Source organism: Microbacterium soli, assembly GCF_039539005.1.
GTDB classification, from domain to species: Bacteria; Actinomycetota; Actinomycetes; order Actinomycetales; family Microbacteriaceae; genus Microbacterium; species Microbacterium soli.
On record NZ_BAABCP010000001.1, the window covers coordinates 913466 to 1823102 of the forward strand.

At 69.6% G+C, this 909637-nt stretch carries 832 protein-coding genes, 9 tRNA genes, 5 pseudogenes and 2 riboswitches (2 of these 848 cut by a window edge); of the genes and pseudogenes, 459 read left to right on the forward strand and 387 right to left on the reverse strand.

The window, feature by feature from the left end; translation table 11 throughout:
• The 8 genes in view from ABD770_RS04230 to ABD770_RS04265 are tightly spaced (at most 56 nt apart) and all read right to left on the reverse strand, a layout consistent with a single transcriptional unit that may run on beyond the window.
• Positions 1–699, reverse strand: partial view of an acyl-CoA dehydrogenase family protein gene (locus ABD770_RS04230; protein ID WP_344818260.1) — the 5' portion only. It extends 252 nt beyond the left edge of the window; 699 of the gene's 951 nt are visible here — the first part of the coding sequence; the start codon lies at positions 697–699; its stop codon lies beyond the left edge, outside the window.
• Between the two features lie 56 nt (positions 700–755).
• Complete coding sequence (locus tag ABD770_RS04235; protein WP_344818261.1) at positions 756–2945, reverse strand: acetate--CoA ligase family protein; 2190 nt, start codon at positions 2943–2945, stop codon at positions 756–758.
• Positions 2938–3903: a ribokinase gene (locus ABD770_RS04240; RefSeq protein ID WP_344818262.1), complete on the reverse strand. Its 966-nt coding sequence runs from the start codon at positions 3901–3903 to the stop codon at positions 2938–2940. Before ABD770_RS04240 ends, ABD770_RS04235 begins: the two co-directional genes overlap by 8 nt.
• On the reverse strand, positions 3900–4211 hold the full coding sequence (locus ABD770_RS04245) for a hypothetical protein (protein ID WP_344818263.1): 312 nt from the start codon (positions 4209–4211) through the stop codon (positions 3900–3902). Before ABD770_RS04245 ends, ABD770_RS04240 begins: the two co-directional genes overlap by 4 nt.
• On the reverse strand, positions 4211–4978 hold the full coding sequence (locus ABD770_RS04250; protein ID WP_344819864.1) for a glutamine amidotransferase: 768 nt from the start codon (positions 4976–4978) through the stop codon (positions 4211–4213). The genes ABD770_RS04245 and ABD770_RS04250 overlap by 1 nt, the downstream gene beginning before the upstream one ends.
• A gap of 5 nt (positions 4979–4983) precedes the next feature.
• Positions 4984–6258, reverse strand: a complete 1275-nt coding sequence (locus tag ABD770_RS04255; protein WP_344818264.1) for a M28 family metallopeptidase — start codon at positions 6256–6258, stop codon at positions 4984–4986.
• Positions 6255–7034 (reverse strand): SDR family NAD(P)-dependent oxidoreductase, encoded by a 780-nt coding sequence (locus ABD770_RS04260; protein ID WP_344818265.1) that lies wholly within the window; start codon positions 7032–7034, stop codon positions 6255–6257. The genes ABD770_RS04255 and ABD770_RS04260 overlap by 4 nt, the downstream gene beginning before the upstream one ends.
• Complete coding sequence (locus tag ABD770_RS04265) at positions 7031–7921, reverse strand: sugar phosphate isomerase/epimerase family protein (RefSeq protein ID WP_344818266.1); 891 nt, start codon at positions 7919–7921, stop codon at positions 7031–7033. The genes ABD770_RS04260 and ABD770_RS04265 overlap by 4 nt, the downstream gene beginning before the upstream one ends.
• Positions 7922–8052: 131 nt before the next feature.
• On the opposite strand from ABD770_RS04265, the pseudogene ABD770_RS14940 reads away from it, so the two are divergent.
• Both ABD770_RS14940 and ABD770_RS04270 read left to right on the forward strand, forming a co-directional pair.
• A pseudogene (locus ABD770_RS14940) lies at positions 8053–8247 on the forward strand (LacI family DNA-binding transcriptional regulator); the annotation flags it as partial.
• 30 nt (positions 8248–8277) lie between these two features.
• Complete coding sequence (locus ABD770_RS04270) at positions 8278–9114, forward strand: LacI family DNA-binding transcriptional regulator (protein WP_344818267.1); 837 nt, start codon at positions 8278–8280, stop codon at positions 9112–9114.
• A 102-nt stretch (positions 9115–9216) separates the two neighbouring features.
• Here ABD770_RS04270 and ABD770_RS04275 read toward each other — a convergent pair whose 3' ends face one another.
• Genes ABD770_RS04275 through ABD770_RS04290 form a run of 4 tightly spaced genes read right to left on the reverse strand, consistent with a single transcriptional unit; the run spans position 9217 to position 11966 of the window.
• Complete coding sequence (locus ABD770_RS04275) at positions 9217–10032, reverse strand: ABC transporter ATP-binding protein (RefSeq protein WP_344818268.1); 816 nt, start codon at positions 10030–10032, stop codon at positions 9217–9219.
• Positions 10025–11023, reverse strand: a complete 999-nt coding sequence (locus ABD770_RS04280; protein WP_344818269.1) for an ABC transporter ATP-binding protein — start codon at positions 11021–11023, stop codon at positions 10025–10027. The genes ABD770_RS04275 and ABD770_RS04280 overlap by 8 nt, the downstream gene beginning before the upstream one ends.
• Positions 11020–11454: a MaoC family dehydratase gene (locus ABD770_RS04285; RefSeq protein ID WP_344818270.1), complete on the reverse strand. Its 435-nt coding sequence runs from the start codon at positions 11452–11454 to the stop codon at positions 11020–11022. Before ABD770_RS04285 ends, ABD770_RS04280 begins: the two co-directional genes overlap by 4 nt.
• Positions 11455–11474: 20 nt before the next feature.
• Entirely contained in the window at positions 11475–11966 is a 492-nt protein-coding gene (locus tag ABD770_RS04290) for an FAS1-like dehydratase domain-containing protein (RefSeq protein WP_344818271.1), read from the reverse strand.
• Positions 11967–12102: 136 nt separating this feature from the next.
• Here ABD770_RS04290 and ABD770_RS04295 point away from each other — a divergent pair, with 136 nt between their 5' ends.
• Together ABD770_RS04295 and ABD770_RS04300 are read left to right on the forward strand one after the other, a co-directional pair.
• Positions 12103–14103: a 3-hydroxyisobutyryl-CoA hydrolase gene (locus ABD770_RS04295; RefSeq protein WP_344818272.1), complete on the forward strand. Its 2001-nt coding sequence runs from the start codon at positions 12103–12105 to the stop codon at positions 14101–14103.
• Between the two features lie 238 nt (positions 14104–14341).
• Positions 14342–14641: pseudogene (locus ABD770_RS04300) on the forward strand (integrase core domain-containing protein); the annotation flags it as partial.
• A gap of 191 nt (positions 14642–14832) precedes the next feature.
• Here ABD770_RS04300 and ABD770_RS04305 read toward each other — a convergent pair.
• The 6 genes from ABD770_RS04305 to serS all read right to left on the reverse strand — a co-directional run bounded on the left by ABD770_RS04305 (position 14833) and on the right by serS (position 19015).
• A tRNA-Ser gene (locus ABD770_RS04305) sits at positions 14833–14924 on the reverse strand.
• A 92-nt stretch (positions 14925–15016) separates the two neighbouring features.
• The gene (locus tag ABD770_RS04310; protein WP_344818273.1) at positions 15017–15313 is read right to left on the reverse strand and encodes an antibiotic biosynthesis monooxygenase family protein; all 297 of its coding nucleotides are present in this window, start codon (positions 15311–15313) and stop codon (positions 15017–15019) included.
• A gap of 57 nt (positions 15314–15370) precedes the next feature.
• A complete protein-coding gene (locus ABD770_RS04315; RefSeq protein WP_344818274.1) occupies positions 15371–16624 on the reverse strand; it encodes an LCP family protein in 1254 nt (417 codons plus the stop codon).
• Between the two features lie 22 nt (positions 16625–16646).
• Positions 16647–16731: transfer RNA gene (locus ABD770_RS04320), tRNA-Ser, on the reverse strand.
• 173 nt (positions 16732–16904) lie between these two features.
• Positions 16905–17699: an HAD family hydrolase gene (locus ABD770_RS04325; protein WP_344818275.1), complete on the reverse strand. Its 795-nt coding sequence runs from the start codon at positions 17697–17699 to the stop codon at positions 16905–16907.
• Positions 17696–19015, reverse strand: a complete 1320-nt coding sequence (gene serS, locus ABD770_RS04330) for a serine--tRNA ligase (protein WP_344818276.1) — start codon at positions 19013–19015, stop codon at positions 17696–17698. The genes ABD770_RS04325 and serS overlap by 4 nt, the downstream gene beginning before the upstream one ends.
• Positions 19016–19179: 164 nt before the next feature.
• Here serS and ABD770_RS04335 point away from each other — a divergent pair, with 164 nt between their 5' ends.
• Positions 19180–20178 carry a diacylglycerol/lipid kinase family protein gene (locus ABD770_RS04335; protein WP_344818277.1) on the forward strand — a complete coding sequence of 333 codons (999 nt, stop codon included), beginning with the start codon at positions 19180–19182 and terminating at the stop codon, positions 20176–20178.
• 27 nt (positions 20179–20205) lie between these two features.
• Here ABD770_RS04335 and cls read toward each other — a convergent pair whose 3' ends face one another.
• Both cls and ABD770_RS04345 read right to left on the reverse strand, forming a co-directional pair.
• Positions 20206–21660, reverse strand: coding sequence for a cardiolipin synthase (gene cls / locus ABD770_RS04340; protein ID WP_425562758.1), 1455 nt, complete (start codon positions 21658–21660; stop codon positions 20206–20208).
• Between the two features lie 134 nt (positions 21661–21794).
• Entirely contained in the window at positions 21795–21971 is a 177-nt protein-coding gene (locus ABD770_RS04345; protein ID WP_344818280.1) for a hypothetical protein, read from the reverse strand.
• 122 nt (positions 21972–22093) lie between these two features.
• Here ABD770_RS04345 and ABD770_RS04350 point away from each other — a divergent pair, with 122 nt between their 5' ends.
• Positions 22094–23212: a DUF4192 family protein gene (locus ABD770_RS04350; RefSeq protein ID WP_344818281.1), complete on the forward strand. Its 1119-nt coding sequence runs from the start codon at positions 22094–22096 to the stop codon at positions 23210–23212.
• Between the two features lie 37 nt (positions 23213–23249).
• Here ABD770_RS04350 and lysS read toward each other — a convergent pair whose 3' ends face one another.
• Positions 23250–24773, reverse strand: a complete 1524-nt coding sequence (gene lysS, locus ABD770_RS04355; protein ID WP_344818282.1) for a lysine--tRNA ligase — start codon at positions 24771–24773, stop codon at positions 23250–23252.
• 94 nt (positions 24774–24867) lie between these two features.
• Here lysS and ABD770_RS04360 point away from each other — a divergent pair, with 94 nt between their 5' ends.
• Entirely contained in the window at positions 24868–26694 is a 1827-nt protein-coding gene (locus tag ABD770_RS04360) for a DUF2207 domain-containing protein (RefSeq protein WP_344818283.1), read from the forward strand.
• A gap of 20 nt (positions 26695–26714) precedes the next feature.
• Here ABD770_RS04360 and ABD770_RS04365 read toward each other — a convergent pair whose 3' ends face one another.
• The 10 genes from ABD770_RS04365 to hpt all read right to left on the reverse strand — a co-directional run bounded on the left by ABD770_RS04365 (position 26715) and on the right by hpt (position 35306).
• On the reverse strand, positions 26715–27416 hold the full coding sequence (locus tag ABD770_RS04365) for a Rossmann-like and DUF2520 domain-containing protein (RefSeq protein ID WP_344818284.1): 702 nt from the start codon (positions 27414–27416) through the stop codon (positions 26715–26717).
• Between the two features lie 4 nt (positions 27417–27420).
• Positions 27421–29268 (reverse strand): PH domain-containing protein, encoded by a 1848-nt coding sequence (locus ABD770_RS04370; protein ID WP_344818285.1) that lies wholly within the window; start codon positions 29266–29268, stop codon positions 27421–27423.
• Positions 29265–29885, reverse strand: a complete 621-nt coding sequence (locus tag ABD770_RS04375; RefSeq protein WP_344818287.1) for a PH domain-containing protein — start codon at positions 29883–29885, stop codon at positions 29265–29267. The genes ABD770_RS04370 and ABD770_RS04375 overlap by 4 nt, the downstream gene beginning before the upstream one ends.
• On the reverse strand, positions 29854–30318 hold the full coding sequence (locus ABD770_RS04380) for a DUF3180 domain-containing protein (protein WP_344818288.1): 465 nt from the start codon (positions 30316–30318) through the stop codon (positions 29854–29856). Before ABD770_RS04380 ends, ABD770_RS04375 begins: the two co-directional genes overlap by 32 nt.
• Complete coding sequence (gene folK / locus ABD770_RS04385; protein ID WP_344818290.1) at positions 30315–30848, reverse strand: 2-amino-4-hydroxy-6-hydroxymethyldihydropteridine diphosphokinase; 534 nt, start codon at positions 30846–30848, stop codon at positions 30315–30317. Before folK ends, ABD770_RS04380 begins: the two co-directional genes overlap by 4 nt.
• The gene (gene folB / locus ABD770_RS04390; protein ID WP_344818291.1) at positions 30833–31225 is read right to left on the reverse strand and encodes a dihydroneopterin aldolase; all 393 of its coding nucleotides are present in this window, start codon (positions 31223–31225) and stop codon (positions 30833–30835) included. The genes folK and folB overlap by 16 nt, the downstream gene beginning before the upstream one ends.
• A gap of 1 nt (position 31226) precedes the next feature.
• On the reverse strand, positions 31227–32036 hold the full coding sequence (gene folP / locus ABD770_RS04395) for a dihydropteroate synthase (protein ID WP_344818292.1): 810 nt from the start codon (positions 32034–32036) through the stop codon (positions 31227–31229).
• Entirely contained in the window at positions 32033–32644 is a 612-nt protein-coding gene (gene folE, locus ABD770_RS04400) for a GTP cyclohydrolase I (protein ID WP_344818293.1), read from the reverse strand. The genes folP and folE overlap by 4 nt, the downstream gene beginning before the upstream one ends.
• 1 nt (position 32645) lies before the next feature.
• Positions 32646–34649 carry an ATP-dependent zinc metalloprotease FtsH gene (gene ftsH / locus ABD770_RS04405; protein ID WP_344818294.1) on the reverse strand — a complete coding sequence of 668 codons (2004 nt, stop codon included), beginning with the start codon at positions 34647–34649 and terminating at the stop codon, positions 32646–32648.
• Positions 34650–34754: 105 nt separating this feature from the next.
• Positions 34755–35306, reverse strand: a complete 552-nt coding sequence (hpt, locus tag ABD770_RS04410; protein ID WP_344818295.1) for a hypoxanthine phosphoribosyltransferase — start codon at positions 35304–35306, stop codon at positions 34755–34757.
• Positions 35307–35390: 84 nt separating this feature from the next.
• On the opposite strand from hpt, the gene ABD770_RS04415 reads away from it, so the two are divergent.
• The gene (locus ABD770_RS04415; RefSeq protein ID WP_344818296.1) at positions 35391–35975 is read left to right on the forward strand and encodes a DUF937 domain-containing protein; all 585 of its coding nucleotides are present in this window, start codon (positions 35391–35393) and stop codon (positions 35973–35975) included.
• A gap of 267 nt (positions 35976–36242) precedes the next feature.
• On the opposite strand, the gene tilS is transcribed toward ABD770_RS04415, so the two are convergent.
• Complete coding sequence (tilS, locus tag ABD770_RS04425; RefSeq protein WP_344818298.1) at positions 36243–37235, reverse strand: tRNA lysidine(34) synthetase TilS; 993 nt, start codon at positions 37233–37235, stop codon at positions 36243–36245.
• 110 nt (positions 37236–37345) lie between these two features.
• On the opposite strand from tilS, the gene ppa reads away from it, so the two are divergent.
• Positions 37346–37834 carry an inorganic diphosphatase gene (gene ppa, locus ABD770_RS04430; RefSeq protein ID WP_344818299.1) on the forward strand — a complete coding sequence of 163 codons (489 nt, stop codon included), beginning with the start codon at positions 37346–37348 and terminating at the stop codon, positions 37832–37834.
• Between the two features lie 103 nt (positions 37835–37937).
• On the opposite strand, the gene ABD770_RS04435 is transcribed toward ppa, so the two are convergent.
• Positions 37938–39293, reverse strand: a complete 1356-nt coding sequence (locus ABD770_RS04435) for a peptidoglycan DD-metalloendopeptidase family protein (protein ID WP_344818300.1) — start codon at positions 39291–39293, stop codon at positions 37938–37940.
• A 258-nt stretch (positions 39294–39551) separates the two neighbouring features.
• Here ABD770_RS04435 and ABD770_RS04440 point away from each other — a divergent pair.
• The 3 genes from ABD770_RS04440 to ABD770_RS04450 all read left to right on the forward strand — a co-directional run bounded on the left by ABD770_RS04440 (position 39552) and on the right by ABD770_RS04450 (position 39864).
• Positions 39552–39624: transfer RNA gene (locus ABD770_RS04440), tRNA-Glu, on the forward strand.
• A gap of 26 nt (positions 39625–39650) precedes the next feature.
• A tRNA-Asp gene (locus ABD770_RS04445) sits at positions 39651–39724 on the forward strand.
• A 67-nt stretch (positions 39725–39791) separates the two neighbouring features.
• A tRNA-Phe gene (locus ABD770_RS04450) sits at positions 39792–39864 on the forward strand.
• 492 nt (positions 39865–40356) lie between these two features.
• On the opposite strand, the gene ABD770_RS04455 is transcribed toward ABD770_RS04450, so the two are convergent.
• Entirely contained in the window at positions 40357–40971 is a 615-nt protein-coding gene (locus ABD770_RS04455; RefSeq protein ID WP_344818301.1) for a hypothetical protein, read from the reverse strand.
• A gap of 449 nt (positions 40972–41420) precedes the next feature.
• On the opposite strand from ABD770_RS04455, the gene ABD770_RS04460 reads away from it, so the two are divergent.
• On the forward strand, positions 41421–43121 hold the full coding sequence (locus ABD770_RS04460; protein WP_344818302.1) for an AIPR family protein: 1701 nt from the start codon (positions 41421–41423) through the stop codon (positions 43119–43121).
• A 689-nt stretch (positions 43122–43810) separates the two neighbouring features.
• Positions 43811–44974 carry a Fic family protein gene (locus ABD770_RS04465; protein WP_344818303.1) on the forward strand — a complete coding sequence of 388 codons (1164 nt, stop codon included), beginning with the start codon at positions 43811–43813 and terminating at the stop codon, positions 44972–44974.
• 610 nt (positions 44975–45584) lie between these two features.
• Here ABD770_RS04465 and ABD770_RS04470 read toward each other — a convergent pair.
• Together ABD770_RS04470 and ABD770_RS04475 are read right to left on the reverse strand one after the other, a co-directional pair.
• Entirely contained in the window at positions 45585–46394 is an 810-nt protein-coding gene (locus ABD770_RS04470; protein WP_344818304.1) for a MerR family DNA-binding transcriptional regulator, read from the reverse strand.
• A gap of 241 nt (positions 46395–46635) precedes the next feature.
• Complete coding sequence (locus ABD770_RS04475; RefSeq protein ID WP_344818305.1) at positions 46636–47829, reverse strand: hypothetical protein; 1194 nt, start codon at positions 47827–47829, stop codon at positions 46636–46638.
• A gap of 30 nt (positions 47830–47859) precedes the next feature.
• Here ABD770_RS04475 and ABD770_RS04480 point away from each other — a divergent pair, with 30 nt between their 5' ends.
• The 3 genes from ABD770_RS04480 (at position 47860) to ABD770_RS04490 (ending at position 51241) form a co-directional block, all read left to right on the forward strand.
• Positions 47860–48606, forward strand: coding sequence for a mismatch-specific DNA-glycosylase (locus ABD770_RS04480; RefSeq protein ID WP_344818306.1), 747 nt, complete (start codon positions 47860–47862; stop codon positions 48604–48606).
• Between the two features lie 108 nt (positions 48607–48714).
• A complete protein-coding gene (locus ABD770_RS04485; protein ID WP_344818307.1) occupies positions 48715–50211 on the forward strand; it encodes a deoxyguanosinetriphosphate triphosphohydrolase family protein in 1497 nt (498 codons plus the stop codon).
• Positions 50212–50305: 94 nt separating this feature from the next.
• Complete coding sequence (locus ABD770_RS04490; RefSeq protein ID WP_344818308.1) at positions 50306–51241, forward strand: ATP-grasp domain-containing protein; 936 nt, start codon at positions 50306–50308, stop codon at positions 51239–51241.
• Between the two features lie 116 nt (positions 51242–51357).
• Here the strand turns inward: ABD770_RS04490 and ABD770_RS04495 are convergent, their stop codons facing one another.
• Positions 51358–52587 (reverse strand): acyl-CoA dehydrogenase family protein, encoded by a 1230-nt coding sequence (locus tag ABD770_RS04495; protein ID WP_344818309.1) that lies wholly within the window; start codon positions 52585–52587, stop codon positions 51358–51360.
• A gap of 301 nt (positions 52588–52888) precedes the next feature.
• On the opposite strand from ABD770_RS04495, the gene ABD770_RS04500 reads away from it, so the two are divergent.
• Positions 52889–54235, forward strand: coding sequence for an O-acetylhomoserine aminocarboxypropyltransferase/cysteine synthase family protein (locus tag ABD770_RS04500; protein WP_344818310.1), 1347 nt, complete (start codon positions 52889–52891; stop codon positions 54233–54235).
• Between the two features lie 101 nt (positions 54236–54336).
• Here the strand turns inward: ABD770_RS04500 and ABD770_RS04505 are convergent, their stop codons facing one another.
• Positions 54337–55413 (reverse strand): LLM class flavin-dependent oxidoreductase, encoded by a 1077-nt coding sequence (locus ABD770_RS04505; RefSeq protein ID WP_344818311.1) that lies wholly within the window; start codon positions 55411–55413, stop codon positions 54337–54339.
• 143 nt (positions 55414–55556) lie between these two features.
• On the opposite strand from ABD770_RS04505, the gene ABD770_RS04510 reads away from it, so the two are divergent.
• Both ABD770_RS04510 and sfnG read left to right on the forward strand, forming a co-directional pair.
• A complete protein-coding gene (locus ABD770_RS04510; RefSeq protein ID WP_344818312.1) occupies positions 55557–55898 on the forward strand; it encodes a carboxymuconolactone decarboxylase family protein in 342 nt (113 codons plus the stop codon).
• 8 nt (positions 55899–55906) lie between these two features.
• Positions 55907–57043 (forward strand): dimethylsulfone monooxygenase SfnG, encoded by a 1137-nt coding sequence (gene sfnG, locus ABD770_RS04515; protein ID WP_344818313.1) that lies wholly within the window; start codon positions 55907–55909, stop codon positions 57041–57043.
• Between the two features lie 112 nt (positions 57044–57155).
• Here the strand turns inward: sfnG and ABD770_RS04520 are convergent, their stop codons facing one another.
• Both ABD770_RS04520 and ABD770_RS04525 read right to left on the reverse strand, forming a co-directional pair.
• The gene (locus ABD770_RS04520; RefSeq protein WP_344818314.1) at positions 57156–58337 is read right to left on the reverse strand and encodes a low temperature requirement protein A; all 1182 of its coding nucleotides are present in this window, start codon (positions 58335–58337) and stop codon (positions 57156–57158) included.
• A gap of 21 nt (positions 58338–58358) precedes the next feature.
• Positions 58359–59591 carry a glycosyltransferase gene (locus ABD770_RS04525; RefSeq protein ID WP_344818315.1) on the reverse strand — a complete coding sequence of 411 codons (1233 nt, stop codon included), beginning with the start codon at positions 59589–59591 and terminating at the stop codon, positions 58359–58361.
• Between the two features lie 148 nt (positions 59592–59739).
• On the opposite strand from ABD770_RS04525, the gene ABD770_RS04530 reads away from it, so the two are divergent.
• Positions 59740–60003: a glutaredoxin domain-containing protein gene (locus ABD770_RS04530; protein ID WP_344818316.1), complete on the forward strand. Its 264-nt coding sequence runs from the start codon at positions 59740–59742 to the stop codon at positions 60001–60003.
• 41 nt (positions 60004–60044) lie between these two features.
• Positions 60045–61847, forward strand: coding sequence for an aldehyde dehydrogenase family protein (locus ABD770_RS04535; RefSeq protein WP_344818317.1), 1803 nt, complete (start codon positions 60045–60047; stop codon positions 61845–61847).
• A gap of 79 nt (positions 61848–61926) precedes the next feature.
• On the opposite strand, the gene pip is transcribed toward ABD770_RS04535, so the two are convergent.
• Positions 61927–62892: a prolyl aminopeptidase gene (gene pip, locus ABD770_RS04540; protein WP_344818318.1), complete on the reverse strand. Its 966-nt coding sequence runs from the start codon at positions 62890–62892 to the stop codon at positions 61927–61929.
• Positions 62893–62973: 81 nt separating this feature from the next.
• Positions 62974–63855 (reverse strand): KPN_02809 family neutral zinc metallopeptidase, encoded by an 882-nt coding sequence (gene ypfJ / locus ABD770_RS04545; protein ID WP_344818320.1) that lies wholly within the window; start codon positions 63853–63855, stop codon positions 62974–62976.
• 50 nt (positions 63856–63905) lie between these two features.
• On the opposite strand from ypfJ, the gene ABD770_RS04550 reads away from it, so the two are divergent.
• Both ABD770_RS04550 and ABD770_RS04555 read left to right on the forward strand, forming a co-directional pair.
• The gene (locus ABD770_RS04550) at positions 63906–64913 is read left to right on the forward strand and encodes a malate dehydrogenase (RefSeq protein WP_344818321.1); all 1008 of its coding nucleotides are present in this window, start codon (positions 63906–63908) and stop codon (positions 64911–64913) included.
• Between the two features lie 58 nt (positions 64914–64971).
• Entirely contained in the window at positions 64972–65430 is a 459-nt protein-coding gene (locus ABD770_RS04555; protein WP_344818322.1) for a recombinase family protein, read from the forward strand.
• Positions 65431–65543: 113 nt separating this feature from the next.
• On the opposite strand, the gene ABD770_RS04560 is transcribed toward ABD770_RS04555, so the two are convergent.
• From ABD770_RS04560 to eccCa, 3 genes are all read right to left on the reverse strand, one after another.
• Positions 65544–65840, reverse strand: coding sequence for a WXG100 family type VII secretion target (locus ABD770_RS04560; RefSeq protein WP_344818323.1), 297 nt, complete (start codon positions 65838–65840; stop codon positions 65544–65546).
• 19 nt (positions 65841–65859) lie between these two features.
• Positions 65860–66171: a WXG100 family type VII secretion target gene (locus ABD770_RS04565; protein ID WP_344818324.1), complete on the reverse strand. Its 312-nt coding sequence runs from the start codon at positions 66169–66171 to the stop codon at positions 65860–65862.
• A gap of 157 nt (positions 66172–66328) precedes the next feature.
• A complete protein-coding gene (gene eccCa, locus ABD770_RS04570; protein ID WP_344818325.1) occupies positions 66329–70315 on the reverse strand; it encodes a type VII secretion protein EccCa in 3987 nt (1328 codons plus the stop codon).
• Positions 70316–70400: 85 nt separating this feature from the next.
• Here eccCa and ABD770_RS04575 point away from each other — a divergent pair, with 85 nt between their 5' ends.
• Positions 70401–71738 (forward strand): hypothetical protein, encoded by a 1338-nt coding sequence (locus ABD770_RS04575; RefSeq protein WP_344818326.1) that lies wholly within the window; start codon positions 70401–70403, stop codon positions 71736–71738.
• Positions 71735–73201, forward strand: coding sequence for an FHA domain-containing protein (locus ABD770_RS04580; RefSeq protein WP_344818327.1), 1467 nt, complete (start codon positions 71735–71737; stop codon positions 73199–73201). The genes ABD770_RS04575 and ABD770_RS04580 overlap by 4 nt, the downstream gene beginning before the upstream one ends.
• 36 nt (positions 73202–73237) lie before the next feature.
• Here the strand turns inward: ABD770_RS04580 and ABD770_RS04585 are convergent, their stop codons facing one another.
• The 24 genes from ABD770_RS04585 to ABD770_RS04700 all read right to left on the reverse strand — a co-directional run bounded on the left by ABD770_RS04585 (position 73238) and on the right by ABD770_RS04700 (position 109874).
• Complete coding sequence (locus ABD770_RS04585; RefSeq protein ID WP_344818328.1) at positions 73238–74524, reverse strand: hypothetical protein; 1287 nt, start codon at positions 74522–74524, stop codon at positions 73238–73240.
• A 12-nt stretch (positions 74525–74536) separates the two neighbouring features.
• Positions 74537–74920 carry a hypothetical protein gene (locus ABD770_RS04590; protein ID WP_344818329.1) on the reverse strand — a complete coding sequence of 128 codons (384 nt, stop codon included), beginning with the start codon at positions 74918–74920 and terminating at the stop codon, positions 74537–74539.
• 94 nt (positions 74921–75014) lie between these two features.
• A complete protein-coding gene (locus ABD770_RS04595; RefSeq protein ID WP_344818330.1) occupies positions 75015–75833 on the reverse strand; it encodes a DUF2510 domain-containing protein in 819 nt (272 codons plus the stop codon).
• Between the two features lie 79 nt (positions 75834–75912).
• Positions 75913–76677, reverse strand: coding sequence for a hypothetical protein (locus ABD770_RS04600; RefSeq protein WP_344818331.1), 765 nt, complete (start codon positions 76675–76677; stop codon positions 75913–75915).
• Positions 76674–77033, reverse strand: a complete 360-nt coding sequence (locus ABD770_RS04605; protein WP_344818332.1) for a hypothetical protein — start codon at positions 77031–77033, stop codon at positions 76674–76676. The genes ABD770_RS04600 and ABD770_RS04605 overlap by 4 nt, the downstream gene beginning before the upstream one ends.
• Before the next feature lie 90 nt (positions 77034–77123).
• Positions 77124–78389, reverse strand: a complete 1266-nt coding sequence (locus ABD770_RS04610) for a S8 family serine peptidase (protein WP_344818333.1) — start codon at positions 78387–78389, stop codon at positions 77124–77126.
• A complete protein-coding gene (gene eccB, locus ABD770_RS04615; RefSeq protein ID WP_344818334.1) occupies positions 78389–79708 on the reverse strand; it encodes a type VII secretion protein EccB in 1320 nt (439 codons plus the stop codon). The genes ABD770_RS04610 and eccB overlap by 1 nt, the downstream gene beginning before the upstream one ends.
• Positions 79709–79711: 3 nt before the next feature.
• Positions 79712–81064 (reverse strand): type VII secretion integral membrane protein EccD, encoded by a 1353-nt coding sequence (gene eccD / locus ABD770_RS04620; protein ID WP_344818335.1) that lies wholly within the window; start codon positions 81062–81064, stop codon positions 79712–79714.
• Positions 81065–81143: 79 nt separating this feature from the next.
• Positions 81144–81860: a hypothetical protein gene (locus ABD770_RS04625; protein ID WP_344818336.1), complete on the reverse strand. Its 717-nt coding sequence runs from the start codon at positions 81858–81860 to the stop codon at positions 81144–81146.
• On the reverse strand, positions 81857–83497 hold the full coding sequence (locus ABD770_RS04630) for a serine/threonine-protein kinase (RefSeq protein ID WP_344818337.1): 1641 nt from the start codon (positions 83495–83497) through the stop codon (positions 81857–81859). The genes ABD770_RS04625 and ABD770_RS04630 overlap by 4 nt, the downstream gene beginning before the upstream one ends.
• Entirely contained in the window at positions 83494–84840 is a 1347-nt protein-coding gene (locus ABD770_RS04635; RefSeq protein ID WP_344818338.1) for an FHA domain-containing protein, read from the reverse strand. The genes ABD770_RS04630 and ABD770_RS04635 overlap by 4 nt, the downstream gene beginning before the upstream one ends.
• Positions 84837–85655, reverse strand: coding sequence for a PP2C family protein-serine/threonine phosphatase (locus ABD770_RS04640; protein ID WP_344818339.1), 819 nt, complete (start codon positions 85653–85655; stop codon positions 84837–84839). Before ABD770_RS04640 ends, ABD770_RS04635 begins: the two co-directional genes overlap by 4 nt.
• Positions 85652–87022, reverse strand: coding sequence for an RDD family protein (locus ABD770_RS04645; RefSeq protein WP_344818340.1), 1371 nt, complete (start codon positions 87020–87022; stop codon positions 85652–85654). Before ABD770_RS04645 ends, ABD770_RS04640 begins: the two co-directional genes overlap by 4 nt.
• Positions 87019–89415 (reverse strand): transglutaminaseTgpA domain-containing protein, encoded by a 2397-nt coding sequence (locus ABD770_RS04650; protein ID WP_344818341.1) that lies wholly within the window; start codon positions 89413–89415, stop codon positions 87019–87021. Before ABD770_RS04650 ends, ABD770_RS04645 begins: the two co-directional genes overlap by 4 nt.
• Positions 89412–90671: a DUF58 domain-containing protein gene (locus ABD770_RS04655; protein ID WP_344818342.1), complete on the reverse strand. Its 1260-nt coding sequence runs from the start codon at positions 90669–90671 to the stop codon at positions 89412–89414. Before ABD770_RS04655 ends, ABD770_RS04650 begins: the two co-directional genes overlap by 4 nt.
• On the reverse strand, positions 90671–91642 hold the full coding sequence (locus tag ABD770_RS04660; RefSeq protein WP_344818343.1) for an AAA family ATPase: 972 nt from the start codon (positions 91640–91642) through the stop codon (positions 90671–90673). Before ABD770_RS04660 ends, ABD770_RS04655 begins: the two co-directional genes overlap by 1 nt.
• Before the next feature lie 38 nt (positions 91643–91680).
• On the reverse strand, positions 91681–97767 hold the full coding sequence (locus tag ABD770_RS04665; RefSeq protein WP_344818344.1) for an Ig-like domain-containing protein: 6087 nt from the start codon (positions 97765–97767) through the stop codon (positions 91681–91683).
• A 112-nt stretch (positions 97768–97879) separates the two neighbouring features.
• Positions 97880–103912 (reverse strand): Ig-like domain-containing protein, encoded by a 6033-nt coding sequence (locus ABD770_RS04670; protein WP_344818345.1) that lies wholly within the window; start codon positions 103910–103912, stop codon positions 97880–97882.
• A gap of 163 nt (positions 103913–104075) precedes the next feature.
• Positions 104076–104651 (reverse strand): DNA-3-methyladenine glycosylase I, encoded by a 576-nt coding sequence (locus tag ABD770_RS04675; protein ID WP_344818346.1) that lies wholly within the window; start codon positions 104649–104651, stop codon positions 104076–104078.
• Positions 104648–105046, reverse strand: a complete 399-nt coding sequence (locus ABD770_RS04680) for a cupin domain-containing protein (RefSeq protein ID WP_344818347.1) — start codon at positions 105044–105046, stop codon at positions 104648–104650. The genes ABD770_RS04675 and ABD770_RS04680 overlap by 4 nt, the downstream gene beginning before the upstream one ends.
• A 200-nt stretch (positions 105047–105246) precedes the next feature.
• Positions 105247–107295, reverse strand: a complete 2049-nt coding sequence (locus ABD770_RS04685; protein WP_344818348.1) for an acyl-CoA dehydrogenase family protein — start codon at positions 107293–107295, stop codon at positions 105247–105249.
• 227 nt (positions 107296–107522) lie between these two features.
• On the reverse strand, positions 107523–108347 hold the full coding sequence (locus ABD770_RS04690; RefSeq protein WP_344818349.1) for a MetQ/NlpA family ABC transporter substrate-binding protein: 825 nt from the start codon (positions 108345–108347) through the stop codon (positions 107523–107525).
• A gap of 49 nt (positions 108348–108396) precedes the next feature.
• Positions 108397–109068, reverse strand: coding sequence for a methionine ABC transporter permease (locus tag ABD770_RS04695; RefSeq protein WP_344818351.1), 672 nt, complete (start codon positions 109066–109068; stop codon positions 108397–108399).
• Entirely contained in the window at positions 109065–109874 is an 810-nt protein-coding gene (locus ABD770_RS04700) for a methionine ABC transporter ATP-binding protein (RefSeq protein WP_344818352.1), read from the reverse strand. Before ABD770_RS04700 ends, ABD770_RS04695 begins: the two co-directional genes overlap by 4 nt.
• 92 nt (positions 109875–109966) lie before the next feature.
• Here ABD770_RS04700 and ABD770_RS04705 point away from each other — a divergent pair, with 92 nt between their 5' ends.
• The gene (locus ABD770_RS04705) at positions 109967–110374 is read left to right on the forward strand and encodes an OsmC family protein (protein ID WP_344818353.1); all 408 of its coding nucleotides are present in this window, start codon (positions 109967–109969) and stop codon (positions 110372–110374) included.
• A gap of 48 nt (positions 110375–110422) precedes the next feature.
• On the opposite strand, the gene recQ is transcribed toward ABD770_RS04705, so the two are convergent.
• Positions 110423–112477 carry a DNA helicase RecQ gene (gene recQ, locus ABD770_RS04710; RefSeq protein WP_344818354.1) on the reverse strand — a complete coding sequence of 685 codons (2055 nt, stop codon included), beginning with the start codon at positions 112475–112477 and terminating at the stop codon, positions 110423–110425.
• A 92-nt stretch (positions 112478–112569) separates the two neighbouring features.
• Between recQ and ABD770_RS04715 the strand changes: the two genes are divergently transcribed.
• From ABD770_RS04715 to ABD770_RS04725, 3 genes are all read left to right on the forward strand, one after another.
• On the forward strand, positions 112570–112866 hold the full coding sequence (locus ABD770_RS04715; protein WP_344818355.1) for a GNAT family N-acetyltransferase: 297 nt from the start codon (positions 112570–112572) through the stop codon (positions 112864–112866).
• A 29-nt stretch (positions 112867–112895) separates the two neighbouring features.
• The gene (locus tag ABD770_RS04720) at positions 112896–113441 is read left to right on the forward strand and encodes an ECF transporter S component (protein WP_344818356.1); all 546 of its coding nucleotides are present in this window, start codon (positions 112896–112898) and stop codon (positions 113439–113441) included.
• 79 nt (positions 113442–113520) lie between these two features.
• Complete coding sequence (locus ABD770_RS04725) at positions 113521–115920, forward strand: ATP-binding cassette domain-containing protein (RefSeq protein WP_344818357.1); 2400 nt, start codon at positions 113521–113523, stop codon at positions 115918–115920.
• Positions 115921–115962: 42 nt separating this feature from the next.
• On the opposite strand, the gene ABD770_RS04730 is transcribed toward ABD770_RS04725, so the two are convergent.
• Both ABD770_RS04730 and ABD770_RS04735 read right to left on the reverse strand, forming a co-directional pair.
• Positions 115963–117126 carry an acyl-CoA dehydrogenase family protein gene (locus ABD770_RS04730; protein WP_344818359.1) on the reverse strand — a complete coding sequence of 388 codons (1164 nt, stop codon included), beginning with the start codon at positions 117124–117126 and terminating at the stop codon, positions 115963–115965.
• 174 nt (positions 117127–117300) lie between these two features.
• Positions 117301–118227: a M15 family metallopeptidase gene (locus ABD770_RS04735; protein WP_344818360.1), complete on the reverse strand. Its 927-nt coding sequence runs from the start codon at positions 118225–118227 to the stop codon at positions 117301–117303.
• A gap of 85 nt (positions 118228–118312) precedes the next feature.
• Here ABD770_RS04735 and ABD770_RS04740 point away from each other — a divergent pair, with 85 nt between their 5' ends.
• Positions 118313–120208 carry an intein-containing Rv2578c family radical SAM protein gene (locus tag ABD770_RS04740; RefSeq protein WP_344818361.1) on the forward strand — a complete coding sequence of 632 codons (1896 nt, stop codon included), beginning with the start codon at positions 118313–118315 and terminating at the stop codon, positions 120206–120208.
• A gap of 185 nt (positions 120209–120393) precedes the next feature.
• On the opposite strand, the gene ABD770_RS04745 is transcribed toward ABD770_RS04740, so the two are convergent.
• Both ABD770_RS04745 and ABD770_RS04750 read right to left on the reverse strand, forming a co-directional pair.
• Positions 120394–120576 carry a hypothetical protein gene (locus ABD770_RS04745; RefSeq protein WP_344818362.1) on the reverse strand — a complete coding sequence of 61 codons (183 nt, stop codon included), beginning with the start codon at positions 120574–120576 and terminating at the stop codon, positions 120394–120396.
• Between the two features lie 237 nt (positions 120577–120813).
• Entirely contained in the window at positions 120814–122745 is a 1932-nt protein-coding gene (locus ABD770_RS04750; protein ID WP_344818363.1) for a DEAD/DEAH box helicase, read from the reverse strand.
• A 249-nt stretch (positions 122746–122994) separates the two neighbouring features.
• Here ABD770_RS04750 and ABD770_RS04755 point away from each other — a divergent pair, with 249 nt between their 5' ends.
• Complete coding sequence (locus ABD770_RS04755) at positions 122995–123915, forward strand: aldose 1-epimerase family protein (RefSeq protein WP_344818364.1); 921 nt, start codon at positions 122995–122997, stop codon at positions 123913–123915.
• A 25-nt stretch (positions 123916–123940) separates the two neighbouring features.
• On the opposite strand, the gene ABD770_RS04760 is transcribed toward ABD770_RS04755, so the two are convergent.
• From ABD770_RS04760 to ABD770_RS04775, 4 genes are all read right to left on the reverse strand, one after another.
• Complete coding sequence (locus tag ABD770_RS04760) at positions 123941–127444, reverse strand: efflux RND transporter permease subunit (RefSeq protein WP_344818365.1); 3504 nt, start codon at positions 127442–127444, stop codon at positions 123941–123943.
• Between the two features lie 10 nt (positions 127445–127454).
• A complete protein-coding gene (locus ABD770_RS04765) occupies positions 127455–128033 on the reverse strand; it encodes a TetR/AcrR family transcriptional regulator (protein WP_344818366.1) in 579 nt (192 codons plus the stop codon).
• A 97-nt stretch (positions 128034–128130) separates the two neighbouring features.
• Positions 128131–128490 (reverse strand): fluoride efflux transporter FluC, encoded by a 360-nt coding sequence (locus tag ABD770_RS04770; protein WP_344818367.1) that lies wholly within the window; start codon positions 128488–128490, stop codon positions 128131–128133.
• Positions 128487–128867, reverse strand: coding sequence for a fluoride efflux transporter FluC (locus ABD770_RS04775; protein ID WP_344818368.1), 381 nt, complete (start codon positions 128865–128867; stop codon positions 128487–128489). Before ABD770_RS04775 ends, ABD770_RS04770 begins: the two co-directional genes overlap by 4 nt.
• Positions 128868–129008: 141 nt before the next feature.
• Here ABD770_RS04775 and ABD770_RS04780 point away from each other — a divergent pair, with 141 nt between their 5' ends.
• A complete protein-coding gene (locus tag ABD770_RS04780) occupies positions 129009–129725 on the forward strand; it encodes a Pr6Pr family membrane protein (protein WP_344818369.1) in 717 nt (238 codons plus the stop codon).
• On the opposite strand, the gene ABD770_RS04785 is transcribed toward ABD770_RS04780, so the two are convergent.
• Positions 129649–131028 carry a flavin monoamine oxidase family protein gene (locus ABD770_RS04785; protein WP_344818370.1) on the reverse strand — a complete coding sequence of 460 codons (1380 nt, stop codon included), beginning with the start codon at positions 131026–131028 and terminating at the stop codon, positions 129649–129651. The genes ABD770_RS04780 and ABD770_RS04785 overlap by 77 nt on opposite strands.
• A 214-nt stretch (positions 131029–131242) precedes the next feature.
• On the opposite strand from ABD770_RS04785, the gene ABD770_RS04790 reads away from it, so the two are divergent.
• Together ABD770_RS04790 and ABD770_RS04795 are read left to right on the forward strand one after the other, a co-directional pair.
• Positions 131243–132085, forward strand: a complete 843-nt coding sequence (locus ABD770_RS04790) for a DUF4097 family beta strand repeat-containing protein (protein WP_344818371.1) — start codon at positions 131243–131245, stop codon at positions 132083–132085.
• Positions 132082–132711: a PadR family transcriptional regulator gene (locus ABD770_RS04795; RefSeq protein WP_344818372.1), complete on the forward strand. Its 630-nt coding sequence runs from the start codon at positions 132082–132084 to the stop codon at positions 132709–132711. Before ABD770_RS04790 ends, ABD770_RS04795 begins: the two co-directional genes overlap by 4 nt.
• A 3-nt stretch (positions 132712–132714) precedes the next feature.
• On the opposite strand, the gene ABD770_RS04800 is transcribed toward ABD770_RS04795, so the two are convergent.
• Positions 132715–133257, reverse strand: a complete 543-nt coding sequence (locus tag ABD770_RS04800; protein WP_344818373.1) for a universal stress protein — start codon at positions 133255–133257, stop codon at positions 132715–132717.
• Positions 133258–133411: 154 nt separating this feature from the next.
• On the opposite strand from ABD770_RS04800, the gene ABD770_RS04805 reads away from it, so the two are divergent.
• On the forward strand, positions 133412–133600 hold the full coding sequence (locus tag ABD770_RS04805) for a DUF3073 domain-containing protein (RefSeq protein ID WP_344818374.1): 189 nt from the start codon (positions 133412–133414) through the stop codon (positions 133598–133600).
• Positions 133601–133744: 144 nt separating this feature from the next.
• Here ABD770_RS04805 and ABD770_RS04810 read toward each other — a convergent pair whose 3' ends face one another.
• Genes ABD770_RS04810 through purM form a run of 3 tightly spaced genes read right to left on the reverse strand, consistent with a single transcriptional unit; the run spans position 133745 to position 137734 of the window.
• On the reverse strand, positions 133745–135088 hold the full coding sequence (locus tag ABD770_RS04810; RefSeq protein ID WP_344818376.1) for an MFS transporter: 1344 nt from the start codon (positions 135086–135088) through the stop codon (positions 133745–133747).
• Positions 135089–135145: 57 nt separating this feature from the next.
• Entirely contained in the window at positions 135146–136609 is a 1464-nt protein-coding gene (gene purF / locus ABD770_RS04815; RefSeq protein WP_344818377.1) for an amidophosphoribosyltransferase, read from the reverse strand.
• Positions 136610–136615: 6 nt separating this feature from the next.
• Positions 136616–137734 (reverse strand): phosphoribosylformylglycinamidine cyclo-ligase, encoded by a 1119-nt coding sequence (gene purM / locus ABD770_RS04820; RefSeq protein WP_344818378.1) that lies wholly within the window; start codon positions 137732–137734, stop codon positions 136616–136618.
• A gap of 248 nt (positions 137735–137982) precedes the next feature.
• Between purM and ABD770_RS04825 the strand changes: the two genes are divergently transcribed.
• Both ABD770_RS04825 and ABD770_RS04830 read left to right on the forward strand, forming a co-directional pair.
• Positions 137983–138309: a hypothetical protein gene (locus ABD770_RS04825; RefSeq protein ID WP_344818379.1), complete on the forward strand. Its 327-nt coding sequence runs from the start codon at positions 137983–137985 to the stop codon at positions 138307–138309.
• 86 nt (positions 138310–138395) lie between these two features.
• On the forward strand, positions 138396–138995 hold the full coding sequence (locus ABD770_RS04830; RefSeq protein WP_344818380.1) for a zinc-binding alcohol dehydrogenase: 600 nt from the start codon (positions 138396–138398) through the stop codon (positions 138993–138995).
• A 30-nt stretch (positions 138996–139025) separates the two neighbouring features.
• On the opposite strand, the gene ABD770_RS04835 is transcribed toward ABD770_RS04830, so the two are convergent.
• Together ABD770_RS04835 and ABD770_RS04840 are read right to left on the reverse strand one after the other, a co-directional pair.
• Positions 139026–139340 (reverse strand): potassium transporter Trk, encoded by a 315-nt coding sequence (locus ABD770_RS04835; RefSeq protein ID WP_344818382.1) that lies wholly within the window; start codon positions 139338–139340, stop codon positions 139026–139028.
• A gap of 90 nt (positions 139341–139430) precedes the next feature.
• A complete protein-coding gene (locus ABD770_RS04840) occupies positions 139431–139787 on the reverse strand; it encodes a sterol carrier family protein (RefSeq protein WP_344818384.1) in 357 nt (118 codons plus the stop codon).
• 45 nt (positions 139788–139832) lie between these two features.
• On the opposite strand from ABD770_RS04840, the gene ABD770_RS04845 reads away from it, so the two are divergent.
• Together ABD770_RS04845 and purD are read left to right on the forward strand one after the other, a co-directional pair.
• The gene (locus ABD770_RS04845; RefSeq protein ID WP_344818385.1) at positions 139833–140531 is read left to right on the forward strand and encodes an NUDIX hydrolase; all 699 of its coding nucleotides are present in this window, start codon (positions 139833–139835) and stop codon (positions 140529–140531) included.
• A 51-nt stretch (positions 140532–140582) separates the two neighbouring features.
• Complete coding sequence (gene purD, locus ABD770_RS04850; protein WP_344818386.1) at positions 140583–141860, forward strand: phosphoribosylamine--glycine ligase; 1278 nt, start codon at positions 140583–140585, stop codon at positions 141858–141860.
• 90 nt (positions 141861–141950) lie between these two features.
• On the opposite strand, the gene ABD770_RS04855 is transcribed toward purD, so the two are convergent.
• Positions 141951–143477, reverse strand: a complete 1527-nt coding sequence (locus ABD770_RS04855) for an MFS transporter (RefSeq protein ID WP_344818387.1) — start codon at positions 143475–143477, stop codon at positions 141951–141953.
• Positions 143474–144127 carry a PadR family transcriptional regulator gene (locus tag ABD770_RS04860; protein ID WP_344818388.1) on the reverse strand — a complete coding sequence of 218 codons (654 nt, stop codon included), beginning with the start codon at positions 144125–144127 and terminating at the stop codon, positions 143474–143476. Before ABD770_RS04860 ends, ABD770_RS04855 begins: the two co-directional genes overlap by 4 nt.
• A 190-nt stretch (positions 144128–144317) precedes the next feature.
• Here ABD770_RS04860 and ABD770_RS04865 point away from each other — a divergent pair, with 190 nt between their 5' ends.
• The 3 genes from ABD770_RS04865 to ABD770_RS04875 all read left to right on the forward strand — a co-directional run bounded on the left by ABD770_RS04865 (position 144318) and on the right by ABD770_RS04875 (position 146884).
• Positions 144318–144575: a hypothetical protein gene (locus tag ABD770_RS04865; protein ID WP_344818389.1), complete on the forward strand. Its 258-nt coding sequence runs from the start codon at positions 144318–144320 to the stop codon at positions 144573–144575.
• A gap of 30 nt (positions 144576–144605) precedes the next feature.
• Positions 144606–145469: a phosphoribosylaminoimidazolesuccinocarboxamide synthase gene (locus ABD770_RS04870; RefSeq protein WP_344818390.1), complete on the forward strand. Its 864-nt coding sequence runs from the start codon at positions 144606–144608 to the stop codon at positions 145467–145469.
• A 71-nt stretch (positions 145470–145540) separates the two neighbouring features.
• A complete protein-coding gene (locus tag ABD770_RS04875; protein ID WP_344818391.1) occupies positions 145541–146884 on the forward strand; it encodes a uracil-xanthine permease family protein in 1344 nt (447 codons plus the stop codon).
• Positions 146885–147080: 196 nt separating this feature from the next.
• Here the strand turns inward: ABD770_RS04875 and ABD770_RS04880 are convergent, their stop codons facing one another.
• From ABD770_RS04880 to ABD770_RS04895, 4 genes are all read right to left on the reverse strand, one after another.
• Positions 147081–148643, reverse strand: coding sequence for a 5-oxoprolinase subunit B/C family protein (locus tag ABD770_RS04880; RefSeq protein ID WP_344818392.1), 1563 nt, complete (start codon positions 148641–148643; stop codon positions 147081–147083).
• 24 nt (positions 148644–148667) lie between these two features.
• The gene (locus ABD770_RS04885) at positions 148668–149462 is read right to left on the reverse strand and encodes a LamB/YcsF family protein (RefSeq protein ID WP_344818393.1); all 795 of its coding nucleotides are present in this window, start codon (positions 149460–149462) and stop codon (positions 148668–148670) included.
• A gap of 223 nt (positions 149463–149685) precedes the next feature.
• Positions 149686–150684 carry a LacI family DNA-binding transcriptional regulator gene (locus ABD770_RS04890; protein WP_344818394.1) on the reverse strand — a complete coding sequence of 333 codons (999 nt, stop codon included), beginning with the start codon at positions 150682–150684 and terminating at the stop codon, positions 149686–149688.
• A 27-nt stretch (positions 150685–150711) separates the two neighbouring features.
• Positions 150712–152133, reverse strand: a complete 1422-nt coding sequence (locus ABD770_RS04895) for a GH1 family beta-glucosidase (RefSeq protein WP_344818395.1) — start codon at positions 152131–152133, stop codon at positions 150712–150714.
• A gap of 76 nt (positions 152134–152209) precedes the next feature.
• On the opposite strand from ABD770_RS04895, the gene ABD770_RS04900 reads away from it, so the two are divergent.
• The 3 genes from ABD770_RS04900 (at position 152210) to purQ (ending at position 153771) form a co-directional block, all read left to right on the forward strand.
• A complete protein-coding gene (locus ABD770_RS04900; RefSeq protein ID WP_344818396.1) occupies positions 152210–152728 on the forward strand; it encodes an adenine phosphoribosyltransferase in 519 nt (172 codons plus the stop codon).
• A gap of 75 nt (positions 152729–152803) precedes the next feature.
• Positions 152804–153067, forward strand: a complete 264-nt coding sequence (purS, locus tag ABD770_RS04905; protein ID WP_344818397.1) for a phosphoribosylformylglycinamidine synthase subunit PurS — start codon at positions 152804–152806, stop codon at positions 153065–153067.
• 2 nt (positions 153068–153069) lie between these two features.
• The gene (gene purQ, locus ABD770_RS04910; protein WP_344819865.1) at positions 153070–153771 is read left to right on the forward strand and encodes a phosphoribosylformylglycinamidine synthase subunit PurQ; all 702 of its coding nucleotides are present in this window, start codon (positions 153070–153072) and stop codon (positions 153769–153771) included.
• Between the two features lie 86 nt (positions 153772–153857).
• Here purQ and ABD770_RS04915 read toward each other — a convergent pair whose 3' ends face one another.
• Positions 153858–154289: a DUF1761 domain-containing protein gene (locus ABD770_RS04915; RefSeq protein ID WP_344818398.1), complete on the reverse strand. Its 432-nt coding sequence runs from the start codon at positions 154287–154289 to the stop codon at positions 153858–153860.
• 105 nt (positions 154290–154394) lie between these two features.
• Here ABD770_RS04915 and ABD770_RS04920 point away from each other — a divergent pair, with 105 nt between their 5' ends.
• Positions 154395–155330, forward strand: coding sequence for a 2-hydroxyacid dehydrogenase (locus ABD770_RS04920; RefSeq protein ID WP_344818399.1), 936 nt, complete (start codon positions 154395–154397; stop codon positions 155328–155330).
• Between the two features lie 54 nt (positions 155331–155384).
• Positions 155385–157046 carry a glycoside hydrolase family 13 protein gene (locus ABD770_RS04925; protein ID WP_344818401.1) on the forward strand — a complete coding sequence of 554 codons (1662 nt, stop codon included), beginning with the start codon at positions 155385–155387 and terminating at the stop codon, positions 157044–157046.
• A gap of 207 nt (positions 157047–157253) precedes the next feature.
• Here the strand turns inward: ABD770_RS04925 and ABD770_RS04930 are convergent, their stop codons facing one another.
• Together ABD770_RS04930 and ABD770_RS04935 are read right to left on the reverse strand one after the other, a co-directional pair.
• On the reverse strand, positions 157254–157778 hold the full coding sequence (locus ABD770_RS04930) for an RNA polymerase sigma factor (protein WP_344818402.1): 525 nt from the start codon (positions 157776–157778) through the stop codon (positions 157254–157256).
• Complete coding sequence (locus ABD770_RS04935; RefSeq protein ID WP_344818403.1) at positions 157775–158317, reverse strand: hypothetical protein; 543 nt, start codon at positions 158315–158317, stop codon at positions 157775–157777. Before ABD770_RS04935 ends, ABD770_RS04930 begins: the two co-directional genes overlap by 4 nt.
• A 375-nt stretch (positions 158318–158692) precedes the next feature.
• Between ABD770_RS04935 and ABD770_RS04940 the strand changes: the two genes are divergently transcribed.
• Positions 158693–160096: a S41 family peptidase gene (locus ABD770_RS04940; protein WP_344818404.1), complete on the forward strand. Its 1404-nt coding sequence runs from the start codon at positions 158693–158695 to the stop codon at positions 160094–160096.
• Between the two features lie 260 nt (positions 160097–160356).
• On the opposite strand, the gene ABD770_RS04945 is transcribed toward ABD770_RS04940, so the two are convergent.
• Positions 160357–161139 (reverse strand): hypothetical protein, encoded by a 783-nt coding sequence (locus ABD770_RS04945; RefSeq protein ID WP_344818405.1) that lies wholly within the window; start codon positions 161137–161139, stop codon positions 160357–160359.
• An 84-nt stretch (positions 161140–161223) separates the two neighbouring features.
• Between ABD770_RS04945 and ABD770_RS04950 the strand changes: the two genes are divergently transcribed.
• On the forward strand, positions 161224–161553 hold the full coding sequence (locus ABD770_RS04950; RefSeq protein ID WP_344818406.1) for a hypothetical protein: 330 nt from the start codon (positions 161224–161226) through the stop codon (positions 161551–161553).
• Here ABD770_RS04950 and ABD770_RS04955 read toward each other — a convergent pair.
• Positions 161543–162637 carry a VanZ family protein gene (locus ABD770_RS04955; RefSeq protein WP_344818407.1) on the reverse strand — a complete coding sequence of 365 codons (1095 nt, stop codon included), beginning with the start codon at positions 162635–162637 and terminating at the stop codon, positions 161543–161545. The two genes, ABD770_RS04950 and ABD770_RS04955, sit on opposite strands and share 11 nt — an antisense overlap.
• Positions 162638–162694: 57 nt before the next feature.
• The gene (locus tag ABD770_RS04960) at positions 162695–163363 is read right to left on the reverse strand and encodes a GTP pyrophosphokinase (protein ID WP_344818408.1); all 669 of its coding nucleotides are present in this window, start codon (positions 163361–163363) and stop codon (positions 162695–162697) included.
• 158 nt (positions 163364–163521) lie between these two features.
• Between ABD770_RS04960 and ABD770_RS04965 the strand changes: the two genes are divergently transcribed.
• Positions 163522–164418 carry a siderophore-interacting protein gene (locus tag ABD770_RS04965; RefSeq protein ID WP_344818409.1) on the forward strand — a complete coding sequence of 299 codons (897 nt, stop codon included), beginning with the start codon at positions 163522–163524 and terminating at the stop codon, positions 164416–164418.
• A gap of 26 nt (positions 164419–164444) precedes the next feature.
• Here the strand turns inward: ABD770_RS04965 and ABD770_RS04970 are convergent, their stop codons facing one another.
• Genes ABD770_RS04970 through ABD770_RS04990 form a run of 5 tightly spaced genes read right to left on the reverse strand, consistent with a single transcriptional unit; the run spans position 164445 to position 170401 of the window.
• The gene (locus ABD770_RS04970) at positions 164445–165695 is read right to left on the reverse strand and encodes a CaiB/BaiF CoA transferase family protein (protein WP_344818410.1); all 1251 of its coding nucleotides are present in this window, start codon (positions 165693–165695) and stop codon (positions 164445–164447) included.
• Positions 165692–166546: an enoyl-CoA hydratase/isomerase family protein gene (locus tag ABD770_RS04975; RefSeq protein WP_344818411.1), complete on the reverse strand. Its 855-nt coding sequence runs from the start codon at positions 166544–166546 to the stop codon at positions 165692–165694. Before ABD770_RS04975 ends, ABD770_RS04970 begins: the two co-directional genes overlap by 4 nt.
• A gap of 4 nt (positions 166547–166550) precedes the next feature.
• Complete coding sequence (locus ABD770_RS04980) at positions 166551–168050, reverse strand: aldehyde dehydrogenase family protein (RefSeq protein WP_344818412.1); 1500 nt, start codon at positions 168048–168050, stop codon at positions 166551–166553.
• Between the two features lie 27 nt (positions 168051–168077).
• Positions 168078–169214 (reverse strand): iron-containing alcohol dehydrogenase family protein, encoded by a 1137-nt coding sequence (locus ABD770_RS04985; protein ID WP_344818413.1) that lies wholly within the window; start codon positions 169212–169214, stop codon positions 168078–168080.
• Positions 169211–170401, reverse strand: coding sequence for a glycoside hydrolase family protein (locus ABD770_RS04990; RefSeq protein ID WP_344818414.1), 1191 nt, complete (start codon positions 170399–170401; stop codon positions 169211–169213). The genes ABD770_RS04985 and ABD770_RS04990 overlap by 4 nt, the downstream gene beginning before the upstream one ends.
• Before the next feature lie 137 nt (positions 170402–170538).
• Here ABD770_RS04990 and ABD770_RS04995 point away from each other — a divergent pair, with 137 nt between their 5' ends.
• From ABD770_RS04995 to ABD770_RS05020, 6 genes are all read left to right on the forward strand, one after another.
• Positions 170539–171357 carry an IclR family transcriptional regulator gene (locus ABD770_RS04995; RefSeq protein ID WP_344818415.1) on the forward strand — a complete coding sequence of 273 codons (819 nt, stop codon included), beginning with the start codon at positions 170539–170541 and terminating at the stop codon, positions 171355–171357.
• 118 nt (positions 171358–171475) lie between these two features.
• Positions 171476–172570 (forward strand): sugar ABC transporter substrate-binding protein, encoded by a 1095-nt coding sequence (locus ABD770_RS05000; RefSeq protein ID WP_344818417.1) that lies wholly within the window; start codon positions 171476–171478, stop codon positions 172568–172570.
• A gap of 94 nt (positions 172571–172664) precedes the next feature.
• Positions 172665–173468, forward strand: coding sequence for an ATP-binding cassette domain-containing protein (locus ABD770_RS05005; protein ID WP_344818418.1), 804 nt, complete (start codon positions 172665–172667; stop codon positions 173466–173468).
• Positions 173469–173470: 2 nt separating this feature from the next.
• Positions 173471–174730, forward strand: a complete 1260-nt coding sequence (locus ABD770_RS05010; protein WP_344819866.1) for a sugar ABC transporter permease — start codon at positions 173471–173473, stop codon at positions 174728–174730.
• Positions 174731–174808: 78 nt separating this feature from the next.
• Complete coding sequence (locus ABD770_RS05015; RefSeq protein ID WP_344818419.1) at positions 174809–175612, forward strand: IclR family transcriptional regulator; 804 nt, start codon at positions 174809–174811, stop codon at positions 175610–175612.
• A gap of 216 nt (positions 175613–175828) precedes the next feature.
• On the forward strand, positions 175829–177760 hold the full coding sequence (locus ABD770_RS05020) for an APC family permease (RefSeq protein ID WP_425562759.1): 1932 nt from the start codon (positions 175829–175831) through the stop codon (positions 177758–177760).
• Between the two features lie 21 nt (positions 177761–177781).
• Here the strand turns inward: ABD770_RS05020 and ABD770_RS05025 are convergent, their stop codons facing one another.
• Entirely contained in the window at positions 177782–180085 is a 2304-nt protein-coding gene (locus tag ABD770_RS05025; protein ID WP_344818422.1) for a heavy metal translocating P-type ATPase, read from the reverse strand.
• Between the two features lie 21 nt (positions 180086–180106).
• Positions 180107–180316: a heavy-metal-associated domain-containing protein gene (locus tag ABD770_RS05030; protein WP_344818423.1), complete on the reverse strand. Its 210-nt coding sequence runs from the start codon at positions 180314–180316 to the stop codon at positions 180107–180109.
• Positions 180317–180524: 208 nt separating this feature from the next.
• Here ABD770_RS05030 and ABD770_RS05035 point away from each other — a divergent pair, with 208 nt between their 5' ends.
• From ABD770_RS05035 to ABD770_RS05050, 4 genes are read left to right on the forward strand one after another with little or no spacing between them, the layout of a single operon-like run.
• On the forward strand, positions 180525–181733 hold the full coding sequence (locus ABD770_RS05035; protein WP_344818424.1) for a hypothetical protein: 1209 nt from the start codon (positions 180525–180527) through the stop codon (positions 181731–181733).
• Positions 181720–182208, forward strand: a complete 489-nt coding sequence (locus ABD770_RS05040) for a hypothetical protein (protein ID WP_344818425.1) — start codon at positions 181720–181722, stop codon at positions 182206–182208. Before ABD770_RS05035 ends, ABD770_RS05040 begins: the two co-directional genes overlap by 14 nt.
• The gene (locus ABD770_RS05045; RefSeq protein WP_344818426.1) at positions 182205–182501 is read left to right on the forward strand and encodes a WXG100 family type VII secretion target; all 297 of its coding nucleotides are present in this window, start codon (positions 182205–182207) and stop codon (positions 182499–182501) included. The genes ABD770_RS05040 and ABD770_RS05045 overlap by 4 nt, the downstream gene beginning before the upstream one ends.
• Positions 182502–183062, forward strand: a complete 561-nt coding sequence (locus ABD770_RS05050; RefSeq protein WP_344818427.1) for a hypothetical protein — start codon at positions 182502–182504, stop codon at positions 183060–183062.
• 58 nt (positions 183063–183120) lie between these two features.
• On the opposite strand, the gene ABD770_RS05055 is transcribed toward ABD770_RS05050, so the two are convergent.
• The 5 genes from ABD770_RS05055 to ABD770_RS05075 form a co-directional block, all read right to left on the reverse strand.
• The gene (locus tag ABD770_RS05055; RefSeq protein WP_344818428.1) at positions 183121–183948 is read right to left on the reverse strand and encodes an ABC transporter ATP-binding protein; all 828 of its coding nucleotides are present in this window, start codon (positions 183946–183948) and stop codon (positions 183121–183123) included.
• Positions 183945–185006: a FecCD family ABC transporter permease gene (locus tag ABD770_RS05060; protein WP_344818429.1), complete on the reverse strand. Its 1062-nt coding sequence runs from the start codon at positions 185004–185006 to the stop codon at positions 183945–183947. The genes ABD770_RS05055 and ABD770_RS05060 overlap by 4 nt, the downstream gene beginning before the upstream one ends.
• Positions 185003–186043: a FecCD family ABC transporter permease gene (locus tag ABD770_RS05065; RefSeq protein ID WP_344818430.1), complete on the reverse strand. Its 1041-nt coding sequence runs from the start codon at positions 186041–186043 to the stop codon at positions 185003–185005. Before ABD770_RS05065 ends, ABD770_RS05060 begins: the two co-directional genes overlap by 4 nt.
• Positions 186040–187065, reverse strand: coding sequence for an iron-siderophore ABC transporter substrate-binding protein (locus tag ABD770_RS05070; RefSeq protein WP_344818431.1), 1026 nt, complete (start codon positions 187063–187065; stop codon positions 186040–186042). The genes ABD770_RS05065 and ABD770_RS05070 overlap by 4 nt, the downstream gene beginning before the upstream one ends.
• Before the next feature lie 131 nt (positions 187066–187196).
• Positions 187197–188321: a phosphoribosylaminoimidazolecarboxamide formyltransferase gene (locus ABD770_RS05075; RefSeq protein ID WP_344818432.1), complete on the reverse strand. Its 1125-nt coding sequence runs from the start codon at positions 188319–188321 to the stop codon at positions 187197–187199.
• A 19-nt stretch (positions 188322–188340) separates the two neighbouring features.
• Positions 188341–188418, reverse strand: a riboswitch (ZMP/ZTP riboswitch).
• A 109-nt stretch (positions 188419–188527) separates the two neighbouring features.
• Here ABD770_RS05075 and ABD770_RS05080 point away from each other — a divergent pair.
• Positions 188528–189565: an FUSC family protein gene (locus ABD770_RS05080; RefSeq protein WP_344818433.1), complete on the forward strand. Its 1038-nt coding sequence runs from the start codon at positions 188528–188530 to the stop codon at positions 189563–189565.
• 12 nt (positions 189566–189577) lie between these two features.
• On the opposite strand, the gene ABD770_RS05085 is transcribed toward ABD770_RS05080, so the two are convergent.
• Both ABD770_RS05085 and ABD770_RS05090 read right to left on the reverse strand, forming a co-directional pair.
• Complete coding sequence (locus tag ABD770_RS05085; RefSeq protein WP_344818434.1) at positions 189578–191209, reverse strand: SulP family inorganic anion transporter; 1632 nt, start codon at positions 191207–191209, stop codon at positions 189578–189580.
• A complete protein-coding gene (locus ABD770_RS05090; RefSeq protein WP_344818435.1) occupies positions 191206–191568 on the reverse strand; it encodes an ArsR/SmtB family transcription factor in 363 nt (120 codons plus the stop codon). Before ABD770_RS05090 ends, ABD770_RS05085 begins: the two co-directional genes overlap by 4 nt.
• Before the next feature lie 207 nt (positions 191569–191775).
• Between ABD770_RS05090 and ABD770_RS05095 the strand changes: the two genes are divergently transcribed.
• On the forward strand, positions 191776–194268 hold the full coding sequence (locus tag ABD770_RS05095; protein ID WP_344818436.1) for a DEAD/DEAH box helicase: 2493 nt from the start codon (positions 191776–191778) through the stop codon (positions 194266–194268).
• A 159-nt stretch (positions 194269–194427) separates the two neighbouring features.
• Here ABD770_RS05095 and ABD770_RS05100 read toward each other — a convergent pair whose 3' ends face one another.
• Positions 194428–195915, reverse strand: coding sequence for an SDR family NAD(P)-dependent oxidoreductase (locus ABD770_RS05100; RefSeq protein ID WP_344819867.1), 1488 nt, complete (start codon positions 195913–195915; stop codon positions 194428–194430).
• A gap of 178 nt (positions 195916–196093) precedes the next feature.
• Here ABD770_RS05100 and ABD770_RS05105 point away from each other — a divergent pair, with 178 nt between their 5' ends.
• From ABD770_RS05105 to ABD770_RS05115, 3 genes are all read left to right on the forward strand, one after another.
• Positions 196094–197173, forward strand: coding sequence for a M4 family metallopeptidase (locus tag ABD770_RS05105; protein WP_344818437.1), 1080 nt, complete (start codon positions 196094–196096; stop codon positions 197171–197173).
• Entirely contained in the window at positions 197148–197495 is a 348-nt protein-coding gene (locus ABD770_RS05110) for a protealysin inhibitor emfourin (protein WP_344818438.1), read from the forward strand. Before ABD770_RS05105 ends, ABD770_RS05110 begins: the two co-directional genes overlap by 26 nt.
• Before the next feature lie 91 nt (positions 197496–197586).
• On the forward strand, positions 197587–197856 hold the full coding sequence (locus ABD770_RS05115) for a hypothetical protein (RefSeq protein WP_344818439.1): 270 nt from the start codon (positions 197587–197589) through the stop codon (positions 197854–197856).
• A 49-nt stretch (positions 197857–197905) separates the two neighbouring features.
• Here ABD770_RS05115 and ABD770_RS05120 read toward each other — a convergent pair whose 3' ends face one another.
• Together ABD770_RS05120 and ABD770_RS05125 are read right to left on the reverse strand one after the other, a co-directional pair.
• The gene (locus tag ABD770_RS05120; RefSeq protein ID WP_344818440.1) at positions 197906–198952 is read right to left on the reverse strand and encodes a mechanosensitive ion channel family protein; all 1047 of its coding nucleotides are present in this window, start codon (positions 198950–198952) and stop codon (positions 197906–197908) included.
• Between the two features lie 76 nt (positions 198953–199028).
• Positions 199029–199532 carry a hypothetical protein gene (locus tag ABD770_RS05125; RefSeq protein ID WP_344818441.1) on the reverse strand — a complete coding sequence of 168 codons (504 nt, stop codon included), beginning with the start codon at positions 199530–199532 and terminating at the stop codon, positions 199029–199031.
• A gap of 54 nt (positions 199533–199586) precedes the next feature.
• Here ABD770_RS05125 and ABD770_RS05130 point away from each other — a divergent pair, with 54 nt between their 5' ends.
• The 7 genes from ABD770_RS05130 to ABD770_RS05160 all read left to right on the forward strand — a co-directional run bounded on the left by ABD770_RS05130 (position 199587) and on the right by ABD770_RS05160 (position 206451).
• Complete coding sequence (locus tag ABD770_RS05130) at positions 199587–200297, forward strand: ribonuclease H family protein (RefSeq protein ID WP_344818442.1); 711 nt, start codon at positions 199587–199589, stop codon at positions 200295–200297.
• A 342-nt stretch (positions 200298–200639) separates the two neighbouring features.
• Positions 200640–201128, forward strand: coding sequence for a MarR family winged helix-turn-helix transcriptional regulator (locus ABD770_RS05135; protein ID WP_344818443.1), 489 nt, complete (start codon positions 200640–200642; stop codon positions 201126–201128).
• Entirely contained in the window at positions 201125–201904 is a 780-nt protein-coding gene (locus tag ABD770_RS05140) for an SDR family oxidoreductase (protein ID WP_344818444.1), read from the forward strand. The genes ABD770_RS05135 and ABD770_RS05140 overlap by 4 nt, the downstream gene beginning before the upstream one ends.
• Complete coding sequence (locus ABD770_RS05145; protein WP_344818445.1) at positions 201901–203208, forward strand: FAD-binding oxidoreductase; 1308 nt, start codon at positions 201901–201903, stop codon at positions 203206–203208. The genes ABD770_RS05140 and ABD770_RS05145 overlap by 4 nt, the downstream gene beginning before the upstream one ends.
• Before the next feature lie 86 nt (positions 203209–203294).
• A complete protein-coding gene (locus ABD770_RS05150; protein WP_344818447.1) occupies positions 203295–203933 on the forward strand; it encodes a TetR/AcrR family transcriptional regulator in 639 nt (212 codons plus the stop codon).
• Positions 203930–204814, forward strand: coding sequence for an ABC transporter ATP-binding protein (locus ABD770_RS05155; RefSeq protein ID WP_344818448.1), 885 nt, complete (start codon positions 203930–203932; stop codon positions 204812–204814). The genes ABD770_RS05150 and ABD770_RS05155 overlap by 4 nt, the downstream gene beginning before the upstream one ends.
• Positions 204811–206451 (forward strand): ABC transporter permease subunit, encoded by a 1641-nt coding sequence (locus ABD770_RS05160; protein WP_344818450.1) that lies wholly within the window; start codon positions 204811–204813, stop codon positions 206449–206451. Before ABD770_RS05155 ends, ABD770_RS05160 begins: the two co-directional genes overlap by 4 nt.
• Before the next feature lie 2 nt (positions 206452–206453).
• On the opposite strand, the gene ABD770_RS05165 is transcribed toward ABD770_RS05160, so the two are convergent.
• Positions 206454–207248, reverse strand: a complete 795-nt coding sequence (locus tag ABD770_RS05165) for an ArsR/SmtB family transcription factor (RefSeq protein ID WP_344818451.1) — start codon at positions 207246–207248, stop codon at positions 206454–206456.
• A 120-nt stretch (positions 207249–207368) separates the two neighbouring features.
• Between ABD770_RS05165 and ABD770_RS05170 the strand changes: the two genes are divergently transcribed.
• Entirely contained in the window at positions 207369–208388 is a 1020-nt protein-coding gene (locus ABD770_RS05170; RefSeq protein WP_344818452.1) for a LacI family DNA-binding transcriptional regulator, read from the forward strand.
• On the opposite strand, the gene ABD770_RS05175 is transcribed toward ABD770_RS05170, so the two are convergent.
• Positions 208381–209880 (reverse strand): glycoside hydrolase family 43 protein, encoded by a 1500-nt coding sequence (locus ABD770_RS05175; protein WP_344818453.1) that lies wholly within the window; start codon positions 209878–209880, stop codon positions 208381–208383. The genes ABD770_RS05170 and ABD770_RS05175 overlap by 8 nt on opposite strands.
• A gap of 132 nt (positions 209881–210012) precedes the next feature.
• Here ABD770_RS05175 and ABD770_RS05180 point away from each other — a divergent pair, with 132 nt between their 5' ends.
• Genes ABD770_RS05180 through ABD770_RS05190 form a run of 3 tightly spaced genes read left to right on the forward strand, consistent with a single transcriptional unit; the run spans position 210013 to position 213235 of the window.
• The gene (locus tag ABD770_RS05180; protein WP_344818454.1) at positions 210013–211347 is read left to right on the forward strand and encodes an ABC transporter substrate-binding protein; all 1335 of its coding nucleotides are present in this window, start codon (positions 210013–210015) and stop codon (positions 211345–211347) included.
• Between the two features lie 53 nt (positions 211348–211400).
• Positions 211401–212333, forward strand: coding sequence for a carbohydrate ABC transporter permease (locus ABD770_RS05185; RefSeq protein ID WP_344818455.1), 933 nt, complete (start codon positions 211401–211403; stop codon positions 212331–212333).
• Complete coding sequence (locus ABD770_RS05190; protein ID WP_344818456.1) at positions 212330–213235, forward strand: carbohydrate ABC transporter permease; 906 nt, start codon at positions 212330–212332, stop codon at positions 213233–213235. The genes ABD770_RS05185 and ABD770_RS05190 overlap by 4 nt, the downstream gene beginning before the upstream one ends.
• A gap of 37 nt (positions 213236–213272) precedes the next feature.
• Here the strand turns inward: ABD770_RS05190 and ABD770_RS05195 are convergent, their stop codons facing one another.
• From ABD770_RS05195 to ABD770_RS05205, 3 genes are all read right to left on the reverse strand, one after another.
• A complete protein-coding gene (locus ABD770_RS05195; protein WP_344818457.1) occupies positions 213273–214943 on the reverse strand; it encodes an ABC1 kinase family protein in 1671 nt (556 codons plus the stop codon).
• 20 nt (positions 214944–214963) lie between these two features.
• The gene (locus tag ABD770_RS05200; protein WP_344818458.1) at positions 214964–215533 is read right to left on the reverse strand and encodes a PadR family transcriptional regulator; all 570 of its coding nucleotides are present in this window, start codon (positions 215531–215533) and stop codon (positions 214964–214966) included.
• Positions 215534–215667: 134 nt separating this feature from the next.
• Positions 215668–216417: an IclR family transcriptional regulator gene (locus ABD770_RS05205; RefSeq protein ID WP_344818459.1), complete on the reverse strand. Its 750-nt coding sequence runs from the start codon at positions 216415–216417 to the stop codon at positions 215668–215670.
• Positions 216418–216499: 82 nt separating this feature from the next.
• Here ABD770_RS05205 and ABD770_RS05210 point away from each other — a divergent pair, with 82 nt between their 5' ends.
• Together ABD770_RS05210 and ABD770_RS05215 are read left to right on the forward strand one after the other, a co-directional pair.
• The gene (locus tag ABD770_RS05210) at positions 216500–216928 is read left to right on the forward strand and encodes a GlcG/HbpS family heme-binding protein (protein WP_344818460.1); all 429 of its coding nucleotides are present in this window, start codon (positions 216500–216502) and stop codon (positions 216926–216928) included.
• Entirely contained in the window at positions 216925–219117 is a 2193-nt protein-coding gene (locus tag ABD770_RS05215) for a malate synthase G (protein ID WP_344818461.1), read from the forward strand. Before ABD770_RS05210 ends, ABD770_RS05215 begins: the two co-directional genes overlap by 4 nt.
• Positions 219118–219344: 227 nt before the next feature.
• Here the strand turns inward: ABD770_RS05215 and panB are convergent, their stop codons facing one another.
• From panB to ABD770_RS05240, 5 genes are all read right to left on the reverse strand, one after another.
• Positions 219345–220214: a 3-methyl-2-oxobutanoate hydroxymethyltransferase gene (panB, locus tag ABD770_RS05220; protein WP_344818462.1), complete on the reverse strand. Its 870-nt coding sequence runs from the start codon at positions 220212–220214 to the stop codon at positions 219345–219347.
• Positions 220211–220603, reverse strand: coding sequence for an aspartate 1-decarboxylase (gene panD, locus ABD770_RS05225; RefSeq protein WP_344818463.1), 393 nt, complete (start codon positions 220601–220603; stop codon positions 220211–220213). The genes panB and panD overlap by 4 nt, the downstream gene beginning before the upstream one ends.
• A 25-nt stretch (positions 220604–220628) precedes the next feature.
• Positions 220629–221477, reverse strand: a complete 849-nt coding sequence (gene panC / locus ABD770_RS05230; RefSeq protein WP_344818464.1) for a pantoate--beta-alanine ligase — start codon at positions 221475–221477, stop codon at positions 220629–220631.
• Complete coding sequence (locus ABD770_RS05235) at positions 221474–222223, reverse strand: DUF2520 domain-containing protein (RefSeq protein ID WP_344818465.1); 750 nt, start codon at positions 222221–222223, stop codon at positions 221474–221476. The genes panC and ABD770_RS05235 overlap by 4 nt, the downstream gene beginning before the upstream one ends.
• 209 nt (positions 222224–222432) lie before the next feature.
• Positions 222433–223083 (reverse strand): NAD(P)H-hydrate epimerase, encoded by a 651-nt coding sequence (locus tag ABD770_RS05240; protein WP_344818466.1) that lies wholly within the window; start codon positions 223081–223083, stop codon positions 222433–222435.
• Positions 223084–223321: 238 nt separating this feature from the next.
• Between ABD770_RS05240 and ABD770_RS05245 the strand changes: the two genes are divergently transcribed.
• Positions 223322–224164 (forward strand): hypothetical protein, encoded by an 843-nt coding sequence (locus ABD770_RS05245; RefSeq protein WP_344818467.1) that lies wholly within the window; start codon positions 223322–223324, stop codon positions 224162–224164.
• Between the two features lie 113 nt (positions 224165–224277).
• On the opposite strand, the gene ABD770_RS05250 is transcribed toward ABD770_RS05245, so the two are convergent.
• The 7 genes from ABD770_RS05250 to ABD770_RS05280 form a co-directional block, all read right to left on the reverse strand.
• Positions 224278–225459, reverse strand: coding sequence for an FAD-dependent oxidoreductase (locus ABD770_RS05250; RefSeq protein ID WP_344818468.1), 1182 nt, complete (start codon positions 225457–225459; stop codon positions 224278–224280).
• Positions 225460–225956: 497 nt separating this feature from the next.
• Positions 225957–226607, reverse strand: a complete 651-nt coding sequence (locus ABD770_RS05255; protein ID WP_344818469.1) for a ScoMcrA-related endonuclease — start codon at positions 226605–226607, stop codon at positions 225957–225959.
• A 152-nt stretch (positions 226608–226759) separates the two neighbouring features.
• Positions 226760–227287: a helix-turn-helix domain-containing protein gene (locus ABD770_RS05260; protein WP_344818470.1), complete on the reverse strand. Its 528-nt coding sequence runs from the start codon at positions 227285–227287 to the stop codon at positions 226760–226762.
• Positions 227288–227335: 48 nt separating this feature from the next.
• Positions 227336–227722, reverse strand: coding sequence for a P-loop NTPase family protein (locus ABD770_RS05265; RefSeq protein ID WP_344818471.1), 387 nt, complete (start codon positions 227720–227722; stop codon positions 227336–227338).
• A gap of 223 nt (positions 227723–227945) precedes the next feature.
• Positions 227946–228899 (reverse strand): NaeI family type II restriction endonuclease, encoded by a 954-nt coding sequence (locus ABD770_RS05270; protein ID WP_344818472.1) that lies wholly within the window; start codon positions 228897–228899, stop codon positions 227946–227948.
• 5 nt (positions 228900–228904) lie between these two features.
• Positions 228905–230164, reverse strand: a complete 1260-nt coding sequence (locus ABD770_RS05275; protein WP_344818473.1) for a DNA cytosine methyltransferase — start codon at positions 230162–230164, stop codon at positions 228905–228907.
• A 96-nt stretch (positions 230165–230260) separates the two neighbouring features.
• The gene (locus ABD770_RS05280; RefSeq protein WP_344818474.1) at positions 230261–230611 is read right to left on the reverse strand and encodes a hypothetical protein; all 351 of its coding nucleotides are present in this window, start codon (positions 230609–230611) and stop codon (positions 230261–230263) included.
• A 62-nt stretch (positions 230612–230673) separates the two neighbouring features.
• On the opposite strand from ABD770_RS05280, the gene ABD770_RS05285 reads away from it, so the two are divergent.
• On the forward strand, positions 230674–231024 hold the full coding sequence (locus ABD770_RS05285; protein ID WP_344818475.1) for a nucleotide pyrophosphohydrolase: 351 nt from the start codon (positions 230674–230676) through the stop codon (positions 231022–231024).
• A gap of 98 nt (positions 231025–231122) precedes the next feature.
• Positions 231123–232883, forward strand: a complete 1761-nt coding sequence (locus ABD770_RS05290; RefSeq protein WP_344818476.1) for a GmrSD restriction endonuclease domain-containing protein — start codon at positions 231123–231125, stop codon at positions 232881–232883.
• A gap of 83 nt (positions 232884–232966) precedes the next feature.
• Here the strand turns inward: ABD770_RS05290 and ABD770_RS05295 are convergent, their stop codons facing one another.
• Positions 232967–233737, reverse strand: coding sequence for an SDR family oxidoreductase (locus ABD770_RS05295; RefSeq protein ID WP_344818477.1), 771 nt, complete (start codon positions 233735–233737; stop codon positions 232967–232969).
• Between the two features lie 89 nt (positions 233738–233826).
• Here ABD770_RS05295 and ABD770_RS05300 point away from each other — a divergent pair, with 89 nt between their 5' ends.
• A complete protein-coding gene (locus ABD770_RS05300; RefSeq protein WP_486348209.1) occupies positions 233827–234708 on the forward strand; it encodes a helix-turn-helix transcriptional regulator in 882 nt (293 codons plus the stop codon).
• A gap of 50 nt (positions 234709–234758) precedes the next feature.
• Here ABD770_RS05300 and ABD770_RS05305 read toward each other — a convergent pair whose 3' ends face one another.
• Positions 234759–235682 (reverse strand): SDR family NAD(P)-dependent oxidoreductase, encoded by a 924-nt coding sequence (locus ABD770_RS05305; RefSeq protein WP_344818478.1) that lies wholly within the window; start codon positions 235680–235682, stop codon positions 234759–234761.
• A gap of 293 nt (positions 235683–235975) precedes the next feature.
• On the opposite strand from ABD770_RS05305, the gene purL reads away from it, so the two are divergent.
• Positions 235976–238306 (forward strand): phosphoribosylformylglycinamidine synthase subunit PurL, encoded by a 2331-nt coding sequence (purL, locus tag ABD770_RS05310; protein WP_344818479.1) that lies wholly within the window; start codon positions 235976–235978, stop codon positions 238304–238306.
• Entirely contained in the window at positions 238303–238446 is a 144-nt protein-coding gene (locus tag ABD770_RS05315; RefSeq protein WP_344818480.1) for a hypothetical protein, read from the forward strand. Before purL ends, ABD770_RS05315 begins: the two co-directional genes overlap by 4 nt.
• A 63-nt stretch (positions 238447–238509) precedes the next feature.
• On the opposite strand, the gene ABD770_RS05320 is transcribed toward ABD770_RS05315, so the two are convergent.
• Complete coding sequence (locus ABD770_RS05320) at positions 238510–238869, reverse strand: hypothetical protein (RefSeq protein ID WP_344818481.1); 360 nt, start codon at positions 238867–238869, stop codon at positions 238510–238512.
• Between the two features lie 60 nt (positions 238870–238929).
• Complete coding sequence (gene gnd / locus ABD770_RS05325) at positions 238930–239985, reverse strand: phosphogluconate dehydrogenase (NAD(+)-dependent, decarboxylating) (RefSeq protein WP_344818482.1); 1056 nt, start codon at positions 239983–239985, stop codon at positions 238930–238932.
• A 109-nt stretch (positions 239986–240094) separates the two neighbouring features.
• On the opposite strand from gnd, the gene ABD770_RS05330 reads away from it, so the two are divergent.
• From ABD770_RS05330 to ABD770_RS05340, 3 genes are all read left to right on the forward strand, one after another.
• Entirely contained in the window at positions 240095–240442 is a 348-nt protein-coding gene (locus tag ABD770_RS05330) for a TraR/DksA family transcriptional regulator (RefSeq protein ID WP_344818483.1), read from the forward strand.
• Positions 240443–240526: 84 nt separating this feature from the next.
• Positions 240527–241228, forward strand: coding sequence for an SGNH/GDSL hydrolase family protein (locus ABD770_RS05335; RefSeq protein ID WP_344818484.1), 702 nt, complete (start codon positions 240527–240529; stop codon positions 241226–241228).
• A gap of 71 nt (positions 241229–241299) precedes the next feature.
• Positions 241300–242250, forward strand: a complete 951-nt coding sequence (locus ABD770_RS05340) for a Gfo/Idh/MocA family protein (RefSeq protein WP_344818485.1) — start codon at positions 241300–241302, stop codon at positions 242248–242250.
• A gap of 43 nt (positions 242251–242293) precedes the next feature.
• Here the strand turns inward: ABD770_RS05340 and ABD770_RS05345 are convergent, their stop codons facing one another.
• Genes ABD770_RS05345 through ABD770_RS05360 form a run of 4 tightly spaced genes read right to left on the reverse strand, consistent with a single transcriptional unit; the run spans position 242294 to position 246320 of the window.
• Positions 242294–242677: a RidA family protein gene (locus ABD770_RS05345; protein ID WP_344818486.1), complete on the reverse strand. Its 384-nt coding sequence runs from the start codon at positions 242675–242677 to the stop codon at positions 242294–242296.
• 42 nt (positions 242678–242719) lie between these two features.
• A complete protein-coding gene (locus ABD770_RS05350; RefSeq protein ID WP_344818487.1) occupies positions 242720–243451 on the reverse strand; it encodes an IclR family transcriptional regulator in 732 nt (243 codons plus the stop codon).
• Positions 243452–243453: 2 nt separating this feature from the next.
• Positions 243454–245052 carry an N-acyl-D-amino-acid deacylase family protein gene (locus ABD770_RS05355; RefSeq protein ID WP_344818489.1) on the reverse strand — a complete coding sequence of 533 codons (1599 nt, stop codon included), beginning with the start codon at positions 245050–245052 and terminating at the stop codon, positions 243454–243456.
• A gap of 11 nt (positions 245053–245063) precedes the next feature.
• On the reverse strand, positions 245064–246320 hold the full coding sequence (locus ABD770_RS05360) for an alanine racemase (RefSeq protein ID WP_344818490.1): 1257 nt from the start codon (positions 246318–246320) through the stop codon (positions 245064–245066).
• A gap of 80 nt (positions 246321–246400) precedes the next feature.
• Here ABD770_RS05360 and ABD770_RS05365 point away from each other — a divergent pair, with 80 nt between their 5' ends.
• Together ABD770_RS05365 and ABD770_RS05370 are read left to right on the forward strand one after the other, a co-directional pair.
• Positions 246401–247345 (forward strand): sugar kinase, encoded by a 945-nt coding sequence (locus ABD770_RS05365; RefSeq protein ID WP_344818491.1) that lies wholly within the window; start codon positions 246401–246403, stop codon positions 247343–247345.
• A gap of 13 nt (positions 247346–247358) precedes the next feature.
• Positions 247359–247961 carry a bifunctional 4-hydroxy-2-oxoglutarate aldolase/2-dehydro-3-deoxy-phosphogluconate aldolase gene (locus tag ABD770_RS05370; RefSeq protein WP_344818492.1) on the forward strand — a complete coding sequence of 201 codons (603 nt, stop codon included), beginning with the start codon at positions 247359–247361 and terminating at the stop codon, positions 247959–247961.
• 153 nt (positions 247962–248114) lie between these two features.
• Here the strand turns inward: ABD770_RS05370 and ABD770_RS05375 are convergent, their stop codons facing one another.
• Positions 248115–249458 (reverse strand): MFS transporter, encoded by a 1344-nt coding sequence (locus ABD770_RS05375; RefSeq protein ID WP_344818494.1) that lies wholly within the window; start codon positions 249456–249458, stop codon positions 248115–248117.
• A gap of 146 nt (positions 249459–249604) precedes the next feature.
• Between ABD770_RS05375 and ABD770_RS05380 the strand changes: the two genes are divergently transcribed.
• Positions 249605–250324 (forward strand): helix-turn-helix transcriptional regulator, encoded by a 720-nt coding sequence (locus ABD770_RS05380; protein WP_344818495.1) that lies wholly within the window; start codon positions 249605–249607, stop codon positions 250322–250324.
• On the forward strand, positions 250324–250740 hold the full coding sequence (locus tag ABD770_RS05385) for a rhodanese-like domain-containing protein (RefSeq protein WP_344818497.1): 417 nt from the start codon (positions 250324–250326) through the stop codon (positions 250738–250740). The genes ABD770_RS05380 and ABD770_RS05385 overlap by 1 nt, the downstream gene beginning before the upstream one ends.
• 95 nt (positions 250741–250835) lie before the next feature.
• Here ABD770_RS05385 and ABD770_RS05390 read toward each other — a convergent pair whose 3' ends face one another.
• From ABD770_RS05390 to ABD770_RS05410, 5 genes are all read right to left on the reverse strand, one after another.
• Positions 250836–251744, reverse strand: a complete 909-nt coding sequence (locus tag ABD770_RS05390; protein WP_344818498.1) for a glycine betaine ABC transporter substrate-binding protein — start codon at positions 251742–251744, stop codon at positions 250836–250838.
• A 94-nt stretch (positions 251745–251838) separates the two neighbouring features.
• Positions 251839–252765: an ABC transporter permease gene (locus ABD770_RS05395; RefSeq protein WP_344818499.1), complete on the reverse strand. Its 927-nt coding sequence runs from the start codon at positions 252763–252765 to the stop codon at positions 251839–251841.
• Positions 252765–254072, reverse strand: coding sequence for a quaternary amine ABC transporter ATP-binding protein (locus ABD770_RS05400; RefSeq protein WP_344818500.1), 1308 nt, complete (start codon positions 254070–254072; stop codon positions 252765–252767). Before ABD770_RS05400 ends, ABD770_RS05395 begins: the two co-directional genes overlap by 1 nt.
• A gap of 338 nt (positions 254073–254410) precedes the next feature.
• Entirely contained in the window at positions 254411–255610 is a 1200-nt protein-coding gene (locus ABD770_RS05405; RefSeq protein WP_344818501.1) for a class I SAM-dependent methyltransferase, read from the reverse strand.
• Between the two features lie 9 nt (positions 255611–255619).
• Positions 255620–256237, reverse strand: coding sequence for an ArsR/SmtB family transcription factor (locus ABD770_RS05410; RefSeq protein WP_344818502.1), 618 nt, complete (start codon positions 256235–256237; stop codon positions 255620–255622).
• 72 nt (positions 256238–256309) lie between these two features.
• On the opposite strand from ABD770_RS05410, the gene ABD770_RS05415 reads away from it, so the two are divergent.
• The gene (locus ABD770_RS05415; protein WP_344818503.1) at positions 256310–257608 is read left to right on the forward strand and encodes an MFS transporter; all 1299 of its coding nucleotides are present in this window, start codon (positions 256310–256312) and stop codon (positions 257606–257608) included.
• 46 nt (positions 257609–257654) lie between these two features.
• Here ABD770_RS05415 and ABD770_RS05420 read toward each other — a convergent pair whose 3' ends face one another.
• The gene (locus ABD770_RS05420) at positions 257655–258878 is read right to left on the reverse strand and encodes an NAD(P)/FAD-dependent oxidoreductase (RefSeq protein ID WP_344818504.1); all 1224 of its coding nucleotides are present in this window, start codon (positions 258876–258878) and stop codon (positions 257655–257657) included.
• Positions 258879–259040: 162 nt separating this feature from the next.
• Here ABD770_RS05420 and ABD770_RS05425 point away from each other — a divergent pair, with 162 nt between their 5' ends.
• The gene (locus tag ABD770_RS05425) at positions 259041–259541 is read left to right on the forward strand and encodes an Lrp/AsnC family transcriptional regulator (RefSeq protein ID WP_344818505.1); all 501 of its coding nucleotides are present in this window, start codon (positions 259041–259043) and stop codon (positions 259539–259541) included.
• A 47-nt stretch (positions 259542–259588) separates the two neighbouring features.
• Here ABD770_RS05425 and ABD770_RS05430 read toward each other — a convergent pair whose 3' ends face one another.
• From ABD770_RS05430 to ABD770_RS05455, 6 genes are all read right to left on the reverse strand, one after another.
• Positions 259589–260365: a DeoR/GlpR family DNA-binding transcription regulator gene (locus ABD770_RS05430; RefSeq protein WP_344818506.1), complete on the reverse strand. Its 777-nt coding sequence runs from the start codon at positions 260363–260365 to the stop codon at positions 259589–259591.
• A 1-nt stretch (position 260366) separates the two neighbouring features.
• On the reverse strand, positions 260367–261269 hold the full coding sequence (locus ABD770_RS05435) for a class II fructose-bisphosphate aldolase (RefSeq protein WP_344818507.1): 903 nt from the start codon (positions 261267–261269) through the stop codon (positions 260367–260369).
• A complete protein-coding gene (locus tag ABD770_RS05440) occupies positions 261266–262216 on the reverse strand; it encodes a 1-phosphofructokinase family hexose kinase (RefSeq protein WP_344818508.1) in 951 nt (316 codons plus the stop codon). The genes ABD770_RS05435 and ABD770_RS05440 overlap by 4 nt, the downstream gene beginning before the upstream one ends.
• Positions 262213–263178, reverse strand: a complete 966-nt coding sequence (locus tag ABD770_RS05445) for an ROK family protein (RefSeq protein WP_344818509.1) — start codon at positions 263176–263178, stop codon at positions 262213–262215. Before ABD770_RS05445 ends, ABD770_RS05440 begins: the two co-directional genes overlap by 4 nt.
• Positions 263179–263189: 11 nt before the next feature.
• Positions 263190–264101, reverse strand: a complete 912-nt coding sequence (locus ABD770_RS05450) for an SIS domain-containing protein (RefSeq protein ID WP_344818510.1) — start codon at positions 264099–264101, stop codon at positions 263190–263192.
• 120 nt (positions 264102–264221) lie between these two features.
• Positions 264222–264518, reverse strand: a complete 297-nt coding sequence (locus ABD770_RS05455) for a chorismate mutase (RefSeq protein ID WP_344818511.1) — start codon at positions 264516–264518, stop codon at positions 264222–264224.
• A gap of 137 nt (positions 264519–264655) precedes the next feature.
• Here ABD770_RS05455 and ABD770_RS05460 point away from each other — a divergent pair, with 137 nt between their 5' ends.
• Entirely contained in the window at positions 264656–265795 is a 1140-nt protein-coding gene (locus ABD770_RS05460) for an AI-2E family transporter (RefSeq protein ID WP_344818512.1), read from the forward strand.
• A gap of 30 nt (positions 265796–265825) precedes the next feature.
• On the opposite strand, the gene ABD770_RS05465 is transcribed toward ABD770_RS05460, so the two are convergent.
• From ABD770_RS05465 to ABD770_RS05495, 7 genes are all read right to left on the reverse strand, one after another.
• Positions 265826–266746: an ABC transporter substrate-binding protein gene (locus ABD770_RS05465; protein ID WP_344818513.1), complete on the reverse strand. Its 921-nt coding sequence runs from the start codon at positions 266744–266746 to the stop codon at positions 265826–265828.
• A gap of 29 nt (positions 266747–266775) precedes the next feature.
• On the reverse strand, positions 266776–267507 hold the full coding sequence (locus tag ABD770_RS05470; protein ID WP_344818514.1) for an ABC transporter permease: 732 nt from the start codon (positions 267505–267507) through the stop codon (positions 266776–266778).
• Positions 267504–268199, reverse strand: a complete 696-nt coding sequence (locus ABD770_RS05475; RefSeq protein WP_344818515.1) for an ABC transporter permease — start codon at positions 268197–268199, stop codon at positions 267504–267506. The genes ABD770_RS05470 and ABD770_RS05475 overlap by 4 nt, the downstream gene beginning before the upstream one ends.
• Positions 268196–269050: an ABC transporter ATP-binding protein gene (locus ABD770_RS05480; protein ID WP_344818516.1), complete on the reverse strand. Its 855-nt coding sequence runs from the start codon at positions 269048–269050 to the stop codon at positions 268196–268198. The genes ABD770_RS05475 and ABD770_RS05480 overlap by 4 nt, the downstream gene beginning before the upstream one ends.
• Before the next feature lie 16 nt (positions 269051–269066).
• Positions 269067–269369: a DUF427 domain-containing protein gene (locus ABD770_RS05485; protein ID WP_344818517.1), complete on the reverse strand. Its 303-nt coding sequence runs from the start codon at positions 269367–269369 to the stop codon at positions 269067–269069.
• A 119-nt stretch (positions 269370–269488) separates the two neighbouring features.
• Positions 269489–270589, reverse strand: coding sequence for a lactonase family protein (locus ABD770_RS05490; protein WP_344818518.1), 1101 nt, complete (start codon positions 270587–270589; stop codon positions 269489–269491).
• A 10-nt stretch (positions 270590–270599) separates the two neighbouring features.
• The gene (locus ABD770_RS05495) at positions 270600–271886 is read right to left on the reverse strand and encodes an adenylosuccinate synthase (protein WP_344818519.1); all 1287 of its coding nucleotides are present in this window, start codon (positions 271884–271886) and stop codon (positions 270600–270602) included.
• 227 nt (positions 271887–272113) lie between these two features.
• Here ABD770_RS05495 and ABD770_RS05500 point away from each other — a divergent pair, with 227 nt between their 5' ends.
• Both ABD770_RS05500 and ABD770_RS05505 read left to right on the forward strand, forming a co-directional pair.
• Positions 272114–273076 carry a hypothetical protein gene (locus ABD770_RS05500; protein ID WP_344818520.1) on the forward strand — a complete coding sequence of 321 codons (963 nt, stop codon included), beginning with the start codon at positions 272114–272116 and terminating at the stop codon, positions 273074–273076.
• A gap of 99 nt (positions 273077–273175) precedes the next feature.
• Positions 273176–274384, forward strand: coding sequence for an AAA family ATPase (locus ABD770_RS05505; RefSeq protein ID WP_344818521.1), 1209 nt, complete (start codon positions 273176–273178; stop codon positions 274382–274384).
• 96 nt (positions 274385–274480) lie between these two features.
• Here the strand turns inward: ABD770_RS05505 and ABD770_RS05510 are convergent, their stop codons facing one another.
• The 7 genes from ABD770_RS05510 to ABD770_RS05540 all read right to left on the reverse strand — a co-directional run bounded on the left by ABD770_RS05510 (position 274481) and on the right by ABD770_RS05540 (position 282685).
• On the reverse strand, positions 274481–275566 hold the full coding sequence (locus ABD770_RS05510; protein ID WP_344818522.1) for a succinylglutamate desuccinylase/aspartoacylase family protein: 1086 nt from the start codon (positions 275564–275566) through the stop codon (positions 274481–274483).
• Between the two features lie 60 nt (positions 275567–275626).
• On the reverse strand, positions 275627–277066 hold the full coding sequence (locus tag ABD770_RS05515) for a hypothetical protein (RefSeq protein WP_344818523.1): 1440 nt from the start codon (positions 277064–277066) through the stop codon (positions 275627–275629).
• 35 nt (positions 277067–277101) lie between these two features.
• Positions 277102–278112 carry an ABC transporter ATP-binding protein gene (locus ABD770_RS05520; protein WP_344818524.1) on the reverse strand — a complete coding sequence of 337 codons (1011 nt, stop codon included), beginning with the start codon at positions 278110–278112 and terminating at the stop codon, positions 277102–277104.
• Positions 278113–278114: 2 nt separating this feature from the next.
• Positions 278115–279176 carry an ABC transporter ATP-binding protein gene (locus ABD770_RS05525; RefSeq protein WP_344818525.1) on the reverse strand — a complete coding sequence of 354 codons (1062 nt, stop codon included), beginning with the start codon at positions 279174–279176 and terminating at the stop codon, positions 278115–278117.
• Positions 279177–279190: 14 nt separating this feature from the next.
• Positions 279191–280096, reverse strand: coding sequence for an ABC transporter permease (locus ABD770_RS05530; RefSeq protein WP_344818526.1), 906 nt, complete (start codon positions 280094–280096; stop codon positions 279191–279193).
• Complete coding sequence (locus ABD770_RS05535) at positions 280080–281012, reverse strand: ABC transporter permease (protein ID WP_344818527.1); 933 nt, start codon at positions 281010–281012, stop codon at positions 280080–280082. Before ABD770_RS05535 ends, ABD770_RS05530 begins: the two co-directional genes overlap by 17 nt.
• A gap of 89 nt (positions 281013–281101) precedes the next feature.
• Positions 281102–282685: an ABC transporter substrate-binding protein gene (locus ABD770_RS05540; protein WP_344818528.1), complete on the reverse strand. Its 1584-nt coding sequence runs from the start codon at positions 282683–282685 to the stop codon at positions 281102–281104.
• Between the two features lie 210 nt (positions 282686–282895).
• Between ABD770_RS05540 and ABD770_RS05545 the strand changes: the two genes are divergently transcribed.
• Complete coding sequence (locus ABD770_RS05545) at positions 282896–283663, forward strand: amidohydrolase family protein (RefSeq protein WP_344818529.1); 768 nt, start codon at positions 282896–282898, stop codon at positions 283661–283663.
• On the forward strand, positions 283660–284418 hold the full coding sequence (locus tag ABD770_RS05550) for a GntR family transcriptional regulator (protein WP_344818530.1): 759 nt from the start codon (positions 283660–283662) through the stop codon (positions 284416–284418). Before ABD770_RS05545 ends, ABD770_RS05550 begins: the two co-directional genes overlap by 4 nt.
• A gap of 30 nt (positions 284419–284448) precedes the next feature.
• Here the strand turns inward: ABD770_RS05550 and ABD770_RS05555 are convergent, their stop codons facing one another.
• Positions 284449–285894, reverse strand: coding sequence for an amidase (locus ABD770_RS05555; protein WP_344818531.1), 1446 nt, complete (start codon positions 285892–285894; stop codon positions 284449–284451).
• Positions 285895–286075: 181 nt separating this feature from the next.
• Here ABD770_RS05555 and ABD770_RS05560 point away from each other — a divergent pair, with 181 nt between their 5' ends.
• The 12 genes from ABD770_RS05560 to ABD770_RS05615 all read left to right on the forward strand — a co-directional run bounded on the left by ABD770_RS05560 (position 286076) and on the right by ABD770_RS05615 (position 302693).
• The gene (locus tag ABD770_RS05560; RefSeq protein WP_344818532.1) at positions 286076–287011 is read left to right on the forward strand and encodes a DUF58 domain-containing protein; all 936 of its coding nucleotides are present in this window, start codon (positions 286076–286078) and stop codon (positions 287009–287011) included.
• The gene (locus tag ABD770_RS05565; RefSeq protein ID WP_344818533.1) at positions 286998–287486 is read left to right on the forward strand and encodes a hypothetical protein; all 489 of its coding nucleotides are present in this window, start codon (positions 286998–287000) and stop codon (positions 287484–287486) included. Before ABD770_RS05560 ends, ABD770_RS05565 begins: the two co-directional genes overlap by 14 nt.
• An 11-nt stretch (positions 287487–287497) precedes the next feature.
• The gene (locus ABD770_RS05570) at positions 287498–288484 is read left to right on the forward strand and encodes a VWA domain-containing protein (RefSeq protein ID WP_344818534.1); all 987 of its coding nucleotides are present in this window, start codon (positions 287498–287500) and stop codon (positions 288482–288484) included.
• The gene (locus ABD770_RS05575; RefSeq protein WP_344818535.1) at positions 288481–289509 is read left to right on the forward strand and encodes a VWA domain-containing protein; all 1029 of its coding nucleotides are present in this window, start codon (positions 288481–288483) and stop codon (positions 289507–289509) included. The genes ABD770_RS05570 and ABD770_RS05575 overlap by 4 nt, the downstream gene beginning before the upstream one ends.
• Positions 289506–290276 carry a hypothetical protein gene (locus ABD770_RS05580; protein ID WP_344818536.1) on the forward strand — a complete coding sequence of 257 codons (771 nt, stop codon included), beginning with the start codon at positions 289506–289508 and terminating at the stop codon, positions 290274–290276. The genes ABD770_RS05575 and ABD770_RS05580 overlap by 4 nt, the downstream gene beginning before the upstream one ends.
• On the forward strand, positions 290270–291385 hold the full coding sequence (locus tag ABD770_RS05585) for a hypothetical protein (protein WP_344818537.1): 1116 nt from the start codon (positions 290270–290272) through the stop codon (positions 291383–291385). Before ABD770_RS05580 ends, ABD770_RS05585 begins: the two co-directional genes overlap by 7 nt.
• A 77-nt stretch (positions 291386–291462) precedes the next feature.
• Positions 291463–292398, forward strand: a complete 936-nt coding sequence (locus ABD770_RS05590) for an N-acetylglucosamine kinase (protein ID WP_344818538.1) — start codon at positions 291463–291465, stop codon at positions 292396–292398.
• A gap of 74 nt (positions 292399–292472) precedes the next feature.
• Positions 292473–293903, forward strand: a complete 1431-nt coding sequence (gene argG, locus ABD770_RS05595; RefSeq protein ID WP_344818539.1) for an argininosuccinate synthase — start codon at positions 292473–292475, stop codon at positions 293901–293903.
• 249 nt (positions 293904–294152) lie between these two features.
• Positions 294153–294776, forward strand: coding sequence for a TetR/AcrR family transcriptional regulator (locus ABD770_RS05600; protein WP_344818540.1), 624 nt, complete (start codon positions 294153–294155; stop codon positions 294774–294776).
• A complete protein-coding gene (locus ABD770_RS05605; protein ID WP_344818541.1) occupies positions 294773–297631 on the forward strand; it encodes a YhgE/Pip domain-containing protein in 2859 nt (952 codons plus the stop codon). Before ABD770_RS05600 ends, ABD770_RS05605 begins: the two co-directional genes overlap by 4 nt.
• Positions 297628–299811, forward strand: a complete 2184-nt coding sequence (locus ABD770_RS05610; RefSeq protein WP_344818542.1) for a YhgE/Pip domain-containing protein — start codon at positions 297628–297630, stop codon at positions 299809–299811. The genes ABD770_RS05605 and ABD770_RS05610 overlap by 4 nt, the downstream gene beginning before the upstream one ends.
• A 179-nt stretch (positions 299812–299990) precedes the next feature.
• A complete protein-coding gene (locus ABD770_RS05615) occupies positions 299991–302693 on the forward strand; it encodes a penicillin acylase family protein (RefSeq protein WP_344818543.1) in 2703 nt (900 codons plus the stop codon).
• A 60-nt stretch (positions 302694–302753) separates the two neighbouring features.
• On the opposite strand, the gene mnhG is transcribed toward ABD770_RS05615, so the two are convergent.
• Genes mnhG through ABD770_RS05650 form a run of 7 tightly spaced genes read right to left on the reverse strand, consistent with a single transcriptional unit; the run spans position 302754 to position 310219 of the window.
• The gene (gene mnhG, locus ABD770_RS05620; protein ID WP_344819869.1) at positions 302754–303143 is read right to left on the reverse strand and encodes a monovalent cation/H(+) antiporter subunit G; all 390 of its coding nucleotides are present in this window, start codon (positions 303141–303143) and stop codon (positions 302754–302756) included.
• Positions 303143–303406 carry an MrpF/PhaF family protein gene (locus ABD770_RS05625; protein WP_344819870.1) on the reverse strand — a complete coding sequence of 88 codons (264 nt, stop codon included), beginning with the start codon at positions 303404–303406 and terminating at the stop codon, positions 303143–303145. The genes mnhG and ABD770_RS05625 overlap by 1 nt, the downstream gene beginning before the upstream one ends.
• 5 nt (positions 303407–303411) lie before the next feature.
• Entirely contained in the window at positions 303412–304014 is a 603-nt protein-coding gene (locus ABD770_RS05630) for a Na+/H+ antiporter subunit E (RefSeq protein ID WP_344818544.1), read from the reverse strand.
• Positions 304011–305564, reverse strand: a complete 1554-nt coding sequence (locus tag ABD770_RS05635) for a Na+/H+ antiporter subunit D (RefSeq protein WP_344818545.1) — start codon at positions 305562–305564, stop codon at positions 304011–304013. The genes ABD770_RS05630 and ABD770_RS05635 overlap by 4 nt, the downstream gene beginning before the upstream one ends.
• Positions 305561–306151: a Na(+)/H(+) antiporter subunit C gene (locus ABD770_RS05640; RefSeq protein WP_344818547.1), complete on the reverse strand. Its 591-nt coding sequence runs from the start codon at positions 306149–306151 to the stop codon at positions 305561–305563. The genes ABD770_RS05635 and ABD770_RS05640 overlap by 4 nt, the downstream gene beginning before the upstream one ends.
• On the reverse strand, positions 306151–309075 hold the full coding sequence (locus tag ABD770_RS05645) for a Na+/H+ antiporter subunit A (RefSeq protein ID WP_344818548.1): 2925 nt from the start codon (positions 309073–309075) through the stop codon (positions 306151–306153). Before ABD770_RS05645 ends, ABD770_RS05640 begins: the two co-directional genes overlap by 1 nt.
• 58 nt (positions 309076–309133) lie before the next feature.
• Positions 309134–310219 (reverse strand): LacI family DNA-binding transcriptional regulator, encoded by a 1086-nt coding sequence (locus tag ABD770_RS05650; RefSeq protein WP_344818549.1) that lies wholly within the window; start codon positions 310217–310219, stop codon positions 309134–309136.
• Positions 310220–310278: 59 nt separating this feature from the next.
• On the opposite strand from ABD770_RS05650, the gene ABD770_RS05655 reads away from it, so the two are divergent.
• Positions 310279–311502: an MFS transporter gene (locus ABD770_RS05655; RefSeq protein ID WP_344818551.1), complete on the forward strand. Its 1224-nt coding sequence runs from the start codon at positions 310279–310281 to the stop codon at positions 311500–311502.
• 5 nt (positions 311503–311507) lie between these two features.
• On the opposite strand, the gene ABD770_RS05660 is transcribed toward ABD770_RS05655, so the two are convergent.
• Together ABD770_RS05660 and ABD770_RS05665 are read right to left on the reverse strand one after the other, a co-directional pair.
• Complete coding sequence (locus ABD770_RS05660; protein ID WP_344818552.1) at positions 311508–312194, reverse strand: response regulator transcription factor; 687 nt, start codon at positions 312192–312194, stop codon at positions 311508–311510.
• Complete coding sequence (locus tag ABD770_RS05665) at positions 312191–313378, reverse strand: sensor histidine kinase (protein ID WP_344818553.1); 1188 nt, start codon at positions 313376–313378, stop codon at positions 312191–312193. Before ABD770_RS05665 ends, ABD770_RS05660 begins: the two co-directional genes overlap by 4 nt.
• A 149-nt stretch (positions 313379–313527) precedes the next feature.
• Here ABD770_RS05665 and ABD770_RS05670 point away from each other — a divergent pair, with 149 nt between their 5' ends.
• The 3 genes from ABD770_RS05670 to ABD770_RS05680 all read left to right on the forward strand — a co-directional run bounded on the left by ABD770_RS05670 (position 313528) and on the right by ABD770_RS05680 (position 315785).
• Entirely contained in the window at positions 313528–314340 is an 813-nt protein-coding gene (locus ABD770_RS05670) for a GAP family protein (RefSeq protein WP_344818554.1), read from the forward strand.
• Positions 314341–314350: 10 nt separating this feature from the next.
• Positions 314351–315046: an endonuclease NucS gene (gene nucS / locus ABD770_RS05675; RefSeq protein WP_344818555.1), complete on the forward strand. Its 696-nt coding sequence runs from the start codon at positions 314351–314353 to the stop codon at positions 315044–315046.
• Positions 315047–315116: 70 nt separating this feature from the next.
• Positions 315117–315785, forward strand: a complete 669-nt coding sequence (locus tag ABD770_RS05680) for an HAD hydrolase-like protein (RefSeq protein WP_344818556.1) — start codon at positions 315117–315119, stop codon at positions 315783–315785.
• Positions 315786–315853: 68 nt separating this feature from the next.
• Here ABD770_RS05680 and ABD770_RS05685 read toward each other — a convergent pair whose 3' ends face one another.
• A complete protein-coding gene (locus ABD770_RS05685) occupies positions 315854–316060 on the reverse strand; it encodes a cold-shock protein (RefSeq protein WP_136034351.1) in 207 nt (68 codons plus the stop codon).
• 336 nt (positions 316061–316396) lie between these two features.
• On the opposite strand from ABD770_RS05685, the gene ABD770_RS05690 reads away from it, so the two are divergent.
• Entirely contained in the window at positions 316397–316861 is a 465-nt protein-coding gene (locus ABD770_RS05690) for a hypothetical protein (RefSeq protein ID WP_344818557.1), read from the forward strand.
• Between the two features lie 94 nt (positions 316862–316955).
• Here the strand turns inward: ABD770_RS05690 and ABD770_RS05695 are convergent, their stop codons facing one another.
• From ABD770_RS05695 to ABD770_RS05715, 5 genes are all read right to left on the reverse strand, one after another.
• On the reverse strand, positions 316956–318086 hold the full coding sequence (locus ABD770_RS05695; RefSeq protein WP_344818559.1) for an LLM class flavin-dependent oxidoreductase: 1131 nt from the start codon (positions 318084–318086) through the stop codon (positions 316956–316958).
• 31 nt (positions 318087–318117) lie between these two features.
• Positions 318118–319026 (reverse strand): LysR family transcriptional regulator, encoded by a 909-nt coding sequence (locus ABD770_RS05700; protein ID WP_344818560.1) that lies wholly within the window; start codon positions 319024–319026, stop codon positions 318118–318120.
• Between the two features lie 67 nt (positions 319027–319093).
• Positions 319094–320446 carry an MFS transporter gene (locus ABD770_RS05705; protein WP_344818561.1) on the reverse strand — a complete coding sequence of 451 codons (1353 nt, stop codon included), beginning with the start codon at positions 320444–320446 and terminating at the stop codon, positions 319094–319096.
• 63 nt (positions 320447–320509) lie between these two features.
• Positions 320510–321838 carry an aminotransferase family protein gene (locus tag ABD770_RS05710; protein ID WP_344818563.1) on the reverse strand — a complete coding sequence of 443 codons (1329 nt, stop codon included), beginning with the start codon at positions 321836–321838 and terminating at the stop codon, positions 320510–320512.
• On the reverse strand, positions 321835–322716 hold the full coding sequence (locus ABD770_RS05715) for a carbon-nitrogen hydrolase family protein (RefSeq protein WP_344818564.1): 882 nt from the start codon (positions 322714–322716) through the stop codon (positions 321835–321837). Before ABD770_RS05715 ends, ABD770_RS05710 begins: the two co-directional genes overlap by 4 nt.
• Before the next feature lie 221 nt (positions 322717–322937).
• Between ABD770_RS05715 and ABD770_RS05720 the strand changes: the two genes are divergently transcribed.
• The 4 genes from ABD770_RS05720 to ABD770_RS05735 are packed head-to-tail and all read left to right on the forward strand — an operon-like array spanning position 322938 to position 326872.
• Positions 322938–324338, forward strand: a complete 1401-nt coding sequence (locus tag ABD770_RS05720; protein ID WP_344818565.1) for a dihydroorotase — start codon at positions 322938–322940, stop codon at positions 324336–324338.
• Positions 324335–325024, forward strand: a complete 690-nt coding sequence (locus ABD770_RS05725) for a 3-oxoacid CoA-transferase subunit A (protein ID WP_344818566.1) — start codon at positions 324335–324337, stop codon at positions 325022–325024. The genes ABD770_RS05720 and ABD770_RS05725 overlap by 4 nt, the downstream gene beginning before the upstream one ends.
• Positions 325021–325677: a 3-oxoacid CoA-transferase subunit B gene (locus ABD770_RS05730; protein WP_344818567.1), complete on the forward strand. Its 657-nt coding sequence runs from the start codon at positions 325021–325023 to the stop codon at positions 325675–325677. Before ABD770_RS05725 ends, ABD770_RS05730 begins: the two co-directional genes overlap by 4 nt.
• A 25-nt stretch (positions 325678–325702) precedes the next feature.
• Complete coding sequence (locus tag ABD770_RS05735) at positions 325703–326872, forward strand: thiolase family protein (protein ID WP_344818568.1); 1170 nt, start codon at positions 325703–325705, stop codon at positions 326870–326872.
• 31 nt (positions 326873–326903) lie between these two features.
• Here the strand turns inward: ABD770_RS05735 and ABD770_RS05740 are convergent, their stop codons facing one another.
• The 4 genes from ABD770_RS05740 to ABD770_RS05755 form a co-directional block, all read right to left on the reverse strand.
• Positions 326904–328499, reverse strand: coding sequence for an ABC transporter permease (locus ABD770_RS05740; RefSeq protein ID WP_344818569.1), 1596 nt, complete (start codon positions 328497–328499; stop codon positions 326904–326906).
• Entirely contained in the window at positions 328496–329404 is a 909-nt protein-coding gene (locus ABD770_RS05745) for an ABC transporter ATP-binding protein (protein ID WP_344818570.1), read from the reverse strand. The genes ABD770_RS05740 and ABD770_RS05745 overlap by 4 nt, the downstream gene beginning before the upstream one ends.
• Positions 329405–329472: 68 nt before the next feature.
• Complete coding sequence (locus ABD770_RS05750; RefSeq protein WP_344818571.1) at positions 329473–329928, reverse strand: hypothetical protein; 456 nt, start codon at positions 329926–329928, stop codon at positions 329473–329475.
• Positions 329915–330040 (reverse strand): hypothetical protein, encoded by a 126-nt coding sequence (locus ABD770_RS05755; RefSeq protein ID WP_344818572.1) that lies wholly within the window; start codon positions 330038–330040, stop codon positions 329915–329917. Before ABD770_RS05755 ends, ABD770_RS05750 begins: the two co-directional genes overlap by 14 nt.
• 862 nt (positions 330041–330902) lie before the next feature.
• Between ABD770_RS05755 and ABD770_RS05760 the strand changes: the two are divergent.
• Together ABD770_RS05760 and ABD770_RS05765 are read left to right on the forward strand one after the other, a co-directional pair.
• Positions 330903–331810: pseudogene (locus tag ABD770_RS05760) on the forward strand (IS5 family transposase); the annotation flags it as partial.
• Between the two features lie 179 nt (positions 331811–331989).
• A complete protein-coding gene (locus tag ABD770_RS05765) occupies positions 331990–332364 on the forward strand; it encodes a VOC family protein (protein ID WP_167255895.1) in 375 nt (124 codons plus the stop codon).
• A 97-nt stretch (positions 332365–332461) separates the two neighbouring features.
• On the opposite strand, the gene ABD770_RS05770 is transcribed toward ABD770_RS05765, so the two are convergent.
• Both ABD770_RS05770 and ABD770_RS05775 read right to left on the reverse strand, forming a co-directional pair.
• Positions 332462–333142, reverse strand: coding sequence for a response regulator (locus ABD770_RS05770; protein ID WP_344818573.1), 681 nt, complete (start codon positions 333140–333142; stop codon positions 332462–332464).
• Positions 333139–334272 (reverse strand): sensor histidine kinase, encoded by a 1134-nt coding sequence (locus ABD770_RS05775; protein ID WP_344818574.1) that lies wholly within the window; start codon positions 334270–334272, stop codon positions 333139–333141. The genes ABD770_RS05770 and ABD770_RS05775 overlap by 4 nt, the downstream gene beginning before the upstream one ends.
• A gap of 121 nt (positions 334273–334393) precedes the next feature.
• Here ABD770_RS05775 and ABD770_RS05780 point away from each other — a divergent pair, with 121 nt between their 5' ends.
• The gene (locus tag ABD770_RS05780; protein WP_344818575.1) at positions 334394–335878 is read left to right on the forward strand and encodes a serine hydrolase domain-containing protein; all 1485 of its coding nucleotides are present in this window, start codon (positions 334394–334396) and stop codon (positions 335876–335878) included.
• 233 nt (positions 335879–336111) lie between these two features.
• On the forward strand, positions 336112–339570 hold the full coding sequence (gene mobF, locus ABD770_RS05785; protein ID WP_344819871.1) for a MobF family relaxase: 3459 nt from the start codon (positions 336112–336114) through the stop codon (positions 339568–339570).
• Positions 339571–339585: 15 nt separating this feature from the next.
• On the opposite strand, the gene ABD770_RS05790 is transcribed toward mobF, so the two are convergent.
• The 3 genes from ABD770_RS05790 to ABD770_RS05800 form a co-directional block, all read right to left on the reverse strand.
• On the reverse strand, positions 339586–340368 hold the full coding sequence (locus tag ABD770_RS05790) for a Fic/DOC family protein (protein WP_223172124.1): 783 nt from the start codon (positions 340366–340368) through the stop codon (positions 339586–339588).
• 21 nt (positions 340369–340389) lie between these two features.
• Complete coding sequence (locus tag ABD770_RS05795) at positions 340390–340590, reverse strand: hypothetical protein (protein WP_053546674.1); 201 nt, start codon at positions 340588–340590, stop codon at positions 340390–340392.
• A gap of 109 nt (positions 340591–340699) precedes the next feature.
• The gene (locus tag ABD770_RS05800) at positions 340700–340924 is read right to left on the reverse strand and encodes a helix-turn-helix domain-containing protein (RefSeq protein ID WP_223172125.1); all 225 of its coding nucleotides are present in this window, start codon (positions 340922–340924) and stop codon (positions 340700–340702) included.
• A 98-nt stretch (positions 340925–341022) separates the two neighbouring features.
• Here ABD770_RS05800 and ABD770_RS05805 point away from each other — a divergent pair, with 98 nt between their 5' ends.
• Both ABD770_RS05805 and ABD770_RS05810 read left to right on the forward strand, forming a co-directional pair.
• The gene (locus tag ABD770_RS05805; RefSeq protein ID WP_344818576.1) at positions 341023–341676 is read left to right on the forward strand and encodes a helix-turn-helix domain-containing protein; all 654 of its coding nucleotides are present in this window, start codon (positions 341023–341025) and stop codon (positions 341674–341676) included.
• Positions 341673–342935: a tyrosine-type recombinase/integrase gene (locus ABD770_RS05810; protein ID WP_223172128.1), complete on the forward strand. Its 1263-nt coding sequence runs from the start codon at positions 341673–341675 to the stop codon at positions 342933–342935. Before ABD770_RS05805 ends, ABD770_RS05810 begins: the two co-directional genes overlap by 4 nt.
• Positions 342936–343180: 245 nt before the next feature.
• Here the strand turns inward: ABD770_RS05810 and ABD770_RS05815 are convergent, their stop codons facing one another.
• On the reverse strand, positions 343181–343609 hold the full coding sequence (locus ABD770_RS05815; protein WP_344818577.1) for a hypothetical protein: 429 nt from the start codon (positions 343607–343609) through the stop codon (positions 343181–343183).
• Positions 343610–343778: 169 nt separating this feature from the next.
• Here ABD770_RS05815 and ABD770_RS05820 point away from each other — a divergent pair, with 169 nt between their 5' ends.
• Positions 343779–343943 (forward strand): hypothetical protein, encoded by a 165-nt coding sequence (locus ABD770_RS05820; RefSeq protein WP_187674173.1) that lies wholly within the window; start codon positions 343779–343781, stop codon positions 343941–343943.
• A 59-nt stretch (positions 343944–344002) separates the two neighbouring features.
• Here the strand turns inward: ABD770_RS05820 and ABD770_RS05825 are convergent, their stop codons facing one another.
• The 4 genes from ABD770_RS05825 to ABD770_RS05840 all read right to left on the reverse strand — a co-directional run bounded on the left by ABD770_RS05825 (position 344003) and on the right by ABD770_RS05840 (position 347165).
• Positions 344003–345046 (reverse strand): diacylglycerol/lipid kinase family protein, encoded by a 1044-nt coding sequence (locus ABD770_RS05825; RefSeq protein ID WP_344818578.1) that lies wholly within the window; start codon positions 345044–345046, stop codon positions 344003–344005.
• The gene (locus ABD770_RS05830) at positions 345043–346110 is read right to left on the reverse strand and encodes a fatty acid desaturase family protein (RefSeq protein WP_344818579.1); all 1068 of its coding nucleotides are present in this window, start codon (positions 346108–346110) and stop codon (positions 345043–345045) included. Before ABD770_RS05830 ends, ABD770_RS05825 begins: the two co-directional genes overlap by 4 nt.
• A gap of 66 nt (positions 346111–346176) precedes the next feature.
• Positions 346177–346716: a hypothetical protein gene (locus ABD770_RS05835; protein ID WP_193598844.1), complete on the reverse strand. Its 540-nt coding sequence runs from the start codon at positions 346714–346716 to the stop codon at positions 346177–346179.
• Positions 346717–347081: 365 nt separating this feature from the next.
• Positions 347082–347165: transfer RNA gene (locus ABD770_RS05840), tRNA-Leu, on the reverse strand.
• A gap of 324 nt (positions 347166–347489) precedes the next feature.
• Here ABD770_RS05840 and ABD770_RS05845 point away from each other — a divergent pair.
• From ABD770_RS05845 to pknB, 7 genes are read left to right on the forward strand one after another with little or no spacing between them, the layout of a single operon-like run.
• On the forward strand, positions 347490–348200 hold the full coding sequence (locus ABD770_RS05845; RefSeq protein ID WP_344818580.1) for an FHA domain-containing protein: 711 nt from the start codon (positions 347490–347492) through the stop codon (positions 348198–348200).
• A complete protein-coding gene (locus ABD770_RS05850; RefSeq protein WP_344818581.1) occupies positions 348197–348685 on the forward strand; it encodes an FHA domain-containing protein FhaB/FipA in 489 nt (162 codons plus the stop codon). Before ABD770_RS05845 ends, ABD770_RS05850 begins: the two co-directional genes overlap by 4 nt.
• Before the next feature lie 15 nt (positions 348686–348700).
• On the forward strand, positions 348701–350023 hold the full coding sequence (locus ABD770_RS05855) for a PP2C family protein-serine/threonine phosphatase (RefSeq protein WP_344818582.1): 1323 nt from the start codon (positions 348701–348703) through the stop codon (positions 350021–350023).
• Positions 350020–351402 (forward strand): FtsW/RodA/SpoVE family cell cycle protein, encoded by a 1383-nt coding sequence (locus ABD770_RS05860; protein WP_344818583.1) that lies wholly within the window; start codon positions 350020–350022, stop codon positions 351400–351402. Before ABD770_RS05855 ends, ABD770_RS05860 begins: the two co-directional genes overlap by 4 nt.
• Positions 351403–351415: 13 nt before the next feature.
• Positions 351416–352876 carry a peptidoglycan D,D-transpeptidase FtsI family protein gene (locus tag ABD770_RS05865; protein WP_344818584.1) on the forward strand — a complete coding sequence of 487 codons (1461 nt, stop codon included), beginning with the start codon at positions 351416–351418 and terminating at the stop codon, positions 352874–352876.
• Positions 352873–354630, forward strand: a complete 1758-nt coding sequence (locus ABD770_RS05870; protein ID WP_344818585.1) for a serine/threonine-protein kinase — start codon at positions 352873–352875, stop codon at positions 354628–354630. The genes ABD770_RS05865 and ABD770_RS05870 overlap by 4 nt, the downstream gene beginning before the upstream one ends.
• A gap of 39 nt (positions 354631–354669) precedes the next feature.
• Positions 354670–356367 (forward strand): Stk1 family PASTA domain-containing Ser/Thr kinase, encoded by a 1698-nt coding sequence (gene pknB, locus ABD770_RS05875; RefSeq protein WP_344818586.1) that lies wholly within the window; start codon positions 354670–354672, stop codon positions 356365–356367.
• On the opposite strand, the gene ABD770_RS05880 is transcribed toward pknB, so the two are convergent.
• Genes ABD770_RS05880 through ABD770_RS05890 form a run of 3 tightly spaced genes read right to left on the reverse strand, consistent with a single transcriptional unit; the run spans position 356346 to position 357900 of the window.
• On the reverse strand, positions 356346–356951 hold the full coding sequence (locus tag ABD770_RS05880) for an anthranilate synthase component II (protein ID WP_344818587.1): 606 nt from the start codon (positions 356949–356951) through the stop codon (positions 356346–356348). The genes pknB and ABD770_RS05880 overlap by 22 nt on opposite strands.
• Positions 356948–357103 (reverse strand): hypothetical protein, encoded by a 156-nt coding sequence (locus ABD770_RS05885; RefSeq protein WP_344818588.1) that lies wholly within the window; start codon positions 357101–357103, stop codon positions 356948–356950. Before ABD770_RS05885 ends, ABD770_RS05880 begins: the two co-directional genes overlap by 4 nt.
• An 11-nt stretch (positions 357104–357114) precedes the next feature.
• Positions 357115–357900 (reverse strand): class E sortase, encoded by a 786-nt coding sequence (locus ABD770_RS05890; protein WP_344818589.1) that lies wholly within the window; start codon positions 357898–357900, stop codon positions 357115–357117.
• A 37-nt stretch (positions 357901–357937) separates the two neighbouring features.
• On the opposite strand from ABD770_RS05890, the gene ABD770_RS05895 reads away from it, so the two are divergent.
• The gene (locus ABD770_RS05895; RefSeq protein ID WP_344818590.1) at positions 357938–358177 is read left to right on the forward strand and encodes a cell division protein CrgA; all 240 of its coding nucleotides are present in this window, start codon (positions 357938–357940) and stop codon (positions 358175–358177) included.
• Positions 358178–358272: 95 nt separating this feature from the next.
• On the opposite strand, the gene ABD770_RS05900 is transcribed toward ABD770_RS05895, so the two are convergent.
• Both ABD770_RS05900 and ABD770_RS05905 read right to left on the reverse strand, forming a co-directional pair.
• Positions 358273–359160, reverse strand: coding sequence for a rhomboid family intramembrane serine protease (locus tag ABD770_RS05900; RefSeq protein WP_344818592.1), 888 nt, complete (start codon positions 359158–359160; stop codon positions 358273–358275).
• Between the two features lie 18 nt (positions 359161–359178).
• The gene (locus ABD770_RS05905; protein ID WP_344818593.1) at positions 359179–359736 is read right to left on the reverse strand and encodes a peptidylprolyl isomerase; all 558 of its coding nucleotides are present in this window, start codon (positions 359734–359736) and stop codon (positions 359179–359181) included.
• Between the two features lie 136 nt (positions 359737–359872).
• Between ABD770_RS05905 and ABD770_RS05910 the strand changes: the two genes are divergently transcribed.
• Entirely contained in the window at positions 359873–360367 is a 495-nt protein-coding gene (locus tag ABD770_RS05910) for a DNA helicase (RefSeq protein WP_344818594.1), read from the forward strand.
• Complete coding sequence (locus ABD770_RS05915) at positions 360364–360870, forward strand: aminoacyl-tRNA deacylase (protein WP_425562736.1); 507 nt, start codon at positions 360364–360366, stop codon at positions 360868–360870. The genes ABD770_RS05910 and ABD770_RS05915 overlap by 4 nt, the downstream gene beginning before the upstream one ends.
• A 24-nt stretch (positions 360871–360894) precedes the next feature.
• Here the strand turns inward: ABD770_RS05915 and ABD770_RS05920 are convergent, their stop codons facing one another.
• The 5 genes from ABD770_RS05920 to ABD770_RS05940 all read right to left on the reverse strand — a co-directional run bounded on the left by ABD770_RS05920 (position 360895) and on the right by ABD770_RS05940 (position 365280).
• Positions 360895–361317: an NUDIX hydrolase gene (locus tag ABD770_RS05920; protein WP_344818595.1), complete on the reverse strand. Its 423-nt coding sequence runs from the start codon at positions 361315–361317 to the stop codon at positions 360895–360897.
• Positions 361318–361362: 45 nt separating this feature from the next.
• On the reverse strand, positions 361363–362214 hold the full coding sequence (locus tag ABD770_RS05925) for a universal stress protein (protein ID WP_344818596.1): 852 nt from the start codon (positions 362212–362214) through the stop codon (positions 361363–361365).
• Positions 362215–362292: 78 nt separating this feature from the next.
• Complete coding sequence (locus tag ABD770_RS05930) at positions 362293–363423, reverse strand: aminotransferase class V-fold PLP-dependent enzyme (RefSeq protein ID WP_344818597.1); 1131 nt, start codon at positions 363421–363423, stop codon at positions 362293–362295.
• Positions 363424–363567: 144 nt separating this feature from the next.
• Positions 363568–364095 (reverse strand): hypothetical protein, encoded by a 528-nt coding sequence (locus ABD770_RS05935; protein ID WP_344818598.1) that lies wholly within the window; start codon positions 364093–364095, stop codon positions 363568–363570.
• Positions 364096–364419: 324 nt separating this feature from the next.
• Positions 364420–365280, reverse strand: coding sequence for a LysR family transcriptional regulator (locus ABD770_RS05940; protein WP_344818599.1), 861 nt, complete (start codon positions 365278–365280; stop codon positions 364420–364422).
• A gap of 31 nt (positions 365281–365311) precedes the next feature.
• On the opposite strand from ABD770_RS05940, the gene ABD770_RS05945 reads away from it, so the two are divergent.
• Positions 365312–365704 (forward strand): nuclear transport factor 2 family protein, encoded by a 393-nt coding sequence (locus ABD770_RS05945; RefSeq protein ID WP_344818600.1) that lies wholly within the window; start codon positions 365312–365314, stop codon positions 365702–365704.
• 850 nt (positions 365705–366554) lie between these two features.
• On the opposite strand, the gene ABD770_RS05950 is transcribed toward ABD770_RS05945, so the two are convergent.
• Together ABD770_RS05950 and ABD770_RS05955 are read right to left on the reverse strand one after the other, a co-directional pair.
• On the reverse strand, positions 366555–366971 hold the full coding sequence (locus tag ABD770_RS05950; RefSeq protein ID WP_344818601.1) for a DUF1700 domain-containing protein: 417 nt from the start codon (positions 366969–366971) through the stop codon (positions 366555–366557).
• Entirely contained in the window at positions 366964–367311 is a 348-nt protein-coding gene (locus ABD770_RS05955; protein WP_344818602.1) for a PadR family transcriptional regulator, read from the reverse strand. The genes ABD770_RS05950 and ABD770_RS05955 overlap by 8 nt, the downstream gene beginning before the upstream one ends.
• Positions 367312–367593: 282 nt before the next feature.
• On the opposite strand from ABD770_RS05955, the pseudogene ABD770_RS05960 reads away from it, so the two are divergent.
• Positions 367594–367668, forward strand: a pseudogene (locus ABD770_RS05960) (hypothetical protein); the annotation flags it as partial.
• A gap of 625 nt (positions 367669–368293) precedes the next feature.
• Here the strand turns inward: ABD770_RS05960 and ABD770_RS05965 are convergent.
• The 5 genes from ABD770_RS05965 to ABD770_RS05985 form a co-directional block, all read right to left on the reverse strand.
• A tRNA-Ala gene (locus ABD770_RS05965) sits at positions 368294–368366 on the reverse strand.
• A gap of 528 nt (positions 368367–368894) precedes the next feature.
• Positions 368895–368971, reverse strand: a tRNA-Ile gene (locus ABD770_RS05970).
• Between the two features lie 81 nt (positions 368972–369052).
• Complete coding sequence (locus tag ABD770_RS05975) at positions 369053–369877, reverse strand: hypothetical protein (RefSeq protein WP_344818603.1); 825 nt, start codon at positions 369875–369877, stop codon at positions 369053–369055.
• The gene (locus ABD770_RS05980) at positions 369874–370581 is read right to left on the reverse strand and encodes a response regulator transcription factor (protein WP_344818604.1); all 708 of its coding nucleotides are present in this window, start codon (positions 370579–370581) and stop codon (positions 369874–369876) included. Before ABD770_RS05980 ends, ABD770_RS05975 begins: the two co-directional genes overlap by 4 nt.
• Entirely contained in the window at positions 370569–371945 is a 1377-nt protein-coding gene (locus tag ABD770_RS05985; RefSeq protein ID WP_344818605.1) for a sensor histidine kinase, read from the reverse strand. The genes ABD770_RS05980 and ABD770_RS05985 overlap by 13 nt, the downstream gene beginning before the upstream one ends.
• A gap of 83 nt (positions 371946–372028) precedes the next feature.
• Here ABD770_RS05985 and ABD770_RS05990 point away from each other — a divergent pair, with 83 nt between their 5' ends.
• Positions 372029–372742 carry a VIT1/CCC1 transporter family protein gene (locus tag ABD770_RS05990; protein ID WP_344818606.1) on the forward strand — a complete coding sequence of 238 codons (714 nt, stop codon included), beginning with the start codon at positions 372029–372031 and terminating at the stop codon, positions 372740–372742.
• A 27-nt stretch (positions 372743–372769) separates the two neighbouring features.
• On the opposite strand, the gene ABD770_RS05995 is transcribed toward ABD770_RS05990, so the two are convergent.
• The 7 genes from ABD770_RS05995 to dnaA all read right to left on the reverse strand — a co-directional run bounded on the left by ABD770_RS05995 (position 372770) and on the right by dnaA (position 382693).
• Positions 372770–373174: a DUF3566 domain-containing protein gene (locus ABD770_RS05995; RefSeq protein ID WP_344818607.1), complete on the reverse strand. Its 405-nt coding sequence runs from the start codon at positions 373172–373174 to the stop codon at positions 372770–372772.
• Between the two features lie 18 nt (positions 373175–373192).
• Positions 373193–375724: a DNA gyrase subunit A gene (gene gyrA, locus ABD770_RS06000; RefSeq protein ID WP_344818608.1), complete on the reverse strand. Its 2532-nt coding sequence runs from the start codon at positions 375722–375724 to the stop codon at positions 373193–373195.
• A 61-nt stretch (positions 375725–375785) separates the two neighbouring features.
• A complete protein-coding gene (gyrB, locus tag ABD770_RS06005) occupies positions 375786–377846 on the reverse strand; it encodes a DNA topoisomerase (ATP-hydrolyzing) subunit B (RefSeq protein WP_344818609.1) in 2061 nt (686 codons plus the stop codon).
• A gap of 156 nt (positions 377847–378002) precedes the next feature.
• Positions 378003–378488 carry a DciA family protein gene (locus ABD770_RS06010; RefSeq protein ID WP_344818610.1) on the reverse strand — a complete coding sequence of 162 codons (486 nt, stop codon included), beginning with the start codon at positions 378486–378488 and terminating at the stop codon, positions 378003–378005.
• Positions 378481–379671, reverse strand: coding sequence for a DNA replication/repair protein RecF (gene recF, locus ABD770_RS06015; RefSeq protein WP_344818611.1), 1191 nt, complete (start codon positions 379669–379671; stop codon positions 378481–378483). Before recF ends, ABD770_RS06010 begins: the two co-directional genes overlap by 8 nt.
• A 70-nt stretch (positions 379672–379741) precedes the next feature.
• Entirely contained in the window at positions 379742–380884 is a 1143-nt protein-coding gene (dnaN, locus tag ABD770_RS06020) for a DNA polymerase III subunit beta (RefSeq protein ID WP_344818612.1), read from the reverse strand.
• 417 nt (positions 380885–381301) lie between these two features.
• Positions 381302–382693 carry a chromosomal replication initiator protein DnaA gene (gene dnaA / locus ABD770_RS06025; RefSeq protein ID WP_344818613.1) on the reverse strand — a complete coding sequence of 464 codons (1392 nt, stop codon included), beginning with the start codon at positions 382691–382693 and terminating at the stop codon, positions 381302–381304.
• 317 nt (positions 382694–383010) lie between these two features.
• Between dnaA and rpmH the strand changes: the two genes are divergently transcribed.
• The 10 genes from rpmH (at position 383011) to ABD770_RS06075 (ending at position 389223) form a co-directional block, all read left to right on the forward strand.
• Positions 383011–383148, forward strand: coding sequence for a 50S ribosomal protein L34 (gene rpmH / locus ABD770_RS06030; RefSeq protein WP_298864085.1), 138 nt, complete (start codon positions 383011–383013; stop codon positions 383146–383148).
• Between the two features lie 15 nt (positions 383149–383163).
• Entirely contained in the window at positions 383164–383514 is a 351-nt protein-coding gene (rnpA, locus tag ABD770_RS06035; protein WP_344818614.1) for a ribonuclease P protein component, read from the forward strand.
• Positions 383511–383876: a membrane protein insertion efficiency factor YidD gene (yidD, locus tag ABD770_RS06040; RefSeq protein ID WP_344818615.1), complete on the forward strand. Its 366-nt coding sequence runs from the start codon at positions 383511–383513 to the stop codon at positions 383874–383876. The genes rnpA and yidD overlap by 4 nt, the downstream gene beginning before the upstream one ends.
• Entirely contained in the window at positions 383866–384942 is a 1077-nt protein-coding gene (yidC, locus tag ABD770_RS06045) for a membrane protein insertase YidC (protein WP_344818616.1), read from the forward strand. The genes yidD and yidC overlap by 11 nt, the downstream gene beginning before the upstream one ends.
• Positions 384939–385433, forward strand: a complete 495-nt coding sequence (locus ABD770_RS06050; RefSeq protein ID WP_344818617.1) for a Jag family protein — start codon at positions 384939–384941, stop codon at positions 385431–385433. The genes yidC and ABD770_RS06050 overlap by 4 nt, the downstream gene beginning before the upstream one ends.
• A gap of 175 nt (positions 385434–385608) precedes the next feature.
• Positions 385609–386241, forward strand: coding sequence for a 16S rRNA (guanine(527)-N(7))-methyltransferase RsmG (gene rsmG / locus ABD770_RS06055; RefSeq protein ID WP_344818618.1), 633 nt, complete (start codon positions 385609–385611; stop codon positions 386239–386241).
• Between the two features lie 164 nt (positions 386242–386405).
• Positions 386406–386810, forward strand: coding sequence for a GIY-YIG nuclease family protein (locus tag ABD770_RS06060; protein ID WP_344818619.1), 405 nt, complete (start codon positions 386406–386408; stop codon positions 386808–386810).
• 72 nt (positions 386811–386882) lie between these two features.
• Positions 386883–387815 (forward strand): ParA family protein, encoded by a 933-nt coding sequence (locus ABD770_RS06065; protein WP_344818620.1) that lies wholly within the window; start codon positions 386883–386885, stop codon positions 387813–387815.
• On the forward strand, positions 387815–388783 hold the full coding sequence (locus ABD770_RS06070; protein WP_344818621.1) for a ParB/RepB/Spo0J family partition protein: 969 nt from the start codon (positions 387815–387817) through the stop codon (positions 388781–388783). The genes ABD770_RS06065 and ABD770_RS06070 overlap by 1 nt, the downstream gene beginning before the upstream one ends.
• 107 nt (positions 388784–388890) lie before the next feature.
• Positions 388891–389223: a tryptophan synthase subunit alpha gene (locus tag ABD770_RS06075; protein WP_344818622.1), complete on the forward strand. Its 333-nt coding sequence runs from the start codon at positions 388891–388893 to the stop codon at positions 389221–389223.
• A gap of 78 nt (positions 389224–389301) precedes the next feature.
• Here ABD770_RS06075 and trxA read toward each other — a convergent pair whose 3' ends face one another.
• The 4 genes from trxA to ABD770_RS06095 all read right to left on the reverse strand — a co-directional run bounded on the left by trxA (position 389302) and on the right by ABD770_RS06095 (position 394565).
• The gene (trxA, locus tag ABD770_RS06080) at positions 389302–389625 is read right to left on the reverse strand and encodes a thioredoxin (protein ID WP_344818623.1); all 324 of its coding nucleotides are present in this window, start codon (positions 389623–389625) and stop codon (positions 389302–389304) included.
• A 65-nt stretch (positions 389626–389690) separates the two neighbouring features.
• Positions 389691–390653, reverse strand: coding sequence for a thioredoxin-disulfide reductase (gene trxB / locus ABD770_RS06085; RefSeq protein WP_344818624.1), 963 nt, complete (start codon positions 390651–390653; stop codon positions 389691–389693).
• A 166-nt stretch (positions 390654–390819) separates the two neighbouring features.
• On the reverse strand, positions 390820–392439 hold the full coding sequence (murJ, locus tag ABD770_RS06090) for a murein biosynthesis integral membrane protein MurJ (protein ID WP_344818625.1): 1620 nt from the start codon (positions 392437–392439) through the stop codon (positions 390820–390822).
• Positions 392436–394565 (reverse strand): DUF6049 family protein, encoded by a 2130-nt coding sequence (locus ABD770_RS06095; RefSeq protein WP_344818626.1) that lies wholly within the window; start codon positions 394563–394565, stop codon positions 392436–392438. The genes murJ and ABD770_RS06095 overlap by 4 nt, the downstream gene beginning before the upstream one ends.
• Positions 394566–394648: 83 nt before the next feature.
• Between ABD770_RS06095 and ABD770_RS06100 the strand changes: the two genes are divergently transcribed.
• The 7 genes from ABD770_RS06100 (at position 394649) to ABD770_RS06130 (ending at position 404527) form a co-directional block, all read left to right on the forward strand.
• Positions 394649–396178: a DUF7059 domain-containing protein gene (locus ABD770_RS06100; protein WP_344818627.1), complete on the forward strand. Its 1530-nt coding sequence runs from the start codon at positions 394649–394651 to the stop codon at positions 396176–396178.
• A 28-nt stretch (positions 396179–396206) separates the two neighbouring features.
• Complete coding sequence (locus ABD770_RS06105; RefSeq protein ID WP_344818628.1) at positions 396207–397262, forward strand: LLM class flavin-dependent oxidoreductase; 1056 nt, start codon at positions 396207–396209, stop codon at positions 397260–397262.
• Positions 397263–397394: 132 nt separating this feature from the next.
• Entirely contained in the window at positions 397395–398822 is a 1428-nt protein-coding gene (locus ABD770_RS06110; RefSeq protein WP_344818630.1) for a CCA tRNA nucleotidyltransferase, read from the forward strand.
• Between the two features lie 157 nt (positions 398823–398979).
• Positions 398980–400611: an ABC transporter substrate-binding protein gene (locus ABD770_RS06115; RefSeq protein WP_425562737.1), complete on the forward strand. Its 1632-nt coding sequence runs from the start codon at positions 398980–398982 to the stop codon at positions 400609–400611.
• A gap of 79 nt (positions 400612–400690) precedes the next feature.
• Positions 400691–401770 (forward strand): ABC transporter permease, encoded by a 1080-nt coding sequence (locus ABD770_RS06120; protein WP_344818632.1) that lies wholly within the window; start codon positions 400691–400693, stop codon positions 401768–401770.
• A gap of 1 nt (position 401771) precedes the next feature.
• Complete coding sequence (locus ABD770_RS06125) at positions 401772–402815, forward strand: ABC transporter permease (RefSeq protein WP_344818633.1); 1044 nt, start codon at positions 401772–401774, stop codon at positions 402813–402815.
• Positions 402812–404527 carry a dipeptide ABC transporter ATP-binding protein gene (locus ABD770_RS06130; protein WP_344818634.1) on the forward strand — a complete coding sequence of 572 codons (1716 nt, stop codon included), beginning with the start codon at positions 402812–402814 and terminating at the stop codon, positions 404525–404527. The genes ABD770_RS06125 and ABD770_RS06130 overlap by 4 nt, the downstream gene beginning before the upstream one ends.
• Before the next feature lie 42 nt (positions 404528–404569).
• Here ABD770_RS06130 and ABD770_RS06135 read toward each other — a convergent pair whose 3' ends face one another.
• Both ABD770_RS06135 and ABD770_RS06140 read right to left on the reverse strand, forming a co-directional pair.
• Positions 404570–405748 (reverse strand): hypothetical protein, encoded by a 1179-nt coding sequence (locus ABD770_RS06135; RefSeq protein WP_344818635.1) that lies wholly within the window; start codon positions 405746–405748, stop codon positions 404570–404572.
• On the reverse strand, positions 405745–406746 hold the full coding sequence (locus tag ABD770_RS06140) for a hypothetical protein (protein ID WP_344818636.1): 1002 nt from the start codon (positions 406744–406746) through the stop codon (positions 405745–405747). Before ABD770_RS06140 ends, ABD770_RS06135 begins: the two co-directional genes overlap by 4 nt.
• 187 nt (positions 406747–406933) lie before the next feature.
• Between ABD770_RS06140 and rpsF the strand changes: the two genes are divergently transcribed.
• The 7 genes from rpsF to ABD770_RS06175 all read left to right on the forward strand — a co-directional run bounded on the left by rpsF (position 406934) and on the right by ABD770_RS06175 (position 412340).
• A complete protein-coding gene (rpsF, locus tag ABD770_RS06145; protein WP_344818637.1) occupies positions 406934–407299 on the forward strand; it encodes a 30S ribosomal protein S6 in 366 nt (121 codons plus the stop codon).
• A 5-nt stretch (positions 407300–407304) separates the two neighbouring features.
• Complete coding sequence (locus ABD770_RS06150; RefSeq protein ID WP_344818638.1) at positions 407305–407790, forward strand: single-stranded DNA-binding protein; 486 nt, start codon at positions 407305–407307, stop codon at positions 407788–407790.
• Positions 407791–407855: 65 nt separating this feature from the next.
• The gene (rpsR, locus tag ABD770_RS06155; protein ID WP_307369931.1) at positions 407856–408110 is read left to right on the forward strand and encodes a 30S ribosomal protein S18; all 255 of its coding nucleotides are present in this window, start codon (positions 407856–407858) and stop codon (positions 408108–408110) included.
• Between the two features lie 11 nt (positions 408111–408121).
• Positions 408122–408574 (forward strand): 50S ribosomal protein L9, encoded by a 453-nt coding sequence (gene rplI / locus ABD770_RS06160; protein ID WP_344818639.1) that lies wholly within the window; start codon positions 408122–408124, stop codon positions 408572–408574.
• 371 nt (positions 408575–408945) lie between these two features.
• On the forward strand, positions 408946–410400 hold the full coding sequence (locus ABD770_RS06165) for a GH1 family beta-glucosidase (RefSeq protein ID WP_344818640.1): 1455 nt from the start codon (positions 408946–408948) through the stop codon (positions 410398–410400).
• A gap of 101 nt (positions 410401–410501) precedes the next feature.
• Positions 410502–411536 (forward strand): LacI family DNA-binding transcriptional regulator, encoded by a 1035-nt coding sequence (locus ABD770_RS06170; protein WP_344818641.1) that lies wholly within the window; start codon positions 410502–410504, stop codon positions 411534–411536.
• 72 nt (positions 411537–411608) lie between these two features.
• Complete coding sequence (locus ABD770_RS06175; protein ID WP_344818642.1) at positions 411609–412340, forward strand: GntR family transcriptional regulator; 732 nt, start codon at positions 411609–411611, stop codon at positions 412338–412340.
• Between the two features lie 42 nt (positions 412341–412382).
• On the opposite strand, the gene kynU is transcribed toward ABD770_RS06175, so the two are convergent.
• From kynU to ABD770_RS06220, 9 genes are read right to left on the reverse strand one after another with little or no spacing between them, the layout of a single operon-like run.
• Positions 412383–413651, reverse strand: a complete 1269-nt coding sequence (gene kynU / locus ABD770_RS06180; RefSeq protein WP_344818643.1) for a kynureninase — start codon at positions 413649–413651, stop codon at positions 412383–412385.
• Positions 413648–414679, reverse strand: a complete 1032-nt coding sequence (locus ABD770_RS06185) for an amidohydrolase family protein (protein ID WP_344818644.1) — start codon at positions 414677–414679, stop codon at positions 413648–413650. Before ABD770_RS06185 ends, kynU begins: the two co-directional genes overlap by 4 nt.
• A 5-nt stretch (positions 414680–414684) precedes the next feature.
• Positions 414685–415209 carry a 3-hydroxyanthranilate 3,4-dioxygenase gene (locus ABD770_RS06190; RefSeq protein ID WP_344818645.1) on the reverse strand — a complete coding sequence of 175 codons (525 nt, stop codon included), beginning with the start codon at positions 415207–415209 and terminating at the stop codon, positions 414685–414687.
• A gap of 27 nt (positions 415210–415236) precedes the next feature.
• Positions 415237–415662, reverse strand: a complete 426-nt coding sequence (locus ABD770_RS06195; RefSeq protein WP_344818646.1) for a RidA family protein — start codon at positions 415660–415662, stop codon at positions 415237–415239.
• Positions 415659–416423, reverse strand: coding sequence for a 2-keto-4-pentenoate hydratase (locus ABD770_RS06200; protein ID WP_344818647.1), 765 nt, complete (start codon positions 416421–416423; stop codon positions 415659–415661). Before ABD770_RS06200 ends, ABD770_RS06195 begins: the two co-directional genes overlap by 4 nt.
• Positions 416420–417445: a 4-hydroxy-2-oxovalerate aldolase gene (gene dmpG, locus ABD770_RS06205; RefSeq protein ID WP_344818648.1), complete on the reverse strand. Its 1026-nt coding sequence runs from the start codon at positions 417443–417445 to the stop codon at positions 416420–416422. The genes ABD770_RS06200 and dmpG overlap by 4 nt, the downstream gene beginning before the upstream one ends.
• Positions 417442–418383 (reverse strand): acetaldehyde dehydrogenase (acetylating), encoded by a 942-nt coding sequence (locus ABD770_RS06210; RefSeq protein ID WP_344818649.1) that lies wholly within the window; start codon positions 418381–418383, stop codon positions 417442–417444. The genes dmpG and ABD770_RS06210 overlap by 4 nt, the downstream gene beginning before the upstream one ends.
• Positions 418380–419207, reverse strand: coding sequence for a 2-keto-4-pentenoate hydratase (locus tag ABD770_RS06215; RefSeq protein ID WP_344818650.1), 828 nt, complete (start codon positions 419205–419207; stop codon positions 418380–418382). Before ABD770_RS06215 ends, ABD770_RS06210 begins: the two co-directional genes overlap by 4 nt.
• Complete coding sequence (locus ABD770_RS06220) at positions 419204–420712, reverse strand: 2-hydroxymuconic semialdehyde dehydrogenase (protein WP_344818651.1); 1509 nt, start codon at positions 420710–420712, stop codon at positions 419204–419206. The genes ABD770_RS06215 and ABD770_RS06220 overlap by 4 nt, the downstream gene beginning before the upstream one ends.
• Before the next feature lie 84 nt (positions 420713–420796).
• Between ABD770_RS06220 and ABD770_RS06225 the strand changes: the two genes are divergently transcribed.
• The 9 genes from ABD770_RS06225 (at position 420797) to cofD (ending at position 432112) form a co-directional block, all read left to right on the forward strand.
• Positions 420797–421741, forward strand: coding sequence for a LysR substrate-binding domain-containing protein (locus ABD770_RS06225; protein ID WP_344818652.1), 945 nt, complete (start codon positions 420797–420799; stop codon positions 421739–421741).
• Positions 421742–421852: 111 nt separating this feature from the next.
• Positions 421853–423460, forward strand: a complete 1608-nt coding sequence (locus tag ABD770_RS06230; protein ID WP_344818653.1) for an LVIVD repeat-containing protein — start codon at positions 421853–421855, stop codon at positions 423458–423460.
• Positions 423460–424941: a DHA2 family efflux MFS transporter permease subunit gene (locus ABD770_RS06235; protein ID WP_344818654.1), complete on the forward strand. Its 1482-nt coding sequence runs from the start codon at positions 423460–423462 to the stop codon at positions 424939–424941. Before ABD770_RS06230 ends, ABD770_RS06235 begins: the two co-directional genes overlap by 1 nt.
• Complete coding sequence (locus ABD770_RS06240; RefSeq protein WP_344818655.1) at positions 424938–426068, forward strand: ABC transporter ATP-binding protein; 1131 nt, start codon at positions 424938–424940, stop codon at positions 426066–426068. Before ABD770_RS06235 ends, ABD770_RS06240 begins: the two co-directional genes overlap by 4 nt.
• Positions 426069–426136: 68 nt before the next feature.
• A complete protein-coding gene (locus ABD770_RS06245; protein ID WP_344818656.1) occupies positions 426137–427300 on the forward strand; it encodes an ABC transporter substrate-binding protein in 1164 nt (387 codons plus the stop codon).
• A gap of 2 nt (positions 427301–427302) precedes the next feature.
• Positions 427303–429192, forward strand: a complete 1890-nt coding sequence (locus tag ABD770_RS06250; RefSeq protein WP_344818657.1) for an ABC transporter permease — start codon at positions 427303–427305, stop codon at positions 429190–429192.
• Between the two features lie 218 nt (positions 429193–429410).
• Positions 429411–430421 carry a glucose-6-phosphate dehydrogenase (coenzyme-F420) gene (gene fgd, locus ABD770_RS06255; protein ID WP_344818658.1) on the forward strand — a complete coding sequence of 337 codons (1011 nt, stop codon included), beginning with the start codon at positions 429411–429413 and terminating at the stop codon, positions 430419–430421.
• A 36-nt stretch (positions 430422–430457) separates the two neighbouring features.
• Positions 430458–431105: a 2-phospho-L-lactate guanylyltransferase gene (cofC, locus tag ABD770_RS06260; protein ID WP_344818659.1), complete on the forward strand. Its 648-nt coding sequence runs from the start codon at positions 430458–430460 to the stop codon at positions 431103–431105.
• Complete coding sequence (cofD, locus tag ABD770_RS06265) at positions 431102–432112, forward strand: 2-phospho-L-lactate transferase (RefSeq protein ID WP_344818661.1); 1011 nt, start codon at positions 431102–431104, stop codon at positions 432110–432112. The genes cofC and cofD overlap by 4 nt, the downstream gene beginning before the upstream one ends.
• A gap of 6 nt (positions 432113–432118) precedes the next feature.
• Here cofD and ABD770_RS06270 read toward each other — a convergent pair whose 3' ends face one another.
• From ABD770_RS06270 to ABD770_RS06280, 3 genes are all read right to left on the reverse strand, one after another.
• A complete protein-coding gene (locus ABD770_RS06270) occupies positions 432119–432916 on the reverse strand; it encodes an ABC transporter ATP-binding protein (protein ID WP_344818662.1) in 798 nt (265 codons plus the stop codon).
• On the reverse strand, positions 432913–433932 hold the full coding sequence (locus ABD770_RS06275; protein WP_344819873.1) for a putative F420-0 ABC transporter permease subunit: 1020 nt from the start codon (positions 433930–433932) through the stop codon (positions 432913–432915). The genes ABD770_RS06270 and ABD770_RS06275 overlap by 4 nt, the downstream gene beginning before the upstream one ends.
• An 86-nt stretch (positions 433933–434018) precedes the next feature.
• Positions 434019–435140: a putative F420-0 ABC transporter substrate-binding protein gene (locus tag ABD770_RS06280; RefSeq protein WP_344818663.1), complete on the reverse strand. Its 1122-nt coding sequence runs from the start codon at positions 435138–435140 to the stop codon at positions 434019–434021.
• A gap of 134 nt (positions 435141–435274) precedes the next feature.
• On the opposite strand from ABD770_RS06280, the gene ABD770_RS06285 reads away from it, so the two are divergent.
• The 13 genes from ABD770_RS06285 (at position 435275) to ABD770_RS06345 (ending at position 447340) form a co-directional block, all read left to right on the forward strand.
• Positions 435275–436225: an alpha/beta hydrolase gene (locus ABD770_RS06285; protein ID WP_344818664.1), complete on the forward strand. Its 951-nt coding sequence runs from the start codon at positions 435275–435277 to the stop codon at positions 436223–436225.
• Complete coding sequence (locus ABD770_RS06290; protein WP_344818665.1) at positions 436222–437631, forward strand: dihydroorotase; 1410 nt, start codon at positions 436222–436224, stop codon at positions 437629–437631. The genes ABD770_RS06285 and ABD770_RS06290 overlap by 4 nt, the downstream gene beginning before the upstream one ends.
• A gap of 1 nt (position 437632) precedes the next feature.
• Positions 437633–438607, forward strand: a complete 975-nt coding sequence (locus tag ABD770_RS06295) for an LLM class flavin-dependent oxidoreductase (RefSeq protein ID WP_344818666.1) — start codon at positions 437633–437635, stop codon at positions 438605–438607.
• A 232-nt stretch (positions 438608–438839) separates the two neighbouring features.
• Positions 438840–439682 (forward strand): ABC transporter ATP-binding protein, encoded by an 843-nt coding sequence (locus ABD770_RS06300; RefSeq protein ID WP_344818667.1) that lies wholly within the window; start codon positions 438840–438842, stop codon positions 439680–439682.
• Positions 439679–440512 (forward strand): ABC transporter permease, encoded by an 834-nt coding sequence (locus ABD770_RS06305; RefSeq protein ID WP_344818669.1) that lies wholly within the window; start codon positions 439679–439681, stop codon positions 440510–440512. Before ABD770_RS06300 ends, ABD770_RS06305 begins: the two co-directional genes overlap by 4 nt.
• The gene (locus tag ABD770_RS06310; protein ID WP_344818670.1) at positions 440509–441339 is read left to right on the forward strand and encodes an ABC transporter permease; all 831 of its coding nucleotides are present in this window, start codon (positions 440509–440511) and stop codon (positions 441337–441339) included. The genes ABD770_RS06305 and ABD770_RS06310 overlap by 4 nt, the downstream gene beginning before the upstream one ends.
• 79 nt (positions 441340–441418) lie before the next feature.
• Positions 441419–442441 carry an ABC transporter substrate-binding protein gene (locus ABD770_RS06315; RefSeq protein ID WP_344818671.1) on the forward strand — a complete coding sequence of 341 codons (1023 nt, stop codon included), beginning with the start codon at positions 441419–441421 and terminating at the stop codon, positions 442439–442441.
• A gap of 146 nt (positions 442442–442587) precedes the next feature.
• A complete protein-coding gene (locus ABD770_RS06320) occupies positions 442588–443073 on the forward strand; it encodes a DUF2269 family protein (RefSeq protein WP_344818673.1) in 486 nt (161 codons plus the stop codon).
• A 20-nt stretch (positions 443074–443093) separates the two neighbouring features.
• Positions 443094–444098 (forward strand): alcohol dehydrogenase catalytic domain-containing protein, encoded by a 1005-nt coding sequence (locus ABD770_RS06325; protein ID WP_344818674.1) that lies wholly within the window; start codon positions 443094–443096, stop codon positions 444096–444098.
• Entirely contained in the window at positions 444088–445269 is a 1182-nt protein-coding gene (locus tag ABD770_RS06330) for a CaiB/BaiF CoA transferase family protein (RefSeq protein WP_344818675.1), read from the forward strand. Before ABD770_RS06325 ends, ABD770_RS06330 begins: the two co-directional genes overlap by 11 nt.
• Positions 445266–446126 (forward strand): amidohydrolase family protein, encoded by an 861-nt coding sequence (locus ABD770_RS06335; protein ID WP_344818676.1) that lies wholly within the window; start codon positions 445266–445268, stop codon positions 446124–446126. Before ABD770_RS06330 ends, ABD770_RS06335 begins: the two co-directional genes overlap by 4 nt.
• 30 nt (positions 446127–446156) lie before the next feature.
• Positions 446157–447002: a DODA-type extradiol aromatic ring-opening family dioxygenase gene (locus ABD770_RS06340; RefSeq protein WP_344818677.1), complete on the forward strand. Its 846-nt coding sequence runs from the start codon at positions 446157–446159 to the stop codon at positions 447000–447002.
• The gene (locus ABD770_RS06345) at positions 446999–447340 is read left to right on the forward strand and encodes a hypothetical protein (protein WP_344818678.1); all 342 of its coding nucleotides are present in this window, start codon (positions 446999–447001) and stop codon (positions 447338–447340) included. The genes ABD770_RS06340 and ABD770_RS06345 overlap by 4 nt, the downstream gene beginning before the upstream one ends.
• 479 nt (positions 447341–447819) lie before the next feature.
• On the opposite strand, the gene ABD770_RS06350 is transcribed toward ABD770_RS06345, so the two are convergent.
• Entirely contained in the window at positions 447820–448665 is an 846-nt protein-coding gene (locus ABD770_RS06350) for a hypothetical protein (RefSeq protein WP_344818679.1), read from the reverse strand.
• A gap of 492 nt (positions 448666–449157) precedes the next feature.
• Here ABD770_RS06350 and dnaB point away from each other — a divergent pair, with 492 nt between their 5' ends.
• The gene (gene dnaB, locus ABD770_RS06355; RefSeq protein WP_344818680.1) at positions 449158–450543 is read left to right on the forward strand and encodes a replicative DNA helicase; all 1386 of its coding nucleotides are present in this window, start codon (positions 449158–449160) and stop codon (positions 450541–450543) included.
• A gap of 75 nt (positions 450544–450618) precedes the next feature.
• On the opposite strand, the gene ABD770_RS06360 is transcribed toward dnaB, so the two are convergent.
• The 3 genes from ABD770_RS06360 to ABD770_RS06370 form a co-directional block, all read right to left on the reverse strand.
• Positions 450619–451371, reverse strand: a complete 753-nt coding sequence (locus tag ABD770_RS06360) for an SDR family oxidoreductase (protein ID WP_344818681.1) — start codon at positions 451369–451371, stop codon at positions 450619–450621.
• Positions 451372–451431: 60 nt separating this feature from the next.
• Positions 451432–452187, reverse strand: a complete 756-nt coding sequence (locus tag ABD770_RS06365; RefSeq protein WP_344818682.1) for an SDR family oxidoreductase — start codon at positions 452185–452187, stop codon at positions 451432–451434.
• 82 nt (positions 452188–452269) lie between these two features.
• The gene (locus ABD770_RS06370; RefSeq protein ID WP_344818683.1) at positions 452270–453091 is read right to left on the reverse strand and encodes an SDR family oxidoreductase; all 822 of its coding nucleotides are present in this window, start codon (positions 453089–453091) and stop codon (positions 452270–452272) included.
• A gap of 167 nt (positions 453092–453258) precedes the next feature.
• On the opposite strand from ABD770_RS06370, the gene ABD770_RS06375 reads away from it, so the two are divergent.
• Both ABD770_RS06375 and ABD770_RS06380 read left to right on the forward strand, forming a co-directional pair.
• Positions 453259–454173, forward strand: a complete 915-nt coding sequence (locus ABD770_RS06375; protein ID WP_344818684.1) for an RNA polymerase sigma-70 factor — start codon at positions 453259–453261, stop codon at positions 454171–454173.
• Complete coding sequence (locus ABD770_RS06380; protein ID WP_344818685.1) at positions 454170–454565, forward strand: sigma-70 family RNA polymerase sigma factor family protein; 396 nt, start codon at positions 454170–454172, stop codon at positions 454563–454565. The genes ABD770_RS06375 and ABD770_RS06380 overlap by 4 nt, the downstream gene beginning before the upstream one ends.
• A 56-nt stretch (positions 454566–454621) precedes the next feature.
• On the opposite strand, the gene ABD770_RS06385 is transcribed toward ABD770_RS06380, so the two are convergent.
• From ABD770_RS06385 to ABD770_RS06395, 3 genes are read right to left on the reverse strand one after another with little or no spacing between them, the layout of a single operon-like run.
• Positions 454622–455395 (reverse strand): alpha/beta fold hydrolase, encoded by a 774-nt coding sequence (locus ABD770_RS06385; RefSeq protein WP_344818686.1) that lies wholly within the window; start codon positions 455393–455395, stop codon positions 454622–454624.
• A 40-nt stretch (positions 455396–455435) separates the two neighbouring features.
• Positions 455436–455819, reverse strand: coding sequence for a cupredoxin domain-containing protein (locus ABD770_RS06390; protein ID WP_344818687.1), 384 nt, complete (start codon positions 455817–455819; stop codon positions 455436–455438).
• 31 nt (positions 455820–455850) lie between these two features.
• Positions 455851–456507, reverse strand: coding sequence for a histidine phosphatase family protein (locus ABD770_RS06395; RefSeq protein WP_344818688.1), 657 nt, complete (start codon positions 456505–456507; stop codon positions 455851–455853).
• A 44-nt stretch (positions 456508–456551) separates the two neighbouring features.
• On the opposite strand from ABD770_RS06395, the gene ABD770_RS06400 reads away from it, so the two are divergent.
• Complete coding sequence (locus ABD770_RS06400) at positions 456552–456731, forward strand: hypothetical protein (protein WP_344818689.1); 180 nt, start codon at positions 456552–456554, stop codon at positions 456729–456731.
• A 52-nt stretch (positions 456732–456783) separates the two neighbouring features.
• Here ABD770_RS06400 and ABD770_RS06405 read toward each other — a convergent pair whose 3' ends face one another.
• Complete coding sequence (locus tag ABD770_RS06405; protein ID WP_344818690.1) at positions 456784–457584, reverse strand: alpha/beta fold hydrolase; 801 nt, start codon at positions 457582–457584, stop codon at positions 456784–456786.
• A gap of 192 nt (positions 457585–457776) precedes the next feature.
• On the opposite strand from ABD770_RS06405, the gene ABD770_RS06410 reads away from it, so the two are divergent.
• Together ABD770_RS06410 and ABD770_RS06415 are read left to right on the forward strand one after the other, a co-directional pair.
• The gene (locus ABD770_RS06410) at positions 457777–459285 is read left to right on the forward strand and encodes an MATE family efflux transporter (protein WP_344818691.1); all 1509 of its coding nucleotides are present in this window, start codon (positions 457777–457779) and stop codon (positions 459283–459285) included.
• A 180-nt stretch (positions 459286–459465) separates the two neighbouring features.
• Entirely contained in the window at positions 459466–459867 is a 402-nt protein-coding gene (locus tag ABD770_RS06415) for a hypothetical protein (protein WP_344818692.1), read from the forward strand.
• A 21-nt stretch (positions 459868–459888) separates the two neighbouring features.
• On the opposite strand, the gene ABD770_RS06420 is transcribed toward ABD770_RS06415, so the two are convergent.
• The 3 genes from ABD770_RS06420 to ABD770_RS06430 all read right to left on the reverse strand — a co-directional run bounded on the left by ABD770_RS06420 (position 459889) and on the right by ABD770_RS06430 (position 462128).
• Positions 459889–460803: a DMT family transporter gene (locus ABD770_RS06420; RefSeq protein ID WP_344818693.1), complete on the reverse strand. Its 915-nt coding sequence runs from the start codon at positions 460801–460803 to the stop codon at positions 459889–459891.
• A gap of 63 nt (positions 460804–460866) precedes the next feature.
• Complete coding sequence (locus ABD770_RS06425) at positions 460867–461793, reverse strand: HAAS signaling domain-containing protein (RefSeq protein ID WP_344818694.1); 927 nt, start codon at positions 461791–461793, stop codon at positions 460867–460869.
• Complete coding sequence (locus ABD770_RS06430; RefSeq protein ID WP_344818695.1) at positions 461790–462128, reverse strand: PadR family transcriptional regulator; 339 nt, start codon at positions 462126–462128, stop codon at positions 461790–461792. The genes ABD770_RS06425 and ABD770_RS06430 overlap by 4 nt, the downstream gene beginning before the upstream one ends.
• Before the next feature lie 161 nt (positions 462129–462289).
• On the opposite strand from ABD770_RS06430, the gene ABD770_RS06435 reads away from it, so the two are divergent.
• The 3 genes from ABD770_RS06435 to ABD770_RS06445 all read left to right on the forward strand — a co-directional run bounded on the left by ABD770_RS06435 (position 462290) and on the right by ABD770_RS06445 (position 464852).
• Positions 462290–462937, forward strand: coding sequence for an acyl-CoA synthetase (locus ABD770_RS06435; RefSeq protein WP_344818696.1), 648 nt, complete (start codon positions 462290–462292; stop codon positions 462935–462937).
• Entirely contained in the window at positions 462934–463347 is a 414-nt protein-coding gene (locus ABD770_RS06440) for a hypothetical protein (protein ID WP_344818697.1), read from the forward strand. Before ABD770_RS06435 ends, ABD770_RS06440 begins: the two co-directional genes overlap by 4 nt.
• Before the next feature lie 86 nt (positions 463348–463433).
• A complete protein-coding gene (locus ABD770_RS06445; protein WP_344818698.1) occupies positions 463434–464852 on the forward strand; it encodes an MFS transporter in 1419 nt (472 codons plus the stop codon).
• 46 nt (positions 464853–464898) lie between these two features.
• On the opposite strand, the gene purB is transcribed toward ABD770_RS06445, so the two are convergent.
• Both purB and ABD770_RS06455 read right to left on the reverse strand, forming a co-directional pair.
• Positions 464899–466272 carry an adenylosuccinate lyase gene (gene purB, locus ABD770_RS06450; protein ID WP_425562760.1) on the reverse strand — a complete coding sequence of 458 codons (1374 nt, stop codon included), beginning with the start codon at positions 466270–466272 and terminating at the stop codon, positions 464899–464901.
• 5 nt (positions 466273–466277) lie between these two features.
• Complete coding sequence (locus ABD770_RS06455) at positions 466278–466832, reverse strand: low molecular weight protein-tyrosine-phosphatase (protein ID WP_344818699.1); 555 nt, start codon at positions 466830–466832, stop codon at positions 466278–466280.
• A 105-nt stretch (positions 466833–466937) separates the two neighbouring features.
• Between ABD770_RS06455 and ABD770_RS06460 the strand changes: the two genes are divergently transcribed.
• On the forward strand, positions 466938–467201 hold the full coding sequence (locus tag ABD770_RS06460) for a hypothetical protein (RefSeq protein WP_344818700.1): 264 nt from the start codon (positions 466938–466940) through the stop codon (positions 467199–467201).
• A complete protein-coding gene (locus ABD770_RS06465) occupies positions 467198–468544 on the forward strand; it encodes a hypothetical protein (protein WP_344818701.1) in 1347 nt (448 codons plus the stop codon). Before ABD770_RS06460 ends, ABD770_RS06465 begins: the two co-directional genes overlap by 4 nt.
• Before the next feature lie 46 nt (positions 468545–468590).
• Here ABD770_RS06465 and ABD770_RS06470 read toward each other — a convergent pair whose 3' ends face one another.
• Positions 468591–468992, reverse strand: a complete 402-nt coding sequence (locus tag ABD770_RS06470) for a phage holin family protein (RefSeq protein ID WP_344818702.1) — start codon at positions 468990–468992, stop codon at positions 468591–468593.
• Between the two features lie 125 nt (positions 468993–469117).
• Here ABD770_RS06470 and ABD770_RS06475 point away from each other — a divergent pair, with 125 nt between their 5' ends.
• The 5 genes from ABD770_RS06475 (at position 469118) to ABD770_RS06495 (ending at position 474951) form a co-directional block, all read left to right on the forward strand.
• Positions 469118–470191 carry a histidinol-phosphate transaminase gene (locus ABD770_RS06475; RefSeq protein WP_344818703.1) on the forward strand — a complete coding sequence of 358 codons (1074 nt, stop codon included), beginning with the start codon at positions 469118–469120 and terminating at the stop codon, positions 470189–470191.
• Positions 470188–471366, forward strand: coding sequence for a MalY/PatB family protein (locus ABD770_RS06480; protein WP_344818704.1), 1179 nt, complete (start codon positions 470188–470190; stop codon positions 471364–471366). Before ABD770_RS06475 ends, ABD770_RS06480 begins: the two co-directional genes overlap by 4 nt.
• 132 nt (positions 471367–471498) lie before the next feature.
• Positions 471499–472626: a thiamine pyrophosphate-dependent enzyme gene (locus ABD770_RS06485; protein WP_344818705.1), complete on the forward strand. Its 1128-nt coding sequence runs from the start codon at positions 471499–471501 to the stop codon at positions 472624–472626.
• Complete coding sequence (locus ABD770_RS06490) at positions 472623–473603, forward strand: alpha-ketoacid dehydrogenase subunit beta (protein ID WP_344818706.1); 981 nt, start codon at positions 472623–472625, stop codon at positions 473601–473603. Before ABD770_RS06485 ends, ABD770_RS06490 begins: the two co-directional genes overlap by 4 nt.
• 13 nt (positions 473604–473616) lie before the next feature.
• The gene (locus ABD770_RS06495) at positions 473617–474951 is read left to right on the forward strand and encodes a dihydrolipoamide acetyltransferase family protein (RefSeq protein ID WP_344818707.1); all 1335 of its coding nucleotides are present in this window, start codon (positions 473617–473619) and stop codon (positions 474949–474951) included.
• Positions 474952–474988: 37 nt separating this feature from the next.
• On the opposite strand, the gene ABD770_RS06500 is transcribed toward ABD770_RS06495, so the two are convergent.
• Positions 474989–475195: a hypothetical protein gene (locus ABD770_RS06500; protein ID WP_344818708.1), complete on the reverse strand. Its 207-nt coding sequence runs from the start codon at positions 475193–475195 to the stop codon at positions 474989–474991.
• A gap of 139 nt (positions 475196–475334) precedes the next feature.
• Between ABD770_RS06500 and ABD770_RS06505 the strand changes: the two genes are divergently transcribed.
• From ABD770_RS06505 to ABD770_RS06545, 9 genes are all read left to right on the forward strand, one after another.
• Entirely contained in the window at positions 475335–476345 is a 1011-nt protein-coding gene (locus ABD770_RS06505; protein ID WP_344818709.1) for a metal ABC transporter solute-binding protein, Zn/Mn family, read from the forward strand.
• Between the two features lie 23 nt (positions 476346–476368).
• Positions 476369–477205 carry a metal ABC transporter ATP-binding protein gene (locus ABD770_RS06510; protein WP_344818710.1) on the forward strand — a complete coding sequence of 279 codons (837 nt, stop codon included), beginning with the start codon at positions 476369–476371 and terminating at the stop codon, positions 477203–477205.
• Positions 477202–478056 carry a metal ABC transporter permease gene (locus ABD770_RS06515; RefSeq protein ID WP_344818711.1) on the forward strand — a complete coding sequence of 285 codons (855 nt, stop codon included), beginning with the start codon at positions 477202–477204 and terminating at the stop codon, positions 478054–478056. Before ABD770_RS06510 ends, ABD770_RS06515 begins: the two co-directional genes overlap by 4 nt.
• A gap of 96 nt (positions 478057–478152) precedes the next feature.
• Positions 478153–479571, forward strand: coding sequence for a DivIVA domain-containing protein (locus ABD770_RS06520; protein WP_344818712.1), 1419 nt, complete (start codon positions 478153–478155; stop codon positions 479569–479571).
• A gap of 47 nt (positions 479572–479618) precedes the next feature.
• The gene (locus ABD770_RS06525; RefSeq protein ID WP_344818713.1) at positions 479619–480053 is read left to right on the forward strand and encodes a Fur family transcriptional regulator; all 435 of its coding nucleotides are present in this window, start codon (positions 479619–479621) and stop codon (positions 480051–480053) included.
• Between the two features lie 29 nt (positions 480054–480082).
• Complete coding sequence (locus ABD770_RS06530; protein ID WP_344818714.1) at positions 480083–481120, forward strand: permease; 1038 nt, start codon at positions 480083–480085, stop codon at positions 481118–481120.
• Positions 481113–481928, forward strand: a complete 816-nt coding sequence (locus ABD770_RS06535; RefSeq protein WP_344818715.1) for a TIGR03943 family putative permease subunit — start codon at positions 481113–481115, stop codon at positions 481926–481928. The genes ABD770_RS06530 and ABD770_RS06535 overlap by 8 nt, the downstream gene beginning before the upstream one ends.
• Positions 481918–483630, forward strand: a complete 1713-nt coding sequence (locus ABD770_RS06540; protein ID WP_344818716.1) for a hypothetical protein — start codon at positions 481918–481920, stop codon at positions 483628–483630. Before ABD770_RS06535 ends, ABD770_RS06540 begins: the two co-directional genes overlap by 11 nt.
• Positions 483631–483688: 58 nt before the next feature.
• Complete coding sequence (locus ABD770_RS06545; RefSeq protein WP_344818717.1) at positions 483689–484375, forward strand: DNA-3-methyladenine glycosylase; 687 nt, start codon at positions 483689–483691, stop codon at positions 484373–484375.
• Positions 484376–484451: 76 nt separating this feature from the next.
• On the opposite strand, the gene ABD770_RS06550 is transcribed toward ABD770_RS06545, so the two are convergent.
• Positions 484452–485456 (reverse strand): LacI family DNA-binding transcriptional regulator, encoded by a 1005-nt coding sequence (locus ABD770_RS06550; protein WP_344818718.1) that lies wholly within the window; start codon positions 485454–485456, stop codon positions 484452–484454.
• The gene (locus ABD770_RS06555; protein WP_344818719.1) at positions 485449–486654 is read right to left on the reverse strand and encodes a Gfo/Idh/MocA family protein; all 1206 of its coding nucleotides are present in this window, start codon (positions 486652–486654) and stop codon (positions 485449–485451) included. The genes ABD770_RS06550 and ABD770_RS06555 overlap by 8 nt, the downstream gene beginning before the upstream one ends.
• Before the next feature lie 186 nt (positions 486655–486840).
• Here ABD770_RS06555 and ABD770_RS06560 point away from each other — a divergent pair, with 186 nt between their 5' ends.
• The 8 genes from ABD770_RS06560 (at position 486841) to ABD770_RS06595 (ending at position 493474) form a co-directional block, all read left to right on the forward strand.
• Positions 486841–488103, forward strand: coding sequence for an ABC transporter substrate-binding protein (locus ABD770_RS06560; protein ID WP_344818720.1), 1263 nt, complete (start codon positions 486841–486843; stop codon positions 488101–488103).
• Entirely contained in the window at positions 488100–489062 is a 963-nt protein-coding gene (locus ABD770_RS06565) for a carbohydrate ABC transporter permease (RefSeq protein WP_344818721.1), read from the forward strand. The genes ABD770_RS06560 and ABD770_RS06565 overlap by 4 nt, the downstream gene beginning before the upstream one ends.
• A complete protein-coding gene (locus tag ABD770_RS06570; protein ID WP_344818722.1) occupies positions 489059–489940 on the forward strand; it encodes a carbohydrate ABC transporter permease in 882 nt (293 codons plus the stop codon). Before ABD770_RS06565 ends, ABD770_RS06570 begins: the two co-directional genes overlap by 4 nt.
• A 157-nt stretch (positions 489941–490097) precedes the next feature.
• On the forward strand, positions 490098–490334 hold the full coding sequence (gene rpmB, locus ABD770_RS06575) for a 50S ribosomal protein L28 (protein ID WP_344818723.1): 237 nt from the start codon (positions 490098–490100) through the stop codon (positions 490332–490334).
• On the forward strand, positions 490334–490504 hold the full coding sequence (gene rpmG, locus ABD770_RS06580) for a 50S ribosomal protein L33 (protein WP_344818724.1): 171 nt from the start codon (positions 490334–490336) through the stop codon (positions 490502–490504). The genes rpmB and rpmG overlap by 1 nt, the downstream gene beginning before the upstream one ends.
• 3 nt (positions 490505–490507) lie before the next feature.
• Entirely contained in the window at positions 490508–490813 is a 306-nt protein-coding gene (gene rpsN / locus ABD770_RS06585) for a 30S ribosomal protein S14 (protein WP_344818725.1), read from the forward strand.
• Positions 490814–491094: 281 nt separating this feature from the next.
• Positions 491095–491382, forward strand: a complete 288-nt coding sequence (locus tag ABD770_RS06590; RefSeq protein WP_344818726.1) for an HU family DNA-binding protein — start codon at positions 491095–491097, stop codon at positions 491380–491382.
• An 85-nt stretch (positions 491383–491467) separates the two neighbouring features.
• Positions 491468–493474 carry a bifunctional copper resistance protein CopD/cytochrome c oxidase assembly protein gene (locus ABD770_RS06595; RefSeq protein WP_344818727.1) on the forward strand — a complete coding sequence of 669 codons (2007 nt, stop codon included), beginning with the start codon at positions 491468–491470 and terminating at the stop codon, positions 493472–493474.
• Positions 493475–493488: 14 nt separating this feature from the next.
• On the opposite strand, the gene ABD770_RS06600 is transcribed toward ABD770_RS06595, so the two are convergent.
• Positions 493489–494556, reverse strand: coding sequence for a hypothetical protein (locus ABD770_RS06600; RefSeq protein WP_344818728.1), 1068 nt, complete (start codon positions 494554–494556; stop codon positions 493489–493491).
• A 79-nt stretch (positions 494557–494635) separates the two neighbouring features.
• Between ABD770_RS06600 and ABD770_RS06605 the strand changes: the two genes are divergently transcribed.
• The 5 genes from ABD770_RS06605 (at position 494636) to ABD770_RS06625 (ending at position 499584) form a co-directional block, all read left to right on the forward strand.
• Entirely contained in the window at positions 494636–496015 is a 1380-nt protein-coding gene (locus tag ABD770_RS06605; RefSeq protein WP_425562740.1) for an ATP-dependent DNA helicase, read from the forward strand.
• Positions 496016–496095: 80 nt separating this feature from the next.
• Entirely contained in the window at positions 496096–497382 is a 1287-nt protein-coding gene (locus tag ABD770_RS06610; RefSeq protein ID WP_344818730.1) for a serine hydrolase domain-containing protein, read from the forward strand.
• Positions 497379–498275, forward strand: a complete 897-nt coding sequence (locus tag ABD770_RS06615) for an EamA family transporter (protein ID WP_425562741.1) — start codon at positions 497379–497381, stop codon at positions 498273–498275. Before ABD770_RS06610 ends, ABD770_RS06615 begins: the two co-directional genes overlap by 4 nt.
• Before the next feature lie 26 nt (positions 498276–498301).
• The gene (locus ABD770_RS06620) at positions 498302–498898 is read left to right on the forward strand and encodes a hypothetical protein (protein ID WP_344818731.1); all 597 of its coding nucleotides are present in this window, start codon (positions 498302–498304) and stop codon (positions 498896–498898) included.
• A gap of 101 nt (positions 498899–498999) precedes the next feature.
• Positions 499000–499584: a copper resistance CopC family protein gene (locus tag ABD770_RS06625; RefSeq protein WP_344818732.1), complete on the forward strand. Its 585-nt coding sequence runs from the start codon at positions 499000–499002 to the stop codon at positions 499582–499584.
• Between the two features lie 60 nt (positions 499585–499644).
• On the opposite strand, the gene ABD770_RS06630 is transcribed toward ABD770_RS06625, so the two are convergent.
• A complete protein-coding gene (locus ABD770_RS06630) occupies positions 499645–500712 on the reverse strand; it encodes a YeiH family protein (protein WP_344818733.1) in 1068 nt (355 codons plus the stop codon).
• A 51-nt stretch (positions 500713–500763) separates the two neighbouring features.
• Here ABD770_RS06630 and ABD770_RS06635 point away from each other — a divergent pair, with 51 nt between their 5' ends.
• Positions 500764–501546: an aspartate dehydrogenase domain-containing protein gene (locus tag ABD770_RS06635; RefSeq protein ID WP_344818734.1), complete on the forward strand. Its 783-nt coding sequence runs from the start codon at positions 500764–500766 to the stop codon at positions 501544–501546.
• A gap of 261 nt (positions 501547–501807) precedes the next feature.
• On the opposite strand, the gene ABD770_RS06640 is transcribed toward ABD770_RS06635, so the two are convergent.
• Positions 501808–502536: a FadR/GntR family transcriptional regulator gene (locus ABD770_RS06640; protein WP_344818735.1), complete on the reverse strand. Its 729-nt coding sequence runs from the start codon at positions 502534–502536 to the stop codon at positions 501808–501810.
• An 86-nt stretch (positions 502537–502622) separates the two neighbouring features.
• Positions 502623–503978 (reverse strand): aldehyde dehydrogenase family protein, encoded by a 1356-nt coding sequence (locus tag ABD770_RS06645; protein WP_344818737.1) that lies wholly within the window; start codon positions 503976–503978, stop codon positions 502623–502625.
• 210 nt (positions 503979–504188) lie between these two features.
• Between ABD770_RS06645 and ABD770_RS06650 the strand changes: the two genes are divergently transcribed.
• From ABD770_RS06650 to ABD770_RS06675, 6 genes are read left to right on the forward strand one after another with little or no spacing between them, the layout of a single operon-like run.
• A complete protein-coding gene (locus ABD770_RS06650; protein ID WP_344818738.1) occupies positions 504189–505136 on the forward strand; it encodes an alpha/beta hydrolase in 948 nt (315 codons plus the stop codon).
• Positions 505133–506776, forward strand: a complete 1644-nt coding sequence (locus ABD770_RS06655; RefSeq protein WP_344818739.1) for a flavin-containing monooxygenase — start codon at positions 505133–505135, stop codon at positions 506774–506776. Before ABD770_RS06650 ends, ABD770_RS06655 begins: the two co-directional genes overlap by 4 nt.
• 46 nt (positions 506777–506822) lie before the next feature.
• The gene (locus tag ABD770_RS06660) at positions 506823–508283 is read left to right on the forward strand and encodes an APC family permease (RefSeq protein WP_344818740.1); all 1461 of its coding nucleotides are present in this window, start codon (positions 506823–506825) and stop codon (positions 508281–508283) included.
• Complete coding sequence (locus ABD770_RS06665) at positions 508280–509704, forward strand: glutamine synthetase family protein (RefSeq protein WP_344818741.1); 1425 nt, start codon at positions 508280–508282, stop codon at positions 509702–509704. The genes ABD770_RS06660 and ABD770_RS06665 overlap by 4 nt, the downstream gene beginning before the upstream one ends.
• A gap of 4 nt (positions 509705–509708) precedes the next feature.
• Positions 509709–510500: a gamma-glutamyl-gamma-aminobutyrate hydrolase family protein gene (locus ABD770_RS06670; protein ID WP_344818742.1), complete on the forward strand. Its 792-nt coding sequence runs from the start codon at positions 509709–509711 to the stop codon at positions 510498–510500.
• Between the two features lie 26 nt (positions 510501–510526).
• Positions 510527–511276, forward strand: coding sequence for an SDR family oxidoreductase (locus ABD770_RS06675; protein ID WP_425562742.1), 750 nt, complete (start codon positions 510527–510529; stop codon positions 511274–511276).
• 267 nt (positions 511277–511543) lie between these two features.
• Here ABD770_RS06675 and ABD770_RS06680 read toward each other — a convergent pair whose 3' ends face one another.
• Positions 511544–512176 carry a GntR family transcriptional regulator gene (locus ABD770_RS06680; RefSeq protein WP_344818744.1) on the reverse strand — a complete coding sequence of 211 codons (633 nt, stop codon included), beginning with the start codon at positions 512174–512176 and terminating at the stop codon, positions 511544–511546.
• Positions 512177–512308: 132 nt separating this feature from the next.
• On the opposite strand from ABD770_RS06680, the gene ABD770_RS06685 reads away from it, so the two are divergent.
• The 10 genes from ABD770_RS06685 to ABD770_RS06730 are packed head-to-tail and all read left to right on the forward strand — an operon-like array spanning position 512309 to position 523018.
• Positions 512309–513124 carry an ABC transporter permease gene (locus ABD770_RS06685; protein ID WP_344818745.1) on the forward strand — a complete coding sequence of 272 codons (816 nt, stop codon included), beginning with the start codon at positions 512309–512311 and terminating at the stop codon, positions 513122–513124.
• Positions 513121–513888: an ABC transporter permease gene (locus tag ABD770_RS06690; protein WP_344818746.1), complete on the forward strand. Its 768-nt coding sequence runs from the start codon at positions 513121–513123 to the stop codon at positions 513886–513888. Before ABD770_RS06685 ends, ABD770_RS06690 begins: the two co-directional genes overlap by 4 nt.
• Positions 513855–514688, forward strand: coding sequence for an ABC transporter ATP-binding protein (locus ABD770_RS06695; RefSeq protein ID WP_344818748.1), 834 nt, complete (start codon positions 513855–513857; stop codon positions 514686–514688). The genes ABD770_RS06690 and ABD770_RS06695 overlap by 34 nt, the downstream gene beginning before the upstream one ends.
• 48 nt (positions 514689–514736) lie before the next feature.
• Positions 514737–515717: an ABC transporter substrate-binding protein gene (locus ABD770_RS06700; protein WP_344818750.1), complete on the forward strand. Its 981-nt coding sequence runs from the start codon at positions 514737–514739 to the stop codon at positions 515715–515717.
• 56 nt (positions 515718–515773) lie between these two features.
• Positions 515774–517168: a Rid family hydrolase gene (locus ABD770_RS06705; RefSeq protein WP_344818751.1), complete on the forward strand. Its 1395-nt coding sequence runs from the start codon at positions 515774–515776 to the stop codon at positions 517166–517168.
• A 46-nt stretch (positions 517169–517214) separates the two neighbouring features.
• Complete coding sequence (locus ABD770_RS06710) at positions 517215–518903, forward strand: dihydroxy-acid dehydratase (RefSeq protein ID WP_344818752.1); 1689 nt, start codon at positions 517215–517217, stop codon at positions 518901–518903.
• Positions 518900–519781: an NAD(P)-dependent oxidoreductase gene (locus ABD770_RS06715; RefSeq protein WP_344818754.1), complete on the forward strand. Its 882-nt coding sequence runs from the start codon at positions 518900–518902 to the stop codon at positions 519779–519781. Before ABD770_RS06710 ends, ABD770_RS06715 begins: the two co-directional genes overlap by 4 nt.
• Positions 519778–521310, forward strand: coding sequence for an FAD-dependent monooxygenase (locus ABD770_RS06720; RefSeq protein ID WP_344818755.1), 1533 nt, complete (start codon positions 519778–519780; stop codon positions 521308–521310). Before ABD770_RS06715 ends, ABD770_RS06720 begins: the two co-directional genes overlap by 4 nt.
• Positions 521307–522113 (forward strand): hydroxypyruvate isomerase family protein, encoded by an 807-nt coding sequence (locus ABD770_RS06725; protein WP_344818757.1) that lies wholly within the window; start codon positions 521307–521309, stop codon positions 522111–522113. The genes ABD770_RS06720 and ABD770_RS06725 overlap by 4 nt, the downstream gene beginning before the upstream one ends.
• Positions 522110–523018 carry a fumarylacetoacetate hydrolase family protein gene (locus ABD770_RS06730; protein ID WP_344818758.1) on the forward strand — a complete coding sequence of 303 codons (909 nt, stop codon included), beginning with the start codon at positions 522110–522112 and terminating at the stop codon, positions 523016–523018. The genes ABD770_RS06725 and ABD770_RS06730 overlap by 4 nt, the downstream gene beginning before the upstream one ends.
• A gap of 45 nt (positions 523019–523063) precedes the next feature.
• Here ABD770_RS06730 and ABD770_RS06735 read toward each other — a convergent pair whose 3' ends face one another.
• Positions 523064–523696 carry a TetR/AcrR family transcriptional regulator gene (locus ABD770_RS06735; RefSeq protein WP_344818759.1) on the reverse strand — a complete coding sequence of 211 codons (633 nt, stop codon included), beginning with the start codon at positions 523694–523696 and terminating at the stop codon, positions 523064–523066.
• Between the two features lie 115 nt (positions 523697–523811).
• Between ABD770_RS06735 and ABD770_RS06740 the strand changes: the two genes are divergently transcribed.
• A complete protein-coding gene (locus tag ABD770_RS06740; RefSeq protein ID WP_344818760.1) occupies positions 523812–524756 on the forward strand; it encodes an alpha/beta hydrolase family protein in 945 nt (314 codons plus the stop codon).
• Between the two features lie 263 nt (positions 524757–525019).
• Here the strand turns inward: ABD770_RS06740 and ABD770_RS06745 are convergent, their stop codons facing one another.
• Entirely contained in the window at positions 525020–525193 is a 174-nt protein-coding gene (locus tag ABD770_RS06745; protein ID WP_344818761.1) for a hypothetical protein, read from the reverse strand.
• Positions 525194–525227: 34 nt separating this feature from the next.
• Here ABD770_RS06745 and ABD770_RS14945 point away from each other — a divergent pair.
• Both ABD770_RS14945 and ABD770_RS06750 read left to right on the forward strand, forming a co-directional pair.
• A pseudogene (locus tag ABD770_RS14945) lies at positions 525228–525326 on the forward strand (hypothetical protein); the annotation flags it as partial.
• 13 nt (positions 525327–525339) lie between these two features.
• Positions 525340–526269 carry a fibronectin type III domain-containing protein gene (locus ABD770_RS06750; RefSeq protein WP_344818762.1) on the forward strand — a complete coding sequence of 310 codons (930 nt, stop codon included), beginning with the start codon at positions 525340–525342 and terminating at the stop codon, positions 526267–526269.
• 8 nt (positions 526270–526277) lie between these two features.
• On the opposite strand, the gene ABD770_RS06755 is transcribed toward ABD770_RS06750, so the two are convergent.
• Positions 526278–527849 carry an arylsulfatase gene (locus tag ABD770_RS06755; protein WP_344818763.1) on the reverse strand — a complete coding sequence of 524 codons (1572 nt, stop codon included), beginning with the start codon at positions 527847–527849 and terminating at the stop codon, positions 526278–526280.
• Positions 527850–528170: 321 nt separating this feature from the next.
• On the opposite strand from ABD770_RS06755, the gene ABD770_RS06760 reads away from it, so the two are divergent.
• The 12 genes from ABD770_RS06760 (at position 528171) to ABD770_RS06815 (ending at position 546838) form a co-directional block, all read left to right on the forward strand.
• Positions 528171–529133, forward strand: coding sequence for an ROK family protein (locus ABD770_RS06760; RefSeq protein ID WP_344819877.1), 963 nt, complete (start codon positions 528171–528173; stop codon positions 529131–529133).
• A 220-nt stretch (positions 529134–529353) separates the two neighbouring features.
• Positions 529354–532365, forward strand: coding sequence for a right-handed parallel beta-helix repeat-containing protein (locus ABD770_RS06765; protein WP_344818764.1), 3012 nt, complete (start codon positions 529354–529356; stop codon positions 532363–532365).
• Positions 532366–532424: 59 nt separating this feature from the next.
• Positions 532425–533978: an ABC transporter substrate-binding protein gene (locus ABD770_RS06770; protein ID WP_344818765.1), complete on the forward strand. Its 1554-nt coding sequence runs from the start codon at positions 532425–532427 to the stop codon at positions 533976–533978.
• 73 nt (positions 533979–534051) lie between these two features.
• On the forward strand, positions 534052–535002 hold the full coding sequence (locus ABD770_RS06775; protein ID WP_344818766.1) for an ABC transporter permease: 951 nt from the start codon (positions 534052–534054) through the stop codon (positions 535000–535002).
• Between the two features lie 104 nt (positions 535003–535106).
• Positions 535107–535868 carry an ABC transporter permease gene (locus tag ABD770_RS06780; RefSeq protein ID WP_425562743.1) on the forward strand — a complete coding sequence of 254 codons (762 nt, stop codon included), beginning with the start codon at positions 535107–535109 and terminating at the stop codon, positions 535866–535868.
• A 5-nt stretch (positions 535869–535873) separates the two neighbouring features.
• The gene (locus tag ABD770_RS06785; protein WP_344819880.1) at positions 535874–537976 is read left to right on the forward strand and encodes an ABC transporter ATP-binding protein; all 2103 of its coding nucleotides are present in this window, start codon (positions 535874–535876) and stop codon (positions 537974–537976) included.
• Positions 537977–538139: 163 nt separating this feature from the next.
• Positions 538140–539144, forward strand: coding sequence for a LacI family DNA-binding transcriptional regulator (locus ABD770_RS06790; RefSeq protein WP_344818767.1), 1005 nt, complete (start codon positions 538140–538142; stop codon positions 539142–539144).
• Positions 539145–539251: 107 nt separating this feature from the next.
• Positions 539252–541123: a glycoside hydrolase family 127 protein gene (locus ABD770_RS06795; RefSeq protein ID WP_344818768.1), complete on the forward strand. Its 1872-nt coding sequence runs from the start codon at positions 539252–539254 to the stop codon at positions 541121–541123.
• A gap of 56 nt (positions 541124–541179) precedes the next feature.
• Entirely contained in the window at positions 541180–542469 is a 1290-nt protein-coding gene (locus ABD770_RS06800; protein WP_344818769.1) for an ABC transporter substrate-binding protein, read from the forward strand.
• Positions 542470–542526: 57 nt separating this feature from the next.
• On the forward strand, positions 542527–543447 hold the full coding sequence (locus ABD770_RS06805) for a carbohydrate ABC transporter permease (RefSeq protein WP_344818770.1): 921 nt from the start codon (positions 542527–542529) through the stop codon (positions 543445–543447).
• Positions 543448–543539: 92 nt separating this feature from the next.
• Positions 543540–544298: a carbohydrate ABC transporter permease gene (locus ABD770_RS06810; RefSeq protein ID WP_344818771.1), complete on the forward strand. Its 759-nt coding sequence runs from the start codon at positions 543540–543542 to the stop codon at positions 544296–544298.
• Positions 544295–546838 carry a glycoside hydrolase family 2 protein gene (locus ABD770_RS06815; RefSeq protein ID WP_344818772.1) on the forward strand — a complete coding sequence of 848 codons (2544 nt, stop codon included), beginning with the start codon at positions 544295–544297 and terminating at the stop codon, positions 546836–546838. Before ABD770_RS06810 ends, ABD770_RS06815 begins: the two co-directional genes overlap by 4 nt.
• A 147-nt stretch (positions 546839–546985) precedes the next feature.
• Here ABD770_RS06815 and ABD770_RS06820 read toward each other — a convergent pair.
• Positions 546986–547059, reverse strand: a tRNA-Gly gene (locus ABD770_RS06820).
• A 208-nt stretch (positions 547060–547267) separates the two neighbouring features.
• Here ABD770_RS06820 and ABD770_RS06825 point away from each other — a divergent pair.
• From ABD770_RS06825 to dcd, 3 genes are all read left to right on the forward strand, one after another.
• Positions 547268–548212, forward strand: a complete 945-nt coding sequence (locus ABD770_RS06825) for an ABC transporter ATP-binding protein (RefSeq protein WP_344818773.1) — start codon at positions 547268–547270, stop codon at positions 548210–548212.
• A complete protein-coding gene (locus ABD770_RS06830; protein WP_344818774.1) occupies positions 548209–549018 on the forward strand; it encodes an ABC transporter permease in 810 nt (269 codons plus the stop codon). The genes ABD770_RS06825 and ABD770_RS06830 overlap by 4 nt, the downstream gene beginning before the upstream one ends.
• A gap of 86 nt (positions 549019–549104) precedes the next feature.
• On the forward strand, positions 549105–549710 hold the full coding sequence (gene dcd / locus ABD770_RS06835; RefSeq protein WP_344818775.1) for a dCTP deaminase: 606 nt from the start codon (positions 549105–549107) through the stop codon (positions 549708–549710).
• A gap of 170 nt (positions 549711–549880) precedes the next feature.
• Here dcd and ABD770_RS06840 read toward each other — a convergent pair whose 3' ends face one another.
• Entirely contained in the window at positions 549881–550402 is a 522-nt protein-coding gene (locus ABD770_RS06840) for a MarR family winged helix-turn-helix transcriptional regulator (protein ID WP_344818776.1), read from the reverse strand.
• Between the two features lie 86 nt (positions 550403–550488).
• Between ABD770_RS06840 and ABD770_RS06845 the strand changes: the two genes are divergently transcribed.
• Positions 550489–551007, forward strand: coding sequence for a MarR family winged helix-turn-helix transcriptional regulator (locus tag ABD770_RS06845; RefSeq protein ID WP_344818777.1), 519 nt, complete (start codon positions 550489–550491; stop codon positions 551005–551007).
• On the opposite strand, the gene ABD770_RS06850 is transcribed toward ABD770_RS06845, so the two are convergent.
• On the reverse strand, positions 551008–552441 hold the full coding sequence (locus tag ABD770_RS06850) for an MFS transporter (protein WP_344818778.1): 1434 nt from the start codon (positions 552439–552441) through the stop codon (positions 551008–551010). It abuts the gene before it with no gap.
• 85 nt (positions 552442–552526) lie between these two features.
• Positions 552527–553414 carry an Lrp/AsnC family transcriptional regulator gene (locus ABD770_RS06855; protein ID WP_344818779.1) on the reverse strand — a complete coding sequence of 296 codons (888 nt, stop codon included), beginning with the start codon at positions 553412–553414 and terminating at the stop codon, positions 552527–552529.
• 208 nt (positions 553415–553622) lie between these two features.
• Here ABD770_RS06855 and ABD770_RS06860 point away from each other — a divergent pair, with 208 nt between their 5' ends.
• From ABD770_RS06860 to ABD770_RS06945, 18 genes are all read left to right on the forward strand, one after another.
• On the forward strand, positions 553623–554945 hold the full coding sequence (locus ABD770_RS06860) for an MFS transporter (RefSeq protein ID WP_344818780.1): 1323 nt from the start codon (positions 553623–553625) through the stop codon (positions 554943–554945).
• On the forward strand, positions 554942–556636 hold the full coding sequence (locus ABD770_RS06865; protein ID WP_344818781.1) for an amidohydrolase: 1695 nt from the start codon (positions 554942–554944) through the stop codon (positions 556634–556636). Before ABD770_RS06860 ends, ABD770_RS06865 begins: the two co-directional genes overlap by 4 nt.
• A complete protein-coding gene (locus ABD770_RS06870) occupies positions 556633–558243 on the forward strand; it encodes a thiamine pyrophosphate-binding protein (protein ID WP_344818782.1) in 1611 nt (536 codons plus the stop codon). The genes ABD770_RS06865 and ABD770_RS06870 overlap by 4 nt, the downstream gene beginning before the upstream one ends.
• 5 nt (positions 558244–558248) lie before the next feature.
• Positions 558249–559199 (forward strand): agmatinase, encoded by a 951-nt coding sequence (gene speB, locus ABD770_RS06875; RefSeq protein WP_344818783.1) that lies wholly within the window; start codon positions 558249–558251, stop codon positions 559197–559199.
• 177 nt (positions 559200–559376) lie between these two features.
• Positions 559377–560315: a 5-dehydro-4-deoxyglucarate dehydratase gene (locus tag ABD770_RS06880; RefSeq protein ID WP_344818784.1), complete on the forward strand. Its 939-nt coding sequence runs from the start codon at positions 559377–559379 to the stop codon at positions 560313–560315.
• Positions 560316–560337: 22 nt separating this feature from the next.
• Complete coding sequence (locus ABD770_RS06885; protein ID WP_344818785.1) at positions 560338–561921, forward strand: aldehyde dehydrogenase (NADP(+)); 1584 nt, start codon at positions 560338–560340, stop codon at positions 561919–561921.
• Between the two features lie 39 nt (positions 561922–561960).
• Positions 561961–562860, forward strand: coding sequence for a LysR family transcriptional regulator (locus ABD770_RS06890; RefSeq protein WP_344818786.1), 900 nt, complete (start codon positions 561961–561963; stop codon positions 562858–562860).
• A 125-nt stretch (positions 562861–562985) separates the two neighbouring features.
• Complete coding sequence (locus ABD770_RS06895) at positions 562986–564029, forward strand: lactonase family protein (RefSeq protein ID WP_344818787.1); 1044 nt, start codon at positions 562986–562988, stop codon at positions 564027–564029.
• The gene (locus ABD770_RS06900) at positions 564026–565195 is read left to right on the forward strand and encodes a mandelate racemase/muconate lactonizing enzyme family protein (RefSeq protein ID WP_344818788.1); all 1170 of its coding nucleotides are present in this window, start codon (positions 564026–564028) and stop codon (positions 565193–565195) included. Before ABD770_RS06895 ends, ABD770_RS06900 begins: the two co-directional genes overlap by 4 nt.
• A gap of 97 nt (positions 565196–565292) precedes the next feature.
• Positions 565293–566270, forward strand: a complete 978-nt coding sequence (locus tag ABD770_RS06905) for a carbohydrate ABC transporter permease (RefSeq protein ID WP_344818789.1) — start codon at positions 565293–565295, stop codon at positions 566268–566270.
• A gap of 1 nt (position 566271) precedes the next feature.
• Positions 566272–567141, forward strand: coding sequence for a carbohydrate ABC transporter permease (locus ABD770_RS06910; RefSeq protein ID WP_344818790.1), 870 nt, complete (start codon positions 566272–566274; stop codon positions 567139–567141).
• A 29-nt stretch (positions 567142–567170) separates the two neighbouring features.
• A complete protein-coding gene (locus ABD770_RS06915) occupies positions 567171–568487 on the forward strand; it encodes an ABC transporter substrate-binding protein (protein ID WP_344818791.1) in 1317 nt (438 codons plus the stop codon).
• The gene (locus ABD770_RS06920; RefSeq protein WP_344818792.1) at positions 568487–569659 is read left to right on the forward strand and encodes an enolase C-terminal domain-like protein; all 1173 of its coding nucleotides are present in this window, start codon (positions 568487–568489) and stop codon (positions 569657–569659) included. The genes ABD770_RS06915 and ABD770_RS06920 overlap by 1 nt, the downstream gene beginning before the upstream one ends.
• Positions 569656–570492, forward strand: coding sequence for an NAD-dependent epimerase/dehydratase family protein (locus ABD770_RS06925; RefSeq protein WP_344818793.1), 837 nt, complete (start codon positions 569656–569658; stop codon positions 570490–570492). The genes ABD770_RS06920 and ABD770_RS06925 overlap by 4 nt, the downstream gene beginning before the upstream one ends.
• A 180-nt stretch (positions 570493–570672) precedes the next feature.
• Positions 570673–572529, forward strand: coding sequence for a molecular chaperone DnaK (gene dnaK, locus ABD770_RS06930; RefSeq protein ID WP_344818794.1), 1857 nt, complete (start codon positions 570673–570675; stop codon positions 572527–572529).
• Positions 572530–572531: 2 nt separating this feature from the next.
• On the forward strand, positions 572532–573173 hold the full coding sequence (locus tag ABD770_RS06935; RefSeq protein WP_344818795.1) for a nucleotide exchange factor GrpE: 642 nt from the start codon (positions 572532–572534) through the stop codon (positions 573171–573173).
• Between the two features lie 10 nt (positions 573174–573183).
• Positions 573184–574161, forward strand: coding sequence for a DnaJ C-terminal domain-containing protein (locus ABD770_RS06940; protein WP_344818796.1), 978 nt, complete (start codon positions 573184–573186; stop codon positions 574159–574161).
• A gap of 4 nt (positions 574162–574165) precedes the next feature.
• Positions 574166–574591 (forward strand): heat shock protein transcriptional repressor HspR, encoded by a 426-nt coding sequence (locus ABD770_RS06945; protein ID WP_344818797.1) that lies wholly within the window; start codon positions 574166–574168, stop codon positions 574589–574591.
• A gap of 18 nt (positions 574592–574609) precedes the next feature.
• Here ABD770_RS06945 and ABD770_RS06950 read toward each other — a convergent pair whose 3' ends face one another.
• From ABD770_RS06950 to ABD770_RS06960, 3 genes are all read right to left on the reverse strand, one after another.
• Positions 574610–576214, reverse strand: a complete 1605-nt coding sequence (locus ABD770_RS06950) for a stealth family protein (RefSeq protein ID WP_344818798.1) — start codon at positions 576212–576214, stop codon at positions 574610–574612.
• A 57-nt stretch (positions 576215–576271) separates the two neighbouring features.
• Entirely contained in the window at positions 576272–577630 is a 1359-nt protein-coding gene (gene mgtE / locus ABD770_RS06955) for a magnesium transporter (protein ID WP_344818799.1), read from the reverse strand.
• Between the two features lie 279 nt (positions 577631–577909).
• The gene (locus ABD770_RS06960; RefSeq protein ID WP_344818800.1) at positions 577910–578905 is read right to left on the reverse strand and encodes a LacI family DNA-binding transcriptional regulator; all 996 of its coding nucleotides are present in this window, start codon (positions 578903–578905) and stop codon (positions 577910–577912) included.
• A 201-nt stretch (positions 578906–579106) separates the two neighbouring features.
• On the opposite strand from ABD770_RS06960, the gene ABD770_RS06965 reads away from it, so the two are divergent.
• From ABD770_RS06965 to ABD770_RS07000, 8 genes are all read left to right on the forward strand, one after another.
• Positions 579107–579853, forward strand: coding sequence for a glutamine amidotransferase (locus tag ABD770_RS06965; RefSeq protein ID WP_344818801.1), 747 nt, complete (start codon positions 579107–579109; stop codon positions 579851–579853).
• A gap of 151 nt (positions 579854–580004) precedes the next feature.
• A complete protein-coding gene (locus ABD770_RS06970) occupies positions 580005–581219 on the forward strand; it encodes an ABC transporter substrate-binding protein (protein ID WP_344818802.1) in 1215 nt (404 codons plus the stop codon).
• A complete protein-coding gene (locus ABD770_RS06975) occupies positions 581216–582076 on the forward strand; it encodes an N-acyl homoserine lactonase family protein (protein WP_344818803.1) in 861 nt (286 codons plus the stop codon). The genes ABD770_RS06970 and ABD770_RS06975 overlap by 4 nt, the downstream gene beginning before the upstream one ends.
• The gene (locus ABD770_RS06980) at positions 582045–582893 is read left to right on the forward strand and encodes an ABC transporter ATP-binding protein (RefSeq protein WP_344818804.1); all 849 of its coding nucleotides are present in this window, start codon (positions 582045–582047) and stop codon (positions 582891–582893) included. The genes ABD770_RS06975 and ABD770_RS06980 overlap by 32 nt, the downstream gene beginning before the upstream one ends.
• Before the next feature lie 116 nt (positions 582894–583009).
• Positions 583010–583687, forward strand: a complete 678-nt coding sequence (locus ABD770_RS06985) for an ABC transporter permease (RefSeq protein ID WP_344818805.1) — start codon at positions 583010–583012, stop codon at positions 583685–583687.
• Between the two features lie 37 nt (positions 583688–583724).
• The gene (locus ABD770_RS06990) at positions 583725–584042 is read left to right on the forward strand and encodes a hypothetical protein (protein WP_344818806.1); all 318 of its coding nucleotides are present in this window, start codon (positions 583725–583727) and stop codon (positions 584040–584042) included.
• Between the two features lie 94 nt (positions 584043–584136).
• Positions 584137–585684 (forward strand): FGGY-family carbohydrate kinase, encoded by a 1548-nt coding sequence (locus ABD770_RS06995; protein WP_344818807.1) that lies wholly within the window; start codon positions 584137–584139, stop codon positions 585682–585684.
• A gap of 28 nt (positions 585685–585712) precedes the next feature.
• Positions 585713–587359, forward strand: coding sequence for a fucose isomerase (locus tag ABD770_RS07000; protein WP_344818808.1), 1647 nt, complete (start codon positions 585713–585715; stop codon positions 587357–587359).
• Here the strand turns inward: ABD770_RS07000 and ABD770_RS14950 are convergent.
• Positions 587274–587981: an MFS transporter gene (locus ABD770_RS14950; RefSeq protein WP_425562744.1), complete on the reverse strand. Its 708-nt coding sequence runs from the start codon at positions 587979–587981 to the stop codon at positions 587274–587276. The two genes, ABD770_RS07000 and ABD770_RS14950, sit on opposite strands and share 86 nt — an antisense overlap.
• A 55-nt stretch (positions 587982–588036) precedes the next feature.
• Entirely contained in the window at positions 588037–588624 is a 588-nt protein-coding gene (locus ABD770_RS07005) for a hypothetical protein (RefSeq protein WP_344818809.1), read from the reverse strand.
• A gap of 147 nt (positions 588625–588771) precedes the next feature.
• Between ABD770_RS07005 and ABD770_RS07010 the strand changes: the two genes are divergently transcribed.
• Positions 588772–589950, forward strand: a complete 1179-nt coding sequence (locus tag ABD770_RS07010) for a glycosyltransferase (RefSeq protein ID WP_344818810.1) — start codon at positions 588772–588774, stop codon at positions 589948–589950.
• Positions 589951–589987: 37 nt separating this feature from the next.
• Here the strand turns inward: ABD770_RS07010 and ABD770_RS07015 are convergent, their stop codons facing one another.
• Complete coding sequence (locus tag ABD770_RS07015; RefSeq protein ID WP_344818811.1) at positions 589988–590680, reverse strand: NRDE family protein; 693 nt, start codon at positions 590678–590680, stop codon at positions 589988–589990.
• Positions 590681–590876: 196 nt separating this feature from the next.
• On the opposite strand from ABD770_RS07015, the gene coaBC reads away from it, so the two are divergent.
• From coaBC to ABD770_RS07035, 4 genes are all read left to right on the forward strand, one after another.
• Positions 590877–592082, forward strand: coding sequence for a bifunctional phosphopantothenoylcysteine decarboxylase/phosphopantothenate--cysteine ligase CoaBC (gene coaBC, locus ABD770_RS07020; protein WP_344818812.1), 1206 nt, complete (start codon positions 590877–590879; stop codon positions 592080–592082).
• 72 nt (positions 592083–592154) lie between these two features.
• Entirely contained in the window at positions 592155–594317 is a 2163-nt protein-coding gene (locus tag ABD770_RS07025) for an ATP-dependent Clp protease ATP-binding subunit (protein ID WP_344818813.1), read from the forward strand.
• Entirely contained in the window at positions 594314–595243 is a 930-nt protein-coding gene (locus ABD770_RS07030) for a LysR substrate-binding domain-containing protein (RefSeq protein ID WP_344818814.1), read from the forward strand. Before ABD770_RS07025 ends, ABD770_RS07030 begins: the two co-directional genes overlap by 4 nt.
• Before the next feature lie 99 nt (positions 595244–595342).
• On the forward strand, positions 595343–595948 hold the full coding sequence (locus ABD770_RS07035) for a heme-binding beta-barrel domain-containing protein (RefSeq protein ID WP_344818815.1): 606 nt from the start codon (positions 595343–595345) through the stop codon (positions 595946–595948).
• A gap of 49 nt (positions 595949–595997) precedes the next feature.
• Here ABD770_RS07035 and ABD770_RS07040 read toward each other — a convergent pair whose 3' ends face one another.
• Positions 595998–597383: a glucose-6-phosphate dehydrogenase gene (locus ABD770_RS07040; protein ID WP_344818816.1), complete on the reverse strand. Its 1386-nt coding sequence runs from the start codon at positions 597381–597383 to the stop codon at positions 595998–596000.
• Positions 597384–597469: 86 nt separating this feature from the next.
• On the opposite strand from ABD770_RS07040, the gene ABD770_RS07045 reads away from it, so the two are divergent.
• Entirely contained in the window at positions 597470–599266 is a 1797-nt protein-coding gene (locus ABD770_RS07045; RefSeq protein ID WP_344818817.1) for a glycoside hydrolase family 15 protein, read from the forward strand.
• Positions 599267–599422: 156 nt separating this feature from the next.
• On the opposite strand, the gene ABD770_RS07050 is transcribed toward ABD770_RS07045, so the two are convergent.
• The 8 genes from ABD770_RS07050 to ABD770_RS07085 all read right to left on the reverse strand — a co-directional run bounded on the left by ABD770_RS07050 (position 599423) and on the right by ABD770_RS07085 (position 607048).
• Entirely contained in the window at positions 599423–600010 is a 588-nt protein-coding gene (locus ABD770_RS07050; RefSeq protein WP_344818819.1) for a nitroreductase family protein, read from the reverse strand.
• 181 nt (positions 600011–600191) lie between these two features.
• Complete coding sequence (locus tag ABD770_RS07055; RefSeq protein ID WP_344819881.1) at positions 600192–601277, reverse strand: ABC transporter permease; 1086 nt, start codon at positions 601275–601277, stop codon at positions 600192–600194.
• Positions 601278–601321: 44 nt separating this feature from the next.
• A complete protein-coding gene (locus tag ABD770_RS07060) occupies positions 601322–602215 on the reverse strand; it encodes an ABC transporter ATP-binding protein (RefSeq protein WP_344818820.1) in 894 nt (297 codons plus the stop codon).
• Between the two features lie 171 nt (positions 602216–602386).
• Positions 602387–603139, reverse strand: coding sequence for a response regulator (locus ABD770_RS07065; protein ID WP_344818822.1), 753 nt, complete (start codon positions 603137–603139; stop codon positions 602387–602389).
• Entirely contained in the window at positions 603136–604398 is a 1263-nt protein-coding gene (locus ABD770_RS07070; protein WP_344818824.1) for a sensor histidine kinase, read from the reverse strand. Before ABD770_RS07070 ends, ABD770_RS07065 begins: the two co-directional genes overlap by 4 nt.
• 156 nt (positions 604399–604554) lie before the next feature.
• Positions 604555–605448 (reverse strand): Cof-type HAD-IIB family hydrolase, encoded by an 894-nt coding sequence (locus ABD770_RS07075; RefSeq protein ID WP_344818826.1) that lies wholly within the window; start codon positions 605446–605448, stop codon positions 604555–604557.
• The gene (locus ABD770_RS07080; RefSeq protein ID WP_344818827.1) at positions 605445–606290 is read right to left on the reverse strand and encodes an exodeoxyribonuclease III; all 846 of its coding nucleotides are present in this window, start codon (positions 606288–606290) and stop codon (positions 605445–605447) included. The genes ABD770_RS07075 and ABD770_RS07080 overlap by 4 nt, the downstream gene beginning before the upstream one ends.
• Positions 606291–606511: 221 nt before the next feature.
• Positions 606512–607048, reverse strand: coding sequence for a YbhB/YbcL family Raf kinase inhibitor-like protein (locus tag ABD770_RS07085; RefSeq protein ID WP_344818828.1), 537 nt, complete (start codon positions 607046–607048; stop codon positions 606512–606514).
• 55 nt (positions 607049–607103) lie between these two features.
• Here ABD770_RS07085 and pyrE point away from each other — a divergent pair, with 55 nt between their 5' ends.
• Entirely contained in the window at positions 607104–607703 is a 600-nt protein-coding gene (gene pyrE, locus ABD770_RS07090; protein WP_344818829.1) for an orotate phosphoribosyltransferase, read from the forward strand.
• Positions 607704–607730: 27 nt separating this feature from the next.
• Here the strand turns inward: pyrE and ABD770_RS07095 are convergent, their stop codons facing one another.
• A complete protein-coding gene (locus tag ABD770_RS07095) occupies positions 607731–607913 on the reverse strand; it encodes a hypothetical protein (protein WP_344818830.1) in 183 nt (60 codons plus the stop codon).
• A gap of 199 nt (positions 607914–608112) precedes the next feature.
• Between ABD770_RS07095 and ABD770_RS07100 the strand changes: the two genes are divergently transcribed.
• Positions 608113–609513, forward strand: coding sequence for an FAD-binding oxidoreductase (locus tag ABD770_RS07100; RefSeq protein ID WP_344818831.1), 1401 nt, complete (start codon positions 608113–608115; stop codon positions 609511–609513).
• 49 nt (positions 609514–609562) lie between these two features.
• Here ABD770_RS07100 and ABD770_RS07105 read toward each other — a convergent pair whose 3' ends face one another.
• The 4 genes from ABD770_RS07105 to ABD770_RS07120 form a co-directional block, all read right to left on the reverse strand.
• The gene (locus ABD770_RS07105) at positions 609563–610195 is read right to left on the reverse strand and encodes a metal-dependent transcriptional regulator (protein WP_344818832.1); all 633 of its coding nucleotides are present in this window, start codon (positions 610193–610195) and stop codon (positions 609563–609565) included.
• A gap of 1 nt (position 610196) precedes the next feature.
• Entirely contained in the window at positions 610197–610523 is a 327-nt protein-coding gene (locus tag ABD770_RS07110) for a hypothetical protein (RefSeq protein ID WP_344818833.1), read from the reverse strand.
• A gap of 51 nt (positions 610524–610574) precedes the next feature.
• Positions 610575–611399, reverse strand: coding sequence for a class I SAM-dependent methyltransferase (locus ABD770_RS07115; protein WP_344818834.1), 825 nt, complete (start codon positions 611397–611399; stop codon positions 610575–610577).
• 70 nt (positions 611400–611469) lie between these two features.
• Positions 611470–612735 carry an Nramp family divalent metal transporter gene (locus ABD770_RS07120; RefSeq protein WP_344818835.1) on the reverse strand — a complete coding sequence of 422 codons (1266 nt, stop codon included), beginning with the start codon at positions 612733–612735 and terminating at the stop codon, positions 611470–611472.
• Between the two features lie 80 nt (positions 612736–612815).
• Between ABD770_RS07120 and ABD770_RS07125 the strand changes: the two genes are divergently transcribed.
• Positions 612816–613454, forward strand: a complete 639-nt coding sequence (locus ABD770_RS07125) for a TrmH family RNA methyltransferase (protein ID WP_344818836.1) — start codon at positions 612816–612818, stop codon at positions 613452–613454.
• A 64-nt stretch (positions 613455–613518) separates the two neighbouring features.
• Here the strand turns inward: ABD770_RS07125 and ABD770_RS07130 are convergent, their stop codons facing one another.
• On the reverse strand, positions 613519–613731 hold the full coding sequence (locus ABD770_RS07130; protein WP_344818837.1) for a hypothetical protein: 213 nt from the start codon (positions 613729–613731) through the stop codon (positions 613519–613521).
• Between the two features lie 205 nt (positions 613732–613936).
• Between ABD770_RS07130 and ABD770_RS07135 the strand changes: the two genes are divergently transcribed.
• Complete coding sequence (locus ABD770_RS07135; RefSeq protein ID WP_344818838.1) at positions 613937–615652, forward strand: acyl-CoA dehydrogenase family protein; 1716 nt, start codon at positions 613937–613939, stop codon at positions 615650–615652.
• 52 nt (positions 615653–615704) lie between these two features.
• Here the strand turns inward: ABD770_RS07135 and ABD770_RS07140 are convergent, their stop codons facing one another.
• From ABD770_RS07140 to ABD770_RS07160, 5 genes are all read right to left on the reverse strand, one after another.
• Positions 615705–616700, reverse strand: a complete 996-nt coding sequence (locus tag ABD770_RS07140; RefSeq protein WP_344818839.1) for a hypothetical protein — start codon at positions 616698–616700, stop codon at positions 615705–615707.
• Positions 616697–618055 (reverse strand): MATE family efflux transporter, encoded by a 1359-nt coding sequence (locus tag ABD770_RS07145; RefSeq protein ID WP_344818840.1) that lies wholly within the window; start codon positions 618053–618055, stop codon positions 616697–616699. Before ABD770_RS07145 ends, ABD770_RS07140 begins: the two co-directional genes overlap by 4 nt.
• A 70-nt stretch (positions 618056–618125) precedes the next feature.
• The gene (locus tag ABD770_RS07150) at positions 618126–619598 is read right to left on the reverse strand and encodes a DUF222 domain-containing protein (protein WP_344818841.1); all 1473 of its coding nucleotides are present in this window, start codon (positions 619596–619598) and stop codon (positions 618126–618128) included.
• A gap of 65 nt (positions 619599–619663) precedes the next feature.
• Positions 619664–620686, reverse strand: a complete 1023-nt coding sequence (fbaA, locus tag ABD770_RS07155) for a class II fructose-bisphosphate aldolase (protein ID WP_344818842.1) — start codon at positions 620684–620686, stop codon at positions 619664–619666.
• A 14-nt stretch (positions 620687–620700) separates the two neighbouring features.
• The gene (locus ABD770_RS07160; protein WP_344818844.1) at positions 620701–621729 is read right to left on the reverse strand and encodes a LacI family DNA-binding transcriptional regulator; all 1029 of its coding nucleotides are present in this window, start codon (positions 621727–621729) and stop codon (positions 620701–620703) included.
• A gap of 119 nt (positions 621730–621848) precedes the next feature.
• On the opposite strand from ABD770_RS07160, the gene ABD770_RS07165 reads away from it, so the two are divergent.
• The 15 genes from ABD770_RS07165 to ABD770_RS07235 all read left to right on the forward strand — a co-directional run bounded on the left by ABD770_RS07165 (position 621849) and on the right by ABD770_RS07235 (position 635339).
• Complete coding sequence (locus ABD770_RS07165) at positions 621849–622880, forward strand: substrate-binding domain-containing protein (protein ID WP_344818845.1); 1032 nt, start codon at positions 621849–621851, stop codon at positions 622878–622880.
• A gap of 153 nt (positions 622881–623033) precedes the next feature.
• Positions 623034–624047, forward strand: coding sequence for an ABC transporter permease (locus tag ABD770_RS07170; RefSeq protein WP_344818846.1), 1014 nt, complete (start codon positions 623034–623036; stop codon positions 624045–624047).
• A gap of 18 nt (positions 624048–624065) precedes the next feature.
• Positions 624066–624872, forward strand: a complete 807-nt coding sequence (locus ABD770_RS07175) for an ATP-binding cassette domain-containing protein (RefSeq protein WP_344818847.1) — start codon at positions 624066–624068, stop codon at positions 624870–624872.
• Positions 624865–625773, forward strand: coding sequence for a PfkB family carbohydrate kinase (locus ABD770_RS07180; protein ID WP_344818848.1), 909 nt, complete (start codon positions 624865–624867; stop codon positions 625771–625773). The genes ABD770_RS07175 and ABD770_RS07180 overlap by 8 nt, the downstream gene beginning before the upstream one ends.
• Positions 625770–626444: a nucleoside/nucleotide kinase family protein gene (locus ABD770_RS07185; protein ID WP_344818849.1), complete on the forward strand. Its 675-nt coding sequence runs from the start codon at positions 625770–625772 to the stop codon at positions 626442–626444. The genes ABD770_RS07180 and ABD770_RS07185 overlap by 4 nt, the downstream gene beginning before the upstream one ends.
• Positions 626445–626517: 73 nt before the next feature.
• Positions 626518–627108 (forward strand): DnaJ family domain-containing protein, encoded by a 591-nt coding sequence (locus tag ABD770_RS07190; RefSeq protein ID WP_344818850.1) that lies wholly within the window; start codon positions 626518–626520, stop codon positions 627106–627108.
• A gap of 264 nt (positions 627109–627372) precedes the next feature.
• Positions 627373–627570, forward strand: coding sequence for a Flp family type IVb pilin (locus tag ABD770_RS07195; protein WP_344818851.1), 198 nt, complete (start codon positions 627373–627375; stop codon positions 627568–627570).
• A gap of 88 nt (positions 627571–627658) precedes the next feature.
• A complete protein-coding gene (locus tag ABD770_RS07200; RefSeq protein WP_344818852.1) occupies positions 627659–628087 on the forward strand; it encodes a TadE/TadG family type IV pilus assembly protein in 429 nt (142 codons plus the stop codon).
• Complete coding sequence (locus tag ABD770_RS07205; protein ID WP_344818853.1) at positions 628075–629133, forward strand: pilus assembly protein TadG-related protein; 1059 nt, start codon at positions 628075–628077, stop codon at positions 629131–629133. Before ABD770_RS07200 ends, ABD770_RS07205 begins: the two co-directional genes overlap by 13 nt.
• 58 nt (positions 629134–629191) lie before the next feature.
• Entirely contained in the window at positions 629192–629953 is a 762-nt protein-coding gene (cpaB, locus tag ABD770_RS07210; RefSeq protein ID WP_344818854.1) for a Flp pilus assembly protein CpaB, read from the forward strand.
• Positions 629950–631314 (forward strand): CpaE/TadZ family protein, encoded by a 1365-nt coding sequence (locus ABD770_RS07215; RefSeq protein ID WP_344818855.1) that lies wholly within the window; start codon positions 629950–629952, stop codon positions 631312–631314. Before cpaB ends, ABD770_RS07215 begins: the two co-directional genes overlap by 4 nt.
• Positions 631311–632819 (forward strand): TadA family conjugal transfer-associated ATPase, encoded by a 1509-nt coding sequence (locus ABD770_RS07220; RefSeq protein ID WP_344818856.1) that lies wholly within the window; start codon positions 631311–631313, stop codon positions 632817–632819. Before ABD770_RS07215 ends, ABD770_RS07220 begins: the two co-directional genes overlap by 4 nt.
• Positions 632816–633772, forward strand: a complete 957-nt coding sequence (locus ABD770_RS07225) for a type II secretion system F family protein (protein WP_344818857.1) — start codon at positions 632816–632818, stop codon at positions 633770–633772. The genes ABD770_RS07220 and ABD770_RS07225 overlap by 4 nt, the downstream gene beginning before the upstream one ends.
• Positions 633772–634668 (forward strand): type II secretion system F family protein, encoded by an 897-nt coding sequence (locus tag ABD770_RS07230; protein WP_344818858.1) that lies wholly within the window; start codon positions 633772–633774, stop codon positions 634666–634668. The genes ABD770_RS07225 and ABD770_RS07230 overlap by 1 nt, the downstream gene beginning before the upstream one ends.
• 29 nt (positions 634669–634697) lie before the next feature.
• Positions 634698–635339 (forward strand): prepilin peptidase, encoded by a 642-nt coding sequence (locus tag ABD770_RS07235; RefSeq protein ID WP_344818859.1) that lies wholly within the window; start codon positions 634698–634700, stop codon positions 635337–635339.
• A 31-nt stretch (positions 635340–635370) separates the two neighbouring features.
• Here the strand turns inward: ABD770_RS07235 and ABD770_RS07240 are convergent, their stop codons facing one another.
• Positions 635371–636975 (reverse strand): amidohydrolase, encoded by a 1605-nt coding sequence (locus ABD770_RS07240; RefSeq protein ID WP_344818860.1) that lies wholly within the window; start codon positions 636973–636975, stop codon positions 635371–635373.
• Positions 636976–637004: 29 nt separating this feature from the next.
• On the reverse strand, positions 637005–638498 hold the full coding sequence (locus ABD770_RS07245; protein ID WP_344818861.1) for a purine-cytosine permease family protein: 1494 nt from the start codon (positions 638496–638498) through the stop codon (positions 637005–637007).
• Positions 638499–638607: 109 nt separating this feature from the next.
• On the opposite strand from ABD770_RS07245, the gene ABD770_RS07250 reads away from it, so the two are divergent.
• Positions 638608–639219, forward strand: coding sequence for a TetR/AcrR family transcriptional regulator (locus ABD770_RS07250; protein ID WP_344818862.1), 612 nt, complete (start codon positions 638608–638610; stop codon positions 639217–639219).
• A 22-nt stretch (positions 639220–639241) separates the two neighbouring features.
• Here the strand turns inward: ABD770_RS07250 and ABD770_RS07255 are convergent, their stop codons facing one another.
• From ABD770_RS07255 to ABD770_RS07265, 3 genes are read right to left on the reverse strand one after another with little or no spacing between them, the layout of a single operon-like run.
• On the reverse strand, positions 639242–640633 hold the full coding sequence (locus ABD770_RS07255) for an APC family permease (RefSeq protein ID WP_344818863.1): 1392 nt from the start codon (positions 640631–640633) through the stop codon (positions 639242–639244).
• Positions 640634–640673: 40 nt separating this feature from the next.
• A complete protein-coding gene (locus ABD770_RS07260; RefSeq protein ID WP_344818864.1) occupies positions 640674–642377 on the reverse strand; it encodes an amidase in 1704 nt (567 codons plus the stop codon).
• A 1-nt stretch (position 642378) separates the two neighbouring features.
• The gene (locus ABD770_RS07265; RefSeq protein WP_344819882.1) at positions 642379–643419 is read right to left on the reverse strand and encodes an agmatine deiminase family protein; all 1041 of its coding nucleotides are present in this window, start codon (positions 643417–643419) and stop codon (positions 642379–642381) included.
• An 85-nt stretch (positions 643420–643504) separates the two neighbouring features.
• Between ABD770_RS07265 and ABD770_RS07270 the strand changes: the two genes are divergently transcribed.
• The 8 genes from ABD770_RS07270 (at position 643505) to ABD770_RS07305 (ending at position 649694) form a co-directional block, all read left to right on the forward strand.
• Entirely contained in the window at positions 643505–644137 is a 633-nt protein-coding gene (locus tag ABD770_RS07270) for a TetR/AcrR family transcriptional regulator (RefSeq protein ID WP_344818865.1), read from the forward strand.
• 85 nt (positions 644138–644222) lie between these two features.
• Positions 644223–646190: a M13 family metallopeptidase gene (locus ABD770_RS07275; protein WP_344818866.1), complete on the forward strand. Its 1968-nt coding sequence runs from the start codon at positions 644223–644225 to the stop codon at positions 646188–646190.
• Between the two features lie 129 nt (positions 646191–646319).
• The gene (locus ABD770_RS07280) at positions 646320–647279 is read left to right on the forward strand and encodes a serine hydrolase (protein ID WP_344818867.1); all 960 of its coding nucleotides are present in this window, start codon (positions 646320–646322) and stop codon (positions 647277–647279) included.
• Positions 647280–647316: 37 nt separating this feature from the next.
• Entirely contained in the window at positions 647317–647715 is a 399-nt protein-coding gene (locus ABD770_RS07285; RefSeq protein ID WP_344818868.1) for a hypothetical protein, read from the forward strand.
• 73 nt (positions 647716–647788) lie between these two features.
• Complete coding sequence (locus ABD770_RS07290; RefSeq protein ID WP_344818869.1) at positions 647789–648049, forward strand: ribbon-helix-helix protein, CopG family; 261 nt, start codon at positions 647789–647791, stop codon at positions 648047–648049.
• Positions 648046–648477 (forward strand): type II toxin-antitoxin system VapC family toxin, encoded by a 432-nt coding sequence (locus ABD770_RS07295; RefSeq protein ID WP_344818870.1) that lies wholly within the window; start codon positions 648046–648048, stop codon positions 648475–648477. The genes ABD770_RS07290 and ABD770_RS07295 overlap by 4 nt, the downstream gene beginning before the upstream one ends.
• A gap of 135 nt (positions 648478–648612) precedes the next feature.
• Positions 648613–648990, forward strand: a complete 378-nt coding sequence (locus tag ABD770_RS07300) for a DUF4870 domain-containing protein (protein ID WP_344818871.1) — start codon at positions 648613–648615, stop codon at positions 648988–648990.
• 14 nt (positions 648991–649004) lie between these two features.
• Positions 649005–649694 carry a GNAT family N-acetyltransferase gene (locus ABD770_RS07305; protein WP_344818872.1) on the forward strand — a complete coding sequence of 230 codons (690 nt, stop codon included), beginning with the start codon at positions 649005–649007 and terminating at the stop codon, positions 649692–649694.
• Between the two features lie 83 nt (positions 649695–649777).
• On the opposite strand, the gene ABD770_RS07310 is transcribed toward ABD770_RS07305, so the two are convergent.
• From ABD770_RS07310 to ABD770_RS07340, 7 genes are read right to left on the reverse strand one after another with little or no spacing between them, the layout of a single operon-like run.
• Positions 649778–650917 (reverse strand): mandelate racemase/muconate lactonizing enzyme family protein, encoded by a 1140-nt coding sequence (locus tag ABD770_RS07310; protein ID WP_344818873.1) that lies wholly within the window; start codon positions 650915–650917, stop codon positions 649778–649780.
• Between the two features lie 52 nt (positions 650918–650969).
• Positions 650970–651905, reverse strand: coding sequence for a glycine betaine ABC transporter substrate-binding protein (locus ABD770_RS07315; RefSeq protein WP_344818874.1), 936 nt, complete (start codon positions 651903–651905; stop codon positions 650970–650972).
• Between the two features lie 48 nt (positions 651906–651953).
• On the reverse strand, positions 651954–652733 hold the full coding sequence (locus ABD770_RS07320) for an ABC transporter permease (protein ID WP_344818875.1): 780 nt from the start codon (positions 652731–652733) through the stop codon (positions 651954–651956).
• Positions 652730–653860, reverse strand: coding sequence for an ABC transporter ATP-binding protein (locus ABD770_RS07325; RefSeq protein WP_344818876.1), 1131 nt, complete (start codon positions 653858–653860; stop codon positions 652730–652732). Before ABD770_RS07325 ends, ABD770_RS07320 begins: the two co-directional genes overlap by 4 nt.
• On the reverse strand, positions 653857–654504 hold the full coding sequence (locus ABD770_RS07330; protein ID WP_344818877.1) for an ABC transporter permease: 648 nt from the start codon (positions 654502–654504) through the stop codon (positions 653857–653859). The genes ABD770_RS07325 and ABD770_RS07330 overlap by 4 nt, the downstream gene beginning before the upstream one ends.
• 30 nt (positions 654505–654534) lie before the next feature.
• Positions 654535–655521, reverse strand: coding sequence for an alpha/beta hydrolase (locus tag ABD770_RS07335; protein ID WP_344819883.1), 987 nt, complete (start codon positions 655519–655521; stop codon positions 654535–654537).
• A complete protein-coding gene (locus ABD770_RS07340) occupies positions 655503–656276 on the reverse strand; it encodes an IclR family transcriptional regulator (RefSeq protein WP_344818878.1) in 774 nt (257 codons plus the stop codon). Before ABD770_RS07340 ends, ABD770_RS07335 begins: the two co-directional genes overlap by 19 nt.
• A 178-nt stretch (positions 656277–656454) precedes the next feature.
• On the opposite strand from ABD770_RS07340, the gene ABD770_RS07345 reads away from it, so the two are divergent.
• Genes ABD770_RS07345 through ABD770_RS07360 form a run of 4 tightly spaced genes read left to right on the forward strand, consistent with a single transcriptional unit; the run spans position 656455 to position 660007 of the window.
• On the forward strand, positions 656455–657291 hold the full coding sequence (locus ABD770_RS07345; RefSeq protein WP_344818879.1) for a nitrilase-related carbon-nitrogen hydrolase: 837 nt from the start codon (positions 656455–656457) through the stop codon (positions 657289–657291).
• Positions 657292–657312: 21 nt separating this feature from the next.
• A complete protein-coding gene (locus ABD770_RS07350; protein WP_344818880.1) occupies positions 657313–658140 on the forward strand; it encodes a DUF6282 family protein in 828 nt (275 codons plus the stop codon).
• The gene (locus tag ABD770_RS07355) at positions 658137–659924 is read left to right on the forward strand and encodes a choline/carnitine O-acyltransferase (protein WP_344818881.1); all 1788 of its coding nucleotides are present in this window, start codon (positions 658137–658139) and stop codon (positions 659922–659924) included. The genes ABD770_RS07350 and ABD770_RS07355 overlap by 4 nt, the downstream gene beginning before the upstream one ends.
• On the forward strand, positions 659876–660007 hold the full coding sequence (locus ABD770_RS07360; RefSeq protein WP_344818882.1) for a hypothetical protein: 132 nt from the start codon (positions 659876–659878) through the stop codon (positions 660005–660007). Before ABD770_RS07355 ends, ABD770_RS07360 begins: the two co-directional genes overlap by 49 nt.
• A gap of 4 nt (positions 660008–660011) precedes the next feature.
• On the opposite strand, the gene ABD770_RS07365 is transcribed toward ABD770_RS07360, so the two are convergent.
• Positions 660012–660428: a VOC family protein gene (locus ABD770_RS07365; RefSeq protein WP_344818883.1), complete on the reverse strand. Its 417-nt coding sequence runs from the start codon at positions 660426–660428 to the stop codon at positions 660012–660014.
• A gap of 123 nt (positions 660429–660551) precedes the next feature.
• Between ABD770_RS07365 and ABD770_RS07370 the strand changes: the two genes are divergently transcribed.
• The gene (locus ABD770_RS07370) at positions 660552–661937 is read left to right on the forward strand and encodes a glycine--tRNA ligase (protein WP_344818884.1); all 1386 of its coding nucleotides are present in this window, start codon (positions 660552–660554) and stop codon (positions 661935–661937) included.
• A gap of 286 nt (positions 661938–662223) precedes the next feature.
• On the opposite strand, the gene putP is transcribed toward ABD770_RS07370, so the two are convergent.
• Both putP and ABD770_RS07380 read right to left on the reverse strand, forming a co-directional pair.
• Positions 662224–663717 (reverse strand): sodium/proline symporter PutP, encoded by a 1494-nt coding sequence (putP, locus tag ABD770_RS07375; RefSeq protein ID WP_344819884.1) that lies wholly within the window; start codon positions 663715–663717, stop codon positions 662224–662226.
• Positions 663718–664427: 710 nt separating this feature from the next.
• Complete coding sequence (locus ABD770_RS07380; protein WP_344818885.1) at positions 664428–667454, reverse strand: alpha-mannosidase; 3027 nt, start codon at positions 667452–667454, stop codon at positions 664428–664430.
• Positions 667455–667545: 91 nt separating this feature from the next.
• Between ABD770_RS07380 and ABD770_RS07385 the strand changes: the two genes are divergently transcribed.
• On the forward strand, positions 667546–668571 hold the full coding sequence (locus ABD770_RS07385) for a LacI family DNA-binding transcriptional regulator (RefSeq protein WP_344818886.1): 1026 nt from the start codon (positions 667546–667548) through the stop codon (positions 668569–668571).
• A 61-nt stretch (positions 668572–668632) separates the two neighbouring features.
• On the opposite strand, the gene ABD770_RS07390 is transcribed toward ABD770_RS07385, so the two are convergent.
• Genes ABD770_RS07390 through ABD770_RS07410 form a run of 5 tightly spaced genes read right to left on the reverse strand, consistent with a single transcriptional unit; the run spans position 668633 to position 674611 of the window.
• On the reverse strand, positions 668633–669937 hold the full coding sequence (locus ABD770_RS07390; protein WP_344818887.1) for a glycoside hydrolase 5 family protein: 1305 nt from the start codon (positions 669935–669937) through the stop codon (positions 668633–668635).
• Positions 669938–669987: 50 nt separating this feature from the next.
• Entirely contained in the window at positions 669988–671448 is a 1461-nt protein-coding gene (locus tag ABD770_RS07395) for a family 20 glycosylhydrolase (RefSeq protein WP_344818888.1), read from the reverse strand.
• Positions 671445–672359: a carbohydrate ABC transporter permease gene (locus ABD770_RS07400; RefSeq protein ID WP_344818889.1), complete on the reverse strand. Its 915-nt coding sequence runs from the start codon at positions 672357–672359 to the stop codon at positions 671445–671447. Before ABD770_RS07400 ends, ABD770_RS07395 begins: the two co-directional genes overlap by 4 nt.
• On the reverse strand, positions 672356–673303 hold the full coding sequence (locus ABD770_RS07405; RefSeq protein ID WP_344818890.1) for a carbohydrate ABC transporter permease: 948 nt from the start codon (positions 673301–673303) through the stop codon (positions 672356–672358). Before ABD770_RS07405 ends, ABD770_RS07400 begins: the two co-directional genes overlap by 4 nt.
• 30 nt (positions 673304–673333) lie before the next feature.
• Positions 673334–674611 (reverse strand): ABC transporter substrate-binding protein, encoded by a 1278-nt coding sequence (locus ABD770_RS07410; protein WP_344818891.1) that lies wholly within the window; start codon positions 674609–674611, stop codon positions 673334–673336.
• Positions 674612–674810: 199 nt separating this feature from the next.
• On the opposite strand from ABD770_RS07410, the gene ABD770_RS07415 reads away from it, so the two are divergent.
• The 5 genes from ABD770_RS07415 (at position 674811) to ABD770_RS07435 (ending at position 678272) form a co-directional block, all read left to right on the forward strand.
• Positions 674811–676061, forward strand: a complete 1251-nt coding sequence (locus ABD770_RS07415; RefSeq protein WP_344818892.1) for an EndoS/ChiA family endoglycosidase — start codon at positions 674811–674813, stop codon at positions 676059–676061.
• Between the two features lie 122 nt (positions 676062–676183).
• Complete coding sequence (locus tag ABD770_RS07420) at positions 676184–676645, forward strand: adenylyltransferase/cytidyltransferase family protein (RefSeq protein WP_344818893.1); 462 nt, start codon at positions 676184–676186, stop codon at positions 676643–676645.
• Between the two features lie 51 nt (positions 676646–676696).
• Positions 676697–677413: a hypothetical protein gene (locus ABD770_RS07425; RefSeq protein ID WP_344818894.1), complete on the forward strand. Its 717-nt coding sequence runs from the start codon at positions 676697–676699 to the stop codon at positions 677411–677413.
• Positions 677406–677609 (forward strand): Txe/YoeB family addiction module toxin, encoded by a 204-nt coding sequence (locus ABD770_RS07430; RefSeq protein WP_344819885.1) that lies wholly within the window; start codon positions 677406–677408, stop codon positions 677607–677609. Before ABD770_RS07425 ends, ABD770_RS07430 begins: the two co-directional genes overlap by 8 nt.
• A gap of 363 nt (positions 677610–677972) precedes the next feature.
• Positions 677973–678272, forward strand: a complete 300-nt coding sequence (locus ABD770_RS07435) for a hypothetical protein (RefSeq protein ID WP_344818895.1) — start codon at positions 677973–677975, stop codon at positions 678270–678272.
• A gap of 78 nt (positions 678273–678350) precedes the next feature.
• On the opposite strand, the gene ABD770_RS07440 is transcribed toward ABD770_RS07435, so the two are convergent.
• On the reverse strand, positions 678351–679631 hold the full coding sequence (locus ABD770_RS07440; protein ID WP_344818896.1) for a glutamyl-tRNA reductase: 1281 nt from the start codon (positions 679629–679631) through the stop codon (positions 678351–678353).
• 113 nt (positions 679632–679744) lie between these two features.
• Between ABD770_RS07440 and hemE the strand changes: the two genes are divergently transcribed.
• The 11 genes from hemE to ABD770_RS07495 all read left to right on the forward strand — a co-directional run bounded on the left by hemE (position 679745) and on the right by ABD770_RS07495 (position 688978).
• The gene (gene hemE / locus ABD770_RS07445; RefSeq protein ID WP_344818897.1) at positions 679745–680782 is read left to right on the forward strand and encodes a uroporphyrinogen decarboxylase; all 1038 of its coding nucleotides are present in this window, start codon (positions 679745–679747) and stop codon (positions 680780–680782) included.
• Positions 680779–682305: a protoporphyrinogen/coproporphyrinogen oxidase gene (locus ABD770_RS07450; protein ID WP_344818898.1), complete on the forward strand. Its 1527-nt coding sequence runs from the start codon at positions 680779–680781 to the stop codon at positions 682303–682305. The genes hemE and ABD770_RS07450 overlap by 4 nt, the downstream gene beginning before the upstream one ends.
• Positions 682306–682451: 146 nt before the next feature.
• Complete coding sequence (locus ABD770_RS07455; RefSeq protein WP_344818900.1) at positions 682452–682784, forward strand: hypothetical protein; 333 nt, start codon at positions 682452–682454, stop codon at positions 682782–682784.
• Position 682785: 1 nt separating this feature from the next.
• Positions 682786–683193, forward strand: a complete 408-nt coding sequence (locus ABD770_RS07460; RefSeq protein ID WP_344818901.1) for a phage holin family protein — start codon at positions 682786–682788, stop codon at positions 683191–683193.
• A complete protein-coding gene (locus ABD770_RS07465; protein ID WP_344818902.1) occupies positions 683180–683470 on the forward strand; it encodes a hypothetical protein in 291 nt (96 codons plus the stop codon). Before ABD770_RS07460 ends, ABD770_RS07465 begins: the two co-directional genes overlap by 14 nt.
• An 83-nt stretch (positions 683471–683553) precedes the next feature.
• Entirely contained in the window at positions 683554–684246 is a 693-nt protein-coding gene (gene hemQ, locus ABD770_RS07470) for a hydrogen peroxide-dependent heme synthase (RefSeq protein ID WP_344818903.1), read from the forward strand.
• On the forward strand, positions 684243–685235 hold the full coding sequence (hemC, locus tag ABD770_RS07475; protein ID WP_344818904.1) for a hydroxymethylbilane synthase: 993 nt from the start codon (positions 684243–684245) through the stop codon (positions 685233–685235). The genes hemQ and hemC overlap by 4 nt, the downstream gene beginning before the upstream one ends.
• Positions 685236–685240: 5 nt before the next feature.
• Positions 685241–686038, forward strand: a complete 798-nt coding sequence (locus tag ABD770_RS07480; protein WP_344818905.1) for a uroporphyrinogen-III synthase — start codon at positions 685241–685243, stop codon at positions 686036–686038.
• Positions 686035–687018, forward strand: a complete 984-nt coding sequence (gene hemB / locus ABD770_RS07485; RefSeq protein ID WP_344818906.1) for a porphobilinogen synthase — start codon at positions 686035–686037, stop codon at positions 687016–687018. Before ABD770_RS07480 ends, hemB begins: the two co-directional genes overlap by 4 nt.
• 91 nt (positions 687019–687109) lie before the next feature.
• Positions 687110–688432, forward strand: coding sequence for a glutamate-1-semialdehyde 2,1-aminomutase (gene hemL / locus ABD770_RS07490; RefSeq protein ID WP_344818907.1), 1323 nt, complete (start codon positions 687110–687112; stop codon positions 688430–688432).
• Positions 688433–688531: 99 nt separating this feature from the next.
• Entirely contained in the window at positions 688532–688978 is a 447-nt protein-coding gene (locus tag ABD770_RS07495) for a hypothetical protein (protein ID WP_344818908.1), read from the forward strand.
• A gap of 63 nt (positions 688979–689041) precedes the next feature.
• Here the strand turns inward: ABD770_RS07495 and ABD770_RS07500 are convergent, their stop codons facing one another.
• Positions 689042–690874, reverse strand: coding sequence for an ATP-binding cassette domain-containing protein (locus tag ABD770_RS07500; protein ID WP_344818909.1), 1833 nt, complete (start codon positions 690872–690874; stop codon positions 689042–689044).
• 132 nt (positions 690875–691006) lie between these two features.
• On the opposite strand from ABD770_RS07500, the gene ABD770_RS07505 reads away from it, so the two are divergent.
• Positions 691007–692065: an enoyl-CoA hydratase/isomerase family protein gene (locus tag ABD770_RS07505; protein WP_344818910.1), complete on the forward strand. Its 1059-nt coding sequence runs from the start codon at positions 691007–691009 to the stop codon at positions 692063–692065.
• 3 nt (positions 692066–692068) lie between these two features.
• Here ABD770_RS07505 and ABD770_RS07510 read toward each other — a convergent pair whose 3' ends face one another.
• Positions 692069–693241, reverse strand: a complete 1173-nt coding sequence (locus ABD770_RS07510) for a glycosyltransferase family 4 protein (protein ID WP_344818911.1) — start codon at positions 693239–693241, stop codon at positions 692069–692071.
• 172 nt (positions 693242–693413) lie between these two features.
• Between ABD770_RS07510 and ABD770_RS07515 the strand changes: the two genes are divergently transcribed.
• Together ABD770_RS07515 and ABD770_RS07520 are read left to right on the forward strand one after the other, a co-directional pair.
• Positions 693414–695141, forward strand: a complete 1728-nt coding sequence (locus ABD770_RS07515) for an ABC transporter ATP-binding protein (protein ID WP_344818912.1) — start codon at positions 693414–693416, stop codon at positions 695139–695141.
• Positions 695138–697306: an ABC transporter ATP-binding protein gene (locus tag ABD770_RS07520; protein WP_344818913.1), complete on the forward strand. Its 2169-nt coding sequence runs from the start codon at positions 695138–695140 to the stop codon at positions 697304–697306. The genes ABD770_RS07515 and ABD770_RS07520 overlap by 4 nt, the downstream gene beginning before the upstream one ends.
• Before the next feature lie 63 nt (positions 697307–697369).
• Here the strand turns inward: ABD770_RS07520 and ABD770_RS07525 are convergent, their stop codons facing one another.
• A complete protein-coding gene (locus ABD770_RS07525; protein WP_344818914.1) occupies positions 697370–699094 on the reverse strand; it encodes a D-alanyl-D-alanine carboxypeptidase family protein in 1725 nt (574 codons plus the stop codon).
• A gap of 79 nt (positions 699095–699173) precedes the next feature.
• Positions 699174–699283: riboswitch (TPP riboswitch) on the forward strand.
• Between ABD770_RS07525 and ABD770_RS07530 the strand changes: the two genes are divergently transcribed.
• The 5 genes from ABD770_RS07530 (at position 699276) to ABD770_RS07550 (ending at position 703812) form a co-directional block, all read left to right on the forward strand.
• Positions 699276–699914: an ECF transporter S component gene (locus tag ABD770_RS07530; protein WP_344818915.1), complete on the forward strand. Its 639-nt coding sequence runs from the start codon at positions 699276–699278 to the stop codon at positions 699912–699914. Its footprint overlaps the riboswitch before it by 8 nt.
• On the forward strand, positions 699911–701386 hold the full coding sequence (locus tag ABD770_RS07535; RefSeq protein WP_425562761.1) for an ABC transporter ATP-binding protein: 1476 nt from the start codon (positions 699911–699913) through the stop codon (positions 701384–701386). The genes ABD770_RS07530 and ABD770_RS07535 overlap by 4 nt, the downstream gene beginning before the upstream one ends.
• Positions 701383–702192 carry an energy-coupling factor transporter transmembrane component T family protein gene (locus ABD770_RS07540; protein ID WP_344818917.1) on the forward strand — a complete coding sequence of 270 codons (810 nt, stop codon included), beginning with the start codon at positions 701383–701385 and terminating at the stop codon, positions 702190–702192. Before ABD770_RS07535 ends, ABD770_RS07540 begins: the two co-directional genes overlap by 4 nt.
• 43 nt (positions 702193–702235) lie before the next feature.
• Positions 702236–702754: a DUF2127 domain-containing protein gene (locus tag ABD770_RS07545; protein ID WP_344818918.1), complete on the forward strand. Its 519-nt coding sequence runs from the start codon at positions 702236–702238 to the stop codon at positions 702752–702754.
• 101 nt (positions 702755–702855) lie between these two features.
• Positions 702856–703812, forward strand: coding sequence for a LysR substrate-binding domain-containing protein (locus tag ABD770_RS07550; RefSeq protein ID WP_344818919.1), 957 nt, complete (start codon positions 702856–702858; stop codon positions 703810–703812).
• On the opposite strand, the gene ABD770_RS07555 is transcribed toward ABD770_RS07550, so the two are convergent.
• The 8 genes from ABD770_RS07555 to ABD770_RS07590 all read right to left on the reverse strand — a co-directional run bounded on the left by ABD770_RS07555 (position 703779) and on the right by ABD770_RS07590 (position 709642).
• On the reverse strand, positions 703779–704975 hold the full coding sequence (locus tag ABD770_RS07555) for an acyl-CoA dehydrogenase family protein (RefSeq protein WP_344818920.1): 1197 nt from the start codon (positions 704973–704975) through the stop codon (positions 703779–703781). The genes ABD770_RS07550 and ABD770_RS07555 overlap by 34 nt on opposite strands.
• Positions 704972–706117, reverse strand: coding sequence for a CaiB/BaiF CoA transferase family protein (locus ABD770_RS07560; RefSeq protein ID WP_344818921.1), 1146 nt, complete (start codon positions 706115–706117; stop codon positions 704972–704974). Before ABD770_RS07560 ends, ABD770_RS07555 begins: the two co-directional genes overlap by 4 nt.
• A gap of 248 nt (positions 706118–706365) precedes the next feature.
• Entirely contained in the window at positions 706366–706728 is a 363-nt protein-coding gene (locus ABD770_RS07565; protein WP_344818922.1) for a DUF488 domain-containing protein, read from the reverse strand.
• Positions 706729–706768: 40 nt separating this feature from the next.
• A complete protein-coding gene (locus ABD770_RS07570; protein ID WP_344818923.1) occupies positions 706769–707059 on the reverse strand; it encodes a WXG100 family type VII secretion target in 291 nt (96 codons plus the stop codon).
• 10 nt (positions 707060–707069) lie between these two features.
• A complete protein-coding gene (locus ABD770_RS07575; RefSeq protein WP_344818924.1) occupies positions 707070–707471 on the reverse strand; it encodes a YbaB/EbfC family nucleoid-associated protein in 402 nt (133 codons plus the stop codon).
• Between the two features lie 8 nt (positions 707472–707479).
• On the reverse strand, positions 707480–708043 hold the full coding sequence (locus ABD770_RS07580; RefSeq protein WP_344818925.1) for a hypothetical protein: 564 nt from the start codon (positions 708041–708043) through the stop codon (positions 707480–707482).
• Positions 708033–709337, reverse strand: coding sequence for a hypothetical protein (locus ABD770_RS07585; protein WP_344818926.1), 1305 nt, complete (start codon positions 709335–709337; stop codon positions 708033–708035). The genes ABD770_RS07580 and ABD770_RS07585 overlap by 11 nt, the downstream gene beginning before the upstream one ends.
• Positions 709337–709642, reverse strand: a complete 306-nt coding sequence (locus ABD770_RS07590) for a hypothetical protein (protein WP_344818927.1) — start codon at positions 709640–709642, stop codon at positions 709337–709339. The genes ABD770_RS07585 and ABD770_RS07590 overlap by 1 nt, the downstream gene beginning before the upstream one ends.
• A gap of 223 nt (positions 709643–709865) precedes the next feature.
• On the opposite strand from ABD770_RS07590, the gene ABD770_RS07595 reads away from it, so the two are divergent.
• Together ABD770_RS07595 and ABD770_RS07600 are read left to right on the forward strand one after the other, a co-directional pair.
• Entirely contained in the window at positions 709866–710627 is a 762-nt protein-coding gene (locus tag ABD770_RS07595; RefSeq protein WP_344818928.1) for an SDR family NAD(P)-dependent oxidoreductase, read from the forward strand.
• Positions 710628–710719: 92 nt separating this feature from the next.
• Complete coding sequence (locus ABD770_RS07600) at positions 710720–711550, forward strand: SDR family oxidoreductase (RefSeq protein ID WP_344818929.1); 831 nt, start codon at positions 710720–710722, stop codon at positions 711548–711550.
• Between the two features lie 37 nt (positions 711551–711587).
• Here the strand turns inward: ABD770_RS07600 and ABD770_RS07605 are convergent, their stop codons facing one another.
• The 3 genes from ABD770_RS07605 to ABD770_RS07615 are packed head-to-tail and all read right to left on the reverse strand — an operon-like array spanning position 711588 to position 714540.
• On the reverse strand, positions 711588–712676 hold the full coding sequence (locus tag ABD770_RS07605) for a Gfo/Idh/MocA family protein (RefSeq protein WP_344818930.1): 1089 nt from the start codon (positions 712674–712676) through the stop codon (positions 711588–711590).
• On the reverse strand, positions 712649–713359 hold the full coding sequence (locus ABD770_RS07610; protein WP_344818931.1) for a ThuA domain-containing protein: 711 nt from the start codon (positions 713357–713359) through the stop codon (positions 712649–712651). The genes ABD770_RS07605 and ABD770_RS07610 overlap by 28 nt, the downstream gene beginning before the upstream one ends.
• A complete protein-coding gene (locus ABD770_RS07615; protein WP_344818932.1) occupies positions 713356–714540 on the reverse strand; it encodes a Gfo/Idh/MocA family protein in 1185 nt (394 codons plus the stop codon). Before ABD770_RS07615 ends, ABD770_RS07610 begins: the two co-directional genes overlap by 4 nt.
• A 98-nt stretch (positions 714541–714638) precedes the next feature.
• On the opposite strand from ABD770_RS07615, the gene ABD770_RS07620 reads away from it, so the two are divergent.
• Positions 714639–715718, forward strand: coding sequence for a LacI family DNA-binding transcriptional regulator (locus tag ABD770_RS07620; protein ID WP_344818933.1), 1080 nt, complete (start codon positions 714639–714641; stop codon positions 715716–715718).
• The gene (gene rlmN / locus ABD770_RS07625) at positions 715715–716959 is read left to right on the forward strand and encodes a dual-specificity RNA methyltransferase RlmN (protein ID WP_344818934.1); all 1245 of its coding nucleotides are present in this window, start codon (positions 715715–715717) and stop codon (positions 716957–716959) included. The genes ABD770_RS07620 and rlmN overlap by 4 nt, the downstream gene beginning before the upstream one ends.
• Before the next feature lie 34 nt (positions 716960–716993).
• Here rlmN and ABD770_RS07630 read toward each other — a convergent pair whose 3' ends face one another.
• Entirely contained in the window at positions 716994–717470 is a 477-nt protein-coding gene (locus ABD770_RS07630; RefSeq protein ID WP_344818935.1) for a SixA phosphatase family protein, read from the reverse strand.
• Between the two features lie 47 nt (positions 717471–717517).
• Here ABD770_RS07630 and ABD770_RS07635 point away from each other — a divergent pair, with 47 nt between their 5' ends.
• The gene (locus tag ABD770_RS07635; RefSeq protein WP_344818936.1) at positions 717518–718531 is read left to right on the forward strand and encodes an aldo/keto reductase family protein; all 1014 of its coding nucleotides are present in this window, start codon (positions 717518–717520) and stop codon (positions 718529–718531) included.
• Positions 718532–718569: 38 nt separating this feature from the next.
• On the opposite strand, the gene ABD770_RS07640 is transcribed toward ABD770_RS07635, so the two are convergent.
• Entirely contained in the window at positions 718570–719958 is a 1389-nt protein-coding gene (locus ABD770_RS07640) for an FAD-binding oxidoreductase (RefSeq protein WP_344818937.1), read from the reverse strand.
• Positions 719959–720246: 288 nt separating this feature from the next.
• On the opposite strand from ABD770_RS07640, the gene ABD770_RS07645 reads away from it, so the two are divergent.
• Positions 720247–722409: a DUF7507 domain-containing protein gene (locus ABD770_RS07645; protein WP_344818938.1), complete on the forward strand. Its 2163-nt coding sequence runs from the start codon at positions 720247–720249 to the stop codon at positions 722407–722409.
• Positions 722410–722485: 76 nt separating this feature from the next.
• Here ABD770_RS07645 and ABD770_RS07650 read toward each other — a convergent pair whose 3' ends face one another.
• Positions 722486–723166 (reverse strand): FadR/GntR family transcriptional regulator, encoded by a 681-nt coding sequence (locus ABD770_RS07650; RefSeq protein WP_344818939.1) that lies wholly within the window; start codon positions 723164–723166, stop codon positions 722486–722488.
• A gap of 68 nt (positions 723167–723234) precedes the next feature.
• Between ABD770_RS07650 and ABD770_RS07655 the strand changes: the two genes are divergently transcribed.
• Positions 723235–724104 (forward strand): amidohydrolase family protein, encoded by an 870-nt coding sequence (locus ABD770_RS07655; RefSeq protein WP_344818940.1) that lies wholly within the window; start codon positions 723235–723237, stop codon positions 724102–724104.
• Positions 724105–724192: 88 nt separating this feature from the next.
• On the opposite strand, the gene ABD770_RS07660 is transcribed toward ABD770_RS07655, so the two are convergent.
• Together ABD770_RS07660 and ABD770_RS07665 are read right to left on the reverse strand one after the other, a co-directional pair.
• On the reverse strand, positions 724193–724945 hold the full coding sequence (locus tag ABD770_RS07660; RefSeq protein ID WP_344818941.1) for an SDR family NAD(P)-dependent oxidoreductase: 753 nt from the start codon (positions 724943–724945) through the stop codon (positions 724193–724195).
• On the reverse strand, positions 724942–725802 hold the full coding sequence (locus tag ABD770_RS07665; protein WP_344818942.1) for a fumarylacetoacetate hydrolase family protein: 861 nt from the start codon (positions 725800–725802) through the stop codon (positions 724942–724944). The genes ABD770_RS07660 and ABD770_RS07665 overlap by 4 nt, the downstream gene beginning before the upstream one ends.
• Positions 725803–725923: 121 nt before the next feature.
• On the opposite strand from ABD770_RS07665, the gene ABD770_RS07670 reads away from it, so the two are divergent.
• From ABD770_RS07670 to ABD770_RS07680, 3 genes are all read left to right on the forward strand, one after another.
• On the forward strand, positions 725924–727219 hold the full coding sequence (locus tag ABD770_RS07670) for an L-fuconate dehydratase (RefSeq protein ID WP_344818943.1): 1296 nt from the start codon (positions 725924–725926) through the stop codon (positions 727217–727219).
• Complete coding sequence (locus tag ABD770_RS07675) at positions 727206–728171, forward strand: aldo/keto reductase (protein WP_344818944.1); 966 nt, start codon at positions 727206–727208, stop codon at positions 728169–728171. The genes ABD770_RS07670 and ABD770_RS07675 overlap by 14 nt, the downstream gene beginning before the upstream one ends.
• A 93-nt stretch (positions 728172–728264) precedes the next feature.
• Positions 728265–729275 carry an EamA family transporter gene (locus ABD770_RS07680; protein ID WP_344818945.1) on the forward strand — a complete coding sequence of 337 codons (1011 nt, stop codon included), beginning with the start codon at positions 728265–728267 and terminating at the stop codon, positions 729273–729275.
• A 12-nt stretch (positions 729276–729287) separates the two neighbouring features.
• On the opposite strand, the gene ABD770_RS07685 is transcribed toward ABD770_RS07680, so the two are convergent.
• Entirely contained in the window at positions 729288–730610 is a 1323-nt protein-coding gene (locus ABD770_RS07685; protein ID WP_344818946.1) for a M20/M25/M40 family metallo-hydrolase, read from the reverse strand.
• A gap of 189 nt (positions 730611–730799) precedes the next feature.
• Here ABD770_RS07685 and ABD770_RS07690 point away from each other — a divergent pair, with 189 nt between their 5' ends.
• From ABD770_RS07690 to ABD770_RS07710, 5 genes are all read left to right on the forward strand, one after another.
• The gene (locus ABD770_RS07690) at positions 730800–731459 is read left to right on the forward strand and encodes a GntR family transcriptional regulator (protein ID WP_344818947.1); all 660 of its coding nucleotides are present in this window, start codon (positions 730800–730802) and stop codon (positions 731457–731459) included.
• Positions 731456–732985, forward strand: a complete 1530-nt coding sequence (locus ABD770_RS07695) for an MmgE/PrpD family protein (protein WP_344818948.1) — start codon at positions 731456–731458, stop codon at positions 732983–732985. The genes ABD770_RS07690 and ABD770_RS07695 overlap by 4 nt, the downstream gene beginning before the upstream one ends.
• Positions 732985–733884 carry a methylisocitrate lyase gene (prpB, locus tag ABD770_RS07700; protein ID WP_344818949.1) on the forward strand — a complete coding sequence of 300 codons (900 nt, stop codon included), beginning with the start codon at positions 732985–732987 and terminating at the stop codon, positions 733882–733884. Before ABD770_RS07695 ends, prpB begins: the two co-directional genes overlap by 1 nt.
• A 65-nt stretch (positions 733885–733949) precedes the next feature.
• Complete coding sequence (locus tag ABD770_RS07705; RefSeq protein ID WP_344818950.1) at positions 733950–735131, forward strand: bifunctional 2-methylcitrate synthase/citrate synthase; 1182 nt, start codon at positions 733950–733952, stop codon at positions 735129–735131.
• Entirely contained in the window at positions 735131–736324 is a 1194-nt protein-coding gene (locus tag ABD770_RS07710) for a thiolase family protein (RefSeq protein WP_344818951.1), read from the forward strand. The genes ABD770_RS07705 and ABD770_RS07710 overlap by 1 nt, the downstream gene beginning before the upstream one ends.
• Before the next feature lie 66 nt (positions 736325–736390).
• On the opposite strand, the gene ABD770_RS07715 is transcribed toward ABD770_RS07710, so the two are convergent.
• Complete coding sequence (locus ABD770_RS07715) at positions 736391–737383, reverse strand: transketolase family protein (RefSeq protein ID WP_344818952.1); 993 nt, start codon at positions 737381–737383, stop codon at positions 736391–736393.
• Positions 737380–738309: a transketolase gene (locus tag ABD770_RS07720; RefSeq protein WP_344818953.1), complete on the reverse strand. Its 930-nt coding sequence runs from the start codon at positions 738307–738309 to the stop codon at positions 737380–737382. Before ABD770_RS07720 ends, ABD770_RS07715 begins: the two co-directional genes overlap by 4 nt.
• A gap of 24 nt (positions 738310–738333) precedes the next feature.
• Between ABD770_RS07720 and ABD770_RS07725 the strand changes: the two genes are divergently transcribed.
• The 4 genes from ABD770_RS07725 to fgd (ABD770_RS07740) all read left to right on the forward strand — a co-directional run bounded on the left by ABD770_RS07725 (position 738334) and on the right by fgd (ABD770_RS07740) (position 742169).
• Positions 738334–739128 carry an IclR family transcriptional regulator gene (locus tag ABD770_RS07725; RefSeq protein WP_344818954.1) on the forward strand — a complete coding sequence of 265 codons (795 nt, stop codon included), beginning with the start codon at positions 738334–738336 and terminating at the stop codon, positions 739126–739128.
• A gap of 229 nt (positions 739129–739357) precedes the next feature.
• Positions 739358–740362, forward strand: coding sequence for a TIGR03557 family F420-dependent LLM class oxidoreductase (locus ABD770_RS07730; RefSeq protein WP_344818955.1), 1005 nt, complete (start codon positions 739358–739360; stop codon positions 740360–740362).
• Positions 740363–740367: 5 nt separating this feature from the next.
• A complete protein-coding gene (locus ABD770_RS07735; RefSeq protein WP_344819886.1) occupies positions 740368–741156 on the forward strand; it encodes a coenzyme F420-0:L-glutamate ligase in 789 nt (262 codons plus the stop codon).
• Entirely contained in the window at positions 741156–742169 is a 1014-nt protein-coding gene (gene fgd / locus ABD770_RS07740; protein ID WP_344819887.1) for a glucose-6-phosphate dehydrogenase (coenzyme-F420), read from the forward strand. Before ABD770_RS07735 ends, fgd (ABD770_RS07740) begins: the two co-directional genes overlap by 1 nt.
• 44 nt (positions 742170–742213) lie before the next feature.
• On the opposite strand, the gene ABD770_RS07745 is transcribed toward fgd (ABD770_RS07740), so the two are convergent.
• The gene (locus tag ABD770_RS07745) at positions 742214–743074 is read right to left on the reverse strand and encodes a TIGR03620 family F420-dependent LLM class oxidoreductase (protein WP_344818956.1); all 861 of its coding nucleotides are present in this window, start codon (positions 743072–743074) and stop codon (positions 742214–742216) included.
• Between the two features lie 119 nt (positions 743075–743193).
• On the opposite strand from ABD770_RS07745, the gene ABD770_RS07750 reads away from it, so the two are divergent.
• Entirely contained in the window at positions 743194–744186 is a 993-nt protein-coding gene (locus tag ABD770_RS07750) for an LLM class F420-dependent oxidoreductase (RefSeq protein ID WP_344818957.1), read from the forward strand.
• A 24-nt stretch (positions 744187–744210) separates the two neighbouring features.
• Here ABD770_RS07750 and ABD770_RS07755 read toward each other — a convergent pair whose 3' ends face one another.
• Genes ABD770_RS07755 through ABD770_RS07770 form a run of 4 tightly spaced genes read right to left on the reverse strand, consistent with a single transcriptional unit; the run spans position 744211 to position 747519 of the window.
• Positions 744211–744606, reverse strand: a complete 396-nt coding sequence (locus ABD770_RS07755) for a PPOX class F420-dependent oxidoreductase (RefSeq protein WP_344818958.1) — start codon at positions 744604–744606, stop codon at positions 744211–744213.
• The gene (locus ABD770_RS07760; RefSeq protein ID WP_344818959.1) at positions 744603–745433 is read right to left on the reverse strand and encodes an ABC transporter ATP-binding protein; all 831 of its coding nucleotides are present in this window, start codon (positions 745431–745433) and stop codon (positions 744603–744605) included. The genes ABD770_RS07755 and ABD770_RS07760 overlap by 4 nt, the downstream gene beginning before the upstream one ends.
• Positions 745430–746509, reverse strand: a complete 1080-nt coding sequence (locus ABD770_RS07765) for a putative F420-0 ABC transporter permease subunit (RefSeq protein ID WP_344818961.1) — start codon at positions 746507–746509, stop codon at positions 745430–745432. Before ABD770_RS07765 ends, ABD770_RS07760 begins: the two co-directional genes overlap by 4 nt.
• The gene (locus ABD770_RS07770; protein ID WP_344818962.1) at positions 746506–747519 is read right to left on the reverse strand and encodes a putative F420-0 ABC transporter substrate-binding protein; all 1014 of its coding nucleotides are present in this window, start codon (positions 747517–747519) and stop codon (positions 746506–746508) included. The genes ABD770_RS07765 and ABD770_RS07770 overlap by 4 nt, the downstream gene beginning before the upstream one ends.
• A gap of 208 nt (positions 747520–747727) precedes the next feature.
• Between ABD770_RS07770 and ABD770_RS07775 the strand changes: the two genes are divergently transcribed.
• On the forward strand, positions 747728–748555 hold the full coding sequence (locus ABD770_RS07775) for a pyruvate, water dikinase regulatory protein (RefSeq protein WP_344818963.1): 828 nt from the start codon (positions 747728–747730) through the stop codon (positions 748553–748555).
• Positions 748556–748578: 23 nt separating this feature from the next.
• Positions 748579–750963 (forward strand): phosphoenolpyruvate synthase, encoded by a 2385-nt coding sequence (ppsA, locus tag ABD770_RS07780; RefSeq protein ID WP_344818964.1) that lies wholly within the window; start codon positions 748579–748581, stop codon positions 750961–750963.
• Between the two features lie 60 nt (positions 750964–751023).
• Here ppsA and ABD770_RS07785 read toward each other — a convergent pair whose 3' ends face one another.
• Genes ABD770_RS07785 through ABD770_RS07805 form a run of 5 tightly spaced genes read right to left on the reverse strand, consistent with a single transcriptional unit; the run spans position 751024 to position 756261 of the window.
• Complete coding sequence (locus ABD770_RS07785) at positions 751024–752679, reverse strand: AMP-binding protein (RefSeq protein WP_344818965.1); 1656 nt, start codon at positions 752677–752679, stop codon at positions 751024–751026.
• A 2-nt stretch (positions 752680–752681) separates the two neighbouring features.
• On the reverse strand, positions 752682–753485 hold the full coding sequence (locus ABD770_RS07790) for an enoyl-CoA hydratase/isomerase family protein (protein ID WP_344818966.1): 804 nt from the start codon (positions 753483–753485) through the stop codon (positions 752682–752684).
• A 34-nt stretch (positions 753486–753519) separates the two neighbouring features.
• Positions 753520–754290 carry a crotonase/enoyl-CoA hydratase family protein gene (locus tag ABD770_RS07795; RefSeq protein ID WP_344818967.1) on the reverse strand — a complete coding sequence of 257 codons (771 nt, stop codon included), beginning with the start codon at positions 754288–754290 and terminating at the stop codon, positions 753520–753522.
• Positions 754287–755045, reverse strand: a complete 759-nt coding sequence (locus ABD770_RS07800; protein WP_344818968.1) for an SDR family NAD(P)-dependent oxidoreductase — start codon at positions 755043–755045, stop codon at positions 754287–754289. The genes ABD770_RS07795 and ABD770_RS07800 overlap by 4 nt, the downstream gene beginning before the upstream one ends.
• Before the next feature lie 4 nt (positions 755046–755049).
• Positions 755050–756261: a thiolase family protein gene (locus tag ABD770_RS07805; RefSeq protein WP_344818969.1), complete on the reverse strand. Its 1212-nt coding sequence runs from the start codon at positions 756259–756261 to the stop codon at positions 755050–755052.
• A 123-nt stretch (positions 756262–756384) separates the two neighbouring features.
• Between ABD770_RS07805 and ABD770_RS07810 the strand changes: the two genes are divergently transcribed.
• The 3 genes from ABD770_RS07810 to ABD770_RS07820 are packed head-to-tail and all read left to right on the forward strand — an operon-like array spanning position 756385 to position 759530.
• Entirely contained in the window at positions 756385–757539 is a 1155-nt protein-coding gene (locus ABD770_RS07810) for an acyl-CoA dehydrogenase family protein (protein ID WP_344818970.1), read from the forward strand.
• A 36-nt stretch (positions 757540–757575) separates the two neighbouring features.
• Entirely contained in the window at positions 757576–758721 is a 1146-nt protein-coding gene (locus ABD770_RS07815; protein ID WP_344818971.1) for an acyl-CoA dehydrogenase family protein, read from the forward strand.
• Positions 758718–759530: an amidohydrolase family protein gene (locus ABD770_RS07820; protein WP_344818972.1), complete on the forward strand. Its 813-nt coding sequence runs from the start codon at positions 758718–758720 to the stop codon at positions 759528–759530. Before ABD770_RS07815 ends, ABD770_RS07820 begins: the two co-directional genes overlap by 4 nt.
• On the opposite strand, the gene ABD770_RS07825 is transcribed toward ABD770_RS07820, so the two are convergent.
• Together ABD770_RS07825 and ABD770_RS07830 are read right to left on the reverse strand one after the other, a co-directional pair.
• Positions 759531–760262, reverse strand: coding sequence for a FadR/GntR family transcriptional regulator (locus tag ABD770_RS07825; protein ID WP_344818973.1), 732 nt, complete (start codon positions 760260–760262; stop codon positions 759531–759533).
• Positions 760263–760364: 102 nt separating this feature from the next.
• Complete coding sequence (locus ABD770_RS07830) at positions 760365–761573, reverse strand: CaiB/BaiF CoA transferase family protein (protein ID WP_344818974.1); 1209 nt, start codon at positions 761571–761573, stop codon at positions 760365–760367.
• Positions 761574–761645: 72 nt separating this feature from the next.
• Between ABD770_RS07830 and ABD770_RS07835 the strand changes: the two genes are divergently transcribed.
• Together ABD770_RS07835 and ABD770_RS07840 are read left to right on the forward strand one after the other, a co-directional pair.
• Positions 761646–762404, forward strand: a complete 759-nt coding sequence (locus ABD770_RS07835) for an SDR family NAD(P)-dependent oxidoreductase (protein WP_344818975.1) — start codon at positions 761646–761648, stop codon at positions 762402–762404.
• Entirely contained in the window at positions 762401–763159 is a 759-nt protein-coding gene (locus ABD770_RS07840; protein WP_344818976.1) for an enoyl-CoA hydratase/isomerase family protein, read from the forward strand. The genes ABD770_RS07835 and ABD770_RS07840 overlap by 4 nt, the downstream gene beginning before the upstream one ends.
• A gap of 39 nt (positions 763160–763198) precedes the next feature.
• On the opposite strand, the gene ABD770_RS07845 is transcribed toward ABD770_RS07840, so the two are convergent.
• Entirely contained in the window at positions 763199–764365 is a 1167-nt protein-coding gene (locus ABD770_RS07845; protein WP_344818977.1) for an acyl-CoA dehydrogenase family protein, read from the reverse strand.
• Positions 764366–764488: 123 nt separating this feature from the next.
• On the opposite strand from ABD770_RS07845, the gene ABD770_RS07850 reads away from it, so the two are divergent.
• From ABD770_RS07850 to ABD770_RS07890, 9 genes are all read left to right on the forward strand, one after another.
• Entirely contained in the window at positions 764489–765379 is an 891-nt protein-coding gene (locus ABD770_RS07850) for an HpcH/HpaI aldolase/citrate lyase family protein (RefSeq protein ID WP_344818978.1), read from the forward strand.
• Positions 765372–765878 carry a MaoC family dehydratase gene (locus ABD770_RS07855; protein WP_344819888.1) on the forward strand — a complete coding sequence of 169 codons (507 nt, stop codon included), beginning with the start codon at positions 765372–765374 and terminating at the stop codon, positions 765876–765878. The genes ABD770_RS07850 and ABD770_RS07855 overlap by 8 nt, the downstream gene beginning before the upstream one ends.
• Positions 765879–765912: 34 nt before the next feature.
• Entirely contained in the window at positions 765913–768015 is a 2103-nt protein-coding gene (locus ABD770_RS07860) for an acetate--CoA ligase family protein (RefSeq protein WP_344818979.1), read from the forward strand.
• A gap of 16 nt (positions 768016–768031) precedes the next feature.
• Positions 768032–769060, forward strand: a complete 1029-nt coding sequence (locus ABD770_RS07865; RefSeq protein WP_344818980.1) for an LLM class flavin-dependent oxidoreductase — start codon at positions 768032–768034, stop codon at positions 769058–769060.
• Positions 769061–769206: 146 nt separating this feature from the next.
• On the forward strand, positions 769207–770373 hold the full coding sequence (locus tag ABD770_RS07870) for an ABC transporter substrate-binding protein (protein WP_344818981.1): 1167 nt from the start codon (positions 769207–769209) through the stop codon (positions 770371–770373).
• Between the two features lie 9 nt (positions 770374–770382).
• Positions 770383–771267 carry a branched-chain amino acid ABC transporter permease gene (locus ABD770_RS07875; protein ID WP_344818983.1) on the forward strand — a complete coding sequence of 295 codons (885 nt, stop codon included), beginning with the start codon at positions 770383–770385 and terminating at the stop codon, positions 771265–771267.
• Positions 771264–772214, forward strand: a complete 951-nt coding sequence (locus tag ABD770_RS07880) for a branched-chain amino acid ABC transporter permease (protein ID WP_344818985.1) — start codon at positions 771264–771266, stop codon at positions 772212–772214. Before ABD770_RS07875 ends, ABD770_RS07880 begins: the two co-directional genes overlap by 4 nt.
• Positions 772211–772975, forward strand: a complete 765-nt coding sequence (locus ABD770_RS07885) for an ABC transporter ATP-binding protein (RefSeq protein ID WP_344818986.1) — start codon at positions 772211–772213, stop codon at positions 772973–772975. Before ABD770_RS07880 ends, ABD770_RS07885 begins: the two co-directional genes overlap by 4 nt.
• A complete protein-coding gene (locus tag ABD770_RS07890; RefSeq protein ID WP_344818987.1) occupies positions 772956–773666 on the forward strand; it encodes an ABC transporter ATP-binding protein in 711 nt (236 codons plus the stop codon). The genes ABD770_RS07885 and ABD770_RS07890 overlap by 20 nt, the downstream gene beginning before the upstream one ends.
• A gap of 125 nt (positions 773667–773791) precedes the next feature.
• Here the strand turns inward: ABD770_RS07890 and ABD770_RS07895 are convergent, their stop codons facing one another.
• Positions 773792–774004, reverse strand: a complete 213-nt coding sequence (locus ABD770_RS07895) for a ferredoxin (protein ID WP_344818988.1) — start codon at positions 774002–774004, stop codon at positions 773792–773794.
• 156 nt (positions 774005–774160) lie between these two features.
• Between ABD770_RS07895 and ABD770_RS07900 the strand changes: the two genes are divergently transcribed.
• Genes ABD770_RS07900 through ABD770_RS07915 form a run of 4 tightly spaced genes read left to right on the forward strand, consistent with a single transcriptional unit; the run spans position 774161 to position 777514 of the window.
• Positions 774161–775426 carry a cytochrome P450 gene (locus ABD770_RS07900; protein WP_344818989.1) on the forward strand — a complete coding sequence of 422 codons (1266 nt, stop codon included), beginning with the start codon at positions 774161–774163 and terminating at the stop codon, positions 775424–775426.
• Between the two features lie 12 nt (positions 775427–775438).
• On the forward strand, positions 775439–775927 hold the full coding sequence (locus tag ABD770_RS07905; protein WP_344818990.1) for an HtaA domain-containing protein: 489 nt from the start codon (positions 775439–775441) through the stop codon (positions 775925–775927).
• Between the two features lie 16 nt (positions 775928–775943).
• Complete coding sequence (locus tag ABD770_RS07910; protein ID WP_344818991.1) at positions 775944–776267, forward strand: 2Fe-2S iron-sulfur cluster-binding protein; 324 nt, start codon at positions 775944–775946, stop codon at positions 776265–776267.
• Positions 776267–777514 carry an NAD(P)/FAD-dependent oxidoreductase gene (locus ABD770_RS07915; protein ID WP_344818992.1) on the forward strand — a complete coding sequence of 416 codons (1248 nt, stop codon included), beginning with the start codon at positions 776267–776269 and terminating at the stop codon, positions 777512–777514. The genes ABD770_RS07910 and ABD770_RS07915 overlap by 1 nt, the downstream gene beginning before the upstream one ends.
• A 64-nt stretch (positions 777515–777578) precedes the next feature.
• Here ABD770_RS07915 and ABD770_RS07920 read toward each other — a convergent pair whose 3' ends face one another.
• From ABD770_RS07920 to ABD770_RS07930, 3 genes are all read right to left on the reverse strand, one after another.
• The gene (locus ABD770_RS07920) at positions 777579–779096 is read right to left on the reverse strand and encodes an aldehyde dehydrogenase family protein (RefSeq protein WP_344818993.1); all 1518 of its coding nucleotides are present in this window, start codon (positions 779094–779096) and stop codon (positions 777579–777581) included.
• The gene (locus ABD770_RS07925; protein WP_344818994.1) at positions 779093–779860 is read right to left on the reverse strand and encodes an SDR family NAD(P)-dependent oxidoreductase; all 768 of its coding nucleotides are present in this window, start codon (positions 779858–779860) and stop codon (positions 779093–779095) included. The genes ABD770_RS07920 and ABD770_RS07925 overlap by 4 nt, the downstream gene beginning before the upstream one ends.
• 144 nt (positions 779861–780004) lie before the next feature.
• Positions 780005–781201 carry an MFS transporter gene (locus ABD770_RS07930; protein WP_344818995.1) on the reverse strand — a complete coding sequence of 399 codons (1197 nt, stop codon included), beginning with the start codon at positions 781199–781201 and terminating at the stop codon, positions 780005–780007.
• 352 nt (positions 781202–781553) lie between these two features.
• Between ABD770_RS07930 and ABD770_RS07935 the strand changes: the two genes are divergently transcribed.
• From ABD770_RS07935 to lacZ, 4 genes are all read left to right on the forward strand, one after another.
• Entirely contained in the window at positions 781554–782852 is a 1299-nt protein-coding gene (locus tag ABD770_RS07935) for an ABC transporter substrate-binding protein (RefSeq protein WP_344818996.1), read from the forward strand.
• Between the two features lie 105 nt (positions 782853–782957).
• Positions 782958–783911, forward strand: a complete 954-nt coding sequence (locus ABD770_RS07940) for a carbohydrate ABC transporter permease (RefSeq protein ID WP_344818997.1) — start codon at positions 782958–782960, stop codon at positions 783909–783911.
• Position 783912: 1 nt separating this feature from the next.
• Positions 783913–784743 (forward strand): carbohydrate ABC transporter permease, encoded by an 831-nt coding sequence (locus tag ABD770_RS07945; RefSeq protein WP_344819889.1) that lies wholly within the window; start codon positions 783913–783915, stop codon positions 784741–784743.
• Positions 784740–787775: a beta-galactosidase, LacZ type gene (lacZ, locus tag ABD770_RS07950; protein WP_344818998.1), complete on the forward strand. Its 3036-nt coding sequence runs from the start codon at positions 784740–784742 to the stop codon at positions 787773–787775. The genes ABD770_RS07945 and lacZ overlap by 4 nt, the downstream gene beginning before the upstream one ends.
• A gap of 174 nt (positions 787776–787949) precedes the next feature.
• On the opposite strand, the gene ABD770_RS07955 is transcribed toward lacZ, so the two are convergent.
• The 5 genes from ABD770_RS07955 to ABD770_RS07975 all read right to left on the reverse strand — a co-directional run bounded on the left by ABD770_RS07955 (position 787950) and on the right by ABD770_RS07975 (position 794262).
• Complete coding sequence (locus ABD770_RS07955) at positions 787950–789032, reverse strand: LacI family DNA-binding transcriptional regulator (protein WP_344819000.1); 1083 nt, start codon at positions 789030–789032, stop codon at positions 787950–787952.
• A 195-nt stretch (positions 789033–789227) separates the two neighbouring features.
• Positions 789228–791075 (reverse strand): glycoside hydrolase family 127 protein, encoded by a 1848-nt coding sequence (locus ABD770_RS07960; protein WP_344819890.1) that lies wholly within the window; start codon positions 791073–791075, stop codon positions 789228–789230.
• A complete protein-coding gene (locus tag ABD770_RS07965) occupies positions 791075–791968 on the reverse strand; it encodes a carbohydrate ABC transporter permease (RefSeq protein WP_344819001.1) in 894 nt (297 codons plus the stop codon). Before ABD770_RS07965 ends, ABD770_RS07960 begins: the two co-directional genes overlap by 1 nt.
• Before the next feature lies 1 nt (position 791969).
• The gene (locus ABD770_RS07970; protein ID WP_344819002.1) at positions 791970–792878 is read right to left on the reverse strand and encodes a carbohydrate ABC transporter permease; all 909 of its coding nucleotides are present in this window, start codon (positions 792876–792878) and stop codon (positions 791970–791972) included.
• Between the two features lie 88 nt (positions 792879–792966).
• Positions 792967–794262, reverse strand: coding sequence for an ABC transporter substrate-binding protein (locus ABD770_RS07975; protein ID WP_344819003.1), 1296 nt, complete (start codon positions 794260–794262; stop codon positions 792967–792969).
• 138 nt (positions 794263–794400) lie between these two features.
• Between ABD770_RS07975 and ABD770_RS07980 the strand changes: the two genes are divergently transcribed.
• The gene (locus ABD770_RS07980; RefSeq protein ID WP_344819004.1) at positions 794401–795423 is read left to right on the forward strand and encodes a LacI family DNA-binding transcriptional regulator; all 1023 of its coding nucleotides are present in this window, start codon (positions 794401–794403) and stop codon (positions 795421–795423) included.
• Between the two features lie 110 nt (positions 795424–795533).
• Here ABD770_RS07980 and ABD770_RS07985 read toward each other — a convergent pair whose 3' ends face one another.
• A complete protein-coding gene (locus ABD770_RS07985) occupies positions 795534–796457 on the reverse strand; it encodes a helix-turn-helix domain-containing protein (RefSeq protein ID WP_344819005.1) in 924 nt (307 codons plus the stop codon).
• Positions 796458–796504: 47 nt separating this feature from the next.
• Here ABD770_RS07985 and ABD770_RS07990 point away from each other — a divergent pair, with 47 nt between their 5' ends.
• Positions 796505–797188, forward strand: a complete 684-nt coding sequence (locus tag ABD770_RS07990) for an SDR family NAD(P)-dependent oxidoreductase (protein WP_344819006.1) — start codon at positions 796505–796507, stop codon at positions 797186–797188.
• Between the two features lie 75 nt (positions 797189–797263).
• Here ABD770_RS07990 and ABD770_RS07995 read toward each other — a convergent pair whose 3' ends face one another.
• The 6 genes from ABD770_RS07995 to ABD770_RS08020 all read right to left on the reverse strand — a co-directional run bounded on the left by ABD770_RS07995 (position 797264) and on the right by ABD770_RS08020 (position 804123).
• Positions 797264–798109 carry an NAD-dependent epimerase/dehydratase family protein gene (locus ABD770_RS07995; RefSeq protein ID WP_344819007.1) on the reverse strand — a complete coding sequence of 282 codons (846 nt, stop codon included), beginning with the start codon at positions 798107–798109 and terminating at the stop codon, positions 797264–797266.
• 67 nt (positions 798110–798176) lie between these two features.
• Positions 798177–799700 carry an arabinosylfuranosidase ArfA gene (gene arfA / locus ABD770_RS08000; protein ID WP_344819008.1) on the reverse strand — a complete coding sequence of 508 codons (1524 nt, stop codon included), beginning with the start codon at positions 799698–799700 and terminating at the stop codon, positions 798177–798179.
• An 84-nt stretch (positions 799701–799784) separates the two neighbouring features.
• Positions 799785–800696 (reverse strand): carbohydrate ABC transporter permease, encoded by a 912-nt coding sequence (locus ABD770_RS08005; protein WP_344819010.1) that lies wholly within the window; start codon positions 800694–800696, stop codon positions 799785–799787.
• The gene (locus ABD770_RS08010; RefSeq protein WP_344819012.1) at positions 800696–801637 is read right to left on the reverse strand and encodes a carbohydrate ABC transporter permease; all 942 of its coding nucleotides are present in this window, start codon (positions 801635–801637) and stop codon (positions 800696–800698) included. The genes ABD770_RS08005 and ABD770_RS08010 overlap by 1 nt, the downstream gene beginning before the upstream one ends.
• On the reverse strand, positions 801637–802971 hold the full coding sequence (locus tag ABD770_RS08015; RefSeq protein WP_344819013.1) for an extracellular solute-binding protein: 1335 nt from the start codon (positions 802969–802971) through the stop codon (positions 801637–801639). The genes ABD770_RS08010 and ABD770_RS08015 overlap by 1 nt, the downstream gene beginning before the upstream one ends.
• Before the next feature lie 105 nt (positions 802972–803076).
• Complete coding sequence (locus ABD770_RS08020; RefSeq protein WP_344819014.1) at positions 803077–804123, reverse strand: LacI family DNA-binding transcriptional regulator; 1047 nt, start codon at positions 804121–804123, stop codon at positions 803077–803079.
• A 274-nt stretch (positions 804124–804397) separates the two neighbouring features.
• On the opposite strand from ABD770_RS08020, the gene chvE reads away from it, so the two are divergent.
• The 7 genes from chvE to araA all read left to right on the forward strand — a co-directional run bounded on the left by chvE (position 804398) and on the right by araA (position 813370).
• The gene (gene chvE, locus ABD770_RS08025; protein ID WP_344819015.1) at positions 804398–805552 is read left to right on the forward strand and encodes a multiple monosaccharide ABC transporter substrate-binding protein; all 1155 of its coding nucleotides are present in this window, start codon (positions 804398–804400) and stop codon (positions 805550–805552) included.
• Between the two features lie 81 nt (positions 805553–805633).
• Positions 805634–807178 (forward strand): multiple monosaccharide ABC transporter ATP-binding protein, encoded by a 1545-nt coding sequence (gene mmsA / locus ABD770_RS08030; RefSeq protein ID WP_344819016.1) that lies wholly within the window; start codon positions 805634–805636, stop codon positions 807176–807178.
• Positions 807175–808398 (forward strand): multiple monosaccharide ABC transporter permease, encoded by a 1224-nt coding sequence (gene mmsB / locus ABD770_RS08035; RefSeq protein ID WP_344819018.1) that lies wholly within the window; start codon positions 807175–807177, stop codon positions 808396–808398. The genes mmsA and mmsB (ABD770_RS08035) overlap by 4 nt, the downstream gene beginning before the upstream one ends.
• A gap of 51 nt (positions 808399–808449) precedes the next feature.
• Positions 808450–809475 (forward strand): LacI family DNA-binding transcriptional regulator, encoded by a 1026-nt coding sequence (locus ABD770_RS08040; protein ID WP_344819019.1) that lies wholly within the window; start codon positions 808450–808452, stop codon positions 809473–809475.
• Between the two features lie 57 nt (positions 809476–809532).
• Positions 809533–810240 (forward strand): L-ribulose-5-phosphate 4-epimerase, encoded by a 708-nt coding sequence (locus ABD770_RS08045; RefSeq protein ID WP_344819020.1) that lies wholly within the window; start codon positions 809533–809535, stop codon positions 810238–810240.
• Positions 810237–811805, forward strand: coding sequence for a xylulokinase (locus ABD770_RS08050; protein ID WP_344819021.1), 1569 nt, complete (start codon positions 810237–810239; stop codon positions 811803–811805). Before ABD770_RS08045 ends, ABD770_RS08050 begins: the two co-directional genes overlap by 4 nt.
• Positions 811806–811846: 41 nt before the next feature.
• On the forward strand, positions 811847–813370 hold the full coding sequence (gene araA, locus ABD770_RS08055; protein WP_344819022.1) for an L-arabinose isomerase: 1524 nt from the start codon (positions 811847–811849) through the stop codon (positions 813368–813370).
• 6 nt (positions 813371–813376) lie between these two features.
• Here the strand turns inward: araA and ABD770_RS08060 are convergent, their stop codons facing one another.
• From ABD770_RS08060 to ABD770_RS08085, 6 genes are all read right to left on the reverse strand, one after another.
• The gene (locus tag ABD770_RS08060; RefSeq protein WP_344819024.1) at positions 813377–814162 is read right to left on the reverse strand and encodes a DeoR/GlpR family DNA-binding transcription regulator; all 786 of its coding nucleotides are present in this window, start codon (positions 814160–814162) and stop codon (positions 813377–813379) included.
• Between the two features lie 4 nt (positions 814163–814166).
• A complete protein-coding gene (pdxA, locus tag ABD770_RS08065; protein WP_344819025.1) occupies positions 814167–815174 on the reverse strand; it encodes a 4-hydroxythreonine-4-phosphate dehydrogenase PdxA in 1008 nt (335 codons plus the stop codon).
• Positions 815171–816433, reverse strand: a complete 1263-nt coding sequence (locus tag ABD770_RS08070; protein ID WP_344819026.1) for a four-carbon acid sugar kinase family protein — start codon at positions 816431–816433, stop codon at positions 815171–815173. The genes pdxA and ABD770_RS08070 overlap by 4 nt, the downstream gene beginning before the upstream one ends.
• A gap of 434 nt (positions 816434–816867) precedes the next feature.
• Positions 816868–818160, reverse strand: coding sequence for a xylulokinase (gene xylB / locus ABD770_RS08075; RefSeq protein WP_344819027.1), 1293 nt, complete (start codon positions 818158–818160; stop codon positions 816868–816870).
• A 105-nt stretch (positions 818161–818265) separates the two neighbouring features.
• Positions 818266–819456 (reverse strand): xylose isomerase, encoded by a 1191-nt coding sequence (xylA, locus tag ABD770_RS08080; protein ID WP_344819028.1) that lies wholly within the window; start codon positions 819454–819456, stop codon positions 818266–818268.
• A 95-nt stretch (positions 819457–819551) separates the two neighbouring features.
• Positions 819552–820550 carry a LacI family DNA-binding transcriptional regulator gene (locus ABD770_RS08085; RefSeq protein ID WP_344819029.1) on the reverse strand — a complete coding sequence of 333 codons (999 nt, stop codon included), beginning with the start codon at positions 820548–820550 and terminating at the stop codon, positions 819552–819554.
• A gap of 141 nt (positions 820551–820691) precedes the next feature.
• On the opposite strand from ABD770_RS08085, the gene ABD770_RS08090 reads away from it, so the two are divergent.
• The 14 genes from ABD770_RS08090 to ABD770_RS08155 all read left to right on the forward strand — a co-directional run bounded on the left by ABD770_RS08090 (position 820692) and on the right by ABD770_RS08155 (position 837558).
• Positions 820692–821987 (forward strand): ABC transporter substrate-binding protein, encoded by a 1296-nt coding sequence (locus tag ABD770_RS08090; RefSeq protein WP_344819030.1) that lies wholly within the window; start codon positions 820692–820694, stop codon positions 821985–821987.
• A gap of 7 nt (positions 821988–821994) precedes the next feature.
• A complete protein-coding gene (locus tag ABD770_RS08095; RefSeq protein WP_344819031.1) occupies positions 821995–823005 on the forward strand; it encodes a carbohydrate ABC transporter permease in 1011 nt (336 codons plus the stop codon).
• On the forward strand, positions 823002–823901 hold the full coding sequence (locus ABD770_RS08100; RefSeq protein WP_425562745.1) for a carbohydrate ABC transporter permease: 900 nt from the start codon (positions 823002–823004) through the stop codon (positions 823899–823901). Before ABD770_RS08095 ends, ABD770_RS08100 begins: the two co-directional genes overlap by 4 nt.
• A gap of 2 nt (positions 823902–823903) precedes the next feature.
• The gene (locus ABD770_RS08105; protein ID WP_344819032.1) at positions 823904–826327 is read left to right on the forward strand and encodes a beta-xylosidase/alpha-l-arabinosidase; all 2424 of its coding nucleotides are present in this window, start codon (positions 823904–823906) and stop codon (positions 826325–826327) included.
• Between the two features lie 70 nt (positions 826328–826397).
• Complete coding sequence (locus tag ABD770_RS08110; protein ID WP_344819033.1) at positions 826398–827552, forward strand: ROK family transcriptional regulator; 1155 nt, start codon at positions 826398–826400, stop codon at positions 827550–827552.
• A 55-nt stretch (positions 827553–827607) separates the two neighbouring features.
• Positions 827608–828855, forward strand: a complete 1248-nt coding sequence (locus ABD770_RS08115; RefSeq protein WP_344819034.1) for a D-arabinono-1,4-lactone oxidase — start codon at positions 827608–827610, stop codon at positions 828853–828855.
• A complete protein-coding gene (locus ABD770_RS08120) occupies positions 828852–829769 on the forward strand; it encodes an aldose 1-epimerase family protein (RefSeq protein ID WP_344819035.1) in 918 nt (305 codons plus the stop codon). Before ABD770_RS08115 ends, ABD770_RS08120 begins: the two co-directional genes overlap by 4 nt.
• Before the next feature lie 204 nt (positions 829770–829973).
• A complete protein-coding gene (locus tag ABD770_RS08125) occupies positions 829974–831062 on the forward strand; it encodes a ScyD/ScyE family protein (protein ID WP_344819036.1) in 1089 nt (362 codons plus the stop codon).
• A 398-nt stretch (positions 831063–831460) separates the two neighbouring features.
• Positions 831461–832987 (forward strand): CoA-acylating methylmalonate-semialdehyde dehydrogenase, encoded by a 1527-nt coding sequence (locus ABD770_RS08130; protein ID WP_344819892.1) that lies wholly within the window; start codon positions 831461–831463, stop codon positions 832985–832987.
• A gap of 10 nt (positions 832988–832997) precedes the next feature.
• Entirely contained in the window at positions 832998–834206 is a 1209-nt protein-coding gene (locus tag ABD770_RS08135) for an acyl-CoA dehydrogenase family protein (protein ID WP_344819037.1), read from the forward strand.
• On the forward strand, positions 834203–835087 hold the full coding sequence (gene mmsB, locus ABD770_RS08140) for a 3-hydroxyisobutyrate dehydrogenase (protein ID WP_344819038.1): 885 nt from the start codon (positions 834203–834205) through the stop codon (positions 835085–835087). Before ABD770_RS08135 ends, mmsB (ABD770_RS08140) begins: the two co-directional genes overlap by 4 nt.
• 228 nt (positions 835088–835315) lie before the next feature.
• Positions 835316–836092: an enoyl-CoA hydratase-related protein gene (locus ABD770_RS08145; protein ID WP_344819039.1), complete on the forward strand. Its 777-nt coding sequence runs from the start codon at positions 835316–835318 to the stop codon at positions 836090–836092.
• Positions 836089–836538 (forward strand): putative immunity protein, encoded by a 450-nt coding sequence (locus ABD770_RS08150; RefSeq protein WP_344819040.1) that lies wholly within the window; start codon positions 836089–836091, stop codon positions 836536–836538. The genes ABD770_RS08145 and ABD770_RS08150 overlap by 4 nt, the downstream gene beginning before the upstream one ends.
• A 36-nt stretch (positions 836539–836574) precedes the next feature.
• Positions 836575–837558: an SDR family oxidoreductase gene (locus tag ABD770_RS08155; protein ID WP_344819041.1), complete on the forward strand. Its 984-nt coding sequence runs from the start codon at positions 836575–836577 to the stop codon at positions 837556–837558.
• A gap of 17 nt (positions 837559–837575) precedes the next feature.
• Here ABD770_RS08155 and ABD770_RS08160 read toward each other — a convergent pair whose 3' ends face one another.
• The gene (locus tag ABD770_RS08160; protein WP_344819042.1) at positions 837576–838022 is read right to left on the reverse strand and encodes an SRPBCC family protein; all 447 of its coding nucleotides are present in this window, start codon (positions 838020–838022) and stop codon (positions 837576–837578) included.
• The gene (locus ABD770_RS08165) at positions 838022–838558 is read right to left on the reverse strand and encodes a MarR family winged helix-turn-helix transcriptional regulator (RefSeq protein ID WP_344819043.1); all 537 of its coding nucleotides are present in this window, start codon (positions 838556–838558) and stop codon (positions 838022–838024) included. Before ABD770_RS08165 ends, ABD770_RS08160 begins: the two co-directional genes overlap by 1 nt.
• Positions 838559–838739: 181 nt before the next feature.
• Here ABD770_RS08165 and ABD770_RS08170 point away from each other — a divergent pair, with 181 nt between their 5' ends.
• The 3 genes from ABD770_RS08170 to ABD770_RS08180 are packed head-to-tail and all read left to right on the forward strand — an operon-like array spanning position 838740 to position 842181.
• The gene (locus ABD770_RS08170; protein ID WP_344819044.1) at positions 838740–839516 is read left to right on the forward strand and encodes an electron transfer flavoprotein subunit beta/FixA family protein; all 777 of its coding nucleotides are present in this window, start codon (positions 838740–838742) and stop codon (positions 839514–839516) included.
• Between the two features lie 2 nt (positions 839517–839518).
• Positions 839519–840487: an electron transfer flavoprotein subunit alpha/FixB family protein gene (locus ABD770_RS08175; protein ID WP_344819045.1), complete on the forward strand. Its 969-nt coding sequence runs from the start codon at positions 839519–839521 to the stop codon at positions 840485–840487.
• A gap of 2 nt (positions 840488–840489) precedes the next feature.
• Positions 840490–842181, forward strand: a complete 1692-nt coding sequence (locus ABD770_RS08180) for a cytochrome b/b6 domain-containing protein (protein ID WP_344819046.1) — start codon at positions 840490–840492, stop codon at positions 842179–842181.
• 89 nt (positions 842182–842270) lie between these two features.
• Here ABD770_RS08180 and ABD770_RS08185 read toward each other — a convergent pair whose 3' ends face one another.
• Entirely contained in the window at positions 842271–842777 is a 507-nt protein-coding gene (locus tag ABD770_RS08185) for a GNAT family N-acetyltransferase (protein WP_344819047.1), read from the reverse strand.
• Between the two features lie 119 nt (positions 842778–842896).
• Here ABD770_RS08185 and ABD770_RS08190 point away from each other — a divergent pair, with 119 nt between their 5' ends.
• From ABD770_RS08190 to ABD770_RS08200, 3 genes are all read left to right on the forward strand, one after another.
• The gene (locus ABD770_RS08190; protein WP_344819048.1) at positions 842897–843457 is read left to right on the forward strand and encodes an acyl-CoA thioesterase; all 561 of its coding nucleotides are present in this window, start codon (positions 842897–842899) and stop codon (positions 843455–843457) included.
• 67 nt (positions 843458–843524) lie between these two features.
• The gene (locus ABD770_RS08195) at positions 843525–844043 is read left to right on the forward strand and encodes a hypothetical protein (protein ID WP_344819049.1); all 519 of its coding nucleotides are present in this window, start codon (positions 843525–843527) and stop codon (positions 844041–844043) included.
• A gap of 16 nt (positions 844044–844059) precedes the next feature.
• Positions 844060–845514 (forward strand): hypothetical protein, encoded by a 1455-nt coding sequence (locus tag ABD770_RS08200; protein ID WP_344819050.1) that lies wholly within the window; start codon positions 844060–844062, stop codon positions 845512–845514.
• Here ABD770_RS08200 and ABD770_RS08205 read toward each other — a convergent pair.
• The 3 genes from ABD770_RS08205 to ABD770_RS08215 are packed head-to-tail and all read right to left on the reverse strand — an operon-like array spanning position 845397 to position 847221.
• Positions 845397–845996, reverse strand: coding sequence for a hypothetical protein (locus ABD770_RS08205; RefSeq protein WP_344819051.1), 600 nt, complete (start codon positions 845994–845996; stop codon positions 845397–845399). The two genes, ABD770_RS08200 and ABD770_RS08205, sit on opposite strands and share 118 nt — an antisense overlap.
• A complete protein-coding gene (locus ABD770_RS08210; protein WP_344819053.1) occupies positions 845993–846541 on the reverse strand; it encodes a DUF4352 domain-containing protein in 549 nt (182 codons plus the stop codon). The genes ABD770_RS08205 and ABD770_RS08210 overlap by 4 nt, the downstream gene beginning before the upstream one ends.
• Positions 846538–847221, reverse strand: coding sequence for a hypothetical protein (locus ABD770_RS08215; RefSeq protein WP_344819054.1), 684 nt, complete (start codon positions 847219–847221; stop codon positions 846538–846540). The genes ABD770_RS08210 and ABD770_RS08215 overlap by 4 nt, the downstream gene beginning before the upstream one ends.
• Before the next feature lie 78 nt (positions 847222–847299).
• On the opposite strand from ABD770_RS08215, the gene ABD770_RS08220 reads away from it, so the two are divergent.
• The 8 genes from ABD770_RS08220 (at position 847300) to ABD770_RS08255 (ending at position 859045) form a co-directional block, all read left to right on the forward strand.
• The gene (locus tag ABD770_RS08220) at positions 847300–851001 is read left to right on the forward strand and encodes a proline dehydrogenase family protein (protein WP_344819055.1); all 3702 of its coding nucleotides are present in this window, start codon (positions 847300–847302) and stop codon (positions 850999–851001) included.
• Between the two features lie 204 nt (positions 851002–851205).
• On the forward strand, positions 851206–852525 hold the full coding sequence (locus ABD770_RS08225) for an ABC transporter substrate-binding protein (protein WP_344819056.1): 1320 nt from the start codon (positions 851206–851208) through the stop codon (positions 852523–852525).
• Between the two features lie 77 nt (positions 852526–852602).
• Positions 852603–853586, forward strand: coding sequence for a carbohydrate ABC transporter permease (locus tag ABD770_RS08230; RefSeq protein WP_344819057.1), 984 nt, complete (start codon positions 852603–852605; stop codon positions 853584–853586).
• Positions 853579–854418, forward strand: a complete 840-nt coding sequence (locus ABD770_RS08235; protein WP_344819058.1) for a carbohydrate ABC transporter permease — start codon at positions 853579–853581, stop codon at positions 854416–854418. Before ABD770_RS08230 ends, ABD770_RS08235 begins: the two co-directional genes overlap by 8 nt.
• Positions 854415–856322, forward strand: coding sequence for a cellulase family glycosylhydrolase (locus ABD770_RS08240; protein ID WP_344819059.1), 1908 nt, complete (start codon positions 854415–854417; stop codon positions 856320–856322). The genes ABD770_RS08235 and ABD770_RS08240 overlap by 4 nt, the downstream gene beginning before the upstream one ends.
• Positions 856323–856366: 44 nt before the next feature.
• Entirely contained in the window at positions 856367–857392 is a 1026-nt protein-coding gene (locus ABD770_RS08245) for a LacI family DNA-binding transcriptional regulator (protein WP_344819060.1), read from the forward strand.
• 151 nt (positions 857393–857543) lie between these two features.
• The gene (ddaH, locus tag ABD770_RS08250) at positions 857544–858407 is read left to right on the forward strand and encodes a dimethylargininase (protein ID WP_344819061.1); all 864 of its coding nucleotides are present in this window, start codon (positions 857544–857546) and stop codon (positions 858405–858407) included.
• A gap of 101 nt (positions 858408–858508) precedes the next feature.
• Positions 858509–859045: a hypothetical protein gene (locus ABD770_RS08255; RefSeq protein WP_344819062.1), complete on the forward strand. Its 537-nt coding sequence runs from the start codon at positions 858509–858511 to the stop codon at positions 859043–859045.
• Positions 859046–859063: 18 nt separating this feature from the next.
• Here the strand turns inward: ABD770_RS08255 and ABD770_RS08260 are convergent, their stop codons facing one another.
• Together ABD770_RS08260 and ABD770_RS08265 are read right to left on the reverse strand one after the other, a co-directional pair.
• Positions 859064–860398, reverse strand: coding sequence for an MFS transporter (locus ABD770_RS08260; protein WP_344819063.1), 1335 nt, complete (start codon positions 860396–860398; stop codon positions 859064–859066).
• Positions 860399–860430: 32 nt separating this feature from the next.
• A complete protein-coding gene (locus tag ABD770_RS08265; RefSeq protein WP_344819064.1) occupies positions 860431–860862 on the reverse strand; it encodes a MarR family winged helix-turn-helix transcriptional regulator in 432 nt (143 codons plus the stop codon).
• 149 nt (positions 860863–861011) lie between these two features.
• Between ABD770_RS08265 and ABD770_RS08270 the strand changes: the two genes are divergently transcribed.
• Entirely contained in the window at positions 861012–861881 is an 870-nt protein-coding gene (locus ABD770_RS08270; protein WP_344819065.1) for an alpha/beta fold hydrolase, read from the forward strand.
• 63 nt (positions 861882–861944) lie between these two features.
• Here ABD770_RS08270 and ABD770_RS08275 read toward each other — a convergent pair whose 3' ends face one another.
• A complete protein-coding gene (locus ABD770_RS08275; protein ID WP_344819066.1) occupies positions 861945–862409 on the reverse strand; it encodes a MarR family winged helix-turn-helix transcriptional regulator in 465 nt (154 codons plus the stop codon).
• 60 nt (positions 862410–862469) lie between these two features.
• On the opposite strand from ABD770_RS08275, the gene ABD770_RS08280 reads away from it, so the two are divergent.
• From ABD770_RS08280 to ABD770_RS08295, 4 genes are all read left to right on the forward strand, one after another.
• The gene (locus tag ABD770_RS08280) at positions 862470–863462 is read left to right on the forward strand and encodes a hypothetical protein (protein ID WP_344819068.1); all 993 of its coding nucleotides are present in this window, start codon (positions 862470–862472) and stop codon (positions 863460–863462) included.
• A gap of 46 nt (positions 863463–863508) precedes the next feature.
• A complete protein-coding gene (locus ABD770_RS08285) occupies positions 863509–864141 on the forward strand; it encodes an isochorismatase family protein (RefSeq protein WP_344819069.1) in 633 nt (210 codons plus the stop codon).
• Between the two features lie 91 nt (positions 864142–864232).
• Complete coding sequence (gene lplAB, locus ABD770_RS08290) at positions 864233–865282, forward strand: lipoate-protein ligase LplAB (RefSeq protein ID WP_344819070.1); 1050 nt, start codon at positions 864233–864235, stop codon at positions 865280–865282.
• On the forward strand, positions 865261–866145 hold the full coding sequence (locus tag ABD770_RS08295; RefSeq protein WP_344819071.1) for a DNA-methyltransferase: 885 nt from the start codon (positions 865261–865263) through the stop codon (positions 866143–866145). The genes lplAB and ABD770_RS08295 overlap by 22 nt, the downstream gene beginning before the upstream one ends.
• Before the next feature lie 49 nt (positions 866146–866194).
• Here the strand turns inward: ABD770_RS08295 and ABD770_RS08300 are convergent, their stop codons facing one another.
• Positions 866195–867088, reverse strand: coding sequence for a LysR family transcriptional regulator (locus ABD770_RS08300; RefSeq protein ID WP_344819072.1), 894 nt, complete (start codon positions 867086–867088; stop codon positions 866195–866197).
• A 143-nt stretch (positions 867089–867231) separates the two neighbouring features.
• Here ABD770_RS08300 and ABD770_RS08305 point away from each other — a divergent pair, with 143 nt between their 5' ends.
• Positions 867232–870699 carry a bifunctional proline dehydrogenase/L-glutamate gamma-semialdehyde dehydrogenase gene (locus ABD770_RS08305; protein WP_344819073.1) on the forward strand — a complete coding sequence of 1156 codons (3468 nt, stop codon included), beginning with the start codon at positions 867232–867234 and terminating at the stop codon, positions 870697–870699.
• 196 nt (positions 870700–870895) lie between these two features.
• Here ABD770_RS08305 and ABD770_RS08310 read toward each other — a convergent pair whose 3' ends face one another.
• Together ABD770_RS08310 and ABD770_RS08315 are read right to left on the reverse strand one after the other, a co-directional pair.
• Positions 870896–872338: a carboxylesterase/lipase family protein gene (locus ABD770_RS08310; protein WP_344819074.1), complete on the reverse strand. Its 1443-nt coding sequence runs from the start codon at positions 872336–872338 to the stop codon at positions 870896–870898.
• Positions 872338–872907, reverse strand: coding sequence for a TetR/AcrR family transcriptional regulator (locus ABD770_RS08315; RefSeq protein ID WP_344819075.1), 570 nt, complete (start codon positions 872905–872907; stop codon positions 872338–872340). Before ABD770_RS08315 ends, ABD770_RS08310 begins: the two co-directional genes overlap by 1 nt.
• A gap of 142 nt (positions 872908–873049) precedes the next feature.
• Here ABD770_RS08315 and ABD770_RS08320 point away from each other — a divergent pair, with 142 nt between their 5' ends.
• From ABD770_RS08320 to ABD770_RS08340, 5 genes are all read left to right on the forward strand, one after another.
• The gene (locus tag ABD770_RS08320) at positions 873050–874357 is read left to right on the forward strand and encodes an MFS transporter (protein WP_344819076.1); all 1308 of its coding nucleotides are present in this window, start codon (positions 873050–873052) and stop codon (positions 874355–874357) included.
• 5 nt (positions 874358–874362) lie between these two features.
• The gene (locus ABD770_RS08325; RefSeq protein WP_344819077.1) at positions 874363–875841 is read left to right on the forward strand and encodes a carboxylesterase/lipase family protein; all 1479 of its coding nucleotides are present in this window, start codon (positions 874363–874365) and stop codon (positions 875839–875841) included.
• A complete protein-coding gene (locus tag ABD770_RS08330) occupies positions 875838–876581 on the forward strand; it encodes a phosphatase PAP2 family protein (RefSeq protein ID WP_344819078.1) in 744 nt (247 codons plus the stop codon). Before ABD770_RS08325 ends, ABD770_RS08330 begins: the two co-directional genes overlap by 4 nt.
• Positions 876578–878818 carry a glycoside hydrolase family 3 C-terminal domain-containing protein gene (locus ABD770_RS08335; protein WP_344819079.1) on the forward strand — a complete coding sequence of 747 codons (2241 nt, stop codon included), beginning with the start codon at positions 876578–876580 and terminating at the stop codon, positions 878816–878818. The genes ABD770_RS08330 and ABD770_RS08335 overlap by 4 nt, the downstream gene beginning before the upstream one ends.
• A 503-nt stretch (positions 878819–879321) precedes the next feature.
• Positions 879322–884016, forward strand: coding sequence for a DUF7507 domain-containing protein (locus ABD770_RS08340; protein ID WP_344819080.1), 4695 nt, complete (start codon positions 879322–879324; stop codon positions 884014–884016).
• Between the two features lie 255 nt (positions 884017–884271).
• Here ABD770_RS08340 and galK read toward each other — a convergent pair whose 3' ends face one another.
• Both galK and galT read right to left on the reverse strand, forming a co-directional pair.
• Complete coding sequence (galK, locus tag ABD770_RS08345; RefSeq protein WP_344819081.1) at positions 884272–885453, reverse strand: galactokinase; 1182 nt, start codon at positions 885451–885453, stop codon at positions 884272–884274.
• Positions 885454–885563: 110 nt separating this feature from the next.
• Complete coding sequence (gene galT, locus ABD770_RS08350) at positions 885564–886730, reverse strand: galactose-1-phosphate uridylyltransferase (protein ID WP_344819893.1); 1167 nt, start codon at positions 886728–886730, stop codon at positions 885564–885566.
• Positions 886731–886833: 103 nt separating this feature from the next.
• Between galT and ABD770_RS08355 the strand changes: the two genes are divergently transcribed.
• The 6 genes from ABD770_RS08355 to ABD770_RS08380 all read left to right on the forward strand — a co-directional run bounded on the left by ABD770_RS08355 (position 886834) and on the right by ABD770_RS08380 (position 893934).
• Positions 886834–887787 carry a LacI family DNA-binding transcriptional regulator gene (locus ABD770_RS08355; RefSeq protein ID WP_344819895.1) on the forward strand — a complete coding sequence of 318 codons (954 nt, stop codon included), beginning with the start codon at positions 886834–886836 and terminating at the stop codon, positions 887785–887787.
• A gap of 207 nt (positions 887788–887994) precedes the next feature.
• The gene (locus tag ABD770_RS08360; protein ID WP_344819082.1) at positions 887995–889956 is read left to right on the forward strand and encodes a DUF2264 domain-containing protein; all 1962 of its coding nucleotides are present in this window, start codon (positions 887995–887997) and stop codon (positions 889954–889956) included.
• A 70-nt stretch (positions 889957–890026) separates the two neighbouring features.
• On the forward strand, positions 890027–891301 hold the full coding sequence (locus ABD770_RS08365; protein WP_344819083.1) for an ABC transporter substrate-binding protein: 1275 nt from the start codon (positions 890027–890029) through the stop codon (positions 891299–891301).
• A 69-nt stretch (positions 891302–891370) separates the two neighbouring features.
• On the forward strand, positions 891371–892321 hold the full coding sequence (locus ABD770_RS08370) for a carbohydrate ABC transporter permease (RefSeq protein ID WP_344819084.1): 951 nt from the start codon (positions 891371–891373) through the stop codon (positions 892319–892321).
• Positions 892318–893229, forward strand: coding sequence for a carbohydrate ABC transporter permease (locus ABD770_RS08375; protein WP_344819085.1), 912 nt, complete (start codon positions 892318–892320; stop codon positions 893227–893229). The genes ABD770_RS08370 and ABD770_RS08375 overlap by 4 nt, the downstream gene beginning before the upstream one ends.
• A 6-nt stretch (positions 893230–893235) precedes the next feature.
• Positions 893236–893934 (forward strand): DUF624 domain-containing protein, encoded by a 699-nt coding sequence (locus ABD770_RS08380; protein ID WP_344819086.1) that lies wholly within the window; start codon positions 893236–893238, stop codon positions 893932–893934.
• A gap of 97 nt (positions 893935–894031) precedes the next feature.
• On the opposite strand, the gene ABD770_RS08385 is transcribed toward ABD770_RS08380, so the two are convergent.
• Entirely contained in the window at positions 894032–895048 is a 1017-nt protein-coding gene (locus ABD770_RS08385; RefSeq protein ID WP_344819087.1) for a hydroxyacid dehydrogenase, read from the reverse strand.
• A 141-nt stretch (positions 895049–895189) separates the two neighbouring features.
• Here ABD770_RS08385 and ABD770_RS08390 point away from each other — a divergent pair, with 141 nt between their 5' ends.
• The 10 genes from ABD770_RS08390 to ABD770_RS08435 all read left to right on the forward strand — a co-directional run bounded on the left by ABD770_RS08390 (position 895190) and on the right by ABD770_RS08435 (position 906939).
• A complete protein-coding gene (locus tag ABD770_RS08390; protein ID WP_344819088.1) occupies positions 895190–897022 on the forward strand; it encodes a heparinase II/III family protein in 1833 nt (610 codons plus the stop codon).
• A complete protein-coding gene (locus ABD770_RS08395) occupies positions 897019–898119 on the forward strand; it encodes a substrate-binding domain-containing protein (protein WP_344819089.1) in 1101 nt (366 codons plus the stop codon). The genes ABD770_RS08390 and ABD770_RS08395 overlap by 4 nt, the downstream gene beginning before the upstream one ends.
• 117 nt (positions 898120–898236) lie before the next feature.
• Complete coding sequence (locus ABD770_RS08400) at positions 898237–899916, forward strand: MDR family MFS transporter (protein WP_344819091.1); 1680 nt, start codon at positions 898237–898239, stop codon at positions 899914–899916.
• A gap of 1 nt (position 899917) precedes the next feature.
• The gene (locus ABD770_RS08405; protein ID WP_344819092.1) at positions 899918–900355 is read left to right on the forward strand and encodes a MarR family winged helix-turn-helix transcriptional regulator; all 438 of its coding nucleotides are present in this window, start codon (positions 899918–899920) and stop codon (positions 900353–900355) included.
• A 225-nt stretch (positions 900356–900580) separates the two neighbouring features.
• Positions 900581–901735, forward strand: coding sequence for a Gfo/Idh/MocA family protein (locus ABD770_RS08410; RefSeq protein WP_344819093.1), 1155 nt, complete (start codon positions 900581–900583; stop codon positions 901733–901735).
• Positions 901732–902901: a dihydrodipicolinate synthase family protein gene (locus tag ABD770_RS08415; protein WP_344819094.1), complete on the forward strand. Its 1170-nt coding sequence runs from the start codon at positions 901732–901734 to the stop codon at positions 902899–902901. Before ABD770_RS08410 ends, ABD770_RS08415 begins: the two co-directional genes overlap by 4 nt.
• Complete coding sequence (locus ABD770_RS08420; protein ID WP_344819095.1) at positions 902898–903764, forward strand: sugar phosphate isomerase/epimerase family protein; 867 nt, start codon at positions 902898–902900, stop codon at positions 903762–903764. Before ABD770_RS08415 ends, ABD770_RS08420 begins: the two co-directional genes overlap by 4 nt.
• Before the next feature lie 175 nt (positions 903765–903939).
• Positions 903940–904698, forward strand: coding sequence for a sugar phosphate isomerase/epimerase family protein (locus tag ABD770_RS08425; RefSeq protein ID WP_344819096.1), 759 nt, complete (start codon positions 903940–903942; stop codon positions 904696–904698).
• Positions 904699–904744: 46 nt separating this feature from the next.
• On the forward strand, positions 904745–905836 hold the full coding sequence (locus ABD770_RS08430) for a LacI family DNA-binding transcriptional regulator (protein ID WP_344819097.1): 1092 nt from the start codon (positions 904745–904747) through the stop codon (positions 905834–905836).
• Positions 905833–906939 (forward strand): glycerate kinase, encoded by a 1107-nt coding sequence (locus ABD770_RS08435; protein ID WP_344819098.1) that lies wholly within the window; start codon positions 905833–905835, stop codon positions 906937–906939. The genes ABD770_RS08430 and ABD770_RS08435 overlap by 4 nt, the downstream gene beginning before the upstream one ends.
• 63 nt (positions 906940–907002) lie before the next feature.
• Here the strand turns inward: ABD770_RS08435 and pgm are convergent, their stop codons facing one another.
• A complete protein-coding gene (gene pgm / locus ABD770_RS08440) occupies positions 907003–908646 on the reverse strand; it encodes a phosphoglucomutase (alpha-D-glucose-1,6-bisphosphate-dependent) (RefSeq protein WP_344819099.1) in 1644 nt (547 codons plus the stop codon).
• A 163-nt stretch (positions 908647–908809) separates the two neighbouring features.
• On the opposite strand from pgm, the gene pheA reads away from it, so the two are divergent.
• Positions 908810–909637, forward strand: the 5' portion of a protein-coding gene (gene pheA, locus ABD770_RS08445; RefSeq protein WP_344819100.1) for a prephenate dehydratase. The gene runs 117 nt beyond the window's last position; the window shows 828 of its 945 coding nt (coding positions 1–828); its start codon is at positions 908810–908812; its stop codon lies off the right edge, out of view.

Here is a 909637-nt window from a genome sequence, read left to right on the forward strand (position 1 = left end):
CGATGTGTGCGCCGATGCCGGCTGCAGATCGACGTACGCCTCGACCATCAGGTGCTGCAGAGCCTGGAATGATCCGATCGGTCTTCCGTACGCATGGCGCTGCTTCGAATACTCGATCGCATTCTCCAACGTCTGACGCATCGCACCCACAGCGTCAGCACTGGCGAGCATCAGGGCCATCGCCTGCCAGCGAGTGTGCTGCTCACGCGACACGAATCCGATCGACTCGGCATCATCGAGAGTCGTCGCCGCGCACCACCTCGTGGGGTCGAGCGGGGAGGCTACGCAGGAACCCGACGTCAGTGGCGCTTTCACGATCTCAACGGTCTCATCGGTGACAGCGCCCACGGCGACCGCGAACTCAGCGTCTTTCGCATCCCACGCGATCGCGGCCTCTCCCACCTCAGCCAAGCCCGAGAAGTCATCCCGCAGTGCCACCGCGCAACGGGATTCACCGGCCGCGATCGACTCGGCGAGGTCTGGCTCCACGTTGCCGAGGAGCTCTACGGCCAGCGTCGTGCTGAAGAACGGCACGGGCACGAGTGCCGCGCCGATCGCCTCGGCGAAGAGGCGCACTTCGGTACCGGAGGCGACGGGGCGACCCTCCTCCCGAAGACGCAGACCGAGGGCGCCCACCTCTCCGAGGCGGTCCCGTGCGCCGATGTGGTCATAGCGCTCGAGATCGGACGGGTTTCTCACCGCAACTCGATCCGTCACGTCGCGAGCGAGGTCCCGAAGCGATGACTGCTCCGGTGTCAGAACTGCGTGCATGGCTTCTCTGCTCCTTCAGTGGGGTGCGATATCGACGAGGCTGAGCTCGTGCGCCTTGCGGCCAGTGCATCGAGGGCGCGGACGCCAGCTCCTGCCCCGAAGACGCGTATCGGATTGACATCCATCTCTTCGAATTCGTCGCGCAACCAGTGGGCAAGCTGCGAGACCCCCCGGACCGCGTCTGCAAGCGCTTCCAGGTCGCCGCCGACGCCTCGGATCACACGCGCGACCGCGCTCTCCTCCACCAGGGCTCTGGCCTCTTCCTCCCCCATCGGGCACAGGGCGGTGGATACGCTGTCGATCGCCTCCACGAGCACGCCTCCTGCTCCCAGCGCGAGCACGGGCCCGATACCCGGTTCGATCGTGCAACCGACGAACACATCGATCCCGTCATCGGCCATCTCCTGGACCAGAACACCTTCGATGGTGGCGGTGGGATGTGCTTTCTCAACCGACGAGAGGATCCGATGGAATCCGGCACGCACGGCGTCGACATCTTCGACCCCGAGCAGCACCCCGCCTGCGGCAGCCTTGTGCGCTATGTCGCTCGACTCGACCTTGAGCGCGACGCGCTCGACGCCTAGCGTCTCGAAGGCCGACACAGCCTCGTCGACGTCTCGGGCGAGGATCTCGCGAGTGACGGGCACACCGACCCTCGACAGGAATTGCTTCATCGTCCGTTCAGGCACGACCGCTTCGCCGAGGGCGCGAAAGTCGTCGACGAGCCGCGGTGGCGAGGCCTCGTCTGTGGCACTGGAGTCCTCGGACAGCCACCGCAGGCGACGAGTCGACTGCTGAGCGGCCGCGATCGCCGCCAAGGAACTGCGAGCACCGCTGAGAAGCGGAATATCGTGGGCAGCAGCCACTTCCACGAATGCCGGGTCGAAGGCACCGCCGACCATCGTGAACGCGGCTGCCGGTTTGCGTGTGCCTCGGTCCGATGCCGTCCCGAGCGACTCGATCATGCCGGCGTATGTCTCGCGACTATCGTCTACGGACACGCCGGGGGTGTGGAATGCCCAGGTGACGATCTCAACCTCGTCGTCATCGCAAAGGGTGCGAAGAATGTTGTGTCTCGATTCCTCACCGAGCCCGAAGGTGGTGACATCGAGCGGGTTGTTCGGCGTTGCGTATGCGGGCAGGACTTCGCGCAGTCGCGCGGTCGTGTCGTCGCTGAACGGTGCCATCTCCAGGCCGGTGTCGGCGGCGAGGTCGGCCAGCACTCCGCTTCCTCCCCCGGATACGGACGCGATGCCCACGTTTCCATAGCCCAGATCCGGGTATCTCGCGAGCAGGATCGCTGTCTCGATCAACTCATCCAGATCTCTCACTCGCGCGACGCCGAGCTTGCGCAACCACGCGTCGATCGCGCTGTCAGCGCCCACCAGCGCACCCGTATGGGCGAGCGCCGCGCGCCGTGCCGACTCGGAGCGCCCTGTCTTGAGGACCACCAGCCTCTTCCCCGCCGCGGCCGCGCGACGGGCGGCGGCCTCGAAGGAGCGGGGGTCTCGGAACCCTTCGACGAAGCACGCGATCACCGTCACGTGCGGGTCGTCGATCAGGTAGTTCATGTAATCGGCGATGCCGACCTGTGCCTCATTACCGACCGTGATGATGTGGCTGATGCCGAGCCCCCGGAAATACACCGGCTCGTCGACGCTGTTCGTAAGAGCGCCACTGGCGAACAACAGCGCGATATTGCCCGGGCGCAGCCCGCTGGGGATGGGTCCGACAGAGAGGACGGTCTGATCGTGCAGACTCGCGACGCCGTAGTTGTTCGGACCGTTGATGGTAAGTCCGTACTGGTTGGCGGTCTCGATGATCTGACGCTCGAGCGCTTCGCCCTCTCCGCCGACCTCCCCGAAGCCAGATGCGGGGATGATCGCCGCCTTCGCACCTCTCTCGCCCGCTTGAGCCAGAACGTCGTTCACGTGCCGCGCGGCGACCACGACGGCGACCAGCTCCGGTGCCATCGGCAGTTGCGCAAGGCTCGGGTAGCACGTCAGACCCCGCAGATTCTGGTATCGCGGATTCACCGGATACACGGGGCCAGAGAACCCCCAATCGAGCAGCTGGTCGAGAAGGCGCCCCCCCATTCCGCGTTCGCTTGCTCCCACGACCGCTACGGATGACGGTGTCATCAGCGCCCGCATATTCTTCGGATTCTCATGCATGGCTACTCCTCGATGGGTGGAGGTGCGCAGGCCTCTGCGCGTAGGAAGTGAGCGGAACAGCCTGTTGCGGCGGAGCGTGAAATCCCTGAGCCGGCCCCAGCTGGGCACCCTCGGTCTCCACACAGCGCGATCCTGCGGCGACTCCGGCACGCAAGGCGGCTGACGGCTCTTCTCCGGCGGCGAGTGCGCAGGCGAACGCACCGAGGAACGCGTCGCCCGCCCCCGTCGTGTCCACAGCCTGTACGACCGGCGCAGGGCAGAACTCGACGAGATCATCCCGCACGAGCGTCGCCCCTGCCTCGCCCGCGGTGACGACCAGCCCCAGGTCCCATGCCGCCGCGGCCGCCACCATGTGCTCTGCAGTGGGCTCCTCGTCGAATGCGCTTCGGAACTCGACCTCGTTGAGAACCGCCCAATCGGACAGCTCGAAGAGTGCGACCGCCGAGGGTCGGAAGGGTGACGGGTTCAGCACGGTCGTCGCACCCTCGCGCTTGGCGAGACGGAACCCGCTCGTGATCGCGTCATCGCCCACCTCACAGCAGCTGACGACGCAATCGACCTCCGTCAGAGCCGAGAGCGCGGAGGCGACATGCTCTGCTCCCAGCTGAGCGTTTGCACCAGCACCCACGACGATGCGATTCGATGCGTCGGGCTCGACCAGCACGACGGCGGTACCCGTCGGAGCGGGGTTGTGGATCACGCCACCGTCACCGACCCCCGCATTCCTCATCCAGGTTCTGATATCGCGGCCGAGCGCATCGTCGCCAAGGGAGGCGATGAGGTCGACGACAGCGCCGGACCGTCGGGCGGAGACGGCCTGGTTGAGGCCTTTCCCCCCGGGGGCCAGCGTCATCCTCTCAGCCGTCAGGGTCTCGCCCTCGGCCGGCAGGCGGGGCACATTGCACAGAACGTCGACATTTGCCGACCCTATGACGACCACGCGTGGTGAGCGGCTCATTCGTTGATGATCTCCGCACAGAACAGGACATCGAAATCATCGACCCAGCCTGCCCAGTCAGCTGCCACCTCGCCGCCGCTGCCGGTCTCGTTGTCGTGCTTGAACGCCTCGATGGATTCGATCTCGATCACCTCGATCAACTCGGTCTGGGACGTCGATCCGTCGTATCGGCTCAGCACCCGGAAATCCCGGAACCCTCGCACGGATGGCATCGCCAACATGCCCGGCTTGATGAAGGAGTTGGAATAGTCCACGTACTCCTCGACGGTCACACCGGGGCGCAATCGGAACAGTGTCAGCGCAAGCATCAGTGGCTCCTCCCATCTGCAAGCCAACGGAGCAGCCGATCCCAGAATGTGGCGTACCCTTCCCACTGCATGAAGGCGGGCGAGCCCCAGTGCGGTGAGCAGTCCGAGGCGAAGGCCGCAGCCCGCCCCTGCCCCCAAGCATCCACCACGAGGAGTGGATCGCTGTCGACGGAGATGAGAACCTCGCCTCTGTCGGCCTCGAAGCGGTTGTAGCCCAGTAGCCAGGGCCACTCGCCGGGAAGATCCGCAATAGCCGGGTGCATGGGTTTGACCACTTGTGGCACGACGCCGTCGGGCCTTTCGACGCGATCGTCGTAGCCAAGCATCGTCACCGGCAGGCACTGCTCGATCGGCGTACCGTGGTATCCCGCGTTCCCACCGAATCCCGAGAACGACAGGTATCCGCCGACCATCAGCAGCCCGCCACCCTCCGACACCCAATCGGAGATCTCCGCCAGCCGGTTCGGTGTTCGCTCTCCGCGCTCGAACGTGGCCGGATGCAGCAGCAGAGTGTCGGCACCGATATCGCTGAGAATCACCACGTCGTAGTCGCTCAACTCTTCCGCCGTGAACGGGAACTCCTCGGTGGCGAGGTGATTCGGAACGTGTGTGACACTCCATCCGGCGCCTTCGAGCGCGGCGACGAACTCCTTGTGGCCCTGACCGTATCCACCGGTCGTGTAGGTGCTCAGGCCCTTCTGATGCACTCCGTACGTGACCCACGTCTCGCCGGCGAGCAACACCCGCCCGGGTTGTGCCGATTCCATGGCCTTCACTTCTTACCTTCCTTCTTCTCGGGTACCGCAGAGACGGGCAAGAGCTCGCTGAGATTCGCCACGCGCCGCTTGCCGTCGTGTGACCACGCGACGCCGACCTCGTGGCCGAGCGAGTGCTCGAACGCGAGGCGCACATCGGTGAACTGAGTGAACGCCTGAGGCAGCACCCGTTCGAGCAGAGCCAGGCTCTGCACCAGATGCGTCCACATCGCCTCTTGCGGGTGATCGTCGTCCGGCGAGTGGATGATCTCTTGATCGTCGTGCGTGAGCATCGCGACCGGCAGCCCCGCGAGGAAGAAGACATCATGATCTCCACCACCAGGCGGGGGTGTCAGCGCGGTCAGGTGATCAGAGGGTCGGGACCAGCCCAGGTCACGCCCCGCCTGCGCGAACAGCCCATGCAGCCAGACCTCGAACCACTCTGGCCCGGCCCACAATTCGAGCAGTTCAGTACGGCCGAAGCCATCGAGATTGATCACGAAATCGAACTCGCCCGCTCGTTCAGACGCGAACGCCGCGGAACCGGTCATCGACCACTCCTCAGCGTTGAACCATACGAAGGTGATGTCTCCGTGTCGGTCCAGCCGCGAAACGATATCGACCGCACCCACCAACGCTGCTGCGCCCGTGGCATTGTCGTACGCGCCCGCCGTCGTGTACACGGAGTCGAGGTGAGCACAGATGAGTACCGTGGGCAACGCCGGATCACCGGCGAGATGAGCAACCAGGCTCTCCGCCTGCTCGCGATCTCCCAGCGAGGCAGAGCACACGAGTTGTACTCGCAGCGACTCCTGCAATGCGCGACGGAGTGGTGCCTCCGCCTCTGCACCGACGATCACGTGAGGCACACCGAGCGATCCCGGAAGCATGGGCTCGGGGATCGCCTGGCCTCTCGGGCGGACCAGAATCACGGCGAGAGGCTCTTCCTGCCGACCGACGACGACGTAGCGACGCCACCGGCGCATGCCCCACACCACCTGATGCCCAGCAAGTGCCAGGGTCCCCTCGACGTGCTCGGCCTGCGGGGACTGGATTGCCGGCAGGCAGACGAACGTCTCCTGCTCCACCGTCAATGTGCCCTGCTCCCCGTGCCAATTCGTGATCTGGAACGGGTGTCGCTCCCAGCGATCGACAATCGGATCGAGCTCGGCCTCGATTGTCTGCTGAAGGTCGGCGACCGCATCGCTGAATGGACCCCGCGGCCCGGCATCGATGATCGCATTCCACATCCGATGCACTCTCGAGAGATCGACCTGGGTGTCGCTGGTCATCGGGTTGCCTCCTGTGCCTTGGGGAAGTTCTGCGCAATGGTCCAGCCGCCGTCCACGACGAGCACCTCGCCGTTGATGTACGACGCCTCAGGCGAAGCGAGAAGGCTCACCGCCCCGGCGACCTCGTCAACGTCGCCGATCCTTCCCAGCGGGATACGCTCCGCGAATGCCGCCTCGAGCTGCTGCTCCCGCAGTTCGACATCGTTGATCTCCGTGCGGATGAATCCGGGGGCGACAGCGTTGACTCGTACTCCGTGTGGCCCGAGTTCGAGTGCGGAGACCTTGGTGAGTGCATCGACCGCCGCCTTGGAGGCGCAGTATGCTGCACGCTCTGCGTTACCGTAGCGCCCGGCGATGGAGCTGACATTCACGATCGCCCCTCGGCCCTGACGCGTCATGGGCTCCGCGACGGCCTGGGTGAACCAGAGCACGCCTTTCACGTTCGTGTCGAAGACGCTGTCCCATTCCTCCTCATCAGTCTCTGCAACTGAACGCCGGCAGATGATCCCCGCATTGTTGACGAGGACATCGATTCCCCCCTCGCGCTCGACAAGATCCTGAACAACGGCTGCTACTCGGTCGCGATAGCGGACGTCCACGGAATAGGTGCGGACTGCAGCACCGCGTTCTCGAGCTGCGTCCTCGACGGCGGAGAGGCCAGCGGCGTTCCGCTGACATAACGCGAGAACAGTGTCGGGACGGGCGAGAGCAAGCGCTGTGGCGGCACCGATGCCCCGGCCCGCGCCCGTGACGATGACGACGCGAGACCGACTCATGCTGACGGCGAGTAGGAAGCCCCGCGCAAGGCGGCGAACGTTGCAAGCGACCGGGCGAGGTCTGCATCGACCTCTTCCGCGTTGCTCGTGCCCAAATAAGTGTGGCGCTGGTAGGCGCTTCCGGGATCACGCAACGCCTCTTCGACCTCAGCCGGCGGCCGCTCTGCTTCCGCAAGCGAAAGCTCGGGTTCGATCATGTACGGTCCGTCGAAACCAACCGCATCGAGTGAGCTGAAGATCTTGCCGTAATCGATCTCACCGTCACCCAAGGATGGAAAATCGTAGACCCCGCGGCCACCGCGCTTGTCCTTGACGTGGACATGCGCAACGTGCGGAGCAAGAAGATCGATCTCTTCCTCGGCCTTGCGTCCGCCCCAGTACACGATGTTCGCCGCATCGAGGTTGACCTTCACGTTCGACGAGCCCAGCTTGTCGAGGAGCGCCAGCGCCCCCGCACCACTGGTCATCTCCCAGTCTTGGGTCTCCAGAGCGAGGACGACACCAAGCCGTTCGGCGACCTTGACCAGCTCCGCCGCGTGACGGAAGAATGTCGCGGCGTCATCCCCTATCGGGCCCGTGCCGGTGTTCACGATTCCCGCACCGATGGTCGAAGCGTACTCGATGCATGCGCGGATATGACGGTATCCGTCCACGGAGGCGATCGTCGTGTGCGCACTGATGCTCAAGGCGCGAAGACCTCGATCTTGCAGCTCTGACTGGAGGCGGTTGGTCTCAGCGCGGTCGGCCAGCGGCGAGATGTGCTCGCAGTAGTCGGGAATCGCGGCGAGGTCGACATTCTGCAATCCAGCCGCTGCGATGCCGTCAAGCGCTCGCACCAGCGGGAACCGCAGATAGCCGACGGTAGTGCAGCCAACGACGTCGGCCATGGGATCTCCTTCTCGGTCATATTCTGTGGATTGTAGGAACGTTTCCATACAGTGCCGCAAGCACTACCTATCACGGCAGGAGTTGTCAATAGTATGATGCAGATACCCCGATCCGAGCTTCGTGATAACGTTTGTCTAGGAGGTATCCTCTGCCCGAAGAATCGCGCTCAAAGTCGGTTCCCGCCGCATCTCGCCGGCGACCGACTCTCGCTGACGTCGCCCGCCTGGCGAACGTGAGCGTGTCCACGGCGTCGCGCTCAGTGACGAACCACCCGCGGGTCGACGCTGAGACTCGGCGTCGAGTCCTGGAAGCCGTTGACCGCCTCGGCTACCGTACGTCACGAGTAGGACGCTCCTTGGTCCTCCAGCAGACGAAGACGATCGGCATGCTCACGCCCGAGATCACGAACCCGTACTTCCCCGAGTTGATCGTCGCTGCCGAAGACGAGATGCGACGACAGGGATACACATCGGTCCTGGCCAACGTGAAGGAGTCGCTTCCGTCCAGCGAGGCGATCGCCGAGAGCCTGATCGACTACGGGGTCGACGCACTCCTCACGGCGTGCGCTCGCCCCGACGATCTCTTCATCACGAGGCTTCGCAAGGCCGGTGTGCCAGTCGTCCTGGTCAACCGTGCTCACCCGGCCCTGACGGATTCCATGGTGGTCCCCGACTATGAGGCTGGCGGGGCCATGGTTGCTCGCCACCTTCTCGCTCTCGGACACGAGCGCATCGCCTACATCGCCGGCCCGTCTCGATTGGAGCCGAGTGACGCCCGATTGCGCGGTCATCTGCGCGAACTCTCCAAGGCGGGAGCAGACTACTCGCGAATAGCACATGTCGAGAAGCTGAGCATTGAAGCCGGTCACCGCGCCGCGCTAGAGCTGCTGCAGACCGGTAGCCCGCCCACCGCAATCGCCGTGGCGAATGACTTCTGCGCCTTGGGAGTGCTCGCAGCGCTGCCTGAACTCGGAATGCGCGCCCCCGACGATGTCGCCGTCGTCGGGTACGACGACATCTGGGTATCCAGCCTCCCGTCCATCCGACTGACGTCAGTGACTACTCATACAGCCCGCATGGGAGAACTCGCGGTGCGGATGGCGATCGACCTCATCGATCGCGGGGCGGTGTCAGCCGAGCCGATCATCCTCGAACCGGAGCTACGAATCAGACAGAGCACCGTAGCCGACTAGCCATAGTTGCAGGTGACTCAGCGTCGGCCGGGTTTTGATGGTTCGTGGGTGACCGCGGATCGTCGTCCCATCCGCCCACTCCGGCATCATTCGCCGAACCCCTCAGCCCGACGAACGCCGGGTGTACTCATATGCTCCGACCAGTTGCCGTGTGTATGGGTGCTGTGGGTGCTCCAGGACCTCAGCCGTCGTCCCACGTTCAACGATCTCTCCTTCCTTCATGACGACGAGCTGCTGACTGATGAACGCGGTCGCAGGCAGACCGTGGGACACGAATGTCATGGCCGCGCCAGTCTGTCTGCAGTAATCGCGGAGCAGGTTCAGGATCGCCCCTTGCACAGACACGTCGAGGGCCGACACGATCTCGTCGCAGAGCAGAATCTGCGGACGCACGATGAGTGCCCGCGCGATCGCGAAGCGTTGCCGTTGTCCGCCCGATACCTGATGCGGCCGGCGATCGGCGAGCGTCGGATCGATACCGAACGACTGGAACAATTCGTCTGCCTGTTCGTTCGCGCTCGACCGCGAGGCCCCGGTGAGCAGCATCGCGGGGATGGTCACGGAGTCTCGGAGTGAGCGCCGCGGATCGAACGTTGAGCTTGTGTCCTGCCCGATGTACTGCACAGTGCGCCGGAAACGCCGGGCCGACGCGGGCTTCGCGAGCCGGAGGCGGGTGTCTTCGCCGTCGAGCGTCACGGTTCCCGAACTGGCCGATTCGAGTCCCATCACAATCCTGCTCATCGTGCTCTTCCCAGACCCCGATTCCCCGACGATTCCGATCGAAGATCCGGGAACGATCGTCAGATTCACCTCCTTCAGCGCCTGGAACGCCCGATGACCGCTGCCGAACCACTTCGACACATCGGTGAGGCGCAGTTCGCGAAAGGAGACCTGCTCAGGGGTGCGCTGATCAGACATCGTTGCCCTGCCCTTCGACCAGAAGAACATCCTCTGCCTTGTGCGAACGGACGAACTGCTGGATCGTCGGCAGCCGGTCGACCTTGTAGTTGTCGAGCGTCGGCACGCAGTTCAGGAGCCCCCGTGTATACGGGTGCCGAGCCGTGTCGGCGCCGGCCGCCGAGAGATCTTCCACGAGTTCACCGTCGAACATGATGAGCAGACGGTCCGTGTACTCACGGCAGAGACTGATGTCATGACTTATCAGCAGAAGGGCGACCTCGGACTCCTCCGTTAGCTCGACCATGAGCTCCATCACGTCCTTCGAAAGCGTGGCGTCCAGCGCCGATGTCGGTTCGTCGGCGATGAGCATCCGAGGCCTCCCGGAAAGCGCGATCGCCAGCATCACCCGCTGTCGCATTCCACCGGACAGTTCGTACGGTCGCGCGCGCAGGATACGTTCGACGTCGGTAAGTCCGACGCGTCGCAGTGCCTCTTCGGCAACAGGAAGCCAATCCCGGCGCCGGACACCGCCACCTGATACGATCGCGGATTTCAGCTGATTCCTGATTGTCCACACGGGATCAAGTGAGGTCATCGCATCCTGGAAGACCATCGTCATGCCCGGAGTCCGGACAGGGATGTGGGTGCGGCGTCGTCCCCGAAGGTCCTTTCCTTCGAACTCGAGGACGGCAGCATCGATAGACGTTCCGTCATCACGGAGGAATCCGGCGATCGCGTTGCAGACCGTGCTCTTTCCGGAGCCCGACTCTCCGACGATGGCAACTCGTTCCCCAGCTTTGACGTCGAAGGATACTCCGCGAACGGCGGCGTGGGCTCCGAATCCGAACGTCACCGTCAATGAACCGACGCGCAGAAGCGGAGCAATGCTCTCTCCCTCCGGCTCCCCCGTCCGCTCATCGCGCGGGTGGAAACCGCCGCTTACCGGCGTTTCTCCGATCAGAGCTTTCCTTCTGCCGTCGGATCTCTGGCTTGTCGACCGGCGGTTCACATCAAGCCTTCGCTATGAGCCTCTGAGGGCATGACAACGACTGCTCGCGAAGGCGCGAGTACTTCGCCGTCGTCGTTCTCGGTCCACACGTCGAGCGAGATGACCGCCCGATCGGTCTCCGCATTGATGGCTGTGACCACCCCGCGCGCGGTGATCGTCTGTCCTCTGAGGTTGGGGGCTTCGAATCGCGTCGAGATCGACTTGATCTCCCCCTCAGCCCCAAGCCAATCCCTTATGAGATTGTGCAGGTATGCCACCTGAAGGTTACCCATGCCGATGGCAGACGGATAGCCCGCGGCGATCCCCGCAGCGTCATCCATATGTATGGGGACGAACTCATCGTTGACCGCCGCGAACCGGTTCCAATTCTCCAGGTCCGTCGTCCGCGAACTCGACGGCAACTCATCTCCGACCTCGATGTCGTGCCACATCACCTTCTCCTGCCCTTCCCTCAGTACCGGATCGTGGTGTTATAGACGGTCTTGACGAGCTCGTCCCGACCATTCCACCACTCGGACTTCGTGCGTGTGAGCAGCATCAAGCCGAGTCTCCCTTGCTTCTCAACATAGGAGTCCAAGGTCGTTGTGCTCGAAATGGTCTCTCCCACCCGCATCCGAGTGCCATAGTGCACTTCCATCCCTCCATTCAGACCGTGCTCGAGACCCGGGCCTTCGATTCCCAGCTGATGCTCGATCTGATCGATATCGCGGCCTGCGGAACCCATCGGTAGCCCCGCAGGCAAGACCCACGCGAAAGGGTTGAACTCCTCGGGCACGTCGATGTGCCCGCCCTCCCCGTGCCAACGATGACGCGGCGGGGCATCGGGAAAGTACGTCGCGACGATCCAGCGCCGCACGTCGGACTCGTCTATGGGGAACGACGTGCTGGTCTCGATTACTCGGCCTACCGCCGCCCGCATCGACTCTGAGATGTAAGTTGCCACGGCGCTCCTCTCGAGTTGACGTCCGTCACTCGGTATAGAGTATTTGACCATGTTCTAGTTGCATGCGCAAACGTTTTCATGCAATCCTCGGGTATCGCCCGCCAACTTGCAACTGGCATCCGTCGACAGGAGTCATATGAATCCGCCCAGCGAACCAGAGATCATCACCGAACAGCGGGGTCATCTCGGACTGATAACGCTCAACAGACCTGGCAAATTGAACGCACTCACGCACGAGATGGTCAAGGGCATCACAGCAGCGCTGAATCGTTGGGCCGACTGTGACGCTGTGCAGACCGTCGCGATAACGGGCGCGGGAGATCGCGGCTTGTGCGCCGGTGGGAACGTTGTCAGCCTGCATCACGACGTCACTGTCGGCGACGGGTTGACCGCAGCCGCATTCTGGCGGGACGAGTACGTCATGAATGCGAGAATCGCGGCATATCCCAAGCCGTTCGTCGCTCTCCAGGACGGGATCGTGCTGGGAGGCGGAATGGGGGTGTCGGCACACGGCTCGCACAGGATCGTCACCGAACGCTCCAAGCTCGGATTTCCCGAGACGACGATCGGCTATATTCCGGACGTGGGGGCGGCGTGGTTGCTGTCTCGCGCGCCCGGCGAGCTCGGAACCCGCGTCGCACTGTCCGGCGAGACCGTCGGTGCCGCCGATGCGATCTTCCTCGGCTACTCGGACGCATTCATCCCGAGTCATCGCCTCTCTGCCCTGCTCGCCGGTCTCGAGACCGACGAGCCCGGCCACCTGATCGACGAATTCTCGGAGGACCCGGGCGAAGGACTCATGGCCGCGCAACAGGAATGGACGGACCACGCCTTCTCAGCAACGCGCATCGTCGATGTTCTGCAGCGCCTCCACGACTCCGGCGAAGCCGAGGCGCTCGCGTTGGCGGAACTCATCACCTCGAAGTCGCCGCTCGCGCTCGCTGTGACTCTCGAAGCCGTGCACCGCGCTGCAAGCCTACGTTCGCTCGACGCAGTGTTGATCCAGGACTACCGCGTCTCGAGGAGGTCTTCGGGTACCCACGACTTCGCCGAGGGAATCCGCGCCCAGCTCATCGACAAGGATCGTAAGCCACACTGGTCACCCGCCGCACACGAAGAGGTCACTCGGGAAACGGTCCAGGAGTTCTTCGAGCCGCCTGCCGAAGGCGACCTTGTTCTCCCTCCGAGCTTTCAGATCGGCATGAACCTGCATTTCATTCACATCACAGAAGACCTCGATGAAGTGTCGGCCTGGTACCAAGACGTCTTCGGCGGCCACGCGACCTGGGCGGCGAGCCCGGAGTTTCCCTACCTGGAAGTCGAGGCCCGGAACGCTGACCTGATCGTCATCGGGAATACCATTGTCGAGCCTATGGCTCCGGCGAAGCAGGTCGACGGGTGGGCCGACAAGCCGGTGGGTCGGTTCCTCAAGAAGTTCGGCAGCCGTTGGCAGACGATGTCCTGGTATGTGGACGACGTTCAGGGGGTCTACCGTCGTATCGCAGACAGCGGCGTGCGCTTCTTCATGCTTGGCGGAGAGCATGGCGACGATGGCCTCGGCGACAACAACTGCTTCTTCACCCACCCCAAGGACACCTTCGGAGGGCTGGAGTTCGCCTCCTACGCGAGTGAGAATCCACGCCGGGGCTATGCGGGAGATCCGAGATTCCTTCCCCACTTCGATCAATCGCGGTGGGCCACACATCATCCGCTGGGAATCGAACGGCTCGCGTACCAAACCGTCGTCGTCGACGATCTTGATCGTGCCGTCCAGTTCTACGTCGAGGTTCTCGGCGGCGAGGTTGTCTTCGAATCTCGGTCCGACCTCACAGGAACCAGGAACAAGATGATTCGCCTTGGGACCGACAGCATCGTGGAGATCGCGGAACCGTTCGATCCCACGTCGCTTGCGGGCAAGGATCTCGCGCGCAATGGTGTCTTCTTTCACGCGCTCACGTGGAAAGTCACGGACTTGGACAAAGCTGCTGCACACCTGACAAGCAAGGGTGTCCGAATCTTGGATGGCGACGATGAGCTTCTCATCGCAGACCCGGCGACGACCCATGGCGCAGTCCACCGATTCACATCATTCGACGTACCGGGCGATCCCCGAGACGCTTCCCGCCCGACCACGTGAACAGGACGAACCGGAACTCTCGCGTGCTCCCCGCTGCCTTCGGCCTAGGCCGTGTTGCTAAACCTGTTTGAGGGGCGCGCAGGCGAGGCTGGATGTTGTGTCGCGTGATGTGATCTCGGATGAGGTGTGGGCTGTGATCGGGCCGTTGTTCCCGGCGGTGAAGGCGACCGGGCGTCCGCCCGTCGACCGTCGCACTGGCGGCATAAACCCCGGACTCAACCAAACCTTCAGCAGACCCGTGGCATGGACGGAGAAGCTCGCCCTCGACGGGATCGCCCCCTCGATCGGGTCCGTCGGCGACGCATACGATAACGCCCTCATGGAGACGATCAACGGGCTCTACACGGCCGAGTGCATCCGCACCACGATCTTCCACGACGGACCGTTCAAGACGATCGCAGACGTCGAGTACGCGACCGCGGGCTGGGTCGATTGGCACAACCACCGCAGGCTCCACGGTAGCCTCGGAATGAGCAGCCCCGTCGAATACGAGGCCGCCTACTACGAGTCCCTCACCCGAGAGATTCTCCCCGCATAGAAGCGGCAGAGAACCCGGGACGGTTCAAATTCACCATCGACCCCACCAAGAATTACCAACCCAAGAACCCTTGACCAGCACCGTCAACGATCACGCGACTCACCAGCCCCCCACCAGCCGTCAACACCCCAAGACACGAAAAAGTCCTGAGCCGCGACCAGTCCGTAAACTATGTCGCGACTCAGGACAACTGGCGGAGACGGAGGGATTTGAACCCTCGGTCCCCTTGCGAGGACTCCACCTTAGCAGGGTGGTGCACTAGGCCTGACTATGCGACGTCTCCCGACATCCGCGAGCTGGACTCACGAACGCGTCCTGCCATCATAACGGTTCTGCTGGGCTGTCACGAATCGCCGGGACGCCCGCGCGAGGCGCTCAGGCCTCGTCGATCGGAACGACGTCGAAGCCCATCAGATCGACCCGCATCCCCCTCCGGCGGTCATCCTCGCGGTCCGCGGGCACGCGCGCGGATGACCACGCCTCGTACGCCTCGCGGGACTCCCACCGAGTGAGCACGAAGTAGCGCTCGTCACCGAACGCGGGGCGCAGCAGCTCGAAGTCGAGAAATCCGTCGGCCTGGTCGACCGCGCGCTTGCGGGCCGCGAACCGCCGTTCGATCTCATCGCCCGCACCTGCGGGGAACGTCAGAGCGGTGATGTGGACGAACGGCATGGCGGGCCTCACTCGAGAGAGTCGGACAGGGGAGTAAGGCTATCCTAACCCCGCCGATCAGCCCCGCACGTTCCCGTTCGAGCACGTGGTGACCGCGGCGGAGGTGCCCCTGATCGACGAGGGGAGCTCCACGACGTCCTCGGACGGCGTCTCCGCGGGATCCGGCGTCGCAGAGGCGCCCGGTGCCGGCTCCTTCACCACGACACCGTCGTTCGACGTGTTCTCGTGCGTGATCTGCAGCTGCTTGTTGGCCTTGATGGCGTCCCACAGCGTGGTGGCGGCGGTCTGGTTGGGCACCACGCGGTTCCGGTCGGCCGGGTCGTCGACGGTCGGATACTGCACGAACACGATGTCCTCGAAGGGCACGTCCTTGACCGCCAGCGCGATCTGGGCGATCGTCATCGGGTTGGCCAAAGACGTCGACGCCTCCAGGTTGTTCAGCCCGGTGTCGGCGAGCTTGAGCATGGTGCCGACGTTGCCGAGCACCTCGCCGCTGATGAGCTTGCGCACCAGGCTCGACATGTACTGCTGCTGGTTGCCGATGCGCCCCAGGTCACTGCCGTCACCGACCCCGTGCCGGGTGCGCAGGAACTGGAGAGCCTGCATGCCCTTGATCGTGTGGTCGCCCGCCGCCATGTCCAGGCCCGTGAAGCGGTCCTTGATGGGGTTGGCCAGGCACACGTCCACACCGCCGATGGCGTTGGTGATCTCGATCACGCCGCCGAAGGTCACCTTCGCGGCGAACTCGATGTCCTCGCCTCCGACGAGCGACGAGATGGTCTTGGCGACGCAGTTCAACCCGCCCTTCTCCCCGCCGTGTTCGTAGGCGACGTTCAGCTGCTGCTTGCTCATCGCCGAACGCGTGTCGCCATTGGCATCCGTGCATTCCGGGATCGGGATCATGAGGTCGCGCGGGAAGCTCACCACGGTCACCCGGCGAGGCGCTTCGGAGACGTGCACGAGCAGGTTGACGTCGTTGAGGGTGCCGCCGGCATCCTTCCCCGTGCAGCGCTTCCCGAACAGGTGCGCGTACTCCGGCTCGCAGGTGTCGACACCGGCGAGGAGGATGTCGAAGCCGCCTTCGTAGGCGGTGATGTCCGGCGGGAGCTCCTTCTGGTTCTCGAGCTCGACGGCGTTGGCGCTGACGGTGCCCAGCATCCCGCCCACGACGAATCCCACGACCCCGACGCCGCTGACGAGGACGACGGCCATCGCGATGCCGATGAGCTTCAGCAGCTGCCCCGCGACACCGGGCGAACGCAACTGACCATGGCGTGCGATGGGCTCGCGCCGTCTGCTGGACCTGCTCACTCAGTGCCTTTCGGAAACTCTGCGGAGGGTGTGGGATTCGAACCCACGGGACATCTCTGCCCACTGGTTTTCAAGACCAGCTCCATCGGCCGCTCGGACAACCCTCCCGATCCCGGCTGTGCGCCGGTCGATCAAGGGTCGAGTCTAGCGGCTCCGGGTGGGGGACGATCGAGTCCGCCGATGCCCCATTCTCACCTCCCCACCTGGACAAGACCTGGATCGTCGGGGGATGCGTCGCCGCAGGGCGGATCGGATGCGTCGGAGCGCGCTGTCGGATGCCTCAGAGCAGCGTGCGCAGGGCGCGCGCCAGTCCGCCCTCCTCGACGGCGTCCGTCACCTCGCCGGCGACCTGCTTGACCTCGTCCGGAGCCTGCCCCATCGCCACGGCCCTGCCGCCACCGGCGAGCGCCCACTCGAACATGCCGATGTCGTTGCGCCCGTCGCCCACGACGAGGACATCGCCGCGATCGTGACCGAGCTCGGCGCGCACGCGTTCGAGCGCGGTGCCCTTGTCCACTCCCCGCGGGGCGATGTCCAGCCACGCCGTCCAGCCGATCGCATAGGACACCTCGTTGAGACCGACGGTTGCGACCAGCCGCTGGAAATCCTCCTCGTCGTGGCCGGGTGAGACGACCACCACGCGGGAGACCGGGTTGGACACGAGCTCGGCGAAGTCGACCCGACGGCCGTCGTCGAGCGTCCAGTCGGCGAGGACCTCCGTGTACAGGCGCTGCCCGGATTCGAGTTCCACCATGTAGCGGGCTTCGGGAAGTCTGTCGTGCAGCAGCTCGAGCACGGGTGCGGGGTCGAACACCTCGACGTGCCAGCGCGTCCACTCCTCCCCGACCCTGCGCATGATGACCGCGCCGTTGGAGCAGACCGCGAACGAGGAGGTCAGCCCGAGCGCGTCGACGAAGCGCTGCGTTCCAGCCCAGCCGCGGCCGGTGGCCAGCATGACCTCGAACCCGACGTCGCGTGCCGCGGCGACGGCGTCGGCCACCCCGGGGCTGAGCGTCTCGTCCTGCAGGAGGATGGTGCCGTCGACGTCCAGGCCGACCAGCCCCCGCGAGCTCACTCCGCGACCTGCGCCGCGTCGGCGCCGTCGGACCACCCCAGCGGATGGATCACCTCGATGCCGCCCAGGTACGGGCGCAGCACCTCCGGCACCACGACGGAGCCGTCCGGCTGCTGATGGGTCTCCAGCAGCGCGACGATCCAGCGGGTGGTCGCCAGCGTGCCGTTGAGCGTGGCGACCGGGGTCGTCTTCGCGCCCTCCTCCGGCCGGTAGCGCACATCCAGGCGGCGGGCCTGGTAGGTCGTGCAGTTGGAGGTGGAGGTCAGCTCCCGGAAGGCGCCCTGTGTGGGCACCCAGGCCTCGATGTCGAATTTGCGCGCGGCGCTGGAACCGAGATCCCCGGCTGCCACGTCGATCACCCGGTACGACAGACCGAGCGAGGTCAGCATCTCCTCCTGCAGGGCGACGAGCCGCTCGTGCTCGGCCTCCGCATCCTCGGGGGTCGTGTAGACGAACATCTCCAGCTTGTTGAACTGGTGCACGCGGATGATGCCGCGGGTGTCCTTGCCGTAGGACCCCGCCTCGCTGCGGTAGCAGGTGGACCAGCCCGCGTAGCGCTGCGCACCGCCGGTCAGGTCGAGGATCTCGTCCTTGTGGTAGCCGGCGAGCGGCACCTCGCTGGTGCCGACCAGGTACAGGTCCTCCTTGTCGAGGTGATACACCTCGTCGGCGTGCTCGCCGAGGAATCCGGTGCCCTGCATGATCTCCGGACGCACCAGCGTCGGGACGATCATCGGTGTGAAGCCGTTGCGCAGCGCCTTGTCGAGCGCGAGGTTCATGAGCGCGATCTCCAGGCGCGCGCCGATGCCCTTGAGGAAGTAGAAGCGGGCCCCGGAGACCTTCACGCCGCGCTCCATGTCGATGGCGCCCAGCAGCTCGCCGATCTCGAGGTGGTCGCGCGGGCCGTCCGGATACGCCTCCGGGTCGAACGTCGGGATCTCGCCGACCCGACGCAGCTCGACGAAATCCTCCTCGCCGCCGGCGGGAACGCCGTCGATGATGATGTTCTCGATCCTTGCGAGAGCGGATGCCGCGGCATCCGCCGCCTCGTTCGACGCCTGCTGCGCGGCCTTGACCCGCTCGGCGAGCTCCTTGGCCTGCGCGACGAGCGCGGCCTTCTCCTCCTTCGGTGCCCTGGCGACGGTCTTGCCGAAGGCGTTCTGCTCGGCGCGCAGCGACTCGAAGGCGTTCAGCGCGTCACGGCGAGATCGGTCGGCCTCGATCGCGGCGTCGACGGTCTCAGGCGCGTTCCCGCGCGCGAGCTGTGAACGACGGACGAGCTCGGGCTCGTCGCGGAGGAGGGCGAGATCGATCATTGTGCAAGTCTATCCAGCGGGCGTGTCGCCACCCGGCCGGGTCCGTGCCCGTGGCGCAGGGCGGCGCGGGCGCGCAGCATCCGCCCTCCCGACCGCCACCATGCCATGCCCGGGGAGCGACGGCGTCACACCACCCGCAGGGGGTTCGGTCGTAGAGTGGCGTCATGTCGGCATCCGGTGATCAGCGCAGCCACGCGGCGCTCGTGCTCAATCCGGTGAAAGTCGACGCGGAACGGCTGCGCTCCGTGCTGCGCGAGCTGTCGACCGTCCACGGCTGGGAGCCGCCGCGCTTCTACGAGACCAGCGTCGAAGATCCCGGCCAGCGGGTCACGCGCACAGCTCTCGACGAGGGGGCGACGGCAGTGCTCGCCGCCGGCGGTGACGGGACGGTGCGCGCGGTCTCCGAGGCGATGGCGGGTACCGACGTCCCCTTCGCCGTGGTCCCCGGCGGCACCGGGAACCTCTTCGCCCGCAACCTCGGACTGCCGCTGCTGGATCCGGAGAAGGTGATGGATGCCGTCTTCACCGGCTTCACGTACCCCGTGGACATCGGCTGGGCACGGCTGGCCAGGGAGGACGGGTCGGAGACCGAGCACGGGTTCGTCGTGCTCGCGGGCATGGGCCTGGATGCCGACATGATCGCCAACACCCGTCCGGATCTGAAGAAGACCGTCGGGTGGGTGGCCTATCTGGACGGTGCGGCGCGTTCCCTGCCGGGCGCGAAGCCGTTCCGGGTCGTGTACCAGCTGGACGACGGCCGACTGCACGCGGCGAAGGTGCACAGCATGCTGTTCGCGAACTGCGGGGCGCTGCCGGGGGGCATCGCCCTCATGCCGGATGCGTCGCTGGACGACGGAACGATGGACATCGCCGTCATCCAGCCCAGCGGCCCGCTGGGCTGGCTGGGGATCTGGCGGAAGGTGTGGTGGGACAACTCGGTGCTGCGACGGTCACGGGCAGGTCGCCGGGTGCTGGAGCGCCGCGGACGGAACTCCTCGATCCGCTACCTGCGCGGGCGCACGGCGGATGCCGCGATGGTCGCGCCCACCTCGATCGAGCTCGACGGCGACGAGCTCGGCACGGCCGTGCGGATGTCCTGCCGCATCGAGCAGGGCGGGCTGCGGATCGTCCTGCCGGAGGGCCACGACGTCTCGCGCTTCTGACGCTGTGGCGCACCCCGTGCACGGCGTCTACTGCAGGGCGGAGGTGAGCCGGGCGAGGTTGTCGAGCACCGTGGAGCGCAACGGCTGCTTCATCCATTCCTCGAGCGTCAGCTCGCGGCTGAGGGCGCGGTACTCGTCCTCCACGACGCGCATCTCGTCGACGAACTCCTCACCGCGCACGAGCATGGACACCTCCATGTTCAGACCGAACGAGCGCATGTCCATGTTGCTCGACCCGATGACGGCGACCTGGTCGTCGATCGTGAGGCTCTTGGTGTGCAGGATGTACGGCTTGGGGTACATCCAGATCCGGATGCCGGCGCGCAGCAGCGCCTCGTAATAGCTGCGCTGCGCGTGGTAGACGACGGCCTGGTCCCCCTGCTCCGAGACGAACAGCTCCACCTGCACCCCGCGGTCGACGGCGGCGGTGACCGCCAGCAGCAGCGCCTCATCGGGGACGAAGTAGGGGCTGACGATCATGATCCGCTCCCGCGCCGCGTACAGCAGCGCGAGGAACAGCCTCAGATTGTTCTCCACCTCGAAACCGGGCCCGGAGGGCACGATCTGACACCCCAGCTCGCCACGGCCCCGTTCGATGCGGGTGAGATCCCCGGCATCCGGGATGCGGTCGGTCTCGGCGTAGTAATCGCTGAGGAACACGGCGTTCAGGCTCGACACCACCGGGCCGTGCACGCGCACCATGAGGTCGATCCAGTGCAGCCCCCGTCGGATGTTCTTGGGCAGGTTGTACGACGAATCGGTGACGTTCTGCGACCCGACGAATCCGATCGCGCCATCCACCACCAGCAGCTTGCGGTGATTGCGCAGGTCGGGGCGCTGGATCCGGCCGCGCAGGGGCTGGACGGGGAGCATGAGGTGCCAGTCGGCGCCCATCTCGTCGAGGCGCCGCAGCGTCTGGCGGTAGCGCGGTTTCCAGCGATTGGCCCAGTAATCCAGCAGCACGCGCACCGGCACGCCCCGGGCGGCGGCCTCCTCCATCGCCCGGAAGAAGTTGTCCGTCGAGGCGTCGCTCTGCAGGATGTAGAACTCGACGTGGATGTAGTCCTGCGCCTGGCGCATGGCCTCGGCCATCTCGTCCAGCGACTGCTGGTAGTCGCTGATGAGATGCGCCTCATTGCCGCCGGAGAGCGGGAGGGCGCCCAGGCGCTGGTTCATCGCCACCAGCGGGGGGAACCAGTCCGGGGCGTTCGGGCGCAGCGAGCCGAAGTTCAGGTGGCTGGCCGCCTCGGTGATGTACTCGTTGATCTGCTCCTGCTTGCGCCGTCGGGCGCGCGGCAGTTTGGGGTTGCCGATCAGCAGGAACAGCAGCACCCCGATCACGGGGATCAGGAAGATGGCGAGCAGCCAGGCCATCGCCGAGGTGGGGCGGCGGTTGCGGGGGACGACGATGATCGCCACGACGCGCACGCTGATGTCGAGGATGAGATAGCCCAGCGCCGCCCACCACGGCCATGATGCGATGTCCACGTTCGCCTCCTCCCGCACGCAGAATCACTCGCTCTGCATCAGAGTAGCCGCAGCCGCCGACAGGCGCGGCAGACCGGTCGGTCAGCCGCCGGTGGTCGCGGCGGCGCCGATGGTCGCGGATGCGTCGATCAGGACGCCTTGGGCGGCAGCCCGCGCGCAGCGCGCTCCTCCGCCTCGATGCGCGCGTGCACCTTGCGCTCGGTGCGGTCGGCGCGCAGAATCCCGCGGAGCACGACGGCGAAGATCACGCAGATCGCCAGGGTCGGCAGAATCGCCCATCCCGCGGCGATCCAGATGTTGTCCACGTCATCCATCGTACGCCACCGTGCACGCCGTTCCCCCTGCACATACGCCGTCGTCCGCGACCTCTCCACAGTCACCGGGATCCGGCTGATCCCGGATGCACGGCAGCGGGCAGACTCCCGGCATGAACACCGTCATCCATGCCGCCGAACCCGCCGAGCTGCTCGGCACCGTCCCCGTCCTGGCGGGGTTCACCCCGAGGCGCAGCGTCGTGCTGCTGCCCTTCCACGGCACGAGGGGCCGCGGGGCGATGCGCATCGACCTGCCCGACCCGGGCGGTGATCCGCATACGTTCGCGAGCGCCGCCCTCCAGGCGCTGCTCCAGGTCGACGATGTCGACGCGACTGCGATCGTCGTGTACTCGGACGCCCCTCCGCAGTCCGACGCCGACCGGCTGCTGCCGCCCTGGGCCGCCCTCGCGGAGGCCCTCGTCGAGGCGTGCGAGGGCTCGGGTCTGCGCATCATCGAAGCGATGTGGGTGACACCGACCGGCTGGGGCGACTATCTCGACGAGGACGCCGTGCCACGACCGCTGGACAGCATCCCGTCTGCGCCGGACATCCCCGGCGTCGGGGACCTCAGCGGAGACCAGCTGGCCGGGGCGGACCTGCCTGCGAGCGACCTCGCGGATCGCGAGCGCGTGGGTCGCGCCCTCGCTGAGCTGGAGACGATCATGGACGGCCATCGGGACGGGCGCGCGGGCGATGCGGGCGATGAGAACCCGCTCGCCCTGATGGGCGCGGCGATGATCCTCGACGACCTGCCCGCCTTCGTCGAAGACCTCCTGGAGGCGCCGACCCGCACGGACTCGTACAGCTGCGCGGCACTGCTGTGGTGCCTGAGCAGGCCCGTCCTGCGCGACGCGATCCTCGTGCAGTGGGCGAGCGATGAGGAGTTCGGATGCCGCGCGCTGGCCGCGCAGCTGGCGTTCACCGGGCAGCACTCGGAGCTCCCGGACGAGATCGGCGACGTCTTCACGGGGCGCGGCGCCCGACCCGATCCCGACCGGCTGGGATGCGCGCTGGAGGTCGTGCGGCACGCCGCAGCGAGGGCGCCGAGACCCGCGAAGGCCGGTGCGCTGACGGCTGCCGCCTGGCTGGCGTGGGCGCTGGGCCGCTCCTCGCATGCGGGCAGGTATGTCGACGAAGCGCTGCGCATCGACCCCGGGCTCGGCATGGCGACGCTGATCCGGAGCATGCTCGATGCCGCCCGCCTGCCGGAGTGGGTGCTGCGACGACCGTGAACGACCGGTGACCGCCTGCTCGACGAAGGGGGTCCGCCTACTTGACGAGAGGGAAGAGGATGGTCTCGCGGATGCCGAGGCCGGTGACGGCCATCAGCAGACGGTCGATGCCCATGCCCATGCCGCCCGTCGGGGGCATGCCGTGCTCGAGGGCGCGCAGGAACTCCTCGTCCACGCGCATGGCCTCGAGATCCCCTCCCGCGGCGAGCTTCGCCTGTGCGACGAAGCGCTCGCGCTGGATGACCGGGTCGACGAGCTCGGAGTATCCGGTGGCCAGCTCGAAGCCGCGGATGTAGAGGTCCCACTTCTCCACGACGCCGGCGATCGAACGGTGCTCCCGCACGAGCGGCGAGGTGTCGACGGGGAAGTCCATCACGAAGGTGGGGCGCACGAGGTCGCCCTTCACGAAGTGCTCCCACAGCTCCTCGACGAGCTTGCCGTGCGTGGCGTGCGGGGGGATCTCCACCCCGCTGGCCTCGGCGAACGCGATGAGGTCATCCACCGGGTCCTCGGGTGTGACGGGGCGACCGGATGCCTCCGACAGCGACTCGTACATCGAGATGCGGTCCCACTCGCCGCCCAGGTCGTACTCGGTGCCGTCGGCCCAGGTGACCGTCGTGGAGCCGGCGACGGCGATGGCGGCGTTCTGCACGAGCTCCTGCGTCAGCTCTGCCATCTGGTGGTAGTCGCCGTAGGCCTGGTAGGCCTCGAGCATGGCGAACTCCGGCGAGTGCGTCGAGTCCGCACCCTCGTTGCGGAAGTTGCGGTTGATCTCGAAGACCCGCTCGATGCCGCCGACCACCGCGCGCTTGAGGTACAGCTCCGGCGCGATGCGCAGGTACAGCTCGGTGTCGAACGCGTTGGAGTGGGTGATGAACGGGCGGGCGGATGCGCCGCCGTGCTGCACCTGCAGCATGGGCGTCTCCACCTCGAGGAAGTCGTGGCTCGTGAAGGTCGCACGCAGGCTGGCGTTCACGGCCGCGCGGGCGCGCACGGTGGTGCGGGCCCGGTCGCGCACGATGAGGTCGAGGAAGCGGCTGCGCACGCGCGTCTCCTCGCTCAGCTCGCCGTACATGTTGGGCAGCGGCAGGATCGCCTTCGACGCGATCGTCCACGCGTCGGCCATGATCGACAGTTCACCGCGACGACTGGAGATGACCTCGCCGTGCACGAAGACGTGGTCGCCCAGGTCGACGAGCTCCTTCCACGCAGCCAGCGACTCCTCACCGACCTTCGCGAGCGACACCATGGCCTGGATGCGCGAGCCGTCTCCGGACTGCAGAGTGGCAAAGCACAGTTTCCCGGTGTTGCGACTGAAGACCACCCGGCCGGCGACGCCGACGACCTCGCCGGTCTCCGCACCGGCCGCGAGGTCGCCGTACTTCGCGCGCAGGGCGGGGATGCTGTGCGTCACCGGCACGCCGACGGGGAACGCCCCGCCGCCGGCATCCGTGCGGTTCGCGATGAGCTTCTCGCGCTTGGCGAGCCGCACGGCCTTCTGCTCGAAGACGTCGTCAGCCGAATCGGCGGGGGTGGGGGTCGGCGCGGACGCGTCAGTCATGGGTGGGGGCTCCTCGAGGAAAGTCTCCGCCAGTCTACCGGCGAGCCGACGCCGTCCCGGAGACGGCGGCGGTGCCCGGGTTAGCCTCGATGACATGTCCTCCCTCGCAGCCGCCCGCCGACGCCACCCCGGGTCCGCTCCCGCCCGCGGACGCGTCCTCGCGATCCTCGCCGTCGTGCTCGGAGCGCTCATCGCCGTGCTCGCGCCCGCCGCGGCGAGCGCGGATGTCGACGACTTCGACTATTCGTCCTGGGAGTCCCGGTACGACGTGTCGCTGGATGCCGAGGGGCGCGCGGTCGCGCACGTGACCGAGACCGTGGTGGCCGAGTTCCCGGAGTTCGATCAGAACAAGGGCATCATCCGCGGATACCCGCAGCGGTTCGAGGGCGCGGGGCTCGACATCCGCATCCTGTCGGTGACCGACGGGGCAGGCCACGACGTGCCGTTCGAGACGGACACCGAGGACGGCATGCTCCTCGTGCTCACCGGCGACGACGACTACGTGCACGGCCCGACCACCTACGTCATCGAATCGACCATGCGCGACGTCATGATCCACGGCACGCAGACCGGCAACGACGAGTTCTACTGGAACCTGCTGCCCCTGAACAGCACACAGGACATCGGCCGCTTCCGCGCCACGATCGCCTTCTCCCCGCCGCTGGCCGCCGCGCTCACCGGTGATGCCGCCTGCTACCGCGGGCTCGCGGGGATGTCGTACCCGTGCAGTCTCACCGGTCCGTCCCCGTCGGCGGACGGCGCGACCTTCACGGTCGAATCCGGCGAGCGCGCCGCCGGCGACGGAGTGACGGTCGCGATCGGCTTCACGGCGGGCACGGTCACCCAGCCCGCCGCGCGCCTGCCGGATCCCGTGGCCGACTTCGGTCCCGCGCTCGTCGGACTGGGGGCGATCATCACCGCCGGCGGAGCCTGGTTCTCCCTCGCGGCCATGAAGCGGCGGCGCCGGGCGGCGACCGGCATCATCATCGCCCAGTACGATGTGCCGGCCGACCTGCCTCCGCTGGCCGCCGCACCGCTGATCCCGGGGGCGCCGAACCCGATCCCCGCGCAGATGGTGCACCTGGCGGTGCAGGGCGTGCTGCGGCTGGAGGAGGAGCCGGGGGCGAAACGACGTCCGTCCCTGCGACTCCTCGACCGCGACCTCCCATCGGACCCGCTGGACCGCGCGATGGTGGCGGCGCTGTTCCCCGGGGAGCGGACCGAGCGACGGATCCCGAAGTCCAGCACGAAGTTCGCCCAGCGCATGGAGAAACTGGTCGCGAAGGGGCGCGCCGCAGCAATGCGGAACGGCTGGCTGACGAAGGAGCGCAGCACGGCCGCCATGGCGTTCGGCTGGGTGTCCATCACTCTGCTGGCCGCCACCGCGGCCTTCCTGGCCTGGTCGGCCGTGAAGGATCGGGAGCTGCTCGGCCTGTCGATCGTCGCGCTCATCGCGGCGGGCATCGTGGTGGCGATCAGCTCCATCGTCGTATTCAGCAGGCACACCGTGCTGACCCGGGAGGGCGCCCTCCGCGGTGAGCATCTGAGGGGCGTCAAGGAGTTCATCCGCGTCGCCGAGGCCGACCGCCTGCGCATGCTGCAGTCCTACCAGGGCGCCGAGCGCCGCCCGGACGGCACGATCGACGTCGTGCACCTGTACGAGAAGCTGCTCCCCTACGCGATGCTGCTGGGCGAGGAGAAGAGCTGGTCGAAGGTGCTGGAGACCGGCTACTCGGCATCCGACTCCTCCCCGACCTGGATGGACACCGCCGTGGGCACGTCGATCAGCGCGCGACTGTCGCACTACTCGAGCGCGATGAGCTCCGCGGCGACCTACACCCCTCCGAGCTCCTCGGGCGGCTCGACCGGCGGCGGGTTCTCCGGCGGTGGCGGAGGGGGAGGGTTCTCCGGCGGTCGCTGACCCCGAGCGCGGACGGCGAGTCAGAGCGCGATGGGAGGGTCCACCGGGCCGGACGCCTCGCGCAGCGCCTGCTCCACCGTCGACGACACGAGCGCGGACAGGTAGCCACCCGGGTTCTCCACGCCGACCTCGCGCAGCAGCGAGGTCGCCTGGCCGATGATCGAGCGGGAGAACTCGGATGCCGTGGCGATGGCCTCGCCGTATGCGGCCCTGTCCTCCTCCGCGATCACGACGGGCTCGCAGCCCATCTCGACCGCGAGCGCCTGCGCGATCGGCAGCACGGCCGCCGGCGCCGTCACGCCCGCGAAGGCCGCCTGCAGCTGACGCAGGTCGACGGTCGTGCCCGTGAACGCGATGGCGGGGTGCACTGCGAGGGGGATCGCACCCTGCGCGGCGGCAGGCCGCATCACCTCGATGCCGTGCCCGGGGTCGGTGTGCATGACGAGCTGTCCGATCTGCCATCCGCTCACGTCGGCGATGCCGCTGACCAGACCCGGCAGCTCATCGTGCGGCACGGCGATCACGACGAGTTCGCTGCGCCGCACGACCTCGAGCGGCTCCAGCACCGGAACGCCCGGCAGCACCGCTGCGACGCGATCGTCGTCGGACCCGGAGGTGATCCCGGTGAGGGCATGACCGGTGCCCGCCAGCGCCGCGCCGACGATCGGCCCGACTCTGCCCGCGCCGATGATCCCGATGCCCAGGCGACCGTCTCGGCGCATCGGTTCACTCCGGGGAGGAGGTCGGCGGCAGCGGTGCGGCCTGGACGGGCTGCGCCCCCGGCACGGCGTCCGTCGGGGCGACGATGACCCCCGCACCCGTCGGGGCGGCGGCGCCTTCGGCATCCGTCGAGCTCGCCTCGCCCCAGCGATGCGTGTGGTCGTGCGCGGCGGCGAGCGCGGCCGCCCGGCCCGTCCCGTCCAGCAGTGCGAGGGCCTCGTCGCGGTCGACGCCCGACAGCCCGCCCGAGACGGGCCCCAGGATCGAGTGCACATGCACGGCGGTCACGTGCTGGATGCGGTCGATCGGCCCCTGCGAGAGCGAGACGCTCTGCAGTCGAGCGAGCGGGAACACCGCGAGCTTGCGCCACAGCACCCCGCGCCGCAGCAGCAGCCCGAAGTCGGTCATGACGAAGCCGTGCCGCTTCCAGGACAGCGGACGATGCCACCAGGCGCGTCGCGGGATCGTGCGGTAGGGGTCGTCGGGGCCGGGGCCCAGGATGCCGTGCTCCCACACCAGGGGGATGTCGGCCCGGGGGATGTCGGGCAGGATGAGCGAGAGCACCCGCTCGACGTCGGCGCGCTGGCCGACCGGCAGCACGGTGTTGAACTGCTGTGTGCTGCTGTTGCTCTGCTGGGCCGCACTGCGACCGCTCATCCGGTTGATCTTGATCGTCCACCAGCCGAAGGGCCGCCACAGCAGCGACTGCGTCACCTCGACGGCGAAGATGCGGCCGGGGGGCAGCGTCTCCGTCACCGTGGTCAGCAGCCCGTACGTGATCCGGACACCGTCCGGCGTGGGTGCGATGGAGTAGCGCAGCGACTTGGAGATCTGCGCCCAGGTGATGCCGACCGTGGCGATCACCAGCGGGATGCCCATGCCCAGCCCGATGCCGAGCATCGCGAGGCCGATGTCGGCGGCGCTCTCCCCCGAGGCGATCATGCCGAAAAGCGTGCCGCCCATCGACGCGGCGAACAGGGCGCCGAAGAACAGCAGCCAGAGGATGCCGCTCAGCAGCTGCGAGCCGATGAGCCGGCCGGTGGGGATCTTGACGACGCTCTCCGGGGCGACGTCGTCGAGGTCCACCCCGGTGAACAGGTCGCTGACCCCGTCGTTGACCGAGTCGACCAGGTGGGCGGTCCCGACGGGCGCCGTCGCGTCGGCGGTGCGGTGCGGTCGCCCGGCGGCCTGTTCCCGGGCGGAGCGCGCACCGGAGGCCAGGCGCAGGATGTCGGCGCGGATGGATTCGGCTCGCGGGGTGGCGAGGTACTCCAGGGGCACGTTGGCGTCGGTGCCCGCGCCGATGACCTCGAGTTTGGCGAGGCCGATCAGTCGGGCGGGGAACGGCCGGGTGAGATTCACGCCCTGCACGCGGTCCAGCGGCGCCCGGCGCTGCGAGCGGAAGATCATTCCCTTGCGCATCTCGACGTGATCGCCCGTGATGCGGAACTGCTGGAACCGCCACACCAGCCAGAACACCACGACGAGCAGGACCGCCACGCCCAGCACGCCCAGCAGCGCCACCAGGAGCAGATTGTTGGCGAGCACCCAGTCCACCGGATCACCGGTGTGGTCGATGTAGACGGACTCCTCCGGGGCGAACAGGCCCACCGCCCAGGCGATGAGGCGGTCGCGCATGTTGGAGATCGCGACGCCGGCGACGATGATCAGCACGAGGCCGCCCTTGAACAGCGGCGTGAGCGGATGCATCCGGTGCCATTCGCCGTCGGCGAGCGCCGAGGAGCCGCCCTCCGGCAGCACCGGAGGCGTCGCCGCGGGTGCGGGAGGCGGGGGCACCGGCGGTACCGGTGCGGCGGCGGGAGAGTCCCGGCGGGGGTCGGACGGCGTGCTCACAGCCCGGTCCTGCGGGTCTCGGCGACCTCGATGAGGGCGTCGCGCAGGGCCTCGGCGGCCTCCTGCGTGAGCCCGGGGATCTGCACGCCCGTCGCCGCGGCGGCCGTGACCATCTTCAGCTGCGAGATGCCGAAGGCGCGGTCCAACGGGCCCTGCGTGATGTCGACGAGCTGCAGCCGCCCGTAGGGGACGGCCACCATGCGCTGCCACAGGATGCCCTTGCGGAAGACGATGTCGTCCGCACGCAGCGCGTACCCCAGGGCACGGGCCTGGCGCGGCACGATGAGAAGCGTGATCAGGGTGATCAGCACCAGCGCGCCGGCGGGCAGCCACGGCCACGCCTGCCCGGTCACGAGGCCGACGACGACGGCCGCGATGATCACGACGGCGATGAGGATGGCGTCCTGCACGATCTGCGACACGACGTAGCGCGGGGAGATCTGATGCCACACGCCGTCGAGGGCGAGCGCCGACAAGCTTCGCGGCGCGCGCAGGGCCCGGTAGGTGCCCGCGTCCAGCGCGGGAGCGGATGCCGGGGCAGCGGCGGATTCGGAGAGCTGAGCCGCTGACGCGGCGCCGTCCGGATCACGGGGCGGGGTCGTCGGGCTCTCGGTCATCAGGTTCCTCCGGCAGAGTGCAGAACTGTTCGGCGACGAGCGCCGCCCCGACCAGTACCAGTGCGCCGACGATCAGGGCGATCATCGCCACAGTCGACCCTACCTGCGCGGGCACCGGCCTTGTCGACAGGAACACGAGCAGTCCCGCGCCGAATCCGGCGATGAGGGCGCCCAGCAGGCTGGACGCCCTGGCGAGCGTCGCGGCGTGCACGGCGCGGAACGGGTCCACCCGTGCGCCGCCGCGCAGACTGCGGCGCACCGGCCAGGCCAGCGCCAGCGTCGCGGCCGCGATGAGCAGCAGCATGACCGGCAGCAGCGGCGACGGTGTGAACGTCGCCCGGCCGGTCGCGGTCAGCACCTGGTCGAGCCCGAACCCGCAGCCCGCCGCCAGCAGGGCGAGCACGGCCAGCACCCCGGCGGAGGTCCGCCTCACCGTCGGCCCTTCAGACGCCGCACCAGCTCGTCCACCCGTCCGGCGCCGGGCAGCACGGCATCCGGGTCTATGCTCAGCCACGGTTCCAGCACGAACAGCCGCTCGGCCGCGCGCGGGTGCGGGACCAGCAGATGCTCCGCATCGCTGCGGAAGTCGCCGTAGGCGATGAGATCGAGGTCCAGGGTGCGGTCCCCCCAGCGCTGCAGGCGCACGCGACCCTGTTCCTCCTCCACCGCGTGCAGCATGCCCAGCAGCACCTGCGGAGCCAGTCGGGTGGTCAGCAGCGCGACGGCGTTGAGATAGCGCGGGGCGTCCGGGTCGGGCCCGTCGAGCTTCACGGCGACGGTTTCCACGGGCTCCGACATGACGAGGTCATCGACCAGGGGCAGCCTGCGCAGCCGCTCGGCCGCCGCGCGGAGCATCTCGCCACGGTCGCCCTCGTTGGATCCCAGTGCCACCACGGCGACCTGCGGCTCGCGGCCTGGACGCGGGTCGGGCGGCTCGGGCAGGTGCGTCAGTCGGACGTCCACGCCGGCGCCTCCTTCTGCATCCGGTGGACGCTGACCGCCACGTCCGCGAAGGTCTGCGCGATGGGCGCGTGCGGCTTGTGCACGGTCACGGTGACGACCTTGACGCGCTCGTCCTCCAGCACGGCGTCCGCGATGCGCTGCGCGAGGGTCTCGATGAGGTTGACGGGCTCGCCGGCGACGATCGCCGCGACACGGTCGGCCAGTTCGCCGTAGTGCACGGTGTCGGTGACGTCGTCCGAGGCCGCCGCGGCCCCCAGCGGCAGCCCGAGCCTCAGATCGATCGTGAACTCCTGGCCGTCACGGCGCTCGAAGTCGAAGACTCCGTGGTGTCCGAAGACCGTCAGCCCGGTCAGCACGATCTCGTCGAGCAGGTCCATCTCACACTCCGTCCCACGCGCCGACGACCGCCAGCGCATCCCTCGTGGCCGCCACGTCGTGCACGCGCACCGCCCAGACCCCGGCGCGCGCGGCCAGCGCGCTCGTGACCGCCGTCGCCAGGTCGCGCCGGCGCTCGCTGAGCGGCGTGTCATCGGAGGCCCGATGCAGGGCATCCGCCAGCAGCCGCTTGCGGGAGGTGCCCACCAGCACCCGGTGGCCGAGCACGGAGATCTCGTCGAGCCCGCGCAGCACCTCCCAGTTCTGCTCAGCGGTCTTCGCGAACCCGATGCCCGGATCGACGATGATCCGCGCCGGGGCGATGCCCGCCGCCATGGCTGCCTCCACGCGCCCGCGCAGCTCCGCCGCCACCTCGCGCGCCACGCGCGTGTACTGCGCGTGCGCGTACATGTCCTCGCTCGGTCCCCGCCAATGCCCGAGGGCGATGTCGGCCCCGAGATCGGCGACGGCGGGCAGCATCCGCTCGTCGGCGAGCCCGCCGGACACGTCGTTGACGATCCGGGTGCCCGCTCGCACGGCGGCGACGGCGGTGTCGGCGTTGAGGGTGTCGATGGAGGTGGGGATGCCGGCATCCGTGAGCGCCTCGATGACCGGAAGCACACGTGCGCGCTCGACGGCCGGATCGACGCGCACGGCGCCGGGGCGGGTCGACTCCCCGCCCACATCGATGATCGCCGCGCCCTGTGCGCGCATGAGGTGCGCCCGCGCGATGGCGGCGTCCGGGTCGACGTACCTGCCGCCGTCGCTGAACGAGTCGGGGGTGGTGTTGAGGACGCCCCAGATGCCGGTCATGCCCCGGCCTCGTGCGAACCCGGCGCACCGGCTCCGATGAGGGCGATCAGCTCGGTCCGCGCGACGGGATCGGTGAACTCCCCGCGGACGGCGACGGTGAGCGTCGACGCGTCCGGCTGACGGCCGCCGCGCATGGTCACGCAGCCGTGCGAGGCGTCCAGCACGACCAGCACCCCACGGGCGTCCAGGTGCGCGTCCAGGGCATCCGCGATCTGCTCACCGAGCCTCTCCTGCACCTGCGGACGCGCGGCGAGGGTCTCCACGACCTTGACGAGCGACCCCAGCCCGACGACCTGCTCACCGGGGAGGTACGCCAGGTGCGCGACACCCGCGAACGGAAGCAGGTGGTGCTCGCAGACGGAGCGGAAGCGGACGCCGCGCAGCAGCACCGCACCCGACGGCAGCGTGCCGGGGGCCGGGCCCCGGGACACGCTGATCGTGCGCGCGAGGTGCGCGCCGGGGTCCTCGCCGATGCCGGCGAACAGCTCATCGTAGAGCATCGCCATCCTGCTCGGGGTCTGCGTCAGCCCCGGACGATCCGGGTCCTCGCCGATCGCCTCGAGCAGCTCTCTCACGAGCCGTTCGATGCGTGCTCTGTCGACAGCCACGTCAGGCCGTCGCCGGTCGCGCCTGCCCGGTCACGGGCTTGGCGCCCGCGGTGCGCGCGTCGGCGGTGGGAGCCGCCGCGTCGGCGGCGATGGCCTCGCCCGCCCGTGCGGGCACCTCGATCGGCGGTCTCGTCGAGACGGGTCGCTCCTCGCTGGAGAGCCACTGCGGGCGCTCCGGGAGCTTGCGCACGTCGGTGAAGATCTCCGCGATCCGGTGGTGGTCGAGGGTCTCCTCCTCGAGCAGCGCGCGGGCGAGCCGATCCAGGATGTCGCGGTTGTCGCTGATCACCTGGTACGCCTCGTTGTGCGCCTGCTCGATGAGTGCCCGCACCTCGGTGTCCACGCGCTCCGCGATCGTCTCGGAGTACTCCCTGCCGCGGCCCATGTCGCGACCGGCGAACGGCTCACCGCCCTCGGACCCCAGCTTCACGGGACCGAGCTCGGTGGTCATGCCGTACTCGATGACCATCTTGCGGGCGATGCTCGTCGCCTTCTCGATGTCGTTGGACGCGCCCGTGGTGGGGTCGTGGAAGACGAGCTCCTCGGCGACGCGGCCGCCCATCGCGTAGGTGAGCTGATCCTGCAGCTCGTTGCGGGTCACGGAGTACTTGTCGTCCATCGGGAGGACCATGGTGTAGCCGAGGGCCTTGCCCCGCGGCAGGATCGTGATCTTGGTGACCGGGTCGGTGTGGTTCATGGCCGCGGCGGCCAGGGCGTGACCGCCCTCGTGGTAGGCGGTGATGAGCCGCTCGCGGTCCTTCATCACCCGGGTGCGACGCTGGGGACCGGCGATGACCCGGTCGATGGCCTCGTCGAGGGCGCGGTTGTCGATGAGCTGCGCGTTGGAGCGGGCGGTCAGCAGCGCCGCCTCGTTGAGCACGTTGGCGAGGTCCGCACCGGTGAAGCCGGGGGTCTTGCGGGCGACGACCTCGAGCTCGACGGACTTCGAGAGCGGTTTGCCCTTGGCGTGCACCTCGAGGATCTTCAGTCGGCCCTTCAGATCCGGCGCGTCCACGCCGATCTGGCGGTCGAAACGGCCCGGGCGCAGCAGCGCCGGGTCGAGGATGTCGGGGCGGTTGGTGGCCGCGATGACGATGACGTTGGCGTTGGGGTCGAAGCCGTCCATCTCGACGAGCATCTGGTTCAGCGTCTGTTCGCGCTCGTCGTTGCCGCCGCCCATGCCCGCGCCGCGGTGACGGCCGACGGCGTCGATCTCATCGATGAAGATGATGGCGGGCGCGTTCTCCTTGGCCTGGTTGAAGAGGTCGCGCACGCGCGAGGCGCCGACGCCGACGAACATCTCCACGAAGTCGGAGCCGGAGATGGAGTAGAACGGCGCCCCGGCCTCGCCGGCGACCGCCCGGGCCAGGAGGGTCTTGCCCGTCCCGGGAGGGCCGTACAGCAGCACGCCCTTGGGGATGCGTGCGCCGATGGCCTGGAACTTGCCGGGGTCCTGCAGGAATTCCTTGATCTCGTGGAGCTCCTCGATGGCCTCATCGGCGCCGGCCACGTCGGCGAAGGTGACGGTCGGGGTCTCCTTGTTGACGAGCTTGGCCTTGGACTTGCCGAACTGCATGACCTTGCTGCCGCCGCCCTGCATGGAGGACAGCAGCCACCAGAACAGCAGACCCAGCAGCACGAGGGGCAGCAGGAGGGTGATGAAGCCGTCGAACCAGCTGGCGCGCGGCACCACATCCGTGAAGCCGTCCTTGGGCTTGGCGTCGTCGACGGCCTGGACGATCTGGTCGGCGCGGGCCTGGACGTAGTAGAACTGCACGTTCTCGGAGCCCTCGAAGGGTTTGGACAGGGTCAGATCGACCCGCTGGTCGCCGTCGGTGTTGACGACCTTGGTGACGGTGTCCCCGCGCAGCAGCTCCAGGCCCTTGTCCACGCCGATCTGCTTCGGCGCGGAGAGGTTCGAGATCAGCAGGAAGCCGGCGAACAGCAGCACGCCGATCAGCACGATGTAGATCAGCGGATTCCGGGAGACCTTCTTGACGTCCATGATCCGTTCAGCGTACCGCCCGGCCACTGGCCTCCCGCTGTGCGTTCACCATCGGCGTACCGTGAGTCGCCCATGGGGTCGCTGAGCGCGCGCCCCACCGTCGGGTCAGGAGTATACGTGCGGGGCGAGCACGGCGATGTCACGGAGGTTGCGGTAGCGCTCGGCGTAATCCAGCCCGTAGCCGACGACGAACTCGTTGGGGATGTCGAAGCCGACGTACTTGCAGCGGATCTCGACCTTGGCGGCATCGGGCTTGCGCAGCAGGGCGAGCACCTCGATGGACTCCGCGCCGCGGGACTCGAAGTTCTCCAGCAGCCAGCTCAGCGTCAGACCGGAGTCGATGATGTCCTCGACGATGAGGACGTGCTTGCCGTGCAGGTCGGTGTCGAGGTCCTTGCGGATCTGCACGACGCCGCTGGACTTCGTCCCCGCTCCGTAACTGGACACGGCCATCCAGTCCATCGGCGCGTGGAACGGCAGGGCCCGGACGAAGTCGGCCATCACCATGACCGCCCCCTTGAGGACGCCGATGAGGATGAGGTCCTTGCCCGCGTAGTCCTGCGCGACCCGGACGGCGAGCTCGTCGAGCTTGGCGTGGATCTCCTGCTCGGTGACGAGGATCTGGGCGAGGTCTGCTTCGATGTCCGCTACGCGCATGGGACGAGTTTAGAGTGTGCTCCTGCGACATCCGCACTACTGTGAGCGGAGGAGCGGGCACCCCGCCTGCGGGGAAAGATGAAGATGAACCTCGACGAGATCCTGAAGCAGGTGCCGATCGATGACATCGCCGAGAAGTTCGGCGTGAGCCGCGATGTGGCCCAGCAGGCGGTGCAGGAGGGCGGCGCGGCGCTCCTGGGCGGGCTCGCCAAGAACGCCGAGACGGCGGAGGGCTCCTCCGCGATCGAGCAGGCGCTGAGCAGGCACGGCGGCTTCTCCGGTGCCGCGAAGGTCGACGACGTGGACCAGGTCGACGGCGGGAAGATCCTCGGGCACGTGTTCGGGGAGAATCAGCAGGAGGTGGCGGCCGGGCTGACCGCTTCGGACAAGACCGCCGGCGGCATTGACTTCGGCAAGCTGCTGCCGATCCTCGCTCCGATCATCATGGGCGTCATCGCCAATGCGAACAAGGGCGGCAGCGGCGGAGGTCTCGGCGGCATCCTCGGGGGGCTGCTGAGCGGCGGGCAGCAGTCCGCCCAGTCCTCGGGCGGCGGCCTGGGCGACATCCTGGGTGGCCTGGGCGGTCTGTTCGGCGGCGGGCAGAGCAGCGCCTCCGGCGGCGGGAACGTGATCGGAGACCTCCTCGGCGGCCTCTTCGGCAAGAAGTAGGCCCGACCTCGCGGGGGCGCTGGCCGCACAGACGGATGCAGGGCGTCGGCGAGGCCGGAGAACCCCTCCGCGGCGAGCGCGGTGAACAGACCCCTGCGGTCGCCGAAGTGGTGCGCGGGGGCGGCGTGGGAGACACCCGCACGCCGGGCGAGGTCCCGCATCGACAGCGCGTCCGCTCCCGCCGGAGCGCCGTCGTCATCGCCGTCGTCATCGCCGTCGTCGGCTGACCCGTCCGGCGCTGCGGCGCGGGCGATCAGGCACCGGTGCTCAGCGGCGGGCGGCGAACACGATCCGCGGACCGACGCGACGGGCCGTGCATCCGGGCAGGTCGATGGGCCCCTGCCCCGACCAGTCGGTCGCGAGCCGGGCGACCTCGAGGGTCTGCACGCGGGTGAGGCCGACGCCGAACTCGCTGTCGACCACCAGGCGGATGATGCGGTTGCGCAGCGCCGCGGGGTTGGCGGCGAGGGCGGCGACGCTGACGGAGATGCCCGCCTCGGCGTGCTCGACGATGTCCTCGATGGTCTCGTGGATCATCTCGTCGAACGCCGCGGCGTCCTCACGAAGCTGCTCGGCCGTGCGGGCCAGCGCCGCCGCGATGCCGGGGCCGAGCTCCCGCTCCAGCACCGGCAGCACCCGCTCGCGCACACGCACGCGGGCGAAGCGCGGCTCGCTGTTCTGCGGGTCGTCCCACGGCTGAAGACCGGATGCCGTGCAGCACGCCCGCGTGGTCACACGGGTCACCGCGAGCAGGGGCCGCAACCACCGCGTCCCGTCGTCGTCCTCGCGCACCGGAGCCATGCCCTGCAGGCTCGCCGCACCCGACCCGCGGGCCAGTCCCAGCAGCACGCTCTCGGCCTGATCGTCGAGGGTGTGCCCCAGCAGGACCGCGGATGCCCCGAGCTCGCGTGCGCAGCGCCGCAGCGCCTCGTAGCGGGCGATGCGCGCGGCGGCCTCCGGCCCGTCCGGATGCCGTGGGTCGACGTCGACGGCGATCACCTGCGCCGCCGCTCCCAGAGACCGCGCCTGGTCGGCGGCCCGCCGGGCCACGGCATCCGATCCCTCCTGCAGACCGTGGTCGACGACGGCCGTCGTGACCTGCGCATCGATCCTGGCCGCCTCGAAGACCGTCGCCGCCGTGAGCGCGAGCGAGTCGGCGCCGCCGGAGAGCGCGACCACGAGGCGGCCACCCGCGTGCGGGGCGACCGCCGCGCGCACGGCACGGCGGACTTCGGCGATGGCGGGATCGAGGGACGGCATACCACCACCGTATTGCGCTCGGCTCCGTGGAGCGGTACAGAGCCGCCGGACAGCCGCGAGTAGGCTGGTCTGCGGCATCCACCCGACATCATCTCCTGAGGAGCATCCGCATGGCACATGACGCCGTCATCGAGATCCCGCGCGGCAGCCGCGTGAAGTACGAGGTCGACCACGAGACCGGTCGGGTGCACCTCGACCGCGTGCTGTACACGACCTTCGGCTACCCGGCCGACTACGGCTACTTCGACAACACGCTCGGCGAGGACGGCGACCCGCTGGACGTGCTCGTGCTGCTGGACCACGCCATCTACCCGGGCGTCGTCGTGAACGTGCGCCCCGTCGCCGTGCTGAAGATGAGCGATGAAGCCGGCGGAGACGACAAGCTCGTCGCGGTGCTGTCGAACGACCCCCGCTGGGCGCACATCCAGGACGTCGACGACCTGGCCGAGTACACGAAGAAGGAGATCGCGCACTTCTTCGAGCACTACAAGGACCTCGAGCCGAACAAGTGGGTCAAGGTCGACGAGTGGGGGAACGCCGCCGAGGCGCAGCGCATCCTCGACGAGGCGATCGCGCGTTTCGAGGCCGAGGGCCACTGAGCTCTCCGCCAGACGGACGAAGGACCCCGGTTCGCGCCGGGGGTCTTCGTCGTCTGCGCCCGTTCCCTCCGCCCCGTGCCGGCCGTGTGCGGGGAGCGGATGCTCAGATCGCGCCGCGCGCGACCATGAACGGGTACGGGTCGATCCGTCCGCCGTTGACGTAGACCTCGAAGTGCAGGTGGCACCCGAACGAGTTGCCGGTGTTGCCCGCGTACCCGATGACCTGACCGGCGCTGACGTACTGCCCCCAGCGCACGGCGAATCGCGCCTGGTGCCCGTACCCCGTCGCGATGCCGCCACCATGCTGGATGCGCGTGTAGTTCCCGTAGCCGCCGTTGTAGCCCACGTAGTCGACAGTTCCGGAATGGGCCGCGTAGATCGGCACTCCGCATCCGTTGGCGATGTCGATGCCGCCGTGGTCGCGAGACGCGCAGTAGCTGTTGCTGCACTGGACGTTGCGGCGGCCGTAGTAGGAGGTGATGCGGCCGCTCGACGGGCGCCGCCATGCTCCCGATCCGGACCCGCCGGACCCGCCCCCACCGCCGCCCCCGCTGTTGTGGTTCTTGGCGGCCTCTTCGGCGGCCTTGCGTCGGGCCTCCGCCTCGGCGGCCTCGCGGGCCTTGCGAACCTGCTCGCCCTTCTGGTAGCCGGCGACGGTCGCCGACGTGGTGTCCTTGAGGGCGGCGAGCTGGGCTTGGAGGGTGGCGAGGTTGTTCTGCTTCTCCTCGAGGGCGGCCTGCGCGGCGTCGGAGGCCTGCTGCGCCTTGACCATCTTCTCCTCGGCGATCTTCTGCAGGCGATCGCGCTCGTCGCGCGCGCTCTTGGCCTGATCGCTGAGCGCCTGCGCGGAGTTGCGTGCGGCCGCCGCCCTGTCGGCGACGGTGCGGTTGTACTCCAGCAGCTTGTCCAGGCTGCCAAGACGCGAGAGCAGGTCGTCGGCGCCGTGCGCGGAGTCGGAGAGGAAGAGTTCGAGTGCGGCCTGGTCTCCGCCGCTGCGGTACAGCTGGGTGGCGACCTGGCCCGCCTTACGGGCGCTCTCGTCGGCGATCCCCGCCTGCTCGTCGGCCTGCGCCTGCAGGGTGTCGGCTCGATCGACGGCCTCGAAGTACGCCTGCTGAGCCGCGAAGAACTCGTCGCCGGCGGCACGGGCGGCCTGCTCCGCGGCGGCCGCGCGCTGCGTGAGGCTCTGGATGAGGCCCTGGATGCGGGTGATCTCGGCGCCCTTGGCCGCTTCATTGGCCTTCGCGCGCTGCACGTCGTCCCAGCTGGGGTAGCCGGGTTCGGCCCGGGCGGACTGCGTGCCTGAGGAGACGCCGAACACGGTGAGGGCGATGGCGCTGAGCGCGCCGACGGTCATGGCGCTGCGGCGGGTCACCTTCGAGGACGGCCAGAGGGCGCGCCGTTCCCCGAGCGTCGGAGCGCACCCGCAGTCCTCGGATGCCGCGCGAGCATCTGCCATGGCTTCGTCGTTCACACGGCCCCTTCCGCCGGTTTCACAAGTGCCACACTAACAACATTCGTCACATCCGCAACAGGTATGATGCGTGCGGCGCACCGCAGGGCACAGCGTGCACCCGCGCGCACGCAGGTACAGCGCATCTTTCATCGTCCACCCGAAACGCCCGAGAGAAACGATGACCCGCCCTCGATTTCGTTTTTCGTCGGCGCGTCCCTTATGCTTGAGCGTCGGCAAGGGAAGCCCCCAGGGACTCTCTTCGGCCCCATCGTTTAGCGGCCTAGGACGCCGCCCTTTCACGGCGGTAGCACGGGTTCGAATCCCGTTGGGGTCACTCATCCGATACAATTGAAAAGTTATGGCCCTGTAGCGCAGTTGGTTAGCGTGCCGCCCTGTCACGGCGGAGGTCGCGGGTTCAAGTCCCGTCAGGGTCGCTCCATGCGGCGGGCCTTCTTTCGAGGAGGCCCTTCGTCTCGGACGCGACAGGTTCGCCGGTCGCGCGGCTCTGTAGCTCAGTTGGTAGAGCGTTCGACTGAAAATCGAAAGGTCACCGGATCGACGCCGGTCGGAGCCACTGGAACCCTCGCGTAGCTTCTACATCGCGGGGGTTTCCGCTTTCTCCTGGTGAGGGACGGTTTCTGCGGCGCTGCAAGCTCCCGGTTGCAGAGCGAGCAATGCGAGATGAAGGGCCGGTCGTTGAGCGAGGGTAGCGAGACGAAACGCCCTCGCCGAGTGCGTTTGGGCCGGTCTGGGGCCGGTTCGCGGTCAGATTCCGTGCGTTTCGTTCCCCGGATGCACATCCGGACAATCCGCCAAGCAGCACCCGCAGATCGGGGAACCGCCCCACCACAGATCGGCTTCATTCGCGCAACTGCACTCCTGACAGCCGCACGCCGTGCCACGAGGAGGCATTCCCTGGGCGACGCGTTGCTCATCGTCGAGATCCCCGACGAAGGTCAGGGCGTACTCCACCCCATCGAGCTCAACAGTCTCTTCCGCCTGATTTTCCATGACCGTCCAGGGTCACACACGGGGGCCCGGTCGAACCCCCTGAGCCCGGAACGCATCAGAGTGATCGAAGCCACGCATCGATCGCGCTGAACGGAACCGGCTCGAACCCGAAGGCATCCACACCCACATGGAACTCATGCGTACCGTGCGCACCGAAATCATGCTCATGCGTGTGTCCGTGGATGAGCGGGATGCCTTCGTCAGCCGGACGATGCCTGGTGTGCCGATCCGGGCCGGTCGTGTCACTGGAGTATGGGTAGTGCGAAGCGAGCAGCCGCTTGCCAGAACGAGTACCGTCGAGGAGTTCGGGAAGCACGGTCCACCCTGCCTGTTCATACAGCGGACGGAAACGCTCGATCGCACGCTTGGACTGCGTCGCGGACGACACACGATCATGATTCCCCGGAACAAGCAGGCGCCGCCCGTTCAGCTGCGCCGTCAACCTGACACTGTCCTCAATCGGACCGAGAGCGACATCCCCCAGTTGAAGCACGACATCATCTGGACCGACGAGAGCGTTCCACCGTTCGATCATCACGGCATTCATCTCATCCACCGACGAGAACGGACGCCCCGCCAACTCACTGATCCGCACATGACCGAAGTGATGATCACTCGTCACGAAATCGACGGCATCGAAATCGAAACCCGACATGTCGGCAGCTACCATGCCTTTTACGTCAACCATTCCAGTGCGAGCTCCGCGAATCGACGCCGCGGACGAACCGGGCGAGAAGCTCACGATCATTCGCGGGCCCGCGGTCAACCCACCCGCCGGAGGCGAGATACAGAGTACGTACGTCACGATCAAGCTTGTGATCGAACCGGCTCTCTGCCGCCGCTCGGATCACCGCATAGGAACCTACCTGTGCGGACATGCGGCCAGCACGGCCAAACGCATAGGCAGGCTCGAGCGCATGAAACCAGAACCACTGCCCTTCAAGGCCGGCCTTCGGCCGGCTGCGCAGTGCGCTTGACCCACCTGCGGTGCGTCCGGTCCTCGCTCCGCTGCGGTCCGGGCGCTCCTCGGCACCTCAAGCACACTGCATCAATTGCCATGGAGAGGCTCCCGAATCGAATCGCACCGCCGCGAGCCTTTCGACCGCTAGTGTGCTGTCTATGCCGCTTGACCTCAGCTATCCCGCCGTGCTCGACCAGTTCGGACGACACCGCGTGCCTGGCCGAACAGACTCTCGCGCGTTTTTGGGCTGGTTCCTTGAGAACTACTTCCGGCTTGAGGCGCTCACCGTTGAAGACTCAATCTGCGACGGTCCCGACGACAAGGGCATCGACGGGATCTACGTCGATGACACGTTGGAAGTGGTCTACGTGCTTCAGGCCAAGCTCCTTCAAAACCCATCTAAGACAGTTGGCGACGGAACGCTACGAGACTTCTCGGGCGCGATCCAGCAGCTGACCACCCCAGAGGGCGTTGAAGCTGTGGCGAACTCCACGGGAAACGTGGAGCTCAAGAACCTCCTCGCGGATGCGGACGTTGCAGCAAAGGTCAAAGCCGGTTACGAGGTCCGCGGGATCCTATTGACGAATGCTCCGCTCGACGCCAACGGCCTAAACTTCGTGGCCGCCCATGGCGCGATCACGGCATACGATGCCGATCGCCTCCAGAAGGATTGGCTCCCCCTCGGTGATACTGAGCCCGTCGAGAAGGAGGTCACATTTCACCTCGATAGCTTAGGGCACATCACCTACAAGACTGAGGCCGCAACCGCGCACTTCGTGTCATTGCGTGGCTCCGAGCTTGTCCAGATGGCAGGTATCGAGAACCAAGCACTTTTCGCCTGGAACGTGCGCCAATCGCTCGGTCGCACCAAGGTCAACCGTGCCATCGCCTCAAACGTCCAGACGCAGCCCGAACACAAGAACTTCATGCTTTATCACAACGGTCTCACCATCCTGGCGCGCACGGTCCGCCTTGACGAGGAGAACGACACCCTCACGATCGACCAGTACAGCGTCGTGAACGGTGCTCAGAGTTTGTCGACCTTGAATGAAAAGAAGGATTCACTGAGCAACGACCTTCGGCTTCTCGCACGGGTCGTCGAACTTGACCCGGCATCGGATCTCGCCGGGATGATCACCCGCAACAGCAACAACCAAAACTCCATCGGTGCCCGCGATCTCCAGTCAAACTCGGTAATCCAGAAGCGACTGAAAGAGGACTTCAATCGCTCCTTCGGTGACCAGTTCGACTACGAGGTGAAGCGTGGTGAGGCTTCGTCAGCGGAGCGCGTCATCACAAATGAGGACGCAGCCAAGGTTCTCCTAGCCTTCGACCTCGGGCAGCCTTGGAGCTGCCACCAGTCCTATCGGTATTTCGATGACCTTCACGCCGACATCTTTGGTCGCCCGGTGGTTACCGCGGGGCGAATCGTTGCCCTGATCGCAGTCCGCGATGCAGCGATCGAGAGTCTCGCAGCCCTCGACAATCAGCTCGTCGCCCGTTACTCGGTTACACCGTACTTCTTGATGTACCTACTCAAGCAAGCCCTCAAGATCGATGACGTCGGCGAAGAATTCTGCAAGGATCCCGGCGCCTTCCTTGCCGAAAAGGGCTTTGCCGCGGTCGCCGCGGTGATCAAACGTGTTACGGATGATCTTGTCGTAGATCTCAACTCAGAGATTGAAGAGCGAGAAGAAGCCCGAAACCCGTTCGACCACAAGCGCGAACTTAAGAGCCCAACCGCGGTTCGGGCGCTAAAGCAAGCCGTGATTCCGATCTACCAGAAGGCCGTTCAGCGGAAACGCGCAACTTCATTCGCTGAGGAGTGGAACGCCGCAGAGCCGAGTGAGCCCGCGTAACCCTGTGCCGGTTTCGTGCCGGTAGCCCCGCTGAAACCACCCTCAACCAGCCGCGACCAACCATGACCACTTCCGCGGAATCACGCGGCAAACAGCGACCAACGAGCACCCACTGCCCCGCCGTATCCAACTGAAAATCGAAAGGTCACCGGATCGACGCCGGTCGGAGCCACACGGGTGATCGTTACAATCATCCCAGGAACCCTCGCGTAGCTTCTACATCGTGAGGGTTTTGCTTTGCCCTGGCGAGGGGCAATTTCGGCGGCCTTCGGTCGTTGAGCGAACGCAGCGAGACGAGACGCCCCCGCACCCCGGTCGTTGAGCGAGCGAAGCGAGACGAAACGCATCCCTCGACGAGGCTCACGCCAGTAAGCGCGACCACCAGCACCACAGATTCAACCACCGGCGGCAACCCATTTAAGCTCTTATCTGGGTTATCGTTTTGCTACGGCGGGCAGTAGCCCTCGGAGCCTGGCAGTCTTCCGGACGGTATGACGAGCCAAGCTCACGTATTTCTACAGCCGAGTCACGCGAGACTCGATGATCGCCTCCGCTCGGCGGATCCAGTCCCCTCCACGTGCGCCCGGCGCGAATAAGTGACTATTGCATATCCTTCCGCCGAGCCCATGCGGAGCGTAGGCTTTCTGTATGAATAACTAAGTTACTCATACAGAAAGGGGTGGGCGTGTATGAGTAATGCCGCAACATCGTGGCCGGCTCTCGAATGGGAGAGCCAGGTGTGGCTGCCCACGACGGGCTTCGGCGGTGGCCGATACAAGGCAGCGGTGCCACCACTCATCGCCATGCTGACGCCGCAGCCATCCGCCGAGGCGGCAGAGGCAGCGTCCACCGCCGCGAATGCGTTGAGCAGGTTCGATGCAGAGCTTGGTCATCGAGTCGCCGCTTTCGCTCCCGTTCTCCTCCGTTCAGAGTCCGCGTCCTCGTCTCGGATAGAGAACCTGACCGCCAGTGCCCGCGCGATCTTCAGTGCAGAGCTCGGCGCCAAGGGCAGCCGGAATGCGGAGTTGATCGCGGCCAACACGCAATCGTTGCAAGCCGCACTCAACCTGAGCGCAGGCCTTTCCTCCGATGCGATCCGTGACATGCACCGCATACTCATGGCTGGGCAGCCGCGCCACACTCCCGGCGAATGGCGCGACCAGGCGGTATGGATCGGCACCCGGGCAGACAGCCCGATAGGTGCGGATTACGTAGCCCCCGATCACGTCCGCATCCCCGCGTTCATCACCGATCTCGTCGCCTTTGCGACGCGCCACGACCTTGCTCCTCTGACTGCTGTCGCGGTGGCTCACGCGCAGTTCGAGACGATCCACCCGTTCAGCGACGGCAATGGGCGAACCGGCCGCGCACTTGCGCAAGCAGTGCTGCGCCATCGCGGAGTGACTGAGAACGTGGCAGTGCCGGTCTCGGCTGGACTGCTGGCAGATGTCGAGGGATACCACCAGGCGCTGACGGCCTATCGGGCAGGAGACGTGTCCCCCATCGTGCTGGCCTTCGCGAACGCCTCCATGAGGGCGGTGTCGAACGCGCGGCGACTCATCGCCGACATCGACGAGATCCAACGCTCATGGGCCACTCGGTTGACGGTACGGCGTTCAAGCAACGCGTGGAGGCTTCTGGACATCGTCGCCCGCAGACCGGTGCTTGACGCCGTCACCGCCGCCCGAGAACTGGGCGTCCAGCGCCCCAACGCCTACCCACCACTTCAAGCGCTTGTCGACGCCGGCATCCTGACCGCGAAAGCGGAACGGCCGTTCTGGCGAAGCACCGAGATCCTCGGAGCAATCGACGCGTTCGCCGAACGGGCCGGGCGGCGCGAGATGCCTCGATGACACTGCGAGAGCTGTGAGAACATTCTTTGCGCATTCAAGGCGCGCCTCCGGCTGACCGCGCCCTCTGCCGACGCGGCGCAGGCCAGATATGGTTGCCGTATGAAGCAACTGGGCCGTACCGCCGACTCCGTATTCGGCGTCAGCAGCGACGTCAACCCCGAGTCGTATGTCGACCGTGCGGGCTCGGCTCAAAGGTAAGGCGTGAGCTGGACCGATCCCAGCGTCATATCTCGCTCGTAGGCCCATCAAAAAGCAGAAGATCGTGGCTCAGGCAGAAGATGATCCCCCAGGGGATCATCGTTCAGTGCCGACACGGCAAGACGGTCGATGACATTTACCGCGAGGCTCTCGGCTCCCTGGGGATTGAGCTCACCTTAAAGAAGACAACATCTGACAGTGAAGAGCATCCTCACCAAATTGGACCAGCTTCAGGTCGACTCCGATGGGCGCGGACTGGTCGTTAGTTACGATGAGTCGCGAGAGCAGGTCTTCCTGGTTGATCGGCAGCTCCTCCTTTGCAGAGCATTCTCGACAGTCCGATGGTCCTGGGGTGACCTCCTTGCGGAGGCGATGCTGGCAAGGACCGCTGCGGTTCGCTTCATCATCCGCATCATGACACCGTCACCGACAGTTCGACGGCATAGTCATCAGCGCTCTGACCGATGACCGTCTGACGCACCTCGACATCACCGAGTTCGACCCCGCGTTCGGCGATCGCGTCGAAGAGCCCGACGGCTGCGGGATGCAGTGCCCCCTCAGGCGGCTCTTCTCCGTCGACCGGACGCCACGTCGCCACGAGCTCCGTCCGGGCGGGGAGCTCGGCGGAGAAGCTCTCGGATCCACGCGCCTCCTCGGGCACATGGGACGCGGTCGGCCAGCAGCACACCACCTCGATGGTTCCTCGATCACCGGCTCGCAATGTAAGCCAGAACGGCCCGCTGGGGCCGGCGCCTGCGGCCTGGAGCCGTGCGAACAGCGCACCCAGCACCGCGTTCGCATCGTCATCCGAGACAGCGCCGGCATCGTCGACCGGAGCAGTGATGGCCTGCCCGACGAAGTGCTGGACCAGCATCGACCGCTCGCTGACGTTCACCGGGACGGCCAGCGCACGCAGCATCCGCGCGGCATCGTGGAACGCACGATCCTCGCGTTCCCGCTGCTCGAGGACACGGACCCGATGAGCGGCGAGTGCTTGCTCGGCGTCCCCTCCCGCGATCGCAGTGGATGCCTCCGGCAGCGGCACCCCGGCGTCCCGCAGCGCGCGGATCACCACACCCGCCCGCACCTGACTCTCGGCGTACAGCCGATACCCCGAGCGGTCATCCACATCCGCGGGGACGAGCGCGCCCGTCTCGTCGTAGTGACGAAGAGCCTTCACGCTCAGCCCGGTCAATCCTGCGAACTCCCCGATCTTCAACATGAGACCAGCTTCCCGTCTCCCCCAGCAGGAGAGTCAACCCGCGCATCCACGACCCACCGGACCACCCTCGTCGATGCCACCCCGAGCGCCATGGCCGGCGACAGCCACCGGCGGCGGTGCCGGGTGAGACACCACTTCCCGGGTGAGAAACCATGCCTGAGCGGGGTCTCACGCCAGAAGCGGTCTCTTGGCGGGAGGGAGGACGCGGACAAGAGAGAGGGCGCGGGGGGAGGGGCGCCCGTCACTCGTCCGGGATCGACGCCCCGGGGTTCGCGGCGCGGAGCAGGGCGAGGGCGTCGGCGCGCAGCGCCTCGGTCTCGGCCCGGAGCGCGGCCGTGGCGGCCTCCGCATCGGCCAGGGAGCGCGCCCGTTCCTCGATGTCGACGCGATAGCGCTCGAGCTCCTCGTGCCGGTACGTCAGCGACTCCTCCCACGACATGGTCATGGGCTCCCCACCCTTCGGGGTCAGCGTCACCTGCCATCGCTCGCGCTCCTCGGCCGGCGTCGCGTCGAACTCCGCACGGTCGGCGTCGTATGCGCGCACCGCCTCGTCGTAGGCCGCACGGTCGGCATCCAGCTGGGCGCGCTGCTGCGCGTTCGCCTGCTCCTGCTCCGCGACGTGCGCCCACGCCGACTTGACCGCGGCGAGCACGTCATCGACGGCGTCGAGCGACCGGCGGTGCGCCTCCACGAGCGCCATGCGGTCGGTGAAGACGCCGGCGTAGATCTCCTCCAACGCGGGATCGAACCCGCCGTCGAGCGCGACCTGCGAGCCGAGATACGCGAACTGCTCGGTCGCCCGGCTGTCGTCCTCGTCGCCGACGGATGCCGTGATCTGCGCGTGCACGGGATCGTCCGCCGGCACGCGCGCTGCCGCCGCCGGCATGAGTTCGTCCACGACCGCCCGTTCATCGGCGCGCATGTTCGCGTAGACGGCATGCAGCAGCTCGTGGGCGGCGACGGTGACCATCGCATCCACCAGCCGGTCATCCCCCGGCCGATACACGTAGATGCGTCCCGGTCTGCCCTCGGCCGAGGTCAGGAGGAAGCATCCGCGCACCGACCAGTCCTCGGACTGCCCGTGCACGGCATCCGCGCACACCTCGCCGATCTCGTCGGCGCCCACCAGCTCCGGGCGGGTCCGCGCGAACAGCTCCCTGCCCTCGTCGCTCAGCTGCATCCGGTCGGCGAGCTCCGCGGTCTCGCCGGTCAGCGGCGGAGGCGGTGCCTCGACCTCGACGAACGGAGCCGCCCTCCCGTCCGGCGGGTCGGACGGCGACTCGGATCCAGGACCACCCAGCACGGCCGACAGCACGACCGCGACGAGCGCGCCGATCCCGATGACCACCACGACGGCGGCCACGATGCCTCGCCGACGACCGGACGCCGGTTCCTTCACGCTCCGGTCCGGGCCGTCGGACTCGAAGAGCGTCATCGACCGTCCTCCCCGCGCACGGGAACCGCCGTGCCCGCGCACACCGGTGACAGCGGCATGGTCCGCGGAACGACGTCGGCGGACATCCGCCCGGATCTCGACAGCATCGTGCTCACCCTACACACGCCACCGGACGGCGCGGCGAGCGCGGAGAACCGCGATGATGGAGCCATGCCCTCCCGCAGCGATCATGCCGCCGAACGCCCGCGTTTCACCCGCGCCGAGCTGTCGGCGTTCACGGGCGGGACGCTGCCGGATCTCCTCCCCGACCCCACCCTGCTGCTGTTCGCGGGCATCAACCCCGGCCTGCTGTCGGTGGCCGTCCAGGCGCACTTCGCACCCCGCGGCAACCGGTTCTTCCCCGCCCTCGCGGCGGCGGGCATCGTCGACCGCCGGATCGATGCCTCCGCCGGCATGCTGCCCGCCGATGAAGAGCATCTTCGCAGCCGCGGCGTCGGGATCACGAGCATCGTCCGCGGCGCCACGTCCAGGGCATCCGAGCTCACCGCCGCCCAGCTGCGCGCGGGCGGCGCGGATCTGCGCGAGCGCGTCGCCGGCATCCGTCCGCGCGTGGTCGCGCTGCTGGGGATCACCGCCTACCGGACCGCGTTCGACGCCCCGCACGCCCTGGTCGGCCGGCAGCCCGGCGACTGGGACGGCGCCGAGGTGTGGGTGGTCCCCAACCCCAGCGGCCTGAACCGGCACCACACCACCGCCGATCTCGCACAGGCCTACCGCGAGGTCGCGCTGCGCGCGGGGATCCGTCCGCCGGCCTGACCCGGCCGACGGTGCTCCGATGACGGATGCCGAGGATGCCGCGTACGAGCACCGCCCCCGCACGAGCATACGCACGGTCCCGTCCCCGCCCCGTGCCACACTGGCTTCATGCCCCAGGACTCCCCCGATCCCCGTCAGGCGCGACGCCTGCCCGAGACTCTCGACGAGTTCCAGCGCGCGGAGGGGCATCCGAACTTCCGGGTGGATGTGGAGCGCATCCGCTTCTCCCCCTTCTACTCGCGGCTCTCCGCCGTCACCCAGGTGATCTCACAGGCGGGCGCGGGGCTGGCGGTGAACAACCGGCTCACCCACTCGGTCAAAGTCGCCGCCGTGGCTCGGGCGATCGCCACCCACCTGTCCACGCGCACCGACGAGCGCGGCCGGATCGTCGCCGAGCTCGGCGGTGCGCATCCGGTCGTCGTGCAGGCCGCCGCGGCCGCGCACGATCTCGGCCATCCGCCGTTCGGGCACCTCGGCGAGCAGACGCTCGACCGGCTGGCCCGCACCCGGTTCGGGCTCGCGGAGGGCTTCGAGGGCAACGCCCAGACCTACCGCATCCTCACACGTCTCGACGAGCACGATCGGCCCGGCGTCGGCCTCAACCTCACCGCCGCGGTGCGCGCGGCCGTACTGAAGTACCCCTGGCTGCGCGGCGAGGGCGGCACACGTCGCGGCGGCGCGAGCAAGTTCAACTTCTATGCGATCGACGAGCCGGACGCCCGGCGCGCGCTCTCCGCCTACCCGCTGATCGAACCGGGCCAGCAGACCGTGGAGTGCTCCATCATGGACATCTCGGACGACATCGCGTACTCGCTGCACGACCTCGACGACTTCTACCGCGCCGACCTGCTGAACCCCGCCGCCCTGTCGGCGGAGTTCCGCGCGTGGCGTCGGGATCTCGCCCGACTGCGCGCCGCCGAGGTCGAAGCCCTCGCGGCAGACACCCGGACCCCCGGTCATTCGCTGGAGCTGCTGTGGCGGCGGATGCAGGAGAAGGACGCCTGGATCGCCGACCCGGATGCCTTCAGCGAGGCTGTCGCGAAGGTGGCCGCCGAGGTCGTCGACGGGCTCGTCGCGGAGCCGTTCGACGGCTCGCTGGCCAGTGAGCGGTCGCTCGCGCGGTTCACGTCGGGCTGGATCGCCCGGCTGCAGTCCTCCGTGGAGGTGCACCGGCATCCGGATGCCCGCTCCGGCCATGTGCGACTCAGCAGGACGGCTTGGCATGAGGTCGGCGTGCTGAAGTTCCTGCACGAGAGGTTCATCCTCGAGCGCCCCGACCTCACGGTGTACCAGCGGGGTCAGGCGGGTGTGCTCGAGCGGCTCGTGGACGGGTTCACCGCTTGGCTCGACGATCCACGCGACGCCCGGCGCGCACCACGACGGCTGATCGACCTCGTCGAGCTGGCGACGGACGATTACCGGATGCTGCGCAGGGACGCCCCCGAGATGACCGACCCGCACACGGATGCCGATCTCGACCGGCTCGGCCGGGGCCGCGGCATCATCGACTACGTCGCGTCGCTGACCGATGCGCAGGCCGTCTCGCTGGACGCCCTGCTCGCCGGGCACACCGAGCGGCTGTGGGATGCCGGGCAGGGACTGTGAGCAGCAGGACACGAGCAGCCGCCGGGTCTCGCTGTGCGTCCTCGCGTGACGTTCCCGGAGCCTCCCCGCGGTGGGCGTCAGTACGCTGAAACGCATGACCGAGCCCCGCGTCTACATCATCCACGAGAACCCCCAATGGATCCCGCCGCTGGCGGCCGCGTTCGCCGCGGAAGGCGTGCCGATCGAGTCCTGGTCGCTGACCGACGGCTCCATCGACCTGTCTGCCGAGCCGCCGCAGGGCGTGTTCTGGTCGAGGCTGAGCGCCTCCGCGCACACGCGCGATCACGGCGCCTCGAAGGAGTACGGCCGGGCCGTGCTGCGCTGGCTGGAGTCGTGGGGGCGGACCGTCATCGACGGCAGCCGCGTCCTCGAGCTCGAGGTCAGCAAGGCCGCCCAGCATGCGGCGCTGCGCCGTGCCGGCATCGACGTCCCCCGCACGATCGCCGTGTTCGGGACCGCGGACCTCTCCCGGCGCGCGCGCGAGCTGCCCGCACCGTTCATGTCCAAGCACAACCAGGGCGGCAAGGGGCTGGGCGTGCGCCGGTTCGACAGCCACGACGAGTTCGACGCCTGGGTATCGGGCCCCGACTTCGAGCCCTCCCCCGACGGCATCACCCTGCTGCAGGAGCATCTCGCCGCCCGGGAGCCCTTCGTGACCCGCGCCGAGTTCGTGAACGGCGAGCTCGTGTACGCGGTCCGGGTGGACACCAGCGACGGATCCTTCGAGCTGTGCCCGGCGGAGGCCTGCGCGCTGCCCTCCGCCGCCGACGAGCCGCCGCTGCCGATGTTCACGCTGCGCCGCGACATCGACCCCGCACTGATCGCTCAGTATCGCGGCTTCCTCGCCGCGGAGGGGATCGACATCGCCGGCATCGAGTTCATCGAGACCGTCGACGGGCGCACGGTCACCTACGACGTCAACACCAACACCAACTACAACCCGGACGTCGAGGCGGAGTCCCCCCGCTCGGCGCCCCGCGAGATCGCCCGCTGGCTGGGCTCCCTGCTGCCCGCACTCGCACAGGTCTGAGGGGAGCGCGCTCGGGTCCGTGCACTCGCGTCCGCGAGCACGGGCCCGAGCGCACGGCATCCGCTGGACGGACGAAGGACCCGGCCGGGTGAGCGCCCCGGCCGGGTCCTTCGCTCTCACCCGGCGGTCGTCGCCCGCTGCGCGCCGATGGCCCACACGTACGGCGGCTCGGTGCCGTTGATCGCCCAGTCGCCGACGATGCGCTCCTTGAACACGACGGGGTTGTGCGAGGACACCGTCCGCGCATTGCGCCAGAACCGGTCGAGCTGCTTGCCCCCGCCCGCCGCCGACGCGCCGAGCGCGTCGAAGACATGCGAGGTCGCCTCCTGCGCGATCGCGGTGATGACGATCTGCCCCTGCGCGGAGTCGAGCTCGGCGCGGATGTTGGCATCCCGCTCCGCGGCCTCGTCATCCGCGAACGCCGCCAGGTACGCGTCCTGCGCGGCCTGCGCGGCGCGCACGGCGACGGCCCGGGCGGCGAAGCCCTGCGCGGTCGCCTTCCCGATCACCTGGTGGATGAGCGGGTCCTGGTTCCAGACGTCGCCGGCCCCGTGGCTGTACACCCGGGTGCGGCGCTGCGCCTGCGCCGCGAACTCCGCGGCGGCGTTCTCGGCGATGCCCGCGAGCGTCGCCAGCAGCACCAGCTGGTAGAAGGCGGTCTGGTAGCGGAACCGCTCGGAGAAGTCGATGACGTCGGATGCCTCCACGCGAGCGTCCGTGAGCACCGTCGTGCCGCTTCCCGTGGTGCGCTGCCCGAAGCCGTCCCAGTCGTCCAGCAGGGCCACCCCGGGCTGGTCGGCGGGCACGAGCGCGATGACGCGCACGCCGTCGGACTCCCGCTGCGCGAACACGTCCAGCCAGTCCGCGAAGATGCTGCCGGTGCTGTAGTACTTCGTGCCGGACACCGTCAGGACGCCGTCCGACTCGCGCACCTTCGTGCCCACGTCCCCGACCTCGACCGCACCGATCTCGGTCCATGCATTGCCGCCCAGCTGTCCGGCGACGAACCTCTCGAACCAGACGCTCTGATCGGCGTGCGCGTGGGCGACCAGCCGGTCCTCCACGAGCGCGAAGTGGCCGCGCAGCGCCTGCGGCAGGTTGGAATCCGCGGCGGCGAGGTCGGTCAGCAGCTCGATGAGCTGCGGAAGGCTCGCGCCCGCGCCCCCGTGGCTGCGCGGCACGCGCACAGCGCCGAACCCGGCATCCGCGAGTTCGCGGATGAGCTCGCGGGGCAGTTCCCGCGAGGCGTCCCGCTCCGCCGCGCCCTGGGCGATCCGCTCGAAGAGCGGCCGGAATCGTGCGCGCAGCTCCTCGAGATCAGCCCCGGTGGATGTCTGGTCGGTCATGTGAGATCCTCTCGCCGTCGATGGGGACGCGCGGTGCGCGCCCCGCCGACGGTAGACCCGCGCCGCCGCCGCACGCCACCGCGGATGCCATACGGTGAAGCGATTCGTCATACGCCGAAACGCGGCGACACGGGACGACGCCCACCGTGGACGACGACGCACCGGCGCGAAGATCGTCGAGGTGGGCCGGTTCGCCCCGCTGGGCGAGGTTCCCGAGCCCGGCCGGTGCCCCTGAGTCCCGCATCGTCACGGAGGGAAATCAAGCATCTCGGGACGGACAGCGGATTCTACGGTGGATGGCATGACCGACCAGATCGCTTCCCCCACCCTGACGACAGGCGTCGCAGCCCCCGAGTACGACTGGGACTCGTACGGCTTCGACACGCGCCAGGTGCATGCGGGGGAGTACGACGAGCTCACCTACGGAGCCCGGGTCTCCCCCGTCTACCTCTCGGCCGCCTACCGGTTCGATTCGTTCCGGCAGGCGAAGAACCGCTTCTCGGGCGAGGAGGCGGGACAGCTGTACTCCCGCAATCTGAACCCCACCAACCAGGTGGCCGAGCACCGCATCGCCTCGCTGGAGGGCGGTGCGGGGGCGCTCGTCGTCGGCTCCGGTCAGGCCGCCGTGACCTCGGCCCTGCTGGGCCTGGCCGGAGCCGGCGACCGGATCGTTTCGGCCGCGAGCATCTACAGCGGCACGCGGCTGCTGTTCGAGCGCACCCTGTCGCGCCTCGGCGTCACCGTCGACTACGTGTGGTCGCCGTCGGACGAATCCGAGTGGGACGCACTGATCACCCCCGACACCAGGGCGCTGTTCGTCGAGACGATCCCCAACCCCAAGAACGACATCATCGACCTCGACGTGATCTCGCGGGTCGCCTCCCGGCACGGGATTCCGCTCGTCGTCGACAACACCATCGCCACCCCCTACCTGATCCGCCCCATCGAGCACGGCGCGAACATCGTCGTGCACTCGGCGACCAAGTTCCTCACCGGTCACGGCACGACGGTGTCGGGCGTGATCATCGATGCGGGGAACTTCGACTGGGAGGGGACGTCGCGCCCCTACCCGGCGCTCACCGCGACGCCCGTCGCCGGTCACCGCTCGCTCGTGGAGGCCTTCGGCCCGCGCGCCTTCGAGATGCACGTGCGTCTGGGCGTCGCCAATGACACCGGCCCCGCCCTGTCGCCGCTGGCGGGCTTCCTGCTGCACCAGGGCATCGAAACGCTGTCGCTGCGCGTGCAGCGTCACCTCGACAACGCGCACCGGATCGCCACCTGGCTGTCACGGCATCCCGACGTGGAGAGCGTCGACTACGCGGGCCTGGACGGGCATCCGCTGAAGCCGCTCGCCGACCGCGATTACCGCGGCACACCCGGCTCGGTGTTCTCGTTCACGATCGCCGGCGGCGCCGTCGCCGCCGAGCGGTTCTTCGACGCCCTGCGGGTGTTCAGCAGGATGACGAACATCGGCGACACGCGCTCCATGGCGCTGCATCCCGCCACCACCACGCACCTCGGCTTCACGCAGGAGATGCGCGACCGGCTCGGCATCGCGGACGGGCTCATCCGCCTCTCGGTCGGCATCGAGGATGTCGCGGACCTGCTGGCCGATCTCGATCAGGCCATCGCCGTCGCGCGTCGCTGACGCCGACGGGCAGTATCCGTCTGCTCAGCGGGCAACGGATGCCGGGCACGGGCGCCGGCGCGGCCCCTGCCCGTGGACGCCGATGCGCGGCATCCGCCGGCTCAGGCCGCGGCGCGCAGCGACTCCAGCCTGCGCACCCGCGGGATGACCTCCTCGGCGAAGCGCTGGAGCTCCGGCAGGTGCGGCGAGAACTGCAGCAGCAGTGTCTCCACGCCCACCTCGCTGAAGCGCAGGATGCGCTCGGCCACCTGGTCGGGCGTGCCGACGAGGTTGGGGCGGAGGCCCCGGTTGGAGACCGAGTACTCCTTGAGGTCGACCTGCACGTCGAGCTTCGACTTGCTCACGAAGTCCTGATACGAGCCGTAGGCGGCGCCGGTGCGCACATCGGTGATGCGCTCGACCTCGGCCAGCGCCTCCTCCTCGCTGTCGCGGACGATGGCGTACGCGGCCATGCCGAACGCCTCGAAGGGGGCCCTGCCGGCCTCGGCGGCGCGGCGGCGCATGTCGGCGATCTTCTCACCCACCTCCTCGACCGTGCCGCCGTGGGTCAGGTACGCGTCGGCGAACCCCGTGATGGCCGTACGGCCCGCCTCGCTCTCGCCGCCCGCGTAGATGCGGGGGATGCGCTGCGGCTTGGGCTCCAGGTAGGTGCCCTCGGTCCGGTAGTAGTCGCCCTCGAAGGCGAACGGCGTGCTGCTCCACAGCCCGCGCAGCACCCGCACCCACTCGGCCGTGCGCGCATAGCGGTCGTCGTGCGCGCTGAACAGACCGCCGTACTGCTTCGCCTCCTCCGCCCACCACGCCGAGACGACGTTCAGCGTGAAGCGTCCTCCGCTGATCTCGTCGATCGTCGCGGCCTGCTTGGCGGTCAGGAACGGGTTGTGGAATCCCGGCCGCACGGCCGCCAGCAGCTCGATCCGCTCCGTCACCGCAGCGAGGCCCGCGGCGATGCTCCAGGCATCCAGCGACGGCGCCTGCACGCCCTTGATGTCGTTGAGGCTCAGCTCGGGGATGAGCGTCACATCGAACCCGCCCTGCTCGGCGGTGCGGGCGATCTCCGCCAGATGCGAGAAGGAGACCGGGGTCTGCTCGTCGGCGATGTTGCGCAGCCATCCTCCGAAGATCGGAGTCCAGTAGCCGAAGCGGACGGGGGCGGGCGATGCGGAGTGCGAGGGCATGTCCTCCATCCTGACGGCGGACGGCGCCATCACCGCGTCATATGAACAACCGTTACGTCTCCGGCGCACGAGCACCCCTTCGCCCCCTAGCTTCGGAGAGGGCCTCCTGCGGCCCGCACGACCGAAGACGAAGGGATGCCGATATGAGCCACTTCTACGACAAGGAGAAGGATGCGTCCTTCACCTCCGTCTACAAAGCGGAGACCCCCGACATCCTGAACGCGTTCGCGGACTTCAACAACGCGGTGTTCGCCGCGGAGGGGCGGGAGATCCCGCTGAAGTACCGCGAGCTGATCGCCGTCGCCGTGAGCACCACCACCCAGTGCGTGTACTGCATCGACGCGCACACGCAGAAGGCCATCGCCGCCGGTGCCACCGACGCGGAGCTCGCGGAGGTCGCCTGGGTGTCCTCGGCGATCCGTGCGGGCGGCGCATACGCGCACGGCCGCCTCGCCTTCAAGACCGCATCCGAACACCGTCACTGAGGAACGACATGACCGACCTCTCGAAGATCCGCAACCCCCTCAAATTCGCCTACTGGGTCCCCAATGTCAGCGGCGGGCTCGTCATCAGCAACCTGCCGCAGCGCACCTCCTGGGACCTCGACTACAACATCGAGCTCGCCAGGACGGCCGAGCGCGTCGGGTTCGAGTACGCGCTCAGCCAGGTCCGTTACGCGTCCAGCTACGGCGCCGCCCAGCAGCACGAGTCCACGAGCATCAGCCTCGCCCTGCTGCTGGCGACGGAGAAGCTCAACGTCATCGCCGCCATCCACCCGGGCGCCTGGCATCCGGCCGTGCTGGCAAAGTTCATCAACTCCGCCGACCAGTTCTCCCACGGCCGGGCGGCCGTGAACGTCGTGTCGGGATGGTTCAAGGACGAGTTCGTCGACCTCGGGCTGGAGTGGCCCGAGCATGATGAGCGCTATGTGCGCTCCGCGGAGTTCATCCAGGTCCTGCGCGGCCTGTGGACCCAGGAGAAGTTCTCCTTCCACGGCAAGTACTACGACATCAACGAGTTCACCCTCCGTCCCTTCCCCGCTCAGGTGGAGGGCAGGCCGCACCCGGAGATCTTCCAGGGCGGGAACTCGACCGCCGCGCGGTTCAACGGCGGCGCGCACGCCGACTGGTACTTCTCCAACGGCAAGGACTTCGACGGCTTCACCGAGCAGTACGACGAGGTCTCCCGGATCGCCGCCGAGCACGGCCGCCGCACGCGCTTCGCGCTGAACGGCTTCGTGATCCAGCGCGACTCGCTCGCCGAGTCCGAGGAGCAGCTGCGCGAGATCATCGCGCACGCCGACGACGACGCGGTCGAGGGCTTCCGCGCCTCGGTCCAGGAGGCCGGCAACGCCACCGCCGACAAGAAGGGCATGTGGGCCGACTCCACCTTCGACGATCTCGTGCAGTACAACGACGGCTTCCGCACCCGCCTGTTCGGCGACGCGCAGCAGATCGCCGAGCGCATCATCGAGTACAAGAAGCGCGGCGTCGACCTGTTCCTGCTGGGATTCCTGCACTTCCAGGAGGAGCTCGAGCGCTTCGGGCTCGAGGTGCTGCCGATCGTGCGCGAGCTGGAGGCCGAGCTCGACGCGAAGACCCCGCAGGAGGAGGCTCCGGTCACCGCGTGACCGGGACGGGTGCGTCGGGTCGGTCCCGGCGCACCCTGCGCGGAGCCGGGGTGCGGTGCGGGCGTGCATCGCACCCCGGTGCCCGATGTGCGCGCCGACCCGCGCCACACGCCTAAGATCGCACGGTTCGGGCGACCGGGTCGCGCATCACGAGCACGACGACCACCGCGACGAGTGTCGCACAGGTGACCAGCACCGACGACGGCAGCAGCAGCGCGTCGACGAGCACGACGATCGCCGCCAGCGGCACGACGACGTTCACCACCCGATCCGCGCAGATCCGGATCGCCACCCACCAGATCCCCATCAGGAACACCGCGATGGGGATCGCCACCGCGAAGGACGCGTCGCGGTCGGAGGCCCGGGTCGCGCCCGTGAGCACATCGATCTGCAGCTCGATGCCGACGGAGAACGCCGCGGCGGCGGCCAGCACGAAGTAGTGCACGTAGCCGTAGCGCAGCGACTGGGCCAGCGACCCGATCGCCCGGTGGTGCGGCGGCCAGAAGTAGATCCACCACATCGATGCGGCGGACACCAGCGTGAGGGCTGCGATCCCGATGAGCGGCAGGAGCGTCTCCACGACGTCGAGGGCGCTGATCACCGCGCCCGCGGATGCCAGCACCGTCTCGCCCAGCACGATGAGGGTGAACGCCGAGTAGCGCTCGGTGATGTGATGCGGATGCCAGGGCGTCAGCGCCTGCCGCTCGGCGATCACCGGCACAGCCAGCTCCACGACGACGAGCGCCGCGAAGCCCACCAGGCGCAGGCCGCCCACGGGCACCAGCAGGAACAGCGCCCACAGCACCTGCACGGATGCGATGCCCACCGCGTACGTGAGGGCCGTGCGGCGGTGCACCCGACCGGACGCCGCCGCACGCAGCCACTGCGCGATCATCGCCACCCGCATCACGACATAGGCGACCACGAGCAGGCGCAGATCACCGGACTCGTACACGGGCCCGATGCCGGCGGCCAGCACCAGCACGCCGCTCATCTGCACGATCGTGACGACGCGGTACAGCCAGTCGTCGGTGTCGAACGAGGTGGCGAACCAGCTGAAGTTCATCCACGCCCACCAGATGGCGAAGAAGACCATCAGGTACGTGACGATCCCGCCCTGCACGTTCCCGTCGCGGAGCTGCTCGTGAAGCTGCGCGGAGGCGATGCTCACCGCGACGACGAACACCAGGTCGAAGAACAGTTCCAGGGAGCTCGCGGTGCGATGCGGCTCATCGGGGTCTCTCGGCAGCATCCGCTCCAGCCTGAACCGCGCCCCGCGCGCATCCCCGTTCACCTCAGCAGAGTAGCGCACCGGTCACAGCTCGCCGGGGCGCATCGCCTCCGCATCGATGGCGCGGATCACCCGCAGCGCCGCCGTGTCGGCGGGCGGCTCCCCCTCGGCATCCGCCGCGCTCTCGGCGTCCGTCACGGCTGCGGCATCGGTCGCATCCGTGCGCCGGCGCCGCCGCGGGGCGTACACGACGAGCGCGTGGAAGAGGAACCGCGCGAAGAACGCCACCACGAGCGAGATCGCCGTCGCCAGCACCGCCGAGATGTGCCAGGTCTCGACCATGAGCGCCATCACGGGGATGCGCAGCGCCGCCTCGATGCCGTTGAAGGTGACGGATGCCGACAGTCGCACCCACAGCCGCGGGGCGTCCTTGCGCTCCTCGCGGAAGACGAACAGCTCCTGCAGCACGAAATTGCCGATGATCGTCGCTCCGGCGCCGATCACGGCTGCGAGGACGTAGTCCATGCCCAGGTGCACGAGCACCCACATGATGCCGATGTTGGCGAGCGCGCCCACGCCGCCGATGAGCGCGAACAGCCCCATCTTGCCGAACCGCAGGCGCGCCAGATGGGCGAGGAACAGCGCCCCCTGCCGCAGGCTCGCCTTGGAGGCCCCCGCCCGGCGCTCGTCGAAGGCGAGCGGGACCTCGGCGATGCGCAGCTCGCGGTGCTCACCGCCGCGCACGAGGATCTCCAGCAGGATCTTGAAGCCCTGCGGACGCAGCTCGTCCAGGTCGATGCGCGCGCGGTCGACGAGGAAGAACCCCGTCATCGGGTCGGTGCTGCGCCACAGCCTGCGCAGGAACATCGCCTTGGTGACGGCTGTGGCGGCCCGGGACACGGCCAGGCGCAGGGCGGTGCCGAGCCCCGCCGAGTCGCCCCCGCCGATGTAGCGCGAGGCCGCCACGATGTCCGCATCCCCTCGCGCCCAGCGCTCCAGCATCGCCGGGATCAACTCCGGCGGATGCTGCAGGTCACCGTCCATGACGATGCACACGTCGTGCCGCGCCTCGGACAGCCCCAGCACGACCGCGCCGCCCAGGCCGCCCGTGTTGCGCTGCCGGTGGATCACGCGGACCGGGAGCGGAGCGGATGCCGACACCCGCTCGATCTCGGCGGCCGTGTCGTCGGAGCTGTCGTCGATGAAGAGGAGCTCGCCGTCCACACCGCCCAGCGCCGCTGCCGCGCGTTCGACGAGTTCGGCGACGTTGTCGCGCTCGTCGAACGTCGGGATGATCACGGTGACCGAAGCGCTCATCTGCTCCCCTCCGGCCTGATGATGCGAGGCGGCATCCATCGTCGCATCTTTCCCTCTGCGCCGTGTCATCGATTTCTCTCCGGCCGCGGCGGCCCGCCGGCGGAGGGGCGGCGGCCCGTGGCCGCTCACGGCGGCTTACGCTGGAGGCATGACCACTCCTGCATCCGACACCATCACGATGTTCGGCGCCGACTGGTGCGGCGACTGCCGTCGCACCAAGAAGCAGCTCGACGAGCTGGGCGTCGCGTACACGTACATCGATCTCGTCGCCGAGCCCGCCGCGGCCGACGTGGCCAAGGACATCTCGGGCCGCACGAACATCCCCGTGGTCGTGTACCCCGACGCGAGCCACCACGTGGAGCCGAGCAACGCCGACGTCGAGGCCAAGCTGCGCGAACTCTCCCTCATCTGAGGAGCCCTCGCGGGTGTGTCCCGTATGGGAAGGAGACGACGATGACTCAGGAAGCGACCGCTCCCCCGGCGTCCGGAGGGCGCGCACGCCGAGGGTCGGCATCCGCCCTCCCCCCGCTCGATGCGGCCGAACAGGAGGCGCTGGACGTCGACATCGCCGTCCTGCAGCAGGGCTCGCGCACGTGGACCGGGCTCACCGTGGCGCAGCGGGCGACCCTGCTGCGCGCCCTGCGCACGAGCGTCGCCGCGGCCGCCGCCGACTGGGCGAACGCCGCCGCCGACTCGAAGCAGCTCCCCGCCGGCCATCCGCTGCGCGGTGAGGAATGGCTGAGCGGCCCGTACTCCGTGCTCGGGGCCATCGACGCGTACGTCGACACGCTCACGAAGCTCGCCGACGGCCGCAGCGCCCTGGACGGCGTCGACATCGCACGGGCCCCGGGCGGGCGCACGAGGGTGCGCGCGTTCCCCCTCAGCGGCATCGACGCGTTCCTGCTCTCCGGGTTCAGCGGGGAGGTCTGGCTGAAGCCGGGCGTCACGCCCCGCACGGCGCGCACGGCCGCGGGGCTCGCGCAGCTGACTCCCACGGCGTCCGGCGGCGTGGGACTCGTACTGGGGGCGGGCAACATCACCGCGATCCCCGTGCTCGACGTGCTGTACGAGCTGCTCGCCCACAATCGCGTCGCACTGCTGAAGGTCAACCCCACCCAGGACGCCCTCGTGCCGGTGTTCGAGCGCGCGCTGGCCCCGCTCATCGAACCCGGCCTGCTGCGCATCGTGCGCGGCGGTCCGGCCGTCGGCGCGCACCTGACCGCGCGCCGCGACCTCGTGCACGTGCACATCACCGGGTCGGCGGCCACGTTCGACGCCATCGTGTGGGGCCAGGGCGCGGCGGCCCGTCGCCGGCGACGCGAGAACAGGCCGCTGCTGAAGAAGCCCATCACGGCCGAGCTGGGCGGGGTGTCGCCGATCATCGTCGTGCCCGGCGAGTGGACCGACGCCGACATCGCCTTCCAGGCCGAGCACATCGCGACCATGCGTCTGCAGAACTGCGGTCACAACTGCATCGCGGGCCAGGTCGTGCTCATCTCGCAGGACTGGCCGCAGGCCGAGCAGTTCCGCATCGCCCTGCGGCACGCCTACGCGTCCGCCCCCGAGCGCCCCATCTGGTACCCGGGCTCCTCGGCGCGCATGCAGCGCGCGGAGGACGACTATCCGGACGCCCTGCAGCTGGGCGACCGGCTCCTCGTGGAGATCGAGGAGGGGCAGGACGCCTCGGCTCTGCAGAGCACGGAGTACTTCGCCCCGGTGCTGGGTGTGGTGGAGCTGCCCGGCACAGGGCAGGCGTTCCTCGACACCGCCGTCGCACACGCGAACGAACGGCTGCAGGGCGCGCTGGGCGCCAATGTCCTCGTCGACCCGCTGACCGAGCGATCACTGGGCAGCGGGTTCGAGCGCGCGATCGCCCAGCTGCGCTACGGATCCATCGCGATCAACGCCTGGACGGCGTTCGGGTTCATCATCCCGACACTGACCTGGGGCGCCTTCCCGGGCAGCACGATCGAGGACGTCGGCAGCGGCATCGGCGTGGTCCACAACGCCCTGCTGCTCGACGACGTGGAGCGCTCCGTGGTGCGCGGACCGTTCCGCCCGTTCCCGCGATGGGTCTCCGACGGCATCCGCCGGCCCGGATCGCTGGGCCTGTCCCGGCGCACGATCCTGCCCACCCCGCCGTGGTTCGTCACCGCGCGCACGGGCGCGCGGGTCAGCGAGGGCCTCACGCGCTTCCGTGCCCACGGCGGCGTGCCGGGCCTCGTGCGGACCCTGCTCCAGGCGCTGCGCGCCTGATCGCACCCGGCGTCACGTGCCCGGCATCCGGATGCCGGGCAGGGGGCCCACGAAGCCGGGCGTGCCCCGCGCCGGCGCCTCAGGTGCGGGCGAAGCGGTCCGTGGCGGCACGGAGGGCCGCGGCGATGCCCGGCTCGGCGGCGGAGTGCCCGGCGTCGTCGACGATCACCAGCTCGGCCTCCGGCCACGCCGTGTGCAGATCCCACGCGGTCATCATCGGCGTGCACACGTCGTGCCGTCCCTGCACGATCACGGCGGGGATGTCCCGGATGACGCCGACATTGTCGATCAGCTGGCCCTCCTGGAACCAGCCGCCGTTGAGGAAGTAGTGGTTCTCGATGCGGGCGAAGGCCGTCGCATGCACCGTGTCCGTCGCCTCCGCGACATGCTGCGGATCCGGTCGCAGCGTGACCGTCGCCGCCTCCCACCTCGACCACGCGACGGCGGCGGGAACATGCACGGCGGGGTCCGGATCGAACAGGCGCCGATGGTAGGCCTCGATCATCCGGCCGCGCTCGACCGGCGGGATGACGGCCGCGAAGTCCTCCCAGGCATCAGGGAACAGCGCCGCGGCGCCGCCCTCGTAGAACCACTCCAGCTCGTGCCGGCGCAGAGTGAAGATCCCCCGCAGCACCAGTCCGGACACGGCGTCCGGATGCGACTGCGCGTACGCCAGCGCGAGGGCGCTGCCCCAGGACCCGCCGAAGACCTGCCACTGATGGATGCCGAGGTTCTTGCGGAGCAGCTCGATGTCGGCGACGAGGTGCCAGGTCGTGTTGAAGCGCAGATCGGCATCCGGCTGCCCCGCGTGCGGAGTACTCAGACCGCAGCCGCGCTGGTCGAACAGCACGATGCGGTAGACCTCGGGGTCGAAGAACCGGCGCTGCCACGGCGAGGTGCCGCCGCCCGGGCCGCCGTGCAGGAAGACGACGGGCTTCCCGCCGGGATTCCCGCTCTGCTCCCAGTGGATGCGGTTGCCGTCGCCGACGAGCAGATCGCCCGTCTCGTACGGCTCGACAGGCGGATGCAGTCCGTCCGGTTCCATGATCAACTCCCCCGAGTGCCCGTTGATCGGGCCCTCCCACGGTAACCCGGAATCGGAGCGCCGTGCGTCCTCGCGCGCGGCCTACAGTCGCACCCCAGGCGCGAACGTGTCGCACACGCCGAGTCCGTTCTGGTAGCCGTTGGCGAACCAGTACTGCCGCTGCTCGCTCGTGCCGTGCGTGAAGCTCTCCGGATTGACGAATCCGGACTGCGCCTGGATGTGGTCGTCGCCGACCGTGTAGGCGGCGTCGACCGCATCCGCCAACTGCTCCTCGGTCGGCGGCTGCAGGTACGGGTTGCCGTTCGGATCCCGGGAGTCGGCCGCGTCCTTCAGCCAGGCTCCCGCGTAGCAGTCGGCCTGCAGCTCGATGCGCACGCCGTCGCTCTCCGGGCCGGTTCCGTTGCCGGGATGGTCCTGCATCACTCCGGTGATGTTCTGGATGTGGTGCCCCCACTCGTGCCCGACGATGTACAGCTGTGCGAGCTCGCCCGCCGAGGCTCCGAACTGCTGCCGCATGAGCTGGAAGAAGTCCGGGTCGATGTACACGCCCTGCTCGGGCGGGCAGTAGAACGGCCCGACGGCGTTGGACGCCGTGCCGCACTGCGTGGGGGTCTGCCCCTCGACGACGGTCATGGTGGGTGCGACGTAGCCGTCGACGTGCCGGGACCAGTAATCGTCGAGCATGACCTGGGCGCCGGCCATCCGGCAGTCGTCGTTCACGTTCGCGTCCTGACCGGTGGCGCACTCGCTGAGGGTGTTCTCGCCGGTGACGGCCGACTGCCCGCCCGCCCCGCCGCCGGTCATCCCGCCGACGAGACCCGACAGGTCGACGCCCAGCATCGGTCCGAGGATGAGGGCGAGGATGCCGATCACCCCCACCCCGCCGCCGGCGGCGATGGCCGCTCCCCGTCCTCGGCGGCGGGTGGTGTTGCCCGAGATGTCGGCGTCGGGATTGAAGGTCATGGGGAAAAGGTACCCTGCCCGTACCCCGCGCACGGACGTAGGCTCGACGGATGGCGACGACGATAACCCTCACAGGTGCCGGCGGTCAGATCGGATACGCGCTGCTGTTCCGCATCGCGGCGGGTGACATGCTCGGTCCGGACGAACCCGTGCGGCTGAGGCTGCTGGAGATCCCGCAGGGTCTGCGGGCCGCCGAGGGCGCGGCCCTGGAACTGCAGGACGGCGCCTTCGAGCTGCTCGAGCACGTGGAGGTGACCGACGATCCCGCCGTCGGATTCGACGGTGCGAACCTCGCCCTGCTGGTGGGCGCCCGCCCGCGCGGCCCGGGGATGGAGCGCGGCGACCTGCTGGCGGCCAACGCGGGGATCTTCGGGCCGCAGGGCTCGGCCATCGCCGCGCACGCGGCCTCCGACGTGCGGGTGACGGTCGTGGGGAACCCGGCGAACACGAACGCCCTCATCGCCGCATCCGCCGCCGACGGCGTCCCCGCCGAGCGGTTCAGCGCGCTGACCCGCCTGGACGAGAACCGTGCGCGCGCCCAACTCGCCCTCGCCCTGGACGCGCCCGTCGCGAGCATCCGCGGCGTCACGATCTGGGGCAACCACTCCGCCACCCAGTTCCCGGACATCTCGCGGGCGAGCGTCGACGGCGAGCCGGTCGCCGAGCGGCTCGCGCAGCGCGTGGGGGATGTGCGCGCCTGGCTGGAGGGGACGTTCATCCCGCGCGTGGCCCGACGCGGAGCGGAGATCATCGACGTGCGCGGATCCTCGTCGGTCGCGTCGGCGGCGAACGCGACCATCGACCACGTCCGGGACTGGACGGGCGGCACCGACCGGCGGCACGGCCCGGACGGCTGGACGAGCGCGGGCGTGGTCTCGCACGGCGAGTACGGAGTGCCCGAGGGGCTGGTCTCGTCGTTCCCCGTGCGCGCGATCGACGGGGACTGGCGGATCGTGGAGGGATGGGAACCGGATGCCCCGGCACGGGCCCGCATGAGCGCCTCCATCGCGGAGCTCGCCGAGGAGCGGGACGCGGTGCGGAGGCTGGGCGTGCTGTGAGAGCACCCGGCGGGGAACCGCGGACTCGGGCACAATGGGAGCCGGAGGTGGGCGAAGGATGAACGACGCGAGGAACGCCACAGATGCGCAGGGGGGTGAGCCCGTCACGAGCCCGCTGCATCTTCCGCACGCGGCGGCGTCGTGCCCGAAGTGCCTGGCCAACGACGACCACGCCTGGTGGTCGGCCCGTCCCGAGGGCGCGCGGCTGGTGGGCCTGGTCGTCGCCCGCGAGGGGATGCCCTCGGTCACGCAGCAGCGCGAGGACCTCACGCGCTTCGGTGTGCCCATCGAGGGCTTCCGCCATCCGGCGCCGGAGATCCTGGAGAGCTGGGCGGACCGGCTCGCGCGCCTCATCGACACGCTGCGGCGCGGCGACGTGCTGGTCGTCGCCAACGTGCACGCGCTGGGTCGTGACATCGACGAGGAGACCCGCACGGTCGCGGAGCTGCGACGGCGCGGCATCATGGTCAAGGTGCTCAGCCACCATGCTCGGCATCTCGCCGACGCAGGCCGCTGACCGCTGACGCCCGAACCGCCACGCCCGCCCCGTCGGTGCCGGAGACGACGAACCGGCTGCCGCCCGTGGGGCGACAGCCGGTCGCATGCATCGATCGCGTCAGCGTCGAGGAGTCACCACCGACTCTCGTTGCGAGCCTCGGTGGAGCGCGCGTCCATCGAGTCCTGCGTGACCTGGCGGCCGATGTCGCCGAGCAGCACCTTCATCTCGCTCAGCGCCGCGGTCCACGAGGCCTTCGCCCGAAGGTACGCCTCGGAGGCCGAGCCGGTCCAGTTCGCCTGGAGCGGCTTGAGGTCCCGCTCCATCTCGTCGAGCTTGTTCTCGATGCCGGCCGCACTGCGGACGAGGTCGCCGCCCGCGGTGTCGACGGCACCGAAGTTCATCTTGTAGCCGTTGTTGCCCTCAGCCATGATCTGCTTCCCTCCGGTCTCAGCCGAGACGGCCCATGAACTTGTTCTGCGCCTGAGCCGACGCGTCGTCGGCCTGGCTGTACGTCGTCTGCGACTCGAGCAGGTTCTGCTCGAACTGGTCGAGCGAGTTCGTGATGCGACGCGACTTCTCCTGCCACGCCTGGAACGTCTGCTGGAACGCGGCAGCCCCCGTGCCCTGCCACGACGCACCGATGTCGGACAGCTTGCCCTGAATCGCGTTCAGCTCCGCGATGATCTGCGTCTTCGACTGGTTGACGATGTTGGCGCCACGCTGCAGGGCTCCATCCGCTGCAGAGACTTCTCCGCTCACGGTCACCTCCTGGTCCTGAGGGCTTGTCCGCCCCTGATGCTTCAGCCCTGTGGGCCGTGACGCCGATGCCCGGCGACAGGTAACACTCTACGGTCCGTTCCCGATGGCGCCCATGGGTAGCACTGCCCACGTCCGCGCCTCCGCTCCACCGCCGCACTCACAGCGGCGACGGGGGCGCGTAGGCGAGCTGCATGATCTGCAGGCCGTGCTCGCGCGTGATGACCTTGGCCCGGCCCGGCACGGCCAGGGACGCCTTGACGTTGCCGATCAGCGCGCCCTCGTCGGGGCTGCCCGACAGCAGGATGCCGGGGGCGGCGAGATCGCGCAGCGTCTGCATGACGGGCTCGAAGGTGGCCCGGGAGGCGCCGCCCGTGCGCCGCGCCAGAGTCAGGTGCAGCCCGACGTCGGTGGCCTGCGCGAGAAGCGGCTGCAGGGCGGAGATCGGATTCCCGGATTGCGTGTTGACGAGGTCGTAGTCGTCGACGAGCACGAACACCTCGGCGCCCGACCACCACGAACGGTCGCGCAGCTGCTGGGGCGTCACATCGATGCCGGGCAGGCGCCCGCGCAGGTACTCGGCGAGCTCGGACAGCTCCTCCGTCGCCTGCTGCGCGGTGGTGTAGTACCCGGCGAGGTATTCGTCGGGCAGTTCCGACAGCAGCGCGCGCCGGTAATCGACGAGGAAGAACTGCGCCTCCTTGGGCGTCTTCGTGCGCATGACCTCCCGCGCGAACCCGCGCAGGAAGCTGGACTTGCCCGACTGACTGTCGCCGAACAGGTACACGTGCGGGTTGCGACGCGTGTCGAAGGTCGTCGGAGCCAGTTCGGCCTCGTCCACGCCCAGCAGCACCTGGTTCTGCTGTCGGGTGCCCTCGGCGCGACGCTGCAGCTCCGACAGCTCGAGCAGCTCCGGCAGCAGCCGCAGCTTCGGCCCCTGCGGGCCCTTCCAGGCCGCGTTGACACGGGTGATGAGATCCTCCACCCCCTCGCTGAGCATCCCCGGGTCCCCGGACCCGTCGATGCGCGGCAGCGCCGTGAGCATGTGATGCTTGGACGGCGAGAGGCCCCGCCCGGGGCGCCCCTGCGGCACGTTGGCGGCGATCCTGCGGTCGATCTCGGAATCGCTCGTGTCGCCGAGCCGGAGCTCCAGCTTCGAGCCGAAGGTGTCGCGGATGGCGGTGCGGAAGTCCATCCACCGGGTGGTGGTGATCACCAGATGCACGCCGTAGGTCAGCGCGCGCCCGGCCAGCGACTGGATCTCGAACTCCATCTCGTCGAACTCGGCGCGGATCGTCGGCCACCCGTCGATGATGAGGAACACGTCGCCATAGCCGTCGTCGGCCGCGCCCTGGGCGCGCAGGCGTCGGTACGTCTCGATGGAGTCGATCCCGTTGGCGGTGAAGTACCGCTCCCGGGCGTTGACGATGCCGGCGACCTCCTGGAACATGCGCCGCAGCACGTCCGGCTGGTTGCGGCCGGCGACACCCGCGACATGCGCCATCTTCGCGAACGGCACGAACGTGCCGCCGCCGAAGTCCATGACGTAGAACTGCACCTCGCGGGGTGTGTGCGTGAGGGCGATGCCGGTGAGCACGCTGCGTGCGAGCGTGCTCTTGCCGCTGCGGGCTCCTCCCACGATAGCGAGATGACCGCCGGCGCCCACCAGGCTCATGACGAGGCTGTCGCGGCGCTGCTCGAGCGGGCGGTCCACGATGCCCAGCGGGATGGTGAGCGGGCCGGCCTGCCGCCAGCGCGGCGAGATCAGACCCAGCTGCGGATCCTCCACGAGGTCGCCCAGCAGCTCGTCGAAGGTGGGCGGCACGTCCAGCGGCGGCAGCCACACCCGGTGCGCGGGTATGCTGCGCCCCTTCATGAGCGAGACGGCGATGTCGAAGGTCACGCGCTTCTCGGGCGCATCGCGCGACGCATCCGGGGCGGCTTCCGGCTCCGGAGCGTCCTCCTGCACGATCACCGGTGCGGCGGTGAACGCGCGTGCCTCGATGGTGCGGGCGGGAGCGGCGGAGCCCTCCGCCTCGGTGGCGGCGTGACGGCGGCGCTGGGTCTTCGGCGGGGCCGAGACGTAGGCGGCGCGGAACTGGGTGAGGGTCTCGGCATCCGACTTCAGGATGCCGTGGCCGCCGCCGCCGGGGAGGGTGAACGCGTCGGGGACGCCGATGACGGCGCGGGAGTCGGCCCCGGAGAACGTCTTGAGCCCGATCCGATAGGACAGGTGGGACTCCAGCCCGCGCAGCTTGCCCTCCTCCAGGCGCTGCGTCGACAGCAGCAGGTGCACCTGCAGCGAGCGGCCCAGGCGTCCGATCGCGACGAACAGCTCCGTGAAGTCGGGTTTGGCCGCCAGCAGCTCGGAGAACTCGTCGGCGACGATGAGCAGCGCCGGCAGCGGCTCGAGGTCGGTGCGACCGCCGCGGCGCGCCGCCTCGTAGTCGGTGACGTTGGCGAAGTTCCCCGCATCGCGCAGCAGCTCCTGGCGCCGCGTCATCTCACCCTGGATGGCGTCCTGCATGCGGTCGACGAGCGTGAGGTCGTCGCCGAGGTTGGTGATGACCGCGGAGACGTGCGGCATGTCGGCCATGCCCGCGAACGTCGCACCGCCCTTGAAGTCGATGAGCACGAAGTTGAGCGCCTCGGAGGAGTGCGTCATGGCCAGCGAGAGCACGAGGGTGCGCAGCACTTCGGACTTGCCGGACCCGGTGGCGCCGATGAGCATGCCGTGCGGCCCCATGCCCTGCTGCGCGGATTCTTTGATGTCGAGGATCATGGGCTGTCCGGCGGCGGTGAGACCGATCGGCACGCGCAGCCGGTCGCGGGCGGAGCGGGGCTTCCAGGCCACCTCCGGGTCGAAGTCGCGCACATCGGGCAGTCCCAGCAGATCGGTGAGCTCGGCGGAGATCGCGCGCGCGCCGCCCGCGGCGGCGTCCTCGTCGGGCCCGCTGTCGGCGAGCCCCGTCAGGCGCCGTGCCACGGCCTCCGCCGATGCGATGCCGAGGAAGTCGGGGGATGCCTGGATGGTGCCGTGCCCGTGACGCGCGACGGTGAGCTGCGGCTGCTCGCCCTCCTCGATGATCAGCCGGATGCGGAAGGGGTCGGTCAGCTCGGACCACTGGCGGGCGATGTCGATGACGGTCACGCCGTCCACCCCGCCCTCCTCGGCGAGGGGATGCCCGGGAGGCAGCTCGGCGCCGTCGGTGACCACCACGAGATGCGGGAGGGTGCTGCTGCTGCCGCCCGCGACGCCTCGTGCGCGGATGTCGGCGACCAGCGGCTCGATCTCGTCCCACGTCGATCCGATCCGGCGCGCACCGCCCACGGCATCCGTCCTGCTGTCGGACTGGGCGTGCGGCAGCCACTTCACCCATTCCCAGTACGGCAGGTCCGCCCCGGAGGCGACGACGGCGATCTGCAGATCCTCCGGAGCGACGAAGGTCGCCAGATGCGCGATGACCGCGCGGGCCAGGCCCCGCCCGCGCACCGTGTCGCCGACGATCTCGAGTCGGGAGCAGGCGGCCAGGTCCAGGGCGAACGGCAGATCGGGCACCTGATCGTGCGTGAGCACGAAGCGGTGGGCGGCGGAGGCGCTGACCGGGTCGAGCTGTGCGAGGGCGGGGATGGGCGCCTCGTCGAGGGTGAGCGCGAGCGGCTGCGTCGCCGTGCCGATCCGCGTGACGAGGAACCCCTGACCCCCCGCGACGTGCTCCCACACCCGGGAGCCCTCCTCCACGATGAACGGCAGGGTCTCCGGGGCGGGCAGCATCCACTCCTCGTAGCGGCGCTGCCTGGCGGCCACCTCGCGGACGGCCTCGCGGGTCTCGGCGAGGTAGGCGAGGTACTCGCGGCGGGTGTTCTCGACGTTGGTGGAGTGCTGCGACTTCTGCCGCCACATCTGCCCGCCGACCATGGACAGGGCCATGAACAGGAACATCCCGCCCATGATGTAGGTCCGGGTGGCGTCGCCGCCCTGCGTGAGCGAGAGCACGGCGACGGCGCCGAGGCTGCCGACCATGGGCAGCGCCATCATGAGGGTGTTCGAGGCCCCTTCGGGCTTGGGGAGCTCGGGCGCCTGCTGCAGGGTGAGTTGGCCGCCGGCCGGGGGTTTCGGCGCACGGGTGCTGCTGGTGGTGCTCACGACTGGCCCTCCTCGAGTCGCCTACTATTGTGTCAGGATGCCGAGATGAGCCGGTGTCGCACGCAGGAGCGTCGAGGGGCGGGGGATGTCAGCGAAGACGATTCGCCTCACCGTCGCCGACGCGCACAGCCGGCACGATCTCGTCGTCCCGGCTGATTCCACGGTCGCCGACCTCTTCGCCGTCGGCGGCGTGGACCTGAGCCGCTATGTGGGCACGACCGCCTCCGGCGCCGCCCTGGATCTCGCCGACGAGGTGTCGGCGGTGCCCGGCGACGGCGGCGTGATCTGGCTCTTCGACCGCACGGCGGCAGCACCCGACGGGGGTGCGGCGAGAGCCGCGGGTCGGGCTGCGCCCGGTCTGCCGGCCCGTGAGCGCTGGACGCTGCTGGCCCTGTTGCTGACCGTCGCGTCGGCCATCCTCGCCGGCACGATCATCGCCCCCGGCCCGGTGACGATCTCCGTCTCGGTCGCCGTCCTGCTGGCGGGCGCGCTGCTCCTGCTCGCCCAGCCCGTGCGCGAGAGCAGCGGCCACGTCGCCTTCGTCGCTCCCGGGCTGGCCGCCGCGGGCGGAGCGCTCGCGGTCGCGTCCTTCGGCGACGCGGGGGCCATGATCGCGGCAGGCACGATCGCCGGGGCGACGGCGGCCTGCGCGCGTCACGCCCGCACCCGCGCGAGCGGGCGCACGGAGTCCGGGAGCACGGCGGTGATCGCGGCCATCTGGTCGGTCGTGGCGACGGTCGACGCCGCGGCCTTCCTGTTCGAGATCACGGCGGCGACGATCGCCGCCGTGCAGATCGCCGCGGCGGCGCCCCTGTTCCACTACATGCGCGGCAGCGCGCTGGACGTCGACGCCGACGACCTCCTCGACATCCCCTTCGTGATCCGTGACGCCCCGGGCATCCGCGCCAGGCCGCCGGCGGAGCCCGCGCCCGTGCGGCGCGATCTCGCCGCCGCGCAGTACCGGGCGGCGCGACAGCGCTCCACCGCCGGCATCGTGATGGCCTGCGCGCTGGCGCTGCTGTCGAGCCTGTACGCCCTGGTGTCCTTCCCCGGCGGCTCGGTCGCGTCGTGGTGCGTGATCGGCGGCACGCTGGGGGTGGGGTGCTACCTGTTGCTGGCCTCGCGGCGACTGCGCGACGGGTCGGCCCGCGCGGCCGCGCTGAGCACCGGTGCGCTCGTGTCCGTGCTCGCCGCGACGGCTCTCGTGCTGGCCCTGGCGGTGCCCGCGCTGCTGGTGGCGATAGTGCTCGTGCCGGCGGGGATCGTCATCGGATGCGTGACGGCCCCGCTCTCCGGCGGCTGGCGGTCGCTGGGCTGGTCGCGCACCGGTGACATCCTGGAGGGGCTGATGCTGGCGCTCGCCCCCGCGGCGCTGCTGTACGGCTCGGGGCTGGCCGGACAGATCCTGGAGGTCCTCCCGTGACGCCGACCCCGCCTCCCGCGGCCGCCCCGCCGCTCTCGCGCCGCACGATGCCGAACCCGCCCACCGCGTCGCCGGTGCGGGCGAGCGCGGGTCAGCGCATCGGCGCGTACCTGATCGACATCGCCGCAGTCGCCGTGGTCGCCGCCGCCGTGTGGGTTCTCAGCGGCTCGCCGCTGCTGCTCGCGGTGGCCGTCATCGAGCTGTGGGCGATCGGCTGGATCTGGGAGGGCCACACCGGGGGAAGCCCGGGGAGCCTCGCCCTCGGCATCCGCACGGTCCGGCGCGGCTCGGAGGTGACCGTCGGCGCACCCGGTCTGCTGCTGCGGAGTCTGCTGATGGGCGCCGCGCACATCGTGCCGGTCGCGCTGCCCGCCGTCCTGGCGGCGACGGGCGCGCTGGACGGCGTCGCCGGGGCGCAGGTGATCGACGTGCGCCGCACGCGCGCGGCGCAGTCCGCGGGCGTGCGGGCGCCGAGTCTGGACGCGCGGGTCAGCGGCGGCGACCTCATCACGAGCACGCCGCTGGACCGAGGACAGCGGGACCCCGCGATGCAGCCGGCCCTCGGCGCCGGCGCACAGGCGGCGGGTGCCGCGGCGACCGCGCCCGCCGCGGCACCCGCGCAGGCCTCCCCCGCTCCCGCGCTCATCCCGGCGGGTGCGAGCACCGTGCCCGTGTTCGAGCTGTCCGACGGCACGGTCATCCGCGCCACCGGTCTGGGCTTCATCGGACGGGCGCCGCGCGCCCCGGAATCCGTGCAGGGCGCCATCCTCGTGCGCGTCCCGGACGGCGCCCGATCGCTGTCGCGCACGCACGCGGCCTTCGGCATCGAGGACGGCGACCTGTGGGTGCAGGACCTCGGGTCGGCCAACGGCGCCTCCGTGCGTCATCTCGGCGGCGGGGTCACGGATCTCGCCTCGCAGACCCCGTACTTCCTCGTCCCCGGGGATGTGCTCGTGCTCGGCGGGGCCGCCGAGCTGGCGTTCCGCCGTGTCGTGGAGCGCGCGGAGCCCCCTGAGCGCGAGCAGCGGCCGACCCCGGATGCCGTGCCGTCCGCGTCCGCGCCGACGACGCCTCCGCCAGCCGCGGCGCCCACGGGCGCGGTGCCTGCGGCCATCGCTCCCACGGACCAGGCGACCGTCGCCCTGCAGTTCCAGGACGGCACCACGGTCGGCATCCGCGGCATCGGCTACATCGGCCGCGCCCCGAGCCTGCCCGACGGAGAGCGGCCGGATGCCGTGCTCGTCACGGTCCCCGACGGCGACCGCTCCGTGTCGCGCACGCACGGCCGGTTCGGCGTCGCGGGCGGTCAGGCGTGGTTCGAGGATCTGGGATCGGGGAACGGGTCGATGCTGCACACCGATGACGGCCGTTCGGGCCCCATGACGCCGCACCAGCGCTTCAGCCTCGTGCCGGGCATGGTGCTGCGGCTGGGCGACTGCGTCATCCGCATCGTCGCCGGCTGAGCGGGCTTGCGCGGGGCGGTCGCCGCCCCGCGGTGCTCACCAGCCGAGTTCCTCGTACCCGTCGGATGCCGAGCTGCCGGCCTCTCCCGCCGCCCCGAGGTCGGGCAGTGCATCCTCGTCGTCCGGATCGACCTCGAAGGCCAGCAGGTCCTGACCGCGGCGACGTCTGCGTCTGCCCTCGCCGGCGCCCCCCGCTCCTCCTGCGGCACCGCCGGCGATCATGCCGGTCCGCCCCGCTCCGGCACCCGCCCCCGCACCGGCCTGCGCGCCGACCGCACCGGCACCGGGGGCTCCGGCACCGGCCGCACCGGGCGCACCCAGCGCACCGAGTCCCCCGAGTCCGCCCAGCCCGCCGACGCGACCCAGGCGACCCGCCAGTGCCGCGCCGCCGACACCGCCGGCCGTTCCGCCGACGACTCCGCCCACGCCGCCATGCGACGCGCCTCCGGCACCGCCGGGAATGCCCGAACCCGGAGCGGGCAGCCCGGAGCCGCCCGGGCCCGTGCCCGGGACCCAGCCGTCAGCGACGCCGTCGACGCGCGGCGGCCCGTCGTATCCGCCCGGCGGGCGCTCCCACTGCTCCGAGGGCGGGTACGGCGACCCGTCGGGGATGTCCGGGCCATCGACCCGCACCACGCGGGGGGCGTCGTAGTCTCCGCCGCCGCCGTCGAAGCCGCCCACGGGCGCGATGCCGTAGCCGGTGATGCCGAGATCCGGAGCGCCCATCGCCCCCGGTCCGAGGGGTCCGGAGCCGGCCGCCGGACCCGGCACGTTCCGGGGCGGGTCGTAGTCCGAGGTCGGCATCCCGTCGATGATCTCCTGGAGCCGCGCGTCCAGCGCCGCCGTCAGCCTTCGGGCGGCCTCCTCACGCTCGCCCTCCGCCTGGTCGAGGTAGTACTGCCTCGCCTGGGCGGGGGTCATCGTCGTGCCCGGCCGCACCTGCACCGGGCTCTCCGTCCTGATCGCCAGGTCGATGGTGCTCTGCTGGGCGGAGGTCAGCCCCGTCTGCGGCAGCCCGGCGATGTCGCCTGCTGTGCTCTGCAGCGCCGAGTCGGCGGCGATGATCGCCTTGTTGACCTCCACCTGGTACTCGGTGAACCGCTCCAGGTCGCTGCGGATCTTCGTGAGGCCGGTCCTGACCGTCTCACCGAGGTTCCCCTCGAAGCCGTCCGAGTTCGCCGCGCTCTCGACGCCGTTGGCGGCCTCGGCGACGGCGCGGGTGACCGTCGTGCGCTGCCGGGACTGCCCCTGCCGGGCCGCCTCCGCCAGGTAGCTCGTCATGCTCGACTCCAGTCGGCCGAGGCGCTCCACGTTGTGTCCCACGTCGTCCTCCGATCAGACCGCGACGGGTCCCTGCGGGGAGGTCGTGCTCCCCGTCCGGTTCAGCAGGTTGTGGTAGTGCTCCTTCTGCTGGTCGTTCAGCAGTCGCGTCTCCTCGATGGCCGTGTGGAGGTTCTCCCTGGCCGTGGCGAGGTCCTTCGCGATCGCGTCGAGCCACCGCTCGCCCGCCTCGTAGCGGGTCCTCAGCGCGGCCGCCAGCTCGACGGACTTCCCGTCGGCCGTCCACAGCAGAGCCGTCTGCCCCTGCCCCAGCTCGCGCATCGTCAGCCGTGACCGGTCCACCGTGTCCTGCGCCTCGTCGATGAGGGTGATCTGACGGAGGACGGCGTCCTCGTTCATCCCGAAGCCGCCGCCCGGCGGAATCACTCGGATGACCATCACGCACCCCCTTCTGCGAATCTGTCAGCGACGATCCTAACCCGCTTCCCGTCGGGCCCTCCATGGGGAGGGATCCCCATGATTCCGGCGAGGATCACGGAAGCGGATCGCAGGCGACGAAGGCGTCCGCGCCGACGTCGACGGCCGCGGCGCGCTCCGGACCGGTGACGTCCACCCCATCGGCGGTCGCCTGGAGCGCCTCGTCGGACAGGTCGGAGTCGTGGAGGTACTGCCCCATGCACAGGAAGAATCCCGGCTTGTCGTCGTATTCCGTGATCCCGTCTCCGTGCAGGAGCGCCTGGGCGCCCTCCGCGATCTGCTCGGGAGAGGGCCTCGTGGCGCTCTCGTCCGTCGCGGGCCCGTCGGCGGGTCGCTCGGTGCCCGCCCCCGCAGGCGGCGGCACCGGCAGGCCGGGTGCAGGACCGGCGGGAGCGCCGAGGATCAGGGCGACCAGCATCACGACGGTCCCGACGGCGCCGCCCACGATCGACAGGGCGAGACCGACGACGGACGGCCACCTGCGCGCCCCTCCGCGGAAGAGGGCGATGAGCGACGCGACGAACGCGATCAGCAGCACCGCGGCACCGACCCAGAACGTGACGGGGGTCGGGATGCACGCCAGGATCGTGCCCAGCACGGCCAGCGCCAGTGCGATGACGCCGAGGACCGGCCGCGGACAGGCATCCGTCGCCGCGACCGCAGGGGACCCCGCGACCGCAGGGGACCCCGCGACCGCAGGGGACCCCGCGACCGCAGGGGATGCCGGGACTGCGGGGGACCCCGGGACCGCGGCGGCCTCGGCGGCCTGCGGGGCGCCGCCGTCCGACGGCGCGATGTGAGCGGTCCACTGCCCGCCATCCCACCACCGCTGTCGGCCGGATCCGTCGTCGTACCATCCTGCCGGAGTGCTCATCCGACCCTCCTCATCGTGCTCATCCTCCGCGCGGCGACCGCGCACCCCTCAGGACGTCGAACACGCCCCTCCGTGTATATCAGCCGGTCGGTCGTCGCGTCGCCTCGACGTCCTGCGCGACGAACGCGTCCAGCAGGTCCAGGTCGTCGGGGGCGACGATGCGCGCCCCGACGGCGTGCTCGACCAGGCGCGAGCACGCCGAGGCCGGCAGCTCGCCGCGCGCATCGCGCTCCACACCACGGATGCCGAGTCTCGCGAACTTGCCGCACAGCACACCCACCCGGCGCTCGACCTTCTCCGTCGACCAGCCCAGCCGCACCGCCACCTCGGCCAGGGAGGGAAGCCGCACCGCGCCCTCTCCGCCCCGGCGCAGCAGCGGCTCGGCGAGCGCGGTCAGCAGGATGCGCTGCACGGGCGAGAGCGTCTCGGAGACGCCCTCCGCATCGGCCTCGGACCGCCAGGGGTGCGAAGACCGGTAGAACGGCGACTCCGCCGTCAGTCTCAGCTCGTAGGTGACATCGCCCGCGGTGAACATCACCGTCGTCACCGCGAACACCAGCGGCGTGCCCGCACCGGGGGCCAGCCAGGTCTGCGCGAGCCCGTCCGCCGAGGCGACGGACGCCGTCAGACCCGACCCGACGTTGCGGAGCCACCACATCCCGCCGCGCGCGGCGATCTCGAGGAAGCGCCGGTGCATGTAGGGGTTGTCGTCGATCGACAGGTCGGCACCGCGTCCGATCACGAAGCTCTCACCGGCGGGGATGCGCTCGTGCCGGCCCGCGAAGTCCAGCAGCAGGGCGCCGCCCGTCTCTCCCCCCGTGTCCCGACGTCGCGATTCCGTCATGCCGCCCCGCCCGATCCTGGGGCTCCGCGCTGCAGGCCGGCGGCCCGATCGCGCATGCCTGCGGCACGCTCGCGCAGCTCGACGGCGTCCTCCTGGGCGTCCGTCAGCTCATCGAAGGCGTCGTCGCGCAATCCCTCGAGCTCCGCGATCCGCTCTCGCGCCCCGGCCGTCGGCGGCACGCTGCGGGTGGAGAGGGCTTCGAGCTCGTCGAGCCGGCGGGCGATGTCCTCGATCTGCTCCCGCGCCCGACCGGCGTGCAGGTCGGCCTGGTCGGCCTGGCGCTCCAGAGCACCGGCGCGGAGGTCGAGCCGCTCGACCTCCGTCTCGACCGCGTCGTCGGTCATCTCCAGGTTCACAGGGGCTCCCAACCGTCTCGGACCGTGCAGACGATCCTACGGTCACGGCCGCACGGCACCCAGGGGGAGGACTCCCCATCCGCGCGCCGCTCAGTCATGGCTCCGCCGCGATCGTCCCCGGGACAGCAGCAGGAGGATGACGGATATCGTCGCCCCGGCGCCGAACGCCCAGCCGATGATGGCGCGGGCGGGCGCCAGCGGATCAGCAGCGGGGTCGACGTCGATCGTGCGCGCGGCAGGAGCCTCGGTCGTCTGCGCGTCGTGCCCGGGTGACGGCGGGCCCGGCAGACTCCCGTCATCGATGAGAGCGAGGGCCGCCGCGGGCCTGACCTCGCCCCAGCCGACGGTGTCGCCGCGCTGCGCGGGTGCGACGCGCATGGCCGACTGAGTGAGCCGGAACGCCCACTGATCCGGGGACTCGTCGGGGAAGCGCGCGGCGACGAGCGCAGCGGCACCCGAGACCACGGCCGTCGCATAGCTGGAGGAGGCGGAGTCCACGTTGAACACGCAGTCGCCTCCGGAGATGTGGGCGGACGGCATCGACTGCCCGGGCGCCGCGATGTCGACGTGCTCGCCGGGGTACGACGAGTCGGCGTCCCACCGTCCGTCCTCCAGGACGGCGGCGACGGCGAGCGCGCCGGGGAGCTCGCCGGGCAGGAAGCGCACGGGGTCGGGACTGTCGGCGTCTGCCGTGCGGCGGTTTCCCGCGCTGGCGACCACGAGCGCGCCCCGGGCACGGGCGTGGTCCACGGCATCCCGGTACGCGGTGGCGGATCCCTCGTCCGACAGTGAGACGTTGATGATCTGCGCGCCGTGGTCCGCCGCCCAGCGGATGCCGGAGACGAGCGCCTCCGCCGACGGCTGCACGAGCTCCCGTGACGCACCGGAGCCCGGGGCGCTCTCGAAGGCGCGCACGGGCATGATCCGCGCCTCCGGAGCGATCCCCACCACGCCCGATCCCTCCACCCGCCGGGCTGCGATGAGACCCGCCACCGCGGTCCCGTGCGCGGCGACGTCGGCGTCCGCTCTCGCGGAGCCGTCGCCGAAGCTCGTGAACCCCGGCACCAGGGCGTCCTGCAGGTGCGGGTTCCCGCCGTCGACGCCGGAGTCGACGACGGCGACCGTGACGCCTGCGCCGCGGCTCAGCGACCACGCCTCCTCCAGTCCCAGCCGCGCGATGAGGTAGCTCGGCGAGGAGACGAGCAGCCGCTGGTCGGGGGTGCACTGCTGCTCGGCATCGACCCAGGGCGCGGATGCCGGGACTCCGCCCGCCGCCGCGGCCGGCGGGACGCCCGCCGCCAGGGCCGCGAGGAGGCCGACGGCCGCCGCCGCGCTCCGCAGAGCACGCGGACCCATCACTCCCCCTGTCCCGGTGCCGTCCTCTGCGCGATCTCCCGGCTCAGGGTCGGCCCCTGCTCGAGCAGCTGCACCCAGGCACCCGGGACGACGACCGCCTGCGCGGTCCGGTAGCCCAGCAGCTCGAGGTCCGCGGCGGATTCGACGGGGAAGAACACGCCCGCCTCCGACACGAACCCGTAGGTGGCTCCCTCGCCCGTGCCGCGCACGCTGACGGCGACGCCCGTGCCGGGTTTCACACGGGTGCCCGGCTCCGCACCCTCGGGGACGTCGGCGACCGAGACCGCGGGGTCGTCCGAGCCGGGTGTCATCCGCAGGCAGGCGGCAGAGGGGTTCTCCGCCGGGACCGGCACCTGTTCGGGCCAGCCCTCCGGCACGGCACGGGAGTTCGCATCACGGAGGTTCGTGGCCTCGGCGACCGTCAGCTCCGCGGGATCGACGCCGACGTACGCGGTCAGGAGGGTGCGGGCGAAGGGCGTCGCGGGCACGAGGCGTCCGCCACCGTCCACGATGTACTCGGCCACCGTCTCTCCATCGGCCTGGGTGTGCACGACCTGGCCGACGACGAGGCCCGCGGCACCGGCATCCGATCCCAGCTCGCTGCCGAGGTCCACGGCCAGCGGCGGGCCGGGCGCGACGAGGTTCAGCCACAGCGCCGACACGGTCGGCACGGCGCGCACGTCGTCGATGCCGAGGAACACGCTCGCGACCACCGCGACGCTGTCGGTGGGCACCGCGTAGCGACGATCAGCCTGGAGGAACCAGTACGCGCCGTCCTCGTCCGCGACGAGTGCGGCCCGCTCCTGCGACGACCCGCTCGGGTCGTCCAGCAGTCGGGTGGAGATCCGCTGGGGAGCGTCCGCGGACACGCAGCCGAGCCACGCCCCGTCGTACTGCCGGTCGGGCGCGGGCAGACTGTCCGGCGCGCCGTCGATGCCGATTTCGGCCGGGTCGCGCGCGATGCCGTCGAGCTTGTCCGCCGGCACGGAGATGACCTCCGTCGTGCCGGCCAGCAGGCGCGCGCTGGCGAGGTTCCTGACCGGGTGGAGCGTGTCGTTCAGCGCGACGTACCGGGTCCCCTCGCCCTGCACGACGATGATCGAGCCGTCACCCCAGCCCTTCGGGAGAGTGCCGGTGAACGTCCCGATCAGCAGCGAGACGATGACGGTGAGGATGCCGAGGGCGACGCTGACGACGACGCCCCGCAGGGGCTTGGCCGGCGGCAGCTCTCGCCCGCCGGGCGCGCCGCTGGTGAACGCCGTCTGGAGCCGTCGACGGTTGAACGCCTGCGCCTGCAGCAGCTCGGATTTGGATGCCATGGATCAGAACCAGCCCCCGGCGATGATGGCCAGCGGCAGGAGCAGGGCGATCGTCGCCCATTCCGCGAAGTCGGCCAGGCGCGTCAGACCCAGTCGGGCCCTGCCGCTGAGCAGCACGATCACGATGACGCACACGGCGGTCGCGGCCAGGGCCACCACGAGGACGCCGATCCAGTCCGGGTGGGAGATCATGGCGGCGACGACTCCCAGCGCCACTGCGGTCAGGGCGCCGGCCACGACGATCACGATGTCGAAGTGCGAGTACACCTGCCTGGTTCCCAGCAGCATGCCGGCGAGGGTGAGCACCCACAGCAGGAGTCCCCAGAAGCCGGATGCCACCACGGGCGCCGTCGCGATCAGCACGATCAGGCACAGCGCGATCCGCAGCGACACCTGGTAGCGGTGAGCACGCACGTACAGCTTCGCGACCTGCTCGGGCGAGATGTGCTCGGGGGCGCTGTACACCTCGGAGTCGTCGCGGGCCGAGACGACGCGCAGCGGGACGGAGGCCAGCGCCACCCAGGGCGCGCCCAGTCCCGCGATGCCCGCGAGCGCCATGGCCGCGGTCAGGGTCCCGGCGACCGGGGCCGCCATCCAGGCGACCAGGGCGCCGATCACGAGGAGCACGCCGCCCAGCGCGATGGGGATGAGACCGTACTCCCGCCGGCTGCGCAGCGCGAGCATGGCGATGACGCCGAACACGAGCACCGCCGCGCCGCCGGCGACCAGCGGAAGGCCCCACCCCGGCCCGGTCGGCAGCGCCGTGTAGCCCGCCGCCCCCGCGAAGGCGGAGGAGACCAGCGCGAGCGCCATCGCCGCCTGGGAGGGGGCGCCGGTGCGGTCCATGACGATCGCGCAGATCAACAGCACGACGGCCGCGGCGCCCGTGCCGGCCGCGGTGAGGATGCCGCCTCCGTCGACCCACGCCCACACGGCGGGGACGAGCCCCAGCAGGAGCAGGACGGATGCCACGACGGTGGCGGCGGTGGCCGAACTCTGCGCGGACCACGGGCGCGCGTTCTCCTCGACGACGTCGGCGACGGCCTCGACGAGGTCGTCGTAGCGCTTGCCCGCGGCGGCCGTCGCCCCCTGTTCGAGCACGAGGAGGTCGCCGTCGTGCACGGCCTGCGCGGTGAGCGTGCGATCGGGGTCCAGCGCGCTGCCGTCCGCGCGGATCAGACGGAAGCCCGCGGATGCCGTCGAGCTGTCCAGCATCCGCAACCGGCGGGTCAGGGCGGGGAGCACCTCCGCGACGGGGACGCCGCCGGGGACGCCGACGTCGATGCGCTCGGACTCCCACTGCACCGACAGGCGCACGAACTGCGACGGCGCGACCGCTGTCGTCTGAGACGGCATGTGACCCTGCTTTCGTTGAACACGCGCGCTTCACTTTATCGCGCGACTGATGCGCTCCCCCGGCGACGGGCGCGTCCGGTCAGGAGCGCGCGGCGCCCTCCTCACCGCCGGCCTCGGCATCCAGCAGCGCGAGATCCTCCCTCGTGACGAGGCGGCTGGAGACGACGTGCTCGACGAGCCGGGCCCGCCGGTTCGTGGCGAGTCTGCCCTGGCCCCCGCGCATCCCCTGCACACCGATGCGATCGAACTTGTCGCACACGTTGTCGAGCTTGCGGTTGAAGCGGGTGCTGGTCCACCCCAGCCGCTCGGCGGCCTTCGCGGAGCTGGGGATCTCGCTGGTGCCGGTGCCCTCCCTGCGCAGCACCGGTTCGGCCAGCGCGAGGATCAGCAGCTTCTGGCTGGCCGTGAGCGGGACGTGCCCGATGGTGGACTGCCCGCCGTTCGCGACCTCGCGCGGTGCGATGCGGAAGGCGGACCCGGTGGCGTGGATCGTGAACTCGTACGTCGTGGGTCCGGCTGTGAACACGACCGTGGTCTGCTCGAAGACGATGGGTAGCCGCGCACCGGGGGCGAGCCACGCGTTGACGCCGCCGGAGGAGTCGGTGACCGTCGCGGTCAGCCGCGCTCCGACGTTGGCCAGCCACCACAGACCGTCGGTGTTCGTGATCTCCAGGAAGTTGCGATGCAGGAACAGGTTGTCGTCGAGCTCCAGGTCGCCCTGCCGCCCGACGTGGAACGTGCTGCCGGCATCCAGCGGGTAGTACTCCCCCGCGTACTCGACCGTGACCTCCGTCATCCTGCGCACCCCCTGACGGCCTCCGGCGAGGAGCGCCCGTCCCCCCTCCTGAGGACCACCTCCACGCACGTGCGCCCCGCGTCCGCCTTCTCGACGGTGGCGCTGGTCTCCGCGGTGACGTTCGGCTCCCCCTCTCCGTCGAGGGTGACCTCGTACCACATGTACTCGTCGCCCTCCTCCGGCGCGGGGTTCGTCCAGGTGAACGTCACGGCGTCCCCCTCGACGGTGCCGGTGAGGTCCGTCACGCGCGGCACCGCGACCGCGATCGGATCCTTGGGCTCTGGGGGCGGCGCGGATGTGCTCACGGGCGACGGCTCGATGCGATCGCCGAGCAGCGAGGCGGCGAAGACGATGCCCAGTACGACCAGAGCCGCGCCCACGATGACGAGGAGCCAGCCCCACCACGGCATCCCGCCGCGTCGCGGCGCCGGTCGCACGGCATCCGTCGGCGTCGGCTGCGCACCCGCGCCGGAGACCCGCTCCTGCGGCGCGTCGGCATCCGGGACGACGACCTTCGGCCTGCGCAGCACCGTGGCCTCGTCATCGTCCGCGACGGCGGGCGCCGCGGCCGGCGGGCGGCGTCGGGTGTCGTCCTCGACGTCCGTCGGCGGGGTCGTGAAGCGCGGCACGCCGGCCGGCGGTCCCTCTGCCTCCCTGCGGACCGTCGTCGCGGAGGGTCGGGTCTGGGACTGCGTGTCGGGGCTGATCGAACGGACCTCCCGCACCCGGGTCAGTCCGTCGCCGTCATCCTCCAGCTCCTCATGCGAGGGGTGCTCGTCGACGATGTCGATGGGGGTGACCGAGTGCGCGAGCTCGATCTGCACCTTCTGCAGAGCCCGCGCGAACGCCACCGCACTGGGATAGCGATCGTCGGGGCGCTTGGCCATGCCCCTGTTCAGCACGGCCTGCAGGCTGTCGGGGACGTCCGGGCGGTCGATGCGCGGGACCGCCATGCGCTCGATGCGCTCGATCAGGTCGGCGCTGGAGTTGCGCTCGCCCCTGCGCTCGAACGGCGACCGGCCGGCGAGCAGGGTGAACACCGTGGCGCTGAGCGCGTACACATCGGTGCGCACGCTCGTCGACGGGTTCTCGGCGAACGACTCCGGCGGAGACCAGGGGATCGACATCCCCGCGGCGCCGTCCACGGCTGCCGTCGTCGACGCGATGCCGAAGTCGGTGAGCGCGGGTCTGTTGTACGCGGTGACGAGGATGTTCGCGGGCTTGATGTCACGGTGCAGCACGCCGGCGCGGTGCGCGGTCTCCACGGCGCCGCTGACCTGTACGCCGACGCGCAGCGCCTCGGCGACGGAGAACGGCTCCCGGCGGGTGCGGACCTGCAGGTTGGGCCTGGGGCAGTACTCCATCACCAGGTAGGGGCGCCCGTCGACCGCCACGCCCGCCTGGTGGATGGTGACGATGGCGGGATGCGTGGACAGCATCGCCATGACGTTCGCCTCGTTGGTGAACTCCTCGGCGGCCCCGGCCGCCAGCCGGTCGGCGAGGAGCACCTTGACGGCGACCTCGCGCTTGGGCAGCTGCTGCTCGTAGAGGAAGACGTCTGCGAAGCCGCCGGTGCCCAGCGGCCTGAGGTACTCGAACCCCGGCAGCTCGGGCGGCGGAGACGGAGCGCGCGTCATCGCAGCTCCTCGACGGCGACCGTCACCCCATCGCCCAGGTCCACGACGTCGCCGCCCAGCACGAGGGTCTGCTCTCCCGGGTGCAGCCGCACGGGGTCGGATCCCGGTCGCAGCAGCGTCGAGCCGTTGGTGGTGTGCAGGTCGATGACGACGACGGAGTCACCCTCGGGCCTGACCTCGAGGTGGTTGCGGGAGATGTCGGACTGGGGGCTGTCGACCGCGATGAGGTGCGGCATCGTGCTGCCGCTGGCACGGGTGGAGCGCGGGCGGCGGCCGATGATGACCGTGCGGTCCAGCTCGACGACCTGTCCGGTGGACAGTCGGATGCGCGCCGTCACCGTGACGGGGGCATCCTCGTCGAGGACGGGGATCAGCTCGGTCGGCGCCTGCGAGGCGGCCGACGCCGTCCGCAGCCGGCGCATCTCGGCCATCGAGATGGTGGCACCGTCGTGGTCGCCGATGTCGAGGGGATCCGATGCGGCGGACTCAGATGCGGCGGGCTCGGCGCCGGCGAGCGCACGCGGGACGGAGGCGATGGTGGCCGCCACGTCGGGGACGGGCACGATGGTCGCGGCGACGTCGGGAACGTGCGCGACGGACGCGGCGGGCTGCTCGGCCTCGCCCTGCTCGTCGGCGTCGGCGTCCCACCCTTCGGCTTCATCGTCGTCCTCCGCCTCGTCGGGCAGCTCCGTCTCGTCGGTCTCGTCCCATGCCTCGTCCTCGGCGGGCTCCGCCTCATCGTCGGCGTCGGGCTCGACGTCCTCCTCGTCGGACTCCTCCGCGCCGCCGTCGTCGAACTCGTCGAACTCGTCGGAGTCGGCGAACTCGTCGAGCGCATCCTCCTCATCGAATCCGTCCGCGGCCTCGGCATCCGAGTCCTCGGCATCCGACTCGTCCTCCCGTGCGGCGGGGGCGACGAACGCCTCACCGACACGGATGCCGGAGGCGAGGACCACGCCGGAGCGGATCGGGTACTCTGCCGCGCCGTCGGCATCGCCCATCCGGATCTCGAAGTGCGCGTCACCGGGGAGGTAGCGCTCGCTCCAGGTGGTGATGTCCTCCCCGGAGAAGCCCTCCTCGAACCCGGTGCCGACCGTCACGGCGCCGCGCACGGCGAAGCGCGTCCCGCCGGAGCCGATGAGCGCCACGGCGAAGGAGCCCAGGCCCGTGATGGCGCCGCCGGAGAGCACGTCGATGACCTCGGTCAGGGCGGGCAGTCCGCGGCGGAGCATCTCGGACAGCGCGACGACCTTGTCCGCACCCGTGTCCGCCGGGACGGCGGCGATCCCCGACTCCTCGACGACGACCTGCCACGTCCCCGGCCGGTAGCTCACGTCACTCATCGCATTCCTCCATCCGCCACCGCACGCGGGCGCGTGTCGGCGACGTCCTCGTCGTCATCGGTCTGCACATGCACGCCGCGCACGGATGCCACCGTGAGCGCATCCACCACCAGCACGGTCACGTTGTCCCGGCCTCCGGCGCGCACGGCATCGGCCGTCAGGATCTCCGCGGCGCGCTGCGGGTCGGACTCGGCGGCCAGCACCTCGGCGATCCGCGCATCGGAGACCTCCGTGGTCAGACCGTCCGAGCACACCAGCATCCGGTCGCCCCGCTCCGCGGGGAACAGCCAGTAATCGGCGTCGCCCACGCTTCCCGCTCCGATCGCCCGCGTGATGATGTTGCGACGCGGGTCGGAGTTCGCCTGCTCCGGCGTGATCTCGCCCTCGTCGATCAGCTCCTGCACATAGGAGTGGTCCACGGTGATCTGCTCGAGCACGCCGTCGGAGAACTGGTACGTGCGGGAGTCGCCGATGTTGACGACCAGCCAGTACCCCAGCCCGTCGACCGTGGCCACGACCACGCCGCTGAGGGTGGTCCCCGCACCCGCGCCGCCGCGTCGTCCTATCCCGCCCACCGCGGTGCGTGCGGCGGAAAGCGTGTCGCGCACCTGGCCGAGCGTGAGGCTCTCGAGCCCGACGAGAGCGGAGAAGTGCTCGATGACCGTCGCGCTGGCGACCTCGCCGGCATCGTGCCCGCCCATCCCGTCGGCGACGATGAACAGCGGCGCGGCGGCGAGATAGGAGTCCTCGTTGAGCCTGCGACGGGAGCCGACGTCCGTCGCGCCCCCGCCCGCGGTGATGATCGGAGCGGTCACACGTACCCTCCGATCGTGACGATGCGATCACCGATCTCGAGGGCGTCGCCCAGGCGCACCGGGACGCGCTGCCCGGGAGGGCACGCGATGCGCACGCCGTCGCGGACGATGACGGTGCCGTTGGTGGACTGGCGATCGAGCACCCAGCCGCCGCGCGCATCCGCGCCGGCCTCGAAGTGCGTCTTCGACAGGGAGCGGGTCTCGTCGCGGACGGCCACGTTGACCGCGCCGTCGCCCTCCTCGGGATTGCGCCCGAAGACCGTTCGGCCCGAGACCGTCGCACGCTGCCCGTCGTCCCACGTGAAGACGAGGCGGTGTCCCGGCACGCTGATGCGGGTGGACTCGATGTCGTCGTCGTGCTCGTTCACGAGCGGAGCGGCGGCGGATGTCGGCGCGGCGGGGCTCGGTGCCACGGGCGCGGCGACGGGGGGCTCGGGAAGAGGCGCGTCGGCCGGCTCCGCGGCGCGCGGGACGGGGGCGGGCCCGAGGCGCGCGGCGACCGTCTCCCCGGGCAGGGGGTCGGGTGCGTCGGCGGCGGTGCGATCGGCGTGAACCGGATCCGCGGGTGCGGGGCCCACCGACGCGGGCACGACGGACTCCTGGGTGACGCCCGGCACGAACGAGATCAGCGGATCGTCGGGGAGTGCACGGCGCGGCGGTGGGGACAGCACGGTGCGCTCGGCCGACTCGTCCTGCTCCGCCTGCGCGAAGCCCTGCTGCGCGAACCCGGGAGCCGCCGGCTCGGGCACCGCCGGCTCGGGCGGCGGCGTCCCCACCGATCCGGACGCGACCTGCGGCGCCGGCGGGCGGGGCGGGATCTCCTGCGGAGCGGGCCATGCGAAGCCCGGCATCGACGTCTGCGCCGGCTGACCGGCATCGGTCGCGCCCTCACCGAACGGCTGCGCCGGCTGACCGGCCTCCGTGCGCGGACCGGCATCGACCATGAACGCCCCACCGGCCTTGTCGTGCCAGCCCTGGAACCTGCCGGAGCCGTCGAACAGCGGCGAGAAGCAGCCGACGACGATCGACGCCGCCAGACCCCACACGATGTTGCGCAGCAGGGCCCTGCCGAATCCGATCGGCGTGCCGTCGACAGTGACCAGCCGCAACCGCTGGATGCGCATGCCCACCGAGCCGCGTCCGCCCTGCATGGCCGTGAACGTCAGCGCCCAGGCGAGGCCGGCCGCGCCCGCCAGCAGTCCTGCCAGCAGGATGGCGGACACCAGGTCGCCACCGCTCACGATGATGGCGACCAGTGCGACCACCGGGACGACCACGCTGATCGCCGCCGCCAGGACGGCGTCGATGAGGTACGCGATGACTCGTCGTGAGATCGGCGCGACAGCGCCGAAGGGAAGCATCGTCATGAGGTCTCGCTCTCGGGTCGCGTGGTACTGCTGTCGATGGTGCCAGGTCGGCGGCGCACGCGCGCGGCCGCGGCCTCCCTCAGCCCCTGTATCCGTCCGGCGGACCGGCCGCTGCCGGTGAGCGAGCGGACGCTGAGGCGGGCCTTCAGGCGCTTCCAGAAACCGGCCTCGCGGCCCAGGCCGCTCACGACGGAGTCGATCTCGGTCCAGAACGCGTCGACCTCCTCCGGGGTGGGGTCGCCGGGACCGAACACCTGGTCGTCGGCCCGATCGGCGAGCGCGGTCACGGCGGGGACGGTGAGCGCCGTGGAGACGACGGCCGCCTCCTCGACGCGGGTGCCGCCCGCGGACAGCCGGGCGCCGTAGTCGATCGCCCGGTCGGTGAGCTCGTCCCACCCGCCGCTGATGCGGTCGGCGGTCAGCCGCGCACTGCGGCGGGAGCGACGGCGCGCGGCCTTCCACGCGCCGATGACGATGAACGGCGAGCTGAGGATCAGCAGCACCAGCAGCGAGGCGCCGCCGATGGCGAGGATGATCCCGATGATGCCGAGGATGTTCGGGGTGTCGTCCTCCGGCTCCCGGTCGTCCGGGACGGTCGGGGGCAGGTCGACCGGCTCCTGCGGCGGGGGCGGTGGCTGCAGCACCTGGGGTTTGGGGTCGGCGCGCGGCTTGGTGTTCTGATCCTGGGGGACCTGGTCCTCCGGAGGCGTCGGGTCGAACGGCAGCCAGCCGTAGCCGGTGAAGTTCACCTCGACCCACGCGTGCACGTCGTCGCCGGTCGCCTCGAAGACGGAGCCGGTGTCGCCGCCCTCCTTCGGGTAATAGCCCATCACGACGCGCGCCGGGATGCCGATCTCCCGCGCCATGAGCGCCATGGTCACCGCGTACTGCTCGTCGTCGCCGATCATCTGGTCACCGCCGATGAGCGTCGCGATGCGCTCGGCGGTGTGCCCGGCGCGCGACAGGTGAGCCTGCGCCCCCAGGCCGTGACTGAAGAAGCCGTCCTTCGACAGCAGAGTCTCCAGCGCGCGCACCTGCGCGATGGGGGTCTCCGCCTCGGTCACGGCCTCCGCGGCCATGCTGCTCAGCTCCTCCGGCACATCATGCAGCTCGGGCAGACGCATCTTCACGACGGGGGTGTCGCCGAGGGTCTCGTCGCTGGGCACGTCGGGGAACACGGCGTCCACCTCGTACGCGTCGCCCTCGCGCAGCCCGGCGGTGACCACCGTGGTCCCCGTCGCGGTGTTGTGATACCCGCTGCGACGCAGCTCTTCGGCCCGTTCCCCGTCGAAGGTGATCTGGTCCTCCACCAGGGTGCCGGGCACCCAGACGCCGCTGTACTCGCCGATCGTGAACTGCAGCGTCGCCGCCTCGCCCTCCACCCCGGCGGCCATGTTCGAGCGCAGCGGCGCGAACGCGCTGGATGTGCCCGGGCCGCCGTCGGTCACGTTGTAGACCACGCCGTCCCAGTCGTCCATGGCCGCCAGCCGCACCCGCGCGCCCTTCGGCAGTCCGGTGACGGTGAACAGCGTGCGGTCGACCTGATCGCGCACGTTCTTGCGGAACGCCTGCAGGGGGCTCGGGTAGTCGCGGACGTCGAACGGCGGGACGATCGTGTCGCGGAACACGTGCCGGGGTTCGGCGGGCGAGGCGATCGCCCCGAGGCCGCTGCCGGCGACGCCGGCGACGGCGAGGACGGCCACACCGCCCAGCAGCCGCCGGGCGCGCATGTGCGCGGTCCGCGTCGGGTCTGCCTCGGACACGTCGACGGCGCCGCGCTGCGGCACCCACCAGGTGCGCAGCGACATCCACACCGTCGTCACCGCGGCGAACACCACGCCCTGCACGAGCGGGAAGGCGGGATCCGGCACGCCCAGCGCGATGACGAGCATCAGGACGGATGCCGCGGGGATGAGCGCCCACCACGCCAGGCGCAGGGTCAGCGCGAGCGAGGCCACCGTGACGGCGCCCACCAGCGCGAGGATGAACGGCACCACCAGGTGCCCGTCGTCCGCCGACACCGGCGCCACCGTGGTCAACAGCTGCTTCCACGACGTGACCGCCCCGACTGCCAGCGCCTGCAGCGTGTCCAGCGTCGGCACGACGCGGAACAGTGCGGTGCCCGGCAGCGCGATCGCCCCGCCGAAGAGGAAGTAGGCCGCGATCGTGCATCCGGTGATGACGAGGATGCCCCAGCGCCGCCAGGCGCACACCGCCGCGATCGCGAGGCCCAGCACCACGCCGCCGACCGCGGCGGGCAGGAACGAGGGTCCGGCGAAGCTGGGCCAGAAGCCCAGCAGCGCCACGAGCATGAGCACCGCCGTCGCGGCCAGATCCAGCAGCGCACGACGCGGGCGCAGCCCCCGGCCCGGCGTCTGCGTCGCCGCGGTCATGCCAGCACCTTCTGCAGGGCGAGGGGCAGCTGGTCGAGGGCGCCCAGCGTCACCACATCGGCGTCGGAGATACGGCGCAGCGCGGGCTGGTCGACGCCGTCCTGCACGACGACGGCGATGACGCGCGCCCCGAACGGCATCCGCGAACACGCCAGGCGCAGGTCCTCCCCGGAGACCGCCGACCCGCACACCAGGGCGACGACGCTGGCGGATGCCGTGGTCGCCGCCAGTGCTCCGGCGAGCTCGGGCACGCCGCCGTCGCGGGGACGGGTGTGCTCCACCATCGACAGCGAGTCCAGCAGCCGCATGCCGGTCCCCGCGGGCAGCTCCCGCCCCTGCACGCGCACGTCCACGCGCTGCGAGTCGCGCAGCGCGCGAAGGCCGATGGATCCGGCGATGGAGATCGCGAGCTCGAACTCGTCGTCGGTGCGGTAATCGCGCGCAGAGCAGGAGAGCCCGATGACGAAGTGGGAGCGGCGGGTCTCCTCGAACTGCCGGACCATCATGATCCCGGTACGGGCCGTGGAGCGCCAGTGCACGTGTCGCAGGTCGTCGCCCGGCTGGTACTCCAGGAGGGTGTGGAAGGACACGTCGTCGCGCGACAGGTCCGCCGCGGGAAGCCCCTCCAGGTCGCGCAGGAACCCGAGCGACTGCCCGCCGAACAGCGTGGTGCGCGGATGCACGTAGAGGTCCACGGGGTCCTCGCGGTGGTGGGTCCGCTCGAACAGCCCGAGCGGGTCACCGCGCACGACGCTGACCGGCCCGACCTCGACGACGCCGCGACGGTGCGTGGGGATGGCGAACAGCTCCTCGGCCTCGTGACCGGGGGCCAGCCGGTGGATGGAGAACTCGCCGCGCCCGTTCCCCACCGGCAGCACCACCCGGGAGGGCAGGATCGCCCGCGATCCGTGGTTGCGCAGCGTCAGCGCACCGACCGCGCGCTCGCCGACCACGACGCGGTCACGGGCGAGATCCAGCTCGACGTCGTACTCCGTGCGGCCGATGAGGAACAGGGCGCACACGACGGCGACGGCCGCCATCACGAGCCCCAGCACGACGACCTCGTGCCAGCCGAGGACCTGACCGGTGATCCACGCCGCCACGGCGAGCGCCATCACCATCCAGCCGAGCGGGCGGACGACGGCCGCGATGCGCCGCAGGCGGTCGACCGCGCGCGCGCCGATGACGGCGACGATGTCGCGCCACCCGGCCTCGCGCGAGTCCGTCTGCGGTCCCGCGATCGTCTCCGTCGTCATCAGGCGGTCGCCCGTGCCTGCGGTGCCGCCACGATCTCGAGCACCCGGGCGATGACGGAGTCCGCCGTCGCGCCCGCGAACTCCGCCTCCGCATCCAGCAGGAGCCGATGCTGCCACACGGGGCGGGCGAGAGCCTTGATGTCGTCGGGGAGCACGTAGTGCCGTCCGTGCGCGGCGGCCCACACCTTGGCGATGCGGACCATGGCGATGGCCCCGCGCACCGACACGCCGAGCTTGATCGCGCTGTCGGTACGGGTGGCCTCGGCGAGCTCGGCCGTGTACCGCAGCACGGCGGACTCCACGTGCACGGTGGCGGCGAGATCGGCCATGTCGGCCACGGCGCCCGTGGTGATGACCGCGGACAGCGCTGCAGCGCGGTTGCGCTGCGCGGCGCCGGCGAGGATGCTCTCGGTGACGACGAGACTGGGGTAGCCGATCGACGTCTTGATGAGGAAGCGGTCCAGCTGCGCCTCGGGCAGTTTGTAGGTCCCCGCCTGCTCGACGGGGTTCTGCGTCGCGATGACGAGGAACGGCCGGCCGGCCTCGTGCGTGACGCCGTCGACGGTGACGCGCGACTCCTCCATGACCTCCAGCAGCGCGGACTGGGTCTTCGGCGAGGCGCGGTTGATCTCGTCGGCGAGGACGATGGACGCGAAGATCGGACCGCGGTGGAATTCGAACCTCTGCGTCTGCTGGTCGTAGATCGTCACACCCGTCACGTCCGAGGGCAGCAGGTCGGGGGTGAACTGGATGCGGGAGCTGGTGCCCTGCACGGTGGCGGCCAGCGCCTTGGCGAGGCTGGTCTTCCCCGTTCCCGGGGCGTCCTCGAGCAGCACGTGCCCCTCGGCGAGCATGGCCGCGAGCACGAGGCCGACGACCTCGGACTTGCCCTGCAGCGCCTTGTCGATGTTCTCCACGAGGCGCTGGAAGGTGCTCTGGAACCAGGCTGCCTGTTCGGGGGTCATTGTCATGTCGATGCTCGTTCCTCATCAGTCGATCTGCTCGAAATTCAGTTCGCGGTACCCCACGTGCGCGACTCGTACTGCTTGCCATCGGCGACCACCCAGACAGTGTCGTTCGGGTATCCGAAATACTCGTACGGCAGGTCCGCTGTGCCATTGGCCGGCAGATGAATCGAATACGTCCCCGTATTGCCGTGCGCTGACGTCTTCATGTACACGCTGTACGTCCCCGCGGAGAAGTCCTTGGTGTTGATGACGATGTGGGCGCAGGACCAGGTACTGCAGTTCGCGTTGTTGACGCTCGTCCCGCGGCTGATCCATGCCCTCGGTGGCGGCGGCGCACTCGTCGTGGCCGAGTACGTCGGCGAGAGCGCCTCGCCGCCCGGGCTGGCGACCGCCCGCACCCGGATGCTGTGGGTCTGGCTGTACCCGTTGCCGACCGTCTTGCTGCCCGTCGTCTCGACCTTCTCCCAACCGCCGCCGTCCACACTGATGTAGGTCGTGACGGGGTAGCCGTTGGCGGAGCCTCCGGCGTTCCAGGTGAGCTTGATCTGCTGGTCGCCGGACTTCGCGGCCGTTCCCGTCGGCGCGTGCGGCGTGCCATAGGGCCGGACCGTGGCAGACGGGGCGGAGGCGCTGCCCGGCTGCGACTGCTGACCGCCGACGACCGAATACGCCCGCAGCCTCACCGTGTAGTCGGTGCCGTTGCTCGCGGTGATGGCGCTCGTGCCGTTCCAGGCCACCCACGAGCCGCCGGAGAGCTGGTACTCGTACCTGATCTCGCTGCTCTTGGCACCGTTGAGGGCCGTGCTGGGCATCGTGAAGGTGACGGTGATCCGCCCGTCCCCCGCCGTGGCCTTCACGTTCGTGGGCGCACCGGGGGCGCCGAACGCGCGCTGCGGCGTCGACTGCGGGCTCGCGGCGCTCGTGCCCGCCTTGTTGGTCGCCTTGACCGCATAGGTGTAGTCGGCCGAGTTGGTCGGGACGGCGACCGTCTTGGAGGTGGCCGTGCCGGCCTGGAGCGTCTGGAACAGCGTGCCGCCGCGGTAGACCAGCAGGTCGTATCCGCTGACCGCGTCGCCGTTGGGCGCGGCGGCGTTCCACCGCACGGTCATCTGCGCCTCGTCGCCGACGGACGGTGCACTGGTGACGGTCGGCGCCGCCACGGTGCCGGGGATGCCGGCCGGGGTCTGCCCGATGGACCACATGCTGTATCCGGACGGGTCGGGGGCCCGGTTGTGCGCACGCACCCGCACCTGGTAGTTCGTGCCGTTCTCCAGGCCGTCCCAGGTGAGGGTGTTGACATTGCCGACGGTGCGCTCGGCGGACCCGCTCAGCGGTGCGGGGGATATCTGCAGCGTGTACGACTCCACCGGCGAGCCGTTGGACTGCGGCGTCGTCCACGACACCTTCAGCGCCTCATCGCCGGGCACCAGGGTGGGCGGCAGCGGCGTCTCCGGACGGACGTCCGGCCGTGCGGGCTCGGACAGCGGTGAGGCCGGCCCGTCGCCGACCCTGTTGTGCGCGGTCACCTGGAACGTGTACTCCACGTTGTTGACCAGGCCGTCCAGCGTGCAGGTCGTCGACTCGCAGGCCTTCGTGAACGGGCGGCCATCCACCGAGGTGACCGTGTAGTGGTCGATCTCGGCCCCGTTGTTCGACGGCGCCGACCAGTTCAGCACCACGGTGCGGTCCTCGACGGTCGTCGCATACGGCATTCCCGGTGCATCCGGAACGCCCTGGACGGTCACCGTGATGCGGCCGTCCACCTCACGATCCGGGTCCTCCGTCGCGTCCTGGATCCGGTAGCGCACGACCATGACACCCACGAAATCCGGGGCGGAGGTCACCTCGACCTGGTCGCCGACCACGCCCGCACTGCCGTTGCCGCTCTCCACGACGGCGGACAGCAGCGTCAGCGGCGTGCCCTCGTCGGCGAACGGGTTGATGTCGTTCTCCAGCACCGGGACGGTGATGGTCTTGCCCTGGTCGGCCTCCTCGACCGTGTCGGGTCCCGCCACCGCCAGCGGCCGGGTGGACGCGCTGACCGTCACGAGGACGTTTCCGCTGACCGGCTCGGTGGTGCCGTCGGTGATGCTGAGCCCGACCGTCGCCGTCGTGCCCTTGGGCGTGCTGGTGGCGGCGTCGACGAGCAGGGTGCTGCCGTCCAGCCGCGCGTTCAGGCCGGTCCCGGGGGCGTCGGTGATGGTGTAGCGGATCCTGTCCGCGTCGCCCTCGTCGGGGTCGGTCGTCAGCGCGGACAGATCCAGCGACGTCGCGTCCTCGCCGGGGGCGACGTCGATCTGCCCGTTCACGAACATCGGCGGCTGGTTCTCCGGCGGCAGCACCGTGATCGGGATCGACAGCGTGCTCTTGCGTCCGTCGGGGTCGTCGACGCTCGTGCCGTCGGTGACCTCGAAGCTCAGCGAGTCGTCGCCGAAGTAGCCCTCCTCGGAGGTGTACACCAGCGTGGTCGCGTCCTTGATGAGGTCGTCGCCGTTGGCGTGGCCCGCGCTGACCTTCGCGGCCTCGGTGAGGCGCACGGCGCCGCCGCCCACGACCGTGACGTAGTCCTTCAGCGGCAGCTCCACGGTCTCGCCGCTTCTGACCTCGACGGGCGTGGTGGAACGCAGCACGGGCCGCAGCTCGACGCGTGAGGGGACGAAGATGAACGCGGAGGCGCTCTGGCCGTCCTGGTCGGTGATCGTGTACCGGATCAGCTGGCGCTCGTCGGTCACGCTCACGCGCGCCTTGCGGTCTCCGACCAGATGCGCGCCCTCGTCGATCGTGACGGTGAGGCCCTCGACCGTGCCGTCCGGGTCCTCATCGTTCGCGAGGATGTCGATGTCGGCGGTGAGGGCGTCGTCGAGCTCCTCGAGACGCAGCCTGTCATCACGGGCGACGGGGCTGATCAGCGGGACGTCCTCGTCGACGGTCACGAGGATGGGGGCGGTCGCCTCCGCGCCCTTGGCGTCGCGGATCGTGTACCGCAGCGCCGCCTCGAACTCGCGGTCGGGCACCTCGACGACCACGCGGTCGCCGGAGACCCTCGCGGTGATGCCCGTGTCCTCGGGCACCTCGACGCCGTCGGCGACCAGCCGGATCTCATCGCCCTCGGGGTCGGAGTCGTTGGCCAGCACGGGGACGGCCACGGAGCGGTCGGGCCGGACCACGACGGTGTCCGTCACGGCGAAGGGCGCCTGATTGGTCGCCTCCGCGGGGGCGATGCCCACGCGGATGGTGGCCGTGCCCTCTCCGCCGAGTCTGTCGCGCACCCGGTAGACGATGGTGTCCACGCCCGTGGAGCCCTGGAAGGCCTCGTATTCGAGGAAGTCGCCGCCGGTATCGGTGATCCGCCCCTTGACGGGGGCGATGTCCTGCCCCAGCAGCTCGACGGAGTCGCCGTCGGTGTCGATGCCGTCGAGCGGTACCGGGATGCGGATGGTCGTGCCGGCGAGGGCGCGCGCGGTCAGGTCGCGCGGGCGCGGCGGCACGTTGGCCTCGGAGCCCAGCGGCAGGATCTGCACGGTGACGTGCCCGCCGGCGCGCTGGCCGAGGGAGTCCACGGCCTCGTAGGCGAGATAGACGGTGCCCGGCTTCGTGCCCGCCCGGAACCGCACGGCGTCCTGCGAGACGAACGCCTCGCCGTCGGCCGGGTCCACGAGCGGCTCGATGAGATCCGGCGCGACGTGCAGCGCGTCCCCGCTGGGATGCACGTCATTGTCCAGCACGGGGATCGTGACGACGTCGCCCACGCGGACGACCGCCTCATCGTCGTAGGTCACCGGCGGGGAGATCTTCGCCGGTGCGGGGATCGGCACCACCGTGACATCGCCCTCGGCGGACTTCGACCCGTTCGAGATCCGATAGGTGATCTTGACCGGCTCGTCCAGCGCGACCTGGCCGCTGATGCGCAGCGTCTCGTGGTTCAGGATCGACACCGCGACGCCGCTGTGCGGCGGCACCGACACGGACTGCACCACGAGCACCCCGCCCGCCGGGTCGGAGTCGTTGTCCAGCACGCCGACCAGCGCCTCCTTGCCGCTGGGCAGCAGCGCCACGTCGCGCACGGCGACCGGCGGCAGCTCGGACTCCTGCTCGTCGAGCACGTCCACGCGGACGATGCCCTCCGCGTCGGCCTGTCCCGCCGACACCAGGTACTGCACGTAGTAGACCCCCGGCGCGTCGGCTTTGAACGTGAACTGCTTCTTCGGATAGTCCGGCAGCACGGTGGTCCCGTCCAGCGGCTCCACCCTGGTCAGGCGCAGCTCGTCGCGCCCGGAGCTCGAGTCGTTGGCGAGCGGCGCGACCGTCGCGGTCTCGCCCACCCTGGTCACGATGTGATCGGCGTTGGTGACCGGTACGGTCGTCCCGACGGGTTTGACATCGAGGAGGATCGTCGCGTCGGCGACCTCGCCGAGGGCATCCGCCACCGCGATCCCGATCTCCTTGCGACCCTGCAGGCTCCCGATCGCCCGGTAGGTCATCTGGCCGTCGGTCGTGAACTCGACCTCGTCGCCCTCAGCCGCGACGACGCCCTTGAGGTAGAGATCGTCGCCCTCGGGATCGAGCCAGTCCTGCAGCAGGTTGTACGCCAGGGTGCCGCCCGCCTCCACCGACAGCTGCGTCTTGCGCTTGGGCCGGGGAGCCGAGTTGGAGTCCCAGTCGTGGACCGTCGCGGTGACCGTGGCGGTGTCCGTGCCGTTCACCCTGCCGTCATCGACCTCGTACCTGAACACGGCCGTACCGGTCGCATCGTCGGGCACCATGATCTGCAGAGCCGCGCCGTTGAGGATGGACTGCACCTCGCCGATCGACGGCTGCGCGCCCACCAGCGACGCCACCAGCACGTCGCCGTCGGCGTCGTTGTCGTTGTCGAGCACGGGCAGCAGGGTGGTGCCACCGGGGCGCACCCCGAGCCTGTCGTCCTCGGCGACCGGTGGCGTGTTCTCCTCCTTGCGCTCCGGGAGAGAGGTCTCGACGATCTCCTGGGTGGAATCCTCCTCGTCGTCCGCCTCGCCCTCCGGCGGTGTCAGGATGCTCCAGTCGTCCACCCGCTGCAGGCTCTCGTCGGCGAGCCACGCGGCACCGCCGACGATGTCGTTGAGAACGATGACGTCGCGGTTCACACGGAAGGTCAGGCGTGTGCTGCGCTCGGCACCGGGGATGGTCTCGGCGACGTCGGCATCCTCCCCCTCGCAGTCGCGGAGGAACCGTGCCGAGCCCGCCCAGGCGCCGTACGCGCAGCCCTTCAGGAACACGGGCTCGGCGGGCGCGCCCGACCCTCCGGCCGGGACCGTGGTCGTCTCGCCGCCGTCCAGCGGCACGCGCACGAGCCCGCTGGGGGTCGCCACGAGCGCGGCGTCGGCGGCCGCGGAGACCTGCTGCAGCACGGCATCCTGCGCGCCGGCGACCTGCGCGCGCACCCCGTCGGATGTGACGACGACGCCGTCGGCCGGGTCCAGCACGACGGCGACGTCCCCGACGACCGTGATCCGCGCCTCGGCGGCCTCCTCGATGCCCTCGAGGGAGGAGCGCTTCGGAGTCAGCGGTGCGCCCTCATCGTCGGCGGGGATCCTGACGAGCTCGCCGTCGTCCGCGGAGACCGCGTACACCGTGCCGTCCTGTCCGACGGCGACGTCGGCCCCCTTCCCGAGCTCGACGACCGGCTCGGCGGCCTTGACGTCGAATCCCGCGATCCTGCTCGTGGGGATCACCCACAGCGCTCCGGAGGAGCGATCGAGCACGGCCGTCGTGCTCCCGCCCAGAGCCGTCTTGGCGTCTCCGGGGATGCTGGCGCTGTCCGCCAGCGAGACGGTCGCGGGGTGCACGGCGGTCAGCGTGGCCTCGGCGCGGTCGGCGACGAGGACGGTCGAGCCCCGTTGCAGCACGTCGTAGTCCTCGCTGCCGGCGCGCAGGCCTCCGTCCAGCACCGTCGACTCGTGGTTGAAATGCCCCACCAGCAGGCTGGAAGTCTTCGTCAGCCATACACCCGCGTCATTGAGATCGACCTTGGTCGTCGGAAGCCCGTCATAGGCGAAGGCCATGCCGGTGACGGTGACCGCGCCGACCACGACGCCCGCAGCCGCCGCAAGCGTCTTCGTGCGCGACCGCACGCGCGACAGCACCCTCATGACGTGGTCTCCCCCCTGGTGTCGGCCGCGTATGCCGGTGCCAGTGTAGCCGGAAGTCCCGATGAGAGCCCTATCAGCGGATGGGGAGCGCTCCCCGCACCCGCCGGTGCGGTCACCAGTACGTGCCCTCGATGTCGGCCTCCACGCCCTGGATCTCCACCGTGACGAACTTCCCCGCCTCGCCGGGGCACACGTAGGAGCCGAGCTCGGCCGGACCCTTCGCCGGGATGGGCACCGCATTGCCCTTGTTGTTGGCGAACCACCTGCCGGCCTTGTACGCGTCGACCACGTACCTGCCGGCCGGGAAGTCGCCGTACGTCGTCACCCGCACGTTCTGGCAGGTGCTGGGCCCGTATGTCGCCGTGCCGCCCCGACTGACCGTCACCCTCGGCAGCGGCTTCGCACCCGTCGCGCTCTTCGCGGTCACCGTCCTGGACTGGGCGGCCGCGGGCTGCGAGGAGGTGGGCTTGTCGGTCACCGTGACGGTGAGCGTCACCGACGTGCTCCAGCTGTAGCTCTCGGCGACATTGCCGCCGCCTGCGCCGACGGTGCCGGAGTTGCCCTTGTTGTCGGACCACGCGACGGTGACGTCGCGTCCGTTGCGCGCCGTGGCGCCGATGCGCCAGGTGATCGTCTGCCCGCTCACGCTCGCCGAGGCGGAGGGCACGTTCGGGGCGCCGTACGGGGACACCGCGTTGGAAGGAGCCGACGCCGGTCCCGCCTTCGATGTGGTGCCGGCGACATCGGAGACCGCCCGCACGTAGATGCTGTACGTGCCGTTGTTGGCCACCCCGCTGCGGATCACCCGGTCCGAGGGCATGGCCGTCCACGAGCCGTTCGATCCGATGCGGTACTGGTAGGAGACCTCGCCCTGCTTCGCACCCCCCAGCGATCCCGCCGTGTAGGACACCGTCACCGTGTTGTCGCCCGGTGTCGCCTTCACGTTCGTGGGAGCGCCGGGGGCGAGCACTCCGCGGCGCTCGGCCGACAGCGGACTCCACTCGCCCGCGCCGGCCCTGTTGATGGCGCGGATGCGGAACGTGTACCCGGTCTGGGAGGGGTCGACCTGCACGGCCTGCCGTGTCGCACCGGCCGCCGGCTCCAGGGTCCGCACCACCGTGCTGCCTTGTCTGACCTGCAGCTCGTAGCCGGAGATCGCGTCGCCGTTGGCATCCGGAGCCGACCATCTCACCTCCATCTGCGCCTGGGAGCCGACCGGATCCAGCTCGGCCGTCGTGGGCTGCGCGGGCGCCAGCGGCGGCCCCGCCGGCGTCTCGCCGAGGGAGTACAGGCTCCAGTCCGACGGCTCGGGCGCGCGGTTGTGCGCCCGGATGCGGACCTGATACTCCCGGCCGTTCTCCAGCCCCGTCCACACGGTGCTGTTGCCGGTCACGCCGCTGATCTCCGCGGGACCGCTGGGCGGGGCGGGACTGATCTGCAGCGTGTACGACTCGACCGGGGAGCCCGCCGTGCTCGGGGTGGTCCACGCCACCTCGAGTTCGTGGTCGCCGAACGTCAGCCACGGGGCGCTGGGCGTGTCCGGGCGGGTGTCCGGCCGCGCCATCTCGCTGGACGGCGACGGCTCGGACTCCCCGACGCGGTTGGTGGCCGTGACCTGGAAGACGTACTCGACGTTGTTGGTGAGCCGATCCAGCGTGCACGTGGTCGACTCGCACTGCTTCGTATAGGTGCCGCCCTGCACGGAGCGGACCGTGTACGTCGTGATCTCCGCCCCGTTGTTCACCGGAGAGGACCAGGCCAGCACGACGGTGCGGTCCTGCACGCTGACCACCCGCGGGGTGCCGGGCGCATCGGGCACTCCCTGGACGGTGAGCCGGATGCGCCCGTCGACCTCGCGATCCGGATCCTTGGTCGCGTCCTGGATGCGGTAGCGCACCACGAGCGCGCCGACGAAGTCCCCGTCGGGCGTGATCACGACCTCCTCGCCCCTCGTCGTCACGTCACCGCGACCGGTCTCCAGCGATGCGGAGACGATGCTCAGCGGGGTGTCCGGGAACGGGTTGATGTCGTTCTCCAGCACGGGGATCGTGATCGGCTCGCCCTGATCGACCTCGTCGTACACGTCGTCGGTCGCGATGGGGAGGTCGCGGGTGGACGCCGTGACCTCGACCGTCACCTGCCCGGGGACGGGCTCCGTCTCGCCGTCCGTGACGCTCAGCCCGACGGTCGCCGTCGTCCCTCGGCGCACATCCTCCGCGGCGCTGACCTGCAGCCGGCTGCCGTCCAGCCGGACGGTAATGCCGTCGGCGGGGGTGTCGGTCAGACGGAACGCGAGCTCGTCGTCGGGGTCGGGGTCGGATGCCAGCGGAGCCAGGTCCAGGGTCATCGCCTCCTCGCCGGGGGCGATCTGCATGCGCGCGTCGGTGAAGGCCGGCTGCTGGTTCTCCGGCGGGAGCACGGTGATGGGGATGGTGAGGGTGGCCCTGCGTCCGGCCGGGTCGTCGACGCGCTCGCCGTCGGTGACCTCGAAGGTCAGCGAGTCCTCCCCGAAGTAGCCTTCGGCCGACGTGTACACGAGCGTGCGCTCGTCCTTGATGAGGTTGTCGCCGTTGCCGTGCGGGGCGCTGACCTTCGAGGCCTCGGTGATGATCGCACGCCCGCCGCCGAACACCGTCACGTAGTCGTCCAGCGGGAGCTCCTTCGTCTCCCCACTGCGGACGACGACGGGGTCGACGCGGGTGAGGATGGGCCGCATCTGCGCGATCGACGGCACGAAGACGAAGGCGGATGCGCTCTTCTCGTCGCGGTCGGTGACGGTGTAGCGGACGATCTGCATCTGCTCGCCGACGACCACGCGCACGATGCCGTCCGGGAGTGCGGTGCCCCCGGGGCCGACGTCCAGGGCGAGGTCCTGTGTCGTGCCGTCCGGGTCCTCGTCATTGGCGAGCACGTCGATGTCGACGGTGGCGCTGTCGGTGACGTCCGTCATCAGCACCCTGTCGTCACGCGCGATCGGAGCCTTCAACGGCACGTCCGGGTCGACTCTGACCTGCACGACGGCGGTCGCCGTGGCACCCATCTCGTCGACGATCGTGTAGCGCAGCGCCGTCTCGAGCTCACGGTCCGGCACGCGGATGAGCACCCGGTCCCCGGAGACCCGGGCGGACACGCCCTCGACATCGGGGGCGGACAGCCCGTCCTCCACGAGGGAGATCTTCCCGCCCTCGGGGTCGGAATCGTTGAGCAGCACCGGCACGGCGACCTCGCGGTCCGGCCGCACCACGACGGAGTCCTTGACGGCATAGGGTGCCTGGTTGGCCTTCTCTCGCGGGGCGATGCCGACCCGGATGCTCCCGCTTCCCTCTCCGCCGAGCCGGTCGCGCACCAGATAGCTGAACGTGTCCACGCCCGTCGCGTCCGAGAAGGCCTCATACGTGAGGAAGTCCTGGCCGGTCTCCACCACTCGGCCCTTCTGCGGGCCGTCCGCCAGTCCCAGCAGTTCGACGGAGTCGCCGTCCTGGTCGAGGCCGTCGAGCGGGATGGCGATGCGCTGGGTCGCGCCGCTGAGGGTGCGGACCGTGAGGTCGCGCGGCACGGGGGCCGCGTTGCTGTCCTCATCGAGGGGGACGACCTGGATGCGGATGTACGCGGCGGCCTTCTGCCCCATCGAATCGACGATCTCGTAGGTGGCGCCCACGGTCTTCGGCGTGGTCCCGGCGCGGAAGCGCACGGTGTCCTGGGAGACGAAGATCTCGCCGTCCTCCGGGTCGGCCGGAGCCTCCACGAGCTCCGGGACGACGTGGATGGTGTCACCGCTGGGATGCGAGTCGTTGGCCATGACGGGGATCGTGACGACGTCGCCGACGCGGACGACCGCCTGGTCGTCGACGGCCACCGGGGCGAGGATCCGATCCGGGGCCGGGATGGGGAGCACCACGACCTCGCCCTCGGCCGAGCGCGTGCCGTTGGAGATGCGATACGTGATGTGGGCCGGACCGTTCAGGCCGCCCTGGTCGCCGATGCGCAGGGTCTGATGCTCGAGGACCGAGACGGAGAGGCCGCCGCGGGCCTCGTCGAGGCTCGCGGACTGCAGCACCAGCACGCCCCCGGCCGGGTCCGTGTCGTTGACCAGCGGATCCAGCAGCACCTCACCGCCCATCGGCAGCAGTGCCACATCGCGCACCGCCACCGGAGGCAGCGCACTGTCGGCGGTGTCGAGCACGTCGACGCGGACGAGACCGGGAACGGCGTTGGGGCCCGCCGCCACCAGGTACTGCACGTAGTAGACGCCGGCGGCCTGGGTGGTGAAGGTGAACTGCTTGTTGGGGAAGTCGGAGGTGATGATGGCGCCGGGCACGTCGTCCACTCCCGCCAGTCGCAGCTGCTCACGACCCGAGCTGGCGTCGTTGGCCAGCGGGGAGACCGTGACGGCCGCGCCGGGGCGGGTGACGACATGGTCGGCGTTGGTCTTCGGCAGTGTGGACCCCGGGGGCCGCACGTCCAGCTGGATGGTGCCGGAGGCCGTCGCCTGCAGCCCGTCGGACACGGTGATCTGGACGTCCTTGCGGCCCTGCAGGCTGCCGACGGCGCGATAGGTGATCTGCCCGCCGGTGGTGAACTCGACCTCGTCGCCGGGGGCGGCGGCGACGTCCTGCAGGTAGATGTCGTCACCATCGGGGTCGATCCAGTCGGGCAGCACGTTGTAGGAGATCGTGCCGCCGGACTCGACGGCGAGCCGGGTGACCCGTTTCGTCCTGGGGGCGCTGTTCACGCTCCAGTCGTGCACGGAGACCGTCGCCGTCGCCGTGTCGGACCCGCCACGACCGTCATCGGCCCGATAGGTGAAGGCCGCCGAGCCGGACGCGTCCTCGGGCACGTCGATCTGCAGCGCCGCGCCGTCGAGCACGGGCTGCACCTCGCCGACCGAGGGCTGCCCACCCACGAGCGATGCGACGAGGACATCGCCGTCCGGGTCGTTGTCGTTGTCCAGCACAGACAGCATGGTCGTCGATCCCGGGCGCACGCCCAGACCGGGGTCGTCCTCGGCGGTGGGCGGAGTGTTCTCCTTCTTGCGCTCGGGAAGGGTGGTCTCGACGGTCTCCTCGGAGTTCTGCTCCTCGTCCTCCGTGTCCCCCTCCGGCGGGGTGAGGACGCTCCAGTCGTCGACCTGCTGCAGGCTCTCGTCGGTGAGCCAGGCCGCGCCGCCGATGATGTCGTTGAGGACGATCACGTCGCGATTGACGCGGAAGGCCAGCTGCGTCGCGCTCTCGGCCTGCGGAATCCGCTCGGCCACGTCATCCGCGTCTCCCGCGCAGTCGCGCAGGAACCGCGCCGAGCCCGCCCAGGCTCCGTACGTGCAGCCCTGCAGCCACACCGGCGCGGCGGGCGCACCCGTGCCGCCGGCGGACATGCGGGTCGGCTCGCCGCCGTCCAGCGGCACGCGGATCAGCTCGTCCGCGGTGGCCACGGTCACGGCATCCGTCGCCGCCGAGGTCTGCTGCAGCACGGCGCCCCCGTCGGCGTCCAGTTCGACGCGCACGCCGCCCGGTGCGAGCACCGTGCCCGCGGAGTCCAGCACCACCGGGGTGGTCCCCACCGCGGTGATCGCCGGGCGCTCCGCATCGTCGAGCTCGCCGATCGGGTCACGGGTCTGGTCGAGGACCTCACCGCGGGCATCCGTCGCGAGGGTGACGATCTCGCCCTCGGCGCCGGCGACGCCGTACACCGTACCGTCCGTGCCGACGGTCACCGCGGAGTCGCCTCCGAGGGTGATGTCGGGCTCCGCCGATGCCGGGTCGAAACCGGCCAGCCCGGAGAACGGCACCACCCACAGGCGTCCGGAGCCGCGCTCCATGACGGCGACCGTGCCGCCCCCCAGCGCCACCTGCGCATCGCCGGGCAGGTCGACGGAGCCGCTGAGCGAGACACGGGCGGGGTCCACCGCGGAGACGGTCGCATTCCCCCGGTCGACGATGAGGACGTCGGACCGGTCCTGCAGCACGTCGTAGTCCTCGCTGCCCGCACGCAGACCGCCGTCGAGCACCGTGGACTCGTGATTGAAATGCCCCACCAGCAGACTCGACGTCTTCGTCAGCCATACACCCGCATCGTTGAGATCGACTTTGGCCGTGGGAAGCCCGTCATACGCGAACGCCATCCCGGTCAGGGCGACAGCGCCGATCACGACACCCGCCGTCGCCGCAAGAGTCCTCGGACGCGACCGGACCCACGACAGCACCCTCATCCAGCCGATTCCCCCCGGTTGCGCTTGGCGTACCCGGGCGAGTCTACAGATTCGGCGGGACCGCTTCCATGGGGAGAAGTCTCCCCGCTCGGCGCATCGGGTCTCAGAAGGACGCCGCGCGCCAGCATCCGACGACGTGATCGTCGACCATCCCCGTCGACTGCATGAGGGCGTACATGGTGGTGGGGCCGACGAAGCGGAATCCTCTCCTGCGCAGCGCGCGACTGAGCGCCGTGGATTCCACGGTGACGGCGGGGACGTCCTCCCGGCGTCGGGGGCGGGCGGATGCCGGTGGCGCGAACGACCACATCAGCGCATCCAGCTCCCCGTCGGCCATGTCGCGAACGAGCGCGGCGTTGGAGATCGTGGCGAGGATCTTCGCCCGGTTGCGGATGATCCCGGCATCCGCCATGAGCCGTTCGACGTCGCGGTCGTCGAAGCCCGCGACCGCCACCGGGTCGAAGCCCGCGAACGCCTCCCGGAACCGCGGGCGCCGCCGCAGGATCGTGATCCAGCTCAGCCCCGCCTGGAACCCCTCCAGCGACATCTTCTCGAACAGTGCTCGGTCGCCGTGCAGCGGGACGCCCCACTCCTCGTCGTGGTAGCGGCGGTACTCGTCGTCATCGCCGACCCAGGCGCAGCGGTCGCGGCCGTCAGGTCCGGTCAGGACCGAGGTCATGCGTTCCAGGGGAACGGGCGGTCCCGATCGAGCTCGGCGTCGTGGCCGATGTCGCTGAGCGCTTCGCCCGCCGCGCGGATGCACACCCAGTGCATGGGCGAGGGGCTGTCCGGGAGGGCGCGCAGCCCGTGCATGATCCCGGGGGCGACGCGCACCACGGTGCCCGCCTCGAGGGGGATCACCTCGTCGCCGAGCGCGAACTCGCCGCGGCCGTCGACGATGATGTAGACCTCCTCGAGCTTGGCGTGCGCGTGCCAGAACGGCGACTCGCCGCCTGGAGGCGTGGTGTTGACCGAGACGCCGGCGAACTGGGCGCCGACCTCCTTCTCCAGGAACTGCTTGCCCTTCTCGCCGCCCCAGGACGCGAGGGGCCCGACCTGCATCACGTTGCTCATGGCCCCAGGCTACCCGCGCCCCCTCTTCCGCATCCCGCTCCCCCGTCTGCGCCCGCGAGCCACCAGGCGATCGTCGAACCACCAGGCGATCGACCGTCATTCGGATGGTGGCTCGGCACTCGGATGGTGGCTCGGCACCCACATGGTGGCTCGGCACTCGGATGGTGGCTCGGCGGGAGGTGGGGCGCGGGGAGAGGGGGTCAGGAGGTCTTGCGGGCCTTGTAGAGCTCCTTCTCGGAGAGCGGGGCCTCGCCCGAGGCCGCGAGCGCGGCGTAATGCGCGCGGGCCTCATCCTGGCGCTGCTGCTCGATGCCGCTCGCGATCGTCGCCCGCACATGCTCGGGCTCGTACCCGAACGCCTCGACGAGCTCCAGGGCGTGCGGACGCAGCCGCGCGCAGAGCCGGTCGATGTAGCTGGAGACCGCGGCGGCGCGCTGCGTGGACAGGCGCCCGTTGATCAGGTGCCAGGCCAGATGCTTCTCCACCAGCGAGAGGCCGAACAGGTCGCGCAGCCAGGTGAGGACCTGCTTCGTGTGCTCATCCTCGATCGCATTGACGGCGTCGGTGAACGCCTCCCATTGCAGCAGCTCGCCGTGCGCACGGGCCGCCTCGATGAGCTCGGCCTGGTTCTCGTTGAAGAGCCTCTCGCCGAGGGCCTCGTCCTTGCCCGCCGCACGCAGACGTCCCGCGATGTCGGCGACCATCTGCTGCACCCGCTCGGTGAGCAGCTCGTGCTGCTGCTCGGCGCGCAGGCCGAGCTCCACCGACCGCGCGGTGGACCCCAGATCGGCGACGGCCTGGCCGAGAGCGCGCAGACCGGCGCCGTGGAACACCTTGCCCGCGGTGTGCTCGACGGCGTACTTGGCCAGGGCGGCCGCGTCCTTCCCCTTGAACTGCGCGGCGAAGTCGGTCAGCAGCCGCTTGCCCACCAGCTGCAGCAGCACGTTGTTGTCGCCCTCGAAGGTGACGTAGATGTCCAGGTCCTGCCGCAGCCCGACCAAGCGGTTCTCCGCCATGAAGCCGGCGCCGCCGCAGGCTTCGCGCGCCTCCTGCAGCGTGTCCAGCGCGTGCCACGTCGACAGCGGCTTGAGGGCCGCCGCCAGGGTCTCCAGATCCTCCCGGTCATCGGGGGTGTCCCCGCGGCCGGAGAACACGTCGTCGAACTTCCGCAGGAACTCGTCGTGCGCGAAGATCTGCGCGTAGGTGGTCGCCAGACGCGGCAGCAGCCGCCGCTGGTGCTTCCCGTAGTCCAGCAGCACCGTCTCCTGCCCGTCGACGCCGTCGAACTGGCGGCGCTGCGACCCGTAGGTGAGTGCGATGTGCAGGCCGAGAGCGGATGCCCAGGATGCGGCGCCGTCCAGCGAGACCCTGCCCTGCACGAGCGTGCCGAGCATTGTGAAGAACCGCCGGCCGGGGCTGGCGATGGGGCTCGTATAGGTGCCGTCGGCGGCCACATCGCCGTACTTGTTGAGGAGGTTGGTGCGCGGCACGCGCACGTGGTCGAAGCTGAGCCGGCCGTTGTCGATGCCGTTCAGCCCGCCCTTGAGCCCGTCGTCCTCGCGTCCGATGCCGGGCAGGTCGTTGCCGTCCTCGTCGCGCAGCGGCACGTAGAAGCAGTGCACGCCGTGGTTGACGCCCTTCGTGATGAGCTGCGCGAACACCGTGGCGGCGATCCCGTGCAGGGCGGCGTTGCCGAGGAACTCCTTCGTCGCCGCACGGAACGGCGTGTCGATGACGAACTCCTCCGTGTCCGGGTCGTAGGTGGCCGTCGTCCCGACGGCGGCGACGTCGGAGCCGTGCCCGATCTCGGTCATCGCGAAGGCGCCGGGGATGGAGAGGTCCATGATGCCGGGCAGCCAGCGCCGGTGGTGCTCCTCGGTGCCCAGCTGCAGGACCGCACCGCCGAACAGCCCCCACTGCACGCCCGACTTGATCTGCAGGCTGGGGTCGGCGGCCACCAGCTCCTCGAAGCCCGCGATGTTGGCGCCGTTGTCCTCCTCGCCGCCGAACGCCTTCGGGAAGGCCCGATGCACGGCGCTGTTCTCCACGAGCAGGCGCAGCTGTGCGAGCACGCGCTCGCGGTGCTCGTCCTTGCCGAGGCTGTCATCGCGCCAGAACGCGGGGTCCTTGATGAGCTCGCGAGCCTGACGCCGCACGTCCGCCCAGGTGCCCATGAGAAGCTCGTTGATGCGCGAGACGTCGATGCCGGTCTCGGCGGGGGCGTCGGAGCGGGTGGTGGCGGCGGCCATGGTGATACCTCTCAGGAGGGGACGGGATGCTTCGATGGTAGGTCTACCACAACAACCATTGAAGTCGACTGGTGATATCCCACAAGCGACGGATCGCGCACCCCTCCGCGTCGTTGTCGCGACTCCACAGCATCCGCCACCGCGAACCGCTGCCTCAGCCCGCGCTCAGTCCGCCGGAAGCCGGGACGCCGCGTGACGCCCGGGTGCGTCACGCGGCGTCCTGAACGTCACCAGGCGGGCTGGATGGTGCCGTTGGCCTCGATGACCTCGCGCACCTGGTCGCTCGTGAAGGCCTTCTTCAGCGCGGCCGTGGCGGCGGAGTCGGCGTCCTTCTTCTGCACGACGAGGTTCAGCGCGAAGCGGTCGTCGAGCTCGGTGATCAGGCCGTCGTCCTGCGGGGTCAGGCCCAGCGCGATGATGTGCGAGGGCCACTGGAAGACGAGGTCGGCCTCCTCGTACGCGGCGTTCAGCGAGGCGATCGGCACCTGCAGGAACTCGAGGTGCTTCGGGTTCTCCGAGATGTCGGCGACGGTGGCGTCGTACGGGTCGACCTCCGGGTCCAGCGAGATGACGTCGTGCTCGGCCAGCAGCTTGAGGGCGCGTCCGGTGTTGGACGGGTCGTCGGGCATGGCCACCGTGCCGCCGTCGGGCAGGTCGGCGATGTCGTCGAGGGTCTTGGAGTAGAACGCGATGACGAAGTTGTACACCGGCTGCACGCCCACCAGTGTGCCGTCGTTGCCCTCGTTGAAGTCCTCCATGTAGGGGATGTGCTGCGAGTAGTTCGCGTACACGTCTCCGGAGTTGAGGATCGTGTTGGCGGTGATGTAGTCGCCCACCTCGACGAGCTCGATCTCGTAGCCGTCCTCGATGGCCTCGCCCGCCGCCTTCACGACGTCGGTCATCGGGGATTGCACGGCGGCGACCTTCAGCACCTGCGGGGCGGCGGTGCCGGCGTCCGTGCTGTCCTCGGCGGGCGCGCCGGCCGCGCAGCCGCTGACGACCATCGCCATGCCCAGCGCTGCCGCCAGCATTCCGACACGTGACTTCTTCATTGCTCTGATCTCCTCGTGGGTTGGGGTCTCGGGGCCGGTCGCCGCCTGTTCAGCGATGATCCAGCCGGATGGAGGTGCGGTGCCCGACGGCCTGGATGGCGAGCACGCACACGATGATGATGACGATGGTGAGGTACATGAGGCTGTCGTTGTACACCTGGTACCCGTAGCGCATCGCGAAGTCGCCGATGCCGCCGCCGCCGACCACGCCCAGCACCGTCGAGTACGACAGCAGGCTGATGGCCGCCGAGGTCAGCGCGTAGACGAGTCCCGACCTGGCCTCCGGCAGCAGCATCCGGAACACCGCCTGCGGGACCGTCGCGCCCAGCGCACGGGCGACCTGCGGGATGCCCGGCGGGATCTCGCGGAGGATCTGCTCGGTGAGCCTGCCGTAGATGGCCACGGCGACGAAGCACAGCGGGAAGGTCGCCGCGGGGGTGCCGAAGCTCGTGCCGATCACCGCGCGGGTGAAGGGGATGAAGAACACCACGAGCAGGAGGAACGGGAATGAGCGGACCACGTTGATGTACAGGTTCGCGATCATGTTGACCACACGGTTCTCGGCGATCCCGCCGCGTTCGGTCAGGTACACGGCCATGCCCACCGGCAGGCCGATGAACACGGCCGCCAGCAGCGAGACCAGCATCATGTAGCCGGTCTCCGCCATGGACTTCGTGATGTCCTCGCCGTACTCGGCCAGCAGGTCGGTGAGCCAGTTCACGACATCAGCTCCCGCTTGACCTGCTCGTAGTAGCTGGGCAGAGTGCGCTCGGCGGCGCTCCGGGTGATGGGGAAGACCTCGCGCAGCCGCCCCTTCTCCAGCAGGGCTGCGCGATCGCACAGCACCTTGACGACGTCGAGGTCATGCGTGATGACGATCACGGTGGTGCCGAGCTTCTCGCGGGCGTCGGCCAGCACGCGCAGCACGTCGCCGGTCGTGGACGCGTCCAGGGACGAGGTCGGCTCGTCGCACAGCAGCAGCGACGGCCGGGTGACCAGCGCCCGGGCGAGGCCCACGCGCTGCCGCTCGCCGCCGCTGAGCTGGGCGGGGTAGTGGTCGGCGCGGTGTGCGAGGCCGACGAAGCTCAGCATCCGCTCGACCTCCTCGGCCTGCTGCCTGCCGCTCAGCGCGTCCTCGCCGCGGCGGCCGGCGAGCCGCAGCGGCAGTCGGATGTTCTCGCGGACGGTGCTGTTGCTGAGCAGGTGCACCCCCTGGAAGACGGTGCCGATGCCGCGGCGCAGGGCGCGCATCCCGCGGCGGTCCAGGCCGGCGACGTCGACGCCGCCGACGGAGACGCTGCCGGCGGTGGGAAGGGTGAGTCCGTTGACGAGTTCCAGGAGAGTCGACTTTCCCGCGCCGCTCTCGCCGACGATGCCGAAGATCTCGCCGGTGCGGATGCTGAGGGTCACGTCCTCGAGCGCGGCCGGCCCGTCCTCGCCGGAGCGGTACCGCTTGGTGATGCCGCGGAACTCCACGATCGACCGGGTGGTCGTCGTGGGCGCACTCGCGATGGTGGCGCGGGCCATGGAGGGGTCTCTCGGGTCGAGGGGAGGGCCGCGGTCAGGCCCGACGGGCCCGAGCAGCCCTTTCTGTACGTGATCCAAATTATAGTTGGGTTATGGGTGCCAGGTACCGGACGGAAGCGATCAACGGCGTCGACGGGCGCAGCAGAGTGCCGGGTGGGCTCGATGTCGCCGTGGCATCGCCTCTCAAGGCGGATGCCGATCCGACCGCCACCAACCCCGAGCAGCTGCTCGCGCTGGCCTGGGCGACGTGCCTCAACGGCACCGCTCAGGTACTCGTGGGCGAGCAGCGTCGCACGGCGGTCCGCGTGGAGGTGGAGCTGCACCCGGTCATCCCCGGCCCCGGGTACGAATTCCACGTCGACGGGTATCTGTCCGCCGAGGGTCTCTCGGAGGCCGAGACGGAGGACCTGCTCGCCCGTGCGCACGCCCGCTGCCCGGTCTCCAAGCTCATCGGCGCCGCCGCCACCGTGCACACGCACACCGAGGCGTACGCGGGCTGACCGGGCGCGGGCGCGGCGTCCCCGGGCAGCCCGGGCCCCGCACCGTGATCAGGAGGCGCCGTGCGCGGCGATCACCTCGAGCAACGCCGCGCCGTAGGCGTCGCGCTTCTTCGCGCCGATGCCGCTGATCCCGTCCAGCGCGTCGGCGCTGCCGGGGCGGTGCTCCGCCAGGGCGCGCAACGTGGCGTCGCCGAAGACGATGTATGCGGGCACACCCTGCTCCCGCGCGGTCGCCGCGCGCCAGGCCCGCAGCGCCTCGAACAGCGGCTGATCGCTCTCGTCCAGGCTCTCCGCGGCGGTGGACTTCCGTGCCCGCGCCGTGCGCACCCGCCCGATCGTGTCCTTGCGCAGCGGCACGGGAGTCTCGCCGCGCAGCACCGCCGCGGCGCCCTCGCCGAGCCCGAGGGTGCCGTACTCGCCCTGGGCGACGAGGATGCCACGGGCCAGCAGCTGCCGGACGACGCTGCGCCAGTCCTGGTCGGAGAGGTCGGCGCCGATGCCGTAGGTCGCCAGCCGCTCATGATGCATCTTCCGGATGCGGTCGTTCGCCGAGCCGCGCAGGATGTCGATGAGGTGCCCGGCACCGAAGGCCTGGTTCCGCTCTCGCTTGAGGCGCACGATCGTGGAGAGCAGCTTCTGGGCGGGGATGAGCCCGTCGAAGGTGTCGGGCTTCTCCAGGCAGGTGTCGCAGTTGCCGCACCCTTCGGCTCCCCCGGCTCCGCCGTTCTCGCTCAGGGACCGAGCCTCCGGAAGGTCTTGACCGAAGTAGCGCAGCAGGTTCTGCCTGCGGCACGTCACCGTCTCGCACAGCGCGAGCATGGCATCCAGATGTCTGCCCATCCGCATCTTGAAGGTGCGGTCGCCGGGGCTCTGGTCGATGAGCCGGCGCTGCTGCACGACGTCCCCCAGGCCGTACACCATCCACGCCACCGAGGGCTCGCCGTCGCGGCCGGCGCGACCGGTCTCCTGGTAGTAGCCCTCCACGGACTTGGGCAGGTCGATGTGGGCGACGAACCGCACGTCGGGCTTGTCGATCCCCATCCCGAACGCGATCGTCGCGACCATGATCACGCCGTCCTCGCGCAGGAACCTCGCCTGGTTCGCCGCACGCACCTCCGTCGGCAGGCCCGCGTGATACGGCAGCGCATCGAAGCCGCGGGATGCCAGGTACTCCGCCGTCTGCTCGACCGACTTGCGGCTGAGGGCGTACACGATGCCCGCCGCGTCCTCCGACTGGGACCGGAGGAACTCCACGAGCTGCCTGCGCGCGTCGACCTTGGGGACGATGCGGTACTGGATGTTGGGCCTGTCGAAGCTGGCGACGAAGTGCGCGGCGCCGTCCAGGTGAAGGCGCTCGGTGAGCTCGCGGTGCGTGGCCTGGGTCGCCGTGGCGGTCAGCGCCATGCGCGGTACGCCGGGGAAGCGCTCGGCGAGGTCGCCGAGCGCCAGGTAGTCGGGACGGAAGTCATGCCCCCACTGCGACACGCAGTGCGCCTCGTCGATGGCGATCACGCTCAGCACGCCCCGCTGCAGCAGCCGTGTGGTCTGCGTGGAGGACAGCCGCTCGGGCGCGACGTAGAGGAGGTCGAGCTCGCCGGCGAGGTAGGCGCGCTCCACCTCACGGCGCTCGTCCGGCGTCTGCGTGGAGTTGAGGTAGGCGGCGCGCACGCCGTTGGCGCGCAGCGCGTCGACCTGATCGTGCATGAGCGCGATGAGCGGGCTGATGACCAGCCCGGTGCCCTCGCGCACCAGCGCCGGCACCTGGTACGTGACGGACTTGCCGCCGCCGGTCGGCATCAGCACGACCGCGTCCCCGCCGCCGATGACCTGCTCGATGATCGCCGCCTGGTCGCCGCGGAACGCGTCGTACCCGAACACCGTCCGCAGCGCCTCCAGCGCCGTCGGGAAGCGGGAGGGCGCCGCGGTGCGCGGGTGCGCGGTCGGCGTCGGGGCGGATGCCGCGGGCTCCGCGCCCGCACCCCAGTCCACCAGCGGCTCCCAGCCGTCCTCCGGCGGGACCCAGTCCCTCTCCGCGCCCTCGGGCTCGCCCCACGGCTCCTCCGGGTAGGGGATGTCCTCGTACGGGTCGGACGGCTGCGGCATCCACCCAGCGTATCGATGGCCGCCGACGTCGAGGACCGGCATCCACATCCCGGCGAGGAGCGCGTAGGTTGGACGGAATCGAAGGAGGAGACATGCCCGAGATCACCGTCCGCCGCAACGACGAGGCGTCGCGCTACGAGATCCATTCCGACGGCACTCTCGCGGGCTTCACGCAGTTCGAACGGCGCCCGGGGGAGTTCAGATTCCTGCACACGGAGATCGACCACGCCTTCCAGGGACGGGGGCTGGCCCAGCGGCTGGCGGCCGAGGCGCTGGCGGATGCCGTGAATTCCGGTGACGCGATCGGCGCCTACTGCCCGCTGATCTCGAAGCACCTCGAGGACCACCCGATCGAGGGCGTGGAGGTGCGCAGGCCCGGCCGGAGCTGAGCGCAGCCGAGATCGCGTAGCCTGGAGCGGTGCCCTCCCTCGCCCGCCTGAGCACGCGCACGCTGCTCGTCTGTGCCGCCATCGGCGTCGCCACCGGCATCCTCGGCGGCATCGCGGGACTCATCACCCTGGGTGTCCTCGCGGTCACCCCGTACCTGTACGGCCTCGTCCTGGGTGTGCACGTGCTGCCGGGGATCATCGCGCAGGAGGTGCTCCGCCGGCCGCTGGTCGCACTGATCACGCACGTCATCGCGGCGCTCATCTCCAGCGCGTTCAACCCCGCGTGGGCGATGCGGTTCATCGGCACGGCGCTGCTGTTCGGCGTGATCCAGGAGGGCGTCGCCGCGCTGACGCGCTACCGCTCCTGGGGACGCTGGCGGTTCTTCGTCTCGGCGGTGATCATCGGCGCGATCGTCGCCGCCGTGGTCGGGTTCGCCGTCGACCTGACCCGATTCGAGACCTGGGTGCAGGTGGTGTACCTCACGATCTCGGTGCTGGGCCCGGTGGCCTGGACGGCGATCGGCATCGCGATCGGAAACGCGCTGCGCCGCGCGGGCGTCGCGCCGAAGCGCTGATCGGCCCCGTCGCTCACCGACGCCCCGTTCGGCATGGGTAGGCTGAATTCTCTCCCGTACCGTCGATCGAGGACCAGCCGTGCGCCCATCCGCGCCTCTGCTGCGCGTGCAGCGCCTCAGCGTCACGCATGCCGGTGCCGCGCACCCCGCACTCCGGGACCTCTCCCTCGAGGTGGCCGCCGGCGAGGTCGTCCTGCTGCTGGGGCCGAGCGGCTCCGGCAAGTCCACCCTCGCCCTCGCCCTCAACGGGCTCATCCCGCAGTCCGTCGAGGCCGAGATGACGGGATCCGTCGAGGTCTCCGGCCAGGACACCCGCACCACCCCGGTCGCGCGTCTGGCCACCGACGTCTCACTGGTCTTCCAGGACCCGGATGCGCAGCTGGTCACCGGCACCGTGCTCGATGAGGTCGCCTTCGCACTGGAGAACCTGCTGCTTCCGGCGTCCGAGGTGCTCGCGCGCGCGGAGAAGGCGCTGCGCCGCATGGGTCTCTGGCACCGGCGCGACTGGAACCCCGACCTGCTCTCCGGCGGCGGCCGTCAGCGCCTGGCCATCGCCTGCGCGCTGGCCGTGCATCCGACGCTCATCGTGCTCGACGAACCCACCGCCAATCTCGACCCCCGCGGCGTGGAGGACGTGTACGCCGCGCTCGACGACCTCGCGGCGGATGCCGAGGAGCGCGCCATCGTGCTCATCGAGCACAACGTCGACGCGGCGCTGCGGTTCGCGACCCGCGTGATCGTGCTCGGCCGTGACGGACGGGTGCTGTGGGACGGGCGGCCGAGCGCGGTCTTCGACGAGCATGCGGCCGAACTGGCAGAACTCGGCGTGTGGCTGCCTCGGACCGCCACCCCGAGGGACGCCGCGCTTCCGGCCCCGGCCGGCCGTGCTGCGAGCATCCCGTCCCGCACCGCCCCCGCAGCCCCCGCGATCGCCGTGCGCGACCTCGTCGTGCAGAAGCGAGGCACGACCGTGCTGCGCGTGCCGGAGCTCGAGATCGAGAGCGGCTCGTTCACGGCCGTCATCGGGCCCAACGGCGCGGGCAAGACCACCCTGCTGCAGGCGCTGGGCGGCGTGGTGCCGCCGCCGCGCGGCACTGTGCGGATCGGCGATCTGGATGCCGGGCGGGCCTCCCCCCGCGAGCTCAGCGCCCGTGTCGGTTACGTGTTCCAGAACCCGGAGCACCAGTTCATCGCGCAGACCGTCCGCGACGAGCTCGCGCACGGCCTGCGCCTGCAGCGGATCGACGACGTGGAGATCGCCGAGCGCGTCGAACGGATGCTGGACCGACTGGGCCTGAGGGACAAGGCCGACGAGCATCCGTTCCTCCTCTCCGGGGGCGAGAAGCGACGCCTGTCGGTCGGCACGGCGCTGATCGCCCGGCCCGACGTGCTCATCCTCGACGAGCCGACCTTCGGTCAGGATCGACGGCGCGCCGCCGAGCTGCTCGACCTGCTCCGACAGCGGCAGCAGGAGGGCGCGACGGTCGTGGTCGTCAGCCACGATCCGGCGCTCGTGGCCTCCTACGCCACGCACACGGTCGTCGTCGACGACGGGGCGGTGCGCGCGGCGGGGCCGACCGCCGATCTCGTCGACGCGGTGCGTACCACGGCGCCCGACGCCGCCGCCGAGGACTCCGCGGCCCCGCGCACCGAGCCGTCACCGACCGACCCGTACGCGGCGGCACCGGCATCCGCCCGGCACTGGCTGCACCGTCTGAACCCCCTGGCGACCTTCGGCGCGGTGATCCCGGCGATGGTGCTGCTCGTGGCCACCCGCGATCTGATCACCCCGGCGGTCTTCCTCGTGCTCGCGTGCGTCCTGGTGCTGACGGGTGCACGGCTGACACGTCGCACTCTCGCCGCCCTGCTGCTGGGTGTGCCGATCGGCGTCGCCGCGCTCACCGTCGGCTTCGGCGTCTGGATCGCCCCCGCACAGGTCGCCGACACCGCACCTGTGCTGAGCATCGGCGACTGGACGCTCCATCAGGGCGCCCTGCTGATCGGACTGACGACCGCGCTGCGCCTCGCGGCCATCCTCGCACTCGCCCTCCTCGGCGGCCTGACGACGACCGGGCCGGATCTCGTGCGCTCCTCCGTGCAGCAGCTGCACGTGCCGTACCGGATCGGGTACACCGCGCTGGCCGCCTACCGCTTCGTCCCCCGCTTCGGCTACGAGCTGGCCGTGATCCGCGCCGCCCATCGCGTGCGCGGGCACGGGTTCGGCGGGCGCTTCGGCGGGCAGGGCCCGCTCGCCCGCGTCGTGCGGGGCTGGGGGTACATCGTGCCGCTGCTGGCGTCCGGCATCCGCCATGCCGAGCGCGTGGCCCTGTCGATGGACGCCCGCGCCTTCGGCGCGCACCCCACCCGCACGGAGCGGCGCATCGTGGCCTGGCGCGCCCGTGACACCGCGTTCGTGGTCGCCGTGCTGCTGGCATCCGCGGCCGTGTTCACCGCCACGTTCCCCTGGCAGCCGGGCTGAGCCCTGCGGGGCGGGCCCCCACCCGCCCCGCAGGGCTCGACGTCAGCGCTTGCCGGCGATCTGACGACCGACGATGTCGCGCATGATCTCGTTGGTTCCGCCGTAGATGCGGTGCACGCGGGCGTCGGTGAACGCCTTCGCGATGGGGTACTCCATGATGTAGCCGTAGCCGCCGTGCAGCTGCACTCCCATGTCGAGCACCTCCCACTCGCGCTCGGTGGCCCAGAACTTCACCTTCGCCGCGTCCTCCGCGGTGAGCCTGCGGTCCTTGTAGGCCAGCAGCGCGCGGTCGACGTATGCCCACATCGCCTCGGTCGTGGTGGCCATGTCGGCGAGGCGGAAGCGGGTGTTCTGGAAGTCGGCGATGCGCTCGCCGAACGCCTCGCGATCCTTCGTGTAGGCGACGGTCCAGTCCGTCGCGGCCTGCGCGACGGCCGCAGCGGCGACGCCGATCGACAGCCGCTCCAACGGCAGGTTCATCATCAGCTGGATGAAGCCCTGTCCCTCCTTGCCGCTGATGAGGTTCTCGTCGGGGACGAACACGTCCGTGAAGCTCAGCTCCGCGGTGTCCCAGCCGTGGAAGCCCATCTTGCGCAGCTTCTTGCCCTGGTCGAACCCCTCCATGCCCTTTTCGAGGATGAGCAGGCTGAACGCGTCGGGGCGGGTTCCCTCGCCGGTCTTCACGAAGGTGATCACGATGTCGGCCGTCGTGCCGGAGGAGATGAACGTCTTCGCCCCATTGACGATGTAGCCGCCGTCGACCTTCTTCGCGGTGGTCTTGATGCCGCGCAGGTCGCTGCCGGCGCCGGGGTCGGTCATGGCCAGCGCGCCCAGCACCTCGCCGGTGGCCATCCGCGGCAGCCACTTCTCCTTCTGCTCCTGCGTGCCCATGTGCACGAGGTACGGCACGGCCAGGTCGTCTTGGATCCCCAGGGCGCCGGCGAGCGATCCCGCCCCCGCGGCGATGACCTCCTCCATCACGATGGAACGGAACCGGTAATCCTGCAGCATTCCCGCGCCGCCGAACTCCTCGGGCACGGAGAGTCCGATGATGCCGGCCTCGCCCGCGGCGAGAAGGGTGTCGCGGTCGACCTCGCCGGCTGCCTCCCACCGCTCGATGTTCTCGTTGGTGGCGTAGCGCTTGACGAAGTCCTTGACCAGGTCGCGGAAGGTCTCGTGGTCCTCTTCGTAGATGTCGCGTTCCATGGTGTCCTCCTGACGATCGCGTGCGTCTTCGCACCGGGAGTCTACGGTCGGAAGACGGTTCGCGACACTGCATTGTGGGAACGCGTTCCATAGAAGTTGAGACTGCGTCCCGCATTTGTGGGATGCCGTCAATGCGGCCCGCACGACGGCATCCGCACTTCGAGCGCGGATGCGTCAGTGTCCGTAATCGGGAGCGGGCGGAAGCCCGAAGAACTCCTCGAGGGTGCGGAAACCGCCCTCGTGATACACCGTCGCCAGCTCGACCCCGATGTACCGCAGATGCCAGGGCTCGGGCATGTACCCGGTGACTCCCTCGGCATCCTTCTCGTACCGCACGATGAAGCCGTACTCATGCGCATGCCGGACGATCCAGTCGCTCTGCGCGGTCGCTCCGAATTGGCCGAGGGACCCGCATCCGCTCGAGCAGGCGACGACGTCGACGGCCAGACCGCTCTGATGCTCGCTGTGACCGGGGCGCGCCGACCCGGCATCCGCTCCCTCGACACCCTCCGAGCGCACGAAGCGCGAGTACGTGACCTGCTGCAGGCCGTAGGAGCGATACGCGTTGTTCACCCCCAGGGCGCCGCCCCCTTCCGCGACCATCGCGGCGCCCATCCGGCTCAGCGCGTCGGCGACCTCCGGCCGCATGCTCACCGACCCCGACAGTCCGCGCAGATCGGAGGCGACGACGGATGCCGGGGCGAAGTCCGCCGGCTGCAGCGGCCGGAGCTTGTTGACGACGACCCAATCACGGTGCGGGTCCTCGAGGGAGATGCAGGGTGCGTTGCCCGCCACGACCGCCGCACGGAACTGCTCGCCCCCGCCGAACGCGTGCACGGTCGCCTCGTCGTCGCCCGCCGTCAGTGCCGAGCGGACCGCGGCATCCGCGCAGGGGTCGGCGGCCGGTGTCTGCGCCATCCGCACATCCGGCAGCGCCATCGCCGCAGCGGGGGCGGGCAGGGGAATCGGCGCGGGATCCGCCGCGATCACCCCACCCAGTGCCCCCAGCGAAGCGATCGCCGTGAACAGCACGCCGATGGGCAGGGCGACCTTCACGGCGAGCGGTCCACGCGACGCATGCCGGGAGTGCGTGGCGCTCATCCGTCCATTCTGACGCATGACCGGAGGGGAACAGATGTTCGCCATGCCCTTGACGTCTCCATCGTTGTTATGTTCGAATGAAGAGATGCGGTGGCAGGGTCAGACGATCGACGACGCGGACGCCGCGGCGCTGCCCGGTCTGGAGAACCGCAGCGGCATCGTGCAGTCGGTCACGACGCCCGAGTTCGCGGGCATGACGTTCCACGAGGTGCTCGCGCGCTCCGCCCTGAACGCCGTGCCCGCCGTCTCGCGGATGCCCTTCCGCTGGACGATCAACCCGTACCGCGGATGCAGCCATGCGTGCGTCTACTGCGTGGATCCGCGCACACTCGTCCTGTGCGCAGACGGGCGCCAGAGGCCGATACGCGATCTGCGAACCGGCGACGAGATCATCGGAACCGAGCGGCAGGGCCGCTGCCGGCGCTACATCAGGACACGCGTGCAAGCGAAGTGGACGACCCGCAAGACCGCGTATCGGGTCACGCTCGCAGACGGGACCGAATTGATCGCAAGCGGCGACCACCGGTTCCTCACCGACCGCGGGTGGAAGCATGTGGCCGATGCGCATGACGGCCAGCGGCCGCATCTCACCGTGGACAACCGGCTCATGGGGTTCGGCGGAGGGACACCGCAATCGGCATCCGCGCCCGACAGCGCCGACTACCGGCGCGGCTACCCGGCGTCCGAAGGCGTCAGCACCATCACGCGCCCCTTCTCACTCCGGAGCGAGACTCGAGCACGGATGACCGGCATCCCCGTCTTCCCATCCAAGGATTGGAGAAGAGGATTCCTGTCCGGCATCTTCGACGCAGAGGGCAGCTGCTCGCGAGGCGTGCTGCGCATCTCGAACCGAGACCCCGTCCTCCTGAGCACGATCATGTCGGCGCTCCGTGCCTTCGACATCCCCTGCACGCTCGAACCTCCCCGCGTCAACGGCGTCCGCAGCGTCAGGGTCACGGGCGGATTGCCCTCTCGGATGAAGTTCTTCGCCGTTGCGAGCCCGGCAATCACTCGGAAACCGAGCATCGAAGGCACCGCCGTGAAATCCGTTGCGGATCTCCGCGTCATCAGTATCGAGGAGTTGCCAGGCACCCGCACACTCGTCGACATCACCACAGGCACGGGCGATTTCGTGGCCAACGGCGTCATCAGCCACAACTGCTTCGCCCGGGGCACCCACCAGTACCTGGACCTGGATGCGGGGCACGACTTCGATTCGCAGATCGTCGTGAAGACCAACGTCGTCGACGTGCTCCGGCGCGAGCTGCGTCGGGGGTCCTGGCAGCACGAGACCGTCGCACTGGGCACCAACACCGACCCGTACCAGCGGGCGGAGGGGCGGTACCGGCTGATGCCGGGGATCATCGCCGCACTGGCGGACTCGGGCACGCCGATGTCGATCCTCACCAAGGGCACGCTGATCCGCCGCGACATCCCCCTGCTGGTCGAAGCGGCCGCGCGGGTACCGGTGGACATCCAGCTGTCCATCGCGATGTACGACGAAGCGCTGCAGCGCTCCATCGAGCCGGGGACGCCGTCCACGCAGGCGCGACTGGACACGGTGCGCGCACTGACGGATGCGGGATTCCGGGTCGGCGTGTTCCTCATGCCCGTCCTGCCGTATCTGACCGACTCCGTCGACGCGATCGATTCCGCGCTGCGGCGCATCGCCGACGCCGGCGCCGCCCATGCCGTCTACGGCGCCCTGCACCTGCGCGCGGGCGTGAAGCCGTGGTTCTTCCAGTGGCTGCAGCGCGAGCGCCCCGACCTCGTCGCCGCGTACCGTGGACTGTACCCGGGGGCGGCGTCCGAGGCGCCGAAGGGCTACCGGCGGTGGCTCGCGGAGCGCATACGTCCGCTCATCCGCGCCCACGGCCTGCGCGCGCAGTCGGAGCAGGAGCACGACCGGATGCGGGGGATGCTGCGAGCGCGCACGAACCCGGCGCCTCTTGCAGCGCCTGCGCCCGCCACCCTGTTCTGATCGCCGCCGCGCTGTGTTGCGCGAGAACAGGAGATTCACCGAGAACAGGACATCACCCGGCGATTCCGTCCTGTTCTGGCCGAATCTCCTGTTCTGGGGCGACGGGCCGGGCGACGGGACGGGTGGGACGGACCGGGCGGGACGGACCGGGCGGGACGGGTCCATGGCCGCGGAAGGTGCCGTGATCACCGCTTCCCGAGCGGCTCGGTCAAGAAGACCAGGATCAGCAGCGCCAGCGGGCCGAAGATCATCCCGAGGATGAACCAGCCGAGCTTCGTGCGGCCCTGCAGCCCCGCCAGAGCACTGATCGTCAGCGCGATGCAGAACCAGACCGTGCCGCCCGCCGTCGCCCACTCGTTCCACTCCATGCGCTCAGCCTAAGCGGCCGGACTGCTCCGACGTCGCCGGCACCTCGGCATCCGTGCTCCCCCATCCCCGTCGCCGCGTCACCGAGAACAGGAGATTCACCGGAAACAGGACATCCTCCGACGAATCCGTCCTGTCGTGGCCGAATCCCCTGTTCTGGCGCGAGCGCCCGGGCTGAGGCGAGCGCCCGGGTTGGGGCGCGAGGAATCGCGCCGAACCACGCAGAGCCGCGACCGGCGTCAAGCGGTCAGCTCGGCGTCCGTCGGCATCCGCCCCGCGATCTCCTCGATGACGTCGTCGCCGGGCTCCGCGACGTCGAACGGGGCGTGGATCTGCGCCCGCGCCAGCAGATCCTCCATGCGGCGACGGCGGTGCCGGGTGATCAGGGTGACCACGCGACCCGCGTGCCCGGCGCGCCCGGTGCGGCCCGCGCGGTGCAGGTAGGTCTTGTACTCGTCGGGGGCGTCGGCCTGAACGACGAGATCGATGTCGTCGACGTGGATGCCGCGGGCGGCGACGTCCGTGGCGACGAGCACCCGCACCTTGCCGGAGGTGAGCTTGTGCAGGTTGCGGGTGCGCTTGGCCTGGTTGAGGTCGCCGTGCAGCGCGACGGCGGGGATGCCGGCATCCTCGAACTGCTCGGTGAGCATCTCCGCATAGGCGCGCGTGCGCGTGAACACGAGGGTGCGGCCCTCTCGGTCGACGAGCGAGCCGAGCACCTCCGCCTTGTCGCGGTGCTCGATCACGAGCACGCGATGCTCGATGGAGCTCGAGTCCTGATCCTCACCGGCGACCTCGTACACTGCAGGATCGACGAGGAACTCGTCGACGATCGCGGCGACCTCGCGATCGAGGGTCGCTGAGAACAGCAGCTTCTGGCTCGTCGTGCCGCCGGAGAGCCCCGTGCCCGTCCTGCGGAGGATGCGCTGCACGGGCTCCGCGAAGCCCAGCTCGGCCATGTGATCGGCCTCATCCAGCACGGCGATGCGCACGTCGGAGAGGTCGAGCTTGCGCTGCTCGATGAGATCCTCGATGCGGCCGGGCGTGCCGATGACGATGTCGACGCCCTTCTTGAGCGCCCCCACCTGGCGCGCCTGCGGCACGCCGCCGTAGATCTGCGTGGTGAACAGTCCAACGCTGCGGGCGATCGGCTGCACGGTGCGGTCGATCTGCAGGGCCAGTTCGCGCGTGGGCGCGAGGATGAGCGCGCGCGGACGGCGACCGAACTCGCGGCGCCCGCCCCTCTGCGACTGCAGGATGCTCTCCACCAGCGGCGCGCCGAAGGCGATGGTCTTGCCCGACCCCGTCCGCCCCCGGCCCAGCACGTCGCGCCCCTGCAGGATCGAGGGGATGGTGGCGGCCTGGATCGGGAACGGCGTCTCGGCGCCCATGTTCTTCAGTGCCTCGACGATGTTCGACCCCAGGCCCAGGTCGCTGAAGGAGACATCGGCGACATCGGATGCCCGGACGGCCTCGGCCTCGAGGCGCTCGTGCACGATGTCGACGTGCTCCTCGCGGGCTCGGACGCTCTCGGCGCGGTTCGCAGCGTCGAAGCGGTCGTGGCGGACAGGGCGCGCGGAACGGTGGCCGCGCTCGAAGCCCGGGCGGTCGTCGCGACGCGGGCGGTCATCGCGACGCGGACGCTCGTCACGACGGTCGTACCCGCCGCGCGTGCCGCGCTCGTCACGGCTGCGGTGCGACCTGTCGCTCCGGTCGTCGCGGCCGCGCCCGTCGCGACCGAAGCCGCCGTCACGACGCGGACGCTCGTCGAAGCGACGTTCCGGACGCTCCTCGAAACGCCGCCCGTGGCCGCGCTCGTCACGATCACCGCGACGGTGTGGCGCCTCGCGGCGGCCGGACTCCGCACGGTTGCGGATGGCGCGGGCCTCATCGCGCCCCGCACGCTCGGAGTCGCTCCATCGGCGCTTGGGGGCAGCGCCCCCGGCATCCGGCGGACGGTAGCCGCGGTGCTTGGGGCTGATGCTTCCCGGCCGACGATCGGCACGCCCGTCGGAGGAGGCGGAGCGGCGCTCTCCGGCATCCGTTCTCCGGTCGTCGTCACGAATCGGGCGTCCGCCGGCGTGACGGTCGCGGAACGACGTCTTCCTGGCGTAGCGCGGATCGAAGTTGCGGGACGGCCGTCCGCCCTTGAGTCTGCCGTTCTTCGGCATGGTGCTTCCTCACTGTCTCTGACACGAGAACAGCATCCGCTCCCGTGCGCACAGAGATCAGCGCACCGCGGACAAACCCGGGCATCCGTCGGCCGGGGCCATTCATGTGATGGTCGTCGAACCATCGGCCCCTGGGCTCACACTGTCACACGTCCCGCTGCCCGCGGGTGCCCGAAGCCGACCGCACCAGCATAGCGGAGCCGCCTGGGAGACCGCCCGGCGCAGCCCCTGCGGCTCTACGATGGCTCCATGCCTCTCGACCCCGCAGCCAGCTCCCCCACCGGTATCCAGACGCACCTCCGACTCGGCGACGTGACCGCGCAGATCGCGCAGGTCGGCGCCTCCCTGCGGCATCTCGCGGTCGGCGACGTCGACATCGTGCCGCCGTACCCGGAGGAGTCGCCGACGCCCGGCGCCTCGGGCATCGTGCTCGCGCCCTGGCCGAACCGGGTCCGTGACGGCGTCTGGCAGGACGGCGACACCACCCGTGCCCTCGCGATCACCGAGCCGAAGTTCCGCAACGCGAGCCACGGGCTGCTGCGCTTCACCGCCTACGAGATCTCCGATCAGACCGAGGACGCCGTGACGCTGACGGCGAGCATCGTCCCGCAGACGGGGTATCCGTACCTGGTGGGCACGAGTGTCCACTACGCGCTGACGGATGCCGGCATCGACGTCACGCACACCCTCGTCAACCGCTCCCCCGCAGCCGCGCCCGTCGCCCTCGGCACCCACCCGTATCTCACGATCGGCGACGCGGATGCGCGCGAGCTGGTGCTGACGATCCCCGCACAGACGTGGTTCGAGACCGACGAGCGGATGCTGCCGGTCGGTGAGTCCCCCGTGTCGGGCGGCACCGACCTGCGGGAGGGACGACGCCTGGGCGACGTGCAGCTGGACACCGGGTTCGCGAACCTGCGCCGCGACGCCGACGGTCTGGCGCGCAGCACGCTCGCCGCGCCCGACGGACGCACCGTCACCCTGTGGCAGGGTCCGGGACTCGACTACGTGCAGGCGTTCACCTACACCGGCTACCCCGGCCGGCAGCTCGTCGTCGCCGTCGAGCCGATGTCGGCCCCGGCGGACGCGTTCAACTCCGGACGGGGCCTGCGCCGCCTGGAGCCCGGCGAGTCGTGGACGCTGGAGTGGGGCATCCACTACTCGCGCTGACGAACGGCGCCCGCCGGACCGCGACTCAGTCCACCTGGTTCGCCGAAGGCAGGCCGCGGGCGCGCAGCTCTCGACGGGTGAGGTAGTGCTCCTGCCGGTCGGAGGCGGCGTTCGCGACGACGGACGCCGCTGCGGCTGCTGCGGAGGCGGCTGCCGCAGCGGCAGCGGATGCCGCGGCGGCCGCAGCCATCATCGAGTCGGTGCCGGCTCGACCGGCCCCATCGGTCTCGATGAGCTGCTCCGTGCGCGGCTCGCCTTCGGCGGGCGACGCGTCGGGGGCGCGGACGGCGAGCGCGCCGGTCACCGGTTCCTGCGCCGGCGCGGCCGCCTCGTGCGGTGCGTCCTCCCCCGCGGGCGCGGCGGAGAACGGCGAAACCGCAGCCGCCGGCACGGCCGCACCTGCATCGCCGGGGTCGGCATGCGGCGCTCCGCCGTGGCCGTCGCCGCCGTCATCCGCCGCTCCCCCACCACCGCGTGCGGAACGTCGGGCGGCGCGGCGCTCCTTCGCGCCCTCCACGAGGTTGTACAGGGTGGGCAGCACGATGAGCGTGAGCACCGTCGACGACACGAGCCCGCCGATCACGACGATCGCCAGCGGCTGCGAGATGAACCCGCCGTGGCCGGTGATGCCCAGCGCCATGGGCGTGAGCGCGAAGATCGTCGCGAGCGCGGTCATGAGGATCGGTCGCAGACGCTTCTCGCCGCCGGCCATCACCGCGTCCGCGGTGGACAGGCCCTTCGCGCGGTACTGGTTGACGAGGTCGACGAGCACGATCGCGTTGGTGACGACGATGCCGATGAGCATCAGCACGCCGATCAGGGAGGCGACGCCCAGCGGCACCCCGGTGATGATCTGCAGCAGGATGGCGCCGGTGGCCGCGAACGGCACCGACACGAGCAGCAGCAGGGGCTGACGCAGCGACTTGAACGTCGCGACCATGACGACGTAGACGATGAGGATGGCCGCCAGCATGGCCAGGCCCAGCTGCGAGAACGCGTCGGCCTGCTGCTCGGCCACACCGCCGAGCTCGGCGGTGGCCCCGTCGGGCAGATCGACGGCGTCCATCGCGCTCGTGACGGATGCCGTCGCGACGGTGAGGTCGTCGGACTCCTGCGGGATGGTGATGGTCGCCGTGCGACGGCCCTGATCGGTGGTGATCGAGGTCGGCCCCTCGCGCTCCTCGACGGTCGCGATGTCCTGCAGCTCGATCGGCCCGAGGGCGCTGAGGATCGGAAGCTCCCGCAGTTCGGCCAGTGTCGTCGGCGGCTCCTCGGCGGCCAGATAGATGGTCAGCGCGCTGCCGTCGATCTCGATCGATCCGAGCTGCTGCGGGCGCATGGCGTTGGAGACCATGGAACCGACCGCGACCTCGGACAGCCCGCGCTCGGCGGCCTTGTCGCGGTCGATGGCGACGGCGATGTACGGCAGGGACGCGGCGAGGTTGTCGGTCACCTGACCGATGCCGTCCCGGCCCTCCAGCTCGTCGCGCAGCGCCTTGGTCGCGGTGACGAGGTCGTCGCCGTTGGGGGCGGACACGGCCACGGTGATGTCGGTCGCGCCGAATCCGCCCGCGGCGCCGGCGACGGTCACCTCGCCGACGTCGTCGAGGTCGTCGACGGCCTTCTGCACGTCCGCACGCAGCGCCTCCTGGTCGGCGTCCTCCGCGGTCAGGATGGAGAAGGTCACCCCGCCGCCACCCGCGAAGGCGTCGCGCAGCGAGGATCCGCTGGAGCCGATGGAGGCCTGCACGTGCTCGATGCCGTCGATGCCGTCCAGCGCGTCCTCGACCTTCAGCGCCGCTTCGGACTTCGTCTCGAGGCTCGCCGTGGGGCCGAGGTCCTGCGTGACCGTCATGGTGTTCTGCCCCGTGTCGCCGAGGAAGTTGATCTTCATGAGCGGCGCGGCGGCGACGGTGCCGGCGAGCACGAGCACGGCCAGCACGACGGTGGTCGCCGAGTGCTTGAGCGTCCAGCCCAGCATGGGGCGGTAGATGCGCTGCAGCGGCGTCGGCGGGGCGGCGGGGTCCTCCGGGTCGATGCGCCGGCCCTGCTCGTCGCGCAGCTCCCTGCCCGGCCGCATGAACCAGTACGCCAGCACGGGCACGATCGTCAGCGCCACCAGGAGCGATGCGGCCATGGCGATCGTGACGGTCATCGCGAAGGGTCGGAACAGCTCGCCGACCATGTCGCCGACGAAGACGATCGGCAGGAACACCGCGACGGTCGTGATGGTGGATGCCGTGATGGCCGCTGCGACCTCTCGCACGGCGAGCCGGATGGCGTCGCCCTTGTCGGCGCCCTGCACGTAGTGCCGTTTGATGTTCTCGATCACGACGATCGAGTCGTCCACCACGCGTCCGATCGCGATGGTCAGCGCGCCGAGGGTGAGCATGTTCAGCGAGTAGCCAAACGCCTGCAGGCCGATGAAGGTGATCAGCACGCTCGTCGGGATGGAGATCGCGGTGACGAGGGTGGAGCGGATCGACAACAGGAAGACGAGGATGACGATCACCGCGAACGCCAGGCCCAGCAGCCCCTCGGTCGCGAGCGTCTCGATCGACTGCTGGATGAACGGCGCCTGGTCGAAGACGACGGTGAACTCGGCATCCGGGAACGTCTTCCGGATCTCGTCGAGTGCGGCCAGCACCCCCTGCGAGACCTCCACGGTGTTGGCGGCGGGCAGCTTCGTGACGGCGAGGGTCAGCGCATCCTCCCCGTCGACGCGCGAGATGGAGGTGACGGGGTCGTCCTCCTCCACGACGGTGGCGACGTCGCCGACGACGGCGTCGGTGCCGACCAGCGGCAGCGCGGCGATCTCGTCGACGGAACCGAGCTTCACCCCGCTCTGCACGGTGAGGGTCTGCCCGTCCTCGGTGATGTCGCCGCCGGGGAACAGTGTCCCGTTCTGCGCCAGCGCGTCGCGGATCTGCTGCGGGTTCGCGCCGTGCGCGGCCAGCTCCGCGGCATCCGGGGTGATGGTCACCCGCTTGCCGACACCGCCGACGACCTCCGCGGCGTTGACGCCGTCGACATCCTCCAGTTCGGGGACGACGACGTTCTGCAGGTCGGCCTGAGCCTCATCGCCCTCGCCGAGACCGGTGACGGCGATCTGGATGACGGGGAAGTCGTCGATCGAGATGCTCAGCACCTGCGGGTCCAGATCCTCGGGCAGCTGGCCGGAGATGCGGTTGATGGCCTGCTGCATCTTCTGCTCGGCGGTGGCGAGGTTGGTGCCGTAGGTGAACATCGCCTGCACGATGGACGCGTTGGTCGTGCTGGTCGCCGTCGTCGACTCCAGTCCCGGCACGCCCTGCACCGCGTTCTCGATGGGCGTGGACACGTCGTTCTCCACCACCTCGGGCGAGGCGCCGGGGTACGGCGTCATGACGATCAGCGCCGGCAGTTCGAGCGAGGGGATGAGCTCCTGCTTGAGATTGGTCAGCGCCAGTCCGCCGAAGACGGCGGCGACGATCGTGACGAGCGCGATCAATGCGCGGTTGCGCAGGCTCAGGACGGAGAGTTTCGACACAGTGCTCGTTTCAGTCGGTCACGGACGAAGGACGGATGCCGTCGCCGAGGATCCCGGCGAGGGCGGAACGGATGAGGGATTCGGAGGGCGGATCCTCGCTGATGCGGGAGTGCCACAGCACCCCGTCGATGAAGATCGCGGCGGCGGTCGCGCGCTCGGCGCCGTAGTCGTCGACGAGGAACTCGGCCATCCGCGCCGACCAGCCCCGCGCGAGCTCGCGCAGCTGCGGGTCGTTGACGGCGGCGGTGACGACGGCCCGGTCGGTCTCCATGGCACGCACGTCGGCGAGGCCGCGCAGGATGAGCTCGGTGAGGACATCGGGTGTGGCGCCGCGCTCGCGCAGCGCTTGACGGATGCCGTCGATGCGCCCGTCCACCTCGACGGCCAGGTGCTGCAGGGCCGCGGCCCGCAGATCGTCGAGGGTGGCGAAGTACTGGGTCGTCGCTCCCAGCGGCACGTCGGCGCGCGCGGCGATCATGCGGTGGGTGAGGGCGCCGACGCCGACTTCGAGGATCAGCTCGGCCGCGGCCACGATGATCGCCCGGCGACGGGTCGCCGGATCGCGCCTGCGCCGCACAGCCTCCGCCATCGCATCCCCTTCCTGTACATTTGTACATTCTCGGGCTAGGAGGCGGCTGAGAATGCGGGCTCGGAGGCGGCGGGGCCCGGCCCCGCCGCGGACGGTCTCAGAGGGCGCCGCCCACCGCCAGCCCGAGGACGGCGGCGGCGATGCCGGCCACGAGCATCCCGCCCGCATACAGCACGGAAGCCCGCCGTTCGCCGTCCCGCCACAGCGCGACCGTGTCGATCATCGCCGTGCTGAAGGTCGTGTACCCGCCCAGGAATCCCGCACCGAGGACGAACGCCGCCCCGGGCAGCAGCCCCACCACGAGCCCGAGCGCCAGCGACCCCGTCACGTTGATGACGAGGATGCCCCAGGGGAAGCGGGTCCCCACCAGCCGCGCGATGCCGACGTCGGCGAGATAGCGCGTCGCGGCACCGAGCCCGCCGCACACGGATGCGAGCAGGAGGACCCACCCGCTCATGAGCGCGCTTCCCTCCGGCCCAGCCGCAGGCCCAGCACGGCGGCGGCGACGCCGCCCGTGAGCGTGAGCACGACGTACCCCGCCGCCAGGAGCGGGGTCGCGCCCCACAGGCCGACGGCGTCGACGGCGAAGGAGCTGTAGGTGGTGAACCCGCCCAGTACCCCGGTGCCGAGCATCACGCGCAGGCCGGACGCGGGCAGCCGCGCGGTGAGCACGCCCAGCGCGAGGGCGCCGAGGATGTTGGCCGTCAGCACGCCCGGTGCGGCGTCCGGGATGAGCGTCCCGAGCAGCAGCCGCATGGCCGTGCCCGCCGTCCCGCCGACTGCCACCAGTGCGGTGCGGCGCAGCACCGTGCGCACGGGCGGGGAAGGGGTCACCTGCGTCACTCTAGTCACGTCCGCGAGCTCCTGCCCTCCCGGCGGCGCGCGCCGTGACGCCGCGGCGGCATTACGTAGACTCGGGGAACGGCTGGCCGCTCAGCCAGAACGAGCGGCCAGGGCCAGGAGGACGACACCCGCGTGCAGACGAGAAGGATCTTCGGATGGCTGCGTCTGCTCGCCGCGGCGGTGTGCGTCGTGTCGCTCGCGCACCGGATGCTGTGGGGCATGGGATCGCAGACCCTGGCCAGCCAGAACTTCTTCGCCTATCTGACCATCCAGTCGAACATCGCCTTCGTGGCGCTGGCCATCGTGGCGGGCGTCACCTGCCTGCGCCGGGCGGAGGACCCGGGTTGGCTGACTTCCGTTCGGGTGCTCGTGCTGAGCTGGACAGTCACCGCCGGGCTGGCGTTCTCGATCATCGTCTGGCAGGCCGGTGTCCGCGGCATCCCCATCACCGTGCCCTGGTCGGATGTGGTGCTGCACTACGTGCTCCCGGCCCTCGCCGTGCTCGCCTGGGCCGTCGGTCCCGGCCGTCGCGTCGCGTCGTGGCGGATCGTGCCGTTCGTGCTGCTGTACCCGGCGCTGTGGGGGATCTTCACGATCTGGCGGGGCCGGATCATCGGCTGGTACCCGTACTACTTCCTGGACCCCCGGCAGGTGTCGGGGCTGCCGGAGATGGCGCTGTCGTGCCTGGCGGCGCTGGCGATCTTCGCCGTGGTGGCCGTCGCGCTGGTCCTGATCAGTCGGATGCCGGTGAGCCTGCCGCCCTGGGGTGTGATCAGCTCTCGTCCGCCGACGCCGGCGCGAAGAGGGCCAGTGAGGCGCGGGCGGCGACCTGCGCGTCGTGGTCGCTGAGCCCGGCGAACTGCTCGGCCTGCGGCCCGCCGACGATGCCGACCAGCACGGGCTCCCCCGTGGCGGGGTGCAGATTGATCCAGGTGCGGATGGCGCCGTCGCCGCCGACGACGTGCCAGACGGCCTCATCGGCCTCCCAGAACGGCTCGTCGAAGCGCATCCACACGGTCTCGATGAAGCCGGATGCCAACGCGGCGATGGCACCGCGGTGCGAGAACGGCAGCGCCGGGGCGAACTCGATGCCCTGCTGCTGGAGCACGCCCAGCGGTGCGGTGACGACGACCCTGTCGAAGGACAGCGCCTCCCCGGTGCCCAGCCGCAGGCTCACGCCGCTGTCGTCGTAGGCCACGCGGACGACGGGTGAGGCGAGGGTGATCTCGAGGTCCTGCAGATGCTCGTCGAAGAACTCCCCGAGGTCCTCCGCCATGCCCGCCAGGCCGTCCTCGGGTGGTGTCGGCGGGTACCAGCTGGACGCCTTCTGCGGGTCGGCCGCCGTCGTGGCCGCCAGCCACGCCAGCGCCGCGGCGAGCGCGGGGTCTGAGGGGTCGGCGCCGTCCTGTTCGAGCGCCTCGGAGAGCGGCACGTCGGCCGGCAGCTCCTTCGCATGCTCGACGGCCTGCGCGATGGCCTCGCCGGAGGGCGCGTCGGTCGCGCCGTCCTGCGACCATCCCGTCGTCGTCTCGAAGGCCAGCTGCTGCTCGCCGAGCGCGGTGAGCCGGCCCTTGAGCGCGGCCAGCTGCTCGGCCGAGATGAGCCAGGCGCCCAGCTGGGCGGGGATCGGCCACTCGTCGGCGGTGCGGCTGAGGATGCGGCCTCCGGAGCGGTCGCGAGCCTCGAAGATCGTCACGTCGTGCCCGGCATCCGCCAGCAGTCGGCCCGCCACGACTCCTGAGGCGCCCGCCCCGATGACGGCGACGCGCTCCTGCCCCGTCGCGGCCATGATGAGCGCGAGTGCCGCGCTGCGGCCGGAGTCCACGGCTCCGAGGACGGTGCCGGGGCGGGTGTCGTCCAGCGCCTCCCCGGCGAAGAACAGCCGGTCGTCGACGGGTTCGGCGAGTGCCGCGCGCTGCTGCGGGTCGGTGCCGGCGGGCAGATAGCTGATGGCACCGAAGGAGTAGGGATCCGTCGACCACGTGCTGCGCAGCCAGGCGGCGGGCGCCGGCACCTTCGGCGGCGCGGCGGGCTCCGGTGCCGGGGTGCTGGGGGTCGGGGTGGGCTCCGGCTCCGGGGTGCAGGCGGCGAGAAGCATCGCGGCGGCGCCCGTCCCGGCGCCGAGCAGCAGTGTGCGGCGAGTGATCCTCATCGTCCAGCCAGACTACCTGTGACCCGCGGTGTCCACCCCCGACGGATGCGCGCCCCGCCTACAGGTTCGCCTCCGCATAGACGCGCAGGCGTCGCGGACGAACTCCGCCCCGGCGGTGCCGTCTCCTGAACCACTTGACATACTCGAGATATATCGTGTTATTCTCACAACACGCGATATATCTCGATATCGCCTCACCAGGAAGAGAACGACCATGACCGAGAAGTGGCTCATCGCCCCCGGCGAGGAACGCGTCATCGACATCGCCTCGGCGTCCCAGCTCAAGATCGGGCTCGTCGGCGGGCAGGTCGACGTCATCGCCCACGACGACCCCGGCATCCGCATCGAGGTGCACGGCGTCACCACCAAGGACCTGCGCATCGAATCCGACGGCACGAGGGTCGAGATCGACCACCCCCAGATCGGGTGGGACAACTTCCTCGAGGTGTTCCGCAACTTCGGCGCCGGCGGACCCCGTGCCGAGATCAGCGTGGCCGTGCCGCGCACCATCGCCCTCGCCCTGGGCGTCGTCAGCGCCGGCGCACTGGTCTCCGGCATCCGCACCGACATCAGACTCAACACCGTCTCCGGCGACATCATCGCCGACGAGGTGCGGGGCGACCTGTCGGTCAACTCCGTCTCCGGGGACGTGCAGCTGCGCGGCCTCGCGGGCGCCGTGACAGCCAACAGCGTCTCCGGCGACGTGGCCGTCACGGGCACGCTGCGCAAGGCGACCATCGACACCGTCTCGGGCGCCATCCTCATCGACGCCGTCGGCGACGCCAACACCGTGAACCTCAACACCGTCTCCGGCGGTGTGACCGTGCGGCTGGATGAGACCCTGCCCGCCAACTACGCACTGCGCAGCATGAGCGGACGGCTCATGGTCGACGGCATCCAGCGCTCCAGCGGGGGTCCCAGCAGCTACACCGGGACGGTGGGCGAGCTGGCCGGCAGCTTCGTCGACGTGCGCGCGAACACCGTCTCGGGCGGCATCACGGTGCTCCGCCGCCCGAGGGTCTCCGTCGCCGACGACGCGGAATGGGAGCAGTCATGACGCCCGCGGTCTTCTCGCACGGCGATCTGCGGCTGTACCTGCTGTCGCTGCTGGGCGAGGCCCCGCAGCACGGCTACGGCATCATCCAGGCGCTCACCGACCGCACCGGCGGCACATACACCCCCAGCGCCGGCACCATCTACCCGAGGCTCGCCAAGCTCGAGGAGGAGGGTCTGGTCACCAAGACCGTCGAGGGCCGCACGACCGTGTACGCCATCACGGACGCCGGTCGTGCCGAGCTCGCGGACAGGGCGGAGGATCTCGTCGGCATCGAGCAGGGGCTGTCCGACTCCATCCGCCTGATCGCCAGCGAGGTGCGGCAGAGCGTGCAGGAGGCCATGCGCAGCCTGCGGGCCGACCTCGCCACCGCCGAGCAGGAGGAGCGCAGATCCGCCAAGGCCCGGGCGCGCAGCGCGGGGATGTCGGATGCCCGGGTCACCAGCCGCGAGAATCTGCAGCGAGCGGATGCCGTGATCAACGCGTTCCGGGCACGGGTGCGCACCGACCTGCGCAGGCATGTCGCACAGGGCGGCGTGCTGGAGGCATCCGTCGTCACCGATCTCGAGCGCGCGCTGGACGACGCCGCGCACGCCGTCGTCCGCGCCCTGGCCGCTCCTGCCCCGTAGGGGCTATTCCGGCCAGACGTCCTTCTGCTCGTCGGGAACCTGCTCGGTCTGCGGCACGACGAGCACGGGCCGGTGCTGTCGGTGGGCGAGCCGAGCGGCGACGGAGCCCGTGAAGAACTCGCGGATCGACTCGCCGATGCCGCGCTTGCGCGTGCCGATGACGATCAGCTGCGCGTCGAGTTTGTCCGCGAGCTGCTTGATCGCCAGCGCGGGGTCGCCGACCAGCTGGCGGGCGGTCCAGACGATGTCCTCCTTGTCGAGGGCCTCCGCCGCAGCGGCCTCCACGTCCTCGAACTCGACGGCGCCCGCGTCGAGGTTCAGATCGATGGGTGCCGAATGGACGTACCCGTCGGGGTCCTCGTAGGTGACGAAGCGCGTCACGTCGACGTGCACGACCACCAGCGGCGCACCGAGCAGCTTCGCATACCGGAGCGCCTCGGCCAGTACGTGCGGCGGCTGACCGGGCTGGATGCCGACGATCACGGCCTTCTGCAGCGACTGGTTCTGGACTGCCTCATCTGCAGCCGAGGGCGTGGAATCCGACATGTCGATCCTTCCGCTCAAGGGCCGCCCACGCGGCCGGATGCTCTGGCGTGCGTGCTATCCTGAATGCTACTCTTACCGGCGCCAGGCCGGTGCCGTGAATAACAGCGGGCGTCGCACAGTCCGTTGCTGAACTCGTAAAAAGGGGGTCTCGCGCATGGGCCGTGGCCGTCAGAAGGCGAAGCACACCAAGATCGCCCGCGAACTCAAGTCGTACAGCCCGAGTGTGGATTTCTCCGCTCTGGAGAGCGAACTCGGGCACGCATCCTCAGGGGACGACCAGTACGTCGACAAGTGGGCGGACCAGTACGAGGACGAGGACGAGGACAAGCTCGAGCGAGCCTGACCGTCTCCTCGCCTGACAACGACCCTGGCGACCGGCATCCGCCGAGTCGACCAGGGTCTCGTCATGTCCGCCCCGTATCCGTCCGCGGCTTCGTGACCGTGCACACCCGTGAGGGCGGCTGAGCCACCCGCGGGCGGAAGGTCGTCACCAGGCCCCGTGCCGGCGCTCCCACTCGTCCTCGACGGTGCGGTGGCGGCCGGCGATCATGCCCGCGGGGATGACGGCGATGAGCACCGTGCTCATCAGCAGCAGCGACCACGTCCACGTCCCGGTGCTCTCATGCAGCATGCCGAACAGCAGCGGGAACACCGCCGCGAGCGTGTAGCCGACACTCTGCACGAAGCTGGAGAGCACGACGGCCGTCTCCGGCGTGCGGGCGCGGATGCTGATGAGCACCAGCGCCAGCGGGAACAGCACGCCGTTCAGCCCGAACAGCACCGTCCACAGCACGAGCAGGCCGGGCGCGGGCACGAGGATCAGACCGAGCAGCCCCAGCGTGCCGCCGAGTGATCCGAGCAGCATCAGCGCGCGCGTGGCGCGCCAGCGCACCACCAGCATCGGGACCAGCAGCGAGGCCGGCAGGCCGATGGCGGCGAACAGCGACAGCAGCAGTCCCGCCGTGGAGTCGTCGACCCCGGCGATGCCCATGAACACCGACGGCAGCCAGGCGAAGGACACGTACGCCATCGTCGACGAGGTCGCGAACGTCACCGCCAAGGCCCAGACCAGGGGGATGCGCGCCAGTCTGCCGAACAGCGACCGCGTCTGCGCGGAGGTGGGGATCGGTCCGGTCAGCTGTTGACGCTCGGCGGCCGGTCGATCGCTCTCCGTCGGCCGCGCGGCGGGCTCGTTCCGCGGCGCGGGGGACGCCGCGGCCGGTGACCGACCCGCGTGCTCCGCCGGATCCGTCGGCGTGGAGCGGCCGCGCAGCAGCATCGTGGTCCATGGGATCGTCCCGGCCAGGGCGAACACGCCCCACAGGGTTATCGAGAAGCGCCAGCCCACGGCATCCGCCACCGGCACCGCGACCAGCGGCGGCACGAACGTCGACAGCGCCATCGCCGACGTGTACAGCGTCATCATCAGACCGATGCGGTCCGGGAAGTGCTTCTTCACGAGCGGCGGCATGAGGATGTTGCCCATCCCCACACCGGCGAACACGAGGGCCGTCGTCAGCAGCAGCCCCACCGAGTCGCCGACGACGCCGCGCAGGAACAGCCCGAGCGTGATGAGTCCGAGGGCCACCGCGGTCAGCCGCTCCAGCCCCAGCCGGCGCTCGAAGATCGGTGTCAGCAGCCCGAACAGCGCGAAGCACACCGGCGGCGCCGACCCGATCAGCCCGACCACGGCGGGCGCGAGCGGGAAGTCCTCCTCGATCATGCTCAGCATCGGCGAGAGGGATGCCACGGCCGAGCGCAGCGAGAACGCGCACAGCAGGATGCCGAGCAGCGCCAGTGCGCGCCCCTGCCACAGCGGTCGGGCGGTCATCTCGACTCATTTCGCTCGATCGGCGCAGACGGCCGTCTCCGGGGTGCGCTCATGCGGTCACGAAGTCTGCGACTTCTCGACCCACTCCAGGTACTCCTCCGTCACCGTACCGGTGACGTAGCGACCGTCGAAGCAGCTCATGTCGAGGTCGGTGAGCGCGGACCCCTCGATGATCGCGTCCTTGAGGTCCTCGACCTCCTGGTACACGATCCTGTCGCAGCCCAGCACCTCGGCGATCTCCGGGATCGTCCGGCCGTGCGCGACGAGCTCGTGCTTGGAGGGCATGTTGATCCCGTACACGTGCGGGTAGCGCACCGGCGGGGCGGCCGACGCGAAGATCACCGAGGCGGCGCCGGCGTCGCGCGCCATCTGGATGATCTGCGTGCTCGTGGTCCCCCGCACGATCGAGTCGTCGATGAGCAGCACGTTCTTGCCCTGGAACTCGGTGGACAGGGCGTTCAGCTTCTGCCGAACGCTGCGCTTGCGCACGGCCTGGCCGGGCATGATGAACGTGCGCCCCACGTACCGGTTCTTGTAGAAGCCCTCGCGGTACTCCTTGCCGAGCTTGCGCGCGACCTCCATCGCCGAGGGGCGGGACGAGTCCGGGATGGGCATGACGACGTCGATCTCGTCGAGCGGGACGTGCCGGGCGATCGTGTCGGCGAGCTTCTCCCCCATGCGCAGTCGCGACTCGTACACCGAGACGCCGTTCATGACCGAGTCGGGCCGGGCGAGGTAGACGTACTCGAAGGCGCAGGGGGTCAGCTGGGTGCGCTCGGCGCACTGCCGGGTGAAGAGCTCGCCGTCATTGGTGACGAACACGGCCTCGCCGGGCTCGACCTCGCGCACGACCTCGTAGTCGGCGTTCTCCAGCACGAGCGATTCGCTCGTGACCACCCATTCGTCGCGCGCGTCGTCGGCGGATCGCCGGCGGCCGAGGATGAGCGGACGGATGCCGAAGGGATCGCGGAACGCCAGCAGGCCGTACCCCGCGATGATGGAGACCACCGCGTAGGCGCCCTCGATGCGCCGGTGCGTGCGGGCGACGGCCTCGAAGATGCGCTCCGGGTCGAGGTCGACGGACGAGGTGGTGGCCTGCAGCTCGTTGGCGAGCACGTTCAGCAGCAGCTCGGTGTCGCTGGAGGAGTTCAGATGGCGGCGGTCGCGGTTGGCCATCTCGGCGGTGAGCTCGCGGGTGTTGGTGAGGTTGCCGTTGTGGATGAGGACGATGCCGTAGGGCGCGTTCACGTAGAACGGCTGCATCTCCTCCTCGTTCGACGCGGTGCCCTTGGTGGCATAGCGCACATGCCCCAGACCGATGTTGCCGAGCAGAGAGCGCATGTCACGGGTGCGGAACGCCTCGCGCACCATGCCCTCGGCCTTGGCCATGTGCATGACGCCGTTCGGCTCCGCCGTGGCGATGCCGGTGGCGTCCTGGCCGCGATGCTGCAGGAGCAGGAGCGCGTCGTAGATGTCCTGATTGACGGGGCCGCTGCCGACCATTCCGACGATGCCGCACATGGGGTGTTACTTCGTTCCGTTCGCGTAGGCGCCGACCAGGCGCACGGCTCCACCATCGACGCCCTTGGCGCCCTCTTCGAAATCTCCCGCCGGTCGCGCATCCGCGCTCACCGTCGCCGCCTGCCAGGCGTGGATGCCCTGCCGACGGATCGCCGCGATCGCGGCATCCTTCTGGTCGTCGGCGACGACCGCGAGGAACCCGATGCCGAGGTTCCACGTGCCCTCGGTGTCGGTGATGGGCGTGCCGGCGATGTCGGCGAGCACCTGGAAGACGGGGCTCGGCGTCCACGTCGACCGGTCGATCTCCGCCCAGCTGCCCTGCGGCAGCACCCGGGCGAGGTTGGCGGCGATGCCGCCGCCCGTGACATGGCTGAGGGCGTGGACGGCACCCGCGGGCAGCGCATCGATGAGCTCCAGCAGCGGGGTCGTGTACAGCCGGGTCGGTTCGAGCAGCGCCTCGCCCCAGGTGGTGCCCAGGTCCGCAGCGCGGTCCCCGTAGCCGATGCCCGCGTTCGCGACGATGTGCCGCACGAGCGAGTAGCCGTTGGAGTGCAGTCCGCTGGATGCCAGCGCGATCACGGCGTCCCCGTCCTGCACGCGGTCGGCGCCGAGCACGGCATCCGCCTCGACGACGCCGGTGGCCGCGCCCGCGACGTCGTAGTCGCGGGGTCCGAGCAGTCCAGGGTGCTCGGCGGTCTCCCCGCCGACGAGCGCGGTGCCCGTGGCGGAGCAGGCCTCGGCGATGCCGCGGACGATGTCGGCGATGCGCTCGGGAACGACCTTGCCGCAGGCGATGTAGTCGGTCATGAACAGCGGCTTCGCGCCCACGACGACGATGTCGTCGACGACCATGCCCACCAGGTCCTGTCCGATCGTGTCGTGCTTGTCGATGGCCTGGGCGATCGCGACCTTCGTACCCACGCCGTCGGTGCTGGATGCCAGCAGCGGACGGCGGTAGCCGAGCAGGGCGCCGGCATCGAACATGCCGGCGAATCCACCGACTCCGCCGAGCACCTCGGGCCCGTGGGTGGCGCGCACCGAGGCCTTCATGAGTTCGACGGCGAGGTCGCCGGCTGCGGTGTCGACGCCGGCCTGAGCATACGGGTTGGTGGGGGTGGCTGCCACCTGTACAGCCTATCGGGCCGCACGCGTCGCCCAGGTCGTCGTTTCCCGCCGAGCGATGCGGCGCGCGGTTCCACACGGAGCTGCTGAGTCCTGGTCTGATAGAATGATGGCTGCGCTCACGCCTGCCGATCTCACCGGCGCAGCGCATACCTGACCAGGGCCAGCAGAGCGGGACCCGCACCGATGCGGATCCGCCGCCCGGTCATCGCGGAGGCGGCAGCGTGCCGCCCGCACACGAGTCGAGAATCATGAGCAGGACCCACGCACTCGCGCGCCCCGGCGCGCCCTTCCACGACCGTCCGGACGACGGCCGCCCCGAGACCCCGCAGACGGGAGCCCCCGAACTGGCCTGGCGTCAGGCCGACGAAGACGTCTTCGTCGCCACCGCCGGCGGCGAGTTCGCCGGTTTCGTCACGGTCGAGAGCAACACGCACGTCGCGCACGACCGCCACAGCCGCCGCATCGGCAGCTACCCGACCCTCGCCGCGGCCCGGCAGGCGCTGGCGGATGCCACCCGTCCGCCGTCCCGTCGGCTGCAGCGCCTGCACCGGCGCATCATCGCCCGCCGCCGCTGAGCCCGCGCCTTCGCGGCGGGCTCGCCGAAGACACGGAGCAGCGGCGATTCGCCCCATGGCACGGGCGACTTCCATACGATGGGGCCATGGTCGACAAGCCGCAGTGGCTGATCCGCGAGGACGCCGGCACCTCGGTGCTGGTGGCGCTCTCGCTGCGCCAGCTGCTGGGCATCCGCGCCCCGGAGGACCTGCCGTCGCTGCGCGGTCTGGAGGCACGCGGACCGGAGACCGACGACGCGACCGAAGCGCTGGAGGCGCAGTGGCGCGAGTACTGGGACATGACCGTCGAGCCGCGGGCGCACCGCTCCGAGGTGCCGCTGGACCTCGTGGACGGCTTCGACACGCTCGTCGCCCTGCCCACCACGGGGTCGGAGGATCTGCGCGAGGCGATCATCCCGCACGCGCCGACGGCGCTCCGCTACGCGCAGGACGCGCACAATCGGTACGTCGACTCCATGAACGCGACGGGCGGCGCGTACCGCGCGTACGCGAGCGCCATCGCGGAGTTCGAGCGCGACATCGGCCGACGCGCGCACTCCTTCGAGCTGAACGTGCAGGTGCTGCCGTTCACTCAACGCGGCATCTGGTGGATCGGCGCACTGAGCGTGGCCGTCACCGACGGGCTGCGTCGCGATGTCGTGGCGTTCGACGCCGCCATGCGCCCGGTCATCGCCGAACTGGCCTGACCGTCGCGACGGCGGTTGCCGCCCGGCGGGTCACCCCTCGTCGGTGACGTGCTCGTGCTCCACGCGCACGACGCGGGCGTGCCTGCGCGCGACGCGCTCGAGGATCAGCGCGACCAGTCCGCCCAGGGCGATGCCGATCGGCACGGTCCACAGCAGGACGAACCCGAACACCTGCCCGTCGGGGTAGACCACATCGAGCACCGGCGACTTGTCGTGACTGCCGACGACGGTGAGGATGGCCGCGCCGACGATGCCGAGCACCGCGCCGAGCCCCAGGAACACGCCGAAGCGCGGAACCGGGCGCACGGTCGCCTCGGTCGTCTGATGCCGGGTGCGAGAGGACATGCCTCCATTGTCCCATGGCCCGTACGCGGGCGGTGCATCGGCGCCGTCCGTCCGGAAAGTGGCGGAGGATACCGATGACGCGGACGGTTGTCAGGGGCGCAGCGGCAGCAGCGCGGAGAGGTCGGCGCGGGTCCCGGATGCCGACACCCGGCCGTCCGTCACGGCATCCGTCCAGGACTCGGCGCCCGTGGCCAGCGCGATCCACGTCGCCGCGTCCATCTCCACGACGTTCGGCGGGGTGCCGCGGGTGTGCCGCGGGCCCTGCACCACCTGCACCGCGCCGAACGGCGGCACCCTCACCTCGACGCTGTTGCCCGGTGCGCGCTCGTCGAGCAGCTGGAGCAGGTAGCGCACGGCCGTGGCCAGTGCGGGACGCGGCGCACCGCCTGCGGCCACCGTGGCGAGCGCGGCACGGCCGTCGGCGGTCCGGATCCTCGGGGTGGGCATGCACACAGGCTACGTCCTGCGCATTCGGGCTTAGGCTCGGATGCGATGAGGCAGGCACACGTGAACCCGAACGTCGACACCGCTCTGCGCGGGGCGCGCGCGCAGCTGCTGGGGGCCGCGGCGCACGCGGAGGACTGGATCCCCCGGCTGCCGAAGGCGGCCGACACCGTGCGCCCCGCATCCGTGCTCATCCTGTTCGGTCGGCTGGACGACGTGCCCGCCCGCTCCGACGAGCAGACCGTCGCCGCCGATCTCGACGTGCTGCTGCAGCGGCGCGCGGCCGATCTGCAGTCGCATCCCGGCCAGGTGTCGTTCCCCGGCGGGGCGCGCGAGGACGGGGACGCCGATGTCGTCGCGACCGCGCTGCGCGAGGCGCAGGAGGAGACCGGGCTGGATCCGGACGGCGTCGAGGTGCTGGCGGCGCTGCCGCAGCTCCCACTGGTGGTGAGCAGGTTCCTCGTCACCCCGGTGCTGGGCTGGTGGCGGGAGCCGTCGCAGGTCGCCGCCGTCGACCACGCCGAGACCGTCGAGGTGTTCCGGATGCCGGTGGCGAATCTGCTGGATCCGGCGAATCGGTACACCTCGGTGCTCGCGCACGAGGGCGGCACGTTCCGCGGTCCGGCGTTCGAGGTCGACGGAACAGTGGTGTGGGGCTTCACCGCCGGCATCCTCAACGCCCTGTTCGATGCGACGGGATGGGCCCTGCCCTGGGACCCGTCGGTCGAGCGACCCGTCACCGTCTGAGCTCGCGACCGGCCCGACGGGGCGGCGCCCGCCGCCGGTAGGCTGTCGGGCATGAAGATGCTGATCCTCGGCTCCGGTGCGCGCGAGCACGCGATCATCCTTTCCCTGCGCTCCGAGGAGGTCGAGCACGAGATCTTCGCCGCGCCCGGCAACGCCGGCATCGCGCAGGACGCCACCCTCGTCGACGTGGACATGCTCGACGGCGCGGCTGTCGCGGCGTTCGCGAACGAGCACGGCATCGACCTCGTCGTCATCGGCCCGGAGGCCCCGCTCGTCGCCGGTGTCGCCGACTCGCTGCGCGAGCGCGGGATCCCGGTGTTCGGGCCCGGCAGGGTCGCCGCCCAGCTGGAGGGCTCGAAGGCGTTCGCCAAGCGGATCATGGATGCCGCGGGCGTGCCGACGGGGAAGGCCGTGCGCGCGGCGACGATCGCCGAGGTCGAGGCCGCCTTCGACGAGCTCGGCTCGCCGCACGTCGTCAAGGCGGACGGCCTCGCCTCGGGCAAGGGCGTCATCGTCACGACCGACCGTGCCGAGGCTCTCGCGCACGCCGAGCGCTACCTGCCCGCCGGTCCCGTGCTCGTCGAGGAGTTCCTCACCGGCCCGGAGGTCTCGCTGTTCTTCCTCAGCGACGGCGACACCGTGCGCCCGCTGGCCCCCGCGCAGGACTTCAAGCGCGCGCTGGACGGTGACGGCGGCCCGAACACCGGCGGCATGGGCGCCTACTCGCCGCTGCCGTGGCTGGCCGACGACTTCGGCAGCGTGCAGGCGTTCGTCGACGAGGTGACCGAGACGATCGCCCTGCCCGTGATCCGCCGGCTCGACGCCGAGGGCACGCCGTTCATCGGTCTGCTCTACGCCGGGCTGATCCTCACCCCCGCCGGGGTGCGCGTGATCGAGTTCAACGCCCGGTTCGGCGATCCGGAGACGCAGGTCGTCCTGCCGCGGCTGCGCACCCCGCTGTCGCGGCTGCTGCTGTCGGCGGCATCCGGGCATCTCGAGGACGAACCGGCGCCGGAGTTCTCCGACGACGTCGCGATCACCGTCGTGCTCGCCAGCGAGGGCTACCCCGAGGCGCCCCAGACGGGTCGCATGATCGAGGGCCTCGCCGATGCGGCATCCGTCGACGGGGTGCAGCTCGTGCACGCCGCCACCGGCGCTCCGGATGCCCCCGGCGGCGCGCTCATCGCCACGGGCGGGCGGGTGCTGAACGTCGTCGCGACGGGTGCCGACTTCACGGATGCCAGGACCCGCGCCTACGAGGCGATCGGCCGCATCTCGCTGGAGGGTGCGCACTACCGGCACGATATCGCGGCGCGCGTCGCGCAGTAGCCGCCGGGTGATCGGCATCCGCCCGCGCACGGCGGATGCCGATGCGGGAGCGGGACGTGGACGTGGCGGGCCCGGATGCCGAACGGCGGGTCAGCGCAGCTCGTCCGCGCTCCTGCCCTTGTAGCGGCCGATGAACACGGCGGCGATGAGGGCGATGGCCAGCACGCCCGCCGGCAGCAGCATGGCCTGCGCCATGCCCGCCGAGAAGCCCTCCGCCACGGCATCCGGCATCCGTCCGCCCGCGAGCCCGGCCGGTGCCCGGTCGAGCCCGGGCAGGTTCGCCTCCAGGCGCGCCTGCATGAACGCGGCGATCGCCGAGGAGCCGACGACGGAGCCGATCGTGCGCGTGGTGTTGTAGATGCCGGCGCCCGCCCCGGCCTGCCGCGGCGGCAGGTTGCGGGTGGCCTCCGTGGCCAGCGGCCCCCACATGCCGGCGTTGCCGACGCCCAGCAGCGCGGACGACAGCAGGAACATCCAGGTCGGGGTGTCCATGTTCATCAGGGTGGCGTTCCACAGCACGCCCCCGGCCACGCACGCCAGCCCCGGCACGAGGATGAAACGCGGGTCGACGCGGTCCAGCAGCGCCCCGGCGAACGACGCCAGCACCCCGGAGATGACCGCCATCGGGACCATCAGCAGCGCCGCCTCGGTCGGTGTCAGACCGCGCGCCAGCTGCAGGAAGAACATGAACGGCAGCGACATGCTCGTCACCGTGAAGCCCACAGCGGCGATGCCGAGGTTGGATGCCGAGAAGTTGCGGTCCCGGAACAGCCCGAGCGGCACGAGCGCTTCGCTCTTCGTCCGCCACTGCTGCAGCACGAAGACGATCAGCAGCACGATGCCCGCGGCGATCATCCCCCACACCGTGACGGGGCCGACGATGACCCCCCAGTCGTGCTTCTGACCCTCCTGGAGCCCGAACACGATGAGGAACAGCGAGAGCGCGCTGAGCACGACGCCGACATGGTCGAAGCGGTGCGCATGGGTCGGCAGCCGCGGCACGAGGATCCCTGCCAGGACGAAGCCGATGACCCCCACCGGAACATTGATGAAGAAGATCCACTCCCAGCCGAAGCCGTCGACCAGCAGTCCGCCCAGCAGCGGGCCGACCAGCGTCGCGACGCCGGCGGTGGCGCCCCACAACCCCATCGCGGCGCCGCGGCGCTCCGGCGGGAAGGTGCGGGTGATGACCGCCATGGTCTGCGGTGTCATGCACGCGGCGCCGAGTCCCTGCACGGCGCGGGCGATGATCAGACCCACCAGGGTGGTGGACAGACCGCACCACAGCGAGGCGCCGGTGAAGATCACCAGTCCGATGAGGTAGACGTTCTTGGGGCCGAACCTGTCGCCGAGTCGGCCGGTGATCAGCAGCGGCACCGCATAGGCCAGCAGGTAGGCGCTGGTGACCCACACGACGTTGTCGAGGTTGTTGGTGTCGGGGTCGAGCGCGGCCTTGATGGCGGGGTTGGCCACCGAGACGATCGTCGTGTCCACGAGGATCATGAAGAACCCGATCACCAGCGCCCACAGAGCGGGCCACGGGCTGCGCGGCCTGTGGCCGTGCGCATGCGTGTCGGTCGACGGCCCACTGGTCGCGGACGGCGTGGGTTCTGTCATCGGCGTGGCGCCTTTCGCTGTGCGGTGCTGCCCGCGGTATGGGTCTGTGAGGGTCGGAGAGGCACGGATGCCGGGGAAGTGGTGTCTCCGCCCCATGCGAAATCCGGGTCGGCCAGGCGCTCGATCACGCGTGCGGTCCAGTCCAGCTCGGCACGCAGCAGGGTGACATGCAGGTCGACTTCGATGAGGAACTGATCGGGGACGAGACGCGCGCGAGCCTCGGCCAGCCTGTCTTGAAGCTCATCGTGCTCGTGCTGCAGGGCCTGCCGCCGAGCGCCGAGCAGTTCGAGCACTTCAGCGCGAGGCAGGTTGTGAGCCTCAGCGAGCGCCACCCGGAATTCGGCGGTGCGATCGGCGGTGCCGAGCCCCGTGCGCACCCAGTCGGTGAGAACGCCGAGAGCCGACGACTGAAGCGTGTAGATCGTGCGTTCCGGACGGTTGCCGTCGCGGTCCACGCCCACCTCGGCGATGAGCCCGTCCCGCTCGAGCCGGGAGACGGTGTGATAGAACGTGCCGTTGCTGACCCGGACGATACGGTCGTCCTGGCGCTTGCGCATCAGCCGCATCATCTCGTACGGATGCATGTCTCCTTCGGCGAGCAGCGCGAGCACCATGGCGCCCAGGGGCGTCAGCTTCGCGGCATCCGACATCTATTCCACCTCGATTAGTCCATATGGACTAGCGCATCGGGGCGAGCATCACACCGCAAGAGCTCATGCTGTGGGGGCGGCCCTTCGCGACGTTCCCGAGACACGGGAGACTCACACCTCCGGCGGCTACGTGACGGTCGAGATCGCCTCACCGGACGACGCGGCCACGGTGTTCGAAACCATCCGGAGCATGCCGGAGTTCACAGAGCTGCGGCGCTTCTCACTGGAGGTTCCGTTCAGCTTCAGTGTCTCCGACGACCCCGCGGGGTTCGCCGAGGCGCTGGATGTCGGGCTGGCCGCAGCCGCGCTGCCGCCGGTGATTCGAGCCGAGGCGCGTCGGAAGGTTCCGGATCGGATCGTGCTCGAAGAACCGATCACGACGCGCACTGCCGCGGATCGCGCATTCACCGCCGCGCTCATCAGGGTGTGGAACGACACCGCAGAGTGACGGCCCCGTCGCGGATGCCATGATGGACCCGTGAGCTCACCTCTTCAGATCCCCGGCTGGCGGCACATCTACTCCGGCAAGGTCCGCGACCTGTACGCCTCGGAGGACCCGGGAGACACCAGGATCCTGGTCGTCGCGTCCGACCGGGTGAGCGCCTTCGACTTCGTGCTCTCCCCCGGCATCCCGCACAAGGGCGAGCTGCTCACCACTCTCAGCAGCTGGTGGTTCGACCGACTCGACGACGTGCCGAACCACATCGCCCCCGGGGAGCTCCCGGATGCCGTGGCCGGGCGCGCCATGCTGGCGATGGCCCTGGAGATGCTGCCCATCGAATGCGTGGTGCGCGGGTACATCACCGGCTCCGGGTGGTTGGAGTACGAGCACAGCGGCACGGTGTGCGGCATCCCGCTGCCCGCCGGGCTGCGCAACGGCGACCGCCTCCCCGAGCCGCTGTTCACCCCCGCGTACAAGGCGCCGATGGGCGAGCACGATGAGAACATCACGTTCGAGAAGGTGGTCGAGCTCGTCGGCGCGGAGCGCGCCGCCCAGCTGCGCGACACCTCGCTGGCCGTGTATGCGCGCGCGGCCGCCATCGCCGAGGAGAAGGGCCTGATCCTCGCCGACACGAAGTTCGAGTTCGGCACGGACGCCGATGGCATCCTGCGACTGGCCGACGAGGTGCTCACGAGCGACTCCTCGCGGTACTGGGATGCGGAGACCTGGCGGACCGGTGCGACGCCCGAGGAGCGGATGGCGAGCTTCGACAAGCAGATCGTGCGCGACTGGCTGGCCGCGCACTGGGACAGGCAGGGCGAACCGCCGGAGCTGCCGGCCGACATCGTCGAGCGGACCGCCGACCGCTACCGCGAGCTGATCGGGCGCCTGACCTCCTGAGCCGCGAGTGCGCACCCGATAGGGTTCTCTCGATCCAGGTTTCTGGCCACCCCACCTCTTGAGGAGCCCCCATGCCGCTGTGGAAGATCCACGGCGACGGTCGCACTGTCGCGCCCGACGCCGTCGTCCGCCCCGATGAACGCCTGAACTGGCCCGCGACCATCGCGATCGGCGTGCAGCACGTCGTCGCGATGTTCGGCGCCACCTTCCTGGTGCCGATCCTGACCGGTTTCCCCGTGCCCACCACCCTGCTGTTCAGCGGCGTCGGCACCCTCCTGTTCCTGCTGGTCACACGCAACAAGCTGCCCAGCTACCTGGGCTCGTCCTTCGCGTTCATCGCCCCGGTCACCGCAGCCACCGCCGCGAACGCCTCCGGTGCGAGTGACGGCATGGGTGCAGCGCTGGCGGGCATCGTCGCCGTCGGCGTGCTCCTGGCCATCGTCGGCGTGGTCGTGCACACCGCCGGAGTGAAGTGGGTCGACCGCTTCCTGCCACCCGTACTGGCGGGGACCATCGTGGCGCTGATCGGGTTCAACCTCGCCGGCGCCGCACACCAGAACTTCGCCGCCGCGCCGGTGACCGCGACGTTCACCCTCGCGATCACGATCCTATTCGCCGTCGTGTTCCGCGGGTTCCTCGGCCGCATCTCGATCTTCCTCGGCGTGATCGCCGGGTACATCTTCGCGGCCTTCCGGGGCGAGCTGGACTTCAGCAAGGTGGACGAGGCGGCCTGGGTCGGGCTGCCCACGTTCCACCTGCCCGACTTCGCCAGCTCCGGCACCTGGGCGACGATGGCCATGTTCCTCCCCGTCGTGCTGGTCCTCATCGCCGAGAACGTCGGGCACGTGCGGGGCGTCGCGACGATGGTCGAGGATCCGAAGATCAACGAGCACACCGGCAGGGCGCTCATCGCCGACGGCATCTCGACCACGCTGGCCGGGTTCTTCGGCGGCTCGGGAACGACCACCTACGGCGAGAACATCGGCGTGATGGCCTCCACCCGCGTCTACTCCACGGCCGCGTACTGGGTGGCCGGGATCACCGCGATCCTGCTGAGCATGTCACCGAAGTTCGGAGAGATCATCAACTCCGTCCCCGCCGGCGTGCTCGGCGGCATCACCACCGCCCTGTACGGCCTGATCGGCGTGATCGGGGTGAAGATCTGGGTGGACAACAAGGTCGACTTCTCGCGCCCGGTCAACCAGTACACCGCCGCGGTCGCACTCATCATGGCGGTGGGCGGGTACGCGATCGTCGGGGAGAACGGCTTCGAGCTCGGCGGCATCGTCATCGCGACCGTCGCGGCGATCGTCATCTACCACGGCGGCAACGCCATCGCACGGTTGCGCAGGACCGGCGCCGACGACCCGAAGCCGCTGGCCGGCGTGGGCGCCCCCGGCGGCGACCCCGCCTGACCCCGGCATCCGGCGCGGCGAGGCCGGCCCGCACCGCGCCTCGCCTGCCGCCCCGCCGAGCCCCCTCCCCGCGCGCATTCACCGAGAACAGGAGATTCGCCGAGAACAGGACCGCATCCGCGAGATCATCCTGTTCCGGCCGAATCTCCTGTTCTCGCGCACGGTCACACGGGTCGACCGACTGCAGGAGCGCGCGTCAGCGACCCGCATCCACCCGCCGGAAGCGGATGCGGGCGCCCGGCGGCAGCTGGCCGGCGAGGTCGAGGCAGCGGTCGGTGAGCGCCGCGATGATCGGGTAGCCGCCGGTGAGCGGGTGATCGGCGAGGAACAGCACGGGCTGCCCGTCGGCGGGCACCTGGAGCGCTCCGGTGACGGCGCCCTCACTGGGAAGCTCCCCGGCGACGGCCCGCGCGAGCGGCTCCTCGCCGTGCAGTCGGATGCCGACGCGGTCCGAGCGCGGCGTGACGGTCCAGTCCTGTCCGGTCAGAGCGGCGACGGCGGCCGGCGTGAACCAGTCGTCGCGCGGCCCCGCGGTGATCTCGAGCTCGACGAGATCACCGGATGCCGGGAGCGCGCGCGGCAGCGGATGCGGGTCGACGGCCTGCCGGGGTTCCGGGCCGATGCGGAGGACGTCTCCGGCCCGCAGCGGCGCGGGACCGAGGCCGGCGAGGGTGTCTGTGGCCGCGCTGCCCAATGCCCGCTCGGCGAGGATGCCGCCGCGCACGGCGATGACGCTGCGCAGACCGTGGGTCGGCTCTCCGATCACGAGCCCGTCGCCGCGGGAGACGGCGAACGGGGCGCCGTGCGGCGCGGAGCGGCCGATGCCGTCGGCATCCATCAGCGTCAGGTCACCGATCGCCCCCGCGACCGCCACCACCCCGTCCAGGCGGAACCGCAGCTCCGCACCGCCCACGCTCTCCAGCACGGCGGCTCCAGGGGGATTGCCGACGGCGCGGTTCGCGTCGCGCATCGCCGTGCGGTCGGCTGTGCCGGATGCCGAGACCCCGAGCGCCGCGTACCCTGGCCGCCCCGGATCCTGCACGAGCAGCTGCAGGGAGGGACGGATGACCTCCAGGCTTCGGCCTCCTGCCTCACCGGCCGGGTTCTCGCGCAGGTCCCCGCCCGCAGAGCGCTCGGCCGGACGGATCCGTCCGCGCTGCGCCGTCGTGAACCGGACCGACGTGCCCGGCGTCAGCAGCGCAGGCGGGTCGCGGTCGATGTCCCACATGACCGCCTCGGTGCGCCCGATCAACTGCCAGCCGCCGGGGCTGGAGCGCGGGTACACCCCGGTGAACCGTCCGGCGAGGGCCACGGCGCCGGCGGGCACCCGGGTGCGCGGCGTCGCCCGTCGTGCCACGTCGAAGAGCGGGTCGTCCCCGATGAGGTAGCCGAACCCGGGCGCGAAGCCGGAGAAGGCGACCCGCCATCCGGCACGCTGATGACGCCGCACGACCTCCTCGGTCGAGACGCCCAGCATCGCGGCGACCTCGTCGAGATCCTCGCCGTCGTACTGCACGGGGATGGTCACCTCGCCCGTCGCCGGCATCCGCGTCCCGGTCGGCGCGGTCTCCCGCAGCACGGCGGCCAGCCGCCGCGCGGAGATGCGGCTCGGGTCGAAGCGGACGAGCACCGTCCGCGCGCCGGGGATGCGCTCGACCACACCCGGCGTCCCCTCCCAGGCGAGGTTCAGCCGCATCGCCTCATCGAGGTCAGACGCCTCCACCAGCAGGGCGCGATCGGATGCCGTGAGAATGCGCATCACGAATATTCCCCGATCGGCATATCACACCGTCCCGCCGGACGGGCGGCCCGCGCCCCTCTGCGTGAACGGCGTGATCGCGATGCCGGCGGCCTGCAGCATCCGTCTGACCTCTCCCGCCATCGCCACCGAACCGGGCGTGTCCCCGTGCACGCAGATCGACTGCGCATCGATGCGCACCTCCGTGCCGTCGACGGCGCGGATCGCACCGGTCTCGACGAGGCGGACCATGCGCTCGGCGACGACGTGCGCGTCGTGCAGCACCGCGCCCGCCTGCGTGCGGGGGACGAGCCGCCCGTCGGGCAGATAGCCGCGGTCGGCGAAGGCCTCGGCGGCGACCTGCAGCCCCGCACGCCGAGCGACCTCGAGCGCCGTGCCGCCGGCGAGCCCCAGCAGCACGAGGCCCGGGTCGATCGCCCGGATCGCCGCCACGACATCCGCCGCCCTGCGCTCGTCGCGGGCGATGGCGTTGTACAGCGCACCGTGCGGCTTCACGTACGCGACGGCGCCGCCGACCGCCCGAGCCAGGCCCTCCAGCGCCCCCAGCTGATACTCGATGTGCGCCTGCAGGGTCGCGGAGTCGACGTCCACGTCGATGCGCCCGAAGTTCTCGTGATCGCGGTAGCCCGGATGCGCGCCGATCACGACCCCGCGCCGGACGGCCGCTGCCAGCGTGTCGCCGATGCCCTCGGGGCTGCCCGCGTGAAACCCGCACGACACATTCGCGCTCGTGACGACGGCGAGCATGGCCTCGTCGTCGCCCACGATGCGGTCGGGGGTGTTCTCGCCGAGGTCCGAGTTCAGGTCAATGGATGCCATCACGCGCTCCCTCCGCATCCGTCAGCGGTGTCTGCAGTTCACGATGCCATGTCTGCGGCTGGGCCGAGAACAGGAGATTCGCCGGGGACAGGACGATCTCGCACGGAATCGTCCTGTATCGGCCGAATCTCCTGTTCTCGCGCGACGGTGTGTGCGCCGGGCCGCGAGGAGAGAGGACACGAGAACCGCACGGCGCCCACGCGACGCCCGGCGCACTGCCGCGTCAGACGGCCGGTGCCGACCCGCGCACGACGAGCTCCGTCTCGAGCATCGTCAGCGCGGCGGGCCGCCGCCCCGCCAGCAGATCGATCGTCAGCTCCGCCAGCAGCTCGCCCTGCTGGAAGGTCGGCTGACGGACGCTGGTCAGGTCGGATGCCGCGGCCAGCGCCGAGTCGTCGAAGCCGACCACCGCGATGTCCTCCGGCACGCGCAGTCCCGCGGCGCGCACCACGCCCATCGCCCCGCGCGCCATGAGATCGCTCGCGACGAAGAGCGCATCCGGACGTTCCGATCGCTGGAGCAGCCGGCGTGCGGCGTCGGCACCGCCCTGCTCGCTGAAATCCCCGTCGATGATGCCGGCGGGCTCCAGCCCGGCATCCGCGAGGGCCGCCAGGAATCCATCCCTCCGGTCGGTGCTCACCACCATCGTCATGGTGCCGGTGATGGTGGCGATCCGCCTTCGGCCCAGCGCGATCAGATGCTCCGTGGCCATCCTAGCCGACCGCACATTGTCGACGTCCACGATGACATCGCTGTCCCGCGTGTGCGCCGGACGCCCGCCGAACACCACGGGCACGGCGTCGGCGATGCTGCCCACGAAGGCGTCGCTGGCGTGATGGGAGACGATGATCGCCGCATCCACGCCGCCGTTGCGCACGAAGCGCACCATCTTCCCACCCGGATCATCGCTCGCGATCAGCAGGTTGAGGATGTAATCCGAGTCGTCCAGCCGCTCGCTGATGCCGGCGACGACGGATGCCAGGAACGGATCGCCGAAGAAGCGCGAGGTGTCCTCCGGCACCACGAGCCCGATGGCGTGGGTCTGCCTGCTGGCCAGCGAGCGCGCGGCGCGGTTCGGGGAGTAGTTCAGCTCCGCGATCGCCCGCCGCACGGCCTCCAGCGCATTCGCGCTCACCGCGGGCGCGCCGTTCACGACCCGGGACACGGTCGACCGCGACACCCCGGCGAGGGCGGCGACCTCTTCGATCGTGGGACGGTGCACGACAGCTCGATTCACGTGACCTGTGGCTCAGATCGCCCGCGCGGCGATGATGCGAGCGTACTCGAGACCGCTGTCCTTGATGGTGCGCTGCTGCGTGTCGTAATCGACCCGGACGATGCCGAATCGCTTGGCGTAGCCCCAGGCCCACTCGTAGTTGTCCAGCAGCGACCAGTAGAAGTAGCCGCGCACGTCGATGCCCTGCTCGATGGCGTCCAGCGTCGCGGCGACGTGGTCGCGCAGGAACGCCGCGCGATCGGCATCCGCGACCCGGCCGTCCTCGCCCACCTCGTCGTCGTAGGCGACGCCGTTCTCGGTGACGTACAGCGGCACCTCGGGGGCGTACTCCTCGCCGATGCGGACCAGCAGACGGGTCAGCCCCTCGGGCTGGACCTCCCAGCCCATGCCCGTGCGCGGCAGCCCCCGCTCGACCCAGTGCACACCTTCGTGGGAGGGGAACGGCGAGGCCGTGCGTCGCTGCTGTCCCGCGGTCTCGTGCGGGTTGCCCTCGGCGTCGCCCTGCGGATGCCCGGACAGCATCTCGCCGTGGTAGTAGTTGATGCCCAGCGCGTCGAGCGGGGCGGAGATGGCCTCCAGGTCCTCCGGCCGCACGGCCTGCTGCCACGCCGAAACCGCGTCGGCGTCGACGTCGCGGATGTCGCGGACGATGTCGGCCGGGTAGGCGCCGCGGAAGATCGGGTCGAGGAACCAGCGGTTGAACTGACCGTCGACGCGGCGGGCGGCGTCGACGTCGAGCGGGTCGGCCTCATCCGCCGCGTCCGCCACGGTGAGGTTCAGAGTGATGCCGAGGTCGAGCTCGGGTGCGCGCTCGCGCAGCGCCTGGACGGCGCGACCGTGCGAGAGCAGCAGGTGGTGCGAGGCCAGCAGGCCGTCACGGATGCTCGTGCGGCCCGGTGCATGCACGCCGGCCGTGTAGGAGAGGAACGACGAGCACCACGGCTCGTTCATGGTGGTCCAGTGCTGCACGCGGTCGCCGAGGGCGTCGTGCACGCTCAGCGCATACTCGACGAAACGGTCGACGATGTCGCGGCTCGTCCAGCCGCCCTTCTCCTCGAGCGCCTGCGGCATGTCCCAGTGATGCAGCGTGAGCCACGGCACGATGTCCGCCGCCAGCAGCTCGTCGACCAGGCGCTTGTAGAAGTCGAGGCCCCGCGCGTTGACGGGACCGCCGTCGGGGCGCACCCGCGACCACGACGTGGAGAAGCGGTACGTCTGCAGGCCGAGCTCCTTCATGAGCGCGACGTCATCGGAGTAGCGGTGGTAATGGTCGCAGGCGACATCGCCGTTGTCGCCCGCGACGACGGCTCCGGGAACGCGCGCGAAGGCGTCCCAGATCGATGCGGTGCGGCCGTCTTCGAAGGCGGCGCCCTCGATCTGGTATGCGGCCGTGGCGGCGCCGAACAGGAACCCGTCGGGGAAGGATCGCGTCATGGTCCTCTATCATGCCATGACTGGCTGGGAGCGCTCCCATATAATTCGACCCCGTCTGTTCCGCTAGCCTGAGCGGGTGAGTCCCGAACTGGCGCGCGCCGAGTCCCTCATCCGCGGGATCCCGGACTACCCGAGTCCCGGCATCCTGTTCCGCGACATCACCCCGCTGCTGGCGGATGCCGAGGCGCTGCGCACCACCACCGCCGCCCTCGTCGAACCGTTCGACGGAGCCTTCGACGTGGTCGCCGGGGTGGAGGCGCGCGGGTTCATCCTCGCCGGGGCGGCCGCCCTCGCCGCGGGATGCGGCTTCGTCCCCATCCGCAAGGCCGGCAAGCTCCCGCGTCCGGCCGCGTCCATCGACTACGCACTGGAGTACGGCACCGCCACCGTCGAGATGCACGACGACCTGCCGACGGGCACCCGCGTCCTGCTGATCGACGACGTCCTCGCCACGGGCGGCACCCTGGCCGCCGGGCGCAGCATCATCGAGCGGCTCGGATACACGGTCGCGGGCATCAGTGTGCTGTTCGAGATCGACGGGCTCGGCGGGCGCGACGTCATCGGCGACCTGCACACGGTCTTCCACTCGAGCTGATCCTCCGCCCGGCACCCGCTCAGGTCGGCGGACGCGGAGCGATCGGACTCCGGGCGATCGCCTAGAATCACTGGTATGCCCACCATCGTCGTCGACGTCATGCCCAAGGCCGAACTGCTCGACCCGCAGGGGAAGGCCGTCTCCGGAGCCTTCGCCCGTCTGGGCATCCAGGACTTCAGCCAGGTCCGCATCGGCAAGCGCTTCGAGCTCACCGTCGACGGCGAGGTCACCGACGCCGTGCTCGCCGAGGCACGGCGCGTGGCCGAGGAGGTGCTCTCCAACTCCGTGATCGAGGACGTGGTGGGTGTCTCCGTCGACGGCGCCGAGGTGCGGGCATGAGCATCCGCATCGGGGTCATCACCTTCCCCGGATCGCTGGACGACCGCGACGCGCAGCGCGCGGTGCGCATCGCCGGCGCCGAGCCCGTCGCCCTCTGGCACGGCTCGCATGATCTCGAGGGTGTGGATGCCCTCGTGCTGCCCGGCGGCTTCAGCTACGGCGACTACCTGCGCTCGGGCGCGATCGCCGCGCTCTCGCCGATCATGTCCGAGGTGAAGGACGCCGCCGCGAAGGGCGTGCCCGTGCTGGGCATCTGCAACGGCTTCCAGATGCTCGTCGAGGCGCACCTGCTGCCGGGCGGGCTGATCCGCAACGACCACCAGCACTTCGTGCGCCGCGACCAGAGGCTCACGGTCGAGAACGCGTCGACCGCGTGGACGAACGCGTTCGAGAAGGGGCAGGAGATCATCATCCCGCTCAAGAACGGCGAGGGCGGTTACATCGCCGCGGACGACACGCTCGACCGGCTCGAAGGGGAGGGCCTGGTGGCGTTCCGCTACGCGGGCGTGAACCCCAACGGATCGCTGCGCGACATCGCCGGGCTCACCAACGAGCGCGGCAACGTCGTCGGGCTCATGCCGCACCCGGAGCACGCCACCGAGCCGGGCTTCGGCCCCGACACCGCACAGGCCATGCGCTCCGGGGTCGACGGGCTGGGGTTCTTCGCCTCCGCGATCGCCGCCGTCACCGCCGTCGCCGCGTAAGGGGCTCCGCCTCGGGCTCGTGCGCGTGCGCACGGCATCCCCCTGGCACCCGCTGAGACGCGACCCAGGGAACGCCGCAGAGTCGGTCAGACGCCGACCGGCGGCCAGACGCCGATGATCGCCGCCATCACCAGGATGGTCACGAGTTCGTGCGCGATGTTCAGCGTGGTCAACGCTGTCGGGCGCCCCTCGAAGGCGTCGTGCGTGATCAGTCGCGCGGCGGTGAACCCCGCCCACAGCATGACGGCGGTGACGACGGATGCCCAGAAGTAGGACCCTTCGTAGAAATGCCACGCGATCGACGAGGCGCCGGCGAGCACCCACGCCGTGATGAAGCTGACGATCACCGTGGTGATCATCGGCCACAGCGGCCCGCGCGAGGGCCTGTCCAGATCGACACCCGCCAGCCGCGCCCACCTGGCGCCGAGGACTGCGCGGGCGTACCAGATCGCACCCACGATCATGCTCGCGACGGTCGCGACCAGCACGGCCCAGTAGTTGATCTCAGGAATGGTCATGAGAGCCTCCTCGCTCTTGCGCTCAGGGTACCCGCGGCCGCCGGCGCGCGGCATCCGCACCTCTGCCACGCGGCATCCGCCGCTCCACCGGACTAGGGTCGAGGTGTGAGCCTCCTCGTGACCGTCCCCACCGACCGTCTCGCCGCCGATGTCGGCGCCCTGCCCGCGGAGGTCGACCTGCGCGTCTGGGACATGACGACGCCGGCGCCCGCTGAGCGCATCGATATCGTGGTGCCGCCGTACGTGGGGTCCACCGGATCACTCGACGTTCTCAGGGGCGTGAGTGTCGGACTCGTGCAGAGCCAGTCGATCGGCTACGACGGCGTCGCCGAGGTACTGCCCGACGGGATGCCGTTCGCGAACGCCGCGAGCGTGCACGAGGCGTCGACGGCCGAGCTCGCCATCGGGATGATGATCGCCGCGCAGCGCCATCTCCCACGATTCGTGCGCGCGCAGGACCGCGGCGAGTGGTCACCGGTGTTCGCCGAGAGCCTCGCCGACCGGCGCGTGCTGCTGGTCGGCTTCGGCGGGGTCGGCAAGGCCGTCGCCCGGCGCCTCGCCGGGTTCGAGGTCGAGATGACGGCGGTCGCCCGCACCGCCCGCACCGAGCAGGTGGACGGCATCGGCGAGATGGCCGTGCACGGGATCGACGAGCTCCCGGCGCTGCTGGCGGACGCCGAGATCGTCGTGCTGAGCCTGCCGGGCAACGAGGAGACCCGCCATCTCTTCGACGCCGAGCTGATCGCCCGCATGGCGCCGAAGGCGCTGCTGGTCAACGTGGGGCGCGGTCCGCTGATCGACACGGACGCCCTGCTCCTCGCCCTGCAGGAAGGACGCGTGCGCGCCGCGCTGGACGTGTTCGAGCAGGAGCCGCTGCCGGCGGGGCACCCGCTGTGGTCGGCCCCGAACCTGCTGATGACCCCGCACGGCGGAGGCGCCTCCACCGCCATGAACCCGCGGATGGCGAAGCTCGTACGCACCCAGATCGAACGGATGCTGGCGGGCGAACCCCCGGTGAACGTCGTCATCCCGGCATCCTGACCGCGACGTTCGAATCGATTCGATCTCGTCGGCGACAGCCTGTACTGTGGTCGCATGGCACAGCTCGAGCAGTCCGCGACCTCCGGTTCCGAATGGTGGCGCAGCGCCGTCATCTACCAGATCTACCCCCGTTCCTTCGCGGATGCCTCCGGGGACGGCATCGGCGACCTCCCCGGCATCACCAGCCGCCTCGACGACCTGAAGAGCCTCGGCATCGACGCGATCTGGCTGAGCCCGTTCATGACCAGCCCGCAGAAGGACGCCGGCTACGACGTGGCCGACTACCGCGACGTCGACCCGCTGTTCGGCACGCTGGCCGACTTCGACGCGATGCTCCAGGCGGCGCACGCCCGCGGCATCCGCGTCATCGTCGATCTCGTCCCCAACCACTCCTCCGACCAGCACGTCTGGTTCCAGCAGGCGCTGAAGGCCGCGCCCGGCAGCCCGGAGCGCGCCCGGTACATCTTCCGCGACGGCCGCGGCGAGAACGGCGAACTCCCCCCGAACAACTGGGAGAGCGTGTTCGGCGGCAGCATGTGGGAGCGCGTGACCGAAGCCGACGGCACGCCCGGCCAGTGGTACCTGCACATCTTCGACGTGTCCCAGCCCGACTTCGACTGGACCAATGAAGAGGTCCGTGAGGAGTTCCGCAGCATCCTGCGCTTCTGGCTCGACCGCGGCGTCGACGGGTTCCGCGTCGACGTGGCGCACGGCCTGATCAAGGCCGAGGGTCTGCCCGACTACACGCCCGACGCGAGCGCCGACTCGATGGGCGGCGGCGAGGAGGACGTGCCGTACTGGGGTCAGGACGGCGTGCACGACATCTACCGCGACTGGCACCGGGTGCTGGCCGAGTACGACGGCGACCGCGCGCTGTGCGGCGAGGCCTGGCTGCCGACGCTGCAGCGGACCGCCCTGTGGGTGCGCCCCGACGAGATGCACCAGACGTTCAACTTCCCCTACATGATGACGGCGTGGGATGCCGACGCGCTGCGCGATGTCATCCGCGAGTCGCTCGACGAGTTCGGTCGGGTCGGCGCGCCCAGCACATGGGTGCTCTCCAACCACGACGTCATCCGGCACGCCTCGCGGCTCGCACTCACCGCCGACAGCCCGCAGGGCGACGGCATCGGGCCGCGCTCGGCGGGCAAGCCCGACCCCGTCATCGGGCTGTCGCGCGGTCGGGCGGCGACGACCCTGATGCTCGCCCTGCCCGGCTCCGCATACCTGTACCAGGGCGAAGAGCTCGGCCTGCCCGAGGCCATGGAGATCCCGGACGAGTTCCGACAGGACCCGACCTGGTTCCGCTCGAACGGCGAGCGCTACGGACGCGACGGATGCCGGGTTCCGCTGCCCTGGACGGCATCCGGCACCGCCTTCGGCTTCAACGACACCGGGGCGTCCTGGCTGCCGCAGCCGGCGGAGTGGGCGCGCTTCGCCCGTGATGCCGAGGAGACGCAGCCCGATTCGACACTGAACCTGTACCGGGCCCTCCTCACCGAGCGCCGGGCTCGCAAGCTGGGGACGGGCACTCTGGTGTGGGAGGACACGGATGCCTCCGCCGTGGCGTTCCGTCGCGGCGACCTGCACGTGATCGCGAACCTCTCCGACGCGCCGATCGAGCTCGGCGAGGACGTGACGTTCGTCATCCGCTCCGAGCCCTTCACCGGCACGGCGCTCCCGGCGAACACCGCCGCCTGGTTCACCCGGGCCTGAGCCCGTCCTCGACTGAAAGACCCCCGCGACGCCGTCCCGTGTCGCGGGGGTCTTTCGGTGACCCTGGGAACGGCCCATCAACACTCAGGCATTGTCAGTACGTCACCGCGGCCCCGCCTGCAGTCGCACCCGCAGCCGGCCGCGGCGGCGGCGAGCGGAGGAGTGACACCCGCAAGCCGACGGCCCTCGCCGGCTACCCCGACGCCCTCACGAGTCTTGTGACGACGATCGTCGCGTGATCATGCCAGTTGAGAGCGATGCGCGCAGAATCTCTTTCGCCTTTTGATAGCGACCTCGCGCTGTCGAGGAAGGAATCTGGAGGATCTCGGCAGCCTCGGCGATCGAGAACCCATCCCAGTGCACGAGTCGGATCAGCTCGGCATGATCGCTGTCCAATCTGCCGATTGCATCACGGATCTCCACTCCGGCATCCGCCGCTGGAGCGGCGCGCGCGGTAAGCGTGTCACGAAGTCGCGCTGCGAGTTTCGCTCGTCGAATGATGCCGCGATCGGCATGCAGCAGTACATTTCGCGCGATACCGAACAGCCACATGCGGGCTTCTTCGGGCGTCTTCGGCAGGGCATCCACTCGCCTCCACGCGGTCGTCATCACCTCCGCGAGTGCATCCGCAGCGTCTTCGTAGTCGAGCCGGCGCAAGAAGTAGCCGAGCAGGTCATCGGAGGATGCCCGTAGGGCGCCTATCAGTCGATTGCGAGGAACAGGCAAGATCACTCGCAGTTCGCCTGTGCCGAGAATTGAGGCGTCGCATTGTCGATGCCATGCGCCTTGAGCGCGTCATCTATGTACGTGGCGACGGTCCAGTTGTACGCGTCTTGATATGCGTTATCGTCGGTGAGCACGTCCTTAGAATCGCCAGGAGTCGCGTTTTCGATGACATCGGCACTTTTGAACTCCACGCCGACGAGCGACTTTCGAATCAGGTCAGAGACTTCTGGGGGTGCTTGTTTCACGTTGCCGATGCGCATTTCACAGGAAACACCGCTGGGAAGCTCATAGTGAAGCGTTGCGAGCGCGTCGTCTTGCGCCCAGGGCGCCCAGATCCCGGTCACGGCGGCCGCAGCCGCTCCGCCACAGCCGAGGAACGCGACGACGATTGCTCCGATGGCGATCGGTTGAGCGTTGCGTCTGGGACTCTTCGGTGGTGCCGACTCATCAACCATGATCGCCACAGCGCGTCTCTCCTCGGCCATCAGGCCCCTCACAGGGCTACTGCCGTTCAAGAGATTATCGAAATCGTCGTCCGTGTACATCGCCTTCTCCAGTCATCGCGGGGGCTTATTCTGTACATTCCCGGATCGCACCAGAACGTCCGCAGTGCGTCAAAAGCCCCGGTCAGCCGTAGCGTGCTCGACGTCACAGGCGAGTCCGGCATCGTGAGGGGACGCAAGTCCAGAGCGGGGCAATGACCTACGAATGCGGCCCGTACTCACCGTCGTCACGGTCGCGGCCGGAGGAGATCGCTCTGGACGTGTGCCGGATACACGGCTGCCGGGCACGATCGTTTTCGGCAGGTGCACGAACCTCGCGTCTGCATGCGATGTCCTCCCGCGTCGACGCCGGACTGCGCATAACGGCGCGCTCCGCCCCAAAAGCTCTCGCCAACGTGCCTCCGACATCATCGAAGGATGACCCGTGCTCGATCTTCCGAAGTCCCAGCCGGTCGCGTCCCCGGAGCAGGTTCCGATTCGAGTGAGTTCGTCATCGATCTCGCGGGGCTTCCTCTTAGCCCTGATGTACAACGGCTGATCGCGAACGAGAAAGAAGAGTTTGAGGCGGTGCTTGGCCGGCGGGTCTTTAGGCCGGCGTCGGACACAGAAAGCGCGTGGGTGATCGAAGCCCCGACAGAGGCAGACACGGCACCTCAGCTGCAATGGCGCTCGACGACTCGGCTTGCTTCGATTGCGACGTCCGAATCGGACTTCCTAGCAACCATGAACGCCCTACACACTTTGCTCAGGACTCAGCGGGATGCTCACATCGTCGCGCCCGTGGCGTCCGTCGAAGAAGCGATCCATGTCATCTACGACGAGATCGCAAACACCTATCCGTACTTCGCGCTTCGAGGCCTAGACTGGGACCTCATCTCACGCAGGCATATGGGCTGCGAACCGTCACCGACCACCTTCCCTGACATGGCGGCAGCCTGGGTCGCTGAGCTTGGTGACGCGCATACGGGCATTAGGACGTCAGCTTCTGGCGGTTTCAACCCCGACTACCGCGGCAACCTTCGGACCGACGGCGTGCACTTGACCAATGTGCCCAGTCAGAGCGCTGCATGGGAGGCGGGCGTGCGCCCGGGATGGATCGTTGAGATCGAGGATGTCGAGCACCTTATGAGCACAGTCGGGGCGACGCCACAGCAATTGCCGGAGGTGCAAGCGAGGCGGGCGATGGCGATTCGCGGCACTCATCGCGTGTACCGCGCCCACGACCCATCTGGCACACGTGCGGCAGAATGGGACGAGACCGCCGCTCCCACGACGCTCGATGACTCAGTGAAGGTCGAGAGGGAGCAGGACGGCGGCCTCCGCATTCGCTTGCGCGCTTTTGCGTCCCGGTTGGATCTGCATTCGGTATTCGACGACGTGATCGCTTCCGCGGCCCCCTCTGCCCAGATCACCGTGGATCTCCGAGGGAACACAGGCGGTTCCATTCTGCTCGCGACTGACTTACGCGACCGCTTCCTCACAGAACGAACCAAGATTGGGTACGTCGCTTTCACCGACGGTCGGGGCGGCATCGCACCAAGAACGGAACGATGGGCAGAACTGAGCGACCGACGCCGCTGGGAAGGTAGAACCGAGATCTTCATCGATTCGATGACATACAGCGCGAGCGAGGACTTCGTCCTTGGGTTGCAAGGACTGGAACACGTTCGAGTCAGCGGTTCGGTGTCAGGGGACGGGTCCGGACGCCCACGCCGAGTGCCATTGCTTCCCGGAGTCGATCTGACAATCAGCACCGCGATCACATACGATCGCTGCGGCAGCCCCGTGGAATTCCGCGGCATCCACCCCGACACGATATGAACGGTCATCCGCACACCGTGACCACTGCCCCTGGCCAGGACGCTCCAGTCGCATCTCGCCAGTCGGGTCGCCAAGAACGCCGCCGAAAGCCCGCTCTGATCACCATATGCGGCAGCTCCGAGGCCACACTCCCTGCTGTGAAGCGCGACAGTAGATGTCGCACCTGTCGCTTTGCTCAATGTTCGAGTTTCCCCGCGAGCCTGTTGTGATCGAACCATCGCAGGTTGCGGGCGGATGTGTCCGCACCCTCGGTGGAGGCGCTACCGAGGGTCGCAGCGTTGGTCAAAGAGGGACCAGCCACGCTTCAGGAGGCGGTATGACCCGAGGAATGGTTCTGCAATGAGCTCTGGCGCGCCGCCGGCCTTGCCCTCGCCGATGCCTGTGCGTCGATCCGCGGGACCGAAGGCCGCTCTCTGGAAAAGTGACCAGCCGAGCACATGGGCATCCGCGCTCATCTCTCGCCACAGTCCACGAAGAGCCTCACGGGAGCTTCTATCCGGGAAGGTGGTGTCGACGGCGGTGCCGATCACGTCGGTGAGGTTAAGCGTTGCCGCGGTGGTCTTTCGTGCTGCCACCTGGGCGCGACGTTCGGCCAACCAGAGCTGTTGGTCGGCTAGTCGAGCGCGGTCATCGACCTCGAGATCTGTGGTCTCGAGGAAGTTGTAGTACTTGCCCATCTGGGCGTACATCTCTGCTGTCACTGTAAGGCCTCGCTCGCGGCGCGTGACCCGTTCGTCGGGTGCCAGTATCCAAACGGCTTGCGCTGCACCGACAAGTGCGCCGCGGAGCACTGTGAAGTGTGAGGACGGGTACAACTGCTTCGCTTTGACGGCATCGAGCGCGAGGCGAAGGTGCTCACCCGACGCGACGAGGGAGAGTCGTGCAACCGTACTGACAGGCATCCGCTCGAAGATCCCATCGTCTTCCGCGAGGTCACTACCTCGCTCCGGCTCTTCGATGCGTTGAGCTCGAATCCGCCACCGGTCGAGATCCTCCGCTGTATCGAGCATCTGCGTGATCGCCTCGCGCTGTGAGCTAGTCATCGCCATAGGAGAAATTTAACGTGACTCATGCGCCTGTCTCCCCTCCACCGAGCTGTACGTCCGGGCGATGGCCGCGAGCGCCTGGTGCCCTATCTGGCGGAGCAGGCCCGACGCGCGATCGCCACGAGCAGGCCGCTCATGCGTCCGCTGTACTTCGAGCATCCGCGCGACCCGCAGGTGTGGGAGCATCCGATCCAGTGGCTCCTCGGCGACGACCTGCTCGTCTCCCCCGTGCTGGAGCCGGAGGCGCGGGAGTGGCCGACGTACCTGCCTGACGGCGACTGGGTGGATGCGTGGACGGGCGAGGAGATCGCAGGCGGCACGGTCGTGACCCGTGCGACGCCGCGGCATCGCGTGCCGGTCTTCGTGCGCGCACAGGCGTGGCCCGCACTCGCCGCGGTCTTCACCGGGTGATCGGCCCGGCCCGCCCGGGGTCTTTCTCGCGGGAGGGCTCGCGCGCGTCGGTCAGGTGTTGACCGGAGAGGAGGCCGGGCAGGCCGCGCCCGTTCCTGGTGAACAGGAACATCACGCAGGCGAGGAAGATGCCGAAGCTCGACAGGGAGCCGAAGACTCCGCCGAGCATGCCCAGTGCGGACAGGCCCGCGACGCCGCCCGCCCAGCGCAGGAGGCGCGCGAGCGGAGCAGGCATCCGCGACCCGGCGTAGCGCAGCTCGACGGCGAGGTCGCCCACCGACCGTCCGGTGACGAGGATGACCAGCAGCCATGCGACGACGGCCGTGCCCGACCCGATCACCCCGGCGAGGATGCCCTCGTTCACGATGCTCCGAGCGTCCAGCACGTACATGAAGAACAGCTGCGCGCCGACCGACAGCGTCGAGGACACGAGGAAGAACCCGATGCCGTCGCACAGCATCGCCAGCGCCCGGCGCCCGCGGGTGACGGGGCGCGGCATCCCCGCATCCGCCGTCGCCCCCAGACCGCGGTGCGCGCGCGGCACCACGAGGCCGAACACCGATCCCAGCAGCGCCCCGGTCGTGTTGGTCATCAGATCGCCGACGTCGAAGAAGCGATAAGCGCAGGGGTAGACGCCCCACACGCCGGTGAGCTGCGTGGTCTCGATGAACAGCGACAGCCCGCCGCCGATGAGCAGCGCGGCGAGGAGGCCGCGGCCGCCGAGCACCCGCAGGAAGAACCCGAAGGGCACGAACAGCAGCACGTTGAACGCCAGCTGCAGGAACGCGGGATGCGTGAGCGGGTTCCCGGATGCGGTGAACGCCTTCTGCAGCTCCCGCACGACCTCCCCGGGGTCGGTGACCATGCCGACGCACCGGATGGCGCCGGGCTCGGGCAGCGGCAGCAGCGTGTACGTCCAGATCGCCCAGAAGGAGATCAGCGCCGCCGCCCATCCCAGCAGGCGAAGCAGACTCAGCCGGCCTCGGCGACGGTAGCTCATCGCGACGAACGGCACGAACAGCCCGATGCCCACGAGCACGCCGATACCGATCGCGATGACGCCCAGCAGCACCTGATCCCCCACGGCCGAGAAGTCTATGCCCCGTCCCTGAGGGACGGGACGCGGGGACCTGCCCCGGGCTCAGACCTCGAGAACGCGCTGGTTGGCCTCCAGCGCCTCGCGGTGCAGACGCTCCATGCGCTGGTCGAGCTCCTGCGCGGCATCCGAGGCGTCCGTCAGACTCTGGACGAGATGCGCGGGCACGCGGCCGTCGAACTTGTAGTGGATCTTGTGCTCGAGGCTCGCCCAGAAATCCATCGCGATCGTGCGGAACTGCACCTCGACGGGCACCGCGACCCGCCCGGTGGACAGGAACACCGGCACCTCGACGATGGCGTGCAGGCTGCGGTATCCGTTGGGCTTCGGGTCGGCGATGTAGTCCTTGACGATCCGCACGGTCACGTCGTCCTGCTGGGTGAACAGGCTGAACAGGCGGTAGACGTCGCTCACGAAGCTGCACGTGATGCGCACGCCTGCGATGTCGGTGATCCCCTCGCGCATGCTCTCGAAGTCCGTGCCGATGCCCCGACGCGCGACCTTCTCGGCGATGCTGTCCGGCGTCTTCAGCCGGCTCTTGACGTGCTCGATGGGGTTGTACGCGTGCATGTGGGTGAACTCGTCGCGCAGGATCGAGATCTTCGTCTCGACCTCGCGCATCCCGAACTCGTACTCGCGCAGGAACCGCTGGAACGCATCGCGCAGCTGCCTCGCCTCGGCGATCGCCGCATCATCGACAGGAAGCGTGGTCATACCTCGACGTTACGCTCCTGTGACCTGAATGGGCTGAAAGTTCCGGGACCGCGGACGGGCGTCGAGCGCGCGGACAGGGTGTCGCGCCGTGCCCCACTCGGATGATCATCCAGACGGAACCCGAGAAATATTAGGAGAGCCTAACCTATGCTGGAGTCGTGAGCCACCACCCGTACAGCACCTTCCGCACGACCGTCGCGCGCATCAGCCGCCTGTCACCGAGCTTCACGCGCATCACGCTGGAGGGGGACGACCTGCAGCACTTCGGCACCGACGGACTGGATCAGCGCATCAAGCTGATCATCCCGCTGGCGGATGGGACGGTCACCGATGTGGGGCAGCTGGACGCGAGCCTGAGCATGGGCGAGTGGTACCGGCGCTGGCGCGAGCTCCCCGACGAGCTGCGCAACCCCATCCGCACGTACACGATCCGCTCACCGCGACCGGTCGACCGTGAGATCGACGTGGACTTCGCGCTGCACGGCACGGACGGCCCCGCATCCGCCTGGGCCACCGGCGCGGAGGTCGGCGACCCGCTGCTGGTGGTGGGCCCCGACGCGCGTGCGGAGGAGCCCGCGGGCGGCATCGAGTGGAAGCCGGGTGCGGCGACCTCCGTCCTCATCGCCGGAGACGAGACGGCGGCCCCGGCGATCTGCTCGATCGTGGAGTCGCTGCCCGAGCACACCACCGGCGAGGTCTGCGTCGAGGTGCCCACCGAGGCGGATGCTCTGCCGCTGACCGCCCCGGACGGCGTGCGCGTCACCTGGCTGGCCCGCGGAGGCGCGGCGCACGGCGTGCGGCTCAGCGCGGCCGTGCACGAATGGGGGCGGCAGCGCTCCGCTGCCGCCGGGGTCGCCGAACTCGCGGAGCCCGACCCCGACGAGGTGCTCTGGGAGGTGCCGGACGCCGTGACGGGCGGCGAGTACGCCTGGCTCGCCGGCGAGGCCGGGACCATCACGGCGCTGCGCCGGCACCTGGTGCGCGATCTCGGCATCGACCGCCGCTCCATCGCGTTCATGGGGTACTGGCGACAGGGCCGCGCCGAGGGCAGCTGACGCCGGGCGCGCGCGTGCGCTGAGGCTCAGCGCTTGGCGGAATACGACGACTCCGGCGCCGACTTCTCCCGGTCGAACCCGACCACGGCGCGATCCGGGCCGACGGATCCGCTCTCGCGCATGCGCGCGATGTCGGCATCCGTGTAGCCGAGCTCGCGCAGCACCTCATCGGTGTGCTGTCCGACCGTCGGCGGCACCCTCCGCAGCGGCGGAGTGCGGCCGTCGTACTTGACCGGGTGGTTCACCACGCGCACGGTCCCCGCCGACGGATGCTCGAAGGAGAGCACCGTCTCGTTGGCCACGAGCTGCGGCTCCTCCAGCAGCTCCGGATACTCGTTGACGGGCGCGTTCCACACCCCGATCTCGTCCAGCCGTTCCCGCCAGTGCGCGATCGTGTTCGTGCGCATGTGCGCGCCGATGATCTCATTGACCTCCTCGCGCCTGTCGAACTGGTCGTCGCGTGAGAACTCCGCCAGCCGCGGGTCGTCGAACGCCCTCGCCAGGGTCCGCCCGTCGGCCAGCGACAGCGTGAGCCAGCCGTCGCTGGTCTCGAACACGCCGTACGGCGCCTGGTGGAATCGAGAGGAGATGCCGGAGGCGCTGCGCGGCCACAGCTCGCCCCCGTTGAGATGGCAGTTGAGCGGCTCGAGCTGGAGGTCCATCGCCGCGGAGAGCAGGTTGCTGTCGACCTTGGCGCCCTCCCCGGTGCGGCTGCGACGCACGAGCGCCGCGCAGATGCCCATCGCGCCCAGCACGGCGGAGTGCTCGTCGACGATGGCCGAGCCGACGAGGACGGGAGGATCGCCCGCGCGTCCGCTCAGCGAGGCCAGCCCGCTGAAGGACTGCATGAGCAGGTCCTGCCCCGGGCGGGAGGACAGTGGACCGGTGGGGCCGAAACCCGTCAGCGAGCAGTACACGATGCCGGGATTGCGCGCCTTGACGGCCTCGTACCCGAATCCGCGCCGCTCCAGCACGCCGGGACGGAAGTTCTCCACGACGACGTCCGCCGCCTTCAGCATCCGCCACAGCGCCTCCTCGCCGTCAGGATCGCGGAGGTTGATCTCCGCGCTGCGCTGATTGCGCCCCGCCAGCAGGAAGAAGACGCTCTCCTCGCCGAGGAAGGTGCGCGCACCGGACCAGAAGCGCTCGTACGAGCCTCCGATCGGTTCGACGCGCACGACGTCCGCCCCGAGATCGCCGAGCATCTGCGAGCAGGACGGTCCCTGCAGGTAGTGGGTGAAGCTCACGACCTTGATGCCGTCGAGCATGCCGTTCATGACAGTCCCTCCTCCTTCGCCGGGCGAGCCTCGATCTCGCGCGGTGCCGTGAATCGCGGCGGTCGCTTCTGCGCGAACGCCGCCAGGCCCTCCTCGATGTCCGGACCGGTGAAGACCCGGGCGCTGTCGGCCAGTGACGCGTCCACGGCCTGCGCGGTGGTCTGGGTGAGAGAGTCGCGCGCACCGGACTTGATCAGCCGCAGCGCGAGCGCGGGTCCGGATGCCAGTGCCGCGCCGCGCTCGAGGGCCCGCTGCAGAGCCGCACCGGGCGCGGTCACCTCCGTGACCAGGCCGATCCGCAGGGCCTCATCGGCCGAGATCCTCCGGCCGCTGTACAGCAGATCGAGGGCGCGCCCGAGTCCCACCACGCGCGGGAGCCGGAACACCCCGCCCGAGCCGGGGAACACGCCCAGTCCCACCTCGGGGAAGCCGATGACGGCGCCCGCATCGGCCACGCGAAGGTCGCAGGCGAGCGCGAGCTCGGCGCCGCCGCCCAGGCACACCCCGCCGATCGCCGCGATCGTCGGGATGGGCAGCCCCTCGATCGCGGTCATCGCCTCGTTCTCACGGCGCAGCTTGCGCTCGACGACCTCGGCGCGCACGTCCGCGAACTCCGTGACATCGGCTCCCGCGCAGAACGCCCGATCCCCGGCGCCGGTGATCACCAGCACGCGCACACGCGGATCCTCCGCGACCCGAGCGGTCGCCTCCAGCAGCTGACGCGTGGCCTCCCTGGTGATGAGGTTCAGCGGCGGTCCGTTCAGGGTCAGCACGCCGACGCCGTCGTCGCGCACGTCCAGCTCGATCACGGTCGCCCCGCTCGTCCGCGGCGCTCGCTCCCGGCCCGTCACGCCGTCACGCTCCCGCACGTATCGCGAAGGTGCCGGCGCGCTTGCCGGTGCGGATGTTGACGGACTTCAGCTCCGTGAACTCCTCGAACCCCGCCTGGCCCATCTCTCGGCCGACGCCGCTGGCCTTGTACCCGCCGAAGGGCATCTGGGGCGGGGCGTCGATCGTGGTGTTCGCATAGACCGTGCCACTCTGCAGGCGCTTGGCGACCTGCAGCACCGTGTCAACGCTCTTGGACCACACGCTGTTGGCCAGCCCGTACTGCACGCCGTTGGCGAGTCGCACGGCCTCGTCCTGATCATGGAACCGCGTGACGGTGAGCACCGGGCCGAAGATCTCGTCCTGGAACGCCGCCGACCCGGCGGCGACCCGGTCGATCACGGTCGGCGCGACGAACTGTCCGCGCCCCAGTTCGCCCTCGGTGAGTCTCGTCCCGCCGAAGATCACGGCCGCGCCGTCGCCCGATGCGCCGTCGATGTACGAGGTGACCTTCTCCCGATGCCCGGCGTGGATGAGCGCGCCGACGTCCGTGCGAGGATCCATCGGCTGTCCGACCCGCAGCAGCGCGGTCTGCCTGGCCACCTCGGCGACGAAGTCATCGGCGACGGCATCCTCGACCAGCAGCCGGGGCTGCGAGACGCAGCACTCGCCGTTGTTGAAGTTCACGCCGAACACGACGCCCGCCGCCGCATCCTCCAGATCCGCATCCGCGAACACGACGTTGGCCGCATTGCCGCCGAGCTCCAGCGACAGCTTCTTGAGGTTTCCCGCCGACGCGGCGAGGACCCGTCGACCGGTGGCCGTGGAGCCGGTGAACGACACGAGATCGATGCCGTCGGCCTCGGCGATGGCCTGTCCCGCTCTGCCGTCGCCGACCACCATGCCGATCACTCCCCGGGGGAAGCCGGCCTCCTCCGTCAGGCGCATGATGTGCTGCGCACTGGAGCTGGTCAGCTCGGAGGGCTTGACGATCGCCGTGCACCCGGCGGCGAGCGCGAACGGAAGCTTCTGGCTGAGGATGAGGGCGGGGAAGTTCCAGGGCACGATGAGGCCGACCACCCCGATCGGCTCGCGCAGCACGAGCCCGGTGAAGTCCGGCCCGTTGTTCGTGTACGTCGAGCCGCTCATGGTCAGCGCCAGTGACGCCGCGTACCGCCACAGCCCGACGGCACCGGCGATGTCGCCCTCGGCGAGTCGGATGGGCTTGCCGACCTCCTCCGCGTCGAGCGCGGCGAGCGTCGCCGCATCGCGTTCGATGAGGTCGGCGACGCGTCCGATGAGAACGGAGCGCTCCATCCCGGTCATGCGCGGCCAGGGCCCGTCGTCGAAGGCCGCCCGTGCGGCGGCCACCGCACGGGACACTTCGACGGGGCCGCCGGCCTGCACGACCGAGACGACTTCGTCCGTGGCCGGGGCCGACCGGTCGATCGGCGCGCTCTCGGCGCTGTCCTCGAACGCACCGGCGATGAAGTGCTGCACGGAGCGTGCGGACATTGCAGTGGTCATGATCGTCCTTCTTCCCGATGAACGGCCTCAGGCCGCCCGCTCATAGAGTGTGATGAGATCCTCCAGCGTGACCGGGCGGGGGTTGCCCGGCAGGTCGGCCTGCGCGAGGGCGTCCGCCGCCAGGCGGGGGATCGCGTCGCGGGGCACGCCGAGTTCGGACATCGTGCGCGGCACGCCGGTCTGCTCGGCGAGGCGATGCACGGCCACGGATGCCCGGGCCGCCGCCTCGTCGTCGGAGAGGCCTCCCACCTCCTCCCCCAGAGCCCGCGCGATGCGCGCGAAGCGCGCCGGAGCGGCGGGGAGGTTGAAATCGATCACGTAGGGGAGGAAAAGGGCGTTGGCCGTCCCGTGATGCACGCCGAAGTGCGCGCCGAGGGTGTTGGCGAGGGCGTGCACGGCCCCCAGGCCCGCATCGTGGAAGCCGATGCCCGCCATGGACGATGCCACGAGCATCCCGTAGAGGCTGTCGGGGTCTCCCTGCGTCGCGGCGACGAGGTGCTCGCCGATGAGCTCGATCGCCCCCAGGCACATCGCGTCGGTGACGGGATTGGCGCCCTGCGCCACATACGCCTCGATGGCGTGGGTGAGTGCGTCCATCCCCGTGGTCGCGGCGATGCGGCCCGGCAGCCCGGCGACCACCCGCGGGTCCAGCACGGCGATCTCGGCGAACATGAGGTCGGAGACGATCACCATCTTCACCTGCGTCTCGGGGTTGGTGATCACGGCGCCCTTGGTGACCTCGGAGCCGGATCCGACGGTGGTGGGGACGACGACCACGGGCAGCGGACGGGCCGTGAACCTGTCCACGCCCTCGTAGTCGGTGATCGACCCTCCGTTGGTGCCGAGCACCGCCACGGATTTGGCGACATCGATGCTGGACCCGCCGCCGATCGCGATGAGCACATCGGCGCCGGTCGTCTCCCGCGCGCGGGCGGCGGCTTCGACGGTGTCGATGTCGGGATTGCCCACGACGTCGGCGAAGGTGCTGAACGGGATCGCCGCGCCCAGCACGTCCGTGACGATCCTGTCGATGCCCGCGGCGACGATGCCGGGGTCCGTGACGACGAGAGCCCGGGTGCCCAGGCGCGGCAGGCGTTCTGCGGCGGCCTCGAGCGCGTCCGCTCCCATCAGGAGGTGCGGTGGTGAGGAGAACTGCTGTGTCATCTCGATGTCCTTCCGGGACTGTCTCGGATCGGCTGCTGTGCCGTCGTGGAGTCGGATGCGGAACCGCCGGGGAACCCGGCGAGAGTGCGCAGCGACGGTGACGAGGCCAGTCGCCACAGCGCCTCGGTGAAGTAGTAGTCGCCCCACATCACCGACTCGTCGACCCCGAGTCCGTTGCCATGATGATAGGTCGCGTGCCGCAGGACGCCCTCCCATTCCCGGTCGGGATCCGCGAGGAACGTGCTGCCGGTCAGCGCCGTGAGGATGCCCACCGCGTACCGCGCGTACTCAGCGCCGTCGTCTTCGCACAGCTCCGCCAGCTGCAGCATCCCCGATGCGGCGATCGCCGCCGCCGACGACTCATACGGCTGGACCGGTCGCGGGTCGTCCCAGTCGTTGGGAGGGATGTAGTCCGTCCCGGTGCGCTGCACATAGGTGTCCGCGAGGCTCCGGGCGGTGGTGAGGAACCGGCTGTCGCCGCTGCCCTGGAAGGCGGTGCCGAAGCCGTAGATACCCCAGGCCAGACCCCGCGCCCAGCAGGAGTCGGAGCGGAAGCCCTGATGGGTGGCGGCATGGAGGAACTGGCCGGAGCGCGGGTCGAACCATCCTTCGTGCACGGTGGTCGCATCGCCGCGCACGAGGAACTTGCGCGTGGTGAGAGCGTGTTCCACCGCGATCCGCCGCAGGCCCTCGTCGCCGCTCAGCGCCGCGGCCCGGAAGATCACGCCGATGTTCATCATCACGTCGATGAACGTGCTGCCCGCATCCACCCAGGTGCGCAGGTAGTGACCGTTCGGATTGAATCGTCCGGCCATCGTGCGCCCCGCCTGCACGAGCACATCGGTGGTGCGCGCACTGGCATCCAGCGCATGCCACCTGCCCCAGCTGGGGTCGAACAGGAAGCCGATGTCGTGCGTGCCGGCGTCGGTCTTGCGTGGTTCGAGGGCGAGGCTGTACTGCTCGGCACGGTTCCGCCACCATTCCTCACCGCTCAGCTCCGCGAAGATCCAGAGCTGCCCGGCCAGGAACCCGCCGGTCCACACCGGTGCCCAGGGATCGTCCTCGAAATGCCACTTCCCGCGCTGCGTGTAGGTGGGGAACTGCACCGGATAGTCGGTGACGAGCCGGCGAACCTGCTCCTCGGCGACATGCAGGGCGTGCTCGATGTCGAGCGACGGCGATTCCATGGGATTTCTCCTTCTGCGCACCGGTCGTCGAGCGGCCGGACGACTTCACAGTAGGAGTGGAAAGTGAGATGCTTCAATAGCATCTGGATAACGATGTTCACCATCAGCTAACGCACGACGACGTGAAGGAGGCGACATTGGAGACCTCGACCCTGACGACCGCGCCCGAGGTCCGGCGACCGCGCACCGTGCAGTCCGTGTCGCACGCCGTCACCCTGCTGCGCGCCATCGCCCAGCGTCGCACTCCGCTGACACTGAGCGACCTGGCACGGAAGGCGCAGCTCAGCAAGCCCGCCACATACAACCTGCTCGGCACTCTCGTCTCGCTCCAGCTGATCAGGCGCGACGACGACGGGTGCTATCTGCCCGACTGGGGGCTCTACGAACTGGGCTGCCGCATGGTCGACGCGGAGGCGCTGCGCGACGCCGCCCGCGCGCCTCTGCACCGCCTGTTGCAGCAGGTGCCCGGCGCCCTGCTGCTGTCGATCATGACCGGAGACAAGGTGCTGTACGTCGACCGCGCGGAGACGTCACCGGGATTCCGCATGGTCGCCGACATCGGGCGACGTTCACCACTGCACACGACCGCGTCCGGGAAGGTCTTCCTCGCCGCGATGCCGGAGAAGCGGATCAGCGGATACCTCAGCCGTCCGCTCGTCTCGGTCACTCCCGCGACGATCACGAGTCGCCGCGCCCTCCGCGCCGAGATCGCCCTCACCCGGGAACACGGCTACGGGGTGAGCTGGGGCGAGCAGGAGCGGCTGCTCTCCAGCGTCGCCGTGCCGCTGAGGGGGCAGCGCGGCACGGTCCGAGCCGCACTGGCCGTGGTCGTTCCCACGCGGGATCTCGAGCGGATCGCTCCCAGCCGCCTGGTGCTCAGGCTCGCTCACGCGGCGACGGAGATCTGCACGGAGTGGGATCGCACGACCCTCGCACCCGAGTTCAGCGGTCGCTAACAGGATTTGTCAGAGGTTAACACTTTCTGTCGGAAACGGCTTGTCCGGCGCCTGAGGGGATGTCACGCTACGGCACAGTCGCCGACGACGACGACTCTCATCAGTGGAGGGTTCCCCCATGAAGATCACAGCAAGACATTCCGCAGTGGGCCTGATGGCCGCGACACTCCTCGCCGCCGGCCTCGCCCTGACCGGCTGCAGTGCGCCGTCCGATGCCCCGGACACGTCCTCGCCGGGCGAAGCCCCCGCGCAGGAGGCGTTCACCATCGGGCTGCTTCTGCCCGATGAGACGTCCACACGATACGAGACGCAGGATCGACCGCAGTTCGAAGCCGCCGTGAAGGAACTGTGCGCCGAGTGCGAAGTGCTCTACGCCAATGCCGACCAGGACGCGGCGAAGCAGCAGCAGCAGGCGCAGTCCATGCTCACCCAGGGCGTGAAGGTGCTCGTCGTCGACCCGTGGGACGGCGTCGCCGCGGCCAGCATCGTCAATCAGGCCAAGGCGCAGGACGTCCCCGTCATCGCGTACGACCGGCTCATCCAGAGTCCTGACCTGGCGTACGTCATCTCGAACGACTACACCAAGGTCGGAGAGCTGCAGGGACAGGCCCTGGTCGACAAGCTCAAGAAGGACGGCGTGGACTCCGGCGGCGTGGTCATGCTCAACGGGGCCAGCACGGACAACAACGCCGTCAACATCCGCAAGGGCGCATCGGACGTGATCGAGGGCGCCGGATACCAGGTGCTCAGCCACATCGAGACGTGGGACGGACCGACCGCGCAGCAGTTCGCGGCATCGCAGATCTCGAAGTTCGGCGACCAGATCAAGGCGTTCTACTCCGCCAACGACGGCAACGCACAGGCGGCGATCTCCGCCATGAACGCGGCGGGCATGGCGCTGGTGCCCACCACGGGACTAGACGCCACCCTCGCCAGCATCCAGTCGATCCTCGCCGGCCAGCAGTACATGTCGGTGTACAACTCGTTCGCCGGTGAGGCCCAGCAGGCGGCCAAAGTCGCCATCCAGCTCGCCAACGGCGAGAAGCCCGATGCCACGGCCGAGGTCAACGGCATCCCGGCGTTCCTGCAGCAGCCGCAGGCGGTGACGATCGACAACATCGCCGACACGGTCATCAAGGACGGCGTCTACACGGTCGACGAGGTGTGCACGTCGCAGTACGCCGAGGCGTGCGCGGCGAACGGCATCCAGTAGGCCCGCGCACACCGCATCGTGAGGGTGCGCACCGCCCGCCCCACCGGCGCGCACCCTCACCACCACTCGACGCAGACGGAAGGAAGGGAGCATCGTGCCCCAGTCATCCACGAAGACCGCACAGCCGCTGCTCGCCCTGCGCGGCATCTGCAAGTCCTTCGGCGCGGTCAGCGCCCTGACCGACGTCGATCTGGACGTCCACCCGGGTGAGATCGTCGCGCTGGTGGGGGACAACGGCGCGGGCAAGTCGACTCTCGTGAAGATCCTCGCGGGCGCGCACGCGGCGGACTCGGGGACCGTGCTGTGGAACGGCGTGCCGACCAGCCTCAGCAGCCCACTCGATGCGCAGCGGCTCGGCATCGCGACCGTGTACCAGGATCTCGCGCTGTGCGACAACCTCAACGTCGTGCAGAACCTCTTCCTCGGCCGGGAGAGCGGATCGGCCTGGGCCATGGACGAGGTCGACATGGAGAAGAGGTCGTGGGGCCTGCTCTCGCAGCTGTCCGCCAAGATCCCCTCGGTCCGCATTCCCGTCGCCAGCCTCTCCGGCGGGCAGCGCCAGACCGTCGCGATCGCGCGCTCGCTGGTGGGCGACCCCAGCGTCGTCATGCTCGACGAGCCCACCGCAGCCCTCGGCGTCGCGCAGACCGCCGAGGTCCTCAACCTCGTCGAACGGCTCCGGGATCGCGGCCTCGGCGTCATCCTCGTCAGCCACAACATGGCCAATGTGCAGAACGTCTCCGACCGGATCGTCGTGCTGCGCCTGGGTCGCAACAACGGCACGTTCCGCACCAGGGAGACCAGTTACGAGGAGATCGTCACCGCCATCACGGGCGCCTCCGACAATGCCGTGAAGGCACGGGAGGACTCGCACGCCAGGAAGGAGCAGGCACAGTGAGCATGAGCACCCGCCCCACCGACGGGACCTCCACGGACGGGCTCCTGGATCGCCAGGACGAACGGCTGGCCGCCGACACCGGCGCAGCCGGCCAGCTGCGCGCCGCATGGCGGCGCATCCGCAGCGGAGACATCGGCTCGCTGCCGGTGATCATCGGCCTGATCCTCATCGCCGTCGTGTTCCAGATCCTCAATCCCCTGTTCCTGTCCAGCACGAACATCGTCAACCTCATGCTCGACAGCGCGGCCGTCGGCACGATCGCCGTCGGCGTGGTGCTGGTGCTGCTGCTCGCGCAGATCGACCTCTCCATCGGCTCGGTCAGCGGGCTCTCCGCCGCCGTCCTCGCTGTGCTCTACGTGCAGTTGGGGCTGCCGCTGTGGATCGCCCTGCTCGCGCCGATGCTCATCGGAGCCGTCATCGGGCTGATCTACGCCGGACTCTTCCTGCGCTTCGGTGTGCCGAGCTTCGTCTCGACCCTGGGCGGTCTGCTGGCGGTCCTCGGGTTGCAGCTGCTGCTGCTGGGCAACAACGGCTCGATCAACCTCCCCTTCGACTCGTTCATCGTGGAGTTCGCGCAGACCATGTTCCTGCCCGCTCCCCTCGCGTACGTTCTGGCCGCGGCCATCGCCGGATGGTACCTCCTCGCCGCCGTGCACACGCGTCGCACCCGTCGGCGGGGCAGCCTGTCCGCCGCGTCGATGACCGGCATCCTCGTGCGCACCGGCACGATCCTCGTCGTCCTCGAGGCCGTGGTCTGGTACCTGAACACCTCTCGCGGGGTGGCCGCCATGTTCGTGTTCTTCCTCGCCGTCATCGCCGTCGTCGCCTACGCGCTCAAGCGCACCCGGTGGGGCCGCGCGATGTACGCGATCGGCGGCAATGTCGAGGCCGCGCGGCGCGCGGGCATCCACGTCAACTGGGTGTACGTGTCGGCATTCGCGATCTCCTCGCTGCTGGCGGCGGTCGGGGGGCTGCTCGCGGCGGGCAGGCTGGCCGCCGCGACGCTCAGCAGCGGAACCGGGGACGTGAACCTCACGGCGATCGCGGCGGCGGTGATCGGCGGCACGAGCCTGTTCGGCGGGCGCGGCCACGCGCAGTCCGCTCTCCTGGGGATCCTCGTGATCGAGGCGATCGCCAGTGGCCTCAACCTGCTCAACCTGGACTCCTCGATCCGGTTCATGGTGACCGGAGGCGTGCTGGTCCTGGCTGTCGTCGTCGATTCCCTCTCACGACGGTCCCGGGCGGCGCACGGCACGGCATAGCGTCCGTTCCGCGTGCACCTCAGCCGGATCAACACGCACGGTCCTTATACTCGCTAGGTCGAATCTGAAGGGAATCACATGGTCGCAGGAGCCGCTCCCACCCCCGGCAAGCCCGCGGGCTCCGCGCGGACGGTGCGCGCCGTCGTCCACGCCGTGCAGCTGCTGCGACGTCTCGCCCAGTCGACGGCGCCCAGTCCGCTCGGAGAACTGGCCGAGAGCGTGGGCCTGAGCAAGCCCGCCACGTTCAACCTGCTGAAGACCCTCGAACTGGAGGGTCTGGTCGGCAAGGACGACGACGCCCGCTACCGCCTCGGCTGGGGCGTGTACGAGCTCGGCAGCGCGGTCGTGCGGGGAGCGGATCTCACCCGAGTGGGCCGGTCGCACCTGGACCACCTCGCCGAGGTCACGGGCGAGGCCACGCTGCTGGCCATCATCGACGACAGCACCGTGCTGTACATCGACCGCGGGCAGGCCGACGACTCGTTCGCGATGGTCGCCAACGTCGGCCGCCGGTCGCCGCTGCACACGAACGCCTCCGGCAAAGTGCTGCTGGCGTGGAAGGACGAGGCGTTCCTCGACGCCTACCTCTCCACGACGACGCTGGAACGCAGGACCGCCCGGACCATCACCGATCCCGACGTGCTGAGGGCCGAGCTGACGAAAGTGCGGCAGCAGGGGTTCGCCACCTGCGTGCAGGAGCAGGAGGAGGGGCTGTCGAGCATCTCCGTGCCCGTCGTCGGGCACACCGGCGAGGCCGTCGCGGCGCTCACCGTCGCCGCCCCCAGCCCGCGCATCAACGACGGCTCCATGCCCGAGATCCGCGATCTGCTGCTGTCGGCGGCCACGGAGATGTCCGTGCGCCTCGGCGGTCCCGCCGCCTGATCCGAGCCCCCTCGGACCGGGACCGGAGCGCCCACGACGGCTGTCGGCGATGCCTGCGGGATCCGTGCTTGCACACCGCCTGCAGCAGGCGTAGTGTCGCCGCTCGTGGCACACGATGGCCGCGAGAGTGCGGACGCCCCGCAGCTCGCGAAACGCATCCTCCTGGGGGAACCGCTCACGACGCAGCAGGTCGATGATCAGCTGCTGCCCAAGCGCATGGCGCTGCCGATCTTCGCCTCCGACGCGCTGAGCTCTGTGGCGTACGGTCCGCAGGAGATGCTGATGATCATGCTCATCGGCGGCACGGCGCTCCTCACGCTGAGTCCGTGGGTGGCGGCGGCCGTGGTGGTGCTGCTGATCGTCGTGGTGCTCAGCTACCGGCAGATCATCCGGGCGTACCCCTCGGGCGGCGGGGACTTCGAGGTGGCCCAGCGCAACCTCGGCGAGGTGCCCTCGGTGATCGTCGCCGCCGCGCTGCTGGTCGACTACATCCTCACGGTGTCGGTGTCCATCGCATCCGGCGTCGACAACATCATCTCCGCGGTCCCGCAGCTGGCCGGGGTGCGGGTGGAGCTCGCGGTGGGGTTCGTCGCCCTCATCGTGATCGTGAACCTGCGCGGCGTGCGCGAGGCGTCCGCCGTCTTCGCGATCCCCACCTACGTGTTCATCGGGTCCGTCGTCGTCATGATCGGCACGGCCCTGGTGCGGATGCTGCTGGGCGACGCCCCCGTCGCCGCGAGCGCGGCGTACACCGTGCACGCGGAGAGCCTCGGTCAGGCGGCCGTGGTGCTGCTGATCCTCCGCGCGTTCTCCAGCGGATGCTCAGCGCTGACCGGTGTGGAGGCCGTGTCCAACGGGGTGCCGGCGTTCCGCACGCCCAAGATCCGCAACGCGAAGACGACACTCACGCTCATGGGCTCCATCGCCGCCGTGCTGTTCGCGGGGCTGACGGCCGTCGCCCTCGTGTCGGGCGTGCATTATGCCGAGAACCCCTGCGACCTCGTGGGCTTCGACTGCACGAGCCCGCAGCCGAGCCTCATGGCGCAGGTGGCCGCGGCGACGTTCGGCGCGGGCAGCATCCCGTTCTTCCTCATCCAGGCCGCGACCGCCTGCGTGCTGCTGCTGGCCGCGAACACGGCGTTCAACGGCTTCCCGCTGCTGGGCTCGGTGCTCGCCCGCGAGGGCTATGCCCCGAAGGCGCTGAACACCCGCGGCGACCGGCTGGTGTTCTCCAATGGGATGCTCGTGCTGGGGCTGGCGGCGGCCGTGGTGCTCGTCGTGTTCCAGGCGAATCTCACGAGCCTCATCCAGCTGTACATCATCGGCGTGTTCGTGTCGTTCTCGCTCGGGCAGATCGGGATGGTGCGGCACTGGCGACGCATCCTGCGCGGCGGGGCCGGGGTCGCCCCGCAGGACGCCGACGGCGGGCGGCGCTCGGCGCGCATCGGCCTCGCCGTCAACTCCGCAGGAGCCGTGATGACGGTCGCCGTGCTGCTGATCGTCACGGTCACGAAATTCGCGCACGGGGCGTGGATGGTGTTCTTCGCCATCCCCGTGCTGGCGCTGCTGATGCTGGGCGTCAAACGGTACTACCGCGACGTCGAGCAGGAGATCGCCCTCGACGACACGACGCACTTCGGCTCCACGGGGGACGTCGCGATCGTGCTGGTGAGCAGGCTGCAGAAGCCGGTCATCAAAGCCCTCGACTACGCCATCGCCGCTCGGCACGAGAAGACCATCGCCGTGCACATCGCCCTCACACCGGAGGACGGGGAGGAGCTTCAGCGGCAGTGGCGGCAGCACGGCATCCCCGTCCCTCTCGTGATCGTCGACTCGCCGTACCGCACCTTCGCCCGACCCGTGGAGCAGTTCATCCTCCGGTACCGCGAGCGGCACGGACCGTCGGTGGTGACCGTCTATCTTCCGCAGTACATCGTCGGTCACTGGTGGGAGAAGCTGCTGCACAACCGCCGCGCGCGCCGCATCGCCGCGCAGCTGATGCTCGTGCACGGCGTGACGATCACCCTCGTGCCGTGGCTGCTGGACTCCTCCGAGCTCATCTACGGGCGGCGCTCGCGCCCCCTGCCCGGCCAGCAGCGCGCGGGCCGGCCGGTCGCCGACGAGGGACGGAGCGGCGACCGGCGGTGACCCCGGCGCCCGGAGCGGGCCTCACCGGAAGGAGCGCAGGCGCAGGCTGTTGCCGACCACGAAGACGCTCGAGAAGGCCATCGCGGCACCGGCGAGCATGGGGTTGAGCAGGCCGAGGGCCGCCAGCGGGACGGCGGCCGTGTTGTACGCGAACGCCCAGAACAGGTTGCCCTTGATCGTCCTCAGCGTGCGCCGGGAGAGGCGGATGGCATCCGAGGCCGCACGCAGGTCCCCGCGCACGAGGGTGATGTCGGACGCCTCGATGGCGGCATCCGCGCCGGTGCCCATCGCCATGCCCAGATCGGCCTGCGCGAGGGCGGGCGAGTCGTTGACGCCGTCGCCGACCATGGCGACGACGCGCCCGTCGTCCTGCAGTCGCGCGACGACGGCGACCTTGTCGGCCGGCAGCACCTCGGCGATCACCTCGGCGATGCCCACCCGGGCGGCGACGTCCCGGGCGACCGCCTCGTTGTCACCGGTCAGCAGCACGGGCGTCAGCCCCAGCGCCTTCAACTGCGCGACGGCCTCCGCGCTCGTGGCCTTGAGCTCATCGGCGACGGCGATCATGCCCCTGGAGGCGCCGTCCCAGGCGACGAGGATCGCCGTCCGCCCGGCGGCCTCGGCATCCGCCTTCGCCGCCAGCAACGCCTCCGACGGATGCACGGACCAGTCCTCCAGCAGGGACAGGCGCCCGGCCAGCACGGCGTGCCCGTCGACGATGCCGGAGACCCCGAGGCCCTCGTGGTTCTGGAACGACTCGACGGGCGGCAGCGCGGTGCCGTCGGTCGGAGCATCCGTCGTCGTGTCGGCGTGTCCGTCCTCGACACGCCGCGCCGGGCCCGCCGGCTCCGAACGGCGGTGCGCATCCCGCGCGCGCGAGGCGATGGCGCGGGCGATGGGATGCTCGCCGGCGTGCTCGACGGCGCCGGCCAGGCGCAGCAGCTCCGCGGCATCCGTACCCTGCTCGGGCACCACCTCGACGACGGTCATGCGCCCCTCGGTGACCGTGCCGGTCTTGTCGAGCAGGATCGTGTCGACGCGGCGGGTGGACTCCAGCACCTCCGGCCCCTTGATGAGGATCCCCCGCTGCGCGCCACGGCCCGTGCCCACCAGGAGCGCCGTGGGCGTGGCCAGCCCCAGCGCGCACGGGCAGGCGATGATGAGCACGGCGACAGCGGCGGTGAACGCCATGGACGCCGGGAAGCCCAGCAGCAGCCAGGCCACCAGCGTCACCAGGGCGATGCCGATGACGATCGGCACGAAGACGCCCGAGATGCGGTCGGCCAGGCGCTGCACCTCGGCCTTGCCGGTCTGCGCGTCCTCGACCATCCGGGTCATCTGCGCGAGCTGCGTGTCGGCGCCGACGCGGGTGGCTCGCACGACCAGACGCCCGCCGGCGTTCACGGTGGCGCCGGTGACGGCATCCCCCGCCACCACCTCGACGGGGACGGACTCCCCGGTGATCATCGACCGGTCCACGGCCGAGGTGCCGCCGGTCACGACGCCGTCGGTCGCGATCTTCTCTCCGGGGCGGACGACGAACTCATCGCCCACGCGCAGCTCGGCGATGGGGATGCGCACCTCGGCACCGTCGCGCAGCACCGCCACGTCCTTCGCCCCGAGCTCCATCAGCGCACGGAGCGCCGCACCGGCCTGCCGCTTGGCGCGCTTCTCGACATAGCGTCCTGCGAGCACGAACATCGTCACGCCCGCCGCGACCTCGAGGTAGATGCTGCCTGCCCCGTCGGTGCGCTCGAACGCGAACGAGAACCCGTGCCTCATGCCGGGCATCCCGGCCGTGCCGAGGAACAGCGCGTACAGCGACCACAGGAACGCGGCCGAGGTGCCGAGGCTGATCAGGGTGTCCATGGTGGCCGCGCCGTGGCGCAGGTTCACCCAGGCGGCGCGGTGGAACGGCCAGGCCGCCCACACGACGACAGGTGCTGCGAGCGCCAGCGACGCCCACTGCCAGTAGGTGAACTGCAGCGCGGGGATCATCGCCAGCAGGATGACCGGCACGCTCAGCACGATGGATCCGATCAGACGGTGTCGCAGCACACGCAGCTCGGGGTCCTCATCATCGTCCTGACGGGGCTGCTCTGCCGCGGGGACGGATGCCGTGTACCCGGCGTTCTCGACCGTGGCGATGAGCAGCGCCGGGTCCACGGCCCCCGCGACGACGACCTGGGCCTTCTCCGTCGCATAGTTGACGGTGGCGGTGACGCCGTCGAGCCTGTTGAGCCTCTTCTCGATGCGCGTCGCGCACGAGGCGCACGTCATCCCGCCGATGTCGAGATCGATGCGGGAGGTCTCTGCGATGGTCATGGGTGCTCCGGAATCGGATGCTCAGGCGACGACGGCCCGGTAGCCCGCCTCGTCGACGGCGGCGATCACGGCATCCGGGTCCACGGGGGCCACGGAGGTGACGATCAGGCGCCCCGTGGCGGCGCTCACGTCGATGCCCTCGACGCCGGCGATCTGCTCGACCTCCTCGCGTACGGACATCTCGCAGTGCGCGCAGGTCATCCCGGTCACCTGGAACTCTGTGGTGGTCATCTCGTCCCCTCGATCGCTAATACCCCCCTAGGGTACTCTTGTCCTGCCTCAACCAGATACCCTCTCTGGGTATTCCGGTTCGTCGGATCGGCAGGAGGCGGCGCCCGCCCTGCGACGGGGATGGGGAGTTGTCCCCGCGCGTGCACAGCGCCCCGCGGGGTAGCCTCGTCCAGGACGACGCAGAGCGAGACACCTCAGGAGAGCCGACATGATCGATGTGGACATGGGCCAGCTGTCGCTCGCGCAGCAGCTGCTGACCAGGCAGAGCGAGCACGCGGATGCCATCGGGAAGCACCTGGAGCAGTACGCGCGCATGACGGCGGGCGAGCTCGGCCTCATCCTCATGCTCTTCAAACCGATCGGCGACGCCGTCGTGGACGCGGGCATCGGCGTCGCGAACCTCTCCCGCAGCGCGTCGAGCCTCGGCGCCGAGCGGATGGGGCAGACCGTCCAGGCCTATCAGGATGCCGAGGAACGGGCGCACGAGCTGATGAGCCGGGTGATCCTCATCCTCACCCAGCAGCCGCTGCCGCCGTACCAGGCGCCGGAGATGCCGACCCTCGGCGGCGCGATCGACCAGGCTCCGTCGCGCTACGGCGAACCGGACGGGAACCTGTTCAACCAGATCTTCTGGGACGGCTTCTCGTTCGGCGAGTGGGCGGATGAGACCTCGCAGCGGGTGACGGACCGCATCCGCTCGGGGTTCTCCGACTCGCGCGAGGTCGTCGAGACCTCGGATGCCCGGTCGTACCTGCCCCGCCCACAGGGCGAGGATCCCGAGATCGAGAGCATCCGATGGAGCGCGGGGCCGATCTTCGGCGGGGTCGACTGGATCTGGGAGCAGCTGTTCGGATACTCCCTCCTCGAGGAGATCACCAAGCCGTTCGTCGGCGACTGGGAGAGGATGCGGGAGGCCTCGCAGGCCTGGAAGCACACCGGCGACGCGCTCACCGCCATCTCGCAGAACTACATGGGCCTGCTCCCGCCACTGGCCGTCTGGCGAGGCAAGGGCTCGGAGGCCTTCCTCGCCGCGGCGGGCGTCATCTCGCAGGCCCACACCGTCGCTGCGGGTCCGACGGGGCTGATCTCCACGGCGCTGACAGGCCTGATCTTCGCCTGCAAGCAGGCCGTGAGCCTCATCCTCGGGTACCTCAAACAGCTCGGCTACGACCTCATGCTCATGGCGGGCATGGCCGCCGTCCCCGTGGCCGGCTGGCTGGTCGACGCCGTCGTCGGTGCGATCAAGATCATGGAGTGGATCGACCAGGCGCGCAAGATGTACAAGATCATCAACTTGATCTACGACCTCGTCTCCAGCATGGCGGGCAACGTCTCCTCCGCCGTGGACGCGGCGCTGCGCATGTCGGACCTGTACGAGGGGATCATCCGGGCGGGAGCTGTCCGTGTCGGCGTCTGATGACGATTTCGAGCCGGTCGACGGGACGTTCCCCGAGAAGCTCGCGCACATGCTCCGCGTGATCCAGGAGCAGACCGCCGCGCTGGAGGCGGATCGGGCGGCGCACGAGGCGGCGTTCGCCGACGCCGAGAAGAAGCGCGCGGAAGCCGCCCGCGCGGGCGAGCTCGGACCGGAATGGCGCATCGTCCAGCGCCGGATCGACACCGGGCGGACGACGTTCGCCGACGTGCTCTCCGGCGCCGACACCTCGGAGGAGGCCGAACGGCTGCGCGGCATGGCGCGGCAGAACCTCTCCCGACTGCGCGCCTCGTGGGAGGAGTCGCTCGACGACGAGGACGAGCCCGCGGCCCGCGCGGAGCGAGCACCGCATCTTCAGGCTCAGGGCCTGGCCCGCGAGGCCCAGCAGAACTACGACGAGATCGCCGCGCAGATCGCACAGACCCTGCGCGACGCACGACGAGGAGGACAGTGGTGAGCGAGAGCGCCTACAAGGTCGAGCCCGACACGCTCGATATCGCCGCGACGGACATCACGAGCACCCGGGAACTGATCGACGGGCACCAGCTGGAGCTCGATCAGGCCACGGCCGAGCTCCTGACCCAGTGGACGGGTGCGGCGTCGGAGGCATGGGGGCGGACTCAGGCCGGCTGGCAGAGCGACCTCGGCGACGCGATGGCCGCGGCGACGGCGCTGTCGACGGCCGTGCGCGAGGCGGCGGACGGCTATCGGGATGCCGATGACGCCGTCTCCCGCGCATGGAGCATCTGAGTGTACGTCGGGCACGGCAGGAGCACGAGAATCGCCCCGGGCACGGATCGGCACGGCATCCGCGGGGCGCGGTTCATCGTGCGCGCCGCCCCCGCCGCCGCGCTGAGTGAGGGCGTCTCCGCTCTGCGGTCCGCGCGCTTCGTCCCGGACACGACGGCTCTGCAGGCGACGCTGACCGCATCAGGAGGCCCGTGGGTCGCACAGGCCCTGACCATCGGCCGCCCCGCACGTCGATGGGCGCTCACGCACATCGACTACGAGTACTTCCCGCTGAACCTGCTGCCGTTCCTGTGGCCGCGCGTCGCCCTGACCCTGGCCATCGCCTGCGCACGGGCCACGGAGGACGGCACCGAGCTGATCGTGTACGCCCAGCCGTCGATGCTGCGCGCCGGGGAGCGGACGAACGACAGCGGCCCGCTCATGGTCAAGGCCGCGGAGGCCCTGCAGCGCCGCTTCACGGCATCCGGCGCCCTCATCAGCCACGGCGAGGTCGCCCGCATCGACGATGACGGCTGCCCCGCCTCCCGCGCCTTCGTGCGACAGCGCCTCGGCTGGAGCTGAGCCGGACACCGCGCGCCGCCTGTTCGAGCTCGATCGTGACGAGCGACCGGAGGATTCCCTATTCCGCCGACACCGCCACCTCGGGTCCGCGGGCGTGGTGACGCCCGATGGGGGTGACCATCGGCGTTCCCGACACGGGATCGACCGTCACGTGGTTCGCCATCCCGAACACCTCGCGGACCAGGTCGCTCGTGACGACCCGCTCCGGCGCCCCCACCGCGTGCACCCTGCCCTGCTTCATCGCGACGAGCTGATGGCTGTATCGCGCGGCGAGATTCAGATCGTGCAGCACCATCACGATCGTCGTGCCCCGCCGGACGCTCAGGTCCGTGAGCAGGTCCAGCACCTCGACCTGGTACGCCACATCGAGGAAGGTGGTGGGTTCGTCGAGCAGGAGGATGTCCGTCTCCTGGGCGAGGGCCATCGCGATCCACACCCGCTGGCGCTGGCCGCCGGAGAGCTCGTCGACGCTGCGGTCGGCGAGATCGGCGATGCCGGTGGCCTCGAGCGCGTCGGCGACGACATCGTGGTCGTGCGCGCTCCAGCGAGACATCGCCCGCTGATGCGGGTGCCGCCCGCGCCCCACGAGGTCGGCGACGGCGATGCCCTCCGGAGCGATGGGCGACTGCGGGAGCAGCCCCAGCACCCGGGCGACCTCCCGGGTGGAGCGGCTGCGGATCGACGCGCCGTCCAGCAGGACCCGGCCGGATGCCGGGCGCAGCAGCCGGGCCAGGGCGCGCAGCAGCGTGGATTTGCCGCATCCGTTCGCCCCCACGATCGACGTGATCCGTCCGGGCGCGATGGTCAGGTCGAGCCCTTCGACGACGAGACGGTCGCCGTAGCCGAGGGTGATGTCGACGGCTTCGAGCTGATGACTCACGGTCACAGTGACGCCCCCTGTCTGTTGATGCGGATGAGCAGATAGATCAGATACGGTGCTCCGAGCACGCCGGTGATGACGCCGACGGGGTACCGGGAGCCGAGGGCGAACTGGCCGATCAGGTCCCCGGCCAGGACGAGCACGGCCCCCACCAGTGCGCTGGGGACCAGCAGCGCGGCGCCGGGGCCGGTGATGCGCGCGGCGATGGGCCCGGCCATGAACGCGACGAAGGCGATCGGCCCGGTCGCGGCGGTGGCGAAGGCGAGCAGCGCCACCGCACCGACGATGAACAGCGCTCGGGTCGCATCGACCCGCACCCCGAGGCCGGCCGCGGAGTCGTCGCCCAGTCGCAGCATCCCCAGCGCGCCGGACTGCGCGAGCAGCACCGGCAGCACGACCAGCAGGACGATCGCGAGGGGTGTCACCCGCTCCCAGGAGGCGTTGTTGAGGCTGCCGGTGAGCCACTGCATGGCGGTCTGGATGTCCCACTGCGCGGCGCGCGAGAGCACGTACGAGACGACGCTCTGCAGCATCGCGGCCACGCCGATCCCGATGAGGATCAGCCGGGTGCCGGCGAAGCCGCCGCGCACGGACAGCAGGTAGATCGCGAAGGCGGTCACCAGGGCGCCGCCCAGGGCCAGCAGCCCCACCACGGGGCCGTCCGCCGACAGCACGATGATGCCGAAGACGGCCGCGGCGCTCGCCCCCTCGGAGATGCCGATGATGTCGGGGGATGCCAGAGGGTTGCGCAGCATGGTCTGGAAGGTGACGCCGGCGATGCCGAACGCAGCCCCCGCCAGGACCGCCAGCACGGTGCGCGGCAGCCGCAACTCGCCGACCGTGAAGGACGCGCCCGGCACGGGGCGGCCGAGGATCACCTGGATGACCTCGCCGGGGCCGTAGAAGGTGTTCCCGACCATGAGGGCCGTGCACACCAGTGCCAGCAGCAGCGCGCCGAGCACGATGCTCGCCATCGCATGGCGTCGGTGGCGGGCTCGCCGTCCCCGGCGCACGGCGGCGGAGGTTCCTGCGGCGGGTGCGGAGCGGTCCACGTCGACGGTCACAGCTCACGCACCTTCTGCCTGCGGACGATCCAGATGAAGATCGGGGCGCCGATGACCGCCGTGACGATGCCCACCTGGATCTCCTCCTCGGACGCGATCAGTCGTCCGACGATGTCGGCCGCCAGCAGGAGCACCGCACCCGCCATGGCCGACAGCGGCAGCAGCCAACGATGGTCGGTGCCCACCAGCATCCGGCACAGATGCGGGATGACGAGGCCGACGAACCCGATCGGTCCGGCGATCGCCGTCGCCGCACCGGCCAGCACCACGGCGCCCAGGGCCGAGATCAGGCGGGTGCGGAGCACCCTCTCCCCCAGGCCCGCCGCCAGATCGTCGCCGAGTGCGAGGGAGTTCAGGCCGCGCGCGCAGGCGGCGCAGATCAGGGCGCCGGCGGCGAGCACGGGGACGACGACGGCGATCTTGGTCCAGTCCGCACCGCCCACGCCGCCGATCTGCCAGGACTGCCACGCCTGCAGCAGCTCCACCCGGGGCAGCATGACGGCGCTGATCAGCGAGGCGAAGGCCGCCGAGGTGGCGGCGCCGGCGAGAGTGAGCTTGAGCGGAGTGGCGCCCCCGCGCCCCAGCGACCCGACCGCGTAGACGAAGACCGCGGCGGCCGACGCGCCGACCACAGCCACGGCGATCTGCCCCCAGGCGCTGGTCACGCCCAGGAACGCCAGCCCCAGTACGACGGCGAGGGAGGCGCCGTTGGTCACACCGAGGATGCCGGGATCGGCCAGCGGATTCCTCGTGACCGCCTGCATGGCGGCTCCCGAGACGGCCAGGGCCGCACCGACGAGCACCGCGAGCACCGTCCGGGGCACGCGCTTGACCACGGCTGCCCTGCCCAGGGTCTCCTCGTGACCGGCGAGCCCGGCCAGGATGTCGGAGAGGCTCACCGCGCGCATCCCGAACGACACCGACAGCACCACGAGGATGATGAGCACCGCTCCTCCGGCGACCAGCCACAGCGTGCGCACCGTCACCGGATGCCGCACCGCCGCGGCATCCGGTCGAACGGATGCGACAGCGCTCACTGTCCGGACAGCGGGGCCGCCAGCAGGGCGAAGTAGTCGTCGATGCCCCACGGGATGGACAGCGGCGAGGGGTTCGCGGATGCCGCCAGCGGTGTGGCATCGGGCAGGATCGCCACGTGGCCCGCGGCGATGGCCGGGATCTTCGACAGCAGCGGGTCGGCCTGCAGCGTGGCGATGAGCGAGTCGTCGCCGTAGCCGACGAACACGTCGACGTCGTCGAGCTCGTCGGCCTTCTCGGAGCTGACGGTGAGGTAGAAGTCGGTGCTGTCGGCGTGCGCGTCGACGATCGACGGCATCGGCAGACCCGCCGCGGCGAGGAACCCCGGGCGCGTGTCGGCGGCCGTGTAGTAGCCGACCTGGCTGAGATCGCTCGGGTCGAGATAGGAGAACAGCACCTTCTTGCCCTTGAGCGCACTGTGCGCCTCCAGCGCCGCGGCGACCTCGCCGTGCAGCTCGTCGATGAGCTCCGCGCCCTCCTCCGCCAGCCCGAGGGCGGCGGCGTTCATCCTGATCATGTCGTCGACGGACGTGCCCCAGGCCACGCCGGGATAGGCGACGACGGGCGCGATCTTCGACAGCGTGTCGTACTCCTCCTGGGTCAGCCCGGAGTACGCGGCGAGGATGACGTCGGGGTCGGTGTCGCTGACGGCCTCGTAGTCGATGCCGTCGGTGTCGTCGAACAGCACGGGCGTCTCGGCCCCCAGCTCCTCGAGCCTGTCCTCCACCCAGGGCAGGACACCGTCGCCGTCGTCATCGCCCCAGGTGGCCTTGCTCATGCCGACCGGCACGATCCCCAGCGCCAGCGGCACCTCGTGATTGGCCCAGGCGATGGTCGCGACGCGCTCGGGCTTGGCGGGGATGACCGTCTCGCCGTAGACGTGCTCGATCGTCACCGGGAAGCCGGCATCCGCTCCTGTGTCGGCATCGGCGGCGGCCGTGTCGGGCGCGGAGCCGGAGCAGGCCGCCAGGCCGAGGACGAGAGCGGTGGCCGCGACGGCGCCGAGGATTCGGGAAGTGCGCACAGGCGTTCCTTCACTGTGAGAGGGCAGGGGTGCTGAAGTCAGCGTAGGTAAGCCTACCCTTACTCCATTGTCACGCTCAAGGGTGTGACAGATCCTCGTGCTGCTGCCGGTCCCGAGGAGGCCGGCCCGGCTCAGTGGTGGAACAGGCGCAGTCCCGTCGTGACGAGGGGGATGCCGTGCTCGGCGGCGGCCGCCGCGACCTCGTCCGAGCGCGTCGAGCCGCCGGGCTCGACGATCGTGCCCACGCCGAACTCCGCGGCGTGGTCGACGTTGTCGCGGAACGGGAGGAAGCCGTCCGAGACGAGGGTGACGTCGTCGAGCCGCTGTGCCCACTCCGCTCGCCAGCCGTCATCGCCGTACCGGCCCGCGGCCTCCGCACCGAAGAGCCCCTCGAACTCGACGAGCTGCGCGCGGGTCATCTCGGCGCCGGCGAAGCGCACCTGCCAGTTCAGGCGGTCCTGCCTGCGCATCCCCTCGACGGTCGGCAGCTCACGGACGAACGGATGCCGGCGCAGCCACCACACGCGGGCCTTGGCCCCCGCGAGGCGCACGCAGTCGACGCGGTTCTGCTGCCCGGCGCCGATGCCGACCGCCGCGCCGTCGCGCACGAGCACGACGGAGTTCGACTGCGTGTAGCGCGCGGTGGCCATCCCGAGCAGGGCGTCGCGGCGGTGGCGCCCGTCCAGCACGCCCGCCGGGAGCGCGGCGGCCAGGTCCGCGGCATCCCGGTCCTGCTCGATGACGGTGCCGAGCACCTCACGACGCTCGCGCGCCGGCGGCGCCCAGTCGGCACCGGCCTCGAAGACGAGGAACCGGCCGGACTTCTTCCCACTGAGGACGCCCACCGTGCCCTCCTCGTAGCCGGGGGCGATCACGGCGTCGCAGATGACCGTGCGCAGGAACTCCGCGGTCTCGGCATCCACCGGCCGCGACAGCGCCACCACGTCCCCGAAGGACGACTTCGGGTCGGCATCGCGGGCCCGCACGTAGGCCGAGATCAGGGTGTCCTCACCCACACCGGACGTGCGCCAGGTCTCGGCGGCGACCTCGTCGACGGGCCCGGCCAGGGCCGCACCCGCGGGGGACACGTGCTTGAACGACGCCGCCGCGGGGAGGCCACCCGCCTCATCGGCCTCGCGCACGAGCGCGAACGCGTTGAGCGCGTCGAGGTAGTTGATCAGCGAAGGCTCGCCGTTGAGGACGGCGGGGCCGCCTTCGACCGAGGCGGACTGGTGCGGATTCATTCCGTAGCGCATGGATGCTCCCATCTGTCGTGATGGGCACCCAGGCGGTCGATGCCGTGTTCTCGCGCTCCCTGCCGGTCATCCGGCTTCGCCAGTCGCCCACCCAGGATACCGGCCGCCGCTGAGGTGATGTCCTCACCGTGGAGCGGGGCGCCGGAGGGGCTGTGGCAGGCGGGCAGGGTACGGCGGGCGGCTGCCTGCGCGACTACCGTGGACGCATGCGCTTCCCCGCCGCGATCCGTGCCGCACGCCGTGCACCGCTCCTGCAGGTGCTGAAGTCGGCCGCGGCGACCATCGCCGCCTGGTTCCTCGCCGCGTGGCTGATGCCCGGCCCGCTGCCGGTGTTCGCCGCGATCGCGGCACTGCTGGTGGTGCAGCCCAGCGTGAACCAGTCGCTGTCCAAGGCCGTCGAGCGCAGCATCGGCGTCATCGTCGGCGTCGTCATCGCCGTGCTCCTGAGCGCGCTGCTCGGCCCGCAGGGCTGGGTGGTCCCGGCATCCGTCGTGGTGGCGATGCTCGTCGCGTGGGCGCTGCGCGCGTCGACGGGCACGGGGAACCAGGTGGCGATCTCCGCGGTGCTGGTGCTCGCACTGGGTTCGTCGAGCCCCGACTACGCCACCACCCGCATCATCGAGACCCTCATCGGCGCGGCAGTCGGGTTCGCCATCAACGTCGCCGTCGTCCCTCCCGTGCTCACCTCCCCCGCCCGCCGGGACATCGGGCTGCTGGGGCGCGAGCTCGCGGCGTCCCTCGACCGTCTCGCCGACGCGCTGCCGAGCACCAGGACGAGCGCCGAGCTGCACGAGCTGCTGCTGCAGGCGCGTCTGCTGCGCCCCATGAAGGACGCCGCCGAGGCATCCCTGGCATCCGCGGAGGAGTCGCTGTCCCTGAACCCCAGGAGGTCGCGGCACCGGGACGAGCTCGTCGAGCTGCGCGCGCTGTTCGATCGTCTCTCCCCGGTGACCACGCAGGTGATCGGGATGACCAGGGCGTACTTCGACCACTACGACGACTCGCTCGTCGGCGACCCGTTGGTGCGGGCGATCGCCGAGCAGCTGCGGCGCGCCGGGCACGACACGCGCCTGGCCGTCCAGCGGGCGGATGCCGCACCCGAGCCCGATGTCCTGACCTCGGCGGTGCCCGCGCTCACCGCCCCGCTGACGACGCGCCCACCCGCACCCGAGCACTGGGTGCTGATCGGGTCGCTCATGGAGGACCTCCGCCGCATCCACGGCGAGCTGCGCGACGAGGTCTGATTCGGCGGCGGGTCAACGCGCGGCGCGGACGATGTGGCTGCGGGCGTGCGCGACGGCGGTGCCCAGCTCGTCGAAAAGATGGTTCTGGTGGCGCAGTGAGCGCAGCACCCCCACATGCTCGGCGAGCTTGAGATGCCGCGGCTGGATGCCCTTGACGAGCACCGTGATGCCGCGGCGCTCCAGCGATACGATCATGTCGGTGATCACCTGCGCGCCGGTGGCATCGAGGATCTGCAGCTGCGACATCCGAAGCACGACCACCTCGATGTCGCGCAGCGCGATGACGCGCTCCATCATCCGCTCGGCGGCGCCGAAGAACAGCGCCCCCTCGATCCGGAACACGGCGATGCGCTCGTCACCGGGCTGTGCGGCGCCGGGCAGCTCCTCGCGGTGCACGCCGCTGGCCTTGGCGAGCTGGCGCAGCGCGAAGAATCCTGCCGCGAGCACGCCGATCAGCACGGCGTAGACGAGGTCGACGCTGACGGTGATGATCGCGGTGACGACGAAGACCACGGCATCCGATCGCGTCGATCCCATCACCGCACGGACCGTCGACGGGGCGACCATGCGGCACGAGGTCACCATGAGCACCCCCGCGAGCGCCGCCAGCGGGATCTGCGAGACGACGGCCGCGCCCACGAGCACGACGGCGAGCAGCAGCAGTCCGTGCGTGATGGCGGCCAGTCGCGTGCGCGCGCCCGCACGGATGCTGACCGCGGTGCGCGCGATGGCCCCGGTGGCCGGCATCCCGCCGAAGAACCCGGCGGCGATGGACGCCAGGCCCTGTCCGACCAGCTCCCGATCGGCGTCGTAGGCGCCGGTGTCGGAGATGCTGGCGGCGACACGGGCTGCCAGCAGCGATTCGATGGCGGCCAGCGCCGCCACGGCGAGTGCCGGACCCACCAGTCCCGCCGCCACCCCCAGGTCGAGCGCGGGCAGGACCGGCGCGGGAAGGCCGACGGGAAGCTCGCCGATGACGTCGACGGGCATGTCGAACACCGCGGCCAGGAGCCCCGCGACGACGATGGCCACCAGCGAGCCCGGGAACTTCGGGGCGACCTTCAGCGCGATGAGCATGATCGCCACGACGATGCCCAGCAGCAGCAGCGACCAGCCCAGCTTCGGCCAGGTCACGGTCATGAGCGACTGCACGGCCGCGACGGCGGCGTTGGTGCTCTCCCCCGGCTCGGTTCCGGTGCCGGTGGGAACCTGCTGCAGGAAGATGATGATCGCGATGCCGAGGGTGAAGCCCTCGATGACCGGCCAGGGGATGTAGCTGATCGTGCGGCCGAGCTTGAGGAGTCCGCCCAGCAGCACCATGATCCCCGACAGCAGGCAGATCATCGCCAGCGCCCCGGGGCCCTGCGTGGCCATGATCGGCGCGAGCACGACGACCATCGCCCCGGTGGGCCCGGACACCTGCACGTTGGAGCCGCCGAAGATCGCCGCGACGATGCCGGCGATGATGGCCGTGACCAGTCCGCTCTCCGCCCCGGCTCCCGAGCTGACGCCGAAGGCGAGGGCCAGCGGCAGCGCGACGATCCCGACCGTGACGCCGGCGAGAAGGTCGCCGCGCCAGGTGTGCGGCACTGCCCGGTAGTCGGTGCGGGACGGAAGCAGTGCGAGCAGGTCCCGCGGGCTCACGAGCGCACCGGGATCTCGGGGAGGCCGTCCTGCTCGATCAGCTGCCGCTGGGTCGTCTGCAGGATCTCACCCAGCAGTGCGCGAGCGACGCGCAGCAGGTCCGCCACCTCGGGGTAGGCGAGCCGGTAGAACACCAGACTGCCGCGCCGCTCCGAGTCGACGAGCCTGTTGCGCCGCAGCACGGCCAGATGCTGGGAGACGTGCGAGGCCTCCAGCTCGGTCACCTCGAGGAGTTCGGAGACGGATGCCTCGGGTGCCGCCGACAGGACTTCCAGGATGCGGATGCGGATGGGGTGCGCCAGTCCCTTGAACAGGCCCGCCTTGACCTCGTACAGCGGGCGGGTCAGGTCGCTCAGCATCCGTCTCCCCTCGGTCGTGCTGCGGTGCGCGCCGCATCCCACGTGCGCTGCGTGATTCCGCCGTGCGCGGGCACCCCGCACCGCGCACGATATGACGACTTCATCATACCGAAAGATTCGGGGACGCCCGCCCGGGTTCCTCGGGGACGCCCGTCCGGGTTCCTCGGCGGCGGGGAACGGAGCGCGAGGTGGGAGGATCGAGGCATCATGCTTCTCGATCCCGCCTCCGTCCGCGACGCCGATGCGGATGCCGTGTACACGGCCTTCGTCGAATGGGCGGAGTCCACCGGCATCAGCCTCTACCCCGCGCAGGACGAGGCGGCCATCGAGATCGTCTCCGGGCAGAATCTCATCCTGTCCACCCCCACGGGCACCGGGAAGTCGCTGGTCGCCGTCGCCGCGCACTTCTCCGCCCTGGCCGCCGGGCGCCGCAGCTACTACACGGCCCCCATCAAGGCGCTGGTCAGCGAGAAGTTCTTCAGCCTCGTCGACATCTTCGGGGCGGCGAACGTGGGGATGGTCACCGGCGACTCCGCCGTCAACGCCGACGCCCCCATCGTGTGCTGCACGGCGGAGATCCTCGCGAACCTCGCGCTGCGCGAGGGGCCGGATGCCGATGTCGGCCAGGTCGTGATGGACGAGTTCCACTTCTACGGCGACCCCGACCGCGGCTGGGCCTGGCAGGTGCCGCTGCTGACCCTCCCGCAGGTGCAGTTCGTGCTCATGTCCGCCACGCTCGGCGACGTCACCGCACTCGCCGACGACCTCACCCGCCGCACGCACCGCGAGACCGCCGTGGTCACCGGTGTCGAGCGCCCCGTGCCGCTGCACTACTTCTACGAGACGACGCCCATCCACGAGACCATCGACGACCTGCTGCACACCGACCGCGCCCCGGTGTACGTCGTGCACTTCTCGCAGGCGGCCGCCATGGAGCGTGCGCAGGCGCTGGCCAGTGCGAAGGTCGCCACCCGCGAGCAGCGGGACGCGATCGCGGAGCTGATCGGCGGGTTCCGGTTCACGACCGCCTTCGGAAAGACCCTCTCGCGGCTGCTGCGGATGGGCATCGGCGTGCACCATGCGGGGATGCTGCCGAAGTACCGCAGACTCGTGGAGCAACTTGCCCAGCGCGGCATGCTGCGGGTGATCTGCGGCACCGACACGCTCGGCGTCGGCATCAACGTTCCCATCCGCACGGTGCTGCTCACCGCCCTGACGAAGTTCGACGGCACCCGGATGCGGCAGCTGAACGCCCGCGAGTTCCACCAGATCGCCGGGCGGGCGGGCCGGGCGGGCTACGACACGGCGGGCACCGTCGTCGTGCAGGCGCCCGAGCACGAGACGGAGAACCTCGCGGCGCTGCGCAAGGCCGGTGACGACCCGAAGAAGCGCCGCAAGATCATCCGGAAGAAGGCACCGGACGGATTCGTGTCCTGGGGCGAGCCGAGCTTCCGGAAACTGGTGGACTCGGAGCCCGAGACCCTGACGTCCCGGATGCAGATCACCAGTGCCATGATGCTCAACGTCATCGGGCGCGGCGGCGACGTCTTCGCGAATATGCGCGCACTGGTATATGACAATCACGAGCCGCGCGACAGGCAGCGGATGCTGGCGCTGCGCGCCCTCGGGATCTATCGCACGCTCCGCGAGTCCGGCATCGTCGAGGACGGCCCCGACGGCATCCGCCTGACCGTCGACCTGCAGCCGAACTTCGCACTCAACCAGCCGCTGTCGCCGTTCGCCCTCGCGGCGTTCGACCTGTTGAACCCGGACTCGCCGTCGTTCGCGCTGGACGCGATCTCGATCGTGGAGTCGACGCTCGACGACCCGCGGGCGATCCTGTCGCAGCAGGAGTTCATCGCCCGGGGCGAGGCCGTCGCCGCCATGAAGGCGGAGGGCATCGAGTACGAGGAGCGCATGGAGCTGCTCGAGCAGATCACCTGGCCCAAGCCGCTGGAGGAGCTGCTGTCGGCCGCATTCGAGACCTTCAGCGCCGCGCAGCCGTGGATCCGCGACTTCGAGCTGCACCCGAAGTCCGTCGTGCGCGACATGTACGAGCGAGCCATGTCGTTCGGGGAATATGTCGCGTTCTACAAGACCGCACGGTCGGAGGGGGTCGTGCTGCGCTATCTCTCGGATGCCTACCGCGCAGCCTCCCAGACGATCCCCGAGCACCTGAAGAGCGAAGAGCTGCACGATCTCATCGAGTGGCTCGGCGAGCTCGTCCGTCAGGTGGACTCCAGCCTGCTGGACGAGTGGGAGGAGCTCGTCGCCGGCACGGACAACGGCCGGGTGGATCGCCCGGAGGAGGAGGTCGTCCCGCCTGCACCGAAACGGCTCACCACCAACATCCGCGCGTTCCGCACCCTCGTGCGCAACGAGCTGTTCCGCCGCGTGCAGCTCGCCGCACGGGAGGATGTCGCGGCTCTCGCCGAGCTGGACGCCGATTTCGGTGCTGAGGCGTGGGATGCGGCCCTGGACGCGTACTTCGCCGAGCATGATGAGATCCTCACCGGTGCCGACGCCCGCAGCTCTGCGCTGCTGATCATCGAGCAGGGCGCCGCGGAGTGGTCCGTGCAGCAGATCCTCGACGACCCCGCGGGCAACCACGACTGGCGCATCTTCGCGACGGTCGATCTGGCCGCCTCCGATGAGGTCGGCGCGGCCGTCGTCCGCGTCACCGGCGTGCACCGGCTGTAGCCGGGCGCCCCGATCTTCGGCCACTCCGATCCACGGCCAGTGTTGCAATATGCGGCCGTTTCTGCCGCATCCGTCCTCCGATCGCAACAGTGGCCGAAAATCGTGACGGACAGGTCTGACGACGGATGCCGGGGCCCACCCAGACGACGGAAGCCACCCTCACCAGGGGCTGGGCCGGTAGTCCTTGAGGAACACGCCGCGGAGGTCGACGCCGGCCTCGCCCTGCACGATCGGGTCGTACACGCGGGCGGCGCCGTCGACCAGGTCGAGCGGAGCGTGGAAGCCCTCCTCCGCCAGGCGCACCTTGGTGTGGTGCGGGCGCTCGTCGGTGATCCAGCCGGTGTCCACCGCCGTCATGAGGATCCCGTCGGTGTCGAACATCTCCCCGGCGCTCGTGCGGGTGAGCATGTTCAGCGCAGCCTTGGCCATGTTGGTGTGCGGATGCCCGGGCCCCTTGTACCGGCGGGAGAACTGGCCCTCCATGGCCGAGACGTTCACGATGTACTTGCGTCGCGCGGTCGAGGCCGCCATCGCGGGGCGCAGCCTGCTGATCAGCAGGAACGGCGCGGTGGTGTTGCACAGCTGCACCTCGAGCATCTCGAGCGGATCGACCTGGTCGACCGACTGCACCCAGCTGTTGACGCGGTTGATGTCGGGCACGAGGCCGCCCGCGTCGATGGCCGTGCCGTCGGCGTGCTTGGCCAGCGACGAGGATCCCGGGGCCATGGCCAGCCGTGCGAGGTCCTCAGCGGTCAGCGCCTGCCCGCCCTGCTCGGCGACCGTGCCGGCGACGGCGGCGAGCGACAGGAGCGGATGCGCGTCGACCGATGCCTGCAGGGCCTGCGGGTGGGGGTCGGCGGTGTGCCCGAAGGTCTCGATCTCCGGCAGCGGGCGGTCGGGGAGCGGCTGCAGCTCGGCATCCGTCAGCAGCGAATACGCCCCCGGCGAGCGCCGCACCGTCTGCGCGGCGTTGTTGATGAGGATGTCCAGCGGACCCTGCGCGGCGACGGAGTCGGCCAGCGAGATCACCTGCGCGGGGTCGCGCAGGTCGATGCCCACCACCCGCAGCCGGTGCAGCCAGTCCGCGGCATCCGGCAGGGAGGAGAAGCGGCGCGCTGCGTCGCGCGGGAAGCGCGTCGTGATCGTGAGATGGGCGCCGTCGCGCAGCAGTCGCAGGGCGATGTGCATGCCGATCTTCGCGCGTCCGCCGGTGAGCAGCGCGCGGCGGCCGGTGAGGTCGGTGCGGGCGTTGCGCTTGCCGTGGCTGAAGCGCGCGCAGTCCGGGCACAGCTGGTGGTAGAACGCGTCGACGAGCGTGTACGGCTTCTTGCAGATGTAGCAGTTGCGGGGTCTGCGCAGCTCCCCGGCGATGGGAGAGTCGACGCGGGAGGTCAGCTCGATCCCGCGCGTCTCGTCGTCGATGCGGTCGGCGGCGCCCGTCGCGGTGCGGGCGACGACGGCCCGGTCGGCCTCGGCGATGGCATCCCGGATCTCCTTGCGGCGAGCGCGTTTGACGGCTTTGAACATGTTCGCCGTGGCACGGCGCACGGCGAGGTAGTCCGGATGCCGCTGGTCGACGCGGTCGAGCTCCGCGAGCACCCGGAGGGTCGTCGCGAGGTCGTCCGGGTCGATGCCGGATGCCGGCAGCTCGGGCTCGCCGAGGACCTCCGTCCCGTCCCCGGGGTCCGTCGCAGGATCGGCAGAGGCGGAGGGATCGGTCACCGGGCAGATTCTACGCGGGGAAGCTGAGCCGGACGGATGCCGTCAAGCGGCGGGACGCCGTGGCGGGGTGCGCATGTCGGGTCTCCGGCGTATGGTCACGGGCATGAGGACCACCGCCGCAGAGACCGCATCGACGCACCAGGGCATCGTGCCGGGCTATCTGCTGGCGCGTCTGGCGGGTTCGAGCCAGTTCACCCGCGCCGCCGAGGCCGCCAGACAGACGCTGATCCGCGGGCGCCCGGAGTTCCGCGCCGCACTCGAGTTCTCCATCGATCAGGACGGCGACCTCGTCGCCGATGTGCGCGCCGCCCCGACGCGGACCGTCTACGACGCGGGCGGCGCCGAGCAGCTGCCGGGCACGCGTGTGCGCGGTGAGGACGATCCGGTCTCGGCCGATCCCGCGGTGAACGAGGCGTTCGACGGCCTGGGGGACACGCACCGGATGCTGCGGGAGGCCTTCCAGCGGGATTCGCTCGACGGGGCGGGCGCGCCGCTGATCGCCACCGTGCATTACGGGCGGAAGTACGACAACGCGTTCTGGAACGGCTCGCAGATGGTGTTCGGCGACGGCGACGGCGAGGTGTTCACGGGGTTCACCGGATCGGTGTCGGTGATCGGCCATGAGCTGGGGCACGGCGTCATCCAGACCTCCGCGGGGCTCGTCTACCAGGACCAGTCCGGTGCGCTGAACGAGTCCATCGCGGACGTGCTCGGGGCACTGACCGAGCAGTACGTCCGGGGGCAGACCGCCGACGAGGCGAGCTGGCTGATCGGCGACGGGATCTTCACCCCGGCCGTGCAGGGGCGCGCGCTGCGCGACATGCTGCATCCCGGCACGGCGTACGACGATGACGAGCTCGGCAGGGACCCGCAGCCGGCCGATATGGCGCACTACGTCCGCACCGTGGAGGACAACGGCGGGGTGCACATCAACTCCGGCATCCCGAACCGGGCGTTCGCGCTGGCGGCGACGACGCTGGGCGGGTACGCCTGGGAGGGCGCGGGCACCGCCTGGTATCGCGCGTTGACGGGCGGGCTGTCGAAGACCGCCGGATTCACGGAGTTCGCCGAGCGGACAATCACCGCGGCCTCAGGGATCGGGGCTAGCGTGGAATCGGCGGTCCGCGAGGCGTGGATCGCCGTCGGAGCGATCGAAGATGCCGCAGCGCGAACCCCGCGATGACAACGCGGATGCCGCAGGCGGCGCGGACAGGAGCCGTGTCGTCATCGCCGTCGTGCGCACCGGCGGAATGGCGGGACTGCGGCGCCGTTGGCGCGCCGAGCCCGCGCCGGAGCGCACTCCGGAGTGGGTGGCGCTCATCGACCGCTGCCCGTGGGATGAGCCATTGGACGCCGACCCGGTGGGTGCGGACCGGTACGTGTGGAGCATCCATGTCGTGCTGCGGGACGAGCAGCGCGAGCAGGTGGTCGCCGATGCGCACCTGCAGGGTCCGTGGCGGGAGTTGGTCGACGCCGTGCAGGAGGCCGACGCCGCCGACCGGTGACGCGCCCCCGGTGACCCGTGGCGGGCTGCCGCCGACCCACTGCCCGCGCGGGAGGGGTGCAGTCGGGGCCCGGACGCGCGACAATGGAGGCATGGGACTGTTCTCGCAGAAGCAGCAGGATCCGGCCGCGTGGGCCGCCCTGCCGGGTGAACCGCTCGATGAGGACAAGGTCGAGCACCTCGATGAGGCGCCGACCGTCGACCTGCTGGGCCTCGGCCTGGGCACGACGCTCTCCAGCACCGTCATCACCGTCACCGCGCCCACTGCGGACCCCGCAGCCGCCGCAGAGGCCGCGCCCGAGCCGGAGTCCGCAGCCGAGTCGGAGCCCGCAGCAGAGTCCGACTCGGACTCGGAGGAGTAGCCCCGGCTCATCGGCCGAGCAGCCACCCCCCCCCCCGCTCAAGCACCCCTCACCGAGCGGTGTCCTCCACCAGCACCCGTGTGCGGGGCAGCGCCTCGGGATGCTCCTGCTGCAGCCACGTCATCATCTGCTCCCGCACATCGCAGCGCAGTGTCCACTGATCGTCGGAGTCCTTCGCCGAGATCACGAAGCGCACCGTCACGTATCCGCCCTGGGAACCGGTGACCCGCACGTTCGAGGTGCGCCGATCCCAGGCATCCGACGCCTCGATGATCTCCGTGAACTTCGCGCGGACCGCATCCATCGGCACCCGCCAGTCCAGATCCATGTAGACGGTGCCGAGCACCTGGTCGGTGCGGCGCGTCCACGTCTCGAACGGCGTGGAGGTGAAGTGGCTGCACGGCAGCACGAGCCGGCGCTCATCCCAGATGTAGACGACGACGTACGACAGGTTGATCTCGCCGATGCGACCCCACTCGCCCTGGATCACCACGACATCGCCGACGCGGATGGCATCGGTGAAGGCGATCTGGATGCCGGCGATGAGGTTGCCGAGGATGGACTGCGCGGCCAGGCCCGCGATGACGCTGACGATGCCGGCGGATGCCAGCAGGCTGGTGCCCGCGGCCCGCATCTCCGGGAAGGTGAACAGCACCGCGCCGAGGGCCAGCACGGCGATGACCACCAGGGTGAGCCGGTGGATGACCACGAGCTGGGTACGACGGCGGCGGGAGGCGGCCCCCGCGGCCGCGTCGTCCTCCCTCGCGATGAGGCGCTCGAATCCGAAGGAGGCGAAGGATGCCAGCAGCCAGGCTCCGGAGACGGTCGTGAGGATGAGGAGTGCGCGGGAGACGCCCGGCCACCAGCCGAGCGTCCCGGGCAGCGAGGTCGCCGCGCCGATCCAGACCGCGACGATCCCGGCGACCACCAGCCACGGCGGCCGCACGCGCCGGTCCAGTTCGACCACCCACGTGGAGGTGCGCCCGACGAGTCTGGCGATGAGATGCACGGCGGCGATGACGGCGAGCGCGACCAGCAGCGCGATGCCGATGGCGACCACGGTGCCGATCCAGGAGTTCCAGTCGATGAGTGCCATGCCGTCAGCGTACGGGGATGCTCGGGAGGGTGCCGGGCTCGCCGGCGGGCCGCGCGTGAGTACGGGAGGCCGAGAGTCAGGGCGAGATGTCGCCGGCGGCGGCCAGCAGCGGTGCCAGCTGGTAGCGGCCTCGGTCCACGCGGAGCGTGACGCCGTCGCGTCCGCGCACGATCACTTTCGGGCGTCCGCCGACCTGCACGGTGCGCACCGAGGCGATGTCACGGTAGACGATGCGCTTCTCGCGCCCGAGGACGGTGCGGAAGCGCACGGCATCCGTCCCCACCTCCAGGTACCAGTTGCGGAATGCGATCAGCAGCACGACGCCGACGACGAACACGGCCACGGAGGCGATCCGGGCCGGCAGCAGCTGCGGCGTGTACCGTGCCGTGAACACCGCGAGCCCCAGGATCAGGCCGGCGACGATCAGCACAGCACCGATGAGCACGACCAGCAGCGGCATCCGCTGCCGGCGCGTCGCCGCCCTCACCGGTGTCACGCGGCGGAAGAAGCGGGCGATGAGCACGCCGAGGAGCGCGATCGCGATGAGGACGATCACGGCCTTCACGGCGAAACCGGTCACCCCTCGACGATACCGACCACGGGAGCGACCGGTGCGACGCTCTACGGTGGAAGGATGACGATCACCGCAGCCGCAGACGGATCCGCCCTCGGGAACCCCGGGCCGAACGGCTGGGCCTGGTACATCGACGACGAGCGCTGGGCCGCCGGCGGCTCCCCGCACGGCACCAACAACCAGGGCGAGCTGAAGGCCGTCCTCGAGCTGCTGCGCGCGACGGCCGGGACCTCTGAGAAGCTGCTGATCATGTGCGACAGCCGGTACGTCATCGACGCCGTCACCAAGTGGATGCCGGGCTGGAAGCGGCGCGGATGGCGCAAGTCCGACGGTGCGCTGGTTCTCAATCGCGACCTGCTGGAGGGGATCGACGACGCCCTGCAGGGGCGGGATGTGGAGTTCTCCTGGGTGAAGGGTCACGCCGGGCATCCGCTGAACGAGGCCGCCGACGAGCGCGCGAACGCGGCGGCGACCGCGTACAGGGACAAGCGGGAGCCACGACGCGGGCCGGGTTTCTCCCCGGATGCGGGGACCGCGGCGACCCGCCTTGCCGCACCCGCCGCGCAGGGCGTTTCCGCCGCCCCGGTGCCGACGAGCGCCCCGCTGTGGGCGGAGACGGCGGACCTTCTGGACGGGCTCGACGAGCCGCAGAGCCCGTCGGAGCCGGTCGAGCTGCGCGTCCGCCTCTCCGTCGCCGAACGGGCCCGACTCGAGGATCGGGCCCGCGCACAGGGGGTCTCCCCCGAGGAGGCGCTGCGCCGGCTGATCTGAGTGACCGTCAGCCCGGCAGGCGACACCGAAGCACTCGATCACCCGGAGGGTGCGGGCTGACTCAGGCCTTACGTGATCGTCTCGGCGGTCCGGGGAGCGCCCCGGCTGGACTTCGAGTGGGGGTGCGACGACGCGGGCGTCAGCCGGCGAGCACCGTCGACTGCGGCCTGCGGAAGGAGTTCATTTGTACAACCATTCGGTTGTGCGTCAAGAGACGCGGATGCCGGTGCCAAGAGGCTGCTCGTGCGGCACGCGGGCCCACCGGGGCGCTCCCGTCGATCTCCCACCGCGCGACAGCGCAACAGTCCCCTGACACGTCAGCAACCTGCTAAAGTGCCTGACGTGTCAGGTACTTTGAGAGGGCCCGGGCTGCAGGCCTGGGAGAAGCTGCAGAGCGTGACGGAGCAGCTGCGCCGGGAGACCGGCCGCGTGCTCGTGACGGAGGCGGGGCTGTCGGCCGCCGAGTTCACCGTGCTCGCGCACCTCGCCGCGAGCCCGGCAGGCGTGCGATCCGCGGAATGCGCCCGGGCGATGGGCTGGGACAGCAGTCGACTGTCGCACCAGCTGCGCCGACTGGAGAAGCGCGGGTACGTCGCGCGCCGAGGCGGAGACGGGAGCGACGGCCGCGCGACGGTGGTCGGACTCACGCCCGACGGCCGTCGCGCGCACCGACGTGCTGTCATCCCGCACCTCGAGGCCGCGCAGCAGTGGTTCGGGGATGCGCTCACGGATGCTCAGATCGCCGCCCTGCACGATGTCCTGACCGCTGTCGAGGCCCACATCGAACGCCGGATCACCGCATCCGAACCGCAGAAGGACACCCAGGAATGAGCATGCCGCAGAACGACACGGAACGACCGGGTTGGGCGAACGCCACCACGACCCTGAACGGAATGCGCGTCCTCGTCCTCGGCGGCACCGGCGGCGTGGGCGAGGGCGTCGTGCGCGCGCTGCTGGACGACGGCGCGACGGTGATCGCCACGAGCCGCACCCGCGACCGGCTGGACGACCTCGCGACGCGCATCGCGCACCCCAGGCTCTCCGGCGAGACGCTCGACGCCCTGGCATCGGGGTTGGACGAGCGGGCGGCACAGCTGGCCGCACGGCACGGCGGGCCCTTCGACGGGGTCGTCGTGTCGGTGGCATCCTGGGGCGCGCAGGGGCGCAAGCCCGTGCTGAGTCTGACGGATGCCGAGTGGGACGAGCAGGTCGCGGCCAACCTGACGGCGGTGTTCCGGCTGTACCGGGCATTCGTCCCGCACCTGGCCACGGCCGGCGCTCTGATCCAGCTCAACGGCATGAGCGCCGACATCCCGTTCCCCGGCGCGGCCGGAGTCGCACTGACGGCGGCCGCGCAGAAGTCCCTCACCCGCACTCTCGCGGCAGAGCTCGGCGCGCGCGGCCCCCGGGTGTACGAAGTGATCCTCGGCGTGATCCGCACCCGGGCCCGACAGGAGGCGGGGATCGATGATGCGGGCTGGATCCCCGCCGCGCACGTCGGCCGGCACGTGGCCGAGCTCGTCGCGGGCACGAGCCCGCTGTCCGGCGACGACCTGCACTGTTTCGCCGATGTGACGCGCGGCCCGCAGTCCGGCACGCGGCGATGACATCCGCGTCCCCCACGCTGGAGGTCATCCGTCCCGGCGACGACCGCTACGAGCGCGTGCGGCACGTGTACTCGGCGACCGGGTCCCCGGCCGCGGTCGTGCAGCCGCGGGATGCGCGCCAGGTGCCCGAAGCCCTCGCCTTCGCACGCGCGCAGAAGGCGCCGATCGCGATCCGCAGCGGCGGCCACGGCATCAGCAGCATCGCCACCAACGACGGTGGAACCGTGGTCGACCTGTCCCGGCTGAACCGCGTCGAGCACCTGCATGGCCGACGGGTGCGCATCGGCCCCGGTGCGCGCTGGGGCGAGGTCGCACGCGCTCTGCATCCGCTCGGTCTCGCCCTCAGCTCGGGCGACTCCGGCGACGTCGGAGTCGGCGGGCTGGCCACCAGCGGCGGGCTGGGCCTGCTCGGCCGGGCGCACGGACTCACCATCGACCACCTCGTCGCCGCCGAGATCGTCACGGCCGACGGGACGCAGCACCGCGTGTCCGCCCAGGAGGATCCCGAGCTGTTCTGGGCGCTCCGCGGCGCCGGCGCGAACTTCGGCATCGTCACCGCCTTCGAGTTCGACGCCGTACCGACCCCGGACGTCGCGCACGCGTCCCTGACGTTCCTGCCACCGGAGCTCTCCGGCTTCCTCGAACAGTGGGGGCTGACCCTCGAGGCCGCACCGCGAGAAGTCTCCGCATTCCTCTACATCGCCGGCAGCGCCGTGCACGCGACGATCGTGTACGCCCGCGCGGACACGACCGCGGCATCCGCCGCCCTGGATCCGTTCGCCGCCCTGCCCGGCCTGGTCGGCGCCCAGGCGCAGCTCGTCCCGTACCCCGAGGTCCCCGTGGCCACCGGAGCACCGCACAGCGGGCAGCAGCAGCTGGCCCGCACACGCACGGGCCTGGCAGTCCACCTGGACCGGGAGACCTCCCGGCGCATCGCCGACCTGGTGCGCAGCGTCGACATGGTGCAGATCCGCTCCGCCGGCGGGGCGATCAACGACCTCCCCGCCGAGGCGACGGCCTATGCTCACCGGCATCAGAACTTCTCCGTCACCGCCGTCGCCGCAGGCCCGGCCCGCGCCCTCCTCGACGCGGCGTGGCGTCCCGTCCATGAGCGCATGGACGGGATGTACCTGAGCTTCGAGAGCGACCACACCCCGGCGGGTGTCGTGGAGGCGTTCCCCGAGCCGACGCTCGGTCGACTGCGGGCGCTGAAGGCGCACTGGGACCCCGACCGCGTCTTCACCCAGAACTTCGACCTCTCCGCACCCGGCATTGATCCTGCGCGGACTCGCGCCTCGGACTGAATCCGTTCAGGGAGGATTCCCGGAGACATCCGAGCCGGGCAGAATCGTCGCTTTCACATGTGTATAAGTACTTGTACGCTTGTATCATGGATGACGACAGGACGGCCAGAGCAAGACTGCGCGACGCCGCCATCGAGATCATCGCGAACGGCGGCTCGGACAGCCTCACCGCCCGCGGTGTCGCCGAGCGCGCCGGCCTCTCCGCCGGATTGATCCGCCACCACTTCGGCTCGATGGGCGATCTGCTCACGGCGTGCGACGAACACATCGCCCGGACGATCAAGCGTCTCAAGACCGATGGCATCCGGGGGTCCGCATCCTTCGACGCCCTGAGCGTCATACGTCAGAGCAACCACCCGCATCTGCTGGGTTATCTCGCGATGCGCGTGTCGGAGGACAGCCCCGTCCTGGATCGTCTCATCGATCTCATCGTGGACGATGCGACAGTGTATCTCGCCGATGGCGTGGAACAGGGAATCTTCACCCCCACCGCGCAGCCGCGCCGGCGAGCTGTGATGCTGACGATCTTCACCCTCGGCGCACTCGCACTCCACCGGCATCTCGAACGTCTGCTGGACGTCGACCTGCGAGCGGTGGATGCGCACTCCGACCGACGCTTCATCGGCTACCTGCGCGCTCAGATGGATGTGCTCGCCGGCGTCGTCACGCCGGACGCCGCCTCCCGTTACCGTTCCCTTCTCGACGATCTTGAGGAGCAGTCATGAACCCTGTCCAGACAGTCGGCCTCACCAAGCGGTACGGCTCGTTCACCGCGCTGTCCGATCTCGACCTCGAGGTCCAGCCGGGCGAGGTCTTCGGGTATCTCGGTCCCAACGGGGCCGGCAAGTCGACGACGATACGCATCCTCATGGGCGAACTGACGCCCACGAAAGGCTCCGCGACGGTTCTCGGCGCGGCTCCCCGCGATGTCCCGCACCGTCGCAGGCTCGGATACCTGCCGGCTGATCTCGCGCTCTGGCCTGCGATGACGGGGAAGGACACCCTCCGATTCCTCGCGAATCTCCACGGCGGCGTGGACGAGGGATTCGTCGCGCAGCTCGCCGAGCGCCTCGACGCCGACCTCGACAAACGCGTCGGAGAACTGTCGACGGGCAACCGCCAGAAGGTCGGCCTGATCGCCGCATTCATGCATCGTCCCGAGCTGATCATCCTCGACGAGCCCAGCACCGGTCTGGACCCGCTCGTCCAGCACGAGTTCTGGGGGATGATGCGCGAAGTCGCCGATGACGGGCGCACCGTGTTCCTCTCCAGCCACTCGCTCGCCGAGGTCGAGCGAGTGGCGGATCGAGTCGGCATCATACGCTCGGGCGCTCTCGTGGCGGTCGAGAACGTGTCCACGTTGCGACGCCGGCAGATGCGCCGCATCGAGATCGACTTCGACGGGACGCTCGCCAGGGAGGACCTCGAGACCCTTCCCGGCGTCCATGATGTCGTCGTGCACGCCGATCGCGTCGAACTGGGCTTCGACGGCGAGATCTCCGAGCTGATCTCCGTGGTCACGGCAACGGTGCGCCTCCGTGACATCCACACGCGGGAAGCCGAGCTCGAGGACGTCTTCCTCACCTACTATCAGGGGCAGTCATGAGCCTCGCGCTGCTCCGCCGCGGTCTCGCGACGGGCTGGAAGAGCCTCCTGATCACCGCCGCGGCCGTCGCGGCCATGCTCGCGCTCGGCCTCGCCGTCTACGAGAACATCGATCTGCGCGTGTATGCGAACCTCCCCGAGGCCGTTCGCGCACTCATCGGCATCCCCGTGGGCGCCGATGCCGCGGTCCTCGCCTACAGCGAGATGCTGGCATCGGTCGGTGCGCTCGCCTTCGTCGGGGTCGCGATCGCGATCGGTGCGCAGGCCGTCGCAGGAGAGGAGCAGAGTCGAACGCTGCACCTCATCCTCGCCGCGCCGGTGTCTCGCGCGCGCTACATCGCGAGCCGTGCGTCCGCGATGGCCCTTCTGATCGTCGCAGCCGGCGCGCTGCTGTGGGCGGTGGCCGCAGCAGCGCCCGTCCTCGCCGGCGTCGAGGTCGGTGAGACGCACCTCGCTGCGCTCATGGTGCACCTCACCGCCGTGGCCTTCCTGCACGCTTCATTGGCGCTCGCCATCGGTGCCGCCTCCGGGCGGCGAGGGGCGGCGGCGGGGATCGCCTCCGCCGTCATGGTGCTCGGATGGCTCGGGTCCAGCCTGCTGCCACTGTGGCGAGCTGACGCGGCCGATGGGATCCCCTGGTACTGGTTCAACGGCTCCGCACCCCTCGTCAACGGCATCGACGCCGGTCATCTCCTGCTCCTGCTCGGCGGCGCAGTGGTGCTGATCGGGCTCGGGATGCTCGGATTCCGCGCTCGGGAACTTCGAGCCGCTCAGCCGGCGACCGGTCTTCTGAGCAGGCTGCGCGTCCTGCCGCTCATCGGGACACTGCTCGCCCCGACCGGTCGTGGCACCACTCCCCTGCGGCTGCGCATCGCGGCGCAGCGGACGCTCCTGTCCTTCATCGCGCTGATCATGCTGGTGCTCGGCCTCGTCCTGCCACCGATCTACGGCCCACTGAGCGCGGCGATCGGCCCCCTCGCGGAGTCCTTCCCACCCGCCGTCGCCGCACTGTTCGGGGGCGGAGACCTCCACTCCGCCGCCGGCTTCCTGCACCTGGAACTGTTCGGCATGCTCGCTCCTGCGGCGGTGATCGTCGTCGCGATCGTCACCGCATCGGCCGGTATCACGGGCGAGGAGCAGAGTCGGCGGATGTCGTTGCTGCTGGCCCAGCCCGTCTCCCGCTCGCGCGTCTACGGGACCGCCACGGCCGCTATGGTCCTCGACGTTCTGATCGTCGGGGTCGCACTGCTCCTCGGAAGCTGGGTGGGGATCACGATCTCAGGATCCCCCCTGCCCGTCCGCCACCTCATCGCCGTCTGCGTGCTCCTCATCCTGCTGGGCTGGTTCTTCGGTGGTCTGACGCTGCTGTGCTCCGGATTGACGGGCAGCGCGACGATCGCAACGTGGATCCCCGCCGTCATCGCGGTCGGCGCGTTCTTCGGCTGCACTCTGCTCCTGGCCGCGGGACACGAGGCGTGGGCATGGTGGTCCCCCTTCCGCGCCTACCTGGCCGGTCCGCCACTGATGGCGGGGTTCGACGGCTGGTGGCAGATCATCTGGCTCCTGACGGGAGCTGCGCTGTTCACCGCCACGGGGATGCCCTGCTTCCGCAACCGGGACCTGCGCATCACGGCGTGAGCTCACCCCATGCCGGGCATGGTGCGCCCGGTCTCGATGAAGGTCTTGAGCGCGGAGATGACCAGCGAGGTGCCGCCGTCGGCCTGCAGGTGCGTCGCGGACCCGGCCGTCACGCCGGTGTGGGTGACCGTCACGCGGGTCATCGCCTCGCCGAGCGCTTCGAGGCGCCATTCGTAGTGGGATGCGGGGTCCGCCGCCGTCTCCTTCGACCACAGGGCCCGGAAGGTGTGCGCGAGCAGGGCACCGCGCTCGATGGCGGTGATCTCCCCCGCGATGAGGACCGCACCGTCGGCGCTTCGCCATTGAATGGCGTCGCCGACGCCCCAGTCGCTGCGGACGAGCCCTCCGAAGAACCACCGTCGACTCTGCTCGGGGTCGGTCAGCGCGCTCCACACGCGCTCCGGGGTGGCCTCGATCACGATCGTCGCGACGAGCGTCTTCGTCTCGGACATGCGTACTCCTTCGATGCGGCGCCCTGATTCGAGGTGATCGCGGAGCCGGGTGAGCGCGAGCCCGGCGAAGGCGGAGTAGTCGTCGAGCCAGCGCCTGGCCAGATCGACGAGCGGCGTGGGGTCGAGGTGGACCAGCCGCCGACGGCCGACCTTCCTCGTGGAGACGAGCCCGGCGTCTTCGAGGATGCGGAGGTGCTTGAGCACGGCATGTCTGCCCAGCTCGGGGACGGCGGACTCCAGCTCCCCGACGCTGCGGCCGTCCTCGGCGCGCAGCGCGTCCAGGAGCGCCCGGCGGTGCGGCTCGACGAGAGCACGCAGCGTCCGTTCGGCATCCGGGGCGGGCATGCGTCGCAGATTAGGTGACCAGACGGTCACCTGTCAAGAAGAAGCGGATGCTCAGTGCGGGCGTCCCGGCTCTCGTGGGGTAACGTCATCGTTCGAAGGGTGGCAGACGATGGGGGCACGATGACGCGTGCGGGAGGACGACCGCCCAGCATGGTGGACGTGGCGAAGCGGGCCGGCGTCGCTCACGTCACCGTGAGCCGGGTCCTGAACGACCCGGATTCCGTGCGCCCCGCGACACGGGAGCGCGTGGAGCAGGCCATCGCCGAGCTCGGGTACCAGCGCAACGACATGGCACGGGCCCTCAAGAGGGGGCGCTCGGGAATGCTCGGCGTCATCATCGCGGGCGCCGAGCTCTTCGAGCTGCCCCGCGTGCTGCTGGGCGTCGAGGAGGCCGCGCATGCCGCGGGCTACTGGGTGTCGATGGCCAGCTGGCAGAGCGGCGGGCTCGAGCAGTTGAACGCCACGATCGACCGACTCGTGGGACAGGCCGCCGAGGGCATCGCCGTGATCGCGGATCGTTCGGTGGCCGCCCGTGCCCTCGAGCGCGTGGGGGCTCGCATCCCCCTCAGCGTCGTGATGTCCGGCGACGTCCCGAACCCCGCCATCGGTTCCGTCGAGCTGGATCAGGAACTGGGCGCGCGACTGGCGACCCGGCATCTGCTGGAGCTCGGGCATGCGCAGGTCGTGCACATCAGCGGGAGACTGGGAACGTTCGATGCGCAGGCCCGCGTGCGGGGCTGGACGGCTGAGATGCAGGCGTCCGGAACAGCGCTGCCCAGGATGCTGGAGGGCGACTTCACGGCCCGCAGCGGATACCGGGCGGGGATGGCGCTGGCATCCGAGCCGCAGCCGCCCACCGCGGTCTTCGCGGGCAACGACCAGATGGTCATCGGCCTGCTCGCGGCCTTCGCGGAGCAGGAACTGCGCGTGCCGCAGGACGTGTCCGTCGTGGGGTTCGACGACATGGCCGGCGCCGACTACTTCGTCCCCGCGCTCACCACCGTCCGGCAGGACTTCCGCCAGCTGGGCCGACGCTCGATCGAGGTGCTGCTCGAGCTCATCGGCGGCGCCGAGGCGCGGCACCACCTCATCGCCCCCTCCCTCGTCGTCCGGCGCAGCACGGCCGCCCCGCTCAGATGACCGGTGCCACCCGCGCGGCGGTGCGGCGGTACTCCACGTCGTCGAAGTGCACGGGGGCGCGACCCTCTGCTCCCCGGGCGAAGAGCCCGAGCACCACGCCGACGAATCCTCCGGCCGTCTCGGTGCTCAGGGCGGATGCCGGCACCTGCGCCAGCTCGATGAACCGGCCCTCCCGCATGCGCCCGAACCGGTAGCCGGCCTCATCGCCCTCGATCACCAGACGCAGCGGCTCACGGCCGTCGCCGCCCACGGGCTCGGCGGCCAGCACCCGCTCGACCCCGGCACTGCGCTGCGCGATCTCCAGCATCCGCGCTGATGCGCTCCCCGTCAGCCGCACGGCCACGTGGTGCTCGGGGTTCTGGAAGGCGACGATCCCGGTGTCGACGTCGGGGGCGGCGGTGGGATCGACGGTCACACCGAAGGCGAAGACGTGCCCGTCCTGACGCCGCCCCAGGAACGCCGGCGTCCCGGCATCCGCGAATCCCCGCGGATCGGGGGCGATCTCGACGTGCGCGCCGTCGACGACGGCGTCGACCGGACCGCGGATGCTGAGCCAGTCGTCGGCGTGCGGGCCGACGACGGCGGGATGCGAGGCCGTGAGCACTCCCGAGCCGTGGGCGAAGACGGGGCCGTCCGTCGTCCACTCGACGGGGACGAGGAAGCTCTCCCTGCCGAGGGTGTGGTGGCCGTCCGTGGGGCGCACGCCCAGCACGACCGCCCACGCGGCGCCGTCCGCATCGGTCACGAGGTCGGCGTGGCCGACGTTCTGCAGCGGCGCATCCGGCCGCAGATGGCGATGCGTGAGCAGCGGGCTGCGCGGATCGGTCCGGTACGGGCCTGTGATCGACGACGCTCGCGCCCCGGTCACGGCGTGGTTGCGCTCCGTCCCCCCTTCGGCGCCGATGAGGTAGTAGCCGGTCGCCCGGCGGTAGATGTGCGGTGCCTCGAGCCACTGACCGGTCAGTGCGCCGTGCCAGAGGATGTGCGTGGGGCCTGCGAGCCGAAGGCCGTCGATGTCGAACTCGCGCATCCAGATCTCCGCAGGACCGGTGGCGCCCGGGGCGGTGGCGTCCCGCGCGGCGGTGAACCAGGCCCGTCCGTCCTCGTCGAAGAACAGCGACGGGTCGATGCCGTCGGCATCCGGGATCGGCGCGATGCTCCACGAGCCGCCCGGATCGGTGGTCGTGCAGACGTAGGTGACGGATCCGCGGCGGCCGCGGGCGAGCGCGAAGACGACGTAGAAGACGCCGTCGTGCTCGCGGATGGTCGGCGCCCAGGCGCCGTCGGAGAGGTCGAGGTCACTCATGTCCGGCCAGGCATCGCCCTCCAGCACATGGCCGATGAGCTCCCACTCGCGCAGGTCGCGACTGCGATGGATCGGCAGTCCCGGATGGTACGCGAACGTCGAGGTGACGACGTAGAACGTGTCGCCGACACGGCAGATCGACGGGTCCGGGTGGAAGCCGGGAAGAAAGGGCTCGGGATTGGGCATCTGCGCTCCTGCTCGTAAAATCGCCCTCTGTCTCTTGACAAATGACAACGTTGCCAATAACTATAGAGCGATCACCCACCGCAGCAGAAGTCAGGCCGGAGCCTCCGCCTGGCGCATCGAAGGAGATGTCGGATGAACAGACACAGTGCAGGATCAGCGCGTGCTCGGCGCGTTCGCGGCGCCGCACTCGCGTGCGTCGCCGTGGGCGCCGTCGCCCTCGCCGGGTGTGCGAGTGGGACGAGCGATGCGGATGCCGGTGGTGATGTCACACTCGAGTTCTGGACCTGGTCGCTCAAGAGCGCCGACCCGGCCGCTCAGGCGATCATCCAGAAGTACGAGGACGAGAACCCCGGCGTCACCGTCAAGCTCTCCGAGGTCGGAGGCACTGCGGAGACCTCGTCCAAGATCCTCGCAGCGGATCGCGCCGGTGACACTCCCGACGTCATCCAGGTCGAGTACCGCGCCATCCCCTCGCTCGTCTCGGCCGGAGTGATCCGGGACATCACCGACGACGTCGCCGACGCGCGCGACGGCGTGGCGGAGAACATCTGGGCGCTCAGCAGCCTGAACGGACAGGTGTTCGGCGTGCCGCAGGACATCGGCCCGATGATGATGACGTATCGGGCGGATCTGTTCGAGAAGTACGGCGTCGAGCCACCGGAGACCTGGGCGGACTACGCCGAGGCCGCGGAGAAGATCCACGAGCAGGACCCGTCGGTGTACCTGGCGAGCTTCTCCGCGACGGAGTTCGAGTTCTTCGCCGCGCAGGCCGCACAGGCCGGCGCCCGGTGGTGGGACACGGACGGCGAGAGCTGGACGGTCGGCATCGACGATGCGACGTCGCTGGAGACGGCGGACTACTGGCAGGACCTCGTCGACCGCGACCTGCTCTCGGTCGAGCCACTGCTCACGCCCGAGTGGAACGCGAAGGTGAACGAGGGCAAGATCCTCAGCTGGACCGCCGCGGCCTGGGCGCCCAGCGTCATCTACTCCGTCGCGCCCGACACGGCGGGCTCCTGGGAGTCCATCCCCCTCCCGCAGTGGACCCCCGGCGACGCGTCCGTCCCGTTCCTCGGAGGGTCGGCGTACCTCATCCCCGAGAAGTCCGCGCATGCGGAGGAGGCCGCGAAGTTCGCCGCCTGGCTCGGGGCGTCCGACGAGGGCTCGAAGCTCCTGCTGACCCTCGACCTGTACCCCGGCGGGACCGCGGGCCGCGACGCGACGCTGTCCAACAAGCCGCCCGCGCTCATGCCGCAGCAGACCGACTTCTGGACGGTGGCCGATGAGATCGTGGAGAACACGACCATCCCGATCATCTGGGGGCCCAACGTGAACGTGGCCACGAGCGCTCTGGGAGACGCCCTCAACGAGGCCGCTCTGAACGGCGACTCCTTCCGAGACGTCTTCACGACGACGAACAAGACGGTCCGGGACGACCTGGCCAAGGCCGGCTACACCGTCGAATGACGCGGAGCGGGGCCCGGGCTGCGACGGCCCGGGCCCCGCGGAGGGAGAGACCGATGAGTTCACACGCCGTGCCGGTGCGACGCCGGCGCATCCGCGGCCGCGCGGCGACGCCCTGGCTGTTCGCCGGCCCCGCGGTCATCCTGTTCGTCCTGTTCCTGCTGGTGCCGATCGGTTATGCGATCTTCCTCAGCTTCCGAGGGTCACGGCTGGAGGGCGGCGGCGCCTACGGGCGGCGCGTGGAGGGATTCATCGGTCTCGACAACTACGCCGAGGCGCTGACCGACGCCGAGTTCCTCTCCGGGTTCGGCCGCGTCCTCATCTACGGCTCCATCTCCATCCCCCTCGTGCTCGGCATGGCACTGCTGTTCGCGCTGCTGCTGGACACGCCGCGCGCACGCGCCACGCGCTTCTCGCGCACCACGATCTTCCTCCCCTACGCCGTCCCCGGTGTGATCGCCAGCCTGCTGTGGGGGTTCCTCTACCTGCCCAGCACGAGTCCCATCAGCTACATCGCCCGCGAGCTCGGCGGGTCGGCCCTCCCGTTCTTCGACTACCCCACCCTGTACTTCTCCCTGGCGAACATCGCGCTGTGGTCCGGCGTCGGGTTCAACATGATCATCATCTACACGTCGCTGCGGTCGATCCCCGCGGAGATCTACGAGGCCGCACGACTGGACGGCGCGAGCGAGCGGACCATCGCCCTGCGCATCAAGATCCCCCTCGTGACCCCCGCCATCGTGCTGACCGGACTGTTCTCGGTGATCGGCACCCTGCAGTTCTACAGCGAGCCGCAGACGCTGCGGCCGCTGGCCAACACGATCTCCAGTACCTGGGTCCCTCTGATGTGGATCTACCAGGAGGCGTTCGCCAACGACAACCTCGGCGGCGCGGCCGCGGCATCCGTCTTCCTCGCCGTCGGGACCCTCCTGCTGTCCCTGCTCATCCTGCGCTTCTTCCAGCGCCGCACGTTCGGAGATGCGGAATGACCCTCACCCTCCCCGCCCGGCAGACGTCCCCCGCCCCGACGCACCCCACGGCGACGAGGCGCCCCAGCCGCCGCAGGCGCATCTCCCCCCTCGCCACCGGCGTGCTGCTCGTCGGCGCCGTGTACTGCCTGGTGCCCGTCGTCTGGGTGCTCATGGCCGCGTCGAAGTCACCGCGCGAGCTGTTCACCACGTTCTCCTTCCTCCCCGGAAGCGGATTCCTCGACAACCTCGCATCGCTGGCCACCTACGGCGGCGGCGTGTTCTGGCAGTGGGCGCTCAACAGCGTCCTGTACGCCGGCGTCGGCGCGGTGCTGTCCACGCTCGTGTCCGCGATGGCCGGGTACGCGCTGGCGAAGTTCGCGTTCCGCGGCCGTGAGCTGCTGTTCGCGGCCATCCTCGCGGGCGTGCTCGTGCCGGGCATCGTCCTGGCCGTGCCGCAATACCTGCTGCTGGCGCAGATCGGCCTGGCCGGCACCTACTGGTCGGTGCTCCTGCCCTCGATCATCAACCCGTTCGGGATCTTCCTGTGCCGCGTCTTCGCCCAGGCCGCCGTGCCCAGCGACACCATGGAGGCGGCGCGCATCGACGGCGCCGGCGAGGTCAGGATCTTCACGACCATCGTGCTGCCGATGATGATCCAGGGCCTGGTGACGGTGTTCCTCCTGCAGTTCGTGGGCATCTGGAACAACTTCCTCCTGCCGTTCATCATGCTCTCCGACCAGGACTACTACCCGCTGACGCTGGGGCTGTACACTTTCCTGTCCCGCGGTGCCGGCGACTCCGACCTGTACCCGCTCGTGATCATGGGCTCGGCCGTGTCGGTGGTGCCGCTGATCCTGCTGGTCATGGGGCTGCAGCGGTTCTGGCGGGCCGACCTGCTGGCCGGCGGCCTGAAGGGCTGAGCCGGCGCGCGGCGGTGACGAGGGTGCGGGCCGCCGGTCACCGCCGCCCGAACACGGCGTGCAGCAGCGGGATCGCCGAGGCGCACATGAGCACGATCCCCAGCGGCGGGACGGATGCCAGCAGCAGGACGCCCCCGACCAGCATCCCGGAGAACAGCACGGCCGAGACGACGCGGTACGCGACGCGGATGATCCGGTCGAGCCTGCCCTCCAGCCCGGAGACGTCGAACGCGAGGGTGCCGGCGTCGAGCCGGTCCAGGGCGTCGTCGACGCGAGCCGGCAGCCGCCACAGTGCACCGGCGTTCGACAGCGTCTGCGCGCCGAGGTCGCGGAGCAGGCCGCCGGTCTGATCGCGCAGCAGTCGGTCGGCGTACGGCTCGACGGGCACCCAGATGTTGAAGGTCTCGTCCAGTGCGCTGCACAGGCCTGAGGTCAGCGACACGGCGCGGATGAGCAGCAGCATCTGCTCGGGGAACTGCACGGGCAGCGACCGTACGGTCCGGCCGAACTCGGCGCCGAAGTCCGCCAGTTCGCGCGGATCGACGTCGCGCAGCTCATGGATGCCCATACCGCCGAAGCGCGCGAACAGCACGCCCAGCGCCCGCTCCAGCTCGGCTGTGCGCGTCGTGGGCAGCAGCACGCCGATCTGCTTGGCGGCTTCGACGAGCCCATGACCGTCGCGCGAGGCGATGGCGATCACGAGGGTGCGCAGCCCCGCGCGGAGGTTGTCGGGGACCTCGGCCATCATCCCGAAGTCGACGAACGCGAGCCGCCACGCCGGGCCCGCCGGGTCGGCCAGCGGGGTGACGAAGATGTTCCCGGGATGCGGGTCGGCGTGCACGAAGGAGTGCGTGAACACCTGGTCCAGCATGACCCGGGCGAACAGCACGGCGACCTCTGCGGGGTCGATGCCGGCCGCGCGCAGCGCATCCGTGTCGTTGATCTTGATCGCCGTGACGTCCTCAAGGGTCAGCACGCGACGTGCGGTGCGCTCCCAGACCACCGCCGGGGCGGACACCTGTGGGTCGTCACGGAAGCACTCGGCGAACCGCTCGGCACCGGCCGCCTCGTGCAGATAGTCGATCTCCTCGCGGCTGGTCTGCGCGAACTCCTCGGCCAGCCCCGGCGCATCCATCCGGTCGCGCACGAGCCGGATGCGCTGCGCCCAGCGCGCCACGCGGCGCAGGGCGGCGAGGTCGGTCGCCACGATCGCGTCGATGCCGGGGCGCTGCACCTTCACGATGACGTGCTCCAGCCCGGTGTCGGCGGTGTCGGCCGCGGTGAGGACGGCGCGGTGCGCCTGCCCGAGCGACGCCGCCGCCACCGGGACGGGATCGAAGGAGGCGAAGGCGCGCTCCAGCGGCATCCCGAGCTCGGCCTCCGCGGCGGAGCGGATCTGCGCGAACGGGACGGCGGGCACCTCGTCCTGCAGGCCCGCCAGTTCGGTCGTGATCTCCGGCGGCAGCACGTCCAGTCGCGAGGAGAGGAACTGCCCGACCTTGATCATCAGGCCGCCGAGCCCGACGGCGAGGTCGCGGAAGCGGCGCACGAGGCGCAGCATCCGTCTGTCCCGGCCGCGATCGGCGACGGATGCCAGGCCCAGTCGCGGCAGCACGAGCTCGAACCACCACAGCTGCACGAACGCGCGGGCGGCGAACGCCAGGATGCGGCGATAGCGGGCGCGGTGCGTTCCGACGGCGTCCGCCATGCGAGCCCCTTCCGTCGGAGTCACCCCTCGGCGAGGATGGCGTACAGCCTACGCCGTGCGTCTTCGAGGACGGCGACGGCCTCCTGCACCTGCTCCGGCGACCCGGTGCGGGCCACCTGGGCTGCCGCGGCCGCGAGCTCCATGCCCGCCTTGGGGAGGGCGGTGTGCACGCCCGCCGAGCGCCGGCCGGCGGACTCCCACGGCGCGGGCTTCTCGGCCGCCTCCTCGGATGCCGCGACTCCGGCGTCCGTGAGCGAGTACGTCTTGCGGCCGCCCTGCTCCTCCGCCGTGATGAGGCCCTCGTCGGCGAGCTGCTGCAGCGTCGGATACACCGACCCGGCGCTGGGCCGCCACGCGCCACCGGAGCGATCGGCGATCTCGGTGATGATCTGATAGCCGTGCATGGGCCGCTCGGCCAGCAGGCTGAGGACGGCGGAGCGCACGTCGCCGCGGGCCATCCGCGACCCGCTGACCCGCTGCTCGAGGCCTGCCCGCAGCTGCTCCATCGCCTCCCAGACGCCGGCGAGCGGGTTGCCCGAGCCGCCGCCGGTTCCGAAACCGAATCCGCCGGAGGGGAATGATCCGTCCATGATGACCTCCTGATCGCTGAACGACGGTTAACGATATGTCGTTGAATATCGCTGAGACAAGAGATTCCGGGCTCCGGATGCTGTGAATCCGCCCCACGACGACCTGGACGACGGAATGCCGACGCGGTACGCCGTCAGCCCGCCAGTCGTGCGAGCTCGGCCGCGGCATCCGTCAGCGCCCGCACCACCTCGGGCACCCGGGCGTCCGTGATCCTCGCCGCGGGGCCCGACACCGACAGCGCCGCAGGCCTGCCCAGCCCCGGCACCGCCACGGCGATGCAGCGCACGCCGACCTCCTGCTCGCTGTCGTCGGCGGCGAATCCCCGTGCGCGCGAGCGGCGCAGGTCGGCGAGGAACGCCTCCTCGTCCACGAGCGTCTGCGGGGTGAAGCGCGGCAGACCCGTGCGCTGGATGAGGGCGCGCACCTGCGGCTCGGGCATGGTGGAGAGCATGGCCTTGCCGACGCCGGTGGAGTGCGGCAGCACGCGACGGCCGACCTCGGTGAACATCCGCATCCGCTGCCGGGATGCCACCTGACCCGCGTACAGCACGAGATCCCCGTCGAGCACGGCGAGGTTCGCCGTCTCCCGGAACGCCTCCTCCAGGTCGGTGAGCAGGGGCATCGCGGCATCCGCGATCTCCGGCACCGCGTGCCTGCCCAGCCCGATCAGCCCCGCGCCGAGCGCGTAGCGGCGGTCCTCGAGCTGCCGTACGTAGCCGAGCTCCTGCATGGTGTTCAGCAGCCGATGCGCGGTGGGGACGGCGAGACCGGTGTCGGACGCCAGGGAAGCCAGCGCCCCCTCGCCGCCGGACGCGGCGAGCGCCTCCAGCAGCGCGAAGGCGCGGGCGACGGACTGCACGGTTCCTGGGGACGAGGCGACCATGACTTTCATCATACGGAATCACGGCTCCGAAATCATGCGTCTTCTCTAGCCTGGATGCGTATCCATCCACGAGGGGAATGACATGAACACCCGACAGATCACCGCGATCTCCTACAGCACGGCCGCACGCGCCGTTCAGCTCGCCATCGAGGTGGGCGAGAAGGCCGGCGTCCGCGTCGTCGCGGCTGTCGCCGACCCGTCGATGACGCTCATCGCCTACGGCATGTCCGACGGCGCGACACCGCACAGCGCCGAGACCAGCCGCCGCAAGGCCGCCACCGCCGCATCCACACGCCGCCGCACCGCACTCATGCCGGATGCCGTCGCGATCTCCCTGCCGCTGGGCACCGGCGGGCTGCTCACGAACATCGACGGCGGATTCCCGCTCTTCTTCGACGACGAGCATGTCGGCGGCCTCGGCGTCGCGGGCGGCACACCCGCCCAGGACGCCGAGATCGCCCTCGAGACGCTGCGCCTGCTGGGCGCCCGCACGGAAGGAGCCGGGCTGTGACCACCACGACCACCGAGACCGCCTACCTGGATCGCGCCGACCTGAAGGTCGCCCGCGAGATCGTCGGCTTCGCGGAGACGTCCCTGACGGATGCCGGGCTCGACGCCGACGCGTTCTGGGCGGGCGTGTCCGCCATCGTGCACGACCTCGGCCCGCGGAACGCGGAACTGCTGCGCACTCGCGACGAGCTGCAGGCCCGCATCGACGACTACCACCGCGCCCACCCGGGCCGCCCCGAGCCGGCGGCGTACAAGGCGTTCCTGACCGAGATCGGCTATCTGGTCCCCGAGCCCGCACCGTTCGCCGTCACGACCGAGAACGTCGACCCCGAGATCGCGACGATGGCGGGCCCGCAGCTGGTCGTCCCGCTGCTGAACGCCCGCTTCACCCTCAACGCGGCGAACGCCCGCTGGGGCTCGCTGTACGACGCGCTGTACGGCACGGACGCCATCGACCGGACCGGCGAGCTCGCCCCCGGTGGCGGCTACAACGCGGTCCGCGGCAGCGAGGTCATCGCCCGCGGCCGGGCTCTGCTGGATGAGGTCGCCCCGCTCGACGCCGGCTCGCACACGGATGCCGCCGCCTACCGGGTCGATGCCGAGGGTCTCGCGGTGGAGACCGCTGCGGGCATCCGTCGACTGGCCGATCCGGCCGCGTTCGTCGGGCATGCGGGCGACGCCGCCGCGCCGTCCGCGATCCTGCTGCGCCACCACGGGCTGCACGTCGAGATCGCCATCGACCGCGAGGGGGCGATCGGCGCCACGGATGCCGCGGGCGTGCAGGACATCGTGCTGGAGTCGGCGATCACCACCATCGTCGACCTGGAGGATTCGGTCGCGGCGGTGGATGCCGAGGACAAGGCGCTCGGCTACGCCAACTGGCGCGGTCTCATGGACGGCACGCTCACCGAGGAGGTCAGCAAGGGCGGGCGCACCTTCACCCGTCGCCTGGCCGCCGACCGCACCTACACGGGTCGCGACGGCGCGGAGTTCACGCTGCCGGGCCGCTCGGTGCTGTTCATCCGCAACGTCGGCCACCTCATGCGCACGGATGCCGTGCTCGACCGCGATGGCGGGGAGGTGTTCGAGGGCATCCTGGACGCCATCATGACCGCCCTCGGCGCGCTGCCGGAGCTGACCGGGCCGAACCGCGGCGCCAACAGCCGCACGGGTTCGATGTACATCGTCAAGCCGAAGATGCACGGTCCCGCCGAGGCAGCGTTCACGGCCGAGCTGTTCGGCCGGGTCGAGCAGCTGCTGGGGCTGCCCGCGCGCACGCTGAAGGTCGGGATCATGGACGAGGAGCGCCGCACCTCGGCGAACCTCGCCGCCGGGATCGCCGCGGCCTCCGACCGCGTCGTGTTCATCAACACGGGGTTCCTCGATCGCACCGGCGACGAGATCCACACCTCGCTGCATGCCGGCCCCTTCCTGCCCAAGGCCGCCATCAAGGCGCAGCCGTTCATGCAGAGCTACGAGGATCGCAACGTCGCGGTGGGTCTTTCGGCGGGCCTGGACGGGCGCGCGCAGATCGGCAAGGGCATGTGGGCCATGCCCGACCTCATGCACGACATGCTCGAGCAGAAGATCGGGCACGTGCGCTCCGGGGCATCCACCGCCTGGGTGCCGTCGCCGACCGCCGCCACCCTGCACGCGCTGCACTACCACCAGGTGGACCCCTTCGCCGTGCGCCCGACGCTGCCGCCCTATGATCCGGCATCGCTGGATGTGCTGCTGCAGCCGCCGCTCGCGGCCGACGGGGAACTGACGGCGGAGGTCGTGGCGACCGAGCTCGACAACAACGTGCAGTCGATCCTGGGGTATGTCGTGCGCTGGATCGACCAGGGTGTCGGATGCTCGAAGGTGCCCGACATCCACGGCATCGCCCTCATGGAGGATCGCGCGACGCTGCGCATCTCCAGCCAGCTGCTGGCGAACTGGCTGCTGCACGGCGTGATCACCGAAGCCGAGGTGGATGCCGCGCTGCAGCGCCTCGCGCCGGTGGTCGACGAGCAGAACGCCGGGGATGCCGCGTACGAGCCGCTCGCGTTCGCGCCGGGTGCCGAACCGGGCGTCGCCTACACGGCCGCGCGGCGCCTGATCCTGGAGGGGGCGGCCCAGCCCAGCGGCTACACCGAGCCGATCCTGCACGCCCTGCGCCGCGAGAAGAAGGCGCGCGCCCGCGCCTGACCCCCCCCTTCTCTCCCCCTCCCACCCTGTTCCCTCCCACCCCGTTCCCTCCCACCCCGTTCCCTCCCACCCCGAGCCACCAGGCAAGCGTCGAGCCACCACGCGATGTGCTGTCATCAGCGTGGTGGCTCGCGGCTCGGATGGTGGCTCGGCGGGGCGCAAGCGCGCGGGCGAGGGGGGAAGAGGGGCGAGCGGGGGGGAAGAGGGGCGAGCGGGGGGGAAGAGGGTCAGGGGCGCGCGGTGAGGAGCTCCTGCAGGCGCTCGTGCTCCCCGGGGGCCATCGGGTAGGCGTGCTCGGCGGCGGGGTAGGCTCTCGCGCGCACCTCGCGCGCGTACTCCGCGACTCCGGCCAGCGATGCGCCGCGCACGTCGGCGTACCGCTTGACGAACTTCGCGGCGGGCCCGTCGTAGATGCCCAGCAGGTCATGCCACACGAGCACCTGACCGTCGGCATCCGCCCCCGCTCCGATCCCGATCGTGGGGATCCGCAGTCGCCGCACGAGCTCCGCGGTGACCTCGGCCGGCACCGCCTCGATGACCAGCAGTGCGCACCCGGCGTCCTGCAGGGCGAGGGCGTCATCGATCACCCGCAGCGCGGCCTCGGCCGTGCGGCCCTGCGCGCGATACCCGCCGAGCGAGGTGGCGCTCTGCGGGGTGAGCCCGACGTGCCCGACCACGGGGATGCCCGCGGCGACGATGGCCCGCGCCCGCTGCACGGTCGTGCCGCCGCGCTCGATCTTCACCAGATCGCAGCCGGCCTCCTTCACGAAGCGCTGCGCCGTCGCGACCGCGAGCTCGTCGGATGCCTCGTAGGAGCCGAACGGCAGATCGCCGACCAGCAGCGGAGCCGACAGCCCGCGGCGCACGGCCGCGGTGAGCATGAGCATCTCCTCGATCGTGACCGGCACGGTCGAGGAATGGCCGAGCACGGTCATGGCGGCGGAGTCGCCGACGAGCACCATGTCGACGCCGGCGGCCTCGGCGATCTGCGCGCTGGGATGGTCGTACGCGGTGACCATGACGATGGGCTCGCCGGCCGCCTTCTTCGCGGCCAGGTCGCCCAGGGTGAGCGGGCGCGCCGCGCCCTGAGCGCTCATGCCGACGCCTCGGTGAGCAGCTGATCGACGGCGTCATCGACCTGGATGACGGAGTTCGACCGGTCGACGTGCACGACGACCGGCTCGTAGGTCTTGAGGTCCTTCGCCGAGTACTCGCCGTAGGAGATGATGATCACGGTGTCGCCCGCGTGCACGAGCCGGGCGGCGGCGCCGTTGACCTGGATGGTGCCGGTTCCCCGTTCGCCGGCGATGGTGTACGTCTCGAAGCGCGAGCCGTTGTCCACGTCGACGACGCTCACCTGCTCATGCTCGAGGATGTCGGCGGCGTCCAGCAGGTCAGCGTCGATGGTGATCGAGCCGACGTAGTGCAGGTCGCTGCCGGTGATCGTCGCGCGGTGGATCTTCGACTTCAGCATGGTGCGTCGCATCAGGAAAAGCCTCTCTCGACAGGGTTCAGGACGTGGTCAGGACGTGGTTGTCGATCAGTCGGGCGCCGCCCACGCGGGCGGCCACGGCCAGCAGCGCGTCGCCGTCGATGCGCGTGATCGGCCGCAGGTCATCGTTCGAGCGCAGCTCGAGATATTCGGGACGGATGCCGGCATCCGTCAGCACGCGCTGCGCGGCCGCGACGATCGTCGCCGCCTCGCGCTCCCCTTCCGCGTGCACGGCGGCGGCCGCGTCGAGGGCCCGGTTCAGCGCCGTGGCCCGCTGCCGCGCATCCGCGTCGAGGTAGACGTTGCGCGAACTCATCGCGAGACCGTCGGCCTCGCGCACGATGGGGAGCGCCTCTATGCGCACATCGAGGTTCAGGTCACGCACGACGCGGCGGATGACGAGCACCTGCTGGGCGTCCTTCTGCCCGAAGTAGGCGACGTCGGGCGCGACGATCCCGAACAGCTTGGTGACGACGGTGGCCACGCCGTCGAAGTGGAACGCGCCGCGCGCCGCACCGTCGAGCACCTCAGTGACGCCGGTGACGTGGATGCTCGTGGCGAAGCCGTCCGGGTACATCTCGGCGGGTGTCGGGGCGAACAGGATGTCGACGCCGACCTGCTCGGCGAGGGCGGCGTCGCGCGCCTCATCGCGGGGGTAGGCGTCGAGGTCCTCGGTGGGGCCGAACTGGGTGGGATTGACGAACAGCGAGACGACGACGAGGTCGTTGTCCGCGCGGGCGGCGCGCATGAGGGAGAGATGCCCATCGTGGAAGGCGCCCATGGTGGGGACGAGGCCGACCGTCCCACCGGAGGCGCGCGCGTCGCGCACGGCGGCGCGGACCTCGGCGATGGTGCGGAGGATCCTCATGCGCTCACCCGCTCGGGCCTGCGGGCGAGCGCGGCCGTGTCGGCGCAGAGGCGGTCGAACAGAGCGCTCAGCTCGGGGACGGTGGATGCGACGGCCTCGCGCTGACGACGCACGGTCTCCTCGTCGCCACGGGCGATCGGCCCGGTGAGGGCCGCGGCGGCGCCGGTGCGCACCCAGTTCTCCACGGTGCGGGTGACGAGCGGGGCCAGCAGTTCGCGGGTGCCTTCGGAGCGGATGCCGGCGGCGAGCGCCACGCGCTCCGCGGCGTCGAGGACGGTCAGCAGCAGGTTGGAGGAGAGGGAGGCGGCCGCGTGGTAGCCGGCGCGGTGGGCGTCGTCGACGGTGAACGGCCGGGCGCCGAGGGCCTCTGCGATCGTCCGCGCCGCGTGCACGGCATCCGGGGTGCGTCCGGCGACGGCCGCGCCGATGCCGCGGAGCACGTCGGGGGTCTCCGCGCCGGTGAAGGTCTGCAGCGGGTGCAGGCTGAAGTCGACGTCGTCGAGCGGCGTGGCGCCGGAGACGTGCCCGAGCAGCCTCGCGTGCGGGCGCGCGGCGCGGGCGGCTGTCGCGATCTCGGCATCCGGGACGCACAGCAGGACGATGTCGGATGCCGGGATGCCGTCTGTGCGGCCGAGCGGACCCCGCACCTCGAAGCCGGCGTGCCGGAGGGCGACCGCGAGCACGCGACCGAGCCGTCCGGCGCCGATGACGGCGACGGTCGTGGACGACTCGGAGGACGTGTTCATGACGGCTTGAGTATCCGCCCACCGGCGTGTCCGCGCAAAATCGTGGAGCATTGTGCGTGCTCGATACCGCATCAAGCTTGTTATTCAGATCATCTGAATTCAGATTCGCCTGTTTTTTTGATCTCGGCTGCTCACTGAGGTGCGACGTTCGGTGGCAGCTCGCCGCGCGCCGCCACTGCACCGTGGAACTCGCCCGACAGCTGGCCCCTTCAGCCTCTCCCGCGCACCTCGGCGACGGATGCCGTGCCGACGGGCTCCCCGAGCTGCAGGCCCAGTTCGACGAGCACGAGACGGCCGCACAGCCGCGGACCGTCTCCGGTGACGAGCCCCGCCTTGACGGCGCCGAACGTCACGGTGGTCGTGGCGGGCAGCACCACCGCATCCGCTGCTCCGGTGTCGGGGTCGAGGCCGCTCGGCAGGTCGACGGCGACCACGGGAGGAAGCACCGGCAGCAGCGCCGCGACGACATCCCTGGCGGTGCCGCGCAGGGAGCCCCGCGCGCCGATGCCGAGGATGCCGTCGACGACGAGGTCGTAGGCGGACGGGTCGATGCGGTCGGACGGGAGGGTTCGCGCACCGGCATCCGTCGCCGCCGCGAGCGCCTCCTCGTGCACCCGGTCCGAGGTGCGCAGGATGTCGGTGCGGATGCCGCTGCCTGCCAGTGTCGAGGCGGCGAACAGGGCGTCGCCCCCGTTGTCGCCCGCACCGGCGAGCACGAGCATCCGGGTCGGCGGATGCTCGGCGATCACCTCCGCGAGCGCAGCCGCAGCACGTCGCATGAGGGGCACGCCGGCGGCGAGCAGGGGCGCCTCGGCTGCGCGCACCTGTGCCGCGGAGTACGTCGGCGCGGTGAAGGACATGAAGTCACGCTACGCGATGCGCGGCCGGCCCGTGCTTCATGACGGACTGCGTCATCGATGTCGGACCTCGCCCCTAGACTGGCTTCCAGCCGGTCCTCGCGGACCACGGAGCATCTCCCCTGAACCCCGATCTTCCCGTCCTTCACAGGGCGGTGTTCGGCGTGCGCGCGAACCGGCTCCCCGTGGCATCCGCCGTGGGGCCCAACGGTGCGCGAGCACCTCATAGAAGGGGATCACCATGTCCGTACCCAACCCACCTGCCGCCTCCCCCGCGCCGCAGCTGCCGCCGGTCCCTCCGGCCGGCGCACCGCAGGCCCCGAAGAAGAACGTCCTGGCGCTGATCGCGATGATCATCGCCATCGTGGGGTTCATCTTCGCGTGCATTCCCGGCGCACTCGTCGTCGGCTGGGTGCTGCTGCCGATCGCCTTCGTGCTCAGCATCATCTCGCTGTTCCTGAAGGGCAGCCGCAAGTGGATGGGCGTCGTCGGGCTCATCGTGGCCGTGGTCGGGACGATCATCGGCTTCATCGTCTTCTTCGCCGTGGTCGCGACGTCGTTCAATGATGCGTTCAGCAGCGGGGAGACGACCGTTTCGCAGCCCCTCGACGAGGGGACGGATGCCGCGGAGTCCGATGACACCGCGGCCGAGTCATCGGATTCCGCCGCCGAGGGCACGCGGGAGAACCCGTATCCGCTGGCGTCTCAGATCAGCAACGACGACTGGACCGTCGTGATCAGCAGCGTCAACGCCGACGGCGATTCCGTGGTGGCCGACGCCAACCAGTTCAACGACGCGGCTCCGGAGGGTTCGCACTACGAGATCGTGACCTACACGGTCACCTACACCGGAGACGACAAGGGTCTCGCCGCCGAGGTTCAGCTCGACGCCGTCACCAGTGCCGGCAACGTCGTGAGCAGCTTCGACCACACCGTCATGCTCTCCGACTCCTTCGGCCTCGACGAGCTCTACAACGGCGCTTCCGCAACGGGTTCGCAGGCGTTCGCCGTTCCCGACGGCGACGCCGTACTGTACCGCGTGACGCCCGGGATGTTCGCCGATGAGGTGTTCGTCAAGCCGTAAGGCGCTCTCGGTCCGAGCCGGCTCGCCGGCCCGGCGAGTCGGAGAGACCGGCGGCGGCGTTCCGATGCCTCGGAGTGCCGCCGCACGGTTCCGAGGCTGACGGCCGGCCTCGGCTACAGCGACTCGGGCCGGGCGCCGAGGCCGACGAAGCGCGCGGTGACGCGGGTGAGCCGCGGGTGGTCGCGCAGCATCCGCAGGGCGAACGGCAGGGGTGCGTCCTGCTCGCGCTCGGCGATCAGCGGCCCCTGCATGCGGTGCTGGACGAACTGGGTGACGCGGGTGGGCCACATCCGCCGGCGCTGCACGCGATGCAGATCGGCGGGAGTCGGGGTGCCCTCGCGCAGCGCGGAGCCGAGGATGCGCGCCGTGGCGACGGCGTCCTGAATCGCCAGATTGATGCCGACGCCGCCCGCCGGCGACATGGCATGCGCGGAGTCGCCGATGCACAGCATCCCGTCGACGTACCAGCGGCGCAGCCGCTCGAGGCGCACCCGCAGCAAGTGCACATCGTCGAGGGTGATCGCGGCGACGGCATCCGCCATGCTCGGCGCGACCCGACCGACCCGCTGCTTGGTGGCGTCGAGGTCGGCATCCGTGCCGTGCCAGGTGCCGGCGGGGATGACGTGCGCGACCTGGAAGAAGTCTCCGCGATCGATCGCGATGACGAGCCCGGAGCCGGCCTGGATGAACGGCTGGCGCTCGCCCGCGGCCTTGGGGATGCGGAACCACAGCACGTCCATCGCGGACGCCATGCCCATCGGCGCGAGTCCCGCCGCGGCGCGGACGTCGGAGTCGCGACCGGAGGCGTCGACGACGAGCCGGGCGCGGATGGAGACCTCCCCGTCGGGTCCGTCCCCGGTAACGCCCACGACACGGCCGCCGTCGTGGATCAGGCCCGTCGCGCGCGTGGAGCGCAGCAGGGTGAACTCCGGATGCCGGGCCGCGGCGTTCGCGATCAGGTCGAGGAAGTCCCACTGCGGCATGAAGGTCATGACCTTGCGGCGGGTGGGCAGACGGGTGAAGTCCGCCAGCGTCAGCTCGGTGCCGTACCAGCTGAAGGTGACGCGCTGCATGTCGTCGTGACGGCGGGCGAGGAAGGCGTCGAGCAGGCCGAACTCGGCGAGAAGGTCCTGTGTGGAGGGGTGGATGGTGTCGCCCCGGAAGTCGCGCAGGAAGTCAGCGTGCTTCTCCATGACGACGGCACGGATGCCGCGGCGCACGAGCGCGAGCGCCAGGACGAGTCCGGCGGGCCCGCCGCCGACGATCGCGCAATCCACGTGGAGCTCGGTGCTCATGGTTCCACAATCCTCCACTCCGCGCGTGCGCGGGGGATGAAGTGACGCCCGGGCTGCTCGCCGACGAGGTGGTCGTCAAGCCGTGAGGCGCGCTTCGCGCTGAAGAACAGAGCGGATGCCGGCGGCAGAGGCTCCTACGCGAGGGAGGAGCCCCCGCCGTTCGGCGCATGCGGAGTGGTTCTATTCGTCGAGCGTGCGTCCGTTCCAGCGGCGCTTCCGCCCGATCTGACGGTTCACGCGCCAGGGTGAACGACGGGCCTTGCCCTGTCCACGCCACTGGTGGGGCTTACAGAGAGCGCAGCCGCGGTGCCGACGATGAGGTGAGTGTGCCATGTGCACGTCCTTCCCGGAACATCTCCCGCCCGGGCGGGCGGGATGGGAACCGGAGCGACATGGCCATGGGGTGAGTGTAGTTCGTACCGGGGACGCTCAGGTGAGTTTCTCGAACACCATCGTCACTTGAATGCGGTCGCCACCGCAGCGGGTGGAAGCATCCCTCAGCAGTAGTCGCAGGTTCCGCTGGCGGGCAGCTGCATGCCGCAGTCCGGGTTCGGGCAGGTGGCTCGTTCAGCATCCGTCCGACTCCGCTGTCTCGACGCGCCGCCACCGCGGACCCGGTTGTACGGCAGGGTGACCTCGTCGAGCGTCCCGTCGTCCTTGCGGTAGGAGATGAAGCCGACGTGCGCCCAAGCGCTCGGCCGTTCGGCTCCGCGCTCGATCATCGCGATGTAGGTGCGCGAGGGCGTGGTGTAGAACCTCTCGAAGTCACGCTCCATTGCGAAGGCGCGCACGCGCGTCCTGTTCTCGACCGGATGCCGGAAATCGTCGAGCGCTGCATCGAGCGAATCGAAATAGGTGCGTGCCGAGTCCATGCCCTCGATCGTGTAGCCGAGTTCGCTGAGGCGGCCGGCCGCAGCATCCTTCCCTCCGCTGAACTCGTCGCTGCCGAGCGGCGTGCCGTGCTGGATGCCGTACGCGACGCCGAAGATCGCCTTGGAGTCGTAGCACCCGTCTTCGGTGATCAGGAAGTAGGTGGATGCCTCACGGAAGCCGTACTTGTGGAGGAATGCCGCGCGGCCGACGCGATCGCATTCGTCGATGGCCGCGTCGACGGCGGATCTGTCGGTGAGTGCGGTGTAGGAGACCATGATCGGATGCTATCGGGAGGGGCCGACATATGGTCGGGCGGGACCGCGCTCAGTAGAGCCGAGCGCGAGCGGCACGCTCTCTGCAGGTTCAAGGATGAAGTCGTTGAGCAGCGCCCCGTATAGGACGTTCGCGTCGAAGAAGGCCGGAAATCTCACTCAGCGTCCAGCTCCGTCACACGCTTCACCTCGCGCGGGTCACCAACTCGGATCTTCGATTCGACGCTGGTGCGATGAAGTTCCCGCAACGCTGCTCGACGCTCAGCGAGGAACTTCGTCTGGTACGCAACCAGATCTTCCAGTTGCACTCGACGGTGACGTCCCGGCATCGTGTACGGAATGTCGTCGGCTTCCAGCAGGCGAACGAGCGTCGGACGGCTGACGCCTAGAAAGTCGGCAGCCTGCTGTGTCGTCATCGTCGCGCCCTGCGGAATGATCGTGATGCCTTCGCCGGCCGCGAGCGTATTCGTCACCTGATCGAGGATGCGGAAGATCTCGTCAGGGATAGGACGCGCGTTGCCATCCGGGTCGACGAGCGCCGCTCTGGAAGCCCCCTGCGATAGATACGCCTCAAGCTCACGCATGAGTTCGGCGAAGTCGAGCAATTCCTCGCGCGAAGTCGCTTCCGGGAGATAGGTCTGTGCCTTGCGCGCACCGCCGGGTATTTCAGTGGAGGTGCTCATGACACCAATACTAACGCTGAAACGAAAAAAACGAACGCGATCGGCTCCTCAGTTCGACACCACCACGCACCGGTACCTCGCCCGCGTCAGCCCCACGTACAGCAGGTCGAACCAGTCGAGTCCCTTGCCGCGCACGAAGGTCATCGCCTCATCGCCGATGTCCGTGAGGATCACGGCCTCGGCATCCAGACCCTTGTACTTGAAGATCGAGCCCCACCGCACTCGCCCCGGCGGGGCCTTCGGCAGCGGAGCCGGCGGCAGCGGAGCCGGCGGCTGGGGCACGGGCTGGGGTGAGGCCTGCGGGACCGCCCGCTCCACAGTGACCGGCGCAGCACCGGCATCCACCCGTCCGATACCCGCGGGCTGCTCATCCGCCTGCACGCGCAGCCGGTCACGCAGCCAGCGCTCTTCTTTGCTGAAGTGCTCCGCCGCCAACAGCCTGCCGACGAGAGAATGCCGCTCACCGAAACGGCTGAGGATGACGATGTCGTGCGCCTGGTGATTCTCGAGCAGACCACGCAGCGCCTCGGCGCATCAGCTGGCTTACTACGCGGGGTTTCCGGTGAGGCGAAGCACAGAGGACGGAGAGGAGTCGTTTCCCGCTTCAGGAGCGTTCTTCCAAGCGTGAAGCTCGCTCACTCACCTACCTCATGGAGCACTATTTGAACGGGACGATCGGGGCTTCGTTGATACGGTCGCCTGCGGTCGCGACTCGCCAGCGTTGTCCGTCAAGTTCAGCAACGAATGGATCGTCCATCGAGGCCTGCGCAAGCCGAATGCTCATCACCTCACCCGCCTGCGGAACTTCGACGCCCAGTTGAGCCGCGACGTTCCGGTGCTTGTCATAGTCACCGCCAAGGATTATGTAGCCCTCGCCTCTGAGGGCTGTGCGAGCGCCGCCATTCGCGCGCACCCTCTTCATGAAGTCATCCTGCTGGGCCACCGTAGCGATTGTGTTCCGACCGATGCGTTCACCTGTCACGCGTCGGAGTAACTCGTTCACTCTCTTCTGTCCCGAACGCGGAGCAAAGATGGCCGCGAGTGTTTCCTCATCGCATTGAAGCAGGACATTGGGTGGCAGGTCGCCTGGACGCTCAAGCCACCTCACTGCGTCACGCCCGACTGGATTCAGCTGCACCTTAGCATCGCGGTTTGCGGCCGTACGGCAATGTTCGGGGGAAGCTCTAACGACCCCAAAGGCAAACTCGGACGTTGCGTCGTTGACGTAGCCGACAACGAGCAAGTGTCCGATCGCTTCCGGTGGAATCATCCACCCATTCATCCGCTGCGAGAACTTGCAATCGACGTCGATACCGGTGATCTTGTAGTCGAGCTTCTCGCCTTCATCAATCACATCATCAAATTCACGACGCAAGTTGATCTCGAAAAGCGTCCCGAAATGCGTTCGTTCCGTCTTGTGTAGTTGGGCCCATGAGTAGCGCCCAGTCCGCTGCCCGTCATACAACTGGTCGAGGGTTCTGCGCATGAGCCGACCGATTCTCGATCCGTCGGGGTCCGCGAAGCGAAGCGCCTCGAATACTCCGATCAGTTCATGATCGGTTTCGCCCTCAAGGGGATCCGGTCGCCATCCCTGCATCAAGTCCGCGGCCATCACGGTCAGCTGATCCGGTTCCGCGCCCGAGCCACCACCTCGTGCCGCCAGTGGTCTCTCTGCCCAGTAAAACCTCTGAAGTCTCCCAGGATGTAACGCTCAACACCGTCGTCGTCAACGCGAAGAAGTTCAAAGTCTCGGCCGATCGCGGCCAGACGCTGCTGGACAGCGGCGGTACTCCCAGCGTTGTATGCGGCGACTAGCTCTTCCAGACTGAGCGGCTTCTGGCTACGCGCGAGAGCCCTGTATACGGGATCATGGAGACTCATCGCGACTACTGGTTCGGAACGGATCTCACCATCGTGGTGCAGGGCGGAGCTGATGCTCAACCCGATCGCACGCGCGACAGGAGGCGGGAACGCGTTGCCAATCTGTCGATACTGCGATGTCTTCCGACCGGAGAATACGTAAGCGTCTTCCGCCTTCCACCCTTGAATCCGAGCAGCCATTTCGATCGTTAGCCGCGGTGCCAACGTTCTGAAGGAAGGCGACTTGCGGTTCGGGGCGGCGTCGGCAATCCCTTTGCCGTCGACGGCAAGTTTCGCCCAGCCAGCCTTTGCCCGCGTGGGGCCGAGATCAGCGCCACCATGCTTCTTACTGCCGCCAACCAGTGTCGGCCCGATGTCCGCTGCATAATCGCGCCAGGCGTCCGCGTACCGCCACCCGTCCGCCGCCATCAGGTCGTGAAGGGCGGCACCTACCGTGGTGCGGGGCTCAGCGTTCTCTTCTGGCCAGTGGAAGTAGCGCATATCGTCAGCCGACATCGCTACGAGCACGAAGCGCGGTCGAAGCTGTGGGACTCCGAAATCTGAGGCGTGAAGAAGCCTCCACTCTCCGACATAGCCGATCTCATCAAGCCGATCGAGAACCCTTTGTCGATACGCGGAGAACCGTGGTGAGGACAATCCGCGCACGTTCTCGAGCATTACCGCCCTCGGACGCATGATCGCAACCTGCTCAATTGCCCAGGCAAACAAGTCCCGCTCATCAGAAGTCCCGAGCTGTTTCCCGGCAGCGGAGAAGGGTGGGCATGGCACTCCTCCCGCAAAGAGGTCCACACCCGCGTAGTCCTCAACCTTCCAGAGATTTGAATCGGCCACGTCGCCGACAAGCACCGGCACCTCGAGATTCGTTCGAAGTGTCTGCGCCGCAGTCTCATCGATCTCAACGGCTAGTTCATGCTTGAACCCAGCCTTGTGTAGGCCGAGAGACTGCCCACCGGCGCCCGCGCACACCTCAACAACTCGTAGTGCTTGATCCGTCACACTGCCATCGTATGCGGGGGTTCCGACGTTGCGGAGTCAGCTCACCGATGTCCTGCTGTAGACCAAACCTGCGTTGACCGCAGTCCTGCAGCAAGTTCACTCCACCAGATGCTGAACCCGCGCTCGGAGCGCCCTCGCCTTTGCTCGCATCTCCTGCGGATTACGGAGGAACTTGTCCACGAAGGCCCGCTCGCGCTCTGCCGCCCTAAGTCCCCCTGAGACTTCGTCGTTAGCACCTCGCAGATTTCCCATCTTCAAAGAGATCGAGTTCACAGACCGGAACGACTCATCAAAGACATCCACCCGGGGAAAGTTGGCCGCACGGAGCAATCGTGAAAGCTCAATGTACTCCGGCGTCTTGGCGTTTCCTCCATACCACCCACGTCGATCTAGCAGCTCGATCGCGAGAGTCAGTTCTTCGTCCGTCCACGCGGGTTGGTGTGCCACGGCACGAGCATATCGAGGAACCGCCGCTCGCTACCGCCTGGCTGCCTGCTACCGTGCATCTCATGCCCTCCCCCGCAACGCTGCAGGCCCTCCGCACCTTCGTCGCCGAGCGGGAGTGGGATCAGTTCCACACGCCGGAGAACCTCGCGAAGTCGATCTCGGTAGAGGCGGCGGAGTTGCTCGAGCTCTACCAGTGGGGCGGGCAGCCCGACCAGGAGCGGGTCGAGGAGGAGCTCGCCGACGTGCTCACCTACTGCATCCACCTGGCCAACCGGATCGGCGTCGACATCGACGAGATCATCCTCAGCAAACTCGAGAAGACACGGGCGAAGTACCCGGTCGAACTCGCGCGGGGCCGGATGCTCAAGTACACCGAGTTGGCGAAGGAAGTCCGAGCACAGCACGAGGAGTGACTTCGCACCGAGCCCCGCGGGTCGCTGTCCGCCCCACACGATAGCGTGGGCTCGAAGAGAGGACTCCTGTGCCGAAGTATCGTGTGACCCAGTCTGCCGTGACCCAGCTGCTCGAGGATGTTCGCAGGGAGAGCATCGCGATTCCAGAACTGCAGCGGCCGTTCGTCTGGGACACGATCAAGGTCCGCGACCTTATGGACTCGCTGTACCACGGCTACCCAGTCGGATACCTCATCACCTGGCAGTCGGTAGGAGCACATCTGAAGGGTGGTCAGGTTGCCGCCCACCAGCAGATACTCATCGACGGGCAGCAGCGCATCACGGCGCTGCGCGCTGCTGTCGCAGGCCTCGAGGTGATCAACAAGCGGTACCAGAAGAAGCGCATCAAGATCGCGTTCAACCCGCTCACGGAAGAGTTCGCCACCCTCACGCCGGTGATCAGAAAGAACCCGGAGTGGATCCATGACATCAGCGAGCTGTTCAATGCTCCCTCAACATTCGGTTTTGTCAGGGGCTACCTCGAATCGAATCCCGACATCGACCATGCGAAGGCCGAAACCACCATCGGAAACCTCGAAGCCATCAAGAACGCCCAGATCGGCATCATCGCCCTCGACGATGAGCTCGACGTCGAGACGGTTTCCGAGATCTTCATCCGCATCAACTCGAAGGGTGTCCCGCTCAGCAGCGCCGACTTCGCGATGAGCAAGATCGCCACCTACGGCGACCGCGGCCGGAACATCCGCAAACTCATCGACTACTTCTGTCATCTCGCTGTAGCCCCGCATGCGTACTCCGACATCCACGACAACGATGACGAGTTCGCCGCATCCCCCTACCTTTCGTCGATCTCCTGGCTGAAGGACGACAGCGAAGACCTCTATGACCCGGCGTACAGCGACGTCATCCGTGTCGCCGGTCTCGTCGGATTCAGCCGCGGAAAAGCCTCCTCCATCGTCAGCGAACTCTCCGGCCGCGACCCCGAGACTCGTAAGGTCGATGAGGCGCGGATACCGGTGGCGTACGACAAACTCGAAGACGCGCTGCTGCAGATCGTCAAGAAGTACAACTTCGAGAACTTCATCATGACCATCAAGTCCGCCGGGTTCATCACCGCTGGGATGATCGGATCGAAGAACGCCCTCAACTTTGCGTACGCCCTGTACCTCCGCCTCCGCACAGACGGTTCGCTGTCGGAAGGCGAGCGTAAACGCATCGTCCGCCGCTGGTTCGTCATGTCGATGCTCACCGGTCGGCACTCCGGCAGTTTCGAGTCCAACTGGGAACAGGACATTCGTCGGATCGCCCAGCAGGGCGCCGCAAACTACCTGAAGCAGGTCGAAGATTCCGAGCTCACCGATGGCTTCTGGGAGGTGGCGCTTCCGAACGCTCTCGAGACCACCAGCACGGCGAGCCCGTTCTTCCAGACCTTCCTGGCGTCCCAAGTCGCCAGCCTCGCAAGAGGATTCCTCTCGAAGAGCATCACCGTCGCGGCCATGCATCAGCAGTCCGGCGATATCCATCACATCGTCCCCAAGGACTACCTGCAGAAGAACGGATATCCCGATCGCGGCGACTACAACCAGGTTGCGAATTTCGCTCTGACGGAGACGCCTATCAACATCGCCATCAGCAACCGTCCCCCCAGCGCGTACATGGCAAGTGTGAACGAGCAGATCGCCTCCGGCCAGCTCACACTGGGTGAGATCACGGATGTCGATGACCTCCGGCGCAACCTCGAGGAGAACGCGCTTCCGGCAAGTCTCGGGCTCGTGTCCGCGGCGTCGTACCCGCAGTTCCTCACCGAACGCAGAAGTCTCATGGCCGCCGCGATCCGCCGCTACTACGAAGGCTTGTAACGACCATCGGATCCTGTAGCAACACACAGGCGCGGACCGGCTACTGGCCAGTCCGCGCCTGCGGAGGACAGATCACCGCACGCTCACGCCGCCGCGACGACGGCATCCGTTCCGTTGAGTGTCGCGATGACCTGCGCCTGATCCCCGCGCACCTCCCCGAAACGGAGGAACTTCACGCGCTCGACGAGGATCTCCGTCGCATCCGGCTGTGCCTCCAGCAGACCCATCACCTCGTCGATGTACTCGTCCAGCGGCATCGCGAACGGGTCGTCCGCATGCCCGGGCATGAGGTCGGTCTGCACCGACGGCGGAACCAGCTCGACCACCTGCACGTCCGACCCCGCCAGCTGCAGCCGCAGCGTCTCACTGAACATGTGGATGGCCGCCTTCGAGGCGTTGTACGTCGGCGTCACCCGCAGCGGAGCGAACGCCAGCCCCGACGACACGGTCAGAATGGTGGCATCCGGCTGCGCCTTCAAGTGCTCCAGGAACGCGGCGATCAGCCGGATCGGCCCGAGCACATTGGTCGTCACTGTCGCCTCGGCCTCCGCCAGAGCCTCATGCGGAGACCCCCAGTCCTCGACGCGCATGATGCCCGCCATGAGGACCAGCACGTTCAGATCGGGGTGGCTCGCGATGACCTCGCCGGCTGCCTCCGCGATCGAGCCCTTGTCGGTGGTGTCGATGCGGACGGTGTCGATGCCGGGATGCTCGGCGGCGATCCGCTCGAGCAGCTCGGTGCGGCGCCCGCCGACGATGACGGTGTTGCCCACCTCCTGCAGGCGAAGCGCGAGAGCGAGGCCGATGCCGCTGGTCGCGCCGGGGATGAAGATGGTGTTTCCGTTGATTCGCATGATTCGAGTCTCCAGCGGGCGACGGATGCGCGGCAGAGTCCACTCATCGGGGGATCGGCGATCCCTGGATGCCGCCGTACGATGCGCGCATGATGGAACCCATGGACCGTGAAGCAGTCGCCGAGTTCCTGCGTCACCGCCGTGAGCAGCTCAAGCCCTCCGACGTCGGGCTGCCCGACGGCGCGCGGCGCCGCGCCCCGGGCCTGCGCCGCGAAGAGGTCGCACAGTTGGCGATGATGTCCACCGACTACTACACCCGACTGGAACAGCAGCGCGGCCCGCAGCCGAGCACGCAGATGCTCAGCTCCATCTCCCGTGCCCTCCGCCTCACCTCCGACGAGCGCGACTACCTGTTCCGCGTCGCAGGCCAAGCGGTGCCCGACCGCATCGGCACCTCCGAGCACGTCGCACCGGCGCTGCAGCGCGTCTTCGACCGCCTCTCGGACACCCCGGCGCTCATCATCTCCATCCTCGGCGAGACCCTCCTGCAGAACACCCTCGCCGCGACGCTCTTCGGCGACCACGTCGGCGCCCCGGGGCTTGAACGGTTCGAACCGTACCGCTGGTTCCTGCACCCGGACGAGGCCCGATCCCACTATCCGCCCGAGGACCACGACCGCAACAGCCGCGCCCAGGTCGCCGGCCTCCGCGCCGCCTCCGCGACAGCCGGCGCACAGGCGCAGGCACGGATGCTGGTGACCGAACTGACCAAGCACAGCGACGAGTTCCGCCGACTGTGGGAACGCCAGGAGGTCGCGCAACGCTTCGCCGACCACAAGACGCTCATCCACCCCGAGGTGGGCTCGTTCGAGGTGGACTGCCAGGTGCTGTTCACCGAGGATCGCGGTCAGGCGCTGCTCGTGCTCACCCCCGAGCCCCGCAGCGAGGCCGAGGAGAAGATCCGCCTGCTGAGCGTGCTCGGCAGAGAGCGCTTCGGCGCCCGTGCCGGCACACCGTCGTCGATGCGCTGAGAGCGCAGCGGCACCCGCATCCGTACCCGAAGCGGCACGCGCATCCGCTCCTACAGCAGGTCCGGCGTGCGCTCCGGCTCCGCACCGATGAGCTCCTCCGCGAGATCCCACATGCGCCGCGCTCCCACCTCGTCCCGCAGCGCCCGGAACAGCTTGCGCTCGCGCGGCGGACCCGACAACCCCAGCCGACCGCCGGGAGCGAAGAATCGCCCGTCCGGGGCATCCGCCGCCAATGCCGCGAGCGCGGGCTGCGCGGCCTCCGCCGGCGTGCCGCCGAGGCGCCGCGCGAGACCCGCCTTCCCATCGGAGGCGCCGTGGCGGGCCGCCCTCTGCCGGCGCAGATCACCGGCGATCCCCGTGTCGGGCGCGACGCCGGGGTGGCACAGGTTCACCTGCACACCCCAGGCTCCGGCGGCCGCGCGGCGGGCCAGCTCGACGCCGTACAGGCCGAACGCGCGCTTCGACGCGGCGTAGGCCCGCACCGCGCTGTAGCGCCGAGTGCTCTCCAGGTCCTTCAGGCTCCCGACCGCCGACGCCAGGCTCAGCTGCACGGCGATCCGCGCCGCGCCCGCCTGCAGCAGCGGGCACAGCTCGCGCGTGAGGAGCACGTGCCCGAGGAAGTTCGTCTGGAAGTGCAGCTCGTGCCCGTCGACCGTCTCGTGGCGCTGCGCGTCGCCGAGCAGGATGATGCCCGCGTTCATCACGTACAGTTCGATGGGCTCGGCATCCTCGCGCAATCGCCGTCCGAGAGCCGACACCGAGGCGAAGTCCGCCAGATCCAGATCACACAGCTCGAGCGAGGCATCCGGAACCGTCTCACGGATGCTGTTCATCGCCGCCTCACCGCGCCCCCGGTCGCGCACGGGCATGAGCACGTGCGCACCGCCCGCGGCGAGCGCGCGGGCGATCTCCCGCCCGACACCGCTGCCGGCCCCCGTGACAAGCGCACGCCGACCGTCCCACCCTCGCGTCATCACTGCCCCTTCGCCCGTGAACCCACCCCAGATTGGCGTATGACCGGGAGAGAAGGCAAGGAAGCGATCGACTTCCGGAACCACCGATCATTCCTGGGAACAGCGCATGACCCTCGGCGATCTACACCGTATAGATCGCCGAGCTGTCCGAATCCTCCTGACTTCGGTGCAGAGCACCGGCCCGACAACCCACCGCGACGGCGGGCGACCCCGCATCCGACGCGCAGACGACACCTCCAGGCGACCTCTCCTAAACTGGTCGCAGACCTTCTCCCTTCTCTCCTGGAGCCCGCGTGTCCGCCGCACCCTCAGCATCCGCTCATCAGCACATCCCCGACTCCGTCGAGAACGCCATCGCCACCCCCGAGAAGGAGCAGCCGTACGCGGCGCTCGGCCTCAAGGACGACGAGTACGCCCGCATCCGCGAGATCCTCGGGCGTCGGCCCACGAGCGGCGAGCTGGCCATGTACTCGGTCATGTGGAGCGAGCACTGCTCCTACAAGTCGTCCAAGAAGTACCTGCGCCGGTTCGGCGAGAAGGTCTCCGAAGAGATGAAGGCGCGCCTCATGGTCGGCATGGGGCAGAACGCGGGCGTCGTCGACGTGGGCGAGGGCTGGGCGGTCACCTTCAAGGCCGAATCCCACAACCACCCGTCGTTCATCGAGCCGTTCCAGGGCGCCGCGACGGGCGTCGGCGGCATCGTCCGCGACATCATCTCGATGGGCGCGCGCCCCGTCGCCGTCATGGACGCCCTGCGCTTCGGCGCCATCGACCACCCCGACACCCCCCGCGTCGTGCACGGCGTGACCAGCGGCATCAGCTTCTACGGCAACTGCCTGGGCCTGCCCAACATCGGCGGCGAGACGGTCTTCGACGCCGTCTACCAGGCCAACCCGCTCGTCAACGCCCTCGCGGTCGGCGTGCTGCGCCACGAGGACCTCAAGCTCGCCAACGCCACCGGCGTGGGCAACAAGGTCGTCCTGTTCGGCGCCCGCACCGGCGGCGACGGCATCGGCGGGGCCAGCATCCTCGCATCCGACACGTTCGCCGACGGCGGCCCCACCAAGCGCCCCGCCGTGCAGGTCGGCGACCCCTTCGCCGAGAAGGTGCTCATCGAGTGCTGCCTCGAGCTGTTCCAGAACGAGCTCGTCGAGGCCATCCAGGACCTCGGCGCCGCCGGGATCTCCTGCGCGACCAGCGAGCTGGCCGCCAACGGCAACTCCGGCATGCACGTCTCCCTCGACGACGTGCTGCTGCGCGACCCCACGCTCACCGCCGAGGAGATCCTCATGAGCGAGTCGCAGGAGCGGATGATGGCCATCGTCACCCCCGACAAGCTCGACGCCTTCATGGCGGTCGTGAACAAGTGGGAGGTCGAGACCAGCGTGCTCGGCGAGGTCACCGGCGACGGCCGCCTCGTCATCGACTGGCGGGGCGAGCGCATCGTCGACGTCGACCCGTCCACGGTCGCCGTGGACGGTCCGGTCTACGACCGTCCGGTCGCCTACCCGACGTGGATCGACGCGCTGCAGGCGGATGCCGCGGAGCTGCTGCCCCGCTCGAACGACCCGGCCGTGCTGCGCGAGCAGTTCCTCGCCCTCCTCGGCTCCCCGAACCTCGCCGACACCAGCTGGATCACCGACCAGTACGACTACTACGTCGGCGGCAACACCGCGCTGGCCTTCCCCGACGACGCGGGCATGATGCGCGTGGACGAGGAGTCCGGCCTGGGCTTCGCGATCGCCACCGACGCGAACGGCCGCTACAGCCAGCTCGACCCCTATGCGGGTGCGCAGCTGGCCCTCGCCGAGGCGTACCGCAACGTCGCCGTCACCGGCGCCGTGCCCACCGCGATCACCGACTGCCTGAACTTCGGATCCCCGGAGAACCCTGAGGTCATGTGGCAGTTCGGCCAGACCGTGGACGCCCTGGCCGACGGATGCCACCAGCTGGGCACCCCGGTCACCGGCGGCAACGTGTCGTTCTACAACCAGACCGGTGACGTCCCCATCCACCCCACCCCCCTCGTGGGCGTCATGGGCATCATCGAGGACGTCTCCCGCCGCATCCCGTCGGGTTGGCAGGACGAGGGCCAGAACATCTACCTGCTGGGCACCACGTCCACCGAGCTGTCCGGCTCCGCGTGGGCGGACGTCGTGCACGGCCACCTCGGCGGCCTGCCCCCGAAGGTCGACCTCGCCCGCGAGAAGGACCTCGCGGGCCTGCTGTCCGCCGCCCGCGACGAGTGGCTCATCTCCTCCGCCCACGACCTGTCCGAGGGCGGCTTGGGCCAGGCCCTCGCCGAGGGTGTCATGCGGTTCGGTCTGGGCGCGCGCGTGTGGCTGACCGAGCTGATGGACCGCGACGGCGTGGATGCGGCATCCGCCCTGTTCTCCGAGTCGACCGGGCGCGTGATCGTCACCGTGCCGCGTGAGGATGACGTGAAGTTCCGCGGCCTGTGCGAGGGGCGCGGCTACCCGGTGCTGCGCATCGGCGTGACCGACTCCGCACCGGTGCTCGAGGTGCAGGACGTGTTCACCCTGACCGTTGACGAGCTGCGCACGGTGTCGCAGGCGACCCTGCCCGCGGTGTTCGGGCCCACCGTCTCCGAGGCGGCCGCGTGACGGACACCGTGCGCGACGACGCGGACTACAGCGATTTCGAACGCCGGAACCGCCGCATCCGGCTGACCGCGTGGGTGACGATCATCGCCCTCATCGTCACCGGCGGCGGCGCGACGCTGCTGACTCTGTTCTTCGGCTGAGACCGCCGCCGCCGCTCGGCAGAGCCGCCCGCGCCGACGAGTCGGCCGATCCGGCGAATCAGCTCACCAGAAGACGGCGATGGCGATGTTGATGAGCGACAGGCCGCCCACGGCGTGCGCGAGCCCGGTGCCGACCTCCTCGCCCTTCTTGACCCGGCGACGGCCGATCAGGGCGGCCACGAGCACGCCGATGAGGATGACGAGCTTCACGCCGATCTTCGCGTGATTCACGCCCGGGCCGCCATCGTCGCGCGTCAGCTCGGCGAGCAGCACGAGCAGCAGGCCGGTGACCAGCTGCACCCAGGCTCCGGCCATCTGGAAGACGCCGACGGTGGGCTTGCGGAAGGTGGCGAGCCAGCCGCCCACGAGCGCGGCCGCACCGAGGATGTGCAGGAAGATGAGAGCGCTGAAGAGGAAGTCCATGCCCTCACCCTATGTTCCCCGCCGGGCGTTGGCGAATGCGGCGCCGAGCCGCGGCGCGGGTCAGCTGAGGTCGGACTTGCGCCCGCCGGCCTCCAGCGAATCGCCCGCGGGAAGCTCCTTGTGCCCGCCGAACTGCAGGCGCATGGCGGAGAGCACCTGGTTGGCGAACTGGTCCTCATCGCGCGAGGCGAAGCGCTCGAACAGCGAGGCGGCCAGCACGGGCACCGGAACGCCCACATCGACGGCGGCCTTCACGGTCCAGCGGCCCTCACCCGAGTCGGACACCCGACCGGCGAGCCCGTCGAGGGTGGGGTTCTCGTGCAGCGCGGTCGCGGTCAGGTCCAGCAGCCACGAGGAGATGACCGATCCGCGACGCCACAGTTCGCTGACCTTGGCCGTGTCGATGGGGAACTGGTAGTACTCCGGCTCCTCCAGCGGGGCGATCTCCGCGGAGTGCTCGGCCTCGCGCACACCGGCGTCGGCGTTGTCGAGGATGTTCAGGCCCTCGGCGAGAGCGGCCATGATCCCGTACTCGATGCCGTTGTGCACCATCTTCACGAAGTGGCCGGAACCCGACGGCCCGCAGTGCAGGTAGCCCTGTTCCTCGGGCGCGAGCTCTCCCGTACGACCCGGGGTGCGTTCGATCTCGCCGGCACCGGGTGCGATGGTCTTCAGCAGCGGCTCGATGTGGCTCACGGCGGCTTCCGTGCCGCCGACCATGAGGCAGTAGCCGCGCTCGAGGCCGAACACGCCGCCGCTGGTGCCCGCATCGACGTACTCGATGCCCTTCTCCCGCAGCGCCTTGGCGCGGCGCACGTCGTCACGGTAGTTCGAGTTGCCGCCGTCGATGAGGATGTCACCGGGCTCGAGCACCTCGGCGATCTGCTCGACGACCGAGCCGGTGAGCGAGGCGGGGACCATCATCCACACCACGCGCGGGGTCTGCAGCTTCGAGGCGAAGTCGGCCAGATCGGACGCCCCGACAGCGCCCTCGGCGGCGAGCGCGGTGACGGCCTCCTGGTTGACGTCGTACGCGACACAGTCGTGTCCGTCCGCCATCAGTCGACGGACGATGTTCGCGCCCATCCGCCCGAGTCCGATCATTCCCAGCTGCATCGCGTCTCCTCGCTTGTTCTCGACTCTCCATGCTCTCACGCCCTGGACCGCACCGGCTCCGTTCCCCGCCTGATGGCCCCTGCCCCGCAGACACGCCTAAGGTGTGGGCATGACGCAGATCACCCGGGAGACGCTCGTCGGCCTCCGCCGTGAGGCGGAGGAGCGGGCGGCGGCCGCGGCATCCGCTCTCGCCGAGCTCGTGCACGACCGTCAGGGCTCCAACGATGACGATGAGCACGACCCGGAGGGGGTGACGCTGTCGTCGGAGTGGTCCCGGCTGACCGCCCTGTCGGATGCCGCGCAGAGCGAGCTGCGCAGCATCGACGACGCCCTGAGGCGATGGGATGCGGGCACCTACGGCGTCTGCGCGAGGTGCGGTCGGCCGATCCCCGCCGGACGGCTGGAGGCGCGCCCGTTCGCGGAGCTGTGCGTGCCGTGCGCGGAGAAGGCCGGCTGACCGGCCACTCCGCACCAGGCGCGGATGCCAACGCGCAGCCGGGACGGATACCCGGGCCCGCGCGGATGCGACAGGATGGAGTCCATGACCAGTGACCTCACCGCCCTGCACGCCCTGCTCGAGGGCGACACTCCACTCAACTGGGTGTTCACCGGCGACTCCATCACCCACGGGGTGGTCCACACGCACGGGGCGCGCAGCTTCGTCGACCACCTGCACGAGCTGATCCGCAACGACCTGCTGCGCCTGCAGGACGTCGTGCTCAACACGGCGATCAGCGGCTGGAAGGTCGTGCAGCTGCTGGAGGACTTCGACCGGCGCGTCGCGACCTGGCATCCGCACGTCGTGACGCTCATGATCGGCACCAACGACTGCTCCACCACCGGGGCCTCCCCCATCGAACCGGCCGAGTTCGCGGCATCCGTCACCGAGGTCGTGCGTCGCGTGCGCGAGCTGGACGCGATCCCCGTGCTGCAGACCCAGCCCGCCGTCGACGTGCTGCACGCACCCGAACGCGCGCGCATCGCCGAGTTCGCGCAGGCGGTCCGCGACGTCGCGGAGGCGGAGGGGACCATCCTCGTCGACCAGTTCGCGAGGTTCGCCGCGCTCGGCGAGGGACGCCAGGGAGGAGTCCCCTGGGGGCTCATGGCCGACCCGTTCCACCCCGGTGCCGCCGGGCACGCCGTCCTGGCATTGGAGATCGCGCAGACGCTGGGGATCAGCCCCGAGCCCGACCGCGACCGGGTGCTGCCCTTCCTGCGCGCGCAGGTGCAGGCCGCGCGGTGACCCCGCACCGACCGGGCCCCGCTCCGGAAACGGGGTCTCGCCCGGACGCGCGGCGACGTAGGCTCGGCGTCATGGACGGCACGCCGCGGATCGGGATCGTCGGATCGGGTGGGATCGCCCCCTCGCACATCGAGGGCTGGCTGGCCCTGGATGCGGCGGTCGCCATCCTGCGCCGCACGGGGGCGGATGCCCTGGCCGCACGCTACGGCATCCGCGTCGTCGACGATCTGGACGAGCTCATCGCCGGAGCCGAGATCGTCGACATCGTCAGCCCCACCCTCACGCATCCGGACATCGCCCGCCGCGCGTTCGCGGCGGGCAGGCACGTGGTGTGCGAGAAGCCGCTGGCCGCGAACGCCGCACAGGCGCAGGAGCTGGCGGATGCCGCAGCGTCGGCGGGTGTGAGGCTGTTCCCCGCGCACGTCGTGCGCTACGTCGAGGGCTACCGGCGACTGCACGAGCAGCGCGCCTCGATCGGCGCGCTCGCGGAGCTGACCTTCCGGCGCACGGTCGCGGCGCCGGAGTCCGCCTGGTTCTACTCGCAGGACGCCGGCGGCGGCCTCATCCGCGACCTGATGATCCACGACCTCGACCAGGCGCTGTGGTTGGCGGGCCCGGTCGCCGAGGTGTCGGCGACGCAGGACCCGCCGGCGACGGACGGGATCGTGCAGCCGCCGGTCTCGGCGCAGGTCACTCTCACGCACCGCCAGGGGGCGATCAGCCACATCCGCGGGGACTGGTCCGAGCCCGGCACGCGGTTCCACTCCGAGGCGTCACTCGTGGGCGAGCACGGCTCGCTGTCCGTGGACACCGACGAGGCCGCCGAGCCCGGCGCGGCCGGTGACGCGGCCGGCAGCCCGGCATCCGTCGCCGATCCGCACCGGGAGCAGCTCGCCGACGTCCTGCACGCCGTCCGCACCGGAGCGGATGCCCGGGTCGCGCCCGCCGACGGCGTCGCGGCCGTCGCCCTCGTGGACGCGGCGTACGCGTCCCTGGCGACCGGCCGCCCGGTCGCGGTCTGAACGACCAGGCCGGGCGACCCGTGCTGCAGGCGTCGGCTCGCCGTCAGGCCTGCGGGAGGGCGGCGACCACGTCGATCTCGACGAGGATGTTCGCCAACTGCGAGCCGACGGTCGTGCGCACCGGGTAGGGCGCCTGGAAGAATTCGGCGTACGCCTCGTTGAACTCCGCGAAGTCGCCGAGGTCCTGCAGGTGCACGGTCGTCTTGACCACGTCGGCCATGGTCAGGTCGTGCACGGCGAGCACCTTCTCGATGTTGCGCAGCACCTGGCGGGTCTGGTCGCCCACGTTGTCGGCGATCGCGTTGTCGTTGGCGGCGTCCTGCGGGCCGAAGCCCGCCGTGTACAGGAAGCCGTTGGCGACCACCCCGTGGCTGTACGGGCCTGCGGGGGCGGGGGCGCCTTCGGCGTGGAAGCCTGTCTTGGGCATGTTCTTCTCCTTCTGTTGTCGGTTCTGTGTTGTCGGTTCTGCTCATCCCAGCTGGTGGGAGATCGCGGCGGCCGTCTCCCGCAGGATGGGCACGCGCTGTTCGAGCTGTCGGCGGCTCTGGGCGACGCGCAGCGCGGTGAGGGACAGCGCCCCCACCACCCCCGCGGCCGTCACGATGGGCACGGCCACGCAGCCCACGAAGTCCTCGAACTCGGCGTCGTCGAACGCCCAGCCGCGGCGCGCGGTCACGGCCAGGTCGGCGTCGAGGGCGGCGCGGCTGGTGAGGGTGTTCGCCGTGTACGGATGCCAGTCGCAGCCGGCCAGCACGCTGTCGCGCCGGTCGACGGGCAGCTCCGCGAGCACCGCCTTGCCGATGCCGCTGCAGTGCGGCCGCACGGCGGCACCGACGCGCGAGTACATCCGCACCCCCGAGGCGTCCTCCACCTTGTCGACGTAGACGATCTCGTCGCCTATGAGCGCGCCCAGATGCAGGGTGTTGCCGACGATGCCGTGCAGTCGTCGCAGGTGCGCGTACGCGGCGTCGCGCAGGTCGAGCTGCTCGAGCGCCGCACCGCCCAGCACGGCGAGCCGGATCCCGACGACGTAGGTGCCGTCGGCCTGGCGGCGCACGAACCCGACCTGCTCCAGGCTCTGCAGCTCGCGGAACATGGTCGAGCGATGGATGCCGAACCGTTCGGCGAGTTCGATCACCGTCGCCGGCTGCGCGGCGAGCGCCTCGAGGATGCTGGCCGCTCTCTCCACACTCTGCGACATGGTCAGGCCCCTTCCCTGCGCAGGCCGCGGCCGGGCAGCGCGCCGGTGAGCTCGCCTCCGGCGAGCACCTGCACGCCCGCGACGAACACGTCGTCGATCCCCACGGCGGGCTCCGTCGGCCGCTCGTAGGTCGCGGCGTCCGCCACGGTCTCGGGATCCACCAGCAGCACATCGGCGACCGCGCCGGCCTCGATCACGCCCCGGCGCCCGAGCCCGAACCGGTCGGCCGGCTGCGCGGAGAGGTGATGCACGGCATCCGCCCACGACCAGGTGCCCAGCTCGCGCACGAACACGCGCAGATACCGGGCGAACGACCCCGCCGCCCGGGGATGCGGGTGTGCGCCGATGAAGATGCCGTCCGAGCCTCCCGTGTGCGCGGGGTGCGCGAAGATGCGCGCCAGCTCGCCGTCCGGACGCGGATTGTGCACGGCCATGACGGCGCTGCTCTCCATGCGGGATGCCGCGAGCACGTCGAACGCGAAGTCCATCGGATCGGCGCCGGCGCGGGCTGCGGCCTCGCGCAGGGTGAGGCCGTGCGCCCACGCGAACGCGGATGCCGCGATGTGCGCCAGCGCGATCATGTCGGGCCAGTCCGGGCCGAGACTCGGGCTGTGCGAGGCGCGCTGCACGCACGTCTCGCGCAGGGCGTCCCGCCCGGACGGGTCGGTGAGGCGCGCGACGATCTCATCGGTCTCCAGCGCCGAGATCTCCGGCGGCAGCAACGGCATGCCCAACAGCGTGCAGCCGCGGATGTACGGGTAGGCGTCGAAGGTCGCATCCACCCCCGCCTCGGCGAGCGCATCGATCTGGGTCAGGACGATGTCGGCATCCGCGTGCAGGTGCGACACGTGCACGGGCAGCGGCGCTCCCGCCGCTCGCGACGCGGCCTCGGAGATCGCGCGCATCTCGTCGATCCCCGCCGCCGTGTTGTTCTCGTATCCGCCGCGCATGTGGCTGACGTACACGCCGCCGGCGCTGGCCACCGGCACGCACAGCGCGGCGATCTCCGCGGCATCCTGGAAGATGCCCGGCACGTAGTCCAGGCCGGTCGACAGCCCGAGCGCCCCTTCCGCCATCCCCTGCGCGACGAGCTCGCCCATGCGTGCGCGCTCGGCATCCGACGCCGCCCCCTCGCGCCTGCCGCACACCTCGAAGCGCACCGTGCCGGCGGGGACGAGATACCCCGCGTTCACCGGAGAGGCCCCGTCGACGGATGCCAGGAGCGCGGCCACCCCGCCACCGCGGTAGGTCGGATGCGGGCCGTTGATGGCCGCGAAGTAGGCGCTCGCGTAGGAGCCGTCGCCGGGCGCGTAGGAGATGCCGTCCTGTCCGCCGATGACCGTCGTCACGCCCTGCCGCAGCAGCGCCCTGGTCACGTCGGGGTCGCGCAGCAGGCCGTCGGCGTGCGAGTGCGCGTCGACGAACCCGGGCAGGATCAGCCGCCCGGCGGCGTCGACGACGGCATCCCCCTCCCGCGGCGGCACCGCGCCGACCTCGGTGATGAGATCGCCCTCGAACGCCACATCGGCGCGGACGAGGCCGTCGGGTGCGGCGATCGAGCCGCCGCGGAGGACCGTGCGAGACATCCTGCTCTCCAGCATCACGCCGCTCCTCAGAACCACGTGCGGATCAGGCCGGTCACCGCGCCGGACTCCACGTTCTCGACGACCGGCAGCACCCGCCACTTGTCGAACGCCGTGCAGGGATGGGAGAGCCCGAACCGCACGACGGAGCCGACGGCGAGCGGCTGGGCGGGGCGCACATAGGTGTGTTGGTCGTTCATCGCCGAGACGGTGGCGTCGACCGGATGCCAGGGCCCGGCGAGCTCGTCGGCGGTGGCGCGCGGGATGGGCAGGCCCTCGTCGTAGGGGAAGTCCCGCTTGCCGGCGTCCACCAGCGCCAGCCCCGGCTCGGGGCTGGAGACCACGCGGGCGATGCCGTGCATCGCGCTGACGAAGTGCGGCCCGTCCGGCAGCCCGGGTCCGCCCTCGTCGAACGGCGAGATGCCGCGGTAGAAGCCGTCGTCGTGCACGATGTACGCCCCCGAGCGCAGCGTGAAGTGCGTGCGGGCGTCTCGCTCGGCGCCGCCCCACACCTCGGCGACGATATCGAAGTAGGCGCTGCCGCCCGCCGTGACGTACAGCTCGCCCTCGTCGTACAGCGGCGCGAGCGCGCGGTGCAGCTCCAGCTGCGCCTGGAGGTAGGCGCGCACGGCGGCGAGGCCCTGCTCGGAGCGGTCGTGCGCGAGGCTTCCCTCGTAGCCGGCGACGCCGGCGAGGCGCAGCACCTCGGATGCCGCCAGGCGCCGCGCGACCGCCATCGCGTCCTCGGGCGTGCGCGCACCGGTGCGCCCGCCGGCCGCCCCCAGTTCGACGCACACGTCGATCGGACGGGCCGGGTCCACCCCGCGCAGCGCACGCTCCATGGCGTCGACGGTGGCCACCGAGTCCGCCCAGCACACGAAGCGGAAGTCGGGGTCGGCGAGCTCGCCGGCCAACCATGCGAGCGAGCGGGGGTCGACGGCGGAGTTGGCGAGCATGATCGAGTCCAGACCCAGGTCGCGGCCGGTGCGCACCTGCCCCATGGTCGCCAGGGTGATGCCGAGCGCCCCGGCATCCGTCTGCCGCTTCCACAGCTCGGGCACCATGGTCGTCTTGCCGTGGGGCATGATCTGCAGCCCCCGCTGCGCGCACCAGGCCGCCATCGTGGCGACGTTCGCGCGCATGGCGGAGTCGTCGAGCACGACCAGCGGCGTCCAGAACTCGTCGAGGCGCGGCTCGGTCGCGAGGAAGGCGGATGCCGTCATCCCGACGGCCCGCGCCGGGATCCCCTTGTCGCGGGCCGTGAGCAGCTGTTCGTCATCGTTCATCGTGACACCCGTTCTCCTTCTTGTGCGTATATTGCAACAGACGTTGCAGGGACTGCACATGTCGCCTCATCATGGTAACCATGCCCGACGCATCCGCACCACGCCTGATCACGATCGGCGAGACGATGGCTCTGGTCACCCCGGCGCACGCCGAGCAGCTGGCCACCGCGCAGGACGTGCGCCTGCTCGTCGGCGGTGCGGAGTCGAACGTCGCCGTGCACGCCGCACGGCTGGGCATCCCCACCGCATGGATCAGCGCCCTCGGAGACGATGCGCTCGGCGAGCGCGTGCGCGATGAGGTCGCCCGGCACGGCGTGGACGTCGGCTGGGTCACGAGCGACCCGGATGCCCCGACGGGCGTCTACTTCAAGGATCCCGGTCGCGGCGTGCTCTACTACCGGCGCGGCTCCGCGGCGGCCGCGATGAGCCCCGACAACCTCGCCTCCGTGCCGCTCGAGCAGGCCGAGATCGTGCACGTGTCCGGCATCACCCCGGCGCTCTCCCGCAGCTGCGCGGACCTCGTCGAGAGCGTGCTCGATCGCATGGCGACCGCACCCGGCCTCGTCAGCTTCGACGTGAACCACCGCCCGGTCCTCTGGGAGCCGGGTGAGGCGGCATCCGCTCTGCTCACGCTCGCCCGGCGCGCCGACATCGTGCTGGTCGGCCTCGACGAGGCCGACGGACTGTGGGGCACCGCCGACGCCGACGCCGTGCGCGCGCTGCTGCCCGAGCCCGGCCTGCTCGTCGTCAAGGACGGCGATGTGGGCGCGACGGAGTTCGACAGCCGCGGCGGCGCCGACGCGCGCACCTTCGCACCCGCGATCAGGACCGAGGTGGTCGAGGCCGTGGGCGCCGGCGACGCGTTCGCCGCCGGCTACCTGTGCGCACTCCTGCAGGGCGCGGGCGCTGCACAGAGACTGGCCTCCGGCCATCGCCGTGCGCACCTGGTGCTGCAGTCCACCGACGACGTCCCGCCCGATGACGGCACCCCCGCCATGCCGAGCGAGCGCCCCTCCACGAAGTGAACAGGATCCGAACATGACAGACAACTCCGCATTCGAGCAGCTCTTCGGCAACGCGCCGCTCATGGCGATCCTGCGCGGCATGGGGGTCGAGCGCACGCTCGCGACCGCCACGCGCGCGTGGGACCTGGGCATCACGGCCGTCGAGGTGCCCGTGCAGACGCCCACCGACGTCGAGGCGCTCCGCGTCGTCGCCGACGCCGCCCGCGAGCGCGGGCTGGTCGTCGGGGCCGGCACCGTGATCGCGCCCGAGCACGTGCGCCAGGCCGCCGGCGCCGGCGCCGCGTTCACCGTGAGCCCGGGGCTGGACATCGAGATCGTGCGCGCGTCGCACGCCGCGGGCATGCCGTCCCTGCCGGGCGTCTCCACCGCCACCGAGGTGCAGCGCGCGCTGAGCGAGGGGCTCACCTGGATGAAGGCGTTCCCGGCCTCGCTGCTGGGCACCGGCTGGTTCCCCGCGATGCGCGGGCCGTTCCCACAGGCGAGGTTCGTCGCCACCGGCGGCATGGGCTCCACCAACGCCCGGGAGTTCCTGGATGCCGGCGTGCGCGTGGTGGCCGTCGGCTCCGCGCTCGAGGACGAGGCCCAGCTTCCGGCGCTGGCCGCGCTGCTGGCCTGACGGCATCCGCCCTCCCCCTCGCGCCGCAGCCGCAGGCACGGCACGGGCAGGGCGCGGCGCCGGGTGCGCGACCCGTTCCTCTGAACGGGTCGCGCATCCGGCGCAGTCCTGTGCTCTCGACGCATGTGAGCGGATGAAGCGGGGTGGTCGGCGTCAGCGGGCGCCGGTGCCGGCGAGCTCGTGCAGACGGCCCGCGCCCTCCACATCGGGGCGGATGGATGCCACGAGCGTGGCGATCACTCCCACGATCGCGATGACCGCCGAGTACGCCACGACCGGCCAGAACGCCCCACCGGCGGCAGCGACCAGGGCCGTGCAGATCAGCGGTGCGAATCCGCCGCCGAGGGTGTTGGAGAACTGGTACCCGATGTTCACGCCAGTCGTCCGCGCCTCCGCGTCGAACATCTCCACGAGCATCGTCGACAGCGTCGCCTGCATGGCCACACCGAACACGACGAAGCCGAGGATCTGACCGAGCCAGATCAGCCACATGTTTCCGGTGCTGAACAGCGCGAACGCCGGGTAGACCATGGCGGCGAAGCCGAGGCATCCGATGATGTAGACCGTGCGACGGCCGATGCGATCGGAGATGTGGCCCCACAGCGGCGCGACGACGATCTGCAGCAGACCCACGATCATCGTGCCCGCGAAGCCCATCCACGCGGGCAGGTGCTTGTTCGACACCATGAACCCGAGCCCGTAGGTGAGGATGACGTAGCCCGCGATGGACTGCGGAAGGCCGATGAGGATGCCCATGATCGTGTTCTTCGGGTGCCGGAACACCTCGATGAGCGGATTGGCCTTCCTGCCCGTGGCGGCGACCTGCAGGGTCTGGGTCTGGACGAACTCTTCGGACTCCTCGAGCTTGCTCCTCAGCACGACCGCGATGACGGCCAGGACGATCGAGAAGACGAAGGGGATGCGCCACCCCCACTCGATGAACCACGAGCCGGGGGTGAGTCCCAGCGCGGCCATCAGTCCGCCCGAGACGACGTTGGCGATGCCGGCGCCCGAGATCAGGAACGCCCCGTACAGACCGTGCTTGCCGGTCGGCGCGTTCTCGACGACCATCGTCGCCGCCCCGCCCATCTCGCCGCCGACGAAGAAGCCCTGGAACATGCGGCACAGCAGCAGCAGGAGCGGCGCGGCGATGCCGATCCGGTGGTCCGGCGGGATGAGCCCGATGCCCGTGGTGGCGATGCCCATTCCGACGACGGTGATCATCAGCACCGCCTTGCGCCCGACGCGATCGCCGACGATGCCCCAGATGACGCCGCCGAGCGGGCGCAGCAGGAAGCCGACCGCGAACGTGGCGAACGAGGACAGCTGCGCCACCAGTGGGTCGTCGCTGGAGAAGAAGACCGCGGGGAAGACGGCCGCCGAGGCGAGCCCGTACAGGTAGTAGTCGTAGTACTCCATCAGCGTGCCGATGGAACCGCCTGCCACCATCCGGCGCTGCCGGGGTGTCAGGCCTCGTCGGGCCGCGGTCTGGGACATGGAAGCCTCCTTGCTCTGCGAGGGATCGGGTCGGGGATCACTCTCGACGGGATGTGCTGTCGCCGCTAAGATACACACGAGACAGACATAATGTCTACATTAGATAATTTTTGTAAAGGCTGAATCTCTGCAAGACTCGGGGCACGATGAGGACACGAACGGCCATGGAGAACGCGGCAGCCGCGCTGGCGGAGGACACCACTCGCCAGACCTACGAGAGCGCCGAGGAGGTGCTGCGCCTGTACCGTCCGGTGATGCGCGCGCTGGCGACCGCGGCCGGCCCTTCCGTCGAGGTCGTGCTGCACAATCTCGACAGCAGCGACGTCGACCTGGACCACACGATCATGGCGATCGAGAACGGCCATGTCACGGGCCGCTCGGTCGGCGGGCCCTCGACGTCGCTGGGCCTGGACGTGCTCAAGGACAGGCGGGGGAACCACGATGCGTTCGGCTACCGTGCGTTCACCAGCGACGGACGCGAGCTGCGCAGCTCATCGGTGTACTTCCACAACGCGGCGGGCGACATCATCGCCTCGCTGTGCATCAACGTCGACCTCAGCCCGATCCAGCACGCCCGCAACATGCTCGAAGCGCTGCTGCCGGTCGCGCCGGTGAGCGCCGAGAACGCCCCGCAGGAGCACTTCGGCTCCGACCTGCTCTCGGTGATGGACCAGATGATCACCGAGGCCATCGCCGAGATCGGTCGCCCCGTCGCGCAGATGTCGCGCGACGACAAGATCGCGGTGCTCGAGAAGCTCGACCAGCGAGGCGTCACGCAGATGCGCAAGTCGATCGAGACCATCGCGAAGCGGCTGCGCGTGTCACGGGTGACCGCCTACGCCTATCTCGACGAGGCGCGCAGCTGATGGCCTCGACTGCTGAGATCGCCGCGCGGCTCGCGCACGTCGACGCCCGCCTGGGCTACGAGATCGACGTGGTCGCCGCTTCGCACGCGGTCGCCGCGGGCTCCGCAGTGCTCGTCGACACCCGGAAGCAGACGTCGTGGGACCACGGTCACATCGCCGGAGCCCTACACCTGCCCGTGTCCGCACTCGAGACGGGCATCCCCGCCCTCCCCCGCGACCGCACCCTCATCGTCTACGGGTGGGGGCCGGGATGCAACGGCGCGGCCTCCACGGCGCGGGTGCTGCTGGCCGCCGGCCTGGACACCCGCGAGCTGCTCGGCGGGTACGAGTACTGGGTGCGCAACGGGTTCCCGACCGAATCCGAGGGTCGGATCACCCGGAGCGCACCGGACCCTCTGGTCACCGCCGAGGTCTGAGACGACCGCAGCGGAACGAGGCCCCCTCCGGGAGACGAGTCTCGGAGGGGGCCTCGGTGATTCACGCGAACACGAAACGGATCGCGCGACGGGTGTCAGGAGGTCAGACCGTCGACCCAGTCCGTGTTCTCGTCCATCCAGGCGCGGACGATGTCGGTGTAATCGGAGATGTCCTCCTCGCCGGAGTTGTACATCACGTTCTCCAGCTCGAACAGCACGTCGGAGTCCATGGTGAACCCGCTCAGCCACTCGTTGACCTCGGGGAACTCGTCGGCGAAGGTGCTGCTGACGATGGTGTGGATCGACTCGGCCTCGCCCAGGGTCTTCTCCGGGTCGTCCAGGTCCTTGATGTCGAAGGCATCGTAGGCCCAGTGCGGACGCCACAGCGTGACGACCACGTTCTCGCCCGCCTCCAGCTTGGACTGCAGCTCGGCGAGCATCGCCGGCGTCGACGAGGTGATGAAGTCCATCCCCTCCAGACCGTAGGTCGGGATGGTGTTGTCCTGCGTCGCCGCGGTCAGGCCCGCGCCGGGCTCGATGCCGATGAGGCGGTTGTCGAACTCGTCGGCGTGGTCGGCCAGCTCGGTGAGCGAGTCGATCGGGGCATCCGCGTTGACGGCGATCGTCAGCAGGGCGTCCTCGTTCCAGGCGCCGAGGTCGACGATGTCGTCACCGAACTCCTCGAAGTAGTCCGCGTGCGTGAACGGCAGCCAGCCGTCCAGCGCGATGTCGTACGTGCCGTCGGCGACGCCGGAGAACACCGGACCCGCATCCGCGTACTGCAGGTCGACGTTGTAGCCCTTGTCCTCCAGAGCGAGCTTCCACACGTAGGAGGCGACCTCGCCCTCGGGCCAGCCGTTGAACACCCCGATCGTGATGTCCTTCGACGCCGGAGCCTCGGGAGCGTCGCCGGAGGGGTCGTTGCCACCGCCTGCGCAGCCCGCCAGGGCCAGCGCGGCGACGGAGCCGAGCGCGACGGCGCTCAGGATCCTCTTCGTCTTCATGATCGTTCCTTTCCTCCCGTGTGCTGTGTCACGGGTGTTGGGGATGCCCGTGGGATACCACGGGCGGTCTTGTGCACGACGCTCGCGTCGCGCGCTATTCACTCACCGAGGCCTGCTCGGCGGCATCCGTCTCCTGCGAGTGCTCCCCGGGAGCGCCGCCGTTCCCGGCGTGCCGCGCCCTGCGGGACTGTCCGAACCCGCTCGTGATGCGGTCGAGGACCATCGCGATGATGACCACCGCGAGCCCGGCCTCGAAACCGAGCGGGATGTTGACCGAGCTCAGCGCCTGGATGATGGGGCGGCCGAGGCCCGGTGCCCCGACCATGCTGGCGATGACCGACATCGACAGCGAGAGCATGATCACCTGGTTGACGCCGGCCATGATCGACGGCATCGCCAGCGGGAGCTGGATCTGCCGCAGGATGCGGCCCGGGGTGGCGCCGAACGCGTTGCCGGCCTCGACGACCTCCTCGTCGACGCCGCGGATGCCGAGTTCGGTGAGCCGCACACCCGGGGCGACGGCGAACATGATCGTCGCGAAGATGCCGGGCACCGGCCCGACGCTGAACAGGAAGATCGCCGGCAGCAGGTACACGAAGGCCGGCATCGTCTGCAGGAAGTCCAGGATCGGACGCACGATGTTCGACACCGCGCGCGAGCGCGCCGCCCAGATGCCCACGGGGATGGCGATCACCGTGGCGATGACCACGGCGACCAGCGTCAGCGCGAGGGTGAGCATCGCGTTCTCCCACTGATTCACCATGATGATCAGCACCAGTCCGACCACCGTGCCCACCGCGAGCCGCCATCCCTTGGCGAAGTACGAGACCGCGGCCAGCACGATGATGATGGCCCACGCCGGCGGCTCGGTGAACACCCAGCCCATCGCCTGGTAGATGCCGTCGAACAGCATCGCGAAGAAGTCGAAGAGCCAGCCGACGTAATCCTGCAGGAAGCTGATGAACTCCTTGACCCACTTCCCCAGCGGGATGCGGGCACCGTCTGCGATCCACTCGAGCATCAGCGGTCGCCTCCTTCGCGTGCGGAGCCGGCGGCGGCCGGAGCGGCGTCCGCGACCTGGTCGACGAGCGGAGTGAACTCGGCCACCATGTCGATCGGCGTCTGGATGATGGGCATCTCGCGCGTCGTCGCCGGCACGTTGCCGAGCGCCGCCAGCAGCGTCACGCGCGGGATCACGCCGATCAGGCGGCGCTTGTCGTCGACGACGGCCAGCGGCACGGGGGTCTCGACCGCGCGCTCGACGATGTCGGTGAGCAGGTCATCGGGCCCGACGGTGAGCACGTTGGTGTCGACGATGCCGCGGACGTCGGTGTTCCCGGCCTTGACGGCCCGGATGACGGCCCGGTCGGTGACCACGCCGATGAGCTTGCGGCTCTCGACGGCGAACACCGCGCTGCTCTGCTGCTCGCGGAGGGTGCGCAGCGCGCCGCGCACCCCCGCGCTGATCGGGGTGGTGGCGTGCGGCGGCTCCATGACGGCGCTCGCGGTGAGCACACGCGTGCGGTCCACGTCCTGCACGAACTGCGCCACATAGTCATTGGCGGGGTCGGTGAGGATCTCCTCCGGCGTGCCCTGCTGCACGATGCGCCCGTCGCGCATCACGGCGATGCGGTCGCCGAGGAACATGGCCTCGTTGAGGTCGTGCGTGATGAAGATGATCGTGCGGCCCAGCTCCTGCTGCAGCTCGATGAGCTGCTCCTGCATCTCGCGGCGGATCAGCGGGTCCAGCGCGCTGAACGCCTCATCCATGAGCAGGATGTCGCTGCCGGCGGTGAGTGCGCGGGCCAGGCCCACCCGCTGACGCATCCCACCGGACAGCTCGTCGGGGTAGGAGTCGGCCCACTGGTCCAGACCCACCTTGCCGAGGATCTCCCGAGCCCGCTTCAGTCGCTCCGCGGCGGGGACCCCCTGGATCTCCAGTGCGTAGGCGGCGTTGTCGATGACCGTGCGGTGCGGCAGCAGCGCGAAGTGCTGGAACACCATGGCCACGGACTTGCGGCGGATGTCGCGCAGCTCGGCGGCGGATGCCTCGGTGACACTGCGGCCCTGCACGAGCACCTCGCCGTCCGTGGGCGTGAGCAGCCCGTTGAGCATGCGGATGATCGTCGACTTCCCCGACCCCGACAGCCCCATGATGACGAAGATCTCACCACGCCGCACGGTGAAACTGGCGTCGATGACGGCGGCGGTGCCGGCGTCGAGCACGTCGGTTCGGGTCTCTCCGGCCTTCAGCCGCTTGACCGCCTGCTGCGGATTACGACCGAAGACCTTGTACAGATTATGCGCTTCCAGAGCGATCTCGGACACGTTTCCCCCGCACGACTCGCCGGTCTTCAGGGTATCGGCGAGCCTGCTTCGGTTACGCCCGGGTGATGATCACATGGCCGTTTCGACAGACGCTGTACTGGCGGCGCGGTCGGGAATTTCGGATCCCCGCAAAGAACATCGACCGTACGCCCACGCCTCTTCGTGTACAGCTCTGGTCGAAAGAAGGACGCGGCCGCGGACTGGTGTTGTGGTCTCCTGACCACCCATCCACGCTAACGAATGGCTGATCCCGTGGCAAATCTGATTTTTCGATTCCTGGCCTCACCTGGTGTTAAGCAGGTTCCCGCGACCGTGCTCCGCGGACGATTCCGGGCGGCTCAGCCCCGTCTGACACTGCGGGTGACGGTGAACTTCGGCGTGCGCGACACCTGCTTCGTGGGTCCGACATGGCGGCTGAGAGCCCTGCGGTGATCCAGGTGCGAGTTGAACACCGTCCACACCTCGCCACCGGGCCGCAGCAGCCTCGCCGCGGCCAGGATGAGCCGCTCGCCGGCGCGCGAGTGGACGCTCGTGCCGAGATGGAACGGCGGGTTCAGCAGCACGAGGTCGACGGATGCACCCGGCAGCGCCGAGCCCGCGTCATCGAGGGTCACGGTGACGCGGGCGGTGAGGCCGTTGGCCGCCATGGTCGCCCGGGCCGACCTCACCGCGGCGGCGGAGCGATCGGTCGCGACGAGCACGGCGTCCGGATGCCGCAGAGCGAACGCCGCGGCGAGCACGCCCGTCCCGCAGCCCAGATCGACGACGCGGCCGCGGGCCGGCATGTCGGGCACGGCGTCCAGCAGCACGCGCGTGCCGATGTCCACCCGCGCACCGGCGAACACGCCGCCGAAGGCGCACAGGGTCAGCCCGTCGCGGGTCCGGGTGACGGGGAACGGCGGGTCGGCGGGCACGGGGAGGGCCCCGGATGCCGTGATGAGCCGTGACTTCCGCTCGCCGCGGTGCGCCTGCACGGCGGCGAAGTGACGGGAGAGCACCTCGTTCTGAGCGAGGGTCATGTGCTTGACCCGCCCGCCGGCGATGAGGACGACGTCGGGCTCCGCCCAGCGCGCGACGGCATCGGCGATCTCCGCCAGCTCGTCCAGACCCTTCGGCAGCTGCAGCAGCACGAGGCGCGCACCGGCCAGGAGATCCGGGCCGAGCTCATGGGAGGCGAACGGCCCGGCATCCGTGCCCTCGGTCGGAGCCCCGACCGCCTCGCCGGCGTGTCGAGCCGCGACACGCCGTTCCTGCGGCTCCGGCTCCGACCCTGGTACCAGCCCGAGCGCGACGGCGTTGCGCACGAGGGCACGGCGTCCCGTCACGAGGTCCTGATGCACACGGATGCCGTGCATCCCGGCATCCGCCAGGGCCAGCGTGATCGCCCCGTACCCGTCGCCGATCACGACCGTGCGGTCCCCGGGAATCCCCGCGTTCAACCCCTCCCGCACGAGCAGCTCGTCGGTGGCGTCCCAGGCCTGCAGGTTCGGGGCCTCGACATCCGGGAACCGCCGCAGGCGGCTGACGTCGAAGGGCACCCGTTCACCCTACCGATCCAGCCGCGGGTCGCGTCCGACACCGGGGTCGGCATCGTCGGAGGCGGCGAGGATGTCGATGTCGTAGACGCGGGTGCCCTCGGCGCCCTTGACGTGCGCGTCGTGCGCCTCCCGGATCGCACGGTGGATGGTGTGCAGCAGAGCCTCGAACTCCGCGGGGGTCAGCACGGCATGACTGGTGGAGAAGGTTCCGCGACCCGTGGTCTGCTCGCCGCGGAGGTACTCCGGCATGTCCGCGAGGACCCGCTGCAGCAGTGCCTGGTGATCCTCGACGAGTCCGCGGATCACGGCATCGGCGAGCACGGGGTCCGCGGCGGGGACACCCGTACCGGCCACCCCCAGGGACTCGACCTCGACGGCGGTCCAGACCCGGTCGCGGCCGTCTCGGGCATGCTCGGGCGACTCGACGATCAGCCCGGCGTCGGCGAGGACGCGCAGGTGGAAGCTGATCTTGTTGGCCGGTTCCCCGAGTGCGGCGGCGATGTCGGCGGCGCGGCTGTGCGGATTCCGGTTGAAGGATGCCAGGATGCGGCGGCGCAGCGGATTCGCCAGCGCCTTGAGCATCGCCGTCGTCATCATGACGGTCGACGGCGACTCCTCCTCAGCCATATCCGCAGTATATCCAGAAGTTATTGCGCAACTATTCTTGCGCAATAACTCTTGCGGAACTATCGTGTCAGCATGACCTCGATCTGGAGCAACCGCCGCTACGTCTCCTGGCTCGTCAGCGACACCGCCAAGGGCGTCTCGAGCGGGCTGTTCGGGTTCGCCGTGCCGCTGCTCGCCCTGATCATCACCGACGACCCGGTCCAGGCAGGCGTGATCGGCGCCGTCGGGATGGGCACCCGGGTCGCGCTCATGCTCTTCGGCGGTGTGCTCGCCGACCGTCACCGACGCGTGACCCTCATGGTCCTCGGAGCCGTGATCGGCGTCGTGCTCTCCGCCGCCTTCACCCTGCTCGCCCTCGGCGATGCGCTGACCTTCGGCACGCTGCTCACGGTCGACGCCCTGCTGGCGGCGCGCACCGCACTGCTGGACGTGGCAGGGGAGAGCCTGCTGAAGGACATCGTCGCGCCCGAGACCATGGGACGGGCGCAGGCGGCGAACCGCGCGCGGGATGCGGCGCTCGAGCTGGCCGGCGGCCCGGTCGGCGGCACGCTGCTGGCCATCGGCGGCTGGCTCATCGGCGTGGTGATGACGGCCTGTCACCTCGTCTCCGCCGTCGCCGCCTGGCTCATCCCCCGGCTGCGCGGACCGGTCGCCACGGATGCACCGGCCGCACCGCGTCCTCCTGTCGACGGCGCGGCGCCGCGCACGCACGCCCTCCGGGAGATCCGCGACGGCCTGTCCTGGCTGTTCTCCCGCACCGACCTGCGCGGGGTGCTGTTCATCAGCACCATCATCAACCTCGGCATCAACACGGCCACGACGACGGTGATCTACGCGCTGCAGCAGGACGGATACTCCCCCGCCGTGATCGGCTGGGTGGGCGCGGCGATGGGAGCCGGGATGCTGCTCGGCGCGCTGTTCGCCGGATGGGCGGTGTCGCGGATCGGGGCCGGCGTGATCATGCTCATCACGCTGGTCGTGCTCACCGCGGGCGCCGGTGCGCTCGCCCTCGTGCACAGCCCGGTGGCGATCGTGGCGGTGTTCCTCCCCGCGGCGCTGCTGCTCGCCCCGGTCAACGCCGCACTCGGCGGATATCAGATGGTGGCGACGCCCACCGAGCTCATCGGCCGTGTCAGCAGCGCCTCGGGCGTCTTCGCCCTGGGGGCGATGCCGCTGGCGCCGCTCATCGCCGGGTTCGGCCTCGCTCACCTGGGGCGCGGCGGGGCGATCCTCATCGGCGCGGGCCTCTGCGCAGCGGCGGCACTGCTGGGCGCGGGAAACCGCGGGCTGCGCTCGCTGCCCGCCGAGTCCGGCTGGGCGGAGCACGCCGCGCAGTTCGAGGTCGCCGCGCCCTCGGCATCCGTCTCCTGACCCCGCCCTTCCCGGCGTACGGACGGGCCGGTGCAGGGGCGAGGAGTCAGCGCAGCGGGTCGAAGGGTTCGAGCACGGAGTCGATGCGGCCGGTCGTGATCTGCTCGGCGAGCAGCTTGCCCGTCGCCGGCCCCAGCACGATCCCCCACATGCCGTGACCGCCCGCCACGTACACGTTGGGCGCACGGGTGGCGCCGATCAGCGGCAGTCCGTCGGGCGTGACCGGGCGCGAGCCCACCCACTCGTCCTGACGGTCGTCCAGGTCGACGCCCTGGAACAGCTCCCGCGCCTGGGCGACGATCGCCTGCACCCGCCGCGCCTGGAACGGCTCGTCGGGCCCGCGGAACTCCATGGTCCCGGCGATGCGGAACCGCCCCTGGTACGGCGTGCACGCGATGCGCTGCGTGGGCAGGTACACGGGGTGCTCCTGCGGCTTCTGCGTCGCAACCGTGAACGAGTACCCGCGGCCGGCCTGCACCCGGGTGCGCACGCCGAGCCGGCGCGCGAGCTTCGGCATCCAGGCACCGGTGGCGATGACGACGGAGTCGGCCACCAGGTGCTCCCCGTTCGACAGGGTGACGACGGGTCGACGGGTGGAGGACACATCCGTCACCTCGAAGCCCGTGCGCAGCTCGCCGCCGCGCGCGACGACGGCGTCGCCGAGGGCCTCGACGAACGGGGCGGGCTCGAAGAACCGCTGCCCCTCCAGCCGGTAGACGTGCGTGACGGCGTCCGAGAGCACCGGGGCGAGCTCGCCGGGGTCGTCCAGCCGCTCGAACGGCACGTCCTGGCCGTGCCGGATCACCCCCTCGATCTCGTGCAGGAAGCCCCTCGAGTCGGCCTCCTTCCTGAAGCCGATCACGAACGGGCCCTCCCGGGTCCACGACTTCACACCGCCGTCGATGAGCTCGTCGTAGCACTCCAGCGCCATCTTGTCGATGGGGGTGAGCGCCGCCATCGTGCGATCCCAGGCCCGGTTGGTGCCGTGCGCGGCGAACCGGGCGAGGAACGACCACAGGCCGGTGTCCACGCGGAACGGGACGTGCAGTGCGGCATCCGGGTCCAGCAGCGCCCGCGGACCGTACGTCCACAGGCCGGTGTCCGCCAGGGGGATGGCCTTGCCCGGGGTCAGCCATCCGGCGTTGCCCCACGACGACCCGGCGGCCACGCCGACCCGGTCGATGACCGTCACCTCGACGCCCCGCTCCTGCAGGTGCCATGCCGTTGCGAGCCCAACCATCCCGGCTCCGACGACGATCGTGCGCGTCATTGCGTCCTCCCGAACACACGAATCCCAGACGAGCGGGCCATGATGAGACCTGCTCTCTCCCGATTATGCAGATCTCAAGCATCGTTCGGGAAGTGATGGAGATCTTCTGCGTAGAATCAAGCAGAACTCCGCAGATTCTGCATTCTCGGGAAGGAAGTGAGCATGGCGGCATCCGATTCTTCGACGTCCCGTCGCGCGGCGATGACGGATGCCGGGCTGGACGCCGTCGATCGCACGATCCTCTCCGAGCTCAGCCGCAACGGCCGGCTGTCGAACACCGAGCTCGCGGCGCGTGCCGGGATCGCAGAATCCACGTGTCTGAAGCGCGTGCGCGCGCTGCAGGCGAACGGCGTCATCGTCGGGTTCCACGCCGAGATCTCGCCCGCCGCGATCGGACTGCACCTCGAGGCGCTCATCACGATCCGTCTGCATGCGCACGCCCGCGGCGACCTGCGCCGCTTCCAGGCGTACGTCGAGGAGCTGCCGGCCACGCAGCGGGTGTACTTCCTCGCGGGCGATCGGGACTTCCTCGTGCATGTCGCGGTTCCCGACGCCGCGGCGCTGCGCGAGCTGGTCTCGGACACTCTCAGCCTGCGCCCCGAGGTCGCCTCCACCTCCACGAGCCTCATCTTCGCCCACGCCGCGGGCTCTCGCGGCATCTGACCCGGCATCCGCCGCCGGCGCGCGGAGGAGCGGCGTGGGAACGAGGCTCAGCCCGCTGCGAGCACCTGGAAGCCGGCCTCCGTCAGCGAGTCCCGCTCGGACGCGGTGACGGCGGCATCCGTGATGATCAGTGGGAACAGCTCGGGGCCGCCGACGCGTGCGAACGCCTCCCGCCCGATCTTCGACGCGTCCGCGACGATCACCGCGCGCACGGCGCGCTCGGCCATCATGCGGTTCACCGCGGCTTCGGCCTCGTCCTGCGTGCTCGCGCCGTGCGCACCGGACACCCCGTTCACGCCGATGAACGCGACATCGAGACGGATCCCCGCCAGCAGCTGTTCGACGAACGGTCCCACGAGCTCGAAGCTGCGCGAGTGGATCATCCCGCCGGTGACGATCACCTTGAACTCGGGGCGCATGGCCAGCTGCGCCGCGATGTTCACCGCGTTGGTCACGACGGTGATCCCCTCGGCGGCGAGGTCGTCCCGCGCGGCGAGCGCCGTCGCGATGGCATTGGTCGTCGTCCCGCCGGACAGACCGACGACCTGCCCCGGGACGACCATCGCGGCCGCCGCCGACGCGATCTGCTCCTTCGCGCCGGTGCCGAGATGGCTCCGGTAGCGGATCGGCAGCTCGTAGGCGACGGACTGCGTGACCGCGCCGCCGTGGGTGCGGGTGAGGAGTCGGCGCTCGGCGAGGCTGTCGAGGTCGCGGCGGATGGTGGCGGCGGACGCCTCGAAGCGGTCGACCAGTTGATCCACGGACACCTCGCCCTGCTCCGCGAGCAGATCGAGGATCGCGGTGAGGCGAGCGGCACGGTTCACGTCACTCCCCCTTTCCGTCCGGCCCCCCGGGAGGGAGCGAGTCGGGGTCGAGGGCGAACAGGCGCAGCATCCGCGCGGCCTCCGCGGTGACGGCGTCCCGGCCGGGCGCGACGTACCTGCGCGAGTCGACGAGGCCCTCGTCGAGGGCGAGCGCCGCACGGATCGCGCGCGTGAAGAACCCGTTCAGATGCGTGGAGACGTTGATCTTGGTCATGCCCGCGCGCACGGCGCGGACGATCACGTCGTCGGCCACGCCGGAGGAGCCGTGCAGGACGAGCGGCACGTCGTTCCCGGCGCCGTCGACATCGCGCAGCGCCGCACGCAGCCGCCCGATCAGCTCGATGTCGAGGGAGGCCGAGCGGTCCCGCATCGCGTGCGAGGAGCCCACCGCGACGGCCAGCGCATCGACGCCGGTCGCCGCCACGAAGGCGCGCGCCTCGTCGGGGTCGGTGCGCACGCCCGGGGCATGCGCGCCGTCCTTGCCGCCCACTTCGCCGAGCTCGGCCTCGACGTGCACGCCCGCGGCATGCGCCCGCGCGGTGATCTCGGCGGTCAGCGCCGCGTTCTCGTCATCGTCGAGCCTCCCGCCGTCGAACATGACCGAGCCGAACCCCAGCCCGATCGCTTCGTCGACGAGTTCGGGCCGCTCGGCGTGGTCGAGGTGCACGACGACCGGTGTCTGGGCGGCGCGCGCCACGGCGAGGGTCGCCAGCCCGATCGGCTCCAGTCCGCCGTGGTAGTCGGCGCAGTTCTGCGAGATCTGCAGGATCACCGGCAGCTGAGCGCGCTCGGATGCCGCCACCAGGGCCTCGGCGGTCTCGAGATGGATCACGTTGAACGCGCCGATCCCGGTGCCGGCGGACGAGGCGGCCCGCATGAGCTCACGGGCGGAGACGAGCGTCATGGGGACTCCTCGGCGGTGACGACGGTCAGGGCGCCCTCGAGATCCGGCCACGAGGCGTGGATCTCGCCGGCGAGCGGCATGAGCACGGCCGCGGCCGACCAGGCCGTCGCGCGGCGGAGGATCCGCTCGGGGTCACGGATGCCGGCGTCCATCATCACCGCGCACGCGGCGACGGCGGCATCCCCCGCCCCTGTCGGGTTCCCCGCGAGGGGCGCGTCGAGTCGGGCGTGCAGGGTGCCGACGTCGGCACCCTGCGACACGGCCAGCATGCCCTCCGGGCCGAGCGAGAGCAGCACGAGCTCGGTGCCGCGGCGCAGCAGCTCACGGGCGCCGTCGACGGGGTCGTCGAGCCCGGTGGCGTCCCGCAGCTCGTGCTGGTTGGGTTTGAGGACGGATGCTCCCGCGTCGGCCGCCACGAGCAGCGACGGTCCCGAGGTGTCGACGATCACCGTCGCGGCGGCGTCGCGCCCGAGGCCTATCAGAGTCGGCAGCACGTTCTCGGGCGTGCCCGGCGGGAGACTGCCCGAGATGACGAGCACGCCCGGGCTCTCCGCATCCGCCGTGCCCAGGGCCGTCGCGACGGCATCCGCCAGCGCGTCCCATTCCTCAGGCGTCGGGGCGGTGCCGTACTCGTTGACGATGCTCGTGTCGCCGGCCGACTCGTCCACCAGCGCGAGGCTGCGACGCGTCGCCGCCGCAACGGGGACCAGCACGTGCGGCACGCCGGAATCCGCCAGTTCTGCCGCGAACTCCTCGCCCGTGGCACCTCCGGCGGTGGCGACGGCGACCGCCTGCGCGCCCTGCGTGTGCGCGACCCTGGCGACGTTCAGTCCCTTGCCGCCGGCGCGCACGGCCCCGGCATCCGCCCGGTGCACATGGCCGGGCATCAGCGACGGCACCCGCCACGTGAGATCCACGGCGGGGTTCGGGGTGACCGTGACGATCACGTCAGCGCGTCCCTGGCCAGCAGCGCGGAGCCGAGGAGCCCGGCATCCTCCGACAGCTCGGCGGGGACGAGGTCGGGAAGCCGGTGGAAGCTGAGTCGGGCGGCGAGCCGGGCGCGCAGCGGGGCGAACAGGGCGTCGCCGGCCCGGGAGAGCCCGCCGCCGATCACCACGGTCCGCGGCGCGAGCACGGCGGTCAGCTGCGCGAGCGCCAGGGCCAGGGCGTCCAACGCCTCCTCCCAGATCCGCGCCGCGGTCCCCTCCCCGGCAGCGGCGAGCGCGATCACCCCGCGGGCACCGTCCACCGCGGTGCCCGCGGCCTCGGTGTACCGCCGTGCGATGGCGCCGGCCGAGGCGACGGCTTCGAGGCAGCCGCGCGCGCCGCACGAGCACGGCCAGTCCCCGATGGGGGCGTGGCCGATCTCACCGGCGTAGCCGCCTGCCGCGTGCATCCTTCCGTCGATCAGCAGCGCCCCGGCGATGCCGGTTCCGATGATGAGCATCACGGCGTCCGTGCTCTCCCGCGCGGCGCCCAGCCTCCGCTCGGCCCAGCCCGCCGCGCGTACATCGTGGTCGAAGGCCACCGGCACGCCGAACCGGGCTGACATGAGCGCGCGCAGGGGCACGTCGCGCCAGTCGAGGTTGCTGCTGAACACGGCGACCCCCTCGTCGGCGTCGACGATGCCGGGCACGACGAGTCCGACGGCCTCGGGCACGGCATCCGGATGCTGCGCACGGAGTTCCTCGGCAAGCTCCGCCACCCGGTCGACGAGCCGGTGCGCGCCGTCGGGGCCGGGTGCCGGAGTCGGGGTGCGGCGCAGGCCCCGTGATGCGCCGGTCGCGTCGAACAGGGCCGACTTGATGTCGGTGCCGCCCACGTCGAACGCCAGGACGGCTCGGCCCGGGCCGATCGTCGCCGTGCGGGCGGGGACGCTGCCGGGTGCGCCGGCGTCGGGTGCGTGCATGACCGCCCCGCTCAGGCGTCGAGGATCACGGACCGGGTGAGGTTGCGCGGCCGGTCGGGGTCGAGTCCGCGCGCGACGGCGCGGTCGAGGGCGATCCGGTGCACGCGCACGAGGTCGGCCATGGGGTCGACCGGATGCTGCACGAAACGCGCGCCGGTGGCCTCCACCTGCGCACGCAGGCCGTCCTGCGCGGGGCCGAACTGCCAGGTGAGGCGGCCGGGGGCGGCGATGGCGATCGGTCCGTGTCGGTACTCCATCGCGCTGTACGACTCCGTCCACGACTGCGAGGACTCGCGCAGCTTCAGCGCCGCCTCGTGGGCGAGTCCGATGGTCCAGCCCGTGCCGAGGAAGCTGTACTGCTCGGCATCGGCGAGGGCGGGGGCTCCTGCGTCGGCGGGATCGTCGGCGCCCTCGAGCACCGCCTGCGCGTCGGCGATCGCGGCGTCCAGCGACTCACCCACGGAGGCGCGCAGCAGCGCGAGCGCCGTGGTGGCGAAACGGGTCTGCACGACGGAGCGCTCATCGGCGAACGGCAGGGCGATGACGGCGTCGGCCAGCTCCACCAGCGGCGAGGTGTCGTCGCCGAGGACGACGATGACGGGTGTCGTGCCTCGGACGCGCTCGGCCAACTCGAGCACCTCGGTGGTGGTTCCCGAGCGGGTCAGGGCGACGATGGCGTCGTAACCGCGGGCGATGGGGACCTCGGATGCCGTGAACGCATCGGTCTCCCCGTGCCCTGCCGCCTCCCGCAGGGCGGCATAGGACTGCGCCATGAACCAGGAGGTGCCGCAGCCGACGACGGCGATGCGCGCGCCGGGCGCCGGCAGGAGGGCCTGCTCGGCCCGCATCCCGGCCGCCCTCGCCCAGGTCTCGGGCTGGGAGGTGAGTTCCGTGCGCATGTGCGCGCCGACGGCATCGGTCATGTCCAACCCTTCACAATGCGTGTTTCTGATTGTTCAATGTGGATTTCAATCAGATTATTGCATTATCGAGAAGCGCTGTCGACACGGCTCCGTCGGATGCCCCGCCGCGCCGCGCCGAGGTCAGCGGCCCGAGGCGGTCTCGGTGTGATGACGGATGACCTCGGCGACGACGAAGTTGAACCACTTCTCGGCGAACTCCGGGTCCAGATGCGCCTCCGCGGCGAGCGCCCGCAGGCGTGCCGTCTGCTGCTCCTCACGCTTCGGGTCGGATGCCGGCATGCTGTGGTCGGCCTTGAGCCGCCCGACCTGCTGGGTGGCGCGGAACCTCTCGGCCAGCATGAAGATCAGCGCTGCGTCGATGTTGTCGATGCTGGCGCGCAGGCGCAGCAGCTCGGCACGGGCGTCATCGTCGGACATGATCCTCCTCAGGGTGGGTGCAGATCCGACGATAGTGGGCGCGCCGCCCCATCGCGGCACGAACTGCCGCACATCCGCTTGCGCACCGCGGCAGTTCGCGCCGCGGGAAGCAGCGTGCGGCCCATAGAGTGTGGGGCATGAGCGCCGATGAATCCGCCCCTGTCCAGGACGACGCGCCACCCACGCCGCCCCGGACGGTGCTCGAGCCGCCGACCCCGAGCCGCTCGTTCTGGACCCGCATCGACAAGCCGTTCGTGTTCGGATTCCTCGTGACGATCGGAGGCCTCGCCGCGATCCTCCTCGCGATCACGCTGACGAGCCTGTCGACCGTGCTCATCTACATCGCCTTCGCCCTGTTCGCAGCCCTGGGCCTGGACCCCGCCGTGCGCTTCCTGGAGCGGCGCGGCCTGTCGCGCGGACTCAGTGTGCTCGCGGTGATCCTCGGCCTGATCGTCGTGCTCGGCCTGGTGCTGCTGATGATCGTGCCGGTGGTGGTGGAGCAGATCACCTCGTTCGTGAAGTCCGTCCCGGGTCTCATCACCGATTTCATGAACAGCAGCGTGTACGTCTTCCTGGAGCAGCAGTTCGGCGGACAGTTCGAGCAGCTCGTGGCGGATGCGCAGACCTTCCTCACCGACGGGAAGACCTGGCAGGTCATCGGCGGCGGCGCCCTGCAGGTGGGCAGCTCGATCGCCGCGGGCGTCTCGGGCTTCATCGTCGTGCTGGTGCTGACCCTCTACTTCGTGGCGGGGCTGCCCGCCATCAAGACCGCGATGCTGCGCTTCGCGCCGGCCCGCGACCGCGGGCGCGCCCGGGAGATCGTCGACCAGATCACCGATTCCGTCGGCGGCTATGTGCAGGGGATGGTGATCCTGGCCTTCGCCAACGCCGTCATCACGCTCATCCTCTATCTCGTCCTCGGCCTGCCGTTCCCGCCGCTCATGGCGACGGTGGCGTTCCTGGTCACCCTGATCCCGCTGGTCGGCTCGGTGCTGTTCTGGGTGATCGGCTCCGTGATCGCTCTGTTCACCGACCCGCTCCACGCTCTGCTGTTCGCCGTCATCTATCTCGTGTACATGCAGGTGGAGGCGTACGTGCTCACTCCGCGGGTGATGAACAGGGCCGTGTCGGTGCCGGGCGCGCTCGTGGTCATCGGCGCCCTCGCCGGCGGCACCCTGCTGGGCCTGCTGGGCGCCCTGGTGGCCGTTCCCGTCACCGCGTCGATCCTCATCATCATCAACCAGGTGTGGCTGCCGCGCCAGGATGCCCGGGTCTGAGCATCCCGACGCGGCCGCAGAGGAACGGACTCAGTCGACGACGTTGTCCTTCAGCCACTGCGCGGCGATGTCCCCCGCGGAGGCCTGATCCACCGTCGAGCGGACGTTGAGCGCGACGAGGTCCTCGGCCGAGAGCATCCCGCTGACGGCGTTGATCACATCCGCGATCTCGCTCGCGACGTCGCTCGACGCGATCGGCACGACGTTCGAGGCGAGGATCATGTTCTCCGGGTCGGTCAGCGCCACGATGTCCTCGGTCTGGAACGCGGGCGCCGCGGTGTAGATGTCGGCGACCTGCACCTGCCCTGCCAGCAGCGACTCCAGCGTGCTCTCGCCCGTGGCGGAGAAGCCCAGGTCGATGCCGTAGACCTCCTTGGCGCCGGTCGGCCCGTACGGACGCTGCTCCAGTTCGGGAGCGCCGCCCAGCACCGGCTTCGCGGTCAGCTTCGCCAGGTCGCCGATCGAGGTGAGGCCGTTGTCCGCGGCGAACTGCTTCGTGACGGTGTACGTGTCCTGGTCGCTGGCCTGCGCGTAGTCCAGCGCGGTGAGGCCGTCGGGCAGCGCGTCCTTCAGCGCCGCGTAGACGTCGTCGGGGCTCGTGGCGGTGGCGTCCGCATCGAGGTACTCCAGCAGGTTGCCGGTGTACTCCGGGAACAGGTCGATCGCGCCGGACTCCACCTCGGGCATGTAGGCGTCGCGCTGGCCGACGTTGAACTTCCGCTCCACCGTGAACCCGGCGTTCTCGAGCGCCTGCGCGTAGATCTCGGCGATGATCTCGTTGGAGTAGTACGCCTGGGATCCGACGACGATCGTGTCCGTGCTCGCGCCGTCGCCGGCACTGCCGGTGGGCTCGTCGAGCGGGTTGCTGCTGCCGCAGCCGGCGAGCGCGACGGCCGTGGCCAGCGCGACGCCCGCGGTGAGCGCGATGCGGAGCTTCCTTGCGGTGATCATGATGTGCCTCTCTGTGGGGATGATGTTGCTCAGACTGTGGCGGGAGCCGCACGGCGCGGGGCGCGGCTCGCATCGGTGCCGGGTGTCGGATGCTGGGCGCGGACGCCCGCGGGCACGACCGCGCGCTGCGCGCCGGCCAGCAGCAGGTCGACGAGGAGCGCCAGTACGGCCACCAGCAGCGCCCCGGCCAGCACCTGGTCGAAGCGGCGCAGCGGGATGCCCTGGATGATCGGCCAGCCCAGCCCGCCGAGGTTGACGTAGGCGCCGATGGTGACCGTCGCGATCACCTGCAGCAGGGCGGAGCGGATGCCGCCCACCAGCAGCGGCATGCCCAGGGGCAGTTCGACCTTCGTGAAGATCTGCCATTCGGTCATGCCGACGGCCCGCGCGGCCTCCACCGTGCGCCGGTCGATCGCCTCGAATCCCGTGTAGGCGCCCGCCAGCAGGGACGGGATCGCCAGCAGCACGAAGGTGATGACGGCGGCGAGGGGCGTGCGCAGCACGCCCAGCACGAGAACCAGCAGCACCAGCAGTCCGAACGAGGGCACGGCGCGGGCGGCGCCCGAGACGGCGACGGCGATCTCCCGTCCCCTGCCGGTGTGCCCGATCAGCCAGCCGGCGGGCAGGGCGAGCACCGCCGCCACGACGACCGAGATGATCGTGTACAGCAGGTGCTGGCCGAGCAGCGTCGGCAGCGCGTACTGCCCCTGCCACTGAGCCGGGTCCAGCAGCCAGGCGATGGCGTCGGTGAAGAGGTTCATGCGGCGGGCCTCATGATGCCACGACGCGCCCCGGCGCTCCTCGCTCCGCCCGGCCCGCCTGCGACGCGCGCCCACGGCATGAGGAGGCGCCCCAGCAGCACGAGCAGCAGGTCGATCGCGAGGGCGATCACGACGACCGCGACCACGCCGGCGAGGACCTCGGCGATGATGCGCCGCTGCAGCCCGTTGGTGAACAGGTAACCGAGATTGGTGACGCCGATGAGGATGCCGACGGTGGCGAGCGAGATCGTGCTGACGGCCGCCACGCGCAGCCCGGCGAGGATGACCGGTCCCGCCAGCGGCAGCTCGACGCCGAAGAACCGGCGGCCCGCCCCGAAGCCCATGGCCGTGGCGGCCTGCCGCACATCCGGGTCGACGGAGTCCAGCCCGTCGGCGACGGCCCGCACGAGGATCGCGATCGCGTAGATCGTCAGCGCGATGATGAGGTTGGGCTCATCCGTGGCCGAGTAGCCGAACACGGCGGGCATGAGGATCAGCAGCGCCAGCGACGGGATCGTGTACAGCAGTCCGGTGAGCACGATGATCGGCCCGCGCACGAGTCGGAAGCGCCACGCCACCCAGCCCAGCGGGATCGACAGGACGAGCCCCAGCGCGATCGGGATCGCGCTCTGACGCAGATGCACGAGCGTCTGCTCCAGGATGAGGTCCAGGTTGTCGATGACCCAGCTCACATCGGCCTTCCGCCATCACGGGGCAGGGCCGGGACCCCGGCATCGTGCAGGATCCCCTGGGTGCGCCCCTCGGAGTCGACGACGACGGTTCCACGCGGGGTCTGCTTGAGGGAGAGCGCGCGACGCCCGCGCTCGGCCCCGATGAACGCCTCGACGAAGGCATCCGCCGGGTCCTCCATGATCTGACTGGGACTGCCCACCTGCACGATGCGGGCGGCCCGGTCGAGGATCACGACCTGGTCGCCGAGCAGGAACGCCTCGTCGATGTCATGGGTGACGAACACGACCGTCTTGTCGAGTTCGCGCTGCAATCGGATGAGCTCCTGCTGCAGATCCGCGCGCACGATCGGGTCGACGGCGCCGAAGGGCTCGTCCATGAGGAGGATGTTCGGGTCGGCGGCGAGGCCGCGGGCCACTCCGACCCGCTGCTGCTGCCCGCCGGAGAGCTGACTGGGGAACCGGTCGCCGAGGTCGCGGTCCAGCCCCACCGTGTCCAGCAGCTCCCGCGCCCGCGCGTGCGCCTCCGTGCGCCTCGCCCCGTCCAGCCGCAGCACGGTGGCGACGTTGTCGATCACCGTGAAGTGCGGCATCAGTCCGGAGTTCTGCATGACGTAGCCGATGCTGCGCCGCAGCCGCACGGGATCGCGGCCCAGCACGCTCTCCCCGTCGATGGACACCGTGCCGCTGGTGGGTTCGACCATGCGGTTGATCATGCGCAGCAGCGTGGTCTTGCCGGATCCCGACGACCCGACGAAGACCGTCGTCCTGCGCGAGGGGATCACGAGGCTGAAGTCCTCGACGGCGACCGTGCCGTCGAGGTACCGCTTCGAGACCGATGCGAACTCGATCATCGGCTGAGCGCTGCCCTCACGGGCCCACCCGCACACTGGGGTCGAAGGCCAGGTATCCGGAGAAGTCGCGCCCCACCTTCTCGATCGCCGAGGGATACGGCGTGGGATACGCCCACGCCAGATCGTGGTGCGTGCGCCCGTCGAGCACCAGCGAGTAGTACTGGGCTGCTCCCTTCCACGGGCAGGTGTACGGCGTCGGGCTCTCGATCAGCTCCCCCGCGCGCAGCGCGGAGGGCGGGAAGTAGTGGTTGCCTTCGATGAGGACCGTCTCGGCGTCATCCGCCTCGGCGATCACGGTTCCTGCGAGTACAGCTCTCATGCACGTACCTCCTGGCTTCCCTTCGAGCGTAGGCGACACCTCCGACAACTCGGCGAAATCACGGAAACTTCCCGGAATCCCGAACTCGTCGCCCGGGCTGTGCCGCCCCGGCGGGACGCTCAGCGCACGGGCAGGATCATGGTCGGCGCGGGCGCCGTCGTCGTGTGCCGCACCTCGCGCGGTGCGCCGGTGCGCTCGTCGAGATCGATCGCGCTGACGGTGCCGGAGCGCTGACCCGCCACCAGCAGGACGCCCTCGTGAACGAGGTGGTGGCGCGGCCAGTCGACGCCGGAGTCCGCGAGGGCGTACGGCTCGACGGCCTCGCCCGCCCCGGTGACCCGCAGCGCCGAGATGGTGTTGCTGCCGCGCAGCGCCGTGTAGAGCGTGCGTCCGTCCTTCGAGACGGCCAGCTCGGCCGGGAAGTCGGTGCCGACCTCGGCGAGCTGGGAGACGGTCGTGGCCGACACCGGCGCCCAGCGACCGTCGCGGGCGGATGCCAGGGTGAAGACCTCGCAGGAGTACTCGGTCACCACGTGCAGGTGCCCGCTGGGGTGGTGCACCATGTGCCGGGGGCCCGTGCCACGGGGCAGGACGACCTCGTGGTCGAGGGCGAGCCCCGTGGGGCGGCTGCGCCAGATGCGCACGAGGTCGAAGCCCAGATCGGTCGTCGCGATGCGTCCGTCCGGGAGGAAGATCGCGGAGTGCGCGTGCGAGACCCGCGGCTCCTCGCCCGCGGGAACCGGGTGGGGATCGGATGCCGCGGACGCGCCCTGCTCGGCATCCGCCCCCTCCTGGCCGAACAGGGCGGCGCGCAGCACGGCCGCCCGGTCGGGCGCGGCGGGCACGAGGCCGCCGTCCTCGGCGATGCCGTATCGGATGACCTGACCGTCGCCGTAGCAGCTCGCGATCAGCATCCGTCCGTCGGGGGAGACGGCGAGGTGGCAGACGGAGTCGCCCGCCGTGAGCGACGGTCCCAGCGGCCGCAGGGTCGCCTCCCCGCTGCGTGCGAAGGCCTGCACGGCGCCGGCGCCCTCCAGCGCCGCGTAGACGACGTCGAGTCGCGGATGCTGTGCCAGCCACGACGGCGAGGCGACCGGAGCCGCCGTCCCGCGGTGGGCGAGGGTGGACGGTCCCCGTCCGTCGTCGACGGCGAGGAACCCGATGCCCTCGGCATCCCCTTCCATGTCGGGGCCGTAGCCGCCGAGCCAGAATCGTGTCATCGTGGCGGGCTCAGTCGACGAGGTCGTGACGGACGACGACCTGCTCGCGCTCGGGGCCCACCCCGATGACCGAGATGCGGGTGTTGCTCATCCGCTCCAGGGCCAGCACGTAGTTCCGGGCGTTCTCGGGCATGTCCTCGAAGGAGCGCGCCGCCGAGATGTCTTCGGTCCAGCCCGGGAAGTACTCGTAGATCGGCTTGGCGTGGTGGAAGTCGGTCTGGTTGACGGGCACGTCGTCGAAGTGCCGGCCGTCGACGTCGTAGGCCACGCACACGGGGATCCGCTCGAGGCCCGTGAGCACGTCGAGCTTGGTGAGCACGAGGTCGGTGATGCCGTTCACGCGCGTGGCGTAGCGGGTGATGGGGGCGTCGTACCAGCCGGTGCGGCGCAGCCGTCCCGTCGTGGTGCCGTACTCGAAGCCCGTCTTGCGCAGCCACTCGCCCTGCTCGTCGAGCAGCTCGGTGGGGAACGGGCCGGAGCCCACCCGGGTGGTGTACGCCTTGACGATGCCGACGATGCGGTCGAGCCTGTTCGGCCCCACGCCGGAGCCGGCGGCGGCCCCCGCGGCGGTCGCGGTGGACGAGGTGACGAACGGGTAGGTGCCGTGGTCGATGTCGAGCATGGTGGCCTGCCCGCCCTCGAAGACGACGATCTCGCCGCGGTCGAGCGCCTCGGCGACGAGGTGACCCGTGTCGGCGACCATGGGGCGCAGCCGCTCGGTGTAGGACAGCAGCTCGTCCACGATCTCGTCGCACGTGATCGCCCGCCGGTTGAAGACCTTCACCAGCAGGTGGTTCTTCTGGTCGAGCGCGCCCTCCACCTTCTGGCGCAGGATGTTCTCGTCGAACAGGTCCTGCACGCGCAGGCCGACGCGGTTGATCTTGTCGGCGTAGGCGGGGCCGATGCCGCGGCCGGTGGTGCCGATGTTGCGCTTGCCGAGGAAGCGCTCGGTGACCTTGTCGAGCGTGCGGTGGTACTGGGTGATCAGGTGAGCGTTGGCGCTGATCTTCAGCCGGGACACGTCCACACCACGGGCCGAGAGCGCCTCGATCTCGCTGAAGAGGACCTCGAGGTCGACGACCACGCCGTTGCCGATGACCGGGGTGACGCCGGGGGTGAGGATGCCGGAGGGCAGCAGGTGCAGGGCGTACTTCTCGTCGCCGACGACGACCGTGTGTCCGGCGTTGTTCCCGCCGTTGAACTTGACGACCCAGCCGGTGCGCTCGCCGAGCAGGTCGGTCGCCTTGCCCTTGCCCTCATCGCCCCACTGGACGCCGACGATCACGATTCCTGGCATGGGTGTACCCCCTGGTACTGCACGCTGTTCGCCGGGTTTGCACCGGCCGATGAGCTGGCCCGAACGGGCGGCTCCATCCTACCGGAGCCCCTCCGACAGCCCGCCGGCCCGGATCGAAGGACGGCTTCCGCGGGGGTCCCGGTGCGTCCTCGACGCGGACACCCGGCATACCGCTCCATCACACCCGGCATACTGGAGGGGGAAGGATCGAGCTTCGGAGGTGGTCGATGACGGACGAGCAGCCGTCTCCCCTCGCCGACCTCTGGACCGATGCGCCGCCCCTGCGACGGAATGCGCGAGGCGGTGCGCCGACGGGCCTCCCCGCCGCCGCACCGGTGCCTCGCGCCGCCGCGTCCGCGCCACTGGTCGACCGCGCCCGACTGATCACCGGCTTCGCCATCGTGGTCGCGCTGGGACTGGCGGGAGGGACCACGACGGCGCTGACCCACGGCTCCGGAGACTCCGACGCGGGCGTGGTCGCGGACGCGCCGGTGCGCAGCGCCGGTGCCGCCTCCTTCGGCGGCGAAGGCGGCGGCGCGGCGCCAGGGCCCTTCGACGACGACCGCACCCACGGTGCACAGCCGCAAACCGATCGGCAACCGGATGCCGAGCGCGAGGATCCGCAGGAGGATCCACCCCAAGACCCTCGGCACGACGACGCGTTGCAGGACCACCCGCAGGCACCCGACAAGCATCCGGCGGACGACCCGAGCACGGACGACCCGGGGATCGCGGGTCCCACCGCCCCGGCCCCGACCCCGGAAGGACCGACCCCGCCGCCGTCCGAACCGACGACTCCCCCACAACCGGCTCCTCAGCCTCCCCCGCCCGCACCGCAGCCGCCGACGCCGCCGAAGCCGAGCGAACCGCCGCCCCCTCAGCCCGAGCCGCAACCGCAGCCGCAGCCGCTGCGCTTCACCGGGCTCGTCGAGCATCACACCATCTCGCTGCTCGGCATCAAGCTGCTCTCCAGCTACACGCTGTCGCTGTCCGGCGAGCCGGGTGCCACGGCATCCGTCACCTACGGGTCGGTGCACGCCGGCTCGGTGCGCTTCAGCGGCGCAGGACACGCCTCCCTCACTCTGGGCGGATCGCTCATCGATCTCGGACTGCACAATCCGATCATCCGCGCGGAGTACTCCGACGGAACCGCGGGAGCGGCGATCGAGGTCCGCCGGAACGCGATCTGACCGCGGCCCGACCCGGCGATGTGCCGCCCGGCATCCCGGTTACCCTGTACCGGGGGGATCCGCGGTCGTCGTCGATCCTCCGATGCACGAGGAGATGACATGACCGACCTTCCGGTGCCCGGTGCCGCCTCACCCGCATCGCCGCCCGTGCCCGCCGCGCCGCCGCCCGCACCCCCCGCCCCGGCGACGGCCGCTCCCGCGCCGCCGATCCCACCGATCCCTCCGATCCCGCCGATCCCGGCCGCGCCCGCGTCGGCCGTCCGGGCTGCACAGGCCGCGCCCAGCGCACCCTCGACGCCCCCGGCGAACGCGGCCGCACAGGACCCCGCCGCCGCGGACGACCTCGCCCGCGCGCAGCGCATCCTCCAGGTCATCTCCGACTCCTACTCCACCAAGATGGTCGGCCAGGATCGGTTGCGCAGCAGCCTGCTCATCGCGCTGCTCGCCGGCGGGCACATCCTGCTGGAGTCCGTGCCGGGCCTTGCCAAGACCACCGCCGCGAGCACGCTGGCAGACACCGTGAAGGCCAGCTTCAAACGCATCCAGTGCACCCCCGACCTGCTGCCCAGCGACATCACCGGCAGTCAGATCTACGATGCTGCGACCGGCACGTTCCGCACCGTGCTGGGCCCCGTGCACGCCAACTTCGTGCTGCTCGACGAGATCAACCGCTCCAGCGCCAAGACCCAGTCGGCCATGCTCGAGGCCATGCAGGAGCGGCAGACCACGATCGGCGGAGAGGTGCATCCGCTCCCGAGACCGTTCCTCGTGATCGCCACGCAGAACCCCATCGAGCAGGAGGGCACCTACGAGCTGCCCGAGGCGCAGATGGACCGCTTCCTGCTCAAGGAGATCGTCGAGTATCCGAGCCCCGCCGAGGAGTTCGAGATCCTCGGACGCATCGACTCCGGCGTCCTCGACCCCGACCGTCACGTGCCCGGTGTGATCTCGCTGGAGCACGTGCGCGAACTGCAGGAGATCGCCGCGCGCGTCTACACCGACCCGGCGATCCGGAACTACATCGTCCAGCTGGCGTACGTCACCCGAAACCCGGCGCCGTACATCGGCGAGGAGCGCGCGCGCTTCATCAAATACGGCGCGAGCCCCCGCGCGAGCATCGCGTTCCTGCAGGCGTCACGGGCGCGGGCGCTGCTCGACGGGCGCATGCACGTGCTGCCGGAGGACGTCCGCGCGCTGCGGCACCTCGTGCTGCGGCACCGGGTGCTGCTGACCTTCGAGGCGGAGGCCGAGGGCGTGCGCAGTGAGGAGATCATCGACCAGATCTTCGCCTCCGTCCCCACCCCGTGATCCCGATGAGGGGCGACGTGCGCAGAAGCAGAAGAGGGAAGGCCGGTCCGAGGATCCAGAGCAGGACCCGCGAACCGGCCTCGGAGAGGACTCCGCTCAACCGAGCGGGACCATCCACTCCTTCGGGGAGTCGATCCACCGGCCGCTGGCGCCGTCGGAGATGATGAACCCGTAGTCGCCCGGGTTCACCCTGCTCATCGTCGGACGCATCATGAGGATCGCCGACTGCTCATAGGGAGCGCGGACCTCCTGGATGACCTCCAGCGAGTGCGGGTCGATGACGCGACCGAGCAGCGTCCCGCCCTCGATCATCGTCGACAGGGCGCTCTCGTCGACCTCGGGGATGTAGATGCCGCCGTGGTCCATGCGGACCAGGTAGCGCTCGTACATGAGCAGCTGCTTGTCGGGCATCGTGCGCTCGACGTCCATCATCCCCATGGCGGAGAAGAAGTTGTCGACGCGGTTCGCGGCGAGGTCGTACCAGCCGGCCGGGAGGGTGTCACCGCCCTGCTCGGCCACGGCGCACAGCTTGCCGCGCGACTTCATGTAGCCGTCGATCGTGCCGGTGAACGGATCGGCGTCGTGCGCGAACACGAACGGCGTGCCCATCAGACGGGCGAAGTTGAAGCTGTCCGGCTCGTCGCCGTTCTCATCGCCGATGGTCAGCACGTAGTTGATGGACGTATCGCTGCCGCAGTGGTAGTCGACGACCGCATCCGCACGGTCGAGGACGTACTCGGTGAGCGCGTTCGCCAGCTTCTGCGTGACCCAGCCGCCGCGGTTTCCGGGGAAGACGCGGTTCATGTTGTTCATGTCCGTGTTCATGCCCTGACCGGTGGTGCGAGTGTTCGACTCGAACGCGACCGGGTTCGCCACCGGAACGGCGAGGACCGTCCCGGAGAGCTTCTGCGGGTCGATCCGCTGGATGGTCTCCATCACCGTGCGGGTGCCGGAGATGGCGTCGCCGTGGACGGCGGCGACCAGGGCCAGCGTGGGGCCGTCCTTGACACCGCGAACGCCGTGGACGTTCATCATCAGGTTCTCTCCCGAGGACCGGCGCGTGATCGGGATGCGCCACTGCCCGCGCGTTCCGGGTGACAGGGTGATCTGATCCGGGGAGGTGACGATCTCCGCGCCTGCCGACCAGTCCAGTTCCGTGGGGGCGAACAGGTTGTTGCTCATATGCGAGTGCTCCTTGCTGTTTTGCGAATGGTTCGCGGGTGCTCTTGGCGACCCGACGGATCAGGACATGTAGCGGTCGGTGAGGTGCTTGCGATAGGGCGCCGCGTTCAGCGGCGAACCGGTGGCGGCCAGCAGGATCTCCTGGACCGACGTGGTGCGACCGGGACCGTGCACGTGCTCGCGCAGCCAGCCCAGCACCGCGCTGAAGTCGCCGCCGGCGATGGCGTCCGAGATCGAGACGCCCTGGTCCTCCATCGCCTGCGCCAGCTGCGCCGAGGCGACGTTGCCGATCACGTAGGCGGTGAACAGGCCGAACATGCGTCGCGTCCAGTGCGGGTCCTGCAGGGCGCCCTCACGGATGTTCGCGGGGATGATGCCGAGATACTCCTCGCTCTTGGCGTTCCACACCGTCGGCACGTCGGCAACGGAGATGGAGCCGTTCAGCAGGCCCTCCTCGATCTCGAATCGCAGCAGGATGTGCAGGTTGAACGAGATCTCATCGGTCGCGATCCGGATCGGCGAGGATGCGGCGCGCGTCTGGCTGCGGTGGTACATCGAGGCCCACTCGGCGGCGCTGCGGCGTCCCAGACGGCGCTCCAGGATCTCGCCGATGCGCTCGGCGAAGTCCGCCCGCCGGCCGACGATGTTCTCCCAGAACTTGGCCTGCGACTCCTGCAGGTAGGGCATGCTCCCGTGGCCGGCCGGGGTGTCCCACAGCTCCCTCGCCACGCCCTGCCCGTACAGGGCGTGCCCGTACTCGTGCACCATCGTCGACACGGCCTCGAAGAGCGGCACATCGCTGCGGAAGGTGATGCGCACGTCGTTCGCGCCCGCGGAGCTGGTGTAGCCGTGCGGGGAGAACGCGATGCCGCCGCGGTCGAAGTCGAAGCCGATCAGCTCGCCGATGTCGTGGGCGATCGCGAAGAGCAGGTGCTCCTCGGCGGGGCCCTCCTCCTCCACGTAGTCCTCGACGGGACGGGCCTTGCGGGCTTCGATGAGGAAGTCGCGCATGTCGTTGAGCACACCGGAGATCTCGGCGTGGGTGGGGCCTGCCGCGTAGACCGAGAGCAGCGCGTCCATCGGGTGCACGTCGTAGCCGACGGTCTCGGCGTACTCCTTGTCGATCTCGACCATCCGCGCGAGCCAGGGCTCGAACGTGGCCCAGTCCTCGTCCTGGCGCGCCTGCTCCCAGACGCTGAACGCCTCCGCGCCGACCTCGAGGAAGCGGCGCCAGATGCCCGAGCTCAGCCGCAGCGCCTGCTCGCGATCCTCCCGGACGACGCCGAGCCACGGCTCGTCCCCGGAGGCCGCATCGAGCAGCGCGCCGAGCTCGTCGGAGACGAGGCGCTCCTGGATGAGGTTCTGCAGGATGCCCGCCTGGCGCGCCCGCTCGGGGAGGGCGGCGGGCGGCATGTAGGACTGCTGGTCGAGCCACATCCGCTCCGCGATGTTCTTGAGGGCCTCGAGTTCGCTGAGGTACTGCTTCAGGGATTCGGTCACGATTCGCCTTTCGTCTCGGTCATCTGTTCTTCCGCTCACCCGGCCGTGCGAGGCTCGGCGCCCTCGCCCGCCCGTAGGAAGCAGGACGCCTGGTGGTCGGCGGCCCCTGCGGGCACCGGCATGAGCCGTGGCGGCTCACGGTCGCACAGTCCGCTCCGTGCGATCTCGCACCGCGGGTGGAAGGCGCATCCCGCCGGCGGGTTCAGCGGCGAGGGCACCTCGCCGAGGTTCAGCCGCACCGTGCGCCGGTTGCGCGGGTGCGCCGTGGGCACGGCCCGCAGGAGCGTCTCGGTGTAGGGATGCTGCGGGTTGGCGAAGATCTCCTCGCGGCTCGCCATCTCCACGACCCGGCCGAGGTACATCACCGCGACCCGGTCGGACACGTTCTCCACGACGGCGAGATTGTGCGCCACGAACAGGACGGTGAGGTTCAGTTCCTTCTGCAGATCGCGGAGCAGATTGAGGATCTGCGCCTGCACCGAGACGTCGAGCGCCGAAACCGGCTCATCCGCCACCAGCAGGTCGGGTTTGAGGATCAGCGCGCGGCCGATGCCGATGCGCTGACGCTGACCGCCCGAGAACTCATGCGGGTAGCGGTTCGCGTGGGATGCCTGCAGACCCACCATCTCCAGCATCTCGGCGACACGGCGACGGCGCTCCGCACGGTCGCCGACGCCATGGTGCACCAGGCTCTCCGCCATGCTCTCGCCCACGGTCGTGCGCGGGTCGAGCGAGGCGTACGGGTCCTGGAACACGATCTGCGCACGACGGCGGAACTGCTTCAGCGCGGAGCCCCGCAGCGAGCTGACGTCGCTCCCGTCGAACTCGATCGATCCGCTGGTCGGAGCGAGCAGGCGCACGATCATCCGGGACAGCGTCGTCTTGCCGCATCCGGATTCGCCGACCAGGCCGAGCGTCTCACCGCGACGGATGTCCAGGTCGATGTCGCTCACCGCGTGCACGAGATCGCGCGAGATCCCACTGGCCCCGCGAGCGCGGTACTGCTTGTTCAGACCGCGCACCTTGACGATGACGTCATCGCTCATGGCTACGCCTCCTCCCCACTGCCCGCCACCGGTGCGGTGTCGTCGTACAGCCAGCACCGAACGCTGTGCCCCGGTTCGATCTCGCGCAGCTGCGGATGGTGCGATTCGCAGGCCGTCAGCCCCGCCTCGATCCGGGCCGTGCATCGGGACGCGAATCGGCATCCCGGACCGACGTCGGCGAGATTGGGGACGTTCCCCGGGATCACGACGAGCCGCTCACCGGCCGCGCCCAGCAGCGGCGCAGACTTGATGAGGCCCTTCGTGTACGGGTGCATCGGATTGTCGAAGAGCGCCTCGACGCCGGTCTTCTCCACGATCTCCCCGGCATACATGACGGCGACGTCATCCGCGATCTCGGCGACGACGCCCAGGTCGTGCGTGATGAAGACCACGGCGGTGCCGCGCGACTTCTGCAGTTCGGCGACCAGGTCGAGGATCTGCGCCTGCATGGTCACATCCAGCGCCGTCGTCGGCTCGTCCGCGATGAGCACGTCGGGCTCGCACGCCAGCGCCATCGCGATCATGACGCGCTGCGCCATGCCGCCGGAGAGCTCGTGCGGGAACGCCTTGAGGCGGGCCTCGGGGTCGGGCATGCCCACGTCGCGCAGACGGGCGATGATCGCCTCCGTCTGCTCGGCGCGCGTCCAGTCGCGGTGCAGCGTGAAGACCTCCCGGATCTGCGTCCCCACCCGATAGCTCGGGTTCAGTGCGGAGAGCGGCTGCTGGAACACCATGGAGACTTCGCTGCCGCGGATCTTCTGCAGCTCGCGCGGCCGGAGGTCGGCGATGTTGCGGCCGTTCAGCAGCACCTCGCCCGAGACCACCTTGCCCGGCGAGGGGACCAGCCCCATCACAGACAGCGAGGTCATGGACTTCCCGCAGCCGGACTCGCCGACCAGGCACATCGTGCGTCCGGCCTCGACGTCGAAGGACACCCCGTCCACGGCGTTGAAGTCACCGCCCGGCAGCTCGAATCGTGTGCGCAGGTCACGCACTCGGAGCACGGGTTCCGAGGACGCCCGGCCCTCGGAACCCGACATCTCCGACAGGGTCGTGTCTGTCATCGTCTTCTCCCTCATCAGCCGAGTTTCGGATCCCGGACATCGCGCAGCCAGTCGCCGAAGATGTTCAGGGAGAGCACCGTCAGCACGATCGCGACACCGGGGAAGGTCGCCACCCACCAGGCGCGCACCAGGTAGTCGCGGCCGGTGGCCAGCATCGTCCCCCAGCTGGGCACATCCGGCGGGACGCCCAGTCCCAGGAACGTCAGGGACGCCTCGGCGACGATCACGACGCCGACCTGGAGGCTGGCGAACACGAGGAGCGAGGGGATCACGTGCGGTGTGATGCGCCGCATCATGATGTACCAGCCGTTCGCTCCGGCGGCCTGCGAGGCGAGGACGTACTCCCGGTTCCGCAGGCTCAGCACCTCGCCCCGCACGAGGCGGGCGTACAGGGCCCAGCCGGACACGCCGAGGGCGACGATGATGCTGCCGAGCCCGGGGCCCAGCGCGATGCGCAGCACGAGCGCCATGAGGAAGAACGGCATGACGATCGTCACATCCACGGCCCGCATGATGATCGTGTCGATCCAGCCGCGGTAGTACCCCGACAGCACCCCGAGCAGCAGCCCGATGCCGAGCCCCAGGACCACCGCGGACAGCGCCACGGTGAGCGAGATCCGCGTGCCGTGGATCACGCCGCTGAGCACATCCCGGCCGAGAGCATCAGTCCCCAGCCACCGGTGGTGCCCCTCCGCGTCGACGCTCCCCGGCGGCATGAGGCGCATCGAGAGATCCTGCTGGTTGGGGTCGAACGGGGCGATGAGGTCCGCTCCCAGAGCGGAGATCACCACGACGACGATGATCACCACCGAGAAGATCGCGCCCGGATTCCTGCGCAGTTGGACCAGTGCGGCGCCGAAGGCGCTCTCGGGCTCCGCCCTCTTCTTGGTGCGCGTGGCGGTGTCAGCTCTTTGCGACATCACGGCTCCTCGGGTCGATCAGTGTGTACAGGACGTCGACGATCAGCGAGGTGATCACGACCAGGATTCCGATGAGGATCACCGTCGCCTGGATCAGGGTGAAGTCGAAGGTGTTGATCGATCGGATGAGCAGCCATCCGAGTCCCGGCACCGCGAAGATCGTCTCGATGATGATCGAGCCCGAGATCAGCGTGGCCGTCTTCAGACCGACGACGGTGACGACGGGGATGAGGGCGTTGCGCAGCACGTGCACGACGGTCGCCCGAGCCGGCCCCGCCCCCTTCGCGTACGCGGTGCGCACATAGTCCTCCTGCGCCGCTTCGAGCATGGAGGATCTCGTCAGCCTGGTGACGTCGGCGACCACCATCACGCTGAGCGCGACCGTCGGGAGCACGAGCTGCCCCCACGTTCCATAGCCGGAGGCGGGGAACCAGTGCAGGCCCACGCTGAAGATGATGATCAGCATGAGGCCGAACCAGAAGTTGGGCATCGCGCGGCCGAGAGTGGCCAGCGCGGTGGCGACGATGTCGATGAGCTTCCCGCGGCGCAGCGCGGCGACGACGCCGAGTGCGAGGGCGAGGGGGACGCCGATCACCAGGGAGAGGACGGTCAGGGTCAGGGTCGGGGCGATGTGCGCGAGCACGATCTCACCGGCGGGCTGGTTCTGGGTCATCGACATGCCGAAGTCGAATCGCACCAGACCGGTCAGGTAGTTCCAGTACTGCACGAGGATGGGCTGGTCGAGACCGAATCGCGCACGCAGCGCATCGATGTCATCCCTGCTCGCTTCGGGCGCGACCATCAGCTCGGCGGGATCTCCGACGACGCGGAGCAGGAAGAACACCACGGTGACCAGGAGGAAGACCGTCACGATGGTCTGTCCGATCCGGGTCAGGATGGCAAGAGTGATCTTCATTTCACCTTCAATCGGGTGGGAGTCCGTGGCCGGGGCCACCCGGCCACGGACTCGTTGGCGGGCGTCGGACGTCGCTCAGCCGAGCGGCGTCACTCCGCGCGCTTCAGATCCTTCGCGATGACGTACTGGTCGAGTCGCGGAGAGAACTGGACGCGATCGCTGATGCCGTAGACATCGGGGATCTGGTAGAGGAAGATGAACGGCGCCTCCTCCTTCAGCAGCGCCTGGATCTGCTTGTACAGGTCCTCACGCTTGGTGATGTCCATCTCCTGGCGCGCCTGCTGCGTGAGATCATCGAGCTCCGGGTTGCTGTAGTAGGCCGAGACTCCGCCGGTCTCCAGCGTTCCGTTGATCAGCGAGTCGGCGGAGGGCTCGAGCGCGCCCCACTGCCAGGCGAACAGCGGCGCGACCTCGTTGGCCTCCTGCCCGTCGATGACGACCGAGCGGTAGCTCGGGTGATCGAGGACCTCGATGGTGGCGTCCACGCCGACCTCGGCGAGCTGGGCGGCCAGGGCGTTGATGACCTCTCCCGCGCTGGCGAAGATCTCCTCGCTGAACTGGATGCTCAGCGACAGTCCGTCGCCGTAGCCGGCCTCGGCGAGCAGTTCCTTCGCCTTCTCCGGGTCGTGCGGGTACGGCTTGAGATCGGGGTCGAACCCGGTGAAGTCGGGTCGGAACACGGTGGCCGTGCGGTCGCCGTAACCCTCCATGACGGTGTCCAGGATGAGCTGGACGTCGACGGCGTAGTTCAGCGCCTGACGGACGCGCTTGTCCTGGAGCGCCTCCTCGCCGCCCGGCAGCAGGTTCATGCCGATGTAGGCGATCCGGCGGCCGGCCAGTGCCTCCACGTGCACGCCGTCGGCGGCCTCGAGCTCGGGGATCTGGCCCACGGGCGCGTTCTTGATGATGTCCGCACCACCGGTCTCCAGCTCGGCCGTGCGCGTGGACGCCTCCGGAACCGGCTTGATGATCAGGCGGTCGACCTCGGGCTTCTCACCCCAGTAGTTCGGGTTCGCCTCGAGGACGATCTGCTGACCGGGGACGAAGTCGGCGAGCGTGTACGCACCGGTGCCGATGGGGTTCATCGCGAACTCGCTCTCCGACACGGAGGAGGTGTACTCCGGCGGGACGATGTCCAGCGCGTAGGCCCGCTCCGGGAAGATCGGATCCGGAACGTTGGTGTGGATGCGCACCGTCGTCTCGTCGATGACCTCGGCGGACTCCAGGGTCGGGAACGAGTAGCCGATCCGGGCGACCTCGGCATCCGGGTCCATGATGCGCTCGACGGAGAACTTGACCGCCTCGGCGTCGAAGTGCTCGCCGTTGCTGAAGTCCACGTCGTCGCGGAGCGTGAACTCCCAGGTGGTGTCGTCGATGGCCGCCCATTCGGTGGCAAGCGACGGCAGCGTCTCCTGCAGGTCCGGACTGAGAACGGTCAGGGTGTCGAAGACGTTCATCACGACGTTCGCCTTCTCGTCCGCCCCCGGGGTGTGGGGGTCGAAGTCGGGCGGATCGGCGTTCGCCAGAAGCGTCACCTCGAAGGGTCCGTCGCCGCCGTCCCCGCCCTGCGCCGCCGTCCCCGCACCGGGAGGCGAGCATGCGGCGAGTGCGAGCGAAAGAACAGCCGGTACGACCAGCAGAGCGGACAGCCGCCCAGCGCCAGGTCTCTTCATAAGGTTCTCCAATTCGCTGTGTGTAAGTGTCTGCAGGACCCGTCAAGTGTCGGCAGGCTCCGCATAGTGTCGGCAGTGTCTGCTATTGTCGACAGCGTTCGCCACAGTAGCCGAGTACAACGGCGAGCGCAACGTACCTACTCGGTCATCCACTCCGGAATCGGGCACCACTGCCGCAGCTTCCCGCAGCCAACAGTCAGGAGAGATCCAGTGATCATCGATTTCCACACGCACATCTGGAACGACCAGATGCACGACATCGACACCTTCATCAAAGGCCTCGACGAAGGGGGCATCGACAAGGCCTGCGTGCTCCCGATCGCGCCGTACATGAGCAATGAGGACATCGCGAAGCTCGTCGAGAAGCACCCGGACCGCCTGATCGGCTTCGCCTCGGTCGTGCCGTTCTCGCAGACCACCGGCATCCCGCGCACCGACCCGTCCGAAGAGCTCCGGCACGCCGTCGAGGACCTCGGGATGAAAGGGCTGAAGATCCACCCGCTCATCCAGGGTTTCAAGATCGACGACCCCGGCCTAGTACCCTTGATGACCACAGCCGCCGAACTGGACATCCCCGTCCTGCTGCACACCGGACCGAACATGGGGAAGGCGGGACGAAGCGCCAATGGGAAGGTTGAGTTGATCGAGGATCTCGCCCTGATGTGCCCGAACACGACGATCGTCGCCGGGCACGCCGACCCGTTGGACATCGCCACCCCCTACATGGCCGCCTCCATGCCGAACGTGTACCTCGAGCCGTCGATCTCCTGGACGAAGCGCCACGAGATCCTGCCGAAGCTCGCCGCGCAGGTCATCGAGATCGCCGGAGCGTCGAAGGTGCTCTACGGCACCGACTACAGCATCGGGCGCGGACAGCGCGTCACCGATATCAACGACATGCTCGACGACTGCCACCTGTCCGCCGAGGACCGCGACCTCATCGAGAGCGGCAACGCCCGCAGACTGCTGAAGATATGAGCGAACAGGCCCCTCTCCCCGACGACGACGAGACGGACCTCCCCACCCGGGTGGCCCAGTGGGTCGCCGCCGGCATCATCGACGGTCGCTGGCCCACGGGTCAGCGACTCAACGAGGTGCACATCGCACAGGAGCTCGGGATCTCCCGTGCTCCTGTGCGGGAGGCGCTGCGCACCCTCGGCGAGCAGGGGATGGTCACCTATCAGGCCAGGATCGGCTGCGTGGTCAACGAGTTCTCTCCGAAGACGGTCGAGGACCTCTACGCCGTGCGTGCGGCGATCGAGCGCTGGTGCGTCACCGAGGGCGTATCGCGCCTCACGGACGAGGACATCGAGCAGATGGAGCGCTACCTGATCCCGATGGAGTCGGCCTGGGTGCGCCGGGACTACCCCGCCTTCTACACGCATGCCTGGGCGATGCGCGAGATCATCCACGCGCGCAGCGGCAACGAGGTGGCCGTCACCGAGATCCGCAAGCTCCGCTCCCGGCTCCACCAGCTCCCGCTCGTGCTCCACAGCATCCCCGAGCACAGCGAATGGGTCCTGCGCCGTCACCAGGACATCGTGACGGCGGCCCGGGCGAGGGATGCCGAGGCCGTGGCCGACATCATCGTCGAGATCCTCACCGCGGCCGGACGCTATGTCCGCGAAGCATACGAGGACCGGTTCACGGGCCCTGTGGAGAACCGGCCCCGCCCCCGGCCCGGCGCCGCGGCAGAAGACCTGCCGAAGCCGCAGGTCTTCTACGGGCTCTGAGTCTTCTTCACTCCGCGCCCAGGGCGGAGGTCAGCCCCGCACTGGCGCGACGATCGTGCCGGCCCGTGACTGGTACGCCATCCCGATGCGGAAGCAGGTGTCGTCACGCCAGTGCGGGGCGATGATCTGCAGTGCCGTCGGCATCCCGGTGCTCGGCCCCGCTCCGCTGGGAACAGTCAGTGCAGGATGCCCTGAGATGTTGAAGATCGAGGTGTTCCTGGCCACCACGTCGGCGAGCGGCATCATCCGTCCACCCAGTGTGACCGCATCCTCCTCCTCGAAGGGAGCCACCACGGCCGAGGTCGCGCACACCAGCGCGTCCACCCCGTCGAACAGCGCCGTCGCGCCCTGCGCGAGGAGCGATCCGAGTCGGAGCGCGTGGATGTAGTCGACCGCCCGCAGCCGCGATCCGCTCTCCAACAGCTGTGCGAACACCGGGCCGTAGCCCGGTCGGGACGGGTCGTGCAGTGCCGCCGACTCGGCATCCACGAGCACTCTCTTGATCGCATCGGGATTGATGCGGTCGACCAGAGGGAACTCCACGGGGACGAGCCGGGCGCCGAGACCGCCGAGCACGGCGATCGCCTCCTCGGTCGCCGCCGCGACCTCGGTGTCGACCAGCTGGAACCAGCCGCCGAGGACTCCGATCGTCATGCCCTCGAGCGGATGTGGGCCCTCCTCGCCGACATCTGCAGCCCATACGGGTTCGCCGGCGAGGTGACCGAAGACGGCGGCCGCCGCGATGACGGTCTGCGTCAGCGTGCCGGTGTGATCCAGATGCCAGCTCAGCGGCGGCACACCCTCGGTGGGAACTCGCCCTCTGGTCGGCTTGAACCCGACGGCGCCGCACCAGGCCGCGGGCACCCTGATCGAGCCCCCGCTGTCCGTCCCGAGCGCGAGCGGGAGCAGGCCCGCGCCGATGGCGGATGCCGACCCCGAGGACGAACCACCGGAGCGGCGACGTGGATCCCAGGGATTGCGGGTGCGGGCGTTCGGCCCCGACGCGAACTCGTAGGTGGCGAGCTTCGCGACGAGGATCGCTCCGGCCGCACGCAGGTTCCGCACCACACGGGCGGTGATCTTCGGACGGTATCCGGTGTATGCGGGCGAGCCGAAGGTCGTGGGCGTTCCCTCCACCTGGATGACGTCCTTCACCCCGAACGCCAGTCCCTCCAGAGGGCGCGCAACTCCTTCGGCGAGGCGACGGCGGGAGTCGGCGGCAGCCTGCCGGGCTTCCCGCCCGAAGAGCTCCTCGACCGCCCCCATCGCTCGCCCAGCGCCCTCCAGATTCGCGAGGACCGCCTCGATCTCCGCCACGGGATCGGCGATCGCGGGCAGCGGCGGCGCTTCCCATCCGCGCATGCCCGCAGGGCGAGGCGGCACTGAGCGATCGAGCGCGGTGACGGGTTCGGGGAGGAGCTCGAGCGGATGGTCCCGAAGGGACGCGACATCGTCATCGACACGGGGCGGCTTCATGTCATGGACCTCCGCTTTCACCTCGACACCGGATCACGCTCGATGACCGCACGGGTGTCGACAGTTTATCTGAGTGTCGACACCCAACGAGACAGAGACTCGACGGAGCCTCAGGACCTTCATGGCGGTTGCGGATAACCTGGTCGGGCTCGACGAGAGGAGTCGGCCCGACCGAGCCACCATGACCACCCTGATCACCCGGGTGAAGAGCAGACTCTTCATCCGCTCGTCGCAGAAGTCGATGCACGCGCTCGACGGCGCCTACGCGTCCCTGCTGCGCGGGCGCAGCCTCGACTTCGAGGACCTGCGCCCCTACGAGTACGGCGATCAGGTGCGAGACATCGACTGGCGCGCGACGGCCAGGCACGGTGAGCCGCTCATCAAGCGCACGAGGGCCACCCGTCGACACACCGTGCTGTTCCTCGTCGACACCGGCCGCGGCATGCAGGCGCTGGCCGAGGACGAGCGGCCCAAGAGCGAGCTGGTCGTGCTGCTGGTCGGCGCGCTGGGACTGCTCACGGTGCGCCACGGAGACGACTTCTCGGTGATCCACGGGGATGCCGGCGGCATCCGCCGCCTCCCGCCGGGAGGCACGGAGGGGTCGCTCGAGCAGGCGCTGCGCACGCTGCGCGGCACCATCGACGCGAGCACCGCTCCCAGCGATCGGGATGCGGTGCTGGCCTGGACCGCGCGCCACGTGCCCCGCCGGTCGATCGTCGTGATCGTCACCGACGAGGCGCCGTTGACCGCCGACACCGACCGACTGCTGCGTCGACTGCGAGTGCAGCACGACGTGCTGTGGCTGACGGTGCGCGATGCCCGGATCGTGCCGGCGGAACGGTCCGCGGGGGCGTTCGACCGGCTCGTCGACCCCTCGCCGCCCCGCACCGCCCCCGTCCGCCGCCGCGATGTGGACAGCGGCTGGAGCGTCCCCGACTTCGTGTACGGCGACACCGGAGTGATGGCGGAGCTGGCCGCGCAGGAGGCAGCCGACACCGCCCGGCGCCACCAGGTGCTGCGGCGTCACGAGATCACGCATGCCGAGTTCGACGGGCAGGATGCCGCGGTGCCGACACTGCTGACGATGCTGAACCGGAGATCGCATGCCCGCCTCTGACGAGCTCTACCCCCCAGTTCAGTACACCGGCGGGTGGATCCTGTTGGCCATCGGCATCCTGCTGGTGCTGGCCGCCGGGGCCTGGCTGCTGATGGCGCTCACCCGCCCGCGGCGCAGCATCACCCTGCGCGGCGCGCCCGCCCTCGCGCCTGCGCCCGCCGCGATCCTGGATCGGCTGAGAGTCGAGCACCTCGCCGAGGTGCAGCGCATCGAAGACGAATACCGATCCGGGAGGATGAATCCCAAGCGCGCGAATCTCGAGCTCAGCAGGCTCGTCCGCGGATTCGTGAACGAGTACTCGGGTCTCGAGGCCCCCGTCCTCGCGCTCGACGATCTCGTCGCTCGCGGGGTGAGCCCCGCCCTCCTCGACGCGATGCGCAGGCACTACTACCCCAGCATCTTCCAGCGCGGTCCGGCGATCGACCCGGCGCGCGGTGCCGAGGCCGCCCGCATCGTCATCAGAAGCTGGCGCTGAGGGGTGGCGAGATGACGCTGAACACATGGTGGATGCTCCTCGTCGCCGTCGGCATCCTCCTGGCGGCCGTGCTGATCGGCATCCTGCTGGGGTTGCGCAGCCGCAGCAGGGCCGAGAGCGCCCCGGCCGCGCTCGTCTCCCGCGCCGAGCGCCTGCGTTCCCTGCCCTCCTTCCGGACCTCCGTGCGCCGCCGCATGGGCGTGCTGTCCGGCGTCCTCGCCGTCGGGGCGGTCGCCGTGCTCCTGGGAGGGCTCGTGGCCGCGCGCCCCCTGTCGCCCAGGACCATCCATCCTGTCGACACCAGCCGCGACATCATGCTGTGCCTGGACGTGTCCGGGTCGATGTCCGAGGTCGACGTCGAGGTGCTGAACGTGTTCGAGAAGCTGCTGGAGGGCTTCCGGGGCGAGCGGATCGGCCTGACCATCTTCAACAGCTCGCCCGTGCAGGTCTTCCCCCTCACCGACGACTATCCGTTCATCAAGGAACAGCTGCAGAGCATCCGCTCCAGCTTCTCCTACCTGGACGAGACGCCCGAGCACTGGGTGGGCACACTCAACGGACCGGGCTCCTCGCTCATCGGCGACGGCCTGGCCGCCTGCACGCTGCGCTTCGACCACGCCGACTCCGAGCGCAGCCGCTCGGTGATCCTCGCCACCGACAACGAGCTCGTGGGCGCCTCGATCCTCACGATCGAGGAGGCCGCCCGGTTCGCCGCCGCGAAGCACGTGCGCGTGTTCGCGCTGAATCCCGTGCAGGGGAAGGACGCCGCCGTCAGCGCCCAGCTCTCCGACGCCGCCCGGCTGACCGGTGGGCAGTCCTACGCGCTGCGGGACACGACCAGCGTCTCCGACATCATCACCGAGATCCGGAAGCAGGAGGCGCGGGCATTGCAGGGGCAGGCGCAGGTGGTGCGGGTGGACAGCCCCGGCCTGCCGATCGCGCTGACCCTCGTCGCCGTCCTCGGCTTCCTGGTCCTGCTGTGGAGGGTGCGACTGTGATCCTCCAGCCCGTCCTGCATCCGGTCCTGCTCGTGCTGCTGTGCGCGGCGCCCGCGGTGATCGTCGTCCGCGCACTCATCACGGGTTCGCCCGGGAAGGGGTCGGGCGCCGGGGGACCCGGCAGGCCGATCTGGGCGCTGCGCCTGGGGATGATCGTCGTGGTGTTCGCTATGCTGCTGCGCCCCGGCATCCCCGGCGGCACCTCGCAGACCCTCGCGACCGACACCGACATCGTCATCGTCGTCGACACCACGGCGAGCATCATCGCCGAGGACTGGGACGGGGACCGACCCCGTCTGACCGGCGTGCGCGCGGACGTGCAGGCGATCGTCGAGGAGTACCCCGGCGCACGGTTCGCCCTGATCAGCTTCGACGCGGCGCCGCAGCTGCGGCTGCCTCTGACGACGGATGCCACCGCACTGGTGTCCGCGTTGGACGTGATGGCGCCGGAGATCACCGACCGGTCGCGGGGCTCGTCGATCAGCATCGCGAACCGGATGCTGGCGCAGACCCTCTCCGCCGCCGCGCAGGCGTCGCCGGACCGCAGCCGCATGGTGTTCTACCTGGGTGACGGAGAGCAGACCGCATCCCGCGGTCCGGAGTCCTTCGCGAGCAGCGCGACGTTCATCGACGGCGGATCCGTGCTCGGCTACGGCACCGCCGAGGGCGGACCCATGCAGAGGACCATGGGCCGTGCCACGACGGACTCGCCGCCCCCGGAGTACATCGAGTACCAGGGCGCGCGCGCCCTGTCGGTGATCGACGAGGACAACCTGAACGCGATCGCCGGGCAGCTGGGCGTGCCGTACCAGCATCGTTCGGCGGATGCCGAGATCACGCTGCCGGAGGCCCCCACCCGGACCACCGACTACACGGCATCCGGAGAGGTCGGCAACGTCATCGAGTTGTACTGGGTACTCGCTCTCGTGCTCATCGTCCTGGTCGGCGTCGAGATCGCCCGCGCCACGATGCTCATCACCCGCCTGCGCGGACTGACCCGCCCCGTGAACGGAGGCGGACGATGACGACCCCCGTGAATCCGACCCCGGCCGACGCCGCAGCGGCACTGCTGGCCGCGAACAGGCGGCGCCGCAGCATCCGCCGCCGGCTGGCCATCGGCACCCTGCCGCTGACCCTGGCCGCGCTGCTGCTGACCGGGAAGCTGCTGAGCATGTACGCGTTCGCGCACCAGTCGGTGAGCTCGTTCCTCGTCGGCGGGTACGCGGAGTCGGAGGATGCCGCGCGCGCCCTCGACATCCTGAACTGGTTCGAGACGTTCAAGGCGCCCTACGACATCGGCACGGCGCTGGCCGGTGCGGACCGGCTGCCCGAAGCGCGCGCCGAGCTGGAGCGCGCGCTCCCGGATGCCGCCGGACTGGACGTCTGCTACGTGCGCATCAACCTGTCGCTCGTCATCGAACGGCAGGGCGATGCGGCCCAGGCCGAGGGCGACGGCGCCCGCGCGGCCGAGCTGTACGGGCAGGCACTGCAGATCACCGTCGAGACACCGGAGGAGTGCCGCAGCGAGGATGCCCGGAACCAGTCCCCCGACCCGAACCGGGACATGAGCGACACCCTGGACGAGAACCGGCAGCGCCAGCAGCAGAAGCAGCAGCAGAACGGGCAGGCGCCCGAGCCCCGTCCGGACCGGAGCGCGCAGGAGCCGCAGGACCAGCCCTCGCAGAGCGACCTCGACGACATCGAGAAGAAGCTCGGCGAGGGTGCGCAGGAGCGCGAGGACCTGCTGGGCGGCTCCGACGGCGACGGCGGAGGGACGGACAGGCCGTGGTAGAGCAGCAGCGCGGCAGATACCTGGGCGGCTCCGACGGCGCCCCGCCCCCTCCCCCGCCGGGCGGCTATCGCGGCGCCCGGCGGGTACCCGAGACGGCATATGCCACAGGTGGCATGATCCCGGCATCCGCTGACGTCGTGTACCGGGCCGAGCCCGAACCGCAGAAGCGGACCGTCAGCACGCTGGGGCTGATCGCCCTCTCGGCGACCGTGCTGTTCGTGTTGACGATGCTGCTGATGATGGGGGCGGGCGGGACGGATGCCCTGTACGGGACGACGATGATCGTCCTCCAGCTCATCGTGCTGGGCGCCGTCGTCGCGGCCGTGCTCACTCCGCGCGGGCGTATGCTGGGCACCGTCGCCCTCGCCGTGACCCTGGTGTTCAACGTGGCGACCGTCGGCGCGATGGGCGCGCTGCGCTCGGCGGCGACGCATGCCTACAGCGGCACGAAGTCCGCGAAGCAACTGCACGACGAGGCATACCCCGGCATCAGGGACGTGTCCGACGCCAGCGTGCTGAGCGCTCCGTCGCTGGAGCAGACCCAGGTCGCCGGCGACCGGCTCATGGCGGAGGTGCGTGAGCGCCTCTCACGCGAGTTCGGCTTCACCTGGGTGCCGTCCGGTGCCATCGACGTCGGCCCCGAGCGCAACGGCTACGGCGGAGAGTCGATGCTCAAGAGGTACGCCTCCGTCGTGTGGACGACCGAGCAGCCCGTGCACGACACGGCCCGCAAGAGGGAGGTCATGCGCGCCATCGACGGTGTGCTGGCCGAGCAGCGGCTCATCATGCCGCTGTACCCGCTCAACGAGCCCGGCAACGGCATCTCCGACGACATGGTCGCCAAGCTGTACGGCTCCCGCGACCCCGCCGCCCAGCACACCTGGGAGTACTACGCGGGCGCCTACCCCGACCCGCTGCGCTTCTACGCGTACGCGTACGACCTGTCGAAGGATCCCACCGGCGAGTTCCGCATCCAGCGCGAGGCCATGCACCGGCAGACCGGCGAGCCGCTCGAGGGCATCCAGCTCGCGGTGTTCGCCCGGCAGGTGCTGTCCGACGCCGACCGCGCGGAGTTCGAGGAGCGGCTGCGGGATTATCCGGGATACTGAGCGGGCCACGGTGGCCTACGCTTACTGCGGGCCGGACACTGCCGGCCCGCGCCCGAACCCGGCAGAGAGGAATCCGCGTGGCAGAGGAACAGGGCACGGCACGACGGACGGCGACGCTGCTCGCGATCGACGCCGGGCAGACCGGCATCAAGACGCGGCTGATCAGCGCCGACGGCCGCTCGATCGAGGCGCTGTTCCCCGGCATCCTCACCGACCGGCCGTTGCCACCGCAGCTCGCCGAGGTCGTCGCATCCGTCGGAGGCTCCCCCGACACGGTCACCTTCGGCGTCTCCGGACTCACGGACGCGGATGCCGAGGCATCCGCCCTGCTCTCCCACCCGGCGCTCGCGGGCGTGCGGCGGGTGGTCGTCACCCACGACTCCGTCACCTCGTTCCTGGGCGTGCTCGGCGACCGGCAGGGCGCCGTGGTCGCCGCCGGGACCGGGGTGGTCACCCTCGGGGTGGGTCCCGCCCACTCCACCCGCGTCGACGGGTGGGGCTACATCATGGGCGATGCCGGCAGCGGCTACTGGATCGGCCGTGCGGCGCTGGATGCCGTCATGCGCGCCCACGACGGACGCGGGCCCGCCACGTCGCTGACCGCCGTGGTCCGGGACCGCTGGCCCGACCTCGAGACCGCGTACGTCTCGCTCCAGGCATCCGAGGACCGCGTGCGCACCGTCGCGTCCTTCGCCGCCGCGACCGCCCGGCTCGCCGCAGCGGGCGATGACGTGGCCACGGCCATCTGCCGCGAGGCCGGCCGCGAACTCGCGCTGGCGGCGACGACGGCACTGCGCGTGACCGATGCGCCGGGCGACGCCGCCGTGGGCGCGGTCGGCGGGGTGTTCGGGTCGGAGCTCGTGCGCACGGCCTTCGAGGTCGCCGTGCGTGCGGAACGACCGGATGTCCGGTTCGTGCCGCCCGCCGGGACGGGCCTCGACGGCGCCGTCTCCCTCGCGGGGCTCAGTGCCCGGCATCCGCTCCGCGAGCGCTTCGCGGACCTGCGCCGCTGACGCCCGCCCGGGCCGTCCCGCGGGCGGGGCAACGCGGGCAGGGCGACACGCCGCGCGCCGATACACTGGAACCCATGTCCAAGGTGCTCCAGTCCCTCCCCGTCGGCGAAAAGGTCGGCATCGCGTTCTCCGGTGGTCTCGACACCTCCGTCGCCGTCGCGTGGATGCGCGAGAAGGGCGCCGTGCCCTTCACCTACACGGGCGACCTGGGGCAGTACGACGAGGACGACATCGCGTCGATCCCCGGACGCGCACTGGAGTACGGCGCCGAGGCATCGCGCCTGGTGGATGCCAAGACCGCCCTGGTCGAGGAGGGATTCGTCGCGCTGAGCTGCGGCGCCTTCCACATCCGGTCGGGCGGCAAGACCTACTTCAACACCACTCCGCTGGGCCGCGCCGTCACCGGCACGATGCTCGTGCGCGCCATGCGCGAGGACGGCGTGGAGATCTGGGGCGACGGCTCCACCTACAAGGGCAACGACATCGAGCGGTTCTACCGCTACGGCCTGCTGGCCAACCCTCGCCTGCGCATCTACAAGCCGTGGCTCGATGCGGACTTCGTCACCGAGTTGGGCGGACGCCAGGAGATGAGCGAATGGCTCGTCGAGCGCGGCTTCCCGTACCGCGACTCCGCCGAGAAGGCGTACTCCACGGATGCCAACATCTGGGGCGCCACGCATGAGGCGAAGACCCTCGAGCACCTGGACGTCTCGCTCGAGACCGTCGACCCGATCATGGGCGTGAAGTACTGGGACCCGTCCGTCGCGATCGACGCCGAGGACGTCACGGTCACATTCGACGGCGGCCGCCCCGTCGCGCTGAACGGCGTCGAGTATGACGACCCGGTGGCGCTGGTCATGGAGGCCAACACGATCGGCGGCCGGCACGGCCTGGGCATGAGCGACCAGATCGAGAACCGCATCATCGAGGCGAAGTCGCGCGGCATCTACGAGGCCCCCGGCATGGCGCTGCTGTTCATCGCCTACGAACGCCTGGTCAACGGCATCCTCAACGAGGACACCCTGGCCACCTATCACGAGCAGGGCCGGCGCCTGGGCCGGCTGATGTACGAGGGTCGCTGGCTGGAGCCGCAGTCGCTCATGCTGCGCGAGTCGATCCAGCGCTGGGTCGGCTCCACGATCTCGGGCACGGTCACGCTGCGCCTGCGCCGCGGGGACGACTGGACCATCCTCGACACCGTGTCGCCGAACCTGTCCTACGGCCCGGAGAAGCTGTCGATGGAGCGCGTCGGGGATGCGGCCTTCGGCCCGGTGGACCGCATCGGCCAGCTGACCATGCGCAACCTCGACATCGCGGACTCGCGCTCCCGCCTGGAGCAGTACGCCGGCCTCGGCCTGGTCGGCGGCGCGACGGGCGAACTGGTCGGCAAGGTCACCGCCGGGGGGGCCGCCGAGATCGCGGCATCCGAGACCGCCGACGAGCAGCTCGCGGGGGCCGTGGATGCGGCATCCGAGGGCGCCGCCTTCGACACCGGCACCGACTGACCCTGCCCTGTCAGCCCCGCCCTCTGCCCTGTCAGCCCCGCATGGCCCCGCCCGACCCGGCCCCGGGCCTGTCGCACTCCCCGGCCACTGTTGCGTTTATCGGCCAGCTTCACCAGATCCGGCCGCTATACGCAACTGTGGCGGCCGGGCGGATGCTGGGGACGGGGCGGATGCTGGGGGGCAGGGCGGATGCTGGGAGTCTGCCGAGACAACTTGCACATAATTGTGCAGGTTAATTAGCCTGAAGGCATGAACCGTGCATCTCGTGCTGACGCGCAGGCCAACCGCGCCGGTATCCTCGACGCCGCGCGCGCCGAGCTCGCACAGGACCCGCGCGCGTCCGTGGATGTCATCGCGCGCCGAGCAGGGCTGAGCCGCCGCACGCTGTACGGGCACTTCGACGACCGAGAGGCACTGATCCGCGAGCTGATCTCGACAGGCGCTCAGCGCTTCAACGCCATCGCCACGTCGATCACCGACACGGACGCCCGCCTCGCACTGGCCCGCCTGGCCGCACGACTGTGGCGCGAGGCCGCGCACGTGCAGCTCGCGGCCTCGCTCGCACTGGACGAGGCGCATGTCGAGCACACCGCTGCCGCCCTCGCGCCGCTGCGCCGCGCGGTGGCCGAGCTCGTGCGCCGGGGTCAGGACGACGGCAGCTTCCGCACCGACCTCGCCGCCCCCACCCTCGCCCGTCTCATCGAGGAGATGGCCCGTACCGTCGTCACCCGCACAGACGCGGCGAGCGCGAACGCCGACCTCGCGGTCCGCACCGCGCTGAGCCTCGCGGGGCTGTCCTGGCGCGAGGCGGATGCCCTGCTGGCCGCCCATCCCGGCATCACGGACCCAGGCGCCACGGAGCCCCCCGCATGAGCGCTCGCGCGCGAACCAACCCGGCCTCACAGGCCACCGCGACGCCCACCGCATGGACGGTGTTCCGCCGCGACCTGGGCCGGCTCGCGCGCGTCAGCAAGGCGTGGATCATCATCATCGGCGTGATCGTCACGCCCTCCCTGTACGCATGGTTCAACATCGTCGCGTTCTGGGATCCCTACTCCCACACGCAGCACGTGAGCGTGGCCATCGTCAACCAGGACGAGGGCGCGTCGTCGGACCTCACCGGCAGTATCGACGTGGGCGACGAACTGGTCGACGAGCTGAAGCAGAACGACCAACTCGGCTGGACCTTCGTCGAAGAGGATGAGGCGATGGATGCCGTGCGCAGCGGCCGCAGCTACGCCGCCATCATCATTCCGCCGGACTTCAGCCGCGACCTGCTCAGCGTCACCTCCGGCGAGCTCACCCGCCCCGACCTGAGGTATTACGTCAACGAGAAGGCGAACGCGATCGCCCCGAAGATCACCGACGTCGGCGCCTCCACTCTCGACACCCAGATCAACGGCACCTTCGTGTCGGTGGTCTCGAAGGCGGTCACCGAGCAGCTGAAGGGGGTCGGGGCGGATGTCGAGGACCGCCTCGGCGATGCGCGCGACGGCTCGGTCGCCGCGCTCGACGATGCCGTCGCGAAGGTCACGTCCGCGCGCGGACGCCTCGTCGAGCTGCAGAACGGGCTGACGGATGCCCAGAATCGTCTCGACAGCGCCGCGGGCACCCTCGGCAGGGTCGACAAGACGCTCGGTGACGTGCAGACCGCGATTGCGCAGGCGCAGGCCCTCGCCGCCGAGGCCCAGCAGGAGCTGCTCACCGTGACCGACACGGTCACCTCCGCGTATGTGAAGGGTGCGACGCTCATCGCCGACGCCTCGGCGAAGACGAACGCCTCGATCGCGTCGCTGTCGGCCGGGCTGCAGCAGGCGAACGCAGCGGTCGGCACCGCGATCGACGACGTGTCGGCCGTCATCACAGCGAACGGTGCGGCGCTCGACGAGCTGCAGTCCGTGCTGGATCAGACCGATCCCGGCTCCGAGGCCGCGCAGAAGCTCCGCCAGGTCATCGACGACCTCACGCAGCGCAATGCCGCCGACCAGCAGGTGCTCGACCGGCTGAAGACACTGAACGGCGACGTCGCGGACACGATCGACTCGGTCAAGGCCGCGGCCGACACCATGAACGCGGCGACGGAGCAGGCGGCGACCTCGGCCGGCGCCATCCGCGATGCGCTGACGAAGAGCGTCCCCGAACTCAACCGTGCGATGTCCGCGCTGTCCGCCGGTGCCGACGGCTTCTCGGCGGCGCTCGGTGCGCAGCGCTCCCAGGTCACGCAGGCACAGCACCTGCTCGCGGAGCTGAAGACCCAGCTGGCGTCGACCACCACGGCGCTCGGCGGGCTGGACGGCAACCTCGCGACCGCGGAGGAGGGTCTGACCGGCGTGCGCACCGACGTGCTGGCGCTCAGCACCGCCGACGTGTGGGACGGACTCAGCACCATCACCGGGCTCGATCCCGAGCAGATCGCCACCTTCATGGCCTCACCCGTCGAGGTGCATGAGAACGCCATGTTCCCGACCAAGGCGTACGGCTCCGCGATGGCCGCGCTGTTCACGAACCTCACCCTGTGGATCGGCGCGTTCGTGCTCGTGGTGATCTTCCGCCTCGAGGTCGACACCGAGGGTGTCGAGGGCATCTCGGTGCGTCAGGCCTACCTCGGGCGCTGGATGCTGTTCGCCGCGATCGGCGTGTGCCAGGCCGTGCTCGTCTCGGTGGGCGATCTGCTCATCGGCGTGCAGACCGCCGATGCGTTCGCGTTCGTGGGCACCAGCGTGCTCATCGGCCTGGCGTTCCTCAGCATCATCTACGCGCTCTCGGTGTGCTTCGGGTATGTGGGCAAGGGCATGTGCATCCTGCTGGTGATCTTCCAGATCCCCGGGGCATCCGGTCTGTACCCGATCGAGATGATGCCGGACTTCTTCCGCGGGCTCTACCCGTTCCTGCCCTTCACCTACGGCATCGATGCCCTGCGCGAGACCATCAGCGGGTTCTACGACGGCGCCTGGTGGCGGGCCATGGGGACGCTCGCGATCCACGTCGTGCTGGCGTTCGCGCTCGGGCTGTTCCTGCGCCGCAGGATCGGCAACTTCGCCCTGCTGTTCAACCGCAGGCTGTCGGAGAGCCGGCTGCTGGTGAGCGAGGACGTGCAGATCACCGGCCGCCGCCGCACACCGCAGATCATCCGCGCCCTGACCGACGGCGACGGTTACCGCGCCCAGATCGCGGAACGCGCGCGCAGATTCACCGAGCGGTACCCGACCCGGCTGCGCCTCACCCTGATCGTCGGCATCGCGGTGATGGCCGTGATCGGGGTCGCCGCGTGGCTGCTGCCGGACGCCAAGGCGACGATGCTCGGCCTGTGGGCGCTGTGGTGCCTGATCCTGATCGCCTTCCTCGTCGCCCTGGAGTACCTCAAGCAGAGTATCGAGCAGGCGTCCGAGCTGGGCGAGATGCCGGATGCCGAGCTGCGGCGCGCCCTCGTCGAGGAGGCCACCGGCGGCGCGGCCGTGCTCACCTCCGCGACGGCCGTCGCGTCGACAGGAGAAGCGGATGCCGTGCGCACGGCGGTGCTCGAGATGACGGATGCCGACAGCGCCGACCCGCTGGAGGATCTGTTCGCCCCGGACGCGGAGCCCGGAACCGCGGACGTGGGGGCCGCGGACCCCCGGGCCGTCGAACCGGAGCCCGTCGAACCCGAGCCCGTCGAACCCGAGGACGCCGAGGAGACGGCATCCGGGACCGATGAGGACGCCGCCCGGGAAGGAGGGGAGGACGGATGAGGAACATCCTGCAGGTGCTCCGCTTCGATCTGCGCCGCGCGACGAGCAGCGTCATGGCGGTCATCGTCCTCTTCGGCCTGGTCGTGGTCCCCTCGCTGTTCACGTGGTTCAACGTGATCGCCAGCTGGAACCCGTTCGACAACACCAAGAACCTCAAGGTCGCCGTCGCCAGCGCCGACGAAGGGTATCAGAGCGATCTCGTGCCGATCCGCCTGAACGTGGGCGAGCAGGTGCTCTCCGAGCTGCGCGCCAACGACGAGCTGGACTGGATCTTCACCACGAAGGACGACGCGATCGACGGCACGCGGTCGGGCGAGTACTACGCCGCGATCGTGCTGCCGCCCACCTTCAGCACCGACATGATGACGTTCTACGCGCGCGGTGCCGAGCATACCCGCATCGAGTACTACACGAACGAGAAGAAGAACGCGCTGGCCCCGAAGATCACCGGGCAGGGCGCCGACGAGGTCGCCACCGCCGTCAACGAGACGTTCACCTCGACGCTCAGCGAGGTGGGCCTCGCCCTCATCACCTCGCTGTCGGACTACCTCGACGACGCCGACACCCAGGTCGCCCTGTCACGCCTGCAGTCGCATGTCGGCGAGGTGGCGGCTCAGCTGCGCGCGGGAGCATCGACCGCCGACATGTTCACCGCGCTCGTCGCGTCGAGCCGCCCGCTGGTCGACGGCGCCTCGGGCCTGGCATCCGCCTCCGGCGACGCCCTGCGCAGCGCGACCGGCGCGCTCGGCGACGGCAGGCGGGCCGCGCAGTCGCTGAAACAGGTGCTCTCCTCCACCGCCGCCGCCCTCGGCGACGCCCTCGCCGACACGGTCGACGGCTACCAGACGCTGGCCGGCAGCGTCGACGACGTGTTCGCGTCGATGAACGCGCAGGCGACGAGCGCGGCCGACTCGCTGAAGGCCATCGCAGCACGCGTGCAGACGCAGGTCGATCAGCATCAGCGACTGCGCGACGACCTCGTGGACACCGTGCGTCCGCTGCTTCCCGAGAGCGCGCTGGATGCGTTCGACGCCGCCGTGTCGAGGATCGACGCCGCGATCGCCCGCGAGCAGTCGCTGAAGGATCGTCTGGACGAGGGCGCGACACGGATCGCCGACGGCGACACCGCCGGCCAGGCCGCGCACACCGAGATCTCGAAGCTCATCGCCGAGGCGAAGACGGCGATGCAGGATGCGCGCAGTGCCTACACCGACAGTCTGCAGCCGAAGCTCGACGCCCTCGCCGACACGCTGGCCTCGATCAGCCGCGACGTCGACCGGATCGGCGGCGAGCTGTCCTCCGCCATGCGCTCGCTCACGGGCTCGGGTTCGGTGAGCGGCGCGCTGACGGATGCCGAGGCGCTCACCACCGGCATCTCGCAGTCCCTCACCGACACCGCCGACCGTTTCGACGAGCTCGACGCCGCGCTGTCCAAGGCCATCGACACCGGTGATCTCAGCGACCTGACGAAGGCGATCGGATCCGACCCCGAAGCCCTCGCAGGCTTCCTCGCGGAGCCGGTCGGGCTCACCCGCGTGCCCGTCTACTCGGTGGTGAGCTTCGGCGCCGCGATGACACCGCTCTACACCGTGCTCGCGCTGTGGGTCGGCGCGCTGCTGGCCGCGGTGTCGATCCGGGTCGATCCGCCCCAGGGCGAGGACTCGCCGCTCCCCCCGCTGTCCCCCGCCGAGACGTACCTCGGCCGGTTCGGGATCTTCGCGATCGTCGGCCTCCTGCAGAGTTCGCTGGTGTGCCTGGGCAGCATCCTGTTCACGCAGGTGCAGCCCCAGCATCCGCTCCTGCTGCTCCTGGCCGGCTGGGTGGGCTCCCTGGTGTTCATGCTGGTCATCTACACCTTCGTCGTCGCGTTCGGCAGTGCCGGCAAGGCGCTGGCCGTGCTGCTGCTGGTGATCCAGATCTCCGGGTCCGGCGGCGCCTACCCGCTGCAGGTGCTGCCGCCGTGGTTCCAGGGCATCAGCCCGTTCCTGCCCGCCACCCACGCGGTGAACGCGATGCGCTCGGCGATCGCCGGCATGTATGAGAACGACTACTGGGTGTCGCTGGGCTTCCTGGCGTTGTTCGCCGTGCCGGCGCTGCTGCTGGGACTGGTGCTGCGGCTTCCGCTGATGAACGGCAACCAGAGGATGCTGCAGGCGCTGCACTCCACCAGGCTCCTGTGACGCACGAGCGGCTCTCCCCGCCTCTGACCAGGACATTATCGGACCAGGTGCAGAAATTCCACGACGACGCCCGCGGCTCGGAAGCTCCTCGGACCATCGATAGGATGCCGGGTGTGCGCGGGACGCGCACCCGGAGTCCCTGACACGGGGTTCCACGCCGACCCCTGGGAAACCTGCTGATGACGACAGACACCACGACCGCACCCCGCCGACCCCTGGCGGGGCGGATCGGCCGCATCCTGTTCCTCGTCCTCGCGATGATCCTCGTCATCGCGACCGCCGCCGCCTTCTTCCTCGCCTGGACCATCCAGCGCTCGTTCCCGCAGACCTCCGGCGAGCTGTCCGCGCCGGGCCTCGACAAGAGCGTCACCGTGCAGCGCGACGCCCGCGGCGTCCCGACCGTCACGGCGTCCTCGACGGACGACCTGTTCTTCGCGCAGGGCTACATCCATGCGCAGGACCGCTTCTTCGAGATGGACTTCCGACGGCACGTGACCTCGGGCCGGGTGGCGGAGATGTTCGGCGAGTCGCAGGTCGCCACCGACGTCTTCCTGCGCACGCTCGGCTGGCGGGACGTCGCCGAGCAGGAGGTCGAGGCGCTCGACGACACCGACCGCGGCTACTACGAGGCGTACGCCGACGGCGTCAACGCCTACCTGGCGTCCCGCTCCGGCGCCGATCTCTCCCTGGAGTACGCGATCCTCGGCGTCCAGAACCCGGACTACGAGCCGGAGCCGTGGGCGCCGGCCGACTCGGTCGCCTGGCTGAAGGCGATGGCCTGGGATCTGCGCACCAACATCGACGACGAGACCGATCGCGCCCGCCTCGCGGCGGCGCTCGGAGACGCTGGGGAGACGGATGCCGACGCCCAGGCGCTCATCGAACGGGTCTACCCCGGGTATCCGTTCGACAAGCACCCCGTGATCGTCCCCCGCATCTCGGAGGTCGACCCCCTGCCCGAGGACGAGGCCGCGGATGCCGAGGAGTCCGACGACACCGCCGCACCCGCCGCCTACACGGGCGGCACGAGCGACGCGGACAGGGCCGCCTCGGCCGCCGCCGACGCGCTCACGACCGTCCGCTGGGAGCAGGCCGACAGCGTGATCGAGGCGGCGAGCATGCTGCTGGCCCCGCTGGGCGAGGGGATCGGCTCGAACTCCTGGGTCGTCTCCGGAGATCTCACCGAGAGCGGGCGGCCGCTGCTGGCCAACGACCCGCACCTGGGGGCTGCGCTGCCCTCCGTCTGGCACCAGATGCAGCTGCGATGCGCGCCCGTCAGCGACGCGTGCCCCTTCGACGTGGCGGGGTTCTCGTTCTCGGGGCTGCCCGGCATCGTCATCGGGCACAACGCCGACATCGCCTGGGGGTTCACGAACCTCACCACGGACGTCGCCGATCTGTACATCGAGAAGGTGCAGGGCGACCGGTACTGGCGCGACGGCGAGCTGCAGCCGCTCGAGCAGGAGCAGGACGTCATCCGCGTCGCCGGCGGCGAGGACGTGCCGATCACCATCCGCCGCACCGTGCACGGCCCGATCATCTCGGGACTGACCGACGACTTCACGGCGGTCGCGACGGAGCCCGTCGTCGGGCTCGGACAGGGCGCCGACCAGAGCATCCTCCCGCTCGCGGACGCCCCCGAGGTGCCGGACGGCGAGATCGCCGTCAGCCTGCGCTGGACCGCGCTGGATCCCGGGACGACGGCCGGCGCGATCTTCGCACTGGACACGGCGCGGGACTTCACGCAGTTCCGGCGGGCGGCATCCCTCTTCGACGTGCCCGCGCAGAACCTCATCTACGCGGATGCGGAGGGCAACATCGGCTACCAGGCGCCGGGCCGGCTGCCGATCCGCGGGGCGGGGGACGGCTGGCTGCCCCAGCCGGGCTGGGACAGCGCGTACGACTGGACGGGGTTCATCCCGTTCGAGGACCTGCCGGTCTCCTACAACCCCTCCGAGGGGTTCATCGTGACCGCCAACAACGCCATCGTCGACGACGAGTACGGGCACTTCCTCTCCCGCGACTGGGATTACGGCTACCGCGCCGCCCGCATCACCCACCTCATCGAGCGCAGGGCCGCCGCCGGGCCGTTGACCGTGCAGGACATGCAGGCCATCCAGCTGGATGAGGAGATGTGGATCGGCAAGCAGCTGGCCGCCGTGATGGTGGACGTGCCGGTCGAGCGGAAGGGGCCGAAGGCCGCCGTCGACCTGCTGCGCACGTGGGACGCCCAGAACGACGCCGACTCCCCCGCCGCGGCGTTCGCCAACGTGCTGTGGTCGAACCTCGTGCGCAACATCTTCACCGAGCGCGAGGTGCCCCTGCCCACCGGTGACCAGGGCCGGCTGTTCACCGTCGTGGGCGCCATGCTCGGCGACCCGTCGCACCCGCTGTGGACCAACGACCGACTGGCCGCGGACGGCAGGACGGGCATGCTCGCCCTGTCGGCGAACGAGGCCTACGACGAGCTGGCGAGTCTGCAGGGCCAGGACGTCACGCGCTGGAACTGGGGCGAGCTGCACGCCCTGACGCTGACGAGCGAGACGTTCGGGTCATCGGGCATCGCCCCGATCGAGATGCTCTTCAACCGCGGCCCCTACCCGGTCGGCGGCGGCTCCTCCGTCGTGAACGCCACCGGGTGGCGGCTGGGCCGCTCGTACGCGACGACGACGGTGCCGTCGATGCGGATGGTCGTCGACCTGTCCGACTTCGACGCCTCCACCTGGATCCACCTGACCGGGGCCAGTGGACACGCCTTCCACGAGCACTACACCGACCAGACCGAGGACTGGGCGACGGGCGTCCAGCAGCCCTGGCCGTTCACGCCCGACGCGGTCGCGGATGCCACCGTCGACACGCTCGTGCTGACACCGGGGTCCTGAGCCCCGGTCCGGCGTGGGGGCTCGCGTCGATCCGCCGCGCGCGCCACCGCCGCCCGGCCGCTACCCCGCGGCGGGCGGCGTGCGCTTGGACTCGGCGTACTCGTCGGCGACCAGCGCGTGCTGGTTGATGGTGCCGTTGCGGTAGGCCTGTCGACCCACCATGTGCGCCGACAGCGGTGCAGTGGCGAACTGCAGCAGGATCACGGGCGTCACGATCACGACCCCGAGGAGGATCCCGCCGACGGTGCGCTGCGCGACGGCGATGGCCAGGCAGATCAGCACGAGACCGAGCACCTGCGGCTTGGTCGCGGCATGCAGTCTGCCCGGCACGTCGCGGAAGTGCAGCAGGCCGACGGATGCCGACAGGCACAGGATCGCGCCGATCAGCACGAGAACCAGCACGACGGTGTCGGCCACCTGCTGCGGCAGCGCGAGCTCGAGGAAGGACATCATGGTGTCGGGTTGTCCCTTCTCGCCACGTAGCGGGCCACGGCGATCGAGCCGAACACGCCGACCGCCGCGATGATGAGCATGACCGGGATGTTGCTGGTGTGCCCGTTGATGGCCATGTCGGCGCCCAGCACGCACATCACCTCGGTCAGCAGCACGTCCGACGCGACGGTGCGGTCGAGGATCGACGGGCCCCGCACGATGCGGATCACGCACAGCACGGCGGCCACGCCGAAGACGACCATGATGGCGGCCATGAGCATGTCGTTCACGATCCCTCCCCTGCGACGGATGCCGTGGTCCGGGCGCGCTCGAGGGCCTCGTCGGCCTTCAGCGCGCGGTACTGCTCGGGCGTGCCGACCGCTCGCACGATGCGGCGCTCCCAGCGCAGCACCTCCTCGCGGAAGGCGTCCACGTCGGCCCTGCTGTGCATGCCGATCACGTGCAGGTACAGGATGCGGCGCTTGCGGTCGCTCTCCACGACGAGCGACCCGGGGATGAGCGAGGCCGTCACCGACACGTGCGTGGTGACGATGTCGTCGGCGTACCGCAGCGGCACGCCGACGATGGCGGCGCCGGGCTGACGGCGGAAGTCGAAGACCTGGACGGCGACGCTGACGGCGCCGGCCACCACGGCACCGAGGAACAGCACGACGAACACGAGGGCGTACCAGAGGTTCACCCTGCCGACCAGCTCCACGGTCGGCAGTCGGAACACGCGCGTCACGAAGATCGCGACGAGGATGCCGGTGACCAGCGCCAGCGGGGTGAACTGGTGCCACAGCAGCATCCACAGCACGGTCAGCCACAGCAGGAACGGCAGCTGCAGCAGGGTGTCGCGGAGCACGCCGCGCTTCGACTCGGGACTCATCCGGCCTCCTCGTCGATCTGCTGGAGCGTGACCGGCTGCAACAGCCCCGCACCGATCCGGTCGCACAGAGCGTACAGCGGACCGGCGAAGACCGTCAGAGCCAGGGTGACGGCGACCATGCCGCCGGTGGCGACGGTCATGATCGCCGGGATGCGGCGGGTCTCCTGCTGCACATCGGCGGCCGGCGCGCTGCCGAGGTAGCCGACCCGGCCCTCGATCTCGGCGAGGTCGTCGCCCTCCCGCCAGAACGCGAGGTTCCAGGCGCGCATGAGCGCGTACAGGGTGAGGAGGGAGGTGAGGATGCCGCCGAAGATCAGCACGATCATGATGGGCGTCCCGACGGCGGCGGCCGCCTCGAACAGGGCGATCTTGCCGATGAAGCCGGAGAACGGCGGCAGCCCGCCGAGGTTGATCGCCGGTACGAAGTACAGCACGGCCAGCAGCGGTGCGGCCTTCATGAGCCCGCTGACCCGGAGGATCGACGTGCTGCCGGCCCTGCGCTCGATGAGCCCGACGGCGAGGAACAACGTGGTCTGCACGACGATGTGGTGCACGATGTAGTACACCGTGGCGCCGATGGCCGCTTCCGTCGCGACCGCGAGGCCGAAGATCATGTAGCCGACGTGGCTGACCAGGGTGAAGGACAGGATGCGCTTGAGCTCGGCCTGCGCGACGGCGCCCAGCACGCCGATCACGAGCGTGGCCAGCGCGACGATCAGCAGCAGGGTGTCGATGCTGTTCGAGGCGAACAGCTGCGTCTCCGTGCGGATCAGCGCGTACACGCCGACCTTCGTCAGCAGGCCCGCGAACACCGCGGTCACCGGCGCCGGGGCGGTGGGGTACGAGTCCGGCAACCAGAACGACACGGGGAAGATCGCGGCCTTGATGCCGAACGCCACGACCAGCAGCAGGTGCAGCACCAGCTGCGTCTCCTGCGGCAGCTGGGCGACGCGCTCGGCGACCTGCGCCATGTTCACGGTGCCGACCGCGCCGTAGATCATCGCGATGGCGGCGAGGAAGAGGATGGACGACACCAGCGAGACGACGATGTAGACCGCTCCGGTGCGGATGCGGGATTCGGTGCTGCCGAGGGTGATGAGCACGTAGGAGGCGACGAGCAGGATCTCGAACCCGACGTACAGGTTGAACAGGTCGCCGGCGATGAACGCGTCGAAGATGCCAGCGGCGAGGATGAGATAGGTCGGGTTGAAGATCGAGGTCGGCGTCTCCTCCACGCCGTCCGCGACGCCCTGGCCGATCGAGAACAGCAGCACCGCCAGCAGCACGACACTGGAGATGAGCACGAGCAGGGCGGCGAACCGGTCGACGTACAGCACGATGCCGAACGGCACCGGCCAGCCTCCCACCGACACGGCGAAGGGCGCGCCTGCGGCGTCCACCGACGCCAGCAGCACGGCGGCGATGACGGAGACGCCCGCCAGCGTCAGGACCGTCACGCCCATCTGCAGTCGCGGGTTGCGTCCGAACACGAGCGTGGCGGCCGCACCCAGCAGCGGAAGCATGACGAGGAGGGGGACGAGTGCGCTCACGGGCGATCCTCCCCGTCATCGACGTTCCCCGCGGACTGCTCGTGCTCCGCGGACGGCTCCGGCTCCGCGGCCGTCTCGCGGAGGACGAGCGGTCGGTCGACGGGCGCGTCGTCGTGGATGGCGGCATGGTCGCGCATGTGCAGCACGGTGATCGGTGTGGTCGCGACGTCGATGAAGTCCGTCGTCGCCTCCTCCTCCTCCGGCGTGGACTCGTCGTCGATGATCTCGTCCTCGGCATCCGTGCGCTCGCGCAGCGCGATGTCGTCCTCGTCGTCCTCCACCGTGTCGGCCTGTCCGAGCTGCCACGAACGGTAGATGAGGGCCAGCAGGAAGGCCGAGACGGCGAAGGTGATGACGATGGCGGTGAGGGTCAGGGCCTGCGGCAACGGATCGCTGATCGCATCCTCCTCGCCGAAGAACGGCGCCTTGCCCGGCACCCCCATGACGATCAGCAGCAGCAGGTTCGTCGCGTTGCCCAGCAGCAGGAAGCCGATGAGCACGCGGGTCAGGCTGCGCTCCATCATCGCGTACACGCCGCACGCGAACAGCACCGCCATGATGATGATCAGGGTCAGCGACGCGTCCATCAGACACGCACCCCCCGCTTGCGCATCTCGACGGTCTGGCGGTCCACCTCGGCGCCGAGGCTGCGCAGCACGTCGAGCGCCAGACCGATGACCACGAGATACACGCCGATGTCGAAGACCGTCGAGGAGACGAACTCCACATGGCCGACGAGCGGGAGCGTCCCCTCCCACAGCGTGCTCTGCAGCGCCGTCATCCCGAACAGCACCGGCAGCAGGGCGGCCCCCACCGACAGCACCAGGCCGAACCCGAGCAGGCGGCCGGCGTCCGTGGGCGCGGCGGCGCCCAGCTCCCACCGGCCGCCGGCGATGTAGCGCATGACCAGCGCCATCCCCGCCACGAGCCCGCCGGCGAAACCGCCGCCGGGACCGTTGTGCCCGGCGAACAGCAGGAAGATCGACACGACGATGATCGTGTGGAACAGCACCCGCACGATGACCTCGAGGAGGATCGAGCGATCCTCCGCCTTCAACTGGGTGCCGCTGACGAGCCAGGCACGCGGAGCGCCGCGGTTCTCCGGGGTCTGGAAGCGCAGCCCCTCCGCGGTCTCCACCAGCGGACGACGCGCGGTCCGTCGGCGCTCGGTGGGCGGCAGATCGCGGGTCGCCGAGAGCAGGTCGGCGCGATGGGTGACGAAGACGAGGGAGGCCACACCGGTCGCCGCCAGCACGAGCACGCTGAGCTCGCCCATGGTGTCCCAGCCGCGCAGGTCGACCAGAGCCACATTGACGACGTTCCTGCCGTGCCCGAACTCGTACGCCAGCTGCGGGAAGTCCACGGAGATCGGATCGAAGATGCGGGCCTGCGTGGCGAGGATGGCGACGAGCGCCATCGTCACACCCACCCCGACCGCGAGGACCGCCCGCGGCAGGCGCCCCACGGATGCATTGTGCTCACCCAGCCTCGAGGGCAGCCGCCGCAGCACGAGGGCGAAGGTGACCATCGTCACCGTCTCGACGAGGATCTGGGTGAGCGCGAGGTCCGGCGCCCCGCTGGTCGCGAACAGCACGACCATGCCCAGGCCCGTCACCGACACCAGCACGACCCCCGTGTAGCGCTTGCGGGCGCGCACGGCCACGACGCCGGCGATGGCCATGATGGGCGCGACGACGAGCTGCGTGGGCGTGTGCCACGCGGACAGCTCCAGCTGGGCGGGGCGCGCACCGATGAGCGCCGTGGCCTCGGCGGCCAGCAGGACGACGAAGATCGTGCCGACGTACAGCGGCAGCGAACCGCGCTGGGTCAGGCTCGTGGTGAGCACGGAGAGCCGGTCGACGCCGCGCATGACGACGTAGTAGACGTCCGCAGCCGTATGGCGCAGCATCCGGGGCCAGCGATGCCAGCCGGAGCGGATGCTGAGCACGAACACGCCGATGCCCGCGGCGATGGCCGCCAGCGACAGCAGGAGCGCGGGCTCGAGCCCGTGCCACAGCGCGAGATGCCCGATCTCCTCGGGCCCGGGGTCGAGGGTCTGCGCGTAGCCCTGCAGCACGACGTCCACGGCCGGGGCGCCGATGCCCGCGGCGATGCTGAGGCCGGCGAGCACGATCGGCGAGGCGAGGAAGCCCACCGGGGGGTCGGGCCATTCCGTCTCCGGCATCCGTGCGCCGTGCAGGTCCTTCTTCCGCCAGAACGCGCCCCACAGGAAGCGGCATCCGTACGCCGCCGTGAGCACGGCGCCGGCGGTGACGCCGATGAGTGCGACCCACCCCCACATCGAGCCGTGCTGGGCGTCCTCCAGGAGCGCCGTGAGGGTGGACTCCTTCGCGACGTAGCCGATCGTCGGGGCGATGCCCATCATCGAGCCCGCGGCGATGAACGCGGCCGTCGCCATCACGGGCGCCTGTCTGCCGACTCCGGAGAGCTCGGTGAGGTCTCGCGTGGAGAGCTGACGGTCGATGACGCCGACGATGAGGAACAGCGCGGACTTGAACAGTGCGTGCGCGATCACCAGGGCGAGGCCGGCGAGCGCCGCGCCGGGGGTGCCGTAGCCGATCACGACCGAGAAGAAGCCCAGCTGGCTGACGGTGCCGAAGGCGAGGATGCGCTTGAGGTCCGTCTCCCGCAGCGCCTGGATGCCGCCGAGCAGCAGGGTGAGCACGCCGAGCCCGATGACGATGGGCCGCCACGGTGCGGACAGGGCGAAGATCGGCGCGAAGCGCGCGATGAGGTAGATGCCGGCCTTCACCATGGCCGCCGCGTGCAGGTAGGCGCTCACGGGGGTGGGCGCGGCCATGGCACCGGGCAGCCAGAAGTGGAAGGGGAAGACGGCGGACTTCGACACCGCGCCGATCAGAAGCATCACGACCGCGGCATCCACGACGGGTCCCGTCGGCGCCAGCTGCAGCAGCCCCCGAATGCTCGCGGTGCCGGCGTCGACGACGAGGAGGATCGCCCCGACGAACAGCACGAGCCCGCCCAGCGTCGTCACCAGCAGCGCCTGCAGTGCGGCACGACGGCTGGCCGCGCGGTGACGGTAGTGGCCGATGAGCAGGTAGGAGAGGATGCTCGTCACTTCCCAGAACATCACGAGCATGATGAGATCGTCGGTGAGCACCAGCCCGTACATGGCCCCGGCGAACCCCAGCAGCACACCCGCGAACTGGCCGACCTCGGCGGCGTCGTCGTAGAAGTACCACCGGCAGTACAGCAGCACGAGGGCGCCGACACCGGTGACGATGAGGGTGAGCACCCAGCCCAGCACGTCCATGCGCATCGACAGATGCAGACCCAGCTGCGGGATCCACTCCACGTCCTCGAACGGCACGGACCTCTGGCCCAGCACCGCGGGGGTCCGCAGGAGCGCGTCGATGAAGGCGGCGGCGGGCACGAGGGCGCCGATGAGGAATGCCCGTGCTCCGAGCCAGTGGACCAGAAGGGGGAAGAGCAGCGACCCGATCAGGAACACGGCGAGGAGCACTAGCATAAGCGGCTCCTCGGGCTCGTCAGGGCCTTCTGGCGCGGGCGGGCGGTTTCTCCCCAGTCTACCCGGCTCGATGCGGGGGCGCGGCGGCCGTCTCGCCCTCGCGGAAGGTGCATGTGAAGTGCACGGACTCGCCGGGCCCGCCCGCCAGCATCCGCGTGATCTGCTCCCCCGCCGCGCGGCCCTTGGCCACCGCGGGCTGCACGACGGTCGTCAGACGCAGCGATCCGAGCCCGTCCGCGGCGATGCCGTCGAACCCGACGACCGTCAGATCCTCCGGTACGCGCAGACCGCACTCCTCCGCCGCGCGGATGACGCCCACCGCGAGCAGGTCGCTCTGCGCGACGATCGCCGTCGGCCGGTCCGCGCGCACGCCGCCGTCGGCCTCCGTCAGCAGCGCACGCGCCGCGATCATGCCCTCATCCACCAGACTCGCCGATGCCGTCACACCGGGGGCGTCCGGATACACCTCGCGGAAGCCCGCCAGGCGGTCCAGGGTGACCTCCACGGTCGCGGCCGCCACCCGCTCGGCGGTCACGGCGCCGCGTCGGCGGTCGGCGTCCAGCGGGAGCGTCACAGTCGCCACGTCGACGTGCCCGAGGCGGGAGACGTGGCGGGAGATCGCGGCGCTGGCCTCACGGTTGTCGAGGGTGACCCGCGGGATCCCCTCACCGGCATCCCCCTCGATCATCACGACCGGGAGGCCACGCCGACGGACGATCTCCAGGGCCGAGGGGGTGCGCCCGGACCAGCCGATGAGCACCACCGCGTCGACGGGCGCCTCGGTGATCGGCGGCATCTCGTCGCCGCGCGGGTCGTCGCGCAGCAGGAGGATGCCGGTGCTGACGGAGGCCAGGGCGTCGGTCAGACCGTCCATCATGGCCGTGGTGACGGGGTCGAGGAAGGCGTGGCGCAGCTCTCCGCTGATCACCACGCCGACGATGCCGCTGCGCCCCAGGCGCAGCGAGGCCGCTCGCGGGTCGGGGCCGGCGTAGCCCAGCGATGCCGCGGCCGCCAGCACCCTGCGACGGGTGGCCTCGGCGACGTTGACCTTGCCGCTGAAGACCACCGACGCCGTCGACGTCGACACCCCGGCGGCGCGCGCGACGTCGGCGAGGGTCACGCGTCGGCCGGGGGTGCTCGTCATCCTCCGAGGATAACGTGGGCCGGACCGTACGGATCGAATCGATTCGATATACTCGTCGGATGGACACCGCGCTGACCCGATCCCAGTTCCTGCGCTGGCGCACGGCGATCTTCGCGATCTTCCTCGCCAGCGGGCTGTCGATCTCGACCTGGGCCTCCCGTGTGCCGAGCATCGCGGAGTCCCTCGACATCGACAAGGCCCAGGTCGGCCTCCTGCTGCTGAGCATGGGCATCGCGTCGATCATCGGCATCTCCACGGGACCCGCCGTCATGGCGCGCACCGGCGCACGGCTCGGGATGCTGCTGTCGATGGCATCGTTCGGTGTCGGCGTGGCCGTCATCGGCGTCGGCGCCGATGTCCTCGGCTCCATCCCCCTCGTCGTCCTGGGCCTCGTGCTGTTCGGATTCGGCAACGGTGCGGTCGACGTCATGATGAACGTCGAGGCGACCGCCATCGAGCAGCACATGGGCAGGACGATCCTCCCGGTGTTCCACGCGTTCTTCAGCTTCGGCACCGTGATCGGCGCGGGAGCGGGAGCCCTGGCCGCGAAGCTGTCGATGACCGTCGCCGCCCATGCGGGGATCATCAGCGTCATCATCATCCTGGGCGCGTTCGCGTGCTATCGGAACGTGCCCGTGCGGGAGGCCGCCCCCGCACCCGCCCCGGGCCCCGCGCCCCGTTGGACGCAGCGCATGCACACCGCCCTGGAGGCCTGGCGCGAACCGCGCACCTACGCGCTGGGCGTCGTCATGCTGGGGATGTCCTTCGCCGAGGGCGGCGCGAACGACTGGATCGCCCTCGGCGTGGTCGACGGGCACCACCTCGACGAGGGCATGGGCGCGGTCGCGCTGGCCGTGTTCTCGGTGGGCATGACCGCCGCGCGGCTGTTCGGCGGGCCCGTCGTCGACCGCTTCGGGCGGGTCGCGGTGCTGCGCGTGCTGGCGGCGGCCGCCGCATCCGGTCTGCTGCTGTTCATCCTCGGCACGTCCCTGCCGGTCGTGCTCGCCGGTGCCGCGCTGTGGGGCATCGGGGCGTCCCTCGGCTTCCCGATCGGCATGTCCGCCGCCGCCGACGACCCCGCCAAGGCCGCCGTGCGGGTGAGCGCCGCGGCGACCATCGGCTACATCGCCTTCCTCGGCGGACCTCCCGTGCTCGGCTTCGTCGCCAATCACATCGGCCTGCTGAACACGCTGTTCATCCTCGTCGTGCTGGTGCTGATGTCGGGCGTGTTCTCGGCGGCCGCGAAGCCGCTGCGCGTGGAGGAGAGGACCCCCGCCGCCTGAGGAGGTCAGGACCGCCGGCGCACGAGCGCGGCGGCATGCGAACGGCTGCGCGCGCCCAGCTTGGCGAGCACGTTCGACACGTGGGTCTTCACCGTCGGCACCGAGATGCCCAGCCGCTCGGCGAGCTGCGCGTTCGACCAGCCGTTCAGGATGCCGTCCAGAACCTCCCGCTCCCGCTCCGTCAGCCCCTGACCCGCCGCGTCGTACGATCGGCCGCCGTGCGCACCGTCGTCCCGAGCGCCGCGCCGCGCCGCAGCGAGCGCCCGTCGCGTGACCCGCGGGTCGAGCACCCCGTCGCCGGATGCCACCGTGCGCACCGCCCGTACCAGCGTGGCGGCGTCCGCCGTCTTCAACAGGAACCCCACAGCTCCCGCGGCGATCGCGCCGTGCACCAGCTCGTCCTCGTCGAAGCTGGTGAGCACGAGCACCTCGGCGAGCCCCTCGTCGACGATCTGCCTCGTCGCCGAGATGCCGTCCCTCCTCGGCATCCGCAGATCCATCAGCACGACATCGGGGTGCAGCGCCCGCGCGTTGCGCACCGCGACGTCGCCGTCGGCCGCCTCCCCCACGACCTGCACGCCGTGCGCCTCCAGCATGATCCGCAGCCCGGCCCGCACCGCACTGTGGTCGTCGGCGAGGAGCACGGTGACGGCGTCCTCGCCGGATCCGTCCTGCCCGGTGGCATCCGTCATGATCCCACCCTCCGCGGCAATGTCGCCGCCACCGACCAACCGCCGGGCCGCGGCCCGGCCCGGAAGTCGCCTCTCAACCGGCCGATGCCGTCGGCCAACGTCGCAAGCCCCGTCCCCGACCCCGTCAGCGCACGACGCGGACGGGCGGACCCGGCCGACGACTCGATGCTCACGGACACCGACTCGGCGTCCCCGGCCAGGCGCACCTCCACCTCGGCGCCGGGAGTGTGCCTGTTGCAGTTCGACAGCGCCTCACGGACGACGGCTGTCGCGGTGTCCTCGATCACGGCATCGACGTCGCCGGTGAGCTCGCTGACGTACCGCACCCGCAGCCCCGACTCCTTCCCGGCCTCGACGAGGGCGGGGACATCGGCCAGGCGCAGCGAAAGACTGAACCGGCCGTCGGTGTCGCGCAGCACCGAGATCATGGATCGCAGCGCCTCGTGCGCGTTCAGGCTCGCGTCCCGCACGGCACGCAGCGCCTCCCTGTCGCCGTCCCGATCCGGCGGGGTGGACAGCGCCGCCTCGGCCCGGATCGCGATCGCCGACACGTGCCCGGCGACGACGTCGTGCAGTTCCCGCGCCATCAGCTCGCGGTCATCTCGGATGGCCTCCCGCGCCCGGTCCGCCGCACGCGAGCTCTCCAGCTCCGCGACATCCTCCGCCCGTCCCACGGCGACCGCCCACCAGTAATCGGTGCCCAGCAGCGCCGCCAGGGTCAGCCCCATCAGGAACGTCACCCGGACATCCCCGGTGCGCGCCAAGGTGGCGGCCACGACCCCGACCGTGACGGCACCGATGCCCGCGCCGATGATCTCGCGTCGGCGGCGGGACCCGGAGCGCACCGCGTTCCACAGCACGTCCATGAGCACCAGTAGCGGGCCAAGGCCGCCCGCGGTGAGCAGGTCGCCGAGGAACAGCACCAGACCGCCGAGCAGTGCGACCATCGGCATCCGCTCCCGCAGCGCCATGAGCACGCAGCCGGGAAGTAGGAACGCCACGCTCCACCACCCGCTCACCGGTTCGGGCGTGACGCGGAGGAAGTCCCACATCCCGCTGAGTCCGATCAGCGGCGCGATCACACCCAGCAGCGCGACGCCGACGGCATCCCACACCGGCCGCGGCAGCAGGCGCAGGGCGCGGTCACGGATGCCGGCGAGCATGCCGGCGCGTTCCCCGCTCACGTGCATGCCTCCCATCGAAGCACAGCCCGCACGAACGGCATCCGCCGAAAGGATGAGCGCGGCGGCTCCGTCCTCGGTATGAACCCGGCGGATCCGCTCTCCGTCGTTCGTCCGATCCCGGAGGCGAGGCTCGGGCGGAGGCTGGAGGCATGGAGATGCTGCTCGACGGCCCGCTCGCCCTCGTCCTCGCCGGTCTGGCGCTGCTGGACGGCCTAAGCGTGGGCACGCTGCTCATCCCGCTGTTCCTGCTGCTCGCTCCCGGCCGGGTGCGGGTCGGGCGCATCCTGCTGTACCTCGCCTCCATCACCGTGTTCTATCTCGTCGTGGGCCTCCTGTTCCTGTGGGGGCTGGTCAACATCGTCGGCGTCGCGACGGACGTGCTCGACTCCACGCCGGGGACGTACGCCCGCCTCATCACCGGCGCGGCGATGCTCGTCGGCTCGTTCTTCATCCGGCCGTCGAAGGACCGGGCCGCCGCGCGCACCGGCGCCGCCACGGCGGCCGGCACGGAGCGGATCAGCGACGATCCTCCGTCCGCTCCGGCTCCCCCGCCGGGACGCCTGACGCGCTGGCGGGACCGGATGCTCGATCCCGCGACGACACCCGTCTCGGTCGTGGGCCTGGCCATCGCCGCCGGGCTCGTCGAGGTGGCGACCATGCTGCCCTACATCGTCGCGATGACAATGCTCGCCGATTCCGCGGTGAGCGCACCGCTGCGCATCGCCGCGCTGGTCGGATACTGCCTGGTGATGATCGCCCCGGCCCTGCTGCTCCTGGTTCTGCGCGTAGTCGCCCACCGGGCCGTGGAGCGGCCGCTGCGGCGGTTCGCGGCCTGGCTCGGCAAGGACAGCGCCGAGACGACGGCGTGGATCGTCGGCATCATCGGGTTCTTCATCGCGGGAGGCGCGCTCTCCGATCTCGGCGGACTGCAGGGCGTCCTCGGCGGCGCCCTCGGCGGGTAGGCTCGGCGTCGTGCGTCTCGTCATCGCCCGCTGCGCCGTGGACTACACCGGCCGGCTCAACGCCCATCTCCCCCTCGCCACGCGTCTGCTCGTGCACAAGGGCGACGGCAGTCTGCTCGTGCACTCCGACGGCGGCAGCTACAAGCCGTTGAACTGGATGAGCCCGCCGTGCTCGTTCGCCGCCGAGGAGCCCGGGGAGGAGGAGGCCGGTGCCGGGGTCACCGAGGTGTGGCGCGTCACGCACCGCAAGACCGGTGACGCGCTGCGCGTGCAGATCCACGAGATCCTGCACGACTCCCACCACGACCTCGGCATCGACCCAGGCCTGCAGAAGGACGGCGTGGAGGCCGATCTGCAGCGCCTGCTGGCCGAGCAGGTCGACCTGATCAGCGAGGGCGGCACGCTCGTGCGCCGCGAGTACCCGACCGCGATCGGTCCCGTCGACCTGATGATCCGGGATGCCTCCGGCGCGGCGATCGCGGTGGAGGTCAAGCGCCGCGGCGACATCGACGGCGTCGAGCAGCTGACCCGGTACCTGGAGCTGCTGGGGCGCGACCCGCACCTGGCACCCGTCACCGGCGTGTTCGCCGCGCAGGAGATCAAGCCGCAGGCGAGGGTGCTGGCCGAGGACCGCGGCATCCGCTGCGTCGTGCTCGACTACGACGACATGAAGGGCACGGCCTCGGGCGCTCCGCGCCTGTTCTAGCCCTTCGCCCGTTCTGCCTGGCGCCGTCATCCGAGATCGGCTCCTCCGCGCCTCCGCCTAGGCTGGAGACATGCCCTCCTCGCCTTACACCTGCATCCTCTGGGACGTGGACGGCACGATCGCCGATGCGTCCGCCGGCATCCTCCCCCGCCTCCGCCGGGTGTTCGCGTCCTACGGACTGCCCGAGCCGGATGCCGCGGAGCTCTCGCTGTGGATCGGGCCGCCCATGCACGAGTCCTTCCAGCGCCGCGCGGGCCTGACGTCGCAGCAGGCGCACGAGGCGGTCGACCGCTACCGTGAACTGGCCGCGGCCGACGGCTATGCCGCGGCGGTCACGATCTATCCCGGAGTGCCCGAGGTGCTGCGTGCGGTTCAGGCCACCGGCATCCCGCAGTCCACCGCCAGCACCAAGCCCGAGAACCAGGTGCGCGCGATCCTCGAGCACTACGGGCTCATCGACGTCTTCACCGCCGTGTCGGGAGCCCGACCGGTGCCCGAGGGCCGCACCGACGGCAAGTCGTTCGTGATCGGGCAGGCCATGGACCGGCTGCGCGCAGCGGGTGTCGACACCTCGCGTCCCGTCCTCATCGGTGATCGTCATCACGACGTGGACGGCGGCGCGGAGCACGGCATCCCCGTCATCTTCGTGGACTGGGGCTTCGGCGAGCCGCAGGAGGCCGACGGTGCGGCGCTGCGCGCCGCGGACCCCGAGAGCCTTCGCGCGTTGCTGTTGAATTGATCGCACGAACGCAGAACTCCTCATCGAACGCCGCATGCACGGCATCCGATGAGGAGTTCAGGCCCGCCTCAGAGCGGGCGGATGTTCTCAGCCTGCAGGCCCTTGGGGCCCTGCGCCACATCGAACTCGACGCGCTGGTTCTCGTCGAGGGAGCGGTAGCCGGAAGACTGGATTGCGGAGTAGTGCGCGAACACGTCGGCGCCTCCGTCGTCAGGGGAGATGAAGCCGAAGCCCTTCTCCGAGTTGAACCACTTGACCGTGCCCTGGGTGCTCATTTACTGCCGTTCTGCTTGTTGCGATGCCGACGCAGGATGCACCGACTGTCGCTAACGCTATCCCAGTGGGCCCCTCGGGCAACAGGCGGGGGCAGAAGGTGATCTAAATGTTGCAAGACGGACCACCCCCGGGGGGAAGAAGTTGGCCCTCACCGCGGGGGGAGCGATGAGGGCCTAAGACGACCGGAGGGTGCGTCAGCCTTCAGCATACACGCGTCGAGCCCTATTTGTCCCCCATTTGGGGGACAAATTTCTCGTCGGCCCGGCCACCCGCTTCCCATCGAGGGGAGAAGCCACCGATTCGCTCCTCCGCACGCCCCATCCTAGGCTCGGGGGATGGACTCATCGCGGACGACGACACGGGCGGGCACTCTCCGCGGCGTCCTTCTGCTCCTCACCGGTGTGGCCCTCGCGCTGTGGGTCGTCCTCGGGCGGTTCCTGTTCGGCATCGGCGGCGACCTGACACTCCCTTATCTGGCACTCGGCGTGCCCGTCGCCGTGCTCTTCGTCTTCATCGGGCGCGCGCACGACCGCATTCTCGCCCGCGGGTTCACGACGCGCCCTGCGACGTGGGGCGCGCTCGTCGCGGCCTGGGGGTCCGGTGTCCTCCTCGGCCTCACGCTGCCCGACACCACCCCGGACGGGATGCAGACCATCCTCAGCGGCGCCCGGCAGCCCTGGCTCGACGTCGCGATCGGGATCGCGAACCCGGCTGCCACCATCATGATCGCCTTCACGATCATCGCCCTGGTGCTGGCCGTTCAGGACGCCCGCGGACCGCGCCCCGTGGAGGACCACTGAGCCCGGCCGCGGTCTCCGGCCGGGACGCCGCCGCGAACGCGCGGAAAAGCCTCCCCCGCACGGAGTCGTCGCCGTGCGGGGGAGGCTCAGGGTGCTACGGACGGAACGTCTCGATCATGTCGCTGTAGTTCTCCGTGAGCGGGATGACGACGATCTCGTCGATCCCCGTGTCGTGCCACTTGCGCATCTGCTCGCGGCACTCGTCCGGCGTGCCGGCGACCAGCTGGCGCAGCGCGATGTCCTCGGTGACCAGCTCGGTCGCCTCGTCGAGCGCCTCCGGGCGAGCCGGCCAGCCGCCGACGACCCGGCGCACCTCGGCGAGGAAGTCCTCGGGAAGACCGCTGGCCTTGCCGATGTGCGGCTGCTGCCCCAGGTACATCGCGAGCAGGCGGCGTGCGGTCAGTCGTGCACGGTCCCCGTCCTCGTCGAGCGCGACGTTCACGTAGGCGGGAAGCGCGACCGACTTCGGATCGCGGCCCGCGCGCTCCGCACCGATGCGCACGCGCTCGACCCCGGCACGCACATAGTCGGGCGTGAGGAGGCCGTTGATCAGCGCGCCGTCGCAGATCTCGCCGGCGAGCTCGGTCATCTTCGGTCCGGTCGGTCCCAGATAGATCGGGACGTTCTGCGGGACCCGCGGATCGCCGTGTCCGAGGTCGAGGGTCAGGTCATCGACGGTGATGAAGTCGCTGTGGAAGCTGACGTGCTCCTCGAGATCGAGCAGACGGCGCACGACGCCGACGTACTCTCGCATCTGCGTGAGCGGCTTCGACCGGGCGATGCCCTGCTTCGCCGCCAGCGGGTCCCAGTACGCGCCGAGGCCGAGGATGATGCGGTCGGGCGCGAGGTTGTTGAGCGTCGCGAACGTCATCGCCATGAGCGCCGGGTTGCGGTTCCAACTGTTGACGACGCCGGAGCCGATCTGGATCCGCTCGGTGGTGGCCGCGATGGCGCCCATCACCGAGATGGCGTCGCGGGCGAGCCGCGTCTCGCAGACCCAGATCGAGGAGTAGCCCGCCTGCTCCGCCTCCTGGGCGAGAGCGATCTGCTCGCGGACCGAGGGCCTGTCGAGGACGCCGAATCCGTACTTCATGCGCGTCCCTCCCCTTCGGATCGGATGCCGGATGCCGGGCTCTCGCCGGTCGGACTGCTGGTTCGTCTCACGGTGCCTCCTCGCTGTGTGCGGTTCCCCTCCAGGCTGGTCGCGTGGCCGATCGATGTCCAATACCCAATCGGTCCCTCATTCAGAGCGAACGCTACATAGTGGTGGGGATCTCCGGCGTCGGCAGCACACCCTCTGCGATCCGCAGCACCTTCTCGAGCGCCGCGGAGTGATTGTTGGCGCGCCAGGCGAGGGCCGTGTGCAGCACGCGCCGGGGGCCGGCGAGTGGGCGGTACACGAGGCCCGGACTCGTCACGTGCGTCACCGAGGACGGCACGAGCGTCACCCCGGCACCGGCGGCGACCAGAGCGAGGATCGTGTAGGTGTCGGGAGCCTCCTGCGTGATCTGCGGGCCGAAACCGCTCTCCACACAGGCGTGCACGAGCGCGTCCCGCACGGCGGAGCTCACGGTCCCGGGGAAGGTGATGAACGGCTCCTCGGCGAGATCGGACAGTGTGATGCGCTCCTGTTCGGCGAGGCGGTGATGCGCGGGCAGCGCGACGAGAATCTCCTCCTCCTCGATGATGCGGTGCGCGACCCCGTCGCGATTCAACGGAAGCCGCACGAAGGCCAGGTCGAGCTCCCCGTCCACGACTCCGCCGAGCGCGTCGTTCGCGTAGTCGCGCTTGGCGAACACCAGACGGAGCCCGGGATGCTGGCGGCGGATCGCCGCCGTCAGCCTCGGCAGATGCTGATGACTGGACGCTCCGGAGAAGCCGAGCACGATCCTGCCGAGCTCACCGCGGCCACCCGAGCGCGCCGCGCCGATGGCTATCTCGAGGTCCTCGAGGACCTTCCGAGCCGGATCGAGCATGGCCTCTCCGGCTTCGGTGAGAAGCACTGCGCGGGTCGTGCGCTCGAACAGCTGGACGTGCAGTTCGCTCTCGAGCTGTCGGATCCGCTGGCTGAGCGGCGGCTGCGCCATGTGGAGGCGAGCCGCCGCTCGGCCGAAGTGCAGCTCCTCCGCGACGGCCACGAAGGCGACGATGTGACGCAGCTCCATGCCGTGATTGTACGCAAGAGGTCTCAATGCACGATCAACCTATTCTGGGACTCTCTGAATCCCGTGATCACGAGGCCGCCAGGGTGTACCCCTCCTCCGCCGCGCTCTCGTGGGACGCCGCCCGGCGCAGCAGCTGCTGGCCGACGATGCAGCCGGTCAGCGACGAGACGCCGATGATGGTCAGCAGCAGCGCGATCCCCCAGGAGCTTCCTCCGGAGGCTCCGATCATGGCGACGCCGACGGCCGGCATGAAGCCGCCCACCAGGCCGCCGATGTTGTAGGTGACGGCGAGACCGCTGTACCGGGTCGCGTCGGTGTAGAAGCTGCCCAGGATCACGCCCACGATGCCGAAAGGCGAGGTGACCAGGCCGATGCCGATGACGATGCCGAGCACGACCAGCGCCGGCTGGCGGGTGTCGACGAGGGCGAAGACCGGGAAGGCGCAGGCGGCGGCGAGGAAGGCCGCGACCATGAAGACCCGTGGCGCTCCGAACCTGTCGCCCGCCCAGGAGTAGATCATGATCATGACCATCTCGACGACGGTTCCGACGAGGATGGCGTTGAGCACCAGGCTGCGCGGCATCTCGAGCGTCTCGGTGCCGTAGTTCGTCATGAACGTGGTGACCACGTAGAAGCCGCTGACGCTGAGCTGCACCATGAAGAAGCCCGCGATGACGCGGCCCCAGGAGGTCTTCAGCAGAGTCGCGAACGGGAGCTTGGCCAGACGGTCGGCACGGGCGGCCTTCTCGAACAGCGGGGACTCCGCGATGCCCAGGCGCATGTAGAGCCCGATCGCGAGCAGCACGAACGACAGCAGGAACGGGATGCGCCAGCCCCAGGCCAGGAACGCCTCGTCCGACAGCAGACCGAAGAGGTTGAACAGCCCCGTCGACAGCAGCGTGCCGAGTGGGGCGCCCTGCTGCACGAACATCTGGTACCGCGTGCGGCGGTCCGCCGGGGCGTGCTCGAGCACCAGCGTCGTCGCACCGCCCCACTCGCCGCCGAGGCAGAACCCCTGCACCAGACGCAGCAGCAGGAGCAGGAGCGGCGCGGCGACGCCGATGAGGTCGTAGGTCGGAAGCAGACCGATCAGACCCGTCGAACCGCCCATCACGGTCATCGTGATGATGAGGGTGAACCGACGACCCCGCTTGTCACCGAGGTGACCGAAGAAGATCGCCCCGAGCGGGCGGGCCATGAACCCGGCCGCGAAGGTGAGGAACGCCGCGAGCGTGCCCAGGGCGGGCGGCATGTTCGAGAAGAACACCTCGTTGAACACCAGGGCGGCAGCGGTGCCGTACGCGAAGTAGTCGAACCACTCCAGCGCCGTCCCCGCCGTCGATGAGGCGATGACGCGTCGGATCATCCCCGGCGACGCCTGCTCCCCCACCTCCAGGTCACTCTTGTTCACTGCATTCATTGCCTAACTCCTTCGTCGTGCTATGAAAGTCCATCGCGCTGCAAACGCAAAACGGGACGACCCTCAGCGGTGATAGATGTCGAGGCCCGCGCGCAGGCGCTCGACGAGGTCCCGGATCTCGTCCGGGGTGATGACCAGCGGGGGTGCGACCATCACGGTCAGGATGCGGCTCTCCCCCGAGTGGTACGGGGTGGCCGGGTACAGGATCAGCCCGGCCTCCCGCAGCGCCCCGAGCAGGTCGCCCATCCTGTGTGCTGCCGCCCCGTCACGGGCGACGACATCGATGGCGTTCATCAGGCCGATGCCCCGCACCGCGGTGATCACCTCGGGCCGCCGGAGCTGCTCGCCCCGGAGGAGAGCACGCAGCTCGGCACCCCGCTGATCCGCCTCGGCGAGGAACTCCGGGTCGAGGGTGATCCGCGAGGCGGCCAGTCCGACCGCGCTCGCGATCGGCGTGTTCATGTAGGTGTGCCCGAGGCCCACCCCGCCGGCGCCGGCGAGCCGGTCGGCGATCGCCGGACGCGCGATGACCCCGGCCAGGGCGCCGTAGCCTCCGCTGACCCCCTTGCCGAAGGTCAGGATGTCGGGCTCGAGGCCGAAATGCTCGCACGCGAACGCCCGTCCGGTCCGACCGAATCCGGTCATGACCTCGTCGACGATGAGCAGCGCACCCGCCTCGGCGCACCGGCGGCGCACGCGCTCGATGTACGCGTTCGACGGCACGATGGCACCGCCTGCGGCTCCGCTGACGACCTCGAGCATCACCGCGGCCAGCGCTCCGTCCGCGACGACGTCGAAGGCGGCGTCGACGCGGCGCAGCAGGTCCGCCTCGTCGTCGTCGGTCAGCTCGGGGGCCGGCGCGGGCATGCGCGCCAGCTCCAGCAGATAGCGCTCCATGCCCTCGCGGCGCTCGGCCAGCCCGGTGAGAGAGAGCGCACCGAGCGTGGCCCCGTGGTAGCTCCGGTCACGGGCGAGCACGACCGTGCGGCCCTGCTCGCCCCGTGCCGCCCAGTAGCGGGCGGCCAGGCTCAGCGCCAGCTCGTTGGCGTCGGACCCGCTGCTGACGAACAGGCACCGCTCGAGGTCGCCGGGGGCGGCATCCGCGATGAGCGCGGCCAGCTCCTCCGTCGGACCGTTGCGGAACTGGGTGCGGTGCGCGAAGGCGATGGCCTCCGCCTGTGCGGCCAGGGCCGCGGCGATGTCCTTCCTGCCGTGCCCGAGATTCGCGGCGAGCGCTCCCGAGCTGCCGTCGAGGAAGCGACGCCCGTCGAGGCTCTCGATGTACACGCCGTCGCCGGAGACCGCGTAGGGGAGATCGGCCGCATGCGCGCCCGCACCGAGCAGGTGCTCGGTGGTGGTCGGAGGCGTGACGACCGCTGCCGCCTCGCTCATTCTGCGGCCTTGGGCGCGGCCAGGGAGGCGTACATCTCCGGCCGGCGAGCGCCGAAGAAGTTCATGGCGCCGCCGCGCACGCTGTCGCAGAACTCGGGGTCGACGTCCGCGTAGGCGATCTCCTCACCGTCGCCGCACTCGACGAGCACCTGCCCGCGCGGGTCGAACACGACGGACTGGCCGGGGTAGCGCGAGCCGGGCACGACGCCGTCGCCGAGCACGGGGCCCACCTTGTTGACGCCCGCGACGTAGATGCTGTTCTGGAACGCGTACACCTGGAGCTCGGAGCGCCAGATCTCGCGGATGATCGAGTCGCGGTAGGACGCGGTGGGCACGAACAGCATCTGCGCGCCCTGCAGCGCGTACGCACGGCCGCACTCCGGGAAGTGCCGGTCGTAGCAGATGACGGACCCGGTCGAGATCCCCGCGATGGGGTCGGGGAGCACGAAGCCGGTGTCGCCGCCGGAGAAGTAGAACCCCTCGTCGGCGCCCTTCTGCCCGTTCGTGTCGCCGAGCACGGGGATGTGGGTCTTGCGGTACTTGCCGGTGATGCCGCGTTCGGGGTCGAGGTAGACCACGGTGTTGTACCGGGTGTCGCCGTCGAGCTCGTACAGCGGGAGCAGCACGGCGGCGCCGGTGCGGCGCACGGCGTCGAGCAGGGCGTCCGTCGACGGGCCGGGGACGGTCTCGGCGAGCGCGAAGTGGTCGGTGTCGCCGTCGTCGTAGCAGAAGTAGTCGGTGGTGGCCAGTTCGTGGAAGAGGACGAGCTTGGCGCCGTTGGCCGCGGCTTCTTCGACGATCGACACCATCTTCGCGCGGTTCGCCTCAACGGCGGCGGTGCTCTCGAACTGGGCGATGGCAATGCGGGTGGAAGGCACTCTGACTCCTGTCTCGGTGGTGCCGAGAGGATGCTCGGCGACGACGGGCTGTTGTGCGCAGCAACATTTCCACCACTTGCGATCCGTGTCCAATACCTGATCAGTCCCTGATTGAGTTGAAATCGCACATAATCGAGTTCCGTGCATTCATATCGAGTTCATCTCAGTCCATGCCCGATTCGGTCCTGGCATGTGCATCCCCCATCTGCGAAGCTCGGATCATGCGCACCCGCGACGACCTCAGCATCCGGAACGCTCGTCTGACGATCGACGGCGACCCCGTCGACATCGGCATCGTCGACGGGCGGATCGTCTCCCTGACGGCATCCGCCGTCGGCGTCGGCGCCACCGGACCGAACGTGCTCGACGCCGAAGGACGTCTCGCACTGCCCGGTGCGATCGACCCGCACATCCATCTGGGCAACGGCCCGCACAGCGTGTACGACGACCTGGTGACGGAGACACGGATGGCCGTGGCCGGCGGGGTCACCACGATCTTCCCGTTCCTCATCTCGCCCGACTCGTACACCGAGCTCATGGACGGTCTGGCCGACGCCGTGTCCGAGAACAGCCTCGTCGACGTCTTCCCGCAGCTGGGGATCGTCGGGAGTGAGCAGATCGGCCAGGTCGCCGAGCTGCACCGCCGATACGGGGTGCGCGGCTTCAAGTGCTTCATGGGCTACAAGGGAACGGATGCCTCGCCCAGCGGCATCCGTGGGATCGACGACGCGACCATCCTCGAACTCATGACCCTCGTCGCGAGGATCCCCGGCGGACGACTGACCGTCCACCCCGAGAACATGGAGATCGTCGACGCCGCCCGCACGCGCGTCGAAGCCGCCGATCCGGCCGGTTCCCTCCCCTCGTGGAACCGCGCCCGTCCGGCCATCGCCGAGACGGAGGCGATCGGCCGCGCGCTCGCGTTCGCCCGTGCGACCGGCTGCCCGATCGCCATCCCGCACATCAGCGTCGGCAGCGACGTCGCCGTCCTGCGCGCGCAGGCAGCGGGTGTCGACGTCGTCTTCGAGACGTGCCCGCACTTCACGACCTTCAGCTGCGAGGATGAGCTCGGCACGTGGGGCAAGGTGAACCCCCCGCTGCGCACCCCCGCCGAGCGCGACGACCTCGCCGCCGCGATCCGCCGGGGGGAGATCGACACGCTCGGCAGCGACCACTGCCCGTTCGACGCCCCGACCAAGGAGATCGACAAGGGCATCTGGGGCGCGCGCGCCGGCATCCCGAACGGGTCGGCGGTCATCCTGCCCGCCGCCCTGCAGCTGCTGGCCGACGACCCGGATCCGGAGGCCGTCGTCCGACTGACCTCGCGCAACGCCGCCGGGCGCTACGGCATCCCCGGCAAGGGCCGCATCGCGCTGGGCGCCGACGCCGACATCGCCCTCATCGATCTCGGCGTCCCCGAGCCCTTCGACTCGGCGCGCCTCGGCGGCGTCGCGACGGCCTCGCCCTACGACGGCCGCAGCTTCACCGACAGCGTGTGGGCGACCATCGCACGGGGTGCGGTCGTCTATGCCGACGGCACCGCCCGCACCCCGGACGGACACGCGCGCCTGGTCGGGCTCGACGCCGCGACCGGCGGCGCAGAAGGAGGAGCGCTCGGATGATCTCGAAGACGACGGCGGATGCCGCGGAGGCCGTCTCCGCGATCCGCGACGGGATGACGGTGATGATCGGCGGCTTCGGCACGGCCGGACAGCCCGTCGAGCTCATCGACGCGCTCGTCGCCCACGGCGCGGGCGACCTCACCGTCATCAGCAACAACGCCGGAAACGGCACGACGGGCATCGCCGCCCTCCTCGCGGCCGGCCGGGTGCGCAGGGTCGTGTGCTCGTTCCCCCGGCAGGCGGACTCCCAGGTCTTCGACGCGCTGTACCGCAGCGGCGAGGTCGAACTCGAACTCGTGCCCCAGGGGAACCTCGCCGAGCGCATCCGCGCGGCAGGCGCCGGCATCGGCGCGTTCTACACCCCCACCGGCTACGGAACCCTCCTCGCCGAGGGCAAGGAGACCCGCGAGATCGACGGACGGATGTACGTCCTCGAGCATCCGCTGCACGCCGATGTCGCACTGATCGGTGCGCACCGCGGTGACCGCTGGGGCAACCTCGTGTACCGAAAGACGGCCCGCAACTTCGGCCCCGTCATGGCCGCGGCCGCGCGGACGACGATCGCCCAGGTCGACGAGGTCGTCGAACTCGGGGACCTCGACCCCGAAGCCGTGATCACCCCGGGCATCTACGTCGACCACGTCGTGCCCGTCGGTGCACGCACGCAGACAGGAGCAGACGCATGACCACGCGCATCAGCCGCTCCGAACTGGCGGCGCACATCGCCGCCGCGATCGGCGAGGGCGAGATCGTCAACCTCGGCATCGGCGCGCCGACCCTCGTGGCCGACCATCTTCCCGCAGACCGGGAGATCATCCTGCACACCGAGAACGGGATGCTGGGGATGGGCGGTCGCCCCCCGGCCGGTCAGGAGGACCCGGATCTCATCAACGCCGGGAAGGAGCCGGTGACCGCGAAACCCGGCGCCGCGTACTTCCACCACGCCGACTCCTTCGCCATGATGCGCGGCGGACATCTCGACGTGTGCGTACTCGGCGCGTTCCAGGTGTCCGAGCACGGCGACCTCGCCAACTGGTCCACCGGTGAGCCGGACGCCATCCCCGCCGTGGGCGGGGCGATGGACCTCGCCCTGGGCGCGAAGCGCGTGTTCGTGATGACCGACCTGCTCGCCAGGGACGGCAGCTCCAAGCTCGTCTCGCAGTGCACGTATCCCGTCACCGCGCTGAACTGCGTGAGCCGCGTCTACACCGACCGCGCCGTCTTCGACGTGACCGGCGACGGGCTGGCCGTGATCACCCTGTTCGGCGACAACACGGTCGCCGAACTGAGCGACCTGACCGGTCTGACGCTCATCGACGCCACCGAGTCCGGGGCCTGAGGGCCCCGACCTGAGAGGAGACACCATGTCGGCGAGTTTCGTCTACGACGCCGTCCGCACGCCGTTCGGGCGCCTGGGCCGGTCGCTGTCCGGCATCCGTCCCGACGATCTGGCGGCCGGTGTGATCACCGGACTGATCGAGCGGCACCCCGAGCTGGACACCGCGCGCATCGACGAGGTGCTCCTCGGGGATGCGAACCAGGCCGGCGAGGACAACCGCAACGTCGCCCGGATGGCGGCGCTGCTGGCAGGGCTCCCGGTGTCCGTCGCGGGTGCGACGGTGAACCGGCTGTGCGGTTCGGGCATGGAGGCCGCGATCCAGGCCAGCAGGGCGATCGAGACGGGCGACGCGCGACTGCAGATCGCCGGCGGCGTGGAGTCCATGAGCCGCGCGCCGTGGGTCATGCTCAAGCCCTCCCGCGCCTTCCCCGCCGGTCACGAGACCATGCACTCGACGACGCTCGGGTGGCGGATGACGAACCCGCGGATGCCGGATCAGTGGACCGTCTCCCTGGGTGAGACGGCCGAGATCCTCGCCGATCGGTTCTCGATCAGCCGCGAGGAGCAGGACCGGTTCGCCCTGGCCAGCCATCGTCGGGCTGCCGAGGCCTGGGATCGGGGCGTCTTCGCGGAGGAGACGGTCGCCGTGCCCGGCGTCGCCCTGGAGCGCGACGAGGGCATCCGTGCGGACACCTCGCTCGAGGCCCTCGCCGGGCTCGCCCCGGCATTCCGCGAGGCCGGCACCGTGACCGCCGGCAACTCGTCCCCGCTCAGCGACGGGGCGGCCGCGCTGCTGATCGGTGCCGAGGGCGCGCTGCCCGACGAGCCCCTTGCGCGCATCGCCGGTCGGGGCGTCGCGGCGAACGAGCCGCACCTGTTCGGCATCGCGCCCGTCGAGGCCGCCAACCGCGCGCTCGCACGAGCCGGCCGGACCTGGCAGGACGTCGACGTCCTCGAGCTCAATGAGGCCTTCGCCGCGCAGAGCATCGCCTGCCTGCGCTCGTGGCCCGAGCTGGATCCGGCCGCGGTGAACATCCATGGTGGTGCGATCGCGATCGGTCACCCGCTGGGCGCCTCCGGCGCCCGCGTGCTCGGGCACGTCGCGCACGAGCTGCGCCGTCGCGGTGGCGGCGTGGGCGTCGCGGCCATCTGCATCGGCGTCGGCCAGGCGCTGGCCGTCGTGCTGGAACGCTGATCCGCGCGGATCGCGGGGAGCGGACGCGACGTCAGGTCGTGGCGAGGTCACGGCGACGGAAGCCGACGAACCCGACCAGCAGCAGGAAGAGCGTCACCAGGCTGATCCAGAGCAGTCCCCATCCGTCGGCACCGGATTCGGTGACGTTCGGGACGTGCCAGAAGGGGCTGATCGCGAGGACCCAGTCCCACAGCTTGAACGTCGGCCCGAGCAGGGTCAGCACGAATGCGGCGAAGACGCCGACCCAGGCCGCGAGCGACACCTCGGGACGCGCGCCGATCACGGCGACGGAGACGGCCGTGATCGTCCAGACGGCGGGGATCGTTGCCGCCGCCTGCAGGACGGTGTCGCCGAATCCCGCGCCGATGTCCGCACCGGCGGCCAGCGCGGCGATGATGACACCCGCGATGAGGACGTGCACCGCCGGCACGATCAGCGCCAGGACCACGTTCGACGCGTAGAAGCGGGGGCGCGAGACCGCACCGGCCAGGAGGGGTTCGACCCGGTCCTCCATCTCCTCGCTGCGGATCTTGACCATCACCTGCACGCCCGGGATCGCGGCGATGATGCCGACGAGGCTGAGGATCGTGACGAGGAACGCGCTCGTGAGCGCCTCCGGGGTGGCGGCGCCGGCGGCGAGGATCGCGGCGACCGCACTGTCCTTGCCGAGCAGGTCCTGGATCGACGCCGCGAAGGAGCCGAACACCACGCCGAGCAGGGCGAACGCGATGGTCCAGGTGAGGATCGGACCCCTGTTCAGCGTGACCGCCAGGTGCCGGGTGGACCGCACCCGTCCTCGGGCGGGGCCGGGGCGGGGCGCGATGGCGCCCTGACCGAAGTCGCGACGGGCCTGAAGCACGAACGCGATGATCAGCGCGACGACGGTGAGGGCGAGCGCGTACAGGAGAGGCCACCCGTCGTTCCCGGTCGCGGGTCGGGTCTCGGTCATCCACCCCAGCGGGTTGATCCAGATCGTCCACGATGGGGCGCCGACCGAGTAGGCGAATCCGCGCATGATGAACAGCACGCCCAGGGCGCCGACGGCGAGGGAGCTCGCGGTGCGGGCGTCGGAGCCGAGCTGCGCGGTCACCCCCGCGATGCCGGTGAACATCCATCCGGTCGCGGTGAACGTCGCCGCCAGCAGCACCGACGCCGGCCAGTCCCCTCCGCACAGCCCGGTGACGGCGGCGGAGACGACGCCGACGAGGACGGAGCCGATCAGTGCCACACCGACGCCGGCGAGCAGTCGGCTGCCGCGGCCGAGCACGCCCGAGGCCAGCAGCTCCGCCTGACCGGAGTCCTCCTGGCCGCGGGTGGCCTTCGTCACGGTGAGGATCGCGCCGAGCGCGACGAGGAACCCTGCCAGCGCGAGCGACCGCCAGGCGTTGAACCCGTCGCTGGTGTGCACATCGAAGGCGGGGCCGAAGACGATGCCCAGGGCGGGATTCGCGCGGAGCGCGGTCGACAGGCCCGCGCGGTCTTCGGCGGTGGGGAAGATCCACGGATAGACGAGCACGGACGACGCCGAGAGCGCCGTGGCGATGGCGATCCACGGGGCGAAGCCGCGCAGGTCGTGCCGCAGGGAGGCGACCAGCAGCGGGCGGATGCCCGCGAGCACCGTGCTCACGGCTCCGCCGCCGCATCCGCGTCGTTCTCGTACAGACGCAGGAACAGCGACTCCAGCGACGGCGGCTCCACCGTCAGCGATGCCAGACCGTATGGTGCCAGCAGCGTCATCGCGTCGCCGATCCTGTCCGCGTCGGCCGTCGCCGTCAGCCTGCCGCCGTCCAGATGCACGTCGTGCAGCGATGCGAGATCGGCGGCGACGGGGATGCGCTCGAGCCTGGCGCGGATGGTCGTGCGCGCCTGCGCGCGCATCTCGCCCAGGGTGCCGGTCTCGACGATCCTGCCGTCACGGATGATGGAGAGCCGGTCGGCGAGGGTCTCGACCTCGGCGAGGATGTGGCTGGACAGCAGCACCGAGACGCCACGCGCCTTCGCCTCGCCGACGACCTCGGTGAACACCGCCTCCATCAGCGGGTCCAGGCCGCTCGTCGGCTCGTCGAGGATCAGAAGCTCGGCGTCCGAGGCGAGGGCGGAGACGATCGCGACCTTCTGACGGTTGCCCTTCGAGTACTGGCGCCCGCGCTTGGTGGGATCCAACTCGAAGCGCTCGACGAGCTCCGCGCGGCGCTGCTCGTTCAGGCCGCCGCGCATCGCCCCGAGCAGGTCGATCGCCTCGCCGCCGGTCATGTTCGGCCACAGCGACACGTCCCCGGGCACGTATGCGAGGCGTCGGTGCAGCTCGACGACGTCCTGCCACGGGTCCCCGCCGAGCACCTTCGCGGTGCCGCTGTCGGCTTTCAGCAGCCCCAGCAGCACGCGGATCGTGGTCGACTTGCCGGCGCCGTTCGGCCCGAGGAAACCGTGCACCTCGCCCTCGGCCACGCTCAGGTCGAGACCGTTCAAGGCCCGGAACCTGCCGAAGCTCTTGACCAGACCCCGCACCTCGATCACGTGCTCCGCGTTCATCGGCGATGTCCCTCCGATCGGCACGCCTCATCAGGGGAATCAACTTACACCGCGTCCCCGCCGTCTTCTCAGACCCTCGTCGAGACGACGGCCTCGCTCGGCCCGCCGCAGCGCTCGGTGCCGCCCGTGCGCGTCCATTCGGGCGCGACCTCGGACTCCGTGAGCACTGCTCCGTCGACATCGAGAGCACGCACCGTGAACGTCTCCGGCAGGCCGGCCACGGAGAAGATCCAGGCGTCGGTGTCGTGCTCCGCGACGGTGACGAGTCCGAGCGGCCCCGACGGGTCGATGTCCTCCGCAGGCGCGCACCCGGCATCCGTGCACAGCTGCACCCGGTCGACGACCGCCGCGTCGCCGCCGAGCTCGACCGTCAGCGTGTTCGACCAACCGATCGCCGGGCACACCGTCGCACCGGAGCAGCCGGCCGACACGGATGCGACGAGCAGGCTCGCGGCGGCCGCCGCCGCCCGCCCGCGGCCCGTCGTCCTCGTCGCGCAGCCGCTCGCCGGCCTACGACTCGGCACCCCGGCTCTCCTCCTCCAGCTGCTTGAGCCGTCTGAGCTTGGACCACGGGTAGCACGCGATCCACACGATGGACGCGATCGATGCGCCCATGATCAGCGATGAGATGTCCATGGGGACGACCATACGAGATGTCCGCGATCCCGACAGCGGCGATCTGCGCGGAGGGGAAGAACCCGATCACGGCGCGTCCATCGGCACGAACACACCGAACCCATTCACTCGTCGGGCCTACGGGCCGACTCACCGTGCGCGAGGGGGTGTCTGGTTTCAGGACATCGTTGACGGCTGGTCGCGGGGATCCGGTTCGTGATCGTTGACACCTGAGTCGGGTGATCGTTGACGACGCGAGGGTCGTGATCGTTGACGAGTGAGTCGCGTGATCGTTGACGGATGAAGCCGAAGAACCTCGTCATCGTCCGCGCTGTCACCGACCAGGGCCTCACCCACGTGGAAGCCGCCGCACCGTCAGCAGCATGAACACCGGCGAGATCATCGCCGAATTCACCATCGACCCCACCAAGAACTACCAACCCAAGAACCCTTGACCAGCACCGTCAACGATCACGCGACTCACCAGTCCCCCGCCAGCCGTCAACACCCCAAGACACGAAAAAGTCCTGAGCTGCGACCAGTCCGTAAACTATGTCGCGACTCAGGACACCGTGCGCGAGGGGGGACTTGAACTGACCTCGACCCCCTCGCGCCGCGAATCTCGGTAGAGCGTTCTGCCGCATGAAACCAACGATCTACGACATCTGACCTGTGGATAACTCCATCGCGATACCCCAACCTACAGGTTGTTTAGCACTTTCGTTAGCACTTTTTGCGGCTTGGGGAGCCGTGGAACCTCGGTTCGGGCTACACCCTTGGCCGACCTGCTACGAGGCTTCAACTCGCCAGTTCGTATCAGAGCACTTTGAACCCGTCGGCTCCGGTTGGCGGCATCATTTGTCAGGTTGACTAGGCCGTGTTGATAAACGCCTTCGGGTGCCTCGTGGGCGAATCTTGGACCGTGTTGCGTGATGTGATCTCGGATGAGGCGTGGGCTGTGATCGGGCCGCTGTTCCCGACTGCGAAGTCGACGGGTCGGCCGCCGGTGGATCGGCGCACGGCGGTCGAGGCGATGGCGTGGCGGTTCCGGACCGGGGCACCGTGGCGGGACGTGCCGGAGCGGTTCGGGAACTGGAACACGATCTACAAGAACTTCAACCGGTGGTCCGAGCAGGGCGTGTGGGCGCGGGTGCTGGAGAAGACGCAGTCGCTCGCGCAGCAGTCCGGTGATCTGGATTGGGTCGCGTCGATCGACTCCACGATCGTGCGCGTGCATCAGCATGGTGCGACCCTTCCGCGCACCACCGGGGGGCATTGTCGAACTACAAGAAGTTCGGTGACGAGCCGCCCGATCATGCGATCGGCCGCTCCCGTGGCGGGTTGACGACGAAGAATCACCTGGTCTGCGACGGGAAGGGACGCGCTCTCGCGTTCATCCTCACCCCGGGGCAGGCGGCGGACACCAGCATGCTGCCCGCGACGCTGCGCGAGATCCGCGTCCCCGGCGCGAGGGGTAGGCCACGGTCGAGGCCGGACCGGGTGCTCGCGGACAGGGGCTACCCATCGAAGGCGAACCGGGCCGGGCTGCGCGAGCGCGGGATCGCGGCGACGATCCCGGAGCGTGAGGATCAGATCGCTCACCGACGCAAGCGGCGCGGCCGGCCGATCGACTTCGGTGACGAGCAGCGGGCCCGCTACCGCGACCGTAACGTCGTCGAGCGGTGCTTCAACAAGCTCAAGCAGTGGCGCGGGATAGCGATGCGCTCAGACAAGCTCGCCCGCAACTACCACGCCGGCCTCTGCCTCGCCGCCACTCTGCACTGGCTCGGCAGCATGTCGGCTCCGGAGCGCATCGAGGGAGATCAACTCGCGGTCACGGTATCCTTGTGAGCATGATGACCAGCCAGGCCCGCGTCGGCCGCTCCCAGAACGGCGATCTGGTCGTGCGCTGATCCGCGCTCCTCCTTGTGTGAGTGACCCAAACTCACCCACACGACACAAGGAGAATCATGACAGCACACTTCAACCACACAATCATCGCCTCGATCGACGCTGCCGAAATGGCGGAGTTCTATCGTGACCTGCTCGAAGCCGACGACGCGCCCGCATGGGGCCCGTTCGTCAACGTCCAGATCGCCGGCGGGGTATTGCTGCAGTTCGCAGCCCCGCCGATGGAGTTCCCGCCGCAGCACTACGCATTTCTCCTCGAAGACCCCCACTTCGACCGTGCATACGCCAAGATCACTGACTACGGCTTCGATCACTGGGCAGACCCCCAGCGCTCCAAGCCCGGAGAGATCAACCACGAGCACGGCGGTCGAGGCGTCTACCTTCTCGATCCCTCAGGGCACTATCTCGAGCTGATCACCCAGCCGTACCTCTGACCCGCAGCGGGCGCGACGGAACATTCGCTCCGCCCACCCTGATGCTGACCGGGGGCGGGGCCGGCTCGAAACCCCGACCCCGGTTTAGCAACACGGCCTAGAGCAGGCCGGCTTGATGGGCGAGTACGGCGGCCTGTACTCGACGCTCTACGCCGAGGCGTTGAAGCACTTCGCTGACATAGCCTTTGACTGTTGCTTCGGAGAGATACAAGCTGCTGGCGATTCGGGCGTTGTCCTCTCCTCGCGCGATCCCGAGGAGGACTTCGTGTTGACGCGGGGTGAGTCGTGAGACAAGCTCGTGGGCGTCGGCTTGCCGCGTCATCGGACCGGCAGCGTTCTCCAGTAACCAGCGGGCCACGACGGGCGATAATGCCGCACCGCCAGCTTGGACGGTGTGCACCGCGTTGACCAGGTCTTCCGGGGCGCTGGCTTTCGTCACATATCCGTCTACCGACACTTCTACAGCTCGTCGCAGATACTCAGTGTCGGCGAACGTCGTCAACACGACCAGTCGCGCAGGTACCCCTGCCGCGCGCAGGTCTGCGATCGCATCGAGCCCCGATCGGCCCGGCATCCTCACGTCCATCAACACAACGTCACACTGAGCCTTTCGTACCGCGGGAACGATGCCGAGACCGTCTCCGTGTTCGAGGACGACACGGATGCGTGGATCGTTTTCGAGGATCGTGCGCAGGCCCGCTCGGATGAGCGGTTCGTCGTCGATCAGTGCGACACGGATAGCGTGGGAGCCGTCGTTGACATTCGGTGCGGGGGTCATGGTGCTGGGATAGTCGTTGTCGAGTTCACTTGCCCGTTCGTGAAACAGACTTCGTAGACCTCGGTGCGCTCGAAGGGACTGAAAGTCGACTCGTAGTGGCGACAGTCCCCCGATCCCACTTGCTGCGGCGGTGCTTCCATCTCCACAATCGGAAGTCGGGAGCGGGCGCTGCTCTCAGACTCCCCGACGGTGATGGCGGCGAAATCTGTGGCGGAAAGGCGGGAGAGCGCAGCCTGACCGAGCACCATGCCCACGGGAATCGCGATCATGAGCGCGGCAGTCGCCACGGGGAGAGCGATGAGCATCCGCCGCGTTCGGCGACGCCGATGCATGAGTGTACGTCGAGCTTCGTTCACTCCGGTGGTGGCCTGTAGCGGCAGACTCGCTCGAATATGCCAACCGTCACCACTGGGTCCGGTTTTCAGTGAACCGCCCAACTCTTCGACCTGGGTGCGAAGCCCTCGCAGTCCGCGTCCGCCTGTGGGTGAGATGGTCGGCCCGACCGCGGTATCGACTGCATCGTTCTCCACACCGATGACGACCTCGTCACGGTCGCTTCGGATACGGATGCGGATCGGTGCTCCGGGTGCGTGGCGCAGCGCGTTCGTGCATCCCTCTCGCACCACCGAAATCGCGGTGCTGGTCGTGGTCGACGACGGCGTCGATCCAGCCAGGTTCCTCGCGACCTGAATATCGACCTGCACCGGGGTCTCAGTTTGACGGACAGTATCGGCGATGTGTTCGATGCTTTCCTCCAATCCCGAGCCTTCTGCCTCCAGGCTGAGACCGCTGACTGACCGATTCAGCGCCTCGACGCACTCTGCGATGGAAGCGCGCAACCGTTCGAGATCGGGTGCGAGATCCGTGCCTGCGCGCGTGCGTAGAGCGGCGGCCTCGATCGAAGCGAGCGTGAGGCGATGACCGAGGTCATCGTGGATCGTCCGCGAAAGCTCGGCGGCATGCGCCGAACGGATACGCTGCTCGGTCTCGACGGCGCGCGATTCTTTCTGCGCTGCGAGTTCCCAACCAAGCTCTGCCTCCTGACGGCGCAACAGCATCAGACGCCCCGTAAGCACAGCGGCGACGGACACTGGCAGCGAGATCGCGACCCAAACCAAGACATCGGACATGCTTCATATTCTCCCGGCCTTTCCTTACTGCATACACCCGCCGTTCGGGGGTACTTTGCTAAGCGAGGAGGGGCCGGACGGCCCTGCCGCCGCGCGTTCACGAGTTTCTACCGTGAGATGCATGAGCAGAACGGCAACAATAGCAACGACGACGCACTCCCGATTCACGCGCACTCGTCTGGCCGCTGCCATTGGCGTGGCCCTCGCGCTCATGGCGCAGATCATGCCGATCCAGGCCGCCTCGGCTGCACCGCAGGAGGACGTCCAGGGATGGCTGGAGGAGGTGAACGCGAGCGGAGTTCCGGCGATCGCCGTTGTCGTCACACACGGGAACGAGGTCGCGGTGGAAGCTGGCGCAGGGCAGGTCGACGGTCGCCCGGTCGATGAGCACACATCATTCCGCATCGAGTCGCTCTCGAAATCGTTCACCGCGACCGCGGTCATGCAACTCGTCGAGGAGAAACGGGTTGACCTCGATGTGCCGGTAACGCAGTATCTGCCGGATCTGCGACTCGATGACGAGCGTGCCGAGAGCATCACTGTGCGACAACTCCTGAATCAATCGAGCGGAATCAGCGACGCGACCCTCGGGTTCGACCAATACGCTGCCGGACCGCAGACTCCGCGAGAAGCAGGCGAACTGCTGTCGCGCAGTCGACTCGCTTTCGACCCCGGAACGGATTGGGCCTACTCGAATCCCAACTACTGGATCTGCGCCCAGCTCATCGAAGAAGTCTCCGGCCAGGATCTGGATACCTATCTGCAACAGAACATCCTTGACCCGCTAGGAATGGATGAGACTACGAGTGCGTCCACCAGCGGTCAGGTTCAGGGTGCTCCGGGGCATGCGCAGGCGTTCGGGGCACCGGTTCGAGTCACCGGTCCCGACAGTTGGGTCGCTGGTGCTGGTGGCGTGACCTCCACGGCTCACGATCTGGGCATCTGGCTCCGCTTCCAGCACGGTGTGCTGCCCGGCGGTGAGGAGGTGCTGTCCGCGGCAATGCGCGACGAGATGCACCGTCGCCAAGCACCGGAAGGGGGCCTGTATGCGCTGGGCTGGTACAGCGGCCCACCGGCAGACGGCGGCGTCGAACGGGTCTCACACTCCGGCGTCGGCGCGGGAACCAGCGCCTACCAGGGGTTGTTTCCCCACGAAACCGGTATAGCAGTTCTACAGGCGAGTTCTGCACTGGATTCCTACGAGATAGCGGCCTCTCTGTATGAAGCATCTTCGACCGGGGAACTCGGAACTGCGCCACCGGCACCCGGGCCGGGCCGGGACATCGTGATCACCCTCGTCGCCATTGCGCTTCTCGGGCTGTTTGCGCGAGGGATTGTGCGGAGCGCGCGTTGGGCAAGGCGTCTTGGGAAAATCCGCGCCACCATCACGCTCGGGATCGGCGCTGTCGTGGCAGCGGTGCTGTTCACAGTTCCAGTATGGGGCTCCGCTATCTTGGGACGCGCCGCGACCTGGCCTATCCTGTTCGCCGGAGCACCAATCCCCGTCATCGCGGTCCTAGCAATAGCGGTCGGAGTTGGCCTGCTCATCATCGCGCGACTCGCTCGGCTCATCGCCTATGTTGCAGCAGAACAGCATGGTCAATAAATGGAAAACGTAGAACCCTGCTGTCGATCGCGGCGCAGTCACTCTCCCGTCGATGGCAGCCAAGCCTTGCCTCGTCGATAAGCGCTGAGTACTCGCCCAACGCAGCAACGCTTCGCTTTCTCTCCTCCGCCCCACGTAGGCTCCTCTAACTCATCCCTGTTCTTCTGAATGAACGTATGCTACCGTGGTAGATAACATAGTTTCCGTATTGGAAATCCTGGGTGGTGAGCCTCATGCATGGCGGCGTGATCCTGTTCCGGGGAACCGGGGCCGACGCGCGCCGCTATGTCGAGGCCGACCGCTCTCGCGCGGATGACTACTACCTCGGCGCTGACGCGTCCGTGGCGGATTTCACTGCGCTCGATGGTGCCGGGAACGTGACAGTCGCGCTGGGCCTCCACCCGGAGGCGTATGCAGCATGGGTGGACTGGGCGAGCCCGCTCACAGGCGAGTCGATGGGCAGGCCCCGTTTGCCGGGCGAGGGGCGGCAGGGGTCTCCGCGGTTCGCGGAGATGGTCGTGAACGCCCCCAAGTCGCTGTCGATCGCCGCCGCGCTCCACCCCGAAGTCTCTGCTGCTCTCGACCGGGCGCAGCAGGACGCGGTGGCGGAGATTCAGCGGTGGCTCGCTCAGCACTCCGTGACCCGTGTGGGTCCGCGCGGCAAGCAGGAGGTTGTGCCCGTCCAGCAGTTGCAGACGGTGGCGGTGTCGCACCGCACGTCCCGGGCGGGTGATCCGCACCGGCATATCCACTTCCAGATCGGCACCCGCGTATGGGCGGCCGGGAAGCGGCGGGCGCTGGACACGGCGGCGTTGTTCCGGCAGCAGGGCGCGATTCGCGCGCTCGGTACTGCCGTGATCGCCGCGCACCCGGAGCTTGCGGAGGTGCTGGATCGGCACGGCCTGACTCTTGACCCCGTATCGGGTGAGGTGGTCGAGCTCGAGCGGTTCAACGGCGTGATGAGCAAGCGCGGCGAGCAAGTGCGCCGACACCTCGAACGGTTCGAAGCGGAGTGGGAGGCGGCACATCCCGGCGAGTCGATGGGGCCGGTTGTCTCCGCGCGTCTCGCGGCGAAAGCGTGGGCGCACGAGCGGCCCGCGAAGAAGCCCACGACCCTCCGCGAAGAGCAGGCGTGGGTGACCGAGCTGCACGACGTCGGCTACGACCCGGCCAGGTTGCGCCGGCCTGCGCGCCGTACGCCGGCGTCACTTGACGACCTCTCCGTGCAGACCGTCGCGAACCGGGCACTGGATCGGTGCGCGGCTGGTGGTTCGGCGTGGACGAGGCATACGGTGCAGGAGCACGCGACACGGATCATGACCGAGTATGGCGTGCAAGCAGCGCCCGCCGAGATACGCGAGTTCGTGAACGTCGCAACGGCGTTGGCGATGGAGGATTGCTTCTCGATCCTCCCGCCTGGCACACCCGCCCCGGAGCATGTGGCGCACCGCACCAGCCTGCGTGTCGTGCAGGCGGAGACGGAGCTGCGCGACCTCATCGCCGCGCGCATCCCGCAACAAGACCCGGAGCACCCGGACGTAAGCCGGGCGGCGCGCAGGCGCGGCCTGGACGCCGGGCAGGAGCGCGCCGCCGCCGCGGTCGCATCGACCGACCCGCTCGTGATCGGAGAAGGAGCAGCAGGTAGCGGGAAGACGACGATGCTCGGTGTTGCAGTCGAAGCCGCCGCACTGCACGGGCGGGCGTCGCGGGTAGTTGCGCCGACGCTGCGCGCCGCGCAGGTCGCACACGATGAACTCGGCGTGCCCGCGACCAGTGTTGCGGCGCTCGTGCACGCTCACGGATGGCGATGGAACAGCGACGGCGTATGGACACGCCTCGCACCCGGCGACACCGACCCCGACACCGGGCACACCTATCACGGCCCAGTCGAGGGCGCGCGGCTGGCGCGGGGTGAGCGGGTGATCGTCGACGAGGCCGGAATGCTCGACCAGGACACCGCAATCGCCCTCCTGACCGTCTGCGATGAGGCGGGCGCAACGGTCGCACTCGTCGGGGATCGCGCGCAGCTCGCCGCCGTCGGACGCGGCGGGGTGCTCGACATGGCCGCACAGCTCCGGGGCCGCACGTTCGACATGGCGCAGGTGCACCGTTTCACTGACCGCGCCTACGCCGACCTGACGGTGCGGATGCGGGACGGTGGCAACCCCGGCGAGGTGTTCGACCAACTCACCGCGCTCGGCCTCGTACGCCTGCACGCCAGCAACGAAGACGTGCGCGAGCACATCGCCAAGCGAAGCCGGGAGGGAGAAACCGTCACGGTCACGTCCAATGACGAGGCTCGCGCTGTGAACGCGCGTATCCGTGAGGAACGGGTGGCGCGTGGTGAGGTCGACGACCATCGCACCGCGACCGGCAACGACGGCCTCCCCATCGGTGCTGGGGACGTGATCCAAACGCGCAAGAACAACACCAGCATCGGTGTGGCGAACCGTCAGAACTGGATCGTGCAACGCGTCGAGCAGGACGGGGCATTGCGTGTGCGCGAGGCGGGGAACGGGCGGAAGCGGCAGCGCACCGTGCGCCTGCCCGCCGAGTATGTGGCCGAACACGCGCACCTGTCGTATGCGGCGACCGCCTACGGGGTGCAGGGCGCGACCGTCACCGGGTCGCACACGATCCTCACCGACGCCACCAGCGCGGCAGGTGTCTATGTCGGCATGACTCGCGGCCGCGAACAGAACCTGCTGCACGTCGTTGCCGAGACCCAGGAGCAGGCGCGGGAGCAGTTCATCGCGGCGATGGAGCGGGACCGTGCCGACCGAGGCCTCACCGACGCGACCGAACGCGCAGCAGACGCTGTGCGGGGGCTCGTGAACGATGGGCCGGTACGGCTCGTGCAGACGGAGCGGGCACGCCTGACGCAGCTCATCGAACGCGCAGAGCAGCACGCAGCACTGTTCGAGGATGCCGCCGCCCGATTCGCCGCACAGAAGCAAGCGCATCACGTCGAAGCCGAGGAGCACGCCGAGCGTGTGACCCATGCCAAGGCGCTTGCAGAGCACACCCGGCACGCGTTCACCGCCGAAGTGGAGACGCGGGTGCGGACAGATGGGCAAGAACTCGTGGAGGCTCGCGCGCAGCTTCAGGCCGCTCGCGACGCGGCGCGTGCGGCGAAGTTCGGGCGCAGGCGCACCGCCGCCCGGGACATCAACACCGCGGAAGAGTCGGTGGCGAAGATCGAGCAGCGCGTCACCCAGACCTGGGGCACCTCGCCGTCTCTCTTGCGCCCTGTCGCCGAGTGGGCGACGAAGATCGCGACGGAACACGCTGACGCTCACTCGGAGGTGCAGGTGGCTGAACAGGCTCTCAGCGACACCGAGGCCGCGAGGCAGCAGGCGGCCCAGCGGCAGGCCGTCGAACGGGATCGCCTCACCGTCGAGGTGTACGGCGCGGAGCAGGCACGGCAGATGCGAGGCACCTTCCGCACCCCGAACCCCAAGGCCGACGCCGAACGCGCCAGGAAGCGGGCAGCCGACGCGCGGCGGGTCATCGCTGAGTTGGATGCCCGCCCCGTCGCTGAGGCCGCCGAATGGCTCGCCCAGCGGCGAGAGCAGCAACGGGCCGAGCGCGAGGCGCTGCAAGCCCGTCAGGAGGCCCTCACGCGCCGCAACGCGGGGCTGACGAGGACTGGCCCGGATCAGCGGCGAGAAGGGCCGGGGCGCAGCTTGTGACCCGGCCTGGTGACGCTACAGAGACAGCCCACCGTGGGGCGTTGGCGGCTCCGGGCGGCGCGCGCCCGTGCCGAACGACCCCGCGGCCGAATGAGAACGTCGGCGGCGGGCTGCGTCGAGTTCGCGATCCAGCACGTCCGGCGTCCGCGAGACACCCCGCGCTTGGAAGCTGCGCACCTGCTCCACCGTCACCGCCTCCCCAGCTCGCCCGCCTGCGTCGAGCCGGTGGAGGTTCGGCCGGATCAGCGCGTCGATGCCTGTGTGGTCTTCCACGATCGCGAGGGTGCGGGCGTGGGCGAACACGTCGCCGGGAATCTGAGACCAGTCGATGACCCATCCGGCGTCGCGGGCGAGCTGGTTGAACATGATGTGCTGACTGCGGGTGTTCACGTCACGGAACGGGTGGATCGCGGTCGTCTCACCCCACACCCAGGCCAGCCCGTCGGAGAACGCATCCGCGTCCAGGCCGCGGAGATGGTCACGGGCAGCGAGTTCCCCGAAGACGCGCTCAGCCTCGGGCACGATGAACGGCGGACGGCAGTGTGCGATACCCGTGCCGCCGGGGTGCGTGTCGGTGTCGCGGATGTCACCACCCCAGACATACAGATCGGCAGTCAGATGCCGGTGGATGGCCTGCAAGTGGGCGAGGTCGTATCGGCCGGGGATGGGGTGCTCGGTGAGTTCGACCATGCGCTGATGGATCGCGGCCGTCTCCACGGCTTTCCAGCGGTCGTAGTCGGTGATGCCGAGCTTGTTGATCAGAACGAGGCTGTTCGGGTAGCTGTAGCGGTCGGGCACTGGTGCTCCTGCCCGGACGGGTTACTTCTCGGGGAAGCGGTCAAGCGCCGCAGCGATCGCCTCGCGCACCGCCTCATCCGCGGACAGTTCACCGCGCACCTGACGGCGGGCAATCTCTCGGTCCGCCTCAGTCACGACCGCACCGGCCGTGACCTGCCCGGCCTCGACCTCCGCGAGCACTCGCCGGACATGGGCCTCGGATACCGGAGTCTTGAGAGCCATGCGGGGTGCCTCCTTATGGTTGGCGTTCTGTACCTAGTTTACGTCGCCCCACCGACATCCACCCGGAAGCCAGGGGCGGGGGTGCCGATTCGGCACAGCCAGCGGAGTGTCAGGATTCGCCGGTATCAGTCCCGACATCTGCGAAGAGGGCGAGGAACTTCTCACGCGGGATCACGATGCGCCGACCGAGCTTCACATGCGGGATGGTGCCCTCGTTGATGCTCGTGGTGATCGTGCGGGGATCGACGCCGAGTGCTTCGGCGGCTTCTTTGCGGGTGATGACGAGGCTGCGTCGCCCACGGAGGTCGTCCATGTCGAGGGTGCTCTGCCGCATGTCGCACCATCCGTTCGTGTCAGCGCCGAGAAATATGGTTCATCCCACCGTAGAGAATCGCACTTGCGCTGTCAAGCATTGCGCTGTAGTTTTCTACTATGGAAAACGAGAGGGTGCGGGGCAACCCCGCAGGCATCACGAACACGCACGTCGCACAGAACATCCGTGCGGCCCGGCAAGCGATCGGTATGGACTTGCGCACCATGTCCGACGGGCTGAGAGCCGCAGGGCGCAAGCTCTCCACCTCGGGCATCAGCAAGTTGGAGGCCGGGGATCGCCGCGTGGACGTGGACGACCTGACCGTGATCGCCTACCTGCTGCGCACCACCCCCGCCGCGCTCCTGACCCCGCCCGACGAGCAGACGACCCTCACCGGGGTGCCGGAAGGGTATGAGCCGGAGGAGATCGACAGGTGGATGCGCGGGGAACTCGTGCTCACCGATGAGGGGCTGTTCAACTACTGGCAGCAGGAATGGGTGATCTGCACCGACCGCATCCACCACCTCGAAACCACCCTCGCAGGCATGACCGCCCCAAGCAAGGACGATCCCGAGAAGCCGAGCGCCCACCCCAAGACCATCGCCGCCTACCAGGAACGTTTGGAGACAGCGCGGGCACGCGCGCGTGTGATCCGGGAGCGAGGCGTGCAACTCGACCCGGAGGGGCGTGTGTTCAACGCCGCCGACTACATCCAGAACTACGGCGATACCCATCGGCCCGGGCAGACGACGGCAAGGAGCACCCTGTCATGACGAAGAAGCCACAGTCCGCAGGGCGGGGCGGCGGGGGTGAGAAGCAGCAGCGGCGCTCCCGTTCCCGGCAGCCCGGTTCGATCCAGGCTTACGACACCGACATGGGGAAGCGGTGGCGGTTCCAGATCTACGTCCTGAAAGACCCCGAATACCCCGAGATGGGATCGCGGCGGCTGACTCGTTCCGGGTTCACCAGCACCGATGAGGCGAACGACGCCTTGCAGGAGGCGTTGAAGCAGCGCAAGCAGAACGAGAAGTTCGGCAACAAGGTGCCGACCGTGGGGACTTACGCGGATGAGTGGGTGGCAGGACTCAAGCTCGCGGCGTCCACGATCACCGGGTACAAGAAGATCATCCGCAACCACATCAGCCCCCAGCTCGGCGCGATCCGGCTCGACAAGCTCACCGCCACCCGTATCGCCCGCCACTACCGCGACCTCGAAGACCACGGCCGCAACGACGAATACGGCAAAGGACAGCCGCTCTCTGCCAACAGCGTCCACAAGGTGCATGTCGTGCTGGGTGCGATCCTCGACGCGGCGATCGACGACGGGCACCTGACGGTGAACCCGGCGAAGAAGAAGCGCACCGTGAAGCCGCCGAAGTCCAGCGAGGTGCGGGCGCAGAAACCCGAGATCGCGACCTGGACGGCCGAGCAGTTGCAGACCTTCCTCACCTGGAACCGCGACACCCTCGACGACGAACTGTTCCCGCTGTGGCGACTCATCGCCTACACCGGCATGCGCCGCTCCGAAGCGCTCGCCCTCAAGTGGTCGGACATCAACACGAAGACGATGCGAGTCAGCATCCGCCGCGCCGTCGATACCGACGACTGGACGAAGACGAAGACCACCAAGACCGGGCAAGCCCGCGTCATCGACGTGGACACCGAGACATTGAAGGTGCTCGCCTCCTACAAGGTCGCGCGGGCCGAGGTGTCGTTCGAGCTTGCGAAAGCCGACGCCTACATCTTCGGCGACGACGACGGGAAGCTCCGCTCACCCGACGCGATGACCAGCCGCTGGGATCGCCGCCTCAAATGGGCCACCGCGAAGTTCGACTCCCTACACCGGGTCACAATCAAAGGACTGCGTCACACCCACGCGACCCTGCTGCTCGAACTCGGCGAACACCCCAAGGTCGTGCAAGAGCGGCTCGGGCACTCCACGATCACCACGACGATGAACATCTACTCTCACGTCACCCCGACCATGCAGCGCTCCGCTGTAGACCGCTTCGCCGCCCATCTCAACTCGTAAGACCTATGGTCGTGCGTCGGCATCGCAACGCTAAAGGGACCCTGTCGTCGCCGATACGGGACGCCGTTGCATGAGCCGCATGATTCCGGTCACCTTCTAGTCTCCGAGAGCGTCTCGGCCTGTAGCCGAATGGCGCGAGAACAGTTAGCCTCTCGCAATTTCCCGAGGTGGCGTCGGCGTCAGCATGAAGAGTCGCCCGGCCAGCCCCGGCTACGAGAGACTGCCGCGGGAATATCATTTCGGAGTCACGGATGATCGGAGCGCTCGAGAGTGTTCGCGAGCGTCTGGATGAACTTGCCGACCGCATTAGGGGCTGGCAGGTCGATTCGGAGTCGGATGCTTCCCGCTTTCGGTCCTGTGCCGTTGACGATTGCCGCCCCGCCGAGTTGGTCGAGAAGCGGGCCTATGGCGTCTGCTGCATCGGCGGGCAGATGGCCGACGCCGCGTCCGTTGGAGGTGACGGCGACCCCGGCTGGGGATCTTCGCGTGCGGGGCTGGGTGCGGAGGACGTAGGTGCGAGGCGCTTGGCTGTCGCGTTCGCGATCGTTCACGAGGTAGTGGGTCCGTTCCAGGGCGACAGGCCGTGTCGGCAGGTGCCGGAGATCGGGAAGTTCGTGGTGGCGACTGATGCGACCGGTTGTGATGTGTAGAAGTTGTTCCCACCATGCGGGCATGAGCGCCCCTTCTCCTCGGATCGGTATGCCATCACCGCGGCGGAGCACTCTCCCACTATGTCAGCCCGTGCTGTGAATCCTCCGGTCAGCCGCAGGCCCGAACAGATCGCGCAGAGGCAATTTCGTTGATCACCGGTATTCTCGGGCGATTGAGCGTAGCGTGAGGAGCATGTGGACAGTTCTTCTCATCTTGCTTGTGGCATGGGTGGTGCTGTCGATCGTGGGATTCGTATTCGAGGGCCTGCTCTGGTTGGCCATCATCGGAATCGTGCTCTTCATCGGCACCCTGATCTTCGGGATACTCCGGCAGCGCGCCAAGCGAGCCAAGGCGTAGTCACCCCGCGCGGGACGCACGGGGCGCGGTCCACCTCCCTTGCCGTGGCGCCGAGGTTTCTAAAGGCGTGACGGCCGCTGCCGGGCGGCGGTGCCCTTCTCCACCGAGTTCGTTTCGGCCGCCACGCGCACATGCAGGGCGCCTGGGCGGACACTGACACGAACACGGGTGATGTGGCCGAAGCTGTCGCCGTCGAGTTCGATGAGGTGAGGGGCGTCGAACCGGGCGTCGAACCGGGTTCCTTGAACGTATGCGAGTGCGTGGAGGTCGGGTTTCTGCTGGAGGATCTTGCGGCTGAGCGGGGAGCGGCGGGCGAGGCCTTGCAGGGTGAGGCGGGTTCCGATCCGCGCCCACCCGAAGCGTCCTGTCGGGCGCATCATCACGACGTCCAGCAGCCCGTCGTCGATGATCGCAGCGGGGATCAGGAGCATGTTCCCGGTGAGGGTTCCGCAGTTGCCGACGATGACCGTGTGCGCCCGCGTCGACCTCACCCGCCCTCCGTCGATTCGGTAGTCGAGATGGAAGAGCTTGTTCACGATGACCGAGCGGGCGATCGGTGTGACGTACGCGAACCAGCCGAGATGCTTTTTCGCGATGGTGCTCGTGCTCTCCGCCATCTCCGCATCCAGTCCGATGCCGGCCATGACCATGAACGTGTGCGAACGCCGGGCGCCGCTCTCGTCCTCGAGCTCAGCCACCCCGACATCCACGGACCGGTCCTCACCTGCGAAGGCAACGGAGACGCAGGCGGCGATGTCGTTGAGCGGCGCACCGATATCACGTGCGAGGAGATTGCCGGTGCCCAGGGGAACCAGCGCGACCGGGATGCCCGTGCCTTGCATCACCTCCGCGACGGCTCGGACCGTGCCGTCGCCGCCCGCGACCATCACCACCGCCGGATCAGCAGCGAGAGCGTGCTCCGCGGCGGCCCGGCCCGCGTCGTCGCTGCGGGTCTCGTACCAGCGCGTCTGCGCCCACCCGTGCTGGATTTCATACTCCGCGACCACGGGGCGAAGCCGCTCCAGCGGGGTCTTCGCGGGGTTATAAACGACGACGGCGGCGGCGTGCCGTCGCCCGGCTGCCGGGTGGTCGCGCGTGCTCACTGCGGGGCTGCGGTGATGTAACGGCGCTGCTCGACCAGGGGGCAGGTGAACACGTCGCGCTCCCCGAGCCCGACACGGTTGATGTACCGCACGATGATCGCATAGGACGCCAGCAGCCCGGTCTGCACATACGGCACATCATGGCTCCGGCAGTACGCGGCGATGATAGGCGCCGCCTTGCGCAGGTGAGGGCGCGGCATGGACGGAAAGAGGTGATGCTCGATCTGATAATTCAACCCGCCCATCGCGGTGTCGAGCAGACGTCCGCCGCGGACGTTTCGGCTCATCATCGCCTGGCGGCGCAGGAAGTCGAAGCTCGCATCGCTCGGCACGATCGGCATCCCCTTGTGGTTCGGGGCGAACGAGACGCCCATGTAGAACCCGAAGAGCCCGAGCTGCACCGCGAGGAACACGAACGCGATGCCCGGCGACAGCACGAGGAAGACGAGCACCGGGAAACCGACCAGCCGGACCAAGAGGAACCCGATCTCGACCCATCGCCTGCTCAACGGACCGCGCGTGACCACCCGACGCACCCCGGACGCATGCAGCGAGACACCTTCCAGGAGCAGGATCGGGAAGAAGAAGATCCCCTGATGCGAGCGCAACCACGACAGAACCCGCCCTCTCGGCGCGGCACGCTCGGGAGCCACGACGATCACCGGCAGCTCGATGTCCGGATCAGACCCCAGCTTGTTCGGATTCGCGTGGTGACGGGTGTGCTTGTGCTGCCACCACCCGTAGCTCATCCCCACCAGCAGGTCGCCGAGGACAAGGCTCACCCAATCGTTCCACTTGCCCGAAACGAAGATCTGCCGGTGCGCCGAATCATGCCCGAGAAAGGCGATCTGCGTGAACACTACCGCCAGGAACACCGCCGTGAACAGCTGCCACCACGTGTCACCGATCCACACGAACGCCAACAGCCCGCCGGTGAGCACGAGCGGCAAGCCGATCAGCTTCGACCAGTAATACCCATATCGGCGACGCAGCAACCCCTGATCCCGGATCGTCTTCGCCAGGGCCGTGAACTCACTCCCAGCCCTGCCGCTCCGCCGATCCATCGAGCGCGGTGTGGTCGAACGAAACCCACCCATGATGCGCCCCACATCCCACGGCCACGGACGCCATCAACGCCCGTGACCACCCTCGTCAGTCCAGTCGTCGATACGGGCACGATCGTCGGTCGCCGCGACACGCCGATCCGGCTCAGGCACTCGTGTCTCGGAGGTGCGGAACGTCACCGACTCCGCGAGAGCCGCGACAGAGGCCGCTCTGTCATGCTCACCCGCAGCCGCCTCGCGGAACCGGACCGCCGCCGCATCCTGCTTCGCACGGACACCCTCGCTGATCTCCGCCAGGCGGTCAGCGAGCACGCCGCCGAGACCGTCGCGCAACTCCTCAAGATTCGTGTTCGCGATCTCCAAGCGACGATCCGAGATCGTCACCTCGACAGTCGAGTACCCTGCCTTCGCGAGACGTTCCCGCGTCTCGCTCCCCAGGATCTCCGTGATCTCGTCCCGTTCGGGGCGGCGCGTGAACACCGCCTCCACCGTGTAACGATCCGGGGCCTCATCAGTCATCAGCGCCGCAGGCAACGAACCCACCAGCACCGATCCCAGGCCCAGCGTCGCGGTATCTGCACCGCTCGTTCGTGTCTGCGTATCCATAACCCGACGTTACGCCCCCAACATGTACGCCTCACAGGTTCAACCAAACCCGCGCGCGCCGCAGAAAACTCCAGGAAACAACCGACCCCAGCACAGCGGTCGCACTCTCACCGGGGCTCGACACCGTCACATGTCTACGCATGGCACCGTGACCTGCACCACGCGCAGGGGACGAGCCGATGAACCGCCCCTTCAACGCGCGAAGGACAAATCTCCACCTCAGCCCGAGGAAGCCCTGAATGTCACCGTCGTTGGCGTCTTACGATCCTTCCGGATCCGCGCTTAGCACTTTTTCTAGCACTTCCAACACGAATGGCCCCCGACCCGAGAGATAGAATCCCAGGTCAGGGGCCATTTCATTCGTGTGCGCGAGGGGGGACTTGAACCCCCACGCCCTTGCGGGCACTGGCACCTGAAGCCAGCGCGTCTACCAATTCCGCCACTCGCGCAGTCGTGTTCCGAAGAACTCAACCTGAAGATCCTAACACGGCCGCGCCTGCCGTCCGCACACCCCCGGGACCGGCATCCGTCGCCCTCATCCGCGGTCTCGCGCGGCGCCGACGGACGCGCGAGAACAGGAGATTCACCCGTTACAGGACGTTCCGGGCGGAGATCGTCCTGTCTTCGCCGAATCTCCTGTTCTCGCGCGAACGCCTCGTGGGATGCACCACCGCACCCGCGCCCCGTGGCGAGTGAAAAACACGCCGACTGAAGCGCGCTTCCAGCGCGGCTGGCTACGATGGCCCTACCGGTCGGCATGCCAGAGGAACCACGTGGGACTACTTGACAGCTTTGAGAAGGGTCTCGAACGCGCAGTGAACAGCGCGTTCGCCAAGACCTTCCGCAGCGGCATCCAGCCCGTCGAGATCGCCTCCGCCCTGCGCCGCGAGGCCGACACGAACGCGGCTGTGGTCAGCCGTGAGCGGATCATCACGCCCAGCGAGTACCTGGTGCGCCTGAGCGCGGAGGACGATGAGCGGATGCAGGCACTCGGCCACGCCCTCATCGACGAGCTCCACACCCTGCTGACCTCGCACGCCCGCACCCAGGGATACAGCTTCGCCGGCCCGCTGCACATCACGCTGCAGAGCGACGAGCACGTGGCCACCGGGACGGTCCGCGTCAGCGCGTCCGCCGTGCAGAGCGGCGTCACCTGGCAGGGCGTCGTCGAGGTCGACGGCAGGCAGCACACTCTCACGAGCGCACGCACGGTGATCGGCCGCGGCGGCGATGCCGACATCACGATCGCCGATGCCGGGTCCAGCCGCCGGCACGCCGAGATCCTCTGGGACGGCGAGCGCGCCCTGCTGCGCGACCTCCGTTCGACCAACGGCACCAAAGTGGACGGGCAGAAGGTGAGCGAGGCCCCGCTGAGCACCGGCACCGCGTTCACCATCGGACGCACGCAGCTGGTCTTCCGCGTCGTTCCCGCCTCCGGCTCCCCCGCCCCGGGCGCCCACGGCCTGCGAGGAGGCGTCTCGTGAGCGAACTGATGCTGCTCGTGCTGCGTGTCGGGTTCCTCGTGCTGCTGTGGTTCTTCGTGTTCGCCGTGGTCTACTCGCTGCGCGCCGACCTGTTCGGCGTGCGGGTGCGCAAGCTGCCCGCCGCTGAGGTCGCGGCACCGGCCTCCCCGGTGCACAGCGCCCCTCGGCCGAGCGGAACCCCGGCCCAGGCCGCCACCCGGCTCCTGATCACCTCCGGCCCGAAGGCGGGTCTGGAGGTTCCGCTGGGCGGCGCCGAGTCCCTGTCCATCGGCCGCTCCAGCGAGTCGGGTCTGGTGATCCGCGACGACTACACCTCCAGCCACCACGCCCGCATCTCCCGACGCGGGGACATCTGGACCCTCCAGGACCTCGGCTCCACCAACGGCACCTTCGTGAACGGCCAGCGGCTGGGCGACAAGGCCGTGCAGCTGCAGATCGGCGCGTCCGTCAAGGTGGGCGCCACGACCTTCGAGCTGCGAGCGTAAGGGTCACCCGTCCCGATGGTCTTCGAGGGCTCGAGCGCCGCGATCTCCCACACCGGCAAGGTGCGCTCCAACAACCAGGACTCCGGGTACTCCGGCGCGAACCTGTTCGTCGTCGCCGACGGCATGGGCGGGCACGCCGGCGGCGACGTCGCCTCCAGCATCGCGATCAGCCGCATGGAGGGCCTCGACGAGCACTACGCCTCCACCGACGACGCCGAGGCCGCGCTGCAGGCCGCGGCCACGACCGCCGCATCCGATCTGGTGCGCGCCTCCAAGGAGCGCCCGGAACTGGCGGGGCTCGGCACCACGCTCAGCGCGATCATCATGGTCGACGACCACGCCGTCATCGGCCACATCGGCGACTCCCGCATCTACCTGTACCGCGACGATGCGCTCACCCAGATCACCACCGACCACACCTTCGTGCAGCGGCTGGTCGACTCCGGCCGCATCACCCTCGAAGAGGCCCGTTACCACCCGCGCCGCTCGGTGCTGATGCGCGTGCTCAGCGACATGGACATCGCCCCCGACCTGGACATGTTCGTCATGCCCACGCGTCCGGGGGATCGCTGGCTGCTGTGCTCGGACGGGCTGTCCGGCGTGGTCGACGACACGCACATCGCCAAGGCCATGTCGCAGGGGCTCGCCCCCGGACGCACGGCCGACATCCTGCTCAAACAGGCCCTCGACGGCGGAGCCCCCGACAACGTCACCGTCGTGCTCGTGGACGTCGGCGGGGCGCATCCGCTCTCCTCCGGCACTCCGACGGTGGTCGGCGCCGCGTCGGACCCCACCGACCTGCCCGTGCCCGCCCCGCGATCGTCGCTCAGCGGCTGGCTGCACCCCGTGCTGCAGGCCGCCAACGAACCCAGCCACTTCGAGCCGGACTCCGACTACTTCGAGGAGATCATCGAAGAGGACAGGCGTCGGCGCACCCGCCGCCGCATCGCCTGGCTGGGCGCGTTCCTCGTGGCGGTGCTCGCGCTCATCGGTTTGGGGATCCTCGCCTACAACTGGACGCAGACGCGCTACTTCGTCGGCGCCGACGACGACAGCGTGGTGATCTACCGCGGCGTGCAGCAGGACCTCGGCCCCATCAAGCTGTCCACCGAGGTGAAGGACACCTTCATCCTGCTCGCCGATCTGCCCAGCTATCAGCGGGCGTCGGTGGAGCGCACCATCAACGCCCGCTCCTTCGCCGACGCGGTCGCCATCACCGAGCGACTGCGCGCCAGCGCCCTGCCACCGGTCCCCGTGCCCGTCCCGACCCCCGACCCGACGCCGGGTGCCCCCACCGCGCCCGCCCCGAACGCGACGGAGGAGGCGCCGACACCATGACCGACGTCACCGCCGACACCAGCGTCGTCAAGGCGCTCAAGCGCATCCGGATGCCGCAGAAGCAGCGCAACCGGGAGTTCTGGCTGCTGCTGTTCGCCATCGTGCTCTCCGCCGGTGCGCTCACCCTCGTGCAGCTGGGTGCGCTGAAGACCATCGACCCGATGATCCTCCTCATCGGCGGCGGACCCGCCGTGCTGGCGCTCGCGGTGCACATCGTGCTGCGCGTGGTGGCCTCGGATGCGGACCCCTTCGTCCTCCCGATCGGCACGGCCCTGACGGGGCTGGGCATCGCGATGATCTACCGCATCGACCTCGCCGCGGAGAACTCCGGATGGTCCGCGCTGTCCATCAAGCAGCTGGCGTGGATGGCCATCTCGCTGGCGGGCGTCATCGCCCTGATCATCGCGCTGCGCAACTACCGGGTGCTGTACCGCTTCACCTACCTGTCCGGGCTCGCCGGCATCGTGCTGCTCGTGCTGCCGTCCATCCCGTTCCTCAAGGCCAGGGGCGCGACGGCCGACGTGTGGGTGTCGATCGCCGGCGTGTTCTCGTTCCAGCCCGGCGAGCTGGCCAAGATCTGCCTGGCGATCTTCTTCGCCGGGTACCTCGTGCGCACTCGGGAGAGCCTCAGTTCCGTGGGCACCCGGTTCCTCGGCATGACCTGGCCGCGCATGCGCGAGCTCGGGCCCGTGCTGGTGGTGTGGGTCGTCTCGCTGCTGATCATCGTCAGCCAGCACGACCTCGGCACCGGCGTGCTGATCTTCGGCATGTTCATCGCGATGCTGTACGTGGCCACCGGAAAGACCAGCTGGGTGCTCATCGGCCTGGCCGGCGTCGCCGCCGGAGCGTTCCTCGCCACCCGGGTGCTGGCGTACGTCGAGCGCCGCTTCACGAACTGGCTGGACGCCTTCAACCCCGACATCATCGACGCGCGGGGCGGCAGCTACCAGCTCGTGGAGGGGATCTTCGGGCTCGCCCACGGCGGCCTGATCGGCACCGGCTGGGGGCAGGGGCGCCCGCAGATCACCCCGCTCGCGGCCAGCGACTACATCATCCCGAGCCTGGGGGAGGAGCTGGGCATCGTCGGCCTGTTCGCGATCCTCTGCCTGTACATGGTGTTCGTCAGTCGCGGGCTGCGCATCGGGCTGGCCGGCCAGGACGATTTCGGCAGGCTGCTGGCCACCGGGCTGTCGTTCACGATCGCACTGCAGGTGTTCATCATGGTCGGCGGCGTCACCCGGGTCATCCCGCTGACGGGCCTGACCACCCCGTTCCTCGCCGCCGGCGGCTCGTCGCTCGTGGCCAACTGGCTCATCGTCGCCCTCCTGCTGCGCATCAGCGACGGCGTGCGCCGCCAACCCAGGGTCGTGATCGGATGAGGACGGTGATCGGATGACCAAAGAACTGCGGAGGCTCAGCTTCGTCGTCCTCGCGATGTTCCTGTCGCTGTTCGTCGCGTCGAGCTGGATCCAGGTCGTCGACGCCGACAATCTCGCCCAGAACGCGGCCAACACCCGCACCCGCCTGGACAGCTACCAGATCCAGCGCGGGTCGATCCTCGTGGACGACTCGGCGATCGTCACCTCGGTGCCCACCGGCGACCGCTACCAGTATCAGCGCGTGTACACGGATGCGGAGATGTGGGCGCCCGTGACGGGATACTTCAACCCCGCACTGCAGGCCGCCACCGGCATCGAGAGCGCACTGAACTCCGATCTGTCCGGGACCGGCTCCAACGCGTTCTTCGCGGAGATCGAGCGCATCCTCTCCGGACAGCCGCAGCAGGGGCTCAGCGCCAGCCTGACCCTGAGCGCGAAGGCGCAGCGGGCGGCATGGGATGCGATGCAGGAGAAGGGCTATCAGGGCGCCGTCGTCGCGATCGAGCCCGCCACCGGCCGCATCCTGGCCATGGTGTCCACCCCCGGGTTCGACACGAACAAGCTGGCCGCACACGATCCCGCGGCCGTCGACGCCGAGCACGAGCGCCTGGTCGCCGACCCCGCCAAGCCGCTGTACAACCGCGCCATCGCCGGCAACCTCAACCCGCCGGGGTCGACCTTCAAGCTCGTCGTCGCGACGGCGGCGCTGCGCTCCGGCGACTGGACGCTGGAGTCGACGCTGCCCAACCCCGCCGTCTACCAGCTGCCCGGCTCGGACAGGCAGGTCTCCAACGCGTGGAAGGGCACGTGCGGCGAGGGCGAGACGACGACGATCGCGGAGGCGCTGCGGCGCAGCTGCAACATCCCGATGGCGGAGCTGGCCGTCGAGCTCGGCGGCGAGGCCATCCGCGAGACCGCCGAGCTGTACGGTTTCAACACCGAGTTCGACATCCCCCTGGAGGCGACCCCCTCGAGTTACCCGCCCGACCTGAACGCGCCGCAGACGGCGCTGACCGGGTTCGGCCAGGGGCAGGTCACCGCGACGCCGCTGCAGATGGCGATGGTGGCGGCGGGGATCGCCAACGGCGGCACCGTCATGACGCCGCGGATGGTGGATGCCGTGATCGCCGACGACTTCGAGACGCACACCCGGTTCACCGACGAGGCCTTCGATCAGGTGCTCACCGCCGCGCAGGCGCGCGACCTCACCGCGGTGCTGGTCGAGGGGGTCGGTTCGGGGGCGGCGACGGGTGCAAGAATAGACGGCGTCGACGTTGCCGGGAAGACGGGGACCGCCGAGAACGGCGGAAACCCGTACTCGCTGTGGTTCACAGGTTTCGCGCCGGCGGAGAATCCGAAGGTCGCGGTGGCGGTCGTCGTCGAAGACGGCGGTGGAAGAGGACAGTCGGGCTCCGGTAACGGGATTGCGGCTCCGATTGCGAAGAAAGTCATAGAGGCGGTGCTGGGCAGATGAGGCCGACGCAGGGTGTGTCGTTCGGTGGTCGCTACGAGCTGCAGTCGCGGATCGCGATCGGTGGCATGGGAGAGGTCTGGGAGGCGACCGATCACGTCATCGGGCGAACCGTCGCCATCAAGATCCTCAAGGACGAGTACATGGGCGATCCGGGCTTCCTGGAGCGCTTCCGCGCGGAGGCCCGGCATGCGGCGCTCGTCAACCACGACGGCATCGCCAGTGTGTTCGACTACGGCGAGGAGAACGGCTCCGCCTTCCTGGTGATGGAGCTCGTGCCCGGCGAGGCGCTGTCGACGATCCTCGAGCGCGACGGCGAGCTCAGCCCCGACAAGACCCTCGACATCGTCGCACAGACCGCATCCGCCCTGCAGGCCGCGCACGCCGCGGGACTCGTGCACCGGGACATCAAGCCCGGCAACCTGCTGATCACCCCGGACGGGCGGGTGAAGATCACCGATTTCGGCATCGCCCGCATCGCCGACCAGGTGCCGCTGACGGCCACCGGCCAGGTGATGGGGACCGTGCAGTACCTGTCCCCCGAGCAGGCGTCCGGCCACGCCGCATCACCGGCCACGGACGTGTACTCGCTGGGCATCGTCGCGTACGAGTGCCTCGCCGGCAAGCGACCCTTCACCGGCGAGTCGCAGGTGGCGATCGCCATGGCGCAGATCAACGAGCAGCCTCCGCCGCTGCCCGATTCCGTCCCCCGCCCCGTGCAGAACCTCGTCATGGCGATGATCGCCAAGAAGCCGGGGGACCGGCCCTCCTCCGCCGCCACCGTGTCGCGCGCGGCGCAGGCGCTGCGCCGCGGCGACCTGAACTCGGCGGCGATCGCCGTGCCCGCCATCGCCGCTGCGGGTGCGGCGGATGCCGACGACGCCACGCGCATCCTGACGGGGATGGGCGACGGCGAGGCCACCCGCATCCTGCCCACCACGGCGCAGATGCCCGCCGGTGGCGCGACCGAGGAGGAAGCGCCGACGGAGAAGAAGAAGCGCAGCCCGTGGACCTGGCCGCTCATCGCGCTCATCGCCCTGCTCGTGCTCGCCCTCGGCGGCACGCTGTTCAGCCTGCTGCTCAACCCCGGCGATGAGACCCCCATCGAGTCGACCTCCAGCTCAGCCGCTCCCGAACCGGACGACAGCCCGACCGAGGAGGCCCCCGAGCCCGTCGACGTCGATGCGCTCAACCTTCTCGGCATGACGTGCGACGAGGCCACCGCCGCGCTGGATGCGGAGGGTCTCGTCGCCGACTGCATCGCGGGCACCCCGGCTTCCAGCGAGGCCGAGCAGGGCCAGATCTACGAGGTGGTCAACGGCGGCAACCAGACCCCACCGGCGACCATCCAGGTCAAGTACTACGCCGATCAGGTCGCCGTGCCGGCACCGTCCACCGCGCCCACCATCCCGGGCGCGGTCACCGAGGGCGAGGAGGCGACCGTGAACTGGAGCGCCTACAACTGCCCCTCCGGCACCGCGCCTCTCAGCTCCTACGAAGTCACCCTCGTCAACGCGACCTTCAAGGAGGGCGGCGGCACCGAGAGGAGCTTCCAGCCCGGCGTGGGCTCCCAGGTGATCGTCGTCGACGACGACACGGCGGGCAAGACGGTCACCGCCACGTACCGCGCGTTCTGCGGCGAACGCGCCTCCGGGATGTCCGGCTCGGGCACGTCGACGACCATCCAGGCCGCCGAGCCCGACCCGGGCACGGTCCTGCCCACGCCTCCCGCCGACCTGCCAGGTTCCGACGGGTAATCTGACAGGGGACTTCAAGGATCAGCTGGGGGGACGGACGTGTCGACAGAGCCGCGCATCCTCGCCGACCGCTACCGCGTGGATGAGATGATCGGCCAGGGCGGGATGGCGACCGTCCACCGCGGCTACGACCTCACGCTCGGACGCGAGGTCGCGATCAAGATCCTCGACCCCGAGCTGGCCAGGGACACGGTCTTCCGCACGCGCTTCCGCTTGGAGGCGCAGGCGGCGTCCCGCATGTCGCATCCGTCCATCGTGCGCGTGTTCGACGCCGGCGATCCCGGTGCGGACGGCCAGGGTCGCATCGAACCGTACATCGTCATGGAGCTCGTGCACGGCAGGCTCCTCAAGGACATCATCGCCGACGGTCCACTGTCGGTCGAGGACGCGATCCGCTACACCGACGGGATCCTGGAGGCACTGGACTATTCGCACCGCGCGGGTGTCGTGCATCGCGACATCAAGCCCGGCAACGTGATGATCACCGACGCCGGCCAGGTGAAGGTGATGGACTTCGGCATCGCCCGAGCCGTCTCCGACTCCTCCTCGACGGTGGCGGAGACCACCCAGATCATCGGCACCGCCGCCTACTTCTCGCCCGAGCAGGCCAAGGGCGAGTCGGTGGACTCCCGTACCGACCTGTACTCCACCGGTGTCGTGCTCTACGAGATGCTCACCTCGCGTCAGCCGTTCCGGGGCGACTCGCCGGTGGCCGTGGCCTACCAGCACGTCAGCGAGACGCCGATCCCGCCGTCCGAGCTCAACGAGGACCTCCCGCACGCGCTGGACGCCGTGGTGCTGCGGGCCCTCGCGAAGGACCCGTACCAGCGCTTCCCCGACGCCGGCACCTTCCGGATGGCTCTGCACGGCGTCGCCTCCGGCGAGACCGCCACGAAGAAGCAGATCGGCGCGCTCACCAGCGAGCTCTACGGGCCCAACCCGCGTCAGGCGCAGGAGACCGCTCGGTCGCTGCGCCAGCTGAGCACCGACACCACCATGACCCGCACGCAGTCCGGGCCTCCGGTCGCATGGATCTGGGCGGGCGTGGCGCTGCTGGCCGTGCTGCTGATCTCGGTGCTGTTCTGGGTCGTGAGCCTGTCGCTGCGCTCCACCGAGGTGCCCAGCGCGACCTCGGTGACGGTGCCGAACCTCGTCGACCTGACACTCGACCAGGCCAAGGGCGAGCTCAAGGAGATCGGGCTGAAGGCCGATGTGCGCGACGAGTCCAGCGCCGACTTCGCCGAAGATCACGTGATCCGCTCACAACCCGGGACGGGAGCGAAGGTCTCCAAGGGCGAGTCGATCATCGTGTACGTCTCCACCGGCGCCGACACCATCGAGATGCCGGTCATCGAGGGCCTGTCGCAGGATGCCGCGAAGAAGGTCATCGCCGACGCCGACCTCGTGCTGGGCACGGTCGAGCAGACCAACGACCCGCGTGCGGCCGCGGGAACCGTGCTGCGCTCCAGCCAGGAGGCCGGAACCCAGGTGGCGCCGGGCACGACCATCAACCTGGTCATCGCCAACGGCCGGGTCACGGTCAAGGACATGACGGGGTTCACCCTGGAAGCGGCCACCTCCGAGCTCGAGGAGCTGGCGCTGACCGTGGCGCCCACCGAGATCGGCACCTGCGGCGACGGACAGGCGCCGAACACCGTGCTGTCGATGACCGTCTCGCCCGGCGAGGTGCCGATCCTCTCGACGGTGGGCCTGAGCTACTGCGTCACGGGGGAGTGAGCCCGCACCCCGGCCAGCCAGTTCCCCAGCATCCGGTGCCCACCCTCGGTGAGCACGCTCTCCGGGTGGAACTGCACGCCGAGGATCGGCAGGCTGCGATGCGTGATGGCCATGACCGTCCCGCTCTCCGCGCGCGCGGTGATCCGCAGCTCGTCCGGCAGGGTCGCCTCGTCGAGCGCGAGCGAGTGGTAGCGTCCGGCGGCGAACGGTGAGGGGATGCCGTCGAACAGCGCCGACCCGTCATGGGTCACCTGCGAGACCATGCCGTGCATGAGCTCCGGCGCACGGATCACGCTGCCGCCGAACGCCTCACCGATGGCCTGATGCCCCAGGCACACGCCCAGCATCGGCATCCGCTCCTCCGCCGCCCGCCGCACCACCTGCAGCGACGCGCCCGCGCTCGACGGGGTCCCCGGGCCGGGCGAGATCATCACGGCGTCGTGCACCGACAGCATCCGCTCCCACCCGGCATCCGGCGCATCCGACTGGACGAGGGCGACCTCCGCGCCCAGTTCGCGCAGGTAGCCGATCAGGGTGTGCACGAAGCTGTCGTGGTTGTCGACCACCAGCACGCGCACGGTCACTCCAGATCCACCTCACCGGGCGTGACGTACGGACTCACCCACGGGAACACGTAGAAGAACAGGGCGTAGAGCACGGCCGCCAGCAGCGCCAGCAGGATGATCAGGCGCACCCACCACGGGCCAGGCAGCAGGCGCCACAGCGCAGCGTACATCGGCGTTCTCCTTACAGTGACGGGGAGGCGGGTTCGACGGGGGCGAGGGAGGCGGGAGGCCCCTCGGCGCGCGGCTGGAAGCTCTCGAACACCCCATAGGCGACGATCCGCTCCGCCAGGGAGTACAGCGGGGAGCACGCGGTGAGGGTGATGTACCGTTCCCCGGTCTGCACCCCGGGCTGCTGCGGCACATCGGCGAGGACGTCGACCTCGGTGGGCCGGACGTACTCCAGCGTGCGGAACCGGTAGGTGTACCAGCCGTCGAGCGTCTCGACGACGATCGCGTCGTTCAGCCTGAGCTTGTCGATCCGGTTGAACGGCTTCCCCCACGTGGTGCGATGCCCGGCCAGGGCGAGGTTGCCGACCTCTCCCGGCATCTTCGACTGCGTGTACAGGCCGATGCCGATCCTGTCGAGCGTGCGGGCGCGACTCGTGCCGCCGGCGATGTGCACGTTGTAGTCGGCCCCGAAGCGGGGGATGAGCATGTTGGCGAAGATCTCGGCATCCGCCGGATGCGGACGCACCGGCGGCTCGTACACGACCGTGCCGTCGGGCTCGGTCTCCACGACGGGCGGCGGCTCCGGCGCGGGTGCCTGGGCCCACTGCTCGGACAGCGCGGCGCCCTTCTCGTTGTTCTGGGCCCCGATGATGATGTCGCCGATCCACATCTGCCAGGAGACGAACAGCAGCACGAGCACCCCGGCCGTGAGCAGGAGCTCGCCGAGCACCCCGCTAAACGTCGCCCCTGATCGACGCCGCGGGCGCGATGAGTGCCGGGCGGGAGCGACAGCATGCATAGGGGGAAGTCTATTCGCCCCGGCTAGACTGAACCGCATGGCACGATCTCGCGTACCCGAAGAGCCCGTCGACCGTCCCGAAGGCGACCAGGCCGCGCCCAACGCCGTATGGTTCAAGCCCGTCATGGTCGGCTTCATGCTGCTCGGTCTCGCCTGGATCCTGGTGTACTACATCTCCGGCTCGCAGTTCCCGATCCCCGGCCTCGGCGGCTGGAACCTCGGCATCGGGCTGGGCATCGCCCTGATCGGCTTCCTCATGACCACGCGCTGGCGCTGACCCGCCGAGAGAGTTATCCACAGGCCTGTCCACAGGTGGGGAGAATTACACGGATGTTGTTCACAGGGTCGGACGGTTCTGTGAACAACCTCTGATCAGGCCAGCAGCAGCATCCGCCCGACGAACTCCACGACCACCAGCAGCACGACGGTGAGAGCGGCCAGCAGCGCGATCTGCCAAATCCGCTGCTCGCGGCGGCGGGTGCGCACGTAGATGAGCGAGATCAGCGCGCCGACGACCACCCCGCCGAGGTGCGCCTGCCACGAGATGCCGCCGACGACGAGCCCGAAGACGAAGTTGATCACGAGCACGACGAGGATGCCGGTGACGTTGGCTCCGAGATGCCGGCCGATGATGAGCAGGGCCGCCATCATCCCGAACAGGGCGCCGGATGCGCCGACGGTCGGAGCGCCGGGTGCCAGCAGCGCGACGGCGACGGATCCGCCCAGCCCGCTGATCAGGTACAACGCGAGGTAGCGGCCGCGGCCCAGCATGGGTTCGAGGATCTGCCCCAGCATCCACAGGGCCAGCATGTTCAGCCCGAGGTGGATGAAACCGCCGTGCACGAACAGCACGGTCAGCATGCGCCAGGGCTCGAACGGGGCGCCGGAGAGGTCCGGATAGATGTACGCCGCCGCGAACAGCAGCAGGTCGGTGATCGCGCCGCCCACGCGCGGGAGCAGCTGGAGCAGCCCGATCACAGCGGTGACGGCCAGCAGCGCGTACGTGACGACCGGCCGACCGCTGCGGCCGGCCATCGCCACCGCACCACCGCGCCACCGTCGGCTCGCCCGCCGCTGGGCGGGGGACTGGGCCTTGCGCTGCGCCTTCATGCACTCCGGGCAGATCACCCCGACGGGGCCCTGGGTCTGGCACTCCGGGCAGATGGTGCGCAGGCAGCGCTGGCAGAGCACGAAGCTCTGCCGACCCGGATGCCGGTAGCAGAAGTTGTCGCGATTGCTCGTGAACTCTGGAGTCGTCATCCGGGTCGGCCCGTGCTCTCAGGCCTTGACGATGTCGACGGACTGCAGCACGACCGCCTCGACGGGGCGATCGCCGGCACCGGTGGGAACGGCGGAGATCGCGTCGACGACGGCCTTGGAGGCGTCATCGACGACGGCGCCGAAGATGGTGTGCTTGCCCTGCAGCCACGGGGTGGGGTCGGTGGTGATGAAGAACTGCGAGCCGTTGGTGCCCTCGGCCTTGCCGGTGATGGCGTTGCGGCGCAGACCCGCGTTGGCCATGGCGAGCATGTAGGGCTCGTTGAAGTTCAGCTCGGGGTGGATCTCGTCGTTGAAGTTGTAGCCGGGACCACCGGTGCCCTGGCCGAGCGGGTCGCCGCCCTGGATCATGAAGTTCGGGATGATGCGGTGGAAGATGACGTCCTTGTACAGCGGACCTTCGCCGGGCTTGCCGGTGGCGGGGTGGGTCCACTCCTTGGTCCCGTCGGCGAGGCCGACGAAGTTGGCGACGGTGTTCGGCGCGTGATCGCCGTAGAGGTTGATGACGATGTCGCCGTGGTTGGTGTGCAGGGTTGCGACGTGAGAAGCATGAGGCATGGTCATATTCTCGCAGAGGCCTGCTGTGCGGGTGCAGATATTCGCACAAGTCGGACGGATGCGCCAGACCCTGCCCGCTTCCAGCCTCGCATGGCAAGATGAGACACCTACGGACTCCGACCGACGGGAGAGCAACGTGAACCTCAGCCGCAGGCGCAAGAAGGAGCTGCGCAAGCTACAGGACGATGCAGGGCAGCTGTGGGAGGCGCAGCAGGTGCTCGTGGGCCAGGCGGCGGGAATCGCCCGCGAAGCCGGCCGCCAGCTCGGGAACTTCAACCGTGAGCGGATCGTACCGGTCGTGCAGGACGCCTACGCGCGTAAGGTCGCCCCGACGGTGGATCGCGGGCTGCGGATCGGCAGGCACGTCGTCGACGAGAAGGTCGTCCCGATCGTGGGCGGTGTGGTCGGTACGGCGCTGTCGGCGTGGGACGTCGCCAACGCCAAGCGGCACGGCGCCGTGACCCGTGTCGCGCCCGCGCCGCGGAAGAAGGGCCTCGGCCTGGGATCGTTCATCGCGCTCGTGCTCGGCGCCGCGGCGGCGATCGGTGTGGTGGTCGCCGCCTGGCAGGCACTGCGCGCGGACGACGAGCTGTGGGTCGCCGACGACCCGCTGTCCGCTCCCGACGCGTGACAGCATCGACCGACGGCCACGGTAGAGCCGACGGGCTCGAGCGTGTCCGCGTCGCGGCATCCGCTCGAGGTCTGGACATCGACATCCGGGAGCGTCCGGCCGCCGGCAGTCTGCAGGAGGCCGCGAAGCTGCTGGGCCTGGAGCCCTCCGACATCGTCAAGACGCTGGTGGTCAAGCGCCACGACGACTCGTATCTGTTCGCGCTGGTGCCCGGCGGCCGCTCGATCTCCTGGCCGAAGCTGCGCGCCGTCGTGGGCGTGAACCGGTTGCGCCTGCCCGAACCGGACCTGGCGCTGGCTGCGACCGGGTACGAGCGCGGCACGATCGTGCCGATCGGCAGCAGCACCGACTGGCCGGTGTACGCGGACGAGTCGATCGTCGGGCGCCGGGTCGCGATGGGCGCCGGTGCGCACGGCTACAGCCTGTTCGTCGACGCCGACGCGCTGATCGCCTCCTACGGTGCGACCGTGGCGGACATCTCCGTTCCCGAGTCGCAGCGTTAGGGCGGCCGGCTGCGGCGGCCGGATTCAGAGGATGCCGGCCATCCGCAGCGAGATGTCCACGAGCTTCACCCTCTGAAGTCGGGCCACCTCCTCGAGCGTGAACCACGCCGCCATGTCGGTGGACCCGTTGGTCTCGAACCGCAGGTGCCCGCCGGTGATCTCCGCCCGGTACACGATGCGCAGGGTGTGCAGCGGTGACCCCGCCTTGTGCAAGCGCTGGGAGCCCGGAATGACACGGGAGTGGATGCCGAGCAGCGCGGTGGTCTCGATGCGGAACCCGGTCTCCTCGCGCAGCTCACGTCGCACGGCGAGCTCGGGATCCTCGCCCTCCTCGAGACCTCCGCCGGGCATGGTCCAGGCCACTCGGCGCCCCTCGGTCCAGCGTGCGAGCAGGATCCTGTCCTGGTCGTCGGTGACGACCGCGTATGCCGCCACACGCAGATCCATGTTTCACACAGTAGCGCGCGCCACCCCGGCATCCGGATTCCCGCGTCAGCGGACCACCGCCGTGACCGACGCCAACCGCTGCAGCACCTCGTGACTGATGGACCCGAGCAGGAAGCGGCGCACGGCGCCGTGCCCGCGGCTGCCCACGACCGTCAGCCGTGCGCTGCCGGCGAGCTCGTTGATGATGACGGAGGGGAAGCCCTCGGCCACGGCCTCCTCGATCCGCAGGTCGGGGTAGGTGCCGCGCAGGCCCGCCAGCGACAGCGCGAGCGCTTGTCGAGCGTTCTCCTCCATGCCCTCCCGGTACGCCTGAGGGCTGGCCATGAGGGCATTGCGCGGGGCGGAGATCGGCGTCCAGACGATCACGGCCGTCAGCGGCTCGCCCAGGCGGTCCGCTTCGGCCGCCGCGAAGGCGATCGCCGCCTCGGACACCGCCGAGCCGTCCACACCCACGACCACACCGTGGCGCTCCTCGTCCGCATCGAGGTCGAAGTCCGGGACCACGACGACGGGGCAGTGTGAGGCGGCAGTGAGGCGGATGCCGTGCGAGCCGCGCGCTGGCCCCTGTCCGGGGCCTCGGTAGTCGCTGCCGATCACCAGCAGCACGGCGTCCTCCGATGCGGCGGAGAGCACCGCGACGGGATCGCCGAGCTCGACGCGGGTGGTCACCGTCACACCGCCGGCAGTGAGGCGTTCGGCCTCGGCGGTGAGCAGCCGCTCGGTGTCGGTCAGGGCGGCGTCGATGACGATGCCCTCACCGACCATGCCGACCGCACCGCCGACGACACTCAGAAGCTCGATGCTCTGCGAGCGGGCGCGCGCCCGCTCCACCGCCCAGTCGACGGCCCGGCGGCTTCCGGAGGCATCCGTGACGCCCACGATGATCTTGTCGGTCATTTCGGGCTCCCGTCCGTGGTGGCCTCACTCTATCCAGTCACGGCCGGATCCGCACCGTGCCGGTCCCGTCGGCCGGATTCACACGCCCATCGCGTCCAGCGCGGTCCTGAGCCGGGCGACCGTGCCGTCGATATCGCCGAGCTTGTCGAGGCCGAACAGTCCCATCCGGAAGGTGGAGAACGACTCCGGCTCCCCGCAGTGCAGCGGCACGCCCGCGGCGATCTGCAGGCCGTGCTCGGCGAACCGGCGGCCCGTGCGCAGACCCTGATCGGCGGTGTGCACGACGACGACGCTGGGCGCGGCGAACTCCGAGGCGGCCACGGAGGGCAGCCCGCGCTCGGCCAGGAGCTCCCGCACCCGTCCGCCGAGCTCGATCTGCGCCGCACGCAGCGTCTCGAGGCCGCGATCACGGGTCTCGATCATCTGCACGAGGTTGCGCGCGATGGAGTCGGTGGGCATGGTCGCGTGGTAGCCGGCACCGCCGTCGCGATAGCCGTCGGAGATGGCCAGCCAGCGGCTCAGGTCGAGGGCGAAGCTGCCGGGAACGCCGGATGCCACGGCATCCCGCCCCCGCTCGCTGAGCATGACGAACCCGGTCCCCGGGGTGCCGCTCCACCCCTTCTGCGGCGCGCTGAGCAGCACGTCGACGTCGAGGGCGCGCATGTCGACCCACATCGCCCCGGAGGCGATGCAGTCCAGCACGAACACCCCGCCGACCTCGTGGACGGCCGCGGCGAGCGCGCGCACGTAGTCGTCCGGGAGGAGGATGCCGGCCGCGGTCTCCACGTGCGGCGCGAACACGACATCCGGACGTTCGGCGCGGATCGCGTCGACGACCTCCGCGCTGGGGGCGGGACTCCAGGCGGCCTGCGGGCCGTCGCCATCGGGTCGGGCGGCGCAGACGGTGACGGCGGATGCGACCGGCCCGGCCTCGAGGATCTGCGACCAGCGGTAGGAGAACAGCCCGTTGCGCACGACGAGGGCTTTCCGGCCGGTGGTCAGCCGGCGGGCGACGGACTCCATGGCGTAGCTGCCGCCGCCGTTGATCACCGCGACGCCGTCAGCGCGATACGTGTCGCGGAGGATGGTCAGGGTCTGCTGCATGACGCCGATGAAGCGCTGCGACATGTGGTTGAGGGATCGGTCGGTGAAGACCACCGAGTACTCCAGCAGTCCGTCCGGATCGACGTCGGCGTGGGGAAGGCTCATGCCTCCCAGGGTGGCACCGCGCAGGGGTTCCGGTAAAGGGCTTCCACAAGACGGAACCCTCCCGAGGCTGCCGCACCAGCTCATGTGGCGCGATCAGTCACATCCCTGGGAAGAGGCGACGTGTCGCGCCACATGAACCCGCCATCACGGCATCTTCGTGGCCGTGATGCTCAGGTTGGCCTGCTCGGAGAAGACGACCAGCACGCCGGTCTCGCCGTCGTTGAGGTTCCACATGTTGGAGGACCCGTTCTCGAACGGGCCGTTCAGGGTGTAACCGGCGGTCTCGGCATCCTGGAGCATCTGCTCGACCTCCGCCATGCTCACGCCGTCGTAGTTGAGGGCCCAGCCGCCGCCGACCGTTCCACCGCCCTCTCCGACCGTCACCACGGATGTCGGCGCCTTCTCGGGCAGCGGCAGGTCTTCGGGGAACCCGTCGGGGATCTTGGTGCCGACCTTGACGTCACCCAGACCGACCTCCACATCCCCCGCGGGCCCCTCGTCCGCATCGGCATCGGGGACCTCGGCGGCGCCCTCCGGTGCCGCGTCGCCCTCCTGACTCGTCGTTCCGGGCTGGTCGGCGGGTTCCCCGCCACCAGAGCACCCGGTCAGCAGCAGGCCGCACAGCGCCAGCGGCGCCGCCACGCGGACGGCGAGGGAATGGGGGATTCTCATGCGTTCCCGAGTGGGCAAGTGATCCATGATGACTCCTGGGGATTGGTGATCATTGTTGCCCACATGATACAAACCCCTGGTTCGGCGGCGAGGCGCACCATCGTGATCCGCGCCGGCTTCGCGAGCCCATTCAGCGAGTTCGGGTAGCGCCGCAGCCCAACCCAACGAAACCTGGCAGTCCGACTCCGCGCACTGGCGCCTGGCCGACGGCCGGACTCTCACCTGTGACATGTCTCGCGAATCAACCGTGAAAGAACGAAGCGAAAGCGGTCTGTCGATCGCCGAGCGGTCCTCCATCGCGTACCGGATCGCAGATCTCGTCGCCTAGAGCGTCCGGCAGAGAACGTCGAACAGTGCGCGGGCGGCGGGCCCGGGGCTTTGGCGAACTGCGACCGAAAGCGCGGCATGTGCTGCATTGCGCAAAGGAACAGCCCTGAGCGGCGGGCCGATCATCGACTCAGCGAGCACAGCAACACCCGCGCCTCGAGCAACGAGCCCAAGCGCGGTATCAGGGGAATGCGCTTCGACAGCAGGTTGAATGTCGCACTTCGCCGCCTGGCCCATGAGCTCTAGTGCGGCACGGATGCCAGTGCCGGCCGCGAGCGTAATGACGTCGACTTCCGCAAGTTCACGCATATCGAGCGCATCGATCTGGCACCATGGATGGCCCTCCGGCACCCCGACGCAGATGCACTCATCGACGAACATCAAACTGGCGAACGACGCTGGAAGCGGTTCGCAGTGTGCGACCAAGATCACGTCGAGTTCACCCCGTAGTAACCCCTCGATCAATGGCTCCGAGTCGTCTTCGACCAACGTCGCGCTCACCCCAGGGTAGGTTGCACGGAACTCCGCGAATCCATCGAGGAAACCCGGGATCGTGCAACCGATGATTGTGCCGATCCGCACACTTCCGCGAACGAGCCCATTCAGTTCGTCGCTCACACGCTCGATGCTGTCGACTCCAGCGAGTACGGCTTGCATCGTCGGGATCATCGTCCGCCCCTCGAGTGTGAGCCGCGGGGTGCGCGTGGATCGGTCGAAGAGCGAAACGCGGAGTTCGCGTTCAAGCTTCGCCACCTGGGCGGAAACACCGGATTGGCTGACATGAAGGGAACGCGCAGCTTCGGTGAAGGAGCCGAGACGTGCGACCTCGACGACGTACCTGAGTTGATGCAGTTCCATAAGCAGAAATGCTAGTTCACATAAATATCAGATGTTTTACTTCTATTCCGGGAACAGCGAGCATACAAGCATGAACACCTCAGGGATGACACCAGCGACCATCGCCGAACTCTACTTCGAGTGCTGGGCGGCCGGAGACCCGGAGCCGCTTCGCGATCTCCTGCATTCGAACGTAACCTTCGATGGAGCTCTCGGTTCCACGCGCGGCCCGGAAGAGTTCCTGGAAGGTCTCGCCGGAATGTTTGCTGCGACGACGTCGAACGTCGTACGGCTGCGTCTGGCATCCGATGAAGATGTCGTCACCTGGTCGGAACTCCAAATCGGTGGTAAGGCTCCGATGCAGGTCGCTAACTGGACCCACGTTGAAAATGGGCGAATCGTCGCGGTTCGCGCGACTTTCGATCCGCGGCCGATATTTGCCTGAACACTGTTACCAAGAGGCCGTGACGCGCACGATGGGCAGATCCGATTGCCATTGTCGTGTCCGGGAGCTGCACGAGACGCCCCTGGCGACGGTCATGGCAGTACGTGGTCGACATAGCTGCCCGATGCGGTCGGCTGGTCTCATTGCGATATCGAGGCGGCGACGCATCCGCCCGAGTACTCCGACGTACGAGGTCCGCCGGCATCGGTCAGAGCGAAACGTCCAAGTGATTCGTCAGCAACCCGACTTGGCTGCCGGACTCGTCGTAGCTTGGCCTGGAGCAGGGGTTCTCTCGCCCGGTCAACATATCGTCCACAGCCGCGAACTGCCCGGTCGGACTGATCGACTCGCGCACTTCCGCCGCTTGCCTGGTGACGTCGAAACCTCTCAACGTCGCTGTTCCCGCATCAGCGTCGTCCCCCAGCCCCGGTCGACTACCGCCGACGGGAAGATCAGCTTCCGCCGCGCAGGCAGAATGCACCACACACAACGGGAGCCCGGACGATGGCCGGGCTGCCACCTGTGACACATCTCGCAACTCATCCGAGACCCATGTCCCGAGTCACCACACTGTGGAAGCAATGGAGCGTTGCGGGAACAGACGACCACGGGTTGAGAAGCTCGTTTCCACATGGAATCAAGGCACCCGCGATGATGCCGAGGCCACAGGCACCGCCGACGATCACCTAATCGACGCAGCGGCGGAACCAAGTAGACGACCTCGAACACGCCTCACCGACAAGGAAGTGGACGCTATGCGAACACTCCTCGCTCAAGGCGTCAGCGTTAAGGAGGTGTCACGTCAGTTCGGAGTGCATCGCGGAACCGTGTGGGCCAAGACTCGCTAGATTCAATGCCCAGACTGGACGCGAGTCCGTCGAGCTTGCGCTGCCACCGTCAGCACCACAACCCATGCGACGAGCAGCAACGCGCCGACCACGACGCCCCAGAGCGGCTCGATGCCCCAGAGAAGCGGCCGCCCGCCAACGAGATCGATGATGCCCTTACTCAGGAACCAGCCGCCCGCTACCGCGAGGAGGACCGACGCGACCACAAGTGGCCAGAATCGTATCGGAGCACTCGACGGTGCATATTGCTTCGCGTAGTCCTGGGGCGAGCCGAAGCTGTCATATGGGTCTTCATGCGTGTCGGCGATGTGACTCTCTACCTGGCGGAGAACATCAGCGATGCGGTCTTCATGAGTATCTTGCAGTTCCAGTGAGAGCCGGAGTTCGTCGAGATACTCGCTTGCTCGTTCGTTAGTCACGGTGCTCCTTTGAAGAGTGAATGATCGTGCTTGCGAGACGTGAAAACTCTGCCCATCTCCCGCGAATGCGGGCCAGCTCGTCCCGGCCTTGATCGGTGATCTTGAAGAACTTACGTCCGGGGCCGCCGTCGCCATCTTGCCAAGTGGCGACGAGGTGACCCGCAGCTTCGTACCTGGCCAGGAGTGGGTACAGGGTGCCACCCTTTACCTGCCCCAGCCCGCCCTGCTCGAGGCGCTGCGCGATCAAGTAGCCGTAAGTCTCACCTTCGGAAATGATCGAGAGAACTGCTGGCCCGAGCACGCCGCGTAGCCATTCTGAGGGCCACGAGTCAACTTCCATGACTAAACAGTATCGCAATCTAGTCAGTACTGCTACATAGTCGAAGATTATGCCCGCCCATCACGTGGACAGCCGCCTGGTTGGCGTCACAGTCGACGCGAGATTCCATCGCCGAGCGGATCCTTGCCCATTCCGAAGTTGCGGTCGCGTGCAGAGCCGTGGCGTTTGCGGGCACTAGCCTCGTCCGCGAGACGTGCACGTTCTGCGGCCAAGCAGACCCGGCACGTCCAGCACGCCCACCACCTGAAAGGGCTGCTCTACTGCGGCACCTGCGGGTCGCGGATGCTCCTCGACTTCGCCACCAACCCGCGCGGCACGACCTACGCCTATTTCATCTGCTCGGGCCGCGCCGCGAAGAAGACCCCTTGCACCAGGCGAGCGGTTCCGGTCGCGGTCGCGGAACGCCTCGTTGCGGACTCCTACGCGCGCATCACGATCAGCGACGGCACCTATAGCAACCTCGCGAAGCAGGTGGATGCGGCGTTTGATAAGCGCATGGCGGGTCGGGATCAGGAAATCGCCGACCTCATGGCGAACCGGGAACGCCTCGAAACCAAGTCCGACAAGCTGCTGGCGGCGCACTTCGCCGACGCCATCGACCTGGCCACGTTGAAGCGACACCAAGACCGCATCCGGGCGGGCCTCGCGGACGTGAACCAGAAGCTCGCCGAGCACGACGAGCACCAGTCCGGCGGGCGCGCGTTCCTCCACGACAGCCTGCGACTCCTCACCGACGCCCACCACGCCTACGCACGCTCAGACGACGCCGACCACAGGCTCGCGAACCAAGCGTTCTACACGCGCATCGACATCACGGAAGACGAGGAGCTGCGCCCGCAGCTCGCGGAACCGTTCGCGACGATCATCCGCGAGGGTATGCGCGCCGAGGACGACAGTGACAGCACGAACGACGACCCCGGAGACGCCAAACGGGAACCCGCAACATCTTTCAATGTCGCGAGTTCCCGTAAGACACTTTGGGTGGAGCCTAGGAGATTCGAACTCCTGACATCCTGCTTGCAAAGCAGGCGCTCTACCAACTGAGCTAAGGCCCCGACACCCCGAGGGGCGGCATAAAGCCTACCAGCATCACAGCGCGTCGAACGCACGGCATCCGCACCCCGCAGGTCGACGACGCGGATGATCTCAGCCCGGTCCGCTTCGACGGGCACGCCCTCTCCGGCGGCGATCGCGACGCCGTCCTCCCAGAAGCGCGTCGCTCCCTGGCGCCCTTCGTCGTTCACGCCGAACATGAGTGCGAGTTCATCCAGCCGCCGGCCGGCCGCCCTGTTCTGGACCTTGCGTCCCCAGGTGTCCGGCGCCGAATCGCCGAACGGATTGATCGGTTGCAACGACTGCGCCCCGGGGAAGAGTCCCAGCCCGGGTGTCAGCACGAAGGCCTCACGACTCCTCAGATCATCGGAGTCGTACTCGACCGAGCCCGAGATGAGAGCCGAACGCAGGTTCCCGGGTGCTCTCGTCGGCGTTGCGCTCCCCTGCGCGGGGTCGGGCAACAGTCACCGCGGATCGAGACGAAGAACCCCCGGACTTCCGCAGAGATCCGGGGGAGGGTGTCGACCTTGTGGTGGGGCTACCAGGACTTGAACCTGGGACCTCTTCATTATCAGTGAAGCGCTCTAACCGCCTGAGCTATAGCCCCGTCAACCTCCAAGACTTTACCGGAAGAAACGGGTGAAAAGCGAATCGAGCCCGACCCCGAAGGGCCGGGCTCGACGTCGGCTCAGTCGCCGAATCCGCTCGGCTCCAGCACGACGGTTCCCGCCGTCACACTCGCCCGGATGCGATGCTCGCTGCGGCTGTCCTCGCGAAGCGAGCTGCGGAGCGTTCCCGCCGATTCCTCACGCCGCAGGTCGTATGCCGCATCCGGGAGCAGGAGTTCGAGGCGCCCTGCCGCGACCCGCACATCCACGGCATCCGGCACCGAGCGCAGGGTCGACTCGATCTTCCCGGCGTTGACCGTGTACGAGGCGCTGCGCACCCCGTCCAGGTCGATCCTCGCGTTGCCGGCGTTCAGCTGCGCCGTCAAGGTCCGCGTCTCGCCGGTGACGGTGAGGGACCCGGCGTTGAGACGGACGCCCAGTTCGTCGAAGGCCCCGTCCACGGCGAGCGCCCCCGCGTTGAGGGTGAGGTCGGCGTCCAGTCCCTCCAGGGACTCCGGGAGCACGAGGGTCACCCTCGGGTCCTTGTCGAACCAGCCCCCGCGCACCCAGTCCGGACGGAACAGCTCGAAGGCCTGCCGCGGCCCCCGCACAGTCAGCTCGTCCCCGTCCCGTGTCAGCGACCATCCCGACGTCGAACCCTGTTCGATGCGCAGCTCCGCATCGGCGGCGCTCCCGCGGAACTCCACCCGCACGTCCGCGGCACTCACGTCCATGTCCAGGGAGTTCACGCCTTCGGCATCCGCTTCCAGCGATCCCGATCGCGCGTCCAGCTGGTGCGCACCGGCGACCGCGGCGGTCGCCCCCGTTCCCAGCAGCACCACCCCGCCGAACACCGCCAGCAGCACGGTCAGTGCGCCGACGCTCCTCTTCGTCGTGCCGTTCATCGCCTGCCTCCCTGGTCGTCGTTGCCGGCATCCGTCACGGCGGTGCCGATGTTCTCGATGTGCGCGAGTGCCGCCAGCACCCGCCGGTTCCCGTCCTCGCGTTCCAGCCCGAGCTTCTGGAAGATGGCGGTGATGTGCTTCTCCACGCTGGCCTCGCTGAGGAACAGCGTGGTGGCGATGGCACTGTTTGACCTGCCCTCCGCGATGAGGGCGAGCACCGTCCTCTCGCGCTCGGTGAGCCGCTGCATCCGCTCGTCGTGATTGCGGCGGGTGAGCAACTGCGCCACCACCTCCGGGTCCAGCACCGTGCTGCCGGCGGCGATGCTGCGCACCGAGTCGATGAACTCGGCGACGTCGGTGACCCGATCTTTGAGCAGGTAACCCAGCGCCCCGCCGCGCGCCTGCCCGGACTGCGACGCGATCAGCTCGCTCGCGTAGCGCTCCTCCACGTACTGGGAGAGCACCAGCAGAGGAAGCGACGGATACGCGGCGCGGATCTCCAGGGCGGCGCGGATGCCCTCGTCCGTGAAGGTCGGCGGCAGCCGGACGTCCAGGATGCACAGCTCCGGCTCGGTCTCCACGACGGCATCCAGCAGGCCGTCGGTGTCCGCCAGTGCGGCCACGACCTCGTCGCCGGCGTCCTCCAGCAGTCGCACGAGGCCTTCGCGGAGGAGGACCGAGTCCTCGCAGATCAGGATGCGCATGGCACCGTCACCTCCAGGCTGGTCGGCCCGCCGGCCGGGCTGTCCAGGCGGAAGGTTCCGCCGGCGGCCAGGATGCGGTTCGTGATGCCGTCGAGTCCGCCCCCGGGCTGCACCTGCGCGCCGCCCAGGCCGTTGTCCTCGACGCGCGCCCACAGCGCGCCCTCGCGGCTGCGCACGAGCACCCGGCATTCCCCGGCACGGGAGTGCTTGGCGGCGTTGGTCAGCGACTCGGCGATCGCGAAGTACACGGCCGCCTCGGCATCCCGGCAGGACGCGGCCGCACCGCTCGCACTCGGGTCGATGCGCACGTCCAGCTGCACGGGGATGTGCGAGCGGCCGGCGAGCGCCGACAGCGCCGCGTCCAGCCCGCGATCGTCGAGGACGGAGGTGTGGATGCCGCGGGCGAGCTGACGCAGCTCGGTGATGGCGGCCTTGGTCGAGGTGTGCGCCTCGCCGATGAGGGCCTTCGCGGCGGCGGGGTCCGAGTCGATCTTCTGCTGGGCGAGGCCCAGGGTCATGCCCACCGAGACCAGCCGGGGCTGGACGCCGTCGTGCAGATCGCGCTCGATGCGGGTGCGCTCCAGCTCCGCCGCGCGCACGGCCCCGGCGCGCTGCGCGGATGTCGTGCGCACCTGGGCGCTGAGCTCCGCCTCCCGGTCGGGCATGACGAGCGTGCGGCTGAGCAGCCGGTGCAGCAGGGCGAGGCCCACGATGCCGGCGGCCGCGGCCAGCACACCGAGGATGCCGACCAGCGGCGCCCACTCGGCGGACATGGCGGCGCCGAACGGACCCGCCACGATGCTCTGGCCGCTCGCCTCCGAGAAGGCGAAGAACACCGACCAGACGATGCCCCAGAACAGCCGGAGCACGATCGTGCCGGCGACGCAGGCCAGCACGAAGTTCAGCAGCACGCGCCACATCCGCCCGTCCACCGACTGGCGACTCACGGTGCGGAACCACCCGCCGAAGCCGGGGTGCGTCTGCGGCCGCCATGGCAGATCGGGCAGCTGCCCGCCGTAGAGACCGCCGACGCGACGCACCTCGAACCACGCCACCCCGTACAGGCCGTACACGAGCCCGAGCAGGACGAAGATCCCGACGCCGAAGACGAACAGCATCCCCAGTCCCAGCCCGAGGGCGGCGGCGAGGACGCCGAGGACCGCCGAGCCCGCCGCACCGAGGGCGGCCAGCTCGAGGATCGTCAGGACGATGCGCAGCGGCGGCTTGACGGCATCCGTCTGCGTCGCGGATGCCGCGGGCGACGCCGGTACCGATGATGCGGACGGCGCGGCCGCCGACGCCGCCGGCGGCGTATACGACGGCGGCTGCGGTGCCGGGGGCGGTGGAGTCGGATTCGTGGTCATGGCCTCCACGCTACGGGCGAGGCGTCTCGGGCGGAACGGAGGCGTCCGTAGGCGCGGGTTCGGGTTTTCCCTACACTGACAGGATGACGGATGCGCACGGCGACGAACCGCACGGCACCGGGCTCGGCCAGCGCCTGAACTGGCTGCGGGCCGGAGTGCTGGGCGCCAACGACGGCATCGTGTCGGTCGCGTCTCTGGTGGTGGGCGTCGCCGGTGCGACCAGTGGCACGACCGCCCTGGTCATCGCCGGGCTCGCCGGCCTCGTCGGCGGAGCCATCTCGATGGCGCTCGGCGAGTACGTGTCGGTGTCCAGTCAGCGCGACAGCGAGCGGGCGCTCATCCACAAGGAGCGCGAGGAGCTGCGCACCATGCCCGACGAGGAGCTCGAGGAGCTGACCCTGCTGTACCGTGAGCGCGGGCTCAGCGAGAGCACAGCGCGTCAGGTCGCCACCGAGCTCACCGCGCATGATGCGCTGGCCGCGCACCTGGAGGTCGAGCTGGGCATCGACCAGGACGACCTGGTCAACCCGTGGCACGCCGCCGTGTCCTCGGCGATCTCGTTCACGATCGGTGCGTTGCTGCCGCTGCTGGCCATCCTGCTGCCGCCCGCCGGGTGGCGGGTGCCCGTCACCTTCACGGCCGTGCTCCTCGCCCTCGCCCTGACCGGGTGGATCTCCGCCCGCGTGGGCGGTGCCAGCCCCGTCCGGGCATCGGCGCGTCTCGTGCTCGGCGGGGCGCTGGCGCTGCTGGCGACATGGCTCATCGGCACCCTGCTGGGCACCACGGGCGTGGTGTGACCGAGCGGCGGGTGACCGTGCGCCGGATCAGTTCGACATGAAGCCGACCAGCAGCCCGCCGGTCACCTTGACCGCCAGGTTGTAGATGCCGGCGACCACGGCGCCGAGCACCGTGAACACGATGAGGTTGAGGATCGACACCACGGCGCCGAACGCCATCACCTGAGGCAGACCCACCAGACTCTGCAGGTCGACCGCCCCGTCCGTGAGGGTGTCCAGGAACTCGCCCGTCTGGGCGAGCACGTTCGTGGCCTGCAGCACCATGAAGATGAGGAAGAACGACACCATCGTGACGATCGCCAGTGCCACCGCCCCCAGGAACGACAGCTTGACCGCAGACCAGAAGTCGACGTAGACCAGACGCAGCCGGACCTGCTTGCCGCTGGTCCTGCGGGTCGACTTCTTCGCCAGCTTGTCTGCGACTGTGCTCATTGCTCGGCTCTCTTCGGGTCAGGCTTCGGGGGTCTCGGGCGCAGAGGTCTCGTCTTCCGTCTCGTCCTCGTCATCGATGCCGCGCTCGCTGTTGCGCGCGACGGCGAGGATGCGGTCATCGCCCTTCATTCGAGCGAACACGACTCCCATGGTGTCGCGGCCCTTGGCGGGCACCTCGGCCACGGCAGAGCGTACCACCTTGCCGCTGGACAGAACCACCAAGACCTCGTCCTCCTCGGCGACGACCAGGCCGCCCGCGAGGACACCGCGCTCATCGCTCAGCTTGGCCACCTTGATGCCGGTTCCGCCGCGCTTCTGCACCTTGTACTCGGAGACCGAGGTGCGCTTGGCGTAGCCGCCGTCGGTGACGGTGAAGACGTACGCGTCGTCGGCGACGACGGATGCCGAGAGCAGGCAGTCCGCCTCGTCTTTGAACTTCATGCCGCGCACGCCCTCGGTCGCCCGACCCATCGGGCGCAGGGCGTCGTCGGTGGCGTGGAAGCGCACCGACATGCCCTTCGCGCTGATGAGGAGGATGTCCTCATCCGCGTTGACGAGCTTGGCGCTGACGAGCTCGTCGCCCTCCCGCATCCGGATGGCGATCACGCCGCCCTGACGGTTGGTGTCGTACTCGCTCAGACGGGTCTTCTTCACCAGCCCGCCCTGGGTGGCCAGCACCAGGTAGTCCTTCGCCTGGTAGTCGCTGATCGCGAGCACCTGGGCGATCTTCTCCTCGGGCTGCAGCGCGAGGAGGTTCGCGACATGCTGTCCCTTGGCGTCGCGTCCCGCCTCGGGCACCTCGTACGTCTTGGTGCGGTAGACCCGGCCCTTGTCGGTGAACACCAACAGCCAGTGGTGGGTGGTGGTGACGAAGAAGTGCTCGACGAGGTCGTCGGCACGCAGCTGCGCCCCCTTCACACCCTTGCCGCCACGATGCTGTGAGCGGTAGTTGTCGCTGCGGGTGCGCTTGATGTAGCCCTCACGGGTGATGGTGACGACCATCTCCTCGACGGGGATGAGGTCCTCCATCGACATGTCGCCGTCGAACCCGTGCAGGATGTGCGTGCGGCGCTCGTCGCCGAAACGGTCGACGATCTCGCCCAGTTCGGCGTGCACGATCTCGCGCTGGCGGGCCTCGGTGGCGATGATGTCCTTGAAGTCGGCGATGCGCGCCGCGAGCTCGGTCGCCTCGTCGATGATCTTCTGCCGCTCCAGGGCGGCCAGACGGCGCAGTTGCATCTGCAGGATCGCCTCGGCCTGGTCGTCGTCGATCTCCAGCAGCGCCTTGAGCCCCTCGCGGGCCTCGTCGACGGTGGGGGAGCGGCGGATCAGGGCGATGACCTCGTCGAGCGCGTCGAGAGCCTTCAGGTATCCCTGCAGGATGTGCATGCGGGCCTGCGCCTTGCGCAGCCGGAACCCCGTACGCCGGACGATGACGTCGAGCTGGTGGTCGAGCCAGTTCGTGATGAACCCGTCCAGCGCGAGGGTGCGCGGGACGCCGTCGACGATCGCCAGCATGTTGGCGCCGAAGTTGTCCTGGAGCTGGGTGTGCTTGTACAGGTTGTTCAGCACGACCTTCGCCACGGCGTCGCGCTTGAGCACGATCACCAGGCGCTGACCGGTGCGGTCGGAGGACTCGTCGCGGATGTCGGCGATGCCGCTGATCTTCCCGTCGCGCGCCAGCTCGCCGATCTTCACGGCGAGGTTGTCGGGGTTGACCTGGTACGGCAGCTCTGTGACGACCAGGCACGTGCGGCCCTGGATCTCCTCGATCTCCACGACGGCCCGCATGGTGATCGATCCGCGGCCGGTACGGTACGCCTCGTGAATGCCCTTGACGCCGAGGATCTGCGCGCCGGTGGGGAAGTCCGGCCCGGGGATGCGCTGGATCAGCCCGTCCAGCAGCTCCTCGCGGGGCAGTCCGGGATTCTCCAGCGCCCACAGCGCGGCGGCCGCGACCTCGCGCAGGTTGTGCGGCGGGATGTTGGTCGCCATGCCGACGGCGATGCCGACGGAGCCGTTGACCAGCAGATTGGGGAACCGCGCCGGGAGGACGTCCGGCTCCTGCGTCTCGCCGTCGTAGTTCGGCGAGAAGTCGACGGTCTCCTCCTCGATGTCGCGCACCATCTCCAGGGCGAGCGGCGACATCTTCGTCTCGGTGTACCGTGGGGCGGCGGCGCCCATGTTGCCGGGGGAGCCGAAGTTCCCCTGACCGAGGGCCAGCGGGTAGCGCAGCGTCCACGGCTGCACGAGACGCACGAGGGTGTCGTAGATCGCGGAGTCGCCGTGCGGGTGGTACTGCCCCATCACCTCGCCGACCACGCGGGCGCACTTGGAGAACTTCTTGTCGGGACGGTAGCCGCCGTCGTACATGCCGTAGATCACCCGGCGGTGCACGGGCTTGAGGCCGTCGCGCACATCCGGCAGCGCGCGCCCCACGATGACGGCCATGGCGTAGTCGAGATAGCTGCGCTGCATCTCGGACTGCAGGTCGACCTGGTCGATGCGGCCGTGCTCGTGGATCGGCTCGGGGCGTTCTTCGTCAGTCATGTGTCTTTCCGTACTGAAGTTGTGTCAGCGCCGCGATGAACGGCGTGGGCGTGAGAGCGACTCAGATGTCAAGGAACCGCACGTCCTTGGCGTTGCGCTGGATGAAGGTGCGTCGCGACTCGACGTCCTCCCCCATCAGCACGCTGAAGATCTCGTCGGCCGCGGCCGCGTCGTCGATGGTGATCTGGCGGAGCGTGCGGGTGGTGTGATCCATCGTGGTCTCCCACAGCTCCTTCGGGTTCATCTCGCCCAGACCCTTGTACCGCTGGATGCCGGCCTCCTTGGGCAGCCGCTTGCCGTTGGCGAGCCCGTCCTTCAGCAGCGCATCCCGCTCCAGGTCGGTGTACACGTACTCGTGCGCGGAGTTCGTCCACTTCAGCCGGTACAGCGGCGGCATAGCGAGGTACACGAAGCCGGCCTCGATGAGACCGCGCATGTAGCGGAACAGCAGCGTGAGCAGCAGCGTCGTGATGTGCTGGCCGTCGACATCGGCGTCCGCCATCAGCACGATCTTGTGGTACCGCGCCTTGTCGATGTCGAAGTCCTCGCCGATGCCGGTGCCGAAGGCCTGGATCATGGCCTGGACCTCTTTGTTGCTGAGCGCCTTGTCCAGTCGCGCCCGCTCGACGTTGAGGATCTTGCCGCGCAGGGCGAGGATCGCCTGCGTGTGCGGGTCGCGGCCCTGCACGGCCGAGCCGCCGGCGGAATCCCCCTCCACGAGGAAGATCTCGCTGATCGAGGGGTCCTTGCTCGTGCAGTCCTTGAGCTTGTCGGGCATCGCCGCCGACTCGAACACGCTCTTGCGCCGGGCCGTCTCACGCGCCTTGCGCGCGGCGAGACGCGCGGTGGCGGCGTCGATGGACTTGCGGATGATGTTCTTGGCCTGCGCGGGATTGCGGTCGAGCCAGTCGCCCAGCTGCTCGTGCACGATCCTCTGCACGAACGTCTTCGCCTCGGTGTTGCCGAGCTTGGTCTTGGTCTGACCCTCGAACTGCGGTTCGCCGAGCTTGATGGAGATGACCGCGGTCAACCCCTCGCGGACATCCTCGCCGGAGAGGTTGTCGTCCTTCTCCTTGAGCAGGTTGTTGGCCCGGGCGTAGCGGTTGATCAGCCCTGTCAGCGCCGCCCGGAATCCCTCCTCGTGCGTGCCGCCCTCGTGGGTGTTGATGGTGTTCGCGTACGTGAACACGTTCTCGGTGTACGAGGCGGTCCACTGCATCGCGATCTCCAGGGAGATCTTGCGCTCGGTGTCCTCCGCCTCGAAATCGATGATCTCGTCGTTGACGACCTCGGCCTTGCGCACCCGGTTGAGGTACTCGACGTAGTCGACGAGTCCGCGCTCGTAGAGGAACACGTCGGAGGGCTGCCTGGTGACGCTCGCGCCGTCCTCCGTGTCGACCTCGTAGGCGGATGCCGGGCGCTCGTCGCGCAGGGCGATGCGCAGCCCCTTGTTCAGGAACGCCATCTGCTGGAAGCGGGTGCGCAGCGTCTCGTAGTCGAACTCGACGGTCTCGGTGAAGATCTCGGGGTCCGGCCAGAACGTGATGATCGTCCCGGTGCCGTCGGTCTCCTCGCCCTTGATGAGCTTCTGCTGCGGAACCCCGCCGTTCGCGAAGCTGTGCCGCCAGACGTGCCCCTTGCGCCTGATCTCGACGTCGAACCGGGACGACAGCGCGTTGACGACCGAGGACCCGACCCCGTGCAGACCGCCGGAGACGGCGTATCCGCCCCCGCCGAACTTGCCGCCGGCATGCAGGATCGTCAGCACCACCTCGACGGTCGACTTCGTCGGGTCGGACGCATGCGGGTCGACGGGGATGCCGCGGCCGTTGTCGTCGACGCGGATGCCGCCGTCGGCGAGGATCGTCACCTCGATGTTGTCGGCGTAGCCGGCCAGCGCCTCGTCGACGGAGTTGTCGACGATCTCGTAGACGAGGTGATGCAGGCCGCGCGGCCCCGTGGAGCCGATGTACATGCCCGGCCGCTTGCGGACGGCCTCGAGCCCCTCGAGGACCTGGATGGCGTCGGCACCGTAGTCGCCGGGGACCCGGTGCGGGTCGGGAGCGGACTCGGACGATGCGGACGCGTCCTGTCCCGCACCCCCTCGGCTCGCTGAGTCCATCGCAGGATCGTTCGCGTCGGCAGGGGTTTCAGGCGTCATCAGAAAGGATTCTCCACATCGAAAGGACCCTGTCATTCTAGCGGGTTTTACAGGCCGACATGCCGCTCACAGGCCGTGTATGCGCTTCTGAGCGCTTGGAGGCCGGGCCGTGATGTCCTACCCGTAGGTGTCACGCGGGCCCCGTCCGGGAACGACTCGCACCCCCCATTTCCAGGACGGGACGTCCGGTCCGATGAATCGCAGGTTCTCGACGCCGGCATCCGGATACCGACGACCGATCTCCGTCATGATGACCGACCGCATGAACTGCAGGTTCTTCGCCCACGCGGTGGAATCGCACTTGACGGTGAGCACACCGCGCTCCAGGGACACCGGCTCGGAGTGCTTCGCGGTGTCGGCTCCGGCCAGTTCGGCCCACTGCCGCACGAGGTCCTCCGCCGCCAGCGTCCTCTCCCAGCCGGAATCCCTGGTCAGCTGCGCGAGAACGTCGCCGAGGGTACCGGGATCCCGCCCCTTCGTGAACGGCGCGTTGTCATCGTCGACGGCCACGCGCCTGCGGCGCCTCCAGTTCTTCGAGCTGGGCTTGAGGCCGCGCAGCCGCAGATAGGTGGCGATGGTCTCGGGCGGCTGCGGGTCAGTCATCGTCCACCTCCGGCTCCCTGGTCCTCTCGTCGCTGATGGTACCGGCATGGATGCGCACGACGTGCCTGTGCAGCTCCTCGGGGATGTCGGCTTCGACGGCCGCCGTCACGACGACCTGTTCGTAACCGGCGGTGATGGTCGCGAGTCGGCGCCGTCGGTCGGCGTCCAGCTCGGCGAAGACGTCGTCGAGGATGAGCACGGGATCGCCGGCGGGGGACTCCGCCCGCAGCAGCTGCGCCGAGGCCAGTCGCAGCGCCAGCGCGACCGACCAGGATTCGCCGTGGGAGGCATACCCCTTCACGGGCAGATCCCGCACGCGCAGCACGAGGTCGTCGCGATGCGGACCGACGAGCGTGAGGCCACGGTCGATCTCCCTGCTGCGCTTCGCCTCCAGGCGTGCCCGGAACTGCTCCTCGATCCCTTCGCGCGCGGCGCTCACGGCATCCGTGTCGGGGTCCTCATCCGGCGATTCCTCGGGATCCCCGCCCCGTACGGACATCGCCCACTCCAACTGCGGGCTGTGGTCGGCCCCGGCGATCGCACTGTACGCCTCGGCCAGCGGCGGCTGCAGGTCTGATGCCAGCCGCAGCCGCGCATGGATGATCTCCGAGCCCAGCGAGACGAGCTTGTCGTCCCAGACGTCGAGCGTGGACAGGCCCTCGCCGCGGATGCCGCGGGCTCTGGCCGACTTCAGCAGTGCCGTGCGCTGGCGCAGCACCCGCTCATAGTCGGCGATGACCCCGGCCATGCGCGGCGTGCGCTGGATCAGCAGCTGATCCGCGAATCTTCTGCGCGAGGCCGGGTCTCCCCGCACGATCTGCAGGTCCTCCGGCGCGAACAGCACGACATGCGCGTAACGGGGCAGCTCGTTGGTCTTCGCCGGTGATCCGTTGATGCGGGCCCGGTTCGAGCCGTGCCTGTTGATCTGCACCTCGACGAGCACGGTGCGGCTGCCGTGCACGAGCCGTGCGCGGACGATCGCGGACTCCGCGCCGTCACGCACCATCGGAGCATCCGAGGAGACCCGATGCGAACCCAGTGTCGCCAGGAACACCACCGCCTCTGCGAGGTTGGTCTTGCCCTGTCCGTTGCTGCCGACGAGAACATTCGGCCCCGGATGCAGGGTCAGGTCGGCGGTCGCGTAATTGCGGAAGTCGACCAGGTTCAGGTGCTCCACGATCACCGCATCAGCCTATCCTTCGGGTGCGACAGCACCCGGGCCGACGCCTCTCGCGGGCCGGAGCAGCAGTAGCTCAGCGCAGCAGCAGGTTGGGCTGGAGCAGATACTTGAAGGAGTCCAGGCCGGCCTGGTCGACGGAGGTCTGGCTGGTCACCAGCACGGGGCTGAGCTTGTTCGCGTTGTCGCTCGAGGTGAACGTGACGCGGGTGAACTCGCTCTTGACCGCGCCCAGCGCCTCGAGCAGGTACTGCGGGTTGAGCCCGAGGGTCACGTCGTCGCCACCGGTGAGGTGGGCATCGACGGACTCCGAGGCGCGAGCCTGCTCGCTGCCGGAGGCGTCCATCGTCACGCCGTCAGTCGTGAACGTGAAGCGCAGGGGCGCCGAGCGATCCAGCACGAGCGCGACACGGCGGACGGCTTCGATGAGTTCTCCCGTGTTCACGACGGCGTAGTGGTCGGTCTGTTCGGGGAACAGGCGACGGACCGGTGGGAAATTCCCCTTGATGAGCAACGAGGTGACGGTCTTGTTGCCCGAGGTGAACGCGATGATCTCACGATCCCCCTCGCCGGAGAACGCGATCTGGATGTTACCGGCGTGTGCGAACGTCTTGCCGACCTCGGTGAGGGTGCGCGCCGGGACGAGTGCGGTCTGGTCCGCGCCGTCGCCGTCCCAGGGCACATCGCGCAGCGACACCCGGTACCGGTCCGTCGCGACAAGGCTGAGCGTGGTGCCGGAGACCTCCAGTTGCACGCCCGTGAGCACGGGGGTCACGTCGTCGCGGGATGCGGCGAAGGCGACCTGCGAGATCGCCGTGCCGAACTCCTCGGCGGGGACGACACCCGTCGAACCGGTGACCTCGGGGATGGACGGATACTCCTCGACGGGCATGGCGGCAAGAGTGAAGCGCGCCGACCCGCAGGTGACGGCGATGCCGCCGTCCTCCTCCACGGCGACCTCGATGGGCGCATTGGGAAGTCTGCTGGCGATGTCGGACAGCAGTCGGCCGTGCACGAGGATCGTGCCGGGATCGTCGACGGTGGCCTCGATGGTCGTGCGCGCGGACGCCTCGTAGTCGAAGGCCGACAGGGTGAGACCCTCGGACGCGGCCTCGATGAGCACGCCGGCGAGGATGGGCTGAGGGTTGCGCTGCGGCAGCAGTTTGACGACGAAGGACACAGCCTCACTGAACACGTCGCGGTTGACCTGGAACCTCACGGGCGCTCCCTCGTTGCACTTCACCTGTCGCAGTGGGCCCACTGCAGGCGATCCCATGCTAGCCGCACACGGCGGCGCATCCGCTACGGGGATCCGAACGGATCACGGATGTCGTCCACATCCGTCCGGTGATCGGAGAACCCCATTCCTCTGAAGATCTCTTAACGGTGTTAACAGCTGTGGAATCTGTGGATAAGTCGGTGGATAGCAGCGGAGAGTAGGAAACTACACACGTGTGAGATGTGGAGACCCTGAGGAATTCGCGGGTTGCGGGAGTATCGCGGCCGGTTCGGCGCTCACCGGTTATCCACAGGCAGCTGGATCCGGCGGCATCCGGACGGAGAGATTTCCACAAGTTATCCACAGGCCCTGCGGACAACTGGCGAGTCACCGTGCGCCGTGAGGCGTGTCGCGAGGTCAACGACGGCTGATCTGCGTGGTGATCTCAGTGACCTGGTTGTAGATCGAACGGCGCTCCTTCATGAGCTCACTGATCTTCTTGCAGGCGTACATCACGGTGGTGTGATCGCGGTTGCCGAAGAGCTGCCCGATCTTCGGCAACGACAGGCTCGTGCGCTCACGGCACAGATACATCGCGATCTGCCGGGCGATGGCGATCTGCTGCGAGCGGCTCGAGCCGTACAGGTCGTCGACGGTGAGTTTGAAGTAGGCCGCCGTCGACGTGATGATGTCGGTCGGCGAGATGATGTTGTCCTCGGTCGTGTCGATGATGTCGCGCAGCACGGTCTGCGCGAGGGAGATGTCCAGGACCGACCGGTTCAGGCTCGCGAACGCCGAGACGCGGATGAGTGCGCCCTCGAGCTCCCTGATGTTGGACGACACCGCCGTCGCGATGTACTCGAGCACGTCGTCGGGGATGTGCAGGGATTCGCTCTGCGCCTTCTTGCGGAGGATCGCGATGCGGGTCTCCAGGTCAGGTGCCTGCACATCGGTGATGAGGCCCCACTCGAAGCGGCTGCGCATGCGATCCTCGAAACCGGTGAGCAGCTTGGGGGCGACATCGCTCGTGATCACGACCTGCTTGTTGTGGTCGTGCAGCTGATTGAAGGTGTGGAAGAACGCCTCCTGCGTCTCCGCACGACCCTGCAGGAACTGGATGTCGTCGATCATCAGGATGTCGACCTCGCGATAGCGGCTCTGGAACGCGGCGCCGCGATTGTTCGCGATCGAGTTGATGAAGTCGTTCGTGAACTCCTCGCTGGAGACGTACCGCACCTTCACACCGGCGTACAGCGACTGGGCGTAGTCGCCGATCGCATGCAGGAGGTGGGTCTTGCCGAGTCCGGAGTCGCCGTAGATGAACAGCGGGTTGTACGCCTTGGCGGGCGCTTCGGCGACGGCGACGGCCGCGGCGTGAGCGAAGCGGTTGGACTGCCCGATGACGAAGTTGTCGAACGTGTACTTCGGGTTCAGACGCGATTCGTGGCGCAGCGGCGTGGGCGCCTCGGGGGAGGGGTCGGGATGCGGTGGCGTCGAACCCGCGAAGTCGGGGACTGCGATGGGCGCGGTGTGCTGGTCGGCCAGCTCGTGGTTGACCACCGTGCGGTACGAGGTGACCTCCTCGCCGATGGCGGACAGCGCCTCCATGATCGGGATGCGCAGTCGCTTGTTGATCTGGGCGGCGGTGAGATCGTTCGGGACGTCGAGGTACAGCACTCCACCCATGACCCCGGCGGGGACGACCAGGCTCAGGAAGCCGTGCAGCTGCGGTGACACCCTCTCATCGGCCGAGAGGTGTTCGAGCAGGGTGACCCAGATCGGCACATCGGGATGGGATTCAGCTGTCATGGTGCTCCGGGCGAGGTTGTGGAAAGGTCGCTCGAAGCGTGATCTCCCCCTGTGGATAACATTGGATGCCACGGTAGTCATCGACCGCCGGATCGGCAAGCCGCCCCCGGAAACACGCGGATGCCCCGCATCCCGCGCCGGTGTCCACAGATGTGGATAATGGGTGTGCACAGTCAGCGGATGCCATCGGCGGGGTCGCTGACGGATTTGCTCTGCATGGCGGCAGGTCGTACCCTTAATCGGTTGACTTATGCCTGACGGCAGTACCCCTGTCTCCGGACGCGAAACCCCGGTGACACCAGTTCCGGAGTGATTCCATGAGCAAGCGCACCTTCCAGCCCAACAACCGCCGCCGCGCCAAGAAGCACGGCTTCCGCGCCCGCATGCGCACTCGTGCCGGCCGCGCCATCCTCTCGGCTCGCCGCGCGAAGGGCCGCGCTGAGCTCTCGGCCTGAGTCGGCTGAACCGCCGTGCTGGCCCGGCCGAATCGTCTGACGCGTGGCGTCGACTACCGACAGGTGGTGCGCCGCGGCACGCGATGCGGAGGACCGCGGTTGGTCACGTCCGTGCTGCGCGGCGCTGAGCGGCGCGCTCCGCGATTCGGCTTCATCGTCAGCAAGCAGGTGGGAACCGCCGTCGTCCGCAACACCGTCCGGCGGCGGCTCAAGGCCGTGTGCGCGGAGTTTCTCGACACGGTCCCGCAGGGCACGGATGTCGTGATCCGCGCCCTTCCGTCATCGGCAACCGCGGAGTTCACCCAGCTCCGCGCCGATGTGGCGCGCTGCCTGGGCCGGCTCGTCCTCGGAACGGGGAGCGCATGAGTGCTCTTCCGTCCTATGCCTTCGGCACCGCGCGATTCCATGCATCCGATGTGCTGCGCGGGGTGCTGCTGATCCCCCGGAACGCCGTCCTGGCCTTCCTCGTGGCGTATCGTGCGGTCATCTCCCCGATGTACGGGGATGTGTGCAGGTATTACCCATCGTGTTCCGCATACGCTGTAGGTGCGGTCCAGCAGCACGGTGCGCTGTGGGGGACTGTGCTGTCCGCCTGGCGCATCCTGCGCTGCAACCCGTGGAGCGGCGGCGGCGTCGACGACGTCCGCCCGCATGCTCATTTCCGATACGAACTGACCCGACGCGGGTTCGTCGTACCTGCTCGAAAGGAACTGAACAGTGGGTCCTGACCTCCTGCTCGCCGTCCGCGCCGCCGCCGATTCATCGGGGGGTGGATTCGACCTGTTCAGTGTCCTGCTGTGGCCGTTCAAGTGGATCGTCGAGACGATCCTCGTCGCGTGGCATTGGCTGTTCACCGCTGTGGGCATGGCGCCGGATGCCGGCCTCACCTGGGTGCTGTCCATCGTCGGGCTCGTGATCGTGATCCGTGCAGCCGTGTTCCCGCTGTTCGTGAAGCAGATCAAGAGCCAGCGGAAGATGATGGAGATCGCTCCGCAGCTGAAGAAGGTCCAGGAGAAGTACAAGGGCAAGCGCGACCAGCTCAGTCGTGAGGCCATGAGTCGCGAGACGATGGCGCTGTACAAGAAGCACGGCACAACTCCGGTCTCGTCGTGTCTGCCGATGCTCGTGCAGATGCCGTTCCTGCTGGGCATGTTCTGGACGCTGCGCGACGTCGCCGCTCACGCCGAGGCGGGCATCGGCGGCGTCGGGTTGCTCAGTGCCGAGCTGACGAAGAAGTTCTACGACGCGACGCTGTTCGGCGTGGCACCGCTGCACATCGATCTGCGCTCGGCGGTCGAGACCAAGCCCGAGGGGTGGCAGGCGACCGTCACGATCCTCGTCGTGCTCGTCATCCTCATGATCGGATCGCAGTTCTACACGCAGCTGCAGATCATCTCGAAGAATCTGTCACCGGAGGCGAAGACCGGCCAGGCGTACCAGATGCAGAAGATCATGCTCTACGTGCTGCCGCTGGGCTTCATCTTCTCCGGTGTGTTCTTCCCGCTCGGTGTGGTGCTCTACTGGTTCGTCTCCAACCTGTGGACCATGGGACAGCAGTTCCTCGTGATCAGGGAGATGCCGACGCCGGGATCGGATGCCGAGCGTGCGCGGCTGGAGCGCCTGGCCCGGCGCGGGAAGGCGATCAACTCCGAGGGGAAGATCGTTCCGATCGCTGTGTACGAGGCCGAGCAGAAGCGTCTGCTGGAGGAGGCGGAGCGTCGGAAGGCACAGACACCCAAGCGGCAGCAGCCGATCAGCAAGAAGCGCGCGAAGAAGAAGGGGCAGAGCTCATGACCGCCGAGGAACTGAAGTCGTCCGCGGACTCGACCGTCGAGGATCTCGAGCGCGAAGGCGACATCGCCGCCGACTTCCTGGAGGAGCTGCTCGACATCGCCGACATCGATGGTGATCTGGATCTCGACGTGAGACAGGGTCGTGCGTACGTGTCGGTGGAGGCGGAGGGCGGATCGCTTTCGTCGCTTTCGGCGCCGGACACCGTACAGGCACTGCAGGAGCTCACTCGACTCGCCGTCCAGAGCAGGACGGGCTCGTTCTCCCGCTTGATCCTCGATATCGGCGGTTCGCGCGATGCGCGCCGCAGAGAGCTCGAAGTTCTCGTCGATGCCGCCGTCGCGAAGCTCGATGACGGCGCGAGCCAGGCGTCACTGCCGGCTATGTCCAGCTATGAGCGCAAGCTCGTGCACGACATCGTGTCGGATCGCGGCCTCGTCTCGGAGTCCTACGGTGAGGGCGCTGATCGGCACACGGTGATCTCGCGGCACTGACCCGCGGTTGGGATGTTTCACGTGAAACATCCGCGTGGGCTCGACGGAACTCGACTGATCTCCTCTCCCTGTCATTGAGGTCGTGTTCACGCTTTCCCCGGTCATTGAGCGAGCGCAGCGAGACGAAATGCAGGATCATCGCTTACAGCACACCGTCCATGTCGGAGGAGCATCCATGACCGATACCAATGCGGCTGTCGAGCCGGAGCCCGCTGTCGCGGCGGAGCTTTTCGGTGATCGGATCGAGCTTGCACGACGTTTCACCGCCGCTCTGGCCGCCGAGGGGGAGCCACGCGGTCTCATCGGACCCCTGGAGCCGCCGCGTCTGTGGACCCGGCACGTGCTGAACTCGGTGATCGGGGCTCCGCTGTTCCACGGTTCGGTCGCCGATGTCGGATCCGGGGCAGGTCTGCCCGGTCTCGTCCTCGCCATCGCACGCCCGGATGTCCAATGGACGTTGATCGAGCCGATGGAGCGGCGCGTGACCTGGTTGACGGAGCAGGTCGACGCACTGGGCCTCGACAACGTCCGTGTGATGCGGGTCCGCGCAGAGGATGTCGGACTGGAGTTCGATGTGGTCACAGCGCGGGCGGTGAGTGCCCTGCGCACGCTCGTTCCCATCACCGCGCCGCTCGCGAAGGATGCGGGTGAGCTGATCCTTCTCAAAGGTCACAACGTCGCGGCGGAGATCGAGGCCGCTCAGAAGGTGCTGCGGAGGCATCGGGTGTCGAACGTGACGGTCGAGATCCTCGGTGAGGGCGTGCTGGCGGAGAGCACCCGAGTGTTCCGTGGGCTCGTTCGCAGCTGAGTGGTTTCCGGTCGTTGGGCGAGCGGAGCGAGTCGAAACGCACTCCTTGCTCTTGTTGTGTGTTTCGTTTGGTCGCTCGTTGCTCAACGGCGTTTCACGTGAAACATTCACAGGCGCCGGGATCATGGCGGAACCCGGATGGACGAGAGTTCTACACTCCGGTGATGAGCGGATACACGTACATTCCTCGTTGTGCGGATGGAACCTTCTACGTCGGCAGTACCCGCGACCTCCGCACTCGGCTCACCACGCACGCGCAAGGGATGGGCAGTGCGTACACGGCGTGCAGACTCCCCGTGACGCTCGTGTGGTTCGGTGTGTTCGATCGCATCGACGAGGCATTCGGTTCGGAGAAGCGGATTCAGGGTTGGAGCCACGCGAAGCGGCTCGCGTTCATCGAGGGTGGCATCGATGCGGTGAAGGGATGGAGCGCTCGCGAGCGGAAGATGCACCGAGGAAGGCGGAGTGACCCGCGCGCACTTGTGTGTGGAGCGAGCGGAGCGAGTCGAGACGTGTTCCCTCCCTCGGGGCGGGCATTTCCTCTCGGGGTTTCGCTCCTCGCTCGATGACCGGGGAACGACCGTGGAACGAGGGGGAGGGGTGCCGTCGATTAGAGTGGTAGACGGTCCCGAAAGGAGTCGATGTTTCACGTGAAACCATCCGACAGCGCATCACCGAACAACGACTTCGGGATGGACACCCCACTCGCCCGGGAACTCGCCGACCTCTCCAGCCGCCGCAAGGCGCTCAGTGGCGTCACCGTTCGATTCTCCGGTGAACCCCGTATCTTCGCGATGTCGAATCAGAAGGGTGGCGTCGGCAAGACGACGTCGGCGGTGAACCTCGCATCCGCCCTCGCAGAGCTCGGTGCCAAGGTGCTCGTCGTCGACCTGGATCCGCAGGGCAACGCCTCCACGGCGCTGAGCATCCCGCACACCGCCGACGTCCGCAGCATCTACGACGTGCTCATCGATGAGATGCCGTTCGCCGACATCGTGCAGGTCAGTCCGGAGTCGTCCAATCTGCTGTGTGCGCCGAGCACCATCCACCTCGCCGGCGCCGAGATCGAACTCGTGTCTCAGGTCGCTCGCGAGTTCCGGTTGCGGCGTGCGCTGGAGGCCTATCTCGCCGAGCATCCCGTCGATGTCGTCATCATCGACTGCCCGCCGTCGTTGGGGTTGCTGACCATCAACGCCTTCACGGCGGCATCCGAGGTTCTCATCCCCATCCAAGCCGAGTACTACGCGCTGGAGGGACTGAGCCAGTTGCTGGGGAACATCCAGATGATCCAGAAGCACCTCAACCCGCAGCTTCGGCTCACGACCATCCTACTGACCATGTTCGACGCGCGCACCCGCTTGTCGCAGCAGGTCGCCGAGGAGGTTCGTGCCCATTTCCCGGATCTGGTGCTGGAGGCCGTGATCCCGCGCTCGGTCCGCGTCTCCGAAGCGCCGAGCTTCGGCCAGACCGTGATCGCCTACGACGGGAACTCCGCCGGGGCCGTCGCCTATCGTGAAGCCGCAGTCGAGATCGCGCAGCGAGGCGAGCAGTCCTCGCAGAACAAGGAGCAATGATGGCCAAACGCACCGGGCTCGGTCGGGGAATCGGCGCCCTCATCCCCACCACCGATCAGACCGCTCGCCCCGTCGATGTGTTCTTTCCTGGAGCGGTGGCGCCGAAGGGCGGTGACGGGAACCCGTCCACTGACGTTGCACAGCCCGATCTCGCAGAGGTCCCCGGTATTCGGCTGATCCAGATCGATCCGCACAGGATCGTCCCCAATCCTCGCCAGCCGCGGACCGATTTCGACGAGGAGCGCCTCGCCGAGCTCGTTCACAGCGTGCGGGAGTTCGGCGTGCTCCAGCCCGTGGTCGTCCGCAAGAACGCCAACGGCGAGTACGAGCTGATCATGGGGGAGCGGCGGACCCGCGCCGCCCGTGAGGCGGGCCTTGCGGAGATCCCCGCCATCGTTCGCGACACGGCCGATGAGGATCTGCTGCGCGATGCCCTGCTGGAGAACCTGCATCGCTCCGAGCTGAATCCGCTCGAGGAGGCATCCGCCTACCAGCAGCTCCTCGATGACTTCGGCATCACCCAGGAGGAGCTGGCCGCACGAATCGGGCGCTCACGCCCGCAGATCAGCAACACGATCCGTCTTCTTCGTCTGCCCGTCCCCGTGCAGCAGCGCGTGGCCGCCGGTGTGCTCTCCGCCGGGCATGCTCGTGCGATCCTGTCCGTGGAGGATCCGGAGCGGATGCAGCGCCTGGCGGACAAGGTCGTCAACGAGGACCTGTCCGTACGGGCCACGGAGGCGGCCGCGAAGGCGCTTCCCGTGGCTCCTGGCAGGAAGGCCAAGCCACAGCCCGGTGCGCGTCGCGCATACCTCGACGAGGTCTCCGCGAAACTCGGTGACAGATTGAACACCCGTGTGCAGATCACTTTGGGCGCGAGAAAAGGCCAGGTCAAGATTGAATTCGCGTCCATTCAGGACCTCAACAGGATCCTCGTCGAGCTCGGTGAGGACGAGTACGGCGCGCGCTGAGCGCGCCTCGGCACCCCACCGGACTCGGGTCTGCCAGAACGGTCCCGAGCGTCCAGAACGCCGGAGGGGTGCTCCCGCCGCCTGTTCGGGGCGCGTAGGCTGAGACGGTGAACGATTCCGTCCCGCACCGCGCGAGTCTCGAGGTGCTCCGCGCGGAAGCCGCGGACGAGTTGGCCGTGCTGATCCAGGAACGATTGCGCGCGGGTGAGGACCCCTGGGACTTCATGGAGGACCTGCCCAGTGTGGACGAGCTCGTGGTGTACCTGCTGCGCGCGGAGAACATCGCCGCCGGTGACGGCGTCCAGCCCGGCCCGGCACGACACTATCGGGTGCTGAGGCAGATCGCCCTGGAGTATCCGCAGCTGACGGAGACGGTGTGGGGGATGCTGGGCTCTCGCAGCCATCGACGCTGGGACCTGCGGGTCGCCGACGCGTCCTGACCCGTTCGACCCGCTCCGCCCTGCCCATGCAGGAGGCCCGCCACCTCAGCGGTGACGGGCCTCCTGCGAGAACGGTGCTCAGCCGATGAAGTCGGCCAGGTCCTTCTCAAGCGCGAATTTCGGCTTTGCGCCGATGATCGTGGTCTTGACCTCGCCGCCCTGAAACACCTTCATGGCGGGGATCGAGGTGATCTGGTACTTCATGGCAAGATCGGGGTTCTCGTCGACGTTGAGCTTGAGAACCGTGATCTTCTCGGGGTTCTCCGCCTGGATCTCGTCGAGGATCGGCGAGACCATGCGACACGGCCCGCACCACGCAGCCCAGAAGTCGACGAGCACGGGGCCGTCGGCCTGGAGCACGTCCTGCTCCCAGGTCGCCTGGGTGGTTGCCTTGGCAGTCATGAATTCTCCTTGTTCGGTGTCATCCGGTCGAACACCGGTTGCGCTGAAAGTGTTCCCGCCGACCCTCAGCCGACGACCTCGGGAACGGCGTTCTCGACGGTGGAATCCTCCAGGGATGCCAGGAAGTGCTCCACATCGAGGGCCGCGACCACTCCGGACCCGGCGGCCGTGGCGGCCTGGCGGTATGTGGGGTCGATCACGTCGCCCGCGGCGAACACACCGGGGAGCGACGTGCGCGACGAGCGGCCGTCCACCCAGATGGTGCCCTCCGGGGTGAGCTCGAGTTTGTTGTGCACGAGGTGCGTGCGCGGGTCGTTGCCGATCGCGACGAAGACGCCCTGCACCTCGAGCTCGCTGGTCGAGCCGTCGACGGTCGAACGCAGCCGCACACCGGTCGTCTCGAACTCGCCGAGGATCTCCTCGACCTCGCTGTTCCAGACGAACTCGATCTTCTCGTTCGCGAAGGCGCGCTCCTGCATGATCTTGGACGCGCGCAGCGTGTCCTTGCGGTGGATGACGTACACCTTCGAGGCGAAACGGGTGAGGAAGGTGGCCTCCTCCATGGCGGAGTCCCCGCCGCCGACCACGGCGATGGCCTTCTCACGGAAGAAGAATCCGTCGCAGGTGGCGCACCACGACACACCGTGTCCGGAGAGGCGCTCCTCGCCCTCGACGCCGAGCTTGCGGTAGGCGGATCCCGTCGCGTACACCACTGCGGATGCCTCGTGCACCGCCCCGCTGCCCAGCTCGACCTTCTTGACCGGGCCGTCGAGCTCCAGCGACACGACGTCGTCGTAGACGACCTCGGTGCCGAACTTCTCGGCCTGCTCCTGGAGCTTCACCATGAGGTCGGGGCCCTGGATTCCCTCGGGGAACCCGGGGAAGTTCTCCACATCGGTGGTCTTGGTCAGCTCACCGCCGACCTCGACGGAACTCGCGATGAGCAGTGGCTCGAGGTTCGCGCGCGCCGCGTAGATGGCCGCGCTGAAGCCGGACGGACCGGAGCCGATGATGATGACCTTGCGCATGTGCTCTCCTCTGCGGGTGGGCGCGCTGCTGCGCGGCGGACCGCTACGAACCCTTCAACCCATGGTAACCGCGCGGCATTCCCCCGTTGCCCAGCACGGCGGATGCCGTGCGGCAGGATCAGCGGATGCCGGGATCCACGCTGCTCGGACCGGCGTCCCGGCATCCTCATGAGCGATGCGCGGGAAGGAAACGCCTGATCAGATCGGACACAACGGTCAACTCGGGCGCGCGCAGCAACGCCAGGACGATGAGATACACGGCGAACGCGGCGCCGCAGATGACACCGGTGCCGACGGCGCCGGACAGGCGGCCGACCATTCCGGTGCCGCCCACGGACCACCCCGTCGATCCGCCCAGGAGCAGATAGGCCCCCCAGCCGGCGAAGCCGGCGGGGATCGCGGCGAGCACGAACCGTGCCAGTGAACGTCCGGTGCGCGCGAGCTCCAGGCCACCGAGTCGACGACGCAGCAGGATCACCGCGATGACCGTCTGCACGAGGCCGGCGAGAGACTGGCCCAGGGCGATGGCGGCGGCCAGCTGGCTGAGCGGGACGAGGAGCGGGGCCACCAGCGCCGACACGAGGATGAGCGCGCACTGGACGACCGTGAACCAGAACGGCGTGCGGGTGTCGCCGTAGGCGTAGAACGTGCGCTGCACGATGAACAGCAGTGAGAGCGGAAGCAGCCCGACCAGATAGCAGATCAGCACGGGAGCGGCCTGCACGGCGAAGGCGCCGTTCTCCGTGAAGATGCGCGTCGCGGGCACGGACGCCACGGCCAGGCCCACCGTGGAGATGACGATGAACAGGCTGATGGCGCGGATGCTGCGCGCGACATCTCCCCGGACCTGATCGTGCCGGTCCTCGGCGGTGTGCTCGGCGATCTGCGTGAAGTAGGGCGTTCCGATCGAGACGGCGAAGATCGAGTACGGGAGCATGAACACGAGCCAGGCGGCGCCCATGATGGTTCCCGCGGGGTGGTCTCCGGAGGCTTCGGAGACGATCGTCGCCTGGGCCCAGCCGGCGAGCTGGCCGGCGATGACCATCGCGAACGTCCAGCCGGCGAGCTTGCCCACCTGACCGAGGCCCACTCCCCTCCAGCGGAAGTCGGGCCGCAGACGCAGTCCGGTGCGCCGCCACGCGAGCAGCAGGAGTGCCGCCTGCACGGCGATGCCCAGAGTGGCCGTGCCGCCCATGACCGCGATCATCGCGGGATCCCACATCTCGACCCTGTTGCGGTTGTCGCCGAACAGCGTCATGAAGGCGATGAACCCCACGATCGAGATCACGTTGTTCGCGATGGGCGCCCAGGTGTACGGGCCGAACACGCGCTTGGCGTTGAGCGTCTCGCCGATGAGCGCGTAGAGGCCGTAGAAGAAGATCTGCGGCAGGCACCAGTATGCGAACGCCGTGCCGAGGGCGAGCTGGTCGGGGGTGTACCCCTTGGCGTAGATGAACACGAGCCAGGGGGCCAGCACCATGGCCACTCCGGTCGCGGCGAGGAACACCGCCGTGCCGAGTGTGAACAGCTTGGAGATGAACGCCTGCCCGCCGTCCTTGTGACTGACCGACTTCACGATCTGCGGGATGATCACGGCGGTCAGGACGCCGGTCTGGATGATCGTGAAGACGTTGTTGGGCAGCTGGTTAGCCGTGCTGAAGGCGTCGCTGGCGCGCCCGACGGACCCGATCGCGGCGAGGAGCACGATAGTGCGCACGAGACCCGTGATCCGTGAGATCAGCGTCCCGGCACCGAGGATGGCGCTCGCCCGGCCGAGACCCGTCATTCGCTCTCCTTCGCGACGTCGGCGGTGTCCGTCGTGCCGGCGGCATCCTCGGCATCCGCCGCCGCATGCCGCTTCCGACGCACCGTGCGGATGAGGCCGAAGACCAGCAGCAGCGCGATGACGCCGCCGCCGATGCCGAGGCCGATGCCCTCCCAGTCGGCCCGCAGGGTGACCTCCGCCGACTCGACCGCGCCGATCGCGACCCCGGTGGGGCTCGTGAGCCGGAACTCGACGTCGACCTGGCCGCTGGCGACGCGAGCGGTGATGGGCACGTCCACACGGGTGGCGCCGTCGCCGGCGGCCTCGACCCGGGTCGTCGAGGCGATGTCCAGACGTGGGTCGGACGGGCGGCTGTGCAGCATCACGTGGACGGGCCAGGGCAGATCGTTGCGCACCCACACCGGCAGCGGCGCGGCGGCTGCGATGAGCTGCACGGGTTTGGGGCGCTGGATGGCGACCGATGCGAGGACGTCCCGGACGTGGTCGGCGCGATCGGCTGCGGCGGCCGTGAACCCGTCGTCGTCCAATCCCACGGCGATGGCCCTCAGCATCCGGATCCGTTCGGGTGCCATCAACAGCGCGGGCTCCTCCAGGACGGAGGAGAACGACCGCATCCGCGCCTCGCCGTCCAGCATCGTCGTGAGCGCGGCGGGTCGCGTCGCGTCCGCGGTCGTGACCAGGGAGGCGGATGCCGGCTTCGCGGCCTGCAGTCCGCTGAGCCGGACGGCGGGGGAGGCGAAGGCGGTCAGCAGCTGTCGCAGTGCGATGGGCGAGCGGGTCTCGGAGCGCTCCAGACCCACGAGCACGGTCGGTGTGGCCCGTGTCTCGAAGAACAGGTGCCCGGCGGCGGCGGCGAGGTCCCGTTCGACGGCCGAGGGATCTGCGAGCTCCGCGGCGGCGGACAGTCGCGCCGACGACGCGGTCGCCGTGACGAGCACGCTGTGGCCGGCCACCTCGACGTGCGTGGCCGGCGGCACGGTCTCGAAGGAGGTGGACGGCAGAATGGTCGTGGTCCGCTCGCCCAGATAGTCGTCGAAGCGGGCGAGATCGTCGGGCGTGATCCCGGGGCGCGGCCAGACCAGCCCGCCGTGCACGCCGGAGATCTCACTCAGAGTGGACTCCGGGGGCAGCTGGGGCTCGGGCGTCGGGGCGTCGGGGCCGCTCCGCGTGGGTGAGGGTGTGCTCAGCGGGAAGTCCGCGGGCTGGAGGAGAGCCGTCAGGTCGGGGGCGGTGAGCTGCTCCTCCAGGCCCGCCTGCGACTGCACCGCCAGGTCGGCGTCGCCGAACTGCAGGGCGAAGACGTCGTTCGGGAGCCGCTCCAGAGCGTCGATCCAGTCGACGGCGGTGGTCGGCGCACGGTCGCCGAGGGCCCGGATCGACGCGGCGATCGCGGGATCGACGGCGAGGATCGCCGCCGTCCCGGTGACGGCATCGAGTTCGGCGGTCAGCCTGCCGTCGGGGGACGTGAGCTCCGTCAGCTCCTTCGCGCTGAGCAGAGCGCCGTCCTCGGGTGTGGCGGTCACCGGCACGAGCACGCCGACGGACTGCGCCTCGGGGCCGGTGACCACCAGCACGGAGCTCGCCGTCGGATTCCACACCGTGCCGTCCGCGTCGTCGGCGGTCACACCGGTCAGGTGCGCGAGCATCGGGTACACCCCGGGGGCGAGGGCGCCCAGTTCCGTGAGATCCGCCACGGTGCTGACGTCGGCGGTCGCGCCGGCGTCGATGGCGGGGGTGCTCTCCACCGCCACGGTCCGGAACTCGCCCGAGGAGACGCCCTCGTCCAGCCAGGCGTCCAGAGCCGCGCCGTCGGCGAGCGGAGAGGGACTCACCTCGAACGACGTCGTCCCTGCGCTCAGTGCGCTCTCGGTGCGGTTGACGATCGTGACCGTGCCCACCAGCGGACCGGCCGCGTCGATGCGGGCGCCCGTTCCCGCCGAGATGCTCAGTTCGACGGTCGGGTCTTCGGCGGCGGCATCCTCGTCGTCCGCGGCGGATGCGGCGGGCGCGGAGCCCAGCGCGACGGAGCCCAGTGCGAGGGAGCCGACGACGAGCACCGCGGCGAGCCGGCTCAGCAGCCTGCGCGCGCGCTGGCGGGAGCCGTCGCGGGGGGATATCGCAGTCATAGTTCGCGTCGACGCGTCCAATGGCGGAGTCGACGCCCCCGATTCTAGGCGGCGCACGGTGCGGAACCCTGAAGGCGCGTAGAGTGACGGCCGTGCCGGATCGTGCCCAGCCCCACCCCGACTCCGTTCTCGCGCAGGCTCTCGCCTCGGATCTGGATGCCGCGGACTTCCGCTCCGATCCGCTGCGGCGGCTGTGGGGAGAGGAGGCCGATGACGCGCTGGCCCGCGGGCTGCGCGAGCCCATCCTGCGGGCGATCACCGGATGCGAGGACGCCCTGGCCGTGCTCGGACGGCTGTGGGTGCTCGGGATGCCGCAGCCGCACCACGCCGTCGAGGCGGCCGTGCCCCGCACGGGCGTGCAGGGGCTGACGGCGCTGGGGCTGGCGGACTCCGACGGCGCACAGGTGCGGCCGCTGGTGCTCATCCGGCCGCAGTCGTTCGTGGATGCCGACGGGGTCGGCGAGTGGTGGATCGCCAGCGACCTCGACGAGGTCGCGCTGGACGGGCCGCTTCCCGCCGACCATGTGCTGGGCGTGGGTGGAGCGTCCCGCACGCTCGCGGAGCTCGTCATCCCGGTCGCGGTCGATCGTGCGCTGGATCTGGGGACCGGATGCGGCATCCAGGCGCTGCTGGTGTCCCGCCACGCCCGCGAGGTCGTCGCGACGGACGTCTCGCCGCGCGCGCTGGCGTTCGCGGAGCTGAACGCACAGCTCAACGGTGTGCGCAACGTGATCTTCCGCGCCGGCAGCATGTTCGAGCCGGTGGACGGCGAGGCCTTCGACCTCATCGTCTCCAACCCGCCGTTCGTCATCACCCCGCGAGCGTCGGGCATCCCGGAGTACGAGTACCGCGATGGCGGCCTGGTCGGGGACGCACTGGTCGAGCGGTTCCTGCGGTCCGCACCCGAGCATCTCGCCCCGGGCGGGGTGGCTCAGCTGCTGGGCAACTGGGAGCGGCGCGACGGCGTGGAGGGACTGGATCGCGTGCGCTCCTGGGTGCGCGATGATCTGGACGTCTGGGTGATCCAGCGGGAGGTGCTCTCGCCGCTCGCGTACGCCGAGCTGTGGATCCGCGACGGCGGCACGGTCCCGCGTGACCCCGACTTCGCCCGGATGCTGGTGGCCTGGCTCGACGACTTCGAGGAGCGGCGTGTGACGGAGGTCGGCTTCGGGTACATCCTGCTGCGGCGACCTTCCCGCGGTTCGGCCGGGGCGGGGGAGCGGCTGCGCCGGTTCGAGACGGTCACGCACCCGGTCTCCGACCTCGGGCGGGCGCTCGCCGCGGGGCTGGTCGCGCACGACGCGCTCGCCGACGGCATCCCGGAGCGCCTCGTCGTCGCGCCGGACGTGACCGAGGCACGCCACCACCTGCCCGGCAACGACGACCCCAGTGTGATCGAGCTGCGCCAGGGCGGCGGGCTGGCGCGCACGATCAGCGTCGATCCCGCACTGGCCGGGTTCGTCGGGGCGTGCGACGGAGAGCTGACCGTCGCGCAGATCGCCGCGGCGCTCGCGGAGCTGTTCGAGGTGCCGCCCGCCGAGCTGTGGTCGGATCTGGAGCCCCGCATCCGTCGCCTGGTGCAGGACGGTCTGCTGCTGCCCGCCGTGGAATAGCATCCGCGATCCATGCGTTCGAATGGGCATGAAGGCATTCGGCTTCCTCTCCTTCGGCCACTACGCGGACGTGCCCGGCTCGGTCACCCGCACGGCGGGCGACATGCTGCGTCAGACCATCGAGATCGCCGAGGGTGCCGACGAGATCGGGGTCAACGGCGCCTATGTGCGCGTGCACCACTGGGCCCGGCAGGCGGCGTCCCCCATCCCCCTGCTGACGGCGATGGCCGCGCGCACGAAGCGCATCGAAGTCGGCACGGGCGTGATCGACATGCGCTACGAGAACCCCTTCCAGTTCGCGGAGGAGGCCGCCGCGCTCGATCTCATCGCCGACGGCAGGGTCGCGCTCGGCGTGAGCCGCGGATCACCCGAGACCGCGCTGCGCGGCTACGAGACCTTCGGCTACCACGACGGCGAGGACGTGGAGCGCGGCAGCGTGATGGCGCGGGAGAAGTTCGACCTGTTCCTGCGGGCCATCGATGGCGAGGCGGTCGCTCCCGGAGACCCGCGGATGGTCGGCGAGGGCCGGTACCTGGCCATCGAGCCGCAGTCCCCCGGGCTGCGCAGCCGCATCTGGTGGGGCTCCGGCTCGCGCGCCACGGCCGAGACCACGGGGCGGATGGGGCTGAACATGATGAGCTCGACCCTCGTCACCGAGGCCACCGGGCAGCCGTTCCACGAGCTCCAACGCGAGCAGATCGACGTGTTCCGCGCCGCCTACCGTGAGGCCGGGCACACCGGCGCGCCGCGCGTCTCGGTCAGCCGCAGCGTGTTCCCGTTGGTCAGCGACCGGGACCGGGCGTACTTCGGGCTGCGCTCGGCGGAGAACGGCGACCAGATCGGGGTCATCGACGGTCTGCGCTCCACGTTCGGCAAGACCTATGCCGCCGAGCCGGACGTGCTCATCGAGCAGCTGCGCGCCGACGAGGCGGTGATGGCCGCCGACACCCTCATGCTCACCATCCCCAATCAGCTCGGTCCGGAGTACAACCTGCATGTGCTGCAGGCGTTCGCCGAGCATGTCGCACCGGGGCTGGGGTGGAGGCCCAGCGGTGAGGGGCCGGTGCAGGGGGAGGCCGTCTGAGCGCGGAGGATGCCGGCGGCCAGCGCGCTTCACGCTCGCCGCGCGCATGGGAGCGGGCGCCGCGGGCCGGGGCGAGTCGGACCGAGACGCGGCGGGCGGGGGCCGAGCACCCGCCCCGGTAATCTGGAGACCATGCTCAACATGGCCGACGGCCTCGCCCGACTCGGCGCGCTCGCCGCGGACCCCGTCGTCTCGGACCTCGCCGACGCCTTCGCCGCGGAGGGCTTCGAGCTCGCCGTCGTGGGCGGGCCCGTCCGCGACGCGCTGCGGGGCCGCACCACCCACGACCTCGACTTCACCACGAACGCCCGTCCGGACGACATCCTGCGCCTGGTCACGCCGCTGGCGTCCGCGCACTGGGACATCGGCCGCGCGTTCGGCACGATCGGCGCGCGCGTCCGCGGCGAGCAGGTGGAGATCACGACCTACCGCGCCGACAGCTATGACGGCGTCACCCGCAAGCCCGTCGTCGAGTTCGGCGACAGCATCGACGGCGATCTGCTGCGTCGCGACTTCACCGTCAACGCGATGGCGCTGCGGGTCCCCGATGTGCGCCTCATCGACCCGACCGGCGGTGTGGAGGATCTCGTCGCCGGCCGCCTGCGCACGCCCATCGACCCGACGGTCAGCTTCGGTGACGATCCGCTGCGGATGCTGCGGGCGGCGCGGTTCAGCTCCCAGTTGGAGTTCGAGGTCGACGCCGACGCCATGACGGCCATGGAGCAGCTCGCACCCACCCTGGACATCGTGAGCCCCGAGCGGGTGCAGGGCGAACTGATCCGGCTCATGCAGACCGACGACCCGGTGCGGGGGGTGCGCACCCTCGTGGACACCGGACTGATCCAGCGGTTCCTGCCCGAGGTCAGCGCGCTGCGGCTGGAGGTCGACGAGCACCACCACCACAAGGACGTCTACGAGCACTCGCTCACGGTGCTCCGTCAGGCCATCGACCTGGAGAAGCAGCGTCACCCCGACGCCGAGCCCGACGTCCCGCTGCGGATCGCGGCCCTGCTGCATGACATCGGCAAGCCGCGCACCCGCAAGCTCGAGCCCGGCGGTGCGGTCACGTTCCACCACCACGACGTCGTCGGCGCGCGCATGGCGCGCAAGCGTCTGCAGGCGCTGCGTTTCGATGGGGAGACCACGGATGCCGTGTCCCGCCTCATCGAGCTGCACCTGCGGTTCTTCGGCTATGCGGAGGGAGTGTGGACCGACAGCGCTGTGCGCCGCTACGTGCGCGACGCCGGGGCGCTGATCGAGCGGCTGCACATCCTCGTGCGCGCCGACGTCACCACGCGCAACAGGCGCAAGGCCGCACGGCTGGCCGCCGCCTACGACGACATCGAGCAGCGCATCGTCCAGCTGCGCGAGCAGGAGGAGCTCGACAGCATCCGCCCGGAGCTGGACGGCAACGAGATCCAGGCGATCCTCGGCATCCGGCCGGGCCGTGAGGTCGGCGAGGCGTACCGGTTCCTGCTCGATGTGCGGCTCGACGAGGGGATCATCGGTGCGGATGCCGCCGAACGGCGTCTTCGCGAGTGGTGGGCCGCGCGCGGCTGAGCGTCCACGTGCGGGGCATCCGTCGACCATGTGACGGTCTCGTCACGATCCTGACCGATCGTTTGGGCGCGTCTTATGCGCGTGACTAGATTTGAGGGCACGAACCGCGCCGACAACGTGCGCGGAAACCCGATTCATCAGGGGGCAGGTTATGTCAATGAAGATCTCGAGGGGCCGACTCGGCCTTGCCATCGGCGCCATCGGCGTCACGGCCCTCGTCCTCTCCGGGTGTGCCACGAGCACCGGGGAGCAGGGCGGCAGCGACGGCGATGCGGAGAGCGGCGGTGACATCATCGTCGGGACCACCGACAAGATCGTCTCCCTCGACCCGGCCGGTTCGTATGACAACGGCTCGTTCGCCGTGATGAACCAGATCTATCCGTTCCTGCTCAACAGCCAGTACGGCACCGCCGACGTCACCCCCGACATCGCGGAGTCGGCGGAGTTCACCACTCCGACCGAGTACACCGTCACCCTGAAGCCGGGGCTGACCTTCGCCAACGGCAACGACCTCACCTCCAGCGACGTGAAGTTCTCCTTCGACCGGATGGTGAAGATCGCCGACCCCAACGGTCCCTCCTCGCTGCTGGGCAACCTCGAGTCCGTGGACGCGCCCGACGACACCACCGTGGTGTTCCACCTCAAGAACGGCAACGACCAGGTCTGGCCGCAGATCCTCTCCAGCCCCGCCGGTCCCATCATCGACGAGGACGTCTTCTCGCCCGACTCGGTGACCGCGGACGACGTGATCGTCGACGGCAAGGCGTTCGCCGGCCAGTACGTGATCGACGCGTACAGCGTCAACGAGCTGGTCTCCTACAAGCCGAACCCCGACTACCAGGGCAGCCTCGGCGCCGCGCAGAACTCCGGCGTGCAGACCAAGTACTACGCCGACGCGTCGAACCTGAAGCTCGCGATCGGCAACGGCGACATCGACGTGGCGTTCCGCAGTCTGTCGGCGACCGACATCGAGGATCTCTCCGGAAACGACGACGTGCAGGTCGTCGACGGCCCCGGCGGGGAGATCCGCTACACCGTGTTCAACTTCGACACCATGCCGTTCGGTGCGACGACCGCGGAGGCCGACCCGGCCAAGGCGCTCGCCGTCCGGCAGGCGATGGCCGACCTGATCGACCGCGCCGCCGTCGCGAAGGACGTCTACAAGGACACCTTCAGCCCGCTGTACTCCTTCGTCGCGGACGGCATGACCGGTGCCACCACGCCGCTGAAGGACCTCTACGGCGACGGCAACGGCGGGCCCGACGTCGACAAGGCCGCCCAGCGCCTCGCGGATGCCGGTGTGCAGACCCCTGTGACCATCAACCTGCAGTACAACGGCGACCACTACGGACCGTCCTCCGGCGACGAGTACGCCGCGTACAAGACGCAGCTGGAGAAGGGCGGCCTGTTCACGGTAAACCTGCAGCAGACCGAGTGGGTGCAGTACTCCAAGGACCGCAGCGCCGACGTGTACCCCGTGTACCAGCTGGGCTGGTTCCCGGACTACTCCGACGCCGACAACTACCTGTCGCCGTTCTTCGTGAAGGACAACTTCCTCGCGAACCACTACGACAACCCGGCCGTCGCCGACGCCATCGTCCAGGAGCAGACCGAGGTCGACCCCGACAAGCGCACCCAGCTGATCGAGCAGATCCAGGACATGGTCGCCAAGGACCTCTCCACGCTGCCGATCCTGCAGGGCAAGCAGGTGTCGGTCGTCGGCAAGGACGTGAAGGGCACCACTCTGGATGCCTCCTTCAAGTTCCGCTACGCGCCGCTGAACAAGTGACGCGGTCCCCGGGGGCGCTGCCGTTCGCGCAGCGCCCCCGGGGCATGCCCGCCCGACGAACGCAAGAAGAGGTGTCCGAATGACCGTCGACGCCGGCGCAGCCCTCGCCCCCGTCCAGCCGCGCAGCCGATCCAAGGGCGGCGGGCTGTGGCGCTACGTCCTGATCAGACTGCTGCTGATCATCCCCACCGTCTTCATCCTCGTGACGACCGTGTTCTTCCTCATGCGGATCACCGGAGACCCCATCACGGCCGCGCTCGGCGGGCGGCTCCCCGCCGACCAGCTGCAGGAGCGCATCCACGCCGCCGGTTACGACCGCCCGCTGTGGGTGCAGTACCTCGAATACCTCGCCGGCGTCGCCCGCGGCGACTTCGGCTCCACCATCACCGACCGCCGTCCCGTCCTGGAGATCCTGCTGCAGTACGGCTCGGCCACCCTTGAACTGGCGGTCTACGCGCTCATCGTGGCGCTGCTGGTCAGCATCCCGCTCGGCCTCATCGCCGCCTACCGCCGCGACCGCTGGCACGACGCCGTGCTGCGCGTCATGGCGATCCTCGCCTACGCGACCCCCATCTTCTTCGCCGGCCTCCTGCTCAAGCTCATCTTCTCGGTGTGGCTGGGCTGGCTCCCCGTCTCCGGCCGGGGCAGCACCCGCACCGAGCTGCTGATGGCCGGCATCGACACCCCGACGGGCATCTACCTGCTCGACGCCATCCGGCTCGGCAACCTTCCCGCCGCCGGTGACGTGCTCGTGCACGCCATCCTCCCCGCCATCGCCCTCGGCCTGCTCACCGCGGGTGTGTTCCTGCGGCTCATCCGCACCAACGTCATCGGCACCCTGGGTCAGCAGTTCGTCACCTCGGGCCGCTCCCGCGGCGTGAGCGAGTACCGGCTGCTCACCAAGCACGCCTACCGACCCGCGCTCATCCCCATCATCACCGTGATGGGCATGCAGATCGCCCTGCTGCTGGCGGGCGCGGTGCTCACCGAGACGACCTTCGAGTGGAAGGGCATCGGCTTCATGCTCACCGAGTACCTGAAGGCGCGCGACTTCGTCGCCGTGCAGGGCATCGTCGTGATGATCGCCGTGGTGGTCGCCGTGACGAACTTCATCGTCGACATCATCGCGGCGTTCATCGACCCGAGGGTGAGGTACTGACATGGCCGGGATCCCCGACACCCATGACGAGACGCCCACCCCGAAGACGGCGGCGCTCGCCGCCGTCCCACCGCGCAGGAGGAGCTGGGTCGAGAAGACGCCCGTGCTCCGGGAGCTGCGCCAGAGCGTCGGCCTGCAGCGCGGCATGCTCGTGACCGGTCTGGTCATCACGGCGGTGTTCATCCTCGTCGCCGCGTTCGCCCCTCTGCTCGCACCGTACTCCTGGGCGCAGCAGCAGACCGCCGACGGGGTCCCGTTCGGCACCCAGCAGGCGCCCAACGCCCTCAACGTGCTGGGCACGACCGTGTCCGGGTTCGACGTGCTCTCCCGGGTGGTGTGGGGAGCGCAGACGGCGCTGCTGGTCATCCTCGCCGCCATCGTCTGCTCGATCTTCATCGGCATCGCGCTGGGTCTGGTCTCCGGGTACTTCGGCGGGTGGCTCGATCGCATCCTCGTCGTCATCGCCGATGCGATCTACGCGTTCCCGTCGCTGCTGCTGGCGATCGTCATGTCGATCGTCATCAGCCGGGGCCAGTCCAAGCTCGCCGGCGGCATCATGGCCACGGCGATCGCCATCACCGTGGTGTTCGTGCCGCAGTACTTCCGCGTCGTGCGCTCGGAGGTCGTGCGCGTGCGGGCCGAGCCGTTCGTCGACTCCGCGAAGGTGATCGGCGTGCCGACCACCCGCATCCTGCTCCGGCACGTGCTGCGCAACTCCACCCGGTCGCTGCCGGTGATCCTCACCCTCAACGCCTCCGAGGCGCTGCTGACCCTCGCCGGTCTCGGGTTCCTCGGCTTCGGCATCGAGGCGACCGCCGCCGCCGAATGGGGGTACGACCTCAACCGCGCCATGCAGGACGTCACGAGCGGCATCTGGTGGACCAGCGTGTTCCCCGGGCTGGCCATCGTGCTGGTCGTGCTGGGGGTGACGCTGGTCGGCGAGAGCCTCAACGATCTTGCCGACCCGCGCCTGCGCCTGCGGCGCCGCGCCGGTGGACGGAAGCGGAAGCGGACCGGGGCCGCGAGCGAAGGAGCGCAGTCATGACCGCCGCACAGCAGAGCCCGGTCGCCGAGATCCGCGACCTCCGGGTGGTCTTCGCCACGGACGACCAGCCGGTCGAGGCCGTCAAAGGCATCTCGCTGACCGCCCACGCCGGTGAGGTCCTCGCGATCGTCGGCGAGTCGGGATCCGGCAAGACCGTGACGGCCAACACGCTGCTGGGGCTGCTGCCGGAGACGGCCACCACCTCCGGCGCGGTGATCGTGCGCGGCCGGAACGGCGACGAGACCGACGTCGTGCACGCGAGCCACAGCCGGATGCGCCACATGCGCGGGCGGGATGCCGCGATGGTGTTCCAGGAGCCGTCCACGGCACTGAACCCGGTGTACACCGTCGGATGGCAGATCGCGGAGGGACTGCGCGCGCACGCGAAGATCTCGAAGAGGGATGCCAGGGCGCGGGCCATCGACATCATGCGCCGTGTCGGCATCCCCGACCCCGAACGGCGCGTCGACGACTACCCGCATCAGTTCTCCGGCGGGCAGAAGCAGCGCATCGTCATCGCCATGGCGCTCGTGCTGGATGCCGGGCTGATCATCGCCGATGAGCCGACCACGGCGCTCGATGTGACGGTGCAGGCGGAGATCCTCGACCTGCTGCGCACGTGCCGGGACGAGTTCGGCGCGACCATCGTGCTCATCACGCACAACATGGGGGTGGTGGCCGATCTCGCCGACCGGGTGGTCGTCATGTTCGAGGGCGACATCGTCGAGGAGGCGCCGGTCGCGGAGCTGTTCGCCAACCCCCGTGAGGAGTACACCCGCAAGCTCCTGGCGGCGGTGCCGCACGTCGGACAGGGCAAGTCGGCATCCGCCCCCGTCGCTGTCTCGGAGCAGACGGATGCCCCGCACGTCGCGCCGCCCGTCCCCGAGGGGAGCCTCATCGTCGCCACCGGGGCCGAGATCGGCTACCCGGGGCGATTCGGCCGCAGCGCGGTCGTCGCCGTGAAGGGCGTCGACTTCCATGTCGGCCCGGGCGAGGTGGTGGGCCTGGTCGGCGAGTCCGGTTCGGGGAAGACGACGATCGGCCGCGCGGTCGTGGGCCTGACCACCGTTCTCGGTGGCTCGCTGACCGTGCTCGGACAGGAGATGCGGGGGGTGCGCAACCGGACGCTCACGCCGCTGCGCCCGCAGATCGGGTTCGTCTTCCAGGACCCGGCGACGAGCTTCAACCCGCTGCTGACCATCGCGGAGTGCATCGCCGAGCCGCTGATCGTGCACGGCCGGGCGTCCTCCCTGCAGACGGCGCGGCCGCGCGTGAACGAGCTGCTGGACGCGGTGCGGCTGCCCGCGAGCTTCGGCGACCGCTACCCGCACGAGCTCTCCGGCGGTCAGCGGCAGCGCGCCTCCCTGGCGCGAGCCCTCGCCCTGGACCCGAAGCTGCTCATCGCCGACGAGCCGACCAGCGCGCTGGACGTGTCCGTGCAGGCGACGGTGCTCGAGCTGTTCGTGCAGCTGCAGGCCGAGCTCGGCTTCGCGTCGCTGTTCATCAGCCACGACCTGGCCGTGATCGACGCGGTCTCGGATCGGATCATCGTGCTGCAGCAGGGGCGGATCATGGAGCAGGGCACGACCGCGCAGGTGCTCGGCGACCCGCGCGACCCGTACACCCGGGAGCTGCTCGCGGCCCTGCCCGTGCCCGACCCGGTGGCGCAGGCCGAGCGCCGCGCGCAGTGGGAGGCCGTGCGGCGGCACTGAACCGAGGATCGCGCCGGTTCGGTTCCGGCAGGGCGCCGCGGCTCAGCGCAGGAGCATCATGCCGAGGGCCCCGAGCACGTGGGGCACGACGGTGAACCCGATCACGAGCAGGACCACGACGATCGTCATCCACGGCAGGGTGCGTCTCAGCCGCCGACCCTGGACGGCGACTCCCGGCGGCGGTGTGAGCATCCCGGCGGGCGGCGCGAACGGCAGCGCGCCGCCCGCGGACGGCTCCGCTCCGACGGCGGACGGTCCCGGCTGCGCGGAGACGGGCGCGGGAGACGTCGCGACCGCCTGGGCCTCGCGCAGCCGGTCGTCGCGCCAGCGCGCCCACTGGTCGAACTTCGTCATCAGCGCCCCGACGGCGCCGAACAGCCAGGCCCAGGTCGCGGCATCCGTGGTGGAGGCCTGTCGCTGCATGTACAGGAACATCCAGTCGTCGACGATCTCCACGTCGAGCTGGGCGGCGTGGTCGATGAAGCGCGCCATGACGTCCGGGGTGAACAGGTACAGGGCGTCGGCCTCGTAACCCTGCGGGCAGTACAGCGAGAAGTACCGGTCGAAGTCCCCTTCGAGCGAGAGCCGCTGGTCGCGGGAGAACGACGCGGGCAGGTTGGTGCCCAGCGTGTTGTTGCCCAGCGCGTCGAGCACGATGTTCGGCAGCGGCACATCCAGCTTGACGGCGACATAGCCCCAGGTGTGGGTGGTGCGGTTCTTCCCCGACCCGGTCGTGTACTGGTGGTTGCCGAACTCCACGAAGCGCGGCGAGTGCCCCCGCACCAGGGAGGTCGCCACGCGGGAGGATCCGCGCTGGAAGATCATGCCCGGCAGGGGCGGGTCGTCCACCCTGTGCTCGTACGTCATGCCGTTGGCGGCCGCGAACTGCGCGATGCGGAACGCCGTCACGCGGCGGATGCGGGCGGCGCGGAAGGCGAGCGGGATGCCGACTGCGGCGATCACGACGGTCAGCAGCACCGGGACCGCGACGGCGAAGCGCGCCGGTCCCGTGTCGCCGGCCAGCGCGATGCTGAACAGGGAGAGCCCCAGCATGGGCAGAAGGATCATGACGCCGACCACGCCGATGATGATCCACACGACCACCGCGCCGACCGGAGAGGGGCGCTTCGCGCGGATCCCCCGCCAGAACTCCGCGACCGACCGGGCGTCGACCGGGTCCGTCAGCGCGCGGGTGTCGAACGGGTACGTCTGCGCCGTCATCGGTTCACCTCGTCGGCCCGCCAGCTCAGGTCGGCGCCCCCCGGCAGGGGGAGCGCCTCGATGACCGGGTCCTCGCAGAGGGCGCGGATCAGCTCGGCGGTGCCGGCGACCACGGTCGAATCGAAGTCGATCTCGCTGACCATGACCCAACTGCGGTCGGCCGGCCAGATCAGGTTCGGATGCTGTGCGGACGGCGGGAAGCCGCACTGCTCGGCCACCACATCGCGCCAGGGCGCGTCGAGGATCCAGTTCGGGTCGGCGAAGGTGCGCGGCGGGGCGGAGAAGAGGACATGGCCGCGGCCCGGCAGCCGGAGGCGGGGGCCGGTGGAGATCTCGTCGGAGAGGATGCCGGGCTGCCAGACCTCCTTGCGGAAGCCGTTGTTGAACGGATCGTGGATGCTGCGCCGCAGCATCTCCTCGTGCCGCGCGTCGGCCTCTGCCCGGCCGGACTCGTTCGCCTCATCGCCCCAGCCGAAGAACACGCGGGACCGCGTCTCTCCGAAGAAGCCGAGTAGACCGCCGTACCCCTCCCAGATCGCGGCGAATCCGGTGTCCGGCGTGCTCGTGTGCCTGACGAGGTGCCCGGCGACCGATGCCAGAAGCTCGGGCGGCATCTCGCCCTCCGGCGGTGCGCTGAACTCGCGGCCGTCCGGGGCGATCCTCGTGCGCCAGTCCCCACCGGCGGGAGTGCGCACGATGCGCTGCCACTGGGCGAGCGGATGCAGCTGTGTGCCGAACACGCCGGCGGTGACCGTCCAGGTGACCGTGTCGTCGACGTACAGCGGCAGGAGCGCGGCGCGCTCCGCATCCGGCATCCGCTCGTACTCCTCCTGCGTGGGGACGGGACGATCCGGCAGCGAACGGACGGATGCCGGGTGGAAGACGCGCGCGTAGGCGGGGAATCCGCGCGGGACCACGCCGTGCATCGTGGCGCACCCCTCGTCCAGCCGTTCGCGCAGCCATCTCCCCGCGGTCTCCGGGTCGCCGATCCACTCCATGTGTCAACGCTACCTGCGCACGCATGGCACGCGCCGACGCCGGGGCGGCGGGCACGGCCTGCGATCCGGTAGACTGTTGTGGTTGTCCGCCCGGCGGCACTCTGCCGAAGGAGCGGACGACGTGCACAACACCCTCCTGCTTCCGGGAAAGCCCCGGGAGCCGTTCTAGTCCGAAGGAGGTGGGTAAGTGACGCACCAGTACGAGCTCATGGTCATTCTGACCCCCGAGCTGGACGAGCGCCAGGTCGCCCCCAACCTCGACAAGTTCCTGAAGGTCATCACGAATGATGGTGGCTCGATCGACAAGGTCGACATCTGGGGCAAGCGCCGTTTCGCCTACGAGATCAACAAGAAGAGCGAGGGCATCTACGCCGTCGTCAACTTCACCGCGACGAGCGTGGCCACCCAGGAGCTCGACCGTCAGCTGAAGCTGAGCGAGCTCGTCTTCCGCACCAAGGTCCTCCGCGCCGAAGAGGCACAGGCCATGGTCGCCGCCGAGGCCAGGCGCGCCGCCGACAAGGCCGCGCGCAAGTCCAAGGTCGCGAAGGCGTAAGCACCATGGCCGGCGAAACCGTCATCACCGTGGTGGGGAACCTCACGGCGGACCCCGAGCTGCGCTACACGCAGAACGGCCTGCCGGTGGCGAACTTCACGATCGCCTCGACCCCGCGCACCTTCGACCGTCAGTCGAACGAGTGGAAGGACGGCGAGGCGCTCTTCCTGCGCGCTTCCGTCTGGCGCGATTTCGCCGAGCACGTGGCGGGATCGCTCACCAAGGGCATGCGCGTCGTCGCCCAGGGTCGTCTGCGTCAGCGCTCCTACCAGGACCGCGACGGCAACAACCGCACGACGATCGAGCTGGAGGTCGATGAGATCGGCCCGTCGCTGCGATACGCGACGGCGCAGGTCACGCGGGCCGCGTCCGGCGGCGGACAGTCGCGTCCGCAACAGCAGGTCTCCTCGGAGCCCTGGTCGACCCCCGGGTCCTCGAGCGCCGACGCCTGGAGCACTCCGGGCAGCTTCGGCGACGACACCCCGTTCTGAACTCCGGGTTCCGCTCCCGACCTCGGGCCGCGGCATCCGATCACATCTCTTCTTAAGGAAAACTCATGGCTGGAAAGTCAAGCGGCGACCGCCGCAAGCCGCGGAAGGGTGGCAAGCCCACCGCTCCTGCGAAGTCCATCCGCGTGGGCGTCATCGACTACAAGGACGTCGCGACGCTGCGCAAGTTCGTCTCCGAGCGCGGGAAGATCCGCGCCCGCCGTATCACCGGTGTCTCCGTGCAGGAGCAGCGTCTGATCGCCAAGGCGATCAAGAACGCTCGCGAGATGGCTCTCCTGCCCTACGCCGGCGCCGGCCGCTGAGGGGTGCTGACATGGCAAAGCTGATTCTCACGAACGAGGTCGCCGGGCTCGGAAGCGCCGGTGACGTCATCGAGGTCAAGGACGGGTACGCCCGCAACTACCTCATCCCCCAGGGCTACGCGACGGCGTGGACCCGTGGTGGCGCCAAGCAGGTCGAGTCGATCCAGGCCGCCCGCCGGGCGCGTCAGATCCACGACCTCGACGAGGCCAACGACCTCAAGGACAGGCTTCAGGCGACCAAGGTCCGCCTGACCGTCAAGGCCGGTTCCGGCGGACGGCTGTTCGGCTCGGTGAAGACCGGTGATGTGGCGGATGCCGTCGCCGCGGCCGGACTGGGCAGCATCGACAAGCGCAAGGTCAACTTCACGGCTCCGATCAAGTCGGTCGGCGAGCACGAGGCGACCGTGCGTCTGCACGAGGACGTCACCGCTGTGATCACCCTGCAGGTCGTCGCCGCGAAGTAACCCCACGGCGCTGCGAGAAGATCCCGGATCCAGTGCGGATCCGGGATCTTCTGCGTTTCACGGCGTACGGTCCTGACGGGAGCCGCGCGATCGGCGTGGCAGGAGGCGACTGTGGCCGTTGAGCGTGGGAGCGCGCCCACGCGCGTCTTGACATTGTGGAACGGGTGGGCGTACTGTGACGACGAAATAAAGAGGAAGCGCTTCGATGATGTGTCATGAAAGCGCACCCATCACATCCCGTACTCACGACATCCGCACAAGGAAGCGATCTCCATGAACGCATCACGGGGAGGATCGCCGCATCCCGCGCCGGCGCTGCGCGGGCAAGCAGTTCGTGGCGGGAATCATGCAAGGCGCAGTGAAAGGCTGACATGACACTCGAATCCTCCCCCCTCATCAAGGGCAGCCCCGACTACCGGGACACCGGCCTGGTCTTCCCCGCCGATTTCCTGCTCGGCGCGGCCACCGCCTCGTACCAGATCGAGGGCGCGGCGACCGCGGACGGACGAGGCCCGTCCATCTGGGACACCTTCAGCGCCACGCCGGGCAAGGTCGTCGACGGCGACACCGGAGAGGTCGCCGACGATCATTACAACAGACTCGAGGCCGACCTGGACCTCATGGCGGAACTGGGCCTGGAGGCCTACCGCTTCTCGATCGCCTGGCCGCGCATCCAGCCCACGGGCACGGGTCCGGTCAACCAGCCGGGACTGGACTTCTACAGCCGTCTCGTCGATGGGCTGATCGCGCGCGGCATCCGCCCCATCGCGACGCTCTACCATTGGGATCTGCCGCAGGCGCTCGAGGATGCCGGCGGATGGACCAACCGTGACACCGCCCATCACTTCGCGACCTACGTGCGTCACGTGGCGGAGGCACTGGGCGACCGGGTGGCGGTCTGGACGACACTCAACGAGCCATGGTGCAGCGCCTTCCTCGGCTACGGCTCCGGTGCGCACGCGCCCGGCCGCACCGACGGCGTCGCCGCGCTGCGCGCACTGCACCACCTGAACCTCGCCCACGGCCTGGCGGTGAAGGTCCTCCGCGAGGTCGCGCCGCGAGCGCAGGTCTCGGTGACGTTGAACTTCCACGTCATCCGCAACGAGGACGGCGCGTTCGGCCAGGCCGGGAACGACGAGGCCGTGCGGCGCATCGACGCGCTGGCCAACCGCTCGTTCACGCAGCCGATGCTCGTCGGAGGCTACCCGAGCGACCTGCTGGAGGACACCGCATCCGTCACGGACTGGGCTTTCGTGCTGCCGGGGGACACCGAGATCATCCACCAGCCGCTGGACTTCCTCGGCGTGAACTACTACGCCACCACCCGCGTGCGCATGTGGGACGGTGTCGCGCCTCGGCAGCGCGCGGACGGGCACAAGGACGTCGGCGGGTCGGCCTGGCCCGGCAGTGACGACGTCGAGTTCCTCCCTCAGGAGGGGCCCTACACCGCCATGGGGTGGAACATCGCTCCCGACGGACTCGAGCACCTGCTGCTGACGCTGAGTCGCGAGCACCCGACGCTGCCGCTCATGGTCACCGAGAACGGCGCCGCGTTCGAGGACGAGGTGGTCGACGATCGGGTGAAGGACGACGAGCGCCTGGACTACCTGCGCCGTCACTTCACGGCCGCGCACCGGGCGCTGGAGCAGGGCGTCGACCTGCGCGGATACCTGGTGTGGTCTCTGCTGGACAACTTCGAGTGGGGGTACGGATACAGCAAGCGTTTCGGCATCGTGCACGTGGACTATCGGACGCAGAAGCGCACCGTGAAGGACAGTGGACGCTGGTACTCCCGTCTCATCAAGGGGCATGTCATTCCCGAGTGAGGATGCGTGAACTCCGGCGCCGCCGTGGCGTACGGTGAAGGGACCGCCCCGGCTGCGCGAGGAGTCACCGGACGATGCGGGCGGGCAGCAGGAGAGACGACATGACGATCGACACGTCCGGCAGGAACGTCCCGTGGAGCCCGACTCTGGAGGAGGTCGCGGCTCTCGCGGGTGTCTCCAGCTCGACAGCGTCACGCGTGATCAACGGCTCGCCGCGGGTCACGGAGGAGACCATCGCCCGTGTGAACGCCGCCATCGCCAAGGTCGGGTACGTCCCCAACCGCGCAGCGCGCAACCTCGCCAGCCGGCGCACGCAGAACGTGGCCATGGTGATCCCGGAGCAGACGGCGGAGTTCTTCGCCGACCCGTACTTCGCCGAGGTCATCCAGGGCGCGGCCATGCATGCGTCCTCCTCCGACTACTTCCTGTCGCTGCTGATCGAGTCGGAGCACGAGCCGCACAGGACGCGCCAGTTCCTCCGACGCGGCAACGTCGACGGCGCACTGGTGCTGTCGCATCACAGTGCGTCGTCCTCGTACCGCGATCTCGCGCGCACGCTGCCCGTGGTGTTCGGCGTGCGCCCGCCGGGGGAGTACGGCGACGCGGTGCACGTCGTGGACGTGGACAACGTCGCTGCCGGTGCGCTCGGCACGCAGCATCTGATCGATCGCGGGCGTCGGCGCATCGCCACCATCACCGGCCCGCTGAGCACCTCGGCAGGACGCGACCGGATGCAGGGCTGGAGCGATGCGATCGCCGCGGCCGGGCTCGCGACGGGCGCGCAGGAGGAGGGCGACTACACGCCGTCAGGCGGTGCGGCCGCCGCCCGGCGACTGCTGGATGCGGACGGATCGTTCGACGCCGTCTTCATCGCGTCCGCGCAGATGGCATCCGGCGCCCTGACCGTGTTCAACGAGCGGGGACTCCGCGTCCCCGTCGATGTGGCGGTGTCGACCGTGGACAACAACGTCTTCTCGACCAGCAGCACGCCCCGTCTGACGACCGTCGACGTGCACACCTCCGAGAAGGGGGCGACGATGATGGCGACGATCATCCGTCTCATCTCGGGGGAGCAGGTGCCCGCCGAGACTCGCGTGCCCATCGATCTCATCGTGCGCGAGTCGACGGTGCTCTGAGGTACCGCATCAGACCCTGTGTTTTGGATCCAGAGCGCAGGATTCTGCGAACTTTCCGATAGCCTCGAAGTCATGAGCCAGATCACTGATGCCGCCGCCCCTCAGGAGAGCGCCGTCGCCCTGCAGAAGATCGCCCAGCGCCACGGCGCCGGCTATCGATCGGTGGGCGCGATGGCGTACGACATCATCCGCGAAGGCATCCTCGACGGAACCCTCCCACCCGGCATGAAACTGCGGCAGGAGACGCTGGCCGAGCTGATCGGGATCTCCCGCGTGCCCATCCGATCCGCGCTCACCCAGCTGGAGGCCGACGGGCTCGTCGAGGTGCACGCTCGCAGAGGAGCGATGGTGCGCGTGCTCTCCCTCGACGAGGCACAGGAGGTCTACGACCTGCGCATCCTGCTCGAGACGCAGGCGCTGCGCCTGTCGATGGCGGAGATGACGCCGGAGCGCATCGAACAGCTCCGCGGTCTCGCCGAGACGGCCGACGCCATCTCGGAGGGCGGCGAATTCGTCACCGCCCGCGCCGACTTCTACCGGCACCTCTACGACGCCGAGCGGCGGCCGCTGACCTGGGAGCTCATCGAGCAGCTGCGGCTGAAGCTCGGCCGCTACGTCCTCGGCTGGCGCCTGGTCGGCCACGACGACCACCACGAATCGCACAGCCACCTCATCGACGCCGTCGAGAGCGGAGACGTCGAGCGTGCGACCCGGATGCTCGTGTCCCACCTCACCCGGGTGCGCGACGGCGTGTTCGCCCTGCTGCGCGAGGCGACCGGCGAGACCCCGGCGCGCGGCGACTGACTCGAGGCGCCGCCGCGGCGCGCACCGGGGAGACGGTGGGGCTCAGGTGACCTCGCCGCGCCGCTCGAAGTGGGCCTCGCGCCACACGCCGGTGGTCAGGATGTCCTCCAGCCGCACCACCGCATCCCACACGTCGGTGAACGACGTGTACAGCGGGGTGAACCCGAAGCGAATCAGGTCGGGAGCGCGGAAGTCGCCGATCACACCGCGCTCGATGAGCGCCTGCATGATCGGGTATCCGCCGTCCACCCGCAGCGACACCTGGCTGCCGCGACGGTGATGCTCGCGCGGGGTCACGACCTCCGCGCCGAAGCGGTCCGCGAGCCTGGTGTCGACGAGGTCGATGAACAGGTCCGTCAAGGCGAGGCTCTTCTTGCGGATGCGCGCCATGTCGACCTCCGCCCACATCCGCAGCGACGCCTCCAGCCCCGCGGCCGACAGCAGCTGCGGCGTCCCGATGCGGAACCGGGTGATACCGGGAGCCGGCGCGTAGTCGACCGTGAAGTCGAACGGCTTCGCATGCCCGTGCCAGCCGGTCAGCGGCGGACGGACGGCGGCCTGATGCCTCTCGGCCACCCAGATGAAGGACGGGGATCCGGGCCCGCCGTTGAGGTACTTGTAGGTGCAGCCGACGGCGAGATCCGCTCCCGCCGCGTTCAGGTCGACAGGCACCGCGCCCACGCTGTGGCACAGGTCCCAGACGACCACCGCGCCGGCCTCGTGCACCTGTCGTGTCACCTCGGCCATGTCGTGCATCCGTCCCGTGCGGTAGTCCACGTGCGTGAGCACGACCACCGCGACGTCCTCGTCGAGCACGTCGGCGAGGGTCGGGCCGTCGTCGGCGATGAGTCTCCGCTCCAGCGCCGTGCCGCCGCCCATGAGCTCCTGCACGCTCTCGAGCATGTAGAGGTCGGTGGGGAAGTTGCCGCGCTCGGCCACGATCACGCGGCGCTTCGGGCGCAGGCGCGCGGCGGCGGCGGCCGCCTGGAACAGGCTGGTCGAGGTCGACTCGGCGATGACCGTCTCGCCGGGCGCGGCGCCGATGATCGGTGCGAGGCGGTCGCCGAGATCGGTGGGCTTGGCGAACCAGCCGGCGTCGTTCCAGCTGCGGATGAGACCGACGCCCCACTCCTCGCGCATCACGTGCTGCACGAACGCGGGGGTGTCGCGGGGGAGTGCGCCGAGGGAGTTGCCGTCGAGGTAGACGACCCCCTCCGGCAGGTCGAAGCGGGAGCGGAAGGATGCCAGTGGGTCGGCGGCGTCGAGCGCCGCACAGGCCCGTCGGTCGATCCCCGCCGGTGCGTGCGTCATGAGCGTGAGCTCCTTTCGAGGGTGGGGGTGTCGGCGTCGAGCCCGAGGAAGCGCAGTGCGTTGCCGCGCCGGATCGCGTGCCGGTGTGCGTCGTCGAGGAACGTCGAGCGGTCGACGACCGCGCCGACGGGGTGCTCGCCGAGCGGGTACGGGTAGTCGCTGCCGACCATCACCTGGGACGCCCCGAGGGTGTCCACGAGCAGGCGCAGCGCATCCGGGTCGAACACGACCGTGTCGACGCTGAACCGGTCGACGTAGTGCGACGGGGGCTGCTCGCTGACGCCGATGAGGTCGCGACGGCGCTGCCACGCGTTCTCGAACCTGCCCAGCCAGAAGGCGAACGAGCCGCCGCCGTGCGCGAACGCGAGCCGCAGCGAGTCCGGCACGCGGTCGAACACCCCGCCGAGGATGAGGGCGATGATCGACAGGTGCGTCTCGGCGGGCATGCCGGTCAGCCAGCGCGCCATCCAGCGGTTCAGGCGCGGACCCTCCGGCATGTCCCACGGATGGACGAACACGGGGATGCCGCTGCTCGCGCAGTGCTGGAGGAAGGTCACCAGACCCGCGTCGTCGAGGTCGCGGTCGCCGACGTGGTTGCCGATCTCGACGCCGAAGTGCCCGGAGGCCAGGGCGCGGTCGGCCTCCGCGCAGGCGGCGTCCGGATCCTGCAGCGGCACCTGCGCGAACGGGAGCAGCCGGCCCGCACCGGGCTCGCAGATCTCCAGCGCGAGGTCGTTGAAGATGCGGGCGACCTTCGCCGCCTGCGAGCCGGAGCTGTCGTAGGCGAAGAACACCGGGGTGGGGGAGACCACCTGCAGGTCCACACCGTCGGCATCCATGTCGGCGAGGCGCTCCGACGCGTCCCAGCAGTTCGAGCCGATGCGCCGGAACTCGCGATCGCCGAGCATGATCATCGCCTCGCGCTCGGACTCCACGCGCAGCGACGGCCACACACCGGGCCCGACCTCGGTGGCGAGGTCGGGCCAGGCGCGCGGCACGAAGTGCGTGTGGACGTCGATCGTGCCCAAGACGGTCATCCCTTGCCGGGGTGGACGGTGCCGCACTCCGGGCAGGTGCGGCCGTCTTCGCTCTCGTAGAACTCCGTGAACACCGGTGGGAGGTCCTCGACGATGTCCCGCACCTGCAGCTCGACCTCGTGCACCTTGGTGTTGCAGTTCGGGCAGAACCAGGCGAACTTCTCCAGCGTGCCCTCCTCGCGGATGCGCTCGATCACGATGCCGATCGAGCCCTCCTCGGGCCGCTGCGGGGAGTGGAAGACGTTGCCGGGCAGCAGCCACATCTCGCCCTCGCGGATGTCGATCCGCTGCAGACCCTCGGGGGTCTGGATGTTGACGTGCATGTTGCCCTTGTACTGGTAGAACCACTCCTCGTACGGGTCGAAGTGGAAGTCGGTGCGCTGGTTCGGCCCGCCGACGACCTGCACGATGAAGTCGCTCATCGGCGTGAACGCCTGCTTGTTGTTCACCGGCGGCTTGAGGAGATGCTCGTTCTCCTTGATCCACTTCGGGAAGTCGATGACGGGTGGGATGCTGCTCATGATTCCTCCTTGAACTCGGTTGTCTGGTCAGTGGTCGGGCTGGATGCGGGCGATGGCCTGGATCTCGATCCGCAGATGCGGGTGGGGCAGCTGGTGCACCGCCACGGTGGTGCGGGCCGGGCCGGTCTCGTCGAAGTACTCGGCCCACACCGCGTTGTACTCGGCGAAGTCGTTCATGTCGACGAGGAACGCGGTCATCTGCACGAGGTCCTCGAAGCGCGCTCCGGCCTCGAGGAGGAGCTCGCGGATGTTCTCCAGCACCGCACGGGTCTGCACGGTGATGTCGAGCCGGGTGGCGCCGAACTCGTCGGCCTCCGCCCCGGCGATGCTGTTGTCGGGGCGGCGACTGGACGTGCCGGAGACGAAGACCAGGTCGCCCGCCACTTTCACGTGCGGGAAGCGCCCCCGCGGGGTCGCCTTGCCCGGCACCGTGATGCCCTCGGATGCCGTCATCGGCCCGCTCCTTCCGCTGTGCGCACCGACACGCGGCCCAGGCCCGCGACGGTGGCCTCGATGACGCCGCGCGCGGGAACGGGCACGGCCTCGGTGGCGGCTCCCGCCAGCAGGATGCCGCCGGCGTTCGATCCGAAGCCGTGCGCACCGGCCAGCCGCTCCGCAGCGCCGCGCGCACGGGCCGGATCGCCGCAGATCGCGGCCGTGGAGCCGGTCTGCACGATCCTGCCGTCGATCTCCAGCCGCACGGCCCGATTGCCCAGCGGGCCCGCCTCGGCCCGGGAACGCCATTCGCCGACGACGAAGGCGCACGCCGACGTGTTGTCGGCCACGACGTCGCCGAGGTCGAAGCGGAAGTCCGCGTAGCGGGAGTCGATGATCTCCAGCGCCGGCGCGACGGCCGTGATGCGACCGTCGCGGTCCATCCGGTAGGCGACCTCCGGCTCGATGCGGGGGTGGATGCCGGCTGCGGGGTCGAACACCCCGCCGTCGGGGATCCGCATCCGGTCGGTCAGGGTGCCGAGGATGAGTTCGTGCACTCCCATCTGCACCGCCTTGGCGCGGCTGGTGAACCCGAGCTTGAGGCCCACGATGCGCTCGCCGCGCGCCGTGCGGCGAGCCAGCAGTGCGTGCTGCACGCGGTACGCGTCGTGGATGTCGAGCGCGCCCGACTGCGAGAGCTGCGCGGTCGGCGCGGCCCGCAGCTGCGCGTCGTCGAGGACGGCCGCGCAGGCGGCGATCGCCTCGAGCGATGCGGTCATGCCGCACCTCCGGCGTCCCGCGCCGCGGCCAGGTCGAGTGCGACGTCGATGATGAGGTCCTCCTGGCCGCCGACCATGCGACGCCGTCCGACCTCCACGAGGATGTCCCTGGCGTCGAGCCCGTAGCGCTGTGCGGCGCGCTCGGCGTGCAGGAGGAAGCTGGAGTACACGCCCGCGTAGCCGAGGGTGAGGGTCTCGCGGTCCACGCGCACCGGCCGGGTCTGCAGCGGGCGGATCAGCTCCTCCGCGGCGTCCTGCAGGGCGAACAGGTCGCAGGCGTGCTCCCAGCCCAGCAGGCTCGCGACGGCGATGAACGGCTCGATCGGGCAGTTCCCCGCGCCGGCTCCCTGCCCGGCGAGCGAGGCGTCGACGCGGTGCGCGCCGTGCTCGACGGCGGTGACGGAGTTGGCCACCGACAGCGAGAGGTTCTCGTGGGCGTGGATGCCGATCTGCGTCTCGGGCGCCAGCACCGCGCGGTAGGCGTCGATCCGCTCCGCGACGTCGTGCATGGTGAGCCTGCCGCCGGAGTCGGTGACGTACACGCAGTGCGCGCCGTAGGACTCCATGAGCTTCGCCTGCTGCGCGAGCGATTCGGGGTCGTTCATGTGGCTCATCATGAGGAAGCCGGACACGTCCATGCCGTGCTCGCGCGCCCAGGCGATGTGCTGCGCGGCGACGTCGGCCTCGGTGCAGTGGGTGGCCACGCGCACGCTCTGCACACCCAGGTCGCGGGCGCGCTCGAGGTCTTCGATCGTGCCGATGCCGGGGAGGATGAGGGTGGTGAGCCTGGCGTTCTTCACGACGTCGGCGGCTGCGGCGATCCACTGCAGGTCGGTGGCCGCACCGTGTCCGTAGGTCACGCTGGAGCCGCCCAGGCCGTCGCCGTGGGCGACCTCGATGGCGTCCACGCCGGCGGCGTCGAGCGCGGCGGCGATCGTGCGGACGTCGTCGATCGAGTAGCGGTGGCTGACGGCGTGCATGCCGTCGCGCAGGGTCACGTCCTGCACGTACACACGGGTCATGCGCTCTCCTCCGTCCTGTCCGACGCGCGGCCGGCGACGAGATGCTCGGCGGTGCGCAGCGCGGCGCTCGTCATGATGTCGAGATTGCCGGCGTACTCCGGCAGGTAGTGCCCGGCGCCGGCGACCTCCAGCAGCACGGTCACCCTGGTGCCGCGGAACGGTCCGCCCAGTGCCGGCACGTGGTCGTGCTCGACGGCGTCGAACTGCACCTGCTGCTTGAGGCGGTAGCCGCCGACGTACTCGCCGACCGCGGCGACCGTGTCCTGGATGGACCGCTGCACGGCATCCCGATCCGCGTCGCCCTCGACCAGGCACAGCACGGTGTCGCGCATCATGAGCGGCGGCTCGGCGGGGTTCAGCACGATGATGGCCTTGCCGTGGCGGGCGCCGCCGACCTGCTCGATCGCGCGGGAGGTGGTCTCGGTGAACTCGTCGATGTTGGCGCGCGTGCCGGGGCCGGCCGACTTCGAGGCGATGGAGGCGACGATCTCGGCGTACGCGACCGGGGCGACGGCGGAGACGGCGGCGACGATAGGGACCGTCGCCTGACCGCCGCACGTGACCATGTTCACATTCTCGGCGTCGCGATGCGCGTCGATGTTGACGACCGGCACGACGTAGGGGCCGATGGCGGCCGGGGTCAGGTCGACCATGAGGCGGCCGGCGCCGCGGACGAGCTCGTCGTTGCGGGCGTGCGCGCCGGCGGACGTGGCGTCGAACACCAGCCGCACCTCGTCCCACTCCGGCATCCGCAGCAGCCCGTCCACCCCCTCGTGGGTGGTCGCGACGCCGAGGCGGCGCGCACGCGCCAGGCCGTCGGACGCCTCGTCGATGCCCGCCATCGCCGCGACGTGCAGCGTGGAGGACAGCCTCTTGACCTTGATGAGCAGATCGGTCCCGATGTTCCCCGAGCCGATGATGGCGACGCCGACGGTCATGCCGTGGCTCCTTCCTTCGAGACGGATGCCCGGAAGTCGGCGTGCACATCGCCGAGACCGTCCAGGCGGGCCCGGTGCACCCCGGGCCGAGCGATGACCATGGGCCCCAGTGCGCCGGACAGGATGACCTCGCCGGCCCGCAGCGGGGCGCCGCGCCGGGCGACCTCACGGGCGAGCCACGCGACGGCGATGACCGGACTGCCCAGGCACGCGGCGCCCGAGCCGGTGGACACCGGGTCCCCGCCGTGCTCCAGCGTCGCGCCGACCTCGCCGAGATCCAGCCCGACCAGGCTGCGCGGCGTGGTGCCGAGGACGACGGCGCCGCTGGACGCGTTGTCCGCGATGGTGTCGGCCAGTCGGATGTCCCAGTCGGCGATGCGCGAATCGACGATCTCGATCGCCGGCAGCACGAACTCCGTCGCACGCAGCACGTCCGCGACGTGGGCGACGGGGGAGTCCAGGTCCCGCCCGAGCACGAAGGCGACCTCCGCCTCGACCTTGGGCTGCAGGAAGCGGCCGATGTCGATGGGCTCGCGGTCGGCGAAGATCATGTCGTCGAACAGCACGCCGAAGTCGGGGGAGTCCACGCCGAGCTGCCGCTGCACGGCGAGGGAGGTCAGGCCGATCTTGCGGCCCACCAGCCGATGCCCGGCCGCGAGCCGGCGGGCGGTGCGCAGCGACTGCACGGCGTAGGCCGCGTCCTGATCGGTCTCGCCGATCAGATCGCGCACCGGGGCGCAGGGCACGCCGGTGTCGGCGGCCTGCTGCAGCCGGGCGTCGGCGGCCCGGATGGCCTCCGTCGCTTCTGCGTCGATGGTGTTCACAGCTGCACGCACACGTTCGTCGGCTCGGTGTAGAAGGCCATCGAGTGCATCCCGCCCTCCCGGCCGATGCCGGACAGTCCGGTTCCGCCGAAGGGGCTGCGCAGGTCGCGCAGGTACCAGGTGTTCACCCAGGACATCCCCACGCGCATGCGCTGCGCGACACGGTGGCCGCGGCTGAGGTCGCTGGTCCAGGTCACCGCGGCCAGCCCGTACTCGGTGTCGTTGGCGAGGGCCACGGCCTCGTCCTCGCTGTCGAAGGGGATCAGCGCGGCGGCGGGGCCGAACACCTCCTCGCGCACGGTCCGGCTGGTGTTGTCCAGTCCCGTCCACAGGGTGGGCTGGATCCACGATCCGTCGTCGAGGCCGTCGCCGAGCGTGGGGATGCCGCCGCCGGCGAGCAGCTCGGCGCCCTCCTCGATCGCGAGCTCGTAGTAGGAGAGGACCTTGTCCCGATGGGTCCGGGAGATCAGCGGCCCGGTGGTGGTCGCGGGGTTCTCGGGGCGGCCCAGGCGCAGCCGGTTCGCCTGCTCGGCGAGCCCGTCGGCCACGTCGGCGAACACCGAGCGCTCCACGTAGATGCGCTCGGTGCACAGGCACACCTGCCCCGTGTTGAGGTAGGTGGAGCGCGCGAGTCCGGCGATCGCGGCGTCGAGGTCGGCGTCGGCGAACACCACGGCGGCGTTCTTGCCGCCCAGCTCGAAGGAGACCGGTCGCACCCGCGGGGCGACGGCCCTCATGATCGCCGATCCCGTGGACGACTCTCCGGTGAAGGTCACCCCGTCGATGCCGGGATGGGTCGTGAGCATCTCACCGGCGGAGTCCGGACCGAACCCGTGCACGACGTTGACGACGCCGGCGGGCACACCGGCCTCGAGCAGGATCTCCGCCAGCAGCGTCGCCGACGACGGGGTGTCCTCGGAGGGCTTGATGACGACGGTGTTGCCGGAGATGAGCGCGGGGGCCAGCTTCCAGGTCAGCAGCAGCAGCGGCAGGTTCCAGGGGACGATCACGGCGACCACGCCCAGCGGCTTGCGCACGGCGTAGTTCAGCGCCTTCCGACCGTCCGGCAGCTCGGTCAGGTACGAGTCCAGGCCGGCGGCCGAACCGGTGTCGGCGAAGGATCGGAAGTTGGCGGAGGCCCGGGCGACGTCCAGATCCCGGGCCAGGGCCACGGGTTTGCCGGTGTCGCCGACCTCGGCGGCGACCAGCTCCGCGGAGCGGCGGTCGATCATGTCGGCGGCCCGGCGCATCAGCCGGGCGCGGTCGGCCGTCGACATCCGCCCCCACGGCCCGTCGAGGGCGGTGCGGGCGGCGGCGACGGCACGATCGACGTGCTCGCGGCCCGCCTCGTGCACGTCGGCGATGACCGTGCCGTCGACCGGGTTGATCTTGGGGAAGGTCCGCACGCCGTCCACGTGCTCGCCGTCGATCACGTTGCGGATCGCGCGGCGCTCGCCGTCCGGCGCGGCGGGCGCCGACAGCGGTGAGATCGTCTGGGAGGCCATGGGCTCAGGCTAGGAAGAGAAGAGGGATGCCGACAAATACCTCTCTTGGCGCTGTGCCATGCCTGAACGGCTATAGTGCCCTGCATGGCAACCGATCGACTCCTCGACGGCCGGGTCAAGATCCGGCATCTCGTGCTCGTCACCGCGGTGGCGGATGCCGGAACGTTGGTCCGCGCCGCCGAGACGCTGCACATCACCCAGCCCGTCGTCACCCGCGGGCTGCGCGAGCTGGAGGACGTGCTGGGGGTGCGGCTGTTCGACCGGCTGCCGCGCGGCGTCTCGCCCACGCCCTACGGAGTGTCGTTCATCGAGCACGCCCGTTCGGTGCTCGCCGAGCTGCGCTCGGCGGGCGAGGAGGTGCGGCTGCTGAGATCCGGTCAGCTCGGGACGGTGACCGTGGGCACCCACCTGGCCGGCTCCAACCTGCTCCTGCCCCGGGCCATCGCGACGCTGAAGGCGCAGCATCCGAAGCTCACCGTGGTCGTGCGCGAGGGCACCCCGGACATGCTCGAGCAGCTGCTGCTGACCGGCGATCTCGACCTCACCGTCGGCCGTCTCTCGCCCACGGTTCCGGGGAGGCTGCAGCAGGAGCGCCTGCACCAGGAGCCCATCCGTCTGGTGGCCCGCGCCGGGCATCCGGTCGTGGGCACGGCGGACGCGTCGTCGCTGGCGGCCCTCATCCGCTATCCGTGGATCTTCCCCGTCGCCCAGACGGCGCTGCGCGCCGAGCTCGAGGCGGTGTTCTTCCAGGAGGGACTGCCGGTGCCCGCGGACCGGGTCGAGTGCACCTCGATGCTCACCCTCCGCAACCTTCTCGTGTCCACCGACGTCATCGCCGCACTGCCGATGTTCATCGCCGCCGACGACAGCCAGCTGCGCCTGCTGCCGACCCCGCTCAGCTCGATCCGCCGCCATGTCGGCATCACGAGGGCGAAGGACAGATCGCCCTCTCCGGCCGCGGCGGTGCTGCTCACGCACCTGCGGGAGGAGGGCGCGCGACTGGCCGAGCAGGAAACCAGGTATGCCTGAACGGTCATAGTTCGAAGCGATAAGGATATTGGACAGCATCGCACCGCTCGGGTGACGCTGTGGTGGACGACATGACGTCGTGATGATCTCACCACAGCCGATGGAGGCGACATGGCCGGCTCACCCTACGTGCCCGATGCGAAGAAGTACCGCCCCGAGGACTTTCCGCGAGTCGACGGCGAGCCCGCCGATCCGGAACCCGGCAGCTGGGGCATGCAGCCCGACGGCACCTTCCTGCCGCCCGCGCACAGCCCCTCCGTCCCGCGCGACGTGTTCGTCGACTGGCCCGGCCAGCTCGACCACTACGACGAGGAGACCTACAGCCTCAACACCGAGGTGGAGGCGTTCTACCCGATCGTCGTGAACACCAGCCACTCCTGGCAGTGCATCTACGACTGGGACGGCAAGCGGTACATGCTGCACTACGGCGGCGGCAACCACTGGAAGCTCTACGACATCACCGACCCCCGCGCCCTGACGATCGTCGACGAGGAGCAGTGGGGCTGGGGCGACCCGCGCCCCGAGTTCGGCGCCACCACCGTGCAGTGGAACGAGCGGCTCGGCAAGCACATCGCCATCCAGGCCAGCGAGACCCCGCGCTACTTCCTCAACGGCCGAGTCGCCAACAAGTGGCTCGACGACACCGTCGAGGGTCAGCTCAAGCAGTGGGAGGGCCTGCGCGGCTTCCGCACCTTCGAGATGAACGGTCCGAGCCCGCGCGACTGGACGCTGCTGACCGAGGTCTCCACCGACCCCAACCACTCTCCGGGCGAGATCCAGGAGGGCAACGGCGTCCTCGACCTTCCGGTCTACTACGGCGACAAGTACCTGTTCGTCGCGACGGCGCCCGACAACACCTTCACCAACCAGCCCTACCGGACCACCCTGTGGACAGCCGGGCACGCCGCCTACGACGTCTCCGACCCGGCCGCTCCGCGGCTGCTGTCCACGTGGTGGGTGCCCGGCTCGCGCGCCGGCGAGGAGGACGACTCCCCGTACCTGGCCACCAACGAGCGGTGGAACAACAAGACGTCGTGGTTCGGCTCCCGAATGGGCGTCTTCATGCCGCGCTCGGTCGAGTCCGGCTGGAAGTACGCCTACGCGGCGCAGGGCGGTCAGGGCTTCTTCGTGCTCGACGTCTCCGACCCCGCGAACATCCACCACGTCGGCTGGTGCCACCTGCCCGTCAGCGTCGCCGGCACCGAGGGCGACAACGTCGACACGACCCAGGTCGAGGAGACCGGCTACGTCTACGTGTCGGGCTACCCCATGAACACCGACTGCTACGAGCCCGCCAAGGAGATCTACCAGATCGACGTCAGCGATCCGACGAACCCGCGCGTGGTGCGGACGCTGCCCCGCCCGGTCCCGCCGGCGGGTGCGAAGATCACCGACTACGCGCAGCGCCGTGGCTCGTTCGGGCCCAAGCGCTCGGGCTACTTCACCAACACCGGCACACCGCACGGCGGCGTCATCCCCTACGCGTTCTACGCCGGCGGGCTGCAGATCTTCGACGTCAACGACCCGGAGAACCCCACGGTGGGCGCCTACTTCGTGCCCCCGATGGGGCTCAAGCAGGACGACGACATGGCCGCGCCCGTGCACGGCATCTTCGTGGAGTGGGATCGCAACATCATCTGGCTGTTCGCGAACCACGGCATCTACGCCATCTCCACCAGCTACCTCGGCGAGCCCGTCATCGGAGTCCCCGGATCCTGATGGAGACCTCCGCCCGGCCCTGGTCCGCCCTCTGGGCGCTGCTCATCGGCTTCTTCATGATCCTGATGGACACGACCATCGTGTCCATCGCGAACCCGGCGATCCTCGCCGCGTTCGCCGCGGATCTCAGCCTTGTGATCTGGGCGACCAGCGCGTACCTGCTCGCGTACGCCGCGCCGCTGCTGATCACCGGCCGACTGGGCGACCGCTTCGGTCCGAAGCGGGTCTACCTCGCGGGTCTCGCGGTGTTCACCCTGGCATCGCTGGCCTGCGGGCTGGCGGGCTCGATCGGGGTGCTGGTGGCGGTCCGTGCCGTCCAGGGCATCGGGGCGGCCATGATGACCCCGCAGACCATGGCCATCATCACGCGCATCTTCCCTCCGCAGGGTCGGGGCGCGGCGATGGGGCTGTGGGGCAGCGTGGCCGGTGTCGCGACGCTCGTGGGCCCGTTGCTGGGCGGCGTGCTCGTGCAGACGCTCGGCTGGGAGTGGATCTTCTTCGTCAACGTGCCCGTGGGCGTGGTCGGCTTCATCGCCGCCTGGCGGCTCGTCCCCGCGCTGTCGACCCGCGCGCACCGGATCGACGGGCTCGGGGTCGCGCTCTCGGGGGTCGGGATGCTGTTCCTCGTGTTCGCGATCCAGGAGGGCCGCTCCTTCGACTGGGGCGTCATCGCCGGGATCGTGAGCATTCCCGGGCTCCTCATCGCCGGCATCGTGCTGATCGTCCTGTTCCTCGTGTGGCAGCGGGTCATGCGCGGCGAGCCGCTGCTGCCGCTGACGCTGTTCCGGGACCGCAGCTTCTCGCTGTCGAACGCGGCGATCTTCCTCGTCGGCATCGCGATCACGGCCCTGCCGATCCCGCTCGCCTTCTACTTCCAGGATGCCCGGGGGCTCACCCCCACGGTCGCGGCGCTCATGATCGCGCCCATGGCGGTGGTCTCCGGCATCCTCGGGCCGTACATCGGACGGCTCACCGACCGCATCGGACCCCGCTGGGTCACCTGCGGGTGCGCGCTGTCCGCGGCGGGAGCGCTGACCTGGTACGCGCTCTCGCTGAGCGCAGACGCGCCGCTGGGGATGCTCCTGCTCCCCTCCGCCGTGCTGGGCGTCGGGGTCGCGGGGATCTTCGCCCCGGTCGCCTCGAGCGCGACGCGCAACCTGCCGCGCGAGCTGGCGGGGGCGGGGTCGGGCGCGTACAGCGCCATCCGCCAGGTCGGGTCGGTGCTGGGCTCGGCGGCCGTCGCTGCGGTGATGGCGATGCGGATCGCGGCCGAGGCGCCGGGCGCCGCCGGCGCGGGATCCGCCGGGCGCGCTCCCGCGGACGTCGCCGGCTATGCGGCCGCACTCGGTCAGTCGCTCTGGCTGCCGGCATCCGCGTTCCTGCTGTGCGCGGTCGTGGTGGCGTTCTATCCGCCCCTCGCACGCACCGCATTGATTCAAACTGGATCCAGTATTCAAACGATGAATGGAGGCCGCCGATGAACGCATCGGAGAGCACTGCCGGAGGACGGCTGGTCGTCGACGCGCTGAAGAAGGACTACGAGTTCGACGGGACCTCCGTCCCCGTCGTCAAGGACGTCACCTTCACCATCGAGCCGGGCATGTTCTATTCGCTGCTGGGACCGTCCGGCTGCGGGAAGACCACCACCCTGCGCTGCGTCGCGGGGCTGGAGCGCAGCAACGGCGGGCTCATCTCGCTCGACGGCGAGGTGCTGTCCACAGACAGGACGCACGTCACACCCGACAAGCGCGGCATCGGGATGGTGTTCCAGAACTACGCGATCTGGCCGCACATGACCGTGTTCGCCAATGCGGTGTTCCCGCTGCAGGTGTCCGGCACGAAGGTCTCCAAGGCCGAGGCCCGCGCGCGGGCGATGGACGCGCTCGAGCTCGTGCAGCTCGACCACCTCGCCCAGCGCCCCGCCACGGCCCTCTCCGGGGGTCAGCAGCAGCGCCTGGCGCTGGCCAGGGCGCTCGCCCACCGGCCGCGCCTGCTGCTGCTGGACGAGCCGCTGTCGAACCTCGATGCCAAACTGCGCGACACGATGCGCAACGAGCTGCGCAGCCTGCAGCGCGAACTGGGCATCAGCGCGCTGTACGTCACGCACGACCAGTCCGAGGCGCTGTCGATGTCGGATCGCGTCGCCGTCATGAACGGCGGCCGCATCGTCCAGGAGGCGGCTCCTCGGGAGCTCTACGACCGTCCCGCGGACAGGTTCGTCGCCGACTTCGTCGGCAGGGCGAACATGATCGACGCCGTCGTGCAAGACGTCGACGGCGCCGGCGACGCGGTCGTCGAGGCCCTGGGCACCAGCCTGCGCACCCCGGTCCCCGGCGGCGTCTCCGTCGGGGAGGGCGTCACCCTCACCGTCCGCCCCGAGAGCCTGCGCTGGCACGAGGGCGCCCAGGACCGGCCCAACGTGCTGCCCGCACGGGTCGTGCGCGTCGAATTCCTCGGAGAGATCGTCGAGTACGAGACGGAGATCGTCTCCGGCGGCGAGGTGGTCGGCACCCTCGTCGGTCGCGGGGCGCCCATGGCGAGCCCTCCCGAGGGCGGGCGGGTCTTCGTCGAACTGGCGCCGCACGCCTGCCGGGTGCTCGCCGCATGAACCCCACACCCACCCACAACCCATCACCACCCGAATCACACCGATGTATGTCAGAGAGGACATCGACCATGAAGAGAACGCTGGGACTCGCCGCGCTCGCCGCGGCCACCGCACTCGTGCTGTCCGGCTGCGGCACGCAGCAGGCGCAGGAGGCGCCCACCGCCGTGGAGCCGAGCGGCGGTGCCGCGGACGTCGTCTGCGACGCCGTCGAGGTCGGCGCGATCACGCGCTGCGAGAACTTCTACGAGGACTACTGGCCGGAGATCGACCGTCAGCTCGACGCCCTCTATGAGAAGGCGAAGGAGACCGACGGCGGTCGGCTCGTCATCTGGGACTGGTACGAGCTCTCGCCCGAGATCATCGCCCAGTTCAACAAGCGCTTCCCCGACATCACCATCGAGACGCAGGGGCTCACCTACAATCTGTCGTCGGCGATCATCTCGGCGAAGGCCACCGGCTCCCGCAACACGGATGTCGTGTCGGGCTCCATCACCTCGATGGCCGCCATGTACGACGAGGGCTTCTGGGAGAAGGTCGACTGGACCACCTTCGGCGTCCCGGCGGAGTACCTCACCATCGGCGCCCCCGAGCTCATGCCCGACAGCATCAACGGCACGCTCATGCAGTACAACACCGACAAGGTCGACGCGGTGCCGGACAGCCTCGACGGGCTGCGGGACCCGCAGTACAAGGGCAAGGTCTCGGTCGCGGGCTACAACGCCATCGTCTTCGCCGGCTACGGCATGGCCGAGGGCGAGGACGCGATGCTGAAGCTCATCGACGACCTCTCCTCCTCCGGCAACCTCAAGCTGCTCGAGGACCAGGGCGCCCCGCTCTCCAGCGGCGACGTCCCGATCGCGCTGAACCAGACCCTCTACAACCCGAACCCGGTGCTGAAGGTGGCGCCGTTCGAGCACTCCGGCGTGTTCGCGCAGTTCTCCGGCGTCAACTCGGATGCCGAGAACAAGCCCGGCGCCATGCTGTGGGCGCTGTGGAACGCGTACGACCCGGACTGGATCGAGCTGCGCATGACCGATGAGAACTTCTCCAGCACGCAGGTGCCGTTCGCGGGCCTGCCCACCTCGGTGTTCGATCAGGCGACGGGTCTCATGAAGGCCAACGCGGACGCCCTGCTGCAGGGGCTGGCGAACGGCGCCGAGACCGAGACGCAGGACACCCGTGACCAGTGGCAGGCGATGATCAACGCCGCCGACGAGGCGCTGAACGGATAATGATGTTCCAGGCAGGACGGACCACGGGGCGCAGACGTCGCCCCTCCACCATGACGACGGCGATGATCGTCTCCGGCGCGGCCGTGTTCATCCTTCTCGCCGTTCCGCTGATCGTTCAGCTGATCACGGCGTTCCGTGGTCCGTTCCTGCCCTTCGGGGTCTCCTCCGCCAAGTGGGGCGTGGAGAACTTCGTCACCCTCTGGGAGCTCCGCGAGGACTTCTGGGGAGTGCTCGGCGCCACGGGCGCGTTCGTGGGCGGCTCGACGGTGCTCTCCCTGCTGATGGCGTTCGGGCTCGCCTGGGTCACGGTGCGCACGGATGCGCCGATGCGCCGCATCATCTCGGTGCTCGTGATCGTGCCCTACATCATCCCGCCGATCGTCAAGGCGCAGGCCTACCTGCTGATGCTGTCGCCGGAATCCGGTGTGCTCAACCAGCTGCTGCGCCTGCTGCCGTTCCTGGGCGAGACGCCCATCGACCCCTACGCGTTCCCGACGATGATCTTCATCCAGTCGCTGACCAACGTGACCTTCCCGTTCCTGATGATCGTGCCGATCCTCACCAACATGGACGGCTCGCTCGAGGAGTCGGCGCGCGTGTCCGGCGCCTCCTGGCCCAAGACCCTGCGCAGGGTGACCCTGCCGATGCTGTGGCCCGGCCTCCTGGGCGTGGCGGTGCTGACGTTCATCCTGGGGCTGGGGAGCCTGGAGGTGCCGCTGCTGTTCGGGCAGGACTCCGGCAAGAACATCTTCGCCCTCAAGCTGTGGACCCTGATCAGCTCGAGCGCGGGAGAGCTGCCGCAGTACGGACTGGCCGCCGCCTGGGGTCTGGTGTTCCTCGTCATCACCACGATCGCCTTCGCCGTGTACCTGCGCGCCACGCGGGACGCCGAGCGCCGGGCATCCGTGTCCGGAAAGGGCTTCCGCCCGTCGACCATGCGGATGGGCGGCTGGCGGGTGCCCGTGCTGACGCTCGTCGGCGTGTACGTGCTGCTCACCGGCATCCTCCCCCTGCTCTCGCTGCTGTGGGGGGCGATCACGCCGTTCCCCATCGCCTTCTCGATCGACGCCCTCGTGAGCCAGACGCGGTGGAGTTCGTTCGGCGCCGTGCTCGGCGACCCGGAGTTCTGGGCGTCGCTGGGGCGCACCGTGATCATCGCCGGGGTGAGCTCGACGCTCGCCGTGACGGTGGCGACCGTGCTCGCCTACGGCATCGCGCGCTCGAAGAAGACGGGATGGGTGAAGGCGGCCGACCTGTTCGCCTCCTCGTCGGTCGCGATCCCCGCCACCATCGCGGGTTTCGCGACGTTCCTCACCTTCATGGTGCTCAACCCGATCATCCCGCTGGCGGGCACGCTCATCGCCCTCATCATCGCCTACGCGTACCGGGTGTCGATCGCGTACCGCACCTCGTACAGCGCGACGCTGCAGATCAAGCCCGAGCTGGAGGAGGCGGCACTGGTGAGCGGCGCGGGCCGGTTCGCGACGTTCCGGCGGGTGGTGGCGCCGCTGCTGCTGCCGTCGGCGATGGCGGTGTGGATCCAGATGTTCATCCTCGCCACCAACGAGTTCACGCTGCCCGCGTTCCTGGCGACACCGGCGTCGCGGCCGCTGTCGATGTACATCTACGCGACGATCAGCCCCCGTGCGGCGCAGCTGTACTCGCCCGACAAGGGCGCGGCGATGGCGCTGATCTTCACGCTCATGGTCTTCGCGATCGGCTACGGGACGCAGGCCCTGCTGGCCAGGCGCGCCATCGGTCGCGCACGGAGGGCGACGGCGTCCGCCGCCGTCCCGGTGCTCCCCGGCGCCCGTGCCGAGGACGGCGGCGGCGGCCTGTCCACCACGGTCACGGTGGCCGTGCGACGACGGCGCGACGGCGCGGAGGACTGAGCGCACCACGACGGATGCCGGGATCCGTCGCCGTGCGTCACAGTATCCGCTATTGTTGGATCCAGTATCCAATCAGCAAGAAGCGCACTGGAGCTGCCGGGACGCGCGCGAGCACGGGGCCCGGAGGACGACCCGTCCCGGCCGGACGCCCGTGAGGCGCCGGTCGGGGAGAACGCGACGGCCACAGGGCCGCGCACGGCGAGAAGGAGAGTTGACCCATGGCACTGAGACTCGGATACAAGGCGAGTGCTGAGCAGTTCGATCCGCGCGAGCTCGTGGAGATCTCCGTGGAGGCGGAGAGGCACGGCATGGAATCGGTGTTCGCGAGCGACCACTTCCAGCCCTGGCGTCACACCGGCGGCCACGCGCCCTTCTCGCTGACCTGGCTCGCCGCCGTGGGCGAGCGCACCTCGTCGATACGGCTCGGGACCTCGGTGCTCACCCCGACGTTCCGGTACAACCCGGCCGTGCTCGCGCAGGCCTTCGCGAGCCTCGGCTGCCTGTACCCGGAGCGGATCATCCTCGGCGTCGGATCGGGGGAGGCGCTCAACGAGATCGCCACCGGGTTCCAGGGCGCGGGCGAGCAGACCTGGCCCGAGTTCCGGGAGCGCTACGCGCGCCTGCGCGAGTCGGTGCGGTTGATGCGCGCGCTGTGGACGGGGGAGCGCACGTCCTTCGACGGCGAGTACTACTCCACGCACGACGCGTCGATCTACGACGTGCCGGCCGGCGGCGTGCCGATCTACATCGCCGCCGGCGGCCCGCAGGTCGCGAAGTACGCCGGGCGCGCCGGCGACGGGTTCATCTGCACCTCCGGCAAGGGCCGTGAACTTTACGAGGACCGGCTGATGCCCGCCGTGCGCGAGGGCGTGGAGCTCTCGGAGCGTCCGTTCGACGACTACGACCGGATGATCGAGATCAAACTCTCCTACGAGGAGACGCAGGAGGCGGCGATGGAGAACACCAGATTCTGGTCGCCGCTGTCGCTGTCGAAGGAGCAGAAGCACGACATCACCGACCCGGTCGAGATGGAGCAGGCCGCCGATGCGCTGCCGCTGGAGACCATCGCGAAGCGCTGGATCGTCGGCAGCGACCCGGACGAGGTCGTGGCGCAGATCCGGCAGTACGTGGACTGGGGCTTCAACCACCTGGTCTTCCACGCCCCCGGTCACGACCAGCGCCGGTTCCTGCGGCTGTTCGAGCGCGACATCGCCCCCCGTCTGCGCTGACCCGTGCGATGGATTCTCGAGGGGGGGGAGGCACACATGAGCGGTCCGGAGCCACCGCGGTGGTCCATCGTGATCCCCGTGAAGGCCGCATCCATCGGCAAGAGCCGACTGCGCATCGACGGCGCCGACCATGAGCGGCTGGCGCGTGCGATCGCCCTCGACACCATCCACGCCGCGGCGCGCTGCGCGGCCGTCACCGGCATCCGGGTCGTGACGGCGGATGCCGCGCTCCGGCGAGAGCTGGACGGTATCCGCGGGGTGACGGTCGTCGCGGACTCCGGCGAGGGCCTGAACGCCGCCCTGCGCACCGGACTCGCGGCGGCGGGCGAGCGCACTGATCGCGCGGTGCTGCTGGGAGATCTACCCGCCCTGCAGACCGTCGAGCTGGAGGTGGCCCTCGGCGCGGCGGCGGGGTTCGAGCGCGCGTTCGTGCCGGATGCCGACCTCACCGGCACGGTGCTCGCGACCGCCCGCCGCGGCGTGGAGCTGACGCCGCTGTTCGGCCCGCGATCGGCCGACGCGCATCGTCGGGCGGGATTCGTGCCCGTGGCGATGCCCGCCCGGTCCGGGCTGCGCCGAGACGTCGACCTGGCCGCGCACCTGCGCGCCGTGCGACGACTGGGGCCTCGCACCCGTGCCGCACTGCCCGCCGGTGCTCGCGCCGCGTCCCAGGCTTCCGCATGAGCGCGCCGCGCGTGGCGGTGCTGGCGGGAGGAGTCGGCGGGTCGAAGTTCGCCGTCGGGCTGCGCGACGCGCTGCGTCGACGGTTCCCCGACGGGGACGGCGGCTCCACGGCATCCGTCACCGTCATCGTCAACACGGGTGACGATCTCTGGCTGAACGGGCTGCGGCTGCAGCCCGACATCGACTCCGTGCTGTACGCGCTGGCCGCCGTGAACGACGTCGAGCGCGGGTGGGGTCGCGACGGCGACACCGACCGCGTCTCCGCCGAGCTGCGCGCGTGGGGCACCGGCTGGCCGTGGTTCACCCTGGGCGATCTCGACCTCGGCACGCACATCGCCCGCACGGGCTGGCTGCGCGACGGGCTCTCCGTCGGCGAGGTCGTGGAGCGGCTGTCCGCGCGCTGGCCGCTGGGCGCACGGGTGCTGCCGATGACGGAGGCCGAGGTCGACACCCACGTGGTCACCGATCGGGGGCGCATGCACTTCCAGGAGTGGTGGACGCGCCATCGCGCCGGCATCCCCGCGATCGGATTCGAGTCCCCGGGGATCGCGGCCGCCCGCCCCGCCCCCGGGGTGCTCGAGGCCATCACCGGAGCGGATGCCGTGCTGCTCGCGCCCTCCAATCCGGTGGTCTCCGTCGGCCGGATCCTCGCCGTGCCGGGCATCGCGGACGCCGTCCGTCGCGCGCCGGGAGGCGTCGCCGGGGTGTCCCCCGTCATCGGCGGGTCCCCTGTGCGCGGCATGGCCGACGCCTGCCTGGATGCCGTCGGCATCCGCACCGCGGCGGACACGGTCGGCGCGCACTACGGGTCGCGCGCGGGCGGCGGTCTGCTGGACGCCTGGCTGATCGCCGAGGAGGATGCGGCGCTCGCCGCGCCCCTGCGGGCATCCGGACTGCGCGCCGAGGTGCGACCGCTGTGGATGCGCGATCCGCCGTCGGCGGAGCAGGTCGCCTCCGACGCCCTCGATGCGGCGCTGTGCGCGTCCCGGTCCGCCGCCCGGGGGTGATTCGGCTCAGGAGGGCGATCCCGTGCGGGAGCCGAAGACGATGAGGGGACGGCCGGTGCGGGGATGCGCGAGCACGTCGGCGTCCACGCCCCACACCGCGGAGATGAGCGCCGGGGTGAGCACCTCGGCGGGGGTGCCGGATGCCCGGACGCGGCGATCCGCGAGCACGACGACCCGGTCGGCGTGGGCGGCCGCGTGATTCAGGTCGTGCAGCGCCGCCATGATCGCCATGCCGTCGCGGGCGAGTCCGCGCAGCAGCGCGAGGGTGTCGAGCTGAGCGCGGATGTCGAGGTGATTCGTCGGCTCGTCGCACAGCAGCAGGGACGGCTGCTGTGCGAGCGCGCGGGCGAGGTTGATGCGCTGGCGCTCGCCGCCGGAGAGCGTCGCGGCGTCCTGCGCGGCGAAGGGCAGGGCGCCCGCGCGGGCGAGGCTCGCGTCGATGACGGCGTCGTCATCGGCATCCGCTGCGAACCAGCCCTGGTGCGGCACCCGGCCGAGGGCGACGACGTCGCGGCCGGCGAGACCCTCGGCGGCGACCCACTCCTGCTCGACCAGGGCCACGCGCTGCGCGCGCTCGCGGCGGCGCATGGCGGAGAGGGCGCGGCCGTCGAAGCCGATGTCTCCGGCATCCGCCTGCAGGGCCCCGACGACCAGTCGCAGCAGCGTGCTCTTGCCGGCGCCGTTCGCGCCCAGCAGTGCGGTGACCTCGCCTCGGGATGCCGTGATGTCGACGCCGTCGACGATCATCCGGCCGGCGCGGGAGAACCGCAGCCGGAAGAGGTCGAGACCCGCGGGATCGCTCATGCCCGCCCCTTCTTCATCCGCATCATCAGCACGGCGAACACCGGGCCGCCGATGAGGGCGGTGACGATCCCGACCGGGAGCTCGCGCGGCTCGAACAGGGTGCGCGAGAGCGTGTCGGCCCACACGAGGAACAGCGCCCCGGCCAGGAACGACAGCGGCAGCAGCACCCGATGCCGAGCGCCGACCACGGCACGCACGGCATGCGGCAGGATGAGGCCGAGGAAGCCGATCGAACCGCTGACGGCGACCAGCGCGCCGGTCAGCAGCGCCGTGCACAGGAACAGCAGCACGCGCACCCGGGCGGCCGCGACGCCCAGGGCCGTGGCGGCGGTGTCGCCGAGCACGAGGGCGTCCAGCGTGCGCGCGGAGCCGATCAGCGGGATCGCGCACACCAGTGTCACGACGCCCGCCAGTGCCGCGTCCGCCCAGTCCGCACCGCCCAGGGAGCCCAGCAGCCAGCTGAGGATCTCGCGATAGCTGTCGCCGGTCGCGCTCCAGAAGATGACCAGGCTCGTCAGCGCCGACAGCACCGACGAGACCGCCAGCCCGGCCAGCACGACGGCGGTGGGAGAGAACGATCCTGCCGCTCGGGACAGCAGCAGCGTCAGGCCGAGCGCCAGCAGCGCGCCGGCGAACGCCGCGACCGGCAGGGCCAGCGCCGCGCCGAGGACGATGACCACCACGGCACCCGTGGACGCCCCGGAGGAGAGCCCCAGCAGATACGGGTCGGCGAGCGGGTTGCGAGTGAGCGCCTGCATGACCGCCCCGCAGAGCGCCAGCCCGCCGCCGACGGCCGCGGCGGTCAGCGCGCGGGGCACGCGCCCCTCCCAGATGATCGCATCGCGCAGGGGCGGTGGCCCGGCATCCGCTCCCACCAGGTGCCGCCACAGGCTGCGGGCGACCTCGGATCCCGAGATGTCGGCGGGCCCGATCACGACGGCGGCCACCAGCGAGGCGGCCAGGGCCAGCAGCAGCACCGCGGCCACGACCGCGGCGCGCCCCGGGCGTGCGCGCATGCTCGGCGACGGCGACGGCGTCGGCGGCGACGTCCTCCGCGCGGCGGCTGCGGACGTCGTGACCGGCGCTCGCAGCGTCGAGACGCTCACGGGAGCTCGGCGAGGTCGTCGACGAGCGCGGCCACCGCATCGACGTTGCGGATCCCGGCCTCCGTCGCGGGGAAGTCGACGATGAGGAAGCGCTTCTCGCGCACGGCGTCCAGCTGCGCGGTGATGGGGTTCGACCTGAGCCGCTCGATCTTCGATTCCGCGGTGTTCCACGCCGCATCGACGAGCACGATCACGTCGGGGTTCGCGGCGGCGACGAGCTCCCACGAGGTCGAGGTCCAGGTGTCGTGCACGTCGGCGAAGACGTTCGAGAGCCCGGCCGCCGACATGATCATCTCCGGCGCCCCGATCCCGGCGCCCACGTACGGCTGGTCCGTGCCGGAGGAGTACCACACGGCGGTGAGGTCACGCGTGTCGGGCGCGATGTCCGCCAGCTGCGCGCGCTGCCGCGCCACGAGGTCCGCCGCGGCGTCCCGCTCGCCGACGAGCCTTCCGGCCTCCTCGAAGCCCGCGAAGACCGCGTCGAAGGTGAGCGGGTCGGGCATGTAGCCCGCCGCCTTGCAGGCGGCGGGCGCGACGTAGGTGGTCACGCCGAGGCGCTGCAGCTCGTCGCGCTCGCCGACGCCCTCCGTCGAGAAGTTGGACTCCCATCCGGCGAACACCAGATCGGGCTCCAGGGCCAGCACCGACTCCCGCGAGGGGAGCTTGTCCGAGAGCACCGGTATGCCCTCGCCCTCATCGGCGAGGTCCGCGGGCAGCGGCCCGTCGGAGAAGGCGGAGCCGATGATCCGGTCGCCGGCTCCGAGGGCGAGCAGCAGCTCGAGCGGCGACGACTTGATCGCGATGATGCGCTGGGCGGGATGCTCGACGGTCACCTCCGTGCCGCAGTTGTCGATGGGGGCGGATGCGATGGCATCGGCGGCACCGTCGGCAGCGGCCGGACCGGCGTTGCCGCCGGCCGGCGCGGCGGGATCGATGCCGCATCCGGCGAGGGCGACGACGAGGAGCAGGGCGGGGGCGACGCCGATGACGGCGCGGCGGATGGGGGACATGGTTCTCCGACTCGGGATGGTTCGCAGGGCGGGTGCGGCGCGCATCTCCAGCGCCGACGCGCGGCCCAGTCCCGGACCACTTCGACCCGGCCAATCGGGTCGGGGCATCGGGGAGATCATAACTTGGATCCAGAATCCAAACAAGACTGGATTCTGGATCCAAGTTAAGTCATGATGGTGCGAGGTCGCATGCAGCGACGCAGAGGACGAGTGCGCAGCCGCACTCCGGCCGAGAGGATTCCATGCAGACAACAGCCGTCTCATTCTTCAGCGAGGGTCACCGCATCGCCGCCGAATGGCGCACCCCCGACGCCCCCGGCCCGTACCGTGCGATCGTCCAGGGCCCCGGCTGGCTCGGCCTCAAGGACGCCAAGCTCTACGTCCGCTATCACGAGGCGCTGATCGAGGCGGGCTTCGCCGTGCTCGTGATCGACTACCGTGGGTTCGGCGACTCCGAGGGCGACCGCGGCTACCTGTCGCCGGCCTGGCAGCTGCAGGACCTCGTCAACGCCGTCAGCTACCTCACGACCCGCGACGACGTCATCGCCGACGCGATCGGCGTGTTCGGCACCGGCGGCACGGGCGGCGGGAACGCCGTGCTGCTGGCCGACGCGGACCCGCGCATCAAGGCCGCCGTCAGCCAGGTCCCCGTCGCGGACGGCGAGGACTGGCTGCACCGCATGCGCAGCGAGTCCGAATGGCTCGACTTCCTGAAGGCCATCGACGAGGACCGCCGGGCGCGGGTCACGACCGGTCAGGGGCGCATCGTGCACCCTCGCGAGGAGATCATGATCCCCTCGGCCGAGCGCCGCGTCACCAAGGTCAAGGCCGACGTCGACGGCCGCATCCCCACCGCCGTGCCGTTCGCCTGCGCGGAGGGCATCATCGCCTACCGCCCCATCGACGCCGCCGCGCGCCTGACCACCCCGCTGCTCGTGATCGGGGTCGAGGGCGACGCCACCACCCCCACCGACCACGCCGAAGCGCTGTACGAGGCCGCGAAGGGGCCCAAGCAGCTCATCCTGCAGCGGCACACGACCCACTACGCCGCCTACGACACGTACTGGGAGCAGACCACCCCCGTGATCGTCGACTGGTTCGACCGCCACGTCCGCCCCGCGCACCTCATCCACCGCTCCGTCGCGTCTCCGGCATCCGGCGACGCCATCACCCCCCAGGAGGTCCAGCGATGACCATCGAACTCAAGATCACCGGCGGCACCGTCGTCACGCCGTCCGGTCCCGTCGAGGCGGACCTGCTCGTCGCCGACGGCAGGGTCGCCGGCATCGTGGCATCCGGCATCGGCGTCGAGGCGGACCGCACGATCGACGCGACCGGCAAGCTCGTGCTGCCCGGCATGGTCGACGTGCACGTGCACACCCGCGAGCCCGGCTACGAGCACAAGGACGACGTGTACACCACGAGTCTGCAGGCCGCCGCCGGCGGCGTGACCACCATCTTCGGGATGCCGAACCTCAAGCCCCCGACGACCGACGTCGCCACCCTGACCGACGTGTTCGAGCGCTACGAGAGCAGCTCGATCGTGGATTGGAACCACAACCCGGCCCCGACGAAGTTCGACGAGATCGCGGGCATGAGCGAGCTGGGCATCCGCGCCTACAAGATCTACATGGTCGTCGACACCGGCCGCGACTACCCGCACCCCTCGGGCACGGGCATCCACGACCACGGCCACCTGCTCGAGATCATGGACCACATCGCCAGGACCGGGAAGCGCTTCATCGTGCACCCCCACGACCAGGCGCTGATGGATTACATCGAGGGCCAGTACCTCGCCCGCGGGGAGAACACCCCGCAGGGATACGCCTCCGCCTACGCCGCGCGCGAAGGCGTCATCTGGGACACCGCGATCGACGTCGTGCTGCGGCTGGCGGAGGCGTCCGGATGTCCTGTGCACATCGCGCACATCCAGACGCGCCGGTCGATCGAGGCCGTCCGCCGAGCCAAGGCCCGCGGCATCGACGTGACCTGCGAGGTCAACCACTGGGCGCCGTTCCTGTCCACCTGGAACGACGTCGAGACCCTCGGTCCCTACGCGCTGAGCTACTACGTCCCCGACGACAACCGCGCCGCCGTGTGGGAGGGCATGCGCGACGGCACCATCGACATGGCCGCCAGCGACCACGCTCCGCACACCCGTGAGGAGAAGGAGATCGGCTGGACGAAGATGTGGAGCTCGCACACGGGCACCCCCGGCATCCAGTACTACTACGAGCTCATGCTCGACGCCGTCAACAAGGGCGAGCTGGAGCTGCAGCGCGCGATCGACATGGTCGCGCACATCCCCGCGGCGAAGTTCGGGCTGGCGGGCGTGAAGGGCGCACTGACCGTCGGGGCGGATGCCGACATCGTCATCGCCGACATGGCGCAGGAGTGGACGATCACCAACGACGACGTCCTCTCCAAGACCGGCTGGACGCCGTACGACGGACGCTCCATCAGCGCGCGCATCGTGCGCACCCTCGTGCGGGGCACCGATGTCTACGTCGGCACGGAGGTCGTCGGCGACCGCACGCACGGAAAGCTCGCCGCCTCGGCGGAAGACAGGGCGGCGCTGGCCGCCGCAGAAGGGAACTGACATGAAATTCGGACTGCTGCTGCCGCACTTCGGCGAGGAGGCGAGCAGGGAGAAGCTGCTCGAGGGGTCCAAGCTCGCCGAGAGCTACGGCTTCGACTCCGTGTGGGTGCGCGATCACCTCGTGTTCGAGCCGCACGGGGAGATGGAGAAGCCCAACCGCACCTTCTACGACGCGCTCACCACGCTCACCGCGATCGGCGCCGTCACCGAGAAGCTCGAGCTGGGCACGGGCTCGCTCATCCCGTTCCGCCACCCGCTGGTCACCGCCCTGATGGCGGGCACCATGACTCAGCTGCTCGGTCCGCGCCTCATCCTCGGGTTCGGCGCCGGCACCTTCGACCACGAGTTCGAGGCCATCGGCTGGGGCGACCGGGATCGCGTCGAGCTGGTGCGCTCGAACGCCGAGATCCTCCGTCGCGTGTTCACGGAGAACGACGTCAGCTACGACGACGGCGTGTTCTCCTTCGACAACGTCACCATCGAGCCCAAGCCCGTCGGCGGAGCCGTGCCGTTCTGGTACTGCGGTGCGACCCCCCGCTCGGCCCGCCTCGCGGCGGAGTTCTGCGACGGCTGGATGCCGGGACGCACGGGCCTGGCGACGATGGAGAAGCGCATCAAGACCATGCGCGACATCACCGACGAGAACGGCCGGAAGATGCCGACCGTCGCCGTGATTCCGCCGACCTCCATCGAGGACACCCGTGAGGAGGCCCTCAAGCACGTGAACATCCCCGGCCTGCTGGCGTGGGCCAACAAGGCCAAGTTCGCCGTCAAGCCGCCGTCCGGCAGCTTCGAGACCGTGGAGGACCTGAAGGGCCAGCTCATCGTCGGCAGCCCCGACGAGGCCGTCGAGCAGGTGAAGGAGTTCGAGGCCATCGGCACCGAGCACCTGGTGTTCGACTTCCGCTTCAAGTTCGACCGCTTCTTCGAGCAGATCGAGCTGCTCGGCACCGAGGTGCTGCCGAAGCTGCGCTGATCCCGAGGGCGGGTCGCGCGCGCAGCGCGGCCCGCCCGCACGGTGCACCTCTCCGACGGCGAGGGGCACCGGCTCCGCCGCGGCGGAGCGACCCGAAGCCCGTTCACCCGGGCAGGACGCGAATCAATGCCGACCCGTGTCCTGCAGGCAGCGCTCGGACGGCGGCCGGATGCGGCGGCCGGACGACGATGTGGTCGGCAGACCCGATCGATGAAGACCGTGGAGAGCCCCGATGAGTGATCACCCCCCTACCGTCTCCGCACCGCAGCGCGCGCCGGAACGTCCGCTGATCGACGTGCGGAACCTGACCGTCCGCTACAGCATCTCGCGCACCGGCCAGACCCTCACCGCCGTCGAGAACGTCAATCTGACGATCGAGGCCGGTGAGTTCGTCACCGTGCTGGGCCCGTCCGGCTGCGGCAAGACGACGGTGATGAACGTCATCGCCGGGCTCGTGCGGGCCACCGAGGGCGAGGTGCTCGTCGACGGCGTGCCCGTCGACGGGCCGAGCCCCGACCGCGCCGTCGTGTTCCAGGACTACGCGCTGCTGCCGTGGCGGACGGTCTTCGACAACGTGCGCTTCGGCGTCGAGATGCAGAAGCAGTACCGCGGCGTCGACATGCACGACAAGGTGCAGGAGACGATCGAGATCGTCGGGCTGAAGGGCTTCGAGAAGTCCTATCCGCGCGAGCTGTCCGGAGGCATGCAGCAGCGCGTGGGACTCGCCAGAGCGCTCGTGGGCGGCCCTCGCGTGCTGCTCATGGACGAGCCGCTCGGTGCTGTCGACGCGCTCACGCGTGAGGTGATGCGCGCCGAGCTGGAGAGGATCATCCAGGCCACCGGGTCGACGGTCGTGTTCATCACCCACTCCATCGAGGAGGCCATCCTCCTGGGCGATCGCATCGTCGTGTTCAAGAGCCATCCCGGATCCGTGCTGGAGGTGCACGAGACGAACATGAGCAGGCCGCGCAGCGAGCGCGGCGCTCAGGGCGACCCGCGCTACATCGAGCTGCGCGATCACCTGTGGGCCGCGCTCGAGCGCGAGGCCACCGACGCGGTGCGGGCGCGGGCATGAGCGCGACCGCGAGTCTCGCCGCGGTCCGCGCGGGCAGCGGACGAGCCCGGCCGCGGACCTCATGGCTGCGCCGCCGCGGGCTCTGGCTCTCCCTCGTCGATCTCGTGATCATCGTCGGCATCTGGCATCTCGTCGTCGTCACGTTCGGTCTGGTGAGCAGAGTGTTCCTCCCCGCCCCCGCCGACGTCGTGCTGGGCTTCGGTCAGCTGGCGGAGGCCGGCGTGCTGTGGTCGAACATGGGGTTCAGCGCCGTGACGTGGCTGATCGGCTTCGGCCTCGGCACCCTCGCCGGCATCGTCACGGGTCTGGTCGTGGGCAGTGTGCACGTCGTCTACAAGCTGGCGATGCCGGTCCTCTGGGCGGCCTGGGCGACGCCGCTGGTGGCGATCCAGCCCATCATCGGCGTCTGGTTCGGCTTCGGGATGACCCCCAACGTCGTGCTGGTGTTCCTCAGCACGGCGATCCCCATCTCGCTGAACACCGTCGCCGGCGTCGCGGGCGTGAGCCCCTCGATCCTCCGCGCGGCGACGGTGTACGGCGCCGGCCCTGTCCAGGCGTACCTGAAGGTGCGGCTGCCGTGGACGTTCCCGTACATCGTCGGCGGCATCCGTCTGGCCATCCCCACCAGCCTGATCGGGCTGCTCATCGGGGAGATGGTGTCGAGCCCCATGGGCATGGGGTCGCTCATCGTGACGTCGCTGTCGCGGTTCCGCACGAATCAGGCGTTCTCGGCGATCATCTTCTTCATCGTCGTCTCGGTGGTCCTCGTCTCGGTCGCGGACCGCCTCGAGCGCCGAACCGGTCGCTGGCGGGAGGTGGACGCCCGATGAGCGCGGCAGCCGTCATCGCGGATCGGCAGCGCCCGCACCGGATGCGGATGCTGTGGGATGCGACACGCTGGCAGCTCGCGATCCTCGTCGAGCTGGTCGTCATCCTGCTGGTGTGGCAGTACCTGCAGTCCGCCGTGGAGTTCTGGAGCCCGGTCTTCCTGCCCCCGCCCTCGGAGATCTGGGCGGCGCTGACCGACATGGCGGGCTCGGGAGTGCTGTGGGGGAGCCTCGCGTACAGCGCCGGCAACGCGATCGCCGGTTTCCTGCTGGCGGCGCTCTTCGGCGTGTTCACCGGACTGCTCCTGGGGTCGTCGAGGCTGTTCTACGACATCGTCGGCGGTCCGTTCTGGACGCTGTACGCCACCCCGCGCATCGCGTTCCAGCCGCTGCTGGTGCTGTGGATGGGCTTCGGCAGCGGTCCCAAGATCCTCATCATCTTCCTGATGGCGTACTTCCCCGTCGCGATCAGCACGATGGACGGCATCCGCGGCGTGGACCGCTCGCTCGTGCGCGCGGCGCGCGTGTACGGGGCGTCCCGCGCGGAGGTCTTCTTCAAGGTGCAGCTGTGGGCGGCGCTCCCGCTCATCCTGACCGGGCTGCGCATGGGCGTCGCGCGGGCGATGATCGGCATCGTCGTCGGGGAGTTCATCGGCGGATCCGAGGGGCTGGGCCACCTGATCCGCAAGAAGGCCGGCGAGCTCGAGCTCGGAGCCGCGATAGGGATCACGATCCTGCTGGTCGTGATCGCGATCGTCGGCATGGCGATCCTCAACCTCGTCAAGAGGATCGTCGCCCCCTGGTACGTCGAGGGCGTCGCGCGCGGGTGATCCGCGGGCGCACCCTCACCTCCGGCGTGCACCCGCACGTCGCATCGCAGGACGGAACAGAAACAGAAAGAAGGTACTCATGAAGAAGAGCATCATCGCCGCTGCTCTGGCGGGCACCCTCCTCCTGAGCGGATGCTCGGGATCTCCCGGAGGGAGCGGGGAGCAGGCCCCCGAGGTCTCGGTGGACACCCCGATCGGCGCGCCGGAGACCACGGAACTCACGATCGCGCTGTCGGCGCCGAACCTCGACAGCCAGGCTCCGGTGTACATCGCGCTCGACAAGGGCTACTACGAGGACGAGGGCCTGACGATCAACGTCATCGACGCGGACAACATCAGGGAGGGGCTGATCGGCGGCAGCCTCGACGTCGCCGTCGAGGACGCCGCGGCGGTCGTGGACGCCGCGGTGGCGGGCACCGGGCTGAAGATCGTCGCGGGCTACCGGGCCCGGCAGCCGTACATCATCGCCGCGAGCGCCGACATCCAGGACCCCTCGGATCTCGAGGGTCGGCAGATCATCCTCGGCGACGCACCGGGTGTGCCCATCAACGACGTCCGCATGGACATCATGGCGCAGGAGGGCGGCTTCGACATCCGCGACGTCGGCTGGAAGGACGTCTACCCTCCTGGATTCTCCAACGCCTGGGTGGAGAATTTCGTGGCGGGGCAGGTGGCGCTCACGCCGGTGTTCCCGCGGCACATCCCCATCGTGGAGGAGGCGGGAGGGCACTTCATCATCAACACGATGAAGGAGTGGCCGAATGACGTCCTGGCGGCCTCGGAGAGCTGGATCTCGGCGAACCCGAACACGCTCGCCCGGTTCATCCGGGCGACCACGAAGGGCATGGCGCTGTACAAGGACCTGTCCCAGCAGGAGTACGTGCAGTCGATGATGGAGAAGGCGGATTTCAAGATCACCGACACCGAGCGCGAGCCCGAGATCTATGCGTACGGGCCCGAGCTGTACAACGAGAACATGCTGATGCTCGAGGAGAGCCGGTACGCCGAGGCGCTGTCGGCGTTCGGGATGGACATGCCGGAGTGGAGCACGTTCGTGGACACGACGCAGCTCGAGCGGGCGCAGAAGTCGCTCGACGAGTGATGTCGGGGCTCCGGGCGGCGGTCGTCGGACGCCGCTGCCCGGCGCCCGTACTCCTGCGGGAGGCGAATCGCTCCTGCAGTTTGGATCCAGAATCCAATGAATGCTAGTGTAGAGCTCGACGCTGTTCGACGATGAAGAGGTGACGGATGAGTATCTGGCTGCTGCTGAAGGCGACCCACGTGGTCGGCGCGATCATGCTCATGGGTCCCGCGTTCGGGTACGGCATCATCGCCGCGATGGGGCAGCGGCAGCCGCAGCATCGCGGCTTCGCGAACACCGTCGTCGGGGTGCTGGACAAGCGCATGTTCAAGCCGGGACTCGCGCTCGTGATCGCGTCCGGCCTGCTCATGGGCATCCTGAGCCTGACATCCGAGTACGGCAACGTCTTCGCGGAAGGATGGCTGATCGTCTCGATCATCATCACCGCGCTCGCGCTGGGCTACTCGCACACCGTGCACCGCGGCAACCAGCGCCGGATCGGCGAGCTCGCCCGCCAGGCCGCCGGAGACGGAGCCGATGCCGCGCTCGAGGAGCAGATCGTCGCCGTGCGCCGCAGGCTCAAGATCGGCGGCAAGGCCATCGCGTACTCGTACGGTGTCGTCGCCGCACTCATGGTCCTGAAGCCGTTCTGAGCAGTCGGGAGAGGATGATCATGCGCGCTGCCGTCCTGAGCGGACACGACCTCCGCGAACTCGCGGTCACCGACACCGCCCTGCCCGAGCCCGGCCCGGGCGAGGTCGTCGTGAAGGTCGAGACCGTCGGCGTGAACCAGCTCGACCTCAACGTCATCGCCGGCGTCGGCCCCGGCGCCCGCGCAGCACTCCCGCGCATCCTCGGCATTGATCCCGCCGGGGTGATCGTCGACGTCGGCGAGGGCGTCGACGTCGCCCGGATCGGCGAGCCCGTCGCCGTCAAGCCCAACATCCCCTGCGGCTCCTGCGCCGCCTGCGCGATCGGCGCCGAGGAGGACTGCCCGCGCCAGAGCGTCGTGGGGGTGCACCGCGACGGCGGCGCTGCCGAGTTCGTCACCGTTCCCGCCACCAGCGCGTTCGCCCGTCCGGGGCTCGACGCGGCCCAGGCCACCGCCGTCATGCACAGCGCCGCCATCGTGCTCAACGCCGTGGAGGAGACCGGTGTCGCACCGGGCGACCGGATGCTCGTGATGGGCGCCGGCGGCACCCTCGGCCGCGCCGCCGTGGCGATCGGACTGCACCGCAGCGCCCGGGTCACGGCGGCCTCGCGCCGCCCCCTCGACGCGATCGGCTCGGAGCGGATCGTCACCGCCCCCGACAACAGCGCGCTCGAGGCCGCACTCGCCCACGAGGAGCCCTTCGACGCGCTCGTCGACGTGACCGGACACGCCCCCACCCTCGGCGTCGGCATCGCCACGCTCGGCTGGGGCGGACGCGCGGTGTTCTGCTCCGCATCCGTCGACCCCGACCTGCGCATCGACGCCCGCGACTTCTACCTGCGCCGCAAGCGGCTCAGCGGCGTCGCCAGCGCCGGCTACCGGCACGTGCGGGAGGCGCTCGAGCTCGCCGCATCCGGCGTGATCCCCGACCTGGTCGGTGATCGCTACCCGCTCGACGACATCGTCCGGGCGTACACGGCATTCCCGACCAAGAAGAACGGCAAGGTGATCATCGATGTCCGCTGAGACCCCGAGAACGGGCGGCCCGCTGGCCGGCATCCGCGTGCTGGAGCTCGGCCAGTACATCTCCGGCCCCTTCGCCGCCAAGCAGTTGGCGGACCTGGGCGCCGAGGTCATCAAGATCGAACCGCCCGACGGCGATCCCATGCGCCGCTGGGAGGGCAGGGCGACCATGAGCCCGCAGTTCGCGGCGTACAACCGCGGCAAGAGCAGCATGACGCTCGACCTGAAGGACCCCGACGATCTCGAACGGCTGCTGGCGCTGACCGAGAGCGCCGACGTCGTGCTGGACAACTTCCGCCCCGGGGTCACCGAGCGCCTCGGCATCGGACCGGAGGCGCTCGCCGCGCGGAACCCGCGGCTGATCACCTGCTCGATCACCGGATTCGGGCCGACGGGGCCGTACTCCGCGCGCCCCGCGTACGACACCGTCATCTCCGCCGTCGGCGGCATGTACAGTCAGGTCGTGCCGGCCTCCACCGTGCGACCGATGGGGCCGGCGTTCTCCGACCTGCTCTCCGGGATGTCCGCCGCGCAGGCCGTGCTGGCGGCCCTGCACGCCCGCAGCATCACGGGCGTCGGCGAGCATGTGGAGGTGTCGATGGTCGGCGCCCTCATCGACTTCCTCACGGAGTCCGCATCCGCCTTCCTGGAGACCGGACAGGTCGCCGGACCCGACTCCCGTCCCCGCCGCGCACAGGCGTATGCGTGCACCGGATCGGACGGGAAGGCGTTCGTGGTCCACATGTCCGTGCCGGAGAAGTTCTGGACGGGGCTGCTGGATGTGCTCGAGCACCACGAGCTCGCGGACGATCCGAGATTCGCCACGCGCGAGGCGCGGGTGCGCAACTACGACGAGCTGGATGCCGTGCTCAAGCGGATCACGGCGACGCAGCCGCGCGCGCACTGGCTGGAGCGCCTGGCCGCGCACGACATCCCGCACGGCCCGCTGAACACCGTCGCCGACCTCTTCGACGACCCGCAGATCCAGAGCATGGGACTCGTCGGCGAGCTCGACGGGCCCGACGGCACGGTCCGCGTGCCCATGCCGAGCACCCGGTTCCACCGCAGCGGTCGGGCGCGGCTCGCGTACGCGCCCCTGCTGGGCGGGCGGACGGATGCCGTGTCCGCCGGCTCCCCGGCATCCGATCCCACCTCAGAAGGAGCCCGAGCATGAGCATCGACGACCTCGTCGCCATCGACGTGCACACCCACCCGCAGACCGAGGAGTTCATCGCGGCGATGGGCAGTCGCCACAAGCAGATGGCGGCGCACTTCGGCAGGCAGCGGCCGGTGGTCTCCTTCGCGGAGCAGGCCGACCAGTACCGGGAGCGCCGGATGATGGCGGTCATCGTCAACTCCGACTCCGAGACCACCAGCGGCATCAAGGGCGCCCCCAACGACCTGCTCGGGCGGGCGCAGCAGGACCATCCCGACGTCTTCCTCGCCTTCGCGGGCATCGACCCGTGGAAGGGGGAGGCGGCGATCGCCGAGATCCGCCGCATGCACGACGAGTACGGCATCAAGGGCGTGGGCGAGCTGAACCCGTCGCGGCAGAAGTTCCTCGCCAACGACCGCCGGTTCTACCCGATCTGGGAGACCTGCGCGGAGCTGGGACTGGTCGTCATGTTCCACAGCGGCTTCCCCGGCGCCGGCGCCGGGACCCCGGGCGGCGGCGGGTACCGCCTCGAGAACGCGCGGCCCGTGCCCTACATCGACGACGTCGCGGCCGACTTCCCGGAGCTGAACATCATCAGCGCGCACCCGGCGTGGCCGTGGCACCTGGAGAACCTGGCGATGGTGTGGCACAAGTCCAACGTCTTCCTCGACCTGTCCGGGTGGGCGCCGAAGTACCTGCCCGAGGAGGTCAGGCACTACGCGAACTCGGTGATCACCGACCGCGTGCTCTTCGGCTCCGACTGGCCGGTCATGACGGCGGACCGCTGGATGGCGGAGTTCGACGAGCTGGGCTTCAAGGAGGAGTCCCGCAGGAAGATCCTGCTCGGCAACGCCAAGCGGCTGTTCCGGCTGTGATGCTGTTCACCCCGATGGAGAGGACGTTCTGTGGCTGACCTGGTCATGGCGGCGATGACGCCGCACAATCCCCTGCTGTGGCGCGCGATGCGCGACCCCGTGCCCGATGATCTCAAGCCCGTGGCGGCGAACTTCGCCCGCATCCGCGACGCCGTCGAGAAGCACCGGCTCGACGCGCTCATCGTGATCGGCACCGATCATCTGCGGCAGTTCTACTACGAGAACTCGCCGGCATTCGTGATCGGCACCGCGGCCTCGTACCACGGCACCTGGCAGAACGAGGTGCGCACCTTCGGCATGGAGTACTGCGAGGTGCCCGGCCACACCGGGCTCGCCGAGGCGCTGTCCGGACGCTCCCTCCTTCCGGAGGCCGTCGACTTCTCGATCAGCCGGGAGTGGCGACTCGACCACAGCTACGTCATCCCGCTGCGGTATGTGCGCCCCGCGCTGGACATCCCCGTCGTGCCCATCCACACCAACGCGTCGATGCCGCCGGTGCCCTCCGCGCACCGCTTCGCCGCGCTCGGCAGGCACGTGCGCGATGCCGTGCAGGCTTGGGATGCGGAGGCGCGCGTGGGCATCCTCACCTCCGGCCATATGGCCAACGACGTGGGCGGGCCGAAGACCTTCGCCGGCTCGCCGGATCCCGACTTCGACCGGTCGGCCTGGGAGTGGATGCGCGACGGCGACCTGGATGCCGCCATCGCCGGATGCCTGGACGTCGACCGGCTCTCGGAGGCCGGATCGATGACGTACCAGTACCTGAACGCGATCGCCGCGCTGGCGGCGATGGGGGGTCGCGCGGCGGATCACGCGGATGCCACGCCCTCGCGCTTCGCGAGCAGTCCCTTCTTCCTGTGGGAGGAGCAGTCATGAGCGACTACATGATCGGCAAGTTCATCCGCAGCGTCGAGATGGACGACGCCGTGCTCGCGCGGTACATCGCCGATCCGGCGGCGTACGTGCGGGAGTGGCTCGCGGGCGGCAGCGGGCCGGAGGCGGCGACGGACGATCGCATCCTCAGCCCCGAGGAGCAGGCGGCCTTCGCCGCGCGCGACTACGGGGCGCTCTTCCGGCTCGGCGCGCACCCCTATCTGCTGTGGCACTTCACCGAGGCGATCTACGAGCACGAGTACACCGAGGGCTTCGGATGGCGGGAACTCGTGGAGCGCTATCGTGCGGCCATCGCGCCGGCGGGAGGGCCCTCCGCCTGAGCCCGTCGGCTTGAGCGCGGAGTCCGCGCCGCGGATGCCCGGAGTCCTCGGACTCCGGGCATCCGTCGTGTGCGGGCCGTGCGGGCAGTTCGCCCCGTTGCGGCGCGGGTGGGCCGTTCGGGTCTGCGCGGGCTGAGCCGCCGGAGGGCGGTCGCAGAGCCGTTTCCCGGGCCGGGAAAGGGGCGGCGCCGCGGGGGAGGGGATTCCCGCGGCGCCGCAGGACGCCGGGCGCGCGGGACGCGGGGAAGCGTCACTGGGCGCGATGCCACGGCATCCGATCCGTCGACGGCGCTCGCCTTCCCCCGAAGGCGGCGTCCTCGTCGGCGGAAGTCGTCAGGCCGTGCGGTGCCGGCGTTCGCCCGTGCGGGCGGGGTGCACTGTCGTGTGCATGAGGTGATCTCCTGATCCGTGGTCGGGTGTTCGCGGCGCGTCGGAGCGCGCTCGGCGACGGAGACGACGCGAGTCGCCGATACCCCGGATCAGTCGGGTGAGACGTCGGCGGAGCCGACGGGAGAATCGGGGAGCAGATCCTGCCCACCGCGTGGCGCGGACGGCCCCGAGGACAGCGGAACGTCGTGGCCGACGGCATCGGGGAGCGCCCCGACGGCGACAGGGGCGTGTGCGCCGGATGATGCCGACGACGGCGCGGCGGGCGGATGCTGTCCGTACGCTGAATGCGATCCCGCGGGGTGCTGCGCGGGAGGCGCGGGCAGGACGGACTCCGCCGGCGGTGCCGGAGTGATGGCCGCGGTGGTGGCGTGTGCGGCTGTCGGAGACGTGCCGAAGGCGTGGGCGGCAACCCGCGCCGTGGGAGTCAGGAGCGTGGCGGGCGCGACGTGCTGGTTCGTGCTGCGATGCTTCCTCGCGGCATCCGCGGCCTGCGGGGGGCGGGTGTTGGGGCCGACGGCGTGTGCGGGGCGGGTGTTGGGGCCGACGGCGTGTGCGGGGCGGGTGTTGGGGCCGACCGCGTGCGGCGGGACGGTGTGTTGGGAGCCGACGGGAACGTCCTGGACGGCGGCCGTGGACGCCGTCGGTGTCGTGGGCGTCGTCGGTGCCTTCGTCGCCTGCGCTCTCGAAGACGAGGGCGCCTTCTGCTGACCCGGGATGTTCTGCTTCTGCGGTGCGTGCTTCGTACCGGTGTCGGCGCTGCCGGCGGGTTGTGCCGCCGCCGGAGGCTGTTGCGCCTGGGCCGGTGCTGCGGGACCGTCCTGTGCGTGAGCGGGTGCTCCCCCAAAGAGCACGCTGAGCGCAACCCAGATGAGCACGCCGAGGCCGACCAGCAGCCACATCAGTCGGCTGCGGTTGCCGATGACCTCGAACCGCACGTGCATCTCCCCGGGGGTTCGCGGATGATTCTCACGACCCAGTCTGTGAGACCCTACATGCCCGATGGCGCGGTGTCCATACCCCTGGAGACGTTCTACAGATTCGTCGTGTTCGAACGGAACTCCCCCTTGACTTTCCCCAGGGTTCTGCACACGCAGTCCGATACGCGGAAACCTTAAATCTTCGCTTGAAGTCGAATCTCATCCACAGGGTGGGGAGAAGGATAAGACCAGGTCAGACAGGAGAAGGCGTTGATTCAACACCACTCTCCACCGTGTTATCCACAGTCCTTGTGCACAGACACTCCCGAGTTGTCCGCACCCTCTCCACAGAGTTATCCACAGGCGGTGTTGCGCTTGCCGGAGGCTGCTCCTACGTTGAGTGGAACCGGATGTCCGAGGCTCGTGATTCGCTGTGTGCACGGCCGCACGGATGTCGGTCGTGTGGGTCCGCGACACGCCAGCGTGTCGTCGGCGGCGGGGAGGAGCACATTGTCGATCGCTGACATCTCTGAGGAGCGTCTGGGCGGGTCCCGTTCCCCCGAGCGCACCCCTCCGCACGACCTGCTCGCCGAGCAGAGCACCCTGGGCGGGATGCTGCTGTCGAAGGATGCGGTGGCCGATGTCATCGAGTCGCTCAAGGGCGCGGACTTCTACGTGCCCAAGCATGAGCTGATCTTCGAGGCGATCCTGTCGCTGTACTCGCACGGTGAGCCGACGGACGTCGTCGCCGTCACCGATGAGCTCATCAAGACCGGCGAACTGGGCCGGGCCGGCGGCGCCGACTACCTGCACACCCTGACGTCGATCGTGCCGACCGCCGCGAATGCGGGCTACTACGCGAGCATCGTCTCCGAGCGGGCCATCCTGCGCCGACTGGTCGACGCGGGCACCCGCATCGTGCAGCTCGGTTACTCGGGCGAGGGCGATGCCACGGACATCGTCAACAACGCGCAGGCCGAGATCTACTCGGTGACCGGCGCGGAGGCCGCGGAGGACTACGTGCCGCTCACGGTGGCCGTCGACGCGGCCGTCGAGGAGATCGAGGCCGCCAACGGCCGAGACGGCACGATGACCGGCATCCCGACGGGGTTCCGCGAGCTCGATGAGCTGACCAACGGCCTGCACGGCGGGCAGATGATCGTCGTGGCCGCGAGGCCCGCGATGGGCAAGTCGACCCTGGCGCTGGACTTCGCCCGCGCGGCGTCCATCGGCCACAACCAGCCGTCGATCTTCTTCTCGCTCGAGATGGGCAAGAGCGAGATCGCGATGCGTCTGCTGAGCGCGGAGGGCGGCATCCCGCTGCAGAACATGCGCAAGGGCACACTGGACCCGCGCGACTGGACGACGGTCGCCGCCACCCGCGGCCGCATCAACGACGCGCCGCTGTACATCGACGACAGCCCGAACATGACGCTGGTCGAGATCCGCGCGAAGTGCCGTCGGCTCAAGCAGCGCGAGGGCCTGAAGATGGTGATCATCGACTACCTGCAGTTGATGACCAGCGGCAAGCGCGTCGAGTCCCGTCAGCAGGAGGTGTCGGAGTTCTCGCGTGCGTTGAAGCTGCTGGCCAAGGAACTGCAGGTGCCCGTCGTCGCGCTGAGCCAGCTCAACCGCGGGCCCGAGCAGCGCACCGACAAGAAGCCCGCCATCAGCGACCTGCGCGAGTCGGGGTCGATCGAGCAGGATGCGGACGTCGTGATCCTGCTGCACCGCGAGTCGGTGTACGACAAGGACGTCCGCCCCGGTGAGGCCGACCTCATCGTCGCCAAGCACCGCAACGGACCCACCGCCACCATCAACGTCGCCTTCCAGGGCCACTACTCCCGCTTCGCGGACATGGCACCGGGCGACTTCGGCGGCGGCGACTTCAACTGAGCGGCCGCTTCACTGAGCGGATTGGGGCGAGTGATTCCGGCGTAGCTGGACGGATCGGAGATCCGCCCCGCCCCGTCACCCCCGCCGGTGGTCCTCGCTCCGCAGCCACTCCTCGAAGTCGATGCGCCCGGTCTCGGCATCCGCTCCGCCGCGCAGCGAGCCGGACGCGAGGCCGCGACCGTAGGCGCCGGGGAAGCGCACCTCGATGACGCGACGGCGGATGCCGTCGAAGGCGAGCTGTCTGCGGGCGAGGTCGGCGAGGTCCTCGTCGCGCGGACCCACGAGGTCGGAGGCGCGGCCCTGCGGGCCGGCCTCCACGACGCGCACCAGGTGGGCGCCGACCTCGCGTGCGGCGACAGGCCGCACGCGAGCGCGGGGGACCACGGCGAACGGACCGGGCACACCGCTCAGCAGCTGACCGGCGAACTCGTGGAACTGCGCGGCGCGGGCGATCGTGAACGGGACGGCACTCGCCGCGACCGCCCGCTCCTGCGCGAGCTTGCCGGCGTAGTAGGAGGCGTCGATGTCGTCGATCCCGACGATCGACAGGGCGACGTGGTGGCGGACGCCCGCCCGCTCCTCGGCCGCGAGCAGGTGCCGGGTGCCGTTCTCGAAGAACGCCCGTGCGCGCTTCGCCGACAGCGAGGTCAGGTTCGTCACGTCGATCACGGCATCCGCCCCGATGAGAGCGTCATCGAGCCCTTCTCCCGTCAGCACGTCGGTGCCGGATGCCCGGGAGAGCACCACCACCTCGTGCCCGGCGTCCCGCGCGGCCCTCGTCACGTGCCTTCCGACTGTGCCGGTGCCGCCGGCGATCGCGATCCTCATCCGTCCCTCTCCGTCCTCATGTCGTCCGTCTTCGATCCGTCCGCCTTCACGCCGTCCGGGCTACTTGCGCGGCGGGTTCAGCGGCAGCCACGCCTCCAGCGTCGTCTCGAAGATCTGCGCGCCCTCCAGGGGGATGAGCGTGCGCTCCTCGATCTGCGCGCCGTAGTAGGGCGCGCTGTCGTCGCGGACCACGGTGCGCGGGTCGCCGCGGAAGGCGAGCGCGCGGCGGGCGAACTCGTCCATCCCGAACGCCTCCGGTCCTGCGATCTCCACGTCGCCCACCGGTGCGCCCGCGGCGGTGCGTGCCACGGCCGTGGCCACGTCCTCCGCCGCGATCGGCTGGATCAGCGCTCCGGGCAGGGAGACGACGTCGCCCTCGGTGGAGATGTCGGCGATGCTGCCGACGAACTCGAAGAACTGCGTCGCGTGCACGAGCGAGTAGCCGATGCCCGATGCGCGGATGAGTTCCTCCTGCGCGGTCTTCGCGGCGAAGTAGTCGATGTTCTGCGGACGGTTCGTGCCGACGATGGTCAGCGCAACGTGGTGGGTGACACCCGCCGCGGCCTCGGCCGCCAGCAGGTTGCAGGTGGAGGTCGTGAAGAACTTCATCACGTCCTCCGCGGCGAACGACGGTGAGTTCGACACGTCCACGACGGTGCTCGCACCGGCCAGGACTTCAGCCAGGCCCTCGCCCGTGAGTGCGTTCACGCCCGTCTGCGGGGAGGCCGCGATGGCCTCGTGTCCGTGCGCATTCAGCTTCGCGACGACCTTCGAGCCGATCAGGCCCGTGCCTCCGATGACGACGATCTTGGTCATGTCCACTCCTACTTCTCGTGACTGCTCGATGTGCGTTGTGCGACGCCGATGCCGGCGTCTGCCACGGCGTCGCTTCCGGCGCCTACAGGGATGACCGCTCGTGCCTCGCGGATGTGACAGGCCCCGCGGATGTGACGGGCGCCGTCCCCGCACCGGTCGTCCGCTTCCGCCAGTCGCGGTAGCGCGTGGGCGCGAGTGTGGCGGTGGCCTCGGGCAGTAGGTCGCGGCGGTCCAGCCGGGCGCCGAAGTACGTCCCCAGCGGGTCGGCGGCCACCTCGCGGTCGTCGTGCCGTGCATGCAGATCCATGGACGCGATGTCTCGGAGGCTGAACACCTCGGGGCCGCCCCACTCGACCATCCCGGAGCGCGGCTCGCCGACAGCTGCGCGCACGACGGCGCGGGCGACGTCGTCGGCCGCCATGGGCTGGATGAGCACGTCCGCGACGCTCATCGCGTGGCTGCGCATGGCGTGATCGGTGATGTCGCGGATGAACTCGAAGAACTGGGTCGCGTGCACGAGAGTGTACGGGCGACCGGAGGTGGTGATGAGCCGCTCCTGCTGCTGCTTGGCGATGAAGTACCCGCCCTGCCCCCGTGCGAGCCTGTCCGTGCCGACCACCGACAGCGCGACGTGGTGGCGCACGCCGGCATCCGCCCCGTAGCTGAGCAGGTTCAGGGTCGAGGCGTAGAAGAACTCCTGCGCGGCCGCTTCGTCGGTGTAGGAGGAGTTCGAGACGTCGACGACGACCTCCGCGCCGTCGAGAGCCTCCGCCACACCCTCGCCCGTGTAGGAGTTCACGCCCGTCGCGCGGGCCGCGGCGAACACCTCGTGCCCGCCCTCGCGCAGCATCCGGACGACTCTGGTGCCGATCAGTCCTGTTCCGCCGATGACTGTGATTCTCATGTCACTCCCTCTTCCGCCGATGTGCGGGCGCCTTCGCGCTCATAGGGTTGACCGGGCAGCGCGCCCGACTGTGACGGACCCCGACGCGGCTGTCACAGATCCGCATGGTCCCCGGTCTCAGCTGTGGGCGGGGTGCCCGAGAACCGGTTGCGGAGGATGCGGTGCAGATGGAGAGTGGAGCGGTGACGGACTCGCGGGAACGGATGCCCGAGCAGCTCGACGACGCCGTGGAGGTGTTCGCCGCGCAGCGACGACGTCTGTTCGGCATCGCGTACCGGATGCTGGGAACGGTCGCCGACGCCGAGGACATCGTGCAGGAGACGTGGATCCGCTGGCAGGGCACCGACCGCTCGCAGGTCCGGGAGCCCGCGGCGCTGCTCGCCACGATCGCCACGAGGCTCTCGATCAACGTGCTGCAGTCGGCCCGAGTCAAGCGCGAGACGTACATCGGGCCCTGGCTGCCGGAACCGGTCAACACCGACGACGACCCCGCGCTCGGCGCCGAGCGCGCCGACGCGCTGCAGTTCGCCATCCTGCTCACGCTTGAGAAGCTCACCCCGACGGAGCGGGCGGCGTACATCCTGCGGGAGGCGTTCGACTACCCGTACCCGCGCATCGCCGAGGTGATCTCCTCCAGCGTCGTCAGCGCCAGGCAGCTCGTCAGCCGGGCCCGCGCCCACATCGCCTCCGCCCGCCACCTGCCGGCCGCGGCCGCGCACCAGCGCCGGCTGCTGGAGGCGTTCCTCGTGGCGGCGCGCAGCGGCGACGCCCGGCAGCTCGAGAAGCTCTTCGCGGAGGACGTCGTCAGCTACACCGACGGCAACGGTGCGAAGCTCGCCGCCCGCATCCCCGTGATCGGGCGCGAGCGGGTCGCGAAGTTCGTGGCGGCCTTCGCGCACCACTTCTGGACGGGGAAGACGATCGGCTGGGTCGAGGTCAACGGGCAGCCCGCCGCCACGCTGACCGAGCACGGTGAGATCACCACCATGGTCACCGTGACGACCACCGCCGAGGGGATCGCCCAGCTGCTGTGGGTGATGAGCCCGCAGAAGCTCGGTCACGTCGCGCCGGTCGGCGCATGACGGAGGAGCGGATGCCGGTGTGGGCGCGTCGCCGACACCGCACGGTCGTCGCGCAGCGGGTCATGGGCGGGATCGCGGAGGCGATGAACGCGGGTGACCTGCACGGCATCCGGGCGATGCTGCACCCCCGTGCCCGACTGGTGATCGACAGCGGCCGTCTCCCCGCCGCGCCCGCCCCGCACGGCGATGCCCGAGCGGCGGCGGAGGCGCTGGGCGCGCTCATGCGCCCGGGCACGACCGCCGCGGTCCGGTCCGTGAACGGGTTCCCCGGGCTGGTGCTGCGCCGGGAGGGCCGAGTGGTCGCGGTCGTCGTGGCCGAGGTGCGCGCTCGCCGCCTGTCACGGATCTGGGTGGTGTGCAATCCGGACAAGCTCCAGGACTGGAACCGCTGACCCGGCAGGGCCGGACGCTCGCGGGCCGAGGGCGGCCCACGGAGATCGGCTCCCGCTCACAGCCTCTCGGCGATGATGCGGACGGTGGCGGCGGGGTCGAGCCTGTGCATGACCGATTCGGGCATGACGACGAGTTCGGCGCCCGCCATGACGGATGCCAGCCGGTCGGCCGCCGCCTGCAGGAACGGGAACGTCTGCTCCCCGCGCAGGACGGTCACGGGCGTCGAGACCTCCAGCAGGGCGGGGTCGACGTGCCTCAGTCGCAGGGTCAGGCGGGTGTCGTAGACCGTCGACTGCGCGAGGGGCGCGAGCGCGGTCAGTTCACCGCCGGCACGGGCGGCGGCCACCATCTCGGCGGGCAGGCCCACGGCATCCGTCTGGAACGACGCCACGGCGTCCTCGCCGCGACCGGCGTCGACGAGCTCCTGCAGCCGGTCGGGCAGTTCGTCACCGAAACCGGTGCCGTCGAAGTCGATGGGCGGCTCGGAGAGGAACAGCGCCCCCGTCGGCACGCCCCGCATCCCCGCATACAGCGCGAGGACGGCCCCCGAGGAGTGCCCGAGCACGGCATCCGTCCCTCCCGCCGCCTCGATGACCGCGGCGAGGTCATCGACCTCGTCCTTGGGCGTCGACCCGGGGCGGTCACCGCTCGCACCGCGTGCGCGCCGGTCCCACACGACCGCGCGGAACCCAGCATCCGCCAGCTCCTGCGCGAAGGGCGACGCGTCGGCGGCCGTCGTCAGCGCGCCACCTGCGACCACGACCGTGCGCCCCTCACCCGTCGTCGAGAACGAGACGGGGGTGCCGTCGGCGGAGATCGCGGTGCCCATGCCGCCATACAACCACGGCCCACGGGTGGGCGCCAGGGGTCTACTCCACGGCCTTCACCGACAGCTCCATGCCCATCGCCCGGTGGTTGCTCACCGAGCACCATCCGTCGAGGTCGGAGCCGATCACCCCGACCTCGATCACCTGGGAATCCCCCGGCGAGAGATGGTCGGAGCCGGCGCCGCCGTCGAACACGAGGTCGTGCACGACATCGCCGGTGTTCTCGAACGTGACGACGAGCGCGTTGCCCACCGGGACCTCGATCACATCGGGCACGAAGCGCATGCCCTCGACGTGCACGGTGACCTCGGTGGTCTCCCCGGTGGCGGGCACGTCGGCGGCGGGGGAGCATCCGGTGAGGGCGAGCAGGCCGATGCCTGTGGCGAGGGCGCTGCGGGTCAGGAGCGAGCGGCGGGTGAGGGGCATGGTGTCTCCGGGGTGGTGATCGGGGCGTCCGTCACGACTCGGACGGATGCAGCGGCAGGGCGGGCCCGTGGTTCCAGGCGAGGATCGCCGGCTGCTCGTGGGCGAACCCCAGGACGGATGCCGAGCCCGCGTCCAGCGAGATGGATGCCGCGAACCGCGGTGCCTGGCGGAGGAACACGGCGGTGAGGATGCGCAGGCAGTGGCCGTGTGCGACGAGGGCGACGTCGCCCTCGGCCATCGCCGGGAGCACCCGGGTCAGGACACGGGATGCCCGGGCGGCGACCTCCTCGACGGTCTCCCCGGGGGTCTTCCCGCGGATCACGCCGTGCTCGAAGGCCGTCCAGTTGTAGCCGAGCTCGGCGCGGATGTCCCGGGTCGTGCGGCCCTCGTACCCGCCGTAGTCCCACTCCACCAGCAGCGGGTCGATGTCGGCGCGCAGCCCGGCCAGCTCGGCCGTGCGCCGGGCGCGCTGCAGCGGCGAGCTGAGCACGAGCCGGAAGTCGTAGCCGCGCACGAGTTCGCCGGCGGCGCGGGCCAGCTCCTCTCCGTGCGCGGTCAGCGGGATGTCGGTGCGGCCGGTGTGCCTCCCGGTTCGCGACCATTCGGTCTCGCCGTGCCGCAGCAGCACGAGCCTGCCGGGCGGGCAGTCGGGTGCGGGCCGGTCGGGGAGGGGGTCGGGTGCGTCCACCTGCTCACCGTACCCGGTGAGCGGCCTCCGGTTACGCTGGGGTGATGACCAAGAGCACCGTGTGGAGCATCCTCGGCATGATCATCGCCGTCGTCATCGCGTGGTGGGTGGTCAGCGCGCTGTTCTCGCTGCTGTGGCTGATCGTCAAGCTCGCCCTGGTCGCGGTCGTCGCGGTGGCCGTGTACGCCGGCATCCGGGCCCTCACCCGCTCCGAGCGCGACTGACTCCGTCGTCGCGCCCCGTTGCTCGGCGGGGCGGCGGGTGGGGATCTCGGGACTACCCGGCGCGGAGGAATTCGAGCGCCGCGAGCCGGAACGCCTTCGAGCCGGGCGCGTTGAAGTGGTGCCGGCCGGGGATCGTGAAGAACGAGCCCTGCGGGGCGGCCTCGGCCAGGCGACGTGAGCCGTCGAGCACGCCGTCCTCCGACCCCGTCGCGAACAGCACCGGCTGCCTTGGCGCGTGCGCGGGGTCGGGATCGACGGCCTGCGAGCCCCGCATCCCCTCCGCCAGGGCCAGCAGCGCGTGCAGGTCGTTGCCCGGCACCCGCTCGGCGAGGGCGATGTAGTCGAGCGTGTCCGGATCGGTGACGGGGACGCCCTCGTCGGCGTAGCGGCACACCTGGTCGACGTCCAGTCTGTCCAGGGGGATGCCGTCGGGCACGCCGCCGAGCACCCCGCGCGGGATCCGGTCGCCGAGGTCCTGCAGCACCTGCCAGCCGACCCGTGCGCCCAGCGAGTATCCGACGTACAGCGCCTCGTCGATGAGGAAGGTCTCCAGCACGGCCTCGACATCGTGCGCGAGGCTGCCGACCGCGTATCCGGCGCCGTCGTGCGGCTTCTCGCTGGCGCCGTGCCCGCGCAGGTCGATGCCGAGGATGCGGAAGCCCTCGTCCTTCAGCATCCGCACCCAGCCGGTGTGCAGCCACGTGTCGGCGGTGCTGGACGCGAATCCGTGCACGAGCACGACGACCGGCGCATCCGGCTGGCCCCAGGAGTACGTCGCGAGTGCGACGCCCTCACCCACCTCGACGAATTGCGGGGCGGGCATCCGGGTCAGGTCGGCGAGCAGGTCGGTCACCCCTCCATCATGCTCCTGTCCGGGGCGTCGAGGACAGGCCCCTCGGCCCGAGCCGCGGCCGTCTTCCCTTCCGCCGAATCGATTCGATAGACTTGTGCGATGGCGCCGTGACCGATCGCGGTGCCATTGCTGTTCTCCGTCGCTCGACACCGCTCACGCTCTCCTCTCCTTCTCTCTGCACCTCTTCACCTCATGGCAACCACCCTCATCACCGGACGCCCGTGGCGCGTCATCCTGGTCTTCTCCGTGCCGCTGCTCATCGGCAACGTCGTGCAGCAGCTGTACCAGTTCGTCGACGCGGTCGTGGTCGGCAGGCATCTCGGCGTCAACTCCCTCGCCGCCGTCGGGGCGACCGGCAGCCTGATCTTCCTCGTCATCGGCTTCGCCTGGGGTCTCGCCAGCGGCTTCGCCATCCCCACGGCCCAGGCGTTCGGCGCATCGGATGCCGCCCGGCTCCGGCGGTCGGTGGCCACCGGATCCGTGCTGACGGCGATCACGAGCCTCATCCTCACCGTCCTCGGGCCGCTCGTGGCCGAGCCGCTCCTGGTGCTGCTGCAGACGCCTCCCGAGCTGCTGGCGGAGGCGACGGCGTTCACGCAGGTCACCTTCATCGGCGGCAGCACGATCATGTTCTTCAACTATCTCGCCGCGATCATCCGGGCGATCGGCGACTCCACCACACCGCTGGTGTTCCTCACCATCTCCTGTGCGCTGAACGTCGCCTTCGTCATCGTCATGGTCGGCGTCCTGGAGTGGGGCGTCGCCGGGGCGGCCTGGGCGACCGTCGTCGCGCAGGCGATCTCGGTGCTGCTGTGCCTGCTGTACGTGTGGCGGAGGCTGCCCGTGCTGCACGTGCGCCGCGCCGACTGGCGGATCACCCGGGCGGACGTCGCCGAGCATCTGCGTCTGGGTCTGCCGATGGGGTTCCAGGCCTCGATCATCGCGATCGGCGCGCTCATCGTCCAGGTGGCGCTGAACACGCTCGGTGCCGAGGCTGTCGCCGCATACACCGCGGCCTCCCGCGTGGACAGCCTCTCCAGCGCGTTCCTGGCATCGCTGGGGCTGGCGGCGTCGATGTACGCCGCGCAGAACCTCGGTGCGCGGCGCCCCGACCGCATCCGTCGCGGCACGATCCAGGCGGTGTGGCTGGCCGTGATCGTCGCCGTGACGCTCGGGGTCATCATGATCACGCTCGGTGCGCCCGTCGTGCGGCTGTTCGTCGGCGATGACGCGGAGGACGTGGTCGCCATGGCGCACCTCATGCTCATCATCAACGGCTCCACATACGTGGTGCTGGCGGTGCTGTTCGTGCTACGCGGCGTGCTGCAGGGGCTGGGTCGCGTGCTCGTGCCGACCATCACTGGCGTGATCGAGCTCGTCGCCCGCGCGGTCGGAGCCATCGTGCTGGGCGCCGTGTGGGACTTCGCCGGTGTGGCGATGAGCAACCCGCTGGCGTGGGTCGGGGCGGTCGCCCTGCTGACCCCGGCGTACGTGAGCGCGCATCGCGCCCTGGCGAAGATGCCGGTCGCCCCGCTCGAGGCGACCCTGACCACACCGATCCCGGTGATCGGCCCCGCCGACGGCTCGATGGTCGTCGACACCGTCTTCACCGCGCCCGTGCCGGTCGTCGCGCCGAGGCTCAGCAGACTTCGCCTGCCGCGGCGGACGCCTCATCGCTCCACATCGCGCCGACCGCGCTGAACACCGCGGGAGGACCCGCTTCGGCGCCCGACTCGCCCGTGTTCACGATGGGTTCACGGATCATCCCCCGGGATGATGCCGAATCGTTCTCCGGGCGGAGGATATCAGCGATCAACCCGCGTAACCTGTAATCAATCGGAGGCGCGCGGAAGCGCGAATCAGTGACCGGGGGGTCGTCGAATGTCCACACTCGCAGTGACGAACACGCTGTCATCGGTGTTCCTGCCCATCGGCATCGCCGGGGCGGTCATCGCCGTCGTCTGCGCCCTCGTCGCGCTCATCGCGCTCGCGCGCGGGGCGGCGGGCCTTGTCGGCGGCGCGATCGGCGTCTGGATCGGCGGTGCCATGCTGAGCCTGGCGTCGTCCTTCGCGGACGACTGGATCCCGGTGCTCGTCGCGCTCGTCGCGCTCGGCGGCGGACTGGTGCTGGGTGCCGCCGTGAGGGTCGTCGTGCGCGGCGTGCTCGCCTCGCGACCGGCCGTCGCGCAGCAGGCGTGGATGCCGGAGGCTCAGGCGCAGCCCGTGCGGATGCCCGCGCCGGCGCGCGCGACGGCATCCGAGCGCATTCGCGCGGTCGCGTAGCCGCGCGACCGGCGGGGCGGGTCAGGGACGGGTATCGGCCGAGCCGCCGGCATCCGCGCGCCGTCCGCGGCGCCGCACGATCCGCAGCTCGCCGACGAGGATGCCGAGCACCACCATCAGGCCGCCCAGCAGCGCGGCGGCGGGCAGCCGCTCCCCGGCGATGCGGCCGACGACGGCCGCCCACACCGGCTCGCCCGTGTAGATCACGGTGGCGCGCGTGGGGGAGACCGACTTCTGCGCCCAGTTCATGGTGAGCTGGATGAGACAGCTCGCCGCGCCCAGGCCGACTCCCGCGATCAGCCAGGCCCAGGAGAACTCCGGCACCGCTTCGCCGGTGAACGGCATGGTCGCCACCCCCAGCAGACCCGCGGTGAGCAGCTGCACGACCGTGATGCGGCCGAGATCGACACGGCCCGCGAAGGCGCTGATGAGGATGATCTCCCCGGCGATGGGGATCGTGCTGATGAGCGTGGCCGTCTCGCCGACGCCGAGGGACAGGGCGAACGCATCCGGCCCGGCGATCAGCAGCAGCCCGATGAAGGCGAGACCCGCGCCGAGGAACGCCATCGCCGGTGGCCGATGCCGGAAGAACAGCCACTGCGCGAACGGCACCAGGGGCACGTACAGCGCGGTGAGGAAGGCGGACGTGCTGCTGTCGATGGTCTGCAGACCGAGGGTCTGCAGACCGTAGCCGCCGTATATCATCACCCCGATCGCGGCACCGGCGCCGAGGTCGGTCCAGGTCATCCCGCGCAGGGCCCGGCGGAAGACGAGGATGCTGATGAGTCCCGCCACGAGGAAGCGCAGCGCGACGAAGAACCACGGGCCGGAGTGCTCCATGGCCCAGTGCACGAGGAGGAACGTGCTGCCCCAGACGGCGGTGATGCCGACGAGAGCGAGTTCCTGCGGGCGCAGCCGCAGCCAGCGAAGGTGCACAGTTGATTGTCCCGCATCCGCGTCATCCCCGCGGAGCCTGCGCCCTCGTGCGGCCCGCGGGGATCAGTGTCGACGCTGCGTCGTGACGGCGTGCGCGAGGCCGATCGTGAGCCACAGGCCGCCCAGCCAGATCCCCAGCATCGTGAGGAGCTGACCCGATACGAGCGCCCACGCCACCATCACCAGCCCGAGCGCGGCGAGCACCCATCCGGCCGGTCGGGAGCCGATCGCGATGACGACGGCCAGCACGAGGACGGCGGCGAGGAACGGCCACCCCCATGCGCTGACATCGAAGGTCGGTGCAGAGGCGGGGTCCGCGTAGCGGCCGACCAGTCCGCCGAGCACCGGCACCAGGAACCCCAGCACCGGCAGTGCGGCCAGCACCCCGCCGACGATCCGCCAGGCGATGCCGAAGCCCGAGCGGCGCATCCGCACCCAGGCGATCAGCGCCGCCCAGCTCAGCATCACGGTCGGCAGGTAGAACCCGCCGAGCGTGAACCCGCCGATCACCGCCATGGCCGTCAGCAGCACGGCGGCGACGGATGCCGTGGCGGTGCGCGCTCGCCGCGGCACGGCGACGGGCACGAGGGCGACGAGCGCCGGGACCAGTGCGATGAGCGCGGCCCACAGCCCGTTGACCTCGACGAGCGTCTCGGTCGTGCCGTCTCCGGTCGTGTAGGAGGGCATGATGAACGCGGCGACGACCGCGACGAGGATCGCCAGGGCCACGGCGGCGCCCTGCAGCACGCGCCACGCCCGTTCCGCTCGGGGTGCCGCGCCCGCGGCATCCGTTCCGAACTCCTCTGCGGCGCGCTCGGCGATCTCGGCGGGAGTGCCCAGGCTGCGGATCGTCTCGTCGACGGGCTGCCCGGCGTCCTCCGCGTCGGCGAAGTGCGCGCGCAGGTCGTCGAGGACCGCGCCGCGGTGCGCGGGGGCGATGTCGCCCAGCATCCGCTCGACCGATCGCAGGTAGTCGTCTCGCGTGGTCATCGTGCTCCCTCGAGGATGGTGTCGACCTCGGCGCCGAGCGCCCGCCAGACCTCGGCGAACGTGTCCAGCTGATCTCGGCCGGCCGCGGTGATCGTGTAGTACCGGCGCGGGCGTCCGCCGCCGACGGCTTCGGTGCGGGCATCGACCAGGCCGCCCTCGCGCATGCGCGCCAGCAGCGGGTACAGGCTGCCCTCGCCGGCGATCAGCCCGCGGGACTGCAGGTCGGATGCCAGCTCCAGGCCGTACCGCTCGTTCGCGGCCAGCACGCCGAGCACGCAGAACTCCAGCACCCCCTTGCGGAGGTTCGTGGCGATGCGCTCGGCGGCCTCGGTCATGCGGACGATCTTAACCTTGTGATGCAAATATTGCAATACAAGGTTTGCGGAGTCGGTGCCGGGATCGGCGCCTTCGCCGGCCCCGCGAGGCCGGCGGGTGTGCAGGAGGCCCATAAGCGGCCCCGGCGTAGACTGGAGGCGTCACCGATCCGAGGACTGTCATGCCCGCCGCTTCCCGCACCTTCACTGCACGCCACGTGCAGTTGACGCGTGCCGTCCTGGCGGCCGCGGCCGCCCTCATGATCACGTTCTCCGCGGACCACTCGGCATCCGTCGGCCTGTCCGTGTTCAGCGGCTTCGCCGTCGCCACCGGTCTCGTGCTGGCGCTGGCCGCGTTCCTCGTGCTCCCCGCCGGGCACCGCTGGCCGACTCTCGTCATCGCCGGCGCTTCGCTCGTGCTGGGCATGGCCGGCGGGCTGCCGCCGATCCGCACGGACGGTCTGTTCTTCGGCCTCGTGATCGCCTGGGCCGCACTGACCGGCCTCGTCGAGCTCATCGCCGGCATCCGTTCCCGGGGATCCGACGGCGCGCGGGATGCGGTGATCACCGGGGCCGCGGGCCTGCTGCTGGCCGGGGTGCTGGCCGTGCTGCCATGGGGGTTCGCCTACGAGTACACGACACCCGCCGGCGAGGCCGCGTCGTTGACCGGCATCATCCTCGGCGTCGGCGTCTTCGGCGCGTACACGGCGATCGTCGCCGTCCTCCTCGGCATCGCCGGTCTGACCCCGAGGGTCGATCGGCCGGCACGGGCGGATGCCGCAACGGATGCCGACATCGACCGCCTGGCCGACCATGGAGGACACGCATGACCGACCAGAAGCCGACTCGACGCGAGATCCTGCGGCCGCTGCATCTGCTGGGCATCGCCCTGGCCTGCGGCGCGTTCGCGGCCGTCGTCACGATGGTCTCCACCGGCGCGTTCACGACGCGCGTGAACACCGCTCTCGCCAACGGCACCTACGAGGACCTTCCCCCGGTCACCCTCGGCCTGGTGGTCGGCGGGATCTCGTTCATCGTCACCCTGCTCGTGCTGGCCATGCTCATGCTCGCCGTCAGTCCCGCGCAGGTGACGAAGACCATCGACAAGCCCGTGCTGCTCGAGCCCAAGCGGAAGAAGTCCCGCAAGGGCGCCACTGCCGCCGAGGGCACGGATGACGCCGAGGACGCGGGCGCGTCTTCGGGCATCGGCGACGCGGATTCCGCCCCCTCCGCCGACTGAGCATCACCCCGTCCTCCCTGCGGCGTCGGCGCAGCCGGCGGAAGAAGCCGGGGAACAACCGCAAGACCGTGGTGTTGACTGTTATCGTGCCTACATCTGTCGCCCGCGCCTCCGTCGGACTGCGATCGGAGCGCGGTCCCATCCTGGGCGCGCTCATGCTCGCCACCGGACTGATCGCCATCGACGCGACGATCCTCGCCACCGCGGTGCCGAGCATCGTGCGCGACCTCGGCGGCTACCAGCAGTTCCCCTGGCTGTTCTCGGCGTACCTGCTCGCGCAGGCCGTGAGCGTGCCGATCTACTCGCGCTTCGCGGACACCGTGGGGCGCAAGCCGATCATCCTCATCGGCATCGCGCTGTTCCTGCTGGGCTCCGCGCTGTGCGGATTCGCCGGCAGCATGCTGTGGCTCATCCTCTTCCGGATCGTGCAGGGACTGGGCGCGGGAGCGGTGACGCCGATGTCCATGACGATCGTCGGCGACATCTACACGGTCGCGGAGCGCGCGAAGGTGCAGGGGTACATCGCGAGCGTGTGGGGCGTCTCCTCCGTCGTGGGTCCCGCGCTGGGCGGCGTCTTCGCGCAGCTGGGCGCGTGGCGCTGGATCTTCTTCGTCAACGTGCCGTTGTGCGCGCTGGCGGCGTGGATGCTCCTGACGCACTACCGGGAGAAGAAGCAGGTGCAGCGGCATCGGATCGACGTCGCCGGCGCCGTGCTGCTGACCGTCGGCCTCACCGGCGTGATCCTGGGGCTTCTGGAGGGCGGCAGCGCGTGGGCGTGGATCTCCGTGCCGAGCGCCGCCTGCTTCGGCATCGGCGCCCTCGCGCTGATCGTGTTCTTCTTCGTCGAACGCCGCACGGCCGAGCCGATCATCGACTTCGCGCTCGTGACGCGCCGGCTCATCCTCATCACGACGATCATCGCCTTCGGGATCGGTGCACTGCTGATCGGTGTGACGAGCTTCGCACCGGCCTACCTGGAGGGTTCGCTGGGCATCGTGCCGCTGCTGTCCGGGCTCGCCGTGGCCGCGCTGACGCTCGGCTGGCCCATCGCCGCCGGCTACTCCGGACGGCTGTACCTGCGGATCGGCTTCCGCCGCACCGCCCTGCTGGGAATGGGCATCAGCACGGTGGCCGCCATCGCACTGGCCGTCTCCGGCCCGTGGCCCAATCCGTTCACGGTGGCCGCCATCGTCTTCGCCCTGGGTTTCGGATTGGGCTGGACCTCGGCCCCGTCCCTCGTCGCCGCACAGGCATCGGTCGGATGGGGCGAGCGCGGCGTCGTCACCGGCATGAGCGCCTTCGCCCGGTCGGCGGGCAGCGCGGTGGGCGTGGCGATCCTCGGTGCCATCTCGAACGCCGTGATCGCGCAGGGGGTGGGACCGCAGGACGCCGCGACGATCGTGGCCGCCTCGACCTGGGTGTTCGTGGGTGCTGCCGTCGCGGCCGCACTGACCTTCATCGCGGTGCTGTTCATGCCGCGGGACGGGGCGGTGCCGTCGGAGTGAGCCCGAGCGGGCGCGTGCCGGCTGCAGGGGCGCGCGGCGCGCGGGCTCAGCGCGCGAGCTGCTCGGCGACGCCGATGTAGGCGGCCGGTGTCAGCGCCAGCAGGCGCTGCTTCGCGGCATCCCCGATCTCCAGCTTCTCGACGAACTCCGCCAGCTCGGCCGCGCCGACGCGGTGACCGCGGGTGAGGTCCTTCAGCAGGGCATACGGGTCGGTGATGGTGGAGCGCCCGGCGACGACCTCCGCGCGGATGACGGTCTGGATGGCCTCGGCCAGCACCTCCCAGTTGTGGTCCAGGTCGTCGGCCAGCACGTCGCGCGACAGTGAGATGGCGTCCAGGCCGCGGCGCAGGTTGTCCAGCGCCAGCAGCGAATGACCGAACGCGACGCCGATGTTGCGCTGCGTGGTCGAGTCGGTCAGGTCGCGCTGCATCCGGCTGGTGACCAGCGTCTGCGACAGCGAGTGCAGCAGACTGCCTGAGATCTCCAGGTTCGCCTCGGCGTTCTCGAATCGGATCGGGTTGATCTTGTGCGGCATGGTTGACGATCCCGTCGCGCCCGCGACGGGGATCTGCGCGAAGTACCCCAGCGAGATGTACGTCCAGATGTCGGTGGCGAGGTTGTGCAGGATGCCGCCGGCGTGCCGCATGTGGTCGTACAGCTCCACCTGCCAGTCGTGCGACTCGATCTGGGTGGTCAGCGGGTTGAAGTCGATGCCGAGGCCCTCGATGTACTCCCGCGAGACCGCCTGCCAGTCCACGTCGGGGTCGGCGGCCAGGTGCGCGGACCAGGTGCCCGTCGCGCCGGAGAACTTCGCCAGGTATTCGGATGCCGCGATGCGGCCGCGCACGCGCTCCAGCCGCCACGCGAAGACGGCCAGCTCCTTGCCCATGGTCGACGGGGTGGCCGGCTGGCCGTGCGTGCGGGAGAGCATGGCGGCATCCGCGTGCTCTTCGGCCAGCTCACGGAGCTTGGTGATGACCGAGTCCAGCGCAGGCAGCCAGACGCCCTCGACTGCGCGCTTGACGGTCAGGGCGTAGGAGGCGGAGTTGATGTCCTCGCTCGTGCAGGCGAAGTGGGTGAGCTCGGCGATGGCATCCAGACCCAGCGCCGCCAGGCGGTCGCGTACGAGGTACTCGACGGCCTTCACGTCGTGGCGGGTGACGGCCTCCTTGGCCGCCAGCCAGTCGATCTCCGCCTGCCCGAAGTCACGGTACAGCGCGCGCAGACGCTCCTTGTCGGCATCCGACAGCGGGGAGGTGCCGAACACCGCGCGATCGGTGAGGGCGATCAGCCACTCCACCTCCACCTCGACACGGGCGCGGTTCAGACCCGCCTCGGAGAGGAAGTCCGCCAGGCCCCCGACGGCGGCGCGGTAGCGGCCGTCGAGCGGGCTGAGCGGCTGGTCGGGGAGCGGGGGCAGAGAAGTCAGGGGAGATCCTCCTGATCGGGGCGCCGCGGAACGCGGAGCGCTGTACGGGGGGCGCGCACGGCGGGTTCGAGCTGCGAGAAGAGGCCGCACGTCGCGGTCTCAATCATAGCCAGCACGGAATCGAACATCGCCTCGCCCGCGTAGTACGGGTCGGGGACGTCCATGCCGGAGGCGTTGGGCTCATAGGCGCGCAGCAGCGTGACCTTGCCCTTGTCGTCCTCGCTGCGCGCCCACGCCTTCAGGATGCGCTCGTGCGTGCGGTCCAGGGCGACGATGAGGTCGCTGTCGGTGAAGTCCGCGGCGCTGAACTGGCGTGCGCGATGGGAGGCGCCGTCGTATCCGCGCCTGCTGAGCGCCTCCAGCGTGCGCTCGTCGGCGCGCTCGCCGAGGTGCCAGTCCCCGGTGCCCGCGCTGCGGGAGACCACCCGCGAACCCAGGCCCGCACGCTCCGCGAGGGCGCGGAGCACCACCTCGGCCATGGGGGACCGGCAGATGTTCCCTGTGCAGACGAAGATCACGCGAAAGGGATCCGGAGACGTCACGGCTCCCATTCTGCCGCCATCGACCTCTCTCCCCAATCGTCGATTTGTTCGGGTTGTCCACACCCGCCGGGATCGCCGGGAGGAGCGGACGCCGATGCCGCGCACCCTGGAGGCATGTACTCGATCCTGACCGCACAGGCTCCCGCGAGCGACGACCTGTGGACGGTGTTCGCCGCGCTCCGACTTCTCGACGAGGCGACGGAGGTGGTGGGGGCGGCCGCGGTCGAGGCGGGGAGGCTCGTCGAGAGGGCGAACTGGCAGAACGAGGGGATGCGCAGGCTCCGGTGGGCGCTGTCCGATCTGCGCGCGGAGTTGGGTGCAGAACGGAGCGAGCTGGCGTTCCTGCGGGAGCAGCTGGCGCGGATGGCGGACGCATGAGCGGGGAGGTGGAGATCAGCTCCGGCGGCGCGATCAGCGTCGACTCGGGGGAGTTCCGCGCCGTGGGGGAGCGGCTGGGCGACCTGTCCTGGGAACTCGTGCGGGCGATCGACGTCCTCGAGAGGGCGCAGGCGACCCTGGGATCGGTGTCGGATCCCGCCCTGCGGGCGAGGCTGCCGGAGATGTCCGCCCGTGTGCACCGGCTGACCGATCTCGGCCGTCGGGCGGGAGAGGCGGCACGGGGGACGCAGCTGATGGCCGACGTGTTCGAGCTCGTCGAGCTGCGCGCCGAGCAGGAGGCGCTCGCCGCGACCCGCCCGGACGACGCGCTCGCGCTGCAGTTCCGCATCGACGAGCTGATCGCGTCGGACCCCGTCGTCGACCGCATGGCCTCGGCGGTCGTCACCGGGTGGTCCGAGCGGCGGTTCGACGGGGTGACGGATCAGCCGTGGGACGACGCGCTGGGTCTCGGCGGGCTCGTCGGCGGTGTGCTCGCGCCTGCCGTGTTCTCCTTCATCGCTCCGCTGATGGGGGCTCGCCCTGTTGGTGCGACCATGAGCGACGCGGTCGAGAAGGCGGAGGAGCTCGACCGCGGCGTGCTGCCGTACGGCACGAGACTGCAGGGCGCCGCACCCGCCGTGGACGTCGCCCTCGTCGCGACGGCGAAGGTCGACCCCGTCACGAACCTGCAGGACTCGGTCGAGCGCATCCCGCGCCGCAGAGCCGCCGGGCAGGTCGTCGTGGAGAGGTACATGATGGCGGGCGAGGAGAAGAGGTATGTGGCGTACATCGGCGGCACCCGCAGGATCATGCCGGGATCCGACGATCCGTGGGACATGGGATCGAACTGGCAGATGTACGGGCAGCGGCACGTGGCGGCGTCCTACGAGGCCACCCTGCAGGCGCTGGCCGCCGCCGGCGCGGAGTCGGGCGACGCGGTGGACGTGGTCGGGTACTCGCAGGGGGCGATGATCGGCTCCTTCCTGGCGATGGACAGCCCCTACGAGGTGCACACGGTGATCGCCGCGGGCGATCCGGTGGATCCCGCGCTCGCCGCCGATCAGACCCTCGTGCGGCTGGAGAACCTCGGCGACCCCGTGGTCGCCCTGGCCCTCGGCGGCGACGTCGGCGGCACGGGGTCGCCGGAGAGCTTCACGGTGACGGGGGATCCGGAGCGCAGCAGTCCGATCGACCCGCACCGGATCGCCGCCTACCGGGAGACCGCGCGCCTGGCGGACGCCTCGGGCGATCCCCGCGTGCAGGCGCTGCAGGAGACCTTCTACGGGCGGTTGCGCGAAGCCGTGACCGTCGAGCGGATGGAGTTCACCGCGACGCGGAGGTGACCCGGCATCGGCTCCGGCGTTCCGCTGACACGGGGCGCGCCCCGTGTCAGCGGCGCCTCTTTTTCCTCTGCGGGCGCAGGATCGCGCCGAACACGGCGTTGATGACCGAGATGAGCACCGCCGCGACCACGCCCCACCAGAACGAGTCGACGCTCAGGCCCCACCCGAAGCCGCTCGTGATCCAGGCGGTCAGCCACAGCAGGAATCCGTTGACGAGGAGGGAGATGAGCCCGAAGGTGAGGATGTACAGCGGGAACGCGACGACCTTGATGATGGTGCCGATGATGGAATTGACCAGCGCGAAGACGGCCGCCACCGCCAGCAGGGTCAGGACGAACTGGAGCGTCTCGCCGGGCGCGAACGAGTGCACGTCGACGCCGAGGACGGGGATCAGCGAGGCGACCCAGATGGCGAACGCGTTGATGACGACGCGGATGATGAAGCGCATCTGTCGATCGTGCCATGGGATGCTCCACGGTGGGCGGATGAATCCATCGCACGGGCATGCGCGCGCAGCAGTGCGGCGATGGTGGCCCGTACCCTCGCCCGGCTCCGCCTCCTTAGACTGGTCGCGTGACCGAGCCAACGCTGCCCCGCATCCGTCCTGAGATCGCCGCTCTGCCGCCGTACCGTCAGGGCAGGCAGGCAGGCCCGGACGCCTTCAAGCTCTCCAGCAACGAGAACCCGTTCGAGCCGCTCCCCTCCGTGCTCGAGGCGCTCACGCGCACCGCGCCGATCAACCGGTATCCCGACGCCACGGCGGGGGCGCTGCGCGCTCGGCTGGCGCAGCGGTACGCCGTCGACCCGGACGCCGTGCATGTGGCATCCGGTTCCGTCTCCATCCTGCATCAGCTGGTGCTGGGCACCTCCACGGTGGGCGACGAGGTCGTCTACGCGTGGCGGTCGTTCGAGGCGTACCCGAGCCTGCCCCTCGTCGCGGGCGCGACGGGTGTGCAGGTGCCCCTCGCGCCCGGTGCGCGACACGATCTCGATGCGATGGCGGATGCCGTGACCGGCCGCACCCGAGCGGTCATCGTCTGCACCCCCAACAACCCCACCGGCCCGATCGTCACGAGTGCCGAGTTCGCCGCGTTCGTCGCGCGGGTGCCGCAGGACGTGCTCATCATCCTCGACGAGGCGTACGCCGAGTTCGTCACCGCGCCGGATGCCGTGGACGGGCTCGCCGAGCGCGTTTTCGAGAAGCACCCGAACGTCGTCGTGCTGCGCACCTTCTCCAAGGCCTTCGGGCTGGCCGGACTGCGGGTGGGCTACGCCATCGGGCACCCGAGGGTTCTGGACGCCGCCCGCACCACGGGCATCCCGCTGTCGGTCACCAGCGCCGCCGAGTGCGCCGGGATCGCGAGCCTGGACGCGGAGGACGAGCTGCGGGCACGGGTGGCCGTGATCGTCGAGCGCCGGACGCGCCTGGTGGAGGGGCTGCGCGCACAGGGGTGGGACGTGCCCGATTCGCAGGCGAACTTCGTGTGGCTGCCCGCCGGGGAGCGCACGGTCGACGTGGCGGCCGCCTTCGAGGCCGCCGACCTCATCGTGCGGCCGTTCGCGGGCGACGGCATCCGCATCTCCGTCGGCGAGGAGGAGTCCATCGAGAAGGTGCTGCAGGTCGCCGCGACGCAGGCTCCCGCATGAGCTACGACTTCCGCACCACCGTCGATCGCACCGGCACCGGCTCGGCGAAATGGGAGGGGATGCGCGCGGCGAACCCGTCCGTCCCCGCGGGGATCTCCCCGTTCTCCGTCGCCGATCTCGACTTGCCGATGGCGCCGGAGATCCTGGCCGGGCTGCGCGATCACCTGCAGGACGCCGTGCTCGGGTACACGGTGGCCACGGACGACTACTGGGACGCCGTGACCGGCTGGTTCCGCGACAGGCACGGCTGGTCCGTCGAGCGCGAGCAGATCGTGCTGGCGCCCGGTGTGGTGCCGGCGTTCAACACCGCCGTCCGCGCCGCGACGGCGCCGGGCGACGGCGTCATCGTGCAGACCCCGGCGTACTACCCGTTCTTCGGGGCCGTCGAGAACAACGATCGCGTGGTCGTGCGCAACCCGCTCGTCGTCCGTGACGGCCGGTGGCGCATCGACCTCGACGACCTCGCCGAGAAGGCCGCCGACCCCCGCACCACCGCACTGCTGTTCTGCAGCCCGCACAACCCGACCGGTCGGGTGTGGGAGCGCGACGAGCTGGAGGCCGTCCGGCGCATCGCGCGCGAGAACGATCTGACGGTCATCAGTGACGAGATCCACTTCGACCTGCTGATGCCCGGCATCCGGCACACCGTCTTCTCTACCCTCGGCGAGGATGCCGCGGCGCGCAGCATCGTCTGCACCGCACCCAGCAAGACCTTCAACCTCGCGGGCATGGCCACGAGCAACATCGTCATCGCCGACGCCGGGCTGCGCGAGCGCTACGCGCAGGAGCAGGCCCGCACCGGATTCTTCACACTGAACGCGCTGGGCTTCCAGGCGTGCCGACTGGCGTACACGAAGGCGGGTGCGTGGCTGGACGGACTCCTCGACCTCGTGCACGGCAACCACGAGCTGGTGCGCTCGTTCCTCGCCGAGCGGATGCCGGAGGTCGTCGTCCACGATCTGGAGGGGACGTACCTGCAGTGGATGGACTTCCGCGCCCTCGGCCTGACCGCGCAGGAGCTGCAGCGCGTGCACGAGCTCGAGGCGCTGGTGTTCTTCGACGAGGGCGCCATGTTCGGCCCCGAGGGCGAGGGCTTCGAGCGCATGAACCTCGCCGCTCCGCGCCGTGCCGTCGAGGACGCGCTGGAGCGTCTGGCCCGGGCGCACGGACGCTGAGCCCACGTCCACCGAGCCCCGGGTGATCGCACCGTGAGCAGCCGCTCACGGTGGATCTTTCGCATTCCGAGCAGGTGTTAGGGCCCCCGAGCTATGCGTGACGTGGCATGCGGGCGTGGGTAGCGTGGAGCCGTGACCTCGACCGAAACGCCCCTCGTCCGCGTCCTGGAGGCGGATGGAGCCTTCGCCCCCTCGGAGGCGGCGGAGCCCTACCTCCCGCTGATCGACGCGCTCACCGACCGTGAGCTCGAGCAGTTCCACCGCGACATGGTGGTCATCCGCGCCATCGACACCCAGGCCACCAACCTGCAGCGGCAGGGACAGTTGGCGCTGTGGCCGCCGAGCCGCGGACAGGAGGCCGCTCAGGTCGGCTCCGCGCGCGCCGCCCGTTCGCAGGACACGCTGTTCCCGTCCTACCGCGAGCACGCCGTCACCCGCATCCGCGGGGTCGATCCGCTGGACATCGTCAAGGTCATGCGGGGGGTCTCGCACGGCGGTTGGGATCCGACTGACCCGCGCAACGGCAACACCCGCATCTACACGCTCGTGCTGGGATCGCAGACTCTGCACGCGGCCGGTTACGCGATGGGGCTCGCCTTCGACGGCAGGACCGGCACGGGCGACGTCGACCGCGATGAGGCCGTGGTCGTCTACTACGGCGACGGTGCCTCCAGCCAGGGGGACGTCCACGAGGCGATGGTCTTCGCCGCCAGCTACGACGCCCCCGTGCTGTTCTTCCTGCAGAACAACCAGTGGGCGATCTCGGTGCCCGTGCAGACCCAGTCGAAGGTGCCGCTGGTCGGCCGCGGCGCGGGGTACGGGATCCCCAGCGTCCGTGTCGACGGCAATGACGTCCTCGCCAGTTACGCCGTCTCACGGGCCCTGCTCGACCAGACCCGCGGCGGCGCCGGCCCCCGGGCGGTGGAGGCCGTCACATACCGGATGGGTGCGCACACCACGAGCGACGACCCGACCAAGTACCGCGGCTCGGACGAGGAGGAGGCCTGGGCGCGGCGCGACCCCATCGCGCGCATGCGCGCGTACCTGCGCGGCAGAGGCGCATCCGACGCCCTCTTCGCCGAGATCGACGCCGAGGCGGCGGATGCCGCGGAGGACCTGCGCGCGCGCACGGTCGCCCTGGGGTCGCCGGCCCGTCAGACGATGTTCGACCACGTGTACAGCGAGCCGCATCCGCTCATGCAGGAGCAGCGGGCCTGGCTCGACGCCTACGAGGCCTCGTTCGAGGGGGGTGCCGCATGACCCTCGAGACGATGCCGCTGTCGAAGGCGCTGAACGCCGGGCTGCGCAAGGCCATGCAGGACGACCCGCGGGTGCTGCTCATGGGCGAGGACATCGGCACACTCGGTGGGGTCTTCCGCGTCACGGAGGGCCTGCGGAGCGAGTTCGGCGACCGGCGCGTGCTGGACACCCCGCTCGCGGAGTCCGGCATCGTCGGCACGGCCATCGGCCTGGCCATGGCCGGGTTCCGCCCCGTGTGCGAGATCCAGTTCGACGGCTTCGTCTTCCCCGCGTTCGATCAGATCACCTCCCAGCTGGCGAAGCTGACGAACCGGCACGAGGGCGCGCTGTCGATGCCCGTCGTCATCCGCATCCCCTACGGAGGGCACATCGGCGCCGTCGAGCACCACCAGGAGAGCCCGGAGGCGTACTTCGCGCACACTCCCGGGCTGCGCGTGGTGTCGCCGTCGACGCCCAACGACGCGTACTGGATGATCCAGGAGGCGATCCGGTCCGACGACCCGGTGATCTTCCTCGAGCCCAAGAGCAGGTACTGGCCCAAGGGCGAGGTCGACCTCGAGGCATCGGCCGTGCCCCTGCATGCCTCGCGCATCGTGCGCCGCGGCACCGATGTCACCCTCGTCGGGCACGGCGCCATGGTCACGACCCTGCTGCAGGCCGCCGCGCTCGCCGAGGCCGAGGGCACCAGCTGCGAGGTCGTCGATGTGCGCTCGCTGTCGCCGGTGGACTACGGCCCCATCCTCGACTCGGTGCGCTCGACGGGGCGCATGGTCTACGCGCAGGAGGCCCCCGGGTCCGTCAGCGTGGGCGGCGAGATCGCCGCCACCGTCATGGAGCGCGCGTTCTACGCCCTGGAGGCGCCCGTCCTGCGCGTCTCCGGGTTCGACGTGCCGTTCCCGCCCGCCAAGCTCGAGGGCGTCTACCTTCCGGATGCGGATCGCGTCCTGGAGGCCGTCGACCGCTCCCTCGCCTACTGATCCGGAGTCCGCGATGACCACTCAGACCTTCACCCTTCCCGACGTCGGCGAGGGCCTCACCGAGGCCGAGATCGTCTCCTGGCGGGTCGCTCCCGGCGACACCGTCGCGATCAACGACGTCATCTGCGAGATCGAGACCGCCAAGTCGCTCGTCGAGCTGCCCTCGCCGCACGCCGGCACGGTCGGCGAGATCCTCGCCGCCGAGGGCGCCACGGTCGAGGTCGGCGCGCCGATCATCATCTTCGTGTCGGAGGATGCGGATGCCGGGGCCGCGGCGCCCCCGGCTGCCGCCGCGGATCCGGAGGAGGGTGGCGGCGCGGTGCTGGTCGGCTACGGCTCCGGCGGTGGGGCGACCTCACGGCGCAAACGGCCCGCCGAGCGCCCGGTGCGCTCGTCCGTGGGGGTGATCGCCAAGCCGCCGATCCGCAAGCTCGCCCGCGACCTGGGAGTGGATCTCACCGAGGTGACGCCCACGGGCGCCGACGGCGAGGTCACCCGCGACGATGTCGTAAAGCACGCCTCGCAGGCCAGCGTGTTCCGCAACATCGAGACGCCGGACTGGGGCGATGTGCGCGAGGAGACCGTCCCCGCGCCGGAGCCCGCCCCCATCGGGCTGGCCCGCGGCATGCGGCCGGTCGTCGACGAGGAGCGCACCGAGTCCATCCCCGTCAAGGGCGTGCGCAAGGCCAGTGCGAACGCGATGGTGCAGAGCGCGTACACGGCCCCGCATGTGACGGTGTGGAAGGAGGTCGACGCCACCCGCACGATGGAGCTCGTCAAGCGGCTCAAGGCTTCGCCGGACTTCGCCGACATCAAGGTGTCGCCGCTGCTGATCATGGCCCGCGCGGTGATCTGGGCCGTGCGGCGCACGCCGATGGTCAACGCCGCCTGGGTCGACGCCGACGGCGGCGCGGAGATCGTGCTGCGCCACTACGTCAACCTCGGGATCGCCGCGGCGACGCCGCGCGGCCTGCTGGTGCCCAACATCAAGGACGCCCAGGAGCTGAGCATGCGCGATCTCGCCCGTGCGCTCAACCGTCTCACCGTCACCGCCCGTGAGGGCAGGACCGCGCCGGCGGATCAGCACGGCGGGACGATCACGATCACCAACATCGGCGTGTTCGGGATGGACGCCGGCACCCCCATCATCAACCCCGGCGAGGCCGGGATCGTGGCGATGGGGACGATCGCGCAGAAGCCGTGGGTCGTCGACGGCGAGGTGCGTCCGCGCTGGGTGACCACGGTCGCGGGGTCGTTCGACCATCGCGTGATCGACGGCGACGGCATGAGCCGGTTCATCGCCGACGTGGCCTCCGTGCTCGAGGAGCCCGCGCTGCTCGTGGAGTGAGCGGGCCCGCATCCGGTGGGCGCGGGCCGACCCGCCGTCAGTCGTGCGCCGTCTTCGACATCTCCAGCAGACGCTGCTCGTCGTCGTCGAGCCAGGTGGCGGCCTTCGGCAGGCGCTGCTCGATGCGAGCCTCGTTGCGCGCCTGACGCAGCGCGTGGACGATCGCGAAGCGGAGGATCGCATACAGGATGCCCGCGCCGGCGAGCACGTACAGGACCATGAAGATGATGCCGAGAGCTGCCATGTGCGCCTCCGGATGCGTCGCGGCCGGTGTTCTGTCGGTTGAGCATAGCAACGCCGGGAGAACGGGAGACCCGCAGGGCTCCTGACGACTGTGCGCGCTCTTGTTGAGAATGGTTCTCATTTGCATTAGTATCGGACGAGTGCAGAGATCCTTCATCGCCATCGCGCTCACCGCCGCATCCGTCATCGCGCTGTCCGGATGCTCATCCGCAGCCCCCGCAAAGAGCACGGACGGGACGGTGCAGATCGTCGCCTCGACGAACGTGTACGGCAGTCTCGCCGCCGTGATCGGCGGCGACCGCGTCACCGTGACGAGCCTCATCGACTCGACGGCCAAGGACCCGCACTCCTACGAGGCCACGGCGCGTGACCGGCTCGCCGTGCAGCGCGCGGACCTCGTCATCGAGAACGGCGGAGGCTACGACTCGTTCATGACACAGCTGCGGGACGGCTCGGATGCCGAGGTCATCACCGCCGCCGAGTTCGCGCACGACCACCCCGACGCGGCCGAGGGCGAGGACCACGACCACGAGGCAGAGGCCGACCACGGTCACGACCACGACGCCGAAGACGACCACGACCACGGCGCCGGTCATGGTCACGACGAGCACGGCCACTCCCACATCGAGGGATTCAACGAGCACGTCTGGTTCGACCCCGACATCATCGCGCACGTCGCGGAGCGGGTCACCGCCGACCTCACCGAGCTCGACCCCGCCGGTGGCACCGAATTCGCCGCCAACGCGAAGGCGCTGACGGCCGAGCTGGACGCCATCGACACCGAGATCGCGGCGCTGCACGGATCGCTGGAGGGGGTGCCGGTGCTCATCACCGAGCCGCTTCCCGGTCGGCTCGCCGCCGCCGTCGGACTCGACGATGTGACACCGGAGGGATTCGCCTCCGCCGTCGAGGAGGGCAACGACGTCGCCCCCGCCACGCTGCTGGACGCGCTCTCGCTCATCGACGGGGGCGAGGTGCGCGCGGTGCTCGCCAACGCGCAGACCGGCGGCAGCGAGACCAGCCGTGTGGAGGACGCCGCACAGCAGGCCGGCATCCCCGTGATCACCTTCAGCGAGCTGCTCGAGCCCGAACAGTCGTACGCTGAGTGGATGCGCGTCGCGATCTCGGACCTCGCCGCCCTCGAGAAGTGAGCGGCGCGGCGGCGGCTGCCGGCGTGCAGCCGGTCCTGACCATCGACGGGGCGTCCCTGACCAGAGGTCGTCGTGAACTGTGGTCGCGGCTGGATCTGGAGATGCGCCCGGGCGAATTCGTCGCCGTGCTCGGGCCGTCCGGGTCGGGCAAGACCACGCTCCTGCGCAGCATCCTGGGGCTCCAGCGACTCTCGGCCGGCGGCATCCGCGTCGCCGGAACGTCCGTGCGGCGCGGCGACCCGCGCATCGGCTACATCCCTCAGCAGCGTCCGCTCCCGCCGGACACCAGCCTGCGCGCCCGCGACCTCGTCGCGCTGGGAGTGCACGGCACGCGCTTCGGCCTGCCGATCCCGCGTCGCGGCGACCGGGCGCGCGTGGACGCCCTGCTGGAGGGCGTCGGCGCGGCGCACTACGGCGACCGCCCGGTCGGACTGCTCTCCGGCGGAGAGCAGCAGCGGCTGCGCGTGGGACAGGCGCTGGCGGACCGGCCGGCCCTGCTGCTGTGCGACGAGCCGCTGTCGAACCTCGACCTCGCGAATCAGCGCGCCGTGACCGACATCATCGACCGGGAGCGGCGCGAGCACGGCACGGCCGTGCTGTTCGTCACCCACGACATCAATCCCATCCTCGACCGCGTCGATCGCATCCTCTACATCGCCGGCGGGCGCTTCCTGCTCGGCACGCCCGAGGAGGTGCTGCAGACGCATGTGCTGAGCAGGCTGTACGGCACCCCTGTGTTCGTGTTCCGCGCCGGAGGACGGCTGGTGGTCGTCGGCGTTCCGGATGCCGAGACCCACCACGAGACGGATGAGGAGCCCCCCGCGATGGGGCCCTCGGCCGCTCCGGGAGGCCGCGCGTGAGCCCGCTGGTGGACTGGGGCGACGTCTTCTCGTTCCAGGACTACGGGCAGCTGCTGGCGCTGCTGTCGAACTCGCTGATCGCGGGCGCCGTGCTGGGCCTGGTCGGGGGGCTGACGAGTGTGTTCGTCATGCAGCGCGACCTCGCCTTCGCCGTGCACGGCGTCAGTGAGTTGTCCTTCGCCGGCGCCGCCGCCGCGCTGCTGTTCGGCGGCAGCGTGGTGGCCGGGTCGATCGGCGGGGCGCTGGTCGCGGCGATCCTCATCGGCGTGCTGGGCTCCCGAGCCAGGGAGCGCAATTCGATCGTGGGCGTGCTGATGCCGTTCGGGCTGGGGTTGGGCATCCTGTTCCTCTCCCTCTACGACGGTCGCGGGGCCAACCGGTTCGGCCTGCTCACCGGACAGATCGTGTCGGTCTCCAACCCCGACCTGGGCTGGCTGATCGGAATGAGCCTCGTGGTGCTGCTGGGTCTGCTGCTGATGTGGCATCCGCTGCGCTTCGACTCCCTCGACCCGGAGTCCGCCGCGGCGCGCGGCGTGCCGGTGCGCACCGTGAGCCTGCTGTTCATGGTGCTGCTGGGGCTCATCGTCGCCGTCAGCGTGCACATCATCGGCGCGCTCCTGGTGATGGCGCTGCTGGTCACCCCGGCGGCCGCGGCGATGCGCCTGACGGCGGGACCCGTGGCCGTGCCGGTGCTGGCGGCGCTGTTCGGCGTCGTGGCGGCCGTCGGCGGCATCCTGCTGGCCCTGGCGGGGACCCTCCCGGTCAGCCCCTACATCACGACGATCTCGTTCCTCATCTACGGCGGGTGCTGGGCGGTGCAGCGGGTCCGCGGACGCGTGCGCCGCACCTGACGATCGGCCCGGAAGACGGCGGGAGGGGCTTCGCCGCGCTCGCGGAGATGACATCATGGATGCCGGGGGCCGACGAGTTCAGAAAGGTGACGTCCGGTGAGCGAGACGCACGAGTCCGACAACGCGCAGAACGGCGACTTCTTCGACCAGCTGCTGACCACGGCGCCCAGGGAGCACGCCTCCTTCACCCAGGCGTTCCGCGGTTACGACAAGGCGGAGGTGGACGCTGCGCTCGCGACGCTGCGAGACCAGGTGGCGCGACTGACCGAGGACCGGGACGGCATGGAGGCCCGTCACCGCAGCGAGCTGGAGGCGCTGCACGCCGAGCACGAGCGGGCGCTGGCGGATGCCGTCGCGGGCAATGACGCCCGGCTCGCCCGGCTGGAGGAGGAGCTGGCCGCCGCCCGCGCGCAGGCCGAGGAGGCCGCGACGCAGGTCAGCGCGCTGGCCACCGAGCTCAGCGACGCGCCCAAGGACGGCGACGAGCCGCAGAGCCGACAGCAGTTCGAGGCCGTGCTGCGTGTCGCCGAGGAGCAGGCCAGTGTGCTCATCCACAACGCCGCCACACAGGCGGAGCGGCTGCTGGCCGCCGCCCGTGAGGAGGCCGAGGCCAAGCGCGCCGAGCTGGCCGCCGACGTGGCCCGCATCACCGAGCAGGCCGAGCACGACGCGGACCAGGTGCGGCTGAAGATCGAGACCGAGCTGACCGCGCACGAGGCGCGGCTGGAGCGCGAGTCCGCGCACGCCGCGGAGAAGGTCGCGCAGGCCGAGCAGGAGGCGGCCGCCATCCGCACCGAGGCGGAGAAGGGCGCCGCCGCGCTGCGCGCCATGGTCACCCGCGAGACGACGGACATGCGGGCGGATGCCGAGCGCGAGGTGCGCGAGATGAACGCCCGCGTCCTGGAGTTCGAGGAGACGCTCACGCGCCGTCAGGACGACGCGCAGCAGGAGTTCCTCGTGCTGCACAACCAGGCGGTCGCGCACGCGGAGCGCATCACGACGGACGCCAACGAGCAGGTCGCCGCGTCGCTGGAGCATGCGCAGCGCATCTCGGCCAAGGCCGAGGACTACGAGCGCCTGATGCGCTCGCAGGCACAGGCCATCGAGGCCGAGGCGCAGGTGAAGGCTCGGGAGACTCTGGAGCGCGCGCGGGCGAAGGCGCAGAAGATCATCGACTCGGTCACCGGCCACGCGACGGTCGCCCTGCGCGACGCCGAGGACCGCACGCGTCAGCTGCGGTGGCAGCAGCAGCAGCTGACCAGCTTCATGGCGGAGGTGCGCGAGCTCATCCGCCCGGAGGGCGTGCTGACCAAGCCCGCCTCCGAGGAGTCCGAGGGCTCCGAGGGCGCGGTCCCCGCCCCCGCCGACGTCGACGACGCCGTGCTCGACGACCTGATCGACGACGAGACCGGTGGCGCCGAGCTCGACGGTGCGGGCGAGACCGACGACTTCGACGACGCCGAGGCGCCCGAGGACGAGGCGGAGCTCGCCGAGGACGAGACCACTCGCGCCTGAGCGCCGTCCCGGGCCGGACTCCCAGCCGCCCGGCCTAGACTCGGAGCATGGCTCAGCGGAACACCTGGCAGCGGGAGCGCGTGCGCGACGCACTCGCCGATGCCGAGGGCTTCGTGAGCGCGCAGACCCTGCACGCCGACCTGCGCCAGGCCAACACCGGCATCGGCCTGGCCACCGTGTACCGGGCGCTGGCGGGGCTGGCCGCCACCGGAGAAGCCGACTCGCTGCAGAGTCCCGAGGGCGAGGCGCTCTACCGCGCCTGCCGCACGCAGGGCCATCATCACCACCTGATCTGCCGCTCCTGCGGGCGGGCCGTGGAGATCGAGGCCAAGGACGTCGAGCAGTGGGCGCAGCGCGTCGCCGCGCAGAACGGCTTCCGCGACCCCGAGCACGTCGTCGACATCTTCGGGCTGTGCGCGGACTGTGCGCGGCGCCGCGACCAGGAGGACGTGGACGCCGAGCGAGCGGGAGCGGACGAGTGACGTCAGCCCCGCCGCGGATGCCGGAGCCGGTGTCTTCACGCAGAGCATCCGGCACCGCGGCGCACGTGCACAGGCATCCGCCGCGCCGCGTGCCCACCGGACGCGCGGTGATCATCGGCGTCGTCGTGCTGGCCGTGCTCGTGCTCGTGGACGTCTTCGTGCCGACGCTGTTCGGGGACCCGCTGCCCGCCCGTGCGCAGGACGGACTGACCCTCACGATGAGCGTGCTCATCGAGGCGTTGCCGTGGGTGATGGTCGGCGTGGTGCTCTCGATCGTCGTGGAGGTGTGGCTGCCGGCGGATGCCGTGCAGCGCTGGCTGCCCGCGACCGCCTGGGTGCGAAGGGCGGTGCTCTCGCTGCTGGGCATGGTCATCCCGGTCTGCGAGTGCGGCAACGTGCCCTTCGCCCGAGGGCTGATGATGCGGGGCCTCGCGCCCGCGGAGGCGCTGACGTTCCTCATCGCCGCGCCCATCGTCAACCCCATCGTCATCCTCACCACCCACGCGGCGTTCGGATGGGACGGGGGCATCCTCGTCGCGCGACTCGTGGGCGGATACCTCATCGCGAACCTCATCGGCTGGATCTACAGCAGGCATCCCGACCCGCAGGCGCTGCTGACGGACCGCTTCGTGGAGACCTGCGAGCAGGTGGTCCACGAGCCCGGAACCCCCATGCGCCGCAGCCTCGTGCAGCTGCTCGTCGAGCTGCGAGCGGTGATGCCCGCCCTCGTGATCGGCTCGGCACTGGCCGGGGCCGTGCAGGTGCTCGTCCCGCGGGGCGTGCTGCTGGCGGTCGGGTCGAACCCGGTGCTGTCGATCCTCGCGATGGTGGCGCTGGCCATGACCGTCGCGATCTGCTCGAACGTGGACGCGTTCTTCGCGCTGTCGTTCGCCTCCACGTTCTCGGCGGGCGCCGTCATCGCGTTCCTGCTGGTGGGACCGCTCGTGGACGTGAAGATGCTCGCCCTGCTGCGCACCACCTTCACGGCACGGGTGCTGGCGGGGCTGGTGGGGGTCGTCGTGCTCGGCGCCTGCGCCATCGGGATCGGGGTGAACGTCTTTGGCTGATCAGCATGCCGCGGACACCCCCGCCGGCACGTCGCACATGCCCACCGGGCAGAGCCTGCTGCACGCCCTGAGCTCGCGGTGGCTGGGACTGGGACTCGCGACCGTGGTGGCCGTGGTGACCCTGGAACTCGGTGCGACCGGGCGCCTCACGCTGTACATCAGCCCCGGTACGGTCTGGTTCGCCTGTGCGGCGGCCGCCGCGACGCTCGCAGCCGCCGTCTGGTCCTTCGTCCTGCCGCCCGGCGCCGAGGGCGACCACGATCACACGCACGCCGCGACCGGTGCATCCGCGTCGGCCCTGCGTCGCCGGGCACTGCAGACCACCGGTGTCGTGACCGGTGGCGTCCTCGCCTCCGCGGTGGTGCTGGCCGCCCTCGTTCTGCCGCCGGCATCCCTCTCCGCGGAGCTGGCCGTGTCGAGGGCGGGGGAGACGCCCGTGCTGTTCGCCGGTGCCGACGACGTGACGCTGGGCATCGCCGACACCACGACGTTCGGGGTGGGGGACTGGGCGAGCGCGTTCGCCACGGCCACGCGCCCGGAGGACTACGACGGCGCCTCGGTCTCGCTGACCGGCTTCGTCACGCCGGGGGACGGCGATGGCATCGGACTGACCCGCATGACCATCACGCACTGCGTGATCGACGCGCAGCCCGCGACCGTGCCGCTGGGCGGGGTCACCGAGAAGTACGCCACCGGTCAGTGGATCGAGGTGTCCGGCACCGTTCGCGCCGACGCCGACGGCACGCTGCGCATCGACCCGGACTCGGTGCGCCGGATCAGCGAGCCGAAGGATCCGTATGAGTACTGACGGATCGGATGTCGGCGCCCCGCGCACCCGTGCGGAGTTGCGCGCGCAGCGCGCCGCACAGGCAGCCCGCGAGGCGGCGCAGGCGGCGGAAGCCGGGCCGTCGACTCCCGAGTCCGAGACGGCGGATGCCGGGCAGCAGGCGCCGGAGGTTCCCGCCGTCCCCGCACCCACGACCCCCATCTCCGTCGGCCTCTCGGTGCCGGTCCCCGAGTCGGACGCACACATCGGACCCGCCTCGGCGGGACGATCGCATCCGCACGCGGCGACGCCCTCCGCATCGCCGTCCCCCGCATCGCAGCGGGATCCGGCGTCGCCGCACCGAGACCGGCGCGGCGGTCGTCGCTTCGCCGTCACGATGACGTCGGTGCTGGGCGCGCTCGCCCTCGTCGTGGGCGTGCTGGGCGCCGTCAGCCTCACGCAGGGGCCGCGCATCAGCGACACGCAGGTCGACGCCGCACAGGCCATCGAGACCTCCGGCAGCAGGCTCATCCTCACCACCACCCAGCGGCTGGACGACGTCGACCCCGAGCGGGTCACCGTCGAACCCGCCGTGCCCTTCACCGTCGACACGGCCGGACGCAGCATCGGCATCCGCTTCACCGTCCCGCTGCACGACTCGACGACCTACCGCGTCACCGTCAGCGACGTGTCGGCGGCCGGCGGCGGTCCGGCATCCGATCTGGAGACCTCGTTCACCACGCCGGCGTCGAGCATCCTCCTGCTGCAGCGCGCCCCCGGAGACGAGGACGACACGATCTTCCTCGCCGACCTCAGCGGCGAACGGGCCACGCCCGTGTTCCGGCATCCGCGCATCGACGACTACCGCGCCACCTCGCGGCTGATCGTCGTCACCGTCCAGGAGGACGACGGATCCCGGCTCGTGGTGATGAACCGCGACGGCTCGGACCAGCGCGAGCTGACCCTCCCCGGCGAGGGCTACGTCTCCTCCGTGCAGGTCTCCGACCGCGGCGGACTCGTCGGCTACAGTTACTCTGACCGCGACCTCACCGAGACCTCGGGGCGCGCCAGCGTGCTGGTCACCCAGCCGCTGAACGGCGCGGAAGAGCCGCGCATCGTGCAGGTCGAGGGGTCGGACGCCAGCATGGCGGAGTGGCAGTTCGTGCCGGACTCCTCCTCGCTGCTGTTCATCGACTTCGATGGGGCGCTCGGCGTGGAGGACGCCTCTGCGGACACCGGCGTGAAGTCGATGGGCGTGGCCGCCGGCATCCTCGGCATCACGCGCGGCACCTACACCGCCATCATCGAGCGCACCGACGGCAGCATCGTGCAGCTCGATCTCACGGGCGGCCGCGAGACGCCGCTGCCGGCATCCGACCCCGACTACGGCGACGCCGATGCCATCGTCCCCTTCCCCGGCGGGACGCTGCGGCACATCGTGCAGCGCGACGAGTCCGGCATGCCCACGGGCCAGGCCGTCGTGCGGGTTGACGACGACGGCTCCGCCCGCGTCATCAGCGAGGTGAGCGGAACGGATGCCATCCCGCAGACCTGCGCGTCGCCCAGCGGCCAGTACGCGGCCGTCGTGATCGCCCCGGACCTGCCCACCAACGCGTACGACGACCTGCTGCTGCCGCTGCCGACGACCCTGCACACCCAGCTCATCGACCTGGGCGGAACGGAGAAGCTGCCCACCCTGAGCGGCTTCGACATCTCCTGGTGCGGGCAGGCGCCGCTGCCGTGACCATCGTCGCGGTCCCGCCCGTGGGCAGGCGGGGGAACCCGGGACTCGAGGAGGAGAGATGACGCGCACCGCTGATCGCACGGACCTGATGGGACTGCCGCTGGACGTCGCCCCGCGCCTGCTGGGCGCGCAGCTGGTGACCGTCGTCGACGGGGTGGAGACGCGGCTGCGGATCACCGAGGTCGAGGCGTACCACGGCAAGGGCACCGGGCCCGTCCCCGACCCCGGCTCGCATGCGCGGATGGGCTACACGGCGCGCAACGCCACCATGTGGGGGGAACCCGGTCACCTGTACGTGTACCTCAGTCACGGCATCCACTCCTGCATCAACGTCGTCTGCGGGCCCGAGGGGGAGGCGGGCGGTGTGCTGCTGCGCGCCGGCGAGGTGGTCGCCGGCGAGGAGGCCGCGGCGGAGCGCCGCCGGGTGCCGACGCCCCTCAGCCGCACCGCGCGTCGCGACCTGGCCCGTGGACCGGGGCGTCTCGCCCAGGCGGTCGGTCTGCGGCATGCGCTGCACGACGGCATCGACATCGTCTCCGGCGCGGAGATGAACGGCGCCGTCGCACGGGTCCTGCTGGACGAGCCGGTCGCGGAGGTGTCCGTAGGCCCGCGCGTGGGCATCGCCGGCACAGCCGGGACGATGGCGTTCCCGTGGCGGTTCTGGATCACGGGTGAGGCGACGGTCTCCCCGTTCCGGTGGGGACGCGGTGCGGCCGAGGCCGCCGCCGCGCTCGACGCCGGCTGACGGGCGGCGCGCCTCCCCGCGGAACTCGCCGTTGCGCCTCCCCGCGGAACTCGCCGTTGCGGGTCCCGGGAACGGTTCAGCCGTGCTGCGCGGCGCACCCGCAGGACTCGCGGACGCGCAAGTGCGTGAACAGTGCGCGATGGTGGCGTGACGCGGTGGGATCCGTCAGCAACTGCACGGCGACCTCCGCCATCTGCTCCAGCGGCTGGACCGCCGTGGTCAGTCTCGGCCACACGAAGTCGGCGGCGATCGTGCCGTCGAAGGAGACGACGGCGATGTCGTCCGGCACACGCACTCCGCGCTCGCCGAACGCGGCCAGCATGCCGATGCCGATCTGATCGGAGGCCGCGAGGACCGCGCGGGGCAGGGAGGGCAGGCGCATGAGCTCGACGGCCGCGTCGTAGCCGCCCTGATACCCGAAGGGCGTGTGCAGGAGCGGACCGAGCGGAAGCCGTGCGGCGGAGAGCGCTTCGCGCCACCCCCGTTCGCGCTCGTCGTAGCGGGCGGCGCTGCCGGCGAACGCGATGTCGCGGTAGCCGTGGCCGATCAGGTGCTCGCACGCCTCCCGGGCGCCCCGGGCGAAGTCCACGCCCACGCTGTGCAGGTCGTCGGTCTCGCCGAACTGGCCCATCACGACGGCGGGGATGCCCAGCGAGTGGACCACCGACTGCTCGCCGGAGGTGAGCACGTCGGCGATGATGAGCCCCGCGATCTGGCGGGAGGCGAGGTCGCGGATCTGGTCCGCGGTGGGCACCTGCGTGCGGTCGGAGTTCACGATCAGCAGGGAGCGGCCGGCATCCGCGGTCGCCTGATCCAGTGCATGGCACAGCTCTGCGAAGAACGGGCTGCGGTTGTCGTGCACGAGCAGGCCGAACATGTCGGCCGATCCCATCGACAGCGCGCGGGCGGCGGCGTTGGGCCGGTAGCCCAGCACGCGCACGGCATCCAGCACCCGCTCCCGGGTCAGCGGGGCGACGTTCTTCGGGCCGCCGTTGAGCACGTAGCTGACGACGGCGGTGCTCACCCCCGCGTAGCGGGCCACGTCCGCGCGGGTCACCGGTCGGGTGCGCCGATCAGCCAACCGGGTCACCCATGTCCGGCACCATGAGACGCTCACCGCCCCGGCGGGCCGACTCGTGGGCGATCACGCCGGGAAGGGTGAACCGGGCCGCCTGCCAGGCGTTCACGGGCGGGAGCGTCCGGCCGTTCACGGCGCGCACGAAGTCGTCCACGAGGAAGTGATGGCTGCCCTCGTGTCCGTTGTGCAGGGGGCGAAGCTCGTCGGGGATGCGGGCGCGCTCGTCCTCGTGGATCCGCGCGTACCCGGACACGAACGCGTCGCGGAGCGCGGGAGCCACCTGGGCGAGGGACGGGTCGTCGTACGGCACGGAGGCGTGCGTGTCGATGAGGTGGGAGATGTCCTCCACCCCCTCCCTGTCCTGCCACACGGTCGTGCGCGCCAGCTGTTCGAACGACCCCTCGGTGCCGAACCAGCGGAACCGGGACTCGCGCAGATGCGACGGATAGCCGACGCGACGGAATTCGTTGATGCGCATGGCGCCGCCCGCCGCCAGCTCGAACAGTGCGGTCGCGTTGGAGAAGTCGTTGTCGAACTGGCTGACGGCGCGGTCGAACACGCCGTCGCCGCGCTGGTCGACCACACCGATCGCCGAGACCGCCGTCGCATGGGTCGGCCACGCGCCCAGCACCCCGCCGATGGAGTGCGTGGGATACAGCAGCGGAGGGTAGCTGGCGGTGCGCTTCCACTCCGCCCCGCCCGAGTACCGGTACGCCTCGTAGAAGCCCAGGTCCATGTCGTGGACGTAGTCGCCCTCGCCGTAGAACAGCCGTCCGAAGGCACCCTCGGCGAGCCGGCGCCTGGCGTACACCGTCGCCGGGTTGTAGTAGCTCGTCTCGCCCATCATGTAGGTGAGCCCCGTCTCGCGCACGGCCTCGATGATCGCCGCGATCTCGTCGACGGTGATCGCCATCGGCACGGCCGAGTAGACGTGCTTGCCCGCACGCAGTGCCTGCACGACCAGCGGCCCGTGCGTCCAGCGCTGGGTGAAGATCGCGACGGCGTCGATCTCCGGCGATGCGAGCATGGCGTCGAACGAGTCGCTGACCCCCGCCAGCCCCATGCTGCGCGCGAGATCGTCGGCGCGGGAGCGGATCACGTCTGTCACATGAACCGCGGACACACCGGGATGGTGGTGGAACAGCGTCGCGAACTGGCCGGCGAACTGGCCCGCACCGACGATCCCCAGAGAGAACGCCATGCGCCGAGTCTTCCATCGTGAGTCTACGGGTGTCAACATGGTCGGGAGCCCCGGAACCGTGCCCCTCAGAACGTTTCCGGGACCCCCTGTACCCCAGCGATCTACGCGGGTAACGTATCACGAACAGACGGATGCGCACCAGCGTTCCGCCGTCGAGACAGGTATCGCGGACAGTGAGGTTCAGACATGACGACATTCACGGCTTCGAAGCGCTCCCTGGTGGCGATCGTGGTCGTCGCGGCGACCGGGATCGCCCTGACCGGATGCTCCGGTGAATCCGGAGGCGGCGACGGCGGCGATGTCGAGATCGAGATGCAGACCAACTTCGGCGCCACCGACCCCTCGCTGAAGGTCCTCGAGAAGATCACCGACGCGTACGAGGCGGACAACCCGGGCGTGAAGATCGAGCTGGTGCCCTCGACCGACACCTATGAGGACGACATCAAGGTGCGGCTGTCCTCCAACGACATCCCCGACATCTGGGCCACGCACGGCTGGTCGCTGCTGCGCTACAGCCAGTTCCTCGAGCCGCTGAACGACCAGCCGTGGGCCAAGGACTTCAACGAGGCGCTGGCCCCGGCGATGGAGAACGCCGACGGACAGTTCTTCGCGCTGCCCATCGACACCGACGTTGCCGGCATCGTCTACAACCGCACGGTGCTCGAGGACGCCGGGATCGACCCGACCTCGCTCACCGACTGGACCTCCTTCGAGACGGCGTTGAAGACGCTGAAGGATGCCGGGATCACACCGGTCTCCTCATCCGGCAAGGACAGCTGGTTCGCCGGGAACATCACCGACTTCATCGGCTCCGGCGACTTCAGCGAGGCGGAGTTGAAGGGGTTCCAGGACGGCACCTTCGACGAGAGCGGCTACACCCGCATCCTCGACCACATCGCCACCTGGCAGAAGGCCGGCTGGTTCAACCCGGACTACTCCTCCGCCACGACCGATGACATCGGACGCTCGCTCGCCGAGGGGACGACGGCGTTCGTCTTCGTGCAGAACTACCTCGTCGCCACCGCCCTCGGGTTCAACCCGGACGCCGACCTCGGCTACATGCCCATCCCGTCCGAGAACGGGGAGCCCTTCCTCGTCGGCGGCGAGGGCCGGGCCTACGGCGTCTCCAAGACCTCCCCCGACAAGGAGCAGGCGCTGGACTACCTGGCCTGGCTCGCCGAGCCCGACAACCTGTCCCAGCTGGCCGGATCGATCGGCGGCATCCCCGGGCTGACGAACGCGACCAGCGACCTCGGCGTGCTGACCGCCAGCTACGATCAGTTCGTCGCGCCCGCCACGCTGCCGCTCAAGCCGTACTTCGACCGCGTGTACCTGCCCGGTGGCATCTGGGACACCATGGTCACCACGACCGACGGCGTCATCACAGGTCAGATGACCCCGGCGGATGCGGTGGCGCAGATGAAGTCGAGCTACGACTCGCTGCGATGACGACCGCTGCGCGGGCGGTGCGGGATCCGGGACGGACGCGGGGCGACGCGCACCGGTCCCCCGCGGCGAATCGGGGGCGCGCGACCCCGCGCTTCGCCGGTCGACGGCTCGACCTGCTATACCTGCCCGCGCTGGCCGTGCTCGGCGTCTTCATGCTGTGGCCGCTGCTGAACGGGGTGCTGCTGTCGCTGACGGACTGGGACGGCTTCTCACCCGGCCGATCCTTCGTCGGCGCGGAGAACTACCTGCGGCTGTTCGACGACCCGAACTTCCGCACCGCGCTGGGCAACACGTTCCTGTACGGGGTGGGCTCGACGCTGCTGCAGCAGGTGATCGGGCTGTCCCTGGCCCTGGCGCTGGACGGTCACGTGCGGGGCCGCGGGATCGCGCGCGCGATCATCTACCTGCCCGTCCTCGTCTCGCCCGTGGTGATGGGCACCATGTACTACCTGTTCCTCTCCTACAACGGCGGAGGCCTCAACGACCTCGTCATCGCGCTCGGCGGGGAGCGCACCGCCTGGTTCAGCGATTCCGGCACGGCGATCGTGCTGATCGTCATCGTCAACTCGCTGCAGTTCGTCGGGATCTCGATGGTGATCTACCTGGCGGGGCTCCAATCCATCCCCACGATGTACTACGAGGCGGCCAGGCTCGACGGGGCCAATGCCGTGCGCACGTTCCGCAGCATCACGATGCCGATGCTGCAGCCCGCCTTCGCGACGAGCGTCGTGCTCAACCTCATCGGCGGCATGAAACTGTTCGACATCATCCAGGTGCTCACCGCCGGCGGGCCGGGCTACTCCACCCACTCCGTGTCGACGCTCATCGCGAAGATGTACTTCGGCAGTCAGCGCGCCGGCTACGCGTCCGCGATGGGGGTCGTGCTGTTCCTCATCATCGCGGTGTTCACGCTCGTGCTGAACACCGCCCTGAACCGGAGAAGGCTGGAGGAGCTGTGAGCGGCGCGTCCCCGGCATCCGTCGTCGCACCGCCCAGCGCGAGGCGGGCGGTCCCCACGTCGCCGTGGCCGGCGCGGCTCGGCATCGGCGCGGGGGTGCTGCTGGCCGTGCTGCTGCAGCTGCTGCCGTTCTACGTCACGGTCACCTCCGCGATGAAGCGGCGCAGCGACCTGTCGTCGCAGTGGCTGCCGCCGTCGGACGGCATCCACTGGCAGAACTTCGCGACCGCGATCCTGCAGGGCGGCATCCTGCGTGCGATCGGCAACAGTGCGATCGTCACCGTCGGCGCCACCGTGCTGGTATGCGTGCTGGGGGCGCTCGCCGCCTACCCGCTGGCGCGGCGCGCCACCGTGACGAACCGGCTCGTGCTGGCGGGCGTGATCGGCCTCATCATGATCCCGCCGCTGTCGATCCTCGTCCCGCTGTACTCGATGATGAGCAGCTGGCACGCCATCAACACCTACGGGGGCACGATCCTCGTGATGACCGCCACGCAGCTGCCGCTGGCCATCTTCCTGTACACCGCGTTCATGCGCGGCCTGCCGATCTCCATCGAGGAGGCCGCCTCCGTCGACGGCGCCGGGGCCGTGCAGGTGCTGTTCCGCGTCGTCGTGCCGATGCTCAAGCCCGTCACCGCGACGGTCGTGATCCTGACGAGCGTCAACGTGTGGAACGACTACGCGCTGAGCGTCTACCTCATGCGCAGCCCGGAGATGCGCACGATCGCCCCCGCGACGGCGACGTTCTTCTCCACGACCTCCAGCGACGTGGGCGCGGCGGCCGCGGCCGCCCTGCTGTCGGCCCTGCCGGTGCTGATCGTCTACCTCGTGCTGCAGAAGTACTTCATCAAGGGGATGGTGGCGGGATCTGAGAAGTGAGTCGTCCGTGCTAGACTGACTCTTTGTCTGTGCACGCTCCTGTGCGCAGTTCGCGTCCCCCACCTCCTTCCCGGTCGCAGAGCCGTGTCCGAGGGAGGGATGCAGACAAGGGATCTTGGGTGGGGCCGTCCGGTCTCACGGTAGAGAAGGAGTCACCATGGCCGCAGTGTGCCAGGTGACCGGCGCCGTTCCCGGCTTCGGTCACAACATCTCGCACTCGCACCGTCGGACGAAGCGCCGCTTCGACCCGAACGTGCAGAAGAAGACCTATTTCGTCCCGTCGCTGGGCCGCAAGGTCACCCTCAACGTGTCCGCCAAGGGCATCAAGGTGATCGACGCCCGCGGCATCGAGCGCGTCGTCGCTGACCTGCAGGCGAAGGGCGTGAAGCTCTGATGGCGAAGAAGGCTCAGGACGTCCGTCCGATCATCAAGCTGCGCTCGACGGCCGGCACCGGTTACACCTACGTGACCAGGAAGAACCGCCGCAACACCCCCGACCGCCTCGTGCTGAAGAAGTACGACCCGGTGGTCCGCAAGCACGTCGAATTCCGAGAGGAGCGCTGAGACATGGCCAAGAAGAGCAAGATCGCCAAGAACGAGCAGCGCAAGGTCATCGTCGCCCGCTACGCGGAGCGCCGTGCCGAGCTGAAGAAGACCCTGATCGACCCGAACGCCACCGACGAGGCCCGCGAAGCCGCCCGCGTCGGCCTGCAGAAGCTCCCGCGCAACGCGTCGCCCGTGCGCGTGCGCTCGCGGGACGCCATCGACGGCCGCCCCCGCGGCGTCCTGTCGAAGTTCGGCATCTCCCGCGTCCGCTTCCGCGACATGGCGCACCGCGGCGAACTGCCCGGCATCACCAAGTCGAGCTGGTGAGCATCCGCTTCATCTGCATGTGAAGGGGCGAGGATCTTCGGATCCTCGCCCCTTCCTCATCCACCCGCGGTGCACAGCGCCGCCCCGTGCTGATCGGCGGCCGTTCGCGCGGTTGTTGCTGGTGGGGCTCGAGTGAACGAAATCACGGGAAAAACATGCCGAAACCCGCGAAATGACGCGGAATCCTCGGTTGTGGTTGGTACATTCGAGGCGGTCGTTCGACCGACGGGGGGAACTCCGCACTCAACACGATGCGACGGACGTCGTCGCTGGAGGATGACATGGCTGACAAGTCCATCACCAAGACCGAGCTCGTCGCGAGCATCGCTTCCGCCACCGGCGAGAGCCAGGCCACCGTTTCGCGCGTCCTGGACTCGCTGTTCGGCACCGTCTCCGACGCTGTCGCCAAGGGCAGCAAGGTCTCGATTCCGGGCTGGATCGCCTTCGAGCAGGTCGCCACGGCCGCCCGCACCGGCCGCAACCCGCAGACCGGTGCCGAGATCAAGATCCCGGCGGGCAAGCGCGTCAAGGTGACCGCCGGCTCCAAGCTGAAGGCCGCCGTCAAGTAAGACCGCGCCAGGAAGGCCGCCCCTTCGGGGCGGCCTTCTGCGTGCGGGCGGGGCGCGCACAGCCGGCCGGCCGTAGGCTGGAGGGGTGAAATCGTACCGTCTCGCCGGCCTGGTGGTCCTCCTCGCCGGCGCGACGTCGGGGCTCATCGCGGCCCTCGTCGTCGGCGGCGGTGCCGTGCCCCCCAAGCTGCTCGACCCGGGCCCCATCGTGATGTGGGGGCTGCCGGCCGTCAAGATGATCGCCAACCTCGCGTCGGCGGCCATGCTCGGCTCCCTCGTGCTCGCGCTGTTCGGCCTGCGCAGCGGCACACGTCACTTCGACCTCGCCCTGGACACGGCATCCGCGGGCGCGGCGGTGTTCACCCTGGCATCGGCGACGGCGGCGGGAATGACCCTGCTGGCGGCCTTCAACCCCAGGCTCTCCGTCGACCGGACCTTCGGCGAGCAACTGGCCACGTTCCTGCTGACTCTCCCTCTCGGTCAGGCCTGGCTGATCACGGTGCTCATGGGCGCGGTCATCACCCTGCTGGCGTTCGGGTGGCGCAGCTGGACGGGCACGCTCATCACGACCGGCCTCGCGGCCGCCGCCTTCCTGCCGCTGGCGACCCAGGGGCACTCCGGCGACGTCGCCGGGCACAACGTCGCGGTCAACTCGATCCTGCTGCACACGGTCGGCGCCGCGGTCTGGGTGGGCGGCATCATGCTGCTGGTGGTGCTGCGCGCATCCACCCGCAGGAGCGCGAGGCCGGGGGGCGAGCGGCTCGACATGCCCGTGCTGGTCGGTCGGTACTCGTCGCTCGCGCTGGCCGCCTTCGTCGTCGTCGGCGTCTCCGGCATCGCGCGCACCGTCGTCGCGCTCGGGGACTGGGGCGAGCTGCTCGCACCGTACGGACTGATCATCCTCGGCAAGGCCGCGGCACTGGTGGGGCTCGGCGTGTTCGGCGCCTGGTATCGGCGCCGCCTCATCCCGAAGCTGTCCGGCGAGCGGGAGAGGAGCTCGTTCTGGACGCTGATCCTCGGCGAGCTCGCCCTCATGGGCCTCGCCTCCGGCGCGGCAGCGGCCCTGGCGCGCACACCCCCGCCGCTGGGGGAGCAGCCGCCGGTGGACCCGACGGCCGCGCAGCGGCTGACCCGGTCGCCGTTGCCGCCCGAGCTGACGCTGGACCGCTGGTTCACCTCCTACGACATCGACATCCTGTGGGCCATCGCGGTCGGCTTCGGCGTGTTCCTGTACGCGGCCGCCGTGCTCCGTCTGCACCGCCGCGGCGACGCGTGGCCACTGCACCGCACGATCTTCTGGATGGCGGGCCTGCTACTGCTGCTGTGGGTCACCTGCGGCCCGCTCAACGAGTACCAGGACTATCTGTTCAGCGTGCACATGGCCGGGCATATGGCGCTGAGCATGGCCATCCCGCTGCTGCTGGTCAGCGGCGCACCGGTCACTCTGGCGCTGCGCGCCATCCACAAGCGCGACGACGGCACGCGCGGCGGGCGGGAGTGGATCCTGTGGGCGGTGCACTCCCCGTTCTCCCGCATCATCACGAATCCGGTGGTGGCCGCGGCCATCTTCGTCGTCTCGCTGTGGGCCTTCTACTTCACCGACCTCGTGCGGTGGGCGATGTACGACCACCTCGGCCACGAGTGGATGATCATCCACTTCCTGCTGTCGGGGTACCTGTTGGTGATGACGCTGGTCGGGATCGATCCCCTGCCGTACCGGATGCCGTATGCGGGCCGGATGATCACCCTCATCGCCGTGATGGCCGCGCACTCCTTCTTCGGGATGGCCATCATGATGCAGGAGGGCCTGATGGTCGCCGAGTGGTTCGGGTCCATGGGGCGCACCTGGGGGCCGACCCCCATGGAGGACCAGTACATCGGCGGCGGGATCGCCTGGTCGGTCGGCGAGATCCCCACGCTCATCCTCGCGATCACGCTCGGGATCCAGTGGTCCCGGTCTGATGAGCGGCTGCAGCGCCGCAGCGACCGGCACGCCGACCGCACCGGCGATCTGGAGCTCGAGGAGTACAACGCGAGACTCGCGAAGCTCGCCGAGCAGGATCGCCTGATCGCGGAGCGGGAGACCCGCTGACGGCATCCCGTCGTTCAGCCGCCGGCAGGGGAGCCCACCCGGATCGACGCGGTCCCGTCGGGGAGGATGCCGATCGTGCCGTCGACCTGGAAGGGGACGTCCTCGGAGACCTCGCGCTCGGAGCCGTCGAACACCGACTTGATCGTCACGTCGATGTGCGCCAGGGCGTCGGTCGGGGGGATCCACCAGCCCGCGCCGTCGGGCTCGATCGTGACGACCGGCTGGCGGATGATCGACCACTTCGGCGCGGTTCCGTCTCCGAGCCGGTTGGACACCTCGAGGCCGAACGGGCAGGCGGTCGGCAGCAGCACCTCCTGCGTCGCGCAGGCCGTCAGGAACTCCTCCACCTTCTGCTGCACGAGTTCGGTGAACTTCTCCGTCGGCATCGCCTGCACGTCCACGGGCGTGCGCCCCAGGGGCGTGTCGGCCAGCACCCGCACCCCCGGGGTGGCGGCGACGGCCGTGTCGACGGTCACCGAGTACGCGCCGGGGGTGAACACCAGCATGTGCAGCGGGGCCAGCGGATCGGCCTCCGCGCCCTTCTCCGACACCTGACCGCGCTCCAGATCGAACCCGTTGACGGCGAAGGCGTCCGCGCCGCGGACGGTGAGCAGGATCTCGGCGAGGGGGCTGCGGGCGAACCGCCAGTTGGGGACGACGCCGATCCAGCCGTCCTGCACGATCTCGAAGGTCGATGCGCCGGACACCCCGCCGGCCCGGTATACGGCGCGCACCCGGTAGGCCCCCTCCTCATGCTCCTCGGAAGTGACCTCGTAGTCGGTGAGCGGCGCGAGAGCGCTCGTGCGCAGCAGCGCCTCCGAGGCGGTCGAGTCGAGGCCGACACCGGAATGCGAGGCCAGGTCGACGGAGACGCCCGGTACCCGCAGCGCGTCGGCGGCGCGACCGGCGGCGAGAAGATCGAGGTAGCGTCCCACGAAAGCGGACGGGCTGTACACCTGCTGGTACAGCGAGATTCCGCCGGCGCCGAGCGCGGCCAGCAGCAGCGCGCCGACGAGCGCGAGCACGGTGAGATCGGCGCGGAGGGTCGATCGTGCTCGTGACACCCTCCGCCCCTGCATCATGCGCTCAAGTCTAGGGAAACGGGCTGGGACGGAGCCGTGCGACCGGCGCGGTCGGCCGCCGACGCTTAACATGGGGTGCGTGTCCGTGACTCTCTCCGATGAACAGCAGGCGCTGTTCCGCCTCATCGAGGACACCGATCAGCACGTGTTCATCACCGGGCGCGCCGGCACCGGCAAATCGACCCTGCTGCAGCACTTCGCCTGGAACACCGAGAAGCAGATCGCCATCTGCGCGCCCACCGGCGTGGCGGCGCTGAACGTCGAGGGCCAGACCATCCACTCGCTGTTCCGACTGCCGATCGGGCTGATCGCGGAGACCGAGATCGAGCAGTCGGATGCCACCCGCCGCATCCTCAACGCCATCCAGACCCTCGTGATCGACGAGATCTCGATGGTCAACGCCGACCTCATGGACGCCATCGACCGCTCGCTGCGGCAGGCTCGGGGCAAGCGCGGCATACCGTTCGGCGGCGTGCAGGTGGTCATGTTCGGCGACCCGTACCAGCTGGCGCCGGTGCCGCCTCGCGGTGACGAGCTGCGCTACATCCAGGACCACTACCGTTCGTTCTGGTTCTTCGACGCCAAGGTCTGGACGGGCGGCAGGGCCGCCGACGGCGACGGGATGCTCGATGTCGGCGAGCACGGCGCGAAGCTGCACGTGCACGAGCTGACGCACATCCACCGGCAGTCCGACGACGGCTTCAAATCGATGCTGAACGCCGTGCGGTACGGACGCGTCACGAAGGACATCGCCGACGTCCTCAACGAACGCGGCGCGCGCACCCCGCCGCAGGCCGAGCCGGGCGAGGTGCCCATCATCACGCTCGCCACCCGCAACGACATCGTCAACACCATCAACAGCCGGCATCTCGCGGCGCTGCCCGGCCGCGAGCAGATCGCGCGCGCGGAGGTCAACGGCGACTTCGGCCGCGGCGAGGCGAACTACCCCGCCGATGCCGAGCTGAGGCTCAAGGTCGGCGCGCAGGTGATGTTCCTGCGCAACGACGTGGCCGTGCCCGGCGAACCGCCGCGGTGGGTGAACGGCTCGATCGGCACCGTCACCCGCATCCTCGGCGGGACCGTGCGGGTGGAGGTCGACGGCGAGGAGTTCGACGTGGAGCCGGCGGTCTGGGAGCGTTTCCGCTACGCGTACAACCCGGGCACCAAGACGCTCTCCCGTGAGGTGGTCGCCGAGTTCACGCAGTTCCCGCTCCGGCTGGCGTGGGCGGTGACCATCCACAAGTCGCAGGGCAAGACCTACGACCAGGCGATCATCGATCTGGGATCGGGCGCGTTCGCCCCCGGTCAGACGTATGTGGCGCTGTCCCGGCTGACATCCCTGGACGGGCTGTACCTGACCAGGCCGCTGCGGCCCCGCGACATCCGCGTCGACGAGGACGTGCGCCGGTTCATGCGCGAGGCGTGGGAGGCCAGGCAGGCGGCGAGGGTCGAGGGCTGAACGGCGGCGGATGCCGGCGGGCGCGCTCTCAGCATCCGTCTTCTAGACTCGGAGCATCCGTTTCCCGGGAGAGTCGATTCATGCATCTTCGTTCGCCGCGCCGTCTGCGCGCCGCCGTCGTCGGCGCGGTCGCGCTCGCCCTGGCACTGACCGGATGCACGGCATCCGGACCGGACTTCACCTACACGCCCCCGAAGCAGGTCGACGCGAACCTGCCCGACGAGATGACCGCCCAGCTGCAGGCCGCCGTCGAGCAGGCCATGGTCGCCACGGGCTCCTCCGGTGCGATCGTGGGCGTGTGGGTGCCGTGGAGCGGCCGCTGGGTGACGGGACTGGGCACGCAGGCGGCGGACGACACGACCGAGGTCAGCACCGACATGTCCTTCCGCGTCGCCGACGTCACGCGGATGATGACGTGCGACGTGCTGTACGGCATGGCAGACGAGGGCAGGGTTGAACTCGACGCCCCCGTGCCGAAGTACGTCTCCGGCGTGGCTGATCTCAGCGACATCACCCTGCTCGACCTGTGCAACGGCACGAGCGGTGTCGGCTCGTCGGAGTCATCTGCGAAGATGTACTGGCTGAACACCCCCGACCGGGAGTGGGCGCCGCTGCAGCTGGCCAGCTTCGGGCTGGGCGCTCAGCGCGGCCCCGCGCACACGGCGTACCGCGATTCGGATGCCGGGTACCTCATGCTGGGTCTCGCCCTGGAGCGCATCGCCGGCAAGAGCGCCTCGGAGCTCATCGACCAGTACGTGGTGGAACCCCTTCAGCTGACCGCCACCTCCCTGCCCGATGCGGCCGGGGCGGACCCTGCGCCTGCACCCGCGCTGAAGGGCGCCTATCTGCCGGCCGTGGAGGGCGGTTACGACTGCGCGGCGCCGATCGACATCACCAAGAGCTCCTCGAGCATCGGGTTCACCGACTCAGGTGTGGTCTCCACCATCTCCGATCTCGGGCGCTACGTGCAGGCCGAGGCACGGCAGGTGCTGCGCGCCGAGAACGCGCAGCCGGCCCGCTACGGAGCCCCGCTGCCGTCGTCGGAGAAGGCGCCGGCCTGGTACCAGGCCACCGGTGGGGCGTACCTGGTGGGATCGATGATCGGGCAGCACGGCTGGGTGCCCGGCTATGCGACCGCCGCCTACTCCGACCCCGCGACCGGGTTCACCGTCGCGGTGACGCTGAACAACTCCACCTCCGGGGCGAACCCGGCGGCGTATCTGGCCTGGGAGCTCGCGGCCATCGCCTCCAAGGCTCCCGCCGCGGAGGGGGAGACGGCGCCCGAGTTCGGCCTGCCCTTCACCTCCGAGCAGTACGCGCAGGCCATCGCCGACGGCGCGATCTGCCACGCTCCGGCCGAGGAGTGAACCCGCTCTCGGCAGCGAGCGCCGACGGCGCGCGCTCCGGGCGCTCCTCCGCCGTCATCCTCGTCGCGGCGGGACTGGTCTGCCAGGAGGTCGGCGCATCGCTGGCGGTGATGCTGTTCCCGCAGGTGGGGCCGCTGGGCATGGTCATGCTGAGGCTGGTGTTCTCCGCGCTCATCCTGTTGCTGATCGCGCGGCCGCGGTTGCGCGGTCACTCCGCCGGGGCCTGGCGCGCGGCGACGATGTTCGGCGGTGTGCTCGCCCTCATGAACGGGATGTTCTACCTGGCGCTGTCCGAGCTGCCGCTGGGGGTGACCGTCACGATCGAGGTGCTCGGACCGCTCACGCTGTCGGTGGTCACGGCGGGCACGCGCTCGGCATGGCTGTGGGCGGGTCTGGCGGCCGTCGGCGTGGGCACGCTGGGCGGTGGCGGCTGGGATCGCCTCACCGTCCCCGGCGTGCTGTTCGCTCTGGGCGCCGCGGCCAGTTGGGCGGGGTACATCCTCGCATCCGCGCGGGTCGGGCGCGCGTTCGCGCGACTCGACGGCCTGGCCCTGGCGATGGCGATCGGCGCGCTGCTGTCACTGCCGTTCGGGATCCCGGATGCCGGGGCCGCCCTGCTGCGGATCGACCTGGTCGGTCTGGGCGCGGCGGTGGCCGTGCTGAGCTCGACCATCCCGTACGCACTGGAGCTGATGGCGCTGCGCCGGCTGACGCCGGCGGTGTTCGGCGTCCTCATGAGCCTCGGGCCGGCGACGGCGACCCTCGCGGGGTTCGTGCTGCTGGGTCAGCGCCTGACACCGCTGGAGCTCACCGGCATCGCCCTCGTCATCGTCGCGAGCGCCGGCGCGGTGTGGGCGGGCCGGCGCAGGACCGCGGCGGAGGTCCTGCTGTGAGCGGCGTCACGTGAGATGATGGACGGGTGCGCCCCTCCCGTCGGATCCCGATTCTGCGCGGATTCGTCGGTGCGACGATCGCGACCTTCCTCGCACTGGCGTCGCACATGTGGGTGGGAGGCGGGATGCCGGGCATCCTCGGCATCCTCGTGCCGTGGCTGCCGTCCGTCGTGGTGTGCACGCTCCTGGCGGGACGCCGGCTGTCGCTGCTGCGGCTGAGCCTGTCCGTGGCGGCCTCGCAGCTGCTGTTCCATGCGCTGTTCGTGCTGGGCAGCGTCACGCCGACCGGTCTCCTCGCGCCGCACGTGCACGGGTCGCCGTCCTCGCTGGTCTTCACGGGCGATCAGGCCCTCGTCCCCGTCGACGCGGGCATGTGGGTCGCGCACGGCGTCGCCGCCGTGCTGACGATCGCCGTGCTGCATCGGGGCGAGACCCTGCTGGCAGTGCTGCTGCGGGTGGCAGCCGTGCTCGCGGCCTGGATCAGGCGGGCCGTGCCGGTCGGTGTCGGCGTGTCCTCGGACGACCGCCCATCGCAGCGGTGGGCCGTCGTCGCCGCCCCCGTGCGCCGTGCACCCGTGCAGGCCGCGATCCATCGTCGGGGCCCGCCGCCGCGTCTCATCTGATCTTCACGCAGCGTTCCCGCTGCGCGTCACGGCGGTTGCGCGTCGCACCCGCCGCCCACAGATGCAGACGCCGCACCGCGGCATCCGAAGAGAGGTTTTCCATGTTCCGTATCCGTACCGTCCTGGCGGGGGCCGCTGTGGCCGTCGCCGCCGCGCTCGCCGTCGCCGCGCCCGCCGCCGCGCACGACGAGCTGGTCTCCAGCACGCCCGCCGCCGACGAGCAGCTGACCGTCGCGCCCGAGCAGATCCAGCTGACGTTCTCGAACGATCTGCTGGCTCTCGAGGACAACAGCGGCACCGCCATGACCGTCGTCGACGACTCCGGCACCGACTGGGTGGCGGGCGACCCCGTGGTCGCCGCCGACACGGTCACCGTGCCGCTGGAGCCGGGCATGCCGGGCGGCACCTACCAGGTCACCTGGAAGGTGGTCTCCAGCGACGGCCACCCGACCTCGGGCGATTATTCGTTCTCGATCGCCGAGTCGGACACTCCTGACGAGCAGGCCACGGCGCCCGCCGAGACGACGGCGCCCGCCTCCCCGGAGGCCACCACCGCGCCGGAGGCCACGACGGCCCCCGAGCAGTCCGATTCCCGCCCCTGGGTGATGGGGCTCATCCCGGCCGCGGTGCTGGTCGTCGCCGTGGTGGTCATCATCGTCATCGTCGCCCGACGCCGCCGGAAGTGACAGCGCCGGCTCGGCGGGGAGCGCCCCGCCGAGCCGGATCGGGGGGTGGCGGCGGGCGTGTCAGCCCCGCAGCGCGGCCGTGACCGCGATCGTCCCCAGTGCGGTCACGGTGACCAGCACCCACAGCATCCCGCCGAGGGCCAGCGGGCGCCAACCGGCGCGCCGCAGGGCGGGGATGTCGGTGGACAGGCCGATGCCCGCCAGGGCCATGGTGATCAGGAACACGCTGGCCTGCACGAGCACGGCGCGCGGGGCATCCGGGATGATGCCCGTGGAGTTGATCAGCGCGACGATCACGAACCCGACGAGGAACCAGGGCACGAGCTTCGCGACGCGCCGTCCGGTGAGCCTCCGCCCGTCCGTGCTGCGGTGCGCCTCCATGACCGACAGGCCGACGCTGATCGGGATGATCATGAGGGTGCGCACGAGTTTGACGACCACGGCGTAGCCGAGGGCGGCGGTGCTGAACACGCTCGCCGCCGCGACCACCGAGCTGGTGTCGTTGACGGCGGTGCCGGCGAACAGGCCGAAGGTGTGCGGGTCCAGGCTCAGGGCGTGTCCGATGAGGGGGAAGACGACGACGGCGAGGATGTTGAACAGGAAGATCGTCGAGACGGCGTAGGCGATCTCCGCACTGGCCGCGCCGATCACGGGGGCGACGGCGGCGATCGCCGAGGCGCCGCAGATGCCCGTTCCCACGCCGATGAGCGTGGTCAGCCGGCGCTCGGTGCGCAGCATCCGGCCCAGCGCCCACGCTCCCAGCAGGCATACGGCGAGGGTGGTGAGCATGATGGGCAGCGAGTCGAGGCCGACCTGCGCGATCGATCCGACCGACAGCTGCACGCCCAGCAGCACGACCGCCAGTTGCAGCAGGAACTTGCCCGAGTAGGCGATGCCGGGCTGGATGCGGGCATCCGCTCGGTCGTGCCGGGCCATCACCCGCGGACGGATGACCGACAGCAACACGCCGAGGACGATCGCCGGCACGGCGGAGCCGAGCACGGGCACGAGCGCGCCGATGCCGGTGGACACCACGGCGATCGCGGCGGTGACCAGCACGCCGGGGAGCACGTCGGCGCCTCGCACGAGGAGTCGGGAGGGGAGGGTCCGGGTGGGGGAGAGCTGCACGGGTCAAGCCTGTCACGTCTCGGCGCGGACGCCGGCGGATAGGGTCGGAGCATGACGGATCTGCGGGTCGGTTTTCTCGGCGGCGGGCACATCAACGGGTCGCTCCGTCGGGCTGTGGAGGACTCACGGCCGTATCGGGTGGTCGGCACGTTCGGGCGGGATGCCGAGCTGCCGGACGCGGGGACCGTGGACGTGATCGTCGAGGCGGCCACACAGCAGGCCGTGCGCGAGCGCGTGCCCGCGCTGCTGGAGCGCGGCATCGACGTCATCCTGCTGTCGATCGGCGCGCTCGCGGACGCGGAGCTGCGGACGACGCTCGGCCGACGGATGCCGGGCCGCGGCCGGATCATCGCCTGCACGGGCGCGATCGGCGGGCTGGATCAGGTGCGCGCGCTGCGTGCGTCCGGCCCGTTGAGTGAGATCTCGCTGGAGAGCCGCAAGTCGCCGGCCGCGCTGATCCAGCCCTGGATGGCCGACTCCCTGCAGGCCGCGCTGCGCGCCGGCCAGACGGAGATCGTGTTGGCGGAGGGGCCGGCCGGAGACGTGGCGCAGCGCTTCCCGGCATCCGCCAACGTCGTGGCGGCGCTGGCGCTCGCCGCGGACGCCTGGGACATCGCGACCGCCCGGGTGGTCGCCGACCCCGGGGCGGTGCGCACTCGCCACGAGGTTCGCGCGGCGGGTGCACTGGGCGAGGTGCGCGCGGTCGTCACCAATGCGCCGTCCTCCGAGCGGCCCCGCTCCAGCGCCGTCGTCGCCTGGGCCGCTCTGCGGGCTCTCGACGACTGGGCGCGGCTGCGCGGGTTCCCGGACGCCGGTGGGCTGACGTTCCTCTGAACGGGGGTGCACCGGCTCAGAGCCCGGCGAACCCTCGTACGAGCATGTGGACGACGTCGTTCAGATGCTCGAGGTCGGCAGCGATCCTCGCCTCGATGTGAGGGAGCCGTCGGTGCGGCCTGCGCACTTCATCGACGAGACCCTCGATCAGGGTGAGGACGCGGCGACCTCCTCGCCGTGCCCGGTGAGGGCGTGTCAGGCAGGGGATCGCTCTTCTGCCTGAGGTCCCCGCACCCCAAGGCGCCGCGGTGGAGGGTGCTCTCAACCGCTGGTGAGGAAGCCGCGCAGCAGGGCGTCGGACCCCTCCACGTGTTCCAGCATGGCCTGCGCGGCGACATCGGGGTAGCCGGCCAGGATCGCGTGCACGATCGCAGAGTGCTGGTCGTTGGAGTTGGTGAGGTTCGGCGCCAGGAGCGGGAGGGCGCCCAGCGCCTGGTTGACCCGGGTGCGCAGGTCTGCCATCAGCCGGACCAGGTCGGATGAGCCGGTCAGCTCGGCGATGGTCAGGTGCAGCTTCGAATCGAGTCGGCGGTAATCCGCCGCATTCGCCGTCATCGACTCGTCGAGCACCGCCTGCAGCGTGGCGCGCTCGGCGGCGGTGAGGTCACGCCCGGCGGTGACGCGTGCCGCGCCCACATCCAGGACACGGCGGAGCACGGAGATGTTCTCGAGCTCCTCCTCGTCGAGTTCGCGTCGCCGGCCGACCGCCACGTCGCGTTCAGGCAGCGCATCCGCCACGAACGTGCCGCCGTAGCGCCCCCGCTTCGACACGACGTAGCCGTGCTCGACGAGTGTTGACAGGGCCTCTCGGACGGTGTTGCGACCGACCTTGAGCAGTTCGGCGAGGTCGCGTTCGCTCGGGAGGCGCTCGGCGGGCGCGATGATGCCGAGACGAATGGCCTGCAACAGGCGCTCGACCGTCTCCTCGTACGTGTTGGTCGGCCGCCTCCCGCGGTGCAGGAACGCGGTCGCAGCTGCCGACGCGTCCATCTTCCCCTTCACATCATCGATTTCCCGGCGATCATTACGACTTTAGCCCGCTGCCTCCGCCGGAGGACGGCGGGCGACGCCGCGGCTCACTCTGTCGAGATGAAGACGTTCTTCGTCTCCGTGAAATTCAGCGGTGCGTCCGGACCGAGCTCTCGTCCGAGACCGGACTGCTTGAACCCGCCGAACGGGGTCGAGTGGCGTACGGAGGAATGCGAGTTCACCGACAGCGCGCCGCTCTGCACTTCCTGAGCCACGCGAAGCGCCCTGCCGAGGTTCTCCGTCCAGATCGAGCCGCTCAGACCGTATATCGAGTCGTTGGCCAGTCGCACCGCGTCGGCCTCGTCATCGAAGGGGAGCACGGCGACGACGGGCCCGAAGATCTCCTCCGTGGCGATCCGGTCCTCGCGCGACGGCGTCACCACGGTGGGGGCGAACCACGCCCCGGGGCCGTCGGGGCGCGACCCCCGGAAGGCCACCGGGGTGCTGTCGTCGAAGAAGGATGCGACGCGGTCGCGGTGCGCGAGGGTGACCAAGGGGCCCACCTCGGTGCGCTCGTCGAGCGGATCGCCGACCACCACACTCGCCACGGCTTTCTCGAAGTGCTCCATGAAGCGCTCGTAGACGCTGCGCTGCACGAGCAGGCGGCTACGGGCGCAGCAGTCCTGTCCCGCGTTGTCGAACACGGAGTACGGGGCGGTGGCGGCCGCTCGCTCGATGTCGGCGTCCTCGAAGACGATATTGGCGGACTTGCCGCCCAGCTCCAGCGTGACCGGCTTGACCTGCTCCGCGGCGCCGGCCATGATGCGCCTGCCGACCTCGGTGGAACCAGTGAACACGATCTTGCCGACGTCCGGGTGCGTCACGAATCGCTCGCCGACGACCGAGCCGCGTCCCACCAGCACCTGGAGGAGCCCCTCCGGCAGTCCGGCATCGAGCGCGAGCCGCTGCAGTCGGATGCTCGTCAGGGGCGTCCACTCCGCCGGCTTGAGCACGACGGCGTTGCCCGCGGCCAGTGCAGGAGCGAAGCCCCACGAGGCGATCGTCATCGGGAAGTTCCACGGTGTGATGACCCCGATCACGCCGTAGGGCTGGTGGAAGGTCACGTCCACCCCGCCGGTGACGGGGATCTGCTGGCCGATGAGCCTCTCCGGCGATCCGGCGTAGTATTCGAGCACATCGCGGACTTGCGCAGCCTCGCCGCGCGACTGGGTGATGGGGTGGCCCGAGTTCTTCGTCTCCAGTCGCGCCAGGGTCTCGATGTCGGCATCGACCGCTTCCGCGAAACGGCGCAGGAGTCGGGCGCGGTCCTGCGGTGAGACGCGCGCCCAGGCCCGCTGCGCGGTGACAGCGCGTGCGATCGCCGCATCCGTCTGCTCGGGTCCGAGATGCTCGACCGTCTCGACGACCGTCTCATCGGCGGGGTTGATGATCGTATAGCTCACGACTGCTCCCTTGCGTTCGTCTCCGCTGGTGCCCTCCGCACGGAGGGAGATTCAAATATACGCTGACATAACCATTACAAGAGACAGGAGCTTCGATCATCTCCAGATTTTCCCAGTAGCGCTGATTTTAAAGTTCCACTAACATGACCATTACGTTCGTCCAGACGGACGGATCGGTCTTCTACTCAGAGTTGAGCGCGAGGGCGGGGAATGACGATTCGGCTCGATCGTGATGCAGAGCGGTATCTGCTGGGGCGTCGCGAGCACAGCGCCATGAGCAGTGCAGTGCTCGACGCGGCCGCGCTGAGGGCGGAGGAACGGAACCTGCGCCATCGCTACGGTCACGGCCCGAGGATGTGGAGCGAGTCGTCGCAGCCCGCCTCCGGCGACGTGCCACGACATCACATCCTCGACCCCGTGGAGAGCGCCGTCGGCGAGTTGATCTACATCCACGGCGGCGGCTGGGTGATGGGAGAGCCCGAGGACTACCTCGCGGTCTGCCGCGCGCTCGCCCACGCCAGCGGATGGCGGGTGGTCGTCCCGGACTACCGCAAGGCGCCGGAGCATCCCTTCCCCGCCGGTCTGGACGATGCGCGCGCCGTCGTCGGACACCGGCTGAGCATCCGAAGCTCCGACGCCGAGCCGATCCCGTTCGGCGTGGGCGGGGATTCGGCCGGCGGCTGCATTGCCGCGGTTCTGGCCGGGGAGCACTCCGCGGCTGTGTCGGTGCAGGTGCTCATCACCCCCGTGCTGGACAGCGACCTCGACACCCCCAGTTACCTCGACCCGCAGCGCCAGCTCACGCTCACCCGGGAGGTCATGGCCTGGTTCTGGGATCAGTACCGGCCCGGCGGCGACCGGACGGATGCACGGCTGGCCCCGCTGCGCTCGACCCGCCTGGCGGACCTGCCGCCGACCGTGTTCGTGTCGGTGGGCACCGACGTGCTGAAGTCCGAGGGAGACGCGTATCTTCAGCGGCTCCGGTCAGCCGGCGTCGACGTGCGCCACCGCGACTTCCCCGGCCAGCTGCACGGATTCTTCCAGCTCCACAATGTCATGGCGGCCTCGGCGGAGGCGGTCGACTGGATCGCCGGCGAACTGCGCAGGGTGTCGTCTCCGGGGCGCACCGCCCTCGTCGAAACAGGAGGACATCAGTGACCGCACGAGAGCATGTGACGGATGCCATCGTCGTCGGAGCCGGTTTCGCCGGCCTCTATCAGCTGATCCGGCTGCGCGATCTCGGTCTGGACACGGTGGTGCTCGAGCGTGCGCCGCAGGTCGGCGGCACCTGGTACTGGAACAGGTATCCGGGCGCCCGGTGCGACATCACCTCGCTGGACTACTCGTACTCCTTCGATGCGGAACTGCAGCAGGAGTGGGAGTGGAGCGAGAAGTTCGCCACCCAACCGGAGATCCTCCGCTATGCCGAGCACGTCGCCGACCGGTTCGACCTGAATCGCGACATCCGGTTCGGCCGGGCGGTGACCGCGGCGCGATGGGAAGAGCAGACGCAGACCTGGACGGTGACCGTCATGCCCGCGGACAGGTGGGGTGCGCCGCAGGACCACTCCGCCGGTGAACTCTACCGCGCGAAATACCTCATCCTCGCCGTCGGGAACCTCTCGGCCGCTCACCTCCCGGACATCGCCGGGATCGCGGACTTCGCCGGGCGCAGCTTCCACAGCGCACAGTGGCCCGAGGACGGCGTCGACTTCACCGGTCGGAGGGTGGGGATCATCGGCACGGGCTCGACGGGCATCCAGATCATCCCGCTGGTCGCCGAACAGGCCGGGCACCTCACAGTGTTCCACCGGACGCCGAACTTCAGCCTCCCCGCAGGCAACCGTCCCCTGCACCCCGAGGAGGTGCGGGAGCGCAAGGCCGACTACCCCGCCTACCGCGAGCGCGCACGGCATTCCTTCACCGGCGTGCCCGTCCCCGTGCCGACGCGGAGCGTCTTCGAGGTGACGGCGCAAGAGCGCGAGCGCGTGTTCGAGGAGGCTTGGGAGTCCGGCGTGTACGGCGCCCTGCTCGCCTCGTTCACCGACCTGTCCACCGACGCGGATGCCAACGAGCTGGCTGCGGAGTTCATCCGGCGCAAGGTGCGATCCCTCGTGGAGGACCCCGAGCTGGCCGCGGTGCTCGAACCGCGCGGCAACTACTTCGGGACCAAGCGGACCTGTCTCGACACCGGTTACTACCAGACCTTCAACCGGCCCGACACCACCCTCGTCGATCTCCGGCAGGAGCCGCTCGTGCGAATCACCCGCACCGGGGTGGCCACGGAGGGGCGCCACGTCGAGCTGGACGACCTGATCTTCGCCACCGGCTTCGACGCCATGACCGGCTCGCTGCTCGCGATCGATCCGGTGGGCAGAGGAGGGCTCGCGCTCAGTGAGGCATGGCGTGAGGGCCCGTACACGTTCCTCGGGCTCGCCGCGCATGACTTCCCGAACATGTTCTTCATCACCGGCCCCGGGAGCCCGTCCGTGCTCAGCAACATGATCGTCTCGATCGAGCAGCACGTCGACTGGGTCACAGGCTTCATCGAGCGCGCGGAGCGGGACGGCGCCCCTGCCATGCATCCGACAGAGCAGGCTCAGCGGGAGTGGATGCAGACCGTCCACGACGAGGCCGCCAAGACGCTGTACCTGCATGGGAACTCCTGGTACCTCGGCGCGAACGTCCCCGGCAAACCGCGGGTGTTCATGCCATACGTCGGCGGTGTCGGGCAGTACCGCGACATCGCCGAGCGGGAGGAGGCGGACGGCTACCCGAACTGGGAGCGCGTCGCCTGACCCACCCCCGACCTCAGTCAACGACGACGAAAGGGAACGACCGATCATGACCGAGAAGATGGACAGTACGGTCTCCGCGCAGCCCCAGGCTGCGAAGGAGGCATCCGACAGAGGTACGCTGCAGAAGGACTCGCTGAGCTGGGGTCACGTCGCACTGCTCTCCCTCGCGGGGTGCGGCCCGGCTGCGGTGATTGCGCTGAACCTGCAGTTCATGGGCCAGTTCGCGGGACTCGCGCTGGTCTTCGCGTTCGTCCTGGTCTGGCCCGCGATCCTGCTGTTCATGAACTCGCTCGCCGAGTTCTCCCGCCGGATCACCAGCGCCGGCGGCCTGTATGCCTACAACCTGCGTACCTGGGGGCCGAAGTTCGGCTTCGTGTACGGGTGGACCTTCATGGGCGCGTACATGGTGCTCGCCGCGGCCGGTTTCGCCGTGTTCGGCGGGTGGCTGGCTGAATGGCTGCTCAGCCAGTTCGGCCTCGACATCCCCTGGTGGCTGATCACGCTCGTCGCGCTCGCCGCGGTCACCGTGTTGTCGATGCTCGGGATCACCGAGAGCATGCGCACCTCCCTGGTGCTCATCGGCGTCTCGGTGGCCGTGATCCTCGCTCTCGCGCTGTGGATCGTCGTCACCGGCGGCGACAGCCAGGGCGGCGGATTCAGTGGCGAGCCGCTGATCCCCGGCGGTGCGGGCACCCTGGGCTGGGCCGGCATCGGACTTGCGATGACGTACGGCGTCCTCTCCCACGCGGGCATCGAGGAGGGCACCACGCTGTCCGAGGAGGTGCGCAAGCCGAAGAAGAACGTCGGCAAGGGGCTGTGGGTGGTCGCGACCATCCTGCCCGCCTTCTACATCCTCGTCAGCTATGCGATGGTGCACGGATACGGCATCGCCCGCATCGACGAGTTCGGTCAGGATCCCGCCCCGCTGCAGACCATTGCGCTGCACTACTGGGGCGAAGTGGGCCTGGGCATCGTCGTGGTGGCCGCGATCATCAGCATCCTGGGCTTCAGTCAGGCCGGCTACCTGGCCGGGACGCGCGTGATGTTCACCCTCGGCCGCGACCACGTCCTGCCGCGCTGGATCGGCCTGAGCTCCGAGCGCCGCACGCCCGCCAACGCGTCCATCGCGATGGGTGTGGTCTGCCTGATCCTCGGCATCCCGCTCGGGCTGATCGTCGGCCCCTTCGACGTCTGGGGGTACTTCGGGTTCCTGGTCGGCATCTTCTTCCTGGTGTCGTACATCGTCACCAACATCGCGATCGTCGTGTACTCGCGGCGGGAGGGCTTCTTCACCGTGTTCCGGCACGGCGTGCTCCCCATCCTGGCGGCGCTGATCTTCGCGTACCCGCTGTACAGCTCGCTGTGGCCGATCCCGCCCGGCGAGTACGCCGTCCTGCCCTGGGTGTACGCCGCCTGGGTGCTGATCGGCGTGGTGCTGCTCGTGATCACCGCGAAGCGCCGTCCGCAGGTGCTGGAGCGCATGATGGAGGAGGAGACGAAGTGGTGACGGGCTCCCCCGAGTCAATGCTGCCGGCGCAGGCGACCGAGAGCCTCGAGACCCTCGCGGCATGGTGCGAGCAGGAGGGCATCGAGACGGTCGTCCCCGGCACGGCCGACACCAACGGCGCGTGGATCGGCAAGCGCGTGCCGCTGGGCGACTTCCTGCGCATGGCGCGTGGGCACGGCATCCCATACTGCGACGTGCTGTTCGCGATCACCCGGGACGGCATGGAGAACGTCTACGCACCGGAGGGGGTCTCCACGTACTTCCCGACGCATCGCAACGGATACCCGGACATCTTCTTCCGGCCCGACGTCTCCAGCGCCCGCCTGCTGAGCTGGCACGAGCGCACGGTCGCCGTGAACGGCATCTACCACCTGCCGGACGGGTCGGAGGTGCCGATCACGCCGAGGCGCGTGCTGACGAAGGTGCGGGAGCGGCTGCGTGGGCTGGGATACGAGCCGTACGCGGCGACGGAGTTCGAGTTCTACGTCAGCGACGGAACGCCGGAGGAGCTGCGCGCCTCCGACTGGCGGCTGCGGCCGCTGTCCACGCGTGCGTACACCTACCAGGTGTTCCGCTCCTCACTGGATCAGGAGTTCCTCTCGCGCTGGCAGAAGCACCTGCAGAACGCGGGGATCGCCGTCGAGGCGCTCAACCCGGAGACCGGTCCCGGCCAGTACGAGCTGAACGCCCGGTATACGGATGCGCTGCGCTGCGCCGACGACTCCTTCCTGTACAAGAACGGAATCAAGGAGATGGCCGCCATGGAGGGGCGCACCGCCTCGTTCATGGCCATCCCGCGTTCGGACTGGGCGGGCTCGTCCTGTCACATCCACCAGTCGATCCGGTCGGCGGACACCGGCGAGCCGGTGATGATGGCGCAGGGCGGGCCGGGTGGGCATCCCGAGCTGTCCGAAGTCGGCAGGCACTACGTGGCCGGGGTGCTGGCGACGCTGCGGGACTTCGCAGCGATCTACTGGCCCACCGTCAACTCCTATCGGCGGGCGAAGCCGTACTCGTGGGCGGCCACCACGGTCAGCTGGGGCGTGGACAACCGCTCGACGGCGTTGCGGGTGGTCGGCGAGGACGCCGGCTCCCTCCGGCTGGAGAACAGGATGCCGGGGGCGGACGTGAATCCGTATCTCGCGATCGCGGCCACCCTGGCCGGCGGGGCGTACGGCATCGAGCGCAGGCTGGAGCCGCCGGCGCCCTACCAGGGGGATGCCTACGCCGACCCGTCGCTGGAGCCGCTGCCGAAGTCGCTGGACGAGGCGGTGGACATCCTCGAGCGCAGCGATCTCGTTCGTGAGCTCCTGGGCGAGGACTTCATCGTCCATTACGTGACGACGCTGCGCACGGAGCTGGCCCAATGGCACGCGCACGTCTCCGACTGGGAGGTGGGTCTGTACTTTGAGTCAGCATGATGCGATGCCCGCGGGTGTCGGCGATCCGGGCGAGCCGTCTGCGGCGCCGCGTCCTTTGATCGGGATCTGCGCGGCGTACGAACGTGCCTCGTGGAGCTTCTGGGACATGGAGGCGGCGCTGGTCGCGAGCACCTACCTGGAGCACCTCGCCCACGGTGAGGCGGTTCCACTCGCATTCATCCCCTCGGAACAGACGATCGCGGAGGCGGACGACCTCGTCGGTCGCATCGATGGGCTGCTCCTGCTCGGGGGGGCGGATGTCGATCCTGCGCACTACGGGGCGGAGCCGGAGCCCGAGCTCGAGGCGACGGTGCCGCTGCGCGACCGCAGCGAGATCGCCCTGGTGCAGGCGGCCGTGCGCCGGCAGATCCCGGTGCTGGGGATCTGCCGGGGGCTGCACGTGATGAACGTCGCCACCGGCGGGACTCTGCATCAGCACATCGGCGAGCACGCCGACAGCACGCACCGCAAGGCGCCGGGACACCTGGACGAGACGACCGCGCACGAGGTGGAAGTCATGGCGGGGTCGCGGCTGGGTGCGGCGATCGGCGCGGGTGTGCAGGAGGTCAACAGCCACCATCACCAGGCCGTGGATCGGCTGGGTGACGGGGCTCGGGTGACGGCGATCAGCCCGGGCGACGGACTGGCCGAGGCCGTGGAGTGGGACAGCCCGGTGTTCACACTGGGCGTGCAGTGGCATCCCGAGGCGGCACAGCTGGGCGGGATCATCCACCAGTTCATCGAGGAATGCCGCACGGCGCGGGCGGCGTGCCCGGCCGCGGCGGCACAGCACTGAGACGACGGAAGTCTGAGAGGAACATCATGGGGAAGCTTGACGGGAAGGTCGCGGTCATCACCGGGGCCAGCGGCTCGATCGGCCGGGCCAGCTGCGAGGTCTTCGCGCGCGAGGGGGCGACGGTGGTCGGCGTCGACCTCCGGGAGGGCGATGCGCCGTGCGACCACTTCTTCACGTGCGATCTCACCAACGAGGCCGACGTGCAACGGCTGTACGAGGACGTCGCCGCGCGCACCGGTCGCATCGACATCCTGTTCAACAACGCCGGCATCGCCATCCCGGAGGACCAGTCGGTGCTGACCACCGACCTGGCCGCCTGGCAGAAGGTCATCGACGTCAACCTCACCAGCGTGTTCCTGTGCTGCAAGTACGGGATCCCGCAGCTGCTGCGCAGCGGCGGCGGCAGCGTCGTGAACACGGCCTCGCTGGTGGCCTCGGTGGGCTCGGCCGCGTCGCAGATCGCGTACACCGCGTCGAAGGGCGGCGTGCTGGCGATGTCGCGCGAGCTGGGCGTCGAGTTCGCGAAGAAGGGCATCCGGGTCAACGCCATCAGCCCCGGACCGGTCGACACCCCTCTGCTGGCCGGACTGTTCGACCAGTCCGAGAAGGCCCGTCGGCTCGTGCACGTGCCGCGAGGTCACTTCGGCGCGCCGGAGGAGATCGCCGAGGCCGCGGCATTCCTCGCCTCCGATGCCGCGTCATACATCAACGCCACCGACTTCAAGGTGGACGGCGGCATCCACGCCGCCTACGTCACGGCACTGGACGAGGACTGACGCGCCCGCGACGCGGGTTCTCGACGGGTCCGGGCGTCCGGGTGCGGACATGTCCGATGATCGCGTCACAGCGGGCATCCTCTTCTCCGCGACCGGTGCGGAGCATCCGCTCCGATCACGCCGTCCGCTGCTCCCGTCCCGGCGGAGCCGCCATCCGGTGATGGCGAACCGGCGGGCACCGGGGGCGCCGTGTCCCCGTAGGAGCGGATTGCGTCGCCGACTCGACGACATCGCTGTCCCGCCGCTGAAACGACGGCCGTCGCCTGCTCAGAGCCCGGCGAACCCCCGTACGAGCATGTGGGCGACGTCGTTCAGATGCTCGAGGGTCAGTGCCCGAGCGCGCTCGGGATCGTGCTCCGTGAGGGCGCCGAGGATTGCTCGGTGCGCATCGATCTCCTGCTGCGAAGTGATCCGCGTCTCGATGTGGGGGAGCAGGTGGTGCAGTCTGCGCACCTCGTCCACGAGACCCTCGAGCATGGCATGGACGCGGCGACTTCCGGAGATCTCCGCCAGTGCGAGGTGGAACTCGCGGGCGGCGAGGAGCGCGACGTCGAGTGCCGTGGCCGTGCTGTGGTCATCGAGGAGTCGCGTGAGGGATGCGATCTGCGCGCCCGTCGCTGAGCGCGCGGCCTCCTCGGCGAGGGTCGGTTCGATCATCCGGCGGATTGCGAAGATGTCGCGGACATCGCGGAGTTCGACGGGTCTGATGAGGTAGCCCTTGCGGGGCAGCACGACGACCCATCCGGAGTGGGCGAGGAGTCGGAGTGCTTCACGGACCGGTGTCTTGGAGACCCCGAACTCCTCGGCGAGGTCGGCTTCGTAGATGACGTCACCAGGTCGTCGTTCGACTCTGAGGATCTGATCGCGCAACCTGTCATACACATCATCGGTCAACGACATGCGGCAACTCTCCTGGGTGTCTTGTGGATCCGTCAAGCCGATCGAGCCGTGAGCGGGGCTTCGGATTCAGATATATCACTATAACACTTGAGAAGTGCGGTATAGATATGACACTCTGTGAGCACGTCGAAGATGACTGAGGGAAGGGCACGTGCCGTGATCGCTCCGCAGAGGCCGACAGCAGTGGTGTCGCTGGTCGTGCAGCGCCTCGCGCTCGTGATCCTCGTGGTCGGGGCGTGGGAGATGATCGCGCGTTGGCTGGATGCACGCTCGATACCGTCGGTCGCGCCCGTGTTCGACGCGTCGCTGCACACCGTCGGCACCGATCGGTTCTGGAGTGCTCTCGGAGGCACGATGCAGTCCTGGGCGATCGGGATGCTGATCGCTTCGGGGGTGGGGGTGGCTCTGGGGCTGATGATCGGCGCGAGCCCGCTGCTGACCCGTGTCACGGGCGGCATGATCGACTTCCTGCGGACAGTCCCGGCCATCATGCTGGTCCCGCTGGTGGTCCTCGTCCTCGGCGCCACGGCGGAGATGAAGATCCTGCTGATCGCGCTCTCGGCCCTGTGGCCCATCCTGGTGCAGTCCACGTACGCCATCGGCCACGTGGATCCGGTCTCGCGCGATACCGCGACCGTGTTCCGCCTGGGCAGAGTGCAGCGGATCCTCCGGCTGTACCTGCCCAGCGCTCTCCCGCTGATCGCGACGGGCATCCGGGTCGCCGCGACGGTGGCGCTTCTGATCTCCGTCGGCGCCGAGATCATCACCAGCGCACCGGGGATAGGCCACGAGATCCTGCTGAGCCAGGCGAACGGGAGCCCTGCCCGCGCGTTCGTCTACGTGCTGCTGAGCGGTGCCCTCGGCGTGGCGATCAACCTGACGTTCCTGTTCGTCGAGCGGCGGGTCATCTTCTGGCACGGCATCCAGCAGCGGAAGGCCGCCTCATGAAGCTCAGGACCGTGGTCGCGCTCGAACTGGCCCTGCCCCTTGCGGTGGTGGCCGTGTGGTGGATCGTGTCCGATGACAGCTCTTCACCGTACTTCCCGCCGCTGCGCGAGATCCTCACCGCATTCGTCGACACCTGGATGCGGGGTCGGAACCTCGATGTGCTGGGGATGACACTGCTGACCTTCGGCGTCGGGTACGCCATCGCGATCGCTCTGGGGATCACGGCAGGCGTGCTGCTGGCGGCGAGCCGCGCAGCCGCCGACTTCATCGCACCGCTGTTGGAGTTCCTGCGGGCGCTTCCCGCCATCGCGCTCGTCCCGGCGTTCATCTCCGCCCTGGGCACGGACATGAGGATGCGGGTGAGCATCGTCGTCTTCGCGTCGGTGTGGCCGGTGCTGCTGAACACCATCGACGGCGTCCGCGGGCTGGATCCCGTGATCAGGGACGGCGTACAGGTCTTCCGCGTGCCGCGTCTCCAGGATCTGCTGTTCGTCACACTGCCCGGTGCGTCGCCGCAGATCTTCGCAGGGCTCCGCGTCGGGCTCGCGCTGTCGCTGATCGCCGTGATCGTCACCGAGATGGTCGCCTCCGCGGAGGGCGTCGGGGCGTTCGCGCGGGCCGCGCAATTCAGCTTCGACATTCCCGGAATGTGGACGGCGATCATCCTGATGGGAGTCGTCGGATTCGCGCTCAACAAATCGTTCGCACTCATCGAGAAGAGGATTCTGAGATGGCACTACCGGATGCGCGCGGTGGCGTCGTGACCCTGGCACGCTCCGTGGAGGTCCACGAGGCGGCGAGCAGCATGGTCCGCTGCGTCGGGCTTCACCATGTCTTCGGAGCCGGGGCGACGGAGCGGGTCGTCCTCCACTCGGTGGACATCGACATCGCCGCCGGCGAGTACGTCTCGATCGTCGGGCCCTCCGGGTCCGGCAAGACGACCATGCTGCGTTGCCTCGCCGGACTGCTCGCACCCAGCGCGGGTGAAGTCCGCATCGGCGGCCGGGTCGTGGCGGGCAGCACACCCGAGAACCTCGCGGTCGTCTTCCAGGACTACAGCAGGTCGCTGCTGCCCTGGCTGTCCATCACGTCCAACGTCACTCTGCCGCTGCGGGGCAAGGGCGTTCCGAAGGAGGAGCGTCTGCGCCGTGCCCAGGAGGCGCTGACGGCCGTCGGGCTCGCGAGGAGTCATCGACAGTACCCGTGGCAGCTGTCGGGCGGGATGCAGCAGCGGGTCGCGATCGCACGGGCACTGGCGTACCGCCCGCAGGTTCTGCTGATGGACGAGCCCTTCGCGTCTGTGGATGCACAGACCCGCGCCGACCTCGAGGATCTGGTGCTCTCGCTGCGGAAGCAGTACGACATGACCGTCGTCAGCGTCACCCATGACATCGACGAGGCGATCTACATGTCCGACCGCGTGATCGTGCTGGGCGGATCCCCGGCCACGATCATGCGGGCCATCGACGTCGAACTGGGTGCCGACCGCGATCAGATCACCACGAAGGCCGATCCCCGGTTCGCCGAACTGCGCGGTCAGGTGCTTCGGGAAGTCCGGCACTGACCACCTCCCGCTCCGGCGCCGCACCCACCACACCCGAAGGAGAACATGATGTTCAACAGACGAATCCGCGCCACCACGGCGCTGCTGGCGATGCTGCCGCTCGCGGTCCTGGCTGCGGCGTGCAGTGCAGAGGAGACCGTCCCCGAGAATGACGCCGCGGGCGGGCCGACTCCGCTCACCGTCGCGGTCAGCCCCGGCGCCGAGACCTCTGCCCCGATGTATCTCGCGATCGAGCGCGGGGTCTTCGAGGATCTCGGCCTCGACCTGACCCTCACCGTTCTCAACGACGGATCGATCGCGATCCCCAACACGCTGAATGGGCAGACGCAGTTCAGCATGTCCGGATTCGGCCCCGCCGCGCAGGCGATCGAGAAGGGCCTCGCGATCAAGATGATCGGCGCGGCGAACGTGATCCCCACCGATCCCGACAGCGTCTACCAGGCCATCGTCGTCGGCAAGGACAGCGGGATCGATTCGATGGCGGACGTGTCGACCTGGGCGGCCGACTCCACCGAGGTCGATCCGTCGCAGGCTTTCGCGGTCGATGCGCTGGGCGGCGACTACGCCGCTCTCCAGAAGGTGGCCGTGCCGTTCCCCTCGATCGGCGACGCCGTGGCCGACGGCACCGTCGATGCCGCGCTGCTCAACGAGCCGTTCCTCACCGCTGCGCTGGAGACCGGCAAGGTCGACGTCCTCTCCTACATCGCCGGCGAGCTGACCATACCGGGTGCCCCGGGCGCGGTGTTCATCGGATCCGACGAGTACATGGCCGCGAACCCGGACGTGACGGCGGCCTTCATCGACGGCGTGGAGGAAGCGTACCGGTACGCCAGTGAGAACATGCAGGAGGTCGCGGACTTCATCCCCGAGACCGGGCTGAGCGAGCGCATCCCGAAGGTCGAGGAGATGAGCGAATACCAGGTCGGCCCGTTGCAGGCATCCGCCGTCCAGCCGCTGCTCGACGTGTACGCCGACTACGGCGCCATCTCCGGCACGGTGTCTGCCGAAGAGATGATCCACCGCTCCTGAGGCGCATTCCCGCCGGGCGATGTCCGGTTCCTTCGACGAGTGATTGGAGCAATGACATGACATCTCGGAACTCCCGCCGCGTCATCGACGCCTTCGGACCGGCTGATGCCGATCTGCCGTGGAGCGAGGCGATCCTCGCCGGCGATTGGCTGTTCGCGGGTGCGCAACTGGCATCCGACGGCATCCACGGGCTGGATCCGGCCGCACGACCCGACGCTCGCTCACCGTGGACCCAGAGCCCGCTGGGGCTGGAATCCGCGCTCGTGCTCGAGCGGGTCCTCCGCATCCTCAGCGCCGCGGGCGGGGACGCCAGGCAGGATCTGCTGCGCGTCTGGCAGTGGATCCGTGCGCGCTACCCCGATGACGACCTCTATCGGGGCTTCGATCAGGGGTGGCCGTCGCTCCCGGACGGTTCACCGTACGCCCGGAACTTCGCCCGCACCATCGGCGACCGACTGCGTGCATCGACCGGGATCGGGGTGCGTCAGCTCCCTGTTCCGGACGCCATGCTCTCGGTCGACTTCCTCGCCGTGCCCGGTCGGGGGCGCACCAAGGAGGAGATCGCTCTTCCGCCTGAGGTCCCCGCACCCAAGGCCGGGTACGCACCCGCCGTCCGCTACGGCGACTGGGTGTTCCTCTCCGGATTCGGCGCGACGGACTTCGTCGGCGATTGGATGTCCGACCGGCACATGGGGGAGCCGTCGATGCTCGCGCCGGAGGCACGGGTCAACCCGTACATCTGGCTGGGATCTCCCATCGAGGCGCAGACCCGCTACACCCTGGAGAAGCTCGCGCTGATCGCCGAGGCGGCCGGTTCGTCGCTGGATCGCTGCGTGAAGGCCGATGTCACGCTGAGCCATCCCGCCGACTATCCGGCGCTGGATGCCGTGTGGAGGGAGTTCTTCCCGCAGAACCCGCCGGCGCGCAATGTCGTCACGGGAACTCAACTGGTCATCAAGGGCGTCCGGGTGGAGATCGCCCTCGTCCTGCTGGCCGATGACTCCGAGTCGACGCTGGAGTGCGTCCAGGTCGAGGGACCGTCAGCGGCGCTCGGCCATGCCAGTGAAGCGGTGCGAGCCGGCGACCTGCTCTTCACCAGCACCCTGCTGCCCATCGACGAGCACGGTGTCGTCCCGCAGGACATCCGCGCGTCGCGGTCGGCGCCGTATCACCGCGACACGGCGGCGCAGCAGACGGATGCGATCATCGGCCGTCTCTCCGCCCTGTGCGACGCCGCCGGGACCGATCTGAGCCAGGTGTGCCGGGTGCAGACGGTGCTGTCGGATCTGACTCATCTGCCGGCCATGTCCCGATCCTGGCGGGACGCCTTCCCGACGGAGCCGCCGACGCTCAGCGCGGTCGGTACGGGCGGCCCGGATCCGCTCCTGCTGCCCGGGGCCGTCGTGCAGTGGGACGCGATCGCGTACGCCCCGCAGGGAGCTCATCGCTGATCGGATGACGGTCACCGGCGGCGCGAGAGCATAGAGAAGGAGCGACATGTCGCAAGAGGGCATCCGACGGGCGCGAGGCGAGCTGCTGCAGGACCCCGGACCCGATGGACTGATCACGCGGGGGTTCCTGCGCGGTCTCGGCATCGGCGGTGAGACTGTGCGGCGACGGCCGGTGATCGGGATCGCCAACACGTGGAGCGAACTCAATCCGTGCAATGCCGGACTGCGCGATCTGGCCGAGCATGTGAAGCGCGGCGTCACGGCGAGCGGTGGACTGGCGTTGGAGTTCCCGACCATTTCCCTGGCCGAGGCGTTCACCAGGCCGTCGAGCATGTACCTGCGCAACCTGCTCGCCATGGACACGGAGGAGATGATCCGCGCCACGCCGATCGACGGTGTCGTCCTGCTGGGGGGCTGCGACAAGACCATTCCCGCTCAGCTGATGGGGGCGTTGAGCGCAGGGAAGCCCGCGCTGGTGCTCGCCGCCGGTCCACGGCCGCTGTCCCGCTGGCGGGGCGAGGACATGACGGTGGAGCGGCTGTGGCCGCTCATCGACGAGAGACGCTCGGGCGCTCTCGACGATGAGGGCTGGGCAACGCTCGAGGCATGCCTGAGCTGCGGTGTCGGCACCTGCAATGTCATGGGAACCGCGGTCACGATGGCGGTGATCGCCGAGGTGCTGGGAATGGCGCTGCCCGGCAGTGCGCTCCTGCCCGCGGCATCGGCTCAACGCGGCGCCATGGCGGAGCGGACCGGGCGGGCGATCGTCGCGCGCACCCGCGCGGACATCGCCCCGGAACAGGTCGTCACCCCGTCCGCTGTCGAGAACGCGTTCCGCGCCGTATGCGCGGTGGGCGGATCGACCAACACACTGCTGCATCTGCAGGCGATCGCCGGCCGCCTCGACATCCGCCTCGGCGACGATCGGCTGCGCGACATCAGCGCGTCCACTCCGCTTCTCGCCGACGTGCTCCCCTCAGGGAGACGGTTCCTGCATGAGTTCGAGGCCGATGGCGGGGTTCCTGCGCTGATGCACGAACTGCGGGACCTCGCCGACCTGGATGCGCTCGCCGGCGACGACCGTCCCTGGCGGGAGGCGACCGCCCTGCCTCCTGCCGACGCACGATGCCTGCACAGCGTCGCCGACCCGGCGGGCCCCTCGAACTCCCTGTCCATCCTGGCCGGGAACCTCGCGCCCGCCGGCGCGATCCTCAAGCGCTCCGCTGCTGACCCCGCGCTGTGCCATCACATCGGGCGCGCCGTGGTGTTCGACGGTGTGGAGGATCTGAATTCCCGCATCGACGATCCCGATCTGGATGTGGATGCCGATTCCGTGCTGGTGCTTCGCGGCGTCGGCCCGATCGGCGGGCCCGGTATGCCGGAGGTCGGCCACCTCCCCATCCCCGCGAAGCTGCTCCGCGAAGGCGTGACCGACATGGTGCGCATCTCGGATGCGAGGATGAGCGGCACCGCGTCCGGTGCCGTGGTCCTCCACATCGCCCCGGAGGCGGCCGTGGGCGGCCCGCTCGCCCTCGTCGAGCAGGGCGATCTCATCGAACTGGATGCGGACCACGGCAGCTTGACCCTGCTGGTGGCGGAGGCCGAGCTCGAGCGTCGGGCCGACGCGCTGCGGCTGCCCGAGCCCGACCTCCGTGGGTACGATCGTCTCTACCGAGACCATGTCCAGCAGGCCGACGTCGGCTGCGACTTCGACTTTCTCGCGGGGCGACGATGAGTGCGCAGGTGGGCTTCATCGGACTGGGCGCCATGGGGGCGCCCATGGCCGAGCGTCTGCTCGACCGTGGGCGGTCCCTCATCGTGCACAACCGCACGCGAACGCGTGCCGCCGGGTTCGACGGCGCCGGCGTGGTCGTGGCCGACAGCCCGGCGGAGGTCGCGTCGAGCGGGGCGACCGTGCTCAGCTGCCTCCGAGACACCGGCGCGGTGGAGGCGGTCTATCTGGGAGACCGGGGTGTGCTCCGCGCGGTGTCGGCGGGGCAGGTGCTCGTCGAGCTCGGAACCTTCTCGCCGGACCTCGCGCGGCGGATCGCGCAGGATGCCGCCGACGCGGGAGCCGCTTTCCTCGCCGCACCCGTCAGCGGCGGACCGCCGCGCGCCAGGGCGGGGACTCTGGTGATGATGGCGGGCGGGGACGCCGGTGCCTTCCAGCGTGTTCGACAGGTGCTCGAAGATCTCGGTCAGACCGTCGAGCACGTCGGCGATGCGGGAGCGGGTCTTGAACTGAAGCTGGTCAATCAGCTGCTCACCGGCACTCATATGGCGGTCGCCGCCGAGGCGGTCGCCGCGCTGAACGCCCTCGACATCGACCTCGGCCTGGCCGAGCGGCTGCTCGACCAGGGGTGGGGTCAGAGCGCGATGCTCGCCCGCGCACTCGCCGTCGCCCGGCAGGAGGCGCCCGAAGCGCGGGGCACGGGGGTCACCGTCGTCGGAATGTCGGAGGTGCTGGAACTCGTCGCCAGGCTGCTGCGGGCCTGCGGCGTCTCCGCAGAGGTGTTCGACGCAGGTCGGCGAGCCCTGCTCGATGCCGGTCGTCTCGGATACGGGGATCATGACCCCGCAGGGTTGTTTCACGTCAAGGAAGTGCACAGATGAGTACGTATGAGAAGCCGCACGTCGCCGTGATCGGGGCGGGCCCGGTCGGACTCGCAGCGGGCCTGCTGCTGAGCCGGTTCGGCATTCGCGCCACCATCCTGGAGAAGGAGACGCGGATGAGCGGGCACCCCAAGGCCCGTGGAGTCCGTCCGCGCACCATGGAGCTGTTCGCGCGCTGGGGGCTGGCGGACGCGATCATCCGGCAGGGGCTGCCGCCCGAGGCGAATCGCTTCATCTATTGCGACTCGCTCGTCGGGGAGGAGGTCGGACGCAGCCCGGCTTCCGAGGAGTCGGACGATCCGGTCAGTCCGATGGGGATCTGCCGCATCGCGCAGGACACGATCGAGCGCATGCTGCGCGACCATGTGGAGAACCTCGACGGGGTGGATCTGCTGCTGGGAGCCGAGGCGGTCGCGATCGAGCAGGATCCGGAGTCCGTGACCGTCACCACCGCCGACGGCAGGGAGATCACCGCGGACTTCCTGATCGCCGCCGACGGCGCGCACAGCGCGACCCGCAGCCGGCTCGGCATCGACATGGAAGGTGACGCACTGCTGGGGTACGGCCAGAGCATCTACTGGCGCGGCGACCTGTCGCAGTGGGTCGAGGGGCGGCTCTGCATCCAGTTCATCACAGGGAATCGAACGGGCAGGCCCGCGAGCATCGCGCCGGTGGACGGCGTGGATCGATGGGTCACGATGCTGATGAGACCCGGTGCCCACGCGCGACCGGAACCGCCCACGCGACGGGAGGCGCTCGACGCGATCCGTGCGGCTGTGGGTGCGGACATCGACCCGGAGATCATCGACATCGCGACCTGGCGTCTCAGTGCTCAGGTGGCGAGGAGATGGCGGGTGGGCCGGGTTTTCCTGGCGGGGGATGCCGCGCACTCCTTCCCTCCCACCGGGGGGTTCGGGATGAACACCGGTGTGCAGGACGTCGACAACCTGATCTGGAAGATGGCCGAGGTGCTGGGCGGCCGTGCCGGCGACTCCCTCCTCGACACCTACGAGCAGGAACGAGCCGACATCGCGCGGAGCAATGCGGCCTGGAGCGTCAGGAACGGTGATCGGATCCGCGACATCGGCAGGGCGATCGCCGCCGGGGACGGGGCGGAGCTCGAGCGTCTGCTCGAGGAGCAGCGGAGCCATGTCGATGCCGCGGATCAGGATCTCGGATACGGCTATCCGGCGGGGGCGCTCGCGGGCGAGGACGGCCCCGATGTCGACGCGCTGCGGGTTGCGCGGCGTGGTCACCGTTTCCCCGAGGCGCCTGTGATCGTGGATGACGAGCTGCACTCGAGTGTGCTGACCCTCTCGGATGAATTCACCCTGATGACCGCGGACCCGCAGTTCTGGCAGCGCTCGGGGCGGACGGACTCTCTGCGCGTTCTCGAATCCGCAGGGGGCCTCCCGGACGGATCCCCGGGTGCTCTCGTCCGCCCGGACGGCATCGTCGCATGGGTGGCGCGCCCTGGAGACGGGCCCGCGGAGCTCGTGGCGGCACGCGCGCAGGTCCTGCGACCATGAGCTCGAGGTTTCCGATCAGCGCGAACCTCTCGATGCTGTACGCGAGCATGGACCGTGACGAGCGTCCGGGAGCGGCCGCAGCCGACGGGTACCGCTTCGTCGAGTCATGGTGGCCGTTCCGCGGCCCGGCGGCCGAGCCCGCGGAACTGGAGTCGTTCTGCAGCGGGCTGGACCGGGCGGGCGTGCGATTGGTCGCTCTCAACCTCGACGCCGGTGACGTCGCCCACGGCGACCGCGGCCTGCTGTCGATCCCCACCCACCACGAGCGGGTGGTCGCGAATCTCGACTCGGTCGCAGAGATCCTCGCGCGCACCGGATGCCGGACGGTCAACGCCCTGTACGGCAACCGTGCACCGGCCTTCGACCCCGAGCAGCAGGATCGGTTGGCGCTGGAGCAGATCGTGGCCGTCGCCGATCGGTTGGGTGAGAACGGTGCGACCGTGGTGGTCGAGACGCTCAACAGCGTGGACAGCCCGGCCTTCCCCCTCACGGACATCGGAGACTCGGCCGCGTTCGTCCGACGCGCCAATGAGCTCGGCCGGTACCGGAACGTCCGTCTGCTGCTGGACACGTATCATCTTGCGGCCATGGGGGTGGATCCGTCCCACGCGGTCCGCGAGTACGGTGCCCTCATCGGTCACGTGCAGTTCGCCGATTTCCCCGGTCGTGGTCGACCGGGGACGGGTCGGGTGGACTTCGCCGCCGTCGAGACGCAGCTCACGGCCATCGCGTATCGCGGGTACATCGCGTTCGAGTTCGACCCGGCAGTGACGTCGGAACAAGGAGAAGAGGGATTCGCATGAAGATCGTCAGCTATGGAGCCAAGCGCGCGGAACGGCCGGGCGTGTTCGAGCCGGGTCGTGGGATCGCCCCGCTGGATCCGCTCCTGCGATCCATGGGGATGTGCGCGTTGGACACCAACCAGGTACTCGGAATGCTGGACCTGCTTCAACCCCTCATCGAGGGTGCGCTGGACGGGCCGGGGGTCGAGTGGATCGCGGAAGGAGCCGTGCGGCTGGGCCCGCCGGTCCCCGCTCCGGAGAAGGTGCTCGTCGCCGGGGGCAACTACCAGTCGCACGTGGACGAGGCGATGGGACGCAAGAACGCGCCGTCTCCGTCCGAGCCCATCATCATCCTGAAGCCCTCGAACACCGTCATCGGTCCGCATGACGACCTGATCGTTCCGAGGCAGACGGAGCAGTTCGACTACGAGACGGAGATCGGTGTGGTGGTCGGTCGCGGAGGCCGGTACATAGGCGTCGAGGATGCTTATGAGCACGTGGCGGGCTACCTCATCGCCAACGACGTCACGGCGCGCGACCTGGCCTTCAAGGATGTGCACATCTCGCCGGTGTTCTCGCAGATGACCCGTGCCAAGGGCATTCCGACCGGGGCGCCGCTGGGGCCCTGGCTGGCCACCAAGGATGAGATCCCCGACCCGCATCGACTGGAACTGCGCTGTTGGATCAACGGCGAGCTTCGCCAGGCGGGCAGGAGCGACGAGATGATCGTCGACATCCCGCACCTCATCGCGGACTTCAGCAAGATCATCGAACTCTCACCGGGCGACGTGATCATGACGGGCACCACCACCGGCTGCGGGGCGTTCCAGGATCCGCCGAGCTTCCTGACCGGAGGCGATGTCGTGAAGATGGAGATCACGGGTCTCGGCACCATGCAGACGCCCGTCGTGGACGAGGTCGTCTGATCGGGGCATCCTCTGAACGCCACGGGCGCCTCGCCCCGAGTCGGCTCAGCGGCCTCCGCCGAGGAGGATGCCCGAGATCAGCGCCTGCACGAGCTCTGAAGCCTGGTACCTCCTGTCGGTCTCGGCTCCGATGCAGAGGTTGCCGACTGCCCGGAGCACGCTGTAGGCGTCGATCTCGAGCACGGTCGCGCTCGCCGCGCGCGCGGCGTCCAGGAGACCGCCGCAGACCGGCACGAGCCGATCGACGAAGTATGCATGCAGGGCGTCGGATTCCGCGGTGTGCCCTCGCAGGGCGCCGGCCAGCCCGTGCTTGGTGACGAGGAAGTCCACGAACATCGCGATCCATGCGCGCAGTGCGGCCTCCGGAGAGGCGCTCTCCGCCAGCAGCCGGGGCGCTGCGTCGGCGCAGGCCTCGACCTGATGCCGGTACACCGCGACGACCAGTTCGGGGCGGGTCGGGAAGTGCCGGTAGATCGTGCCCACACCGACCCCGGCCCTCTCCGCGATCACCCGCACCGGGGCGTCCACGCCCGAGACCGCGAACACCGCCGCCGCCGCATCCAGCAGTGCGCGCCGGCTTCGACGGGGCCTCCCCACGGATGCCGGCTGCTTCGCCGAAGGTGCTTCGGCCTGCGTGCGCACCGTCTCGTCCGGCTCGTCCGTCTTGTCCTCGGGCACGCGCCCCTCCTCGTCTCCCATACGGCACTTGCATTACGGAACAATGTTCCGTAATGTTATGGATCAACGTTCCGATATCAGTATCGCAGAGCGCACTCAGAGAGAGGAACTCACCATGCATCCGTCTTCGCCCGACGGCCGGGACCGCGTCGCCGACGCCGGTTCCCCCGTCGTCTCCGTCGCCCCCGTCCAGTTGTCCGCACCCGGCCGCGCCCGGCCGCTGGAGGTGCGGGTGTCCGCGCCGGCATCGGGCGCCGCCCTCCCCGTGGTGCTCTTCTCGCACGGCAACGGCTGGCACCTCGACGGATACCAGCCGCTGGTCTCCCGGTGGGCTGCGCACGGCTTCGTGGTGATCCAGCCGACCCACCTCGACTCGCGTCGGTACGGGATCGGGCTGGACCACCCGGCCTTCCCCACGATCTGGACGGAGAGGATCGCGGATCTGAGGCGGACTCTCGACCAGCTCGATGTCATCGAGGCGGCGGCCCCTGGCCTGGCCGGGAGGATCGACCGGACGCGGGTCGCCGTCGCGGGCCACTCCTGGGGTGCGCAGACCGCGCAGACCCTGCTCGGAGCGCGCGTTCTCGACGAGTCCGGAAACCCGGGAGCGGACATGTCCGATGATCGCGTCGCGGCGGGCATCCTCTTCTCCGCGACCGGTGTCGCCGGCGACGACCTGGTGCCGTTCGCGCAGCAGCACTTCCCGTTCATGCGCCCGTCCTTCGCGGAGCTGACGACTCCGACCCTCGTCGTCGCCGGCGACCGTGACCAGTCGCAGCTGTCCCGGCGCGGACCGGACTGGTTCACGGATGCCTACCATCACAGCCCCGGCGCCACCGATCTGCTGACTCTCCACGGGGCGGAGCACTCACTCGGCGGGATCGTCGGGTACGAGGTGGCCGAGACCACGGACGAGAGCCCGGAGCGCGTCGCCGTCATCCAGGACGCCAGCACCGCCTACCTGCGCGCCGCACTGCGGGGTGAGGAGGAGGCGTGGCAGGCGGCCACGGAGAGGATCCGCCGCCATTCGAACGCCATCGCTCGCGTCGACAGCAGGTGATGCCTCCGCGCATCCGTCGTGCGGAGAGACGGTGACGCGGACTGCTCCGCCGGGAATCGCGCAGAACGCGGCGCCGTCCGCCGACATGCGACATCCGGGGCCACCGGGCCTCTCGCGCTGGTACTTTGCTGTTGGCGTCCATCCCCGCTCCACCGATCCTGCGCCGGTTCGCCGACCAGAGCACCACCGAGGAGTGCTGATATGGGTTCGCAGAGGTTCCCGGTCGCCGTGATGTCCCCTCTCCGTCCCGGGAGGGCACGTCGTCAGCGATGGATCGCCGGTGGTGCTGCCGTGGTGCTCTCGCTCGTCGGTCTGGCCGCGGGGTCGACCCCGGCGGGTGCGGTGGAGGTGCCGGACTTCTCCCTGTCGGTGAGTTCGGGACCGACGACCGGCGGCACGGAGACGGTGGTGACGCCACCGCCGGACGTGACCTTCACGAGCGTGTCCGCCGGTGGCGACTACTCGCTGGCCGTGGGGTCGAACGGCCGGATCTATTCGTGGGGCTACAACGCCGACGGTGAGCTCGGCCGCAGTGGTTCAGGCATCCGACAGTTGACTCCCGGAGAAGTGGAGTTCTCCGCGAGTGCGACCTTCACACGGGCATCCGCGGGCTATACGCATTCAGTGGCGGATCTACTCCTGGGGCTACAACGGCTTCGGCGAGATCGGCGACGGGTCGAACGTCACTCGGGCGGAGCCTGTGGAGGTGGCGCTCCCCGGCGGTGTGGCGGTCACGGGCGTGTCCGCCGGCGACCACCACTCGCTGGCACTGGGGGCGGACGAGGCGACGTACGCGTGGGGCTCCGGAGGGTTCGGCGCGCTCGGCACCGGTGAGATCTCGTCCCCCTCATCGCCTGTTCAGGTGCTCTCACTCGACGTGTCCGTGACGTCGGTGCTCTTCGGGGAGGATCCGGGAGTCGGCCTGGTTCGGACAGGCGGTGTGTGGACGGTGATTGCTCCACCGCACTCGGCGGGAGCGGTGGACGTGGTGCTGGGGTGGACGCTCGGGGGCGTCGCACAGTCTCCTCTGACTCTGTCCGACGGGTTCGCGTTCCTCGATCCCGTGACGGTGCCCGGCGTTCCGGGTGATGTGGTGGCTGTCCCCGGTGATGGTGAGGCGGCGCTCTCGTGGATGGCGCCCGGTGACGACGGCGGTGCCGCGATCACGGGGTATCAGGTCGAGTGCTCCACCGATGGCGGTGCGACGTGGATGCCGTTCGCGGATGCCGTGTCGGAATCGGCAGCCGTGACGGTGACGGGCCTGGAGAACGGCACGGCATATGTGTTCCGGGTGCGTGCGGTGAACTCGGTGGGTGCGGGCGTCTGGAGCGGAGCATCCGCTCCGATCACGCCGTCCGCCGCTCCCGTCCCGACGGAGCCGCCATCCGGTGATGGCGAACTGGCGGGCACCGGGGGCGCCGGGTCCCCGTGGCTGCCGATGGCGGGCGGGGCCCTGCTGCTCGGCGGCATCCTGCTCCTCGGCGTGCTCTCCCGCAGGAACCACGTCCGGTAGCAGGTGGGTTACTCTTCGGCGGCTGCGGGGGGGAGTCCAGCGGCGACATAGCGATCGACCATGGCGCCCCAGGGCAGAACTCCGACCCGATCGGCCCAGTTCTGCCATTGCTGGGCGAGGCGCTCGCAGACCTCCGGATGGCTGCCGGCGAGGTCATGCGTCTCGGCACGATCCGCGTGGAGATCGTAGAGCTCCCACACGCCGGGATAGGCGCGGACCAGCTTCCACTTGCCCACACGGATCGCCGAGTTGCCGATGTGCTCCCAGTACAGGGGCACGGCATCGAGCTCGGCGCCGGTCAGTGCCGGCAGCAGGGAGCGTCCCTCTGTCTCATGGGCGGGGAGACCGGCAGCGTCGAGGATCGTCGGTACGATATCGACGAGCTGAGCCGGCAGGTCCACGATCGCGCCCGGTTCGAGCCCGCCCGCCGGCCAATGCATGATGAGCGGCGTGGAGATACCGCCCTCATGCACCCACCGCTTGTAACGGCGGAATGGGGTGTTCGAGAGGTTCGCCCACGCTACGCCATAGCTGGAATACGTGTCTTCGGGGCCCGGCACGATCTCGGGAGTGTTGCCGAACGACACCGGTCTGCCGTCGCGGGTCCCTTCGCGCAGCACGCGATCCTTCTTCACGAACGTCGCATCGTCACCGATCGGAAGCTCCTCGGCGGACGCACCGTTGTCCGAGAGGAAGAGCACGATGGTGTTGTCAAGAGCATCTTGCCGCGTGAGTTCACCGAGTATCTCGCCGACCGCACGGTCGAGTGCGACCACCTGGGCGGCATATGCCTCCATCCGCGTGAGCTGCCACTCCGCATCGTCGACGTTCGCCCAGGCGGGCTGGGTGGGATCCCGCTCGGTGAGCGTGGTGACCACGGGGAGGATGCCGCTTCCGCGCAGTGCGTCGAGCCGTCGTTCTCGCAAGGCGTCCCACCCGTCGTCGAAGAGTCCGCGCACGGCTGCGATGTCTTCGGGGCGGGCGTGCAGCGGCCAGTGGGGCGCAGTGAAGGCTGCGTACAGGAAGAACGGATCGGTCGAGTCCTCGCGAGCGGCCAGCCATTTCGTGGCCTCAGCACCGATCGCATCGGTGTAGTAGAACTCCTCGTCGTCGAGGGCGTCGCTTGCGGGGCTCTCTCCGCGGGTCAGCGTCTGCGGCGAGTAATAGCTGGAGCAGCCTGCCAGCGTCCCGAAGAAGTCGCCGAACCCTTTTCGCGTCGGCCATGACGCGTTCGGCGTGTGGGGGTCGGCGGCGAGATGCCATTTGCCGAACAGTGCGGAGTCCCAGCCCGCCGCTGAGAGTGTCTCGGCGACGGTAGGGACATCGGGATTCAGGTTGCCCGGGTATCCAGCGGGGAGGTCGGGACGGGTGAGGACGCCGATTCCAGTCTGGTGCGGATGCAGTCCGGTGAGCAGTGATGCACGGGACGGACTGCACCGGGCGGTGTTGTAGAACTGTGAGAGCCGGACTCCGCCGTGCGCCAAGCTGTCGAGATTCGGCGTGGGGATCTCGCCGCCGTAGCAACCGAGATCCGAGAAGCCCATATCATCGGCGACGATGAGCAGGATGCTCGGTTTCACGCAACCTCCTTCATTAATTGATGAGTGTAACTATATACCTTACCCCGTGGAAAGCACGAGTTTGCGCAAGGATGGCAGATAGTGGCTCACACAGATTTCCGCACCAATGACCGGCGCTCGCTGGCGATATCCGATGATCTCCGGCGGGGGAACATCGCCGCGATCGCGCGCGCATTGCTGCTTGAGGGACCGCTTGCCCGCGCTGAACTGGCGCAGAAGCTCTCACTGACGCGCGCCACCGTGACGCGTGCCGCCGCGCAGCTGATCGATGTCGGGTTGGTTCGCGAAGGTGAGGCACGGCGAGCGACGAGCGGACGCCCCATGGTTCCGCTGGAACTGGATGGATCTCGACGCGTCGTGATCGCCGTGCATCTGGGGGCCGTCGAGTTGCGGGCGGGGATCATCGACATCGAGGGGCGCATCATCACCCATGACGTCCTGCGATATGAAGGAACTTCACCCGCCGCCGTCTCGATGCTCGTGCGGCGTGCGGTCGCCGGGCTGACGGAGGGCATGTCCCCGCAGATGACGATCCTCGGAATGGGGGCCACGATCGGAGGGTGGGTCGATCCGCACAGTCAGACGATCATCCGCTTCGATCCACTCGGTTGGCGCGACGTGAACTTCGTCGATGCGATTCCTGATCTCGGCTATCCGCGCTGGTTCGACCAGATCGTTCGAGGCATCGCGGTCGCCGAGAGCCTCTTCGGCGTCGCACGAGGGCATCAGGACTTCGTCGTTCTCTGGTCGGGGCACATTCTCGGCTCGGCGTCAGTGTGGGGCGGTAGCGTGCAACGCGGTGTTCGCGGTGGTGCAGGCATGATCGATCACCTTCCCACCGGTAGGGATCATCCGTCGTGCGTGTGCGGACAGTCTGGATGCCTCGGCATGGTTGCGACCGACCAGGCGATTCTGGACGCGGCGCGAGCGGGGGGTATACCGAACGGCGGTGTGGACTCGCTGCGCAGTCTCTTTCGCGAGTCGGGTGAGGATGCGCGACTGTCCGCGCTGATTCGTGAACGTGCTGCTGATTTCGGACGGGCCGCGCGGGTGATCGCGCAGCTGCGAGCACCCGAGTTGTTCGTCATCGCAGGTCTGATCACGACGCACTCCGAGTATGAACGAGAGTTCCGCCGCGCACTTCATACCGGTGCAGGAGTGGCTGCCGACGTGGAGGTCCGCCGCTCGGAATTCGGCGGGCTCGCAACGATCGAAGCCAGCGCCGCTCTCGTGATCGATGACTACTATCGCGATCCGATGGCCTTCGAAGCATCGTCGGTCTGACATCGCGCGGCGTACCTCGTGCGACGCGATCGTGCAGCTCTCCTCGAGGCCGTCGTCACGGGGAGAAGGAGGACTTCCCACGCGCGGACAAAAGCTGTCGGCAAATAGTCGTTGACTTAATTGTCGCATGTAACTAATCTTTCTCCGAGATGCGCGGCACGTGGCGGGGTGAGGGAGCCCAGCCGAAAGCGATGGACCGCAATCGGAGGAAGGTCGGAGCATGTCTCTTCGAAAGCACGCGCGCGGCGCGGCGATCACAGCGGTCACGATTCTCACCGCTGCGGCATCCGTGACATTCGGTCTGTCGTCGGCGGCGATGGCGGCTGATGACGCGACGACGTACTACATCGACTGTTCGGCCGAGGGCGATGGCAACGGCTCAGAAGCGTCGCCGTTCACGTCGTTGGACCAGATCAATGCGATCATGCTGACAGCAGGCGATAGAGCATTGTTCCGCCGAGGGGCCACCTGCAACGGAGAGTTCGCCCCTCAAGGCGGCGGTTCACAGGCGGCTCCGGTCGTGATCGCCGATTACGGCGATGCGGCGACGCGCGCGGTCATCGACGCGGACGGCGCGGAGAACGGCGTGCTGCTGAAGAACAACAGCTTTCTGCATCTGACCGACCTCGAGGTCGTGGCTCCGGGGGACAACATCCAGAAGCGCAGGGGGGTCGCCATCACGGGCGAGGACGGCGGTGCGCTGAAGGGGATCCGCGTTGAAGGCATGTACATCCACGACGTACGAGGCACACTCCCGGCGGTTGCCGATCCCGGCTCTGTCGGAAGTTTCAAGGGCAAGACCGACACCGCGACCGGAGGCATCATCGTCGATGCCGAGGGAGACAAGACGCCGACGTGGTTCGAGGGACTTCAGATCCTCAACAACCGCATCGAAGATGTGGACCGGCAGGGCATCTATTTCTGGTCGAATTGGTGTCAGCGGCCGATGCTCAATCGCTGGGGCAACTTCTGCGATCAGCCTTGGGCGCCGAGCACGGACGTCTTGGTGGCGGGCAATGAACTCCGCAGTATCGGCGGAGACGGGCTCGTCCTCCACAACGTGGATGGTGGCGTGGTCGAGCACAACACGCTCGACGGCTTCAACCGCCGGTCCAAGTCGAACAATGCCGGGCTGTGGACGGCGAACGCCGACAACGTGACGTTCCAGTACAACCGCGTGATGAACGGGCTGAGCACGTACGACACACAAGCGTTCGACATCGACCACGCGACGAACGACATCACCATTCGCTACAACTTCTCTCGTGACAACGAGGGAGGATTTCTGCTCCTGTGTCCGGACAACAGTGGAACGATCAACGCGAGGGTCCACGACAACATCTCGGTGAACGAGGGCGCCCGTGTCGTTCAGAACGGGTGCGGCGGACCGGTCAAGGACGCGCAGATCTACAACAACACGATCTACTCCGACTCGACGGCTCAGCAGTTCTGGCTGGGCAGTGGGACCAATGCGACGGTCGATGTGTTCAACAACCTCATCGTCGCCGAGGGCGAGGGCAGGATCACGTACGGCGTGCCGACCGGCGTGAACGTGCATGACAACCTTTTCCAAGGGGTCGACATCGGGGACGCCGAGTCCGACAACATCGTCACCGATGACGCTGCCCTCAGCGACCCGCGCAGCTACGAGCCAGACGGATACCGGTTGCTCTCCGATAGTCCGGCGATCGGTGCGGGCATCCCGCGGCCGGAGGAGGGGACGACGGACTTCTTCGATACGCCCGCTCCCGGAGGCGATGCGGAACCGGTCAACATCGGCGCTTATCAGGGTGACGGGTTCCCGGCCCCCGACAGCGTGGAATGCACCGCGAGACTGCGTGCGGAGGGCGGCACAGTGGTGGATGGCATCGCCGCTTTCACACTCACATCGACGAATCCCTGTGCGCACGATGTGCCTGGTGGGCCTGTCACGGTCAGCGTCTCTCCGGACTTCGAGATCGTCGGGGTCCCCGGTCTGCCCGAGGTGCCGTCGGGCGAGTCCGCGAAGACGGAGGTGCGGATAGCCGTCCCCGCGGAGACTGCGTCGGGGAGATATCCTGTGGCCTTCTCGCAGGACGGAGTGCGTCCCGTGACCGGTGTGATCACCGTGCCACAGAGGTATTCCGAGATCGCCGCGGAGGACTTCGACGATGTCATCGAGGGAGACGTCCCTGTGGGATGGACGCGGACGGACGCGAACGGCTCGGGTGTCGCCGACCTTGACGGTGACCGTTCCCTGAGGATCGAACGAATCGAATCCACCACGAATGTCGCTCGTTGGGACTTCGGGGAGGATGAGTCGCCGGACCGTGTCGCCTTCGCAGTGCGCGCCGCACAGACCGACAGCGCACTCGGGGTGCACCTGCTCGATGCGGACGGTGGTGCTGTGGCGAGGATCTCGCTCGCCGATATCGGCGTGTGGTCGTATTCGGACAATGCGTACTTCACCGACACCGATGAGTCGTATGCTGCGGACACCTGGTACGACGTGGTCATCGAGCGCAGCGGCGACAGGTTCACGGTGGCCGTGGATGGAGAGCTGCTCGGTACCGGCGCCGTGGGCAGCGTGAAGCCGATCGCTGCGCTGCGGGTTCAGGTTCCCAGCAGTGCGCGCAATGATGGTTCCTTCGCCGTCGACGACATCGTGCTCGAGCAGGAGTCGGAGGGCGGTCTTGTGCCGGCCGATCCGAAGCCGGCCGACACGGTGAAGACGGAGCCCGTTGAGCGCGAAGCGGCGGATGCGGGGGAGTCCGCAAGCGAGGGTCCTTCGATCGTTCCGCAACGCCCGGCCGTGGTCGAAGCGGGGAACAGCGCGGCGTTCGAGGTTCGTGGGTTCCGCGCGAATGAGCCGGTGACGGTCACCGTCGGTGAGAGCTCCGGTACGGCGTACACGGATGAGTCGGGACGCACCGTCGTCGCCGTGCCGCTCGGAGAGCGCACGGTCATCTCGGATGCCGAGGTCCGTGCCGAACAGGATCGTTTGGGTGACGGGATCCTGGTCGGATGGCCGTCGGACACCGACGAGGAGCAGAACGGCGGCGGATCATCGCCGTCGGGGCAGCCGACTGCATCGGTGGGTGCGGATGACGGGGCCCCCGCCGCGACGGTGTCCTTCGGATCGGATGAACTCGCGGAGACCGGGCAGGAGCTTCCCTGGGCGCCCGTCGGCGCGGCCGTGATTCTGCTGGCGCTCGCTGCCGGCCTGATGGTGAGGAGGCGTCGCTTGCATTAGTTGCTGGTAGTAATTATTATGACAAGAGTCAAGACGGTTTATCGACGAAGGAGTCACAGGTGAAAGACAATCGCCGCCGAACGGCAGCTCTCGCAATAGCAACCTTGACCGCTGTGCTCCTGGCAGGGTGCGCCTCGGCAGTGGAGCAGGCCGAGTCATCGGGCGACGGTGAGGCCACGGACGGCGGGACGCTCACCATCGTCCAGTCGGCCGACATCTCGCCGAACACGATGTTCTCCCAGAACAATCCGAACATGAGTGTGGAGCGCGCGATCTTCAATTCGCTCGTGCAGTACGACCACAAGACGCTGGAGCCGTTGCCCGAGCTCGCGACGTCGTGGACGCTCTCCGACGACGGCACGCAGATCACTTTCGCCCTCCGCGACGATGTGACCTTCCATGACGGGCGGGCGTTCACCGCCGACGATGTCCTCGCGAGCATCGATACGCTTCTTCGTCCCGAAGTGCCCTCTCAGACCAAACACATCGCCGCGGAGATCACCGAGAAGAAGGCCGTCGACGATCACACGGTGCAGATCACGTTCGGCAAAGCGATGAGCAACTACATGGACCTGTTCCTCATGATGCCGATCATCGACGGCACCGATCCGGACGGAATGCTGTCGGGGAAGAACATGAACGGGACGGGCCCCTTCAAGGTCGAGTCCTATTCCCCCGGGCAAGGCGCCGATCTGGTCAAGAACGATGACTACTGGGTGAAGGGGGCCCCGCATCTCGACGGGGTGAGATTCACCGTGGTGCGGGACTCGCAGTCGATGCTCTCATCGCTGAAGGCCGGACAGAGTCAGCTCGCGCTGGATCTGTCTCCGCTGGATGCCGCCAGCATCGAGGACCAGCCCGGCTTCGATCTGGTGAGATCCGACGCGAACGACTCTGCGCAGTACATCGGATCCAGCGTGTCGGTGCCGGTCCTGAAAGACAAGCGGGTCCGGCAGGCGATCTCCTACGCCATCGACCGTGAACGCATCCTCGAACAGGTCGACGGCGGAATCGGGACGGTAACAGCTCTCCCCTGGGCGGAGAGCTCGCCGGCCTACGACGCAGACAAGGCGAACCACTTCGAGCGCGACATCGACAAGGCCAAGAGCCTGCTCAGCGAGGCGGGCGCCGATGGCGAGAGCGTGAAGATCTACTTCAATTCGGGCTTCCCCCCCTCGGCGGGTATGGCTGAAGTGATCGAATACGACCTCCAGGAAGCCGGCCTCAAGCCGGTGCTGATGCCGCTTCAAGCCAGCGACTTCACCTCTCGGCTGCAAGGGGCGAAGTTCGACGGCCTGTTCCTCGCCGGGCACGGCTTCGGGCAACTGCACCCAGCCACCCTGATCAAGGGCGCCTTCCCGTTCAATGCCGATAAGAACGCATCCGGCTTCGACAGCGACGAGTACCGGGCCTTGGCTGACAAGATCTGGCAGAGCAGCGGCGACATCGATCAGGCGACCTATGATCAGGTCAACGAATTCCTGCTCGACCAGCAGTTCGTCAGCGACTTGGTGCTCTCTACGCACACCTACGCGATCAGTGACTCGCTGAAGGGTCTGGACGAGACGATGCTCGACTACTTGATCCTGGACGAAGCGTACCTGCAGAAGTAGTAGGTGATCGCCGGCCGGTGGTGCGGGCTTCGGCGCGCACCACCGGGCTGTTCAGGGTATTCAGGGAGCTGTGATGCTGCGTTACATCCTTCGTCGCCTGCCGGCGACGATCGTCGTCCTTCTGATCTCGTCGGTCGCCATCTTCGTGATCATCCGTCTCGCACCGGGCGATCCGGCGACACTGGTCGCGGGGCCGGATGCCGACGACCAGACGATTGCCGCGATCCGTTCCGAACTCGGCCTCGACAAACCGCTGGTCGTGCAGTACTTGACCTGGCTCGGTGGCGTATTGACCGGGAACCTCGGTACCTCCTATCTTCTGCAGGCGCCGATCTCGGAACTCATAGGTCAGAGCCTCGGCAACACGATCATGCTGGCCACCGCTGCGACGATCATCGCTGTCATCGGTGGCGGCATCGTCGGCTACATCATGGGGACCACTCGTTCGTCGTTCCTCCGCACAGCGCTCTCCGGCGTCAATTCGCTCGGAATCGCGGTGCCCACGTACGTCACCGGTGTTCTGCTGGTCCTCGTCTTCGCCGTCACCTGGCGCATCCTGCCCCCCGGCGGCATGGGCCCCGGCCTGCGGGACTTCTCCCTGGGCTGGCAGTACCTGCTGATGCCGGCGATCGCTCTGAGCTTGCCGACCGCGGCCACACTGGCACGGTTCCTGGCGGCGTCGCTGCGGCAGACGCTCGGCCAGGACTTCGTTCAGACCGGCATCGCGAAGGGGCTTCGCAACCGCCGTCTGATCGGCGCGCACGTTCTTCCCAATTCTCTGCCTCCGGTGATCACCGTGCTCGGTCTGCAGATCGGTCAGATGCTCGGCGGTGCGATCATCATCGAGACCATCTTCGCGTGGCCGGGCATCGGGCAGCTTCTGCTGCAGGCGGTGAACGGCAACGACTACCTCCTCACGCAGGCGTTGCTCCTCATCGCCGTCGCCGTCTTCATCATCGTCCAACTGGTCAACGACGTCGTCGACGCGGCGATGGACCCGCGCATCCGATTGGAACTGAAATGACCGCCGTCACTGACACCGTCGCCATGGCAACCGCACCCGCGAAGCGCTCACGGCGTCGCTCGCTCCTGCGCGGGCTCCGCAGCCCTGAAGCGATCGTCGGGATCGTGATCATCGTGGTCGCGGCTGCGGTCGGCATCGCCGCGCCGCTTTTCACACCGTACTCACCGGTCGACCAGGGGCCGGATGCGTTTCTCCCGCCCGGTGCCGCACACCTGCTGGGAACCGATGAGTTCGGGCGTGACCTCATGACACGCGTGCTCTACGGAATTCGTCAGGATCTGATAGTCGGTGCGATCGCGGTACCGATCGGTGCCGTCATAGGGACGATCCTCGGTGCGGTGAGCACGATGCACAAAGTGCTCGACATGCTCGTCCAGCGCGCCTTCGACGTCTCCTTGGCCTTCACAGGCCTTGTGATGGGCGTGACGGTGGCCGCGCTCATCGGGCCAGGACTCGTTGCAGTGCTCGTGACGGTGTCATTGGTCAACATCCCGTTGTTCGGGCGGCTCTCACGCAACGCCATCCGGGGCCTTCGTTCGCGGGAGTACGTGCTGGCGGCGCGCATCGTCGGTGTGCTTCCGCTGCGCGTACTGTTCCGCCATGTCCTGCCCAATGCGCTCGATGCGCTGATCGTCCAGGCGGCGGTGAGCCTCTCGCTCGCTGTCTTCCTCGAAGGCGCGATGAGCTTCGTCGGCATTGGTGTCCGACCGCCCGAGCCGTCGTTGGGCTCGTTGCTTCGCACGAGCATCAGCTTTCTCGACCGTGCGCCGATGTACGCGATCGCTCCCATGATCGTCGTGACCGCACTCGTTCTCGCATTCAATCTGGTCGGGGATGGGTTGAACAAGGGACTGCTCAAGCGATGACTGAGATGAAATCCGTCGCCCCCGTGCTGCGTGTTCGGGATCTTCACACGACATTCGACACCGACGACGGGCCGGTTTCAGCGGTCCGCGGGGTCGACTTCGACATCGCACATGGAGAGGTCCTTGCTCTCGTCGGGGAGTCGGGTTCCGGCAAGTCCGTCACCGCGACGTCGATTCTGAACATGGTGCGCGCACCGGGACGCGTGGAGTCCGGGTCCGTGGAGTTCGACGGGACCGACTTCCTCTCGCTGTCGGATGCGGAGCAGCGGGAGATCCGTGGGCAGGGGATCGGCATGATCTTCCAGGATCCGATCGGCTCGTTGAATCCGCTGATGAAGGTGCGGGACCAGCTCGTCGAGACGATACGCGCGCACGGTTCGATCGGGCGGCGGGAGGCGGAGCGCCGCAGCATCCAACTGCTCGCCGACGTGGGCATCCCCGACCCTGAGGCTCGCATGGCCGATTATCCCCTGGCGTTCTCCGGCGGCATGTCGCAGCGCGTCATGATCGCGATGGCGCTCGCCAATCGGCCGAAGCTCATCATCGCCGACGAACCGACGACGGCACTGGATGTGACCATCCAAGCGCAGATCCTCGAGCTGCTGATCGAACTCGGCAGAGCGCAGGGGACGGCGGTGCTCCTGATCACCCACAACCTCGGGGTCGTGGCCAGGGCGTGCAATCGTGTTGCGGTCATGTATGCGGGCAAGATCGTCGAGACGGGACCGGTCGGTGAGGTGTTCGCCGCACCGCAGCATCCGTACACTCGTGATCTGCTCAGTGCGACGCCGTCGTTGGAGCGATCGAAGGGTTTGCCGCTCGTCGCGATCGACGGCCGGCCGCCGCTGTTGAGCAAGCCGCCGAAAGGGTGCGCCTATGCGGACCGTGATCCGCGCGCATTCGACCGCTGCTGGGTGGAAGATCCCGCGCTCGTGGGCGGAGATCGCAGACGGGCGTGCTGGCTGCCGTTGACGGACGGCACAGTGCCGCCTCGCGATGCAGCACCTGAACAGGTCGCTGAGTCTCGGAACGCAGCCGGGGGCGTGGTGCTCGATATCGAGGATGTGCGACGAACCTACCCGGTGGGTCCGAAGACGCTGTTCGGGAGGCAGAAGCAGACTCTGCATGCCGTCGACGGCGTGAGTTTCGCTGTTCGTCGTGGCGAGACGGTGGGGCTGATCGGTGAATCAGGATGCGGCAAGTCGACCCTCGGACGCCTCATCCTCGGTATCGAGGAACCGGTCGAAGGCGACATTCGCTTCGAAGGGCGGTCGATTCTGGGTATGCGAGGCGCACAGCGACGCGCATACAACCAGCAGGTTCAGCTGGTCTTCCAGAACCCCATGGGGGCGCTCAACCCCCGGATGACGGTGGGACAGTCCATTGCGGAAGCGCTGCGAAACGGCGTTCTCGATGCGGAGCAGCGCGCGGCACGGGTGGTGGAATTGCTCTCGCTCGTCGGGATGGATGCAGCAGCTGCGGAACGCTATCCACACGAGTTCTCCGGAGGCCAACGCCAACGCGTCGTGATAGCGAGAGCACTCGCGGTCGACCCGACGCTGATCGTGCTCGATGAGGCAGTGGCCGCGCTCGATGTCTCCCTTCAGGCGCAGGTGATCAATCTGCTGCGCCGGTTGCAGGAGCAGATTGGGCTGGCGTACGTGTTCATCGGACATGACCTGGCGACGGTGCGGTACATCTCAGACCGTATTCTGGTGATGTACCTGGGGGAGATCGTCGAGGAGGGCGATGCTGCGTCGCTGACTGCTTCGCCGTTGCATCCGTATACGGCGAGCCTCGTGTCGGCGGTGCCGGAGCCCGACCCGGACAGCGCGAAGAGCGTCGAACGGATCATTCTGCGCGGTGAGGTACCGACGCCGATCGATCCGCCGCAGGCCTGTCGATTCCATACCCGCTGTCCGATCGGTCCCCGATACCGAGAGGATCGCGGCATCTGCGCCACCGAGAAGCCGGTGCTCGAAGATGTGGGTGACGGGCGTCGGGTGGCCTGCCACTTCCCCGGGGAGCTGGTCTCCGCCGGGCGGACTGCGGATGCGGCAGATCTCGGGCCCGTTCGCGAGACCGGATCCAGGTATCGCAACGCATAGTGCAGAAGGGACAGGGAGCCGCGTCCGAGGAGTGCGGTTCGTGCACCGCGAAGGTGCACGAAGAACGTGTGCAGCGGTTGCTGCGCGAGCAGCTGCTCGCCCCAGGGCTGAGCCTGGGCGATGTGCCACGCGACTCCTCCTAAGATCGACCCAGGAGGACTGGATGGCAGCGACGATGGCAGACGTCGCCCGTATCGCGGGCGTCTCGAAGAAGACCGTCTCGAACTTCTTCAACGGCTACCCGTACATGCGGGACGAGACGCGCCAGCGGATCGAGGCGGCCATCGAGCAGCTGAACTACAAGGTCAACATCTCCGCGCGCAACCTCAGCTCAGGGCGCACGGGGTCGATCGGACTGGCGGTTCCGGAACTGGCTCACCCGTACTTCGCCGAACTGTCGCAGGCCGTCGTGAGCGCGGCACAGCGGCGCGGACTCAATGTGCTGGTCGAGGTCACCGACGGCAAGCGGACACGCGAACTCGACGTGCTGAACGGCACGGGCGGGCGCAGTGTGGACGGGATCATCTTCGAGCCGATCGCACTCTCGCCCGATGACATCCGCGACGCGACGACGGCCATTCCTCTGATCCTGATCGGCGATCGAGTGCATGAGGGGCGCTTCGACTTCGTCGCCGTCGCCAACGAGGCAGGAGCCCATGACGCGACCGCGCACCTGCTCAGTTCGGGGCGCAGACGCATCGTCGCGCTGGGGATGGAGGACTCTGAGGAGCCGACGGCGGCCGCCGGTCGCTATCGCGGGTACCTGCGCGCTCTCGAAGAGGCGGGGGTGCGATGCGACCCACGGCTTCTCGTGGGCCCGATCCCGTGGAATCGGACTGCGGGTGCCGATGCCGTGGCACGGCTCATCGACGAAGGAGTCGAGTTCGATGCCGTGTTCGGACTGAACGATGCACTTGCGCTGGGCGCCATGAGCCAGCTTCAGAGGCGGGGGCTGGGGGTGCCGCAGGATGTCGCGGTCGTGGGATTCGACAACGTCGATGAGGGACGATTCAGCAGTCCGGCACTGACGACGATCGAATCCGGGCGTGAGTGGATCGCGCAGAAGGCAGTCGAACTGCTGGCGCAGCGGCTTGCGAGTCCTGAGGAGAGCATGGGCACCACGCTGCTCATGGCGGGCCACCGGCTGGTCGAACGCGACTCCGTCTGATCCTTCGAGCCGGATGTGAGATTTCTCTTGACATTGCAGTAGTACACCGGTGTAGGTTTGGCGTAGTGCACCGGTGTACTACCGTTCAATGAAGAAGAGGAAGCCCTGTGGAAAGTCAGTCTCGAGTGACCGTCGCCCCCGCCGTCCCCGCATCCCGCACGGCCCGTCGCCCCTTCGATCTGCGCGATGTCCGCCTCGGAGGTCAGCTGCTGGGCGAGTGGCAGAGGCTCAATCGCGAGGCGACCATTCCGCACTGCATCGACCGACTGGAGACGTCCGGCGTGCTGGACAACTTCCGACGCCTCGCAGGTACCAGCACCGCTCCGTTCCGCGGTCCGTTGTTCTCCGACTCCGACATGTTCAAGACGCTGGAGGCCATCGGATGGGAGGCGGTTCGTGGAGACGTCTCGGATTTCATGGGTTTCGTCGACGAGGCCATCGAGCTGATCCGCGCCGTGCAGGAGCCGGATGGGTATGTCAACACATACTTCCAGGGCCCGCGTGCGGGTCGAAGGTTCACTGATCTCGCGCAAGGGCATGAGCTCTACTGCCTCGGACACCTGATCCAGGCCGCCATCGCGTGGGCGTATGCCGGGCGGACGGATCTGATCGACCTCGCTCTTCGGTACGTGGAGCTCGTCCATGAGACTTTCGGAGAAGGCGGCCGCGATGACATCGACGGGCACCCCGAGATCGAGACCGCTCTGGTCGAGCTCGCACGGTTCACCGGCGACCAGCGTCACCGCGAGCTCGCGCGCCGCATGGTCGAGCTGCGAGGCCATCGCACGATCGGAGAGGGCCAGTTCGGCGGCGCCTACTACCAGGATCTGGTGCCGGTGCGAGAGGCGCGCGAGGTGACGGGGCATGCGGTCCGCCAGCTCTACCTTCTGGCCGGTGTCACCGATCTGCAGCTCGACGACCCCGGATCCGGGTACCAGGACGCGCTGGATGCTCTGTGGCGCAGCGAGCACGAGCAGCGGATGTACATCACCGGTGGCGTCGGTTCACGCCATCGGGGTGAGGCGTTCGGCGATGCCTATGAACTTCCCGCCGACCGCGCGTACTCCGAGACGTGCGCCGCCATCGCCAATCTGCACTGGAACTGGCGGATGCTGCTGCTCCATGGCGACTCGCGCTTCGCGGATGAGATGGAGCGCGGCCTCTACAATGCGATCGCGGTGTCCACGGCGATCGACGGACGCTCGTTCTTCTACTCCAATCCACTCCAGCTGCGGACCGGGCACGACCATGAGGAGGACGCTCCGTCTGCGAGACTCGACTGGTACGCCTGCGCCTGCTGTCCGCCCAATCTTGCTCGCCTTCTGGCCAGCATCGGGGGCTACCTTCTGACTCGCTCCGACGACGCGGTGCAGTTCCAGCTCTACGCCGACGGTGAATACGACCTCGGTGAGGGCGTGCGCGCCGCGGTGCGGACGGCATATCCCTGGGACGGGACGATCCGCATCGAACTGTCGGCCCCGTCGACGACCAGGATCGAGCTCCGCATCCCCTCCTGGGCGACGGACGTCGGGCTCACTGTCGACGGAGTCGACCATCCGGTGCCGGGCGTCGGCTATGCCGACGTTCAGCCGGGCGCGCGTGTCATCGAGCTGGCGCTCGGGATGCAGGGCGAGGTTCAAGCCGCGCATCCGTGGGTCGATGCGGTCCGCGGGTCGCTCGCCGTGCGTCGCGGCCCGGTGCTGTACGCGCTGGAGCAAGCCGATCTCCCCGAGGGCGTCGCGGTCGAGGACGTCGTCGTCCCGATCGACCCGAGGATCGAGGACGCCGGCTGGGATGATGAACTCGGTGCGCCCGTGCTCAGCATCCCCGGCTCCGCGCGCCGCTCGAGGAACACCGGGCTGTACTCCGCGACGGCATCGACAGCGCTCGACGACCTCGGCTCGATCACCGTCATCCCCTACTTCCGCTGGGCCAACAGGTCCCGCGGGGCAATGCGCGTCTGGTTGCCCACCAGCTGAGACACCGGACGGCCCGCCGGTCCGCCGGCAACCACCATGAAGAGAGGAAACACGCAATGAGGCGTCACATCACACCCCTCGCCGCCGTTGTCGCGCTCGCGACCGCAGCGGTGGCGCTGTCCGGATGCTCGGGGGGAGGAACCGACGGCGGAAGCGGGAACGGGACTGTCAGCGTCTGGGTTCGCGACTCGCAGTCGGGCTTCATCAACAAGCTCGCCGACGAGTTCAACAAGACCCACCCGGACATCGAAGTCGAGGTCACGATCGTCCCCTCCGCGGACTTCGTGCAGAAGTTCGGCACCGCTGCAGCCGGTGGCAGCGCACCGGACGTCGCCTCGATGGATCTCGTCTACGCGCCGTACTTCGCGTCTGCCGGTGCTCTCACGGACATCAGCGACAAGGTGGACAGCCTGCCCTGGAAGGACGACATGAGTCCCGCGCACGTCTCCCAGGGGCAGTACGACGGCAAGACCTATGCGCTGCCCTTCACCGGCGACGTCTCCGTCATGTACTACAACAAGGATCTCTTCACGAAGGCCGGACTCGATCCGGAGAAGCCGCCGACGACGATGGACGAGGTCCAGGCGGCTGCCGAGAAGATCACGGCACTGGGCGACGGCGTCTACGGGTTCGCCTTCTCGGGAGCCTGCGGCGGCTGCAACATCTTCTCGATGGGGCCGTCCGTCTGGGCGCAGGGAGGGAACGTGCTCTCCGAGGACGGGCAGACGGCTCAATTCGACAGCCCCGAGGTCACCCGGACGCTGACGATGTACCGCGACATGTGGGACAGCGGTGCGATGCCGCAGCTGGTGAAGTCCGACGGCGGCTCCAATGCCGGCGACGCCTTCAAGCAGGGAAAGGTCGGCATCTTCAACTGGGGCGACTTCTACCTGACCTCTCTCACGGACCCCGCCTCAGGGGCCACGTTCGACTGGGGAGTCGCTCTGATCCCGGGTGCGGAATCCGGTCAGACCGCATCCTTCGCCGGTGGCGATGACATCGCCATCCCTTCCGGGGCGAAGAACCCCGAGGGGGCCTGGCAGTTCCTCAAGTGGGTCACCGACGAGAAGGCGCAGTCGATCATGGCCGACAACGGGGTCATGCCGATCCGGCTGGATCTGGCGGACAAGGTGTACACGAACAAGGACCCGCGAAACAAGGTCTTCGCGGAGGCTCTCGCTCAGGGCCACGTGCCCTACAGCGTCGTCGAGAACGAACTGATCAATGACTCGAACGGTGTCTGGTCGACGCTCATTCAGGATGCCGTCTTCGGCTCCGGCTCGGTGCAGGATGCCCAGGCCAAGGCGCAGAAGGACGGTCAAGCGATCCTGGACAAGAACAAGTAGATCCGCACGAGGGGGCGGGGCCGTCGCGCCCGCCCCCTCGACTACCTGGAGCTCGCAATGACCGCACTTCAGCAGGCAGCACCGCCGACTCGGCCCGGCAGGAACAGGATCGGTCGCCGGAGGAGGATGCTCGGACTCGCCTTCAGTCTTCCCGCCTTCGCGCTTCTCGTCCTCTTCTTCATCTGGCCGCTGCTCCGCACCATCTGGATGTCCCTCAGCGACTGGCCTCTGCTGGGAAGCTCGCACTTCACCGGCTTCGACAACTACGTGCAGGCCTTCCAGGATGAGCAGTTCCTGCACGCGGTCGGTTTCACTCTGCTCTACACCGTGGTGATCACTCCGATCCTGCTGATCCTGGCATTCGGGCTGGCCTTTCTGGTGCGCCGTGGAACTCGAGCTGCTCGTGCGTTCCAGACGGTCTACTTCCTGCCCGTCGTCATCGGACTCGCCTCGGGAAGCTACATCTGGCAGTTCATGTGGCAGTCCGATATCGGGCCGACGACGACGCTGCTCGGCAAGTTCGGCATCCTGGATCCGACCAGGAACTTCTTCGCGGAGTTCGGCTCCGCCTTCCTCATCGTCGTCGGGATGGTCACCTGGAAGGTCGTCGGGCTTCAGATGCTCCTCGTGCTGTCGGGAATGCAGGCGATCCCGGAGGAGGTCGATGAAGCGGCCAAGATCGACGGGGCCGGCCAATGGCAGAGCTTCTGGCACATCACCGTGCCGCTGCTGCGCCCGACGCTCGCCCTCGTGCTGGTCTTCTCCGTGGCGGGCTCCCTGCTGGCGTTCGACCAGTTCTACATCATGACCGTCGGCGGGCCGTCCGGATCAACGCTCACGGCGGTCTATGAGATCTATCGCGCCGGCTTCGTGCAGTTCCGTGTCGGCTACGCGTCGGCGCTCTCCATCCTCCTCATGCTCGTGCTCGGCCTCGTCAGCGCCGGGCAGATGCTCCTGCTTCGGAACTCGGACAACTGATGACCAGCACAATGCCGCGACTGACCGCACCTGCTTCGCTCCACCCGTCCGCACGCGCACCGCGGAGGCGGACACCGATACTGCCTCGGGCCGTGTGGTGGGCGATCTCCCTGTGCCTCGCCGTGCTCTTCCTGTACCCGATCGGTGTCATGCTCTCGCAGGTCACCCCCCAGAATCTCGCGAAGATCACGGACTCCAGTCGAGGCATCTCCGTGCTCGAGAGCACCGGGAATTCGCTGATCGTCTCGGTCACGGCGACCGTCGTCACGGTCGCCGTGAGCGTGCTCGCCGGCTACGCCTTCTCGAAGCTGCCCTTCCCCGGAAGCCGCGCCGCCTTCTTCGTGATCCTCGTCACATTCATGGTGCCGTTCCAGGCGATCATCACACCGCTCTACATCGTGCTGCGTGACATCGGACTCCAGAACAACCTGATCGGGGTCGCGCTCGTGTTGGCCACCTTCAATCTCCCGCTCGGCATCTTCCTGATGCGCAACTCGTTCGCCGCTGTGCCCTCCTCGCTGGAGGAGGCGGCGCAGCTGGACGGCGCGTCCGCGCTCAGCGCCATGTGGCGGGTGATGCTCCCCGTCGCCCTTCCCGGTGTCGTGTCGACAGCGCTGCTGACTTTCTTCGCAGCCTGGAACGACTTCTTCGCCGCACTCATCCTGATCACGGATCAGCACCTGTACACGTTGCCGGTGAGCATCGGGATCCTCTCGACGGACAGTCAGTTCGGCGTCAACTTCGGGCTCATGCAGACGGGAGTCACCGTCACGGTGGTCCCCTGCGTGATCGTCTACCTGTTGCTTCAGCGCTACTACGTCGCGGGTCTGATCGGGGGTGCGCTCAAGTGACCTCCGATGACACCCAGCACGGCGAAGAGGATCAGCGCCCGGTACCGGTGTCGCGCGTCATCCTCTCCGACGGATGGACGCTCGTGCCGCTCGCGGGCGACGTCCCCGACCCTGTTCTCGCCTTCGGACCGATTCCCGCCGCGGTTCCGGGAAGTGTTCACACCGACCTGATGGGCGCGGGTCTGATTCCGGATCCGTATCTGGATCGGAATGAGCTGACCCAGGGATGGATCGGGTTGTCGGATTGGTCGTACCGCGTCATCATCCCGTGGACGCCGGACGGATCAGACTTCCAGGAGCTCGTCTTCGAGGGGCTCGACACCGTGAGCGAGATTCGGCTGAACGGCGAGACTCTGGCGACGACGCGAAACATGCATCGCACCTACCGGGTCGATATCACCGGCAGGCTGCATCACGGAGACAATGAACTGACGGTGCGATTCAGCTCGGCGATCCGCGCCGCCGATGCAGCCAGCCTCCAGCTCGGCTATCGCCCGCACGCCAACCACCATCCGTACAACGCGTTGCGGAAGATGGCGTGCAGCTTCGGCTGGGACTGGGGCATCGACACGGCCACGGCCGGCATCTGGCGTCCCGTCAGGCTCGAGACATGGAGCATCGGACGGCTTCGTGAGACGCGGATATCCGCCGACGTCGTCGACGGAGTCCCCACTGCCGATGTCGAACTGCTCCTGGATGCAGCCGGCGGGCGGAGCCTGGAGATCGAGCTGCGCCTGGGCGATGCTCTGGAGCAGATCACCCTGCCCGCCGGTGCGACGAGCATCCGCGCGGTGATTCGGATCCCCGATGCCGCCCTGTGGTATCCCATCGGCCATGGCGATCCGGTCCTGCACGACCTTGAGATCACGGTTCGTGCCGGCGGCGTCGTGATCGACGGCGCTCACCGCCGGATCGGGTTCCGCTCGGTCTCCGTCGTCACCGAAACCGATGCGGCGGGTACGGGATTCCGGCTCGAGGTCAACGGCGAGAGCGTCCTGGTCCGGGGTGCGAACTGGATTCCCGATGATTCCTTTCCTCATCGCGTCGATCGAGCGCGCTATGCCCGGCGCATGGATCAGGCGCAGTTCGCCGGCGTCAATCTTCTCCGAGTGTGGGGTGGTGGCATCTTCGAATCCGATGACTTCTACGCGGAATGCGATGAACGCGGGATTCTCGTATGGCAGGACTTCCTCTTCGCATGCGCCGCGTACGCCGAGGAGGAACCCCTCTGGTCGGAGGTCGAGGCGGAGGCTCGTGACAACGTCGTGCGGCTCGGTGCGCATCCGTCTCTCGTCGTCCTCAACGGAAACAACGAGAATGCGTGGGGCCGACAGGACTGGGGGTGGGAGAAGCGACTCGACGGCCGGACATGGGGAGCAGGGTATTACTACGACCTGCTCCCGCGCACCGTCGCCGAGTTGGCTCCGCAGGTCTGCTACACGCCGGCCAGCCCGTTCAGCCCCGACCCCGGTGCTCCCCAGAACGATGAGGCTCAGGGCACGGTCCATATCTGGGATCTGTGGAACGAGAAGGACTGGCCGCACTATCGTGACCACCGCCCGCGGTTCGTCGCCGAGTTCGGCTGGCAGGGCCCTCCGACCTGGGCGACGCTCACCGAGAGCCTCCACGATGCCCCGCTGACCCCTGAGTCACCGGGCATGCTCGTGCACCAGAAAGCGATCAAGGGCAACGACAAGCTGACCGACGGATTGATCGCTCACTTCCCGCTTCCGAACCGCATGGAGGACTGGCACTGGGCGATGTCCCTGAATCAGGCGATCGCCGTGCGCACGGCAATCGAATGGTTCCGATCGTTGACTCCGCACTGCACGGGCGCGATCGTGTGGCAGCTCAACGACTCCTGGCCGGTGACGTCGTGGTCCGCGATAGACGGCTACGGGCGTGAGAAGCCGCTTCTGCATGCACTCCGTGCGGCGCACCAGGACAGGCTCCTCACGGTTCAGCCCGACGGGGACGATGTCCTGTCCGTCGCGATGGTCAACGATACCGGGGCCCCGTGGACGGGCCGACTCAGAGTCGAACGACATCGCTATGACGGCCATCTTCTCGCTCGGACCGTTCTGGACGTCGAAGTCGCCGCGCGGTCGTCGGAGCACGTGCGTCTGGGGTCCGAGCTGACGACCCCGTTCTCGGCGGCGGGGGAGTTGCTCACGGTCACGTACGCGGGGAGGCGCGCCCACTGGTTCTTCGCGGAGTACCGCGACAGCGACCTCGTCGATCCGGAGCTGAGAACCGTCGCGCATCCGACCCAGGACGGCTGGGTCATCGACGTCACGGCACGCAGACTCGCTCGTGAGGTCACGCTTCTCGTGGATCGCATCGATCCTGATGCGCGCACGGACGCGGCCCTGCTGACTCTGCTTCCGGGGGAGACCGCACGCTTCACCGTCTTCGGTGCTCAGGGCGCGGATCCGGCGGCGTTCTCAGGATCCGACGTCCTTCGGACGGCGAACGACCTCGTGATAGGCGGAACCGGCGGCTCCCCGAAGCGTGGTCGGGGCGAGTCGTCCGGGCGGTAGCCGGCGCGGCCAGAGCGGGTCGTAGCGCTGGGTTCGCCGGGTTCGCGGGTCCTGGACGGTGGCCCACCTGGGTGGGGAGAGCGCCGCGTGGAACTCGCGAGGCACCGGGACGAGGCCCGATCGTTCAGGATGACCGGAGATTCGACATGGAGGGGCTGACGGGAATCGAACCCGCGCTGTCTGCTTGGGAAGCAGAAGTTCTACCATTGAACTACAGCCCCGCACCGAACCTTCCGCGTGATTCCGCGGCTGGATCGACCATGCCACTCTACAGGTTGGATGATGGACGGCCAAACGCCGAAGAGGCGGCGGAGCGGATGCCGAACGCGGGATGCGGCACGGATATCGTCCCCGGGGACCACTTCCTCGCCGTCGTCTCATCCTTGAGGATGACGCGCGCACGGCATCCGCCCCCGTAGCGTCGAAGGCATGATCACCGCAGAGGGCCTGACCAAGAGGTACGGAGACAAGGTCGCCGTCGACGACGTGTCGTTCACCGTGCGTCCGGGAAGCGTGACCGGCTTCCTCGGACCGAACGGGGCTGGCAAATCGACCACGATGCGCCTGATCGTCGGCCTGGACCGTCCCACCGCGGGACGGGTCACGGTCGACGGCACGAGCTACGGCAGACTGGGCGCCCCGCTGAGCCAGGTGGGCGTGCTCCTGGACGCCAAGGCCGTGCACACCGGCCGCTCCGCGCGCAACCACCTGCGCGCCATGGCCGCCACGCACGGCATCCCCGACTCCCGCGTCGACGAGGTCATCGACATCACCGGCATCGGCTCGGTCGCGCGCAAGCGCGCCGGTGGCTTCTCGCTCGGCATGGGGCAGCGTCTCGGCATCGCCGCCGCGCTGCTCGGCGACCCGCACACACTCATCCTCGACGAGCCCGTCAACGGTCTCGACCCCGAGGGCGTGCGCTGGGTGCGCCAGTTCGTCCGGCACGCCGCCGCCGAGGGACGCACCGTCCTGCTCTCCAGTCACCTGATGAGCGAGATGGCGCAGACCGCCGATCACGTGATCGTGCTCGGTCGGGGCAGAGTGCTCGCCGACGCGGCCCTGCCGGACCTCGTCCGGGCCTGGACCACCTCGCGGGTGCACGTGCGCAGTCCGCGCGCCGCCGAACTCGCGGATGCCGTGGCCGGGCGCGACGTCGAGATCGTCGCCTCCGACCCCTTCACCCTCGACGTGACGGGCCTGCCGGCATCGCGCATCGGCGACATCGCCGCCGAACGCGGCATCCCCGTCCATGAGCTGACTCCCACCAGCGGCTCGCTCGAGGACGCCTACCTCGCCCTCACCGGGGAGGCCGTCGAATACCGCACCCGTGCCGTGCCCCAGGAGGGGCGCACTCTGGAAGGAGCACGCGCATGACCGCCGTTCAGACCCGTGCCGCGTACAACACCGCTCCCGCGTACCGGCGGACGTTCCTCCGCCAGCTGCGCAGCGAGCTCATCAAGCTGATGACCGTCCGCAGCACCTGGTGGTCGGTGGGCATCGTCGGCGTGATCACCGTCGGCATCGCCTGGATCGGAGCCACGGCGATCACGATGTCGGCGGGGGACCCGATCATGCTCGTCGTCTCGCCCGTGCAGTTCACGATGATGCTTGCCGGCATCCTCGGCGTGATCGCCGTGACCGGGGAGTACTCCACGGGCATGGTGCGCTCCACCTTCACGGCCAACCCGGTGCGCGGGGCCGTTGTCGCCGCGAAGGCCGTCGTTCTCGCCGCCTTCATGTTCGTCGTGTCGCTGGTCATCTTCGTCGCGGCGGCGGCGGTCATCAGCCCCATCGCCGCTTCGAAGGACATGGCGCTGGCCTGGGCGAACCCCGATGCCGTCATCCTGCCGATCGCGGCGGCGTCCGCCGCCATGGCGCTGTTCGCGCTGCTCGGGGTGGGGCTGGGGTTCCTGCTGCGTTCAGGCGCCGGAGCGATCGCGATCACCGTCGGCATCCTGTTCGTCCTGCCGATCGTGATGACCATCCTGGGGGCGCTGCTGTACGACGTCGAGTGGGTGGCGCGCCTCGCCGACTACCTGCCCGCATCCGCCGCCCCTTCCGCGATCCTGCCGTCCGAGGGCTCCGCGCTCAGCGTGCCCGCGGCATGGGCGACGCTCGCCGCTTGGCCCGCCGCCGCGCTGCTGGGCGGCTGGGCCGTGGTGCGCGGGCGGGACGTGTGACGGTTCCCGTCGCATGCGCGGATCGGCCGTTTCCGGGACCCGGGCGCGGCGCTGTGGAGGGGCGGAAGCACCGTTACGCTGAAGACGTGCTTCTCAGCGACCGCGACATTAAGGCAGAAATCGCATCGGGCCGCATCGGCCTGTCCCCGTTCGACGGCGAGATGGTGCAGCCGTCCAGCGTGGACGTGCGGCTGGACCGGTACTTCCGGCTGTTCGACAACCACAAGTACCCGTTCATCGACCCGTCCGTCGAACAGCCCGAGCTGACCCGGCTCATCGAGGTGGCGCCCGACGAGCCGTTCATCCTCCACCCGGGGGAGTTCGTGCTGGGATCCACCTTCGAGCAGGTGGCGCTTCCCGACGATATCGCCGCGCGCCTGGAGGGGAAGTCGTCGTTGGGGCGGCTGGGGCTGATCACCCACTCGACGGCCGGGTTCGTCGATCCGGGCTTCACCGGGCACGTCACCCTCGAGCTCGCCAACGTCGCGACCCTGCCGATCAAGCTGTGGCCGGGCATGAAGATCGGCCAATTCTGCTTCTTCCGACTGACCTCGCCGACCGAGAACGCCTACGGCACCGGCCCCTACGGCAACCGCTATCAGGGCCAGCGCGGCCCGACCGCATCCCGCTCCTATCTCAACTTCCACCGCACGGATGTCGGTGGCAGCGCTGCGGGCGCGATCGGGGGCTGACAGGGCCGACCCCGCCCGCCGCGCAGGCGCCCCGCCGTCCGGGTTCCGCATGAACGATGCCGAGCCACCATGCGAGCGCCGAGCCACCACGCAAGATGAGGACATCCGCATGGTGGCTCGGGGATTCGATGGTGGCTCGGCGGGGTGTGGGGCGCGGCGCGGGCGCGGGGTCAGGCGTGCGTGTGGATGTGGATGTGGGTGGCGTGGCCGTGACGACGTCCGGCGCCGTGCTGGTGGGCGCCGCGCCGGTGGGCGGTGTGCGGGCGGCCGCCACCGGGGCGGGGGAGCCTGCGTCCCTCGGTCCACCCGAACTCGCGGGCGACCTTCTCGAGCGAGGCGGTCATGGCCTCGTACTCCTCGGGAGTGAGGGCGTCGGAGACGCGGGAGCGGATCTCGTCGACGGCCGTGCGCAGACGCTGCACGGCGAGCTCGCCGGCTTCGGTGAGGGTCCAGCCCTCCTTCGTGCGTGCGATCCAGCCGTGCTCGAAGAGCCGGTGCAGTCGGCGCGGCTTGAGGGGCCGGTCGGTGGATCCGGGCCGCGAGGCGAGGCCGCCGATGCGGTTCAGCATCCGCCAGTCGCGACGGGTGATGCCCTCGTCGGCGAAGACCGTGGCGAACTCGGCGCGCATCAGGCGGTCCGCCGCTGTGATCCAGTAGCCGAAGGGGTGGGTGTTCATGTCCGTGGTGTTCATGGATGTTCCTTACATGTCATTGTGCATATACATGCAGTATGACATGGAAATGAAGTGCATGTCAAATCACATGTAAAGTCGTGTGCATGACCGCCGACTCCGCCGACCCCGTCGATGTCATCGCGTCCGCGCTCTCACGACTGCGGGGGAGTCGGCGTCGCGCGCACGAGCACGGCCCTCACGAGCACGGCCCTCACGAGGGCAGCCGACACGGCAGTCGTCCGGGCGACGGGCGACGAGCCTGGGGTGCCGACGGCGGGATGCGGCACGGCGCTCCCGCGGTGATCCGCATGGTGGAGGCTCTGGCCTCGGCATCCGTTCCGCTCAGCGTCAGCGGGCTGGCCGAGGCGATCGGCGTCGACCAGCCGCGCGCCTCCCGACTCGTGCAGCAGGGCGTCGATCGCGGGTGGGTGCGCCGCGAGGCCGACCCGGACGACGCGCGGCGCACGCGCATCGCGCTGACGGATGACGGGTCACGCCTGCTGCGCGGCGTGCGCGGTCGGCGTCGAGAGGCGCTGGGGCGCGCCCTGGAGGCCTTCACCGACGAGGAGAGCGCCGAGCTCGCGCGGCTGCTCACCAAGCTCGCCGACAACTGGGAGGCGTGATCAGACCCCGACGTCCTTCGGGAAGCGGACGAGCAGCAGCAGGACCAGGCCGATCGCCAGCACCAGGCCGATGCCCAGCACGCCGTAGATGATCCCGCCGAACCAGGCGAGGAACAGCGACCATGCCAGCGGTGAGAGGAACGAGGCGACCCGCCCCGTCGTCGCGTACAGGCCGAAGATCTCGCCCTGCTGGCTCGGCGGGGTCAGGCGTGTGAGCAGACTGCGGCTGGCGGCCTGCGTCGGCCCCACGAACGCGCACAGCAGCAGACCGCAGATCCAGAACACGATCGTGCCGAGGTCCTTCAGGAGGAAGACGGCGAAGGCCATCACGACCAGGCCGACGAGCGCGACCACGATGAGTCGGCGGGGACCGATCGCATCGTCCAGGCGCCCGGCGAGCAGTGTCGAGACCCCCGCGACGAGGTTGGCGGCGAGCCCGAAGACGATCACCTCGATGAACGAGAAGCCGAAGCCCTGCGCGGCCAGCACCGCGCCGAACGCGAAGACGCCCGCCAGGCCGTCACGGTAGACGGCGGCGGCGAGCATGAACCAGAACGTCGGGCGGTTGGTGCGGAACAGCGCCGCGATGTTCTTCGCCAGCACGACGTAGGACCGGAGGAAGCCCACCCGCTGCGAGGTGTCGTAGGCCGGCGACTCCGGCACGTTGCGGAACATCGGGATGGCGAAGACGATCGTCCACACGCCGCAGATGACGGCGACGAGCTTGAACGAGAGCGGCTCATCCTGGCCGACCAGGAACAGCACAGGGATGCAGGCGATGAGCGCCACGACGCCGCCGAGGTAGCCCATGCCCCAGCCGAGCCCCGACACGCGTCCGACGTTCTTCGGCGTCGACACCTCGGAGAGCATCGCGTAGTAGCTGACGTTGCCGATCTCGTTGACGACCGAGCCGATGGCGACGGCGAAGGCGCCGAACCAGAAGTGCTTCGGGTCGGCGTCGACGAAGAACAGCGCGAACTGGAACAGCGCGACGGCGATGGTCGACCCGACGACCCACTTCTTCTTGCTGCCGCGGGCGTCAGCCTGCTGGCCGAGCACCGGCGCCAGGATGAGGATGAGGATGCCCGCGGCGAAGTTCGCCCAGCCCCACCACTCCGACAGGTCGGTGAGCCCCTGGCAGTAGTCCGATGCCATGAACTCGTCGCTGTTGCAGTTCATGTACGACCCGTCGGCGAGCAGACCCGACTCGCGCACCTGGGGATCGAGGAACATCCGCGAGGTGAGGTACAGCGCGATCCACACGAAGGTGAGGATGACGGTGTTGAAGGGCTGCAGCGCCCAGTCCCACATCGCCCACGAGATCACCCGCTTCCGGGGCGGCTCCGGCCCATCGCCGCCGCCGTGGCCGAAGGCGGTCAGTGCGGCCGTGGTGATCGGTGTGTCGGGCACGGATGCCGACTGCTCATCGCTCATGCTCGCAGTCTGGCGGGGACAGGTGAACGGGTGGTGATGGCGCGCCGCGGGCGGGATTGTGCGGATGCCGTCGCTGCTGCGGCCGTCATGTCCGCTGCAGTGTGCGCGCGTAGTCCTCCTTCAGCACGGCCAGGTGCAGCCAGCTCTCCGTCGCGGTGACGCCGGGCAGGCGGCGGATGTGCTCGAGCGTGTCGTGGAGGGTGCCGGTGGAGGGCTCCACGAGGGTGGCGATCGCGTCGAAGCGGCCCAGCGTGCGCGCGGCGAAGTCGATGCCGCGGTGCGCGCGCAGCGCGTCGAGGACCGCGTCGTCGTCACCGCTGAGAGTCATCCCGACGCCCATCGAGAGCTGCCGATGCTCGAGACCCCTGGCCTCGACGGTGCTGATGGTGATCACCCCGGCATCGAGCAGCTTCTGAAGGCGGGTGGACACGGCGCTGGCCGACAGGCGCACGGACTCCCCGAGGGCCCGGAGCGTCATCCGTCCGTCCTGCTGGAGCAGCTCGATGATCGCCGTGTCGATCTCGTCGGGGCGCAGCTGCCCGCGGTATGCGGAGACGAAGAAGCCCTTCAGCACGGACGTGTAGATGAGGGTGTTGATGTCGCGGATCTCGGGGAGGGTCCGGATGCGACCGAGCAGATCATGCAGCTCCGCGACGGTCCCCACCCGCACCTCGATCACCATGTCGTACCGACCGCCCACCGCCGAGACGAGTACGGTCTCCGGCATCGCACCCAGGCGGGCGGCGACCCGATCGACCGCCCCGTCGATGCGCAGTGAGACGTGGGCGAGCACATGCTGGCCCAGCAGCGCCGGGTCGACGGCGGCGACGACCCGGACGGTCCGCTCGCTCAGCATCTCCCGCAGACGCCGGGCGACGACGGCGCGCGGCCGGCCGACGCGGACCGCGAGGGAGCGGATGCTGGCGCGGCCGTCCTCCTGGAGCGCACGGATCAGTTCTGCGTCGAAATCCATGTGTTCTCCTTCACCGCGGACTTTCCCGATTCGGTGTCGTGTGCGTGCAGGATCTCATGAGATTCCCTCCGACAACTGATGTTCCAATGCCTTTCTGTCGCATTATCACATCAGAACAGCGGTTTGGAGCCTTCAGAGCCGGTGATGTGCGCATGGAGGAGCGAGTAGCATCCTGGCTGCACACCTTCCCCGCCGCAAAGGAGCGGACATGACCACCATCCAGAGCCGAGCGCGCCGCGCCGGCATCGCCGCCTTCGTCGGCACCATGATCGAGTGGTACGACTTCTACGTCTACGCCACCGCCGCCGCCCTCGTCTTCGGGCCGTTGTTCTTCCCCAGCGATGATCCACTGGCCGAGACCGCCGCCGCGTTCGCCACCTTCGCCGTGGCGTTCCTCGTGCGACCGCTGGGCGGCATCATCTTCGGCCACATCGGCGACAAGCTCGGCCGGCGGGTGTCGTTGGTGATCACCCTGCTCATGATGGGTGTCGCGACGGTGCTCGTGGGCTGTCTGCCCACCTACGCCGACATCGGGTTCCTCGCCCCGATCCTGCTCATCGCGCTGCGGGCGCTGCAGGGGCTCGCCGTCGGAGGCGAATGGGGCGGCGCCGTGCTGATGAGCGTCGAGCACGCCCCGGCGGGCAAGAAGACCTTCTACGGCGGGTTCACACAGCTGGGCAACCCGGCCGGCGCGCTGCTGGCATCCGGCATCTTCGCCGCCATGTCGCGCGGCGGTGACGACTTCATCAAGAACGGCGGATGGCGCATCCCGTTCATCCTCTCCATCGTGCTGATCGCCGTCGGGCTGTGGGTGCGGTACCGCGTCGAGGAGACTCCGGTCTTCGAGGGCAAGGTGGAGGGCCGCAAGCAGTCGATGCCCCTCGCCTTCGCCCTGCGCGCCAACTGGTGGCCGATCCTGCTGGGCATCGGGCTGCTGCCCATCTCCACCGGCGGCTACTACCTGGCCACCACCTATGCGACCGCCTACGCGGTCGGCGCACCGGTCGGGCTGGACGAGCAGTTGATCCTGGATGCCATGACGATCGCCTCCCTCGTCGAATTCCTCGTGACCCTGCCGGTGGCATGGCTGGGCGACAAGTGGGGCCGCAAGAACATCATGTACATCGGGCTGGTCACATCGGTGCTGGTGTTCGCGCCGTTCCTGCTGGTGATGCCGAGCAAGGTCGAACCGCTGATCTTCCTCCTCGCCTCCCTCGTGCGCGTCACCATGAGCGCGACCTACGCGCCGATCGCGGCGATCCTCGCGCAGATGTTCCGCCCGCAGGCGCGATACACCTCCATCGCCCTGTCCTACGGCGTCGGCGCGGCGATCTGGGCGGGCCTCTCCCCGTGGTTCGCCACGCAGCTGGTGGCCTGGACGGGAAGCGTGTGGTCGGTGATCGCGATGTTCACCGGCATGGCCATCCTCGCCGCCATCTGCACACGGCTGGCCCCGCAGCACTCCGATGAGGCGCCCGTGACGGCATCGTTCGCGGCACGCACCGACACGACGGCCACCCCGCTGCCATGAGGAAGCTCTCCGCCTTCGACGGGTCCGTGCAGGCCGCGCCCCGCGTCCTCACCGCACGTCTCATCCGCACGGTGGACGCCGCCGGCAGCACCGCGACGGCCATGCTCACCGACCACGGCAGGATCCTCGCCCTGGGCACTCCCGCCCACTGCGAGGAGGTCGCTCAGGCGGCAGGGCTGCACGCAGAGCGCGTCGACCTCGGCGACGCGGTCGTCGTGCCGGGGTTCGTCGACCCGCACGCGCATCCGCTCATGTACGGGCAGATGATGACGTGGGTCGACTGCGGCCCGGAGAAGGCGCAGAGCATCCCGGAGATCATCGTGCTGCTGAAGCAGGCCGCGGCGGCCCTGCCCGCTGACCGTCCGGTGCGCGGGTACGGCTATGAGCACCGCAACCTCGCCGAACGGCGGCACCCCACCCGGTTCGAGCTCGACGAGGTCGCCACGGACCGCGAGGTGTACCTGATGAACGCCTCCGGCCACGGCGGGGTCGTCAACTCGTACACGCTCGAGGTCAACGGCGTGGACCGCACCACGCCCGACCCGCCCGGCGGCGAGTTCTTCCGCGACGCCGACGGCGAACTCACCGGCGAGCTGTCGGATGCGGCGTGCAACATCCTCACGGGCGTGCACGGCGTGAAGATCGGCCACCACGGCCCGAACTTCCACCTCGGCGATGAACCGGAGGAGCACCTGCGTCAGCTGGACGCCGCCACCGAGCGGTTCCTCGCCGGAGGGGTGACGACCATCGGCGACGCGCAGGTGTCGCGCCGCGAGTTCGACATGTACCTGCGCCTGGCCGAAGCGGGCCGTCTCGACGTGCGCGTGTCGATGTACCTGCTGTCCCACCTGCTCGACGAGGCCCTCGAGATGGGGCTGGTCGGGCAGTTCGGCAACGCGCACCTCAGCTTCGCGGGCATCAAGCTGTACGCCGACGGGACCCTCGGCGGCTGGACGGCCTACTTCCCGGACGGATACGTGGGGGACCCGTGCCGCACCGGCCAGCTTTACCATGAGCCCGCCGAGTACGCCGAGCTCATCCGTCGCGCGCACGCCGCGGGACTGCAGACCGCCACGCACGCGCAGTCGCCGACGGCGATCGAGATGGTGGTGTCGGCGATCGAGGCCGCGCAGGCCGAGCGCCCCGACGCCGACGCCCGGCATCGCATCGAGCACTGCGGCCTGCCCACGCCCGAGCAGATCACGCGGATGGCCGCCGCCGGCATCCGCCCGGTGAACCAGACTCAGCACTACTTCAACTGGGGCGAGGGCGTCGAGCAGGCCATCGGCACGCCCGGCGAGCGCTTCAACCCGCTCGGCGAGTTCCAGACGGCGGGCGTCCCCATCACGCTGTCGTCCGACGCACCGGTCGCCGAGCCGATCCCGCTCGAGGCCATCCGGACCGCGGTGACCCGGGTCACCCGGCGCGGGCACCGGCTCGGCCCGGACGGCCTGCGCATCCCCGCGGATGCCGCGCTGCGCGCGCACACCTACGAGGGCGCCGTCTCGCTCGGCCGTGAGGACGACCTCGGCTCGCTGGAGGTCGGCAAGTACGCCGACTTCGCCGTGCTGTCGGACGACCCGCTGACCGTGGCCGCCGAGGAGATCTCCGCGATCGTCGTGCGGGAGACGTGGATCGACGGGGAGCGCAGGTACGCGCGCGGCGCGCGCGAGCAGAGGAGGGCATCATGAGCGACGAGTACGCCGACACCGCTGGACGGGCCGTGCTGGAGACCATTCGCGGCTACGGTGTGACGACCGTGTTCGGCATCCCCGGCACTCACAACCTCGAGCTGTATCGACCGCTGTCGGAGCTCGGCATCCGCGCCGTCACGAACAGGCACGAGCAGGGCGCGGGATACGGCGCCGACGGATGGGCGCAGCAGACCGGCCTGCCCGGCGTCGTGATCACCACCTCCGGACCCGGGCTGCAGAACGCGATGAGCGCCATCGGCACGGCCTTCTGCGAGTCCCGCCCGCTCATCGTGCTCTCCCCGGGCGTGCCGCTGGGCGCCGAGTTCCAGGACGTGGGCACCCTGCACGAGACGAAGGACTCCACCGCGATGGCCGGGGCGATCGCCCAGTGGTCGCGGCGCGTGTCATCCGCGGCGGAGGCCGTGGAGGCCGTGCACGACGCCTTCGAGCTGTTCCGCACCGGCCGCCCTCGTCCGGTGCACATCGAGATCCCCCTCGACATACTTGAGTCTCCCGCCGCCGTGCCCGCCGAAGCCCGGCGTGCTCGTCCCGCACCTGCCCCCGCCGCGGGTGAGGCCACGGCCGTCGCCGAGGCCGCGCGGCTGCTCGCCGCCGCTCGCAATCCCGTCATCGTCGCCGGCGGCGGAGCCACCCGCGCCGCGACGGAGCTCGCCGAGGTGGCCGAGCGTCTCGGGGCGCCGGTGCTGACCACGCTCAACGGCAAGGGGACGCTCAGCGAACGGCATCCGCTCTCCCTCGGTGCGAACCTGCGCCTCGCGGCGGCCCGCACCGTCGCCGAGAGCGCCGACGTGCTGCTCGTGGTCGGCTCCAAGCTCGGCGAGGCCGAGCTGTGGGCTCCGCGGCTGGAGGCTCGCGGCGCCGTGATCCGGGTCGACGTCTCCGCCGCACAGTTGCACAAGAACCTCGACGCGACCGTGGGGATCACCGGCGACGCGACCGCGGTGCTCGCCGGCATCCGGGACGCCCTGTCCGCAGGCTCGGCGCCCGCGCCCGACCTCGCACCGGTGCGCGCCGCGATCGCGGACGAGATCTCCGGCATCGCCCCGCACCTCGCCACCCTCGCCGAGCGCATCGCGGAGGGCCTCCCCGACGACGCGATCGTCGCCGGGGACTCCTCGCAGATCATCTACCTCGCGCTGGCCAACGTGTTGCGCCAGGGGCGCCCGCATTCGCTGCTGTACACGCCGACCTACGCCACACTCGGCTACGGGCTGCCCGCCGGCATCGGCGCCGCCGTCGCGCAGACCGAGCGGCCCGTCGTGACCGTCACCGGCGACGGCGCCCTGATGTTCTGCATGAACGAGCTGCTCACCGCCGTCGAGCAGCGGCTGGACCTGACCGTGGTGTGCGTCGACAACGGCGGGTACGCCGAGATCAGACAGAACGAGCTCGACCGCGGGATCGCCCCCATCGGGGTCGATCTCGTGCAGCCCGACTGGGTCGCGCTCGCCGCGGCGTTGGGCGCCGGAGCCCGCAGCGTGGATGCCGTCGGCGACGTCGCCGACGCGCTCCGATCCGCCGTCGCATCCGGCGGTGTGCAGTTCGTTCACGTGCGACAGACCGCGCACGCACAGGAGAGGTGACAGAGATGACTGAGAACGTGGGTCCCATCGACTCGTCCGCCGTCCCGCGCTATGCCGGGATCGCGACCTTCGCGCGGCTGCCGCGCATCGAGGACGTGCCGCGCGCCGACATCGCCGTGGTCGGCGTGCCCTTCGACTCCGGCGTCAGCTTCCGTCCCGGCGCCCGGTTCGGCCCCTCGCACGTGCGGGAGGCGTCCCGACTGCTGCGACCGTACAACCCCGCGCAGGACGTGTCGCCGTTCGCGATCGCCCAGGTGGTGGATGCCGGCGACATCGTCGCCAACCCCTTCGACCTCGGCGAGGCCGTGACCGACATCGAGAGGGCCGCCACCGCGCTCGGCGAGAAGGTGCAGCGGATCGTGACGATCGGCGGGGACCACACGATCGCACTGCCGCTGCTGCGCGCCGTCGCCGCGAAGCACGGTCCCGTCGCCGTGCTGCACTTCGATGCGCACCTGGACACCTGGGACACCTACTTCGGGGCGCCGATCACGCACGGCACACCCTTCCGCCGGGCCAGCGAGGAGGGGCTCATCGACCTCGAGGCGAGTTGTCATGTCGGCACGCGCGGCCCGCTCTACTCGAAGCAGGACCTGGAGGACGACACCCGACTCGGCTTCTCCATCGTGACGAGCGAGTACATCGAGGAGCACGGGGTGGCCGCCGCCATCGAACGCGTGCGGAACCGCATCGACGACCGCCCGCTGTACATCTCGATCGACATCGACGTGCTCGACCCGGCGCATGCACCCGGCACCGGCACCCCCGAGGCGGGTGGGATGACCAGCCGTGAGCTGCTGCGGATGCTGCGGGCGCTGGGCGGACACCGCATCGTGGGAGCGGATGTCGTGGAGGTGGCCCCCGCGTACGATCACGCGCAGGTCACCGGGGTGGCCGCGAGCCACGTCGTGTACGAGCTGGTGACGCTGCTGGCGGCGCAGGTCGCCCGCGAGTGAGTTCGGGGTGGGTGGCGAGTGACATCGAGTGTCGAATGTTCTCGCTGAATCGTCGAATGATGCTTGAGTTGCATCAACTCATCTATTAGTTAGTTTGTAAGAGCATCATTTGCGGCTTAGCGTTGCAGTGTCGATACCAGCGCCGGTTCGTCCGGCGACGATGTACAGGAGCACTCCGTGACCCGATTCACTCCGGCAGAGCTTGCCGAGCACCTCAAGGATGGACTGCTGTCGTTCCCCGCGACGGCGTTCGCCCCCGATCTGTCGTTCGACGAGGCGACCTATCGTGAGCACGTGTCCTGGCAGGCGAGCTACGGGGTCGGCGGCCTGTTCGCTGCCGGAGGGACCGGTGAGGGCTTCAGCCTGACCCCGGAGGAGAACGCCAGGGTCGTGCGCGCGGCCGTCGAGTCCTCGCGGCCGGAGGTCCCCGTGCTCGGCTCCGCGGGAGGATGGACGGCGAACGCCGTGGCCAATGCGCAGGCGGCGGAGGCCGCGGGAGCGGAAGGCGTGCTCGTCCTGCCGCCGTATCTGACCGAGTGCGAGCAGGACGGCCTGTTCGCTCACGTCTCCACCATCGCCGATGCGACACGATTGCCGATCATCGTGTACAACCGCGCCAACGCGAAGTACTCCGCGGAGACCGTCGCCCGCCTCGCCGACACCCATGAGAACTTCATCGGCTTCAAGGACGCGACAGGAGACATCGAGCATCTCGCGAAGGTGTACGCCCGGAACGGAGAACGACTCTTCTACCTGGGCGGACTGCCCACGGCCGAGACCTTCGCGCTGCCCCTGCTGCAGATGGGTATGAGCACATACTCCTCGGCGATGTTCAACTTCGTACCGGAGTTCGCGCTCTCCTTCTACCGCGATGTCCGGGCGCAGGACCGCGCTGCGGTCACGGAGAAGCTGTCGCGCTTCGTCCTTCCCTACCTCGAGATCCGGGATCGCGGGAAAGGATACGGCGTCTCCATCGTCAAGGCCGGACTCAGGGCGATCGGTCGCCCTGTCGGTGGCGTGCGCCCGCCCCTGCGCGACCTCGACGAGAAGGATCTCGCCGATCTCTCCGCGCTCATCGAACGCGCGGGCGTGGCTGCCTCCTTCGCCGTACGCTGACCCACCGAAAGGACACTCAAGGATGACGATCGACACCCTCACGGGTCACTCGTCCATCGCGGGGCGCACCGTCGTCGGAACGGGGGCTCCGTCGCGCGCGATCTCGCCGGCCACGGGCGAGGAGCTGGAGCCGGCGTACTCGCAGATCGATGTCGACCAGCTGCGTGAGGCGACCGCGGCGGCCGAAACGGCCTTCGACTCCTTCTCGAGGCTGTCTCCGGAGCGGCACGCGGCCTTCCTCGAGACGATCGCCGACGAGATGGAGGCCGCAGGTGGCGCGATCGTCGCCCGTGCGGAGCAGGAGACGGGACTCCCGAACACGCGTCTGACGGGCGAGCTCGGCCGCACGACCGGGCAGCTGCGCATGTTCGCCGGCGTCGTGCGAGCAGGGCTGTTCCGCGGGGTGCGCGTCGACCCCGCGATCCCCGACCGCGTGCCGGCACCGCGCGCGGACATCCGGCAGCGCAAAGCGGCCGTCGGTCCCGTGGCGGTCTTCGGTGCATCGAACTTCCCGCTGGCGTTCTCGACGGCGGGTGGGGACACGGCGTCCGCCCTGGCTGCGGGATGTCCTGTCGTCTTCAAGGCGCACAGTTCGCACCCGGGGACGAGCGAGCTCGTCGCCGCGGCGATCGCTCGTGCGATCGCCGCGCACGACCTGCACCCCGGAGTCTTCTCGCACGTCTTCGGGCCCGGGCGCACCGTGGGCCGGGCTCTCGTGACGGACCCGGCCATCCAGGCCGTGGGGTTCACCGGGTCGCGCTCCGGGGGGCTCTCGCTCGTGCAGGCGGCGCAGTCGCGTCCGGTGCCGATCCCGGTGTACGCCGAGATGAGCTCCGTGAATCCGGTGTTCCTGCTCCCGGGGTCTCTGGACGGCGATCTCGATGCGCTGGTCACGGGGTTCGTGGGAAGCATGCTGGGCTCCAGCGGGCAGCTGTGCACGAAGCCGGGCAGCGTCTTCGTCCCTGCCGGAGAGAGAGGCGATGCGTTCGTCGCCGCCGTGCAGCGCGCGGTCGACGGCGCGGTCGGGCAGACGATGCTCTCGCCGTCGATCGCCGATGCGTGGCGCTCGGGTGTGCGAACTCGCGCCGGGCACGCGGACGTCATGGCTCGAGGGGCGGACGGGGTCGGGCCGCATGCGCCGGGCCCCGTCGTGCACGTCACCGGGCTGGACAGCTTCCTCGAGGACGAGGTGCTCCAGGCCGAGATCTTCGGTGCGGCCTCGTTGATCGTGCGCTACGTCGACGCCGCCGATCTCCCCGCTGCTGCAGCACGGCTGGAGGGGCAGCTGACCGCGACCATCCACCTGACGGATTCCGATGTGGAAGCCGCGGCCGCGCTGCTGCCGGTTCTGGAGCGCAAGGCGGGACGCATCCTCGCGAACGGCTGGCCGACGGGAGTCGAGGTCGGCCACGCCGTCGTCCACGGCGGGCCGTTCCCGGCGACTTCGGACTCGCGCGCGACGAGCGTCGGCTCCCTCGCGATCGAGCGGTTCCTTCGCCCCATCGCGTACCAGAACATCCCCGACGCGCTCCTGCCCGAACCGCTGCGGCAGGGCAATCCGTGGAATGTGCCGCGGCTCGTGGACGGGGTGATGGAGCAGGTCTGACGAACCGCCCCGACGGTACCGCCGCGCTACAGTCGAGGGATGTACACCCTGGAGCAGCTGCGCGGTTTCGTCGCGGTCGCCGAGTACCTGCATTTCGGTCGTGCGGCAGAGTCCCTGCAGATGACGCAGCCACCGCTGAGCCGGCAGATCCAGAAGCTCGAGGCGGACCTCGGCGTGGAGCTGTTCGCACGCACGAACCGTCAGGTGGCTCTGACCGCGGCCGGCGCGGAGCTGCTGGAGCGGGCACGTCATATCCTGACGCTCAGCGATCTCTCGCGCGCCGCCGTGCGCAGCGTCGCGCACGGTGAGCGCGGGACGCTGACCATCGGCTTCACGGCGACGTCCGCGCTGTCCGTCCTCGGACCTGTGCTGGAGCGCATCCACGGCGCGCTGCCCGACGTCGACATCGACCTGCGGGAGGGAGTGACATCCGCTCAACTCGCCGAGATCGATCGCGGGCGCATCGACCTCGGTCTGCTCCGATCGGCCCCTGCGGACGAGTACGGCGTGCGTGAGCTGCTCCGTGAGGATCTCGTCGTCGTGGTGCCGGTCGATCATCCCCTCGCCAAGCGCGGGAAGCCGTGCACGGTGGACCAGATCGCCGAGTATCCCATGATCGGATACACCCAGCGCGACTCCGGCTACTTCCACCGCAAGATCGAATGGCTCATGGGGGAGCGCCCGGTTCACGTCGCCTACAGGGTCACCCAGATCCTGAGCATGCTCTCCCTGGTCCGACGTGGTCTGGGCATCGCGCTCGTGCCGCAGTCCACATACGTGATGCGCCCGGAGGGCATCCGCTTCCTCGAGCTGGCGGTGCCGGCGAGGATGGCGGCGGAGGCGCAGGTGTCGCTCTCCGCGGTGTGGTCGAAGGAATCGCGCAATCCTGCGCTGCGACGTGCGCTGGAGGTTCTCGACGGCGTCCTCGACGCGTTCTGAAGTCCCTGATTCCGATGCGCAAAAGGTATTGATTAATGACCTAAGTGAATTGTATCGGCATTACAGTCGCTCTATCGTGGGATCGAGCGGGCGGCGTCCGCGTGACGAGGAGGGAGAAGGCGGCGATGTCGATGCATCGCGAAGTCCGCGTGCTCGTCGGTGGATTCACCGACGGTGCTCGCGCTGACATTCCGCTCGGGCTCGCCGTGCATCGTGTCGGTGCCGATGGCGAGGCCGTGGCGGAGGGCCGGCTGGTGATCGACAACCCCACCTGGATCTCGCCGGGATCCGCGCCGGACCTGTTCTACGTGAGTCAGAGCGCGCGCCGGTCACTGAGCCTGGTCGGGGTCGATGCGGACGGGCGGATCTCCCTGGTCGATCAGATCGACATCGACGCGCTCAACCCGGCGCACGTCGCCGTCGATCCTCAGGGATCGCATGTGATCGCGTCGTGCTTCAGCGAGGGTGTGATCGTCAAGGTCCGGCTGAGGGACGACGGGGGATTCGCCGGAGTGGAGTGGACCCGCGACATGAATCGCGCGCTGGCGTCGGCGACCCGCCGCAACAGCCTGCAGAGCGACGCGGAACCGCATCAGGCGGTGCCGATCGGCGCGGGCGAGTACTTCGTGCCCGACCGCGCACAGGATGTCGTCTGGCATCTCGGTCCCGACGGCGCGGCCGCTCCTGCGGCAGAAGTGCGGCCCGGTGCGGGTCCGCGCCACCTCGCACTGCATCCGGCCGCGCCGGTGGCCTACCTCGTCGGCGAGCTCGACTCCACGCTGATCACCTTCCGTCGAGAGGGGCGCGCACTCGTCCCCGTCGATGTGCGCACGACGCTTCCCGCGGACTGGTTCGGGGACTCGGCGGCTGCGGCGATCGTGGTGGATGCCGTGCGCGAGCGCGTATACGTCACGAATCGTGGACATGACTCCGTCGCCGTCTTCGACATCCGTGCGCCGGAGCGGCCGACGTCCATCGGGTGGATTCCCCTGCGGGGGAGGACTCCGCGATTCGCGGGCCTGCTCGCCGACGCCGGTCTCCTCGCGGTCGCCGCCCAGGGCGACGACCACGTCGACCTGTTCCGCGCGGAGGCCGCGGCCCGTCTGCAGGGGAGCGATGTCCGTCTCGTCCACGCCGCCCCCGCGTGCGTGGTTCAGGTGCAGCTGTGACTGCGAGGGTCGAGGTCGCCCGAGTCAGGGTCATCCGCGCGTCCAGTCGCCTCGCGCGCAGCGAGATCACGGCACCGATGGATCGATTCGCCGAGTATCGGGGCAGGAGGGCCGGCTGGTACGGCGGCATGGACTCCGTTCTCGTCGAGCTGGGTGTGGATGGTCTGGGCAGTGGGGCGCCCGTCGGCCTGGCCGTGACGCAGGGCGGAGGAGCCGTCGCTGCGCTGCTGACGGAGCACCTGCTTCCCCTCACGCTCGGCAGACGCCTTGAGGCGGTGGCGGACATCGAACTGCTCGCCGAACAGCTGCGGCTCGCGACACATCCCTACGGCAGCGCGGGCATCGCGGCCATGGCGCGCTCGGCGATCGACATCGCGCTCTGGGACCTTCTCGGCAGACTGCGCTCCGAGCCGGTCTACCGGATGCTGGGAGGCGATCCGTCACCGATGCCCGTCTATGCGACGGGGAATGACATCGAGCATCACCGAGATCTCGGTTTCACTGCGTCCAAGGTCGGTCTTCAGTACGGGCCGTGGCACGAGAACGGTCGCGCCCGCGCGAGTGATCAGATCATCGGGGCGCGAGCGCGTGCAGGGGCCGACCACACACTGATGGCCGACGGCTGGATGGGACTGGATGTGCCGTTCGTCCGAAGCGTCTCCGCCGCGCTGCGAGAGGCCGCGTTCGAATGGCTCGAGGAACCTCTTCCTCCCGATGACCAGTCCGGGCTCGCTCTCGTCGCGGAGGTGCTCGGCGACGTGGCGCTCGCCACGGGGGAGCACGCGACCACCCACGCCGAACTTCTCCTGACCGCGCGCTCCGGAGCGCGCGTGCTGCAGCCCGACATCGCGTGGTGCGGGGGGATCACCGCCATTCGGCGCCTGGCTGCACAGTTGCCCCCCGGCGTCGAACTCACCCCTCATCTCTCCGGCACGCCCTGGGGGCTACACGTCGCTGCGGCCCTGCCGCTGGTCCGGCGCGTGGAGTGGTACGTCGAGTCCGAGCCGGGGGAGCCTCTGGAGGCGGTGCAGGGGCCGTTGACCGGCGGCCCGCTCCCGTCAGCAGGCATGATCTCACCGCGGGAGGAGCCGGGCCTCGGCATCGGCGTCCATGCGGAGTTCATCGACCGATGGGCGGGGCGCGCGCATACTATTAATGCTCGCTGAGCATTACTCAATGCAAAACAATGTATTGACAATATTGTTCGCTCGGCCTGGGATGGGAGAGAACCCCGACGAGCGACCGATGACAAAGGTGCACTCAATGACGAGAATGATCGACGAGATCCCCCGTTCCGCGACGGAACTGGTGACCGTCTATGGCAAGGAGAGCGACGAGCCCCGCCGCCGGAGCAGGACGCGGCCGCTGCGCGGGTCCCTTCGCCCGTGGCTGCTGCTGTCGCCGATGCTCATCCTCATCGCGGTGTTCATCGCGTTCCCGGTGGCGAACGTCTTTTACAACAGCGTGTTCGAGAAGAACATCACCCAGCCGTGGAACGACGGCTTCATCGGCCTCGAGCACTTCCGGTACATGTTCTTCGAGGACCCGACCTTCTGGCCCTCGCTCGTCTTCTCGGCCAAATGGGTCGTCGTCGAAGTCATCGGACAGCTCATCCTCGGCCTCATCATCGCCCTGGTCGTCAACGAGGCCTTCCGCGGGCGCGGCCTCTGGCGTGCGGTGGTCTTCTCGCCGTGGGCGATCTCCGGCGTGCTCACGACGGCGATCTGGATCCTCGTCTACAACCCCGGCACGGGCATCTTCCGTCTGCTGGCCGAGATGGGGATCGGCGACGGCACCCAGGCGGTTCTGGTCAATCCCGATACGGTGTTCTGGGCCGTCGTCGTCGCCGAGCTGTGGCGCGGGGTGCCGTTCTTCGCGATCATGCTCCTTGCGGAGTTGCAGAGCGCTCCGCAGGACCTGTACGAGGCTGCGGCCATGGACGGCGCCGGGCGCATCAAGCGGTTCATGAACGTCACGCTTCCCCATCTGAAGACCGCGATCATCCTCACGACACTGCTCCGCGGCGTCTGGGAGTTCAACAACGTGGACCTGCTGCTGACCATGACCAACGGCGGTCCCGCCGGCATGACCACGACGCTGCCGCTGTACGTGGCCAAGCAGGCCACGCAGGCGCACGACTTCGGGTACGGCTCCGCCCTCACCGTGGTGGCGTTCGTGATCCTACTGATCGTGTCGATCGTGTACCTCAAGCTGACGGCGTTCGCGAAGGAGGAGGACTGAGATGGCAACGGCCGGTCTGATGATCCCGACGCGGCGGCTGCCCGCGCCGATCCGCGTCAAGCGCACACTGAGCTTCCAGGGGCGGATCACCCTGCCGCTCGTGCTCTACTGCCTGTTCACGCTGCTGCCGTTCTACTGGATCGTGCTCTTCGCGTTCCGGGAGAAGGGATCCACGAGCTGGGCGCCGACTCCGTTCACGTTCGACAACTTCGTCTTCGTCTGGAAGAACGTCGGCTATGAGTACTTCTTCTGGAACAGCGTCATCGTCGGTGTACTGGTCACCGCGGGCACCCTCCTGCTGGCGTTGCCGGCGGGGTATGCGATGGCGAGGTTCCGGTTCAAGGGGAAGCAGGGCGTGAACCTGGTGCTGCTGTGCACGCAGTTCGTGCCGGGGGCGATGCTGCTGATCCCGCTGTTCCAGATCTTCAACGCGATGGGTCTGATCAACAATCTGCTCAGCCTCGCGATCGCCGACACCGTCTTCCACCTCCCTCTCGCGGTGATGTTCATGACCTCGTTCATCTCGAAGATCCCCTTCGAGCTCGAGGAGGCCGCGATGATCGACGGATGCAGTCGCTTCCACGCGTTCCGCCTGGCCGTACTCCCGGTGCTGGGGCCCGCCACGATCGCGATCGGTTCGTTCAGCTTCATCGGGGCGTGGAACAACTTCCTCTTCAGCCTCATGTTCATCTCGACGCAGCAGCGCTTCACGCTGCCTGTCGGACTGAGCTACACGATGGGCGAGTACGGCGTGGACTTCGGCGTTCTGGCGGCCGGAGGACTGGTCGCGGCCCTCCCCGTCATCGTCATCTTCGCGTTCATCCAGAAGTTCCTCGTTCAGGGCCTCGGTGCCGGCGCCGTCAAGGGCTGACGCTGCGCATAAACAAGAAGGAGAATCCCATGCAATCACGAATGACGAAGCGTCTCGTCGCAGTGTCGATGGCGACTGCGCTCGCCGCCGGCCTCGTCGGCTGCTCCGGACCGGACGGAGGGGGAGACGGCGGCGAGGGCGGCGTCACGATCACCTTCTGGGACCACAGCGGAAACCCCACGCGCGCGGAGACGTATGAGGCGCTGATCGAGGAGTTCGAGAAGACCCACGAGGGGATCACCGTCGACTTCCTGACGCTTCCCTCGGACTCCGCGTTCGAGAAGATCCAGACCAGTCTCGCGTCGAGTGATGCCCCGGACATCGCCTCACTGAGTGGCACGTTCGTCGCACCCTTCACCGGTCAGGATGCGCTGCTGAACCTCGACGACAGGTTCGCCGACTCGCCGCTCGCGGATGAGCTGGAGCCCGGCCTCGTCGACGTCATGCGCAACGACTCCCGCGACGGAGGCCTCTACGCCCTGCCGTACACGCTCACATACGGCATCATGTGGTACCGCACCGACCTCTGGGCCGAAGCCGGATACCCGGACGGACCTGCGACGTGGGATGACTTCTACGCCGGCGCGGAGAAGCTGACCAGTCCGAAGGACGGCCAGTACGGCTTCGCGATGCGCGGCGGTGCGGGCGGTGTGTTCCAGTTCCTGCAGGCCATGTACGCGCAGTCCGGTGTGGAGACCCTCTTCGATGACGACGGAGTGTCGACCATCGACGATCCGGCCAACCTCGAGGCGTTCACCCAGTACGTCGGACTGTACAAGAACGCGACCAGCGAGGCCGACCTCGGCTACGGCTACCCCGACATGGTCGCCGCGTTCGACAGCGGCGCCGCCGCCTCGCTGCAGCACAACCTCGGCTCCTACGGCGAGCACGCCGCGACGCTCGGCGAGAACTTCGCCGGCATCCCCCTCCCGGAATCGGCGGACGGCAAGCGCGTGGTCATCACCGACCCGATCCCGTCCTTCGCGATCTTCAAGGAGACGGAGCACCCGGACGAGACCTGGGAGTTCCTGGAGTTCATGTTGAGCGAGTCGAGCAACGGCGCGCTGAACGAGACGATCGGACAGATCCCGTCCAACATCGAGTCCCGCAGCGAGGCCTGGGTGTCCGACCTGCAGTCGGTGAGCGCGGCGAGCGAATGGATGAACGGAGACGTCACGCTGATGTCCGCGCCCACGTACCTGCCCGACTACGGCACGATCATGCGCAATGAAATGGAGCCCGAGCTGCAGCGCGTCCTCCTGGGCGAGCTCGACCCGGCGGACTTCCTGCACTCCTGGGCCGACAGGATGACGGAGGCTCAGCAGGCGTATCTGGGAGACAAGTGATGACAGCGACGATCGCCTCCTTCGAAGTGCGGGTCTTCGAGACGGAGACCCGATCGTCCCGCGACTCGAACGGGCATCGTCATCCGGGACCGCTCGCCGCGGCGTCGGAGGCGCTCCTCACGGTACGCGACTCCGACGGCGCCGAGGGGCACGTGCTCACGCCGGTGCGCAATGCGCGCCGGGATGCGATCGAGGGGCCGCTGCTGCGGCCCCTCGTGGGCAAGCCGGTCCTCGGCGTCGAAGCGCTGCAGCGGCAGCTGACCATCGCGCAGCGCGGGAATCCGGTCGACATCGCCGAGCGCCGACTCGCCGTGGTCGATGAGATGCTGTGGGATCTCATCGGCCGCCGTACCGGTGAGCCGGTGTGGCGGCTGCTCGGCGGTGCGCGGGATCGTGTTCCCGCGTACGCGAGCACCATGTGTGGCGATGACATCCCGGGAGGGCTTGCGACGCCCGAGGACTATGCGGCCTTCGCCGTGCAGTTGGTCGAGCAGGGCTATCGTGCGATCAAGCTGCACACCTGGTTCCCCCCGCTGGAGTTCGCACCCAGTGTGAAGCAGGACCTCGCTGCCTGCGCGGCCGTGCGAGACGCCGTCGGGCCCGATATCGGACTCATGCTCGACGGCTACCACTGGTACGACCGCCAGGACGCCCTCGCCATAGGACGGGGCATCCAGGAGCTTGGATTCCTGTGGTTCGAGGAGCCGATGGAGGAGGTGTCGGTCAACGCCTACCGCTGGTTGAGCGATCAGTTGGAGATCCCGGTCATCGGGCCGGAGACGACCTCCGGCCGGAACCTGGCACGCGGTGACTGGGCGCTCGCCGGCGCCGTCGACATCCTCCGCGCCGGCCCGCAGAACGCCGGAGGGATCACATCGGCGATCAAGTCGCTGCACCTGGCGGAGAGCCTCGGGATGACGTGCGAGATCCACGGCAACGGCGCCCCGAGCCTCGCACTGGTCGGCGCGACGCACACGTCCAAGTGGTACGAGCGGGGACTACTCCATCCGCATTCCGACTACGACTGGCTTCCTCCGCACCTCGCGGGGCAGGTGGATCCGCTCGACGCCGACGGCTTCGTGCCCCTCCCGGAGGCACCGGGGCTCGGAGTGGAGCTGGATCTCGAGTACATCGCCTCACACACCGTCGAGCGCTTCGAGGTGACGCTGTGAGCGCGCGGATCGTGATGGTCACCGGCGGTTCAGGAGCGGTCGGGCGCATCCTGCTCGACCGGGAGCCCCGTGCTGGCTGGAGCTATCGCGTGCTCGATCCGGTTCGGCTTCCCGAGCATCTCCTCGATCGCGCTGACGTCTCGCAGATCGTCGGGAGCGTCACCGATGCGGAGGCGGTCGGGCGCGCGATGGACGGCGCGACCGACGTGGTGCACCTGGGTGCGCTGAGCGTCGAGAACACCTGGGAGTCGATTCTCGAGGTGAACATCACCGGCACGCGCACCGTGCTCGAGGCGGCCGTCCGCAACGGCGTCGGGCGTTTCGTGTTCGCCTCGAGCAACCACGCGGTGGGCTTCTATGCCCCACGGGATGCCGTGGGCGACCTCGCCGACGCCTCCGGCGCGCTCGTCGACGACGCCCCGGCGCGCCCGGACACGTACTACGGCTGGAGCAAGGCGGCCGGGGAGGAACTGGTGCGGCTGTACTGCGAGCGGGGGGCCATGCGCGGTGTCGCCGTTCGCATCGGGCACTGCTTCCCGGAGCCCCTGACGGGTCCGCGCCTGCCCGTCTGGCTCTCGCCGCGGGATGCGGTGGCGCTCGTGGATGCCGCTCTCGAGAACGACATCGCGCCGTTCCAGATCGTCTGGGGGGTCTCCGCCAACCGGCGCAGCTGGTGCTCACGCGAGGGCGGCCGGAGGATCGGTTTCGAGCCGCAGGACGACTCCGAGATCTTCGCGGGGCGGTTCCCCGAGCACACGACGGTGGATCCGACGTCGCCGCTGGGGGCGCACTTCGTGTCCGTTCCTCTGGGGGAGCCCATGGGCGTGCGCTGAGGTGCGGACGTTCGCTCGCGACCACCGGACCGCGCTCGACTAAAAGTTGAGTCAACCCATATCAACTTTCTTGACAGCGGTCGTTCCCGTGTTTACACTTGAGTCATCGCGACTCAGGTTTACTGATTCGCCTGTGAAGACTTCATCCGCTTCATCCGCTTCATCACCAAGGAGAATCACATGGCACGTGCTGTCGGCATCGACCTCGGAACCACCAACTCCGTCGTCAGCGTCCTCGAGGGCGGCGAGCCCAAGGTCATCGCCAACGCCGAGGGCTTCCGCACCACCCCGTCGGTGGTCGCGTTCACCAAGGACGGCGAGGTGCTCGTCGGCGAGACCGCCAAGCGCCAGGCCGTCACCAACGTCGACCGCACCATCTCGTCGGTCAAACGCCACATGGGCACCGACTGGTCCTTCGATCTCGACGGCAAGAAGTGGACGCCGCAGGAGATCTCCGCGCGCATCCTGCAGAAGCTCAAGCGCGACGCCGAGTCGTACCTCGGCGACACGGTGACGGATGCCGTCATCACCGTCCCCGCGTACTTCAACGACGCGGAGCGCCAGGCCACGAAGGAGGCCGGCGAGATCGCGGGCCTGAACGTGCTGCGCATCATCAACGAGCCCACCGCCGCGGCCCTGGCCTACGGCCTGGACAAGGGCAAGGAGGACGAGCTCATCCTCGTGTTCGACCTCGGCGGCGGAACCTTCGACGTGTCCCTGCTCGAGGTGGGCAAGGATGACGACTTCTCCACCATCCAGGTGCGCGCCACCGCCGGTGACAACCGCCTCGGCGGCGACGACTGGGACCAGCGCGTCGTGGACCACCTCATCAAGCAGTTCAAGGAGACCAGCGGCGTGGACGTCTCCGGCGACAAGATCGCCCTGCAGCGTCTGAAGGAGGCCGCCGAGCAGGCGAAGAAGGAACTGTCGTCCTCGACGAGCACCTCCATCAACCTGCCGTACCTGTCGCTGACCGAGTCCGGCCCGGTGTCCCTGTCCGAGACTCTCACCCGGGCGAAGTTCGAGGACCTCACCAAGGACCTGCTCGACCGCACCAAGAAGCCGTTCGCCGATGTCGTCCGCGAGGCCGGCGTCAAGGTCGGCGACATCGACCACATCGTGCTGGTCGGCGGCTCCACCCGCATGCCCGCCGTCGCCGACCTCGTCAAGCGCGAGACCGGCAAGGACGCCAACAAGGGTGTGAACCCGGATGAGGTCGTCGCCGTCGGCGCCGCCCTGCAGGCCGGTGTGCTGAAGGGCGAGCGCAAGGACGTCCTGCTCATCGACGTCACGCCGCTGAGCCTGGGCATCGAGACCAAGGGCGGGAGGATGACCAAGCTCATCGACCGGAACACGGCCATCCCGACCAAGCGCAGCGAGACCTTCACGACCGCCGACGACAACCAGCCGTCGGTGGCCATCCAGGTCTTCCAGGGCGAGCGCGAGTTCACCCGCGACAACAAGCCGCTGGGCACCTTCGAGCTGACCGGCATCGCCCCGGCCCCCCGCGGCATCCCGCAGATCGAGGTCACCTTCGACATCGACGCCAACGGCATCGTGCACGTGTCCGCGAAGGACAAGGGCACCGGCAAGGAGCAGTCGATGACCATCACCGGCGGCTCGTCGCTGTCGAAGGAGGACATCGAGCGGATGGTGCGCGAGGCCGAGGAGAACGCCGCCGAGGACAAGAAGCGCGCCGAGGCGCTCGAGCAGCGCAACCAGGCGGAGTCCCTGGCGTACTCGATCGAGAAGCTCATCAAGGAGAACGAGGACAAGCTGCCCGAGGACGTCAAGACCGAGGTGCAGGCCGACGTCGACGCCCTCAAGACGGCGCTGGCCGGCGAGGACGACGACGCGGTCAAGACCGCGTTCGAGAAGCTGAGCGAATCTCAGGGCAAGCTGGGCGAGGCCATCTACGCTCAGTCTCAGGCGGACGCCGCATCCGGCGCTGCCGGGGACGGCGCCTCCGGAGACACCGCGTCCGACGAGGACGTGGTGGACGCCGAGGTCGTGGACGACGAGGACGAGAGCAAGTAACGATGACGGACAAGAACTTCGACGACAACAGCGCCGAGGTTCCGGGCGAGGGGTCGGATGCGCAGGCATCCGGCCCCGAGTCGCAGAACCCGGATGTTCCGCAGGACTCCGCCGAGGCGGCCGCGGCCGAGGGGTCGGACGACGACTTCACCGTCGACGACATCCTGGGCACCGAGCAGATCGACGAGGCGGCCAGCGAGGACGGCTCGGACGCCGGTGTGGTGGATGCCGAGCACGCGCTGCTCAACGACCTCAAGCGGCTGACCGCCGAGTATGCGAACTACCGCCGGCGCACCGAGGAGCAGCGGCACATCGAGATCGCCCGCGCCAAGGGCGAGGCGGCCAAGGGCATGCTGCCCGTGCTGGACGACCTCGACCGCGCCCAGCAGCACGGTGACCTCGTCGAGGGCTCCGCCTTCGCGGTCATCGCCGAGAAGATCCGCGGCGTCGTCGAGCGGCTGGGAGTGGTGGCCTATGGAGCGGCGGGCGAGGAGTTCGACCCGCAGCAGCACGAGGCGATCTTCCAGCAGCCCACCCCCGGGGCGACCACGTCGACGATCGTCGAGGTCGTCGAGGTCGGCTACCGGTTGGGCGATGTCGAACTGCGTCCGGCGAAGGTCGTCGTCGCGGTTCCGGCCGAATAGGCGGTGGTGGATGGCAAGCCAGGATTGGTTCGACAAGGACTTCTACAAGACGCTCGGCGTCTCCAAGGACGTCTCCGACGCGGAGCTGAAGAAGACGTACCGCAAGCTCGCCCGCAAGTATCACCCGGACTCCAACCCGGGCGATGCCAAGGCGGAGGCGAGGTTCAAGGAGATCAGCGAGGCGTACGCCGTGCTCAGCGACGCCGAGCAGCGCCGTGAGTACGACGAGATCCGCGCGATGGGGTCGGGGGCGCGCTTCACCGCGCCCGGCGGTGGTGCGGGCGGGTTCGAGGACGTGTTCAGCCGATTCGGCCAGGGCGGCGGCCGGGCCGATTTCGACGACATCTTCGCCATGTTCAACCAGGGTGGCGGCTCCTTCGGCAGCGGCCGGTTCGGCCAGTCGACCGGGGGGTTCCGCGGCTTCGGCGGCCCGCAGAAGGGCGCGGACGTCACCGCCCGCACGACCCTGGACTTCGCCACCGCCGCGCAGGGCGAGACGATCACCCTGCAGGCCGGCGACGGGAAGCCGTTCAAGATCAAGGTGCCCGCGGGCGTCGCGGACGGGCAGAAGATCCGCCTGCGCGGTCGCGGTCGCCCGTCGCCGGACGGCGGCGAGCCGGGGGACATCGTCGTGCAGGTCACCGTCCGGCCGCACCCGGTGTTCACCCGTGACGGGCTGAACCTGCGGTTGACCGTGCCGGTGACCTTCGCCGAGGCGGCGCTGGGCGCGACCATCGAGGTGCCCACCCTCGGCGGCGACCCGGTGAAGCTGCGTGTCGCTCCCGGCACGCCGTCGGGACGCGTGCTCCGGGTGAAGGGCCGCGGCATCGCATCCGCGAAGAAGGGCACCGGCGATCTGCTGGCCGAGCTGCAGGTGGCCGTCCCCTCGCATCTCGACGCCGCCGCCCGCGAGGCGCTGCTGGCGTTCCAGGCGGTGGGTCCTGCGGAGAACCCGCGCGCCGAGATGATGGCCAAGGCGCAGGATTAGTCCCATGGATGCCGAGTCCCCCCTCTTCGCGATCGCCGTCGCGGCGGAGCTGTCCGGTCTTCACCCGCAGACGCTGCGGCAGTACGACCGCATCGGGCTGGTGGTGCCCGGGCGTACACGCGGGGGCTCGCGGCGCTACTCGATGCGCGACATCGAGCAGCTCCGGGAGGTCGCGCAGCTGAGCAGCGAGGGAGTGAGCCTGCCCGCCATCGCTCGGCTGCTGGACATGGAGGACGAGGTGCGGATGCTGCGCCGACGTGTCGTCGAGCTGGAGAACGAGCTGCGCACGGAGCGGGAGAACCGCCCCGGCGTGCGTGTGTTCGCGGCGGGCGCCTCGGGGCAGGTGTTCTCCGTCGGCGCCGGTCGCCGCATCCGGCGCTCCACCGAGGTCGTCCTGTGGCGGCCGGGCGCGCGCGACGAGGCGGAGTAGCCGCGCGGCCCCGACATCTCAGCCCGACTCGACCTCGACCGACACGGGGCCGTCGGCCCCTGTTCCGTCGCTCGTGAGCGCTTCGTCCACCGGCCCACCCGGTCGCTCCCACGGCGCGCGGATGGGGAACATCCGCTCCAGGACGTCCTGCACCGCGCGTCTGCGCAGCTGTTCGGGGATGTCGGTCTCCGGGCCGTCGTTGAGGCAGAACAGGTCCACGTTCCGACGCTCGGCGAGCTCGTCCATGCGCTGCAGAGCCCCCGCCGCGGTCGTCTGCACGTACGCGATGCGCGGCCGGGTGGTGGGAGACGCCCGGCCGGTCAGCTGCGCGTAGTGGTGGTACAGGCTGTTGGTCACCGAGATGTCGGTCATCGAGCGGAAGCGCGCGGCGGCGGTGCGCGCGAACTCCGCGGGGAACTCGCGCTCCAGCTCGAACAGCACGCTGCGACGCAACGGAGTCGCGCAGTGCGACAGGTCGCGCAGGATCGTGCGGCCGAAGCGCTCGCGCAGCAGCGCGCGGTTGACGCGCAGCGCGTTGTCGTGCCCGCTGCGGTGCGCGGCGGGCTCGCCCGGTCCGATGCGCACCGGGCTCGAGACGAACAGCGTGTGCCCGGCGGGCGTGAAGAACATCTCCGGCTCGACGGGGCGGCCGAAGAACATGTCGTCGTTGGAGTAGAGGAAGTGCTCCGACAGCCCCGGGATGCGGTGCAGCTGCGCCTCGATGGCGTGGGAGTTGTGGGTGGGCAGCACGGCGGGGTCGGCGAAGAACTCCTCGCTGCGGACGATCGTGACCTTCGGATGCTCGGCCAGCCAGGTCGGCGCGGGGGAGTCGGTGGCGATGAAGATGCGTCGGATCCACGGCGCATGCATGTGCACGCTGCGCAGGGCGTAGCGCAGCTCGTCGACATGCCGGTACCGGTGCGGACCTCCGTCGCCCGTGCCGACCGCATTCCGCGCCAGCCGCGCGGCCCGCTGCCGCTGGAACGCGGGGGAGGAGCCGTCCACCCAGGAGAAGACGATGTCGACATCGCCGTGGAACTCGTCGGGATGTGGATCGAACATGCCCGCGAGGGTGCGCCAGCGGCGTCCGTACTGCTCCACCTCGTCGAACGCCACATCCGAGGCGGGCGTCTGCCGCCGGGTGAGCAGATTCTCCCTGGGGGCTTCGATGACGTCGACGCCGAAGCGCCAGAACTCCACGCGCGCCGCCCAGTGCGCACCATATCGCAGGTTCCCGCGCGAGGTGACCCGAGGGCGGAAGACCCGCAGCGCCAGCGGCGCGCTCCCCGGCAGCCTCACGCGGTCGATCGGGACCGCGGGGGCGCCCTTGATCTTGATGTGGAACGGTCCGTCGGGCAGGCGCTCACGCAACGCCAGGAGGGCATCCGCCCGTCGGTCGGCATCCACCACGAGCGCTGGGGTGGAGCGGTCGTGACGGATCAGCAGCACCGGCACGCCGCCGGCCTCCAGGGCCGCGGCGACGGACAGCAGGTCGCCCAACAGGGCGCCCAGGGGGGTGATGTCGTCGTGCACGAGGTGCGGCAGCTCGGCATCCGGCACGAGGCCCTGCCGGACCGGGGAGTCGTGGCGGCGCTGCTCGGGCTCCGCGGGGCGTGTCGCCATGTCCTTCCTCTCTCCCGTGTCGATGTCGCCGGGTTCTTCCGCGCCGTGATGGTCGGCTCAGATCCCCAGCACGGCCTTCGCGATGAGGAAGTAGATGATCAATCCTGTCGCGTCGACGAAGGTCGTGATGAACGGGTTGGAGAACACGGCCGGGTCGACGCGGATGGCGCGGGCCGCCAGCGGCATGATGCCGCCGATGGAGGCCGCGACCGTGCACACGGCCACGAGGGTGAGGCCGATGACCGCCCCGATGTGCCATTGGTAGACCAGGCCCGCCAGCACGAAGCCGAGCGCGCCCAGCAGCAGACCCAGGAAGAACCCGACGCGCACCTCTCGCGCCAGCACCCGGAACAGGTCCCGCGGTGTCACCTCTCCGAGGGCCAGCGAGCGGGTGACCGTGGTCGCGGCCTGGTTGCCGGTGTTCCCGCCCGTGCCGATCAGCAGCGGCACGAACAGGGCCAGCACGGTCAGCTGCGCGAGTGTCGTCTGGAAGGCGTCCAGCACCTGGACGGTCAGCGTCGCTCCGACGGCGAGAACGAGCAGCCACACCACACGGGAGCGCACGAGCCGGCGGATCGGGGTGGACAGGTACGAGCGGCGCAGCGGCTCCACCCCGCCCTGTCGCGCCGCGTCCTCGCTCTCGGCCTGCTTGAGGATGCGAGCGGCGTCGTCGATCGTGAGGATGCCGACCAGCCGCTGCTCGCGGTCGACGATCGGCAGCGCCAGCAGGCCGTAGTCGGTGGCGCGGCGGGCGGCGGCCTCGGCGTCCTCGGTCACCTCCGCGAGGTGCGCCTGGCTCATCAGGTCGGCGACGAGATCGTCGTCGGATGCCGCCAGCAGATCGCGCAGGCTGATGACGCCGACCACCCGCCGGCCTCCGTCGGTGACGGGCAGGGTGTAGATCGTCTCCGCGTGCGCGAGGGCGCCGCGGATGCGCGTCATGGTCTCCGCCACGGTCAGCCGCGGGTGGGTGGTGACGAACTCCGGGCTCATCCGTCGTCCGATGGAGTCCTGCGGGTACCCGAGCATCCCCGAGGTGAGGTCGCGCTCCTGCCGGGTCAGTCCGCGCAGCAGCTGCGGAGCGACGGATGCCGGCAGCTCGTCGAGCAGCCACACCCGGTCGTCCGGGTCGATCTCGGCGAACAGAGCGGCGATCTCGACGTTGCGCAGCGCCTGCACGAGGTCACCGCGCGTGCCGGGGGACAGCGCCTCGAACACCTCGAGCGCCCGGGACTTGGCCAGCAGGCGGTAGACGATCGCGGCGTCCTCGATGCTCAGGCGATCGACGAGCTCGACGACCTCGGGCACGCCGAGCGGCGTGAGCGCGGCGGAGGCCCCGGGCAGGTCGCCCTGCGCGATGAGCCGACGGATGTCGTCGGCGGCCTCGGAGACGTTCTGGAGCTGGGTCGGAGTCATGGGCATGCCTTCTCAGGAAGGCACCGCGTGGGCGGGCGCCGGGGCGGATCCTGCGTCGGGGCGGATGCGCCTGCTCAGCCGAGCGGTGCGGAAGCGGTGGGGATGAGGTGCCTGCGACTATGACTGTCACCGGACATGATGAACCACCTCGCTTCCCGGTGCTCGTTGCTGGTTCAGTCTAACTCAGCGAGGGGTGCACGCCCGCACGGCCGGCGCTTTTACTGTTGTTCGCTTCAACGTCAACTCCGAGGGCTCCGTCGCCGCGTTCAACCCCCGAGGTCATCGTTGGCGGCGAGAGCTTCGGCGAACGATCAGATCGGTCTCCAAAGTCACCGCATCGGCGGGTGAGCCGGTGTGATCGACGACGCGCTGCATCAGGAGGACTGCAGCGCGTCTGCCGATCTCGTAGGCCGGCTGGCTCACTACAGTGAGTGGGGGGTCGATCAATGTCGCCCAGGGAGCGTCGTCGAACGACACGAGGCCGACGTCACGGCCGATGACCACTCCGGCGGATGTCAGCGCGGAGATTATGCCGAGGGTCAGATTGGCGCTGGCGGAGAAGAAGGAGTCCGGGGGGTTGGCGCTGTCGAGAAGCTCCAATGCAGCTGAGGAGCCTCCCTCCACGCGAAAGTCACGATGCACGATGCGTGTAACGGACTCACGACCTCGCTCGCTGAGAGCCGCTCGGTATCCCGAGGCGCGTTCGATGGCTGTGATCGCGTTCACTGGGCCCGTGACGCAAGCCGGGTTCGACCAGCCTTCATCGAGCAGGTGGAGGGTCGCGTCGCGGGCTCCGGATTGTGAGTCTGCCACCACGGAGTCCACGGCTGTGCTCAGGAACCTGTCGATGGTCACGACGGGTATCGCCGCCGAAATGAGTTCTGACACATCGGTGTCACTGCTGTGGGGTGAGAGGACGACACCTGCCACGCGCTCCTGTGCGGCGATCTCCAAGTACCGGGCCTCCTTCTCCGGATTCTCATCTGCGTTGCAGAGGAAGACGGAGAACCCGTTGCTCTGGGCAACATCCTCCACACCTCTTGCCACGGCGGTGAAGAAGGGGTTCTCGATGTCGGAGATGATGAGAGCCAGGACGCGCGAACGCCGCTTGCGAAGGTTGCGTGCAAGCGCGTTCGGGCGGTAATCCAACCGCTGCGCAGCGGATCTGACGCGCTCGGCGAGTAAAGGATTCACTCGAGCCGTGCCATTGAGCACTCGGGAGACCGTTGCTGTGGAGACCCCCGCCAGAGCCGCTACGTCACTTATGTTCGTCACGCGATCAGGGTACGTATGCCACGTGTGAGGCGGTACTGCTTCGTCCGCCTGCGGTCTGGGAGGCCAACCTGGCACGACGGTTGGTGTCTTCGAGGATTAGTGATTATCATAACCTAACTGTAATCGATTTCAAAGAAGATGCAGAGCCGACACAGTGTTGTCCTCGGTCTTCGGATGAGTGAGAGCCAAGGGGTGACGGAGATGATCCGTGTGCTTGTTGCCGGTGAGTCGTGGATTACCACCACGACTCATACGAAGGGATTCGACCACTTCACCAGCAGTGCGTTCGAGACCGGCGTCGGTGACTTCAAACGTGCGTTGGAGGACATGGGGATGCGCGTTACCCACATGCCGGGGCATGAAGTCGCGGAGGAGTTCCCATGGACGATCGAAGAACTGAATCAGTTCGACGTCGTGGTGCTCTCAGACATCGGGGCGAACACCTTCCTGCTGAGCAGAAGGACATGGGTAGACGGTGTGGCTGTGCCGAACCGGCTCGCCGTCCTGGCCGATTGGGTGCGGTCCGGTGGAGGGTTGATGATGGCGGGCGGTTACATGAGCTTTCAGGGAATCGACGGGAGAGCCCGCTTTCACGGCACCGATGTGGAGGCGGTGCTGCCGGTGCAGATTCACGCCGCGGACGATCGAGTCGAGGTTCCCGAAGGCGTGGTCGGCGTCGTACGGCAATCACATGCCGTCGTCGACTCGGTGCGCGATCTCGAATGGCCGCCCCTGCTCGGCTACAACCGCACGATCGCTCGCCCTGATTCGGAGGTCATCGTCTCAGCAGGGGATGATCCGCTGCTCGCCGTGCGCAGCGTGGGACAGGGCAGATCTCTCGTATGGACTTCAGACATCGCGCCGCATTGGTGTCCTCGAGGCTTCACAGAATGGGACGGGTACGCCGAGATCATGAAGAACTCTGTGGCGTGGCTGGCTGATACCTGACCTGTTCGATATGACGTCGACCGGTGGCTCGTACGGCGCAGGTGGATACGCCTCACTTGACACCGGATATTGCGTAGGTTACGCTCCGTGTAATCGATTTCTTGAAATTCAAGCCATATTGTCAATAGACCTCAACTAGTGGGAGTTGGAAGTGAATCAAGCAGGCAATGAAGCTGTTGGATACTGGCGTCATGCTCTCGGACGTCGTCAGTTCCTGAAACTGGTCGGAATAGGTTCAGCGGCGATGGCTTCCGCGTCGTTGTTGAGTTCCTGCGCGCCGAGTTCGGGGGACAGCGAAAGCTCACTGAGGACGTTGAAAGTCGGCCTGACCCCATTCCAAGATTTCTATGTGGTGCTGATCGGGATCGAAAAGGGATACTGGGCAGAAGAGGGGATCAAACTCGATATCGTGAACCTCTCTTATGAGAGCGTGACCGAATCTCTTGCCTCGGGTTCCGTTGAGATCGGCACCAATAACGACGCGTTCGTCCTTGGGGGCCAGGATAAGTATCCGGAACAGGTGCAGAGCAACATCTTCTTCTTGTTCCAGGGCGGCGCGATAATGGTCCGTCCCGATGGACCGTTCACTACCTACGATCAGGCCATTGCGGCCGGCGCGACGCCGGAAGAAGCACGGCGAGACGTCTGTGCGCAGCTGCGCGACAAGACGATTCTCCTGACGACCAACTCCGACTTCGAACTGACCGTCGCGGCAGCGGCTCAGAGCGGTGGTCTCGACTACTTCAATGATGTGAAGTTCATCGACGGCAATCCTGATGAGAATCTCGCCGCGTTCATGGGCGGTGCGGGCGACGGCTACATCGGGGGACTCCCGCAGCGGACCCGTCTCGTCGAAGAAGGCATGGTTCCGTTGATCACGGCGGAGAACCTCTCGAGTGAAGCGACCATTCAGGGCGGCTGGTCAGCCTCGGAGAAGCTCATCGCGGAAGAGCCTGAGGTCTTCATGAGCTTCCAGAGGGTCATCTATCGATGCCTTCAGTTCATTGAGGAGAACCCGGAGGAAGGGTTCCAGATCATCATTGACAAGCTCTCGTCGGAGACCGGAGCGAACTACACGCACGAGGACCTGGAGAGCGTGTGGAACAAGGTCGAGCTCTTCCCCGCTTCCGGCGAGCAGATGGAGGCGATGGTGTTCGACGAATCCAGTCAGTTCTACTGGCGCCCGCGGTACGAGTTCGTGGAGAAGTTCTATCTCGAACGAGGCGTCGTCTCCGGGCCGGTGGATCTCGACCGCATCTTCCCGTTCCAGTGGATCCACGCGCAGTACATGGCGAAGTACGAGTCGGATGCCTGGGAGTCCATGGGCGCCCAGCATGCGAGCGGGGATCTCGTGGAGAGTAGATGATGACGTCCACGGGATCCGGTAAGCACAAGATCTATTTCGCGGATACCACCGAGATCAAGCTCGATGAGAAGAGCATCAGCGTGCTCCTGCTCAACTCGGGCGTACATCCGGATGTACCGCCCGAGGATATCCGTCTCTATGGGTACAGGGAACAGATCACGTGGCCTGATGGCAGTGTTGCTCCGGGAGTTCTCGAGCCGATCTGCCTGTGGTACATACCCACTCCGACGATGAAGATCCTCGTGGACACAGGCATCAGCCCCGAGAACGCAGCCCATGCCAACAAGGTGTTTCGTACACGGGACCAGGGGCAGGTCTATACGACGAGGCCAGAACATGACATCCGCAAGTTCTTGGCCTCGCATGGAACCACTCCGGAGGAGATCGATGTCGTCATCCTGACGCACTTGCACCTTGACCACTTCGCGAATGCCCCGGCATACACGAATGCGCGGTTCATCGTCCAACGCAGAGAGCTTCCGTGGGGCCTCACCCCGCCACCCTATGCAGAGTTCCACTGGCGCGAGTTCACTCCCTATCTGATCGATGTACTCGACCGTGTGGAGGCGGTCGAGGGGGACGTCACGATCTGCGACGGCGTTGAGGCATGGTGGGTCGGTGGTCACACCGCGGGAAGCCAGGCAGTCGCTGTCGACACGGAACTGGGCAAGGTGGTCCTCGCCGGCGACTTCTTCTACAGCTACAAGAACATCGAATGGAACTGGCCACCGGGGAACTACTGGTCGCTCGATGAATGGGAACAGAGTTCTCAAAGACTCCGAAGTGATAGCGACCTCATCATTCCCAACCATGATTATGAGACCTTTGAAAGGTATCCGCGTGGATATATCGGGTGAGGACACCAACAATTCGGAGAGTGTGCAGACCAATATGCCCGGCAGTTCCATCATCATTGACTCGGTAAGCCATGTGTATGAGACTAGAAGTGGCCCGTTGCATGCTGTCGAAAATGTGTCCCTGCAGGTGAGGGAAGGAGAGTTTCTCGCACTGGTCGGCCCATCAGGTTCCGGCAAATCCACTCTTTTGCACATGATCGCAGGTCTGTTGACTCAGACTGAAGGGACTATCACCGCGCGCGGCGCTGAAATTGACGGGCCGGGCTCGGACCGCGGAATGGTATTCCAAAGTGACACGGTGTTTCCATGGATGACCGTCGAGAAGAACGTCATGTATGGATTGGGATCGCTTTCCTCAATGTCGCGCGAACACCGCAAGAAGGCAGAGGACAAGGTTGCACATTATCTTTCGAAAGTGGATCTGCTCGACCATCGGAAGCGGTATCCGAAAGAGCTTAGTGGCGGAATGCGTAAACGTGTGGAGTTGGCGCGTGCCTATGTGACCGACCCCGACATTCTGCTGCTCGACGAACCGTTCGGATCCCTGGATGCATTGACGCGTGAAGCCATGCAGCTGGATCTTGTGAAAATGGCTCAAGGCGAGAAGTCACAGACGATCGTACTGGTGACACACGATATCGAGGAGGCGATTTTTCTTGCCGATCGCGTCGTCGTGATGACGCCCCGTCCGGCTCGCGTCGACTCTGAGTTCGAGGTTCCGTTCTCGCGGCCCCGCGATCCGGGGGTCATCGCTTCTCAAGAGTTTCAACGGCTGAGGTACGAGATTCGCAGCCGTCTGGAGGTCGATGTCGTATGAGCACAGTGAACAGCCGAACTCGGCGTACACGCAGCTCTGCGTCCACCAGCCGATACTGGATTATCAGTGCCAGCGTCGTAGTAGGGACTCTCCTTGTCTGGCACTTCATAGTTTCTGTGTTCGTCGACCCCCTCTACTTCCCTTCGACCGTTGGAACCTGGGAAGCGCTGGGAACGCTGGGCGGGAATTATCTTGTCGCGATGTGGGCCACGACCTACCGCGTGGTGCTCGGCATGCTGCTGGGAATCGCACTCGGGGTTTCCATTGGGGTGTTGATGCATGCAAGCAAGCTGTACTCCGCGATCATGGATCCGTTTGTCGAGGTGCTCAGGCCCGTCCCTGCGCTCGCCTTGATCCCGTTCTTCATCCTCTGGTTCGGATTGGGTGATCTGGGCAAGATCCTTCTGATCGCGCTGGGTGGTTTCGTGACCATGGTCGTGACGACATACGAAGCACTCACTCATGTCAGCCCCACCTATGTGGGTGCTGCCAGAACGCTTGGTGCCGGAAAACTGCGCATATATCGCACCATCTACCTGCCGGCGATACTCCCGGCGTTCTGGAGCGGTGTCCGGGTGTCGGCCGCGACCTCTTTCGGTCTCGGCATTGCCGCGGAGTTCATGGGTGCGCAAGAAGGTCTTGGTTACCTCATACTGCTCGCCCGCAGGACGTTGCACACGGAGGTCATGCTCCTCGGCGTGCTCGGGATCGGTCTTCTTTCGTTCCTGCTTGATCGGCTGATCAGATGGGCCGGGCGACGAACGACTCAATGGGCGAGTTCGGTTCAAGGTTGATGTTCGCAGTGTTGCGAGTGGCAGAAAGGTGCGGATCATGACGAAGCGCGTCGTCGCATTGTTTACGCTGAAGAGCGACATATCCGTGGATGACTATGCGCGTTGGTCGGCTGAGCGTGTGAGGCCGGTGATGCGTGCGATGCCGTCTGTCCTCAGATTCGATGACTTCCGTGTGGTGGGCAACATGGATGGTGAGGCGTTGGACGCCCAGCTGAGTGAGCTGATCGAAGTGACCGACTTCGCCGAGTTCGAAGCAGACAACGCCCGAGGCGAGGGGGGCGTTCTGGCCAAGGAGTGGCGGCAGAGGCTGGTGTCGTGGTCGGTCCTCTATATGGAGGATCTTCTCGAAGACTGACGCCGTCGGTGGCGCACGGCACCGGTGCAGTCGAGGACGTACCGGGCCGTTCTCCGCACTTTGTGCGAGCGCAGGAACGATCCTGCGCGTCGGGTTGCGCGAGATCGTGGGCGTGGAGCTGTCGGTGCTGGAGTGTCAGGGCGAGGAGGACGGAATGCGCTGCACCCTCGGGGTGGATATCGGCACGTCGAGCAGTAAGGGCGTGCTCGTGGCAGAAGACGGCTCGATCTTGGCTACGGCGACCCGTGCGCATGAGGTCGATCGGCCGCGCTCCGGTTGGGCTGAGATGGATGGCCGCATCTGGTGGGACGAGTTCGTCTCCATTGCGCGGGAGCTGCTCAGCGCGCAACCGGGTGCGGAACCGGTCGCTATCGGCGTGAGTGGTATGGGGCCGTGCGTTCTGCTCGCCGATGACGAAGACGAGCCTGTGCGTCCTGCGATCCTCTATGGCGTCGACACCCGCTCGACCGAACAGATCGTACGCCTCACTGAGGAGCTGGGCGAGGACGAGATCGTCCGAACTGGAGGATCGGTGCTCACCTCACAGGCCGGCGGTGCGAAGATGGTCTGGGTAGCCGATGAGGAGCCGGAGGCCTGGGCTTCTGCCAGACGCGTATTCATGCCAGCATCCTGGCTCGTCCGCCGGCTCACGGGCGAGTACGCGCTCGACCATCAGTCCGCCAGTCAACTCTCCCCGTTCTATGATGTGGAGAACGAGCGCTGGCATGATCCCTGGTGGTCGCGCTTCGCCGATCGCATCGTGCCGCCCCCACTGTCCTGGGCGGGCGAGGTGGCGGGGACGGTCACCTCTGTAGCATCCGCTCTGACAGGGATCCCCGAGGGGACCCCGGTCATCACCGGGACGATCGATGCCTGGGCTGAGGCGGTGAGCGTGGGCGCGCACAGTACCGGTGATCTGATGCTGATGTACGGGACGACTATGTTCCTGATCGCCACCGTCACTGAGACACTGCGCACGCCATCGATGTGGACTACGGTGGGTGCGTTCCCCGGCACCCGGAATCTTGCGGGAGGCATGGCGACCTCCGGTGCACTCACCGCCTGGCTGAAGGAGCTCACTGACGCCGACTATCCCCTGCTTCTCGCGGAGGCGGCGGAGTCGGGTGCCGGTGCACGAGGTCTGCTGATGCTCCCGTACTTCGCAGGCGAGCGTAGCCCGATCCAGGATCCGGATGCTCGCGGCGTGATCGCCGGACTCACCCTTCGCCACGGTCGCGGCGACCTCTACCGGGCGGCTCTGGAGGCGACTGCCCTCGGAGCCCGTCACAATATCGAAACCATGCGCACAGCCGGCGCGGACCTCCATCGGGTCGTAGCGGTCGGCGGAGGAACTCAGGGGCGCCTCTGGATGCAGGTCGTCTCAGATGTCACCGGGCTCGCCCAGGAGGTGCCCGCTACCACGATCGGCGCAAGCTACGGGGCGGCTTTCCTCGCCGCATCCGCAGTCGCCGACGGGTCGACTCCGCTGCGAATCGAGGACTGGAACCCGGTGGTCGACCAGATCGAGCCCGACCCCGATATCTGCCCCATATACGACGAGCTCTTCGACCGCTATCTGCGGCTGTATGAGAGCACCAGACCGGTCATTCACGAACTCGCCGACGCACAGCGCGCGCGATGAACCCGCCACGCACAACGGAAGAAGAAACATGAGCTACACCCTCCCCACCCCGGCAGTCCGGCCGCAGGCCGCACCGAGGACGGCCTATCTGATCACCTCCGGCGACCTGCGCGAGTCTGCCAACACCGCCGGCTGGGCGGTGCAGGAGGAGACCGAGGCCGCAGTCACCCGTGCCTTCGAGGAGCTCGGGTGGAGCGTGATCCGTGCCTTTGGTGTCGACCCCGAGCGCGGACACGGTTATATTCGGAGCCAGCGCATGGGGCTGGAGGTCTTCAAGAGCATCCCGGTGGACGCTCCCCTGGTGGTCGCTATCGCCAACTGGCAGTATTCGCACCACGTGCTGGCGGGGCTGCGCACCCACCAGGGTCCTATCCTGACCACGGCCAACTTCGCCCCCGACTGGCCGGGCCTGGTCGGGTTGCTGGGCCTGAACGCAGGACTGACCAAAATGGGCAAGGAGTACGCCACCATCTGGTCGGTCGACTTCACCGACGACTGGTTCAAGGAAGGCATCCGGGAATGGATCCAGACCGGACGCATCACGCACGACTCCTCGCACGTCCGCGCTCTCCCCGCTCTCCCCGCCAGCGCCGAAAAGGAACTGGGTGAGGCTCTGGCCGCCGAGTTGCTGGCTGACAAGGCCATCATTGGCGTGTTCGACGAGGGCTGCATGGGGATGTACAACGCCATCTTCGACGACGAGCTGCTCAACCGCATCGGCATCTACAAGGAGCGTCTGTCGCAGTCGGCGCTCTACGCCGAGATGCTCGAGGTGACGGATGCTGAGGCCGACGCTGCCTATGACTGGCTCATCGACCGCGGGATGACGTTCCGCTACGGTGAGGACGCCGCCACAGAGCTCACTCGCGATCAGGTGCAATGGCAGCTGAAGATGTACATCGCCGCCCTGCGCATCTCCGATGACTTCGGTCTGGACGCGGTGGGCATCCAGTATCAGCAGGGTCTGAAGGATCTGGTCCCGGCATCCGATCTGGCCGAGGGCATCCTGAACTCCACCGACCGCCCTCCGGTGACCAGTCGCGACGGCAGGCGTGTGCTGCACGAAGGTCGCGCATTCCCGCACTTCAATGAAGCGGATGAGGGAGTGGCCGTGGATGCGCTGATCACCCACCGGGTGTGGCGAGCAATGGGCCTGGAGCCGGACACCACCCTGCATGACGTGCGCTGGGGCGAGGAGTACGACGGGCGGTTCGTGTGGTCCTACGAGATCTCCGGCTCCGTCCCCGCCTCGCACTTGGGCGGCTGGGACAAGGCCGAGGGGTGGCGCCAGGGGCACGTGTTCTTCCCGGCGGGTGGTGCCACGATCAACGGCGTCTCCAAGGCCGGGGAGGTTGTGCTCTCGCGGGTGTTCATCTCCGAGGGCATCCTGCAGGTCGACATCTTCCGCGGCTCGGTCGTGGAGCTTCCGGATGTCGAATCGCAGCGCCGGAAGGAAGCCACCAACCCGGAGTGGCCCATCGCGCACGTCGTGCTGCACGGCCAGACCCGCGACCAGTTCATGGCGCGACACAAGGCCAACCACGTGCAGCTGGTCTATGCGCCTGATGCGGAGACGGCTGATAGGGCTCTCATCGCGAAGGCCGCGATGTTCGACGGCTTGGGCGTGAAGGTGAACCTCGTCGGAGACGTCGCGGTGCCGGAGCGCACGGCATGATGGGTGCCAACGTGACCCGGCGGGTCATCCGCTGAGGAATGACGCCGCTGCCGGCCGACCCCTCACCGTTCGGCGTGGACGCTGTCGAGGCGGCCCCGAGTGACATCACCAGCGCGATGTGCTCGTCGACGAGATGGACGAGCGGATCCCCCCGCAGCGGGATGAGCGGTCGCGGTTCGTGCGGAGAGCCTGCAGCACCGTCATCGCCAGCCCGACGCCGATGACGACCGTGACGACGGCCAGCGCCGCACGTGTGAGGCAGACCGCCTCCGGACTGGTGATCGCGGACAGGCCACGGACCCGTCATCCGGCCCAGCCGCTGAGACGCGCCATAGAGGGTCATCGCTCGTCCGCGGTGGGAGTTAGACACCAGCTCCGCGACCATCGACTGTCGTACGACCGCCCACATGCCGTCCAGCAGCGCGCTGACCAGCAGGACCGCCACGAACAGCGCTTTCAGGGCCGACAACCCTGTTGTCCAGACGGCGACGGTCGTCAGGGCGAGGACCGCCGCGCAGGAGAGCGTGGTCTCAGTGAGTTCGATCCGCTCCCCGAACCGCTGGACGATCCAGTCGCCGAGGAGGGAGCCGAGCACACCGCCGAGACCCGTCACCGCGATCACCGAGCTGAGCTACACGGGGCCCGAGTCCCGGCATCAGCCCGAGCAGAACCCGGCCTCAGGCGGGTGGCAGCCGCAGCACGTTCCCGGACTCGCCGCCGGTGAGATCGGCGGCGATGCGGATGCTGCGGGCGAGGTCGTCGAGCGCGCGTTCGAGCGTGCCGAAGCGCTCGCGGTCGCTGCACACGGCGGTGAGAGTGATGAGGTGCGTACCGGTGTCCCACGTGTAGGTCGCCGACGGCGGGGAGGCCGGGTTCGGGGGCGTCGGCATGAGGAGCTTCTCGCCGACGCCGAGCGGGGTCGGGAAGCTCTCGGTGTCGTCGTACTCGATCGGCAGCATGGCCCGCGCCATGCGCAGCTGCGGGGTCAGCTCCTGCACGGTGGCCATGGCCACGACGAGCTCCGGTTCCGCCTTCCAGGTCCACGCGAGCACCCGACCGTCGGCCCTGCGCATCGCCAGCGGGATGGCCTGACTGGCCAGCCAGCTGCCGAAACGGGCGCCCGGCAGCGTCTCCCGCCCGAGCCCCGCACCGGCCTGAGCCATCAGCATCCGGATCGCCGCCTTGCGGTGTCGCCGGCCGGCGAATCCCAGCGAACCGGTCACGGGGATCCACAGTGCCGGATCGGCGGAGGAGGTCAGGCGCATGCCACCACGGTACGGGCTTCTGTGGGGACGCGCTGGGAACGGCCGGTCTTCGCGATGCGCTCAGCGCCCTCGGGTAGAGTAACCTCCGCCCCAGCGGGCGGGTCGCACGCCGCCGCAGCTCCAGTGACAGATTGGCAGCATCGTTCCTTGACCTCCGGACGTCCCCTGAAGATCCTCATCGGCTGCGACACGTTCGCGCCGGACATCAACGGCGCGGCGCGCTTCGCCGAGCGGCTGGCCGCGGGCCTGGTCGCCCGCGGTCATGAGGTGCACATCGTCGCGCCCAACACCGCGTACCGCCGGTCCCGGACCCATGTCGAGACCATCGAGGGCGAACCGCTCATCATGCACCGCCTGCCGGCGGTGCGCTGGCTGCCGCACGACTGGCTGCGGTTCATCTGGCCCTGGCGCTCCAAGCACTACGCCCGTAAGGTGCTGGACGAGGTGCAGCCGGATGTCGTGCACATCCAGTCGCACATCGTGATCGGCCGGGGGCTCACCCGCATCGCCCACAAGCGCGGCATCCCGATCATCGCGACGAACCACGTCATGGCCGAGAACATCCTCGACCACACGACGATGCCCGCGTTCATCAACCGGATCGTCCTCAAGCTCGCCTGGGACGACGCCGCGCGCACCTTCGGCATGACCAGGGCCGTGACCACGCCGACCCGCAAGGCCGCGGACTTCCTCGAGCGCACCATCGACATCTCCGGCGTCGTGCCGGTCAGCTGCGGCATCGACCGACGCAACTACACGCCGGTCATCGGCCCGCGCGACCGCAACCGCATCCTCTTCGTCGGTCGGCTGACCGGCGAGAAGAAGGTCGACGTGGTGCTGCACGCCCTGGCGCGGCTCGACCCGGCGCTGGACGCGCATTTCGACATCGCCGGCGGCGGCGACCAGCGCAGAGCGCTGGAGACCCTGACGCACCAGCTGGGGCTCGACGACCGCGTGACCTTCCACGGTCGGGTCACCGACGACGAGCTGCGCGAGCTCTACTCCCGCGCATCCGTCTTCGCGATCGCGTCGATCGCGGAGCTGCAGTCGATCGTGACGATGGAGGCCATGGCATCCGCTCTGCCCGTCGTCGGGGCGGACGCCGTCGCGCTGCCGCACCTCGTGCACGACGGGGAGAACGGCTACCTGTTCGAACCGGGGAACGTCGACGACCTGGCGGAGAAGCTCACGCGCGTGCTCACCGCCGATCCGGTGGAGTACGAGCGGATGCAGCGCGCGTCCCTCGACGGCGTGGCGGTGCACGACATCACCCGCACGCTGGACACCTTCGAGGCGCTGTACCGGGACGAGCCGCTGCCGGAATAGGCGCGAGGCGATGTCGCCCGGGCCTGCCGCCCGGCGCTCAGCCCCAGCGGCCGGGCGCGGCCAGCACGTGCGAGCGGACCTCGGCAGTGTCGTCGGACACCTCCGCCGTGCAGTACAGCAGCGACTGCGTCGGATAGCCGTGCGCGTTGTTGTCGCGGATGATCGCACGATCGTCGTCGGGGTCCAGTCGTGCGCTCTCGGCGAGCAGCCCCACCCAGCGATCCGCCCAGCCGTCGTCGTCGGGCCTGCTGCCGGCGAACAGCGGCAGCCATGCCCGGATGCGGGCGGTGCGGGGGTCGTCGAGGTCATCGTGCGCGATCATGTGCACGCCGGCCGACACCGGCGTCTCCCGCAGGACGGTGCCGTCCCATGAGAGCACCCGAGCGCCCGTGGGCGAGGCTTCGAGGAGGTTGAAACCATGCATGGGCAGCGGCCCGCTCTCGGGCGACCGGCCCACGACGGACTCCAGCGCCAGCGATCCGCGGGAGAGCACGGACTCCTCGGGCAGATCGAGCACGTCGGCGCGGTTCAGCAGCACGGCCAACCGGTGCGTGCGCGGATCGAGGGCCAGCCAGGCGCCGCCCGCACGCCGGTCGTGGATGCCGATGACGCCCGGGTGGGAATCCGGCCACCACGGACCCAGATCGTCCCACGGTCGCTGCGGGTCCTCATCCCGCACGGCCAGCAGCCGCGCCCCGCTGGATGCGACATCGATCACGACGGTGCACACGACCACGAGTCTAGGTCAGCCGGGAGCGTCCGGCTCCGCGGCATCCGGCCCCACCCGGCGCCCATCTGTCGGGCACAGCTCCGCAGTTCCGCACAACTTCGCAGGAAAGCAGCGGATGCTTGCGAGACAGCGCACATCTGCGGAGTCGTGCCACGCGTGCCACCCGGCCGTGCACGCGCTGGGGCAGAATCGAAGCGTGAACATCGTCGTGGGAGTCACGGGCGGCATCGCCGCGTACAAGGCGGTGCACCTGGTGCGCCTGCTCATCAAGGACGGGCACGAGGTGACGGTCATCCCCACCGAGGATGCGCTGCGCTTCGTCGGCCTGCCCACGTGGGAGGCCATCAGCCGGCATCCGGTCACCACCAGCGTGCACGACGACGTCGCCCGGGTGCGGCACGTCGCCGTGGGTCAGGCGGCGGAGCTCGTGATCGTCGCGCCCGCGACGGCCAACACGATCGCGAAGATGGCGGCGGGGCTCGCCGACGACCTGCTGGGCACCACGCTGCTGGCCACGACGGCGCCGGTCGCGATCGCGCCGGCCATGCACACGGAGATGTGGCGGCACGCGGCCACGCAGGCGAACATCGCCGTCCTCCGCGAGCGGGGCGTCGCGATCCTCGGCCCCGCCGAGGGCGAGCTCACCGGCGGCGACTCCGGGCCCGGACGGATGCTGGAGCCGGAGCAGATCATGGAGCGGGCGCTGGCGCTGCGGGGCGAGCGCGACCTCGACGGCCTGCGTGTGGCGGTCTCCGCGGGCGGCACCCGTGAACCTCTCGACCCCGTGCGCTACCTGGGCAACCGCTCCAGCGGCAGGCAGGGCGTCGCTCTCGCACTGGCGGCGGCCGATCGCGGTGCCGAGGTCGTGCTGGTGGCCGCCCATCTCGACGACGGGGTGCTGGCGGATGCCGCCCGGCATCCGCTCATCCGCATCGAGCGCGCCGGCACTGCGGCCGAGCTGGGGCTCGCCATGCGGGCGGTGTCGGAGGACGCGGCGGTGATCGTCATGGCGGCCGCCGTCGCCGATTACCGTCCGGCGGAGGTCGCCGAGGGCAAGCTCACCAAGGAGTCCGGTGTGCTGGAGAGCATCGACCTCGTCCAGAACGAGGACATCGTGGCGTCCCTGGCGGCCAGACGGCATCCCGGGCAGGTCGTCGTGGCCTTCGCCGCGGAGACCCCGCAGGACGAGGCGGAGATGCTCGCCCGCGCGCGCCGCAAGCGCGAGCGCAAGGGCGTCGACCTGCTCGTGGTCAACGAGGTCGGCTGGGATCGCGGCTTCGAGATGGCCGAGAACACCGTCCAGGTCATCGGCGAGGGCGGTGCCGTGCGCGCCCGGGCATCCGGCTCCAAGAGGTCGGTCGCCGATGACATCTGGGACGTGATCGCCGCCGATCTCGGGTGACCATCACAACGTCATTCTGGTAAAGTTGAGTCAACGGCACTCAACTTTGAAGGAGCTTCTCAGGAGGAACAGATGACAGGCCCCGCCCAGAACGAAGAGCAGCAGAGCGCCCTCGAGCAGTTCGGCGTCAATCTCACCGACCTCGCGCGTCAGGGCAGGCTCGACCCGGTGATCGGCCGCGACAGTGAGATCCGGCGGGTCAGTCAGGTGCTCACGCGCCGCACCAAGAACAACCCGGTGCTCATCGGGGAGCCCGGCGTCGGCAAGACCGCCGTCGCCGAGGGGCTGGCGCAGCGCATCGTCGCGGGCGATGTCGCCGAATCCCTCAAGGACAAGGAGCTCGTCTCGCTCGACATCTCCGCCCTCGTCGCGGGCGCCATGTACCGCGGCCAGTTCGAGGAGCGCCTGAAGAGCGTGCTCAAGGAGATCACCGAGTCCGACGGGCGGGTCATCACCTTCATCGACGAGCTGCACGTGCTCATGGGCGCCGGCGGTGGCGAGGGCTCGGTCGCGGCCTCCAACATGCTCAAGCCCATGCTGGCCCGCGGCGAGCTGCGCATGATCGGCGCGACCACGCTGAACGAGTACCGCGAGTTCATCGAGAAGGACGCCGCTCTCGAGCGCCGCTTCCAGCAGGTGTACGTGGGTGCGCCCTCCGTGGAGGACACCATCGCGATCCTGCGCGGACTCAAGGGCCGCTACGAGGCGCATCACGGCGTGACGATCTCGGACAGCGCGCTGGTCGCCGCCGCCGCGCTGTCCAACCGCTACCTGCCCGCCCGACAGCTGCCGGACAAGGCCATCGACCTCATCGACGAGGCCATGTCCCGGCTGAAGATGGAGATCGACTCCTCGCCGGTCGAGATCGACGAGCTGCGACGCCAGGTCGACCGGATGAAGCTCGAGGAGCTGGCGCTGAAGAAGGAGAAGGACGCCGCCTCCAAGGAGCGCCTGGCCGCGCTGCGCGAGCAGCTGGCGGAGCTGGAGCGCGAGCTGGGCGAGCTGGAGGCGCGGTGGGCTCGCGAGCGTCAGGGGCTGAATCGGGTGGGGGATCTGAAGAAGAAGCTCGACGACGCCATCACCCAGCGCGATCTCGCCATGCGCGAGGCCGACTACACCAAGGCGTCCCGGCTCGAGTACGAGACCATCAAGCAGCTGCAGACCGAGATCTCCGAGGCCGAGCGCGCCGAGGCCGCCGTCTCCAGCGAGGGCCGGATGGTCAACGAGCAGGTCACCGACGAGGACATCGCCGCCGTGATCGCCGCGTGGACCGGCATCCCCGTCGGACGGCTGCTGCAGGGCGAGAGCGAGCGGCTGCTGCACCTGGAGCGCGAGCTGGGCAGGCGGCTGATCGGGCAGAAGGATGCCGTGAAGGCGGTGTCGGATGCCGTGCGGCGCTCCCGCGCGGGCATCAGCGACCCGGGTCGCCCGACCGGCTCCTTCCTCTTCCTCGGCCCCACCGGGGTCGGCAAGACCGAGCTGGCCAAGGCGCTCGCCGAGTTCCTCTTCGACGACGAGCACGCCATGGTGCGCATCGACATGAGCGAGTACGGCGAGAAGCACTCCGTCTCCCGGCTCGTCGGAGCCCCTCCCGGATATGTCGGGTACGAGCAGGGCGGCCAGCTCACCGAGGCCGTGCGCCGCCGCCCGTACAGCGTGGTGCTGCTGGATGAGATCGAGAAGGCGCATCCCGAGGTGTTCGACGTGCTGCTGCAGGTGCTCGACGACGGCCGGCTCACCGACGGCCAGGGCCGCACGGTCGACTTCTCCAACGTCATCCTCATCCTCACCAGCAACATCGGCTCTCCGATCCTCATCGACCCCTCGATGCCCGACGCCGACAAGCGCGACGCCGTCATGGCTCTCGTGCGCCAGTCGTTCCGGCCGGAGTTCCTGAACCGACTCGACGACATCGTGATGTTCTCGGCGCTCAGTCAGGACGACCTCGCGCAGATCGTGGAGCTCGCGGTGGATCAGCTGCAGGAGCGGCTGCACGACCGCCGGCTCACGCTCGCCGTCACCCCGGACGCCCGCTCCTGGCTGGCCGAGCGCGGGTACGACCCGGTGTTCGGCGCCCGCCCGCTGCGCAGGCTCATCCAGACCGAGGTGCAGAACAGGCTCGCCACGGCGCTGCTGTCCGGCGCCGTGCACGACGGCGACACCGTGCGCGTGGACGTCGCCGTCGACGGGTCCGGGCTCGCGCTCACGAGCGACGGCCAGGGGCCCTCGATGTGAACCTGCGCGACCTGTCGTATCTGATCGCCGTCGCCGAGGAGCGGCACTTCGGGCGGGCGGCGGAGGCGTGCTTCGTCAGCCAGCCGACGCTGTCCACCCAGATCCGCAAACTGGAGAGCGAGCTCGGCGTCACCCTCGTCGAGCGGGCTCGCGGTCGGGTGCTGCTCACCCCGGTGGGCGAGAAGATCGTCGAGCGCGCCCGTGCCGCGCTGGGGGCTGTCGCCGACATGGAGGCGCTGGCGCGCGCGGCGCGCGACCCGGAGGCGGGGATCGTCCAGCTGGGCGTGCTGCCCACCTCGGGCCCGTATCTCATGCCGCATGTGCTGCGCCGGGTGCGGGAGCGGTATCCGCGCGTGCAGCTGCGGCTGGTCGAGGAGAAGACGGATGCCCTGCTGTCGCGGCTGCGCACAGGGGGACTGGACGCCGTGATCTGCGCGCTGCCCGTGGAGGACGCAGGGCTGCACGTCGAGCCGCTGTTCGAGGAGCCGTTCGTGCTGGCCACGCCGGCCGGGCACAGGCTGGCGGGCAAGGATGATCTGGGCATCGCCGATCTGGCCGGCGAGCAGCTGCTGCTGCTGGAGCACGGCCACTGTCTGCGCGACCAGGCGCTGGACGTGTGCCGCATGGCGGGTGCGGCCGAGAAGGGGCAGTTCCAGGCGACGAGCCTGGAGACCCTGCGGGAGATGGTGGCGGTGGATGTCGGCGGCATCACGCTGCTGCCGCTGCTGGCCGTGCAGCCGCCCGTCGCGCGCCCGCACTCGCTGCGGCTGACGGCGTTCGCGGGGCGCGCACCGGCCCGTCGCATGGCGATGCTGTGGCGCGCATCCGCCGTGCCTGCCGAGCTGCTGGGCGGCATCGCGACGATCATCCGACACCTTCCGGCGCACCTGCTGGACCCCACCACACTGCCCGTCCACGCTGCATAGGCAGCATCTATCGATCCCAGAGATTCCGTTGATTGGACGTGCATGAGCGGCGTTCCTATGGTGGGAATGGGCGGAGAGCGCCCTGAGGGAGAAGTGAACATGGCGAACGCACACGGACCGCGGCGACTGGGACCGCTCACCTGGCTGGTCGGCGAGTGGGAGGGCGACACGGGCACCGACGTGTCGTACCACAACCGTGAAGACGAGACGAGCCCCACCGGCTATTTCGAGAAGGCATGGTTCCGCCCGATCCCGCTGCAGGAGAACGGCCGGCAGCGCATCGAGGGCCTGACCTACGGCATGAAGGCGTGGCGGCATGGCGAGGAGGCCATGGACCCGTTCCACGACGAGGTCGGCTACCTGCTGTGGGAGGCCTCCACCCGTCAGGTCATCCGCAACGTGGTCTTCGGACGCGGCATCGCGCTGATGGCCGGCGGCGACGCGGATGCCTATGACAGCTCGTTCACGGTCAAGGCCACTCCCGGAGACCCGAACTACGGCATCCTGCAGAACAAGTACCTGTCCGGGCGCGCGGAGCTGCGCGGCTTCGAGGGCACCTTCACGTTCAACGAGGACGGGACGTTCACCTACACGCAGACGCTGGTGCTGAAGCTCGGCGCCCTCGGCGGCGTGGAGATGGACCACACCGACACCAACACCCTGCATCGCGTGAAGCGGTACCACCCCGGCTCCGAGTTCAACTGACCGGGTTCGGCCTGGCCGGGGTCGGCCGGTCGGGCCGGGACAGGATCGGTCAGCGGCTGCTCGTGGCCCAGTGCTGCGGGCCGGTGGAGCCCGCCGTGTACTCGTCCATCGGCACATCGCCCCGCGCCCACGCGTCGCGGACGGGCTGGATGATCCGCCAGCACTGCTCGGCGGCATCCGCCCGCACCGACAGGGTCACATCCCCGTCGAGGATCTCGCTGAGCACCTCGGTGTAGGCCAGCAGGGTGCCCTTGCCCAGGGCGCTGGAGAGCACGTCGCGGCGCAGCGCGAACGGGTCGTCCCCGCCGTTGACGTTGAGCACCAGGTCGATCTGGTCCGGACCCAGCACGAACCGCAGCACGCCGCCGTCGGACGGCTGCCCGGTCAGCCCGTCGGGGATGTGCCGGACGGGCTTGAACGTCACGATGATCTCCGCGCAGCGCTCGGTCATGGCCTTCCCGCTGCGCAGCGTGAACGGCACGCCCGACCAGCGGGCGGTGTGCACCTCGCAGGTGATCTCGGCGAGGGTCTCGGTGTCGCGCGCGGGGTCCACGCCGTCCTCGTCGACATAGGACGGCACGTCCCTGGCATCCGTCTTCGCGCCCAGATGCCCCGCGGTGTACCGGGCTCGCCGCGACGAGCGGGTCGGGTTGTCGTCCCAGATCCGGGTGGCGCGCAGCGCCGCCGCCATGGCGTCGCGCAGGTCCAGCTCGTCCAGGTCGTGCGGCTGCTCCATCGCGAGGATCGCCAGCACCTGCAGCAGGTGGCTCTGGATCATGTCGATCATGGCGCCCGCGCCGTCGTAGTAGCGGGCGCGGTTCTCCAGCGCCAGCGCCTCGTCATAGCGCACCAGCACGGACTGCACGTGGTCGGCCGACCACACCGGCTCGATGAGCCGGTTCGCGAATCGCACGCCCAGCACGTTCAGCAGCGTCGAGCGGCCGAGGAAGTGGTCCACGCGGAAGATGCGGTTCTCGGGGACCAGCTGCTGCACGAGCTCGTTGAGCTCACGGGCGCTGCGCTCGTCGGCGCCGAACGGCTTCTCCAGCGCGAGCACGGTGTTCTCGGGCAGGGTGATCTCGCGCAGCACCTCGCAGGCCGCGATGGTCACCGCCGGCGGCAGGGCGAAGTAGATGACCAGACGCCCCTGCACGCCCTCGACCAGGGCGGCCAGCGCGTCGCGGTCGGTGACATCGGCCTTCGTGTATGCGGTGCCCTTCACGCGCGATACCTCGTCGGCGGCATCCGAGGAGGCGAACGCCGCCCGCACGCACTCGCGCCAGCGCTTCTGCGTCCAGTCGTCGGAGCCCGCACCGCGCAGGGTCAGCGTGCGGTCGGGCTGGCGCGCCAGCAGCTGGCCGATCGCCGGCAGCAGCAGCCGCGAGGTGAGGTCGCCGGAGGCGCCGAGGATGAGAAGAGTCGTCTCCTGAGCCATGTCTTCACGATATGCCCCGAGAGCGGCGTCCGTGCTGCCGGGTGCGGACCTGTACTCACCGGTACGGGGGTGGAAGACTTCGGGGCATGGCCATGCGCATCGAGGACTACGCCCTGCTCAGCGACTGCCGGACCGCCGCACTGGTGTCCCGAGAGGGGAGCATCGACTGGCTCTGCCTTCCGCGACTGGATTCGGCCAGCACGTTCGGCGGGCTGCTGGGAGAGGACGATCATGGTCGCTGGTCGCTGCGCCCCGCAGATGAGGAGGCGATCGTCACCCGCCGGTACGACCGCGACACCTTCATCCTGGTCACGCGCTGGCAGACCACGGATGCCGTGGCCGAGGTGCACGATTTCATGCCGGTGCGATCCGAGCCCGGCGCGGATCCCGATCGCAGCGACCTCGTACGGCGGGTGGTCGGCGTGGAGGGGACGATGCGCTTCGCACAGCGACTGAGCGTGCGCTTCGACTACGCCCGGGCGATGCCGTGGATGCGCCAGACGGGGACCGCCGATGCGCCGGAGCTGGTGGCGATGGCGGGGCCCGATGCGGTCGTGCTGCGCGGTGCGGCACTGCAGGCGGTCGATCATGAGCATCGCGGTGAGGTCGCCGTCACGGCCGGAGAGGTGCGAGACCTGCAGCTGACCTGGTTCCCGTCGCACCGGGAGGCGCCTCGGCCGATGGACGTGCAGGAGGAGCTCGAGCGCACCAGGGACTGGTGGCAGAGCTGGGCCGACATGATCGAGCACCACGGCGTGCACCACCACGCCGTGGTGCGCTCGCTGCTGATCCTTCGGGCGTTGACCAATCGCGAGACCGGTGGTATCGCGGCGGCCGCGACCATGGCACTGCCGGAGGACTTCGGCGGGGAGCGGAACTGGGACTACCGCTACGTCTGGCTGCGAGATGCCGCGCTCACACTGGAGGCGCTGCTGGATCACGGGTTCGTCGAGCTGGCCGGTGCCTGGCGGGAGTGGCTGCTGCGCGCCGTCGCGGGCGACCCGGCCGATCTGCAGATCATGTACGGGCTGGCGGGGGAGCGCGATCTTCCCGAGCGGTCGCTGGACTCGTTGCCCGGCTACGCGGCCTCCAGACCGGTGCGAGTGGGCAATGGCGCCGCCGAGCAGTACCAGGGCGACGTGGTGGGGGAGGTGATGGTGACGCTGTCCGCGGCGCGCGCCGCGGGCCTGCCGGAGTCCGAGTACTCCTGGCCGTTGGAGCGGCAGTTGCTGAAGTTCGCGGCCGAGCAGATCGACCGGCCCGACCAGGGGCTGTGGGAGATCCGCGGCGATCCGCACATGTTCACGCACTCCCGCGTGATGATGTGGGCGGCGTTCGATCGCGGGGTGCGCGCCGTCGAGGAGTCCGGGCTGACGGGGCCGGTGCACCGCTGGCGCGAGCTGCGCGACCGGCTGCGCGCCGAGATCGACCGCGACGGTGTGACCGATGGGCACTTCACCCAGTACTACGGCACCACCGAGGTGGATGCGTCCCTGCTGCTGCTTCCGCAGGTCGGCTACTGCGCGCCCGACGACCCCCGGATGCTCGCCACCGTGGAGCGGATGGAGCAGACTCTGATGCGCGAGGGGCTGCTGCACAGGTATCGCACCGGCAGCGGCGTGGACGGTCTGGCGGGCGATGAGAGCCCGTTCCTGGCGTGCTCGTTCTGGCTGGTGGAGCAGTACGCGGTCACCGGGCGCACCGAGGAGGCGGGCGCGCTGCTGGATCGGCTGTGCGAGCTGGCCAACGACGTCGGCATGTTCTCGGAGGAGTACGACCCCGTGCACGGGCGCCAGGTCGGCAACACCCCTCAGGCGTTCTCGCACCTGGCGCTGGTCCGGGCCGCCGACGCCGTCACGATGACCGTCCACCATCCCCGTTGAGACCCTCGTCTTCCCCGTCCGTCTCCGTCGAAACCCTCGCCGGCGTCGAAACCCCTCCTGGCCGACGCGAATCGCGGGGGTTCGGCGGTCAGGAGGGGCTTCGGTGGAAGGAGCTGCCGGTGCAGGCGTTCTCGCAGCCGGGACCGGCGCGGTCGATCAGGCGCTCAGCAGCACCGACTCGTCGATGGGACGGCGCACGCGCGGGGCGGTCTCGCGCTGAGCGAGAGGTTCCGGGAGGGCGTCGACATCGCCCAGCTCGCCGACGGCGATGACGGTGATGGGGACGAAGCGGTCGTCCAGGCCCGTGAGCTCGCGGATCTGCTCGGGTGCGAACCCGGCCATCTGGTGCACGATCAGACCGTCATGGTGGGCCTGCACGGACAGGTGCGCGATCGACTGACCCAGGTCGTACGTCGCGTAGGTCATCGGTGTGCCGTCCTCGCGAGTGGTCTCGGCGATCGCGACGATGAGCACAGCGGCATTCCCGGCCCAGGCCTGGTTGAGTCCCGCCAGTGCGGAGTGGATGCCGCGGTGCAGCGCACTCCCGCGCCGGGCGACGATGAAACGCCATGGCTGGGAGTTGTTGGCACTGGGCGACCAGCGGGCGGCCTCCAACGCGGAGGAGAGCTTGCCCTCGTCGACCGGAGTCTCGGCATCGAACGCGCGCGGGCTCCACCGGCTGGCGAGAACGTCGAGGACGGGGAACGCGGTCTGTGCGGTGCGGTCGAGGGTGGCGGTGCTCATGACGATGAGGCCTTTCGAGTTGTGACGGATGTTGCAGGACCTCGTCGTCCGGGTTTCACAACCGGTCCACGAGGTCGCGTATTCCCGCCGCACCGTCCGTTCTCGCCGGAATCCGTCACGAGCGTCGAAACCCCTCCCGGCTGACGCGAGCCGCGAGGGGTTTCGATGAGGAGAGCCGGGGTCAGCCGCGCAGAGCCTCGAGGAGTTTGACCCGCGCCCCCATCCGCAGCAGCGAGTTCTCATAGATCTTCGCTCCCACCAGGATCGCTCCCACGCAGCCGGCGAGCAGGATGATGAGCGACAGCAGCGGCTCCCACCACTGCGCATCGCCGACGAACAGGCGCACCGGCATCCCCACCGGAGCGGAGAACGGGACGTACGACAGGATCGTCATCACCACGGGATTGTCGTTGAAGATGATCACGAGGATGTACGGTGCCATCACGATCATCATCAGCGGCATCGTCGTCGCACCCATGTCCTCCTGACGGGAGACCATCGCGGCGGCGGCGGAGTATAGCGCCGCGAGCAGGATGAACCCGAACAGGAAGAACACGGCGAACCAGAGCACCGGCGCGCCCAGCCCTGCGAGCACCTCGTTCTGCCCCGTGACGATGAGCCCGACGACGGCGATCACCGCCAGCAGCACGATCTGCGCCATCGCGAGGATCGTGTTGCCGAGCACCTTGCCCGCCAGCAGCACACGGGTGGGGATGGCCGAGATCAGCAGCTCGACCACGCGCGTCTGCTTCTCCTCCACGACGCTCTGCGCGATGGTGGCGCCGAACGTCGAGGCCGCCATGAGGAACACGGCGCCGAAGCCGATCGCGACGAGGTAGCGCAGCAGCGGGTCGGTCGTGGCGGGCCGGAGCAGGTCGACCTGCGGCGATTCGGACAGGCCCATCACGAGGCTGCTGGGGGCCTCGTCGGCGGCGAGGATCACGACGCCGGTCGCCGTTCCCTCGGCCGGCAGCACGGCGGCGGACACGTCGCCGTCGAGCACGAGCCTTTCAGCCGCCGCGCGATCGGCGACCTCGGTGACCGTCACGTTCGGCAGCGCGCTGACGACCGATGCCGTCTGCGAGGTCGCCGCGATGGCATCCGGCTCGGCGGTCCTGCTGGAGAAACCGCCGATGAGCACACCCGCGAGGGCCACCAGCAGCAGGATGCCGGTGGAGATCATGAAGGCCTTGCTGCGCACGCGGGAGGTGATCTCGCGCTCGGCGACGAGCCAGATGCCGGATGCGGCGGACTGGTCGGTGGGCATCGTCTTCTCCGGGGACGTGCGGGCGGATTCGGTGTCGGCGGTGATCACCGGATGACCTCCTTGAAGATCTGAGCGAGGGAAGGATGCTGTGGTGCGAAGCCGATGACATCGCCGCGGGTGACGGCCTCGCGCAGCACGCGCTGCGCCGTGTCCTGGGTGTCGGCCTCGAACAGTGCGGAGCCGCCCTCGAAGTCGACCACCGTCACACCCGGCTCGTCGCGCAGCCAGCCGGTGTCGGCGGAGGAGTCGAGCTGGTACCGCACGGTGGAGTGCTGGGCGCGCAGCTGCTCGCGGGAGCCGGCGGCGCGGATGGTGCCCGCGGCGATGATGATGAGGTCGTCGCACAGCCGTTCGACCACGTCGAGCTGATGCGAGGAGAACAGGATCGACGTGCCCTGTGCGGCCCGGCGCTCGAGCACCTCGGCGACGGTGTCGACGGCCAGCGGGTCCAGCCCCGAGAACGGCTCGTCGAGGATGAGCACCTCCGGATCGTGCACGAGGGCCGCGGCGATCTGGGCGCGCTGCTGGTTGCCCAGAGAGAGCGACTCGATGGTGTCGCCGAGCCGTTCGCCCAGTCCCAGCTCCTCCAGCAGCGCGGTGGCGCGCACTGCGGCATCCGTCTTCTCGAACCCATGCAGGCGCGCGAGGTACACGACCTGCTCGAGCACCTTCATCTTCGGGTACAGGCCGCGCTCCTCGGGCATGTACCCGAAGCGCCGCCGGTCGGCGGTCGTGAGGGAGACGCCGTCGATGCCGACCGTGCCGGAATCCGCGGACAGCACGCCGAGGATGATGCGCATCGTCGTGGTCTTGCCCGCCCCGTTGCCGCCGACGAATCCCGTCAGCCGCCCGGGAGCGACGTCGAAGCGGATGCCCTCGAGCACCGTCCGTGAGCCGTAGCTCTTGGTGATGCCCTCCAGCTGAAGTGTGCCCGTCATGCCGGTCGTCTCCATTCGTTCGCCCGTTCTCGTTCACCCGTTCTCGGGCCGGTGCGCCGGTGCGCCGCGCGGTCCGTGCCTCCACGCTACGGAGCGGAGCGCCTGTCGACATCCGTCCTGCGGGGGATCGTCGGGAATCCCCCTCGCGGCGGGTCCACCCTCGCCGCCGTCTCAGGCCAGTCCGCGTCGATGCGCGATGACGATGGCCTGCACGCGGTCGCGCGCACCGAGCTTCTGCAGCACGCGCGACACGTGGGTCTTCACGGTCGCCTCACCGATGAACAGCTCGCGGGCGATCTCGGCGTTGCTCCGAGCGTCCGCGATGAGCGCCAGCACCTCCGACTCGCGCTCCGTCAGCGCTTCGCTGAGCACCCCCGCATCCCCCCTTCCCGTCGCACTTCCCGTCGCCTTCACACCCTCCGGACCGACAGGAAGCGCGACGGGAGCAGGAGGCGTGGCCGGTCGGGACGAGGACGACGGGGACGGGGAGGGTGAGGGGGCGGATGCCGCGAAGCGGCCCAGCACGCGGCGGATGACCTCGGGGGCGAGCACGCCGTCGCCCGCGGCCAGCGCTCGCACGGCGGAGATCAGCTCCTCGGGCCCCGCGTTCTTCAGCAGGAACCCGCCTGCACCGGCATCCAGCGCCTGGAACAGGTACTCGTCACGATCGAACGTCGTGACGATGGCGACGGATGCCGTGATCTCCGGGTCCGCGACGATGCGCCGCGTCGCCTCGATGCCGTCCATGTCCGGCATCTGCACGTCCATCGTGATGACGTCCGGATGCAGTCGCGCGGCCAGCTCGACACCCTCCGCACCGGTCGAGGCCTCCCCGACCACCTCGATGTCGGGCTGCGTCGCGAGGATCATGCGGAACCCCGCCCGCAGCATGGCGTGGTCGTCCACGAGCAGCACGCGGATCATCGCACCGCCTCCGCCGTGACCCGCGCGAGCGGCATCCGCACCCGCACGCGGAAACCGCCCTGCGGTCGGGGGCGCAGGTCGATGCTGCCGCCGGACGCCAGCGCCCGCTCCCGCATGCCCAGCTGACCCAGGCCGGGGCGCAGCGCACCGAGGAGCCTGCCGGTGTTGACGACCTCTAGCTCCACGGCATCCGTCGTGTACCGCACCCGCACATCGGCCGTCGCATCGGGCCCCGCGTGCCGGCGGGCGTTGGTGAGCGCCTCCTGCGCGATCCGGTACAGGTTCACCCCGACCGTGTCCGGCACCGGGATGGGGTCGCCGATCACCGTGTACTCCGTGGGCAGCCCCGCGCCCCGCGACGCGAGCACGAGAGACTCGATGTCGTCGACGGAGAACGTCGAGGACGATTCCCCCTCGACGCCGCCGGGCGCCCGAAGCGTCTCCAGCAGCTGTCGGAAGTCGCCGATGGCGTCGCGGGAGGCGCTCTCGATCCCCGCCAGCGTGCGCTTCGCGGCATCCGGGTCCTGATCGATCATGAGCCGTGCGGCACCGGCCTGCACACCCATCACCGACACGTGGTGCGCGACGACGTCGTGCAGCTCCCGGGCGATGCGCACACGATCCAGCGCCACGGCCTGCGCGGCGGTCACCTCGCGCTCGGCCTCCAGCTCGCGGGTGCGCTCCTCGAGGGCGAACCGCTGCACTGCGGCCGCCCAGGAGCGCTCGCCGAAGTAGTACGCGCCCCCGAAGTACAGGGCGTTCAGCAGCAGCTGGATCATCATCATCGCGACGTACGGGGAGAACAGCCCCGCGGCGACGTCCGCTCTGCCGGCCTCGCTGATCGCATCCCGGTACATCACGATGATCAGCCACGCGAACATGCCGCAGGTGATGCCGACGCGCAGGAGCATCGCCGTGCGGCGGTCGCTCATCCGCGCCCCCACCGTGTACAGGGCGATGAACATCGTGATGTTGACGACGTACACCTCGGGCACGCGCAGCGTCACGCTCGCGAAGAACACCAGCGCGATGAACACCGCGACCTGTGCGGGCCAGCGCCGCCGCACGGCGAGGGGGACGGTGACGGCCGCGACGACGAGCAGGGCGGACCACATCGGCGCCTGATCCTCGCCGTACCAGTCGGCGATGGTGGTCAGACCCGCACTGATGACCCCGCCCACGAGCATCCCGGCGGCCAGCAGCGCGTCCTGCCGCAGCTCGCGCGTGGTCGGCGTGGGTGGATACGGGGAGACCGGCATCCCCCCACCGTAGGACGGATGCAGGTCGTCGCACATCCGCCGTCCGGGGGATTCCGAACGGCGGAGGGAAGGGCGGGCGCCGGAGACGGATGCCGTGCGCCGTGCGTCGCAGGGGATCGAGCGGGCACGATCGCGGTCCGAACGGGTGTCGGATGCTCAGCCCTCGAGCATCCGTTCGACGACCTGCGCGACGCCGTCCTCGTCGTTCGACGGAGCGACCTCGTCGGCTGCCCGCCGGGTCGCATCCACGGCGTTCGCGACCGCGACGCCGTGCCCGGCCCACTCGATCATCTCGAGATCGTTGAGGGCGTCGCCGAAGGCCAGCACCTCGTCGCGCCCCACACCCAGGTGCGCGCACACCTGCGCGAGGCCGGTCGCCTTCGTGACGCCCTGCGCCATCACCTCGACGAACGGCGCCCCGGACAGGGTCGCCTCGAAGCCTTCCAGCCCCAGCGACCGCAGGGCGGCGAAGATCTCGGAGACCGGCACGGACGGATGCCGGATCACGAGCTTCAGGCTCGGCGCGGCCAGCACATCGGCCAGTGGCACGCCGCCCATCGTCTCCGGGCGGCGCTTGTGGTCGCTGACGTCGGCGACGGCGGCGTAGCCCTCCTGCGCGACGAAGCCCTCCCCGGCGTCCCGCACGCTCGCGAACAGCAGATCCAGGATGATCGCCGTCAGCGCGTCGGCGAGGTCGCGCTGCACGGATGCCGGGATCTCCTCCGCGAACAGGTGCTCGCCGGTGGCCAGGTGCACCCCGTAGGCGCCGTTGCCGCACAGCGCCCAGTCGTCGAAACCGGCCTGCGCGGCGATGGGGCGCAGGCCGATCGGCTGGCGCGCGGTCACCGGGACGGTCACGATCCCGGCGTCCCTGGCGGCGTCCAGCGCGGCGCGGGTGCGCGGGGAGACCGTGCCCGCGCGGTTCAGCAGCGTGCCGTCGAGGTCGGTCGCGATGAGGCGGATGCCGGATGCGGGCGCGGGGCGCACCGGATGCCGAGGGTGCTCCGAATGATCGGGGCGTTCGGGGCGTTCCGGGCGCGCGGCGGTCATGCGAAGATCATCGGCAGGTCGTCGTCCTCGTCCGCGGAGTCGAGGGACAGATCGACGACCACCGGCACATGGTCGCTGGGCTGCTCGCCCTTGCGCTCGTCGCGGTGGATGGTCGCCCCGGTCACGGCATCCGCGAAGGGGCGGGAGCCGAGGATGAAGTCGATGCGGACTCCCTCATCGCGGGGGAACTTCAGCCGCTGATAGTCCCAGTACGTGAAACCGGTCGGGATGAGGGGGCGCACGACATCGCTGAGCCCGGCGGACTCCAGGGCGAAGAACGCCGCCCGCTCCTCGGGGGAGACGTGCGTGGAGCGGCCGACGACGATGTCGGGGTCGCCGTTGTCCTCATCGAAGGGGATGATGTTGAAATCGCCGACGAGGGCCAGGGGACGCTCCGGGTTCGCGGCGATCTCCGCTGCGGTGGCCGTGCGCAGCGCCCCCAGCCAGCGCAGCTTGTACGCCAGGTGCGGGTCGTCCAGCGCCCGGCCGTTGGGCACGTATAGGCTCCACACCCGCACCCCGCCGACGGTGGCGCCCAGCGCGCGTGCCTCCAGGGGGGCGTCGGGCCCGTCGTGGCCCTTCGCGAAGCCCGGCATCCCCTCGAACGCCGTGGTCACGTCGGTGATGGGCTCACGGCTCGCGATCGCCACGCCGTTCCACTGGTTGAGACCGTGCACCTCGACCTGGTATCCGGCCTCCTCGAACGGCGCGTAGGGGAACTGTTCGGGCTTGCACTTGATCTCCTGGAGGGCGAGCACGTCGATGTCCTCGCGCACGGCGAAGTCGACCGCACGCCCCACGCGCGCGCGGATGGAGTTGATGTTCCAGGTGGCCAGACGCATGCGTCCAGCCTATGCGGGGCGGCGGACATGGCTCATCTTCGCCTGCCGCCCCCGCCCCGTCGCCCTGCCGCCTCCTGCCCTGCCGCCCCGCCGCCCCGCTCTGCCCGCCGAGCCACCACTCAATCACCGAGCCACCATGCGGATGTCGCGGATTCGCGTGGTGGCTCGACGATTCCCTGGTGGGTCGGGGGAGGGGGTGCGGGTGGCCGGGCGCGGCGAGCTCAGCGGTCGGCGGGGTCGCCGGTGCCGATGAGGATGCCGCGGGCCAGCGTGTGGAAGTGCCGGTTGAACCCCAGCACCGCGGGCGTCGCGCCGATATCCAGATCCAGATGGTCGACGTCGAGCGCATCGACGACGAAGAAGTACCGGTGCACACCCGTGCCCGCCGGCGGTGCAGCCCCGATGTAGCGCTCCAGCCTCGCCTCGTTGGGCAGCACGGCGCTGCCCGCGGGCAGGCTCCTCGCCGTGCCGTCACCGGACTCCAGCTCGCGGGTGTCGGCGGGCAGGTCGTAGGCCGCCCAGTGCCAGTAGCCGGACCCGGTCGGGGCGTCCGGGTCGAAGCACGAGATCGCGAAGCTCAGCGTTCCGGCCGGCGGCTGCGACCACCGCAGGGCCGGATGCCGGTCCTCACCTCCGCGAGCGGACGCCCAGGCGAAGTCGGGCAGGGGCCCGCCCGCCGTGAAGTCAGGGCTGGTGAGCTCGAGCGGCGGCACGGGGCGCAGCTCGCCGAGAGCGGCATAGGGATCGTATGAGAACATGTCTGGCCTCCTCCGCCCACGGTAGCCGCGCGGACGCGGCACGGCCAGCCCCTCGATGCCGGGGCGTGAACCGCCCCGGAATACACTGGATGCCGTGACCGACCTCGCCGCTGACCGCCAGGCCCTGCTCGACCTCATCAAAGCCGAGGCGGTGTTCCACGGCGACTTCACGCTCTCCAGCGGCAAGAAGGCGACGTACTACGTCGACATGCGCAAGCTCACCCTCGATCACCGCGCGGCCCCCGCGATCGGGCGCATCATGCTCGACCTCATCAAGGAGCACGAGGTCTCCGCCGTCGGCGGGCTCACCCTCGGCGCCGACCCCATCGCGAACGCCGTGATGCACGCGTCGGTGGCGACCGAGCATCCGCTGGACGCCTTCGTCGTGCGCAAGGAGCCCAAGGACCACGGCCGCGGCCGCCAGGTGGAGGGTGCCGAGGTGGCCGGCAGGCGCGTGATCGTGCTGGAGGACACCTCCACGACGGGACAGTCCGCGCTCAAGGCCGTCGAGGCGCTGCGCCGCGAGGGCGCCGAGGTCATCGCCGTCGCCGTGATCGTCGATCGCAGGACCGGCGCGCAGGCCGCGATCGAGGCGGCCGGCCTGCAGTGGCTGGCGGCGTTCGACCTGGACGACCTGGGGCTCGACCCGCAGTAGCGGGTGCATCCGCCGGCGGCGGACGTATCAGCGTCGAGGGCCGTGCGGGCCCCGCGGCCCCCGCGGGCGATCGTCGTCATCCCAGGGGCCCTCGTACCACTCGCCCCTGTCGTCGCGCCGCGGCCGCTTGAGCAGCTGGAGCGTCAGCAGGGTCAGCGCCGACAGGCCGATGACGACCAGCACGAGGAAGAGCAGATCCTGCTGGGTCATCGGCATCCTTTCGCGACGCGTCAAGCCTAGACGGTGCCACCCTCCTGCGCTCGGGTTCTCGGGCTCCTGTTCGGGTGCCCGCGCGGTGATCGCGGGAACCACCGGGATCTCCGTGTTCCCCGGGATGCGCACGCGGATGACGGACGGGCACACTGGAGTGACCCGCGGTGTCCGCCGCGCCCCGAGCATCGGAGTTCGCATGTCCACGACCGTCCCCGACCCCGGCGTCCTGCGTGAGATCACGGGTCTCATGCTCCCCGGCGATCCCGGATACGAACAGGCGCGCACGCCGTGGAACCTCGCCGCCGTGCAGCATCCGGTCGCCGTCGCCGAGCCGACGACCGTCGCCGATGCCGCCCGCATCGTCACGGCGGTGACGGCGGCGGGATTCCGCATCGCGCCGCAGGCCAGCGGCCACGGTGCGATGCCACTGGCGGAGCGCGGGGTCGCGGATGCCGTGCTGCTGCGTCTGCACCGACTGACCGGCGTCGAGATCGACCCGCGGCGGCGGACGGCTCGCGTGCGCGGCGGCACCGTGTGGCGCGAGGTCATCGACGCGGCGTCCGAGCACGGGCTCGCCGCCCTGCACGGCAGCGCGGCGGACGTGTCGGTGTCGGGGTACGTGCTCGGCGGCGGCCTGTCGTTCTACGCGAGACAGCACGGGCTGGCAGCCCACCACGTGCGGGCGTTCGAGGTGATCACGGCGACGGGCGAGTTGGTGCGCGCGACCGCGCAGTCCCACCCCGACCTGTTCTGGGCGCTGCGCGGCGGATGCGGCGGACTCGGCGCCGTCGTCGAGATCGAGATGGACCTGCTGCCCGTCCCCGAGGTGCAGGCCGGGTTCCTGCTGTGGGACATGTCTCGGGCATCCGCGGTGCTGCCCGTCTGGCGGGACTGGACGAGGGGACTCGACCCCTGCGCGACCACCAGCCTGCGGCTCATGCACTTCCCGCCGATCCCGGACCTGCCGCCGTTCCTCAGCGGACGCTCCGTGCTCATCATCGACGGCGCGATCCTCGCCGACGACGCGCGGACCGCCGAGCTCCTGCGCCCGCTGCGGGAGCTGCAGCCCGAGCTGGACACGTTCGCACGGATGCCGGCGGCCGGTCTGGCCGAGGTGCACATGGATCCGCCGGAGCCCGCGCCGGCCGTCGGCGACCACGCGATGCTGGGCGCACTGGACGATGAGGCGCTCGCCGCGCTGCTGAGCGTCGCCGGGCAGGAGGCCGGCGACGTGCCGATGTTCGCCGAGCTGCGGCACCTGGGCGGAGCGCTCGCCGAACCGCGGCACGGCGCGCTGCGCGGCCTCGACGGGGAGTACGCCCTGTTCACCGTGGACATGGTGCCCGCGCCCGAGCTCATGCCCGCGGCGGTGGGGCGGGTGGCGAGGGTCGTGGAGGCGATGCGCGACTGGAGGCACGGAGCGCCCTACCTGGGTTTCGTCGACCGCGCCGTGCGGACCGCGGACGCGTTCGACGCGGAGACCATCGATCGTCTGGACCGGGTGCGGGCGGAGTACGACCCGCGGCGCGTCTGGGTGGCCGCGCATCCGCTGCCGGGCGCGCGGCGGGGCGGAGCGGATGCCGCCGCGGGCGACTGAGCGCATCCGGCGGGTGTGAGCGTGGTTGCGGCGACGTCGGCCGCCGGAGTCAGGCGCTCAGCCAGACGACGTCCGGCGCGCCGTCCGGCAGCGTCACCGGAGCGCCGTCCAGCAGCGCGCCCTCGGCGGCGACGGTCAGCATGCGCCCGACTCCGACGCCGAGCTCCTCCAGCGCCTGGAGGAGCTCGGCGTCACGGTCGCTCACCCGCAGCACGCGTCCCGTGTGCCCGGGGGCGGCGTCGGCGAGCAGTACGAACGGCTCACGATGCACCCGCCCGTCGGCATCCGGGATCGCGTCGCCGTGCGGGTCGAAGCGCGGCCGTCCCAGGCGCTCGTCGATACCCTCCAGCAGCCGGTCGCTGATGGTGTGCTCGAGCACCTCCGCCTCGTCGTGCACCTCGTGCCAGGCGTATCCGAACTCGCGCACCAGCCACGTCTCGATCAGCCGGTGCCTGCGCAGCATCCGCAGGGCGCGACCCTCACCGGCATCCGTCAGCCGCACCGCGCCGTACGGCTGGTGCGAGACGAGACCTGCGGCCGCGAGCTTCTTGACCATCTCGGTCACGCTGGACGGCGCGACCCCCAGCGCGGCGGCGAGCTGCGACGGGGTGATGGGAGCGTCCTGCCATTCGGTGTGCGCGTAGACGGTCTTCAGGTAGTCGTCGAACGCGGGGGAGCCCATCTCAGCCGCCCAGCGCGACGAGGACCGTGAACGCCGCGTTCCCGGCGAAGAACAGGATCGCGAACCCGGCCAGCGCCGCCAGCAGCGACAGCCTGCCGTCGTAGTCGTTGACGCCGCGGGAGCCGATGGTGCGGGCGCGGAAGGCGAAGAACAGCGTCATGGCGCCCAGCAGCAGCTGCACCCAGGGGCCACCGGCGGGCAGCAGGTGCGGCCAGGCGATGAGCACGACGCCGAGGGCGCCCGCGACCAGCGCGAACCAGGTGCTCAGCGTCATGGCGCGGCGTGCCTCGGAGTCGTCGCGATGCTTCTTGGCGGGCGCGGAGGGCATGGGTTCGAGCCTACCGGCCCACGTCGGGGCGCACCGTGTCCCGTGCCTCGGTCAGGGGCGGTGGGCGGTGATGATGATGGCGCCGAGGTTGTCGCGGTAGCGACGGAACACGTTCCAGATCTCGGTGAGCCTCGGCAGCACCGAGGGGTGGGCGAGTGAGCGGCCGAGGAAGGCCAGCGTCCCGCCCCAGCCCTCGTCCGAGAGGAAGGTGGGCACGTCCAGCAGCAGCATCCCCCCGGTCTCGACGGAGTCGATCGTGAAGCCGCCGTCCTCGAGCAGACGTCGCCACTCGGTCTCGGTCAACGGGCGCGCCCCCACGTGCAGCACCCGGGTGAGCGTGCGCTCGATGTCGGCCTTCGCCGCCTCCGGGAGGCCGTCGGGGGTCAGCAGCAGTTCGTGGATGCCGTATCTGCCGCCCGGGCGCAGCAGCCGAGCGGCCTCCGCCACCGTCGCCGTCTTCCGGGGTGCCGGCTCCAGGGTCAGCAGCGCTTCGCCGTACGCGACGGATGCCGAGGCGTCGGGCCTGCCCGTGCGGTGCGGCGGCGTGACGATGCACTCGTCGCCCTCGCGCATGACCGCGCGCACTCGGGCCGCCTCGGCGGGTCCGCGCTCCACGGCGAGGTAGCTGTGCGGCCCGCGCGCCAGCATCCGCTCGGTCGTCACCCCCAGACCCGGCCAGAAGTCCACGACGTCGTCGTCGGGGCCGATGCCCAGCGCGTCGATCATGCGCAGCGACAGCTGCAGACCGCCGGGGCGCATCACCTTCTTCCCCAGTCGGCCCAGCATCCAGTGCGCGGGCATCCGACTCAGCGCGACGTCCCCACCGAGTCGGGGAGTCGGGGAGACGGGCGCGGGGCGCGCAGCAGGAGCGTTCATAGGAGTAAGGGTAGCCTCACCTGACCAGCCGTGTCAGCCCCGATCCGCGCCGCTCTCCGCACCGGCCCGGTCAGGGGGCGGTGAGCACGAGGAGGACGAGGGCGGCGTTGAGGGCGATGAGCAGCGCCGCGGCAGCCGCGCCGAGGACGGTCGTCAGCAGTCGGTTGGTGTGGTCGCCCAGCGTGCGGCGCTGCGCGGTGAGGACGACCAGCGGCACGAGGGCGAAGGGGATGCCGAAGGACAGCACGACCTGGCTGAGCACCAGTGCGAGGGTGGGATCGACCCCTGCGGCGAGGATCACGAGGGCGGGGATCAGGGTCACCAGCCGTCGCACGATGAGGGGCACGCGGATCGTCAGCAGGCCGTGCATGATCTCCGCGCCCGCGTAGGCGCCCACCGACGTCGAGGCGAGACCGGACGCCAGCAGGCCCACCGCGAACAGCGTGCCGATCAGACCGCCCAGGCCCTCGGTGATGGCGGCGTGCGCGCCCTCGAGGGAGTCGGTGCCGGCCACGCCGTCGAGGTTCGCGGCGGCCAGCAGCAGGATCGCGAGGTTCACGGCGCCGGCGACGACCATCGCGATCGTCACGTCCCAGCGCGTGGCCGTGAGCAGGGTGCGGACGGAGGGCCGGTTCCGCCCCGCCGTCGGGAAGCGGTCGCGTGTGAGGGCGCTGTGCGCGTAGATGGCGTGCGGCATGATCGTCGCGCCGAGGATCGACGCCGCCAGCAGCACCGACCCGCTGTCGGTGAAACGCGGCAGCATCCCGCCGGCGATGCTCGCCGGGTCGGGAGGGGAGACGAACAGGCCCGTGATGAAGCCGGCGACGATCGTCGCCATCAGGCCGATGATGACGAACTCGAAGTGGCGCGGGCCTCGACGCGAGTGTACGGTCAGCAGGGCGATGGACACGGCGCCCGTGATCAGCCCGCCCACCGGCAGGGGGATGCCGAAGAGGAGGCTGAGGGCGACGGCGCCGCCGAGGACCTCGGCGATGTCGGTCGCCATGGCGACCAGCTCGGCCTGCAGCCAGTATGCACGGCGGGCCCAGCGGCTGCGGATGCGCCGGCCGAGCACCTCGGGCAGGCTCCGCCCCGTGACGATGCCGAGCTTGGCGGAAAGGTACTGCACGAGCCACGCCATCGCGTTGCCTGCGACCACCACCCACACCAGCAGGTAGCCGTAGCGCGCGCCCGCCGTCATGTTGCTGGCGACGTTGCCGGGGTCGAGGTAGGCGACTCCGGCGACGAGAGCCGGCCCCAGCAGCGACAGCCCGCGCAGCCTCGCGCGTGCGGTGGGCGTGCGGCGTCCGCCCGCCGCGACCACGGGCTCGGTCATACCTGGACTCTAGCGATTTTTCGGTGCACCTAAAAGTACGCACGGACGTCGCCTGCCGTGGCGCGGCTACGCTGGAGGGAATGGATGAGCACACGCCCGAGCGTGCGGCGGAGACGCCCGAGCGCACGACCCACGGGGTGGGGCCGTGGCAGGGCGAGTGGCCCGTCGATCCCCGCTACGACCCCGAACTGCTCGAGCGCGGCGACACGCGCAATGTGATCGACCGTTACCGGTACTGGCGGATGGAGGCCATCGTGGCCGACCTCGACACGCACCGGCATCCGTTCCACGTCGCCATCGAGAACTGGCAGCACGACATGAACATCGGCTCGATCGTGCGCAGCGCCAACGCGTTCCTCGCCGACACCGTGCACATCATCGGCCGCCGTCGCTGGAACAGGCGCGGGGCGATGGTGACCGATCGCTACCAGCACGTCGTGCACCATCCGGATGTCGAGGCCTTCGCCTCCTGGGCGACCGAGGCCGGCATTCCGATCATCGCGGTCGACAACGTCCCCGGAGCGACCCCGGTCGACGAGGCCGAGCTGCCCGAGCGGTGCGTGCTGCTGTTCGGGCAGGAGGGGCCGGGGATCTCACCGGAGGCGCTCGCCGTCGCGAGCGGGCACGTGGAGATCACGCAGTACGGCTCCACCCGCTCGATCAATGCGAGTGCGGCGGCAGCCGTCATCATGTACGAGTGGTGCCGACGGCACGCCTGACGGACGCCGGTGGCGGACCGTGACGGATGCCGACGGGCGGCCCCGGTAGATGCCGGTGGGCGGCTCAGTCGCGCTGGATGCCGAAGGTGTGCTTCATGAGTGCATTGATGTCGCCGTCGATGCGGTCCAGGCGCTGATGCACGCCCTGGATCTCCGTGCGGACCGAGCCGATCTCGGTCCTGATGATCCGCACGAACATCGTCGACATGAGCGTCAGCATGCCGAACAGCCCGGCGGCGAAGACGCCGATGAGCGTCCACACCTGCGGTTCTGTCATCGTGAGCACCTCTCCATCATCCCTCGTGCCCGTTCAGGATGCCAGCGGTCGCCGACGGCACGGTGGCGCGGGCCCGATCACGGTGGAGAACTCACGCAGAGCGCAGGATGTGCAGGGCGAACGTGCGCGATGCGGAAAAGGCACTAGTGATGAGACGCAGTATCACGTACACTGATCCGCAGTTTCATTCGGATTGGAGTCCGCCATGGCAGCCGAGTACCTTCCCCCGGTCGACGACTACCGCTTCCTGTTCCGCGAGATGTTCGGCCGCGACCTGGTCGCCCGCAGCACGGACGGCGCGTTCAGCGCAGACGACGCCACGGAGATCATCGCCGGGGCCGGCGAGTTCGCGGCATCCGTCCTCGCCCCGCTCGAGACCGTCGGCGACCGCGAGGGCGCGCGCCTCGACGACGGCCAGGTGCACCTGCCCGCAGGATTCGCCGAGGCCTATCAGGCCTTCGTCGACGCCGGCTGGGTCACCGCCGAGGCGCCGGAGTCCGCGGGCGGCGACGGTCTGCCCGCATCGATCCGCGCCGGGCTCGGCGAGATCTGGAACGCCTCCAACGCCGCGTTCGCGCTGTGCTGGCTGCTCACCGCCGGTCAGATCCATGCGCTGGACGCCGTCGCGTCCGATGAGATCCGGCAGACCTACCTGACCAAGCTCGTGTCCGGCCGCTGGACGGGCACCATGAACCTCACCGAGCCGGATGCCGGCACCGACCTCGGTGCGATCCGCACGATCGCGACCCCGCGCGCCGACGGATCGTGGGGCGTGAGTGGTCAGAAGATCTTCATCACGTGGGGCGACCACGACATCGCCGAGAACATCGTGCACCTCGTCCTCGCCCGCACGCCGGACGCGCCCGCGGGCGCGAAGGGCCTGTCGCTGTTCGTCGTGCCGAAGTTCCTGCCGGATGCGGCGGGCGAGCCGGGCGAGCGCAACGCCGTCGGACCCGTCGCGATCGAGCACAAGCTCGGCATCCACGGCAGCCCCACCTGCGTGATGGCCTACGACGATGCCACCGGCTACCTCGTCGGCGAGGTCGGCGGCGGGCTGGCCGGCATGTTCGTGATGATGAACTCGGCCCGCGCGGCCATGGGCTACCAGGCCACCGGCATCTCGGACCGCGCTTACCAGCAGGCCGTCGCCTACGCGGACGAGCGTCTGCAGGGGCCGGTGCTGGATCGGCCCGCGGGGACGCCGATCGCCGGCCACCCCGATGTGCGCCGGCTGCTGCTGTCGATGCAGAGCAGGCTGTTCGCGATGCGGGCGCTGGGCGTGCACCTCGGCGACCTGTTCGATCGCGCGGCGGTCGACGGCACGCAGGCGCTCGCGGAGTTCTTCGTGCCGATCCTGAAGGGCTGGACCACGGAGGACGCCGTCGCGCTCACCAGCGATGCGATCCAGGTGCACGGAGGGATGGGCTTCATCGAGGAGACCGGGATCGCCCAGCACTACCGCGACGCCCGGATCATGCCCATCTACGAGGGCACCACCGCCATCCAGTCCAACGACCTGATCGGCCGCAAGGTGGTCCGTGACGGCGGGGCGACGGCCGGGCGGCTCTTCGACGCGATCACGGAGACGATCACGACGCTGCGCGGTCTGGAGAACCCGGTGGCCACCCGCACGGCCGACCGGCTGGAGCGGGCTGTCGCCGCGGCGCGGACGGCGACGGCATCCGTGCTGGGGTTCGGACAGACCCGCGATGCGTACGGCGTGAGCGTGCCGTACCTCATGCTGCTGGGCACGCTGGCCGGCGGCTGGATGCACGCGCTGGCCGTCGTCGCCGTGCTCGCTCACGAGACGGCGGAGGAGACGGATGCCGCGCGGCTGGTCTCGGCGGACTTCTACGGCGCCCATCACCTGCCGCGTGTGCACATGCTCGCCGAGACGGTCGCGGCGGGCGAAGTCGTCTGAGTCTCCCGGATGGGGGCGGTCGGTCTCGGCCGTGAGGCCGACGGGGGAGCGGTCAGCCGATTCGGCCGGTGATCTCGAGGTCGGTGCCGGTCCTCACACGCAGGTCGTGGACGCGCAGCACGCGTTCGGCGGATGCCGGGGTCGGGGCGTCGTCGGGTGCGCTGTCCGGGGCATTCAGGTCGAGGCGCTCGCCCTCGACGGCGCGGATCCGGTGCCGCGCGAGGTGCAGGGCGATCGCAATGATCGGGTTGCCGCTGCGCAGGCGCACCTTCCTGACGGTGAGGACGCCGTCGCGGTCGGCGTGCACGACGGCCGTGCCGCGGACGGTGGCGCCGAAGATCTTCCAGCGGACGGATGCGAAACCCTTCAGGGTGACGTTCTGGCGCCGGTCCGCGTGGACGGACGCGTCGAGGCGGCGCAGCCGCACCCCCGACGGCTCCAGCAGGGGGCGGGCGATGTCGGCGAGGAGCGGGCCGATGTCGGCCAGTCGCATGCGGGCGGTGAAGGATCCCGTCGGGTGCGCGGGCAACGGGGAGTCCTCGACGCCGTATCGGGTCTCCGGCCTCTCGGGGTCGCGGGGCGCGGTGTGCTCGACCCAGTCGAAGGGCAGGTCCGCCACGGTCGCGTCGAGGTGGATGTCGTGGCCCTGCACGGTGACGGGCGCGGCCATGAGGCGGGCGAAGCGCAGCTTCCCCGAGGTGCGGGTGAGGATGTCGTCGGCCTGCGATGCGGCATCCGCGACGGCTGCGGCACCGGGACCACCGGCACCTGTGTTGCGGGCACCCGCGTCAGCGGCACCTGTGCCTGTCTCGGCGGGGTGCACGTCGATGCGGACTCCGGTCGCGTCGACGAGCACGTGCGTGAGCGTGGTGCCGTCGAGCTCCACGGCCGTGCGGATGCCGTCGAGACCCGTGACGCGCAGCTCGGTGTCGAGTGCGTTCAGCAGCTCGGATCGCAGTCGTCGCTCGACGGCGGCGGCGTCGCCGGGCCAGGCCTGGGAGGTCTGAGGCGGGGTGCCCGTGGCGGGGTCGTGCCGGGGGCTGCTCATGCGGCCACCATCGTCCATCGGTCGGTGCGCACTCGCCAGCCGAGGGTGGCGAGGCGGGCCAGCATGTAGACGCCGAAGAACGCGACGGCCAGCCACAGCAGGCCGAGCATCCCGTCGACGCCCGTGAGCGAGATGATCCACAGCGCGGGCAGGAAGGGCACGAGGTTCACGAGCCCGGCCAGCGCGAGGTAGCGGGTGTCGTTCGCGCCCATCAGCACGCCGTCGAGCACGAACACGACTCCGGCGACGGGCTGCGCGACGGCCAGCACGAGGAAGGCCGGCTGCACGAGTGCGGCGATGTCGGCATCCCCGGTGAAGACGATCCCCAGCAGGCCGGAGAGCGCGGCGATCGCGGCGCCGACGAGCACGCCGAACCACATGCCCCACGCCGTGGTGCGGCGCAGCACCCGGTGCACCTGAGCGAGGTCGTCGGCGCCGAGGCTCTTGCCGATGAGAGCCTGCGCGGCGATCGCGAGGGCGTCCAGAGCGAAGGCGGCGGTGGAGAAGATGGTGAAGACGATCTGCCAGCCGGCGAGCTCCTGCGTGCCGATGCCGGTGGCGACGCCGACGGTGATCAGCAGGGCCGCGCGCAGGCTGATGGTGCGCAGGAACAGCCACCAGCCGGATCGGGCGGTGCCGCGGAGGCCGGCGCGCTGTGCCTTCATTGATGCGCCGTGCCGGAGGGCGAGGCGGCGGATGACGACCACGTAGGCGGCGACCATGCCCCATTGCGCGGTGACGGTGCCGAACGCGGAGCCGGCGATGCCCCAGCCGAGCCCGTAGATGAAGAGCCAGTTCAGCAGGGCGTTGGCGCCGAAGCCGAGCCCGGCGATCCACAGCGGCGTCACGGTGTCCTGCATGCCGCGCAGCAGGCCGGTCGCGGCGAACACGATGAGCATGGCGGGCAGGCCCCACATCGAGATCATCAGGTAGGTGTGGGCCTGGGCGCCGACGGCGCCGGACGGGCCGAACATGGCGACGATCCACGGCGTGCTGACGGCTCCGATGATGGCGAGCACGGCGCCGAGACCGAGCGCGAACCACATGCCGTCGATTCCGACGGAGACGGCGTCGCCGGGTTCGCCGGCGCCGAACCGACGCGCGACGGCGGGGGTGGTGGAGTACGCGAGGAACACCATGAGTCCAACGATGGTCTGCAGCACGGCGCTGGCGATGCCGAGGCCGGCGAGGGGCGTGGCACCCAGGTGGCCGATCATCGCCGCGTCGAGGATGAGGAACAGCGGCTCGGCCACGAGCGCGCCGAGCGCCGGGACCGCGAGGTGAAGGATCTCGCGGTTCAGCGATGGGGCGGCGTCGGGTCCGGTGCCCGGTGGGGAGGAGGGATCGGATGCCACGCCCCCGAGCCTATGCGGTTCGGAGCTCGCGGGCCCACGCGGCCCGCTCCGGCGCCCTGCGGGCGCGCCCTCACGCGGCGATGTCATAGCGGGCCCGCCCGCCGAGGCGCGGGGTGCGTGAAGGATCGATGTTCGCAGGCGGAATGAACTGCACTCGCGCCCTGACGTTGACGCCCGTCCCCGTTCGTCGCGCGGCCATGCTCCCGGAAACTCGTTCCGTCCCGGCGCCGCTCACCGTCCCGGCGCCACTCACCGTCCCGGCGCCACTCACCGTCCCGCCACCACCCGGCGGATTCTCGATCCGGATCTCCCAGCCGTTGTCATGGATCCGATGGTGACAGGATTCGCACAGCAGGATCCCGTTGGACAGGTCGGTGGGCCCGGCATCCCGTCGCCACCAGCGCAGGTGATGCGCCTTGGCCATCTGGGGAGGGAGGCCGCACATCGCGCATCCGCCGTCCCTCTCCACGAGCGCCAGCCGTTGCGCCTTCGTGAACAGCCGCCGTTCGCGCCCCCAGTCGAGGATCTCCCCGGCGCTGTCGAGCACGCACGGGATCACGCCACCGGCCGCGGCCATCCGCCGCACCGCGGCGATGCTGATCGGCTGGTCGGCTCCGTCGATCGTGCCGTGCCCGATCCCGCTCTCCAGCGCATCGGCGTCGACGCGCACGACCACCGTGGCTCCGGCCAGCGGCGTGCGGGACTCGCAGCCGAGCACGTGCGTGCAGAACACGCTCAGCGCATCGGCCCGCATCATCGCGACGGTGCGCCTGTCGGCATCCGCCTCTTTCGCCTCTCCGGTGTCGACGGCGGCCTTTCGGGCCTGGAACTGCGCTGTGACGTATCCGTCGATCGCCGCCCTGATCGCCGCACCCTGCTCGATGGGCGTCACCAGGTTCAGATGCAGGTTCCCATCGCGTTCGAACAGGGTGAGAGAGCGCGCCGCGCGCCGCTCCTCCTCTCGAGCCTCCAGCTCGTCCTCCTCGAGGACGGCCTCGGCCTTCGTGATCAGCCTGCGCACGTCGTCGACGCTCGATCCGATCGCGCGCTCGACGAGCAGTCGCTCCACCTCGGCGACCTTCTCCGCAGGAGACCCCACCCGCGCGCGATCCAGGAAGGTGATGATGAGCCCCGCTGCCGCGGCACCCAGGGCTCCGTCGACCAGGGCGGATTGCGCAGCCGGATACCTCGCCGACACCGGCGCGCCGGTCGGATCCGTCTGCGGAGCCGTCCCCACGCCGGTGCGGACCAGCCGCGAGGCCTCACCCGTGGTCGTCCCCGCCGAAGCGGCGATCAGCTGGGCGGGATTCCGGTAGCCGTTCCTCTTCGCCAGCGACTCGGGCCCCAGCTCCGGCCGGGACTCCTCCGCGATCCGTGCGGCGATGGCCACCTGCAGCGCATCCACCTGTCTGCGCAGTGCGCCCAGGGCCGTGTTCACCGACACCAGCCCCGCTCCGCACAGGTCGGCCGCGGACCGAGCATCCGCCCACACCACATCGAGAGCCATCACGGCCTCGTGCAGTGGCGACAGTGCTTCCGACATGCCTCAATAGTACAAAAGTTCGAACATGAAGTCAAGAAAAAGGGGAACAAATATTCGAGAGTCGTTCAGCGCAGCGCTCTGCCCGCCGATCCCAGCTCCTCCGCGGCCCGCACCACGCGCGCCGCCATCGCGCCCTCTGCGGGCCTGCCCCAGCTGCGCGGGTCGTACGCCTTCTTGTCGCCGTACCCGCCGTCGATCTTGAGCACCCTGTTCCAGTTCGACATCATGTGCCCCGCGATCGAGCTCGTGAACGCATACTGCGTGTCGGTGTCGATGTTCATCTTCACGACGCCGTGCGAGATGGCATCCGAGATCTCCTGGGGACTCGACCCCGAACCGCCGTGAAACACGAGATCGAACGGACGGTCGCGTCCGGTCTCGGCGCCGATGGCGGACTGGATCTCACCCAGGATCTCGGGTCGCAGGTGCACGGATGCCGGGTTGTAGACCCCATGCACATTGCCGAACGTCAGTGCGGTGAGGTAGCGGCCGCGCTCGCCCGTGCCGAGGGCGGCGACGGTGGCACGGGCGTCGTCGACGGTCGAGTACAGCTCGTCGTTGATCTCGTGGGAGATGCCGTCCTCCTCGCCGCCGACGACGCCGACCTCGATCTCGAGGATCGTCCTGGCCTGCTCGCTCAGCTGCAGCAGCTCGTCGGCGATGCGCAGGTTCTCGTCGAGCGGCACGGCCGAGCCGTCCCACATGTGTGACTGGAACAGCGGATCCAGCCCGCGTGCGCGGCGCTGGATCGCGTCGTCGAGCAGCGGGCGCACCCAGTCGTCGAGGTGCTGCACGGGGCAGTGGTCGGTGTGCAGCGCGACGGTGATGCCGTACCGCTGCGCGACCTCGTGCGCGTACAGTGCGAGTGCCTTCGAGCCGATGGCTCTGTCCTGCACGCTCGTGCCGGAGAGGTAGAGCGCGGTGCCGAGGGAGACCTGGATGATGCCGTCGCTCTCCGCCTCCGCGAAGCCCTGCAGGGCGGCGTTGAGCGTCTGCGAGCTCGTCACGTTGATGGCGGGCAGGGCGAAGCCACGGTTCTTCGCGTTGTCGATCATGGCCGCGTAGGTCTCAGGCGTGGCGATGGGCATGACGTTCCTCTCGATCAGGGACAGCCGCACGAGGTGCGTCGGTGGAATGAGGTGTCGACGATGCGCTGCTCGAAGGGCGATCGGTCGCCCTCGATGCGCCGCATGAGCAGGTCGACGGCCTCGCGCCCCATCCGTTCGACGTTCTGCGCGATGGCGGTGAGTCCGGGGCTGAACAGGTCGCTCCACTCGAAGTCGTCGTAGCAGACGAGGGCGATGTCATCGGGGATGCGCAGGCCGAACTCCGAGATCGCCCGCATCGCCCCGATGGTCATGGCGTTGTTCAGGGTCAGCAGCGCGGTCGGCGGCTCGTCCAGGCTCAGCAGCTGCTCGACGGCCGCGCGCGCGTGATCCCGGTTCGACTCTCCGGCGATGATCAGTCGGGGGTCGGCCTCGATGCCGTGCGCGGCCAGGGCGTCCAGGTATCCCGCGCGGCGCTCCGTGGTCGAGTCGAGGCCCGCCAGACCGACGATCGCGCCGATCCGCCGGTGGCCGTGCTCGATGAGGTGGGAGGTGAGCATCTCCGTCGACGCGCGGTTCTCGGGCGTGACCTGGTCGCAGGCGATGTCGGCCGAGCGGTCGATGAGCACCAGTGGCGTGTCGCTTCCTGTGACGGCTGTGGCGGCCTGGTCGGCGAAGCCGGCGGAGGGCGCGACGATCAGCCCATCGACGCTGCGCCCGAGGAACGAGTCGATGACGAGCCGCTCGCGGGTGGCCTCGTCGTGGCTGTCGCCGAGCAGCAGGATGTAGCCCTCCGCGGAGATGCGGCGCTCTATCGCGTGCAGCAGCGGCCCGAAGTACTGGTTCGTCACCCCGGAGATGACGACGCCGATGGCGTGGGATCGGCCGCCCGCCAGTGTGCGCGCGGCGGCGTTGCGCCGGTACCCGAGGTCGCGGACGGCCTGCTCGACGCGCGCACGGGTGCTGTCGTTGACCGGGCGGGTGTTGTTGAGCACGTGCGAGACCGTGCTCAGGGAGACGCCGGCGCGCGTCGCCACCTCACTCATCGTCACCACGGCGGGCTGCCCTTCTGCGGATGCTGGCAATGACACGCTCACGCTAACACTTCGGGGCATCTTTGCGAAAGCGCTTGCGCAAGCGCTTTCGTGTTTGTATCGTGACCGTGGGTGCAGTAGCCCGGCCAAGAGAGATCGAAGGAGTTCTCATGAATCGCAGGTTTTCCAAGCGGATGCTGGTGATCGCGACCGCATTCGCCGCCACAGCGGTGCTGATGGGCACCACAGCATGCAGTTCCAGCGCCCCCGAGCAGTCGTCGTCATCGGGCGGCTCGGGCGACACCGTCAAGATCGGGCTGGTGACCAAGACCGACTCGAACCCGTTCTTCGTGAAGATGCGCGAGTCGGCGCAGGAGTCGGCCAAGGAGAACGGCGCCGAGCTGATCGCCCTCGCCGGCGCGTTCGACGGAGACAACGAAGGCCAGGTCGCGGCGATCGAGAACCTCGTCAGCCAGGGCGTGGACGGCATCATGATCACGCCCAACTCGTCCTCCGGCATTCTCGCCGCCATCAAGAAGGCCCGCGACCAGGGCATCCTCGTCGTCGCGCTCGACACCGCCACCGACCCGGAGGACGCCGTCGACGCCACCTTCGCGACGGACAACCTCGCCGCCGGGGTGGCGCAGGGCAAGTGGGTCAAGGCCGCGCTGGGCGACAAGGCGCCCAAGCTGCTGATGCTCGACGGGACGCCCGGCGGCACGGTCGACACCTTCCGGCACGACGGCTTCCTGCAGGGCATGGGGCTCAGCGAGGACTCGCCCGAGGTACTCGGCATGGAGAACACCAACGGCGACCAGACCAAGGCGCAGACCGCGATGGAGAACCTGCTCCAGCGCGTGCCGGACGCCAACTCGCTGTACACGATCAACGAGCCCGCCGCGGCCGGCGGCTACGCGGCCATCAAGGCGGCGGGCAAGCAGGATCAGATCGTCATCGGCTCCATCGACGGGTCCTGCACGGGCGTCGAGAACGTGAAGAACGGCGTCATCGGGGCGACGGTCATGCAGTTCCCGACGAAGATGGCCGACGAGGGCGTCAAGGCCATCGTCGCGTTCGCGAAGGACGGCACGAAGCCGAAGGCCGGCTTCAACGACACCGGATCGGTGCTGATCACGGACAAGCCGATGTCGGGCCTGGACTCCGAGGACACCGCCTGGGGCGCGGAGAACTGCTGGGGCTGAGCAGGTCTGCGGCGCGGGCGGGGCTGCGGTGTTCGCAACCCCGCCCGTCGGCCGGCACCCGCTCGGCCCGCCCTCCGGCCGGAACCCGCGTCCGCCAGAACCCGCCCACCCGCACCGCATCCATGAGAGAACCGTGGAGATGAGAGAACAACGATGAGCACTCCGACCATGGCGACCCAGTCGCAGAACCCACCCCCTCCCGCATCCCTCGTGCGTCGCGCGACGTCGTCGATCGTGCGCGCACCGCTGTTCGGCGCGAGCGTCGCCCTGATCGTGGCGATCATCGCGTTCGGTATCATCTCCCCGCGGTTCCTCGCGCCGGGAAACATCTCGCTGATCCTGCAGCAGTCCGTCGTCATCGGCATCCTCGCCGTCGCCCAGACGCTCATCATCCTCACCGCCGGCATCGACCTCTCGATCGGCGCCATCGCCGTGCTGGGCACGGTCGTGATGGCGCAGACGGCGGGCGCGGTGGGGCCGGTGTCGGCGATCCTGCTGACGCTGATCGTGTGCGTGGCCCTCGGCTCCCTCAACGGCGGGCTGTCCACACTGCTGCACCTGCCGCCCTTCATCGTCACGCTGGGCACGTTCACGGCGATCGTGGCGGCCACCCACCTGTACGCCGGCTCTCAGACCTTCCAGGTCAGCGATCCGCTGCTGACGTTCCTGGGCACCACGTTCCGGATCGGCGACTTCGTGACCACCTACGGCGTGGTCGCCATGCTCCTCGTCTATCTGGTGGTCGGCTACGCCCTCACCCAGACGGCGTGGGGCAGGCACGTGTACGCCGTCGGCGGCAACCCGGCGGCGGCGAAGCTCTCCGGCGTCCGCAGCGACTGGGTGACGTTCTCGGTGTACTTCTTCTCGGGCGTGATCGCGCTCATCGCGGCGTGGGCGGCGCTCGGCCGCATCCCGAACGCCGATCCCAACGCCTACCAGAACGCGAACCTCGAGACCATCACGGCCGTCGTCATCGGCGGGACGAGCCTCTTCGGCGGCCGTGGCGGCGTGCTCGGCACCCTCATCGGAACGCTCATCGTCGGCGTGCTGCGCAACGGGCTCACGCTCGCCGGCGTCGACAACCTGTACCAGAACATCGCGACGGGCGTCCTGGTCATCGCGGCAGTCGCCGTCGATCAGATCATGCGCCGGCGCACGGCTCGATAGCGGCGAGGAGAGACGGATATGACTGTGAACGAGCAGGCGGCCACGAGGACGATGGCGCTGCAGGCGCGCGGCCTCGTCAAGCGCTACGGCAGCGTGACGGCCATCAACGGAGCCGACTTCGACCTTCGAGAGGGTGAGGTGCTCGCCGTCATCGGTGACAACGGCGCGGGCAAGTCGAGCCTCATCAAGGCGCTGGCGGGGGCGGTCAGCCCGGATGCCGGTGAGCTCCGGATGCACGGCGAGGTGGTGCACTTCCGCAGCACCGGCGACGCCCGCGCGCACGGGATCGAGACGGTCTATCAGGACCTCGCGGTCATCCCGGCGCTGGACATCGCCTCGAATCTGTACCTGGGCAGGGAGGTCCGCCGCAGGGGCTTCATGGGGACGGTGCTGCGCCGACTCGACATGCCCGCCATGCGTGCGGAGGCCGCCAAGCACCTCAGCGAGCTGAAGATCGGCATCAAGTCCGTGAACCAGGCCGTCGAGACGCTGTCCGGCGGTCAGCGCCAGGGCGTCGCCGTCTCGCGGGCGGCCGCATTCGGTCATGGGGTGATCATCATGGACGAGCCGACGGCGGCGCTGGGCGTGCGCGAGTCCGGGCAGGTGATCGAGCTGATCAAGTCGATCAGGGAGCGGGGCATCCCCGTCGTGCTCATCAGCCACGACATGCCGCATGTCTTCGAGGTGGCGGACCGCATCCACGTGCACCGGCTCGGGCGCCGGGCGGCGGTCGTCGACCCGAAGCAGCGCACGATGTCGGAGGTCGTCGCGCTGATGACCGGCGCCGAGCGGCCGAGCGAGATCGAGGCGGCGGGAGGTGAATGAGCCGCGTCCGCGCGGCGTGTTCGCCGGGCTCGCGACGCTCGACGTCGTGCATCGGGTCACCGCGCCGCCCGCCGTCAACGAGAAGATCACCGCGACCGCCCAGTTCGTGGCATCCGGTGGCCCGGCGGCGAACGCCGCCGTGACGTTCGCCGCGCTGGGCGGCGACGCGACTCTGGTGACGGCGCTGGGGCGGTCTCCCGTGGCGCAGACGATCATCGACGAGCTGCGCGGGGTGGGTGTGGCGGTCATCGACGTGCATCCGGGTTTCGACGGCGGAGCCCCGGTGTCGTCCGTGATCGTCACCGAGTCCAGCGGCGACCGCGCGGTGGTCGGCGGAGACGCGGTGGGGATGCGCACGCCGGCGCCGGATGCCGAGGTCGTGCGCACGGTGATCGACGGGGCGGATGCCGTGCTCGTCGACGGACATCATCCCGACGTCTCGGTGAGCGTGGCTCGTGCGGCGCGGCAGGCCGGCATCCGGGTGATCGTGGACGCCGGTCGGTGGAAGCCGGCGATGGCCGAGGTGATCCCCGTGGCGTCGGACGTGGTGGCATCCGCCGACTTCCGCGTGCCCGACTCGCCGAGCTCGGCGGACACCGCGTCGCGGCTGATCGGCGAGGGCGCGCCGGTCGTCGTCGTGACGGACGGTCCGAACCCGATCAGGTGGTGGCGCGGCGGGCGGTCCGGCGTCATCGAGACGGAACCGGTGGCCGCCGTGGATACGCTGGCTGCTGGTGACGTGTTCCACGGCGCGTACGCGTTCGCCGCGGCCAGAGGTCTGCCGCTGGAGGCGGGCATCGCCTTCGCGGCGGAGGTCGCGGCGGTGCGCTGCACGATGGTGGGGCCGCGGTCGTGGCTGTCGGCGATCGCCGAGGTCCCGTTGGTGCGAGGAGTCGAGTGAACACTGTGCAGGGGGTCGAGCTGTCGTTCGCTCAGCTCGTCGAGAGGGCGGCCGCATTGGCGGGGCGCGGGCGGCGCGCGCTGCTGGGGATCACGGGCGCGCCCGGGGCGGGAAAGTCGACTCTCGCCGAGCGGCTGGTCGCCGAGCTCGGCGAGGAGACGGCCGTGTTCGTCCCCATGGACGGCTTCCATCTCGCCAACCGCGAGCTGGTGCTGCTGGACAGGCTGGATCGCAAGGGCGCGCATGACACGTTCGACGGCTGGGGGTATGCGGCGCTGCTGCGCAGGCTGCGTGACCAGCGGATGCGGGCGGAGCGCGGCGACGAGGGGATCATCTACGCCCCGCAGTTCCGCCGCGACCTGGAGGAGCCGGTCGGCTCCGCCATCCCGGTGCGCCCGGAGGTGCCGCTGGTCGTGACCGAGGGGAACTACCTGCTCCTCGACGGCGCGGCGTGGACGCACGCGCGGGAGACGATCGACGAGGTGTGGTTCCTCGCCCCGGACGAGGGGCAGCGCCTCGCGCAGCTGATCGCACGGCACGTGCGGTTCGGGCGCTCGCCGGAGGAGGCGAGGGCGCGCTCGCTCGGCAGCGATCAGCGCAATGCGGAGCTCATCAGCGCGACGGCGGGGCGCGCGGATCTGGTGATCACGCTGACCGATCGCCTGCCCTGACAGTCCGGAGCGTCTCCCGGGTCGTGCCAGGGGATCTGGGCCGGATTACGCTGTCGGTACCGGAGGTGAGTCGATGTCGGATGCGATGAACAGGGCCGCGCGGTACCGCGCGCAGCGCGACGCGGGGGAGGACGCTGCCGACAGTCCTGCGGGCGAGCCGCCGATGGTGCTCAACGCGCGCAACAAGGCCGACTTCGTCGAGACGGCCATCCAGGTGGCGATCCGTCGTGGCGAGTTCGATGACCTGCCCGGGGCGGGCAAACCCATCGAGGGTCTGGGGACCACGCACGACCCCGACTGGTGGATCCGCCGCAAGATCGAGAGCGAGAACCTCTCCGGGCTGGGCCCGCCGGCGCTCATGCTGCGCGTCGAAGACCGGGGGCTGGATGCCGACCTCGATGGGCTCGGCCGGGAGGAGGACGTCCGCGAGGTCGTCGAGGATTTCAACCGTCGGGTGATCGAGGCGCGCCGCCAGCTGCTGGGTGGGCCGCCGGTGGTCACGCGGCCCCGCGACGTCGACGCGGAGGTGCGCGCGTGGCGGATGCGGCGGGAGGCCGCGCGTGCCGCTGCGGAGCGCGAGACGGATGCCGTGGAGCACCCGGATGCGGGGCAGCGGCGTCTACGCGGATGGTGGCTGCGCGGGCGCCGCCGACCCGCCGAATGAGTGCGCTCCCAGGGCGGAATCGGTTACGCGCGTAGCCGTCGGGGTGTGCTGCCGCTGGACGCCGGATGACCGTCTGGGAACAAAATGCAACCCGGGGTTGCGAACGAGCGCGTTTTGAGGCCGTTCTTATGCGCAGGTGCCGTTTAACACTGGGATGGCGGCGGCACTGACTCTGGGGACCGGGACTGTCATTTGGGGCAGGCGCTACTGGGGCGCGCCGGGTGCAGAGCTTCCCCCTACCGTCATCCCGGGAAGTGACACATCATGCTGAAGGCATACGCGAAGGCCCAGGCTTTCATCAACTCGCTCCGCTCCGAGGAGGAGGGCGCGACCGCCGTCGAGTACGGCCTCATCGTGTCTCTGATCGCTGTCGCGATCATCGCTGCGGTGACGACGATCGGCTTTAACCTCGATGCGATCTTCGACTTCGTCGGATCAAAGCTGACCGTTCCGACCGAGTGATCGCAGTCGGACTTGTGAGGTGATGGATCGGGAGACCCCGGTCCATCACCTCACGGGGTCTGCACTTGGCACTTTAGACGAGGACATCATGGGGATCAGGACGAACGAGCGCGGAGCTGCAGCGGTCGAGTTCGCCCTTGTCGTGCCGTTGCTGGTGCTTCTGCTGCTCGGGATCATCGAGTTCGGCTGGACCTTCAATCAGCAGGTCTCGCTGTCCAACGCGGCACGCGAGTCCGCTCGGTACTACGCCGTGCACCTCGACGATGGCTCCGGCGCCAGCGAAGCAGACATCAGAGCCGCTGCGACGACCGCCGGCGAGTCGGCCGCTCCCACGATCGATTGGAGCGACAGCACGTTCTCCATCTCAGACGACTGCAGCAGCACGGCATCCGATTCCACGCCGAGCGGTTCTGTGACGGTCACGGTCCGAGTCGCCACGCCGAATCTCACGGGGATGTTCTCGGGGATCCTGCCGGAATATCTGACGGGTGAAGGAAAGACCATATGCGGCGGCTGATGAGACGGATGCGCAGCGAGCGCGGCGCGACTGCTGTCCTGGTCGCCATCCTCCTCCTTCCATTGATGGGGATCATGGCCGTCGCCGTCGACGTCGGTGCCATGTATGCCGAGCGAGCGCAGCTGCAGAATGCGGCGGATGCCGGAGCGCTGGCCGCAGCGCGATACTGCGCCTATCACAGCGACTGCACTGATGCCGCTGCTCAGGCGGGCGCGCGGAGCGCGGCGGCAGAGGTCACCCCGGGGAACATCCTCGGCGGCGACCCGACCATCGAGGAGCTCGTCTTCGGAGACAATACGGTCCGGGTCCCCACCGCGACGCTCGGCATGAGCCATCCGTTCGCCGCGGTGCTGGGGCTCAGCCAGTCCGACGTACGAGCGGCGGGCACGGCGGAATGGGACCGGAGCTTCGAGCGGGCGACCGTGGTGCCCTTCGCCGTCGGTGAGTGCGCATTCGACGCGAGCACCCTCGACGGCGAACGGCAGAGGTACGACCTCGACTGGAACAAGTACTGCCCGGGCGGCGTCCCTGGCGTGTTCGGTTGGCTGGCGGGCGACACGAGCTCCTGCTTGAAGGACATCGGTCTGCTGCAGTTCGTCAGCATCGTCGAGGGCAATGGCGGCGATTGCGGGGTCACGGATCAGGATCTGGCTCAGGCTGCTGCACAGCTGGGGTGCGACCTCAGCGCCTTCTCGCCCGGAAGCAAGAACATTCAGAAGCTGTTCTACTGCTTCGTCGGGAAGACCCTCCTCGTCCCTGTGTACGGGGACAACTCGGAATGCCCGGGCACAGCACCGGACGGCAAAGCCTACTGCATCACGAAATTCGCCGCATTCGAGATGTACGGACTTCATGTCGACGTTCGCGGAGGCGATGTCGAGCCAGGCGGCAACAAGGTGGACTACTGCCCGAGTCCCTATGCTCCATGCGACCTGCCGAACAACTGGGGCAGTCAGGCTTTCGACGGCCGTTTCATCTCCTTCGTCACCCCCGAGGATGACTGGATCCTTGCGCCACCACGACCGATCGTGCGCCTGATCGGCTGAGCTTCACGATCCCCACCCGCGCCGCCTCGCACTGCGGCACCGACATCGAAAGCACTTCATGAAGACCCGCATCATCGGCGCGATCCTCGCGCTCATCCTCGCCGTCGTCGGCGCCTTCTTCCTCGTCTCCTATGTGCGCGGCGCCGACGCCCGCGCACAGCAGGGCGCGGTGCTGACGAAGGTCTTCGTCGTCGAGACGGAGATTCCGCGCGGCACGCCGGGGGAGAGCATCGAGGAGTTCGTCATCAGCGACACGGTGCCCCAGCGCAATGTCGTCCCGGATGCCGTCACTGACTTGACGAAGCTCGAGGGCCTCGTGGCATCCGCCGCGCTGCTGCCGGGCGACCAGCTCAGCACCGCGCGTTTCGTCTCTCCCGAGGACCTGGCAGCGACGGGCGAGGTCCCCGTGCCCGAGGGCATGCAGCTGCTGTCGTTCACGCTCCCCGCCGACCGTGTTGTGGGCGGGCAGGTCAAGGCGGGGGACCACATCGGGCTGATCGGCACGGTGGACCCCGACGAGACAGGTGACCAGGAGGACGTCATCAACCCGGTGTCGCAGTTCGCCTTCCACGGTGTGCTGGTCACTCGTGTGCAGGGTCTGGCCAAGCCGCCGGCCGACGCGGAGGATGGTGCACAGGTCGACCAGCAGTCCGGGTCCAACATCATGCTCACGATCGCCCTCAGTGCCAAGGACGCGGTGCGCTGGGTGTGGTTCACCGAGGGTGAGGCGGCCAGTTACGCACAGATGTGGCTGACACTCGAGAACGACAAGACCGACAACTCCGGCGCGGTCGCTGTCACCGGGGAGAACGCCTGGTGACGACTCCGTTCCTGCTCGTCACCCGGTCCGCCGAGTTCGAGTCACGACTTCGTGGCCTGCTCGGCGGGCGGCTGACCGTCGTGCCGGGGGTGTTCCTCACCTTCGGCGCGGACGCCGTCGTGTCGCAGGTGTCCGATGAACCGAAGGTCGCCTTCATCGGGCCCGTCATGAACTTCGACGAGACGCGGGCACTGGCCGGCGAGCTCATCGACAGGCATCCCGACATCGCCATCGTCGTCGTGCGCGAGCAGCGCAGCGACCTGGAGGACTGGGTCGACGACCTGCCGCTGCATGCCGTCGTCAGTCCTCTCGCGACGGACGACGAGCTGAAGGGGCAGATCGTCGACGTCGTGCGCTGGCTGGTGGGAGCGGGCAAGGCGACCAGCGACGACTTCCTCCCGCAGTCCGAGGCCACCGACCCCACCGAGCGGCGTCGCGTCTTCGCTGAGCTGCTGGGGATGCCGACGCCTGTCGAGCCCGACGAGATCGAGGAGCCTGAACCCGAAGAGCCGCCGGAAGAGGCGGAACCGGAACCGGAGGCCACAGAGGCTGTGGAGCCCGAGGCACCGGAATGGGAGTTCCCCCCGCTGGATTCCGATCAGCGCCCGGAGGCGTTCGCCGTCGTCGCGCCCAAGGGTGGTCAGGGCAAGACCACGCTCTCCATCAACCTCGCCGCGGGGTTGGCGCGGGTCGCGCCGAACTCCGTCGTGCTGGTGGATGCCGACACGCAGTTCGGTGACATCAGTGCGGCGCTCGATCTTTCACCGGCTGGCACCATCGTCGACGCCACGTCGGATGCCGCCGCCGACGAGCTCATCCTGAAGACCACCCTCACGCACCACTCGGGAGGGTTCTTCGTCGTGGCCAGCGCGCCGTCACCAGAGCTCGGCGACGCGATTCCGCCGCACGCGCTGGCCCGACTCATCGAACAGCTGCGCGGCATCTTCCGGTACGTCGTCATCGACACCACCCCGGGTCTCGGCGAGCAGACACTCACGGTCATCGAGCACGTGACGGATGCCGTCTTCGTCGCCAACCTCGGCGTGCCGTCGCTGCGTGCGCTGCGCACCGAACTGGAGATGCTGCGGACTCTCGAGCTGCTGCCTGCCAATCGTCGCATCGTGATCAACCAGAGCGAGAAGAACGTGGGCATCTCCGTCAAGGATGCCGAGCAGATCATCGGCGCTCCCGTTGACGTCGAGGTGCCGCGCTCCTCGGCCGTGGTGCTGGCCAGCAACCGCGGTGTGCCGCTCATCGACGACGACCCTCGCGATCATGCCGCCCGTGCCATCTGGACGCTCGTCGGCCAGATCGCACCGGAGGCGAGAACCCGTTCAGCGAGGAGGCAGCGCAGATCATGAGTCTCTACGACCGGCTCAACGCAAGACGTACAGGAGCATCGCCCGCTCCGACCGTGCAGGCTCCGGAAATCGTCGAACCGCCCGCACCCACCGAGGCTGAGACCACCGTTCTCGACAGCGTGGACGAGCCCGCCTTCGTCCCACCGGAGGGCGGATCCGTCCCTGCGCAGGAGCCGGATCGATCCTCGGTGCCGGAAGCCGTGGTCGATCCGCTGGCTGGTGTCAAGGAGAAGGCCGCGCAGGAGCTGTTCGGTCGGATCGGAGTCAGACTCAACGACTCCACGCTCACTGAGCAGCAGCTGCACGATCTGGCCCGCAAGGAGCTCGCCGAGATCGTCGCGGGCGAGCAGCTGGCCCTCACCATCACCGAGCGAAATCGCCTCATCGACGACATCAGCGCGGATGTGCTGGGCTACGGTCCGCTGGAACCGCTGCTGGACGACGACAACATCACCGAGATCATGGTCAACCGCTACGACCGGATCTACGTCGAGGTGCGCGGCCGCATCATGCCCGTCGCCGCCCGCTTCACGGGAGAGCCGCAGCTGCGCCGCGTGATCGAGCGCATCGTGGCGAGGGTCGGGCGCCGCATCGACGAGTCCTCGCCCATGGTGGACGCCCGTCTCGAAGACGGCTCGCGCGTGAACGCCGTGGTGCCGCCGCTGGCCGTCGACGGCTCGTCGCTGACCATCCGAAAGTTCGCCGCGACGCCGTACACCGTGCAGGATCTCATCGGCTTCGGATCGGTCACCCCGCAGGTTGCCGCCGTGCTGGACGCCGCCGTCAAGGCCAAGCTCAACATCATCGTCTCCGGCGGAACCGGCACGGGAAAGACGACGCTCCTCAACGTGCTCTCGTCGTTCATCCCCGGTGACGAGCGCATCGTCACCATCGAGGACGCCGTCGAGCTGCAGCTTCAGCAGGAGCACGTCGTGCGCCTGGAGTCTCGCCCGGCCAACATCGAGGGGCGCGGTGAGGTAACCATTCGCGACCTCGTGCGCAACTCGCTGCGCATGCGCCCTGATCGCATCGTCGTCGGCGAGGTGCGTGGAGCGGAGTCGCTCGACATGCTGCAGGCAATGAACACCGGACACGAGGGCTCCATCTCGACCATCCACGCCAACTCTCCGCGCGATGCCGTCAGCCGACTCGAGACGCTCGTGCTCATGGCGGGCATGGAGCTGCCGCTGCGCGCCATCCGGGAGCAGGTCGCCGCCGCCATCGACATCATCGTGCAGATCCAGCGCCATCGTGACGGCGGGCGCCGCATCGTCAGCGTCACCGAGGTGCACGGCATGGAGGGCGAGGTCGTCACGCTGCAGGACGCCTTCTCCTTCGATCACTCCGCCGGGTTCGATGCGGAGGGCCGCCTGCTGGGGCGGATCAGGCCGACCGGTGTGCGGCCGCGCTTCGCCGAGCGCATCGCCGACGCCGGCATTGCGCTGCCCATGTCGCTGTTCCAGGATGATGCCCTCGATGCTCCGCATCTCGGGGGCATGCGATGAACACCGCACTGCTGCTCGGCGGGCTGGCCCTCGGTCTGCTCGCGCTGTACGCCCTCGTGTTCATGGTCATCGCCCCGGCGGCCCCGCGCGTCGCACGCTCACGACGTCTGGCACCCGGGCAGGAGTATGTCAGCGGGCTCACGCGCCTGACCCGTCGCACGACAGATGCGCTGGATGCCGCAGGGGCTCGGCGCGGCAGGCGACTGTTCGGTGCCGAGGAACTCGAACTGGCCGGCATCCGCACTGAGCCGTCGGGGTTCATCGTGCTCGTCGTGGCTGGTTCGCTGGCTCTGGGCGCCTTCGGCGCGCTGCTGGGGCTGTCCAACGGCAGTTCTCTGCTCCTCGCCGTGATCTTCGCCGTCCTCGGTCCAGTGATCGCCAAGCTCATCGTCAGCGCACGCACGTCCGCTCGACGGGAGAAGTTCGCCGAGCAGATCGACGACATCGTGCAGATGATCGCCGGCGCGCTGCGCGCAGGCCACGGCCTCAATCGCGCCTTCGCGGCGGTCGCGGCGGAAGCCGAGGAGCCCGCCGCCCGTGAGCTCGCCCGCGTGGTCAACGAGACCCGCCTCGGCCGACCGCTGGGAGAGGCACTGCGCACTGTGGCGGAGCGCATGAAGAGCCCCGACTTCGAGTGGGTCACGCAGGCCATCACCATCAGCCAGGAGACCGGCGGCAACCTCGCCGAGGTGCTCGATCAGGTCGGAGCGACCATTCGTGAGCGCGGCGAGATCCGTCGGCATGTGAAGGCGCTCTCCGCCGAGGGCCGATTGTCGGCGATCATCCTCGTTCTGCTGCCCATCGGCGTCTTTCTGTTCCTGATGGTCTCGAATGCCAACTACGTGTCCTTCTTCTTCACCAATCCGATCGGAGTGCTGGCACTCGCCGTCGCGCTCGTGCTTCTGATCGTCGGCACGATCTGGGTCTCCCGCTCCGTGAAGGTGGACTTCTGATGCCGATCCCCGTGCTCATCATCGCGCTCGTGACGGCGGCGCTGTTCGGACTGTTCGTCTTCCTGCTCTTCCCCAAGGGCAAGCCGACCGGTGCGGCTGCTGCTGCGGCCGAGGCGGAGGAGGCCGGGGCGGTCATCGTACCCGAGGTCGGGCCCGTGCAGCAGGGATCCATCGGCGCGCGGCTCATCGCCGCCGCTCCCCGCGGCTACGTCGGCTGGCTGGAGAAGCAGATCGTGTACGCCGGACGCCCCGCGGGGTGGTCGCCGAACACCATCGCCGTGTGGAAGATCCTGTTGCCGCTCATCGCCCTCGTGCTGGGACTGTTGGTGCTCGGCAGCACCGGTCCCACTCCGTTGATGGTGTTCCTCGTGTTCTTCGCGATCGTCTTGATGTTTTTCCTGCCCGACGTGCTCATCAATTCCCGCGCGCATGATCGGCAGGAGGCCATCAAGCTCGCGCTGCCCGACCTGCTGGACCAGATGACCATCGCCGTCGAGGCGGGCCTGGGCTTCGACGCGGCCATGGTTAAGGCGGCCCGCGGTAGCACAGGGCCCCTGGCCGACGAGCTCGTGCGCGTGCAGCAGGACATGGCCATCGGCCGCACGCGGCGTGACGCGTTCCACGAGCTCGACAAGCGCACGAACGCCGAGGAGCTGCGCCGCTTCGTGCGCGCCGTCGTGCAGGCTGACTCCTACGGCATCGCGCTGGGCGACGTGCTGCGTGTGCAGGCCGGTGAGATGCGGCTCAAGCGCCGCCAGCGCGCCGAGGAGCAGGCGCAGAAGGTGACTGTGAAGATCCTGTTCCCGCTGATCTTCTGCCTGCTGCCCGTGCTGATCATCGTCGTGCTGACCCCTGCCGTCGTCGGCATTGCGGACACGTTCATGAAGATCAACTGACGCGGATGGATGCCGCTAGTCTCGTCGACGTGGCTCCCCTCTGGGCTCTCATCCCCCTCTCCGCCGCCCTGGGCGCCGTCCTGGGGTGGTGGCCCCTGCACGCCTGGAGCGCGAGAAGCCTGAAGAACGCGACGCCGGGCACCGGCATCCGTGTCCTGTCCGCTGTCGTGACGGCGGTGACGTTCGCCCTGCTCGCGTGGCGCTTCGCCGACCGTGCCGCGCTGCTGCCCGCCGTGCTCGTGTTCGCCGCGCTCGCCACCGTGCTGGCCGTCGTCGACCTCGCCGAGCGCAGGCTGCCCAACACCGTCATCCTGTGGCTGATCGGGGCCCTCGCGGCGACTCTCGTCGTGGCATCCGCTCTCACCGGACTGTGGGTGCAGCTGCTCTGGGCGCTCATCGGCGCCGCCGCGATGTTCGGCCTCTACCTGGTCCTCGCGCTCATCTCACCGAGATCGATGGGCATGGGCGATGTCAAGCTCGCCGCGCCGCTGGGCCTGCTGCTGGGCTGGTTCGGGCTCAGCGCGTGGCTGATCGGGCTGCTGGCGGCCTTCATCTGCGGGGGCGTCGCGGCCATCGTGATGCTCGCGCTGCGGCGCACCAGCCTGCGCGGTTCGCTGCCGTTCGGCCCGTCCATGCTCGCCGGCACCCTTCTCGCCGTGGTCCTGGTCTGACGACCGATCGGGTGTCGCAATCCCGCCCCCGTCACCTCTCGAACACGACCTCGCCGCCGACTACCGTCCGCACCACGCGGGCCTCCAGGAGCTCGTCCGCCTCTCCGGCGAACACGTCGCGGTCGAGCACGATGAAGTCGGCGAGCAGCCCGGCCGCCAGGCGGCCGTAGTCGTTCTCGGCGCGGCACGCCCAGGCCGCATCACGGGTGGCGTGCAGCACGGCATCCGTCAGCGGCATCGCATAGCGCGGCAGGTTCGGCTCCAGGCCCGGGTCCAGCGCCGAGCGCCGTGTCGCGGCGATGAACATGTTCGGCAGCGGCGCGTGGGGAGAGGTGGGCGAATCGGTGCCGAACACCAGAGCCGCGCCCTGGTCGGTCATCTCTGGCCACGGGTATCCGCGCTCCACCCGTTCGTCTCCGAGCATCGCGCGCCAGTTGTCCTGAATCGCCGGGTCCGAATGCACGGGCTGCATGGATGCCGTGATGCCGAGCGCGGCGAGGCGCTCGATGTCCGCGGGCTCGACCACTTCGAGATGCTCGATGCGGTGCCGACGCTGCGCCGGCCCGTTGACGGCGACCGCCCGCTCGAGGGCATCGATGGCGTTGGTGATCGCGGTGTCCCCGATCGCGTGGATCGCGATCTGCAGGCCTGCGGCGTCGGCGGCGATCACGACCGGCGCGAGCGCCTCCGGCGACCACACCGGATCGGCCAGCGAGCCGTCCGCATATGGTCGGCGCAGTGCGGCCGTGCATCCGTCCACCGTCCCGTCCGAGACGATCTTGATCCCCACCACTCGCAGTCGGTCGTCGTGCACGTCGGCGGCCAGCTCCGCCGCGCGCCGCACCTGGGCGAGGTCCTGCTCGGTGCTCCCGGTGGGATGGACCAGCCAGTGCGCCGTGATGCGCGCAGTCAGCGCTCCCTGCTCGTGCGCGCGCTGCATCGCCGCGAGCTCGGACTCGTCCATCGCCATGTCGGTGGCCGCGGTCACCCCCGTCTCGCGGTACCCGCGCAGGGCCGCCTCGGTGAAGCGATCGACATCGTCGTCCGTGGAGAACGCGTCCAGCGCGGGCCACACCAGCTGCTGCATCGCCGTCTCGTCGATCAGCCCTGTGATGTGACCGTCGGCGTCCTTGTGGATGCATCCGCCTGCGGGTGCGACGGTGTCGTCGTCGATGCCGATCTCGGCCAGGGCCGCCGTGTTCAGCCAGATCGAGTGCAGGTCATGCGCCTGCACGTAGACCGGCCGGTCCGGCACGATCTCGTCCAGCATCCGTCGGTGCGGTGCGCCCGTCGCGCTCTGCTGCCATCCCTGCGCGCGCACGCGCGGGGCATCCGGATCCGCGGCCGCGCCGTGCGCGATCGTCTCCAGCAGCTGCGGAAGATCACTCGCGCTCCACAAGTCCACCTGCTGGACGGCCCTCCCGGTGTGCACGACATGCGCATGCGCGTCGACGAATCCCGGCAGCATCAGCGCGCCCTGCAGCGCCGTCTCCGCGGCATCCGGCCCGGCGATCCGTCGTGCTGTCCGGTCGTCGCCGACGTACTGGATGCGATCGCCCTGCACCACCATCGCGGTGGCCCACGGCCGTCGATCGGCTGTGAAGATCCGTCCTCCGGTGTACAGCTGCGTCGTCATCTCGGCTTCCTCTCCTGACATGTCCATGGTCACTCCGCCCACGGGCGGCCCTGTGCGCCCAGCCGCGTGCGCAGCAGCGCGACGTACACGACGGCGGCCACGATCGTCCCCACCGGCACCGAGAGGTCGATGTAGCCCATGGCCTGGGCGATCGGCCCGGTCCAGACCTCCGTCGACAGGCACAGCGCGCTCGCCGTGGTGCCGAGAGCGAACGCCGCCATCCCCGGCACGCCCCAGCCGCCCGTGTACCAGAACCGGCTGCCGCGCCGCTCATCGAACAGGTCGAGGCCGTCGTAGCGATTGCGGCGCAGCAGCACGTCCACCACGAAGATCGCCATGACGGGCGCGGCGACGATGATGAGGAACTGCAGCATGAGGTTGACGGCGTTCAGGAACGTGGTCGACAGCGTCAGGTAGATCGTCAGCGCGGTGCCGATCACCCCCACCACCGCTGCGGCGGGGATCCGTCGCAGCGGCACCCCGATCGCCTGCAGCGCCATGCTCGAGGTGTAGGTGGTCATGCCGTTCAGGGCGACGGTGTTCACGATCACGCCGAACACCAGCAGCGGCGCGAGGCCCGCAGGCATCATGCCGAGCATCACGCCCTCCACGCCCGCGCTCAGCTCGTCGGCCGACACCGCCGTCGCCATCAGTGCGCCCACGATCATGAAGAAGATGCCCGGCAGGGCGCCTCCGAACGCGGTGGCGGCGATGATGCCGCCCGGCTTGGTCGTGCGCGGCAGATAGCGCGCCATGTCGGGGCTGTTGATGTACGACAGCGGCGCCGAGGCGATGATGGCGAAGCCGATCGACGCGGCCGACCACAGCGCGACGCCGGACAGCGGCTCGGCGGCGCGGTAGCCCCAGTCGACGTTCGGCAGGATGAACCCGGTGAGCACCAGGAAGATCCCCAGCAGCAGGATCGCGACGTAGGTGTACGCGCGCAGGATGAGCCCGTGCCCGTACACCGCCACGAGGACGGTGATCGCCGCCACGACCACCGTCACCACGATGGGGGCGGCGACCGGTGCGTCCCAGCCGAGCCGGGCGAGCATGTCGGCGCCCAGGAAGGCGGCGGCGAGCCAGTTCAGCGCCAGGTAGACGGCCGCGACGAGCCAGCCCATGAAGGCCACCACGATGCGGTTGCCGATGATCCCGTACATGGCGCGCATGACCACCGACCCCGACGTGCCGGCGGCGGGCCCGGAGATCGCGATGATGCCGGTGAGCACCCACGGCAGCATGCCGGCGATGATGACCAGCACCGCCTGCCACAGCTCCAGGCCCAGCACGATGAGCGTCGCGCCGATCGTGAAGTTCAGCACGCTCACATTGGGCGCCGCCCACACCGCGAACAGGTCACGGGCGCGGCCGTGCCGGTCGCGGTCGTCGATCAGCTCGATGCCGCGCGTCTCGGGGCGGGCGGCGGAGTCGGAGAGCGACGGATCGGGGTGGGGAGCGGATGCCGGGACGGCGTCCGGCACGGATGCCGGCGCGATGGCCTCCTCGGGAATCAGGGGCATGTCGGACATGGGAGCCTCTCAACGGGTTGCGGACGTCGTCGTCGCGGCGATCCTTATTGATCAGGTAGCCAATACGGCTGTTGGTCACTTATCCAATAGCATGGTCGGCATGATGTCAACCCCTGCCGCGTACTCCCGCAAGCAACCCGGCCAGCGCCGAGAGGAGATCCTGTCCGCGGCGGCGGACATCGCCCTGGAGGCGGGGCTGGAGCGGATCACCGTGCGGGCGGTCGCCGAGCGGATCGGCGTGCGCCCCGGACTCATCTCGCACTACTTCCCGGTCGTGCAGGAACTCGTCGCGCAGGCCTTCGAGCGCGCTGCCGCCGGCGAGCGCGCGAGCATCCTCCCGGGCGGCGGATCGCCGCGCGCCCGAGTCGCCGCTCTGGTCGTGTTCTTCGCATCCGAGGCATCCGTGCCGCTGTCCCGGCTGTGGCTGAACGCCCGGCATCTGTCGCGCTTCAGCCCTGCGCTCGCCGCGGCCGTGCTCCGACAGGAGGTGGCGAACCTCCAGGGCGTCACCGCCGTCGTGGAGGAGGGCATCCGCCGGGGGGAGTTCACTGCTCCCGACGCGGCGGCGGCAGCCAAGCGCATCCTCATGGCCGTCGACGCGACGACCATCAGCGTCAACGATCCGCCGAGCGGTGCGCACCTCGTCGATCCGGGGTTCGTGGGCGATGTCGCCGCATGGGCACTCGGTCTGTCGGACGGCTCCCTCGGCTGACGGCCCCCGGCCCCGCCGGCCGTCACTCCTTCACGCGCACCACGCCTGTGGGCAGATCCTCGGCCTCCTCGAACGCCACCTCGGGGGTCGGGCGGCGGAAGCCGCGCGTGAGCCACACCAGGTACACCAGTCCCAGACCCGCCCAGATCAGACCGACCGTCATCGCCAGCTGGTCCAGGCTCAGCCACAGCCACACGTTGATGAGGAAGCCGACGGCGGGCACCACCGTCCACGCGAACGACGAGCCGCGCACGTGCTCGGTGCGGCGGTGCCGCAGCCAGAACGCGACCACCGACAGGTTCACGAAGGCGAACGCCGTGAACGCCCCGAAGTTGATGAGCGACGTCGCCGCGTTCAGGTCGAGCTTCAGCGCGGTCAGGGCGATCGCCCCGACCAGCAGGATGTTGATGATCGGCGTGCCCAGCCGCGGGTGCACGTAGCCGAAGATGCGGCGGGCGATGATGCCGTCGCGCCCCATCGCGTACAGCAGGCGCGAGGCGCTCAGCTGCGAGGCGAGGCCGGAGGAGAGCACCGACACCGTGGCACCGGCGAGGAAGATCGTCTGGAACACGATGCCGCCGATCGTCAGCGCGATGTACGGCGAGGCGCCCTCGATGTCGGGGGTGATGGCGTTGAGCGCGTCGATGTCGGGCACGAGCGTCTGCATCACGTAGGTCACGGCGACGAAGAACGCGGCGCCGAGGGCGGCGATCCACATGATCGCGCGCGGCACCGTGCGACGCGGATCGACGGTCTCCTCCGACAGGGTGGTGACGGCGTCGAAGCCGAGGAACGCCAGCGCCAGCACGGAGGCGCCGCCGACGAGGCTGGCGAGGTCGGCGCTGACGGAGTAGAACGGCGCGAACGTGAACGCCAGCGCGTTGTCGGAGAGGATGGCGCGCACCGTCAGCACGACGAAGACGATCGCCAGCGCCGCCTGGAAGACCACCATGATCATGTTCGCGACCGCGCTGATGCGCACGCCGATGATGTTCAGCACGGTGATCACGACGATGAGCCCCACGATCCACAGCCAGTCCGGCACCTCCGGGAACTCCGCCGACAGGTAGATCTTCGCCAGCAGGGCGTTGATCATCGGCAGGAACAGGTAGTCCAGCAGCGACGCCCACCCGACGAGGAACCCGACGGGTGCGGCGATGGTGCGCCGCGCGTACGTGTACGCGGAGCCCGCGGACGGGTACACGCGCACCATCTTCGCGTAGCTGAACGCCGTGAACAGCACCGCGATCGTCACGATGATGTACGACATGGGCACGTGCCCCTGCGTGGCCTCGGACACGATCCCGAACGTGTCGAAGACGGCGAAGGGCGACATGTACGCCAGACCGATGAACACGACATGGCGCTGCTTGAGGCTGCGGTGCAGTGCGGGCGGGGTGTTGGTGATGCTCATGATTACCTCCTCGTAATCCTGCGTCGGTTCGGGCCCGGCGTCAGTCGCCGGCGCCCAGCCGCGGCGTGCGCGGCGGTGTCGTGCGCCGCTGCCCGGTGGCCTCGAAGGCGAGGCCGAGGGCGAGCAGCGCGGTGTCGTCGTAGGCGCGGCCGGCGAAGGTCAGCCCCACCGGCATCCCGATGTCGGCCATCGTCCCCATCGGCACCGTGACGGTCGGGATGCCGAGGTGCCGCGGCACGAGATTGCCGTTGGCCACCCACACGCCGTTGCGCCACCCGGCATCCGCCGACTCCGGGTTCACGTCCATGTCGGCGCGGCCGATGTCGGCCATGGCGGGGAACGCCACGGCATCCAGCCCGAGGGAGTCCATCCACTCCTCCAGGTCGACGCGGCGAGTCTCCTCGAGCCCGCGCACGCCGCCCTCCAGGTGCGGGATGTCGGTGAAGCTCCCGTACGGGTGCGCGGCGACCTGCGCCGGGTAGGTGGCGATGTCGTCGTCGAAGCCGTGGTAGCGGTCCGGCAGCGCCCCCGGCGGGGCGGGGAAGATCTGCGACCCGTCGACGGATGCCAGTGACGAGAGCCGCGGATCTCCGTTGGCGGCCAGGAAGTCGTCCCACGCCCAGGCCGACAGGTCGACGATCTCGCTGTGCAGGAACTCCGGGCTCACCAGCCCCCGCGTCGCGATGGTGGGCGCTCCTGCGCGGTCGCCCTCGTAGTTGGTGACGACGGGGAAGTCCACCTCCACGACCTCGGCGCCCGCGGCCTCCAGGTCGCGGCGGGCCTGCTCCCACAGGGCGATCACCGACGCGCGGGTGTCGATCCGCTGGCCCGTCGAGCCGCCGATGGTGGTGCCGGTCCCGGCATCCGGGTCGGCATTGATGTACATCCGCGGCACGCCGATGCGTCTGCCGTGCAGGTCGGCGGCGGTGAGCCGCGGGTACGACGCGGGCCGCACCGCGGATGCCGGGGGGATCGCCACCCATGGCTGCGCGCGCCAGAAGTCGCCTCGGGTCTCGGGGTCGTCGGCGACGATCACGTCGAGCACCTCGAGCAGGTCGGCCATGGTGCGGGCGTGCGGTACGACGACGTCCATGGTGGGCACGAGCGGCCAGTTGCCGCGCACCGAGATCACCCCGCGGCTGGGGGTGTAGGCGACCAGCGCGTTGCAGGATGCCGGGGCCCGTCCGCTCGACCAGGTCTCCTCGCCCAGCCCGAACGCCGCGAAGCTCGCCGTGGTGGCCGTGCCGGACCCGTTGGACGACCCGGAGCCGAACGCGCTCGTGAGCCACTCGGCGCTGTACGGGCTCTCCGCACGGCCGTACACGCCGCGCTGCATGCCGCCGTTGGCCATGGGCGGCATGTTCGTCAGGCCCAGGCAGATCGCCCCGCCCGCGCGCAGCCGCTCGATGGTGAACGCGTCGCGCTGCGCGACGAGGTCGGCGAACGCCGGCGATCCGGCGGCGGCGGTGAGCCCCGTCACGAGGTAGCTGTCCTTGGCGGTGTACGGGATGCCGTCCAGCGGCCCCCGCGTCTCGCCTGCGGCGCGGCGGGCGTCGGATGCGGCGGCCTCGGCCAGGGCATCCGGGTTCCGCACCACGACGGCGTTGAGCGCCGTCTCGGTGTCGAGCCCGTCGTAGGCGTCGATGCGGGCCAGGTAGGCCCGCACGAGCTCGACGCTGGTGGTCGCGCCGGACTCCAATGCGGCGCGCAGGTCGGCGATGGAGGCTTCCACGACGTCGAACATCTCAGGCTCCCTTCCTTACGACCGGCTGCTGCTGTGTGATGCAGTGGATGCCGCCCCCGCGGGCGAAGATGGGCCGGGCGTCCACGGTCACCGCGCGACGGCCCGGGTACGCCTCCTCGAGGATGTCCCGGGCGCGGGCATCCGCCTCCTCCTCGCCGAAGCCGCACACCACGACGCCGTCGTTGACGACGAGGTGGTTGAGGTAGCTCCAATCCACGAAGCCCTCGTCATCGCGCAGCGTCGCGGGCGCCGGCACGTCGATGACCTCGAGCGGCCGGCCCGCGGCATCCGTCTGCGCCTGCAGCAGCGTCTTGAGATCGCGAGTGACCTCGTGATCCGGATGCCCGGGGTCGTCCTGCCTGTGCAGCAGCACACGGCCCGGCGCGGCGAAGGCGGCGACGATGTCGACGTGCCCCTTCGTCCCGAACTCGTCGTAGTCGCGGGTGAGCCCGCGCGGCAGCCAGACGGCCTTGTGCGCCCCGATCGTGCGCTCCATCTCGGCCTCCACGCGCGCCTTGTCGGCGTAGGGGTTGCGGTGCGGGTCCAGCTGCACGGTCTCGGTGAGCAGCACGGTGCCCTCGCCGTCGACGTGGATGCCGCCGCCCTCGTTGACGAGCACGGAGCTGATGAGCTCGGCGCCCACCCGCTCGGCGACGATGCGGGCGACCCCGGCCGACACCTGCCACTCGGCCCATTCCGGGGATCCCCAGCCGTTGAAGATCCAGTCCACCGCGCCGAGGGTGCCGGGGCGCTCGTCGTCGACGACGAAGGTCGGGCCGAAGTCGCGCATCCAGTACTCGTCCAGCGGTGTCTCGACGATCTCGACGGACGTGCCCAGCATGTCGTGGGCGCGGGCCGTCTGGCTCGGGTCGACGAGCATGGTCACCGGCTCGAACTCGGCGATCGCGAGGGCCGTGTCGGTCCAGGCGCGGTATGCGGTCTCCTGCCATTCCGCTCCCTCACCGAGGGTGATCCCGGTGCGGGGGAAGGCCATCCAGGTGCGCTCGTGCGCGTCGCTCTCATGCGGCATCCGCCAGGCCATGTCGTCTCCTTCGTCGACCATCACTGCTGCCTGCACTGTATTGATCGTTTGATCAATACAAGGATGTTCCTACACTGGAGGCACGATGTCAACACCCCGCACGAGAACGCGCACGCGCAAGAGCCCCCAGCAGCGCTCCGGTGAGATCCGCGACGCCGCGCTCGCCATCGCGCGCGAGGACGGTCTCTCCGCCCTCACCCTGCGCTCCGTCGCCGCGCGCGCAGGCGTCGCCTCCGGCCTCGTGGCGCACTACGCGGGCAGCATGGACGAGCTCGTCGTGCACACGTTCCGCGAGCTGGTGGCATCCGAGCTCGACGAGGTGCGGGTCGAGGTCGCCCTCGAAGACGACCCCGCAGCGCGGCTCGCGCGCATGATCACGACTGTGCTCGGCAGCGACCACGACGACATCACCCTGGTGTGGGTGGACGCCTGGTCGCTGGGGCGGGGGAGCGCTGCGCTCGCCGTCGCCATCGAGGAGCAGATGGCGGCCTGGCAGGCGTTCATCGCGGGCATCATCCTCGACGGGCGCGCGGACGGTTCCTTCCGCACCGACGACGCGCAGGCCGTCGCCTGGCAGATCCTCGCGATGATCGACGGCATCTCCGCGCACGCCCTGACCCGGGGCACGGATGCCGCGCCGTTCGCCGTCCGGCTCGCGCAGGCCTGCGAGACGCTCGTCGGCGCACAGCCGGGGTCGATCGCAGGTCTGGCGGGCTGAGCGGGCGCGCGGGGGCCGGTGGCGGCCGGACCGGCGCTGCAGTTCCGGTGCGCCCGTGTCGGTGCGGACGCTTAGGCTTGCATGCATGACAGACGTTCTGCCCTCCGGCCTCGCCGTCTCCGAGTTCAGTTCCGACATCCGTCCGCAGGACGACCTGTACCGCCACGTCAACGGCGCGTGGCTGCAGGCCGCCGAGATCCCCGCCGACAAGGCTCGCTGGGGCTCCTTCCACATGCTCGCCGAGCAGGCCGAGAAGGACGTGCGCGCCATCATCGAGGAGTCGCAGGGCGCGGGCGAGGGCACCCTGGCCCGGAAGGTCGGCGACCTGTTCACGAGCTTCATGGATACCGACCGCATCGCCCGGCTGGGGACGGCGCCGCTGAAGCCGGTGCTGGAGCGGGTCGCCGCGATCGACAGCATCCCCGCCCTGCTCACCACGGTCGGCGAGTTCGATCGCGAGGGGATCGCGGCGCTGCTGGGCGTCTACATCGAGCCCGATCCCGGCGACCCGGAGCGGTACGTGCCCTTCGTCGTGCAGGCGGGTCTCTCGCTGCCGGACGAGAGCTACTACCGGGAGGACAGGTTCGCCGACACCCGCACGGCGTATCGCGCGCACCTGGAGCGGCTGCTCTCGCTCGTGACGGTGCGGGCGGATGCCGCGACGATCGCTGAGAGCGCCTTCGCCCTCGAGCATGAGATCGCCGCGCACCACTGGGACAACGTGGCCTCGCGCGACGCCGTGAAGACCTACAACCTGTTGAGCTGGGACGAACTCGTCGCGCTGGCCGGCGTCGACCTCGCACCGTGGCGCGACGCCGTCGCCGTCGCGAACCCGACGGCCTTCGCCGAGGTCGTCGTGCAGCAGCCGAGCTTCATCGAGGGCCTCGGTGCGCTGCTCGTCGCCGAGCGCCTGGACGACTGGAAGAACTGGCTGTATGCGAAGGCCGTTCACGGGCTGGCCGCCTACCTCACCGACGACGTCGTGAACGAGAACTTCTCCTTCTACGGCACCGAGCTCACCGGCACCCCGTCCATCCGCGAACGCTGGAAGCGCGGTGTCTCGCTGGTGGAGGGATCGCTGGGCGACGCGGTCGGGAAGATCTACGTGGAGCGCCACTTCCCGCCGGCGTCGAAGGCGGCGATGGACGAGCTGGTCGGCAACCTCATCGAGGCCTACCGGCAGAGCATCGGGAAGCTCGAATGGATGGGGGCGGAGACGCGGCGCAAGGCGCTCGACAAGCTCGACTCCTTCCGGCCGAAGATCGGGCATCCGGTGGTGTGGCGCGACTACGACGACGTCGAGATCTCGGCATCCGACCTGGTGGGCAACGTGCGCCGCGCGACGGTGTTCGAGCACGACCGGCAGGTCGCGAAGGTCGGCGGACCCATCGACCGCGACGAGTGGTTCATGTCGCCGCAGACCGTCAACGCCTACTACAACCCGCTCATGAACGAGATCGTGTTCCCCGCGGCCATCCTGCAGTACCCGTTCTTCGATCCGAACCGCGACGCGGCGGCGAACTACGGCGGCATCGGCGCCGTGATCGGGCACGAGATCGGCCACGGCTTCGACGACCAGGGCAGTCGCTACGACGGCACCGGCCGTCTGCAGGACTGGTGGACGGATGCCGACCGCGCGGCGTTCGAGGAGCGCACCAAGGCGCTCATCGCGCAGTACGACGTGCTGGTGCCGCAGGGTCTGGACGCGGAGAACCACGTCAACGGCGCCCTCACCATCGGCGAGAACATCGGCGACCTGGGCGGTCTGGGCATCGCGCTGAAGGCGTACGAGCTGTCCCTGGGCGGTGCGGAGGCGCCCGTCATCGACGGGTACACCGGCATCCAACGGCTGCTGCTGAGCTGGGCGCAGGTGTGGCAGCAGAAGAGCCGTGAGGCCGAGACGATCAGACTGCTGGCCATCGACCCGCACTCGCCCAACGAGTTCCGCTGCAACCAGATCCTGCGCAACATCGACGCGTTCTACGACGCGTTCGGGGTGTCCGAGGGCGATGCGCTGCACCTTCCGAAGGAGGCGCGCGTCACGATCTGGTGACCGCCGCATGAATCCCGCTCCCGCTGGAGGGCGCGACGGGGTTACGATAGCCGAGTCGGTCGGATCTCCAGCCCCCGCTGGGACGTCCGGTCACCGACGACTCCGACCCCAGCCCGTGAGGAGACCTGCGTGAGCTCCCCCTCCGCTTCGGTCCCGGACCCTTCCGATGGTGCGCCCACCGCGCCCGCCGAAGGAGTGACCACCGCTCGACGCAGATCGCAACGAGGAACCCGTCGGACTCCGCGCCGTGCAGCCATCGGCCGGCGGTCGTTCGGGTCCACGCTGCGCGCCCTGGAGGAGCTCGCCTCGTCCGGTGCGCAGGTGTCGGTGCACGTCGCCGACCTCGACAGCGGGCAGGCGGTGCTCACCGGAGACGACCACGTGTCCCTCCCGATCGCCGGGCTCGGTCTCGTCCCCGTGCTCGTCGAGACGGCGGTGGCACTGGAGGCCGGCGCGCTCGACCCGCTGCAGATCGTCGATCGCGATGCCGACGGGTTCGTGGCGGGCTCCGGACTGTGGCGGAGCCTGCGCGCTCCGGCGCTGCCCGTCGTCGACCTGGCGGTGCTGGCCGCCGCGACCGGCGACCCGAACGCGGCGAACGCGCTGCTGGACGCCGTGGGGCATGAGCAGGTGCGTGCGCGCATGGTCGGCCTCGGGATGCCCCGCAGCGCCGTGCTCGACCACTTCCGCGACAAGCGCGGCCCCGACGACGCCCCGCATGTCGCCGTCGGGACGACGAGGGAGTTCGCGGGACTCTTCGCGGCGCTCGTGAACTCGGCGGTCGTCGATGCGCGCGTGAGCGCCCAGGTGTCGGAGTGGCTGAGCCTGAACCAGGACCTCAGCCTCGTCGCCGCGACCACGGGGCTCGACCCGTTCGCCCACGAGCACGACGCCCACGGCCTGCTGTTCATCAACAAGACCGGCCGCGACCGCGGCGTGCGCGCCGAGGCGGGCGTGCTGGCCGGCCCCCGCGCGGGCGTCGCCTACGCGCTCACGGTCTGCTTCGACGACCTGTCCATCAGCCACCGGCTGCGCGCGCACGAGGCCTTCCACATCCTCGGCACCGACCTCATGGAGTACGCCCACTGACCAGGCCCACGACCGCGCCATCGGCTACCGTCGGAGGATGATCCCCGCCGACTGGACGCCCCACCGCCGAGATGACGGAGAGCTGCTCGGCTGGATCCGCCCCGAGGGGGCGGACTGGGTCGCGATCGATCTGCTCGGCCGCACGGCATCCGCTCCCGTCGACTGGCTGGAAGCCGGGGCCGCGCTGGAGCAGGTGGGTCTGGCGTGGCTCGCGGATGTCTGGATGCTGGAGGGCGAGGCATCCGCGCCGCTGCGCGTGCGCTTCGTGGAGGTGACGCCGTCTCAGGGCGCGGTCACCGGCCGGGTCATCGTGAAGGTCGACGACTTCGGTGACATGCAGCGGCCGCCGACCGAGCGCTTCACGCTGCCCTGGCCCGCACCCGACCGCCTGCGCCCGGCCCACCCGGGCGACCCCGACGGGCGCAACCTCGGCTGACCTTCGCTCTGCTCGCGTCCCGTGCCGGGCGATTGCGGTACCGAGTATCTGCGTGGATCGGTACCATTGGCGCATGGCCATGAATCTGAGACTCCGGCCCGAGGCGGCCGCCGCGTTGAAGGCCGAGTCCGAGCGCACCGGCCTCAGCCAGCAGGAGATCCTGCGACGCGCCGTCGATGAGCATCTCGGGCTGAGGGAGAACCCCGTCGACACTCTCCCCGGCTGGGTGTCCCCGCCGGACAGGCCGTACCGTCCGATCACGCCGACTCTGAGGTTGCCCGAAGGCACGACGACGGAGAGCATCCTCGACGAGCTGCGAGCGGATCGGGCATGACCCGGATCTACCTGGACACGAGCGCGCTGGCGAAACGCGTCTTCCTCGAAGGGGAGTCGCTCGCCCTGCGCGATGCGCTGGATGCGGCGAAGCACCAGGGATGGCACCTCGTGACCTCCGCCCTCACCCGTGTCGAAGTGGCTCGGGTCGCCCGTACACGGATCGACGCCGAGCTGCCGCAGGCGATCGGCCGGGCGTTCGTCGATTCGATGGAGGGGGTCGCGACCGCGCACCTCACCCGTGCTGTGCTCGACAGCGCCCGCATCATCGGTCCCCCCGTCCTGAGCACGCTCGACGCGATTCACCTGGCCACGGCCGTCGCCCTGACCGTCGACGAGGTGTGGACGTACGACAGTCGGATGGCGCAGACCGCAGAGGCCCTGGGGCTCACCGTCTGCATGCCCGGTCGTGATTCCATGGACGCATGAGCGGGATGCCGACGGACTGCCGTTCCCCGCGGGAGCACTGGCAGCTCGAGGACGCCCCGCACGAGGTGCTCGCCGCCGGCGGCGGGGAGGCGCTCCCCGGACGATGAACGGCCCGCGACCCGATACTGTGAGCCCATGAGCAACGTGCCACCACCGCCCGGCCCGTATTACACCGCGGTTCCTCAGCCCATGAATCCGTCCGACGAGAAGATGTGGTCGGTGCTGGTGCACATCGGCGGCGTCTTCTTCGAGTTCTTCGCGGCGCTGATCGGGTATCTGGTGCTCAAGGATCGTGGGCCGTTCGTGCGCGCCCACACCGCCGCCGCGCTGAACTTCCAGCTGACGCTGCTGATCGCGTTCGTCGTCGGCGGTGTGCTGGCGATCGTCGGCATCGGTCTGCTGATCATCCTCGCCGCAGCGCTGCTCAATGTCGTGTTCAGCATCGTCGCCGCGGTCAAGGCCGGTAACGGGCAGTGGTATCAGTATCCGATGATGATCAAGTTCGTCAGCTGAGGCAGACTGTGACTGTGCGTACCATCCGAGATCTCGACACCGTTGAACTGATCATCGACGCCCAGGGGCTGCTGGATTCCATCCGCGGGCCCGAGCGCGTCATCGACGCCGGCACGCTGCGGGCGCTGCAGCAGTCCGGCAACTACGTCGTCGGCCTGTTCGACGGCGAGGACGGCGACGAGCGGATGGTCGGCGCGTCCATCGCCTTCTTCGGCGTGCCCGGGCAGCGCACCATGCACTCGCACATCACGGCGCTGCTCCCGGAGTACCGCGGCCGCGGCTGGGGTCGGGAGCTCAAGGAGCACCAGCGCCAGTGGGCGTTCTCCCGCGAGGTCGGACGCATCACCTGGACCTTCGACCCACTGGTCGCCCGCAACGCGCACTTCTTCCTCACGGTGCTGGGGGCGCGCGTGCTCGGCTACACCATCAACCGCTACGGCATCTTCGGGGGCGGCGACGCCGGCGACCAGAGCGACCGCCTGGACGTGGAGTGGACCCTGGCCGACATCGCCAAGTCCCCGGCATCCGAGTCCGTCGTCGCGACGGTCGGCATCCCTTCCGACATCGAGGCCATGCGGACCTCCGATCCGGCCGCCGCGCACGAGTGGCGGCTGCGGCTGAGGGGCGAGCTGGAGGGACACCTCGGCAAGGGGCTGCGCATCGCCGGCTTCGACGTCGACCGCGGCTACCTGCTGACGAAGTAGCCGCACGTCTCGCTGGACTGGCTGCGAGCGTCATCGCGGGAACGGGCGGGGAGAAGGGGGATTCTCCCCGCCCGGATCGCGGACTACGTGCGGGAGATCGCGAAGCGGTCGACGGCGGCCTGATCCCACTCGATCCCCAGTCCAGGTCGGGCAGTCAAGTGGACTGCTCCTCCGCGGACCTCCAGGCGGCTCTCCTCGGTGAGGAGCCGCTCGAAGTTGTAGATGTCCTTCTTGAGGGAGAAGTGCTCGATCGCCACCGTGTTCGAGATGGCTGCACCCAGCTGGGCATGGAGATTCGCGTGCCAGTGCGGCGCGACCTGGATGCCGTGGCTGTCGGCGAGATGTGCAACCTTGACCCACTCGGTCACTCCTCCGATCACACCGGCATCCGGTTGGAGCAGATCGGCGGCGCGCCCATCGATGAGTCGAGCGAACTCCCATCGCGTCTGATGGATCTCGCCCGTGGCAACGGGCGTCTCCAGGACCCGGGCGACCTCGGCGTGGCCGGTGATGTCGTCCGGAGACAGGGGCTCTTCGAACCACCAGATTCCGCGTTCATCGGCTGCCCGCTCGAACGCGCGCGCCGCGCGAATGGCTTCAGTCGGCGTGCGATAGGCATTGTTCGCATCGAGCGCGAGACGGTCATCAGGACCCATCGCCGCGAACGCAGCCGCGACGCGCTCCGCGTCCTCGGCGATGGGTAGGCCGCCGACCTTGATCTTGTGGTCGGTGAAGCCCTCTGCGCGGTTCTCCTCGATCTCGGCGGTGACAGTATCGGCGGGAGAGCCTTCGCCGGGACGGTAATATCCGCCGGAGGCGTATGCGGGGAGAGGGCGTGCCACATCACCGCCGAGTAGGACGGCAAGCGGCACGTCACAGGCCTTCGCCCGGAGATCCCAGAGTGCTGTGTCCACCGCACTGAGCGCTCGGACCACCATGCCGCGGCGGCCGCTGAGCAGGGTCTCCTGGTACAGGCGCTGCCAGGTTCTCTCCAGATCCTCGGCGCCTTCGCGTTCGAGCATCGGGGCCAGGAGCTCGTCGACGGCCTGTGCCAAGATCGGCCCTCCGGAGGTGCCCGCATAGGCGTACCCGATGCCGTTACCGTGCTCGCTCTCCACGTCCACCAGAAGATAATGACGTTCACTCAGCACCCGTGTGGAGATGCGGGTCGGACGCTCGATGGGAATGGCGACCGCTTTCGCGCTCACCCGAAGCTTACTCATGTTCCTCAGCTCTCAATCTGAATCGTCGGCGGGGTCGCTGAACGGGATCGCGTCAGCCGATCAGGCCTTCCGTGGTCAGCCAGTCCTCTGCGACATCCGCTGGAGTTTCACCGTCGACGTCGACACGGGAGTTGAGCGACATCATGACGTCATTGGTCAAGCGTGCGCTGATCTCATCGAGAATGTCCTTGATCGCGGGGTGCTCGTCGAGCACATCTTGGCGCAGTGTCACCGCACCGCGGTACTCGACGAAGAACCCGCGGTCGTCCTCGAGCACGCTTAGGCCACTCGAGACGTTTCGCCCGTCCGTCGTCGTCGTCTCGGTGAAGGTGCAGGACTCCCCGACCTGCGTGTAGACGAGATTGAAATCCATCTCCAGAACATCTGGGAATTCGATCTCATACGCGGCTTCGAGGCCAGGCAGACCGTCGTCGCGGTTGAGGAACTCGCTGGCGGCGCAGATGCTGCCCTCGGCGGGGTTCGCCCTGATGTACTCTGCGGCGTCGCTGAGTGTGTACACGCCGTTCTCCTCCATGAACTCCGTCTTCGCCGCGATCGCGTAGGCGTTCTCGAAGGGGGCGGGTTCCAGCCACACGATTCCGTTCTCTTCGAGATCCTCTGTGGAGACGGCGGCATAGAGATCGTCGGGGATGTTGTCGGGGGTGTGCCCGAGGATGTTGACCCATCCTGTTCCGGTGTAGTCCCAGTACAGGTCCATCTCGCCCGACTCCAGCGCCGCGCGCACCGTCGAGGTTCCGGATACCCCGGTCTTGTCGATGATCTCTGCGCCGGCGTTCTCCAGGGCGAGAGAGGTGATCATGCCGAGGATGATCGATTCGGTGAACTCCTTGGATCCGACGGAGATCGTCGCACCGGCGAGCTCACCGGTGCTCTCGCTGCTGCTGCTCGTGTCCGAGCTGCAGGCGGTCAGGGGCAGCAGGAGAATACCGGCTGCGAGGAGGGACAGGGTGACTCTGGCTGTTCTCATGATGACTACTTTCCTGTGCAGTGGTGATCGGGTGGGGGGGTAGGAGACTCAGAGGCCTCGGGGGCGGAGCAGGTCTTCGGCGAGACCGGCGAGGTAGTCGATGGCGAGCGCCAGTGCTGCGGTGAGCACCGCACCGACAACCTGCACGAGGACCCGGTTCGTGGACAGGCCGGCGACGATGATGTCGCCCAGCCCGCCGGCGTTGATGTATGCGGCCAGTGCTGCGCTGGCGACGGTGATCGTCAGTGCTGTTCGTACCCCGGCCATGATGATCGGCACGGCGAGAGGCAGCTCGATGCGCAACAGCACCGCGCTCTTCGACATGCCCATGCCGCGTCCTGCTTCGAGGACGGCCTCGTCGACCTGCTCGAGGCCGACGATCGTGTTGAGCAGCACCGGGATGATCGTGAAGATGAACAAGGCGAGGACCGCCGAGGCGAACCCGAGGAAGAGGAAGGCCACCGCGAAATACACCAGCACCGCGATGGTCGGGACCGCCTGTCCGATCGTGAGCACGCCGATGATGATCCCGCGGGCGCGTCGCGCGAATGGCCGGGTCAGCAGCGCCCCAAGCGGGATCGCGACGATGAGGACGAGCACCGTGGGGATCAGGGTCAGCAGCAGGTGTTGCCAGAACGCCGTGAACAGACGCTCCGCGTTCAGCGATCGGGCCTCGATGCTGTCGAGCTTCTGGCCGCTGACGTAGAGGTACAGTACCGCGCAGACGACGATGAGGAGCACCGGCATCCCGAGATAGCTGACGATCGAACGACGACGGGTCGACCCGTCGGAAGGGGGCAGACGGATCTCGGTGGTGAGAGTGCTCATCGTGCCACGTCCGTGAGCTCCTGTGGCTCGGTGTTCCGGGTCACTGTCGAGATGGCAGCGAAGTCGAGAGCTCCGCGATATGCGCCGCGTTCGTCGACGACGGCGACCATCCCGGCGGGGGAGGTGACCAGCGCGTCCAGCGCCTCCATGAGCGAGGCACTCTCATCGACGGTCTGTGTCGGGAATGTGCTTCCGCTGTCGGCGGCGATCCACCTCTGGGGGCGGCCGTCCGCAGAGATCGACAGCCCCCACGTGGCGTGGTCGGCGCGGAGTCGGTTGCGGATCGCGTCGATCGATGCCGCCGACGTGGTGATCGATCGGTTCACCGGGACGTCGGACACCGTGGTGAGTGTGAGGCGCTTCAAGGAGGCACCGCTGCCGACGAACCCCGCGACGAAGTCGTTCGCCGGTGCAGTGAGGATCTCTTCCGGAGGGCCGTACTGGGCGACGTGGGAGTGCTCGTCGAGCACGGCGATCCGGTCCCCCATCTTGATGGCCTCGTCGATGTCGTGGGTGACGAAGACGATGGTCTTACGCACGTGCTCCTGCAGCCGCAGGAACTCGTTCTGCAGTCGTGATCGGGTGATCGGATCGATGGCGCCGAACGGCTCGTCCATGAGCATGACCTCGGGGTCGGCGCAGAGTGCGCGAGCGACGCCGATTCGCTGCAGCTGACCGCCGGAGAGCTCCTTCGGGTAACGGTTCCGGTATCGTGCAGCAGGCATGTTGACGATCTCGAGCAGTTCATCGACGCGCTCGTCGATACGTGCGCGGTCCCACTTGAGCAGCTTGGGAACGGTTGCGACGTTCTCCCCGATCGTCATGTGTGGGAACAGGCCGACCTTCTGGATCACGTACCCGATGCCGCGGCGAAGTATGTTCGGGTCGGTGGAGGTGACATCCTCGCCGTCCAGGATGATGCGCCCTGAGGTGGGCTCGATGATCCTGTTGATCATCTTCATTGTCGTGGTCTTGCCGCACCCCGAGGGGCCCACGAGGATCACGATCTCGCCGCGCGGTACGTCGAGCGACAGATTATCGACGGAGGGCTCGACCTGCCGCGGATAACTCTTGGTCAGATGCTCAAGGCGGATCATCGGGGACGCGACATTCTGGTTCTCGGTCATCGGATGCCTTTCGGTACGGTGATGATGCGCAGGAGTGCGAAAGCGAGTTCGAAGAGCACCGCCACGACGATGACGCCGAGCGTGCCCGCGAGGACGAGGTTCAAGGCGACCGGGGTGCCGATCCGGTACAGCCCGGTGAAGATGAACTCCCCGTAGCCCGGACCCAGCACGATGAATCCGATGGTCGCGGCTCCGATCATCAGGAGCACGGTGAGACGGATTCCCGAGAGGATCACGGGCCATGCCAGAGGCAGCTCGATCCGAAGCAGCTGCTGTCGCTTCGTCATCCCCATACCTGCGGCGGACTCGGTTGTGGCGGGGTCGACTTCGGTCAGCCCGACGATCGTGTTTCGGATGATCGGCATCAGTCCGTACAGGGCCAGCGCGACGATGACGGGCGCGGGGCCCAGGCCGAACGGACCGATGAGCAGGACGAGGAGGGCGAAGGTGGGAATGGTGAAGATCGCCCCGCTCACGGCCTGGGCCATCTCCCTGGCCCAGCGGGTCCGGGAGGAGATCACCCCGACCAAGACGCCGACGACAGTCGAGAGCAGGACGGCGACCGTCACGATAAGAATGTGCTGGACACCCAGTTCGAGCATGTCGTCGGAGCGCTTCTCGAGGAACTCCAGGAAATCACTCATGTCACACCTCCTGCATCGGGAGCCTGGGAGTCAGCCGGCCAGTTGCTTCTGCGAAGCGGCCAGGGATTCATCGAGGAAGTCGGCGACGCGCACCATCACTCTCTTGAATGTGGGATCGTCGTCGAACATCCACTCGGTGTGTCCTTTGCCCTCGAGAAACTCGATCTGCTTGGGCTCGAGTGCGTGATCATAGAGCGATTGCGCTTCCAAAGGCTTGTGCAGGCCGTTCTCGCTCCCATGCATGATCAGGAGCGGACGCGGTGCGAGGTGCCGTACGGCGTCTTCGGCGGTGAAGCGGAGGATGTAATCGGCGGACTCCAGGGTGACGCCGCCGCCGTAGCCGGGCGCCTTGTAGAGCTCTTCGCCGACGTACTGGTCCGTCCGCTCATCGAGGTTGAGTCGGATGATGTCCCACGGGCTGGTGAGTTCGGATCGGCCATGCGCGGCGCGGTGGATGCGATCCGCCTCGATCCGGCTCACCAGGGAGTCCCATGACTTCTGATCGTGCATGCTTCGTACGGCGCGGCGTCCGTCGACCAGGCTGTTGATGCAGACAACGGCGGAGACTCGAGGATCGCTGGCTCCTTCGACCGCTGCGACGCCGCCGCCGAGCGCCCAACCGAGGAGGGCAATGCGATCACCGTCGACTTCGGGGACACCCATGAGCCGATCGACCCCGGCGCGCACGTCCTCCACCCACTCCTGCGGTACTAGCCGACCACGCTCCCCCTCGGAGAGCCCGAATCCGCGGTAATCGAACGCCAACACCGCGTATCCGCGCTGGGTGAGGGCGCGGGCGAATCGCTCGGGGTGGATAATCTTCTGTCCCAGGTATCCGGAGCACGCGACGACGGTCGGATAGGGGGGCGCGACGTCGCCGTCGGGCAGGTGCAGGTCGGCGTCGAGTCGCATCGCGTTCGAGAAGTAGGGCAGGGGGCGGACGGTCATGGTCTTCCTTTTACTGTTGTTGTGTGGTGCGGAGTGAGGAACGTCGAGAGCTAGGGGCGTCTGGCGCAGAGCGTCCTGGTGAGATGCATCGCCGCAGCTTGGACTTCGCGTGCGCCGCTGAGGAGCACGTCCTCGGCGCGGAAGGTTGGGAAGGAGATGTTGATCGCGGCGACGACGCGGCCGCTGAAATCGCGGACCGGCGCTGCGACGGCAACGACGCCGCGCTCATACTCCTCATGGACGACGGCATAGCCGGCTCGGCGCGCATCGTGTAGGCGGGAGAGGAAGTCCGCCTCGTCGGTGGGGGCGTTTGGCCCTCCAGGTGGGAAGCCGGATTTTGCGATCATCTCTCTGACCTCATCGTCATCGTGGTCGAACAGCAGCACCCGGCCCGCGGAGGTGCAGTACATCGGCGTCGCTCGCCCGACGAGTCCGTTTCCCTGGATGGTCCGCCCCGGCGTCTCCGACATCAAGGTGAGGACCTGCTGGTTCTCCAGCGCGGAGAGGTGTGCGGCCTCGTTCACGCGGGCGACCAGTTGGCGCAGTACTGTGGGCGCGAGCGTGAGCAGCTGCTGATCGATCGTGCTGGCTGCGAGCGCATAGAGGCGCCAGCCGAGGCGGTACTTCAGCGTTTCCTGATCCCGGAGCACGAATCCGGAGTCCGCGAGGACAGCCAACGTGCGCGAGACCTGGGTCTTCTCCCGGCCGATCAGCTTAGCCAGCTGCACAACGCCGAAACCGCCTGATTGGGCGGCCTCCGGTGTGCCGAGCTCGGAAAGTAGAGCGATCGCCCGTGCCAGGCTCGTGGAACCTTCGTTGGTCATGCCTCCGATCCTGAGCGCAAGGAGGGAAATAGCGCAACAGGAGTTGCTGTATGCGCACCGATCCGACGAAGGTCAACGGCGTTCAATGAGCCGTTGCTGTATGCGCAAGCGGAGTTGCTTCGCCGACGCACTGTGACTAAGCAGAGTCGTGACCCACTTTGCGTTGAAGGAGGCACACATGGTGCGGATCGCGATTGCCCAGGTCGACTGCCAGCTTGGAGACGTCGAGGCGAACCTGGAGACGGCCCGATCCCAGGTGCTTTCAGCGCGGGATCGTGGCGCCGAGCTCGTCGTGTTCCCCGAGCTCTCGCTGCACGGGTACGCCCTCGCGACGCTCGACGAGGACCGGTCGCTTCGCGCGGATGACCCTCGACTCACCGTTCTCGGGGACCACGGCCCCGATGTTCTGGTCGGATTCCACGAGGATGGTGCGATACGTCGCTACAACTCGGCTGCGTACGTCTCCGAGGGTGAGGTCCTGCATGTCCAGCGCAAGCTGTATCTTCCGAACTACCTGGTGTGGGAGGAGAAGAAGCACTCGAGCGCTGGGCAGGATCTGAGGGCCTTCGATGCGCGGGTCGGCAGAGTGGCGACGCTGATCTGCAACGACGCATGGCAGCCCGTTGTTCCGTGGCTTGCTGCGCAGGACGGTGCCGAGATCATGCTCATAATCGCCGACAGTGCATCCGGGTACGGTCCGGAGTCACTCGACAACATTCATTACTGGACCGAGCTGCTTCGCTTCCACGCGATGATGAATCAGAGCTGGGTCGTCTTCTGCAACCGTGTGGGCACGGAGCGGGGCGCGCGCTTCTGGGGCGGATCTCGGGTGATCGACCCTCTCGGACAGGTGGTCGCAGAGGCCCAGCTTTGGGAGCCCGAGCTGCTGGTCTGTGACATCGATGTCGACAAAGCGCGTCATCGACGTCACGAGGTGCCGCTCGTCGCCGAGGCGCGGCTCGATTTCGTGCGACGCGAGGTCACACGTTTGATCGCGGACGGAGGCGACGCGTGACCGGCGCAGCGGGGGATCGCCGTGTTTGATGTGCATGTGCATTCGGCCCCGGACGTGAGCCCACGGCTCGCCGACGATCATCAGATCGTTGAATGGTATGACGAGGCGGGATACTCCGGCTGCGTGCTCAAAGGGCACTACGGCGAAACGGCAGGGCGCGCCGCCATCGTAGGGCGTGGCCTGAACGTGAGGGTGTATGGCTCCCTGGTGCTCAACCAGCAGGTCGGCGGGATCAACCCCGAGGCGGTGGCGGCTGCGCTCGAGATGGGAGCGCGGGTGGTCTGGATGCCGACGGCCGATGCGCACACGCAGCAAACGGCCGGTCTACCGCGATTGTGCTGTGGCCGCCCGGAGCTCTCTCAGGTCACCTATGCGATACCTCCTGTCGATTACTCCACCGCTGAGGCGTGCAGGCTCATTCTTCGTCTTGTCGCCGATGCCGACGCGGTGCTGGCGACCGGTCACCTCTCCACAGCCGAGGTCGCTTGGCTGCTCGACGAGGCGCGGCGCACGGGAGTGCGACGAATGATGCTCACCCATCCCAGCTATACCGTCCCCTTCATGTCAGCATCCGAGGCGCGCTCACTCACCGGCCGCGGTGCGTTCGCGGAGATCACTGCCGCCCAGCTGCTCGACCAGCCCGGATTCGGTGCCGAGGAGATCGCCGCGTTCATCCGTGGGGTCGGGTATGACAGGATCCTGCTCTCCTCTGACGCTGGACAGTCGCACAATCCGCCACCGCCCATTGCGCTGGAGACACTCATCGAGCAACTGGTCGGAGAGGGGCTCGATCGGTCTGCCCTTGTCGACGCGGCGTCTGCGGTTCCCGAGACGCTGGTCGTACCATGACCGTCCCGGAGTCATTTCCTTTCCCCGCGACGGTGCCTCTTCCGAATCTGGTGAGTAGCGTCGAGCGGTTCCTGCGGTGGTGCGAGCCGCTCCTTACCGCGGACGAGGTCCGTGCGACATTACGGGCCGCCGAGGAGTTCCTCGCCTCCGATGCTCTCGGGCACGACGTACAGCGTGTACTCGCGGCCAGGGAACAATCAGCGACGGGGAGCTGGCTGGATGACTTCTGGGATCGGCGGTATCTCGGACGCCGGAGCCGAATCGCGATGGATGCGAACTTCTTCTTCCTCCTCGAAGGTGATTCTGGAGAACAGGTCGACCGTGCGGCGCGCCTCACCCGGGCCCTCCTAGAGGCGCAACGTACCCTGCGAGCGAGCGCATCGCCCGGGCAACTCGGAGAGGCATTCGGACGCAGTCGTATTCCCGGGATCAGCATCGACACCACGGTGTGGGCACCCGATTCCCGTCATATCGTCGTTCTTGCGAAGGGGCAGGCGTTCCGAGTGCAAGTGCTGGACGCGGCACGGAAGCCGCTGTGTGTGGAGCGCCTGGTTGCGGCGTTTCGCCGCGCGGAGTCCCTCAGCGAGTCCGCGAACGGCGGGCTGCGCGGCGTCGGGCGGGCCACCACACTTCCCCGCAGAGATTGGGCGCTGCTCCGCCGCACGCTGAAGGCCTCCGTGACGAGTGCGAGGGCACTGGAAGCGATCGATTCGGCTCTGTTCATCGTCTCGCTCGACGGTGCGTCTCCGATCGGCGACCAGGACTCGAGCGCTGCACTACTGCACGGTGACAGCGCGAATCGCTGGTTCGACAAGTCCTTGAGTCTGATCGTGTTCGCCAACGGGGTGGCGGGGCTCAACTTCGAGCATTCTCGCATCGACGGTCTGTCTGCGTCTCAGCTGATGACACTGCTCCGAACGGCCGAGTCCACAGCCGCGGGCGAGGGATGTGAGTCGGATGGCTCGGTTGATGTCACCCCTCTGCATTTCGAGCCCGACGAGGACGCGGACCGATTGATCCATGCCGCCGGGAGTCGTTTTGCGGAGGCGGCCTCCCGGAGTGTGAGCCGAGTGCTCGTCTTTGATGAGTTCGGTGCCGAGCAGGTGAAGCGGTGGTCGTCGTCGCCGGATGCGTTCGTTCAGATGGCTTTTCAGCTTGCCAACCATGATGTGCGCGGAAAGTCCGGGTCGACCTACGAGTCGATCTCGATGGCCGCATCGGGCGGGCGGACGGAAGCAATGCGGGTCGTCACACCGGAGTCCGTGGAGTTCGTCATCGCCATGGGTGATGCACGCTATACAGCTCAGCAGAGATGGCAGGCGTATCGCCGCGCTGTAGACGCGCACGTGGCTCGGGTGAGCGACTGCAAGCACGGCAGGGCCCCTGAACAGCACCTATGGCAGATCGCCATGCTCATCGAGGCGAGCGGGGCTCAGGTGCCGAGCCTGTTCACCTCTCCAGGGTGGCGGGCGATGCGAGATGAGCGGATGAGCACGAGCGCCGTGCAGGCGGATGGTGTACGGGTGTTCGGTTTCGGCGCGACCGGTGCGGACTGCATCGGTGTGGCCTATTCGTGCCGACCGGACGACATCTCCGTTCACCTCCACGCTGCCACGGAGGCCGCGGGCGAGATCGACAGATTCGCGGAGGGGGTCATGGAATCCTTCCGGCGGATCGGCGTGCTTCTTGAGACCGCCGCGTCGCGACGGTCGGCATCCCTTCCGACGTCGAGGCCATGCGGACCTCCGATCCGGCCGCCGCGCACGAGTGGCGGCTGCGGCTGAGGGGCGAGCTGGAGGGACACCTCGGCAAGGGGCTGCGCATCGCCGGCTTCGACGTCGACCGCGGCTACCTGCTGACGAAGTAGCCGCTCACGTCGGCGGCAGCACGAAGTCGCCTGTCTCGCCGGGGTTGACCGCGACCTCCCAGCGGAACCCATCCGGGTCGGAGAAGTACCCGGAGTACCCGCCCCACTCCCGGCGCACCGCTGGTCGGACCTCGGCGCCGAGCGCCGCGGCCTCCGCGAGGACGGCATCCGCCTCCGCCTCGGTGGCGACGTTGTGCGAGAGGGTGATGGGCGCGACGCCGGATGCCGGGGCCTGGCCGATCTCCGCCGTGAATCCCGCCACGCTCCACAGCGACAGGATGAGGCGCTCCGCCACCGGGAGCATGATCACCTCGCCCTCGGCCTCGAAGATCGGCCGCCACCCGAGGCCGTCCACGTAGAAGTCGCGGCTGCGGCCCACATCCGCGACGGCGAGGGTGAGGAAGCTCAGACGTTGATCCATGCGCGCAACTCTGCCATCGGCATCCGACACCGGCAACGGCCGATCGGCGTTGGGGCCGCGACGGTAGGATGGGGATGCCCGTGCTCACGGGCAGTCCCACGTCATCCGACCATTGGAGCCACCGTGGCCGAACAGTCCCGTCTTGACAAGGTCATCGCCCTCGCCCGCCATCGCGGGTTCGTGTTCCAAGCGGGTGAGATCTACGGCGGTTCCCGTTCGGCATGGGACTACGGGCCCCTCGGCACCGAGCTGAAGGAGAACATCCGACGGCAGTGGTGGCAGACCTTCGTGCGCGGGCGCGGCGACATGGTGGGGCTGGACTCGTCGATCATCCTCCCCAAGCGGGTGTGGGAGGCGTCGGGTCACGTCGCGACCTTCACGGACCCGCTGGTCGAGTGCCTCAGCTGTCACAAGCGGTTCCGCGCCGACAACCTCATCGAGGACTTCGAGGCGCGCAAGGGCCGTAAGGCAGAGAACGGGCTCGCCGACATCCCCTGCCCGAACTGCGGCACGAGGGGTCAGTACACCGAGCCGAAGGCGTTCTCCGGCCTCGTGAAGACCTACCTCGGCGTCGTGGATGACGAGTCGGGCCTGCACTTCCTGCGCCCCGAGACCGCGCAGGGCATCTTCGTCAACTTCTCCCACGTGCTGACGGCTTCGCGAAAGAAGCCCCCGTTCGGCATCGGCCAGATCGGCAAGGCGTTCCGCAACGAGATCACGCCCGGCAACTTCATCTTCCGCACCCGCGAGTTCGAGCAGATGGAGATCGAGTACTTCGTGCCGCCGGCCGAGGCGCAGCACTGGTTCGAGCACTGGGTGCAGGCGTGCTGGGACTGGTTCGTGGACCTCGGGATCGACCCGGAGAACATCCGGCAGTTCGACGTGCCCGAGGACGACCGCGCCCACTACTCCGCCGCGACGATCGACGTCGAGTACCGGTTCGGCTTCGCGGGCAAGGAGTGGGGCGAGCTGATGGGCATCGCCAACCGCACCGACTACGACCTGTCCAGCCACACCGAGGCGTCCGGCACGTCGCTGACCTACTTCGACCAGGCCTCCGGCGAGCGGTACACGCCTTACGTGATCGAGCCGTCCTTCGGCCTCACCCGTGCCATGATGGCGTTCCTCGTCGACGCGTACGTCGAGGAGCAGGTGCCCAACGCGAAGGGCGGCACCGACACCCGCACTGTGCTCAAGCTCGACCCGCGACTGGCGCCCGTCAAGGTCGCCGTGCTGCCGCTGTCGCGCAACGAGCGGCTCTCGCCGCTGGCGCGCGAGGTCGCCGACACCCTGCGGGGCCGCTGGGCGATCGACTTCGACGACGCCGGTGCCATCGGCCGCCGCTACCGCCGACAGGACGAGGTCGGCACGCCGTTCTGCGTCACGGTCGACTTCGACTCGCTCGACGACGACGCCGTGACCGTGCGCGACCGCGACACCATGGGCCAGGAGCGCGTGCCCCTCACGGAGCTGCAGGCGTACCTGGCCGAGCATTTGCGCGGCGCCTGACTCCGGCGGGGCCCGCGGCCGCGGCGCCGTCAGCATCCGTCGCCGCGGGGCGCTCGGCATCCGTCGGCGCCGGGCCCTCGGCATCCGTTCTTCTCCTGCCCCCGTTGCCCTCCTGCCCCGTTCTTCTGTCACCGAGAACAGGAGATTCGTCGGAAACAGGAGAATCTGAGCCACCTCGTCCTGTTCTGAGCGAATCTCCTGTACTCGCGCAGAGGCTGGGCACGGATGCTCGTGGCCGGGCACGGATGCTCGCGCACAGCCGGGCACGGATGCGCGAGCATCCGTGCTACTTGACGACGACCATCGTGCCGGTCTCGGTGAACTCCCGCTCGATCTCGGCGTTGGGCTTGTAGGTCGCCAGGCTCACGATCACGGCGGTGATGAGCGCCAGAACGAAGCCGGGCAGCAACTCGTACAGCTCGAACCAGCCGCCCTCGAAGGCGGCCCAGACGAACACCGTCACCGCGCCGACGACCATGCCGGCCAGCGCGCCCCAGTTGGTGAGCTTGCGCCAGTACAGGCTCAGCAGCACCAGCGGCCCGAACGAGGCGCCGAAGCCCGCCCAGGCGAAGCCGACCAGGCCCAGGATGGAATCGTTCGGCGTGATGGCCAGCAGCATCGCCACGATCGCCACGCCCAGCACGCACAGCCTGCCCAGCACCACGAGGCGCTTCTCGTCCGGCGGCGTCTTCTTGAGCACCTTGTAGAGGTCCTCGACGAGGGCCGAGGAGCACACGATGAGCTGGCTGGAGAAGGTGCTCATGATCGCGGCCAGCACCGCGGCCAGCACGAGACCGGCGACCAGCGGATGCAGCAGCGTCTGCGACATCACCAGCAGGATCGTCTCGGGGTCGCCGAGGGTGATGCCCTCCTTCTGGATGAACGCGACGCCGACGAGCCCGCCGAACACCGCGCCGCCCAGCGACAGCACCTGCCAGGTCACGCCGATGCGCCGGGCGCTCTTCGCGGCCTGCGGAGTGCGCAGCGCCATGAAGCGCACGATGATGTGAGGCTGCCCGAAGTACCCCAGGCCCCAGGCGAGGCCGGAGAGGATACCGATGAGCGTCACGCTGGTCAGGCCCGTGCCGCCGAGCCAGTCGAAGTGGCTCGCGTCCAGCGAGCTGATGAGCGACATGGTCTCGCCCCAGCCGCCCACGGCGATGACCGCGGCGACAGGGACGACGAGGACGGCGATGCAGAGCATGATGCCCTGGACGACGTCGGTCAGCGACGCCCCGAGGAACCCGCCGAAGAGCGTGTAAAGCAGTGTCACGCCGGAGACCAGCAGCATGCCGACGACGTAGTTGCCGTTGAAGGAACTCTCGAAGAACACGCCGCTGGCGACCATTCCCGAGGACACGTACAGGGTGAAGAACACCAGGATGATGAGGCTCGACACGATGCGAAGCAGGCGCGTCTTGTCCTTGGTGCGGTTCTCGAAGAAACTCGGGATCGTGATGGAGTTCTCGGATGCCTGGGTGTACGCGCGCAGGCGCGGCGCGACCACGAGCCAGTTCAGATAGGCCCCGACGGTGAGGCCGATGGCGATCCACGCCTCGATGAGTCCGCTGAGGTAGATGGCACCGGGCAGGCCCATGATGAGCCAGCCGGACATGTCCGAGGCGCCGGCGCTGAGCGCCGCCACCCAGGCGGGCAGATCTCGCCCCCCGAGCATGTAATCCTCGTGGCCGCTGGTCTTCTTGTATGCGCTGTACCCGATGTAGAGCATCGCGGCGAAATAGATGCCGAGTGCGATGTACAGCCAGATCTGGTCGGACATCATCGTCCTTTCTCCGTGTCGGCGAGGTGGGCCAGGGCACGTCCTGCGTGCTGGTCAACACCCCCTGGAGTCTTCGGACATGAGCGCTGCCCACGATCTCTCGTCCCCCCAGTGTTGTCGCTCGGGACGGTGATGTAAAGCGCATCGCATGGTCCCGCATGCCAGGAGCCCTCCTGAACGGTGTCGTTCAGGAGGGCTCCTGGTCTGGGGAGATCGGTGCGGGGGCAGTGTCAGAAATCTTCGCCCTCGGCCTGTGAGGGGTGCCGGTCGAACCAGTACGGCCGACCGATGAACAGCAGTGCGTCGCTGTCGAACAGGTCGTCGTTGTCGTCGCGTTCCATTGGAGGCTCCTTTGCACGCGCTGAATGGGTCGCCTTCAGTTTCGCGTACATACAGACCCTCCTGTCGAGTGATCATGACGAAAGAACTGCTGTTCCTTCATCGTGGTCAAGGAGTGCGGTGCTCCACGGTGTCCGTTCGCCTGTCCGGGGCCGTTCGGAAGCCGTCCGGGGTCACCCTGCGCGACCGAGAACAGGAGATTCGGCCGGAACAGGACGATCTGCGCCGGATCGTCCTGTTTCCAGCAAATCTCCTGTTCTCGGTGAATGGATGCCGGGATGCACGGTGAACGGATGCCGGAGTGCACGGTGAACGGATGCCGCAGCGCACGCCGGACGCCGCAGCGCACGCCCGCGGTGCACGCGGCGCCGTCATCCGCGCGCGATGCGCAGCGTGCGCACCTCGAACGGGTGCAGTGACAGCTCCCCGCCGGTGCGCGGGGCGTCCAGCTCGTCCTCGATGAGCGACACCTCGCGGATGCCGGTGTGCGCGAACCCGACGGCGAGCGTCCCGCGCGTGCGGCGGCCCAGGGACTCGTACACGCGCATGATCACGTCGCCCGAGCGGTCGTCGGCGAGCTTCACCGACGAGACCACGATCCCCGCACCGGTCACCGACACGAGCGGTTCGACCTCCCTCGCGCCCCGCACGATGTGCGACGGGGCGTTGAGGCGGATGCCCTCGGCGGTCGCGACCTCGGCATCCGCTCCGATCACCAGGCCCACCTCGATCTCGTGGCGGCCGTGATCGGTGTCGGGGTCGGGGAAGCGCGGGGCGCGCAGCAGCGACAGGCGGATGGTCGTCGTCACGTCGTCGCCGTCCACGTCGCGCGAGGTGTCGTAGCCGTAGATCGAGTCGTTCACGAGGGCGACGCCGAAGCCGTCATCCTCCTGTGCGAGCACGAAGCGGTGCATGGAGGTCTCGAACTTCGCCGCCTCCCAGCTGGTGTTCACATGCGTGACCCGGCGCTGGAAGCCGAACTGCGTCTCGGCGAGCGTCTCACGGGCGAACAGATCGAGCGGGAAGGCGAGCTTGAGCAGCTTCTCGGTCTCGTGCCAGTCGATGTCGTTGCGCAGCAGCACCATGCGCGACCCGGGGCGCAGCACGATCGTCTGAGCCAGGCGCGATTCGCTGAACGCCCGGTCGACCACCACGACGGCGGCACCGTCGACGACGGACGCCGAGATCGACGACACCGCGGTGAGGTCGTCGACCCGGTTGCGGTAGTACCGGTCGATGTCCCATGCGTCCCACATGTTCGGGAAGTCCTGGTGCAGCTGGAACAGGTTCGCGGGCCGGCCTGCCGGGATCGTCTCGCGGCCGGTGGCTCTGTCGATCGCGGAGGTGATCAGGCCCTCGGGGGAGACGGTCACGGCGACGAGGTCGTTGGTGAGGGTGAAGCCGCCGTCGGGGCGCTCGGACAGCGTGATTGCCTCGGCACTCCCGGATGCCGGGGATGCGGCCTCCGCGAACGCCGCCCCCAGCGCCCGCCCGGCACCGACCGAGGTCGGGGTGAACACGAGCTCGCGCTCGCCGGAGCCCGCCAGCGCCTGCCGGGCCGCATTCGACAGCTCCTCGGCATCCGACAGCACAGCGGTCAGGACCTCGACGGCCTCGCGATGCACCCACGCGATCGACGTGCCCGGCAGGATGTCGTGGAACTCGTGCAGCAGCACGGTCTGCCACAGCCGGTCCAGTTCGTCGTGCGGGTACTCCGCACCCAGTCGCACGGTCGCCGTCGCGGCCCACAGCTCGGCCTCGATGAGCGCCTGCTCGGCCCAGCGGTGCAGCGCCTTGGTGGCGTGCTGACTGGTGAGTGTGCCGCGGTGCAGCTCGAGGTACAGCTCGCCGACCCAGACGGCCGGGTCCGTCAGCTCCGCGCGGGCCTCGGCGAAGAAGGCATCCGGATGCTTCCATTCGACCTGCGCGGACCCCTCCAGCGATGCCAGCCGTGCGGCCTTCCCCGCCATCTCGCGGGTCGTGCCGCCTCCGCCGTCGCCCCAGCCCACCGGGGCGATCGACATGGTCGCCCGGCGGTTCTCCTTGAACTGGCGCGACGCCTTGGCCACCTCCTCGCCCGACAGCTGCGCGTTGTAGGTGTCCATGGGCGGGAAGTGCGTGAACATCCGCGAGCCGTCGATGCCCTCCCACAGGAAGGAGTGGTGCGGGAACACGTTGCGCTGGTTCCAGGAGATCTTCTGCGTGAAGAACCATTCGAACCCGGCCCGGCGCATCAGCTGCGGCAGGGCGGGCGAGTAGCCGAAGCTGTCGGGCAGCCACACGCCCCGGGAGCGGATGCCGAACTCGCGCTCGAAGAAGCGCTGGCCGTACGAGAACTGGCGCACGAGCGACTCGCCGGTCGGCATGACCGTGTCGGATTCCACCCACATGCCGCCCAGCGGCAGGAAGCGGCCGGCTTTCACGGCGTCCTTGACCCGGGCGAACACCTCGGGGCGGTGCTCCTTGATCCAGGCGTACTGCTGCGCGCTGGACATGCCGTACAGGAACTCGGGCTGCTCGTCGATGAGCGTCGTCATCGAGGCGGTCGTGCGGGCGACCTTGCGGATCGTCTCGCGCACCGGCCACAGCCAGGCCGAGTCGATGTGCGCGTGGCCGATGGCCGCGATGCGATGCGCGCTGGCATCCGCGGGGGAGGCCAGCACCTCGGCCAGCTGCTCCCGCGCATCCGGTGCCGTCTCGACGATGCGCTGCAGGTCGAGCACGTCCAGGGCGTCGTCGAGGGCCTGCAGGATGCGCATGCGGCGCGGCGAGGTCTCGGGCAGTTCGGCCTGCAGCTCGATGAGCACCTCGAGGTCGAGGGCGAGTTCGAACACGTCCTTCTCGAACACGGCGAGATCCATGTGCCGAACGCGGTACAGCGGCTCGGGGGAGGAGGTGCGGATGTCGCCCTCCTGCGTGGGCAGGAACGGGTGGTAGTCCAGCAGCACCGGGTTGGATGCGCCCTCGAGGTAGAACTCCACGGCCCGGCCGGGTTCGGCGGCATCGGTCACCGGCAGCCACTGGCTGCGCGGGTTCAGGCTCTTGATCGGCACCGGGCCGGAGTCGGATGCCCGGTACGCGAGCGCCTCGCACTGGAAGCCGGTCATGTTGACGTCGAAGCCGAGGTCGATGAGGGCCTCGACCCGCTTCCCCGCCCACAACGCCGGCACCTCGCCGCGCACGCGGAACCACGTCGTGCCCCACGCGGAACCCCACATGCTCCCGGCGGTGAACGGCTCGAAGTCCAGTGCCAGGCCCTCCGCGGGGCTGATCGGCTCGCCCGGGAGCGGGTGCGCCGCGATCTCCAGCGGCACGCGCGCGGAGTGGACCGCCGGTCGCACGCGCTCGGTGAGGACGCGGTTCACGCGGCCGACGGTGAGCGAGGACTCTTCGTGCATGGCTATGCTCCTTCGCAATGGGAGAATGAGTGCGGTCGGTCTGAAACAGGGCGGATCGATCACGACTAAAACGATCTAGTACGGTGAGTCTATGTCACGTTCCAAGCGTGTCACCATCGCGGACATCGCGCGGCAGGCAGGCGTCTCCCCCGGCGCCGTCTCCTTCGCCCTCAACGGGCGGCCCGGGGTGAGCGAGGCGACCAGGCAGCGCATCCTCGCCGTGGCCGACGCGCACCAGTGGCGACCCAGCTCCACGGCGCGCGCCCTGGTCGGCGCCCGCGCCGGGGTGGTCGGCTTCGCCGTGAACCGCCCCGCGCGCACCCTGGGCACCGAGGCGTTCTTCACGGACCTCATCGCCGGTGTGCAGTCCGCGCTCGCCGCACGGCGGATCGGCCTGCAGCTGGGGGTGGTGCCCACCCTCGACGAGGAGATCGCCACCTACCGGCGCTGGCGCAGCGCCAACCAGGTCGACGGCGTGTTCGTGCTCGACCCCCTCGAGGACGATCCGCGGGCGCGGGTCCTGGAGTCCCTCGCACTGCCGTCGGTGATGCTCGGCGGCACCCCGTCGGGCCCGGGCGAGCCGGCGACCATCTGGCTCGACGACGCACGGGCCGCGCACACCGTGTTCGACTATCTGGCAGAGCTCGGACACCGCAGGATCGCCTACCTGTCGGGGCCCGCCGAGTACCAGCACGTCCGGCTCCGCTCCGAGGTGCTGTCCGGGCTCACCGGACACGGCGTGAGCGGTGAGACGATCATCACGGACTACTCCCCGCGCGAGGTCACCGTGGTGATGCGCTCGCTGCTGGACCGCTCCGAACGGCCCACCGCCGTCGTCTTCGACAACGACGTCATGGCCATCGCGGGGCTGCGCGTCACACAGGAGACGGGCGTGGCGGTGCCGACGGAGATGTCGCTGGCCTCCTTCGACGACTCCGTGGTCACCGGGCTCGTGCACCCGGCGCTCACCTGTCTCACCCGCGACACCTTCGAGTTCGGCGAGCAGGCGGCCGAGTTCCTGCTGGATCAGATCGAGCACGACGGCAAGATCGAGGACCGCCGGGGCCCGCAGCCGCAGCTCACGGTGCGCGAGAGCACCGCCCCGCCGCCGGCGTGAATCCGGCGAGCCGGGCGATGACGGACCGGCCGGCCGGTCACGCGGCCGACGCACCGGCCGGTCACGCGACGACGGTGTTGTTCGACGAGTAGACGCCCACGCCGGTCGTCAGGTCGGGGCGCACGAGCTCGGCGATGCCGCGCGCGGACAGGCGCGCCGCATCCGCGGCATCCGTCGACGTGATGAAAGCCGCATCAGCGCCGGACTCGCAGGCATCCACCCAGGCCTGGAAGATCGCGCCCCCCGGGCTCATCGCCGCGCGGCTGACCGGCACGCCCTGTGCATCCACCTCGATCACGATCCCGGTCGTGCGCGCGGGCGCCGCCCGACGCGCGCGCAGCTCGGGGATGATCTCGGCGAAGCGCAGGCCGATCGGCTTGACGGCGCCGCCGTTGTCGAGCAGGCCCAGCGAGTACTCGAGCTCGGGGAAGTCCGCCAGCTCCCTGCTGACGTCGTGCGAGCACCACCACGTCACGCCCCACAGGTTCTCGGTGCGCACGGCGGAGCGCACGGTGGCCTCCAGGAATCCCGGCATCTGCTCCGGCGTCAGACAGGTCGACGGCGCACCGACCTCCTGCAGCCAGACGGGCCGGGCCGGGTCGGTCGCGAACGCCCGGGAGAGCTCGATCATGTATTCGGCATGGCGGTCGGATGCCGTGGAGCGGCCGCCGTAGCGCTGCGCGGTGCCGTTGAAGATCCAGGAGTGCACCGTGGTCATCGACCCCAGTCGGGATGCCAGGGCGGGGGTGAATCCGTGACCGTCCATGTACCAGACGGCGTCGTACTCGCTGTGCACGTGGTCGCGGCCCGGTGCGGCGCGCTCCGCGGCATCCAGCAGCGCGCTGGCCCAGCTCGCCGCCTCGTCCTCCGTGACCGGCCACGGGTGCGGGTGCGTCTGGGCCGAGAACTGGTTGGTCTCGTTGCCGAGCGTGAAGCCGAGGAAGTTGTCGGCGTCGTTCAGCGCCGCGCCCAGCCGCTCCACGAGCGCGACCTGGCCGGCGATCGCGTCCGGATGGGTGAACATGCTCCGGTCGTGCCAGGTGCTCAGCCACGCGGGGATGAAGTCGAAGCTGGACAGATGCCCCTGGATGACGTCCACGCCGACATCCAGGCCGAACTCCGCGGCCACATCGACGACGGCCCGCACATCGGCGACGGCCCGGCCGCGGATGAGCGTGCGGTTCGGCTGCAGCAGCGGCCACAGCGGGAAGATGCGCACATGGTCCAGCCCCAGCTCGGCCAGACCGGCGAAGTCGCGCCGGATCTCATCGAGGTCCAGCGACAGCCAGGAGTGCATCCAGTCCTTCGAGGGCGTGTAGTTGGCGCCGAACCGCAGCGGCCCGTCGGGGGATGCGGATGCGAGCATGGAGACCTTCTCTCGGTGATGTGACGGCGGGGACGGCATGTGTGCGGGAGTTACGGGAAACCTATCGTGTCGGCGACGGTGCCGATACGTTCCTCGAGCTCGGTGAACTCCGCGAGCGACAGCGTGCTCCCGCCGTTCCACGACCGCTCGGCCATCGCCCGCAGCGGCCGGCGGATGCCCCGCATCACGTCGTGGGCGGTCTGCGCCTGCGGGTCGTCGGACCAGACGGAGAAGAACGCGCCCCGCAGCTGCGCGGGATAAGGAGCGGGAAGCTCCTGTCGCGTACCGTCGGGGAGCGCGGGGAACAGGCCCGGATGCCAGTCGGCGCCCCAGATGCGCTCGGCGGTCGGATACCGGTAGCCCGCCTTCTCGCCCAGTACGTGGTACAGCAGCCCGTCGTTGAAGTTGACCAGCTCGCGGCCCGTCCGCACCGCGCGCTGCAGCGGCTGCATGGCGGGATGCCAGTTCGTCCACCAGGTCAGGGCGACGTCGGCGTCGAGCTCGACGGCCTCGCCGCGCAGCATCCCGTCGTTCCACACCCGTGGCGCGAGACCGCGCCCTCGAAGGTGCGCGGCGACGCGGTTGACGAAGTCGGTGAGCAGGTCGAAGCCGGATGCCGAAGGGCCCAGCCGCTCGTGCGCCGTGCGCCGCAGCAGCTCGTGCTCGTGAGTGCGGGTGAGGTCGATGAACTCGTCGCCGCCCAGGTGCCACCGGCGACTGTGCGGGAACAGCGCGGCCACGTCGTCGATCAGGGCGAGGGCGAACGCGACGGCGGCGGGGTCCGTGATGTTCAGTGCGGCGTCGTCGAGCGGGTCGCCTGTCGGCGGCAGGCGGAGCCGCGGATGCTGCGCGAGGACGTGCCGGAGATGACCGGGCATGTCCAGCGACGGGATGAGATCGATGTGCAGGTCGGCGGCGAGATCGGCCAGCCGCACGGCATCCGTCCTGCTGATGTGCTCGGGGGAGACGATCTCCGGGAAGGCGGCGGAGCCGACGCGGAAGCCCTCGTTCTCCGACACATGCCACTGCAGCGCGTTGATCCCGACATCCGCGAGGGTGTGCAGCAGGTGCGCGATCCACTCCGCCGGGTAGTGCTTGCGAGCCGCGTCCAGATGCAGCCCGCGCTCCGGCACCGACGGCGAGGAGCGGACGCGCGCGCGTGGCACGAAGCGCCGGGCGCGGAGATTGTGCAGCAGCTGCCGGGTCGCCCGGAAGGCGCCCGCGGCCGTCGCGACGACGATCGTGATGTCGTCGTCGACGTCGATGAAGAACGACTCCGAGGACACTCCGGCGCGGCCCCGGACCAGCCGCACGGTCGCCTCGTCGCCGTACCCGATCCCCAGATCCGCCAGCTCGCGGGCGAACCGGGCGGCCTCACCGGTCAGTTGCGGATCATCGGCGGTGACCCGCACGGCGGACGCCTGCCAGCGGCCCGAGCCGGGCAGCACCTCTGCGGGGCGCGGGAGGCCGAACCAGCCCGGATCGACCTGCGGATGTGCGTGCCCGGTCATCCCTTGACGCTGCCCTCTTCGACGCCCTTGAAGAACTGCTTCTGCAGGATGGCGAACAGGACGATGATCGGTACCAGTGCGATCATCGTGCCGGCGGCGATCACCCGCGGGTTGGCGGCGAAGTTCGAGCTGAGGTACTCCATGCCGACCGTCAGGGTGTAGTTCGCCGGGTCGGAGAGCACCACCAGCGGCCACAGGAAGTCATCCCAGGCGCCGATGAAGGAGAACAGGGCGACGACGGAGACCATGCCGCGCACGTTCGGCCAGACGATGTGCCGCAGGCGCTGCATGGTGTTCGCGCCGTCGATGGTCGCGGCGTCGAGGGCATCGGGCGGGATCATCCGGCAGGCCGCCATCATGAGCAGCACGTTGATCGCGCCGATCGCGCCGGGCAGGAACACGCCCCACAGGGTGTTGGCCAGCCCCAGCGACTTGACGGTGAGGTACTGGCTGGTGAGCGTGACCTCGCCGGGCAGCAGGAGGGTGGAGAAGATGACCGCCAGCACGACCCACTTGCCTCGGAACCTCATCGTGCCCAGTGCATAGCCGCCGATCGTGGCGAACACCACATTGGAGAGCACCGTCCCGACGCCGACGAGGAGCGAGTGCCACGCGTAGTCAAGCACGGGGATGGTGCGGAACACCTCGGCGTAGTTGTCGAGGGTGGGCGCCTGCGGCACGAGCGTGGGCGGGAAGTCGTAGATGTTCTCGGTGGCGCCCTTGAACGACGTGGACAGCTGCCACAGGAAGGGGAAGACCATCACGGCGAGGATGATCAGGAGCAGAGCGTACTTGCCGATCAGCCCCGCCAGGGAGGGCTTCATGATGTCGGCGGAGCCCTGCGCGCGGTACGGCTTCTCCCGAGGGACGGATGCCCGTCGCTCGGGTCGACGGATGACGGGTGCGCTCATCGGACGACCTCCTCGCGTGCGCGCGTGCGGCGTGCGGCCCGCGCTGCCTGGCGGGTCGCGCGCAGCTCGGCGATCGCGTCGGCGTTGTTGACGATGCCGACGACGGCCAGCGGCACCAGGGTGAGCAGGAACAGGACGAGCGAGATGGCCGAGGCGTAGCCGATCTGGCCGTTCAGGCCCTTGCCCATGGACTGGATGAGCATCACGAGGCTCATGGCGCGGCCGCCGGGACCGCCGGATCCGTGCGAGAGCACGTAGAGCTCAGTGAACACGCGCATCGCGGCCACGCAGATCAGCACCGACACCAGCATCATGGGGCCGCGCACGCCCGGCACGGTCACCGACCAGAACCGCCGCCACGTGCCCGCGCCGTCCATCGCGGCGGCCTCGTGCAGCTCACGGCCGACGTTCCCGAGCGCGGCGAGGTAGACCACCATGTAGTAGCCCAGCCCTTTCCACACCGTCAGGCCGATGGCGCAGAAGATCAGCAGCCAGCGGTCGGACAGGAACTCGATGGGCCGGTCGGCGAGGCCGAAGAACCGCAGCGCGGAGTTGATCGTGCCGCTCCCGGAGAACAGGAACTCCCACACGATCGCGACGACGACGGCCGACGCGATCACGGGGAAGTAGTACGTGGTGCGGAACAGGCCGATCCCAGGGATCCTGGTGTGCACGAGCATCGCCAGCAGCAGCGGCAGGAACGTCAGCAGCGGCACGCACACCAGCACGTACACGAGCGAGGTCGTCAGAGCGTAGACGAAGCGCTCGTCATCGAACAGCCGGGTGAAGTTCGTCAGTCCGATGAACTTCACCGGGCGGAGGGGACGGGCATCCGTGAACGCCAGGACGATGGTGTTCAGGAACGGCCACAGGGCGAAGACGATCACCCAGATGACGGCCGGCAGCACCAGCAGATACGGCGTGAACCATCTCTGTCTGTTCACTCGATGCCCTCCCCTCCGCTCAGCGCCGGATCACTCGACGACGTTCTGCTGCGCGTACTCGACGGCCTTGTCGAGGGCCTCCTGCCCGGAGATCTCACCGGTGACGGCGAGGGCGATCTGCTGGGCGGCGTAGGTCTCCATGGCCTCGGTGTACTGCGGGGCGCCGGTCATCCTGGCATCCGCCATCTGCGCGCCGGCCAGCTCGTTGGCCGTGCCCTGCAGCTCGTTGACGGGCGTCTCGGAGAAGGCGGCCGGATCGGAGTTCGCCTCGACGGTGCCGGGGAAGAAGCCCGCGGCGAGCTTGACGAACGCGATCTGGTTGGCGGTGTTCGTCGCGAACTCCGCGAACGCCAGGGCCGTCGCGGCATTGGCCGAGTGCGCGGCGACGCTGATGCCCTGCACGAACAGCGGCGGGTTGCCGAAACCGCTGGTCACGGCCACGTCGGTCAGCAGGTTGGGGGCGTTGACGGCGATGTCCTTGTCGATGTAGTTCGGGCCGGCCGTGGTCCACGCGACGCCGCCGGTGTTGAAGCTGTTGATGTTGGCGTTCGCGGTCCCCGCTCCCTGCAGGGCCTCGGGCGTGACCGCGCCGGCCTTGTACAGCTCGGCATAGCGGTCGATGATCTCGGCGGCCTCAGGGGTGTTGAAGACGAACTCGCCGTCCTTGTAGATGTCCTTGACGGCGCCGACGATCTGCAGCATCTTCGGCGTCGGCACCGACGAGAACGTCGGCACACCGGCATCCGCCAGCTTCTGCGCGGCGTCGAGCGTGTCCTCGAAGGTCGCCGGGGGCTCGGTGACGCCGCCCTCGGCCAGCAGGGCGGTGTTCCAGTAGTTCAGCTCGGTGCCCAGGTACCACGGGAACGCGAAGGACCCGTCGATGCCGTCGAACTCGTAGGCCTGCACGCCGCCGGGCACGTACTCGTCGATGACCTTCGAGTCGCTGCCGAGATCGGCCAGCTGACCGGCGGAGGCGAGGGAGTACGCGTACTCCGGCGGCAGGTTGATCACGTCGGGCAGCTCACCGGACTCCGCCTGCTGCAGGACCTTGTCCTCGTAGCCGTCGCCGGGCTGGTCGATCCAGTTCACGGTCGTGCCGGGATGCGCGGTCTCGAACGCGTCGATGAGGCTCTCGAAGTACGGGGTGAACTTCTCGTTCTTCAGTGACCACGTCTGGAACGTGATCTCCCCGGAGATCTCGCCGTCCCCGCCCGTGCTCGGTGCGGGAGCGCCACCGCCGGTGCATCCGGCGAGCATGAGGGATGCCGCCGCCGTGACGGCGACGACTGCTGATGTGCGGTGCTTCATGGGACGTTCTCCTTCGAAGGGTCCAGGTTGATCCGCGTCGAGAACAGCTGCTGCGGCAACCTTTTACTAAAACGGTATAGCAGACGCTAACACAATCTGTTACGGTCCTACTAAACCGCTCTAGTTCGTTATCGGCTCGTTGCCGATGGCAGGCGATCAACAGTGGGAACACGACTCGAGGAAGAGAAGAGGAACAGCGATGAAGCGAACGACCGCACTCGGTCTCGGCGCTCTGCTCACCGGACTGCTGGCCGCCGTCGCACCACCGGCGACGGCCGCCACGGGCTCCCCGGCGAGCACCGTGCAGTGCGAGGCAGAGCCGTTGACCATGGCCTACTACCGCACCTGGCGCGACGTCACCGTCCCGGAGAGCGCCAACTCCAATCTCCCGGACCCCAACGTCACCCGGATGAGTGACCTGCCGCCGGAAGTCGATGTGGCGATGGTGTTCGACGCCGGAGACACGGCGGATGCCGACTACTGGGACGTGCTGCGCGACGAGTACGTCCCCGCGCTGCACGCGCAAGGTACGCGCGTGGTGTACACCCTGTGGATCGATCGGCTCGCGAAGGCCGACATCCCGCTCACGGAGGACGCGTACCGCGCGTACGCACAGGAGCTCGTCGACACGTTCGTCACGCCGTACGGGCTGGACGGGATCGACATCGACGTCGAGTCGTACCCGACCGGCGACGACCTCACGCGCGCCATCGGCGTCTTCAACGCGCTCGGCGAGATCATCGGGCCGCGTTCGGGCAGCGACAAGCTCTTCCTCTACGACTCGAACCAGTCCGGCGACACGCCGCTGTTCGAGGCCGTCGCGGGGAACATGTCGTTCGTGCTGCTGCAGGCCTATGGCCGCGGCACGGCCGGCATGCAGTCGACGTGGAGCACGTTCGCAGATGACATCGCCCCCTGCCGGTTCCTGCCGGGCTTCTCCTTCCCGGAGGAGCAGGATCGCACGCACTGGGGTGACGCCGAGGGCATCTACGACCCCGCGACGGCGCCGTCGTACACGGCGTACAAGTACGCCACCTGGCAGCCGGAGGGCGCCGTCAAGGGCGGGTTCTTCGCCTACGCCGTGGACCGGGACGGGAAGGTCTGGGGCGATGACAGCATCACGCCCACGTCGTTCACGTGGATGAAGAACCTGTCCGCCGTCCAGGACATCGCCGCCGGCGTCGCGCCCGCCGCCCCGACCGCACGGCTCGCGGACGACCGCGTGACCGTCAGCGGCATCGGTGCTCCCGGCGCGGAGGTCGAGATCTCGGTCACCGGGCCGGGGCGCCACCCGTCCACCGCGACCGCGACGACCGGCATCGACGGCAGCTGGTCGATCAGGCTGGACCGCAAGCTCACCGTGCCGCAGACCGCGGCGGTGACGCAGCACTTCGCCGACGGGCCGGCGTCCGACCCGGCATTCGTGCGCTTCCGCCCGATGGACCGGTGACCCGCGCTCGCCCGGCGAGGGCGGCTGTCGGAGCGGCCGGATAGAATCCTCCTGGTCGGGTGCAGGGGCACCCGACCAGGAGTTCATGAAGGGATGCGATGACGGGTATGGCGGATGAGAGCGTGAAGAGGCACAAGGACTACAACCCGGGGCCGCGCGTCGGGATCACGTTCTCCACGTTCGATCTGCTGCACGCCGGACACATCATGATGCTCGCCGAGGCCAAGCGGCAGTGCGACTACCTGATCTGCGGCCTGCAGATGGACCCGACTCTCGACCGGCCTGAGAAGAACGCCCCCACACAGACCGTGGTGGAGCGCTACATCCAGCTGCGCGGCTGCCAGTACGTCGACGAGATCGTGCCGTACTCGACCGAGCAGGACCTCGAGGACATCCTGCGCTCGTTCAAGCTGGACGTGCGCATCGTCGGCGACGAGTACAGGGACCGCGACTTCACCGGCCGCGAGTACTGCGAGCAGGCGGGGATCGAACTGTACTTCAACAGCCGCGACCACCGCTTCTCCAGCTCCGGCCTGCGCAAGATCGTCGCCGCCAGGGAGGCCGAGCGCATCGGTCGCCGCTGACCCGGTGACGCGCGGGGCGGGGAGCCCTGTCCGCCGCAGTAGGGTGGTCGCGTGATCGAGGTGGATGCCACGGCGACAGCGGCGCGAGACCGGCAGCGCACATGGATGCTGGGCGGGGCGCTGTTCGCGGCATCCGCTCTGACCGGGTTCGCGCAGCTGAGTCAGCTGATCCCCGGCATCCGGTACCTCTCGCTGCCGGATGTCCTGTTCGCGGCGGGGGCCGTGGTCTTCGCGGTCGGGCTGGGGCGGGCGGGAAGCGTCACCGCCCGCGGGCGACTGGGGACGACGATCATCACGGCGCTGGCGGTCTGGCTGGTGCTGACACCCGCCCTTCTCGTGCTGCTGCTGTCGTTGACGTCGCCCGGGGCCAGTGGGATGTCGATTCCGGCTGCGGTCGCGGTGTCCGCCATGGTGGGCGTCTCCATCGACGTCGTCGCCCTCGTCCTCGCCCTCATCGCCGTCGTGGAGGTGGGTCGGGCCGGTGTCGTGCCGCGTCCCTGGCGCTGGGCGCCGCTGTGGGCGCTGCTGGTCGTCATCCCGATGCGGGTGCTGCGATCCGGGTTCGTGGGGTACGGGCTGCCTCCGGAGGCGCTGCTGGGCCTGCTCGGCGTCAGCGCGTTCATCGAGTTCGTCGTGATCGCGGCCCTCGGCGTGCTCGCGGTGGTGCTCGCCGCACGGCCGGCCCCGGCACGACGGTCTACAGCTCGGCGCGATGAGCCGCGCAAGACCCTTTTCCCGTTGATCGAGCGGGTGAACGCAGATCGCTGACCGGCGAGTGCTCACGCGTGTGAACACCCTCCTTGACGCGTGTCTGCGTGATGCGTTCGGCGGAATCGGAAAGCCTGAGCAATTGAAGTACGGCGCGTCGGGGGCATGGTCCCGACGCATCACCGAGGAGCACCGCCTCGTCCATCTCGTCGACGGTGACGATCTCATCGTGCTGCAGGCGCGCTACCACTACTGATCCGCGGTCATGGGTGGGTGGATGTCGATCTGCGGCTGTGCGAACGCCCATCCGCAGATCGCAGCGGCCGCCTCGATCTCGACGAACTGATTCGCATGGCCTTCCTGATGACCATCCGATCATCCGATGGGCCGTGGCTGCGCGAGCGAGCGGGACGGTCGAGCATCAGACGCACGCGTGATCGACTCGCCCATCATGACGAGGCGGGAACCGGTGGACGGAACTCGGCCAACCTCCCGGAGCCGATCCGTGCTCTGGCCCGTGCCAGCACCGGCCGGAGTCCGGTGGCAGCACCGGAGCCGGCACACGGACCCGCAGGCAGAGTATGAGACACCCGTCCGGGCAGAATCCAGGGAGTGCATGATGAACGTCATATTCACCGTCCTTTTCGCTTTCGCCATCGGCTTCTTCGTGAAGCAGCGTGGCCTTGCCATCGTCGGCTACCTGGCGGTCGACGCGATCCTGTTCACCTATCAGACGCTGAACGTGCTCCATGACAGCTGGCTCGAGCCCGATGGGCGAGTGGACATGACGAACGGCGACCTGCTCGGCTACGGCGGGATGAACTTCGCCATCATCCTTGTCGGCGTGGGGCTGGTCATTCTCGGAACAGTCGTCGCCGCGCGGAGGGCATCCACGCGTGACAAGGCCACCGTCGCGTAGCCCCGCAACTCGCTTCGCGGGCGCGACCGGGATGCCGAGCCGTTGGTCGTCCGGCCGGCAGGCGCGTGCGAACCCGGATCAGGCGGTGGCGGATGCCGGAGACTCACCGGCATCCGGGGTCAGGCCGTACAGCGTCTCCAGTGCGGTGAGGAACTCGTCGCCGCGACCGGCGGCGGCCAGTTCGTGCGCGCGGGTGGTCGGGGTGTGCAGGAGGACGCCGGCGAGGTGGCGCATGGCCTGCTCCACGAGGCCGTCCTCGTCACCGCGACGCCGTGCGCGGTCGATCTCCGACTCGAGCAGCCCGAAGATGTGCGTGCGCAGCGCGACGACGCCCGGCGTCACCGCGGCCCGCGAGCGGATGGCGCGGAAGTCCTCCGCGGCCTCGCGGACCACCGCGCGGGCGGCATCCGTCGCCTGCAGCTCCTCGAGGGGAGCGTGCAGCCGGATGGTCTCCAGATCCAGCAGGGACACGCCCTCCAGCTGCGCGACGGCGGGATCGACGTTGCGGGGCATGCCCAGGTCGATCACGAGCTGCGACCTGTGCGCCACCGGGCATCCGGTCGGCGCCTTCTGCTCCGTCGCGACCGCGCCGCGCTGCAGCTGCGCCGGTCCCAGCACGGGCTCGGTGACGGAGGTGCAGGTGATCAGCAGCGAGGAGCGCCGGGCGGCATCCTCGTACTCGGCGGCGGACACCATGCGGATGCCGTGCTTCTTCGCGAAGCGCTCCCCGCGGCCGGACGGGGAGTGGACCGTGATGTCGACAGCACCGTGCTCGCGCAGCGCGGCCAGCGTGACCGCCGCGTAGGAACCGGTGCCGATCAGCAGCACCCGCTCGGCCGACCAGTCCGCGATGCGGCTGTCGGCGAGGTCGAGGGCGAGGCGCACGAGGGAGCGCCCCGCGCGCTGCAGCGCGGTGACGTTCTTGACCTTCCGCTGCGCCTGACTGGCGCGCTGGAACAGGCGCTCGAGGGCGGGGGAGGTGGTGCCCTGCTTGCGGGCCCCGGTCAGCGCGCGGCGCACCTGCCCGGCGATCTCCCCCTCGCCGGAGACCACGGACTCCAGACCGGACGCGACGGCGAACAGGTGCTCGGCGACGCGGCCGTCCTCGATCACGCGGTACGAGCCGTCGAGGTCCTCCGCGGGGATGCCGGTGGTCTGCGCGATGACGTCCAGCACCGCATCCGAGTCGATCGGACCCGTCTCGACGTAGGTCTCGAAGCGGTTGCAGGTGGAGAGCACGACGGCTCCCCGCGCACCGGACTCGATGAGGGTCGGGGCGACGGTCTCGGGATGGCGGCTGAGGCGTTCGAGCAGGTCGAAGGAGGCGGTCTTATGGCTCGCCGTCACACAGAGCAGCACCCCACCAGGGTACGCCCGCTTGCTATGCATGGCATCACAGCGACGCTGCGGCCGGGTGCTCCGTGCGGACGCCCGCCCGGCGTCCGCATAGCCGGCAGTGCGAGGATCGGAGCATGACTGACCTGCTGCTGCGCGCACTCGCCGGCTCCAAGCCCGAGCGCACCCCCGTCTGGTTCATGCGTCAGGCCGGCAGGTCCCTGCCGGAGTACCGGGAGCTCCGCGTCGGCACGCGCATGCTGGATGCCTGCCTCACCCCGGATCTCGCCGCCGAGATCACCCTGCAGCCCGTGCGCCGGCACGACGTGGACGCGGCGGTGTTCTTCAGCGACATCGTCATCCCCCTGCGTCTGGCGGGCGTCGAGGTGGAGATCGAGCCCGGCCGCGGCCCCGTGTTCGCGCGCCCTGTTCGCACGGCCGCCGACGTCGAGCGCGTCACCGCGATCGACCCTGCCGACCTCGATGGCACGGCCATCGCGGAGGCCGTGCGCATCGTCACCGCCGAACTCGGAGCGACGCCGCTCATCGGTTTCGCGGGCGCGCCGTTCACACTGGCCGCGTACCTCATCGAGGGCGGGCCCTCCAAGGATCATCTGCGTGCCCGGGCCATGATGCATGCCGACCCGGAGTCGTGGGCGCGGCTGGCCGGGTGGCTCTCGCGCATCTCGCGCCGCTTCCTGGAGATCCAGCGCGATGCGGGCGCCGTCGTCGTGCAGCTCTTCGACTCCTGGGCGGGCTCGCTGAGCCCGACCGACTACCGCGCGCATGTCGTCCCGCATTCGACGGCCGCGCTGGAGGGCATCGGCGTGCCCGCCATCCACTTCGGGGTCGGCACGGGGCCCTTCCTCGCCGACATGCGTCTGGGCGGCGTCGCGGACGCCGTCGGCGTCGACTGGCGGATGCCGCTGGACGAGGCCGTCCGCATCGTCGGGCCCGACACCGTCGTGCAGGGCAACATCGACCCGGCGCTGCTGCAGGCGCCGTGGCCGGTGCTGGAGGCGCACGTCCGCGAGGTGATCGCGCAGGGCCGCGGTGCGAGAGGCCACATCCTCAACCTCGGCCACGGCGTGCCGCCGGACACCGATCCCGACCAGCTCACCCGCATCGTGCGACTCGCCCACGAGGGGGCCGCGATGGGAGGATCGGGGGCATGAGCTCCGAGCAGGAGGATCTCGCCGCCCGCGCCGCGCGGCACCACGTCGTCGTCATCGGCGGTGGCATCGGCGGGCTGGTCGCCGCGCGCGAGTGCGCGAAGCTCGGCATCCCCGTGACGCTGCTGGAGGCCGAGACCCGGCCGGGCGGATGCATCCGTCCCGCCCTGCTCGACAGCATCGTCGTCGACGCGGGGGCGGAGAGCTTCGCCACCCGCGGCGGGCACGTGCGCGCCCTCGTGGACGAGCTCGGTCTGGCGGACGCGCTCGTGACCCCGGAGGGGGGAGGCGCGTGGTTGAGCGGCATTCCCGACACCCCCGACGCGCCGCTGCCCAGGGGCGGGGTGCTGGGCATCCCCGCCAACCCGTTCCAGGAGGACGTGCGCGCCATCATCGGGTGGCGCGGGGTGTGGCGCGCGTATCTGGACCGACTGCGCCCACCGTTGACGATCGGCCACGAGACCAGCCTGGGCAGACTGGTCTCCACGCGCATGGGCGCGAGAGTGCGGGATCGCCTCGTCGCGCCGGTCACCGCCGGGGTGTACTCGGCGCTCCCGGAGGATGTGGATGTGGACGCCGCGGCACCGGGCCTGAACGCCGCGCTCACCCGGGTGGGATCGCTCAGCGGCGCGGTGCTCGCGCTGCAGGGCGAGCGCGCGGGCGCCGCACCCGGTGCGGCGGTGATGGGGCTCGACGGCGGGATGGGCCGACTCGTCGACGCGCTGCTGGCCGAGCTGCGGACGTACGGCGTGACGGTGCGCACCGGTGCCCGCGCGGTGCGGCTCGACCGTGACGGCGAGCGGTGGAGCGTCGAGATCGAACGGCCGACGGATGCCGATGACGGGACGACCGAGATCGATGCCGGTCGGCAGGCGGATGCCGGTGCCGACCTGGACGCGGAGCCCCGGGCGCCGGAGCCGGAGGTCCTCACGGCGACCCGGGTCGTGATCGCGACTCCCGAGCCGGCGGCCCACGCCCTGCTGGCGCCGCACGTGCCGGGGCTGGGCGAGGCCGGCCCCGCACCGGAGATCGAGATCGTGACCCTCCTGGTCGACGCCCCCGAACTCGACACCGCCCCGCGCGGCAGCGGCGTGCTCACCGTGCCGGGCAGCCACACCGCCAAGGCGCTCACGCACTCCACCGCCAAATGGGGGTGGCTGCGCCGCGCGGCGGACGGCGCCCACATCGTGCGGGTGTCGTTCGGATCCCAGGGAGAGCCCGCCGCCACCGCGGCGCTCGACGATGACGCCGCGGCGCAGCTGGCGCTGTCGGAGGCGTCCGCTCTGCTGGGCGTGCGGCTTCCCGCAGATGGTCTGCGCGCCGCTCACCGAGCGCGATTCGTGCAGTCGCAACCGTCGTCGCAGATCGGTGCGGCGCGGCGCCGCGCGGCGGCGCGCACCGCCGTGCAGCGCGTTCCCGGTCTGGGCGTCGTGGGCGCATGGATCGCGGGAACGGGCCTGGCGCAGGTGGTTCCGGATGCCGTCGCCGAGGCCGGACGGCTCCGCCGGGGCATGCTCTGGGACTGAGCGGACCCCGGCGCGGGGGTTTCGCGTCCGATGCGCACAGGTAGATGCCGAAACGGGAATATGCGACTACCCTGGAACACGTTCACTCGGGGGCGGGGACGTTCGGCCCTTGATGAAGACTCCGCAACAATCGTCAGGAGGCTCCCATGAGAGGCAAGGTCGGACTGGTCGTCGGACTCGGCGTGGGCTACGTGCTCGGCACCCGCGCGGGCCGCGAGCGGTATGAGCAGATCAAGACGCAGTGGCTCAGGGTGTGGCATCTCGACCCCGTGCAGCGGCAGGTCGCCCGAGCGCAGGACTTCGCGAAGACGCAGGCCGCCGCCGTGCCCAACGCGCTCTGGCGCGGTGTCGTGAAGGTCGTCTCCTCGGCCTCCGACCCGGACGTCGTCGCGCCGGCTCCGGCGGTGCCGGACAGCACCGCCGCCGTGCAGAGCGCGGGCGCGAAGAACGCGAAGAAGAAGACCTCAGGGGCGGAGTGAGATGACTCGCGGATACCGCGACCGCGCCGACGACAGCCTGCTCACGCTGCTCGGCGACCTGCCCGAGCTGGTGCGCAACCTCATCACCGCCGAGATCGATGCGGCGAAGAAGTGGGTGTCGCGCACCGCGAAGGACGCCGGGATCGGCAGCCTGTGGTTCGTCATCGTCCTGTTCCTGCTGTTCTGGTCGATCCCCGTGCTCCTGGCGTTCGTCATCATCGGGCTGTCGTCCTGGTGGCCGGCCTGGCTGGCGTCGCTGGTCGTGTTCGGCGTGCTGCTGCTGGCGGTCGTGGTCTTCGCCCTGCTGGGCGTGCGCCGCTTCCGGAAGGTGGTGCGACGGGAGAACCCCGGCCAGGCCGTCGCGACCGATGTCCGCCTGATGAAGGAGGCCGATCATGACGAGTTCTGACCCGAAGCCGTCGTCCGCAGGGCTGCCCCGCACAGCCGTGCCGACCGGGATCGTCGATCCGGTGGCGTCCGCCCGCGCCGAGCTGAAGGCCGCGCTGGCCGCCATCGAGATCAAGGGCAATGTGCCGCGCCGGGTCGAACAGGCCTCTCAGCGAGGCATCAGGCGCGCCCGGGCTTTCGCCGGGCGCAACCCGATCGGCGCGGCGGCCGCGGTGCTCGGCGTCGCCGCCGCCGTCGGCGGTGCGGTCTGGCTCATCGCGCGGGCGGTATCCCGCTAGGTCCCGGACGCCCCGGATGCGGTGTCCGACCGTCGGACGTCTCGCGGTGTGCGGTGCCCGCGCGGAAGGGGCAGACTGGATGCATGCCCGAAGTTCTTGAAGACAGCGAGTCCGCATCCGCCTCCTCGGGGTTCACCCTCTGGGCCGTCTGGCGTCGGAACCCCGCCACAGCCGTCACCGAGACCGACTCGACGGAGCTGGCGACCATCGTCGCCGACATCGAGGCATCCGGCGTGAGCGTGCGCGGCTTCTACGACGTCAGTGGGCTGAAGGCCGACGCCGACCTGATGGTCTGGCTGCACGGCGGCGCCGCCGAGGACCTGCAGCGCGCCCTGCGCCGTCTGCGTCGCACCGAGCTGCTGAAGACGCTGCTGCCGGTGTGGAACGTGATGGGCGTGCACCGCGACGCCGAGTTCAACCTCAACCACGTTCCCGGCTTCCTGCGCGGCATCCCGCCCAAGCAGTGGATCTGCCTGTACCCGTTCGTCCGCACGCACGAGTGGTACCTCATCCCCGAGGAGGACCGCAGCCGGATGCTGGCCATCCACGGGCGCAAGGGGGCGTCGCACACCGGTGTGACAGCGAACACCGTCGCCGCGTTCGCGCTGGGCGATTACGAGTGGCTGGTGCCGCTGGAGTCGGACGACCCCGTCGAGCTCGTCGACCTCATGCGCGACCTGCGGTACACGGACGCCCGTCGGTACGTGAGGGAGGAGATCCCCTTCTACACCGGGCGCCGGCTTCGCTTCGACGAGATCGCCGAAGTCCTGCAATGATCACGGACGCGCCCATCCGTCTCGGCACCCGTCGCAGCGCCCTCGCGCAGGCGCAGTCCCAGCAGGTCGCCGACGCCCTGGCGAAGGTCTCCGGCCGCGTGGTGGAGCTCGTGCCGATCGTGTCCGAGGGCGACACCAACAGGGCGTCGCTGTCGGAGATCGGCGGGACGGGCGTGTTCGCGAACAGGCTGCGCGAGGCACTCGTCGCCGGCGACTGCGACATCCTCGTGCACTCCCTGAAGGATCTGCCCACCCAGGAGCCCGCCGAGCTCGTCATCGCCGCGACGCCGGAGCGCGCTGATGCCCGCGATGTCGTGATCACCCGCGACGGCACGCCCCTGCAGGAGCTGCCCGGCGGCGCGAAGGTCGGCACCGGCTCGCCGCGCCGCATCGCGCAGGTGCGCAGACGCGCTCCGCGCGCCGAGGTCGTCGACATCCGCGGCAACGTCGACTCCCGGCTCGCGCGGGTGGAGTCCGGCGAGCTGGATGCCGTCATCCTCGCCGCCGCGGGGCTCGCACGGCTGGGCTCCGAGTCGACGCTGCACCGCGAGTACCTCGGCTTCTCCGAGTGGCCCACCGCGCCGGGGCAGGGCGCGCTGGCCGTGGAGACCCTCGCGGATGCGCCCGCCGACTTGCTGGCGGCCCTCGCCGATCTCGACGACGAGGACACCCGGCTGGCGGTGACGGTGGAGCGCACGATCCTGGCCGGCCTGGAGGCCGGATGCCAGGCGCCGATGGCCGCGCACGCTCGGGTTCGTGACGACGAGATCCGCGTCCGTGCCGTGGTCTACGAGCCCGGGGGAGACCGCCGGATCGGCGTCGACGTCACGGAGTCCCTGAACCGGGGGTATATTCGTCGGAACGGCAGTGGCAACGGTGCGAATGCTGCCGATGGTGCAGACCCGATGCACGCGATCCGTGCGTTCGGTATGTCTGCCGCTCATCGGCTGCTCGAACAGGGGGCGGCCGACCTCCTCCCGCGAGAGTGATCCAGATGACTGCTTCCGAAACGAAAACGACCAGGCCGTTGCACGGCTGGCGCGTTCTGGTGCCCCGTGGCGGCCCCTGGGGCGACGGCGTCGCTGCGAGCCTCCGCGCCCAGGGCGCCGTCCCCGTGGTGGCGCCGCTGATCAACTTCGCCCCCACCACCGACCAGGACGCCCTGGATGCGGCCCTCGAGCGACTGCAGGAGGGGTACTACGACTGGCTCACCGTGACGAGCGCCACGACCGTGGACGTGCTCTTCGCGCACCGGGTCGCCGTGCCCAAGCGCACGAAGATCGCCGCGGTCGGCGAGACGACGGCGGCCGCCCTGCAGGCCGTCGGCTACGACGTCGCCCTCGTCCCCGAACGGGACAACTCGGCGGCGGGCATGGCCGAGCAGATGATCGCGCTGGAGCCCGATGCGCGCCGCATCCTGTCCCTGCGCAGCGAGATCGCCAAGCCGGTCCTGTCGGTGATGCTGAGCGAGGCGGGGCACGACGTCGACAGCGTCATCGCCTATCGCACGGTGGGCGTGCCGGTCACCGACCGCATCCGTCGCGACGTGGAGAACGGCAGGATCAACGCGATCCTCATCACGAGCGGATCCGTCGCGAACCAGGTGCGCGAGCAGTTCCCGGAGATCCCCGACGCGACGCTGCTGGCGGCCATCGGCCCGCGCACGGCGAAGGATGCCCGCAAGGCGGGCCTGTCGATCTCCGCCGTCGCCGATCGGCAGACCGTCGACGCCCTCATCGAGACCGTGTCGCATTTCACCCTCCCGCACTCCGCGGACGAGTTCGCCTCGTGAGCGGCTTCCCTGTGACGCGGCTGCGCAGACTGCGTCAGTCCATGCCCGTGCGCAACCTGGTGCGCGAGACGACGCTCACCGCTCAGCAGCTCGTGCTGCCGATGTTCGTGCGTGAGGGGCAGCGCGAACCGGCCCCGATCGGGTCCATGCCCGGTGTCGTGCAGCACTCCCTCGACTCGCTGCGGGCGGCGGCCGTGGCGGCCGCCGAGGCGGGCGTGGGCGGTGTGATGCTGTTCGGCGTCCCCGAGGTCCGCGATGCCGAGGGCTCGGGAGCCGACGACCCCGCCGGGATCCTCAACGTCGCCACCGGGGCGCTCGCCTCCGAGGTCGGTGACGCGCTGGTCGTGCAGACCGACCTGTGCCTGGACGAATTCACCGACCACGGCCACTGCGGCGTGCTGGCTTCGGACGGCACGGTCGACAACGACGCGACGCTGGACCGCTACCGTTCGATGGCGGTCGCGCAGGCGCGCGCCGGATCACGACTGCTGGGGCTCTCCGGCATGATGGACGGCCAGGTGGCCGCGGTCCGTGAGGCGCTGGACACCGAGGGCTTCCACGACACCCTGCTGCTCGGCTACGCGGCCAAGTACGCGAGCGCCTTCTACGGGCCGTTCCGCGAGGCCGTCGACTCGCAGCTGACCGGCGACCGGCGCACGTATCAGGTGGATCCCGCCAACCGTCGCGAAGGCGTGCGCGAGGCGCTGCTGGACGTGGACGAGGGCGCCGACATCGTCATGGTCAAGCCCGCCATGGCCTTCCTCGACGTGCTGCGCGAGGTGCGGGATGCCGTGGACGTGCCGGTGTGGGCCTACCAGGTCTCCGGAGAGTACGCGATGATCGAGGCCGCTGCCGCCAACGGGTGGATCGACCGGCGCGCGGCGATCCTCGAGTCGCTGACCTCCATCCGTCGCGCCGGCGCCGACGTCGTCCTCAGCTACTGGGCGGTCGAAGCGGCGCGGTGGTTGAGGAGCCGCTGAACGGCAGGGCTGCGCGAGAGCGCGACCCGCTCATCGGTCGAGTGCTGCCGACCCGACCGGGCTCATAGGTCGACCGCGTACGTTGGAGGGCATGACCGACCGCAATGACGACCTGTTCGATGCTGCCCGTGCGGTGATCCCCGGAGGGGTGAACTCGCCGGTGCGCGCGTACGGCTCGGTGGGCGGGACGCCGCGCTTCCTGGCATCGGCTCGAGGCGCCAGGGTGACGGATGCCGCGGGCCGGGAGTACATCGATCTCGTGGCCTCCTGGGGCCCGGCACTGCTCGGTCATGCGCATCCGGAGGTCGTTCGCGCCGTGCAGGATGCCGCGGCCCGCGGGCTGTCGTTCGGTGCGCCCACGGCGGGCGAGGTCGAGCTGGCGCGGCTGGTCGCGGAGCGCGTGCGCGTCGGCGACGCCCGACCCGTCGAGCACGTCCGCATGGTCTCCACCGGCACCGAGGCCACCATGACCGCCATCCGGCTCGCCCGCGGCGCCACCGGCCGCGACCTGCTGGTGAAGTTCGCCGGGCACTATCACGGCCACTCGGACGGGCTGCTGGCCGCCGCCGGATCCGGGGTCGCGACCCTCGCGCTGCCCGGCTCCGCCGGCGTGCCCGCGCCGATCGCCGCGCAGACGCTCGTGATCGACTACAACGATCCCGAGGCGCTGGCGGCCGTGTTCGCCGAGCACGGCGACCGCATCGCCGCTGTCATCGTCGAAGCCGCCTCCGCGAACATGGGCGTCGTCGCGCCGCTGCCCGGCTTCAACCGGCTCATCGCCGAGACCGCGCAGGCGCACGGCGCGCTGATGATCCTCGATGAGGTGCTGACGGGCTTCCGCGTGCACCCCGCGGGCTTCTGGGGGCTGCAGCAGGAGTCCGGTGAGCACTACCTGCCCGACATCATCACCTTCGGCAAGGTCATCGGCGGAGGGATGCCGCTGGCGGCGCTCGGCGGTCGGGCGGAGATCATGGACCTCCTCGCACCGACCGGCCCCGTCTACCAGGCCGGGACCCTGTCCGGGAACCCCCTGTCGGTCGCCGCGGGGATCGCGACGCTGCGGTTGGCGACACCGGAGGTGTACGCGACGGTGGATGCCGCGGCGGCCCGCCTCGCCGCCGCACTGGACGCCGCGCTGACGGATGCCGGGGTCGTGCACGCCGTGCCGCGCGCGGGCAGCCTGTTCGGCGTCGCCTTCTCCGCCGCGGCGCCGAAGACCTACGCGCAGGCGCAGGCGCAGGAGTCGTTCCGCTACGCGCCGTTCTTCCACGCGATGCGCGAGCAGGGCGTCGCCCTGCCCCCGAGCGTCTTCGAGGCCTGGTTCCTCACCGCCGCGCACGGCGAGGAGGAGCTCACGACCATCGAGGCCGCGCTTCCCGCCGCGGCCGCCGCGGCGGCATCCGCCACGGCCTGACCCCTCATCGGCATGCGGATACCGGTCCACGGCGGGATCGTTGCCGCCTTGTGAGCAAGTCGCAGGCATCTTGCAGGACGTCGCTGGCAGACTGGTGTGATGGTGACGCTGCTCCTGGACCAGACACGACTCGAGGTCGTGCTCTCGCCCATCGAGCGCGCGTCGACGTTCCACCGTGAGAACCTGCGGATCGAGCGTGAGCACATCGCGAAGGTCCAGCTCACCGACGACGCATGGACCTGGCTGCGCGGAGTCCCGGGCCCGGGTACGTACATCCCCGGCATGCTCGCCGCCGGCACCTGGAAGGGCGCCGGGACGACGGACTTCGTGCTGATCCGCAGACGTCGCGCGAGCGTCGTGATCGACCTCGACGGAGATGAGCTGTATCAGCGGCTGATCCTCACGACCCGCCACGGCCTCGCCCTCACCCAGGCGCTGCACCTGGAGGTGAGCGATGAGCCGGCCGATGTCACGGAGATCGCGACGGGATCCGTGCCGGTGGCCCAGCCCCGGCAGCGTCCGGTCATCCGGCCGCGGCCCGCCTGAGCGGAGAGACCTCCGGCAGGTCCAGGTCCGATCCTGACGGCGGCTTCCGCTTCCGCCTCGCTCTCAGGCGTGCTGCGTGTCCCCTGGACCGTCGTCGTTCCCGGGGTCGGTGTGTTCGGCACCGTCGTGCTCGGTCCCGGCGGTCTGTCCGTCGGTCTGCGCCCCGGCGGTCGGCTGCTCGGCGGCGGGAACAGGACCATAGGGGTAGTCCGGCGCAGGACCGTCGAAGAAGCGGCTGGCGGCGCTGGACAGCGTGGTGCGCATCGCGGCGAGCCGGGGGTCCTCCTCGGCGTCGTCGACGGCGGAGTCGTCGTCGTCACCGTCCGACAGCACCGGCGTGAGCACGGAGATCTCCTCGGTGGCGGGCACGACCTGCTCCGAGTCCTCGGCGGCGGCCGATACCGGGATGCCGGTGATCAGCGAGGTGAATGTCGGGCTCTCCGCCGCGGGGATTGATACGGCGTCGGTGGCCTGCGGCAGCACCTCGCCGGCGTCCGCCGGGCGCGCATCGGATGCCGTGGGCTCCGCATCCGGGGCGATGGCGTGATCCGCGGTCGGGGTCGTCGTGTCCTGTGCCGAGCCGCCCGTCTCGGGCGTCGCCGTCTCCGCATCCGGTGCCGGCGCCTCGGCATCCGTCGTAGCGGACTCGGCGACCGGCGCGTGGGGATCGGCCGACGTCGGACCCCACAGGCTGCGGATGTCATGGCGCAGCGTGTCGTCCTGATCCTCCGGCGTGGTCGGGGACGGAACCGCTGCCCCGGTCTCCGCATCGGCGTCGGGGTGTGCGTCCTCTGTCCGGGGGACGTCCTCGGCGGCATCCGTCGTCCCCTGTGCATCCGACGTCGGTGCTGCATCCGCCGCCGGTGCCGCCTCGTCTGCGGCAGGTGCGGGCGCCGCCGTCTCCGACGGGGGCGCTGTCGGCGTCTCGGCGTCGGTCGGGGGCGTGGCCTGCGCGGCGTGCGCCACCGGATTGGCCGTCTCGTTCAGGCGCGGACTGTCCGCGCGGCGACCGTAGACGAGATCGAGGAAGACGTCCTCCAGGCTCGGCCCACGCTGCTGCAGCAACGTCAGCGGGACGGCCGCGGCCGCGGTGATCGCGCCGACGGCGGCGGCATTCGAGTCCCGCACCGTCACGCCCGAGCGCAGCACGTCGAAGTTCAGCTTCGCCGCGGACAGCGCGGTGATCAGCTGCGCGCGGTTCTCGGCGTCCACGATGACCGCCCCTCCGGAGGGGTCGGCGAGCTTCTCGATCGGTCCGGAGTATGCGGCGCGGCCCTTCGAGAGCACCACGACGTTGTCGGCGACCTGCTCGATCTCGCTGAGCACGTGCGAGGAGACCAGCACCGTGCGCCCCTCGTCGGCGAGGCGGCGCATGAGCAGGCGCATCCAGCGGATGCCCTCCGGGTCGAGGCCGTTGGCGGGCTCGTCGAGCACGAGCACGCCGGGGTCGCCCAGCAGCGCCGTCGCGATGGCCAGGCGCTGGCGCATGCCCAGGGAGTAGCTGCCGATCCGGGTGTCGGCGTCGTCCTGCAGGCCGACCAGGCGCAGCACCTCCTCGATGCGGGAGGAGGGGATGCCGTTGGCTCGGGCGGCGATCAGCAGCTGACGTGCGGCGGTGCGGCGCGGGCGGTAGTCGGCCTCCTCCAGGACGGCGCCGATGGTGCGCAGCGGGTTGCGCAGCTCGGAGTAGCTCGAGCCCCCGATCGTGGCGGTCCCCGAAGTCGGGCGGATCTGGCCGAGCAGCATCCGCAGCGATGTCGTCTTGCCCGCGCCGTTCGGTCCGAGGAAGCCGGTGACGATGCCCGGCTCGACGCGCACGGACAGGTCGGAGACCGCGGTCACCGCGCCGAAGCGCTTTGTGACCCGGTCGAACTCGAGCACCTGTCCTGCGGGCATGACAGCCTCCCCTTTTCCGGTCGATCCTCCCCATCTTCGCGGAAAACCTGGGAATTCGGCGTCTCACCTGCCGGAGAACCCGATCCTGGCGCGAGAACACGGCCGAATCGCCGTGCGGGTAGCCTGGCGATCGTGACAGATGCCGAAGCCGCCACCGTACTCGTCCGCACCGAGAACTCCCTGGGACGGATCACTCTGAACCGTCCGCGGGCCATCAACGCCCTGGACCTGGACATGATCGAACGCATCACCGCGGCGCTGAAGGCCTGGTCGGACGACGCCGGCATCGAGACCGTGCTCATCGACGGGGAGGGCGAGCGCGGCTTCTGCGCGGGTGGCGATGTGCGCGCGCTGTACGAGCACATCGTCGGCGGGCATCCGGGCGACATCGCCGGGTTCTTCCGCGCGGAGTATGCGATGAACGCCCTCATCGCCGAGTATCCGAAGCCGATCGTCGTCTTCGCCGACGGCATCACGATGGGCGGCGGCATCGGGCTGGCGGGCCACGCCGCGGTGCGCATCGTCACGGAGCGGTCGAAGCTCGCGATGCCGGAGACCCGCATCGGCTTCACCCCCGATGTCGGCGGCACCTGGCTGCTGGGCCGCGCACCGGGGCGGCTGGGGGAGTACCTCGGCCTGACCGGGCAGAGCATGACCGGGGCGGATGCCGTGCAGCTCGGCTTCGCCGACCATTACGTGCCCTCGGAGAACCTGGACGCGCTGCGCGAGGCGCTGGCCCGGCGCGCCGACCCCGGCACGCTCGACGAGATGGTGCTGCTGTTCGACGAGACCCCCGGCCCGTCACCCCTGCTGGCCGCGCGGGAGTGGATCGACGAGGCGTTCTCCGCGCCGACCCTGCGGGAGATCGTGGAGCGGCTGCGGGCCTCGGATGCCGAGGGTGCCGCCGCAGCGCTCGCCGTGCTCGGCGAACTGGCGCCCACGGGCCTGGCCGTGACGCTGGACGCCGTGCGCGAGGCCCGCGGCATGCGCGGCGTGCGCGAGGCGCTGGAGGGAGAGTACCGCCGGGTGATGTGGTTCGGCACCCACCCCGATCTGGTGGAGGGCATCCGCGCGCAGCTCGTCGACAAGGACCGCGACCCGCACTGGAGGCCGGCGACCATCGCCGACCTCGGCGAGGACCCCGGTGCCGCCGCACGCGAGTTCATCCCCGCCGTGCCGCTGTTCGAGTGATCGTCAGGCGCGCGCGGAGGCGATGAGCTCCCGCAGACGTGCGACGTGGGCGGCGGCGACGCGGTCGCGCGCGTAGGCGAGGGCGCCTGCACGGGGGGCATCCAGGAGCGAGCGGTCGGCCTCCAGGCTCAGGACGAGCTCGGCCAGACCCTCGGCATCCGGGGTCGGCGTCAGTAGCGCGGCCTCCCCGAACTCCCCGCCCAGCACCGGGTCGCTGACGATCACGGGGCGACCGTGCGCGAAGGCCTCCAGCGCCACCATCGGCTGGTTGTCGAAGCCCAGGGAGGTGATGAGTGCGGCATCCGCGGCATCCATCAGCTCCGCCACCCGGTCACCGGGGACCGAACCGTGGAACGCGACTCCCGGCACGGGCCGGTGCGTGCCGCCCGCGACGTCGAGGTGGACGCGCCCCTCGCCCAGGCGCGCGACGACGGCGCGCATCGCGTCCAGCGCCACCTCCACGCGCTTCTCCGGCGCGAAGCGCGCGACCCACAGCAGTCGCAGCGGTCCGTCGGTGGACGGCGGCGTCGCCTGCAGAGGCTGTGCGACGTTGGAGAACGCCTCCACGCGACCGGCGCCCGCCCTCCGCAGCGCCTCCGCCTGGTGCCGGGAGGGGGAGAGCACGATGTCGGCGCGCTGCGCGACCCGCAGGGTCATGGTGCGCAGCGCATTGTCCAGCGGGTGACTTCCGGTGCATCGGCCGCCGTCGCGGATGCCGGTGAGCGCGGCGTGCACGCGTGAGACCAGCGGCGCGAACGGGGCCAGCACGGCGGGCGCACGCCAGAAGAACGTGTGCACGGTGTGCAGCACGGGGATGCCGAGTCGTTTCCCGACGGCCAGGGCGGCGGCCGCCAGCGCGAACTCCGAGTGCACGACGATCGCGCCCACGTCGTGCCTGCGCACGGTCGCCGTGATCAGCGGCTCGAGGTCCCTCGCACGACCCAGCAGCGGCAGATCCAGCACGGGGATGGTGCCGCGGCGCGGAGGCGCGATGGTGACGACGCCCTCGGCGGTCGGTTCATCGGCATCCGGAGCCAGCACGACGACCGGCACGCCCTCCTCCGCGAGCGCCTGCGCCTGCCGCACGAAGGCGGTCTGGGCGCCGCCGAGGTACCGCAGCGAGTAGTCGCACACCAGCAGCACCGCCCCGGGGGCGTCGGACGGTCGCGGTGGCATGCCTGCGAGTCTATTCGCGACGGCGCGGGGCCGCCGCCTCGCAGGGCGGAGCATCGACTCGTCGTTGCGCTCACAGCGAATGTCCACCTCGCGGGGGATACGGATCCGAGCAGTTCGTGGCACGCTGTTCTGTGGCCGTTCCCCGGCCCTGATCCCTGAAGGAAGTCCGCTCGTGCTCGGAAAGATCCTCGTCCGCTACCTCAGAAGGTACTGGTGGCTGCTGCTGCTGGTCGTGGTGCTGCAGTTCGCCAGTGTGATGGCGTCGCTGAACCTGCCCGAGATCAACGCCGACATCATCAACAACGGCGTCGCCAAGGCCGACATCGGCTACATCTGGGCGCGCGGCGGATTCATGCTGCTGGTGTCGTTCGGGCAGATCGTCGCCTCCATCCTCGCGACGCTCTTCGCCGCGCGCATGGCGATGGCGGCCGGCCGCGACATCCGCGCCGACGTGTTCTCCCGGGTGAGCGGGTTCTCCGAGCGCGAGGTCGCGCAGTTCGGCGCGGGATCGCTCATCACCCGCAACACCAACGACGTGCAGCAGGTGCAGATGCTGGCGATGATGGGGGCGACGATGTTCGTCACCGCTCCGCTGCTGGCCATCGGCGGCATCATCAAGGCCATCCAGACCGATGTCGGCCTCAGCTGGCTGATCGCCGTGTCCGTGCCGGTGCTGCTGATCATCGCCGTGCTCATCATCGGCCGCATGGTGCCGCTGTTCCGCGCCAACCAGCGCAAGCTCGACGACGTGAACCGCATCATGCGCGAACAGCTCACCGGCGTGCGCGTCGTGCGCGCGTTCGTGCGCGAGCGGATCGAGGAGCGCCGGTTCCGCGAGGTCAACACCGACCTCATGGTGCTCGGCCGCAACATCGGGTCGCTGTTCGTGCTCATGTTCCCGCTGTTCATGCTGGTGCTCAACGTGACGGTCGTGGCGGTCATCTGGTTCGGCGGCGTCGAGATCAACCTCGGCAACGCCGAGATCGGGACGATCTTCGCGTTCATGCAGTACATCGGCCAGATCATGATGGGCGTGATCATGTCCAGTTTCATGGCCATGATGATCCCGCGTGCGGCCGTCTCCGCCGAGCGCGTGGCGGAGGTCCTCGACACGGAGTCGTCGATGACCCGCCCCGACGACGGCGTCGTCGTGCCGCCGACCCCCGGAGAGGTCGTCTTCGAGGATGTGGAGTTCACCTACCCCGGTGCCGAGGCCCCCGTGCTCACGGGCATCAGCTTCCGGGCCGAGCCCGGTGAGACCGTCGCCGTCATCGGCTCCACCGGCTCGGGCAAGACCACACTCGTCTCGCTCATCCCCCGTCTGTTCGACGTGACCGGCGGATCCGTCTCGGTCGGCGGCGTCGACGTGCGCGAAGCCGATCTGGACGCGCTGTGGCGCGGCATCGGCCTGGTGCCGCAGCGTCCCTTCCTGTTCACCGGCACCGTGGCCTCCAACCTCCGCTACGGCCGCGAGGACGCCACCGACGCGGAGCTCTGGGAGGCGCTGGAGATCGCCCAGGGACGTGACTTCGTCGAGGAGATGCCCGAGGGCCTCGACTCGCACATCGCGCAGGGCGGCACGAACGTCTCCGGCGGGCAGCGGCAGCGGCTGGCGATCGCCCGCGCCATCGTGCACCGTCCCCGGATCCTCGTCTTCGACGACTCGTTCTCGGCTCTGGATCTGACGACGGATGCCAGGCTCCGGCAGGCGCTGTGGCGGGAGCTGCCGGATGTCACCAAGATCGTCGTCGCCCAGCGCGTGTCGACCATCACGGATGCCGATCGCATCGTCGTCCTCGACGACGGGGCGGTGGTGGGCGTCGGCACGCATGACGAGCTACTCGCCTCCAACGAGACCTACAAGGAGATCGTCGTGTCGCAGCTGGGGGTGGACGCGTGAGCGCCGCGACGTCATCGGAGCAGACCACGGCCGCCGAGCGGGAGGAGCTCGAGCAGGCGGAACGGGCCCGGCAGGGCGGCGGAGGGATGCACGGCGGCGGCGCGCCGGGGAAGGCCGACCACTTCGGCCCGAGCTTCCGGCGCATGATCGGACTGCTGCGCCCCGCGGCCGGCTGGTTCGTGCTGGTGTCCTTCTTCGGCGCCATCGGCGTGGTGCTCTCGGTCGCGGCGCCGAAGATCCTCGGCGAGGCGACGAACATCGTCTACGAGGGCTTCATCTCCATGGTGCTCGGCGACGGGGGGTTCCCCGCAGGGACCAGCCGGGACCAGGTGGTGGCGGGGCTGCGCCAGGCCGACCAGGGCACGTTCGCCGACATGGTCTCGGCCATGGCCGACTTCAAGGTCGGGGACGGCGTCGACTTCGAGCGGCTGCGCTGGATCATCCTCGCGGTGATGGCGATCTACATCCTCTCGGCGGTGCTGAGCTGGCTGCAGGGGTACGTCATCAACGTCATCATGGTCCGCACCATGTGGCGCCTGCGCGAGGACGTCGAGGCGAAGATCAACCGCCTGCCGCTGTCGTACTTCGACAGGGTGCAGCGCGGTGAGCTGATCTCACGGGTGACCAACGACATCGACAACATCACGCAGACCATGCAGCAGTCGCTGTCGGGTGCGTTGACCTCGGTGCTCACCGTCGTGGGCGTGCTGATCATGATGTTCTCGATCTCGTGGCAGCTGGCGCTGGTCGCCCTGGTGTCGCTGCCGCTCATGGGGATCATCTTCGGCGTCATCGGTCCGCGCTCGCAGAAGGCGTTCGGCATCCAGTGGCGCAAGGTCGGCCGTCTGAACGCGCGCGTCGAGGAGGCCTTCTCCGGTCACGCCCTCGTGAAGGTCTTCGGCCGTGAGCAGGACGCCCTCGACCGCTTCCAGGAGGAGAACGAGGAGCTGTTCCAGGCGAGCTTCAAGGCGCAGTTCCTGTCGGGCGTGATCATGCCCGCCATGACCTTCGTCGGCAACCTGCAGTATGTCGGCATCGCCGTGCTCGGCGGGCTGATGGTGGCGGGCGGCGGTCTGCGCCTGGGCGACGTGCAGGCGTTCATCCAGTACTCGCAGCAGTTCAGCCAGCCGCTCAGCGAGCTGGGCGGCATGGCGGCCGTCGTGCAGTCCGGGACGGCGTCGGCCGAGCGCGTGTTCGACTTCCTGGATGCCGAGGAGCAGGATCCGGATGCCGAGGATGCGCCCACCGTGGACGGCGGGCGGGGCGTCATCGAGTTCGACCACGTCGTGTTCTCGTACAGCGAGGACCGCCCGCTGATCCAGGACCTGTCGTTCCGTGTCGAGCCGGGTCAGACGGTGGCCATCGTGGGGCCGACGGGTGCGGGCAAGACGACGCTCGTGAACCTCATCATGCGGTTCTACGAGCTGGACTCCGGCCGCATCCTCCTCGACGGGCAGGACATCGCCGAGATGGCGCGAGACGACCTGCGCCGCCGCACCGGGATGGTGCTGCAGGACCCGTGGCTGTTCGGCGGGACGATCCGCGACAACATCCGGTACGGCAGCGAGACGGCATCCGACGAGGAGATCGTGGCCGCGGCGGAGGCGACCTACGTCGACCGATTCGTGCACTCGCTCCCCGAGGGATACGACACGGTGCTCGACGAGGAGGCCTCCAACGTCTCCGCCGGAGAACGGCAGCTCATCACGATCGCCCGGGCGTTCGTGGCGCAGCCGTCGATCCTCATCCTCGACGAGGCCACCAGCGCCGTCGACACCCGCACCGAACTGCTGCTGCAGCACGCCATGGCGGCGCTGCGCGAGGGGCGCACCTCCTTCGTCATCGCGCACCGGCTGTCCACGATCCGCGACGCCGACCTCATCCTCGTGATGGAGCACGGCGACATCGTCGAGCAGGGCAACCACGACTCGCTCATCGCCGCGCAGGGCGCCTACTGGCGGCTCTACCAGTCGCAGTTCGAGCAGGCCGCGACCGACATCGACGCCGAGGAGGCGCTCACGGGCTCCACCCCGGTGGTCGTCACCGGCGACGCGGATGACGAGGCCGTCGCGCAGGCACCGGACGCTGCGCGGTTCGCGGATGCCGTGCGGGACGCCGAGTCCTCGGCATCCGACCTCCCCCATCCGCGTCCCGACCTCCGCTGAGAACGGCGGCCGAGCCGCACGTGAGACGCCCGTCCCCGTTCGGAGACGGGCGTCTCACGGAGATCAGTCCTTGTCGAGGCCGAAGAGCTCGAGCGGATGCGTGAGGCGCCACCAGATGCTGGGATCGGTGATGTCCTCGGCGAGTGACACGGGGGTCTCGACCATGTCGATCGGCCCCTTGGTCGTGAGCGTGCCGACCCTCGCGCCTGCGGTCGTGCTCGACCCCAGGTCGATCTCCGCGGCGGCGGCGGCGATCGCGCCGTTCCACAGCACGACCTTGGCGTCGGCATCGGTGACGACGTCGACCCGCTCACCCCACTCGGTGGTGACGTGGCCGACCACGGTGCCCTTCGCGACGGACACGGGCTGCTCGGCGAGCTCCTTCTCGACGCCGGCGAGCAGGCTGCGCGTCACGGCGAGCCGATCGGCGTTGCTCTCCTGCCCCAGGACCGCCGTGATCAGTCGCGCCGTGGTGTCGCCGACCGGCACGTCCTTCGCGGTGAGCAGGCTCCAATGCGACAGGGTGCCGGTCTTCACGCCGATGACGCCCTCGTCGTCGAGCATGCCGTTGGTGTTGGTCACCGTGCCGACGCCGGGGATCTCGGCCGAGCGCGTGCCGACGATCTCCGCGAACACCGGGTTGCGCATCGCCAGCTCGCCGAGACGGATCAGGCTCCCCGGCGCGGCGACGTTGGACTCGTCGAACCCGGACGGGCTGAACAACGAGATGCCGTCGATGCCGTGATCGCTCAGCCACCTGCCCGCCGCGGCGGAGAATCCCTCGGAGCCCCAGAGCTCGTCGGCCAGCCGGTCGATGTAGTTGTTCGCCGAGCCCAGCAGCACGCCCTGCAGCATCTGGTACTCGGTCAGGCTGCCGCCCACGGGAACGTCCAGGGACGACTGGTTCGTGCGCCGGTAGCTCCAGAAGTCGCGCCGATCCGCCCACGTGAACTCGAAGCTCGGTCCCTGTTCGCCGACCTCGAGCGGCAGCTCGTCGAGCACCATCAGGACCGAGACGACCTTGGAGATGCTGGCGATCTCGTCCCGCTCGGTGGTGGAGGCGGCGGGCGGCATGCCCTGCACCATCACGGCCGCGCTGCCGTCCCCGGGCCAGGAGATGGTCGCGGCGGGCGCGGGAGCGACCTCGAGCTGCACGTTCTGCACGGTCGGGGCGACGTTGTCCAACGGCATCAGCAGCGTGCCGCCGACGTACCCCGCGCACAGGGCCGCGATGATGCCCGCGGGGATGATCACGCGTGCGCGTCGCCCCGACCGTCGCGCTGCCCCGGCGAAAAGCGCGGGAGCGGGTTCCGCGCCCTGGACCGGTGACGCGCCCACGGTCCGCGGATCGAGCCAGGTCAGCGCGGTGGTCGGATGCTCGTCATCGGCCCAGGCCGTCGGTGGGACGACGTCGGGCGCGGGGACGACGTCGGGCGTCGGAGGGGTGCCGGGCTCGGGCGGGACGTGGAGCCCGGGCTCGGGCTGCGGAGCATCCGTCTCCACCGAGTCGACGAAGGCCGTGACGAGCTCCGACTCCGCCGATGCCCCCGGAACACGCGACGGCACGCGGTCGATCGCAGGCGCGGCGGTATCGTCGCCGAACAGTGATGCGGCTGTGATGGCGGCTGCGTCATCCGATGCGGATGGACTCGAGACCGGCGCACCCGAGACCGGCGCACCCGCCTCGCCGGCCCGTGTCGGACCGGCCTCCGGGTCCGCGTGCATGCGCGCTCGCTCGCGCAGCGATCGCCGCGTGGGGAACCGCGCGGACTCGGGGGAGGCAGTCACCCGATACAGGGTACCAATCCGCGCGCGCAATGGTATGGGACATCGCCGACGTCATCTCTGTGCAGTCGGTTATGATCGATGACATCACCACGGGAGTCCGGCGCGCCGGGCTGAGAGGAAGCGAACCGCGCTTCGACCGTCGAACCTGATCCGGACCATGCCGGCGCAGGGAGGAGTTCATATGAGTACGTCCACATCCGTCACCGGGGCCGCTTCGGCCCGTACCGCCCGCAACTCGCGCTGGCGGGTCGTCGACATCGTCGTGGCCGCCGTCCTCGGCGTCGCTGCCGGCTTGATCTTCTGGGCCTGGAACACCATCGGCTACGCCTGGTTCGAGGCCGCCGACGCCCTGACCCCCGGCCTGGGCGGCATCGCGGTCGGCATCTGGCTGATCGGCGGCGTCATCGGCGGGCTCGTGATCCGCAAGCCCGGCGCGGCATTGGTCGTCGAGGTCGTCGCCGCCATCATCTCCATGCTGATCGGCAACGTCTGGGGCGTGTCGACGGTGCTGTCCGGCATCGTGCAGGGCCTGGGCGCCGAGCTGGTCTTCGCCGCGTTCGCATATCGCCGCTTCGGGCTCCCCGTCGCCATGCTCGCCGGTGTCGGCGCGGGCGCCGCCGCATGGGTCTTCGAACTGTTCTACGGCTCCTCGCCGAACATCCTGAAGTCGGTCGAGTTCAACGCCATCTACCTCGGCACGGTCGTCGTCTCGGGCATCGTGCTGGCGGGCGTCGTCGGCTGGCTGCTCGTGCGAGCCCTGGCCGCGACGGGAGCGCTGAGCCGATTCGCCGCCGGCAGGGAAGCCCGCCAGGAGGTCTGAGCGTGTCCGCTCCTGCGCGCGTCGCGGTGGAGGGGTGGGGTTGGCGCTACGCCGGCAGGCGTCTGCCGGCCGTCGCCGACGTCTCGTTCACGATCGAACCGGGGGAGCGGGTGCTGCTGCTGGGGGCATCCGGAGCCGGCAAATCCACGCTGCTGGCCGGGCTCGCGGGAGTGCTCGGCGACGCCGACGAGGGCGAGCGCAGCGGTTCGCTGCTCATCGACGGTGCGGTGCCCGAGGCTCGTCGCGGTGAGATCGGGCTGGTGCTGCAGGACCCGGATGCCGGGGTCGTGCTCTCCAAGGTGGGTGACGACGTCGCCTTCGGGTGCGAGAACCTCGGCGTTCCCGCCGAGGACATCCCCGGCCGGGTCGCGGAGGCGCTGGACGCCGTCGGTCTGGACGTGCCGCCGGACCGCGCGACCAAGGAGCTCTCCGGAGGGCAGAAGCAGCGGCTCGCTCTGGCCGGGGTGCTCGCCATGCGACCAGGCCTGCTGCTGCTGGACGAACCGACGGCCAACCTCGACCCCGAAGGGGTGCGCGAGGTGCGCGAGAGCGTGGGGCGGGTGCTCGACGACACCGGGGCGACCCTCATCGTCGTCGAGCACCGCACCGAGATCTGGGCCGACCTGCTCACCCGCGTGATCGTGCTTGCCGCCGACGGGGGGCTGCTGGCCGACGGGAGCCCCGCGGAGGTCTTCGGACGCCATGGTGATGCGCTGGCGGACGCCGGGGTGTGGGTGCCGGAACGCGGTGTCCCGCTGCCGGTGCTGGAGCGGGCCGCGGCGGAATCGGATGCCGTGCTCGAGACCGACGCGCTCACCGTCTCGCGCGACGGGCGGACGGCCGTGCAACGAGGCCTCGATGTACACATCCCTCGCGCCGCGGCCACGGTCGTGACCGGTCCGAACGGGGCGGGGAAGTCGACGCTGGCACTCACCCTCGCGGGCCTGCTGCCCGAGCTCGAGGGCGCGGTCACCGCGGCATCCGATCTCACCGGACGCTCCGGCAGACGTCCTTCGCGGTGGAGCTCGCGTGAGCTGCTCACCCGCATCGGCACGGTGTTCCAGGAGCCCGAGCACCAATTCCTCGCGCGCACCCTGCGCGACGAGCTCGCGGTCGGTCCGCGGGCGCTGAAGAAGACGGATGCCCAGGCCCGGGCCATCGCCGACGACCTGCTGGCGCGACTGCAGCTGGCCCCGCTCGCGCTCGCCAACCCCTTCACCCTCAGCGGCGGGCAGAAGCGGCGGTTGTCGGTGGCGACGGTGCTGGCATCCGCCCCGCAGGTGATCGTGCTCGACGAGCCGACCTTCGGGCAGGATCGGCGCGGCTGGATCGGCATCGTCGAGCTGCTGCAGGAGGAGATCACGGCCGGTCGCACGATCGTCGCGGTCAGCCATGACGACGCCGTCGTGCGGCACCTCGGCGGGCAGCGCCTCGAGCTCGTCGCCCCGGCCGAGCGCGGAGGGGCGCGGTGACCGACGTGAAGCGCCAGGCCGCGGCATCCGCTCTCTCGGCCGCACCGCGCACCGCCTGGCTCGACGGAGTCAACCCCGTGACGAAGCTCGTGCTGGCGCTGCTGCTGTCGGTGCCGCTGTTCGCGTCGATCGACGCGGTCAGTGCACTGGTCGCGATCGGCCTGCAGCTGCTGTGCCTGCCGCTGACCGGGCTGTCGCCGCGCACCGTGCTGCTGCGGATGCTGCCGATCGCCCTGTTCTCGCCCGTCGCAGGGGTGAGCATGCTGCTGTACGCCGAGCCGGAGGGGCAGGTGCTGTGGCGGTTCGGGATCGCCGTGATCAGCGAGGGGTCCATCGCACTCGCCGTCGCCGTCACGCTGCGCGTGATCGCCCTCGGACTGCCCACGATCCTGCTGTTCGGCCGCACCGACCCGACACAGCTCGGCGACGCGCTCGCCCAGGTCGCGCACCTGCCCAGCCGGTTCGTGCTGGGGGTGCTGGCCGGCGCGCGGATGCTGGGGCTGTTCCTCGACGACTGGCGGACCATGTCGCTGGCGAGGCGTGCGCGCGGCGTCGGCGATCACGGCGCGCTGCGCCGTTTCTTCTCGATGGCTTTCGTGCTGCTCGTGTTCGCCGTGCGGCGCGGCACCAAGCTCGCCATGGCCATGGAGGCGCGCGGATTCGGCTCCGGCATCCCCCGCACCTGGTCGCGGCCGTCCCGGTTGCACGTGCGCGACGCGGTCGCGCTGGCGGGTGGTGCGGCCATCATGGCCGTCGCGATCGCCGCGGCCGTGGCATCCGGCGTCTTCCGGTTCGTCTGGAGCTGACAGCGCTACTGTGGCGGGATCCCACTCGGAGAGGACGTCGGCGATGCGACAGCGCATGCTCGATCTGCTGTTCCTCGTCGGTGTGGTCGGGAAGGGGATCGACGGGCTGGCGGAGCTGGTCGGCGGCGTCGCGCTGCTGGTCGCCTCGCCTGCCGGGCTGCAGCACCTCGCGCAGGTCGTGACCGCGCATGAGCTCGCGGAGGATCCGCACGACATCCTCGCGAACCTGCTGCTGCACGGCGTCTCGGGTCTCGACCCGGCGACCGCCGGGTTCCTGGCCGGCTACCTGCTGCTGCACGGCCTGGTCAAGATCGCCATCGTCCTCGCGCTGCTGCGCGGATCACGGCGGATCTACCCCTGGGCGATCGCCGCGCTCACGATCTTCCTGCTCTTCCAGCTGTACGAGCTGTTCGTGACGCCGTCCGTGCTGCTGATCGTGCTGACGATGCTGGATGCGCTGATCGTCGCCCTCACCTGGCGGGAGTGGCGGCACGATCGCACCTTGCGCGACACGGCGCGCAGCACGATCGACTGGGTGCTGCGGCGCAGGGCCGTGCGATGAGGGGACCGCGCCCAGACGGAGCGTGACGGCCTCGCAGGCCCTGCCCGTCTCGGATCCACCGCATGATCACTCTTTCGATCCACAACCCGTATGCTCGGCGGATGGATGTTAGAGAGGCGAAAGCGTTCCTGGCCGTGGCGGACGAACTCCACTTCGGCAGGGCGGCCGCCCGTCTGCATATCGCCCAGCCTCCCCTGAGCAGACTCATCCGCTCGATCGAGGCCGAGCTCGGAACGCCGTTGTTCGTCAGAAGCCCCCGCCATGTGTCCCTGACGCACGTGGGTCAGATCCTCCTGCAACCAGCCCGGGACCTCGTCATGCAGGCTGAACGCATGGTCGAACTCGCTCGGCGAGCGCGTGACGGCGAAGTGGGCCTGGTGAGGCTGGGGTTCGCCGGTGCTTCGGTGAACGCGCTCGTGAGTGCACTGGCGCGGCGTGTGCGCCGCGCTCTTCCCGGGCTCACTCTGGAACTCCACGGATCGCAGCTCTCCCACGCCGGTCTGGAACGATTGCGCGAGGGCGCTCTCGACGCCGTGATCGGTCGCTGGGATTTCCTGCCGAGTGATGTTCAGTCCCGAGTGATCGCCATCGAGCAGCTGGTCGTGGCCTTGGCAGACGACCACCCGCTCGCGGCCAAGCAGACTCTGAGCGCCTCTGACGTCGCAGCCGCACCGTGGGTGGTCCTGCCCGGCGGGAGCGGCGCCACGCTGTCCAACCGGCTTCATCTGCTGGGACTGCGGGGTCGTTTCGTGCCTCGGATCGTCCAGACCGCAGTGGACTCCGCGACTCAGCTGCTCCTTGTCGATGCGGGTGTGGGCATCGCTTTGACGTTCTCCGGTGTCCAGGCGAACATTCCGGCTCACGACGTCGTCTTCCGTCCACTGGACCCCGACCTGGGCAATGTCGAGGTCCGGCTGGCCTGGCGCGATCGCGACGACAACCCTGCCCTCGCCACGGTGATGGAGGCATCACACGACATCTGGCCCGGTGGTGATGCTCGGCACCGAGCTGATGCGGACGGAGGTCATCGGAACGCCGATTCGCCGGTGAGGACCTGACCGAGCACCAGGGTGTGCATCTCGACGGTCCCCTCGTAGGTGAGCACCGACTCCAGGTTGTTCTGGTGGCGGATGACGGGGTACTCCAGTGAGATGCCGTTCGCGCCGAGGATCGTGCGGGCCGTCCGGCAGATCTCCAGGGACTCGCGGACGTTGTTCAGCTTGCCGATGCTCACCTGCTCCGGCCGCAACAGGCCGGCGTCCTTGCGACGCCCGAGGTGCAGAGCGAGAAGGTAGCCCTTGATGTACTCCAACGACATGTCTGCGAGCTTCTGCTGCGTCAGTTGGAAAGCGCTGATCGGCTTTCCGAACTGGAGCCGGTCGGCGGCATAACTGCGGGCGGCTTCGATGCTGGAGCGTGCCGCGCCGAGAGCCCCCCATACGATGCCGTATCGAGCCTCGTTGAGGCATGACAGCGGTCCTTTCAGACTTCGCACCTCGGGGAGGACCGCGGATGCGGGAAGCCGAACATCGTCGAGTACGAGCTCACCCGTCGCCGATGCGCGCAGCGACATCTTGTGTTTGATCTCCGGCGCGGAGAATCCGGGTGTTCCTGCCGGGACCAGGAATCCGCGGATGCCGTCATCGGTGCGTGCCCAGACCACGGCGATGTCGGCGTACGGAGCGTTCGAGATCCACATCTTGCGGCCGTTGAGAATCCAATCGTCGCCGTCTCGACGTGCGTACGTCGTCATGCTGGCGGGGTCGGATCCGGCGTCGGGCTCGGTGAGCCCGAAGCAGCCGATGGCCTCGCCGGCGGCCATCCGGGGCAGCCATTCCTGCTTCTGCTCCTCGGAGCCCCACCGCCAGATCGCGAACATCGCGAGGGAGCCCTGCACGGATACGAGCGAGCGCAACCCGGAGTCGGTGGCTTCGATCTCGAGGCAGGCGACCCCGTACTCCGTCGCCGACATGCCGGCGCACCCATACCCTTCGAGGTGCATTCCGAGCACTCCCAGAGAGCCGAGTTCACGGGTGAGTCCGCGGATGTCCGGAATGGAACCGTTCTCGAACCACTCCGCGATGTGCGGCTCGACGCTCGCGTCGAGCAATTGGCGCACCGCCGAGCGGATCGCCTTCTCCTCCTCTGTGAGGAGATCGTCGAGGGATGCCGGGTCGGCCGGATCGAGCGGGGGCAGCTTCATCGGGTCATGGTGGCTCATCGCCGTTCCTCCTCGTGCAGCCAGCGACGGATTTCGTCGCTGTGTTGACCGAGACGCGGGGGAGCCCCATACTGCGTCACGGGAGTCTCGGACAGACTGATGGGGTTGCGGACCTGTGCAGGCAGGCCGTCGCCCACGTCGACCGTCGGGTGCAGTCCGAGCTCGGCGGCGAGGGCGAAAGCATCCGCTATCGTGCCGACCTTCCCCGCCGGCACACCGGCATCCGTCAGTCGCTCGACCCAGTGCGCCACGGGTCGTGTGATCAAGCGGCGTTCCAGGTGAAGGACGAGGGCCGCGCGGTTGGTCACGCGCGACGCGTTCGTCGTGAATCGAGGGTCGTCGGCGAGGGACGGGTCCTCCAGCACCGCTGCGAGCTTCCGGAACTGCCCGTCGGTCCCGCACGCGATCGCCATCTGCCCGTCGGCGCACGTGAGCAGTTCGTAGGGGGCGATCGACGGATGGGCATTGCCGAGCCGCCCCGGCGCGCGCCCGGTCGCAAGATATGACGAGGCCTGATTGACGAGTGCGCCGAGCAGGCTCGACAACAGGTTCACCTCGACGCGCTGGCCGGTGCCCGTCGTGGCGCGAGCGAGCAGAGCCGCGAGGATGCCCGTCGTGGCGTCCTTGGACGTGAGGACGTCGACGACGGCGACTCCGGCTTTCATCGGTGCATCGGCATCGCCGGTGATGGACATCAGCCCGCCGACCGCCTGGACGAGGAAATCGTAGCCGGGCATATCCGCTCCACGGCCGGTGCCGCCGAATCCTGTGATCGAACAGTAGACCACTCGTGGATTGGCGGCTCGCACGTCCTCGTACCCGAGCCCGTGCTTGTCCAGGACCCCGGTGCGGAAATTCTCGACGACGACGTCTGCACGCTCGGCCAGCCGGCGAGCCAGTCTCCGGTCATCTTCATCGCGCAGGTCGAGCACGATCGACTGCTTGTTGCGGTTCGCGCTGTGGAAGTACGCGGCCCCGTCGGTCGTCCACGGCGGTCCCCATGCGCGCGTGTCATCTCCGCCCTCCGGGCGCTCGACCTTGATCACCCGCGCGCCGAGATCAGCCAGTGTGCTGGTGGCCAGGGGGCCGGCGAGCACGCGACTGAAATCGGCGACGACGATTCCGTCGAGGGGAAGTGTCACGTGGCGCTCCTTCGTCGGTGCGACCTGGGTCGGGATTCGGCGTGGTTCACACGGTGCGTCCTGCTCAGGCGTCTCGAGCAGGGCACCAGTTATCACATTGCCTGAGAGGTGCGAGTAGATGAAGTACCAAAAGGGTGCCCGACCGATACCCTCCGGGTATCGGTGATGTGTGACCGGTGGGCTGCCTTGAAGCGCTCCGGGTCGGATGCCGCGTGCTCTCGACTCGAAGCGCCGATGTCCCGCCCGCGTCAGCCCAGCAGCGGTCGCAGCACCTCCGCCAGCACGACGGCGTGGTTGTGCTCGGTGTTGCGCAGCCCGTACACGAGGGTCACGACGGGGCGGCCCTTCAGCTCCTCGACCAGCTCCTGCAGCGCCGGCGCGCTCTCCGCCGCCAGCTGCGCACGGTAGCGCTCCGCGTTCACCTCGAAATCGGCATCCGGGGCGGCATGCCAGTCGTGACGGAGCTCCGTGCTCGGGGCGATGCCTTTCGCCCACAGGTCGATGGCGGCCTTCTCCTTCGACACGCCCCGTGGCCAGAGCCGGTCGATGAGAACACGGAACCCGTCTTCGGCCGAGGCGTTCTCATAGGCTCGTTTGCAACGCAGTTCCATGCCCCCAGCATCCCGCGTCCGGGACGTTCCCGCCAGCGGGTCAGCGGCCGGTGACCGCGCGGGCGCCGTCCGAGTCGGCCTGCCGATACTCCTCGGCGAGGCGGCGCACGACCGCCGAGGTCCTGCGCAGATTCGTGATGTGCTCGCGTGCGTCGGCGTCGAGGGCGGCCGCGCGGGCGCCGAACGCCGCCGAAGCCGAACCCGTCCACTGGCTCCGCAACTCGCGGGAGCCGGCGTCGAGCGCGTCGATGCTGCCGGAGAACCGGGAGGCGGTGCGGGAGAGCTCATCGGCGACCTCGGTCAGCCGGTCGGTGTCGACCTTCAGATGCATGGCGGGGTCCTCACCGTCCGGGAGTCGTGTCGGGGTAGCTGCGCTCGGCGTCCGACGCCATGCCCCGGGCGATGTCGGACTCGGGGCCGAACAGCTCCGCGCCGCGCTCGGCGAGCAGTGTCATGGCCTCGCGCTGCGCTCTCGTGATGGTCTCCAGGGTCAGCCGGCCCAGCGCGTCGAGGGACAGCTCGTCGGCGGCGTCGCCGAACGACAGGTCCGCGAGTCTGCCGCCCACGTGCGCTCGGACGGTCACCTCGCCGCGCGCGCTGCGGGCGGTGGCGACGATCGAGTTCGCATCCTCGGCGAGGGCCGACGCGCGCTGCGTGTTCTGCCGGGCCCGCTCGTTGAGCTCGGCCAGCTTCCGCCGGGCGTCGGCGAAGTTCGCGTCGAAGTCGTATGCGTTCTCGTCCATGGTCCTCCTCATCCGCGGGCCGTGACATCGGTGGGGATCGCCGGCACCGCCCCCGGCCAGTCGCCCAGTCTCGTCAGATTGCTCGCGCCCTGCTCCTTCGCAGCCGACAGCGGCACCGTCACCGTGCTGAACGCGCTCGCCCCGGTGGAGGCATCGGCCACCCAGCCCGCGCTCGCGGCCGCCGCCGCGACGTCGAACGCGCCGCCCTCCGGCATCCGCACCCTGATGTCGATGGTCGCGTTGGGCCGGTACCCCTCGCGCACCGACCAGACGGCCGTGACCACGAAGTCCACGAGCGCCGCCCCGTCGATGACGGTGTACCCGTCGGACACGTCCAGGGCGATGCTGTAGCCGGTGTTCCCCTTCACATTCGGACGTTCGCCGCCGCGGATGTCGGAGACCCGGATGCCGTCGATGGAGCCGAGCAGCTCCCGCATCTCGCCGAGCGTCTGACCACCGGAGGGCGCGTCGTGCGGGGCGTCGGAGCGGGATGGGCCGGCTGCCGTGCATCCGGCCAGTGCCAGCACACCAGCCACGACGGCGGTCGCGGTCAGCAGACGGCTAGCGCCCATAGTTCATCATGTCCTCGAGGCGGTACTGCATGTCGCTCCAGATGGAGTAATCCGCGATGCCCGCGTAGGCGGGGTTGGTGTTCCCGGAGAATCCCAGGCCCTCCAGGATCGTGGAGTCGTACGCGCCCGTCACCTCGAACACGCCGCGCCCGTCGACGTTGCGCAGTCGGAAGGCCACCTCGCCGGGATACTCCGGATGCCCGGGCAGCGCACTGATCACGAAGCCGTCGTCGGTCACCTGCTGCACGACGATGTCACCGGAGGTGACGCCGGGGATGCCCATGCCGAACAGTGAGGTCTTGATCGTCTGCCCCTCACCGGTCAGCTGCATGTTCAACTGCGAGTTGTCGCCCTCGCGGGAGGGCAGGAACACGTGCCCGAACTCCTCGCGCAGCATCCGGTTCAGCTCCTCGGTGGTCATGTCGGTCGGTCCGAGGTCGTACTCGTGCGAGTAGCCGAGCTCGTAGTCGCCCTCGAAGCGGTGGTCGGATCCGGGGTACGGCGTCGGACCCGGGTTGTACTCGTCGCCGAGCATCCCGGGCGGGAGCCGGCCGGGCAGCTCGCCCAGCGGACCGAGCAGCTCCCCGGGAGGGAACTTCTCCAGCAGCTCACCGAGGAGGTCCTCGATCCGCTGGTGGAAGGGGATGATGGCGCGGTAGAGATCGGTGGCCAGGCGCACCATCTCGCGCAGGGCCTGCAGGCCGCGGTCGATGTTCGAGGCGGCCTCGGCGATGACCTCCTGACAGTTCTGCGCGAAGTCGTCGATGGCCTGGGCCTTCTTGTCCCACTCCCACGGCCAGCTGCCGAACAGCACATCGCCCACGACACCGGCGACCGAGGAGAGCAGCTCGAAGGCTGCGCACACCAGCGAGTGCAGGATCTCCACGATCCGCACGCACAGCTGCAGCACCTGGCTCATCACCTTCGACCAGCTCGAGAGCGAGTGCGTGGCGGCGACGAGCACGGCGAGGGCGCCGCGGACGGCCTCGGCGGTGAGGCCCGTGAGGTGCTCGATCTGCGTCAGCGCCTGCTCGAAGATGCCGGATGCCGTCTGCACCTCCCCGGAGAACGTCTCCCAGGTGTGCGAGCCCTGGTAGAGGCCGGCGGGGTCGCCGGTCACGCTCTCGAGCAGTTCGTACAGCGGCTGCACGAAGCGGATGATCGCGCCGGCGAACCCGGTCAGCGCGCTGCCGCAGTCGATCGCGGGGTCGGCCACCGGCACGGCGGTCGCCCACGTGCCGCTGCCGAGCTGGCCCGCGGCGGAGTCCGCGTCGGGGAGGAACGTGATGGCCATCAGTGCTGCCCCCCGATCCGCTTGAGATCCCGGCCCGCACCGTTCTCGACGTCCTGGAAGCCCTCCACGGCGTCGGAGATGCCCTCGGCCGTCCGATCGGCGGTCTCCGCCGCGGACTTCGCGGCGTTCTCGGCTGCGGTGCCCACGGCGTTCAGCGCGGGCGGGACGAACGCCATGAGCGGGCCGAACGCCATGGACGGGACGGCGGAGGACACGGATGTCGTCGAGCGGAGCTGGTCGGCGGCCTGGGAGAGCAGTCGGCGGACGTTGTCGTAGGCGTCGCTGTCGACCTCGATCTCTGGCATGCTCTGTCCCCCCGGTGGTCGTGCGGCAGCGTCGGCCGGCTCCGGACGAAAGCCTATCCGGGTGCGCTCAGGTGTGCGCAATGGGGAGATGTGCCCTAACCTGGGCGCAGTCCGGCACGCGAACTCGCTGAGGGACTCAGGACCACATAAACTGGAACTCAGTCGCAACTGTCGGGTCGCCGCGGGTGGCCGCGCGACACGATGTCCGTTCGAAGGAGAACACATGCAGATCACGGGACAGGGCGCGCTCATCACGGGCGGCGCCAGCGGGCTCGGGCTCGCGACGGCGCGGCGGCTCTCCGCCGCGGGCGCGCGGGTCACCATCATCGACCTGCCGAATTCTGCCGGCGCCGAGATCGCCGCGGAGCTCGGCGGGCTCTTCGCCCCCGCCGACGTCACCAGCGGCGAGCAGATCGCCGCGGCCGTGGCATCCGCCCGCGCGACGGCGCCGCTGCGCGTCGTCGTCAACTGCGCGGGTATCGCGCCGCCGGCCAAGGTGCTCGACCGGGACGGCAACCCGGCCGATCTCGAGGCCTTCGAGCGCATCATCCGCATCAACCTCATCGGCACCTTCAACGTCATCTCCCAGGCATCCGCCGTCATCGCCCAGCAGGAGCCGACCGAGGACGGCGACCGCGGCGTCATCGTCAGCACGGCCAGTGTCGCGGCGTTCGACGGGCAGATCGGTCAGCCCGCCTACTCGGCCTCCAAGGGCGGCGTGCACGCCATGACGCTGCCGATCGCGCGAGAGCTCGCGCGCCACGGCATCCGGGTGTGCACGATCGCCCCCGGCATCATGGAGACCCCGATGCTCGCCGGTCTTCCGCAGCCCGCCCAGGATTCGCTCGGGCAGCAGGTTCCCTACCCGTCGCGGCTCGGCCGGCCCGACGAGTACGCGGCCCTGGTCGAGCACATCATCGCCAACGGCTACCTCAACGGCGAGACCATCCGCCTCGACGGCGCCATCCGCATGGCCCCCAAGTGATCCCCGCTCCCGTCGCGAGAATCGTCGCTCGGCCCGAGGCGGAACCGACAGGAAGCACGACGGGAACGCCGTATGTGTGAAGGAGCAGCATCATGACCCTGGCAGGAAAGACCATCCTCATGTCGGGCGGCAGTCGCGGCATCGGCCTGGCCATCGCGCTGCGCGCGGCCGCCGACGGCGCGAACATCGCCATGCTCGCCAAGACCGACACCCCGCATCCGCGCCTCGAGGGCACCGTGCACACCGCCGCCGAGGCGATCCGCGCGGCGGGCGGTCAGGCGCTGCCCATCGTGGGCGATGTGCGCAATGACAGCGACATCACCGCCGCGGTGCTCACGACGCAGGGCGAGTTCGGCGGCATCGACATCGTCGTCAACAACGCCAGCGTCATCGACCTGTCGCGCTCGACCGACCTGGAGGCGAAGAAGTACGACCTCATGCAGGACGTGAATGTGCGCGGCACGTTCATGCTCTCCCGTGCGGCCGTTCCGCTGCTGCAGGAGGCGGAGAACCCGCACATCCTCTCGCTCTCCCCGCCGCTGAACATCACCCCGAAGTGGCTGGGAGCGCACACCGGATACACGCTCGCGAAGTACGGCATGACGATGGTCACCCTGGGGCTGGCGGCGGAGTTCGCGGATGCCGGGATCGCGGCCAACACGCTCTGGCCGCGCACCACCATCGCGACCGCGGCCGTGCAGAACCTGCTCGGCGGCGACCGGGTGATGGCGGTCAGCCGCACCCCTGACATCTACGCGGACGCCGCCTACGCCGTGCTGACCAAGCCCTCGCGCTCGCGCACCGGGCAGACGCTCATCGTCGAGGACGTGCTGGCGGAGAAGGGCGTCACGGACCTCTCGACCTACGCCGCCGTGCCCGGCACGCCCGACGACCGGCTGTTCCCCGACATCTTCCTGGATTGAGCGGGATTCGGGCCGAACGGAGATGCGGGTGCCCCGGTCACCGCATCCGCCAGTCGCGCTCCGCGATCAGCGGCACCAGCGGCGGACGCTCGGCCGTCGTGGTCAGCTCGATGCGGCGACCGGTGCGCGCGGACTCCAGCAGCGAGGTCATGATCTCCAGCACGTGCAGGGCGATGGAGGCGTCGGAGCGCGAGCCCCCCGACACGAAGTCGAGCAGGCCGATGCCGCGGCCGCCGTTCTCATAACCCGCGCTGGTCGGCACCGGACGCCACTCCTCGTCGCCGGGCCGGCGCAGCCGCACCTCGCCCGTGAAGTGGTTGGGGTCCGGCACGGACAGCGTGCCGGTCTCGCCGTGCACCTCGATGGGCGCGGCATCGGTGTGGGCCGCGTCGAAGCTGAACGTCACGGTCGAGATCGCGCCGCCGACGTGCTCGAGCACGCCGGTGACGTGCGTGTCGACCTCGACGGGGATCTCCTCCCCGGCCCGCGGCCCGGAGGCGATCGTGCGCACTGACCTCGGGCGCGCCGACGCGCCGGACACCCGCGTGACGGGACCCAGCAGATGGAACAGCGACGTCAGGTAGTACGGCCCCATGTCCAGCAGCGGCCCGCCGCCCTCGCGGTAGTAGAAGTCGGGGTTCGGATGCCAGGCCTCATGCCCGGGCGAGACCCAGGTGGCGACGGCGGAGACGGGCCGCCCGATCTCGCCGGCGTCCACGGCCGCGCGGGCGGTCTGGATGCCGGTGCCGAGCACCGTGTCCGGCGCGCAGCCCGCCCAGGCGGATGCGGAGGAGGCGGCGATGATCTCGCGGGCCACCGGCAGCGTGGGCGCCAGCGGCTTCTCCCCGAACACGTTCCTGCCGTGGTCGAGTGCGGCCAGGGCGATCTCCGCGTGCGCGGCGGGGATCGTGAGGTTCAGCACCGTCTGCACGTCCGGGTCCTGCACGAGCTCGTCGACGCTCAGCGCACGGCATCCGTGGATGGTGTCCGCGACGGCGCGGGCCCGCGCCGCGTCCAGGTCCGCCACGGCGACGATCCGCACGCCGGGGTGATCACCGAGCGTTGCCAGGTACTGCGCGGAGATGACCCCGAGTCCGACTATTCCGATCCCGTGCGGCTCGCCCACAGCATCCCCCTCTCGATGATCGTCCGTACGTTGACGTCGCGCAGCACCTCGAGACTGTGCCCTGGGGTCGCGACGAAGATCCGTCCCGCGCCCCATTCCCGCGTCCACACCGCCGGGGAGGTGATGGGGCGGTGCCACGGATGGTACGGCTGCACGGGGTGGGTGGTGGTGGCCAGGACGTCGTTGAGGTCGTCGGTGAGCACCCAGTACTGCTCGGTGTCGAGCGCGAACGCCTCCAGGCCCCGCATGATCTCGTGTCCGCGGCCGAGTTCGGTCGGCTCGATCGTGTGGGGGAGGAAGTTGTCGGACGCGTCGCCCGCGCAGGAGTCCGGATGCTTGGACGGATGCGTGGCGAACTGCCCGCCGATCAGCTGCAGGTAATCGGAGCTGCTGCGGTACGAGTCGGCGATCCCACCGTGCCAACCCGCCATCCCCGTGCCGCGCGCGACCGCGTCGCGCAGGCCCTTCAGCGCGTCTCGCGAGATCTCGGACATGGTCACGCACTGCACGATGAGATCGGTGCCCGTCATCACGGTCTCGTCGGCGTAGACGTCGTTGGACTCCTCGACGCGCACCTCGAACCCGTTCTCCCGCAGGAAGGGGATGAACAGCCCGGTCGCCTCGACGGGGCTGTGCCCGTCCCAGCCTCCGCGTACGACGAGTGCCTTGCGCGTCCCGGTCATGAGCGTGCTCCTTCGACGGGGGTGTAGCGACTCGCATCCGCTGCGCTGGTCTCGACGGCGGCCAGCACGCGCTGCACCTGCGCGGCCTCGTCGAAGTCGGGACGGGCGGGAGTGCCGTCGGTGATCGCTCGGACGAAGTCGACGGTCTGATGGGTGAACAGGTGCTCGTAGCCCAGGCCGTGCCCGGCGGGCCACCAGGCTCCCGCGTAGGGGTGGCCGGGCTCTGTGACGTCGATGCGGCGGAAGCCCTGCTCCTCGGACGGCAGCTGCGCGTCGTGGAACTGCAGCTCGTTCATGGCCGAGAAGTCGAAGGCCACCGACCCGAGCTCGCCGTTGATCTCGATGCGGTTGGCGTTGCGATGGCCGGCCGCCATCCGCGTCGCCTCGAAGACCCCCAGCGCGCCGTCGGCGAAGGAGGCCGTGAAGGCGACCGCGTCGTCGACGGTGACTTTCTCACGGGGCGCGTCGGCGTCTGCGCTGCCGCCCAGGCCGATGTGCGCGTCCAACCTCGGGCGGGACTCGACGAAGGTGCGCAGGGTCGCGGACACCCCGGTGATGGCGGAGCCCGTCAGCCACTGCGCGGTGTCGATGCTGTGTGCGCCGATGTCGCCGAGCGTGCCCGATCCCGCGCGTGCGCGGTCCAGGCGCCAGGTGAACGGGGCATCGGGGCTGGTGAGCCAATCCTGCAGATACTGGGCGCGCACGTGGCGGATGCGGCCGAGCCTGCCGTCGTCGATGAGCCGCTTGGCCAGTGCCAGAGCGGGTGTGCGCCGATAGCTGAAGCCGCACATGCTGACCGCTCCGGACGCGGCTGCCGCGGCTGCGGCCTCTGCCATGCGCTCCGCGTCGGCGACGTCGTTGGCCAGCGGCTTCTCGCACAGCACGTGCTTGCCGACGGCGAGCGCCGCCAGTGCGATCTCGGCGTGGGTGTGACCGGGGGTGCAGATGTCGACGATGTCGATGTCATCGCGGGTCACCGCGGTGCGCCAGTCGGCCGAGGATTCCGGGATGCCGAACTCGGCCGCCGCGGCGGCCGTGCGCTCGGGCCCGCCGCCCACGAGGAGCGCCGCCTCCGGGGCGGGGGACAGGGAGAAGAAGCGCGGCGCCGTCCGCCAGGCGTGCGAGTGCATCCGCCCCATGAAGCCCGTGCCGATGATGGCCACGCGCAGCCGTGTCGTCATTGCGGATTCCCCTCTCCCGTCAGCCCGATGCGTGGGATACAGGAAGAAGAATGCCAGTCCGCATGGCGGATGCCGCACGTTTTGCGCAAAAATGATTCGTGTCCTCCGCCGCCCGTGTCACCCTCGCCGATGTCGCCGCCGCGGCCCGCGTGAGCCCGGCCACCGCGTCCCGCGCGTTGCGGGGCCGCGGCGACCTGTCCACGGCCACCCGCGAGCGTGTGCGGCGTGCGGCGGCGGCACTGGGATACGTTCGTGCGGGAGAGACCAGGGGCAGGCCGCGCGGGGGAGCGGGGCGCGTCATCGACCTCGTGTTCGGCACCTTCCACGACCCCTACACGGATGAGGTCGTCGCGGGGGCTCGGACGACGGCGGCGGCTCTGCACCACGACCTCGTCCTGACCACCGACCGCCCGGATGCCGAGGACGACTGGCCCTGCCGCATCCGCTCGCGCGGGACGGCGGGGGTGATCGCCGGGCTGATGACGCCGACCGCCGCCCAGGTCGCGGTGCTCGAGGAGGCGTCGATCCCGATCGTCCTGCTCGATCCTCCCAGCGAGGTGCGGGCGTCGCTGCCCAGCATCCGCACCACCGACCATGCCGGGGGCGCGGCCGCCGCCGAGCATCTCGTCGAGCGCGGTGCGCAGCGGTTCGTGCTCATCGGCGGTGCTCCCGCGTACCGCTTCGGACGTGCCCGTGTGGCGGGTTTCTCCGCTGCGCTGCGCCGGCTCGCTCCGACCGCACCCCTTGCTCATGTCGACGGCGATTGGGGAGCGGGCGGAGCCGAGCGCGCCTGCGCGCGGGCGCTGCGAGCCGTCGGAGGGCAGGGCCTGATCGGCGTGTTCGCATGCAATGATGAGATGGCGGCGGGGGCGTACCGGGCGATCGCCGCGGCAGGACTCTCCGTGCCGCAGGACGTGCTGGTGGTGGGGTTCGACGACGTGCGCGGCGCGCGCTGGCTGCACCCGCCGCTGACCACGGTCCGCCAGCCGATCCGCGAGATGGGAGCGGCGGCCGTGCGCATCCTCGTGCGCGCCATCGAGGGCGAGGACGTCGCCGGTGAGGTGGTCGAGCTGCCCACGGCGCTCGTGCCGCGCGGATCGACCGCACGGATGCCCGGCGCGACGGCGTCGGACGCACCAGCCTCCTCCCATCCGCCAGCCCGTACCCTGGAAGCATGACCGAGACCTCCCCCGCACGCCCTGTGAGCACCGGAGTGCGCCAGACGCGGCCGCGCACCGAGGGGTGGACGCAGAAGAAGGATGCCGATGGCCGGCCGCTGCTGCAGTTCGCCAGCCCCCGTCGCGGCAAGCCTCCCGTGCATCTGGCGGACATGACTCCCGCCGAGCGGATGGAGAAGGTCAAGGAGTTGGGGATGCCGGGCTTTCGCGCCAAGCAGCTCTCCACGCACTACTTCACCCATCACACCTCCGACCCCGCGCACATGACGGACCTGCCGGCCGAGCAGCGGGAGGAGTTCGTCGCGGGGATGCTCCCGCCGCTGCTCACCGAGGTCCGCAGGCTCACGACCGACCGCGGCGACACGATCAAGTTCCTGTGGCGGCTGCACGACGGCGCCCTCGTCGAGTCGGTGCTCATGCGCTATCCCGGCAGGATCACGCTGTGCGTGTCGTCGCAGGCCGGTTGCGGCATGAACTGCCCGTTCTGCGCCACCGGCCAGGCGGGACTGACCCGCAACATGTCGACCGCGGAGATCGTCGAGCAGGTGGTGCGCGCCAACCGCGTCATCGCCAACGGCGAGCTGGGCGGCAAGCGGGCTGACGACCACTCGATGGAGCGCGTCTCGAACATCGTCTTCATGGGAATGGGCGAGCCGCTGGCCAACTACAGGCGTGTGATGGACGCCGTGCGGGTGATGGTGGAGCCCCAGCCGAACGGGCTCGGCATGAGCGCCCGCGGCATCACCGTCTCGACGGTCGGCCTCGTGCCCGCCATCCGCAAGCTCGCCGACGAGCACCTCCCCGTCACCTTCGCACTGTCGCTGCACGCCCCTGATGATGAGCTGCGCGACGAGCTCATCCCGGTGAACTCGCGCTGGAAGGTCGACGAGGCGCTGGACGCCGCATACGGGTACTTCGAGAAGACCGGCCGACGGGTGTCGATCGAGTACGCGCTCATCAAGGACATGAACGACCACGCCTGGCGCGCCGACCTGCTGGCGGAGAAGCTCAACGCCCGCGGTCGCGGCTGGGTGCACGTGAACCCCATCCCGCTGAACCCGACGCCGGAGTCGGTGTGGACGGCCTCCACCCGCGAGGTCACGGAGGAGTTCGTGCGCCGCCTCAACGACGCCGGCATCCCGACCACCCTGCGTGACACCCGTGGCAAGGAGATCGACGGGGCTTGCGGCCAGCTGGTCGCCACCACGGAGGACGAATCCGCCGCCGCGGCGATGGTCTGAGTCGCGATGAGAAGGCTGACCGCGATCGGCCGCCCTAGCCCCCGGGGCTCCGCAGACGCAGCATCCGTCCCGACCCCTCGATGAGCTCCGCCCAGGAACCGACGTCGACCGCGCACTCCGCGACCGCGCACGTCGGGAACGCGACGTGCGTGCCGGTCAGCTCGGCGACGGCGTCCGTCATGCCCGGATTGTGGCCGACGAGCATCGCGACGTCGACGTCGTCGGGCACGGCCGCGGCCACCGCGAGGATCGTGCGCGCGGATGCCGCGTACAGCGCCTCCTCCTCGACCACGGGGATGCCGAAGGCCGCGGCGTACTCGGCGGCCGTGCTGCGCGCCCGCACGGCCGTGCTCGACACGACTCGCTGCACGCCCACGCCCTCCTCGAGCAGACGGGCGGCCATCGCGGGCGCGTCGCGACGGCCGCGGCGGTTCAGCGGGCGGTCGTGATCGTCGAGGCCGTGCAGGCCCCAGTCGGACTTCGCGTGGCGTGCCAGCAGCAGCGTCTTCATGTCTCCAGCCTGACAGGGCATCCGGTCTGACGCACTAGCGTTGAGGGATGGTCAACTATCGCTATCTCGGCAACAGCGGTCTCAAGGTCTCGGAGATCACCTACGGCAACTGGGTGACTCACGCGTCGCAGGTCGCCGATGACGCCGCCATCGCCACCGTCCACGCCGCGCTGGACGCCGGCATCACCACCTTCGACACGGCCGACACCTACGCCAACACCGCCGCGGAGGTGGTGCTGGGCAAGGCGCTGGCCGGCCAGCGCCGCGCGGGCCTGGAGATCTTCACCAAGGTGTACTTCCCGACCGGCCCGAAGGGCCCCAACGACACGGGCCTGAGCCGCAAGCACATCCGCGAATCCATCGACGGCTCGCTGCAGCGTCTGGGGACCGACTACGTCGACCTCTACCAGGCGCACCGGTTCGACTACGAGACCCCGCTCGAGGAGACCATGCAGGCCTTCGCCGACGTCGTCCGCGCCGGAAAGGCGCTGTACATCGGCGTCAGCGAGTGGACGGCCGAGCAGCTGCGAGCCGGCCACGCCCTGGCGAAGCAGCTGGGCTTCCAGCTGGTCTCCAACCAGCCGCAGTACTCCATGCTGCACCGCGTGATCGAGGGGAAGGTCGTCCCGACCTCCCAGGAGCTCGGCATCTCGCAGATCGTCTGGTCGCCGATGGCACAGGGCGTGCTCAGCGGCAAGTACCTGCCCGGGCAGCCGGTGCCGGACGGCTCGCGCGCCACTGACCCGCACTCCGGCGCCCACTTCATCGAGCGGCTGCTGCAGGACGACATCCTCACCGCCGTCCAGAAGCTCAAGCCGATCGCCGCCGAAGCCGGGCTGACCATGCCGCAGCTCGCCATCGCCTGGGTGCTGCAGAACCCGAACGTCGCCGCCGCGCTGGTGGGCGCGTCGCGTCCCGAGCAGCTCGCGGAGACCGTCAAGGCGTCCGGTGTGACGTTGGATGCGGCGGTGATGACCGCCGTGGACGAGGCTCTCGCCGGCGTCGTCAACGACGACCCGGAGGACACCTACACCGTCTCACCGAAGACGCGGCTGGTGTGAGTCGCCGGACCGTGCCGTCCGCTCAACGGACGGCACGGTCAACTGTCCGCGAAGATCGCGCCGGGGTTGAGGATGCCCTGCGGGTCCAGCGCCCGTTTGATGCGCAGGTTCAGCTCCATGGCGTCTCCGCCGAGGTAGTCGGCGAGCCAGGGCTGCTTGAGTCGTCCCACGCCGTGCTCGCCCGTGATCGTGCCGCCCAGCCCGATCGCCAGGTCCATCACCTCGCCGAACGCGGCGTCCGCGCGCTCGCGCTGAGCGGCATCCGTCGGATCCAGCACGATCAGCGGATGCGTGTTGCCGTCACCGGCGTGCGCGACCACGGCGATCTCCACGCCGCGACGCTCGGCGATGGCCCGCATCCCGTCGATCAGGTCGCCCAGCCGGGGCAGGGGGACCCCGACGTCCTCCAGCAGCAGCGCCCCGCGCCGCTCGACGGCGGGGATCGCCTGCCTGCGCGCCTCGATGAGGGCCTCACCCTCGTCGGGATCGCTGGTGGCGTACACCTCGGTCGCGCCGTGCTGCTCGCAGATCCGCTCGATCTCCTCGATCTGCGCGGTGGCGACCTCGGACGGCTCATCGGACTGCACGATGAGCATGGCCGCGGCGGTGCGGTCCAGGTCCATCCGCATCATGTCCTCGACGGCGTTGATCGTGGCCCGGTCCATGAACTCCAGCATCGAGGGGCGCATCGCCGCCTTGACGTCGACCACCGACCGGATCGCGCCGTCCACCGTGGGGAACACGGCCACGAGCGTCGTGGGGGTGCGCTGGGCGGGGACCAGCCGCAGCACGGCCTCGGTCACGATGCCGAGCGTCCCCTCGCTGCCGACGAAGAGCTTGGTCAGCGACAGCCCCGCGACGTCCTTCAGGCGCGGCCCGCCGAGTTTCACGGCTCGCCCGTCGGCCAGCACGACGGTCAGGCCCAGGACGTAGTCCGTGGTGACGCCGTACTTCACGCAGCACAGCCCGCCCGCGTTGGTGGCGATGTTCCCGCCGATCGAGCAGAACTCCTGCGACGACGGGTCCGGGGGATACCAGAGGCCGTGCTCGGATGCCGCGGCCTTGACCTCGGCGTTGAACGCGCCGGGCTGGACGACGGCCATCTGCAGGGACGGGTCGACGACGATCTCGCGCATCCGCTCCAGGGAGACGACGATCGCGCCGTCGACCGCGGAGGATCCGCCGGACAGCCCGGACCCCGCCCCGCGCGGCACGATGCCGACGCCCTCGCGCGCGGCGATGCGCACGACGACCTGCACGTCCTCCGTGCAGGTCGCCCGCACGACGGCAAGCGGGACTCCGGCATCCGGGTCCTCCGCACGGTCACGGCGGTACGCCTGCAGCGAGTCGAGGTCGGTGATGACGGTCCCTTCGGGCAGCTCCGCGATGAGCGCGGAGATCACCTGGGCGTCACGGGCGTCGGGCATCGGGCATCCTCGTCATTCCCGCCGCCGTGGCGGCAGCGACATCACCACTATGGCAGACGCGAAGGGCCGGAGGAGCGGCCGGCAGGACTCGTCCGAGGGGGAGAGCCTACCTGATATACCGCCATCATGCCGCATCGGTCGTCGGATAAGACCGCGGTCAGGGGTCAAATCACCTGGTGTTCCGCCTGCGGCCGCAGGGCGTCACTAACGTCGTGCCGAGGCGGACGAAGCCCGCCGCCTCGCGCGAGACCGCGCGCTCCGCTGACACCGAGAACAGAGGTATCTGGCATGTCGAGAACCGGCAATCCGAAGCATGGATCAGGGCGGGGAGGGATCGCGCTCCTCGGAGCCGTCATCGCCACCTCCGCCATGGTCATCGCCCCCGCGGCGCAGGCGTCCCCAGCACCTGATGCTCCCCAGACGGCGCTCGTGCCGGGCGCGCACACCGTGATCGTCCCGAACGGCGTCTGCGCGGTGGACCTCACCGCCGCCGGCGGTGCCGGCGGCACCGCCATCACCGGTGTCGTCGAGGCGGGCGGCGCCGGAGCCGTGATCCACTCCTCGCTGGCCGTGACCCCGGGCCAGTCCTTCGACGTCACCGTCGGCGGTGCGGGCGGCGCCGGCGGGCTCGGCGGCGTGGGCGGCGGCGGTGCCGGCGGTGCCACCGGACTCCACTCGGGGGCCGGTGGTGGCGGATACACCGGCATCAGCCTGGACGGCGACCTTCTCGTGCTCGCCGGCGGCGGTGGCGGCACCGGTGGCGGCCATTCGCTCGACGGCGGGTGGGGAGGATCGGCCGGCGTCCCGACCGGTGCCGGAGTGTTCGCCGGTGAGGACGGCCAGGTCGGCCTCGATGGCGGCCCCAACGTCGTCGACCATCTTCCGCAGGCCGGCCAGGGCGGGCAGGTGGACGGTCCCGGTCTCGGCGGTGAGCACCTGGGCGACAACACCAGGTCCGGCTTCCCCGGCGTCGATCGTGAGGGCGGTGCCGGCGGTGTGGACGACGGCCCGGACTCCGGTGGTGGCGGAGGCGCCGGGTACTTCGGTGCCGGCGGTGGTGCCTCCACGATCAGCAACGGTGCCGGCGGCGCCGTCGCGGGCGGGCCCACGGGCGCGGGCGGCGGCGGCGGTTCGAGCTTCGTCTCCACGGATGTGGACTTCGACTCCGCCGAGCTCGGCAGCCGTGCGCAGGGCACCGACGGGTACGCCACGTTCGACTGGGTCATGTGCGACTTCGATCTGGCGCTGACCAAGGTCGCCTCGACCGACGTGTTCGAGGACGGCGTGCCGGTGGAGTACACCGTCACGGTCACGAACCTCGGCGCGGAGGACATGGCGATCGGCGACACCGTGACCGTCACCGATGCGAAGGCCACCGGCGGCACGCTTCTGGCGGCATCCACGGCCAACGGCGACGCTCTCGTCTGCACCCCCGCCGTCGGTGAGACCATCCCCGCCGTCGGCATCGAGTGCGGCATCCCGGTGACGGGGACGACCGAGCTGCGCGGCCTCGCCGTGGATGACCGGCTCACCCTCGTCTACGAGACCACCCCGACCGGTGACACGCCGTTCGAGAACACGGCGAGTGTGACCGACCGGGGCGACCAGGCCAACAACACCGCGAGCGTGGTCCTCGATCCGGCCGAGCCGTCACTGGAACTCGTGAAGTCCGTCGACCCGAGCACCATCGACGCGGCGGGCCAGGAGCTGACCTACAGCTTCGTGATCACCAACACCGGGAACATCGCCGTCCGCGACATCGCGATCTCCGAGGACTCGTTCTCCGGGACCGGTGACGACCTGACCATCGACTGCCCGGCCGTCACGCTGCAGCCGACCGACGCGACCACCTGCACGGCGACCTACGTCGCCACTCAGGCCGACGCCGACGCCGGTCTGATCACCAACGAGGCGACCGCCCACGGCCTGACCCCCGGTGGCAACGCCGTCGACAGCAACGCGTCCCAGGCCGTCGTGGACGTCGACCAGAAGCCGAGCCTCGAACTGGCCAAGACGGCTGACGTCGACTCAGTGACCGGCGCCGACCAGCTGATCACCTACACCTTCGAGGTGACCAACACCGGCAACGTCACCCTCACCGACCCGACGGTCACCGAGGGCGATTTCTCCGGAACCGGTGACCTGTCCGACATCGTGTGCCCCGTCGAGCCGCTGGCTCCCGGCGACTCGATCGACTGCACGGCCACGTACACGACCACGGCGGAGGACGCCAAGGCCGCGACGCTGACCAACACCGCGACCGCCTCGGCCGTCGACCCCTTCGGTGACGCGGTCGACTCCGCGCCGTCGACGGTGACGCTTCCGGTCGACAAGCCGCTGGCGCAGACCGGTGGTGACGTGGTGCCGCTGATCGTGGGCTCCGCGTTCGGCGTGGTGCTCATCTCCGCAGGCGTGCTGTTCATGCTGCGTCGTCGTCAGACGCAGGCGTAGCAGGACCCTGAGCACAGCGGGCCCCGGCATCCATGCCGGGGCCCGCTGCGTGCGTCACGGGCGGCGGCTGAGCGGGTCAGGCTGTGGCGGCCTGACGCAGCCACCGCTCGACGCCGGCGATATGCGCGGTGGCCAGTGACGAGGCCAGCGCGGAGTCGCGCTGCGCGATGGCCTCGGCGATGCCGCGATGCTCGGACAGGGTGCGCTCCACCGCGCCCTGCTCGGTCACACCGCGCCACACTCGGGCCCGGACGGTCTGACTGCTGAGACCGTCGACGAGGCTGGCGAGGTAGCCGTTGCCCGTCAGGCGCACGATCTCGCCGTGGAAGCGGATGTCGTGGGCGACGAGGTCGTCGATGGTCACCACGTCCGGGTCGACGGAGGCGACCTCGGCCAGAAGCGACTCCGCCTCCTGCGCGGAGGCATTGCTCGCCGCGAGGCCGGTGGCCTGCGACTCCAGCATCCGCCGGACGGCGAACAGCTCCAGCAGCGAGTCGTCGTCGTGCAGATCGACGACGAAGCTGATGGCCTCCAGCAGCAGGTGCGGTTCCAGACTGGTCACGTAGGTGCCGTCGCCGCGGCGGACGTCCAGCACGCGGATGACCTCGAGCGCCTTGACGGCCTCCCGCATGGAGTTGCGCGACAGGCCGAGCCGTTCGGAGAGCTCCTTCTCCGGCGGGAGCCTGTCGCCGGGACCCAGCTCGCCCCCGACGATCATCGCCTTGATCTTCTCGATCGCCTCGTCCGTGACTGCCATGGCCACATCCTCGCACAATCATCGGATGTCTGGGCCGTATCGGGCGTCGGATATGTGACGATGAACGCATGCGCGTCGTCGACTCCCACCTGCACCTCTGGGACCCGGAGCTGCTCGAGTACGACTGGCTGGAGGGCCCGCTGGACCGGCGCTTCGCCGAAGAGGAGTTCCTCGCCGAGCGACTGGAGGGCATCGAGGAGGAAACAGCGGTCTTCGTGCAGGCGGATCCGGTGCCCGAACTGTCCCTCGACGAGGTGCGCTGGGCCGATGCCATCTCGTCGCCCGCGGGCGTGGTGGCGATCGTGGCCGGCGCGCGGCTGGATCGCGGAACGGAGACCGAACAGCAGCTGGCGGCGCTGGCGTCGTTCGAGCGGGTCGTCGGAGTGCGGCATCTGCTGCAGGGGGAGCCGGCCGGGTTCGCGCTCGGGGAGGACTTCCTCCGCGGGGCGCGGGAGGTGTCCCGGCGGGGCTGGACCTTCGACGCCTGCGTGCGCGCGGACCAGCTCGGGGAGGTCGCGGCACTGGCGGCATCCGTCCCGGAGCTGCCGGTCGTGCTGGATCACCTCGGCAAGCCCGCGATCGGCACGGCGACGGACCCTGCCGCTCCCTCGGAGACGTGGGCGGAGGATCTGCGCGCACTGGGCGCGCATCCGCAGGTGTTCTGCAAGCTGTCCGGTCTGCCGGCCGAGGCCGGCGGGGTGTGGACGGATGCCCAGGTCCGGCCCTTCCTGGATGCGGCGCTGGCGGCCTTCGGCCCGCGGCGGCTCATGTGGGGCAGCGACTGGCCGGTGTCCTCGATCGATGCGGATCATGGTGTCCATGCCGCCCACTCCCGGCAGCGCTGGTTCCGCACCGTCGCGGAGTGGGCGGCGTGCCGGGGCATCAGCGTCGACGATGTGTTCCAGCGCAACGCGCTGTCGTTCTACCGCATCCGCTGACCCGCCCTCTCCCGCCGAGGCCCGCCGCCCTTGCTTCTGGGCCTCGGCGATACCCGGGTGTCGGCGGAGGAGGAAGGGGAGGAACGGGTCACTCGGGGCGCAGCCGGAGGCGGGCCATCCCGCCATCGACCTCGATGGCGGTGCCCGTGGTGGACCCGGATGCCGGAGACACCAGATACAGCACGGCGTCGGCGACCTCGGCGGGGGACACCAGCCGGCCGTGCGGCTGACGCGCCTCGAGTGCGGCCCGCTCCGCGGCGGGGTCGTCCGCGGACGCCAGCAGTCGCCCCACCCAGGGGGTGTCCGCGGTGCCCGGGTTGACGGCGTTGACCCGGATGCCCTCGCGCAGGTGGTCGGCGGCCATCGCCCGCGTGAGCGCCGACACCGCACCCTTGGACGCGGAATACAGCGCTCGCTGCGGCAGCCCTGTGGTCGAGGCGATGGATGCCGTGTTGCAGACCGCCGCTGAAGACGACCTCCGCAGCCAGGGGAGCGCCGCCGATGTCACGCGGGCGATGCCGGTGACGTTGACGGAGAGCACGCGGGCCCACTCGTCGTCGTCGTTCGCGGCGATGTCGCCCTGTGCGCCGATACCGGCGTTGTTGATGACGATGTCGATGCCGCCGAACTGCGCCGCGACCGCGGAGACGGCGGCGTCGACCGAGGCGCGATCGGAGACATCCGCCGGGAACGCCGCGAAGGCGGCGTCCGCTCCGGAGGGGTCCCGGTCGAGCACCGCGACCCGTGCGCCCTCCTCGTGCAGTCGGCGGGCGATCGCCGCGCCGATCCCGGATGCCCCGCCGGTGACGAGGGCGACCAGCCCCTCGAGCCGGCCGCTCATCGCTGCGCCTCCCACGCCACGAACTCCTGGCGCTGACGGCCGAGGCCCTCGATCTCCAGCTCGACCACGTCGCCCGGCTTCAGGTACGGATACCTGCCGGACAGCGCGACGCCCTGCGGCGTCCCGGTGAGGATCAGGTCCCCGGGTTCGAGCGTGACGTACTGCGACAGGTGGTGCACGAGCGTGGGCACGTCGAAGATCATGTCGGAGGTGTTCGAATCCTGGCGCGGCTCCCCGTTGACCCAGCTGCGCAGACGGAGGCCGTGCGCGTCGAGCTCGGATGCCGGGACCAGCCAGGGCCCGGTGGGGTTGAACCCCGCGGCGATCTTGCCCTTCGACCACTGACCGCCGGAGACCGTCATCTGGAAGTCGCGCTCGGAGACGTCATTGGCCAGCACGTAGCCGGCGATGTGCGCGGCCGCCTCCTCGGGGGAGTCCAGATACGCCGTGCGGGAGCCGATCACGACCCCGAGCTCGACCTCCCAGTCGGTCTTCTCGCTGCCGCGCGGGATGGTGACGGCGTCGTTCGGTCCGATCACGGTGTTCGGCGTCTTCAGGAACAGGATGGGGACGCTCGGCGGCTCGGAGCCGGATTCGGCGGCGTGGGCGGCGTAGTTCATCCCGATGCAGATGACGGCGCTCGGCCGCGCGATCGGGGCGCCCACGCGCATCGACCCGGCATCGGGCAGCTCGGGAAGGGCCCCCGCGTCCAGTGCGGCGCGGGTGCGGCCGACAGGGTCGGTGCGGAGGAACTCGCCGTCCACATCCGATGTCACCGGCCGGAGGTCGTAGTGGCGACCATCGTCGATGACGACGGGGATCTCGCTTCCGGACTCGCCGAGGCGTGCGAACTTCATGGTTCTCCTATCTCGTCTGAGAAGCGGATGCCCGGAACGACCCCGCTGTTGACAGTATAGACATCCGATGTTTAAACTCCACCTGTCCGCAGCACATCGATGGCGCGGCTGAAGGAGCCCTGTGAGCAGTATCGTCGCGCTGGAGACCAGCGACATCCGATTCCCCACCTCGCTGAGTCTGGACGGATCGGACGCGATGAACCCCGACCCGGACTACTCGGCGGCGTACGTGATCGTGCGCAGCGACGCCGGAGACGGCATCTCCGGGCACTCGTTCGTCTTCACGATCGGCCGGGGGAACGACGTGCAGGTCGCCGCCATCGACGCTCTGGCGGGACACCTCGTCGGGCGGGAGCTGGAGCCGCTGCTGGCCGACATGGGCGGTACGTTCCGCGAGATCGTGGGCGACTCGCAGCTGCGCTGGCTCGGCCCGGAGAAGGGCGTGATGCACATGGCGATCGGTGCCGTGATCAACGCGCTGTGGGACATCAAGGCCAAGCGCGCCGGGCTCCCGCTGTGGCAGCTGCTGGCGCGGATGAGCCCCGAGGAGATCGTCGACCTCGTCGACTTCCGTTACCTCACCAACGTCCTCACCCGCGAGGACGCCCTGGAGATCCTCCGTGCCGCCGTCCCCGGGCGGGCGGAGCGCGAGGCGGCGCTGATGGAGTCCGGGTACCCGGGATACACCACCAGTCCCGGCTGGCTGGGATACTCCGATGAGAAGCTGGAGCGCCTGGCGCGGGAGGCGATGGCCGCAGGCTTCACCCAGATCAAGCTCAAGGTCGGCGCCGACCTCGACGACGACATCCGTCGGTTCCGCAGGGCGCGCGAGGTGTGCGGGCCGGACTTCCCCATCGCCATCGACGCCAATCAGCGCTGGGAGGTCTCCGAGGCGATCGAATGGGTCACGGCGCTGGCCGAGTTCCATCCGGCCTGGGTCGAGGAGCCCACCAGCCCCGATGACGTCCTCGGCCATGCCGAGATCGCCCGTGCGGTGGCGCCGATCCGCGTCGCCACCGGCGAGCACGCGCAGAACCGGATGATCTTCAAACAGCTGCTGCAGGCGAACGCGATCAGCGTCATGCAGATCGACGCGGTGCGGGTGGCCGGCGTGAACGAGAACATCGCGAACCTGCTGCTGGCGGCGAAGTTCACCGTGCCGGTGTGCCCCCACGCGGGCGGGGTGGGGCTCTGCGAGGCCGTGCAGCACCTGTCCATGTTCGACTTCGTGGCCGTCAGCGGCTCCCGCGACGGGCGGATGATCGAGTACGTCGACCACCTGCACGAGCACTTCGTCGTGCCCACGGAGATCCGAAACGGGTCCTATGCGCCGCCGGTCGCCCCCGGAGCGGGGATGGAGATGAAGCCGGCCAGCATCGCCGAGTTCACCTGGAGGGGACGGCATGCCGCGGCCTGACCTCGTTCTCCCCGCGCTCGGCTACGGCGCCGCGAACGTCGGCAACCTGTTCCGGGAACTCAGTGACGACGACGCCCTGGCCGTGCTCGACGCCGCCTGGGAGGCGGGCATCCGCTACTTCGACACCGCGCCGCACTACGGGCTGGGACTGAGCGAGCGGCGGCTGGGCGCGTTCCTGCGCACCAAGCCTCGTGACGAGTTCATCGTCTCGACGAAGGTCGGGCGATTGCTGCGACCGAACCCCGATCACCGGGCCGGCGGGCTGGACACCGCCCACGACTTCTTCGTGCCCGACGACCTGCGCAGGCGGTGGGACTTCAGCGAGGCCGGCATCCGCGCCGCCGTCGCCGAGTCGCAGGAGCGCCTCGGGCTGGACCGGATCGACGTGCTCTACCTGCACGATCCGGAGAGACACGACCTCGACCTGGCCGTCTCCGAGGCCCTCCCGGCGATGCAGAGGCTGCGAGCCGAGGGCGCGATCACGGCGATCGGCGTCGGCTCGATGGTCTCGGATGCCCTGGCCAGGGCGGTCGAAGAAGCCGATCTCGACCTGATCATGGTCGCCGGGCGCTACACGCTGCTGGAGCAGCCGGCGGCGGAGCGGGTGCTGCCGGCCTGCGCGGAGCGCGGCACCGGCGTCGTCGCGGCCTCGGTGTTCAACTCGGGTCTGCTGGCGCAGATCGAACCGCGGCGCGATGGCCGATACGAGTACGGCGCCCTCCCGGAGGCTCTGTGGGAGCGGCTCATGCGCATCGCCGCGATCTGCGCCGGTCACGGGGTTCCGCTTCCGGCGGCGGCGATCCGGTTCCCGCTGCGCTCCGCGCTGGTGCGCTCGGTGGTGGTCGGCGGCAGCCGACCCGCGCAACTCCGCCAGAACGTCGAATACGCCGCGCAGGAGATTCCCGACGAGTTCTGGGCGGAACTCGCCGATGCCGGACTCATCCCGGCCTGAGGAGCAGGAGGCGACGGCGACGCCCGAGGGAATCGGCCCGGTGACGTCGGCGAGGGGGCGTGGGCCCCTCGAAGGAGGTTAGTGTCATCTTCCATGGGCCGTGCCGCAGAGGACATCAGTCGGCGCCCGCGTGCGGGCACCGGATTGCTCGTCGCACTCGGCGCGGCATTCTCGTTCGGGATGTCCGGCGCCTGGGCGCGCGGTCTCATCGACGCCGGCTGGACGCCGGGCGCCGCGGTCACCGCGCGCATCTGGGTCGCCGCGCTCATCCTCCTCGTCCCGACGATCCTCGCCCTGCGTGGTCGGTGGCGGCTGCTGCGCTGCAATGCGGGGATGATCGCCGCCTACGGCCTGCTCGCGGTCACCGCCACACAGCTGTTCTACTTCCAGGCCGTCGCGGTCATGGACGTCGGCGTCGCGCTGCTCATCGAGTACACCGCTCCCGTGGCCGTCGTGCTGTGGCTGTGGGTGCGACGCGGGGAGAGGCCGACGGGGCGCAGCATTCTCGGCGCCGTCCTCGCGTTCGTCGGACTCGTGCTCATGCTCGACGTCCTCACCGGCGCACGCGTCGACGGCGGCGGCATCCTGTGGGCGCTGGGAGCCATGGTCGGCGCGGCCACCTACTTCGTGCTGTCGGCCCGGCAGGACACCGGCCTGCCGCCGCTCGCCCTCGCCGGCAGCGGACTGCTGCTGGGGGCGCTGGGGCTGACGACGGCGGGGCTGGTCGGGGTGCTCCCGATGCGGTGGACCTTCGACGACATCTCGTACCGGCTCGCCGGAGTCGCCGATGTCGCCGTGCCGTGGTTCGTGCCCGTGCTCGCCATCGGACTGCTGGCCACGGCCCTCGCCTACGTGCTGGGCATCGCCTCGACGCGGATGCTGGGCTCGCGCCTGGCATCCTTCGTCGCGCTCGCGGAGGTGATCGCGGCGATGCTGTTCGGCTGGCTGCTGCTGGGGCAGCTGCCGGCGCCGGTGCAACTGGTCGGCGGGGCGCTCGTGCTCGTCGGGGTCGTCATCGTCAAGCTCGGTGAGCCGAGCCCGGAGAGTCTGCCGGCCCCGGAGGGCCGGACGGGCCCGGACGTGGAGCCCGCCTCGGCGGCGTGAGGCGGCACGCGGTCAGGCCCGCTGCAGGATCTCCGCCGTGACCCGCGCGCTGAAGTGCAGCGACGAGACCGGCACGCGTTCGTCGACGGCGTGGAACTGCGCGTACACGTCGAAGTCCGTCGGCACGCGCAGCGGGACGAAGCCGTAGCCGTCGATGCCGAGCTTCGCGAAGTGCTTGTTGTCGGTGGAGGCCGGCAGGAGGTACGGCAGCACGACGGCATCCGGGTCCTCGGCGGCGATGGCCTCGGCGATCACCCGTGTCAGGGGTGCATCGTCGGGCGATTCGATCGCGGGCGGGCCGTCGTGCCACTCCACCGTCGCTCCCGGCCAGGCGAGGGTGCGCAGCGTGTTTCGCAGCCTCTTCTCCTCGCCCGGAAGAGTGCGGATGTCCAGATGTGCGCGCGCCTCGGACGGGATCACGTTGCCCTTCTCGCCGGCGCGGAGCATCGTCGGTGCGACGGTGGAGTGCAGTGAGGCGGCGATGAGCCTGCCGACGAACCCCAGCGAGCCGAGGTCGGAGCTCAGGGTCCGGTCCGTGAACGGTCGCCCGGTCTCCTCTGCGAAGGCCTGCAGCAGGGCATCTGTCGTCCTGCTGCGCGTGGACGGGGCGGAGTAGCCGCTGATGCGCGCCACCGTCTCCACCAGTCGTACGACGGCGTCGTCGCGGTGCGGCAGCGAGGCATGCCCGGACGCGCCTCGTGTGACGACGGATGCCGTGGCCACGCCCTTCTCGCCGGTTGCCAGCAGATATGCGCGACGGTCCCCGTACGGCACGGAGAATCCGCCCACCTCGCCCAGTGCCTGAGTGGCGCCCGCGAACAGCTCGGGGCGGTTGTCGACGAGCCAGCCGGCGCCGTGCGCGCCACCGGACTCCTCATCGGCGAGGAAGGCGAAGACGAGATCTCGACGGGGCACCCGGCCACGGCGGGCGAACTCCCGCGCCACGGCCAGCAGCACGCCGGCGAAGTCCTTCATGTCCACAGCACCGCGCCCGTACAGCATCCCGTCGTCGATCACCCCGCCGAACGGGGGATGCGTCCAGCCCTCGGCATCCGCGGGCACCACATCCAGGTGCGCGTGCAGCACGAGCGCCCCGGCGTGCGGATCCGATCCGTGCAGCCGGGCGACCACGCTCCCCCGGCCCGGGGCCGGCTCGACGAAGACCGTCGGGATGCCGAGCTCTTCGAGCCGCTCCTGCACGTAGCGGGCGGCCCGCGTCTCGCCGTCGCCGATCGTCGCGGGATCGCCCGTGTTGACGCTCTCGAAGCGGATGAGGTTGGCCGCGAAGGTGACGGACTCCTCCTCCAGCAGGCTGGTTCGCGGGCGAGTGGGCATCGACTGGAGAGTAATCGCGGATGCCGCAGGCGTGCAGGGGATGTGACGGACGACGACGGGATGTGACGTCGCGTGACGAACACGGCCGCGAGCGGAGCCGGGTCGCACGGGTGTACAGGATGTATACGCAGTAGTGCTCGGTGGGGAGGATATTGCCATTCGATGGGGGTTTATGTATACACTAGCGACATGCGCGCGAGTGAGAAGGCGTATCTGACGCTGCTGGAGGAGATCCAGTCCGGCGCGTTGCCCTCCGGCGCCGTGCTGGCCGAGGCCTCGCAGGCCGAACGGCTCGGCGTGAGTCGCACGCCGCTGCGGGAGGCGCTGCGCCGGCTCGTCGCCGATGGTCTGGCTGTGCAGCAGTCCCCGAGGGTCACTGTCGTCGCAGGACTGGACGCCGACGACATCCGGTCGCTGTTCGAGATCCGCCGTGCGCTGGAGGAGACCGCGGCCCGGCTGGCCGCCCAGCGCGGCGATCGAGGCGCCTTCACCGCGCTCGCCGCGGAGTTCTCGCACGTCGACCTCGACGGCGATGAGGGCCGTGACGCGTACTATGCGCTCATCGCGAGGCTCGACGCCGAGGTCGACGCGTCGCACGGCAACGACTATCTGACGTCCGCGCTGCGCCCCGTGCGCACCCACCTCGTCCGCGTGCGGCGCATGGCGCGCGACAAGCCGGAGCGGCTGGCCGCCTCGGCATCCGAGCATCTGCAGATCGCCCGTGCCCTGGCATCCGGCGACGCGGAGCTCGCCGCGCACGCCACGCACGTCCACCTGCACAACGCCCTCACCGGCATCCTCGATTCCCTGCAACAGCAGCGCACCCTCGACAGCGAAGGAACCCCATGACCGTCACCCATCACGTCCGCGTCCACCGCTCCGAAGAGGATCTGCCCCGCGAGGAGCAGCTGGCCTGGAAGATCGCGCAGGTCGCCGTCGACCCCGTCGAGGTCGACCCCGAGGTCACCGCGATGATCATCAACCGCATCATCGACAACGCGTCGGTCGCAGCGGCATCCCTGACCCGCGGCCCGATCGTCGCGGCCCGAGCGCAGGCGTTCAGCCATCCCGTCTCCACCGGCGGCAGGGGCGCGACGATCTTCGGCGCGAAGCTCGACGAGCGCACCAGCCCCGAGTGGGCCGCGTGGGCCAACGGCGTCGCCGTGCGCGAGCTCGACTACCACGACACCTTCCTGGCCGCCGAGTACTCGCACCCCGGCGACAACATCCCGCCGATCCTCGCCGTCGCCCAGCACGCGGGCTGCGACGGGCGCGCGCTCGTGCGCGGCATCGCCACCGGCTACGAGATCCAGGTCGACCTCGTGCGCGCCATCTCGCTGCACGCCCACAAGATCGACCATGTCGCCCACCTCGGCCCGTCCGCCGCGGCGGGCATCGGCACCATGCTGGATCTCCCCGCCGAGACCATCTACCAGGCCATCGGTCAGGCGCTGCACACCACCACCGCCACCCGGCAGAGCCGCAAGGGCGAGATCTCCACATGGAAGGCCCACGCCCCGGCCTTCGCCGGGAAGATGGCCGTCGAGGCCGTCGATCGAGCCATGCGCGGTCAGACCAGCCCGTCGCCCATCTATGAGGGCGAGGACGGCGTGATCGCCTGGATGCTGGACGGCCCCGACGCCTCCTACGACGTGCCGCTGCCCGCCGCCGGCGAGCCCAAGCGCGGCATCCTGGACACCTACACCAAGGAGCACTCCGCCGAGTACCAGGCGCAGGCCATCATCGATCTCGCCCGGCGTCTGGGCACCGCACGGCCCGAGCTGCGCGATCCCGCCAACATCGCCTCGATCGTGCTGCACACCAGCCACCACACGCACTACGTGATCGGCTCGGGGGCCAACGACCCGCAGAAGTACGACCCGACCGCCTCCCGTGAGACGCTGGATCACTCGGTGCCGTACATCTTCGCCGTCGCCCTGCAGGACGGCACGTGGGATCACGTCGACTCCTACCTTCCCGAGCGCGCGCAGCGCGAGGACACGGTCGCCCTGTGGCACAAGGTCACCACGGCGGAGGATCCGGAGTGGACGCGCCGGTACCACTCCACGGATCCGGCCGAGAAGGCCTTCGGCGGCCGTGTGGAGATCACCCTCGTCGACGGCTCGCAGGTCGTCGAGGAGATCGCCGTCGCCGACGCGCACCCGCTGGGGGCCCGCCCGTTCGGTCGAGAGCAGTACATCCGCAAGTTCCGCATCCTCGCCGAACCCGTGCTGGAGCCGGCCGAGATCGAGCGGTTCCTGGCGCTCGTGCAGCGCCTGCCCGAGCTGACCGCCGCCGAGGTGGCCGAGCTGTCCATCATCGCGAAGCCGGGTGTCCTGGCATCCGCCCCCGAGGCCCCGAAGGGACTCTTCTGATGCTGTACTCACAAACCCCCGCCCCCGAGAAGCGCCGCCTGCTGCGCGAGCGGCTCGGGACCGGCGAGCTGCTGCGCTTCCCGGGGGCGTTCAACCCGCTGTCGGCGCGGCTCATCCAGCAGAAGGGCTTCGAGGGCGTCTACATCTCGGGCGCCGTGCTCTCCGCAGACCTCGGGCTTCCCGACATCGGTCTCACGACGCTCACCGAGGTCGCCGGTCGTGGCGCCCAGATCGCCCGGATGACGGACCTGCCCGCCATCATCGACGCGGACACCGGATTCGGCGAGCCCATGAACGTCGCCCGCACCATCCAGACCCTGGAGGACGCCGGGATCGCCGGCACCCACATCGAGGACCAGGTCAACCCGAAGCGCTGCGGGCACCTCGACGGCAAGACGGTGGTCGACACCGACACCGCCGTCAAGCGCATTCGCGCCGCCGTCGACGCCCGCCGTGATGAGAACTTCCTCATCATGGCGCGCACCGACATCGCCGCCGTGGACGGCCTGGCTGCCGCGACGGACAGGGCGAAGGCGCTCGTGGACGCCGGAGCCGACGCGATCTTCCCGGAGGCGATGCGCTCGCTCGAGGAGTTCGCCGCGATGCGGGATGCCGTGGACGTGCCGATCCTCGCCAACATGACCGAATTCGGCAAGAGCGACCTGTTCTCGGTGGACCAGCTGCGCGACGTGGGCGTGAACATCGTGATCTGGCCGGTGTCGCTGCTGCGCCTCGCCATGGGCGCGGCGGACCGTGCGCTGGATACGCTGATCGACGAGGGGCATCTGACCTCGAGGCTCGGCGAGATGCAGCACCGCGCCGACCTGTACGACCTCATCGACTACGAGTCGTACAACCACTTCGACTCCGGGATCTTCACCTTCACCATCACGAAATAGGCGGGCCCTCCCCGGACCTCGAGCGGGCCGAGGACGAGTCCAGCGCAGTCGCAAAGGAGCACAGCATGACCGACGACATCAAGAAGGGCCTTGCCGGCGTCATCGCCGACGTCACCGCCATCAGCAAGGTCAACCCCGAGACGAACAGCCTGCTCTACCGCGGCTACCCGGTCCAGGAGCTGGCCGCGACCCAGCCCTTCGAGGCGGTCGCGCACCTGCTGTGGAACGGCGAGCTGCCGGATGCCGATCAGCTGGCCGACCTGCAGAAGCGCGAGCGGGAGCTGCGCCCGCTCGACGAGCGAACGGTCGCGCTGCTGGAGCTGATCCCGGTGGAGGCGCATCCGATGGATGTGGTGCGCACGGCCGTGAGCCAGCTGGGCACCTTCGACCCGACCCTTCACCGGCCGGGCGGCTGGACGGACCCCGTGCTCGACCAAGGCCGTGCGCTGTACCTGTTCGCACAGCTGCCCACGATCATCGCCGCCGTGCAGCGGCGCAGGAGGGGCCTGGAGCCCATCGCGCCGCGCGACGACCTGGACTACTCCGAGAACTTCCTCTGGATGACGTTCGGCGAGCTGCCCTCGGCGGCGGCCGTCGACGTGTTCCGCATCTCGATGGTGCTGTACGCGGAGCACTCCTTCAACGCCTCCACGTTCACCGCGCGCGTGATCGCGTCGACGACCTCGGATCTGTACTCCGCGGTGGTGGGCGCCATCGGTGCGCTCAAGGGGCCGCTGCACGGTGGCGCCAACGAGGCCGTCATGCACATCTTCGACGAGATCGGCTCGGCGGACCGCGTCGTGCCGTGGCTGGACGAGGCCCTCGCCGCCAAGCGCAAGATCATGGGCTTCGGGCACCGGGTCTACAAGCGCGGCGACTCCCGGGTGCCGACCATGAAGGCGGCCCTGGACCGGCTGATCGCCGAGTACGGCCGGACGGACCTGGCCGAGCTGTACGACACGCTCGAGCACGAGTTCGTCACCCGCAAGGGCATCTACCCGAACCTCGACTATCCGTCCGGTCCGGCATACAGCCTGCTGGGCTTCGAGACCGAGATCTTCACGCCGCTGTTCATCGCCGCGCGGGTGACCGGCTGGACCGCGCACGTCATGGAGCAGGCGGCGTCCAATGCGCTCATCCGGCCCCTGTCCGCGTACGACGGGGTCGACGAGCGGCACGTCCCCGGCTATGTGCCGGACACGGCAGCGATCGACGTGCAGGAGCGGGCAGAGGAGGCGGCGGAGTGATGACTGCATCATCGACGGCACGGGAGAAGGTCGCGATCGTCGCGGGGGCGCGCACCCCGGTCGGACGATTCGGCGGCGCGTTCCGGGACACCCCGGCGCACGAGTTGGGTGCGGCGGCGGTCGTGGAGGCGCTCCGCCGCTCCGGGATCGACGGCTCGCGGGTCGGCGAGGTCGTCATCGGCACGATCGGCCAGGTCGCCGGGGACGCGTACATCTCGCGCCGCGTGGCGCTGGGGGCCGGGCTCGATGTGAACACCCCGGCGTTCACCGTCAACAGGCTGTGCGGGTCGGGGCTGCAGGCGATCTGGTCGGCGGCGCAGGAACTGCTGTGGGGTGGGATCGATGTCGCCGTCGCCGGCGGTGCCGAGAACATGACCCGGATGCCGTTCTACGACTTCGATGCCCGGTTCAACGACCGCCTGGGCGACCGGAAGCTCGTGGACGGCACGGTCGCGATGCTCACGGACCCCTTCACGAGCAGGCACATGGGCACGACGGCCGAGAACGTCGCGTCCCGGTTCTCCGTCACGCGCGAGGATCAGGACGACTTCGCCCTCGAGTCGCAGCGCCGTGCTGCGACGGATGCCGCGCAGGCGGCGTTCGCGGAGGAGATCGTCCCCGTCACCACATCCGGCCGCCGGCCCGTCGAGGTGACCCGCGACGAGCATCCGCGTCCCGATACGACGCGGGAGGGCCTCGCAGGCCTGCGCGCCGCGTTCGTCGAGGGCGGCACGGTCACCGCGGGCAACGCGTCGGGCATCAACGACGGAGGCGCCGCGACCGTGCTCATGCGCGAGGCGGATGCCCGTGCCGAGGGCGCGCCGGTGCTGGCGACCATCGAGGCCGTCACGACGGCGGCGCTGGATCCGGAGATCATGGGCTACGCCCCGACCCTGGCGCTGCGGAAGCTGTTCGCGCAGACCGGACTGACTCCCGCCGACGTGTCGACGATCGAGCTCAACGAGGCCTTCGCCTCGCAGGCGCTGGCGGTCATCCGCGACACCGAGCTCGACCCCGCCCGCGTCAACCCCTACGGTGGGGCGATCGCCCTGGGGCATCCGGTCGGCGCCACCGGCGCCATCCTCACCGTGCGGGCGGCGCTCACGCTGCAGCGCACCGGCGGCGACTACGGGATCGTCACGATGTGCATCGGGGGTGGGCAGGCGCTGGCCGCGCTGATCAAGCGCGGCTGAATCGTGATCCACCGAGACCGCCGTCGACGCGCTTCGGAGCGTCGATGAAGAGACTCGTCGTTCTGCTCAGCGGTCAGAGCCGGCGTCGAGTCCGGCGATGAACTCCGCGATCGTGGCTGCGAGGTGCCGCCCGGTCAGGCCGAAGGCGTCGAGCAGCTCGATCGGTGTTCCCGTCTCGCCGTACCGGTCGTCGACGCCGAGGCGGCGCACCGGACGCGGCAGCTTCTCGCCGAGAAGCTCGGCCACGGCGCTGCCGAAGCCTCCCGCGCGTTGCGCTTCCTCGGCGGTGACGATGCGGCCGGTCCTGCGGACACTGGCGAGGATCGTCTCCTCGTCGAGCGGCTTGACCGTCGGTACGTGCAGCACTTCGGCATCCACGTCCTGCGCCGCGAGGATCTCTGCGGCGATGAGCAGCTCGTAGGTCATCGTGCCGGTGCCGGCGAGAGTGACGTCCGCTCCCTCGCGCAACAGATAGGCACGGCCGATCTCGAAGGGGGCGTCCGTGGTGCTGAAGATCGGAGTCCTGTCGCGGGCGAGGCGCAGGTATGCGGGTGCGCCGTTCTGCGCGATCGCGAGCGTGGCCTTCTCGGCCTCGATGCTGTCGCCGGGGGCGATGACCACCATGTTGGGCATGACGCGCATGATGGCGATGTCTTCGAGCATCTGGTGCGTCGCACCGTCCGGGCCGACGTTGAGGCCGGCGTGCGAGCCGATGACCTTGACGGGCAGATCGTTCAACGCGGCGGTGGTCTTGATCTGCTCCCAGTTGCGGCCGGGGCTGAAGGCCGCGTAGCTGCTGGTGAACGGGATCTTCCCGGCGTGCGCCATGCCGGCGGCGACCGTGACGAGGTTCTGCTCGGCGATGCCGACCTCGATGAAGCGCTCCGGGAACTCCTCCTGGAACAGGCTCATCTGCGTGCTCTCGGTGAGGTCGGCGCAGAGCGCGACAACGCTCTCATCGCGCTTGCCGGCCTCAAGCAGGCCGCGGCCGAATCCGGCGCGGATGGGTTCGCGCTGCACGTCGTCGGAGTGCAGGTCGGGGTTCAGCGGGTAGCTCATGCGTTCTGTGCCTTTCCAGCGGCGCGGGGGAGTCCTGCGAGTGCTTCTGCGGCCTGCGCGGCATCGGGCGCCTTGCCGTGCCAGCGGTGGTCGTATTCCATGAAGCCCACGCCCTTGCCGGGCACGGTGTGGGCGATGATCACGGTCGGTCTGCTGCCGACGGCCTTCGCCGTGCCGACGGCGTCGATGATCGCCTGCATGTTGTGGCCATCGATCTCGAGGACGTGCCAGCCGAACGACTCGAACTTGCCGCGCAGGTCCTCCAGCGGCATGACGTCCTCGGTGGAGCCGTCGATCTGGATGTAGTTGCGGTCGACGAAGCCGATCAGCTGGCGCAGCTTGTACTTGCCGGCGTACATCGCTGCTTCCCAGATGTTGCCCTCGTCGAGTTCGCCGTCGCCCATCATCACGTAGACGAAGCGGGTGAAGTCCTTGTCGATGTGCTGCAGGGCGTGGGCGTAGCCGGCCGCCTGCGACAGTCCGCTGCCGAGCGGACCGCTCGTGCTTTCGAGTCCGGGCAGCGCGCTGCGCTCGGGGTGACCCTGCAAGCGCGAGCCGTACTTGCGCAGTGTGGCCAGCTCTTCGACCGGGAAGTAGCCGGAGTGCGCCATCGCGGCGTACAGCACGGGCGCGGTGTGGCCGTTGCTGAGGTAGAAGACGTCGCGCCCCTCCCAGCTCGGGTTCTGCGGGTCGTGCTTGAGGATGTTGAAGTACAGCGCGGTCAGCAGATCGGCCATGCCCAGCGGGCCGGCGCTGTGGCCGCTGCCCGCCTTCTCCAACATCGAGACGATGGAGCGACGGATGGCGACCGCGGTCTCCTCGAGTTCACTTACGCTCAATGGCTTCGCCTGTGCCACGCTGCAGCATCCTTCCGGCATCGATGATCGGTGCGTGAAAATTTCATATAGCGCAATTTTATTGCGCATAGTGAATACTACTCTGTAGTACCGTTGACGGACAAGGCAGAGGGCGAGGGCATGAGCGAGCGGACGGCCAACGGGCGGTACGAGCTCGGCAGTGTGGATCGGGCCTTGGCCGTGTTGTCGATCCTCGCCGCGCACCCTCGCATCCGGCTGGGCGAACTCAGCGAGCGGTTGGGGGCGAACTCCACCACGGTGCTGCGGGCCCTGCGGGTGCTCGAGCGCCACGGCATGGTACGTCGCCCGCAGGGCGAGTCGGAGTACGTGCTCGGCACGCGCCTGGTGGAGCTCGGGCACGCGGCCGTGGCGGCCATCGACATCGTTCCCTCACTGCGGCAGTTCGTGGCGCCGTTGGTGCACGACTTCCACGCCACGGCCCATATCGGGATGTTGCGCGATGGCATGATCACCGTGGTCGACAAGGTGGAGCCGGTGGCACCGACCGTCCGCTACTCGGCGGTCGGCACACGTATGCCTCTGCACGCCACAGCAGGGGGCAAAGCCGCCCTGGCCCTCGCGGCACCGGCCGTGCTCGAGGATCTGAAGGAGCTCGAGGCATGCACGGTGCACACGCTGACCGAGCTCGAAGAACTCCGCGCCGAACTCGCCCGGATCCGTGACCGCCGCTACAGCGTTGAGCGTGAGGAGTACCACCTCGGCTTCGGCTGCGTCGGCTCGGCGGTCGCCGTCGAGGGCGACATCCATACCGTGAGCATCTCGGGGGCGCTCCTGGACGCCCCCGTGATCGAGGACTGCGGCACGCGCCTCCGTGACGCCGTCGACGCCTTCCTCGCCGTGCACGTCGGCGCAGTCTCGGGTCTCTGAATCGGCGGCACTCAGAACTTGCTGATCCGAGACGGGCGACCAACCGGCGATCTGCCGCGCCCTGATCGCCGTCGACCGCCATGCGCAGTCTGTCGGAGCCGCGAGAAGGAGATGTCCGGCCATTCGGGCCGGCCGTGACCGGCTCGGTTTGGACTGTCGCCGCGGAACCTGTTGGATGGTAGTCGGACCGGCTGGGGCCACTGGGGGCAGCGAGGAAGCGGAGCGCGGAATGAGTCGATCATCGAGGATCCACCACGTCGTCGCGCTCGAGCAGTTCGACCCCGCCGAGGCTGTGCGCATCGCCGCGCTCGCGGACGCCGCAGGGTTCGCGGGCGCGGTCGTCTCCGATCGATTCCAGCCGTGGCTGCCTTCGCAGGGCAACGCCTCCTTCGTCTGGGTGGTGGCAGGGGCGATCGGCCAGGCGACGGGCGGCGAGATCACGGTGTCCGCCGTGCCCGGCTACCGGATGCACCCGGCGGTGGTCGCGCAGGCCTCCGCGACCCTCGCCGCCCTGCATCCCGGGCGGCATCGGCTGCTGCTGTCGGCGGGCGACGCGATCGACGAGCATGTCGTGGGCGGCTACTGGCCGGAGCCGCGAGAGCGCGCCGAGCGGCTGTTCGAGGCGGGGGACGTGATCCGACGGCTGTTCTCCTCGGCGGCGCGCGGCAGCGACGTGCGCCACAGCGGTGATCATTTCCGGTTGGAGAGCTCGCGGCTGTGGAGCCGCGGCAGTCCCGAGGTGCAGGTGTGGGCGGGCGGACCCGCCACGGCCCGTCGGGCGGGTCGCACCGGTCAGGGCATAGCGGTGATGGCCGGCCCGCCGGAGCGGCTGGCCGCGCTGCTGCGGGCGTTCCGCGAGGGCGCGGCGGAGCACCGCGGTCAGGGCCGGGGCCGGGGCCGGGCGACCGTGCACGCCCAGGTGTCCTGGGCGCGCACCGACGGGGAGGCGATGGAGAACGCCCTGCGCGACTGGCCGATGGCGGGGCTGCGCTTCCCGCGCGGCGACATCCGCTCGCCCTTCGACGTCGCGCAGCTGGCCGCACGGGTGGGCCCTGACGACATCCGGTCGCGCATCCCGGTTTCCGCGGACATCGGCGTGCACGTCGACCGCATCCGATCGCTGCTGGACCTCGGCTTCGACAGTGTTCACCTGCACAACGTCGGACGCAATCAGGAGCAGTGGATCGAGCGCTGCGCGCAGGACCTCCTGCCCGCGGTGGAGGAGGGACTGTGAGCGAGATGCTCAGCGCATGGGCGCTGACGGGGATGCCGGAGGTGCGCCCCGGCGACGACCTGACCGCGCTGATCGCCGAGGCGGTGACGCGCACGGCGCAGCCGCTGCGGGACGGCGACATCCTCGTCGTGACCTCGAAGATCGTGTCCAAGGCGGAGGGCCGCGTCATCGCCGCCGCGGACCGGGAGGACGCGATCACCGCCGAGACCGTGCGCGTGGTCGCCACCCGGCCGCGTCAGGACGGCGGTGTGACCCGCATCGTGCAGAACCGGCTGGGGATCGTGGGCGCTGCGGCGGGGGTGGATGCCTCGAACACCGCGGAGGGCACGGTGCTCCTGCTGCCGCTGGACCCCGACGCGTCCGCGCGCCGGATCGCCGCGGGACTGCGCGAGACGACGGGCGCCGAGGTGGGCGTCGTCATCAGCGACACGCTCGGCAGGCCGTGGCGCAATGGGCAGACCGATGTCGCCATCGGCGCGGGCGGCGTGCACGTGTTCGAGGACCTGCTCGGGCGGATGGACACCACCGGGCGCCCGCTCGTGGTCACTCAGCCGTGCATCGCCGATGAACTGGCCGCGGCGGGGGATCTCGTCAAGGGCAAGGTCAGCGGATGCCCGGTCGCGGTCGTCCGCGGGATGGGCCGATTCGTGGGCGCGCTGGACCTGCCGGGTGCGGCGGCCATCATCCGCGCGCCGGAGCACGACATGTTCCGACTCGGTGCCGATGAGGCGCACCGGGAGGGCTACGAAGCAGGATTCGCGGCCGGGAGGGCCGCGGGAGAGGAGAGGCATTGATGATCACACTGGGGTACAAGGCGTCCGCCGAGCAGTTCGGGCCGAAGGAGCTGGTCGACATCGCCGTGGCGGCGGAGCGTCACGGATTCGAGTCCGTCGCCGTCAGCGACCACTTCCAGCCGTGGCGGTACACGGGCGGGCACGCGCCGTTCTCGATCGCCTGGGCCGCTGCGGTGGGCGCGCGCACGGAGCGCATCCGGATCGGCACGAGCGTGTTGACGCCGACGTTCCGCTACAACCCGGCCGTGATCGCCCAGGCGTTCGCGACGCTGGCCTGCCTGAGCCCCGACCGCATCTTCCTGGGTGTCGGCACGGGGGAGGCGCTCAACGAGATCGCCACCGGGTTCCAGGGCGCGGGCGAGCAGACCTGGCCCGAGTTCCGGGAGCGCTACGCGCGCCTGCGGGAGTCGATCCGGTTGATGCGCGCGCTGTGGACGGGGGAGCGCACGTCCTTCGACGGCGAGTACTACTCCACGCACGACGCGTCGATCTACGACGTGCCGGCCGGCGGCGTGCCGATCTACATCGCCGCCGGCGGCCCGCTGGTCGCGAAGTACGCCGGGCGGGCCGGTGACGGGTTCATCTGCACCTCCGGGAAGGGCCGCGAGCTGTATGTCGACAAGCTCGTGCCCGCCGTGCAGGAGGGCGCCGCCGCCGCGGGCCGGGACTTCGCGCAGATCGACCGGATGATCGAGATCAAGATCTCCTACGAGGAGACCGAGCAGGCCGCTCTGGAGAACACGCGGTTCTGGGCGCCGCTGTCCCTGTCGAAGGAGCAGAAGCACGACATCACCGACCCGGTCGAGATGGAGCGGGCGGCGGATGCACTGCCCATCGAGCAGGTCGCGAAGCGATGGATCGTCGGCACCGACCCCGATGCGGTCGTCGCGCAGGTGAAGGACTACGTCGACTGGGGTTTCAACCACCTCGTCTTCCACGCCCCGGGCCACGACCAGGAGCGTTTCATGACGCTGTTCGAACGCGACCTCGCCCCGCGCCTGCGCGCCCTGTGACCGGTGGTGTGCGGGTGCGATCGCGGCCCGCACACGCACCCGGTTCACACGGCGTCGAGCTGCAGGGCTTCGGCGAGCCGTTCCAGAGGCTGCTCCGGGTCCTCGCGGGCCGGGAGGAATTGCACGCAGACGTGATCGGCGCCCGCGTCGAGGTGCGCCCGCACGGCATCGGCGAGGAGCACGGGCGACCCGTGCGGGGCGAGAGCGTCGACGGCGGCATCCGTCGCCGCGCCGTCCAGATCGGATGCCGCGAAGCCGTGCGCCTCGAGTGTGCGGCGGTAGTTGGTCAGGCTCAGGTACCTCGACAGGAAGCCCCGCGCGGACTCCCTCGCGGCCTGTTCGTCCTCGATCGGCACGAGGCGCTGCTCGACGGCGAGCACGGCATCCGGCCCCACCATCTCGCGGGCGAACCGGGTGTGCGCCGGAGTGGTCATGTACGGATGGCTGCCCGCCGCGCGCTCCGCGGCGAGGCGCAGCGTGCGCGGCCCGAGGGCGGAGACGACCCGGCGTCCTCTCGGCACACCGGCGGCGTCGAGCACGTCGAGGTAGCGGGTCAGGGCCGCGAACGGGTGCCGGTAGACCTCGCCCTGGTTCTCCCGGTGGCCGATGCCGATCCCCAGCAGGAACCGACCGGGGTGGGCCTTCTCGAGGCGGTGGAAGGATGCGGCGACCTCCTGAGCGGGTGCGGTCCAGATGTTGACGATCCCCGTGGCGACGGTGATGTGCTCGGTCGCATCGAGCAGCGTCCCCGCGAGCTGCAGGTCCGCCGCAGGCGATCCGCCGATCCAGATCGTGCCGTAGCCGAGCCGTTCCGCCGTCGCGGCCGTCTCGGGGGTGAGAAACGCCCCGCTGCGCCACAGACCGACACGGCCGAGGCGCCTTCTCGTCTCGTCTCCGCTGCTCATGGAACTCCTGTCCGCCCCGGTCGCCCCGCGTCGGCGCCGGTGCTCGCTGAAAGGTGATGTGCTCTGGGATCGCGGTGCCCCGAGCCTATCGGGGTGCTGTCGTCGATAGACTGCCGCGCATGCGCTTCGGTATCTTCATTCCCCAAGGCTGGCGATTCGACCTGGTGGGCATCGACCCCGCCGACCAGTGGCAGACCATGCGGGACCTCGCCCGCACGGCCGACGAGGGCCCATGGGAGTCGCTGTGGGTCTACGACCACTTCCACACCACGCCGGTCGCGAGCCAGGAGGCCACCCACGAGGCATGGACCCTCATGTCGGCGTTCGCGGCGTCCACCTCCCGCATCCGGCTCGGGCAGATGTGCACCTGCATCGGATATCGCAACCCGGCATACCTGGCGAAGGTCGCGGCGACCGTCGACATCGTCTCCGGCGGTCGCACCGAGATGGGCATCGGCGGCGGCTGGTACGAGCATGAGTGGCGGGCGTACGGCTACGGCTTCCCGACCGTGGGGGAGCGGTTGCGCCGCCTCGACGAGGGCGTGCAGATCATGCGCCAGGCCTGGACCACCGGATCGGCGAGCCTGGACGGCCGGCACTACCGGGTCGATGGAGCGATCGTCCGCCCGCAGCCGCTGCAGCAGGACGGCATCCCGCTGTGGATCGCCGGGGGCGGGGAGAAGGTCACTCTGCGGATCGCCGCCCGGTACGCCCGATACACGAACTTCGCCGGGGGCGACCCGGAGGAGTTCAGCGTGAAGAGCGACGTCCTCCGCGAGCACACCCGCACCGTCGGCACCGACTTCGACGCCATCGTGCGCTCCACGAACTTCAACACCGTCGTGGGCGCCACCGAGGCGGAGGTGCAGGACCGGCTCGCCGCCATCGAGGCGCGGCTCGCGCCGCACCTCGGCGACCGCACGGCGGAGGTCATGCGGAACTACCGTGGCGAGAAGGCCTACGGCGTGGGCACCCCGGAGCAGATCGTCGAGCGGCTGCAGGGCATGGCCTCGCGCGGCCTCGGCTATGCGATCCACTACTTCCCGGAGGCCGCGTACGACACTTCCGGGATCGAGCTGTTCCAGCGCGAGGTCATCCCCGCGCTGGTCTGACAGGCGGTCGGCGCCCGCCGCGGGCTACTTCCCGATGACCCTGTCGATCGACATGACGAGGATCACGCGATCGGCGGCGTCGGCGGGCGCCGCCGGGTCGGTCTGCCCGTAGCGGCGGGCCAGGTGCTGGTAGAACGCGCCGGTCGGGTCGGGCGTCGCCTCGCGCAGGCTCCCGCGCACCTCGATGTAGCGGTACGGGTTGTCCGGGTCGTAGACGACGAGGCTCATCGACGGATTGCGCATCAGGTTCCGGTATTTCGCACGCGTGCTCGTGTGCGTGAAGCGGATCGTGTCGTCGATGTGCTCGAACCACATGGGGCTCGCCTGGGCGGTGTCGTCGCGTCCGATCGTGGCGAGCACGCCGTACACCGGGCGCTCGAGCAGATCGGCAAGGGAAGCGGGGATCTCGGAGGTGCTCACCCGGCCGAGTCTACCGAGAACACCGTCGCGCGGTCCTGTCCCGTGCCCGCCGGCGCGAACACGATCAGAGGGGTGCCGTCGACCGGATGCGGCACGATGTCCGCCCGCACGCGGTAGACCTCCCTCAGCCGCCCGGGCGTGAGCACCTCCAGCGGCAGGCCCGTTGCGACGAGCCGACCGTGGTCGAGCATGACCACCCGATCGGCGAAGCGCGCGGCGAGGGTCAGATCGTGCAGCGCGGCCAGCACGGCGATGCCCGAATCGGCCAGCGCGCGCAGCGCCGCCAGGGTCGCCAGCTGCGCCTCGATGTCGAGGTGATTGGTCGGCTCGTCGATCAGCAGCACCTGCGGCTGCTGCGCCAGCGCGCGGGCGAGCAGCACCCGCTGGCGCTCGCCGCCGGAGAGCTCGTGGAAACGGCGGTCCACCAGCGCGTCGGCGCCGACCGTGTGCAGCGCGTCGAGCGCGATGAGCTCGTCGGCGGGGCCCGGCACGCCCAGCAGAGGGGTGTGGGGCGTCCTGCCCAGCATCACGACGTCGAAGACCGACAGGTCCAGATCGGTCTCGGCCTGCTGCTCCACGAGCGCCGTGCGGCGCGCGCGCGCCCGCCGTCTCAGTCCGGCGACGTCCTGGCCGTCCAGCCGCACGACACCGGATGACGGCTGCTCGGCGCCCGCGATGAGATGCAGCAGGGTGGACTTGCCGGCGCCGTTCGGCCCGACCAGCGCCGTCAGCGAGCCCGCCTCGACCGTGCAGTCGACGCCATCGAGGATCCTCGCGCCGCCACGCGAGAGCGTCAGGCCCTGCGCGTCCAGAACCGGTGCGGTCATGAGATCCTCCGCGCGCGCAGCAGCAGTGCGCCGAACAGCGGCGCGCCGATGAGGGCGGTCACCACGCCCACCGGCAGTTCCTTGGGATCGAACAGGGTGCGGGCGAGGGTGTCGGCCCAGACCAGGAAGATGGCGCCGCCCAGCGCCGACAGCGGCAGCAGCATCCGGTGTCGTGCGCCCACCACGAGCCGGACGGCATGCGGGACGACGAGACCCACGAAGCCGATGGAGCCGCTCACGGCGACGAGGGCGCCGGTGAGCAGAGCCGTGCCGCCCAGCAGCACCCAGCGGGTGCGCGCGACGGACACGCCCAGGGACGCCGCCGCGCGGTCGCCGAACGCGAAGGCGTCCAGCGCTCCGGCGCTGGCCAGCAGCGGCCCGCCGACGAGCACGATGGCGACGAGGGCGACGGATGCCGTCGGCCAGGTCACCCCGGCCAGCGACCCCAGCAGCCAGCCGAGGATCTCCCGGTAGCTGTCCCCCGTGGCGCTCCAGAAGATGACGAGACTGGTGAGGGCGCCCAGCACCGCCGACACCGCGATGCCGGCGAGGATCGTGCGCGAGGCCGTGACCCGGCCGTCGGCCCCGGCCAGCAGGAGGGTGGCCAGCAGCGCGACGGCCGCCCCGGCGAAAGCCGCGACGGGAAGCGCCAGCGCGGCCCCCAGCACGATCACGACCACCGCGCCCAGTGACGCCCCCGACGACAGACCGAGCAGGTACGGGTCGGCCAGCGGGTTGCGCAGCACCGCCTGCATGATCCCGCCGCACAGCGCGAGCCCGGCGCCCACGGCTGCGGCCGTCAGCACGCGCGGCATCCGCAGCTCCCACACGATCCCGTCGCGCAGCGGACTCAGCGGCGATTCGCCGACGCCGGCGCGGGCGAGGATGCTGCGCCAGGCGTCCCACGGGGTGATCTCTGCCGGGCCCATCGCCACGGCGACGACGATCGAGCCGGCCAGCACGATCAGCAGCCCCGTCGCCCACACCGCCGTGCGCCCCGCGGACCCCCGTCGCCGCGGTGCGGGCGGCCGCGGCATCCGGGCGATGCGCTCGGGGCGCTCGACGGTGGCCGTCATGGCAGGTCGAGCTCCGCGAGCTGCGCCGTGAGCGATTCGACGGCCTCCACGTTGCGGACCCCCGCCTCGGCGGCGGGGAACGGCACCACGAGGTAGCGCGCGTCGCGTACGGCCGACAACTGCGCGGTGGCCGGGTTGGACTCCAGCACGCCGATCTTCTTCTCGGTGGAGCCCCATGCCGAGTCGACGAGCACGATGACGTCGGGATCCCTGTCCACGACGGCCTCCCAGCTCAGGCTCGACCAGGTCTCGGGGATGTCCGCGGCGATGTTCGTGAGGCCCGCGGCATCCATCATCATCTGCGGCGCGCCGATGCCGGCTCCCACGAACGGGGTGTCGCTGCCCGAGCTGAACCACAGGGCCGACAGGCCGCGGTCGTCGGGCACGACGGCGTCGAGCCGGGCGCGCAGCGAGGAGACGAGATCGTCAGCGCGGCCCCGGACGTCGAAGATGCGCCCGATCTCCTCGATGTCGGCGAACACGTCGTCGAAGGTGAGCGGGTTCGGCTGGTACTCCGGCTCCTGGCAGGCCGACGGCGATACGTAGGTGCCGACTCCCAGCGAGGCGAGGGTCTCGCGGTCGCCGGCGCCCTCGGCGGTGACGTTCGACTCCCATCCGGCGTAGACGAGGTCGGGTTCGAGATCGAGGGTGGCCTCCTGGCCGGGCAGCTTGTCGGAGATCAGCGGGATGCCGTCGCCGCGCTCGGACCACTCCTCCGCGTACTCGCCGTCGGGGAACGCCGTGCCGATCATCCGGTCCTGCAGGCCGAGGGCGAGCATCATCTCGATCGATGTCGACTTGATGGCGAGGACGCGTTCGGGGGCGCTGTCGAAGGTGACGGAGGTGCCGCAGTTGTCGATCGTGAGCGGATATGCGGCGGCAGTGGGCGCGGCGTCCTTCGGCTGGGTGCTCTTCGGTGCGGCGTCGGCCGCGGAGGAGCATCCGGCGAGGACGGATGCGGCGAGGATCAGGGCGGATGCGGCGATGAGCCGTTCGTGACGTACGGGCATGACTCTCCTGGCGCTGGTCGGGTGATGACGAGCGGCCAAGCTCACGGCCGATTGTCCCTGCCAATGCGGACAGAGGACCTCGGTCAGTCTATCCAAGTCGTGCGGTGCCGACGGCACTCCGTGCGAGATATACGTGATTGATAAGAGTTATGGTTCTTTCATTCTGATTTGAACATAAGCAGTCCGGTTCCTTCCTTACGGTGAGAGAGTGAGCTCGCCGACCCCACCCGTCCCCCGCGCTGCGTACTTCGTGTCGGACGGCACCGGAGTCACCGCGGAGACGCTCGGCAGCGCACTGCTGGCGAACTTCCCCGGCATCCGCTTCCTCACCCGCACGATCCCCTTCGTCGCCTCCGAGGCCGAGGCGCGCTCCGTCGTCGCCGGCATCGACGCCGACGCGGAGGCCGGCCTCGACCCGCTGCTGTTCGTCACCGTCAAGAACGCGTCGCTGCGCGGCATCCTCAGCACCTCCCGCTCCACCGTCATCGACCTGCTCGCCGGCCACCTCACCGAGCTCGAGGACGCGCTCGGCGTGACGGCGTCCGAGCAGCTCGGCAACTACCACGGGCTCGGCGACACCGACCGCTACTTCGCGCGCATGCGCGCCGTCGAGTACGCGATCGAGCACGACGACGGGCAGAGCGCGCGGGCCCTCGACCAGGCCGACGTGCTCATCATCGCGCCGTCACGCTGCGGGAAGACCCCGACGACGATGTACCTCGCCCTCCAGCACGGGCTGCGGGTGGCGAACTACCCCCTCACCGACGACGACTTCCCCACCGAGGGCCTGCCGCGAGCCATCCGCGCCTACGCGGGGCGCTGCTTCGGCCTCACCACGACCCCACTGCGCCTGAGCCAGGTGCGCCACGAACGCCGACCCGGATCGCGCTACTCCAGCCTCGAGCAATGCACGATCGAGCTGCGTCGCGCCGAGGACCTCTACCGACGCAACCGCGTCCCCTTCCTGAACTCCGCGACCAAGAGCGTCGAGGAGATGTCCGCCGTCATCATGCAGACCATGAAGCTGCGTGCCTGACCCGAATGAAAGCAGCAAGAGTCATGACCAACATCCTCTGGTTCGACGAAGTGGGAATGGCCGACCTCCCCCAGGTCGGCGGCAAGAACGCCTCCCTCGGCGAGATGGTCTCGAACCTCTCCGACCTCGGCGTGCGCGTCCCCGGCGGATTCGCGACCACGGCCGACGCCTACCGCGCCTTCCTCACCGCGGACGGCCTCGACACCCGCATCCGCACCGCCGTCGAGGCGATCGACGTCGACGACGTGACCGCCCTCGCGCAGGTCGGGGCGACCGTGCGCGAGTGGATCGAACGGCAGCCGCTGCCCGCCGACATCGAGCGCGACATCCGCGACGCGTACGCCCGGCTCGTCGCCGGCGAGCAGACGCCGGACGCCGTCTCCTGGGCCGTGAGGTCCTCGGCGACCGCCGAGGACCTCCCCGACGCGTCCTTCGCGGGGCAGCAGGAGACGTTCCTCAACATCTCCGGCATCGAGAACATCCTGCAGGCCGTCAGACGGGTCTTCTCCTCGCTCTACAACGACCGTGCGATCGCGTACCGGGTGCACAACGGGTTCGACCACCACGAGGTCGCCCTGTCCGTCGGCGTGCAGCGCATGGTGCGCTCGGACATCGGCGCGTCCGGCGTGATGTTCACCGTCGACACCGAGTCCGGCTTCCAGGACGCCGTCTTCATCACGAGCTCGTACGGGCTCGGCGAGGCGGTCGTGCAGGGCGCCGTCAACCCCGACGAGTTCTACGTCTACAAGCCTGCGCTCGCCGCCTCCCGCCCCGCCATCCTCAAGCGCTCCGTCGGCGAGAAGGCCATCGCCATGCGCTACACCGACAGCACCCGCGTGGGCGGGACCACGGTCTTCGAGGACGTCCCCGCCGAGCAGCGCCGGCTGCTGAGCATCACCGACCGGGAGGTCGAGGAGCTCGCCAGGCACGCCGTCGCCATCGAACGGCACTACGGGCGGCCCATGGACATCGAGTGGGCGCGCGACGGCGTCGACGGCGCGCTGTACATCCTTCAGGCGCGTCCGGAGACGGTGGTCTCGCGCACGGATGCGAGCGTCATGCGCCGCTTCGTGCTCACCGAGCGCAGCGACGTGCTCGCCACCGGGCGGGCGATCGGGCAGAAGATCGGATCGGGGGCCGTGAAGGTGCTCGGCGGCGTCGAGGACATGGCCGGCTTCCGCGCGGGCGACGTGCTGGTCGCGGACATGACCGACCCCGATTGGGAGCCCATCATGAAGAAGGCCTCCGCCATCGTCACGAACCGCGGCGGCCGCACCTGCCACGCGGCCATCATCGCCCGTGAGCTCGGCATCCCCGCCGTGGTCGGCACGGGCGACGCCACCCGCTCCCTGCCCGACGGGCTCGACGTCACGGTCTCCTGCGCCGAGGGCGACGACGGCATCGTCTATCAGGGTCTGCTCGCGTTCCGGGAGGAGGAGACGCACCTGGATCGGATGCCGGAGATCCCCGTGCAGATCATGATGAACGTCGGCACCCCGGACCAGGCCTTCTCCTTCTCCCGGCTGCCCAACCGTGGTGTGGGGCTCGCGCGCCTCGAGTTCATCATCAACCGTCAGATCGGCATCCACCCGCGCGCCCTGCTCGAGCTCGACGAGCTGCCCGACGACGTGCGCGGCGAGGTGGCCGACCGCATCGCCGCCTACCCCGGTCCGCGCGAGTTCTTCGTGCAGCGCGTCGCCGAGGGCATCAGCATGCTCGCCGCCGCGTTCGCCCCGGAGCCGGTGATCGTGCGGATGAGCGACTTCAAGTCGAACGAGTACGCCAACCTGCTGGGCGGCGAGCGGTACGAGCCGCACGAGGAGAACCCGATGATCGGCTACCGCGGCGCGTCCCGGTACATCTCGGCGGAGTTCCGCGAGTGCTTCGACATGGAGTGCGAGGCGCTGCGGCGGGTGCGCGACGACATGGGCCTGACCAACGTCAAGATCATGATCCCCTTCGTGCGGACGGTCGCCGAGGGCGCCGCCGTCGTCGAGCTGCTCGCCGAGAACGGCCTGCGTCGCGGCGAGAACGGACTCGAGGTCGTCATGATGTGCGAGGTGCCCTCGAACGCGCTGCTGGCCGATGAGTTCCTCGACCACTTCGACGGGTTCTCGATCGGGTCGAACGACATGACCCAGCTCACGCTCGGCCTCGACCGCGACTCGGCGCTCGTCGCCGGGACGTTCGACGAGCGCGACCCCGCCGTGAAGCGGATGCTGGCGATGGCGATCGAGGCCTGCCGGCGCCGCGGCAAGTACGTCGGAATCTGCGGGCAGGGTCCGTCGGACCACCCCGACCTCGCCGACTGGCTGCTGGATCAGGGCATCGGCTCGATGTCGTTGAACCCCGACACGGTCGTGGAGACGTGGATGCGGCTGGCGGGGCGGTACGCGGCGGTCCGGTAGAGACGTGCGCAGCACAGCGGGCTCGCCCTGCGCACGCCTCGGATCGCTGCCGAGGTCGGACTACGGGATCCGTGACCCCAGGCGATCGAACGTGTCCGGCGTGATGCCGTTCTCCCGCAGCTTCGCCTTCTGCACGCGCTGAGACGGAGTCTTGGGCAGATCATCGACGAAGCGGATGTACCGAGGCACGGCGAAAGCCGGCATGCGGTTGTCGCAGTGCTCCCAGAGCTCCTCGGCGGTGATGTCCTCGGAGGCGACGACGTACGCCATCACCTCATCCTCACCGGCCTCCGCATCGGACGGTACGGCGATCACGGCGGCCTCGGCCACGGCGGGGTGCGTCAGCACCACCGTTTCGACTTCGTAGGAGGAGATGTTCTCCCCGCGGCGTCGCAAGGCGTCCTTGAATCGATCGACGAAGTAGAACCAGCCTTCCGCGTCGCGTCGTAGGGCGTCTCCGGTGTGGAACCAGAGGTTCCGCCAGGCTTCGACGGTCTTGTCCGGCATGTTGTAGTACCCCAGAGAACTGATGAAGGGCGCCTTGGGGCGGATGACCAGTTCGCCGATCTCACCGATGGGCACGGGTTCATCGGTGACCGGGTCGACCAGTCGCACATCGAACCAGTCGTCCACGGCGAGACCTGCGGCACCCGCGGGACGGTCCTCACCATACGGACTGAGGATCGGGGCGCTCGTCTCCGTGAGGCCGAACACCTCCACGAACGCCTCGATGCCGAACCTGTCGCGCAACGGTCGGACGAGTGAGGACGCCGTCGGGGCCGCGAAGACGCAGCGCAACCGGTTCTCCGCGTCGTCGGGTCGCTCGGGCTGCTTCGCGATGAAGTCCATCATGACGCCGATGAAGTTCGTCACGGACACGTCGCTCTCTCGGATCTGGTCGATCCACCGGCTCGCCGAGAATCTCCGCCGCGTGACGAATCGTGCCCCGGCGACGAGTGTGGGATACGCCGCCATGAACTGGGCATTGCCGTGGAAGAGCGGTGTGACGCTCATCCACGCATCATCGGAGCGCAGTCGCACCAGTGACACGCATTCGTCGGCGAAGAAGTACATCTGCGCGTGCGGCATCGCGACGCCCTTGCTCAAGCCCGTCGTGCCGGAGGTGAACAGGATGGACGCCAGGTCGCTCGGCCGCACCTCGGGCAGGGGGACGTGCGGTGCCGTGGAGTCCTCGTCCAGGTCCTCCCATGGCAGTGCCCGCCATCCGGCGGAGCGGAGGATGTCGATCGCCTCCTGACGCCGCCCGGTGTCGATGACCCAGAAGGTGGTGATCGTCGATGCAGCCTCCCTGATCGCGGGGAAGCGCGACGCGAATGCGTCTTCGATGATCGCATGGGTCGCGCCCACTGTTCGGACCTGGTGCGCGAGGAAGTCGTGCTCGTAAGCGGTGTTGATCGGAACCTCGACGAAACCGCCGACGGCTGATCCTATCCAGGTGCGCACGAACTGCGACGAGTTGCCGGCCAGCAGGAGAACACGGTCCCCGGTCCTCGCTCCGTGCGCGGTGAGCGTGGAGGCTATCCGCTCTCCCGAGGAGAGCATCTCAGAGAACGTGAACCGGCGTCCCTCGTCGGGGACGTCGAGCCAGACCTCGTCCGGGCGCTCCTCCGCCTGGTGGCGCAGGACGTGCGGGAGCGTCCAGTCGGAACGGTCGGGGAAGGTCGGGATGAGGTCTCGGTAAGTGCGGAAGGTCATCGTCAGTCTCTCCTCGGCATGCGGCGGGGCGGGCGGAAGGCAGGTCTCCTCTTCTCCAGGAATGCGGTGGCGCCCTCGAGCATGTCCTCGCTGCCGATGGCCTGGATCAGCATGCCCAGGCCGGCGTGCATGTTCTCCTTGGACTGGTTCCACCACTGGTTCGCGCTGATCTTCGTGATCTCCAGGTAGCGGGGAGAGAGCTGCTTGATCTCGTCGACCCAGCGCAGCACCGCGTCGTGCAGCGATTCGGCGTCGGGAAGGACCTCGTTGATCATCCCCCAGCGCAGGGCCTGCTGCGCGTTGTAGCGGCGGCACAGCATCGCCATCTCACGGGCGCGCTTCTCGCCGAGCTGCACCGTCAGCATGTTCGTTCCACCGAGCACGGGAGACGAACCGACTCTGGGGCCGGTCTGGCCGAACGTCGAGCGTTCCGTCGCCAGCGCGAAATCGCAGGCGATGACCAGTTCGTTGCCGCCGCCGGCTGCCGCACCGTCGACGGCGGCGATCACCGGGCGGGGGCAGGCGCGGATCGCATCGACGAGGCGGAGGGACCCGGTGAAAAGCTCACGCAGCGCTGCCGGGTCGGGATCGGACAGATTGTCCAATGCGCCGCCCGCGCAGAACGCGCCGCCCGCTCCCTGCAGCACGACGGCGTACGCATCCGTCGCCTGCTCGAACGCCCGGGTCATCGTCTTCGCCATGTCGAGGTCGTACGCATTCAATCTCTTCGGCCGATTGATGGTGATCCAGACGACCTCATCCCGTCTCTCGACGATCACCGGAGGCGTCGCCGTCTCAGAAGTCACTCGCATCCTCCTTTGTTCCCCGTGGTGTCCACGTCTACGATCCTGTCCAGATCGGCGTGCGCTTCTCGGCGAATGCCCTCGCGCCCTCCTGCGCATCCTTCGAAGCTCGGATCGGCGCGATGAGCGGGAGCTGCCGCTGGAACATCTCCGGCTGTGGCCAATCGACCGATTCCCGGATGACCCGCTTGCTGGTCGTCACGGCCAGCGGTGCGTTCGAGGCGATCGTCTCGGCGAGCTCCACGGCGGTCGCGAGGGCGGATCCCTCCGGCGTGATGCGGCTGATGAGCCCCAGCTCGAAGGCTTCCGTCGCAGGGAGCATGCGACCGGTGAGGACCAGCTCCATCGCGCGGTTGTATGGGATCCGTCGGTGGAGTCGGAGGAGTCCTCCGGCATTCGCGGTCAGTCCCCTTCGGACTTCGGGAAGTCCGAAGTCCGCCGTCTCGCACGCGACGATGAGGTCGCAGGCGAGGGCGAGCTCGAACCCGCCGCCGAGCGCATAGCCCTCGACAGCCGCGATGAGCGGTTTGTCCGGTGGACGCTCCACGAGGCCCCCGAATCCCCGGCCGGGGATCAGGGGGAGCTCGCCGCGGGCGAAGCCCTTCAGGTCCATTCCGGCGCAGAAGGTCCCTGCGGCGCCGGTGAGGACGGCGACGCGAAGATCGGCGCGGGCGTCGAACTCGTCGAGAGCCGCCGCGAGCCGCTCCGCGAGATCCAGTGACATCGCGTTGCGTGCAGCGGGACGATTCATCGTCAGGACGAGGACGCCGTCGTGCTCGTCGCGCAGCAGTGCGTCATCGGTGCTCATCGCGGGGCCATCCGGATCGCACCGTCCAGGCGCAGGACCTCGCCGTTGACCATCTGGTTGTCGATCATGAACGCGGCAGCCGAGGCGAACTCCTCCGGTCGGCCGAGCCGAGCGGGGTGGGGGACCGTTCCGGCCAGGGAATCCCGGACCTCCTGGGGCAGGCGGGCGAGTATCGGCGTGTCGAAGGTCCCCGGTGCGATCGTGGCGACGCGGATGAGTCTGCTCGCCAGATCGCGGGCGGCGACCAGCGTCATCCCCACGATCCCCGCCTTCGCCGAGGCGTAGGGGATCTGACCGATCTGCCCCTCCCACGCGGCGACGGAAGCGGTGAGGATGCACACTCCGCGCTCGCCATCGACGATCGCGTTGCGGGCCATCCGAGCTGCCGTCAGCCGGAGCACGTTGAATGTGCCGATGAGGTTGACGCGCACGACGGTCTCGTACAGGTCGAGGTCTCCCGGATTCCCCTCGCGGTCCACGAGGCGCAGCGCTCCTCCTCGGCCTGCGCAGTGGACGAGCGCGCGCAGCGGAGCAAGGGCCTCGGCCGCGTCCAGTGCCGTTGCGACCTGGTCCGGCACGGTGACATCGGCGGGCGCGAAGGCGCCTCCGAACTCGGCAGCGCGCTCAGCTCCCGCAGAAGACGGCAGGTCGAGGATGACGACGTGAGCACCTTTCTCCGCCAACAGACGCGCCGTGGCGAGTCCGAGTCCGGACGCGCCCCCTGTCACGACGACGGATGAACCTGAGACATCCATATGATCAGTCCTCGCTCTCGTGCTCGCGGCCGTCCTCGAGCCGCTCGATGATGGTGGCGTTCGCCATGCCGCCGGCTTCGCACATGACCTGCAGCCCGAATCTGCCGCCGGACGCCTCCAGGGCGTTGAGCATCGTCGTCATGAGTCGGGCTCCCGACGCGCCGAGCGGATGCCCGAGGGCGATCGCACCCCCGCGCGGATTGACTCTCGCCGGGTCCACGTCGAGCTCGCGCATCCAGGCGAGGGGGACGGAGGCGAACGCCTCGTTCACCTCGAAGTGGTCGATGTCGTCCAGTGTGAGACCTGCGCGCTGCAGAACCCGGCGCGTGGCGGGTATCGGGGCGGTCAGCATGAGAAGGGGGTCGTCCCCGACGGCGGTCATGGCGTGTATCCGGGCGCGAGGGCGCAGGCCGAGGGACGCGGCACGCTCCGCGCTGGTCAGCAGCAGGGCGGATGCTCCGTCCGTGATCTGCGAGGAGTTCCCCGCGGTGATGTTCCAGCGGACCTCCGGATAACGACGGGCGAGCTCATCGGTGCGGAACGCGCTCGGCAGTTCGGCGAGTCCGGCGGGAGTGGTGTCCGGGCGGATCGTACTGTCTTCGCTGACGACGGATTCCGGTGTTCTGATGGGGACGATCTCGCGGGTGAAGTCCGTGCTGTGCGCGAGGGCGTGCGATCTCGCCGCATATTCGTCCAGTTCCCCGCGACTGATTCCCCACTTCTCGGCCACGCGTTCTGCGGCGACGCCCTGTGAGGTCAGTCCGGGTGCGTACCGGCGGTTCACCCCTGCGCCGAAGGGGTCGGCACCGGCCCCTGCCGACCCCATGCGGACCCTGCTCATCGACTCCACGCCCCCGGCGATGACGATGTCGGCCTGTCCGGCGAGGATCGCCTGAGCGGCGAAGGACACCGCCTGCTGGCTGGACCCGCACTTGCGGTCGATCGTCACGGCGGGGACGTGCTCGGGCAGACCTGCCGCGAGCCACGCCATGCGGCCGGGAGTCGCGGATTGCTCACCGACCTGCGAGACGCACCCGATGAGGACATCGTCGACGAGGGCCGCATCGAGCCGGTTGCGCTCGATGAGCTGTCGCAGAGTCTGAGCCAGCAGATCCACGGGGTGGATGCTCGACAGCGCACCCCCCGCCTTGCCCTTGGCGATGGGGGTCCGGATCGCATCGACGATGACGGCGTCGGGCCGGGGTGTGAGCTTCATATTAATTGTTTATCATGATATACCCAGATAGAGTCCTTGATTCCTCTGAGCATGGCACAAGTGCGCCGATGGATCTAGGATAATCAATAGCAACGACGAATCAGGAGCGTGATATCGGTGTCGATGGTCACGATTGACGACTTACAGGACATCCGCCGCCTCGCGGCATCCGTCGCGCACGACGTCTACTCGCCCATCGCCGAGGAACTCGATGTCTCCCGCACGCCGATCAGCCTGGAGCAGCGTGAGGAGTTGGGGAAGCTGGGGTTTCTCGGGATCGCCCACGAGGAGCAGTACGGCGGCTCCGGTTCGCCCTTCTCGTACGCTCTCGCGGTCATAGAGGAGTTCGCGAAGGTGTGCCGACCGGCGGCATTCCAGATCTTCGAGGCCAACACAGGACCCGCGCAGGTCATCGCTCGCATCGGATCCCTCGAACAGCGTCGACGATGGCTGCCCGGCATCGTCTCCGGCGCACACACGATGGCGGTCGCGATCAGTGAACCCGATGCCGGCTCCGCAGCGACGGACATGAAGACGGCCGTGCGCAAGACGCCGCACGGGCTGGTGCTCAGCGGCTCGAAGCGATGGATCTCCAATGGCGGAGAGGCCGACCTGTATCTCGTCTACGCGCGACTGGCCGACGTCCCCGGTTCGAAGGGCATCGGCGCGGTGGTGGTGGAGAAGGGCATGGAGGGCCTGAGCTTCGGTCCCTCGGAGCGGCTCATGGGCTTTCGAGGCATCCCCTCGGCGGACGTCATCTTCGATGACGTCCGCATCCCGGAGGAGAACGTCGTCGTGCAGGCGGGCGACTTCAAGAAGCTGTTCAGTCTCTTCTCCCTGGAACGGCTCGGCAACGCGACGATGAGTCTGGCGCTGGGGCAGGCGGCGCTGGACAAGAGCGTGAAGTACGCACAGGAGCGCACGGCGTTCGGCAAGGAGATCATCGAGTTCCAGACCATCCAGACGATGCTCGCGGACATGGTGCTCGACGTGGACGGGGCACGGCTGCTGATCGATCGCGCCGCGCGGTCCGCGGATGAGGGGGTGCCCGACCCGCTTCACGTGTCGTTGGCGAAGTGCGCCGCGAACGAGATGGCCAAACGCGTGACGGATCTCGCCATTCAGATTCATGGGGGGAACGGGTATACCGAGGAGTATGGGATGGAGCGCCTGCACAGGGACTCCCACGGCTGGGCGATCGCCGGCGGTACGCCCGCGATGCAGCGTACGCGCATCGTGTCGGAGTTCACGGGTCGCAGGTTCGATCAGCGGGCCTGATCCGGATCCGATGCCGTCGATGAGAGGAGTGCGCACGTGGACGAACCCGCTCTGCGTCTGAGCGTCACGCACCAGGAGATCCGGGAGCGCGCGCGGGTGCTCGCCCGGGAGGTCGAGCCTTTCGCGGCGGCGGCGGACGAAGCCGTCGACGTGCATGCGGAGACGGCCGACGCGCTGCGCCGCAGCGGGCTCGCGGCGTACGTCGTGCCCTCCGCGTTCGGAGGTGCGGAGCCCGCGCCCGACCCGCTGTCGATCGCGATCATCCGCGAGCAGTGCATGGCGGTCTCGGCGCATCTCGACTCGCTGTTCGGCATGCAGGGCGTCGGCAGCTATGCGCTGAGCATGGGAGGCGCCGACGAACTCCGGCGGGAGTGGCTGCCGAAGGTCGCCGCACTCGACGCGATTCCCGCCATCGCGCTCACGGAGCCGGAGGTGGGTTCTGATCTGCGCGCGATCACGACGACTCTGCTGGACGAGGGCGACGTGCTGAGGATCTCGGGCAGGAAGTCGTTCATCACCAACGCACCGGTCGCAGACTTCGTCTGTGTTCTCGCACGAGAGGGCGACGGGTACTCGATGGCGCTCGTCCCGGCGGGGGCGGCAGGCATGACGGTGCGCAGCGGGCCGGATCTGATCGCTCCGCACATCATCGGCGAGATCGACTTCGAGGACGTCAGAGTCCCGGCGGGTCACCGCTTGGGGAAGCCCGGTGGCGCCTTCTCTCTCATGCTGCAGACGCTTGCGGTGTTCCGCGTGTCGGTCGCCGGCTCCGCGGTCGGGCTCGCCCAGGCGGCCCTGGACGAGGCGGTGCGTCACGCGACCGGTCGGGAGCAGTTCGGCAAGCCCCTGATGTCCTTGGGATCGGTGTCGCAGAGCCTTGCGCTGAGCTGGGCGGAGATCGAGGCCGCACGCGCGCTCACGTATCGGGCCGCTGCGCTCGCGGCCTCCGACCCGTTGGCTCACATCGCCGAGACGTCGATGGCGAAGGTCATCGCGACGGAGACCGCAGGGCGCGTCGTCGACCGCGCGGTGCAGGCGATGGGGAGATTCGGTCTGGTCCGCGGCAGCAGGATCGAGAGGCTGTATCGCAATGCGCGCCCGCTTCGCGTGTACGAGGGGTCGACCGAGGTCCTGCTGGACTCGCTGGCGAGAAGTCTGGCGAAGCGGAGCGCGACGTCATGATCATCGATGCGCATACTCATGTCTGGCCGGATCGTATCGCGGACCGGGCGCTTTCGGGCAACCCCGTTCCCGGGCTGAGTGCTCGTGGCGATGGCACGGTCGGAGGGCTGGAGCTGTCGATGCGGGGCTCCGATGTGGACGTCAGCTGCTGCCTGGGGATCGCGAATGAGGCACGGCACGTCGATCGCGTCAACGAGTTCGTCGCCGGACTCGCCTCCCCGACACGGCTGGGCTTCGGCACGGTCCACGTCGATCTGACCGTGGACGAGAACATGGCGAGCCTTGAACGTCACGGCATCACCGCGGTCAAGCTGCACCCGCTGTTCCAGCGGTTCGCCCTGGACGACCGTCGGCTGTGGGACATCCTGGATGCCTTCGGCGAGGACATCGCCGTCATCACCCATGTCGGAGCCGGCGGTGACGCCTTCACCGACAGTCTCTCGAGTCCGTCGATGATCGCGGACATCGCGAAGCAGTTCCCGCGCCTCAGGCTCATCGCCTGCCATTTCGGTGGGTACCGGATTCTCGATCACGCCGAGGAGATGCTCGCGGGCGCGGACATCGTCCTGGAGACATCGTGGCCGCCCGCGCTGAGCACGCTGCGCCCGGAGCGTGTGCGAGCCCTGATCCGGAAGCACGGCGCATCCAGAATCGTGTTCGGATCGGACTGGCCGATGGCCGATCCCGCCGCCGAGATCGCGACGATCCGCTCCCTCGGACTCACGGACGAGGAGACGGAACTGGTGCTGGGCGGGACGATGGCGCGGATGCTCCGTCTGCCCGGGCGTCAGCCCGCGCCGAGTGGGTGATCAGGTCCAGCTGATCGGCGCGTCGATCACTTCCGGGTACTTCGCCTCGATGTACTTCGTGTATTCGCCGATGTGTTCGCGCATCGTCTCCGACGCGACGTCGGGGTCGTGTGCGACCAGGGACTCATAGATCCGCTGATGCGCCTGGTGCACGGCGACTCGCCGGCGGAGGGGGTACTCGATGCCGATGGATGTGCCATCGAGAATGCCGCGCAGCGCGTCGATCAGATGTGCGAAGAGAGCGTTCCCCGAGGCCTGGGCGATCAGATCGTGGAACTCCTGATTGGTCTCCGCGAAGATCGCCGGGTCCTCGATGCTCGAGAGCATACGGTCGAGGTTGTCCTTGAGAAGGTCGAGATCCTCCTCGGAGATCCGAGTGGCCGCCTGATGGCTCATCGCCGGTTCGAGGGTGCCGCGGGCTTCGACGATGTTGCGATACGGGGCGCTCTCCATCTGCAGCAGCAGGGCGATCGACGTCGCCAGGCCCGCGCCGTTCGGTCGCTCCACCACCGGCCCTCCGCCCGGGCCGGGCTTGAGGGAGATCAGGCCCTGGAACTCCAGATAGCGGAGTGACTCACGAAGCGTGCCCCGGCCGATCCGGTAGAGCTCGAGCATCTCCTTCTCGGGGGGCAGCCGGTCTCCGGGCACATTGCCGCGCTGCTGTATGCCGGCAACGATCTGCTGCGCGACGAGAAGTGCGGTCTTCTGCGGTCGGAGAGAGGCTGAGCTCATGGAACGTGTCCTTCGGGAGGGGCCCCATGGAGCGGGGCTGATATGACAATGATACGCACAATTCGACGACGCTCCCTCGACGCGGTGCCGAAAGTCAGGGGGTCAGGATGTGGCGATCACTCCATCTTCAGCCAACTGCGTGAGGGTGTCCGGAAGGAGACCGAGTCGGCGTGTCAGGATCTCCCGCGTGTGCTCGCCGATGCGAGCGACGCCATCATAGGTCGGTCCGGCGTAATGCGCCAGATGCAGAACGGGTCCGGGCATCTTGGCGTCGCCGAGTGCGGTCCCTGTCATGTCGACGAGGGTGCGCTCGAGGAAATGCGGATCTGACACGATGTCACGGGAATCGTTCACCGGTGCGGCGACCACCTCAAAATCCTGGAGAGTCGCCAAAGCCTGATCGCGAGTGCGCCCGTGCACCCACTCTCGCACGATGTCCTGGAGTGCATCGTTGTTGCGCATCCGGGCTTCGTTCGTCGCATAGCGATCATCCGTCTTGAGATCCGGACGCCCCATCGCGTCGAACAGGCGCATGGCTATCGTCTGCGCCGAGGCCGCGATCGAAAGCCAGCTGCCGTCCGCCGCCTCGTAGATTCCTCGGGGGGAGGCCGCGCCGGAGGCATTGCCGTGGCGCGTCATCACTGTTCCCGTCGCTGTGTAGTTCAGGAGCGCATCGCCGAGGATGAACATGAGCGGCTCGTACAGGGCGATGTCGATGACCTCACCGCGTCCGGTGACCTCGCGGCGATACAGTGCCATGGCCACTCCGTAGGCGGCTGAGATCCCCGCGATCGAGTCGGCGAACCCGAAGGGAGGGGCCGTGGGAGGAGTCTCCGGCCAGCCGTTGAGATGCGCGAATCCGCTGGCGGTCTCCGCGACGGTGCCGAACCCGGGTCGATCCCGGTATGGCCCGGTCTGGCCGAATCCGCTGACGCGGGCGAGGATGAGACCGGGATGTTCGCCCGCCAACTCGTCGTAACCGAGGCCCCACTTCTCCAGACGGCCCGGGCGGAACGACTCGATGACGACGTCGGAGTCGGCGATGAGCCTGCGCACCAGATCGCGCCCCGCGGCGGTGCGGAGGTCGATGCCGACGGAGCGCTTGCCGGCGTTGAGACGGACGAACCCGAGCGAGAGTCCGTCCTTCTGGGGCTGCCAATGCCGGGCCGTGTCACCGCGCAGGGGATCCTCGACCTTGACGACCTCCGCCCCGAAGTCGCGCAGCATGCGCCCCGCGGTGGGTGCGGCGTACATCGTGCCGAGTTCGAGGACGCGTACGCCGTCGAGAGGAGCGGAGGGGAGGTCTGGCATTGTGTACTCCATCGTTCACCGTGGCCGAAGACAGATAATAATGATAGTAATGGATTAAATGCGAGGAGGCCAATGATGCACAACGTCTTCGACCTGTCGGGCAGGACGTCCCTGGTGACCGGCGGAAGTCGTGGCCTGGGGCTGGCGATGGCCGAGGCCTTCGCCGAAGCCGGATCCGACGTGGTCATCGCCAGCCGGGACCGCACGGCATGCGAGGCCGCGGCGGACACGATCGCGGCGCGGACGGGTCGTCGTGTCGTCGGTCTCTCTGCGCACGTCGGGCACTGGGATGAGCTCTCCGATCTGGTCGACGCCGTGTACGAGAGGTTCGGCCGAGTCGATGTGCTGGTGAACAATGCGGGCATGTCGCCGCTGTATGACACATTGGGGAGTGTCACCGAGGCGCTCTTCGACAAGGTCGTCGACGTGAACCTCAAAGGGCCGTTCCGGCTCTCCGCACTCGTCGGCGAGCGGATGCTCGCAGACGGCCGGGGCGGGTCGATCGTCAACATCTCCAGCGCGGCGTCCCTCAGGCCGCGAAGCCATACTCTCCCATACGCCATGGCCAAAGCGGGACTGAACGCCATGACCGTGGGGCTGGCGCATGCGCTCGGACCGAAGGTTCGCGTCAACGCGATCATCGCAGGGACCTTCCTCACGGACGTGTCCAAGGCATGGGACATGGATGCCTTCGAGCATCGTGCGCAGACGTTCGCGCTGCAGCGGGGCGGTCGGCCGGACGAGATCGTCGGTGCCGCGCTCTTTCTCGCCGGCGACGCCTCCTCTTACGCGACGGGCTCGATGCTCACCGTGGACGGCGGGCAGCCATGACGGAGGTCGAGCTCTCTTACGAGGGCGATTCAGCTCGGCTCACGCTCAATCGTCCTGCACGCCTCAACGCGTTCGACCTCGCGCTGGCGGCGCAGCTCCTGTCGGCCGTCGAAGAGGTGTCGGCCTCGGAGTGCTCGAGCCTCGTCATCCAGTCCACCGGTCGTGCCTTCTGCGCAGGGGGAGATGTGCGTGCGATGTCGGACTCGGGATCACCGGATGAGTATCTGCGCAGACTGACCGATGATGTGCACGCCGCGATCACCGTGATCCGTGCGCTGCCGATGACGGTGATCGCGCGAGTGCAGGGCCCTGTGGCCGGCGGTGGACTGGGGCTCATGCTCGCCGCCGATGTCTCGATCGCCAGTGATCTGGCGACGTTCACAGCCGGATACGGCGCTCTCGGCCTCTCGCCGGACTGCGGAGTCTCCCTGCAGCTGCCGGCGGCGATCGGAGCGCAACGCGCTCGGTCCTTCCTGCTCGGCATGACACCCGTCGACGCGCAGACGGCCGGCGACTGGGGGCTGGTCTCCCGAGTCGTCGCACATGATGCGCTCGACACCGCTGTGGAGGAGGCCGTGGCCCGCGCGAGGCTGATCGGGGCGGCGGCGGCCGGGGCGACGAAGCGCCTGCTCGACCACACGCGCTGGGCCGATGGGCTGGAGCGAGAGGCCGAGCTCATCTCTCATCTGGCAGCGACGACAGCGCGGCATCGCATCGACCGATACGGCGCCCGCCGAGTGAGAAGCGGTCGCTGAGCCGGGACTCCGGTCGACCGCCTCGACCTCGTCCTCCGGTCAGTAGGATCGGGGCAGTCCGAGCACCTTCTCGCCGAGGAACGCGAGGACCAGTTCATTGCTGATCGGGGCGATGCGCTCGACCCGGACCTCCCGCCAGTACCGTTCGACGTGGTACTCCTTCGTGTAACCGTAGCCGCCGTGGACCTGCATGGCGCGATCGGCGGACTCGAAGGCCCATTCGCTGGCCAGGTATTTCGCCTCGTTCGCCTCCTTCGCGCACGCGAGTCCCGCGTCGTAGAGGACGGCGGCTCTGCGGACGAGCAGTTCGACGGCATCGAGCTTGGCGAGCGAGTCCGCGAGCGGGAACTGCACGCCCTGATTCTGCCCGATCGGACGGGAGAACACGACGCGCTGCTTCGCATACTCGACCGCTCTGCGCAGCGCGGCCCGTCCGATGCCGAGACAGAGGGCGGCGACGATGATCCGCTCGGCGTTCAACCCGCTGAGCAGGTAGGAGAAACCTCGACCCTCCTCCCCGATGCGGTCCTCTTCGGGTACGAACAGATCGTCGATGACGAGCTCATTGGTGGCGATCGCATTCCGCCCGAGTTTCGGGATCGGGTTGATCGAGACATGCTCCCGGTCGACAGCGGTGAAGAAGAGCGTCATGCCGTCGGTGGCCTTCGCGCCGGCATCGCGGGGAGCCGTGCGTGTGATCAGGAGCATGCGATCAGCTTCCAGCGCACGGGAGATGAACACTTTGCGTCCGTTGACGCGATACCCGCCCGGGACCCTCTGCGCGAAGGTCGTGATGGCTGTGGTCTCCGTGCCCGCATCGGGCTCGGTGATCGCGAAGCACACCTGCAGCTCGCCGGCGATCGCGGCAGGGAGATACTGTCGTCGCTGCTCCTCGGAACCGTGCTTCAGGACGGGTTCCAGACCGAACAGCGCGACCTGGACCGTCGTGGCGGCGTTGAGACCGCCGCCGTTCCCCGCGACCTCCTGCATCAGAATCGACGCGGCCTGCACACCCGCGCCGCCGCCGCCGTACTCCTCAGGAGTGGTGATGCCCAGCCAGCCCTCGTCGGCCATGGCGCGATAGAACTCCCAGGGGAAGGACTGCGTCTCATCGGCGTTCGCCCAGTACTCGTCGGGGAACCTCTGACACAGGGCGCGCACGGCCTGGCGGATCTCGTTCTCGTCCTCCGCGGTGAGCTCGTCCATGAACATCTCCTCTGAATTAATCTATGTGTATGATATCCATTGATTTAGTGATTCGGGAACCGGCAGGATGGGAGGCGTCCGGTCACGCGGATCACAGTGCACACGTCGCGAGGAAGAGACCATATGCATCCGTACCGCTCCATGCTCTTCGTCCCGGGTCACCGGGCGTCGTGGGTCGACAAGGCCGTGGCGTCGGGGGCAGACGCCATCACCCTCGATCTCGAGGACTCCGTCCCACAGGACCTCAAACAGGACGCACGCCGCATCGTGCGGGAGTCGATCGAGCGCCTTCGCACCGAGAACGTGAAGATCGGCGTTCTCGTGCGAGTCAACGGGCTGGCGACGGGTCAGACGGGGTTCGATCTGGAAGCCGTCGTGGGCCCCGGCGTCGACGCGATCTTCGCTCCGAAGGTGGAGTCCGCCCTCGACGCCCAGAGGTTCGAGACGCTCATCGACTATTTCGAAGCACGCAACGGTGGAAAGGAGATCCGCCTGGTCATCCCCATGGAGACGGCCCGTGCCGTCGCGCGGTGCGAAGAGATCGCATCATCGACTCCGCGAGTCGGCGGGATTCTCGGTTCGACGGCGGAGCACGCCGACATCGCGCGCGAGATCGGATTCGAATGGACTCCCGAGGGGTTGGAGACCCTGGCGCTGAGGGCCCGCGTGCAAGTGGCGGCCAGGGCCGCGGGCGTGCATCCCATGACGGGCCTGTGGGAACGGATCCATGACCTGTCTGGCTTGAGAGAGTTCGCCCTCCAGGGCCGGCGGCTCGGTTTCCTGGGTCAGATCGCGATCCACCCGAGTCACGTGCCGATCATCAATGAGGTGTACGGGCCGAGTCCGGAGAGGCGTCGCTTCTTCGAGGGGTTGATCCAGGCATACACGGAAGCGGCGGCGCGGGGTGAGGGAGCCGTCGTCTACGAGGGCAGCCACATCGACAAGGCACATCTGGACAAGGCCCGTGAATGGCTCGCGCACGCCGACCTCGTCGAGGGTCTGAGGGATCACTGAGTGCCGGACGGCGCAGCGGGAGAGAGGGGACGGAGCGATGAGAGGGCTGTATTTCGAGGAGATGGAGCCGGGGGCGATCGTCCGGCACGTGCTGACGCGCACCGTCACGGAGATGGACAACGTGCTGTTCACGTCGATCACCATGAACGTGGCACCGATCCACCTCGACGTCGAGTACGCGAAGACGCTCCCCTACGGTCGCCCCCTGGTCAACAGCCTCTTCACCATGGGACTCATCGGAGGCATGATCGTGCCGGAGCTGGTGTTCCGGACGTCGCTCGGGAATCTCGGCTACGAAGAGGTGAAGTTCCCCAACCCGGTGTTCGTCGGCGACACACTGCGTGCGGAGACGACGATCCTCGACAAGCGACTGTCCCGGAGCGACTCGTCCCGAGGGATCGTGTGGTTCGAGCACCGTGGCCTCAATCAGCGGGATGAGCTCGTCATGACGTGCCGTCGAGCAGGGATGGCGATGCGCCGTCCCGCTGGGGAGGGCTGATGAGCCTCAGAGGCCGTGGGCGGGGACGCGTCCGATGAGTCTGCAGGAGACTGAACGCCCCTCGCTGGACCTCCGGTCGCTGCTCGCGCCTCGGAGTATCGCCGTGGTGGGCGCATCGGCGGATCAGGGCAGGCACAACGGGCGCCCCATCGCCAACCTGCTTCGCACGGGATACGACGGACGGATCTACCCCGTCACCCCGCGGGAGGGCGACGTCCGCGGCCTTTCCTCCTTCCGCACGGTCCTGCAGGTGCCGGAACAGGTGGACCTGGCAATCGTCCTGGTCCGGGCGGACAGGGTGCTCGGAGTCCTCCGGGAGTGCGCGGAGGCCGGCGTGCGCAACGTCGTGGTCAATGCGTCCGGATTCGCGGAGGAGGGTGAGGAGGGGCGCCGCGCGCAGGAGGAGATCCGCAGCATCGCGCGACAGAGTGGGATGCGCGTGATCGGGCCGAACTGCATCGGGGTGCTGTCGGTCACCGATGGCGTCCTGCCCGTGACGACCCTGAATGTGACGGTGGAGCAGACACCGGGCGATGTCGCGATCGTCAGCCAGTCGGGCGGGATGGCGGCGAACATCTTCAACAGGGCGCAGGCCGACGGGGTCGGGGTGCGCGCGGCGCTGAGCCTGGGCAACGAGGCGGACGTGGATGTCGCGGATGCGGTCGCCGCACTCGCCGATGACGCAGCCACCGAGACGATCCTGATGTATGTGGAGCAGCTGCGCGACATCCCGCGGTTCCGCCGAGCCATGGCCCGCGTTCGCGCGGCGGGCAAGGCCGTCCTGTGCGTCAAAGCGGGCCGATCGGATGCGGGGATGCGCAGCGCGCAGAGCCACACCGGTGCGATGGCCGGAGCATTCGCCGTGTTCCGGGATCTCGTCGAGGGGATGGGCGTACGCGTCCTGGACGGGCTGGACGAGATGATCGACACGGCGAGGATCCGTCAGCGGTTCGGCTCCGTCGCCGGGAGGCGCGTTCTCGTGGTCTCGCCCTCGGGCGGTGAGTGCGGGTATGTCGCCGATCTCGCTGAGGAGTCCGGGCTCATCCTCCCGGAACTCTCGGAGGGCCTCGGACAGCGACTCGGCGAGTTGATGAGGTTCGGAGCCCCGTCGAATCCACTCGATCTGACCGGCCAGGTCATCGGAGATGACGCGTTGCTGGACGGTGTCTTCCACGCGATCGCAGACGGACCGGAGTTCGATGCCGTCGTGGTCGCTCTGCCGACGTGGGGAGACTTCGACTCTCAGCGGCTCATGCCGCGCATCACCGCCGCGGTGCAGGCGCTCGAGATCCCTGCGGTCGTCACAGCCTGGTCCTCCCACGGGCTGACCGAGTGGCGCGACGGATATCTCCGAAGCAGTCCGCTGCTGGCCTTCGACAGCCCCGGTCGCGCCGTCCGCGCCCTCGCATTCGCTGCGTCGCTCGACGGGGTGGGCGCGGCGTCCGAGTCGGCGGCACGGGTCCTCTCACCAGTCCATTGGGATGCTGAAGCGGTGCGGGACGAGGCGTCCGCGAAGAGGTGGCTGCACGGGCTGGGAGTTCCCGTGAGCGAGGAACTGGTCCTGCCGCTCGGCGAGAGCGAGGCGCCGCCGTTCGGCTACCCGGTCGTGGTCAAGGGGGTTGCACCCGGTGTCGCGCACAAGTCGGAACTGGGACTCGTCGAAGCCGACGTGCGCGACGAGCGTGACTTCAAACGGGCGGTCGCACGAATCCGTCAGTCGGCGACTGTGCACGCGGTGGACCTCGCCGGGATGCTCGTCGCGCGCAGGTATGCGGGTGTGGAGCTCATCGCCGGGATCACCAGGGACCGTGCTTTCGGGCCGGTGATGATGGTCGGTGCGGGCGGGGTGCTCGCGGAACTGCTCGACGACACGGCGTTCCTCGCATGTCCGGCTTCTCCGGCGCAGGTGCGATCGACGCTTGAGCGCCTGCGGATCACGCGGCTGCTCAGCGGATTCCGGGGCGGCCGAGCGGATGTGGATGCCCTTGTGGCACTGCTCGTGCGCGTATCGGAGGTCGCCGCGGGCTGCCCGGAGCTCGGCGAGCTCGATCTCAATCCCATCATCGTCGGCGAGCCCGGCGAGGGCGCCGTGGTCGTCGATGCTCTGGTGCGGTACCGACGAGATGACCGGGAATGAACCATCTGGAGGCGACATGACATTGAGGTTCGGGCTGGCTCTGCAGAATGACTTCCCACCGGGCGAGGACCCCGTGCGGCGCATGGCGATGCTGCGTGAGCAGGCGCGTGCGGCCGCAGAGAGCGGTATCGACTCGCTGTGGGTGCTGCAGCACTACCTCGGCTCGATGCCGACGCTTCAGCCCCTTCCGCTGCTGGCCGCGCTCGCCGCCGACTCCGGTGATCTGAAGCTCGGCACGAACATGTACATCCTCCCGCTGCGTCATCCCGTGGGGATCGCAGAGGAGTTCTCGACCCTGGACAACATCTCCGGTGGCCGCGCCGTGGCGGGGTTCGGCATGGGGTACCGCGAGAACGAGTTCGCCGCGTTCGGCATACCTCTGGAGGAGAGAGTCGCCCGCTTCGCGGAGTCGATCGACATCGTGCGTGCGCTGTGGCGCGGGGAGCGGGTCACCCGTTCCGGTGCCCACTTCTCGCTGGATGGAGAGCGACTCAGTCTGCCCCCCGTGCAGCCCGATGGTCCTCCGATCTTCGTCGGTGCCGGCGCGCACCGTGCCGGCATCGAGCGCGCGGCGAAGCTGGGCGATGCATGGATCGTCCCTCCTCACGTCACCGGTGACAGACTGAACCGCGCGGTCACGATGTATCGTGCTGCGCGCGAACGATTCGCGTCCGGACGTGCCGAGCGGTTCATCGTGCGTAGGGAGCTGGTTCTGCATCCCGACCGCGCGCGCGCTTTCGAGGAGGGCGTATCGGCACGCTCGCGGCTCACGGCGGAGTACGGCAAGTACAACGCACCGGACCGGACCGCCGACTATGCTCAGCTGACCGATGCGAGAGTGGCCGTGCAGAAGGCGCGCGATGCGTACATCTTCAGCGATCCCGATGGTGCTGTCGATCATCTTCACGCACTGGAGGACCAGGGTGTGACCGACGTGGTGCTGCGGATGCAGTGGTTCGATCTCCCCCAGGAACGGATGTTGGAGACTCTGCGTCTGTTCCGCGATGAGGTGCTTCCCCGCCTCTCGTCGCAGCATTCGGCGTAGCCGGAAGGTCTTGACTAATTTGTAATCATCATTGGTATGATATCTGTACCCGACGGTTCGAAGTCGACCGTCACAGCTCACGCGTCGAAGAGGACGCGATGATCACAGCGAAAGGCACTCTCATGCTCATAGTCAGTAGACAACTGGTGAGGACGGCCGGAGCGGCCTCGGTCATGGCGCTGGGCGCGTTCGCGCTTGTCGCGTGCAGTGCGGATCCAGCGGAACCGGAGCCCGCCGCCTCCGGTGACGATCAGTGCGTGATCGCGGATGAGGTGATCGTCGGAGTCGTGAACGAGCAGAGCGGTCCGGTCTCCTATGCCGGAGTCGGCCCGAGTGACGGTGCGCAGGTCGCGATCGATGAACTCGCGGAGTCGGACTTCTTCGGCAACGGAACGACGCTGAAGCTGAAGATCGCGGACATGGCGGGTGATATCGAGCGGGCATCGAGTGAGATGACGAAGATGGTGAACGACCCGTCCGTCTCGGTCATCATCGGACCGGCATCCAGCGGTCCCGCCTCGGCCGTCGCACCGCTGGTGGAGCAGAGCAAGGTGCCCACGGTGTTCACCCAGGCCGGTTCCGACGGAGTCGTCATCGGAGACTGGACCTTCCGCACCACGCCGCCGACGGAGACGTACTACTCGGCGGGTCTGGATTGGCTGAAGGATCACGGCTACGAGGATGCGGCGCTCATCTACGATGCCACGCTGCCGACGTTCCAGCATCTCGCTCAGGAGGGCATCCCCGCTTTCGCCTCGGAACGGGGGATCGACATCGTTTCGACCCAGGAGGTGCAGTCCACGACGCAGGAGTTCAGCAGTCAGGCACAGGTCATCGCCTCTGAGAACCCGTCCGCTGTGATCATGCTCATCACCGCCACTCCGTCGATCACCTTCCTCAATCAGCTGCGTGACAGCGGCTACGAGGGCCAGGTGCTGGCCACTCCCTCCCAGTCCGGACAGAACATGGCAGCCGGTGGCCCGAACGTCGACGGGATCGTGTATCCGGTTCCGTTCTCGCCTGCGGCGACGTCGGGTGTCGCGGCGTCCTTCATCGAGAGGTTCCAGGCCACGTTCGACAGGACTCCCGACACGTACAACGCGGAGGGCTACGACGGACTGATGTGGATCGCCAATGCGATCAAGGAAGTCGGATGCTCGACGCCGGCCGCCATCCGCGACGGTCTCGCAGCCGTGGGCGCGAAGGGCTTCGAGGGAGCTCAGGGCCCGTTGACATTCGAAAACGGCAATGATGTCCGCGTGGCCGGCACCATGATCGAGTGGTCCGACGGCGCGGAGCATCTCGCAGACTGAGGGTTCGCCATGCAGGAGCTCCTCAACACCGCCACGCTCGGTTCGATCTATCTTCTCTTCGCGCTCGGCATGGCGCTCGCGTGGGGCACGATCGGCATCCTGAACTTCGCCCACGGGGCGACGTTCATGTTCTCAGTGTTCGTGGTCTATCTGATCACCGGAGCTGTCGAGCTGTCGATGATCGGGGTGCTCCTGCTGGCGGCTCTCATCGGTGCGGCCATCTCCCTGTTGACTCAGCTGCTCGTCTTTCAGCCGATCGTCAGGAGAGCGCGATCGCATTCCTCGGCTGAGCTGCGGATAATCCTCGGCGGTATCGGTGTGGCCGCGATTCCGCTCGCGATCGCGGAGCGAGTGACCAACAGTGCACCATTCGCGATCAGGAGTTCATACGAGGCCACTGTGTTCTCGATCGGCGGTGTGCGACTGAGCTCGACGTCGTTGATCGTCATCATCGTCGGTCTGACGATCGGGATCGGCCTCACGCTCTGGATCCGGCGGTCGAAGCAGGGCCTCGCGCTCAGAGCCATCGGCACGGACGCGGAGACCGCCGAGGGCATGGGTGTGCATCGCGAACTGCTCGCCCTGGGGACGATGGCCGTCGCGGGCGCGCTCGCCGGTCTGGCGGGCGGACTTCTCGCCTTCCAGCTGTCTGCGATGGCGCCGGAATCCGGAGACACGCTGCTCATCAAGGCATTCGCGATGATCGTGCTCGGTGGACTCGGATCGATGGGAGGCGCGGTGATCGGAGCGTACGTCCTGGCCGGCGCTGAGATGCTCATGACGATCCTGGGGCAGGGGACCTGGGTCGATGCGGTCTCCTTCGGGCTGATCTTCCTCATCCTGCTCTTCAGGCCCCAGGGGCTCTTCGGACGGAAGGAGGTGCGTCGCGCATGACCGGCTGGTTCGCGTCCAACGTCATCCTCATCCAGACGACGCTGACAACGACTCTGCTGGCGCTGAGCCTGCAGATCCCGATCCGGCTCGGTGTGTTCTCCTTCGCCGGAATCGGAGCATTCGGCATCGGGGGATACACGGCTGCGATCGCCATGGTTCATCTCGGCTGGCCGACCTATCCGGCGATACTCCTCGGGGTCGTCGTGGCCGCGGTGGCCACGTACATCCTCGGAGTGATCGTGCAACGACTGAGTGGACTGTATCTCGGAATGGCGACGCTGGCGTTCACTCTGATCATCTCCGTGCTGGCGGTCAACGGCGGTTCTCTGACCGGAGGCGCGGCCGGACTGTTCGGTGCGGTCGGCACGATCGACGTCCCACAGATCCTGTTGATCGTCGTCGGCGTCGTCCTCGTCGTGTCCTATTTCGAGACGGGGAGCCGAGGGCGTCGAGCCGACGCTGTGCGTGAAGACCCTTCCCTGGCGGCCGCCATGGGCATTCATGTCTCCCGGTACCGATTGATGGCGTTCCTGGCGTCCGGGGCGATCGGCGGACTGGCGGGTGCGATCACGACCCTTCGCCGCACGGCGATCAGCCCCGCGGAGGTGAACTTCGGCCTGATCGTACTGGCGCTGACGGTGATCATCGTCGGCGGTATCGGATCCTGGGTGGGAGTGCTGATCGGGGCCGTCGTCTTCGTCTGGCTGCCGACGTGGGTCGCGTTCGTGGGGCAGTGGGAGGATCTGATCTACGGGACGATCGTCGTGCTCGCCGCCGTCTTCATGCCCGATGGCGCCCATGGGGTCATCAAGATGCTCATCAGAAGGCTGCGCGTGCGGATATCGAGAGAACCGCGGACGTTCGAGACGGCGGCTCTCCCATCGATTCGGGCCGTGCGTGATCGGCCCGACTCTCGAGGGCTCGTCAGAGACGGGGTCGACTCATGAGCACCGCGCCTGTGCAGGATGAACGCGCTCCGATCCTGGAGATTCACGACGTCGCCGTCCACTTCGGCGGGGTGAAGGCGGTCGACGGCGTGTCCATGACGCTGCACGAAGGGCTCATCTACGGGATCATCGGTGCGAACGGGTCGGGCAAGTCGACGCTCTTCGGAGCGATCAGCAGACTGGTACCGCTCGTGAGCGGGACGATGATGCTCGACGGTACGCGTTTCGACCGCAATCCACCGCATCGCGTACCGCACCTCGGTGTCGCGCGCAGCTTCCAGACGGTGCGTCTGCTCGACGATCGCACCGTGCGCGATAACATCAGGCTCGGACACGATGCGGTGGGGTCGGTACCTCGCAGGGAGATCGAGCAGAGGGTCGAGCACGTGCTCACGCGTCTCGCGCTGCACGACGTGGCACGCCGGTATCCGAGTGAGCTGTCATACGGCATCCAGCGCCGCGTCGAGATCGCCAGAGCGATCGTGACGAGGCCTCGGCTGCTTCTTCTCGATGAACCGACAGCCGGCATGAACAGGCATGAACGGGATGAGGTCAGTGAGCTGATGCTGTCTCTGAAGGGCGAGGGCCTGACCCAGTTCATCGTCGAGCACGATGTGCAGATGATGGTGGACACGTGCGATTACATCTTCGCGATGAACACCGGTCAGTTGATCGCCGAAGGCTCTCCGGCGGATGTGATCGCTGACAAGCGCGTACGCGAGTCGTACCTGGGAGGGGGCGATGATGCTCGAGATCAATGACCTGGAAGTGCACTACGGCGCGGTGCGCGCGGTGCGCGGAGTGTCGCTCGTGGCAGCCGCGGGCCGAGTGGCGCTCGTCCTCGGCGCCAACGGCGCGGGCAAGTCCAGCACGCTGCGCACGGCTGCCGGTTTCCTGCACGGGGAGAGCGGCTCCATCGTCGTCGATGGCGAGGAGATGAGGGGGAAACGTGCGCATGCGATGGTGCGTCGCGGTGTCGTCCTCGTGCCCGAAGGGCGCAAGATCTTCGCGCCGCTCACCGTGGAGGAGAACCTGCGCCTCGGGGGCTACCGTGCGTCTCGTCGCGACGTCAGCCGTGCTATCGGCGAGGTGTACGAGCAGTTCCCGATACTCGGCGAACGACGCAAGGGCATGGCGGGCCTGCTCAGCGGTGGTGAGCAGCAGATGCTCGCTTTCGGGCGCGCGCTGATGTCGAAGCCGCGAGTGATGCTGATGGACGAGCCGTCGATGGGATTGGCGCCGTCCATCGTGCAGACCGTGATGGACGGCGCTCGCAGCATCGCTGACTCCGGCGTGGCGGTCCTCATGGTGGAGCAGAACGCCGAGGCCGCACTGCGGATCGCAGATGATGTCTCGGTCATGACCCGTGGCTCGATCACGTGGACAGGCGTCGCCGCGGAGGCGAGCCTGCACGCGGTTCACGCCGTGTTGGGAGACACCGCCCTGGAGTGATGTGCGCGCGGTGCCGGCATCCTCGGGAACTCCGCGACAGCAGTGCCGCCGCCTCGCGACCTCCCTTCAGGGGCGACGCCGCGCCGGTACGGGAGTACCGTGCCGCCTCAGGAATCCTCGTTGCCCTACGGGGACTCCGCGTCGTCGTCGATGATCCGTATCGCTCGCTCCGGACAGTTGCCGCGAGCAGCCAGGGCCGCTCTGCGCTCTTCTTCGGTCACGGGCTGCTTCATGACGTAGGACAGGCCCGTCTCGTCATCGATATCGAAGATCCCGGGCGCCATCATCAGGCACACTCCGTGACCTTGGCACACCTTCTGATCGACACGCACCTGCATGGGATTCTCCTCAGCATTGAGATCAACCTGCGAGATTTACGCGGAGTCTGAAGCTCCGTCCTGTGCAAGACTATGATAAATGTTATGCTAGATGCAACACCCAAGGCGAGGCATTGAAGCTGCTTCCCGGTGACACGATGGAGTGGAGTTATCACGATGAACACCGGCGTTCGCGAACCGATGGTCGATTTCGATCACAACTCACCCGAGCACAGTGCGGACACCGTCGCCAGCTATAGGGCGCTGCGCGACAAGGCTCCTGTCGCGTGGACAGAGGCCTGGGGCGGATACTGGGTCCTCAGCGGATACGACCCTGTGTTCGACGCAGCGCGCGACGATGATCTGTTCAGCTCGGCGCGGCATGAAGACCTGGGCGTGACGGGGCAGGCGATCACGCTGCCGCAGAAGCCGATGCACATCCATCTTCCGATCGAACTCGATCCGCCGGAGTCTCAGAAGTACCGCTCGATCATGAACAAGCTGATCACTCCGAGGCGGGTGTCCACGCTCATGCCGATGATCGAGAAGTACGTGGACATGTTCATCGATGAGCTCATCGAGTCCGGTGAGGCGGACTTCTCCACGCTCACCGGTGTGCCGGCGATCGTGACGATCACGTGGCTCGGCGCCCCATTGAAGGACTGGCGCAGGCATGCGATGTTCCATCGGGCTCTGCTCGCGGAGCCGGTCGGCAGCGAGGGATATCGACACGCCATCGAGGAAGAACTCCCCTATCTCACCGCACAGGTGAAGAGGACCATCGCAGAGCGGCGGAGGGAGCCGAGGGAGGACGGCATCAGCTTCGTCGTCAATCAGAAGATCGACGGTCGCGAGATGACCGACGAAGAGGCCTTCGGCATGATCGAGCTGCTCATCTCCGGCGGGGTCGGAACGACCGCGTCGCTCACCGGTCAGGCACTGGTCTGGCTCTCGGAGCATCCCGACCAGAGGGAGCTGCTGCGGAAGAACCCCGAGATGATGCAGACGGCGCTGGAGGAGTTCCTGCGCGTGTTCAGTCCCACTCAGGCTCTCTCACGGACAGTCATGGCCGACACGGAGTTCCACGGTGTGAAGATGAGACGAGGCGATCGTGCTCTGCTCGCTTGGGCGTCCGCCAACCGTGACGGTGCGGATGCGGGCGACAGCCCCGATGACGTCGACATCACGCGCTCTCCGAATCGTCACCTCGCGTTCGGCGTGGGCAGTCACCGTTGCGCGGGCTCGCACCTGGCTCGTCCGATGGCCCGTACGATCCTCTCCAAGATCATCGAGCGGATGCCGGACTACACGGTGGACCTCGAGCGCACGGTGCGCTTCAGCGCGCAGGGCGTGAACACCGGGTACCTGAGTGTGCCGGCCAGATTCACACCGGGCGAAAAGGTCTATCCGAATGAGTCGCTCAGCGAGCTCGAGCGGGACTGAGAGAACGCTGCGATGGCCGAGGCCGCCGACGCGCCGGGCCTCCGGTGGGCCGTCAAGGCCAGCTTTCTGTCCTATGTGGCGAGTCTCTCCGACGGGGCGATGTCCGTGACTTCAGGGGCTCTGGAGGTCCCCGAGGGCTTCCTCTTCCCCGTGCGGGACCACCGGCGATTCGATGCGCGCACGGGCATCGGCACACTCTGCTTCGCCGGGGACGTGCGCTTCCGCGCCTATCGGGGGATGCTCCAATTGAGGATCGCCGACCCGCAGCTTCATGCGGATGAGGACGGAGCAGTGCTCACCGTCGAGGACGCGGCCGCCGAGCGCGTCGTCATCGCAGATCTCGACACCCCTCGTCGCGCTCGCGGGGGTGGTCTCGAGGTGCCGGCCAGTCTGGCTCCGGGAGCGGAGCACTACTTCAACAATGCCTATCCGGAGGGAACGGTGCTCGACCCACTCGTGATCCGCGGCATCTGGGATCCTCCGGCTCGGAAGACGGATTGACGAAAGGAGAGTCACCATGTCAGCACAGGTGACCTACGTCTCAGCCTCGGGCGAGGAGATGACGTTCGAGGGTGAAGCGGGCGATTCGGTGATGGCGGTCGCGGTGAGGAACGGCCTGTCGACGATCGTCGCGGAGTGCGGAGGGTCGATGTCCTGCTCGACCTGTCACGTCTTCGTCGATGAGAAGGACCTGGCGCTCTTCGATCCGATCTCCGAGGTGGAGGATGAGATGCTCGATACGACTGCGGTGGACCGCGAGCCGAACTCGCGCCTGTCATGTCAACTCGTGTTGCGCGAGGACTGCGCGGTTCGCGTGACCACTCCTGAAACGCAGATGTGATGGGCGCCGGGACAGTCGTCGTCGGCGCGTCACAGGCGGGGGTCCAGCTCGCTGTGTCTCTGCGGGACGGCGGATACGAGGAGCCGATCACGCTGATCGACGCTGCGCCGCACGAGCCCTATCAGCGGCCGCCGCTGTCGAAGGACTATCTGTCCGGCGAGGTGCAGGTCCACGGTCTGCGCTTCCGTCAGGAGACCTATTACCGTGCGCAGCAGATCGACCTCGTGCTCGGTTCGGCGGTGACGTCGGTGCGACGGCAGGGCAGCGGAGGTGTCGCCGTGGGATCGGATGGCGTCGAGCGCTCGTACGATCGACTCGTCATCGCCACGGGGGCCGAGCCCCGTCGACTCCGGCTCCCCGGTGCCGACCTGGACGGGATCCTGGTGCTGCGGGACGCAGAGGATGCCGGTCGGGTGAAGGAGGCGCTGGACAGCGCGCGGGATCTCGTCGTGATCGGCGGTGGTTTCATCGGTCTCGAGGTGGCGTCCGCGGGAAGGAAGCGGGGTCTGAACGTCACGGTGCTGGAGGCGGCGCCGCGCATCATCGGTCGTGCGGTGGGAGAGCTGACGAGTTCGTGGTTCCTGCAGGCGCACCGCGCGCGCGGCACGCGGGTCGAGCTCGGGGTTCAGCTTGCGGGATTCCACGGCAATGACGGAAAGGTCGAGTCGGTGGAGCTCGCGGACGGAACGCATGTACCGGCGGACATCGTCGTCGTGGGGATCGGAGTCATCCCGCGCACCGGATTGGCAGAGCAGCTCGGCCTGGCTGTCGACAACGGGATCGTGGTCGACCAGCACATGCTGGCCTCGGACGGTCGGACGATCGCCATCGGCGACGTCGCGAATGTGCCGAATCCGTTCGCGCGTACGGCCGACGCGATGAGGCGCATGCGGTTCGAAGGTGTGAACACCGCGATCGAGCAGGCGCGCAGCGCGGCATCGACGATTCTCGGATCCCCGCAGCCGTATTGCGCCGTTCCGTGGTTCTGGTCGAATCAAGGGGATCTCCGACTCCAGATGGTCGGTCTCAACGCCGGGTATGACGATGCCATCGTTCGAGGGGACCCGGAATCCGACAAGTTCACCGTGCTCTATTACCGCGGAGAGATGCTCCTCGGCGCGGACTGCATCAACTCCCCGGTGGATTTCATGGCGGCGAAGATCACGTTGAACAGCGGGAGGAACATCCGTCCTGCCTCGGCGACTGCCGACGGACCGCTCAAGGCGCAGATCGTGGAGCTGGTCTGAGCGATGAGAAGGGGTTCGGGGCAAGACCGACAAGGCCTCGTCCCGAACCCCTCCTTTCCGCCGTCTAGCGGATCGGCCACTGGATGTGCTTCACCTGGAAGAACTCCTGGAAGCCGTCCTCACCCATCTCCCTGCCGTATCCGGAGAGCTTGAAACCGCCCCACGGGCCGTCCGGGCGCATGTAGCCCCCGCCGTTGATCGACACGGATCCGGCTCGTATTCGCGATGCCAGCTCCAGCGCCTCGGCGGGATCCCCGTACACCGCGGCGTGCAATCCGTACGGCGAATCGTGGGCGATGCCGATCGCATCCTCCACACTGTCGTACGGGATGAGGACGCCGACCGGGCCGAACAGCTCCTCGCGCGATATCTCCCAGGTGTTATCGACTCCTCCCACGACGGTCGGATTGTAGAAGTACCCGCTCAGCCCGTCGGTGTAGCCGCCTCCTGCGATGATCTCGGCTCCCTGATCGACAGCGCGGTCGACGAACCCCGCGACGAACTCGCGCTGCTCTTCTCGGATGAGCGGGCCGAGGTCGTTGGACTCCTCCCACGGCACCCCCACGGAGAGTCCGGAGACGAAGCGCTGGACGCTCGCGGCGAAGTCATCGTACTGCGAACGGGGAACGAGCATGCGAGTGGTGGAGCCGCACCCCTGTCCGGAGTTGCGTGCGAAGCGCATGATGGAGGGCTGAACCACGGAGTCGAAGTCTGTGATGCTCGGAAGGAGGATGTTCGCCGATTTCCCGCCGAGCTCGAGGATGGTCTTCTTGACGGTGTCGGCGGCGGCCCGTTGGATGGCCTTGCCGACTTTCAGGGATCCGGTGAACATCACCATGTCCACGGCGGCGTGTGTCGTGATGACCTCTCCGACGTCGCCGAGGCCCGATACGAAGTTCACCACGCCGGCTGGGACGCCGGCCATCTCCGTGAGCTTCATCAGAGCCCGAGTCGACAGCGGCGTCCGCTCGGATGACTTGAACACGAGGGTGCAGCCGGCCGCGAGTCCGGGGCCCAGCTTCCACACCACCGAGTTGATCGGGAAGTTGTACCCGGTGATCCCCGCGACCACCCCGGCGGGAACCCGCTGCAGCACGGAACTCGACGGAGGTGTGTGCAGATCCGGCGCGAGGGGCTGCTCATAGCCGCCCATGGGTCCCTTGAGAGCCATTCCGGCCGCCCAGCGCACGTTCTCGATGGGCATGGCCACCTGCATCGCACGCGCGAGTGCGATCGGGGTGCCCACCTCGGCGATGATGATCTCGACGAGCGCATCGAAGTGCGATTCGAGCAGGTCGGCGAGCCGCTGGAGGACCGCTGACCTTTCGGCAGGGGAGGTCCGCCCCCAGGGCCCCTCATCGAAGGCTCGCCGGGCGGCGATGACCGCCCGCTCCGCCTGACTCGGGGTGGCATGGGGTGCCGTGTGCAGGACTTCGCCGGTCGACGGGTTCCAGATGGTGTTCGTGTGCTCGGACTGACCGTCCTCCCACTCTCCACCGATCCAGTTCATGGGCCCGGAGATCAGTTCGCGGGCCGCGGAGCTCAGCCTGTCGAGGGATGTCAGGGCGGGAATGGTGCTCATGCCAGGAGCCCCCCGTCCAGGGGAAGAGCCGTGCCGGTGATCCAGCTGGCGTCGTCACTGGCCAGGAAGGCGGCCGCAGCGGCGACTTCATCCGGAGATCCGGCACGGCCGAGGGGGACGTTCTGCGCGAAGGCGCTCTTGGCCTCCTCGATGTCGGCACCGGGCTCGCGCCCGAAGAACTGAGACAGCATGGGGGTCTCGATCATCGCGGGGAGCAGCGCATTCGAGCGGATCCCGTCCGGCCCCAGTCGCTTCGCAACGGCCTTCATGAAGATGGTGATGCCGCCCTTCGCCAGAGAATACAGCGGGCTGAAGGGTGATCCGACCATTCCCGAGGTGGAGGAGGTGAAGATGATGGATGCATGGGGCGCGGCCTTGCGCAGCAGCGGGACCGCGTACTGTGTGGCGAAGAAGGCGCTGCGCAGGTTGATGTCCATCGTCTTCGCGTACTGCTCGGGCGAGACCTCCAGCCCGGCGGCACCGGGGACGCCCGCGTGGTTGTAGAGCACGTGGAGGAGGCCGTGGTCCTGCTCGATCTGGTCGAAGACGTCTTTCAGAGCGTTCAGATCGCTCACGTCGAGCTGGCGGGCCGTCGCCGATCCACCTGAGGCCGAGATCTCGGCGACGACTTTCTCCGCGGCCGCGCCATCGAGGTCGCTGACGATGACGTGGGCACCCTCCTGGGCGAAACGCAGTGCGCCTGCTCGGCCCATGCCTGAGCCGGCTGCGGTTATCAGGGCGATGCGCCCCTCGAGCCTCTTCATTGATGTCTCCTCTGCGGATGAGCCGACGCTGGCTCACCTAATCCATGATTATAGAAATCATGGTATTTGCCCCATGGGGGGAGCGCAAGGGCTCGCCAGGGCGGGCGGATGCCGAGCCCGGTCGCAGAGAGAACGGTGCGGGCTTCACTGGGGGGAGTCCCAGGGGCCGTGCCGTCGCTCCCACTGCTCCTCCAGGGTTTCCTGTCTGCCCAGTGCGATACCTGCTGGAATGGCGAGTACGGAAGCGGCGGCGAGGATCCAGATCGTCGAGTCCCAATGGCCCGTCATGTCGTGCAGGATGCCGGCGATCAGGGGAAACACGGCGGCGCTCCCATAGCCGAAGCTCTGTACGAAGCTGCTCAGTGCGACTGAGGTCGGGTGAGCGCGAGTGCGGATGCCGAAGAGGGCCATGGTGGTGGAGAACAGGAGCGGTGGGCCGAGGCCCAGTAGCGCCGTCCAGAGCCAAGGTGCAGCGCTCGGCGCGAGAAGCAGGCCCAGGCATCCCAGCGCACTCGGTGCGCAGGAGCCGACGAAGAGCACCCGTTCCGCCCGCATTCTCGCCACGAGAAGCGGGACCACCAGGGAGCAGGGCAGGCTGACGAGACCGAAGAGGGCCAGGAGTGCACCGGCGGCGTCAGGCGTGACCCCTGCGCGGTCGATCAGGATCGTCGGCAGCCAGCTGAAGCCCGTATAGGCGATGGCTGATGAGATGGTGAACCCGAGGGTGATGGCCCAGGTGACGCGCAGGCGCCCCAGCCTGCGCAGGGGCCGCGAGCTGACGACGTCTGCGATCGCGTCGGCATTCTCGCCCCGCTGTGCGATGAGCTGCCATACCCAGGGGATCAGCGCGAGCAGGGCGAACACGGCCCACACTCCGATTGAGAATCGCCAGCCGGCAGCGTCAGCGAGCGGAACCGCGACCCCCGGCGGCAGGAAGGTCGAGATCGACAGCATCGTGGCGTACATCGTCGTCACTGTGCCGATATGCCGGGGGAAGTACCGTTTGGCCAGTGCAGGAGTCAGGATGTTCCCCGTGCCGAGCGCGGCGAAGATCAACACGGTGGTGGCGAGCAGAGTCGGCGCGTCGGGGGCGCACGCGCGCAGGGTCAGTCCGAGCGTCGTCACGCCGAGGACGGCGACCGTCATCCGTTCGAGTCCGAATCGCCGCGTCCAGGCGGGGGTCATGATCCCGAATGCCGCGTAGCACACCATGGGGCTCGCCCCGATGACACCGATGACCGTCGCGGGCACGGTGAGATCCCGCTGGATGAGGTGGAGCAGGGGGGAGAGGGAGGCGACGGCTGTGCGCAGCGAGAAGGCGAACAGCGTGATGCCGCTCAAGAGGAATGCGCTGCGGAACACTGCGCGGCGGTGGGTGGAGGGCATCATCGATGGTGCGCTCCTGTCTGCGCGGCTCCGGTGGTGTGATGCTGCTGTGGTGACGGGTCTCCAGGCTGAGAAAATCTCTTATCACTATAACCATTGATCCGTGCCGTTCGCTCGCCGGAACGCGGGGAGGCGCAGGGGATCGGACCGAGCTTCCCTGCGCGCGGCAGGTCACGATCACGTAACGGCCCTTGCTCGATTGGAAATGTTTACGTGATCATTCAGGTGTCGCCTGTGACATCGAACGTCACGGCACGACCGCAGATTCGCTCCGCGGCCACGTGAACCACCGAGAGGACATGCTTCGATGAAGCGCATGACCAAGGTCGCGGCGCTGGCCGCCGTGACGATCCTTCCGCTTTTCGCCCTCACTGCATGCTCGGGAGGAGACAGCGGTGATGCCGACTCGAGCGACGGCAGCACGCTGACGGTGTGGGCGTGGGATCCGGCGTTCAACATCTATGCGCTGCAGGAGGCCGAGAAGATCTACCAGAAGGGTCACCCTGACTTCTCCCTGAAGATCGTCGAGACGCCCTGGGAGGACCTGCAGGCCAAACTCACCACCATCGCACAGTCGCAGCAGACCGACGAGCTGCCGGACATCTTCTTGATGCAGAACAATGCGTTCCAGAAGAACGCGATCAACTACCCCGATCTGTTCAGTGACTTCTCCGACTCCGGCATCGACTTCGCGCAGTTCCCGAAGGGGGTGACGGACTACTCCGTGATCGACGGCATCGACTACGGCGTGCCCTTCGACTCCGGCACGGCGGTCACCGCTCTGCGCACCGATGTGCTTGAACAGGCCGGGTACACCCTCGACGACTTCACGGACATCACCTGGGACGAGTATCTGGAGAAGGGCGAGGACGTCCTGGCCAAGACCGGCAAGCCGCTGCTGTCGGGGCAGGCGGGCTCGGCGGACCTCCCGGTGATGATGCTGCAGTCCGCCGGCGCGAGCCTGTTCGATGCGGACGGCGAGCCCACCATTGCCGACAACGATGTTCTCACCGAGGCGATCGGCGTCTACACGGACCTCGTCACCTCGGGCGTACTCGTCGAGGTGAACTCCTGGGACGAGTACATCGGGACCTTCGTGAACGACTCCGTCGCCGGGACGATCAACGGCATCTGGATCGTCGGATCCATCCAGACCGCGACCGATCAGTCCGGGAACTGGGGCATCACGAACCTGCCGAGGCTCGACGGCGTCTCCGGCGCGACGAACTACTCCGCCAACGGCGGCTCATCGTGGGCGATCAGCTCGAGCGGGGACGCCGAACTGGCGGCGGACTTCCTCGCGGCGACGTTCGCCGGATCCACGGAGCTGTACGACACGATCCTGCCGACGTCCGGCGCGGTGGCGAACTGGATCCCTGCAGGGGAGAGCGACGTGTACGCGCAGCCCAACGAGTTCTTCGGCGGTCAGCCGATCTTCCAGCAGGTCGTCGAGTACGGCGCACAGGTGCCCAGTAACAACACGGGCGTCTACTACTACGAGGGCCGTGACGCGGTCAGTGCCGCGCTGACGAAGATCATCGACGGCGCGGACATCTCGGATGCCCTGGGCGAGGCGCAGGCGAACGTCGAGTTCGCCATGGGTTGAGCGGATGCCCCGGGCGGGCGTACGAACCCGCCCGGGGCTCCGCAACCCGCACACGTCCCTCTCCCCTCAGGAAAGCGAGCGCGCACTGTGGCGACTCAAGCGATCGTGACCTCTGACGGTGCCCGGCGTCGCCGTCGGGACAGTCCACCGCCCGACTTCACCCCGCGGACGGGGCCCTGGCTCAGCACCGCCAGACGTCGGAACCTCACCGGCTGGGGCTTCCTGCTCCCCGCCGCGCTGTTGATAACGCTGTTCAGCTTCGTCCCCATGATCCAGGCCTTCGTCCTGGCGCTGCAGACAGGTCGCGGCGCGCGGCTGGGCTGGGCGGAGCCGTTGTGGATGAACTTCGAGCGGCTGCTGCATGACGAGATCTTCAAGCTCACCATGTTCAACACGGTGTTCTACCTCGTCATCCAGGTGCCGATCATGCTGATCCTGGCCATGGTACTGGCCAATCTGCTCAACGACCCGAAGCTCAGGTTCAAGGCCGCGTGGCGGACGATGATCTTCCTGCCGTGCGCGGTCTCCCTGGTCTCGTACTCGCTCGTGTTCCGGACGATGTTCGCCACCGACGGGCTGGTCAACGACGCGCTCATGGGCATCGGGCTGATGCAGGAGCCGTTGAACTGGCTCGGCGAGCCGTGGACCGCGCGGTTCGTCATCATCATCGGGCTGCTGTGGAGGTGGACCGGCTACAACATGATCTTCTTCCTCGCCGCACTGCAGAACATCGATCCGTCCAGTCTCGAGGCGGCGCGCATCGATGGAGCCGGCTCCTTCAAGACCTTCTGGTACGTCACCATGCCGCAGCTGCGGCCGATGATCGTGCTCACCGGCATCCTGTCCATCAACGGCACCCTCCAGCTCTTCGACGAGTCCTGGGCGCTGACCAAGGGCGGTCCCGCCTACACCTCGATGTCGATGTCGCACTACCTGTACGAGCTGGCGTTCCTGAAGAACCCGAATGTCGGCTACGCGTCTGCGATCTCCTATGTGATCCTCATCCTCGTCGCGGTGCTCGCGTTCATCCAGATGAGAGCGGGGGACAGGCGTGACTGACATGATGATGCGGGCGCCGAGGCGCCGCACGAGCTGGCGACGTGCGCCCCGATATGCGTTCCTGTCCGTGTTCGCGTTGTTCTCGGTCTTCCCTCTGTACTTCATGCTCGTCTCCGCGACGAACTCCACCCAGGACGTCCTGGCTTCGCGGCTGACGCCGGGCGGTCACCTCCTCGACAACGCCGCCGCGCTCGTGGCGCAGCAGGACATCGGTGCGGCGATGACCAGCTCCTCCGTCATCGCGATCGGCACCACCGTGCTCGCCCTGGCAGTGTGCGCCGTCGCCGGCTATGGATTCGAGATATACCATTCCCGGGGCAAGGACATCGTGATGGCGATCATCATGCTCGCGATGATGATCCCGTTCGCGGCCGTCATGATCCCCCTGTTCCGCCTGTTCGCGCGGGTCGGCATGGTCAACTCGCTCGGTGCCGTGATCATCCCTGCGATCTCCACACCGCTGCTGATCCTGCTCTTCCGTCAGTCGTCCAGGTCGTTCCCGCACGAGATCATCGAGGCCGCGCGCATCGACGGCCTCGGGGAGCTGTCCATCTTCGCCCGCATCTACGTGCCGACCATGAAATCCACGTTCGCGGCCGCGGCGGTGATCACGTTCATGACCTCGTGGAACAATTTCCTGTGGCCGCGCGTGATCCTCCTCGACAACGCCGTCCAGACCATGCCCATGCTCATCGCGAACCTCACGGCAGGGTACGTCACCGACTACGGTGTGCTCATGCTCGCCGTGCTGCTGACCTCGCTGCCCACGATTCTCGTCTTCTTCATCCTGCAGCGCGCGTTCGCCCAGGGGATCACCGGAGCCATCAAGTGACATTCGACATCACCCGCATCGACGACCCGACGTTCATCGCCGAGAACCGCATGCCCGCGCACTCGGATCACCGCTGGTTCGCCGGCCCCGAGGAGGCGCGCTCGGGGGTCAGCTCCTTCGAGCAGTCCCTCAGCGGCGTGTGGAAGTTCCACTGCGCGAGGAACCGGGGACAGCTGATCCCCGGATTCGAGCAGCCGCAGACCGACGTCTCCGGCTGGGACGACATCCCCGTGCCCTCCCACCTGCAGCTCGAGGGGTACGACCGCCCGCAGTACGTCAACGTCGGCTACGCCTGGGACGGACGGGAGGAGCTCGAACCCGGGCAGGCACCCGCGCTCGACAACCCCATCGGGTCCTATGTGCGCACGTTCGCTCTCGAGCATCCGCTGCGGGAGGGGGAACGGCTGAGCGTCACGTTCCACGGCGCGGAGAGCGCCATCGCGGTCTGGTTGAACGGCCGGTACATCGGGTACAGCACCGACAGCTTCACCCCCGCAGAGTTCGACCTGACCGACGCGCTCGTCGAGGGTGAGAACCGCATCGCCGTGCAGGTGTTCACCTACAGCTCCGGCTCCTGGATGGAGGACCAGGACTTCTTCCGCTTCTCCGGGATCTTCCGCGACGTCGTGCTGCGCCGGCGCGCGGCCGTGCACGCCGAGGACATCCGCGTGACCACGGTCGTCTCCGACGACCTGGCCTCCGCCGAGGTCGTGCTGCGCGTCGCGCTCGCCGGGGCAGGCGGAGAGGGCGTCGGCGGGGGCGGCTCGGTCACGGCCCGGCTCGAGGGCGCCGGTGACCTGAGTACCCGCTCCGACGGCGCCCTCGCGGTGCGCATGGACGCGCCGAGGCTGTGGAGTCCGGAGGACCCGCATCTGCACGACCTCGTCATCGAGGTCCGGGACGCGACGGGTGCGCTGTGCGAGGTGATCCCCCAGCGCGTCGGCATCCGCCGCTTCGGCATCGAGAACGGCGTGCTCTCCCTCAACGGCGCACGCGTGGTGTTCAAGGGCATCAACCGGCACGAGTTCGGACCGGACGGACGGGTCGCGTCGCCGCAGCTCGCCGAGTCCGACATCCGGATGCTGAAGGCGCACGGCGTCAACGCGGTGCGCACCAGCCACTACCCCAACGACTCGGCGTTCTACGCGCTCGCCGACGAGTACGGGCTGCTCGTGATCGACGAGGCGAACATCGAGACGCACGGCCCGTGGACCCGCATCCGCAACTTCGGGGAACCGCTGGAGTCCGCGATCCCCGGCGACAGCGAGCAGTGGCGCCCGGCGGCGCTGGACCGTGCGCGCAGCATGCTCGAGCGCGACAAGAACCATCCGAGCGTGGTGATCTGGTCCTGCGGCAACGAGTCCTACGGCGGGACCGTGCTGCGCGATGTCGCCGACTGGTTCCGATCGGTCGACGACCGCCCGGTGCACTACGAGGGGGTGCACTGGGATCCGCGCTACCCGGAGACCACCGACATCACCAGCAGGATGTACACTCCGGCCGCGGAGGTCGCGGAATACCTGCAGGAGAATCGCGACAAGCCGTTCCTGCTGTGCGAGTACGCGCATGCGATGGGCAACTCCTTCGGCGGTGTGGGCGACTACATCGAACTCGCCTACCGTGACGAGCTGTTCCAGGGCGGGTTCATCTGGGACTTCGCCGACCAGGCCGTCCGGATGACCGATCGCTACGGCCGCGAATTCTTCGGCTACGGCGGAGACAGCGGCGAGGCGCCGCACGACCACGACTTCAGCGGCAACGGCATCTTCTTCGCCGACCACGCGCCCACGCCCAAGGCGCAGGAGATGAAGCGGCTCTACCAGGGCTTCGTCGTCGACGTCTCGGCATCCGTCTTCACCATCACCAACCGGATGCTGTTCACCTCGTCGGCCGCGTACGAGACCCGCGTGACGATCGCCCGGGAGGGCCGCGTCGTCTCCACCGGCGTCGTGCCCACCGACGTCGCCCCGGGGGAGACGGGGACCTTCGCCCTGCCGCATCCGATCCCCGCCGCACCGGGTGAGTACGCCGTCGTCGTCTCCCTGCACCTGCGGGCGGAGACGGCGTGGGCGCCGGCGGGCCACGAGGTCGCCTGGGGCGAGCATGTGCTGCAGGTGGGGGAGCCGCCCGCACGGGCGGCGGCGCCGATGCCGCGTCTCGTCGAGGGGACGCTGAGCATCGGCGTGCACGGGCCGGGCTTCCACGCGCTGTTCTCCCGGATCTTCAACGGCCTCGGCTCCTACCAGTTCGGCCAGACGAGCACCGGCGGGCGGGAGCTGCTCTCCGGCGTCGTCACACCGAACTTCTGGCACGCTCCCACGGCCAACGAGCGCGGCTGGAACGGGCCCTTCGAGGAGGGCCAATGGCTGCTGGCCAGCCGTTACGGGAGGGCCAGCCGCTTCCATGAGCCGGCCGACGTCGTCGTGGCGGTCGAGGAGCGCGGCGTGCGCATCGGCTACCGCTACGAGCTGCCCACGAGCCCCGCCACGCACTGCCAGCTCAGTTATCTCATCGACGGGTCGGGGCGCGTGGAGGTCACGCAGCGGATGCACGTGCCGGAGGGGATGCCGCAGATGCCGGAGTTCGCGACCATGCTCGCGATGCCGGCGGACTACGACCGCGTGCGGTGGTACGGGCGGGGCCCCGAGGAGTGCTACATCGACCGTCAGGAGGGGGCACGGCTGGGCGTCCACGATCGGCGGGTCGTCGACATGCTCACCCCGTACATCCGCCCGCAGGAGGCCGGCAACCGGACCGGGGTGCGCTGGGCGGAGGTGACGGACGCCCGTGGCGCGGGGCTGCGGTTCGAAGGCGACCCGACGATGGAGTTCTCGGCCCTGAGCTGGACGCCCGACGAGATCGAGAGCGCCCGGCACCCCAACGAGCTGCCGCCCGTGCACCGCACGATCGTGCGCCCCGCGCTCATGCGTCGCGGCGTGGGCGGGGACGACTCGTGGGGCGCCCGGCCGCTGGACCGGTACCTCCTGCCGACGGGCGACCTCGAGTTCCGCTTCGCGTTCCGGGGCATCTGACTCCGGCGGCCCACGTCGGGTTCCGTCCTGTCGGATTCACTCCGGTCGGGTTCTGCCCTGCCCCTCTCGCTCCCGTCGCACTTTCTGTCGCCTCGAGGACCCTCGAAGCGACACAAAGTGCGACGGGAACGGGGTGGATGGGGTGGATGGGCTGGGTGGGCCGTCAGAGCCGCATCAGTCGCTTCCGCATTCGAATCCCGGCATCGAGCCCGCGCGCGACTGACCGGATGGCGGGCACGGCGGCGCGGTGCTGGCTCGGACGACGAGCGTCGTCGTCACCGGACCCGGGGTGCGGCTGTCGCGACCCTCGATCTGATCGACGAGCATGCCGACCGCCGTCGTTCCGACTCTGTCGAACGGCTGGTGGATCGTGGTCAGCGGCGGCTGGAACTGGGCGGAAATCTCCATGTCGTCGAAGCCGACGACGCTGACCGAACCGGGTACGTCGCGGCCGGCATCGTGCAGAGCGCGGATCGCCCCGAGCGCCATCTCGTCGTTGGCCGCGAACACGGCGGTGACGGCGGGGTCGTCGGCCAGCCGTCGACCGGCGGCATGACCGGATGCCGGACTCCAATCTCCGTGGAGGAGCGGCGGGACGACGCGACCATGCGCGCGCAGGGTCGCGGCCCAGGACTCGGCGCGGTCGTGCCCGGAGAACGAGTCCTCCGGGCCGCGGATGTGCCATACCGTCCGGTGGCCGAGTTCGAGCAGATGCTCCGTGGCCAGGCGAGCCCCCTGGGCCTGGTCGATGTCGATGGTGGGGAAGGGATGCGCATCGCCCGCCGTGACGACGACCGTGGGGATGCCGGCGAGAGGGACCAGGTCGGATGCGCGGATCTCGTGTGCCTCGAGCACCACGAGCACACCATCGACGGCCTGTTCCGCGATCCTCACGAAGGCTCCGGAGAACCCCGCCCGGGCGATGGTCCACAGCGGCGACAGCGCCAGCGAGTACCCGGATTTCGCCGACTCGTTGGCGATGGCCTCGAGCGTGCGCATGTTGCCGAAGCTGGACAACCCGGACATGACCACGCCGATCGTGCGGAACCGACCGGTCTTCAGCGCACGGGCTGCGGAGTTGGGACGGTATCCGAGCCGTCCCATCGCGGCGAGCACCTTGTCGCGGGTGGCCGGACGGACGATGTCCATGCCGTTCGCGACGCGGGACACCGTCTGAGCGGAGACGCCTGCCTCGCGCGCGACGTCGATGATCGACGGCGCGCGCCGCCCGCGCACTTCATCCGATCGATCCGTCACCAGGCCTCCTCGCCGCCTCCTGAACGATATCAATCGGCCCGTGGCCCTCGACGCCGCTCTCGAGGCCTCTGAGCCCAGCGCCCGCCCCGTGCGCCCGGCCCGGCCGAGGTTTCCTTCCCGTCGCACTTTCTGTCGCCTCGAGGGCCCTCGAGGCGACAGAAAGTGCGACGGGAGCGGGGAACGGGGTGGGAGTGGTCAGGTCGTCGGGATCCACACCCGCATCGTCGAGGGACCGCGCTGCGCCCAGGAATGGTAGGGGACGAGGGCGATCTCGCGGGATTCACCGGTGTCGCGGAGCGTGATGCGCACGCGTGCATGCCCACCCGCCTCGACGGGGGCGGATGCCGTGTCCACGACGGCTTCGGCGACATCGGCGCCGAGGTCAGTGGACTCCAGGGCCATCACCTCGGGCCCGCGCTCGACGGCCACGCAGCCGCGCACGGCGTCCACGCGCGGATCCGGCGCCGTGAACCGCGGCGTCACCGGCAGGTCGAGCTCGATGACGTCCCCCGCGCCGAACGCGCGGCGGATCGTCACCATCCCGGGGGCCGCCTCCACAGCGGGCTCCGTGTTCACGCGCACGGCGGCGCCGTGCGCCCAGGCCGGCACGCGCAGACCGAGCGTCCATTCGCCGTCCTCGACGATCGTGATGCGGATGCGACCGTCCGCCGGGTACGCGGTGGCCGTCTCGAAAGCGACCATTGTGCCGTCGGGCAGCACGGTGCGCACCGTGCACGACGCGTACTGGTGCACCTGCACGCCGTCGTCATCCGCGGTCGCGATGTAGCCGGCCAGACTCGCGAAGGTGCGGGCGAGGTTCGGCGGGCAGCAGGAGACGTCGAACCACGGCGCGCGCAGCGACGACGACGCCCGCGGCGAGGTCGCATCGGGATCCATCGCCTGCGCCGGGGTGCGCCGATGCAGTGTGTTGGCGTAGAAGAACGCGCGGCCGTCGGGAGAGGGGGAGGTCGCCACCACGTTGTACAGGGTGCGCTCGATGAGATCCGCACGGCGCTCGTCGCCGTCGGCCAGCAGCAGGCGCCACGAGAACATGATCGACCCGATCCCCGCGCAGGTCTCCGAGTAGGCCCGGTCGGGCGGCAGCTCCCAGTCCTCGCCGAACGCCTCGTCCTGGTGGTGCGCGCCCTGCCCGCCGGTCAGATAGGTGCGGCGCTCGACGGTGCGCTCCCATTGACCGCGCAGCGCGTGCAGCAGCTCGTCGTCCCCGCTCTCGACAGCCACGTCGACCGCCGAGGCGGCCAGGTAGTTGGCGCGCACCGCATGGCCGCGCAGGGCCTCCGCGGCCCTGACGGGCACGTCGTCCTGGAAGTAGCCGCGGCCCCACTCGATGTCGCCCAGCAGGCCGCGGCCGTGCCGCTGGACGAACAGGGCGGCCTGGGCGACGTACTCCGGCCGCCCGGCGGCTCGGCCGAGCTCGGCCAGACCGACCTCGACCTCGGCGTGCCCGCAGATGGCATCCCGCCCCCGGGCGCCGAACTCCCGGCACACCAGGTCCGCGGCGCGCAGCGCCGTCTCGCGCAGGCCGTCATCGGCATCCGGTCGGGTGCGGATGCGGGCGACGGCGGCCTGGAAGAGATGGCCCAGGCAGTACAGCTCGTGGCCCCACTGCAGCTGCGACCAGCGCTCGCCCTGTCCGGGCCGGCCGAATCTCGTGTTCAGGTAGCCGTCGGGCTCCTGTGCGGCGGCGACCCGCCGCACGATCGCCCGGAACCGGGCCTCCAGCTCCTCATCGTCCGTGCGCCCGATCTCCCAGGCCATGGCCTCGAGCAGCTTGTACACCTCGGAGTCGGAGAACTCGCGCCCGCGACGGCCGGCGGGCAGCGTGCCGGCGGCGGCGAGATCGAAGTTCGGCAGCCAGCCCTCCGACTCGAGCCGCGACTGGATGTGCGTGAGCGTGGCCTGTCCGTTGATGCGCTGACGTCGTGCCCAGAACCCGTCGGTGATCCGCACCTCGTCGATGCCGAGCGGGCGCAGCCGTCCGCTCGAGGGCAAGACGGGAGAAGCCGTGGAGGTCATGATCATCATCCCTTGAACGCGCCGGACATGAAGCCGCGGACGTAATGCCGCTGCAGGATGAGGAACAGGACGATGCACGGCAGCGCGAGCACCACCACCCCGGCCTCCGTCGCCCCGTAGTCGACCACGCCCTGCACCTGACCGCGCAGATTCGCCACCGCCAGGGGCAGCGTCATCCGATTCGTGTCGTTGATGAGGATCAGGGGTGCGAAGAAGTCGTTCCACGCGGTGAGGAAGGCGAACAGGCCGACGGTGATCATCCCGGGCTTGACCGCGGGGAGCATCACCCGCCACAGCGCGCCCCAGCTGGAGCATCCGTCCACGAGGGCGGCTTCGTCCAGCTCCCGGGGGACGGACTCGAACGAGATCCTCATCATGAACATCGAGAACGGCAGCTGGAACATCGTCACCACGAGGGCCACGCCCACCAGCGAGTTCTGCAGACCGACGGCGTTGAGGATGACGTACAGCGGGATCAGGAGGGTCGCGTACGGCACCATCAGGATCGCGAGCACGAGCAGGAACAGCGCGTTCTTGCCGGGGAAGCGGAAGCGGGCGAACGCGTAACCGCCCAGCAGGGAGATGGTCAGCGTCAGCACCACGGTCAGCAGCGCGAGGAACAGGGTGTTCCACAGGTACACCCAGATGCCCGCCTGGTAGTCGCCGAGCGCGGCGTAGTTGCCGAAGCCCCAGCCGTCGGTCTGGCTCGTGCCCGCCATCGGGCTGACGCTGGACACGCCCGTCCAGATCAGCGGGTAGAGGAAGATCACCGCCAGCGCGGTCGTGAACACCCAGTACGGGATGCCGTAGACGAGCCTCTTCGCGGTCGAGCGGTGCCGGGGCGCCGTCGGCCGCGCGTTCGGGGCGACGAGGGCGCGGGTCAGGGTCTGCGAGGACATGTCAGCTCTCCTCGGGGCGGCGGAAGGCGCGCAGCTGGAAGATGTTGATGATGATGAGAGCGGCCAGGACGAGCACCGAGATGGCGCCGGCGATGCCGAGGCTGTTCTGCCCCTGGAAGGCGACGTTGTAGATGAGCTGCACGACGGTCAGCGTGCTGTTGTCGGGGCCGCCCTTGGTGAGGATGTAGAACTGCTCGAAGGCCAGCAGCGAGCCGGTCACGCACATGATCGTGGTCAGCGCGAACGTGGGACGCAGCAGGGGGACGGTGACATCCCGGAAGGTCTGCCATCGACTCGCGCCGTCGATGCGGGCGGCCTCGTACACGTCGTCCGGGATGCCCTGCAGGCCGACGAGCATGAGCAGCATGTAGAAGCCCGCGTACCGCCAGACGATGAGGAAGATGGTCGACCACAGCGCGCCGGACGGCGAGCCGAGGAAGGTGATCCCCCACGAGTTCATCAGATCGGCGAAGGGACCTGCGATCGGCGAGTACAGCACGTAGAACAGCAGGGAGGCGGATGCGAGGCCCAGGGCGCTGGGGACGAGGAAGGCCGTTCGCAGGAAGCCCTTCCATCGGGTCGATTCCTGCACGAGCAGGGCCAGCCCCAGGCCCAGGGCGATGAGGATGACGGTCGTGATGACCGTGTACAGCAGGGTGAAGCGGATGGAATCCCAGAACAGTCGGTGGCCGACCGCATCGACGTAGTTGTCCGGCAGGTTCACGCCGCGGTTCCCACCCAGCAGCGGCCAGTCGGATGCCGACATCTGGAACACCACCACGAGCGGCACGATGAACAGCAGCGCGACGAAGACCGCGGTGGGCGCGGCGTAGAGCCAGCCCTGCAACGGGCCGCCGAGTCCGCTGCGGGTCCGGTGGCGGCGCCGGGGCGGGGCGATGGTCGTGGTCATGATTCTCCTGCGTATGGCCTGCGGGTCGTCCGGGCGCGGGTTCCGCCGCATCCGTGCAGTGCGCGACGGAACCCGCGACGGATGACCGCTACTGCGCGAGGATCGCGGTGATCTCGTCGTTGTCGGCCTCGACCGTGCCGGTGTCGTTGAGGACGGCGTTCCGGATCAGCGTCAGCCACGGGCTGCCCGGGGCGTTGAACGCCTGCTGGAAGTTCGCCGACACGGGCGTGTGGCCCTGACCGGCGACCTCGTTGATGGTGACGATGCGCGGGTCGTCGGCGTAGGCGTTGTCGGCGAGATCGGTGCGCGAGACCGCGTTGCCGTCCTTGGCGAGGACCTCCACCTGAGCCTCTTCCGACATCATCCAGCTGAGGAAGTTCCACGCCTGGTCGGCCTTGGTGGAGTCCTTCGAGATGCCGATCCCGTCACCGCCGTTGAAGGTGGAGACGCCGCCGTCGACTCCGGGCAGTCCGGCCACGCCGGCGTCGAAGTCGAGGGAGGGGAGCAGCGTGGCGGGGAAGGGCATGATGCCGATCCGTCCCTCGCTGAACGCGGCGGTCCAGGTCGGGCCGGTCTCATCCGCGGAGCCGGGCAGGACGGCGCCCGCCTGCTCGAGCTCGCGCCAGGTGTCGAAGACGGCCTGCGCCGCGTCGCCGTCGAGCAGCGCCTCGGTGCCCTCCGGGTTCATGACCTCGTCGCCGGAGGCCCAGATGGACGGGAACCAGGTGAACACGAGGCATCCGCCGCAGTTCAGGCCGCTGGCCGTGCCGTAGATGTCGGGCTTGTTCAGAGCCTGGACGGCGAGGGCGGCGTCCTTGAACTCCTCGAGCGTTGCCGGTGCGGTGTTCGGATCCAGCCCCGCCTCGGCGAACAGGTCCTTGTTCCAGAACAGCATCGACAGGTCGAGCACGAAGGGGAGGACGTACTCCTTGCCGTCCAGCGTCCCCGCCGCGAGGTGTCCGGGGTTGATGGCGTCCTTGTAGTCGAGTCCGTCGATCTGCTCGCTGATGTCGGCGAACAGACCTTGTCCCGCCCAGTTGGGCACGTACACGATGTCGGCGGCGAACAGGTCGGGCAGTCCGCCCGACCCCGCCGCGGCACCGACCTTCGCGACGTAGTCGTCGTTGGGGACGACGGTCAGCTCGACCTGATTCTCGTGGGAGGCGTTGTAGGCGTCCACCAGCAGGTTGGCCTGCCGTTCCAATGGCGCTCTGGTCCACAGGGTGAGCGTCGACCCGTCGTCGGCGCCGGTCGCGGAGATGGGCTCGGCGGGGGTGCTGTCGTCCTCGGCCGGGGTGCAGGCGGCGAGGCCGCCCGCGATCATCGCCGCTGCCAGTGCAACGGCGCCCGCGCGTCGCGCGGTGCGGTGTCGTGTGATGTGCATGGGGGCTCCTCTGACTCTCCTTTGAGTGGCTCCTGGTTCTTCGAAAGTGAACGAAAAGCCTTTCGAACAGGTATATCGTGAGTGTCGCCAGGACGTCAAGAGGTCGAATCGATAACCTTTGCCGAAAGGGGAGGGCGCATGGGTGAGAACACGGGCACGAAGGCGGTCACGTTGAGCGACGTCGCCGCACGTGCGGGTGTGTCGATCGCCACGGCCTCGAAGGCCCTCAACGGACGCGGGGACGTCGCGGCGACGACGCGGGCCCGCGTCCGCGCGGTCGCCGAGGAGCTGTCCTTCACGCCGAACGCCATGGCGCGCGGGCTGTTGGCGGGCAGGACGGGCACGGTGGGACTGCTCACCAGCGACCTCGAGGGCCGCTTCATGCTGCCGATCCTGATGGGGGCGGAGGACGCGTTCGGCGCCGGCCGCGTCAACGTCTTCCTGTGCGATGCGCGAGGAGACGCGATCCGCGAGCAGCATCACCTCCGCGAGCTGTTGAGCAGGCGTGTGGACGGCATCATCGTCGTCGGACGGCAGACCGACCCGCGCAGCTCCCTCGGACAGGGCATCTCCGTCCCCGTCGTCTACGCCTACGCGCCGTCGGACGACCCGCGGGACCTGTCCCTCACGCCCGACAACGTCGCGGGCGGCCGCATGGCGATCGAGCACCTGCTGGCCTGCGGGCGCACCCGCATCGCCCACGTCAGCGGCGACCCGTCCTACGCCGCCGCGCAGGACCGGCTCACCGGTGCGCGCCAGGCCCTGGCGGATGCCGGGCTGCAGCTGGTCGGCGACCCCATGTTCGCGGAATGGAGCGAGCACTGGGGACGGGATGCCACCGCACTGCTGCTGCAGCGCCACCCGGACATCGATGCGATCTTCTGCGGCTCGGATCAGATCGCCCGCGGAGCGCTGGACTCGGCGCGGGATCTCGGACGCGCCGTTCCCGACGACCTGGCCGTCATCGGATACGACAACTGGGAGGTGCTGGCCGAGAACTCCCGCCCCGAGCTGACCAGCATCGACGCGAACCTGCAGCAGCTCGGGCGGCAGGCGGCGCAGAAGGTGTTCGAGGCCATCGACGGCATCGACGTCGGCGCCGGGGTGCGCCATCTCCCGGTGCGGCTCGCGATCCGCGGGTCCACGATCGCCCGCCGATGACCCGCCCCACTCCACCTCGCTGCTCCCGTCGCACTTTCTGTCGCCTCGAGGGCCCTCGAGGCGACAGAAAGTGCGACGGGAACGGGAAACGGGGAACGGGTTCCGAGGGGTCAGACGGCGACCGGCTCCTCGACGGCGAGCCGTGCGAGCGCGGCCTCCTCGGGCGAGCCGGCCTCGGGGTGGAACATCACGAGAGTCATGTCCTCCACGCCGTCGATGACGAGTCGCTCGCGGTGCAGGTTCAGCTCGCCGAGCCGGGGATGGGCGAAGCGCAGCGTCGTGGCGCGCTGCCCTCGCACCTCATGGCGGCTCCACAGCATCCGGAAGCGCGGACTGAGCGCCTGCAGACCCGTGACCAGTTCGAGGAGCCGAGGATCCTCGATGTCCGCCCCCGCGGTCTGGCGCAGGTTCGCCACGAGGCACTCGGTGATGGTCTCCCATTCCGGCAGCAGTGACTGCTCCGCGGGATCCAGGAACAGATCGCGCAGCTGGTTGCGCCCCGCGGCGAGCCTCGGGGAGAGCGCCGTGGCGTGCGCGTTGGCGGCGAGGATGCCGAAGTACCTGTCCTCGACGAAGGCCGGCAGAGACAGCGCGTGCAGCAGGTTCAGGGTGCTCGCCGGCGGGGTGAGCACGGAGAGCCGCCGATGCCCGCCGTGCCCGGAGGTCGCGGCCAGCAGATGCAGATGGACGACGCTCTCCTCGTCGAGCCGGAGCGCACGGGCTATCGCGTCCAGCACCTGCGCGGACGGGTTGCGGTCGCGGCCGCGCTCGAGACGCAGGTAGTAGTCGGCGCTGATGCCGGCCAGCAGTGCCACCTCCTCCCGCCGGAGCCCGGGGACGCGGCGCACCCCCGTGCGGGACAGCCCGGCCTGCTCCGGGGTGATGCGCGCCCGCCGCGCGCGCAGGTAGGAGCCCAGCGGGTTGCGCGCCTCCCGCAGCAGCTCTGCGGACGGATGCGGGCGGTTGCGCGGGGTGGCGGGTCTTGTCGGGGCCAGGGACAGACGGGGCCCTGGCTGATGCTGATCGGCGTGCATACCGTTGCCAACAGGGTGCGCATGCACGCTATTTCGGAAGGATGGTCATGACCGTAACACTCATCACCGGGGCCACCCGCGGCATCGGACTCGAGACCGCTCGGCAGCTCGTGGCGGCCGGGCACGTGGTCTACGTGGGTGCTCGCGACGCGGAGCAGGGGAGGAGGGTCGCGGAGGACATCGGTGCACGCACCGTGCAGCTCGATGTGACCGATGACGCATCCGTGGCGGCGGCGCTCGCCGCGATCGAGGCTGAGCAGGGCTTGCTGGACGTGCTGGTCAACAACGCGGGCGTGCTGGAGACCGGCTGGGACCCTGCGGCCGCGACGCGCTCCTTCGAGGTCAACGTCATCGGGGTGCTGCGCGTGACCGAGGCGGCCCTCCCGCTGCTGCGCAGGTCGGACAGCGCCAGCGTGGTCACCGTCTCCAGCAGCGCCGGGTCGTTCTGGGCCGCCACCACGCCGGAGCGCCCGGAGTACGGCCTGTCGGTGCCGCTCTACTCGGCGTCGAAGGCGGCGGCCAGCATGCTGACCCTGCAGTACGCGAAGGCGAACCCCGGCATCCGGTTCAACGCCCTCGAGCCGGGATCGACGGCCACCGACATGACGGCGGCGTTCGGCATCGGCCGCCCCGTCGCCGAGAGCGCGCAGGTGGTCGTCCGCCTGGCGACCCAGGGCCCGGACGGCCCGACCGGGACGCTCCAGGACGAGCACGGCGTGCTGGCCTGGTGAGGGGGCGACCTCCCCGGCCCGCGCGATGAGCGGTCGGGGAGGACGCCGGCGAGGCGGACGGCGGCGTCGTCCGCCTCACACGTGGTCGCGCCAGGTGTGCCGGGGCTCGAACCCCAGCACCTCCCTGGCGTGATCGATCGAGAGCAGCGTCTCGTGCTCGCCCACCTCGCGCGTGACGGGGACGTCGGGGAAAACCTCCGCGATGAGCTCGCCGTTCGGGCGGGACATGACGGTGTCGGCGGCGGCGATGATGAACCGGTCGAAGCCGGGGCCCGCCACCTGCAGCGCGCGCTCCACGGCCTGCGCACCGTCCCGTGCGTCGATGTACCCCCACAGGTTCCACTTGCGCCGCAACGGGTCGGCGTCGAAGGACGGGAACTGCGCGTAGTCCTCGGGCACCATGACGTTCGAGAAGCGCAGCGCGGTGATCGACAGGTCCGGATGCCAGCGCACGAGCTCCCTCGCCAGCTGCTCCTCCAGGGCCTTCACGAGCGAGTACACGGATTCCGGTCGCGCCGGATACTCCTCGTCGACGGGGATGTACGGCGGCGGGACGTCGAACGGCAGGCCCAGCACCGTCTCGCTGGACGCGTAGACGATGCGTCGGATGCCGAGCCTGGCCGCCGCCCAGAACACGTTGAAGGTGGCCGGCATGTTGTTGTGGAACGTGGCCACGTCGCTACGGATGCCGGGGGCGGGGATCGCGCCGAGGTGCACCACGGCGTCGATGCCGTCATGGAGGTCGCCCACGGCGGTGAGCGCGTCGACGACCTGCCCGTAGTCGGTGAGGTCGACCTGCACGAAGTCCGGGCCGCGGGCGCCCACGACGTCCATCCCGATCACATCCCAGCCGTTCGCGCGCAGCTCGCGGGCGACCACGCTGCCGAGCTTGCCGGATGATCCTGTCAGTGCGATGCGCATGCGTCCTGCCTTCCCCGTGCTCCGATCGCAACGCTACCGGTGCGGGAGCACCGGCGGCAGCCGGTGCTCATCCCAGTTCGATGACCGACCACGACAGCGCAGGCAGGGTCGCGCGCACAGCGCCGTCGACGACCTCGGCGGCGGTCAGCGGCACCATGTGCACGGCATCCGGAGCCGCCTCGAGATTGGCCGTATGACGGTCCCCGCCCTCGGGAATCGTCAGCGTCTCCGCCTTCAGCAGCCGCAGGTCGCTGAACCCGTGCAGATCGACCGTCAGATCCGACGCGTCGACCAGCGACCGGTTGGCGACGAACACGACGACCCGCCCGGACTCCTCGTCCCACGTGGCGGCCGCATCCACCGCATCCACGTCGCCGTAGCGCTTCGTGGTGATCTGCGATGCCGACACGGCGGTCTGCAGGATGCGTCCGCGGGCCAGCCGCGCCATGCGCTCGAAGGGCCAGAAGCTCGTCTGCCGCCAGGCGGACCCGCCCTCCTCCGAGCGGATCGGGGCGATGACGTTGACCAGCTGCGCCTGGTTGGCGATCTTCACCCGGTCCCCGTGCCGCAGCAGGCTGTTCAGGAAGGTGCCCACGACCACGGCATCCGTGACCGAGTAGGTGTCCTCGATGAGCCGCGGGTGCTCGCGCCACGTCTTCGAGACCCGGTGCGGCTGGTCGTCGGTGTCGAGCCCGGACTGATACCAGACGTTCCATTCGTCGAAGGAGATGTCCACCTGCTTGGTGTGCTTGCCTGCGGCCCTGACGGCATCGATGGTGGCCACGACGCCGTCGATGAAGGCGTCCATCTCCACGGCCTCGGCGAGGAACGACTCCGCGTCGCCGTCGTGCTCCTGGTAGTAGGCGTGCATCGAGATGTAGTCGACCTCGTCGTAGGCATGGGTGAGCACCGTGTGCTCCCAGGAGCCGAACGTCGGCATCGAGCGGCCCGAGGACCCGACCGCGACCAGCTCGATGGAATCGTCGACGAGCTTCATGGCCTTGGCGGCCTCCTGCGCCAGCCGGCCGTACTCGTGCGCGGTCTTGTGACCGATCTGCCAGGGGCCGTCGAGCTCGTTGCCCAAGCACCAGAGCTTGATGTCGAACGGATCGGCGGCTCCGTTGCGTCGCCGCAGGTCGGACCAGTGCGTTCCGCCGGGGTGGTTGGCGTACTCGACCAGCGCACGCGCGGCCTCCACACCGCGGGTGCCCAGGTTCACGGCCTCCATCACCTCGACGTCGGCCTCGCGCGCCCAGTCGACGAACTCGTGCAGACCGAACGCGTTGGTCTCGATCGTGTGCCAGGCGCCGTCGATCCGCACCGGGCGATCGGCGGCCGGGCCGATTCCGTCCTCCCAGCGGTACCCGGAGACGAAGTTGCCGCCCGGGTAGCGCACGACGGTCGGACCCATCTCCCGCACCAGAGCCAGCACATCCTTCCGGAAGCCGCGCTCATCGGCCTGGGGATGCCCGGGCTCGAAGATCCCGGTGTAGACGCAGCGTCCCATGTGCTCGACGAACGAGCCGAACAGGCGTCGGGGGACGTCGGCGATCGTGAAGTCGCGGTCGATGGTGATGCGGGCGTGGGTCATGGTTCTCCTTGCGGTGCGGTCTCGAGGTCTCAGGACGGGTCGGAATCTCGGGGGTGTGGCGGCGAACGTCGCTCGGCGGACCGGCTACTGGCCGCCGAAGCCGCTGGTGGCGACGCCCTTGACGATCTGCTTCTGGAAGATCAGGAAGATGATGATCAGCGGCAGGGCTGCCAGCACGGCCTGCGCCATGACCTGCGCGTACTGCACACCGTACGCGCTGATCACCGTCTGCAGGCCCACCGGCAGCGTCATCAGCGTGGTGTCGTTGATGACGAGGAACGGCCAGAGGAAGTTGTTCCAGGCGCCGATGAAGACGAAGATCGCGACGGATGCCAGGATCGGCCGTGACAGCGGGAGCGCGATCGACCAGAAGATGCGGAACCTGTTCGCGCCGTCCACGCGCGCGGCGTCCTCCAGCTCGATGGGGACCGCGTCGAAGAACTTCTTCAGGATGAACACCATCGCCGGCGCCACCACCTGGGGCAGGATGAGTCCCCAGTAGGTGTCGACCATGTTGAAGGCCAGCATCTCGTAGAACAGCGGGATGATCAGCACCTGGGGCGGTACGACGATCGACGCGATGATCGTGACGAACAGCCAGCGGCGCCCGCGGAAGTCCAGGCGCGAGAACGCATAGGCGGCGCCTGCGGAGATCGCCACGGTGATGACCGTGATCGCGACCGAGGTGAGCAGGCTGTTCCAGGCCCAGATGTACACGTTGCCCTGGGACAGGATCGCGGAGAACGCGTCGAGGGTCGGTCCGCTCGCACCGATCCACGAGGGATCGCCGGAGGCGGCATCCGTCTCGGTCTTGAATCCTGTCGCCACGGCCCACAGGAACGGCAGCAGCCAGCCCACCGCGAGCACGGCGAGGATGAGGAACGCCACCACCCGCAGCGGGGCGAACGGCTTCCCTCCCGGCAGGTGCGCACGGCGCGCGCGGCGCGGTCGGGCGACGGTGACGGCTTCGGTCGGCGAGAGCGTTGCGGTGGACATCACAGCTCCTTCTTGCGGCGGGTCACGACGGCCTGGGCGACGCCGACGATGACGATCAGGGCGAAGAACACGTAGGAGATGGCGGCGGAGAAGCCGAACCGGTAGCTGACGAACCCGGCCTCGTAGATGTACTGGACGATCGAGCGGGTGGTGTCGCTCGCGACTCCGCCGAGCATCTGATACGCCTGGTCGAACAGCTTCAACGATGCGAGGATCTGCAGGATCAGGATGAGCACCGTCGCCGGACCCAGCTGGGGCAGCGTGATCGACCAGAACTGGCGCCATCCTCCTGCGCCGTCCAGCGATGCCGCCTCATACTGCTGGGAGGGGATGTTCTGCATGGCGGCGAGGTACAGCAGGAAGTTGAAGCCGACCGTCCACCACACGGTGGCGATCACGATCGACAGCATGTTCGTGTCGGGGTTCTGCAGCCAGGCGATCGGCTCCAGCCCCACCGCCTCGAGGATGCTGTTGGCGGCACCGATCTGCGGGTTGAAGATCCACACCCAGATCTGGGAGATGACGGTGGATGCCAGCAGGTACGGCATGAAGAACGACAGGCGCCACAGCCACTGGCCGGGCAGCCCGCGATCGACGAGCGCGGCCATGAGCAGGGCGAGGACGACGAGCGGCACGGTCGACAGCACGGTGAACCACACCGTGTTCCACAGCGACTGCCACATCACCGGGTCGCCCAGCGCCTCGGCGTAGTTGGCGAAGCCGACGAACCCGCCGCCCTGACCGGTCAGCGATTGATCGGTGAAGCTCAGGTAGACGCCGTGCACGATGGGCCAGACGAGGAACAGCACGAAGGCGATGAGGAACGGCGCGAGGAACGCCCAGCTGACCAGCTGCTCGTGACGTGCGGGGCCGGTCGTGCGCAGCGCCGCGCCGCCACTGCGGCCGGTGACGACCGCATGGGTGTCCGCGATGGCGGTCATCACTGCCACCTTCCTTCCGGGTCGGCGGGGTTGGGCTGGGCGAGCAGCGTGTTCACGCGGTCGGTGAACCTGTCGATCGCCGCGCCGGGATCATCGCCGCTGAGCAGCACGCCCTGCACGGCCGCGCCGAACTCGCCCTGGAAGTTGGAGCCGGAGCCGGTGAACCAGGCCTCGGGGTCGTAGACCACGTGCTCCGCAGCCTCCGCGTAGTGCGCCTGCGGCAGCAGCCCCGCGTACTCGGAGGACTCGGTCACGGGCAGGTACGCCGGGATGTGCCCGGCCTCCGCCCAGCCGAACGAGCCCTGGAGCATGTCGGCGACGAACCGGTAGGTCAGATCGCGGCGGTGCGCGTCGGCGTCCGCCTGGTGGGGGAGCACGAAGGAGTGGGAGTCGGCGTACACCGCGGGCGTGCCGTAGATCGTCGGGATCATCGTGGCGTCGAACGGCAGGCCGGCGTTCTGCATGGTGCGCAGCTCCCACACGCCGGTCATCAGCATGCCGCTCTCCCCGGTCGCGAACTCCGCGATCGCGGTTCCGTAGTCGTTCTGCGCGGCGGCGATCTCGCCGTCCAGCAGCGACTGCATGAACATGAGCGTCTCGACCGCGGCATCCCTGTCGATGCCCATCTCACCGCCCACCGGCAGGTCGATGGCCATCCCGTGCTGTGCGTACAGGCCGTAGAACAGCCGCCACATCTGCGCGCCGTCGCCGAGGTAGCCGTACGACAGCGCGTGGCCGCCGGCCACCGCGCCGACCTCGCGCAGCTGATCGAGGAACTGCTCGGGCGTGGAGGCCGGCTTCAGCCGGCCGTCGGAGTCGAGCACGCCCGCGGCATCGCAGATGTCGGTGTTGAACATGAGCACGAACGGATGCGCGTCCAGGGCGACGCTGAAACGCCGCCCGCCGACGATGCCCTTCTGCCAGATCGGTGCGGGGAAGGTCGACTCGTCCACGCCGAGCTCGGCGAGTCGGTCGAGATCCCAGTCGTCCAGAAGCCCGCCCGGCGCCCACCCCGCCACGCGCGTCGCGTGCATGATCGCGATGTCGGGAGCGCGCCCCCCTGCTCCCGCCATCGCGAGCTTCGTGTAGTAGGGCGTCCCCCACGCCAGCACCGTGGGGCGAATGCGGTAGGCGTCCTGGGCGGCGTTGGCGGCGTCCAGCAGCTGCGACATGGTGACGCCGTCACCGCCGGAGAGCAGATGCCAGAACTGGAGGGTCTGGGCGGTGGAGCCGGATGCGGATGCCGGTGCGCAGCCGGCCAGTGCGGCCGTGCCCGCCAGCAGAGAGGCGGCGGTGAGGAACTGCCTGCGGGTCAGATCGGGTGGGGGCGTCATCAATCACTCCTTTGTGAACGGCACCATCATTACATCGTGGTAATCGTGTGCACAAGACCTCATCGGGAGAAGGTCGCTGCAAGGGTGCGGAGCTCGTGCTCGGAGTCAGTGCGGTCGGCCGCGCGGAACGGCAGCCGTACTGTCGCGCTCATGGAGCCGGTGGGGGATCGTCATCGACCGCGGTGCCGCGGTGGGATCGTCGATGCGCGAGACGAGCAGGTCGAGCGCGGATTCCGCGAGCGCATCACGGTCGAACGCCACGGTGGTCAGTGACGGGGTCGTGAAGGCCGAGAGCTCGACGTCGTCGAACCCCGCCAGCAGGACGTCCTCGGGCACCCGGATGCCGGCTTCCGCGAGCGCGTGCAGTGCGCCGAACGCCAAGGAGTCGGTGAAGGCGATCACGGCATCGATCTCGACGCCGCGGTCCAGCAGCTCCCGCATGGCCTCGGCTCCGGAGGCCATCGACCAGGGCATCCGGTAGACCTCCCTGCGCGGGTCGCTGTCGATCCCCGCCTCCGCGAGCGCATCGTGCACGCCCTCCAGTCGCAGTCGGCTGGTGGCCGTCGCCTCCGTGCGAGCCGTGGCGCCGCCGATCACCGCGATGCGTCGCGCACCGCGGGAGAGGACGTGCCGCGCGATCTCGGCGGCGGCGAGCCGACTGTCTATGCCGGCGTGGTCCGCGCGCTGCTGCTCCACCTCGCCGATCACCACCAGCGGCGGCAGATCATCGGCATCGTGCAGCACGCTGTCCTCGAGACGGACCGGGTTGAGGATCAGGCCGTCGACCTGGCGCCGGCGAGCACGGGCCAGCAGCTCGCCCTCCCGCTCCGGCGACTGTGCGGTCTCCTCGAACTGCACCGCGAGGCCGCGCCGGTGCGCGGCGGCGACGAGGCTGTGCACCAGCTCCGCCGAATACGCGGTCGCGAGGTCCGGCAGCGCCACGGCGATCGTGCCCGACCGGCCGGTGCGCATCCCTCGCGCGCTGAGATTGGGCACGAAGTCCAGTTGCGCCATCGCACGATCGACGCGCGCCCGTGTCTCCTCACTGACCGCGAACGCCCCCGTCACGACGTTCGACACCGTCTTGGGCGATACGCCGGCCAGCGCGGCGACGTCCTTCATCGTCGCGCGACGCCGAGGCCGTGCAGTCATGCGCGTCAGCCTAGTCGGCCGCCGCCGCGCACCGTCGCGTGCGGGGAGGCGCCGTCGACCATGCGGTAAGGATGTGGACGGAGAAGGTCACGAAACCGCAACGCATTCCCCGAGCCGGTTGACACGATTCACTGCCGGTTGGAAGTCTTGTGTGACCGGTCACAGTCGGGGTGCATGAAACCCGAGGAAGAGCGTGACCGGGAACCGATGGCCCATTCGGCACCGCGGGCGACATGTCCGCGGACGCCGGACTCGACGATGAGGAGACTTCACGATGAAGCGGAACCTTCTGCGCACGATCGCACTGTCCGGGGCGGTGGCACTCGGGCTCGGGCTCACGGCCTGCGGCTCGGACTCCACGGAGCCCGCTGCGGATGGCGGGGACAGCACGGCCGAGGAGCTCCTGGTCGGCGTCGCGATGCCGACGGAGACCTCGGAGCGCTGGATCGCCGACGGCGACGCCGTCAAGTCCCAGCTCGAGGAGGCCGGCTACGAGGTCGACCTGCAGTTCGCCAACGACGACATCCCGCGTCAGCAGCAGCAGCTGGACCAGATGATCACCAACGGTGCGGACATCCTCATCGTCGCGTCGATCGACGGCACAGCACTGGCGACCCAGCTGGAGAACGCCGCCAGCAAGGGCATCCCGGTCATCGCCTACGACCGGCTCATCAACGGCACGGAGGATGTCGACTTCTACGTCACCTTCGACAACTTCCAGGTCGGTGTCCAGCAGGCCCAGTCGCTGCTGCGCGGACTCGGGTACCTCGATGAGAACTACGAGGAGACGGGGCTCGACGAGAACAAGACCATCGAGCTGTTCGCCGGATCGCCCGATGACAACAACGCGACCTTCTTCTACAACGGCGCGATGGAGACGCTGCAGCCGTACTTCGACGACGGCCGTCTGACGGTCGGCTCCGGTCAGACCGACTTCGACACCATCTCCACGCTGCGCTGGGACCAGGCCATCGCGCAGAAGCGCATGGAGGACCTCATCACCAGCACCTATGACGGCGGAGCGAAGGCGCTCGACGGCGTCCTCTCGCCGTTCGACGGCATCTCCCGCGGCGTGATCACGGCGCTGGAGAACGCCGGATACGGCTCGACGCTCGAGGAGGGGCTGCCGATCGTCTCCGGTCAGGATGCCGATGTCGCGTCGGTCAAGATGATCAACGAGGGCGTGCAGTACGCCACGATCTTCAAGGACACCCGCAAGCTCGCGACCCAGGCCGCGGCTGCGGCGGAGGCCTTCGCCGCGGGTGAGGACCCGGAGCCCAACGACACCGAGTCGTACGACAACGGTGTGAAGGTCGTCCCGTCGTACCTGCTGGAGTCGGACATCGTCGTGGCCGACAACATCCAGAGCCTGCTGATCGACTCGGGGTACTGGACCGAGGCCGAGGTCGCCTCCGGCGTCGCCGAGTAAGGACCCGAACCCGGGTGCGCCGGCCACGCATCGGCCGGCGCACCCGCATCGGGTCGCAGGACTGCAATGACAGGAGCAGAGATGTCCGACGTCATCCTCGAGATGCGCAGCATCACCAAGAACTTCCCCGGCGTGAAGGTGCTCGATCAGGTGAGCCTGCGTGTCGAGCGCGGTGAGATCCACGCCATCTGCGGCGAGAACGGCGCCGGGAAGTCGACCCTGATGAAGGTCCTCTCCGGCGTGTACCCCTACGGCAGCTACGACGGCGAGATCGTCTTCAACGGCGAGGGCCAGAGGTTCGACGCGATCAAGGACTCCGAGCGGGCCGGGATCGTCATCATCCACCAGGAACTCGCACTGGTCCCGTATCTGTCGATCGGAGAGAACATCTTCCTCGGCAATGAGGTCGTCCGCCGCGGACTCATCAACTGGCACGAGGTGAACGCCCACGCCTCCGCGCTGATGGAGCGGATCGGTCTGAGCGAGAACCCGACCACTCTCGTCGGCCAACTCGGCGTGGGCAAGCAGCAGCTGGTGGAGATCGCCAAGGCGCTGACCAAGGACGTCAAGCTGCTCATCCTCGACGAGCCGACAGCCGCGCTGAACGACACCGACTCGGCGCACCTGCTCGGCCTGCTCCGAGAGCTGCGCGACCAGGGCATCACCTGCATCATCATCAGCCACAAGCTCGGGGAGATCGTCGACATCGCGGATTCGACGACGATCATCCGCGACGGCAGGACGATCGAGACGATCGACATGCACGGCCCGGATGCCACGCAGGAGCGCATCATCCGCGGGATGGTGGGCCGCGAGCTGGCCAGCCGGTTCCCCCCGCGCACCCCGGAGGTCGGCGAGGAGATCTTCCGCGTCGAGGACTGGACGGTCATGCATCCGACCCAGGCCGACCGCGTCGTCGTCGACGGCGCGTCGATCTCCGTCCGCGCGGGTGAGATCGTCGGCATCGCCGGGCTCATGGGCGCCGGACGCACGGAGTTCATGATGAGCGTCTTCGGGCGCAGCTACGGCCGGGACGCGCGGGGACGGGTGCTCCTGCGCGGCGAGGAGATCTCCACCCGAACCGTGAAGGAGGCGATCGGCAACCGGATCGCCTACGTGTCGGAGGACCGCAAGCAGTACGGGCTCAACCTCATCAGCGACATCAAGACGAACATCTCCTCCTCCGCGCTGGGCAAGCTCGCCACCGCCTCGATCTTCGTCAACGGCAATGAGGAGATCCGGGTCGCCGAGCAGTTCCGGCAGGACCTGAACATCAAGTCCCCCACCGTCGCGCAGGTCGTGGGCAACCTCTCCGGCGGGAACCAGCAGAAGGTCGTCCTGTCGAAATGGCTGTACACCGATCCGGACGTGCTCATCCTCGATGAGCCGACGCGAGGCATCGACGTCGGAGCGAAGTACGAGATCTACGAGATCATCGGCGCCCTGGCGGCGGCCGGGAAGGCGATCATCGTGGTCTCCAGCGAGCTGCCCGAGCTGCTCGGGCTCTCCGACCGCATCTACACACTGGCCTATGGGCGCATCACGGGCGAGCTTCCCCGCGCGCAGGCGACGCAGGAGAAGCTCATGTCCCTCATGACGATCGAGACGAAGGAGGCCGTTGCATGAGCAACGTCTTCACCGAGGTCACCGACCTCATCAAGCACAATCTGCGCACCTCCGGCATCTACATCGCGTTCATCGCGATCGTCGTGATCTTCACGATCACGACAGGGGGAACGCTGCTGAACCCCGAGAACGTGACCAACCTCGTGCTGCAGAACGCGCACATCCTCATCATGGCGCTCGGGATGATCCTGATGATCGTGGGCGGGCACATCGACCTGTCCGTCGGTTCCGTCCTCGCCTTCGCCTCCGCGGTGTCCGCGGTGCTGGTCATCCGGATGGGCATGCCCTGGTGGGTCGGGATCACCGCCGCGATCATCACCGGCATCCTCGTCGGAGTCTGGCAGGGGTTCTGGGTGGCGTACGTGGGCATCCCCGCGTTCATCGTGACCCTGGCCGGAATGCTGCTGTTCCGCGGCCTGACCTGGCTGGTGCTCGACAACGTCTCGCTGTCGCCGTTCCCCCGCGGATACCGCGAGGTCGCCAGCGGATTCATCCCCTCCGTGCTCGGGGAGATCACAGTCGGTCAGGGACAGGGCCTGAAGAGCGTCGCGCAGACCGTCGACATCTTCACGCTTCTCATCGGCGTCGTGGCCGTGATCGGGCTGATCGCCGCGGCCTGGCGCAGTCGCCGCGCCCGTCTGGGCTACAACCAGCCGGTCGAGTCGATGGCGCTGTTCGTCATCAAGCTCGTCGTGCTCTCCGCCGTGATCCTCGCCTTCGCCTGGGCGATGGCGTACAACCGCGGTTTCCCCATCGTGCTGATCATCGTGGCGGTGCTGATCCTCGTCTACAACGTGGTGACCAATCGCACCGTGTTCGGCCGCCACGTGTACGCCGTGGGCGGGAACCTGTCCGCCGCGCGCCTGTCCGGGGTGAACGTGCGCAGCACGAACTTCTGGATCATGACCAACATGGGTTTCCTCACCGGTGTGGCCGCCGCCGTGTTCTCCGCGCGATCCAACGGCGCGCAGCCGGGCATGGGGAACATGTTCGAGCTCGACGTGATCGCGGCGTGCTTCATCGGCGGTGCGTCCACCATGGGCGGCGTCGGCCGCGTCGGCGGAGCCCTGGTGGGAGGTCTGGTCATGGCGGTGATCTCCAACGGCATGCAGCTGATGGGCGTTCCGCAGTCCGCGCAGCAGATCATCAAGGGTCTGGTGCTTCTGCTGGCCGTCGCCTTCGACATCTACAACAAGCGTCGTGCGGGTGCGACCCGATGACGGCGGTCCGCCTGGCACGCCGTCCTGAGACGGGGCAATAGGCTCCTGCTCATGGGTGATACCGAGGGTTCTCGTACGCATGCGGCCGGTGTCCGCGACGTCGCGGCACTGGCCGGCGTGTCCCGCCAGACCGTGTCCCGCGTGCTCAACGAGCATCCCGACGTCGCTCCGGCCACCCGGGAGAAGGTGCTCGCGGCGATGAGCCGTCTGGACTACCGCGTCAACACCGCCGCCCGGGCACTGGGCACGCGACGCTCGTGGACGATCGGGGTGCTGGCCTCCGACGTGCTGCAGTTCGGACCGCTGCGCAGCCTGGCCGCCCTCGAGGCGTCGGCACGCGAGGCCGGCTACTGGGTGTCCACGGCGTTCGCGGATGCCGGGGACCCGGCCTCGGTGCTCCGTGCCATCGACCATCTGCGCACCCAGGCCGTCGACGGGCTCGTCGTCTTCGCCCCGCACGCCCGCACCCTCGATGCGCTGGAGGCGCTCGACATCGAGATCCCCCGCGTCCTGCTGCACACCGCCGGGCGGGACCGTCCCGCGTTCACCGTGGACCAGATCGCCGGGGCACGGATGGCCGTCGCCGCGCTCGCCGAGCGCGGACACGAGCGGATCGCGCACCTGTCCGGACCGGCGGACTGGCTCGAGGCCGAGGCCCGCGTGACGGGGTTCCGCGCCGAGCTGGCGGCGCGCGGCCTCCCGGAGGGCGTCGTGCTCCCCGGTGACTGGACGCCGCGCGCGGGCTTCGCTGCGGCCCGTGCGGTGCACGGATCCGGCGTCACGGGCGTCTTCGCCGCGAATGATCAGATGGCGCTGGCGCTGATGTCGGGGCTCAGGTCTCTGGGGATCGCGGTCCCGGAGGACGTCAGCGTCGTCGGCTTCGACGACATCCCGGACGCGGAGTACTCGTGGCCGTCGCTGACGACCGTCAGACAGGACTTCGAGGAGCTCGCCCGCCGCGCCGTCGCGGTGCTGACAGGGAGCTCCTCCGGTGAGGAGGATCCGGTGCAGCCGGTGCTGATCACCCGTGAATCCGTGGTCCCGCCCGGCCGTGATCCGCGCAGGATTGCGACGTGAAAGAGTTCTTGAGACAATGACCGTGACCGGTCACACCTTCACAGAGGAGTAAGGCGCATGGTGGCATTCAGCCCGGAGATCGAGGACGCGATCGTCGCCGTCCGTGCCGACGTCGCCCGCCTGCACGGCGAGCTCGTGCGCTACGGCCTGGTGGTGTGGACCGGCGGGAACGTGTCCGGTCGGGTGCCCGGCGCCGACCTGTTCGTCATCAAGCCGTCCGGCGTGAGCTATGACGACCTCGCGCCGGAGAACATGATCCTCTGCGATCTGGACGGGAACGTCGTCCCCGGGACCTCGGGCAGCGACCGGTCCCCCTCCAGCGACACCGCCGCGCACGCCTATGTGTACCGGAACATGCTCGAGGTCGGGGGCGTCGTGCACACGCACTCCACGTACGCCGTGGCGTGGGCCGCGCGCGGTGAGGAGATCCCCTGCGTCATCACGGCGATGGCCGACGAGTTCGGGGGACCGATCCCGATCGGCCCCTTCGCGATCATCGGCGACGACTCCATCGGCCGCGGGATCGTCTCCACCCTGCGCGGCCACCGCTCCAGGGCCGTGCTCATGCAGAACCACGGCCCGTTCACGATCGGCGCGGATGCGAAGGACGCGGTCAAGGCCGCCGTCATGGTCGAGGACGTGGCGCGCACCGTCCACCTCGCCCGTGAAGCGGGCCCGCTGGTCCCCATCCCGCAGGAGGCGATCGACAGCCTGTACGACCGGTACCAGAACGTGTACGGCCAGAGCACGGACGCGCGGCGATGAGCGGCCCGGAGGACGCGATCCGCGAGGGTCGCACCGCGCTCGGCATCGAGTTCGGCTCGACGCGCATCAAAGCCTGTCTGATCGACGCGACCACCCACGAGGTCCTGGCCACCGGATTCCACGACTGGGAGAACAGCTTCCAGGACCGACTGTGGACCTACCCCCTCGACGCCGTGTGGACGGGGCTGCAGACGGCGTATGCCGGCGTCGTCGCCGACGCCGAGGACCGGCACGGCGTGCGTCCGGAGACGTTCGGCGCCATCGGCATCTCGGCGATGATGCACGGGTACCTCGCCCTCGACGACGCCGGTGACCTGCTCGCGCCGTTCCGCACCTGGCGGAACACCAACACGGGCCCGGCCGCCGCGGAGCTCACCGAGCTGCTGGGCGTGAACATCCCCCTGCGGTGGTCGGTCGCGCACCTGCGCCAGGCGCAGCTGGACGCGGAGCCGCACGTCTCCCGGGTGGCGTCGATCACCACCCTCGCCGGGTATGTGCACGGGAAGCTCACCGGCCGGCGCGTCCTCGGCATCGGCGACGCCTCCGGCATGTTCCCCATCGACTCCGCCGCGCACGACTACGACCAGGAGCTCATCGACCGCTACGACGCCCATGTCGGCGGCGACCTGCGTGCGCTGCTGCCCGAGGTGCTCGTCGCCGGTGCCGACGCCGGCGAGCTGACGGCGGACGGTGCGGCGCTGCTCGATCCGTCCGGCGCGCTGCAGCCGGGCATCCCGCTGTGTCCGCCGGAGGGCGATGCCGGAACCGGCATGGTCGCGACGGGCGCCGTCGCACCGCGCACCGGGAACGTGAGCGCCGGCACGAGCATCTTCGCGATGGTCGTGCTCGAGCATCCGCTCGCCGAGGTGCATCCCGAGCTCGACCTGGTCACCACCCCGGCGGGAGACCCCGTCGCGATGGTGCACTGCAACAACGGGGCCAGCGAGCTGGCGGCCTGGGTGGGGCTGTTCGCCCGGTTCGCCGAGGCATCCGGCGTCCCCGGCACCGCGGATGCCGTGTACGAGACCCTCTTCCGCGAGGCGCTGGACGGCGACGCCGACGCCGGCGGCCTGCTCGCGTACAACCATCTCGCCGGCGAGCCGATCGCGGGTCTCGAGGAGGGTCGTCCGCTGTTCGTGCGCACGCCCGACAGCCGTCTCACCCTCGCCAACGTCATGCGCGCCCAGCTGTACGGCGTGTTCGGAACGCTGAGCCTGGGCATGCGCGTGCTGAGCGCGGAGGGCGTCCGGCTGGACCGGATGCTCGCGCACGGCGGCATGTTCCGCACGGCCGGTGTCGCTCAGCGCCTGCTGGCCGGAGCGCTGAACGCGCCGGTGGCCGTCGGCGAGACGGCATCCGAGGGCGGCGCGTGGGGGATGGCGGTGCTCGCGGCCTACCTCGGCGCGGACCGGAGTCTGGTCGACCACCTCGCCGAGCGCGTGTTCGCCGATGCCGACATCCGCGTCGTCGAGCCCGACCCCGCCGACGTCGCCGGCTACGCGGACTACCTGGACCGCTACCGTGCGGGCCTGGCGGTCGAGGCCGCCGCCGTCTCGGTCCTCTGACCCCGGCACTCCTCCCGCATCGGACAACGAAGGAACGACTCATGACCCGCACACCTCTGACCACCTCGCTCGACGGCTACGAGGTCTGGTTCCTCACCGGCAGTCAGCACCTGTACGGGCCCGAGACGCTCGCACAGGTCGCCGAGCAGTCCCGGGCCATCGCGGATGCCCTGGACGCGGCATCCGAGACACCGGTCCGCATCGTCTGGAAGCCGGTGCTCACCGATTCCGCCGCCATCCGGCGCATCGTGCTGGAGGCCAACGCCGATGACCGTGTGATCGGCCTCGTCGCCTGGATGCACACCTTCAGCCCCGCCAAGATGTGGATCGCGGGCCTGGACGCACTGCAGAAGCCGCTCGCGCACCTGCACACGCAGGCCAACGTGGAGCTGCCCTGGGCCGACATCGACTTCGACTTCATGAACCTCAACCAGGCCGCGCACGGCGACCGCGAGTTCGGGTACATCCAGACCCGGCTGGGCGTCCCGCGCAAGACCATCGTCGGCCACGCCTCCGACCCGCGGGTGCGGGCGGAGTTGGGCACCTGGCAGCGCGCGGCGGCGGGCCTGGCGGCCTCGCGCTCGCTCAGGCTCGCCCGCTTCGGCGACAACATGCGCTTCGTCGCCGTCACCGAGGGGGACAAGACCGAGGCCGAACTGCGCCTGGGCGTGCAGGTGAACACGTGGGGGGTCAACGACCTGGCGGATGCCGTGGCCGCGGCGTCCTCCGCCGAGGTCGACGCGCTCGTGGCCGAGTACGAGGAGCTCTACGACGTCGTCCCCGAGCTGCGGCGCGGGGGAGAGCGGCACCAGTCGCTGCGCGACGGCGCGGCCATCGAGGTCGGGCTGCGCTCGTTCCTGGAGTCCGGCGGGTTCGGCGCGTTCACGACGTCGTTCGAGGATCTCGGCGCGCTCACGCAGCTGCCGGGTCTGGCCGTGCAGCGCCTCATGGCGGAGGGCTACGGCTTCGGCGCGGAGGGCGACTGGAAGACCGCCGTGCTCGTGCGCATCGCGAACGTCATGGGCGCGGGCCTGCCGGGAGGTGCGAGCCTCATGGAGGACTACACCTACGACATGACCCCGGGCGATGAGCTGATCCTCGGCGCGCACATGCTGGAGGTCTCGCCCTCGCTGACCACGGCGAAGCCGAGCCTCGAGGTGCACCCGCTGGGCATCGGCGGCAGGGAGGACCCGGTGCGTCTGGTCTTCACGGCCGATCCCGGCCCCGCCGTCGTCGTCGCGCTCAGCGACATGCGCGATCGCTTCCGCCTCACCGCCAACGTCGTCGAGAACGTCGAGCCGCGTGCGGCGCTGCCCAAGCTGCCCGTGGGCCGTGCGGTCTGGAAGCCGGCGCCCGACTTCACCACGAGCGCGGCGGCGTGGCTGACCGCCGGCGCCGCGCACCACACGGTGATGTCCACGGCCGTCGGCATCGAGGCGTTCCGCGACTTCGCCGAGATGGCGCAGCTGGAGCTGCTGGTCATCGACGAGTCGACGACCCTGCCGGAGTTCCAGAAGCAGGTGCGCTGGAATCAGGCGTACTACCGCCTCGCCCAGGGGCTCTGAGACGTCTCAGCCGGTGGCGGACGCGTCGACGACGACGATCTCGACGCCGTCCGCCCGCAGCGCGTCGAGGACGTCGCGTGGTGCTGAGGCATCGGTGACCAGCGTCCACGGCTTCGGCAGCGGAAGCCAGGCGTTGAACGGACTCGCCCCGATCTTGGGGCCGTGGGCGAGCACGTACACATGCCTCGCACGGCGGACCATGAGCTCTTTGAGCCGGATCTGTCCGAGGTCGGCCTCGCAGATCGCGCCCCGGGCGGAGACGCCGTCCGTGCCGAGGAAGAGCCGGTCGCAGCTCATCCGCTCCACCGCGGCTTCGGTGAGAGGGCCGATGAATCCCTGGCTCAGCGGACGCAGCCGCCCGCCGAGGTTGATGAGGTCGACGCCTGCGGAGTTCGACAGGATGTTCAGCACGGCCAGACTCGCCGTGCACACCGTGACATCGCGGGCGGCGATCAGTGCTTCGGCGACCGCGCTGACGGTCGAACCGGAATCCAGCAGGGCCACCTCGCCCGCGCCGATGCGTCCCGCCGCCCATCTTCCGATCGCGGCCTTCGCCTCGTGCCCCTCGCCGAGACGCTGCTGCAGGGACGCCTCGATGTGTCTCGTCGCCGGCATGACCCCGCCGAACGTCCTCGTGATGCGATCCTCGCTCGTCAGCCGGGCGAGGTCACGACGTATCGTCGATTCGGTCACGCCGAAGCGCCTCACCAGGTCCTCGACCCGGGTGGTGCCCTCGGCGCGGACGAGCTCGACGATCTCGTTCCGACGAACATCCGAAGCCCGCATCTTCATGCCGCTATCTTGTCTCATGTTCGGGTCGAGGGGCGACTTCGATCGCCTGGCGCACCGCTTCGATCATGCTGCGCGAATCGACTCTGCCCGTCCCGGCGATGTCGAACGCCGTACCGTGATCCACGGACGTGCGCGGTACGGGCAGGCCCACCGTGATGTTGACGCCGGCTTCGATCCCGAGGACCTTGATCGGTCCATGGCCCTGGTCGTGGTACATGGCGACGACCAGATCGTAGTCGCCTCGGCCTGCGAGGAAGAACAGCGTGTCGGCGGGGAGTGGGCCGTGCGCGTCGATGCCGTCCCGCTGCGCGGCCCGGACCCCGGGGAGGATCTTGAGCTCCTCCTCGCCGTTGCCGAAGAGCCCGCCCTCGCCTGCGTGCGGGTTGATCGCGGCGACTCCGATCCGCGGGCGAGGATTGCCGGCCGCGACGAGAGCCTGGTGACCGCGACGGATGGTCCGCTCCACGATTCCGGGTTCGATCGCGGCGATGGCGTCGACCAGACCGATGTGCGTGGTGACGTGGATGACGCGCAGGGTCGGCGTGGCGAGCATCATCGACACCTCCGCGGTGTCCAGCAGCTCGGCGAGCAGCTCCGTGTGGCCGGGGTACGGGTGTCCCGCCAGGTGCAGCGCCTCCTTGTTGAGAGGCGCCGTGCAGATCGCCTGCACTTCCCCCCGGCGGGCCAGTTCGCATGCACGAACGATGTACTGGTACGCGGCTTCTCCCGCTGCGGCGGACAGCTCGCCCCACGGCAGGTCGGAGGGGACCTGCCCGAGATCGATCACGTTGATCCTGCCGGGTTCGAAGACGGCGTCCTCGACTCCGTCCACCGGCGCGACCTGCACGTCGATGCCCTGCACGGCCGCTCCCTGGCGGAGGCGCTCGGCGTCCCCGATGACGATCGCGCGGGAATCCGCCACGATCTGAGGGTCGGCCAGGGCGGCGGCGACGATCTCCGGGCCGACGCCGGCGGGATCGCCCATGGTCACGGCGATAAGTGGTCTGTTCATGCGTGATTTCCCTTCGAGACGGCGCGTGCCGTCAAGTCGTCGACCAGGACGGTCAGGCTGTCCTCGCGTCCGTAGCTGCCGGGCCGAGTGATGATCAGCCGTCCGCCGGGCGTGCGCATGCGCACCGCACCGGGCTCGACCTCACCGGTGCGTCGATGCACGCTTCCAAGGACGTCGACGTGTGACACACTCATGGCGTCGAGTGCCCTCCGGGCCGTCTCACCGCCGATGAGGATCAAGGAGAGGTCCGGGTCGTCTCCCGCGAGTGCGGCGGTGACTCGTGCGAGCTGGGCGCTCACGAGAGATGTGCCGTCCTCGACGACCGCGGACACGGCCGCGATTCCGCCGGCCAGGGCCGCCCGAACGGTCTTGGCCGTCCTCTCCGGGTGCGCCAGATCCTGCGCGCTCGCACGGATGACCGGGATCCCATCGGAGAGTGCCGCGAGCTGTGCCTGCGCGATCGGCTCCGCGCTGCCGACGATGATCAGAGCGGGCCTCTCCGCGTCGGAGGGAAGCCGGGACACGTGCTCGGGGCCGCGGATGGCGTGGTCCGACGCGGGTGCACCCGTCGCGATGCTCATTCCCACAGCACGGGCCAAGGACGCCGAACCCGCCAGGGCCGGCCGTGGGAGGACCGACAGCGCCGCGGCGGCGATCCGCACGAGGTCGTTCTCGTCGACGGCATCGCAGAGGACGGTCCGACCGGAGCGGACCGCGGTCGTGATCGATGAACGGATGCTCTGCGGGTCGCGGACCACCGTCAGATCCAGAGGTGACCAGAGCCGGTCCCCGATCGCATCCGCGACCGTGCGCGGGGCATCCGTGCGTTCGTGCCGCCAGGCATCAGTCTCCGACAGGGGTCGCCCGGCCACCGTCACGACGGATCCTTCCACTGTGCGGCGAAGGCGTGGGGATGCCGGGCAGAGCACGACTCCCTGCGTGGGAAGTGCGGACAGAACCAGGTCGATCCTCCCCCGCAGCAGCGAGTCGACCTTGATGAAGAGAAGATCATGCGGAGTCCCGAGCGTGGCTCGGCGGACTCTCGGAGCGATCGCCGCCGGTTCCGCGCTGCGCGTGTCGAGGTCGAGCACGACGGCGCTGGATGCGCTGACCGCATGCGATCCGACTGACGTGTCCTCGTCCGGCTCCTCGGTGAGATCGGCGTCGAGCAGAAGCGTGACATTGGTGACCGTTTCGCGCAGTGCGGCTGCAGTCTCTGCCGCGCCGGTCAGATCATCGGCGATGGCGAGTACGCGCATGGTGACTCCTGACGTCGAGGTCGAATCGGGGCGGAGGTGAGTGGGCGGGGCGTCCGGGGGCGGACACGTGTTGTGAATTACTTGCGGATTTCAAGCTAATACCATTGCGCGAAACGCGCAACTATGGTTCTGCCTCGCGTGCGGCGCCTCAGTGGACCGTACACGGTGGTTGAGGCCGACAGCGACCGGAGACCTGGCACCGCGCCTGTGGGCGTTCGTTCCGGATGCCGTCTTTGCCCGACGCGACAGCGTTCTGGGCATCGGCCTGCTGCCCATCGACTCGAGACGCCATGCACCTGCACCCGCGGCTATCCGGCTCAGCCGCTGAGAAACCACATTCCGTGTGAGACATCACGCCTGAGCGCGTGCGTCTCAGGCGGAATATGGTTTCTCGACGGGACGCGTGCCGGGGGAGCGCAGGGCGGGCAGGGGAGTCAGCGCGGAGGGAGGACGGATGCGGCCTGGCGGGCCGCACCGAGGGCGACGTACTCGGCGGGGGCGGGGACCTCGACGGGGATGCCGAGCACGAGCGGCGCGATCTCACGCACGGCCTGCGACTGCGCGCCACCGCCGATCAGCAGGGCGCGTCGCAGTGGGACGCCCTGCTCCCGCAGGGCATCCAGTCCCGCGCCGAGGCCCGACAGCATCCCCTCCACGGCCGCACGCGCGAGGTTCTCGCGGGTGGTGGAGGCCAGCGTCATGCCGGACAGCGTGGCGGTGGCGTCGGGCAGGTTCGGGGTGCGCTCTCCCTCGAAGTACGGCTGCAGCGTGAGGCCGTCGGCGCCGGCGGATGCCGTGAGCGCCAGCTGCGAGAGGCCGTCGTGGTCCACGCCCAGCAGGCGCGCGATGGCGTCGAGCACGCGCGCCGCGTTGAGGGTCGCGACCAGCGGGAGGAAGCGCCCCGAGGCGTCGGCGAAGCCCGCGACCGTCCCGGTCTCATCGTGCACGGCCCGCTCGCTGACGGCGAAGACGGTGCCGCTCGTGCCGATCGACACGACCGCGTCGCCGACGGCCGCGCCGACGCCCAGCGCGGCGCCCGCGTTGTCGCCGGCACCGGGAGCCACGAGCCTGCCGTCGGCATCCGTCACCGACTCGGCGGGGTCCAGCACACGCGGCAGCACGGCGTCGTGTCCGAGCGCCGCGGAGAGCAGCTCGCGGTCGTATTCCCCGGTCTCCGGGTTCCAGTAGCCGGTCCCGCTGGCATCCGACCGGTCGGTCACCAGCTCCTCGAGGTCGGGGCGCTCGGGGCCGAACCCGCGCAGCCGCCAGGTCAGCCAGTCGTGCGGGAGGGCGACGGCGGCGACGCGCGCGGCGTGCTCCGGCTCGGCGTCGCGCAGCCAGCGCAGCTTCGTGATCGTGAACGACGCCACCGGTACGAGCCCCGTGCGCCGCGCGAGCTCGGCCGCGCCGAACTCCGCGATGAGGTCCGTCGCCGCCCCTGCGGAGCGGGTGTCGTTCCACAGCAGGGCATCGCGGATGACGGCGCCCGAGGCGTCCAGCGCGACCATGCCGTGCTGCTGCCCGCCGATCGACCAGGCCCGCACATCGGCCATGCCACCGGCATCCGTGATCGCCGACTGCAGCGCCGCCCACCACGCCTGCGGGTCGACGGAGGTGCCGTCGGGGTGCGACGCGCGACCGGTCCTCACGACGGCGCCGGTGTCGGCGTCCGTGATCACGACCTTGCAGGACTGCGTCGACGAGTCGACGCCCATCACCAGTGCCATGTGCGGCATCCTCTCATCTGCGCCGTGCGGTCATGCACGGAGGTTGTGCGGCCGAGACCCCGTCCCTGTGCGGGGCGGGGTCTCGGCGTACGGGAAGGGTGCGGCTCAGCGCGCGCCCAGCAGGTGCTCGGTGGCCAGCTGCTGCAGGCGCACGAACCCGAAGCCCCTGCCGCCGAAGTACGCGGAGGCGTCGAAGTCCTCGTACGCGCTGCGGTCGGCGAGAAGTGCGTCGTACGTCTCGCCCTCGCCGAGCGTGGGCTCGCGGAGCTCGGCGACCTTGGCCGCTGCCAGTGCTTCCTGCACCTCGGGGTCGGCGCGGAACGCGGCAGCGCGCTCCTTGAGGAGCAGGTAGGTGCGCATGTTCGCGCTCGCGGAGTCCCAGACGCCGTTCTCGTCCTCGGTGCGGCTGGGCTTGTAGTCGAAGTGGCGGGGGCCGTCGTAGGCCGGTCCGCCCTGGGGGCCGCCGTGCTCGAGCAGGTCGACGAGCGCGAACGCGTTGTGCAGGTCGCCGTGGCCGAACACGAGGTCCTGGTCGTACTTGATGCCGCGCTGGCCGTTGAGGTCGATGTGGAACAGCTTGCCGTGATACAGCGCCTGGGCGATGCCGGCGGCGAAGTTGAGCCCCGCCATCTGCTCGTGGCCGACCTCGGGGTTCAGGCCCACCAGCTCGGGGCGCTCCAGGGAGTCGATGAACGCCAGCGCGTGGCCGACCGTGGGCAGCAGGATGTCGCCGCGGGGCTCGTTGGGCTTCGGCTCGATCGCGAAGCGGATGTCGTACCCCTTGTCGGTGACGTACTCGCCGAGCAGGTTCACGGCCTCGCGGTAGCGCTCCAGGGCCGCCTGGATGTCCTTGGCGGAGTCGTACTCGGCGCCCTCGCGCCCGCCCCACATGACGAACGTCTTCGCACCCAGCTCGACGCCGAGCTCCAGCTGGCGCAGCACCTTGCGCAGGGCGTAGCGACGCACCTGGCGGTCGTTGGAGGTGAAGCCGCCGTCCTTGAACACGGGCGCGCTGAAGAGGTTGGTGGTGACCATCGGCACGACCAGGCCGGTGTCGGCCAGGGCGCCCTTGAGTCGGTCGATCTGCTTCTGCCGCTCGGCGTCCGTCGAGCCGAACGCGAACAGGTCGTCGTCGTGGAAGGTGAGACCGTACGCCCCGAGCTCCGCGAGCTTCTCGACGGCGTGCACGACGTCGAGCTGCGGCCGGGTCGGTCCGCCGAACGGGTCGGTGCCGTTGTATCCGATGGTCCAGAGGCCGAACGAGAACCGGTCGGCCTTGGTGGGAGTGAGTGCCATGATGATCCGCCTTCAGCGACGTCGTTGAAATGTTGTAGGTCAGAACATATCAAGATGAGGCGACGGATGCAATGCCCTGAGCGGGCATTCTTCGATCAGCGCGACGGCGCCGCCGTCGACCGGCGAGCGCGCAGCTCCGCCGGCATCCGGACGTCCTCCCGCCCGCCCCCCGCCAGCATGGACAGCAGCACTCGCACGGCGGCCGCTCCCATCTCGGTCAGCGGCTGGCGCACAGTGGAGAGCTGCGGCACGTGCGAGGCGGCCTCGGGGATGTCGTCGAAGCCGATGACCGAGAGGTCGTCGGGGACGCGCAGCCCCCGCTCGCCGGCGACACGCATCATCTCCAGCGCCGACAGGTCGTTGGCGGCGAACACCGCCGTCGGCGGGTCGGCGAGCGCCAGCAGCGCGTGGGCTCCGGCCGTGGAGTCCGCCGTCCGGTAGCCGCCGTCGGCGACCAGGGCGGCGTCGAACGGGAGGCCCGCCGCGGCCAGCGCGCTGCGATACCCCTCCTCGCGCTGCCGGGCGGAGATGAGGTCGGTGCGTCCGCGCAGATGGCCGATGCGGGTATGACCGAGGGAGATGAGGTGCTCGGTGGCCGCCCGAGCGCCGTCGGTGTTGATGACGCTCACCGTCGACGGCCATTCCGGACCCTCGTGCGGGTCGATGGCGACGATCGGCACCGAGGCCGCGGGGGGAGTGGAGGTCGGGGTGACGACGATGGCGCCGTCGATGAGCGTCCCGCCCAGGCGGGACAGCGACCGACGCTCCCAGCCCCTGTGGTCGCCGGCGGAGATGCTCCCGGCGTAGGCGAGCACGTCGTACTCCGTGCCCTGCAGCGCTGTGGAGACGCCCTGGAGCAGCTGCAGTGCGAAGGGCTCGAACTCCGCGACCAGCACTCCGATCACCCCGGTGCGCTGCCGCCGCATCGAGGTCGCCACCAGTGAGCTCTCGTATCCCAGCTCGTCCACCACGCGCATCACGTGGCTCATGGTCGATGGCGCGACGCCGTCGCGCCCGTTGATCGCCTTGGACACGGTGGCGACGGAGACGCCGGCGGCCTGAGCGACATCGTGAATGGTGATGCGACGCGTCATGCGTTCACTCTACTGTTAGAAAACGTTATCGATAACGATTGACACATCGGCCTCGACCTGTCAGAGTGGGCCGAAAGCACATTGGGTGGAGTCGGCAACAAATGCGGTCGACCCGCTGAAAACTCGAAGAGGAGACGCAGCATGAAGATCCGAAAGGCTTTGGTCGCCGTCGGCGTGGCCGCCGCGACCCTGGGAATGCTCGGGCTCACCGCCTGTTCCGGCGGTGCGGATGAGCCGAGCGCAGACGGCAAGACCACGCTCACGATGTGGCACAACTCCACCACGGGCCCCGGCAAGGCTTACTGGGACGACGCGGCCGCCGCGTTCCACGAGGAGAACCCCGATATCACGATCGAGGTGACGTCGATCCAGAACGAGGACATGGACGGCAAGCTGCAGACCGCGGTGAACTCCGGTGACATGCCCGACATCTTCATGGCACGTGGGGGCGGCAAGCTCGCCGACATCGTCAGCGCCGACAAGGTCAAGGACCTCACGGACCTCATCGACCCGGACGTGAAGAGCGCGTTCGGAGAGGCGCCGTTCAGCGCCTTCACCGTCGACGGCAAGATCTACGGGATGCCCTCCGCCGTGCTCCCCGGCGGATTCTTCTACAGCAAGGACCTGTTCGAGCAGGCCGGGATCACCTCCGAGCCCACCACCCTCGATGAGCTCAGCGACGCCGTCACCAAGCTCAAGGCCGCCGGCATCGAGCCCATCGCGCTCGGCGCGAAGGCGGCATGGCCGGCCGCGCACTGGTACTACTTCTTCTCGCTGCGCGCCTGCGGGCAGGAGCTGATCGAGAACCTCGCCACCGACCCCGACTTCTCCGACCCGTGCTGGCTGGAGGCCGCGGAGAACTTCGAGAAGTTCGCCGCCACCGAACCCTTCGCCAAGGGCTTCCTGACCACCGACCCGCAGGAGGGCGCCAACTCCTCCGCCGGCCTCATCGCCAACCACAAGGCCGCCATGGAGCTCATGGGCGCCTGGGACGTGGGCGTGATCGCCAGCCTGACCCCCGACGAGAAGCCGCTGCCCGACCTGGGCTGGTTCCCGTTCCCCGACCTGGCTGACGGCGCCGGTGCTGACGGCGCCATGATGGGCGGCGTCGACGGCTACGCGTGCGCCAAGGACTCGCCGACCGCGTGCGAGGACTTCCTGAACTTCGTCTCGTCGAAGGAGTGGCAGGAGAAGTACGCGGTCGCCTTCCAGACCATCCCCGCCTCGCAGGAGGCCACGGGCGCGGTCACCGATCCGTCACTGATGCCGCTGATGGAGGCCTACCAGAAGGCGCCGTACGTGGCGCTGTGGCTCGACACCGCCCTCGGCCAGAACGTCGGAAACGCGCTGAACACCAGCGTCGTCGAGATGCTCGCCGGCCAGGGCAGCCCCGAGAAGCTCGTCGAGACCGTCACCGCGGCCCAGGCGAGGGGCTGACCATCTGATGCACACCCAGGCACTGCAGAGCACGTCGGTGCCTGAGAGGGGCGCCGTCACCGGGACGGGCGCGCAGCCCGCCCCGGTGCGGCGGTCGCCGCGGGCCGATTGGCGCAAGCGCGGCGAGATCGCGCTCCTCTCGGGCCCCGCACTGATCATGTTCGTCGGCTTCGTCATCTTCCCCGTGGTGATGGCCGCCTTCTACGGCTTCTTCAAGTGGAACGGCTTCGGCTGGCCCACCGAGTTCGTCGGACTCGACAACTACATCCTCATGTGGCAGGACGAGACATTCCGCGAGGCGGTGTGGCACAACGGGATCATCGTCGTGCTGTCGCTGGTCCTGCAGGGGCCGATCGCCATCCTCTTCGCGCTGCTGATGAATCAGAAGATCCACGGGCGCTCGATCATCCGCATCCTGATCTTCGTCCCCTATGTCATCTCCGAGGTGATCGTCGGCGTCGGCTGGAGCCTGATGCTGCAGGACTCCGGTGCACTGAACTCCCTGCTGGAGAAATGGGGTCTGGGCGCCCTCCAGCAGTCCTGGATCGCCGACCCGGCCATCGCGATGACGTCCCTGATGATCATCATCACGTGGAAGTACCTCGGCTTCGCCGTCATCCTCATGCTGGCCGGGATGCAGTCCATCCCCGAGGAGCTCTACGAGGCCGCCGCCATCGACGGCGCCGGCTTCTGGAAGATCCAGTGGACCATCACCGTCCCGCTGCTGGGGCCGACCATCAGGATCTGGGCGTTCCTGTCGATCATCGGATCGTTGCAGCTCTTCGACCTCGTCAACATCATCTGGGGCCAGTACATCGCCGCGACGGCGGGCACCTCGACGATGGCGACCTACATGTACCAGAACGGCCACCTGGCCGGCAGCTACGGATACGGCAACGCCGTGGCCGTGATGCTGTTCATCATCACGCTGATCGTCGCGCTGTTCTATCAGCGCTTCGTGCTGCGCCGCGACACCGACGGCGCGCTGACAGGCGATGGCGGAAGGAGGCGCAAGTGAGCGCCGAGACGCTGAACACGAAGATCGCCATCCGGGCGATCACCCCCCAGGGGCGCCGCCGCCGCGTGCGCGATTCCGGAGTGAAATGGGGCAGCCCCGCGGTCTACCTCGCCGCCCTCGTGCTGGTCACCGTCTGCATCACGCCGGTGCTGTACGTGATCATCGGCGGATTCCGCACCAACTCGCAGATCACCCTCGACCCTTCCGGGTTCCCCGCGCCGTGGCAGCTCAGCAACTACGGCGACGTGCTGATGAGCTCGGAGTTCTGGGTCGCGATGCTGAACTCCACGATCTCCGCGGTGGCCACCACGGCCGGTGCGGTCATCCTCGGGGTCATGGCCGGCTACGTCATCGCACGGTACGACTTCGGCGGCCGCGGCGTGATGTACTCGCTGTTCGCGGCGGGGCTGATGTTCCCCGTGACCGTCGCCATCACGCCGCTGTACATCCTCGTCCGCAACCTCGGACTGGTGAACTCGCTGGCCGGCATCATCCTGCCGCAGATCGCGTTCGCCCTGCCGATGACGATCATCATCCTCGTTCCGTTCCTGCGGGCCATCCCGAAGGAGCTCGAGGAGGCGGCGTCGATCGACGGCGCCTCGCGACTGGGCTTCTTCTGGCGCATGGTCATCCCGCTGAGCCTGCCCGGCGTCATCACGGTCGGCATCCTCGCCTTCGTCGGCGCGTGGAACGGCTACATGCTGCCGCTGTTCATCCTCAACGACCAGGCGCTGTTCACCCTGCCGCTGGGTGTGCAGGACTTCGCCTCGCAGTACTCGGTCGACACCGCACGAGTGCTCGCATACACCTCGCTGTCGATGCTCCCCGCGCTGATCTTCTTCAGCCTGTTCGAGCGTCGCATCGTGGGTGGACTGACCGGAGCGGTGAAAGGCTGAGAATGACCCACGAAGCACCCACAGCGACCGTTTCCACGGATGCCGGGATTCCGGCGCTCCCCATCGTCTCCGAGCGCGTCAGCGCCCTGCTGGCGGAGATGACGCTGGAGGAGAAGGCCGCGCAGCTCGTCGGCTATTGGCTCGACAGGGGCGGCGAGGTGGTGGCGCCCATGCAGAACGAGATGGGCGCGTCACAGGCATCCGGCGCCCTGGCCGAGATCACCCGCGACGGCATCGGGCACTACACCCGCGTGTACGGCACGCGCCCCGTCGACCCCGCCGAGCGCGCGGAGTGGCTGTGGGCCGAGCAGCGCCGACTCCAGCGCGAGACGAGGCTGGGGATCCCGGCGCTCGTGCACGAGGAGTGCCTGACCGGGCTCGCCGCGTGGAAGGCCGCGACCTTCCCCACGCCGCTGGCGTGGGGGGCGTCCTTCGACCCCGAGCTCGTCGCCCGGATGGGGGCGCTGATCGGCGGCTCCATGCGACAGCTGGGCATCCACCAGGGTCTCGCGCCCGTGCTCGACGTCGTGCGCGACCCCCGTTGGGGTCGCGTCGACGAGTGCATCGGCGAGGACCCGTACCTGGTCGGCACGGTCGGCACGGCCTACGTGCGGGGTCTGCAGTCGGAGGGCGTGCACGCCACGCTCAAGCACTTCCTCGGCTACTCGGCCTCGCGCGCCGGGCGCAACCACGCCCCGGTCTCCGCGGGCCCGCGTGAGGTCGCGGACGTGTTCCTGCCGCCGTTCGAGATGGCGATCCGCGACGGCGGAGTGCGCAGCGTGATGAACAGCTACGCGGAGATCGACGGCGTCCCCGTCGCCTCCGATCCCGAGCTGCTCACGGGCGTGCTGCGCGGCGACCTGGGTTTCGACGGTGTGGTCGTCGCCGACTACTTCGCCGTCGCCTTCCTCGAGGTCATGCACCAGGTGGCGGCGGACCGCGGGGAGGCCGCCGAGCGGGCGCTGAAGGCCGGGATCGACGTGGAGCTGCCCTCCGGGGACGCCTACCTCGCGCCGCTCGTGGAGCGTGTGCGCTCCGGGTCCCTCGACGAGGGGTACATCGACCGCGCAGTGCTGCGCGTGCTCGCGCAGAAGGAGCAGCTGGGGCTGCTCGAGGCCGACGCGTTCGAGGACGCGCCGCCCGCGCACATCGACCTCGACACCCCGGAGCATCGCGACGTCGCCCGGAGACTGGCCGCCGAGTCCCTCGTGCTGCTCTCCAACGACGGCGTGCTCCCGCTGGCGGGCACGGCGACCCGCATCGCCGTCATCGGCCCGAACGCCGACCGGTCGGCGGCGCTGCAGGGGTGCTACTCGTTCGCCAACCACGTGCTGGCCCACCACCCGGGCCACGAGCTCGGGTTCGAGATCCCGACGGTGCGCGAGGCGATGGCACAGGCGCGACCGGATGCCGAGATCGTCCACGTCGCCGGATGCGACGTGGAGGGGGATGACCGTTCGGGCTTCGCCGCCGCGGCCGCCGCCGCGTCGAACGCCGACGTCGCGATCGTCGTCGTCGGGGATCAGGCCGGGCTGTTCGGGCGCGGCACGGTCGGCGAGGGCAACGACGTGGAGTCCCTCGACCTGCCCGGCGTGCAGCGCGAGCTCGTCGAGAGCCTGGTGTCCACGGGAACCCCCGTCGTCATGGTGCTCGTCACCGGCCGACCCTACGCCATCGACTGGGCGCTGGACGGCGTCTCCGCGCCGGCGGCCGTGCTGCAGGCGTTCTTCCCCGGAGAGGCCGGCGGCACCGCGATCGCGGAGGTCATCACCGGGGCGGCGAACCCCTCGGGGCGCCTGCCGGTGAGCCTGCCCCGGTCGGCCGGGGCGCAGCCGTACAGCTACCTGCACCCCGTGCTGGGCGGCCCCTCCGACGTCACCTCCACGGATCCGACCCCGCTGCGGCCGTTCGGCTTCGGGCTGTCGTACTCGACGTTCGCGTACGAGGACATCGAGGTCAGCGGCACGACGACGACCGACGGGCGCTTCACGGCATCCGTCCTCGTGCGCAACACGGGTGATCGGACGGCCGTCGACGTCGTGCAGCTCTACGGCCGCGATCCGGTCGCGAGCGTCACGCGACCCGTGGCGCAGCTGCTGGGATACGCGCGCGTCGAACTGGAAGCGGGGCAGCAGCGCCGTGTGCGCTTCGACGTCCCCGCCGCGCGCTTCGCGTTCAGCGATCGCCGGATGGTGCGCGTGGTCGAGCCGGGGGACGTGGAGGTGTGGGCGGCATCGCACTCCGGCGCCGCCGGCGCCGCCACGGGACTGGAGCAGACCACCGGCGGGGCGATCTCCAACGAGCGCACCCGGACCGAGCAGATCCTTCCCGGCTCCGCCACCGAGCGGGCGACTGTCGTACTGACCGGTGACGTGCACGCCGTCACCGCCTCGGACGAACGGTTCGTCGGCGTCTCCTTCGAATGACGACGGTGATCCGACCGGCCTGCGTGTCGTGCGAGCCGGTCGTCGGCCCGGTGATCGGTAGCCTGGGACGATGAGCGAACGCGCGACGACCGTCGAAGGTGTGCGCCGCACGAATCTCGGCGAGGTCCTGCGCCTCGTCCACCATGGCGGCCCGCGCTCGCGCGCGGTCATCACCTCCGAGACGGGTCTGAACCGGTCGACGGTGTCCGATCTCGTCTCCCGCCTCGTCGACGGCGGCCTCGTCGTGGAGCGCGACCCCGACCCCACCCGGCGCGTGGGGCGTCCCTCGCCGATCGTCGCCGCGAGCCGGGACGTCGTCGCGATCGGCGTGAACCCGGAGATCGACGCCGTCGAGGTCGGCGCGGTCTCGCTGGGCGGCGCGGTGCGCATCCGCGCCCGCGTCGACATCGCGCACCCCGCCGAGGCGGATGTCGTCGACATCGTCGTGCGCACCGTCGACGCGTGGCGCGCGGACGCCCTGCGCGGATGCCGCATCGTCGGCGTCGGCGTGGCGGTGCCCGGCCTCGTGCGCACGGAGGACGGACTCGTGCGTCTCGCCCCGCACCTCAAGTGGTACGACGCCGACATCGCGGGGCCGTTGCAGGAAGCGCTCGGCCTCCCTGTCGTCGTCGGCAACGACGCCTCGTTCGGGGCCAGGGCGGAGCGGCTCTTCGGCGCCGCCCGCGAGCACGAGAACGTCGTCTACCTCAACGGCGGCGCCAGCGGCATCGGCGGCGGTCTCATCCTGCACGGGCGACTCATCGGGGGTGCCGGGGGCTATGCCGGCGAATGGGGGCAGACGGTGGCCAGTCTCGCCGACCCCGCCGACAGCCGTGTCGGCGGAGGGGTGCTGGAGGACGAGGTCAACAGGGCGCGGCTCGTGCGGGCCGCGGGGCTGACCGCGCCCGACGACGCGGAGCTGGAGCGCGGGCTGACCGCGACGCAGGCCGCCGTCGAGGAGACGGCCAGGCAGCGCCGCATCCTCGCCGCCACGCTCGGCAACGCCGTCAACGTGCTCAACCCCTCGGCGATCGTCCTGGGCGGCTTCCTCGGCAGCCTCCGTGACGTCGACCGCGCGGGATTCGACGAAGGCGTGCGCTCACGAGCACTCGCCGTCTCCGCGGAGGACCTGCAGCTGGCATCCGCCGCACTGGGCGAGAACCGGCTGCTGATCGGCGCGGCCGACGCGGCTATGGAGCCGCTGCTGTCCGACCCACTCGGCTGAGCCGCGGCGGCATGGCGAGCACACGATATCCGAACGGATCACGAGGAGGAGCCCGATGAGCGAGGAGCGCAACTGGGCGGGGAATCTCGGCTATCGAGGGACGGTCGCCCATCCGACCGATCTCGACGAGGCGCGGAGCCTGATCACCGCCGGCGGCCCGGTGCGGACCCTGGGCACCCGGCACTGCTTCAACGACATCGCCGACACGACCGGCACGCTGATCGCACTGGACCGGATGCCACGGGTGTTCGAGATCAGCCCCGAACGCGACGCGGTGCGAGTGTCGGCCGCCCTGCGCTACGGGGACATCGCCCCGCTGCTGGAGGCGGAGGGACTGGCGCTGTCCAACCTCGCCTCGCTGCCGCACATCTCCGTGGCAGGTGCCGTGGCCACCGGCACGCACGGATCCGGCGACGCCATCGGGTCCCTCGCGACGGCCGTGCGCGAGCTGACCCTGCTCACGGCGTCCGGCACGCTGCTGACGCTCCGTCGCGGGGACCCGAGGTTCGCCGGAGCGGTCGTCGGGCTCGGGGCGCTGGGCGCCGTGATCGAGCTCGTGCTGGACGTGGAGCCCACCTACCGGGTGGCGCAGCGCGTGTACGACCGGCCCCGCTGGGACGCCGTCCTCGCCGACCTGGACTCCGTGACCTCCGCGGGCACCAGCGTCTCCGTCTTCACGACCTGGCAGCGCACCGACTCCGCCGATCAGCTCTGGATCAAGCAGCGCGGAGACGCCGACCTCGCCGGCGATCTGCCCGCCCGCCTGGGGGCGGTGCCGGCCGACGCGAAGCGGCATCCGATCCTCGGCGTCGACGCCGAGGCCTGCACGGACCAGGGCGGGGTGCCCGGTCCCTGGTATGAGCGTCTGCCGCACTTCCGGCTGGAGTTCACGCCGTCGGCGGGTCAGGAGCTGCAGAGCGAGTATCTCGTGCCGCGTCGCGATGCGGTCGCCGCGCTGGAGGCCGTACGGTCGCTGGCGGGCCGCATCGCCCCACTGCTGCTGGTCACCGAGGTGCGCACGATCGCCGCGGACGAGCTGTGGCTGAGCACCGCGCACGGTGCGGATGCCGTCGCCGTGCACTTCACCTGGCGCCCGGACGAGGGCGCCGTGCGGGCGCTGCTGCCGACCATCGAGGCCGCGCTGCCGGCATCCGCCCGCCCGCACTGGGGCAAGGTGTTCACGTTCGACGGGGCCGAGGTGCGCCGCCGTCACCCCCGGTGGGACGAGTTCGCGGCGCTGCGCGCCGAGCTCGACCCGGACCGGCGGTTCGTCAACGACTATCTGGAGAGGCTGGGGCTGTGACCGAACCCCGTTCAGGACGGCAGGTGCGCATCGCCGCACATGGGTATCGGGCGGACATCGCGAGCGTCGGTGCGACGCTGCGTGCGCTGACGTTCGAGGGCCGCGACCTCGTCGTGTCGTTCGAGGCCGACCAGGTGCGCCCCGCGTATCGCGGGACGACGCTGGCGCCCTGGCCCAACCGGATCGTCGACGGCACGTACTCCTTCGCCGGCGAGCAGCACCGCCTCGCGCTCACGGAGCCCAGCCGGGCCCAGGCCCTGCACGGCCTGGTGCTCTGGCAGGACTTCGCCGTGCAGGACGCCGCCGCCGACCGCGTGCGTCTCGCCGCTGTCATCCCGCCGCAGGCCGGCTACCCGTTCCGCGTCGAGGTCGCCGTCGACTTCCGTGTGGACGCGGACGGCCTGCACCAGAGCGTCACCGGCCGCAACCTCGGCGTGGATGCGGCGCCCTGGGGCACGGCGCCGCATCCCTATCTCACCGCCGGGGACGAGCGCGTCGACGACTCGGAGCTGCTGCTGCCGGCGGCGTCCGTGCTGACGGTCACCGCCGACCGGCTCAGCCCGCTCGCGCTGGAGTCCGTGGACGAGCACCCCGAGTGGGACTTCCGCACCGCGCGCAGGATCGGCGACGTGTTCATCGACCATGCGTTCACCGGGCTGAGGCGGGATGCCGAGGGCATGGCGGAGGTGCGGCTGCGCGGGGCTTCCGGCGCGGGCGTCGCGATGGTGTGGGATGCGGCCTGCCCCTGGGTGCAGGTGCACACCGCCGACCTCCCGGACCGAGCGCTGAGCCGTCGCGGTCTGGCCGTCGAGCCCATGACCTGCCCGCCGGACGCCTTCAACTCCGGCACGGACCTGGTGGTCCTCGCCCCCGGCGCCTCCCACACGGCCGGCTGGAGCATCCGCTCGCTCTGACCCCGACGCGGACGGTGCGCCGACAGGAATCTCCGTACTGGCACGGAGATGTGCCGCGGACTCTTGCGCGGGCGCACGGACAGCGACATCATCCGATCAGGCCGTCATCGGAGTCGGCCCACCGACAGCCGGACGCCCGGGGAGGCTCCGTCCGGTCCCGTCATCGTCCGGCAGGGACGCCGGACGCGAACTCGGAGGTCTCTCATGCACAGCATCCGATCGATCATCGCGGTGGGGGCTGCGGCGGCGCTCGCTGTGGCGTTGCCCGCGCCCGCGACGGCCGCGCCCGCCCCGCCCGCCCCGCAGGTGTGGTCGGATCAGGCAGTCATGCCCTTCGGCATCACCTCGGACGGTCAGCGCGTGCTGGTCGCCGACGGGGTGACGGGGACGGTCGGCCAGCTGCAGCCCGACGGGGCGATCACCCCGATCATCACGGGTGCGGCGGGCACGACCAGCATCGCCACGCGCGGCGCGTGGATGGCATACACGTCGTCCGTCGAGGAGGGGGAGGAGACGCCGCCGCTGGAGAGCGGGCTGAACATCCGCAATCCCAGGGGCGACACGATCTACGTCGACCTGCACGAGTACGAGTACGCGAACAATCCCGACGGCGTGAACACCTACGGCTTCACGGACGGATGCCTCGCAGACGGCGGCAGCAACGCCGGCCTGCTCGACGCCCACGCCTACACGGTCGTGCCGTACCGCGGCGCGTGGCTCGTGGCCGATGCTGGGGCGAACGTCGTCTGGCGGGTGAGCGACAGCGGCGACATCAGCGTGTTCTCCGTCCTCCCGCCCATCCCGCTCACGGTCGACGCGCAGATCCAGGGCATGATGGGGCTGCCCGACTGCGCCCTCGGCTCCACGTTCAATGCGGAGCCGGTGCCGACGGGCATCGCCGTGGGTCCGGGAGGCGCCGTCTACGTCAGTACGCTCCCCGGATTCCCGGGGATGGCGACCGGTGCTGGGCAGCTGTGGCGGGTCGACAGCAGCGGCGCGGCGACGCCCATCGCCTCCGGCCTGGCGGGCCCCACCGCCATCGCCATGGCGGGACCGCATGCGCTGTACGTCGCGCAGCAGTTCGGCGGCGGCATCGCCACGGTGTCCACCTCGGGCGAGCAGCTGGACTTCATCCCCCTGCCGAACGCCCTGGCGGTCTGGACGGCCTCGAACGGGACGCTGTGGGCATCCACCTCCGCCGTGACGGATGAGGCCGGAAACCCGACCGCACCCGGCATGATCGTCAGCATCTCGAAGGGGAAGGTGACGGTGCAGGGCCACGTGATCCGCTGACCTCCTCGGCGGAGCCCGCCGAGACGGAAGAGACCCCCGCCGACCCGATTCGGCGGGGGTCTCGCGGTCTGAGACCGCGGCGGGAGCGATGCGCTCACCGCGGCGCGGAGCGGCCGGCACCCGTTCCGGTCTGCGACGACTCGCCGCGCAGATACAGGTGTACTCGCGACAGGTTGCCGGACGGTGAACGCCGGGAGAACATCGCGGCTTCCGCAGCACAGCGGCGGGGAAGGTCGGCATCCGAACGGATGCCGACCTTCCCCTGATCGGGCGTGACGGTGTCGGCTCTGCCATCCTCGACGATGCCGATCCGTTGATAGTAGGGATACCTAGTAAATTCATGGGCGCCCGACTACACTGGTCACAGTGTCCGATGCTGCGCGAAGGAGTGTTGCATGATGACCCGTTTCATCCCCCATTTCGTAGGCGGAAAGTCGCTGGATCCCACCCAGGGTCGTGTCGCCGACGTGTTCGATCCCGGCACGGGGGCCGTGCAGGCGCGCGTGCCGCTCGCGGATGCCGACGAGGTCCGCGCGGCCATCGGGAACGCCGCCGCGGCGCAGCCCGGCTGGGCGGCGACCAGCCCGCAGAAGCGCGCCCGGGTCATGATGCGCTTCGTCGAACTCGCCCACCGGCACATGGACGAGTTGGCACGCCTGCTCTCCAGCGAGCACGGCAAGACCATCGAGGACGCGAAGGGCGACGTCCTGCGCGGACTGGACGTGATCGAGTTCTGCATCGGGGCCCCGCACCTGCTCAAGGGCGAGTACTCCACGGAGGCAGGCACCGGCATCGACGTGTACTCGATGCGCCAGCCGCTGGGCGTGGTGGCGGGCATCACCCCGTTCAACTTCCCCGCCATGATCCCGCTGTGGCAGGCCGGTCCCGCACTCGCCGGCGGCAATGCGTTCGTGCTCAAGCCCTCCGAGCGCGACCCCTCCGTGCCGGTCCGGCTGGCGGAACTGTTCCTCGAGGCGGGCCTGCCCGCCGGCATCCTCAACGTCGTTCACGGCGACAAGGAGGCCGTCGACGCCATCCTCACCGACCCGCGCATCCAGGCCGTCGGGTTCGTCGGCTCCACCCCGATCGCCGAGTACATATACGCCACGGCCACGGCGAACGGCAAGCGCGCGCAGTGCTTCGGCGGCGCCAAGAACCACCTCGTGGTGATGCCCGACGCCGACCTCGACCAGGCCGCGGACGCCCTCATCGGCGCCGGTTTCGGTTCGGCCGGGGAACGCTGCATGGCCATCTCGGTCGCCGTGCCGGTCGGTGAGGAGACGGCGGATGCCCTGGTCGCGAAGCTCCGCGAGCGCATCGACGGACTGACGGTCGGCCACGGCTCGCAGGACGGCGTCGACTACGGACCGCTGGTCTCCGCGGCGTCGAAGGCGCGGGTCGAGGGTCTGATCCAGGAGGGCGTGGACGCCGGTGCCACGCTCGTCGCCGACGGCCGCGGTCTGGTCGTCGAGGGATACGAGAACGGCTTCTACCTCGGCCCGACCCTGTTCGACCGCGTCACCTGCGACATGTCGATCTACCGGGAGGAGATCTTCGGCCCGGTGCTCTCGGTGGTCCGCGCCGCGGACTACGAGGAGGCGCTGGCCCTGGCATCCGACAACCCCTACGGCAACGGCGTGGGGATCTTCACACGCGACGGCGACGCCGCCCGCGATTTCGCGGCGCGCGTGAACGTCGGGATGGTCGGCGTGAACATCCCCATCCCGGTGCCGATCGCCTCCTTCACGTTCGGCGGCTGGAAGGCGTCCGGATTCGGCGACCTGAACCAGCACGGCGCCGACGGCTTCCGGTTCTACACCAAGACGAAGACCGTGACGAGCAGATGGCCGTCGCACGGCGTGCGCCACTCGGGAACCGATCGACAGGCAGAGGGCGCCGGCTTCGTCATGCCGACCATGAACTGAGGACCCGAGGATGACCATGATCGACACCACCGTCACCGCCGAGGAGCGCGAGGCGATCCTCGGCGCCGTGCGCGACTTCGCCGAGACCGAGCTCGCGCCCCACGCCGCCGAGCGCGACGAGAAGCACCTCTTCCCGCGCGAGACCCTGCACCGGGCCGGTGAGCTCGGCCTGGGCGGCATCTACGTGCGCGAGGAGTTCGGCGGCACGGGTCTGGCGCGCGTGGACACCGTCGCGATCTTCGAGGAGCTCGCGAAGGGTGACCCCGCCGTCGCGGCGTACATCTCGATCCACAACATGGTCGCGTGGATGATCGACACCTACGGCGACGACGTGCAGCGCGGCCGGTGGTTGCCGGTGCTGACCGCCATGGAGCAGTTCGGCGGGTACTGCCTCACCGAGCCCGGCGCGGGGTCGGATGCCGCGAACATCGCCACCAGAGCCGTGCGAGACGGCGACGACTACCTGCTCACGGGTGTGAAGCAGTTCATCTCGGGTGCGGGGGAGGCCGGCGTCTACGTCGTCATGGCGCGGACCGGGGAAGCGGGCTCCGGTGCACGGGGGATCAGCGCGTTCCTCGTCCCCGGCGACGCCGACGGGCTGAGCTTCGGCGCGCCCGAGCGGAAGATGGGCTGGCACGCGCAGCCGACCCGCCAGGTGATCCTCGACGGCGTACGGGTGCCGGCATCCGCTCTGCTCGGCTCGGAGGGCCGTGGTTTCGCGATCGCGATGTCCGCGCTCAACGGCGGGCGACTGAACATCGCCGCCTGCTCGCTGGGCGGTGCGGCATGGGCGCTGGACCGTGCCGTGGCGTACGTGCACGAGCGTGCCGCGTTCGGCGAGCCGCTGGCGGAGAAGCAGTCGATCCTGTTCACGATCGCCGACATGCGCACCGAGCTGCAGGCCGCCCGCCTGATGGTGCGCGACGGTGCGCAGGCCGTCGATGAGGAGGCTCCGGATGCAACCATGCGCTGCGCCATGGCCAAGCGCTTCGCGACGGATGCCGGGTTCGACATCGCCAACAGGGCCCTGCAGCTGCACGGCGGCTACGGGTACCTCCAGGACTACGGGATCGAGAAGGTCGTGCGCGATCTGCGCGTGCACCAGATCCTGGAAGGGACCAACGAGATCATGCGACTCATCGTCGGACGGGAGATGCTGCGGCCCGCGGGATCCGCCACCCAGCAGCGGGACGAGAACACGCTGCGGAGGGCATCATGACCCGCATCGCGTTCCTGGGACTCGGGCACATGGGTCTGCCCATGGCCGCGAATCTGGTGAAGGCCGGTCACGAGGTGCACGGCTACGACCTCGTGCCGGCCGCCGTGGAGGCGGCGCGCACCGTCGGCATCCCGATTGCGGACAGCGGGGCGGATGCCGTGGCCGATGCCGAGGTCGTGATCACGATGTTCCCGGCGGGGAGGCACGTGATCGCCGCGTATCAGGACGAGCTGCTGGCGGCGGCCCGTCCGGGCACGCTGTTCATCGAGTCGTCGACCATCGCCGTGGACGAGGCGCGCACCGCCCATCGGCTGGCCGTCGATGCGGGGCACCGCAACATCGACGCCCCGGTGTCGGGCGGTGTCGTGGGCGCGGAGGCGGGCACGCTGGCGTTCATGGTCGGAGGGTCGGACGAGGACTTCGAGGCGGCCCGCCCGCTGCTCGAGGTCATGGGCAGGCGCATCGTGCACTGCGGTGGGCCAGGTCTCGGCCAGGCCGCGAAGGTGTGCAACAACATGATCCTCGGCATCTCGCAGATCGCCGTCGCCGAGGCGTTCGTGCTGGCCGAGCGTCTGGGGCTCGAGCACCAGGCCATGTACGACGTCGTCTCTCAGGCATCCGGGCAGTGCTGGGCGCTGACCACCAACTGCCCCGTGCCCGGCCCCGTGCCCACCAGCCCGGCCAACCGCGACTATCAGCCCGGTTTCGCCGGCGCCCTGATGGCGAAGGACCTGGGACTCGCGCTGCAGGCGATCGAGCAGACCGGGACGGATGCCCGGATGGGCCGCCTCGCGCAGCAGATCTACGCGGCGTTCGCCGACGGGGAGGGCGCCGGCCGGGACTTCTCCGGCATCATCACCAGCATCCGCTCCCTCCCCTGACCCCTGCCTGTCCTGCCCGCCTGCTCTGACCCAGCCATGCCGCCGTTGCGTTTCCCCGCCAAAGTTGCGATATGCGGCCGGATGCTCGTGATTTGGCCGCATATCGCAACTTTGGCCGTGGGGGTGAGGGCACAGGGCGAGGGGGCGGTGAGGTAGGGCAGGGCAAGCGGACAGGGTGGGGATGGAATACTGGAGGGGCCGCAGAGTCGCGGCTGAGGGGAGTGCCACATGGTCGAGTACGAGACGATCCTCGTCGAACAGCGAGGACGGGTGGGGTGGATCACCCTCAACAGGCCGCAGGCGCTCAACGCTCTGAACGGCACGGTGTCCGAGGAGGTCGCCGACGCGGCATCCGGCTTCGATGCGGACGACGGCATCGGCGCCATCGTCGTCACCGGCTCCGAGAAGGCCTTCGCCGCCGGAGCGGACATCAAGGAGATGGAGTCCAAGACCGCGGAGGAGATGATCGCCACCGACCACTTCGGCGCCTGGACGAGATTCGCCGCCGTGCGCACCCCCGTGATCGCCGCGGTGTCCGGCTATGCGCTGGGCGGCGGATGCGAGCTCGCCATGATGTGCGACATCATCCTCGCCGCCGACACGGCTGTGTTCGGCCAGCCCGAGGTCAACCTCGGCGTCATCCCCGGCATGGGCGGCACGCAGCGCCTCATCCGTGCGGTCGGCTACTACAAGGCCGCAGAGCTCATCCTTTCCGGACGCAGGGTGAAGGCGGACGAGGCGGAGCGCATCGGCCTCGTGTCGCGCATGGTTCCGGCATCCGATCTCCTCGACGAGGCCACGAGGCTCGCGGAGACCATCGCGTCCAAGTCGCTGCCGTCGGTCTACGCGGCCAAGGCGACCCTGGATGCCGCGATGGAGACGTCGCTCGCCGATGGCCTCGCCGTCGAGAAGCGCGAGTTCGCGGCTCTGTTCGACACCGCCGACCAGAAAGAGGGGATGGCCGCCTTCCGCGAGAAGCGCCCCCCTCGGTTCCAGCACCGATGAGCGCCGCATCGGACGTGCGGCCGGACGTCACGGACCTGACCCTGTCGGTCACGGACCGGCGGGAGCTGGTGGAGTGGACCATCGCCTGCGCCGAACGCCTGCTGCCGCTGTTCCGTGCGCAGCGCCCGGACGACGACCGCCCGCGCGAGGCGCTGGAGGCCGCTCGCGCGTTCATGCGCGGCGAGATGGACATCGACGATGTGCGCGAGCGCGCGTACGCCAGCCACGCGGCGGCCCGGGCCGCCGATGACCCGTCGGCACTGGCAGCCGCTCGCGTGTGCGGGCAGGCCGCGGCGGTCGCCCACATGGCCGGCCACGCCCGCCAGGTGCCGCGCTACACGGCGAAGGCGTTCCCCGGCGACCGCGCCCGTCGAGACGAGGAGCTCGCCTGGCAGCGCATGAACGTGCCCGAGCGCTTCGACACGTACGTGTACGAGGGGGACTGACCTGGCGCGCGTCCCCATCGCGGTACTGTGCTGTGCATGGCTTCCACGAAGGTTCTGTTCATCGGCGGCACGGGCATCATCTCCTCGGCGGCCAGTGCGCTCGCCGTCGAGCGCGGATTCGAGGTCACGCTCCTCAATCGCGGCACATCGCGGCGCGCGCCCGCCGACGGGGTCGAGGTGCTGACCGCGGACATCGAGGATGCGGCATCGGTGGATGCCGTGCTGCGCGGCCGTGAGTTCGACGTCGTCGCCGACATGATCGCCTTCACCCCCGACCAGGTGCAGCGCGACATCGATCGCTTCGAGGGGCGCACGGGTCAGTACGTGTTCATCAGCTCGGCATCCGCCTACCAGAAGCCCGTCTCGCGCCTGCCGATCACCGAGTCCACCCCGCTGCGCAATCCGTACTGGCAGTACTCCCGCGACAAGATCGCGTGCGAGGAGCTGCTGAACACCGCCTACCGCGACCGCGGCTTCCCCGTCACGATCCTGCGGCCGTCGCACACGTACGACAAGTGGACGATCCCGGCCGTCGGCGGCTGGACCGTGATCGACCGGATCCGTCGCGGCAAGGAGATCGTCGTGCACGGCGACGGCACCTCGTTGTGGACGCTCACCCATGCGGATGACCTCGCGGTGGGTTTCGTGGGTCTGCTGGGCAACCCGCTCGTGCTCGGCGACGTCTTCGGCATCACGAGCGACTTCGTGTACACCTGGAACGACATCTACACGATCCTGGGCAGAGCGGCGGGGGCCGAGCCGAGGATCCGCCACATCCCGACCGCCGAGATCGAGGCCGCAGATCCTTCCCGTGCCGGGAGTCTGTCGGGCGACAAGGCGCACTCCGTGGTCTTCGACACCACGAAGATCCGCCGGGTCGTCCCCGAGTTCAACCCGGTCATCCCGCTGCACAGGTCGGCGATCGAGTGCATCGCCTGGCACGACGCCCACCCGGAGCTCCAGCGGGTGGATGCCGAACTCGACGCCCTCTTCGACCGGCTGCTGGCGCAGCGCGCCTGACCCGCCCCGGTGCAGGGTCAGGAGAAGTGGCGGGAGATCGCGTCGTTGCGCTCGGTGATGACGGCCATGAGGTGCTTGCGCATGACCACCGCATCCACCAGCCGGCCCAGCGGACCCAGCGGTGAACGGAACTCGATCGTGTCCCGCATCCGCGTCCCGCCCTCGGCGGGCGCGAACTCGTGCGTGTGCAGGAACGCCGCGAACGGTCCGCGCACCTGCCGGTCGCGGAAGCGGTGCGGACGCTCCACGTCGAACACGATCGAGGACAGGCGGAATCGGATGCCGAAGTGCCGGGCGCTCCAGGTGACCTCATCACCCTCGCCCAGGACGCCGCTCGTCGTCCCGCCGACGGTGCGCTCTGCGCGCGAGCTCTGCGACTGAAGGTGCAGACCCACGTCCAGCGACAGGTCGAACACCTCATCCGGCGGTGCCGGGATCGTGCGCTCCAGCGTGAACGAGGCCATCAGAGCGGGTCGGGCACGGGACGGGGGTCGGTGAAGTCGCCCGCGTTCTTGCGCAGTCTGGCGACGATGCCCACGAGGGCGTTCGCGTCGTCGGAGTCGATGCCGGGGCTGCGGAACACGTCGGTGTTCAGTGCACGAGTGGCGCGTTCGGCGAGGTCCCGGCCGGCCTCTGTGAGAGTCAGCAGTGCGGCCCGGCCGTCGTGCGGATGCGGTTCGCGCAGCACGAAGCCGTCTCGCACGAGCCTCTCGGCCGTGCTCGTCACGCTCGTGGCGTGCACCTGCAGGCGGGCGACCACGCTCGACAGCGGCAGGGTCCCGGAGCGACTGAACGCCAGCAGGCGCAGCACCTCGTAGCGGGCGAAGGTCACGCCGAACGGTTTCAGCGTCGCCTCGACCCGCGCCAGCAGGAGTTGCTGCGCGCGCATGACGGAGGTGACCACGGCCATGCCGTCCGCGGCATCCGTCCACCCGTGTGCGAGCCATTGCCGCTTGGCTTCGGCGAGGGGATCGATCGACAGAGGACGAGGGCGTGCCATGAGACTTACGGTATCGGGTGACGGGCGGACGATGCGTGAGCGCCAGCGCGAGCCTCTAATGTATACGCTGAGGCGAAATCGCCTCGGAATTCTCGTCCCAAGACGTGGTTTTGGTACACAGAGCGAACTTGGCGTCGGAGAGCGCGAATAGATAGACTCGACTGCGGCGCGAGGAGGCTCGATGAAGATCTATGTCCTGGTGAAGGAAGTCCCCGATACGTACGGTGATCGCAAGCTCGATCTCGAGACGGGTCTGGCCGACCGCGGGGCGGGTGATGTCGTCCTGGATGAGATCACCGAGCGCGCGCTCGAGGTCGCCCTGTCGTATGCCGACAAGAATGCCGACACGGAGGTCGTGGCGCTGTCGATGGCGCCGGAGTCGGCGACGGCGTCCGTGCGTCGCGCGCTGGCGGTCGGTGCGGCATCCGCCGTGCACGTCGTGGACGACCAGCTGCGGGGCGCGGATCTGGGGCTGACGGCGACGACGCTGGCCGCGGCGATCCGCCGGGGTGAGCCGGATCTGGTGATCACGGGCAATCTCTCCACGGACGGTTCCGGTGGTGTGATCCCGGCGATGCTCGCCGAGCATCTGGGGTACGCGCAGGCCACCGCCCTGAACGCGGTGGAGATCTCCGCCGACGGTGTGACGGGCACGCGTGCGGGCGATGACGGCACCCAGCAGGTCACGGCGCCGCTGCCCGCGGTGATCTCCGTCACGGAGGCGCTGCCGGATGCGCGCTTCCCGAACTTCAAGGGCATCATGGCGGCGAAGAAGAAGCCGCTGGAGGTGCTCTCCCTCGCCGACCTGGGCGTGTCGGCCGACCCGGCCGACGCCCCGCAGTCGATCATGACGTCGGTGGCCGAGAAGCCGCCGCGCGCCGCCGGAGTCAAGATCGTCGACGAGGGCGATGCCGCCGCACAGCTCGTCGAGTTCCTCGCGCAGAACAGGCTGGTGTGACCATGAGCTACCCCGACAACGCGATCCTCGTCCTCGTGGACGTCGACCCCGGCGGGAACGCCGCCGGCAGCACCGCCGCGCTGATCGGCGCGGCCTCGACGGTCGGCGCACCCGTCGCCCTGATCGTCGGCGGGTCGCAGGAGGCGACGGATGCCGCGGCTGCGGCCGGCGCGCAGGTCGTGCTGACCGCCGTCGGCGACGCCACGGCGCTGACGGTTCCCGTCGTCGATGCGCTGCAGGCCGCGTACCGACAGGTCCGGCCGGATGCGGTGCTGGTCTCCAACTCCATCGCCGGCCGCGACGCGGCGGGGCGCCTCGCGGTTCGCGAGCGGCTGGCGCTGGCGGTGGATGCCGTGGGCGTGGCCCGCGATGAGGAGGGCGTGACCTCGCAGCACTCCGTGTACGGCGGCTCGTTCCTCACCGAGGCCGCCCCGACCTTCGGGACGCCGGTCATCACGGTCCGTCAGGGTGCGGTGGATGCCAGGGCCGAGGCGTCCACGCCGGTCGTCGAGGAGCTCGCGGTGTCGGCATCCGGTGCCGTCGCCGCCACCGCGGGGGAGATCGCGGCCGCGGAGAAGACGTCCTCCCGCCCCGAGCTGCGAGGGGCGGCCAAGGTCGTCTCCGGTGGGCGCGGGCTGGGCTCGAAGGAGAAGTTCGCGCTCGTGGAGCAGCTCGCCGACGCGTTGGGCGCGGCGGTGGGCGCATCGCGGGCGGCGGTGGATGCCGGGTACATCCCCTACGCGCACCAGGTGGGTCAGACCGGGGTGTCGGTGTCGCCGCAGCTGTACATCGCGCTGGGCATCTCGGGTGCCATCCAGCATCGCGCGGGCATGCAGACCGCCAAGACCATCGTCGCGATCAACAGGGACAGTGAGGCTCCGATCTTCGACGTCGCCGACTTCGGCATCGTCGGGGACGTGTTCAGTGTCGTGCCGCAGCTGATCGAGGCGATCGAAGCGCGGAAGAAGTAGTGATGGCCGCACGGATGCTCCGCCGCGGCCTGCCGCGGGTCCCGGGCGGTGAGCCCTGGCCTCCCGCCGCCCCGGCGCCGGGCGTCGCGGACGATGCCGCCGAGGAGGTGCCCGCCGTCCGGACGACGCCTGTCGTGCAGCCTGAGCCGGCGGCGACCGCAGCGCCGGTTGCCGTTGCTGAAGCTCCCGCCGCCCCGCGAGGGGCCGTGGACGGGGCCGGCGCGGGTGAGAGCCTGCCGACGTCGCCGGGCGTCGCGCTGCGTCGCGGCCTGCCCCGTGTCTCCGGTGGTGAGCCCTGGCCTCCCGCATCGGTCACCCCCGCTCCGGCGGTGGTGTCCGCGGCCTCCGCGGTCGCCGCGCAGACCACCGCGGCATCGGTCAGCACCGGCGACGCCCCTGCCGGGCCCGCGCCGTCCGCCCCGGCGCCCGCCGTCCAGTCCCGGGCCGAGGCGGCGCCGTCAACCGCGTTCGACGCGCCCGTCGCCGTGGTGGAGGGCGGTGTCGCGCTGCGCCGTGGCCTGCCGCGCGTCGCAGGCGGTGAGCCGTGGCCTCCCGCCGGTGTCTCCCGGGCCCGCGCGGTGGCTCCCGACCCGCAGACGGCGGATGCCGAGGGCGCCCCGCTGACCGCATCCGTGCCGTCCGCCGCGCAGCCGGCGCAGGCCGTCGGCGAGTCGGCGGTCGTGCCCGTCCGTCCTGACGTCTCCACCCCGCTGCCGTTCACCAGGACGGTGTGGCAGGGTGCGGCGCCGCGGTACGCGCCGGAGCCCGAGCGCGAGCCGTCGAGGCTGCGGCCCACGTGGCCGCAGGCGATCGGGGGCCTGCTGGGGCTGGCGGCCCTCGGGCTCGTCGCCGTCAGCGGTGTCTTCCTGGTCCGCGCGCTGCTGAGCACGCCCTTCATGCAGGACTTCCTCGTGACCTACCCGGGCGAGTACCACGTCGACGTCGAGCCGGGCTTCGCCCCGTGGGTGGGCTGGCAGCACTTCTTCAACATGTTCCTGATGGTGCTCATCATCCGCTCCGGTCTGGGCGTGCGCACCGAGAAGCGTCCGACCGCGTTCTGGACCCCGCGCGGACAGGCCAAGAACAAGATCAGCCTGACCCTGTGGTTCCACCAGTCGCTGGATCTGCTGTGGATGATCAACGGCGTCGTGTTCGTCGTGCTGCTGTTCGCCACCGGCCACTGGCTGCGCCTGGTGCCCACCAGCTGGGAGGTGTTCCCCAACGCGCTGTCGGCGGGACTGCAGTACATCTCCTTCGACTGGCCCACCGACAACGGCTGGGTGAACTACAACAGCCTGCAGCAGCTGGCCTACTTCACGACCGTGTTCATCGCCGCTCCGCTGGCCGCTGTCACCGGATTCCGGATGTCGGGACTGTGGCCGAAGAAGGCGGAGAGGCTGTCGAAGGCGTACCCCGTCGAGTGGGCGCGAGCCGTGCACTTCCCCGTGATGCTGTACTTCGTGGCGTTCATCATCGTGCACGTGGCCCTCGTGCTCCTGACCGGGGCACTGCGCAACCTCAACCACATGTTCGCCGCGCAGGGATCCGTGGACGGTGTGGAGTACGCCGCGAACTGGACCGGATTCGGGGTGTTCGTCCTCGCGATCGTCGTGATCGCCGGCGCCTGGTTCGCTGCGCGCCCGCTCGTGCTGGCGCCCATCGCGAAGCTGTTCGGGCAGGTGTCCGCGCGCTGACCCTCGCGGGGCCGGACCCGGCCCGGTGGCACAGACGTGAACCGCCCCTCCCGAGCCGGGAGGGGCGGTTCACGTCCGTGGAGGATCGGTCAGCGCACGAAGCGCACCTCGGTGAGCGTCTCGCCGAGGAACGGCTCGGTGTGCGTGGCGCCGTCGAGGGTGAACCCGTTGCGCAGGTAGAAGCGGTGCGCGCGCGGGTTGTCCTCCGCGACCCACAGGTACAGCGGCTCTCCCTCGTCGACGGCGGCGTCGAACAGTCGCTGGCCGATGCCGGTGCCGTGGAACTCGCCCAGGAGGTAGATGAAGTACAGCTCGCGCAGCGCCGGGGCGTCCTTGTCCCTGGCGGGGCCGGATCCGACGAATCCGACGATCTCACCGTCCACGAGTGCTGCGCTCATGCGGAAGTCGTCGCCCTGGCGCGCCCAGTTCACCCACAGCTCCGCCAGCCGCTTCGGTGAGATCCGCTCCAGGGCGGCCTTGCTGATGAGGTGGTCGTAGGTCTCGTGCCACGTCTGCGCGTGCACGCGACCCAGGGCCTCCGCGTCCGCATCGCGGACCGGACGGACGATGATCTCGGGCTGGGCTTCGGCGCTCATGCCGCGACTCTACGCGCGCGGGCGCGACAGGTGAAATCGGCCTGTCGCACCCGTGCGGCTCTGTGATGCGTCTACAACGAAATTGGACGATCCGTCGAGGATCACTACCATCGGCCGATGTGAATGTGATCTGGCGCACTCTCCTCGTCATCCTCCATGCGCGTCGTGCGGTCCGCCGCGGGCGCACTCGAGAGCTCACCGAGGTCGGGCGCGTGAGTCTGACCACGCTCCCCACGGATCTGGACATCCTGCGGCACATGAACAACGGTCGTTACCTGTCGCTGTTCGATCTCGGCCGCTGGGACCTGCTGATCCGCACCGGACTGTTCGACGCGATGAAGAGGCAGAACTGGTACGCGGTGGTCTCCAGCGAGACGGTCACGTTCCGCAAGTCGCTGCAGCTGTGGCAGCGCTTCGAGGTCGAGTCGCGTCTCATCGGACACGATGACAAGGCGGTGTTCCTGGAGCATCGCGCGGTCGTCGACGGCGAGATGTACGCGCGCGCCGTCGTGCGGGCCCGCATGATGAGTCGCAACGGGGGCCCCGTCGGGCACGACGAGCTGTTCGCCGCGGTGGGGAAGCCCGCCGGTGTGGCGGACCTCGACGAGTGGATCCCCGAGTGGGCGTCGGCATCCGCGCTGCCGTCGACGAGGAGACCCGCCCCCAGCGTCTGGAGTTGACACCGCGGAGGCGGGCGTGGGGGAAGCGTTCCCCCTAAGCTGGGAGGGATCATCAAGGGGGAGGACCATGACGTACGATCCGACCAGCGGCAGTGAGCAGCCCGCGCAGCCGCCGGTGCCGCCCGCCCGGCCCGCATACCAGCCGCCGGTGCCGCCCACATACCAGCCACCGGCGCCGCAGCCGCCGGCCTACCCGTCGCCGCAGCCCGGGTACGCCCAGCCCGGGCAGGCGCCGTCCGGCTACCCGCAGCAGCCGCCGTACGCCGGCTACCCGCAGCAGCCGGCATACAGCCCGCAGGGCTACCCCGTCACGTCCTACCCGGGATACGGAGCGGCCCCCGGCGGCGTCCAGCCCGGCGTCGGCGGACTCGCGATCTCCGCGATCATCGTCTCGGGCATCGCCTTCCTCAGCGGCCTCATCCCCGTGCTGGGGCTGATCCTCGCGATCGTGGGGCTCGTCCTCAGCATCCTGGCGATCCGTGACGGCCGCGGCAGAGTGCTGGGCATCGTCGGCACCGTGCTCTCGGCGCTGGCCCTGGCCGCCGGCGCGCTGATGACCATCGCGCTGGTCGCCGCCTTCTCCTGAGGCGCGGCCGGCGACCGTGCTCACCATCCTTCGGGCGACCGGGCGGACGCTGGCCCGCCACTGGCCCGCGATGCTCGCATGGTACCTCGGCGGCATCGCCGTGCACTACGCCGTCGTGCAGGTCGCGGGCATCGTCGGTGCGCACTCGGCGACGGTGGGATTCCTCATTCTTCCGGTCGCGATCCTGGCACGGCTGATCAGCTACGTCGCGATGTTCCTCGTGCTGCGCGACGGACTGCGCGAGCTGAACGGCATCGCCCCGCTGCCGGAGTCCGCCGCCGATCGGCGCAGCACCTTCCTCACCGCGCTGCTGGCGGGCATCCTGCCCTTCCTCGCCGTGTACTGGGGGCAGGGACTGCTGGGCCAGGACGTCGTCGCGTACTCCGCGCGCGCTCTGCGCGAGCGCACTGACCTCATCGTCGAGGCCGCGCTGACGGAGGGACGGGCGTTGGATGACGGCGACACCGTGCTGAACCTGCCGCTGAGCGTGTGGACGGCGGCGATCATCGTGGTCGCCTTCGCGGCCCGCTGGGCGTGGACGAAGTGGCAGCAGCGCATCCCCGGCTGGGTCTCGCCCATCGCGGTGTATCTCGAGGTGGTGTGGGTGTTCTTCTCGGTGATCGTGATCGGCGATCTCACCGACAGCGTGAAGGGCTGGGTCGACACCCGGGCGGCCATGGCCTGGTGGGAGCGGATCCGGGAGGGTGTGCTGGAGGCCGTCGCACCGCTGCGCTGGGCGTGGGACGGCATCGGCTGGGCGATCGGCGAGGCCGGCCCCATCCTGCTGGCCCCGCTGGCCTGGTTGACCGTCGGCGGTGTGGTGTACGGGCAGGCGATCGTCGCCGAGAGGCTGCGCATCGAGAACCAGGTGATCTCGGCCCTGCGCGAGCATGCCGCGATCGTCCCGAACCCCGTCATGCGCAGGCTGAAGGATCTCGGCGATGAACTGGCGTCGCGCTTCGTCCCGATCGGCCGCGCACTGCTGCTGATGTGGCGGGCGGGTCCTGTGCTCATCGCGTCCTACGCCCTGCTCCATGTGGCGGTGAAGACGCTGGAGACGTACCTGCAGTACGGCGCCGTGCGCGTGATCGGGCCGCACGACCTGGTGTTCTGGGGCGTCGCGCTGCCGCTCGTGTCGCTCGTGCCGCTGCTGATCACCGAGCCGCTGCGGGTCGCAGTGATCGCAGGGGCGTACGACGCGACGCTCGGTCGGCTGCGCAGGCGGCAGCAGGGACGTGCGGATGCCGGTGAGCTCGGCCATGACGAGGCCGACGTGCGGGCGGTCGCCGACGCCGCCGGAGTGCTTCCGGATGCCGTGCTCGAGGCGGGCAGAGAACCGGAGACCCTGAGCGGTCAGGGGTCGATCGAGAACCTCACGAACCGGCCGTCGCCGGCGGGCGCGACCTCCAGCCAGAACGGGCCCGCGACATCCCCCGGCACGACGAAGCCGACCGTGAGCGAGAACGGCTGAGCAGAGGCGGGATCGTCCTCGTCGGCGAGGATCGCGATGCACCGCTCGTGCTCGTCGGCGCTGTACGCGAGACCGACCTCGGAGCGCACGGGCGCCCACTCCCTGCCGGTGCTCTGCTGCACGAGCACGGGCGCATCGCACGACACCGCCTCGCCCTGCGGGGTCACGGGCACGATGGCGGCCAGCAGGCGCGCGCCGTCCGGCACGGTCAAGCCGGCCGTGTCCGTGATCTCGCCGCTGCGGACCGGGCCCCATTCGGCGCCGGCGAGCCGGACCGTCCCCCGGTCCGCCGCCTCGACGGGCGCGACCTTGCGGAATCCGTAGCCGTAGTACGCGTACCACTCGTTCCAGCCCACCCCGATGCCGACCACGGGGATCAGCACGAGCAGGGCGATGAGCGCCGCGCGGTTCGTGCGCCACCACCCGGTCCGCCTCGCGTCGGCCGGGGTCGTCCCGCCCGTGGCGGACCCGGGGAGGGTCATGAGCGCGTCCAGTCCGTGGCGGGGAGGGTGATCGACTCCTCGACAGGGACGTCGTCCAGGTCGATCGTCAGCTCGACGAGCCCGTCGTACCGGGCATCCGAGGGAATGCCCAGCCGCAGGGAAGCGGTCCCGGAGCGGGCATCCGGCGGCAGTTCGAAAGCCACGGCGCCGCTTCGAGGCACGCCGGGCACGAGGAGCCGACGGAAGAACGTCTCCCCCCGTTCGGTCGCGCGGAACGTGCGTCCGCCGACCGTCAGCTCCGCATGGCCCAGTGTGGCGCCGTACTGCGAGTCGCGCGCCGCGGCGTCCAGCTCCACGACCACCCACGTCCCGTCCGCCGACCAGCCCAGCGGATCCGTGATCCTCTCGGCCGCGCGCACATCCGTGACGGTCACCTCGAGGTTGCGCGCGGTGGCCGCATGGCCCACTGTCGCGGGAGTGAGGAAGCTCGCCTCCGACGCGCCGTCCGGCAGCGCCACGGCGTCGAGCGCCCAGGCACCGGCCAGCAGCACCAGGGTCAGCAGCCACGGCATCACTCGCCTCATGACGTCCCTCCGGCGGCTGCGGGGACCTCCTGCACGGATGCGGTCACGACAGCGCCCACGACCACCTCGTCCCAGATGTCGACGCCGCGCTGCACGCTGGTGCCCACGCTGTGCGTGGAGTCGGGCAGCGTCAGGCGCACCTCGTCGCCGTCGCGCAGATCATCCGCGCCGACGACCCAGGACAGCACCACCCGCACGGGCACATCGGGCTGCAGCCAGACCGTGCCGGAGCTGCCGTCGGCGTACGCCAGCGCGGGCTTGGCGTCGATCCCCTCCACGAGCACGCCGTCGACGACCGGCGAGACCGTCGCGGCGCCGGCGGCCATGCGGGGCCGCTCGAACGTGTTGACCACGTCGACGGTCACCGCCAGCACCTTCTCACCGCGCTGCGGGTCGGGGAAGGACGCCGCGTTCCCCCGCTCCGCGCGCAGCTCGACGTTCCGCACGGTCAGCTCGAGATCCGAGCCGGAGTACTGCTCGCCCGGTTCCACCGTCGGGATCGGCTGCGGCGGCACCGTCTCCAGGCCGCCGAACGCGGCCGTCGCCGCCAACAGCGCCGCACCTCCCGCGGTGATCAGCCACGGCGTGGGAACCAGGCTCGCCATGCGCCGCATTCGGGTGAGCAGGGTCCGCTCCTGCACGGGGCTGCCCTGGGCGGGGGACGACGGCGCGGAGGTCACCACCTCAGCATAGGGCGACTTCCGTCGCGATCAGGGGTTCGGATGCGTTCACGCGCGGTCGGGATCTACGCTTGTCGCATGCCTGAACAGCCTTCGGTCGCACCCGAGTCGCGTCTGGAGGACGCGGCCGTCGAACTCGCCCGCCGGTGGGTGCAGGAGCATGCCGGCATTCCCGGGGACCGGGCCGCTCGGCGTCTGGCCGGCGTGCTGCGCGACCCTGATGGACTGGCGTTCACCCTCGGCCTCGTCGACGGCGTCCTGCGGCCGGAGAGCATGACGGCGGCGGCCGCCGCGCTCCGCCGGATCGCACCGCTGGCCCCCGGGTTCCTGCCCTGGCATCTGCGCGGCGCGGTGCGCGTGGGCGGCGGCGTCTCGCCCGTGCTGCCGCTGCCCACCGTCCCCCTCGCGCGCCGCGCGCTGCGCGAGATGCTCGGGCACCTCGTCGTCGACGCGCGGCCGGAGAAGCTCGGCGCGGCGCTGGATCGCATCCGACACGCGTCCGGGGCCGATCCGGACTCGCCGTCCCACCGGCCTCCCCGGCTGAATCTCACCCTGCTCGGGGAAGGGGTGCTCGGCGAGGCCGAGGCGAAGCGCAGGCTCGACGGCATCCACGACCTCATCCGTCGCGACGACGTCGATCACGTCTCCGTCAAGGTGTCGGCCATCAGGAGCCGCCTCTCCTTGTGGGCGTTCGATGACGTGGTCGACGAGGTCGTGGACCGGCTCACCCCGCTGTACCTGACCGCATCGCGGCCGTCCCCGGGGGCGAAGGGACCCACCTTCATCACCCTCGACATGGAGGAGTACCGGGACCTCGACCTGACCATCGCGGTGTTCACCCGCATCCTCGAGAACCCCGAGCTGGCGGGCCTGGAGGCGGGGATCGTGCTGCAGACGTACCTGCCGGACGCCCTGCCGGCGCTGCGTGAGCTGACGGCCTGGGCGCGCGACCGGGTGGAGCACGGCGGGGCGCCCATCACCGTGCGCCTGGTGAAGGGGGAGAACCTCGCGATGGAGAAGGCGGACGCCGTCCTGCACGGGTGGACGCCCGCCCCGTACGGCTCCATGCTCGACACCGATGCGAACCACCTGCGCTGCCTGGACGCCGCCTTCGACCCCCGGAGCACGGCGGCCGTGCGCATCGGCGTGGCCGGTCACAACCTCTTCGACACCGCCTACGCCTGGCTGCTGGCCGGTGAGCGGGGCGTGCGCGACGCCATCGAGTTCGAGATGCTGCTGGGCGTGGCGCAGGCGCAGGCGACGGCCGTCTCGCGCACCGTCGGCCCCGTGCTGCTGTACGCGCCGGTCGTGCATCCTCGCGAGTTCGACGTGGCCATCGGCTACCTCGTGCGCAGGCTGGAGGAGAACGCCTCGTCGTCGAACTTCCTGTCCGCGGCGTTCGATCTCGCCACCGACCCGTCGCTGTTCGAGCGGGAGCGCCTGCGCTTCGTCGACGCGGTCGCGCGCGCGAAAGACCCCTCGCTGCGCATCGGTCCTCGCCGCACGCAGGACCGCACGGCACCCGTGCACGAGTCCGTCCGCCCGGCCACGCGGCCCCGGGCGGAGACGCAGGACCTCACGGCGCTCGTGCTCGACATCGCCCGGGGCGGGACGGACGGGGGTGCGGAGGCGGACCCGTTCCTGCAGACGGCCGTGTACTCCCGTCAGGAGCTCGCCGGCTCGGCGGCCGGGGCACCGGGATTCTCCAACACCCCCGACAGCGACCCGGCGCTGGCCGCCAATCGGGAATGGAGTCGAGGCGTCTTCGCGCGGATCGACGATCCCGAGGCATCCGAGCTCGGTCTCGCGACCCTGCGCACCGCGCGGATCGACGACGAGCGGATGCTCGCGCGCGCCGTCACGGGCGTGCGCGACGCGGCATCGGAGTGGGGCTCGCGCCCGGCATCCGAGCGGTCCGATGTGCTGCTGCGGGCGGCGGCCGCTCTGGAGGGCAGACGCGCCGAGCTCATCGAGGTCGCGGCGATCGAGACCGGGAAGACGTTCGCCGAAGGCGATGCCGAGGTGAGCGAGGCCGTCGACTTCGCGAAGTACTACGCGGCCGCCTGCCGGGAGCTCGACGGCGTCGTCGGCGCGCGGTTCGAGCCCTCCCGGGTGAGTGTGGTCGCCCCGTCGTGGAGCTCCCCCGTCTCCATCCCGGCCGGAGGCGTGCTGGCCGCGCTTGCAGCGGGGTCGGGCGTGATCCTCAAGCCCGCACCACTGGCTCGGCGCTGCGCGGGCGTGATCGCCGAGGCGCTGTGGCAGGCCGGCGTGCCGAGGGACGTGCTGGTGCTCGTCGATGTCGATGAGGACGTGCTCGGGCGGCAGCTGATCACACACCCCGACATCGACCGGGTGATCCTCACCGGATCGTGGGACACCGCGGCGCTGTTCCGCTCCTGGCGGCACGATCTGCCGCTGCTCGCGCAGACCAGCGGCAAGAACTCCATGATCATCACGCCGACCGCCGACCGCGACCTCGCCGTCGACGACCTCGTGCACAGCGCGTTCGGGCATGCCGGTCAGAAGTGCTCGGCCGCCTCGCTGGCGATCCTCGTCGGCCCGGTGGGCCGCTCCCAGCGTTTCGCGAGGCAGCTCGTGGACGCGGTGCGGTCGCTGCGGGTGGCCTGGCCGGCGGATGCCAGGGCGGAGGTCGGCCCCGTGATCGAGAAACCGCAGGGCAAGCTGGCCTGGGCGCTCTCGCAGCTGGAGGGCGACGAGAGCTGGCTCATCGCCCCGCGGTCGTTGGACGCGTCGGGCAGGCTGTGGAGCCCCGGCGTGCGCATCGGCGTCCAGCCGGGCTCGCGGTTCCATCGGGAGGAGTTCTTCGGCCCGGTGCTGGGCATCATGCACGCGGGGAGTCTGGCCGAGGCCATCCGGATGCAGAACGCCGTCGACTACGGTCTCACCGCCGGCCTGCACACCCGGGACCCCGACGATCTCGCGCTGTGGCTGGACGAGGTGCAGGCCGGGAACCTGTACGTCAACCGCGGGATCACCGGCGCCGTCGTGCAGCGGCAGCCCTTCGGCGGCTGGAAGCGCTCGGCGGTCGGACCGGGCGCGAAGGCCGGCGGACCGAACCACCTCATGGGGCTCGGGACGTGGCGTTCGCAACCGCGCGGCAGGTCGTCGAGCACGCTGCATCTGCGGGGGCTGGATGCGAGGATCTCCGGGCTCATCGAGTCGGCGCAGCCGGCGCTGGACTTCGATGCTTTCGAGTGGCTGCGTCAGGCGGCGCTGTCGGACGCCGTGGCCTGGGACCGCGAGTTCGGCCGGGTGCGGGACGTCTCGCAGTTGGGTGTGGAGAGGAACCTGCTGCGGTACCGGCCGTTTCCGGTCACCGTGCGGGCGTCGGCCGATGCCGGGTTGCAGGAGGTGCTGCGCGTGGTCATCGCCGGCGTCCGCTCCGGTGCGGACTTCTTCGTCTCCGTGCCTGCCGGCATGCCCGCGGGTGTGCGGGCGGAGCTCGGCGCGCTGGACGTCGCCGTCGCGGTGGAGAGCGACGAGGAGTGGATCCAGCGGATGCAGCATCGCGCCGACCTCGATGAGTCGGGGGCGGCGCGCACGGGTCGGGTGCGACTGATCGGCGGCCGCGACGCCGTGGCGGCTCTGCACAGCGCGCTCGCCGATGCCGTGCAGGGGGATCCTGACCTCGCGGTCTACGCCGACGAGGTCACCTCGGCGGGTCGGATCGAGATGCTGCCGTTCCTGCACGAGCAGGCCATCTCCATCACCGCGCATCGCTTCGGCTTCCCCGACCCGTGGAGCACCGGCGTCATCTGAGTCGCTCGCCCACGGCATCCGACGGCGCGACCGCGTGCGCGGAGCGGTGAAAGCCGCGGCCGTTACTTGATCGTGATCCTCGAACCTAACCGGTTAAGTTAGGCTGGCGTTCGGATCCCCCTCAAGGACGAGTCAGCCCGCCGGGCGTCCCGTCGAGGAGGCGGACGAGCCGACGGTCGGTCGTCCCAGACGAAGGAGTCAGACGTGGAAGTGAAGAGAAAGCTGCTTGCGGGCGGCGTGGCCGTGGCGGCGCTGTCGATGGTTCTGGCCGGATGCTCGGGGAGCGGGACCTCCGGCGATGACGGCGATGGCGGCGAGAAGGCGACCATCACCTACTGGGCGAGCAACCAGGGCACCAGCCTCGACAACGACAAGGAGGTGCTGACCCCCGTCCTGGAGAAGTTCACGGAGCAGACCGGCATCGGCGTCGATCTCGAGGTGATCGGCTGGAACGAACTGCAGACCCGGATCCAGACCGCCATCACCAGCGGACAGGGGCCCGATGTGGTCAACATCGGCAACACGTGGGGTGCGGCGTTCCAGTCCACCGGGGCGTTCGCGACGCTCGACGGCGAGAACGGCGACGCGATCGGAGGCCTCGACCGGTTCGTCGAGACCGCGCTGGACGCCGGCGGCGCGCCGGGCGAGTCCCCCACGTCCGTGCCGCTGTACGGACTCGCCTACGGCCTGTACTACAACAAGGCGCTGTTCGCGGATGCCGGGTTGGAGCCGCCGACGACCTGGGAGGAGCTCGTGGACGTCGCCCAGACACTCACCCACGACGACCAGTGGGGTCTCACCCTCGCGGCCGGCAGCTACACCGAGAACATCCACTTCGCGTTCCTGACCTCCGCTCAGAACGGCGGCGAGTTCTACGACGCGGACGGCAATCCCACCTTCGACACCCCGGAGAACGTCGCCGGCATCCAGCGCTACCTGGATCTGATGCAGGTGTCCCAGGTCGCTGACCCCGCCAACGCGCAGTACGACAACGCGTCCTCCTCGGCCGCGGACCTCGCCTCCGGCAAGGCCGCGATGTTCCTCAGCCAGAACAACGCCGACTCGACCCTCAAGGCCGATGGCATGGCCGAGGGCGATTGGGGCGTCGTCCCGCTCCCCGCACCGAGCGACGCCGTCGAGCAGATCTCCACGTTCCCCGCGGGCATCAACATCTCCGTGTTCGACTACACCACCCACCTGGACGAGTCGCTGGAGTTCGTGAAGTACATGACCAGCCCCGAGGTGCAGGACGAGCTGGCCGTGCCGTTCTCGGTGCTTCCCGTGCTCAGCGGTGCCGAGGCGAAGTTCACGACGGACCCGGAGGAGGCGAAGGTGTTCATGGACGCCTACCAGAACCGCTCCAAGCCGCTGCCGCAGGTCGCCAGCGAGGGTGACTTCGAGAGCACCATCGGCAAGGGCATCAGCGGCCTGTTCGCGCGGATCGCGACCGGCGACACCGTCACCGCGGATGACATCTCGGCGATGCTCGACACTGCCCAGCAGCAGGTCGAAGCCGCCAGCTGACCCCGCCCGCACCTGCTGCAGCCGGGACCGGAGAGGGGCCGGCCCCGGCTGCAGCGGCCGAACAAGGAGTGACGGACATGTCCGCAACCGTGCCCACCGTCCCCGAGCGCGTCGCCCGCGACGCCCCCGTCGACCCGCCCGGCCGTCGCGCGCGGCGGCGGCCGCGCAGCTGGCTGCCCTATGTGCTGCTGATCCCCGCAGTCCTCTTCGAGCTGCTCGTGCACCTCATCCCGATGATCACGGGCGTGTGGATCAGCTTCATCAAGCTCACCCAGCAGTATCTGCGCAACTGGAGCGAGGCGCCGTTCCTGGGGCTGGGCAACTACCAGGTCTCGCTCGACTTCCACGGCGCGGTCGGGAAGTCGCTGCTGAACTCCTTCCTGCTCACCTGCGGGTTCACCGTGCTGGTGGTCGGGTTCGCCTGGATGCTCGGCATGGCCGCGGCGGTGGCCCTGCAGCGCAGGTTCTTCGGTCGGGGGCTGTTCCGCACGCTGTTCCTGGTCCCCTACGCCATCCCGGTGTACGCGGGCATCATCGCCTGGAAGTTCATGCTCCAGAAGGACACCGGCGCGCTGAACCACCTGCTCTTCGACAACCTCGGCCTGCCGGGGGACAAGCCGTTCTGGCTCATCGGCGACAACGCGTTCTGGTCGCTGGTGATCGTCGCGGTGTGGCGGCTGTGGCCGTTCGCCTTCCTCATGCTCATGGCCGGACTCCAGTCCGTGCCGGAGGAGCTGTACGAGGCGTCCGCCGTCGACGGCGCCAAGCCCTTCCGGCAGTGGCGCTCCATCACGGTGCCCATGCTCCGCCCGGTGAACATGGTGCTGGTGCTGGTGATGTTCCTGTGGACGTTCAACGACTTCAACACGCCGTTCGTGCTGTTCGGCAAGACCGCGCAGCCACCGGCCGGCGACCTGATCTCGTTCCACATCTACAACGCGTCGTTCCTGACGTTCAACTTCGGCTACGGCTCGGCGATGTCGGTGCTGCTGCTGATCTTCCTGCTGATCGTGACGATCGGATACCTGATGTTCGTGAATCGGAGGTCGAAGCGTGCGTGAGACGACAGGGACGCGGGTGTTCCGCGTCGTGACGATCGCCGTGCTGACGGCGTTCACCCTGCTGCCGATCTGGGTGATGATCACCTCGTCGGTCAAGCCGCTCGTGGAGGTGCTGGACACCTTCACGTGGTGGCCGGAGAACATCACCCTCCAGCCGTACATCGACATCTGGAAGACCGTGCCGCTGGCGCAGTACTTCGTCAACAGCCTCATCGTGTGCACGATCGCCACGGGCATCAGTCTGGTGATCGCGGTGTTCGCCGCCTACGCCGTCTCGCGCTGGCGGTTCCGCGGACGCAGCATCTTCAGCACCACGGTGCTGTCGACGCAGATGTTCCCCGGCATCCTGTTCCTGCTGCCGCTGTTCCTCATCTTCATCAACGTGACCCAGGCCACCGGCATCCCGCTGATCGGCACCAGGCTCGGGCTGGTGATCACCTACCTCACCTTCTCGCTGCCGTTCTCGATCTGGATGCTGGCGGGCTACTTCGACGCGATCCCCAAGGAGCTCGACGAGGCGGCCAAGGTCGACGGCACCGGTGCGATGGGGGCGCTGTGGCACGTGCTGCTGCCGGCGGCGCGGCCCGGACTGACAGCCGTGGGGATCTACAGCTTCATGACCAGCTGGGGGGAGCTGCTGTTCGCCTCCGTGCTGACCAACGGGCCCACCCAGACGCTGGCCATCGGCCTGCAGCAGTACTCCACGCAGGTGAACGTGTACTGGAACCAGATCATGGCGGCCTCGCTCGTGGTGAGCGTGCCGGTCGTGGTGGCCTTCCTGCTGCTGCAGCGCAGCTTCGTGGCGGGACTGACGGCGGGAGCGGTGAAATGACGGATGCCGTGCGGCAGCGGATGTGGCTGGGCGCGAACTTCTGGTCGCGCACGGCCGGGCCGCGGATGTGGACCGATCGCTACGACCCGGAGGTGGTCCGCCAGGAGTTGGCCGTGCTGGCCGAGCACGGGCTGAACATGACCCGCTCGTTCTTCTTCTGGCCGGACTTCCAACCCGAGCCGGACCGGTTGGACGAGGACTGCATCGCACGGTTCGCCGACTTCCTCGACGCGCACCGGGAGGTCGGGATGACCACCGTCCCGACCTTCCTCGTCGGCCACATGTCCGGGGAGAACTGGGACCCGGCATGGCGGGGCGGTCGCGACCTGTATCGCGACGTGTGGTTCGTCGGACGACAGGCCTGGTATGTGCGCGAGCTGACCGCGCGCTTCCACGAGCACCCGGCGGTGGCGGGCTGGCTGCTGACCAACGAAGTGCCGATCTACGGCGGCGAGGCGCCTCATGACGCGGTCGCCGCGTGGGCCCAGCTGCTCATCGATGCGATCCGTGCCGCGGGGGCCGCGCAGCCGGTCTCCGTCGGGGACGGCGCGTGGGGCGTCGAGACCACCGGTCATGACAGTGGGTTCCGGGTGCGGGAGCTGGCCGCGATGACCGACTTCGTGGGCCCGCACGTGTACCGGATGGAGTCCGATCAGATCCGCCAGCACCTGAAGTCCGCCTGGATCTCCGAACTGTGCCGCATCGCCGGGCTGCCGGTCGTCCTGGAGGAGTTCGGCGTCACCGATGCGTACGTCTCCGCCGAGGGCGCGGCCTCCTACTATCGCCAGCAGCTGTACAACACGCTGGCGGCGGGCGTGTCCGGGTGGATCGCGTGGAACAACACCGACTTCGACGGCCTCGTCGACGAACGGCCCTACACCCATCACCCCTTCGAGCTGCACTTCGGCATCACCGACTCCGTGGGGCGGCCCAAGCCCGCCCTCCTCGAGTTGGAGCGGTTCTCGCACGACCTGCGCACCATGGATGCGGCGGGACTTCGCCGTACGGCATCCGAGACCGCGCTGATCCTGCCCTCCCACCTCGCAGAGATGTACCCTTCCACCCAGGAATCCGAGCGCGCGCACATCGTCTCCGTGTCGGAGCAGGCGCATGTCGCGGCCAAGGAGGCGCATCTGCCCGTCGACATCGTGCGCGAGCACGCCGACGGCGGCCTGGACGACGGCTACGGCCTGTACCTGCTGCCCTCGGTCAAGCAGCTGTGCGGACCCAGTTGGCGGCAGCTGTCCGACCTCGCCGATGCCGGTGCCGTGGTGTACGCCTCCTACGGCGTGGGGGAGGCGACCGGGCAGCGCGGGCCCTGGTGGGCGTTCACCGAGGAGCTGTTCGGCGTGCGCATCGACTCGGCCTACGGACTGGTCGAGCCCATCGCCGACGAGGTCGTGACGCTGACGATGACGGCGGAGCTGGGTGCGCTGCGCCCGGGCGACACGCTGCGCGTACGCGCGGCGGGCACCGCCGACGGCCGTGCGCTCCTGCCCGTGACGGTGACCTCCGGTCAGGTGCTGGCCACGGATGCCCGGGGCCGGCCCGCGCTGATCGGGCGGCCGCACGGCGAGGGCCTCGCCGTGCTGTGCACCTACCCTTTGGAGTATCTCGCGTCCCGGCTCGGGCGGGTCAACCCGGAGGACACCTGGCGGCTGTATGACGCGCTCGCCGCGGCCGCGGGGGTGCGTCGGCCAGTGGTGGTGGACGACCCTGAGGTGTTCGTCGAGGTGCTCGAGCACGCCGACGGCCGGCGGTTCGCGGTGTTCACCAGCCAGCGCGCACAGCCGTGCACGGTGGCGCCGGTGCCCGCTTCCGGGTCGCTGCACGACCTCGATGGCGCTGCGGCGGACGAGGTCGTGCTCGCACCGTACGGCGCCGAGGTGCGCGAGATCCGCTGAGGCGATTCCTCGTCGGTGCCGTGCGCGTGCGAGAGTGTCCTTCGATGAACAGCAACAGCGGCACCGCCGGGCACGTGACCATCCGGGAGATGGCGCGGAGGCTCGGCGTCTCCGTGGCCTCCGTGTCCTATGCGCTCAACGGCCGGCCCGGTGTCGGCGAGGAGACGCGGCGGAGGGTTCTCGCGCTTGCGGAGGAGCTGGGCTGGCATCCGAGCTCCTCGGCGCGTGCGCTTTCCCGGTCTCGCACCGACACGATCGGGATGGTGCTCCGGCGCGACCCGGAGCTGTTCGGGCAGGAGCCGTATTACATGAGCCTGCTCAGCGGGGTCGAGTCCGTGCTCTCCGAGGCCGGGCAATCCGTGATGCTGCGGATGGTGGGCCCCGCGTCGGGGCGCGACCTGGACGTCTACCGGCAGTGGAGCGCCGAGCGCCGGGTCGACGGGGTCATCGTCCTGGACCGGCTGGTGGACGATCCCCGCCCGCCCCTGCTGCGCGCCCTGGGCATGCCCTTCGTCATGCACGGTCTGCGCATCGACCCGGAGACCGGGGAGCAGATGGTCGAGGACCTCATCGCCGACGCCCACCTGATCGTCGACCATTTGGCGGAACTGGGGCACACCGAGATCGTCGATGTGAGCGGACCGCTCACGCTCTCTCACGAGGTCGAACGACGGGACACGATCGTCGCGCAGGCGGCGGTGCGCGGCATGCGGGTGATCGTGGCCGAGGGCGACTACACCCGCGAATCGGCCGAACGGCTGGTCGCGCAGCGGCTGGAGAGCTGGCGCTCGGCGACCGCGGTGATCAGCTCGAACGATGTCATGGCGCTGGCGGCGATGCGCTCGCTGCGTGCCGCGGGACGGACGGACATGGCGCTGGTCAGCTGGGACGACTCGATGCTCTGCGACCTTTCCTCTCCGTCGATCACCGCCCTGGCGCGTCAGACCGACGAGCAGGGCCGACGCAGCGCCCGGGTGCTGCTGCGGACCATCGACGGGCTGCCCGAAGTCTCGGAGCAGGCGATCCCCAGTGAGCTCGTCGTGCGCGAGACGAGCGTCCGCGCACGCTGACCGCCCTCGGCGCGCCCGGCTGGTGCAGGGGGCGGTCGAGGTGCAAAAATGTAACCGGCGTGCCTGAGCGCATCTTCCCCGCCGTCGTGCGGGTCGAACTTCCGCCGGGCCCCTGGACAGCGTCCGCCGCACCTTGTACGAGGAGCAAACCATGTCCACGCCCGAGACCGCGACCATCACCGCCTCGACCCGGACGGCCCACCACCGCCGCTACCTGATGTGCCGCCCCGACCACTTCACGGTCGACTACCGGATCAATCCCTGGATGGACCCGGCCGCACCGACCGACACGGCCAAGGCCATCGCGCAGTGGCAGAAGCTGTACGACCTGTACCGGGAGCTGGGGCACGACGTCGAGCTCATCGAGCCGCTGCCCGGCTACCCCGACATGGTCTATACCGCGAACGGCGGGTTCACGATCGACGGCCGCGCGTACATCCCCGAGTTCTACTACGAGCAGCGTCGCGGCGAGTCGCCGGCGTTCGCCGAGTGGTTCCGCAGCCACGGCTTCGACACCGTGCTGCCCACGGAGGTCAACGAGGGCGAGGGCGACTTCCTGCTCGCCGGCGACGTGATCCTCGCCGGCACCGGGTTCCGCTCCGCGGGCGACAGCCACCGCGAGGTGCACGAGGTCTTCGGCCGGGAGGTCGTGACGCTCACCCTCGTCGATCCGCGCTTCTACCACCTCGACACCGCGCTGACCATCCTGGACCCCGTCGTCGCGCCCGGCGAGCGGGCGGGCATCGCCTACCTGCCGAACGCGTTCGACGAGGCGTCTCGGAAGATCCTCGCCGAGCGCTTCCCCGACGCGATCCTCGTCGCCGATGAGGACGGCGCCGTGTTCGGCCTGAACTCGGCCTCCGACGGGTACAACGTCATCATCCCGCCGCGTGCCACGGGGTTCGAGAAGCAGCTGCGCGAGCGCGGCTACAACCCCATCATGGTCGACCTGTCCGAGCTGCTGCTCGGCGGCGGCGGCATCAAGTGCTGCACGCTGGAGCTGCGCGGGGCCTGACGCCCGCCTCGGTCCGGCGGGTGCGATCCGCCTGCCGGGCCGAGAGCACGGCATCCGTGCGTACTATCGATTCGAGCCGCCCGTCGGGGCGGGAGAGGTCGGTGGCAGTGGTCGCAGCGTTCGATCCCAAGAAGGAGAGTCCGGAGCGGGTCGGGTTGACCTTCCGCCCGGCGCGGGAGCCGCGGGAGGAGACCGAGACGGATGCCGTGGGCCGCAGACCCCGTGATCTCGTGGACCGACCGGACATGTTCGGGCAGTGGGGGAAGCCGATGCGCGCCGCGGTCGGCGTCGATCCCGCCGATGCCGCGTTCATCGCCGCCAACGTGCAGCACTGGGTCGCCAACGCCATCCGCGAGGAGGTCGCGATGGAGCGCTCCAATCTCGCGTCCGTCCTGCCGAGCCTGGATCCGACCTCCCCGGAGGTGACGTTCGAGCGGGTCGCCCGGCTGCGGCGGGGCGAGATCCCCATGACCCTCACCGACCTGCTGGTGTGGTCGCGGCGGTTCGGGTCCGTGCGCGACATCGTCACCTCGACGCTCGCAGACGCGCCGCATGCGGCATCCCGGCTTTCCCCGCCGTCGGACGGCGGCATGGGCCCGGTGATCAGCACCGGCCGCACCGGTCGCCGCGACGACTGAGCGGCACGGCTCCGGCGATCAGCCCTTGCCCTCGTGCGGCAGGCGGATCGGGACGGTCGAGGTCGAGCGGTCGTCGAAGGCCACCGGATCCATCGCGCGGATGACCGACATCGGCCTGGTCTCATCCAGTGTGAGGAGGAACCGCGTGCGCTCGTTCCTGTGCAGACGACCCGACCACAGCATCCAGCCGACTCCGATCGCGCCGGCGACGAGTCCTGCAGTACCGCCGACCGTGATGGCGGCTCGCGGGCCGAAGGCGTCGGCGATCCAGCCGGCGATCGGCGCGCCGATCGGGGTGGATCCCATCAGGACGGCCATGTACAGCGCCAGCACGCGGCCGCGCAGCGCGGCATCCGTCGTCGTCTGCACGTAGCCGTTCGCGGTGGTGAGCATCGACACCGTCGAGAAGCCCACGAAGATCAGCACGGCCGCATACGCCCAGTAGGAGGGCATCAGCGCCGATGCGATGGACGCCACGCCGAACCCGGCCGCGGAGATGACGATCACCCGCACTCGGGCCCGGTCGCGCCGTGCGACGAGAAGCGCCCCGGTGAGGGAGCCGATGGCGAGCACCGAGCTGAGCAGGCCGTAGCCGTCCGCGCCCTGGTCGAACTCCAACGCCATCGTCGAGGCGAAGATGGGGAAGTTCATCCCGAACGCTCCGACGAGGAACACCATGATGAACACGACCAGCAGATCCGGGCGACTGAACACGTAGCGGAATCCGGCGGCGAGTCCCGCGGTGCTCTTGCCGCCCTTCGCCCGCGGCATGAGCTCGCTGCGGCGGATCAGCATGAGCGCGACGAGCATCGCGAGGAACGTCACGGCGTTCGCGATGAACACCCAGCCCGAGCCGAGGGCCACGATCAGCACGCCGCCGATGGCCGGTCCGATCAGCCGGGCCATGTTGAAGGACGCGGAGTTCAGGGCGACGGCGTTGGGGGTGTCCTCCATGCTGACCACGTCCGAGACGAACGCCTGCCTGGCCGGGGCGTCGAACGCGTTGGTCACTCCGAACGCGGCGGCGAATCCCAGCATGAGCGGCAGCGTCATGACGCCGGTCAGCAGCAGCACGGCCACGCCCACCGCGAGCACCATCAGCGTGGACTGCGTGGCCAGCAGGATCTTGCGCCGCTCGAACCTGTCCGCCACCCAGCCGGTCACGCTCACCAGCACGAGAGGCGGCCCGAACTGCAGCGCCATCGTGGCGCCCATGGCGGTGGCGTCGTTGTCGGTCAGCTCGGTGAGCACGACCCAGTCCTGGGCCGTGGCCTGCATCCACCCGCCGATGTTGGAGATGACGGCGCCGAGGAACCAGGTGCGGTAGTTGTACGTCAGCAGGGATCGGAACATGGGAGAGATCCTCCGACGGGCGGGCGCGTCGCTCATGAGTCGATCACCTTCCTCAGTGCCACGGCGGCGTCGTGCAGCGTCGCCAGCTCCTTCTCGCCGAGCCCGGCCTTCGCGATCATGGCCGCCAGGGCCTCGTCACGGCTGCGGATCGTGTCTCTGACGACCTTCTCGCCCTCCGGCGTGATCTCGACATACACGCGCCGCCGGTCATCCTCGTCGGGCACCCGGACGACGAGGCCGAGTTCGGCGAGGCCGTTGACGGTCGCACTCATCGTCGGTGCGGTGACGCACTCGTGCTCGGCGAGGCGGGAGAGCGTGCGTCGGCCGAGCTTGCGCAGGGCGCCCAGAGCGGCCAGCTGCGCGTCGCTGAGCTCGTCCATGGCGCGGACGCGGCGCAGGTTGCGGGTGAGTCGGAAGAACACGAATCTCAGCTCGGAGGCGGCGGCGGTGAGTTCTTCGGTCATTCCTTTAGATAGTCTAACTAACTTTTCCCTCGTGCGCAAGGGGCGAAAACAATATTCACGTTTCTCCGATTGCGGCATGCGGTGTGAAAACGGCTGCCGTGCACCCTCGGCGGTGTGAGCCGCGCGTACGGCATCCGTAGACTCTGGTCATGGTCGCGAAGAGAACAGCGGAGTTCGTCGATGCCCACGGGATCGCCATCGTGTACGACGTGCACGAGGCGAGCGGGACGGCGCGCGGCGTCGTGCAGCTGCTGCACGGCGTGGGCGAGCACGCCGGCAGGTATGCCGCGCTCATCACGGCGCTGACGGATGCCGGCTTCCACGTCTACGCCGATGATCATCGCGGGCACGGCCGCACCGGCATCCGGCAGTGGGGCGGGCCGGACCGGCTCGGGCGTCTCGGCCGCGGCGGGCTGCGGGCGGCGGTCGCCGCATGCCTGCAGCTGAGCGGGATCATCCGCGAGGAGCGGCCGGGGCTGCCGCTCATCCTGCTCGGCCACTCGTGGGGGTCCTTCCTCGCGCAGATGATGCTGGACCGGGCGCCGGAGGACTACCAGGGCGTCATTCTCAGCGGGTCGGCGCTGCGCACGCCCGGCGACCTCAACGCGCTGCCGCTGAACGCCCGCTGGAACGGGCCGGATGCCGATGGATTGGAATGGCTCTCCCGCGACCCGGCCGTGTGGCGGGAGTTCCACGACGACCCGCTGACGACGGAGGTGCCGCTGCTGAAGCTGTTCGGGCCGATCGAGGCGGCCAGGCTGTTCGGGCGTCCGCACCGCGATCTCGCGCAGCGGCACGACGTGCCCGTCCTGCTCATGGTGGGCGGCGACGACCCGGTGGGCGGTCCGCGGAGCGTGCACAGGCTCGCCGACGCCTACCGCCGCCGGTCGGGGCTCACGGATGTCACCACGCTCGTCTACCCCGACGCGCGGCACGAGATCTTCAACGAACTGCAGCAGGAGGAGGTGCGCTCCGACCTGCTGGCGTGGCTCGACGGCCACGTGCCGGTGGTGCGGTGAGGGGCCGATCGCGGAGGTCCGGTGAGCGGGGGAGGTCGTGGGGAGCGCGCTCCCGAGGGCGGTTCAGCCGCGCGCGCGAGCGGTCTGGATGCGCTTCGGGCAACGCACCGGTGACGTCGCGCGGGGAATGATGTCGGCGGTGCTGGAGCCGAGGGTGCTGAGGAAGTGCTCGCGCACGGAGCGCGCATGCACGGCGAGGGCGGAGTCGAGCTCCGCCCGCCCGGAAGCGGTGAGCACCACCTGCATCGAACGCCCGTGTCCGGACTTGGGCCGGGTGAGCAGCCCTCGCTTCTCCATGCGGCGCAGCTGGTGCGAGAGCCGGGATGCCGACCAGCCCAGGTGCTCGCCGAGCACGCGCTGGAGCACGACCCCGCCGGCCTCCTGCACTCGGACCGCGACTTCGAAGTCGCTGACCGACATCGACGAGTTCGAGGCGAGATCGGCGCCGACGGCGGTCATCGTCTGCTCGGTCCACTGCAGGAAATCACGCCAGAGCCGTAGTTCCTCGGTCGTGAGGGAGTCCGTCATACGAGGAGTCTTCCACGTCCGACTTGACACATCAAGTCATGCGGATGCACCATAGTTGACATGTCAAGTCATCGCCTCGATGCGGCACCCACCCACCCTCCGCGCCGCACCGTCGGCGGGAGCTGGCGGCGAGTTCTGGCCGTGCTGTGGTTCCCCTGCTTCTTCGCCGCCGGATTCGCCGTTCTGGGGCTCCAGGCCTTCGCGCATCCGGCTCCGCACGGGATCGAGGTGGGGCTCGTCGCCCCTGCCGAGCAGTCGGACTTCCCCGAGCTGCCTGCCGGAATCGACCTGATCGGGGTCGAGGATCCCGTGCAGGCACGTGCCCTGGTCGCATCCGGCGCACTCGCTGCGGCCACGGATGGTGCCGAGCTGCTGCTCGCGTCGGCCGCGAGCTCCACCCGTGCCGGGTATCTCGAGGACCTGTTCGCGGAGACGTCCCCGCAGCCTCTGACGGTGGTCGACGTGAATCCGCTGCCGCAGGGAGACGCATCGGGCACGGGGCTGTTCTTCTACGCGCTTCCCAACCTCCTCGTCGGGCTGATCGTCTCGATCGTCCTGCTTCAGGCGGGCCCATGGCCGATCGGGAAGAAGGCAGCGGTGATCCTCGCAGCCGGCCTGTTCTCCGCCGTGTTCAGCTTCGCCGTCGCCGCAAGCCTGCACGCGATCCCCCCGGACCTTCGGCTGCTCGGATACGCGCTTCTGCTCACGCAGACGATCGGCTGGCTCACCACCGCTGCTGCGCTGTACGCTCGTCGGCTCTTCATGCCGCTCGCGATGACGTTCGTCCTCATCCTCGGCATCCCCTCCTCGGGTGCCACGGTGAATGCCGACATGCTCCCGTCCGGCGTGCGCTGGATCGGCCGATGGCATCCGTTCGCACAGTTCATCTCCCTCGTGCGTGCTGATGTCTACCTCGACGCGAGTTCGGGCCGTCCGCTCGCCATCCTCCTGAGCTGGGCGGCTCTCGGCGCCGTCCTGCTGATCCTGCGCGCCCTCCGCGAGAAGCGGAGCGTGCTGGGGATCAGCGTCCACGCCCGGCCTGTCGGAATCTGACCGGCGGACCGAGCATCCATCCCGCTCACACCATAAGGAGAGCATCATGACCATTCCCGAGCCGCTCACCCCCGAGAACACCACGATTATCCTGGTCGATCACGCCGTCGGATTCGCGAACCTGCTGCGTTCCCATGACCTCGGCGCCCATATCAACAACGTCGTCGGCCTCGCCAGGACTGCCGTGCTGTTCGGCAGTGGGCTCGTCGTCACCAACGGGTTGCGCAGCAAGCCCTCCGGCCCGCTGTACCCGGAGCTGATCGATGTGCTCGGAGATCACCCGATCATCGAGCGTCCGGGCGCCACCAATGCCTTCGGGGATCCCGCATTCGCTGCGGCGGTCGAGGCCACGGGACGCCGGCGCCTGGCCATCGCGGGTGTGTCCACCGAAGGATGCGTGCTGCAGACCGTGCTGGGAGCTCTCCGTCTCGGGTACGAGGTGAACCTCGTGGTCGACGCTTCGGGGAGTCTCACGCGCGAGACGCACGACACCGCTGTGCAGCGGATGGTGCTCGCAGGGGCCGTCCCCACGACGTGGTATTCACTGGCGGGCGAGTTCGAATACGACCACACCTCGGAGCGCGGGCCCATTCTGCAGCGGATCATGCGGGAGCACCAGCCCGGCATGGCGAAGGGCGTGGAGACGTACCTCGCTTCGGCATCGCGCGCGGCGGGCTGAATCCCCCGGGCGGTGGGGTGCGGATGCCGTGCCGCACCGCCCTGACGCCCCGGGCGGCGCGTCCGGACTCGACGCGGCTTAAGCTGGACGCGTGCATGGTGAGTACAAGGTTCCCGGTGGAAAGCTCGTCGTCGTCGATCTCGAGGTGCAGGACGGCCTGATCCGCGACTTCCGACTGGCCGGAGACTTCTTCCTCGAGCCGGACACGGCGCTGGAGGCCATCAACGCCGCCATCGAGGGCATGCCCGTCGAGGCCGATGCCTCCACCATCGCCGCAGCCGTGCGCACCGCGCTGCCCGAGGGCGCGCAGCTCCTGGGCTTCTCGCCGGACTCCGTCGGAACCGTCGTGCGACGCGCCCTGGTGACCGCGCCGGGGTGGCGCGATTTCGACTGGGAGATCGTGCACGAGAAGGCCGTGTCACCGCGCATGAATCTCGCGCTCGACGAGGTGCTCACCTCGCGCGTGGGCGAGGGGCGTCGCCGCCCCACTCTGCGCATCTGGGAGTGGGACGAGTCGGCCGTCGTGATCGGCTCCTTCCAGTCGTACCGCAATGAGGTCGACCCGGAGGGCGCCGCCAGGCACGGCTTCGACGTCGTGCGCAGGATCTCCGGCGGCGGGGCCATGATGATGGCCGCGGGTCAGATCATCACATACTCGCTGTATGTCCCGGCATCCCTCGTGCAGGGCATGACGTTCGCCGATTCCTACGCATTCCTGGATGACTGGGTGCTCCAGGCGCTGCGTTCGATCGGCATCGAAGCGACCTATCAGCCGCTCAACGACATCGCCTCGCCCACCGGCAAGATCGGCGGCGCCGCCCAGAAGCGGCTCGCCAACGGCGGCGTGCTCCACCACGCCACGATCTCGTACGACATCGACGGCCAGGTGATGACCGAGGTGCTGCGCATCGGCCGTGAGAAGCTCAGCGACAAGGGCACCACCTCCGCCGCCAAGCGCGTGGACCCGCTGCGCACCCAGACCGGCATGGAGCGAAGCGAGATCATCTCGCGGTTCATCGCGACCTTCCGTGCGCTGACCGGCGCGGAGGACGGACGCATCACGCCGGATGAGTACGCGGATGCCGAGGCGCTGGTGGAGTCGAAGTTCGCGACCGACGCGTGGCTGCACCGCGTGCCGTGAGCACCTCGTCGTCCGTCGAAGCCGGCTCCGTCGAGATCATCGAGGGCGACAACCTCGCGGCCGCCGCGACCCTGGCATCCGGATCCTTCACTCTCGTCTACCTGGACCCCCCGTTCAACACCGGCCGCACCCAGGAGCGGCAGGTCGTCACCGCCCGCCGAGCCGGGGGCGAGGCCGAGGGGGAGGTGCGGCGCGGCTTCCATGGGCTGGCCTACGAGCGCGTGCGCGGCATGCTGCGCGCCTACGACGACCGCTTCGACGACTACGGCGAGTTCCTCATGCCGCGGTTGGAGGAGGCCTGGCGGCTGCTGGCCGACGACGGCACGCTGTACCTGCATCTGGACTACCGCGAGGCGCACTACGCCAAGGTGATGCTGGATGCCGTGTTCGGGCGCGACGCGTTCCTCAACGAACTCATCTGGGCGTACGACTTCGGCGCCAAGTCCCGGCGGCGCTGGCCCACCAAGCACGACACGATCCTCGTGTACGTGAAGGACGCGCGTGCGTACTTCTTCGACTCGGATGCCGTGGACCGCGAGCCCTACATGGCGCCGGGCCTGGTCACCCCGGAGAAGGCCGCCCGCGGCAAGCTGCCCACCGATGTCTGGTGGCACACGATCGTGCCGACCTCCGGCCGGGAGAAGACCGGCTACCCGACGCAGAAGCCCGAGGGCGTGCTGCGCCGCATCGTGCAGGCCTCCTCGCGCCCCGGCGACCGGGTGCTGGACCTGTTCGCGGGATCGGGGACGACGGGCGCCGTGGCCTCTGCGCTCGGCCGTGACGCCGTGCTCGTCGACTCCAGTCCCGAGGCGGTGCGGGTGATGCGGGAGCGGATGCCGCACGCGAGCGTACGCGCTCTCTGACCGGTTCTCGCCGGTGCGAACGAACGCGGCGGCCGCACCGGCCGCGCGTTCAGGGCGCCCTGCGCCGATGCGCGGCGAACGCGTCACGGAGAGCGGTGCGCACGAGCGACACCGATTCGTCGGCGAGGGAGGCCGTCCGCACGGCCGCGAAGACCTCGCGCACGGGGGAGCCGGGCAGGTCGGCGACGGTGAGCGGGCTCGGCTCGTCGTTCCAGATCAGGTCCGGCAGCATGCCCACAGCGTGGCCGGAGGCCACCAGCCGCACATGCGCGGTGAGGTCGGCGGCCTCGTAGCGGACGTCGGGCTCGAACCCGGCCGCCCGGCACTGCTGCACGGCCCATCGCCGTGCGGCCGTCCCCTCGGGCTCCAGGACCCAGGCGCGTTCTCGCAGCTCGTGGAGGGGGAGCGGATGCTCCCAGGGCGGCAGCACGACGCGGATGGGGTCCTCACCGATGAGGTCGTGCTCGATGCCGTCGCGCAGTTCGCGCGAATGCCCCGGGTACTGCTCGGCGATGACGAGGTCGAAGCGGCGCGCCCACAGCTCGAACAGGCTCTCCTCCGGGGGCAGTTCCGCCAGCTCCACGCGCAGCTCGGGCGCACGGCGTGCCAGTAGCGTCAGCGCCGCCGGGACGATGGTCTCGGCGGCTGTCGGCATCGCCGAGAGGCGGACGGTCTCCCATCCCGGTGAGGCGGCCAGCGCGGCACGCGCGGCCTCGTCGAGCTGCAGCGCTCGGGCGGCGTGCTGCGCGAGCATCCGTCCCTGCGGCGTCAGCCGCACCCGCCTGCCGTCCGGTTCCAGCAGGGCGACTCCGGCCTCGCGCTCCAGCAGGCTCAGCTGCTGCGACACGGTGGACGGCGAGTACGACAGCGAGGCGGCGACCTCCGCGATCGTGCCCCGCAGTGCCAGCTCGTGCAGCAGCCGGAGTCGTCTCAGCTCGAACAACGTCTCCCCTCCTTCGTTGTCTCCGCCCCGTTCATCCCATCGGCCTTTTCGCTCTCGTCGCAGATGATGGATCGAGAAGTACGAATATTATCCATCGAGAACGTTCGCTTTTCATCGACAGTCGGTCGAGGCATCCTGAGATCATGACCACCTCCATGCGCTCCGATGATGCAGCCCTGTCCGACCTGGCGGACCTCGCCGATGACGCCATCGCCCTGGTGCGCAAGTGGCTCGTCGACAGCCGCGAGGTGCCCGTGGACGCCGCGGGCGCCCGCCTTGCCGGCGTCCTCCGCGACCCGAAGGGCCTGGATTTCACCGTCGGATTCGTCGACGGCGTGGTGCGACCCGAGGACCTGAAGGTCGCCGCCGCGAAGCTCAAGGAGCTCGTCCCGCTGACCCCCGCCTTCCTGCCCGCGATCATGCGCGGCGCGATCGGCCTGGGCGGCGCGACCGCCGGCATGCTCCCCGGCATCGTCGTGCCGTCGGCCCGCGCGGTGCTGCGGCAGATGGTGCGCCACCTCATCGTCGACGCCCGCGACGAGAAGCTCGGTGCGGCCATCAAGCACATCCGCGACTCCCAGGGCGTGAAGCTCAACATCAACCTGCTCGGCGAGGCCATCCTCGGCAAGGACGAGGCCGTCCGCCGCCTGGAGGGCACGCGGCGTCTGCTCCTGCGCGACGACGTGGACTACGTCTCCATCAAGGTGTCCTCCACGGTCGCGCCGCACAGCCCCTGGGCGTTCGACCAGGCCGTGGCGGAGGCATCCGAGGCGCTGCGGCCGCTGTACGAGATCGCCGCCAAGCCCGCGCGCGGGCCGAAGAAGTTCATCAACCTCGACATGGAGGAGTACAAGGACCTCGATCTGACCATCGCGGTCTTCACCGCCATCCTGGACCGCCCCGAGTTCCGCGACCTCGAAGCGGGCATCGTGCTGCAGGCGTACCTGCCCGACGCCCTGAGCGCCATGATGCGCCTGCAGGAGTGGGCGTCCGCGCGCGTCGCAGGAGGCGGCGCCCCCATCAAGGTGCGCGTCGTGAAGGGCGCCAACCTGCCGATGGAGACCGCCGATGCCGAAGCCCACGGATGGGAGCCGGCGACCTGGTCGAGCAAGCAGGAGTCCGACTCCTCCTACAAGGCCGTGCTCGAGTACGCCCTGCGCCCCGAGCACATCGGGAACGTGCGCATCGGCGTCGCCGGCCACAACCTGTTCGACATCGCCCTGGCCTGGCTGCTGGCCTCTCGGCGCGGAGTGCAGGACGGCGTCGAGTTCGAGATGCTGCTGGGAATGGCATCCGCGCAGGCCGCGGTCGTCAAGCGCACCGTCGGCTCGCTGCTGCTGTACACCCCCGTCGTGCACCCCGACGAGTTCGACGTCGCGATCGCCTACCTCATCCGCCGCCTCGAGGAGGGCGCCAGCCAGGAGAACTTCATGTCGGCGGTCTTCGACCTGGACGCCGACCCGAAGCTGTTCGAGCGCGAGAAGCAGCGCTTCCTGGCATCCGTCGCCGGAGTCCCCGCCGAAGTGCCCGGACCGAACCGCACGCAGGACCGCCGTCAGCCGCAGGCCCCGGGCCTGCGCGACGGCTTCGTCAACACCCCCGACACCGATCCCTCATTGGCGGCCAACCGCGAGTGGGCGGATGCGATCCGCTCCCGGATGCGGGGATCGACGCTCGGGAACGACACCGTCGCCGCGAACACGCTGCGCACCGCTGCGGAGGTCGACGAGCGCATCAGCACGGGTGTCGCGGCCGGCGAGGCCTGGCGTGCACTGGGCGTCGCAGGCCGTGCCGAGATCCTGCATCGCGCGGGTGACGCGCTCCAGGCCCGCCGTGCCGAGCTGCTCGAGGTGATGGGCTCCGAGGCCGGCAAGGTCATCGAGCAGGGTGACCCCGAGGTCTCCGAGGCCATCGACTTCGCGCACTACTACGCCGAGAGCGCCAAGCGGCTCGCCGACGTCGACGGCGCCGAGATGCACCCCGTCGCCCTGACCGTCGTCACCCCGCCATGGAACTTCCCCGTCGCGATCCCCGCGGGCTCCACGCTGTCGGCGCTGGCCAGCGGATCCCCCGTGATCATCAAGCCCGCCCGGCAGGCCAGGCGCTCGGGCGCCGTCATGGTCGAGGCGCTGTGGGAGGCGGGAGTACCGCGCGACGTGCTGCAGTACGTGCAGCTGGACGGACGCGAGCTGGGCGCCCGGCTGGTCAGCGACCCGGCCGTGGGCCGCGTGATCCTCACCGGCGGATACGAGACCGCCGAGCTGTTCCGCAGCTTCCGGCCGGATCTGCCGCTGCTGGCCGAGACCAGCGGCAAGAACGCCATCATCGTGACACCGTCGGCAGACCTCGACCTCGCCGCGAAGGACGTCGCGTACTCGGCGTTCGGACACGCGGGTCAGAAGTGCTCCGCGGCGTCGCTCGTGGTGCTGGTGGGCTCCGTCGCCACCTCGGAGCGGTTCCGGCGTCAGCTCATCGACGCCGTGCGCTCCTACGAGGTCGGCGCGCCCGAGGACGGGGTCAACCGCATCGGACCGCTGATCGGGCCCGCCGAGGGCAAGCTGCTCAGCGCCCTCACCGAGCTGCATCCCGGTCAGTCGTGGATGCTGAAGCCGGAGAAGCTCGACGAGGACGGCCAGGTGTGGAGCCCCGGCATCCGCGACGGCGTGCAGCGCGGCAGCGAGTTCCACAGAGTGGAGTACTTCGGCCCGGTCCTCGGTGTCATGACCGCCGACACCCTGACCGAGGCGATCGACATCGTCAACGACATCGACTACGGCCTCACCAGCGGCATCCACTCGCTCGACGACGACGAGATCCAGCAGTGGCTCGCGAACATCCAGGCCGGCAACGCGTACGTCAACCGTGGCACCACCGGTGCCATCGTGCAGCGCCAGCCGTTCGGCGGCTGGAAGAAGGCCGCCGTCGGGGCCGGATCCAAGGCCGGCGGCCCGAACTACCTGGTCGGGCTCAGTGAGTGGACGGATGCCGCGGTGCGGACCACCCGTCCGCTGGACGAGCTGGGGCTGTCGGCCGCGAAGCTCGCCGATGCCACGGAGATCCCCGGCGAGGACGCCGCGTGGCTGCGCGGTGCGCTGGCCACCGACATCGATGCCTGGGGCGCGGAGTTCGGCATCGTTCGCGACGCCACCGGCCTGGTCACCGAGCAGAACGCGCTGCGGTATCAGGCGGTGCCCGTCACACTCCGGTACGAGGGGACGCGCGTGGCCGAGCTGGTCCGGGTCGCCGCCGCCGGGGTGCGCGCGGGCTCCCGGGTGACGGTGAGCACGGCATCCGCTCTTCCCGCCGCCGTGGTCACCTGGCTGGGTGCGCACGACGTGACGGTCGTGACCGAGGATGCGGATGCCTGGGGCGCGCACGCGCGCAGGCTCGCGGACGCCGGCTCGCGGGTGCGCATGATCGGAGCGGATGCCGCCGCCACGGCCGCCGCCGTGAACGGCTCGCCGAGCCTGGCGATCTACGCGAACCCGGTGGTGGCCGCCGGTCGGGTGGAGCTGCTGACGTTCCTGCGCGAGCAGGCCGTGTCGATCACCGCGCACCGCTTCGGCACCCCGCACCGCTACGAGATCCCGCTGCTGCAGCCCGTGCGCTGAGCCCGCGCTGCGCGCCGCCGCTCACCGCCCGCCCCGCCACCGCACCACCCGCCGAGCCACCAGGCGATCATCGAGCCACCAGGCAGATCACGTGATCTCGCCTGGTGGCTCGCGGCGTGCGTGGTGGCTCGCGGGGAGGGGCAAGGCGCGCGGGGAGGGCAAGGCGCGCGGGGAGAGGGGGGCAGGGCGCCGGGCGTCAGAGCAGCGGGAGGGCGTCGTCGTAGGCGCTGCGGGAGATCGCCGGCTGATCGCCGAAAACCCGGGTCGTGCCGGGGTCGGTGTGCCAGTCGGGCCAACCCGGTTCCCCGTCGTGCACGAACGCCACGGCGACCGCATGCATGTCATCCGCAAGGGCCTGCGGCGGTGTCGGGCCCGTGACGGCGGCGACGTACTCTTCGGTCAGGCAGTCGAACCAGAACGGCACATCCAGGCAGTGATGCGCCCAGCCGTTGATCGGTGAGGCCCACGCGAACCGGTACACCCAGGTCCCGGCGTTCCGCCGCGCCTCTGCGACTCGCACGACGAGCGAGCGGAACACCCTGTCTGTGACGAAGCGGCCCAGCGCCGCGCCGGTTCCGCGGCGATCCCGGTTCGCGCGTCGCCAGTTGCGCCGCACGGCGCGGGAGCGCTCCACGACCCGCAGCGCCAAGCCCACCGGGACCCACCGCAGCATCCGCGGCGCGCTGTCGAACACCATCGTGAACTCGTCGTCCGTCGCCCCCAGCAGCAGGGGCTTGCCGGAGCCGATGCCGGCCGCGAGGGACTCGGGCGTCGCTCGGGTGATCAGCTCCCCGTCGATGACGGGCCCCCAGGGCAGTCCGTCGGTGAGTGTCGACGTCGTCGCCGCCAGGCCGGTCTTCCCCAGCAGTGACGCCTCGTGCTGACGGCGAGTCAGCTCCCGCTCGCCGACGGCGCGGAAGCCCTCGGACGTCGGCTCGGTGCCGACCAGTTCGGCCAGGCGGAGGCTGCGCTCGCGCGCGAGCGTGCGCGGCAGATCGCCGAGGGCGCCGCTGAGCGAGATCGCCCGGTGGAACAGCTGCTGCGCACTCGGCATGCCCAGCAGTGTGAGCACGGCTCCGCCGCCCGCGGACTGTCCTGCGATGGTGACCCGATCCGGGTCGCCTCCGAACGCACGGATGCTGCGCTGCACCCACTCGAGGGCCGTGATCCAGTCGCGCACGCCGCGGTTGTCGGGGATGCCGTCGATCACGCCGAACCCGTCGAAGCCCAGCCGGTATGACACCGAGACGGTCACGATGCCGTCCCGGTTGAAGGCATGACCGTCATACCACGGACTGGCCGGCGACCCCGCGGAGAACCCGCCGCCGTGGATCCACACCAGCACGGGGCGGGCACCGTCCGGCGACGGGGTGAAGACGTTGAGGTTCAGGGTGCTGTCGCCGGGCACGCTGGGCTCCGGGATGATCGCGTTGTCCTCGGGGCGGCGCTGCGGCGTCGGGCCGTAGGCCGTCGCGTCCAGCGGCTCGCTCCACGGCGCGACCGGCTGTGGGGCGAGGAAGCGGCGCTCGCCCGTGGGCGGAGCGGCGTACGGGATGCCGAGGAAGGCCAGCGTCCCGTCTGCACGACGGATGCCGCGGACGGGCCCCTCCGGGGTGGGGACGATCGGGTCTGCGGACATCAGCTGGGCCTGATCACGAGGAGGAACTGCTCGATGTCGGCGGCCATGTCGATGTCGGGGTCGAGCATCCATGCGGTCTGCAGTCCGTCGGCGAGGGCGTGCAGAGCGCGCATCACCCATTCCGGGTCGAGGTCGGCGCGGATCCGCCCGTCCCGCTGCGCGGCGGCGATCTCCTCGCGGGCGATCTCCCTGAGATTCGCGGTGCGGGCCATGAAGAAGTCACGGGCCGGATGCCCGGGGTCGCCGGCCTCCGCGGCCAGTTGCGCGTACAGCGTCACGAGGCCGGGAACGGTGATGTTGTGCCGGACGACGGCGAGGAACGCGTCGAGGAAGGCGGTGCCGGCGTGGTCCCGGGCGTCATGCTCGTCGCGCGCCTGGAGGATGGCCAGGAACAGCTCCTCCTTCGACCCGAAGTAGTGCAGCAGTCCGGCCGGGCTCAGCCCCGCGGCATCCGCGATCTCGCGCACCGAGGCGCGACGGTAGCCCTGATCGGCGACGACCCGGAGCGCCGCCTCGAGGATCTCCTCCCGCTTGGCGACGCCCTTCGCATACGCCCCCCGTCGTGCCATGACTCCACAGTACCCGTCCGCGAATGAAACCCGAACATTATTCGGTAATCCCTTGCGCTCCCGACATGGATCTGTCAGCATGGCTCACGAATACCAAACAGCGTTCGGTATCTGAGCCGAACCGCTCGACGAGGAGCAACCCATGTCCGTACCTCCATCCGATCCCGCGCCCGCTCTCGCACCGACCGGCACCATCTCGGCGACTCCGCCTCATGCCGGTGCGCCCGCCGCGAGCCCACCGGCCACCAAGCGACTGCTGCCGAGCCTGTTGGTCACGTCGCTGGTCCTGTTCGCGACGTACGGCGGACTGGTCTCGATCCTGCTGCCGTCACAGGTCGCGCTGATCGACGAGGCCGACAAGGTCGGCAATCTCGCGATCGTCACCACGACCTCCTTCATCTTCACGCTGTTCGCCCAGCCGATCGCGGGTGCACTCAGCGACCGCACCCGCTCCCGGTTCGGGCGTCGCGCTCCGTGGATGGTCCTCGGGGCCGTCGTCGGCGCGATCTTCCTGTTCGGGCTGGGCTCGCTGACCGACATCCTGTGGATCACGGTGTTCTGGGTGATCATCCAGGTCGCCCTGAACTTCCTGCAGGCGCCCTTGACCACCATCACGGCCGACCGCTTCCCGCGGTCCCGGCGCGGCACTGCGAGCGCGATGATGGGCCTGGGCATGCAGCTGGGCATGACCGTCGGCGTCATGCTCGCCGCGGCTCTGGGCGCGCAGATCGGGATCGGCTACTCCACCTTCGGAGCGGGCGTGCTGGTCATCACCGTGCTGTTCGTGCTGGTGAACCGGGACTGGTCCTCGAAGGACTCCGCGGTGGAGCCGTTCCGCTGGGCGCAGTTCTTCGCGGGCTTCTGGATCAACCCGCGCAGGCACCCCGACTTCTTCTGGGCCTTCACGGCCCGCTTCCTGCTGATCCTGGGCTACTTCGTGGTGATGACCTATCAGCTGTACCTGCTCACCGACTACATCGGGATGTCGCTGACAGCGGGACAGGGAGCGGTGGTCACTCTGACTCTGGCCGCCCTGCTCCCGACCGTCGTGGCCATCCTCGTCTCGGGATGGTGGAGCGACCGCGTGGGTCGGCGCAAGGTGTTCATCTACGTGGCGTCGGCCGTGATGGTCGTCGGGCTGCTGATGCCCCTGCTCATGCCGAGCATGACGGGGATGATCCTGATGAGCGTGATCAACGGCATCGGCTTCGGACTGTACTCGTCGGTCGACGCGGCGCTGATGACCGAGGTGCTGCCCAGCGAGGGCACCGCCGCGGGCAAGGACCTCGGCATCCTGAACGTCGCCACGAACATCCCGCAGGCGCTGAGCCCGGCCATCGCCGCCGTGATCATCACGTCGCTGGGTGGGTACGCGATGCTGTTCGTGTTCGCCATGGTGTTCGTCGTGCTGGCCGCCATCGCGGTCGCCCCGATCAAGGGAGTGCGGTGATCGACATGGCATCCACGCAGACGCAGATGAAGCACGTCGAGGTGCAGACATCCGCGGGCCGGGTCCGCGGACGCTGGCGGCCGACGGGCGAGAGCGGGAGGGCCGCCTCCGCCGCCTTCCTGGGCATCCCCTTCGCTGAGCCGCCGGTCGGGGAGCTGCGCTTCGCCGCGCCCGTGCCGAAGGCGCCGTGGACCGGGGTGCGTGACGCCCTCGAGTTCGGGCCCACCGCGCAGCGCGGCGATCCGGGGGTCACGCTGATCCCGGAGCCGAGCATTCCGGGTGAATCCACCCTGAACGTCAACGTCTTCACCCCGCATCCGGGGGAGGACGAGCGGCTTCCCGTGCTGGTGTGGATCCACGGCGGAGGGTTCTTCGCCGGCTCCCCGGCGAGCCCCTGGTACGACGGCAGGGCGTTCAACCGCGACGGCGTCGTGACCGTGAGCATCTCCTACCGGCTCGGCTTCGACGGCTTCGGCTGGATCGAGGACGCCCCCTCCAACCGCGGCGTGCGCGACTGGCTGCTGGCCCTGGAATGGGTGCAGGAGAACATCGCGGCCTTCGGCGGCGATCCCGACCGGGTCACCATCGCGGGGCAGTCCGCGGGCGGCGGCGCCGTGCTCACGCTGCTGGGGATGCCAGCCGCGCAGCACCTGTTCCACCGGGCGTACGCCATATCCGGCGCACTGACCGACGTCTCCGCCGAGCGTGCGGAGGAGTTCGGGAGGCGCCTGGCGGCGGATGCCGGGGTCGCGCCGACTCGCGAAGGTCTGTCGGCGGTGCCGGAGGAGCGGATCCTCGAACTCCAGAAGAAGGCGACGACGCTGGATGCCAAGGCGCTGGACGCCATGGCGGAGACGGGCCTCCCGCTGGGACCGATCGTCGACGGCGACCTCATCCCGCGACCGACCCGCGAATCGCTCCGTGCCGGGGTCGGCGCAGGCAAACCCCTGGTGATGGGCGCCACCGATGACGAGTTCTCCATGGCGACGGCGGATGCCGGCAGTGCGCTGCGCTGGGTTCCGGCACGGATGCTGCTGGGAAAGCTGGGTGTGCCGAAGGACCGCAGATCCGCCTACCTCGCGGCCAACGCCGATGTCCTCGCGAAGGGCAAGGCGCGACTGGCCGGCAGGGTGATCACCGATCGTCTGTTCCGCACCGCGCTGCTGCGCCTGGCCGCCGACCGGGGCGACGCGCCCACCTGGCTGTACCGGTTCTCCTGGCCGTCGGGAAGCTTCGGATTCGCCGAGCACTGCATCGACGTGCCGTTCTTCTTCGACTGCCTGGACGGTCCCGCCATCGAGCCGCTGGCCGGCCCTCATCCGCCGCAGGCGCTCGCCGACGAGGTGCACTCCGCCGCGGTCGCGTTCATCACCGATGGGGATCCGGGCTGGCCGCAGCCGGGCGCCTCGCGCACCGCCCGCGTGTACGACGCGGTGACCACGAACATGCCGCGGGCGTTCGCCGCGGTCGAGGCGCTGCTGTGAACGCCGCGCGTCGTCCACGGGCACTGCTGGTGTGGGGGATCGCGCTGCTCGTGCTCGTGTGCGCGCAGTCGGCCGCGGTCGCCGCATCCGTGCACAGCCCGTGGACGCAGGGCGTCGACGACGCCTGGCGGTCGCTCATCGGCGTCGGCCCGCAGTCGGATGTGCACACGGGCCTCGTCCCGATGCTCTTCCAGCACCTGGGACAGCTGCCGGGGATCGTGCTGATGATGCTGATCGTGCCCATCCTCCTGGCGGTGCTGGGGCGCTGGCGCTCCGCACTGTTCGTGCTGGCCGTGCAGCTGGCGGGCCCGGGCCTGGTGTCGCAGCTGCTGAAGAACCTGGTGAACAGGCCGCGACCCGCAGCCGATGAGGCCGCCGGCCTGTACGGGCCGCTGTTCCTGGTCGATCACGGCTCGTTCCCGTCCGGTCACGCGGTGAGCGCCGGGGCGATCGCCGTGCTGCTCGTCGCACTGATCCCCGCCGTGCGGGCGGTGTCGCGGACCGTCACGACCGCCGTCGCCGTGCTGCTGATGGTCGGCATGGTCTGGCAGCGCACGCTGATCAACGCGCACTGGCTCAGCGACACCCTGGCGGGCCTCGCCGCAGGCGTCGGCGTGGCCCTGGTGCTGTGGTGGGTGTTCGCGCCGTGGCTGGCGCAGGACCGCGTCCGGACGCCCTGGTTCCTGCGCCGCAGGATCCCTTCCGACCCCATCGGAGAACCCCTGAAGGAGACATCATGACCGACCGCACCGCAGACCTCGCCGCGCTGAGCACGGCGCAGAAGGCCTCGCTCACCAGTGGAGCCGACTTCTGGACCACCAAGGCGATCGATGCCGCCGGCATCCCGTCGATCATGCTCACCGACGGTCCCCACGGACTGCGCAAGCAGGCGGGTAGGAGCGACCACCTCGGGCTGAACGAGAGCGTGCCCGCCACCTGCTTCCCGCCCGCCGCGGCGCTCGGCTCGACGTTCGATCCCGCTCTGGCGGAACGGGTCGGTGAGGCACTGGGCGTGGAATCGGCGATCGAGGACGTCGCGGTCATCCTCGGTCCCGGGGTGAACCTCAAGCGCTCGCCGCTGTGCGGTCGCAACTTCGAGTACCTCTCCGAGGACCCGGTGGTCTCCGGGGTGATGGGGGCGGCGCTGGTGCGCGGCATCCAGTCGCAGGGAGTGGGCGCCTCGCTCAAGCACTTCGCCGCGAACAACCAGGAGGACGACCGGATGCGGGTGTCGGCCGACATCGACCCGCGTCCGCTGCGCGAGCTGTATCTGCGCGGCTTCGAGCGCGTGGTCGAAGAGGCGAAGCCGTGGACCGTGATGTGCTCCTACAACCGCATCAACGGCGTCTACGCGTCGGAGAACCCGTGGCTGCTCACGCAGTTGCTGCGCGAGGAGTGGGGGTTCGACGGGGTCGTCGTCTCGGACTGGGGAGCGGTGAACGACCGCGTCTCGGCGCTCGTGGCGGGGCTCGACCTGGAGATGCCCGCGAGCGGCGGGCGGACGGACGCCGAGATCGTCTCGGCCGTGGAATCCGGGCGGATGGATCCGGCCGTGCTGGACACGGCGGCGGGCCGCATGATCGACCTGGTGCGCAGGGCGCAGGCGCGTCCGGCGGCCGCGGGTCCGCTCGACGTGGAGGCGCATCACGCTCTGGCGCGGGAGGCCGCGAGCCGTTCGATCGTGCTGCTGAAGAACGAGGGCGGCCTGCTGCCGCTCGCCGCCGGCGCGTCCGTGGCGGTCATCGGCGAGTTCGCCAGGACCCCGCGCTTCCAGGGCGGCGGATCCTCGCACATCAATCCCACCAGGGTGGACACCGCCCTGGACGCGCTGCGGGCGTCTCTGGGCGAGGGCGTCGGCTTCGCACCCGGCTTCGCCTTCGACGGATCCGACGCCGAACGGCTGCGCGCCCAGGCCGTGGAGACGGCAGCCGCCCACGATGTCGCGGTGGTGTTCCTGGGGCTGCCGGAAGCGGAGGAGTCGGAGGGCTTCGACCGCACCGGCATCGATCTCCCTGCCGTGCAGCAGGAGCTGCTGGATGCCGTGATCGCGGCCAATCCGCACGTCGTCGTCGTGCTCTCGCACGGCGGGGTGGTGGCGCTGCCGTTCGCCGACCGCGTGCCGTCGATCGTGGACGCGTGGCTGCTGGGCCAGGCCGGCGGATCCGCCATCGCGGATGTGCTCACGGGCGTCGTCAACCCCTCCGGGCGTCTCGCGGAGACCATCCCGTATCGTATCGAGGACACCCCCGCGTTCGGGTCGTTCCCCGGTTCGTTCGGGCACGTGCGGTACGGCGAGGGGATCCTCGTCGGCTATCGCTGGTACGACGCGCGCCGCATCGACGTCGCCTACCCGTTCGGCCACGGGCTGTCGTACACCGCATTCGAGTACGGCGCGCCTGCGGCATCCGTCACGGCCGACGGCGACGTCGCCGTGAGCGTCGCGGTGACCAACACCGGCGACCGCGACGGCCGCGAGGTCGTGCAGGTGTACATCGGGCGGGAGCAGTCCGCCGTCGAACGGGCCCCGCGGGAGCTGAAGGCGTTCGCCTCGGTCGAGATCCCGGCGGGCGCCACGCGGCAGGTGGAGGTCGTGGTGCGCCGGCGGGACCTGGCGTACTGGGACATCCGCGTGGACCGCTGGGTCGTGGAGGGCGGCGAGTACCGCGTCGACGTCGGCGCCTCCAGCCGCGACCTCCGCGGCAGCGTCGTCGTCGAGGTCTCGGGCGACGAGGTGCGGATGCCGCTCACCCGCGACTCCTCCCTGGGTGAGCTGCTCGCCCATCCCGTGCTGGGGCAGGCCGTGGCCGAGCAGTTGACCGGGATCGCCGCGCCCGCCGAGGGCGGTGAGGGAATCATGAGCGCCGATGCGATGGCGAAGATGCTGGCCTCGTTCCCCATCGGCCGGCTGGGCTCCTTCGGCATGGGGATCACCGCCGAGCAGGTGGATGAGCTGATCGCCGCGTCCGCGGGAGACTGAGCGCCCCGCGGCGGGTCCGGGATGCCCCGGGTCCGCCGCGTGTCCCGGCATCCGACGGCGCGCTCCGGCATCCGACGGCGCGCTCCGGCATCCGACGGCGCGCTCCGGCATCCGTCTCTCGTCACCCGTCCCGCGCGAGAACAGGAGATTCGCCGAGAACAGGACGGATGCGGAGGGATCGGCCTGTAGCGGACGAATCCCCTGTTCTCGGCGACCGGGGTCGTGCGGCAGGTCGCCGTGCGCACCGCGTCCGTGCCTCGTGGAGCCATGACCTCGGGCCACCCGCACGTCCGCGCCCGACCGCGACACGCGAGAGCCCGGACCTGTCCGCGGGCCTTGTATCGGCTGTGAAAGGGCTGATAGCCTCCGAGCGGGGGGTCTGCACAAGGGGAGTGCATGGTCAGACCTGATCTGGGGATGAAGAGTTCATTTCTCGGAGAGGCTGCCTCAGCGTGCGTCGCAGACACCACACAACGAACCCTGCCCGATCCTCATCCCCCGCAATGCGAGGCCGGACCCGATTGCGGGCCGTCGCGGTCGCGGGGATCACCGCCTTCGCCGCGGCGCTGCTGGTCGCACCGCCGGCGGCGGCGGCGCCGTTCAGCGGCCTGGAGGCCACGGTCTTCCTCGCTCAGGATTCGCCGACGCAGCTGAAGAGCAGTGTGCAGGGCGACGGCGAGTTGGTGTTCTCCAACGTCGGAGGCGTCGCGAACCGCACATACAACGCGATCGGGTACAACGAGCAGGACAACTTCCTCTACGCGGTCTCGAACGCACACATCATCCGCATCCACAGCAACGGCGCCATCGAAGAAGTGCGCTCGGTGCCGATCGGCGCGCACATCGGCGGATTCCGTGACGGCACCAACGACTTCTGGTTCACCAACGGCAACAGGCTCTTCCACACCAATGTGGCCAACCCGAGCGCGTCGGTGCCCGAGGTGCCCCTCAAGGGCTCGTTCGCAGGCCCCGACATCACCTGGGCCGACGGGTACTTCTGGTCGCTCGGCGGGGGGAAGATCTCGCGTCTGTCCACAGACGGCACGGTGACGTCGTTCACCGCGCCTGCCCGGGTGGCCGCATTCATGGCGGGCGGTTCCTGGACCTACGGCAACGGCAACATCGGGTTCACGGACAACACGACCGGCAGCATCGCCCAGATCAGTGTCGCCGCTGCCGGATCCGCCAATCCTTCCTTCACGGTCGTCTCGGTGATCTCCGGACCTCCGTCGGGCAACAACGACGCCACGTCCTCCTTGGGGGCCCCCGTCGATCTCGAGCTGGCGAAGGCCTTCGACGAGTCCCGGGTGCTCGTCGGCGGCGACGGCGGCTTCGCGCTGACCGTCACCAACCATGGTCCCGGGGTCTCGTCCGGCTACACCGTGTCGGACACCATGCCGACCGGTCTGCAGAACCTCGTGCTGCCGACCGGGTGCACGGCGGCCGGTGCCGAGCTCACCTGCAGCGGCGGGCGGCTTCCCGCCGGCGAGAGCCAGACCTTCCGCATCGGGGCGACGGTGAGCCCGTCGCAGCAGCCCGGGACTCTGACCAACTCGGCATCCGTGCTGGGCAACGAAGCGGACCCCGTCAGCGACAACAACGACGCCGACGACACGATCACCGTGGACCGTGAGGCGTTGAAGATCGTCAAGACCGCCGAGCTCGACGACCAGAACGGCAACGGCATCCCCGACGTCGGGGAGACGATCGACTACGGTTTCGTCGTCACCAACCTGGGATCGACGACGCTCGAGGACGTCACGGTCAACGACCCGCACGTCGTGGGGCTCACCCCCGGGACGGTATCGGCTCTTCTCCCCGGGGATACCGCAGACTTCTCCGCCGTGCACGAGCTCACGCAGGCCGACATCGACTCCGGCTCGATCGAGAACACCGCGACGGCGACGGGAACCGGGGAGTTCGGTTCCGTGGAGAGTCCGCCCTCCAGCGTGACCGTCGACGCGCCCGCCGAGCCCGCCCTGCAGACGGTCAAGCGGGCAGCGCTCGTGGACACCAACGGCAACGGCGCCGCGGACGAGGGCGAGGTGATCGACTACACCGTCGAGGTCACCAACACGGGGAACGTGACGATGAGCGACGTGTCCGTCGACGACCCGCTGATCACCCTGTCCCCGGATGCGATCGACATCGCCCCCGGGGAGACGGAGGAGTTCACCGGCTCGTACACGGTGCAGGCGGCCGATGTGGCGGCGGGGTCCGTCGTCAACACGGCCACCGCCACAGGAAGCACCCCGACCGGCGACCCGATCGACTCCCCGCCCAGCACCACGACGACCGAGACCACACGGACGGGCCTGAGCATCGTCAAGTCGGCGGAGTTCGATGACACGAACGGCAACGACGAGCTGGATCTCGGCGAGGAGATCACGTACACGTTCGTCGTGACCAACGACGGCAACGTGACGCTGCACGACGTCGTGGTCGACGACCCGCTGGTCGCCGGCATCAGTCCCGCCTCCGCGGACATCCCCGCCGGCGAGCAGCAGGTCTTCACGGCGACCTACGTCGTCGACAGTGACGATGTGGCCGCCGGGGAGGTCGAGAACACGGCGACCGTGACGGGTGAGACGGGCGACGGCGATCCGCTCCCGCCGGTGCCGTCGAACACCGTGACGGTGCCGACCACCGACCCGGTGACGGATTGGAAGCTGGAGAAGTTCGCCGAGCTGAACGACACGAACGGCAACGGCCGGGCGGATGTCGGGGAGACGATCGACTACTCGTTCGTCGCGACCAACACCGGCACCCTCCCCATCTTCGACGTGTCGATCTCCGACCCGATGGTCGAGAACATCACCCCGAGCGCTGCCGACCTGGTGCCCGGGCAACGCCAGACCTTCACCGCCGACGCCTATGAGGTGACGCAGGAGGACGTCGACTCCGGCGAGGTCCACAACGAGGCCACGGGCACCGCGGAGGACGTGGACGGTGACGAGGTGACGCCGCCGCCGGCCGAGGTCACCGTGCCCGGTGTCGAGCACGACCCCGGGATGCGGTCGGTCAAGGACGCCGTGCTCTCCGACGACAACGGCAACGGTGTCGCGGACGTCGGTGAGCAGATCTCCTACACGATCACCGTCTACAACACCGGGAACGTGACCCTCACCGACGTGCAGGTCAGCGACCCGCTGGCGGGGGCTCTCAGCCCGGCATCCGTGACCGAGCTGGCACCGGGCGCCTCGCAGGTGTTCACCGCTGTGGAGGCGTACACCGTGACGGAGGACGACGTCGAGTCCGGTTCTGTGGACAACACGGCCACCGCCACGGGCACCCCTCCGAGCGGGCCGCCGGTGACCAGCACATCCGGCACCTCGACGGAGACCGTCGCCCCCGGGCTGAACGTCGTCAAATCCGCCTCGTTGAACGACGGCAACGGCAACGGCACCGCCGACCCCGGTGAGGTGATCACGTACACCTTCGAGGTCACGAACACCGGGAACACCCTGCTCGAGGACGTCGTCATCGACGACCCGCGCGTGGACTCCGTGTCGCCCGCATCCACGGACATCGACGTGAACAGCGGCGCGGTCTTCACCGCGACGTACGTCGTCACCGAGGAGGACATCCTCTCCGGCGATCCGATCTCGAACACCGCGACCGCGACCGGCACGGTGCCGGGCGGTGGGGAGATCACCTCGCCGCCGTCGACGGCGGATGTGCCGCCGGCGCCGGTGTCCGCCGGACTGACGGTGGACAAGAGCAGCTCGCTGAACGACGCCAACGGCAACGGGGTCGCCGACCTCGGTGAGACCATCGAGTACACGTTCCAGGTGGACAACACCGGAAACGTGACCCTGTCCGATGTCGCCGTCGACGACGACCGGGTCACCGGCCTGACCCCGGCATCCGCGACGATCCCGCCCGGTGGCACCCAGGTGTTCACCGCCGACCCGTACACGGTCACGCAGGCGGACATCGACGCGGGTGAGGTGCTCAACGAGGCGACGGCGTCGGGTACCGCTCCGGGCGGCGACACCGTCCCCAGCGATCCGTCCACCAGCACCGTCGACGTCGTCGACCCGGAGCCGGCTCTCGTGGCCGACAAGACGGCCGAGCTGGACGACGCGAACGGCAACGGCGTCGCGGATGAGGGCGAGCAGATCGAGTACACGATCGTGCTCACCAACACCGGCAACGTCACGCTCCACGACGTCTCGGCCGACGACGACATGCTCACCGGCATCACCCCGGCAAGCGTGGCGTCGCTGGCTCCGACCGAATCGGCGACGTTCACGGCCGACCCGTACACGGTGACGGCGGCGGATGTCGACGAGGGCGTGGTGATCAACCTGGCCACCGGCTCCGGCACCACGCCGGGCGGCGACCCCATCACCTCACCGCCGGACTCCGTGTCCACGCCGACCTTCGACCCCGGGATGCTCGTGGAGAAGCACGCGCAGCTGGAGGACACGAACGGCAACGGCATGGCCGACCTCGGTGAGCAGATCAGCTACACGTTCGAGGTGGAGAACACCGGGAACGTCGCGATCGATGACGTCACCGTCAGCGACCCGAGGGTCACCGGGATCACCCCGGCATCCGCGACGCTCGCCGTCGGCGGGACGCTCGTGTTCACAGCGGACCCGTACACCGTGACCGAGGCGGACATCCTCGCGGGGAGCCTGGAGAACACGGCGACCGCATCCGGGACGCCGGATGGCGGCACGCCCATCCAGACACCGCCGTCGGTCGTGAACGTGCCTCCGGCCCCCGTCGCACCGGGTCTGGACGTCGCCAAGGCGGCGCGGATCATCGACGCGAACGGCAGCGGCATCGCCGAGACGGGGGAGAGCATCGAGTACTCGATCACCGTCACCAACACGGGGAACGTCACGATCACGGATGTGGTGATCAGCGATCCGAAGCTCACGGACATCACACCGTCGAGCATCGCGTCGCTCGCGCCCGGTGAAACCGTGACGGCCACCGCCGCACCGTACGTGGTCACCGCCGCGGACGGGGCGCGCGGAAGCGTGGCGAACGTGGCCAGTGCGCAGGGGACCGACCCCAACGGCGACCCGGTGGGGGCGCAGTCCCCGGAGGTGGTCACCCCGACCGCCGGTCTGGCCGGGACGGGATCCGAGACGCCCGTCGCGCTCGTGGGCCTCGCCGTGATGCTGCTCATCGGAGCCGGTGTGCTGCTGATCGGCCGGAGGAGGACCGCAGCGCACGAGTGAGGGGGGACGGCGGGCCCTTCAGCCAGTGCTTGGCTGGAGGGCTCGCCGTATCCGGCCCGCGCCTCGGCATCCGTTCCGCGCGTGCCCCGGCATCCGTCCGCGGTGTCCAGGCATCCGCCCCTCGCCGTCCGTCTCGCGCGAGAACAGGAGATTCGGCGAGAACAGGACGGATGCCGGGGTTTTCGTCCTGCGCCGGACGAATCCCCTGTTCTCGGTGACGGGGTCGGGGGTGGGGGCGGCACGCGGCCCAGCCCCTCACGCGTCGCGGCGCGGGCCCTCCGACGGCGCGGCCGTGAACAGGTGCGGGGCGGCGTAGCCGGCATCCGCGAAGGCCTGCTCCACGGCATCCGACACCCGCGGCAGGTCGGTGTGCGCGACGAGGGCGATCGCCGCCCCCCCGAAGCCGCCGCCGGTCATCCGCGCACCGACCGCCCCGTTCGCCATGGCGGTCTCCACGGCCGTGTCGAGCTCGGGCACCGAGATCTCGAAGTCGTCGCGCATGGATGCGTGCGACGCGACCAGCAGCTCGCCGATCGCACGAGGGCCCCGCTCTGTGAGGGCTGCGACCGTGTCGAGCACCCGCTGGTTCTCGGTGACGATGTGCCGCACCCGGCGGAAGGTGACGTCGTCCAGGAGGTCCGCCGCGCGCGGCAGGTCGGTGACTCCCGCGTCGCGCAGTGAGCGGATGCCGAGCAGCCGCGCCCCCAGCTCGCAGGACGCGCGACGCTCGCGGTAGCCGCCCGTCGCGTGCGCGTGCGCGACCTGCGTGTCGATGACGAGCACCTCGAGCCCGGCATCGTGGAAACCGGTGGGAATCGACCGGGTCTCCAGGCTGCGGCAGTCGATGAAGGTCGCCGCGTCCGGTCTGCCCAGCATCGACGACATCTGGTCCATGATCCCCGTCGGGGCACCGACGGCCTCGTTCTCGGCGCGTCGGCCGACCTGCGCCAGCGTCACCGCGTCGAGGCCCAGCCCCCACAGGTCGTTCAGAGCGGACGCCACGGCGCCCTCGATCGCGGCGGAGGACGACAGCCCGGCACCCACCGGCACATCCGAGGCGATCGCGATGTCGATGCCTCGCACGGCGGCGTCAGGGTGCAGCATGCGCAGCGCCCACGCGACACCGAGCACGTACGCGGACCACTCCGGTACCGTCGGGGACTGTCCCTCCGGTGTGGGGAACAGATTGTCGAGGTCGTCGAGACGCGCGACGACCTGCCCGCCGGCGAAGGTCGACTCCACCCGGACGTCGCCCGTGCCGTTGAACGCCACCGCCGCGTACGTGCGGTGCGGGATCGCGAAGGGCAGCACGAAGCCCTCGTTGTAGTCGGTGTGCTCGCCGATGAGGTTCACGCGCCCCGGCGCGGACCAGAGGCCCTCGGGGTCCCGCCCGAAGGCCTCGGTGAACAGGCGGCGGGCGGCGGATGAAGCGGTCATGGGAACTCCAGTGGTGTGCGTCTGGCAGGACTTCGCAGTTCTGCGGAACCTCGCATCGGGATGCCGCGGATGCTGCGAGATGGCGCGGATCTGCGAAGCTGCGCGGGGGGTCAGGGCTCGGGGACCGTCGCGATGGCGGCGCGCAGTCGCTCGGCCGTGTCCTCGGGGAGGATCTCGGCGCTCCAGGCGCTCATGGCGGCCTCGGTGCCGGCGAGGAACTTGAGCTTGTCGGCGGCGCGGCGCGGGCTGGTCAGCTCGAACCGCATCCGCACGGTGTCCCTGCCCACGTGCACGGGGGCCTGGTGCCAGGCTCCGATGTAGGCGGTCGGCGTCTCGTACAGCGCATCCACTCCGCGCAGCAGCCGCAGGAACAGCGGCGCGAGCGCATCCCGCTCCGCGGCGGTGAGCTCGGTGAAGTCGGCGGCATGCCGATGCGGCATGACCTGCACCTCGAGCGGCCAGCGCGCCGCGAACGGCACGTACGCCGTCCAGTGCTCGTTCTGCAGCACGACCCGGCTGGACGCCTGCTCGGACTCGAGCACCCGCGCCATCAGGTCGGGCGCTGTGCGGGCTATGCCGTCGAGCAGCCGCTGCGTGCGCGGCGTGATGTACGGGTAGGAGTAGATCTGGCCGTGCGGATGCGGGAGGGTCACGCCGATGGCCTCGCCACGGTTCTCGAACGGGAACACCTGCTCGATGCCCGGCAGCGCCGACAGGGTCGCGGTGCGATCGGCCCACGCCTCGATGATCGTGCGGGTGCGGGTGACGGACTGGGTGCCCAGCGACCCCTCCGGCTCCGGGCTGAAGCACACCACCTCGCAGCGCCCCGCGCTCGTGCGGGTGCGGCCGATGCCGAGGTGGGCCATGTCGTCGAGGCCGCGGGGCGGGTCGGATGCCGCGGGCGCGGTGTCCGTCGGCGCGACCAGTGCGGGGCCGAAGGCGGGGGAGCGGTTCTCGAACACCGCCACGTCGTAGCGCGAGGGCACCTCGGAGGGATTCGTCGGGGTCTGCGGGGCGAGCGGGTCGGCATCCGCCCCGGGCATCATGACACGGTTCTGACGCTTGGTGGCGAACGTGATCCAGTCGCCGGAGAGCACGTCCTGGCGCATGGTGGCCGTCTCCGGGCGCGGATCGAGATCGCGCGCATCGACGGACCGCTCGGGCCCGAGGGTCGTGCCGGGGTCGTCGTAGTAGATGAGTTCGCGACCGTCGGCCAGTCGGGTGCGGCGTCTGATCACTCCTGCGCCGAGCTCGTCAGCGGGGGGAATCTCGTCCATGTTCACGTCAACACGCTAGCGTCACCTGATGGTAGCGTCAAGATCCGGGCCGCACACGGGTGCGGGAGAGGTGAGACGGATGCCGCAGGCGAAGCGCGTGTCGATGGCGATGGTGGCCGCGAGGGCGGGCGTGTCGGGGCAGACCGTGTCCCGCGTCGCCAACGGCAGTCCCCGTGTCGACCCGGACACCAGGGCTCGGGTCGAAGCGGCCATGGCGGAGCTCGGCTATCGGCCCAATCGCGCAGCGCGGGCCCTGCGCACCGGACGCACGCACACGCTGGGGCTCGTCGCGCAGACGCTCGCCACGGTGGGCAACTCCCGCATGCTGCAGGCCGTGGCCGACTCGACGGCGGCCCGCGGCTACGCGCTGACGGTCGTCACCCTCGGTGCCGACGGCGACATCGATGGGGCCTTCGACCGCCTGCGGGATCTGGGCGTGGACGGGGCGATCGTGCTCAACGAGGCCACCGCGCTCGCGCGCGATGCCGCGTCGGCGGGGCTCCGGCTGGTCGTCGTGGACTCCCCGCCCGACGAGCGCTTCTGCATCGTCGGCACCGACCATGCCGCCGGCGCCCGTGCCGCCGTCGAGCACCTGCTGGCAGCCGGCCACCGCACGGTCCACCACCTCGCGGGCCCCGCGGACTCCTTCGCCGCCGCGGCGCGCGAGCGCGGCTGGCGGAATGCGCTCGCGGCCGCGGGCATCGAGGCCCCGGTGCCTGTTCGCGGCGACTGGAGCGCCGCATCCGGCCGCAGACAGGCGGAGCGGATGCTGGCATCCGGCGGTGTCACCGCGATCTTCGCCGCCAACGACCAGATGGCGCTGGGGGCGCTGCACGCCATCGCCGCGTCCGGCGGGCGCGTGCCCGACGACATCGCGGTGATCGGCTTCGACGACATCGCCGATGCGGCGCAGTTCCAGCCGGCGCTGACGACCGTGCACCAGGACTTCGATGCGCTGGGCGAGGAGGCGGTGCGCCGGCTGGTCGCGCTCATCGACGGCGAGCATCCCGGGGATCTGCTCCTGGCGCCGCACCTGGTCGTCCGACGCAGCGCCTGAACCGCGGGGCGGTTCGGAGGGCTGATGCGAGGCCGGGAAGTCCCGGACTGCAAGCGTTTACCCACCTCCAGTCGACGGATCCGAGAAAACGATCATGAACATTCACAATAGAACGTAAAACTTCTTGATGCGATCAGAATGCGTTGCTAATCTCCTGAATCAGTCACCCCTGCCCGAGGGTGCCGTGCACTGCTCAAAGGAGAACCTGTGACCCGCTCAGCTCTGCCGCCGGAGCGCAGTCCGCTGCGCGACGGATCCCGCGACACGCTGGTCGCGTTCGCGGACCGGATGCTGCGGGGTGCGGCGGCGTGGGCGTCACCGGGCTTCGCCCGGATCACTCCTCCGGGCGGGCCCGGCGGGTACGGCACGGACGTCGACGGCCTCGAGGGCTTCGCACGCACGTTCCTGCTGGCGGGATTCCGCATCATCGGCGCACGCGGCGTCGGTGTGGACGGACTGATCCACGACTACTCCCGCGGCATCACGACGGGTGTCGACCCGGACTCCCCCGAGCGCTGGGTGCGGCTGGACGAGCATCCGCAGGCCAAGGTCGAGGCGGCGTCCATCGCGCTCGTCCTCGACATGACCAGGCCGTGGGTCTGGGACCGGCTCGACGAGCTCACGAAGCGGCGCGTGATCGACTACCTGTCGCCGGCCGTGGGCGACGACACCTACCCGCGCAACAACTGGGTGTGGTTCCGCATCGTCGTGCAGACGTTCCTGCGATCGGTCGGGGGACCCTGGTCGGCGGAGGACATCGCCGCCGACCTCGCCCGGCACGACTCGTTCGCCCGCGGCGACGGCTGGCTGTCCGACGGAGACGACCGCAACTACGACCACTACGTGGGCTGGGCCCTGCACCTCTACCCGGTGCTGTGGTCGCGCATGCAGGGGGCGGACGAGATCGCGCCCGAGCGCTTCTCCGGCGACGTCGCCGCGCTGGACGCGTACCTGCAGGACGCCGTGCACCTGGTCGGTGCGGACGGCGGGCCGCTCATCGAGGGGCGCAGCCTCATCTACCGCTTCGCCGCCGCCGCGCCGTTCTGGGTCGGCGTGATCGCCGGTGTGCCCTCCACGGATCCCGGCACGCTGCGGCGCACGGCGATGAGCATCCTCGCCCATTTCGACGAGCACGGCGCACCCGATGAGGACGACCTGCTGACGCTCGGATGGCACGGGCCGTGGCGGCGCCTCGCGCAGGGATACTCCGGTCCCGCCTCGCCGTACTGGGCGGCGAAGGGGATGCTGGGTCTCGCGCTGCCCGCCGATCATCCCGTGTGGGCCGCATGCGATCCACAGCCCTTCTCGGACGACCTGCGCGCGGTCGTGCCGGCGGGATGGATCGTCTCGGGAACGGCATCCGACGGCATCGTACGGGTGATCAACCACGGCACCGACCACTCGCGTCCCGGGTTGCCGACCGGCGACTCGCCGCTGTATGCGCGGATGGGCTATTCCACCGTCACCGCACCGCTGCTGAACGGAGACGCCTGGGGCGAGCCGCTCGAGCAGTCCGTCGCCCTCGTGGACGCCGCCGGGCGGGCCACGCACCGCGCCGGATTCACCGCGCTGGACGTGCAGGAGGACGGCCGGGTCGCCGTGGCGGCGTCCACCGGACGTGTGCACTGGATCGCCCCGGCGCCCGAGCAGACGCGCCATGGCGCGGGGATCGTCGGTGAGCTCACGCCCGCCGGGCGGATCACCACCTGGTCGATCGTCCGGGGTGCGTGGGAGGTGCGCATCGTGCGCGTCGAGGAGCGGGAGGACGCCGCGGCAGGAGCGCAGCTGCGGATAGGCGGTTGGGTGCTGGCCGGCGAGCCCGGACAGGTGCAGGCGACGGCCTCCGCGGACGCGGCGTCCGTCCGCCTCGACGGTCTGCGCAGCGTCGTCGTGCCCCTCACGCCCGGCTTCCGCACCGCCGTCGCGCGGCGCGCGGACGCCAGTCCGCTCGGCCCGGACGCCGCTGTCCCGGTCGTCGTGGCAGAGCCCCGAAGCGGAGAGCGGGTCGCCGTGGCCGTGCTGCTCACGCGCACGCCCGGGCAGGCGGCATCCGTCCCGTCCCTGCGGCTCGACGCCGACACGGCGAACGTGCAGTGGCCGGACGGGCTGCGCACGACCAGCCGGCTCGAACCGCCGCCGGGCCGCGCCGCGGCATCCGAGGCGGACTGACGGGCGTCACCCGCCGACACCGAGACCAGAAGACGCAACATCCCCGCGATCACGAAGGAGCAGGAACAGCATGAACAGAAGGATTCTCGCCGCCGGCAGCATCGCCGCTGTCGCGGCACTCGCCCTGACCGGCTGCGGCGGAAGCGCCGACGAGCCGGTCGACCCGTCCGGAGACGTGTCGCTGTCCCTGTCGGGCTGGAGCCTCGACACGACACCGGAGTTCCAGGCGCTCGCCGATGCGTTCCACGAGCAGAACCCCGACATCACGATCACCCTCAAGGAGTACGACCCCACCGAGTACAACACGCTCGTCACGGCCGATCTGGCGGCGGGCTCCGGGCCCGACATCATCACGCAGAAGGAGGTCAAGTTCGTCACCACCTTCCAGGAGGGCGGCCAGCTGCTGGACGTCTCCGATGTGACGCTGCCCGACGGCATCGGCGGCGTCGACTCCTACACGGTCGACGGCTCCGTGTACGCCGTGCCGTACCGACAGGACTCCTGGGTGCTGTACTACAACAAGGCGATGTTCGATGCGGCCGGCGTCGATTACCCGGACGGCAGCTGGACGTGGGAGGACTTCGACGCGGCGGCGGAGCAGCTCGCGGACGGCACCGCCAGGGGCGCCTACCTGCACCGCTGGCAGTCGGTCGTGCAGGGCTTCGCGAACGCGCAGAGCGACGTCAGCCCGCTGGACGGCGACTATGCGCACCTGAAGCCGTACTACGAGCGGGTGCTGGCGCTGCAGGACGACGGCGCGACCGTCGACTTCAACACCTCGAACGCCAATCAGCTCACCTACCAGGGCGAGTTCGGCACTCAGAAGGCGGCCATGCTGCCGATGGGCACCTGGTACACGGCCACGCTGATCGCTCAGCAGGCGTCCGGTGAGGCGGACGACTTCGAGTGGGGCATCGCCCCCGCGCCGCAGCGGGACTCGTCCACGACGGGCACGGACAGCACACCGGTCACCTTCGGCGACCCGACCGGCTTCGGCATCAACGCCGCCGTCTCCGATGAGAAGGCCGCTGCGGCCAAGAAGTTCCTGGAGTTCGCAGCCGGAGAGGACGCAGCCGACGTGCTCGCGGCGATCGGCATCACCCCCGCGTACACCTCGGATGCCGTGACCGAGACGTACTTCGCCGTCGAGGGCGCGCCGACCGACGACCTGTCCAAGTTCGCGTGGTCCACGCACACGGTGCGGGCGGAGAACCCCACTTCGAGCAGGACCGCGGCGATCCAGGGCATCCTGGGCGACATGCACACCGCGATCCTGTCCGGCTCGACACCCGTGGACGAGGCCATCCAGGAGGCGGAGGACCGCGTCGCCAACGAGGTCGCCTGACCTCCCGACGGGGCCGGTCAGCGCGGGCCGGCCCCGTCGTCCCATCCACCGCACGATCGAGAGAGCAGCATGACAGCGACTTCCACGCGGGATGCCGAGCGGAGCGCCCCCGCCGCACGGCGGAGCTCCCCACCTCGGCGGCGGTCGGCGCTCCGGCGCCGGAACACCCTGATCGGCTGGACGTTCATCCTGCCGAACTTCGCCGGATTCGCGGCGTTCACGCTCGTGCCCGTGCTCGTGCTGTTCTACATGGCGTTCACGAACTGGAACATCTTCGGGAAGGCCGACTGGGTCGGTCTCGCGAACTTCCAGCGGCTCGTCGGCGACGGCAGCTTCCGCATCGCGCTGTGGAACACCGTCTACTACTCGCTCATGCACATCCCGTTGACGATCGTCGTGTCGCTCGGTCTCGCCCTGCTGCTGAACAACAAGCTGCGCGGGGTCGCCTTCTTCCGTACCGCGGCGTTCTTCCCGTACATCACCTCGATCGTCGCGATCGCCGTGGTGTGGAACCTGCTGTTCAGTCCCGACTACGGGCCGATCAACGCGATGCTGCGCATGATCGGGATCGAGAATCCGCCGGGATGGCTCACGTCCAAGGACTGGGCGCTGCCGGCGGTCGTGATCGTCAGCACCTGGCGGGACATGGGCTACTACATGATCCTGTTCCTGGCCGGGCTGCAGACCGTGCCCAGGGAGCTGCATGAGGCCGCCCGCATGGACGGGGCGAACACCTGGCAGCGGTTCATCAACGTCACGGTCCCGAGCCTGCGCCCGACGACGTTCTTCGTCACGGTCATCCTCACGATCAACTCGCTGAAGATCTTCGATCTGATCCTCGTGATGACCGACGGCGGGCCCGGACAGGCGACGCTCGTGCTCTCGCACTTCATCTACCGGAAGGGATTCGAGGAGTCGCAGTTCGGCTACGCCTCGGCCGCGGCGGTGGCACTGTTCTTCCTCTGCATCCTCGTGACCATCGGCCAGTTCCTCTGGAACAGAAGGCGGAGCGAATCATGACCGACACCCGGCTCCTGGTCACGGGCGAGGATCGCCTGCGCCGGTTCGCCTCGTCGCCAGAGCGTCGTGTCGGAGAGTCCGGCGCGTCCCGCCGCATCGGCCGTCTGCTCGGATACGCGGCGCTCATCGTGTTCGCGATCGGGCTGCTCGCGCCGTTCGCGTGGATGGTGCTGAGCTCTCTGAAGACCGCCAACGAGGTGTTCTCCGTGCCCGTCGTGTGGTGGCCGGAGACGTTCGTCTGGCAGAACTACATCGACATCTGGGCCCGTGCCGACATGCTCACCTGGATCCGCAACACCCTGCTGCTGGCGGTCGTGGTCACCTTCCTGCAGGTGCTCACCGGGTCCTTCGCGGCGTACGGGTTCTCCCGGATGCGGTTCCCCGGCCGGGACGTGCTGTTCCTCGCCTACATCGGCACCATCGCCGTCCCGTGGCAGTCGTACATGATCCCGCAGTTCATCCTGCTGTCGGATCTGAAGGTGTCCAACACGCTGTGGGCGATCATCCTCATCCAGGCCTTCGGCGCCTTCGGGGTGTTCCTCATGAAGCAGTACTACGAGACCATCCCCGAAGAGCTCAGCGAGGCCGCGCGGATCGACGGGCTCAGCGAGTACGGCATCTGGCGGCGGATCATGGTCCCGCTGTCCGTCCCCGCCATCGCGAGTCTGACGCTGCTGACGTTCGTGAACACATGGAACGACTATCTCGGCCCGCTGATCTATCTGCGCGACCCCGGCCTGTGGACCATCCAGCTGGGACTGAAGAGCTTCGTCTCCAACCTGTTCGACACCAACTACGCGCTGCTGTTCGCCGGCCTGGCGATCTCGGTCCTCCCCATCGCCGTGATCTTCATGGCGGGGCAGAAGTACTTCGTCGAGGGCATCGCGACCAGTGGGATGAAGGGGTAGGAGCACATGCATCGCATCGCGCATGACACCTGGGCATCCATCCTCGGGGTGCTGCACCTGGGTCTGATGGTGAACCTGATGGTGCTGGTGACCGCGTTCCCGCTGGTCGCACTGCTGATGACCACGGATCCGGCGCACTCCTGGCCGCTGCTGGCCGTGGCCGCGCCGCCGGCGATGCCCGCGCTGACGGCCGCGTTCGCGACCTTCCGCGCGCACGGGGACGGTGAGACGCAGGTGGTGAGCACCTTCCTGCGGGCGTGGCGGGCGACCCTGCGCGCCTCGGTGCTGCTGGGGCTCGTGCTCGTCGGTGTCCTCGTCGTGCTGCTCGTCGACGTGCGCGCCCTGTCCGACACGGCGGCATCCGTCGTCCTCGTGCCGGTGCTGCTGGTCCTGGCGGTGCTGACGGCGGTGTCCGGGATGCTCGCCGCCGTCGCGCTCGCCGAGGCTCCTCGTGCCCGGCTGCGGGACCTCCTGCGCGCGGGACTGCACCTGGGTCTGCGTCGCTGGCCGCTGCAGGTGATCTCGTTCCTCGCACTGGGCGTGCAGCTCGGCGTGTTCACGACCATGCCGGCGGTCGCCATCGGGATCACCGCCGCACCCGCGCTGTACATCGTGTGGGCCAACGGTCGTCACTGTCTGCGCGCCGTGCTGGAGCCCGCGCCCGATGGGCCGGATGCCCGTGCTGAGAACGCGCTGCGGGCGTGAGCCCCTCGCGCACGGACGCCGGGCCCGCGATGGCGGTCGCTGCCGGCGCCGGGTGGGCTGTCCGATGGGCTGTCCGGTGGACTGTCGCCGGCGCGGCTCAGGCGCTGCGCGTCAGCGAGGCGGAGTCCATCGGATGGTGCGGCGCGGTGCCCCGGGTGTATGCCTCCAGCTCGTCGAGGGCGGAGTCGGTCAGCCGGCGCGTCTCGGAGCCGAGCGACCCGGCCAGGTGCGGTGTGATGATCACGTTGGGCATCGTCAGCAGAGGGGATTCCGGCGGCAGGGGCTCGGGATCGGTCACATCCAGGACGGCGTCGAGGCGGCCCGTGCGGCACTCCGCGGCCAGCGCGTCGTGGTCCAGCAGAGCGCCGCGGGCGGTGTTGATCACCGTCGCCCCCGTGCGCAGGGCGGCCAGCTGCGCGGCGCCGATCATGTGGTGCGTCGACGGCAGCGCCGGCGCGTGCAGCGAGAGCACGTCCACCAGTGGGAGCATCTCGTGCAGCGGCATCAGCCGCGCACCGGCGGCGGTCACCTCCTCCGCATCGGCGAACGGGTCGGCGACGAGCGTCCGCAGCCCCGGAAACGGACGCAGCAGATCGACGACGCGTCGGCCGACGCGGGAGAAGCCGACGATGCCGATCGTGCGGTCCAGGTTCCCGAGCGCGTCCTCGCGCAGGTTCCCGCCCCAGGGCTTCTGCGCCGAGGGGGCGGCGTGCACGTGCACCAGCGCGCGCTTGCCCGTCAGCAGGATGGTGGCGAGGGTGAACTCCGCGACGGGCACGGCGTTGGCGTCGGCTGCGGTGGTGATGCGCACACCGCGCTGCCAGAACTCCTCGGAGACGAGGGTGCGGACACTGCCGGCGGCGTGGAAGACCGCGCGCAGGCGGGGCATCCGCCGCAGCAGCGCCGCGTCGAAGCGCGGTGCGCCCCAGGAGGTAACGAGCACCTCGGCCTCCGCGAGCACCGTGTCCAGGGCGGGGTCGGCGGGGTCGACGATGTGCATCGGCGCACGGACGTCGGCGAGGTCGGCGAATCGGCGGCGCCGCGCGTCGTCGAACAGCAGCTCGAACGCCTCCGCCGACATGATCGCGTGCGCCCGGGGGCGGGATGAGGGCATGTGTGTCTCCGTCGAGGGTCGCGAGGCGTGCCGCGTGTGTGCTGCGACATTCTCAGTGAAGACTGATCAACCAATCATGTGCAACCTATTCGAAACCGAATACACTCACTCGAACATGAAAATTCATCCTGGGGAGGACGGATGCTGATCCAGCGCGGCGCGCTGCGCGACCTGTGGTCCCGCACCGGGGATACGGCGCGCCCGCCGACGGTGCCGAGGTCGGCCGACCGCGAGTTCTGGGACGGGCTGGACGGTCCGGCGCGAACGACGCTCCTCGCGGAGGCGGACCGGTCCCGCGACGAGGAGTGGCCCGGGCTGAGACTGTCCGATTGGTCGGCCTTTGCCCGCACCGGGGACCGAGCGGCGTACGAGCGATCCCTCTTCCTGCGCGACCGACGGACGCGACTGGCGGTCCTCGCCGCGGCGATCGACCCGACCGAGTCCCGCCTGCTCGAGGCGGCCGACGGGCTATGGCTCACGTGCGAGCAGGGCGCCTGGTGCTGGCCCGCGCACGACGACGTCTTCGCCCGGGGTCTGCGGGTGCCCGACGGGCAGCATCCGTTCGTCGATCTCGGCGCGGGGGAGGAGGCCGCGCTGGTGGCCTGGTCCGTGCTGCTGATCGGCGACGGGCTGGAGCGCGTCGCGCCCGGGCTGTGCGAACGACTGACCGCGCAGGTGCGCGAGCGCGTGCTCGAGCCGTTCCTCGCACGCGCGTGGCACTGGGAGGGCACGGAGGATCGCGTGCACAACTGGGCGCCGTGGATCCACGGGAACCTCCTCGTGGCGGCCATGGCGTTCGCCGAGCCGGACCTGCGCGAGCGCGTCCTCGCGCGCTGCGTGGACGGGCTGGACCGCTATCTCGCCCAGCTGCCCGCCGACGGCGCCATCGACGAGGGATTCGGCTACTGGTGGCAGGGGGCGGGCCGGGCATTCGACGCTCTGGCGCTGCTGGACCCCCTCACCGGCGGAGCGATCGTGGCGTCGATCCGCGGCGGTGCTCTCCGCGGCGTCGGAGAGCTGGCGCGCTTCCCGCAGCGGATGCGGCTCGGTCCGGGCTGGTTCGCCAGTTTCGCGGATGCCGAGGCGAGGGCCGACGACGGGACCCCCTGGCATGTGCTGTTCCGCGCGGCCGAGCTGTGCGCGCAGCCGGAGACCGCTACCTTCGCCCTCGCCGAGCGTGGCGAGCGGCCGCTGTGCGGGCTCGACGACGGTGTGCACGCGGGGCTCGGGCGGATGCTCGCCGAGCTCTCGGATGTGCGCTCGGGCGCGCTGAGCGGCGCGGGTCGGCAACCGGGGGCCGTTGCGGTACGGGAGGATGTCCTCCTGCCGTCGATCGGTGTCGGCATCCGGGAGCGTTCCGGCGTGACGGTCGTGGTCAAGAGCGGACACAACGACGAGAACCACAACCACAACGACCTCGGATCCTTCTCCGTCGCCGTCGATGGCATCCCGCTCCTGCCGGATCTCGGACGGGCGACCTACCGCGCCGAGACGTTCTCCGATCGGCGCTACGAGCTGTGGAACATGCGCAGCGACTGGCATTCCGCGCCGTGGCCGCGAGGGCGCGTGCAGCTGCCCGGTCGGCGTTGGCGCGCCGACGCCGAGGCCGTCGATGACGGATGGCGGCTCGACCTGACCTCCGCCTACCCCGGAGGGGAGCGCTGGATCCGCACCGTGCGGCTGACCGGGAACGGACTGATCGTGCGCGACGAGGGCGACGCGATCGCGGACCCGACCACCCGCATCGTCGTGGTGTGCGCGGGAGTTCCCCGGCGCACCGGCGGCGGTGTGCTCGTCCCCGGCCGGCACGGGTCGCGCGGCCTGCTGCTGACGTTCGACGACGCCGATGCGGAGTTCGAGACCGTGGACGTCGACGACCCGTATCTGCACCGCTCCTGGGGTGCGCGGGTGACGCGGATGCTGTTCGCACCGGCATCCGGGACGATGTGGGAGATGAGGGGAGAGGCACGATGACCGATTCAGCGAACCGTCCCGTGTTCGGGATCGCGCGACGTGAGCGGATCATGGACGAGCTGCGCGTGGCGGGCGCCGTGCGCGTGGCGGATCTGGCACGCGAGTTCGGGGTGTCGGAGCTGACCATCCGCCGCGACATCGGCGAGCTCGCCGACCGCGGCCTGGTCACCAGGGTGCACGGCGGTGCGACGCTGCGCAGCCGTCTGGACACGACCGTCGCCCCGCATGCGGCCTCCGGCGGCCCCCGATACCGCGTCGGCATCGTCGTCCCGTCACTGAGCTACTACTGGCCTCAGGTGGTGATCGGCGCGCGTGCGGCGGCGACGGAGCTCGGGGTGCAGCTGGTGCTGCGCGGATCGAGCTATGAGGCCGCCGATCAGCGCAGGCAGATCAGCTCGCTGGTGGAATCCGGCGGCTTCCACGGCCTCATCATCGCACCCGAGAATCAGGGTCCGGACGGGCATGCGCTGCTGAGCTGGCTGGAGCAGCTGCCCATCCCCGTCGTGCTCGTCGAGCGGCGGGCGCCGGCGTCCCTCGCGCTGACGCGGCTGGAGTGGGTGACCACGGATCACGTCTTCGGCGGCTACCTCGCCGCATCGCATCTGGCGAGCCTGGGACATCGATCGGTCGGCATCCTCACCTCCGCGCAGTCGCCGACGTCCTGGCAGCTGCGCCGGGGCTGGGCGCAGGCCGTGGAGGAGCTGGGGCTGCAGGCGACGATCGATCTGAACGCCTCGTTGGACACCCTGGAGGGGCCCGAGCGCGCGGACTTCGTGGATTCGCTGCTCGATCAGGTGCGCGGCAGCGGCACGTCGGCCATGCTCATCCATTCCGATCCGCAGGCGCTGCTCGTGCAGCAGAACGCACTCGATCGCGGCTGGTCGCTGCCCGAGGACCTGTCGATCGTCGCGTACGACGACGAGGTCGCCGAGAACGGCGCCCTGCCCATCTCGGCGCTGCGTCCGCCCAAGCAGCACGTCGGTCGGCGCGCCGTCGAGCTGATGCTGGCGCGACTCGTGGAGGGGGCGGCGCGTCCTGTCGAGCGCGTGCAGGTCGTTCCGGTGCTGCACGCCAGGGAGTCGACGGCCACCAGATGAGGGTTTCGGGAGCGGATGCACCGCGCCGGGAATAGTTGACCGAACGCAATGGTTGAGCAACATCAACTAATGGTGTATTGTTGACGAAGATCAACCATCTCTGCAGGAGACCCCCTTTTGAATTCCAGAACCACTTCTTCCGCCGAGTCCGTGCGCTCGGCACGCGAAGTCTTCACCGCGATCTCCGGCCTCATCGTCGGCATGTTCGTCGCCGTGCTCTCCGGCACGGTCGTCTCGACCTCGCTTCCCGTCATCGTCGCCGACCTCGGCGGCACCCAGGCCCAGTACACCTGGGTCATCACCGCGAGCCTGCTCGCCACCTCGGTCACCACGCCCATCTGGGGCAAGCTGGCCGACCTCGTCGACCGCAAGCTGCTCGTGCAGCTCTCCCTCATCCTGTTCACGGCGGGCACCGTCGTCGCCGGCTTCTCGACCGACATCAACATGCTCATCGCCATGCGCGTCGTCCAGGGGCTCGGAGTCGGCGGCCTCATGTCGCTGGTCATGGTCGCCGTGGCCCTGATCATCTCCCCGCGCGAGCGCGGCAAGTACATGGGCGTCGTCGGCGGCATCATGGCCTTCGCCACCATCGGCGGACCGCTGCTGGGCGGGTTCCTCACCGACGTGTGGGGCTGGCGCTCCAACTTCTGGGTGGGCGTGCCCTTCGCCATCCTGGCGCTGGTGCTGCTGCAGGTCACCCTGCACCTGCCCAAGCCGCAGAACGTGAAGGTGACCATCGACTACCTCGGCACCGGGCTGCTCGCCGTCGGCGTCTCCGGCCTGCTCATCTGGGTGTCGATGGGCGGTCAGCAGTTCGCCTGGGACTCCATGACCAGCTACGTCCTCGGCATCGGCTCCGCCGTGCTCCTGGTCGCGTTCGTCATCGTCGAGCTGTTCGTCTCCGAGCCGCTCATCCCGCTCTCGCTGTTCCTCGGGCGCACGTTCACGCTCTCGGTGGTCGCCTCCATCGCGATCGGCGTCTCGATGTTCGCCACCTCGGTGTTCCTCGCGCAGTACTTCCAGCTGGCGCGCGGCGCCACGCCCACGGAGTCCGGCCTGATGACGATCCCCATGATCGTGGGGCAGATGGGCTCGTCCATCATCATCGGTCAGCTCGTGAGCCGCTACGGCAAGTGGAAGGGCTGGATGATGCTGGGCTCGATCCTCGCCGTCGTCGGCGTCTCGCTCATGGCGACGCTGCGCTACGACACCCCCTTCGTGCTCGTCGCGACCTACATGTTCGTCCTCGGCGCGGGGCTCGGCATGGTGATGCAGAACCTCACCCTCATCGTGCAGAACGACACCCCGCCGCAGCAGCTGGGCGTCGCCTCGTCGGGCGTGAACTTCTTCCGCACCATCGCCGGCACCATCGGCGTCACCGTCATGGGCTCGGTCCTCGCGACCAACGTCGCGGCGTACATCAAGGACGGCTTCGCGGGCTTCAAGCCCGCCTCGCCCGACGAGCTCGAGGCGCTCAAGGCCCTCGGCTCGGGTGATGTGCCGAAGGTGTCGGATCTGCCGGAGACCATCCGCACCGTCGTCGAGTCGGCGTACGGCCACGGCATCGCCGACGCGTTCTTCATCGCCGTGCCGCTGGCGGTGATCGGAGTGCTCGCCATCGCGTTCATCGCGAACAAGCCGCTGTCGACGAAGAACTCCGCCGAGCAGCTGCGCGCCAATGCCGAGGAGTCCGCGATCGAGGTCGCCGGTGCCGAGGTCGGCGCCGTCACGGGCAGCATCCGCGTGGTGGACGGCGAAGACGACCGCCCGCGCGAGGCGGCGGAGTCGGTGCGCTGACATGGACACGCAGGCCGCCGACGAGGTGCTCGCGGACTTCCAGGGGCACCTGAATCTCATCCTCGCCCGGGTGCGGACGCTGTGGAAGGAGTCCGCGGCGCGGATCCACCCCGAGCTGCAGCCGTCGGGCTACAAGCTGCTGGCGTACATCGGGCGCACCGGGCAGGTGAGTGCTCACCGGCTCGTGGAGCTGTTCGAGATGGACAAGTCGATGGTCAGCAGGCAGATCCGGATGCTGGAGCAGTTCGGTCTGATCGAGTCGCGGCCCGACGAGAACGACGGGCGGCTCCGGGTGCTCACGGTGACCGCGCAGGCCGAGCGGGTGCTCGCGGAGCTGCGCGCCGAGAACGCGGAGCGGATGCGGTCGGTGCTGGCCGAGCTGAGCCCGGCCGAGGTCGCCGCCGCCTCCAAGGCCTTCCGGTTGATCGCGGAGGCCTGAGCTGCGCAGCTGCGCCGGTCGGTCCCCTCATCGGGCCTGACCGGCGCATCCTGCCGTCGCGGTCATCCCGGCGACTGGCTGAACCGCTGGACCCCGTCCCCGGGCGGGGTGCGTCACCCGAATCCCGCCGGCGGTCTTGCGTGATCCGGGATGATCTGGTTCACTGAGGGAAAGCGCTTACCCATTCGGAGAGGCGACCACTTCCCGAACAGAACGGAAACACCAATGGCGAACGTGCGCGAGATCGGCATCATCATGAACGGCGTCTCCGGACGCATGGGCTACCGGCAGCACCTGGTGCGCTCGATCCTGGCGATCCGCGATCAGGGCGGCATCGAGCTCTCCGACGGGTCGAAGGCGACCGTCAAGCCGATCCTCGTCGGCCGCAGCGAGGAGAAGCTCGCCGAGCTCGCCGCCAGGCACGACATCGCCGACTACACCACCGATCTCGACGCGGCCCTCGCCGACCCGCAGTGGGAGATCTACGCCGACTTCCTGGTGACGAAGGCGCGCGCCACCGCCATCCGCAAGGCCATCGCCGCGGGCAGGGCGATCTACACCGAGAAGCCCACCGCCGAGTCCCTGGAGGAGGCGATCGAGCTCGCGCAGCTCGCGAAGACCGCCGGCGTGAAGACCGGCGTCGTGCACGACAAGCTGTACCTTCCCGGCCTGCAGAAGCTCAAGCGCCTGATCGACTCCGGCTTCTTCGGCCGCATCCTCTCCGTGCGCGGCGAGTTCGGCTATTGGGTGTTCGAGGGCGACTGGCAGAGGGCGCAGCGCCCCAGCTGGAACTACCGCACCGAGGACGGCGGCGGCATCATCACCGACATGTTCCCGCACTGGAACTACGTGCTCGAGAACCTGTTCGGGCGGGTGCGGAGCGTCTACGCCCAGGCCGCCGTGCACATCGCCGACCGCTGGGACGAGAAGGGCGAGCACTACGACGCCACCGCCGAAGATGCCGCGTACGGCATCTTCGAGCTCGACGGCGGCATCACGGCCACCATCAACTCCTCCTGGACGGTGCGCGTGAACCGCGACGAGCTCGTCGAGTTCCAGGTCGACGGCACGCACGGCTCGGCCGTCGTCGGTCTGTTCGGATGCAAGATCCAGCCCCGCAACGCCACGCCGAAGCCGGTGTGGAACCCCGACGTCGAGGACACCCACGACTACGCCGCCGACTGGCAGACCGTCCCCACCAACGACGTGTTCCTCAACGGCTTCCGCCAGCAGTGGGAGGAATACCTGGAGTCGTACGTCCTCGGCACCGACTACGCCTTCGACCTGCTGGCCGGCGCCCGCGGCGTCCAGTTCGCGGAGGCGGGTCTCGCCTCCAACGCCGAGGGCCGCAGGGTCGCCATCGAGGAGCTCTCGCTGTGACCGTGCTGCGCCTGCTGTCGGCCTCCGGAGCGGTCTCGGATGCCGAGTTGAACGACTCCGGCGCGTACACGCGGCCGACGTCACCGCTGCGCTCGCGCGTCGCCTACGCCGCCGCGCACGTCGTGCCCGTCGTGTGGGGCGACAACACCCCGGGGCGGCCCGCCGACATCGACTGGGACTCGACACTCGCGTTCCGCCGCAACGTCTACTCGTGGGGTCTGGGAGTGGCGGATGCCATGGACACCGCGCAGCGCAACATGGGCCTGGATGCCGCAGCGACCCGCGAGCTGATCGCCCGCAGCGCTCAGGTCGCGCGCGAGGAGGGCGGGTCGGTCGTCGTCGGCGTCAACACCGACCACATCGATGAGACGCACATCTCGCTCGACCGGGTGATCGACGCGTACATCTCGCAGCTGGAGTTCACCGAGGAGCAGGGCGCGGGTCCCGTGCTGATGGCATCCCGTCACCTCGCCCGGGTCGCCGAGAGCGCCGACGACTACCGGCGCGTCTACCGTGCCGTGCTGGAGCGCGCGACCACGCCGGTCGTGCTGCACTGGCTGGGCACCGCGTTCGACCCCGAGCTCGCCGGCTACTTCGGGGCCGACGACTGGCAGACGGCCTCGGGCGTCCTGCTGGACATCATCGCCGAGAGCCCCGGCAGGGTCGCCGGCGTGAAGATGAGCCTGCTGAACGCCGAGAGCGAGATCTCGGTGCGCGAGCGCCTGCCCGAGGGCGTGCGCATGCTCACCGGCGACGACTTCAACTACGTGTCACTGATCGGAGACTCCGGGGCGGGCATCCGGTCGTACTCGGATGCACTGCTCGGTGCCTTCGCGGCGATCACGCCCGTCGCATCCGCTGCCATCCAGGCGCTCGATGCGGGAGACCCCGCCGCCTACCAGCGCATCCTCGGGCCCACCGAGGAGCTCAGCCGACAGGTGTTCGCCGCGCCCACCTTCTACTACAAGACCGGCGTCGCGTTCCTCGCGTGGCTCAACGGCCACCAGCCCGCGTTCCAGATGGTCGGCGGCCTGCACTCCGCACGGAGCCTGACGCACCTGTCGCGGATCGTCGAGCTGGCCAACGCCTCGCTCGCCCTGGAGAACCCCGAGCTCGCGCGGGAGCGCTGGCACGGGATGCTGCGTCTGAACGGAGTGGACCTGTGAGCACCCCCGACCCCCGTTTGTCGATCAACCAGGCCACCATCAAGCGCGCCGACCTGGCGACCGCCCTGCGGGTCACGGCCGAGGCCGGCGTGCCGTCCATCGGGCTCTGGCGGGAACCGGTGAACGAGGTGGGTCTGGACACGGCCGCGCGGATGCTGGCGGACTCCGGCCTGCGCTTCTCCAGTCACTGCCGCGGTGGGTTCTTCACGCTGCCCGAGGGGCCGGATCGGAGCGCCGCGCTGGACGACAACCGCCGGGCCATCGAGGAGACGGCGGCACTGGCCGCGGCCGGCGCCCCCGGATCCGCCGCCGTGCTCGTGCTCGTCGTCGGCGGGCTGCCGGAGGGCTCACGCGATCTGGTCGGTGCCCGTGAGCGGGTACGCGACGCACTCGGAGCGCTCGCCGATGACGCGAAGGCCGCCGGCGTCACGCTGGCGCTGGAGCCGCTGCATCCGATGTACGCCTCCGACCGCGCCGTCGTCTCCACACTCGGCCAGGCGCTCGACATCGCCTCCGACTTCGACGCGTCGGTCGTCGGTGCCGCCGTCGACACGTTCCACATCTGGTGGGACCCGCAGGTGCTCGAGCAGATCGCCCGTGCCGGAAGCGAGGGCCGCATCGCCACATACCAGGTGTGCGACTGGAAGACGCCGTTGCCGGCCGACGTGCTGCTGTCCCGGCACTATCCCGGCGAGGGCGTGATCGACTTCGCCGCTCTCACCCGCGCTGTGATGGCCACCGGGTACGACCGCGACATCGAGGTCGAGCTGTTCAACGCCGACATCTGGGCCGACGCCCCGGCATCGGTCGTCGCCCGCACGATCGAGTCCTTCGCGGACGCCGTCGCCCCTCACCTGCCCTGACCCGTCCTCGACCGCCTCATCCGCCCCGCCACCCATCCGCCCTGACCACCCCTCACCTGCCCTGACCGCCCCCGCCCGCCCTGACCGAACTGCTCCCGTCGCAGAAATCGTCGCTTCCGGGGTGCCTGAAGCGACAGAAAGTGCGACGGGAACGGGGAAGATGGAGGAGATGGAGATGATCATGCGACCAGGGCTGTGCTCGGTGACGTTCCGACGGCTCGACCCGGAGCAGATCATCGCGCTCGCCGCAGAGGCGCAGCTCGAGGCGATCGAGTGGGGCGGAGACGTGCATGTGCCCGCGGGCGACGTCGACCGCGCCGCGCGCATCGCGCGGGCGACGACGGATGCCGGTCTCGCCGTCTGCTCGTACGGGTCCTACTTCCACGCCGATCCGGGAGAGTCGATCACGTCGGTCCTCGACAGCGCACAGGCGCTGGGCGCGGACCGGGTGCGCATCTGGGCCGGCCGCGTCGACTCCGCGCAGGCCGCCTCCGAGGAGTACGCCCGGATCGTCGCGGTGCTCCGGGACGCCGCGGCCGAGGCATCCGATCGCCGCATCGCCCTCGCCCTGGAATACCACCGCGGCACCGTCGCCGACGGACCGGATGCCGTGCTGCGCCTGCTCGCCGATGTGGCCCACCCCGCGCTGACGACATACTGGCAGCCGTCCGTCGGCATCAGCGACGACGTCGTGCTCGCCGAGTTCGACGCGATCGCCGCCCACACGAGCGCCCTGCACGTGTTCTCCTGGTGGCCGCAAGCCGAACGACGGCGTCTGCATGAGCGCGCGGCGATGTGGCAGCGGATCCTTGACGTCGCGGCTGCACTGCCGGTGCCCCCGCGGGACGCCCTGCTGGAGTTCCTCCCCGATGACGACCCTGCCCTCCTGACCGTCGAATCCGCGACCCTGCGCCGCTGGCTTGCGCGGTCATGAGCCGCGTTGACGTGCGATGCCACAGGGCCTGGATAGGCTCGAAGCCATGAGCCCCGTGGAGAGCGCATCCCACCGCAGGCCGCCGCGCGCGGCGCGCGGTCCCGCCCCGACGCTGCACGACGTCGCCCGGGCGGCGGGAGTGTCGCTCGCGACGGCGTCCCGCGTGCTCAACGGTTCCCAGCGGAAGGTGGCCGACTCGTTCCGGGAGCGGGTCGAGTCGGCGGCCCGTGACCTCGGCTACACCGCGAACGTGTCCGCGCAGGCCATCGCGCGCGGCACCTCTCCGGTGATCGCGCTGCTCGTCGCCGACATCGCCGACCCGTACTTCGGCCAGATCGCGTCGGGTGTCGCGCGCGGCGCCGACGAGGAGGGACTGATCGTCACGGTGGCGATCACCGAGCGCGAGCCCGCTCGTGAGGTGCGCATCCTGCACGCCCTGCGCGGTCAGCGCCCGCGAGGCGTGATCCTCGCCGCTTCGCGGGCGGGAGAGCGCGACGCGGCCGCCCTTGAGGAGCTGGCGGGCTTCGCCGCGCTCGGAGGACGAACGGTGACCTTCGGCGCCGGCGGGGACCGCAGCATCCGCATCCCGAACAGGCAGGGCGCCGAGCAGCTGGGCCGGGCGATGGCCGAGCTCGGGTACCGGCGGGCCATCGGTCTCGGCGCCGACGAGGGAGTCAGCACCTCGGACGACCGGCTCGCCGGGTTCACCGCCGGGTTCGCCGCCGGCGGCGGTGAGCTCAGCCGGGTGTACCGCGGAACGTTCGAGCGCGAGTCGGGCGCCGCATCGATGACGCGAGCACTCGCCGACGGCGTCCCCTCGGAGACCCTGGTGTTCGCACTCAGCGACGTCGTGGCCATCGGGGCGATGACGGCGATCCGGGACGCGGGGCGGGCGGTCGGTGCGGACATCGCCGTGTGCGGCTTCGATGACGTGCCGGCCAGCCGGGACGTCTCCCCACGGCTGACCACGGTGGGAGTGCCGCTCCGGGATCTCGGCTACCAGGCGTTCCGTGCCACGGTGGATGCCGAATGGCAGCAGCCGGAGATGCGGCTGGAGGTTCTCGTGCGCGAGAGCACGCCCGGCCTGCCCGTCCCGCCCGATCCCGCCGCACCCGAGCGCGAGAGGCGGAGCCGGTGAGGCGCATCGTCATCGCACCGGACAGCTTCAAGGGCACGATCACCGCGGCGGATGCCGCCCACGCGCTCGCCGAGGGGTGGCGGAGCGTCGACCCGTCCGCGGAGCTCGTGCTGCGGCCGATGGCCGACGGCGGAGAAGGCACCGTGGCGGCGTTCCAGGAGGCCGTCCCCGGTGCGGTGCGGATGCCGGTGACGGTCGACGGGCCGGCGGGGACGCCCGTCGAGACGGCGTGGCTGCTGCTGCCGGCATCCGATGAGGCGCCGGGCGGGACCGGTGTCGTCGACCTCGCCTCCACCTCGGGCATCGAACTGCTGGACGGGCTTCGCCCCTGGGACGCGGATTCCACCGGATTCGGGCAGGCCATCGCCGCCGCGCTCGACCACGGCGTCTCACGGCTCGTCCTCGGGATCGGCTCCAGTTCGTCCACCGACGGCGGGACCGGGATGCTGCGGGCGCTGGGCGCGAGGTTCCTCGACGCCGCGGGGGCACAGACCCCGCCGGGCGCGCGCGGGCTCGCGGCGCTCGCGGACATGGATCGCAGCGGCCTGCGAACGGCGCCGGAGACCATCGTCCTCAGCGATGTGACCAATCCGCTCACCGGCCCGCGCGGCACCGCAGCGGTCTTCGGCCCGCAGAAGGGGCTGACGGATGCCGCCGATCGCGCCCTCGTGGATGCCGGACTGCTGTCACTGGCAGGGCTCCTCGGCATCGACCCCGCCACGCCCGGTGCCGGGGCGGCCGGCGGAGTCGGCGGTGCGCTGGTGGCCTGGGGCGCCCGGCTTCTCCCCGGTGCGGGCGAAGTCTCCCGGCTGATCGGACTCGCGCAGGCCGTGGAGGGCGCGGATGCCGTGGTGACGGGCGAGGGCTCCTACGACGGGCAGTCCGGCGACGGCAAGGTGCCCTCCTACGTCGCGGGGCTGGCGTCGGATGCGGGGGCGAGGCGCCTCCTCGCCGCCGGGCGGATCGCGACGGATGCCGATGTGGGCCTGTTCGATCAGGCGCTGTCGCTGACCGCGATCGCGGGTTCTGCGGCATCCGCCCTCGCCGATCCCGCCCGCTGGCTGCGCGAAGCGGGACGGATGCTCGCCGTCGAGACGGGGTGATCGGGGCGGCGGCCGGGATTCCCGGGCCCGCTGGAGGCGCCGGCCCGGCCGGCGGGCCCGCGCTCAGTCGCCCAGAGCGGCGGCGACGACCGCCCTGGCCTCCTCCTGTACCTGCGCGAGATGCGCGGGGCCCCGCAGGCTCTCGGCGTACAGCTTGTAGACGTCCTCCGTGCCCGACGGTCGAGCGGCGAACCAGGCGTGCTCGGTCTGCACCTTCAGACCGCCGATGGCCGCTCCGTTGCCGGGCGCGTGCGAGAGGCGGGCGGTGATCGGCTCGCCCGCGAGCTCGGTCGCCGTCACGGCATCCGGGCTCAGCCGGCCCAGTGTCGCCTTCTGCTCCGGCGTGGCGGGCGCGTCCACGCGCTGATACGCGGACGCCCCGAACTCCTGCTCCAGCTCGCGATAGCGCTCCGACGGCGTCTTGCCGGTGACGGCGATGATCTCGGCGGCCAGCAGGCACAGCAGGATGCCGTCCTTGTCGGTCGACCACACGGTGCCGTCCTTGCGCAGGAACGACGCGCCGGCGGACTCCTCGCCGCCGAACGCGACCGAGCCGTCCAGGAGTCCCGGGACGAACCACTTGAAGCCCACCGGAACCTCCAGCAGGCGACGGCCCAGCGACTCGGCGACCCGGTCGATGATCATCGAGGAGACCAGGGTCTTGCCGATGGCGGCGTCCTGCGGCCAGGCGGGTCGGTGCGAGAACAGGTAGTCGATGGCGACGGCCAGGTAGTGGTTGGGGTTCATCAACCCGGCATCCGGGGTGACGATCCCGTGCCGGTCGGAGTCCGCGTCGTTGCCGGTGAGGACGTCGTAGTCGCCCTTCTTCGCGACCAGCGAGGCCATGGCGGATGGCGACGACGGATCCATCCGGATCTTCTCGTCCCAGTCCAGGGTCATGAAGCGCCACGTCGGGTCGACCTCGGGATTCACGACCGTGAGGTCGAGCCCGTGCATCTCCCTGATGAGCTGCCAGTACTCCACCGACGCGCCGCCCAGCGGATCGGCGCCGATGCGCACGCCCGCGCGCTTGATCGCGTCGATGTCGATGATGCTCGGCAGGTCGCGCACGTACGCGTCACGGAAGTCGTAGCCGGTGATGGCATCCCAGTCGATGTCGGCGAAGCTCTGCCGCTTGACGCCCTCGAGCTTCCCCTCGATCAGCTCGTTGGCGCGCTGGGCGATCCAGCCCGTGGCATCCGTGTCGGCGGGGCCGCCGTGCGGAGGGTTGTACTTGAAACCTCCGTCGCGGGGCGGATTGTGGCTGGGCGTGACGACGATGCCGTCGGCACGGCCGGCGTCGTCGGCCGTGCGACCGCGGTTGCAGGTGAGGATCGCGTGGCTGAGAGCGGGGGTGGGCACCCAGGCGTCCCGGGAGTCGACCCGCACGTCCACGCCGTTGGCGATGAGCACCTCGATGGCGGTGCGCTCGGCGGGCAGCGACAGCGCGTGCGTGTCGCGGCCGAGGAACAGCGGACCGGTGATGCCCTGTGCGGTGCGGTAGTCGACGATGGCCTGGGTGGTGGCGAGGATGTGGTCCTCGTTGAAGCTGCTCGTCAGCGCCGAGCCCCGGTGCCCGCTGGTGCCGAAGACGACGCGCTGCGTCTGGATCCTCGGATCCGGATGCCGGTCGTAGTACGCGGCGATCAGCTCGTCGACATCGATGAGGTCCTTTTCCTCCGCGGGGAGGCCTGCACGACTCGTCATGTGCATAGTCTGCCCCGCACCAGCCGCCCGCGCATCCTCGGCGTCATCTGCGCGGCGCTCCCGGGCGAGGCAGCGGGCGTGCAGGCGCGGTGCCCGTGCCGCCGCAGGCGTGGCGGCCGTCGCCGGACCTGCGTGCGCACCCCGCCGGCGCTAGGCTTGCGGAGTGACTGAGCGCCGCACCTACAGCTACCTGGGCCCTGCTGGAACCTTCACCGAGGCGGCGCTGGACCAGGTCCCCGAAGCCCGCGGTCACGTGTGGAAGCCCGTGCACAACGTCGGTGAGGCGCTCGCCGACGTGCTGTCCGGGGCCTCGGATGCCGCGATGATCGCGATCGAGAACTCGATCGACGGCGGGGTGTCCACCACGCAGGACGCGCTGGCGAACAACCCGGGTCTGCGGATCGTCGGGGAGTACCTGGTGCGGGTCAACTTCGTGCTCGTCGCACAGCCGGGCGCGAAACTCGAGGACGTGCGGGTGGTCGCAGCCCATCCGGTCGCCTACGCGCAGTGCCATTCCTGGCTGGAGGAGCACCTCCCTGAGCACGCCCATGTCCCGGCGGCGAGCAATGTGGCATCTGCTCTGGGGCTGCTGGACGGCTCCCTGCCGGCGGATGCCGCGATCGCCGCCCCCGGGATCGTGCAGCACCAGGAGCTCGAGGTGCTGGCCGAGCAGATCGGCGACAACGACAACGCCGTCACGCGGTTCGTGCTGGTCTCGCGCACCACGGCGCCGGGCGAGCCGACCGGCGCGGACAAGACCTCGCTCATCGTCGAACTGCCCGACGACCGTCCCGGCGCCCTGCTGGAGATGCTCGAGCAGTTCTCCACCCGCGGGATCAACCTGTCGCTCATCGAGTCGCGCCCCATCGGCGACGAGCTGGGCAGGTACCGGTTCGTGCTGGACGCGGACGGGCACATCCATGATGAGCGCATGGCCGATGCGCTGCTGGGCATCCGCCGGTTCAGTCCCCGCGTGGTGTTCCTGGGCTCC

Bases quoted from the DNA above. Each gene is read 5' to 3' on its own strand.
- ABD770_RS04235 (WP_344818261.1), bottom strand. From the start codon at position 2,945: ATGCATGAGAATCCGAAGAATATGCGGGCGCTGATGACACCGTCATCC.
- ABD770_RS04240 (WP_344818262.1), bottom strand. From the start codon at position 3,903: ATGAGCCGCTCACCACGCGTGGTCGTCATAGGGTCGGCAAATGTCGAC.
- ABD770_RS04245 (WP_344818263.1), bottom strand. From the start codon at position 4,211: ATGCTTGCGCTGACACTGTTCCGATTGCGCCCCGGTGTGACCGTCGAG.
- ABD770_RS04250 (WP_344819864.1), bottom strand. From the start codon at position 4,978: ATGGAATCGGCACAACCCGGGCGGGTGTTGCTCGCCGGCGAGACGTGG.
- ABD770_RS04255 (WP_344818264.1), bottom strand. From the start codon at position 6,258: ATGACCAGCGACACCCAGGTCGATCTCTCGAGAGTGCATCGGATGTGG.
- ABD770_RS04260 (WP_344818265.1), bottom strand. From the start codon at position 7,034: ATGAGTCGGTCTCGCGTCGTCATCGTCACGGGCGCGGGCCGGGGCATC.
- ABD770_RS04265 (WP_344818266.1), bottom strand. From the start codon at position 7,921: ATGGCCGACGTCGTTGGCTGCACTACCGTCGGCTATCTGCGGTTCCCG.
- ABD770_RS04275 (WP_344818268.1), bottom strand. From the start codon at position 10,032: ATGTCTGATCAGCGCACCCCTGAGCAGGTCTCCTTTCGCGAACTGCGC.
- ABD770_RS04285 (WP_344818270.1), bottom strand. From the start codon at position 11,454: ATGTGGCACGACATCGAGGTCGGAGATGAGTTGCCGTCGAGTTCGCGG.
- ABD770_RS04295 (WP_344818272.1), top strand. From the start codon at position 12,103: ATGAATCCGCCCAGCGAACCAGAGATCATCACCGAACAGCGGGGTCAT.
- ABD770_RS04310 (WP_344818273.1), bottom strand. From the start codon at position 15,313: ATGCCGTTCGTCCACATCACCGCTCTGACGTTCCCCGCAGGTGCGGGC.
- serS (WP_344818276.1), bottom strand. From the start codon at position 19,015: ATGATCGATCTCGCCCTCCTCCGCGACGAGCCCGAGCTCGTCCGTCGT.
- ABD770_RS04335 (WP_344818277.1), top strand. From the start codon at position 19,180: ATGTCGGCATCCGGTGATCAGCGCAGCCACGCGGCGCTCGTGCTCAAT.
- ABD770_RS04350 (WP_344818281.1), top strand. From the start codon at position 22,094: ATGAACACCGTCATCCATGCCGCCGAACCCGCCGAGCTGCTCGGCACC.
- lysS (WP_344818282.1), bottom strand. From the start codon at position 24,773: ATGACTGACGCGTCCGCGCCGACCCCCACCCCCGCCGATTCGGCTGAC.
- ABD770_RS04360 (WP_344818283.1), top strand. From the start codon at position 24,868: ATGTCCTCCCTCGCAGCCGCCCGCCGACGCCACCCCGGGTCCGCTCCC.
- ABD770_RS04365 (WP_344818284.1), bottom strand. From the start codon at position 27,416: ATGCGCCGAGACGGTCGCCTGGGCATCGGGATCATCGGCGCGGGCAGA.
- ABD770_RS04375 (WP_344818287.1), bottom strand. From the start codon at position 29,885: ATGACCGAGAGCCCGACGACCCCGCCCCGTGATCCGGACGGCGCCGCG.
- folB (WP_344818291.1), bottom strand. From the start codon at position 31,225: ATGGACCTGCTCGACGAGATCGTGCTGACCGGGCTGACGGTCTTCGGA.
- folP (WP_344818292.1), bottom strand. From the start codon at position 32,036: ATGACCGGCATCTGGGGCGTCCTCAACACCACCCCCGACTCGTTCAGC.
- ftsH (WP_344818294.1), bottom strand. From the start codon at position 34,649: ATGGACGTCAAGAAGGTCTCCCGGAATCCGCTGATCTACATCGTGCTG.
- hpt (WP_344818295.1), bottom strand. From the start codon at position 35,306: ATGCGCGTAGCGGACATCGAAGCAGACCTCGCCCAGATCCTCGTCACC.
- ABD770_RS04415 (WP_344818296.1), top strand. From the start codon at position 35,391: ATGAACCTCGACGAGATCCTGAAGCAGGTGCCGATCGATGACATCGCC.
- tilS (WP_344818298.1), bottom strand. From the start codon at position 37,235: ATGCCGTCCCTCGATCCCGCCATCGCCGAAGTCCGCCGTGCCGTGCGC.
- ppa (WP_344818299.1), top strand. From the start codon at position 37,346: ATGGCACATGACGCCGTCATCGAGATCCCGCGCGGCAGCCGCGTGAAG.
- ABD770_RS04435 (WP_344818300.1), bottom strand. From the start codon at position 39,293: ATGGCAGATGCTCGCGCGGCATCCGAGGACTGCGGGTGCGCTCCGACG.
- ABD770_RS04455 (WP_344818301.1), bottom strand. From the start codon at position 40,971: ATGGTAGCTGCCGACATGTCGGGTTTCGATTTCGATGCCGTCGATTTC.
- ABD770_RS04460 (WP_344818302.1), top strand. From the start codon at position 41,421: ATGCCGCTTGACCTCAGCTATCCCGCCGTGCTCGACCAGTTCGGACGA.
- ABD770_RS04465 (WP_344818303.1), top strand. From the start codon at position 43,811: ATGAGTAATGCCGCAACATCGTGGCCGGCTCTCGAATGGGAGAGCCAG.
- ABD770_RS04470 (WP_344818304.1), bottom strand. From the start codon at position 46,394: ATGTTGAAGATCGGGGAGTTCGCAGGATTGACCGGGCTGAGCGTGAAG.
- ABD770_RS04475 (WP_344818305.1), bottom strand. From the start codon at position 47,829: ATGACGCTCTTCGAGTCCGACGGCCCGGACCGGAGCGTGAAGGAACCG.
- ABD770_RS04485 (WP_344818307.1), top strand. From the start codon at position 48,715: ATGCCCCAGGACTCCCCCGATCCCCGTCAGGCGCGACGCCTGCCCGAG.
- ABD770_RS04490 (WP_344818308.1), top strand. From the start codon at position 50,306: ATGACCGAGCCCCGCGTCTACATCATCCACGAGAACCCCCAATGGATC.
- ABD770_RS04495 (WP_344818309.1), bottom strand. From the start codon at position 52,587: ATGACCGACCAGACATCCACCGGGGCTGATCTCGAGGAGCTGCGCGCA.
- ABD770_RS04500 (WP_344818310.1), top strand. From the start codon at position 52,889: ATGACCGACCAGATCGCTTCCCCCACCCTGACGACAGGCGTCGCAGCC.
- ABD770_RS04505 (WP_344818311.1), bottom strand. From the start codon at position 55,413: ATGCCCTCGCACTCCGCATCGCCCGCCCCCGTCCGCTTCGGCTACTGG.
- ABD770_RS04510 (WP_344818312.1), top strand. From the start codon at position 55,557: ATGAGCCACTTCTACGACAAGGAGAAGGATGCGTCCTTCACCTCCGTC.
- sfnG (WP_344818313.1), top strand. From the start codon at position 55,907: ATGACCGACCTCTCGAAGATCCGCAACCCCCTCAAATTCGCCTACTGG.
- ABD770_RS04525 (WP_344818315.1), bottom strand. From the start codon at position 59,591: ATGAGCGCTTCGGTCACCGTGATCATCCCGACGTTCGACGAGCGCGAC.
- ABD770_RS04530 (WP_344818316.1), top strand. From the start codon at position 59,740: ATGACCACTCCTGCATCCGACACCATCACGATGTTCGGCGCCGACTGG.
- ABD770_RS04535 (WP_344818317.1), top strand. From the start codon at position 60,045: ATGACTCAGGAAGCGACCGCTCCCCCGGCGTCCGGAGGGCGCGCACGC.
- pip (WP_344818318.1), bottom strand. From the start codon at position 62,892: ATGGAACCGGACGGACTGCATCCGCCTGTCGAGCCGTACGAGACGGGC.
- ypfJ (WP_344818320.1), bottom strand. From the start codon at position 63,855: ATGACCTTCAATCCCGACGCCGACATCTCGGGCAACACCACCCGCCGC.
- ABD770_RS04550 (WP_344818321.1), top strand. From the start codon at position 63,906: ATGGCGACGACGATAACCCTCACAGGTGCCGGCGGTCAGATCGGATAC.
- ABD770_RS04555 (WP_344818322.1), top strand. From the start codon at position 64,972: ATGAACGACGCGAGGAACGCCACAGATGCGCAGGGGGGTGAGCCCGTC.
- ABD770_RS04560 (WP_344818323.1), bottom strand. From the start codon at position 65,840: ATGGCTGAGGGCAACAACGGCTACAAGATGAACTTCGGTGCCGTCGAC.
- ABD770_RS04575 (WP_344818326.1), top strand. From the start codon at position 70,401: ATGTCAGCGAAGACGATTCGCCTCACCGTCGCCGACGCGCACAGCCGG.
- ABD770_RS04590 (WP_344818329.1), bottom strand. From the start codon at position 74,920: ATGGTCATCCGAGTGATTCCGCCGGGCGGCGGCTTCGGGATGAACGAG.
- ABD770_RS04595 (WP_344818330.1), bottom strand. From the start codon at position 75,833: ATGAGCACTCCGGCAGGATGGTACGACGACGGATCCGGCCGACAGCGG.
- ABD770_RS04600 (WP_344818331.1), bottom strand. From the start codon at position 76,677: ATGACGGAATCGCGACGTCGGGACACGGGGGGAGAGACGGGCGGCGCC.
- ABD770_RS04610 (WP_344818333.1), bottom strand. From the start codon at position 78,389: ATGGGTCCGCGTGCTCTGCGGAGCGCGGCGGCGGCCGTCGGCCTCCTC.
- eccB (WP_344818334.1), bottom strand. From the start codon at position 79,708: ATGGCATCCAAATCCGAGCTGCTGCAGGCGCAGGCGTTCAACCGTCGA.
- eccD (WP_344818335.1), bottom strand. From the start codon at position 81,064: ATGCCGTCTCAGACGACAGCGGTCGCGCCGTCGCAGTTCGTGCGCCTG.
- ABD770_RS04625 (WP_344818336.1), bottom strand. From the start codon at position 81,860: ATGACGGAGGTCACGGTCGAGTACGCGGGGGAGTACTACCCGCTGGAT.
- ABD770_RS04630 (WP_344818337.1), bottom strand. From the start codon at position 83,497: ATGACGCGCGCTCCGTCTCCGCCGCCCGAGCTGCCGGGGTTCGAGTAC.
- ABD770_RS04635 (WP_344818338.1), bottom strand. From the start codon at position 84,840: ATGAGTGACGTGAGCTACCGGCCGGGGACGTGGCAGGTCGTCGTCGAG.
- ABD770_RS04645 (WP_344818340.1), bottom strand. From the start codon at position 87,022: ATGACGATGCTTCCCTTCGGCGCTGTCGCGCCGATCTCACGACGAGTC.
- ABD770_RS04650 (WP_344818341.1), bottom strand. From the start codon at position 89,415: ATGACCGCGGCGACGCAGACGCCGGGCCGGGGGCTGCGCCCGCGTCGT.
- ABD770_RS04655 (WP_344818342.1), bottom strand. From the start codon at position 90,671: ATGACGACGGAGACGATCGCGGGACCGCAGACGGACTCGCGCGAGGCC.
- ABD770_RS04660 (WP_344818343.1), bottom strand. From the start codon at position 91,642: ATGACAATGACCCCCGAACAGGCAGCCTGGTTCCAGAGCACCTTCCAG.
- ABD770_RS04665 (WP_344818344.1), bottom strand. From the start codon at position 97,767: ATGAGGGTGCTGTCGCGCGTGCGGTCGCGCACGAAGACGCTTGCGGCG.
- ABD770_RS04675 (WP_344818346.1), bottom strand. From the start codon at position 104,651: ATGACCTCGGTCCTGACCGGACCTGACGGCCGCGACCGCTGCGCCTGG.
- ABD770_RS04680 (WP_344818347.1), bottom strand. From the start codon at position 105,046: ATGAGCAACGTGATGCAGGTCGGGCCCCTCGCGTCCTGGGGCGGCGAG.
- ABD770_RS04685 (WP_344818348.1), bottom strand. From the start codon at position 107,295: ATGGCCGCCGCCACCACCCGCTCCGACGCCCCCGCCGAGACCGGCATC.
- ABD770_RS04690 (WP_344818349.1), bottom strand. From the start codon at position 108,347: ATGAAGAAGTCACGTGTCGGAATGCTGGCGGCAGCGCTGGGCATGGCG.
- ABD770_RS04700 (WP_344818352.1), bottom strand. From the start codon at position 109,874: ATGGCCCGCGCCACCATCGCGAGTGCGCCCACGACGACCACCCGGTCG.
- ABD770_RS04705 (WP_344818353.1), top strand. From the start codon at position 109,967: ATGGGTGCCAGGTACCGGACGGAAGCGATCAACGGCGTCGACGGGCGC.
- recQ (WP_344818354.1), bottom strand. From the start codon at position 112,477: ATGCCGCAGCCGTCCGACCCGTACGAGGACATCCCCTACCCGGAGGAG.
- ABD770_RS04715 (WP_344818355.1), top strand. From the start codon at position 112,570: ATGCCCGAGATCACCGTCCGCCGCAACGACGAGGCGTCGCGCTACGAG.
- ABD770_RS04730 (WP_344818359.1), bottom strand. From the start codon at position 117,126: ATGGAACGCGACATCTACGAAGAGGACCACGAGACCTTCCGCGACCTG.
- ABD770_RS04735 (WP_344818360.1), bottom strand. From the start codon at position 118,227: ATGAGCGCCACGCACTCCCGGCATGCGTCGCGTGGACCGCTCGCCGTG.
- ABD770_RS04740 (WP_344818361.1), top strand. From the start codon at position 118,313: ATGCGGTGGCAGGGTCAGACGATCGACGACGCGGACGCCGCGGCGCTG.
- ABD770_RS04745 (WP_344818362.1), bottom strand. From the start codon at position 120,576: ATGGAGTGGAACGAGTGGGCGACGGCGGGCGGCACGGTCTGGTTCTGC.
- ABD770_RS04750 (WP_344818363.1), bottom strand. From the start codon at position 122,745: ATGCCGAAGAACGGCAGACTCAAGGGCGGACGGCCGTCCCGCAACTTC.
- ABD770_RS04755 (WP_344818364.1), top strand. From the start codon at position 122,995: ATGCCTCTCGACCCCGCAGCCAGCTCCCCCACCGGTATCCAGACGCAC.
- ABD770_RS04765 (WP_344818366.1), bottom strand. From the start codon at position 128,033: ATGGCGGAGGCTGTGCGGCGCAGGCGCGATCCGGCGACCCGTCGCCGG.
- ABD770_RS04770 (WP_344818367.1), bottom strand. From the start codon at position 128,490: ATGAGCGGGTGGGTCCTCCTGCTCGCATCCGTGTGCGGCGGGCTCGGT.
- ABD770_RS04785 (WP_344818370.1), bottom strand. From the start codon at position 131,028: ATGAGGATCACTCGCCGCACACTGCTGCTCGGCGCCGGGACGGGCGCC.
- ABD770_RS04790 (WP_344818371.1), top strand. From the start codon at position 131,243: ATGACCGAGAAGTGGCTCATCGCCCCCGGCGAGGAACGCGTCATCGAC.
- ABD770_RS04795 (WP_344818372.1), top strand. From the start codon at position 132,082: ATGACGCCCGCGGTCTTCTCGCACGGCGATCTGCGGCTGTACCTGCTG.
- ABD770_RS04800 (WP_344818373.1), bottom strand. From the start codon at position 133,257: ATGTCGGATTCCACGCCCTCGGCTGCAGATGAGGCAGTCCAGAACCAG.
- ABD770_RS04805 (WP_344818374.1), top strand. From the start codon at position 133,412: ATGGGCCGTGGCCGTCAGAAGGCGAAGCACACCAAGATCGCCCGCGAA.
- ABD770_RS04810 (WP_344818376.1), bottom strand. From the start codon at position 135,088: ATGACCGCCCGACCGCTGTGGCAGGGGCGCGCACTGGCGCTGCTCGGC.
- purF (WP_344818377.1), bottom strand. From the start codon at position 136,609: ATGTGCGGCATCGTCGGAATGGTCGGCAGCGGCCCCGTCAATCAGGAC.
- ABD770_RS04825 (WP_344818379.1), top strand. From the start codon at position 137,983: ATGAGCAGGACCCACGCACTCGCGCGCCCCGGCGCGCCCTTCCACGAC.
- ABD770_RS04830 (WP_344818380.1), top strand. From the start codon at position 138,396: ATGGTCGACAAGCCGCAGTGGCTGATCCGCGAGGACGCCGGCACCTCG.
- ABD770_RS04835 (WP_344818382.1), bottom strand. From the start codon at position 139,340: ATGTCCTCTCGCACCCGGCATCAGACGACCGAGGCGACCGTGCGCCCG.
- ABD770_RS04840 (WP_344818384.1), bottom strand. From the start codon at position 139,787: ATGCCCACCCCGAGGATCCGGACCGCCGACGGCCGTGCCGCGCTCGCC.
- ABD770_RS04845 (WP_344818385.1), top strand. From the start codon at position 139,833: ATGAGGCAGGCACACGTGAACCCGAACGTCGACACCGCTCTGCGCGGG.
- purD (WP_344818386.1), top strand. From the start codon at position 140,583: ATGAAGATGCTGATCCTCGGCTCCGGTGCGCGCGAGCACGCGATCATC.
- ABD770_RS04855 (WP_344818387.1), bottom strand. From the start codon at position 143,477: ATGACAGAACCCACGCCGTCCGCGACCAGTGGGCCGTCGACCGACACG.
- ABD770_RS04860 (WP_344818388.1), bottom strand. From the start codon at position 144,127: ATGTCGGATGCCGCGAAGCTGACGCCCCTGGGCGCCATGGTGCTCGCG.
- ABD770_RS04865 (WP_344818389.1), top strand. From the start codon at position 144,318: ATGCCGGAGTTCACAGAGCTGCGGCGCTTCTCACTGGAGGTTCCGTTC.
- ABD770_RS04875 (WP_344818391.1), top strand. From the start codon at position 145,541: ATGCCGCTGTGGAAGATCCACGGCGACGGTCGCACTGTCGCGCCCGAC.
- ABD770_RS04880 (WP_344818392.1), bottom strand. From the start codon at position 148,643: ATGCGCATTCTCACGGCATCCGATCGCGCCCTGCTGGTGGAGGCGTCT.
- ABD770_RS04885 (WP_344818393.1), bottom strand. From the start codon at position 149,462: ATGGCATCCATTGACCTGAACTCGGACCTCGGCGAGAACACCCCCGAC.
- ABD770_RS04895 (WP_344818395.1), bottom strand. From the start codon at position 152,133: ATGACGCGATCCTTCCCCGACGGGTTCCTGTTCGGCGCCGCCACGGCC.
- purS (WP_344818397.1), top strand. From the start codon at position 152,804: ATGCCCACCATCGTCGTCGACGTCATGCCCAAGGCCGAACTGCTCGAC.
- ABD770_RS04915 (WP_344818398.1), bottom strand. From the start codon at position 154,289: ATGACCATTCCTGAGATCAACTACTGGGCCGTGCTGGTCGCGACCGTC.
- ABD770_RS04925 (WP_344818401.1), top strand. From the start codon at position 155,385: ATGGCACAGCTCGAGCAGTCCGCGACCTCCGGTTCCGAATGGTGGCGC.
- ABD770_RS04935 (WP_344818403.1), bottom strand. From the start codon at position 158,317: ATGTACACGGACGACGATTTCGATAATCTCTTGAACGGCAGTAGCCCT.
- ABD770_RS04940 (WP_344818404.1), top strand. From the start codon at position 158,693: ATGACCCGTGCTCGATCTTCCGAAGTCCCAGCCGGTCGCGTCCCCGGA.
- ABD770_RS04945 (WP_344818405.1), bottom strand. From the start codon at position 161,139: ATGACTAGCTCACAGCGCGAGGCGATCACGCAGATGCTCGATACAGCG.
- ABD770_RS04960 (WP_344818408.1), bottom strand. From the start codon at position 163,363: ATGACCACGCTTCCTGTCGATGATGCGGCGATCGCCGAGGCGAGGCAG.
- ABD770_RS04970 (WP_344818410.1), bottom strand. From the start codon at position 165,695: ATGAACGGCATGCTCGACGGCATCAAGGTCGTGAGCTTCACCCACTAC.
- ABD770_RS04980 (WP_344818412.1), bottom strand. From the start codon at position 168,050: ATGACCACTGCAATGTCCGCACGCTCCGTGCAGCACTTCATCGCCGGT.
- ABD770_RS04985 (WP_344818413.1), bottom strand. From the start codon at position 169,214: ATGACACAGCAGTTCTCCTCACCACCGCACCTCCTGATGGGAGCGGAC.
- ABD770_RS04990 (WP_344818414.1), bottom strand. From the start codon at position 170,401: ATGGAATCGCCGTCGCTCGACATCGAGCACGCCCTGCATGTCGCCGAG.
- ABD770_RS05000 (WP_344818417.1), top strand. From the start codon at position 171,476: ATGAAGATCACAGCAAGACATTCCGCAGTGGGCCTGATGGCCGCGACA.
- ABD770_RS05010 (WP_344819866.1), top strand. From the start codon at position 173,471: ATGAGCACCCGCCCCACCGACGGGACCTCCACGGACGGGCTCCTGGAT.
- ABD770_RS05015 (WP_344818419.1), top strand. From the start codon at position 174,809: ATGGTCGCAGGAGCCGCTCCCACCCCCGGCAAGCCCGCGGGCTCCGCG.
- ABD770_RS05020 (WP_425562759.1), top strand. From the start codon at position 175,829: ATGGCGCTGCCGATCTTCGCCTCCGACGCGCTGAGCTCTGTGGCGTAC.
- ABD770_RS05025 (WP_344818422.1), bottom strand. From the start codon at position 180,085: ATGACCATCGCAGAGACCTCCCGCATCGATCTCGACATCGGCGGGATG.
- ABD770_RS05030 (WP_344818423.1), bottom strand. From the start codon at position 180,316: ATGACCACCACAGAGTTCCAGGTGACCGGGATGACCTGCGCGCACTGC.
- ABD770_RS05035 (WP_344818424.1), top strand. From the start codon at position 180,525: ATGATCGATGTGGACATGGGCCAGCTGTCGCTCGCGCAGCAGCTGCTG.
- ABD770_RS05075 (WP_344818432.1), bottom strand. From the start codon at position 188,321: ATGCGCTACGGAATGAATCCGCACCAGTCCGCCTCGGTCGAAGGCGGC.
- ABD770_RS05080 (WP_344818433.1), top strand. From the start codon at position 188,528: ATGCGCTTCCCCGCCGCGATCCGTGCCGCACGCCGTGCACCGCTCCTG.
- ABD770_RS05090 (WP_344818435.1), bottom strand. From the start codon at position 191,568: ATGCTGAGCGACCTGACCCGCCCGCTGTACGAGGTCAAGGCGGGCCTG.
- ABD770_RS05095 (WP_344818436.1), top strand. From the start codon at position 191,776: ATGCTTCTCGATCCCGCCTCCGTCCGCGACGCCGATGCGGATGCCGTG.
- ABD770_RS05105 (WP_344818437.1), top strand. From the start codon at position 196,094: ATGAGGACCACCGCCGCAGAGACCGCATCGACGCACCAGGGCATCGTG.
- ABD770_RS05110 (WP_344818438.1), top strand. From the start codon at position 197,148: ATGCCGCAGCGCGAACCCCGCGATGACAACGCGGATGCCGCAGGCGGC.
- ABD770_RS05115 (WP_344818439.1), top strand. From the start codon at position 197,587: ATGGGACTGTTCTCGCAGAAGCAGCAGGATCCGGCCGCGTGGGCCGCC.
- ABD770_RS05120 (WP_344818440.1), bottom strand. From the start codon at position 198,952: ATGGCACTCATCGACTGGAACTCCTGGATCGGCACCGTGGTCGCCATC.
- ABD770_RS05130 (WP_344818442.1), top strand. From the start codon at position 199,587: ATGACGATCACCGCAGCCGCAGACGGATCCGCCCTCGGGAACCCCGGG.
- ABD770_RS05140 (WP_344818444.1), top strand. From the start codon at position 201,125: ATGAGCATGCCGCAGAACGACACGGAACGACCGGGTTGGGCGAACGCC.
- ABD770_RS05145 (WP_344818445.1), top strand. From the start codon at position 201,901: ATGACATCCGCGTCCCCCACGCTGGAGGTCATCCGTCCCGGCGACGAC.
- ABD770_RS05150 (WP_344818447.1), top strand. From the start codon at position 203,295: ATGGATGACGACAGGACGGCCAGAGCAAGACTGCGCGACGCCGCCATC.
- ABD770_RS05155 (WP_344818448.1), top strand. From the start codon at position 203,930: ATGAACCCTGTCCAGACAGTCGGCCTCACCAAGCGGTACGGCTCGTTC.
- ABD770_RS05160 (WP_344818450.1), top strand. From the start codon at position 204,811: ATGAGCCTCGCGCTGCTCCGCCGCGGTCTCGCGACGGGCTGGAAGAGC.
- ABD770_RS05165 (WP_344818451.1), bottom strand. From the start codon at position 207,248: ATGCCCGCCCCGGATGCCGAACGGACGCTGCGTGCTCTCGTCGAGCCG.
- ABD770_RS05170 (WP_344818452.1), top strand. From the start codon at position 207,369: ATGACGCGTGCGGGAGGACGACCGCCCAGCATGGTGGACGTGGCGAAG.
- ABD770_RS05175 (WP_344818453.1), bottom strand. From the start codon at position 209,880: ATGCCCAATCCCGAGCCCTTTCTTCCCGGCTTCCACCCGGACCCGTCG.
- ABD770_RS05180 (WP_344818454.1), top strand. From the start codon at position 210,013: ATGAACAGACACAGTGCAGGATCAGCGCGTGCTCGGCGCGTTCGCGGC.
- ABD770_RS05185 (WP_344818455.1), top strand. From the start codon at position 211,401: ATGAGTTCACACGCCGTGCCGGTGCGACGCCGGCGCATCCGCGGCCGC.
- ABD770_RS05190 (WP_344818456.1), top strand. From the start codon at position 212,330: ATGACCCTCACCCTCCCCGCCCGGCAGACGTCCCCCGCCCCGACGCAC.
- ABD770_RS05195 (WP_344818457.1), bottom strand. From the start codon at position 214,943: ATGGCGGACGCCGTCGGAACGCACCGCGCCCGCTATCGCCGCATCCTG.
- ABD770_RS05200 (WP_344818458.1), bottom strand. From the start codon at position 215,533: ATGGACGGATCATTCCCCTCCGGCGGATTCGGTTTCGGAACCGGCGGC.
- ABD770_RS05205 (WP_344818459.1), bottom strand. From the start codon at position 216,417: ATGGTCGCCTCGTCCCCAGGAACCGTGCAGTCCGTCGCCCGCGCCTTC.
- ABD770_RS05210 (WP_344818460.1), top strand. From the start codon at position 216,500: ATGAACACCCGACAGATCACCGCGATCTCCTACAGCACGGCCGCACGC.
- panB (WP_344818462.1), bottom strand. From the start codon at position 220,214: ATGAGCGCTCAGGGCGCGGCGCGCCCGCTCACCCTGGGCGACCTGGCC.
- panD (WP_344818463.1), bottom strand. From the start codon at position 220,603: ATGCGACGCACCATGCTGAAGTCGAAGATCCACCGCGCGACGATCACC.
- panC (WP_344818464.1), bottom strand. From the start codon at position 221,477: ATGAGGATCCTCCGCACCATCGCCGAGGTCCGCGCCGCCGTGCGCGAC.
- ABD770_RS05235 (WP_344818465.1), bottom strand. From the start codon at position 222,223: ATGAACACGTCCTCCGAGTCGTCCACGACCGTCGCCGTCATCGGCGCC.
- ABD770_RS05240 (WP_344818466.1), bottom strand. From the start codon at position 223,083: ATGTCCTTCACCGCGCCGACGTACTCCGCGGCACAGGTGCGCGCAGCC.
- ABD770_RS05245 (WP_344818467.1), top strand. From the start codon at position 223,322: ATGTCCGTACCCAACCCACCTGCCGCCTCCCCCGCGCCGCAGCTGCCG.
- ABD770_RS05250 (WP_344818468.1), bottom strand. From the start codon at position 225,459: ATGAGCACCGAGCTCCACGTGGATTGCGCGATCGTCGGCGGCGGGCCC.
- ABD770_RS05255 (WP_344818469.1), bottom strand. From the start codon at position 226,607: ATGGTCTCCTACACCGCACTCACCGACAGATCCGCCGTCGACGCGGCC.
- ABD770_RS05260 (WP_344818470.1), bottom strand. From the start codon at position 227,287: ATGAGCACCTCCACTGAAATACCCGGCGGTGCGCGCAAGGCACAGACC.
- ABD770_RS05270 (WP_344818472.1), bottom strand. From the start codon at position 228,899: ATGGCCGCGGACTTGATGCAGGGATGGCGACCGGATCCCCTTGAGGGC.
- ABD770_RS05285 (WP_344818475.1), top strand. From the start codon at position 230,674: ATGCCCTCCCCCGCAACGCTGCAGGCCCTCCGCACCTTCGTCGCCGAG.
- ABD770_RS05295 (WP_344818477.1), bottom strand. From the start codon at position 233,737: ATGCGAATCAACGGAAACACCATCTTCATCCCCGGCGCGACCAGCGGC.
- ABD770_RS05300 (WP_486348209.1), top strand. From the start codon at position 233,827: ATGATGGAACCCATGGACCGTGAAGCAGTCGCCGAGTTCCTGCGTCAC.
- ABD770_RS05305 (WP_344818478.1), bottom strand. From the start codon at position 235,682: ATGACGCGAGGGTGGGACGGTCGGCGTGCGCTTGTCACGGGGGCCGGC.
- ABD770_RS05320 (WP_344818481.1), bottom strand. From the start codon at position 238,869: ATGGACTTCCTCTTCAGCGCTCTCATCTTCCTGCACATCCTCGGTGCG.
- gnd (WP_344818482.1), bottom strand. From the start codon at position 239,985: ATGCAGCTGGGAATGATCGGACTCGGGCGGATGGGCGCGAACATCGTC.
- ABD770_RS05330 (WP_344818483.1), top strand. From the start codon at position 240,095: ATGACGCAGATCACCCGGGAGACGCTCGTCGGCCTCCGCCGTGAGGCG.
- ABD770_RS05335 (WP_344818484.1), top strand. From the start codon at position 240,527: ATGACCAGTGACCTCACCGCCCTGCACGCCCTGCTCGAGGGCGACACT.
- ABD770_RS05340 (WP_344818485.1), top strand. From the start codon at position 241,300: ATGGACGGCACGCCGCGGATCGGGATCGTCGGATCGGGTGGGATCGCC.
- ABD770_RS05345 (WP_344818486.1), bottom strand. From the start codon at position 242,677: ATGCCCAAGACAGGCTTCCACGCCGAAGGCGCCCCCGCCCCCGCAGGC.
- ABD770_RS05350 (WP_344818487.1), bottom strand. From the start codon at position 243,451: ATGTCGCAGAGTGTGGAGAGAGCGGCCAGCATCCTCGAGGCGCTCGCC.
- ABD770_RS05355 (WP_344818489.1), bottom strand. From the start codon at position 245,052: ATGCTGGAGAGCAGGATGTCTCGCACGGTCCTCCGCGGCGGCTCGATC.
- ABD770_RS05360 (WP_344818490.1), bottom strand. From the start codon at position 246,320: ATGAACGATGACGAACAGCTGCTCACGGCCCGCGACAAGGGGATCCCG.
- ABD770_RS05365 (WP_344818491.1), top strand. From the start codon at position 246,401: ATGCCCGACGCATCCGCACCACGCCTGATCACGATCGGCGAGACGATG.
- ABD770_RS05370 (WP_344818492.1), top strand. From the start codon at position 247,359: ATGACAGACAACTCCGCATTCGAGCAGCTCTTCGGCAACGCGCCGCTC.
- ABD770_RS05375 (WP_344818494.1), bottom strand. From the start codon at position 249,458: ATGTCCCAGACCGCGGCCCGACGAGGCCTGACACCCCGGCAGCGCCGG.
- ABD770_RS05380 (WP_344818495.1), top strand. From the start codon at position 249,605: ATGAGGACACGAACGGCCATGGAGAACGCGGCAGCCGCGCTGGCGGAG.
- ABD770_RS05385 (WP_344818497.1), top strand. From the start codon at position 250,324: ATGGCCTCGACTGCTGAGATCGCCGCGCGGCTCGCGCACGTCGACGCC.
- ABD770_RS05390 (WP_344818498.1), bottom strand. From the start codon at position 251,744: ATGAAGACGAAGAGGATCCTGAGCGCCGTCGCGCTCGGCTCCGTCGCC.
- ABD770_RS05395 (WP_344818499.1), bottom strand. From the start codon at position 252,765: ATGCTCGAGTGGATCGCAGACGGTGCCCGCATCCCGCTGGGGAAGTGG.
- ABD770_RS05410 (WP_344818502.1), bottom strand. From the start codon at position 256,237: ATGGCTGAGGAGGAGTCGCCGTCGACCGTCATGATGACGACGGCGATG.
- ABD770_RS05415 (WP_344818503.1), top strand. From the start codon at position 256,310: ATGACCTCGATCTGGAGCAACCGCCGCTACGTCTCCTGGCTCGTCAGC.
- ABD770_RS05420 (WP_344818504.1), bottom strand. From the start codon at position 258,878: ATGACGCGCACGATCGTCGTCGGAGCCGGGATGGTTGGGCTCGCAACG.
- ABD770_RS05425 (WP_344818505.1), top strand. From the start codon at position 259,041: ATGGCGGCATCCGATTCTTCGACGTCCCGTCGCGCGGCGATGACGGAT.
- ABD770_RS05435 (WP_344818507.1), bottom strand. From the start codon at position 261,269: ATGACGCTCGTCTCCGCCCGTGAGCTCATGCGGGCCGCCTCGTCCGCC.
- ABD770_RS05445 (WP_344818509.1), bottom strand. From the start codon at position 263,178: ATGCACGCACCCGACGCCGGCGCACCCGGCAGCGTCCCCGCCCGCACG.
- ABD770_RS05450 (WP_344818510.1), bottom strand. From the start codon at position 264,101: ATGACCGATGCCGTCGGCGCGCACATGCGCACGGAACTCACCTCCCAG.
- ABD770_RS05455 (WP_344818511.1), bottom strand. From the start codon at position 264,518: ATGTCCGACGATGACGCCCGTGCCGAGCTGCTGCGCCTGCGCGCCAGC.
- ABD770_RS05460 (WP_344818512.1), top strand. From the start codon at position 264,656: ATGAGCGCCGATGAATCCGCCCCTGTCCAGGACGACGCGCCACCCACG.
- ABD770_RS05465 (WP_344818513.1), bottom strand. From the start codon at position 266,746: ATGATCACCGCAAGGAAGCTCCGCATCGCGCTCACCGCGGGCGTCGCG.
- ABD770_RS05470 (WP_344818514.1), bottom strand. From the start codon at position 267,507: ATGAACCTCTTCACCGACGCCATCGCCTGGCTGCTGGACCCGGCTCAG.
- ABD770_RS05480 (WP_344818516.1), bottom strand. From the start codon at position 269,050: ATGATCGAGTTCGCATCGGTCTCGAAGCGGTACCTCGACGGCACGGTC.
- ABD770_RS05485 (WP_344818517.1), bottom strand. From the start codon at position 269,369: ATGAGAGCTGTACTCGCAGGAACCGTGATCGCCGAGGCGGATGACGCC.
- ABD770_RS05490 (WP_344818518.1), bottom strand. From the start codon at position 270,589: ATGACACGATTCTGGCTCGGCGGCTACGGCCCCGACATGGAAGGGGAT.
- ABD770_RS05495 (WP_344818519.1), bottom strand. From the start codon at position 271,886: ATGCCAGGAATCGTGATCGTCGGCGTCCAGTGGGGCGATGAGGGCAAG.
- ABD770_RS05500 (WP_344818520.1), top strand. From the start codon at position 272,114: ATGACGGACGAGCAGCCGTCTCCCCTCGCCGACCTCTGGACCGATGCG.
- ABD770_RS05505 (WP_344818521.1), top strand. From the start codon at position 273,176: ATGACCGACCTTCCGGTGCCCGGTGCCGCCTCACCCGCATCGCCGCCC.
- ABD770_RS05510 (WP_344818522.1), bottom strand. From the start codon at position 275,566: ATGAGCAACAACCTGTTCGCCCCCACGGAACTGGACTGGTCGGCAGGC.
- ABD770_RS05520 (WP_344818524.1), bottom strand. From the start codon at position 278,112: ATGAGCGATGACGTCATCGTCAAGGTGCGCGGTCTGAACAAGCAGTAC.
- ABD770_RS05525 (WP_344818525.1), bottom strand. From the start codon at position 279,176: ATGACAGACACGACCCTGTCGGAGATGTCGGGTTCCGAGGGCCGGGCG.
- ABD770_RS05530 (WP_344818526.1), bottom strand. From the start codon at position 280,096: ATGTCGCAAAGAGCTGACACCGCCACGCGCACCAAGAAGAGGGCGGAG.
- ABD770_RS05535 (WP_344818527.1), bottom strand. From the start codon at position 281,012: ATGAAGATCACTCTTGCCATCCTGACCCGGATCGGACAGACCATCGTG.
- ABD770_RS05540 (WP_344818528.1), bottom strand. From the start codon at position 282,685: ATGAAGAGACCTGGCGCTGGGCGGCTGTCCGCTCTGCTGGTCGTACCG.
- ABD770_RS05550 (WP_344818530.1), top strand. From the start codon at position 283,660: ATGAGCGAACAGGCCCCTCTCCCCGACGACGACGAGACGGACCTCCCC.
- ABD770_RS05555 (WP_344818531.1), bottom strand. From the start codon at position 285,894: ATGAAGCCGCCCCGTGTCGATGACGATGTCGCGTCCCTTCGGGACCAT.
- ABD770_RS05560 (WP_344818532.1), top strand. From the start codon at position 286,076: ATGACCACCCTGATCACCCGGGTGAAGAGCAGACTCTTCATCCGCTCG.
- ABD770_RS05565 (WP_344818533.1), top strand. From the start codon at position 286,998: ATGCCCGCCTCTGACGAGCTCTACCCCCCAGTTCAGTACACCGGCGGG.
- ABD770_RS05570 (WP_344818534.1), top strand. From the start codon at position 287,498: ATGACGCTGAACACATGGTGGATGCTCCTCGTCGCCGTCGGCATCCTC.
- ABD770_RS05580 (WP_344818536.1), top strand. From the start codon at position 289,506: ATGACGACCCCCGTGAATCCGACCCCGGCCGACGCCGCAGCGGCACTG.
- argG (WP_344818539.1), top strand. From the start codon at position 292,473: ATGTCCAAGGTGCTCCAGTCCCTCCCCGTCGGCGAAAAGGTCGGCATC.
- ABD770_RS05600 (WP_344818540.1), top strand. From the start codon at position 294,153: ATGAACCGTGCATCTCGTGCTGACGCGCAGGCCAACCGCGCCGGTATC.
- ABD770_RS05605 (WP_344818541.1), top strand. From the start codon at position 294,773: ATGAGCGCTCGCGCGCGAACCAACCCGGCCTCACAGGCCACCGCGACG.
- ABD770_RS05610 (WP_344818542.1), top strand. From the start codon at position 297,628: ATGAGGAACATCCTGCAGGTGCTCCGCTTCGATCTGCGCCGCGCGACG.
- ABD770_RS05615 (WP_344818543.1), top strand. From the start codon at position 299,991: ATGACGACAGACACCACGACCGCACCCCGCCGACCCCTGGCGGGGCGG.
- mnhG (WP_344819869.1), bottom strand. From the start codon at position 303,143: ATGTCCTTCCTCGAGCTCGCGCTGCCGCAGCAGGTGGCCGACACCGTC.
- ABD770_RS05625 (WP_344819870.1), bottom strand. From the start codon at position 303,406: ATGCTCATGGCCGCCATCATGGTCGTCTTCGGCGTGGCCGCCGTGCTG.
- ABD770_RS05630 (WP_344818544.1), bottom strand. From the start codon at position 304,014: ATGAGTCCCGAGTCGAAGCGCGGCGTGCTCCGCGACACCCTGCTGCAG.
- ABD770_RS05640 (WP_344818547.1), bottom strand. From the start codon at position 306,151: ATGGACGCGTCGCTGACCCTGATCATCATCATGGCGGTGCTGTTCGCG.
- ABD770_RS05645 (WP_344818548.1), bottom strand. From the start codon at position 309,075: ATGCTAGTGCTCCTCGCCGTGTTCCTGATCGGGTCGCTGCTCTTCCCC.
- ABD770_RS05650 (WP_344818549.1), bottom strand. From the start codon at position 310,219: ATGACGAGCACCCCCGGCCGACGCGTGACCCTCGCCGACGTCGCGCGC.
- ABD770_RS05655 (WP_344818551.1), top strand. From the start codon at position 310,279: ATGGACACCGCGCTGACCCGATCCCAGTTCCTGCGCTGGCGCACGGCG.
- ABD770_RS05660 (WP_344818552.1), bottom strand. From the start codon at position 312,194: ATGACGGATGCCACCGGGCAGGACGGATCCGGCGAGGACGCCGTCACC.
- ABD770_RS05670 (WP_344818554.1), top strand. From the start codon at position 313,528: ATGGAGATGCTGCTCGACGGCCCGCTCGCCCTCGTCCTCGCCGGTCTG.
- ABD770_RS05680 (WP_344818556.1), top strand. From the start codon at position 315,117: ATGCCCTCCTCGCCTTACACCTGCATCCTCTGGGACGTGGACGGCACG.
- ABD770_RS05685 (WP_136034351.1), bottom strand. From the start codon at position 316,060: ATGAGCACCCAGGGCACGGTCAAGTGGTTCAACTCGGAGAAGGGCTTC.
- ABD770_RS05690 (WP_344818557.1), top strand. From the start codon at position 316,397: ATGGACTCATCGCGGACGACGACACGGGCGGGCACTCTCCGCGGCGTC.
- ABD770_RS05700 (WP_344818560.1), bottom strand. From the start codon at position 319,026: ATGGAGCTGCGTCACATCGTCGCCTTCGTGGCCGTCGCGGAGGAGCTG.
- ABD770_RS05705 (WP_344818561.1), bottom strand. From the start codon at position 320,446: ATGAATGCAGTGAACAAGAGTGACCTGGAGGTGGGGGAGCAGGCGTCG.
- ABD770_RS05710 (WP_344818563.1), bottom strand. From the start codon at position 321,838: ATGAGCGAGGCGGCAGCGGTCGTCACGCCTCCGACCACCACCGAGCAC.
- ABD770_RS05720 (WP_344818565.1), top strand. From the start codon at position 322,938: ATGCGCACCCGCGACGACCTCAGCATCCGGAACGCTCGTCTGACGATC.
- ABD770_RS05725 (WP_344818566.1), top strand. From the start codon at position 324,335: ATGATCTCGAAGACGACGGCGGATGCCGCGGAGGCCGTCTCCGCGATC.
- ABD770_RS05730 (WP_344818567.1), top strand. From the start codon at position 325,021: ATGACCACGCGCATCAGCCGCTCCGAACTGGCGGCGCACATCGCCGCC.
- ABD770_RS05735 (WP_344818568.1), top strand. From the start codon at position 325,703: ATGTCGGCGAGTTTCGTCTACGACGCCGTCCGCACGCCGTTCGGGCGC.
- ABD770_RS05745 (WP_344818570.1), bottom strand. From the start codon at position 329,404: ATGAACGCGGAGCACGTGATCGAGGTGCGGGGTCTGGTCAAGAGCTTC.
- ABD770_RS05755 (WP_344818572.1), bottom strand. From the start codon at position 330,040: ATGGACATCTCATCGCTGATCATGGGCGCATCGATCGCGTCCATCGTG.
- ABD770_RS05765 (WP_167255895.1), top strand. From the start codon at position 331,990: ATGACAGCACACTTCAACCACACAATCATCGCCTCGATCGACGCTGCC.
- ABD770_RS05770 (WP_344818573.1), bottom strand. From the start codon at position 333,142: ATGACCCCCGCACCGAATGTCAACGACGGCTCCCACGCTATCCGTGTC.
- ABD770_RS05775 (WP_344818574.1), bottom strand. From the start codon at position 334,272: ATGTCCGATGTCTTGGTTTGGGTCGCGATCTCGCTGCCAGTGTCCGTC.
- ABD770_RS05780 (WP_344818575.1), top strand. From the start codon at position 334,394: ATGAGCAGAACGGCAACAATAGCAACGACGACGCACTCCCGATTCACG.
- mobF (WP_344819871.1), top strand. From the start codon at position 336,112: ATGCATGGCGGCGTGATCCTGTTCCGGGGAACCGGGGCCGACGCGCGC.
- ABD770_RS05795 (WP_053546674.1), bottom strand. From the start codon at position 340,590: ATGGCTCTCAAGACTCCGGTATCCGAGGCCCATGTCCGGCGAGTGCTC.
- ABD770_RS05800 (WP_223172125.1), bottom strand. From the start codon at position 340,924: ATGCGGCAGAGCACCCTCGACATGGACGACCTCCGTGGGCGACGCAGC.
- ABD770_RS05805 (WP_344818576.1), top strand. From the start codon at position 341,023: ATGGAAAACGAGAGGGTGCGGGGCAACCCCGCAGGCATCACGAACACG.
- ABD770_RS05810 (WP_223172128.1), top strand. From the start codon at position 341,673: ATGACGAAGAAGCCACAGTCCGCAGGGCGGGGCGGCGGGGGTGAGAAG.
- ABD770_RS05815 (WP_344818577.1), bottom strand. From the start codon at position 343,609: ATGCCCGCATGGTGGGAACAACTTCTACACATCACAACCGGTCGCATC.
- ABD770_RS05820 (WP_187674173.1), top strand. From the start codon at position 343,779: ATGTGGACAGTTCTTCTCATCTTGCTTGTGGCATGGGTGGTGCTGTCG.
- ABD770_RS05830 (WP_344818579.1), bottom strand. From the start codon at position 346,110: ATGGATCGGCGGAGCGGCAGGGCTGGGAGTGAGTTCACGGCCCTGGCG.
- ABD770_RS05835 (WP_193598844.1), bottom strand. From the start codon at position 346,716: ATGGATACGCAGACACGAACGAGCGGTGCAGATACCGCGACGCTGGGC.
- ABD770_RS05855 (WP_344818582.1), top strand. From the start codon at position 348,701: ATGGTCTTCGAGGGCTCGAGCGCCGCGATCTCCCACACCGGCAAGGTG.
- ABD770_RS05860 (WP_344818583.1), top strand. From the start codon at position 350,020: ATGACCGACGTCACCGCCGACACCAGCGTCGTCAAGGCGCTCAAGCGC.
- ABD770_RS05865 (WP_344818584.1), top strand. From the start codon at position 351,416: ATGACCAAAGAACTGCGGAGGCTCAGCTTCGTCGTCCTCGCGATGTTC.
- ABD770_RS05870 (WP_344818585.1), top strand. From the start codon at position 352,873: ATGAGGCCGACGCAGGGTGTGTCGTTCGGTGGTCGCTACGAGCTGCAG.
- ABD770_RS05885 (WP_344818588.1), bottom strand. From the start codon at position 357,103: ATGTACGCTGCGCTGTGGCGCCTGCTGCCTGGCCCGTGGTGGGTGCGC.
- ABD770_RS05890 (WP_344818589.1), bottom strand. From the start codon at position 357,900: ATGCATGCTGTCGCTCCCGCCCGGCACTCATCGCGCCCGCGGCGTCGA.
- ABD770_RS05895 (WP_344818590.1), top strand. From the start codon at position 357,938: ATGGCACGATCTCGCGTACCCGAAGAGCCCGTCGACCGTCCCGAAGGC.
- ABD770_RS05900 (WP_344818592.1), bottom strand. From the start codon at position 359,160: ATGACGACTCCAGAGTTCACGAGCAATCGCGACAACTTCTGCTACCGG.
- ABD770_RS05905 (WP_344818593.1), bottom strand. From the start codon at position 359,736: ATGCCTCATGCTTCTCACGTCGCAACCCTGCACACCAACCACGGCGAC.
- ABD770_RS05920 (WP_344818595.1), bottom strand. From the start codon at position 361,317: ATGGATCTGCGTGTGGCGGCATACGCGGTCGTCACCGACGACCAGGAC.
- ABD770_RS05925 (WP_344818596.1), bottom strand. From the start codon at position 362,214: ATGACCGACAAGATCATCGTGGGCGTCACGGATGCCTCCGGAAGCCGC.
- ABD770_RS05930 (WP_344818597.1), bottom strand. From the start codon at position 363,423: ATGAGCCTTCCCCACGCCGACGTCGATCCGGACGGACTGCTGGAGTAC.
- ABD770_RS05935 (WP_344818598.1), bottom strand. From the start codon at position 364,095: ATGAGAATCCCCCATTCCCTCGCCGTCCGCGTGGCGGCGCCGCTGGCG.
- ABD770_RS05940 (WP_344818599.1), bottom strand. From the start codon at position 365,280: ATGGAACTGCATCAACTCAGGTACGTCGTCGAGGTCGCACGTCTCGGC.
- ABD770_RS05945 (WP_344818600.1), top strand. From the start codon at position 365,312: ATGTTTTACTTCTATTCCGGGAACAGCGAGCATACAAGCATGAACACC.
- ABD770_RS05955 (WP_344818602.1), bottom strand. From the start codon at position 367,311: ATGGAAGTTGACTCGTGGCCCTCAGAATGGCTACGCGGCGTGCTCGGG.
- ABD770_RS05975 (WP_344818603.1), bottom strand. From the start codon at position 369,877: ATGAACGGCACGACGAAGAGGAGCGTCGGCGCACTGACCGTGCTGCTG.
- ABD770_RS05980 (WP_344818604.1), bottom strand. From the start codon at position 370,581: ATGCGCATCCTGATCTGCGAGGACTCGGTCCTCCTCCGCGAAGGCCTC.
- ABD770_RS05985 (WP_344818605.1), bottom strand. From the start codon at position 371,945: ATGACCACGAATCCGACTCCACCGCCCCCGGCACCGCAGCCGCCGTCG.
- ABD770_RS05990 (WP_344818606.1), top strand. From the start codon at position 372,029: ATGACGGATGCGCACGGCGACGAACCGCACGGCACCGGGCTCGGCCAG.
- ABD770_RS05995 (WP_344818607.1), bottom strand. From the start codon at position 373,174: ATGAGCACAGTCGCAGACAAGCTGGCGAAGAAGTCGACCCGCAGGACC.
- gyrA (WP_344818608.1), bottom strand. From the start codon at position 375,724: ATGACTGACGAAGAACGCCCCGAGCCGATCCACGAGCACGGCCGCATC.
- gyrB (WP_344818609.1), bottom strand. From the start codon at position 377,846: ATGGACTCAGCGAGCCGAGGGGGTGCGGGACAGGACGCGTCCGCATCG.
- ABD770_RS06010 (WP_344818610.1), bottom strand. From the start codon at position 378,488: ATGACTGACCCGCAGCCGCCCGAGACCATCGCCACCTATCTGCGGCTG.
- dnaA (WP_344818613.1), bottom strand. From the start codon at position 382,693: ATGACAGCTGAATCCCATCCCGATGTGCCGATCTGGGTCACCCTGCTC.
- rpmH (WP_298864085.1), top strand. From the start codon at position 383,011: ATGAGCAAGCGCACCTTCCAGCCCAACAACCGCCGCCGCGCCAAGAAG.
- yidD (WP_344818615.1), top strand. From the start codon at position 383,511: ATGAGTGCTCTTCCGTCCTATGCCTTCGGCACCGCGCGATTCCATGCA.
- ABD770_RS06050 (WP_344818617.1), top strand. From the start codon at position 384,939: ATGACCGCCGAGGAACTGAAGTCGTCCGCGGACTCGACCGTCGAGGAT.
- rsmG (WP_344818618.1), top strand. From the start codon at position 385,609: ATGACCGATACCAATGCGGCTGTCGAGCCGGAGCCCGCTGTCGCGGCG.
- ABD770_RS06060 (WP_344818619.1), top strand. From the start codon at position 386,406: ATGAGCGGATACACGTACATTCCTCGTTGTGCGGATGGAACCTTCTAC.
- ABD770_RS06065 (WP_344818620.1), top strand. From the start codon at position 386,883: ATGTTTCACGTGAAACCATCCGACAGCGCATCACCGAACAACGACTTC.
- ABD770_RS06070 (WP_344818621.1), top strand. From the start codon at position 387,815: ATGGCCAAACGCACCGGGCTCGGTCGGGGAATCGGCGCCCTCATCCCC.
- trxA (WP_344818623.1), bottom strand. From the start codon at position 389,625: ATGACTGCCAAGGCAACCACCCAGGCGACCTGGGAGCAGGACGTGCTC.
- trxB (WP_344818624.1), bottom strand. From the start codon at position 390,653: ATGCGCAAGGTCATCATCATCGGCTCCGGTCCGTCCGGCTTCAGCGCG.
- murJ (WP_344818625.1), bottom strand. From the start codon at position 392,439: ATGACGGGTCTCGGCCGGGCGAGCGCCATCCTCGGTGCCGGGACGCTG.
- ABD770_RS06095 (WP_344818626.1), bottom strand. From the start codon at position 394,565: ATGACTGCGATATCCCCCCGCGACGGCTCCCGCCAGCGCGCGCGCAGG.
- ABD770_RS06105 (WP_344818628.1), top strand. From the start codon at position 396,207: ATGAAGGCATTCGGCTTCCTCTCCTTCGGCCACTACGCGGACGTGCCC.
- ABD770_RS06110 (WP_344818630.1), top strand. From the start codon at position 397,395: ATGCTCAACATGGCCGACGGCCTCGCCCGACTCGGCGCGCTCGCCGCG.
- ABD770_RS06115 (WP_425562737.1), top strand. From the start codon at position 398,980: ATGAAGATCTCGAGGGGCCGACTCGGCCTTGCCATCGGCGCCATCGGC.
- ABD770_RS06120 (WP_344818632.1), top strand. From the start codon at position 400,691: ATGACCGTCGACGCCGGCGCAGCCCTCGCCCCCGTCCAGCCGCGCAGC.
- ABD770_RS06125 (WP_344818633.1), top strand. From the start codon at position 401,772: ATGGCCGGGATCCCCGACACCCATGACGAGACGCCCACCCCGAAGACG.
- ABD770_RS06130 (WP_344818634.1), top strand. From the start codon at position 402,812: ATGACCGCCGCACAGCAGAGCCCGGTCGCCGAGATCCGCGACCTCCGG.
- ABD770_RS06135 (WP_344818635.1), bottom strand. From the start codon at position 405,748: ATGACGGCGCAGACGTACCCGTTCGACACCCGCGCGCTGACGGACCCG.
- ABD770_RS06140 (WP_344818636.1), bottom strand. From the start codon at position 406,746: ATGGAGTGGATCGGCGACCCGGAGACCGCGGGGAGATGGCTGCGCGAA.
- ABD770_RS06150 (WP_344818638.1), top strand. From the start codon at position 407,305: ATGGCCGGCGAAACCGTCATCACCGTGGTGGGGAACCTCACGGCGGAC.
- rpsR (WP_307369931.1), top strand. From the start codon at position 407,856: ATGGCTGGAAAGTCAAGCGGCGACCGCCGCAAGCCGCGGAAGGGTGGC.
- rplI (WP_344818639.1), top strand. From the start codon at position 408,122: ATGGCAAAGCTGATTCTCACGAACGAGGTCGCCGGGCTCGGAAGCGCC.
- ABD770_RS06165 (WP_344818640.1), top strand. From the start codon at position 408,946: ATGACACTCGAATCCTCCCCCCTCATCAAGGGCAGCCCCGACTACCGG.
- ABD770_RS06170 (WP_344818641.1), top strand. From the start codon at position 410,502: ATGACGATCGACACGTCCGGCAGGAACGTCCCGTGGAGCCCGACTCTG.
- ABD770_RS06175 (WP_344818642.1), top strand. From the start codon at position 411,609: ATGAGCCAGATCACTGATGCCGCCGCCCCTCAGGAGAGCGCCGTCGCC.
- kynU (WP_344818643.1), bottom strand. From the start codon at position 413,651: ATGACGCACGCACCGGCGGGGATCGACCGACGGGCCTGTGCGGCGCTC.
- ABD770_RS06190 (WP_344818645.1), bottom strand. From the start codon at position 415,209: ATGAGCAGCATCCCACCCGTCATCGACTTCCCGAAGTGGATCAAGGAG.
- ABD770_RS06195 (WP_344818646.1), bottom strand. From the start codon at position 415,662: ATGACGGCATCCGAGGGCATCACGGTGCCGGGCAAGGCGACCCCGCGG.
- ABD770_RS06200 (WP_344818647.1), bottom strand. From the start codon at position 416,423: ATGACCGCATCGCTCGAGGCGATCGCCGCCTGCGCGGCCGTCCTCGAC.
- dmpG (WP_344818648.1), bottom strand. From the start codon at position 417,445: ATGACCCGTGTGTACGTGCAGGACGTGACCCTGCGCGACGGCATGCAC.
- ABD770_RS06210 (WP_344818649.1), bottom strand. From the start codon at position 418,383: ATGACCGTCGGCGTCGCCATCATCGGCTCGGGGAACATCGGGACCGAT.
- ABD770_RS06220 (WP_344818651.1), bottom strand. From the start codon at position 420,712: ATGGCCTCCCAGACGATCTCACCGCTGTCGGCGCCCGCCGCGCCGGAC.
- ABD770_RS06225 (WP_344818652.1), top strand. From the start codon at position 420,797: ATGGCAACCGATCGACTCCTCGACGGCCGGGTCAAGATCCGGCATCTC.
- ABD770_RS06230 (WP_344818653.1), top strand. From the start codon at position 421,853: ATGGCCGGCTCACCCTACGTGCCCGATGCGAAGAAGTACCGCCCCGAG.
- ABD770_RS06235 (WP_344818654.1), top strand. From the start codon at position 423,460: ATGGAGACCTCCGCCCGGCCCTGGTCCGCCCTCTGGGCGCTGCTCATC.
- ABD770_RS06240 (WP_344818655.1), top strand. From the start codon at position 424,938: ATGAACGCATCGGAGAGCACTGCCGGAGGACGGCTGGTCGTCGACGCG.
- ABD770_RS06245 (WP_344818656.1), top strand. From the start codon at position 426,137: ATGAAGAGAACGCTGGGACTCGCCGCGCTCGCCGCGGCCACCGCACTC.
- ABD770_RS06250 (WP_344818657.1), top strand. From the start codon at position 427,303: ATGTTCCAGGCAGGACGGACCACGGGGCGCAGACGTCGCCCCTCCACC.
- fgd (WP_344818658.1), top strand. From the start codon at position 429,411: ATGGCACTGAGACTCGGATACAAGGCGAGTGCTGAGCAGTTCGATCCG.
- cofC (WP_344818659.1), top strand. From the start codon at position 430,458: ATGAGCGGTCCGGAGCCACCGCGGTGGTCCATCGTGATCCCCGTGAAG.
- cofD (WP_344818661.1), top strand. From the start codon at position 431,102: ATGAGCGCGCCGCGCGTGGCGGTGCTGGCGGGAGGAGTCGGCGGGTCG.
- ABD770_RS06270 (WP_344818662.1), bottom strand. From the start codon at position 432,916: ATGAGCGATCCCGCGGGTCTCGACCTCTTCCGGCTGCGGTTCTCCCGC.
- ABD770_RS06275 (WP_344819873.1), bottom strand. From the start codon at position 433,932: ATGCGCGCACGCCCGGGGCGCGCCGCGGTCGTGGCCGCGGTGCTGCTG.
- ABD770_RS06280 (WP_344818663.1), bottom strand. From the start codon at position 435,140: ATGCCCCGACCCGATTGGCCGGGTCGAAGTGGTCCGGGACTGGGCCGC.
- ABD770_RS06285 (WP_344818664.1), top strand. From the start codon at position 435,275: ATGCAGACAACAGCCGTCTCATTCTTCAGCGAGGGTCACCGCATCGCC.
- ABD770_RS06290 (WP_344818665.1), top strand. From the start codon at position 436,222: ATGACCATCGAACTCAAGATCACCGGCGGCACCGTCGTCACGCCGTCC.
- ABD770_RS06295 (WP_344818666.1), top strand. From the start codon at position 437,633: ATGAAATTCGGACTGCTGCTGCCGCACTTCGGCGAGGAGGCGAGCAGG.
- ABD770_RS06300 (WP_344818667.1), top strand. From the start codon at position 438,840: ATGAGTGATCACCCCCCTACCGTCTCCGCACCGCAGCGCGCGCCGGAA.
- ABD770_RS06305 (WP_344818669.1), top strand. From the start codon at position 439,679: ATGAGCGCGACCGCGAGTCTCGCCGCGGTCCGCGCGGGCAGCGGACGA.
- ABD770_RS06310 (WP_344818670.1), top strand. From the start codon at position 440,509: ATGAGCGCGGCAGCCGTCATCGCGGATCGGCAGCGCCCGCACCGGATG.
- ABD770_RS06315 (WP_344818671.1), top strand. From the start codon at position 441,419: ATGAAGAAGAGCATCATCGCCGCTGCTCTGGCGGGCACCCTCCTCCTG.
- ABD770_RS06320 (WP_344818673.1), top strand. From the start codon at position 442,588: ATGAGTATCTGGCTGCTGCTGAAGGCGACCCACGTGGTCGGCGCGATC.
- ABD770_RS06325 (WP_344818674.1), top strand. From the start codon at position 443,094: ATGCGCGCTGCCGTCCTGAGCGGACACGACCTCCGCGAACTCGCGGTC.
- ABD770_RS06330 (WP_344818675.1), top strand. From the start codon at position 444,088: ATGTCCGCTGAGACCCCGAGAACGGGCGGCCCGCTGGCCGGCATCCGC.
- ABD770_RS06335 (WP_344818676.1), top strand. From the start codon at position 445,266: ATGAGCATCGACGACCTCGTCGCCATCGACGTGCACACCCACCCGCAG.
- ABD770_RS06345 (WP_344818678.1), top strand. From the start codon at position 446,999: ATGAGCGACTACATGATCGGCAAGTTCATCCGCAGCGTCGAGATGGAC.
- ABD770_RS06360 (WP_344818681.1), bottom strand. From the start codon at position 451,371: ATGAGGATCGCGATCGCCGGCGGCACCGGCACAGTCGGAAGGCACGTG.
- ABD770_RS06365 (WP_344818682.1), bottom strand. From the start codon at position 452,187: ATGACCAAGATCGTCGTCATCGGAGGCACGGGCCTGATCGGCTCGAAG.
- ABD770_RS06370 (WP_344818683.1), bottom strand. From the start codon at position 453,091: ATGAGAATCACAGTCATCGGCGGAACAGGACTGATCGGCACCAGAGTC.
- ABD770_RS06375 (WP_344818684.1), top strand. From the start codon at position 453,259: ATGGAGAGTGGAGCGGTGACGGACTCGCGGGAACGGATGCCCGAGCAG.
- ABD770_RS06380 (WP_344818685.1), top strand. From the start codon at position 454,170: ATGACGGAGGAGCGGATGCCGGTGTGGGCGCGTCGCCGACACCGCACG.
- ABD770_RS06385 (WP_344818686.1), bottom strand. From the start codon at position 455,395: ATGGGCACCGCGATCTCCGCCGACGGCACCCCCGTCTCGTTCTCGACG.
- ABD770_RS06390 (WP_344818687.1), bottom strand. From the start codon at position 455,819: ATGCCCCTCACCCGCCGCTCGCTCCTGACCCGCAGCGCCCTCGCCACA.
- ABD770_RS06400 (WP_344818689.1), top strand. From the start codon at position 456,552: ATGACCAAGAGCACCGTGTGGAGCATCCTCGGCATGATCATCGCCGTC.
- ABD770_RS06410 (WP_344818691.1), top strand. From the start codon at position 457,777: ATGGCAACCACCCTCATCACCGGACGCCCGTGGCGCGTCATCCTGGTC.
- ABD770_RS06415 (WP_344818692.1), top strand. From the start codon at position 459,466: ATGTCCACACTCGCAGTGACGAACACGCTGTCATCGGTGTTCCTGCCC.
- ABD770_RS06425 (WP_344818694.1), bottom strand. From the start codon at position 461,793: ATGACCACGCGAGACGACTACCTGCGATCGGTCGAGCGGATGCTGGGC.
- ABD770_RS06430 (WP_344818695.1), bottom strand. From the start codon at position 462,128: ATGACCGAGGCCGCCGAGCGCATCGCCACGAACCTCCGCAAGGGGGTG.
- ABD770_RS06435 (WP_344818696.1), top strand. From the start codon at position 462,290: ATGCCCGCCGCTTCCCGCACCTTCACTGCACGCCACGTGCAGTTGACG.
- ABD770_RS06440 (WP_344818697.1), top strand. From the start codon at position 462,934: ATGACCGACCAGAAGCCGACTCGACGCGAGATCCTGCGGCCGCTGCAT.
- ABD770_RS06455 (WP_344818699.1), bottom strand. From the start codon at position 466,832: ATGGGAGCCGTGACGTCTCCGGATCCCTTTCGCGTGATCTTCGTCTGC.
- ABD770_RS06460 (WP_344818700.1), top strand. From the start codon at position 466,938: ATGTACTCGATCCTGACCGCACAGGCTCCCGCGAGCGACGACCTGTGG.
- ABD770_RS06465 (WP_344818701.1), top strand. From the start codon at position 467,198: ATGAGCGGGGAGGTGGAGATCAGCTCCGGCGGCGCGATCAGCGTCGAC.
- ABD770_RS06470 (WP_344818702.1), bottom strand. From the start codon at position 468,992: ATGCGCTTCATCATCCGCGTCGTCATCAACGCGTTCGCCATCTGGGTC.
- ABD770_RS06480 (WP_344818704.1), top strand. From the start codon at position 470,188: ATGAGCTACGACTTCCGCACCACCGTCGATCGCACCGGCACCGGCTCG.
- ABD770_RS06490 (WP_344818706.1), top strand. From the start codon at position 472,623: ATGACCCTCGAGACGATGCCGCTGTCGAAGGCGCTGAACGCCGGGCTG.
- ABD770_RS06495 (WP_344818707.1), top strand. From the start codon at position 473,617: ATGACCACTCAGACCTTCACCCTTCCCGACGTCGGCGAGGGCCTCACC.
- ABD770_RS06500 (WP_344818708.1), bottom strand. From the start codon at position 475,195: ATGGCAGCTCTCGGCATCATCTTCATGGTCCTGTACGTGCTCGCCGGC.
- ABD770_RS06525 (WP_344818713.1), top strand. From the start codon at position 479,619: ATGGCTCAGCGGAACACCTGGCAGCGGGAGCGCGTGCGCGACGCACTC.
- ABD770_RS06540 (WP_344818716.1), top strand. From the start codon at position 481,918: ATGAGTACTGACGGATCGGATGTCGGCGCCCCGCGCACCCGTGCGGAG.
- ABD770_RS06545 (WP_344818717.1), top strand. From the start codon at position 483,689: ATGACGCGCACCGCTGATCGCACGGACCTGATGGGACTGCCGCTGGAC.
- ABD770_RS06555 (WP_344818719.1), bottom strand. From the start codon at position 486,654: ATGGCGTTCTCTCTGGGGATCGTCGGTGCGGGCCAGTTCGCCGGCCAG.
- ABD770_RS06560 (WP_344818720.1), top strand. From the start codon at position 486,841: ATGACGACATTCACGGCTTCGAAGCGCTCCCTGGTGGCGATCGTGGTC.
- ABD770_RS06565 (WP_344818721.1), top strand. From the start codon at position 488,100: ATGACGACCGCTGCGCGGGCGGTGCGGGATCCGGGACGGACGCGGGGC.
- rpmB (WP_344818723.1), top strand. From the start codon at position 490,098: ATGGCCGCAGTGTGCCAGGTGACCGGCGCCGTTCCCGGCTTCGGTCAC.
- rpmG (WP_344818724.1), top strand. From the start codon at position 490,334: ATGGCGAAGAAGGCTCAGGACGTCCGTCCGATCATCAAGCTGCGCTCG.
- rpsN (WP_344818725.1), top strand. From the start codon at position 490,508: ATGGCCAAGAAGAGCAAGATCGCCAAGAACGAGCAGCGCAAGGTCATC.
- ABD770_RS06590 (WP_344818726.1), top strand. From the start codon at position 491,095: ATGGCTGACAAGTCCATCACCAAGACCGAGCTCGTCGCGAGCATCGCT.
- ABD770_RS06600 (WP_344818728.1), bottom strand. From the start codon at position 494,556: ATGATGCAGGGGCGGAGGGTGTCACGAGCACGATCGACCCTCCGCGCC.
- ABD770_RS06610 (WP_344818730.1), top strand. From the start codon at position 496,096: ATGCATCTTCGTTCGCCGCGCCGTCTGCGCGCCGCCGTCGTCGGCGCG.
- ABD770_RS06625 (WP_344818732.1), top strand. From the start codon at position 499,000: ATGTTCCGTATCCGTACCGTCCTGGCGGGGGCCGCTGTGGCCGTCGCC.
- ABD770_RS06635 (WP_344818734.1), top strand. From the start codon at position 500,764: ATGACGGATCTGCGGGTCGGTTTTCTCGGCGGCGGGCACATCAACGGG.
- ABD770_RS06640 (WP_344818735.1), bottom strand. From the start codon at position 502,536: ATGGACGCGTCGGCAGCTGCGACCGCGTTCCTGCACCGCGGGAGGCGG.
- ABD770_RS06650 (WP_344818738.1), top strand. From the start codon at position 504,189: ATGACGATTCGGCTCGATCGTGATGCAGAGCGGTATCTGCTGGGGCGT.
- ABD770_RS06660 (WP_344818740.1), top strand. From the start codon at position 506,823: ATGACCGAGAAGATGGACAGTACGGTCTCCGCGCAGCCCCAGGCTGCG.
- ABD770_RS06670 (WP_344818742.1), top strand. From the start codon at position 509,709: ATGCCCGCGGGTGTCGGCGATCCGGGCGAGCCGTCTGCGGCGCCGCGT.
- ABD770_RS06675 (WP_425562742.1), top strand. From the start codon at position 510,527: ATGGGGAAGCTTGACGGGAAGGTCGCGGTCATCACCGGGGCCAGCGGC.
- ABD770_RS06680 (WP_344818744.1), bottom strand. From the start codon at position 512,176: ATGTCGTTGACCGATGATGTGTATGACAGGTTGCGCGATCAGATCCTC.
- ABD770_RS06685 (WP_344818745.1), top strand. From the start codon at position 512,309: ATGACTGAGGGAAGGGCACGTGCCGTGATCGCTCCGCAGAGGCCGACA.
- ABD770_RS06690 (WP_344818746.1), top strand. From the start codon at position 513,121: ATGAAGCTCAGGACCGTGGTCGCGCTCGAACTGGCCCTGCCCCTTGCG.
- ABD770_RS06695 (WP_344818748.1), top strand. From the start codon at position 513,855: ATGGCACTACCGGATGCGCGCGGTGGCGTCGTGACCCTGGCACGCTCC.
- ABD770_RS06700 (WP_344818750.1), top strand. From the start codon at position 514,737: ATGTTCAACAGACGAATCCGCGCCACCACGGCGCTGCTGGCGATGCTG.
- ABD770_RS06705 (WP_344818751.1), top strand. From the start codon at position 515,774: ATGACATCTCGGAACTCCCGCCGCGTCATCGACGCCTTCGGACCGGCT.
- ABD770_RS06710 (WP_344818752.1), top strand. From the start codon at position 517,215: ATGTCGCAAGAGGGCATCCGACGGGCGCGAGGCGAGCTGCTGCAGGAC.
- ABD770_RS06715 (WP_344818754.1), top strand. From the start codon at position 518,900: ATGAGTGCGCAGGTGGGCTTCATCGGACTGGGCGCCATGGGGGCGCCC.
- ABD770_RS06720 (WP_344818755.1), top strand. From the start codon at position 519,778: ATGAGTACGTATGAGAAGCCGCACGTCGCCGTGATCGGGGCGGGCCCG.
- ABD770_RS06725 (WP_344818757.1), top strand. From the start codon at position 521,307: ATGAGCTCGAGGTTTCCGATCAGCGCGAACCTCTCGATGCTGTACGCG.
- ABD770_RS06730 (WP_344818758.1), top strand. From the start codon at position 522,110: ATGAAGATCGTCAGCTATGGAGCCAAGCGCGCGGAACGGCCGGGCGTG.
- ABD770_RS06740 (WP_344818760.1), top strand. From the start codon at position 523,812: ATGCATCCGTCTTCGCCCGACGGCCGGGACCGCGTCGCCGACGCCGGT.
- ABD770_RS06760 (WP_344819877.1), top strand. From the start codon at position 528,171: ATGGTTCCGCTGGAACTGGATGGATCTCGACGCGTCGTGATCGCCGTG.
- ABD770_RS06765 (WP_344818764.1), top strand. From the start codon at position 529,354: ATGTCTCTTCGAAAGCACGCGCGCGGCGCGGCGATCACAGCGGTCACG.
- ABD770_RS06775 (WP_344818766.1), top strand. From the start codon at position 534,052: ATGCTGCGTTACATCCTTCGTCGCCTGCCGGCGACGATCGTCGTCCTT.
- ABD770_RS06785 (WP_344819880.1), top strand. From the start codon at position 535,874: ATGAAATCCGTCGCCCCCGTGCTGCGTGTTCGGGATCTTCACACGACA.
- ABD770_RS06790 (WP_344818767.1), top strand. From the start codon at position 538,140: ATGGCAGCGACGATGGCAGACGTCGCCCGTATCGCGGGCGTCTCGAAG.
- ABD770_RS06800 (WP_344818769.1), top strand. From the start codon at position 541,180: ATGAGGCGTCACATCACACCCCTCGCCGCCGTTGTCGCGCTCGCGACC.
- ABD770_RS06805 (WP_344818770.1), top strand. From the start codon at position 542,527: ATGACCGCACTTCAGCAGGCAGCACCGCCGACTCGGCCCGGCAGGAAC.
- ABD770_RS06825 (WP_344818773.1), top strand. From the start codon at position 547,268: ATGATCACCGCAGAGGGCCTGACCAAGAGGTACGGAGACAAGGTCGCC.
- ABD770_RS06830 (WP_344818774.1), top strand. From the start codon at position 548,209: ATGACCGCCGTTCAGACCCGTGCCGCGTACAACACCGCTCCCGCGTAC.
- ABD770_RS06840 (WP_344818776.1), bottom strand. From the start codon at position 550,402: ATGAACACCACGGACATGAACACCCACCCCTTCGGCTACTGGATCACA.
- ABD770_RS06845 (WP_344818777.1), top strand. From the start codon at position 550,489: ATGACCGCCGACTCCGCCGACCCCGTCGATGTCATCGCGTCCGCGCTC.
- ABD770_RS06850 (WP_344818778.1), bottom strand. From the start codon at position 552,441: ATGAGCGATGAGCAGTCGGCATCCGTGCCCGACACACCGATCACCACG.
- ABD770_RS06855 (WP_344818779.1), bottom strand. From the start codon at position 553,414: ATGGATTTCGACGCAGAACTGATCCGTGCGCTCCAGGAGGACGGCCGC.
- ABD770_RS06860 (WP_344818780.1), top strand. From the start codon at position 553,623: ATGACCACCATCCAGAGCCGAGCGCGCCGCGCCGGCATCGCCGCCTTC.
- ABD770_RS06865 (WP_344818781.1), top strand. From the start codon at position 554,942: ATGAGGAAGCTCTCCGCCTTCGACGGGTCCGTGCAGGCCGCGCCCCGC.
- ABD770_RS06870 (WP_344818782.1), top strand. From the start codon at position 556,633: ATGAGCGACGAGTACGCCGACACCGCTGGACGGGCCGTGCTGGAGACC.
- speB (WP_344818783.1), top strand. From the start codon at position 558,249: ATGACTGAGAACGTGGGTCCCATCGACTCGTCCGCCGTCCCGCGCTAT.
- ABD770_RS06885 (WP_344818785.1), top strand. From the start codon at position 560,338: ATGACGATCGACACCCTCACGGGTCACTCGTCCATCGCGGGGCGCACC.
- ABD770_RS06890 (WP_344818786.1), top strand. From the start codon at position 561,961: ATGTACACCCTGGAGCAGCTGCGCGGTTTCGTCGCGGTCGCCGAGTAC.
- ABD770_RS06895 (WP_344818787.1), top strand. From the start codon at position 562,986: ATGTCGATGCATCGCGAAGTCCGCGTGCTCGTCGGTGGATTCACCGAC.
- ABD770_RS06905 (WP_344818789.1), top strand. From the start codon at position 565,293: ATGACGAGAATGATCGACGAGATCCCCCGTTCCGCGACGGAACTGGTG.
- ABD770_RS06910 (WP_344818790.1), top strand. From the start codon at position 566,272: ATGGCAACGGCCGGTCTGATGATCCCGACGCGGCGGCTGCCCGCGCCG.
- ABD770_RS06915 (WP_344818791.1), top strand. From the start codon at position 567,171: ATGCAATCACGAATGACGAAGCGTCTCGTCGCAGTGTCGATGGCGACT.
- ABD770_RS06920 (WP_344818792.1), top strand. From the start codon at position 568,487: ATGACAGCGACGATCGCCTCCTTCGAAGTGCGGGTCTTCGAGACGGAG.
- dnaK (WP_344818794.1), top strand. From the start codon at position 570,673: ATGGCACGTGCTGTCGGCATCGACCTCGGAACCACCAACTCCGTCGTC.
- ABD770_RS06935 (WP_344818795.1), top strand. From the start codon at position 572,532: ATGACGGACAAGAACTTCGACGACAACAGCGCCGAGGTTCCGGGCGAG.
- ABD770_RS06940 (WP_344818796.1), top strand. From the start codon at position 573,184: ATGGCAAGCCAGGATTGGTTCGACAAGGACTTCTACAAGACGCTCGGC.
- ABD770_RS06945 (WP_344818797.1), top strand. From the start codon at position 574,166: ATGGATGCCGAGTCCCCCCTCTTCGCGATCGCCGTCGCGGCGGAGCTG.
- ABD770_RS06950 (WP_344818798.1), bottom strand. From the start codon at position 576,214: ATGGCGACACGCCCCGCGGAGCCCGAGCAGCGCCGCCACGACTCCCCG.
- mgtE (WP_344818799.1), bottom strand. From the start codon at position 577,630: ATGACTCCGACCCAGCTCCAGAACGTCTCCGAGGCCGCCGACGACATC.
- ABD770_RS06965 (WP_344818801.1), top strand. From the start codon at position 579,107: ATGATCCGTGTGCTTGTTGCCGGTGAGTCGTGGATTACCACCACGACT.
- ABD770_RS06975 (WP_344818803.1), top strand. From the start codon at position 581,216: ATGATGACGTCCACGGGATCCGGTAAGCACAAGATCTATTTCGCGGAT.
- ABD770_RS06990 (WP_344818806.1), top strand. From the start codon at position 583,725: ATGACGAAGCGCGTCGTCGCATTGTTTACGCTGAAGAGCGACATATCC.
- ABD770_RS07000 (WP_344818808.1), top strand. From the start codon at position 585,713: ATGAGCTACACCCTCCCCACCCCGGCAGTCCGGCCGCAGGCCGCACCG.
- ABD770_RS07005 (WP_344818809.1), bottom strand. From the start codon at position 588,624: ATGCGCCTGACCTCCTCCGCCGATCCGGCACTGTGGATCCCCGTGACC.
- ABD770_RS07025 (WP_344818813.1), top strand. From the start codon at position 592,155: ATGACAGGCCCCGCCCAGAACGAAGAGCAGCAGAGCGCCCTCGAGCAG.
- ABD770_RS07035 (WP_344818815.1), top strand. From the start codon at position 595,343: ATGGCGAACGCACACGGACCGCGGCGACTGGGACCGCTCACCTGGCTG.
- ABD770_RS07040 (WP_344818816.1), bottom strand. From the start codon at position 597,383: ATGGCTCAGGAGACGACTCTTCTCATCCTCGGCGCCTCCGGCGACCTC.
- ABD770_RS07045 (WP_344818817.1), top strand. From the start codon at position 597,470: ATGGCCATGCGCATCGAGGACTACGCCCTGCTCAGCGACTGCCGGACC.
- ABD770_RS07050 (WP_344818819.1), bottom strand. From the start codon at position 600,010: ATGAGCACCGCCACCCTCGACCGCACCGCACAGACCGCGTTCCCCGTC.
- ABD770_RS07055 (WP_344819881.1), bottom strand. From the start codon at position 601,277: ATGCCCACCGACCAGTCCGCCGCATCCGGCATCTGGCTCGTCGCCGAG.
- ABD770_RS07060 (WP_344818820.1), bottom strand. From the start codon at position 602,215: ATGACGGGCACACTTCAGCTGGAGGGCATCACCAAGAGCTACGGCTCA.
- ABD770_RS07065 (WP_344818822.1), bottom strand. From the start codon at position 603,139: ATGATCCGCGTGCTGCTCGTGGACGACCACGCCATGCTGCGGGCGGGG.
- ABD770_RS07070 (WP_344818824.1), bottom strand. From the start codon at position 604,398: ATGCCGGTCTCCCCGTATCCACCCACGCCGACCACGCGCGAGCTGCGG.
- ABD770_RS07075 (WP_344818826.1), bottom strand. From the start codon at position 605,448: ATGACCGCCGCGCGCCCGGAACGCCCCGAACGCCCCGATCATTCGGAG.
- ABD770_RS07080 (WP_344818827.1), bottom strand. From the start codon at position 606,290: ATGCGTCTGGCCACCTGGAACATCAACTCCATCCGCGCGCGCGTGGGG.
- ABD770_RS07085 (WP_344818828.1), bottom strand. From the start codon at position 607,048: ATGTTCTCATACGATCCCTATGCCGCTCTCGGCGAGCTGCGCCCCGTG.
- pyrE (WP_344818829.1), top strand. From the start codon at position 607,104: ATGCCGGGGCGTGAACCGCCCCGGAATACACTGGATGCCGTGACCGAC.
- ABD770_RS07095 (WP_344818830.1), bottom strand. From the start codon at position 607,913: ATGACCCAGCAGGATCTGCTCTTCCTCGTGCTGGTCGTCATCGGCCTG.
- ABD770_RS07100 (WP_344818831.1), top strand. From the start codon at position 608,113: ATGTCCACGACCGTCCCCGACCCCGGCGTCCTGCGTGAGATCACGGGT.
- ABD770_RS07105 (WP_344818832.1), bottom strand. From the start codon at position 610,195: ATGGGCTCCCCCGCGTTCGACGACTACCTGAAGACCGTCTACGCGCAC.
- ABD770_RS07110 (WP_344818833.1), bottom strand. From the start codon at position 610,523: ATGCCCTCCGCGCCCGCCAAGAAGCATCGCGACGACTCCGAGGCACGC.
- ABD770_RS07115 (WP_344818834.1), bottom strand. From the start codon at position 611,399: ATGAACGCTCCTGCTGCGCGCCCCGCGCCCGTCTCCCCGACTCCCCGA.
- ABD770_RS07120 (WP_344818835.1), bottom strand. From the start codon at position 612,735: ATGACCGAGCCCGTGGTCGCGGCGGGCGGACGCCGCACGCCCACCGCA.
- ABD770_RS07125 (WP_344818836.1), top strand. From the start codon at position 612,816: ATGGATGAGCACACGCCCGAGCGTGCGGCGGAGACGCCCGAGCGCACG.
- ABD770_RS07130 (WP_344818837.1), bottom strand. From the start codon at position 613,731: ATGACAGAACCGCAGGTGTGGACGCTCATCGGCGTCTTCGCCGCCGGG.
- ABD770_RS07135 (WP_344818838.1), top strand. From the start codon at position 613,937: ATGGCAGCCGAGTACCTTCCCCCGGTCGACGACTACCGCTTCCTGTTC.
- ABD770_RS07140 (WP_344818839.1), bottom strand. From the start codon at position 616,700: ATGAGCAGCCCCCGGCACGACCCCGCCACGGGCACCCCGCCTCAGACC.
- ABD770_RS07150 (WP_344818841.1), bottom strand. From the start codon at position 619,598: ATGTCGGAAGCACTGTCGCCACTGCACGAGGCCGTGATGGCTCTCGAT.
- fbaA (WP_344818842.1), bottom strand. From the start codon at position 620,686: ATGCCCATCGCCACGCCTGAGACCTACGCGGCCATGATCGACAACGCG.
- ABD770_RS07165 (WP_344818845.1), top strand. From the start codon at position 621,849: ATGAATCGCAGGTTTTCCAAGCGGATGCTGGTGATCGCGACCGCATTC.
- ABD770_RS07170 (WP_344818846.1), top strand. From the start codon at position 623,034: ATGAGCACTCCGACCATGGCGACCCAGTCGCAGAACCCACCCCCTCCC.
- ABD770_RS07175 (WP_344818847.1), top strand. From the start codon at position 624,066: ATGACTGTGAACGAGCAGGCGGCCACGAGGACGATGGCGCTGCAGGCG.
- ABD770_RS07190 (WP_344818850.1), top strand. From the start codon at position 626,518: ATGTCGGATGCGATGAACAGGGCCGCGCGGTACCGCGCGCAGCGCGAC.
- ABD770_RS07195 (WP_344818851.1), top strand. From the start codon at position 627,373: ATGCTGAAGGCATACGCGAAGGCCCAGGCTTTCATCAACTCGCTCCGC.
- ABD770_RS07200 (WP_344818852.1), top strand. From the start codon at position 627,659: ATGGGGATCAGGACGAACGAGCGCGGAGCTGCAGCGGTCGAGTTCGCC.
- ABD770_RS07205 (WP_344818853.1), top strand. From the start codon at position 628,075: ATGCGGCGGCTGATGAGACGGATGCGCAGCGAGCGCGGCGCGACTGCT.
- cpaB (WP_344818854.1), top strand. From the start codon at position 629,192: ATGAAGACCCGCATCATCGGCGCGATCCTCGCGCTCATCCTCGCCGTC.
- ABD770_RS07220 (WP_344818856.1), top strand. From the start codon at position 631,311: ATGAGTCTCTACGACCGGCTCAACGCAAGACGTACAGGAGCATCGCCC.
- ABD770_RS07225 (WP_344818857.1), top strand. From the start codon at position 632,816: ATGAACACCGCACTGCTGCTCGGCGGGCTGGCCCTCGGTCTGCTCGCG.
- ABD770_RS07230 (WP_344818858.1), top strand. From the start codon at position 633,772: ATGCCGATCCCCGTGCTCATCATCGCGCTCGTGACGGCGGCGCTGTTC.
- ABD770_RS07240 (WP_344818860.1), bottom strand. From the start codon at position 636,975: ATGACGACGCAGCTGTACACCGGAGGACGGATCTTCACAGCCGATCGA.
- ABD770_RS07245 (WP_344818861.1), bottom strand. From the start codon at position 638,498: ATGCCCCTGATTCCCGAGGAGGCCATCGCGCCGGCATCCGTGCCGGAC.
- ABD770_RS07250 (WP_344818862.1), top strand. From the start codon at position 638,608: ATGATGTCAACCCCTGCCGCGTACTCCCGCAAGCAACCCGGCCAGCGC.
- ABD770_RS07255 (WP_344818863.1), bottom strand. From the start codon at position 640,633: ATGAGCATCACCAACACCCCGCCCGCACTGCACCGCAGCCTCAAGCAG.
- ABD770_RS07260 (WP_344818864.1), bottom strand. From the start codon at position 642,377: ATGTTCGACGTCGTGGAAGCCTCCATCGCCGACCTGCGCGCCGCATTG.
- ABD770_RS07265 (WP_344819882.1), bottom strand. From the start codon at position 643,419: ATGGCCTGGCGGATGCCGCATGAGAGCGACGCGCACGAGCGCACCTGG.
- ABD770_RS07270 (WP_344818865.1), top strand. From the start codon at position 643,505: ATGTCAACACCCCGCACGAGAACGCGCACGCGCAAGAGCCCCCAGCAG.
- ABD770_RS07275 (WP_344818866.1), top strand. From the start codon at position 644,223: ATGACAGACGTTCTGCCCTCCGGCCTCGCCGTCTCCGAGTTCAGTTCC.
- ABD770_RS07285 (WP_344818868.1), top strand. From the start codon at position 647,317: ATGATCCCCGCCGACTGGACGCCCCACCGCCGAGATGACGGAGAGCTG.
- ABD770_RS07290 (WP_344818869.1), top strand. From the start codon at position 647,789: ATGGCCATGAATCTGAGACTCCGGCCCGAGGCGGCCGCCGCGTTGAAG.
- ABD770_RS07295 (WP_344818870.1), top strand. From the start codon at position 648,046: ATGACCCGGATCTACCTGGACACGAGCGCGCTGGCGAAACGCGTCTTC.
- ABD770_RS07300 (WP_344818871.1), top strand. From the start codon at position 648,613: ATGAGCAACGTGCCACCACCGCCCGGCCCGTATTACACCGCGGTTCCT.
- ABD770_RS07310 (WP_344818873.1), bottom strand. From the start codon at position 650,917: ATGAGTAAGCTTCGGGTGAGCGCGAAAGCGGTCGCCATTCCCATCGAG.
- ABD770_RS07315 (WP_344818874.1), bottom strand. From the start codon at position 651,905: ATGAGAACAGCCAGAGTCACCCTGTCCCTCCTCGCAGCCGGTATTCTC.
- ABD770_RS07320 (WP_344818875.1), bottom strand. From the start codon at position 652,733: ATGAGCACTCTCACCACCGAGATCCGTCTGCCCCCTTCCGACGGGTCG.
- ABD770_RS07325 (WP_344818876.1), bottom strand. From the start codon at position 653,860: ATGACCGAGAACCAGAATGTCGCGTCCCCGATGATCCGCCTTGAGCAT.
- ABD770_RS07330 (WP_344818877.1), bottom strand. From the start codon at position 654,504: ATGAGTGATTTCCTGGAGTTCCTCGAGAAGCGCTCCGACGACATGCTC.
- ABD770_RS07340 (WP_344818878.1), bottom strand. From the start codon at position 656,276: ATGACCAACGAAGGTTCCACGAGCCTGGCACGGGCGATCGCTCTACTT.
- ABD770_RS07345 (WP_344818879.1), top strand. From the start codon at position 656,455: ATGGTGCGGATCGCGATTGCCCAGGTCGACTGCCAGCTTGGAGACGTC.
- ABD770_RS07355 (WP_344818881.1), top strand. From the start codon at position 658,137: ATGACCGTCCCGGAGTCATTTCCTTTCCCCGCGACGGTGCCTCTTCCG.
- ABD770_RS07360 (WP_344818882.1), top strand. From the start codon at position 659,876: ATGCGGACCTCCGATCCGGCCGCCGCGCACGAGTGGCGGCTGCGGCTG.
- ABD770_RS07365 (WP_344818883.1), bottom strand. From the start codon at position 660,428: ATGGATCAACGTCTGAGCTTCCTCACCCTCGCCGTCGCGGATGTGGGC.
- putP (WP_344819884.1), bottom strand. From the start codon at position 663,717: ATGTCCGACCAGATCTGGCTGTACATCGCACTCGGCATCTATTTCGCC.
- ABD770_RS07380 (WP_344818885.1), bottom strand. From the start codon at position 667,454: ATGCACGAAGAGTCCTCGCTCACCGTCGGCCGCGTGAACCGCGTCCTC.
- ABD770_RS07385 (WP_344818886.1), top strand. From the start codon at position 667,546: ATGTCACGTTCCAAGCGTGTCACCATCGCGGACATCGCGCGGCAGGCA.
- ABD770_RS07390 (WP_344818887.1), bottom strand. From the start codon at position 669,937: ATGCTCGCATCCGCATCCCCCGACGGGCCGCTGCGGTTCGGCGCCAAC.
- ABD770_RS07395 (WP_344818888.1), bottom strand. From the start codon at position 671,448: ATGACCGGGCACGCACATCCGCAGGTCGATCCGGGCTGGTTCGGCCTC.
- ABD770_RS07400 (WP_344818889.1), bottom strand. From the start codon at position 672,359: ATGAGCGCACCCGTCATCCGTCGACCCGAGCGACGGGCATCCGTCCCT.
- ABD770_RS07410 (WP_344818891.1), bottom strand. From the start codon at position 674,611: ATGAAGCACCGCACATCAGCAGTCGTCGCCGTCACGGCGGCGGCATCC.
- ABD770_RS07415 (WP_344818892.1), top strand. From the start codon at position 674,811: ATGAAGCGAACGACCGCACTCGGTCTCGGCGCTCTGCTCACCGGACTG.
- ABD770_RS07435 (WP_344818895.1), top strand. From the start codon at position 677,973: ATGAACGTCATATTCACCGTCCTTTTCGCTTTCGCCATCGGCTTCTTC.
- hemE (WP_344818897.1), top strand. From the start codon at position 679,745: ATGACTGACCTGCTGCTGCGCGCACTCGCCGGCTCCAAGCCCGAGCGC.
- ABD770_RS07450 (WP_344818898.1), top strand. From the start codon at position 680,779: ATGAGCTCCGAGCAGGAGGATCTCGCCGCCCGCGCCGCGCGGCACCAC.
- ABD770_RS07455 (WP_344818900.1), top strand. From the start codon at position 682,452: ATGAGAGGCAAGGTCGGACTGGTCGTCGGACTCGGCGTGGGCTACGTG.
- ABD770_RS07460 (WP_344818901.1), top strand. From the start codon at position 682,786: ATGACTCGCGGATACCGCGACCGCGCCGACGACAGCCTGCTCACGCTG.
- ABD770_RS07465 (WP_344818902.1), top strand. From the start codon at position 683,180: ATGACGAGTTCTGACCCGAAGCCGTCGTCCGCAGGGCTGCCCCGCACA.
- hemQ (WP_344818903.1), top strand. From the start codon at position 683,554: ATGCCCGAAGTTCTTGAAGACAGCGAGTCCGCATCCGCCTCCTCGGGG.
- hemC (WP_344818904.1), top strand. From the start codon at position 684,243: ATGATCACGGACGCGCCCATCCGTCTCGGCACCCGTCGCAGCGCCCTC.
- ABD770_RS07480 (WP_344818905.1), top strand. From the start codon at position 685,241: ATGACTGCTTCCGAAACGAAAACGACCAGGCCGTTGCACGGCTGGCGC.
- hemL (WP_344818907.1), top strand. From the start codon at position 687,110: ATGACCGACCGCAATGACGACCTGTTCGATGCTGCCCGTGCGGTGATC.
- ABD770_RS07495 (WP_344818908.1), top strand. From the start codon at position 688,532: ATGGTGACGCTGCTCCTGGACCAGACACGACTCGAGGTCGTGCTCTCG.
- ABD770_RS07500 (WP_344818909.1), bottom strand. From the start codon at position 690,874: ATGCCCGCAGGACAGGTGCTCGAGTTCGACCGGGTCACAAAGCGCTTC.
- ABD770_RS07510 (WP_344818911.1), bottom strand. From the start codon at position 693,241: ATGCCACCGCGACCGTCCGACGCCCCCGGGGCGGTGCTGCTGGTGTGC.
- ABD770_RS07530 (WP_344818915.1), top strand. From the start codon at position 699,276: ATGAGTACGTCCACATCCGTCACCGGGGCCGCTTCGGCCCGTACCGCC.
- ABD770_RS07545 (WP_344818918.1), top strand. From the start codon at position 702,236: ATGCGACAGCGCATGCTCGATCTGCTGTTCCTCGTCGGTGTGGTCGGG.
- ABD770_RS07550 (WP_344818919.1), top strand. From the start codon at position 702,856: ATGGATGTTAGAGAGGCGAAAGCGTTCCTGGCCGTGGCGGACGAACTC.
- ABD770_RS07555 (WP_344818920.1), bottom strand. From the start codon at position 704,975: ATGAGCCACCATGACCCGATGAAGCTGCCCCCGCTCGATCCGGCCGAC.
- ABD770_RS07565 (WP_344818922.1), bottom strand. From the start codon at position 706,728: ATGGAACTGCGTTGCAAACGAGCCTATGAGAACGCCTCGGCCGAAGAC.
- ABD770_RS07570 (WP_344818923.1), bottom strand. From the start codon at position 707,059: ATGCATCTGAAGGTCGACACCGACCGGCTGACCGAGGTCGCCGATGAG.
- ABD770_RS07575 (WP_344818924.1), bottom strand. From the start codon at position 707,471: ATGGACGAGAACGCATACGACTTCGACGCGAACTTCGCCGACGCCCGG.
- ABD770_RS07580 (WP_344818925.1), bottom strand. From the start codon at position 708,043: ATGGGCGCTAGCCGTCTGCTGACCGCGACCGCCGTCGTGGCTGGTGTG.
- ABD770_RS07585 (WP_344818926.1), bottom strand. From the start codon at position 709,337: ATGGCCATCACGTTCCTCCCCGACGCGGACTCCGCCGCGGGCCAGCTC.
- ABD770_RS07590 (WP_344818927.1), bottom strand. From the start codon at position 709,642: ATGCCAGAGATCGAGGTCGACAGCGACGCCTACGACAACGTCCGCCGA.
- ABD770_RS07595 (WP_344818928.1), top strand. From the start codon at position 709,866: ATGCAGATCACGGGACAGGGCGCGCTCATCACGGGCGGCGCCAGCGGG.
- ABD770_RS07600 (WP_344818929.1), top strand. From the start codon at position 710,720: ATGACCCTGGCAGGAAAGACCATCCTCATGTCGGGCGGCAGTCGCGGC.
- ABD770_RS07610 (WP_344818931.1), bottom strand. From the start codon at position 713,359: ATGACCGGGACGCGCAAGGCACTCGTCGTACGCGGAGGCTGGGACGGG.
- ABD770_RS07615 (WP_344818932.1), bottom strand. From the start codon at position 714,540: ATGACGACACGGCTGCGCGTGGCCATCATCGGCACGGGCTTCATGGGG.
- rlmN (WP_344818934.1), top strand. From the start codon at position 715,715: ATGACCGAGACCTCCCCCGCACGCCCTGTGAGCACCGGAGTGCGCCAG.
- ABD770_RS07630 (WP_344818935.1), bottom strand. From the start codon at position 717,470: ATGAAGACGCTGCTGCTGGCACGCCACGCGAAGTCCGACTGGGGCCTG.
- ABD770_RS07635 (WP_344818936.1), top strand. From the start codon at position 717,518: ATGGTCAACTATCGCTATCTCGGCAACAGCGGTCTCAAGGTCTCGGAG.
- ABD770_RS07640 (WP_344818937.1), bottom strand. From the start codon at position 719,958: ATGCCCGACGCCCGTGACGCCCAGGTGATCTCCGCGCTCATCGCGGAG.
- ABD770_RS07645 (WP_344818938.1), top strand. From the start codon at position 720,247: ATGTCGAGAACCGGCAATCCGAAGCATGGATCAGGGCGGGGAGGGATC.
- ABD770_RS07650 (WP_344818939.1), bottom strand. From the start codon at position 723,166: ATGGCAGTCACGGACGAGGCGATCGAGAAGATCAAGGCGATGATCGTC.
- ABD770_RS07655 (WP_344818940.1), top strand. From the start codon at position 723,235: ATGCGCGTCGTCGACTCCCACCTGCACCTCTGGGACCCGGAGCTGCTC.
- ABD770_RS07660 (WP_344818941.1), bottom strand. From the start codon at position 724,945: ATGAGCGGCCGGCTCGAGGGGCTGGTCGCCCTCGTCACCGGCGGGGCA.
- ABD770_RS07665 (WP_344818942.1), bottom strand. From the start codon at position 725,802: ATGAAGTTCGCACGCCTCGGCGAGTCCGGAAGCGAGATCCCCGTCGTC.
- ABD770_RS07675 (WP_344818944.1), top strand. From the start codon at position 727,206: ATGCCGCGGCCTGACCTCGTTCTCCCCGCGCTCGGCTACGGCGCCGCG.
- ABD770_RS07680 (WP_344818945.1), top strand. From the start codon at position 728,265: ATGGGCCGTGCCGCAGAGGACATCAGTCGGCGCCCGCGTGCGGGCACC.
- ABD770_RS07685 (WP_344818946.1), bottom strand. From the start codon at position 730,610: ATGCCCACTCGCCCGCGAACCAGCCTGCTGGAGGAGGAGTCCGTCACC.
- ABD770_RS07690 (WP_344818947.1), top strand. From the start codon at position 730,800: ATGCGCGCGAGTGAGAAGGCGTATCTGACGCTGCTGGAGGAGATCCAG.
- ABD770_RS07695 (WP_344818948.1), top strand. From the start codon at position 731,456: ATGACCGTCACCCATCACGTCCGCGTCCACCGCTCCGAAGAGGATCTG.
- prpB (WP_344818949.1), top strand. From the start codon at position 732,985: ATGCTGTACTCACAAACCCCCGCCCCCGAGAAGCGCCGCCTGCTGCGC.
- ABD770_RS07705 (WP_344818950.1), top strand. From the start codon at position 733,950: ATGACCGACGACATCAAGAAGGGCCTTGCCGGCGTCATCGCCGACGTC.
- ABD770_RS07710 (WP_344818951.1), top strand. From the start codon at position 735,131: ATGACTGCATCATCGACGGCACGGGAGAAGGTCGCGATCGTCGCGGGG.
- ABD770_RS07715 (WP_344818952.1), bottom strand. From the start codon at position 737,383: ATGAGCTACCCGCTGAACCCCGACCTGCACTCCGACGACGTGCAGCGC.
- ABD770_RS07720 (WP_344818953.1), bottom strand. From the start codon at position 738,309: ATGCGCAATAAAATTGCGCTATATGAAATTTTCACGCACCGATCATCG.
- ABD770_RS07730 (WP_344818955.1), top strand. From the start codon at position 739,358: ATGAGTCGATCATCGAGGATCCACCACGTCGTCGCGCTCGAGCAGTTC.
- ABD770_RS07735 (WP_344819886.1), top strand. From the start codon at position 740,368: ATGCTCAGCGCATGGGCGCTGACGGGGATGCCGGAGGTGCGCCCCGGC.
- fgd (WP_344819887.1), top strand. From the start codon at position 741,156: ATGATCACACTGGGGTACAAGGCGTCCGCCGAGCAGTTCGGGCCGAAG.
- ABD770_RS07745 (WP_344818956.1), bottom strand. From the start codon at position 743,074: ATGAGCAGCGGAGACGAGACGAGAAGGCGCCTCGGCCGTGTCGGTCTG.
- ABD770_RS07750 (WP_344818957.1), top strand. From the start codon at position 743,194: ATGCGCTTCGGTATCTTCATTCCCCAAGGCTGGCGATTCGACCTGGTG.
- ABD770_RS07760 (WP_344818959.1), bottom strand. From the start codon at position 745,433: ATGACCGCACCGGTTCTGGACGCGCAGGGCCTGACGCTCTCGCGTGGC.
- ABD770_RS07765 (WP_344818961.1), bottom strand. From the start codon at position 746,509: ATGACGGCCACCGTCGAGCGCCCCGAGCGCATCGCCCGGATGCCGCGG.
- ABD770_RS07770 (WP_344818962.1), bottom strand. From the start codon at position 747,519: ATGCCCGTACGTCACGAACGGCTCATCGCCGCATCCGCCCTGATCCTC.
- ppsA (WP_344818964.1), top strand. From the start codon at position 748,579: ATGACCAACATCCTCTGGTTCGACGAAGTGGGAATGGCCGACCTCCCC.
- ABD770_RS07785 (WP_344818965.1), bottom strand. From the start codon at position 752,679: ATGACCTTCCGCACTTACCGAGACCTCATCCCGACCTTCCCCGACCGT.
- ABD770_RS07795 (WP_344818967.1), bottom strand. From the start codon at position 754,290: ATGAGCACCGATGACGCACTGCTGCGCGACGAGCACGACGGCGTCCTC.
- ABD770_RS07800 (WP_344818968.1), bottom strand. From the start codon at position 755,045: ATGGATGTCTCAGGTTCATCCGTCGTCGTGACAGGGGGCGCGTCCGGA.
- ABD770_RS07805 (WP_344818969.1), bottom strand. From the start codon at position 756,261: ATGAAGCTCACACCCCGGCCCGACGCCGTCATCGTCGATGCGATCCGG.
- ABD770_RS07810 (WP_344818970.1), top strand. From the start codon at position 756,385: ATGGTCACGATTGACGACTTACAGGACATCCGCCGCCTCGCGGCATCC.
- ABD770_RS07820 (WP_344818972.1), top strand. From the start codon at position 758,718: ATGATCATCGATGCGCATACTCATGTCTGGCCGGATCGTATCGCGGAC.
- ABD770_RS07825 (WP_344818973.1), bottom strand. From the start codon at position 760,262: ATGAGCTCAGCCTCTCTCCGACCGCAGAAGACCGCACTTCTCGTCGCG.
- ABD770_RS07830 (WP_344818974.1), bottom strand. From the start codon at position 761,573: ATGCCAGACCTCCCCTCCGCTCCTCTCGACGGCGTACGCGTCCTCGAA.
- ABD770_RS07835 (WP_344818975.1), top strand. From the start codon at position 761,646: ATGATGCACAACGTCTTCGACCTGTCGGGCAGGACGTCCCTGGTGACC.
- ABD770_RS07840 (WP_344818976.1), top strand. From the start codon at position 762,401: ATGACGGAGGTCGAGCTCTCTTACGAGGGCGATTCAGCTCGGCTCACG.
- ABD770_RS07845 (WP_344818977.1), bottom strand. From the start codon at position 764,365: ATGGACGAGCTCACCGCGGAGGACGAGAACGAGATCCGCCAGGCCGTG.
- ABD770_RS07850 (WP_344818978.1), top strand. From the start codon at position 764,489: ATGCATCCGTACCGCTCCATGCTCTTCGTCCCGGGTCACCGGGCGTCG.
- ABD770_RS07860 (WP_344818979.1), top strand. From the start codon at position 765,913: ATGAGTCTGCAGGAGACTGAACGCCCCTCGCTGGACCTCCGGTCGCTG.
- ABD770_RS07865 (WP_344818980.1), top strand. From the start codon at position 768,032: ATGACATTGAGGTTCGGGCTGGCTCTGCAGAATGACTTCCCACCGGGC.
- ABD770_RS07875 (WP_344818983.1), top strand. From the start codon at position 770,383: ATGCAGGAGCTCCTCAACACCGCCACGCTCGGTTCGATCTATCTTCTC.
- ABD770_RS07880 (WP_344818985.1), top strand. From the start codon at position 771,264: ATGACCGGCTGGTTCGCGTCCAACGTCATCCTCATCCAGACGACGCTG.
- ABD770_RS07885 (WP_344818986.1), top strand. From the start codon at position 772,211: ATGAGCACCGCGCCTGTGCAGGATGAACGCGCTCCGATCCTGGAGATT.
- ABD770_RS07890 (WP_344818987.1), top strand. From the start codon at position 772,956: ATGATGCTCGAGATCAATGACCTGGAAGTGCACTACGGCGCGGTGCGC.
- ABD770_RS07895 (WP_344818988.1), bottom strand. From the start codon at position 774,004: ATGCAGGTGCGTGTCGATCAGAAGGTGTGCCAAGGTCACGGAGTGTGC.
- ABD770_RS07900 (WP_344818989.1), top strand. From the start codon at position 774,161: ATGAACACCGGCGTTCGCGAACCGATGGTCGATTTCGATCACAACTCA.
- ABD770_RS07905 (WP_344818990.1), top strand. From the start codon at position 775,439: ATGGCCGAGGCCGCCGACGCGCCGGGCCTCCGGTGGGCCGTCAAGGCC.
- ABD770_RS07910 (WP_344818991.1), top strand. From the start codon at position 775,944: ATGTCAGCACAGGTGACCTACGTCTCAGCCTCGGGCGAGGAGATGACG.
- ABD770_RS07915 (WP_344818992.1), top strand. From the start codon at position 776,267: ATGGGCGCCGGGACAGTCGTCGTCGGCGCGTCACAGGCGGGGGTCCAG.
- ABD770_RS07920 (WP_344818993.1), bottom strand. From the start codon at position 779,096: ATGAGCACCATTCCCGCCCTGACATCCCTCGACAGGCTGAGCTCCGCG.
- ABD770_RS07925 (WP_344818994.1), bottom strand. From the start codon at position 779,860: ATGAAGAGGCTCGAGGGGCGCATCGCCCTGATAACCGCAGCCGGCTCA.
- ABD770_RS07935 (WP_344818996.1), top strand. From the start codon at position 781,554: ATGAAGCGCATGACCAAGGTCGCGGCGCTGGCCGCCGTGACGATCCTT.
- ABD770_RS07945 (WP_344819889.1), top strand. From the start codon at position 783,913: ATGATGATGCGGGCGCCGAGGCGCCGCACGAGCTGGCGACGTGCGCCC.
- ABD770_RS07960 (WP_344819890.1), bottom strand. From the start codon at position 791,075: ATGATCATGACCTCCACGGCTTCTCCCGTCTTGCCCTCGAGCGGACGG.
- ABD770_RS07965 (WP_344819001.1), bottom strand. From the start codon at position 791,968: ATGTCCTCGCAGACCCTGACCCGCGCCCTCGTCGCCCCGAACGCGCGG.
- ABD770_RS07970 (WP_344819002.1), bottom strand. From the start codon at position 792,878: ATGACCACGACCATCGCCCCGCCCCGGCGCCGCCACCGGACCCGCAGC.
- ABD770_RS07975 (WP_344819003.1), bottom strand. From the start codon at position 794,262: ATGCACATCACACGACACCGCACCGCGCGACGCGCGGGCGCCGTTGCA.
- ABD770_RS07980 (WP_344819004.1), top strand. From the start codon at position 794,401: ATGGGTGAGAACACGGGCACGAAGGCGGTCACGTTGAGCGACGTCGCC.
- ABD770_RS07985 (WP_344819005.1), bottom strand. From the start codon at position 796,457: ATGCACGCCGATCAGCATCAGCCAGGGCCCCGTCTGTCCCTGGCCCCG.
- ABD770_RS07990 (WP_344819006.1), top strand. From the start codon at position 796,505: ATGACCGTAACACTCATCACCGGGGCCACCCGCGGCATCGGACTCGAG.
- ABD770_RS07995 (WP_344819007.1), bottom strand. From the start codon at position 798,109: ATGCGCATCGCACTGACAGGATCATCCGGCAAGCTCGGCAGCGTGGTC.
- arfA (WP_344819008.1), bottom strand. From the start codon at position 799,700: ATGACCCACGCCCGCATCACCATCGACCGCGACTTCACGATCGCCGAC.
- ABD770_RS08005 (WP_344819010.1), bottom strand. From the start codon at position 800,696: ATGTCCACCGCAACGCTCTCGCCGACCGAAGCCGTCACCGTCGCCCGA.
- ABD770_RS08010 (WP_344819012.1), bottom strand. From the start codon at position 801,637: ATGACCGCCATCGCGGACACCCATGCGGTCGTCACCGGCCGCAGTGGC.
- ABD770_RS08015 (WP_344819013.1), bottom strand. From the start codon at position 802,971: ATGACGCCCCCACCCGATCTGACCCGCAGGCAGTTCCTCACCGCCGCC.
- ABD770_RS08020 (WP_344819014.1), bottom strand. From the start codon at position 804,123: ATGACTGCACGGCCTCGGCGTCGCGCGACGATGAAGGACGTCGCCGCG.
- chvE (WP_344819015.1), top strand. From the start codon at position 804,398: ATGAAGCGGAACCTTCTGCGCACGATCGCACTGTCCGGGGCGGTGGCA.
- mmsA (WP_344819016.1), top strand. From the start codon at position 805,634: ATGTCCGACGTCATCCTCGAGATGCGCAGCATCACCAAGAACTTCCCC.
- mmsB (WP_344819018.1), top strand. From the start codon at position 807,175: ATGAGCAACGTCTTCACCGAGGTCACCGACCTCATCAAGCACAATCTG.
- ABD770_RS08040 (WP_344819019.1), top strand. From the start codon at position 808,450: ATGGGTGATACCGAGGGTTCTCGTACGCATGCGGCCGGTGTCCGCGAC.
- ABD770_RS08045 (WP_344819020.1), top strand. From the start codon at position 809,533: ATGGTGGCATTCAGCCCGGAGATCGAGGACGCGATCGTCGCCGTCCGT.
- ABD770_RS08050 (WP_344819021.1), top strand. From the start codon at position 810,237: ATGAGCGGCCCGGAGGACGCGATCCGCGAGGGTCGCACCGCGCTCGGC.
- araA (WP_344819022.1), top strand. From the start codon at position 811,847: ATGACCCGCACACCTCTGACCACCTCGCTCGACGGCTACGAGGTCTGG.
- ABD770_RS08060 (WP_344819024.1), bottom strand. From the start codon at position 814,162: ATGAAGATGCGGGCTTCGGATGTTCGTCGGAACGAGATCGTCGAGCTC.
- pdxA (WP_344819025.1), bottom strand. From the start codon at position 815,174: ATGAACAGACCACTTATCGCCGTGACCATGGGCGATCCCGCCGGCGTC.
- ABD770_RS08070 (WP_344819026.1), bottom strand. From the start codon at position 816,433: ATGCGCGTACTCGCCATCGCCGATGATCTGACCGGCGCGGCAGAGACT.
- xylB (WP_344819027.1), bottom strand. From the start codon at position 818,160: ATGGCACTGGTGATGGGCGTCGACTCGTCGACGCAGTCCTGCAAGGTC.
- xylA (WP_344819028.1), bottom strand. From the start codon at position 819,456: ATGGCACTCACTCCCACCAAGGCCGACCGGTTCTCGTTCGGCCTCTGG.
- ABD770_RS08085 (WP_344819029.1), bottom strand. From the start codon at position 820,550: ATGACGCGTCGCATCACCATTCACGATGTCGCTCAGGCCGCCGGCGTC.
- ABD770_RS08090 (WP_344819030.1), top strand. From the start codon at position 820,692: ATGAAGATCCGAAAGGCTTTGGTCGCCGTCGGCGTGGCCGCCGCGACC.
- ABD770_RS08095 (WP_344819031.1), top strand. From the start codon at position 821,995: ATGCACACCCAGGCACTGCAGAGCACGTCGGTGCCTGAGAGGGGCGCC.
- ABD770_RS08105 (WP_344819032.1), top strand. From the start codon at position 823,904: ATGACCCACGAAGCACCCACAGCGACCGTTTCCACGGATGCCGGGATT.
- ABD770_RS08110 (WP_344819033.1), top strand. From the start codon at position 826,398: ATGAGCGAACGCGCGACGACCGTCGAAGGTGTGCGCCGCACGAATCTC.
- ABD770_RS08115 (WP_344819034.1), top strand. From the start codon at position 827,608: ATGAGCGAGGAGCGCAACTGGGCGGGGAATCTCGGCTATCGAGGGACG.
- ABD770_RS08125 (WP_344819036.1), top strand. From the start codon at position 829,974: ATGCACAGCATCCGATCGATCATCGCGGTGGGGGCTGCGGCGGCGCTC.
- ABD770_RS08130 (WP_344819892.1), top strand. From the start codon at position 831,461: ATGACCCGTTTCATCCCCCATTTCGTAGGCGGAAAGTCGCTGGATCCC.
- ABD770_RS08135 (WP_344819037.1), top strand. From the start codon at position 832,998: ATGACCATGATCGACACCACCGTCACCGCCGAGGAGCGCGAGGCGATC.
- mmsB (WP_344819038.1), top strand. From the start codon at position 834,203: ATGACCCGCATCGCGTTCCTGGGACTCGGGCACATGGGTCTGCCCATG.
- ABD770_RS08145 (WP_344819039.1), top strand. From the start codon at position 835,316: ATGGTCGAGTACGAGACGATCCTCGTCGAACAGCGAGGACGGGTGGGG.
- ABD770_RS08150 (WP_344819040.1), top strand. From the start codon at position 836,089: ATGAGCGCCGCATCGGACGTGCGGCCGGACGTCACGGACCTGACCCTG.
- ABD770_RS08155 (WP_344819041.1), top strand. From the start codon at position 836,575: ATGGCTTCCACGAAGGTTCTGTTCATCGGCGGCACGGGCATCATCTCC.
- ABD770_RS08160 (WP_344819042.1), bottom strand. From the start codon at position 838,022: ATGGCCTCGTTCACGCTGGAGCGCACGATCCCGGCACCGCCGGATGAG.
- ABD770_RS08165 (WP_344819043.1), bottom strand. From the start codon at position 838,558: ATGGCACGCCCTCGTCCTCTGTCGATCGATCCCCTCGCCGAAGCCAAG.
- ABD770_RS08170 (WP_344819044.1), top strand. From the start codon at position 838,740: ATGAAGATCTATGTCCTGGTGAAGGAAGTCCCCGATACGTACGGTGAT.
- ABD770_RS08175 (WP_344819045.1), top strand. From the start codon at position 839,519: ATGAGCTACCCCGACAACGCGATCCTCGTCCTCGTGGACGTCGACCCC.
- ABD770_RS08180 (WP_344819046.1), top strand. From the start codon at position 840,490: ATGGCCGCACGGATGCTCCGCCGCGGCCTGCCGCGGGTCCCGGGCGGT.
- ABD770_RS08185 (WP_344819047.1), bottom strand. From the start codon at position 842,777: ATGAGCGCCGAAGCCCAGCCCGAGATCATCGTCCGTCCGGTCCGCGAT.
- ABD770_RS08195 (WP_344819049.1), top strand. From the start codon at position 843,525: ATGACGTACGATCCGACCAGCGGCAGTGAGCAGCCCGCGCAGCCGCCG.
- ABD770_RS08205 (WP_344819051.1), bottom strand. From the start codon at position 845,996: ATGACCCTCCCCGGGTCCGCCACGGGCGGGACGACCCCGGCCGACGCG.
- ABD770_RS08210 (WP_344819053.1), bottom strand. From the start codon at position 846,541: ATGAGGCGAGTGATGCCGTGGCTGCTGACCCTGGTGCTGCTGGCCGGT.
- ABD770_RS08220 (WP_344819055.1), top strand. From the start codon at position 847,300: ATGCCTGAACAGCCTTCGGTCGCACCCGAGTCGCGTCTGGAGGACGCG.
- ABD770_RS08230 (WP_344819057.1), top strand. From the start codon at position 852,603: ATGTCCGCAACCGTGCCCACCGTCCCCGAGCGCGTCGCCCGCGACGCC.
- ABD770_RS08240 (WP_344819059.1), top strand. From the start codon at position 854,415: ATGACGGATGCCGTGCGGCAGCGGATGTGGCTGGGCGCGAACTTCTGG.
- ABD770_RS08245 (WP_344819060.1), top strand. From the start codon at position 856,367: ATGAACAGCAACAGCGGCACCGCCGGGCACGTGACCATCCGGGAGATG.
- ddaH (WP_344819061.1), top strand. From the start codon at position 857,544: ATGTCCACGCCCGAGACCGCGACCATCACCGCCTCGACCCGGACGGCC.
- ABD770_RS08260 (WP_344819063.1), bottom strand. From the start codon at position 860,398: ATGTTCCGATCCCTGCTGACGTACAACTACCGCACCTGGTTCCTCGGC.
- ABD770_RS08265 (WP_344819064.1), bottom strand. From the start codon at position 860,862: ATGACCGAAGAACTCACCGCCGCCGCCTCCGAGCTGAGATTCGTGTTC.
- ABD770_RS08270 (WP_344819065.1), top strand. From the start codon at position 861,012: ATGGTCGCGAAGAGAACAGCGGAGTTCGTCGATGCCCACGGGATCGCC.
- ABD770_RS08275 (WP_344819066.1), bottom strand. From the start codon at position 862,409: ATGACGGACTCCCTCACGACCGAGGAACTACGGCTCTGGCGTGATTTC.
- ABD770_RS08280 (WP_344819068.1), top strand. From the start codon at position 862,470: ATGTCAAGTCATCGCCTCGATGCGGCACCCACCCACCCTCCGCGCCGC.
- ABD770_RS08285 (WP_344819069.1), top strand. From the start codon at position 863,509: ATGACCATTCCCGAGCCGCTCACCCCCGAGAACACCACGATTATCCTG.
- ABD770_RS08305 (WP_344819073.1), top strand. From the start codon at position 867,232: ATGACCACCTCCATGCGCTCCGATGATGCAGCCCTGTCCGACCTGGCG.
- ABD770_RS08310 (WP_344819074.1), bottom strand. From the start codon at position 872,338: ATGTCCGCAGACCCGATCGTCCCCACCCCGGAGGGGCCCGTCCGCGGC.
- ABD770_RS08315 (WP_344819075.1), bottom strand. From the start codon at position 872,907: ATGGCACGACGGGGGGCGTATGCGAAGGGCGTCGCCAAGCGGGAGGAG.
- ABD770_RS08320 (WP_344819076.1), top strand. From the start codon at position 873,050: ATGTCCGTACCTCCATCCGATCCCGCGCCCGCTCTCGCACCGACCGGC.
- ABD770_RS08325 (WP_344819077.1), top strand. From the start codon at position 874,363: ATGGCATCCACGCAGACGCAGATGAAGCACGTCGAGGTGCAGACATCC.
- ABD770_RS08335 (WP_344819079.1), top strand. From the start codon at position 876,578: ATGACCGACCGCACCGCAGACCTCGCCGCGCTGAGCACGGCGCAGAAG.
- ABD770_RS08340 (WP_344819080.1), top strand. From the start codon at position 879,322: ATGCGAGGCCGGACCCGATTGCGGGCCGTCGCGGTCGCGGGGATCACC.
- galK (WP_344819081.1), bottom strand. From the start codon at position 885,453: ATGACCGCTTCATCCGCCGCCCGCCGCCTGTTCACCGAGGCCTTCGGG.
- galT (WP_344819893.1), bottom strand. From the start codon at position 886,730: ATGGACGAGATTCCCCCCGCTGACGAGCTCGGCGCAGGAGTGATCAGA.
- ABD770_RS08355 (WP_344819895.1), top strand. From the start codon at position 886,834: ATGGCGATGGTGGCCGCGAGGGCGGGCGTGTCGGGGCAGACCGTGTCC.
- ABD770_RS08365 (WP_344819083.1), top strand. From the start codon at position 890,027: ATGAACAGAAGGATTCTCGCCGCCGGCAGCATCGCCGCTGTCGCGGCA.
- ABD770_RS08370 (WP_344819084.1), top strand. From the start codon at position 891,371: ATGACAGCGACTTCCACGCGGGATGCCGAGCGGAGCGCCCCCGCCGCA.
- ABD770_RS08375 (WP_344819085.1), top strand. From the start codon at position 892,318: ATGACCGACACCCGGCTCCTGGTCACGGGCGAGGATCGCCTGCGCCGG.
- ABD770_RS08380 (WP_344819086.1), top strand. From the start codon at position 893,236: ATGCATCGCATCGCGCATGACACCTGGGCATCCATCCTCGGGGTGCTG.
- ABD770_RS08385 (WP_344819087.1), bottom strand. From the start codon at position 895,048: ATGCCCTCATCCCGCCCCCGGGCGCACGCGATCATGTCGGCGGAGGCG.
- ABD770_RS08390 (WP_344819088.1), top strand. From the start codon at position 895,190: ATGCTGATCCAGCGCGGCGCGCTGCGCGACCTGTGGTCCCGCACCGGG.
- ABD770_RS08395 (WP_344819089.1), top strand. From the start codon at position 897,019: ATGACCGATTCAGCGAACCGTCCCGTGTTCGGGATCGCGCGACGTGAG.
- ABD770_RS08405 (WP_344819092.1), top strand. From the start codon at position 899,918: ATGGACACGCAGGCCGCCGACGAGGTGCTCGCGGACTTCCAGGGGCAC.
- ABD770_RS08410 (WP_344819093.1), top strand. From the start codon at position 900,581: ATGGCGAACGTGCGCGAGATCGGCATCATCATGAACGGCGTCTCCGGA.
- ABD770_RS08425 (WP_344819096.1), top strand. From the start codon at position 903,940: ATGATCATGCGACCAGGGCTGTGCTCGGTGACGTTCCGACGGCTCGAC.
- ABD770_RS08430 (WP_344819097.1), top strand. From the start codon at position 904,745: ATGAGCCCCGTGGAGAGCGCATCCCACCGCAGGCCGCCGCGCGCGGCG.
- pgm (WP_344819099.1), bottom strand. From the start codon at position 908,646: ATGACGAGTCGTGCAGGCCTCCCCGCGGAGGAAAAGGACCTCATCGAT.